This window comes from Nocardioides alpinus, assembly GCF_900112035.1.
GTDB classification, from domain to species: Bacteria; Actinomycetota; Actinomycetes; order Propionibacteriales; family Nocardioidaceae; genus Nocardioides; species Nocardioides alpinus.
Genome location: NZ_FOKC01000001.1, coordinates 393,902 through 1,105,278 on the forward strand (window position 1 = coordinate 393,902; position 711,377 = coordinate 1,105,278).

Below are 711,377 nucleotides of genomic sequence, written 5' to 3' on the forward strand. Positions count from 1 at the left end.
CATCCGCGGATGTCGGTGACCGCCTGCTCCAGGTCACCGCGGTAGGCCTCGGCGCCGTGGGTCGGGAGCGTGAGGCTCGGCACGCCGACCGTCTGGGCGTCGATGAGGTCGGCGGGGTCGTCGGCATCCCCGATCCCGAAGGGCGACACCGTCCACCACGCGTGCCCCTGACCGAGCGCCTGGAGGCGTACGTCGGCCATCTCGCGGTAGGAGGCTGCCCCGAGGTCGATCGGCGCGGTGCCGCCGCCGGCAGCGGCCGCCCAGGACGCCCCGAGGAACTCCTCGCTCGTCGCGACCAGGTCGTGGGCGCGGGTGCGGGCCCGCTCGGGGTCGAGCACGAGCACGGTCGTGTGCTCGGGCATCAGGTCGACCAGCAGCTCCATCTCCTCGACCAGGACGGGAGCCAGGGACTCCATCCCCTCGACGGCGATGCCGGCCGCCATCTTGTCGGTGAGCTCGAGCAGCTGGGGGTGCGCCCGGCCGAGCTCTGCGGCGCGACGGCGTACGTCGTCGGTGAGCAGCAGCTCACGGCACGGCGGCGCCCACAGCCGCTGCACGGTCTCGAGCGTGCGCTGGTCGGCGACGGAGAACGCCCGGATCTCCTCGACGTCGTCGCCCCAGAACTCCACGCGCAGCGGGTGCTCCTCGGTGGGCGGGAACACGTCGACGATGCCGCCGCGGACGGCGAACTCACCGCGCCGCTCGACCATGTCCACGCGGGTGTACGCCGCCTCCGCCAGGCCGCGTACGACGTCCTCGAGCGCGCGGGTGTCGCCCTGCGCCAGCTCGACCGGCTCGATGTCGGCCAGCCCCGGCACCTGCGGCTGGAGCAGGCTGCGGATCGGGGCGACGACCACCTGGAGCGGTCCGTTGGCCGCGTCGGTGCCGGGGTGCCGCAGCCGGCGCAGCACCGCGAGCCGCTTGCCGACGGTGTCGCTGCGGGGGCTGAGCCGCTCGTGCGGCAACGTCTCCCAGCTCGGGTAGTAGGCCACCGAGTCGGGGTCGACGAGGTCGGCGAGCTCCTCCACCAGGTCCTCGGCCTCGCGGGAGGTGGCGGTGACCGCCAGGACGGTGCGGCCGCGCTCCACCAGGCCGCGGACCACGAAGGGCCGCACAGCGCTCGGGCCGGTCAGGTCGAGGGCGTTCTGCACCGCCGCGTCCGCCAGCGCGCGCGCCAGCGTGGGAGCGGCGACCAGACGATCGGCAACAGCGACGAGTGGAGTGGACGACACCGGGGACTCCCTTCGAGAGCACGCAGAACGACCCCCATTCACCGAGGGATGGGGGGAGGTTGAGAGTCTACGGGTGCTGCCTCGGGGGTTTGCCCCAGGCGTCACACGGGTAGCAGCACCTTCACCGACCGGCGCTCGAGCGTCGGTCGTCCACATCCTTGAGAGGAACAACGGGGACATGCGCATCACTCGTCTCGTGGCCGGCACGGTCACCGCCGGCCTGCTCGGCGTCACGCCCATCGCGATATCGGCTCCGGCCCATGCCGACGGCCAGACCTACACGCCCACCGTCACCGCCGAGCTCAACGTCACTGACTCGCCCTACGAGGCGCCCTTCATGTACGGCGGCGGCTTCTACGTGACCGGCACGGTCACCGACCCCAACGGGCTCTACGACAACGGCAACCCCGCAGGGGTGGCCTACCTCCAGGTCTACACGGCGTCGAACCCCGTGTGGACGACCATCGCCACGGACGCGTTCCCGAGCACCCTCTTCTTCGACGGTGACTTCACCTTCTCCGAGAACGCCCAGTACAAGGTCGTCTTCTCCGGCGCCCCGGCCCGGTCGGGCGTGGAGGACACCCTCCTGCCGGCCGAGTCCGTCGCCATCGCCGCGCCGGTCACCCGCAAGGTCGTCTTCAGCAACCCCAGGGGCACCCTGATCAAGGGCAAGGTCACGCCCAACTACGGCAAGAAGAAGATCAAGGTCCAGAAGCGGGTCGGCAAGAAGTGGAAGAAGTTCAACACCTACAAGACCACCTCGGCCGGCAAGTACAGGTTCACCCTGCCTGCCCCCCGCCGCGGCAAGACCCAGTTCAAGATCTCGGTCCCCGGCAACGCGCAGTACACGACGTGGGAGACCACGGGCTACACCTACAGCTCGCGCACCGCGGTCGCTCCCCGCGCCGCGTTCACGCGCTGAGCACACCCTGACGGACCCGAACGGGCACCCGACCTCACCGGTCGGGTGCCCGTTCGCTGTCTCACCCGGGTGGCGGGCCTGCCGCCACCTCGGCCTCCGAGCGGAGCAGGCAGAACTGGTTGCCCTCGGGGTCGGCAAAGACGACCCACCCCGTGCCCGGGCCGTACTGTCCGCGCTGGTCGTCGACCTCCACGGCACCGAGACCCCGCACCCGCTCGACCTCCGCGTCGCGGCTGCCCGCTCGCGGGCGCAGGTCGAAGTGGATCCGCTTGGGCGCGAGCACCTCGTCGGGCACCTCGAGGAACAGGATGCTGTGGCCGCTGTCGGGGTCGAGGATCATGCACTCCTCGTGGCCGGGCTCGTTGGGGTCGCCGTCCACGTCGACGTAGCCCAGCAGCGCCTTCCACCACTGCGAGAGCTCGTAGGCGTCATGGCAGTCGACGGTGGTGTGCGAGACGAAGGACGTCACGGCCGGGTCACTCCGTCCCGTGCCGTCGGACGAAGTCGACGATCTGCTCGGCGAGCTCGGGACGGCACACGATGAGGTCGGGCAGCGACGTGTCGTCCTCGTTGTAGACGATGGGCGATCCGTCGACGCGGCTGCAGTGCAGGCCCGCGGCGCGTGCGACGGCGACGGGCGCCGCGTTGTCCCACTGGTACTGCCCGCCGGCGTGGACGTAGGCGTCGGCGATGTCGCGCACCACGCTCATCACCTTCACCCCGGCACTGCCCATGGGCACGAGCTCGGCGTCGAGCTCGGCGGCGAGCGCCTCGACGAAGGCGGGCGGACGGCTGCGCGAGACCGCGATGCGGGGCCGCTCGGAGGTGCGCGGAGGGAGGATGCTGGGACGGCCGGTGTGGAAGGTCTCCCCCAGCGCCGGCTGCGCGACCGCGCCCGCCACGAGGTCGCCGTCCTGCCAGAGCGCGACGTGCACCGCCCAGTCGTCACGTGGCGGCTCGGAGAACTCGCGGGTGCCGTCGAGGGGGTCGATGATCCAGACCCGGTGGGCGGTCAGCCGCGACTTGTCGTCGGCCGCCTCCTCGGACAGGACCGCGTCGTCGGGTCGGTGCAGGGTGAGGACCCGGTCGAGCTCGGCCTGCGCCGCCGCGTCGCCGGCGTCCTTGAGGGCCTTGCCCTCGAGCCCTGCGGCGTGCGCCCCGGCGCGTACGTCGAGCAGCACGGCGCCTGCCCGTTCGGCCGCCCAGACGGCGAAGGCGTGGTCGTCGAGCGTGGTGGGATCGATCATGCCGGGGTCCCTGCGTCGAGGGGAGCGAAGCGAGGCTCGTCGTGGGGTGAGGTCATGTGCGGCAGCCTATCGACGGGGAGGGACCTCCGTGCCGGCGTAGGCCTGCCGAGGGCGCGGGACCAGGTTGGCGCCGACGCCGGCGGCGTACGCCTCGTGCAGCATCGCGACCGCTTCCAGCTGCGTCCGCGCGCCCAGCTTGGCGCGGAGCGCCTTCACGTGGCTGCGCACCGTGCCCCGCGTGACCCCCATCTCGGTGCCGACCTCGGCGACGCGGAGCCCGGAGGCGAGCAGCTCGAGGACGCGCCGCTGCTGCGGCGAGAGGCTCTCGATGAGCTCGGTGACGTGGTGGCGCCGGTCGAGGGCCTGCACCCAGGAGACTCGGAGCGCCACGCGGCCTGCCGGGTCCAGTGCGGTGCCCCCCGCGCGGATGCGGTCCACGACCTCGGCGAGCTGCTGCACGGACGAGGCCGTGGTGACGTCGAGCAGGTCCTCGTCCACCAGGCCGCCCCAGAGGACCGAGGCCTCGGCCGTGGTGACGACCATGACCCTCGTACGACCGTCCCTGACGAGACGGGCGACGTCCTGCACGACGTCGGCGTTGTCGAGGCCGTCGAGGATCACCACCAGCGGGTGCTGCTCGTCGGGAGCGATCTCCCGTGAGCCCGTCTCCGGGTCGTGGACGAACGACTCCCAGCTGCGGGCCTCGGCGCTCGTGCCGGCCGACCTGAGGGCAGCCGCGACCGCCTGGGCCACCAGCAGATGAGGTGACACCACGCAGGTGGGACCGGCAACGCCCATCACGCCTCCCTCGTCACGCCGTCAGCGCCACCTTGGTGGTCGGACCTTGGACGAGGGCCTCACCTCGTCGAATGTGCACCGAATTGGGGACGGCCGCTCCCACGGGAGCCCGGCAGCTCCATGACCAAGGAACTTGACGCCCCCTTGACGCGTCCTGCTGTGCGCCTGACGCGGCCCTGACAGCGACCTCGACAAATCCGGACCAGACCGGGATTGCCGCAAATTGGGTACGCCCGCACAATCGTTGGACACCCCCGGCTTTGAGGTTCCATCCTGCTTGCGGGACCTGATCGAATCATCCGTTCAGCGTGGGGGGAAGTATGCGCCAGATCGCGCATGTCAGTAGGGAGTTGCGCCACAGCGTGGGGACGCTGGGGGTGGGGGGGCTGGGGTTCGCCGTGCTGGCGTGGACCAGCTGGGGCGGCGTACCGCCGGTGAGCAGCACCGATGCGGAGGCACGCACCCTGGTCGCCGCGGTGGTCAGCTGCGTCTTCGTGGCCGGTGCCGTGCTGGCCGCCGTCATGGGATGCCGCCGGCATGCCCGGGCACACGAGGGCTGGGTGGTGGGTGTCGGCGCGCTGATCGCGGCGCAGGCGCTGCTGGTCACGTTGCCCGCGATCGCCAACCCGCCACCGCGGGCCACCCTCGAGCTGGTCGCGCTCCTGGTCATCGGCCTCGTGGGCCTGGCATCCGTCATGGGTGCCCTCACCGCCCTGCCCGGTGCCCGCGCGGTGGCCGACGACGTCTTCGCCGTGGGACTCGGGATGGGCCTCCTGGCTGCCGGGCACCTGCTGCTGCTCATCCCGCAGGGCGCCGCCGCCTCCGTGCCGATGCAGCTGCTGATCGGGCTGCTCGTGCTCACCCAGGTGGCGGCCGCCGCGATCGTCGTCTCCCAGCGGGTGCTGGTCGGGCTCATGACGCCGCTGGTCGTCCTCACCGCCGTTGTCCTCACCGCGCTCGGCGTGGTCGTCGGCCTCGGCCGCGACACCGCCTGGGACACCCTGGTCTCGCTCGCGCTGGCCGCCGTCGGCGCCGCCTGGCTCGCCGCCGCCTGGCAGTGCCTCAACCGTGGCGTCGACCGCGCCGCTGCCCGGCGTGACGCCGAGATCACGGAGGCCCAGCAGGCCACCATCCGCGACCAGCGCGAGCGGATGCACGAGCTGCGGAGCACGGTCGCCGGGCTCGTCAACGGCTCGGAGCTGCTCGACCACGCCGACATCTCCCTCGAGGCGCGGCTGCGCCTGTGGGAGTCGGTCCGGCGCGAGCTCGGCCGGATGCAGCGCCTGCTCTCGGACGAGAGCCGGCCCGCCACGCCCGTCGACCTCGACGAGGCGCTCGTGCTGATCCTCGAGCTGCAGCGGCTCAAGGGACGCCAGGTCGAGCTGCACACGACCGGTGACACCGTCCAGGCCCGCTACGACTCGCTGGCGGAGGTGGTCAACATCCTGATGGACAACGCCGCCACGCACGGCGGGACGGACAGCAGCGTCGTCGAGGTCGTCCGCCGCGACGAGGAGACGGTGGACATCACGGTGACGGACTTCGGTCGCGGCATCCCCGAGCAGGAGCGGCAGCGGATCTTCGAGTGGGGCGAGCACGGCGACGACTCCCCCGGTGAGGGCATCGGGCTCCACCTCGCGCAACGCCTCGTGGCCCAGGACGGTGGCTCCCTGAGGCTGGCCGAGGCCAAGGGCGTGGGATCGTCCTTCGTCATCTCCCTGCCGGCGCCCCGCACCTCCACCGAGAACGATCTTGTGGATGAGGACGGCCATGTCTCCTGGCGCCGCTCGGGCTGATCACCGCATCCTCATCGTCGACGACCACATGCTGTTCGCCGAGTCGCTGGAGCTCGCGCTCTCGGTGGAGGGCTACGACGTACGACGCATGGAGCTGCCGAACGAGGGTGGGTCGATGGCGACCCTGCGCTCCCTCGCGCTGCGCGCCAACCCGCGCACCGTCCTCCTCGACCTCGACCTGGGTCGGTTCGGCGACGGGATGAACCTCATCGCCCCGCTCGCGCGCGCCCACATCAACGTCGTGGTCCTCACGGCGTCCGAGGACTTCGGACGCTGGGGCGGGTGCATGCGCCTCGGCGCCCGCAAGGTGCTGCCCAAGAGCGGGGCGCTCCAGCAGGCCCTGGCGACGGTGCGACGGCTGCACCTGGGCCTCCCGGTCACGAGTCGCGAGGAGCTGGAGCACCTGCTCGACCAGTGGGCGCAGCAGCGGCAGGCCAACGACGACCTCCGGCGTCGCCTCGACCTGCTCACCCCTCGGGAGCGGCAGGTGCTGGGTTCGCTGATCGAAGGACGCACGGTGCGCACCATCTCCGAGGCGAGCGTCGTGTCCGAGGCCACGGTGCGCACCCAGGTCAAGTCGATCCTGGCCAAGCTCGAGGTGTCCTCGCAGCTGGCGGCGGTCGGGATGGCCAACCAGATCGGGTGGAAGAACGGCACATGAACCCGGCACTCGGATGAGCGGCATCGGCGGTGTGCGGGCGTTCTCACCGGGGGCGTTCACGACGTCGACGCTGCAGGGCATGGCCGAGGCGCTCCGCCACCGCGGTCCGGACGCGTCCTCGACGTGGGTCGGCCCCGACCTCGGCCTGACCCACACGCGGATGGAGGTCGTCGACGCCGCGCACGCGCACCAGCCGATGCACTCCGCCGACGGCCGGTGGGTCGTCGTGCTCGACGGCGAGGTCGTCAACCACGACAGCCTGCGGTCCCACCTGGACTACCCGTTCCGCACCAGCGGCGACACCGAGGTGGTGGTGGCCGGTCTCGCCGTGGAGGGCATCAGCTTCGTCGAGCGGCTGCGCGGGCCGTTCGCCCTCGTGGCGCACGACCTCCGCACCGACACCACGCACCTCGTGCGCGACCGGCTCGGCGTCCTCCCGCTCTACTACCGGCACGTCCCGGGCGGCATCGCGTTCGGCTCCGAGATCAAGGCCCTCCTCGCCCTCGGTCCGCGTCCGGAGGTGGACGGGCGCAGCCTGGACGCCTACCTGACGTCCAGCGTGGTGCCGGCACCCGACACCCTCTTCGAGGGGGTCAAGAAGGTCAGGCCCGCCCATCGCGTCACGATCATGCCCCGCGGGCACCTGGAGGAGCACCACTACTGGGCGCCCCCTGAGGGGGATCCCGAGGAGATCTGGACCGCCGGCGACGCGATCGAAGCGGTCGGCGACGGCATCCGCGACGCCGTCCGCGTGGCCGTCGCCACCGACGCAGCGGTGGGCGCCCACCTCTCCGGCGCGCTGGGGAGCAGCCTGCTGGTCGCGGAGATGCAGCAGCTGCGCGGTGGCGCTCCGCTGCACACGTTCTCCGTCGGCTTCACCGAGCAGCCCAGCGACGAACTCCGGTGGGCGCGCCACGTCTCCGAGCTGTTGGGCACCGAGCACCACGAGGTCGCGCTGCAGGCCACCGACGTCGACGAGCTCTGGGGCCGGTTGTCCTGGCACCGGGACGCGCCGATCTCGGCGCCGGGCGACGTCGCGGTGTTCGGGCTCGCCCGCGCCGCGCGCGAGCACGTACGCGTCGTGGTCTCGGACGAGGGCACCGAGGAGCTGTTCGGCGTGCAGCCGCAGCACCGGTTGGCGCGACGGGTGGCCGAACGGTCCGCCGCCCTCCCGACCCCGCTGCGCTCCCGGGTGACCGGGCCTGCCGAACGCCGCCTCGGCGCCGTCTTCACCACCGCCGAACGACGCCGACTGCTCAGCGCTGAGCCGCCGCGGGAGCGGGTGCTGCCACCCGTCCTCGGCGCGGACCCCCTGGACCGCCAGTCCCGTCAGGACCTTCAGCACTGGCTGCCCGACCACCTCCTCGAGCGGGCCGACCGGCTGTCGATGGCCGCGTCGGTCGCGTGGCGCCCGGCACTGCTGGACCACCACCTCGTCGAGCTGGCCTTCCGGCTGCCGGCCTCGCTCCGGTTCCGACCGGGGACGCCGCGGTGGGTGCTGAAGGAGGTCGCGCGGCCGATGCTGCCGGACCACGTCGTGGACCACAGGCCCGCCCGGTCCGCGATGCCGCTCGACGCGTGGTTCCGGGAGGACCTGCGCGACTCCGCTCGGGATCGGCTCACCGGCAGGGAGTCCTGGGCAGGCCGTACGCTCGACCGCGCCTTCGTCCACGCCCTGGTCGAGGGCCACGAGCGGGGCGGCCACGAGGCCGGCAGGCTGTGGACGCTGCTGGCGCTGGAGATGTGGCACGAGTGCTTCTTCGGCACACCACCGACCGCGCCGCGGCCCCGTCGAGCCACGACCTCGGCCGTCGCACCGTCCCGACGTCACTGAGGCCCTGAGGGTGCGCAGGACCGAGGCGGCCCGACCGCGTCCGGACGTGCGGCTGCGGCGGCCGAGGTGGGGGAACCTCGACCGCCGCTACTGGTGCGCGTCGCCCGTGGTGGCGAGGCGTGGGGGTCCCGCGCCACCGATGCGGCCAGAGGCCTCTGCAGGGACAACTTTGAGTGCGGCGAACCAGTAACTTGCACCGATTCGAGAGTACGACCCGGGAAGGACGGCGCCAATCCCACCGAGTGGGTATCTGCGGGCCGTCCGTCATGGCGCCGTCAGGGCGGCCCTGCAGGGCTTTCGCTGATTTGCGGCATGCCCCGCTCCCGCGCCGTTCCTAGGCTCTCGACCACGAGGGCAGCTGGGGTGCCCGTGGGGAAAGACAGCGGGGAGGGGTCCGTCAGATGACGCAGACCACAGTCGGTAGGAGCACACCTGGGGCAGCGTTGCCGCTGCCGCGGATCCCGCGACCGCGCGGGCTCCAGCAGCTGGTGCCACCGCCACTGCTCGCACCGGTCCCCCCGGTGCCAGACGTCACGGTCGTCCCTCCGGCGCTCACTCCTCGCCGGGGCGTGAGCCGCCCCGCCGTCGCCCTCGACACGGCGCTGTCACTGGCGCTCGGCGCCACCGCGGCGGCACTGGGCGTGCTGGCTGCCCCGGTCGCGCTCACCGCCGCGCTGGCCTGGCCGCTCCTGCTCCTCGCCACCGGTCACTACCGTCACGTCGGGCTCGGCGAGAGCCGGCTGACCCCTCCGCTGCGCATCCTCGGCACGGGAGCGCGCGCCGCGGTGCTGGCGCTCGCGCTGGCCCCCTGGTTCGTGACCGCCGACGCCGTGGCCCTTGCCGCACTGGTCGCCGTCCTCAGCGTCGCCAGCACGGTCCCGTCCCTGGCAGGCATCGGCCGACGCCGACCGCGGGTGGTGCTGGTCGGGCGACCGCGCGACGTACGTGAGGCACTGGCCGAGCTGCGGACGGCCGACAACCACGAGGTCGTCGCCGCGTGCCTGACCCGCTCGTCCAAGATCCCGCTCGGCGACCTGCCGACGTACCTCGGCTTCGAGGCCACTTCCGCCGTCGCCGCCCACCACCGTGCGGACGCCCTGGTGGTGCTCCCGGGCGCGCGCCTCACCCACGCCCAGGTGCGCCGCCTGCACTGGTCGCTGGCCGGGGTGGGCGCCGACCTCTACCTCGGCACCGGGCTCCTCGACGTGGAACCGCAGCGCACCCGCGTGGTGTCCACCGCAGGCGTCGACCTGCTGCACGTCACCAGCCCGGTGCTGCACGGGCCGCGCCGCCTCCTCAAGGACGTCGTCGAGCGCTCGCTCGCCCTCGTCGTGCTGGTGATGACCCTGCCGCTCCTCGCACTCCTGTGCGTGGCGATCCGCCGGGAGACTCCCGGTCCCGCCCTGTTCCGCCAGGAGCGCGTCGGCCTCGACGGCGTGCCGTTCACCATGTTCAAGCTGCGCTCGATGGGCAACGACGCGGAGGACGAGCGGTCCGAGCTGGTCGCCCACAACGAGGGCGACGGCATCCTGTTCAAGATCAGGATCGACCCCCGGATCACCCCCCTCGGGCGCCAGCTGCGTCGCTACTCCCTCGACGAGCTCCCCCAGCTCTGGAACGTCGTGCGCGGCGACATGTCGCTGGTCGGTCCGCGGCCCGCGCTGCCGAGCGAGGTCGCCCGCTACGACATCGACCCGCGCCGGCGGCTGGTCGTCAAGCCCGGGGTGACCGGCCTCTGGCAGGTCTCGGGTCGCTCGGACCTCAGCTGGGAGGAGTCGGTCCGGCTGGACCTCAGGTACGTCGACAACTGGTCGTTGCGCCTCGACGTCTCGATCCTGGCCCGCACCGTCCAGGCCGTGCTGGGGCACCGCGGTGCCTACTGAGGGCACGAGCATCCTCCGGTCGGTCGTGGTCGTCGCCGCGACGAGCCTGCTCCTCGCCGGCTGCGGGGGCGGCGCACCGTCACCCGGCGCCGACGCGCCCGCGTCGCCGGCCACCACGCCCGGATCCACCTCCAGCCCGACACCGAGCTCGACACCCAGCTCGACACCCGGATCCAAGGCGACATCGACACCTGAGCCCACCGACGAGCCCACCGGCGAGCCCACCGACGAGCCCACCGAAAGCCCGTCGCCGTCCAGGTCCGCCTCCGCCTCCGGCTCCGGCGCCGGCTCCGGGCTCGAGATGCCGGAGGCTCCCGAGCCGACGGTGACCAGCCTGGCCGAGCTCCTCGAGGACGTGCGCACCGATCCCCTCGTGACGGCTCCGCTGCCGCGCGCCGCCGACGCACGGGGGCGCCTCGCGACGGGCTTCCCCGCCGTGCTTCGACCCACCCGGGCCAGCCGGGTCGACTCCAGCAGCGTGTCCCCGGCGGGCCCCCGCCTGCAGGTCGCCCTGGTCGGCTCCACCTCGCTGGCACCCGCGGACGTGCTCATGGCCTACCGCACCCGACTCGCCGGTCGAGGGCTGACCGAGCTGGCCGCGCCGGCCACGTCCGCCGGCTCGGAGGCCGCCGCCTTCAGGCGCGGACGCAGTGTCGTGACGATCACCGTCACCACGCAGGGATCCGGCACGGGCTACTCACTGCACGCCTCGCTCCATACCGGAGGCGAGTGAGCCGGATGTACATCTCCGTCCGCGACCGGCCGGCCACCGGCGAGGAGTCCCGCTCCGGGACGACCGTCACCACGCCACCGGTCGGCCGCGTGGTCATCATCCTGGGCGTGGTCTCGCTGCTGACCGACGTCTCGTCGGAGTCGGTCTCGGCGATCCTGCCGCTCTACCTCACCCTCGTCGTCGGCCTCACCCCAGTGGCGTACGGCCTCATCGACGGGCTCTACCAGGGCGTGAGCGCGCTCGTGCGCCTCGGCGGCGGCTGGGTCGCGGACGCGACGGACCGGCCGAAGTGGGTCGCGTTCCTCGGCTACGGCCTCTCCGCCGTCGCCCGCGTCTTCCTGCTCTTCGCCTCGGGCGCCGCCGGCATCGCCGCCGTCGTCACCGCCGACCGCATCGGCAAGGGGATCCGGACGGCGCCGCGGGACGCGATGATCAGCACGTCGACCCCTGCCGAGCACCTCGGTCGCGCCTTCGGCGTGCACCGGATGCTCGACACGATCGGCGCCGCGCTCGGCCCGCTCATCGCCTTCGGGATCCTGGTGCTGGTGCCGGACGGCTACTCGGTCGTCCTCGTCGTCTCGCTCGCCTTCGCGCTCGCCGGGGTGGCCCTGCTCGGCCTGCTCGGCCCCGACGTGAGGAGTCGGCGCGAGGCAGCAGCACAGTCGGGGCCGACGCCCCCGCCCTTCCGGTGGCGCGACCTGACCGACCGCAGGCTGCGGCCCCTGCTCGTGATCGCCGGGGTCCTGGGCCTGCTGACCGTCGGCGACGGCTTCATCTACCTCGCGCTCCTCGACCACGGCGGCGTCAACGTCTCGTGGTTCCCGCTGTTCTACGTCGGCACCAACCTGGCCTACCTGCTGCTCGCCGTGCCGGTGGGCCGGCTGGCCGACCGCGTCGGTCGGGCCCGGATCCTGGTCGTCGGCCACCTCGCCCTGGTCGGGGCCTACCTGTGCGCGGTCCTGCCCACCTCCACCGCTGCCGCCACGATCGGCACGCTGGCGCTGCTGGGCACCTTCTACGCCGCCACCGACGGCGTGATCGCGGCCCTCGCCGGCCGGCTCGTCCCGGTGCAGGCGCGGACCAGCGGCATCGCCGCCGCCCAGACCGTGGTCGCGCTCGCCCGCATGCTCGCCTCGGCCGGGTTCGGACTGATGTGGCTGCTGCTCGGGCCGGCGACCGCGATGATCGTCGTCGCGGGGCTGCTGGCCGTGGCGATCCTCGCCGCCGCGTCCCGGGTGCGCCTGCTCGACACGGCCGAGGTCACGCCGTGAGCCCGGCATGAGCACCCGCGCACGCGTGCTGTGGTTCGCCGTCATCGTGGTGGCCCTGGTCGTCGGCGCCGGGGTGTACGGCGTCGTCGAGGGACGCGAGGTGCGCGCACAGCGAGCTGCCGAGCCGGAGGCTCCGGCAGCGCCCGTCGCGGAGGTGACCGACGGGCCGAGGATCGTCTTCCGCCACACCGGGCTCGACAACGAGTACGGCACCGTGGCGATCGTGAGCGCCGACGACCCCGGCGGCGCACGCGCCTTCACCGGCGTGACCTGCGACCGGGTCGCCGCGCGGGCCGAGGGCGCCTCGTGCCTCGTGACGGACCCCAGCCTCGCGGCGTCGTACGAGGTGCGCGAGCTGGACGCGCAGTGGCAGCCGGTCGCCACGAACGCCCTCCCGGGACTCCCCAGCCGCACCCGCCTGTCACCGGACGGGTCGCTCGTGGCGACCACGGTGTTCGTGACCGGGCACTCCTACATGTCGACGGGCTTCTCCACCGCGACCGAGGTGCACGAGTTCGGCGGCGGCACCCGCTGGGGCAACCTGGAGAAGTTCCAGCTGGTCCTCGACGGGACCGAGGCCGACCCGGTCGACCGCAACATCTGGGGCGTCACCTTCGTCGACGACGACACGTTCTACGCCACGGTGGGCACCGGGGGCCGCACCTACCTGGTGCAGGGCAGCCTCGGCAGCCGGACCCTCACGTCGGTGTCGCGCGACGCCGAGTGCCCGGCGTTGTCACCGGACGGATCGCGCGTCGCCTTCAAGGTCGACGTCGACCCCGGTCGACGCATCGTGTGGCAGATCGCCGTGCAGGACCTCGCCTCAGGCGAGCGCACGCTGCTCGAGGAGGGCCCGAGCGGCCTCGACGACCAGGTCGAGTGGCTCGACGACGACACGCTGCTCTACGGCATGCCGCGCGCGGACGAGCCGGGCGTGAGCGACGTCTGGTCGGTCGACACCAGCGCCGACGCCGCACCGTCGCTCCTCATCGAGCAGGCGTGGTCGCCGACGGTCGTGCGGTAGCTGTCGGTCAGGCAGACACGGACGTCTGACTCCGACTCGGGAGACAGGCCACGTTGAGCACGAAGGCGACGGTGCTGGGAGCCGGGTCGAGCTCGCCGCGAACCATGCGGTCGAGCCAGCTGTCGTCCAGGACGTGCTGCCCTCGAGCCCTGTCGAGCAGGTCGGGGTTCGCCCGCCAGTGGCGCAGCACCTTGGCGGCCAGCACCGTCCCACCGGCCGGCGGACGGGTGGAGTGGGCGAAGCGCTGACGCGCCTTGCTCGCCGCCTTCTGCGCCAGCGTCTGGATGCCCCGCACGCGATCAGCGTGGCGAGGGTACGCGTACGCCTCAGGGGGCGGTCGTCCGTTCAGCGGCATGCGCCCGAGCTCTGGGTCCAATGCCATCTGCAACCGAGCGAGGAAGAGCGAGTTGCGCTTGCTGTCGGGCGACATCCCCTGGGCGATCGCAATGAAACGGTCATCGAGCATCGGGTTGACGACCGAGCGGTCCATGCAGACCGCCGTGTCCGTGACCCCGGCCCACCGCTGCATCCGCTGGTAGAGATAGAAGTCGTCGGTGGCGTCGAGCCAGTCCTTGCCGGTCCCCGCCATGAGGCCGTGGATCCGCTCGACGGCCCTCTCACGGGCGCCCTCGCGCATCGACGGCTCGAGCGACGCAGGATCGATTGCCTCGTTGGCGAACATGCGCCAGCTGGCCAGCCGCGCCACCCGCGCGCGGGTCACCGACGGGTCGCGGGGTCGGCCGAGGTAGTAGAAGCCCCTGGCCACCTCCCCGCCGAGGCCGGCGATCCGGTGTCCTTGGTCGAGGCGTCTCTCCGCCATGGTGAGCGCGGCCAGCGCCAGCGGGTCGGCCATGCCCTCGAGCCGCGCACTCGACTCGGTGCACAGGTCGTAGGCCGCCGCAGGGTCGAGGCCCTCGAGGCTGTCGAGTGCCTCCACGTGGTGGCGCGCTCCGGTGCGGGCGCAGATCTCCGCCGCGATGCTGACGTCCTCGCTCCCGGGCACAGCAAGGGTAACGGCAGCCAGCCCTCGCCGAAGGTCTGGAGGGATGGCACTGAGCAGGATGCGGGAATCCTGACCACCCGTGAGCTGCAGGGTGGCGTCCGGGTGGTCGCCGAGGTAGGCGGAGAGGTTCGTGCGCAGCAGCTCGGCGGCCTGCTCGACCGCGTCGTCCAACGAGAGCGGCTCGGGTGTCGGACGGTCGCCTCCGTGGATGGTCAACTCGCCGGCGCCGAGCTGGGCCACCGCCCCCGGGGCCAGCTTGGAGACGCCGTCGAACAGAGTCCACTGCCCGACCTGCCAGCCGACCAGGCTCTGCAACGACATCGACTCGCGGTCGATGTCTCGGCCGCCGAGCACCGCGAGGAGGCGGGCGGAGGTGCTGATCGCAGCCCACCCCCTGCCTTCCGCGTGGTAGACGTGACGGAAGCCCAGAGCGTCAGTGACAGCCACTGCCTCCTCGCGCGCGGGGCCCGTCCGCAGGGCCGCGAACGGCGGCAGCACCTCGGCCAGGGCGGCGACGTCGCGACGGGCGAGCAGCTCGGCGACGTCCTGCGGGAGGGCGTCCCGTTCGTGCCTGCGGGCACCTCGACTGAGCATCCAGCCGTCGTCGACCGTCGGCCCCAGGTCGCCCCAGGCGGCCACCGCCAGGGAGCCGTCCTCGCGCACGGTGGCGTCCGGGACGCCGGCATGGCTTAGGGCAGCGCCCAGGTCAGGCGTCGACCCGGGCACGCCTCCACGCGATAGGACCAGCACCCCCTGCTGCATGCACCCACCATAGGAGAGCGCGCCGGCTCGCACGTCCCGAATTTGGATGGTCTCCCTCCCGGACGCGTGACCCGCTGGTCAGGAGGGGCTGACCGGCGTCCCGTCGTCCCAGACGTTGCCCGACCACACGTTGCCGGGCGCGTTCCCGTCGAAGTCGGTGATGGGCCACCAGTAGCCGCACTTCCCACCGCTGCCACGCGTAAACACGTTGTCGATGAACCTGATGTTGGCCGTGGCGTCGGAGTACGGCTTGCCACCGGAGGCTCCGCCGTAGGCACACGTGCCCCCGGTCGAGGGGAGGAAGAGGTTGTTCTGGATCAGGTTGTCGCGCACCGGGGCGAAGTCGCCGTAGCCGGTCAGGCCGGCGGAGCAGCCCGCGTCCGGGGGCACGTTGGGTGCGTCGCACGTGATCGTGTTGTGGATCAGCGTCGTGTTCTGCTCCATCCGGATCCCCGACTCGTGGTGGACCCCGGTCTCGTCCGTCATCTGTCCGTGCACGTAAGAGTCGCGGATGGTGCAGTTCTTCGCGCAGGACATCGACCGGCTACCGCCGACGACGTGGACGCGGGTGGCGGTGAAGTTGTAGGCCTCGAGCCCCGTGCCCGCCCGGTCGCCGGCGTTGATGTCGGTATCGGTGATGGTCAGGCTGGCGTCCTCCTCGATGCTCACGTTGCCGCTGATCGACGACCGGCTGATCGTCACGTCGGGCGCGAGGATCCTCAGCGATCCGTCGACCTGCTTGGCGTCGATCACGGTGCCGGGCGTCTGGATCGTCAACGGACCCGTGTAGGGAGTCAGCGCAGTGCCGGCCGGCACACCCGTGTTGTCGGCGTTGGGCCAGCCCGTGGGCGTCGGCTCAGGCGGATCCGTGATCACCGGGGCCGGGACGAAGAGGACGTCCACCCAGTAGTTGGACTTGCGCCAGGCCTTCTTGGGGAATCCCGACGTCCCGCCGTGTCGACGTACGCCGACACGCTCTCCACCTGTCTGCAGGACACCACGGACCCGGGACTTGCGCAGGCCGCGCGCGGTCATCGCGTAGCGACCCTTGGGCGCGAACGCCGACACTGTGTAGGTCCGGTTGGCAAGCACCTCGACAGGAGAGGTGAACCGCACCGTCACCCAGCCCTTGCCGGCGTGGGGGGCGATCTTGGCGGTCGCAAGACGCTCGCCGCGGGCGTTCCACAGCGACGCGCGTCGAGGTGTAGCACCGGAGGCCCGCGCGACCTTGTAGACCTCGACGCCGGTGACGCTTCCTGCGCTGGTGGCGACGAACTGGAGACCCACCTCCGTGGGACGCCGGTTGCGGACCTTGGTCACTTGTCGCGGCTTGGACGTGGCGAAGAGCCCGAGCTCCTCGGCCGTCGCCCAGGCTGTGGGCTCGGCATCGGCTGGCTGGGACGACGCAGGAGCGACGGCCGCGCCAGCCAGGACCAATGCGGCCGTCAGTACGAGCGCCAGTGGCGCGGCGAGCGCGCGTGAGCACGCGGACATGGAGCGGGGGGAGGTGGACATGCAGAACTGCCTCTGACCGTCGGGGGTGTCGGTTGCGGGCTCACTATGGCCGCTCACGCGGATCACGGCAAAGGGGCATCCGCCCGGTTGCAGTCGCCGACCAGTGGTGCGCTCGCATCGTCGCAGGTCAGCCGCGCGCGCTATCCCAAACTGGGGAAATGGGAGGCGTGCGGCTCATGAAGTCCCCGACAACTGCTTGGACGCCACGAAATCGGCCAGGTTCCCGACCGTCTCGAAGACCTCTCCGGTGACGTCGTCGTCGGCAACCTCGATATCGAACCTGTCCTCGAGGGCCGACGCAAGCTCCACCACGCCGAGGGAGTCGAGCTCGGGGAGCTCACCGAAGAGCGGGGTCGAGGCATCGATGGTCGAGGCCTGGTCCTCGATGCCCAAGGTGCTCACGAGCACCTCGATCACCGCGTTGACGTGGTCGGGGGTGGACTGCATGGCTGCCTCCGGATCGTTGGGGCGTTCGGGTGGTTGGTCGGTGCTGCAACGGTCACACCAGCACCTCGGCAGGCGACGGGTGTCCGAGGAAGGCGGTCGGACTCGCCGTGAGGCCGTAGGCGCCGGCCTGATGCACGACCAGCAGGTCACCGACGTCGATGGTGGGGAGACGGACCTTGTCGCCCAGCAGGTCGAGGGGCGTGCAGAGGCTTCCGACGATCGTGACCTCCGTGAGCTCACCCCCAGGCTCGACCGTCCGGGCAACGCCAGCGGAGATCGGATAGTTCCGGCGGATGACCTGTCCGAAGTTCCCCGAAGCCGCGAGCTGGTGGTGCATGCCCCCGTCGACGACGCAGTAGGTCACGCCCCGCGAGACCTTCCGGTCGACGATCCTGGTCACGTACACACCGGCCTCGCCCACGAGGTAGCGGCCGAGCTCGACGCCGATGCGTGCCTCACCCAGCACCGGCCGCAACCGCTCGGAGCAGAGCCGCTCGAGGTTCGCACCCACGGCCGAGAGGTCCAGCGGCTGGTCCTTCTCGAAGTACGGGATGCCGAAGCCGCCGCCGAGATTGACGTACCGGACCGGCTCCGAGGCGTGCTTGGAGAGCTCGAGCACGAGGTTGACGGTGCGCTCGTGCGCCTCCGCCAGGATCGACGCGTGGAGGTTCTGGGACCCGGCGAAGACGTGGAAGCCCTCCAGGGCCACGCCGAGGTGGGCCATCTTGTCCATCAGCTGCGGGACGACCTCGGCGTCGACGCCGAACTGCTGCGGGCCACCACCCATCCGCATCCCGGACCCCTTGACCGCGAAGTCTGGGTTGACCCGGATCGCAGCACGGGGGCGGAGGCCCAGCTCGTGACCGGCGGCCCCGAGACGCCGCGCCTCGCCCTCCGACTCCACCTCGACCAGCACTCCGGAGGCGACTGCGCGATGCAGCTCGTCGTCCGTCTTGCCCGGACCGGCGAAGGTGATCCGCTCCGGGGCCGTCCCGGTGTCCAGGGCGACCGCCATCTCACCAGCCGAAGCCACGTCCAGCGTGTCCACCAGTGACGAGAGGTGCTGCACGAGCGCCGGCATCGGGTTCGCCTTCACTGCGTAGCCGAGGTCGAGGTCGTCGGGAAGGGCGGCGCGCACCTCCGCCACTCGTTGCGTGAGAAGGCGCCGATCGTAGGCGAAGAAGGGGGTCGAGCCGACGCGCGCCGCCAGCCGGTCGAGAGCCAGACCGCCGACGCGGATCCGGCCGTCGTCGCCGATGAAGGCCTGTGCGTGCTCGGCGGCGATCACGATCCGGCCCCCCTCGTGCGGGCGGCGATCTCCCGCGCCACTTCCGGGGCCAGCGCCACTCGATCGAACTTGCCATTGGGCGAGCGCGGCAGCTCTTCGCGCACGAGCACCTCCGAGGGGACCATGTAGAGGGGGAGCTCACGTCGCAGCAGCCTGGAGAGCCCGGTCCCGTCCACCGTCCCCCCGGGCGTGGACGCGACGACGAGCACGATCCGCTGGCCGAGCTTCTCGTCGGGAACGCCGAGCGCCACCGCGTCGCGGACGAGACCGGTCTCGTATGCGGCCTCCTCGACCTCGGTCGGGCTCACCCGGTAGCCGGAGGTCTTGATCATCTCGTCGGCGCGGCCGACGAAGCTCAGGAAACCCAGTTCGTCGGCGACGACGGTGTCGCCGGACCACACGGCTCGCTCCTCGGCCTGCCACGCCGCGCGTCCCGGCAGAGGGCGGAACCTCTGTGCGGTGCGCTCGGGATCGTTCCAGTAGCCGAGCGCCACCAGCGGTCCGCGGTGGACCAGCTCACCTTCTTCGCCAGGCTCGCACGCGGAGCCGTCGGGCCGTAGCACGAGGATCTCGGCGTCCGGGATGGCCTTGCCGATCGAGTCGCCGTGCCGGTCGACCTCGTCGGGGTCGAGGTAGGTCGAGCGGAAGGCCTCGGTGAGGCCGTACATCAGGTAGGGACGGGCGGACGGGAACAGGTCACGCAGCCGCTTCAGCGTTGCAGCAGGCATGCGTCCACCGGTGTTGGCGAAGTAGCGCATCGAGCTGCGCGCCTCCGCTGGCCACTGCTGCTCGACCAGCTGCACCCACAGCGGCGGCACGCACGTGAGGCCGGTGACACCGTGCCGCGCGCAGAGCTCCACCAGGTCGCGCGCCACGAGGTAGTTCGCGAGGACGACGTGGGCGCCGACGGCCAGGCCCGTGGTGACCTGGCTCAGCCCCGCGTCGAAGCTCAGGGGCAGCGCCGCCAGGATGACGTCGTCGGCGTCGTTGCCGAGGTAGCTGCTCACGCTCTCCGCACCGATGAGCATGTTGCGGTGGCTCAGCACCACGCCCTTGGGACTGCCCGTGCTGCCGGAGGTGTAGAGGATCGCGGCCATGTCGGAGTCGGGCGGGCGCGGGCTCACCGCCTCGCGCGACGGTGCGGCAAGGAGCCGACCGAGCTCGTGGACGGACACGTCGGGAGGCTCGGACCCCGTGCCCGCCACGGGACCGTCGACCAGGACCACGTCGCGCAGGTCCGTGTCCGCCAGCGCCGTGGCAAGCGTGGCCCACCGGCGAGCGGTCGTCACCAGGATCCGGGAGCCGCTGTCCCGTACGACGTGGCCGACCTGCCGCGGCTTGAAGACGGGGTTGACCGGCACGAAGACACCACCGGCCAGCGAGGAGGCGAGGAGGCTGGTGACGGTCTCGATCTTCTTGTCCAAGAACACCGCGACCCGGTCGTCGCGCACGAGGCCGAGGCCCTCGAACCCGGACGCCAGCCGACCGACGGCGTCCCACGCCTCGGCGTAGCTCACCGTGTCGGCACCCGACGTCAGCGCGGGGCTGTCCGGGTGGGTGCCCGCACGCTCCTCGAGGAGGTGGTGGATCCGTGTCCTCATCTGCTGCCTTTCCCTTCGCTCCGGCTCACCACGCGACGCACGTCAGCTCGCTGTAGAGGTAGTCGACGTCGCCCGCGTCCAGTGCGTCGCTGCGGAACATCCTGGGCCTCGGATGCGGCAGGGTCATCCCTTGTGGGGGCTTCCAGGCCACGACCCGCTTCTCGAGCAGGGTGGCCAACGCGCCGTGCCGGAGCAGCAGGTGGGTCGAAAGCCGGTCCCAGACCTGGGGCAGGAGCTGGGGGTCGGAGATGTGCAGGACCGTCGCGAACACGGGCATCCTCTTGCGGCGGTCCTTGCGAAACATCACGTACACGTTGCGGCCGTGCGCCTGCAGCACCACGTGCCGCGCCGCGGCCGCCCTGCGGTGGTCCTCGAAGATCTGGCGCTGCCTGCCGCTCAGCAGGAGCGCAATCCGCTCGTGATCGGCCACAGCGGTGACGCCACGCCCCGGCAGCACCAGGTTGGGGACCAGCGTCGTGGCCGTGTCGAGGTGCTTGAACTTGAGACGCTCGTTGAGCGCAACCACGTTGCCGCTCGGGGAGAGGTCCGTGAAGTGGTAGCCGCGCTGCCCCAGGAGGGCCAGCACCAGCCTGAGGCCCTGCGAACGCTGTTCCTCGTCCACGCACCAGGCGGCGAGGTTGCACACCCGCTCGGTCCGACCGCGGACGTCTCGCTCGGCGTAGAAAGCGACCGCCGTGCCGACGACCCGTCCGTCGCTGCGCAGGTGGAAGCCGTGGTTGGGCGCCTTGGCCTGCCACGGCGGGACGATCGAGTCCTCCCACTCGCGGGCACTCAACCGCGAGTTCAGTGCGCGGTGCAGGTAGGCCGCAACCTCCGGCACGTCCGCTCGCGTGATAGGCGCCACCACGGCGCGATTCCCCCCCATGGGCACAGCATCTGTTCGTTGTCGCCGCGGCTTGGCCGGCGGCGACGGCTATACCTCATTTTTGGCAATGGGACCCCGGGTTGCCGGAGCGACCTTCAGACCGTCCTACGGTCTTGGCATGAGCTGGGGGGGCGAGAGCGTCAACGTGTGCTTCCACGGCGTGGGCACGCCCGCTCGTGAGCTCGAGCCCGGCGAGGCGCCGTACTGGATCGACGTCCCCACGTTCCTCGGGGTGCTTGACCTCGTCGTGAACGACCCGCGAGTGCAGCTCAGCTTCGACGACGGCAACGCCTCCGACGTGCTTATCGGCCTCCCTGCCCTCCTCGAGCGCGGGCTGGACGCGACCTTCTTCGTGCTCGCTGGCCGTCTCGACCAGCCCGGGAGCCTCAGCACGCAGGACGTGCGCGACCTGGCTGCCGCCGGGATGCGGATAGGCACCCACGGCATGGACCACGTGCCGTGGCGCAGACTCGAACCGCACCAGCGGCAACGCGAGCTCGTCGACGCCCGCCGGCGGATCGAGGACATCGTGGGCGCCCGGGTCGACGAGGCAGCCCTGCCTCTCGGCCGCTACGACCGCACTCTGCTCGCCCACCTGCGCCGCCTCGGCTACGCGGCCGTCCACTCCAGCGACCGGTGCCGGGCGCGGAGCGATGCCTGGCTCCGGCCGCGCTACTCCATCCGGAGCGACGACACGGTCGCGGCCGTCCGGGAGACTGTGTTGGCCGCGCCGTCAGTGGGCAGCCGTGCCGAGCGGCTCGTGACGACGACCGTCAAACGCCTGCGCTAAACCCTCCTCCGTGGGGCTCGTGCCTGCCCGCCGGGCCAGCTCCTCGATGACGCCCACCACGTCTCGCCCTGTGCGCTCCCAGCTCGTCCCGGCCACGCTGGCAGCAGCAGCGGCTACCGCGGACGGCGACGTGCGCGCGACTGCCCTCTCCAGTCCCAGCGCGAGCGCCGTCGGTGTGGGAGCCGCCCACTCGGCGTGGACGTTGTCGAAGTCCGCACGCACGTCGAGACTATCGTTGACCACGGGGATGCAGCCGGCCGCCAGCATCTCGTCGGGCACCATCGAGACGTTGGTGAACGACAGCGCGAGTCCGGCGGCGCAACGGTTGTAGAGCTCGTTGAGCTGGGCGGGTGTCGGTCGCCCGTGGCGGGTCACCGGGAAGCCCACGTCACCGAGGTCGGCCCCGAAGACGTGGATCTCCTGTTCGGGACACCGACGATGGAACTCGGCGAGGGCCAGCACGCCGAGGCGGTAGCCGCGGCGCGGCGTGTCGGGGCGGGCGAAGAAGGCAACGCCGGAGCGGTGCTCCTGGTTGGTCAGAGAGTAGGTGTGCGTGTCGCGTCCCCACGCCACCCGGGTCGATGGCACGCCCGTCATGGTGAGCCAGCGGTGCACCATCCCGCCCAGGGCGATGTTGGTGAAGCCGAACCGGTAGGTGTCCGTGGCCAACGCGTGCTCGGTGCCGTGGGGGTAGAACAGCGGCTCGTAGTCCTGGATGAAGTACGCCCGCTGCACCACCGCTTCGGACCGGCTGGCAAGGACGTGGGCGGTCTCCCAGCCAGTGGCCACGACCACGTCCAGCCCGTCCAGGCCGTCGTCGATCGAGCGCACCGTCACACGGGCGTCAGGCCAGGAGCTGTGGATCACTGCCGCCCGCGGATCGAGGTCGCCTCGGTGCCTGTCGTAGAGGACCACGTGGTTGTGGTGGCCTGCGTCGTCGAGGGCGCGGACCATCCGGAACATCGTCGTGTGCCCTCCCGATCCGGCCATGGGCGGGGTGCACAGCCAACCGACCTCGATCGGCCTCGACGCGGGCACCGGAGGTGGCGTCCGGAGCTCGAGCGCGGTCGAGTCGGCCACGTCCTGCGGCAGCAGACCGAAGCCGAGCGAGGCTCCGTCCACGCGCTCGTAGACCCGACGCACCACACGCTGGGCCACCCCCCTCGCACCCTCGTTGCGGAACTTGGTCCTGACGTTCGCGGCGGCGGCGACAGCGCGCCGCGCAGGGGTGGGTCGAGTCATCCTCGGTTCCTCTCGACGGCCTCGGCGTCACCGAGGGGGTTTCGCAGCTCATGCAGACGACGGCGGGTCCACGGCCACATGGGCGCGAGGTAGAAGACGACCACTGCCGCGCCGCCCAAGGCGAGGAGCAGCAGGTCGGGGCCGTCGGCGCGTCCCACTGCCCAGCACACGAGCGCCGCGGGGACCGCGACCACCAGCGGCAGGACGCAGGCACGACCGATCGCTGCCACGTCGACGCCGACGCGGCGGAGCGCCATGGCGTACGCCGGCACGACGACGGCGACCGACACCACCACGTGGGCCCATCCCGCGCCCGCCAACCCCCATACCCGGACTCCCAGCACCATGGCCGGCACCATCGTGGCCAGCCACACCAGCTGGACGACGAGCACGGCCCGGGTCTCGCCCGCTGCGATCAGGAAGGTCGCGACCAGGTCGAGCAGCACCCGGCTCGCCCCGAAGACCGACAGCCCCACCAGCGCGGCGGCCGCTGCGGTCCACTCGTCGCCGAACAGCACGGAGACCACAGGACTCGCGAGCGAGGCAAGCCCCACACCCATGGCGGTCGCGACCACGGCGAGCGGGCCGAAGCAGCGCACCAGCCCTGCGTTGCGCTCCACCTCCGACTCGGTCTCGGCGAAGGCAGGCAGCGCCACGACCCGGACCGCCTGACCCACTGCGGACATCGGCCACGAGGAGACGTTGAAGGCCAGGACGTAGAGCCCGAGGGCCACGGTCGTCAGCTCACGCGACACGATGAGGTTGTCGACGGTGATGAGCATCCAGGAGACAAGGTTCGCCGCGGCCAGTGGGGCGCTGAACGACAACGACTCGCGGGCAAGGCGGCGGTCGAATCCGAAGCGCGGCCGGTGACGTGCCACGACGTGCAGCGCGAGGAGCATGACAGCCTGGCTGGCCACCTGCCCCCAGGCAAGCGAGCTCGCCCCGGCGCCGAGCAGGATGAGCGACACCGTGACGACGGCCGACGCAACGAGCCCGGCAGCGTAGACCGCGAAGAGGGCACGCTGACGATAGGCACGCTGCAGCATGGCCGCGGGGACGATCGTGAGGCCGAACATCGCCGGCACCAGCGACATGACCACGAGGGTGTGGGTCGACCCCGGGCTCTCGAAGGCAGCCGCGATCCGGGGAGCCCCGGCGAACATGGAAAGCGCAGCGATCACTCCGATCCCGGCGCCGAGCGTGGCCACGGTCGGTGCGCGGCGCTCGGGATCTTTTGCGCGCACCAGATCGGCGCCCAGCCCGAACTCCGAGAGGGCGCTGAGCAGCATCCACACAGTGAGCGCCACCGCGAAGACCCCGTAGGCCTCCGGCGCAACGAGCCTGGCCACGACGATGCTGAGGAGCAGGTTGCCGATCCGGAGCGCAAGAGTGCTCATGAGGCTCCAGCCCAGGCCGCGACCGACCCGGGTCGCCTTGTCGGGCTCCGAATTCCCCGCGGACTTCTCGGCGAGCTTCTCCGTCACGGGTCTCACACCCCCCAGCGGCGCTCACGCCGCCACTCCACATGGTGACGCACCCGCGTGCCCAGCTCCCGGGCCTGCACTGCGGGGAGACGCCCCTGCTCCAGCAGGAGGCGCGTGGCGCGCCCGGTCCATGACCTCTCGGACCCGGGCCACGTCTCCGAGGCGAACTGCAGGTAGGCAGCGGCCTCGTCGTCCGACCAGCCTGCGCCCCGGTGCGCCAGGCGCGACCTCCTCATCGCCTCGCGGGCCAAGGCCTTCATCGCCACGGGCCTCAGAGCTACGACCTCCGCGACGTCGGCTGCACGCTCGTCGAAGAGGATGTCAAACGTGCGCCTGCGGGCCTCCAGGTCGGTCAGCCAGCCGGCGTACGACGTCAGGTGCATGTTGGCGTCGTGGACGCGGTAGTGGGCCTGGATCGGGCCGTTGACCCGGCCCACGTCCCAGCGCGCAGCCGTGCGCAGCCACATGTCGAAGTCACCCGAGTGAGGTAGGCGCGGGTCGTAGAGGTCGGTCTCGAAGAGGGCCTCGCGACGCATGACGGCCTCCGGGCTCACCAGGAAGCAGCGCCCGGACCGTGCGGACCTGCGCAGCCACTGCCTCCCCGGCCAGACGGACCAGTTCCGGGTCTCGTCCGTGACGGTGTCGGGACGGTCGGTGAAGGAGCGGGCATAGCCGTAGACGAGACCCACGCTCGGGTGCGCCTCCATCAGCCCGATGGCCCGGGTCAGCGCGTTGCGCGGCAGCAGGTCGTCGGCGGACAGGAGGACGACGTAGTCGCCCTCTGCGCGCGTGAGCCCGTCGTTGTAAGTCTGGATGTGCCCGGCGTTGTTATCGTGCACCAGCACGTCGACGCGGGGGTCCGAGGCTGCCAGCTCCTGCGCGACCAGGTGGCTGCCGTCCGGCGACGCGTCGTCGACGACGAGCACGTCGACGTCGAGTCCCTGCTGGTCGAGCGCGCTGGCAACCGCGGCCGGCAGGTAGCGGCCGTAGTTGTAGCACGGGATGACCACCGAGACCCGCGGAGTGCGCCCCAACGCACGTGGACTGTGGAACCTCATCCTTGGCACTCCCCTGGCGTGCTCGAGCTGCGACCGTCCCACGTTCGCCGAGCCGTGCCCGCGACCCGATCGCCACCGGGACTTATCCCCAAAATTTGGCGGCCGGGTCGACGGCAGCGGTCACGAGGCGCGGAACAGGACGTCGACGAAGTAGTTGGTCGAGTTGTAGGAGCCGGTCGGGAAGCTACCGCCCGTCGCATAGCGGTAGAGGCCGTTGCTCCCGGCAGGTGCCGTCAGCGGGCCTACTGTGCGCGCCTGCGAGAAGAAGCCGCCGATGACCGAGTAGTCACCACTTGGCGAGTAGTACGAGATGACGTAGGTCTGACCTGCGGACACTGGGATCGCGCTGGCGAACTCGGCTATCTGCCAACCGTCCGCGGTCTCGTTGGTGAACGTCACCGTCCCGAGCCTGGTGCCGCTGGCGCTCCACAACGAGCCGGTGTGGGTGCCGGTGTGCCCTGGTCCCTTCCAGAACCTCACCCCGGTCACCGCGCCGCTGATCGACGGCACGAAGGACATGCCGAGCTCGATCGGGTCGTTGTCCTGGATGTGGCTCGCAGGTGTCAGGCCGTCGAGCAGACGGCTCACCGGAACCGTGGCCGCCGCGGTCGTGAAGGACCACGTCTGCGTGGCCAGTGGCAACCCGTCGGTCGATGTCACCCCGGACACCTCGACGGTATAGGTGGTGCTGGCGGCGAGGTCGGACGTGGGGTCGAACGTCAACCGGGTGCTGTCCGAGGAGAGGCTCGCCGAGCCGGGCTCCGTGGTCGTCCCCTGCTTGAGGATCATCGTCCAGCCGGACGTCGCGATCGTGTCGGAGAAGGTTATCGTGGGCGTCAGGTCCGCAAGTACACCTGTGGCGTTGACGTCGGGGGTCCGTGAAGCCACCGTGACGGCAGACGGATCCTTTTCGAAGAGCACGTCCACGAAGTAGTTGGTGGAGTTCCAGGAATACTGCGGGAACCCGCCGCCGGCTCCGTAGAAGTACCGGCCGTTGGTGCCCGCCGCGACGCGCAGGTCACCTGCGATCCACTGGTTGTTGAAGAACCCGCCCGAGATCGAGTAGTGGCCCTGCGGTGCGAAGTAGGACACGACGTACGGCGTCCCGGCGCTCACCTGGAGCGGGGTCGACAGCATCGCCGTCTGCCACCCCGACGCGGTCTCGCCGACGAAGGTGAGGCCGGCCAGCTTGGTCCCGGAGGCCGACCACACCGATCCCTTGTGCACTCCGGAGTTACCCGCGCCCTTGAAGAACCTGATGCCGGTCACCTGGCCGGACTTCGTGGGCGTGAACTCGACCCCCAACTCCACTGGGGAGCTGTCGTCGGTGGCGGTCACGGCCGGCGTCTGGGAGCTGAACAGGCTCTGCACGGGGGCCGGTTCGCCGCTGCGCGTCTGGAACGACCACGACTGGTTGGCCAGTGTGACACCCTCGGTCGACCTGAGTCCGTTGACGGCCACGTTGACCTGGGTGCCGGCCGGCAGCAGGCTGGTGGGCACGAACGTCACCTGTGTCCCGTCGCTGCTGAGGCTCGCGGTGCCGGCGACCGCTCCCGCGGACGTCGAGACCGACATGCCCCACCCGCTCGCCAGCGGAGAGCTGACCTCGAGCACCACCTGGCTGTCGCGGCGCACCTGGGTGGCGCCCGGGGCCGGGGACTGCCCGACCACGGCGAGCGGGGACGGAGCTCGCTCGAACACCACGTCGACCATGTAGCTGGTGGACGAGCTGGCCGATGGATAACCCGTGCCGTAGGTGAACGCCCCGGAGTTGGAGGCCACCACGAGAGGCGACCGGGACATCGAGGCGAAACCGCCCCCGGTCACCGAGTAGCGTCCGGCCGGCGCACGGTATCCGGCGATGTACTCGGTGTTCTTGGTGATGGCGACGGGCTGGCCGAAGACCAGCGTCTGCCATCCCGAGACCGTCTCCCCCGTGAAGGTGCCGGTCGCGAGCTGCGTGCCCGTGGCGGACCAGAGGGTGCCGGTGTGGGTGCCGGTGTTGTTGGGGCCCTTGTAGAAGCGGACCGCGCTGACGGTGCCGTCCACCGTGGAGCTGAAGCGCACCCCGAGGGTGAGGGGACCCTGGTCCGACTCCTCGAGCACGCTCGGCTGCGACGCATCGTCGTAGAGCGAGCACGGGCAGACTCCGGGCGCCGAGGCCGGCTTGGCCGTGCGGAAACTCCAGGTCTTCCCCGCACCCACGGACTGTCCGAGGGCGTCAGTGGCCGACACGGTGGCGGTGTGCTGCACGAAGCCGGCCAGCGGCGACGTGGGCGTGAAGGTGACCGTGCGGGTGGCCGCGTCGTACGACGTCGTGCCGGGCACCGTCTGGCCGAGCTCATCCTTGAGCACCAGGCTCGCGGAGCCCGCGACGATCGGCTTCGAGAGCGTCGCACGCACGGTCGTGCTTGGCGGCACGCTGCTCGAGCCAGCGATCGGCGCCTGGTTGGTCGCGGCGAGGGGGGAGTCGTCGACGTTGGTGAAGAGCACATCGACGTAGTAGTTGCTGCTCTGGTGGCTGCTGGCGGGGTATTGACCCGACCAGCCGAAGACACCGGCCGGCGCGGCACCGAACCCTCCTGCCACGGTAAGGGGCGGCGCGAGCTTGGGTGCGTCGTAGAACGCGTTGGCCCCGAGCGCGTAGCGCCCCTGCGGTGCGGTGTAGGAGGCGACGTAGGTCTGGTTGGCACTGACGGGAACAGCGGAGGTGAACTGCAGCGTCTGCCAGCCGGTAGCGGTCTCATTGGTGAAGGTCCCCGTGGCGAGCCGGGCGCCGCTGGTGCTCCACAGGGATCCCTGGTGCGTCCCCCCGTTGCCGGTGCCCTTGTAGAACCGCACGCCCGAGATGTAGCCATCGCTTGTGGGGGTGAACCGCAGTCCGAGCTCGACAGCACCGCTGTCGTTCGTGGCAGCGGTTGGCGGCACCTCCGCGCCGAAGATAGAGCAGGGGCACTGGACCGCGGCGTTGCGGGTCGCCACGGCGCCGGTGTTGGCGCTGTCGTCGGTCGCGCGGACCCGCAACGGGACGCTGCCCATGCCCTTCTGGACATAGGTGTAACTCCACGACGAGGTGCCAGTCGCGGGGTGCCACGTGTCGCCGCCGTTGGTCGAGACCTCGACGCCGGCCACCCGGCCACCACCGGCGTCGGTCGCGGTGCCCGAGATGGTGCGCTGCGTCCCGTTGGCGACCGAAGCCCCGGCCGCCGGGGAAGTGATCGAGACGGAGGGGCCAGTCGTGTCCGTCGACTTGCTCGCGGTCACCAGCCCGGCCATCAACGTGCTCGGCTGCGAGCCCATGTCGGCGAGGAGGTTGACCTGTGCCTGCTGCATCCGGACGTCGGCGGGTTCGGGGTCGAACGGCGTGTCGTGGACCTCGTCCAGTCCCCAGGACCACTGCACGGATCCGGCGCTGAACACGAGGGCACCGCTGGGCGCCTTGTAGAGGGTCAGGTTGTGCGTGGTCGTCCCCGGAGTCACGGTGTTGCCGTAGTCGCGCAGGTATTCGGGCGTGGGTCCGATGGTCGTGGACAGGCGCACCAGACCCGCCGGGCGCTGTCCGTTGTCGATGTCCTCGTTGGACTCGTAGCCGACGGTGTGCGGTGCGAGGGCCCGCGTCTGGCCAGCGGCCAGGGACGCCAAAGACGTGTTGCGCCAGAGCCTGGTCCTGCCCTCTTCGGTGCTGACCGTGACCGGGAGGTCGCTGTAGTTGGCCTGGTACATCGTCCCCGTCAGGGCGTTCTCGGGCAGACCGGCACCCTGCGACGTCGGCGCGTAGCGAGGGTCGCGCCAGGTGCCGGTCCACTGCGGGCTCGGGTCGGACTTCATCCAGTCCCACGTCTCCTTGTAGCTGACGAGGGTGCGGTAGGCCGTGTGGCTGGTGTCGAGCGACGGCTCGTAGCGCGTGCGCCAGTAGACGTCGTTGCCGCTGAGGAACTGCAGGTTCACCCCGGCGTCGCGGGCAGCCTCGACGTTGGCGCGCTGGGCACCGCTCCAGTACTCGTCGTGCCCGACGGAGAGGAACACGTCGTGGTTCTTGATGAGGTTGCCGCGGCGGTCGCTGTCGACGCCTGCCATGTAGGAGACGTCGTAGCCGTTGCGCTCGAGGAAGCGCACCATCGGGTACTCGTTGGCGAAGAAGAAGTCCCGTCCGCCGGTGCCTCCGCGCGTGTTCATCGGCCGGTTGTAGGAGAGCTTGTAGCTGCGCCCGTTGACGCCTCCGTTGTAGAAGTTCGAGCCGCCGTAGTTGTTGTAGGCGACCCACGTCGGGTCGGAGGTCTGAAAGACGACGTCGGAGGTGCTCGCGTCGTCGCGCACCACGAACGTGATGTGGCTGGAGTCGCCGTTGCTCCGCTTGAGCTGGGCGATGTAGACGCCCGACACGGCCGTGGACGGCACGTTCCACGACGCGGAGACAGCCCAGTTGCCGCAGTCGTAGGTCTCGGTGGTGAGGTCGTTGATGCAGTTGGGCTGGTTCTGCGGCAGGTTGACGCTGGGCGTGACGGACGTGATCTTGCGGGCGCCGTTGCCCTGGTAGTAGCCGATCCGGTAGATGTCGATGGTGTACGACGACGCGTCGGTCTTGATCTTGAAGTCGACGCGCTGGCCGACGTTGACGGAGATGTCGGTGGAGAAGCCCTGGATCGAGTCCGCGCCCGAGCCGTAGGCGGAGTCCCAGATCTCCGGCGAGGTGCCGGGCTTGGAGTTCTCGCACGCGATCTTGTTGCCACCGGGGGCACAGGGGTCGGCCGCGTTCGCGGTCGACGGGCCACCGATCAGGGACGGGCCGACCAGCACGTTCAGCGCCGCCACCAGGAGCAGCGCCACCACCCGCGCGCTCCATGCGCGCGTGCGCCCCATCACTGCTGACCCCATCGCCGTCCACCCATCCTGCTCGCACTCGTCCAGGGGCATTCCGCCCCTGGGTGATCGTGGCCGGGACGCGCCCCCCGCATCGGGCACGCCGGCCGTTTTCCCCACATTGGGGGTCAGACGCCGACCGGCTGGCCCGGCACTCGCTGGCGGGGGATGCGCACGCTGCTGATCCGCAGCTGAGGCGGGTCGGTCAGCTTGGTGACGGTCCTGCTCGCGGCGGCGACCAGGTCGCGCCCCTTGAGGCTGTCGGCGTCGCGCGAGATGCAGAGGTCGCGCAGCGCCAGGTCGAGCGCGATGGTCATCTGGTGGTCGTCGACGTGCTCGCCATGGCGGGCCCGGCGCGGCACGAGGATCGGGCACTTGCCGTTTTCCAGCGCCATCAGGGCGATGCCCGTCCCGGCATGGGCGACCACGACGTCGGCGTCGCGGATCGAGGTCCGCATCTCCTCCGAGGGCACCCGCGAGCGCCCGTCGATGCCCAGGCCGGTGGTGTCCGTACCGCCGGTCTGCCACAGCACCTTCGTGCTCGGCGGCACCAGCGGCACCAGCCGGTCGAGCAGCCGGCGGAAGCCGTAGTCCTCCTGCGTGCCCAGGCTCACGACCATCGACCGGATCGGTCGGGGCTCGATCGGGCTGGTGTCGTAGAGGTCCCACGGCGAGGCCAGGTAGGTCCAGGCGCCGGTGCACAGGTCACTGGACTGGCTGAAGGTCGAGATGCCCGGCATCGCCGCCATCGCGCGACCCGACAGGGACGGCTCGTCGCGGCGCGTGGCGCTCTCGATGTAGACCGTCTCGATGCCGCGCATCCTCGCCTGCGGGAGCACGGCGAGCGCGAGCGCGGCGCCGGTGCTGACCACGAGGCGTACGTCGTGGAGCCGGAACAGCTGGCGGGCGGCGAGGGCGTTGCGCGCCACGGCACGCAGGTCGCGGGGCGGGCACGGCGCCATCCAGTGCACCTGCTCACCGGCCAGCATCGACTCGGTCTGGGGCGTCCGGACGGTCACCCACACCACGTCCGCGCCGACGCCCAGGCGCGGGCGGAGCGTGTGGAGCTGCATCAGGTGTCCGCCGTCGTTGGCGACCAGGAGCGTGGTCACGAGGCTCCCCCTCCAGCGACCGCGGCCGCCAGGACCTCGACGACGCGGTCCTGCATCGACTCGGTCAGGTGCGGGTGCATCGGGAGGGACAGGATCTCCCCGGCCGCGGCCTCGGCCACGGGCGCCGTCCCCGGCCCCAGCCCGAGATGGGCGTAGGCCCCGGTCAGGTGCACCGGGCAGGGGTAGTGGATCCCGGCACCGATCCCGGCGCGCCCGAGCTCGGCCAGCACCCGGTCGCGTTCGGCGACCCGCACGACGTAGAGGTGCCAGACGTGCTGTCCCTCGGCTCCCGGCAGCGGACGTCGTACGCCCGGCACGTCGGCCAGCAGGCTGTCGTAGCGGGCGGCCGCGCGCACGCGGAGCTCGTTCCACTTCTCCAGCCGGTCGAGCTTGGCCTGCAGGTAGACGGCCTGGATGGTGTCGAGCCGGGAGTTCATCCCGATCACGTCGTGGACGTAGCGGGTGGCGGAGCCGTGGTTGCGCAGCCTCCGGACCTCGGCGGCCATCGTCGCGTCGTCGGTGGTCACGGCACCCGCGTCGCCGGCGGCGCCGAGGTTCTTGCCCGGGTAGAAGCTGGTGGCGGCGATCGTCCCGATCCCCCCCGAGCCGCGGCCGCCCAGTCGCGCGCCCTGGGACTGGGCCGCGTCCTCGACCAGCGGTACGCCGGCTGCCGTGCAGATCGCGGACAGCTGCTCCATCGGTGCGAGCTGGCCGAAGAGGTGGACCGCCACGACTGCCTGGGTCCGGTCGCCGATCGCCGCGTCGAGGGCCGCGGGATCGATCAGCAGCCGGTCGTCGTCGACATCCACGGGCACCGGCACGGCGCCGATCCGCGAGACCGCCTCGGCGGTGGCCACGAAGGTGTTGGCCGGGACGACGACCTCCCCGCCCGGGCCCACGCCGGCGGCGCGCAGCGCCAGCTCGAGGGCGTCGGTGCCGTTGGCGACGCCGACGCAGTGGTCGACCCCGACGAAGTCGGCGTACTGCTGCTCGAACGCGGCCACGGGCGGGCCGTCGACGAACGCGGTCGCGGCGAAGACGGCGGCGATGCCCGCCTCCACCTCGTCGGCCACCTCGGCGTGCGGCGAGGCGAGATCGACGAAGGGAACCTTGACACTCATGCGGTGACTCCTGTCCGGACGGGGCGGGCAGGGACGCCCACCCAGGTCTCTCCTGCGGGGACGTCGTGGAGGACGACGGCGCCCATCCCGACGGTGGCACCTGCTCCGACGTGCACTCCTTGGCGCACGGACGCGTTCATGCCGACGTAGGCGCCCTCGCCGATCTCGACGTCGCCGCCGAGGGACACCCCGGCACAGATCGTCGCGAAGTCGTGGACGCGGCACCCGTGGGTGAGCGTCACCTGCGGCATCAGCACCACGTGCCGGCCGACCTCGACGTCGGCGGTGAGGACCACCCCGTCGAGGGCGATCGAGCCCGTGCCGATGGAGCAGCTGCCGGGCAGCACGACGCGGGGGTGGATGAGCGAGGTGTAGCGCCCGGGATCCATCCCCAGCATCTCGAGGCGCAGGGCGACCCGGTGCCGGTGTCCCCCCTTGCCGAGCGTGAGCACCACGTCGTGGTCGACGACGTCGGTGACGAGGTCGACCGAGCCGAGGACCGGGGTCAGCCCGTGGAGGGTGCCCCAGGTGGCGGGGTCGTCGTCGACGATGCTGACCGGGCCCTGGTGGTGCAGCCACACCGCCACAGTGGTGGCCTCACGGGCCAGGCCGCTGGCGCCGACGAGCAGCAGGCCGCTCACGGTCGCCACGCCGTGCTGAGGGCCTCGCACACGCGTGCCTGCTCCGGGTCGGTCATCTGGTGGAACAGCGGCAGGATCAGCGTCCGGTCGTTGAGTCGCTCGGTGACCGGGAGCGGCGCGTGCGACCGGTGGTCGTGCGCCGGCTGGCGGTGGGCCGCCATGATGCCGCGCCGTGCGGAGATGCCTGCCTCGGCGAGATGGACCATCAGCTCCTCGCGGTCCATCGGGTGGTCCTCGAGGACCTCGACCCAGCAGGACTGGAAGTTGGTGGTGCCCCAGGCCGGATCGGCCACCATCCGCAGACCGGGCAGGTCGGCCACCACGGCGGCGTACGTCGCGGCGCGCTCGCGGCGGCGGGCGACCATGGCGGGCAGCCGACCCAGCTGGACGCTGCCCACGGCCGCCTGCAGGTCGGTCATCCGGAAGTTGAAGCCGACCTCGGCGTAGGACTCCGGCGGGGCGAGCACGCTCGCGTGCCTATCCGCCGCGGAGGTGGACATGGCGTGCTCGCGCAGCCGGCGGGCGCGATCGGCCCAGTCGCTGCGCGACGTGGTGAGCATGCCGCCCTCACCCGTGGTGAGGAGCTTGCGCGGGTGGAACGACCAGGCCGCGATCTCCGCACCGGCGCCCACCGGACGCCCGTGCGCGGTCGAGCCCGCCGCGCACGCGGCGTCCTCGATGACGGTGATGCCGAGCGGGTCGCACCAGGCACGGATGGCGCGCAGGTCGAGCGGCACGCCGCCCTGGTCCACGGCGATCACCGCACGCGTCCGCGCGGTGACCACCGTGGCGATCGTGGCAGGGGTGAGATTGCCGGTCGTCGCGTCCACGTCCGCGAACACCGGTGTCGCCCCGACGTAGGTCGGTGCGTTGGCCGTGGCGACGAACGAGAAGGACGGGACGACGACCTCGTCGCCGGGCCCGACACCGGCGACCACGAGCGCCAGGTGGAGAGCAGTGGTGCAGTTGCTGACGGCCACCGCGTGAGCAGCCTCCTGCGAGGCGGCGAAGGCGGCCTCGAACGCCGCCACGCGTGGGCCCTGGGCGACCCAGCCGGACCGCAGCACCGCGGCGACCGCCGCGACCTCCTCCTCGCCGAGCCACGGCTGCATCACGTTGATGCGGGTCAGCTGCTGGTCCAGGCTCATCGGGCCACCGCCGGCACGGGCCGTCCGGCAGCGATCTCCTCGCGCTGCGGACGCCACCACTCCACCAGGGCACGCAGCCCGTCCTCGAGGCCGGTGTCGGCGACGAAGCCCAGGTCGCGCTCGGCGGCGCAGGTGTCGGCGAGACGGCGTACGACACCGTTGACGCCGCGCTCGGGTCCGTGCTCGACGGGCAGGTCCGAGCCCATCACCCGCAGCAACGTCTCGGCGAGCCCGAGCAGGCTGGTCTCCTCGCCGCGAGCGACGTTGTAGACGCCCTCCACGACCGGTGACGCGGCTGCCAGCACGTTGGCGCGGGCGATGTCGGTGGTGAAGACGAAGTCCATCGTCTGCCGCCCGTCCCCGAAGATCAGCGGGGGCTGGCCGTCATCGATGCGCTCCATCCACCGCACCAGCACCTCGGTGTAGAGGCCGTGGACGTCCATCCGCGGGCCGTAGACGTTGAAGTAGCGCAGTGCGACGTAGTCGAGGCCGTGCATGGCGCGGAAGCTGCGCAGCATGCCCTCGTTGAAGGTCTTGGCCGCGCCGTAGAAGGTGTCGTTGGCGTAGGGGTGCTGGACCTCGGGCGTCGGGAACTGCTCGGCGAGCCCGTAGACCGAGGCCGACGAGGCGGCCACCAGCTTGTCGACGCCGGCGGAGGTGGCTGCCTCGACGACGTTGAAGGTGCCGTCGACGAGCACCTCGAGGGCGAGCCGCGGCTCCTCCGCGCACTGGGTGATCCGGATGGCGGCCTGGTGGAAGACGAGGTCGCAGCCGCGGGTCAGGTCGTGGACGAGGTCCCGGTCGCGGATGTCGCCGCGGACCAGCTCGACACCACCGCGGACGAGGGCGTCGGCGAGGTTGAACTCACGGCCCCGCACCATGTTGTCGAGGACCCGGACCTGCGAGACCCCGGCGTCGAGGAGCTGGTCGACGAGGGTCGAGCCGATCGTGCCGGCACCTCCGGTGACGAGCACGGTGGCCCCGGTGAGCGCGGTCATCGGCTGACCTCCAGCACGCGCTCGGTCGCCTGGCGGGGCACCGGCGGCGGCCCGACCGGCACCGCCTGCTCGGCGAGCCGGCGGGAGGCCTGCTCCAGCACCTCGAGGACCCGGAGCCCCGAGCGGCCGTCGGTCAGCGCCTGCCGCCCCTCGCGGATCGCAGCCGCGAACTCGCCCACCATCGACCCGAGCGCCTCGCGCTCGGGCAGGGCGGGAGACCACGTGTCGCCGAGGCGGTAGGAGACGGTCGAGGCCGCACGGTCCGAGCCGGCCACAGACGTACGGGCCAGGTCGACGCCGCGGTCGAAGACGCTGAGCCGCTGCTGCGGGTTGAGGTCGTCCCACACGAGGGTGCGACGGGAGCCGCCGATCACCATCTGGCGGATCTTGGTCGGGCTCAGCCAGTTGACGTGCACGTGCGCCAGCCCGTCGTCCGGCAGCGGGAGCGTCAGGTGGCCGACACAGGCGCGGCCGGCACCGATGGGGTCGGCGCCGGTCGCGCCGATGCCGGCAGTGGGGAGACCACCCGGCAGCACGAAGTCGAGGATCGCGAGGTCGTGCGGCGCGAGGTCCCACAGGACGTCGATGTCGGGCTGGATGAGGCCGAGGTTGATGCGCACCGAGTCGACGAAGTGCACCTGGCCCAGCTCGCCGCTGACCACGAGGTCCCGCATCTTCTGGACCGCAGGGGTGTAGCAGTAGGTGTGGTCCGTCATCAGGACCAGGCCCTCCCGCTCGGCCAGGTCGACCATGGCCCGCCCGCCGGCGACGCTGTCGGCCAGAGGCTTCTCGACGAGCACGTGCTTGCCGGCGCGGAGTGCGTCGAGGGCGAGGCCACGGTGCGTGCGCGCCGGCGTGGCGATCGCGACCGCGTCGATGTCGGGGTCGTCCAGCACCCGCTCCACGCTGTCGGTGACGGCGACGTGCGGGCCGGCGACCTTCCGCGCCCGGTCGAGGTCGAGGTCGCACACCGTGCGCAGGTCCCAGCCCGGCGAGCCGCCGAAGTTGCGGACCAGGTTGGGCCCCCAGTAGCCGGCGCCGATCACGGCGATGCCCAGGTTGCGGTTCATCGAGCTTCCTCCAGTCGTCCTTCGTGCTCCAGGTAGACCTCGCCCGAGGCCGGGCAGATCCATCGGTCGTGGGTGTCGGACACGAGGGGTACGCCGCTGCGCCCGACCCATCCGACGCGGCGTGCGGGCGTCCCGACGACGAGGGCGTGGTCGGGCACGTCCCGGGTCACGACGGCCCCGGCCCCGACGCTGGCCCAGCGGCCGATCGTCACCGGCGCCACGCAGACGGCGCGCGCACCGATCGATGCGCCCTCGCGGACGGTCACGCCGACCGCCTCCCAGTCCTCGGCGCCCTTGCGGCGGCCGTCGGGCGTCACCGCGCGGGGGTAGGTGTCGTTGGTCAGCACCACGGCCGGTCCGATGAAGACGCCGTCCTCCAGGACCGCCGGCTCGTAGAGGAGGGCCTGGTTCTGGACCTTGCAGCGCTCCCCGATCCGGGTGCCGGGACCGACGTAGACGTTGCGGCCGATGATCGTGTCGGCGCCGATCTCGGCGCCGGCGCGGACTGCGGACTGGTCCCAGACCTGCGCGCCGGGACCGACCAGGGCGCCGTCCTCGACGGAGGCGGTGGGAGCGATCACGGTGTCGGCGCCGCGGTGGGCCCTCGGACCGGAGAGTGTCGTCATGAGCGGGAGCTTTCGTCTCGTTGCCAGGTGGTGAAGTCGCCGGCCCGCAGGGCCTGTCGGGCACCGAGCTGCGCGGCGACGTGGACGCCCACGAACACCGGGAGCCGGAGGGCGACGCCCGGGCGGCCGACGGCCAGGCCCAGGAGGGTGCGCGCGCTGGTGCGCGAGGTCGGTCGGCGCACGCCGAGCTGCGCGGCCTGGGCGTTGCCGGTGGCGATCCGGACCCGACGGCGTACGAGGTCGCGCACCGTGCGCGGCGGGTGCACGACGGCGACGGCGCCGGGGACGACGCGACGCTCGTCCCCGGTGAACGCGTCGGACATGCCGAGGTCGTCGCTCATCATCCGGGGCAGCGCGGTGACCCGGGCCTGGGCCTGCTCGGAGAGCACGACGACCCCCCGGCCGAAGAGTCCAGACTCCACCTGCGGCAACGACTCCCAGACGTCGTAGTACCAGCGCACCCAGCGCGAGCAACCGGCCCGCGGCACGTCGCGGCGGGGAGCGGTCGCCAGCACGTGGCCGGCGGTGATGGGCTCGAGCAGCTGCAGCACGTCGCGGCCGTTGAGCTCGATGTCGGCGTCGAGGTGGACCCGCGGGAACACGTCCGTCACGGTGTTGCCCACGCGCACGGCCTCGGCCTTCGAGGGCTGCTGGATCTCGATGACGCGCGCCAGCGGGTCGGCACTGCGCGCGACCTCGGCGGTCCGGTCGGTGCACCCGTTGCAGACGACGACCACGTCGAGGTCGCCGCCGCGAGTGCCCTCCCGGAGAGCGCGGAGGTTGCGGCCGATGCTCGCTGCCTCGTTGTGCGCAGGAATGATGACGCTCGCGACGGCCATCCCCAACTCCCCCAAGTCGTGTGCCCGTCGAACGACCGGCACGCTCAGATCTTGGGGAGCCGGGAGCTCGACTCGGCCGCCGACGGGACCCTTTCGCCAATATTGGTGAGCGGTCCCGGCTCGTCGCGCGGCGTCATCCCGGCTGCGCCATCGAGAAGGTGATCTCGCTCGAGCGCAGGTTGCGCAGGGACAGCACCATGAGGTCCAGCTCGACCACCGACCACCCGTCGTCCACGGCCGTCCCGGCTGCGGTGGTGCGGAGCGCCTGCAGCAGGTTGAGCGGCTGCTTGCGCAGCTCGGCGTGCAGCGTCCCCTCCAGGACCCGGCCGAGGAAGTCGTGCTGGGCCGCAGGCCCCGACCCGTAGGCGTACGCCGGGTCGACGCCGTTGTCGTCCGCGAGCCGCACGAACGTGTCCCAGTCGATGGCGATCACGTGGTCGACGCGCCGGCCGGACCACTCCTCGACCAGGCCGACGCCCGTGCTGGGCGACGACGTGGCGACCACGGGGCGGATGCCGCTGCTGGCGGGCAGCGACTCCACCTCCGCCGACAGGCCGTCAGGGGGGACCTCGATCAGCATCACGGCCTCGACGGACTGCTCTCCGGACAGCCACGGCACGTCGGGACCCGCACCTCCGGTCCGGGTGCCGACCACCAGGACGGTCTTCCCGTCCGCGGGCGGAGGTCTGTCGGTCAGGCCCGCGAAGGCGCCCTCGATGCGGTCCAGCCGGCTCGCCATGGCGACGTTGAGCCCCAGCCCCACCATCGCGACGGCCAGGCCGAGGGCGAGCACCACCCTGAGCAGCCGGCGTACGACCCTCGCCATCCGCCTCCCCCTCGTGCCGATCCCCCGACGCTAGGGCGCGAGGCCGGGTGATCTCATGCCCCAAAGAGGGGACACGGGCGCGGGTGGGCTCAGGAGTTGAAGCGCTGCTGGGTCTTCTCGAGGCCGTCGGAGATCAGCGACTCGACCGCGTCGGCGGCGTCGCCGACCTGGAACGACAGCTCCTTGCGCTCGACCGTGGAGTAGTTGGACAGCACGAAGTCGGCCACGTCCTGGCGACCGGACGGTCGGCCGATGCCGGCCCGCACGCGGTAGAAGTCTCCGGTGGCCAGCGACGAGCGCATCGACTTGAGGCCGTTGTGGCCGTTGTCGCCGCCGCCGAACTTGATCCGCAGGGTGCCGAAGGCGATGTCGAGCTCGTCGTGGATCGCGATGACGTGGTCGGGCTCGACCTTGTAGAACGAGGCGAGCGCCTTGACCGGACCGCCGGACTCGTTCATGTAGCCACGGCCCCGGGCCAGGACCACGCGCGGCCCGCCGATCGTGAGCCGGCCCTCGACGACGTCGGCGCGGCCCGACTTGTGACTCCTGAAGGGTGATCCCATCCGGCTCGCCAGCTCGTCGGTCACGAGGTAGCCGATGTTGTGGCGGTACCCGGCATAGGTGGGGCCGGGGTTGCCGAGGCCGACCACCAGCCAGACGCCGTCCTCGGTGCCGCTCATGCCCTCGTCCTCCTCATCGCGACGATCCTTCCAAGACGCAGCGAGCCGGCGCATCCGCACACGCAAGGTGGACGGACGCGCCGGCTCGGCCGGGATCACTCGGAGTCGGTGCCCTCGGACTCGATGGCAGCGTCCTCGGCCTTGGCCTCGACCTGTGCGTCGGCGATCTCGGCGTCGGAGACGTCGTGCTCGATGCCGGCCTCGGCCTCGGCCTCCTCCAGCTCGGCCTCGAGGGCCTCGGCGGAGATCTGCTCGGTCACGTTGACGATGAGGAGCTCCTCGTCGGCGAGCAGCGTGGTGCCCGAGGGGAGGTCGAGGTCCTTGGCGTGGATCATGGTGCCCGGGGCCGCGCCCTCGACGGAGACCTCGAAGAACTCGGGGATGTGGGTGGCCTCGGCCTCGACGGAGACGACGGCGTTCTCGGTGACGACCAGCGTGTCGGGAGCGGCGTCGCCCACGACGTGGATCGGGACGTCGACGGTGACCTTCTCGCCGCGGATGACGGCGACGAAGTCGAGGTGCTCGATGACCCGGCGGATCGGGTCGACCTGGACGTCCTTGGTGAGCGCGAGCTGCTCGGAACCGTCGATGTCGAGCGCGAGGAGCGCGTTGGCGCCACCGTGCTTGAGGGCCATCATCGTCTGGTGGCCGGGGAGGATCACGTGGATCGGGTCGTTGCCGTGGCCGTAGATGACGGCGGGGATCTTGTTGTCGCGACGGATCCGGCGGGCAGCGCCCTTGCCGAACTCGGTGCGCGTCTCGGTGGCGATCTTCTCGGGGGCAGACATGGGGTTCTCCACTCGGTTGGGGGCTGGTCGGTGTGGTCTCGGGGGCTCGGCGCTCCGGAGACGACGAACGCCGCGCTCCGGATCGTGAGCGCGGCGCAGTGTGGGCAGCCGGCCCAGTCGATCACGGAGTCCCAGGTCGTTCGTCGGGCTCCCTCGCCGAGGCAACCCCGAAACCCTAGACCCGCCCCCCGGGGTGGGTCGAATCCACGCGCCTAAGGTGTCGTCGTGCCCCTGATGCTCCCCGAGGCGCGCGAGCGCGCCACCCTGCTGTCCGACGTCCACACCGTGCTGCACCTCGACCTCACGTCGCCCGACGACTTCGGTGTCGAGGCGACCCTCACGTTCCGCTGCGACGAGCCGGGGGCGTCGACCTTCCTCGAGCTCAACGGCGGCACCGACGTGACGCTCGACGGTCGGCCGGCGACGTACGACGCGGGGCGGATCCCGCTCACCGACCTCGCCGAGCACAACGAGGTCCGGGTCACCGCGCGGATGCCCTACGTCACCGACGGCGACGGGATGACCGTCACCGTCGACCCGGCCGACGGGGAGCGCTACGTCTGCGCGCACACATCGATGGACATCACCCAGAAGGTGATCCCGTGCTTCGACCAGCCCGACATCAAGTCGACGTTCTCGCTGACCGTGACCGCCCCGTCGCACTGGACGGTGCTGGCCAACGGGCAGCTCGAGGACCGGACGTCTGGCACGGACGGCGACACCTGGACCTTCGGCACCACGCCCCCCTTCTCGTCCTACCTCTTCACCCTCGTCGGCGGGCCGTGGGTGTCGGTGACGTGGGACGAGCCCTACGCCCCGGCGCCGGGCGGGACGCTGCCGTTCGGCTGGCACGCGCGGGCGTCGCAGGGGCGCGAGCTCGAGCGGGACGCCGAGGAGCTGAAGCGCATCACCAGCACCTGCTTCCAGCACTACACGACGATCTTCGAGCCGGAGTACCCCTACGCCGACTACCAGCAGGTCTTCGCCCCCGGGCTCAACTGGGGCGCGATGGAGTTCCCCGGGTGCGTGGTCTTCCGTGACCAGGCGCTCACGCAGGGAGCTCCGACCGAGCTCGAGCGTGAGTGGCTGGCCTCGACGATCGCGCACGAGATGGCGCACATGTGGTTCGGCGACCTCGTCACGATGAAGTGGTGGGAGGACTCCTGGCTCAACGAGTCCTTCGCCGACTTCATGGGCTTCGACGTGGCCGGCATCGCTGCGGGCTACACCGACGCCTGGACCTCGGCCGCGATCACCCGCAAGCCCACCGGCTACCGCGCCGACCGGCGGCGCTCGTCGCACCCGATCGCGGAGGACACCGACAAGATCGTCGACGTCGACACCGCCTTCGCCAACTTCGACATGATCACCTACGCCAAGGGCAACGCGACCCTGGCGCAGCTCGGCCACTGGCTCGGCGAGCAGGACTTCCTCGCCGGCGTCAACCGCCACCTCACCACCCATGCCTTCGGCAACGCCGACCTCGCCGACTTCCTCGACTCGCTCGACGCGGCCACCGAGCTCGACGTACGCAGCTGGGCGCAGGCGTGGCTGCGCACGACCGGCTTCGACACCCTCGTGGTGACCCGCGACGGCGACGTCCCCGTGCTCACGCGCGAAGGATCCCGGCCGCACCGCCTCACCGTGTCGGCGTACGACGACGCGATGCGGCTCGTGGCCTCCCGCGACGTGCAGCTCGGGGCGGAGCCGGTGCGGCTCGACGAGTTCGCCGGACGGGTCGTGGTGCCCAACTCGGGCGACGAGACCTTTGCGGTCATCCGCCCCGACGAGCAGTCGTGGGCCGCGATCACGGCCGGGTTGTCGTCGGTGGAGTCCCAGCTCACCCGCGCCATGCTCTGGTGGACCGCGGTCGACCTGTGCGAGTCGCAGGTCATCCCCGTCGCCGACCTGGTGGCGCTGGCCGACCAGCACCTGCGCCCCGAGACCCACCCGCTCGTCTTCGAGGGCGTGATGCGTGCCCTGCAGCTCGTCACGCGTCGCTACGCCGAGCCCGACGAGGTCGCCGGGCACCTCGCCGTGATCGCCGACATCGCCCGTGGCGCGGTCGACGCAGGCGACCCGGCGCTCGCTCCCGGTGCCTCGCGGGTGCTGGCGCGGCTGAGCGCCGACGCGGGGCTCCTCACCCGGTGGCTCGGGCAGGACGAGGTCGACCAGAGCGTGCGCTGGGCCGCGGTCCAGCGGCTCGCCGAGCTCGGCGACGCCTCGCACATCGACACCGAGGAGGCCCGCGACAGGTCGGTCTCCGGGCACCACGCCGCCCTGGCCGCACGCGCGCTGGTGCCCACCGCCGAGAGCAAGGCCGACATGTGGGGCCGCCTGATGGGCGGCGAGCTCGGCAACCACGAGTTCGACGCCGTCGGGGAGGGCTTCTGGGGATGGGAGCAGGCCGACCTGGTCCACCCCTACCTCACGCGCTACGTCACCGACGGCCTCGACCTCGCCCGCCGCTCGGGCCAGGGCATGGCCGACGTGATCGGCGACGCCTTCCCACGGCTGCCGCTCACCCCCGCCGTACGCCGTGAGCTGCGCGCCGCGGTCGTCGAGGCGCTCGCCGGCGGCGACGTGCCGACGGTGCTGGCGCGGGCGTGGAACGACGGGCTGGACGACCTGGACCGGACGCTCTGAGATGACGTCGCGGCAGGTGCTCTCGCGCAGCCTTCGGGCCGCGATCGACGAGCATCTCCGCCCGCGGGGCTTCACGGGCTCGCTACCCCACCTGCGGCGGATCGGCGGGGAGCAGATCTGCCTGATCAGCATCGAGTTCTTCTCCGGTGGCGGGAGCTTCGTGGTCGAGGTTGCTGAGTGCGGACCCGGGGGACACACGACGTCGTGGGGCGACGTGCGGCCGCCCACGACGGTCACCGCACGGGACATCGGGCATCCGCGACCCCGGCTCGGCAGCCCCAGTTCCCGGTCGGCGACCACTGGATCCACTTCGACTCCTCGCCGAAGCGTTGCACCGCTGTCGCGGACGAGGTGGTCCGGCTGGTGGTCCACCAGGCCGAACCCTGGTGGCGCGAGCAGCTCGAGCTCAGGAGCCAGGGGTAGGGCTGGTCTCGCGGCGCTGCTGCTCGTTCCTCGCAGGGTGCCTACGCGTGGCCGTCGAACATCGAGGTCACTGACCCGTCCTCGAAGACCTCGCGGATCGCCCGGGCGATCAGCGGGGCGATCGAGAGCACGGTCAGCTTGTCGAAGCGCTGGTCCGCGGAGATCGGGAGCGTGTTGGTGACCACGACCTCCATCGCGGAGGAGTTCTTCAGCCGGTCGACCGCGGGGTCGGAGAGGATCGGGTGGGTCGCGGCGATGATCACGCCCGCGGCGCCGGCCTCCATGCAGGCCTCCGCAGCCTTCACGATCGTGCCGCCGGTGTCGATCATGTCGTCGGTGAGGATGCAGATCTTGCCGCCGACGTCACCGACGACGCGGTTGGCGACGACCTCGTTGGCCACGTCGGTGCGCCGGGACTTGTGGATGAACGCCAGCGGTGCGCCGCCGAGGCGGGCCGACCAGCGCTCGGCGACCTTGATCCGGCCGGCGTCCGGGGAGACGACGGCGAGCTGCTGGTCGCCGTACTTCTCCTTGACGTAGTCGGTGAGGATCGGCAGCGCCATCAGGTGGTCGACGGGGCCGTCGAAGAAGCCCTGGATCTGGTCGGCGTGCAGGTCGACCGTGATCAGCCGGTCGGCGCCGGCGGTCTTGAAGAGGTCGGCCATCAGGCGCGCCGAGATCGGCTCGCGGCCGCGGTGCTTCTTGTCCTGGCGGGCGTAGCCGTAGAACGGCATGACGACCGTGATCCGCTTCGCCGAGGCCCGCTTGAGGGCGTCGACCATGATCAGGTGCTCCATGATCCACTCGTTGATCGGAGCCGTGTGGCTCTGGATCACGAAGGCGTCGCAGCCGCGCACGGACTCCTCGTAACGGACGTAGAGCTCGCCGTTGGCGAAGGCCCGCGCGTCCTGGGGGACGAGGCCGCACTCGAGGAGGTCGACCACCTCCTCGGAGAGCTCGGGGTAGGCCCGGCCACTGAAGACCATCAGGTTCTTCTCGGTGGTCCGCTTCATTCCGGTCACGCGACGCGTCTCCTGGCTGTGGTGGTCGGCCTCGGGGGAAGGCTCGTTCGGAGGTGCTGGTCAGGATTCTCGCCCACGGACGGGCGATCCCCAACCCCGGGTCACCCCTCGGTCTTCTCCTGCTGTTCACGGGCCGTTCGAGCCGCCTCGGCCTGGGCGGTCCCCGCCCGCCTCGACTCGGTCCAGCCGTCCAAATTGCGCTGCGGGGCGCTGCTCACGGCCAGCGCTCCGGCCGGCACGTTGCGGCGTACGATGGTGCCGCCCGCGGTGCCCGCCCCGTCGCCGACCGAGACCGGGGCGACGAAGGTGTTGTTCGAGCCGGTCTTGGCGTGGCGACCGATCGTGGTGCGGTGCTTGGCCACCCCGTCGTAGTTGGCGAAGATCGTGCCGGCCCCGATGTTGGCGCCCTCCCCGATCTCCGCGTCGCCGACGTAGGACAGGTGCGGGACCTTGGCGCCGTCGCCGATCTGCGCGTTCTTGGTCTCCACGAAGGTGCCGATCTTGCCACCGACGCCGAGCTGGGTGCCGGGTCGGAGGTAGGCGAACGGACCCACCGTGGCGCGGTCGCCGATGACGGCGAGCTCGCCGTGGGTGCGGATGACGCGGGCGCCGGCGCCGATCTCGCAGTCCTTGAGCGTCGTGTCCGGGCCGATGACCGCGTCCTCGCGGATGACCGTGGCGCCGAGGAGCTGCGTGCCGGGCAGGATCGTGGCGTCCGGCTCGATGACCACGTCGGACTCGATCCAGGTGGTCGCCGGGTCCATGACCGTGACCCCGTCCTTCATCCACCTGGTGACGATGCGGCGGTTGAGCTCCTTGCCGAGCTCGGCGAGCTGGGCGCGGTCGTTGGCGCCCTCGGTCTGGGCCACGTCGTCGATCAGGTGGGCGCCGACGGTGAGGCCGTCCTCGCGCGCCAGCCCGACCGCGTCGGTCAGGTAGTACTCGCCCTTGGCGTTGTCGTTGGTGATCCGCGCCAGCGCCCCGATGAGGAACTCGGCGTCGAAGGCGAGGATCCCGGAGTTGATCTCGTCGATCTCCCGCTGCTCCGGCGTCGCCTCCTTCTCCTCCACGATCGCCTCGACGTCGCCCTCGGCGTTGCGCACGATGCGGCCGTAGCCGAACGGCTTCGGCACCTTGCCGCTCAGGATGCTGACGGCCCGTTGCGCGGCCTCGTGCTCGACGGCGAACGCGCGCAGCGACTCGCCCTCCAGCAGCGGGGTGTCGCCGGCCGCGACGATGACGGTCCCGCTCGTGGTGCCCGAGGCCTCCATCGCGATGCGTACGGCGTGGCCCGTGCCCTCCTGCGTCTCCTGGACGGCCAGCACCGCGGTCGGCAGCAGCTCGATGATGTGCGGGCCGACCTGCTCGCGCTGGTGGCCCACGACCGCGACCACGCTGGTCGGCTCGACGGCCTCCACGGCGCGCAGCACGTGGCCGATCATGGAGCGCCCGCCGATGGGGTGGAGCACCTTCATGGTCTTCGACTTCATGCGGGTGCCGCCCCCGGCGGCGAGGACGATGACGGTGAGGTTGCCCATGGCCGCAGTCTGTCACTGCGCGCGGTCATGGAGATCAGCCGGCCGCTGCCCCCACGAGCTCCGGCACCGGGTCGCTCTCGCGGCGGGTGCGCCTGACTTCGAGCACGGACACGAGCGCCAGGGTCAGTCCACCTCCCAGCAGCATCGTCATCAGCAGCGCCCTCGGCCGGCTGCCGCCCACTCCGTAGATGACAGGCTGCGCGGGCGAGGCCTTCAAGGAGATGCGGTTGTCGAGCGACACGCCCGCGTCGTCCTGGAGCGCCTGGAGGCTCTGTCGGACCTCTTCGCGCAGCTCCTCGACCGTGTCGAGAACCCACTCTCGCGTCGGCCCGACGGCCTCGATGGCCAGCACCTGACTGTCGAAGTTCGTCCCCCACTGCCCCCCGCTGTCGGGAAGCCCGATGGACCATCCCTCGCGAACCCCGGCACCCACGAGCGTCGCGCCGGGTGAGGCGTACTTGGGCACCGGGTCTGGGCCGAGCACCGACTTGGCCACGGCACCGGCCGTGATGATGACCGACTCCGAGGCGGCGAGGCGGTCGGGGTGGAACTCGTTCTGCGGCACGAGGAAGACCACCTCTGCCCGCGTCCAGAAGACAGTGCGGTCCTGAATGGCCAAGAACCCCGCCGCAGCAGTGAACACCATGCCGACAGCAACGATGACCTTGAACCGCCACGCAGCGGCAAGAAGATCAGAAAGTGTCATCGTCCAGGTTCTCCGCGAGTGGGGTGCGGGTTTGCGTCCAGTTGTTACTCTACGCGTCAGCCGCGCGTCTACACGCAGAGGCCTTTGACCGCCCACTTGGGCCGATTTGCGGGGACGTGCACACTTATGGACAAGCCAGCGTTGCTCGGCATCGTGCGCCGCCGGTGGTACATCCTCGTCCTGGGACTCGTTGGCTCGATCGCCCTGGGCTATGCCGCGTCGCTGGCAAGCCCTCCCCAGTACACCGCCCGGGCGCTCGTGATGCTCCTCCCGTCCAAGGCGACGGTCGGCGACGACGGCAACCCGTTCTTGGAGCTCAGCGGCCTCGACCTGCCCGCCCGCGTCGTGGTGTCGTCCCTGAGCAGCTCGTCGGTGGCCGAACAGGTTGCCGAGGAGTTCCCCGAGATCACCTACGCGGTGACCATCGAGGAGTCCACCCGCGGCCCTGTCATCGCGATCGACGTCACCGGCACCTCGGAGGCGACGACGCTGGAGGCGTTGCCCTCGCTGATCCTGAAGGCTACGGCCACCCTGGACCGCCTGCAGAGCGAGGTGGACGCTCCGCCCGCCTCGAGCGTCCGCTCGATGCTCCTGACCGTGGATCGATCTGCTACGGAGGAGCGCGGCGGCACTGTCCGGCTCATGATCGCCGGCGTCGTACTCGGTCTCGTCGCGACCGTGCTTTCCGCCAGTGCCCTTGATGGTCGGATCCGGCAGCGCAACGCCCGCAGGGCGGCCCAGACGGCCGCCCAGACGGCGGCCGCATGCCCTCCTGATCCCCCGACCACCCCTGAGCCCCCCACGTCGCCGCAGGCGGCGGACCGGCCGACGCCACCCACGTCCGCCCCTCCCTCGGCCACGAGCGCTCCCGTGTCCCCTGCATCGGCCACGGATGGCGCAGACCGGTCCGGTGCGTCGGCAGGGTCGGACGCCTCGGACCGCAGCCACGCCGGGTCGGGCTCCGAGCCCCAGCTGGCAGGCACGGGCACGGCATCGAATGGCAGGGCCACCGCCAAATCCGGCCAGAACGCGAGGCCGTCGAAGAACCGCAGGCCCAACAGGGGCGGCGCAGCCCGCACCAATCGACCGTCCTGAGGAACACCACGGATCTGACAGGAGGTGAGGCGGGCCACGCCCGAGACCATGAATTCCATTGCCTGGCTCACCGCATACCTCGTGCTGCTCTTCGCGGTGCCCTCGACCCAGATCGTCGGCCCCCTCGGTAGCGCCGGGTCGTTGGCGATGGTGTTCGGGCTGGGCAGCTTCATGCTGTGGGTCATGCTCCGAGTGGCGGCATCGCGGTCGACGGGATCCGAGCCGGAGCCCGTGCGTCGGGCCCTGGTCGTCTTCCTGTTCTGCGTGGGCTTCACCTACACCTGGACGATGTCGCACCCCGTCAGCCCCGACGAGGTCAGCCCCGCCGACGTGGCCGTGCTGGCACTGATCTCGTGGGCCGGCACGTTCCTCCTCGCCCATGACAGCCTCGACACGCTCGCGGACCTCCGCACGATCCTGCGGCGGATCGCCATGGCTGGCGGCTTCCTGGCGATGCTGGGCCTGCTCCAGGCACTCACACGTCAGGTGTGGGTCGACCGGGTGTCCATCCCGGGCCTGACCCTGACGCAGGCCGCGGGCAACTTCGACCGGGGTGGCTTCCCGAGGCCGGCCGGGACGTCGGTCCACCCGATCGAGTTCGGCGTGGTCATCGCCGTGCTCTTCCCGATCGCCCTACATATCGCGTTCCACGACAAGGAGCGTCCGCTCTGGCTCCGCTGGTTCCCAGCCGCGGCCATCGGGGCGCTCGTCCCGCTCACGTCCTCGCGCTCGGCCTACCTCGGAGTGCTTGTCGGGCTCCTGATCTGCATGACCGGCTGGGAGGCGCGACGTCGGTGGCAGATGCTGGGGCTCGCGGGCGTGGGTGTGGTGGCCATGCTGGTGGTGACCCCCAACCTGCTCAACTCGATCGTCCGCCTCTTCACCGGAGCCGGGGAGGACGCAAGCGTCTCGTCGCGGACCGGCAGCTTCGGCCTCGCCGGCGACTTCTTCGAGCGGTCGCCGCTCATCGGTCGTGGACTCGGCACCTTCCTGCCCAAGTACCGCATCTTCGACAACCAGTACCTCCTGCTCATAGTCACGGTGGGCCTCATTGGCACCGTCGCCTTCCTTGCTGTCGCCGTGGTAGCGATCCGCACCCTGCGGCGCGCGCGTGCGCACACCGACGACGCAGCGACCAAGGACCTGACGATCTCGCTGACTGCGAGCATCGTCGTCGGCTTTCTCAGCCTGCTGCTGTTCGACGCGTTCGCCTTCCCGCAGACGATGGGCACGATCTTCCTGGTCCTGGGACTGGCCGGGGCCGTACACCGCCTGTCGGCCGTCGACGGTGCGCGGTCTGGTCCCGACAAGTCGCGGAGCGAGATGACGCGCTGACGCCTCCGCGGACGCACGGGCTCACCCGCGGATATAGTGCCCCCGTGGTCCTGGACGTGGCAGTCGTGGTGGTCACCTACAACAGCGCGGACCACGTCGCGGGACTGCTCGACAGCATCCCTTCGGCCATGGCCGACCTCACCTTCTCGGTCGTCGTGGTGGACAACGGCTCGAGCGACGACACATGCACCATGCTCGAGCGCCGCACCGACTGCACGCTGGCCCGCTCGTCCAACCTCGGCTACGCCTCGGGCGTCAATCGCGGGATCGCGAGCTCGCCACCCGCCCGCACCTACTTGATCCTCAACCCCGATGCCACTCTCGATCCCGACTCGGTCCCGGTGCTGCTGGAGGTCGTCGGCCGGGCCGGGGTGGGCGTGGTCGCGCCGCGGGTCCGCGAGGCGGATGGCAGCCTGTCCCCCACCCTGCGACGCAAGCCCAGCTTGGCCAGGGCCGGAGGGCTCAGCTTCACCGGCATCGCGGCCTTCGCCGAGAGGATCGAGGATCCGGGCGAGTACGAACTCGAGCACGAGGTGGACTGGGCGGTCGGGGCGATCCTGCTGATCGACGCCGACTGCTACCGCGCCGTGGGCGGGCTGGACGAGTCCTACTTCCTCTACTCCGAGGAGACGGACTTCAGCCTGCGCGCGCGCGACCTCGGGTGGTCGACCGTCTACACCCCCCGGGCCGGCGGCATGCACGTCGGCGGGGGCTCCGGCGAGAGCGCGACCACGCACACCATGAAGATCATCAACCGCGTCCGGATCTATCGCAGGCGCGCGGGGACCCCCTTGGCCTGGGCCTACTTCGTGATCACGGTGGGCAACGAGCTCAGGCGGGCCGTCCTCGGGCACCGTCGGTCCTGGTCGACTCTGGCAGCCCTGATGCGACCGGGTCGGCGTCCGGAGGTGCTCGGCGCCTCCGAGCACCTGCTTCCCGACTGACCACTACCTCTGGGGGACCGATGCGTGACGTGCTCTTGATCGCGCCCGCCTGCGACGGGCAGGACGTGGGCGAATCGTGGCTCGCCCACCAGTGGGCGGAGCTGCTCTCGACCAGGGCGCGGGTGACGCTCCTGACCAGCCACAAGCGCGACCACGTGCCCCCGTCCCAGCAGCTCACCGGCGTACGCGTCGTGGAGTGGCCCGAACCTCCCGGGGTGGGCCGTTTCGAACGGTTCAACAGCCTCCTGCAACCCGGGTACGCACCGTTCTACGTCCGGGCCCGGCGCTGGTTGCGCCGCGAGCTGGCCGCCGGCGCCACCTTCGACGTCGCGCACCAGGTCGTCCCCGTGGCCATGCGCTACCCGTGCCTGGCCGACGGGCTCGGGATCCCCGTCGTCGTCGGCCCGGTCGGTGGTGGTCTGGAGTCGCCGCCGGCGTTCGTCGCGGAGGAGGGAGCCACCCCGTGGTACCAGCGGCTCCGCGCGCTCGACCAGGCGCGGCTCGCCCACGACCCGCTGCTGCGCAGGACCTACGAGGGCGCCGCCTGCGTGGTCGGCATCGCACCCTACGTGGGCGAGCTGTTGTCGCGGCTCTCGCTCCAACGGCTCGAGATCATGAGCGAGACCGCTGTCCGCAGCCTCCCTGCGCCGGTGGACCGCTCCGGGCGGAGCGGACCGCTGCGGCTGGTGTGGGTGGGTCGGGTCATCCGCACGAAAGGGCTGCGCGACACCGTGCGCGCCCTCGACCTCGTGCGCGACCTCGACGTCGTGCTGGACGTCGTGGGCGACGGCAACGACCGTGCGGCCTGCGAGGAGCTGGTCGAGGAGCTCCGGCTCGGAGATCGCGTTACCTTCCACGGCTCGCTCCCACGCGAGCAAGTCACCGGGTTCTACGAAGCCGCTGACGTGTTCGTCTTCCCCAGCTATCGCGAGCCGGGGGGGAACGTCGCTCTCGAGGCCATGGCCGCGGGACTGCCGGTCATTGTGTGCGAGCGCGGCGGGCCGGGGGCCAACGTCGACGACTCGTGCGCCTTCCGCCTGGAGGCCGAGAGTCCGGACCAGCTGGCCGCCGACTGCGCGGCCGCTGTCCGGACGCTGGCCGCAGACCCCGCCCTACGCACGCGCATGGGCGAGGCCGGCCGACGCAAGATCCAGACGTCGCACCTGTGGGAGCAGAGGGTCGAGCAAATGATCGCCCTCTACGAAAGCGTCATCACCGAGGGAATTATCCCGGGTCGCTGATCGGCTGCCCGACCTCTACGCCGGTGGCACCCGCTGCTCGCTGTGCCGCCAGCGGTTGCCGCTCCAGACGTTACCGGGGGCAGTCTTGTCGAAGTCGGTGATCGCAAACCAGTAGCCACAGTTGCCTGTCGGCCCGCGCTCGAAGACGTTGTCGATGAACCGGATGTTGTTGACTCCGTCGGAGTACGGCTTTCCCTTGGTCGAGCCGCCGTAGGCGCACGCGCCGCCCGTCGAGGCCAAGAACAGGTTGTTCTCGATCAGGTTGTCCTCGACGACGGCGCCGTCGCCGTAGCCCGTGAGGCTCGCCGAGCACCCGGCGTCGGGCGGAACGTCCGGTGCGTCGCACGTCAGGGTGTTGTGGATGATCTTCGCCTGCGAGCCCATCCTGACCCCGGACTCGTGTTCCTTGCCGGCCTCGTCCGTCATCTGGCCGTGGACATAGCTGTCGATGACTTTGCACCTGTACCAGCACATGATCGAGCGCGTGCCGCCCACCACCTCGACGCGTCGGGCCGTGAACCTGATCGAGCCGATGCCCGACCAGACCTGCTCGCCGGCGTCCACGTTCGAACGCCTGATCTTGAACGAGGTGTCGTGCGCCTCGTAGTCGTTCCACACGGTGCCGTTGATCTTCGAGTTGGTGATGATCACTCCTGCGGCACGGATCTCTAGGTCGCAGTCGACCAGCTTGCCATCGATGACCGTGTTGTCACGGGTGATGGCGCACGGCCCGTTGTAGGGCTGCAGCGTGACGCCAGCCGGTACACCGGTGTTCGCGGCGGACGGCCACTTCCTCTCCGCGCGCTGGGACCTGAGCGTGTCGGTCGGTTGCACCGAGGCCACGACCGGCGAGGTCTCGTGGGCAGGCGCCGGGCCTGCGGACGCCAGGGTCGGCGCGGCCAACAGAGCGGTCGCGAGGCCGACGACGGAGACGAAGGCAGCCGACAGGCGCCCTCTTGTAGGAGAACTCATGGAAACACCCTTCCAAACCACGGGACCGGGTTGGGGTTCGCGGCGGACGCCGGCGCACGGCATTCCACGCACGACCCGGTTCGATTCGTGGGCCATCACCGTAGCCCAGACCGGACGGCACAAATTAGGTATAAGCGGCCCCTCCGGAAGCGGCTCCCCGCAACTACACGCTGAGCACCGACGAGGACCCGATGTTGACCTACCCGGTCAGCACCGGGTGGTCCGACCGCGCCCGGGCCTCGAAGACCGAGTGCACCGGGCCGGACACCGGCGTGAGGACGAACGTCATGTACACCGTGTCCACCATCGTTGAGAAGTGGCACACGCCCGACGAGTGGACCGGGACGACCAAGCGCTGCTGGGGCGCCTCTCGGGTCCGACCAGGTCCCCAGGGACTCCGCTTCATGTCGGCCGGCACCCCGGTGCCCTACCTCCTGCACGACGAGCTCACCGGCGCCGACGACTACGCGATCCCATGTGGGGAGGCTCTCAAGCTGTTCACCATCAACGCGACCACGCTGGTCGGCTGAACGGCGAGACCGACTTGACCGAGCCAGCCTGTCGAGGTCGCGGTCGCGGACGGCGCGGTCACCGAGCTGACTGTCCTTGGCGCGGCCTCCTCGCCGTCCACCCCGGCCCCGGACGACGCCGACGCCGACGCCGACGCCGACGCCGAGCAGTCGAGCTGATCGGCCAAATGCGGATGGAGATGAGCTTCGCAGCAGGACAGGCCTATGACCCGGTGGAGATCCGTCCGTGTCGGTGATCCCGCCCGGCGATGGGGTGCAGCACCTTCATGGTCTTCGACTTCATGCGGGTGCCGGCGGCGAGGACGATGACGGCGAGGTTGTCCATGGCCGCAGTGCGTCACTGCCCCGGCGCGTCATTTTAGGATCCCTTCATGAAGAACCTCAACGACAAGGTCGCCGCCGTGACCGGAGCCGGCTCGGGCATCGGGCGGGCGCTGGCCCTGCATCTGGCGGACAAGGGCTGCCGGCTCGCGCTGTCAGACGTCGACGCCGCCGGTCTCGCCGAGACCGAGCGGCTGCTCGCCGGACGCGCACGAGCCGTCACCACGGCCGCCGTCGACGTCGCCGACGAGGCCGCGGTGCTCGCCTGGGCGGACGCGGTGGTGGCCGACCACGGCCGCGCCAACCTCGTCGTCAACAACGCCGGCGTCGCGCTGTCGGGCACCGTCGCGTCGCTCTCGACCGAGGACTACCGCTGGATCATGGGCGTGAACTTCTGGGGCGTCGTCCACGGGACGAAGGCGTTCCTGCCGCACCTCGAGGCCTCCGGTGAGGGACACGTCGTCAACATCTCCAGCGTCTTCGGGCTCACCGCGCAGCCGCTGATGAGCGGCTACAACGCCAGCAAGTACGCCGTCCGCGGCTTCACCGAGTCACTGCGCCAGGACCTCGAGCTCACCCGCTCCTGCGTCAGTGCCACGTGCATCCACCCGGGCGGCATCAAGACCAACATCGCCCGCGCCGCACGGGTGGACGACAGCGTCGCCGGCGCCACCGGCAAGAGCGCGGACGCGTCGAGCCGCGAGTTCGAGAAGTCCTTCATCACCTCCCCCGCCAGGGCGGCCGAGGTGATCGTGGGCGCGGTCGAGAAGAACAAGCGCCGCGCGCTGATCGGCCCCGACGCCCGGGTGTTCGACGCGATGGTGCGCATCGCCCCCACCGGCTACCAGCGGCTCATCACCGGTGTCGTGCGCTCGCGGGGCGCGAAGTGAGCCGCCGTACGGCGCTCGGGGCGCGCGTGCTCGCCACCGCGACCCGTGCCGAGGCCAGGGCGTACGGCCTGCGCGAGCGCCGGGTCGACGTCGGCGACACCACGCTCGCCGTCCTCGAGGGCGGCCCGGTGGACGCGCCGGTGGTCGTGCTGCTGCACGGCTACACCGCCGACCGCGTCGTGTGGATGCGCTTCGCCAAGCACCTCGTCCGCGACCACCGGGTCGTCGTGCCGGAGCTCGCCGGCCACGGCGCGTCCGGGTTCACCACCGGGACCGGCTTCTCCGCGCCGGCCCAGGCCGCTCGCGTGGCCACCCTGATGGAGCGGCTCGGCATCGAGCGCGCCCACGTCGCCGGCAACTCGATGGGCGGCTTCGTGGCTGCGACGCTGGCGCTGGCGCATCCCGACCGGGTCGCGTCACTGCTGCTCAGCGACGCGGTCGGCGTCGCCTCACCCGAGCCGAGCGAGGCCGAGCTGCAGATCCGCTCGGGCCGCAACCCGTTCCTCCTCGACGACGTGGCCGCCTTCCCCGAGTTCTACGCGATGACGATGGCCCGACCGCCCTTCGTGCCGGGCTTCGTGCGCGCCGCCATCGCCGAGGACTACGTGTCACGCCGCGAGGAGCTCGAGGAGATCTTCACCGACTTCTTCGGCGTCGCCACGCTCGACGACCGGCTCGGCGAGATCACCGCGCCGACCCTGGTGATGTGGGGCGAGCAGGACCGGCTCGTCCACCGCAGCACCGCGCAGGTGTGGGCGGACGGCATCCCGGGAGCGCGCACCGTGCGCTACCCCGACGCCGGCCACATGCCGATGCTCGAGATGCCTCGGCGCACGGCCGACGACTACCGCGCCTTCCTCGAACGGGTCAGCCCTCGGCCCTGAGCACGAGATCGGCACGCTCGCGGGGTCGCTCCTGCTGCTCGTAGGCGTGGCCCTCAGGGATCCACTTGGTGTCCCACAGGTCGAGCTCGGCCCGGTCGTCGCCCTGGAGCAGGTTGCGGGACTTGGCGCGAGCACCGGCCGCGTCGGGGTCCATCTCGATCCAGACCGCCAGGTCGAACCAGGCGTCCGTGCGGTCGTTGAGCAGCCGGATGCCCTCGACGACCAGCACCGGCGGCATCGGGTGGTCCTCGGTGCCGGTCTCGCCACCCCACCAGCGGTAGTCGTAGCGCAGCCGCTCGGACCCGGTGCGGGCTCCGCGCACCACCGCCTCGAGGAGCGGCCAGTCGCACTGCTCCCACATCCCGGCGTCCGGGCCGCACGTGGTGGCGTAGAACGCGTCGGTCGCGACGACCTGGTCCTCCTCGAGCCCGAGGTCCGCCGCGAGCCTCTCGGCGAGGGTCGACTTGCCCGCCCCGCCGTGACCGGTGATCCCGACGACGGGGACCCGGCCCTCAGTGGTGGCGACCAGCTCGCGCACCCGCGCCAGCAGGTCGTCGTACGTCGTCTCGCTCATCGCGTGCCAGCCTTCCAGCACGCCCACCACGGCGCACGCGAATTGCGGTCGATCGGACCCAACGGTCCGTTCGTGCTGCGCACGAGCGTGGCTCGGGGCGGGGCGACCCCGTGGGGTCCGTACGACGACGCCCGTCAGGTGGAGGCCTCGAGCTGTCGGCGCAGCACGACCTCCAGCGCACCCACCGATCCCCCCATCGCGTCGAGCTCGGCGGCACCCACCAGCTCGCGCCAGCCCGACCCGTCGCGCCCCAGCACGACTGGTGCGCCGGTCGCGGCGACACTCGCGCGCAGCTCGTCGTCGAGCTCGTTGAGGTGGAGGAGCCGGACCGGGACCGGCAGGCTCGCCGCCATCCGGTCCCACTCGCCCTTGCGGCGCACGGTGGAGTGGGTGATGTCGCAGAGGCCGCAGTGCTTCGTGCCGCGCAGCTTGCCCCAGACGTACGCCGCCTCGCCCAGCAGCCCGCCGTCGGCGTCGTACACCCCGACGAGCTCTGTGATGGCCATTCCTGGACGCTACCGCCCGGACACTGGCTCCCCGGGATGGAGTCGAACCATCGTCGCTAGTCCTGATTCAAAGTCAGGCGGGCCCTGCCGGCAGACCAACCGGGGAATGTGCACACAATCCTAGGGCCCGACCTTCACCACTCCTCCACACGCCTCGGGGCGATCCCTGATGCCCGAGGACGGCCGGGACCGCTAGCGTGGCTGTCGTGACGGGGGAACGCACGGGCCAGGCGCCGGTCATCACGACCGCCGGCCTCACGAAGCACTACGGATCGGTCCACGCGCTGACCGATCTCACGGTCGACGTCGGCGAGGGCGTGACCGGACTGGTCGGCGCCAACGGGGCCGGCAAGTCCACGCTGATCAAGATCCTGCTGGGGCTGCTCGAGCCGACGGGCGGCCACGCACGCGTGCTGGGCCACGACATCGAGCACGAGAGCCAGGAGATCCGCCGGCTCGTCGGCTACATGCCCGAGCACGACTGCCTGCCGCCCGACGTCAGCGCGAGCGACTTCGTGGTCCACATGGCCCGGATGTCCGGCCTCGGCGCCTCGGCGGCGCGGGAGCGGTCCGCCGACGTGCTGCGCCACGTGGGCCTCGACGAGGAGCGCTACCGGCCGATGGGTGGCTACTCCACCGGCATGAAGCAGCGCGCCAAGCTCGCCCAGGCGCTCGCCCACGACCCGCGGCTGGTCTTCCTCGACGAGCCGACCAACGGCCTCGACCCGGCCGCGCGCAACGACATGCTCCGGCTCGTCGAGCGCATCGGCAGCGACTTCGGGATCGCCGTCCTCGTCACCTCCCACCTGCTGGGCGAGCTCGAGCAGGTCAGCGACCACGTCATCGTGCTCGATGGCGGGCACCTCCTGCGCTCCAGCGCGACGGGTGACTTCCTGCAGCGCACCGGCAGCCTGCTGGTGGAGGTAGTGGGCACCGAGACCGAGCGCGACCGGCTCGGCGAGGCACTCGCCCAGCGCGGCCTGGTCTGCCGCCCGCGGGGCGCGATGGTCGCGATCGACCCACCGCCGTCCGAGCTGGCCCAGGAGGGTGCCGCCCACGACCTCATCCGTGACGTCGCCGCCGAGCTCGGTCTCGGCCTGATGCGGCTCCAGCCCGACCGCGGCCACCTCGAGGACGTCTTCCTGGACGGAGCTCCACGTGTCTGACATGAGTCGCCCCGGCGTGATCCACGACCTCGGCTACCGCCACTACGACGGCCTGCGCGAGGGCACGCCCGCCATCGCCCGCACGCTCTTCGTCACCGGCCTGCGTCACGTCTACGGCCTGGGACGCTCGGGCAAGTCGAAGGTGATGCCGTTCCTGCTGCTCGCGATGTCGGTGCTGCCGGCGCTGATCGTCGTCGGCGTCGTCGTGCTCACCGGGCTGGACAGCCTCCCGGTCTCCTACGCCGACTACACCAACCAGACCCAGCTGCTCGTCAGCCTCTTCGCCGCCGCGCAGGCCCCCGTGCTGTTCTCCCGCGACCTGCGGCACCGCTCGATCGTGCTCTACCTCGCACGTCCGCTGTCGGCGCCCGTCTTCGCCGTGATGCGCTGGCTGTCGCTGACCGTGGCGCTGTGGCTCTTCATGGCGGTGCCGACCCTCATGCTCTTCATCGGCGCGATGCTCTCGGGACTCGACAAGAGCGACCAGGTCACCCAGCTCCTCAAGGCGGTCGTCCTCCAGACGCTCCTGGCCCTGCTCATCGCCGGCATCACCGGACTGATCTCCTCGGTCTCCCTGCGCCGCGGCTTCGCGGTCGTCGGCTCGGTGATGGCGCTGATCGTGCTCACCGGCGTGGTCACGGCCGTGCAGGCGATCGCCGCCGAGCAGGACGCCGACTCCGCGTCCACCACCGCCGGGCTGTTCTCCCCCTGGTCGCTCTACAGCGGCCTCGCCAACGCGTGGGACGCGGGCATCGACACGTTCGTCCCGGTCGACGGCGCGTGGGCAGTGGCGTACGCACTGGTCGCCCTGCTCCTCGCCGCCGCCTGTCTCCTCGCGCTCGTCGCCCGCTTCCGGAAGGTGGGCTCGCGATGAGCAACCTGGTCCTGGACTCGGCCTCGCGCTGGTTCGGCAACGTCGTCGCCGTCAACGACGTCTCGCTGTCGATCGGTCCCGGAGTCACCGGCCTGCTGGGTCCCAACGGTGCCGGCAAGACCACGCTGATGGCGATGATGGCGGGGTTCCTCGCGCCGTCCGCCGGCCACGTGACCCTCGACGGGCAGCCGGTGTGGCGCAACACCGAGATCTACCGGCAGATCGGGCTGGTCCCCGAGCGCGAGCTCAGCTTCGGCTACCTCACCGGACGCCAGTTCGTCCGGGCCAACGCCGACCTCCACCGACTGCCCGACGCGGCCGCCGCCACCGAGCGGATCCTCGAGGAGGTGGACATGGTCGAGCCGGCCGGACGTCGCCTCGACACCTACTCCAAGGGGATGCGGCAGCGCGTGAAGATCGCCGCCGCCCTCGTCCACCAGCCCTCGGTGCTGCTGCTCGACGAGCCCTTCAACGGCGTCGACCCGCGCCAGCGGATGCACCTGATGGACCTCCTGCGACGCCTCGGCGACGAGGGCCGCACGGTGCTGTTCAGCTCGCACATCCTGGAGGAGGTCGAACGGCTCGCCCGCCACATCGAGGTCGTGGTCTCCGGCCGGCACGCCGCATCGGGCGACTTCGGCGCGATCCGCCGGCTGATGACCGACCGGCCCGTGCAGTACGCCGTCCAGTCCAGCGACAACCGCACACTGGCGGCGGCGCTCATGGCGGAGGTGTCGGTGCGCGCGGTCAGCATCCGCGGGGAGCACCTCGACGTCCAGGTCGACGACCTGGGCAGCTTCGCCGTCCGCCTGCCCGGCCTCGCCCGACAGCACGACGTGACCATCCTCGAGCTCTCCCCCAGCGACGAGTCGCTGGAGAGCGTCTTCGCCTACCTGGTGGCCCGATGATCTCCCCCGGAGAGCCTGTGAGAACCGTGTTCAACCCGACGATCGCCAAGCTGGCCCTGCAGGCCCTGCTGGGGCGTCGCCGCTTCTACCTGCTGCTGGCCTTCCCGGTCCTGCTGATCGGGCTCGTCACGCTCATCACGGTGCTCGCCGACGGTGACGCGGCCTTCGAGATCCTGCCCGGCCTGGGCTACCCGCTGGTGCTGCCACTGGTCGCGATCCTGGCAGCCTCCTCGGTGCTCGGCCCCGAGGTCGACGACGGATCGATCGTCTACCTGCTCTCCAAGCCGGTCAGCCGCTACGGCGTGGCCATCAGCAAGTGGGTGGTCGCCCTCGGTGCCACGCTCACCGCCGGCGCGCTGCCCATCCTCGTCGCAGCCCTCATCACCGGGGACAGCACGAGGGCGCTCGGGCTCTTCGTCGGCGCGGTCGTGGCCGGGACGACGTACTCCGCCCTGTTCCTCGCGATCTCCGCCGTCACCCGGCACGCAGTGATCGCGTCGCTGATGTTCGTGCTGATCTGGGAGAGCCTGCTCGGCAACCTCTTCACCGGCATCGCCTGGCTGAGCATCGGCCAGTGGGGCCTGCGGATCGGCCACGAGATCTCCAGCGAGCTGCCCGACCCCGCCAACCTGGGCTACGCCATCATCGCGAGCCTGCTCGTGACGGTGGTGGGCGTCTGGTTCGCCGGCGACCGGCTGCGGTCGTTCACGCTCAGGGGCGACGAGTAGCCGGACCCCGGCGCCACAGTCGTGCGGCCGCCCAGAAGAGGTACACCGCGAACGCGCCGAGCAGCACCCCCCACAGCCAGCTCTCCTCGACAGCGCCGACGATGCCGGTGACGGCCGCCCACGTGCCGAGCAGGGTCAGCGTCGCCAGCCCGATCACGCGTGACCCCGGTGACTCGGGCCCGACCGGGCGGGAGGCCACCACGGCACCCAGCACCGTCACGGCGCCGAAGACGATGAAGGCGGCCGACCATGCCCGGCCGAAGGCACTGTCCGACTCCAGCACGAGTCCCACGCCGAGGGCGGCAGCCGCCAGACCCGTCACCAGGGCAAACGCTGCGGAGACCCGCCCGAGCAGCGGTCGCGGGCTCAGCTGAACCACCCACCGATCGTGTCACCGACGCTGGAGACGCCGTCGGCGATGGCCTCGCCGGTGTCGGCGAGCGCGTCGACACCCTCGTCCCATGCTTGGCCCACGTCAGGTCCGTTCTCGAAGAGGGAGTCGATGGCGCCGTCGGCGAAGATCGCCACGCCGGCCCCGATCACCGTGCCGACCACGGCACCGACGGCGGTGCCGACGCCGGGCACGACGGAGCCGGCGGCCGCGCCGATCAGCGCGGCGGTGCCGACGCTCGCCCCGAAGCCGGCCGCTGCGCCGAGCCCGGCGGAGACGCCCTGCGACACCGCGATCTGGGTGTTGGTCTCACCCTCCTGCCAGTCGTTGAAGACGCCGAGGCCGAGCCCGAGCGGGCCGAGGATCTTGCCCGCGCGACCCAGGTAGCGCAGGGCACGTGAGTCCGCCACGTCGTCGGCGCGGCGCAGCAGGTCCTCCGCCTCGTCCAGCTTGCCCTGGATCGCCAGCCGGTCGGCCTCGAGCCGGGCCTCGTCGAGGGTCTGGAAGAAGAACCACCTGCGCTTCATGTAGCGCTCCGGGTGGGCCTGCAGGTCGTTGATGGCGCGCGTCGCCTCGTCCACGAGATCCTGGGCCGACTGGAGCAGCTTGGAGCGCTCGAGGGCGATCGTCGCACCGATGACACCCGCCGCGCTCGCGCCGACGATGTCGGTGAGCGTGAGGATCCACGCGGCGTGCGTGCCCGGCAGGTACTCCTCCTGGAGCTCGCGGCACGCCGTGGCGTAGTAGCGGTCGATGCGGGCCGCCTCGGTCTCCGCGTCGTGGTAGGCCGTGAGCAGGTCCTGGTGGGCGTTGTAGGCGGCGACCCGCCGGTTGTGCGCGTCGACCTCCTCGGTCGTCCCCTCGAAGTCGTCCGGGGGACGGGCCGGTCCGTCGCCGGGGTGCTGGACCACGAACCCGGCCACGCCAAGCCCGGCGCTCCGGGCCGTGGAGCGTACGTCCGCCATCTGGTCCTGGGAGCGCTTCAGCTTCCCGGCGAAGTCGTCGAGGTCTCCCGCCATCTTCTTCGCGGCTGCAGCGAGGTCGTCGGAGGAGTTGCGGATGCGGCTGGCGATGCCCACGAACTCGTCGCCCGCGACCGAGCTCCAGCCCATCTCGGCGTCGCGGCGCGCGCCGTTGGCCGCGTCGGCCGCAGCCGTCAGCTCGGGCTCGAGGCTGCCGCGCAGCCAGGTGGCCGCGCCCTCGATGCTCGAGGGCGAACCCTGGATCTCCGTCTCGATGCTCACGAGTCCATCACCTGCCGGATCCGGGCCATGTCGGCCGACGCGTCGGCGTCTGCGCGCTGGTAGTAGCCGCGCGCCAGCCGGACGCCCTCCGCCGAGCCGCTGAGGGCGTTGGCGACGTTGCCCGAGCTGGTCACCACCTGGCTCACCATGCTCGCCACCACGGCGGTCATCGGACCGGCGTCGACGCCCCTCGGGACGCTGCCGGCCAGGCCCTCGAGACCGTTGGCCGCGGTGTCGAGCTCGGCCGCGATCGTGTCGAGGGTGCCCAGGTCGACGTCGATGCCGCCGCTCACGAGGACGCCTCGGCATCCTCGCGGAGGCCAGGATCCACGTCGAGGAACAGCAGGTCGTACGGGCTCTGGTCGTGGATGCGCTGCAGGGCCGCCACGTCGCACAGCAGCCACGGCGCGTCCGGGAGGTACCAGGTGTGCAGCCGGTCGATGGCCGAGTAGGTGTAGAGGGCGGTGCGCCCGTCGGCGACCTGGTGGAGCAGCACCCGCCGGGCCGCGACGTCCGGCTCGTCCGTCGTGGGGACGTAGACGACCGGTGGCAGCTGCGGTCGCTCGTCGGTCGGGGAACCCTCAGGGGTCCTGTCGTCGCTGGGCACGGAAACGTCCACTCCTCGGATCTGCGGTGTCATCGTCGGTTGCTGTCATGCCCCGGACGGGGAGATCGAAACGGGTCCTCGAGTCCGAGCTCGGCCGTGAGCCACTTCTCCAGGTCGCCCGCACGGTGCCCGAGGTCGCCACAGTCGAGGACCAGGGTGCGCCGGCTGAGGGACGTACGCCGCCACGGACGGGGGCACCACTCACCCTCGGCGTCCTCGTCGAGGTCCACCACCAGCCGCCGGCCGCGTCCACGCACGGCACGCACCGAGGACCGGGCCGCACGTCCCCGACCGGCCGGGGAGTCGACCACCAGGTCGCTCTCGGTCAGCCAGATCGCGGGCCGGCGGCGCCGACCGAGCCCCACGAGCGCGACGCGGACGGCGAACCAGAGGCCGAGCAGCGCCAGTGCGGCGCCGACGACCGCCCACGACCCGCCCGCTCGTACGCCGGCAGCGCCGAGCGCGAGTCCGAGAACCGCGAGGCCGAGGTCCAGTGCCTGGGTGTGCCACCAGGGAGCCGCCCAGGAGCGCACGCCCAGTGCAGCACGACCGTCCACCTCTCCGTCCTCGAGGACGGGCAGGCGCGAGGTCACGGCGACGACGAGGGCGAGCAGGACGGTGACCGCCACGGCGAACGCGGTGTAGACGGCCAGCAGCCACAGCCCGACGGGTTCGCGTCCGGAGAGCTCGGACGTCGCGGCGAGGAGCAGGACCCCTCCCACCCCGGCCAGCACCAGGTCGACCAGCACCTCGCCCCACCGGTCACGACCGGAGAACGGCACTTCGGCGGGGCGTGTCATGGGCGCAGTCTAGGAAGCCCGATCCGGACTAGGCTCGGTGGCGTGGACCTTCCCGTGATGCCGCCCGTGCAGCCGATGCTCGCCAAGAGCGTCAGCGGCGTGCCGGACCCGGCCAAGCACGGCGGGCTGAGCTTCGAGCCGAAGTGGGACGGTTTCCGCTGCCTGGTCTTCAAGGACGGCGACGAGGTCGAGCTGGCGAGCCGCAACACCAAGCCGCTCACCCGCTACTTCCCCGAGGTCGTCGAGGCCTGCCGCGCCCAGCTTCCCGACCGCATCGTGCTGGACGGCGAGATCTTCGTCGGCCTGCAGGGCGCCGAGGGCTGGCGGCTCGAGTTCGAGACGCTCCAGGAGCGCATCCACCCCGCCGCGAGCCGCGTCGACAAGCTGTCCGTCGAGACGCCTGCCGGCTTCGTCGCGTTCGACCTGCTGGCGCTCGGCGACGAGTCCTTCATGGACCGCCCGCTGTCCGAGCGTCGGGCCGCGCTGGTCGGCGCGCTCGGTCACCTCGACGGCAGCGGCCCCTGCTTCCTGACCCGCACCACCGAGGACCCGGCCGAGGCCGAGCGGTGGTTCGAGGAGTTCGAGGGTGCCGGGCTCGACGGCGTCGTCGCCAAGCCGCTCGGAGCGGCGTACGAGCCCAACAAGCGCACGATGCTCAAGATCAAGCACGAGCGCACCGCCGACGTGGTGCTCGCCGGCTACCGCGAGCACAAGACGTCCACCCCCGAGGCACCGCTGATCGGCTCGCTGCTGCTCGGGCTCCACGACGACGACGGCGAGCTCCAGCACATCGGCGTCTCCGCCAGCTTCACCGCCGCCAGGCGCGCCGAGCTGTGGCAGGAACTGCAGCCGCTGGTGTGCGACATCGCCGACCACCCGTGGGGACGCTGGCAGGAGTTCCTCACTGCCAACCCCGACCGCGTGCCCGGCACGCAGAGCCGCTGGAGCGCCGGCAAGGACCTCGGCTTCACCGCGCTGCGACCCGAGCGGGTGCTGGAGGTGAAGTACGACCACATGGAGGGTCGACGCTTCCGGCACACGGCCCACTTCAAACGGTGGCGCACCGACCGCGACCCCGCGAGCTGCGGCTACGGTCAGCTCGACGAGCCGGCCGGCTACGACCTCACCCGCATCCTCAGCACCGACCCCGGAGGCACCCGATGAGCGAGACCCCTTCCGAGAGCACGCCCGACGAGTCCGTCCACGACGAGTCCATCCACGACGGTCACGGCACCTACGACGTGGTGCTGCTCGTCGAGCAGGCCCTGACGGCCGTCGACGCCCGCCAGGTCCGCTCGCTGCACGCCGAGATCGAGGACCCGGTCGTCTACCACGTGCTCATCCCGCTGGAGGACGCCGCGGCCCGCGTCGAGGCCTCCCTCGGCACCCTCGGCGCAGGCGACCTCATGGCCGCCCCGGCCCTGGCGATGACCGACGTCGACATCGAGGCGCTGCGGCGCGAGTGCGAGGAGAACTCCTCCGCCGAGCTCCAGCAGACCCTGGCGGCTCTGGCCGCTGCGGGCGGCAAGGCCACCGGCAAGGTGACCTCCGAGCCGCCGGTCGACGCGCTGGCCGCGCTCGTCACCGCTGTCGACGCGCGCGAGGCGATCATCCTCACCCGGTCGCACGTCGTGGCGGAGTTCTTCCACGTCGACTGGACCTCACGGGCGCGCCGCAAGCTCGGCGTACCGGTGCTCCACCTGATCGAGCACGAGAGCTTCGACGAGCAGGCCGGGGCCGGCGAGGGCGTCAGCGGTCTCTGAGCGAGCTGACGCTTGTGCGCACGCTGGCGGTGCCGAGCTGACGCTTGTGCGCACGCTGGCGGTGCCGAGCTGACGCTTCTGCGCACGCACACGGTGCACAAGCGACAGGTCGGCGGGTGCGCCGCGTGCACAAGCGACAGGTCGGGGGGTGCGCCGCGTGCACAAGCGACAGGTCAGCGGCGGGTGACGCGGCGTACGACGGCGCGGCGCAGGATCTGCGCGGCCTCGCGTCCGCCGACGGCCGGTGCCTCGGCCGGACGAGCCCGGCGCGACTCCTCGAGGTCGCGACGCAGCTGTTGCACGGTCGACCGCTGGGCGTCGCGCGCCTCGCGGGCGGCGAGCACCGACTCGGCGCGGGTGTGGTCGAAGGTGAGGGCGACGGCGTCGGCGTAGCGGGCGTTGTAGTCGCCGTGGATCTCGTCCAGCCGTGCCTGGGTGGCCTCGTCGGCCGGGGTCGAGGTGAGCACGCCGAGCAGCTGCCACACCTCCTCGGCCATCTCGCGCAGCCAGTCCGGTGTCCGCACGTCGTCCCACGTCAGCTGGGACTTGCGCATCGACGGCTCGATGAAGTCGTCGACGTCGTGGTGCTCCGTCGTCGAGAGGTCCGTGTCGAAGGCGAGATCGAGCTGCTGCTGCACGGGGGCGAGCGCCGTACGCCAGTCGGCCAGCAGGTCGCCGTACTTCACGAAGGCGCGCTTGCCGCCGCGCCCGGCCTGCTCGGTCAGCAGCGCCGCGTGGACCCAGCCGGCGACGTTGGACGTCTCCTTGGTGAGGCGCAGGTCGTCGGACTGGCTGGAGAGGTAGGCGATGTCGCGCGAGCCGATCACCTCGGCCGGGTGGCGCAGGGCCGTGAGCCAGCGCAGGTCGACGTCGAGCTCGGCGGTCACCTGCTCCCAGACCTGGGCGAACCAGAACGCGTGCGGGTCCTTGACGACGACCTGCTCCCCCCTGGGAACGTGCACGGTGAGCTGTCCGGACAGCCACTCGTGCAGCTCTGCGGTCGGGCTGCCGGACTCGACGTAGCGGGCGACGAGGTCGACGGCCGCGGGACGGCTGTCGATGTTGAAGAGCGCGAGCTCCTTGAGGTGGCGCTTGTGGAAGTCGATGACCCACTGCGGCTCGTAGAACCCGCGCGGGTTGGTCTCCGACGCCGGCACCTCCGGCTGCGGCACGTGCAGGCCGAGGCGCTTCAGCGCACCGGCCAGCGAGCTCGTGCCGCTGCGACCGGAACCGGAGACCAGGACCAGCGGGGTGCCCGGCTGGGCGGGGGACGTCGGCATGCGGGTCACCCTATCGACCCGCCTGCCCACCTCTAGGATCGTGCCGACCGGCTCGCACGCAGTGGATCGAGGACACGTGGCTCTGACCGACCGCTTGGGGGGCAAGGTGCGTGGCGCCCTGCGCCGCACCCGCCGCGACGGCCCGCTCGACATCGTCTTCGTGCTCTTCAACGCCGACGGCATGGGCGGCACCGCGCGCTCGGGGATCGAGCAGGCCAACGCGCTCGTCGGGCTCGGCGAGGGGCACCGGGTCCGGATCCTCAGCGTCACCCGCAGCGGCCCCCACACCCACTACCCGCTGGCCGACAGGCTGGAGGTGACCTACCTCGTCGACGTACGCGGTCCGCGCCCCGTCGCTGTCACCGGCGACCACCCCGCCGAGCTGGGCGAGCGCGAGTCGCTGGTCGTGCCTCGCAGCTGGGACGCACTCTTCAACGGCCTCACCGACGCCACCATGCGCGAGGCGCTCGGCGACCTCGACGCGGACGTCGTCGTCACGACCACTCCCGAGCTGCTGGCCGTGGTCGCCCAGCTCGCGCCGCCCGACGTGGCGCTGGTCCACCAGGAGCACCGGGCGTCCTCGGCGCGGGTCAACGACCTGGGTGCGCTGCTGGAGTTCGCCCCGCGCGCGGACATCGTGGTGTCGTTGACGGAGTCGATGTCCCGCTGGCTCGCCGGGCGGCTGGGTGGCGCCGCTCCCGAGCTGCTGGTGATCCCCAACCCGTTGCCGGCCGCGCCGCAGGCCCGCTCGACGCTGGACCAGAAGACCTTCGTCACCGCGGGGCGGCTCGCGCCGGAGAAGCAGTTCGAGCACGTCGTTGACGCCTTCTGGCGCATCCACGAGCAGGTTCCTGGCTGGACGCTGCGGATCTGGGGCGACGGCCCGCGCGCGGACAACCTCGCCGCCCAGGTGCGCAAGCTCGGTCTCGAGGACCGCGTCGAGCTGCCCGGCAGCACGGCCGACATCTCGGCGGAGTGGGCCCGCACCAGCGTGGCCGTGCTGGCGTCCAAGGGCGAGGGCTATCCGCTCGTGCTGCAGGAGGCGATGTCCGCCGGCGTCCCCTGCGTGTCTTACGACTGCCCGTCCGGCCCGCGCGAGATCATCACCCACGACGTCGACGGGCTGCTCGTGCCACCGGCGTCCAAGGCAGCGCTCGCCGCCGCCATGCTGCGGATCGCCACTGACGACGACCTGCGCGCGCGCCTCGGTGCGGCCGCGCTCGAGCGCTCCACGCGCTGGGACGGCCAGGCCCTGGCCCGCCACTGGGTCACGGTGTTCCGTGACGCGGTGGCGCGTCGCGCCGACCCGCTCGCCCCCCGCCGGGTGCTGCACGGCCTCCGCCCGGGGCCGTTGGGCGACCTGCCCGAGACCGACGGCGCCGCCGGCGTCACCCCCGCCCGGGCGCGTACGACGGCGCTGCAGGCGCTCACCTCCGCAGCCGCGTCGACCGGGGACGGGTGGTTCGTGATGCCCGCGCGTGGCCTCGACCCGCACCCGGTGGTCGTCGTTCCGTCCTCCCGCCGGGAGGCCTTCCTCGGCGCGCTCGCTGCCGGCTCGGTCCCCGACTGGCTGTCGGTGCGCGATCCCGCCGAGCGCGGCTGGCACGAGCGCCGCGGCACCGTCGCCGCGATGACCGACGACCTGGCCCGGACGCGTACGGCGTCACTGTTCCTCGAGCCGTGGCCGATGCGCGGCGGGCACGACGGCGTGCTCGCCGAGGGCGTCGAGGTCGGCGTGCAGTTCTGGGAGGAGTCGCCCGACGGCGACCTGCTCGCACCCGGGCTCAACCGCTTCGGCGACCGTGTCCCGGCCGGCTCACCGCGCACCACGACCACCGTCCACGGGATCGAGGTGCCGACCCTCGAGGTGATGGCGCTGCCAACCGTGGACGACGTGCGCTTCGACGTCGACGTCGTCTACACCTGGGTCGACGGCGACGACGAGGACTGGCTCGCCGCGCGGGACGAGCGCATCACCGGCCTCGGCGGGACGCCCAGCGCGCGGGCCGGCGGCGCCTCGCGCTACCGCAGCCGCGACGAGCTCCGCTACTCGATGCGCAGCCTCCACCTCTTCGCGCCGTGGGTGCGTCGGATCCACCTCGTCACGGCCGGCCAGGTGCCGTCGTGGCTCGACACCTCGCACCCGGCGATCACGGCGGTCGACCATCGCGACATCCTTCCGGCGTCGGCGCTGCCGACCTTCAGCTCGCACGCGATCGAGACCCGGCTGCACGCCGTGCCGGACCTCGCCGACCACTTCGTCTACGTCAACGACGACGTCTTCCTCGGCCGGCCGCGCCGTCCCGAGCACTTCTTCTCACCCGGCGGGCAGTACGCCGCGTTCGTCGCCGACCACCGCGCCGTCGGTCTGCCCGGCACCGACGACCGGCCCTACCTCTCAGCCGCGCAGAACAACCGCCGCGTGCTGGCCGACGCGTTCGGGGTGACGCTGACCAACACGATGATGCACAGCCCGCACCCGCAGCGTCGTACGACGCTGGAGGAGATCGCGGCGCGCTTCCCGGCCGAGGTGGCGCGCACCACCGAGGCGCCGTTCCGCTCGGAGACCGACCTGTCGCTGCTGTCGTCCTTCGCGCAGAACTACGGCCTCATCACCGGCCAGGCGTTCCGCGCCAGCGCCCACCACGGCTACGTCGACCTCGGCCACCAGCAGCTGCCGGCCCAGCTGAAGGCGATGCTCAAGCGCGACCGCGACTTCTTCTGCGTCGCCGACAACCTGGTGGCCGCGTTCGACGAGGAGCGGACCGACGGGCTCCTGCGCGAGTTCCTGGAGCAGTACTTCCCGATCGCGGCGCCCTGGGAGATCGGCTGAGCGCCTTGGTTTCGACACGGGCGCGGGCGACCTGCTCAACCAGCGGCAGGCGCTCAGCCCTCGACCCGGTTGCCCTCGGCGTCCCAGTGCGACTCGACCTTCTTCGACGGCTGGACCCGCGGCGGCTCCCCCGGCATCTTCGGGTGGTCAGGCGGGTAGTTGAGCTCGACGGGGTGCTCGTCCCAGAGCGCGAGGAGCACCTCGAGGGAGTTGTGCACGTCGTCGATCGTGGCCCACGGGTCGCCGTCGGAGGCGAGGCGCTCGGGCACCGTGAAGAGGTTGAGGGCCTTCGGTGAGTCGAGGTCGGCCAGCTCGTCCCACGTCACGGGCGTGGAGACGGGAGCGCCGGCGATCGGACGCAGCGAGTAGGCCGAGGCGATCGTGCGGTCCCGGGTGTTCTGGTTGAAGTCGACGAAGATCCGCTCCCCGCGCTCCTCCTTCCACCACGCGGTCGTGACCCCGTCGTCGCGCTTCTCCAGCTCGCGCCCGAAGGCGATCGCGGCATGGCGTACGTCGGCGAACTCCCACCGCGGCTCGATGCGGACGTAGATGTGGATGCCTCGGTTGCCCGAGGTCTTCGCGTAGCTGGTCATCCCCATCTCGTCGAAGAGCTGGTGCGCCACGCCGGCCACACGTACGGCGTCGGCGAACGTCGTGCCCGGCTGGGGGTCGAGGTCGATGCGCAGCTCGTCGGGATGGTCGACGTCGGACCGACGGACCGGCCACGGGTGGAAGGTCAGCGTGCCCATGTGCGCGCACCACACCGGCACCGCGATCTCGGTCGGGCAGATCTCCTCGGCCGTACGCCCCGACGGGAAGGTGATCTCGACGGCCTCGAGGTAGTCGGGAGCGCCCTTGGGGACCCGCTTCTGGTAGAACGCGTCGGCGTTCTTGTCCATGGGTCCGGTGGCGAGCTTCATGCCCTCCCGCACCCCGGACGTCCAGCGCTCCAGGGCGGTCGGCCGGTCGCGCAGCGCGCGCATCAGCCCGTCCTCGACGGAGGCGAAGTACTCCGCGACCATCAGCTTGGTCACCTCGCCTGTCGTGTCCGTCGCCTCGTAGATGACGCGGTCGGGCGAGGAGACGCGGACCTCACGGTCGCCGGCCTGCACCATCACCGGCTTCGCAGCTGCCATGCCCCCGACCCTAGTCCGACGCGGTGCTGGTGCGGCGACCTAAACTGGACCCATGGCCTACGACGTGCAGAAGACCGATGAGCAGTGGCGCGAGGAGCTCAGCCCCGAGGAGTACGCCGTGCTGCGCCAGGCCGGCACGGAGCGCGCCTTCGTCGGCGAGTACACCGACACCGAGACCGAGGGCACCTACTCGTGCAAGGGGTGCGGGTCGGAGCTGTTCACCAGCGACACGAAGTTCCACTCCGGCTGCGGCTGGCCGAGCTTCTACCAGCCGATGACCGACACGGTGGAGTACATCGAGGACAACTCGGCCGGCATGAAGCGCGTCGAGGTGCGCTGCGCGACGTGCGGCTCGCACCTCGGCCACGTCTTCCCCGACGGGTTCGGCACGCCGACCGGCGACCGCTTCTGCATCAACTCGATCAGCATCACGCTCAACGAGAAGAAGTAGCGCGAGGTCGAGTGCGCAGCCCCGCGGCGACCACTACCGCGGGCGCACTCAACCCACCGGGTTCAGCGCCGAGCTGACCCGCACCAGCCCCTCGCCGTACGTCGCGTCCACCCACTCCTGGATCGATCCGTCATCGAAGACGACCTGCGCGTCGAGCGTGTCGGGCTGGAACGACCCGCTGGTCAGCAGCGATGCGCCCAGCGCGTCCTGCAGCTCGATGTTGATCGCGTTGAGGTCGGCGTCGGTCTTCTCGACCGTCGTCACGCACAGCTGACCGCCCCAGGTCTCGCGCAGGGCGGTCTCGGCGCCGGCCGCGTCCTCGGTGACCGCGACGTTGATCGTGGTGCCGGTCAGCCACGCAGTGGCGTAGCCGGGCAGGGCGGACGCGGCGGCCAGCGTCGCGTCCATGTCCTCGGGAGTGGCCTTGTCGGTGTCGGTCGTCGCGGGCGACTCGCACGCGGCGCCGAGCGCGTCCTCCTGCGGCTCGGCCATCGCGTCGTACAACGCCGCGGGGATCGCGTCGGTCGCGGTGAAGGTGGTGCCGTCGAAGGTGCCGGTGAGGGCGTACGACCCCCACTTCACGCCCGAGGCCTCCTCGAAGCCGACGTCACCCCACTCGAAGCCCTCGACGGCCGGACCGCCGCACTGGGGAGGGTAGGACTCCGCCACGGCGCCCAGGCACATCTGCGGTCCGGTGCCGGCGTCGAGCACGGTGACGAGCCCACTGGTGCGCACCTCCCCGTCGGGGACGGGGGTCGGCACGGCGTCGGACGGTGCGCTGGCCGTCGGTTCGCCCGCGCCGGCCGGGTCGACGGCGCGCATGTCCTCCTCGGTGGAGCAGGCAGCCAGCGGCAGCGCCAGGAGCAGGACGGCTGAGACGATGACGAGTCGTGGAGTCATGATGGTCTGACGCTACTGCCCGTCAGGGCGTTCCCGGCTCAGGGCAGGCGGGCCAGGAGCTCCGCCGGCGAGACGCGGGCGCCGGTGTAGAACGGCACCTCCTCGCGCACGTGGCGACGGGCCGTCGACGCGCGCAGGTCGCGCATCAGGTCGACGATGCGGTGCAGCTCGTTGGCCTCGAAGGCGAGCAGCCACTCGTAGTCACCGAGGGCGAACGACGCGACCGTGTTGGCGCGTACGTCGCCGTAGCCGCGCGCCATCTTGCCGTGCTCGGCGAGCATGGCGCGGCGCTCGGAGTCCTCGAGGAGGTACCACTCGTAGGAGCGCACGAAGGGGTACACGCAGATGTGGGCGCGCGGCTCTTCATCGGCGAGGAAGGCGGGGATGTGCGACTTGTTGAACTCCGCCGGACGGTGCAGCGCCATCTGCGACCAGACCGGCTCGAGGCGCTGCCCGAACGACGTACGGCGGAAGAGGTTGTACGCGGCCTGGAGCTGCTCGGAGTCCTCGGCGTGCCACCAGACCATGAGGTCGGCGTCGGCCCGCAGCCCACTGACGTCGTACAGCCCGCGGACGACGACGTCCTGCTCGGCCAGCACCTCGAAGAGCGCCTCGACGTCGGTCGCCTCCGCACCCCGGTCGGCGTCTCCGAGGACGTCGCGGAGCTTGAAGACCGACCACATCGTGTAGCGGATGGAGTCGTTGAGCTCGCGGGTCCGTGCGGCGTTGGTCTTCGAGTCGGTGCTCATGGGTTCATTCTGCCCGGGTGACCGAGGCCACAGCCCGGCGGGCCGAGCCGATCACGGCGGGGATGCCGACGCCGTCGTACGCCGCCCCGCAGACCGCGAGCCCCGGCTGCCCGTCGACCGCGGCGCGGATCCGCGCCACCCGGTCGAGGTGTCCCACGGCGTACTGCGGCAGCGCGCCGCCCCACCGCTGCACGTGCGAGTCGACCGGGCGTGCCGTGATGCCGGCCATGGCGGAGAGGTCGGCGAGCGACACCCGCACCAGGCCCTCGTCGCCCGCCTGCAGCGTGGCCTCCTCGCCGTGGCGCCCCAGGGACGTGCGCAGGACCACGACACCCGGGTCGAGGTCGCGCACCCACGCCCACTTGGCGAACGAGAACGTCGACGCCTTGATCGTGCGCTGCTCCACAGGCGGCACGAGGAAGCCGGACCGCTCGAACAATGCGTCGGGCAGGTCCTCGGTGCGGAATGCCAACGACACGACGGCCACGCTCGCGGCACCGATCGCCGCCAGCTCGGCCGCCGCGTCCGGCACGTCGACACCCAGCAGCCGCGCGGTCGGCGCGGCCGGGGTCGCGAGCACGACGGCGGCCGCCTCGACGGTCTCGGGGTGGGTCGTCGGCCCGACGGTGAGTGCCCAGCCCGACCGCGTACGCCGCAGCGCGCGGACGGTCGCCGAGGTCCGCACCTCGAAGCCCCCGCCGTCGCGGAGCAGGCCGGGCAGCCGGCCCATGCCGCCGGGGAGGGCCGCGAAGACCGGCGCGACGGAGGCGGGGACGGCTGAGGCCTGCTCCAGCAGGCTCCCGCGCCGCGCCATGGCGAGCAGCTGGGGGACCGCCGCGGCCGCGGAGATGTGGCGGGCGTGGCCGGCGTAGACGCCGCCGAGCAGGGGTTCGACGAGGCGGTCGACGATCTCGTCGCCGAGGCGGGCGCCCACGAGGTCCCCCACCGAGACGTCGTCGCCGGGCTCGCTCGCCGCCTCGGCAGCGGCCCGGGCGACGCCCTCGGCGCTCAGCACCCCGCTGGCTGCGAGCTGGTCGAGGTCGAACGGCACGCCCATCAGCGAGCGCGGCAGGTCGCGCAGCGCACCACGGGACCAGAGGCCAGAAGTGGCGGCGGTGGGGTGGACGACCTCGACGCCGAGCTCGCGCGCGAGGTCGATGCCCTCGGGCCGGCGGGCCAGCATCGCCTCCGCGCCGACGTCGACGGTCAGCCCAGCGACCTCGGCCGAGCGCAGCTTGCCGCCCAGCTCGGGAGACCCCTCGAGGAGGAGGACGTCGCGCCCGGATGCGGCCAGGTCCCGGGCCGCGACCAGACCTGCCACTCCCCCACCGACCACGACCACGTCCCACGCCACGTGGTCAGCCTAGGGTGAGCGGTGTGGACCCCAACGTGAGCTCCGACCGGATCGCCGTGCTGATCGACGCCGACAACACCTCGCACCGCTATGCGGAGGCGCTGCTCGACGAGGTGGCGAAGTTCGGCAACCCGACCATCAAGCGCGCCTACGGCGACTGGTCGTCCCCGCACCTGAGCGGCTGGGGCAACGAACTCAACGCGCGTGCCATCCGCGGCATGCACCAGGGCGCCTTCACCCGCGGCAAGAACTCCACCGACTCGGCGCTGATCATCGACGCCATGGACCTGCTCTACGCCGGCAACGTCGAGGCCTTCGCGCTCGTCACCAGCGACAGCGACTTCACCAGCCTGGCGCTGCGCCTGCGCGAGTCCGGCAAGGTCGTCTACGGCCTCGGCGGCGCGAAGACGCCGGCGTCCCTCCAGAACGCGTGCGACCGGTTCATCCGCCTCGAGTCGCTGGGCGAGCCGGAGGCCGAGCCGGCGGCTGTCCCGGCCAGGGCCACCGCCCCCGACGCGAGCGCCGACGTGGCCCCGGATGCGGGCCCGGACGCGGGCCCGGCGCCCGAGATCAACCTGCAGAGCGCCCTGACCAAGGCCGTCAACGCCGTCGCGGCGGACGACGGCTGGGCGGCGCCCGGTCCCATCGGCCAGCACCTCAGCCGTACGCACCCGTCCCTCGACCCGCGCAACTACCTGGACCCCAGCAAGTACCAGCAGCGGGGCCTGCAGGCCCTGCTCGCGGCCCAGGCCTACCTCGAGACGACCGGCGAGGGCGGCTCGATGCGGGTGCGGGTCAAGCGGAGGGGGCAGGCACCCGCGGCGAAGGCGGGCGCGAAGCAGGAGGGCAAGCAGGAGGGCAAGCCCGAGACCAAGCCCGAGACCAAGCAGGAGACGAAGCCGGCCACCAAGCCAGCCACCAAGCCGGCCACCAAGCGCGCCGCCAAGGCGCCGGCCAAGGCTGTCCCGGAGAAGCAGGTCGAGGTCGTCGAGACCCCGGTCCCGCGGGTCACGACCACCACGCGCGCTGCGAAGAAGGCGGCGACGGTGAAGAAGAAGGCCGAGCAGCAGGCCTGACGCATCACAGTTGCGTCACGGCCGGAACCGGCTGTGACGCAGCCCGCGTCCGACTGCCATGAGCACTCGCACCCGCGCCGCCGGCATCCTCACCGCGATCACCATGACGGCCCTCGTGGCCGCCTGCTCCAGCTCCGACGACAGCGCCTCGGACACCGGCACGTCCGAGTCCTCCGGGATGAGCGCAGAGGCTCCGGACGCCCCGGGCGCCGTGGGCCGTGAGCTCGGCGACGGCGCCGACACCACGTCCGGCTCCGACTCCGGCTCCGTCTCGGGCTCGAAGGTGGCCGCCATCCCGGAGATGGAGCGCTCGATCATCGCGACCGGCGCGATCTCGCTGACCAGCAAGGACGTCGCGGAGACCCGTCGCGAGGTCCAGCGGATCGTCGACGCGCAGGGCGGTGACGTCACCGAGGAGAACACCGAGACCGACGACGACGGCGACACGTCGTACGCCCGGCTGGTGATCCGGGTGCCGAGCTCGGAGTTCGGCACGTCGATGGTGGCGCTGGAGAAGGCGGGCGACCTGCGCTCCTCCACCCGCGGCTCCGACGACGTCACCACCCAGGTCATCGACACCGGCGTGCGGGTGCGGGCACAGGAGGCCAGCCTCAAGCGCGTCGAGCTGCTCCTCGCTGAGGCGCGGTCGCTCAAGGACATCATCTGGATCGAGTCCCAGCTCACCAGCCGCCAGGCGGAGCTCGACTCGCTGAAGTCGCAGCAGTCGTGGCTCGCGGACCAGACCTCCCTGTCGACCATCACCGTCGCCATCACCCACCAGCGCGCCCAGGTGAAGGAGGAGAAGCCCGACGACGAGCCCGCCGGGTTCCTGTCCGGGCTCAAGAGCGGCATGGACGCGCTGGGCGCGAGCTTCGCCGCGGTCGCGACCATCGTCGGCGCGCTGCTGCCCTTCGCGGCAGTGGCCCTCGTGCTGGGCCTCCCGGTCTGGCTCGTCGTACGCCGTCGCCGGGCCGCGCCAGCGGTGCCGCAGGCCCCGGCCGCCTAGGCGTCAGGCCGGGCGCCGCTCCGACGTCAGGAGAACTGCGGCCGTACGACGTGCCCGCGCCGCCCGCGAGCGTCGTACGGCCGCAGTTCTCCGAGGTCCCGGCCCGCCGCTCAGGCGGCGTCCTCGTCGGCGGAGTGCCCGGCGACCGTCTTCTCGGCCCCGCGGTCGACCTCGGCGCCGTTGATGCGGCCGTCGAGGCGGGCAGGGTCGAGGTCGTCGCGGTGCAGCTTGGCGAAGGCCGAGCGGTGGAAGACGAGCGGGTGCTCGCCGTCGCCGCCGCCGACCTCGTGCACCTCGAGCAGCACGATCACGTGGTCGCCGGCGACGACCTCCTCGTGCACCGAGCAGTCATAGGTCGCGACCGCCTCGTCGAGCAGCACGGCGCCGCCGTCGGTGACCCGGAACGGCAGGCCGGCGAAGCGCTCCTCGCGGGGGCCGGCCAGCTGGCGGCAGACCGCGTCGTGGTGGTCGGCCAGGACGCTGATGCCGAGCCGGTCCGCCTCGCGCAGCAGCGGCCAGGTGGAGCTGGTCGTCGAGATCGAGAACGACACCAGCGGCGGGTCGATGCTCACCGAGGTGAACGACGACGCGGCGATGCCGGCCAGCTGGCCCTTCACCGAGGCCGCCACGGCCACGACGCCGGAGGGGAACGCGCCGAACGCGTCGCGGAGGGTGCGGGGGTCGAGCTGTTGGGCGTGGGCGTGCAGGGTCATGCGGACACCACCTGACGGGTCGGGGCGGGGAGGGCGGGCAGGAGCTGCTGCGCCGTGGCGAACCACGCGTCGTACGCCTCGGGGTCGGCGTGGTCGGCGTCGAGGACGTAGAGCGCGCGGGTCGGCACGGACGCACCGAGCTCGACGAGCACCGGACGCAGGCCGTGCTCCGGCGCGAGCGAGTGGGCCACCGAGGCACCGAGCATCAGCGGGATGGCGGTGACCCCGCCGAGCCCCTGGTGGGGGAAACGGTCGAGGAACGCCTTGAGCAGGCCGGTGTAGGTCGCCTTGTAGGTCGGGCTGGCGACGATGACCACGAGGCTCCCCGCGACCTGCTCGACGAGGTCGTCGACGGTCTCGGATGTCCAGTCGAACAGCTCGGAGGCGTGGTCGGCCAGGTCGACGACGAGGTCCGCACCCCCGAGCCGGTCGGCGAGGGTGAGCGCGGAGTCGTACGTGCGCGAGCGGGGCTTGGGGTTGCCGACCACGACGGCGACGCGGGCGCCGTTCGTGGGGTCCCCGCGGCGTTGTTCGGGGGAGCGAAGCGGAGGAGAAGAAGGCCGTGGGGTGTTGCTCACTGTGCGGCCCGCTGTCCACCGAAGGGGACCGAGGCGCGCGCGGCGACGGGCGCCGGGTGGGTCCACAGCCCACGCTTCTCCAGCACCGGCAGGACGCCCTCCCCGAAGTGGTAGGCGCCCTCGAGGTGCGGGTAGGCCGAGAGGACCCACTCGTCGATGCCGAGGGCGGCGTACTCCTCGATGCGGTCGGCGACCTCCTCGTGGCTGCCGACGAGAGCGGTGCCGGCACCTCCGCGGACCAGGCCGACGCCCGCCCAGACGTTGGGGTGGATCTCGAGGGAGTCGCGCGAGCCGTTGTTGAGGGCCAGCATGTTCTGCTGGCCGACGGACTCGGACCGTTTGAGACCGTCCTGGACGCGCTCAATCTCGGCGTCGTTGATGCCCTCGAGCAGGCGGTCGGCCTCGGCCCAGGCCTCCTCGGAGGTGTCGCGGTTGATGGTGTGCATCCGGATGCCGAAGCGGATCTCGCGGCCGTGCTTGTCCGCCAGCTCGCGGATCCAGGCGATCTTCCTCGCCACGGCAGCCGGCGGCTCGCCCCAGGTGAGGTAGACGTCCGCGTGCTTGGCCGCCACGTCGCCCGCGGCGGGCGAGGAGCCGCCGAAGTAGATCTCCGGGACCGGGTCGGGCAGCTGCTGCAGCTGGGCCTGGTCGACGCGCAGGTGGCGACCGGCGTAGGTCACCTGCTCGCCGCGCCACAGTCGACGCACGATCTCGAGGAACTCGTCGCAGCGCTGGTAGCGCTCGTCCTTGTCGAGGAAGTCGCCGTAGGCGCGCTGCTCGTGGGACTCACCGCCGGTGACGACGTTGAGCAGCAGCCGGCCCCCCGACAGGTTCTGGAAGGTGGCCGCCATCTGCGCGGCCAGGGTGGGCGACGTCAGGCCGGGACGGAACGCGACGAGGAACTTCAGCCGCTCCGACAGCGGGGCGAGCATCGCGGTCGACAGCCAGGCGTCCTCGCACCACGCGCCGGTGGGCGTCAGCGCGGCCTCGAAGCCGAGCTGCTCGGCGGACCGTGCGATCTGGCCGAGGTAGGGCACGCTGGCCGGCCGGCCGCCGTTGCCGTGGGTGACCCCGTGGCCGCCGCTGACGACCTGGCGGCCGTCGCCTCCGTTGGTGGGCAGGAACCAGTGGAACTTCATGATCAGACCCTTTCTCAGAGCTGCCCGTGGTTGGGCGGGGGTGTGCCGTCGACGACGAAGCGGCCCAGGTGCTGGACCTTCCACGCCGCCGGGTCGTGCAGGGTGTGGGTGCGCGCGTTGCGCCAGTGCCGGTTGAGGTTGAGGGAGTCGAGGGCGGACCGGGTGCCGGCGACCTCGAAGAGCCGGCTCGAGACGTCGACGGCGACCCGCGCCGAGAGGGCGCGGACGGTCGCGACGGCGAGGCTCGCGGTCGCGGCCGTGTCGGCGGTCAGGTCGACGTCCGCGGCGTCGACCGCCCGGGCGGCCTCGCGCAGCAGCGCCTCCGCGGCGCGTACGTCGATCTCCATCGCGCCCAGTGCCTGCACGACGAGCGGGTCGTCCGCGGCGCGGTCGACGCCGGCGTCGGGGTAGGGACGCGACGACGTACGCACGAAGTCGGCCGCGTCGTGCAGCGCGGCGCGGGCGATGCCGACGTCGAGGGCCGCGTGCAGGACCTGCGCGAACGCGCCGTAGGTCTGCGGGCCCTCGAAGGTGAGGTGGTAGGGCGTGATCCGGTCCGCGGCGACGTCGACCTCGCGCAGCTCCACGGTGCCGCTGGCGGTGGTGCGCTGGCCCATGCCGCCCCAGTCGTCGGTGACCCGTACGCCGGGGGCGCGGCGCTCGACCCACGCGACGTGCAGCGGCCCCGTGCCCGGCGCGGCGAGCGTGTCCTGGCGCGCGAGGACCGGGATCCAGTCGGCGAAGAGCGCACCGGTGCTGTAGCCCTTGGTGCCGTTAAGGGTCCAGCGGCCGCGACCGGCCGGCGTCAGGGACGTGCGGATGTCGCGCACGTGACGGGTGCCGACCTCGGACTGCGCGTTGCCGAAGCGCTTGCCGGCCATCACCTCGCCGAAGAAGAAGTGCTGCTGCGCGGGCGTGCCCTGGTGGCGCATCGCGTTGACGTAGACGAAGTGGCTGTGCGGGATCTGCGCCACGCTGGGGTCACCGGCGGCAAGGATCCGGAAGATCTCGGCGAGGCTCTCGACGCGGAGGCCCGCGCCGCCGTGGCTGGCCGGGACCGTGACCGCGAGGAGCCCGGAGGCCGAGAGGCGCTCGACCTCCGCCTCGGGCAGGATCCGGTCACGGTCGCGCTCGGCCGAGGAGGCCGCGACGTCGGCGGCGATCTCGGTGGCGACCGCGACCGCTGCACCGGCGGCAAGCACGGGCACGGTCTTCGAGGCCAGGACGTCGGTGCTCATGCCACCTGCTCGCGATCGGCGGCCTCGAGCTCGCGCACGATCGGGAGGACGTGCTGGCCGAAGTGCTCGACCTCCTCCTGGAAGTGGAGGAAGCCGAGGAGGAACAGGTCCACACCACGACGCTTGAACTCGATCATCCGGTGCGCGACCTGCTCGGGCGTGCCGACCAGGCCGGTGCGGAAGCCGTCGTTGTACTGCACCAGGTCGCGGAAGTCGGAGTCCTGCCACATGCCCGTCCGGTCGCCCGTGGACTGGCCGGCCTGCTTGACCGCGTCGCCGAAGCCCGCGACCGCCTCGGGGTTGGCCCGGGCGATGATCTCCTCGAGGGTGGCGTGCGCCTCTGCCTCGGTCTCGCGGGCGACCATGAAGCCGTTGACGCCGAACCGGACGGTGCGCCCGGCGCTGCGCGCGCTGCGGGTGACGCCCTCGATCTGGGCGGCGATGCCGTCGGGGGTGTTGCCGTTGGCGAAGTACCAGTCGCTCACGCGTCCGGCCATCTCCTGGGCCGTGGAGGAGTTGCCACCCTGGAAGATCTCCGGCAGCGGGCGACCCGGAAGGTCCAGCGGCTTGGGGTTCATGTCGAAGTCGCGCAGCTGGAAGAAGTCGCCGCGGAACTGCGCGTCGTCGCTGGTCCAGATCTCGCGGATGTAGGCGATGAACTCCTCGGCCATCCGGTAGCGCTCGCCGTGCTCGAGCCAGCGCACGCCCATGTGCGTCGCCTCGTCCTTGAACCAGCCGGAGACCACGTTGATGGCGGCGCGACCGTTGCTGAGGTGGTCTGCGGTCGAGATGAACTTCGCGAGGACCCCGGGGTGCCACATGTAGGGGTGCACCGCGGAGATGACCTTGAGCCGCTCGGTGGCGAGCAGCAGCGCCAGGCTGAAGCTGGTCGCCTCGTGCTGGTAGGCAGCCCCGTACGAGGCGGTGTAGCGGACCTGGGTCAGCGCGTAGTCGAAGCCGTTGTTCTCGGCCGTCTGCGCCAGGCGCTTGTTGTAGTCGTAGTCCCAGCCGGTGCGCTGCTCGATGTCGGAGATCACCAGGCCGCCCGAGACGTTGGGCACCCAGTAGGCGAACTGGAGCGGCTCGGTGGTGCGGACGGAAGACGTGCTCATGGGCTCTCCTCGGGACACGGCAGTGCGGTCGGACCTGTTGTGCTTAATCTTTATCGATCTTGTAGACAAAACTACCAGCGGCCACTCCCGGTCCCGACCACCCCGTCGCGCGGGCCTGTCGAGGGGGTGGAAGGCCGGGCCTGTCACCCTGCCCTTCCACTCGCCCTCCACCCCCTCCGGGACCAGTGCGTGACCGGTCAGTCCTTGGGGCGGCCTTCCGCCCAGCCCTGGCGCCGGCGGGTGCCACCGATCGACCAGGCGTACGGCGGGGGCGTGCCGTTGACGGCGTGCGCCCCGACGACCCGGGCCTTGAGGATGCGCGGGTTGTGCGAGGCGACGGTGCGGGCGTTGCGCCAGTGGCGGTCGAGCGCGAGCGGGCGCGCCGTGGCCGAGGCGCCGAGCGCGTCGAAGATGTCGGACGTGGCCCGCAGCACCAGCTCGGAGACGACGACCTGTGCACTGGAGGACTCGATCTCGCTGGCCTCGACGAGGGCGGCGACCTCCTCGGGCCCGGCGAGCACGGCGTCGGCGACCGCCTGCACGCTCGCGGCCACGCGCAGGGTGGTGGCCTCGGCGGCATAGACGGCAGCGGCGATCTCGCCGACCCGGGCGAGCACCTGGGCGTCGTCGCGCACGCGCGGAGCGTTGGCGTGCGAGAAGTTGCGGGTGCGGCCCTGCACCGCAGCGACGACATCTGCCAGCGCAGCCCTGGCGATCCCGGTCAGCGTGGCCAGCAGGTTGAGCTGGTAGAACGCGGTCTGGTAGGGGAAGCGCTCCTCGAACGGCAGCACGTGGTCGGCCGGGACGCCGACGTTGTCGAAGGTGGTCGTGCCGCTGCCGGTGCCGCGCTGGCCGAAGCCGTTCCAGTCGTCGGTGGTCCCGACGCCGGGGTGACGGGTGTCGACCAGGGCGATCGCGGTGGCCTCCTCGACCTCGTCGGGGTGGCCGGGGGTCGCGACCCGCGCGTGGACGTCGGTCCACTCGGCGAAGATGGTGCCGGTGGTGTAGTACTTCGTGCCGTCGAGGCGGTAGGAACCGTCGGCGCGCGGACGGAGCACGGTGCGCGGCAGGTCGATGCTCGAGCCCACCTCCGACCACGCGTTGCCGGCCATCTCCCCTGCCACGAAGCGGTCGAACCACACCCGCTGGTCGCTGGACCGGGCGTGGTGCCACAGCCGGTCCTCGACGAGGGCGAAGTGGCCACGGAAGGCCTGCGGCAGGTTGGCGTCGACCGCAGCGAGCTCGATCCACAGCCGCGTCATCGCGACCAGGTCGAGCCCACCGCCGCCGTACGCCGCGGGCACGCGCACCGCGCCGAAGCCCTCGGACTTGAGGCGGGCGACCGCCTCGACAGGGAGCTCGCCGTCCAGCTCGCGCTGGAGGACCCCCTCGGCGACGGCGGTCAGCACCGGCGCCCACTGGGCCAGCAGGTCGTCGGTCACACGGACATCGCGACCGAGGGTGGGCCGGACACGCAGAGTGGTCATGGGTGGGTTCCTCCCGTTTTGTATAGTTACTTAGTAGACTTTAGGCAGTCGAGGTGGAGGAGGACGACACCCCGGCAGCAGGTTTTGCCGACCACCCCACCTCGCAGCAGGAGCCCCCCGTGCGGATCGAACAACTGGAATACCTCGCAGCCGTGACCGAGCACGGGTCCCTGCGCCGGGCGAGCGAGGCGATGCACATCTCGCAGCCCGCCCTCAGCGAGGCCGTGACCAAGCTGGAGAAGGAGCTGGGCACGACGCTGCTCGACCGGCGTCGTACGGGCTCACGGATCAGCCGGCAGGGACTGGACCTCCTGCAGAACATGACCGAGGTGCTCGAGGCCGTCGACCGGTTGCGCCAGGCAGCCGGCCAGCAGTCCGCGCGCCGGCGCGACCTGCGCATCGGGACCGTCAACACCGCCTCGTCGAGCCTCCTCGCGCCGGCGCTGCGCGACCTGCACGCGCGACACGGGTCGGGTGGCGTCGAGGTCGTCAACGGCCGCGCCACCGACATCCAGCAGGGGCTCGCAGAGGGGTCGCTCGACCTCGGCCTGGTCAACGTGCTGCCCGGGGACGAGGTGCCCCCGATGCTCGTGTGGGACAAGCTGATCGAGGGCACGCCGGTCGCGTGCCTGCGCGTCGACCACCCCCTCGCCGCCCAGGAGCGGATCAGCGTCGAGGACCTGCGCGCCGAGCCGCACGTGCTGATGCGTCCCGGCTTCGTGATGCACCGCTACGCCCACCGCGTCTTCGCCGGCGCGCTGCCGGAGACGACGTACGCCACCGACGGGGCGGAGATGGGCAAGGCCATGGTCGCCGCCGGGCTGGGCATCTCGATCCTGCCGGACTTCTCGATCAGCGCCGACCCGCTGGTGCGGGCGGGCGTGCTCACCACGCGGCCGATCCTCACCGGCCAGGGACTGACGACGGTCACGCTGCTGATGCTGCGTCGTCGCGCCGAGCGCACGTCGGAGCCGCTGCGCGACCTGCAGACCGCACTGGTGCGCCAGGCGAGGGCCTACCTCTCGGACCTCGAGGCACCAGCGGCGTCCCCCGCGGTCGCGGCGGTCACACCGATCAGTAGCCGTGCACGAACTCGGTCAGCGCCTTGAGCTGATCGGGGTTCGTCGACGGGATGACGCCGTGACCGAGGTTGAAGATGTGCCCCTTGGCGGCGCGGCCGGCCTCGATGATCTCGGCCGCCCGGGCGGTCATCACCTCGGTGGGCGCGAAGACGAGCGTCGGGTCGAGGTTGCCCTGCACCACGTGGTCGCCGACGAGCGGGATCGCCTGCTCCAGGGGCGTACGCCAGTCGACACCGACCACGTCGGCGCCCGCATCGCCCATCAGGCCGAGGAGGTTGGTGGTGCCGACGCCGAAGTGGATCCGCGGCACGCCGAGCCCACCGGCGGCCGCCAGCACCCGCTCGGAGTAGGGCATGACCGAGGCGCGGTAGTCCGCCGGCGTGAGTGCCCCCGCCCACGAGTCGAAGAGCTGCACGGCCGAGGCGCCGGCCTCGACCTGGATGCGGAGGTACGCGGCCGCGATCTGGGCGATCTTGTCCATCAGCGCCGCCCACACGTCGGGAGCGCCGAACATCATCGCCTTGGTCTTCGCGTGCTCCTTGGAAGGACCGCCCTCGACGAGGTAGGACGCGACCGTGAAGGGCGCACCGGCGAAGCCGATCAGCGGCGTCGCGCCGAGCTCGGCGACCAGCTGGCGCACGGCCTGCGAGATGAAGGGCACGTGCTCGGGCGTGAGGTCGGGGATCGCCTCGACGTCGGCGAGCGTACGCACCGGTGACGCCACGACCGGGCCCACACCGGGCTTGATGTCCAGGTCGACACCCACCGCCTTGAGCGGCAGCACGATGTCGGAGAAGAAGATGGCCGCGTCGACGCCGTAGCGCCGGACCGGCTGCAGGGTGATCTCGGTGACGAGGTCGGCGTCCATGCAGGACTCGAGCATGCCGATGCCCTCGCGGACCTTGAGGTACTCCGGGAGGGACCGACCTGCCTGCCGCATGAACCACACCGGCGTGTGCGACGGCGTCTCGCCGCGCGCCGCTGCGAGGAACGGGCTCGCGGCAAGGCCGGGATGGGCAGTTCGTCCGGTGTCGGTCACTGCCTAATCTTCGCAGGTCAGGCGGCGTGGCGGCACATCGGGACGGTGGGCCGCTGGCCTACTCTGGACGAATGGTGGCCCGTCACGAGACCCACCCGGGCAGTGCTGCCGCGGCTGGACCCGCGGAGTTCCGCGCGGCGGTGGAGTCGATGCGTCAGGCCGCACTGCGCCCTGAGGTCTTCTGCGAGGAGATGCCCGCGCCGCAGCGCATCGCGCCGTGGTCGTCGGCCCTGAGCGGCGACGTGACCGTCGACGACGAGGACCTCGGCACCGGAAGGCTGATCCTGCTGCACGACCCGGCCGGCAACGACGCGTGGGACGGCACCTTCCGCTGCGTGGCCTACGCCCGCGCCGACATCGACCCGGAGCTCGGCGCCGACCCGATGCTCGCAGCGGTCGGGTGGTCGTGGCTGACGGAGGCCCTGGAGGCCCACGCCGCCGGCTACCACGCCGCGTCCGGCACCGTGACCTGCGTGAGCACCGAGAGCTTCGGCGGGATGGCCGACGAGTCCGGCACCGCCCAGGTCGAGATCCGGGCGTCGTGGACCCCCGACGTCGACGAGGACGGCGCGCTCGACATGACCCCGCACGTCGAGGCCTGGGGCGAGCTGATGTGCACCGCCGTCGGCCTGCCGCCGGTCCCGGAGGGCGTCACCGCCATGCCGAGCCGGCGCGGACAGCGCGGCACCTGAGCCGATGCCCGACACCCCCGACACCGACCTCGACCTCGAGCCCGCGTCCGAGCCCCCGTCCTCGTCCGCCGGGACCGAGGCGCCGCCGGCCGCGGAGGCGCCGCCGGCGCCCCTCCTCGAGCTGCGCGACGGCCTGCCCGAGATCGTCGAGACCGACGCCGGCCTGGCCGAGGCGTGCGCGGCACTCGCGGCCGCGACCGGTCCGGTCGCGATCGATGCCGAGCGCGCGTCCGGCTACCGCTACTCCAACCGCGCCTACCTGATCCAGCTGCGCCGCGAGGGGGCCGGCACCTGGCTCATCGACCCGATCCCGATGACCACCCTGGCCCCGCTGCAGGAGGCCCTGGCCGGCGCGGAGTGGATCCTGCACGCCGCGACGCAGGACCTGCCCTGCCTGCGCGAGGTGGGACTGGTCCCGACCAGCCTGTTCGACACCGAGCTCGCCGGGCGCCTGCTGGGCTACCCGCGGGTGGGCCTGGCGACACTGGTCGAGACCGTGCTCGGCCAGCGGATGCGCAAGGAGCACTCGGCCGCCGACTGGTCCACACGGCCCCTGCCCACCGCCTGGCTCGACTACGCCGCCCTCGACGTCGAGGTGCTTCTCGAGCTGCGCGAGCACATGATCGCCGAGCTCGACAAGGCCGGGAAGACCGAGTGGGCGCGCCAGGAGTTCGAGCACCTGCTGGGCTTCGAGCCCACCGTCCGCCACGAGGCGTGGCGTCGTACGTCCGGGGTTCACCGGCTGCGCGGGCGCCGCGCCCTCGGTGCCGCCCGCGCCATGTGGGAGGCCCGCGACGCCATCGCCGCCGAGCGCGACGTCACACCTGGGCGGATCCTGCCCGACTCCGCCATCGTCGTGGCCGCCACCGTCATGCCCATCGACCGTCGGGCGCTGCTCTCCACGCAGGGCTTCCACGGGCGCGGCGCCAGCCGCTACGCCACGACCTGGGTCGACGCGCTGCAACGGGTCCGCGAGATGACCGAGGACGAGCTCCCAGCCCGCGCCCCGCGCGGTGACGGCCCGCCGCATCCCCGCACCTGGGCCGAGCGCGAGCCGGTCGCCGACCGCCGCTTCAAGGCGGCGCGCGAGGCGATGCTCAACCTCGCCGAGCTGCACCACCTGCCGGTGGAGAACCTGCTCACCCCCGACTACCTCCGCCGCCTCATGTGGGCGCCGCCGGAGACCCGGGAGCCGGCGGCCCTCGCCGACGCCGTCCGCGCCCAGCTGGCGTCGTACGGTGCTCGTCCCTGGCAGGCAGAGGTCATCACGGGCGCGTTGGTCGGCGCGATCCTGGGTGCGGATGCCGAGCCCGAACCCGAACCCGAGGCTTCGGAGGACTAGGTCCTTCTTGGCAGGTCGCCAACCCCCGAGTTGGTCCGCCAACTCACCAGTTGGCGAGTGGGGGGCTCCCAGGACGTCCTGAGGACCACCCCACCCGCCAACTCACCAGTTGGCGCGCCAACTCACGAGTTGGCGAGACGGGCGGTGGCGCTCACTCGCTCGGCGACTCCGACGGCGACTCGCTCGGGGACTCCGTCTCCTCCTCGGGCGACAGGATCGGCTGCGACACCGCGTCGATCTCCTCGGTGACGCCCTCGAGGTCCAGGATGCCCGGCGCGGTGACGAGGCTCTCGAGGAGCGGGGTGACCGCGTCGATCAGCTCGAGGCGCTGGTCGATGAACGGCGGCACCTCCATGTAGCGGATGCTCGAGTTGAAGACCTCCGAGTTGGTCGGCTCCAGCTCCGGGGCGAGGAACTCGGGCGAGGCCGCGACCTGCGTGTTGGCAGGGACGATGTAGCCGGTCGAGGCCACGGTGGAGATGGCTTCGTCGGAGACGGCGTACGCGATGAAGTCAGCCGCGTCGCCCTGGACCTCGGAGTCCGCGGAGATGCACAGCCCGCTGATGTCGCCGACCGTGGCGCGGGTGTCGAGCGTGGGCATCGGGAGCACGTCGAAGTCGAGGTCCTCGGCGTCGCGGAGCTCGGGCACGAGGGTGCGGAAACCGGCGATCATCGCGAGCTCGCCGCGCTTGAACAGCTGGACCGGGGTGGCCCGGGCGAGCTGCGCGTTGGTGGGCGTGAGCGTGGAGTCGCGCAGGATCGCCAGCGTCTCGCTGAGCGCCTCGCGGGTGTTGTCGTCGGAGAAGGCCAGCGACGTGGGCTCGCGGTCGTCGTCGAAGACCTGCCCGTCACCGGAGTAGATGAAGGGGGCCAGGCCCTGGAGGGTCGGGTCGATCCAGATCCCGCGACGGTCGCCGCGCCGCGAGGCGAAGCGCGCCGCAGCCTCGAACTCGGCGAGCGTCCAGCGGTCGCGTACGCCGTCCTCGTCCGCCGTCGGCACGTCGAGGAGACGGCGCTCCATCCGGTCGAAGTCGACGAGGTCGGTGTTGTAGTAGATGACCATCGGGGAGCCTGAGTAGGCCATGCACTGGAGCTCGTCGTCCATCGCGAAGGCGTCGACGGCGTCGCGGGAGAAGCGGTCACCGAAGTCGACGCCGCGCTCGTCGAGCAGCAGGCTGACCGGCTGCAGGGCCTCCGCCTCGACCAGCTCGCCGAGGTCGATCCGGGACGTGAGGAAGGCGTCCGGGGCGTTGCCGGCCAGCACGTCCGCCAGCGCCGCCTCGTGGTCCGGCCAGGACTTGAGGGTGACCTTCCGGGTCTTCGACGTGGCGTTGAAGGAGTCGACGACGTCCTGGAAGGCTGCCACCTCCTCCTCGCTGCCGTAGGCCCCGAAGGTGACCTGCCGCGGCTTCTCACCACCACCACCCGCGCCGTTGCTCGACGGCGGCGGGGTCGGCTCGCCGTCGCCGGTGCACGCGGCCGTGGACAGCGCGACCATCAGGGCGCAGGTGACCAGGGCGGCACGACGGGGCGAAAGACGAGGGGTAAGGGGACCAACCACGGCCAAACCCTAACGGTCCAGACCACGAACGGCCGCGACGACGGCGGCGAAGACCCGCTCGTCGAGCGCCGCACCCTCGCGACGTACGTCGTCGCGTCGCAGGCGGAGGAGCCGGTCCAGGCGGACCTCGCTCGGCCGGCCCTGTCGGTCCCAGCCCCCGGAGCCGACGTCCATCCAGTGCCGGCCGTGACGGGCCTCGTCGGCCGCGTCGCGGTCGTGGTCCTGGCTGCTCAGCATCAGCCCCGTCCAGCCGTCACCCTCGGCGGCGAGGATCAGGACCGGCCGGTCCTTGCCCTGCCGGGGGTCGTCCTCGTAGGGGACCCACGCCCACACCACCTCGCCCGGGTCGGGCTCGCCGTCGACCTCGGGGGCGTAGGTCGCGCCTACGGGGTCGGCCTGCGCCCGGGGAGCGAAGGGGCGGGACAAGAAGCCGGCGATGCGGCGACGCAGGGTCATCACCCGAGCCTAGGGGCCGGATCGACGTGAGCGAGTGCGCCGGACCGGGAGCGCCTCACGGCGCGTGGCCGCTCGTAGCGGCTTATTTTGGGACCCGGGGCTGCCACAGCCCGACGCACTCAGGTTCATTGTAGGACGTCAGGCCAGCGGGTGACTGATTTCCCCATGTCCTGCGGCCTCGAGCTGCTCGGAGAGCACGAGCATCCGGGTGATCTCCTCGTGGGCGGACTCCCCGATGCTCGCGCGTCCGGCCGCGACGATCCGGGCGAACGCGGAGGCCCGGAACAGCGTGACCGCGAAGTCGCCGCGGGCGATGCCGCGCAGCACGTCGTCGACCATGGCCCGCAGCTCGTCGGGCCCGGGCGGGTCCGCGACCCCGGCGACCACGCGCGCCACGTCGGCGCGGCGCTGGCCGGCCTCGAACTCGGTCGCGACGCGCTCGGGGTCGGCGTACACCCACTGGCGGAGGAGGAACAGTCGCCACAGGCTGCCGGCCAGCGTGTCGGCCGGGGCACCCGACCAGACCTCGGCGAGGGTCTCGAGGCCCTCGCTCTCGGCCAGGCGCACGATCCGCTCGGCCAGCGCGGGGTCGGCCGCCTCACGGGCCCCGCGCACCAGCACGGTCGCGGCGAGATCACCCGCCTCGCGGAGCATGGCGGGGTCGGTGCCGCCGGCGACCTCGTCGAAGAAGGCGCTGCCGCGCGACATCGGACGGTGGTGGATGCGGCCGGTCATCCGGCAAGGCTAGGCGAGGTCAGGGCGCCGCACCCATGACCCTGCGGATCCGCTGGTCGCTGACCTTCTCCCGCGTGCCGAGCTGCTGGGCGAAGAGCGACACCCGGTACTCCTCCAGCATCCAGCGGGCCTCGCGCAGGTGCTGCGGCACCGCCTGGCCGTCGGGCAGGGCGGCGACCGCGTGCAGCCACGCCTCCTGCAGCCCGGCCAGCTGGTCCATCTGCTGGCGGTCCTTGGCGACCTGCGCGTCGAGGCGCTCACGCCGGTGGGTGACCGCGGCGAGGTAGCGCGGGTAGTCGCGCAGCCGGGTCGTGCCGGCGTCGCCGATGAAGCCCGGCGCCATCAACCGGCCGACCTGCGCGCGCATGTCGGTCAGCGCGGGCAGCGTCATCAGGTCGGCACGTCCGGAGAGCGCCTTGTCGGTGGCGCGCCAGGCGTCGAGCACCTGCATCACGTCGTGCACCGCGGCGCTGAGCCCGGCGGCGACGGCATCGCGGGCGGCCGCCACCACCGCTGCGTACGACGTCTCGTCCCGCACCGTCGGGCGCGCGTCGACGGCCTCGCCGACGAGGCCCGCGCGCAGGTCGGCGAGCAGCTCGCCCACGGAGGAGTACGGCGACCCGACGAGGGCCAGCTTGGCCCGTTGGTCGAGCCCCGCTGCGGCGAGCACGTCGTCGACCGCGGCGGGCGGGCCGAGGGCGAGCAGGACGAGACGGCGTACGCCGAGCCGGTGGTGCGCCGCCGCCTCGGTCGGGGTCGCGAGGACCTGCAGCCCGACCGTGGCGCCCTCGTCGACGAGCGCGGGGAAGCCGCGGACCTCGTGGCCGGCCCGGCGCTGGACGAAGGACTCCTCGACCGTGCCGAAGGTCCACGACGTCTGACCGGTCGCGGTGACGCCGGAGTCCGCGGCGACGTCCGCCATCGCCTGCTCGAAGGTGGGACGCAACGGCTCCTTGAGGGCGTCGAGGTCCTTGCCTCGACCGGCCTCGGCACCCTCCTCGGTCAGCACGCGGTAGGTCGGACGCAGGTGCTCGGGTACCTTGGTCCAGTCCCACGCCTCGCGGTCGATCATCAGGCTGCGGGTGCTGCGGGCGAACCGCTCGAGGGCGTCGAGGAGCGGCTCCGCGCCGGGAGGCGTGGCCGCGAGGAACTCGCGGGCGGTGTTGGGGGCGGGCACCATCGCGACCCGCAGGCTCTTGGGCAGGGAGCGGATCAGCTCGGTCACCAGCTCCTCGCGCAGCCCCGGCACGAGCCAGGAGAAGTCGTCGGCGTCGATGCGGTTGAGGGTGGCGACGGGTACGTCGATGGTGAGGCCGTCATCGGCGGCACCCGGCTCGAAGTGGTAGCTGATCGGGAAGGTGAGGCCGGCCTCGTCGCTGTCGTGCCACTGCGTGGGGAAGTCGTTGGCGCGCACCTGGTCGGCGGTGTCGTGGGTGAGCATCGACGGGTCGAAGGTGAGCAGGTCGCCGCGCTCCTGGCGGGCGCGCTTCCACCACTGGTCGAAGTGCTGGCCGCTGACCACGGCGTCGCCCACGCGGGCGTCGTAGAAGTCGAAGAGGGTCTGCTCGTCGACGACGATGTCGCGTCGCCGGGCGCGGTGCTCGAGCTCCTCGGCCTCCTCGAGGAGGCGGGCGTTCTCGGCGAGGAAGCGGTGGCGCGAGTCCCACTCCCCCTGCACGAGCGCGTGGCGGATGAAGAGCTCGCGCGCCAGGGGCGGGTCGACCTTGCCGTACTGCACGAGGCGGTCGGCCACCAGCGGTACGCCGTAGAGCGTGACCCGCTCGCGGGCCATGACGGCAGCGCGTTTGCGCGACCAGTGGGGCTCGGAATAGGTCCGCTTGACCAGGTGCGCGCCGAGGGTCTCGGCCCACTCGGGCTTGATCGCGGCGTTCTGACGCGCCCAGAGCCGCGAGGTCTCGACGAGCTCGGCGCTCATCAGGAAGGGCGGGTTGCGGCCCTTCAGCACGCTGCCGGGGAAGACCGCGAAGCGGGCGTTGCGCGCGCCGACGTACTCCCGCATCGGGCGACGCTCCCCCGGCTTGGACTTGGTGTCGCGCTCCTCGAGGGCGCCGACGTGGCTGAGCAGGCCGGACAGCAGCGCCTGGTGGATGCCGTCCTCGTCAAAGGGAGCTCCGCCACCGTCGGACTCGGTGGTCGAGTGCGCCGTGAGACCCGAGCCGCGTGTATCGAGACCCATCTCCTTGGCCACCTGGCGCAGCTGGGACTCGTAGTCCTGCCACTCCCGGATGCGCATGTAGTTGAGGAACTCGCGCTTGCACATGCGACGGAAGGCGCTCGAGGAGAGCTCACGCTGCTGCTCCTTGATGTGGCGCCAGAGGTTGAGCCAGGTGAGGAAGTCGCTCGACTCGTGCGTGAAGCGCGCGTGCAGCTGGTCGGCCTGGGGCCGCTGCTCCTCCGGGCGCTCCCGCGGGTCCTGGATCGACAGCGCGGCGGCGATCGTCAGCACGTCGCGCAGGCAGCCGAGCCGCTCGGCCTCGAGGATCATCCGGCCCAGCCGCGGGTCGATCGGAAGACGGGCGAGGCGCTGGCCGACCTTCGTGAGGCGTACGCCCTGCCCGCGCTGGTCCAGCGCGGACGAGAGCGCCACCGCGCCGAGCTCCTCCAGCAGGTCGGTGCCGGCCTTGATGTTGCGGCGGTCGGGCGGTTCGACGAAGGGGAAGCGGGCGATGTCGCCGAGGCGCAGCGACGCCATCTGGAGGATGACGCTGGCGAGGTTGGTGCGCAGGATCTCGGGATCGGTGAACTCGGGGCGCGCCTCGAAGTCCTCCTCGGAGTAGAGCCGGATCGCGATCCCCTCCGCGACCCGGCCGCAGCGACCGGAGCGCTGGTTGGCCGAGGCCTGGCTGATCGGCTCGATCGGCAGCCGCTGGACCTTGGTACGCACGGAGTAGCGGCTGATCCGCGCGACGCCGGTGTCGACGACGTACCGGATGCCGGGGACGGTCAGCGACGTCTCGGCGACGTTGGTGGCAAGCACGACCCGGCGCACGATCGTGGGGTGACTGGAGAAGACCTTGTGCTGGTCGGCCGCGCTGAGGCGGGAGTAGAGCGGGACGATCTCGAGGCGGTCGCTCTTCAGCGCCTCGAAGGCGTCGGCGGTGTCGCGGATCTCACGCTCGCCGGGCAGGAAGACCAGGACGTCGCCGGGGCCGTCCTGCGACAGCTCGCGGACCGCGTCGATGATCGCCTCGGTCTGGTCGCGCTGGACCGGCTCGCCCTCCTCGTCGTCCTCCGGCAGCTCCAGGAGGGGGCGGTACCGGATGTCGACCGGGTAGGTCCGGCCGGACACCTCGACCACCGGCGCGCGGCTCTGCCCGTCACCGAAGTGCTCGGCGAAGCGGTCGACGTCGATCGTGGCACTGGTGATGATCAGCTTGAGGTCGGGGCGACGCGGCAGCAGCCGCTTGAGGTAGCCCAGCAGGAAGTCGATGTTGAGGCTGCGCTCGTGGGCCTCGTCGATGATGATCGTGTCGTACTTGCGCAGGTCGCGGTCGCGCTGCAGCTCGGCGAGCAGGATGCCGTCGGTCATCAGCTTGACCCGGCTGGCCTTGCTCGTGCGGTCGGTGAACCGCACCTGGTAGCCGACGACGTCACCGAGCTCGGTGCCCAGCTCCTCGGCGATCCGCTCGGCGACCGACCGCGCGGCGATCCGACGCGGCTGGGTGTGCCCGATGAGCTTGCCGCCGCCCGCCGAGCCCGCCCCGCGGCCGAGCTCGAGGCAGATCTTCGGCAGCTGGGTGGTCTTCCCCGACCCGGTCTCGCCGGCGATGATCACGACCTGGTGGTCGCGGATGGCAGCCGCGATGTCCTCGCGGCGCGCGGAGACCGGGAGCTCCGGCGGGTAGGTGATCTTCACAACGGGCGCCATTCTCGCCCACGCCGGCAAGCCCTATTAATCGGTGCTGGTGATCGGTGCCGCTACCCCGCGCTGTCGTCGTCCTCGGGTGCAGTGGTCGGGGGCAGCTGGCCCGGTACGCCGCGGGGGCCGCCGTGCATCCCGCCACGTCCCGGACCCTCGTCGCCGTCGCGCTGCTGCGTCCAGCCGCCGCGGTCACGCGGCCCGTCGTCGGTGACGGCGTGGACGGCCGCGAAGCCCAGGCCTCCGACGATGATGCCGGCGAGCGCGGAGGCGAGGAGGGCGGCGAGGCCGAACGACCGGTCCCCGCCCGAGCCGCGCAGGGTGCGCAGCCGCTCACGGAATCCGCGGCGGGACACTGGAGCCGGTTCGGGATCGGCGGCGTACGCCGTCTCCGGTGCGGGCGGAAGGGCCGCTCCCTCGGGGCGTACGGGCTGGGTCTCGTCGTCACTCATGTCCCGAGCGTGCGCCCGCCGTCTGTGCGGGACCTGTGAGTGCGCCCTGAAGTCGATCTGATGTCGAGAATCCGGTGACGGCTCCGTCCCAGAGGTGGACGCGGCCACAATGGCCGCAACGGACAAGGAGAACCGAGATGCCGAAGTACCTGATCCTCAAGCACTACCGCGGCACCCCCGCCACCGTGAACGACGTCCCGATGGACCGCTGGACACCGGAGGAGGTCGACGCACACATGCAGTTCATGGCCGACTTCGGCCAGCGGCTGGAGGAGAGCGGTGAGTACGTCGACGGGCAGGCGCTCTCGCCCGAGGGCGCGTTCGTCCGGGCGGGCGACGCCCGGGGCACGCCGGTGACCGACGGCCCGTTCGCCGAGACCAAGGACCTGATCGCCGGCTGGTACATCGTCGACGTCGACGGCTGGGACCGTGCGGCGGCGCTCGCCGGCGAGCTGTCCCTGGCACCCGGCGCGGGCGGCAAGCCGATCCACGAGTGGCTCGAGGTCCGCCCGTTCTACGGCGCCCCGTCGGCCACGCAGGACTGAGCCTGACTCGATGGACCCCTTCGACGAGCTGCCGCTGCGGGAGCTGGTCCCGGCCGTCATCGGCGTCCTCGTCCGTCGCGGAGCAGACTTCGCGACGGCCGAGGACGCGGTGCAGGACGCGCTGGTCGAGGCGGTGCGCACCTTCGGCGACACGGGCGTCCCGCGCGACCCGAAGGGGTGGCTCGTCACGGTCGCGTGGCGACGGTTCCTCGACGTCGTACGCTCCGACACCGCCCGCCAGCGGCGCGAGGTCGCGATCGACGCCGAGCCCGAGGTCGGCCCGACCGAGGACGTCGACGGCACCCTGCGGATCTTCTTCCTCTGCGCGCACCCGGCGTTGACGCCCGCCTCGGCCGTCGCGCTGACGCTGCGTGCCGTCGCGGGCCTGACCACGCGCCAGATCGCCGAGGCCTACCTCGTGCCGGAGGCGACGATGGCGCAGCGGATCAGCCGGGCCAAGCGCACCGTGACGGGCGGGTCGTTCGACCGGCCGGGCGAGCTCCACACTGTCCGCCGGGTGCTCTACCTCGTCTTCAACGAGGGCTACACCGGCGACGTCGACCTCGCGGCCGAGGCGATCAGGCTGACCCGCCAGCTCGCCCGGCTCAGCACCAGCCCGGAGACCGACGGGCTGCTCGCCCTGATGCAGCTGCACCACGCGCGCCGCTCCGCACGCACCCGCCCGGACGGCACCCTGGTCCCGCTGGCCGAGCAGGACCGCGCCCTGTGGGACACCGACCTGATCACCGAGGGCGTCGCGATCCTGCAGGCCGCGCTGGCCCGGGAGCGACGCGGAGAGTTTCAGCTGCAGGCCGCGATCGCCGCCCTGCACGCGGACGCGGCGACCACCGGCGAGACCGACTGGGTGCAGGTCGTCCAGTGGTACGACGAGCTGCTGGCGCTGACCGGCAGCCCGGTCGTCCGGCTCAACCGGGCGATCGCGGTGGGCGAGGCCGACGGCGCCCGGGCCGGCCTCGCCGCCCTCGCCGAGGTCGACCCCCACCTGCCGCGCCACCGGGCGGCAGCGGCGTACCTCCACGAGCAGGCAGGCGACCTCGCGACCGCCGCACGGCTCTACGCCGAGGCCGCCCCGCTGGCGACGAACGTCGCCGAGCGGACCCACCTCACCCGGCAGGCGGCGCGCCTGAACACCCACAGCAGCTGACAGGCGCGTCACAGGAACTCCACAGGAATCGGCGGCAGGATGCTGCCCATGCAGCAGCTGACCCGCCCCGACGGCTCCCCCGTGCGCGTCCTCGTGGTCGACGACGAGGTCAACATCGCCGAGCTCCTCGCCATGGCGCTGCGCTACGAGGGCTGGGACCTGCAGATGGCCCACACCGGCACCGACGCCGTCGCCACCGCCCGAGACTTCCGCCCCGACGCGGTGGTGCTCGACATCATGCTGCCCGACTTCGACGGGCTCGAGGTGCTGCGGCGGATGCGGGCCGACGGCAACGACGTACCGGTCCTGTTCCTCACCGCCAAGGATGCCGTCGAGGACCGGATCGCGGGCCTGACCGCCGGTGGCGACGACTACGTCACCAAGCCGTTCTCGCTCGAGGAGGTCGTCGCCCGGCTGCGCGGACTGATCCGGCGCGGCGGCACCGCGGCGCAGGCCGACGCCGGCAACGTGCTCGCGGTGGGCGACCTGACCCTCGACGAGGACAGCCACGAGGTCCACCGCGCGGGCGACGAGATCAGCCTGACCGCGACCGAGTTCGAGCTGCTGCGCTTCCTGATGCGCAATCCCCGGCGCGTGCTGAGCAAGGCGCAGATCCTCGACCGCGTCTGGCAGTACGACTTCGGCGGCCAGGCCAACGTCGTCGAGCTCTACATCTCCTACCTCCGCAAGAAGGTCGACGCCGGGCGCGAGCCGATGATCCACACGATGCGCGGCGCGGGCTACGTCCTCAAGCCGGCCACATGAGGCTCGCCCCGCACCTCTCCCCACGGCTGCCTCGCACCCTCTCAGCGCGCCTGGTCGCCGTCGCCGTGCTCCTCGTGGCGGTCACTGCTGTCCTCATCGGCACAGCCACGACGCTGGCCATGCGTTCGCAGCTCGGCCAGCAGCTCGACGAGGAGCTGCAGTCCAGCATCGGGCGCGGCTTCGACGGACCCGGGCGCGGCCAGCTGCCGATCCAGCCCCCGGACCAGGACGGCGACGACCGCGAGTTCCTCGGCCAGCGCTACGGCTCGGTGCTGGCCCAGGTGACCGAGGACGGGAGCGGTGGCGGCGCCGTCATCGCGGGCGGCCGCGGCAGCGACCTGCGCCAGGACCTCGACGCCGAGCAGCTCGCTGCCCTGGCCGACGTGGTCGGCCGGAAGGGCGCCGAGACCGTGGAGCTGCCCGGGCTGGGGACGTACCGTGCGCTCGCACAGGAGCGCAGCGACGGGGTCTACGACGTGCTGGCGCTGCCGATGTCCGAGGTGGACGAGACGATCGAGGACCTCGTCCGCCTCGAGCTGCTGGCCACGCTGCTGGGCGTGCTCGCGGCCGCCGGCGTCGGCCTGGTCGTCGTACGCCGTCAGCTCGCGCCGCTGCGCGAGGTCGCCGACACCGCCCACCGGGTCGCCGAGCTGCCGCTGGCGTCAGGCGAGATCGAGATGACCGAACGGGTCCCGGACCGGCTCACCGACGAGCGCACGGAGATCGGCCAGGTCGGCGCGGCCCTCAACGCGATGCTCGACCACGTCGAGGCCTCCCTCGACCAGCGCCACCGCAGCGAGCAGCAGGTGCGCCAGTTCGTCGCCGACGCCTCCCACGAGCTGCGTACGCCGCTCGCCACCATCGCCGGCTACACCGAGCTCGCCCGCAGCCGCCCCGAGACGACCGGCACCGCCCTCGACAAGGTCGAGACCGAGTCGGCCCGGATGACCGGCCTCGTCGAGGACCTGCTGCTGCTCGCCCGCCTCGACTCAGGCCGCCCGCTCGAACGGGAGCCGGTCGACCTGTCCCGGCTGCTGCTCGAGGCGGTCAACGACGCCCGTGTCGTCGACGCCGACCACCAGTGGCGGCTCTCCCTGCCGGACGCCCCGCTCACCGTCACCGGCGACGCGGCCCGCCTGCACCAGGTCGTCACCAACCTCCTGACCAACGCGCGCAAGTACACCCCTCCCGGCAGCACCGTCACCGTCACCGGCACGGCCGCGGGCTTCACCGTGCACGACGACGGTCCCGGCTTCCCCGCCGACCTCGCCCCGCGCGCGTTCGAGCGCTTTACCCGCGGCGACGCGGCCCGCACCCGCGCCGGCGGCGCCGGACTCGGCCTCTCCCTGGTCGAGGCGATCGTCGCCGCGCACGGCGGCACGGTCGACCTCGTGAGCGCGCCCAGCGACACGACGATCACCGTCACCCTCCCGCCGACCTGACGCTTGTGCGCACGCCCGACCCGCCGACCTGTCGCTTGTGCGCACGCCCGACCCGCCGACCTGACGCTTGTACGCACGCCCGACCCGCCGAGCTGACGCCTGTACGCACGCCCGACCCGCCGAGCTGTCGCTCGTGCGCACGCCCGTCCCGCCGACCTGACGCTTGTATGCAGCGCCCGCGTGCACAAGCGTCAGGTCGGCGCCCTCCGCGCGTGCACAAGCGACAGGTCGGCGCCCTCCGCTCGCGCACAAGCGACAGGTCGGCACCCTCTGCGCGTGCACAAGCGACAGGTCGGCACCCTCCGCTCGCGCACAAGCGACAGGTCGGCACCCTCTGCGCGCGCACAAGCGACAGGTCGACATAGGTTGGGCGGGTGAGCACGCACCTCCCCGGCACCCCGGTCCGCTGCGAGATGTCGAAGTGGGGCGACCGGCCGCACTGGCAGTTCACCGGTATCCACCTCGGCTCGGACGAGCACGGCGAGTGGCTCGGCGTCCCGACGGGGACGCGCCACCACCGTCCCGGCCACGAGTTCCACTCGCGCGTCGACACGGTCACCCTCGTCCCGCCCGGGGGGTGGTACGCCGCCACCTTCCACGCACCGGGCATCTGGTGCGACGTCTACGTCGACATCACCACGCCGGGCGTGTGGCACGACGACGTGCTGCGCATGGTCGACCTCGACCTCGACGTGGTCCGCCTGGCCGACCCGCTCCCCCCGCCCGAGACGCTGCCCTGGGACAGCCTCCCGGCGGGCGCAGGCGAGACCTTCGTCGACGACGAGGACGAGTTCGCCGAGCACCAGGTGGCGTTCGCCTATCCCGCCGACGTCATCGGGGCGGCGCGGGCCAGCAGCGACGAGGTCCACGCGGCCGTGCGCGCCGGCGTGGCGCCGTACGACGGCACGCCGCGCCGCTGGCTGGCGGAGCTCACTCGCCTGACGACCTCCTGAGCGCCCGGCGCTCGGCGCGGGTGAGCGCCCGGAACGGCCCCACCAGCCGCGGGCCGGCGAGCCGGCCCTCCAGCTTGCGGGCCTCGCGCTTGAGCGGCTGGGCGACGTACTCCCCCAGGATCACGCCGGAGGCCAGCGCGATCGCGACCGAGATCGCGGTCATCAGCGCGAGGATGCCCTGCGAGACGAAGAAGCCGCCGTCCGCGAGGAACGTGAGGCCGCGGTAGATCGACAGGCCCGGCAGGAACGGCACGATCGCGGGCACCGCGACGACCAGCGGCGGGACCCGCACCCGGCCGGCGACGGCGTAGGCGACGAGGCCGATGAAGAACGCCGCGACCCCCGCCGCGGCCGCGCGACCGAAGCCACTGACCTCGACGGCCTGGGAGACGAGCGCAGCGACCGCGGTGATCAGGCCGATCGGGACCACGGCGCGGCGAGGCGCGTAGCAGGCGACGCTGAAGGCCGCGGACGAGACGGCGGCGCCGATGAGCACGGCGGGCAGGTCGGAGTAGCTGCCGATCTTGCCCGGCACGAGCTCGCCCAGCGAGAGCCCGATCCCCTCGGCGACGGAGATGCCGAGCGCTACCCCGGCGATGATCCCGGCGGTGGCCATCATCGCCTCGATGAGCCGTGCGCTCGCGGTGAGGTAGAAGCCGGTGAGCGCGTCCTGCACGGCGCCCATCAGGCCGATGCCGGCGAGCAGGAGGATGATGTTGGCCGTGACGACCAGCGACGGATCGACGTCGATGGGCGTGGCGGCCACCGCGGCCGCGAGGATCGTGGCGATCGCCCCGCCCGCCACCTGCAGGTAGAAGAACGGCAGCCGCCGGCGCGCCATCAGGATCTGGACGCGGTCGATCAGCACCGCCGCCAGCGCCGCCACGGCCGAGACGACGGCGCCACCACCGAGGAACACCCCGACGGCCGCGGCCATCACCGCCCAGGCGAGCGTCACCGCCCACCGGGGGAAGGCGTGGCCGAGGGACACGATCGTGGCCATCCGCGAACGAGCGAGGTAGAGGTCGGCCTGGTCGGTGAGCACGTCACGGACGAGGTGGTCGACCGCGGTCAGGTCCTCGTAGTCGATGTCGCGCTGCTGGACGTGGCGCATCATCAGCATCGGTACGTCGTCGGCGGAGCGCTGGTGGCTCATCGACAGGGCCGTGAAGGTCACGTCGACCTCGGCCTGGCGCAGCCCGAGGTGGTCGGCCACCGCCCGCATCGTCGCCGTCACGTCGGCTGCGCCGGCCCCCGACGACAGCAGCATCTCGCCGATCCGCAGGCACAGGTCCATGGTCAGGTGGATCTCGCGCGTCCGCGCCGCCTCCTGCTCGCGAGCCGTCTCCTGCTCCTCGCCCTCCTCCGGCGAGAGCCCGCCCTGTCCTTGCCGGTCCACCCAGCCATGCTCGCACCCGACGGACGGCCTGCCGTCCCAGGGGTGAGCCCTCCGGAACAGGCCCTCCCTAGAGTGGTCGCATGCGCATCGACTTCCACGCGTCCGCGGAGCCGACGCTCGGCGTGGAGTGGGAGTTCGCCCTCGTCGACCGCGTCAGTCGCGACCTGCGCAGCGTCGCCTCCGAGGTGCACGAGCTGGCCGGCGGACGGCTCGACAACCCCGAGCGGCTGCACAAGGAGCTGCTGCGCAACACCGTCGAGGTCGTCACCGGGATCTGCGACACCGTGGGCGAGGCGATGACCGACCTGCGCGACACGCTCAGCGTCGTCGCGCCCGCGGCGCGGGAGGTCGGCGTCGACCTGCTGGGCGCCGGGTCGCACCCCTTCGCCGACTGGTCCGAGCAGCAGCTCACCGAGGGCCACCGCTACGCCGAGCTCATCAACCGCACCCAGTGGTGGGGGCGGCAGATGCTGATCTGGGGCGTGCACGTGCACGTCGGGATGCCCGAGCGCGACCGGGTGATGCCGGTGCTGGCGTCGATGCTGACGACGTACCCGCACCTCCTCGCGCTGTCCGCGAGCTCGCCGATCTGGGCGGGCCAGGACACCGGCTATGCCTCCAACAGGTCGCTGATGTTCCAGCAGCTGCCGACCGCGGGACTGCCCTTCACCTTCGACACCTGGTCGGAGTTCGAGAAGTGCATCGGCGACCAGACCACGACCGGGATCATCGACTCGATGGCCGACGTGCGCTGGGACATCCGCCCGGCGCCGCGCCTCGGCACCCTGGAGAACCGTGTCTGCGACGGCATGTCCGACATCGGCGAGGTCGCCGCGGTGACCGCGCTCGTGCACTGCCTCGTCGTCGACCTCGACACCCGGCTCGCCGCGGGTGAGACCCTCCCGACGATGCCGCCGTGGCAGGTCCAGGAGAACAAGTGGCGAGCCGCGCGCTACGGCCTCGACGCGATCGTCATCCTCGACGACCACAACCGCGAGCGGCTGGTCACCGACGACCTCGACGACCTGCTCGAGCGGCTCACCCCGGTCGCGAAGCGGCTCGACTGCGAGGCCGAGCTGCGCAGCGTCGCCGACATCCCGACCCGCGGGGCGTCCTACCAGCGCCAGCGCGCCGTCGCCCGCGAGTCCGGCGGTGACCTCGTGGCCGTCGTCGACGCCCTGGTCGCCGAGCTCGCCCACTCCCTGGAGTCCTGAGACTCCCTTGTGGCGGTCGTCACCGGGAGGGGAGACTGCCCGAACGCCCTCGCACGGGGGCAGAGGAGGACCAGTGGTCAACCCGATCGACCCGACTGCGACCGGCTTCTTGCTGGCGGAGAACCGCAACATGCCGATGCACGTCGGTGGGCTGCAGCTCTTCGAGAAGCCCGAAGGTGCCGGACGCGGCTACGTCCGTGAGATGTACGAGCAGATGCGCGACGTCGAGGAGGTCGCCCCGCTCTTCCTCAAGCACCCCCACCGCTCCGCCCGTACGGCCGGGCAGCTGGTGTGGCAGCCCGACGAGCAGTTCGACATCGAGCACCACGTGCGGCACAGCGCGCTGCCCAAGCCCGGCCGCGTCCGCGAGCTCCTCGACCTCTGCGGGCGCCTGCACAGCACGCGCCTCGCCTGGGAGCGCCCCCTGTGGGAGGCGCACGTCATCGAAGGCCTGCGCGACGGCCGCGTCGCGATGTACACCAAGACCCACCACGCGCTCGTCGACGGCGTCTCGGCCATGCGCCTGCTCGCCAGCGTGCTCTCCACCGACCCCGACGAGCGCAACATGCCTGCCCCCTGGGCGATGCGCCCCCGTGCGCCCCGTGAGGACGCCCCCAGCGACGGCGGTGCGTCGCTCACCGACGTCTCCGCCCAGACCGTGCGTACGGCGCTCGCGATCGCGTCCGAGGCCGCCGGGATGCCGGGCGCACTGATCCGCACCCTCAACAAGAGCGTGCGCAACGAGACCTCCGCGCTCTCGCTCTACGCACCCCGCACGATGCTCAACCAGAACATCACCGGCTCACGTCGCTTCGCCGCCCAGGACTGGCCGATCGAGCGACTCCGCGGCGTCGGCAAGGCGACCGGGACGACGATCAACGACGTCGTGCTGGCCATGGTCAGCGGCGCCATGCGCACCTACCTCCTCGAGCTCGACGCGCTTCCCGACACCACCCTCGTCTCGATGGTCCCGGTCGGCCTCAACGCCAAGTCCTCTCAGCTCGCCTCCGCCGACGGCGGCAACGCGGTCGGCGCCGTGATGGTGCAGCTCGGCACCGACCTGCCCGACCCCGCGAAGCGGCTCGCCGCGATCCACCGCTCGATGAGGGACGGCAAGGAGGGCCTGTCGGCGATGACGCCCACCCAGATCCTCGCGATGAGCGCACTGGGTCAGGCGCCGGCGATCCTCGGTCCGGTCTTCCGGATGCAGGGCATCGTGCGGCCGCCCTACAACCTCATCGTCAGCAACGTGCCCGGCCCGCGGACCACCCACTACTGGAACGGCGCCCGGCTCGTCGGCACCTATCCCCTGTCGATCCCGATCAACGGGATGGCGCTCAACATCACGTGCACGTCCTACGACGGCAGGATGGCGTTCGGGCTCACGGGCTGCCGCCGCACCGTCCCGCACCTGCAGCGGCTGCTCCAGCACCTCGACGACGAGCTGAAGGGCCTCGAGACAGCCGCCGGCGTCAGTTGAGCGCTCGCCGCCCGACGCCGTCTGGACTGACGAGCGAGCAAGCGTGACGAGCGCAGCGAGGCAGCGCCGTCGAGCGAGGAGGGAAGACGGCGTCTTGGGGGTGGCGAGCACGCGCGAGCGGAGCGAGCGCCGACAAGCACCGCACCTCAACCACTGACGTCCAGCCCGCCGCCGACCTGCTCGGCGACGGCGGCCAGCCGTGCTCGGGTGATGTCGGCGACCGTGGCCAGCCCGGCGAGCTGCGCGTTGGAGCCCTCCCTGGTCGGCTCGGTGGAGTTGATGCTGAGGCATCGGCGGGTGCCGCCGTCCGAGGCGTTGGCCAGCGCGACCGCGTGACCGGTGGTGCCGCTGCCGGCGAACGGATCGAGCACGACCACGTCGCTGGGCACGGTCTCGAGGATCCGACGGACCAGGCCGGTCGGCTTCGGCGACTCGAAGACGTGCCCGACGAGTGCCTTGAGCTCGGCCACCGCGGTGTCGGTCGAGCCGATCTCCTCGGCGAGCCAGATGGTGCGCAGCTTCTTGCGTCGTCCGCCCTCGCGCAGCAGCCAGTCGCGCTGGAAGATGTCGGCCCGCTCGCCGGTGCGACCGCGGATCACCCGGCACACCAGGTCGTCGGGTCGCTCGTCGACGCGCGGGCGCGACCAGCGCCACACGGCGGGCCGGCCGTCGCCGAAGACCGGGGTCAGCGCCCGGCTGCCGGCGAACTCGGTCGTGGCGACGCGCCCGGTCTCCGGGTCGCCGTACAACGCGAAGTGCAGGGTCGGTGCGGTGAGCGGGTTGAACTTCTTGTTGGTGTTGCGCAGCGGCAGGTAGCGGAAGCGGCGGCCGTCGTCGGTGCTCAGCGGGAAGTCCGCCTCGTCGACGGACCCGCTCGTGCTGCCGTCGACCGCGCACGACGGCAGGTGGCGCGCGTAGGCGAGGACGTACTCGTGGCTGGTCGCGAAGCCGCGCCCGAGCTGGCGACCCTTGGGGTTGAGGTTGACCACGATCTGCGCGAGGAAGTTGGCCTCGCCGAAGACCTCGTCCATCAGCAGTCGCAGGTGGGCGGCCTCGTTGTCGTCGATGCTGATGAACACCGCTCCGTGCGGGGCGAGCACGTCGCGGACGGCCTCGAGGCGCGGGCGCATCATGGCCCTCCACGCGGCGTGCCGCCCGGCGTACGGATCGGCGTGCGAGCCGTCGCGGAAGCGGTCGGCGTAGGCGAAGTCGTTGCCGGTGTTGTAGGGCGGGTCGGTGTAGACGATGTCCACCGAGCCGGGTGCGAGGCGGGGCAGCACGTCGAGGTTGTCACCGGCGTGGAAGGTGTTCCACGCAGCTCCCGCTGGCGGGTCGCTTCGCTCGTCTGGCACGGTCGGAGCCTAGGGCGTCACGGCGGTGCCGACGGACCCGTTGATCCCAATTTTCCCACCAGTCCCACGTCGTCCTTTACTCTGGATCGCGTGTCCGTCTTCTCGCGCCGCCCCGCCCTCGCCCAGCTGACGCGTTCACGCGCGCTCACCCTCGCCACCGCGGGGGTCCTGGTCACCGGTCTCGTCGCCGGGATCGGCACCGGACCGTCCGTCGCGGACGACGCCGGCGACACGGCCCGTACGTCCGCCCGCGACGGTGCCGCTCAGGGCTACCGCGGCCGCAACCAGACCTCCGACGGCAAGCCCGGCGTCGTGGTCGGCCCGCCGGTCAGCGCCCGCGGCCGCGCGCCGGTCACCACCAACGACGTCAGCTACGAGATCGCTCCGGGCGTCACGCTGCGCGAGTGGGACCAGGTCGACGGCCGCCAGCCCGTCGGTCAGGTCCGGATGAACCTGCTGAGCATCAGCCTCGACGCCCCCAACATCACCTTCGAGGAGCTCTCCCCGAAGTACGTCACCAGCCGCAAGCTGGTCAGCCAGCTCGGCCGCTGGAACAACGTGCTCGGCGCGGTCAACGGCGACTTCTTCGACATCAGCCAGACCGGTGCCCCCCTGGGCGTCTCGATCAACCGAGAGCGCGGGCTTCTGGGCGGTGCCCGCGAGGGCTGGATCCCCGAGAACTCCTCGCTCTTCTTCGACGAGACCGGACCCCACATCAACCCGCTGACCGTCCAGTACACCGTGCGCCAGTACCGCGACTGGGTCGTCAAGGGCATCAACCACCCCGACGTCAGCGCCGGCGAGATCGGCGTCTTCACCCACGACTGGGGCCGGACGTCGGGATACCAGATCCCCACCCGCGGCAAGGGTCGCGCACGCGAGGTCGTGCTGCGCAACAACCGGGTGATCTCCACCAGGCCGAAGCTCTCCAGCGGTCGCAAGATCCACAAGAAGGAGCGGGTGCTCATCGGGGTCGGGCGTGCTGCCGGCCAGCTCGCGCAGCTCAAGATGCGCGAGAAGATCACCCTGTCCAAGCGCTTCGAGGGCGGCAGGCCGTCGGTCGCGATCACCGGGGATCGGCCCCTTCTGGTCAACAGCGTCCGCACGGTCGTCAACAACTCCATCGCCCACCCGCGCACCGCGGTCGGCATCGACGCCGACGGCCGCAAGCTCCTCATCCTCGTCGTCGACGGACGCTCGGCGGTCAGCCGCGGCTACACCATGGTCGAGCTCGCCGACCTGATGACGGCGCTGGGCGCGGAGAACGCGCTCAACCTCGACGGTGGCGGCTCCTCGGCGATGTACACCCGCGCCGGCAGCGGCGAGATGGGGATCGTCAACGAGCCGTCCGACGGCGGTGAGCGCAAGGTCGCCAACGGCTTCGGGTTCGTCTACACCGGTGTCCTGCCCCCGGTCATCCCGCTGACGCCGGTCACCCCGACGCCCACCGTCGCACCGACGGTCCCGCCGCCGCCGACCTGATCGAAGCCCCTCAGGCGTTCGGCACCGCGAAGAGGACGACGTACGTCATCGGCGCCAGGCACTGGACGCTGCTCCTCGGCAGCTTCGGGATGACCTCGAAGCCCGCCTCGCCGGCCTCGACCGCGACGCTGCGCGGCGCCTCGCAGCCGATGGCGACGGTGGCGCCGTAGGCCGTGGCGCCCGCGTCCCGCTCGGCGACCTCCGTCGAGGTGGTGGACACGGTCTCGGCGAACGCGCCGTCGAACTGCGCCGCGAAGTCGGCGCGGGCCTGGTCGGTGTCGAGCGCGAGGGCGAGGGTCGAGTCGGACCCACCGCCCTCCGTGGCGCTGATCAGCGTGACCTCGGTGACTCCCGCCGACCCGGTCGCCGGGATCGTGGCCTGCGCGCCGGAGCCGGAGTCCGGCGGCGGCGTCTCGGTGGGCGTCTCGGAGGGCGTCTCGGAGGTGGGCTCGCCCGAGGGGCTGGACGAGGACGCCGGGTCGGTGGCCGTGTCGTCGGGGTCGTCGGAGCCGCAGGCGGTGAGGCCGGCGGCCAGGGCGAGGGTGGCGACGAGTGCGGCAGCGGAGCGGCCGCCCGAGAGGCGCAGTGAGGAGTTCATGGTGGTTCGACGATAACCAACCCCGAACCGCTCCCCCGGCGGCACACGGGTGGCGCCACAACGGAGGACGCTTCTGGCAGGCTGGGCGCCATGAGCGAGGTCGCGCAGTCCCAGGAGCCGGTGCGCGAGGCCGTACGTGCCTATGCGGCGCTCCAGCCCCAGCTCGCGTCCGCCACCCAGGCCTACGTCGCGCTCATCCAGGTCCTGCTCGACGACGCCGGCATCGACTACCTCAGCGTCACCGGGCGTACGAAGAGCGTGGCGTCCTTCGCCGCGAAGGCCAACCGCACCGAGGGCGGCAGTCCGCTCTACCCCGACCCGCTCGAGCAGATCACCGACCAGATCGGCGTCCGCGTCATCACCTACGTCCACAGCGACGTGGCGGCGGTCGCGGAGGTCCTCGACGACGAGCTCGCGATGCTCGACGACCGCGACCTCGGCGAGGAGACCGCCCGGTCCGGACGCTTCGGCTACGCCAGCCGGCACCTCCTCGTCCAGACCCACCCGGGCGCCGAGCTCCCGACGCTGGAGGGCCACCGGGCGAGCGTGCAGGTGCGGACCGTGCTGCAGCACGCGTGGGCGGAGTTCGAGCACGACATCCGCTACAAGGGCAACGTCCCCGAGGACGCCGCGGCCGACCTCGACCGCCGGTTCACCCTCGCGGCCGGGCTGATCGAGCTCGCCGACCGGGAGTTCGCCACCATCCGCGAGCGGATCCAGCAGGCCGCCCCCGGCAGCCCGACCGAGGTGGAGGCCGACCACATCGTCGGCCAGGACCTCGCCACTTTCCTCGCCGGCCACTACAGCGACGCCGGCTGGTCGCACACCGACCACTACGACTGGATCGCCGACCTGCTCGCCCAGCTCGGCATCGACGACCTCGACGACCTCGCCGACCTGCTGACCTCCGTCGACGCCGATGCGGTGATCCGGCGGATGGGCTACAAGTACCCCGCCGGAGCCGTACGCCGCCTCGACGACGCACTGCTCGCGATCTTCGGCGAGCAGTACGTCACCCTCGACGGCAACAGCCACCGCGTACCACTCCTCCGCGCCCGGCTCGAGAAGCTCTCGACGCCCGAGAGCTGAGCCGGCGGGATCAGGCCGGCTCAGGGTGGCCCCCTAGGGTTGGCCCCATGAGCCGCCCTTCCTGGACGACCGTCGCCCCCATCCTCGCCATCGTGGCGTTGGTGCCCGCATGGTTCGCCCATCCCAAGGGGATCGTGCTCGGTGCGCTCGCGGTGCTGCTGGTGGCGGCCGTGCTCACCGCCGTGCACCACGCCGAGGTGGTCGCGCACCGGGTCGGTGAGCCGTACGGCTCCCTGCTCCTCGCGGTCGCGGTGACGATCATCGAGGTCGGCCTGATCGTCACGCTGATGGTGACCGGCGACAAGGACACCGCGGGCCTGGCCCGGGACACGGTCTTCGCGGCGGTGATGATCACCGTCAACGGCATCGTCGGCCTGTCGCTGCTGGTGGGCGCGCTCAAGCACCACCTCGCCGTGTTCAACCCCGAGGGCACCGGCGCCGCGCTGGCCACCGTCATCGCGCTGGCGGTGCTGTGCCTGGTCGTGCCGTCGGTCACCACCTCCGAGCCCGGGCCGGAGTTCACCGGGGCCCAGCTCGCGTTCGCGGCCATCGCCTCGCTGACGCTCTACGGCATGTTCGTCTTCACCCAGACCATCCGGCACCGCGACTTCTTCCTCCCGGTCGCTGCCGGCGACTACGTCCCCATGGTGGCGACCAAGGCCGAGGCTGCCGCTGCGGCGTCGGACCGGGCCGCCGACCGCGCGGCCGACGCGGCCGCCGAGGAGGCTGCCGACGAGGCGTCCGGTGCTGACGGCTACGAGCACCAGCCGGTGGACCTCGACGAGGACGGCCACGCCGACCCGCCCACCAACCGGGCGGCCTACACCAGCCTCGGGCTCCTGGTCGTCTCGCTGGTCGCGGTGGTCGGCCTCGCCAAGATCGAGTCGCCGGCCATCGAGTCCGGCGTCGCCGCCCTCGGCTTCCCGCAGGCCGTCGTCGGCGTGGTGATCGCCCTGCTGGTGCTCGCCCCGGAGTCGATCGCCGCCGTCCGCGCGGCCGCCCGTGAGCGCGTCCAGGTCAGCCTCAACCTCGCCCTCGGGTCGGCGATGGCCTCCATCGGCCTGACCATCCCGGCCATCGCGATCGCCAGCATCTGGCTCGACGGGCCACTCGAGCTCGGGCTCAACCAGCTCCAGACCGTGCTGCTGCTCCTGACCGCAGCGGTCGCGATCCTCACGGTGGTCCCCGGGCGGGCCAAGCCCCTGCAGGGCGGCGTACACCTGGTCCTGCTCGCGGCGTTCCTGTTCCTCACCATCGCGCCGTAGACCCTCCGCCCGACGACGCACGAGGGCGGTGGCCCGGCCACACTCCGCTGCTGCCGAGTGTGGCTGGACCACCGCCCAGGTGGGTGGAGGCAGGGATCAGCCGAAGTACTTCGAGAAGATCTTGTCGTAGGTGCCGTCCTCGCGGAGACCGGCGAGCGTGCCGTTGATCTCGCGCAGGAGCGGGATGTTGCCGTCCTTCTTCACCGCCATGCCGTACTGCTCACCGGTGTCGAACTCCCGGGCGAGCTTGAGGCTGGGGTTGTCGCCGACGAACTGCCCGGACACGGTGTTGTCGAGCATGGCCGCGTCGAGGTCGCCTGCGGCGAGCGCGTCCTGGAGACCTGCCGCGTCGTCGTACGCGATGACCTGGGTGGTCTCGGGTGCGAAGTCGCTGAGGTAGGTCTCCCCGGTCGTGTCCTTCTGCACGCCGACCCTCTTGCCGGCGAGCTCGGCGATCTCGTCGAGGCCGGAGCCGCGGGGCGTGATGAGCGCCTGCTTGGCGTCGAAGTAGGGGCTGGAGAAGTCGAGGACGCGGGCGCGCTCACCGGTGATGGTCATCGCGGAGATGGCCACGTCGCACGCGTCGGTGTTGAGCGAGGTGCCCGAGGTGATGTCGTCGAACGCCACGTCGACCACGTCGAGGTCGACGTCGAGCCCGTCGGCTACCTTCTGGATCAGGTCGATGTCGAAGCCGGTCGGCTTGCCGTTCTCCTCGAACTCGAACGGCGCGTAGGGCATGTCCGTGCAGACGGTGAGGACACCCTTGAAGACCAGCGACACCTCGGAGAGGGCGTCGGCGGACTCCCCGCTGGCAGCGCCGCCGCAGCCGCTCAGCGTGGCCAGGAGGGCCACGGAGGACAGGGCGGCCGCTGCGGTGCGGGCAGGGCTGAGGCGTCGAGCTGTGCGGGTCATGGGTCAGTTCACATTCGCGGTGAGCGACTCACGAAGTCGCATGAGGGAGTATTCGGTGATCTTCACGAGCGCACCCTTGGCCTGCTCGCGGTCGCGGGCGTCGAGGCTGATGATCGGCACCTCCGGCGGCAGGGCCAGCGCGGCGGCGATCTCGTCGACCGGGTAGCGCGGCACTCCGTCGAACTCGTTGACGGCGACGATGAAGGGGATGCCCTTGGACTCGAAGTAGTCCAGCGGCGAGAACGACTCGTCGAGGCGGGCGACGTCGACCAGGACGATGGCGCCGATGGCGCCGCGGCACAGGTCGTCCCACATGAACCAGAAACGGCGCTGGCCGGGCGTACCGAAGAGGTAGAGGACCAGGTCCTCGGCCAGCGTCAGGCGGCCGAAGTCCATGGCCACCGTGGTGGTGGCCTTGGTGGGCACTGCGGCGAGATCGTCCACGCCCTCGGACTCGTTGGTGACGAGTGCCTCGGTGCGCAGCGGATCGATCTCCGAGACGGCGCCGACGAGCGTCGACTTGCCGACGCCGAAGCCGCCAGCAATGACGATCTTCGTCGACGCAGCCGCACGCTGTGCCTTAGTAGTTTCGAAGTCCACGGAGGGTCCTTTCGATGAGCTCGAGACGCTCATCTGTCGACGTCTTGTCGGTGATGGTGGCCTGGATTCGGACCAGGCCCTGCTCGATCAGGTCGCCCAGCAGCACCCGGGTGACGCCGATCGGCATCTTGGTCAGTGCCGACACCTCGGCCACGGAACGCCGGTCGCAGACCTCGAGAACCTGCGCGGCAGACGGACTCAGGACAGGCGCCTCGGCACCGGCCTGGAGGCGCAGCGTGGCCTCCATGGCCAGGTCGACGGAGGTCGCCGTCCGGCCCGCGGTGAGTGTGTAGGACCGGATGAGGCGAGGGCGGTAGGCCTCGTCGTCCGGCTCGAGTGGCGGCGTCATGGCACGGAGCCGGTCAGCCGCCCGTACCGACGCGGGCCTGGGCCTCGACGGTACGTCCCACACGGTCCACCAGCAGGGCCATCTCGTAGCCCACCTGGCCGATGTCGGCCTCCTCGGTCGTGAGCACGGTGAGGTTGGACCCGTCACCGACGCTCATCAACATCAGGAAGCCCATCTCCATCTCGACGATGGTCTGCATCACCGAGCCGCCCTCGAAGAGGCGGGCGGCACCGACCGCGAGGCTGGCGAGACCGGAGGAGACGGCCGCGACCTGCTCGGCGCGCTCTCCGGGGATGCTGGTGCTCGAGGCCATGAGCAGGCCGTCGGCGGAGACCAGGATGGCGTGCGCGGCGTCGGGAACCTCTTCGACGAAGCGGGACATCACCCAGTCGAGGTCGCGGTCGTCACCAGCGTTGTTGACGCCGGCAGCGGGGGCGGCGGATTCGTACGTCATGCGGGGCCTGCTTCCGTGTGCTGTGAGGAACTTTGGGCTGCTCGTCGGCCGCGGGAGACTCCCGCGGTGTGTGCCTGGAGCCGGCGACGGATGGCTTCGGGGTCACGCGTCTTGGCTGCCGTGGGCGGGGTAACGCTACCCGGAACGAGACGCTCTCCGGGGGCACGTCGCGGAAGTCCGGTGACGGTCGATTCCGCGACCGCGGCCACCTCCACGTGCTCGGCGATCTCCCATCCGCGGTCGACCTCCGTCTGGTGCCACTCGCCCTCGCCCTCGTCGGCCAGCCAGCCCGACCGCATGGACTTGAAGATCGGCGAGTCGCCGCCGGCACGCGCCGGCTCGGCACCGTTGTGCGTCAGTCCGTTGGCGGACCGGGCGGCCGCGACGGCCGCGGCAGGTGCCTCGGCTGCGGGCTCCTCGGCGGGCTCGTCGGGCTCGGCGTCGGGCTCTGCGACGGTCTCCTCGGCTGCGACCTCCGCGGCGACCGGCTCCTCGGCCGGCTCGTCGGTGGACGCTGCGACCGACTCCTGCTGGCGCGGGCTCGCACCCAGGCCCAGCGGGTCGTCGGCGTCGACCTCGACGTCGCCGGGCTCGTCCAGCTCGGCGGCCGGCTCGGGCTCCTCGTCGACCTCGACGGTCTCGTCGGCGGGCTCATCAGCAGGCTCGTCGTAGGCGTCGGCGGGCAGCGGGTCGGACAGCGGGTCGTGCGCCCGGGCGGGCTCGACCGTCTCCTCGACCACCGGCTCGTCGACAGCGGGCTCCTCGGCGACCGGCTCCTCGACCTGCTCCTCGGCGACCCGGGCCTGCTCGGCCTGGGCACGCTGGCGGGAGGCGAGTGCGGTGATCGGCACGACCGAGGCGACCTTGCGCTCGGTGCCCGGCTCGTCGGCCGACTCCGAGGAGCCTGCGTCCGATGCCGGCTCCGGGGTGCGCTTGGCGAACAGCGGTCCGGTCTCGCCGGAGGTCTCCGGCGGGAGGAAGGCGTCGGCGCCCGTACGCGGGATGTTGGCGCCCGGCTCGCGGCGGGGCAGCAGGCTCTCGAGCGAGGGCCGCTCCGGCGTGCCGGCGGCGGTCTCGTCGGTCCTCGGCGTGACCGGGTCGGCCACCGCAGCGGCGGCCGCGGCCGCAACGGCCCCGGCAGCCGGGCTGTCCGCGGCCCTGGTGTCAGCAGCCTTGGTCTCGGCGGCCTTCGCCTCGGCGGCCCTGGTGCTCTCGGCGAGCTTGGCCTCGGTGGCGGCAGCCCGCTCGGCAGCCTTCTCCGCGGCCTTGGCCTGGGCCTTCTCGGCGCGCGACCGGTTGCGCGACTCACGCTTGGACTCAGCAGGTGCGGTCACGGTCTCGACGGTGCGCGACTCCAGGACCGTCGCTGCGGCGACAGCGGTCGCAGCGCCGGCAGCGGCACCAGCAGCAGGCGCCGCGGTCTGCGGCAGCTCGGGCAGGATCGCCGGCGGGAGCAGCACGGTGGCCGTCATGCCGCCACCGGGGTTGCGGGAGAGCTGGGCCACGATGCCGTGGCGCTCGGCGAGGCGGGAGACCACGAACAGACCCATGCGGCGGGCGGTGTCGGGCGTCGCCTCGGCGCCGTGCGCCAGGTCGCTGTTGAGCTGCTCGAGCTCGGCGGGCGGCACGCCCAGGCCGGCGTCGGTGATCGTGATCGTGACGCCGTCGTCACCGAGCTTGGCCGCGAGGCGGACCGGCTCCGTGGGAGGCGAGTAGGTCAGCGCGTTGTCGACCAGCTCGGTGAGCAGGTGGACCACGTCGGCCGCCGCGTCGTCGCCGATGCGGGTGCCGAGGTGGGACAGGATCTGGACGCGCTGGTAGTCCTGCACGGCCGAGGTCGCGGCCTGGAGGGCCTCTCCGGCGGTGAGGCTGAACTGACCGGCAGCACGGTTGGGCGCGTCGGCCAGGATCAGCAGGGAGTCGGCCGTGCGACGCATCCGCGACGCCAGGTGGTCGAGGCGGAACAGCGACTCGAGACGCTTGGGGTCTTCCTCGTCGTGCTCGAGGCGCTCGATCTGGGCCAGCTGCTGGTTGACCAGCGAGTTGGACCGGCGCGAGAGCGTCACGAACATCGCGTTGACGGTCTGGCGCAGCTGGGCCTCGCCGGACGCGAGGTGGATGGCCTGGCGGTGGAGGTCGTCGACCGCGCGGGCGACCTGGCCGATCTCCTCGTTGGTGGTGACGTCGATCGTCTTGATCGGCTCCGGCTCCTGGCCGGCCCGGATCCGGGCGACCGCGTCGGGCAGGCGGTGGCGGGCCACCGCGAGCGCACCCTCGCGGACCTTGCTGATCGGGTCGAGCAGGCTGCGGGCGATGACGTACGCGATGAGGATCGCGGCAGCGAGGGCCAGCAGCGTGAGGAACGCCCCGATGGCGGCGTTGCGCTGGGCGTCGGACGCGGCCTCGTCGAGGGAGTCGGTCACGCCGCCGATCAGCGTCGCGGTGATCTCGTCGTACGGCGTGTAGGCGTCGCGGCCGTCGAGGTTGGTGGCCGAGTCGTCGCGGATCTGCGCGGCGTGGTTGGTGTTCTGCGTACGCAGCTGGGCGGTCTGCTCCTCGGCGCCCTCGACGGAACCGGCGAGACGGTCGATGGCCGCCGCTTCCACACCGATCTCCGAGAAGAGCTCCTGCGAGCTGGACTGGGCCAGCGAGGTGGCGACGAGGCCCTGCTGGAGGGCGAGCGAGAGGCGACCGCTCATCGTCTGGGAGAGCTGCTCGAGCCGCGGCTCGGGCGTCTTCTGGGCGGCGTTCACACTGGTGATGAGCTGGGAGACGCTCGACTCGAGCTGGCGGACCAGGGCGATCCAGGTGGCGGGACCGAGGTCCTCGGCCCCCTCGGCACGCATGGCCTGGCTGAGGTCGAGGAGCGCGTCGACGTGGGCCGCCTGGACGTCGTCGAGGTCGGCGCTGTCACGCTGCTGCACGAGGGTCTCGGCGAAGGTGTTGATGTCGTCGATCGCGTCGATCAGGTCGCCCTGGCTGGCGGCACTGTCGGACTGCGCCGCCACCATCGCGGCCTCGGAGGCCGTCAGGTAGTCCACGGCGGGCTGGATGATGGTGACCTGCTGGGCGCTGCTGGCGGCCTGGCGGGAGTCGGCGAGGTCACCCTGCACGCGCAGCCCACCGAGGGTGGCCGCGAGCAGCAGGGGGATCGCCAGGGCCAGCGCCATCTTGCGGCGCAGGGGCCAACCGGCGACCGAGATACCCGCGCCCTTCCGGGGCTGGGCTGCGTCCTGAGTCATGTGTGCCTCGCGTGGGAGTGAACGACGTCTACGAGAAAAATGCTGCCTCGGTGGGACCGAAGCAGACTCAACCTAAAGAGTCCCGCGACATTCCGTGGCGTTTTCACAGAACTGGGTGGGCAGGGGTGTAAGGGGGTCTAGAACAGTCCCGCTGAGCGTGCCGGGGGTCCCATCGGCACCACGCACCACAGCCGTCCTGTTTCGGGAGTAGGACGGAGTGACGCGTGTGGCGGGAGGCCAGTGTTCACCTCCGCGACCCTTCCGCCCGGGGCCCGGGTGCGGCATCCTCACCGTCCATGACCCTTCATCTCGGGAAGGGCCGGTCGCTCGCGTCCGCCCTTGTCACCTCCCTCGTCCTCGCCCTGTCCGTCCTCGTTGCGCCAGCCGTCACGGCGCCGGCCGAGGCGGCCACCCCGATCACGGTCAGCCAGGCCATCGGCCAGCAGACCGGGGCCACGCAGACCGTGCGTGGCTACGTCGTCGGCCAACCGACGGCCACCAGCACCGTCGTACGCTCCGGGTTCCCCAGCGACTACGCGCTGGCGATCGCCGACTCCGCGTCGCAGACCAACACCTCCTCGATGCTCTACGTGCAGATCCCGTCGGCGTTCCGCGCGCAGTGGGGCCTGAGGACCAACCCCTCGCTGATGGGCAAGCAGATCGACGTCACGGGCGCGCTGTCGGCGTACTTCTCCCACCCGGGGATGACGAGCACGTCGGCCTTCGCGCTCGCCGGCGGCACCACGCCCACCGAGCCGCCGCCGACCGGTGGCACGAGTCCGTGGGACGCGACCTACTACGCACCCGCCGTCGGCAGGACCGGCACCGCGCTGCGCACCTCGCTGCACGACATCATCGACGACAACACCCGGTTGTCGTACGACGCGGTGTGGACGGCGCTGAAGGACACCGACCAGGACCCCAACAACACCGGCAACGTCATCGAGCTCTACACCGGCCGCTCCATCTCGAAGTCCAGCAACGGCGGCAGCGTCGGCAACTGGAACCGTGAGCACGTCTGGGCGCAGAGCCGCGGCGGCTTCACCACCAGCGCCGGCCCCGGCACCGACCTGCACCACCTCCGCCCCGAGGACGTCACCGTCAACGGCACGCGCGGCAACAAGGACTTCGACAACGGCGGCACCGCCGTCTCCGGTTGCACGGACTGCTGGACCGACAGCGACTCCTTCGAGCCGCGCGACGCGGTCAAGGGCGACGTGGCGCGGATGCTCCTCTACATGGCGGTGCGCTACGAGGGTGACGACGGCTTCCAGGACCTCGAGATGAGCACCGTGTCCGGCAGCGCCGTGCCGCGCATCGGCGACCTCGACATCCTGCTGCAGTGGAACAGCGCCGACCCGGTCGACGCCTTCGAGATGCGGCGCAACGACCGCATCCACGCGCAGTGGCAGGGCAACCGCAACCCGTTCATCGACCACCCCGAGTGGGCCGCGGCGATCTGGAACTGACGGCCAGCCTCTGGTCACACCGGACCTCGGGGGTGTAGGCAGGATCGTGAGGACACCGCGCCCTCGCCTGCACCCTCGAGGAGATGGATCCATGGCCGCTCTCGACACCGCCCAACTGCTGGCCGAACTGGAGCCCACGGTCGAGGACAACCTCAACCGGCACATGGCGACCGCCGACGAGTGGATGCCGCACGAATACGTGCCGTGGAGCCTCGGTCGCGACTTCGCCGACCTCGGCGGCGACCCGTGGGAGGTGGCGCAGTCGCAGCTGTCACCGATCGCACGGACCGCGCTCGAGGTCAACCTGCTGACCGAGGACAACCTGCCGAGCTATCACCGCGAGATCGACCGCGCCTTCGGCCGCGACAGCGCGTGGGGCACCTGGGTCAACCGCTGGACCGCCGAGGAGGGTCGGCACGCGTTCTGCATCCGCGACTACCTCCTCGTCACCCGCGGCGTCGATCCGGTCGAGCTCGAGCGGGCCCGGATGGAGACGATGGAGACGGGCTACGAGGCGCTCGACAAGTCACTGCTCAACGTCTGCGCGTACGTCTCCTTCCAAGAGCTAGCCACCCGCATCTCGCACCGCAACACCGGGCGCTACACCGCGGAGCCGATCGCGGAGAAGCTGCTGAGCCGGGTCGCCAAGGACGAGAACCTGCACATGATCTTCTACCGCAACATCGTCACCGCCGCCCTGCAGCTCTCCCCCAGCCAGACGATGCGCGCGATCACCGAGGAGGTCGTCGACTTCCAGATGCCGGGCAGCGTCATCCCGGGCTTCTCGCGCAAGGCGGTGCAGATGGCCAAGGCCGGCATCTACGACCTGCGCATCCACCACGACGACATCGTCACTCCCCTGCTGCGGCAGTGGGGCGTATGGGACCTCGAGGGCCTCGACGAGGACGGCGAGAAGGCACGCGAGGAGCTCGCTGCGGCTGTGGCTGCGCTGGACGGCGAGGCGACCCGCTTCGTCGAGCGGCGCGCGGAGGCCGAGGCCAAGAGGGCGGCACGCCGGGCCTGAGCGGTCATGCTGGCCCCATGACCGAACGCAACGTCCTCGGCGGCGACCTCGAGCCCTGCGGCACCGACCCGATGACGGGCTACCTCCGCGACGGCACCTGCACCGTCGGTCCGCACGACGCGGGCCTCCACGCGATCTGCGCGGTGATGACCGAGGAGTTCCTCGGCCACCAGCGGTCCGTGGGCAACGACCTCTCCACCCCGCGCCCGGAGTGGAGCTTCCCGGGCCTGGTGCCGGGCGACCGCTGGTGCGTCGTCGCGGCGCGCTGGCTCCAGGCGTACGACGCCGGGGTGGCCGCGCCGGTGGTGCTGGCCGCAACCTCGGAGCGCGCCCTCGACGTCGTGCCGCTCGAGGTGCTGCAGTCGCTGTCGATCGACGTGCCACCGGACCTCAGCAGTCTCACTTGACCAGCTTGACCGTGGTCGTACGCTGGACTTGACCGGGTTGACCGACGAGGGAGTGAGCAGTGGCCGTGCAGTCGCCGCAGGACTACGTCGACAGCGTGCTGCTCCAGGTCCGACCACAGCTGCTCGACCGCATCCACGAGCTCGCCGACCGCGGCTCACCACTCCCGGAGCCCCGCGAGCTCGCGCTGCTCCTCGGTGCCGGCCTCCCCGCGGCGGGTCCCGTCGAGCTCGACCCCCACTTCGCCGACCTCGGCCCGTTCTACGACTCGGCCGGCGCCCTCCACCAGCTCGGCAACGTCACCAAGCAGGCGCTCGCGAGCCGGCGCACCAACGAGACCGTGCTGGCGATGCGCACCGGTGACGGGCAGTGGCTCTACCCCGCCTGGCAGTTCACCGGTGACGGCGGGATCCGCCCTGCGCTCGTGCCGGTGCTCAAGGCACTGCGAGGGCTCGACCGCTGGGCCGCCGGGGTGTGGCTGGTGGCCGCCCACCCGGACCTCTCGGGGTCCTCGCCGCGCCAGGCGCTGCGGGCGGGAGCGGATCCGGCGACGGTCGCCTGTCTCGCCCGGCGCGACGCCGCCGCGCTCGCCGCGTGACCACGTCGCCGCGCGGACAGTCCCTGCACCCGCTCCCACCCCGGGACGCGTCCGAGCTCGCCCGTTTCCCCAGCAGGACCGTGGACGGCACGTGGTTCCGCGCCCACGTCGACCGAGGCGGACGTGACCGCGGCTGCTGGTGGTTCGCCTCCGTCAGGGTCGGAGACGACCCGGACGCCTGCGGCCGTTTCGACCTGCCCGCGCCGCAGGGCACCTGCTACGTCGCCTCCACCGAGGAGGCGGCCGCCCGCGAGCGTGTCGGCACCCAGCTGCGCAGCGTCGGCGGCCGCGAGAGCGTCCTCGCCTCGGTCCTGGTCACCCCCGAGGGCCCGGTCACGGTCACGGCGACCGAGGTGGCGCTCGCGCGGGCGGCCAACCTGGCGGTCAAGCCGGCGCAGCGGTGGGTCGATCGCTCGCTGTCCGTCGGGACCGGCGTCTACTCCGTGACGCAGGCGTGGGCCGCAGCGTTCCGGGAGGCGGAGCTCGACGGCATCGTGCACCCGTCCCGCTTCACCGGCGGCGCGAGGGTCCGGAGCCTGGCGGTCTTCGGGCGCGCCGGCCGGCCCCGCCCGGTCCCGGTCGTGCGGCGGTCCCGGCCGCTCCGCATGGTGCTCGAGTCCCACGACGTACGCGTGGTGCTTCCGCCCTCCTCGGCGCCGTCGGTCCTCACAGCGACCGCCGCACCGCCCCCTCTGTGAGCACGCCGGTCACGGCGCCCGGTTGCCCCGGGCGTCCTCCTGCGCGACCAGGCCGTCGAGGTCCTTGAGCCGGTCGAGCCCCTTGACCGCGCGCGACATCCGGTGGTTGCCGGCGAAGGTCTCGCGGTGGCGTTCGAGGAACCACCAGTAGCCGGCCGTGAAGGGACACGCGTCGTCGCCGACCCGGACCTTGGGGTTGAACCGGCACGAGCCGCAGTGGTCGGACATCGTGTTGATGTAGGCGCCGCCCGACGTGTAGGGCTTGGTCGCCATCACCCCACCGTCGGCGTGCTGCGACATCCCCACGACGTTGGGCACCATCACCCAGTCGTAGCCGTCGACGAACGCGCGGTGGAACCAGTCGGTGACCTGCGTCGGCGCCCACCCGCGCTGCAGGGCGTACGAGCCGAGCACCATCAGCCGCGGGATGTGGTGCACCCAGCCGTGCTCGGCGATGCCGTCGAGCGTGTGCGACAGGCAGCGGGCGTCGGTCGCGACCGCGTCGAGCTCGGCGAACCACTGCGGCATCGGCTCGGTCGCGCGCAGCGCGTTCTCGCTGCGGTAGTCGTCGCCCTGGTGCCAGTAGAGGTGCCAGACGTAGTCGCGCCAGCCGATCACCTGGCGCACGAAGCCCTCGACGCTGGCGATCGGCGCGGCACCACTGCGGTACGCCGTCTCGGCGCGCTCCACGACCTCGAGCGGGTCGAGCAGGCCGAGGTTCATCGGGGCACTGATGAGGCTGTGCGCCATCCACGGGTCGCCCTCGAGGATCGCGTCCTCGTGCGCGCCGAAGTCGGGCAGCCGGTGCTCGACGAAGTGGTCGAGGGCGGCCAGCGCCTCACGCCGGGTGGCGGCGAAGCGACGGGGGCCGTCGCGGCCGATCGTCTGAATCTCACCGTCGCGCTCCCACCGGTCGAGGTCCTCGCGGACCCCCGCGTCGATGTCGTCCTCGGTGGGCCACCACGGCTCGGTCACGCCGAGCGTGGTCGCACCCTTGGGCGGAGGCTGGCGGTTGTCGTGGTCGAAGTTCCACGCCCCGCCGGCAGGCTCGGCGCCGTCGACCAGCACGCCGTGCGCGAGGCGGGCGCGACGGTAGAAGTCCTCCATCAGCAACCGCTTATCACCACGCCCGTCGGCCCAGCGCTCGAAGTCGTCGCGGGCGGTGGCGAAGCCCCGCGGCGGCAGGACGGTCGCGCCGAGCCGCTCGACCAGGCCGAGGGCGGCGTACGACGTCGGGTGCACGACCTCGACGTCCTCGCCCTCCCCCTCGCGCTGGCGGACCACCTCGGCGTACGTCTCGGCCTGCACGTAGGTCATCCGGTCGCCGAAGTCGGCGGCGCGGTGGCGCATCGCGCTGAGCACGAGGTGCGCCTTGGCCCGGTGGAACCGGCGGCGCCTGAAGACTCCCAGCGACTCGACCATCAGCAGCGGTCCGCGGTGGTCGTCGGTGAAGTGCGGCCCGAGCTGGTCACCGAAGAGCCAGCGCGTCGTCATGCGGTCAGCCTAGGCATCGGGGCCTCAGGCCTTCTCGACCTCGCTCTGCAGCTTGAGCACGACGGTGCCGTCCTCCTGCTCGATGACGTAGGCCGGGTCGTCGTCGCTGCCGTGGCGGGTGACCTCGTTGCCCTTGGTGGTGCGGGACACGTCACCGTGGTGCACCTCGGTCACCTTCCCCTCGGCCCACGAGGAGCCCCACTTCCACTTCACTGCCGTGCCGGTGCGGATCGCCATGGCACCACGGTGCCACCCGGCGCGACGCGCGGCCTCACCCGTCAGGACCGGACGTGCATCCGCTCCCCCTGCGGCCCGAAGATCGCCAGCACCTCGGCGGGAGTCGGGCCGGGGTTGCCGATCCAGTGGGGGGTGCGGGTGTCGAACTCGACGACCTCCCCGGGCTCGAGGGTGAGGTCGCGGGTGCCGAGCACGAGCCGGATGCGCCCGCTCAGGACGTAGAGCCACTCGTAGCCCTCGTGGGTCTGCAGGGTGGGCTGCGGGTCCCTCTCGACCGGCATCACCATCTTGAAGGACTGCAGTCCCCCGGGTCGCTTGGTCAGCGAGATGAAGGTGCGACCGTGCCGCACGACCGGCTTGGAGCGGATCCGCGGGTCGCCGGTCTCGGGTGCGTCGACCAGCTCGTCGAGCGCCACCCGGTGGGCGCGGGCCAGCGGCAGCAGCAGCTCGAGGGTCGGCTTGCGCTGGCCGGACTCCAGCCGCGAGAGGGTGCTCACCGAGATGCCGGTCTCCTCGGCGAGATCGCCCAGGGTGGCCTCGCGCTCCAGCCGGAGCTGGCGCAGCCGGGGGCCGACGTTGCGCAGCACACCCTCGTCGTTGGTCGGGGCGTCGTCGGCGTGGGACTCGTGCATGGGGTCAGTTTGCCATTGCAGCAAGGATGTTTGTCAATATGGCGATCTGCCTGCATGCTCGGTGACATGACTGAGAACGAGATGTACGACGTAGTGATCATCGGTGGCGGCGCCGCCGGCCTGAGCGGTGCGCTGGCCCTGGGTCGGTCCCGGCGCTCGGTGCTGGTCATCGATGCGGGCGAGCCCCGCAACGCGCCCGCCGCGCACGCCCACAACTACCTGGGCCGCGAGGGCATCTCCCCGCTGGAGCTGCTCGAGATCGGCCGCGCCGAGGTGGCGACGTACGGCGTCGAGGTGGTCGCCGATCGCGTGGTCGGGCTGTCCGGCGAGGTCGACGCCTTCCTCGTCACCACCGAGGGCGGTCGCCGGTTCCGTGCGCGCCGGGTGCTGGCGACCGGCGGCGTCGTCGACGAGCTGCCCGACGTGCCCGGGCTGGACGAGCGGTGGGGCGTCGACGTCCTGCACTGCCCCTACTGCCACGGGTGGGAGGTGCGCGACCAGAAGATCGCGGTGCTGGGCAGCGGCCCGATGGCGGCCCACCAGGGCCTGCTCTTCAGCCAGATCTCCGACGACGTGGTCGTGGTGGTGCACGACGGCGTCGAGATCGCGGACGCGGAGATGGAGAAGCTGGGCGCCATCGGCGTCCGCTTCGAGCACGGCACCCCGCAGGAGGTCGTCATCACGGACGACGGCGACGCGCTGGTCGGGCTCCGGTTGGCGGACGGCTGGGTGCTCGAGCGGCAGGCGATCGTGGTCGCGTCGAAGCCGCTTGTCCGCGCCGACTACCTCACCCCTCTGGGCATCGAGCCGCAGCCCTTCGAGATGGGCGGCGCGGTGCTCGGCACGGTGCTGACCGTCGAGCCGACCGGGGCGACCGCGGTGCCCGGGGTCTTCGCGGCCGGCAACGCGACCGACCTGTCGATGACGCTGATGGCCTCGGCCGCCCACGGCAACCGGGTCGGCGCATGGATCAACGCCGAGCTGCTCACGGCCGACGCCACGAAGGCGGTCCGCGACCGGCGCGACGGGTTCTTCGAGCGCCCCGCGTGGGAGGAGCGCTACTCGGGTGACAAGGTCTGGAGCGGGCGGGTCAACGTCCAGCTGGCGGCCGAGGCTCCCTCCCTGGCTCCCGGCCGGGCGTTGGACATCGGCTGCGGCGAGGGTGGCGACGCGATCTGGCTGGCCTCGCAGGGCTGGGACGTGACGGCGGTCGACTTCGCCGACGCCGCACTCGCGCGGACCACCCTGCACGCCGAGGAGGCGGGTGTCGCCGACCGGATCGAGACCCGCCGGATCGACGTACGCACCTTCGAGCCGGACGGCGAGACCTGGGACCTCGTCACCTCCCACTTCTTCCACCTGCCCGACGGCGGGATGCCCGACGTCGTACGCCGACTCGCCTCCGCAGTCGCGCCCGGCGGCACCCTGCTCGTGGTCGGGCACCACCCCGAGGACCTGAAGACCGGGCTGCGGCACGGGCACAACACCTTCATGTTCACTGCCGACGAGCTGTTGTCGGCGCTCCCCGACTGCCTCGGAGACCCAGCACAGTTCGTGGTGGAGGCCTGCGAGGCGCGGCCGCGCACCCAGGCGCACCCGCACACCGGCGAGGAGATCGCCGTGGCCGACGCGGTGCTGCGGGCCCGACGGGTCCGCTGAGAAGATGACGGCATGACGACCCGACCCTGGTGGACGCTCCTGCCCTTCCTCGTCGCCGTCGCACTGGTGGCGGGCGTCGGTGGGCTGGCGGCGTCCGGCTCGCGGGCGACCTACCGCGCCCTCGAGCTGCCGCCGTTCGCCCCGCCGTCGTGGCTCTTCGGCCCGGTGTGGTCGGTGCTCTACGTGATGATCGGCGTCGCGGGCTGGCTGCTGTGGCGGGCCGGCGGGTGGGACCGCGTGATGTGGCTGTGGGTGGCGCAGCTGCTGCTCAACCTGGTGTGGACACCGCTGTTCTTCGCAGCCGACCTCTACACCGTCGCGCTCGTCGACATCGTGCTGCTCGCGGCCGCGGTCGCACTGCTCATCGCGTGGTCGTGGCAGCGATCGCGTGCGGTCGCGTGGCTGCTGGTCCCCTACCTGGCGTGGGTCTGCTTCGCGACGGCGCTCAACGCGGGGATCGTCGTCCTCAACTGACGCGTACGCCGTCAGGCGAGGTCGAGTCGCGCCAGCACCAGTGCGGCCAGTCGGTCGACGGGGAGCGCGGGATCGACGTCCATCCCCTCCTCGCCGGGCTGGAGGGGCTCGAGGGTGTCGAGCTGCGACTCCAGCAGGCTCGGCGGCATGAAGTGCTCGCGCGCGTTCATCCGGTCGAGGATCAGGTGCTTGTCCCCGGTGGCGTGCACGAAGAACGTGCCCTCGCCGCCGCGCCGCAGCACGTCCCGGTAGGTCCGGCGCAGGGCGCTGCACGTGATGATCGTCGGCTCGCCGCGGGCGTCCCGCTCCGCGGTCCAGGCGGCCAGCGACTCCAGCCAGCCCCACCGGTCGGCGTCGGTGAGCGGGGTGCCCTCGGCCATCTTGGCGACGTTCTCCGGCGGGTGGAAGTCGTCGCCCTCGGCGAGCTCCCAGCCGAGGCGCTCGCCGACGGCGCGGGCGACCGTGGACTTCCCCGAGCCGGAGACGCCCATGAAGACGAGGTGCAGCGGTGCGTGCGGTGAAGGCGTCATCCGACGGCCCAGACTCCCAGGGCCAGCACGAAGATCGTCACGCCGAGCGTCGTCTCCAGCACCGTCCACGTCTTCAGCGTGGTCTTGACGTCCATCCCGAAGAACCGGCTGACCAGCCAGAAGCCGGAGTCGTTGACGTGCGAGAGCACGGTCGCGCCGGCGGCGATGGCGAGGACGAGGGCGACGAGCTGCAGCGAGGACGGGTCGGCCTCGGCCACGCCCGCCGACAGCAGGCCGGCGGTGGTGGTGAGCGCGACGGTCGCCGAGCCCTGGGCGACCCGCAGGATGGTCGCGATGACGAAGGCGGAGACGATGAGCGGGAGACCGAGGTCGGCCAGTGAGTCCGACAGCGCCTCGCCGATGCCGCTGTAGCGCAGCACGCCGCCGAACATCCCGCCCGCGCCGGTGATCAGGATGATCGCGCAGATCGGTCCGAGGGAGTCGTTCAGCAGGCCCTCGATCTCCTCGCGGGAGTGCCGCTTGATGGCGAGGGTGTAGGTCGCCACGAGCAGCGCGATCAGCAGGGCGACCGGGGTCTGTCCGATGAAGATGAAGGCGTCGGCGACGCCACCTTCCTCCGCGATCGTCCCGTTGGTGCGCAGCGTGGTCAGGACGGTGTTGGCGCCGATCAGCACCAGAGGGAGCAGCAGGATCCCGAGCACGTGACCGAAGGCCGGCGGGTCGCCGCCATCGGCCTCGCGGCCGCCAGTGAGCACCGAGTCGTCGATGGGGACGTAGATCTTGCCCAGCCACGCGGTCGTCACGAGGTAGACGCCGACGAACCAGGCGAGCACAGCGATCACGACACCCACCAGCAGGGTGAGGCCGATGCTGGCACCGAGCTCGGTGGCGGCGGTGACCGGTCCGGGGTGCGGCGGGACGATCGCGTGCATCGCGGCGAACGCGCCGGCCGCGGGCAGGGCGTACATCAGCACCGACCCGCCGAAGCGCTTCGCGACGGAGAAGATGATCGGCAGGAAGACGACGAGTCCCGCGTCGAAGAAGATCGGCAGACCGAAGAGGAGGGCCGCGACGCCGAGCGCCATCGGGGCGCGCTTCTCACCGAAGCGGCTGACGAGGGTGTCGGCGAGGACCTGGGCGCCTCCCGTCACCTCGAGCAGCCGGCCGATCATCACGCCGAGCCCGACGAGAAGCGCGACGGATCCGAGCGTGCTGCCGAAGGCCGCGATCGAGATCGCCGGCACGTCGGCGACGGGCACACCCGCGGCGACGGCCGTGCACAGGCTGACGAGCACCAGCGCGACGAAGGCGTGCATCCGCAGCACGATGATGAGCACGAGCAGTGCAGCGACAGCGATGGCGGCGATGAGCAGCAGGGTGCCCGCGCCGTAGACGGGTGTCATGGTGTCCACGAGAAAACCTCCGAGGTGGGATGCCCCACCCTAAGCGGGAGTCAGCCCACCAGCTCGACCTTGATCTCCGTCTTGAGCACCTTGCCGACCTTGGACCGGGGCAGGTCGGGCCAGACGTGGACCTCCTTGGGCGCCTTGACCGAGCCGATCCGCTGCTTGACGAAGGCGATCAGCTCGTCGGGATCCACCCTCGCCCCCGCCTGCGGTTGTACGACCACCACGACCCGCTCGCCCCACTTGTCGTCCGGCAGCCCGACCACCGCGCAGTCCTGCACCGCGGGGTGCGCCAGGACGGCCTGCTCCACCTCGGTCGAGTACACGTTGAAGCCGCCGGTGATGATCATGTCCTTGGCACGGTCGACGATGTGGAGGAAGCCGTCGTCGTCGAGGAAGCCGATGTCGCCGGTGTGCAGCCAGCCGTGGCGCAGCGTGCGGACGGTCTCGTCGGGGTTCTTCCAGTAGCCCGCCATCACCAGCGACGACCGCGCGCAGATCTCCCCACGCTCGCCCGGCGCGACGGGCCGGTCGTCCTCGTCCAGGATCGCGACGGTGACCAGCGGCGCGGGTCGACCGGCACTGGTGAGCCGCTCGGTGGCGACCGACCCGTCGGCCCGGAAGTGGTCGGCCGGCGGCATCATCGAGATCATCATCGGCGCCTCGGTCTGGCCGAAGAGCTGCGCCATCACCGGCCCGATCCGCACGAGCGCCTCCTCCAGCCGGGACGCCGACATCGGGGCGGCTCCGTACCAGAAGCACTGCAGGCTGCTGAGGTCCGTCGAGTCCAGGTCGGGGTGGCCGAGCACCATGTAGATCAGCGTCGGCGGCAGGAACGTGTGCGTGACGCCGCGCTCCTCCACCAGCCGCAGGAAGCCCCCGACGTCGGGTGCGCGCATGATCACGACCTCACCGCCGAGCGAGAGCACCGGGAAGCACAGCACCCCGGCCGCGTGCGTGAGCGGTGCGAGCGCAAGGTAGACCGGCGGGCCGTCGAAGGGATAGCCCACCAGGGTCAGCGCCGTCATCGTCTCGAGGTTGGTCGGCGTGAGCATGACGCCCTTGGGGCGCCCGGTGGTGCCCCCGGTCCCGACGAGCATTGCCAGTTCGTCAGCACCGGGGGGATCGAGGCGGTCGGGTACGACGACGCCGCGGCCGCGGTCGAGGAAGTCCCGCCAGGTGACTGACCCGTGGTTGGACCCGTCGAGGCAGACCCACGTGTGGACCCCCGGCAGCTCGTCGCGGATCGCCGCGACCAGGGGTGCGAAGCCGGGCTGGAAGAGCACCACCTCCGCGCCGAAGAGCTCCAGCAGCTCGCGGTTCTCCCCCGCCTCGTTGCGCGGGTTGATCGGGCACCAGACGGCACCGGCGCGACTGATCCCGAAGACGCAGGTGAACGCGACGGGGTCGTTGGCCGAGAGGATCGCGACCCGTGAGCCCTCGCACGTGCCGCTGCCCACCAGGGCGGCCGCGACCTCGTGGGAGAGCCGCACCACGTCGGCGTACGACACCGATGTCCCGTCGGTGGTCAGGCAGGGGCGGTCGACCCCGAGGCTCGCGCCCTTGTCGAGGTAGTCGTGCAGCCGCATGGCTCACCCTTCTCCGGGCCGGTTCACATGCCCATGCCGCCGTCGACGGGGATGCCGGCGCCGTTGATGAAGCGGGCCGCGTCGGAGGCGAGGAAGACGACCGCGTCGGCCATGTCCTCGACCTCGCCGAGGCGACCCGACGGGGTCAGCTCGATCACCGCGCCGACCGCTTCCTCGGCGCTGCCGTACAACCCGAGGGAGGCCATGTCGTTGGCGAGTCCGGCGCCCATCGCCGTCGGGACGAGGCCCGGATAGATGCAGTTGACGCGTACGCCGTAGCCGAGCTTGCCGGACTCCATCGCCGCGACGCGGGTGAGGCGGTCGACGGCCGACTTGGTGCCGCTGTAGACCGATATCGCCGGGAAGGCGATGGTCGCCGCGACGGACGAGATGTTGATGATCGAGCCGCCCTTGCCGGCCGCGCCGTCGGGTCGCATCGCCCGGAGGCCGTGCTTGAGCCCGAGCGTCGTGCCGAGGATGTTGACGTCGAGCATCGTGCGGATGTCGTCCACCTGGACCTCGGTGATCAGCGCGCTGATCTCGACGCCGGCGTTGTTGACGAGCACGTCGAGCCCGCCGAGCTGGTCGACGCACGCGGCGACCGCAGCCTCCCAGCCGGCCTCGTCGGTCACGTCGAGACGGACGAAGCCATGGCCCTCGCCGAGGCCGGCCGCCGTCTCGGCACCGGCTTCGTTGATGTCCGCGATCATCACGCGGGCACCGGCGGCGGCGAGCGCACGGGCCATGCCCTCACCGAGCCCCTGGGCCCCTCCCGTGACGAGTGCGACGCGGCCGGTCAGGTCGATGGAGGTCATCGGGGGTTCTCCTCTGTGCAGGGGTGGGTGCGGGCGTAGTCGGCGTGATGGCCATCACACTGGCGCGCTCTCTTGACGCGTGTCAAGACAACGTTTGGACAACTGTCAAGACAGGTCCGGATGCGCCTAGGATCGCGGCATGCCCGCCCTCTCCGCCCCCGTCGCGAGCAAGCACGACACCCGTCGCGACCAGCTCGCCGAGTCGGCGCTGACGACCCTGGGACAGCTCGGCTATGCGAAGACGTCGCTGCGCGAGATCGCCCGGCACTCGCCCTTCACGCATGGCGTCGTGCACTACTACTTCTCCGACAAGGAGGAGCTGATCACCTACTGCGTGCGCTACTACAAGCGCACCTGCGTGACGCGCTACGACGAGATCGTCGCGACGTCGACGTCCGCCGCGGAGCTGCAGTCGCGCTTCGCCGCCAAGCTGGCCGGGACCATCCGCGACGAGGGTCCGATGCACCAGCTCTGGTACGACCTGCGCAACCAGTCGATGTTCGAGCCGGGCCTGCGCGAGGTGGTCCTCGAGATCGACGGCCAGCTCGAGGCGATGATCTGGCGCGTCCTCACCCGCTACGCCGAACTGGCCGGCCGAGAGCTCGCCCTCGACTCCTCGACCGGGTACGGCATGCTCGACGGGCTCTTCGCGCAGACGCTGCTCGCGTGGGCCACCGGCCCTGCCGCGGCGCGCGACGACGTACTGGCCGTGCTCACCGCCCGCGTCGACGCCCTGATGCCGTCGCTCCTGCGCTGAGCAGCCGCTGGTTGAACCCCCCGGAGCCGCTGGTTGAGCAGGGCGAGGAATGTGGGCTCAAGGCTGAGTGCAACGCCTTGACGTGATCGAGGTGTTCATGGCTCGTCCTCCTTGGCCGAGAGAGGCCCGCAAGGCGTTCTGGCGGGAGGTTGCGGCTGGGTCATCCACGGAGAATGCCGCGGCTGCTGTCGGCGTGTCCCGCGCGGTCGGGTATCGGTGGCTCGCAGCATCTGGTGGGGTGATGCCGCCTCGTCAGGTCCGCGAAGGCCCGCCTGTTTCACCGCGTCCGCAGGGTCGGCGGCTCAGCTCGGTTGATCGTGAAGAGATTGCTCACCTGCACCGGTCGGGGATGTCCTTGGGTGAGATCGCGGACGCGGTCGGGTTCCACAAGTCGACGATCAGCCGCGAGCTGCGACGCAACCTCAGCGGCACCCGCTATCGCGGTTCGACGGCCCAGCAGCTGGCTGAGGCGCGGGCCTGCGAGGGGCGTCACAAGCAGGCGAAGCTCGCGGTGAACACCCGGTTGCGGGCCGAGGTCGAGCGCCGACTGGGGAACAATGACAGCCCAGAGCAGATCGCGAACCGGCTCCGGCTGGACTTCCCCGAGGATCCGGAGATGCGTGTGTCGCACGAGACGATCTACACCTCGATCTACGTCCAGGGCCGGGGCGCGCTGCGCAAGGATCTGGCCGGACACCTGCGCACCGGGCGGGCAGTACGTAAACCACGGGCACAACGACGCGCCGCCAAGTCGGACGGCGGAAGCCCGTTGCGCAACGTGGTGTCGATCAGCGAGCGGCCCCCCGAGGTGGAGGACCGTGCGGTGCCCGGTCACTGGGAGGGCGACTTGATCATGGGATCGGGGAACACCTCGGCGATCGGCACCCTGGTGGAGCGTGCCACTGGGTTCGTGGTGCTGCTGCACCTGCCCGGGGATCACACCGCTGTGACGATGCAGACCGCGATCTGTGAGCAGATGGCACGGCTGCCCGAGACGTTGCGGCAGACGCTGACGTGGGACCGCGGCAGTGAGATGACCAACCACGCCCAGATCGCTGCGGCCACCGGCCTGGTGATCTACTTCGCCGACCCTGGGTCGCCGTGGCAGCGTGGCAGCACCGAGAACACCAACGGGCTCCTGCGCCAGTACTTCCCCAAAGGCAGCGACCTGTCGTTGTGGGGCCCCGGGTTCCTCGAGCAGGTCGCCCTACAGATGAACAACCGACCCAGAAAGCGACTCGACTGGCGCACCCCGGCCGAAGCCCTCGACGCACTACTGTCCGAACACGACAAACCACCCGGCGTTGCACTCACGGGTTGAATCCACCGAACGAGCCCGTGTCGAAACCAAGGCCGACCTCGCTCGGATTCGCCCCACCGTTGGCGGCCGCCGGTGATACTCGTGGCGTGCCGCGCCAGTCCACCGCCTTCTCGGTCATCGTCGCCGGGGTGCTGGTGTGCGCAGTCGTGCTCTTCCACCCGTCCGCGCAGATGGATGCCGTACGCCAGCTCGTCGGCCTGGGCGGCGAACGACTGCTCCCCGCGCCGGCGATCACCGCGCGCGGTGGAGCCTTCACCTTCGCGATGACCCAGCAGGGCTCGGACGAGCCGGTCGGCTGGAACCCGTGCAACACCGTCGAGTACGCCGTCAACCCGGCCGGCATGCCCGACGGTGCACGGCCACTGGTCGACCGGGCGATCGCGCGCATCTCGGCCGCCACGGGACTGGAGTTCGAGGACGAGGGCGACACCGACCGTCGGCCGTTCGCCGGCTCCTTCATCAGCCTCGGCGGCAGCGGACCGGTGGTGATCGGCTGGGGCGACGCGGCCGAGTTCCCCGAGCTGGGCGGTGGGGTCGTCGGCCTCGGCGGGGCGGCACCGAAGGACGGCCCGGGAGGGCGCCGCTACTACGTGACCGGCGGTCTCGTGCTCGACACCGAGGTCTTCACGGCCGCCAACATCGCCGACCGACCGCGCGTCATGGAGGCGATCGTGGTGCACGAGCTGGCGCACGTCGTCGGGCTGGGCCACGTCGCCGAGCCGATGGAGCTGATGTTCGGCGACAACAACGGCCAGGTGGAGCTGGGCCCCGGGGACCGCGAGGGACTCGCGCGGGTGGGGTCGCTGCCCTGTCGGTGAGGCCGAGCGACTCACCGTCCAGCGCGTCGGCTATCCACAGATTGCTCGCGACGGGTGTTGGGCGACACTCCGGTCCGGCGAGCATCGATCCCATGATCATCTCGGGAACGATCGCCCTGGACCCCGCTGCGCACGCTGCGACGACGGCCGCCGTTCGGCTTCGGCTGGAGCACCTCGAGGAGCGCCGTCGGGCCGCCGAGCTCTCCGTCGAACGTGTCCTCACGACGTGGCGCGGCGATGCCGCGGAGCTCTTCCGCACCCGGTGGGAGGAGTGGAACCGCGGCGCCCTCGCCGTCATCGACCAGCTGTCGGTCGCGGCGGACGGGCTGGATCACGCTCGACGCTCGCTCGCCGCGACGGACGCCGAGAGCGAGCAGTCCACGGTTCGCCTCACAGGCCGCCTGGGATGACGGCCTACGAGGTCGATCTCGACGAGCTGCGTGCGACGCTCGGCGAGCTGGCCTCCTGCCAACGCGACCTCATCAGCCTCGCCGGCGGCCTCGACGCGGAGCAGGAACGACTCCAGTCCGGCTGGTCGGGTCTCGCGAGCGCGGCGCAGGCGTCGTCGTACGAGTCGTGGCGCGGCAGCTGCGCCGACATGGTCACCGCGCTCGCGGCCCTGCGCGGGATCGTGACGAGCGCAGACGCGCACTACGCGCGGGCGGTGTCGGCCAACCTCGAGCTCTGGCGGCAGGTGGCGCCGTGAGGATCAGTGTCGAGTGCGGTGGGTACGACGACGCGGCCGACGCGTGCCGTACGGCCAACCAGACCGTCGCCCTGCTCGCCGAGTCGCTGTCGGGCAAGCTCGCCGGCTTCGGCGCGATGGCCGGCGACGACGCGAGCAGCGCCGCCTTCGCCGCGTCGTACGACGCTGCAGCCGCCGAGGCGGTCGGTGCGCTGGCCGACCTGACGCACGCCTTCCTCGGGCTCGGCCGGCTGCTGTCGTCCACCGGCGCCAACCACGCCGCCGCCGAAGCTGCAGCAGCCCAGGTCCTGACCTACTCCGGACACGGGCTCACCGACGACGCCTACGTACGCGTCTCGCTGCCGACTCCACCGTCGAGCCTCGGCGCCGACGAACCGTCCTTCGGTGTGATCGACCGGTGGATCCTCGACCAGGTCGAGGGGTTCGTCTGGCCGGGAGCCGACGTGGCACTGCTCCGCGACGCGGCCCACGCCTGGCGGCGAGCAGCCTCGAGCGTCGCCCTGCTCGTCGAACAGGTCGACGTCGCCAGCGAGATGGTGGAGCGCCAGCGCTCGCCCGAGGTCCCGGCGGCTCTCGCGAGCCTGGCCGACGTACGCCGCCTCGTGACGGACGTCGCCACCGAGCTCGCGGCAGTCGGCGACGCGTGCGAGGAGTACGCCGCGGCAGTTGAGGACGCGCACGACCGCACCCGCGCGCTGCTGGCCGAGATCGGCCAGATGGTGGTCGAGGGCGCTGCCCTCTCCGTGGTCATCGGCGGCCTGACGGGCGGCCTCGGAGGCTCGGCGACGGCCGCCGCCGCGGCTGCCCGGATCCGCGCGCAGGCGCCACGCTTCCACGCGCTCCTGGTCGGGCTGCGCGCCACGATCGCAACCGGCTCGGCCCGGATGCGTACGGCCCGCGAGTCGCTCCGCGGAGTGCGTGCGCGGCTCGATCGCTACGGGAAGGTCGCGATCCGGGACGAGCGGGGCGAGGCAAGGCTGCCGGGCGGCTGGAACGGGCGAGGAACTAGGACCTTCAGCGATCGACAGGTTCAGAAGAAGTTCAAGCACGCACGGGACTTCGGAGTCGATGGTGACTTCAATCCAGCCGCCGCTCGCGCCTATCGCGAGGCGCTGGAGACGTTCATCGAGCGCGAAGCAACGCTGGTCAAGAGGGGCACAATGAGGGGACAGTCGGGCGAGGTCACTTTTCACCTCGACCCCGTCTCACGTCGCTGCGTCGCGGTCGACGGCAACGGAGGTTTCATCTCGGGCTGGAGACTGAGCCCAAGGCAACTACAGGAACTACTGGAAAAGGGGCACCTCGGTGGAGGCTGACTTGGGATCGTTCGTCACCGAACTCCGCTCACTGATCGATGACTATCGAGCAGGCGCCGTTGCTGTGGACGTCTTCGAGTCGCGTTTCCTCGCCCTCCACTCCGAGATGCCGCTCGGCACTCCCGCGGTCTACTCGAGCGCGGTGGAGGAGTTGTTCTGGGCTGTCGAGTCCTATGTGGCCGAGCCCGAGCTGCGCAGCGAAGGCGACCTCGATGAGTCAGCGCTGCGCTCAGCCGTGGAGTCCACGGCAGCGGCCATGGCCGGCGCGACCTGATTCTCGACCGATCGGCTGGGAGTCGGCATGGAGGACCTTCGACAGTTGATGGCCGCGTACTTCCACCAGGACTGGTGGGCTGAGTACGACGGCCTCTGGGAGTCAGCGGTGGACGACTTCGCACGTCGCGAACCCGACCGCGTCGCCGGCGCTTCCGACCAGATCCACGCCTTGCTCGACGAGGACGAGGCCGACGAGGCGCTTGGCCAGACCCTTGATGACCTCGGCAACTTCTATGACGCTGGGCACGCTCCGGGCGCGAACCGCGCGTGGTTGCAGCAGGTCGGTGAACAGCTCGCCGACTGAGCTGACCGCCCCCTATGCCCTCCTCGGCCTGAACTCGATCACGTTCGCCGGCAGCTTCCCTCTCCGCGTCCGACCCGTCGACCGGGTGGTCGACGGCCGGACCTGGAGCTCGTCGCACGGCGGAGGCAGCAACCGCTCCGTCACGACATTGCCACTTATTTCCACGAGCCGGGACGCGTCGTCGCCAGGAGCAAATCCCATCACCGCCCCGTCGAGCACGTGGTTGAAGGTGAACCCGGCCAATGCCGATCGCCCCTCGCCCTTAGCCCCGCGCCGGAGCAGGTGATCGACGAGGAACGCCAACGACGCGCGCATCATCGACGACTCCTCGAGAGCCGGATCCCACGTCAGGCAGCACCCGTCCGCGCAGACCTCCCACGCCAGGTGCGCGAAGGGCACGTCGCGATCCCCGCGCCCTGTCGGAGTGCCTCGTAGCGTCCGGTCCGAGTCGATCAGTGCGCGGAGGAACGCGCGCTCCGGCTCGCTGAGCGCAGGCTGGACCCGGATGTGGCCGGTGAAGCCGGTGCTGGACGGTGCGTGGGATCCCTGCCGTGACGTCATGACGGACACCTGCCCGGGCGACCAGTCCAGAAACGCCTCGATGGACATCTGTGGAGAAGTCGAGCCGTCCGGAGCCGACATGAACGTCGGCTCGACAGAGGCTGCCCGCTTCCTCACTCAAGAGGCGCGCCGAGCGCCCCCGTACGCCTGTCGATTGAAGCCGCAGGACTCAGAGGTGGTGCAGCTTGGAGTAGGGATGCACGATCCGCAGCGTCTGCGATCCGAAGTCCACCGTCACGCCGTGGCTGTCGGTCTTGGTGACCTGCCCGAGGCCGTAGAGGTCGTGGGTGACCCGGTCATCGATCTCGAACACCTCGACCGTCGGCTCAACCTTGGGAGCGAACGGGCTGCTGGACAGGTGCTTCGGCCGTGAGCCGTACGAGGAAGTCATTTGACTCCAGTATGCGCCCCTTTGGGTGAGATGGATCCATCCCGACCTGAAGTTCTGATCCCGGCGGCGAGCACGACCCAGCCCAGCCCCACCCCGACGTGGGCCGCCAGACCGTAGATCCGGAAGCCGCCGAAGCCGTCCGACGTCGCCTGCGGGACGAGCAGCAACCCCAGCGCGACGAAGTAAGCCGTGGCCAGCAGCGCCCACCCCCAGCGCAGTCCGGAGCCCCGCGAGAGGACAGCGAGGGCCAGCGTGGCCGGGGCTAGCAAGAAGATCGAGAACGGCGGGCCGAGCGCGAGGAAGGCCAGGTCGAGCAGTGCCGATCCGAGCAGTGCAGCGACCACGACGGCGAGCGCCCGGGCCCGGCCCCGACTCTCACGAAGCCGCGAGCGAGCCACGACGAGACCGACGCCCACCAGGACGTTGGGCACCACGCCGAGCAGGAATCCCCACCCGATCATGGTCATTCCGCCCACTACCCGCTCCTCGTCGTACGACGTCGGGCCGTGCGCGAGCGTGAACGGGATCCACAACGCGATCATCGCCAGGCCGCCGAGGGCGATCAGCAGCGCGGGGACCGCTGAGCGCAGGCGAGTCGGCGACGAAGCAACCACGGTCAGACCTCCACGACCCCTGGCCGCACGACCTCGGCGTACACCCCGAACATGGGCTCCCCCGCGCGGTTGGTCGGCCGGCGCCGCACGAGCTCCTTGAGCACCCTGCGGTCCTTGACCCCCGTCTCGGGGTGGTGGTCGATGACCGCACACCGCGGGACCGGACCACCGACCCTGACCCGCGCTCCCCCGAGCTCGAAGGAGGTGCCCAGCCACGTGTCCTCGACCCACGGCTCCTCGGTCTCGACGACGAAGGTCGCGCGCAAGCGCGCCGCCTCCTCCAGCAGGTCGAGCTCGCGCAGCGAGGCCGTACCGACGATCGTGACCGGCGCCGCGAACACCACCCCGCCGCGCGGTGCGGCAGCGAGTCGTACGTCCTTCCCGAGATGGTCGGAGACCAGCGCCGCGTGCGGACCGTCGGTGAGTGCGAGCGACACCGACCTGCCCCAGTAGTCGCAGGTGACCGTCTGGCCGGACCGCTCCGCGGAAGCGGTGACCGACCCACCGCTCGGCAGCGCGACGCAGAGCCCGTTCCCGACAACACGCGTCACCACAGGGACGAGGGAGGGATGCTGGACCGTACGCAGCACCTGCCGCGCGTCGACATCGACGAAGCACCACGCGCGATCCCCCACCGGACCGGCCGCGTCCAGCTCGACCGAGGGCAGCGAGAGGTGCCGTGTCCCCTTGACCGGCGCGAAGCCGGCGGCGCGCACGATCAGCTCAGCCGACATGGCGGTCATGCTTCCACGCCGAGACCGGGCGAGGCTCCTGCCACCGCTTCGGTATTCCGTTGCGAGCCGATGCGTGGCAATGTGACGTGGATCACACCCCGTCCCGGGAGGGTCGATCCACATGCGCCGTCTTGTCCCCGCCTCCATCGCTGTCGCTGTCGTCGCTGCTCTGGGGGTGGGCCTCGCGCCACCGTCGTCGACGGCCCCACCGGCCGCCGCGCCGCGCACCGCCCAGGCCCTCGACGCCTACGTCGCGCGCGGCGTCACGGCCGAGCAGCTCGACGTGCTGACCCGCGCCGGCTACGACCTCGCCGAGGCGCACCCGACGGGCGACACCACGCGCGTCGACCTCGTCCTCACCGCCGAGGAGGCGGAGACACTGCGCAGCCAGGGCCTCACCCTGACCCTCGCCCGGGTCAAGGGCGGCCAGACGGTGCGCCAGTTCGCTGCGGCTGAAGCAGCCAACGGCTTCACCGTCTGGAGGTCGTACGACGAGCCCGGCGGCATCCGCGACCAGCTGGTCGACGCCGCGAGGACCTACCCCGGCGTGACCAAGCTGGTGAAGCTCGGCACGACCTACCAGGGCCGCGACATCCTCGCGCTCAAGGTCACCCAGGGCGCCCGCGGGCAGAGGGACGGCTCCCGCCCGGCCGTCATCTTCAGCGCCACCCAGCACGCGCGGGAGTGGATCGCGACCGAGGTGACCCGCCGCCTGATGGACACCTACCTGCAGCGGTGGGCCGCCAACGACCGGCCCACGAGGAAGCTCCTGCAGAAGACCGAGCTCTGGTTCGTGCCCGTGATGAACCCCGACGGCTACCAGTACACGTTCGACACCGAGCGGCTGTGGCGCAAGAACCTCCGCGACAACAACGGCGACGGCATCACCCAGGTCGGCGATGGCGTCGACCCCAACCGCAACTACCCCTCCCACTGGGGCTACGACAACGAGGGCTCGTCCGACATCGCCTCGAGCGAGACCTATCGCGGACCGTCGCCCGCGTCCGAGCCGGAGACCCAGGCCGGCATCAAGCTCTTCAAGACGGCGAAGGCCGAGTTCATGGTCAACTACCACTCCAACGGGCGGTGGCTGCTCTACAACGACGGCTGGCAGATCGGCACCCCGACGGCCGACGACCCGATCTACTACGCGCTGTCCGGCAACCTCGACAAGCCCGCGATCGAGGGCTTCCACCCGGGCCTGTCCTCGGACGTCCTCTACGTCACCAACGGCGAGATCGACGGCTACGCCCAGGAGGCGACCGGCACGTTGGCCTGGACCCCCGAGCTCTCCCCCGGATGCGACGGCTGCGGGTTCGTCTTCCCCGACGACGAGGCGCTGGTGCAGGAGGAGTTCGCGCGCAACCTGCCCTTCGCCGAGTCGGTCGCCGCGTCCGCGGTGACGCCCGACGACCCGAAGTCGTCGCTCGGCATCGAGACCAAGCCCTTCTACCTCGACAGCGAGGACGCCTACAAGAGCGGCCTGCCGAGCGTGCGTCTCAGCTTCGCGAAGTCGTACGGCGACCCGCAGCCCGTCGCCGTACTGGCCAGGCGCAGCCTCGGCACCGTGACCGCGAAGTGGAAGATCAACGGCGGTCGGACCCAGTCCGCGCGCACCCGCGAGTGGGCCGGCGGCGAGAAGTTCGGCATGACCTCGACGCACTACCACCAGGTGCGCGGCGTCGTGACCGGCACCGATCCGGGCGACAGCGTGGAGGTCTGGTTCGAGGGCGGCCGCCAACGGAGCCCGTCCTTCACCTACGAAGCCGTCTCCGAGACGGACGACCGGGTGCTGGTCGTCGCGGCCGAGGACTACACGGGCGCCTCACCGGCGCAGGATCCCGCCGGCCCCCACTACCTCGACTACTACCTCGACGCGCTCGAGGCCAACGGCGAGGGTGCAGACGTCTACGACGTCGACGCCAACAACCGCACCGCGCCCGACGCACTCGGCGTGCTGAGCCACTACGACGCGGCGATCTGGTACACCGGCGACGACGTCGTGACCCGTACGGCGGGCCGCGGGGCCGGCAACGTGGACCGGCTCGCGCTCGACGAGATGCTGGAGTTCCGCGCCTTCATGAACGAGGGCGGGACGGTCATGTACACCGGCAACCAGGCGGGCACGCAGTACACCGCCGCCGCCGGCACCCAGCTCTACGACCCGCAGGGCGCGATCGCCTGCAACCCGCTCCCCGCCGGCATCGACACCCGTCGCTGCCTGGCGCTGCGCGGGTCCGGCGACGGCACCAACGACGTCCTGCAGTACTGGTTCGGCGGCTACCTCCAGATCCCCGGCGACGGGCTCGACGACGAGGGCAACGTCTACGACGTGGCCGGGGTCGACGACCCGTTCACCGGCACCGCCTGGGCGATGAACGGACCCGAGTCGGGCGACAACCAGAACGCCACCTCGTCCTTCATCTCGACGAGCGGCATCCTGCCGGCGGACCAGTTCCCCCAGTTCGAGAGCTGGCCGTCGGCCCGCTGGGACAAGCCCGGCGGCCCCTTCGACCCGCACACCGGCGAGCAGTACGTCTACAGCCAGATCGCCGACGTGTCCTACAAGCGGCTGACCCGGACGGTCACCGTCCCGGCCGGTGGCGGCGACCTCGACTTCTGGACGTCTTACGACACCGAGGGCGACTGGGACTACGTGTTCGTCGAGGCCCGTACGCCGGGCGGCAACGACTGGACGACGCTGCCCGACGCCAACGGCCACACCACCCAGGCGACCGGCGAGAGCTGCGCCGCTGGCTGGCGCGAGCTGCACCCGCAGCTCGACCACTACCAGACCTACGACGCCGCGGCCGGGACCTGTACCCCGACCGGTACGACAGGCGCGTGGCACGCCGCGTCCGGCAACTCCGCCGGCTGGCAGAACTGGAACGTCGACCTCGGCGCCTGGCAGGGCGGCTCGGTCGAGGTGTCGATCACGTACGCCAGCGACTGGAGCACCCAGGGGCTCGGCACCTTCGTCGACGACATCACCCTGCCCGACGGCACGAGCACGTCGTTCGAGTCCGGCTTCGAGGGCTGGACGGTGCCGGGTGCGGCGACCGGCAGCGCGGCCAACGGCAACGACTGGGAGGTCACGTCCGCCAGCGGCTTCCCGGTCGGCGCCAGCATCTCGACCCCCGACTCGCTGCTGATGGGCTTCGGCTTCGAGGGCATCGCGACGCCGGCCGAGCGCACCGAGGTGATGGGGAGGGCCCTGGACCACCTGCTCGAGTGACCGCAAGGCCGCCGGTTGAGCAGGGCGCCCACCGCGACCGACGCCGGTTGAGCAGGGCGCCCAGCGCGACGACCGCCGGTTGAGCAGGGCGCCCGGCGCGACGACCGCCGGTTGAGCAGGGCGCCCGGCGCGACGACCGCCGGTTGAGCAGGGCGCCCAGCGCCCGTGTCGAAACCAAGTCCATGTAGCAACCCCACCCCGGAGGACCGACCCATGCCCGCAGACCACCCCGTCGAGCGCCGCGCCGTCCTGAGGACCGCAGCAGCAGCCTCCCTGGCCGGACCGTTCGCCGGCCTCGTGGCCGACCCCGCCGCGGCCGGCACCAAGCCCCGCACCGTCCCGCTCTTCCCCACCCCCGACGAGCGCGACGGCGTCGTACGGCTCCACGTGCCGGAGGGCTTCCGCTACCGCTCGTTCCACGACACCACCAGCACGGTGGTCCTCACCGACGGCACGGTGCTCCCCGGGCGGCACGACGGGATGGGGGCCTTCCCCGGGCCGGACGGCACCGTGGTCCTGGTGCGCAACCACGAGGTCAACGGCCCCGTGGGCGCCTTCGGCAAGGGGACGCCGTACGACACTGCGGCGGGCGGCGGCACGACGACCATCCAGGTCACGCGCACCGGCGAGGTCGTGCGCTCGTTCACCAGCCTCAACGGCACGATGATGAACTGCTCGGGCGGCGAGATGCCGTGGGGTGCGTGGGTGACCTGCGAGGAGACGGTCAACGGTCCGGACGTCGGTCCCGACTTCACCGGGGCTCCCAACACCCTGCTCACCCAGCCGCACGGCTACGTGTTCGAGGTCCCAGCCAACGTGTTCCCCGGAGAGGGTCAGGGGTCGCGGCAGCCGATCCGCTCGGCCGGACGCTTCGCCCACGAGGCCGTCTCCTACGACCCGGAGAGCGGCTACCTCTACCTCACCGAGGACGACTTCGGCTTCGCGTCGGGGTTCTACCGCTACAAGCCGCCGAGCGACCCGATGGTCGTCGGCCACCTCGAGGACGGCGGCACGCTCGAGATGCTCCGGATCGTCGGGATGCCGAACGCCCACCTCGAGGCCGCGCAGGTGCAGGGCGCGACCTACCTGACCGACTGGGTCCCGATCGAGGATGCGGACCCCGAGTTCCCCTACACGCCCGGCGAGATCGCCCCGACCACCAACGACACGGCGATCTCGTACGTCGCCCGCCAGGGGTGGGCCCAGGGGGCGGCCTACTTCTCCCGGCTGGAGGGCCAGGTGGCGCGGGCCGGGGTCGTCTACTTCACCTCGACCCAGGGCGGAGGGCCTCCCGAGGCCGGCAACACGACCGCCCCGAGCGGCTTCGGCAACGGGTTCGGACAGGTGTGGGCCTACCACCCCGGCACCGCCACCCTGCGGTGCGTCTTCCAGTCCTCGGGGCGGATGCAGCTCGACCTGCCGGACAACATCACGACCTCGCCGCGTGGCACCCTCGTGGTCTGCGAGGACAACTCCGACAGCAACTACATCCGAGGTCTGTCGCGGGACGGCCACCTCTGGAACATCGCCCTCAACCCGACCGACGACGAGTTCGCCGGGTCGACCTTCGGACCCGGCGGCCGGACCCTGTTCGTCAACATCCAGGCGGGTCGCGGTCGGACGTTCGCGATCTGGGGGCCGTGGCAGTCGATCGGGGTGTGAGGGCGTCTGGCTCAGTCGTCCTGCTCGGTCCGCAGCACGTCACCGGTCTGCGCGTCGACGTCGACGGTCATCGCGTTGGCGGTGTCCTCGTCGAGCTGGACCTCCCAGATCGCGACGCCGTTGTCCTCGGAGAGGTCGACGCCGGTCACGGTGCCCTGCATCTCGCCGAGCGCGGCCTCGATGGCCGCGAGGTAGTCGACGGACGCGCCCATCAGGAGCTCGGCCTCGGCAGCGTCGTCGGCGTCATCGTCGTTCGTGTCGTCGGCCACCGGTCCGCGGACCACCGTCGTCGCGTCGGGCCCGAGCTCGATGTCGTTCTCGACCCCGTCAGCCGTGACGATCGTGACGTCCCAGCCCTGGTCGTCGCGGTCGACCGAGAAGACGGTCCCGTCGATCTCGGCGAGCGCGGTCACCGCGGCGGTCTCGACGTCGCCCTCGACGGTGGCGGTCGCACCGTCGTCAGTGGTGCTGTCGCCGGTCGTGTCGTCGTCGGACGGCGTCGAGGACGCGGAGGCCGTCGGAGCCGCCACGTCGTCGTTGTCACCGTCGTCCCCGCCGCAGGCGACGAGGCCGAGGGCGAGCGGGGCGAGGACGGCGGCGGTGGCGAGGCGCGTACGGCGGCTGGTGCGGTTCATGGGGATTGCTCCTGTGTGATCGTCGTGGTGAGTACGACGTTCACTGTGCCGCCGGCCGCGCTAACGCCACTTCCGCGCAGGTTCAACAGTGGGTTAAGGCGTACGCCTCACTCGTGCATCGACCGCGGGATGCTGCTGTTGGCGACGCGGTTCTCGGCGTCGATCATCCAGGCGAGCTGCTCGATGCGCTCGAGGATGCCGTGGAGCATGTCGGCGCTGGTGGGGTCCTCGGCGTCGACCTCGTCGTGGATCCGACGGGCGGTGCCGGCGACGGCGTAGAGCGCAGCGGTGATCGCGTCGACGCAGTCAGCGGTGTCGATCTCGTCGGAGGGGAACTCCGAGAGCGTGGTCCGCGCAGCGACGGTCGCGGAGCGCGCGTCGGGCGTGACGTAGACGGCGCGCATGCGCTCGGCGATGTCGTCGGAGAAGCCGCGGGCCGCGTCGACGACCTCGTCGAGGGCCAGGTGCAGGTCGCGGAAGTTCTTGCCGACGACGTTCCAGTGGGCCTGCTTGCCCTGCAGGTGGAGGTCGGTGAGGTCGACGAGCATCTGCTGGAGGTGGTCGCCGAGCTGCTGCGAGGCCTGGAACGCGGGGTGGGCGGTGTGGGTGGTCTTGCGGGCGGTCTGGGTCATGTCATCCCTCTCTCGTCGGATGGAACGTCCTCCACCTAACACCCTTTTCTTGAATCATTCCAGTAAGGATCGCCTACCCTGAGGCAGCGCTCCAGAACGTCTCCAGCACGCCTGCGGAGTCGGGTCCGCCGAGCTCGACCTGGGTGAGGATCACCGACACGACGCGGTGGTGCGGATCGACGTACGCCGCCGTGCCCGTGCCGCCGACCCAGCCGTAGCGACCGATGACGTTCCACGGGTGGAGGACCTCGGTGTCGACGCCACCGCCGAACCCCCAGCCCTGGCCGTCGAGGAAGTAGCCGCCCATCTCACGGTGCTGCGCGGTCGTGTGGTCGATCGTCATCTGTCGCACCGCCTCCGCCTGCAGCAGCCCTCCGCCCTCGGCGAGCAGCATCCTGCCGAACGCCAGCCAGTCGTCGGCAGTCGTGACGAGTCCGCCCGCGCCGGAGGCGAACGCCGGCTCGCTGGCGAAGGCACCATCGGGCTCGTCGGTGACCTTCAGGCGTCCCTGCTCGTCGTGGCCGTAGAGCGTGGTGAACCGGTCGCGCTTCTCCGCCGGCACGTGGAAGGCGGTGTCGACCATGCCGAGCGGCTCGAGGAGTCGCGCGGCCATGAGGTCGGAGAACGTCTCGCCTGATGCGCGGGCGATCAGGACGCCGAGCACGTCGTACGACGCGTTGTACGTCCAGCCCTCCCCCGGCTGGTGCATCAACGGGATCTCGCCGAGCCGGCGCATCCACTCGTCGGGCGGCGGCACCGCGCCCACGTCCCGCTCCGCCTGCTTCAGGTCACGCATCAGCCGGGCGACCACAGGCGAGTCGAAGGTGGCGAAGCCGTGACCGGCGGTCGAGGCGAGCAGGTGGCGCGTGGTGATCGGTCGGACACCCGGCACGGTGTCGGCGAGCCCGCTGCCGGTCGTCCGCAGGACGCGCGGCTCGGCGAGCTCCGGGAGAAGGTCGTCGACGGGGCCGTCGAGCTCGAGACGCCCGTCCTCGACGAGCATCATCGTCAGCGCTGCGGTGAGCGGCTTGGTGATCGAGGCGCCGCGGAAGATCGAGTCGCGCCGCGTGCCTGTGCCGAGCGCGACCGACTCCACCTCGTCCCCGCGGGCGACGAGCGCCACCAGTCCGGGGATCTCGCCGGAGTCGACGTGGGGTCGCAGCGCTGCCTCGAGATCAGCCATGGCTTCGACGCTAGAGCAGTCCCTTGACGTACGCCGCCTGCCCGAGGTGCTGGAGGCAGTCGCCCTGGATTCTGACGAGGCGTACGCCGGCGGTGACCGGCGGGTCCCAGTTCTGGTCCACTTCTCGCTCGAGCTCCTTCTCGTCGACGGTCTCCAGGTAGCGCGCGGTCGCGAGCGTGACCTCGTGGTGGTAGTCCACGAGCAGCTGCGGGTCGGCGATCCGGATGGCATCGACCTGCTCGCTCGTGTGGCCGTAGCCGATGTCGTCGGTGTCGTTGTCCATCCCGAAGCGGTGCTGCCACTGGGCCCAGGCCTGCGGCTCGCCGGAGAGGCCCGAGATGTGGTGGTCCTGCACCCGGGCGAGGTGCCAGAGGAGCCAGCCGATCGGGTTGCCGGTGCCCCCGGGCCTGTGGTGAAGCTGGTCCTGTCCGAGGTCCTCGGCCACGTGGGCGTAGAGCTCGGTGATGCGGCCGAAGCCCTCGGTCAGCAGCCCACGGACATCCATGGCTGCGTCACTCCACCGGCGTCGCGGAACGGACCTGCGGGGTGCTCGACTCCTCGTCCTTGAGGCCGTCGATCTCCGCGAGAATGCGGGTGCGCTCCTCGTCGTCGAGGGAGACCTTGGCCTGCGCCAAACCCTCGTCGAGCTGCTGCGCGATGGTGCTGTCCTCCGCGCTGTACTGGTAGGAGCTCACCTGGTCGACGACGGCCTGAGCCGCCTCGATCGCTGCCTGCTGCGTCTCGTCAGTCATGCCTTCCACGCTAATCAGCGGGTGCGGGGACACAAGCCCCATCGGGGTGATGCCTCGTTGGTTGAGGAGGGACGAAGTCCCGTCACGAAACCCCCCAGCCCACGCCCCACCACCCACCGCCGCCGGTTGAGCAGGTCGCGCAGCGACCGTGTCGAAACCAAGGCCACCCACCCCCGCCGGTCGAGGAGAGCGCGCGACCGACGTACGCCCTACGCTGGCGCTGTGCGCAACCTCCCGCGGTCGACACCAATGAGCCAGGGCGTGGATGCCGCCGCCATTGCGGCGTTCGTGGACGCGGTCGACACGGATCCCGCCGTCGAGGTCCACGGACTGATGGTGCTGCGACACGGACAGGTCGTCGCGGAGGGCTGGTGGGCACCGCACACGGCGGAACGGACCAGGTTGCTCTACTCCATCAGCAAGAGCTTCACCTCGACCGCTCTGGCGTTCGCGCTGGACGAGGGGCTGGTTGACCTCGACGACACCGTGCTCCGGCACTTTCCGGAGTACGCCGATGAGGTGGGTGCGTCGCAGAGTGCGTCGATCACCCTGCGCCACCTTGCGTCGATGGCCGCCGGTCACCGCCACGACATGTGGCGGGAGGCCGTGGCGGGAGACCCCAAGGATCCGGTCCGCGGGTTCCTGCTCTCCCCGCCCGACGAGGCGCCCGGCAACGTCTTCGCCTACAGCCAGCCGTGCACCTACACGGTCGCGGCCGCGATCCAGCGCAGGTCTGGTCAGCGGCTCAGCGACTACCTCCGCCCGCGTCTCTTCGATCCGCTCGGCATCGGCGAGGTCGGCTGGCTCTGCTTCCCGCCCGGGCGTGAGCAGGGATTCAGCGGCCTCTTCGCCCGCACCGAGGACGTCGCCAAGCTGGGTCAGCTCTATCTGCAGCGCGGTCGCTGGGGCGACACGCAGCTGATCCCTGCTGCCTACGTCGACGACGCGACCTCGGTGCGCGTCACGACGGATGAAGGGAACCCCGACTGGAGCCAGGGCTACGGCTACTACTTCTGGATGTCGCGGCACGGCTACCGCGGGGACGGGGCATTCGGGCAGTTCTGCCTGGTCCTGCCCGAGCACGAGGCTGTGGTCGCCATCACCGGTGGCACCGAGGACATGCAGGCGGTGCTGGACCACGTATGGGAGCACCTGCTTCCGGGCCTGGATGCAGCTGCGATCGACGAGGATGCCCATGCCGACCTCCTCCGGCGGCTCACGACGCTCGGCCTGCCGCCCTGTCAGTCGGAGTCAGTGCCGGCACGAGCGGAGCACATAGACAGCGTGACGTTCTCGATGGCGAGCTCCTCCGTCGGCGCGACAGCGACGGCCTTTTCCTCGATCACCGTGGACGGCGCAGGCGACGGTCTCAGCGTCACGCTTCACGAGCGGGACAACGCGCTGACCTTTGGAGTAGGCGACGGCGAGTGGCTGGCGTCCGAGCCCCGCGACGCGCGCGCCGACGTCGTACCTGTGGCCGCATCGGGTGGCTGGATCGACGACGACACCTTTCGGGTCGAGGTGATCTTCCTGGAGACACCTCACCGCATCGACATCGACTGCTCGGTGTCGACCGGGACCGCGCTCGCGTCATGGCGCGGTACGCCGTTGGACGGCGGCAGGCTGAAGACCCTGCACCGTCCGCGCGACTAGGCTCGTTGCGTGATCGACTCGCTGCCTGAGCTGCTCGGGCGCGTGGCCACGCTGCTGTCCCGTCCGGGTCGACTGGTCATCGGAATCACCGGGGCGCCGGGTGCTGGCAAGTCGACGCTCGCCGAGGCGCTGCTCACGCGCCTGCGCGCCGATCTTGGCGACGAAGCGGTCGGTCACCTGCCGATGGACGGCTTCCACCTCGCCGACATCCAGCTCGACCGACTCGGACGCCGCGACCGCAAGGGCGCACCGGACACCTTCGACGTCGACGGCTACGTCGCCGCCCTGCAGCGCCTCCACTCGCAACCGGACCAGATGCTGTACGTCCCTGGTTTCGAGCGGGACCTCGAGCAGCCGATCGCCGCGGCGATCGCGATCCCGCCGTCCGCCCGGGTGGTCGTCACGGAAGGCAACTACCTCCTGCTGCCCGACGGCGGCTGGGAGCACGTACGACCACTGCTGGCCGAGGTGTGGTTTGTCGGGATCGACGACGGCATACGCCGTGAGCGGCTGGTACGGCGGCACGAGCAGTTCGGCAAGTCGACCGCGGCCGCCCGCGAGTGGGTAGAGCGGAGCGACGAGGCGAATGCCCGCATAGTAATCGCCAGGCGGCGCTCGGCCGACGTAATCGTTCATGTTGACAAGGTTCTCGTTCATCGCTGAATCACCCATCACACTGAGAAATGGCGCATACCGTGGGTGATCGCGGGTTACGGTCGGCTAACAGCGCCAAACCACCCAGCCCAGCGGATCGCTCTTGCGGGCAGCGAACCAGCAGGTCTTGCCCGGTCACAGGCCAAGGGCACTGAACCACCTAGTACCCAGGAGTCTGCATGGATGCCGAGATCCAGTTGATCAGCGACGGCGATGGCCTCGCGGTCATCGGTGAGCGCACCGCGGTCGAGCGCGTTCTGGCGGCCGAAGGGCTGCCATCAAGAGACCTCGGACTTCAACGGCTCGGCTCGGTGCTCGGTAGCAGCGCAGGAGTCACGCAAGCAGGATCAGAGATCGCCGCGAACTCGGGTCGCTGGGTGAAGTTGACGCAGGAGTCAGCAGAACTCGTTAAGAACAACGGTTTGCGCGAGAGCTCGAAGACAGGACTCAGCACCGGCGTCATCAGCGGAAAAAAGGCCAGATCAAGGGCTTCGTCGAGTTCGCCAAAACACCTGGTGCGGCACTGACCAACCCTGCGGTCCTGTCAGGCGCTGCCGGGATCATGACGCAGATGTCGATGCAGCAGGCCATGGACGAGATCACCGACTATCTCGCTGCGATCGACGAGAAATTGGACGACGTTCTTCGCGCGCAGAAGGACGCCGTGTTGTCGGACATGATTGGTGTCGACCTGGTCATCGAGGAGGCCATGACGATCCGCGAGGAGGTCGGGCGCGTCTCCGACGTCACTTGGTCGAAGGTGCAGGCAACGTCCATGACCATCGCCCGCACCCAGGCTTATGCCCTTCGGCAACTCGATGCGCTAGCCGAGAAGATCGAGCGCGAGACAAAGATCGGCGACCTTGCCGATGCCGCCAAGGACGCGGCGTCACGCGTCCAAGAATGGCTCACCGTGCTGGCACGCTGCTTCCAACTGCAAGACGCACTCGCCGTGCTCGAACTTGATCGAGTTCTAGACGCCTCGCACGAAGAACTCGACCGTCACCGGTCTGCACTCAAGACCGCGAGGCGCAACCGTTTGGAACTGATTGCGCGGAGCACCCAGCGCCTGATGGATCGTTTGGACAAGGCGGCGGGAACGGCCAACCTCAAAGTCCTCACGCATCCCACCACGTCACGGGCAGTGGTGAACTCCAGCAATCATGTCGCAGGTGCCCTCGTTGACCTCCACGGAGTTCTTGGGATTGAGGGTGGTCGAAGCGCCTTGGAGGCTAGGCGCTGGTCTGACGCAGCTACAGATGTGCGTGACAGTTCGATCAGAACTGCCATAGAAGGTGTCGGCACTGCGAGGCGCCTCGGCAGCGAGACCCGGGGTCGGACCATTTCGGCGACGAGCAGGCTCGCAGGACGAATTGGCGATCGTGCACCCAAGCGCCGGACCCGAGACGACGAAGACGCACACGGCGACTGAGCAGCGAGGAGTTGCGTCTAGACCATGCCTCCGGCTGGCGCTTGTCAGCCGATGCCCAGTTTGTTCGCGACCTGGTCGCCCGCCACCCGGCGTACGGTCTCCGGATCCCCCACCACGACGAGCTCGTCAGTCGCACGAGACATCCCGACGTAGAGCCGTTCACGAGCGCGGTCACGCGCGCCGTCCTCGTTGAGGCAGAGCACGACAGCGCGACGCTCGAGGCCCTTGCACCCGAGGACGTGACCGTAGAAGACGTCGTCGTCCCAGTAGGTGCTCCAGTAACCCTCCTGGTCGTGGAAGTCGGTGCGCTCGACCTGGACAGGGTGGCGGTGACCTGTCGTCAGGAGCGCCACGTTGCGCGGCTCCCACCCCGCTTCGAGCAGGGCGTCGACGGCGTCGTCAGCCGCCTCGAGGGCGTCTTCCTGTAAGGAGGAGACGAACCGCACGGCAGGTCCGTCGCCTCCGCGTGAGTACATCCTGCTTGGCGCCAACGGCCCGAAGGATTCATGGATCTGGCGTGTGTTTCGGAGGTTGTGGTCGAGCACGAGCGGCACCAAGGTGACCGGCGGGCGGCCGAAGCGGGCGAAGATCCGCTGGTTCTCGTCGGAGTAGACGTACAGCCCACCCTCCTCCTCGTCTCGCAGTGCCCGGAGCACCGGCGTCCACCACGGGTCGGCGAAGTCCTGCGCCTCGTCGACGATCACCGCGTCGAACTTGTGGTTGTCCGGTAGCGCTGCAGCGAGCTCAGCCATCTCGGCGGGAAGGCGCTCCTCCCAGAACTCGCTGTCCGTGCGGTCGCCCTCGGCCGCGCCCCACTGCTGGCCGAACGCGTGGAAGGTGCCGACGAAGGCGGGGCGGTGGCGACGATCCCATGTCGCGACCTGGCGACGGAGGTGCTCGGCGAGGCCGATCGAGTAGCAGAGGAGAGCGACACGTTGAGGCTTGCGGCCCTGCCCTCCTCTCGTCAGCTCCTTCGCCTGCTGGAGCGCGAGGACGGTCTTTCCGCTGCCGGCTCCGCCCCGCACCTCGACGCGGCGGAGCAGTCGGGTGACGTTCAGGATCGTGGCCTGCTCCATGGTCAGCCGGTCGAACTCCGCGGCCCGGTCGTCCGACTCGGCGTTGACGTCGTACGGCGTCGCGAAGCGGCCGGTGAGGATGCCGGTGATGACCTCGACGTCGTCGTGCGTCGGTGGCCTCTGGCCATGCAGCAGCTTGCGCGCGTTGTCGTGGACGCGGACGGTGATCTCGTCGAGATCTCCCTTGTCGTGCAACGCCCACCGCGGCAGCTCGGGGACGGTGAAGTCGGCGGCGAAGCTGGAGTAGGGCACGACCAGTCCGTGTCCCCAGCCGACGCGGCGAGAGGCGCCGCCGTCCTGGTGCTGCTCGACGTAGCGCTTGAGCGCGTGCTTGGCGGTGCGCACCTGGTCCACCGGGCGGATGCGCGTGTGGACTCCGCGCCGCATCGTCCACCACGAGTGCCCGTCTGCGTCGTCAGCCTCGACATGCACGCTGCCGCCCTTGACCTCGATCACCAGGATCCCGACCCTAGGCATGAGGACGACGAGATCTGCTTCGACGTCCTTCTCCATGTCGGTCAGCCGCAGGTTGGCCAACAGGACATCGTCGTCACCCAGGCTGTCACGGAGTCGCTCCCACACCTCGCGCTCCGAGGCCGTGGTGAAGGTCGGGCTCTCCGGGATCAGGCGCGGCATGTGAGCACCTCACCACCGATCGCATCGCGATGAAGGCTGAATGTGCTCACCGACCGGCCCCTGCCTCGTCCTCGTCGAAGAGCGCGAGCTGATCGACCTGCGCTCGCCGCACCGGGGCATCAACCATCATGCGGAGCCCAGCGCGCATGCGAGCGACGAGGTCACGCAAGTAGTCGAGTCGCGCTCGGATCATCTGCTCCTTGGCCCGCTGGCCCAGGTCGTGCGCTTCGCGCGCCTTGGTGCGAGCGTCGCGACGCCGCTGCTCGGTGATCCGGATCGCCTTGAGAAGCAGACCCGTGTCGTTGCGATAGATCCGCACCATCGCGGCCGGGCTCACCGACCCCCGCTGCTCGCGCTCGAGCTCGGCCATCACGGCGTACGCCGTCGCGAAGCGGCTGTGCGGCCGTCTCTTGGCGGGATCCTCCGATGCGGCCCGCAGGCGCTCACCCAGGTCCCGCGCCCAGACGTCGACCTGGCCGAGCACGCGTTGGATCTCGCCCTGGACGGCCACCGGCTGGGCCACGCCGAGCCCCAGCTCGCGGGTGACACTGATTCGCCGCTCGTGGAGCGTGAAGGTCAGCCCCCACTCAGCACGGTTGAGACGGTTGATCTCGGCCAGCGCGGCATCGGTGTTATCGACCTCGTCGAGGAGCATGCAGGAGAGCAGCACGCGCGGTGCGTGAGCGTTGACCGCCACCCAGACGACGTGCTCCTCGGTCAGCAGGCCTAGGTCGCCGTCGTCGTCCCACATAGGAGCGTCGTCATAGATGTCGGCGACGGCCAGGTCGACGAGCGACCGGATGTCTTTCACCGAGGACGAAACGAACAGGTCGTCGAGGTCCGCCTGCGTCGTGCCGGGCTGGGGCGGGACAGGGCGTACGGCACCCTCCGGCTCCAGTCCGCCGGCATCGAGGTAGACCGGGTGGAGCACGCCGTAGACCTCACGCAGGGCGTGGACGACCATCACGGCCGCACGGTCTGCCTCGCGGAGCTCGAGGTCGGCCCAGAAGTTGGTCTCACCCTCGGACCAGTCCTCCGTCTCGGGACGGCGGAAGCCGAGGTGGGCGAGGAAGCCCTCCTGGAGGACGTCGAGACTGCACTCGTCCGCAAGGTAGGCGTTGCTGACCGCCTCGACGCGCAGCATCTCTTCGCCGCCCGCCACCTGGCAGTATGGCGATGCACCCTGATTGTGCACCTGCGGCATCTCGACGACGATCGAGTCGTCTGCGTCCATCGCGGCCACGTGGTCTGCCAGTCGCTGGCGGAACTCCCGCCAGGCCGTCTCCACCGCGTCGTCCCAGCGACGCTCCAGTTTTTCACTCACGCTTCGACCCCTCAATGGATCGCCCCCGCGATCTCATATCTAGGACTGTAGGGATACCCACCGACAGGAGGAGCAGGGTGAATGGCGGCCCATCAACCGCGGGAGGCGCGACGGTGAGCCTCACGGGGCGAGTATGAGCTGCCTTACATAGCTGTGGGCAACCCGGTGAGAGGCGCCGGCGCCGTACACGCCAACGAAGTCTGGTGCAGGTCGATGATGGGATCTGCCCCTCCGAGCGGCAGATGGTCGCGCCAGCGCGACGCCAGATCGGTTAAGCGGCTGAGAGGCAACGCGCGACGCCTCAGTCCGTCGCCCGCACCCTGCGGGTGGCCGATGTAGGGCTCAGGTCGATGCTCACGGCGCGGCGAATCTCCTCCTGCTCGTCCGGGGCCAACTCCGAAAGCACCTCCAATAGCTCGGCCTGCCGAGGTTGACCGATCGTCATTCGGTACAGGCTGGTGGCCTCGACGAGTTGCTGGAGCTTGCCGATGTCCTGGCTCATGGGCAGGAGCGGCACAAGCCGCTGAATCTTCGCGTCACCGTCGAAGATCCATTCCGGGCGCATGCCGCCCTGGCCGTCATCGGCGAGGTGAAAGAGAGTCGTCCACGGGTCGTTCGACTCAACGACACGCGGATCCTCAAAGAACTTGGCGCCGATGTTCTTCCGTACTGCGTGATTCTTGTATCGGTGAACACGACCCTCACGCTGCTCTAAGTCCACAGGGTTGCCCGGAACGTTCCAATGCACGATCGCGTGGGCGTAGTGGTGGAAATCGAGTCCCTCCTGCCCGACGGACGTCGAGACCAGCACGAACGGCCGGAAGGGTGAGTTGAATGCGTGGCGGACATCCAATGGGTTCTCACCCTCTGCGGTCGCCCCCCGCGCTTGGCCGAAGCGCATGGCGAAGTGGGTCCTCAGCTCGCGCTTGTCCGCCTCACCTTCGCCTCCCATGTCATCGTAGAAGTCGCCGAAGCTGCGGCCATCCTTGAGTTGGAGGACGCTTTGGACGGTCTCGACGACCTTCTTGAGTGGCGCTTCGGCGGCGCGGCCGAGCCGGCATTGATCGGGCACGAGATGAAGCCACTCATCAAGCACGCTCCCGAGGCCTCCCTCGGCGCAGTGAATCAGGAGCCGCTCCCAGACGTCCTGGTCACGACTTCCCGAGAGGCGAACGATCTCCAGTGCCTCGGGTGCGTGGAAGAAGCTGGTGAGAGCCCAAGCGACCGCGCCGGCGGCCCGCCGTAGCTCATGGTCCGTGACCTCCGTGTCGAATCGACCGCGAAGACGTGCGAGTGACCGGAGGGAAGCCGCGGCAGGACCGGCGACGGCGATGTCCGTGAGCTTCTCAACTAGGTCGTCAGGCGGAGGGCCCCAATCCTCAACTGCATCCCGGCTGACAAGTAGTCGAGACCAGTGGTCATCCATGCCCTGTTGTTTGTCGCCCGCCCAGTCCTGGACGGTCAGGTGTGCCATCTCAGGGTCGAGCCAGAGCTGCGCGGCCGCGTACCAAATGTTGAGCGATGTGCCTGTCGTTGATGCGCGGGCGATCAACGGTTGAATCTTTTCCGAGATCTCGGCTGCGACGACGTTACGCATCGTCTCGAGTGGGAGAGGGAGCGAACGTCCGGATGACCTGGCGACATTGAGCGGGTCGCCCATCTTTGCCAAAGCCATGCACGGCAGAAGCAACGCCATAGAGGTGAAGCGTTCAGAAGCGTTCCTGCCCAGCGCAGGCGGGGTGAGTGGGCGGTACTGGTTTCGCCTTGACGCCTCGTAGGTCGTGCGTCTGTGGTGGCGCCGTTCGTATTCGTACGAGAGCAGCGACGCAACGGCCTTCGGGACGACACTCCAACTTGAGAAGACGAGTCGCTTCGTCAGGCCACCTGCGGCGGCGTACGGTCCCGCAAGTTCTGTTTGCGGGAGTGCCGGCGGGACCCAAAGGACGTCGAACGCACCCTCGCGGTCAAGGTCTTGGAGCATCCACCGCAGACGGCTGTTGCGCGGGTCGACTTCGTTGTAGTTGTCGATCTCACGGGCTGCAAGCATGTGGTCGCCTACCAGGGCCGTCCTCAGATCCGGCCGGTTGGGCAAAGCCGCGCGCATCCTCTTCTTGGCGGCGTACTCATCCATGAAGTTGTAGAGGTACGGGGCCGACTTCCAGTACTCGACCATGGAGGGAACCCGGTCGAGCATCTGCGCAATCTGATCGGTGGCGACGAACGACTGGACGTCGGTCTTCTGCACGGCGCACGTCGCATCGGTCGTTGCATCCAGCATGCCGTCACGATCCGGCGTGGCAGCCAGTCGCTCCGTCCTCACCATGACGCTGCCGAGCACCCGCTCGGTCGTGTCGCGAGCCGCGCCCAGGCGGCCTGCGTCTCGGTGACCCAAGATCCCCGAGCGAAGCTCCTCGAGCGAGCTCCGCAGTGACCCGATCTCCGAAGCCCTGTCTGCTCCCAGGAGGAATTCAATGGTGCTTAGGAACTGTTCGAAGTGACTCTCATCGTCATCGGCGGTCGTAAGCATCTTGTAGGGCGTCGCGGAAAGTAGGAGCACCCTGGCTTCGGGCTGATCGAGCAGCAGCCGGGCCAGGGCTCCTTCGGACCCGACGCCGTGGATGAGGTTGGTGAATCGCTGGAACTCGTCAAGGATTATGAGGTCGGGACTGAGCTGATGGATGCACACCTCGGCAAGCAGCCGGCGCAGTTGGCCGATGAACTTATTGCTTTGTCCAGGTTCGAGGGTGCGCCGACCGTCAGAGAGCCGGTCCAGTTGATCCCGCAACTTATGACGGCGCAGGCTCTTGGCCAGTGCTTTGACCACTTGGACGGGTGGTTGGAACTCGTCGAGCAACCGAAGTTCCCGCTCGAAGCGGGCCCTGGACGCTCCCCCTTGGAAGATCGTGACGGAGTGCTTGCGGCCGTAGAGGAGGTCTCCCCAGCCGACTTCCGTATGCTCGAGGAGTCTCCAGAGCATTGCTCGCTCGCCAACGCGCCCCGCCTGGTCGCCTAAGTCGAAGGACGTGCCCGGGGTGAGGGCGATCAGGTTCACGTGGCCAAGGCTCGCCAGGGTGGACGGCAGCATCGTTAACCGGTCCGCACGGCGGGGCGCTTCGCCCAAGCCAGAGAAGAGGTCGAGGTCCTGCAGATTCTGGCGGGCTATTTGTGCGTTCGAGCAGATGTAGACCACGTCGATCCGGTCGACGTCCCTGTCGTCCCACAGTCGCGTCACCGTCTCGGCAACCAGTGCGCGAGCAGTCTTCGTCTTGCCGAGGCCAACCTCATCAGCTACGAGAAATCGGCGCTGCCCTCCGTCGAACATGGCGCCGACGACCGCATCGACGGTGTCGAGCTGGAATCGCTTGTATCCGTCGGTCGCATTGGTGAGCCGCTCAGCCCAGTCCATCGGCAGCTTCCCGCGCGCCCTCACCCGATGGCATCCTTCCGCGCGTCGTACACGGCGTCCCAGAGCTCGCTGAACGACTGAGGCACCACGTCTCCGAACCTCTCATCCGCTCGCAGCGCTGTCAGCGTCTGGTCGAGCGACTCCAGCCGAGTCGGGTTGCGCGATGCAGTTGTGAGGAGATCTTCCAGAATTCGGTCGACCCTCACGTCGGCCACCCACCCACCGAAGAACCCACCCTCCCCTTCTCCGCCACCAGGACCGAAGCCGCTCACGAGCCCGAGCAGAGCGGCGAGGTAGCGAAGGAAGTCCTCCGGTGACTTGATCGCCTGGGCGATCACCGACTTGCGGCGGCTGGGCGGGTCGCCCTCGATGTCGGCGCGGACGAGCACGTTTCGGGTGCTTCCTTCAGCCTTAATCGTGATGACAACAAATGGGGTGATCTCCTCTTCGACCAACCCACCCCATGCCGCCTTGCCGTCCACAATCTCGGACGCTCGGGCGGCCAGAACGCTCAGGGGCCTCGCCGTGACAACGAGGGCATCGACGTTCAGCCAAGGATCAACCATGAGCACAGCACTCCACGGCCCGCCATCCATCTCCGGGCCAAGCGAGTAGACGATTTTGACGGCCTTTGATGCGATGTCGTAGGCGCGCGCATCGACTTCAGAGATGCCCTCCTCGGGATCGCTCGCTGCCTCGTCGTCTTCGGGGAGCTCGTGCGGTTCGACGATCCACGAAAGATCGTCCTTCCGCCCCCTCTTGTTGATGACGGCGTCCACTCCAACGACGCCCTTAGGCCCGGTCAACTCGACCAAGATATCGACGTTGGCGCCGAACGCCCCTCCGGTGAGGTTTGCCGATCCCAACCAGGCCGTCGCCAACTGTCCGTGATCCTGCACGTAAAACTTGGCGTGCAGTCCGCGCATGCTTGGAACGGCGACTGTGCTGTCCGTTTCTGACGCGACGTCGGAGTCCTCGCCCATCGTGGCGAATGCATCCAGATCATCCTGAGCGTTGAGGAGTGCGTCCTTGACTCGGTAGACCTCGTGAAGCCCGCGAAGCGAAGCTGCCTGGGCGTTGAGCGCTCCCGGACGGGAGACGATCACCTTTCGTTTGGCGGTCGGCTTGAAGTAGGCGGTGAGGGCGTCCCTTGTTAGGAATGGGGAGACAGCAAGCGCAGCGTCGTAGCTACTGCGGAAGGGCGACCGTCGAAATCCGTCGATGAGTGGAACGAACTTCCCAGCGGTGAAGGGATGCGGCACGGAGAGGGATGTTTGAGCGAGCGACTGGCTGAGGGAGTTGACAAGGTCTTGTTGGCGCTGGGAGAGGTCGCGGGCGGCTTGCCTTGGCAGCGATTCAAGGAAGTCGAGGATGCCTTGATTGTCCATCACGGCGTCCGCTGAGGGGTCCTCGTCCAGGCGCACGATGACGTCCCACGCCTTGTCGAACGTGAGATTGCGGCTCATGACGAGGACACGGTGGAGCACGGTGTCACTGCCGGTGAACCGAACGATCCAGACCTTTGGGTGGAATATGCCCCCGCCGGGCTTCTTCACCTCGACCAAAGTGTCTTCGATCAGGGTGTGAGCAGAGCGGTAGTGGGACGGCACGCTGACGGCGCCAGCCTGGCAGAAGAGGACAGTGCGCTCGGAGTAGCGCCGGATTGTTTCGAGTAGATCGGCGGGTTCGGCGCCTTCGGTCATCGCGTCGAAGCTCGCTGCGACGGGGATGGTGAGGAGCGCGGTCAGGTCGAGTGTGAAGGTGGTGCCGACGGCTATGTCGATTTCCATCCCCTGCGGGGGCCGCAACGCGTCCAAGAGGAGAGCGGTTTGGTCGAGGCGGAGCATCAGTCCACCACCGAATCGTCGTCGACCGAGTTCGGCGCTTGCACCCGAGGCGTGCCCAGGCCCCGGTGAATGTCGTCGAGCAGGCGCCGGGTCGGCGCCCAGTTGTAGTCCATCCTGAAATAGCCGGAGTCGCCCTCCCAGCTGCGTAGTCTGTCGAGCTGAACAAGCCGTGCCCGGCCTGGCTTCAGCGAGGCCTCGCGTCGAGTAATCGTCGCTTCAGCGGCTGCGTCCGCGAGGAGATCGCTGCTTGCTTGGACGTTGTGGAGCCAGCGGCGCAGGAAGCCGATCGTGAGTGCCCAGCGCATCCGGGCTGGTTGCGATGCGTGCACGTCGTCGAGTCGCCCCCGTGCCCATGCATCCAGCTCGTTCAGGCGGTCGAGACCGGGGAGGAGCTCAAGGTCCTGCGTCCAGTCCTTCATTGCGTCTTCGTACTTGGCGACGAGCCTGCTCTTCTGCTCGCTGTCGTCGGGGCGTCCAACCGCGCAGAGGTAGTTGTAGAGGATGCGAGCACCGAAGACGAGGTAGTCAGCGTCACGACCCAATTCCATGGCCTCGGCGGTCTTGCCCGGGAATTGATCGGCTTGCGGATGGTTCCAGATGCTCTTGAGGTTCTCGACCCACTCATTCCGGTCTGGGTCGAGGAGCCACGTCACGAGGGACCGAGACTCGTCCGCCTCGCGATCTGAGAGCAGGAATCGGTCACGGAGCCATGTGGCCTCTTCGGGGCTGAGATCAAACCCACCGAATGATTCATCGGCGTCGGGCACATCGGCCCACATCTCCAGTGCTGCGGCTGCCTGCGTGTCTTCGTCCTCGGAATGAAACATTGTGCGCTTGGCGTGGGCGGCACGCTCCGCGGCGAAGGTGGCGTAGTAGTCCCAGATCGAACCCTTGGCCTTGTAGATCCTGAGCTGGCGCAGCAGGCCCCAATAGCTGCCGCTCGGCATCTGCTTGGTCTCACTACCCATGGTGTAGCCGATGATTCCCTTGCTGCGCAGGTGCGGTTCGTAGTGACGACGCAGCAGGGAGATGCGATCGCCCTCCGCCTTCCTCGCTGCTTTGGACAAAGCGTCGGCGGTGGAACCGCGGAGTCCGGCGAAGTCGCGCGGGAGAAAGAGCAGGTATTTGGCCCGGGTGTGCAGGACCGTGTGGCCCGGGAAGAGCACGCCCGAGATCAGGTCTCGAAGGATGCCCATGCCAAGCTCATCGACCGTGCCCTGCTGGGAAAGTGCCGCCATCAACAACTGCGTGCGCTCTTGCTGATCCTGATCAAAATTCAGCCAAGCAACCTGACTACCCGCCACTACAGCCCCCTGAGACTCGGTATGCGAACAATCGATAACAACACTAGCGCCGAACGCGGCCAGCGCCGTAGGGCACCACTCAGCCTTCCGCCGCTTACCGGGACGTACTGGGAACGAGGCGCCTCGCGCAGCATTTACGCCTCCTCGAGAAGCAAGTCATGTACGATAAGCGGGGGAAATAGGAGATGTCTGTTCACAGCGTCCATCCGCCAGTTGAATCCGTGATTGGATTCCCCGCCAGTAATAGTACGCTTGAACGACAGCTCGAGAACCACCTTGCCCGCCTGGATGAGCGGCCCCAGATTCGCGACCATTGGGTCGCGTGTAAATTGGGCCTTGACATAGTGGAACTCCTCATTGAGGACGTTAGTCCTCCTACTGATCGCGCCCACCCAATAAGTCTTAGGGTGTTTCTCCAACAAGCGTTCCTCGAGGACCTCGAGGTCCCAGCGAAACAAGACCTCGGCATGCGATCCGAGCCGCCTCCCCACTAACTCCACCACTCGCTCAGAGTCTGGAACACGCAAAAACATGCCCTGCGAATTTGGCGTTGCACTTTGCGTGTTGGCGAGCCGCCAATGCGCGCCCTTTCCAACGTAACCGTACTTGTTGAGCACGTCGGCCGCCCGCATAGGACTAATCGTCCAATCAGGTTTCTCGCCAAACAGTACTACCTTACTTGAATGTCGTCCTGTTCGTGAGATGCGCGAGCCCTTGACCTCTATTTCCTCATCAATATCTGGAGTCTTGCGGTTGTTCCGTTCTATGCTCAGCAGCGCCTCAAGAAGCACCCCTACCGAATTGGGGGCATTCCCGGCTGACTCAATAAAGCCGCGCCGCGAAATCTCGCACAATTGAGCCAGAACGCGCGCCGCTTTCTCGTCTGACTTTTTATGAGTGAGCAGTGAATGAAGCGGAGATCCGATTACGTGCCGTGAGGCAAAGGTCGTCTCGTCCGAGACGTTGACCAGATACAACTGCCCCTCTGGGAGCGCGAATATCGCCAGGAGGTTGCCAGACCCTGCATACTTGGGCAGGCTCCACGCAGCGCCGCGGTTGACCAAAACCCAGAGGCGCGGATCGGGTTTCGACGGAGGTTTGTATAGGTTGATCTTCGTCGGCACCACCGAATCGTCAAGCACAACACCAAGATCGATTCTACGATGCTCGCCTTGCAGCTGCAGTCCATAGTCGTGGATGTCCCTAGCCCGAAGAAAGGTGCGCACCTGCCTAGTCGCATCGATTATTCCCTTCTCCACTGCGTTCTCGGTCATGACTACATACGTTGCTTCCACGCCGAACTCCGCGAAGGCCACGATTGCTTGGTCAATTGGAAAGTCTGATGAGCTAAGCACGGACTTAAGCTACGTGCACCTTGCTCGGGTCGCTGCCAGATCGGCGGATTGGCAGTTGGGCGATACCATGGCGGGATGCCAGACGGTCGCGACCGGCCCACGCCCGCAGTGACCGCTTTGATGCGTCGCTTCAGATCGAGGGACACGCTTCCCGAGGTTGAGGTGCGACGAGCGCTCCATGCCAGCGGCCTGCGTTTCAGACTTCACACTGCCGTCCCAGAGCACCCTCGACGGACCATCGACGTAGCCTTCCCGAGGCAAAAGGTCGCGGTCTTTATTGACGGCTGCTACTGGCACGCGTGCCCCGAGCACGGAAAGGTGCCAGCTCGGAACGCCGGCTGGTGGGCCGAGAAGCTCCGGCGCAATGTTGAGCGTGACATGGAGACGAATGTCACTTTGAGGCGAAATGGATGGACAGTCATCCGAGTCTGGGAGCATGAGCATCCCGCAGCGGTGGCCGAGCAAGTCGGCCGGGCAGTTCGGGGCGCGAAGTAGTTCCTTCTGACAGAGGTAAAGAGTTCTCCAACGGTGACCCGATCGTCCACGTAGCCTCGGTGCGTGCTGAGCAACGCTACGTTCCAGATCGAACGCGCCCTGAACTACTTCGCCGACCATGACCTCGAGGTGGGGTTCCTCTCCCCCACTGCCACTGGGCTTGAGAAAAGCATCATGGACGCCCATGGAGACCTTCGCGCCTTCCTGCGAGATGCCGGAGTGCACGACTTCGACTCGCAGGGTCAGGGACCGGAAGCCAAGGTGATCGTTGAAGCGACATTCCTTGGCGATCTTGAGGCACCAGACACCTCCGTGTCCCTATACCGTCCTCGCACTAAGGCTGGCGATCCGCGGATCTGGGTCCGCGGACTGCGGGAATGGGCCACGCCCGGGAATCTGCTGGCACTGTTCGTGATCGACCAGCACCTTTACATCACCAACCTGTCGGACCCTTCGGTCTGGGAGGCCCGCGAAGACCCGGACTCGCCGCTCGGCGCGGTAGTCTGCGGCTTCGCGAGTGAGGAAGACATCGTCGCCGACGAGCTGCTTGGAAAACTGCGCGGGATCGCTCGCATGGGATGGGTAGCCAGTCAACGTGTGGGTGATACCGGCATCGGCTTTACCCTTGAGAGCCTTCTCGGAATTGCGGCCAACTCGAGCCGCTCTCCCGATTACAAGGGGATCGAGCTGAAGTCCGCACGCAGAGCCGGCGGGCGCAACAACCTCTTTGCAAAGACCCCCGACTGGTCGCGGTCGCCTGTCTCCCGTACTGCTGACCTTCTTGCGCAGCACGGCTACTACGCGTCCGCGAAGGACCGGCGCCAGTTATTCGCAACCGTCTACGCGACACATGCGACCCCTGCTGGCTTCTCGCTCGATGCCGGCGACGCCGATACGTGGCTTACCCGCTCGGGCAAGAACCTCGCGGTGTGGTCCAACGCAGAGCTTCGCCAATCGTTGCAAGCCAAGCACGCCAGCACATTCTGGGTGAAGGCAACCTCGAGACTTGCACCGGACGGTACCGAAGAATTTCTCTTCGACTCGGTTCGCTATACACGCTCACCGCTGGTGAGTGCCTTCGTGCCGTTGGTGCGTGCAGGCGGCATCACAGTCGATTTAACCTGCTTTGAACAGGACGGAGGAGCCGCGAAAGACAAGGGCTACCTCTGGAAGGTCACGCAGACCTCCTTCGGCTCACTCTTCCCAAAGCCTGCAGAGTTCGTCCTCTAGCGTTCGCCAACAACCTTGAGGATATGCTCGCCAACCGTCCTGCCGAGCGCCACAGGTACCGCGTTGCCAATCTGCGTGTACTTCGGAACCTCGCGGGTCCAGTCACCGATTGACGGGTCACCCGCGCGGCGCCTGCCGCCGGTGGTGCGCTTGCCGGCAAACTCGTACCAGTCCGGGAAGGTTTGAATCCGAGCCCACTCGCGAACTGTCGGGACCCGCGGCTGTGAGAAGTGGACGTAGTCATCGGCCAGAGAAGTGGCCGTGATGTTCGGGCCACCCGGGCCCCACCTATCGGGGATCACCCGTTGTGCGAACTTCTTGGTCTGCATTTCTGCTGGGATCTCACCGTTGTGCCGCAGCATGTACTCGAACTTCGCAAGGATGTGCGGCGCGTGCTTTCCGTACTCGTGCTCTGTGAGCGTGGCGCCCTTAGCGAGGAGCTCTCCCGTGGGAAGCGTACGCATCAATCGCTGAGCCGCGGTACGCGCGGGCACTAGATACTGCGTGGTGGATCCACCAGGCCGCCACTGCGGGTCAACCAGATCGCCGAGGAAGTCGATTGGATCTGGCGCCGCACCGACGCTCTCCGGCAACAGGCCACCCGCAGCCTTCGAGAGAACTGGCGAGAAGGGGAGGTCGGATCGAACTCCAACAAGAAGCACCCGAGGACGGTTCTGAGGCACCCCGTAGTCCTTGGCTGAAATGAGCTTCCAACCCAGCTGGTAATGGAGCTCGACACCGTCTCTGACGACACGGAGCTTCCGGAAGGCTGCCTGAACGTCCTCCCATATCTCGCCCCTATCACCTCCGGGCGTCCATCGGGCCGAAAGCAATCCCTTCACGTTCTCGAAGAGGAAGGCCTTCGGAGCAACGCGCTCCACGACCTTTGCCATCTCGCGATAAAGGTGATTGCTGGGGATCTCGTCCTTCGTAACAACAAAGCTCCGGCGGTGGCCGATCCCGCTGTAACCCTGACATGGCGGCCCGCCTGCTACGAGCGTCACGTCCCCGTGTTCGCGGTGCAGGCGGTTCGCGAGAGCGTCAAGCTCAGCACCCTGCTGCGTGATCTCCAGAATGTCATTGGAGTGGTTCTGGCGCTCCTTCAAGGAGGTGTCTGAGCGGTTCAGCAAATAGGTCGAGAGGGCATCCTGATGCAACTCGTTCACGAAGATCGTCTCGAATCCGGCCTGCTCCAGACCGAGTCCGAGTCCGCCGCAACCAGCGAAGAGATCAATAACTGTTGGCTTCATGCTGTTCCTGACCCGACCCCAACTCCCGGTTCAACCGGCTAATGAATGCAGCGTGTCAGGGTCCACTGACAGTGGACCCTGACACGAGGTGACTCAGCTACAACCCGAGGTGCTCCCGCAGCCCTCGCACACGTAGCACGAGCCGGCCGGCCGCATCTTCGTGCCGCAGGTCATGCAGAGCGGCGAGTCAACGGCGGTGCCGGTCAGCTTCTCGAAGAGCTCAGCGGTGGTCTTGGCCTCGACGGGGGCCGGCTTGATCGACGCCTCGACGATGTCGGCGTCGACGACCTCGGCTTCGACACGGGCTCGTTCCTCGCCCTGCTCAACCAGCGGGGAGGAGGAGCCCTCCACGAGCTCGGCCGCGGAGCCGGTCTCCTCGACGAGCGGCTCGTAGGAGCCGGTCTCGAGGTGACGCTGACGCTCGTCGGCGGAGTAGATGCCCAGGGCGGCGCGGTCCTCGAAGGTGAGGTAGTCGAGGGCCAGGCGGCGCCAGACGTAGTCCATCAGCGACTGCGCCATGCGGACGTCCGGGTCGTCGGTGAGGCCGGCGGGCTCGAAGCGCAGGTTGGTGAACTTCGAGACGTACGTCTCCAGCGGGACGCCGTACTGCAGGCCGATCGACACCGCGATCGAGAAGGCGTCCATCACGCCGGCCAGGGTCGAGCCCTGCTTGCCGAGCTTGAGGAAGACCTCGCCGAGCTGGCCGTCGTCGTGGGCGCCGGAGGTCATGTAGCCCTCGGCACCGCCGACGGTGAACGACGTCGTACGCGAGACGCGCGACTTCGGCAGGCGCTTGCGGACCGGGGCGTAGACGACCTTCTCCACGACCTTGGTCTCGACCGCCGAGGCAGCGTCGGCCGCGTCCTTGGCGTCCTTCTTGGCCTTGCCGCCACCATCGGAGAGCGGCTGGCCGACCTTGCAGTTGTCGCGGTAGACCGCGGTCGCCTTGAGGCCGAGCTTCCACGACTGGAGGTAGACGTCCTCGATCTCCTCGACCGTGGCGTTCTCCGGCAGGTTGACCGTCTTGGAGATCGCGCCGGACAGGAACGGCTGCGCCGCCGCCATCATCCGCACGTGGCCCATCGGCTTGAGCGAGCGAGCACCCATCGCGGTGTCGAAGATCTCGTAGTGCTCGAGCTTGAGGCCCGGGGCGTCGATGACGTGACCGTGCTCGCCGATGTAGGCGACGATCGCCTCGACCTGCTCGGGCTGGTAGCCGAGCTTGCGCAGCGCGCGTGGGATCGTCTGGTTGACGATCTGCATCGAGCCGCCGCCGACGAGCTTCTTGAACTTCACCAGGGAGAAGTCGGGCTCGATGCCGGTGGTGTCGCAGTCCATCATGAAGCCGATGGTGCCGGTCGGCGCGAGCACCGAGGCCTGCGCGTTGCGGAAGCCGTTGTCCTCACCGGTGGCGATCACGTCGGCCCACGCCTTGGTGGCCAGCTTGTGCACGCGGCCGTCCTCGGTGTGCAGCACGCGTACGACGTCGTTGGCCGCCTGGTGCTTGCGCATCACGCGCTTGTGGGCGTCGGCGTTGCGGGCGTAGCCGGCGTACGGGCCGACGATGCCCGCGAGCTCGGCGGAGCGCTTGTACGACGTACCGGTCATGAGCGACGTGAGCGCGGCAGCCATCGAGCGGCCACCCTCGGAGTCGTAGCCCAGGCCCATCGCCATCAGCAGCGCGCCGAGGTTGGCGTAGCCGATGCCGAGCTGGCGGTAGTCGCGGGTGGTCTGGCCGATCGGCTCGGTCGGGAAGTCGGCGAAGCAGATCGAGATGTCCATCGCGGTGATGATGAACTCGACGGCCTTCGCGAAGAGGGCGGCGTCGAAGGTGTCGTCGTCCTTGAGGAACTTCAGCAGGTTGAGCGACGCCAGGTTGCACGACGAGTTGTCGAGCGACATGTACTCCGAGCACGGGTTGGACGCGGTGATGCGGCCGGTCTCGGGGTTGGTGTGCCAGTCGTTGATCGTGTCGTCGTACTGCAGGCCCGGGTCGGCGCAGGCCCAGGCGGCCTCGCTGATCTTGCGGAACAGGCCGCGGGCGTCGACGGTCTCGATGACCTCGCCGGTGCCGCGCGAGCGGAGGCCGAACTCGCCGCCGTCCTCGACGGCGCGCATGAACTCGTCGCTGACGCGCACCGAGTTGTTGGCGTTCTGGTACTGGACAGAGGTGATGTCGGCGCCACCGAGGTCCATGTCGAAGCCGGCGTCGCGGAGGGCGCGGATCTTGTCCTCCTCCTTGGCCTTCGTCATCACGAACTCTTCGATGTCCGGGTGGTCGACGTCGAGGACGACCATCTTGGCCGCACGACGCGTGGCGCCGCCCGACTTGATGGTGCCCGCGGACGCGTCGGCGCCGCGCATGAAGGAGACCGGACCCGACGCCGTACCGCCGCTGGAGAGCAGCTCCTTCGACGAGCGGATGCGGGAGAGGTTGAGGCCGGCACCGGAGCCGCCCTTGAAGATGAAGCCCTCCTCCTTGTACCAGTTGAGGATCGAGTCCATCGAGTCATCCACGGAGAGGATGAAACAGGCCGAGACCTGCTGCGGCGACGGGGTGCCGACGTTGAACCAGACGGGCGAGTTGAAGGAGAAGTACTGGTTGACGAGCAGCCAGGTCAGCTCGTGCTCGAAGACCTCGGCGTCGCCGTCGGTCGAGAAGTAGCCGTGGTCGATTCCGGCCTTGGTGTAGGTCTTCACGACCCGGTCGATGAGCTGCTTGAGGCTCCACTCGCGTACGTCGGTGCCGACCGCGCCGCGGAAGTACTTGGTCGTGACGATGGTGGAGGCGTTGACCGACCAGAAGTCGGGGAACTCCACGCCGCGCTGCTCGAAGACGGTCTCGCCGGTCTTCCAGTTCTGCTGGACGACGTCGCGACGCTCCCACGTGATGGCGTCGTAGGGGTGGGTGCCTTCGGTGCTGAAGACACGCTCCATCGTCAGGCCCTTGCCCTTCGATGCGCCCTTGGCGCTCGTGCTCACCGTCTCGGTCATGCGACTTCCTCTTATCCCTGGTGGTTGGTGGTGCTCGCGAGTTCGTCGCGGTTGCTTGGTAGGCCCGGCAGGCGGCTTCCCCACCACCTGCCGGGCCGTCTGTGGGTCAGCCCGAAGGAGTGGGCTGATCGTGGGTGGCGCGTTCGAGACGGAGCATGGTGATCTCGTTCTCGAAGTCGTCCACCGAGTCGAACGCGCGGTAGACGGAGGCGAACCGGAGGTACGCCACCTCGTCGAGCGCGCGCAGCGGGGCCAGGATGGCCAGCCCGATGTCGTTGGCAGCGAACTCCGCCTGACCGCTGAGCCGCAGCGCGTCCTCGACGTCCTGGCCGAGGCAGGCGAGCTGGTCGTCGGAGACCGGGCGGCCCTTGCAGGCCTTGCGGACGCCGGCGATCGCCTTGTCGCGGTGGAAGGGCTCGGTGGCGCCGGAGCGCTTGAGCACCGTCAGCTGCATCTTCTCGACCGTCGTGAAGCGGCGGTCGCACTCCGAGCACGTACGACGGCGACGGATCGAGCCGCCGTCGTCGGCGACGCGGGAGTCGAGGACCCGGGTGTCGGTCTGCCGGCAGTAGGGGCAGTGCATGGTGGGTCTCCTCTCGCGTCGCTCTCGGGTGTTCCAGGGCGCGCTTCATACACCCGTACAACGGGGTGGCGCCTGGGGATGTTCCTGTGGACAACTAGCCTGAGCCTGTGAGCATCTTGCTCTGGCCTGTGCACCAGATGTGGATAACTACAGCGGTGTAACTACTAGATGTAGTGGTAACCGTACGTCCCGACCACAACGCTTGGCAAGCGAATGCTGAGGTTGTGCTGAGGAATTTCCGGGGGTCGGTAAAACCGCAGGTCAGTGCCCTCTGCTGGTACGTGCCGGCGGCGTGTCGAGGTCGCCAACTGGACCAATGCCCTGTCCCACTCAGGTCACATCCGCCACAATGTCCCCGTGTCCACGGGGAAGAGAGCAGGGTCGCGTCGCGGCTCCCGCCCGCCCCGCCAGCTGAACAGGACGGCGCTGCTCCTCGGAGCCGCGATCACGCTCTGCGTGATCGCCTGGGGCTACCTCGTCTACGCCGCCATCGACTTCGGTACGGCGGCGCGCGAGAGCTCCGCGGGCTCGACCTGGGCCTTCATGGCGCTCGCCTCCCTCGGCGCGATCGCCTGCTTGTTCGTCGGGTTCCTGCTGGTGGCGCGGCTCATGCGGGCGCTGGGGGTCACGACGGACCCGGAGTCCGCCTCGGACTCCGATCCGACCCCGCGGCCCGTCGGCGGGAAGCGCGCCGCCCGCTAGCTCGAAGTCCGCTCGTGGATGCTGCGAGTGGAGTTCGACCTGCCGCCACGGCCTACTGCAGGACGAGCTGCGGGAGGGCCTCGACGACCTCGAGGTCCTGGGCGGCGCCGGGTACCCAGACGGTCGACGGAATCGTCTCCGGCGGACCGCCGTTGACCGTGAAGCTTGCGTCGCCGTACTGCGTGTCCACGCTGACCGCGACCTCGTCGACCTGCTCGTAGACGTGGGCGACGTCGAGGTGAGGGAAAGGGGCGCCGGGACCGGTCGTGGTGGTGGACGTGCCGTCGCCGAAGTTCCAGCGGTAGGCGATGGGGCGGGCACTGACGACAACGTCCGACTCCACAAGAGTCACGGGGATGTTCGTGAAGTCGGTGTTGGAGGTGTAGAAGTTCGTGTCCAGGTTGACCAAGGTCTTGCCGTTCGGAGGCTGAACCACCAGGGCAGAAGGCGACCAGCCAAGGGATTCGAAGGCCTCGATAACGAGGGCCCTGATGGGCGGGGGGTCGTCTACAGCAGTGGCCTCGCCCGCGCTCAGGCAGGCTGTGCCGACGTTCTCGCCGTCTCTGAAGAGCGTGTAGCGCGTGCCGGGGATGCCCGCCGCGGTCGTGCAATCTTGCGGGTTGAAGCAGATGCCCTCAGGAGTACGGCCGTCGTCCTTGCAGATCTGCCTGACGGTCCACTTGGCGGTCGGGTACTTGGCCTTCTCCGCCTCGACGGCAGCCGACGAGTAATCGCACGTCTCGCTTGCATTGAAGATGCTCGAGGCCTGCCCGCACCCCGCAACCGCCGCGTCTGGCGTGAGGAGCAACAAGAACGGTGCAACAAGGGCGAGGACGGCGACGCGGAGACTCATCACTCTGAGACCTCTGCGGTCCGAACGACGAGCCACGATGTACCGGCGGACTCAAGCTGGATTACGTGAGGAGTACGCCCACCGTCCAGACGCTTCCACGGGGCATCCGATGATTCACGGAAGCGGGTAGGAGCGGAGCGCTCAATGACTCTGAACTCGTCCGACGCTCCGTTCTCTTCGATGCTGAGGATCGTCCAACCGTCCCACTCGATGGCGCCACCGGCTGCGTAGATCTGCTCCACGCGATCAGCGGTCTCGCTGCAGGACTCACAGGCCGGCCCCAACTCGCGGAATGGCCCGGTCTCGCCCGTCGCCTGCATTTCTTGCAAGGCGTCGGCCCACCGCCGGATGAAGTCCTCCGCACTCTCCGCCTCCGGCGTCTCCGACTCCGTGGCCGTCGGCGAGGGCGAGGAGCTCGTCGGGTCGGGGATCTTGGGCGTGGGCTCCGGCTCCTCCGAGCACCCGGCCAGGAGCAGGGGTACCACGAGGGCGAGCGCAAGGGCGCGGCGTACGTGCATGAAGGAGCCTTCCGAGAACAACGTCAGCACCGTGAAACTACCCACTTCGATGCGTGTCCAACCACCCCTCGCGTGAGATCTGTGGACAACGTGCCGCACCCAGGGACCGCCTCGAAGGTGGCGGCAGACGACAAGATTCGGCGCCGCAGGCATGTCGTATGCCGCCACCCTCGGCAGCCGGATGTCGTACGCCGCCACCCCCCGGCGGACCGCCCACGATCTGCCGCCACCCCCGCCACGCCCGCCGGCGCCTGAAGGAGCCCGGTTCGGGATCGTGGAGTCCCTGAGCCGGTAGGTGACTCATGAGCTCCACAATCGTGTGGGAGTCACCGCTGAAGCGGTGACTCCGACGCGGGTGGGCCGACTCCCACGCGGGTGGGCCGACTCCGACGCGGGTCGGCCGACCCCAACACCCACGCCCACACCCACACCACCGCAACCCAGAAATGCGCTGAGGGGCGGGCCACCAGGCCCGCCCCTCAGCTTCCCCTTGGTTCCACCAGCCGGGGTCGAAGCGGCTGATGGAGGCCTCACACGTCAGTCGGAGACGACTGGAACGCGGAGCTTCTGGCCGGCCTGGAGGCCGGCGGACTCGAGCGCGTTGAGCCGCTCGATCTCGTTCATCGCGGACCGGACGTCACCGTCGGTCGCGATCTCGCTGGCGATCCCCCACAGGGTGTCGCCCGGGCCGACCTGGACGATCTCGGTCGGGATCTGCTCACCGGCCGAGTCGGTGCCGACGGCGCCGCCGGCGAGGGCGAAGGCGACCGCGAGGACCACGAACAGCGAGGTCAGGAAGACGACCAGCCGGCCGCGTCGGGTCAGCCGGACGCCGGAGCGCAGCTGGACGGGTGCGGCAGCAGCGGTGCCCATCGAAAAGGCGGGGGCAAGACTGAGGGTGCTCATTGTGGCCTCCTGGGGAAGATCAGCCGGTCGTTGTGTCGAGTCGATGTCTAGTCGGAGCCACCGACAGTGGCCGTGAGACCGGGTCGGTGTCGATCAGACGTTCGATCGAACATGTGTACGACGGTAGAGCACCTGTTCGAACAGGTCAAGCACCCGGACGAACAAATGTTCGAGCCGCTCGCACGGGCCACTCGGCGGTGCCGGAGGGGACCAACGGACCTGTCGCATGCCACCCGTCGGGCGAAGGATCGAGGGGACACGACGCACGGACACCGAGAGGGAGACAGCCATGTCACGCAAGAAGGTCCTGGTCCTCGGGGGCAACTTCGGCGGGCTCACCGCCGCCATCACGATCAAGCACGAGCTCCACGGGGACGTCGACGTGACGGTGCTGTCGGCCTCCGACGAGTTCCTCTTCACGCCGTCGCTCATCTGGGTGCCCTTCGGCAAGCGCACGCGCGCCGACATCACGTTCAAGGTCGGGCCGACCTTCGAGGACCACCAGGTCGACTTCGTCCACGGAGCGGCGACGGGCATCGACCCCGTCGCCCGACGCGTGGAGTCGACCGCCGGCCCCCAGGACTACGACTACCTCGTCATCGCCACCGGCTACCGCAACCGCTTCGACGTCATCCCCGGACTCGGCCCGGACGGCAACGCGCACACCATCACCACGATGGACGACGCGATCCGTGCCGGCGAGGGCTGGCGCCGCTTCCTCGACGACCCGGGCGACGTCGTCATCGGCGCGACCCAGGGCGCAGGCTGCTTCGGGGCGGCGTACGAGTTCCTCTTCAACATGAGCTACCAGCTGCGCAAGGCCGGGCTCCACAAGCAGGTCAGGCTGACCTACGTCAGCGCCGAGCCGTTCCTCGGGCACTTCGGCATCGGCGGGCTCCCGCACGGCGAGACCCTGCTCGGGATGTTCCTCAAGAAGGAAGGAATCGACGCGGTCCTCGACACCGCGATGGACCACGTCGACGAGGGTCGGCTCACCTTGGCCGACGGCCGGACGCTCGACTTCGGCTACGCGATGATCATCCCGCCGTTCTCCGGCCAGGAGGTCGTCTCCGGGAGCACCGACCTCACCGACGCCAACGGCTTCGTGAAGGTCCGCGACACCTACCAGAGCGAGAAGTTCGACGACGTGTACGCCGTCGGGGTGGCCGCCGCGGTCGACGTGCCGTGGCAGACGCCGACGCCGGTGGGGATCCCCAAGACGGGCTTCCCGACCGAGCAGCAGGCCCACGTCGCGGCCAAGAACATCGCCGCCCAGATCCGTGGCGAGGTGCCGCAGGAGCACAAGGCGTTCGGTGACATCCCGGCCGTGTGCGTGATGGACGCCGGCAACAACGGCGTGATCATCCTCGCCGACAAGATGCTGCCGCCGCGCAAGCACGGCGTGCTCATCCCCGGGCCGCAGGCGCACCTGATGAAGCTCGGCTTCGAGAAGTACTTCCTCTGGAAGATGCAGCACGGGCAGGTCCGCCTGCCCTGACCCGAGCGAGGCCGGATCAGCGCTTCTTCATCGCCCGCCGCCCCTGGGCGGCGAAGACACCGGCGGCGTGCTGGGTGACGCCCGGCGCCAGCGTCGTCGTACGCATGAGTCCCCCGCGCCACGTCGGCAGCGCCCGGACGACGCGGCGCGAGCCCACCAGGGCGACCGCGGCCTCGGCGACCTCGGCGACCGACAGGATCGCGCCGCCGGACCAGGTGAGCTGCGAGCCGAGGCCGTCGGGGTCCTGGGCAGCGAGCATCGCGGTGTCCGCCCCGTCCGGGCACAGCGCGTGTACGCGCACCCAGCGCGGCGTCTCGGCGTTGACCGACGCGGTCAGCGAGACGACCGCGGCCTTGGTCGCGGCGTACGCGCTGTAGCCCGGCACCGGCCCGAGCCCTGCGATCGAGGCGATGTTGACGACGTCCCCGCCGGCCGACCCGAAGGCCGCGATCGCCGCGCGGGTCCCCCACATCGTCCCGAGGAGGTTGACCTCCACCAGCCGGCGTACCTGCTCGTCGCTCAGCGACTCCAGCGTCCCGTCGTCACCGACACCCGCGTTGTTGAACCACGTCGCCAGCCGCCCGTGCCGCGCCGCCTCGGCCGCCACCGCGCGGTGCGCACCGGGATCCCGTACGTCGTGGGCGAGGCCCGCGACCGCGCCGATCTCCTCGGCCGTCGCGACGGCGGCCGCTGCGTCGATGTCACTGATCACGACCCGGTGGCCGCGCGCGACCATCAGCTCTGCGATCCCGCGCCCGATCCCACGAGCCCCACCTGTCACGACGCACGACGTCTCCATGGAGGGCAGGCTAGCGACACGCGGGTTCGAACACGTGTTTGATCCGCACGCGTCCGGAGGGCTACGGTGAGGTCCACCACCCCGCCTGTTGTCGACCTGAGGCAGGTGGCAACCGCGTCGGGAGGACCCAGCATGGCCACGTCAGGCAAGAAGTCGGACGACAAGAACGTCATCGAGATGCCCGACGGTCCCCCGGACGCGACCGGGCTGACCCCGCGCCAGCAGCGCGTCCTGGCCACGATCAAGGACTCGATCGAGACCAAGGGCTACCCGCCCAGCATGCGCGAGATCGGTCAGGCCGTCGGCCTCACCTCCTCGTCCAGCGTGGCCCACCAACTGCGCGTGCTCGAGGGAAAGGGCTTCCTCAAGCGCGACCCCAACCGGCCCCGCGCCCTCGAGGTCTTCCTGCCCGAGGTGATGGCGGCGCGCCGCTCGATGTCGAGCAGCGACGAGTCGAGCGTCGACGAGACCGGCATCGGCGACATCGTCCCGACCGCGGTCAACATCCCTGTCGTGGGCCGGATCGCCGCCGGTGGCCCGATCCTCGCCGAGGAGCAGGTCACCGACGTGTTCCCGCTGCCCAAGCAGCTCGTCGGCGAGGGCACGCTCTTCCTGCTCGAGGTCTCCGGCGACTCGATGGTCGACGCGGCCATCTGCAACGGCGACTACGTCGTGATCCGCCAGGAGCAGACCGCCACCAACGGTCAGATCGTCGCTGCGCTCATCGACGGTGAGGCGACCGTCAAGACGTTCCAGCGCAAGGACGGCCACGTCTGGCTGCTGCCGCACAACGACGCGTACGACCCGATCCCCGGCGACAACGCCACGATCCTGGGTGTCGTGACGGCGGTGCTGCGGAGCCTCTGAGGCCGCGGTTTCGACACGGGCGCGGGGCGCCCTGCTCAACCAGCGGGGGCCGGGCGCGGGGCGCCCTGCTCAACCAGCGGGGGCCCGGCGCGGGGCGCCCTGCTCAACCAGCGGGGGCCCGGCGCGGGGCGCCCTGCTCAACCAGCGGTGAGCAAGGATGGCTGGCATGAGCGACATCCAGCAGTCCTACGACTACGTCATCGTCGGTGGCGGGGTCGCCGCCGCCAGCGCCGTGAAGGGCATCCGCTCCGGGGACGCCGGCGGCACGATCGCCGTGATCGGATCCGAGCCCGACAAGCCGGTCTACCGTCCCGCCCTCTCGAAGGACCTGTGGCTCAAGGACGACGCCACCCTCGAGGGCAACTCGCTCGCCGGTGACCTGGACGACGACGACCGGGTCGACCTCGTCGTCGACACGACCGTGACGCAGGTCGACCCCGACGCCCACGCCGTACGCCTCGCCGACGGCACCGAGGTCACCTACGGCAAGCTCCTGCTCGCCACCGGCGCCGAGCCCCGCACCCTGGCCGTCGACCCCGGCCCGCGGGTCGTCTACTACCGCACCGCCGCCGACTACGAGCGCCTCCGCGCGCTCGTCGGGCCCGACAGCCACGTCGTCGTGGTCGGCGGTGGCTACATCGGCTCGGAGATCGCCTCCGCACTCGTGCAGAACGACGTCGCCGTCACGCTGGTCCTCGACCTCCAGGACGTGCAGGAGCAGATGTTCCCGCGCGCCCTCGCCGCGAGCCTCACCAAGTCCTTCGCCGACCGCGGCGTCACCGTCGTGCACGGCTCCGTCGCCAGCGGCGACGACACCGGCGAGGGGATCCGGATCCGTCTGGAGGACGGCACCGAGATCACCGGCGACGCCGCGGTCATCGGGGTCGGCGTGCTGCCGCGCACCGGCCTCGCCGAGGCCGCCGGTCTCGACGTCGACAACGGCATCGTCGTCGACGAGCACCTGCGCACCAGCGCCACGGACGTGTACGCCGCGGGCGACGTCGCGTCCTACCCCGACGTCCTCCTGGGGCGCCGCCGCGTGGAGCACGTCGACCACGCCGAGAAGTCCGGTGAGGCGGCGGGCAAGGCCATGGCGGGCTCGGACGACCCCTACGACTACACCCCCTTCTTCTGGTCCGACATCCTCGACGCCGGCTACGAAGCGATCGGCGAGACCCGGAGCGACCTCGAGATGGTCGAGGACTGGAAGGACGGCCAGATCGGCACCGGCGTCGTCTACTACCTGAAGGCCGGCCAGGTCCGCGGCGTGCTGCTCTGGAACGTCTGGGACAGCGTCGACCAGTCCCGTGACCTGATCGCCGAGACCGGCAACAAGCCCGTCTCCGACCCCGAGTCGCTGCGGGGGCGGATCGCGTTCGGCTGACGCGGTAGCCTCGCGCCGATGTCCTCCCCTGATCCGCAGGTCTTCCGCACCCGCCCGGGCAACCGGCGTCGGTTGACGCCGCCGGGAGAGGCGGAGCTCGACCGGCTGGCGGCAGCGGGCGAGGCATCGGGCTGGCTCAGCCCGCTGGCGTACAACCTCACCGTCAGCCACAGCCACCGGTTCGTCTGGTACCGCGTCGCCAAGGTCGCGACCCGCAGCATCCGCCACCATTGCGAGACCCACGGCGTCACCCTGGACGTCGACCACGCCATGCGGGTGCGCTACCCGCTGGCGTCGTACGACGACTACTTCACCTTCGCGTTCGTCCGCGACCCGCTGGACCGGTTCGTCTCGGCCTGGCACGACAAGGTCGTCGACCACAACTACTACGACTTCGACGCCGCGACCCACGCGCGCATGCAGAGCGTCGAGGAGTTCGCCCGGTGGACCGCGACCCACGACCTCGCGGCCGTGCCCGGCACCGACCAGCACCTCACGCTGCAGAGCCGGATGATCGACCTCAACCGCGTCGACTTCGTCGGCCGGCTGGAGACCTTCGGCCGCGACTTCGCCGAGGTGTGCGTCCGGATCGGGGCGCCCAGCGAGCCGAGCGCCCCGCAGAACCAGACCGCCCCGGGCGGCCGCGACCGACAGGCCTCCGACGAGCTGCGCGCGCTGGTGGCGCGGATGTATCGCCGCGACTACCAGGTCTTCGGCTACCCCGTCCCAGGGGAGTCGGCATGAGCCTCGACCGTCCGAGCTTCCCGACGGTGCGCCTCACGGAGGGGTACGACATCGAGGAGGTGGACCGCGCTGTCGAGAGGGTCCGGGTCGGCCTCGCGTCGCCGTCGCCGACGATCGGTCGGAGCGAGATCGAGGGGCTGCGGTTCACCCCGGTGCGCCTGCGTCCCGGCTACGAGATGGCAGCGGTGGACGACTGGCTCGACGAGGTCGTCGCTGAGCTGGCCCGTCGCCGTGGCGAGCCGGCCGTGGCGCCCCAGCAGAGGCTGACGCCGATGCCGGCGGCTGCGGCGGAGCCGTCGGTGGCAGAGCCGTCGGCGCGGTCCCAGACCACCGGCGACCTCCTGCAGGCGGCGCTGATCATCGCGGTGGTCGTGGGCGCCGCTGTGTGGCTCTACGTGCCCGGTTCTGACCCAGCCGCTGGAGCGCCGATCGTACGAGTGCGGGGTCGGTCGTCGACCACATCGGCGGCAGTGACGCCTTGAGGAACCGGCCGTAGCGCGCCGTCTCGAGGCGCGGGTCGAGCACCGCCACGATGCCGCGGTCGGTCATCGTACGGATCAGGCGGCCGGCGCCCTGGGCGAGCAGCAGCGCCGCGTGGGTGGCGGAGACCTCCATGAAGCCGTTGCGTCCGGCGGTGTCGGCCGCCTTGGCGCGCGCCGACATCAGCGGGTCGTCGGGACGCGGGAAGGGGATCCGGTCGATGATCACCAGCTGGCAGGTGTCGCCGGGGACGTCGAGGCCCTGCCAGAGCGAGAGCGTGCCGAACAGGCAGGTGTGCGGGTCCTCGACGAACTGCTTGGCGAGCTCGGGGAGCTGCGCGTCGCCCTGGGCCAGCGTGGTGAGGTGCGGCAGTCGGGCGCGTACGGCCTCGGCAGCGGTCTCGGCCGCGCGGCGTGAGGAGAAGAGCCCGAGGGTGCGTCCGTCGAGGGCGTCGACGAGCTCGCAGATCTCGTCGAGCTGGGCCTGGCCGAGGCCGTCACGACCGGGCTGCGGCAGGTGGCGGGCGACATAGAGGATGGCCTGCTGGCCGTAGTCGAAGGGCGAGCCGACGTCGAGGCCCTTCCACGGCAGGGCCGTCTCGTCCTCGGTGGTCGCGATCTGGTGGCCGAGGCGCTCGGTGGGCTTGAGGCCCAGCGTCGTCGCGACCGCGCCGAAGTCGCCGCCGAGCATCAGCGTCGCGCTGGTGAAGATGACGGTCTTGTCGGTGAGCAGCTTGTCGCGCATCGGGCCCCAGACCTGGAGCGGCGCGATGTGGAGCCGCGCCGGGAACCGGTCGCGCGCCTCGCCGAGCCACAGCACGTCGGCCTGTGAACCGGCGGCCATCCGCTCTGCGTTGACGAAGATCTCCTGCACCATCCCCTTGGCCTGCGTGCGGCCGGCGTCGCCCTCGCCCGCCTCGCCCCCGGACTCGCGCGGGAAGGCCGACAGGCAGGCGCGCGCGGCGTCGCGGACCAGGACGAGCGCGTCGCTGAGCTGGGTGGGGACGTCGTCGATGCGCCCGGCGGGGATGGCCTCGAACGCCTCGGCCAGCTGGCCGGCAGCGTCCTCGAGGTCGCCGGCCGGGTCGCCGTCGGCGCTGTCGGTCCAGCGGATCGCACGGCGGGCGGCACGCTCGATGTCGGTCGCGGCGAGCTCGTCGGTGGCGGCCTGGGTCACCCGCGCAGTCAGCTCGTGGGCCTCGTCGATGACGACGGTGTCGTAGTCGGGGATCATCGGCACGTCCTCGATCGCGTCGATCGCGAGGAGGGAGTGGTTGGTGACGATCAGGTGGCTGCGCTGGGCCTTCTCGCGCGCCAGCTCGGCGAAGCACTCCGCGCCGAACGGGCACTTGCTCGCGCCGAGGCACTCGCGGTGGTTGACCGAGACCTGGCGCCACTCGCGGTCGGTGTGGCGCGGGGCGTTGTCGCGCTCGCCGCTCGCGTTCTGCTCGCTCTCCTCCTCGGCCCACGCCCGGAGCTCGAGGACCTTCTCGGCCATGGGGCCCAGCGGCACGTCGACCAGGGTGCCCTGGTCGTCGGGGACACCGGACCGCACCCGGTGCAGACAGGCATAGTTGGAACGGCCCTTGAGGACGGCGTACGACGTGTCGACGCCCTTGACGCCCTTGACCGCGTCGACCAGGCGCGGGAGGTCACGCTCGACGAGCTGGTGCTGCAGCGCGAGGGTCGCGGTGGCGACGACGACGCGCTTGTCGTGGAGCATCGCCGGGACGAGGTAGCCCAGGGACTTGCCCGTGCCGGTGCCGGCCTGGACGAGCAGGTGGCGGCCCTCCGACATGGCCTCCGCGACCTCGTCGGCCATCTGGACCTGGCCGTCGCGCTGCTGTCCGCCGAGGGCCTCGACGGCCTGCGCCAGCACCTCGGCCACGGGACTGCCGACGGGGGTGGTGGCAGTCACGGTCTCGGGCACCAGAGAACCCTACGGGGCCACCCCGACACCACGTCGTACGCCATCCACAACGCGCCGCGGCAGTGCCGCGGCTCACGCGATCAGTTCTTCTTGCGGCCGATCTGGCGCTCGATGCGGCGCTCGGGCTGGCCGAGGACCTTGGCCAGGATCTTGACCCGGTAGCGGTAGGCCACGACACCGAGGACGACGATCAGCAGGAACCAGAGCATGGGACGAGCCTACGCCCGCCCCGGTGACCGGGTGGCTGGGTCGACCGACGAGTGGGGGTGCGCCAACTCGTGAGTTGGCGACCTGGGGGCCAGAAGGGTGGCCCGGACACGACCCAACCCGCCAACTCACCAGTTGGCGGACCAACTCGTGAGTTGGCGGCACGACGACCAGGTGGGGGAAGTCTTGCGCAGGTGGGCCGTTGCAACGGCCCACCAGTGCAGGAGTCACCGCTCAAGCGGGGACTCCTGCATCAGCAGACAACCTCAGACGACGGCGCCGGAGTCCTCGGGCGCCCGCTCGACCTTCTCGCGCTTGACGCGGCTCATCGGCCACTTCTCCTGGAAGTAGGTCAGCATCGGCGTGGCGGTGAAGACCGAGGAGTACGTGCCGACGACGAGGCCGACCAGCAGGGCGATGGCGAAGTCGCGCAGCGAGTCGCCACCGAGCACGGCGAGCGCAGCCAGGATGAACATCGAGCCGAGGCCGGTGTTGACCGTGCGGGGCACGGTCTCGATGGCGGCCTTGTTGGCCAGTGCCGTGAAGTTCTCCTCGGGCCCGGAGCCGTGCCAGCGCTCACGGACGCGGTCGAAGACGACCACAGTGTCGTTGACCGACAAACCGACGATGGTCATGGCCGCGGCCAGGAAGATGCCGTCGATCGGCTTCTCGAGCCAGGCGAAGAGACCGACCACGAGCACCACGTCGTGGGCCATCGCGAGGACGGCGGCGATGCCGAAGGTCCACTTGAAGCGGATCGCGAGGTAGAGCAGCTGGGCGAGGAACGCGACCCCGAAGGCGATGAGCGCGTTGTTGCGCAGCTGCTCGCCGAGCGAGGCGCCGATGCGCTGGTCGTCGATCTTCTCGACGGTGCCACCGACCTTGGCGAGCTCCTCCTCGATCCGCTGCTCCTCGTCGTTGCTGATCTCGCCGGTGCGGACGGTGAAGTCGGCGGTGTCGGCGGTCTGGACGACGGCCTCGGGGAAGCCGGCAGCGGCGACGGCGTCGCGCGCCTGGTCGATGCTGACCGTCTCGCTCACGGTGTAGTCGAGCTGGCGACCACCGGTGAACTCGACACCCAGGTTGAGCCCGTTGACGACGATGCCGGTGACGGCGATGACCAGCGCGACGCCGGACACGGCCAGCCAGCGGCCACGGTTCTTCATGATGTCGGGGGCGGACTTGTCGAGCCAGGTGCGCACCTTGCCGATGTTGCCCAGGCCGCTGATCGCCGGACGGTCCGCGACGGGCTTGTTGGCCACCGCGACGTCGCACAGCACGCGGGCGATGATCAGCGCGGAGACCATCGAGGCGATGACACCGATGGACAGGGTGACACCGAAGCCCTTGATCGGGCCGGAGCCGAGGAAGAAGAGCAGGCCCGCCGCGAGCAGGGTGGTGACGTTGGAGTCGATGATCGCGCTCCACGCCTTGTTGAAGCCGACCTGGAGCGCGCGGCGCAGGCCCGCGGACGGGTACGCCTGGTACTCCTCGCGCGCTCGTTCGAAGACGAGGACGTTGGCGTCGATCGCCATGCCGATGGCCAGCACGAAGCCCGCCAGTCCGGGCAGGGTCAGCGTGGATCCGAGGCCGACGAGCATGGCGTACGCCAGCAGCGCGTACGACGTCAGCGCGATCGTCGCCATCAGGCCGACGAGGCGGTAGACGATGATGATGAACAGGCCGGTCAGGATCAGGCCGATGATGCCGGCCTCGATCGAGGCGTCGATCGCCGCGGCACCGAGCGAGGGGCCGACGAGGCGGTCGGAGATCGCCTTGAGCTCGAGCGGCAGCGCGCCGCCCTCGATCAGCGCGGCGAGGTCCTTGGCGTCAGTGGACGTGAAGTTCCCCGTGATGTCGGTCGCGCCACCGCGGATGCCGACGTTGCAGCCGACACCGGTGTTGACCTCGGGCGAGGAGATGACCTCGCCGTCGAGGACGATCGCGATGCGTCGCTTGGGGTCGCCGGAGGGGTTGCACGCGGCCTTGCCGGTGATGTCGGCCCAGGTGTCGCCACCCGAGCCGGCGAAGTCGATCGCCACGACCCACTCGACGCTCTGCTCACGCTGGACCGCGCTGGCGCCGCCGATCTGGTCGCCCTGGATCACGGTGGGGCCGACCTCGAGGGTGTCGCCCTGGTCGGAGGGGAGGACGAGGTTGTTCTTCTTGCTGGGCTCCGCGTCGGGCTCAGCCGTGGCGAGCACCTCGTGGATCGTGAGCTTGGCGGTCGTACCGATCCGCTCCTCGGCCTCCTGCGCCTCGGCGTCGTTGGTGACGCCCGGGAGCTCGACGAGGATCCGGTTCTCCCCCTGGCGCGCCAGGGTGGACTCGGCGACACCGAGCGCGTCGACGCGCCCGCGCAGCACCTCGAGGGTCTTGTCGACGTTCTCGGCGTTGGCCGGGGTCTGCTCGGTGCCCTCGGCCTCGAAGACGAACTGCGCCCCACCGCGGAGGTCGAGACCCAGCTTGGGCTGCACGTTGACGGCGAGCGCCGCGCATCCTGCGAGGAGACCGAGAACGAGGATGAAGCGGATCCAGACACCACGTGACATGCGCGACATACTCCCTTACGGCCTTCGATCGCCCGAATCCGGGCGCCGACTGCCCAACGCACGACCGCCCCGGTTGGTTCCGCCGCGGTTCGAGTCCCTTTCGACCGTCAGGCAGGAGTCAGCGGGCGTACGACGCCAGCTCGCCCGCGAGGTCGGCGTTGGCGCGCCCGACCACGAGCGTGCCGTCGCCGGTGTGCTCCATCGAGCCGATCTCGGCCTCCTGGTGGATCCGGTTGACCAGGTCGCCGCGCTCGTAGGGCAGCAGCACGTCGAACTCGACCTGGGGCCGCGGCAGCTCGGACTCGATCGTCGCGAGCGCGGCCTCGATGCCCTCACCGGTCTTCGCGCTCACCACGACGCTGTGCGGCTCGCGCGCCCGCAGCCGGCCGATCACGATCGGGTCGGCGGCGTCGGCCTTGTTGATCACGATGATCTCGGGGACCTTGGTGGCACCGATCTCGGCGAGCACCTCGCGCACCGCGGCGATCTGGCCCTCGGGGTCGGGGTGCGACCCGTCGACCACGTGCAGCAGCAGGTCGGAGTCGGCGACCTCCTCCAGCGTCGAGCGGAACGCCTCGACGAGGCCGTGCGGGAGGTGGCGTACGAACCCGACGGTGTCCGACATCGTGTAGATGCGGCCGTCGCTGGTCGTCGTACGACGCGTGGTGGGGTCGAGGGTCGCGAAGAGCGAGTCCTCCACCAGCACCCCGGCGTCGGTCAGCCGGTTGAGGAGCGAGGACTTGCCAGCGTTGGTGTAGCCGGCGATCGCGACGCTGGGGATGTGGTTGCGACGGCGCGACTGGCGCTTGACGTCGCGGGTGCCGCGCAGCTCCTTGAGCTCCTTGCGCAGCTTGGCGATCTTGGTGTTGATCCGGCGGCGGTCGGTCTCGATCTTGGTCTCACCGGGACCGCGGCCACCGATGCCGTCACCGCCGGCAGCCCGACCACCGGCCTGGCGCGACAGGTTGCCGCCCCACCCGCGGAGGCGCTGCTTCATGTACTGCAGCTGGGCCAGCTCGACCTGAGCCTGGCCCTCCTTGCTCTTGGCGTGCTGGGCGAAGATGTCGAGGATCAGCGCGGTCCGGTCGACGACCTTGACGCCGATCTTGTCCTCGAGGTTGCGCAGCTGGCTGGGCGCGAGCTCACCGTCGCAGATGACCGTGTCAGCGCCCGTGGCCTGCACGATCTCGCGGATCGCGTCGACCTTGCCGCGACCGATGTAGGTCGCCGGGTCGGGCGAGTGGCGCCGCTGGAAGATGGCCTCGAGCACCTCGGATCCGGCGGTCTCGGCGAGCAGCGCGAGCTCGGCCATCGAGTTCTCGGCGTCGGTGACGGTGCCGCCGGTCCAGACGCCGACGAGCACGACCTTCTCCAGGCGGAGCTGGCGGTACTCGACCTCGGTGATGTCCTCGAGCTCGGTGCGCAGGCCGTCGACGCGCCGCAGGGCGTGCCGCTCGGCCAGCTCCTTGGCCCCGAGCGTGAGCTCCTCGGGGTCCGCCTCGTCCCAGCTGTCGTCGTACGACGTGTCGTCGGCGTAGCCGGACTCGAAGTCGTCCGGTGCGACGTCGAGGCCCGCATCGAGGTCGCCGTCCAGCTCGATCGCGTCGTCGTCCCAGGCGCGGGTGGCGTCGAGGGCGTCGCGGAGGTTGAAGTCAGGTGCGTTCGTCATATGTCGACAAGCCTAGGTCGCGGGGCTGACCTGCGCGAATGACTTTGCCGACACCACTGCTCCGCGTCGGCCCGTGTGCGCCCTCAGCGGCGGATCCGGATCGTCCTGGACCGGGTGCTGCCGCACTCGGCCGTCGCGGCGACGTACTGCCGGCGCACCACGACGTAGTAGCGGCCGGCGGCGCGGGGTGCCCGCGTGCGGAATCGCCCCTGTGACCGGGTGGTGACCACGACCAGCTTCTGGTCGCGACCGGGCCGTCCGCGCTTCACCGTCACGCTGACCCCCACCGCGCACACGGACAGGTCCGACCTGACCTTGCCGAGCAGCCGCCCCTTCTCCTTGCGCAGGGTCGCCCTGGTGGTCACGGGCGGGCAGCCGGACGCCGTGGCCGCCGGCACGAGGACGCACCCGTCGGCAGCGTCGGCGCGACCGTCGTCGTCATCGTCCGCGTCGCACGCGTCGCCGAGCGCGTCGGGATCGGTGTTGGCCTGGGTCGGGTTCGACACCTGCGGGCAGTTGTCGGCGGCACCGACCACGCCGTCGCCGTCAGGGTCGCCGTCGCACGGGTCGCCGAGTCCGTCGCCGTCGACGTCCGCCTGGTCGGAGTTGGGCACTCCGGTGCAGTTGTCGCCGTGGTCCTCGACGGCGTCGTCGTCCTCGTCGCAGATGGTCTGGCTGACCCGCAACGACCACGACACCACCCGGCCCTCGACAGCGGCCCAGTTGTCGACGAGGAGCCGCCACGTCCCCTCAGCAGGGGTCCCGTCGTGCGCGGAGAGCGGCACGTCCGGGACGTAGGTTCCGGCCGGGGACTCCGCGCCGTAGGCCGTGCCGGCCTCGTCGTCCCACGTCAGGGGCCGCACCTGCGGACCGCTCCCGGCCACGCGGCGCTGGACGATGGTGGGCGACCCGACGTGCGCGAGGCGCACGCGCAGCTGGGGGGCGTTGTCGTGCACGATCGCGAACGTCACGTCGACGTCCTCGACCAGCGACGTGGTCGCGGGCGCGGCGACCTCGAACGCCGTCGTGGTGAACTCCCCGGCGGCGCTCGGCGCCGCCGCGATCACCCCGGCGGCCCCGGTGAGGACGCGGACGCAGGGCGTCGGCGTACGCGCCTGCGCAGGAGCCACCCCGGTCATCCCCGCTGCGACCACCGCGCCCACGAGCGCGCCGACAACCATCCGAATCCCCCGACTCATGCCGGGCATCCTAGGTCAGGTCAGGCGCGGTGGCGTCCCGCCGCGACCGGTTGCTGACCGTCGAGGAAGCCGGTGTCGATGAACTCGTGCGCGGCAGCACGTACGTCGTGGGGCGTGAGCCCGGACCCCACCGCCACGACGCGCACGCCGGCCGCGTGGAGCCGGTGGACCAGCGGCAGCGCGGACGTCAGGTCACCGGCGATCACCACCTCGTCGACGGCAGCATCACGGGCGATGTCGACCGCGTCGATGGTCATCGCCACCAGCGCCTGGTCGTCGTCGTCGGCGAAGTGGTGGAAGGAGTGCAACCCCTCGCGTCGCATCTGCCCGACCCAGTCGCCGAGCGCGTCGCTGTTCCAGTCCGCGTAGGCGCGGCAGACGTTGACCGCACCGCGCTCCGCCAGGAGGCCCAGGAGCGCGGCCGCCGTGTCGGCCGGGATCCGGCGGGCGTCGATGAGCAGCGCGACCCGGTGCACCTGCTCGGTCTCGGCGGCCGTCGGTCGCTGCGGCAGGCGCGGGACCCCCACGACACTCCCCGTGCTCGCGGCCGAGCCGTCGACCGGCGGCGCGCCCCCGACGAGGTCAGCGCGCTCGGAGACCCGCGTGAGCGTCGTGCCCACGACGTACGCCCCTGGGTCGGCACCCGTCTCCGGTCCCTGGGTCTCCGGGTGGCCGAGGTCCGGCGCGGGCGCGACCCGGAGGATGCTGTCGCGACGCACGCGTTCGTGGACCTTGGTCCCGGTCGCCATCCAGCGACGGACCAACGACGTCAGATCGCCGTCCTGGATCGCGTCGCGGCTCGCCGCGTCTCCCGTGTCGGCCGCTCGACGCGGCTCCACCATGTGTGTCATCTGCTGCCCCCCACAGGCCTGAAAAGAATGCTTCCCCGCAAGCACCTTCCACCCGGACCGAAGAACCCGGTCGCGGCTTGACAGAATCTAGGGAGTTCGGCCTAGACCAGTGGGCATGGGCCTGCTCGCGCAGCCAGGCCGTGGGGAACTACTTCGGGGGCATCCGGATGCCGCCGTCGACGCGGACGGTCTCGCCGTTCATGTAGGAGTTGGTCAGGCACTCGACGACCATGCTGGCGAGCTCCTCGGCGTGCCCGAGGCGCTTGGGGAACAGCACGTTGGCGCCGAGGTTGGCCTTGAACTCCGCCGGGTCGGGGAACGCGTCGTAGATCGGGGTGTCGATGAGCCCCGGGGCGACGGTGTTGAGGCGGATGCCGGCGGCGGACAGGTCGCGCGCGACCGGGAGGGTCATGCCGACGACGCCGCCCTTGGACGCGGAGTACGACGCCTGGCCGATCTGGCCGTCGAAGGCGGCGACCGAGGCGAGGTTGACGATCGCGCCGCGCTGGCCGTCGGCGTCGGGCTCGTTGCGGCTCATCACCGTCGCGGCCTGGCGGGTCATGTCGAAGGTGCCGATCAGGTTGATCTCGACGACCTTGCGGAAGGCGCCGAGGTCGTGGGCGGAGTCGAGCAGGCCGTCGCGGCCGATGGTGCGCTGCGCCCACCCGATGCCGGCGGAGTTCACACAGGCACGCAGCGGCGCGATCTCGGCGGCGGCCTCGACGGCGGCGGCGACCTGCTCGGTCTTCGTCACGTCGACCGACGCGAAGATCCCGCCGATCTCGGAGGCCAGGGCCTCCCCCTTCTCGGCGTCGATGTCGGCGACGACGACCGTGGCGCCCTTCGCGGCGAGGGCGCGGGCGACCGCGGCGCCGATGCCGCTGGCGCCGCCGGTGACGATGGCGGTGGATCCGGTGATGTCCATGTCCCGGATCCTATGAGGCGGTCTCGAGACAGCCGACCGCGCCTTCGTCCCTCAGCCGCGCGGCCACTCGACCTGGCCGACCGACGCGCCGACCTCGTCCCTCGGTCGACGCTGGTCGACTCAGAGGTCGGTCTCGCCCTCCGCGACCAGCACGGCCGGACCGGTCATCAGCATCCGCCCGTCGTCGGTCCAGACGATGCTCAGCGTGCCGCCGGGGACGTCGACCCGGTACGGCGTACCGCGGGGCGCGTCGTCGGCGATCGAGGTCACCACTGCCACCGCGCAGGCGCCGGTGCCGCAGGACCGCGTCTCGCCGGCCCCGCGCTCGTGGACCCGCATCGCCACGTGGTGCTCGCCGCGACGTACGACGAACTCGACGTTGACGCCCTCGGGGAAGATCGCGTCGTCGTGCTCGGGCTCCTCCTGCAGCGCGCCGGCCTCGGCGAGGTTGTCGACGAAGACGACCGCGTGCGGGTTGCCGGTCGAGACGTGCCGCGCGGGATAGGTCCTGCCCATCACCGTCACGGCCGTCTCCCCCAGCACCTCGGGGATGCCCATGTCGGCGGTGAGCTCGTCGCCGGCCGCGTCGAGCGTCTTCACGCCGTCGCGGGTCTGGATCTCCATCGGGAAGGGCTCGCCCTCGCGCTCGTGGAGGTAGCGCGCGAAGACCCGGATGCCGTTGCCGCACATCTCGCTGACCGAGCCGTCGGAGTTGCGGTAGTCCATGAACCACCCGTCCCCGCGGCGTACGGCCCGCAGCACGCCGTCGCCGCCGATGCCGGCACGGCGCTCGCACAGCGCCCGCACCCGCTCGGGTGCGAGGTCGCCGTGCACCGTGCCGTCGGGGTCGGGCAGCACCACGAAGTCGTTCTCGGTGCCGTGGCCCTTGAGGAAGGGGTAGCTCACGCCTCCAGTGTCCCACCCGACCCAGCACCGCGGCTGCGCCAACTCGCCAGTTGGCGAGTGGGGGGCTGTCACGCACCACGACAACCCACCCAACCCGCCAACTCACCGGTTGGCGGACCAACTCGTCAGTTGGCGGGACGGGTCGGTCAGCGGGGGTCCACCACCTTGGCGGACCCCTTGCCGCGCCGGCTGGGCTCGGCGACCGCGGTCAGCTGCTTGCGCGGACCGAACTCGATCGCCGTCGCGGCACCGATCTCCGCCGCACTGGTGAAGGCGTCACCGGCCGGGGCGAGGGTGTGCCCGAGCGCGGTCAGCGCCGGCCCGTAGGCGGTGATGAACGCCGGCTCGGCGGTCACGCTCGCGGTGTTGCGCTGGCTTGCGCGCGGCGCGGCGATCGCCTCCTCGATGCTCATGCCGAGGTCGACCCGGTTGACGATCATCTGCAGGACGGTGGTGATGATCGTGGACCCACCGGGCGAGCCGAGGGCCAGGAACGGCTTGCCGTCCTTGAGCACGATCGTCGGCGACATCGAGCTGCGCGGCCGCTTGCCGGGCTGGATCCGGTTGGGGTCGGCGGCGTCGTACACGGTCGAGAAGTCGGTCAGCTCGTTGTTGAGGAGGAAGCCGTGGCCCGGGACCGTGATGCCGGAGCCGCCGGTCTGCTCGATGGTGAGGGTGTACTCGACGACGTTGCCCCACTTGTCGGCGACGGTGAGGTTGGTCGTCGAGATGTTCTCGGTGTCGGCGTCGGTGGTGCCCTTCGCCGTCGCCGGCGCGCACACCCCGTCGTACGACGTGACGTCGCCCGCCGCGACCGGCTTGGTCGCCGCCTTGGCCGGGTTGAGGGCGCAGGCGCGCTCGGCGGCGAAGGTGTCGTCGAGCAGTCGCTTCACCGGCACGTCGACGTAGGCAGGGTCACCGACGTACTTGCCGCGGTCGGCGAAGGCCAGCGCGCTCGCCTCGAGGTAGTGGTGCAGCGCCGCCTCCGGGGTCATCGCGGAGAGGTCGTAGCGCTCGAGGATGTTGAGCGCCTCCCCGACCGTGGTGCCGCCCGACGACGACGGCGCCATGCCGTAGACGTCGTGACCGCGATAGCTTGTGCGGGTCGCCCGCTGCGAGCGCACCCGGTAGTCGCGCAGGTCGCGCGGCGTCAGGTAGCCCTTGGGCACCGGGAGCTCGGTGTTCTTCGTGGTACGGGGCTTGCGCACCACGTCGGACATCAGGCGGGCCAGCGGCCCGCGGTAGAACGCGTCGGTGCCGCGGAGCGCGATCGTGTCGTAGGTCGCCGCGAGGTCGGGGTTGCGGAAGATCGAGCCGACCGCCGGCGCATCGCCCTTCGGCAGGAACAGCTTCTTGGTGTCCTTGAAGGCGGCGAAGCGCTCCTCGTTGTCCAGCGTCTGCTGGCGGAAGGTCTCGTCGACGACGAACCCGCGCCGCGCGACCTTCGTGGCCGGCGCGAGCGCGTCCGCGAGCGACAGCGTCCCCCAGTTGGCGAGCGCCTTGTCCCAGGTCGCGAGCGTGCCGGGGGTGCCGACGCTCACGCCGCTGGTGACCAGGTCGGGGGTGAACGTGTAGGGCTTGCCGGTGGCCGGGTCGATGAAGGCGTCCTGCGGCATCTTGCGGGGCGCGGTCTCGCGGCCGTCGAGCGTGCGCACCTTGCCTGACTTCGCGTTGTAGTAGACGAAGTAGCCGCCGCCGCCGATGCCGGCGCTGTAGGGCTCGGTCACCCCGAGGGTGGCGGCAGCGGCCACGGCGGCGTCGACCGCGGTGCCGCCGGCCTTGAGCACCTTGAGCCCGGCCGCGCTGGCCTCGGGGTCGACGGTGCTGATCGCACCGCCCTTGCCGATGGCCGTGGGCTTCTTGGCCGTCGGCCTCGCGGAGACATCAGGGGCTGCACTCGGAGCCTGGGTGGACTGGGGAGTGGCGGTCGCAGGGGTCAGGACGACGAGACCGGCGAGCAGGCCGGTCGCGGTCGCAGCCGCGGCGAGGGACGTACGCATGTGCATGGGGGCGCCTTCCGAGAGAGGAGTGCCTCCACCCTGCCCCCCGACGGCGGTCGTGTCCACGCCCGAGGGGCGGGGTGGCGGCAGGCTGATCAGCGCACGACGGTGTGTCGCAGGCACGCGAAGTCGCGGTTGCGGGTGACCTCCTCGAGGCGGAGCTCCACGTGGCGCGGCAGCACCGGGGCACCGCCGCCGATCGTGACCGGTGCGTACTGCAGCCACACCTCGTCGAGCAGCCCGGCATCGTGGAACTGACCGACGAGCTCTCCCCCGCCGACGATCCAGAGGTCCTTGCCGTCGGCCGCCTCGGTCATCGCGGCGTGCACGCGGCGCACGTCGTCGCGGTCGAAGCGCACGCTGTCGGGAGCCTCGGGGAAGGTGCGGTGGGTCATCACCCAGGTGGGCAGCGGACCCCACGGGTCGTCGTCGTGGTCGAGGATCCACTGCCAGGTCGTGGCGCCCATGACGCAGGCCCCGATCCGCTCGCGGAAGCCGGGATAGGCCATCGGCCCGTCCATGTCGATGTCACGGCTGGTCAGCCAGTCGAGGGAGTGGTCGTCGGTCGCGATGAAGCCGTCCAGGGTGCACCCGGTGTAGTAGATGGTCGCCATGGACCCACTCTGGCACCGACGTCCGACACCGGGCCCGATCGGCTTGGTCGACGTTGCGGCCGGTGTGGTCAGCGCACGAGCGCATCCAGCGCGGGCTCCGCGGCCTCGACCGGCAGGTGTTCGAGGGTGACCAGCTGGGCCATGCCGTGGACGGTCGACCACAGAGCGGCCGACAGCGCCATCACGTCACGCCCCTCGTAGCCCGGCTCACGGACCAGCGCAGCGACCTCGGCGGCGAGCAGGTCCTCGTTGCGGGTGATCAGCGGCGCCATCTCCGCGCTCGGGGTGCCGGCCGCGCAGTAGTCGGGGTCGAAGACGAGCGCGAAGGCCTGCGGGTGGGCGGCGGCGTAGCGCACGTACGCGAGGCCGAGCGCCCGCACCCGCTCGACCGGGCCGGTCGCGGCGGCGACCGCCTCCTCCTGGGCGCTGAGCAGGGCGGCCATCCCGCGGACGCCGAGCGCGCGCAGCAGCGCGGCCCGGTCGCCGAAGTGGTGGTAGGGCGCGTTGTGGCTGACCCCGGCGCGGCGGGCCACCTCGCGCAGGCTGATCTTCGCGGCCGAGGTGGTCTCGAGCAGGTCGAGCGCGGCGTCCTCGAGGGCGGCCTGGAGGTTGCCGTGGTGGTACCCGCCCGCGGGTTTCGCCATAGATCTTGACATGAGCAACATCCTACTCCAATGTGGGCGGTGTCCAGTTTCTTGTCACTGTCCAGATTGGAACAACCATGGCCACCATCCTCGCCATCGACGGGCACCCCGACCCCGCCTCGCTCACCGCCCAGCTTGCCGCGTCGTACGCTGCGGGCGCCGGCCCCGGTGCCACCCTCCTCACGCTGCGCGACCTCGACTTCGACCTCACCCTCCGCACCGGCTACCGCACGCCGCAGGACCTCGAGCCCGACCTCTTCCGCGCCCAGGCACTGCTCGAGCAGGCCGACCACGTCGCCGTCTTCACCCCGCTGTGGTGGGGCTCGGTCCCCGCGCTGCTGAAGGGCTTCTTCGACCGGACCCTCGAGCGCGGATGGGCCTTCCGCTACAAGGAGAACGGCATGCCCGAGGGCCTGCTCGCCGGCCGCACCGGGCGGCTCGCGGTGACGTCGGACTCGCCGCGGTGGTACCTCCCGATCGTCGGGGACAGCACCGTCAAGCAGGTCAAGGGCCGGACCCTGGAGTTCTGCGGCATCAAGCCGACCAAGGTGACGCGCTACGCCGACGTGCGCGGACGCAGCGAGGCCGACATCGCCGCGTGGATCCGGGGTGCCGCCGACCTCGGCGCGGCCGACGCCGCCCGCCCCGCCGTCGTACGACCGGCGCGGGAGCTCGCCGCGCGCTGACCTAGGCAGGCAGGGCCGCGATCGCCTTCTCGACCCGGTCCGGGTCGTCGTGGTCGACCCAGACGATGCGCGGGTCCTTGCGGAACCAGCCGTCCTGGCGCCGCGCGAAGCGGCGGGTCGCGTTGGTGGTCTGCTCGATCGCCTCGGCGAGGGTGCGGTCGCCGGCGAGGAAGCCGACGACCTCGCGGTAGCCGATCGCCCTGCTGGCCGTACGCCCCTGGGCCAGGCCGCGAGCGAGGAGGGCCTCGACCTCCTCGACGAACCCGGCCGCGAACATCTCCTCGACCCGGCGCGCGATCCGCTGGTCGAGCGTCGGCCGGTCGATGTCGACGCCGATCTGCACCGTCCGCGGGTCGGCGTACTCCAGGCGCGGGAGGCTGGCGCTGTAGGGGCGGCCGGTGAGCGCGACCACCTCGAGGGCGCGTACGACGCGGCGTCCGTTGTCGGGCTCGATCCGTGCTGCCGCGTCCGGGTCGACCCCGGCCAGCCGGGCGTGGAGCGCCGGGCCGCCGATCCGCTCGAGCTCCACCTCGAGCTCGCGCCGCAGCGACTCGTCGGTGCCGGGGAACTCGAAGCGGTCGATGATCGCGCGGGTGTAGAGCGCGGAGCCGCCGACCAGCACCGGGGTCGCCCCGCGCCCCCGGATCTCCGCCACGGCCTCGCGGGCGCGCTCCTGGAACGCCGCGACCGTGGACGACTCGGTGATGTCGAGCAGGTCGAGGAGGTGGTGCGCGATCCCGCGGCGCTCGGCCACCGGCACCTTGGCGGTGCCGATGTCCATGCCGCGGTAGACCTGCATCGCGTCGGTGTTGACCACCTCGCCGCCGAGCCTCTCGGCCAGGTCGAGGCTCAGTCCGCTCTTGCCCGACGCGGTGGCGCCGACGAGCGCGACGATCGGCTGGGCGGGCATGGGTGCATCTTCCCAGCAGCCGTCGGATGAGGAGGCAGCCCCTAGATTGGGCACCAGGTCCTGCCTATCGGGGCGGGCACTGACCGAGGGGCAGACATGGGATTCCTGGACAAGGCCAAGGAGCAGCTCACCAAGGCGGTCGACCAGCACGGCGACAAGATCAACGACGGCATCGACAAGGCCGCCAAGCTCGCCAACGACAAGACCGGCGGCAAGCACGCCGACAAGATCGACCAGGCCACCGGCAAGGCGCGCGACGCCCTCGACTCGCTCGACGGCAAGAACGACGACATCCCGCCGCCCCCGCCCGGCACCCCTCGCTGAACCGGCCCCTAGGGTCGGAGGGGTGAGCTTCGTCCTCGTCCCGGCCTCCTACGTCTACCTCCTGCGCGAGGGAGCCGACGGCACGGAGGTCCTCCTCCAGCTGCGGCAGGGCACGCCCTACATGGACGGTCACTGGGCGGCAGCCGCCGCCGGGCACGTCGAGCGGGGCGAGACGGCGTACGACGCCGCGCGCCGCGAGGCGGCCGAGGAGCTCGGCGTCACCGACGTCGGCCTGGAGTTCGCGTTCACGATGCAGCGCACCCAGCACGCGGAGGCGATCGACGAGCGCGTCGACTGGTTCTTCACCGCACGGACGTGGGCCGGCGAGCCGCGCGTGGTCGAGCCGGAGAAGTGCGCCGAGATCCGCTGGTGCCCCCTCGACCGGCTGCCGGAGCCGATGGTGCCGCACGAGGCGTACGCGTTGGCGCACCTCTTCTCCGACACCGCCTACCTGACCTTCGGCTGGCAGGCCTGACCCACCGCCCGCCCCGTCGGGGGTGGTCGGCGCGCGCGCCACGCGACAAGATCACGAGACACCGACCTGTGGGAGGGAACCGATGAGCACCGACGACCTGAGCCCGATGCCGACGCCGACGACCGAGGACCCGGAGCTCTATCCGGGTGGCGTGGACGCACTGGCCGACGCCCCCGAGGACAACGGGCTGGGCCGCGACCTGAACCCCGCCGACAACCCGGCCGTGGACGACGTGCTGCCCGACCAGATCGCGGAGGCCGACGACAAGTCGCAGGCGCCCGACGGCGAGGCCGACGACGCCGAGTCGGGGACGACCAAGTCCTCCGACTCCTCCGACTCCGAGCCGGACGCCGGCCAGGAGGCCGAGGACGGCTCGGTCGAGCCCCCGGCCTGACCCTGCCTTGATCCGCGGTACGGCCCGCGGCGAGGACCGTGGAGCTCGTGAGCCGCGTGGTGGCTCAGGAGCTCCACGATCGTGTGGGAGTCACCGCGTAGGCGGTGACTCCGACACGTGCGGAGCTCACGCCGCCTCGGCCCACGCGCACCCTGCCCCGCACGGTCGACCGGCCGGCCACCCCGCCCGCTCGAAGACCAGCGAGAGCTTGGCCGCCGTGGTGCACGGTCGCCCGACCACCTGGCCCCACGTGAGGCGTACGGTCCCCTGGCCGGCGACGGCGGCATCGAGGTCGCGCTCGAAGTCCCGGTCACGCTGCTCGGCCGTGTCGTGGAACAGCCGTCCGTCGAGCTCGACGAGCTGCTGCTCCCCCACCGCGATGTCGCGGTAGACCACGCCGCTGATCGTCCCGGCGCGGACCTGGCGACGCCCCGACGGCAGGCCGTGCGGACGCTCGACGCGCGTGAGGTAGGCGTGCTCCAGCACCGAGCACGTCCCCCGCGCGACGTCGGCGAGGACCGACTCCAGGAACAGGCGGTGGGGCGCCCGTGCGCGTCCGGCCAACGACTCCTGCATCCGGACGGCGGTGGTGTGGCGACTCTGGACAGCGCGCGCGATCGCCCCGATCGCCTCCATCTCGCCCGACATCGCCAGCGCCACGTCCAGCGCTGCCTCGTCGTACTTCATGCGCGGCGGGCCGACGTTCCACAGGACCCGGTCCACCAGGTCGAAGGTGCGCACCACGGTGATGCCGGCCGGAGCGAGCACCCGGCGGTCGCGCGCCACCGCGACGACGATCGCCTCGGAACCGTCGCGGCGCCCCGGACCGTCGGCGGCACGCACGGCGGAGGCTGCGGCGAGCGCGGCGCCGAGGCCGTCGACGCGCGGCGCCTCGTCCCGTCGGCGACTGTCGTAGGACGCGCACGCCAGCACCCCGGCCCAGGCCCGCTGGATCCAGGCGGGCTCGCCGGTGTGGTTGACGAAGACCCCCGGATGGAGCGGCGTGAGGTCGCGACGTCGTACGAGCCGGCGCAGGTCGTGGGGCTCGAGACCGAGGTCGGCCACCTGGCGCCGCGAGATGACGCCCGACTGTTCGGCGAGCGTACGGGCAAGTCGTTCCATGCCTCACGACGATCCCCGTGGTCCGGCGCCGGGCGCGACCCCCGATGAGCAATCTGTGGACAACGTGATCGTGGAGCTCGTGAGTCGCATGTCGGCTCAGGAGCTCCACGATCGTGTGGGAGTCACCGCGTAGGCGGTGACTCCGACACGAGGTCAGCCGCAGGCAGGCGCCGGCGGGAGCGCCGCGGGCACCCCGACCGTCGGCATCCCGAGCCCGACGCCGGTCGGCGCGGGGGCCGAGGACGTACGCCGCTCCCACGCGTCGCCGGCGCGCGTGCGGCGCACCGAGCGGATCGCGCCGTCGGCGACGAGGTGGTGCGGGGCGGCGTAGGTGATCTCGACGGTGACCATGTCGCCGGGGCGCACCGAGTCCTCGGGCACGGAGGAGAAGTCGGCCGCGAAGTGCACGAGCCGGTTGTCGGGCGCGCGACCCGAGAGGCGGCGCGTGGCCGCGTCCTTGCGGCCCTCGCCCTCGGACACCATCAGCTCGACGGTGCGACCGACGAGGGTGGTGGACTCGGCCCAGGCGACCTCGTCGACCACGGCGGCGAGGCGCAGGTAGCGGTCCTTCACGACCTGCGGCGACACCTGGTCGTCGAGGGTCGCGGCAGGCGTGCCGGGGCGCTTGGAGTACTGGAAGGTGTACGCCGAGGAGAAGCGCGCCGCGCGCACGACGTCGAGCGTCGCCTGGAAGTCGTCCTCGGTCTCGCCGGGGAAGCCGACGATGATGTCGGTGGTGATCGCGGCGTCCGGGATCGCGGCACGCACCCGCTCGATGATCCCGAGGTACTTCGACTGGCGGTAGGACCGGCGCATGTCGCGCAGCACCTTGTCGGAGCCGGACTGCAGCGGCATGTGGAGCGACGGCATCACGTTGGGCGTCTCGGCCATCGCCTCGATGACGTCGTCGGTGAACTCCGCCGGGTGCGGGGAGGTGAAGCGCACCCGCTCCAGCCCCTCGATCTCACCGCAGGCGCGCAGGAGCTTGGAGAAGGCCTGCCGGTCGCCGAACTCCACGCCGTAGGCGTTCACGTTCTGACCGAGCAGGGTGATCTCGGTGACCCCCTCCGCCACGAGGGCGGAGATCTCGGCGAGGATCTCGCCGGGGCGGCGGTCCTTCTCCTTGCCCCGCAGCGCGGGGACGATGCAGAACGTGCAGGTGTTGTTGCACCCGACCGAGATCGACACCCACGCGGCGTAGGCCGACTCGCGCTTGGTCGGCAGGGTCGAGGGGAAGACCGACAGGGACTCGAGGATCTCGACCTGCGCCTCCTCCATCACCCGCGCCCGCTCGAGCAGCACCGGCAGCGAGCCGATGTTGTGGGTGCCGAAGACGACGTCGACCCACGGCGCCCTCGTGGTGATCGTGTCGCGGTCCTTCTGGGCCAGGCAGCCGCCGACCGCGATCTGCATGCCGGGCGTGACGGCCTTGACCGAGGCGAGCTGGCCGAGGTTGCCGTAGAGCTTGTTGTCGGCGTTCTCGCGCACCGCGCAGGTGTTGAAGACGACGACGTCGGCGGGCGCCTCGGTCCCGGCCCGCACGTAGCCGGCGTCCTCCAGCAGACCACTGAGGCGCTCGGAGTCGTGGACGTTCATCTGGCACCCGTGGGTGCGGACCTCATAGGTGCGCGGGGTGTCGACAACGGCAGTCATGGTGGCTCCAGCGTACGGCGGGCGGCAGGCACCGAGGGAATCCGCAGCCCGACCCTCACCGAACGGCCTCAAGCACCCCAAAGGGTGTACCCGAAGGGGTGAGGGGTAGCCCGCACGGCACTCCGCTCGCGCTCGGCATGGCCCGAAAAGGCCATGCGCAACGCCCTGTTCGGGCCACGTCCTCAAGTTTCCGTTGATTTCTCCCTCTTTTTGACACAAGGTGCTCCCCTGATCAACAAGGCGGTAACAACTACGGGAGATCGGGCCCCGTGAGCCACTACGGATTCACCACGGGGGACCACTCATGAGCATCTTCGACGCCTTCGCATCCACGGATGCACGCGTGAACCAGAAGGTCGACCGCGTTTTCCGTGGTGTCCTCGCACTGATTGTCACCATTTTGTTGCTCTCCCTCAGTGTGACCCGCGCCGACGCCGCCGAGCAACGGCCGTCACCGGTGGCCCGCAAGGCTGAAGTACGCGGCACCCTGGCGTCGCTGCCGCCGATCGTGCAGCCCGGCACCTCGCCCGCCGCCCCGTCCGACGCCGGGACCCTGGTCGCCACCTTCACCCCCGCCTCGCCGGGCCAGAAGGTCACCCTCGAGCGCCAGACCCGACGGGGCTGGAAGGCCGTCTCGACCGCCACCGAGGACGCCTGGGGCTCGGCCTCCTTCGCACCGTCCGTCGGCACCTACCGCGCCCGCACCACCACCGACGGCCGCACCTGGGTCACCGGCAGCGTCACGACCACCCGCTGGCAGGCGGCGTTCGAGGACGAGTTCTCCGGCACCACGCTCGACACCTCGGTCTGGAACGATCAGAAGCGCGAGCACGAGAGCGTCTACGCCCCCCGCACCTGCGCCCGCGTCGACCCCAGCGCCCGTCGCGTCGCCGACGGCGTCCTGCACCTCGGCGTCGCCCTCGACCCCGCGCTCGCCGGCGCCCCGTGCGACTACACCTCGACCCGCGCCGCCGGCACCACCACGGGCACCAGCCCGTACCTGCTCAACAGCCAGATCTCCACCGAGTACACGCGCTTCTTCCGGCACGGCATCGTCGCCGCCCGCATCAAGCCGCAGCGTGCGAAGGGCATGCACTCCGGTTTCTGGATGCTGCCCGCCGGGACGACGTACGTCGACGGCACGCCGTCGGCCGGCACCGAGATCGACGTGATGGAGTTCTTCGGCGAGAACGGCCGCGGCAACGAGACCATCAGCTCCAGCGTCCACTACTACGAGGCCGACTGGGAGAAGGTCAGCCTCGGCGACATGTACCCGACCGCGCGCCGCGCCCTCGGCAGGGGTCGCAGCTGGTGGAACGAGTTCCACGTCTTCTCGGTCGAGTGGACCCCCACGACGTACGTCTTCCGCGTCGACGGCCGGGAGTACTACCGCGAGACCCGCGCCGTGTCCCAGGCCGACCAGTACCTCGTGCTGTCGAACCTCACCTCCGACTACGAGCTCGGCGAGCTCACCTCCGACGAGATGGGCGACACCGCGCAGGTCGACTGGGTCCGGGTCTTCGACGGCACGTCGCGCCAGGCGTCCCGCGTCACCCTCGGACGCCGGGCCCGCTGACGGTCCTCGGCCCTGCCCGACAAGGCCGAGATGACCGTCACAGCGGCGCCCCGACGGCACCCCGTGGGCGAAATCGTGCGCGAACTGTGATGATCCGTTCGGGCCATGCACCGTGGCCCGAACGGGCCACCTGCCGATAGGTTGCGCCTATGACCGCGCAGGAATCGGGACCCGTCACGGCCGCCAAGGGCGAGCCCCTCGTCGTGCTGAGCGACGTGCAGAAGCACTTCGGACAGCTCCATGCCCTCAAGGACATCGACCTCTCCGTCGCCCGCGGCGAGGTCGTGGTGGTGATCGGCCCGTCGGGCTCCGGCAAGTCGACGTTGTGCCGCACCATCAACCGCCTCGAGACCATCGACGAGGGCACGATCACCCTCGACGGCCAGCCGCTGCCGCAGGAGGGCAAGGCCCTGGCCGCGCTGCGCGCCGAGGTCGGCATGGTCTTCCAGAGCTTCAACCTCTTCGCCCACAAGACGATCCTCGAGAACGTCACGCTCGGCCCGATCAAGGTCCGCGGCATGAAGAAGGACGCGGCGGACAAGAAGGCCCGCGAGCTGCTCGAGCGGGTCGGCGTCGGCCACCAGGCCGAGAAGTACCCCGCCCAGCTCTCCGGCGGCCAGCAGCAGCGCGTCGCGATCGCCCGCGCGCTGGCCATGGAGCCCAAGGTGATGCTCTTCGACGAGCCGACCTCGGCGCTCGACCCGGAGATGATCAAGGAGGTCCTCGACGTCATGGTCGACCTCGCCGAGCAGGGCATGACGATGATCGTGGTCACCCACGAGATGGGCTTCGCGCGCACCGCCGCGCACCGCGTCGTGTTCATGGCCGACGGCGCCATCGTCGAGGAGAACACCCCGGAGGAGTTCTTCACCCACCCCACCTCGGACCGCGCCAAGGACTTCCTCGGCAAGATCCTCAAGCACTGATCCATCTCGCCACACCACAACGGGGGCCGAAGGTTCTTCGGCTCGGGACAGAAGGAGACGCAATGCGATTCACACGGACAAAGGCGATCATCGCCACTGCGGGGCTGGCGCTGGCGCTGGCCGCGTGCGGTGACGCCGGGGACGACACCGAGGCCGTCGACGTGGAGGTCGCTGACGACGCGGCTTCGTCGTTCGAGGACGGCACCCGCATGAAGGAGCTGGCCGACGCCGGCACCATCAACGTCGGGGTCAAGTTCGACCAGCCCGGCCTCGGCTTCAAGGACGCGGCCTCGGACATGCCGACCGGCTTCGACGTCGAGATGGCCAAGGTGCTCGTGGCCAGCCTCGGCATCGACCCCAACGACACGGAGAAGGTCAAGTACGTCGAGACCATCTCCGACAACCGCGAGCCCTTCCTCGAGGACGGCACCGTCGACCTCGTGCTGGCGTCGTACTCGATCACCGACGAGCGCCGCGCGGTCGTCGGCCAGGCCGGCCCCTACCTCGTCACCGGCCAGCAGCTGCTGGTCGCCGCCGACAGCGACATCGCCGACGTCGCCGACGTCGAGGGCGAGGAGGTCTGCTCGGTGACGGGCTCGACCTCGCTCGACAACATCGAGGCCGAGGGTGCCAAGCCGGTCGGCTTCGACACCTACAGCGAGTGCGTGGAGAAGGTGCTCGACGGCACCGTCTCGGCGATGACCACCGACGGCACCATCCTCGCCGGCTACGCCGCGCAGAACGAGGGTGACCTGAAGGTCGTCGGCGACGAGTTCTCCGAGGAGCGCATCGGCGTCGGCTACTCCATCGACAGCCCGGAGATGTGCCAGTGGATCGTCGACACGATCACCGAGGCCTACGACGACGGCACCTACGAGGAGGCCTTCACGGCCACGCTCGGGCCGTCGGGCGTCGAGGTCCCGGAGCTTCCCGAGATGGACGCCTGCGAGTCCTGAGCACCTGATCCGCACCCCGGGCCCGGCGGCGACGTCGGGCCCGGGGTCGGACACCCCCACCTGAGAGGAGTGGCGTGAACGCCGTCCTGGACAACTTCGACCTGGTGCTGAAGGCCTTCGGCTACACGGTCTTCCTGTTCCTGGTCTCCGCAGTGATCTCCCTGCTGCTCGGCACGGTGCTGGCCGCCATGCGCGTCGGACCGGTCTCCGTGCTGCGCATGTTCGGCACCGGCTACGTCACCCTCGTCCGCAACACCCCGCTCGTCATGATCTTCCTGTTCTTCCAGCTCGGCGCGGGCAAGATCTTCGACTGGCTGCGCTTCAGCTGGGTCGACATCCAGATCGGCCCCTTCGACTTCACCTCGTTCTTCAGCGCCGCCGTCGCCGCGCTGAGCCTCTACACCGCCGCCTTCATCTGCGAGGCGATCCGCGCCGGCGTCAACGCCGTGCCCCTGGGGCAGGCCGAGGCCGCCCGCGCGATCGGGCTCCCCTTCTCCGGCGTCATGTCGCAGGTGGTGCTGCCCCAGGCCGTACGCGCCTCGGTGCCGCCGCTGGCCAGCACGCTGATCGCGCTGCTCAAGAACACCTCGATCGCCGGCGTCTTCGGTGTCATCGAGGCGGTCGGCCGGATGAAGGGCTTCACCAACGACTACGCCGACCAGCGGTGGGGCATCTTCATCTGCTTCGCCCTCGGCTACATCATCCTCGTCGAGCTGATCTCGGCCGTCGCCCTCCTCCTCGAGCGCCGTTGGAAGGTGGCATGACATGAGTGCCGGAGTCCTCTTCGACAGCCCCGGGCCCGCGACGATCGCGCGGCACCGGACGTACAGCATCGTGGCCGGTGTGGCGATGCTCGCCGCGGTCGCGTTCGTCCTCTGGCGGCTCTACGCCACGGGGCAGTTCGAGTACGACAAGTGGGAGCCGTTCATCACCCCGCGCTACATCGAGGCGATCCTGGTCGATGGCCTGCTCGTGACCCTGCAGATGGCCTTCAGCGCCGTCATCGGCGCGGTCGTCTTCGGCGTCGTCTTCGGCATCGGCAAGCTCTCCGACCACGCGTGGCTGCGGTGGCCCTGCTGGCTGGTGGTCGAGTTCTTCCGGGCCGTGCCGGTCATCATGCTGATGATCTTCTGCTTCTACGCGATCTTCAGCGGGATGGACCCGCTCAGCCGACGGACGTACTGGTCCGTCGTGCTCGCCCTCACCCTCTACAACGGCGCCGTGCTCGCAGAGGTCTTCCGCGCCGGCATCAACGCGGTGCCCAAGGGACAGGCCGAGGCGGCGTACGCCATCGGCATGCGCAAGACGCAGGTCATGACCGTCGTGCTGCTCCCCCAGGCGGTCAAGATCATGATCCCGGCGATCATCAGCCAGATGGTGGTCGCGCTCAAGGACACCAGCCTCGGCTATGCCGTCGCGGGCCTGGGACTCACCCGGATCGCCAAGCCGATCTACCAGCAGTTCGGCAACCACGTGCCGACGATCATCGTCATCACTGCGATGTACGTCGTGGTGAACCTGCTGCTGACCGCGCTGGCGATGTGGCTGCAGCGCAAGTTCGTCGGGGAGAAGGACGTGCTCGAGGTCGGCATGGTCGGCGACGTCAAGACCGGCGCGTCAGCGCCCTTCCACAAGGGCGACACGGGCGGCGGGGGCGGCGGCGGCATCTAGCCCGACGTCAGCGTCGCGGCTTCGCCGACAACCAGAGCCGGATCTCGCCCTCGACCACGACGGTGCCGTCCTGGCGTACGCCCCGGACGCGCACCGGCAGGTCGTACCCCTCGCCGAGGTCGGCGGTCCACTGGCCGGGGTCGGTCTCGGCGATGCAGGTGATGTCGGAGTCGGCCTTGGCGGTGTAGGCGACCTCCATGCCCTTCGGGATCCAGCGACGGTCCCGCGGGATGGTCGACTCGGCGAGCGCACCCATCGCCGCCTCGAGGCCGTTGCACAGCGCGATCGCGTGCACGGTCCCGATGTGGTTGTGCACGCCCCGGCGCTTGCGGATGACCAGCTCGGCCCGGTCGGGCTCGATCACGGTGAACCGGGGCCGGATCGTGGCGAAGTAGGGCGCCTTCTGGCTGAAGGCGAACGAGAAGATCCTCCTCCCCAGGGGCAGCGCGGAGGTCTTCTTCCAGAGGTCGAGGACAGCAGGCATGCCGGTGAGGTTACTGCTGAGTAACCAGCCAGGCAAGAATCCGCTCGGCCACCTCGTCCGGTGCGAGGTCGGTGTTGTCGATGACGAGATGGGGCCACCGCGCGAGCAGCCGCTCCCCCGGCGCGTCCAGGCCGGGCGACGAGGTGAGCCGCTCGGCGTCGAGCTCGCGGACGTTGGCGTCGGACCAGTCGACGTCGCGCTTGGACTTCTTCTCGGACAGCCGGTGCTCGGTGCGGTTGCGCACGAGACGGGTGTCGAGGTCGGCCACGAGCTCGACGACGGCGACGTGGCCGTCGTACGGCGCGACCAGCCGCTGGAGGTAGTCGGCCTCGTCGGCCTCGTCCATCCCCCAGACGAACGTGAAGACCAGGTCGGCCCCCACGGTCGCCGCCTCCTCCATCACCCGCCGGCGGAACTCGCTGTTGAGGGTGCGGAACGCCGGCGTGCCGTAGTCGAAGACGTCGAGCAGCATCTCGATCGTGTGGTGGTTGTGGAAGAGCCGGAAGGACGAGCGGTCGGCGACAGCACGGCCGACCGTCATCTTGCCGACGGCGGGCGGTCCGATGATCAGCAGCAGGCGCATCCGGAGATGGTGCCCGAGGGTGGGCAGCACCGCACCTGATATCCGACGACGCCGTGGACGTGATCCGTGCTCGATCCGTCCGCCACCTCCTCAGGCGGCGGCGAGGACCTCGACCCGGTTCCCGTGGCCGTCGAAGGTGTGGAACCGGACGTGGCCGGCGAACGAGTCCCGCTGGCTCTCGTCGACCTCGAAGCCGAGGGCGCGCAGGCGCGCGGCGACCATGTCCAGGTCCGGGACGACGAAGGCCGGGTGCGCCTTGCGGGCCGGATTGAACGGGTCCTCGACGCCCACGTGCAGCTCGGCGCCGACCGCACCCGCGTCGTCGTACGCCCGGAACCAGCAGCCCCGCGCGCCGCGAGCTCCGCCGGCTTGTCGACCTCGCTCATCCCGAGGCCCTCGGCGTAGAAGCGACGCGCAGCGTCCTCGCCGCCGGGCGGGCACGCGACCTGCACGTGGTGCAGCCGCATCACGGGGCCTTGCGGGCGACGGCGAAGATCCGGCGGAACGGCATGACGACCCGACCCGAGGCGTCGGCGGGGTAGGCCCGGCGCAGCAACGCGCGGAACTCGTCCTCGAAGTCCTCCCGCAGCCCGTCCGGCAGCGCCTGGATCGTGGGGCGGGCGCCCGTGCCGGACACCCAGTCGAAGACAGGGTCGGCGCCGGTGAGGACGTGGAGGTAGGTCGTCTCCCAGACGTCCACCTCGCAGCCGAGGTCGAGCAGCAGGCGGGCGTAGTCGTCCGGCTCGTGGCTCGCGGGCACGGCGACGCCGCGTACGTGCTCGGCGTAGGGCGCGCGCTCGGCGATGTCGGTGCGGAGCGTGTGGCTCGGCTCCCCGAAGTTGCCGGGGACCTGGAAGGCGAACCACCCTCCCGGAGCGACCCGGTCGACGAGGCGCGGCAGCACCTCGAGGTGGTCGGGAAGCCACTGGAGCGTCGCGTTGGAGACGAGCACGTCGACGGGCGAGACCAGCGTGACCGCGTCGGGCCGGGCCCAGTCGCGGAGGTCGGCGACCTCCCAGGTGATGCCCCCGATGTCACGGGCTGCGGCGATCATCTCGGCGCTGCTGTCGATGCCGGTGATGTCAGCGCCCGGCCAGCGATCGGCGAGGAGCGAGGTCAGGTTGCCCGGGCCGCAGCCGAGGTCGACGACGACCCGCGGCGTCTCGGCGGGCACCCGCGCCAGCAGGTCGACGAACGGCCTCCCGCGCTCGTCGGCGTACGCGAGGTAGCGGTCGGGGTCCCAGGTGTGGCTCATGGCGTGTGTCTCCTTCTCCCGTCGGGGTGGTCCAGTGACCGATGGTCGTCATTGTGGCTCGACCACGACCATTCCTCACTGGACTACGCCGCGAAGTATCTTGATGTCGAGAGAATCAGCCTCACGCCAAACCATCTCGATGTCAAGATTCTCGACCGATCTGGCACACTGACGCCATGCGTGACGAGGTGGACGACCTGGTCGAGGCCTGGGGCCGCGAGCGCGGCGACCTCGACCTCGCGCCCGTCGAGGTGTTCTCGCGCATCAGCCGGCTCGCCCGCCACCTCGACCTGGCCCGCCGCGACGCCTTCACCGCGCACGGCATCGAGTCGTGGGAGTTCGACGTGCTGGCGGCGCTGCGGCGCGCGGGAGCACCGTACGAGCTCTCCCCCGGCCGCCTGCTGCGCGAGACCCTCGTGACCAGCGGCACCATGACCAACCGCGTCGACCGGCTCACCGCACGCGGACTCGTCGAGCGGCTCCCGGACCCGCGGGACCGCCGCGGCGTGCTCGTCCGGCTGACGATCGAGGGCAAGGCCGCCGTCGACGGGGCGTTCGAGGCGCTGCTGGCCGCCGAGGCGGACCTGCTCACCGAGCTGCCCGAGCGGGAGCGTACGACGCTGGCCGGGCTGCTGCGCTCGCTGCTCGCGCCGTTCGGCACGCCCGCGTCGTAGACACGCGGACATTGGTCGCCCGGCGATCGGCCGCGCACGCCTGAGCCGGGCTGACGAGCCGACCATGGTCCGCGCGCCTCCTACTCCACGTGCTCCGAGGCCTCGAGCCACTCGAGCTCGAGCTCGTCCTTCTCCGCGGCGAGCTCGCCGAGCTGGTCGCCGACGCGCGCGAGCAGGGCGTAGTCGGTGAGGTTCGCCTCCATCTCGGCGTGGAGCTCGGCCTCGCGGGCGGCGATCCGCTCGAGCTGCTTCTCCACCTTGGCCAGCACCTTGCGGGCGGCGCGGTCCTCCGAGCTGCCGGCACGGGCCTTGGGCGCCGAGCCGTGGCTGGGGCCTGCGCTCGGCTGACCGGGTTTCGACGCGCTCGTTGCGACCTCGTGCCTCGGTCGCAGGGCTTGCTCAACCTCGTCTCGCGACGCCGCCCGCTCGTTCCTCGCGGCCTGCTGCTCGCTTGACTGCTCGCTTGCCCGCCGCTCGAGGTACTCGTCCACCCCACGCGGCAGCATCGACACCTGACCGTCGCCCAGCAGCGCCCACGTCGAGTCGGTGACCCGCTCGAGGAAGTAGCGGTCGTGCGAGACCACGATCAGCGTGCCGGGCCAACTGTCGAGGAAGTCCTCGAGCACGTTGAGGGTGTCGATGTCGAGGTCGTTGGTGGGCTCGTCGAGCAGCAGCACGTTGGGCTCGATGAGCAGCAGCTTGAGCAGCTGGAAGCGCCGCCGCTCGCCACCGGACAGGTCGCCGAGCCGCGCCGTCAGCCGGTCGCCGGTGAAGCCGAAGCGCTCCAGCAGCGAGGTCGCGGTGACCTCCTGGCCGTCCAGCGTCTTGCTGACGCGGCGGATCGCCTCGACCGTCGGCAGCACCCGTCCCTCGGGATCGACGTCGTCGAGCGCCTGGGTGAGGTGCTGCATGTCGACGGTCTTGCCGCGCTTGACCCGACCGACGTCGGGTGCGAGCGTCCCCGCGATCAGCGCGAGCAGCGACGTCTTCCCGGCGCCGTTGACCCCGACGATGCCGATCCGGTCGCCTGGTCCGATGCGCCAGGTGGCGTGCGTGAGGAGCGCCTTCTCGCCGCGCGCGAGATCGACGTCCTCGATGTCGATGACGTCCTTCCCGAGCCGCTGGCTGGCGAAGCGCTGGAGCTCCAGCCGGTCGCGCGGGTCGGGCACGTCCTCGATCAGGGCGTTGGCCGCGTCGATGCGGAACTTCGGCTTCGAGGTCCGCGCGGGGGCGCCGCGACGCAGCCAGGCCAGCTCCTTGCGTGCCAGGTTCTGCCGACGGGTCTCGGAGGCCGCGGCCTGGCGGGAGCGCTCGGCCTTCGCCAGGACGTACGCCGCGTAGCCGCCCTCGTAGGAGTCCACCGCGCCGTCGTGGACCTCCCACGTGGTCTGGCAGACCTCGTCGAGGAACCAGCGGTCGTGGGTCACCACGATGAGCGCGCTGGGCAGGCTGACCAGGTGGGCGGCGAGCCACGCGACGGCCTCGACGTCGAGGTGGTTGGTCGGCTCGTCGAGGATGACCAGGTCGTGGCGCGAGAGCAGGAGCGCGGCCAGCGCGCAGCGGCGTCGTTCGCCACCGGACAGCCCGACGACCGCACGGTCGAGGGTGACGCCGGCGAGCAGCTCCTCGACGACCTGACGGGTCGTCGGGTCGGCGGCCCACTCGTGGTCCTCGCGCCCGGCCAGCACGGCCTCGCGGACGGTGTGGGTGTCCACCAGCTCGTCGCCCTGGTGGAGGTAGCCGATCTCGATCCCGCGGGTCTTGGAGACGCGACCGGCGTCGGGCTCCTCCAGACCGGTCATCACCTCGAGCAGGGTGGTCTTGCCGTCGCCGTTGCGCCCGACGACCCCGACGCGCTCGCCGACGGAGATGCCGAGTGAGACGTTGTCGAGCAGCGGGCGGACGCCGTAGGACTTCGAGACGCGCTCGAGGTTGATGAGGTTGGCCATGTCGTGGCCGATCCTCTCAGGCACCACCCCGCGTACGTGCTTCGGCGTGGTGCCGCCCGTCCGGGGTCAGTCGGTCGCTGCCCCTGCGGTGCCGCCTGCGAGACCGGCCGGTGCTGCCGTCGGGGCGACGCCGCTCGTCGTACCGGCGTACTTCTGGATCAGTGACTCGACGTCGAGACCGGTCGTGGTCTTGAGCAGCTCCATGGTCTGGACGAAGTTGTTCGTCACCTGCTTGGGCAGCTCGCCGGCGCCGTCGGCGGAGATGACGGTCAGCTTGTCGATGTTGCCCATCGGACGCGCCAGCTCGGCGGCGACCTTGGGCATGACCTCGATCAGCATCTGGAGGACCGCGGCCTCGTTGTAGCCCGCGAAGGCGGCGGCCTTCTTGTCCATGGCCTCCGCCTCGGCCTGCCCCGCGGCCAGGATCGCCGACGCCTGGGCCTCACCCCACCCTCGGCACGGAGGGCGTCCGCCTCCGCGACACGGCGGGCCTTCTCGGCCTCACCGCGCTTGGCACCCTCGATCGCCTCGGCCTCCGCGAGCGCCGAACGACGCGACTTCTCACCCTCACCGCTCAGTCGGGCCTCCTCGGCCTCGGCCTCCGCGTTGGCGATGGACGCCGCCTTGCGGGCCTCCGCCTCGAGGATGGCCGAGCTGCGGCGACCCTGCGCCTCGGTCTCGACGCGGTAGCGCTCGGCGTCGGCGGGCTTGCGGACCTCGGTGTCGAGCTGGCGCTCCTTGAGGGCGGCCTGGTGCACGGCGACCTTCTCCTGCTCGAGCAGGATCGCCTGGTCGCGGTCGGCCTGCGCCAGCGGACCGGCGGCCGCGGCCTTGGCGTTGGCCGCGTCGGTCTCGGCCTTGATCTCCGCGTTCTTGAGGGCGAGGGCGCGCTGGGTCACCGCGATCTCCTGCTCCGCCGCGATGCGGGCCTGCTCGGCGGCCTGGCGGGCATTGGCCTCGGCGATGGACGCGAGCTGGTTGAGCTTGGCCGCCTCGGGGCGCCCCAGGTCGGCGAGGTAGGAGCCGTCGTCGGTGATGTCCTGGATCTGGAACGTGTCGAGCACGAGGCCCTGGCCGGTCAGCGAGGACTCCGACTCCTCGGCCACCCGCTGGGCGAAGGCGGCGCGATCGCGGATGATCTGCTCGACCGACATCGATCCGACGATCGACCGCAGCGCACCGGCGAGCACCTCCTGGGTGAAGGTCTCGATGTCGGCCTGCTGGCTCAGGAAGCGCTGGGCGGCTGCGCGGATGGAGTCCTCGTTGCCGCCGACCTTGACGAGGGCGACGCCGTCGAGGTTGAGCTTGATGCCCTGGCCGGAGACGGCACCGCGGATCTGCACCGAGATGCGCCGCGACGACAGCTCGAGGGTGGCCAGCCGCTGCACGAACGGGATGACGAAAACGCCGCCGCCCATGACGACCTTCTGGCCGGACAGGTCGGTGGAGATCTGGCCCGTCTCCGGGTTGCGTACCTCTCCCTTCCCCTTGCGCCCGGTGATGATGAACGACTCGTTGGGCCCCGCGACCTTGTAGCGGGTGGTGACGAGCAGTGCGATCAGCACCACGAGGACGACGAGGCCGATCACAGACGTGACGACCGGGGACAGACCGAACATGCGAGCTCCTTGCGGTGCGGGCGGTGAGGTGGTGGCGTGCGGGACGAGGGGTCAGGGGAGGAAGAGAGGCTCGACCTGGACGGCCGTGGGCGAGAGGACCTGGGTGACGCTGACCTCGGTGCCGGCGGCCACGGGGACGCTCGAGCGCGCGTTGAGGCGGGTGATGTGGCCGCCCACGCTGATCGACACTGTGCCGAAGCCGTCCTCGGGGATCGCGCCGACCACGCGGCCAATCTTCTCGACCATGTCGGCGGTGCGGACGGCGTCGGTCTCGCCGGTGCCGTGGAGGAACCGGGACGCCTTGGCCGCAGCCGCGCCGAGCAGCACGCCGAGCACGAGCCCGATGACCACGGCGAGCGAGGTCGATCCGGTCGCGTCGAGGGCGATGGCTCCGCCGAACCCGAGCGCGCCGAGGAAGCCGGCGAGCGCCTCGGTCGAGAAGAAGCCTGCGCCGAGACCCTCCAGCGCACCGTCGAGCACGTCACCGACCACGAGCGCGACGAGGAGCAGCACGACGCCGAGCGCGCCGAGCACCAGGAACACAGTCACGATGCCTCCCCCGGTCACCAGCGCGACGTGAATGTCGCGCACACCATAGCGTCATGCTTCCCCGCAGGAGCGGGTTCACGCCACCCGGTCCTGACCCCGTTCCCAGGGCTGGTGCGGAGGGGCCCCTCAGGCCAGCACGTGGGCTCCCGCGACGGGGCCGGTCGCCGTGAGAACGACGTCGTGGCCGGCGCCGGCGAGACCGACGGCCGTGGCGCGGGCGCCGTCGGCGGAGTCGCAGAGGAAGACGACGGTCGGGCCGGAACCGCTGACCAGCCCGCGCAGGGCGCCCTCGGACTCGCCCCGGACGATCAGGTCACCGAGCTCGGGACGCAGGTCGATCGCCGGCTCCTGGAGGTCGTTGTGGAGCGCGCGAGCCAGCTGCAGCGGCTCGCCGGTGGCGAGGGCAGCGAGCAGCGGCTCGGCCGACGCGGGCACCTCGGTGGCGTCGGGCCGCAGGGTGTCGAAGTGGCGGTAGACCATCGGCGTCGAGAGGCCCTCGGGGGACGGCACCGCCACCCACCACCACGAGCCCCGGTCGTCGACGGGCGTGACGACCTCGCCGCGACCCACGCCCCGCGCCGTACCCCCGACGAGGGAGAAGGGGATGTCGCTGCCGAGCTCGGCGGCGAGGGCGAGGAGCACGTCATCGGGGGTCTCGAGGTCCCAGAGCCGGTCGCACGCGACGAGTGCGGCGGCGGCGTCGGCCGAGCCGCCGGCCATGCCGCCCGCGACGGGGATGTCCTTGCGCACCTCGAAGGCGCCGGCGGCCGGTCGCCCCGCGTGCTGGGCGAGCAGCCGGGCCGCGCGCAGCACGATGTTGTCGGCGCCGGACGGTACGCCGGCGGGGTCGATGTGGTCGGCCACGAGGGTGTCCAGCGAGAGGCCCTCGGCGGCCGTCAGGGTCAGGTCGTCGTGGATCCCGATGGCCTGGTAGACCGTGTCGAGCGGGTGGAAGCCGTCCTCCCGGGCGCGACCGACGCCGAGGTGGAGGTTGATCTTGGCGGCGGCGCGGACGGTGATGCTCATGCCGGGTGGGCCGTGGCAGCGAGGCCTTCGGCGATGCGCGCGAAGTCGCCGACCTCGAGCATCTCGCCACGGACGGTCGGGTCGACCCCGGCCGCCTCGAGCGCGGCGGTGGCCGCCTCGGCCGAGCCCGCCAGCTCGCGCAGCGCGGGGCGGATCTGCTTGCGGCGGTGGGCGAAGGCGGCGTCGACGACGGCGAACACCTGCTCACGGGAGGCGGTCGTCCGCGGCGGGTCGCAGCGGGTCCACGCCACCAGGCCGGAGTCGACATTGGGGGCCGGCCAGAAGACGTTGCGGCCGATCGCGCCCGCACGACGTACGTCGGCGAACCAGGCCGCCTTCACGCTCGGCACCCCGTAGGTCTTCGACCCCGGTCCCGCAGCGAGCCGGTCGGCGACCTCGGCCTGCACCATCACCAGCCCGCGCTCGAGCGACGGCAGCAGGGTGAGCAGGTGGAGCAGGACCGGGACCGAGACGTTGTAGGGGAGGTTGGCGACGAGCGCCGTGGGCGGCGGCCCGGGGAGCGAGTCGACGCGCATCGCGTCGGCCAGCACCACCTCGAACCGGTCGACCTGCCCCGGGGCGTACGCCGCGATGGTGGCCGGCAGCCGCTCGGCGAGCAGCGGGTCGATCTCGACCGCGATGACGCGCCTGGCCACCTCGAGCAGGGCCAGCGTGAGCGAGCCCAGCCCCGGCCCGACCTCGACCACGACGTCGTCGGCGGTGATGCCGGACTCGCGGACGATGCGTCGCACCGTGTTGGCGTCGATGACGAAGTTCTGGCCCTTCTGCTTCGTCGGCCGCAGGTCGAGGTCGGCGGCGAGAGAACGCACCTCGGCGGGCCCGAGGAGCCTCGGGCCGGCCGGGGTCGTGGTCATGTGATGAGCCTAGTCGGGGGCTTCGGCGACCCGCCGCTGCAGTCGCAGGCGTACGCCGTCGAGCCAGTCGCCGACACTGCGGCGCGCCTCGGGCGTGCCGGGATAGCGGCACCGCAGGTGCAGGCCGGTGGCGTTGACGACGAACCAGATCATCACCCCGTCGGTGCGCACCACCGCCGAGACGTGCTGCGGCTCGAGGCCGTCGGGCACGGCGACCGGGAGGCGCCGGTTGTCCAGCCAGGACACGGCGAAGTTGCCGGGCCGCATCGGCATCCCGCCGTAGGCCGCCATGATCGGCTCGAGCGGGTGCGACCCCAGCTCGACGGCCTCCCTCACCGCGCGCTGGCAGTCGGCGGGCTCGGACGAGGGCACCTCGATGACCGAGTTGGTGATGAACCAGCCCACGGAGTCGTGCCAGCGCGCGTCGTAGCGGCTGTGCACGGGGAAGATCGCGCGCAGCGGGGCCTCGACCCCGGCCAGGTCGACGAGGGCGGCACGGGACTCGGCGAGGGCGACGGCGAGCATGGTCGTGCCGTGCTCCCGGGCCTGCCGCTCGAACCGGTCGAGCTGCTCGGTGTCGAGCACGTCGTGCACCTCGACGACGGCGGTGCGGGGCTCGGTGAGGTCGCCCAGGGGCAGCGCGAAGCCCGGCATCGCTCCGTCGCCCGCCTCGAGGATCTCCCGCCAGCGGTCGGCCACGGAGGCCGGCACGGCCGGGCGGTCGGCGAGCTCGGCGGTGTGGTCGGCGAAGGCCGGGGCGAGTGGCAGGGCGGCTCCCGGCGCGCGGCCGTCGGCGAGGTCGGCGAGGCAGGTGGTGAGGTCGCGCACCAGCACCAGCAGCGACCACGCGTCGACGTGGGAGTGGTCGGCGGCGATGACGACCGACGGGGCGCCCTGGGCCGGCTGCACGACGCACAGCCGGTGCGAGGGCCGGGCGAAGGGCGCGCAGGCCTCGTCGAGCACCTCCCGCAGCCGGTCGCGGATGCCGACTCCTTGGGGGGCGGGGTGGTCGACCCAGCCGCCGCGCCGTAGCTCGATCTCGTGCAGTCCCAGCGACCGGTCCGGGCGGACGACGAACGCCGACCTGAGGGTGCCGTGCCGCTGCACCACCGCCTCCCACGCCAGCGCGAGGTGGTCGTCGTCCACCGGTGCGGGCAGGCGGAACGCGACGGCCATCCACGACCCGCGGCGCTGTCCCTCGAGCACGTGTCGACGCTGGTCGAAGGAGATCGGCAGCTCGCGCGCGTGGCCCACGGTCGCGGCGCCCCTCAGGACGTGGCTGCGCAGCTGCCCCTCGGGCAGGTGCACCTGGTCCACGATCGTGAGCCGCATCACGACGGAGTGTAGGCAGCAGCCCCGCGCTCCTAGACTCGGCACCCCGGCCCTGCACGCCCATCCCCACCCCGCCACCCCGCCTCATCCGAGGAGCCACGTGCCCGTCCTGCGCCACTCCGACGCCGACCTGGACTTCGACGTGCGGGGCGACGACGGGCCCGCCGTGGTGCAGCTGCACGGGCTCACGTCGAGCCGGGCTCGCGAGGACCTGATCGCCGTCGACCTCGTCGGCGACCTGACCGGATGCCGGGTGCTGCGCTACGACGCCCGCGGCCACGGCCTGTCGACGGGGCCGCGGGACGCGTCGTCGTACGCCTGGTCGCTGCTCGCCGAGGACCTCCTCGCGCTCCTCGAGCACGTCTTCCCCGGCGAAGAGGTCTACGGCGTCGGGAGCTCGATGGGCAGCGGCACGCTGGTCCACGCCGCCGCGGCAGCACCGACGACGTTCTCCGGGCTCACGCTGTGCATCCCGCCGACGGCCTGGGAGACGCGGGTCGCGCAGGGGGCGGGCTACGAGGAGTGCGCGCGTGTCGTGGAGACCGCGGGCGTCGACGCCCTCGTCGAGGCGGGTCGGCTGACGCCGCTGCCGCCGGCCGAGAACCCCGACAAGCCGGTCACCTGGCCCGACGTCGCGCTCGACCTGCTGCCCACGGTGTTCCGCGGGGCGGCGCTCACCGACCTGCCCGCCCCCGACGTGGTGGCGACGATCGACCTGCCCACCCTGCTGCTCGCCTGGGTCGAGGACCCCGCGCACCCGGTGAGCACGTCCGAGCTCCTCCACGACCTGCTGCCGCAGAGCGAGCTGGTGGTCGCGCGCACGCACCCGGAGGTACTCCGCTGGCCGGGCCTGGTGTCGGCCCGCGTCACCGCGAGCAGGTCAGGTCAGGTCGGCAGGCCCAGCTTGGCCGCGCAGCCCGGCCAGGAGCCGTAGCCGCCGGTGGCGGCACGGAGCCGCTCGGCGACGGCGATCTGGGTCTCGCGGGAGTTCTGGCTGGGCAGCCCGGTGCCGCCGTAGGCCTGCCAGGTGCCGAGGTTGAACTGGAGGCCGCCGTAGTAGCCGTTGCCGGTGTTGATGGCCCAGTTGCCGCCGGACTCGCACTGCGCCAGGGAGTCCCAGACGGTGCTGCCACCGGAGAAGTCCGAGGTGGGCTCCTCCTTCGTGCCGACCTTCACGATCGTCGCCACGGCCTTGACGCTGACCTTGGCACTGACGACCTTGCGGGCGACGAGCTCACCGTTGACGAAGCGGAGGCGGTAGGTGACGTTGCGTACGCCGTCCTTGCCGGACTGCACGACCTCCTCCTCACCCTCGAACATGGTGGGGTCCTCGCGCTGGATCACAGGAGCGTCGACGACCTCGCGCTTCACCTTCTTGGTCGCGAGCCGGATGTCCGTGACGACGACGCGGTCGCCGTCGGTGATCTCGGTGGTCAGTGACGGCGTGATCTTGTCGTGCCGGTCGACCTCGAAGCCCATGGACTTCAGCACGTCGGCGACCGTCACCGCGGTGACCTCGTGCCGGCGGAGGTCCTTCGCGCCGAGCTTGATCCGCACGACCTTCGGCGTGACGACCTCCAGCTTGAGGCCGGTGCGTCCGATGGAGGAGCCGCGGCTGGCGGACAGGTCGGCGCCGTCGAAGCGGCGCCCGATCTCGCCGAGCGCGCTGGCGACGTTGGTGGAGTTGACCCAGTAGGTGTGGGAGTCACCGTCGACGGAGATCTCCAGGGGCCGGCCGAACTGGACGGCGATGGCAGACCCGTCGGTGATGGTCTCGTCGATCGCGGGGGCGACGAGGTCCTTCTCCGTCACGTCGACGCCCTCGGCGGCCAGCACGTCACCGACCGTGTCGCCGATGGCGCTCACGTGGGTCGTACGTCCGTCGACGGTGAGGGTCACGTCCTTGCTGAGCGCGGCGTAGCCGACCGTCGTACCTCCGACGGCTGCCACGATCACGGCCACGAGGGTCGCCAGGACTGCCTTGGACTTGCTGAGCTGTGCGAAACGAGAGCGCACGATTCTCCGAACGTCGTACTCCCCGGTCCTCGGGTGGCAGCACCCCCCCACCCAGCGTGCGCAGCGGCCGCGATCTGGGGGGTGCGGCCGTACGACGTGCGAGCGGGGGTCTCGCAGAACCGGCCCGATCCGGTCCTCTGTGCTGCCGGAAATCAGTCCCGATCCCGGCCAACAATCACAAGACGATAACGATGACCGGCCATGACGCAAACTCCTGGGACCTACCAGGACCCGCCGAAGGCGGTCTCGGTGGTGGCGTCGACCGCCCGGCAGAGGTCCTCGAGGTCGGCCTGCAGCACCTCCGCCATCGCCCGCATCGTGACCGGCACGAGGTAGGACGCGTTGGGTCGACCGCGGTAGGGGGTGGGGGTGAGGTAGGGGGCGTCGGTCTCGACCAGGACGCGGTCGCGGGGCGTCACCGCGAGCGCGTTGCGCAGCGGCGCGGCGTTCTTGAAGGTGACCGTCCCGGCGAAGCTGAGGTACGCGCCACGGTCCAGGCAGCGCCGGGCGAAGGCGTCGTCGCCGGAGAAGCAGTGCATCACCCACCGCTCCGGCGCACCCTCCTCGTCGAGGATCCGGAGCACGTCGTCGTGCGCGTCGCGGTCGTGGATCACCAGGGTCTTGTCGAGCCGCTTGGCGAGGTCGATGTGGCGGCGGAAGCTCTCCTCCTGCGCCGCCCACCCCTCGTCCCCCGACCCGCTCTGCGCATGCCGGAAGCGGTCGAGCCCGGTCTCGCCGATCGCGCGGACCTTGTCGTGCGTGGTGGCGAGCCGCTCGATCTCCTCGATCGCGGAGTCGAGGTCCCCGGTCGCGGCCAGCCGCGGCGCCTCGTTGGGGTGCAGGGCGACACCGGCGACGAGCGCGTCGTGCTCGGCCGCCGCGGCCACCGCCCAGCGCGCGCCCGGCATGTCGCAGCCGATCTGCACGATGCGCGGCACGCCGACGGCAGCGGCGTCCGCGATCGCGGCCTCGGTGGCGAGCCAGTCGCCGTCCGCGATGTCGAGGTGGCAGTGGTTGTCCACGACCGGGTGCGGCAGCGGCTCCGGAGCGGGTGGGCGCTCGCGGTCGCGCCTGGCACCGGACGTCTCCTCGGTCGCGGCGCGGCTCCGGGTCGGCTCAGCGGTGGACAACGTCGTACACCTCTCGCTTCGGCAGGCCGGCGCGCTTGGCGACCTCGGCGATCGCCTCCTTGCGGGTCGAGCCGGACTCCTCGAGCTCGGCGACGGCCGTACGCAGGGACCCGGGGTCGGTGCCGACGGCGGGGGCGCCGCTGGAGCCCTCGACGACGATCGTCACCTCGCCGCGGATGCCCTCGGCGGCCCAGGCGACGAGCTCGGCGAGGGGGCCGCGGCGCACTTCCTCGTAGGTCTTGGTGAGCTCGCGGCAGACCGCGGCGGGGCGGTCGTCGCCCAGCGCATCAGCCATCGCCGCCAGCGCGGCCTCGGTGCGGTGCGGGGCCTCGAAGAAGACCATCGTGCGCTCCTCAGCTGCGAGCGCGGCGAGGCGACGACCGCGCTCACCCGCCTTGCGCGGCAGGAACCCCTCGAAGCAGAACCGGTCGACCGGCAGCCCGCTGACCGCGAGGGCGGTGAGCACGGCGCTCGGGCCCGGCACGGCGGTCACGCGTACGTCGTGCTCGACCGCCGCCGCCACCAGCCGGTAGCCCGGGTCGGAGACGCTCGGCATCCCCGCGTCGGTGACCAGCACCACCCGGTCACCGGCGAGCAGTGCCTCCAGGAGGACCGGGGTGCGGGCCTGCTCGTTGCCCTCGAAGTAGGACACGACGCGACCCGACAGCGTGATGCCGAGGTCGGCGCAGAGGCGCTTGAGCCGGCGGGTGTCCTCGGCAGCGACGACGTCCGCACCGGCGAGCTCGGCGGCGAGCCGGGGCGGTGCGTCGCCGACCTGACCGATCGGGGTGCCCGCGAGGACCAGGACGCCTGCCATGGGGTCGATCATGGCAGGCCGTCGGGGTGCGCGATCATCGGCACGTGCCCTTCGTCGACGTCCGCGGGATCCCCACCCACCACGAGGTCACCGGCAGCGGTCCGGCCGCCCTCTTCCTGCACGGCGGCTACTGCACGGCGGCGGTGATGCGGCCGCTGGCCGAGCAGCTGCCGTGGCTCACCGCCCACGCACCCGAGCGCCCCGGGCACCGCCGCACCCCGGACCGACCCGGCCCGATGTCGTACGACGACGGGGTGGCCGACACCCTCGCCTACCTCGATGCCGTGGGACTCGACGCGGTCGACGTGCAGCCCGCACTCCTGGGCTCGGTGGTCGCAGCGTTCCTCCGGACGACCTAGGGCCGCACGACCCGGAAGCGCCAGGTCCGCACCGACCGGTTGCCGGCCGTGTCCCGCGCCACGAGGCGTACGACGTGGCGACCGAGCGCCAGCCGCTGCCGCGGCGTCCACCGCACGACGTCACGGCGGTCGTACGTCGCCCCGCGGACGCGGTCGCCGTCGAGGAGCAGCCTGATCGATCGTGCCCCCACCCCCGACGCGGCGTCGACGACCCGGGCGCGGATGGTCGGGCGGCGGTCGGAAGTGGTGCGTCCGGGACGGAGCGAGGAGATCCGCGGCCCGGCAACGTCGACCAGCGGGGCGACCACCGGCGGGGCGACCACCGGCGGGGCCACGACCGGCGGGATCACGACCGGCGGCGTGCCGACCGGCGGGGCGACCACCGGCGGCGCTCCGCCCCCGACGACCACCTGGACGCTGTCGGTGACGGCACCGTGGCCGGCGTGCTCGCCGGCACGGGCCACCGTCACCGTGGCGGTGTAGGTGCCGGGGGCCGCATAGGTGTGGTCCGGGTCGGCGCCGGCGCCGGTGGTGCCGTCACCGAAGCTCCACGTGTAGGTGAGGTCGGCGGTGCCCGGGGACAGGTCGGCACAGCCGATGCGCCGGCTGGCGTTGGCGGGGTCGTGCACGACGACCGAGACGGCCTTGGGGCCGGCGCGCAGGGGCTTGACGACCTCGACCGGTCCGCTCGCACCGCTCGCGTCGGAGGTGAAGAGCGGCCAGATCTCGTTGACCTCGGCGAAGGGCTGGGCGGTGTCGAAGCGGAAGTGGGCCCCGCCGAGCTGGTCGCCGCACGCGAGCTCATGCACGTGCACCTGCTGGTGCGGGGTGCTCGGTGCGACGCCGGTGACCTCGAGCGAGGTGGTGGTCCTTCCCCGGCTGCGGACCATCACGGCCCGACCGGTGAGGTCGGGGTGGTCCGCGAGCCCGGCGGAGTAGGAGCTCGCCGTGCCCCGGGTGGTGACCTGCGTCGAGAAGGCGACCGCCGACGGGGACTGTCCCGGAGCCGCCAGCGCGTCGATCTCGGGGAGTCCGCCACCGGTCGGCGGCTCGGGGTCCGGCGGGCCCGGGTCGCCGGTGACGGTGATCGCGAACTCCTCCACGTGCAGCCCGCCGCGCCCGTCGCTCACGCGCAGGCGGGCGACGTACTGCCCCGGGGTGCGGTACTCGAGCATCGCGTGGTCGCGGTAGGACACCGGCCCGCCGTCGCCCGGGTCCCACGAGACCACGGGTACGTCGCCACTGTCGGGGTCGCTCGCGTTGGCCGTCGCGTGCACGACCAGCGGCGCTGGACCGGACAGCGGCTCCACGACCGGCGCGGCGGTGGGCGCCTGGTTGTCGCCGATGTCGGTCACCACGATCGTGCCGCTCATCAGGGTGCCGTGCATGGCGCAGATGTAGCGGTAGGTGCCGGGCTCGGTGAAGGTGCGACGCACGGGCGCGCCGTCGGGGTCGCGATACTCCGCGAGCGGCGACCCCCAGGCGCTCTCCCACGGCTGCTCGGGCGCCTGCGAGGTCAGGTCGTGGCCCTGCGTGGCGCGGTCGAACTGCCACTCGACGGTGTCCCCGACGGCGATCGTGACCACTGCCGTGCCGGTGTCGACCGACTCCCACCGGTTGCTGGAGACGTCGTCGACGGCGTCCACCACCCAGGTCCGGCCCTCCACGGCCGCAGCGGGGGATGCAGCGGTCGCGGTGGTGACTGCCGCCCCGCCCACCAGGGCGGAGGAGACGAGGAGCAGCAGGGCGAGCGCGACGCGGGGCATGACGACCTCTCAGTGGGCGACATGTCGAACGCAGTTCGCATGTCTGAATCGATACCCCGAGTCTAGATGTGGCAGCCGTCACGTCAAGGGGGCGTCCGCTGACGCCTCGCGCGCGCCCGCGTGCCGGCGCCCGGCCTCTGGTTAAAGTTCCCGCGTGACCCTGACTGCCACCGAGCGGAACCGTCCGCGCTGGAGGTCGGAGGATCCCCTCCTCGGCTGGGTCGGGGCGATCTGCCTCGCGAGCCTCGCGTTCTTCCTGCGCCGGTGGCACCTCGGCACGCCCCACCAGTTCTCCTTCGACGAGACCTACTACGCCAAGGACGCCTGGTCGCTGCTCAACCACGGCTACGTCCGGGGCTACGTCGAGGACGCCGACAAGACCATCCTCAACGGCGACGTGACGGGCCTGTGGCTGGACGGCCCGTCGATGATCGTCCACCCCGAGGTCGGCAAGTGGCTGATCGCCGGCGGCATCAAGGTCTTCGGGATGGAGCCGTCCGGGTGGCGGATGGCCTCGGCCGTCATCGGCGCCCTGATGGTGCTCCTCATGTGCCGGTTCGTCCGCCGGGTCACCGGATCGACGGTCCTCGGCCTGGTCGCGGGCCTCCTGCTCTCGATCGACGGTCTCCAGCTCGTGCTGTCGCGCCTCGCGCTGCTCGACATCTTCCTGGCGTTCTTCCTGCTGTGCGGCGTCCACTGCGTCGTCGCCGACCGGCAGTGGCTGCGCGACCGCCTCGCGTCCGGCCGGTCCTCACGCGCCCTGGGCCTCTGGCGTCCGTGGCTCCTCCTCGGCGGGGTGGCCTTCGGCCTGGCCGTCGGCACGAAGTGGTCGGCGCTCTACACCCTCGCCGCCTTCGGCCTGCTCGCCTGGCTGTGGAGCGCCGGGGCGCGGCGCGCCTTCGGGCAGCGACGCCCGCTGCTGCGCTCGGTCCTCCTCGACGCCGTCCCGGCCTTCCTCGCGCTCGTGGGCGTCGGCCTGGTCACCTACCTCGCCACCTGGACCGGCTGGTTGATGCACGCCGATGCCTACGAGGAGGCGTTCAGCAACACGCAGTACACGTCGTACGGCGGGGGCGAGGCGTGGCCGACGGCCGGCGAGCCGGACGCCGACGGCCTCGGCGAGGTCACCCAGTCGCTGCGCTCGCTGTGGTCCTACCACCAGGACGTCTACACCTTCCACAGCCACTTCCTCGACGACAAGACGCACATCTACGCCTCCAAGCCGTCGACCTGGCTCGTCATGGGACGCCCCGTCGGCGTCGACGCCCAGACCGACATCCAGCCGGGCTCGCAGGGCTGCGAGGCACCGAGCGGCTCGACGTGCATCCGGCAGATCCTGCTCATCGGCAACCCGGTGATCTGGTGGGGGGGCTGCCTGGCCATGGTCGCCTCGCTGCTGCTGTGGATCGGCGCGCGCGACTGGCGCCACGGTGTCGCGGTGCTCGGGCTGGCGAGCACCTGGCTGCCGTGGTTCCTCTACGACGACCGGCCGATCTTCTTCTTCTACGCGATCACCTGCCTGCCCTTCATGGTGCTGTCGCTGGCGCTCGCGATGGGCCACCTGATCGGCACCTCCGACGTGCCGACCCCGCGACGTACGTTCGGGGTGGTCGTCGCCGGCAGCTACACCGTGCTGGCCCTCATCGCCTTCGCATGGTTCTGGCCGGTGTGGACCGACGTGCTGCTCACCAAGTCGGAGTGGGACGCCCGGATCTGGTTCCAGCGCTGGATCTGATCCTCCCGGTGCGAGCTGGGCCAGTCCGGTCTTGTGAAGTCGGCAGTAACCTGCGATTTTCGATCAAGAACCGCCGCATTTGTTGAGCCGTCCATTGGCTCCGCGTTATACGTGGCGGAGCATGGCGGCAACCGATCTGTTTCGGGGGCCGACGCCAGGGAGGGTGCGCCATGGATTCCACGATGATTCACGTGTGTCTGCAGACCGAGGGTGCACCGTCGCCCGAGGGCCACGAGGTCGGTGAGCGGTGGGTCTGCTCGTGCGGCGACAACTTCGTCTACCGCGAGGGCTTCAACCGCGCCGGCTACCAGACCGTCGAGTGGTGGCCCGCCCCGGCCATCCCGCAGCCGCGCAACGCCAGGACCAAGGCCCGACGCGGCCTCCTCTTCGGCCCCCGCAAGGGCTGACACCCAGCTCGGCCTGACCCCGCCCGATCCAGCCCGGGCGGGGTTTCGTCGTTCCCGGGACCGGCCGGGGCAGCTCCTAGTCGTCCCAGCCCTGGCCGCGGACGAAGTCGACGAGCCGCTGCGCCGGCGGGGCCAGGGGCCGGTCCGTGCGCCAGGTGAGGCCGATCGTGCGCGTGGCACCGGGTGAGGAGAGCGCCAGCCCGACCGATCCCGACTGACCGGCGAACGCCTCGGGCACCACCGCGACGCCCAGCCCGGCCGCCACCAGGCCCTCGATGGTGGCCAGGTCGGCGCTCTCGAAGGAGATCGTCGGGCTGATGCCGGCATCAGCGAGCAGCCCGTCCACGAGCGCGCGGTGGGCGAAGCCGGCCGGGGTCGTGACCAGCTCGTCGTCGGCGAGCTCCGCGAGGCCGACCCGCTTGCGGTGGCGCAGTCGGTGACCCGGCGGCACCACGACCACCAGCCGCTCCCGGCGTACGGGCAACCAGGCGTGCCCCTCGGCCCGGTCCATGGTGAGGCCGAGCTCGACGACCCCGCGGTCGAGGTCTCGGTGGATGTGGTGGGTGGGCTCCTGGCTCAGCACGACCTTGATGCCGGGCGCCTGGGCGTGGAAGGCACGCAGCAACCGCGGCACGAGCGTGGTCGCCATCGAGTCGAGGAACGCCAGCCGCACCATCCCGGAGTCCGGGTCGAGCCGGTGGGTCAGCGCCGCGACCAGGAGGTCGTGTCGAGCCACCAGGTCCCGGGCGGCCTCGATCACGATCTCGCCCTCGGGGGTGGGACTCACCCCGGTGGGCAGCCGCTCGAATATCCGTACGCCCAGCTCGTCCTCGAGCCGCGCCAAGGCACGCGAGAGCGTGGGCTGGCTGGTGCCGATCGTCGCGGCGGCCTCGGTCACGTGGCCCGCGTCGCCCAGCTCCAGCAGCCAGGAGAGGTCGCGGATCAGCACGACGTGATCATACGTCGTACGCATGGTTGCACGCCGTGATCGACATTGGACGTATCCAACGCCAGAGCCCAGCATCGACCGGGTGAGCACCGTCGACCAGTCCTGCGCGCCTGCCTGCGCCGACCTCGAGCCGCACCGGCCGGGGAGCGACGGCTACCGCCGGATCATGGTCGCGATGTTCGCTGCCGGCATGGCGACCTTCGTGCTCCTCTACGACGTCCAGGCGCTGCTCCCCGAGCTGGTCCGGGCCTTCGACATCTCGCCGACCCGCGGGACCCTCGCCCTCTCGCTGACCACGGCCGCACTGGCCGTCTCCCTGCTGGTCGCCGGTCCGCTGTCGGAGGTCGTGGGGCGCACCCGGCTGATCCACGTGGCGCTCTGGTCGTCGGGCGCGGTGGCGCTGGCGTGCGCGGTCGCGCCGACGTGGGAGACGCTGCTCGGCCTGCGGATGCTCCAGGGCATCACCCTGGCCGGTCTCCCCGCCGTGGCGACGGCCTACCTGCGCGAGGAGCTGCACCCCTCCGCCCACGGCCGCGCGTTCGGCCTCTACATCGGCGGCACGGCGCTCGGGGGCATGGCCGGCCGGTTGGTGACCGCGCCCGTCGCCGACCTCGCGGGCTGGCGGTGGGGGCTCGCCGCCGCAGCCGCCTTCGCCCTCGTCTGCGCAGCGCTCGTGGCCTGGCTCCTGCCCGCGTCGCGGCACTTCACCGCCCGCCCCGCTGGCGCCCGGGTGGCCCTGGGCCAGGCGCGGGCCGCAGTGCGTGACCGGGCCCTGGTCGCCCTCTACGTCCTCGGGGCGTGCGCGGTGGGCGCCCTGGTCGCGGTGCTGAACGCGCTCGGCTTCCGCCTCAGCGCAGCGCCGTACGACCTCTCCGTCGGCACCATCAGCCTGGTCTTCCTCGTCTACGCCCTCGGCAGCGTCAGCTCGGCCGTCTCCGGGCGCGTGGCCGACCGCATCGGGAGGCGGTCCACCATCCCCGCCGGCTGCGCGATCGCCCTGGCGGGGGTGCTCCTGACGCTGAGCGGCTCGCTCCCGTTCGTGGTCCTGGGTGTCGCCGCACTGACGATCGGCTTCTTCTGCATCCACGGGCTGGCGAGCGGCTGGGTCACTGCGCGGGCACACCTGGCGGGGGTGAGCACCGGGCAGGCCGCGGCGTTCTACCTCTTCGCCTACTACGTCGGCTCGTCGGTCTTCGGCAACCTCGGCAGCGCCGCCTGGAGCCACGCCGGGTGGCCGGGCGTCGTGGCGCTCGCCTCGGCGCTGCTGCTCACCGTGTCCGCGATGGTGGCCGTGCTCCGGCACACACCGGCGCTGGTCGAGCCCGCTCGGGTGGCCTGAGGCGGACCGTCACCAGGCGCCGGGGAAGCGGTCCGAACCCGCGATCGCGAGCAGGCCGACCACGAGGGACGCCCCCAGAGCGATGAGCAGCGTCTGACCGAGGTAGCGGCGCCCCGGCACGACGAGCAGCGCGAGTCCGACCAGGGCGACCAGTGCCGGCAGCAGCCACACCGGCAGGAGCGTCGACAGTGCGAGGGTGACGAACGCGAGCACCCCTCCTCCGATCGCCGCCTGCCCGAGCGGCACCGGACGGGGGCCGCGCGGCAGCCCGACCTCGGTCACCGGACCCCCGGAGGCCAGCTGGTCGGGCGCCAGGACGCGCAGCAGCAGCACCACCGTGGCGGGGTCGGCCACCACGACGACGTCGCAGAAGCGGTCCTCCACGGCGTGACGGCGCACGAGCGCGTCGAGGCGGTGACCGCGGTCGACGTCGGGGAAGCGGACCGGCGCGAGGAGCACGTCGGGATGGGCGTCGCGACCGAGCCCCTGGACCACCTGCTTCGCCTCGGCGGTCGGCGCAGTGACGACGACGGCCGACGACCGTAGGTGCGCGCGCAGGCGCTCGACGTCGGCCGCACCCGCCTGCGTCGTGACCACGTGGATCCGCTGGTAGTCCGTCACGCTCCGACGTTAGCGGGGATCCTGCAGGCAGGAGTCCGCGGCCGGCCGCCACGGACTCCTGCCCTCCCGCTCAGGTGACCCTGACGATGCGGGCCTTCGAGGTGGACCGGGCGACGAGGGTCGACCCGAGGTAGGTCGCGGTGATCCGGTGCTTGCCCACCCGGGCGATCCGCACCGTGACCACGGCCCTGCCCCCGCCGGCGACCTTGCGGAGCGAGACCCGCGTGACCACCTTGCCGTCGACGCGGACCAACACCCTGCCGGTGACCTTCGCATCGGACCTCACGACGACGGTCACCTTGACCGGCTGCCCCTTCGCGACCCGCGTCCGGTGGGTGCGGACCGTCGTCCTGGAGTCCGCCCTCCCTGCCTGCGGCGGGTCAGTCGTGGGCGGGTCCGTCGTGGGCGGGGTCGTGGTCGGCACCTGGGTGACCGGTGCCGTCGCCGAGGACGTCGCCACGCCCGGCTCCTTGCCGGCCTTGGTCGCGGTCACGCGCACGGCGAGCCGGGCACCGAGGTCGGCCGCCGCCACGCCGTAGGACGTGCTCGTCGCTCCCGCGATCGGCACCCCGTCACGCAGCCACTGGTGGGCGAAGGACAGACCCTTGGTGTTCCACGATCCCGGGGTCGACGCCAGCGTCGCACCCACGACCGGTGTCCCGGTGACCTGCGGTGCCACGACGGCCGACACGGTGTCCACGTCGGCGAGCGTGACCGTCTCGCGTCGCATCGGCTCGGGGTTGCCCGCCACGTCGGTCGAGGCGAACTCCACGACGTGCGTCCCGAAGCCGGTGACGGTGAAGGGCTGGGCACCGGCCGTGGCCCAGGCACCGCCGTCGACCCGGTAGGCCGTGGTGGCCACGCCACTCGTGGCGTCGGTCGCGGCGAGCCTCAGGCTCGCGGTGTCCGCGTCCTCGACCCCTCCACCGCGGGTCACGGCCAGGCTGGTCTGCGGCGCCGTGGCGTCGATCCAGACCGGCAGCACACCCGCCGGCGAGACGTTGCCGGCGGCATCGGTGGCGCGATGGCCCACCTCGTGCTTCCCGTCGCCGCTCACCGCGACCGGCTCGGTGTACGCCGACCAGCCGGGGCCCTGCGAGATCTCGACCTCGGGAGCCTCGTCACGGCTGTCGAGGGCCTGCACCCCGACCGTGACGTCGGAGCGCCACCAGCCGTTGTCGCCCGCCCGACCGCTGGCGACGGTCGCGGAGACGTCGGGCGCCCGCTCGTCGTCGGTCACGCGCAGCACCCACAGGTCCGCGATGGACGGGTCGAAGAAGCCGTCCTGGGCGCGGGTCCCGAGGCGGTACTCGTAGCGGACCCGCACCTTGCCGTCGGCGGCAGCAGCGAGCGCAGCAGGGTCGGTCACCGGGAAGTCGTAGACCTTTGAGCCCTCGCCACCCTCGGCACGCGGCAGCACGTGCTCGCGGACCAGGACGTCGTCGACGTAGATGTCGTACTTCTTGGTGTAGGGACCGGAGTAGGTCTCGACGTTGCGCAGCACGAACGGCTGGCCCGCCGGCACCTGGACCTCCGCGGAGAACCACGAACCCGGCGTGCCCGAGTTGGAGTAGCGACGGGTCAGGCCGGCCTCGGTGTTGGTGCCGCTGGACGGCGACACCTGGAGGGCGTGCGCGCCCTCCGAGGCGGTGTTGCCGAAGTCGACGTAGTCGACGTAGCCGGTGGCCGGCGGCCGAGGCGTGGGCAGCGCGAGGGTCAGCTCCACGGTTCGCTCGGCCAGGGTCGCACCCGCCCGTCCCACGCGTACGTCGGCCGGGACCGGCTCGTTGCTCACGCGGTCGAGCGGCACGACGACCGGCACGGCCACCACGACCTGCTCGCCCGCTGCGACGCGGACGTCGGACGAGGGCGCCGTGCGCCACCCCAGGGGGAGCGTGAGCCCGACGTGCGCACGGACGTCGGCTGTCCCGGCGTTGGCGACGGGGACGGAGACCACCGCGTGGTCGGCCGGGTCGACGGCGTCGGCCGCGATGGTGACCGCGCCGATGGTGAGACCGGAGGTCACCGTCGCCCATGCGGGCGTCGCCGCCGTGGCCGTGAACGGCTCACCCGAGAGGACGAGGTCCAGCGCCAGCGTCGCGGCGTACGTGCCCGGGTCGGCCTGCTTCGGGACGTCCAGCTCGAACGGCAGCTGGACGGATCCTCCGGCGGGAAGCGACGCGAGCGAGACGTTCGCCTCGCCGAGGCCGGCCGCGTCGACCGTGCCCTCGAGCGCGGTGATCGGCTCGTCCCCCGTGTTGGTCACCTCGACCGTCCCGGAGACGGTGGCGCCGGGGAGGGCGGCACCGTCGACGGGCGGCAGCGCGACGGAGACACCGACGGAGGCCAGGTAGGCGTTGACGAGCCGGGCCTCGATGGCCGCGACCCGGGTGTCGAGGTCGTCCTTGACCGGACCGGCGATCCCGGAGGTCGCCAACCAGGTGCGCAGGTCGCGGGCTCCGTCCCGTGCGGCGGCGAGCGCCGCGGTGACGTCGGCCTCGTCGCCGTCGATCCCGGCGAGCAGAGCTGCGTCCACGTCGGCACTGATCGCGTCGACCGCGGTGTCGAGCTGACCGCGCTCGGACGTGGTCAGGTCGCCGTCGTCGGCCAGGTCGGCGACGTGGGACCGCAGCGCCTCGAGGTCCCCGGCGATCTCGCCGAGGGCGGCGTTGGAGGCCGCGGTGGCGAAGTCATAGCTGCCGGAGCCGACGGTCACGGTGACCGTGTCGCCGTCGTCCCGGACGTCGAGGACACCGTCGACGTCGCCGAGCAGCTGCCCGCCCTCGGTGAGGGCGTACGCGTTCGCGGCGGGCAGCACGACCTCCGCCGTGGTGTTGACCGGGACCTGCGCCGTGAGCGAGAGCTCCTCGCCCCGCAGGGTCCAGTCGGTCGTGATCGGACCGTACGCCGAGTCGAAGGCGCCGGCGCCGTGGGTCAGCCCGCCCCCCATGACGGGAGCGATGCGCGAGACCTTGTAGCCGGCCTCGAGGGCCTTGATCCCGCCGATGTTCTGGTACATCCAGTCGCCGACGGCGCCGTAGGCGTAGTGGTTGAAGGAGTTCATCTCGACGGGTCCGAACGAGCCGTCCGGCATGATCGAGTTCCAGCGCTCCCACATGGTGGTGGCGCCGTTCTCGATCTCGTAGCCCCAGGACGGGTAGTCCTTGTGCAGGAGCATCGTGTAGGCGAGGTCGTCGCGGTCGATGCTGCTGAGGGCCGGCAGCAGCCACGGGGTGCCGAGGAAGCCGGTGGTCAGGTGGTTGTTGCTCGCGGCCAGCTTGGCCACGAACTGGTCGGCGACCTTCTGACGGAGGTCGGCGTCGGCGATCATGTCCATGCCGAGCGCCATCGCGTAGCCGGCCTGGCTGTTGCCCTGGATCGTGCCGGTGGACTGCACGAACTCGTCGACGAAGGCCGCGCGGACGGCGGTCGAGAGGTCGGCGTACTCCGCCGCGTCCTCGTCCTCGCCGATCGCCGCCGCCATCTCCGACAGCATCCGGGCGTCCTCGGCGTAGTACATGGTGCCGAGCACTCCGACGCTGGTCGGGTCGTCCAGGTTGAGCCAGTCCTCCCAGTGCCCGCGACCGGAGTCGATCAGGTCGGTGCCGGCACTGGTGCGCACGAAGCCGAGGAACTTCTCCATCGACGCGTAGTTCTCCCGCACGATCCGGCCGTCGTCCCAGGCCTTCCAGGTGGCGTAGGGCACCGTGATGGCGGCGTCGGACCAGCCGAGGCCCGAGCCGAAGTCCCCGGCGTTGGGCACCACCGGTGCGATGCCGGGGACGTTGCCGTCGGCGTAAGCGGCGTCGCGGAGGTCGGTCATCCACTTGCCCAGGAATCCGCGGGTGTCGGTGAGGTAGCTCGCGGTGGGTGCGAAGACGTTGATGTCACCCGTCCAGCCCAGCCGCTCGTCGCGGGCCGGGGTGTCGGTGGGGACCGAGAGGAAGTTGCCGCGCTGGCCCCAGGAGATGTTGCTCTGGAGCTGGTTCAGCATCGGGTCGGAGGTCACGAGCGTGCCGGTGTCGGCCAGGTCCGAGCCCCACACGACACCCGTGACGTCGGCGAGCGCCGGAGCGGCCGTCGTACCGGTGATCTCGAGGTAGCGGAACCCGTGCTGGGTGAACTTGGGCGTGTAGGTCGCCGTGCCGGTCGTCGCGAAGGTGTAGAAGTCGGTGACCTTCGCGGAGCGCATGTTGGCGGTGTAGAGCGACCCGTCGGGGTTGAGCTCCTCGCCGTAGCGGATCCGGACGGTCGCTCCGGCCTGGCCCTGCAGGGTCAGCCGGGCCACACCGACCATGTTCTGGCCGAGGTCGTAGACCTCCACGCCGGGGGCCGGGGTGGTGTGCGCCTGCGCAGCCAGCTCCTCGGTGACCCGCACCGGCTCGTCGGGCTGCGGCACCAGGCGCGCGGACGTGTTGGTGGCGATCGTGACCGGGTTCCAGCCGGCGTCGTCGAAGCCCGGCGCGTCCCAGCCGGGCTGCTCGGCGTTGGCGTCGTAGGTCTCGCCCTCGATGTTGTCGGCCTCCACGTAGGGGCCGAAGTGGCTCTTCCACGTGTCGTCGGTCGTGACGACCTGCGACGTGCCGTCGGTGTAGTCGATGCGCAGCTGCGCGATCAGGCCCAGGCTGCTGCCGTAGTGGTTGAAGCCGAAGGACGCGATCTTGCCCTTCCACCAGCCGTCGCCGAGCTCGGCGCCGAAGGCGTTCGCTCCGCTGCGAACCTGATCAGTCACGTCGTACGTCTGGTGCTGGATCCGCTTGCGGTACTCGGTCCAGCCCGGCGCCAGGAACTGGTCGCCGACCTGCGCACCGTTGAGCCGCATCTCGTAGACGCCCTGCGCCGAGGCGTAGACTCGTGCCGACTCGATCGTCTTGCCGGGGTCGGTCGTGAACGAGGTCCGCAGGAGCGGCTTGTGGGAGTCGGGGGTGCGGTAGAGGACGTCCTGGCGCTCGGCGACGCGCAGGCCCGCGGAGGTCAGCCGGCCACCGGTGAACGGGTTGCCGGTGGTGAAGTCGGTGTCGAGCAGGACCTCACCGTTCTTGGCGGTCACCGTGACGGCCTTGATGTCGGCGGCCTCGTCGACGTTGCCCGCAGCCACGAAGTCCTGGCGGAAACCGACGAAGCCCTTGGTGAACGAGGTGTCGGTGCGCTGGTCGATCTGGGTGCCGTCGAGCAGCGTGGTGATCGTGCTGCCGTCGACCGTGACCGACAGGCGGTGCGTGCCGGTGAGCAGCTGGGTCGCGGTGATGCCCGGGATGGGCTTGTTGTCCAACAGCGAGTAGACGCCGTTCACCCGCTTGTGCGGGCGGAACCGGGGCGTTCCGTCAGCGGCGGAGATCTGCCACATGAGGGCGTTCTGGGTGCTCGCGGCGCGGACGAAGACGCCGACGGCCATGTCGGCGATGTCGAAGTCGATGTCGGCGGTGTAGTTGCCCCAGCGGTCGACCTCACCGGTCGCGGACTTGCCGATCCAGTCGCCCTGCCACTCCCCGGCGGTCAGGATGCCGGTCTCGAAGGAGGCCGGGGCGCTCCACTCGGAGGCCGCGTCGGTGGCGTCCCAGGTGCGGACCTGCCACACGTAGCGGGTCTGCGAGGCGAGCGCTGGACCGGCGTAGGCGACGTCCACCTGGCGGTCCGAGTCGACCTTGCCGGAGTCCCAGACGTCCGGCGAGGCGAGCGCGTCCTCGCTGATGGCGACGCGGACCTGGTACGCGTCCTGCACCACGCCGCGCGCGGTCGAGGCGGCGGTCCATCCGAAGCTCGGCGCGTCACCGGGGATGCCGAGGGGGTCGACCCGGCCGTTGGTCTGCAGCCCGGACAGGCTGACGGCGGCGGCGGCGGCCGCCGAGGGTGCGGCCGCGGCCGGCGACGGCGCCATGGCGCCGAGTCCCCCGACGAGGGCCAGCGTCGCTAGCGCGGAGATCCCTCGCTGGGCGTACCGGGTCAGGACTGTGCTCATGCGCGTCTCCAGGCTCACGGGTGCCGGCGTGATGCCGGTCACATCGGATTGAACCGTTTCACACGCGCCATGTGGCTGTCTAGGTTCGTCCACGTAATTTCTGTTCTCACCTGTGAACAGACCGCTCATCGAGTCCCGCGGGCCGTCCCGCCATGGGCAGACGCAGAACGGGCCCGGATCAAGGATCCGGGCCCGTTCTGGTGGTGGAGGTGAGGGGACTCGAACCCCTGGCCTTCTCGATGCGAACGAGACGCGCTACCAGCTGCGCCACACCCCCACGCGCCTCTCGGCGCGACGCCAAGATACACGAGGAGCACCGGCCGGATCGAATCGACCCGGGTCCCGGTCCGAGGGGAGGTGGAGGCGGCTCAGGCTCCGCTGGCGCGGCGCGACTCGTCGGCCTCGCGAGCTGCCCTGGCGGACTTCTCGGCGGAGCGGGCGAGGGCGGAGTCCTCGTCGTTGTGGCCGCTGGACCACACGCCGGTGGAGTCGAGGTCGATGGTGGAGACCGTACGACGCTGGGCGGCGGGCTTGTTGACGTAGGTCGGCAGCGTGGTGGGCACCATGTCCCACCCGCCGACGACGGCGATCTCGCCGGTCACGACGGCCGGGGACTCGCCGGCCGGGGACGACTCGGCGGGGCTGGGGGCCACCGGGCTGGGCGCGGTCGGGGTGCGCGGCAGCGGCGGGGTCAGCGGCATCTCACCGGTCAGGTCCGACTCGTCGTACTCCTCCTCGACCAGGGGCGGGAAGCCGATCTCGATGGCCGACCGGGCGGCGCGCTGGCGACGCTCGGCGCGGACGGAGACGCGGCAGGCCACCAGCCAGGCGACGAGCAGACCGGCCGGCGCGGCGACCCACGGCCAGGTGATCACGGAACCGGCGGCGAGACCGATGACGACGGCGTTGGCGAGGGCGATGAGCCCGAGCACGTTGCGGCGGCGCTTCGCGGCGCGGCGGGCCGACGCGCGGTGGTTCATCGTCGGGAGTGCGACCTGGGGCGCCGGCTCGCGGACCGCGGCAGCGACGGCCTCGGGAGTGGCGTGCGGCTTGGTCTCGACCGGCGGCCGCAGGGCCGCGCGGATCGGCGACACGACCAGGCGTGCGTTGCGCCGGTCGACGGGCTCACGACGGGCCAGGACGCGCATCGTGTGCGAGAACTTCTCGACCGATCGGCTCCGGACCACCTCGTCGTGGTGCTTGAGGGCCTTGGGGATCAGGTAGACGGCCCACGCCACGGCAAGGGCGACAAAGATGAGAGCGCTCAGGTCCACGGGCTGAGCGTAGGAGCGCGGAGCCTGAGCGGGGCGGATGTCACGTGGTGTGTCGCAGGACTACTGGTGTGACTGGTGAGTTTGCAGCCGCGTCGTGATGCCCTCCGGGCACTCCTCGACGGTCACCGCGAAGATCCGGTGGTCGCGCCAGGCCCCGTCGATGTGCAGGAAGCGGGGCGCGTAGCCGACCTGCTCGAGGCCGAGCTTCTCCACCACGCGGAGCGAGTTGGTGTTCTCCGGGCGCACGCAGATCTCGACGCGGTGCAGCCCGACCTGTCCGAAGCAGTGGTCGATCACCATCGCGACCGCCCGCGGGGCCACGCCCCGACCGGCTGCCTCGGCGGCCACCCAGTAGCCGATCGACGCCCACTGGGCGGACCCGCGGGCCACGTTGCTGACGGTGACCTGACCGACGAAGCGCCCCTCGACCTCCACCACGAACGGCAGGCACAGGCCCTGCCGGGCCTGGTGCAGGAGGGAGCGTACGACCATCTTGTAGGACGACGGGCGCGGCGCGGCCCCCGGCGGGACCGTCGCGTCCCACGGGCGCAACCAGTCCTGGTTGCGGGCACGGACCGACTGCCACTGGTCGGCGTCGGACTTGCGCAGCGACCGGACCACCACGCCCTCCGACTCGAGGCGGGCGGGCCAGCCGGGGGCGTTCAGTGGTCGCTCCCGACGACCTGCTCGACCGCGTGGCGGAGCACGGGCTCGAGGACGCCGAGCCCGTCCTTGACTCCCCCGCGCGACCCGGGGAGGTTGATGACGAGGCAGGTGCCAACGATCCCGGCGAGGCCGCGGGAGAGCATCGCTGTCGGGATGCCCTTCTCGACGCCGGCGGCGCGGATCGCCTCGGCGATGCCGGGGACCTCGCGGTCGAGCAGCGGCGCCGTGGCCTCGGGAGTCCGGTCGGTCGGGGTGAGCCCGGTGCCGCCGGTCGTGAGCACGACGCGGGCGCCGGCCTCGACCGCGGCGGAGATCGCCGCGCGGACGGGGTCGCCGTCGGGCACGACCGCCGGGTCGTCGCACTCGAAGCCCTGGTCGCGCAGCCAGTCCACGATCAGCGGACCGGTCTCGTCGGCGTACACCCCGGCCGCAGCGCGGTTGGACGCGACGACGACGCCGGCACGCAGGCTCATCGCGTCCGCTCCCAGTCGCCCGACCGACCACCGGTCTTCGTCTCGACCCTGATGTCGGTGATGACCGCGGCCTTGTCGACGGCCTTGACCATGTCGACGACGGTGAGCGCGGCGACCGAGACGGCCGTCAGCGCCTCCATCTCGACGCCGGTGCGGTCGGTGGTGCGGACGGTCGCGGTGATGTCGACCGACTCGTCGGTGACGGCGAGGTCGACGGTGACGCCGGAGATCGCCAGCGGGTGGCAGAGCGGGATGAGTGCCGGGGTCTGCTTGGCGCCCATGATCCCGGCGATCCGGGCCACCGCGAGCGCGTCGCCCTTCGGCACGCCGTTGCCGCGGAGCAGGTCGACGACGGTGCGGCTCACCAGCACGCGGCCGGTCGCGGACGCCGTACGAGCGGTGACCGCCTTGTCGCCCACGTCGACCATCCGGGCGGCGCCGGTCTCGTCGACGTGCGTGAGCCGCTCGGCCATCAGAACTCCTCGTCGAGCTTGCGGATCGCGACCATCTCGCCGGCCGCGATCCCGGTGACGTCGGCAGCGACCTCGATCAGGCAGTTGGCGGCGGCCAGGTCGCCGATCAGGTGGGAGCCGTGGCCGCCGACCGGGGAGACGAAGGTGCCGCCGCCGTCGGAGTCGTAGAGGCCGCGCACCAGCTGCACCTTGCCCGCCGGCGAGGACAGCCCGTGCGTCAGGCGGGCGCGGGAGGTGGGCCTCACGTAGGGCAGCTTGCCCATCATCCGGCGGATCGCGGGGAGGACGAACATCTCGAACGAGACGTAGGAGGAGACCGGGTTGCCTGGGAGCGTGAAGACCGGGGTGTCGTCCTCGCCGATCGTCCCGAAGCCCTGCGGCTTGCCGGGCTGCATCCCGACGCCGCCGAACCACATCGAGCCGTGGTCCGACAGCGACTCCTTGACGACGTCGAAGTCGCCCTCGCTCACTCCCCCGCTCGTCACGACGAGGTCGGCGCGGACCAGCTGGTCGCTGAGCGCCTCCGTGAAGGCGTGCGACTCGTCGGGGACGATGCCGACGCGGTAGGCGATCGCCCCGGCGGCGCGGGCGGCGGCGGCGAGGAGGTAGGAGTTGCCGTCGTAGATCGAGTCGTGCCCCAGCGTCGTACCGGGCTCGCGGAGCTCGGAGCCCGTCGAGATCACGACGACGCGCGGCCGCGGACGGGTGCGTACGGTCGCGCGGCCGACCGCGGCGAGCATGCCGAGGTGGCGCGGCCCGAGGACGGTGCCCTCCTCGAGCAGCATGTCGCCCTCGGAGATGTCGTCGCCGAGCGGGCGGATGTGCTGGCCGGGCTTCGCGGCGCGGCTGATGCGCACCTGCGCGACGCCGCGGTCGGTCCACTCGTAGGGGACCACGGTGGTCGCTCCCGCCGGGACCGGCGCCCCGGTCATGATCTTGACAGCGGTGCCCGGCGAGATGGCCAGGATCGAGGACTGGCCGGCGCCGATCTCACCGACGACCGGCAGCACGACGGGTGCCTCCTCGGTCGCGTCGGCCACGTCCTCCGCGACCACGGCGTAGCCGTCCATCGCGGAGTTGTCGAAGCTCGGCAGCGAGATCGGGGCCACGACGTCCTCGGCCAGCGCGAGGCCGAGGGCCTCCATCAGTGGCTGCTGGAAGGCGCGCAGGGGCGAGACGGTGGCGAGGATGCGCTCGACGTAGTCCTCGACCGGGAGCAGGTCAGCCATCCTGGTCCTGCTCGCTGAGGACGGCGCCGCCCTCGACCCGCTGGGCGGCCGACGAGGCGAGCGCGACGTCGCCCACGACGCGTACGCCGCGGCCGAAGGTCCAGTCGCCGGCGACGGTGAACGACTCGGCCTCGCGCAGCGACGGAGCGCCGTCGGGGAAGCGCTTGTCGAAGTCGCCGACGAGCTTGTAGAACTCGCCGTCGAGGGACACGTAGGGCACGTCGTCGCCCGCGCGGTCGAGCACGAAGTCCTTGCCCAGGTCGTAGACGTCGGAGCGCAGCACCAGCAGGTCGTCGGTGGTCTTCACCGGGACGAAGCGCTCGCGGCCCACCTCGATGGTCCGCGCCCCCTCGAACACCTCGATCGCGGCGCCCATCGCGGTCTCGATCTGGATGACCTCAGGGGTCGACTTGTCGGCGGGGTCGAGGTGCTTGACGTTGCGGATCAGCGGGAGGCCGAGGATGCCGCCGCGGGCGTCGAGGGCCTCGACCATCGCCTGCAGGTCGAACCAGAGGTTGTTGGTCGAGCAGAACTGGTGACGGCTGAGGTCGGCCAGCGCGTCCTTGTCGGCGTCGAGGGTCTGCGCCGACTCGCGCAGCACGATGCGGCCGTCGGCCTTGCGGCGGGCGAAGTGGCCGCCCTTGCGGTCCGACGCCGTCCGCAGCACCGCCTCGATCGCGAACGGCGCACCGGTCTGGGCGAACCAGCCCGCCACGCGCGCGTCGGGGACGGCACCGAGGTTGTCGGAGTTGGAGACGAAGACGTAGCGGTAGCCGGCGTCGAGGAGCTGCGCGAGCAGGCCGGTGCCGCGGAGCGCGGTGTAGATGTCACCGTGCCCGGGCGGACACCACTCGAGGTCCGGCGCCTTGGGATAGGCGGCCGGGAGGAGGTTGGCGGCGAGGAGCTTGGGCTCCTTGTTCTGCAGGAACTCCAGCGGCAGGCCGTCGACCGGGAGGTCGTCGTAGCGCGCCAGCGCCGCCATCGTGTCGGCAGACGTGCGGAAGGAGTTCATGAACAGCAGCGGCAGCGTCGCGTCGTACTCCTTGCGGAGGTGCAGCACCTGGCGGGCGATGATGTCGAGGAAGCTCAGCCCGCGGCGCACGCAGAGCAGCGACTTCGCCCGCTCCATGCCCATCGAGGTGCCGAGCCCGCCGTTGAGCTTGATGACGGCGGTCTTGCGGATCGCCTCCGTGGCGACGTCGGCGGACACGTCGACGTCGGCGAGCGCCTCCATGTCGAGCGGCTCGATCGTGTTCTCGGCGATCATGCCGGTCTCGCCGTGCTCGAGGAGCCGGTAGTAGTGCGCGAACGTGTCGATCGCGACCTCGTCGACGCCCGCCTGCCGCATCTTCGTGCGTGCGAGGTCGAGGCCGTGCGCGCTGCCCTTGCTTGCCATGCTTCGATCGTAGGCTGCTGAGGTGGCCCCACGACACTCGGCAGACAGCACGGCAGCCAAGTCCGCCCTGCGCGACCAGGTCCTGGCGGGCCGCAAGCACCGCCCGCTCGACGCTGCGGCGGACGTCGCGGCGTCGATCTCGCGGGTAGCGCTGGCCTGGGCACCGGTCCGCGACGCCGCCACGGTCGCGGCGTACGTCTCGGTCGGCAGCGAGCCCGGCACCGGGCTCCTGCTCGATGCGCTGGTGGCCGCCGGCAAGCGGGTCCTGCTGCCGGTGGTGCTCCCGGGTCTCGACCTCGACTGGGCCGTCTACGCCGGCCGGGACAGCCTCGCGCCCGCGGTCCGCGGGCTCCTCGAGCCGACCGGGGAGCGCCTCGGCGTGGACGCCGTCGGCCAGGCCGACCTCGTCCTCGTGCCCGGCGTCGCCGTGTCGTCGACCGGTGACCGGCTCGGCCAGGGCGGGGGCTGCTACGACCGCGCGCTGCCCCGGGTCACTCCCGGCACCCCCGTGGCTGTGGTGCTCTACGACGACGAGGTGGGGCTCGCGGTGCCCACCGACCCCCACGACGTACGGGTGGGCTTCGCCATGACGGCGGGCGGGGTCGTCGCGCTCACCACCACCGCTGGTTGAGGACCGTGCGCCCTCCCGCTGGTTGAGCAGCGAGCGCAGCGAGCGTGTCGAGACCAAGGGAGCCTCGGTTTCGACACGGGCCTGGCGGCCCTGCTCAACCAGCGGCGATCATGCGGCGGCCCTGCTCAACCAGCGGCGCCCAACCAGCGGCGATCAGGTGGCGGCCCGCTCACCCAGTGGCCGGCACCAGTACGAGCGTGTCGTCCGCCGCGGCCTCGACGGCCTCCCGGCCGAACACCCAGGGCAGGGTCTCGCCGGCGACGTAGAGCTCGGTCTGGTCGGAGTAGTGCGACGAGGCCGGGTGCCCGGAGACGCCGGTGAGGTTGATCCACCGCGAGTCGTCCCAGTCGGCGAGCGAGACGACCATCCGCATGGACGGCGCGGCGGTGACCTCGTAGCCCTCGACGGCGTCCCAGCTGGTCGCGTCGACGAGCGACCCGCCGCCGCCGACCTGCCAGCCGTCGCGGTTGACGAGCCGCTCGATCGGCCCGACACCGGACTCGCCGAGGGTGGCGTTGTGGAGGTTCATCCGGTGCAGGCGCCCCCAGGACCAGAGCGTGGCGTCGCGCGCCTGCCGGCGGGTGAGCTCGTCGCGCGCCGCCAGCATCGCCTGCCGCAGGATGTCGTCACGGGTCTCGACCTCGTCGGTCTCCGCATCGTCCCACCACGGCCCGGCCGGCTCGGGCAGCATCGCGCTGACCACCCGGAACCACCGGTCGCCGCCGTCGGGCCAGGTCCGCTGGCGCAGGTCGTCGTGGAAGGTGAGCTCGAGGAGGTTGCGCCACACGACGTTGTAGTAGGCCGCCGGAGCGCTGTCAGCCGGCTGGGTGAAGTCCCAGTCGCGCAGCAGGTTCTGGGCGTTGCGGTAGTAGCCACCCGGCACGTCGAGGTCGAGGAGGTAGGGCACCAGCGTCTCGGCCATCGGGTTGGTGCTGTCGAGCTGGAGGTCCGCCATCTCGGCCACCGACAGCTCGCCCTCGGCCTCGAGCGCCTCCCGGATCCGCGTCGAGCGGTAGCCGTAGTCCCAGTCCTTGGTCAGGAGGTAGGGGTAGTCCTCGCCGATGACCGCCTGGTTGGCGGTGACGATGAAGCCCTCCTCCGGGTCCAGCACGCTGGGCAGTCCGTCGAACGGGATGTAGTCGCCGGTCCAGTCGTTGGCGCTGATCCAGCCCTCGACGGGCATGGTGCCGTCGTTGCCGCCGCGACGGATCGGGATACGACCGGGCGCCTGGTAGCCGATGTGGCCCTCGCGGTCGGCGTACACCATGTTCTGCGCCGGCGCCGCGAACGCGGAGGCCGCCTCGCGGAACTCGTCCCAGTCGGAGGCGCGGTTGAGCCCGAGGATCGCGTCGGCGGTGGGAGCGGGGTCGAGGGCGGTCCACGCCAGCGCGACGGCGTAGCCGCTGCCGCGGTCGCCGGGCTCGTCGGTCGGGGCGTTGGCGCCGACCGTCGCGAACTCCGACGAGACGTCGCTGATCAGCGGGCCGTGCGTGGTCTCGCGGACCCGCAGCTCGACGTCGGCGGCGCCGAGCACCTTGATCGTCTCGGTGCGGACCTCCATCGCCTCGGACTCGCCGTCGCGGACGTAGCGGTCATCGCCCTCGGTCTGCTCGAGGTAGAGGTCGGTGACGTCGGGGCCGAGGTTGGTGAAGCCCCACGCGATGTCGGCGTTGTGGCCGATGATCACGCCGGGCACGCCGGAGAAGGTGAAGCCCGACGTGTCGAGCGTGCAGTCGGCGCTCATCTCACGGCAGTGCAGGCCCATCTGCATCCAGATGCCCGGCTGGCTGACGCCGAGGTGCGGGTCGTTGGCGAGCAGCGGCTCACCGGTGGCGCTGTGCTCGCCGTCGACGACCCACGAGTTGCTGCCGATGCCGCGGCCCGTGCCGAGGAGCTCGGGCATCGCATCGATGCGGTCCTGCACGCGCTCGAGGGCCGCGACGACGCCCTGCGCGTACGCCGGACGGCGGGGGTTGCGGGTGCCGTTGGCCGTCGCGTTCTGCTCGAAGACGCCGTCGACGACACCGCCGCCGGAGACGATCGGCGGGTGCGCGGTCGCGTCGTACTCCGGCCACAGCGCGGCGATCTCCTCGGCGCTGTGGTCCAGCGACAGCAGCACCCGGTCGACCTCGGCGTCCATGTTGCCGCGGAGGTCCCACGCCATCGCCTTGAGCCAGGCCAGCGAGTCGACGGGCTCCCACTCCTCGGGGGTGTAGTCGAGCCCGGTCAGCCCGAGGACGGAGTACTCCACCGCCAGCTCGGACGGCGAGCGGTCCGCGAGGTAGGCGTTGACGCCCTCTGCGTACGACGTCAGTGCCTCGCGCGTCGCCGGCTCGAGCAGCGCCCACTCCTCCTCCGCGACCCCGCGCCAGTCCATCGTGCGGATGAACTTGTCGGTCTCGAGGGTGTCCTCGCCGAACATCTCGGAGAGCCGTCCCGCGGTCACGTGCCGCCGGAAGTCCATCTCGAAGAAACGCTCCTGCGCGTGCACGAATCCCTGGGCGAACATCAGGTCCGCGTCGGTGTCGGCGTAGACCTGCGGGATGTCCTGGTCGTCGCGGATCACCTCGACCGTCGCGGCCAGGCCCGGCACCTCGACCTCGCCGTTGGTCTGCGGCAGCGGACGGCGTACGACACCCACGACGCCGGCCGCCAGGAGCAGCAGCACCACCACGAGGCCCAGCGCGGTCCACGCCGTCCAGCGCACCGCACGCGGGGCACGCTTGAAGGCCTGCCACCGGGTGGTCGTGGGCACTGCGGCGGTCTCGGACGCGGGGGTGGGGGAAGGGTCGCTCATCGCGCTCCCCATTGTGCCGTACCATTGGCAGTCGAAGGACGTGAGTGCCAGCGCGTCGCGCCGGCCCCCGCCGATCGCCGTTGCAGCACCACCGAGGCCCCGTTCCACCAGAGGATTGCCACATGCCCACCTATCAGTACGCCTGCACCGAGTGCGGCCACTCCTTCGAGCAGTTCCAGAGCTTCAGCGAGGACACGCTCACCGTCTGCCCCGAGTGCTCGGGCAAGCTGCGCAAGCTCTTTAACGCCGTCGGCGTGGTCTTCAAGGGCTCGGGCTTCTACCGCAACGACAGCCGCTCGACCTCGACGTCGTCGGTGCCGGCCGCGGCGTCCTCCGACTCGGCGAAGTCGTCGGACTCGTCGTCCACCACGAAGTCGTCGGACTCGTCGTCGAGCTCCACGAGCACCTCCGGCTCGTCCGGGTCGAGCTCGTCGAAGTCCTCGTCGTCCGACTGACACTCTCCTGCCGCTCGTCGCCCTCGGTGGTCGAGGTGCGAGCGCAGCGAGCCTCGAAACCCCCTGTGGATGGCCCCAGCGGAGCGCGGCCGATCCGACCTAGCGTCGGACCATGTTCCCGGGACTCCCACCGACCCGGCGTCGGCTGCGCGCCGTACGCCACCAGCTGCGGCGCCGACGTCGGCTGATCGCCGCCGCGCTGGCGGCCGCCGCCGTGGTGAGCGCGCTGCGCACCCTCGCGCCCCCGCCGCCCGACACGGTCGACGTGCTGGTCGCCACGCGTGACCTGCCCTCGGGCACCCTGCTCGACGACGACGACCTCGTCGTACGGGCCTTCCCGGCCGACCTCGCCCCGGCCGGTGCCGCGAGCGCCGCTGCCGGCCGGGTCCTGGCAGCACCGATCGGTCGGGGCGAGGTGCTGACCGACGTACGGGTGGTGGGGCCGGCGCTCGCGATGGCGCAGCCCGGAGAGACGGTCGTCCCGGTCCGGCTCCCCGACGCGGGCATGGCGACGCTGCTCCGGCCGGGTGACGAGGTCGACCTCGTCGCCACGGATCCGGGCACCGGCACCTCGGTCGTGGTGGCGCGTGACGTCACCGTCCTCGCCACGCCCACCGGCGCGCCCGACGGCCCTGCAGGCGGGTCGGGTGGCGCCCTGGTGGTGATCGGCGCATCCGCCGAGGAGGCCATCGCCATCTCGTCCGCGGCGTTGGCGCAGTTCCTGACGGTGTCGTGGGAACGCTAGGGTTGGCCCACCAGCTCGCTCGCGGCCCGGTCTCGGGCTCCTAGGAGGCAGACATGAGTGGATTCAAGAACTTCATCCTCAAGGGCAACCTGATCGAGATCGCGACCGGTCTGATCATGGCGCTCGCGTTCGCCTCGGTGGTCACCACCTTCACCGCGTGGCTGACCGGACTGATGCCGGACTCCACCTCCGACTACTTCTCCACGGCCGAGCAGAGCTTCGGCGCGTTCCTCAACGCGGTGATCTCGTTCCTGATCATGGGCGCGGTCGTCTACTTCTTCATCGTGATGCCCTACACCAAGGCCAAGGAGCGCTTCTTCCCCGCGGACGAGGCCGGCACCCCCGCCGACATCGCCCTCCTCGAGGAGATCCGCGACGCCATCAAGGCGCGCGGCGGCGCTGTCTAAGCCACCCGTTCCGCTCTGCCGTCGGTCGTCCGGGGGTGGGGGTCACCCGTGGTGCGGGGGCACCTGGTCGCGATACCAGTCGTCGCCCTTGCCGGCGCGGTCCTCGCGGGCATCGGTGTCGTCGCTCGTCTGCTCCGGTACGCCGTCACCGAAGGCCGCGGCGAGGCGCCGGCGGCGCTTCCAGTCGGGCTCGGGAGTCGGCTCGTCTGTGCTCATGCGCAGACTCCGAAGATCCGGTCCTCCGGGTCCGTCGTGGCCGGGGCGCTGGGCGTCTCGGAGGGCGTCTCGCTGGGTGACGCCGTCTCCGACGGAGTCTCGCTCGGGGTCTCGCTGGGGGTCTCGCTGGGGGTCTCCGAGGGCGACTCGCTGTCGGGGGGCGTGGTCGGCGAAGCGGTCGCGGTCGAGCTGGCCGGCGCCTCGGCGCTGGTGGCGTTGCCCTTCAGCAGCCTCGGCGGGATCACCTCGTCGTTCTTGATCAGCTCCCAGATCTCCGCAGCCTCCGGCGTCCAGAAGACCTTGCCGCGGAACTCGGAGTCCGACGGGAAGTAGTCGGTCGGCAGCGTCACGAACTGGATCTTGTCGAGGCCGACGTTCTGGAGCTGGAGCGCGATCTTGCCGATGCGCGTCACCGAGCTGAGCTCGTCGTCGGTCGTCAGGGACTTGGTGGCGGCGTCGAGGAAGTTGACGACCTTGTCGAGGCGGGTGAGGGTGCCCGCCGACTTGACCTCGCGCACGAGCGCGCCGATGAACTCCTGCTGGCGACGGATCCGCGAGATGTCGTTCTGCTGGATCCTCTCGCCGACGTAGCGCGCCCGCACGTAGTCGAGGGCCTCGTCGCCGGTGAGCAGCGACGGGTCGCCCTTCGGCACGAAGATCGCGTGGGCCGGGTCCTTGATGTCCTCGGGCACGCACACCGGCACGCCCCCCACGGCGTCGACCATGTCGCCGAAGCCGTTGAAGTCCACGACCACGAAGTGGTCGACGAAGACGTCGGCGTTCTCCTCGAGCTGCGCCATGGTGCAGACCGGACCCCCGACGGTGTAGGCCTGGTTCCACATCACCTCGGTCACCGCGGGCGAGTCGCACCCGTCCTCGGGACGGTTGACGATCGAGTCGCGCGGGACGGAGACGGCGTACGCCCGGGAGCGGTCGGCGGAGAGGTGAACGAGGATGGTGGTGTCGGACCCGCCGCCGCCGGACTCGGCGTCGATGGCGTTGCCCTCGCCGGAGCGGGTGTCGTCGCCCATCACCAGGATGTTGAGTGCCTCGCCGTTGCCGGTGTAGACCTTCTCCGGGCGGTCCTCACCGAGCACCTCGGTCGAGATGCCGTCGATGTTGCCGTTGAGGTGGCGGATGAAGTAGATCGTGCCGAGGCCGGTGACCAGCGCGAGCACCACGGCACTGATCAGGATGACCCGTCCGACGGTGTGCTTGCGCGCCGCCTTGCCCTTGCGCTTGGGCGCGCCGACGCCCGCTTCCGGACGTGACTCATCCGACACGGGGCTCACCTTCGACAGGGCGGACTGACTGACCGGGACTGAACTTACTCGACCCGAGCAACAATTCGCGCTCCGCGACACCAGCCGACCGGCGCCAGGACCGCCCGCGGGTGCGCGTCGGCGTACGACGTCGTGGCAGGATTCTCCCGCCGCCCCAGTAGCTCAGTGGATAGAGCAGCCGCCTCCTAAGCGAAAGGTCGCAAGTTCGACTCTTGCCTGGGGCACCACACCACGAGCCACCTGCGTGCCCGTCCGGCTCGGGCAGCAGCGCCTGGGGCATCGCCGTGGTGACACAATGACCGTGCCATGCCGACCACCCGCCTCCTCCAGACGGCGCGTGGCACCACGTCCGGCGCGGGGTGGCGGGCGATCCTCCTCCAGCTCGTCGTCTTCGCGTGCGTGGGCGGGGCCTTCAACGTGCTCTACGGACTGCTCTACCTGGTCCTGCGCGAGCAGCTCACCCCTCAGCCGGCGAACGCACTCGCACTGGTCCTGTCGACGATCGCCGGGACGTTCGGGCACCGCTACGTCACGTTCGGCGTCCGCGGCACCGAACGGACGGTGCAGCACCAGGTGCTCGGGCTCGCACTCCTCGCCTTCAGCCTGGCCGTCACGGCCGGCTCCCTGTGGGTGCTGGGTGCCACCGTCGACGAGCCGTCGCGCCGCCAGGAGCTGGTCGTGCTCATCGCGGCCAACCTGGGCTCGGGCCTGGTGCGGTTCTTCGCGTTCCGCCTGGCGATGACGGACCGGACGCGATCGCGCTGACGCGTTCGGTCGGCAGTCAGACGGTCTCGAACCGGATCCCGGCCGCCTGGAGCCGCGCGAGCAGCGCATCGCCCATCGCCTGGGCCGGCGTCACCTGGCCGGAGGTGTCGGGGTTGTCGTCGAAGGCCAGGCACAGCGCGGCCTCCGACAACATCTTCGCGGTCTCGGTGTAGCCCGGGTCGCCGCCGGAGACGCGGGTGTGGACGGTCTGCCCGCCGGCCTCGCCGACGAAGTCGACGGTGAACCACGACTTCTCCCGCTTCGCCGCGTCGGGTCCCGAGCCCTGCGGCACCTTGGACTTCAGGAAGTCGCGCACCGGCTTCACCTGCGCCGCCACGGTGAGCAGCCCGACGCCGGCCGCGCCGCCCGCGGCGTAGCGCAGCGTCTTGGTGCCGGCCCAGTGGGAGTAGCGGAACTCCGGTCCGTACGACGACAGCGCGGCGCCGCTGCGCGCGACGATGATCGGGTCGATGATCGGCAGCGGGAGCAGCCACCAGCCGAGCACCGGGTCGCGGTGCGGCTTGCCGGACACCGACCGTGACGACCGACCCTCGGGGCGCACCTCGGCACGGCGGCGGGCAGCGTACGTCTTCTTCATCTCGCGCGCCCGGGCGAACTGGTCGAGGGCGGAGTGGAACGTGCCGCCCGAGAAGGTGCCGGCCGAGCGGACCACGCCACGCAGGGTGATCGGCCGGTCCGACGGGAGCTGCTGGACGGTGAAGTAGGCGCCGAGGTCGTGCGGGATCGAGTCGAAGCCGCAGGCGTGCACCAGCCGGGCGCCGGTGCGGAGGGCGGTCTGGTGGTGCGCGAGGAAGGTCTGGTCGACGAACTCCGGCTCACCGGTGAGGTCGAGGTAGTCGGTGCCGGTCTCGGCGCAGGCGGCGACCAGCGGTCCGCCGTGCTGCAGGTAGGGGCCGATGGTGGTGACGACCACGCGCGTCTGGCGGGCGACGTCGCCGAGGGCCGCGGGGTCGGTCGCGTCGGCCACCAGCACCTGCACATCGCCGCCCAGCCGCTCGCGTACGGCCTCGAGCTTGTCGGCGTTGCGACCGGCGATCGCCCACCGCAGCCCGTTCGGCGCGTGCGCGGCGAGGTAGTCCGCGGTGAGGCCGCCGGTGAATCCGGTGGCGCCGAACAGCACGAGGTCGAAGGGCCGGTCGGCGGTGCGGTCGTCGCTCATCGCGCCATCGTGCCACGCGGAACCGCGGCCGCTCGGAGCCCGTCCCACAGAGCATGAGAGTGCGCCGGATCACCACCAGCATCGCCGCCGTCACCAGCCTGGCCGCCGCGGTCGGCGTGGGCTACGTCCTCGGCAACGACCCCGGCGCAGGCACCGTCCCGGCGTCTCCGCCGATCGCCCTCGCCAACGCGGACCTGACCGTCGCGGCCACCTGCGACGACCTGCTCGACTCCTACGTCGAGCGGGCGATCGAGCAGGTCGGGCCCTACGGCTGGGGCTCCGGTGCGGTCGCCTTCGGCTCCTCCGGCGGGGACTCGGAGGCGAGCTCCCCGTCAGCCTCCGCCGGCACCCTGCGCTCCACGGGCGTCAAGACCTCGCGCACCACCAGCAACGAGTCCGGCACCAACGTCCAGGAGCTCGGGGTCGACGAGTCCGACGTCGTCAAGGTCGCCGGCTCCCTGCTGCTGCGGCTGCGCGAGGGCGAGCTCCTGGCGTACGACGTCTCGGGCGACGTACCGTCCCTGCTGTCCTCGACCCAGCTGGAGGACGCACGCAGCAACGGCTGGACGGCCGATCCCGGCGGCGAGATGGTCCTCGTCGACGGCCGGGCCGTCGTGCTCGGGTCGTCGGACGACGGCCGCACGACGACGATCACGACCGTCGACCTGGCCGACCCGACCGCTCCGAGCATCGTCGACACGACCACGATCAAGGCCCGTGCGTCGGCGGTCCGGCTGCACGGCGACGTGGTCCGGGTCGTGCTGCAGAACTCCCTGCCCGAGCTGGACTTCTCCTATCCCGACGGTGCTTTCGGCGAGATCCGCGCCGAGCTGCGCAACCGCTCGCTGGTGCGCGGGACGACGCTCGCCGACTGGCTCCCGACCGTCGACGGAGACCCGGTCGTCGACTGCACGGACGTCGCCATCCCCGACGACGACGAGATCGCGCTCGGCACCACGACCGTCCTCGCCGTCGACCCCGCCGGCCCGGGCACGCGGACCTCCACCGCGGTCGCGACGGACTCCGACACGTCGTACTTCTCGACCGACCGCTTCTACCTGGCGGCCGGCGGCTCCCAGTGGGGCGGCTGGACCGACTGCATGGACTGCCGCACGGGCATGACCGCACCCAGCGGCACCACCCCGCTCTTCGCCTTCGCCCTCGACGGGATGGACGCGACGTACGTCGCCTCCGGGGACGTGGAGGGCACGATCGCCGACCGCTGGTCGATGGACTCCGTCGACGGGTCGCTGCGGGTCGCGGTCGGGCCGAGCAGCGAGACCGGCAACTTCAACTCCGTGCTCACCCTGCGCGAGGACGGCTCCGACCTGGTCGAGGACGGCCGCGTCGACGACCTCGGCATCGACGAGGAGATCAAGTCGGTCCGCTGGTTCGACGACCTGGCGATCGTGGTGACCTTCCGCCAGACCGATCCGCTCTACGCCATCGACCTCAGCGACCCGACCGACCCGCAGCTCCTCGGCGAGCTCAAGATCCCCGGCTTCTCCGAGTACCTCCACCCGCTCGGCGAGCACCGGCTCATCGGGATGGGCCAGGACGCCAGCCTCGACGGCATGGCACGCGGTGCGCAGGCGGCGCTCTTCGACGTCACCGACCTCACGGACCCGCGCCAGATCGACGTGGTGCGCTACCCGAGGGAGAGCCAGGCCGGCGCCGGGGTCGACCCGCGGCAGTTCACCTGGCTGCCCGAGCAGCGGGTCGCGCTGACCGTCGTCTCCCAGGGCTGGACCGGCACCACCGGGTGGGTCTCGGTCCTCTCGCTCGACGACGGCTCCATGACCAACCGGATGGTCGAGGTCGAGCACGGCAGCGACGTCGCCGACGTACGCCTCGTGCCGCTGCAGTCGGGCAAGGTGGCGCTGGTGACCGGCGAGGACGTCTCCTTCTTCGACATCGCCGGTTGAGCCGGGCGAGGAGCGAGCCCGTGTCGAGACCCAGGCCGCCTGAGGTCCTCGGTTTCGACACGCTCGCTGCTCAACCAGCGGGCGCCGCTGCCGCTGGTTGAGCAGGCGCGCCAGCGCCGTGTCGAAACCCTGGCGATCGACGTAATCTGGGACACATGTGCCGCAACATCCGACCGCTGAACAACTTCGAGCCGCCGGCCACGCGTGACGAGGTGACCGCCGCCGCACTGCAGTACGTCCGCAAGGTGGCCGGCACGACCAAGCCGTCGCAGGCCAACGAGGAGGTGTTCTACGCCGCGGTCAAGGAGATCGCGCACCTCACCGAGCACCTGCTCGACGACCTGGTGACCACCGCTCCCCCGAAGAACCGCGAGGTCGAGGCCGACAAGGCGCGCGCCCGCGCGCAGCTGCGGTACGGCACGTGACCCTGGCACCCACCGACCGGGTCGAGTCCGCCCTCGACCTGCTCACCACCCGACCCCTGGTCGTGCTGACCGGGGCCGGGCTCTCCACCGACTCCGGCATCCCCGACTACCGAGGTCCGGGCTCCACGGCGCGCGCACCCATGACCTACCAGGAGTTCGTCGGCAGCGCGGAGGCGCAGCAGCGCTACTGGGCGCGCTCGCACCTGGGCTGGCAGCGGATGGGGCGCGCCCTCCCCAACGACGGGCACCGCGCCCTCGCCGCGCTCGACCCCGTGCTCCTGATCACCCAGAACGTCGACGGCCTGCACGAGGCGGCCGGGTCCCGACACCTGGTGGCGCTGCACGGCCGGGTCGCCGACGTGATCTGCCTGTCCTGCCGCACCACCTCCTCGCGCGACGACCTGGAGCAGCGGCTGGACGACCTCAACCCGGGCTGGCTCGAGCAGCACGGGTGGGTGGAGTCGCGTCCCGACGGCGACGTCGACCTCGACGACACCTCCGACTTCGTCGTGCCGACCTGTGCGTGCGGCGGGCCGATCAAGCCCGACGTGGTGTTCTTCGGCGAGAACGTCCCGGCCGACCGGGTGGCCCGCTGCTACGCCGCCGTCGAGTCGCTCGGGCCCGACGGCGCGCTGCTGGTCGCCGGGTCGTCGCTGACGGTGATGAGCGGTCTGCGCTTCGTGAAGCGCGCGGCCCAGGGGGGCACCCCGATCGTCATCGTCAACCGTGGCGCGACGCGGGGCGACCCGCTGGCGTCGTACACGCTCGACGTCGGGTGCAGCGAGTTCCTGACCCGGCTCGCGGAGCTGGCCGGCTAGGGCTCAGCGGCGTACGAAGATGTGCTCGGCCGCCTCGAGCACCAGCTCGGCGGTCTCGCCGCCGGAGCCGATGAGGATGCCCTCGTCGGTGCGGGTGATGGTGACGGTCTTGCCGGGCAGGGCGCCGACGCGGCGCAGCAGGCCCATCAGCTCCTCGTCCTTCTGCATCTCCTCGGAGATGCGCTTCACGTGGACCATCTGGTCGTCGGCGACCGCGGCCTCGGACAGCGGCTCGACGTTGTCCATGAAGTCCTCGCCGCCCACGTCGCCGAGCTCGTCGAGCCCGGGGATGGGGTTGCCGTACGGCGACTCCGTGGGGTGGTCGAGCAGCTCGAGCAGCCGCCGCTCGACGGTCTCCGACATCACGTGCTCCCAGCGGCAGGCCTCGGCGTGCACGAGCTCCCAGTCGAGCCCGATGACGTCGGTGAGCAGCCGCTCGGCGAGCCGGTGCTTGCGCATCACCCGGGTGGCGAGGAGCTGGCCCTCCTCGGTGAGCTCGAGGTGGCGGTCGCCCTGCACGGTCAGCAGGCCGTCGCGCTCCATCCGGGCGACGGTCTGCGAGACGGTCGGTCCGGACTGGTGGAGCCGCTCGGCGATGCGCGCACGCAGCGGGACGATGTCCTCCTCCACGAGCTCGTAGATCGTGCGGAGGTACATCTCGGTGGTGTCGATCAGGTCACTCACGCAGGTCATTGTGTCCCATCGGCCAACTGCCGCGCCCTGCCGACCCGTGGCACAGTGGCGACGGTGAGCGAACTCATCGTGCCGCAGCGCTTCTGCGGCCCTCCGGACTCGGGCAACGGCGGCTGGACGGCCGGTGCCCTCGCTGCCCTGGACGACGCCGACTCCCCCGACGACAGGTGCGCCGCCTGGCCGGCGATCGAGGTGTCGCTGCGCCAGCCACCGCCCCTCGACACCCCCATGCACGTGTCCGCCGTGGACGGCGTCCTGACCGCCGGCTTCGGGGGCGCGACGATCGCCACCGCCCACCGGGTCGAGCGCGAGCTCCTGGAGGTCGACCCGGTGGCCCCCGACGTCGCCGCCTCCGCCGAGTCGTCCTACCCCGGCCTCGACTTCCACCCGTTCCCGACCTGCTTCGTCTGCGGTACGACGCGGGAGGCGGGCGACGGCCTGAGGATCTTCGCCGGCCGCACCGGGGCGGGGCCGTCCGGCGACCTGGTCGCCGCCACCTGGACGCCCCACCCGAGCCTGCACGAGGACTGGCACACCTACGGCGACGAGCTGCCGCGTGCATCGGTGGCGACGACCTGGGCGGCGCTGGACTGCATCGGCGGCTGGGCCGGCGACCTCAGCGAACGGCTCATGGTGCTCGGCCGGATGACGGCGCGCATCGACGACCTGCCGGTGATCGGTGAGCCCCACGTGGTGGTCGGCGCGGGTCGCGGGACCGAGGGCCGCAAGACCTTCACCGCAGCGACGTTGTACGACGCCGACGGCCGCGTCGTCGCCACGGCCGAGCACACGTGGATCGCGGTCGATCCCGAGATGTTCGGTGGCCGGACACCTGCGCCGTCGGCTTGACCGGGGTCCGGGGCGTGTTGAGAGGATGGACCGCATGGCTGATTTGAACGATCCAAACGTGCAGTGGTGGCGCAACGCCGTCGTCTACCAGATCTACGTCCGGAGCTTCGCCGACAGCAACGGCGACGGCATCGGCGACCTGCCCGGCATCACCGCGCGGCTGCCGCACCTGGCCGACCTCGGAGTCGACGCCCTGTGGATCACGCCGTTCTACACCTCGCCGCAGCACGACCACGGCTACGACGTCGCCGACTACCGCGACGTCGACCCGCTGTTCGGCTCGTTGAGCGACGCCGACGCGCTGATCGCCCGCGCGCACGAGCTCGACCTCCGCGTCGTGGTCGACCTGGTCCCCAACCACACCTCCGACGAGCACGAGTGGTTCAAGGCCGCGCTCGCTGCCGGACCGGGCAGCCCCGAGCGCGCCCGTTACATGTTCCGCGACAGCCCCGACGGCCCGCCCAACAACTGGAGCTCCGTCTTCGGCGGCCCCGCATGGACCCAGGTCGAGGACGGCCAGTGGTACCTCCACCTCTTCGACTCCACCCAGCCCGACCTCGACTGGCGCAACCCCGAGGTCCCGGCGATGTTCGAGGACGTGCTGCGCTTCTGGCTCGACCGTGGCGTCGACGGCTTCCGGGTCGACGTCGCCCACGGCCTCTTCAAGGAGGAGTCGCTGCGCGACCAGGTCGTCACCGACGGCGACGCCCCGGCGAGCAGCGCCCACGAGATGGTCGAGCGCACGATCACCGACGAGCCGATGTGGGACCAGCCCGAGGTCCACGGCGTCTACCGCGAGTGGCACCGCATCCTCGACGAGGCCGGTCCGGACCGGATGGCCGTCGCCGAGGCCTGGACCCAGACGATCGAGTCGATGACCGCGTTCATCCGGCCCGACGAGCTCGACCAGACGTTCAACTTCGCATGGCTGCTCGCCGACTGGTCCGCCGAGTCGTTCGCCGAGGTCATCACCGACACGCTGGCCGCGGTCGAGGGCGTCGGCGCGGCACCGACGTGGGTGCTCAGCAACCACGACGTCGTACGCCACGTCACCCGCTACGGCGGCGGCGAGCAGGGCCTGGCCCGCGCCCGCGCGGCCACGCTGACGATGCTCGCCCTGCCCGGCTCGAGCTATCTCTACCAGGGCGAGGAGCTCGGCCTCGAGCAGGTCGACGTCGCCCCGGAGGACCGCCAGGACCCGTCCTACCTCCGCACCGGCGAGGTCGGTCGCGACGGCTGCCGAGTGCCGATCCCGTGGGGCGGCGCCGAGGCGCCGTACGCCTTCGGGCCGGGCGCCGCGCAGCCGTGGATCCCGCAGCCGGCCGACTGGGCGTCGCTGACCGTCGAGGCGCAGTCCGCCGCCGCCGACTCGACGCTGGCGTTCTACAAGGACGCCTTGCGGATCCGCAAGGACTTCGCCTGGACCGCCGGCGATGTCGTCGAGATGGTCGACGCCGGACCCGACGTCCTCGCGTTCAAGCGCGGTCCGCTGACCGTCGTGCTCAACTGCGGCACGACGCCGGCCGAGCTGCCCGAGGGCGAGGTGCTGCTGGCCAGCGGCCCGGTCGACGGCAAGCTCCTGCCGGACACGGCGGCCTGGCTGCGCTGACCCCTGGCGGGCCGGGATCCGTCAGTCGTCGGAGAGGGCGGTGTTGTACGCCGCCAGCTGGGCCGCGAACCCGGACAGCTCGGCGTCGCTCCAGTCGCCGAGCCGCTCGTCGAAGCGGTCGCTGCGACTGCGGCTGACCGTCGCCAGTCGCTCGCGGCCCTCGTCGGTGGCGTCGAGGAGGATCGCCCTCCGGTCCTCCGGGTCGGGCTTGCGCTCGACCAGGCCGAGGTCGACGAGGGTCTGCACCTGACGGCTGACCCCGCCCTTGTCCATCCCGAAGGCGTCCGACAGGTCGGCGCCGCGCATCGGGCCGTGGGCAGCGAGGTGGGTGAGGATGAAGTAGGTCATCGGGTGCAGGTCGGGGTGGACCTCGCGGGCCCGCTCCCCCATCACCCGCTTGACGCGGCGGATCAGCGACCCGACCTCGGACTCGATCCTGCGGAGGTCGTCGTACCTGGGGCTCATGCGTCCGGGTGCGTTTCTGCCATGAGCTCATCCTCGCGCTTCACCGAGGTGCGCAGCGGCACTTCCTTGATGAAGAGCACGGCGATCAGCGCGCCGACCGCGAACGGGAGCGCGACCAGGAAGATGTGGCCGGTCGCGTCTCCGTACGCGCTCTCGAAGATGGCGCGGATCGGGGCGGGCATGGTGGAGACGTCCGGCACACCGCCGGTCTGGTGAGCGACCTGCTCGGCCAGCTCGGGGTGCGCGGTGACGAGCGCGGTGAGACCGTCCTTGACGGCGTCGGCGACCTGGTGGGCGAGGACGGCGCCGAGGGCGGCGATGCCGACCGAGCCACCGAGCGAGCGGAAGAACGCGACGACGGACGAACCGGCCCCCATGTCGGAGAGCGCGATGGTGTTCTGCACGGCCAGGACGAGGTTCTGCATGGTCGCGCCGAGGCCGAGGCCGAGGACCGCCATGAAGATGCCGGTGCGCCACAGCGGGGTCTGCGCGTCGATGGTGGAGAGCAGTCCGATGCCGAGGATGACCGCGACCATGCCTCCGACGAGCCAGCGCTTCCACACGCCGGTGGCCGAGATGACGCGGCCGCTGACGATGCTCGAGACGAGCAGGCCGCCGACCATGCAGATCGACATCAGGCCCGCCTCCGTGGGGCTCATGTCCTTGGCCCGCTGGAAGTAGAGGCTGAGGTAGACCGTCGAGCCGAACATCGCGAGGCCGATCAGCACCGAGGCGATGGTCGCCAGCGTCAGCGTGCGGTCCTTGAAGAGGCGCAGCGGGATGACCGGGTCCTTGGCGACGTTGGCCTCGACGTGGATGGCGGCTGCGGTGACGGCGATGGCGGCAGCCACGAGGAGGCCGCTGGTCCACGAGACCCAGTCGAAGTTGATCCCGCCGAGCGAGACCCAGATGAGGAGGATCGAGACGCCGCCGACGAGCAGGAAGGCGCCGAGGTAGTCGATCGAGACGTCGTCGCGCTTGACGACGGGCAGGCGCAGCGTCTTCTGCAGCACGACGAAGGCGAGGGCCGCGACCGGGAGCCCGGCGAAGAAGCACCAGCGCCAGCCGACGGTGTCCACCAGGACGCCGCCGACGAGGGGGCCGCTGACGGTGGCGAGGGCGAAGACCGCACCGATGTAGCCGCTGTAGCGGCCGCGCTCACGTGGGGAGACCATCGTCGCAATGACGACCTGCACGAGCGCGGTGAGGCCGCCGACGCCGAGACCCTGCACGACGCGGGCGCCGATCAGCACCTCCATCGACGGCGCGAAGCCGGCGATCAGGGAGCCGATCGAGAAGATGACCAGGGCCGTCTGCACGAGCAGCTTCTTGTCGAAGAGGTCGGCGAACTTGCCCCAGATCGGCGTGGTCGCCGTCATCGCGAGCATCGTGGCGACGACGACCCAGGTGTAGCCGGTCTGGCTGCCCTCGAGGTCGTCGACGATCGTGGGCAGCGCGTTGCTGACGATCGTGCTGGAGAGCATCGCGACGAACATCGCGAGGAGGAGTCCGCTGAGCGCCTCGAGCACCTGGCGGTGGGTCATCTCGCCGGCCTGCTCGGGGGTGAGGGTGGGAGCCTGGGTCACTGCGTGCCTTCGATTCGTGGTTGCTGATCGCAATAGTTGTTGACCACAACCATATGCCTGCGGGGCGCGTACGCCAACCCGGCGGGGACGAGACCCGCGCCACATCCGCTTCCCCCTCGGGGTAGTCCAGTGAGGGATGGTCGGCCGGACGGCCTGAGTAATCCAGTGAGGGATGGTCGGCCGGACGGTCGCTAGACGGCCATCGCTCACTGGACTACCCCGGCGCGGCAGCCAGAAGTCACTGGACTACGGGAGGGGGCGGCGTACAGCACTCGGAAATGCAGCGACCCGCAGGCGTGCTGCCCCTCGTGAGAGGGACCCCGGTGGATGGGAACCGGGCGCCTGCGGGTCGGGTGGCTGCGGTGAATTCGCCGGCAGCTGTCGGCGATGCCGGGGGCTGCCTAGCGGGCAGCCACCTCACTCATCCGAAAAGAACTCATTCTTCGGATCACCTCCCTTCTGTGTGCCTCAACCGTACGTCGCCGCGCGGGGCCGCTCAATGGGTTAACCCGGGCCGTCTCAGACCCCGGCCTCCTCGACCGGGGCATCGAACTGCGAACGGTAGAGACGGGCGTACGCCCCGCCGACGTCGAGCAGCTCCTCGTGCGAGCCCTGCTCGACGATCGAGCCGTCCTCCATCACGAGGATCAGGTCGGCGTCGCGGATCGTCGACAGGCGGTGCGCGATGACGAACGACGTACGGTCCGAGCGCAGCGCGGCCATCGCCTTCTGGAGCAGCAGCTCGGTGCGGGTGTCGACCGAGGAGGTCGCCTCGTCGAGGATCAGCAGCGCCGGGTCGGACAGGAAGGCTCGCGCGATCGTCACGAGCTGGCGCTCACCGGCCGACAGGTTGGAGCCGTCCTCGTCGATGACCGTGTCGTAGCCGTCGGGCAGCGAGTGCACGAAGCGGTCGACGAAGGTCGCGCGCGCGGCCTCGAGGATCTGCTCCTCGGTGGCGTCGGGCCGGCCGTAGGCGATGTTGTCGCGGATCGACCCGGCGAACAGCCAGGTGTCCTGCAGCACCATCCCGATCCGGCTGCGCAGCGCGCCGCGCGGGATGGAGGTGATGTCCACGCCGTCGATGAGGATCCGACCGGACTGCGGGTCGTAGAACCGCATCACCAGGTTGACCATGGTGGTCTTGCCGGCGCCGGTCGGGCCGACGATCGCCACCGTGCTGCCCGGCCGGGCGACCAACGACAGGCCCTCGATCAGCGGGCGCTCGGGGTCGTAGGAGAAGGACACGTCCTCGAAGCGGACCTCGCCGTGCGCGTCGGCACCGCTCGCCGGGAGCCCGGTCGCCTCGGCCGACTCCTCCGGCGCGTCGAGCAGCTCGAAGACCCGCTCCGCGGACGCGACACCGGACTGCAGCAGGTTGAGCATCGAGGCGACCTGCGTCAGCGGCTGGGTGAACTGGCGGGAGTACTGGATGAAGGCCTGCACGTCACCGAGCGACATCGTCCCGCTGGCGACCCTCAGGCCGCCGATCACGGCGATCACGACGTAGTTGAGGTTCCCGACGAACATCATGATCGGCATGATCAGACCGCTGACGAACTGAGCACCGTACGACGCCTCGTAGAGCTCCTCGTTCTGCTCGGCGAAGACCCGCTCGGACTCCGCCTGCCGACCGAAGACCTTGACCAGCGAGTGACCGGAGAAGGTCTCCTCGATGTGCGCGTTGAGCGTGCCCGTGCGACGCCACTGCTGGATGAACATCCCCTGCGAGCGCTTCATCACCGCGCCGGTGAGTCCCATCGCGATCGGCACCGAGACCAGCGCGACCAGCGCGAGCAGCGGCGAGATCCAGAACATCATCCCGAGCACGGCGAAGACCGTGAGCAGGGAGGTGAGCATCTGGCTCAACGTCTGCTGGAGGGTCTGGCTGACGTTGTCGATGTCGTTGGTGACCCGGCTCAGCAGCTCGCCACGAGGCTGCTTGTCGAAGTAGCCCAGCGGCAGTCGGTGGACCTTGTCCTCGACCTCCGAGCGCATCCGCAGCACGGTGCCCTGGACGACGTCGTTGAGCAGGTAGCCACCGAGCCACGCCAGCAGCGACGCGGCGACGTAGATCGCGAGCACGATCATGAGGACCTCGGACACCGCGGAGAAGTCGACGCCGTCGGTCAGGTCCATCGAGGCGAGCATGTCGGCCTGCCGGGTCTCCCCCTGGGCGCGCAGCGCGTCGATCGCCTGCTCCTGCGTCGCGCCCGAGGCGAGCACGTCCTTGCCGATCAGTCCGGCGAAGATCAGGTCGGTGGCGCGGCCGAGGATCTTGGGCCCGACGGCGGTCAGCACGACACTGACGACCGTCAGCGCGAGGACGGCGTACGTCTTGGCGCGCTCGGGACGCAGCCGCGCGAGGAGCCGCTTGAGCGAGGGCCAGAAGGTGTCGGCCTTCTGGCCGATCATGCCGCCGCCCATCGGTCCGCGCCCGGGGCCGCCCGGGCCGGCCTCGACGCGCTCGGTCTCCTTCAGGGTGCCGGGCGCGACCGCAGGACTGTCGGAGGGAACCGGGTCCTCGCGGCGTTGTTCGGGGGAGGGCAGCGGAGGAGAAGAACGTCGTGGGGTGTTCATGCCACTTCCTCCACGGTGAGCTGGGACTGGACGATCTCGCGGTAGGTCCCGCAGGACTCGAGGAGCTCGTCATGGGTGCCGGTGCCGACGACCGCACCGTCCTCCATCACCACGATCCGGTCGGCCTGGCGGATGGTCGCGACGCGTTGCGCCACGATCACCACCGTCGCGTCGCGGGTCACCGGTCTGAGCGCGGCCCGCAGCCGGGCGTCGGTGGTGAGGTCGAGCGCGGAGAACGAGTCGTCGAAGAGGTAGATGTCGGGCTTGCGGATGACCGCGCGGGCGATCGCCATCCGCTGCCGCTGGCCGCCGCTCAGGTTGGAGCCGCCCTGCGCGATCTCGGACTCCAGGCCGTCGGGCATCGCCTCGACGAAGTCCTTCGCCTGGGAGATCTCGAGGGCCGACCACATCTCGTCCTCGGTGGCGTCCGGCTTGCCGTAGCGCAGGTTGTCGGCGACCGTCCCGCGGAAGAGGAAGGCCTTCTGCGGCACGAGCCCGAGCCGCGACCACAGCGTCTCCGGCTCCAGGTCTCGTACGTCGATCCCGCCGACGCGCACCGAGCCGCCGGTCGCGTCGAAGAGGCGGGGCACGAGGTTCACGAGGGTGGACTTGCCGGCGCCCGTCGACCCGACGATCGCCAGCGTCTCCCCGGGCCGGGCGGTCAGCGCGACCGCGCGGAGCACCGGTTCGTCGGCGCCGGGGTAGGCGAAGGTGACGCCGTCGAGCTCGAGGGTGAGGCGCTCGGGCAGGTCGGTGACGGGATCGGTGGGCGGGGCGACCGACGACTCGGTGTCGAGGACCTCGCTGATCCGGTCGGCACAGACCGAGGCGCGCGGCACCATCATCAGCATGAACATCGCCATCATCACCGACATGACGATCTGCATCAGGTAGGAGATGTAGGCCGTCAGGGCGCCGACCTGCATGTTGCCGTCCTCGACCCGGTGGCCGCCGAACCACAGCACCCCGACGGTCGCGACGTTGGCCACGATCATCACCGTCGGGAACATCGCCGCCTGCCACCGGCCGGCGCGGATGGCGACGTCGGTCAGCTGCTGGTTGGCGCCGCGGAAGCGCTCGGTCTCGTGCTCCTCGCGGACGAAGGCCCGGACCACGCGTACACCGGTGATCTGCTCGCGCAGCAACCGGTTGACCTCGTCGATGCGCTCCTGCATCAGCCGGAAGCTCGGCACCATCTGGCGCACGATCAGCCCGATGGACACCCCGAGCACCGGCACGACGGCGAGCACCAGCCACGACAGGCCGATGTCCTCGCGGGCGGCCATGATGATGCCGCCGACCATCATGATCGGCGCCGACACCAGCAGGGTGCCGGCCATCAGCACCAGCATCTGCACCTGCTGCACGTCGTTGGTCTCGCGGGTGATCAGCGAGGGTGCGCCGAAGTGCTGGACCTCGCGGGCGGAGAACGTGCCGACCCGGTGGAAGATCGCGGCGCGCAGGTCGCGACCGAAGCCCATCGCGTTGCGGGCCGAGAACCACACGGCGATGACGGAGCAGATGATCTGCACGAGCGAGACGGCCAGCATCAGCGCGCCGTGGCGCACGATGTAGCCCGTGTCGCCGGTGACGACGCCCCGGTCGATGATGTCGGCGTTGAGGCTCGGCAGGTAGAGGGCGGCCATGGTGCCGACGAACTGCAGTGCGACGACCGCCGCCAGCGGTGCGGCGTAGGGCTTGAGGTAGGTGCGGACGAGTCGCAGCAGCATCAGGTGTCCTTCTTCTTCAGTACGCCGTCGAGCAGCGTGCCGACGATCTGCTCGGGCGTGAGGATGTGGCCGTCGCTGATGTGGGGGTGGGTCCCGGAGAACGTGAGCATCCGGAGCATGTGGACCAGCTGGACAGGGGTGCAGGTGAGCTGGTCGGCCTCTGCCTCGACCGCGGCGACCATGATCTTCTCGGCGCGCTTGCGCCCGTCCTCCATGTGGCGATGGGCCTTGGGCGGGCCGACCATCCCCATCGCGCTCATCAGCAGGAAGATGCCGCGGAAGCGGTCCTGCAGGTGGGCGCAGAGGTCGGTGAGCCGCGCGCGCAGGTCCTGGTCGAGGTCGATCGACTCGAGGTCGGCGAAGAACGGCTCCATGTCGAGCGCCTGCTCGACCGCCGCGGTGACGAGGTCGTCCTTGGAGTCGAAGACCCGGAAGATCGTGCCCTCCGCGACCCCGGCCGCGTCGGCGATCTGCTTGGTCGTGACCGTGCGTCCGTGCTCGTGCAGCAGCGGGATGGTCGCCTCGACCAGCGCCTGACGGCGGTCGTCGGGGGTCATCGGGCGGGCTCGCGGGGTCACCCGGCGAGTGTAAGTGAGTGAGCACTCACTCACAAACTTTTTCTGACCGCAGGTAAAGGTCGCGCGGGACCTCGCGCCTGTACGAGTCAACGGCACCCACCCACACCGAGGACGGTCACCATGGTCGAGCACGACGCCTCGCCACGACACTGGACCAGGCTCGCCGCGGGCCTGGCGGGACTCACCCTGGTGACCGCGTGCGGCTCGTCGGCCACCCCGGACCCGGACACCGCGTCCCCGGCACCGTCCCCGTCGGTCTCCAGCGAGCCCTCCCCCGAGCCGGAGACAGGGACGGAGACGGAGACGGAGACGGAGCAGGCCACCCCGATCGACGGCACCTGGACCACACCGACCCTGACGTCTGCCGACTTCCGGCGCAGCCTCGGCCGGGAGCGGCTCGGCGTGCATGCCGACGCCTTCCTCGAGGAGTTCGAGGGCGAGGTCGACCTCAGCCTCGAGATCCGCGGCGGGTTCTGGACACTCTCGGGCGGCATCGACGGTCGCGCGCCCTCCGTGGTCGACCGAGGCACCGTCGAGGCGAGGAACGGGCGCGTCGTGGTCAGTCCCAGCTCGGGCGGCGAGAACATCTTCCGCTGGAAGCTCACCGACGGCGAGCTCTCGCTCGCCCTGGTGTCGACGACCGAACCGCCCTACGCGGGCGTCCCGAGCGAGACCTACCAGGTCGGTCTCTACGGCACGAGCCCGTTCCGGAGCGCGCCGTGATCCGCGCGGCCGCCGCTGCGGTGGCACTGGCGGTCGCGATGGCCGGATGTACGTCTGGCGCCGACGACCCAGGGCCGACGCCGTCGGGACGCGGCGGAACCGCCGCACCGGCCGACTTCACGGAGACCGAGTGCCCCGCCGACGTGGCCTCGGTCGTCGTGGGCGAGGTCACCTGCGGCGTGCTGACCGTTCCCGAGGACCGGGCCCGGCCGGGCAACGACGTAGACCTCTTCGTGGCACGCATCGAGCCTCCCGAGGTGCTGCACGAGGACCCGATGTTCGTGGCCGGCACCGACCTGGCCAACCTGCCCAACTACGGCGGAGTCGCCCCGCTGGCCCAGCGGGTCGGGCGCGAGGTGATCATGATGGACACGCGCGGCGTCGGTCACTCCCGACCCAGTCTCGCCTGCCCCGAGGTCGACGAGATCCGGACGACCGCACTGACCTCGTCGACCGCCGACGAACAGGCGCGTGCCGCCTTCCTCGCCGCCGTCGACGCCTGCCACGAGCGCCTCACCGCTGACGGCGTGGACCCCGGCGCCTACCACCTCGCCGCGATGGCGGCCGACGCCGAGGACCTGCGCACCGCGTTGGGGATCGAGGAGTGGAACGTCGTCAGCTATGGCACGGCCTCGCGGATCGCGCTCGAGATGGTCCGCCGGAGCCCCGACCACCTGCGCTCGGTGCTGCTCGACTCGCCGGAGGTGCCCGGCGTCGACCCGCGCGTGCTGGCCGTCGACAGCACCCGTGCCGGCCTGGCGGCCGTGCTGGAGGCGTGCGCCTCCGCGAGGCCGTGCGACGACGCCTTCCCCGACGTCGACACCCTGCTCGACCGCGCGCTGGCCGCCCTCGCTGACGACCCGCTCACCGTTGCGATGTCCCCCACCGGACAGGAGTCCGTCGACGTGCTCGTCGACGACGCGCTGCTGCTGCGACTGCTGCGCGGCATGCTCTCCGACGGAGGCAGCAGCGGTTCGTTGACGCGTGCGGCGTCGGTGCCCGCGGTGCTCGACGGGGCCGTCGACGGGCGGCTCCCCGAGCTCGCGAAGACCCTCGCCACGACGGTCGCCGGCTCCCCGCCGTACTGCCTGGGCTACCTGCCCAAGTGCCTGCCACAGCACCGCGCCAGCGTCGGCACGGCCTACTCCGTGCTGTGCCACGACGTCGCACCCCGGCACGACGACGCCGAAGCGGCGCGGGCCGCGGGCACGGAGGACACGGCCGTCGCGGCGGCGTACGGGGAGAGTCCCTACCTCGACGTGTGCGACGCGTGGCCGGTCGACGGCACCCAGCACACGGGCACCCCGGACGTCGACAGCCCGGTGGAGTCCGACCTGCCGGTGCTCGCACTGGTCGGGGCCTTCACTCCCTACTCCCCCGAGGCCGTGGTGCGCGAGGGGCTGGCCGGCCTGTCCGGGACGACCCTCGTGGTGGACCCGACGGGCGGACACAACGTGATGGGCTCGGACTGCCTCGTGTCGATCCGGAGCGCGTGGCTCGACGACCTCGATCTGGGCGACGACGAGCAGGGATGCCTCGCGGACCAGGAGACGGACTGGGTCACCGACCTGACCGAGCTCGGAGCAGAGCCGACCCCCGCGGGCTCGGAGCGCCCGACCGGTCCGGCGGGCAGCGGGGCCGGGGACCTCGAAGGGGTGTGGGAGTCCGCCCTCACCCGCGCCGAGATCCGTCGCGCGCTCGTCGCGGGCGGCTTCGGCGGACTCGCCGAGAGGTTCTTCGCCGACGAGGAGATCGCCGCCGAGGGAGTCCGGATCCGCACCACCTTCGAGGACGGCCGGTTCTCGCAGGCCTACCTCGGGTCCGACGGTGCGTGGCAGGTCGGCTGGGAGGCGGGCGCGACCATCACCGGCGACCGGGTGGAGATCACCGACGAGGCGACCGGGTCGACCGACACCCTCCGCTGGCGGGTCGCCGACGGCCGGGTGAGGTTCGCGCCCGTCGACTCCACCCTGCCCCTGTACAACGGGATTCCGGAGATGGCCTACTTGTGGGCCTACTTCGCTGCCGATGCGCACCGACGCACCGAGTGAGCGGGGAGGGGCGAGGGACCCGTGGACGCGGACGAGGAGTTCAGGTGGTTGTTCATCAACGACTATCCCTCCGTAGTGCGCTCCACCTACCTCGTCCTGCACGACCACGCGCGTGCTGAGGAGATCGCCCAGGACGCCTTCGTCCAGCTCCTGCGCCACTGGGCCAAGGTCTCGCGGTACGAGTCGCCGTCCGCGTGGTTGCGACGGGTCGCCATCCGCCTCGCCGTCAAGGAAGCCCGACGTGACCAGCGGCGCCTCGTGCTGACCCGGCGCGATCACGAGACCCCCGGCGCACCCGCGACCGGAGGGGTGACGGAGGTGGACGAGGAGCTGGTCGCCGCGATCCGCACGCTCTCGCCACAGCAGCGATCCGTGGTGGTGCTCTTCTACTACGAGGACCGGCCGATGGACCAGATCGCCGAGATCCTGGGCTGCACTCCGGCGACCGGCTGGGTGCACCTGCACAAGGCCCGCAAGCGACTCGGCGTCATCCTCGAGGCAGAGGTGCACAGCGATGTCGATTGACCAGCGCCTCCGCAACGGACTGCACCCGTCCGGGTCCGAGCCCGGCCCCGACACCATGGCCGCACTGTGGCGGGTCGAGCAGCGGGCCGCCCGGCAGACGCGGGCGAAACGCGTCGGGGTCGGCGCCCTCCTGGCCGCGGTGCTCGTGGTCGTGATCGGCGCCGGAGCCACGCTCCAGCACCAGCGCACCGACAGGGTCGACGTGGTGGTGGTCCAGCCCCCGGAGCAGCAGCTCGTCGGCAGCTACGTGGTGGACGTGCCGGCCTCGCCGACCGCGCGCCGCAAAGGCATGGTCGGCCGCTGGGTGGTCTCGCTCGAGGCCGACGGTGCGCTCGAGATGCGGCCTCCACCGACCTATGCCGGCGCGACGACAGGAGCCGCCTGGCGCCTGCAGGACGACCAGCTCCGGACCGACGCCCTGGTCGAGCCCGGCTGCCAGGCGGACAGCGGCTACGTCGGCACCTATACGTGGTCACTGACCGACGACGAGCTGACGTTCACCCTCGTCGAGGACGACTGCGGGGCCAGGCGGATCCTGTTCACGGCAGGGGGATGGGCACGGGTGCCCTGACCCGGGGACCGCGTCAGGGTGCCAGTCGTACGACCTCCCAGCCGGCGCCCTCGCGTCGGTAGACCAGCCGGTCGTGCATCCGCCCCGGCCTCCCCTGCCAGAACTCCACGACCTCCGGCACCACGCGGTAGCCGCCCCAGTGCGGGGGCACGGGCACCGCGTCGCCCTGCCCGTCGGGGCCGAAGCGCTCCTCCGCCCGGGCGTACGACGCGGCGAGCGCCGCGCGCGAGTCGACCACCTCCGACTGGGCGGACGCCCACGCGCCGATCTGGGCACCGCGGGGGCGGGTGCGGAAGTAGGCCTCGACCTCGGCCCGGTCCAGCACCTCCGCGACCCCCTCCACACGCACCTGCCGCTCGAGCGGGTGCCACGGGAAGAGCAACGCGCAGTGGGCGTTGGCCGCGAGCTCGTCCCCCTTGCGGGAGGCGTGGTTGGTGAAGAAGACGAACCCGCGCGGCCCGAGCTCCTTCAGCAGCACCATCCGGCTCGACGGGCGACCGTCGGGCGTCGCCGTCGCGACCACCATCGCGTTGGGCTCGTGCACCCCGGCGTCGATGACCTGCGCGAGCCAGCGCTCGAACATCTCGATCGGGTCGTCGGCCAGGTCCGGGAGGTCGAGTCCTCCGCGGCCGTACTCCTCGCGCAGTCCGGTGAGGTCCATCCGCCGAGGGTAGACCCGGCACCCGTGCCCGACGGCAGGGTGCACAATGAGCCGTCTCGTGACGTACCCCGGGACTCCCGCGCACGAAGGAGTGACCCATGACCGAGATCCACCACGGCCTCGAAGGTGTCGTTGCGTTCGAGACGCAGATCGCCGAGCCGGACAAGGAAGGGTCGGCGCTGCGCTACCGCGGCGTCGACATCGAGGACCTCGTCGGCCGCGTGCCGTTCGAGAACGTCTGGGGCCTCCTCGTCGACGGCACCTACCTGCCCGGCCTCCCGCCGGCCGAGCCCTACAACATCTCCATCCACACCGGCGACGTGCGCGCGGACGTCCAGGCTGCGGTCGCGATGCTCGCGCCGATGCTGGGCATGGGCCAGACCTACGACATCTCCGACGAGCAGGCACGCCTGGACCTGTCCCGCGTCGCGGTCATGGTGCTGTCGTACGCCGCGCAGTCGGCGCGCGGCCTCGGCAGGCCGATCGTCCCGCAGGCCGAGGTCGACCAGGGCCGGACGCTCGCCGAGAAGTTCCTGATCCGCTGGCACGGTGAGGCCGACCCCCAGCACGCCCACGCGATCGATGCCTACTGGTCCTCGGCGGCCGAGCACGGCATGAACGCCTCGACCTTCACCGCCCGTGTCATCACCTCGACCGGCGCCGACGTGGCGGCCGCGTTCTCCGGAGCCATCGGCGCCATGTCCGGCCCCCTGCACGGCGGCGCGCCCTCGCGCGTCCTCGGCATGATCGAGGAGGTCGAGAAGCGCGGCGACGCGTCCGCCTACGTCAAGGAGCTGCTCGACAACGGCGAGCGGCTGATGGGCTTCGGCCACCGCGTCTACCGCGCCGAGGACCCGCGCGCCCGCGTGCTGCGCCGCACCGCCAAGGAGCTCGACGCACCGCGCTACGAGGTGGCCGTCGCGCTGGAGAAGGCCGCGCTCGAGGAGCTCAAGGCCCGCCGGCCCGACCGCGTCCTGGAGACCAACGTGGAGTTCTGGGCGGCCATCGTCCTCGACTTCGCCGAGGTGCCGCCGCACATGTTCACGTCGATGTTCACCTGTGCCCGCACGGGTGGTTGGTCGGCGCACATCCTCGAGCAGAAGACGACCGGCCGGCTGATCCGGCCGTCCGTGGTCTACGCCGGTCCCGGCACCCGCCCCGCCAGCGACATCGACGGCTGGGACGACGCCTGGGGCAAGTGATCAGCCGACGACCGGCACGGCCTGCGCGGCGTACCAGGAGGTCACGCCACGCGCACCCTGGCGCGTCAGCGAGACGTGCAGGTGGTCCCTGTGCCGCAGCGTCGGCGAGCAGGTGCGGCGGGTGCTGCACCCCGAGCTGAGGTAGCGCTTCGGCTCGAACCCGTCGTACGCCGCGTACATCTGGTCGTCCCAGATGATGTACATGATCCCCATCCGGCGGGCCAGCGCGTGCGGGTTGCCCAGGTCGTCCGGGGCGAGGATCTCGTCGAGCAGCGCCGCGGCGAGCGCCTGGTCGACGTCACTGCGGGCGTCGAGGATCCAGTCGAAGGCACGCGACTCCTTGTGCTCGCTGGTGCTCGAGCCCGCGCACGAGCGGGCGATCGTGCCGTAGCCACCACCGCGCGCGACCAGCCAGTCGGCCAGCATCAGCACGCCGGGCTTCGGCGTCTGCCGGCACTTCGTCTGCGGCTGGTAGCCGGAGTAGGGCTCGATCGGCATCACGTAGGGCGCGGACGACGTGACGGTGCCGCGGCTGCTCTCCGCGGTGGCCGCACCCGTGCCTGCGGAGGCCATCGCCACGACGACGGCGAGGGCCAGCAGGGGTCGGGAGAGAGCGCGCACGATCGCGACCGTAGGCGCGCCCGGGAGCCACCGTCAGCGGATTGGCCGAACACCAACGCTGTAGTTCAGGGACGGGCGTCGAGGGAGCAGGCAGGCGTCCCGCCCGGGAGCCGCGAGCGGTTGGCGGCGATCCAGTGGTAGGTCCGGCGGGCGACCCGGTCGATGCCCGGTGCCGTCATGACCCGACCCACGACCCGCCACGGCAGCGGGCCGGTGCGGAGGATCGACGCGAAAGCGCGGTGCCCGTAGTCGACGCGACCGTCGGGGTGGACGTACGGCATCTCCACGGTCGCGCGGTCCGCGTCGACGCCGAGCGCCGCGAGGTCGGCGGCCTGGATGGTGGAGCTGTCGATGTCGACCCCCAGCTTCGGCACGAGCGCGGCGGTGCGCATGCAGAAGCCGCAGTCGGCGTCGTTGAGCATCAGTCCTCGGTCCACACCCCAAGGCTACGCCGGGGGGTCAGATCCGCCTGCCGAAGCACCGGCTGAGCTCGGAGCCGCAGTAGTAGCCGAAGCCGGGGATCGGCTCGTAGCCCGACGAGGTGTAGAGCGCGATCGCCTCGGGCTGCTTCATCCCGGTCTCCAGCACGATCACCTCGATCCCCTCGGCGGCGGCGGTGACCTCGAGGTGGCCGAGCATCCGGCGGGCGACCCCGCGGCGCTGGGCGGCCGGCACGACGTACATCCGCTTCACCTCCGCGGTGACCTCGGCGCCGAGCGCCTTCACCGAGCTCCGCCGCCACGCCCCGGTCGCGACGGGCGAACCGTCGAGGTAGGCGACGAAGAACTGCCCCAGCGGGTCCTCGAAGTCTGCCGGGTCGATCGGCGACTCGTCCTGCCCGCCGTAGCGCACGACGTACTCCGCCTGGACGGCCTCGATCAGGGCCTGCGCGTCGGGGTGCGTGATCGGGACCCGCTCGAAGCGCAGGTCGGACATGTGCGGATCCCCCATCGTGAGACGTGCCTGTGGCGGATGACAGGATAGGACCCGCTGACAGCGTCGTCAGGACCGCCGTTCCCGTTCCACGTGAGGTTCCACCATGACTGACGCCCTCAAGATCCCCGCCGAGCTCCTCCCCGCCGACGGCCGCTTCGGCGCCGGCCCCTCGAAGATCCAGACCAGCCACCTCGACGCGCTCGCCGCGACCGGCGACCGGCTGATGGGCACCTCCCACCGCCAGGCCCCGGTGAAGAAGACCGTCGGCCGCGTCCGTGAGGGAATCGCCGCGCTCTTCGACCTGCCCGAGGGCTACGAGGTCGTCCTCGGCAACGGCGGCGCCACCGCCTTCTGGGACATCGCCTGCTTCGGCCTGATCCGCGAGAAGAGCCAGCACCTCACGTTCGGCGAGTTCTCCTCCAAGTTCGCCACGTCGGCCAAGAAGGCGCCGTGGCTGGCCGACCCGTCTGTGATCTCCAGCGACCCCGGCTCGCGACCCGACGCGGTCGCCGAAGAGGGCATCGACGCCTACGCCTGGGCGCACAACGAGACGTCCACCGCGGTCATGGCGCCCGTACGCCGTCCCGCGGGCATCTCCGACGACGCACTCGTCCTCGTCGACGCGACCTCCGGCGCCGGCGGGCTGCCGGTCGACCTGCACCAGGTCGACACCTACTACTTCGCTCCCCAGAAGTGCTTCGCCTCAGACGGCGGCCTGTGGGTGGCGCTCATGTCGCCGCGCGCCCTGGCCCGGGCCGAGGAGATCGCTGCGAGCGGGCGCTACATCCCGCCGTTCTTCGACCTGCCGACCGCGATCGACAACTCGTCGAAGAACCAGACCTACAACACCCCGTCGGTGGCGACGCTCTTCCTGATGGCCGAGCAGCTCGACTGGATGAACGGCCAGGGCGGGTTGTCGGCGATGGTCGATCGGACCACCGCCTCCTCCGACGCGCTCTACGGCTGGGCCGAGCGCACGGCCTACACCACGCCGTACGTCGTCGAGCCGGCCGACCGCTCGCTCGTCATCGGCACGATCGACTTCGACGACTCCATCGACGCTGCGCAGATCGCCGCGACGCTGCGGGCCAACGGGGTCGTCGACACCGAGCCCTACCGCAAGCTGGGCCGCAACCAGCTGCGGGTCGCGATGTACCCCGCGATCGACCCCTCGGACGTCGAGAAGCTGACGGCCGCGATCGACTACGTCGTCGCCCACGGCTGACGACGTCAGCCCGCCAGGAGCTTGAGCACCGCCCGCTCGAGCGCCGCTTGGCGGGCATCGACGGTGTCGTACGACGCCTTCACCGTGATGGTGCGCCCCCGCTCGTAGGCCTCGACGACGCGCGGGTCGACGTACGACGTGCGCGCGAGCGTCGGGGTGTTGCCGAGGAACTGGGAGACCTCCTTCATGGTGCTGGAGATCGCCCGCTTGCGCGACGCCTTCGTCTCCCCCGGCTCCTCGGTCTCTGCGAGCGCGGCGGCCGCGATGACGGTGGCGTGCCACGTGCGGAAGTCCTTGGCGGTCGCCTCGATGCCCGTGCAGGAGCGGATGTAGTCGTTGACGTCGCTCGACACGAGCCGGCGCCAGGTGCGGCCGTCCTTCCAGGCCAGCAGCTCGGGGTCGCCACCGCGCCGGCGACGCATCACGTCGAGCGACTCGATCGCGGACGTGTCGTCGATGTCGATGCAGTGCTCGACGCCGGACTTGCCGACGAAGCAGAACCTCAGGCCGTTGGCGTGCCGCGAGACGTGGTCCTTGCGCAGCGTGGTCAGCCCGAAGGAGCCGTTGGTGTCGGTGTAGACGTCGTTGCCGATGCGGAAGTAGCCGAGGTCGAGGAGGCGTACGGCGACTGCGCAGGCGCGCTCGAGCGACATGCCCTCGGTGCCCATGTCGGTCAGGACCTGTTCGCGCGCCTTCGAGAGCGCCTTGCCGAAGACGAGGATCCGGTCGAACTTCGCTGCGTCCCGGCTGGCGCGCCACTGCGGGTGGTAGAGGTACTGCTTGCGTCCCGCGTCGTCGGTGCCGACGGCCTGGAGGTGGCCGTTGGCGTGCGGGGTGATCCACACGTCCTGCCACGCCGGCGGGATGACGAGGTCCTTGCAGCGCTGCACCTGCTCGGGATCGAGGCGGTTGCCGTGCTCGTCGAGGTAGGTGAAGCCGGAGCCCGCTCGTCGGCGGGTCCATCCCGGCTGGTCGGGGAACGTACGCCGCAGTCGGGGCATGCGGTGAACCTACTGACCGGGGCGGCGCACGGGTGACACCCCGAGGGAGGAGACGCGCAACGGCCCCGCGGTGCCGAAGCACCACGGGGCCGGAGGTGGAGCGGTCAGACGTCGATCAGGAGGTCTTGGCGATCACGCCGAAGGGCTCGAAGTCGTAGGTCGTCGCACCGATCTGGAGCGCGTCGACGGCGCCGGAGAAGGCGTAGTCGCGACCCTTGCTGATCGCCACGGTGAAGAGGGTGGCGTTGGGCAGGGCGGACTTGACCTCGTCGAGCGTGCAGTAGGTGACCTGGTTGCAGCCGGTGGCGGTGCCGGCGGCGCCGGTGAGGTACCAGCTCTTCTGGTCGGCGGTGACCTTGGTCCACACGTTGGTGGGCAGGTCGCGCACGACGTAGTTGAGCGTGCTGTAGGTCTGCGCGCCGTTGGCCGGGTTGATCTCCATGGCGACGCTGGCGGCGTTGTCGACGTACTTCGCCTTGTTCTCCCCGGTGGTGTACTCCCAGAAGCTCACCGACGAGACGCTCGCCAGGGTGGTGCCCTGGAAGTCGACCTCGTTGCCGAAGGCGGTCTTGTCGTTGGCCGAGGCGGTGCGGATGCCCAGGCTGCCGACGCCCATCGGGGGCTTGACCATGGTGTTGCTCCAGTTGGACGTCGGGCCCGAACGGAGGGCGGCGTCGGCCGCACCGATGACGTTGCGGTCGATGACGCTCCAGTTGGGTCCGGCGTAGGCCGCGGTGCCGTCGGCGCCCTTGGGACCCTGCGGGCCCTGGTCGCCCTTCGGGCCCTGCGGGCCCTGTGCACCGTTGGTCCCCGAAGCACCGGTGTCACCGATCTTTCCGGTCAGGCCGGGGCTGAGGTCGTTGAGCTTGATGGAGCCGTTCTCGAGCTTGTTGCTGGTGACCGCACCCGGGGCCAGGTCCTGCGCCTCGATCGAGCGGTTCTTGATGTCATCCCCGGTGATCAGGGAGCCGGCGACGGCTCCCGAGCCGGCGCCGACAGCGAGGACCGCCGCGGCAGAAAGGACGACGGCACCGCGCGAGCGCGCGGAAGTGAAGATGGGCATGCTGAGAGTTCCCCTGTTCGATGACGAGGTGGGCGGGCGCCCACGTCGTGCGTCAATCCGCCCGACCCCGGCCCCCGAAAGGCCACCCACAGGACGGTTCGACGGCGGAAACGTAACCGCTGTTTGCAGGCCGTCAAGGTGTCCTTGACAAGACCTGAAGGAAACTCGCCAAGTCTTGAGGATTCGAACACCCATGCGGGTGCCGGCTGCTCACCCGTCAGGCCGCAGCAGTCGGTGCGCGAGCTCGGCCTGTCCGGCGGTGAGCAGGTGCTCGGGGACGCGGACAGGAGCCCGGTCACCGACGGTGAACGTGTAGAGGAACATGTCCGGTCGCGGTGTCGGATCGCTGGAACCGTCCAGGGCAGCCAGCCCCGCTTGCTCCACCAGCGCCCGCACGTCGGGTAGTGCGGGATCGTCGAGGTCGACCTCAGCCGTCTCGGTGCGGCCGATGAACCCCCCGCTGCGCTCCACCCGGAGGCGACCTGTCGGCACCTGCTGGGGGGCCGGTGCCGCGCTGCCCGTCGCACGCCCGACGCCGACCTGCGCCCAGGCCTGTCGTACGACGTCCGCGTGCTCGCCTGCCACCGCGACCGTCGCCGCGGCGAAGGTCGCGAAGTCGGCGTCCGCAGTGACGTCGCCGCCCACCAGCGCGTCGTACCAGATCCGGCCTGCACCCTCGATCGCTCGACCGCCCACGGCGACGGCCGCCAGCTGGAACGCCTTGTTGGGGATGCCGGAGTTGAGGTGCACGCCGCCGTTGTCGGCAGTGGTCTCGACGTAGTCGTCCATGTGCCCGACCTGCGGGTCGGCACCGAGCTCGGGATCGTCGTACGCCGTCCCGGGCGCTGCCATGTCGCGCAGCGCCCTGGCCCGGATGCTCGGCGTGAAGATCCCCTCGCCGATCAGCCAGTCGCCGTCGGCGGCGTCCTGGCCGAGCAGGCGCTGCTTGAGGCAGGACGCAAAGACATCGGCGACGGACTCGTTGAGGGCGCCGGACTGATCTCGGTAGACCAGGCCGGCGGTGTGCTCGACGACCGCGTGGGAGAACTCGTGGGCCAGCACGTCGACCGGCTTGGTGAAACGCTCGAAGATCCGGCCGTCGCCGTCGCCGAAGACCAGCTGGGTGCCGTCCCAGAAGGCGTTGTTGTAGTCGGAGCCGTAGTGGACCGTGAGGCTCACCGGCGCCCCGGCGTCGTCGTGGGAGTCGCGCTCGAGGACCTCGGCGAACATCGCCAGGGTCGCCTCGATGCCGACGGCGGCCTCGTCGACGGCGACGTCACCCGTCTCGGGCTCACCGGTCGAGCGCGCCGGAGTGCCGGGCAGCGACGTCGTCGACCCGGCGTCGTGCACCGTCCACGCCGCAGCAGCGGCCAACCCCTCGGCGGTCGCGTCCGAGGTCGAGGTGCGAGCGGAGCGAGCCTCGAGACCACGCCGCGCGCGCTCCGCTCGCAGCGCCTCGTCGAGCGCGGCCCGCTCAGGCCCGTCGACGCGCTCGGCGAGCCACGGCGGGATGAAGGTGCAACGGCCTGTGTGCGTGTCCCAAGAGGTCATGGGACAGGTCTACCCCGACGGTCGGACAGCCGGAAGACCGAGCCAGCAGCGCTGCGCCAGCAACTAGCATGCCTCGCGTGGCCCTCAACGCGCGCAAGCGACTCTTCATCCGCCGCATGGCCGGCTACGGGATCAACCCGGTGCAACGGCGCTGGCGGGTGATGCGGTCTCGCGAGCAGTCGCACCTCATCGGTGGCCACCCCGTGACGCTTCCCCCCGCCCACGACCTGCCGTTCTACCAGGACCGCGACCCGACCTACGACACCTACGCCGGCGAGGTGCTGGCCGAGCTGGCTGCACACGTCGACCGGATGCTGGTCATCGACGTCGGCGCCAACGTCGGCGACACCGCCGTCGAGGCGCTGGCCGCCGCGCCGAACATCGAGGTCGTCGCCGTCGAGGGAGACCCGCTCTTCGTGTCCTACGCACGCCGCAACGTCGAGCAGTTCGGCGCCCGGGCACGGGTGCTCGAAGGTTTCGTCGGACCGGTCGGCTCGCGGGTCCACTTCAGCACCAACGGCTCGACGGGTGGCTTCCAGGCCAGCGAGGCGGATGGGGCCGCGGTGACGGACTGGATGACACCTGCGTCCTTGCTCGCCGAGACGGACTCCTACGGCGAGGTCGTGTGGAAGAGCGACATCGACGGCTTCGACATCCACGTGCTCGTCCACCACTGGGCGGACATCGATGCTGCCTGCCAGACGCTGTGGTTCGAGTTCGACCCGGCCAGCACGCTCGGCGACCGCGACGACATCGTCACGCTGATCGAGCTGCTCGCCGACTCCGGTCGCCAGCTGCGGATCTTCGACAACCTCGGTCGCGAGATGGTCAGGCTTGCTCCCGGCGACCCGATCCGCCACGGGCTCACGACCCTCACCAACTGGTTGACCGAGCAGCGGCGCGGACACCTGACCGTGCCCTACGTCGACGTGTGGGCACGGTGACCGCTCCGGTGGATCAGCAGGGCTGGTAGTCGAACGTCATGTCGCCGACGAACACGGCCTGGTTGCGGTCGACGTCACTCCACGACGTCTCGGCGTTCCAGTAGGTCAGGGTGAAGGTCGAGACCGGGCCGGCGAACTTCACGGTGACGTTGCCAGCCCCGCTGGTGCTGTCGTTGTAGGCCGCGCCCCCCACCCAGGGAGACGCGACAGAACCGGCCCCGGACACCCCGGCGCCCCGCGACACCTCGGTCCACGAGCCGTCGAGCTCGACCCGGTCGAGGAAGTCGCCGGGCGTCCGGTCGATGTCGGTGAAGGTGACCACGAGGTTGGTGACCGGCTTGGTGAAGGTGAACACGTAGGCCCCCCGTGCATCTCGTCCCGGAGCGGTCCTGTCGCGTCGACGCGTGACGGACTGGATCAGTCCGAGTCCGGGCCTACCGGTGTTGCCCACGGAGGGGTAGACGTCGTACAGGTCCGGGCCGCCCGCAGTCTCGCTCCCGGCCGGTCCGCCGAGATGGTCAGGCTGATGGCGCCGGCGACGGCGCCTCCGGGGGGTGTGTAGGTCCGGGTGTGGTCGAGTCCCCCGTTGGTGATCGCGCCGGCTGCCGTCGAGAAGCCGACCCCCTTCAACACCGCGCACGAGGCCGCGAACGCCGGAGCCGTCGACGCCACCGCGATCACCGGCACGCTCCATGCGGCGGCTCGCGTCACCGAGCGGCGAGAAGGCCGTACGGCGGTCAGCGTGTCGAGGTCCTGCGTCATGGTCACTCCCGGCCATCAGGCGAACCGGAGTAGTTCACCTTTGTATTACCCAACGGTAGAGAAACCCGGTCCACGCGAAGGTAACTGTGGGTTACGCGTTGGTTCGATCTGTGACACGTTGCGAACACCCCCGAATGCGTGGGGTCCACGCTCGCGAAGTCTTGAAAACGCAGCCCGCGCCCTAGACTTGGGGCGCTGCGGCCGTGCTGGCCGCGCCCAGGCCGTTCGGCCGCTCGTCCCCGCCCGGAAGGCTCCTGCATGTCCACCCAGTCCCGCACCGACCTGCGCAACGTCGCGATCGTCGCGCACGTCGACCACGGCAAGACCACGCTGGTCGACCAGATGCTCCGCCAGGCCGGTGCGTTCACCGCCCACCAGGCCGAGAGCGTCGCCGACCGCGTCATGGACTCCGGTGACCTCGAGCGCGAGAAGGGCATCACGATCCTCGCGAAGAACACCGCGGTCCACTACGCCGGACCCGCCGGTGGCGGTCAGCCGATGGTCATCAACATCATCGACACCCCCGGCCACGCCGACTTCGGCGGCGAGGTCGAGCGCGGCCTGTCCATGGTCGACGGCATCGTGCTGCTGGTCGACGCGTCCGAGGGCCCGCTCCCCCAGACCCGCTTCGTGCTGCGCAAGGCGCTCAACGCCGACATGCCGGTGATCCTCGTGGTCAACAAGACCGACCGCAGCGACGCCCGCATCGCCGAGGTCGTCGAGGAGACGTACGAGCTCTTCATGGACCTGCTCGACGAGAGCCACAGCCAGGACGCGCTCGACTTCCCGGTCGTCTACGCCTCGGGCCGCGCCGGCATCGCCAGCCTCACCGCTCCCGAGGACGGCACCATGCCCGAGGGCTCGGACCTCGAGCCGCTCTTCAAGACGATCCTCGAGACCATCCCGGCCCCCGTCTACACCGAGGGCGCGCCGCTGCAGGCCCACGTCACCAACCTCGACGCCTCGCCGTTCCTCGGCCGGCTCGCGCTCGTACGCGTCCACGAGGGCACCCTCAAGAAGGGCTCGACCGTCGCCTGGATGCGCCGCGACGGCTCGGTCAAGAACGTCAAGATCACCGAGCTCCTCGTCACCGAGGGCCTCGAGCGCCAGCCCGGGCAGAGCGCCGGCCCCGGTGACATCGTCGCCGTGGCAGGCATCCCGGAGATCACCATCGGCGAGACCCTCGCCGACGCCGAGAACCCGGTCGCGCTGCCGCTCATCCACGTCGACGAGCCCGCGATCTCGATGACGATCGGCACCAACACCTCGCCGCTCGTCGGCCGCACCAAGGGCGGCAAGGTCACCGCTCGCCTGGTCAAGGACCGCCTCGACTCCGAACTCGTCGGCAACGTGTCGCTCCGCATCCTCCCGACCGAGCGCCCCGACGCGTGGGAGGTGCAGGGCCGCGGCGAGCTGGCGCTGGCCATCCTCGTCGAGCAGATGCGCCGCGAGGGCTTCGAGCTCACCGTCGGCAAGCCGCAGGTGGTGACCAAGATGGTCGACGGCAAGGTGCACGAGCCGTTCGAGCGCCTCACCATCGACGCGCCGGAGGAGTACCTCGGCACGATCACCGAGCTCCTCGCCTCCCGCAAGGGCCGCATGGAGTCGATGACCAACCACGGCACCGGCTGGGTCCGGATGGAGTTCCTCGTGCCCGCGCGTGGCCTCATCGGCTTCCGCACCGAGTTCCTCACCGACACCCGCGGCACCGGCATCGCGCACGGCATCTCCGAGGGCTACGAGCCCTGGGCCGGCGAGATCCGCTCGCGCACCAACGGCTCGCTCGTGGCGGACCGCAAGGGTGCAGCGACGGCGTACGCCATGACCAACCTGCAGGAGCGCGGGATCATGTTCGTCGAGCCGACGACCGAGGTCTACGAGGGCATGATCATCGGCGAGAACTCGCGCGCCGACGACATGGACGTCAACATCACCAAGGAGAAGCAGCAGACCAACATCCGGTCCGCCACCTCCGACAACTTCGAGAAGCTCATCCCGCCGCGCCACCTGTCGCTCGAGCAGTGCCTGGAGTTCTGCCGCGACGACGAGTGCGTCGAGGTCACCCCCGACGCCGTACGCATCCGCAAGGTCGTGCTCGACGCCAATGCGCGGGCCAAGACCGCGTCGCAGTCGCGCAAGGCCAACAAGTAGTCCTGCTTGTCCGACCACCTCGACCTGCCTGATCCGCCCGGCGACGACCTCGCCGGGCGGCTGGCGTCGTGGCTGGAGGGTCTCGGCCTGGCCGACCAGCTGGCCGCGGCGGGACTCCCGTCGTACGAGCGTGGCGCCGACGGCGTCGTGCAGTGGCGCGACCCGGCGACCGACGAGCCGCTGACCACCGAGCGCCTCGTCGAGCTGGACGGGCTGCTGCGCGCGCAGGGCGACGACCCCGCCCACGCCGTGCCGGTGGCGCTCGTCCGGCTGCGCCGCGAGAGCCGGGTGCGGGCGATGCTGCTCGACGGCGGCTGGCTGGACTACGCCGGCGTCGGCCGGCTGCGCGGGGTGTCGGAGAACGCCGCCCGGTTCGCGGTGCACAAGGCGGCGGAACGGCGAGCCGTGCTGCTCGTCCCGCACGAGGGCGCGACGCTCTTGCCGTCGTTCCAGCTCGACGACGACGGACAGGTCCGCGACGAGCTCCTGGGCGTCATCGAGCCGCTGCTGGCCGGCGGTGTCGACCCCTGGCGCGCGTGGGTCTGGCTCACGACTCCGGCCGGCCTGCTGGGCGGTGGCGTCCCGCACGAGGCCGCGCGTGATCCCGAGGAGCTGCCACTCGTCCAGCGCGCAGCGGTCGCACTCGCCGAGCGGGCGCGGGCCTCGCAGGCCTGAACCGTCAGGGCCGTCGGTCCAGGCCTCCCGCGCGGCCGAGCGCGATCGCGTCCTCCCGGGTGGCGACGTCGAGCTTGGCGAGCATCTCGGAGATGCGGTTGCGGATCGTCTTGGGGGCGAGGAACAACCGCGCCGCCACTTGATGGGTCTCCAGCCCCTGCACGAGCAGGGCGAGGATCTCGCGGTCGCGCGCGTCGAGGCGGGCCAGCACGTCAGCGTCCGGGACCGCCGAGGCAGCGACGCGGACCGACGCGCTCGCACCGGAGCTGAGCACCACCGATCCCGTTGCAGTGGCGTGGATGGCACCGAGCAGCTCGTCGGGCGGCGAGTCCTTGATGAGGTAGCTGTCGACGCCGTCCGCGAGGCTGCGCAGGACCGTGGCCGGTTCGCGGCTCATGGTGAGGATGACCAGCTTGACGTCGGGCCACTGCGCACGCAGGCGCAGCCCGAGGCCGACTCCGTCGCCGTCAGGCAGCCGGAGGTCGAGCACACAGAGGTCGGGCACGGCCTCGGCGGGCAGGGTGAGCGCGTCGGCCACGCTGCCGGCCAGACCCACCACCTCCATGTCGGGGTCGGCGCCGATGAGGGCGGAGAGCCCGGCCAGCACCACGGGGTGGTCGTCGACCACGACGACGCGGATCACCCGCTCCACCCGGGCACGACGAGGCTCACCACGAGGCCGCCGGACGGGCCGGGTTCCACGTCGAGCCGCCCGCCGATCTCGCGCGCACGGGTGCCGAGCGAGGTCAGCCCGACGCCCGGGACGACGGGTCCCCCACGCCCGTCGTCCTCGACGCTCGCGCGCAGCGACCGACCGTCCTGGCACACGCGCACGAGCACGCGGGAGGGCCCGGCGTGGCGCAGCGCATTGGTGACGGCCTCCGCGACGAAGCGGTAGACCACGATCGCGACCGCACCGTCGACGTCACCGGTGCCCGCCGCCTCGAGCTCGACCACAGCACCGTCGGCGGTGCCGAACGAGCTCACCAACGTGTGGAGGGCCCCCGACAGGTCGGCCCCGACCAGCGGCTCCGGGGTGAGCGCCGAGACGATGCGGCGCAGGTCCGCCCGGCAGGCGGTCAGGTCACCCGCAAGGGCCGTCAGCTCCTCGGACGGCTCCGTCGCGCGAGCCGCCTCGACCCGCATGCTCATCCCGGCCAGCGCCGGGCCGAGGTCGTCGTGGAGGTCGGCGAGGATCCGGGCACGTTCGGCCTCACGCTCGCGGATCACGTCGTTGCGGGCGTGCTGCGCCTCGACGGCAAGGTCCACCGCGCGCGCCGCGAGCGCCACGGTCGGTGCGAGCTGGCGTACGACGTGCTCCTGGCGCGCCTCGAGCCCCTCGGGATCCCGCGGCCGCACCGCCATGGTGCCGACCCTCTCGTCACCGACCACCAGGGGGAACGCGGTCCACCCGGGGCGGTCGTCGATCTCGTCGAGCACGATCTCCACCCCAGCGACGCCGCTCGCCGCGGCGACGAGCTCGCCGGCCGTGCCCAGCAGCGCCCTGGGATCGCCGGTGGTGCGGAGCCCGCCCGAGAGGAGGGTGAGATCGCTCGGCGTGAGCAACCCGGTGCCGTAGCGACGGGCGAGGAAGCCGCGCCGCACCGAGATCGCTGCCGGGGTGGCCATCATGAGGGTCACCGCGGCCGCGAGGACGCCGACGACCTCGGCCCCGAAGATCCGCTCGCGCTCGGAGAAGGACCACATCAGGCCACCGGCCACCACGCCCGAGGCCAGGACGCCGACCAGCAGGGCCACGTCCACGAGCGGCTCGACCGGCGGTCGCGGTTGGCGGACGTACGCCGAGGCGACGAGCGTCGCGGCGACGGCGAGGAGCCCGAGCGTCGCGACCACACCGAACGTCGTACGCGTCCCGAGCTGCCAGGCGACCGCCGCAGACCCGACCGCTGCGACCGACCAGCCGACGATCCAGCCCCGCCACCGCCGCGCCGACCGACCCGTCGCCGGGAGCGCGGCCACGGCGACCGCGAGGAGCGGTGTGAGCCACCACGGTCCGACCGCAGCAGCGGGCGTCGAGCTCGGCAGCGCGGTGAGCAGCATGGCCATCGGTGTGGCTGCAGCAACCACGACGGCCGCCCACGCCACGGCCGAGCGCGGCACGCGGTCGAGCAGCAGCACGCCGGCGACGCCGAGCGGCAGCCAACCCAGCAGCGGGAGGTTGACGTCGACGACGACGCGATCGTGCGGGAGCACGAGGAGCGCGGGCAGGACCCCGGCGGAGAGCACGGCCAGCGCCGCAAGCACCTCGCCGGACACCCCTGTCCGGGCCGTCCGGTCCGGGGGCCACATCCGGGCCGTGGAGGCCGACACTGTCGTCATGACGTCAGTATCCGCGCGGCCACCGCGGCTGCGGAAGGCCTCGGGACGCGCGCGGGACGACGTCGGGACGGCGCGGGACTCCGCGCTCTGGCTGCCGGGTCGCTGGTGGCCGGAGAGTGGGAGCACCACGAATCCCGCACCCAGGAGAGCACCATGAGCACCAGTCACGTAGTCGCACCGTCCACCGCCAGCCAGACGCGTGTGCCGCGCTATGCCGTGCTGGTCGGGATCGCCTACGGCATCTGCGTCATCGGGATGTCGTGCAGCATCCTGGCCGAGATGGCCTTCGGCTACACCGGTCAGGGCGACGCCCCGCGGTCGCTCGGCGAGCAGCTCGCGGGCGTGCTGGGCTTCGGCACGTTCGCCCTCGCTGCCTCGGTGCTCGCGGTCAACCGGCTGACCTCGGAGCGCCAGCGTCAGGTGGGCGCGGTCGTCCTCGGCGTGCTGGCGGTGCCTGCCCTGGCCTTCTTCTGGTGCGGGATGCCGGCGATGTTCGGTGCGGGCGCGGCGGCGCTGGCGGGACTGACACGGGGTCGGACGCCGCTCACCGGAGCGGCGCGTGCGTTCGGCCTGATCGGGTTGGTCTTCGCCGTGGTGAACCCGATCGTGAACTTCCTGGGGGTGACGATCTCCTGGCTGACGACCGCCTGAGCGCTGGAATCAGGAAGTAGGAGGGGTGAGCGTCGGTCGCAGCACGACCAGCCCCAGGAGCGGCAGCACGGCGAGCAGGAGCAGAGCCGTCGGCATGCCGAACGGACCGCTGATCCCGGCGACAACAGCCGAACCGACGCTGCCGCCGATGAGGAAGAGCAGGGTTGAGACGCCCAGCGCGACGCCTCGCACCTCGTGAGGTACGGCGTCACCGACGACGGCGCTGAGGGCCGGCTGGCCGAGGCCGAAGGCAAAGGTCACCAGCACGATCCCGACCACGAGGATCGGGGCGCTGACCCAGTAGGCGCCGGCGGTGGCGACCAGGAGCGCGACGGAGGCAACCAGCCCGGCGACCGCCAGCGCGCGACCTGGGCCGATGCGGATCAGGAGCGGTCCGGTGACCTGGGGGACGAGCAGCGCGACGATCGCGCTCGGGAGCATCGCGACCCCGACCTGCCACGCCTCCCAGCCGTCTGCAAGGAGGACGGCGGGGAGCGCGATGAGCAGGGCGAACCACGACGCCGGCACCGCAGAGGCGGCGATCGCACTGCGGATCACGGTCGCGTTGCGGATGACCTCGACCGGCAGGAATCCGTCCGGGCGACGGCGTACGGTCGCGCGCACTGCCGGCACGCCGAGCACCAGCATCACCGCTCCGATCGCAGCCACGAGCAGACCCGCCGAGGGTGACTGGACGAGCAGCACCATGCCCGCGGCGGTGAGTGCGACGAGGGCAGCTCCGACCACGTCGAGCCGCGCGCCGCTGCCCTCGGTGGAGAGCGCCCGCCACAAGAACGGCACGACGAGGGCGCCGACGATCGGGAGCGCCATGACAGCGCGCCACCCGAAGGACGCCTCGACCAGCCCGCCGATGAGTGGTCCGAGGCAGCTCACCGCTGCCGCGACGCCAGCGAGGCGACCGAAGGCGAGGCCTCGGATCTCGCCGCTGTACCTCGCGGACAGCACGGCAACGCCAAGGGTCGGTACGGCGGCTGCGCCGGCGCCCTGGACGAGGCGGGCGCCGAGGAGGACCTCGAACGTCGGCGCGACCGCGGCGACGAGTGCACCGATCGACATCAGGACCAGCCCGGCGAGCAGCGGGGCGCGGACGCCGACCAGGTCGGAGATCCGGCCGTAGAGCGCCGTGGTCACCGCAAGCATCAGGACGTAGAGGCTGATCGTCCAGGCGGCCAGCCCCGCATCGACGCCGAGGTCGTCGGCAAGGAGGGGAAGAGTGACCGCGGCACTTGAGGAACCCATCCCGGCGAGGCCGAAGAGGAGGCCGAGCAGGGTCGAGACGCGACGGGAGTCGTCAGCGGTCTCGGTGGTCTCGGTCTGTTCGGCGGCGGAGGTCATCGGAAGGCACAACTGAGCGGAACCACGCACCATTCCCTCGAGTGCCAGCAGCCGTGGGCGCACGGTGCCCAAATGTGTACCGGTTGTGTAGCCGAAGGCGCCGACCGCTCGCGCCCGTGACCTACGATCTAGTTAAGAATTGTCGTAGATTTCGTTCAGCTACCCATGAGGTCCTTCTTGTCATCCCCCACGCCTTCCGCTGACGCGTCGCAGTCTCGCGCTCTCCCTCGCCGCTCGGTCATGGCTGCTGGTGCGTGGGCCGTTCCCGTGATTGCTGCCGCCACCGCCGCCCCGGCGTTTGCCGCCTCACCGTGCGCAACCACGTACGGCTACACCCTCAACTGGGGCAACGCGACAGCGGAGTTCAACCGCGCGAGCACCACTGCTGCGTCAGCCAGCGCGACCTCGACCAGCGTCGGTGCGCAGAAGCTGAGCATCGGATTTGCGAGCGCCCTGATCACGTCCGGAAACAACAACAGCGTCAACGGACACGTTCTGGATGTGACACACAACCTGACGGTTCCCGGGCCCGCCGCCGGCGGTGGCGGCGGTGTCGCTCCCAACGTCACCAACCTCGGCAACATCACGCCCGGAGGCGCAGAGCGAGGGCTCTGCCTGCAGCACTCAACGAGCTCCACGGCCAACGTCAGCAGGACGGGCAATCCCGACCGGGGACAACGGCTCACCATCTCGTTCCCCCGTGATGTCACCAACCTCACCTTCTGGATCGTCGACATCGACAGCACCACCAGCGGCTACTGGGACCGGGTGCGATTCACGACGACACCGACCGTTGTGACGAACAGTGCGAGTGTCAACATCAACGGCACCGGAAGCGGGACTACGCCCTTCCGCTACGGCACCACGCAGACGAACAACAACTTCGATGAGAACACCGCGAATGCTCGGGTCAAGGTGAGCTTCGCTGGTCCTCTGACGTCACTGACGATGGAGTACTGGAATGCTGGCGGGACTGGCGTCCAACGAGTGTTCCTGGCGGACTTCGCCTTCGATGCGCTCGGTTGCTGATCGTCGTCGGACCACCTGACCCACATCAACCTGCATCGGGGACTGGCGCGGCTCTCATCACGGCGTGTCACGACATCGTCGGGCGCTGGCCCCACGAGACGGGTGGCGGTGCGGGCATGGCGTGATGGCCTCTGAGGTCAAGCCGCGAGTGTCTGCACAAGCCATGACGAAGAGATGTGAAGAACGCAACTCCGGCCCGCACCCGCCCACCAACACCTAGCCTTGTCGCATGACCTCATCTGCGGGTGCGGCGCCGGGTCCGGGGGCGGGCGATGACGCCCTCGGTCGGTGGCACGCCGCACGGCAGCACGCCGAAGCCCGACGCGACGCGTTGCTCGCGTCCGACGCCGACCGTGAGTCGGTGTGCGGTTTGCTCAACGGCGCCTTCAGCGAGGGACGGCTGACGTCGGGTGAGCTCGACCAGCGCACCTCACGCGCCCTCGCAGCGCGGACGCACGGTGACCTCGAGGACGTCCTCGAGGGCTTGCCCGTTCCGGGCTCCTCGCTGATGTGGGGTCCTCGCGCGGAGCGCGGCATCGTGCCGCGACTCATCTTCTGGGTCGTCGGCTTCTTCACCTCGCCGTTCGTCTTCCTCGGCTCCATGCTGCTGCTCTTCGGTGACAGCTCGGGTGATCGCGTCTTCGGGATCGTGGTCCTGACGGTCTTCCTGCCCGGGCTGATCGCGCTCTACCGCTGGGCCCATCCCCGGGCCTGACCCGGTCAGCCCTTGGTGGTCGTCGGGCTGGCGCAGATCTCGGGCGACACGAAGCCGGCCGGCGCCGGGTGCGACAGGCCGTGCCGGCCGAGCAGGACGACGACGACCACGATCGCGGCGACAGCACCCAGGGAGCGCCAACCCATGCGGTCGAATCGGACCAGGAGCACCCCCACCATGCCCAGCACCACCAGCGGCATCGCAAACCTGGCCTCCGGGGTGGACGTGACCACGCCGGCCAACACGCCGAGAGCCAGCGCCGCCACCACGACGATGAGGGATCGGGACAGTTCGCCCCGCCGGGCCGCCTGCACCCAACCGTAGGCACCGAGGACCACGAGGATCGCCACCATCACGCCGAGCTGCGAGATCGCCGGTTCAGCGGCGTCGTAGTAGGGAGTGGACCACGTCCACATCAGCCAGGCAGTCGTCTTCTGGGCCATCAGGTCGATCGAGGTGGGCAGCGAGGCGAGCAGATGGCTCAGCAGTCCCACGGGGGAGCCGATCTGCCCGTCCTGGGCTGCTGCCATGCCCGGCATGCAGAAGAACTGCTGGGGTGGGTAGGCGGCCGGCATGGTGTCGTAGCGCACGACCCATGCCGAGTAGGCCAGCTGGATCTCGTTGACGGTCAGCACGCCGGTCCACCACTGCTGGAGCGATCCCGGCCGCAGCAGCTCCAGGATCATCTGCGGCAGCAGGAACGCCAGTGAACCGACGGCCAGCAGGAGCGAGTGTCGGCGCACCCAGATCGCCCAGGCGATCAGCACGACCAGGGTCGGGATGAGGTACGCCGGCCTGAGGTTGATCGCGGTCCCGAGGAGAGCACCTGCGGCCGCGACTCGCCATCGGTCGGGCCGGGCGAGGAGCAGCACCGCGCCGAGCGCCGCTGCGAGCGCCCAGATGTCCATCAGGCCGGGCGGCGCGAAACGTCCCAGGACGACGAGGACGAGCACGCAGCACGCCACCGTGCGAGCGCGCGACCTCGCTCCTGCCGCAGCCAGCAGGCTCGGGAGCAGGAACGATCCGAGGGCAGCCAGGAGCGCCGAGTTCTGCAGCAGCACTCCCACGTCGCCGCTCAGACCGACCTTCGTCGCGACTGCCGTGGGCAGGTAGATCAGGGCGGTCAGGGCTCCGCGGAAGCCGTAGTCGTCCGGGGGTGGGGTTCCGTCGACAATGAGCTGAGCGCTGTCCACGTAGACCACGGCGTCGTACACCTGCGCAGATGCGCCGGTGGCCACGAGCGCCAGCCACGTCCCGGCGAAGCAGGCCCAGGCGAAGACCCGATCACTCCCCACACGAGTCCGCGGCAGAGAGAGCTCAGTCTCCACGCACAGCCTCCGCGAGGAACTGCTCGTACTCACGGATGTAGTCGGCCGGGTCGTAGGAGTGCGAGGCGAAGACCGCCAGCACGGCATCGTCGGAGTACTTGTACTGCGTGCCCCACAGCATCGGCGGCATGTGCAGCGCCACGTCAGGCGCGTCGAGCCTGACCTCGCGCCGGTGGGTCCCGTCGTCGACGATGCAGTGCACCGACCCCTGGAGACAGACCAGCACCTGGGCGCACACCCGGTGCGCGTGCTCGCCGCGCACCTCCTTCGACGGCACGCCGAAGACGGAGAAGAAGCGGCGCGGGACGAACGGCAGACCGGACTCGAGCTCGACGGCCGCGAGTGAGCCACGCAGGTCCGCGGCGGTCTGGACCGGGATCAGGCGAGCACCACCCGGGAGGTCGTCCGCAGGGGTGGTGGCCAGCGGCTGGTCGACGACATCGGGATCCGGCGACGGCGCGGAGTCGGCATACCCCACGATCCGCGCGGGATTGCCGACGACGATCGCGTGGGCCGGCACGTCGCGTACGACGACCGCGCCGGCGCCGACCATCGCGCGGCGGCCGATCCGGACGCCGGGGAGGATGACCGCGTTGCCGCCGATCGAGGCACCGGGCCCGACGACCGTCTCGGCGAACGACTCGGGATACTCCTTGGACCGCGGGAACGGGTCGTTGGTGAAGGTCGCGTTGGGACCGACGAACACGTCGTCCTCGAGGCGTACGCCGTCCCAGAGCTGGACACCAGACTTCACCGTGACCCGGTCACCGACGATCACGTCGTTCTCGATGAACACGTGGTCGTTGATGTTGCAGTCCCTGCCGATGCGGGCGCCGGAAAGAACGTGGGCGAAGGCCCACACGCGGGTGCCGTCGCCGACCTGCTCGGACTCGCAGATGCCGGACGGGTGGACGAAGACGCTCACGGGTGTTCCTCCGGGGCAGGGTCGTGGATCCAGTGCGAGCGGGTGAGGGCGGAGGGCCGGCGCTTGGTGTTCTCGTAGGTGCGCCACACATAGGAACCGAGCACCCCCATCCCGGTCAGCAACAGGAAGGTGGAGAGCAGCATGGTGAGCATGAGCGGGGTGTAGCCCGGGGAGTCGATGCGGCCGGTGAGCCACGACACGAGGACGAAGAGCGCCACCACGGTGGTCACCACCGTGCCGACGACGCCGAGCGCGGTGAGCGCGTGGATCGGGATCCGGGTGAAGGCGAAGACCGAGTCGGAGAGGTAGGTGACCTTCTTGCGCAGCGTCCATCCCGACTTGCCCTCGGCGCGCGCCACCCGGTCGTAGGGCACCTCGACGCGGCGGAAGCCGACCCAGTAGAGCAGCGCGACCAACGACGTGTGCGACTCGTCGAGGAGCACCAGTCGCTGCGCGACGTCGCGGGTGCATGCGAACACGTCGACCCCTCCCGGCGGGATGTCGGGATTGATCGCGCGACGGTAGAGCCCCCAGAAGACCTTGGACATCAGCGCGGACGCACCGGGGTCGACCCGGCTCGCGCGACGTCCCACCGCCACGTCGAACTCTCCCGACCGGAGCTCGCGGAAGAAGCCGAGCATGACTTCGGGCGGCTCCTGGAGGTCAGCGGCCATCACCCCGACGAAGTCGCCGCGGGCGGCGGCAAGACCGGTCCTGATCGCCGCGAAGGAGCCGAAGTTGCGACTGTGCTCGAGCACCTGGACGGCCAGACCCTGCAGGGGAACGACCTCGGCGAGCACGGCAGCCGAGTCGTCGGGCGACCCGTCGACGACGAAGACGGCCTCGAGCGCACCGTCGAGCTGTTCGGCGACCGCGGCGAGACGCGAGAGGACCGCAGGAAGTGTCGCGCGGTTGCCGTAGACCGGAACGACGACCGAGTAGCGAGGCGGCATCCCTGTCTCGGGCAGCAGGATCGGGTCAGGAGTGGAAGGAGGCAAGTGCCGCACCCACTCTCGAGATCTCGTCCTGCCGCAGCTCCGGGAAGACCGGGAGGGACAGCACACGCTGTGCCAGCCGCTCGGTGACCGGCAGACTCAGCTCCTCGAACCTTGAGCCGTAGGCCGGCTGGCGGTGGTCGGGGATGGGGTAGTGCACGTCCGTGCGGACGTAGGCAGCCTCCATGTGCGCCCGGAGCGCCTCCCGGTCGTCCGCCTCCACGACCGCCAGGTGCCCGGTGTGGCTCGCATCCGAGGCGGGCAGCACGCGTACGCCGTCGGGTGCCGCCTCGACGTAGGTGCTGATCACCGCGCGTCGCGCGGCATTCCAGTCATCGAGGTGCGGCAACCGATGGCTCAGCACGGCTGCCTGGAGCTCGTCAAGGCGTGAGTTGCGCCCACCCTCGCCCGCGATGCGGTACTTGCTCTCCCAGCCGTACTGGTGGAGCCGTCGGACCGCAGCGGCGACGTCGTCGGACGAGGTCGCGATGGCCCCGCCGTCGCCCAACGCACCGAGGTTCTTGGTGGGATAGAAGGAGAACGTGGCTGCGTCCGCCAGCGACCCGACCCGGCCGTCCCCGGTCAGGCCACCCAGGGACTGCGCGCAGTCCTCGAGCACCATCGCGCCCACCGAGCGGGCTGCCTCGACGGTCGCGGCGACGTCCGCTGCCCGGCCGTAGAGGTGGGTCACGATCACCACGCCGACGGCGTCGGTGATGCGAGCAGCAACGTCCGCGGCGTCGAGGCAGTGGGTGGCGGCGTCGACGTCGGCGTAGGTCACGTCGAAGCCGGCGCGCCGGGCCGCGACCGTGCCGTAACCGCCGGCATTCGCTGCGCACAGGACAGTCGTGCGCCCCTCAGGCATGAGTGCTTTGAGTGCGATCTCCAGCGCGTCGGTCCCGTTGCCCACGGGGACGACGTGCGACACGTCGAGGTAGGACGCCAGCTCCTCGGCGAAGGCCGCCGTCTGCGGCCCGAGAAGGAACCATCCTGAGTCGAGGACTTTCGTCATGCCGGACATCAGGGCATCGCGGTGCGTCACCACAGCACGAGACAGGTCGTTCATGGGCACCCAGTCCACGCTCGACCACCTTCCCCGTTGCGTTGGATCGTTCGGCCGCAAACACTAACGCCGTATCCGACCATCTACAGCCGGTTGGTCCCCAAGACACGGATTCAGACCACAAGGACCGCAGAGTCGATTAGCCTCCACGCCGTGCCCACCGCCCGCGTCGCGCCGTCAACGTCCAGCGAGCGGGCGGTGATAGTAGTCGCCCTGGCGATGCTGCTCACCTACGGCTACGAGGTCTTCAACTTCAATCTGAGCCTCGATGAGCCGGTGCTCTTAGGGGGAGGGCAGCGCAGTTTGGCCTCCCTGTTCGCGTCGCAAGGTCGCTGGGGCATGGCCCTGCAGTACGCCGTCCTGCCTGAGACGGTGCTGCCCGTTGTCAGCGCGGGTCTGGCCGTTCTCCTGGTCGGGGCATCTCTTTGGGTGCTTGCGACGAAGGTGTTCGGGCTCAGCCCGATGACCGCCGGCTTCATCACGGCTGTTGCTGCGACGATGCCCACCATCGGCTTCGGCATCTCATTCGCCACAATTGCGCTCGGCATCGGGCTGGGGTTTGCCGCATCAGCGATCTACGGAGTGTGTGCGACCTCGACGACATGGCAGCGCCTTGCGCTCGCTGTTCTTGCTGGGACCCTCGCGATGGGCATCTACCAGGGATTCGCCTTCACCCTTCTGGCCATCTCGCTCTCCCTTGTGGCTCGCAGGTCCGACTGGCGGTTTGCTGGCCGGAACATCGGGCTCCTGGCAACCTGCGCGTTGGCCAACGTCGTGATCGGAGCGCTCGCGAAACGCGCACTGGGCGCTCCGTCCGACACCTACGTCAACGACGTCATGGACCTGCCGGGACTGGCCAGTGATCCATGGGGCAGGCTCTCAGCCGCATCAGCACGAAACGTGGAAGTGCTGGCGCCTGGGGCATCGCTCTACGACAACCTGCAACCCTGGCTCGCACTGCTTCTCACCGTTCTGGTGGTCCTGGCGATTCGGTCGAGCCTACGGGTCAGTTCTCACCAGTCACGGATCGTCCGTCCTCTCGCCCTTCTTGCGCTTCTCGTCACACCGGTGGTTGCCGCGCTCCTCGTCGATGAGCTCCCCATCAGGTCGATGGTCTACCTGCCCGTGTGCCTGCTCGGCCTGACCGCGATCGCTATTGCGGACGCTGGCCCTGAGGTTGGCAGCCCATCGACGCAGGTGGGCATCACTGGATGGCTCGCGGTGGGACTCTGCACGATGGCTGTCATTGCCAATGCATCGGTTTCCAACCAGGCGTTTGTTGCGTCCGAAGCATCGTTGGCACGCGATCGCTTTCTCGCGCTTCGCATCGATGAAGAAGCTCGACGCCTCTTTCCTGATGCGGCCGAGGCACCCGTCGTCGTCGTCAGCGCGCCGAAACAGCAGGGGCTGGGGACGGTAGGGAGGCCCGCTGAGCAGTTCGGCCTGAGTCTCTTCACGGGAGAGCCCTGGCGGTCGACAAGCTTCCTCACCAGCCAAGGCGTCGAGGTGTCCTCTCCAACTGCGGAGGAAGAGCAGCGGGGCCTTGCAGCTGCAGCACACATGCCGGAGTACCCGACGGCAGGTTGGGCCAAGTCGCTGGACGGGATGTTGGTCGTCAATCTCGGGCCGGACTACTGAGCCAACGGTCCAGTGACCACGGGCGCCGGAACACCATTCCAACCATCTGATCTGCAACTCTGGTGACGGAGCTGTGAACGAGCGAACCATAGGATTCACGCCATGTCGTCAGCACCGGTTGCAGCACTCATCGTCGTGCTCACCCTCGCTGCCGTGCTGCTGACCAGCGGAGTCGCGAAGCTGCGCGACCCCCGCGCCACCCGCGATGCCTTCGACGCGCTGAAGGTGCCGACGGTCGTCGCTCCCGACGTGTCAGCGAGGGCGCTTCCGTGGGTCGAGATCGCGCTGGCGATCCTCCTGCTCGTCACGCCAGCGGGCTGGCTGTTTCCCGTGTCGGCAGTCCTCGTCCTGCTGATGCTCGCCTACACCGGGATCGTCGCCCGCGCGCTCGGCTTCGACGAGCCCGTGGCCTGCTCGTGCTTCGGCTCCCTGGGGCGGCACGAGATCGACCGCACGACGCTGGCGCGCAACGTGCTGCTCACCGCCCTCGCGGCAGCAGTCGTCTGGTTCGCCCTCGACGGCGGATCGACGCCTTCCGCTCTCGCTGATCTCGACGGCGCCGGGTGGTGGGCCCTGGCTGCGGCGACCGCGGCAGCTGCTGTCGCGGTGATGGTGACGGGCGGCGCTTCGAGCGCGGGGCGTTCGCCTGTGGGCGGCGACGAACTGCTCGACTACGAGCGCCAGCCCATCCCCTACGGAGTGGTGACGCATCACGACGGTCGCGCCTCGACGCTCTCCGAGCTGGCGCGCACCCAGGCCCGGCTCCTGGTGGTCCTCAACCCGAGCTGCGGTCCGTGCGTCCGCACGGCGGAGAAGCTCGACGGCTGGGCGGCGCAGCTCACCCCGGCGGTGGGGGTCCTCGCCGTCTACCCGGACGAGCACTCCGCCCTCGCCGCCGGCGAGCACGCACCCGAGCTCGCCGTCTCCGAGCCGGAGCTCAACGTGCGACGGCTCTTCTCGGTCGGCACGCCGGCGGCAGTTCTGCTCGGCGCGGACGGGTTCCTGGCCGGCGGTCCGGTCGGCGGCGAGGATGCGGTCGCAGAGTTCGTCGCCGAGGTGCTGCAGGAGCTGGTCACACACCAGGGCGCCGACGGCTGAGAGAGCGTCAGCCTCCTTGGACCCAGTCGCAGCTCAGCAGGGCGAGCCACTCGGTGGGAACGTCCGTAGGAGTGAGCTGGACCTCGACCGAGTCGGCGCCCGCTTCGCAGGCGGGCCTCACGTCGTCGATCGACGCGACCCACGTCGGTCCGTGCGAGTTCCACGAGTCCCCGGTCATGTCGCCCACCGCCGCCAAGCAGAACAGGACGACGGCCGCGACCCGGAGTGCCCGGTGGCGTGCGTGCGACACGGCCACGAGCACCGCACTCCCCATGAGCAGCGCAGGGCCGACCGAGTAGCGGGATCCGTTGCCGAGCTGCCAGGGCGGGTCGAGCGTGAGCTGGTCATGAGGGGCGAACACCAGGGTGGCACCGAGAAGACCCCCGCCGGCGAGGAGCAGCAGCACCAGGAGCACCAACGGCCCGCCGGTCGGCCGGCTCAGGAAGACCAGTGCGAGCGGAACGAGTCCGGCCAGGACGGCGAGCAGGATCGCTCCATGGATCAGCACCTCTGTGCCGTTCTGGCCGAACTGCGCGACCGCTGGCCCTCGTACCATCAGCTGCACCACGGCCTCGACCGGTTCGCGGACGTACCACCCGAGATCGGTGGGCCGGGCCGACGGGATCAGCAGGAGCCAGTGGCACACCGCACCGAGGGCAACTGCCGCTGCGGGAGCCGCCATCGCCCGCCTGGGTGCGCTGGCGATGCGCCATGCGGCCAGGGGCAGCAGGAGCAGCACCAGGGGGTCGGACATGGCGCCGACGAAGCCCAGCACCGCAGCGAGGACGGCCAAGCGGCCGCGGAACAGTCCCACGCAGATGAACAGACACCCCGCGTCGAAGAACCAGCGAAGGTTCGTCAGGTTGCCCAGGACTTCCTGCTGCCCCACCGGGACGAACACGAACAGGAAACCTGCCGCCAATCCCCACGACCGCGTGCGCGCGTAGGGGACGAGCACCCCGGCGGCGACGATGGCCAAGAGGATCCGGAACAGGCCCGCCGCGGCGCCCACGCAGGGTGCGAACCACGACACCGGGCCGGAGGCGCAGACGGCGGTGGAGACCCGAGCGCCGAGATGCTGGTAGCCGGTGTAGGGCGCGAAGATCGACGACCAGCCGTCGCGCACCCACTCCTGGAGGAAGATCGCGCCGTCCTCCTTGTGCACGTGGAGGAGCTGCCACCCCGTCAGTCGGGGTCCCAGGAGCCAGACAGCGCTTGCCAGCAGGACGGCTCCCCAGACCCAGGGCGCCACGCGTCCGAGAGACGACCGGCGGTCGAGACCGAAGTGCGGGACGCGCACGGCCCCGACGGAGGGGGGCGCCAGCCTCACGGCGCCTGTTTCAGGACGAGCTCCATGGGTGCTTCTTCATCCATGAGCAGGTCCACGATCGAGTCCCCGGTCGTGACGCGGTGCGTCGACCACAGCAGCTCGAGACCTGCCTCCGCGAATCGACCCTCCGGGTCGTCGCCCATGTAGGCACGACCACCCTGGCCGGCGAGGTACGACGTTCCACCCACCATCTGCACCTGCTCGATGAGCCGCTCGGTGCCTGCCCTCGCAGGAGGCTCCGTGACGACCAGCGGGGTGGTGATGCCGAGCATGCTCCTCACGATCTCGATCATGGCCACGTTGACCTCATGGAGCAGCCGACCCTCGCAGTCGAGGATCTGCTCGGTGAGCTCGTTGCCGCGAGTGCTGAAGTACGTCGAACCGGCGTACCTCCCCTGGATCACGTCGACGATGCGGCGTTGCCACCCGTCGGCGACCTCGACGGTGTTGATCGGCACCATCGACGGCCTGCCCACGAGCTGGTGCGAGCACCACGTGCCCCGCATCGTCACTCGACGCTGGTAGCCATGCTTCTGGAACTGGTCGTGCACGGAGAGCACGAACACGTCGCTCGTCGCCATCTTGAACCAGAAGCCCGAGTAGGGGAGCAGGTCCGGCTGATGGATGGTGACCTTCACCGGCGCACCTGGCGCACGAGGGCGTACTGCTCGGCGAAGTCGACCTTGCGCATGTGACCCACTGTCGCGGCGATCTCCTTGATGCTGTTCATCGGGTGAGCGCCGCCCGGATTCTCCGAGACGTAGGCGTCGCACGCGGCAGCCTTCATGTCGGCCTGATCCTCGGTGAGCGCCTCGAAGACGTTCCACCGCAGGTCGGAGGGATAGAGGTTCACGTCGTAGACGGCGATGTCGTAGACGAGCACCGAGTTCGGGACCCAGTGACCTGCGGACATCGAGAGACGCGCAGACCGCATGCCCGCCTCGTAGACGCCGATGTGGTCCTGGTGGAGCGAGGGGAACGGAAGGTAGACCTCCTCAGGCTTCACGTCCGCCATCACGACATCGAGCTGGTGCACCAGGTCGGTCATGTGCTGCTGGGTGGTGCCGTCGTCGAAGTCGAGGCAGCGGGAGTCGGAGACGCCGAGGACGTCCATCGCTCTCCTGTGCTCACTGCGTCGGGTCTCGCCACTCTGGGTGACGACCACGACCGTTGCGTCTTCCGGGTACTTGGCGAGCAGCCCGCCACAGCCCAGCGACTCATCGTCCATGTGCGGGGCGATCACCAAGCGGCGCATGCAGCATCCTTCTTCTGACGGTTGATGCAGGACTCTAGTGGCGGCCCGAGTCGAATCCACTCAGTCCCACGCGCGGCCCACAGTTGCGAAGTAGGCTCTCGGGGATGCCTCTTGACGAGAACAACCGCACGGTCTACGAGGATCCGCGGATCGTCCGCGCCTATCAGCAAGCGTCCTCGATCAGCCCGGCCGAGCTCGCCATCTTCGAGCCTCTGACAGAGCGGTTGCGAGCTGCAGCGCTCCTGGACATCGGGATCGGAGCCGGCCGCACGACGGCCTACCTGGGCGCGAAGGTGTCGCGCTACGTCGGCGTCGACTACTCGCGCGCTCTCGTGGAGGCTGCCCGAACGAGGCACCCCGGAGCGGACATCCAGTGGTGCGATGCCCGACAGATGCACGCGTTCGCCGATGGAAGCTTCGACGTCGCCAACTTCAGCTTCAACGGGATCGACTACGTCGATCACCCCGACCGCCTGCAGATACTGGGCGAAGTTCGTCGCGTCCTCAGACCCGGTGGCGTCTGGACCTTCTCGAGCCACAATCGTGACTACGCAAGACGAGGCCTCCTCCCGTGGCAAGGTCGGTTCAGGCCGGGACGCGTCATGGCGCGCAAGAGTCTCGAAGCAATCCGGGCGCACAAGAACTGGCGACACCTGCGGGGCGAGCAGGTCGAGACGACGGACTTCGCGTTGGTCAACGACGAAGCGCACGGCTACTCGATGCTGACCTACTACGTCACCCCACACGAACAGGTGCGCCAGCTCGCCGCTTCCGGCTTCGGGGACGTGCTGGTGTACGACCAGTGGGGGTCACCGCTCGAGGGCTCGTCCCCTGCGTCGATGTGGCTGCACTACGTGTCCCGGCGTTTGTGAGCCGACCACACCGTGCGCGTCAGTGCGCGGCGTGCTGCCCAGTCGCGGAGCGGCGAAGTCTCACGCCCCAGCAGGCCGCGCACCACCTCGGTGATCAGGTTGACCAGCGACGAGACCTCGACAGCGATGCGCAACCGGCGCTTCCAGCCCCACTTCTCGGCGTAGTTCAACCACGACTCGAGCTGCCAGCGTTCGCGGTGCGAGGGGGCCGACGAGGCGAACCCGATGTGCTCCGCCACCACAGCGCCCACGTAGACGGCGCGTACGCCACGTGCGGCGAGCCGCTTCTGCAGGTCCACCTCTTCGAGGTACATGTGGAACCGCTCATCGAACCCTCCGACTGCGCGGAACTCCTCCGTCGGCAGCAGCATGGCTGCACCGGACACCCAGTCGGTGGCGTACGTCTGCTCCGGGTTGTCGGGCCGGTCCTCGCCGATCAGCTTCGAGACACTCCCCCACGTGCGGCGGTTGCCCACCACGTTCACGCGCTGGGCCAGCACGTGCCTCCACGTCGGGAAGGTGAAGGTCGACGCCCCCACGTGGCCGTAGGTCACCACGCGCGGCGCCACCACAGCCGGGAGGAAAGGTCGCGCCGCCGCCAGGTAGGACGCCAGAAAGTCGTCAGTCACCACGAGGTCGCTGTTGAGGATCGCCACCAGATCTGTCTGCACCTCGGCGACCCCGGCGTTCACGGTGGCGCCGAAGCCAGCGTTGACCTCCCGACGTATGACGGTTGCTCCGTCGATGTCCGCCAGGGGTTCGGGAGACGCATCGTCGACAACGATGATCGGCGCACCCTGGGGCGCCAGGCTGGCCACCAGCGCCCGGGTCGGTCCGGGGTCACCGTAGTGCGGGATCACGACGGAGAGCCCAGGCGTCAGCACTAGGGCACTCCCGGACGAGCGAGGTGCCTCAAGCGGGCCGGCATCCGAGGGACCGCGTCGTTCCACGACGCCCTGGCTCGTCGGCTCAACGCCGACTGACGAACGCTCCAGGGCAGCCGGGAGGACAGGTCGCGACCGGTCAGCCACGCCTGCTTGCGCAGGTGGAGACCACGACTGGTGGCCTGGCTGCGCATCCGTCGTATGACGTCCGTGTCGGTGGTGTCGCTCGATCCGAGCACTCTGCCCGTTCCCGTGATGACGCTCTCCTGGTTGGCGGACTCCCAGATCAGGCTGGGCCGCACCTGGCACACACGGAGCCCGTGGTTCCCGATCACGCGGTAGTCGTCGGCCACCCTGGTCAACAGGCCCTCTTCCAGGCGGGCCAAGTGTCGGGCAGCGCGCTTCCGGACGAGGTAACCCACGGTCAGCATCCAGGCTTCGGGGGAGGTGTAACCCACGCGGAACCCGCCCGTGGCGTTGCTCCGTGCCCACGGAGACATCGGATAGAGCCTCTCCATGAGCAGGCTTCCTTCCGGTTCGGCGATGCCCAGCCTGCTGGCAGAGCCGTGGTGCAGGGGCATGACGTCGAACGGTTGTTCCAGCAGCCAGGGCAGGAGCATCTCGAGATCCTCGTGGAGGACAGCGTCATCCTCGACGACGAGCACGGCATCCAGGTCACTGAGGGCAGACAGTGACGCGATGTGCTTCATGACCTCTCGGTGACTGAGTGCACAACCCACCTCCCCGGGCGCAAGGTCTCGTGCGTACCGGGAGCGCAGCACTGCGCCATCGACCCGGCCGGCCACCTCCACCGGAGTTTCGCGACGGAGGTCGACGCCGTCGAACACCTCGAATCGGTGTCCGCCGGGTTGGTCGCGGAACTCCTGCATGCGTGGGCCGTCACGGTCGACGGTGACGACGAACCGGTGGTCGATGCCCGTGCCCCGTCGGTCCTGGCCCCTTGGCGCACCGTCACTCACAGCCACGCCTGCTCCTTCTCGCGTCACGGTCGTCCTCACTCGCCCGCAGCGCGCCGCTCGTCAGGTGGACGCCGCACCGCGAAGTCGCGGCGGAGGGAGCAGGCAAGGGCATGCGCCCATGATGTCGCACCGCCCGGACTTCCACTCACGGCTACGCTCGCGACCATGACCGGCCAGGACATTGCCATCGTCTCCGGTTGCGACCGAATTCGCTACGCGTCCTACGTCGGACAGCAGCTCTACGCCCGACGGCACGGATTCGGCTATCACCTCGAGCTGGCTCCGTTCGACGGGTTCTCCGGCTACTGGCACAAGGTCGCCGCACTGCGAGCACACCTTGCCGACCACGACTGGGTGGTCTGGTTCGACGACGACGCCTTCGTCACCGACCTCGACTCGACGTTCCTTCGGGACGCGCTCGAGGACGCCGAGCGAGCAGGTGCGTGGCTGGCGATCGCGCCCAGCTGCGACGACGAGCTCAACGGAGCGTGGGCGGCCTACAACACCGGAGTGTTCGCGCTGCGCAACGGCCCCCACGCCCACGCGCTGCTCGACGCCATGTCAGCGGCACCGATGGCTGACATCGAGGCATGGTGGGACAGCGACCGGCTCGGCGTCTTCACCCACGGCGACCAGGATGCACTCGTCTGGTTCGTCGAGTCGAGCTCGCTCGAGAGCTCAGTCCACTGGGTGGATCCGCTCGGTTGGAACGCTCGCCCGTGGCACTTCAGCGGGAGCATCGCCGATCCTCCTGTGTGCCACTTCCCCGGGCACCCCGACAAGTCGCTGGCGATAGCTGAGCTCGCTCGCCGCCTGGGGACCGACGAGACACTCGTGCGTCCGCGTGGACACACCAAGAAGTACGACGGGGTACACGCGCAGGTGCCTTCCATCGGACCTGTCGCCGAGCAGCTTCGGAGGACTTCCATCATCTTCCGCCGGTTCGTGCGTCGCGTGCGGCGCAAGGCGGGATGGATCCGCGCGAACCGGAGCTGGTCCTGATTCGTTGCTCGCACCTGCGGCTTCCTTTCGCCTCCCTCGGCGACGCGTGGATGCGAGGATGACCGCATGTCTGTGACCAGAAGGGCCACTCGGGTGGCCGCACGGGCGTTGGGCTTCCCGCCCGGCATCGGCGAGCTGCTGCCGCCGGCCATGCGAGCCAGGCTCACCTTCTCGCTCCTCGGATCGATGGCTCTGTCGATGCTCGACATGCTCGGCGTGCTGACGATGCTCCCGCTGATGCAGTTCATCACCGGTCAGGATCGTGACTCCGGCGCGCTCGGCATCGTCTACCGAGCAACGGGGCGCCCTGACGACGGCACGCTGGTGGTCGTCCTGTCCCTGATCATCGCGGGTGCCTTCATCGCCAAGGACGTCTTCTCCTTGGTCTTCCGCCGGTGGCAGCTCCAGTTCTTGGCCACGCAGTCGGTCGACGTGTCCACCACGATGCTGCGCAACTACCTCGTGGGCCCCTACCACTGGCACCTCGCGAAGAACATCAACGACAAGCTGTGGCTCACCGAGTACGGCGTGTCCAGCGGGTTCGCCGGCGGCATCTCGGCTGCTCTTGGCGTCCTCGCGGAGATCATCACCATCACGCTGATCGCGGGCTCGCTCTTCTTCGTATCGCCCCTCATCGCGCTGCTCGCCGTCATCTACTTCGGGCTCAGCGCGTTCGCCATGCAGCGCCTGCTCCGGCCACGCGTGCTGCGTGCCAGTGAGGAGGGCATGGCGGCGTCACGCCGGACGTCCTCGGCTGCTCTCCAGTCGCTCGCCGCCGCCAAGGAGATCAAGCTCCGCGGCGCCCACCAGGGCTTCGTCGACTCCTACCGGGAGGGTCGGGTCGCAGGAGCGAAAGCCGGCGCCGACCAGGCGTTCCTGACCGAGATCCCCAAGTACCTCCTCGAGATCATCTTCGTCGTCGGCATCGGGCTGCTCGCGGGGGTCGCGTCCACCCACTCCGACCCCGGAACCGGCCTGGTCGTTCTTGGTGTCTTCGTGGCAGCCAGCAGCCGACTCCTGCCCAGCATCGTGCGCCTGCTGGCCGGCGTGAATGGCCTCCGTGCCGCACGACCCCCGCTGCAGACCGTCATCCGGGAGCTGCACGACCAACGGATGGCACAGGTGGCGGAGGACCGTACGGTGCGCACCGAGCAGGTCCCGGCGGGCGACATCGCCCTCCGCGGCGTCGAGTTCGCCTACGAGGACCAACCCGACACGCGCGTGCTCAAGGGCATCGACCTCGACATCCCGCACGGTCAGTCATTCGCCTTCGTCGGGTCCAGCGGCTCCGGCAAGAGCACTCTGGTCGACACCATCCTCGGCCTGCACAAGCCGACGGCCGGCCACGTGCGCGTCGGAGGAGTCGACATCCGGCACAACATGCCCGGGTGGCAGGACCAGCTCGCCGTGGTGCCTCAAGAGGTCGTGCTGCTCGACGACACCCTGCGCCGCAACATCATCTTCGACAACGAGCCCGACCAGCAGCGACTGGACGTCGCGCTCGACCGCGCGCAGCTCCTGGAGCTGGTCAGCGCCCTGCCCAACGGTCTCGACCAGGCCGTCGGCGAGCGCGGGGCGCGGCTGTCCGGAGGACAGCGCCAGCGCATCGGCATCGCTCGCGCGCTCTACCGCGATCCCTCGGTGCTGGTGCTCGACGAGGCGACGTCAGCGCTGGACAACGACACGGAGCGCCGGTTCACCGACACGATCCGGTCGCTGCGGGGCAGCATCACCACGATCATCGTGGCCCACCGCCTCTCGACGGTGAGGGAGTGCGACCAGGTGGTGTTCCTCAGCCAGGGCCAGGTGCGCACCATCGGCACCTTCACCGAGGTCATGCAGCAGGACGCCGAGTTCCGGCACCTCGTGGAGCTCGGGAGCCTGGGGCCCATCGTGACCTCCGAGGACGAACATGAGCACTCCGTCTGACCGCGGCGGTCATGTGGTGTCGGCAGTGGTCGCCCACTACGGCGATCCGGCCGTCGCGCACCAGGCAGTGCTGGACCTCCTGGCTCAAGTGGGTCCGCACCGCATCGAGATCATCGTGGTCGACGACTGCTCGCCGTTGCCCTTCCCCGAGATCGCCGGTGTCACGACGATCCGCAGGCCCCGCAACGGTGGGTTCGGTGCAGCGGTGAACACGGGTGCGGCAGCCGCGACCGGCGACCTGCTGATGATCGTCAACAGCGACATCCGCACCGCCCCCGGCTTCGTGGAGCGGCTGCTCCACGAGGCCGACCCACTCATGCCTGCCGTCGTCGGACCCCGCACGACGACCACGACCGGCGAGGAGGAGCCCACCGGAAGGCGCTTCCCGACCGCTGCGCACTGGGCGGTGGAGAGCGTCGTCCTCCTCCAGAGGTTCTCGCTCCACCCGTGGTACCAACGTGCGATCGGGCGCGTCCGTCCCCACGGCTCGCAGCCTGTTCGCGTCGACTGGTTGCAGGGCTCCCTCCTGCTGATGCCGCTGGACGCCTTCCGGGAGGTGGGCGGCTTCGACGAGCGCTTCTTCCTCTACTCCGAGGAGGTGGACCTCCAGAGGAGGCTCGGAGCTCGCGACGTCCACTCCTGGCTGCTGCCCTCCCTCGAGGTCCGCCACGTCGGCGGCGCGTCGACCGACGCCGCCCGTTCCAACGAGTGGCTCACGCGCTCGCGCGTCACCTACGCCGAGAAGTGGGGCGGGCTGCGCACCTTGCGTCACTCGATGCGTGCGGTCGCTCTCGTCAACCTCGCCACCCGTCTCGTGCAGCGAGCCGCAGGTCGGCGTACGGCACCGAGGCTCGCGTGGAAGCGCGAGATGGCTGCCTCCAGGATCCGACCGTGGCCGCTCTCGCGCCCCGACGGTCACCGCAGCTGACCTCAGATTCGGGTGGCCCGCTTCACCCTGCCGAGCACTCGTCTCATCCTCGAGGGGGCCGGTCGGATGTTCTCGTGGACGTAGTGGCCGGAGGTCCACGTCGCCCGAAGCCGCTGGTGGTTGCGCATCCACGCGTCGACGCGCTTCTCGAACAGCTCACCGCCGTACTCGGGATAGCGCTCTGATGCGGGGTGCGTCTCCCCGTAGATCCGCTGCCCGAACTCGGCGGCGCGGACGAGATACATCTGGTCGGAGAAGCCGTAGCCGAGCAGGAACTCGCCGTCACGGCCCGAAGACTCTGCCTCGACCATGGAGAGATCAGGCGTCCAGCTGAGGTTGGCCACGGCGATCTCCGGCCGTCGCTCGAGCAGCTCCAGGGCCGACGGGATCCAGTCCACCCGGCCGCTCGGAGTCGTGTCCCCGGAGAGGTGCAGGAGGTAGTCCGTCCGGCACAGGTAGAGGCTCACCAGCTCACTGATCGAGTACACGTAACCCCGCCCCAGGTCGTTCCTCGTCAGTCCGAAGTGGTTCAAGGCGTCAGTTGCGTGCTCGTCCACGAGGACAACCTCGTCCAGCACCCCGTCCGCCACCAGCGCTCGCCCGATGCTCAGTGCCTGATCGGGATCGTCGACGTTGTTGACGTGGACGATCCGAGCCGTGAAGTCCCAGCTGTTGTGGGAGATCACTGCATCCAGACGCGCCCGGTCGAGGATCGTGCGGTAGTCGCCCTCCCAGACCTTCGTCTCGAACGTGACCGTCGGCCCCGTCGGGCCGACCTCAGCGGCGCCCGGCATGGCGGACCCGTCCGGCCAGCTGCCTGGCGCGAAGGCGGAGGGCGCGATGGGCTGCCGCGTGCCGCAGGGTGGTCACCGTGCCCAAGCGGGTCAGGAGCGCCGCATCCTGCGACTCCATCGCGACGTGCAGCACAGCCGCATTCATCTCGCGCCACGTGAGCAGCGCCCGGGGCCGTGGACCGAACCAGTCCGGCCTCCGCGGGCGCAACCACGCATGGACCTCGCCCTCCTCGCGCTCGGACAACACGGTCAGGACACCTCGACCCACCGCATCGGCACGACCGAAGTGGTCAAGTGCCAAGTCATCCGACAGCGACAGCACGTGCTGCGCTGCCGGGACGGCAAACTGGAACTCCGTGTGGCTGAAGGCTCGCAACTTGGTCGCCAGCTGCTGTGCGTCGAACCCCATGAAGGAGAGGTGAGCACCGGGGGCCCCTCCCACGTGCGGACCCGCCGGAGTGTTGCGCAGGGCGTGGAGATCAGCCGGCAGCAGGCCCACGGGCGATGCAACGACCTTCAGCCAGGGCGTGTCGCCCTCGAGTCGCCAGTTCGCCCGTCTGTAGAACGTGTGGAGGGGCACCACGGAGACGCACTCCACGTCCGGCAGTCGCTCGAGCTGCGAGCGGCTGGGAAACTCGTCGACGTCGCCCACGAGCGCGACCGTCTCGGCGGGCATCGCTGCCAGCTCGGACCGCAGCACGCGCCGGGACAGCTCCTCGCGCTCCCAGGCCGTCGCGTCATCTGCGGCGTCGTAGGTCACGACCGTCAACCGGTCGGCGATGTCGGCGAAGCGGGCCAGGTTGTCCGTGACGTGCAGCGGCTTGGCGGCGCCGGTGAACGTGCGGGGAGACTCTGCCACGACGAAGCGGTCGACGTAGGGGGCCAGATAGTCGATGCGGAGGCGAAGGAGGTCGAGCTCGTCATTGATCGGAAACGCGTCGACGACCTGCCTCGCACGTGCCACGAGGTCGACCCTATCGATCCCGGCGCCTGCCTAGACTCCCCGACATGCCTGTGAGCCACCCTGACCCGGCCGGGAACATCGGCACGCTCACCACCCCGGGCGCCGCCCTTCCGGCGGACCCCCATGGGCGGATCAGGATCCTGTCGATCAGCCGGTGCTTCCCCTATCAGGACATCGACCACGGCGGCGGGCGCTACGTCGCCCAGCTCGCCCGAGCCTGGGAACCGTTCGCCGACGTCACGTGGGCAGTTCCCGACAATGTCGAGAACCAGCAAGCCCTGGCGCGTCCCGGCCGTCCGGAGGACGTCGTCCTCGTCGGACGATCCGGCTCACGCTCGGCGGCTTCACGAGCACTGAGCTTCGCTGCCCATCAGGCGCAGGCGCGGGTCACCCTCGGCGGTCCGACACGGCCACCGCTGACGATGGCGTCACGGCTCCTCCTTGCACCCGCGTTGCGAGCAGCGGTGCGAGACGCAGACGTCATTGACCTCCAGTGGCTCGAGTACATCCGTCTGCACCGGTTGATCCGGCGACTGAATCCTCGTGCACGCGTCGTCGGCACGTTCCACGACAGCACGGCCCAGGCCTTCACACGCTATGCAGAGTCGTTGCCGATGCCCGAGCGGGCGAGGTGGCAGAAGCACGCGAGCGACACGGCGAGGTCCGAGGCCGTGGCTGCAGGTGCCGTCGACATAGGTGTGGTGTTCAGCGAGAAGGACCGCGAGCTCGTCGATCCCGGTGGTCGCCACAACGTCGTCGTCCTGCCACCGGCCCAACAGATCTCTGGCCCGGTCGACCGCGACCCGTCTGCAGGGCCGACCTGCGTGTTCGTCGGACACTTCGGACGGCCGGAGAACGAGTCCGGCCTGCGGTGGCTCCTCGAGGCCGTCTGGCCTCTGGTCCGCTCGGAGCGGACTGACGCCCACCTCCTGCTCGTCGGCCCGGGTGCCTCCGCCGAGCTCTCGGCACTCGTGTCGTCGACGCCCGGGGTGCGGTTCACGGGCTTCGTCCCGGATCTCGGGGAGGTGCTGGGGCGTGCGTGGGTCGCCCTGTCCCCGCTGCTGCGCGGCGGAGGAGTGAAGTTCAAGACCGTCGAGTCCCTCCTGGCCGGAACGCCCACCGTGGCAACGACAGTCGGGGCCGAGGGCATCGTGCCCATGGAGTCGCTGACGGCTGTCGAGGACGACGCCGAAGGTTTCTCGCGTGCGGTCCTGCACGTGCTCTCTGACCCGCTCCGCGCCGCGCGCGAGACTGCTGCCCACCAGGACGCCCTGCAGGACTCCTACGGCTGGCCGGCCTTCGACCGACGGGTCAGGAGCATCTACTGGCCGTAGGTCCCGGCCTGGTCGGCTGACCTCGGACCCGTGGGAAGGTCCTTGATGCGCCTCGCCGGCACGCCGGCGTACAACCCGTCCGGCTCACAGTCCGAGTGCACGACCGCTCCCGCAGCCACGATGCAACCGGGGCCGATGGTCACTCCCGGGAGGACCGTCACGCCGGTCGCCAGCCAGCTCCCCCTGCCGACATGGATCTCGCCGTAGGAGATCGAGCGGCGTCGCATCTCCGGTGGGCCCACGAGGTGTCCGGAGGTGATGAACGAACACCTCGGGCCGACGGCGACGCCGTCCTCGATCACGACTGGCACGTTGCAGTCGATCATCACGTCCTCGTTGATGAAGACGTTGTCGCCCACGACAAGGTGCCGGTTGTTGATGCTCAGACCACCCAGGATCCGCGCAGCGCCGATGTGGTCACAGAACACGCGCAGCACCGCTCGGCGTAGCTGCGCCGGGACCAGCCGCGATGCCACGACCGTGCTGATGAGGTCCCACCGGCCGTTGTTCCAGAGCCGGCGCGGCAGCTCGTGTCGCTCCTTCACGAGGCCCCTCGACTCGTTCCGGAGGGGGCGGAGCTGCCTGCGTGGACCACGACATTCCTCTCGTGACGGTGCTCGGTGCGGGCTGCTGCGCACCATGCTGCTGCGAGGATATGGCCATGTCCCACCGCACCCGCGTCATCTACACGGATCCGGGTGGCCGGGGGTGGGCAACGGTCGAGCTGCTCGCCCAGCTCCTCGCCGAGATGGTCGACGCCGAGCTCGTCACCGTTCCGACCCGTCCCCGACTCGATCGCGCACGCCGCGCCACCGGCAGCCTTCCTCGACGACGGTCGTCAGGGACGTGCATCGTCATCGCCCCGCAGCCGGCCCACCTCGGGTCGCTCCTCCGGGCCGACTACCTGCTCCGCGGCTATGACCGCGTCGTCGGATGGGTGATCGACTCCTTCCTCGACGACCGGATCCCCCGAATGGCGCAGCACCGGGGTCACTACGACCAGCTCTTCATCACCGACGCCGAGCTCGTCGGCACCTGGGCCGAGCGAACGGGGGCGGAGACCGGATGGTTGCCCTTCGGCAGCAACGTCCTCGACCAACCGGACCTGCCTCGGGAGCGTCCGCTCGATCTCCTGCGAGTCGGACGACAACCGCCGGAGTGGGAGGACAACAAGGTCACGGCCGCAGCCGCGTCGCGACTCGGGCTGACCTTCAGCGGCGGCCCTCCGCTGGACCCTGATCCCCGGCTCAACCAAGCGGCGCTGACGACCGCGATGAGGTCGACGAAGCTCACGCTCTCGTTCACCAACCTCGTCAGCCCGGCCGTCTACACGCACCCGACCCGCGACTACGTGACCGGCCGGTGGACCGACGCCCTCGGCTCCGGCGCCGCAGTCGCTGGCATCGCTCCTCGGTGCGAGGCCGGCCAGAGGCTGCTCTTCGACGAGGGACTCGTCCTCCTGCCCGACACGACCCTGGACGCCGGGCTCACAGCCGTGGCCGAGGCGGTGGCCGCATGGACGCCGGCGCGGGCCGATGCCATCCACCTCCGGGCGCTGCGGACCCTGGACTGGCGCCTTCGGTTCGCGGAGCTGGCCGCCAGTGTTGGCCTGTCCAGCGCCAGGCTGGACGACGAGCTGGCGCGGTGGGAGGCCAGAATCGACACGCTCGCCGCCCGGCCTGCCTAGGGTGGCGCACATGCCCCGCGCCTCCATCGTCGTCCCGTCCCGGGGCGGCGCAGCCCGTCTCCCCGTCCTCGTCGCCTCGTTGCGGGCCCAGACCGAGCAGGACGTGGAGATGATCGTCGTGATCGACGGTGACGTCGATGACTCCGAGTCGTTGGTGCGCCGGCTGGCAGAGGATGCGCCGGTCCGGTCGATCGTCTTCCCGGAGAACCGGGGCCGCGCTGCCGCACTCAACGCGGGGTTCTTCGCTGCCGCAGGTGACGTGCTGATCCGCGCGGACGACGACCTCGAGCTCGAGGCCGACTTCGTCGAGCACCACGTGCGCCTCCACGAGGAAGCCCCGCGCGGAGTCATCGCCATGTGCCGTGACGTCTTTCCCGAGACGCCGTACGCCAGGGCGTACGGGATCGAGGCCGACGCGGCCATTCGGGCAGCCGCCTTCGAGACCTCCTCCGACCGGACCTGGGAGTGGTGGTCGGGCAACGTGTCCAGCACCCGCGACGACTTCCACGCTGTCGGGGGATACGACGAGTCCTTCCGTGCCTACGGCTGGGAGGACGTCGAGTGGGGCTACCGACTCCACCTGCTCGGACGCGACATCCTGATCGCGCCGGGCTTCACGACCCTGCACCACGGGCCGGTCACCAGCGCTGCCGAGCGGTTCGAGCGGGCGTACGCCTCGGGTGCGGCCTATGCCAAGTTCATCGAGAAACACGGAGCGGTGCTGCCGCAGGCACAGCACTCGGCCTCGCTGTGGAACACCCTGGTGGCTGCCACCTCGCGCGTGGCGAGCTCCCGCAGCGTGGGGGTCGCGGGCCGGCTCATCGACCGGCACGTCGACCGCCTGCCGCATGCGGTCGGCCACAAGGCGGTGGCGCTCGGGATCCAGGCCTCGTCCAGCGCCGGCCGTCGCCGTTCCGGTCGCTGACCGCCTCAGTCGAGCAGCTCGAGCAGCACCGACGCCCGGTGCGCGAAGGTGTGCTCCGCAAGAGTCCGGCGGCGACCGGCAGCCCTGATCGCATCACCCCAGCTGCGGTCGAGCGAGGCGCGTCGACAGAGCTCTGCGAGCTCGTCCACGTCCTGGTAGACGAGGACCTCCGTGCCGGGTTCGTAGAACTCGGAGACATCAGGCCGGTCGATGAGCTGGACCGCGCCGATGCCGCTGGCCTCGAAGGTGCGGAGCGTGAAGCCGTCCTGCGCGCCATGGATGTTGATCGTCGCGTCGGCTGCCTGCATCACCTGATGGGCATCTCCGCGGCTGAGCTCGCGTCCGCTGGGGATGTCGGGCCGGTGCAGGTCCCACGTCCGCAGCCGGTCGAACGGATGCTTGGACCAGGACCTCCCGTAGGCCACCACCGGAACCCCGGCCGCCTGGACCCGCAGCAGCAGCTCCTCGCGTTGCGGATACCTGGCCCCGGCGAACACGACGCCGCCCGTGTGCTGGCTCCCCGGCTCGAAGGTCGGGTCATAGGCGAGCGCGACGTAGCCGGCGGTCAGGCCGGCCGAGCGCAACCGGTCGGTGTCGGTGTGCGAGAAGCTGCCGACACCGCCCAGGCTCGACCACATCTCCGGCGTGAAGCGCATCGCGTCCAGCTGGTCGTAGAGCCACGTGACGTGGGGGACGCGAGCCAGGGACTCCCAGTACTGCTCACCGAGCACGTCGCCCTTGATGGTGACGACGACGTCCGGCCGGGTCCGCAGGACCGCGGCACGGGCAGCACCTCCCAGTCGTTCGGCGAGATGTGCGTCGGTCGACCGTCCCAGACGGGCCGGCAGCTCGACCGTCAGGTGGTGGCGCGCCTTCGCGACGAGACCTGCGTTCTCGTCGTAGAGGTGGTGCTCGACCTCATGCCCGGACGCCTCCAGCGCGACGGCCAACGATCGCCAGATCCCGTGGAATGCAGGGCTGACGATGAGCACCCGGGTCGGCATGCGGCCGAGTCTAGGGAGCAGGCCACTGCGGAGCGACCACCCCCGCAGGGGGTCTGCAATCATCGACACGTGCCTCGATCTCGTGCCGCCCTCCTGGCCACCATCCTGTTCCGCGCCAGGTCCGGGGCGCGGTGGCGCGTCTCGTCGTTCCTCTCGCGGCGGATCTATCCGTCGGCCTTCGGTGCGTTCGGCGCAGGCTCGGTCCTCGACCGCCCGAAGATCGTCCTGGGCGCTGACCGGATCCGGATCGGCGAGGGCTGCGTGATCGCCCGCGACGCCTGGCTCGCCTGCGAGGAAGGCGGCGGTCCGATCGACATCGGTGACGAGGTCTCGTTCGCCCCTGGTGTCCACCTGCACGCTGCAGACCCGATCACCATCGGGGCGCGGTGCTCCTTCGCCGAGTCGGTCTACGTCGGCTCGGCCGATCACGACCCGCGCGACCACGCGAGCATCCGCGGCAGTGGGCCGGTCGTGATCGGTGACGACTGCTTCATCGGCCTACGTGCTGTGATCCTGGGCGGCGTGAACGTGGGAGCGGGTGCTGTGATCGGCGCGCACGCCGTGGTGACCAAGGACGTGCCCGCAGGCGCCGTCGTGTCCGGAGTGCCCGCCAGGCAGCACGCGCGATGACCGGGCTCCACGTGCCCGCCGACCTCGAGGCGTGGCAGCGTTGGCGTGCACGGCGTACGCCGTTGCGCACCGTGAAGCGCCGGCTCCGGCCGTCCGCCGCTCCCCACCGGATGGCCTGGACCAACAGTCCCGACCCGCCCCGCGCAGCCGTGGGGGTCGCCGCGACCACTGCCAGCGGGCGGGCAGCACTCGTGGCGCCGCTGGGGCATCTCGGCGCGACACCGACCCTGGTGTACGCCGAGCAGGAGATCGGACACCTCCTCCCCAGCTGGGTGCCCGTCCCCGCTCCTGCCCGACTTCCGAGGTCCGTGCAGGTCGTGCTGGCGGATGGGCACTACCTGGGCCTGGGCCACGACCTGTGGGCCGAGGCCCGGGAGCGAGGGCTCCCCTATCTCATGGCCCAGCACGGGTTGATCACACCGCTCGCGCCTCCACTCGCCCCCGGAGGAAGGTTGCTGGCCTGGACGGCGGAAGACGGCCGCTTCTGGGGGTGCACACGCGGAGACGTGTCGTACGAAGTGGTCGGCAGCCAGCTGCTGTGGACCGCAGGCACCCGCGACGAGACAGTCGCCGGCGAGCCGTTCGCGAGCGACGGACCGGCGCAGTCGTTGACCTACCTCGGGCAAGGACACGCCGCTGAGATCTCGCGAGCACGCCTGGTCCAGGCGGCGTGGTCCACCTGTCGTGAGCACGGCGCCGTCTACCGGCCGCACCCGTCGGAGAGCGACTCGGCCTCACGTGCCGTGCTCGCGGGGTACGCCAGGGCCGGCATCACCGTGGACACCCGGGGGGTGCCGCTCGTCGACCTCACCGGCCCGATCGTCAGCGTGTTCTCCACCGGCGTCCTCGAGGCTGCTGCCCGCGGCCGTGACGCCTGGGTCGACTTCCCGCGACCTCCCGCGTGGTTGGGCGAGTTCTGGGAGCGTTACGGCATGCACCGTCTCGGCTCCTCCCCCACGCCCGCGCCTGCCCTGCCGCCGCAGGAGCCCGCCCGGAGGATCGCCGAGATCGTCACGGAAGCAGCCTCGTGACCACTCTCTGCGTGATTCCCGCTCGCGGCGGATCCAAGGGCGTGCCGCGCAAAAACCTCCTCGACGTCGGCGGCAAGCCGCTGATCGTCTGGACGATCGAGCAGGCCCTCGCGGTGACTGACCTCGACGTCGTGGTCTCCACCGACGACGAGGAGATCGCGGCGGTCGCACGCGCGGCGGGGGCGCGTGTCCCGTGGCTCCGCCCGCCAGAGCTGGCGCAGGACACCACGCCCACCGAGCCCGTCGTACGTCACGCGATCGAGCAGGTCTCTGCCGAGCGCGGCCGCCCGGACGCGGTGCTCCTCCTCCAGGCGACGTCGCCGGTGCGCCACGGTGACACCCTGGCGCGGGCGCTGGCCGAGTTCTCCGACACCGGTGTCGACTCGATGGTCGGCGTCGTCGAGCAGCCGCCCTTCATCTGGCAGGCCGGCGACCCGCCCACAGCGGCGTACGACGTCGCCGCGCGACCACGGCGTCAGGACCTCACGGACGAGACGCGTCGCTACCGCGAGACCGGCTCGCTCTACGTCACGCGCACCGAGATCTACGAGCAGCACGACAACCGTCTCGGCGGCACCATCGGACTGTTCGTGATGGCCGAGGACGAGGGCATCGACATCGACACCGAGCTCGACGTCGCCCTCGCTGTCCGCTTGTTGACCGCCCGTTGACTCGTCTCGCCACGCCGACACCGTCGGCTGGTTACGGTTGTCGCGTTCGCACCTCCACGGAAGGCCTCCGCCTTGATCATCGAGCGTGACCTCACGCCCTACGTCGTCTATTCGGGCGACCCGGTCCTGCGCGCCCTCGAGAAGATCACCGCCAACAAGGCGCGCGTCATCTTCCTCGTCGACTCGCACGGCCACCTCGACGGCGTGCTGTCCGACGGTGACTTCCGCCGGTGGGTCAGCGGTGCCGCGAGCCTCACCGTCGACGTACCTGCCCTCGAGGCCGCCAACACCTCGCCCCGGAGCCTGCCGATCGGCAGCAGCCCCGCCGAGATCTCGCACGCCTTCGGCTCGGGCATCGATCACGTCGCACTCGTCGACGAGCGCGGTCACCTCGTTGCCATCGCGATCAACCGCGCCGACGAGCTCCGCATCGGCCGCCACGTGGTCGGGCCTGGTGCGCCGACCCTGCTGATCTCGGAGATCGGCATCAACCACCAGGGCGACGTCTCCCTCGCCAAGCAGCTCGTCGACCTGTCCGTCGAGTCCGGCGCCGACATCGTGAAGTTCCAGCTGCGCGACATGGAGTCGCTCTACCGCCAGGGTGCCTCCGGCTCCGGCGGCGAGGACCTCGGGCCGCAGTACACCCTCGACCTCCTCGCGAAGTACAACCTCGAGGCCGACCAGCTCTTCGAGGTCTTCGACCACTGCCGCGACGTCGGCATCGACCTCATGTGCACCGCGTGGGACCCGGTCAGCGTCGACCGCCTCGTCGACTACGGCGTGCCGTCGCTCAAGGTCGCCTCGGCCGACATGACCAACCACGCACTGCTGCGTCACATGGCCGCGAGCGGCACCCCGATGGTGATCTCGACCGGCATGTCCACCGAGGGAGAGATCCGCGAGACCGTGGACCTGATCCGCGGCACCGGGGTCGCGCACGCCTTCCTCCACTGCCAGTCGACCTACCCGGCTCCCTTCAAGGACGTCAACCTCGCCTACCTGACCCGGCTCGCCGAGCTCACCCAGGCACCCGTCGGCTACTCCGGCCACGAGCGCGGCTTCCACATCGCCCTCGCCGCGGTCGCCCTCGGCGCCCGGATCATCGAGAAGCACTTCACCATCGACCGTGAGCTCGAGGGCAACGACCACAAGGTCAGCCTGCTGCCCGGGGAGTTCAAGGAGATGGTGCAGCGCGTCCGCGAGGTCGAGGAGGCGCTCGGCACCTCTGCCCCCCGCGCCGTCTCCACCGGCGAGATGATGAACCGCGTCAACCTCGCCAAGTCCCTCGTCGCCACCCGTCGGATCGAGGTGGGCCAGGTCCTTGCCGACGCCGACATCGACATCAAGAGCCCCGGACGCGGGCTGCAGCCCAACGCCTACGACAAGCTCGTGGGCCGCACGACCACGCGCGCGCTCGAGGCCGGCGACTTCTTCTACGCCACCGACCTCGGCGATGCCGCCCCCAAGGGTCGGGCGTACGACTTCCGCCGACCGTGGGGCCTGGCGACGCGCTACCACGACATCGAGGCGATGACGCGGGACACGACTCCCGACTTCCTCGAGTTCCACTTCTCCTACAAGGACCTCGACCTGCCGCTCGAGGAGGTCTTCGCGCCCTACCCCGACGGACTTCCGATGGGGTTCACCACGCACTCCCCCGATCTCTTCGCCGGCGACTTCCTGCTCAACCTCGCGTCCGAGGACGACGAGCACTGGGAGCGGTCGATCCGCGAGCTCCAGCGGGTGGTCGACACGACCCGCGAGATGCAGCAGTACTTCCTCAAGCGCGCGGACGGGAAGGCCGACGCCCAGGGGCCGGTCATCGTCGCCAGCCTCGGCGGCTTCACCACCGACGCCTTCGTCACTCCGGCCGAGCGCGAGGCCATGTACGCCCGCGTGGCCGCCGGACTGGCCCGCGTCGACGACTCCGGCGTGCGCCTCTGCGCCCAGACCCTGCCGCCCTACCCCTGGTACATGGGCGGCCAGCTCTACTGCAACCTCTTCGTCGACCCGCGCGACACCGCCGAGTTCGCCGAGCGCCACGACCGGCGCCTCTGCTTCGACGTGTCCCACTCCAAGCTGTCGGCCAACTACCTGGGCATGTCGTTCGCCGACGCGACCGACCTGCTGGCACCGCACACCGAGCACCTTCACCTCGTCGACGCGACCGGCGTCGACGGCGAGGGCGTCCAGGTCGGCGACGGCGAGATCGACTGGGCCGTGCTGGCGCAGCAGCTCGACGCGATGTCCCCCGGGGTGAGCTTCATCCCGGAGATCTGGCAGGGACACGTCAACGACGGAGAGGGCTTCTGGATCGCCCTGGAGCGGTTGGAGCAATGGTTCTGACCGCACCCACTGCCCTCTGGGTGGTCCCGGTCAGCGACCTGGCCGGGGTGGCGCGTCACGTCCTCGATGTGTCGCGCGTCGGGCTGCCGGGGTGGCGGCTCGTGTTCTTGGCCCCGCCCGGCGACCTGCCCGGCAGGCTGCGTGAGCTCGGCGCCTCGGTCGTCGAGGGGCCGTTCGGCCCTGCCCACGGACTGCGTGCATCGGTCGCGACGCTGCGCGAGGCTGTACGCCGCGAGCGGCCGGCGGTCGTGCACAGCCACCTGTCGTACGCCGACATCGTCGTCGCGCTCGCCGTGGGTCGCGGACCGCGGCTCGTCACCACCGAGCACGGCATCGCGCGCGACGACGTGGTCTACCACCGCTCCACGACCAGGGCGCGGGTGATGGCGGCCGCCCACACGGCGCGGCTCAGGCGCTTCGCCGCGGCGATAGCGGTGAGCGAGGCGACGGCGGACGCGATGGTGGAGAAGTGGCACCCACGGGTGCGGCCCACCGTGATCCCGAACGGGGTGGACGTGGTTGCGACGCCCGCGCCGCTCGCACCTCGAGCACCCAGCGGAGGCGTGCGGGTCCTGTCGTTGGCGCGGCTCTCGCCCGAGAAGCGACTGCCTGCTCTCGTCGACGGGTTCGCCGAGCTCCGGCGCACGCACCCCGAGGCGCGCCTCACGCTGGCCGGCACCGGGCCGGAGGAGGCAGCGCTGCGCGCCCAGGTCTCCCGCCTCGGCCTGACCGAGACCGTGTCCATGCCCGGCTTCGTCGATCCCGCGAAGGCGATGGCCGAGCACGACGTCCTCGCCATGCTGTCGGTCTGGGAGAACTGCTCGTACGCCCTCCTCGACGCGGCCGGACGGGGGATGGGCGTCGTCGCGAGCGACGTGGGCGGCAACCCGGAGATCCTGCCGGGCACCTCGCTGGTCAGCGCCGAGGACCCGCACGCAGTCGCGGCGGCCCTTGCCGCCCAAGCCCTCGACGTGACCGAACGCCCCGGCCTCGACGACTGGCCCAGCGTGAGCGACATGTCCGCGCGCATCGCGGAGACGTACGCCTCGATCGGCGCCCCGCGATGAGCAGGACCGACACCCCCTGGAACCTCCCGGACCGCACGATCGCCCGCGCCCTCGAGGCCGACCGCGAGATCCGGATGACGGACTTCGCGCTCATGGCGCTCCTGCCGCTGCGCTCGGTCGAGGTCGCCGGCTACCCGATCAACGAGTTCGCCATGGCTGCGCTCGTGGGGCTGTGCCTCTTCCGCCCGGCCCTCGGCGGCGCCAGGCTGCCCAGCGTCGTCGTCCTCCTGCTGGGGGCACTGCTGGCCCTGCTGCTCTACTCCGGGATCGCCAACGAAAGCATCGGCGACGATGTCGACTGGGAGCGCCGGGTCGGCCACGTGGGCATCCTCGCCGGCCTGATCTGGGCCGGCGGGACCGGTCGCCTGTCGCTGCGATCGGTGGGCACCGGTCTCGCCACCGGGCTCATCGCCGTGATCGCCCTCGGTGCGGCCCAGGTCGGAAGCAGCGCCTACGCCGGGCGGCTCACCGGGTTCCTCGCGGACCCCAACGCCGGCGCCTACTTCATCGCCGTGCTCGGCACGCTGGCGATCTTCTACTGCGACGACCGCACCAAGGTGCGACTGGCGGTGGCCGTCCCGATGGTCGTCGGTCTCGCCCTCACGTACTCCCGCACCGGCCTGCTCGCGGCCGCGTTCGTCGTCGCGTGGTTGCTCGTCGGTCGACGGCTCGGCCCGGTGACCGGCGCCGCCCTCGCGGCCTTGCTCGTCTGGTTGGTCAACAACATCCCGCAGAGCCTGACCACGTTCGGACCCTTCTCCGACCGCTCCGGCAGCGACAACCTGCGCGAGCGCATCATCGCCCAGGAGCGTCTCGAGCTGGCCGGTGCGCCGTGGTACGGCAACGGCCCCGGCGAGGCCACGGTCAGGATCCGCGACCTCGAGTTCTTCTTCCACAACAGCTATCTCGCGACCCGTCAGGAGGGCGGATGGCTGGCGCTCCTCCTCGTCCTCGCACTCATGGCCTTCGCGTTCCTGCGGCTGACGACCTTGGCGAGGCAGGGCGACCTCGTTGCCGCCAGCGCGCAGGCGGCCCTCATCGGCGTCGCCGTCATGGCCATCACGCTCGGCGAGGTCTTCCTCGACACCCCGATGGCCGTCGCCGTCGCCCTCGCGCTCGGCCACCGGTTGCGTGCCGAACCTGACGGACCACCCGATGCATGAGCGCATCCACCTCGCCGCCAACAATCCCGACCTCGGCGGCGGCGAGCAGATGCTGATCCGCACTGCGGCCGCGCTCGTCTCGCTCGACCGTCCCGTCACGGTCGTCGCCCCGGACGCCCCCACGGAGGTCCTCGACGCCGCGGCCGGCGTCGGCGCCGACGTGGTCGCGATCCGCGCCGACGGGCGACGGGACTACCTGCAGCGACTGCGGGAGTGGGACCGGCGCGAACGGGCCGGCCTGCTGTGGTGCCACGGCCTCGTACCGTCACTGGCCACCTCCGGTCGTCCACGGCGTCTCGTCCACCTCCACCAGCAACCGCGCTCCCTCGCCCAGGAGGCGGCGCTGCTCCCGGCGCGGCTCAGGAGCGAGCGCACCCTCACCCCGTCGGCGTACCTCTCCTCCCGCGTCCGCCACTCCTCGGTCTTCGCCAACTGGACCGATGACGTCGCCCGTCTGCCGTCGCCGTCGGCGATCGGTCGTGTCGGCTTCCTCGGTCGCCTGTCGACCGACAAGGGCCTCGACCTCGTCGCGCGGGCGATGGCCACCTCACCTGCGGCAGCGGGCATGCAGCTCGTCGTCGCCGGTGACGACCGGTGGGTTCCCGACGGGCAGCGGGACGCCGTCATCGACGCGATGTCCGGACTGGGTGATCGGGTCCACCGGCTGGGTCGCGTCTCCCCTGCCGAGTTCTTCGCCGAGATCGACCTCGCGGTCCTCCCCAGCCGGGTGGCCGAGTCCTTCGGCCTCGTCGTCGCCGAGGCGATGGCCGCCGGCATCCCCTTCGTCATCTCCGACGCGGGAGCGCTGCCCGAGGTCGCGGGTCCCGACCACCCGTGGGTCGCGCGGGCCGGCGACGCCGACGACCTGGCGCGGGTCATCGAGCAGGCCCTCGCGGCCACCCCGGACGACGTGCGCGTCGTGACCGATCGTGCGCGCCTGCGTTGGGAAGATGACTACTCCCCGCAGGCCGGCCGGTCTCGGGTGGAGCGACTGCTGGAGGAGCTGGGGGTGACATGAGCCGAGCGGCTGTGGCCATCGCCCACGACTACCTCACCCAGCGCGGCGGCGCCGAACGCGTCGTCCTCACCCTCATGAAGGCCTTCCCGCAGGCCGCCGTGCACACGACCCTCTTCGACCCGGACGCCACCTATCCCGAGTTCGCCGCCGCCGACGTGCGCACGTCGCCGATCAACCGCTTCGCCACCCTGCGCCGCGACCACCGCCTCGCCCTGCCCGTCCTGGCGACCGCGGCGTCGCGGATGCGGATCGACGCGGACGTCGTCGTCGCCTCCAGCAGCGGCTGGGCCCACGGCTTCGAGACTCCCGGCCGCACGGTCGTCTACTGCCACAACCCGGCGCGCTGGCTCTACCAGACCGATGAGTACCTCGGCGGCTCCGCGTGGCGCTCCCCCCTCGGTCCGCCGATGCTCGCTCTGCGCCCCTTCCTCAAGCGGTGGGACCGCCGTCAGGCCGAGCAGGTCGACGTCTACCTCGCCAACAGCCGCGTCGTGCAGCGACGGATCGCAGCGACCTACGGACGCGACGCCGAGCTGCTGCCGCCCCCGCACGGGATGGATGCCTCGGCTGCGCGCGAGGCCGTCCCCGAGATCGCGTGCTGGGAGCCGGGCTATGCGCTCGTCGTCTCCCGGCTGCTGCCCTACAAGAACGTCGACGCCGTCATCGAGGCCGTGCGCGGCACGGGCCGGCGCCTCGTCGTCGTGGGCCGCGGGCCGGAGGAGGCGCGGCTGCGCGCGACCCTGCCCGACAACGTACGACTCCTCGGCGGGCTCAGCGACGCGCAGCTGCGGACGGTGTACGCCGGCGCGGGCGTCCTCGTCGCCGCGAGCCACGAGGACTTCGGGCTGGCGCCCCTCGAGGCCGCCGCGTTCGGCGTGCCGGCCGTCGCCCTGCGCGGCGGCGGCTTCCTCGAGACGGTGCTCGAGGGCGAGACCGGGCTCTTCTTCGACGCGCCCACCCCGGACCACATCACCGCCGCCCTGGACATCTCCGATCGCCAGACGTGGGACGGTGACAGACTGCGGGCCCGGGCCGAGGAGTTCGGCGAGACCCGCTTCATCGAGAGGATCCGTGCGATCGTGCGCGACGCAGGAAGGTCGACCTGACGTGCGACCCGAAGGCGTCAAGCTCCTGCCGTGGCTGGTCGGCGGAGTAGACCTCGTCATGATCGCGATCGCCACGGTCATGGCGATCCGGTTCCGGCTGACACTCCCGATCTTCGACTCCGCCGGCGACGTCCTCGAGAACACGGCCCTGGCCAGCCTCTTCTTCATCGGCACCTGGCTGGTGCTCCTCGCCTTCTTCGGCGCCTACGAGCGCGAGATCTTCGGCGCCGGCACCGAGGAGTTCAAGCTCGTCGTCAACGCCTCCTTCTTCACCGCCGCGCTGGTCGCCACGATGGCCTTCCTCATGCAGTACCCGCTCTCCCGCGGGTTCTTCGTGCTTTTCTTCCCTCTGGGAGTCCTGTCGCTGATGGTCGGGAGGCTGCTGTCGCGACGCACCATCCAGCACCTCCGGATCGCCGGCCACTTCAACGAGAAGGTCCTGCTCGTCGGGACGCCGGGCTACATCGGCGAGATCCACACGGTGCTGGCCCGCGAGTCGTGGCTCGGCTACCGGGTGATGGGCTGCCTGGTGCCGCGCGACTACGCCGGTCTCGAGGTCACCTCGTCCGGGATCCCGGTCCTCGGGCTGATCGACGACGTCCGCGCGGTGGTCGACGAGCACGAGCCCGACATCGTCTTCTTCACTGCAGGCGCAGTCAGCTCCTCCACCCAGCTGCGGCGCCTCGCCTGGGAGCTCGAGGACAACGCCCACGTCCAGATCATCGTCGCCCCCAACGTCACCGACGTCTCCAGCGAGCGCATCCGGATCCGCCCGGTCGCCGGCCTCCCCCTGATGCACCTGGGCCGGTCCCGCTCCACCCTGGCGACCAACGACGCCAAGCGTGCCTTCGACATCGTCGGCTCCCTGATGATCCTCGCCCTCATCTGGCCCCTGCTGCTCGGCCTGATGCTCTGGATCAAGCGCCACGACGGAGGTCCGGCGCTGTTCCGCCAGACCCGGGTGGGTCGCCTGGGCGAGGACTTCACCTGTCTCAAGCTGCGCTCGATGTCGATCGACGCCGAGGAGCGACTGGCCGAGATCGAGGCCCGCGACCACGTGCTCTTCAAGAGCCACGACGACCCGCGCGTCACCCGGCCCGGACGCTTCATCCGCCGCTTCTCGCTCGACGAGCTGCCCCAGCTCTGGAACGTCGTACGCGGCGACATGAGCCTCGTCGGCCCGCGCCCGCCGCTGCCGTCCGAGGTCGAGAAGTACGAGGACGACATGCTGCGGCGGCTCAACGTGCTGCCCGGGATGACCGGGTTGTGGCAGGTCTCCGGGCGCTCCGACCTCTCGTGGGAGGACACGGTGCGCCTCGACCTCTACTACGTCGACAACTGGTCGATGGTGCAGGACGTGCTGATCCTGGCGCGCACGGTCAGCGCCGTGCTGGCCAGCCGCGGGGCCTACTGAGGCTCGCGGGCGCCGGTCAGGACGTGCCGGCCTTCTCGGACGCGGACGGCTTCTCGGCCGTGTCCACCTTCTCCACCTTGTCCACCTTGGCGGCCTTGGCCTTCGCCTCCTTGCGGCGACGGCCCTTCCCGGCCGTGGAGTAGGCCTCACGCGAGGTGTACTCGGCGCGGTAGCCGCCGTAGCCCCCGTAGCCGCCGTAGCCCCCGCCGTAGGCGATGGCCGACGCGCCCTTGACCGGCGCCTTGTTGAGCACGACACCCAGCAGGCGGCTGCCGACCTGGTCGAGGATCCGGCGGCAGCTCTGGCTCTGCTCGATCTGCGTCTTGCCGGCCGCCTGGACGAGCAGCGCGCCGTCGCAGAACGCGGAGAGAAGGCCGGCGTCGGTCACCGGCAGCAGCGGCGGCGCATCGAGGATGACGAGGTAGTCGTGGGCGAGGTCGTCGATGAACTGCTTCATCCGCAGCGACCCGAGCAGCTCGCTCGGGTTGGGCGGGATCCGCCCGGCCGGGAGCAGGCTCAGGTTGGGCATGCCGGAGTCGATGATGACGTCGCGGATCTCGACGTCGCCGGCCAGCGCCTGGGTGAGACCGACGGCACCGTCGACCTCGAAGGTCGTGGCGATCATCGGCCGACGGAGGTCGGCGTCGATGAGCAGGACCGGCGTGCCGGCCTGCGCGACGAGTCGGGCGATGTTGGACGAGACGGTCGACTTGCCCTCACCGGCGAGGGCCGAGGTCACCACGATCTTGCGGGGCTCGTTGTCGACGTCGACGAAGCGGAGGTTGGTGCGCAGCTGCCGGAAGGACTCGGCAGCCTTGCCGAGGTCGCCACGCACGCCGCGGTGGCTGCGCCCGAGCGAGTCCTCCTTGGGGATGATGCCCAGGACGGAGGCACCGGTGGCCTCCTCCACGTGCTTGGTGGTGCGGATACGCCGGTCGATGAGACGGCGGCCGATCAGGAAGGCGTACGCCAGGCCGAGCCCGCCGAGCGCGCCCTTCATGGCCGCCGACTCGTAGTTCGGGGTGAAGGGTGCTCCGGGGAGCTGCGCCTCCTCCAGCGGGATGATCCGCGTGAGCGCCGGCTCCTTGGGGTTCTCCTCGCCGGTCTCGATCTCCTGCGCCACCACCACGACCGCGTCCACGACCGCATTGGCCAGGTCGCGTGCCTCCTCCGGGGTGGTGCCGATCGCGGTGACCGTGAGGGCATTGACATCCGCGTCGACGGACGCGGAGAACCGACCTGCGATGGCCTCCGGAGGGACGTCGAGGTCGAGGTCCTCGACGACCTGCGCCGCCACCGGCGTCTTGGAGACGAGGAAGGCATAGAGGTTGGCCTTGTCCTCGGCAAGCTGTGCGTTGCCCTGCTCCTCGCCGGCCGTCGCGGCGTTGCCGACGCGGACCAGGCCCGACGAGGTGGCGGAGTAGAGCACCGGGTCGCGGGTCGTCTTGGCGAGCATCAGCGCGGCGCCGAGGATCGTGCAGCCGATGAGCACCCACACGTAGGCGCGACTCAGCCGTACGAAATCCCCAAACGTCATGCCCGCGAGTCTAGGCGGTGCACCACCGCCGACCATGGGAATGCGCGATACGCGTGAACGGAGGCTGGCACGATGAGGGCATGACCGGCGAGGCGGAGCGGATGGCACCGATCGCCGCGCGCGTCCACCTCGCCCACGCCGTCGTGCAGAAGCTGGCTGAGAACCACGGCATCGACCTGCTCCACCTCAAGGGGCCCGCCGTGCTGCCCGGCCTCCGCGCCGAGGGACGTCACTCGAGCGACGTCGACGTGCTGGTCCGTCCCGGACACCTGTTCCGCCTGATCGGCGCGCTGGAGTCGGTCGGCTGGGAGCAGCGCACGACCTTCGCGACCGGCTCCGTCTTCGCCCATGCCGCCAACTGGTGGCACGACGACTGGGGCTGGGTCGACGTGCACGTCAGCTGGCCGGGCGTCACGCTCGACGCCGAGGACGCCTTCGACGTGCTCGCGCGCGGCGCCGTCCAGCGCTCGATCGCCCACCGCGACTGCCCCGTTCCCGGGCGCACCGCCCAACGCCTGATCCTGGTGCTCCACTCGGCACGCTCGGGCGGGACCGCCGACGTCGACCTCGCCTGGGAGCAGGCCGCGCCCGAGGAGCAGGATCACGTACGCCGGCTCGCCGCCGAGCTGGGCGCCGACGTCGCCCTCGCTGCCGGCATCGGCGAGCTCGAGCTGCACCGCAACGACCCGACGTACGCCCTGTGGCACCACTTCGTCCACGGCGGCAGCCGGTGGCACGAGTGGCGGGCCAGGATGGCCGCCGCACAAGGGGCGCGGGCGAAGGCGGAGCTGCTGACCTCCGCGATGCGCGTCAACCGTGACCACCTGCGGATGGAGCTGGGCCGGCCGCCGACGCGGCAGGAGGTGCGCGCGCGACAGGTCAAGCGCGTACGCCGGGCCGTGGGCGAGCTCTCCGAGCGGGTGAGACGCTCATGACCCGCTTCCGGATCGCCGACGACGTGGCGTGGGTCAGCCAGGAGGACCTGGACGGTGGCGACGTCCCCACGGCCTACCTCACCCGGCTGCCTGGAGGACCGCCCATCCTGCTGGAGGGTTCCGGGTGCGTGGTCTGGCTCGCGCTCTCCGAGGGCGGGACCATGGAGGAGATCATCGCGGCAGCGGCCGCGATGTCGGACTCGACGGTGGAGGAGATCAGCGCCGACGTGGCCGAGCTGGTCGACCAGCTGGTGGCGATCCGCGTCGTCGCAGAAGACTGACCCCGACGGCGCCGATCAGCGCGCCCAGCGTGTTGGCGACCACGTCGTGCCAGTCGCCGACCCTCGCCAGCCACTCCCACTGCGCCAGCTCGATGAGGCCGGAGGTGAGGGCCGCGGCGGCCACCACCCACCACCAGGCCGCCCGCGTGAGGACCACGGCGAGCGCGCCCAGCGGCACGAAGAGCACCACGTTGAGCAGCCAGCCGTAGTGCTCCGGACCGACCCAGTGCGGCGCGATCGGCCAGTCGTAGCGGAACCGGTCGTAGAGGTCGACGGTGAGGCGGTTGAGCTCCCACCCCCACGGCCCGGTGACGACCACGCCCAGCGCGACGACGTAGGCGACCGTCAGGGCGGCCAGGAGACGGGAATCGCGCAACCAGCCCACGTTGCCCACCCTAGAGTGGGCGCGTGGGGAGCGAGGGCGGGACGCCCGAGGTGGTGGTGGAGGCCCTTGGCGTGCCTGTCGGGATCCCGGTGTCCGGCGAGGACGCGGTCCGGCTGCGCCACCAGTGGGGCCGAGCCCTCACCGACCGCGCACCCGACGTCGTCGTCGACCTCGACCAGCTCGACACCGAGGACGTCGCCGCCCACGACTACGCGATCACCAGCCGGGTCACCATGGCCGCCCTCGACGCCACCGCCGGCCACCGGATCAACCTGCACGCAGGTGCCGTCGCCGACGAGCGCGGCCGCGCGCTGGCGGTCATCGGGCCGTCCGGGTCCGGGAAGACCACCGCGATCTCGCTGCTGGCAGGACGGCTCGGCTACCTCACCGACGAGACCGTCTCCCTCGACGACTCGCTGCGGATCCACGAGCACCCCAAGCCGCTGTCGATCATCACCGACGTCGACAAGCCGCGGCAGAAGCAGTCGGTCTCCCCCGACGACCTGGGCCTGCTGGTCCCCCCGGACACCTCGCACCTGCACCGGATCGTGATCCTCCACCGCGGCCACGGGGACGCCGGCCTGGTCCCGATCCCGCCCGCCCGCGCCATCGTGGAGATGGTCGAGCAGACCTCCTCCCTCGTCCACCTGCCGCACCCGGTCCACCGGCTCGCGAGCACCATCGACGCCTGCGGTGGCGTGTGGGGCCTGGAGTACGTCGAGTTCGAGGAGCGGCTCGACGACGTGGTCGGCCTGCTCGACCGCGACCCCCGCGAGCCGGACGAGCACGTCCACCACCCCTCCGTCCCGGGCGCCAACGCCGACCCCGTCCCCGGTGCCTGGTCGCGGACGGCGTGGACCGACGCCGAGGAGTACGACGAGGAGCTGGTGCTGATGCTCGGCGACCGGGTCCACGTGCTCGCCGGCCTCGGCGTCGTGATCTGGCTCGCGCTCGCGGAGCCGCTGACCACCGCCGAGCTGGTCGAGGAGGCCGAGGCGCTGTGGGGTGCGCACCCCGGCGCGGCCGCCCTCGTGACCGACGCGCTCGACGTGATGGCCGGGCAGCAGATGCTCCACCCGCCGGCCTGATCGACGTACGCCCTGCCCGGGGTCGCCCGCGCTCGCTGCGGCGGTAACGTGCGACGCATGACCGCCCGCCGCCACCTGCCCACCGACGAGGCCCGCGACCTGCTCGCCCTGACCCGCGAGATCGCCACCAAGGAGCTCGCGCCCCGCTCGACGGAGGCGGAGGCCACGGAGACGTTCCCGCGCGAGGTCTTCTCGATGCTCGGCCAGGCCGGGCTGCTGTCCTTGCCCTACCCGGAGGAGTTCGGCGGCGGCGACCAGCCCTACGAGGTCTACCTCCAGGTCCTCGAGGAGCTCGGCGCGGTGTGGGCGTCCGTCGGCGTCGGCGTCTCCGTGCACGCGCTGTCCTGCTTCGGGCTCGCCTACTACGGCACCGACGAGCAGCGCGCCGAGTGGCTCCCCGCGATGCTGAGCGGCGACCTGCTGGGGGCGTACTGCCTCTCCGAGCCGCACGCGGGCTCCGACCCCGCCGCGATGCGGACGACTGCGCGCCGCGACGGCGACTCCTACGTCCTCAACGGGGCGAAGGCGTGGACCACCCACGGCGGCCACGCCGACTTCTACAAGGTGATGGCGCGGACCTCCGACGACCGCAACGGCATCTCCTGCTTCCTCGTGCCCGCCTCCGCCGAGGGCCTCGTCGCTGACCCGCCGGAGCGCAAGATGGGCCTCACCGGCTCGGCCACCGCGACCATGCGCTTCGACAACGTCCGCATCGACGCGTCCCGCCTGCTCGGTGCGGAGGGCGAGGGCCTCAAGATCGCCCTCGCCGGCCTCGACTCCGGCCGGCTCGGCATCGCCGCCGTCGCCGTCGGCCTCGCCCAGGGAGCCCTCGACTCCGCGGTGGCGTACGCCCGCGAGCGGGAGACCTTCGGCACCAGGATCATCGACCACCAGGGCCTTGCCTTCGTCCTCGCCGACATGGAGGCCGCGGTCGTCTCGGCGCGCGCGACGATGCTCCACGCCGCCCGCCTCAAGGACGCCGGCCTGCCCTTCTCCCGCGAGGCCTCCGTCGCCAAGCTCGTCGCCACCGACAACGCCATGAGGGTCACCACCGACGCCGTCCAGGTCCTCGGCGGCTACGGCTACACCCGCGACTTCCCGGTCGAGCGCTACATGCGCGAGGCGAAGGTGATGCAGATCTTCGAGGGGACCAACCAGATCCAGCGGATGGTCATCTCCCGCTCGCTCGCGAAGGACAACGCGGGACAGATCGGCTGAGGAGTCACCCGCGCTCCATTTCGCAACCACCGGGTACCCGCCGGCCCACGTGCTTCCTGCCCGTTGCAACGGTCGGTAAGTGCACCGAAAGGACTGTCACAACCGGCTCGCCTACGGGTTGTCCACAGCCGGAAAGCGCCAGGATTGAGGCAGGCGCCGAGCGGCAACGATTTCGCCATGCAGAAGCCCGCCGAGCTGATCCAGCTCCCCACCGTCTCGTGCCGCGCGACACTGCTCGCCGAGGGCATGTCGGACCGCCACGTCACCGCGCTGGTGCGCGACGGGACGCTCGTACGGATCCGCCGAGGGCAGTACGTCGACGGCGAGCAGTGGCGCTCGCTCGGGCGCGCCGACCGGGCCCGTCTGCTCACCCGCGGGGTGATGCTCACCGCCCATCCCGGCACGACGGCCACCCACATGTCCGCGGCCCTCGAGTGGGGCGCTCCGATCTGGGACCTCTCGCTCCAGGTCGCGCACACGACGCGCCGCGACGGCAAGGCGGGGCGGCGCCGGGACGACTGGATCCAGCACTGCGGAGTCCTGCCGGCCAAGGACGTCAGGGTCCGCAACGGGATTGCGGTGTCCGTGGCGGCCCGGACGTGCGTCGAGATCACGACCGTCGCGGACGTCGAACGCAGCCTCGTCGTGGTCAACGGGCTGCTGCACGCGGGCGCCACCACAGTGGAGGAGTTCGCCGACTGGGCCGAGACAGCTCGCCACTGGCCGCACAGCCTGGCGACCGATCTGGTGCTGCGCCTGTGCGACCCGAGGCTCGAATCAGCCGGGGAATCGCGCTTCCACTACTTCTGCTGGCGCCAGCACCTCCCGCGGCCGACGCCGCAGGTGAAGGTGCACGACGAGCACGGCACGCTGGTGGCGCGTCTCGACTTCGTCTGGGAGGACTTCGGCGTCTTCGTCGAGTTCGACGGCAAGGAGAAGTACACGAAGTACCGACGCGACGGCGAGACCCTCGACGAGTTCCTCATGCGCGAGAAGAAGCGGGAGGAGCTCGTCTGCCAGCTGACGGGCTGGGTGTGCATCCGCGTCACGTGGGCGCAGCTCGCGGCGCCCGAACTCCTCGCGGCACGCGTACGGAAGCTGCTGGACTCGCGGCGGCCTCTCGGCGCCTAGGTTCCTGTCCTTTTCGACGCCTTACCGCCCGCTGCAACAGCCGGGAACCTCGGCAACCACCGTGTACCCGGTGGTTGCAACATCAGGAGTCACCCCTCCGTGGGTTGCCCCTGACCCCCGCGCGAGCAACGGTGGAGGCATGTCCAAGCGCATCGCATTCCTGACCGCATCCGAAGGCGTCGAGGAGGTCGAGCTCACCGAACCGTGGAAGGCCGTCCTCGACGCCGGCCACACCGCCGAGCTCGTGTCGCTGGACGAAGGCGAGGTCCAGCTGTTCAACCACCTCGACAAGTCGAGCACGCAGCGCATCGACCGCCGGGTGCAGGACGTCGCCGTCGCCGACTACGACGCCCTGGTCCTGCCCGGTGGGGTCGCCAACCCTGACGCGCTCCGGGCCGACGACGAGGCGGTCGCGTTCATCCGCGACTTCGTCGACTCCGGCAAGCCGGTCGCCGCGATCTGCCACGCCCCGTGGACCCTGGTCGAGGCAGACCGCGTCCGGGGCAAGCGGATCACCAGCTGGCCCAGCCTGCAGACCGACATCCGCAACGCCGGCGGCGACTGGGTCGACGAGGAGGTCGCCGTCGACGGCAACCTCATCACCAGCCGCAACCCCGACGACATCCCGGCCTTCTCGAAGGCCCTGCTCGCGGTGCTCGACCACTAGCAGCCCTCGACGGGGGTGTGGCGCCCGTCACACCGGGGTGGCAGAGTGGAAGCGCTTTCATCCCCCTCGGAAGGTTCCCCGATGCCACGTCCGCACCCCCGTCGTACGCCCCTGCGCGCCGCGCTCACCGCCCTTGCCCTCGCCGTCGTCGGCCTCTCACCCAGTCCGATCGCACCGGCGGCGGGCGCGGCGGCACCCGCCCCAACGGCGGCAGCCGCCGCCGCGCCCGACCTCGGCGACCGGGTGCTGGTCTTCGACCCGTCGATGTCGGTCACCCAGATCCGTGAGCAGGCAGACGCGATCTGGCAGCAGCAGGTCGACGCCGAGATGTCGGAGGAGCGCTGGAGCCTGCTCTTCAAGCCGGGCACGTACGGCACGGCCGCCGAGCCGCTGCAGATCAAGGTCGGCTACTACACCGAGGTCGCCGGCCTGGGCGCGAGCCCGTCCGACGTCGTGATCAACGGCAAGGTCGAGGTCTACAACCGCTGCCTCACCGACGGCCCGACGCAGCCCTACTGCGTGGCGCTCAACAACTTCTGGCGATCGCTGTCCAACCTCACCATCGACGTCAACGGCACCGGGCAGGACGGCTGCCGCGCCACGGCCAACTTCTGGGCGACCTCGCAGGCCTCCTCGCTGCGCCGCGTCGACATCCGCAACGGCACCCTCTCGCTGATGGACTACTGCAGCGCCGCACCGCAGTTCGCCAGCGGCGGCTACCTCGCCGACTCCCGCGCGGGCGAGGTCGTCAACGGCTCGCAGCAGCAGTGGCTGACCCGCAACAGCGAGGTCGTCGCGTGGTCCAACGGCGTCTGGAACCAGGTCTTCGCCGGCACCGTGGGCGCCCCGTCCGAGGCCACCTTCCCCGCCCCGCCCTACACGACGCTCGACCGCACGCCGGTCAGCCGGGAGAAGCCCTTCCTCCACGTCGGCGACGACGGCGCATGGCAGGTCCGCGTCCCCGCCGTGCGCACCGACTCCCTCGGCACCAGCTGGGCCTCGGGCGAGACCGCCGGCCGCGACCTCCCGCTCTCGTCCTTCCACGTCGCCAGCCCCGACCAGCCGGCACGCGAGCTGGCCAAGGCCCTGGACCGCGGCCAGAACCTGCTCCTCACCCCCGGCGTCTACGACGTCGACCGCAGCCTGGTCGTCCGCCGCGACGACACCGTCGTGCTCGGCCTGGGCCAGGCGACCCTCACGGCCGTCGGCGGCGCCACGCCGGTCGTCGTACGCCACCAGGCCGAGGGCGTCGTCCTCGCCGGCATCACGGTCGACGCGGGCACCGGCCTCTCGCCGAACCTGGTCCACCTCCAGGGACACCCCGGCAAGCCGGCCAGGCCGCGCAGCACCACCCCCAGCACCACCCTCAACGACGTCTACCTCCGCGTCGGCGGACCCCACGTCGGCAAGGCCGACACGGCGCTGCGCATCGACGCCGACGACGTGCTCATCGACCACGCCTGGGTGTGGCGTGCCGACCACGGGATCGAGGGCTTCACCGCCGGCGTGAGCGGCGACACCGACCGCTGGCGGACCAACATCGGTCGGCTCGGCCTCGTCGTCACCGGTGACCGCGTGAGCGCCACCGGGCTCTTCGTCGAGCACTTCCAGGAGCACAACACGGTCTGGAGCGGCGAGGACGGCCACGTCGTGCTCTACCAGAACGAGCTCCCCTACGACCCGCCCTCGCAGGCCGACTGGACCCGCCCCGACGGCACCCTCGGCTGGACCGGCTACAAGGTTGCCGACACCGTCCGACGGCACCAGCTCTTCGGTGGCGGCGTCTACGTCTTCAACCGCAACGACCCCTCGATCGTCACCGCGAGCGGCTTCGAGGTGCCGGACCGCGCCGGGGTGCGGCTGCACCACGTCCTCACCGTCAACCTCGACGGTCCGGGCACCGTCGAGCACGTCGTCAACGACACGGGCTCACGCGTCGACCGCAGCACGAAGAGCGTGCCGAGCTATCTGGTGGACTACCCGGCGTCCTGATCAGGCCGGCTCGACCAGCCAGCGACCCAGCAGCGTCCCGTCCTGCTCGAGCAGCAGGGCGGGGCGCAGCGCGACGTCGACCTCGGCGCCGACGGCGATGCGTACGGCGTCCCCTCCGGCCAGCCGCGGCACGATCGTCCAGCACAGCTCGTCGACGATGCCTGCCGCCAGCAGGTCGGCGAAGAGCGAAGGACCGCCCTCGCAGAGCTGGTCCCTCCACCCCCGCTCGGCGAGCTCACGCTTGAGAGCCGGCAGGTCGATCTCGTCCTCGCCGAGGACCAGCACGTTGTCGTCGCCGAGGTGCTCGCGCGCGGCGGCGAGGCCGTCCGACGACGCCACCGTCGCCATCAGGATCCGACCCCGTGGCGCGTCGCGCAGCGTCGGCGGCAGGTCGGCCGAGCGGCTGACGACGACCAGCGGCAGCCTCGGTACGTCGTACCCCTCCGTGCGCAGCGTCCCTGCGCCGACCACCAGGCAGTCGGCGTTGGTGCGCAGCGCGTCGAAGACCCGCTTGTCGGCGTCGTTGTTGATGCTCTTGCTGACCCCGTCGGAGCCCTGGGCGGCGCCGTCGACGGTGCTCACGAAGTTCACCCTCAGCCACGGCTCGCGCGCCGGTGCGTAGGCCCGGGTCAGCTCGTCGTCGGAGAGATCGGCCAGGCGCTGCAGCTCCACGGGTTCGGTCACGCGCTACATCCTGCCGCCTACGCTGGCACACGTGATCACCCTTGCGGATCTGGCGGCCCTCCAGCGCGACCACGGCGACGCCTGGGCCAGCCCGGTCACGCCGGTCGTCCTCGACGGACCGCGCGGACCGGTCGCGATCGGCGACGGACCGGTGACCCTCATGGGGTGCGTCAACCTCTCCCGCGACTCGACCTACCGCGAGAGCGTCGCGACCAGCCCCGCCGACGCCGTACGCATGGGACGGATCCAGGCCGCCCAAGGGGCCGCGATCATCGACCTCGGGGCGGAGTCGAGCAACGCCAAGGCGGCGCGGGTCAGCGCCGACGACCAGATCGACACCCTGATGCCGGCCGTCAAGGGGCTCGCCGCCGAGGCCGTCGTCTCGGTCGAGACCTACGAGCCCGCCGTCGTACGCGCGGCGCTCGAGGCAGGCGCCCGCATCCTCAACATGACCGGCCGCGAGCACGAGGAGGACATGCTCGAGCTCGCCGCGGAGTACGACGCCGCGGTGGTGATGTGCTTCGGCGAGACCGCCAACGTGCGCGAGATCGCCGACGTGCCGCCGGACGCCGACCCGATCCCCGTGCTGCTCGACCACTTCGCGCCGCGCATCGCCCACGCCCGGGCGCTCGGTGTCGACAAGGTCGTCATCGACCCCGGCATGGGCTTCTACTACGGCAACCTCGTCGACCCGACCACCCGCGCGCGCCACCAGGCCCGCGTGCTCGCCCAGGGCTTCCGGCTCCGGCCGCTCGGCGTGCCGGTCTGCAACGCGGTGCCGCACACCTACGACATCTTCGGCGACGAGTTCCGCAAGGCAGAGGGCTTCTACGGCGTGATCGCCACCCTCGGCGGCACCCACCTCGTCCGCACCCACGAGGTCGCCCACCTGCGCGTGGTGCTGCGCGGCCTCGACGAGCTCGAGGTCCGCTGACCGACACCATGAAGGCAGTTCGCCTGCGGCCCGGCCGCCTGCACGCTCAGGCGACCAGCGCGTGGCGGCCAACTGCCTGCACGGTGCGCCAGCGCACCACGTCCGCGATGGCTGCGGCCACGTCCTCCGGATGGAACATCACCTCGGTCCAGGTGAACCTCACCACCACGAGCCCGAGCCGAGCTGCCGCGGTGTAGCGGTCGACGTCTCGCTGGAGCCCCGCCTTGGTCCAGTGGTGCTCGAGCGACTCGGCCTCGATGACGATCCCCAGGATCCGGTCGAGGAGGTCGACGAAGCCGATGCCGGGCACCCGCCCCTGGGGGACGACGCTGAGGCCCAGGACGGTCAGGGCGATGACGTAGAGGCAGGTCTCGAAGGGGTTGGCCCGCAGGTGGGACGCCTCTCTCGCCACCCGGAGCGCCTTGGCCCTGCCTGTGCGAGGACTGCGCGCCGCCGCGAGGAGAAGGTCGTCCCGGTCCACGATGCCCTCGCGAAGAGCCGAGTCAGCCACGCTCAGGGCGACGTCGAAGTCGTAGGCGCGAGCGCAGTCGATCACCGTGCGGGTCCGGGACGTCACGTTGCGCCGGAGCTCGCGATCGGAGAGGTCGGCCCAGTGCAGCTCGTAGGCGCCCTTCGGCTTGCGCGCGCTGCGCGGCAAGGTGATGCAGGGCCTGATCGGGTCGTGCTTGAGCTTCCAGCCGAACTCCTGCGCGGCGCTCAGGTGCGACGCGGTGCCACCGGTGCGCGCGACGGCGCGGTGGGTGTCACCGGCGTCGGCCAGGCAGTAGCGGTTGTGCCGGGGCTTCAGGATCGAGCCGGCCGCCATCGCCGCGAGGATCTGTGGCCGGCTCGTCAGCGCGATGAGCTCGCCGAACGGTGCGACGCCGCCCAGCTCTCGTAGCGCCTCGACCGGGTCCATGTCCCGACCCTGGCACCGGAGGCTCCTCGCTCGCTGGGTCTCTCCACAGGCCCCTCACTGACACCATGAAGGCAGTTCGGCGTCCGGTCGAGCTCCCGCACGCTCAGCGGACGGGGCAGCCGGTCCAACTGCCTTCGTGGTGTCGGAGCCAGCGGTCAGCCGGCGAACCCCTGAGGGTTCTGCGACTGCCAGCGCCAGGTGTCGGCGCACATGTCGTCGACCGACTTCTTCGTGCTCCAGCCGAGCTCGGCGTTGGCCTTCGACGGGTCGGCGTAGGACGTGGCGACGTCGCCGGGACGGCGGGCCACGACCTCATAGGGGATCTCACGGCCGACCGCGCGCTCGAAGGCGCGCAGCAGCTCGAGCACGCTGGTGCCGCGGCCCGAGCCGAGGTTCCAGGTGCTGACGGCCTCAGCGGTGCGGGTGAGGGCCTCGAGGGCAGCGACGTGGCCGGCGGCGAGGTCCTCGACGTGGATGTAGTCACGCACGCCGGTGCCGTCGACGGTGTCGTAGTCGTCACCGAACACCGAGAGCTTCTCGCGCTGGCCGACCGCGACCTGGGCGAGGTAGGGCATCAGGTTGTTGGGCACGCCCGAGGGGTTCTCGCCGATGGTGCCGGACTCGTGGGCGCCCACCGGGTTGAAGTAGCGCAGCAGGGCGAAGCGCATCTGCGGGGCCGCGGCAGCGACGTCGCGCAGGATCTGCTCCTGCATCACCTTGGTCCAGCCGTAGGGGTTGGTCGCGAACGTGGGTCGGTCCTCGGTGGCGCCCGCCTGGTCCGTGCCGTAGACCGTAGCGCTGGAGGAGAAGACGAGCTTGTCGACGTCGTACTTCTGCATCGCGCGGACCAAGGAGAAGGTCGAGCCGAGATTGTTCTCGTAGTAGTCGAGCGGCTTCGCGACGCTCTCGCCGACCGCCTTGTAGCCCGCGAAGTGGATGACCGCGTCGAAGTCCTCGGCCGCGAAGAGGTGCTCGGTCTTGTCGTAGTCGCACAGGTCGAAGGAGTGCGCCGCCAGCCGCGTGCCGGTCAGTGACTCCATCCGTCCCAGCACCGTCGGGTGTGCGTTGCTGAAGTTGTCGACGATGACCACGTCGTGGCCGGCCGCGACGAGCTGGATGACGGTGTGCGAGCCGATGTAACCGGCGCCGCCGCTGACGAGGATCTTCATGCGGTCACCCTAACGACCAGCCTCTTTGACAGACTGTGCCCATGCCCAGTGCTCTCATCACCGGAATCACCGGCCAGGACGGCCTCTACCTCGCCGAGCTGCTGCTCGAGAAGGGGTACGACGTCCACGGCCTGATCCGCGGCCAGAACAACCCCCGCCGCGAGCTCGTCACCAAGCTCGTCCCGGACGTACAGCTGCACAACGGTGACCTCACCGACCTGTCCAGCCTGATGCGTGCCCTGCGCGACTCCGAGCCCGACGAGGTCTACAACCTCGGCGCGATCTCGTTCGTCGCCTACTCCTGGGAGAACGCGTTCGTCACCAGCGACGTGACCGGCATGGGTGTGCTCAACATGCTCGAGTCCGTACGCCTCCACGCGGGCGACGACGCCTCCCGCATTCGCTTCTACCAGGCCTCGAGCTCGGAGATGTTCGGCAAGGTCCAGGAGGTGCCCCAGTCGGAGAGCACCCTGCTGTGGCCGCGCTCGCCCTACGGCGTGAGCAAGGTCTACGGCCACTACATGACGATCAACTACCGCGAGTCCTACGGCATGCACGCCTCCTCGGGGATCCTCTTCAACCACGAGTCGCCGCGCCGCGGCCCGGAGTTCGTGACCCGCAAGATCAGCCAGGCGGTCGCCCGGATCCACCTCGGCCTGCAGGACTCGATGGCGCTCGGCAACCTCGACGCGCAGCGCGACTGGGGCTACGCCGGCGACTACGTCGAGGCGATGTGGCGGATGCTCCAGCAGGACGAGGCCGACGACTACGTCATCGCCACCGGCGAGACCCACTCGATCCGCGACTTCCTCGACCTCGCCTTCGCCCACGTCGGCATCGACGACTGGACCAAGCACGTCACCCAGGACCCGCGCTTCATGCGCCCGGCCGAGGTCGAGCTGCTCATCGGCGACGCCACCAAGGCCAAGGACAAGCTCGGCTGGACGCCGACGGTCTCCTTCCCCGAGCTCGTCTCGATGATGGTCGACAGCGACATCGCGGCGGTCAAGGCGGGCTGGTGACGGCTCGCGCCTTCATCACGGGGATCGGCGGGCAGGACGGCACCTACCTCGCCGAGCGCCTGGTCGCGGACGGCACGGAGGTCCACGCGCTGGTGCTCACGGCGGAGGGCCACCCGGCCCACTGCCCCGACGAGGTGGTGCTGCACACCGGTGACCTGGGTGACCTCGACGCCACGCGGCGGCTCGTGCAGGACATCGCGCCGCAGGAGATCTACAACCTCGCCGCGATCAGCTCGGTCGCCCAGTCGTGGGAGGAGCCGGACCGCACCGCCCACGTCAACGGCCAGGCCGCCGTCGCGCTGATGGAGTCCGCGCGGCTCGTCGGCGACGTACGCCTCGTGCAGGCCTCCAGCGCCGAGATCTTCGGTGAGCCGTCGGAGTCGCCCCAGACCGAGACCACGGCCATCCGGCCGGTCAACCCCTACGGCGCCGCGAAGGCCTTCGCGCACCTGTCCGCGAGCGTCTTCCGGCACCGCGACCTGCACGTGTCGAGCGCCATCCTCTACAACCACGAGTCGCCGCGGCGCCACGAGCGCTTCGTGACCCGCAAGATCACCTCGACGGTCGCCGCGATCGCCCGCGGTGACGCCGACGAGCTCGTCCTCGGCAACCTCGACGCGCGCCGCGACTGGGGGTGGGCGCCGGATTACGTCGACGCGATGATCCGCGCCGCACGGGCCGACGCACCGTCCGACTACGTCGTCGCGACCGGCCGCGCCCACTCCGTGCGGGAGTTCGTCGCCGCGGCGTTCGCGGCCGCCGGCGTCACGGAGTGGGAAGGCCTCGTACGCCAGGACGAGCGCTTCTTCCGCCCCGCCGACCCGACCGAGCTGGTCGGCGACGCGACCCGCGCCCGCGAGGTGCTCGGCTGGGCGCCGACGGTGGCGTTCGAGGAGATCGTCGCGCGGATGGTGGCGACCGACCTCACCCCCGCCGGCTGAGCCGGGCGAGGAACGGGCCCGAGTCGAACCCAGGCACCTCGGTTTCGACACGCTCGCTGCTCAACCAGCGGCCTCACGCTCGGTGCTCAACCAGCGGCCACGCCCTCGCTGCTCAACCAGCGGCCTCACGCTCGGTGCTCAACCAGCGGCCACGCCCTCGCTGCTCAACCAGCGGGCACACGCTCGCTGCTCAACCAGCGAAGAGACATTCAGCCGTGGTGGAGCAACCCCAGCAGGTACTCGCCGTAGCCGCTCTTGCGCAGCGGCTGGGCGCGCGCGACGAGCTCGTCGTCGGTCATCCAGCCCATCCGCCAGGCGACCTCCTCGGGCGCGCCGACCTTGAAGCCCTGCCGACCCTCGATGGTGCGTACGAAGTTGGAGGCGTCGTTGAGCGAGTCGAACGTGCCGGTGTCGAGCCACGCGGTCCCGCGGGGCAGCACCTCGACGTGGAGGCGGCCCTCCTCGAGGTAGCGGCGGTTGAGGTCGGTGATCTCCAGCTCGCCGCGCGCCGACGGCGCCAGCTCGGCGGCGTACGGCACCACGTCGTTGTCGTAGAAGTAGAGCCCCGGCACCGCGAAGTCGCTCTTGGGGTGCTCGGGCTTCTCCTCCAGCGACAGCGCGCGGCCCTGGTCGTCGAACTCCACGACGCCGTAGGCCCGCGGGTCCGCCACGTGGTAGCCGAAGACCGCGGCACCGTCGAGCTCGGAGAAGCGCAGCAGCTGCGAGCCGAGGCCGGAGCCGTAGAAGATGTTGTCGCCCAGCACCAGCGCGGACCGGTCGCTGCCGATGTGGTCGGCGCCGATGATGAACGCCTGGGCCAGACCGTCCGGTGAGGGCTGGACCGCGAAGGTCAGGTTGATGCCGAACTGCGAGCCGTCGCCGAGCAGCCGGTGGAAGCCCTCGGCCTCGTGGGGCGTGGTGATGATGAGGATGTCCCGGATGCCCGCGAGCATCAGCGTGGACAGCGGGTAGTAGATCATCGGCTTGTCGTAGACCGGGACCAGCTGCTTGCTGATGCCCTGGGTGATGGGGTGCAGTCGCGAGCCGGTGCCTCCGGCCAGGATGATTCCACGCATGGGCCTCACCCTAGGGGCCCGACGACGGGCCCAGCCATTGACCGGCGCGGTTCGGTGTGGTTTGACACCATGTGCGCATGCCGTCCTTCCGTCGTACGTCCTCGCGACGGCTGGTCCGGCCCTCGACCGTCATCGCCGGCTTGTTCCTGCTGCTCGTCGGCCTGGCCCTGCTGGCCATCCCGTTCCTCAAGGCGCCCGGCAACGCCCAGGGGGCGCGCACCGACCTCGAGGCCGCGCGGACCTCCCTCTCCGCGGGTGACGTGGCGGGCGCCGAGGCGAGCGTGCAGAGCGCCCGGCGGCACGCCGACCAGGTGCAGGACGCGATGCAGGGCGTCGGCGGCGACATCTGGAGCCTCGTCCCGATCATCGGCGAGCCCGTCGCGGACGTACGCCACCTGGGCAACGCGCTCGACCACCTGACCACGGCCGCCGAGGTGGCTGTCGAGACGTGGCCGGCCGTCAACGGCGAGCAGGCGACCCTGTTCGCCGACAGCGCCGTCGACGTGCCGACCCTCAAGCAGGTCGTCGGCGCGGTCGACCAGGCCAGCCTGCACCTCGACGCGGCCCAGCTCGAGCTCGGCGAGGTCAACGACTCCTCCCTCGGCGTCGGCACCCGGCTGGGCGAGGCGCGCGACGAGGCCGAGGCGGTCGTCAGCCCGCTGGCAGCCACCGCGCGGCGGGCGAAGCCGCTGGCCGACGTGCTGCCCGAGCTGTTCGGCACCGAGGGCGACAAGACGTACCTGCTCGCCCTGCTCAACCCGAGCGAGCAGCGCTTCTCCGGTGGCGCACCGCTGACGGTCGTGCCGATGACCGTCTCCGATGGCGCGCTGACCATGGGCGAGGCCCGTGACACCTCCGACCCCGACCTCTACAAGGTCGGCCGCTGGGACCGGGTGGAGGGCAACCCGTTCCACAACGGCAAGCTGCGCCTGTCGACCGCGACGTTCGCCCCGGACTGGTCGGTGTCGGGCGAGGAGCTGCTGCGTGGCTGGGCCCGCCGGACCGGCCAGGAGACCGACGGCCTGATCGCCGTCGACGTGGTCGCGCTCGCCGACATGCTGCGGATCACCGGTCCGGTCGAGGTGCCGACCTACGGCACGCTCGATGCGGGCAACTTCGTCCAGAAGATGGTCGGCGACTACGACGCCTATCCCGACAACGAGGCCCGCCACGACCTCAACCGCGCGATCGTCCCCGTCTTCGCCGAGCGGGTCCTGGCCCCCGGCAACGGCGTCGAGAAGATCGAGTCGCTCCGTGACTCCGCCGGCGGTCGGCACTTCGCGCTCTGGATGCGCGACCCGGACGTCCAGGCCGCGGTGACCGACATCGGCCTCGCCGGCGAGCTGTCCGACACCGGCAACGACTACGTCGCGGTCTTCAACCAGAACACCAACGAGAGCAAGTCCGACTTCTGGCAGCGGCGCACGGTCACCAGCGACGTCAAGCTCCGGGAGGACGGCTCGGCCAAGGTCCGTCTCACCATCTCGGTCCACAACGACTCTCCGCCCTACGGCGCCAACCAGATCTACGGCGACCCACGCGGAGGCAGCAGCCGTACCCGCTGGAACGGCATGACCCTCGGCGTCTTCCTGCCGAAGGACGTCTCCATCAGCTCCGCCAGCGCCGCCGGCCAGCCGCAGGGCACGGGCGTCTTCGACTACTTCGGCCGCCCCTACAAGCTGCTCCGCCTCACGCTGCCACCGGGCGAGACCCGCGAGGCGGTCCTGGAGTACGACGTGCCTGCCGCCGCGGTCGCCCCCGGGGACGGCACGCTGACCTACCGCCTCGACGCGACCCCGCAGGGGATGGTCATCCCCCAGGCGGTGTCGGTGAGGGTGACGTGGCCGAAGGGCTACGACGTCTCCGAGCTGCCGGAGGGCTGGACCCGGTCCGGCCGCGGCGTGGCGTCGTACGACGATCCGGGCCTGGCCACCCAGCCGCGTTTCATCATCACCGGCTCCACCGCCTCCGCCACTGCGCCCTAGACTCCCCGGCATGGAACGCCTTCTTGTGACCGGAGGCGCGGGGTTCATCGGGTCGAACTTCGTGCACCACCTCGTGGCCAACACCGACCTCCGGGTGACGGTGCTCGACAAGCTGACCTACGCCGCCTCGAAGGAGTCGCTGGCGGGTCTGCCCGAGGACCGGGTGCAGCTCGTCGTCGGCGACATCGCCGACGAGGAGACCGTCGACCCGCTGGTCGCGGCCCACGACGCGGTCGTCCACTACGCCGCCGAGTCGCACAACGACAACTCGCTCAACGACCCGAGCCCGTTCATCCGCACCAACATCCTCGGGACGTACACGATCCTCGAGGCCGTACGGAAGCACGACAAGCGCCTGCACCACGTCTCGACCGACGAGGTCTACGGCGACCTCGAGCTCGACGACCCCAAGCGCTTCACCGAGGACACCCCCTACAACCCGTCGTCGCCCTACTCCGCCTCCAAGGCCGGGTCGGACCACCTGGTCCGCGCGTGGGTGCGCAGCTTCGGCGTGCGCGCGACGGTCTCCAACTGCTCCAACAACTACGGCCCCTGGCAGCACATCGAGAAGTTCATCCCGCGCCAGATCACCAACGTCATCGACGGCATCCGCCCCAAGCTCTACGGCTCGGGCGAGAACGTCCGTGACTGGATCCACGCCGAGGACCACTCGTCGGCCGTGCTCGCGATCCTGGAGAAGGGCCGCATCGGCGAGACCTACCTGATCGGCGCCGACGGCGAGAAGAACAACCTCGAGGTCGTACGACTGATCCTCACGCTGATGGGGCAGCCCGAGGACGCCTTCGACCACGTCACCGACCGCGCCGGCCACGACCTGCGCTACGCCATCGAGTCCGGCAAGCTGCGCAACGAGCTCGGCTGGCAGCCGCAGTTCCAGGACTTCGAGTCGGGCCTGGCCAACACCATCGCGTGGTACCAGGAGCACGAGGACTGGTGGCGCCCCCACAAGGAAGCGACCGAGGCGACCTACGCCCAGAAGGGCCAGTGATGGCGTCCCTCCCCTCCCTCGAGACGACGGCGATCCCCGGCCTGGTCGTCGTACGGCTGGACCGTCGCGACGACGACCGCGGGTTCTTCAAGGAGAACTGGCAGCGCGAGAAGATGCTCGCCATCGGGCTGCCCGACTTCGGCCCGGTGCAGAACAACGTCTCCTTCAACGGCGACCGCGGCGTCACCCGCGGCATCCACACCGAGCCGTGGGACAAGTTCATCTCGCTGGCCACCGGCCGCATCTTCGGCGCCTGGGTCGACATGCGCCAGGGCGAGACGTTCGGCGCGACCTTCACCCTCGAGATGGACACCGCCGTGGCGGTCTTCGTGCCGCGCGGCGTGGGCAACAGCTACCAGGTCCTCGAGGACGCGACGGCCTACACCTACCTCGTCAACGAGCACTGGCGTCCCGGCGTGGCCTACCCCGCACTCGCGCTCGACGACCCGAACGCGGCGATCGCCTGGCCGATCCCCCTCACCGAGGCGATCATCAGCGAGAAGGACCAGAACAACCCCACGCTCGACCCGTCCACCGCGATGGCGCCGAAGAAGACGCTGATCGTCGGGGCACTGGGCCAGCTCGGCCGGGCGCTGCACGCCGCGCACCCCGACGCGGACCGCGTCGATCTCTTCACAGGCGAAGGTGTCACGGCGCTCGACCTGACCGACTCCGAGGCGGTCGCCGCGTGGCCGTGGCACGAGTACGCCGTGGTGCTCAACGCAGCGGCCTACACCGCGGTCGACGCCGCCGAGACCACCGAGGGGCGCGTCGCCGCCTGGGCTGCCAACGCCACCGGCCCTGCCACCCTGGCCCGCCTGGCCCGCGAGCACGCCTTCACGCTCGTGCACTACTCGTCGGAGTACGTCTTTGACGGCACCGCAGCACTGGACCCCGGCCACACCGAGGACGAGCCGCTGTCCCCGCTCGGTGTCTACGCCCAGTCGAAGGCCGCGGGCGACCTCGCCGTCGGCCTCGCGCCGCGCCACTACCTGCTGCGGACGTCGTGGGTGATCGGCGAGGGCAACAACTTCGTACGCACCATGCGCGGACTCGCCGAGAAGGGCGTCTCCCCCAGCGTCGTCGACGACCAGGTCGGCCGGCTCACCTTCACCGGCGAGCTCGTCCGCGCGACCCAGCACCTGCTGGAGTCCGCAGCAGCGTTCGGCACCTACAACGTCTCCAACGGCGGCGCCGCGATGTCGTGGCGCGAGATCGCGCAGGCGGTCTTCGAGCGCTCGGGCCGCAGCGCGGACGACGTCTCCGGCACGACCACCGCGACCTACGCCGAGGGCGTGCTGGCGCAGGGCAAGCCGTTCGCTCCGCGTCCGCTCAACTCCGCGATGTCGCTGGAGAAGATCCGTGCCACCGGCTTCGAGGCCGAGGACGCGCTGGTCGCGCTCGACCGCTACCTGGCCGACTGACCTCGGTTTCGACACGCTCGCTGCACTCGCTGCTCAACCAGCGGTAGAGGACCGCCTGTCGAGCAGGACGAGCGGTTGAGCAGGGCGAGGAACGAGCCCGTGTCGAAATCAGCGGTACCGGGCCGCCGGTCGAGCACGACGAGCGGTACCAGCGCCGCCGAGCCGCCGGTTGAGCAGGGCGAGGAACGAGCCCGTGTCGAAACCAGCGGCGAGGACGATCAGCGGTGGCCCGAGGTGACCTCGCGCAGCGCAGGACGTACGTCGGCGAGGTAGACGAGCGAGGCGATGGTGAAGACGAGGTGGATGATCCCGAACGGCGAGGAGCCGATGAGGATCAGCTGCGCGGCGAAGCCCAGGCCGGTGATCGCGCACCATGCCGGCTTGGTGAGCTTGCCGGCTGCCTCGTAGGCCTCGGTGGAGTAGGTCAGTGAGTTGACGAACGCGAACCCCTTGACCGCGAGCAGCACCAGGAGCACGACGAGCATCAGCGTGCTCTCGAACGCGTAGATGTTCACTGCCCCAGCCTAACGACCCCGGACATGCAAGGACCCCCGTCCGACTCGGACGGGGGTCCCGGATCAGCTCAGAACAGCGTCAGCTGGTCCGCGTCTGGGGCTGTTGCTCTTCAGTCGCCGACCTTCTCGGCGGCGTCGGCAACGGCCTTGACCGCGGAGGTGGCGGTGTTCGCGGCAGCCGTGGTGGTGGCCTTGGCACTGCTCTGCGCGGTGGCGGTCTTCTTGGCCGCGGTCTTGCGAGCGGTCGTGGCGGCGGCCTTCTTGCCGGCAGCCTTCTGCGTGGCCTTCTTGGCGGTCGGCTTCGGCTTGGGGGCGACCTTGGTGGCGGCGGTCTTGTCGGCGGCGGCGACGTTGGCGTCGGCGGCCTTCTTGGCCTGGGTCGTGGTGGTCTTGGCCTTCGACACGGTCGTCTTGGCGGACTTCACGGTCGCCTTGGTCGACTCCTGGCGGCGGATGCGGCCGACGAGGGACTCGCCGCGCTTGACCAGCTCGGTGTAGGTGGCGTTGGCCGCGGCGACGTTCTCGTCGACCAGCGTGGAGACCTTGGCGGGGTAGGCCTTGGCCTCGGACTGCAGCTCGGCGACGCGGGCCTCGACGGCGGCGCGACGGGCCTGGGCGTCCTTGGCGAGGGCGTCGACGCGGGCGTTGACGACGGCCTTCGGGTCGGCAGCGGTCTTCGAGGCGCGCTTCTGCACGGCGGTGACGCGCTTCTGCACGTCGGCGACGGCGTCGCGGACGACCTCGACGGCCAGGTCGGTCACGCCGACACCGGCGAGGACGGGCTTGAGGGCTTCGGTCTTGATGTCGAACTTGGCGGTTGCCATGTCGTGCTCCTTCTGGTGGGTGGTGATCAGGTCTGGGACTGGGTGGGGGCGTCGCGCTCGTTGAGGGCCACGAACGACGCGTGCACGTCGAGCAGCGACTGCTTCTGCCGCTCGGTGAGGCCGGGGTCGGCGAGGACGGCCAGCTCCACGGAGCCGACCTGTCCGGGGTCGGGGTGCACGATGCCGGCGCGGACGTAGAGCTGCTCGGCGGAGACGCGGAGGGCACGGGCGAGCTGCTGGAGCACCTCGGCCGACGGCTTGCGGAGGCCACGCTCGATCTGGCTCAGGTAGGGGTTGCTGACGCCGACCTGGTCGGCCAGCTGCCGCAGCGAGAGCTGGGCAGCGAGACGCTGCTCCTTGAGGTAGTCACCGAGCGAGTCGCCCAGGGAGCCCAGCGAGCCGACGACAGCCTTGCTCGTCTTGGTGCTCTTGTCCTTGGCCATGTCTCCATTGTGCTAACACCAGTTAGCAAAACACAAACCACGAGCACGTGACAGGCCTCACACAGCCCGATTCTACGCGGGATACAGGCGCTAACTAGAAGGCAGCACGGATCACACCGACGGGCTTCCCGCCGCCCAGCAGGTCCAGCCGGCCGGTGGTCTCGACCGCCTCCGCGTCGACCCCTGCCTCCCGCAGGACGCCGGATCGCCGCAGCGCCTCGGCCATCAGGACCGGCCGGACGCGGGGGGCGCCGTCGTCGGTCTTCAGCGCCCAGGCACGCCCGTCCGGCAGGGCGATGGCGTAACAGGACTCCGCGCCCGCCTTGCCGATCAGCCCGGGGATCGCGCGGTGCAGCGCCAGCTCGTCGCGCGTGGTGCCGCTGACGTACTCCGGGTGCCGGCGGATCGCCTCGGCCACCCGGTGCTCGGGACCCTCGGTCGCGGTGGCGAGCGAGGCGAACGCCCGCGCCAGTCCCGTCAGGGACGTGGACAGGAGGGGCGCCCCGCAGCCGTCGACAGCGACCGTGTCGACCGGTTCGCCGGTGATCCGGGCAAAGGTCTCGCCGATCGCCAGCTGCAGCGGGTGCGTGGGGTCGAGATAGGTCGCGGTGTCCCAGCCCTTCAGGACGCACGTGGCCAGCATCGCGGCGTGCTTGCCCGAGCAGTTCATCAGGATCGACGACCTCGACCCGCCTGCACGGATGACCGCCTCTCGCGCGCCGTCGTCCAGGGGGTAGTCGACCGGGGTCTGCAGCGCCGACTCGTCCAGCCCGGCGGACGCCAGCGTGCGGCGTACGCCGTCGACGTGGAAGGGCTCCCCGGAGTGCGACGCGCAGGCCAGCGCCAGCAGGTCCGGCGGGAGGTCGAGGCCGAGCTCCACCATCGCCAGGGCCTGGATCGGCTTGTTGCTGGACCGGGGCAGCACGGGCGCGACGACCTCCCCGACCGACCACTCGACGCTTCCGTCGGCGGCGAGCGCCACGAGGGAGCCGTAGTGGTGACCCTCCACGAATCCGGAGCGGACGATCTCGGCGACGACGGGCAGACCAGCGGCAGGCATGGGGCGCAGGCTACCGACGGTCTCGACTCCGCTCGACCAGTGGCTGGGGCCCGGTGAGAGGATGCGCGGGTGATCCAGCACTGCCCGACGCCGACCGAGCTCGACGACCTGGAGCTCCTGGTCTCCGGCGCCTACGCGCCCCTCACCCGCTTCAACGAGCCCGGGAGTGCGGTGACGCTGGCCCTGCCGGACGGTGCCGCCGACGCCGAGCTCGTCGACCCCGAGGGGCTGCCGCTGGCGCGCCTCGCCGCGGACGGGACGCTCGAGCCGCTGACCCACGCGCAGTACGGCCCCTTCCGGCGCCTGCACCTCACCCCGGCGCAGGTCCGCGAGCAGCACGCGGGAGCGACCTTCGTCCCGGTCGTCGACGCACTCACCGACGGTGAGCTCGACGAGGTCCGCGGCCTCGGTCGTGTGGTCCTGCTGGCGCTCATGGGCACCGGCACCTCGTCCCTCTCCCCTGTCGCGCTGGTCCGTGCCACCCTCGCCGCGGCCGAGCTGCTCGACGACGCGGCCGTGGTCGCCGTACCCCTCCCCGCCCACGGCGACGCCGACGCCGACCACGCGCTGGGTGCGCAGGTGGTCGAGACGTACGCCGGGGGTGACCCGGTGCACGCGCTGTCAGACTCCGGTCGCTGGTTGAGCAGCGAGCGTGTCGACGACGACCGCTGGTTGAGCAGCGAGCGTGTCGACGGCGACCGCTGGTTGAGCAGCGAGCGCAGCGAGCGTGTCGAAACCGAGGCCACCTACCCCGACAGCATCGCCGCGATCGTCGCCGCCGACCGCCCCGAGCCGGAGGCGCAGGGCCTGGTGCTGTTCTTCACCGGCCTGTCGGGCAGCGGCAAGTCGACCCTCGCCCGCGCGCTGACGGACCTGCTGCTCGAGCAGGGTGGCCGCTCGGTGACGAGCCTCGACGGCGACGTCGTACGCCGGCACCTCTCGGCCGGACTGACCTTCTCCAAGGCCGACCGCGAGACCAACATCCGACGCATCGGCTGGGTGGCCGCCGAGATCGCCCGCCACGGCGGCGTCGCGGTCTGCTCGCCCATCGCGCCCTTCGCCGAGACCCGCGAGCAGGTGGAGCAGATGGTCGAGGGCGCCGGCGGCGCGTTCTTCCTGGTCCACGTCGCCACCCCGCTGGAGGAGTGCGAGCGCCGCGACCGCAAGGGGCTCTACGCCAAGGCCAGGGCCGGCGAGATCCCCGAGTTCACCGGCATCTCCTCGCCCTACGAGGAGCCCGACGACCCGGCCGTACGCGTCGACACCACCGGCCGCACCATCGAGGACGCCCTCGACGACGTGCTGGTCGCGCTCGACGAGGCCGGCTACCTCCACCTCACCCGCTCATGACCGAGCCCCTCAAGGTGCTCTTCGTCTGCACCGCCAACATCTGCCGCTCGCCGGCGATGGAGCTGATCGCCCGCGAGATGGCCGGATCGGCCGACATCGTCTTCACCAGCTCCGGCACGCACGCGCGCAACCGTCACCGGATGAGCTCCGACATGGCCGCCACCCTGACCGAAGGCAGCGCCGACGACTTCCGCAGCCGGCACCTCACCGCAGCGATGCTCACCGATGCCGACCTGGTGCTCACCGCCGAGCAGGTGCACCGCCAGCACATCCTCGACGACTTCCCCCAGCTGCACCGCCAGGTGTTCACGCTGGGCCAGTTCGCCGCCGCCGTCGCCGAGGTGGGCGACGACGACTCCGGCGCCCTGAGCGGGCGCGACCTCGTGGCCGCGGCCGCGCAACGACGTACGCCGTCCGCCCCGGAGCACGACGTCGCGGACCCCTACCGGCGCGGGAAGGCAGCCGCCGAGAAGGCAACCGGCACAATCACTGACATGCTCAGCGTGATCGTGCCCCGGCTGACGGGCTCACCGGCAGGGAGGGAGGGCGCATGACCGACCTCATCACCGTCACGTTCTTCTCGATCCTCGCGGCCGGCTTCCTCGTCGGCATCGTCGTCGGGCTGACCGGCATGGGCGGTGGCGCGCTGATGACCCCCGCTCTCCTCTTCCTGGGCGTCGGCGAGGCCGCGACCGTCGTGACGGCGGACCTCACGGCCGCGGCGGTCTACAAGACCGGTGGGGCGATCGTGCACAAGCGCGAGGGCTCGCCCAACATGCAGCTCGCCAAGTGGCTGATGATCGGGTCGATCCCGATGGCGCTGCTCGGTCCGCACCTCGTGGCGTGGTTCACCGACGACACCGAGCAGCTCAACTTCGTGCTCGTGATCTGCATCGGCTTCGCCCTCCTGCTCGCCGCGGCGACCTACGCCCTGCGCCTCTACGTCAACCTGCAGCGGGTCCGTTCCGGCACGCACGTGCACAACGACGACCCGACCATCCGCGTCGTCCCCACGCTGCTCGTCGGGATGCTCGGCGGCCTGCTCGTCGGCATCACCAGCGTCGGCTCCGGCTCGGTGATCATGATCGCGCTGCTGATGCTCTACCCCGGCCTGTCGGCGGTGAGGCTGGTCGGCACCGACCTCGTCCAGGCCGTCCCGCTGGTGATGGCGGCCGCGATCTCCAACATCTTCCTGCACGGCATCGACTGGACGATCCTGATCCCCCTGGTCATCGGTTCGGTCCCCGGCACCATCCTCGGCGCGACCCTCGCCCCGCGCGTGCCGCAGTCCTTCATCCGACGCGGCATCGTCGTCGTGCTCACCATGAGCGGCGTCGCCCTCCTCGACAAGTCCGGCTGGGCCCCCCTCGGCGTGGAGGAGACCCACCCCTTCCTCATCGCCGGCATCGGCCTCGCGACGCTCCTGATCCTCCCGATCGTCTGGGGCTTCCTGCGCAAGCGCCAGGGCCTGCCGATGTTCGGCTCACCCACCATCGCGCAGCTCGAGGACCCGGCCTACCGGCCTGGCCTGGTCGGGATGAAGAAGATCGACGACGCCTGACAGCACGCCTGCTCCCCGGTCCGGGAGTGGTGGACTGGCCCACCGGCAATTGCCTTGCGGTTCGTCGGCCAGCGAGGATCATCGAAGGACATGAACTACCTCGCGGCCCTGTCGTCGACGGCACTCCTGGCAGTCGTCCTGGTCGGATGCACCGACGCAGAGGCACCGCCCGAGGAGCCGTCCGCCTCGCCACCCCCAGCCAGCACGTCCTCGGCCGAGCCCGAGCCCGAGCCCGAGTACCTTCCGGCCGGCGACCTGCCAGAGGCGCTGAGCCTGAAGGAGGTGGGCGGACGCACCATCACCGCCAAGCCCTTCGCCGACTTCGCCGTCGGCGCCGGCTCCGGCGTCTGGGTGTCCGGCGTCGGCCCCGGCATCGTGCGCTACGACGGCGCCTCGTCCGAGGTCACTGCACGAACCCGCATCCGGGGCGACGTCGTCCAGGCACTCGAGGCGACACGCGCCGAGGTGCTCGTCCCCAGCCTCAATCCGTCCGCGCTCTTCCGGCTCGACCCCACCACGGGTGCCGTGCTGGCGCGCGTGGAGCTGCCCGCGAGCCCGCTGGTCGAGAGCGTCGTCGGGGCGGCAGGAACCACGGCGTACGTCCTGGTCGAGCCCAGCGCGCCACGGATCGTGGCGATCGAGGATGACGAGGTCGTGGAGGAGATCGAGGTCCCCGAAGGCGCCGTCGCCGTACGAGCGGGCTTCGGCTCGCTGTGGGTGCCGACGAGCCGGAGCACCCTCGAGCGCTACTCCCTCGAGGACAGCGAGTGGACCACCATCGGCACCGGTCCGAACCCGCGGTTCTTCGACCTGGGCTTCGGCGCAGCCTGGGTGATGAACCAGGGCGACGGCTCGGTCACCCGGGTCGACGCCACGTCGGGCGAGGCCGAGCACATCCCCGTGACCGGCGTCCGGATCGGGGGCGGCGACCTCACCGTCGGCGCCGGTGGTGTGTGGCTGAGGACGGACGCGTCGGTGCTCCGGATCGACCCCGGCACGAGGCGGGTGACGCACCTCATCGACCTGCCGCCCGGGAGCGGGAGCGTCGCAGCGGTCCCGGGGTCGCTCTGGATCACCAACCACGACCACCTCGCGGTGCACCGTGTGCCGCTCCCGCTGCCCTGACCGAGCCTCAGGACAGGCCGAGCAGCTCCCGGCACCCCGCCGGCGCCATCGGCGTACGTTGCGCGATCCGGCCGAGGTCGACCGCACGCTCGACGAGCTGGGCGTTCGACTCCACCGCGACCCCGCGGCTGATCGTGAGCACGTCCTCCATGCCCACGCGCAGGTGGCCGCCCATCGACAAGGACGCCATCGCGACGGCGAGCGTGGAGCGGCCGATGCCGGTCGCCGACCACGACGTCACCTCGGGCGGAAGCGCTGCGACGCCGGCGACGAGGGCCGGCGCGGTGCCGGGCATGCCGCCGGGGACTCCCATCACGAAGTCGACGTGCACCTTGCCGCCTGCGGGTGCTCCGTACTCCCGGATCAGCCGACCCAGCGCGTGCACCTGGCCGAGGTCGAAGAGCTCGAACTCCGGGGCCACCGCGCGCTCGAGGGCGAGCTGGTAGAGGTCCTTCACGAAGGGCCAGGGGTTGAGGAAGACGTCGTCGCCGAAGTTGGTGGTGCCCATCGTGAGCGAGCAGGAGTCCGGCTCGGCGTCGAGGACCTTGAGCCGCTCCTCCAGCGGGTCGTGCACCGAGCCGCCGGTGGAGAGCTGCACCACCAACGAGGACGACGAGCGCACGGCCGCGACCCACTCGCGCAGCAGCGCCTGGTCGAGCGTCGGCCGGTGCGAGGTGTCGCGCACGTGGAGGTGGATCATCGCCGCGCCGGCGGCCTCGCACTCGGCCGCAGTGCGGGCGATCTCCTCAGGCGTGGTGGGGAGCTGCGGGCAGTCGGCCTTGGCGGTCTCCGCCCCCGTCGGGGCGACCGTGATCAGCAGTGCATCGGACATGGCGGCATCCTTGCACCATGCGCGCGGTCATCCAGAGGGTCCTCTCCGCCAGCGTCCGGGTCGAGGGGGAGGTGGTCGGTCAGCTGGACCGCCCCGGCCTCCTGGTCTACCTCGGCGTCACCCACGACGACGGCCCGACCGAGGTGGCGTGGACCGCCCGCAAGGTCTGGGACCTCCGCCTGCTGCACGAGGAGCAGAGCGCCAGCGACGTCGGTGCGCCGGTACTCGTGGTCAGCCAGTTCACCTTGTACGGCGACGCGCGCAAGGGCCGCCGGCCCACGTGGCAGGCAGCCGCGCCGGGTCCCGTGAGCGAACCCCTGTACGACGCCGTGTGCGCCGAGCTCGAGCGGCTCGGCGCCCACGTGGAGCGGGGGCGCTTCGGCGCCGACATGCAGGTGGAGAGCGTCAACGACGGCCCCGTCACCCTGGTGCTGGAGACCTAGCGCGGCCCGGTCTCCCAGACGCGCGCCCAGTCGACCTCCATGGTCTCGGGCAGCTCGCCGTTGAAGCGGGGCAGCTCGTAGTCCGACGACAGCAGGCTCAGGATGAGGAACTCCTGGCGTCCCGAGGTCTCGCCCTCGAGCCGCTGCGTCACCTGCCCGTCGATGCGGAAGACGTACTCGTCGGGCGTCCACTCGACGGAGAACACGTGGTAGTCGGTGGACCAGTCGTCGCCGAGGTCCTCGACGTCCGGCAACCAGCCGCCGACCGTCTGCTTCTCGCCGTCCTCGTCGAGGAAGTAGGTGAAGCTGGTCAGGCCGCCCTCGGGGTGGTCGTCGCCGAAGTACTCCATGACGTCGATCTCGGCGCCGCCCTTCTTGGCGCCGCCCGCCGACTGCCCGCCGACCGCCTGCATCCAGAACGCCGCGTGCTGGCCGCGGGCAGACTGCGTCCTGATCCGCGCCGCGGCGAAGCCGTAGGTGAAGCCGTACAACCCCTCGGTGCCCACGTGCCCGTTGAGCCTGAAGGGGAACTTCTTGCGGCGCCCCGGGAGCTGGCACTCGCCACCGTCGGGGTCCTCGAGCACGCTCAGCGTGAGCACGCCGTCGCCGACCTCTGCCGCACTCGCATCCGTGCGCGAGCACGTGCGGACGCCGATGTAGCCCTGGTCGCGTGAGACCCAGGTCCCGTCGGGCTCGTCGACGGTGTCCTCGTCGAAGTCGTCGGTGAAGGTCGCCTCGGGGGCGTCGTCGGTCGAGGCCTCGGCACCGATCGCGCCGTCCCCGTCGCCGACCACGACGTGCAGCCGACCGGGGGCGGGGGTGGTCAGCGCCACGGCACCGCCCTTGTCGGTCTCTCCCTCTGAGACGGCCTCCCACGCGTCGTCCTCGGTCTTGGCGTAGAGGGTGACGGCGGTGCCTTCATCCACGTCGGCGACGGTCGCGTCGACGACCCACGCAGCGTCATCCGCGCTCTCGACGTCCTCGCCGGTGGCGGCCAGCTGCGGCAGGACCTGCACGTCCACGGCGTCGCTCGGCTCGTACGACGGCGGGCCGGCTTCCTCGGCCGACGAGCACGCGGTCGTGACGAAGGCCACGGTGAGCAGGCCGGCCAGCAGGCGCTGGCGAGGTCGTGAGCGGGGCTCGGATGCAGGGGTGCGGCTCATTCGGCCGAGTCTGCCCGGCGCCACGCCCCGTGGGCGAATTCTCCGAGGGGTCCGCCGTGGCTACGATGAGGGCTGCTGTCCCTAGAGAGGCCCCTGCTGCGCCATGACCAACACCCACGTCGACTACCAGCTGAGTCAGCTGGACCAGCTCGAGGCAGAGTCGATCCACATCTTCCGTGAGGTCGCTGCCGAGTTCGAGAAGCCGGTCCTGATGTTCTCCGGTGGCAAGGACTCCATCGTCATGCTCCGCCTGGCGGAGAAGGCGTTCTTCCCGGCCAAGCTGCCCTTCCCGTTGCTCCAGGTCGACACCGGCCTGGACTTCGACGAGGTGCTCACCACGCGCGACTCGTGGGTGGAGCGGCTCGGTGCGCGGATGATCATCGCCACCATCGACGAAGCCATCGCCGCCGGGCACGTGGTCGACGACGGCAAGACCAGCCGCAACCGCATGCAGATCGGCACGCTGCTCGGCTCCATCGAGGAGAACGGCTTCACCGCCGCCTTCGGTGGCGGCCGCCGCGACGAGGAGAAGGCCCGCGCCAAGGAGCGCGTCTACTCCCACCGCGACGACTTCGGCCAGTGGGACCCCAAGATGCAGCGCCCCGAGCTGTGGAGCCTCTACAACGGCCGCATCCACGCCGGCGAGCACATGCGCATCTTCCCGCTGTCCAACTGGACCGAGCTCGACATCTGGCACTACATCCACCGCGAGCAGATCGAGATCCCGCAGATCTACTTCGCCCACGAGCGCGAGGTCGTCGAGCGCGACGGCATGCTGCTGTCGATCGGGCCGGAGATCCAGCCCAAGGGCAACGAGAAGATCGAGAAGAAGATGGTGCGCTTCCGCACCGTGGGTGACCGCACCCAGACCGGCTGCGTCGAGTCGGTGGCCACCGACACCGCAGCCATCATCGACGAGATCGCCATCGCCCGGGTCACCGAGCGCGGCGCCACCCGTGGCGACGACCGGTTCTCCGAGGCCGCCATGGAAGACCGCAAGAAGGAAGGCTACTTCTGATGGCCAGCACCGAGTCCCACAATCCCGACGAGATGGACCTGCTCAGGTTCGCGACCGCCGGCTCGGTCGACGACGGCAAGTCCACCCTCATCGGGCGCCTTCTCCTCGACTCCAAGTCGATCTTCGAGGACCAGCTCGAGGCGGTGGAGTCGACCAGCCAGTCCAAGGGCTACGACTACACCGACCTGGCGCTGCTGACCGACGGCCTGCGCTCCGAGCGCGAGCAGGGCATCACCATCGACGTGGCCTACCGCTACTTCGCGACCCCGGCCCGCAAGTTCATCATCGCCGACACCCCGGGCCACATCCAGTACACGCGCAACATGGTCACCGGTGCCTCCACCGCCGACCTGGGCCTCGTGCTCGTCGATGCCCGCCAGGGCCTCACCGAGCAGTCGCGGCGCCACGCCGTGCTGCTCTCACTGCTCCGGGTGCCGCACCTCGTGCTGTGCATCAACAAGATGGACCTGGTCGACTGGGACGAGTCGGTCTACGAGAAGATCCACAAGGAGTTCACCAACTTCGCGACGAAGCTCAACATCCCCGACCTCGAGGTCATCCCGATCTCGGCGCTGCAGGGCGACAACGTCGTCAACCGCTCCGAGAACACCCCGTGGTACTCCGGCCCCACGCTGATGCACCACCTCGAGCACGTCCACGTCGCCTCCGACCGCGACCTCGTGGACACCCGTTTCCCGGTGCAGTACGTCATCCGGCCCAAGTCCGACGCCTACCACGACTACCGCGGCTATGCGGGCCAGGTGGCCGGTGGCGTGCTGAAGAAGGGCGACGAGGTCGTCGTCCTCCCCAGCGGCATGACGTCGACGATCTCGCGCGTCGAGCTCTTCGACCAGGAGGTCAGCGAGGCCTTCCCGCCGATGTCGGTGACCGTCCACCTCGAGGACGACGTCGATGTCTCCCGCGGCGACATGATCGCCCGACCCAAGAACGCGCCGAAGCCCAGCCAGGACATCGACGCGATGGTCTGCTGGATGACCAACGAGCCGCTCAAGCCGCGGCAGAAGCTCGCCATCAAGCACACGACCCGCACGGGTCGCGCGATGGTCAAGGACATCCAGTACCGCCTCGACGTCAACTCGCTGCACCGCGACCAGGAGGCGGGCGAGCTCGGCCTCAACGAGATCGGCCGTGTCCAGCTGCGCACCACCGTCCCGCTGCTGTGCGACCCCTACTCCAAGAACCGGACCACGGGATCGTTCATCCTGATCGACGAGGCGACCGGCGTGACCGTCGGCGCCGGCATGATCAACAGCGGCACCTGATCCCCTGCACATCCTGAGCGACGAGGGCGGTCCTCCGGGGCCGCCCTTGTGGCGTCCGGAGACCCTCTCCCGGCACCCGTGACAACGGCTCGCGAGCAACCTTTGCCTGAAATGGACACGACATTGGCAAACGTGCAGCAGAATGGACGGATGGACTCGCGTCAAGCCGAGCTGCTCGCCCAGTCGGACCGTGAAGCGCTCGGCCGTCGGCTGCGCGCAGCACGCCAGGCCCGTGGCCTCACCCAGGGTGAGGTCGCGCAGGACGTCATGTCCGTGGCCTACCTCTCCCGCATCGAGGGCGGACACCGTCGACCCACTGCGGCGGCCCTCGAGGCCCTCGCGCTGAAGCTCGATGCCTCGCTCGAGGCACTGCTCGGCCAGGCCGAGCGCCGCGAGGTCGACGAGATCCGCCTCGCGCTCGACTACGCCGAGCTGTCGCTCGAGTCGGGACAGCCCGAGGACGCCGAGAAGCACCTCCAGACCGCCCTGGACCACCCGGCGACCGCTCGCATGGACGGCCTGCGCGACCGCGCCCGGCTGCTCCACGCGCGCGCCCTCGAGGCCACCCACCAGGACGACGACGCCGTCCTCGAGCTCGAGGCACTGATCGACGACCGTGCCGTCGACGGACTGACGCGGATCAAGGCCGGCATCGCCCTGAGCCGCATCTTCCGCGAGACGGGCGACCTCGGCCGCGCCATCGAGTGTGGTGAGCGCGTGATGGCCGACGTCGAGGGCGCCGGCCTCGAGGCCTGTGACGAGGCCGTGCAGCTCGCGGTCACCGTGGCAGCCGCGCACTTCGAGCGTGGCGACACCGCCCACGCCGTACGCCTCTGCCGCAAGGCCATCACCCGCGCGGAGTCGCTCGGGTCGTCCAACGCGCGCGCCTCGGCCTACTGGAACGCCAGCGTCATGCAGGCCAACCGCGGTGACGTCACCGCAGCGGTGCCCCTCGCGGAGCGCGCCCTGGCACTGCTCAGCGAGGGCCAGGACACCCGCAACCTGGCGCGCCTGCGCACCGAGGTCGGCCGGCTGCACCTCGAGCTGGACCCGCCGGACCTGGTGGAGGCACGCCACAACCTCGAGCAGGCAGCCGCCGAGATGGAGTGGAGCAGTGCCACCCCGGTGGACCGCGCCTGGACGCTGCTGGGCCTGGCCCGGGTCGCATTCCTCGCCGGCGACCTCCCCGAGAGCCGCGACCTGATCGCACTGGTCCAGACCACTGCCGACGGGCACGCCCCTCTGGCGGAGTCCGAGGCACTGACCCTCGAGGGCCGGACGTACGCCGCTGAGGGGGACGCCGGGCTCGCCGCCGAGGCCTACCAGAGGGCCGTGCTGCGGCTGTCAGCGATCGGCGCCGACCAGAGCGCAGCCCAGCAGTGGTTCGACCTCGCCGACCTGCTCGACGGCGTGGGGCTCACCGAGGCTGCGCTGGATGCCTACCGTCGTGCGGCAGCCTCAGCAGGGCTGCGGGCGCGCGTGGCGTCGACCACGTTCGCCCGCAGCTGACCTGCCGCAACACGTCAGGGCTGGCGCCAGAACCTCTCAGCAGCACCACACGTTGCGCTGGGTCGACGGCTTGGCCGCCTCCGCAGGAGCCGTGACGCCGGCGAAGCCGACGAGGCTGAGGGCGAGGGTGGCGATGACGAGGCGGGCGGACTTGGTGCGCATGGTGTCTCCAGGGGTTCGGTGCTGAGTGGGGTCTGAGCGTGATGTGCGGTGCCGGCGTCGCGATCAGGGTGGGGTCGACGCCCGCAAGGGGTGCGGCTCAGCAGCACCACACGTTGCGCTGGGTCGACGGCTTGGCCGCCTCCGCAGGAGCCGTGACGCCGGCGAAGCCGACGAGGCTGAGGGCGAGGGTGGCGATGACGAGGCGGGCGGACTTGGTGCGCATGGTGTCTCCAGGGGTTCGGTGCTGAGTGGGGTTCGCAGGTGCCCGAGCAACCTGCTGGGAGAAATATTGTCAAAACTAGTGCCGAGTGTGTTCTTCTTTGGCAAACTTGGGCAAGTCCCCCTGGCAAATGCTTCACGGCAGCCGGGGACACGCCTCGCGGGACAACCCCCCTTGCGAGGCACGCACCGGCCCCCACCCGGTTCGCGCCCGGACCCCTCGCACCTCGTGCGGGGGGTCCTCGCACGTGCGGGGCCTCCGTCAGCGAGGGAGGACGACGCGCACGGTGGTGCCCTCACCAGGGATGCTCCGCGCCGACACCTCGCCTCCGTGCGCCTCGACGATCGTGCGGACGATGGTGAGGCCGAGGCCCGTGCCGGGCGACAGCCGGCGCCGGGCGTTCTGGCCGCGCACGAAGGGCGCGAAGACCTCGGCGAGGTCGTCGGCCTCCATCCCCTCGCCCGAGTCGGCGACCTCGAGCCACGCCTGGCGTCCGGTGGCCGACAGCGCGATCGAGACGCGACCGCCGGCGGGGGTGAAGGTGAGTGCGTTGGCGATCAGGTTGTCCGCGACCTGCCGCAGGCGCAGCCCGTCGGCGAGCACCTCGAGCTCGTCGGGAAGGTCCACCACGAGGTCGATGCCGGACGCGTCAGCCTGGAGGCCGGCGGCCTGCACCGCCTCCGCGACGACCATCGCGAGGTCGACCCGGAACGGGTCGATCACCTTCATCCCCGAGGTGGTGGTCGCGGTGAAGAGCAGGTCGGCGACGAGGTGGGACAGGCGCAGCATGTTGCGCCTCGCTGCGGCCACCTGCAGCTGCGCCTCGTCGCTGCCGGCGGCTGAGACGTCCAGCAGCTCGAGGTTGGCCAGTGCAGCGGCCAACGGCGTACGCAGCTCGTGGGACACGGTCGAGACGAAGTCGTCCTTGACCCTGCGCGCGCTGATCAGCTCGGTGACGTCGTTGTAGGCCAGGACCGCCCCGGCGAGGCTCCCGGTGCGGTCGTGCACCGTGCGGGCCGAGACCGACAGCGCACGCCGCGCCGCCGGGTCCTCGCCGATCCAGATGAGCAGGTCGTCGAACTCCTCCCCGGCGCCCTCGGTGGCGCGAGCACAGGGGAACTGCTCGAAGGACAGCTCGTGCTGCTGCTCGGCGTCGTAGACGAAGCCGCTCTGCCCGGCGCGGCCGCCGTGACCCTCGGGGAAGGCGATGTCGAGGAGCTCCTGCTGACGGCGGTTCCACGAGGAGTAGGTGCCGTCGGCATCCACCAGGAGCAGCCCGACGGACACCGTCTCGAGGATCGCCCGTGACTTGCGCTGCATGTCGAACGCGGCCTGCTCCGCGACGTCGAGGCGCTCGGCGAACGCGTGCACGTCCGTCCGGTCGACGATCTGCATGATGAAGTGGAGGGGATCACCCTCCGGGCTGCGCAGCAGCAGTGCCGAGAGCTCACCGCGCAGCAGGCTGCCGTCGGAGCGGAAACACCGCTTGGGCACCCGGTAGGAGGCCATCGCACCGGCCATCGCCCGGCGCATGAGGTCGAGGTCGGTCGCGAGGTCGTCGGGATGGGTGAGGTCGGCGACCGATCGCGACACGAGCAGGTCGGGGTCGTAGGCGAGCATCTCGCCCAGCGCGGCGTTGGCCGCCAGGATCTCGCCGTCCGGCGCGACGAGCGCCATCCCGACCGGGGAGTGCTCCATGGTCAGCCGCCACAGCTCGCCCGTGTCCAGGACTCCGGCCTGCGCCTCCACGATGCCCCCCTTCGCCACCCGTAGCGGGACCACCAACGTACGAGTCGGAAGCACCGCCGGAGCCGGCCTTCGAGGTATCTGCGGCGAAATCGCACGGACCGCCCCGCGCACGAGCGCAGAGCGGTCCGGACAACCCCGTGAAGCGCGGGGTCAGGACGTGACGAGCACCTGCACCTCGGCGACCGAGCCGACGGCCGCGACGACGCGGGTGTCGACCGGCTGCGCCTTGGGCGCGAGGGTCCGCAGCGTCCACTCACCGTCGCCGGCGAAGAAGCGGAAGTGCCCGGTCGCGGAGGTCGGGACCTCGGCGGTGAACTCGCCGGACCGGTCGAGGAGGCGCACGTAGGCGTTGGGGACGGGCTCTCCCCCTCCGTCACCGCCGCGGAGCACCTGGCCCTGGATCACGGCCTCCTTGGCCACGTTGACGCCGTCGAGGGACAGGCCGCCCTCGGTCGCGCCGCACATCAGGCGTCCGCCTTGCCGGGCTCGTCACCGAGCGCGACGGGCACGCCGACCAGGGAGCCGTACTCGGTCCACGAGCCGTCGTAGTTCTTGACGTTCTTCTTGCCCAGGAGCTCCTGCAGGACGAACCAGGTCAGCGAGGAGCGCTCCCCGATGCGGCAGAGCGCGATGGTGTCCTTGGACTCGTCGAAGCCCACCTCGTCGTAGAGCGCCTTGAGGTCGGCCTCGGACTTGAAGGTGCCGTCGTCGTTGGCGTTCTTGCTCCACGGCACGTTGACCGAGGTCGGGACGTGGCCGGCGCGCTGGGCCTGCTCCTGCGGGAGGTGGGCCGGTGCGAGCAGCCGACCGGCGTACTCGTCGGGGCTGCGCACGTCGACGAGGTTCTGCGTGCCGATCGCGGCGACGACCTCGTCGCGGAAGGCGCGGATCGAGGTGTCCTGCTCGGTCGCGGCGTACGTCGTCCTCTCGCGCGTGGGCAGCTCGTCGGTCAGCTCGCGGGAGTCGAGCTCCCACTTCTTGCGACCGCCGTCGAGCAGCTTGACGTCCTGGTGGCCGTACAGCTTGAAGTACCAGTAGGCGTAGGCGGCGAACCAGTTGTTGTTGCCGCCGTAGAGGACGACGGTGTCGTCGTTGGACACGCCGCGCTCGGAGAGCAGCGCCTCGAACTGGGCCTTGTTGACGAAGTCGCGGCGGACCTGGTCCTGGAGGTCGGTCGTCCAGTCGAGCTTGATGGCGCCACGGATGTGGCCCTTGTCGTAGGCGGTGGTGTCCTCGTCGACCTCGATGAGGACGACGCCGTCGGTGTCGAGGTTGTCCTCGGCCCACTGGGCGGTGACGAGCGTGTTCTCGCGGCTCATGGTGTGCTCCTTGTGTGGTGAACAGTCGTGATGTGGATTCGTTGGTCGGCAGGTGCCGACGCTGGTCGAGCAGGCGCGCGGTCGCGGTGTCGAGACCGAGTCGTCAGGCGCTCGCCCGACGGAGAAGCAGGTAGACCTCGCATCCCAGGCAGAAGGCGAAGACCGCGTTGAGGAGGGCCGCGACGAGCGCAGCCCCGACGGCGACCTGGCCGAGCACCGTGGCACCGGCCGCGAAGGCGACCAGCCCGAGGACCGCGAAGCCGAGGCCCACCGCCTGGGCGAACCGCGGCGGTTCCGGGTCCTCCCACTCCGTCGGCGGCGCCAGCCGTGGCCGCACGAGCGTGCGGAACAGCCAGGCGTGCGGCGTGGACTGCACCCCGCGCACCGCCCCGATCGCGAAGAGCACGGCCTGTGCGGCGAGGAGCACCGCGTTGACCGGCGACGGGAGCAGCAGCACGGCGACCAGGACGACAGCGGTGAGCGCGGCGGCGAGCTGCGGTCCGCGCGGGTCGATGCCGCCCTCGCGGGGGCTCGCCGCGCCGGCAGACGTACGACGCGTGTCGGCGTCGTGGTCGGGAAGGGTGGTGGACATGTCGCTCCTGGGGAATGGTCGGGCCCGGCAGGTCGCCGGGCGCGCTGGAAGGGTGCGCAGCGCACGGGTTCCACCTTTAGTCCAGTAACCTCATGGACTTAGAACAGAAGTAGCGGAGGACCCGTCAGGACATTCGACACAGCGCCGAGCGCACGCGGCAGTGATCCACTGCGCGGCGCTTGGTGAGCATGGTCGAGGACATGACGACGACAGTAGGGGCTGCCCGCCGGCCACCACCGTCTCGTCTCACGATGCGGTCCCTGCATCCATATCGTGAGATCCCGCCTGCGCCAGCGCGCTCAGCACCTGGTCGCGCGTGGGCGCCCCGGTGGCCCGGGTGACCTCGGTGCCCGACGCGTCGAGGACGACGGTCGTGGGCGTGCGCAGGATGCCGAAGGCCCGCGTCGCCTCGAGGTGGTGCTCGGCGTCGACCTCGACGTGGGCCACCCCCTCGACCAGCCCGGTGACCTCGTCGAGCACCCGACGGGTCGCGCGGCACGGCGCACAGAAGGCGCTGGAGAACTGGAGCAGCGTGGCCCGCTCCCCCAGGGTGTGACCGACGGTGGCCACGAGCTCGGCACCGAGAGGTCGCGTGACGGGAGCCGGGGCGTCCTCCTCGACCAGCGGTTGCGCGGGACGGCGTACGACGTGGGTGCCGCGGAAGCGGCCGTCGGTGCTGGCCCGCCACAGCCCGAGGCCCAGCGCGACCACGACAGCGGCGAGGGCGATCCAGGCTCCGGTGCTCATGGAGACCCCAACGTCCCCCGCCACCGCGAATGTTCCCCGCCCCCGTGACGAGGAAGGGCCCCGCGAAGCAGTGCTTCGCGGGGCCCTTCACTGTGGGTCGTGCGTCAGCGCTTCTTGACCTTGATGGTCTTGGAGACCTCAGCGTTGCCGTACTTGCCACCCTTGAGCGTGATGAAGAAGACGACCTTGTTCTTGCCCTTGGTGATCTTCTTCAGCGTGAGCGTGGCCTTGCCGTTGCGCAGCTTGGCCTTCCCGATCTTCTTGTAGACCGGCGCGCCGTACTCGTCGGTGTCGACGATCTTCTTGGCGATGACCGAGCCCTTGAACTTCTTGGCCTTCACCTTCTTGGCCGAGACCAGGACGGTGGCCTTCTTGCCCTTGACGCTGACCTTGGCCTTGGGCTTCTTCTTGATGACCTGGCTGGAGACCAGGGCGACGCCCTTGAGGGTGTCGTTCTCGGCCGTCACGCGCAGGGTGACCCGCTTGTTCTTGGCCGACTTGGTCACCCGGTAGCTGTCGCCGGTGCCGACGACCGTGTCACCGATCAGCCACTCGTAGCGGTAGGTGGTGCCGCTGTCGAGGGACCAGACGCCGGGGTAGGCGCGGACCTTGCCGCCGAGGTAGGGCTTGCCGTTGATCTCCGGGTTGCGGAAGGCACGCAGGTCCTGGGACAGCGCAGCGTCGATGCCGGTGACGGTCTCACCGCTCTTGACGGTGATCTCCTTCGCCTTGGTGAACGAGGTGTTGTCGTACCACTCCGGGGCGTGGGCACGGATGTCGCCCGCTCCACCGAAGAAGCTCGTCGCGTTGAAGTCGATGAACTGGACCTTGTAGGTGCCCGGCACCAGGTTGGTGCTGAGGTAGGTGCCGTCGTCCTCGGTGAAGGCCTGGGTCTCGTCGAGGGGGTTGCCCTGCTCGTCGAAGAACCGCACGATCGTGTTCTCGACCGTGAGGGCCGACTCCGAGGTGATCGTCCCGCTGATGCCACCGGTGAGGGGCAGCGCGATGTTCACGCTGCCGGCCGGCTTGGTGACCGGAGAGGCGATCTCGTACGTCTGCGATCCGCCGAACCAGCGGTCGATGCGGTCGTACTGACCCTCTTCGCGCGGCAGCGTGTCGGTGGCCTGGACCTTGAAGGTGGTCTCCGAGGTGTCCGACAGGTCGGTGAAGTAGTACGCGCCGGAGCGGTTGGTCCGGACCGAGTCGGTCACGTCCGGCTTGTCGGCGTCAGCGGGGGTGTCGTACGCGTCCACGCGGGCACCGATGACGACGGCGCCCGAGGAGTCGGTGACGACACCGGAGACGTCCACGGAGTTGGGGTCGATCGCTGCCTCCGGGTCGGGGGCGAGCGCGGCGTTGACGGAGACGACGGCGTCGACCCCGACCTCGACGGCGTCGGCCGTCGCGCGGTCGGCCTTGTCGGCGTTCCACTCGGAGAGGTACTCGCCGACCGGGTCGGTGAACTGGACGGTGTAGCTGCCCGGAGCGACGCCCTCGATGCGGTAGTTGCCCGTGGCGTCGGTGAGGTCGCTGCCGACCTGCGAGCCTCCGGCCGTGTAGATCGTGGCCTGCGCCCGCTCAAGCGGAGCGCCCGCGGCGCTGACGATGCCGCCCTGGACGACGCTGCCGCGCGACAGGGTCACCTGTCCCAGGTTGGCGCCGGCGCCGACGACGTCGGCGGTGGCGAGGGTCGGCTTGTTGCTGTAGTACTCGAACGCGTAGCCGCTGGCCGCGAAGTAGGCCTTGTAGGAGCCGGCGTCCACGCCAGCGGCCCAGGTGCCGTCGGCCTTGGTGCGGGCCGACGTCTCGAACGTGTCGTCAGCGGCGTTGTAGATCTGGATCGAGGCGTCCTCGATCGGCTTGCCCGTGGGGGACACGACCTGACCGGCGAGGGTCGCACGCGCTGCGAGCGCCACCGGGGAGAGGGCGAGCGGACCGTTGACCGCGACCGCCTCGGCCTCCTCGAAGGTCTGCTTGTCGTTGTAGTACTCGAACGCGTAGAGGTTGTCGTCGTCCTGGAAGGCGAACTTGTAGGTGCCCGGCTCCAGGTCGATGGCGACGAGGCCGTCGGCGACCTCCGCGCTCCGGGTGAAGTCGTAGAACCCGTCGGCCTGCAGGGCGTAGGCCGCTACATAGCCGTCGATGCCGTTGCCGGCGGGGTCGGTGAGCGTCGTCGTGACGCCGACCGTGACTGCGTGGGCCGGCGCTGCCAGCCCGATCGTGAAGCCTGCGATCGCCGTCGCGGCGGCTGCGCCACCCGCGACGAGGCGCACGAAGGCTCCCCCGTGTGTACTCATCATGCTGTTGTCCCCCTTGGACTCATGTCGGCACGCACGTGCAGCGACATGCAGGCCATCCCCCGTAGGAGGCCCGTCGAAACGCAGTTCTACCTCATTCGCCGACTTTGTGCTCAGCCTCCAGCAAAAGGAGGCAACAGCTCGACCACCGAGCCCGGAGCGACGAGGACGGTCGCGGGGTCCTGGGAGCGGACCGGCTGGTCGCCGACGAGCACGGAGCAGACGGCCACCGTCCGGGCCATCCGGTCGTCCGGGTGGAGCGCGAGCACCCTGGCCACCAGCGCCGCCAGGGTCACCTCGGCCTCGACCTCGAAGACGTCCTCGGGGGTGCCGGCCGCGGCGCGTGCGCCGGCCCAGTAGCGCACGGTGACCGTCTCATGAGCCTGATCTCGCCCGCCTGCGTCGTCCATGCGGGATATCCTTGCTCATCCCCGGCAGAGGAGGAGGGCCCGGCCATGAGTGCACTGTTGCTCCTCACGAGCGCGCTCCAGCCGTCCGCCGAGGTCCTTCCCGGGCTCGCGCTGCTGTCGCACACCATCAAGATCCTGCCCGCACAGGGCAGTGCCCTGCTCGACGCACCCGAGGCCGACCTGGTCCTCGTCGACGGTCGACAGGACCTCGCGGCCGCGCGTGACCTGTGCCGCCTGATCCGCACCACCGGGGCGGACGCCCCCGTGCTGCTCGTGGTCACCGAAGGTGGTCTCGCCGTCGTCGCCCACGACTGGGGCATGGACGACGTCGTGCTGCACACCTGCGGACCGGCCGAGCTCGACGCCCGCATCCGCCTGGCCATCGGCCGATCGAGCGCCTCCTCCCCCGACGACCCGTCGGCCCACGTGATCCACCGCGGCGAGGTCGTGGTCGACGACGCGACCTACACCGCCCGCATCGGCGGCCGGCCGCTCGACCTGACCTACAAGGAGTTCGAGCTCCTCAAGTACCTCGCCCAGCACCCCGGCCGCGTCTTCAGCCGCGAGCAGCTGCTGCAGGAGGTGTGGGGCTACGACTACTTCGGCGGCACCCGCACCGTCGACGTCCACGTACGCCGCCTGCGCGCCAAGCTCGGCACCGAGCACGAGCACCACATCGGCACCGTCCGCAACGTCGGCTACCGCTTCGTGGTGCCGACGCGCGACAAGGACGCCGACGAGCAGACCAGCCCGTCGCGGTCGACGTCCGACGCCTGAGGCCTCGTCGTGGTCAGGATCGGGGAAGCTGGTCGTGACATGTCGATGACGATCTTCCCCGTTGTCGTCGTGGCCAGGTTGTCCACAGGCAGCTCGGACCTGGCGTCGGCTGCCGCCGGTCCGGGCAGACGTACGTCATGCGACTCGACGCCGTCCGCACCCTCCTCGCCCAGCAGGACCGCGTTGTCGCGCGTCGCCAGCTCCGCGACGCCGGCATCACCCAGGCCCACATCGACACGCTCCTGCGTCGGCGCGAGCTCGTCGTCGTCCATCCCGGCGTCTACCTGACCCACACGGGGACGCCGACGTGGTCCCAGCGCAGCTGGGCGGCGATCCTGTACGCCGGGCGCTCGGCGCTGCACGTCGAGAGCGCGCTGCACCACCCGAGCCAGGGTCCGCCCCCGAGCGGCCCGATCCACGTCGCGGTGGACAGGAGCCGGCGCGTCGCGCCGCGCCACGGGATCGTCGTCCACCGGGTGCGCGGGCTGGACGACCTCGTCCGGTGGAACCTCTCGCCGCCGCGCGTGCGACTGGAGGTTGCCGCCGTGGAGGCGGCGCACCTGGCTGCCGACGAGCTCGCGGCCATCTCGGCCCTGGCCTCGGCGGCCGGCTGCGTCGGCGTACGTTGCTCACCGCCCTGGTCGACGACCTCGAGAACGGGACGCACAGCGTGCTCGAGCACGGCTACCCCGACCGGGTGCTGCGTCCGCACGGGCTGCCCGAGCCCACGTCGCAGCAGGTGGTGGTGAGCGAGTCCGGTCGGCAGTACCGCGACGTCGCGCACGCGGACGTGGACCTGCACGTCGAGCTCGACGGACGGCTGCACGACGAGGCCGAGGCCCGCGACGACGACGCCGACCGGGACCTCGACGACCTCGCCCGCGGCCTGGTGACGCCCCGGTTGCGCTACCGGCAGGTCTTCACCACACCGTGCCGGACCGCCTCGAGGCTGGCTGTCCTGTTCCGGGCCCGGGGCTGGACGGGCACGCCCCACTCGTGTGGACGCCCGGGCTGCGAGGACTGGGGAAGCAAGTCGTGACATGTCAGGCACGATCTTCCCCACTGATGGCCTCGGGAGACGGGTTTGATCGGGGTTGATCGGGGTTGATGGGGGTTAGGGTCGGCGACGTGGACGAGGTCGTCGAGGTCATCCGGATCGCCGACGCGGCGGAGGCCGCCGACGGCGCCTCGCCGCTCGACGAGGCCGCGCGCATCGCGCTGGCCGACGGCGTCGCGGCCGTCGCGGTCCGCGACGGCGGGTTCGCGGTCCTGCACGACGGCGACCTCAGCCTCGCCGTGCACCCCGACCACCGCCGCCAGGGGGTCGCGACCGCGCTCCTGCAGCAGACGTCGTACGACGGGCAGCTGACGGCCTGGTCGCACGGCCACCACCCCGCCGCCGTGCGGCTCGCCGAGGCGTACGGCTGGGAGCGGGTGCGCGACCTGTGGGTGATGCGGCGCCCCACGGACCTGCCGCTGGCGCCGCTCGAGGTGCCGGACGGTGTGACGATCCGGTCCTACCGCGACACCGACGCCGCCGCGGTCGTGGCGGTCAATGCCGCCGCCTTCGCCCACCACCCCGAGCAGGGCGCGATGGACGAGGACAACCTCGCCCGCCGGATGGCCGAGCCGTGGTTCGACCCGGCCGGCCTGCTCGTCGCCGAGGACGACTCGGGGATCCTCGGGTTCCACTGGACCAAGCAGCACGATGCACAGCTCGGGGAGGTGTACGTCGTCGGCGTCGCGCCCGGGGCGCAGGGGCGCGGGCTCGGTCGCGTCCTCACCCTCGCGGGCCTGCACCACCTGACCGGGCTGGGGGTCGACGAGGTGCTGCTCTACGTCGAGTCCGACAACGCCCCGGCCGTGGCGGTCTACTCACGGCTCGGGTTCACCCACGCGGACGTCGACACCCACGTGCAGTACCGCTCCCCCACCACCGCCGGTTGAGCCCCGCCGGTTGAGCCGGGCGAGGAACGAGCCCGAGTCGAAACCAAGGGCACCAGTGGGCCTCAGTCTCGACACGCAAGCTGCGCGCGCTGCTCGACCAGCGGCAGACAGCTTCAGCGCAGCGGGCGTACGTGCAGCCCGACCTCGGGGTCGACGATGACCTCCTGCGCGGCCGGCATCTCGTCGACCAGCAAGGTGGCGTCGACCGGGACGTTGCGCTTCACCAGGGCGAGCGCGATCGGACCGAGCTCGTGGTGCCGTGCGCTGGCCCCGACGAAGCCGATGTCGCGGCCCTCGAGGGACACGGGCGAACCCGCGGGCGGGAGCCGGTTCTCGGTCCCGTCGAGGTGCAGCATCACGAGCCGTCGCGGAGGACGGCCCAGCGTGTGGACCCGCGCGACCGTCTCCTGCCCGCGGTAGCAGCCCTTGTCGAGGTGCACCGCAGGCCCGATCCAGCCGACCTCGTTGGGAATCGTGCGGTGGTCGGTGTCGAGGCCGAAGCGAGGCTCGCCACGCTCGATCCGCAGCGCCTCGTAGGCCCACAGGCCGCACGCCGGACCGGCAGCGTCGGCGTACGCCTCGAGACGGTCGCGGGGCACGAGGTCGTAGCGGCCCGCCACGTGGGACTGGGCGTCGCCCGGGCGCCACATCACGGCGAGGTCGTCGAGGAGCGAGACCTCCACGCGGGTCATGAACTTCATCCGCTCGAGCCACTCCACCAGTGCCGCTCCAGCGCCGGGCTCGGTGTGGGCGGTGAAGGACTCGCCGTCGTCGACGCCGGCGAAGGCGTGCTCGACGTGACCCTGGGGGCTCAGGACGAGCGCCTGCGTCCACGCGCCGGGGGCCAGGCCGTCGAAGAACTGGGTGGTGAGGTTGTGCAGCCACGACAGCCGGTCCGGACCGGCGATCCTCAGCACGTCGCGGTGGGACAGGTCGACGAACCCCTCACCCGACGCCAGGCTGCGCTGCTCGGTGTTGAAGGAGCCGTAGTGCGCCGCCACGGTCGCGTCGATGCCGTCGCCGGCGACGGCCCCGGGCAGGGCGAGGAGGGGGGACTGCATGGGTCGAGTCTAGGTCGGCGGTGGAGTGGCAGCTGCCGTGGCGGAGCAGTCCGCGCACTCCCCGAAGACCGCGAGGTGGCCGATGTCGACCGTGAAGCCGTCCGCGCCGAGCGCCGCGACCAGCGGAGCCACCGCGTCGGCGTCGTAGGAACGTACGGCGTGACAGCGCCGGCACACCACGTGGACGTGCTCGTGCTCGGTGGTCGAGTGGTAGGTCGGCGCGCGGTCACTGAGGTGCGTGTGGCGCACCAGCCCGAGCTCCTCGAGGACCTCGAGCGTGCGGTAGACGGTGGAGGGGTTGACCGAGCTCACCTGGCTGCGCACCTGGGCGAGCACCTCGTCGGGGGTCGCGTGACCGAGCTCCTCGACAGCCCGAAGGATCAGCTGGCGCTGGGGCGTGAGCCGCAGCCCCTGCTCGCGCAGACGGGTGGCGAGGTCGTCGCTCATGCTCGTTGCAACCGGGCCCACGTGTGCGGCTGGAGCTCCTGGCCCACCGCGGCCATGTCGTAGGCATAGAGGAGGTCGCCGTCCACGTTGCCGTACATCCGCGAGCCGGCGTTGACCTCCTTGGCGGTCTCGGTGAAGGAGACACCGGCGGTGTGCATCTCGACCTTGCCGGCGTCGGCCGCGCCGTACCAGACCTCCGCGAAGCCGGTGTTGTGCGCGAGGAGGAACTCGACCTTGCCCGGCTCGGGGCAGCGCAGGAAACCGCTCTCCATCGCCGCGTCCCGGACGAACTCGCCGTCGGCGTCGACGACCCAGGCACGCGCCATGTAGTGGAAGAACGGGCGACCGTCGTGGGTGAAGATCAGCTCCTGGCCGAACTCGAACGACTCGATCGTCGGGTAGGCGCCGTGGCCGTTGCCGCGCCACGTGCCCAGCAGCCACGCCACGGGGCCGCAGTTGGGGTGCAGGTTGTCCGGCAGCTCGAAAGGCATGGCCTCACTCTAGTCTGGGCGGATGGCTCGATCACTGGTCGTCAAGGTCACCTGCGGGGCCGAGGACGCCGAGCGCTGCAACCAGGCGTTCACCGTCGCGGCGGCCGGTGCGGCGTCGGGCGCGGACGTCTCGCTCTGGCTCACCGGGGAGGCCGCCTGGTACGGCGTCGCGGGCCGTGCCGAGGAGTTCGAGCTCGCCCTCGCCACCCCGCTCGACCAGCTGATGGGCGTGGTCCTGGAGACCGGCTACGTCACGGTCTGCTCCCAGTGCGCGGCTCGTCGCGGGATCGTCGCCGCCGATCTCCGCGAGGGCGTCACGATCGCCGGGGCGGCGGTGTTCGCCGAGCTCGTCCTCGGCGACGGCGTACAGGCGCTCGTCTACTGACGACTTCGGTCATCCGACGTTCACCTTCCGGTGCCACACTGGCCCCATGACGGATCCGGCCACCCTCACCAGCGCTGTCTCGTCGTCGGTCGAGGAAGGTCCCGTCTCGGAGCCGTTCGGCCACCCGACCGACACCTTCGACGTCGAGCCGCCCTACACGCCCGACGCGGCGCAGATCGAGGCCGTGGAGAAGTTCGACGACCGCTTCATCGACCGGGAGATCTCCTGGGTCCGCTTCAACCAGAGGGTGCTCGAGCTCGCCGAGGACCCGCGGCTCCCGCTGCTGGAGCGGGCCCGGTTCCTCGCCATCTTCGCCAGCAACCTCGACGAGTTCTTCATGGTCCGCGTCGCGGGCCTCAAGCGCCGCATCGATGCCGGGGTCGCCGTCCGCGCTGCCAGCGGGCTGATGCCTCGGGCGCAGCTGGAGCAGCTCTGGGCCAGCTGTCGCGACCTGATGGAGCGCCACGCCCGGGCGCTGGCCGACCTGCTCCCCGAGCTCGGCAGCCAGGGCATCGAGATCGTCCGCTGGTCCGAGCTGGACCGCGAGGAGCAGAAGGTCTGCAAGAAGCTCTTCAAGGACCGGATCTTCCCCGTCCTCACTCCCCTCGCGGTCGACCCCGCGCACCCGTTCCCCTACATCTCCGGCCTCTCGCTCAACCTCGCCGTCGTCGTACGCCACCCCAAGACCGGCACCGAGCACTTCGCGCGGGTCAAGGTGCCGCCGACCTTCGGGCGCTTCGTCGGACTCGGCAACCAGCGCTTCGTCCCCATCGAGGACGTCATCGGCGAGCACCTCAAGAAGCTCTTCCCCGGTATGGAGGTGCTCGGCGCGCACACCTTCCGGGTCACCCGCAACGAGGACCTCGAGGTCGAGGAGGACGACGCCGAGAACCTGCTGAAGGCGCTCGAGAAGGAGCTCCTCCGCCGTCGGTTCGGCGCCCCTGTGCGACTCGAGGTCGAGGAGTCGATCGACCCGAAGGTCCTCGACCTGCTGGTCTCGGAGCTCGGGGTGGGTCGCGACGAGGTCGTGTCGCTCCCCGGCCCGCTGGACCTCACCGGGCTGCACTCCATCGCCGACCTGCCGCGAGACGACCTGAAGTACGCCGCCTTCCTCCCGTCGACGCACCCGAGCCTGGCCGAGGTCGAGTCGGCCTCCCCCGTCGACGTCTTCGACTCGGTGTCGCGCCACGACGTGCTGCTGCACCACCCCTACGACTCCTTCGCCACCTCGGTCCAGCGCTTCCTCGAGCAGGCCGCCGCCGACAAGCACGTGCTCGCGATCAAGCAGACGCTCTACCGCACCTCCGGCGACAGCCCGATCATCGAGGCGCTCATCGACGCCGCCCAGGCCGGCAAGCAGGTCCTGGTGATCGTGGAGATCAAGGCGCGCTTCGACGAGCAGGCCAACATCCGCTGGGCCCGCAAGCTCGAGCACGCGGGCTGCCACGTCGTCTACGGCCTGGTCGGGCTCAAGACCCACTGCAAGCTGTCGATGGTGGTGCGCGACGAGCCCGAGGGCATCCGCCGCTACGTCCACCTCGGCACCGGCAACTACAACCCCAAGACCGCCCGTCTCTACGAGGACCTCGGCCTGCTGACCGCCGACCCCGAGATCGGCGAGGACGTCGCGCTCCTGTTCAACAACCTGTCGGGGATCAGCCGCAACAAGACCTACGACCACCTGCTGGTGGCCCCGGACAACGTGCGCGACGGGCTCATCGCCCAGATCCACCAGGAGATCGCCCACCACCAGGCCGGCCGCGGCTCCGGGATCCGGATCAAGGCGAACTCGGTGGTCGACGAGGCCGTGATCGATGCCCTCTACGTCGCCTCGCAGGCCGGCGTACGCGTCGAGCTGCTGATCCGCGGCATCTGCTCCCTGCGCCCCGGCGTGCCCGGCCTGTCGGAGACCGTGCGCGTGCGCTCGATCCTGGGTCGCTTCCTCGAGCACAGCCGGCTCTTCTGGTTCGAGAACGGTGGTGAGCCGGCCGCGTGGATCGGTTCGGCCGACATGATGCACCGCAACCTGGACCGTCGGGTGGAGGTGCTCGTACGCCTGCGCGACCCGCACGTCGTCGAGGAGGTCAGCGACCTTCTGGACCTCGCCCTCGACCCGGCCACGACCGCGTGGGAGCTCGACTCCGACGGCGAGTGGCGCCTGCACCACGGCGAGCGGCACCTGCAGGACGAGCTGATCGGGCGCCAGCGTCGTCGACGCCGCTGAAGCGCCTGCGGCGGGGATCACGCCGGGCGGAGCTGGGGGCTCGCGGTTGCGTCGTTGAGCCGCTCACCCCCTAGCATGATCCCGGTTCATCCGCCCCCCGTTCGGAGTTCACCGTGCGTTTGAAGTTCCGCCCTGTCGACAGCTCGTTCTACGACCTCTTCAGTGAGGCAGCCGGTCACCTCGTCATCGGAGCACAGCTCCTCAGCGAGATGCTGGCCACCGGCGGTTCTCGGGCGGAGGTCGCCCAGCGCATGCGCGAGGCCGAGCACGCCGCCGACGAGACCACGCACTCGATCATCCGGCGGGTGAACAGCACCTTCGTCACCCCGTTCGACCGCGAGGACATCTACTCCCTCGCGTCGGCGCTCGACGACGTGATGGACATGATGGACGAGGCCGTCGACCTGATCCTGCTGTACGAGGTCACCTCCCTTCCGCCGGAGTCGACCCAGCAGATCGAGGTGCTGCAGCGCTGCGCCGAGCTCACCGCCGCGGCGATGCCGTCGCTGGAGTCGATGGGCTCGCTCGACGAGTACTGGATCGAGATCAACCGCCTCGAGAACACCGGCGACAAGTCCTACCGGCGCATCCTGGCCAACCTCTTCAGCGGCGAGCTCGAGGCACTCGAGGTCATGAAGCTGAAGGACATCGTCGAGTCCCTCGAGGGGGCGATCGACGCGTTCGAGAAGGTCGCCAACATCGTGGAGCAGATCGCCGTCAAGGAGTCCTGAAGGATGAGTGCTGACGCCCTCCCGATGCCTGCCCGGAGCAGCTCCTGATGGAACTCGCGATCATCATCGCGGTCGTCGTCGTGGCTCTGGTGTTCGACTACACCAACGGTTTCCACGACGCCGCCAACGCGATCGCCACGTCGGTGTCCACCGGGGCGCTCAAGCCCCGCGTGGCCCTGGCGATGGCTGCCGTCATGAACTTCGTCGGCGCCTTCCTGGGCCAGAAGGTCGCCCAGACCGTGTCCGAGACGATCGATCCCGGCACCGGGACACACGGTCTGGTGATCGTGATGTGCGGCCTGCTCGGCGCCATCACCTGGAACCTGATCACCTGGTACTACGGCCTGCCGTCGTCCTCCTCGCACGCGCTGATCGGAGGGCTCGTCGGCGCCGCGGTGGCCGCAGGTGCGACCGCCAACTGGGACGTCGTGCTGGAGAAGGTCGTCCTCCCGATGTTCATCTCGCCCGTGGTGGCGTTCAGCCTCGGTTTCGCCGTGATGATCGGGATCATGTGGGCCTTCCGCAACGCCAACCCCGCCCGCGCCAACCGCGGCTTCAAGGTCGCCCAGTCGGTGTCGGCGGCAGCGATGGCGCTCGGCCACGGCCTCCAGGACGCGCAGAAGACGATGGGCGTGATCTTCCTGGCCCTGCTGACCGGGGGGTACGTCTCCGCGTCCGACGACCTGCCGCTCTGGGTGATCGTCTCAGCCGCGACCGCCATCTCGCTCGGCACCTGGTCCGGCGGCTGGCGCATCATGCGCACCCTGGGGCGCCGCATCATCCACCTCGACCCGGCCCGCGGCTTCGCGGCCGAGTCCGTGGCGGCCTCGGTCCTCTACACCACGGCGTACGTCTTCGAGGCGCCGATCTCGACCACCCACACCATCACTTCGGCGGTCATGGGCGTGGGCGCCACCAAGCGCCTCTCCGCGGTCCGCTGGGGCGTGGCCAAGTCGATCCTGACCGCCTGGGTGCTGACCTTCCCGGCGGCCGCGCTGGTCGCTGCGGTCTGCTACTGGGTGGCCCACATCTTCCTCCCCTGAGGACCCGCCGAGCGCTGTCAGCGTCTGCCCCACCGGTCGGACCCGATATCTAGGGACATTGTGGTGGGCGAAACGAGGTGGCGGACCACCAGGACGTCCCTAGATACCTCGCATGCACGGCGGAGCTGTCCGGACCGTGCGCCAGGGCGGGGTCAGGACGCTCGGCGGTACCTCAGCAGGCGGTTGCTGTCGTACGCCGACAGCGCACGCCGCTGCTCGACCGTGAAGGTGGGCGTCCACCAGGCCGGCGTGCCCGGGAACCACAGCCGGTCAGCGACGTTGCGGCGCTCCGCGCGGGCGTACGCCTCCCGCAGTCGCTGGAGGAACGCACCGCGATCTGCGAGGTCTCCGGCCATCATCGTGACCCCGTCGAGCCCGACGGCCCGGTAGGCCGCTTCCTTCGCCACGTCGCCGTGACGTACCTCACCCGCCAGGTGCAGCGCGCCGTCGTAGAGCCCGAGGACGCCCGCCTCCACGTCGAGCAGGTCCGGCGTGCCGACGAACCGCCCACCCAGATCGAACACCGGGAAGTTGGCCCGTGGCCTGCCGAAGCCCCCGCCTTCCCAGGTCCGTCGCATCACCGGCTCCACGGGCGACCAGCTGTTCTCCTCGAGGTGCGGAAGAAGGTCGCGGATGCGCTGCATACCCTGCCTGATCCAGAGGGCCCGATCGACGAAGTCGGACAGCTCGGCCACCGAGACGAGATCGTTGTAGGCGGCCATCTCGAACGCGACGAGGGCATCCTCGTCCGTGCGGGCCTTGCGCATCTCGAAGGCGACGCTCCACAGCGGGCTGGTGACCCGGACGCCACGCACTCGGCAGATGTCTCCGGCTGGCACGAGTTCCTGACTGACCCGGATGCGATCGTCGGGCCTCAGCGAATGCCTGCACCCGAGCGCGAGGGTGACGGGGAGCGGGACGAGCCGAGCGTCGGTGCCGTCGAACCACCGTGCATCGAGCCAGCACAGTCCTGCCCATCCGGTGACCGCTCCGTGCGCAGGGAGCCGCGCGGCGGCCTCGACGATCCGTTGCTTGGCATGCCGCTCCACCGTCGACACCACCCACAGCCCGCCGCCGACCCGCCGGTGAGCGCCTGACCTCGTCTCCCACTCGGTCGGGCCCTCATCCGTCCCGCGACGCGCAGGCCACACAAGACCTGGCTGGAGTCCTTCCCTCGGCCCGAACCCGTGCAACGGCCACGCCCCTTGTGTCCATCCGTCCCCGGTCATTCGCCGAGCATCGAGGGAGAAGCTGACAGCCGACCGCCTGCCTCCACAAAGGCAGGCGAGCTCCGAGAAATGGCGACCTGTGGACTGCTGGTGGCTCGCCCCACCCCCGCCACCCTGGATACCTAGGGACGTTTCGGTGGGCCATGACCCGGCTCGACCCCCCGCAATGTCCCTAGATACCGCGGCAAGCCAGCGGACCCGGCACCGAACGGTGTCAGCGAACGGGTACGTCCACCTCGCTGCGGCGCTCGAGGAGCACCGTGTCGCGCCACACACCGTCGAGCTGGGCGATGCGGGTGCGCACCGCCAGGGTGCGATAGCCGGCTGAACGGTGCAGCGCCAGGCTGGCGCGGTTCTCGGGGAAGATCGACGTCTGGAGGGTCCAGAGCCCCGAACGGTCGGCCTCGGTGACCTGGGTGAACAGCAGCGCCTTGCCCACGCCGCGTCCGCGCGCTGCTGCGGCGACGTAGACCGAGGACTCCCCGACACCGGCGTAGCACTCGCGCGCCGACACCGGTGTGATGGCGGTCCAGCCGACGACCTGTCCGTCGATCTCGGCCACCCAGGCCAGGTCGGGCAACCACCGCGACCGCATGTCACCTGCCGTCGGCACCCGCGTCTCGAAGGTGGCGTTGCGGGTGGCGAGGCCCTCGGCGTAGATGTCGAGCACGGACGCCATGTCCGCATCGGTGACGGGCCGTGTGGTCACGTCGGCCGGCAGGTCCTCGGGACAGCACGGCGGCGAGGACAGGGTCCCCATCACGACGTCGGCCGCGTGCGGGAGGCCCGTGCAGCAGGCGGCATTGACGGAGACGAGGCTCGCGGTGCCGACCTTGTCGACCACGACGAACCCGACCTTGCGCAGCAGCTCGACGTGGTGCGAGCAGGTGGACTGGCTGACGCCGAGCGCAGCAGCGAGGTCCCCGACACGCATCGCGCCCGAGGCGGACGTGGACAGCGTGTGGAGCAGGCGCACCCGCGTCGGGTCGGCCAGCACGGCGAACCACTCCGCGTAGTTCTCCGCGTCGCCCTGGGCCAGCGCCGACGACGTACGCGAAGGGACCGGAACCTGGTCAGTGGAGGTCATGGACCCGAGGATACCTTGCCTTCATCGATACGGATCGATACAGTCAGTTCATCGACAGATGTCGATGAATTGTCCCCGAGCTCGAGGAGTACGTCGTGCCGCACCCCGTGATCATCATCGGAGCCGGTCCCATCGGCCTGGCCGCGGCCGCCCACGCCGCCGAGCGCGGACTGGACTTCCTCGTCCTGGAGGCCGGTCCGGACGCGGGTGCCGCAGTCGGCGAGTGGGCCCACGTACGCCTCTTCTCCTCGTGGTCCGAGCTCATCGACCCTGCCGCGCGACGACTCCTCGAGGCCACGGGTTGGGCGGCGCCCGACGAGGCCACCTACCCCACGGGCCACGACTGGCGCTCGGCCTACTTGAAGCCGTTGGCCGACCTGCTCGACGCCACGCGCGGCGGGGCGGTCCGCTACGGATCGCGCGTGGTCGGCGTCGGCCGTTCGGGCCGCGACCTCATGGTCGACCCGGGTCGCGACGACGTCCCGTTCGCCGTCCACGTCGACGGCCCGTCGGGTCCCGAGCGGTTGCTCGGCAGCGCGGTCGTCGACGCCTCCGGCACGTGGACCCGCCCCAACCCGCTGGGCGCCGACGGCTACGCCGCCCTGGGCGAGACCGAGCACGCCGACCGCATCACCTACGGGATCCCGGACCTCCGCGACCCCGCCGTCGCAGAGACGTACGCCGGCAAGCACGTCGCTGTCGCTGGCCGGGGAGCGTCCGCACAGGGGGTCCTCATCGGGCTCGCCCGGCTCGCCGAGGCGCATCCCGACACCCACGTCTCGTGGTTGCTGCGGCGCCCGTCCGTGGGTGACGCGTTCGGCGGCGGCGACAACGACCAGCTCGAGCAGCGCGGCAAGCTCGGGCAGGACGCAAGGGCGGCGGCGACCGGTGGACGCGTGACCCAGGTGACGCACTTCCGCACCGAGTCCGTCGCTGCGGGCGCCGACGGTCGACTGACCCTCACCTCGATCGACGGCCAGCAGGTCAGCGAGGTCGACGAGGTCATCGTGGTGACGGGATTCCGGCCCGACTTCGGCTTCCTCACCGAGGTCCGGCTCGACCTCGACCCCGCACTGGGCGCAGCCCGCGTGCTGGCCGAGCAGATCCACCCGGACCACCACAGCTGCGGGGACGTGGCTCCGCACGGCCACCGCGAGCTCGCCCAGCCCGAGGCCGGCCTCTACCTGGTGGGGATGAAGTCCTACGGTCGCGCGCCGTCGTTCCTCGCGATGACCGGCTTCGAGCAGGTGCGCTCCGTGATCGCCGCCCTCGACGGAGACCTCGAGGCCGCCGGCCGGGTCGAGCTGGTCCTGCCGGAGACCGGGGTGTGCAACGGCGCCGGCGCCTTCGACGCCCCCGACGCGGTGAGCGACGCGGGCGGCGGGTGCTGCGGCGCGCCGGCTGCGGAGCCGCAGCTCGTTACGCTGGGGCGCACCGGCCGGTGACGTACGCCGCGCAGCCCGGCGCCCTCGACGCGACCGGCCTGCGCCACCACAGCTGGGTATCTAGGGACGTTCTGGTGGGCATCGCGCCCGTCCCGCCTGCCAAAACGTCCCTAGATACCAGGGGTGCACGCAGTGCCGTAACGCACTTCCGTGCGCAGTGCCGGCCCGCGCGTCAGCGCTCGTCGAGGACTGACGGGGGGAGCTCGATGTCGGGCACGAGCTCGACGAGCAGGCCGCGGACCCGGGAGTCGAGGTCGGCGATGATCTCGAGGACGGTCTCCTCGTCCTGGCCGCCGGGGTCGGCCACCGGCCAGTCGACGTACCTCACACCGGGGACGTACGGGCACTCCTCGCCGCAGCCGAGGGTGATCGCCATGGCGCTGGCCGCCACGGTCTCGCGGGTCAGCACCTTCGGCTTCTCGTTCGAGGTGTCGAGCCCGAGCTTGTCCAGCACCTCGGCCACCTCGCGGTGGATGTGGTCGCCCGGCTGGGTGCCGGCCGACAGGGCGACGACCCGGCCACCGGCGTAGTGCTCGGTGAGCACGCGGCTGATCACGGATCGACCGCCGTTGCGGACGCAGGCGAAGACGACCTGCGGGGGCGAGGTGGTGTCGGCGACGGTGCTCATCGGTGCGCTCCTGAGGGGTCGGTGGCGTGGGAGTCGGTGGAGGGGTCTCGGAAGAACTTGCGCGCCCAGAGGCTGACGTAGACGAGCGCGACGAGGGCGGGGACCTCGATGAGGGGGCCCACCACCCCGGCCAGGGCCTGACCGGAGGTGACGCCGAAGACGCCGATGGCGACGGCGATGGCGAGCTCGAAGTTGTTGCCCGCGGCCGTGAACGAGACGGCCGTGGCGCGCGGGTAGTCGAGGCCGATCGCCTTCGACAGCAGCATCGACCCACCCCACATCAGCACGAAGTAGGCCAGCAGCGGGATCGCGATCCGGGCCACGTCGAGCGGCTGGCTCGTGATGGTGTCGCCCTGGAGGGCGAAGAGCAGGACGATCGTGAAGAGCAGGCCGTAGAGGGCGGCCGGTCCGATCCTCGGCAGGAAGGTCGACTCGTACCACTCCCGACCCTTGGCGCGCTCGCCGAGGGTGCGGGTGAGGAACCCGGCCAGGAGCGGGATGCCGAGGAAGACGAGCACGGACTTGGCGATGCCCCAGACCGAGACGTCGAGGGCAGCCTGCTCCAGCCCCAGCCAGCCGGGCAGGACCTGGAGGTAGAAGTAGCCGAGAAGCGCGAAGGCCAGGATCTGGAAGACGGCATTGATCGCGACCAGGATCGCGGCTGCCTCGGCGTCGCCGCACGCCAGGTCGTTCCAGATGAGCACCATGGCGATGCAGCGGGCCAGCCCGACGATGATGAGTCCGGTCCGGTACTCCGGCAGGTCGGGCAGCAGGAGCCAGGCGAGTGCGAACATCAGCGCGGGGCCGAGCACCCAGTTGAGGACGATCGACGTCACGAGCATCCGGGTGTCACGGGTGACGTGCCCGAGCTCGTCGTAGCGGACCTTGGCCAGGACCGGGTACATCATGATCAGCAGCCCGATCGCGATCGGCAGCGAGACCGAGCCCACCTCGACCGCAGCGAGGGCGTCGTCGAGACCGTCGACGAGCCGACCCAGCAGCAGCCCTGCGACCATGGCGACCCCGATCCACACCGGGAGGAAGCGGTCCAGGGTGGAGAGACGCTGCAGCACGGGGTCCGTGTGCGAGGTGGTGGCGTCGCTCATGCGTCCGCCCCTGCCAGCGCCGCGGCAGAGGCCGTGGTGAACACGCTGCCGAGGGCCGCCATCGCCTCGGGGCGCGCGATGTAGAACACCCACGTGCCCCTCTTCTCCCGGTCGACCAGCCCCGCGTCGTGGAGCACCTTGAGGTGGTGGCTGATCGTCGGCTGCGAGAGGTCGAAGTAGGGCAGCAGGTCGCAGACGCACGCCTCCCCGCCCTCGTGCGAGAGGACCAACGACAGCAGGCGCAGCCGGGTCGGGTCGGAGACGGCCTTCAACATGTGGGCGACGCCGGCGGCCTGCTCGGTCGTGATGGGCTCCCGGGCCAGGGGCACGCAGCACTCGAGGCCCTCGACAGCACCCGGGGCGCAGCCCGACGATGAATTCGACATGTGCCTATATTGACAGATGTCGATGCGATCCGCACGTCACCACGGCGTCCCGACTCGCATCCGTGAACCGGGATGGAGTGGCCCCGAGGACCCCCGACCCCGAGCCACCCCATCCCCGCTCACCGGCGCCAGTGGCGCCGGAGATGCGACGGTCAGCCGAAGCGACCGGAGATGTAGGCCTCGGTGGACTCGTTGTCCGGGTTGGCGAACATCTTCTGCGTGTTGTTGAACTCCACCAGCTGGCCGGGCTGCCCGGCCGCCTTCAGGTTGAAGAAGCCGGTCTCGTCAGAGACGCGCGCGGCCTGCTGCATGTTGTGGGTGACGATCACGATCGTGTAGTCGGACTTGAGCTCGTGGATGAGGTCCTCGATGGCCGACGTGGAGATCGGGTCGAGCGCCGAGCACGGCTCGTCCATCAGCAGGACCTGCGGCTCGACCGCGATGGCGCGGGCGATGCAGAGGCGCTGCTGCTGCCCGCCCGAGAGACCCATGCCGGGCTTGCCGAGGCGGTCCTTGACCTCGTTCCAGAGGTTGGCGCCCTTGAGCGAGCGCTCGACGATCTCGTCGGCCTCGGCCTTCTTCATCTTCTTGGCGTTGAGGCGGTTGCCGGCGAGGACGTTCTCGTAGATCGACATCGTCGGGAACGGGTTGGGCCGCTGGAAGACCATGCCGATCTGGCGGCGTACGGCGACCGGGTCCACCGCGTTGTCGTAGAGGGACTGCCCGTCCACCATGACCTTGCCCTCGACGCGGGCGCCGGGGATGACTTCGTGCATGCGGTTGAGCGAGCGCAGCATGGTCGACTTGCCGCAGCCGGACGGTCCGATGAAGGCGGTGACCGAGCGTGCCTTGATGGTCATGTTGACGCCCTGCACGGCAAGGAAGTCGCCGTAGTAGATGTCGAGGTCGTCGACGGTGATGCTCTTGGCCATGAGTGTTTCCTAGCTCCTTCAGCGACCGGTCTTGGGCGCAAAGATCTTGCCGATGACACGTGCCACGATGTTCAGCAGCAGCACGATGATGACGAGGACGAGGGCCGTTCCCCAGGCCAGCTCGAAGTCCGCGGCCGTGCCCTTCTGGAACTGCGAGTAGATGAAGACCGGCAGCGTGGTCATGAAGCCTTCGAAGGGGTTCACGTTGGTGCGGGTGGTGAGCCCGGCGATCAGCAGCAGCGGGGCGGTCTCACCGATGATGCGCGCGGTCGCCAGGGTCACGCCAGTGATGATGCCGCCCAGCGACGTGCGCAGGACGACCTTGGTGATGGTGCGCCACTTCGGCGTGCCCAGGGCGTACGCCGCCTCCCGCAGGTCGTCGGGCACGAGCCGCAGCATCTCCTCCGTCGAACGGACGACGATCGGGATCATCAGCAGCGACAGTGCCACGGCCCCACCGATGCCGGCCCGGTAGCCGGCGCCGAAGAACGCGGTGAACATCGAGAACGCGAACAGGCCGGCCACGATCGACGGGATGCCGGTCATCACGTCGACGAGGAAGGTGATGCCACGGGCGAGGCGGTTGCCCTTGCCGTACTCCACCAGGTAGATCGCCGCGAAGATGCCGATCGGGACCGAGATGACCACTGCGCACAGGGTGATCACGAGCGTGCCGACGATCGCGTGGTAGATGCCGATCGGCTGGTCGAGGCTCGTCCTGAAGGCGGAGTAGCTGAGGAACGTGCTGTTGATCGCGGGCACGCCCTTGGAGACGACCGTCCAGAGCAGCGACACCAGCGGCACGAGGGCGATGCCGAAGGCGGTCCACACCAGCGCGGTCACCATGCGGTCGGTCGCCGACCGCCGCGTCTCGACGATCGCCGACCAGACGGTCAGCCCGACGATGAAGAGGATCACCGAGACGATGACCCAGGCGACCAGGCCCCACCCGAGCAGGAGCGGGAAGAGTCCCGCGGCGGCCGCGGCGACCACACCGACGAGGATCTCGGCACCGCGAGGCAGATGCCCGTGCGTCAGCGGGATGCTCGCGACCGACACGGGTGCGGGTTTCAGCGTGGTGCTCATCGCGCCATCTTTCGGTCGTTGCCCGCCACGATCCAGCGGGCGGCGAAGTTGACCAGGAAGGTCACCAGGAACAGCACCAGGCCGGTCGCGATCAGCACGTGCAGCGTGCCGGGGGTGTTCTCCTTGTACTGCGAGGCGATGTTGGCCGCGATGCTGGTCGGGTTGGAGCTCGCGATCAGGTTGAAGCTGATGCCGCCGCCGCCCGAGAGCACCATGGCGACCGCCATCGTCTCGCCGAGCGCACGGCCCAGGCCCAGCATCACGGCCGAGACCATGCCGGACTTGGCGTAGGGGAAGACGGCCAGGCGGATCATCTCCCACCGGGTGGCGCCGAGGGCGAGGGCGGCCTCCTCGTGGAGCACGGGGGTCTGCGTGAAGACCTCGCGCGAGATGGCGGTGATGATCGGGAGGATCATGATCGCCAGGACCAGGCCCGCCGTCAGGATCGTGGTGCCGACCGGGTTGACCGGACCCTCGAAGAACGGCAGCCATCCGAGGTGCGCGTTGAGCCAGTCGTAGATCGGCACCATCTTGGGGGCGAAGAGGTTGATGCCCCAGAGGCCGAAGACGACGGAGGGCACCGCGGCGAGCAGGTCGATCACGTAGGCGACCGGGCCGGCGATCCACTTCGGCGCGTAGTGGCTGACGACGAGAGCGATCCCGAAGGCGAGAGGGACCGCCACGATGAGCGCGATCGTGGCGGCCAGCACGGTGCCGAACAGGAGGTGGTCGACGTAGCCCCAGAAGTTGCCGGCCCCCTTGTAGAACTGCTCCTCCTGGAAGAAGCCCGGCACACCCTCGATGGTGAGGAAGATGAAGACACCCGCGAGAGTCGCCATGATGGCGAGACCTGCGGCCCGGGAGATGCCCGAGAAGATCCGATCACCGGTCTGGGTCGGCGCTGAGCCCGGTGGCGGGGCTTTCACGGTGGAAGACAACTGGGGGTCCCTCGGCTAGTCAGTTCGGGTACACGTGTGCGGCGAGCCACCTGGCCCGCCGCACACGTCACAGCTGGAGGCTCACGCCACCATCATGCTCAGCCGGCAGCGATTGCGGAAACGATGTCCTGCGCACGGGTGGCCGTCTCGGCGTCGAGCGGCGCGGAACCGGCGTTCTCGGCGGCAGCAGCCTGGCCCTCGTCCGACACGACGTACTCCATGAACGCCTTCACGAGGTCGGCGTCCTCCTGCGTCTCGTACGTCTGGCACGCGACGAGGTAGGACAGCAGGATGACGGGGTAGGCACCGGCCTCGGTCGTGGTGCGGTCGACCTCGACGGCCATGTCGGTCTCGGTGGCGCCCTCGACGGGCGGCGAGACGGCGACGACCTTGGCAGCGGCCTCGGCGGTGGGGGCGACGTACTCCTCACCGACCTTGACGTCGACGACCGAGAGCTCGCCGACCTGGCTGGCGTCGGCGTAGCCGATGGTGCCGTTGCCGTTGGTCACCGCGGCGACGACGCCCGAGGTGCCCTCCGCAGCGAGACCACCCTTGACGGGCCACAGACCGTCGGGCTCGTGCGGCCACGCGCCGTCGGAGGCCTGCGAGAGGTAGTCGGTGAAGTTTTCCGTGGTGCCCGAGTCGTCCTGGCGGTGGACCGGCGAGATGTCGGTGGCCGGCAGGTCGGCGTCCGGGTTGAGGTCGGCGATGGCCGGGTCGTCCCAGCTGGTGATCTTGCCGTCGAAGATCCCGGCGATCGTCGCAGCGTCCAGCTGGAGGGAGTCGACGCCCTCGAGGTTGAACATGACGGCGATCGGGGAGACGTAGGACGGGACCTGGATGATGTCGGTGCCACAACGCTCGTTGGCGGCGGTGAGCTCGCCCTCCTCGTCGTCGAAGGCCGAGTCGGTGCCGGCGAAGAGGGTGCCACCCTCGATGAACTGCGTACGACCATCACCCGAGCCGAGCGGGTTGTAGTTGAGGGTCACGTCGGGGTTGAGCCCCTGGAAGCCGACGGACCACGCCTCCATGGCCTTCTCCTGCGAGGAGGCACCGGCGCCGTTGAGCTCACCGGTCAGCGTGCCGGTCTCGGCGGACGAGGAGTCGTCCGAGCCCGAGTCGGTCGTCTCGTTGCCGGCGCCGCAGGCGGTGAGGGTGATCGAGAGGGCAAGGACGGCGACGCTGGGGGCGAGCGCCTTGCGGATGGAAGTGCGGTTCACTTCGGGTGCTCCTGAAAGTCTGATGAGTGCTGACGATGAGGACGCTAGGCACGTCAGGAGAACGAGCAGGCCGCCGACGGTGAACGCGCGGTGAACTCGACCGGGCCGGATGGCGTCGCGCACCCGGGCCTGAGACGACGATCACATGAACTCGTCCAGCCGCCCTTGACGTGCGCGTCGGCGCTCTCTAGAACCTTCAGGGCTGGTGGACCTCGGTCGCGACGATCCGGCCCTTGCGGTGGTGGACCACCAGCATCCCGCCCGGATCCAGCGTCAGGTCCGGCACGCGCAGCGCGTCCAGCACTGTGGGCAGCACCGGCCGGTGCGTGCACAGCACGGTGCTCTCGCCGGAGCCCAGCAGCGAGTCGACCAGCTCGACCACGGCCTCTGCGGACGAGCCCTCCTCGCTGAGCTCGTCGTAGAGCTTGGTCGGCCAGCCGGTCGTGTCGACGTACGGCGTCACGGTCTGCACGCAGCGCACGCTGGACGAGCTGTGGGCCGACGTCACGTCGAAGGCCGCGAGCAGCGGCACGAGGCGCTGGGCCTGCGTGTCGCCGATCTGCACCAGAGGGCGCTTGCGGTCGTCCTTCTTCCAGCCCCCGCGGGAGCGGGCGCGGCCGTGGCGGAGCACGACGAGCGCGCGGGTCTTGCGTCGCAGGGGCCACGCCTCGGTGAGGGTGTCGCGGTCGTAGGGGTAGGTCAGCCGCCGCATCGCAGCCTGCCAGTCCACCCACTCGACGGCATCGATCTCGTCGTTGACGCGGTAGCTGGTGACGTCGTCGCTGCCGATCACCCGGGCCGTCCAGTACTCCACCGACTTCCAGCGCCCGCTGAGCATCCGGTAGCGCTGCGACGCCAGCGCCGGCCCGAGCCTGACGTCGAGCCCGGTCTCCTCGGCCACCTCGCGCACGGCGGCGGTGACCGCGTGCTCGCCGGGATCGAGCTTGCCCTTGGGGAAGGACCAGTCGTCGTACTTCGGGCGGTGCACGAGCAGCACGTCGCCGCCCTTGCGTGTCACCACGGCACCAGCAGCGCGCACGTCGCGGAGCTCCATGGAAGTAGTGTCACACCACCCCGCCGATCCGAGGAGCCTGTCCGTGCCGCGTCGTGCCGCCGTCGCCCTCGTGGCCGTGGCCCTGGTGGTCGTCGCGGGGCTCGTATCGTGGCGCCTGCTGACCCCGGACACCGCGATGGAGCAGGGCCTGTCGCTGGCGCCGGCCGACACGAGCCGGGTCTCGTGGACGGACTGGGAGGCCGTACGGCGCGAGCTCGGCGCCGACGTCGACGCCGGCTCCTCGCCCGAGGCCGTCGACGCCTTCCTGGCCGACGCGTTCGCCGCGGACCTGTCCGCGATGTCGGCGCTCGGCTCGTCCGCCGCGGTGATGCAGCCGGAGCTGGGCTTCTCCCCTGCGACGATCAGCTGGGAGCTGTTCGCCCAGTCACCGGACGGCGCGGTCGAGGTGATGGGGGTCGGCGACGAGGTCTCCCTCGACGAGGTCGCCGACCGGCTCACCACCCTGGGCTGGACCGAGCCCGAGGACGACGACGGGGTCTGGGTCGGTGGACCCGACGTGCTCACCGGAGTGGGACCCGGGCTGACTCCCGAGCTCCAGCACTTCGTCCTGCTGGCCGACCGCGGCGTCATCCTGTCCTCGGACCAGGCTCCCTACCTCGAGCAGGTGCGAGAGGTCGTGGACGGCGACGCCGGGGCCGCCGGCGACCTGGCCGATCTGTCCGCGGACCTCGGCGACCCGCTGGCTGCGGCGATCTACGACGGCGACCATGCCTGCGAGCGCCTGGCGATGTCACAGGCCGACGACGACGCGCAGGCCGAGGCCGACCAGCTGGTGGAGGCGGCCGGAGGAATCCATCCGCTCACCGGCTTCGCGATGGGGCTCCTCCCCGGCGGCGACCTCCGGGCCGTGATGGAGGTCGAGGACGCCGACGACGCGCCCGGCGACGCCGAGGCGCGCGCCCGGCTCGCCGCGGGCCCTGCGCCCGGCCAGGGCGGGGACTTCAGTGACCGCTTCGCGGTGACCGGCGCGGGCTCGGACGGCACCACGATCACGCTCGACCTCCGCCCGGAGGACGGGGAGTACGTGCTCTCGGACCTGACCAGCGGTCCCGTGCTCTTCGCGACCTGCTGACACGCAGGGCTGAGGAGAGGCTCAGTCCATCGGCCGGCGAGGGGTGACCCCGAGCAACCGGTCGATCTCTTCCTGGGACAGGTGGTCCTCGGACTCGCTGGCCGCGATGATCAGCGTGGTGGTGAGCTCCACCTCGCCGAGCAGGTCACCGTCCTCGAGGGTCACGTCGAACTGGTCGTGCACGTCACCCTCCCTCCTGTGCGGATCATTCGACTGTAGGCGTCTGGGTCAAGTCTCCCCGACAGAGGCTGTCGGCGAAATGACCCTTTCGTGTCACTAGTGTCCCTCAAAATCAACTCTGGCTCCTCCCCCGCAGAGGGGGAGGAGCCAGAGTCTTGATCAGATCTGGAACAGGTCCAGCGTCAGCCGATCAGAGCGGACGGACGTTCTCCGCCTGGGGGCCCTTGGGGCCCTGGGTGACGTCGAACTCGACCTTCTGGTTCTCATCCAGCGACTTGTAGCCGTTGGACTGGATGGCCGAGTAGTGCACGAAAACGTCGTCGCCGCCGTCCTCCTGCGCGATGAAGCCGAAACCCTTCTCGGCGTTGAACCACTTCACGGTGCCTTGAGCCATGTGCTCGGTACTCCTGTTATCGGAACGAGAAGCCATCACTGCGACGACTCCGCATCAAGTGCGGTGACACGTCGTCCCGACTCACAAGCTGGAAGGCCCGAAGAAGAAACGCCGTTGGATCACAAACTCCGCGGGCGTCTACCTGCTGGAACTTGCACCTGTTGCAGAAGCAAGCCTACCAACAAATCGCCGTACGTCACTGCCTGAGGGCGGCCTGTGCATGAACACCCGGCCAACGGGCTTCCCGTGGGGTTCACCTCCCCCACCTGCCACCATCGGCGGGTGACCCGTTCCCCGCTCCCCCGCGTGGCCGTCTGCGGCATCAGCCTCGAGGCGTCCACGTTCTCCCCGGCCCTGACCACGACGTCGATGCTGGCTCCTCGTCGGGGCCGCGACGTCCTCGACGCGTGGGACTTCTGGCGCCCCGGTGGGTCGCTCACCGACCGGGCCGCGTGGGTCGGGGTCCTGCAGGCGCGCAGCATCGCGGGTGGCGCCATCCCGGCCGAGGACTACGCCCTCCTCCGGGCCGAGATCCTCGCCGGCCTCGTGGCCGCCGTCGCGGAGGCGCCGCTGGACGGCGTCGTGCTCGACCTCCACGGGGCGGCCAGCGTGGTGGGCCTCGACGACATGGAGGGCGACCTCGCCGTCGCCGTACGCGCCGTGGTCGGGCCGGACTGCCTGATCAGCAGTGGCATGGACCTGCACGGCAACGTGTCGCGGACGCTCGCGGAGACCGTCGACCTGCTGACGACCTACCGCACGGCCCCGCACGTGGACTGGGCGGAGACCAAGGAGCGCGCCGCCCGCAACCTCGTCGACCGCCTGGCCCTGCCGTCTGGTCGGCGCCGGCCGGCCAAGGCGTGGGTGCCGGTGCCGATCCTGCTCCCGGGCGAGATGACGAGCACCCGTCAGGAGCCGGCCACGAGCCTCTATGCCCGCGTCCCGGTGATCGAGGCGATGGACGGGATCCTCGACGCCGGGATCTGGATCGGCTATCCGTGGGCCGACGAGCCGCGCAACTGCGCCGTGGTGATGGTCGTCGGCGACGACGCCGAGCTCGCACTCGCAGAGGCGACCGCGCTGGCGGGCGACCTGTGGTCGCGCCGTGAGGAGTTCGGCTTCGTGGCCCCCGCCGGGAAGCTCGACGTCGTGCTCGCGGCGGCGATCGCCGCGCCTGTCGGGCCCTACTTCGTCTCCGACTCCGGCGACAACCCGACCGCCGGGGGCGCGGGCGACGTGACCTGGACGCTGACCGAGATGCTGGCCAGCCAGGAGCTCGCGGCAAGCGGCAAACGGGCGATCTATGCCTCGATCCCCGATGCCATGGGCGCGCTCGCCGCTGCCGAGGCGGGAGTCGGCGCGGACGTACGCCTCGTGCTGGGCGCCCGGGTCGACGACCGTCCTGCTCCCCCGGTGGAGGTCGCGGGCGAGGTGGTCGCGGTGGTGCCGACCGACGACAACCTCGAGGTCGTCGTCCGCACCCCGGCGGTCGACGTGATCCTCACGCGTCGCCGCCGGCCCTACCACCTCGAGGCCGACTTCACCCGGCTCGGGCTGGACCCTCGCCGTGCCGACATCGTGGTCGTCAAGATCGGCTACCTCGAGCCGGAGCTCTTCGCGATGGCGACCGGCTGGATGCTCGCGCTGACCCCGGGAGGGGTCGACCAGGACCTCGTGCGGCTCGGCCACCACCGGATCCGGCGACCGATGTTCCCCTTCGACGACGTGTCCGGCGTCGACCCGGTCGCGGAGGCGGTGCTCTTGCCGGGAGACACGTCCCAGGCCGTCACCGACCCAGCGCGGCCATGACCTCCGCGACCACCGCGGCGCTGGTCACGCTCCCCGTCCCGCGGTCGTGGTCGTGGTCGACGGGTCCACCACCCCCGGCGGACGCCTGAACCTGCGAAGCACGCAGGTGCACCTCGCGGGCGCCGGTCGCGGCCACGATGCGGGCGACGTTGCCGGGACGTACGCCGCCGCCCACCGCGATCCGTACGTCGTCCCCGCCGCGTCGCACCAGGTCGGCGAGCAGTGGCAGGTGCTCGACCGCCGGGCCGCCGCGGCCCGACGTGAGGACGCGGGTGATGCCCAGGTCGGCGAGGAGCGCGAGCGCCGACCCTTGGTCCGGCACGGAGTCGAAGGCCTTGTGGAAGGTGACCGGGGCGCCGCCGCACGCGGCCACGAGTCGTCGTACCGCATCCGCGTCGACACCGCCGTCCGCGCGGAGCGTGCCCACCACGAAGCCGAGGCGGGCCGACGCGGGAACGGTGTCCCGCAACGCCTCGATGTCCAGCACCATCACGTCGACCTCCCGCGACGAGTGGACGAAGTCGCCCGCGCGCGGGCGCACCAGCACGCGGACCTCGAGTCCCGGCGCCTGCTCGACGCAGTGCCGGACGCAACCGGGCGTCGGGGTCGTGCCGCCGACCCCCAGCCCGGCGCACACCTCGATCGCGTCGGCTCCTGACGCCGCGACGACGCCCGCTCCCCCGACATCCTCGAGGCAGATCTCGACCAGGGTCGGCGCGGACGTGGCGGCGGTCACGGATCCACGCTATCCGCGGCTGCTCGTCACCCGACCGGGAGCGGGGTTCGCTACCTTCGTGGTTCCGCATCGCCGATTGCTGAACCGGAGAGCCCCGTGAGCGTCCTCGTCTTCTACAAGTCCACCCCCGAAGGTGCCGAGGCCGTCCGCGCCGGAGCACGCCAGGCCGCCTTCCACGACACCGACCTCGTCGTGCACAACGTCCCGCTGCACGAGTCGGACGCCGAGGACGTCGAGGCCCTGACGTCCGGTGCTGCGTCCGGCACCGGCGTCGTCTTCCGTACGGTCCCCGAGACCACCTCTGCCGTCGACGACTACCTGGCCGCCGCTGCCGCAGAGGACGTCGACCTTCTCGTCATCGGGATCCGGCACCGCAGCGCGGTCGGCAAGCTCATCCTCGGGAGCACCGAGCAGCAGATCCTCCTCGACGCCCCGTGCCCGGTGCTGGCGGTCAAGGCCTGAGCGACCTGCCTCCGGGGCGGCCACCGTCTCTGAGATGATCCCCTGACGACATGGGGTCCGCTCGCGCGGTCGTCGATGTCGCGGGCCTCTAGCTCAATGGGTAGAGCAGCGGACTTTTAATCCGTTTGTTGTCGGTTCGAGTCCGACGGGGCCTACTGCTCTGTCATCCGTCATCCGGAGGACCACTGCCCTACCGGTCGGCGTTCCGGGCCACGCGGACGCGAACCCACCGGCTGGCACCCGCCGCATTGACGGAGCGGACCGAGCACCGTGCCGATCGCGACCCCAGCACCGCTCGTCGCCCCTCGGTGCGGGTCGACACGCGACCACACCTCACCGTGTAGGAGTCCGCGGTCGTCGCGCGAGCCCAACGCACCACGGTGCGCGTGCCCACCCGTTCGGCGCTGACCCTGCGCGGGGCCGTCGGCGCGAGCAGAGGTGCCGGCCCGACGACTGGCGGCGCGACAGCGACCGGAGGCTCGACCGGCGCGGGAGCCGTGCCCACGCCCTCCGGCGCAGGCTGGACCTCGGGCTGGGGCTCGACGTCCGGCTGGGGCTGGACCTCCGGCTGGGGCTCGACCTGGGGCTCCGGCTCCGGGAGCGGGTCGGGCACCGTCTCCACGGGCGGCGCGATCACCTCAGGGGGGATCACCTCGGGTTCGGGCTCCGGCTCGGGGTCAACAGGGTCATGGGCGCCGGGAGTCAGGGGATGCGGCGCGAGGACGTCGCGGCCGATGCCCAGCGCTTCCAGGCCCACCGAGACCGAACGGGCGATCTTGCGCTGACCGAGCGTGGTCGGGTGGGCTGGGTCGTAGGTGTCGACGCCGTTGGTGAAGTCGGCGACGGGCGTCGAGCTGACGCGGGACTCCGCGGTCGTCAGCTCGGCGGCGAGGTCCGGCAACGCGGCGTTGAAGGCGTCGACGTCCCTGACCCAGGTCTGCGGGATGGTGCCGAGCACGAAGTCCACGTCGGGCTTCACTGCGCGGGCCTCGCCGACGAAGCGGCGCACGGACTCGAGCATGTCCTCCGACGACAGCCCGAGCCAGGCGAAGTCATTGACCCCCAGCTGCTCCACGATGACGTCGGGCTGGCTCTCGGCGACGAGGTCGCCGATCAGCGGGGCGTCGGGCCCGGGCCACCACCACGGCTCGACCATGGCCAGGCCCCACCGCGCTGCGTGGTCGGAGTCGAAGTCGGGCTCGGCGTACGACCCGCCCCACGTCTGGTCCTCCGCGAAGGTGCCGGAGTAGGGACCCACGAAGTCCACCGAGGCGCCGGTCTGCTCGAGACCCTTCCAGGAGAAGTAGCGCCAGGTGTAGTCGCCGTCAGCGCCGTGGGTCACCGAGTCCCCCACGATCAGCACTCGCACCGGCGCGCCCTCGGCCTGCGCCTGGACAGGCGCCCACACCATGGCGACGACTGCGGCCACCACGACCGCCACGAGCTTGCTCACGAGATCCCCCGATCCACCACGGCGGATGCTACGTCAAGATCAGCCTGACGTCCTCGTTCCCGAGATGATCCACCAGCTCACCGACGGAGGAGTCGTGGCGCCGGCGCGATCAGTGGGGCTGGAGGGTGGCACCCACCGGGATGTCGATGTCGACGACCTCCGACTCGATGGTCAGCGTCACCTTGCGGGCGTGCGCGGAGCCGGTGTGCGGGTCGTAGGCGGTGAACACGTAGCGACCGGTCGGTGGCAGCTGGAAGGCGTAGCGGCCCGCGTCGTCGCAGTGCGTGGAGCCGACCTGCGTGCCCAGCGCCTCGCTGAGCGCGACGAGCGCGCCAGCGGCGGGTGCCCCGTCCCTCGTCACGACGCCGGAGACGGTCAGCTCGCGGGCGAGCGTCAGGTCCTGCTCGACCTCGCCGCCGGCGAAGTCGAACACGGTGGCCTCGGGCGCCCACCCGATCGCGTTGGCGATCACCACGTAGGTGCCCGGGCCGGGCAGCACCACCGAGTAGCGGCCGGCATTGTCGGCGCGGCTCCAGTCCAGCTGTTCGCCGTGCACGTCGAGCACCGACACCAGGATCGTGCCGCGAGCGCTGTCGTCGGCCCGGGCCAGGCGGATCTGCCCGCGGACCACGGCCTCCTGCTTCTCCCCACCCTGGGCCCGGGCGAGCTCGCGCTCGTGGTGCGTACGACGATCACGCGGGATCAGGGCGGCCAGGGCGACGCAGACGGCCGCCGCCACCGCGCCGAGCACCAGCACGATCCGGAAGGCCTCCTCGGTGGCGAAGAGCACGCCGCCGACCTCGATCGTGTACGTCGCCATGATCGCGGCGACCAGGGTGCTCGCGAGCGACGTCCCGATCGACCGGACCAGCGAGTTCAGCCCGTTGGCCGAGGCGGTCTCGGTGATCGGGACCGAGGACATGATGAGTGTCGGCATGGCCGCGAAGGCCAGCGCCGTGCCGATCCCGACCAGGGTGGAGCCGACCACGATCGCCGCCACCGAGTCGGCCCAGAAGACGCGGCCGACGTAGGTCAGGGACATCAACCCCGCCCCGACCAGCAGCACAGCCCGACCTCCCCACCGGGCCAGCGACCACCCGGAGACGGGTGACATCGCCACCATCGCGAGTCCGGACGGCACCATCGCGAGTCCGGCGGCCGTCACACCGAGGCCGAACCCGGCGCCCGTGGCGGCTGGCTGCTGGAGCACCTGGACGGTGACGAGCATGTTCACGAACATCGCCATGCCGGCGAAGATCGAGGCGAGGTTGGTCATCAGCACCGGCCGCTGCGCACTGGTGCGGAGGTCGACCATGGGCTGGTTGACGCGCAGCTCCAGCGGGACCCAGATCACGAGCAGCAGCAGCGAGGACACCAGCAGGCCGACGACGACCGGCTCGCCCCACCCCCAGGCACTGCCCTTGGAGATCGGCAGGAGGAGGCAGATCAGGGCCGCGGAGAGCACCAGGGCCCCGGTGACGTCGAACCGGCCGGGCGTGCGCACCGGCGACTCCTCGACGACGACCAGCAGGGCGACGACCAGCACGGCGCCTGCGACGGCGCCGAACCAGAAGATCGAGTGCCAGCCCAGCCAGTTGCTCAGCACTCCTGCGAGCGGCAGGCCGAGCGCGGAACCGATGCCCATCGTCGCGCTCATCAACGCCACTGCGGTGCCGATGCGCTCGGGCGGGAGCTTGTCGCGCAGGATGCTGATGCCGACGGCGATCAGCGCGGCACCGAAGCCCTGCAGCGCCCTCCCGACGATCATCGTGACGAACGAGACCTCCAGCGCACAGATCACCGAGCCGAGGATCATCGCCCCGAGGGAGACGAGCAGCATCCGCCGCTTGCCGTACATGTCGGCCATCCGCGCGATGATCGGCGTCCCCACGGCGGCCGTCAGCAGGGTGGCGGTGACCAGCCAGGAGGAGTCCGAGGCCGAGATGTCGAGCAGCTGCGGGAACTCCGGGAGGAGCGGGATCACCAGGGTGAACTGGAGCGCCGAGACCATGCCGCACAGCGACAGCACGAGGATCGTCGCCCACGCCGGGGCGGTGCGTTGCATCAGGCTCCTAGGTTCGGCAGGGGATCGGGCCCCAGTCTCGCTCAGTCGTCGGCGACGTCGATCAGCACCTTGCCGACGGCACCGCCCTCGACGGCCGCGTGCGCGTCAGCCGTCCGCTCCAGCGGGTGGTGGTGGACCGGCAGGCCGCGGTCCTCGCCCACGCCGTACGCCCCGTCGACCAGGGCCGCCGTGATGTCCTCCGCCGCGGACCGCAGCGCGGCCTCACCGACGGTGTAGAGCAGCACCCACTGGAAGCGCGCGTTGGTCGAGAAGGTCGCGCGGACGCTGAGGTTCACCTCGTCACCGCCGTTGTTGGCATAGATCGCGATGGTCCCGCGCGGCTTGATCACCTGCACGTCGAGCGCCAGGTTCTGCGCGGGCGCCACCTCGACGACGAGGTCGACACCGTCGGGCGCCAGCGCGCGGATCGACGCCACCGTGTCGCCGTCGCGGTAGTTCACGACGTGGTGGGCGCCGGCAGCCGTGGCGAGGTCGCCCTTCTCGGTGCTGCTCACCGTGCTGACGACCGTGGCGCCGGCCCACCTGGCCAGCTGGATCGCGGCGTTGCCGACGGCACCCGCTCCGCCCGCGACGAGGACGGTCCGGCCGGCAAGAGCGCCCGGTGCGAGACGGGTCGGTCCGTCCTCGGACGTCGTGAGGGCGCGGTGGGCGGTGACCGCCGGGACGCCGAGGGAGGCACCCACGTCGTACGACGTCGCGTCGGGCAGCGCGGTGACGTTGGCTGTCGGGAGCACGACCTGCTCCTGCGCCGTGCCGCCGGGGCGGGTGTGCTGCGCGAGCATCGTCCAGACCCGGTCGCCGACGGCGAAGCCGGTCACGCCGGGGCCGACCGCGTCGACCACGCCGGCGCCGTCCTGACCGGGCACGATCTCCGGGAAGGCCAGCTCCCCCATGCCGCCGGCGCGGAACTTCCAGTCGGTCGGGTTGATCCCGGCCCGGACGATCCGCACCCGGACCTCCCCCGGACCGGGCTCCGCGGGCTCCCGCTCGACCAGCTCGAGCACAGAGGAGTCGCCACTCTCGGTGTAGACCACAGCACGCACCACGTTGTCCCTTCGTCGGTCCTTGTCACCTCCGACAACACGAGCGACCCGCGGTCTATGCCGCGCCCGGTCCACGGATCCGACGCACGCCGTGGCACATGGCTCATCCGTCAGCCAGCACCACCTTCGTCCCGGAACAAGCCGTCCCGCGGCGGCGTTGACCGACCATGACCGACCTCCTGGACCGCACCATCACCGCGCTGCGCACCAACCACGACGAGGTCGCCGCCCTGGCGACCGAGCTGTCCGAGGAGCAGCTCCTCGGTCCGAGCGGGGCTGAGGAGTGGACGGTCGCCCAGGTCCTGTCGCACCTCGGCAGCGGCGCGGAGATCATGGGCGGCCAGCTGGCCGCAGCGGTCACGGGTGAGCCGCGCGACGTCGAGAACACCGCCGTATGGGCACGCTGGGACGCCGCCTCGCCGGCGGAGCAGGCCGCATGGTTCGTCGAGCACGACGGTCGGCTGGTCCGGGCGCTGGAAGGGCTGGGCGCCGAGCAGCGGGGCTCCTTGCGGGTCGACCTCGGCTTCCTCCCCGAGCCGGCGCCCCTGTCCACCTTCGCCGGGATGCGGCTGAACGAGGCTGCCCAGCACGCGTGGGACGTACGCGTCGCGGGCGATGCTGCTGCGGAGCTCGAGCCGTCCTCCGCCGAAGCCCTTGCCGAGCACTTCTCCGGCGACCTCGGCTTCATGCTCGGCTTCACGGCCAAGCCGGAGCACTCCCCCGGCCCGGCACGCGTGGCCGCGGGTGACCGCACCCTCGTGATCGACGACGGGCAGGTCTCGCTCACCGCGCCGGTCGAGGACGCGACCGCGACCTTCCACGGCTCGACCGAGGCGCTCCTGCGACTCCTCGCTGGCCGCCTCAAGCCCGGATCCACCCCTGCGGGGACGACCGTCAGCGGCAACGTCTCCCTCGACGACCTGCGGCGCGTCTTCCCGGGCTACTGAGCCGGGCTCAGCGGACCCGCACGACTCCGACGCGGTAGGTGCCGCGCGTGGTGCGCCCCGTGTTGGCCAGGTGCATCGGAGCGGCGTAGCCCGAGGGATCGACGACGCCCACGTACACGGCGTACTTCCCCTTCGCGAGCCCCTTCGTGTCGACACCCGCGCGCCGCTTCTCGGTGCCCGTCAGCCCGTCCAGGGGCCGGCCGAGCGACCGGGTGACGGAGGCGCCGCTGCGCGAGTGGAGGAGGGTGAGCTGCACGTCCCAGGGGTCGTACGTCGGTGCGGTGCCCTGGTTCTCCCACGCGGTCCGCACCGTGATCCGGCTGCCGGCCGTGAAGGTCGTCGGCAGCGTGACCGACCGCAGACGCAGGCGGTAGCCGGCGGTGGCGAGGGCCTTGTCGTACGCCGCCCGCTGGCGGCCGGCGAGCGCGTCGCGCGTCCACGGCATGTTGCCCGACGAGAGGGTCGAGACGTGGAACTGCCGGACCTGCTGCGCGCCGAGGACGGGATCGGCCCGGGTGCACCACTCGGAGAAGAACGGTCGGGTCTTCCACACCTGCTGCAGGCGGGCGTCGCCCGGCACGGTGGAGTACATGTCCGGGCAGCCGAGGTTGTCGGTGCGCAGACCGAGGTTGGGACTGGCCTTGAGCGCGGCGAGCGTGAACGGGACCGGAGTCATCGTGTTGATCAGGACGTGCTTGGTCGGGAACGCAGAGGTGACCGCCTCGACGATCGCCAGACCGTTGGCGTCCGACACCCGCTCGCCGGCGTCGACGTGCCACTCGCCGTAGCTGCCGTAGCCGCCCACGTCGACGTAGCCCAGGCGGGGGTCGTCGCCGTAGCGCCGGCCGAGCTCGGCCATCAGCTCGCGCCACTGGGCCAGGAACCCGGGCGAGTTCCAGTCCGGGACGTAGCCGCCGGCCTGGCGCGGCACGAAGGACGGCGTGACGGCCGGCAGGTCCTCGCGGCTCTCCATCCAGCAGCCGGGGCAGTAGGCCATGACCCGGAAGCCGAACGTGCCCCCGCGGGCGCCGGCGTCGGCCAGGCCCGCGTCGAGCCACGAGAAGTCCCAGACGTTGTCGGACGTCTCGATCCGGCCCCAGTAGACCTGGTCGCGGTAGTAGACGTCGTTGGAGGTGACCGTCGCCGTCGTCGGCTCACCGCCCAGCCAGCGGTACTGACCGCGCAGCGGGTTGGGAAGGTCGGCACCGAGCCCCAGGGGCGCCATCGTGAAGGTGCGGTCGGCGTCCGCAGCCTGCGCGGGCGCGGGAGGGGTCGCACCGAGGGATGCGACCAGGCAACCCAGGGCAGCAGCCGACGCCAAGGTGCGCCAGGAGAGCTTCATCGCGGGTCCGTCCGGTCGAGGTCGACGACCAGTGTGAGGGCGAACCGGGATGCGCGGAGGCAGAACGGGGACAACTCGTGGGCCGACCCCGGCGTGACGCGCGTACGTGCTGGGGCTAGCGAGCCGCCTCGGACACGCCACGCGCCCCGGAGTCGGTGAGCTCGGCCTCGCGATGGGCGGCGGCCTCGAGCTCCTGGCGCCGGGTCTCCTCCATCATCGCGCGCGTGGCGTCGTAGATGCCGGGGTCGGACACCAGGTCGGCAGCGCCGCGACGCAGCCGCGCCAGCGCGGCACGGGCGAAGATCTGCTGCTCGGTCGTGGTCCGCTCGGAGCGGTTGTTGCTGATGAAGGTGATCGCCCAGCGCATCAGTGCCGACACCTGGTTCTTGAAACCGGTGAGGTAGACGAGGTGGACGCCGAGCCACATCAGCCAGGCCACGATGCCGGTGAGACGGAACTTGCCGACCATCGCGACAGCGCGGAACCGGCTGATGATGGCCATCGAGCCCTTGTCGAAGTACTTGAAGGGCGGCTGCGGCTGCTTGTCCTCGAGCCGGTTCTTGATCTCCTTGGCGGCGTACTTCGCGCCCTGGATGGCGACCTGCGCGACACCGGGGAGGTTGTCGAGGGCGATCATGTCGCCGACGACGAACACCTCGGGGTGCCCCGGCAGGGTGAGGTCGGGGTTGACCGAGATCCGGCCGGCGCGGTCGAGCGGGGCGCCCGTCTGCTCGGACAGGGTCTTGCCCAGCGGGTTGGCCTGCACGCCGGCGGCCCAGATCTTGGCGACCGAGTTGATCCGCTCGACGTGGCCGTCCTTGAACTTCACCTCGAGGCCGCGCTCGTCGACCTCGGTGACCATGCCGCCGAGCATGACCTCGACGCCGAGCTTTTCCAGCTCGGCCTTGGCCTTCTCGCCGAGCTTGGCGCCGAACGGCGGCAGCACCTGCGGCGCGGCGTCGACCAGGACGACCCGCGCGGTGCGGGTGTTGATCGCGCGGAAGTCCTTGCGCAGCGTGTTGTGGGCCAGCTCGGCGATCTGGCCGGCCATCTCCACACCGGTGGGACCGGCGCCGACGACCACGAAGGTCAGCAGGTGGTCGACCTCGTCGCCGCGGGTGGCCCCGAGCTCGGCCATCTCGAAGGCGCCGAAGATCCGGCCGCGCAGCTCGAGGGCGTCGTCGATGCTCTTCATCCCGGGGGCGAACTCGGCGAAGTGGTCGTTGCCGAAGTAGGACTGGCTCGCACCGGCCGCGACCAGCAGGGAGTCGTACGACGTCGTGGTGTCGCGACCCAGCACCTGCGAGGTGACCGTGCGTGCCGCGAGGTCGATGCCCGTGACCTCGCCGAGGATGACCCGCGCGTTGTCCTGGCCACTGAGGATCTCGCGGGTCGGCGGAGCGATCTCGCCCTCGGACAGGATGCCGGTCGCGACCTGGTAGAGCAGCGGCTGGAAGAGGTGGTGGGTCGTCTTGGCGATGACGGTGACGTCCACGTCGGCCCGGCGCAACGCCTTGGTGCCGAACAGTCCGCCGAAGCCGGAACCGATCACGACCACCTTGTGGCGCGGTGCCTGCGTCGGGGTCATGGTTGCTCCTAGGGTCGTAGGTGCCATCTCGTGGTGCCGGGGCACTTCCTATTGTCCTCCGGTCGCACCGGGAGGGCGAAACGCCGTCCACGTCTCGTGCCTCACACCGTTTCCCGTTCCTCCGGGAAAACTAGTGTGATGGTCGAGGTTTGAACTACCCGCTTTCGGGCAATCATGGCCCCACTGGACTGCCCACCCCCGCAGAAAAGAGTCCCAGTGCCGCTGAGCTCCGAGTTGACGCTTGCGTCGTCGCCGCGCGCTGCGGCCGACGCGCGGCGCTGGGTCGGCGACATCTTCGTGCGGCTCGAGCGCACCGATCTCCTCGAGTGCGCCCAGCTCGGCGTCTCCGAACTGGTGGCCAACGCGATCCTCCACGCGACCGTCCCCTTCAAGGTGCGCGTGCGCGGCACGGCCAGCCACCCGCGCATCGAGGTGGTCGACGGGTCGACGCACCCTCCCGTCCCGCCGGCCAGCGTGCCGACCGACGACCTCGACCTGCTGCTCACCTTCGGCCGGGGCCTGTCCATGGTCGCCCAGTGCGCCGTGGCCTGGGGCGCGACGATCGAGGCCGACGGCAAGATCGTGTGGTTCGAGCCGGCCCAGCAGATGACCGACGACGGCTCGGTCGAGTGGGTCATCGACCACCAGGAGCAGCCCGACCTCGAGCCCATCGACGAGACGGCCCTCGCGGTCCACCTCCTCGGCGTGGACGTGCCGCTCTACCTGTCCCTGAGCCAGCAGTACAACGAGCTGCGCCGCGAGCTGCGTCTCCTGTCGCTGTCGCACCAGTCGGACTACCCCCTGGCCGGCGACCTCACCTCGATGTTCGCCAGCTTCGAGCGCCAGTTCCCCGACGCCTACCGCAAGCAGATCAGCGACGCGGCCACCAGGGGCCACGCACGCGTCGACGTGAGCTTCTCGCTCGTGCCCGACGCTGCCCCCGTCTTCGCCACGATGACTGAGATGTTCGACGTGGCCGACGCCTTCTGCCGGGCGGAGCGGCTGCTCTCCATGGCTCGGACCACACCCCAGCGCACCTTCCAGAACTGGCTCCTCCGAGAGCTGATCCACCAGCTCGACGGCGCCGAGCCGCAGCCGTGGACCGGCCACACCGACACCCGCGCGGCCTCCACCAGCCAGGTCGGGTGAGCCGCCGGGAGCTGCGCGCGACCGACCTGCTCCTCGTGGCAGCCGGCGGTGCGGTCGGCGCCTTGCTGCGGTGGGCCGTCGACACCGCCGCGCCCGACACGCTCTTCCCGTGGCCCACCCTGGCGATCAACGTCGTCGGGGCGTTCGCGCTGGGGCTGCTGCCCGCGCTCGCCGTCGTGCGCCGCTCGCGACGCGTCGCGCTCTCTGTCGGCCCCGGCCTGCTGGGCGGCTTCACCACGGTGTCGGCGTGGGCCGGACAGGTCCGGGACCTGGCGGACTCGGGCGAGGTCGGTCTGGCCGGCCTCTACCTCGCAGCCACCCTCGCCGCCGGCCTGGGCGCCGCAGCGCTGGCGCAGCGGATCGCGCACCGCCCCGAGCCGGACGGGGCGCTGGAGTGACCGCGCTGCTCGTGGCCCTGGGCGCCGCCGCAGGCGCTCCCCTGCGCTACGCCCTGGCGCTGGCCCTCGACGGCCGGTTCCCCGCCGGGATGCTGCTGGTGAACGCGCTCGGCTCGGGCCTGTTCGGCCTGTTCGCCGCGCTGTCCCTCGGGGACGCCGGCTGGGCCCTGCTCGGCGTCGGGTTCTGCGGCGGCTTCACGTCGTTCTCGTCCTTCGCGGTGCAGACGGTCGAGCGGTCGGGGCGCGCGGCGACCGCGTACGTCGTGGCGACGACCGTGCTGTCGGTCGGCGCGTGCGCCCTGGGCTGGGTGCTCGGCAGCCGACTGGGCTAGTCAGCCCCAGCCGAGCTCGTGCAGGCGCGCGTCGTCGAGCCCGAAGTGGTGGGCCACCTCGTGCACGACGGTGATCCTGACCTCCTCCTCGAGGTCCTCCACGGTGTCGGCCATGTCGAGCAGCGGTCCGCGGAACAGCAGGATCCGGTCCGGGAGCATGCCGGAGTGGTTGGCCGGACGCTCGGTCAGCGCGAGCCCGTCATAGAGGCCGAGCAGGTCCGGGTCGTCGTCCGGCGCCTCGGCCTCGACCAGGACGACCACGTTGTCCACCAGGCGGGCCAGGTCGTCGGGTAGTCCGTCGAGGGCGCGCCCCACCATGTCGTCGAACGCGACGGGGTCCAGGTCGATCGGCATGGCCACAGCGTAGGGAGCCGGCGGAAACCCGGCTCCGAGCGATGAAATGCCGATCAGGGTGAGCCTGGTGGCTCACCCTGATCGGCATGCAATGGCGACCCCGACGGGACTCGAACCCGCGGCCTCCGCCGTGACAGGGCGGCGCGCTAACCAACTGCGCTACGGGGCCAGGTGTTGCTGGTGCTACTGGTGAAGCGGGTGGAACTCTAACCCATGGGCTCCGACGACCACCAATCGGCGTCGACCTCGATCCGGGCCGTACCCCCAACCGGATTCGAACCGGCGCTACCGCCGTGAAAGGGCGGGGTCCTGGGCCGCTAGACGATGGGGGCCCGCTTGCGTCGGGCATGCCCGTTCAAGCGTCGACAAGCATAGGGCCAGGCCGCTCCGGGACCCCAAATCTCACCCTCAGGGGGGTCGGGTTCCGAGATGCCGCGCGATTTGCCACGGAGTTTGACTAATCTTGCCTCGTGGGCGGGAACGGACGAGAGCTGCGATTCCTTGTTGTCGATGACAACGAGGACATCCGTGACGTCTTCTGTCGCCTGGTGGAGCGGGCCGGACACGTCGCTTCGACCGCCGGCGACGGACTCGAAGCGGTCGAGATGGTCCAGGCCGAGTCCTTCGACGTGATGCTGCTCGACCTCACGATGCCGAAGATGAACGGCGTCGAGGTGGTGCGGTGGCTCAAGACCCACCCGGACGTGGCCCCTGCCATGCGGGTGGTCGTGATCAGCGCCTGGGCCGGCGAGCACCGCTCCGTCCTGCAGGAGCTGGGCGTCGACACCGTGATGCAGAAGCCCCTGCGCATCCAACAACTGACAGACCTCATCAACGAGACGCTGCTCGACATGGAGACCTGAGCCACCCCTGAAACCCCCACGGGCGACGGCCTCCGAGCAGCGCACCTGTACGTCCGACCGGATGTACGACCAACCCCCACCCTGGAGAACACATCATGATGAAGAGCATCCGCACCGCGATCGAGTCCAAGCGTGCCGCCAACCAGCTCCAGTCGATGTACATGTGGCGCACCGCTCCCGGTCGTCGCTGACCACCGGTGACGCGCGCGCTGTCACCTGCCTCTCGTGATGCACATGGACAGCGCCGAGTCGGCCCCCGGACGGCTCGGCGCTGTCCTTGCTGCCCCCCGCTCCGGCGTGGTGGCGCTCGGTCCGCACGGCCCCTGGCTGGTCACCACGCCCGGCCAGGCGCGGGCGGTCCTCACCGATCCCGATCGCTTCGACTTCCCGGGCGACGTCAGCCGCAGCGGTGATCTCTCCGCCAGCCGCGGGGACACCCGCTCCGGGCACGTCGTCTTCGCGCCGCTCGACCGCGACCAGGTGGCTTCCGGCCTGGCCGTCTTCGACGAGGAGTGGCCCGCCGCCCTCACCGAGCACGATCGCCGGACCCCCGGCACGCCGTACGACGCCATGGTGCTGCTGCGGCGCCCCGTGGCCCGCGCCACGACGGCCGCTGTGCTCACCGGCGCCCCCGACGCGCAACGCCACGCCGTGGCGGACCTCGTCCTCGCCTGGATCGATGCGCTCGCGCCCGTGATCGCCGCCCGCCGCCCGCCGGGTCGGTGGAGCCGCGCCCGCCGCCGTGAGCGCGAGGCCCGGCTCGCGCTGGAGGACACCCTCGCCGAGACGCCCGCGCTGCCGGGCACACCTGCCGAGGCGGCAGCCGTCCTCGCGGCCGGGATCCAGGTGCCGATCGCTGCCGGCGCCTGGCTGCTGGCCCACCTGGCGCAGCACCCCCTGGGTGCCGGTGAAGCCGTGCACGCCGTCTGGGAGACGCTGCGCCTCACCCCGCCGACCTGGGTCACGGCGCGCATCACGACCCGCGAGGTCGACCTCGACGGTCAGGTCGTGCCCTCCGGTGCGGTGGTGCTCGTCAGCCCGCTGCTGCTCGGCCGGCTCCCCGACCTGGTTCCTGGTGACGTCGACGGGCTGCCCGGGTTCGACCCCGGTCGCTGGCGCGACGACACCCGACGCCCCGGGGCCTGGCTGCCGTTCGGCGCCGGGCCGCACGCCTGCCCGGGCCGGAACCTCGGGCTGGCCCTCCTCACGCACCTGGCCGAGTGGGCGGCGGTGCGGCACATCTCACTGGCCGATCACGTGGGAATCGACCAAAGTCGGGGCCTGTCCCCGCTACCGTGCCGGTTCAGGGTTGCTGAGAGAACGGAGCCGCCGCCGTGAACATGCATCCCTGCCTGCAGGACACGACCGTGCGCGGTTCGGTGTCCCCGGAGGCAGCAAGCCTCACGGCAGAGATCCTCGCGGGCGAGACCAGCTTCGACCACGCCATCGCGCGGACCGCCGCGCACCTGCTGAGCGATCCGCGGGTCGAGGTCGTCGGGATCGCGCTGACGAGCTTCGACCCCGACGAGACGACGTCATGGGCGCGCCTGGGTGGGCGCGCCTGGGTGCGTGAGTGGACCACCCCCGGCACCCCGATCTCGATGCTGCCCGCACCGGGCGCGGGTGCCGAGGCGGCGTTGACCATGCCGTGGCTGTCGCGGCACGCACGCGCCGGAGGCGCCGTGCTCGTCGACCGCGACCTGCTGCCCCCGGAGGGCGCGCAGGACCGCGACGAGCTGCGCCGGATCGGCGTACAAGCCGTCGTGGGCACCGTCTTCCTCTCCATGGGCGAGATGTTCGGCAGCCTGTCGGTGGCCAGCTCCCACGCGGGGCCCTGGCGGGACGTCCTGATCGAGGACCTGCGCCTTCTGACGTCGGCGATCGCGTCGCGCATCACGCTCGAGCACTCCCGGCGTGCCATCGCCGAGGCCATCGAGGCCGGCACGGAGGCCCAGCTGGCCTACCAGCACTTCTTCGCCTCGGTCGGTCACGAGCTGCGGACGCCGGTCTCGTCGATCCTCGGCTACACCGAGGTGCTGATGGACGAGGCCGGGCACTCACCGGCCGAGCAGGTGGCCGCGGAGATCCTGCGCGACGGGCCGGCGATGCTCCGGGCCTGCGACCAGCTCCTCACCGTCGTCGACAGCCTCCTCGGTGCGGGGCGCACCCTGTCCGGCGACGACCAGCGCCAGGGCGTCGTCATCGCCGACGCACTCGCCGACGTCGTGCACTGGCACCGCACGCCCGCCCTGACCGCCGGCGTCGAGATGCAGGTCGACGTGGACCCGACCGCCACCGCCTGGGCGCACGCGTCCGGCGTACGCCAGGTGCTGACCAACCTGCTCGGCAACGCCATCGCCCACCACCACGCCACCGGTGGGACCGTGCACCTCAGCACGAAGCGGCTCCTCGGCGAGAGCGGGCAGGCCCTGGTGCGGGTCATCGTCCGCGACGACGGACCCGGCCTCGACGGCGACCAGATCCAGCACGTGTTCGAGCCGTTCGTGCGCTATGCCGGGGCCGGCACCAAGGGCAGCGGCCTCGGCCTGTCCATCTCGCGCACCATCGCGGAGCGCGACGGGGGTGCGGTCCGCGGCGAGTCCACGCCCGGGCAGGGGTCGTCGTTCTGGCTGGAGCTCCCGGAGTACGTGCCGCCGGTGGCCTGACCTGAGCCGATTCCGCCCTCCCCGCGCGGCTCATGTATCCTCGTCCCGCTTGGGCAGGTAGCTCAGTTGGTACGAGCGATCGCCTGAAAAGTGATAGGTCGGCGGTTCGACCCCGCCCCTGCCCACAAGCACAGAAGGGCCCCGATCACGTCCCGATCGGGGCCCTTCTGCGACTCCGGCAGCCGCTCGACCGCCCGGGTCGCTGACTGCCGACCCGCCCTAGCCGAAGCGGCCGTTGACGTAGTCGGAGGTGCGCTGGTCGCGCGGGCTGGCAAACATCGCCTCGGTGTCCCCGTGCTCGACGATGACGCCGGGAGTGCCCTGCGAGGCCAGGAAGAAGGCGCACGTGTCGGAGACCCGCGCGGCCTGCTGCATGTTGTGGGTGACGATCACGATCGTGACCTGCTGCGCGAGGTCCTTCATCGTCTCCTCGATCACCCGGGTCGAGGTCGGGTCGAGCGCCGAGCACGGCTCGTCCATCAGCAGCACGCGCGGCTTGATCGCGAGCGAGCGGGCGATGCAGAGCCGCTGCTGCTGGCCCCCGGAGAGGCCACCACCGGGGCTGTCGAGCCGGTCCTTGACCTCCTTCCAGAGGCCACCGCGCACCAGGCACTCCTCGACGAGGAGCTCCTTGTCCGCCTTGCCCAGGCGCGTGCCCGTGAGGCGCAGGCCGGCGACCACGTTCTCCCGGATCGACATCGCCGGGAAGGGGTTGGGCTTCTGGAAGACCATGCCGATGGCACGGCGGGCGTCGGTGAGCTTGCGCTGCGGGTCGTAGATGTCCTCGCCGTCGAGCAGCACCTCGCCCGCGAGCGCGGCGGACGGCACCAGCTCGTGCATCCGGTTGAGGATGCGGAGGAAGGTGGACTTGCCGCAGCCGGAAGGACCGATCAGCGCGGTGATGCCGGAGGCCGGCATCGTCAGCGAGACGCGGTCGAGGACCTGGTGGCTGCCGAACCAGGCGGTGATGTCGCGCGCCTCGAGCGTCGCGGGACCCGTGCCCGGCACCGGACGGTCGTCGTACGACGTGGGGGCGGGCGCGTGCAGCGTGGGCTGGGTCATGGGTGCGTCTTCTTCGATCGGAGGCCGTGGAGTGTGGTGCCGGAGTGCTGGGTGGAGGCGGGCGGCCGTCAGCGTGCCGCCCGCCTCCGGTTCAGGAGAAGCAGGTCATCGCTTGATCTTGATGACGAACTTCAGCTTCGAGGCGGCGAACGCCGAGTCACCGGCGTACTGCGCGACGAGCTTGTTCTTGCCCTTCTTGAGCGGCTTGGTCAGCTTGATGACGACCGCGCCGTTCTTGACCTTGCCCTTGCCGACCGTTTTCTTGCCGAGCTTGATGACGACCTTGCCGGTCGCGGCGCCGGTCGCGGACTCCTTGACCTTCACCTTGCCCTTGACGACTGCACCCTTGGCGTAGGACGCCTTGTAGGTCTCGGTGAGCGTGGTCGAGGCCTTGGCGGCGGGTGCCGGGGTGGCCGCGAGGACGGTCACGTCGACCTCGGCCGACACGGAACCGTTGAACGCCGCACCGGTCGGGGTGAAGGTGGCCTTCACCTTGTGCGCGCCGGCGGACAGGCCGGTCAGGTTGACGGTGGCCTTGCCACCCGTGACGACGCCCTGGCCCTTGGTCACGCCGTCGACCGCGAAGGCCACGACACCCTGGGGCTTGAGCGTGCCACCGCCGCCGACCGTGGCCGTCAGGGTGGCCGCGCCCACCGCGGCGGAGGTTCCGGTGACGCTGGTGGTCGTGTTCACCTTCGCGGTGAGCAGGTCGCTCGACGCCGTGGCGGTGTTGGTCGCCACGCCGCACTTGCCGCCCTGCGACGACGCGAGCAGCTGCTCGAAGCCGGCGTCGAGGATCAGCGAGGTCGCGGCGGGCGAGCAGACGAAGCCGGTGGGGCCGAACATGCCCTGGGCCCAGGAGCTGGCGGCGTCCGCGGGGCGCACGACGTTGTAGAGGGCACGGGCCGCGCTCCAGCCCTGCTCGATGCGCAGCGTGCCGAGGAGGCCGGCGCGACCCACCGAGAACGGCGCGACCGCGTTGGGGTCGGCCTTGATCGCCGCGTCGTCGTGCTCCTGCACCGGCGTGACGGTGCCGGCGAGCGACACGTCGACGCCACCGTTCATCGACTTGAGCTCGGCGACGAAGAACGAGCGGGTGCCCGATCCGGTCTGCGGGATCAGCGGCTTGATCACGCCCGCCGCGCCACCGACCTGGCTCCAGTTGGTGACCTCGCCCTTGTAGATCGACACGATCTGGGCCGGGGTGAGGGTCGCGGGAGCGTTCGACGCGGTGGCCGTCGCCATCGCCAGGGTGTCCTTGGCGAACGGGAACGCCTGCAGGTTGGCAGCCGTCTCGTTGGCGTTGTTGCCGGAGGAGGAGCGGGCGAAGTTGACGTTGGCGTTGTTGCCCGCACCGTAGAGGAGGTTCTTGCCGGCACCCGAGCCGTTGGGGCGGGTGATCGCAGTCGTCCCCGCCCGCAGCACGACCGTGGTCGAGTTGGTCTGCGCGCCGGTGGCGTTGAAGACGTTGGCGTCGAAGGACACCAGCCGCTGGGCGGCACCGCCGGCGTTGTAGCCCGCGACCCCACCGTTGCCGTCGGCGAGGTAGGTCAGGGCGTACATCGAGGTGTCCGAGCCGGCCCCGACGATGTCATCGGCGTCGGGGAGGAAGGACGGGTCGGCCTGGGCCGGAGCGGCCACGGCCAGGGCCGTTGCCGCGAGGGACGTGGCGGCCACGACCGCGAGGAGCCTGCGAACAGACATGGGGTTTCCTTTTCTTGGATGGTTCCGTGATGGATGGTGCAGGTCGCTTCGGTTACATCAGGTTGGGCAGCAGGCGCATGACCACGTCGGTCGTGAGCCAGGCGACGGCGATCACGACCGGGGTCGTCACCACCCACACCAGGGCGGCTCCGAACCGCTGCCGGGCGGCGATGACCCCGAAGGTCAGCGCCAGGAGCAGGCCCAGGCACAGGGTCAGCAGCGGCAGCACCGCTCCTGCCTCCGTGCCCATCGCCAGCTCCGGATCAGGGACCACGCGGGGCAGGCCCGCGGGGGTGTCGAACGCCTCGTCCGCCTCGGCGTCGACGTAGACGACCCGGCCCGGGGAGATCGAGGGCAACCGGGCGCCGCTGGCCTCCCCGCTCACCAGGACGAGCCGGGCCGCGGACTCAGGACGTGGCTGCGGGAGCGGGTCACCGGCACGACGGACGCCGAGGACGCTGAAGCGCACCGACCCCTGGGCCGTCGTGACGTTGATCTGGTCACCGCGCACCAGCTCGCCGATCCGCGCGAAGGGCGCGCCGTAGGTGCTCGCGCGGCCGAAGACGGCGGACGTGCCGAGCTGGCCGGGCAGGACGGTGTTGCGGAGGTGTCCGGGACCGACGAGGAGGTCACCCGAGGCGGTGCCCTCGACGACGACCTGCTCCACGCCGATGTGTGGGATCGAGAGGGTCGCGACGGGCTCGCCGACCTCGGTCACCGGGCCGAGCGGCGCCGTTGCGGCGGCGAGGTCGCCGCGGAACTGCGTGTAGAGCGCGTCCTGGGCGCGGTCCTGGGAGACACCACCGAGGTAGAGCATCTGGGCGACCATCCAGCCCGCGACCAGGCAGAGCATGAGCGAGGTCGTCGAGATCACCGACCACACGTCACCCGTCGCCGGCGCCTGGGGCGAGGGGGTCCCCGGGGGCGGCGTGGCCCGCCCGGCCGGAGCTGGGTCCGCCGCGGATGGTGCAGAGCTGTCGGGTGCGGGCCGCTGGGTCGTCATCGTCATGCCCGCCTCCTGCGCAGGTGGCGCAGCCGGACCAGGTTGGCTGCGACGGCACTGATCAGCGTGATCAGAAGCAGGAGGGGCAGGATCCGCTCGGCGACCGGGGACGCCACCGCGGTCGTGGGCGGCATCGCCACGAGCTCGTCGCCCGCGTCGGCCCTGTCCTGGCCCTTGTCCTGGCTCTTCTCCTTGCCCTTGTCCTTGTCCTTGCCCGTGCCGCTGCCGTCGTCGGGCGTCGGCTGCTCACCGGCACCGCCGACCGAGGTCACGCTGCCCGGGCCGAGGTCGTCCCCACCGCCGTTCCCGCCGGTGCCGCCGCCGGTCCCGTCGCCCTCTCCCTGGCCTGTCCCGTCACCGTCCCCCGTGCCGGTGGCACCCTTCTGCTCCGCGATCGCCGTGGCGACGGCCTGGGCCTGCTTCCACAGGGGCGCGGTGACGCCGGTCTTCTTCAGCGGGACGTAGCCCGGCGGCAGCTCGCCGTTGCCGTAGCCGGCCTTCTGGCCCTCGGAGGTGGCCACCTCGATGAACTGCGCGACCTTGTCGGCGTCGGCCTGCGGGAGGTTCGCCGTACGAGCCGCGGTGTAGACGATCATCGCGCCGGGATAGGCGTCGGCCTTCACCAGCTCGGCCACGTCGAGCTCGAAGGGCTGGTCGCCGTCCTCGCTGGGCTCGGCGAGCCTGAGCGCGCGGGTGATCGCCGCCTCGGTGGGGCCGACGAACGTGCCCCGCGTGGCCAGGCTCGCCTCGTCGAGGCCGAGCCGCCGCGCGTCGCCCATGCTGACCACGCCGAGCATGAAGCGGGTGCCGACACCCTGGCGGTCGATGCGACCGATCTTCCATGGTTCGGTGATGGTGGCGCGGTCGCACTTGGTCTGGACGTTGGGCCAGGCGTCGAGGATCGCCTCCGCGATCTTGCGGAGCGAGGTGACGGGGGCCGCGAGCTGGGTGAAGTAGGGCGCCGGGTTCTGCTGGCGGCACTCGTCCGCGGTGACCGGCACGAAGTCGTCGAGCAACGGCCACTCGGAGGTGGGCAGCGTGATCTTCTCGTAGCTGGGATTGACCCGCATCCCCCAGGGGTCGGCCTTGCCGTCGACGAACGCCTGCGCCGCCCTGTCCTGCGCGATGTAGGAGGTGAGGGCTTCGATGACGTCGCTGGACTCCGACAGCGACAGCAGCGTCGCCGCTGCCTCGCGGCTGATGGTGTCCAGTCCCGGGTTGAGCTCCACGAACTCGGGGTCGACGTTGAGGGAGACCGGGTTGGCCGACATCCCGGGGTGGCCACGGCCGAGCTCGCTGCCCAGGTAGGACTGCGTCATCAGCTTGGCGAGCAGCCGGGCGTTGAGCTTGAGGTCGGTGTACTCACCGGCGTTGCCCGGGCGGTCGATGACGTAGCCGATGGAGAAGCCCGTGACGGCGGTCGGCGCGTACGCCATCGGGTCGGTGCCCTTGACGTCGTGGGGGCCGGACACGAAGGCCGCCGCGGCGCCACCGTTCTCCGCCAGCGTGAAGCCGGCCGCATCGGCCATCTTGTTGTGCTGGAACTTGAAGCGGTCCTTGTCGAGGCAGTAGCTGGGCGACCACTGCAGCGACGCCTGGGACATCAGCTCGGAGCCGTAGAAGCCGGTCGGGGCCCGCGAGTCCAGCACCGTGCAGGCATCCGGCGGCAGGCCGAAGGTGATGGGGACGGAGAACCGGTTGCGCCAGTTGGAGGCGGACCACCACAGCACCGGGGAGGCCGTGAGGTCGACGCCCTGGTTGGCGAAGTTGCTCGCCCCGGCCTCGAACTGGCCGCCGCGGTTGCAGGCCGGGTCCTCGTCGAGGCAGCTGATCCCCTCGATCGGGATGACCACGATCGAGCAGGCCACCGTGTCCGAGCAGCCGAGCGACTCGTTCTCGACGTCGGAGCGCACCTCGAACTTGGTGTGCCCGTTGCCCTCGATGTCGCTGAAGGCTGCCTGCTCCGCAGGCGGGAAGGCCGCGCCGATCGCCGCCTCCGGGGCCATGGTCTCGGAGGTGCAGCTGGCGTAGAGGGTGCCGTTGGCGGCACGGAACGGCGTGATGTGCGTGGAGAAGTTGGCCACGTCGTTGCACTCGGCGGGGATCTCGGCGAGGCCGTACTTCTGCGCCCGCTGCTCCTCGGTGGCGTGCTTGTCGTGGCGCCAGGCCGCTTCGCTGTCGTCGACGACCTGCGTGCGCTGGGCGCGCGACGACGTCCAGCACGTCTCCGGGGACAGCTGCTGGTCCAGCGGCAGGCTGGGGTCGTCCAGGCCGCGGCACTGCAGGATCACGACGGGGTACTCCTGGAGGAGCCCCTGCTCGCCGAAGGGGCTCGACGCACGGCCGCCGGTCGCGTGCGCGCCGGTCCACGAGATGTTGACCCGCTCGCGCCCGCGCAGCTGCGTGGTGCGGTCGACCGTCACCGTCATGTCGCGCGAGTCGATCTCGATGTCCTGGCCCTGCACGTTGATCGACCGGTCGAGGTGCCTGGTCTGGCTGTACGCCGGGTCGGTGGCGTCTGGCGCTGCCGTGGCCACGCCCCCGACTGCGGGGAGGCTGACGGCGATCGCGGCGAGGGCGATCGTGACGATCCGGGCCCTCATCGGCCCGCGCCCCGACGTCGTACGCCTCGGGCGAGGAGCACGCCCGGCACCAGGATCAGCGCGAGCAGCTCGAGGGTGGCCAGCGCCCCGAAGGCCCGGCCGTCCATGGGGCGGTCGGCGGACAGCTCGGTGGGGGTGGCGTAGAGGGGGTCGGTCGTGGTCCCGGTGCTCGCACTCGTGCTCCCGGCAGCCGCCACCACCTCCCCGGTGATCGGGTCGACCTCGGTCGCGGCGGGGTCGCCGCCGCCACCGCCGCCACCACCACCCCCGCCGGCACCGGCGCTCGGGTCCGTACCGCTCGAGTTGCCGGTGCCGTTGCCGCCGTCGGTGCCCTTGTCGTTGCCCGTCGCGGCACCCTCGGCGGAGGGGTCGCCCGGCTGGTCCTCGTCCGTCGACGGCTCGCCGGTGCCCGTCGACGTACCGCACGGGCCCTCGCCCTCCTTGTCGCAGGCAGCAGGCTGCGGCGCGATCTGGGCGAGCTTGTTCTGCTTGAGGTTGCCCGCCACGAAGGTGGGGTTGTTGCACCGGGTCGCGTCACGGTTCTCGATGTCGACGGCGGGATCGGCCGTCTTCAGCTTGGCCAGCTGGGTGAATCCCGCCTGCACGAGGTTGAGCGGCAGCGGCGAGTAGCCGTAGGGGCCGGCCTTGGCCTGGCCCTCGCACAACGAGTAGTACATGAAGTCCCCGAGGGTCTGCCGCTTCGCGGTGCTCATCCGCTGGTCGTCGGCGCCGGTCGGGATGACCATGTAGCTGTAGGACGACAGCGGGTAGGCCCGCGGGTCGGTGGCGTTGTAGACGCCGTCGAGGATCTGGGTGAGGTAGAGCGGTGAGGTCGTGTCCTCGTTGATCCTGGCCTTCGTCAGGGCGACGGCCACGTTGTACTGGGTCGGCTCGACGTAGAAGCCGCCGTCGTTGAGGACCTTGACGACGGGGTAGTCCTTGTTGAGCGGGTAGGCGTACTCGACGTAGCCGATCGTGCCGTTGCCGGCGAAGCCGGAGATCGTGTTCATCACCTGGTCGGACCCCGACTGGGCCAGCATCCGGCCCTTGCGCGGGTAGTAGGAGGTGTAGCCGCTCCTGCCGAAGAAGGGACGCCAGACGTCGGGGTACTCCGCGTCCATCCAGGTCGTCAGCTGGGCGGTCGTGCCGGAGCCGTCGGACCGCACCACCGGGGTGATCGCGAGCTTGGGGAAGGCGCGGCCGTTGTTGTCCTCGGTGATCGCCGGGTCGGACCAGTCGGTGATCTCGCCGGTGAAGATCCGGGTCAGGGTCTCCCCCGACAGGCGCAGGTTGCGCACCAGCTCGTCACCGATCTTGAGCTGGTAGGTGAAGGCGGTGCCGCCCGCGACGATCGGGAGGTAGGCGAACTCGCGGCCGTTGCTGTTGTCGGCGTTGCCGAACTCGTCGACGCCCGGGTAGGGGATCTCGGAGATGCCGAAGTCGGTGACGTTCTGGGCGAAGTTCTTGCGGCCCTGCGACGAACCGCCGCCGTTGTAGGTCACCTTCATGCCGAGCGCGTCGACGTCGGAGATCCACTGCTGCACGATCACCTCGGACCAGGTGGAGCCGGACCCCTCGATCTGGGCGTACGCCGCGCGCGGGGCGGCGTTGCCGAGTCCACCGGGCTGCGACTCCTCGGCCTGGGCCGCCGCGGCGAGTCCCGGCAGGGACAGCAACGCCAGCGCGAGGCAGGCGGTGGCGAGGCGGAGGGGGCGGGTGAGCATCAGTCGGGGTCCCCGCGCAGTGGTCGGACGGAGGGGCGCAGCGTGGGAGGCCGAGAGCTTCGTGGGGTGATTCATCAGGACTCCTGGGAGGGGACGGGCTTCGCGCGGGGCGTACGCCGGGGTGGGCGTGCGCGCGCCGGGCGGGCGACGAGGCGGGCGATCACGAAGAGGACCAGCACGAGGACGAGCAGCACCGTCGCGGCCGCGAACGCGCGCTCGATGTCCATCGCCTCGGGGCTGCGGGCGCCCTTGAAGATGTAGAGGGGCAGCGAGTTCATGACCCCGTCGGTGGGGTTGGTGACGTAGAAGGTCGCGACGCCGGAGGTGAGCAGCACCGGCGAGGTCTCCCCGACGCCGCGGGCGACACCGAGGATCAGCGCGGTCGCCAGTCCCGGACGTGCCGTCGGCAGCACGACGTGCCACACCGTGCGCCAGCGGCTGGCGCCCAGCGCCAGGCTGGCCTCGCGCAGGCCGCCGGGGACGACGCGCAGGACGACGTCGGCCGCGCGGGCGATGATCGGCAGCATCATCACCGACAGCGCCATCGCCGCGGCGAAGCCGGACCGCGGGAACCCGAACGCGACGATCAGGACGGTGTAGACGAACAGGCCGGCGACGATCGAGGGCAGCGCCGTCATCGCCTCCACGATCGTGCGTACGACGACCCCGAAGCGCCCACCGACCTCGGTCATGAAGACCGCCGTGCCGATGCCGAGGGGCAGGGTCACGGCGACCGCGATGCCCAGCTGGATGGCCGAGCCGAGGATCGCGTGGCCGATGCCGCCGCGGTCGAACGGGTCCCGCGGACCGACGCCGGACATGTCGTCGACGAAGAAGTTGAGGTGCATGAGCGGCTCCCACCCGCGGAACACCACGAAGACCACGGCGCTGACCAGGGCCGCCCCCACCACCACTGCGCCCGAGGTGACGATGCCGCTCACGACGCGGTCGATCACGTCGACCCGACGACCGGTGAGCGAGGTGGTCACCGCGCTCATGAGCAGGCCGAGCACGAACCAGACGACGAGCAGCCACGCGACCCCGCCGAGCGGCAGGAGCCGCTGGGTGATCACCCAGGCCAGCGCGAAGGCACTCACCCACGCGCCGACGGTCGTGAACTGCTCCTCGGCGGTGGGCCTGCCGAGGCCGGGGCGCGGGACCGGCGGGGGCGCGTCCAGGGCGCGGTGCGGCAGGTGGGTGGCCACCTTCACCCGTTCCTGCGTCGTGCTCGTGGGGGTGCTCATGCATCCGTCCCGGCGCCGGAGCGGCTGCGCGACACGATGACCGCGGCGAGCGTGTTGACCACGAGCGTGATGAGGAAGAGCACGAAGCCGGCCGTCAGGAGCGCGGAGAGCTGGGCGGCGCTCGCGTCCCCGAAGCGGCCGGCGATGAGTGCGCTCACCGAGTTGGTGCCGACCTCGAGGATCCGCGGCTTGACGACGAAGTCCGGCGAGATGATCAGGAGGACCGCGATGGTCTCGCCGAGCGCGCGCCCCAGGCCCAGCATCGTCCCGCCGATGATGCCGCCCCGGCCGAACGGCAGCACGACCGAGCGGATCATGCCCCAGCGCGTGGCGCCGAGCGCGAGCGCGGCCTCCTTCTCACCGGGCGGGGTCTGGGAGAAGACCTGTCGCATCACCGCGCACGACATCGGCAGGACCATCATCGCCACGGCGATGCCGGCGCAGAAGGCGCTCCCGATGTAGCGCGTCTGGTCCCAGACAGCGGCGTTCGGGTCGGCCTCGACCGAGAAGAGGGGGATCCAGCCCAGGTGCTGGTGGAGCCACAGGCTGAACGCGGCCGCGTGGGGCATGACGAGGAAGTAGCCCCACATCCCGTAGATGATCGACGGGACGGCAGCCATCAGGTCGACGAGCGAGACGAGGGTCGGCCTGACCCCCGCAGGCGCGTACTCGCTGATGTAGAGCGCGGTGAGCAGGGCCAGTGGAAAGGCGAAGAACATCGCGACGCCGGCGATCGAGACGGTCCCGACGAGGACCGCTCCGATCCCGAGGACGTCGGCCTCGGGCTGCCAGGCGCTCTCGGTGAAGAACCCCCACCCGTAGCGCGACAGGGTCGGCACCGACTGCCAGGCGAGGAAGGCCCCGATGCCGCCGGTGATCACCAGGACGGTCGCACCCACGGCGCGGGCGCCGATCTCGAAGACGCGGTCGCCGCCGGTGGCCTTGCGGGACAACCGACGCGGGGTCGGTCGGTCCGAGGGCACGACGGAGCCCTGGACAGGGAGTGTGGTCACGGCTGACTTTCGAAACGGGCCCGAGACGTGCTGACGGTGGCCGCGCCCCGACGAGAGCTCGCTGTCGGCTGGTGCGCGTCGTCAGTGTTGGGTCCGTGGCCGAACGGCGCCGCCGTCGCAGGTGAACGACCGGACAACGGTTGACGGTGCGTGGCGGAACGAAATCGACGCGATGGCCCGTGGGGACCACGGCGCATGGCCCGGGTGGGTGGTCGGGGAGGATGGGCACGTGCTCCCCCGCCTCGAGGTCGTACGACGACTGCGTCCGATCGACCTGCTCGCGCCGGGGTCTCTCCGGGTCGACACCTCGTCGGGCGGGATCGTGCCCATGCCCGCCGTCGCGCCGTACGTCACGGCCGTCGCGCCCGTGCGGGAGCGCGGCTGGCTGGCGCTGCACCTCGCGGACCACCGGCTCGGCGCGTCGATCGACGACGGTTCGGTCTCTCTGACCGTCACGCGCGGGCACGGGACGCGGGAGGTGCGGAGCCGGCGGTTCCACCGGGCGGAGGACCCGACCGAGCTGGGGCTGACCCTGACCGGCTCCCACCTCACCGCCTGGACCCGCGAGCAGGGGCGGTGGGTCGCCCGGGCGCGCTTCGACCTGCGCGACCAGCTCGACGTCCGCGACGAGACGGCCCTGGCCGACCTCCGCGTGGAGCTGCCGACCTGGGGCGGCGCCGCCGGCGGCTTCGGGCAGCTGGGCCTGCGCGACGTCCGCTTCGTCAGCGAGGAGGACGGGCGACCGCTGCGCGACTGGGACGCGCTGTGGCTGACCGCGACGTCCGCCGGGCCGGGCTTCTTCGACACCGCCCACACCAGCGTGTGGCGCCTTGACCCGACCACCCTCGACGTGCAGCACACGGCCGACCTGTTCTTCCGCCGTCCGGACCGGCCGGGGGTCTTCGGCGACCACGCCACGCACCTGGTCCGCACGGCCGACGGGTGGGCGGTGGCGACCAGCACGTGGGGCGACTTCGAGACCCCGACCACGCGCGCGGGACGTCGTACGCCGTCGGGGTTGCGGGTCACCCTCGCCGAGACGGACGTCGACCTGCTCCGCGGCAGCCACGTCCTCGACACCCGCGAGCTGCCCCTGCCCACCGACGGCCTCGACTCGATCGCCACCTGGGACCCCCACCTCGTCAGGCGCGACGGAGCCTGGCTGGTCGGCTTCGTGAGCGCCCGGCGCTTCTTCGACTTCCACCCGGCGCTGGCCGGCGGCGCCTCGCTGGACGACCTGCGCCTGCTGGGAGCGGCCACCGACCGGAGCGCCACCGAGGGCACCACGCTGCTCGAGGTGGACGGCCGCATGGTCGTGCTCGCCAGCGACGGGAGGGAGTCACCGCGGAGCCTGCGGGCGCGGTTCCCGGTCTTCGACCTCGAGATGGCGGAGGTCGGGCAGCTCGACGCGCCCTACCCGACCAACCTGCCCTGGCCGTCACTCGCGCAGGTCGACGGGAGGTGGCTGATGGCGAGCTTCAACGGCACCACGGTGAGCGAGCCGCTGCTCGGCTACGGCACCCACGGCGACCTGGTGGTGATGCGGTCCGGCCCGCCCGGCGGCGATAGTCTGGACGTGAAGTCGGTCACCACCCCTCGACCGATCTGACCAGGTCCGCACACCCCGCGGCCGCGCCCACCAGCAAAGGACCACAGCATGTCTGGACCCCTCACCCAGTCAGAACTGGCCAGCTCAGGAGTCGACGTCTTCGAGCTCGGCGCCGAGCACGAGCAGGTCGTGTTCTGCAACGACCGCGCGACCGGCCTCCGGGCCATCATCGCCCTCCACTCCACGGCACTGGGCCCGGGCCTCGGCGGGACGCGGTTCTACCCCTACGCGACCACGGACGACGCGATCGTCGACGCTCTCAACCTCTCGCGCGGGATGTCCTACAAGAACGCGCTCGCCGGTCTCGACCTCGGTGGCGGCAAGGCCGTCATCATCGGCGACCCGGCCGAGCTGAAGACCGAGTCACTGCTGCGCGCCTACGGCCGGTTCGTCCAGTCGCTCAACGGCCGCTACTTCACCGCCTGCGACGTCGGCACCTCCTCCGTGGACATGGACCACATCGCCCGCGAGTGCGACTTCGTCACCGGCCGCACCGTCGCGCACGGCGGCGCGGGCGACAGCTCGGTGCTGACGGCGTACGGCGTCTTCCAGGGGATGCGCGCCGCCGCCGAGCAGCTGTGGGGCGAGCCCACCCTCGCCGGACGCACCGTCGGCGTGGCCGGCGTGGGCAAGGTCGGCCGGCACCTCGTGCGCCACCTGATCGAGGACGGCGCGCGCGTGGTCGTCACCGACGTGCACGCGCCCTCCGTCACGGCGATCCGCGAGGCCTACCCGCAGGTCAGCGCCGTCGGCTCGACCGAGGAGCTGGTCGCGAGCGAGCTCGACGTCTACGCCCCCTGCGCGATGGGCGGAGCGATCACCGACCAGGTGGTCCAGGTGCTCAGCGCGAAGATCATCTGCGGAGCAGCCAACAACCAGCTCGCCCACCCCGGGGTCGAGAAGCAGGTCGAGGAGCGCGGCATCCTCTACGCGCCCGACTACTGCGTGAACTCGGGCGGCGTGATCCAGGTCGCCGACGAGCTCGAGGGCTTCTCCTTCGAGCGCGCCCAGCAGCGCGCCACCGGCATCTTCGATACGACCCGCACGGTCTTCGAGCTCGCTCGGGCCGACGGGGTCACCACCGCGGCCGCCGCCGACCGGCTGGCCGAGCGTCGGATGCGCGAGGTCGGCCGCCTGCGCGGCATCCACCTCCGCTGAGCTGACGCTTGTGCGCACGGAGGACCCGCCGAGCTGACGCTTGTGCGCACGCAGGACCCGCCGAGCTGACGCTTGCACGCACCCAGGACCCGTCGAGCTGACGCATGTGCGCACCCACGACCGGCCGAGCTGACGCTTGCACGCACCCACGACCGGCCGAGCTGACGCTTGTGCGCACGCTCCATGCGGACAAGCGTCAACTCGGCACCGTGGCCGCGCACGCACGCGTCAACTCGGCACCACGGCGACGTGCATGAGCGTCAACTCGGCACAGTGGTGGTGCACACAAGCGTCAACTCGGCACGACGGTCACGTGCACAAGCGTCAGCTCGGCACCGTGGTGGTGCACGCACGCGTCAACTCGACGCCGTGCGGGTGAGCACAAGCGTCAAGTCGGTGTGTCAGTCAGTCTGCGCGACGACGAGGGTCGGCATAGCTCGACCACTCGTCCTCGTCCGGCTCGACCTCGGTCGGCCGGGGATGTGAATTGTCATTGCCGTGCAGCTCATTCGCCAACGCGCCGAAGTCCGTCTCGTGAGTCCGGTACTTCAGGTCGCGTGCGACCTTGGTCTGCTTCGCCTTCGCTCGGCCGCGCCCCATAGGGTCGACCCCCTCGCACACTTGGCCGGGGCCCTCGAGGACATCCTCGACGCGCCCGGTCTGATCGGTCACATATCGTGGGGTCAACGCTACCTGAGCGATGGCTGTTCCCGCACACCAAGGCCCCGTTTTTCGTCCGCTCTCGGCGAATTCGGGCTCACCAGCCCGGGTGCTGGCCCTCCAGGACCACCCGACCGCCGGACTCGCGGTCCATCCGCGCCTCACCGGCGACCCACGCCCTGATGCCGTGACCGCCCAGGAGGGCGATGGCGGTGTCGACCGACTCGGGCGCGGTGAGCGACACCATGCCGACGCCACAGTTGAGGGTGGCCTCGAGGTCGGCCTGCGACACCTCGCCCACCCGTCGTACGACGTCGAAGACCGGCTGCGGCGTCCACGTCGAGCGGTCGATGCGGACCGACAGCTCCTCGGGGAGCACCCGCTCGAGGTTGGCAGCGAGGCCACCGCCGGTCACGTGCGACATCGCGTGCGTCTCGGTGCGGTCGGCGAGGTCGAGGCAGGCCTTGGCGTAGATGCGGGTCGGCTCGAGCAGCTCCTCGCCGAGCGTACGGCCGAAGTCGTCCATGTGGCGGTCCACGGTCCAGCCCGCTCCGCCCTGGTCGGGAGAGCCGAGGAGCACGTGGCGCACGAGGGAGTAGCCGTTGGAGTGCAGGCCGCTGGCCTCCATCGCGATCACGACGTCGCCCGGGCGCACCCGGCCGGGGCCGAGCAGCTTGCTGGCCTCGACGACACCGGTCGTCGCGCCCGCCACGTCGTAGTCGTCGGGGTCGAGCAGCCCGGGGTGCTCGGCGGTCTCGCCGCCGATCAGGGCGCAGCCAGCGACGACGCACGCCTCGGCGATGCCCTTGACGATCGCCGCGATGCGCTCGGGGACGACGCGGCCGCAGGCGATGTAGTCGGTCATGAAGAGTGGCTCGGCGCCGCAGACCACGAGGTCGTCGACGACCATGCCGACCAGGTCGAAGCCGATCGTGTCGTGCACGTCCATCAGCTGGGCGATGGCGACCTTGGTGCCGACGCCGTCGGTGGAGGTGGCCAGGAGCGGGCGCTCGTAGCGGGTGAGCGCCGTCGCGTCGAAGAGGCCGGCGAACCCGCCGAGGCCGCCGATCATCTCGGGGCGGCGGGCCTTCTCGACCCACCCCTTCATCAGGTCGATCGCGCGGTCGGCCGCCTCGATCGAGACACCGGCGGCGGCGTAGGCCCCCTCGGACGGGGCAGTGGGCGACTCGGTCACGTCTCTCCTCGGGTGGCGACGGCTGGCGACGGGGCGATCAGGGATTGTTGAGGACCGGCAGCGCGCGACCCATCGTCGGCGACTGCAGCGTCGCCTCGAGCAGGTGCTTGCCGAGCAGGCTCTCGTCGGGCAGCTCCACCGGGTACTGGCCGGTGAAGCAGGCCGTGCACAGCGAGTCGCTCGCCTGCTTGGTCGAGTCGATCATCCCGTCGAGCGAGATGTAGCCGAGGGTGTCGGCGCCGACGCTGGCGGCGATCTCCTCGGGCGTGAGGCCGTTGGCGATCAGCTCGGCGCGGGTGGCGAAGTCGATGCCGTAGAAGCACGGCCACTTCACCGGCGGGCTCGAGATCCGTACGTGGACCTCCAGGGCCCCCGCCTCCCGCAGCATCCGCACCTGGGCGCGCTGGGTGTTGCCGCGCACGATCGAGTCGTCGACCACGACGATCCGCTTGCCGCGGATCATGTGCTCGAGGGCGTTGAGCTTGAGCCGGATGCCGAGCTGACGGAGCGTCTGGCTGGGCTGGATGAACGTACGCCCGACGTAGGCGTTCTTGACGAACCCCTGGCCGAACGGGATCCCGGACTCCTCGGCATATCCGGCCGCGGCCGGGGTGCCCGACTCCGGCACCGGGATCACGAGGTCGGCCTCGACCGGGAACTCGCGGGCGAGCTGGCGACCCATCTCGACGCGCGACTCGTGGACGCTGCGGCCACCGATCGTGGCGTCGGGCCGGGCGAGGTAGACGTACTCGAACACGCAGCCCTTGCGGTCCGGCTCGGCGAAGGTGTGGGAGCGCAGGCCGTTCTCGTCGATGACGACCATCTCGCCGGGCTCGACCTCGCGGACCCGACTGGCGCCGATGGTGGCGAGCGCCGCATCCTCGCTGGCGACCACCCATCCGCGGTCGAGACGACCGAGCACCAGGGGGCGGATGCCCTGCGGGTCGCGTGCGGCGTAGAGGGTGCCCTCGTTCATCCAGACGAAGCAGAAGGCGCCACGCAGCAGCGGCAGCACCTCGAGCGCGCGCTGCTCGAGCGACGTGTCGGGGTGGTGCGCCATGAGCGCGGTGACGAGGCCGGTGTCGTTGGTGGAGGTCTCCACGTCGCGGGCCTGCAGCGGCAGCTCCCCGTCGGGGTCCGGGAGGTCGCGCACCATTTCCGAGAGCTCGTGGGTGTTGATCAGGTTGCCGTTGTGGCCGAGCGCGATGGACCCGTCGACGGTGGGTCGGAAGGTCGGCTGCGCGTTCTGCCAGGTGCTGGCGCCGGTCGTGGAGTAGCGGGAGTGGCCGATCGCGATGTGGCCCTTGAGCGACTCGAGCGTCGACTCGTCGAAGACCTGCGAGACCAGGCCCATGTCCTTGTAGACCAGGATCTGGCGCCCGTTGCTCACCGCGATGCCGGCGGACTCCTGGCCGCGGTGCTGCAGGGCGTACAGCCCGAAGTAGGTCAGCTTGGCGACGTCCTCCCCGGGAGCCCACACGCCGAAGACTCCGCACGCATCCTGCGGGCCCTGGTCCTGGGGGTCGATCGCCATGGTCAGACGGCCGTCGCCGCCCTTCCGCTTGCTCATCGGCTGAGGCACGGTCCGCAGTCTACGGCCGCGGGCGCCCACGGCCGCACCGACGTCCGCGGGCGGCCGGGGCGGCTCAGGGCCACGGGCTCACATCCGGGCCGCGCCGTCCACGATCGCCTTGCGGATCCGCGTGTAGGTGCCGCACCGGCAGATGTTGCGGATCGTGTCGAGGTCGGCATCGGTGATGGTGCCGCCCTCGCGGCTGACCTTGTTGACCAGCGCCACCGCGGCCATGATCTGGCCCGGCTGGCAGTAGCCGCACTGCGCCACGTCCTGGTCGAGCCACGCCTCCTGCATCGGGTGGAGGTCGTGGTCACCGCGCTGCGAGGGCTCGACCTGGTCGGGCAGGCCCTCGATGGTCGTGATCTCGTCGTCGGCACCGAGCTTGCCCACCGGGACGGCGCACGGGTTGAACGCCTTGCCGTTGATGTGGGACGTGCACGCCTTGCACACGTTGATCCCGCAGCCGTACTTCGGGCCGGTGATCCCGAGGCGGTCGCGCAGCACCCACAGGAGTCGTACGTCGTCCTCGACGTCGACCGTGACCCGCTCGCCGTTGACGATGAAAGTCTGCTCTGGCATGTGAGTGCTCCTCAGGAGGTGAGCTCGAGGCCGTCAGTCGGCGACTGCGGGATGGGCGGCGTGAAGGGCTTGGGCTCGAAGGACAGCTGTCCGTGGTTGATCGGGAACTCGGTCGGCATGGTCCCCGTGGCTCGGGCGTAGGCGCAGGCCACCGCGGCGAACGACGCGGCGACGCCCGCCTCCCCCGCGCCACCGGGCACCGTCTCCTCGGACGGCATCACGATCACCCGCACGTCGGGCGGGGTGTTCCACTGCCGCGTGTAGAAGTAGTTGTCCCAGCTGCCCTCGAGGAAGTGGCCGTCGCGCAGGTGCATGCTGGACGTCAGCGCCAGGGCGATGCCGTCGTTGATCCCACCCTGCATCTGTGCCTCCAGCCCGCGGGGGTTGATCGCGAGCCCGACGTCGATGGCAAAGGTGACCCGCGTGACGCGCGGGCCGGTCACCGCGTTGCGGATCTCGCGACCGGTCGTCGCGGGCCGCGTGTCGATCTCCACCAGGCAGGCCGAGACGCCCTTGTACTCCTTGTGGATCGCGATGCCCTGCGCGGTGCCGGCCGGCATCGCCCTGCCCCACTCGCCGGCCTGGGCGACCGTGTCGAGCACGGCCAGGAGGCGCGGGTTGCGCTGGAACTTCCGGCGGAACTGGTAGGGGTCCATCTTCATCTTCGCGGCCAGCTTGTCGACGATCAGCTCGCCGGCGACGCGGACGTCGGGTGAGTAGATGTTGCGCATCGAACCGGTGTTGAAGCGGTCGTCGGTCTCGACGAGGGTCTGGACGACCGCGCCGAAGTCGTAGGGGACCTCCTGGGTGAGGGTGAAGATCGTCTCGGCGAAGCCCAGGTTGCCGACCCCGGCAGGCAGGTCGGCGGCCGCGGCGGTGATGATCTCGCCGAGGCCGTGGCGGAAGTCGGTCTCGACGCAGGTCAGCGACTGGTTGAAGGCCAGCACGTTGGTGCCCACGACGGTGGCCTGCACCCGGCAGGTGCCCAACGGGTGACCCCGCCCGACGCGGGCGTCGTCGGCGCGGTGCCACATCAGCCTGACCGGGGCGCCCATCGCCTGGGAGATCTCGGCGGCCTCCAGCGCGGCGTCGAAGAACAGCCGCCGGCCGAAGGACCCGCCGGCGGTGACGACGTTGACCTTCACCTTGTCGGGCGCCATGCCGAGCTTGAGGGCGATCTGCTGCTGCGCCACGATGGGCGACTTGAGCCCCGCCCAGATGGTCGCCCCGTCGGGTCGTACGTCGGCGATGGCGCTGTTGGTGTCCATCGCGGAGTTGCTGCGGAACCAGAACGTGAAGTCGCCGGAGACGGTCTGCGCGAGCGGGGTGTCGGGCAGACGGGGCATCGGGAGCTGGGCCGCGCGGACCTTCCGCAGGATCGTGGCGTCGCTCTCCCCCGCCACGGGCCCGTCCTTCCAGGCCACGTCCAGGGCGCGTACGGCGTCGATGCACTGCCCGAACGTCTCGGCGCGCACGGCGACGCCGGTGCTGACCTGGGCGACGTGGGTGATGCCCGGCATCGACTCGACCTGCGCCTGGTTGCGCACGGACACCGGGGTGCCGTTGAGCGTGGGTGCCCGGCACACCATCGTGGGCAGCGCGCCGGGGACGTCGAGGTCGGTGGTGAAGTCCTTGGCGCCGGTCACCGCCGCCACGGCGTCGACCCGGTTGGTGGGCTGGCCGACGAGGGCGAAGTCGTCCTCGCTCTTGAGCTGCACCTCGACGGCGCGGTCGCCGGAGGCCGCGGCCTTGACCGCGAGCTCGCCATAGGTGACCGAGGCCCCACCCGGCGCGGTGATCACGCCGCCCTTGGCCACGAGGCCGCCCACGGTGTCGCCCAGCAGGATCGCGGCGGCCTCGAGCAGGGCGAGGCGGGCGACCGCGGCGGCGACCCGGACCGGGGTGTAGGTCGAGATCGTGGTGTTGGAGCCGCCGGTGAGCTGGTTGAACAGCAGCTCGGGCCGGGCGGGAGCGAGGGTGACGTGGACCCTGTCCAGCGGCAGGTCGAGCTCCTCGGCGATGAGCATTGCCGTCGAGGTGGTGATGCCTTGGCCGACCTCGGCGCGTGGCAGCTCGAAGCTGGCCGTGCCGTCCTCGTTGATCGTCACCTTGATCAGGTTGGCCGTCGGTCGCGCTGCGTCGGTGAGCATGTCGTTGAGGTCGTAGACCTCGGGGATCTGCGGCACGGTGGGGATCTCGGCACCGGCGGGCGGCGCGTCGACGAGCACCAGGTCGGCGGCCGCCACGAGGGTGGCGCCGCCGAGGACGTAGCCGACGAAGCGGCGACGGTCCAGGGCGTACGGCGTCCGACCCGTCGGCTCACGGCCGGGCTCGCGGCCGGGCTCGTGTGCGGGGTCGTGGAGGTCGCTCGACGAGGGCATCCGAGAATCACCCGATCTGATCAGCCCGGCGTCCTCCCGGGTCAGAGGCCCCTCCCCAGGAACCGCCCCAACACTCTGACAGCGTCGCTGTCACGATTCAAGCCGGACGTCCGGAAGGAGAGACCTGACGGGCCCTCAGGTGTCGAGCAGCTGGGCGACGCGGTGCAGGGCGAGGCGGGCGACGGCGCGCGTGGACGCCGGCAGCGGTACGACGTCGAGGAGTGGGAACGGCCGGGCCCAGGCCGGGTCCGAGGACAGGACGGCCTCGGGTCCGTCGTACGACGGGTCGGACGCCCGGCGCACCGCCTCCTCCAGCGTGACCAGCGGGCTGCCGTTGCGCGGCACCCAGGTGTGGCCGGGGCGGCAGACCATGTCGTGGTGCAGGGACTCGATCAAGGAGGTCACCGTGTGGAACGGCGCGGTCGTGACGAGCGCCGTGGCCAGGCCCACCAGGGTGGTGGGCACGAGGAAGGCCGGGACGCGCAGGCGGGTGAGGCCGGCGCCACGGGAGCAGGCGCCCATCAGGTCGGGGTAGGCGATGACGTCCGGGCCGCCGACGTCGACGGCGCCGCTCATCGCCTCGTCCTCCAGCGCGTCGACGATCGCGCGGAGGACGTCGGAGACCGCGACCGGCTGCACGGAGCTGCGCATCCAGGTCGGCACGGGCTGGACCACGAAGAGGGTGGCGATCTGCCGGACGATCTCGAACGAGGTGGACCCGGCGCCCAGGACGACACCGGCGCGCAGCGCCACGGCGCCGACGCCGGTGCCCAGCAGGATCCGCTCGACCTCCAGGCGCGAGGTGATGTGCTCGGAGAGCTCGCTCTCCGGCACGTCCGGCACCAGCCCGGAGAGGTAGACGAGGCGGCGTACGTCGCTGTCCGCGACGGCGGCCGCCACGACCTCGGCGCCGCGGCGGTCGCGGTCGGTGAAGTCGGTGCGGTTGAGGGAGTGGACGAGGTAGACCACCGCGTCGACGCCCTTGAGCGCCGCCTCGACGGCGGTCCGGTCGGTCACGTCGCAGCGCAGCGCGCGCACGCGCGGGTCCCACCCGAAGCGCTCGGGATCGGGGACGGACGACGAGGCGGCCAGCACCTCGTGGCCGTCCTCGAGCAGGTGGGGAACGAGCCGCGAGCCGACGTAGCCGGTGGCGCCCAGGACGAGGATCCTCATGGCTCAGGCCTCCCCGAGGTGCTTGAGGAGGTTGCGGGAGAAGACGACCCCCATGTGCTTGACGACCTGCACCATGACCCGCTCGACCGCGGGGCGGGCGAGGCCCGGCAGCGGCAGCTTGCAGGCGATCTCGAGGTCGATGCTGACGTCGGTGCCGCCGTCGGCGCGGTCGGACAGGAGGTAGGTGCCCTCGACCGCCGTCATCTCGTCGGGGCGCGAGGGGTCGTGGCGGAACTGGATCCGCTCCTCGGGCTCGAACTCCATCACCTCGGTGAAGCGCGGCGCGACCGAGACGCCCAGCACCGGGATCGTGCCCATCCGCCACAGCCATTTCTCACCCTCGACGTCGATCGAGGTGACGTAGGGGGTGATCTTGGCGATGAGGCTGGCGTCGGTCAGTGCCGCCCAGACCTCGCTGCGGGGTGAGCGCAACGGCGCCGAGGACCGGTCGCGCGCAGTGAAGGTGGCCATTGCTTCACGCTACTGGCAGGGTCCGCGTCTCCTTCGACGGCGTTCAGCCCCGAGGGAGCTCCCCGAGGTTGCGCAGGAGGAACGCCTCGGCCTTGACGACCTTCTCGAACTCCGCGAGGTGCAGGCCCTCGTTGGCGCCGTGGGCGCGGGTGTCGGGGTCCTCCACGCCGGTGACCAGCACGCTGGCCTGCGGGAACGCCTCGAGGAACTCCGCGATGAAGGGGATCGAGCCGCCGACTCCCATGTCGACGGGCGCCGTGCCGTCCCATGCCTCTGCGAAGGCCGCCCGCGCGGCGTCGTACGCCGGACCGCTGGCGTCGATCTGCGTGGCCTCGCCGGTGTCGACGACCGTGGTGGTGAGGGTCGCGCCCCACGCGACGTGCTTCTCGAGGTGTGCCTGGAGGCGCTCGACGGCGTTGGCGGTCGTGTCGCCGGGGGCGATGCGCAGGCTGATGCGGCAGCGCGCGGCCGGGACGAGGGTGTTGGAGGCGCCCTCGACCTTGGGGGCGTCGAAGCCGGTGATCGACAGCGCGGGCTGCGTCCAGAGCCGCTCGACGACGCTGCCGGTGCCGATCCAGTCGACACCCTCGGCAGCACCGGACTCCGCCCGCAGGCGGGCCTCGGGATAGTCGACGTCGGCGGCCGGACCGGAGAAGAGGCCTTCGATGGCGACGCTGCCGTCGTCGTGGTTGAGGCTGGCGATGAGGCGGCTCAGGGTCATGATCGAGTCCGGCACCAGGCCGCCCCACATGCCGCTGTGCACCGCGTGCGTGAGCGTGCGGACCTCGACGTCCATCCGGACCAGGCCGCGCAGGCTCGTGGTCAGGGCCGGCTCGCCGATGTCCCAGTTGCCGGAGTCCGCGATGACGATGACATCGGCCTCGAGGCGGTCCTTGTGGGCGGTGAGCAGCTCGACGAGGGTGTCGGAGCCGACCTCCTCCTCACCCTCGATGAACATCACCAGGTTGACCGGCAGCTCGTCGCCGAAGATCCGCACGGCGCCGAGGTGCGCGGCGATGCCGGCCTTGTCGTCGGCCGCACCGCGGCCGTAGAGGCGGTCGCCGCGCTCGGTCGGCTCCCACGGCGGGGAGTCCCAGTCGGCGTGGTCGTTCTCGGGCTGGACGTCGTGGTGGGCGTAGAGCAGGACGGTCGGGGCACCCTCGGGGCCGGCCTTCCGGGCGATCACGGCCGGAGGGGCGCCGTCGTGGGCCCGGACGATCTCGGCGTCGAAGCCCTCGGCCGCGAACAGGACGCGGGTCGCCTCGGCGCTGCGCTCGACCTCGCCGGCGCGAGCCGGGTCGGCGGACACCGACTGGATGCGGACCAGGTCCTCGAGGTCGCGGCGGATACCGGGCATGACCTCGGCGAGGCGAGCGGTGATGTCGACAGTCATGTCACGACCCTAGCCGGGAGCGACGGAGTCGCTCACGGCGTGGGTCGGGAGGTTGAGCAAGCGCACGACCGAGCTCGCGAGGTCGCGACCGCCCGTCGAGACACGCGGAGCTGATCCGGGGGCGACGGAGTCGCTCACGGCGTGGGTCGGGAGGTTGAGCAGGCGCGCGACCGAGCTCGCGAGGTCGCGACCGCGCGTCGAAACCCAGCAGACTAGGCGCCGTCCATCTCGGCCCACTCGCCAGTGCGCTTCTCGAGCATCAGCTGGCGCTCGACGTCGGCGAACCCGAGGCGTCGGTAGATCCCGATGGCGTCGCCGTCGGCGTCGGCGACGATCACGAGGGTGCGTACGCCGAGCTGGTCGAGGGCGTGCTGCCCCGCACCGTGGACGACGGCCGAGGCGAGCCCCTTGCGCCGGTGCTCGGTGTGGGTCTCGACGCTCTGGAACCGGGCGACCCCGTCCTCGGTGACGAAGATGCCGGCGGTCGAGACGAGCTGGCCGTCGACGAAGGCACCGAAGCGCCGGCCGCGACCGGCATCGACCAGACGCCGCTCCTGCGCGTTCTTCTGGCGGGCGAAGGTCATGAACGACTCTTCCGAGGTCTGCGGGTAGAGCTGCTGGCTGAGGCGGGCGCGAGCCTCCCACTCCTCGTCGCCGGAGATCGGCCGGACCTCCGCCTCGACCTCCCGCGGGGCCTGCAGCGACGAGGCGGTGAGCACGGTCGCGACGTCGACCGTCAGGCCTGCGTCCTCGAACGCTGCCGTGGCCTCGTCGGAGAGATCGGCGGTGTCGATGCCGAGGCTCACGTGGTCTGCCAGCGGGAACTCGGTGTGGAACGCGCCCACCACCTCGCGCTCGCCGCCCGGGAACGGCGGCCGGGCGAGGAGGAGGAAGTTGCCCCAGAAGTACGACGGGTTGTCGGGCGAGCGCACCACGAGGTGCGTGCCGCGGTCCTCGACGACACTGCCGGAGGCGGTCAGGAGGGCCAGGTCGGTCCGAAAGCCGAGGGAGGTCACGTGCATGAGCGGAGGTTAGTGGCTGACGACGTTGATGAGCGGTTCGCCGGCCACCCTCCGACGCAGCTGGTCGCGGACGAGGGAGGAGATGCGCGGCAGCATCGCCGTCGTACCTCCCGCGATGTGCGGCGTGATGAGGACGTCGGGGGCATCCCAGAGCGGGTGGCCGTCGGGCAGCGGCTCGGGGTCGGTCACGTCGAGGGCGAAGCGCAGGCGGCCGGCGTGGCGCAGCACCGCGTCGGTGTCGACGACCGGCCCGCGGGCGACGTTGACGACGAGGGCTCCGTCGGGCAGGAGGGCGAGGGTGTCGTCATCGAGGAGCCCGCGGGTCTCCTCGCTCAGCGGCACGAGCGCCACCACCACGTCCTGCTCCGGCAGGAGCGAGGGAAGGTCGCCGATGGCCCGCACCCGGCCGACCAGGTCGTCGTCGCGCTCGCGGGAGGCGACCGCGGTGACCGATGCCTTCATCGGCAGCAGCCGCTCCGCCAGCGCCCGACCGATCGAGCCGTAGCCGAGGACCAGCACCCGCGCGTCCGCCAGGGACCGCCGGCCGGGCAACGACTGCCAGTGGCCGTGCTGGCGCACGGACTCGGGGATCCCGCGCAGGCTGGCCAGGATCAGGCCCACCGCGTGCTCGGCGGTCGCGTCGTCGTGCACCCCGGTCGCGTTGCAGAGAGTGATGCCACCGGGCAGCCGCTCGGCCACGCCGTCGTACCCCGCGCTCTGCAGCTGGACGACCTCGAGGCCCTGCAGGTCGTGGCCGCGGTCGATGACGTCGGCGCGGGTGGCGTAGTGGGGGACCCAGAACTCGACGCCCTCGGGCGCGGGCCCGTCACCGTTCCAGACGACGACCTCGACGCCGTCGACGGGGCCGACGGCCTCGGCGAGCTCGGTGGTCGACACGGCCGCCCTCACCGCGTCTCCAGCGGGAGGTAGGCCGACAGGTCCGTGCGCTCGCCGCTGGCGCGGACGGAGCCGGCATCGACGGCCTGGTGCCACGTCGTACGTCCGGTGGCCAGGGCCAGCCAGGTCTCGGCGTCGGTCTCGATCACCGCCGGCGGGGTGCCGCGCGTGTGCCGGACGCCAGGGACGACCTGGACCGCGGCGTAGGGCGGCACCCTGACCTCGACCGAGCGGCCGGGAGCGCGGTCCTCGAGGACGGCGAGGTAGTGCTTGACCAGCGCCTTCGTGTCGGCGTCGGTCGTCGCGCCGGCGAGCTGGTCGGGGGTCAGGATCTTGAGGCGGGCGGGCACGGATCGAGGCTAGCCCGACACCATGAAGGCAGTTCGCGGCCGGTCGGCAGTCGCTGAGCGTGTTCCGCGCCGGAGGGTCCGCGAACTGCCTTCATGGTGCGCTCAGGCGATGGAGTCGAGGACCTCGAGCGTCGCGGTCCACGCCTCGCTGTCGGGGTCGATCACCACGAAGTGGTCGCCCTCGACCCGGACGATCTCGGCCTGCGCGCCCGCGGCCTGCGCGTCGACGACGTAGCCCTCCGACTGCCCGAGGGGGACGATCGCGTCGTCGATCCCGTGGACGCACCAGACCGGGACGTCGAGCGGGATCTGCTGCTGCGGGTCCCACTGCGCGTCGGCGGGGCCGGGTGTGTGGCCGAGCAGCGAGGCGGCCGCGCCGCCACCGAGGCCCATCCGCTCGGACATGACCAGGTCCAGCACCCCGGCCTGCGAGATGGCGTGGGTGACAGCAACCCGCGGGTCCGCGCGGCCTGCTGCCCACACGGCCAGGTGCCCGCCGGCGGAGTGACCGAGCGTCACGACGGTGGACGTGTCGACGCCCTCGACGTCGGCCAGGGCGTCGATGGCCGCGGCCACGTCGTCAAAGGTCTGCGGCGTGCCGCCGCCGTTGCCCACGCGTCGGTACTCGATGTTCCACGCCGTCCAGCCCTCGGCCGCCAGCGAGCGGGCCAGCGGCTGGCCGAGCGTGTAGTCGTAGGCCGACTTCCAGAAGCCGCCATGGATGACCACGACCACACCCCGCGACGGCCCGTCGGGGCGATGGAGCTCGGCGAGCTGCGAGGGGTCGTCGCCGTAGGCGATCACCTCGGCGCCCTCGCCTGCCTCGGGGACGGCAGCAGATCCGGGATCGGCGGGCACGGAGGACTCCTCGGAGCAGGCGCCCAGCAGGGCGGACGGGACCAGCCCGAGGGCAGGCAGGGCGAGCAGCGTACGACGGCGCATGCCCGTGGTTCGGAGCCGAGCGCCGGATCGCTCGGTCGGGCTCACGCAGCGCCCGTCCGCGCGAACCGGGCCGCCACCTCCGCGACCCGGACCGCCAGCTCGGGCGGCGACTCGACGACGAAGTCCGCGCCCGAGCCGGCCAGGACCATGACCGGCCAGTCGAGGTCGTCGACGTTCATCTCGAGCAGGCACCCCTCGCCGTCGGGCGTGACCGTCCCCCAACGGCCCACCTGGGTCGCGAGGAGGTCGGCGGCGAGCGCCACCCGAGCGCGTACGGCGTAGCGCTGGGGCCGCTGGCGGATGCCCTGCTGCACGAAGGCGAGCGCGTCCTCAGCCGGGAGCTCGCGGGCCCGGAACCGCTGCCCGGTGGGCTCGGGATCGGAGATCCGGTCGAGGCGGAAGCTGCGCCAGTCCATCCGGTCGCGGTCCCACGCGACGAGGTACCAGCGGCGCCCCAGCGAGACCAGCCGCAGCGGCTCCACGCGACGGTGGGTCGCGTCGGCCTCGCGCGCGGTGTAGTCGAAGCGCAGCAGCTCGCCGTCGCGGCAGGCCTGCGCCAGCGTGGTCAGCACGGCTGCGTCGAAGACGGGCGCTCCCTCCCACGGGCCGGGCGACTCGGTCTGCGAGGCGACGGCATCCATCTGGCGGCGCAGCCGCGGGGGCATGAGGGACAGGACCTTGGAGAGCGCCTGCACCGACCAGTCGTCCATTCCGGCCACGGCGCCCGCTGCAGCCGTACGGAGCCCGACGGCGATGGCGACGGCCTCCTCGTCCTCCAGGAGCAGCGGTGGGAGCGACCCGCCTCCACGGAGCTGGTAGCCGCCGGCGGCGCCGCGGACCGCGTCGACGGTGTAGCCGAGCTCGCGGAGCCGATCGACGTCGCGGCGCAACGTCCGCGGGCTGACCTCGAGCCGGTCGGAGAGCTCCGGGCCCGGCCAGTAGCGGTGGGTCTGGAGCAGCGACAGCAGGCGCAGCATCCGTTCGCTCGTGCTCATGTCCCGAAGACTAATCCTCAATGCGGTCACAATCTGACCTGATGGGCTCCTAGCGTGATCGTCATGACCCACCACACACACTCCGACCATTCCTCCCCGGCGATCGTGACCCGTGGCCTGACCCGCCACTTCACCTCGCGCAAGCAGACCGTCGAGGCCGTCCAGGGCCTCGACCTCGAGATCGGGCAGGGCGAGCTGGTGGCCTTCCTCGGACCCAACGGGGCCGGGAAGTCCACGACCCTCCGCATGCTCACCACCTTGATCCCGCCCACCTCGGGCACGGCGAGCGTCGCCGGGCACGACGTGGTGACGGGACAGAAGGACGTACGCCGCGCGATCGGCTTCGTCGGGCAGGGCAACGGTGCGGGTCACCGGCAGCTCGGTCGCGACGAGCTGATCAGCCAGGGCCGGGCGTACGGGCTGTCCCACGCCGAGTCGCGCGAGCGGGCCGCGCAGCTCATCGAGGACCTCGACCTCACCGCGGTCGCCGACCGCAAGGTCTCCTCCCTCTCCGGCGGCCAGCGCCGGCGGCTCGACATCGCCATGGGGTTGGTGCACGTGCCGCGGGTGCTCTTCCTCGACGAGCCCTCGACCGGGCTCGACCCGCAGAACCGGGCCAACCTGCAGGAGCTGGTCCGACGACTCCACGCCGACAGCGGCAGCACGGTCGTGCTCACCACCCACTACCTCGAGGAGGCCGACGCGCTCGCCGACCGGGTGATCGTCGTCGACCACGGCCGGATGATCGCCGACGACTCCGCGGCCCGCCTCAAGAGCGGGCTCGGCGACCTCGTGCGGCTCGGCTACGACGACCCGTCGTCCGCTGCCCGTGCGGCCGCGCGCCTCGGGCGGGTGCCGGAGTCCAGGGTCGACGTGGACGGTGACGCGGTGTCGCTGCGCGTGAAGGACGGCTCCCGGATGGTCGGCGAGCTGCTCGCCGACCTGACCGCGGACGGCGTACCCCCGACCCGGGTCGAGGTCGCCCGCCCCACCCTCGACGACGTCTTCCTCGACCTGACCGGTCGCAGCCTGCGCGAGACACAGCAGGCCCCTTCACCCGACACCGACTCCACCGAGATCAACAACGAGGTAGCAGCATGAGCACGTTCGTCAACGACACCGTCAACGTGATGACCCGCGAGCTCAAGCCGGTCTGGCGCGAGCCCATGGCGGTCGTCTTCGCGATGATCCAGCCGCTGGTCTTCCTCGGGCTCTTCGCCCCGCTCCTGCCGGACATGGCGACCGGCGGATCCGCGCTGCAGTGGTTCGTGCCCGGCATCGTCGCCATGACCGCGCTGATGGGCGCGTCCTTCACCGGCTCCAGCCTCATGGAGGAGATGCAGTCCGGCTCGCACGAGCGCCAGCTCGTCTCCCCCATCGGTCGCCCGGCGCTGCTCGTCGGGCGCGCCCTGAAGGAGGTCGTGCCGATGCTGATGCAGGTCGCGATCATCGTCGCGGTGGTGACGCCGTTCAGCTTCGACCTGCACCTCGACGGCGTGCTCGTGGCCGCACTGCTGCTGTCGCTGTTCAGCGTCGGCGTCGGCGCCCTGTCCTTCGCCCTCGCGCTCGCGTCGAAGGGCCAGGACTGGATGTTCTGGACGGTCCAGCAGACGCTGCTGTTCCCGACGCTGCTCACCGCCGGCGTGCTGCTGCCGATCGACGGCGCCCCGCGCTGGCTCGAGGTGGTCTCCGCCCTCAACCCGATGACGTACGTCGTCGACGCCACGCGGGTGCTCTTCGCCGGGACCTACCCGTCGGACGTCGTTGCGCAGGGATTCGCCGGTGCGGCGGTCGTCGCCGCCCTCGGGCTCGTGGTCGGCGTACGGGCCATGCGCCGGTCGAGCTGACCCCTCGCCCCGCTGGTGGAGCGGGGTCCGCCGCCACCCCGCTGGTGGAGCACGGCGCCCTGGCGCAACCTTCCGCTGGTTGAGCAGGGCGCCTTGGCGCCCGTGTCGAAACCGAGGCCATCAGGTGCCTTGGTTTCGACACGCTCGCTGCGCTCGCTGCTCAACCAGCGGCGGGATGAGCTCGCTGCTCAACCAGCGGCGGTGACCCAGCGGCTGTCACCCAGCGGCGGGCACCCAGCCGGGTGCCGTCGACTCAGGCGCCGAAGACGGCCGGAAGCGTCGCCTGCCAGGCTGCCTTCGCCTCGGCGACCGGCAGGTCGAAGGCACCCTCGACGGAGAGCGTGTCGCCGCCGGTGCGCCCGAGGGGCGTGATCGGTACGCCGTGCTGCTCGGCGAGCGCGACCAGGGCGTCGGCCCGGTCGTCGGTGACCGTCACCAGTGCGCGGGCGGTCGACTCGGCGAAGAGCGCCACGAAGGCGTCGCCACCGGCGACCGAGGCCACCGAGACCGAGACGCCGATGCCGCGGCCGAAGGTCGACTCCACCAGCGCCTGCGCCAGCCCACCGTCCGACAGGTCGTGGGCGCTGGTGACGACCGCGTCACGCGACGCGTCCTGCAGCAGCGACGCGAGCGCCTGCTCGGCGCCCAGGTCCAGGCGCGGCGGGAGCCCACCGAGGTGACCGTGGACGACGTGGGCCCACTCCGAGCCGGAGAGCTCCTCGCGGGTCTCGCCCAGGAGGAAGGCCCGCTCGCCCGCGGCCTGGAAGCCGGTCGGCGTACGCCGGGTGACGTCCTCGATGACACCGAGGACCGCCACCACGGGCGTGGGCAGGATCGCCGTCTCGCCGGTCTGGTTGTAGAGGCTGACGTTGCCCCCGGTGACGGGGATGCCGAGCTCGAGGCAGGCGTCCTTGAGGCCGCGGCAGGCCTCGGCGAACTGCCACATCACGTCGGGGTCCTCGGGTGAGCCGAAGTTGAGGCAGTCGGAGACGGCGAGGGGTCGCGCGCCACCGGTGGCGACGTTGCGGAAGGACTCGGCCAGCGCGAGCTGGGCGCCGGTGTAGGGGTCGAGCTTGGCGAAGCGGCCGTTGCAGTCGGTGGAGACCGAGACGCCGAGGTTGGTGTCGGCGTCGACGCGCACCATCCCCGAGTCGGACGGCTGCGCGAGGACGGTGTTGCCCTGGACGTAGCGGTCGTACTGGTCGGTGATCCACGACTTGTCGCAGAGGTTGGGCGAGGCCACCAGCTGCAGCAGCGTCGACCGCAGCTCGCCGCCGGACGACGGGCGGGCGAGCGCCTCGGCGCCGTCGGCCTGCAGCGCGTCCTGCCAGGCGGGCCGGGCGAAGGGGCGGTGGTAGGTCGGGCCGTCGTGCGCGACGGACCGCGGGGGTACGTCGACCACGCGCTCGCCGTGCCAGTCGATGTGCAGCCGACCGCTGTCGGTGACCTCGCCGACCACGACTGCCTCGACGTCCCACTTCTCGCAGATCGCCATGAAGGCCTCGACGTCGCCGGGCTCGACGACCGCCATCATCCGCTCCTGCGACTCGCTCATCAGGATCTCCTCGGGCGCGAGCGAGGAGTCGCGCAGGGGGACCCGGTCGAGCTCGACGTGCATGCCGCCGTCGCCGGCCGAGGCGAGTTCGGAGGTGGCGCAGGACAGCCCGGCACCGCCGAGGTCCTGGATGCCGGCGATGACGCCGGCGGCGAAGAGCTCGAGCGTGCACTCGATGAGCAGCTTCTCCATGAAGGGGTCGCCGACCTGGACGCTCGGTCGCTTGGCGGGGCCACCCTCGTCGAAGGTCTCGCTCGCGAGGACCGAGACGCCGCCGATGCCGTCGCCGCCGGTGCGGGCGCCGTAGAGCACGACCTGGTTGCCGGTGCCGGTCGCGTTGGCGAGGTGGAGGTCCTCGTGGCGCAGCACGCCCACGCAGAGCGCGTTGACCAGCGGGTTGCCGGCGTACGTCTCGTCGAAGACCGCCTCACCGCCGATGTTGGGCAGGCCGAGGCAGTTGCCGTAGCCGCCGACGCCGGCGACGATCCCGGGCAGCACCCGTGCGGTGTCGGGGGCGTCGAGCGGACCGAAGCGGAGCGGGTCCATCACTGCGACCGGTCGCGCGCCCATGGCGAGGATGTCGCGGACGATGCCGCCGACACCGGTGGCCGCACCCTGGTAGGGCTCGACGAACGACGGGTGGTTGTGGCTCTCGACCTTGAAGGTCACCGCGTAGCCCTGGCCGATGTCGAGGACGCCGGCGTTCTCACCGATGCCCGCGAGCATCTTGCCGACGGGCGTCTCCTGCGGGATCTCGCTGAACTGCTTGAGGTGCACCTTGGTCGACTTGTAGGAGCAGTGCTCGCTCCACATGACGCTGTACATCGCCAGCTCGGAGCTGGTCGGGCGTCGGCCGAGGATCTCGCGGATGCGGGCGTACTCGTCGGCCTTGAGGCCCAGCTCCGCCCACGGCTGCTCGCGCTCGGCGTCGGCGGACGCCAGGGCCACCGTGTCGAGGGTGCTCGTCGCACCGGAGGTCGTCAGGCCAGAGGACCTGGGGGACGCGGACTGCGGAGCGCTCGTGTCGGGCACGGCGCCAATCTACCGGCGCTGCGCGTGGTCCCCGTCGTCGGTCTCGGCGTCCGGCCCGAGGCCCTCGTCCACCTCGTCGCCCAGCTCGTCCTCCCGCTCGTCCTCCCGCTCGTCCTCCTCGAGCTCCACGTCGTAGGCCGGATCGCGATCGTCCTTCTCGGCCTCGCGCTCAGCCCGACGGGCGGCGCGCTCGGCCCGCCTCTCGGCGAGGGCGGCGCGCTTGGCCTCCTTCTCGCTCGCCCTGGCAGCTTCCCTGTCCCGTGCCAGCCGGGCGGCCTCGTCCTCGGTCGCGCCCTTCAGCGTCGGGGTCGCGAGCCGCCGGGCACCGGCGCGGCCGCTGTCCATGCCGCGCGACGTCGTCCCGCCGCGCACCCCCATCGCAGCGCCGCCCATGCCGCCCACGGGCGGCATGCCGGTCGTGGCCGCTCGAGCTGCGTCGCGGCGGCCCATCCCGCTGGCGGCGGTGGCGGCCAGGGGTGCGAGGCCGGCCGGGGAGGGACCGGACAGGCCCGACAGGTCGGGCATCGAGACGGAGAGGGGTGCGATCGGCGGGAGCGCCGTCACCCCGGACTGGGCCGAGCCGCGCACCGAGGTGGATGCCGGAGCGATCGCGCCGACACCGGTCTCCGCGCCGTCGGGCAGCCCGCCCGGGAAGGCGCCGCCGGTCAGGGTCGTGAGCTCGCTGCGGACCATGACGAACTCGGAGCGCGCGGACCTCAGCCGGGTGCCCTCCTGGTCGAGCGCCAGCGTCAGTCGCCGACGGATCTCGTCGGCCTCCGCCTGCCCCCGCGTGACCTTGCCGCGGTCGTCGTCCTCGGCGGGGCGGAAGACGAGGTGGCGCGACTCCCCCACGACGTCGTGCGGGACCATCGCGACGTTGGTCCAGGCCTGGTCGAGCTCCTTCTGCGCGGAGGTGAGGACCCCGCTGACGGCGCGCAGGCTGCCGGCGATCACGGCCGTCAGGTCGGTGAACCGGTCGAGGTGGGCGAGCACCTGGCGCCGGTGCTCCTCGTAGCTCTCGGCCGCGGCCGCGTCCCAGCCCTCCGTGGCCCGTCTGGCCACCGCGACCAGCTCGTCGCCCCGCCGGGCGAGCAGGGCACCGATCTCGGTCCAGCGCTGGGCGGCGAGGTCGAGCGGGCGCACGTCGGCGCGCAGCTCCCACGGGTTGGCCGGCACGGTCAGCGCCCCCAGCGGCCCGGCGTACGTCCCGGGCCGTCGTCGTAGAGGTGGCGGGTGGTCCGGTCGAGCTCGGCGGCCACGGTGTCGTCGGCTCGTACGGCGTCCTGCGCAGCGTCCACGAGCCCGGCGACGCCCACGCCGAGGGCGGCGGTGAGGGCGGTGACGACCTCGCCGGCGTCGGTGAGCGAGTCGGCGTAGGAGGCCGAGACGTTCAGCGCCCCGGTCGCGTCGCCGAGCGTGCCGCAGGCCGCGGAGAGGTCGTCGAGGGCGGCGGCCCAGTCCTGGCGCATCGTCGCCAGGATGGCGTCGGACGACGCGGCGAGCTCGACCAGCCTGGTCGGCTCGACCTGCATCAGCGCTCGCTTCCCGTCTCCGCTCACCTCTGCGGGATACCCGCGACCGGAGGGTCCAAACACGGCCTCGGTCGACCTGTGGGCAAACACTTCGCACGCGCGGGTTTCGCCCCGGGTACTTCGGGGAACGTCAGCGGGCACACCCCACGCCCCGAGCCAGGCCCTCCAGGAGCTGCGATGAACGCCGTGATGACCGTCGACCTCTCGGAGCTCGACGCCTGGTCCGCGCAGGTCCAGCGCGCCAGCGACGACCTCACCGGCATCGCCCGCAACGGCGGCCACAGCCTCGTCCAGACCGACTTCGGGCCGATCCTCGAGACCATGATGGGCGCCTACAACGCCCTCCTGCCCTCGGTGAACCAGTCGCTGGCGGACAACGGCACCGGGATGGCCGACCACGCCGAGGCGCTGCGGGCCACCGCCCGCGACTTCACCCTCACCGAGGACGGAGTCGTACGCCGCCACCAGGCGCAGGGCGTCGACGGGCGCGACGGGTCGACCGGCTTCTGGGACGTCGCCGACACCACGATCCGCCGGGCTGCTCCGACCGAGACCAGCCTCCCCCAGGTCAACTTCGGCTTTCCCTACGACACCGTCTGCGACCTGGTGCGCATGCTCACCGGCTTCGACATCCGCGCCGAGCTCGCCGAGAAGATCGGCGGCGACGTGGTCGGCGCCTCCTCGCAGGGCTCGTCGTTCGGCAGCCTCGGCACGTCGATGAAGGGCGTGGCCACCAACCTCCAGAGCGGTGGCCAGACGGTCTCGAAGAGCTGGCAGGGCGGCGCCTCGGACGCGGCGATCAAGCAGATCGGCACGTGGGTGGGCTCGCTCGACACCCAGGCCGGCCAGCTCGTCCGGATGGGCCAGAACGTCGTCCAGATCTGCAAGGACGCCTGGCAGACCGCGATGTCCGTCGTCGAGTGCGTGAAGTCCGCCGTGCAGACCGTGTCGTCGGCGCTCGCCAGGATGAGCATCCCCGGCGTCGGCTGGGCCCGCGTCGTGCAGGCCGTGTTCCAGGCGTTCCAGGCCGTGATGAAGGCCTACAAGGCGATCATGAAGCTCATCAACGTCCTCACGCAGGTGAAGTCCTTCATCGAGACCGTGAAGAACTTCTTCGACGAAGACGTGGCCCCCGTCTCGACGCCGACCGCGCCCACCTCGACCGGCACCCCGAGCAGCGTGACCCGCGACCCGGGCTCCATCACGACGCCGACGATCGGCCAGCGCCCGGCTCCGGTCGCGCCCTCCGCACCCGCGCCCGCCCCGGCATCATCGGCAGTATGAGCGACCCCCGCAGCCAGGCCGAGATCCTGGCAGCCATCAGCGAGGCCCGCGAGGACCTCACCGCGACCCTCTCCGACCTCCGGGCCACCGTCGATGAGATGAACGCGCGCCCGGTGCTCACCGACGAGGAGAAGCGCGCCCTCGAGGAGCAGGCGGAGTCCGGCGAGCTCGGCGAGGACATGAAGTCGCTCGTCGAGAAGATCACGGCCGGCGAGGACACGTGGGAGCGGGTCTTCGCCGGCGAGTCCCCCCACAGCCACCTGCTGCAGGGGCATCTCACGAAAATGTTCGAGGAGCACCAGGAGGACCTCGCGCTGGCCTTCGAGGAGCTGATCGAGGAGGAGGAGGCCAAGGGCAACTTCCTCTTCGACGAGGTGCCGACCAGCGAATCCTGAGCGCCGCGGAGTCGAGTGCGCGACGCCGTGCCGACTGCTACCGCGACCGCACTCGACCTCGGGAGAGGAACTACACGTCTGTAGTTCGCGCGAACCTCTGTTACGTGTGTGACTGGTGTGGTTCTCTGGCGGTCGCTCTCACTCTTCCCCGCTCAATGGAGTCACCATGCGTCGCCTTGTCCGTACGCTCGCCGCCGCGTCCGTCGCCGCCCTCGTGCTGCCCCTCCTCGGGCTGGTCTCGACGAGCGCCACCGCGGACGAGGCCCCAGCCGGCCGGATGGCCAGCCAGCGCCAGATCGCCCTGGCCACGCCCGGCGACTTCACCGGCCACGGCTTCGACCAGTGCCTCGCACCGACGCAGTCGGCCATGGACACCTGGTGGAAGAAGTCACCCTTCTCGGCCGTCGGCATCTACATCTCCGGCGACTCACGGGCGTGCCGCTCGCAACCCAACCTGAGCCCGACCTGGGTGGCGACCCAGGTCGCCCGCGGGTGGCGGCTGCTGCCGATCGCCCTGGGACCGCAGGCGTCGTGCCAGCCGCGCTTCCCCCGCTACCAGGACGACTTCACGATCTCGCCCTCCCCGACCGGCGGCTACGCCAAGGCCGCGGCGCAGGGCGCCGCCGAGGCCGACAAGAACGCCGCCGACGCGATGGCGTACGGCATCGGGCCGGGCAGCACCATCTGGTACGACCTGGAGGGCTTCAACCTCGGCGACACCCACTGCCGTGAGTCGGCGCTGGTCTTCGTGTCCCGCTGGGTCACGCGCATCAAGGAGCAGGGCTACGTCGCCGGCTTCTACTCGAGCGCCAGCTCGGGCATCAAGATGCTCGACGACGCGCGCGTCCAGCGACCCGGGCAGTTCGCCCTGCCGGACCGCATCTGGATCGCCCGCTGGGACGGCGTGGCCAACACCTCGACGACCTACATCCCCGAGGACGGCTGGCGCCCGGGCGGCCGGATGAAGCAGTACCTCGGCGGCCACAACGAGACCTGGGGCGGCGTCACGATCAACATCGACAGCAACTTCCTCGACCTCGGCGCCGGGTCCGTCGCGCGCGCCGAGGGCCGCTGCCCCGGCACCCGCCTCGGCTTCTGGAAGTACCCCACGCTCTCCCCCGCCGCCGCGCAGCCGACGCGGGTCAAGGTCCTCCAGTGCCTGCTGATCGAGCAGGGCACCTACTCCGGCGCGATCAACGGGGCGTACGACGCCGCGACCGTCGCCGCGGCCCGCGCCTGGCAGGCCTCGCGGAAGTTCTCCCCGACCGACACCTTCGAGAAGCGGCACTGGACGGCACTCCTGGCCGCCGGCGCTCGTACGACGATCAAGCGGGGCTCGACCGACGAGTCGGTCCACCGCCTGCAGCGGGCGCTCAACGCGGCCGGCGCCGGACGGTTCAAGGCGACGGGTGTCCTCGACGCCAAGACCGAGAAGGCGCTGCGTGCCTACCAGGCGCGTCTGCGGATCGCGGTCTCCGGTGTCGCCACCCCGCAGACCTGGAACAAGCTGCAGCAGGGCAAGTAGCCCGACCCGCAGTCCGTCGACGTCTGCCTCAGGCGGGCGGACCGACCACGAGCGCGACGCCGGTCAGGCCGGCGACCGCGACCACGGCGACGAGCAGGCCCTGGGCCGGTCGGCGCAGCAGCCACGCGGTCACCTTCTCGATGGCGCCGCGGGGCGCCTCCGACCGCAGCCGCCACTCGTCACCGAGCAGCCCCGAGCGCTCGGCGTACCTCTCGAACGGCACCGTCGCGAACGGCGGCACCGCCGCGACCAGGCCGAGGGCGAGGCGGCCGAGCGGCCACCGCTGGTCGACCGCCAGCAGGACGGTCGCGAGGCAGTAGGCGATGAAGACGACGCCGTGGACCATGCCGAAGACCTGCACACCGAGCTCGGTGGTCTCCGTGACGTACTTGAGGAACATCCCGGTCAGCAGCAGCGCCCAGGTGATCGCCTCGGCGACGGCGGCCGTGCGGTAGAGGGTGCGCGGGGTGGGGCGGGACTTCACGCAAACGCCTGCTCGACGAGCGAGGTGAAGAAACCGAGACCGTCGGTGCCGGGTCCGGTGAGGTCCTCGACCGCGTGCTCGGGGTGCGGCATCAGGCCGACCACGTTGCCGCGCTCGTTGGAGATGCCCGCGATGTCGCGCAGCGAGCCGTTGGGGTTGCCCTCGAGGTAGCGCGCGACCACGAGGCCCTCGCCCTCGAGCCGGTCGAGCGTGGGCTCGTCGGCGACGAAGCCGCCCTCGCCGTTCTTGAGCACGATCGTCACCTCGGCGCCGGCGGCGTACGCCGACGTCCAGGGGGTGTCGACCCGTTCGATCCGCAGCCGCTGGTCGCGGCACACGAATGTGCGGTGGTCGTTGCGGATCAGCGCACCGGGCAGCAGGTGCGACTCGCAGAGGATCTGGAAGCCGTTGCAGATGCCGAGGACCGGCATCCCCTTGCCGGCCGCCTCGATGACCGACGCCATGACCGGGGCGAAGCGGGAGATCGCGCCGCAGCGGAGGTAGTCGCCGTAGGAGAAGCCGCCGGGGAGCACGACCGCGTCGACACCCCTGAGGTCCTCGTCGCCGTGCCAGAGCGCGACGGCCTCGTGGCCGCCGATGGACACCGCGCGGCGCGCATCGACGTCGTCGAGCGAGCCGGGGAAGGTGACGACGCCGACCTTCATGCCCGTTCCCCCTGCGCGTGCACCTCGAAGTCCTCGATCACCGGGTTGGAGAGCAGCTTCTCAGCCATCTCGCGCACCTCAGCGAGGAGGGCATCACTGGCGTCACCCTCGAGCTCGATCTCGAACCGCTTGCCCTGACGGACGTCGCTGACGCCGGCGAACCCCAGCCGGGGCAGGGCGCCGAGGACGGCCTTGCCCTGCGGGTCGAGGATCTCGGGCTTGGGCATGACATCGACGACGTATCGGGCCACGGAGTGCTCCTGAGGACAGGCGGGGCTGGGCAGGGCTGATTCTAGTGACGTACCGGAGCGGGGCACGCCCGGGTCCACCCCAGCGCCGCCGACCTGACGGCCCGTCAGGCCCTGCGGCGCGCCGAGACCACGATCAGCCCCACGCCGAGCCCCGCGAGGATCGGGCCGAGGATCGCCCAGAGGGTCTGGTCGGTCATCGCGCTGCCCTCGAGGTAGCCGAGGCCCTGGAAGGTCCACACCGCACCGACGAGCACCATGATCGCGCCCATCGCGATCCACAGCGCGCGCATCAGCTGAGCTCCCGCTTGAGGATCTTGCCGGTGGCCGTCATCGGCAATGCGTCGACGAACTGGACGATGCGGGGGTACTTGTAGCCCGCCATCTGGTCCTTGCCCCAGGCCACCAGCTCGTCCTCGGTGACGCTCGCGCCGTCCTTGCGGATGACCACTGCCTTGATCTCCTCGCCGTGGCTCTCGTGCGGCACGCCGATCACGGCGGCGAGCGAGACGTCGGGGTGGGTGAGGAGGACTTCCTCGATCTCGCGCGGATAGACGTTGTAACCGCCGCGGATGATCATGTCCTTGGACCGGTCGACGATGTAGTACCAGCCGTCGCCGTCCTTGCGACCGAGGTCGCCGGAGCGGAACCAGCCGTCGACGATCGCGTCGTCGGTGGCCTCGGGACGTCCGTAGTAGCCCTTCATGATGTTGGGGCCCTTGATCGCGATCTCGCCGACCACGTCGTCGCCGTCCTCGAGGTCCTCGCGGACGCCGGGCTCGGGGTTGATCAGCTTCATCTCGACGCCGGGGATCGGGCGTCCGATCGAGCCGACCCGGGCGGGCTCGCCCCAGACGGAGAAGCTGGCGACCGGCGACGTCTCGGAGAGGCCGTAGCCCTCCAGGATCGTCACGCCGAAGCGCCGCTCGAACTCCTTGTGCACCTCGACCGGCAGCGCCGAGCCGCCGGCCGCGGCGACCCGCATCGTGTCGGCGAGCTTCTTGACGTCGACACCCGAGTCGTCGAGGGCGCCGAGGAGCCCCCAGTACATCGTCGGCACACCGGCGAAGAAGGTGACGCCCTCCTTGTCCATGAGGCCCAGCGCCGGGCCGGCCTCGAAGCGCGGCAGCAGCACGACCGTTCCGCCGAAGGCGAAGCCGGCGTTCATGATCACCGTCTGGCCGAACGAGTGGAAGAGCGGCAGCACGCACAGCAGCGTGTCGGGGTTGTCGGCGTCGGCCCCGAAGAGCGCGTCGCTCGCGAGCGCGTTGGAGATCATGTTGCGGTGCATCAGCTCGGCGCCCTTGGGCTGGCCGGTGGTGCCGGAGGTGTAGAGGATGACGGCGGTGTCGTCGCCGTCGACCTCGCGGGTCTCGAACACCGGCGACTGCCCCTTGAGCGCCTGGCCCAGGGTCTCTGTCCCCTCGATCGGGGACTCGGCGGCCGGGTCGGCGGTGATGACGAAGAAGTGCTCGCTCCCGTCGGTCTGCTCGAAGCCGGCGTGGCCCTCCGCGCCGATCGGCAGCTCGGGCGTGCCCTGGAAGCAGAAGTAGGCCTTCGCGTCCGAGTCGTCGAGGTGGTAGGCCACCTCGCGGCCCTTGAGCAGGACGTTGAGCGGGACGACCGTCGCTCCGGCCTTGAGGATGCCGTAGTAGACGATCGGGAAGTAGGGCAGGTTGGGGCAGCTCAGCGCCACCTTGTCGCCCGGCTGGATCCCGCGCGAGACCAGCAGGTTGGCCACCTGGCTGGCCCCGGCGTTGACCTGGGCATAGGTGAGGCGGGTGTCGCCCAGCACCACCGCTGTGCGGTCCGGGTGGGCCTGGGCAGAGCCTTCGAGGAGCGAGGAGAGGTTCGGCATGACGCAAACCTACTCACGGGTGGTGACGCGCGTCACCCGTCGTCTCGTGGCCGCGCGCCGAGGATCTTCCCGGCCTTGCGGAGGTCCGCGGCGATGGCCTGCGAGGCCAGCAGGCCGGCGGCCCCGGCCGGCAGCGCCCACGCTCCGCTGCCCGTGAGCTCGCCGTCGGCGCGCACGCGGCAACCACCGACGACGTCGGTGAAGTGGAGGGAGAGGGTCGCGCTGACCCCGCGCCAGGTGCCGCGCTCGGTCCAGACGCGGTAGGGCGTGAGCTCGGTGGTCTCCATCTGCGGACGTACGCCGACGCTCGTCGTCTCGCGCCACGCCTGCCCGAGGTGGGGCTCCTCGTCGGGCGGCACGTCGACCGACTTCAGCGAGGACTGCCACTCGGGTCGGTTGCGCGGGTCGCACAGGTAGCGGAAGGCCACCGCCGCCGACACCGGCATCTCGACGGTCGCGGTGATCCGCCGCGGGCTCAGAACGTCTCCCCGGTGAGCAGCTCGAAGGCCTCGACGTAGCGCGAGCGGGTGCGCTCGACGACGGCCGCGGGCAGGACGGGCGGCGCCTCTCCGGACGTCCGGTCCCAGCCCGACTCGCCGGTCAGCCAGTCCCGCACGATCTGCTTGTCGTACGACGCCTGGGTGCGGCCGGGCTGCCACTGGTCGGCCGGCCAGAAGCGCGAGCTGTCGGGGGTGAGGACCTCGTCGGCGAGGATCGTGGTGCCATCAGGACGGCGGCCGAACTCCAGCTTGGTGTCGGCGAGCAGGATGCCGCGCTCCCTGGCGATCGCGTGGGCCTTGCCGTAGACCTCCATGGTCAGCATCCGGAGCTCGGCTGCCGCGTCGTCGCCGACGGCCTCGCACACCGCTTCGTAGTCGACGTTCTCGTCGTGGTCGCCCAGGTCGGCCTTCGTCGCCGGGGTGAAGATCGGCTCGGGCAGCCGGCTGCCGTCCTGGAGACCGGCGGGCAGCGCGATGCCGCAGACCTCGCCGGTGCGGTGGTAGTCGTGGAGGCCGGAGCCGGTGAGGTAGCCGCGTGCCACACACTCGACGGGGAACATCTCGAGCCGCTCGCAGATCACCGCGCGCCCGGCCACGGAGGCCGGCACGTCGGTCGACACGACGTGGTTGCCGACGAGGCCGTCGAGCTGGGCGAACCACCACAGCGACATGCGGGTGAGGATCTCGCCCTTGTCGGGGATGGTGGAGTCGAGGACGAAGTCGTAGGCGGAGATGCGGTCGCTGGCCACCATCAGCAGCCGGCCGTCGTGCTCACCCCCGTCGATCCGGTAGAGGTCACGGACCTTGCCGGAGTGGAGGTGGGTGGTGCCCTCGATCGCGGGGGCAGCGGGGATGTTCAGCTCGGCCACACCCCGAGCCTAGTGGTGCCTAGCGGTGGAGCCACCAGCTCATCCGGCGCGTGATCCACGGCAGGACGACGTACGTCATGAGCGGCGTCATCACCAGGATCGTCACGAAGACCCGGAGCACGAGCGGCCAGTCGGCCAGCGGCGTGTGGCCCACGGCGAAGTTGACGGCCAGGCTGAGCGGGAAGAAGCCCATGAAGATGACGACCATCTGCTTCCAGCGCGGCGGCGGGGTCGGCGCCGGGGAGGTCGACTCGATCGACGTCGGCTCGTCGAACCAGCCCTCGATGCCCGTACGCCGTTCGCGGCTGCGCTCCTCGACGCTGCCCTGCGCCGCCTCGAGCCACCACTCCCGCTGGGGCGAGGCGTCCCAGGCCGCGAGGGACTCAGCGTCGGCGAAGCGGTAGAGCATGTGCCAGTCGGACGAGTCCTCGCTGGGCCGCACCCAGCCCGAGCCCAGGAAGCCGTCGAACTTCTCGGCCAGCGACGTCCCCGCCTGCACCCACGCGAGCATCTCGCTGGAGCGGGACGGGTCGACGTGGCGGGTGACGGACACGGTGACAGGGGCGGACATGCCCTCCAGTGTCGGGCGCGGGAGGGGTCGGCGGGTAGCCGAGGACGACGAGATCCCGGACACGCTGGCGTCGCATTGTCAAGTGATCTAGTCTACAAACAGTGCCTTCGTCCCCCACCCTGGGAGTCCCCATGTCCCGAGCGCCGCGCCCCGACTTCCTGGTGATCGGTGCGCCCAAGGCCGGCACCACCGCGCTGCACGCCGCGCTGGCGCAGCACCCGGAGGTCTTCGTGTCCGACCCCAAGGAGCCGAAGTACTGGCTCTGCGACGGCGCTCCGCCGCCCGCGTGGCGCGGGCCGGGCGACAAGCACTCGCAGCAGGAGTGGATCTGGCGCGCCGACCGCTACTTCCCGCTCTTCGAGCCCGCCGGCGACCACCAGGTGCGCGGCGAGAGCACACCGTTCTACCTGTGGAGCCGCGGCGCCCACCGCCGGATCGCCGAGGACCTCCCGGACGTACGGCTCATCGCGGTCGTCCGCGACCCGATCGACCGGGCGTACAGCAACTGGATGCACCTGTGGTCCGACGGCCTCGAGCCGGAGTCGGACTTCGTGACGGCGTTCGGTCGCGAGGCCGAGCGCGTACGCGCCGGATGGGCGCCGTTCTGGCGTTACGGCGAGCTGGGGCGCTACGGCGAGCAGCTCCAGCACCTGCACCGGTACGTCGACCCGGCGCGGATCCTCGTCGTCCGCTACCGCGACCTCGTCGACGAGCCACGGGCGACCGTCGACCGGGTGAGCCGGTTCCTCGGCATCCGGGAGGGGCTCGTCGACGCCATCCCCCGCGACAACTCCCGCAGCTTCGTCCCGCCGGGTTGGCGGCCGCTGCTCTTCGGGCCGGTGGTGCGCGGAGGCGCTCGCCTCGGCCAGTTCGTGCCGCCCGAGGTCTGGAGACAGCTGCACCCCCTGACGATCGGCCTGCTCAGCGACCGCAGCGAGGCCGCCCGTCCACGGCTCGACGCCACCCGCCGGCAACGCCTCGTGGACGAGTACGCCGACGACATCGGTCTGCTCTCCGAGCTCACCGGGCAGGACTTCGAGGACTGGCTCTCGCCCGAGAGCCGCGGCTCCTACGCGGAGCGGTCCGCGACCGTGACGCCGATCGGGGCCGTCAGCGCACGCAGGTGACCAGGTCGTGCGCACCGTCGGAGCGCGCGGCCTCGACGTAGTAGCGCACCCGCCCGTCCGGCAGCGGCACGGCCGTGGCGTAGCGGAACGCACCATCGGCGTGAGGCGAGGAGATCGGCGGCCGGGCGGTGCGGGTCAGCGCCGTTCCGTCCCACACCGCCACCCCGGTGGTCTCGAACCAGTTGGACTCGGCGTCCTTGCGACCGTCGTACAGCACCGTGCCGTCAGGCAGCACCGCGCTCACGCGGGCGCCGCGCGCGTCCCACTCACCGGGGCGTCCGGCGAGCACCTCACCCCGGTCCTCCCAGTCGAGTCCGTCGACGCTGGTCAGCCGGCGCGTGGTCATCCGGTCCTCGTGGCCGGGCTCGTCGAGCGGGTGGCAGCACAGCCACATCTCGTAGCCGTCGTCGCCGACCGTGATCACCGGGTCCTTGACGCCGGTCTCGCGGTCGCCCTCGTGCACGCGTCGTCGTACGCCGCCGGGCAGGCGCTCGACCGTGTCGGCGGTGAGGCTGTCGACCCACCAGTGCTTGGTGCCGGGGGTGGCGCAGGAGAGGTAGAGCCGCCACCCGCCCTCCCGGAGCGGGACGAGGACCGGCCTCTCGAAGGACTCGGCCCCGAAGGCCTCGCGGGACACCTCGGTCACCGGCTCGAAGGTCACGCCGTCCGCGGAGCGGGCCACGACGACGGAGACGCCGCGGCCGTCGGTGAGGGGACGGCGGACCCGCCAGGTGAGCCAGAAGACCCCGTCGACGAGCACCGCGCTCGCCGCCCCCGCCCAGTTGCCGGCACCCGGGCCGGGAGCGGGCACCACGACCCGGACGTCGTCGTAGGTCGGCGGGGCTGCGGTGGTGAGAGCCATGCAGCGATCATAGTCGACTAGTTAAGTCGAGTTTGGGATCAGGCGGTGATGGTGAACGTGGTCGCTTCGGCTGGTGCCGCCTCGCGCACCGCGACGTCGCGGACGCGGGCCATCCCCGGCCCCTCGTGGCACCAGGCGACCAGCGCGTCGACAGCCTCGTCCTCGCCCTCGGCGTGCAGCAGCACCGAGCCGTCGGGCTCGTTGCGCACCCAGCCGACGACGCCGAGGCGGCGGGCCTGCTCCTGGGCGTACCACCGGAACGAGACGCCCTGCACCCGCCCGCTCACCCGCACCTGGACCGCCTTCATGCCCTCCATCATCCGCTTGCGTGGTGGTGGCTGGGCACCTCCCCCGGTCGCCAACTCACCAGTTGGTCCGCCAACTCGTCGGTTGGCGACTTGGGTCTCAGCCGCGCGCTCGCGGGCCTACTCGTCGGTTGGCGACTTGGGGGCCCAATCCACCGGGTCGTGCCCACCCAACCCGCCAACTCACCAGTTGGCGGACCAACTCGTCGGTTGGCGACTTGGGGGCCCCAGCCTCACACCCGCGGACCAGCTCGTCGGCGGGCGGCTGGGGTGACCGAGCCTCAGAGGATGGCGCCCGGCACGTACGCCGCCGCGGCGGGGTGGCGGGCCGCGAGCGCCTCGACCCGGGCGACGACCGCACGGGTCTGGGCCACGGCAGCGCCGGTGAACTCGATCGGGTCCGCGACGAGGGCGTCGATCTGGTCGCGGGTGAGGCCGAGCCTCTGGTCGGTGGCGAGCTTGGCGAACACGTCGTTGTCGACCTGCCCGGCGCGCATCGCGAGCGCGGTGCCGACGGCCGCCTCCTTGATCGCCTCGTGGGCGGCCTCGCGGCCGACCCCGTTGCGGACCGCGGTCATCAGCACCTTGGTGGTGGTGAGGAACGGAAGGTAGCGGTCGAGCTCGCGCTGGATCACGGCCGGGAAGGCGCCGAACTCGTCGAGCACGGTGAGGAAGGTCTGGAAGAGGCCGTCGGTGGCGAAGAACGCGTCGGGCAGCGCGACCCGGCGCACCACCGAGCAGGACACGTCGCCCTCGTTCCACTGGTCGCCGGCGAGCTCGCTGACCATCGACAGGTGGCCGCGCAGGATCACGGCAAGGCCGTTGACGCGCTCGCAGGAACGGGTGTTCATCTTGTGGGGCATCGCAGAGGAGCCGACCTGCCCCTCCTTGAACCCCTCGGTGACGAGCTCGTGGCCGGCCATCAGCCGGACCGTGGTGGCGAGGTTGGAGGGACCGCTGACCAGCTGCACCAGCGCGGCGACGACGTCGAAGTCGAGGGAGCGCGGGTAGACCTGGCCGACGCTGGACAGGGTCTGCTCGAAGCCGAGGTGGGCCGCGACCCGCTGCTCCAGGTCCTCGAGCTTGTCGGCGTCACCGTCGAGCAGGTCGAGCATGTCCTGGGAGGTGCCCATCGGCCCCTTGATCCCGCGCAGCGGGTAGCGGGCGAGCAGCTCCTCGATCCGCTGGACGCCGATCAGCATCTCGTCGGCGATCGTCGCGAAGCGCTTGCCCAGCGTGGTCGCCTGCGCTGCCACGTTGTGCGAGCGGCCGGCCATCACGGTGACCTCGTGCTCGGCGGCGAGCCGTCCCAGGCGCACCAGCGCGGCGACGGCCCGGTCGCGGACGACCTCGAGCGAACGGCGAACCTGCAGCTGCTCGACGTTCTCGGTGAGGTCGCGCGAGGTCATGCCCTTGTGGATGTGCTCGTGGCCCGCCAGCGCGGAGAACTCCTCGATGCGCGCCTTCACGTCGTGGCGGGTGACCCGCTCGCGGGCGGCGATCGAGTCGAGGTCGACCCGGTCCACGACGGCCTCGTAGGCCTCCACCACGCCGTCGGGGACGTCGATGCCGAGGTCGCGCTGGGCCTTGAGCACGGCGATCCAGAGCTGCCGCTCGAGGACGATCTTGTGCTCGGGCGACCAGATCGCGGCGAGGTCGGCGCCGGCGTAGCGGGTGGCCAGGACGTTGGGGACGGTCACGGCCGTCATTCTTTCACTCCGGGGAGACGAGCCGGCGGGCCGCGTCCACCACGGCCGCTCGGCGCTTGGGCCGGGTGTTGTTGCGCGCGGTCGGGGTGTACTCCGGCGGCAGCGACGCCCAGGTCGTCGCCAGGCTGAGCAGCAGCCCCAGCAGCACGTCGGCGGCGAACGCGTCGGTGACGCGGCCGTCGCGCTGCGCGGCACGGATCGCGGCGACCTTCGTGGCGTTGGCCCCAAGGATCGCGGCGTTGGGTGGGTCGTCGTCGGAGCGCTCGAGGCGGTACCAGGTGGCGAGCCGCGCGAGCGAGGGGTCGTCCTCGAACTGGTCGAAGATCCGGCCCATCGACTCAGGGAGGTCGTCGGCGTCGAACGGGTCGGCCTCGACCACGTCGTGCATCAGCCCGGCCAGGACCGCGCCGAAGAGGCCGTCCTTGCTGCCGAAGTAGTGGTAGATCTGCGCCTTGTTGGTCCGCGCGGCCGCAGCGATCCGGTCGACGCGGGCACCGGCGATGCCGAACTCGGCGAACTCGGCCGCCGCCGCATCGAGCAGACGTCGGCGGGTCGCCTCCGCATCGCGTGGTGCCATGGCTGCGAACCTATCAACCAACCGTCCAGTTGACACCCGGGGCCGACGTCAGTCGAGCGCGGCAGCGCCCTCCATGACGCCGAGCGGCTCGGCCGCGATGTCGCGGCGCCACTGGGCCCCGGGAAAGCTGATGCTCGCGATGCCCTCGTACGCCTTGGCGCGGGCGTCGGCGACGTCGGCGCCGATCGCGCGCACCGCGAGTACGCGCCCGCCGGCCGTGACGAGGCCGGCCTCGCTCCGGGCTGTGCCCGCGTGGATCACGTCGACGTCCGTCTCGGCCGCCAGCGTCTCGGTGCCGACGACGACGTCGCCCGTGCTCGAGCCCTCCGGGTAGCCCGCGCTGGCCATCACCACGGTCACCGCGGCGCCGTCGGCGAAGGTCGGCGGCGGTACGGCCGCCAGGTCGCCCTGCGCCGCGGCGTGCAGCAGGGCACCGAGCGGCGACCCGAGCAGCGCCAGCACCGGCTGGATGTCGGGGTCGCCGAAGCGGACGTTGAACTCGATGACCTTGGGACCGGCCGCCGTGAGCGCCAGCCCGACGTACAGGCAGCCGACGAAGGGCGCCTCGAGGCGACGCATCTCGGCGAGCGTCGGCGCCACCACCTGCTCCATCACGGTGTCGACGATGCCGTCGGGCAACCAGGTGAGTGGCGCATAGGAGCCCATGCCGCCGGTGTTGGGACCGCGGCCGCCGTCGAAGATGCGCTTGAAGTCCTGGGCGGGCAGCAGCGGACGGCCGACCGTGCCGTCGCAGACGACGAAGAGGGAGAACTCAGGACCGTCGAGGAACTCCTCCACGACGACCCGGTCGCAGCCCGCAGCATGGGCCAGCGCCTCGTCGCGGTCGTTGGTGACGACCACGCCCTTGCCGGCGGCGAGAGCGTCGTCCTTCACGACGTACGGCGCGCCGAAGGCGTCGAGCGCTGCGGCCGTCTCCTCTGCGTTCGTGCACGTGCGCGAGCCGGCCGTGGGGACGCCGGCCGTCGCCATCACGGCCTTGGAGAACGCCTTGGAGCCCTCGAGGCGGGCGGCAGCAGCAGAGGGACCGAAGCAGAGGATCCCGGCCTGCGTGACCGCGTCCGCGACCCCGGCCACCAGCGGCGCCTCGGGCCCCACGACGACCAGGTCCGCCCCGAGCGAGGTCGCCAGGGCGGCGACGGCGGGGCCGTCCATCAGGTCCACGTCGTGGAGGGTCGCGACCGCACCGATGCCCGGGTTGCCGGGGGCGGCGTGCACCTCGCTCACCGCCGGGTCGCGGGCGAGCGACAGGGCCAGGGCGTGCTCACGGCCGCCGGTGCCGACGACGAGGACCCTCACGGGTGGACGACCACCGTCTGCTCCCGACCGGGACCGACCCCGACGGCCCAGATCTTGGCGCCGGAGATCCTCTCGAGGGCCTGGACGTAGACCTGTGCGTTCTTCGGCAGGTCCTCGAAGGAGCGGCACCCGGAGATGTCGGTCTGCCAGCCGTCGAAGTACTCGTAGATCGGCTTCGCGTGGTGGAACTCGGTCTGGGTCATCGGCATCTCCTCGACCCGCTGACCGTCGATCTCGTAGGCGACGCAGACCGGGATCTGCTCCCACGCACCCAGGATGTCGAGCTTGGTGAGGAAGAACTCGGTGAGGCCGTTGACCCGGCTGGCGTAGCGCGCGACCACGGCGTCGTACCAGCCGCAGCGCCGGGTGCGGCCGGTGGAGACACCGATCTCGCCGCCGAGCGTCTGGAGCTGGATGCCGTCGTCGTCGAACAGCTCGGTGGGGAACGGCCCGGAGCCGACGCGGGTCGTGTAGGCCTTGATGACCCCGATGACGCGGTCGATCCGGGTGGGGCCGATGCCGGCGCCCACGCACACGCCGCCGGCGACCGGGTTGGAGGACGTGACGAACGGATAGGTGCCGTGGTCAACGTCGAGCATGGTCGCCTGAGCGCCCTCGAAGAGCACGGTCTGGCCGGCGTCGAGCGCCTGGTTGAGCAGCAGCGAGGTGTCGCACACCATCGGTCGTAGCCGCTCCGCGTAGGACACGAGCTCCTCGACGACCGCGTCGACCTCGATCGCACGACGGTTGTAGACCTTGGTGAGCAGGTGGTTGCGGACGTCGAGGGCAGCCTCGACCTTCTCGCGCAGGATCTTCTCGTCGAACAGGTCGGCGATGCGCACGCCGACGCGGTTGATCTTGTCGACGTAGGCCGGGCCGATGCCGCGGCCGGTGGTGCCGATCTGATTCTTGCCGAGGAAGCGCTCGGTGACCTTGTCGATCGTCGCGTGATAGCTCGCGATGACGTGGGCGTTGGCGCTGACCTTGAGGTCGGCGACCTCGACGCCCCGTGCGATCAGGCCGTCGAGCTCGCGGAACAGCGCCTCCGGCGAGACGACGACACCGTTGGCGATGACCGACGTGGCACCCGGCGTCAGGATGCCGCTGGGCAGCAGGTGGGTGGCGTACTTCTCGCCGTTGATGACGATGGTGTGGCCGGCGTTGTGGCCGCCGCTGGTGCGGACCACGAAGTCGATGGGGTCCGTGGTGGCCAGCTGGTCGGTGGCCTTGCCTTTGCCCTCGTCGCCCCACTGGGCGCCGAGCACGACGATCGCGGGCATCTCAGCCCTCCTAGTCACGTCATCAGAAGTGGTCCGTGCAGAAATGCAGAGCGCCCCGGGCACAAGGCATCGGGGCTCTTGCGGAGTCACGCTACCGCACCGTGGACTAGTGTCCGCCTCGTGCGCTCCTTGCTCGTGATCACCAACGCCGATGCCGGCACGTCCGATGAGGAGCGCCTCGACCTCGCCCTCACCATCCTCCGCGAGGACGCCTCGGTCGAGGTCGCCAAGACCTCCAACCCCGGCGAGCTCGACGGGGTCCTGCACCGAGCCGGAGGCCGGACGGTGGTGGTGGCTGGCGGCGACGGAAGCATGCACGCCGTGGTCAAGGCCCTGCACAAGCGCCACGAGCTCGCCGGGGCCACGCTCGCGCTCCTGCCGATGGGCACCGGCAACGACTTCGCGCGGGGCAACGACATCCCGCTCGAGATCGAGGACGCCGCCCGCCTCGTGCTCGCCGGCGAGCCGCGGAAGGTCGACCTGCTGGTCGACGAGACCGGGAGCATCGTCGTCAACAACGTCCACGTGGGCGTCGGCGCACAGGCCAGCCGCAAGGGCCACAAGTGGAAGGGGCGGCTCGGCTCGGTCGGCGTGGGCAAGGTCAACCTCGGCAAGCTCGGCTATCCGATCGGCGCCCTCCTGTCGACCTTCCACCCGCCGAGCTGGCGGATGCGCGTCGAGATCGACGGCGTGGTCGTCAACGACGTCAACCGCCCGGTGCTGATGGTCGCCATCGGCAACGGCAGCAACGTCGGCGGCGGCACCGAGCTCAACCCCGACGCCGACACCGAGGACGGGATGCTCGACGTGATGATCAGCCGCGCGGTCTCGCCGATGGCGAAGCTGGGCTACGTCGCCCGCCTGCGCAAGGGCGAGCACGACGAGCGCGACGACGTCACCACGCTGAAGGGCCGGTCGGTGAAGGTCAGCGGTGACGAGTTCTGGCTGTCGGCCGACGGCGAGATCTCCGGTCCCGAGCGCAGCCGCAGCTGGCGCCTCGAGCCGGCGGCGTACTCCATGATCCTGCCCTGACCGACTGCCCCGCCACACGCGGCCGGCGGCTCAGAGCCAGCCGCGTCGGACCGCCTCGACGCCCGCCTGGAAGCGGGTGTCGACCCCGAGCTCGCTCATGAGGGCGGCGACCCGGCGACGTACGGTGCGCAGGCTGATGTCGAGGTTGCGCGCGATCTGCTCGTCCTTCACCCCGTCTGCGAGCTCGGCGAGCAGCAGCCGGCGGTGGTCGTGCTCGGCGAGCCGGTCGCCGCGGCCGTCGACGCGGCTGGCGGTCTCCCACAGCTCGTCGAAGTAGGCCTGCAGCACCCCGACCAGGGACTCCTGCCGGACCACGACGCGGCGGTCGGAGCCCGTGCCGAGGGGTTCGGGGACGATCGCGCGGCGCGGACCGACGATCACCATGCGGGTGAGGACGCTGGGCACCACGCGGATCTCCTCGCCGATCTCCGCGCGCATCCGCAGCATGTGGGGCGCCTCCGACATCGCCCGGGCGGGATAGATCGCCCGGACCCGGCGACTCTCGCGGACGGCGTTGCCGACGGCCACCGCCATGTCCGACTCGCTCGGGAGGCGCCACTGGTCGGGTCGCAGGAAGCACAGGTCACCGCGCTTCTCCCGGATCCACTGGGCGATCAGGCCCGGGACGTCGGACTCCGAGGACACGTCCCCGTCGATCTGCTGGTCGTCGGTGACGTGGCGGTCGGGGCGCTCGGCCAGCAACGGCAGCACCTCGGCCATCCGCGCGAGCTCGTTGGCCGCGACGCCGAGCCCGGCAGCCTGGGCGGCCAGGGCCCGACTGGTGGCGGTGGCCGGGTCGATGACGTGCAGCACGCCACCGTCGACCGTCACGATCCCGAGAGCCATCAGTGGCTCGAGCTGGACGAGCAACCGCTCCGGCGACAGCAGCATGCTGGCCGCGACCTGGTCGATCGACTGGCCCGAGCCGGCCAGGACCCGGAGGTAGACCGGCTCCATCTGCGTCGGCAGTCCCAGGGCTCCGACGACCGCGCTGTCCTTCACGTTGGCATTTTAGTGCCAACGGCCACTTGGAGCCACCTGTCCAGTCCGGCCGACTGGCACAATGCTGCCGACCACTCGGGAGAGCCACGTGGACACGGGGGTGACCGCGTCGGCTCAGGAGCTCTGCCTCCGTCGAGTGGTGACGCCGGAGCCGCCGCGGGGGACGGCTCCGGCGTCAGCATGACCACCGATAACCTTGCGCCATGGCACGAGGCGGACGGCAGAGTCAGGGCAATCCCGTCGACTGGGTGACGCGCGCGGCGGACGACGCCGTACGCCACGCGGGTGAGGGCAACCTGGTGACCGTCGCGTCCGGCGCCTCTCCCAGCGGCCCGATCCACCTGGGCAACCTGCGCGAGTTCATCACGCCCCACTTCGTGGCCGAGGAGCTCAGGCGCCGCGGGGTCGCGGTGCGCCACCTCCACTCGTGGGACGACTTCGACCGCTTCCGCAAGGTGCCGGCCGGCGTGCCCGCCGAGTGGGCCGACCACATCGGCCGCCCGCTCACCGCCGTGCCCGACCCGTGGGAGTGCCACGCCAACTGGGCCGAGCACTTCAAGGCACCGCTGCAGGACGCCCTGCGTGAGCTCGGCGTCGAGATGGAGGAGATCTCGCAGACGGAGATGTACACCTCCGGCGCCTACCGCGAGCAGGTCCTCCGGTCCGTGGCCCGTCGCGACGACATCGAGGCGGTGCTCGCGGCGCACCGCACCAAGAAGGTGAGCGCGGGCGAGGACGCCTCGGCGCAGGAGGCAGCGGACCTGGCGGAGTCGGTCGCCAACGAGGAGGACGTACCGGCTGCCACCGACGCGATCGCCCGTTTCCCCTACCGCCCCTACTGCCGCGGGTGCAGCCGCGACACGGTCACCACCACGGCCTACGACGAGGACACCACGACGTTGTCCTACACGTGCTCCTCGTGCGGCTACGAGGGCACGACGGACCTGTCGACCGACAACGACGGCAAGCTCGTCTGGAAGGTCGACTGGCCGATGCGCTGGGCCTACGAGTCGGTCAACTTCGAACCGGCCGGGCGGGACCACATGACGCCCGGCTCGTCCTACACGGTCGGCACCGAGATCGTGTCCACGATCTTCGACTGGCGCGCGCCGGCCCGGGTGATCTACGCGTTCGTCGGCTTCGCCGGTGTGCAGAAGATGTCGTCGTCGGCGGGTGGCGTGCCGACCGCGGTCGACGCCCTGCGGATCCTCGAGGCGCCGATGCTGCGCTGGCTCTACGTCCGCCGCGCCCCGACGCAGGCCTTCGACATCGACTTCGGCCCGGCAGTGGTCCGGCTCTACGACGAGTGGGACGCCCTCGGCCGCAAGGCCGACGACCCCGAGAAGGCCGACGTCGCGACGCTGGCCTGGCACCGCGCGTCCGCGACCGCGTCCGCCGGCCCGCTGCCCACCCCGAGCGTGCCGGTCCCCTTCCGGACCCTGTCGTCGGTCGCCGACGTGACCGCCGGCTCCGCCGACCTCATCTCCCGGATCGTGGAGTCCTCCGGATTCCCCCACGACTCCGTCTCCGACCTCGAGCCCCGGCTGTCCAAGGCGATGCAGTGGACGGTCGAGCACGTGCCCGCCGACGAACGCACGACGGTCCGCGAGGCCCCGGACGCCGAGCGCCTCGCCGCACTCACCGAGGACGAGGAGCTGTGGCTGCGGATCTTCCTCGACCGGCTGCCGACCGACGGCGACCTCGAGGCCGTCACGTCCGTTGTCTACGGCGTACCGAAGGTCGCCCGCGGCCTCGGCTTCGAGGACGCACCGACCGACCAGGTCAAGGCCGACCAGAAGGACTTCTTCCGGTTGCTCTACCACCTGCTCGTCGCCGCGGAGCGCGGTCCGCGGCTGCCCACGCTGGTGCTGGCGCTGGGGCCGGAGAAGGTACGCCGGCTGCTCGGCGCCTGAGGCCCGCCGGTCCGACACCGTGCAGGCAGTTCGCCGCCTGCTCCACCCGGCTCAGCGTGGGCGAGCGCCGACGTGGCTCGAACTGCCTTCATGGTGTCGAGGTCAGCGGCGGAAGCCGACCGGCTCGCCGAGGTAGCGCTCGAGGTCGGCGCGCACGCTGTCGTTGATCGGCCAGGCGGACTGGGCGGTGTGGTCCCAGAGCACGTTGACGCACTCCCAGATCGCGGCCGGGCCACCGCCTGCCTCGACGCGGAGCTCGGCGACGACGGTGAAGGAGGACCCGCCGATGCGTGAGACCCAGAGCGAGGCGAGGAACGGCTGGTAGGGGACGAACCGCATCTCGGAGTGGTACTCGATGGTCTGCGAGGCGACCAGCTCGGACACCCCGTCGTCGAGGCCGTGGAGCAGTCCGGTCGCGCCGGCCGGCAGTCCCGGCAGGCGTGCGAAGCGCAGGAACTCGTAGCGCGCCTCGTCGAGCACCCGGACCGCCTCGACGTTGTCGACGTGCCCGGCAAGGTTGATGTCGCGGTAGCGCGCCTGGATCTCGGTGGTGAAGGTCTCGCCCATGGGAGCAGTCTGTCGGGTCGACGTGACAGGCTGGCGGCATGTCCCACGTTGACCTGATGGCCGGTCCCCCTCCCACCCACCTGCCCGCCGACCCTGCGGACGCCGAGCTCGCCGGGGGCGAGACGCCCGCTGCCGTCGTGCGCCGTCACCCGGAGTCGCCGGCCGCCTGGGCCGCGCTCGCCCAGCAGGCCCACGAGGCCGGCGCCGACGACGTGACGGTCTACGCCTACGCCCGCGTCGGCTACCACCGCTCGCTCGACAACCTGCGTCGCAACGGCTGGAAGGGCCACGGCCCGGTGCCGTGGGAGCACGAGCCCAACCGCGGCTTCCTCCGCTCCCTCGCCCTCCTCGCGCTGGCCGCTCGGGCCATCGGCGAGGACGCGGAGTGGGAGCGGTGCTCGTCGTTCCTGCGTGACTCGAGCGCGAGCGCGGCGGTCCAGCTGCTCTCCTGACCGCTCGTCGCGGCAGACCGACCGCTGGTCGCGTCGTGGGCGTCGGTGACGCCGTGATGACGGTCACGGCGCGAGTAGGGTCTCGCGCATGAATCCCGGGAACACAACTCCACAGTCGCGCCCCGAACAGGGCCCACCCCCGACCGACAAGGGCAAGATGGCGCTCGCCGGCGTCCTGCTCATGATCCCGATCGTCGTGCTGCTCTGGGTGCCGCACTACGCCAAGGTCGAGCCCACGCTCTGGGGCTTCCCCTTCTTCTTCTGGTACCAGTTCCTCTGGGTCTTCATCTGCTCCGGGCTCACCTACACCGCCTACCGGCTCACGCTGTCGGCCCGCGGCCGGACCACGCACAAGGTGGGTGAGGACCGATGACACCGCAGCTCACCGTCATGGCATCGGACACCAGCGGGATCAACGGCGTCGCGCTCACGGTGCTGATCGTGCTGTTCCTCATCGTGACCGTCGCCGGCTTCATGGCCAGCCGGTTCCGGCGCGCCGACTCGTTGGAGTCGCTCGAGGAGTGGGGCCTCGGTGGCCGCTCGTTCGGCACCTGGATCACGTGGTTCCTGCTCGGCGGCGACCTCTACACCGCCTACACCTTCGTCGCGGTGCCCGCGGCGATGTTCGCGACCGGTGCCGTGGCCGGCTTCTTCGCCGTGCCCTACACGATCATCCTGTACCCGATCATCTTCATCTTCATGGCGCGGCTGTGGTCGGTGAGCCACCGCCACGGCTACGTCACCACGGCCGACTTCGTCCGCGGACGGTACGACGACCGCACCCTGTCGCTCGCCGTGGCGGTCACCGGGTTCGTCGCGACGATGCCCTACATCGCGCTCCAGCTCGTCGGCATCCAGGCGGTGCTGGAGGTGGCCGGGCTCGGCGGCGGCGACAACATCATCGCCAAGGACGCACCGCTCTTCATCGCCTTCGCCGTGCTGGCGGCCTACACCTACTCCAGCGGCCTGCGAGCACCCGCGGTGATCGCGTTCGTCAAGGACATCCTGATCTACCTCGTCATCATCGTCGCGATCGTCTACCTGCCCGGCCAGGTCGGCGGCTGGGAGGCGATCTTCGGCGCGGCCCAGGACAAGATGGACGCCAACAACGCCGCCGCGGTCGAGGCCGGCCTCCCGCCGTCGTCGTCCTTCGTGCCCGGCTCCGGCGCCTTCTGGGCGTACGCCACCCTCGCCCTCGGCTCGGCCATGGCGCTGTTCATGTATCCCCACTCGATCACCGCGTCGCTGTCGTCGAACTCGCGCAACACGATCCGCCGCAACGCCTCGATCCTGCCGGCGTACTCGTTCGTGCTGGGCCTGCTGGCCCTGCTCGGCTGGGTGGCGATCGCCGCTGGCACGCAGCCGATCGGTCTCGACGGCGAGGCCAACGCCCAGCTCGTGATCCCGCAGCTCTTCGAGGACATGTTCCCGGCGTGGTTCGCCGGCGTGGCCTTCGCCGCGATCGCGATCGGCGCGCTCGTGCCGGCCGCGATCATGTCGATCGCCGCGGCCAACACCTTCAGCCGCAACATCTACAAGGAGTGGCTCAAGAAGGACGCCACCCCGGCGCAGGAGGCCAAGGTCTCCAAGCTGATGTCGCTGCTGGTGAAGGCCTTCGCGCTGATCTTCGTGCTGACGCTCGACAAGCAGAACGCGATCAACTTCCAGCTCCTCGGCGGGATCTGGATGATGCAGACCTTCCCGGTGATCGTGTTCAGCCTCTTCACCCGCTGGTTCCACCGCTACGGGCTGCTGCTGGGCTGGGCGGTCGGCATGGTCTACGGCACGATCGAGGCCTACCAGGTCGTCAACCCGGTGACCGGCAAGCACTTCGGCGGCTCGCTGGGGCTGATCCCCGGCATCGAGGAGATGGGCTACATCGCCGTCACGGCCTTCGTGCTCAACGTCGTCGTCGCCGTCGTGGTCAGCGCGATCTGCAACGCGATGAAGGTCTCCAACGGCAAGGACGAGACGATCCCGTTCGACTACTTCGCCGACGCGGACGACCCGCGCGTGCAGAAGGACCTCGAGGACCACTCGACCCACGGCCAGGCGTACGGCGACCCGGACGACGTGCCGGGCAACGCGCCGGCGCGCTAGGTCGTACGCCGCGCCCGTCGAGCGGTGGTCCACCCACGTATCCGCACACGGGAACGTGGGTGGGCCACCGCCCCAGCAGGCGTCAGCCGGCGAGCGAGGTGCCGGCGGAGCGGAGGTTCTCGCACGCCTCGACGATGCGGGCGGCCATGCCGTTCTCGCCCGCCTTGCCCCAGGCGCGGGGGTCGTACTGCTTCTTGTTGCCGACCTCGCCGTCGACCTTCAGCACGCCGTCGTAGTGGGCGAACATGTGGGCCGCGACGGGGCGGGTGAAGGCGTACTGGGTGTCGGTGTCGACGTTCATCTTGATGACGCCGTAGTCGACCGCGTCGCTGATCTCCTGAGCGGTCGAGCCCGAGCCGCCGTGGAAGACGAGGTCGAAGGGACGCGCGTCGGAGCCCAGGCCGAGCTCGGAGGCGGCGGCCTCCTGGGCGGCCTTGAGGATCTCCGGGCGGAGCTTGACGTTGCCGGGCTTGTAGACACCGTGCACGTTGCCGAAGGTCAGGGCGGTCATGTAGCGACCGCGCTCGCCGGCACCGAGGGCCTTGATCGTGGCGATCGCGTCCTCGGGGGTCGTGTAGAGCTGGTCGTTGATCTCGTTGGCGACGCCGTCCTCCTCGCCACCGACGACACCCACCTCGATCTCGAGGATGATGTGGGCCGCCGCGCACTTGGCGAGCAGCTCCTCGGCGATCTCGAGGTTCTCGCCCATCGGCACGGCCGAGCCGTCCCACATGTGCGACTGGAACAGCGGCGCCTCGCCGCGGGCGACGCGCTCGGCGGAGATGTCGAGCAGCGGCCGGACGAAGCCGTCGAGCTTGTCCTTGGGGCAGTGGTCGGTGTGCAGCGCGATGTTGACCGGGTAGTTCTTGGCGACCTCGGCGGCGTAGGCGGCGAAGGCGACCGAGCCGGTGACCATGTCCTTGATCGACGGGCCGGAGAGGTAGTCGGCGCCACCGGTGGACACCTGGATGATGCCGTCGGAGCCGGCGTCGGCGAAGCCCTTCAGCGCGGCGTTGAGGGTCTGGGAGGACGACACGTTGATGGCCGGGTAGGCGAAGGACTTGGCCTTCGCGGCGTCCAGCATCTGCGCGTACACCTCGGGGGTGGCGATGGGCATGGGTTCTCCTCGGAAGCAGTCGTTCAGGCGCTGACAACCCTAGTGGCTACTCGCGAGTCGCAATCTCGTCGCGCAGGCGTCTCACTCCGTGACAACCGATCGTGCGGATGCACCGTGTCCACCGGTGGAAGACTCGCCCGGGGGGAAGGACCACCATGAGCACCGACATCGACTGGCAGCGTGAGCTAGACAGCTCGTTCAGCACCGGCGAGGACCTGCCGCCCGCGCACTACGTCGCCTCGGGCCGTCGGGCCGTACGCCGTCGCCGCGCCGCTGCGGTCGTCCTCGCGGCGAGCATCGCCCTCGCTGGGACCGCGGCGTGGGCGGCCAGCCCGGGTTCGTCGCCCCGCGGAGACGCCCCGGTCGCGACGGAGCGCACCGGCGCGTCCGAACCGGAGGGTGCCGACCAGGGCCGGCAGACGCGTCGGGACCGGCTGCGGAGCCTCGCGGAGCTGCGCCGGGCGGGCGCCGGCCGGGTCGACTTCCTGGGCGGTCCGGCGGCACTCGCGGACGGTGGCCTCGTCCTGGCGCCGGGCGCCGGTCCGGTGCTCGAGCGGGTGCCGAACCCGATGGGCTACACGAAGACGCAGGGCTCCTCCCTCGCCATCCGGGTGATGTTCGAGGGGCGCGAGCAGTACTCGCTGATGGCGGCCTTCCCCAGCAGTACCTCGACGATGACCAACGACGCGTCGGGCGACTTCGAGGGATGGCTGGCCGGCGTGGTCGCCTCCCAGCGCACCCTCGACGTCGCCAACGGGGTGACCCGCCAGTCCGGCGAGCCCGGTCCCGACGAGTGGCTGACGATCGGCCCCGACGGGCAGGTCCGCGCTGCCACGGACCGGGTGGAGGTGCTGGAGGTCCGCGACGGCGTCGACCTCGGCGACAGCTTCGCCGCAGGCACCGACCGCGCGGGAGTCGTCCGCCTGCAGGTCGACGGTGATCCCGTCTGTGCGGCCTACCGGCTCACCGACGGCACGCTCGAGGTGATCCCGGGCGGCGGTCGCTTCAGCTCCCTGGACGCCTTCGTCACGTGGGCCCGCGCGCAGTACGCCTCCGGGCAGGGGATGCGATGAGGCACGACGCAGCGTTCTCGGACTTCGTCGCCTCCCGCCAGACCCACCTGCGCCGCATCGCGTACGCGCTCTGCGGTGACTGGCACAAGGCCGACGACCTGCTGCAGACCGCGCTGACCAAGCTCTACGTCGCGTGGCCGCGGATCCGGCACGAGGGCAACGAGGAGGCCTACGTCCGCCAGATCATGGTGCGCGCCAACATCGACGAGTCCCGCCGACCGTGGCGACGCGAGAGACCCAGCGACACGCTGCCCGACCGCGCCGGCGCCGACGGAACTCCCGTGGAGGAGCGCTCGGCCCTCTTCGACGCGCTCCAGGCGCTGCCCGCGCAGCAGCGCAAGGTCGTCGTGCTCCGGCACTGGCTCGGCCTGTCGGTCCGCGAGACCGCCGAAGAGCTCGGCATCGGCGAGGGCACGGTGAAGAGCCACAGCAGCCGCGGCCTCGCTGCCCTCGAGGCCGTGCTCACGCCCCAGCGCTAGGGACGGCTCCGAGGGAGCAAGAGTCCACCCGGACGGGTATGGCTTTACCCCCCTGTCAGGTCTAGGTTGACGCGCAGGGATCGCGCCGTCACCAGAGCCCGCGACGGGACCCGGGGTGCTGTGGGGGCATTCCGGGCCCCGTCGTGCTGATGCCCCGTGACGGCCTATCCGCGCCAGGCGTCGTCGCCCGCCAGGTCGGCGTACGCCCGGACCCAGCTGTGCATCGCGATCGCGGCCGCCGAGCTGGCGTTGATCGAGCGGGTCGACCCGAACTGGGCGATCGAGAAGGTGCCGTCGCACACCTCGCGCGCGGACTCCGACAGCCCGGGTCCCTCCTGCCCGAACAGGAAGCACACCCGCTGCGGCAGCTCCATCGTCTCGAGGTGCAGCGAGCCCGGCAGGTTGTCGATGCCGAGCAGCCGCACCGGCTCGTCGAGCGAGCGGAGGTACGACGCCAGCGCCGCCGCGTCGGGGTGGTGGCGGACGTGCTGGTAGCGGTCGGTGACCATCGCGCCGCGGCGGTTCCACCGCCGGTTGCCGACGATGTGGACCTCTGCGGCGAGGAAGGCGTTGGCGGTGCGGACGATCGTGCCGATGTTGAAGTCGTGCTGCCAGTTCTCGATCGCCACGTGGAAGCCGTGCCGCCGGGTGTCGAGGTCGGCCACGATCGACGCAAGGGTCCAGTAGCGGTATCGGTCCACGACGTTGCGGCGGTCGCCGTCGCGCAGCAGGTCGGCGTCCCACTGGTCGCCCTCGGGCCACGGCCCCTGCCACGGCCCCAGCCCGACCTCGGGCGGGCCGTGGGGCATCGGGTCGTACGGCGCCCGCTCGTCCTCGTGCATGCGAGAACCTTAAGGATGGCTGGTTAGGGTGGCGCGCGTGAGTGCATTCGACGGGATCCAGTCAGCCGTCCTCCCGCTGGTGCTGGGCATCGACTGGATGGACCCCAACTGGCTCCTCGACCGCTTCGGGGCCGAGCTGTTCTGGATCAGCCTCGTCATCGTCTTCGTCGAGTGCGGGCTGTTCTTCCCGATCCTGCCCGGCGACACGCTCCTCTTCGCGCTCGGCCTCTTCATCGCCACCGGCCAGCTGGACCTGTTCCCGGGCCCCCCGTTCGCGGAGCTGCTCATCACCATGGCGGCCCTCACCGCGGCCGCCTTCCTCGGCAACGTCGTCGGCTACGAGATCGGGCGCAAGATCGGGCCGCCGCTCTACGAGCGCGACGGCCGGATCATCAAGCGCAAGTACTTCGACCAGACCACCGCGTTCTTCGACCACCACGGCAACAAGGCCCTCGTGATCGGCCGCTTCGTGCCCTTCGTGCGCACCTACATCACCGTCGTCGCGGGCGTGACCCGGATGGAGCGCCACCGCTTCTTCCTGTGGAGCCTCGTCGGCGCGGTCCTGTGGGTCCTGTCCGTCTGCCTGCTCGGCTTCTTCCTCGGCGACGCCTTCCCGTCGCTGGGCGAGCAGATCGACAAGCTGATCATCGTGATCGTCGGGTTCTCGCTGATCCCGATCGCCATCGAGTGGTGGCGCCACAAGCGCACCAACGCCCCCGGCGCGGAGATCGGCACGCAGGACGGCGGGCCGGACCGCGACATCACCGGCCGCGACGTCGACTGAACGGCGAACGGACCGGGTGCCTGTCCGGGTCCCTAGCCGTGCACGGCGTCGAGCTCGGCGCGCGTCAGCACCGACCTGATCTCCAGGTCGACGTCGGCCAGCGGGTTCTCGCCCGCGGGTGAGCGGTCGATCGCACAGACGACGACCTCGACGATCGCGCCCAGCTCGCGCAGCGCTCGGGTGGCGTCACGCACCGCCCCGCCCGTGGTGATCACGTCCTCGACGATGGTGACGCGGCGACCGGCCACGTCGGGGCCCTCGGCGAGCTTGGCGGTGCCGTACTCCTTGGCCTGCTTGCGCACGAACAGCGCGGGCAGCCGGGTCCGCGCGCTCACCATCGTCGCGATCGGGATGCCCCCGAGCTCGAGGCCCCCGAGGAGCTCGGTGTCCGGCGGCAGCAGGTCGACCATCTGCGCGGCGACGCGGTCGAGCAGGTCCGGCTGGGCCTCGAAGAGGTACTTGTCGAAGTAGGTGTCCGCGACCTGCCCCGAACGGAGGGTGAACTCCCCCGTCAGGCGGCTGGTGGCGTCGATGTCGGCGGCGAGGGCGGCGTCCGGGGTCATGGGGCGATCCTGCCAAAGGACGGGACGAGGAGGTGGACCGGACCGGGATGCGGCGCCCCTCGAGCAGGCGTAACGTCGATCGATGACGCCGGGGCACCCGTGGTCGGCCAGCCCGTCCTGAGCACCTCCCCCGGCCGCCCGGGGCGGGCTGGTCTCGTATGTTCGACGCCATGACCGACGTACGGCTCTCCCACCGTCTGGCCCACATCCCGCCGACCGTCTTCAGCGAGATGTCGGCGCTGGCGGTGCGGACGGGTGCGATCAACCTGGGCCAGGGGTTCCCGGACGTCGACGGCCCGCCGTCGGTGATCGCTGCCGCCGAGGCCGCGCTCGAGGACGGCGCCAACCAGTACGCCCCGGGCATCGGGGTCCCGGCGCTGCGAGCCGCGATCGCGCGGCACCAGCAACGCCACTACGCGCTGACCGTCGATCCCGACCGCGAGGTGGTGGTGACGACCGGCTGCACGGAGGCCATCGCCGCGGCGCTGCTCGGCCTGGTGGACCCGGGCGACGAGGTGGTCGTGTTCGAGCCCTACTACGACTCCTACGTCGCCATGCTCGACATGTGCGGCGCCCGGCGACGTCCGGTCACGATGCGCGCACCCGACTTCCGGCCCGACCTCGACCGGCTGCGCGCCGTCGTCAGCGACGACACCAAGGTGATCCTGCTCAACACCCCGCACAACCCCACCGGCACCGTCCTCACCCGCGAGGAGCTCCAGGTCGTCGCCGACCTCGCGATCGCGCACGACGTGCTCGTCGTCACCGACGAGGTCTACGAGCACCTCGTCTTCGACGACGCGGGCTCGAGCGAGGGGCACGTGCCGATCGCGACCCTGCCGGGGATGTGGGAGCGGACCCTGACGCTGTCCAGCGCCGGCAAGTCCTACTCCTTCACCGGGTGGAAGGTCGGCTGGGCCACCGGCCCGGCGCCGCTCGTGCAGGCGGTGCTGGCGGCGAAGCAGTGGCTGACCTTCACGTCGGGGTCACCCCTGCAGCCCGCCGTCGCGCACGCGCTCGACCACGAGCCCGACTGGCCGAAGGCGCTGGCGCGAGACCTGCAGTCACGCCGCGACCTGCTCTGCGACGGCCTTGCCGCCGCCGGGCTGACCCCGCGCGTCCCGGAGGGCACCTACTTCGCCACGACCGACATCTCGCACCTGGGCTGGGCCGACGGACGCGCGTTCTGCCTCGCCCTCCCCGAGCGCGCCGGCGTCGTCGCGATCCCCACGCAGGGCTTCTACGACGACCCCGAGGCCGGGCGGCAGCTGGTGCGGTGGGCCTTCTGCAAGCAGCCCGAACTCATCAGCGACGGCGTACGACGTCTCGCAGCCGCGGACCTCGCGCGCTGATCCGGCCCCTCAGGGTCAGCGGTTCGGGTAGTCCCGCGGCGGGTGCTCGGTGCCGTCCCCGGACGGCGGCTGCTGGCCGTAGGGGTTGTCGGCGCCGGGTGGCTGCTGGCCGTAGGGGGCCGGGCCCGAGGGGGGCTGGCCGTAGGGGTTGTCCGCCGAGGGGTACTGCGGAGGCGCGTCCGGCCCCGGCTGCGCGGCGTACTGCTGGGCATGGGGGTCCACCGGCTGCGCGCCGTAGGGGCCGCCCGGGTAGCCGCCGGGACCGGACCCCGTGCGCTTGAACCAGTCGTTGGCGCCACCGGTGAACAGCAGCACGATCGTCGCGATGGCAGCGACGAGCGGGACCGCGGACACGCCGCTCGTGATGCCGATGAGGCCGAACAGCGCCGTGACCGAGGCCGAGATGACCAGCAGGATGCGGGCGACGTTGGACCGGCGCAGCACCATCACGCCGAGGACGATGGCGATGAGGCACCAGATGACCAGGCCGCCGATGACGGCCACCAGCACGCCCACGGCGGCCTCGCCGTCGATGTTGGCGTCCTGGAACTCCGGCACCCGCTCCATCTCGGTGATCACCTGGTCGCGCGCGACGACCAGGGCCAGGCCGGTGAAGCCGAAGATCGCGGCGGTGATGGCGGAGAAGACGATCGTGATCCACGCAGCGGCCGTGACCGTGCCGGGGCGCCGGTCACCGGCAGGCTGCGGCGTCCCGTAGGACGGCTGCTGGCCGTACGGGCTCGGCTGGCCGTAGGGACTGGGCTGGCCGTAGGGGCCGCCGGCTCCGGACGTGGGCTGGCCGTAGGGCGTGTGCGTGGGACCGGGCTCTTGCTCGCTCATGGGCACATCTCACCATGCCGACGGTGACGCTCGTCAGTGCGACGGCGGTGCGAACCAGCGACGGACCTCGATCCGCCGCAGGCAGACGATGGTCGCCACGGCGGCTGCGGCCGGGATCACGACGAGCGGGGTGCTGGCGATGAAGGCGAGGCAGCCGCCGGCGCTGAAGGCGGCGATGATCATCAGCCCGCGACGGGCCCAGTCGCGCCGTGCCATCGCGAACCCGGCGAGGACCAGGGCGACGCTGCCCCACACGACAAAGGCGCTGGCGTAGGCGAGGACGGTCTCGCGCACCTGCTGGAAGGTGAGGCCCTCGTCGAACATGTCCGGCTGCTGCTGCTCCAGCACGCTCCGGAGGAACTCCGGGGACAGCCCGGCGATCGCCAGCCAGAGCAGCGACAGGGTGAGCAGCCCGCCCGCCGTGACCACGGTGATCACGAACGCCGCGACCATGGCACCGGGCCGGTCGTGCAGGTGCTGCTGATGCTGGTGCTGGTCCGGGTGCGGCCATGCGGCCGGCGGGGCCTGGGCCGCGGTGGGGGCGCCGACGGCGGGGCGGTGCTCGCCGAAGGGCCGGGTCGCAGGCGGCGGCGTGGCCGGCCACGACGGGGCCTGGGTGGGCGGCTGGCTGGGAGCGGACTGGTCGCCGCGCCCGCCCAGCGGCGTACGACGTGACGTGCCCTTGCCGCGGGCGACCTTCTCCGGCGCGGGCGGCGGCGGCGTCCACCTGCCGGTGGCGAACCACTCCCGCGCGGGCATCACCCACAGCATCGCCGCACCCGCGGCGACGAACGACCCGGCCAGGCCGCCGGCCGGGAGTCCTGCCACGAACACCGGGACGGCGAAGATCGACAGGCCGAGGCGGGCCGAGCGGTCGGGCGTGCGGACGAACCACCCCAGGATCGCGGTGGCGCAGGCACTGGCCGCGGCCACCATGCACATGATCCGCAGGATCTCGGAGGCGCTCGAGACGTCGAGGCCGAGCGACGAGAACGGCGCCTCCGCGAGGAACTCCTGGATCGACGTCTGGCTCTCCAGCGAGCCGAGCGTCGTGATCCGCTCCCACGCGCTCACCAGCACGATGAAGGAGGCGAACATGACGATGCCCGACGCCAGGGTGACCTGGGGCGGACGCTGCTGCGTGGGCTGGCTCACCGCCCCAGTGTCCCAAGTGCTGCCCAACGCCGCAGCATCGACGCTCGTGGGCGGCCCGTGAGGGGTTTCTCAGGGTCGCCCTCAGGGGCGGACCGGGCCCCGTCCCCGATGTGCGCACGGGCGGGTGACCGCGAGGGTTGACCCATGATCAGTGTCGAGTCCCTCACCAAGCAGTACGGCCCCTTCACGGCCGTCGACCACGTGTCCTTCACGGCCGAGACCGGCCGGGTCACCGGCTTCCTCGGTCCCAACGGAGCCGGCAAGTCCACCACCATGCGCGTCATGGTCGGCCTCACCCCCGCCAGCTCGGGCCGGGTCACCGTCTCCGGGCGCAGCTATCGCGAGCTCGTCAACCCCGGCCTCGAGGTCGGCGTCCTGCTGGACGCGTCCGCGCAGCACGCCGGGCGTACTGGTCGCGAGATCCTCACCATCGCCCAGCAGACGATGGGGCTGCCCAGGGCCCGGGTCGCCGAGACCCTCGCCCGCGTCGGCCTCACCGAGGACGAGGCGGCCCGCCGGGTCCGCGACTACTCGCTCGGCATGCGCCAGCGCCTCGGCCTCGCGACCGCCCTCATCGGCGAGCCCGAGGTGCTCATCCTGGACGAGCCCGCCAACGGCCTCGACCCGGCCGGCATCCGCTGGATGCGCGACCTGCTCCGCGGCTTCGCCGACGCCGGTGGCACGGTCCTGCTGTCCTCGCACCTGCTCCACGAGATCGAGGTCATCGCCGACGACCTCGTGGTGATCGGCCAGGGCAAGATCGTCGCCCAGGGCAGCAAGTCCGAGCTCCTGGCCGCGGCCGGGACCCTCGTCCGCACGGCCGACGTCGACCGGCTCGCCCGTGCCCTGCACGAGGCGTCCGTCGTCACCAGCCCCATCGACGGCGGCCTGCGCGTCGACGCCGACCCCGAGCTCGTGGGCGAGACCGCCCACCGGGCAGGCGTCGTCCTGCGCGAGCTCCGGCCCGCCGACGGCGCCGGCCTCGAGGAGATGTTCCTCGAGCTCACCGCCCTGACCTCTCGTGACGACACCGCCCGTGAAGGAGCAGCAGCATGACCACCGCAACCCAGGCCGCACCCGCGCCTCGTACGACGCCCGCCGCACCCGCGCCGCCCCGCGTCATCCGTCCCATCCCGATGAGCCGACTCGCCAAGGTCGAGCTGCGCAAGATGTTCGACACCCGCGCCGGGTTCTGGCTGATGGCCAGTGTCGGCATCGTGTCGGTCCTCGCCACCGCGGCGGTCATCATCTGGGCGCCGGACGAGGCGATCACCCTCGAGACCTTCTCCACCGCGATCGGCGTGCCGTTGTCGATCGTGCTCCCGATGATCGCGATCCTCTCGATCACGAGCGAGTACAGCCAGCGCACCGGCCTGACGACGTACACGCTCGTGCCGTGGCGCGGCCGCGTGATCAGCGCCAAGGTGCTGGTGACCATCGCGATCGGCGTGGTGTCGATGTTCCTCGCACTGGCCGTCGGCACGGTCGGCAACCTGATCGGCTCGACCATCACGGGCCTCGACCCGGTGTGGGACATCAGCGTGGCGACCTTCTCCTCCATCGTGCTCGCCAACATCCTGGGCATGCTGATGGGCTTCATGCTGGGCGTGCTCTTCCGCAGCTCGGCCGCGGCGATCGTGGGCTACTTCGTCTACTCGTTCGTCCTGCCCGTGGCCTTCGGCACCCTGGCGGCCTTCCAGGAGTGGTTCCGCGACCTGCAGCCGTGGGTCGACGTCAACTTCGCCATCACGCGGCTCTTCGAGGGCTCGCTGACGACGGAGCACTGGCAGCAGCTCGGCGTCACGACGCTCGTGTGGCTCTGGATCCCGCTGGCCCTCGGGCTGCGCGCGATCGTGCGGGCCGAGGTGAAGTAGTCCCCTCACCGGGGCGAGCCAGCGGCTGCCGGTCGGGGGACCTGTGGCCGCTGGCCCCGACACCTGAGGACGTGGTGGACCGATTCCGGGCTCCGGACCGACCGCCACGTCCTCAGGTGTCTCTCGTGCTCTGACAGGCTGGTGGCATGCACCCCGACGCCTGGCTGGTCGTCATCGACCCGCAGCGGATCTTCGCCGACCCGTCGAGCGAGTGGGGTTCGCCCATGTTCGCGAGCATCGTCGATCCCGTACGCCGCCTCGCGACCGCGGCCGCCGAGCGCACGGTCGTGACGCGATGGGTCCCCGCGCGGGATCCGCAGGGCAGCTGGGCTGCCTACCTGAAGGCCTGGCCGTTCGCGGACGTGCCGTCGGACGACCCCCTGCTCGACCTCGTCCCCGAGATGGCGGACCTCAGCGACGAGGTGGTGTCGGTGCCGACCTTCGGCAAGTGGGGTCCGGACCTGGAGGCCGTCACCGGCCCGACGCCGCACCTCGTGCTGGTCGGGGTGTCGACGGACTGCTGCGTCGTCTCGACCGCCCTGGCCGCGGCCGATGCCGGCGCGACCATCACTGTCGTCACCGACGCCTGCGCCGGGTCGACACCCGAGAACCACCGGGCGGCGATGGCCGTGATGAGCCTCTACCCGCCGCAGATCACCCTGGCCACGACCGCCGAGGTGCTGGGGTGAACCAGCCCGTGAGCCGCGTCATCCACACCGGCCAGGCCCTCGTCGACGTCGTCGTGGAGGTGCCCGACCTCCCGGTCCGCGGCCAGAACGTCATGGCCACCTCGGCCACCGACTACGCCGGCGGCGCGGTCACGGTGCTGGTGGCCGCCGCCCGGTTCGGCGCCGACTGCGTCCACGCCGGCGCCCACGGCACGGGGCCGCACGGCGACCTCATCCGGACCGCGCTCAAGGCCGAGGGCATCGGCGTCTCTGCTCCCCCGGTGCCCGACCGCGACACCGGCATCTGCGTCGTGATGGTCGAGCCCAGCGCCGAGCGCACCTTCGTCACGACCCTCGGCGCCGAGCGCGAGATCAGCGTCGACTCGCTCGCCACCTCGGAGCCGAAGGCGGGCGACCTCGTCTGCGTGACCGGCTTCTCGCTGGCCCTCGCGAGCACGCGCGACCCCCTGCTCGCCTGGCTGCTGACGCTCGACCCCGACGTGGTCGTCGTGCTCGATCCGGGTGCAGCGTTCGCGAGCCTGCCCGAGGACGTACGTGCGGCGATGCTCGAGGTCACCGACGTCTGGTCGAGCAACGCCGAGGAGGCCGAGGACCTGCTGCGCGAGGTGGGCGCGGAGGCGCCCCACGACCTCGCCGCGCTGACCACGGCGATCGCTCCGCTGCTCCGCGGCGACGCCGTCGCCATCGTCCGCGACGGACCCGAGGGCTGCGCGGTGCACGTCGCGGGCGGGACGACGTACGTCGCCGGCTACCCGCAGAAGCCGCTCGACACCAACGGTGCCGGCGACACCCACACGGGCGCGCTGCTGGCCGAGGTGGCGGCGGGCACGCCGTGGGTCGAGGGGTGTCGGCGCGCCAACGCCGCAGCAGCCATCAAGGTCACCCGACGCGGGCCGGAGTCGGCGCCGACGGCGGCCGAGGTCGACGCGTTCCTCGCGAGCCGCTGAATCAGCAGTACGTCGCGAGCTTGTCCAGCGCCGGACCAGCGTGCTCGGCCAGTCGGGCACGCGCCTCGTCGAGCGCGACGGAACCCGGGTGCCCCGACGGCACCCGCGCCGGGTTGAGCGCGACACCGTCGGCCCACGCCCTGATGTCGGGCTCTGCCGAGAACGCCTGGGCGTTGCGGGTGCCGAGCAGGTTCATCGACGCCCACTGCGGGAGCGAGTTGCCGTAGTTGGACGGCCTGACCAGACGGTTCTTCTCGGCGTCGTCACCACGCGTCGCCTCGACATAGCCCACCAGCGCCGCGCCGAGGCACGGGAAGCCGGCGCGGACCGGCTGGATGGTGATGTCCGACGGGCGCCACACCGGCACCAGTGGCGGGTGCTTCAGGCCGTCGGCGGCACAGTGCACGACCACCGCGTCGCCGGCGATGCGCACCAACCCCTCGGCCAGGTCGAGCCGGCCTCGCGAGACGGACGTGACGTGCCCGCGGCGTACGACGTCCTCGACGGTCCGCAGCAGGTCGAGCTCCCAGCGGGCGAGCGTCGGCGCCTTGGCCATCGTCGGTGTGACCGACCGGTCGATGCGCAGCATCACGCCCGCCTCCTCGAGCCGGACGAACGCGTCGTCGAGCGAGGTCGACGCTGCGACGGCCTGCATGAGGTCGGCGGCGAGGCCGAAGAAGATCGAGGGGTCGGGCTGGACGCGGGCCCGGTCGAGCATCCACGGGTCGCGTGGCCGGACCCAGCAGATCGCACCCGGGTCGAGGCCGCGTCCGAGCAGCCAGACGATCGCGTCGGTCGCGGTCTTGCCCGACCCGACCACGACGTACTGGCTCGGTGCGTCCTCGAGCCGGACCAGGTCGTTGACCGGCACGACCCGCGCGCCGTCGGCGACCGCGAAGGGCGGCGGCGCCTCCGCCGGGATGGTCGGCGCGAGGTAGTGGGCGTTGACGATGCGGCACGACTCCGGCACCTCGACGCGCTCTCCCGTGATCCGCGAGGTCACCGTGCGGTGCCCGTCGAAGTCGCTGCCAGGGAGGAAGTCGACGCGACCCGTGCCGACCAGCCGGTCGAGCACCCGCGCGTAGTAGGACACGATCTCCGGCTGCGCGGCACGCTCCTGCAGCCCCGCCTCGGGACCGGTGGTCTGCAGGGCGCCACCACCCAGGAGCGTCGACGCGACGCCGTAGAAGCAGGACGACTGGTGCAGCCGCACGAAGGGATAGGCCTCGAGCCAGTGGCCACCGGGTCCGTGGCGCCGGTCGACGAGGGCGACGCGGGCGGTGGCGTCGTGGTCGACGAGCGCGTCGGTGAAGCCCATCCCGAGCGCGCCGGCGCCGATCACGAGGTAGTCGGCCTGGAGTGTGCGAGCCACGGCTCGACCCTAGACCTGACCGACGGCGTACGGTGCGCACGTGTTCCCTGATGTCCTCCTCGTCGGGTGCGGCGACCTCGGCGCCCGGGTCGGGCTCGCGCTGGCAGGCCTCGGCCACGACGTCCTGGCGCTGCGGCGCAACGCCGACCGCGTCCCGCCGCCACTGCACGGACGGTCCGTCGACCTCACTCGCGAGGTGCCGGACCTGGCAGGTCTCCACCCGCGACTCGTGGTGGTGGCGCTGACTGCGCGCCCGAGGACCGAGGACGCCTACCGGGCGACGTACGTCGACGGGATGGCGCGCGCGCTCGATGCGCTCGACGTCGCTCCCGAACGCGCGGTGCTGGTCTCCTCGACCGCCGTCCACGGCAGCAGCGACCAGCCGGCTCCCGAGGACGAACGAGCCGGCGTCGCACCCGCCGACGGTCCCGGCCGGATGCTGGTGGCGGCCGAGCAGGCCTTCCACGCGCGCCTCCCGCACGGCACCGTGCTGCGGCTCTCCGGCCTGTACGGCGGCGACAGCACGCGGCTGCTCGACATGGTCCGCGAGGGACGGGTCGACGACCCCCACCGGTGGACCAACCGGATCCACCGCGACGACGCCGCAGCAGCGGCCGTGCACCTGCTCACGATGCCGACGGAGCCCGCCTCGCTCTACCTCGGCACCGACGACGAGCCCGCCCAGCTGGGCGACGTCGCAGCCCACCTCGCCCGCCTGCTCGGCGTACCTGCTCCTGCCCCTGCCGATCCCGCGCTCGGCCACGGCAAGCGGCTCTCCAACGCGCGGCTACGCGCGACCGGCTGGACGCCGACGTTCCCGAGCTACCGCGAGGGCTACTCCTGAAGGACCATCCGGTCAGGCGATGACCGCATCGATGGTCTTCTTCAGCGCACTCGGCTGCGACGGCCGCTTCGGCGCCTTCTTCCTCGCCGCGAGCATGGCCTCGCCGATCTCCTGGAGGGTCTTGCGCCCGAGGCCCTCGCGCACCTTCGGGAACCAGTCCTGCTCCTCCTCGTCCATGTGGTGCGTGACGTTCTCGATGAGCACGGTCGTCTTGGCGTCGAACCGCTCGTCGGAGGGCTTCATCGCCGCGAGCTCGGTGACGAGGACATCGGCGACGTGGTGCTCCTCGTAGGACTCGAGGACGTCGTCCTCCAGGTCAGGGAGCAGCTCGCGCACCCGCGGGTACATGACCTCGTTCTCGATGTAGGTGTGCTGCGTCAGCAGCTCGATCATCCGGTCCACGAGCTGTCCCTTGCGGACCTCGGCGTTGTCGCCGGCCGCCTGGAAGTCCTTGAACACCTTGCGGATCTGCTTGTGGTCGTCCTTGAGGATGACGATGGCGTCGTTGGACATGCTGGTGTGCCTCCCGGCCTCGGTGGTGCCTGACTCCTTCCCGTACCCCGATCGGCGCACGACAACGGCGTGGCGGCTACCCGGAGCCGGGTAGTTCGACGCCGAGCGGCTGACAGCAGCCACCGCACGGGCGCACACTGGGCCCATGGCCGCCGTCGAGACCGCACCCACGCAGACGACGGAGACGGCGCGCCCCGCTCTCTGGCACCCGTGGCTCGCGCTCGGGCTGGCCGTCCTGTGCGCCACGTCCTACGTCGTCGCGCTGGTGCTGCCCTACTACGCCAACGAGCTGCACGAGCGCCCGGCGGGCGACCTGACGGGCTTCTGGCCGTACGACACGTCGCTCGGGTGGCTGGTCTCGCTGCTAGCGGTCTTCTCGTTCGCGCTCGCCCCGGTGGTCGGCTTCGGCGTGGCAGCCTGGTCGGCCCACCGGCTCTGGGAGGACCGGCAGGCACCCCGGGGCCGGCTGGTCTGGCTGGCGGCGATGATCGTCGGCGCCGCCTCGGTCGCCTGGATCTTCACGCCGCTCGCGGCGGAGCTCAGGGTCTGGCTGGTGGACTGACCGCGAGCAGGCCCGGCAGCGTCACCGACGCCGTCGTCCCGCGGCCCAGCTCGGAGGTGACCTCCACGCGCCCGGAGTGCCGGCGCGCGATCCGCTCCACGATCGCCAGGCCCAGCCCCGTGCCGGGACGCGCCAGCGCGTTGGGGTTGGTCGAGCGGAAGAACTCGCGGAACAGGTCGTGCTGGTCGTCCTCGGAGATGCCGATGCCCGCGTCGGCGAAGGTGACGCGGACCTTGTCGTCCTGGCGCGCCAGGCGTACGTCGATGTGGCCGCCGTGGTCGGAGTACTTGATCGCGTTGCTCGCGAGGTTGGCCAGCATCCGGTGCAGCTCCTCGGGCCGGCCCGACACGAGGACCGGGTCGTCGGGCACGTCGAGGACGCACACCTGCGACTTCGCCGACGCGCCCGCGTGGCACTCCTCGGCGACGTCGAGGAGGACGCGGCGCAGGTCGACCTGCTCCGGGACGAACTCGCGCAGCGGGTCGGCGACCTGGGCCATCGCGAGCAGGTCCTCGATGACGGCCTGCATCCGCGCGGCACCGCGGTTGGCGGCGGCCACCGAGAGCCGGTCCTCGTCGCTGAGGGCATCGACGTCGAGCAGCTCCAGGTTGGCGGTCATCGAGAACAACGGGGTGCGCAGCTCGTGGCCGAGCGTGTTGACCATCTCCATGCGGTAGCCGTCGAGGCGGCGCAGCCGGTCGGCGACCGCGCGCTCGCGCTCGATCTGGCGGGCGTTGGCCACGGCCTGCCCGAGGTCGCGTCCGATGTCGCGGGCAGCCAGGCGCTCGGTCGTGGTCCACGCGGGCGTGTCGCTGACGCGGGTCAGGACCAGGAAGCCGAGGCACTCGGGGCCTGCCCCCAACGGCACGAAGAGCACCGACCCGATGCCGATTCGGTCGAGGAAGGCCAGCAGCCGCTCGGCATCACCCGAGGGGAGGCCGGGCTGCACGGAGCGCGCGTGCGAGAAGTGCGCGACGTACTGGTCGCTCCAGTAGCGCCGGGCCAGCCGGATGACCACGTCGTCGATCTCGGAGAAGGGGGGTTCGACGTAGCCGCTGCCGACCGAGTGCGACGTCGTCGACGTGCCGCCGCCCGCGTCGAAGGCCGTCAGCCACATGCCGACCGCGCCGAAGCACGACACCAGCGTCGAGCGGCACGCCTCCACGACGAGGTCGAGGGAGGGCTCGCCCAGCGCGCGACGCACGATCTCGCGCGCCTCGTCGGCGATGCGTACGCGCTCGGCGAGGTTCTCCCGCTCGAGCGCGAGGAGCACCAGGGTGCTGGCGACCCCGGCGTACTGCGTCAGGACGGCGAGCTGGTCGGGGCCGGGGAGCCGGCCGTCGCGCGGGGTGTCCACCGACAGGAAGCCGCGCATCTGCCCGCCGTCGTCGAGGAGCGGCGCGAAGAGCATGTCGAGGGGGTGCCACGCGTCCGGCCCCTCGAGCGGTACGACGTCGGGGATGTGGCTGTACTCCAGCACCTCGTCGCCGATGCGGTCGTGGGGGACGAAGCGCCACACGCCCCACTCGTCGGCGTTGGCCATCTCGACGGCCATGGTCTCGAGCGGCACCCGGGTGCCTGCGAACCCGTCAGGTACGCCGGCCGCGACGACCACCTCGTAGGCGTCCCCCCGCAGCAGCGTGATCGCGGACTGCTCGAACCCGGCCAGTGTGGCGACACCCTCGACGAGCACCTGCAGGTGCTGGCGCGTGTCGTCGTCGGCCCACGGAGGGACGCTGTGACCTGCACCGACTGACTCGTTCACCGCACCCCTTCTCCGGCTCGCCACCCTAGTCGGCGTCCGACGCCCGGGGGCGACCTTTGGTCGAGGTCCTCGCCGCGCGTGGGCGAGGATGTGGCGCGAGAGACCGACGGTGGCGCTGGTCATCACCCCTCGGGCTCGGCTGATCGACCTCCAAGGAGCTTCCGTGAACGACCTGCTCGACCACCTCCGCACCGCCGTCGGCGACGCCCACGTGCTGACCGACGGCGCCGACGTCGCGGCGTACGTCGTCGACTGGACCGGCGTGCACGCCGGGCAGGCACTCGCCGTCGTGAGGCCGGGCTCGACGTCCGAGGTGGCGGCGGTCGTGACGGCCTGCCGCGCGGCGGGGGCGTCGGTCGTGCCGCAGGGCGGCAACACCGGGCTCGTCGGCGGAGGCGTGCCGGACGCCACGGGCACGCAAGTGGTGCTGTCGCTGGGCCGGATGCGCACGGTGCGCGAGGTCGACCCGGTCGCCGGGACGATCACGGTCGACGCCGGTGTCGTGCTGGCGGACGTGCAGGACGCCGCCGCACAGGCCGGCCGGCTCTTCCCGATGTCGCTGGGCTCCGAGGGCAGCTGCACCATCGGCGGCAACCTCGCCACCAACGCCGGCGGGACCGCGGTGCTGCGCTACGGCATGACCCGCGAGCTGGTGCTCGGCCTCGAGGTCGTGCTGCCGGACGGACGGATCTGGGACGGGCTGCGCGGGCTCCGCAAGGACAACACCGGCTACGACCTGACCCAGCTCTTCGTCGGCTCCGAGGGGACGCTCGGCATCATCACCGGCGCGGTGCTGCGCCTGTTCCCCGCGACCCCGCGGCACGCCACTGCCTGGGTGGCGGTCGCGGACGTGGCTGCCGCCGTCGCCCTGCTCGGCCTGGCCCAGCAGCACGCGGGCGCGCACCTCTCGACCTTTGAGATCGCCAACCGCCAGGCGCTCGAGCTCGTGCTGGCGCACCTGCCCGGGGCGAGCGACCCGTTGGCGGAGCCGAGCGACTGGTACGTCCTGGTCGAGCTGGCGGGGGCCCAGACCGACGACGGCCTCGACGACGCCCTCGAGGCGATCCTCACCGCAGCCGTCGAGGCGGACCTCGCCGCGGACGCCGCGATCGCCGGCAGCCCCGCCCAGCGGACTGCACTCTGGGCACTGAGGGAGGGGATCTCGGAGGCGCAGAAGGTCGAGGGCGCGACGCTCAAGCACGACGTGACGCTGCCGATCAACCGGCTCGCGGACTGGGTCGCCGAGATCGGGCCGAAGATGGCGGCGACGCTGGAGGGCGTCCGACCGGTGACCTACGGGCACGTCGGTGACGGCAACCTCCACTACAACCTCAGCGCGCCGGTGGGCGGTGACGACGACCTGCGGACGGCCGCCGCCGACCTCTCGACAGCGATCTACGACTCCGTGGCCGCCGGCAACGGCTCCATCAGCGCCGAGCACGGCCTCGGTCGGACGAAGGCGGCGGCAGGAGCGTCGTACAAGTCAGCCGTGGAGGTGGACCTGATGCGCGCGGTCAAGCGCGCGCTCGATCCCGACGGACTGATGAATCCCGGGGTGCTGCTGCCGCTCGTGGGCCAGTCGTAGGGCCCTAGGCTGGCGGCCATGAAGGCCCAGACGATCGGACGCATCCTGCTCGGCTCCGCCATGGTCGGCGCGGGAGTGCTGCACCTGACCACCCAGCGCCAGGAGTTCCAGGCGCAGGTGCCCGACTGGTTCCCGCTCGACGAGGACCTCACCGTGATCGGGTCCGGCGTCGTCGAGATCGCGCTGGGCGGCGCGTTCGTCGCCCTGCCGAAGCACCGACGCACGATCGGCGCCCTGCTTGCAGCCTTCTTCGTGGCGATCTTCCCCGGCAACATCGCGCAGTACGTCGAGGGCACCGACGCGTTCGGCCTCGACACCGACCGCGCCCGCTTCGTCCGGCTGTTCTTCCAGCCCGTGCTCGTGCTGGTGGCGCTGTGGGGCGGGGGCTGGCTCAGCCGCCGCTCGCGCGACGAGGACCGCGCCGTCGAAGAGGTCGACACCGGAGAGTGAAGCGCCGCACCACGGCCGGCACCACTGCGCTGCCGGCAGAGATCAGGGTCCTGCTCGTCGCCGCCTTCCTGATCGCGGTCGGCTTCGGACTCGTCTCCCCCGTCCTCCCCGCCTACGCCCGCAGCTTCGACGTCGGCGTCGCAGCCGCATCCGTCGTGGTCTCTGCGTTCGCGTTCTTCCGCCTCGTCTTCGCCCCCGTCGGTGGCGCGCTGGTGCAGCGGCTGGGCGAGCGCCCGGTCTACCTCACCGGACTGCTCGTGGTCGCCGCGTCCTCGCTGGCCACCGCCTTCGCGCAGAGCTACGTCCAGCTCCTGGTGCTGCGCGGGCTCGGGGGCATCGGCTCGACGATGTTCACCGTCTCCGCCATGGCACTGCTGGTGCGACTCGCACCGCCCGCCATCCGCGGTCGCGTCTCCTCGGCCTACGCCAGCGCGTTCCTCATCGGCGGCATGCTCGGTCCGGTGCTCGGCGGCGCACTCGCCGGCTTCGGGCTCCGCGCGCCCTTCGCCGTGTACGCCGTGGCGCTGGTCGCTGCGGCCGCACTGGTCGGTGTGCGCCTCGGCGGCACGCGGCTGCGACCGGCCGACCACGCCGGGCCCCAGGACCCTCCCATGCGGTTGCGCGACGCGCTCGGACACCGCACGTACGTCGCCGCGCTCGGTTCCGGGTTCGCCAACGGCTGGTGCAACTTCGGCGTCCGGGTCGCCGTGCTCCCGCAGCTGGCCGTGGCCGTGCACGACGACACCTGGGTCGCCGGCATCGCACTCGCCCTCGCCGCGGCCGGCACGGCGGCGACCCTGCAGTTCTCCGGGCGCATGGCGGACTCGATGGGCCGACGCCCCCTGGTCGTCTCCGGCCTCGTCGTCACCGCGCTGTCGCTCGGACCGCTGGGGCTGAGCAGCTCGCTCGTCGTCCTTCTGGTGCTGTCAGCTCTCTCCGGCGTCGGTGCAGGGCTGGTGAACCCCGGCCAGCAGGCCAGCGTGGCCGACATCGTGGGGTCGGGTCGCAATGGCGGCACAGTGCTGAGCACCTTCCAGATGTCGCAGGACGCCGGCGCGATCCTCGGCCCCGTGCTCGTGGGGGTGGTGGCCGACCAGGCCGGCTTCGGGTGGGCGTTCGCGACCACCGCGTTCGTGTGCCTGCTGGCGATCCCGCCGTGGCTCGCGGCGCCGGAGACCCGGCCCGAGACAGCCACCGCCGGCTGATGCCTAGAGGGTCGGCAGCCAGTCGACCCGGCCCGCCAGCGCGGCGTACCCGACGAAGGCGCCGACGTCGAGCAGCGTGTGCGCCACGACGAACGGCATCACCCGCCCCCAGCGGCGGAAGAGCCAGCCGAAGAGCAGCCCCATCGCCAGGTTGCCGACGAAGCCGCCGAGCCCCTGGTAGAGGTGGTAGCTGCCGCGCAGCAGCGCCGCCAGGCCGATCGCGGCCGAGTCGCCGAAGCCGAGCTGACGCAGCCGCACCTGCACGAAGCCGAGCACGACGAGCTCCTCGAGCACCGCGTTCTCGGCCGCCGCGAGGACCAGCACCGGCACCTGCCACCACTCCCCCGGCAGCGACTGCGCGACGACGGTGAGGTTGGTGCCGAGCGCATACGTCGCGAGGTAGAACACCACCCCCACCGAGCCGACGCCCAGCGCCAGCCAGGCGCCGCGCCCGAGGTCGCCCCAGGCCGCCCAGCGGCCCCCGCGCGCCCACACCTCGCGGACGCGCGTGCCCGAGCGCACCAGCAGGTACGCCGCCAGCGCGACGGGCACCAGCGCGAAGCCGATCCGCAGCAGCTGGTAGGTCAGGTCGAGCCAGGGCCGGTCGGGGGCGAGCGAGTTGTTGAGGTTCGCCGCCTGCGACGACAGGGAGCCCGGGGCGGTCAGCGCAGAGACGATGCTGACGACCGAGTAGACCGCCGAACGCCCCAGGGAGAGCAGCAGGACGATCGCCAGCTCGGCCCACAGCATCGCCTTCGCCAGCTCCGGCACGCCCCCGGGGACCGGGGTGTCGGGCAGCCGCCACCACGGTCGGGCACCGGCGCTCACGTCACTCACCGACCCAGCATCCCCCAGGGGACTGAGGAGCCGCTGAGAGCCGTGCCCGTCGCGGTCGAGTGCGCTGGCGGTAGTGACGGACGCAGGGCTGCGCACTCGACTCGCGGCCCGATCCCGTCAGCTGGCGAGCAGGGTCAGCCCGTCCTCGCCCACGTCGACCGTGACCGTGCCACCGTCGACGACCTCACCACCGATCAGCTTGCGGGCCAGCGGGTCGCCGATGGCGCTCTGGATGAGGCGCCGCAGCGGACGGGCGCCGTACGCCGGGTCGTAGCCGGTCTCCGCCAGCCACGCCCGGGCCGCGTCGGTCACCGAGATGGTGATCCGCCGGACCGCGAGCCGCTGCCCGAGCAGCGCGAGCTGCAGGTCGACGATGTGCGTGAGGTCCTCCTTGGACAGCGCGTCGAACATCACGACCTCGTCGAGCCGGTTGAGGAACTCGGGCTTGAAGTGCGCCCGCACCACACCCATCACCGACTCCTTCTTGGCCAGCGGCTCGAGGATCGGGTCGACCAGGAAGTGGGATCCCAGGTTGGAGGTGAGGACCAGGAGCGTGTTGCGGAAGTCGACCGTGCGGCCCTGGCCGTCGGTCAGCCGGCCGTCGTCGAGCACCTGCAGGAGGATGTCGAAGACCTCCGGGTGCGCCTTCTCGACCTCGTCGAGCAGCACGACGCTGTAGGGGCGACGTCGTACGGCCTCGGTCAGCTGGCCGCCCTCGTCGTAGCCGACGTAGCCGGGGGGTGCGCCGACGAGCCGCGAGACCGAGTGCTTCTCGCTGTACTCGCTCATGTCGATGCGGACGATCGCCCGCTCGTCGTCGAAGAGGAAGTCGGCCAGCGCCTTGGCCAGCTCGGTCTTGCCGGTGCCGGTCGGGCCGAGGAAGAGGAACGACCCGGTCGGCCGGTTGGGGTCGGCGATCCCGGCGCGGGAGCGGCGTACGGCGTCGCTGACGGCGTTGACCGCGGCGGCCTGGCCGATCAGCCTCTCGCCGATCACCGACTCCATCTCGAGGAGCTTGGCGGTCTCCCCCTGCAGCATCTTGCCGGTGGGGATGCCGGTCCACGCCTCGACGACGTCGGCGATCTGCTCGGCACCGACCTCGTCGCCGACGAGCGGCTCGAGGTCGACCTGCTCGGCTGCCTCCACCTCGGCGATCTGCTTCTCCAGCGCCGGGATCTGGCCGTACTGGATCTCGCTCGCGCCGGCGAGGTCTCCCTCGCGCAGCTTCTTCTCGGCCTCGATCTTGAGCTGGTCGAGCTGGCGACGCAGCTCACCCTCGCCCTGCAGCTGGTCCTTCTCGCGCTCCCACCGGCTCTCCAGCCCGCGCAGCTCCTCCTCCTTGTCGGCGAGGTCCTTGCGCAGGGTCGCGAGGCGGTCGACGGACGCGGCGTCGGTCTCCTTGGCCAGCGCGAACTCCTCCATCTTGAGCCGCTCGACCTGGCGCCGGAGCTGGTCGATCTCCTCGGGGCTCGACTCGTGCTCCATCCGCAGCCGCGAGGAGGCCTCGTCGATGAGGTCGATCGCCTTGTCGGGGAGCTGGCGGCCGGTGATGTAGCGGTCGCTCAGCGTCGCGGCAGCCACGAGCGCGGCGTCGGTGATGCGTACGCCGTGGTGCGCCTCGTACTTCTCCTGGATGCCGCGCAGGATCTGGATGGTGTCCTCGACGCTCGGCTCGCCGACGAAGACCTGCTGGAAACGCCGCTCGAGCGCGGGGTCCTTCTCGATCCGCTCGCGGTACTCGTCCAGCGTCGTCGCGCCGATCATGTGCAGCTCGCCGCGCGCCAGCATCGGCTTGAGCATGTTGCCCGCGTCCATCGCGGAGTCGCCTCCGGCGCCCGCGCCGACGACCGTGTGCAGCTCGTCGATGAACGTGATGACCTGCCCCCCGGCGTCCTTGATCTCCTCGAGGACGGCCTTGAGCCGCTCCTCGAACTCGCCGCGGTACTTCGCGCCGGCCACCATCGCGGCCAGGTCGAGGCTGAGCACCCGGCGCCCCTTGAGCGAGTCGGGCACGTCGCCGGCGACCACGCGCTGGGCGAGGCCCTCGACGACGGCGGTCTTGCCGACGCCGGGCTCGCCGATGAGGACGGGGTTGTTCTTGGTGCGGCGCGACAGCACCTGGATGACGCGGCGGATCTCGGCGTCGCGCCCGATGACGGGGTCGAGCCGACCGTCCTCGGCCGCCTGGGTGAGGTCGACGGAGTACTTCTCCAGCGACTCGTACGACGCCTCGGCCGCCTCGCTGGTCACCCGCCGGTTGCCGCGCACCGCGGTGATCGCCTCGCGCAGCCCGGACGCGGTGAGGCCGGCGTCGGTGAGCACCTTCTGGGCCGGCGACTCGACGGTCGCGATGGCCACGAGGAGGTGGTCGGTGGCGACGTAGTCGTCCTTCATCGAGCCGGCGAGGTCGAGCGACTGGGCCAGCACGCGGGTGAGCGACGCGGAGGCGCTGGGCTGCTGCACCGTGGAACCGGTGGCGCGGGGCAGGGCCTGCTGGGCGGCCTCGGCGGCTGCGAGGAGCACGGCCGCGTCCACGCCCGCCTTCATGACCATGCTGCGGCTAGTGCCGTCGTCCTGCCGGAGCAGCGCGACGAGGAGGTGGACGGGCTCGGTGTGGGTGTTGCCGCCCGTCGTGGCGGCAAGCTGGGCAGCCTCGATGACCTCGCGGCTGCGGGTGGTGAACTTCTCGGCACCGAACGTGCTCAACTCTGCTCCTTCGTAGATGTCGCTGGTCGAGGAGGGCGCCCTGCGCCCGTCACGGGACCACTGTGGTCCCACTTGCCACAACGCGCCAGAAGTTGAGTCGATTCCCCTCAACTCTGACAAAGATTCCTCGGCCGACCTCCCCCACGCACGCCCTCGATCAGCGACACTGGCGTCCATGCGTTCCGGGGGACGGCGCGGCATCGCCGCACTGCTGATGTGGGGTGCGCTCGGCCTGTCCGGATGCGGACAGCAGGAGTCGGCCGATGTCGCAGTGGGGACGGCGACCCCGACGCCCACCGGTCGGACCCCCAGCGCGACCGCGACCTACGAACCTCCGGAGCTCGACCGCACGGACCTGGACGCCCACCTCGCCGCACTCTCGCCCACCGACCGGGCGCTGGTCGATCACTACCTCGGCACCCCGCTCGGGGAGGGCACGTGGATCGTCGCTGCACCGATGACCGTCGCCGAGGCTCGGACCCGCCTGCTCGGACCGAGTCCGCGGCGGGCGACCGAGGCGGACGAGAGAGCGATGATGGACGCGTCGATCTCCGCGTACTCCTTCCTCCAGGTCGGCGACGGCGTGGTCGCCTTCGAGGACACGGGGTTCGCGGACCCTCCGAAGCGCCTGCTTGCCGAGCTGTCCCGCGACGGGGCCGTCAGCGCGGTCGCGACGGACAACATCGAGGCGATGACCCGCTTCGGCTACGCCCGCGACGGTGAGATCGTCTTCGACGCCTTCGAGTACGCCTTCGTCGACGACATCGACGAGATCCCGGCCGAGGTGCGCGACCTCGCGCGGCTGGCGTGGGACGACCTCGAGGGGCCGATGGTCGAGACCGCCAGCTGGTTCGACGTCGCCATGGCCATGAGCGAGAAGGTCACCGGCGTGCGCGCAAGGGCTTCGGTCTCGAACGTGGAGGACCTGTACGTCGTCCCGCTGCCGTGGGGCGTCATGGAGGACTACTGACCAGGTCAGCCGATCCGGCTCCGCGCGGAAACTTTACTTCCCAGCTGTTTGATTCTCAGGACGCCGGGGCATTGTTGTTGTATGACCAAGCTGATCGGCGACAACCGGGTGATCGTGGTCCTGTTCCTCGTGCTCGCCTACGTCAACGCCTACGCGATCACGGCCAACTGGTACCACTGAGCCTCGCGCCACTCCCCGCGTGACGACGCCGCGGGGATCCTGTCTGTCCACAGCCGGGGCCACCTGTCGTTCCCTGATGTCGGAGCGCCGTGCCATCGTGCGTGATCCACACGACGGGGAGGCACCGTGAACGACGACAAGCTGGCCAGGATCCGCAAGCTGCTCGCGCAGGCCGAGGATCCTGCCGCGACCGCGGCGGAGGCCGAGGCGTTCAACGCCAAGGCCGCGGAGCTCATGGCCCGCCACGGGATCGACGCCGCACTGCTGGCGGCCAGCGACCCCGGCCGCGAGGTCGTGGGCGACCTCGTCGTGGAGATGCTGGCCCCCTATGCCTACGAGAAGGCGTGCCTCGGCTCGGCCGTCGCACGCGGCCTCCGGTGCAGTGCCGTGCTCCGCACGAGCAGGGGCGGTGCGGGCACCTCGCACACGCTGCACCTCTTCGGGCACACCAGTGACCTCGCGATGGCTGACCTGCTGCTCACCAGCCTGCTGGTGCAGGGCACCGGCGAGCTCGTACGCCGTCGCGTCCCGCCCGGCGAGCACGCGGCCGCCTGCCGCCGCACCTGGTGGCTCGGGTTCACCTCGGCCATCGCCGTCCGGCTGGCCGAGGCCGAGGCGGCAGCGGCCCGCGAGGCGGAGCCGTCCTTCGCCGCGGCCGGGTCCTCGGCTGCCCTGGTGCTCGCCGACCGCGCCGCCGTCGCCGAGCAGTCTGCGGCAGCGGCCTATCCCCACCTGCGCACCGCACCGACGCGCTACCTGTCCGGCGGCGGCGCCGATGCCGGCCGGGCAGCAGGCGAGCGGGCGGACCTGGGCCGGACCACGCGCGTCGGGCGCTCCGAGCGGCGGAGCCTCGGCTGATCCTCGGCTGATCCTCGACCGAGAGGGCCGGAGGTCGGGGGCGTACGACAGGCCCTGAGAGGGTGGAGCCGTGACACTTCCGGCGCTGCGGTCCGACTGCTCCTCGTGCTTCGGCCTGTGCTGCGTGCTGCTCCCCTTCTCCGCGGTCTCGGGCTTCGGGGTCGACAAGCCGGGCGGGCGGCCCTGCCTCAACCTCCTCGACGACGACCGGTGCGGCATCCACACGACCCTGCGCGAGGACGGATGGCCCGGGTGCACCGTCTTCGAGTGCTTCGGAGCCGGGCAGCAGGTCTCCCAGGTCACCTACGCCGGCGTCTCGTGGCGCGAGCAGGACAACCTCGGCGAGATGGGCGCCGTGCTGTCGGTGATGCGGCAGCTGCACGAGATGCTGGTCCACCTCACCGAGGTCGAGCGGCGCTCCCCCGATCCCGCGGCACGCGCGGCCCTCGCCGAGATCGAGGAGCTCGTCGGCAAGGACCCCGAGGCGCTCCTGACCCACGACCTCGACGGTCTCCACGAGAACGTCGGCCGCATGCTGGGCGACGCCAGCGCCCGCCTGCGCCGAGCGTGGCCCGCTGCGGCGGACCGCTCGCGCCAGGACCTCGCCGGACAGCGGCTCTCCGGCGACCTGCGCGGATCCTCGCTGCGCGGGGCGACCCTGATCCGGACCGACCTGCGCGACGCGGACCTGCGCGAGGCCGACCTGCTGGGCGCCGACCTCCGCGACGCCGACCTCCGCGGGAGCGACCTCTCCACCGCGCTGTTCCTCACCCAGCCGCAGGTCAACAGTGCGACCGGCTCCGGCGCCACCCGGCTCCCCGAAGGACTGGCGCGGCCGGGCCACTGGGTCGGCTGACGGGCGGCGATCAGCCGAGGTCGGCCCATGCGTGGTCGGTGAACGGGTTGTCGCAGAACAGCACCGACCAGTGGGCGCACCCGATGTCCTCGTCGATCAGGTCGCCCGAGCCCTCGACGACGACCACCCACGTGGAGTCGAGCGAGAGGGGGTCGTCATCACCCTCGACCGTGCGGACCTTGCTGCCGTACGACGCCCAGCCACCGCACGTGCTGTCGGGCGCCCGCCCGGCCAGGGCGAGGGACACGCCCTGCCCCTGGGCGTCGGTCCCGGGCCGGGGCGTCCCGCGGCCGAGCGTTCCGAGCTCTGCGCAGCCCGGGGCGTCGACGCTGTGGTCGGGCGGCACGACCGGCAGCAGGGCGCGACCGGCATCTGCGGACTCCACCTGCCACGCGGTCACCGTGCGGAGGCTGCACCGCTCGCGGTAGTTGTTGACCATCCAGCCGGAGTCGTCGCTGTCGAAGGCGCAGACCTGCTCGATCCGGGCCCGGTCCGGCTGCCGCCCGGCGATGTCACCCAGCGCGGCCTGCCGCTCCCGGAGGTCCGGCAACAACGGCGTCGCCTGGTCGGCGAACGCGTCGGCCAGCTCGCCACGCTGCTGCCACCCGCGCGCCATGGCCGTGAGGTTGACGGCGAGGTAGACGAGGACGACGAGGGCGAGGAGCCCGCCGACGAGCTTGGTCATCCCGGACAGGACACGCATGGCGGTGGTCATGCCCCGATCGTCGCCAGACCAACCCCCGACCCACGACCTGCTGCGTACTCAGGTCCTGCGCCGCGGTCCGACCCTGACCGCAGGATCAGGAGTAGCGGTGGCTCTTGGCGGAGTGGCCGCGCTCGCGCGTGCACGTGCGACCGCTCATGTTGCGGTGACCGCACAGCTCGTCGGTGTCCGCGGACGCGTCGACGCTCGCAGGCTGGGCAGCACGGGCGGCCGCCGGAGTCGCAGGCGCCACGGGCGCCTTGGCGGCCGGTCGGGCCGGGGCGCCGGCTGCGCGCTTCTGGGCGTCGGCGTACTTGGCCTCGCGCATCGCCCGCAGGTTGTCCATCTTGCTCATCGCTTGCTCACACCCAGAACCTACGCGCTCGCTCCGACACCGGGCGGAGGCGGGCACGCGACACCCGCTGTCATCGACTCCAGTCGACGGCGTCGTGGACGGCGCGCAGCCGGGCTCCGCGCACCGGATCGTGCTGGGCGACCCACGCGATCCGGCCGCGCAGGTGCTCCTCCCAGGCCGGGACGTCGTCGCGGTTCTGGCTGCTGGGCCCGTGGGTCCGGCAGTTGTGCAGGATCGCGCGCAGGAGGTCGACCTCGCCCCGCGCGACGCGCGGCTCGTCGTTGACGACCAGGCCGGCGAGGCGCTGTCGACCCGCACGCGGCATCACACCCGTCTTGCGGGCGTTGAGACCGAAGCCCTCGTCGCGCACGATCAGCCCGATCGCATCGATCAGGCGCGAGGTGCCCCTGCCCCACCCCGCATCGCCCGAGAACGCCAGGTCGTCGGCGTACCTCGTGTAGCGCCCACCCCACGACTGCGCCAGCGCGGTGAGGCGTACGTCGAGGCGGAACGCCGCGAGGTTGGCCATCGCCGGCGAGGTCGGCGCGCCCTGCGGGAGGTGAGGTGCGGCCAGCCGTCGCCCCAGTCGCCAGTGGGCGTCGAGCAGTCCGTCGTCGGTGGGCGCGGGCACGGCGCGCCACGCGGAGCGGGGCAGGACGCACGTCACCAGGCCGGCCAGGCAGTGCGCCACCGGTTCGGGATAGCCGGCCGTGCGCCAGATGCCGTAGACCCGGGAGACGGTCACACTGGCGAAGAACGCCTCGAGGTCCAGGCGCAGCACGAGAGGCCGCCCGGCGTGCGGAGCGGCGTAGGACCGCACCGAGCCACCCGACCTGAAGCCCCGGGCCGCCTCGTGCGGCGGGATCAACCCAGCGACCTCGTCGAGCAGGCGGCGCTGGATCACCTTGAGCCGTGGCTTGGGCGCCTCGAGGACCCGGACGGCACCGCTCGGGGCCGGGCGATGGCTGACGCGGTAGTGCTGGAGCGGTGCGTCGGACGCGCTGCGGGCCAGTCGCCGGGGATCGGCGAACCAGTCGAGATCGGTGTGGCTGACGTCGAGGAAGGTCGCGACGTCGTCGAGGCGGTCGAGGACCGGGAGGCGCCACCGGTTGGCCACCATCTGCGTCCGGGCCACGGGATGGACCACAGGGCCTGCCTGCCCCGCCCGGGTCGCGGCGGGGCAGGCGGCGATGTTGGCGGCGAGCTCCCGAGGGCGGTCTGCGGGAGCACGGGGATAGAGCTCGAGCACCTGCCGCACCAGCGGCGTCAGCCACGCGGGGCGCCGGCCGAGCACGGTGCGCCCGCTCGCCACCAGGGCGGGCTGCGTCCACTCGTCGGCGAGGAAGCCGGATGCCAGGGCCCGCGCCAGGTCCGCCCTCATCCGGTCGCGGACGCAGCGATGGCGGTGGTGTGCGGCAGCGCAGCTCGACCTGTCCCGTCGTGCGCGCGATGACCTGCAGCGGAGCGCAGCGAGTCGCGCGCGGTGCAGTGCCCGAACGTTCCGGTGGTCCCCGGGGTAGCCCCGGAGAAGCGAACCGGTGACGCGCACCGGTTCACCGTCTCGAGAAAGCGCTGTCGCACACGGCGCACGATAACCGCACGCGCCGACAACAGGTGCCGCCCGGAGCCGTCAGCCCGGTCGGCGCCAGACCACGACGGACTGCGTGGCGGACTGGTGCAGCACCGGCAGCTTGTTGGTCGGCGCCTGGGCGCGGGCCTGCGCCAGCCGCGCCGCCAGCCCACGGCGTACGGCATCGAGCTCGGCGACGAGCTCCTCGTTGCGGGCGCGGAGCGCGTCGACCTGCAGCTCGAGCGCCATGATCCGGCGGACCCCCTCGATGCCGATGCCCGCGCTGGTCAGGTCGGCGATCTCGCGCAGCCGCTCGAGGTCGCGGTGGGAGTAGCGACGGCCCCCGCCCCCCGTACGCCCGGGGACGATGAGTCCCATCCGCTCGTAGGCGCGCAGGGTCTGCGGATGCAGCCCGGTCAGCTCCGCCGCGACGCTGATGACGTAGACCGCAGCGTCGGGCGAAGGCGAACCGAACGGGGAGCTCATCCGTCGAACAGCCCTGCGCGGAGGGGCTTGCCGGCCGTGGCCGCGCGGTAGGCCTCCAGGGCCTCGCGCGCGGTCTGGTCGAGGGTGGCCGGCACCTGGACCTCGATGGTGGCCAGCAGGTCGCCCTTGCTGCCGTCGCGGCGCGTGGCGCCCTTGCCCCGGACGCGGAAGGTGCGTCCGTTGGGGGTGCCGGCGGGCAGCTTGAGGGTGACGGGTGCGCCACCCAGGGTCGGGATCTTCACCTCGCCACCGAGCGCCGCCTCGTCGAAGGAGACAGGTACGTCGAGGGTGAGGTTGTCGCCCTTGCGCCCGAAGACGCGGTGCGGGGTCACCTTCACCGTGACGAAGAGGTCACCCGCAGGGCCACCCTGCTCGCCCGGCGCTCCCTTGCCCTTGAGCCGGATCCTGGCGCCGTCCTTGACCCCGGCCGGGATCCGGGCCTGGATCGAGCGGGCCGACGTGCCGCGCCCGCTGCCGTGGCAGGTGGGGCACGCCTCGTCGTAGACGAGCTGGCGTCCGCCGCAGGCTGGACAGGTCTCGTTGATCGAGAACGCACCGCCGGTGCCGGCGACGATGAAGCCGGCACCCTCGCACTCGGGGCAGATGTGCGGGCGGGTGCCCGGCTTGCCGCCGGTGCCCTGGCAGGTCGCACATGCCGTGTCCGACGTGAGCCGCAGCGAGACGGTGACGCCGTCGAGCGCGTCGGTGAAGCCGATGGTCGCCGTGCTCTCGACATCGGCTCCGCGCCGCGGCCGTGCCTGCTGCGTACGAGGTCGCTGGCCGCCACCGCCGCCGAAGATGTCGCCGAACATGTCACCGAGGCCGCCGGCCCCGCCGCGCTCACGGAGCAGGTCGTCGATGTTGAAGCCACCGCCGCCGAAACCGCCGCCACCGCCGCCACCCATGCCGGGGCCGAAGCCGCCGCGCGCCTGCAACGAGCGGAACTCGTCGTACTTCGCGCGCTTGGCCTCGTCGCCCACGACGTCGTAGGCCTCGGCGACGGCCTTGAACTTCTCGTGCAGCTTGTCGTCACCGGGGTTGGAGTCGGGATGGTTGGCGCGCGCGAGCTTGCGGTAGGCCGTCTTGATCTCGGCCGCGCTCGCGTCCTTGGCCACGCCCAGGACCTGGTAGAAGTCCTTGGTCGCCCAGTCGTTGCGGAAGCCGTCAGTGTCAGCCATGTGCGTCAGCCCTCGACAGGGTCGACCACCAGCACCTGCGCGGCTCGCACCACCCGGTCGCCGATCTTGTAGCCGGCCTTGGCGATGTGCTTGCAGGTCACGACGTCGACCTCCGGGTCGGTGCCCATGTGGCTCAGGGCCTCGTGGAGGTTGGGGTCGAACGCGTCACCGGGCTCGCCGAAGCGGGTCAGGCCCAGGCCGGTCACGACCGCCTGGAGCTGGTCGGCGACGGCCTTGAAGCCACCCTCGTCGACCTCGCCGTGCTCACGGGCGCGGTCGATGGTGTCGAGCACCTCGATGATCGGGGCGAGGACGCGGTAGGTCGCGTTCTCGGCGATCAGCTGGCGGTCGCGGTCGACGCGCTTGCGGTAGTTGGCGTACTCCGCCTGCAGGCGCTGCAGGTCGGCGGTGCGCTCGGCGAGCTGGACCTCGGCCGAGGGGCCGACGGCGTCACCGCTGTCGACGAAGTCCTCGGGCTCGAGGGGGCCGCCCTCCTCCAACCAGTTGTCGACGCCGCTGATCTCGTCGGCGGCACCGGGGTCGGTCGTCGAGTCCGAGGGCGAGCCAGAGGGCGTGCCGGAGGGGGTGTCGGACGCTGCGTCCGGCTGGCCGGCCGAGGCCGAGGCGCCCTGGGGCGCCTCGACCTCGGTCTCACTGGCCATCTCGCCGGCCGCGTCACCGAAGGATCCGCTGCCGGGCTCGGTCACTTGGACTCACCCTCCGGGGCCGACTCGTCGCCGGACTCGGCGGGCTCGTCGACGATCTCGGCGTCGACGACGTCGTCGTCGGACTCGCCGGTCGCCCCGGTGGCACCACCCGCAGCGGCCTGGTCGGCCTCCGCGGCGGCGTACATCGCAGCACCCATCTTCTGGCTGGACTCGCCGACCTTGGTGACCGCGGCGGTGATCTCCTCTGCGGAGGCGTCCTCCTTGGCGAGCACCTCCTTGAGCGCGTCGACGTCGCCCTGGACCTCGGTCTTCACGTCGTCGGGGAGCTTGTCACCGTTGTCGGCGAGGAACTTCTCGGTCGTGTAGACGAGCTGGTCGCCCTGGTTGCGGGCCTCGACGGACTCGCGACGCTTGGCGTCCTCCTCGGCGTACTGCTCGGCCTCCTTGACCATGCGGTCGATCTCGTCCTTGCCGAGCGCCGAGCCACCGGAGATGGTCATCGACTGCTCACGGCCGGACGCCTGGTCCTTGGCCGAGACGTGCACGATGCCGTTGGCGTCGATGTCGAAGGTGACCTCGATCTTCGGCACGCCGCGCGGAGCCGGCGGCAGGCCGGTCAGCTCGAAGTTGCCGAGCGGCTGGTTCTGCGACCACATCTGGCGCTCACCCTGCGCGACCTTGATCTCCACGGACGGCTGGTTGTCGTCAGCCGTGGTGAAGATCTCCGAGCGCTTGGTCGGGATCGTGGTGTTGCGGTCGATGAGGGTGGTCATCACGCCGCCCTTGGTCTCGATGCCGAGGGAGAGCGGGGTGACGTCGAGGAGGAGCACGTCCTTGACCTCGCCCTTGAGGACGCCGGCCTGGAGCGCGGCGCCGACGGCGACGACCTCGTCGGGGTTGACGCCCTTGTTGGGCTGCTTGCCGCCGAGGAGCTCGGTGACGACCTCGCTGACGGCGGGCATGCGGGTGGAGCCACCGACCAGCACGACGTGGTCGATCTTGTCGACCGCGACGCCGCCGTCCTTGAGCACCGACTGGAAGGGCGCCTTCGTGCGGTCGAGCAGGTCGGCCGTCAGCTTCTGGAACTCGCTGCGGGTCAGCTTCTCCTCGAAGTGGAGCGGGCCGCCCTCACCGTGGGTGATGTACGGGAGGTGGACCGTGGTCTCGGAGCTCGAGGACAGCTCGATCTTCGCCTTCTCGGCGGCCTCCTGGAGGCGCTGCTTGGCGATCTTGTCGGCACCGAGGTCGACGCCGTTGTTGTCCTTGAACTTCTTGATCATCCAGTCGACGACGCGGTTGTCCCAGTCGTCGCCACCGAGGTTGTTGTCACCGGAGGTCGCCTTGACCTCGACGACACCCTCGCCGATCTCGAGGAGGGACACGTCGAACGTGCCGCCACCGAGGTCGAAGACGAGGATGGTCTGGTCCTCGCCCTTGTCCAGGCCGTAGGCCAGGGCCGCCGCGGTGGGCTCGTTGACGATGCGGCTGACGTTGAGGCCTGCGATCTCGCCGGCCTCCTTGGTCGCCTGGCGCTGCGCGTCGGAGAAGTACGCCGGCACGGTGATGACCGCGTCGGTCACGGTCTCGCCGAGGTAGGCCTCCGCGTCGCGCTTGAGCTTCTGCAGCACGAAGGCGCTGATCTGCTGCGGGGTGAAGGTCTTGTCGTCGATGTCGACCTTCCAGTCCTCGCCCATGTGGCGCTTGACGGACCGGATCGTGCGGTCGACGTTGGTGACGGCCTGGCGCTTGGCGACCTCGCCGACGAGGACCTCGCCGGACTTGGTGAAGGCGACGACGGACGGGGTGGTCCGGGCACCTTCGGCGTTGGCGATGACGGTGGGTTCTCCACCCTCGAGGACGGCGACGACGGAGTTCGTCGTGCCGAGGTCGATGCCGACGGCTCGAGCCATGTGTGTGTACCTCCTGCTGTGCCCCGGGGTTCCGGGGAGACGTCATGGGTGCGGCTGCCGGAGCAACCACCGATGTCCACCATCCTGACGCGTGTCGCCCGGACTGGCAAAACAGTTGAGTCGATCTGGCTCAACTCTCATCACTTGGCTCAACGCACAGCGCTGCTGGATGTTCCCGATCCGGTGAGAATTCTTCGGCGGGCGCCGTGGGTGATGTGCCGGCGCGCCTAGCCTTGCCCCATGATCCGCCACACGGTCGCCTTCCGGCTCCACCACGCCCCCGGCTCGGGCGAGGAGGCCGACTTCCTCGCCGCCGCCCGGGCGCTGGGCGACATCCCCGGCGTGGAGGCGTTCGAGCAGCTCCGTCAGACGAGCGCGAAGAACGGCTTCACATTCGGGCTCTCGATGGAACTCGCCGACCGGGCGGCGTACGACGCCTACGACGCGCACCCCGTCCACCGGGCGTTCGTCGCCGAGCGGTGGGTGCCGGAGGTGGCGGAGTTCCTCGAGATCGACTACGAGCCGCTGGCCTGATCCCCGGAGCCGGCGTGCCTCCGGGCGGGCCCCTGGCGCCCCGCTGGCCACCGCGGCACCAGGGGTGTGCGGAGTTGTGCGGTGTTGGGCCGTTGCAACGGCCCAACAGCGCGGGAGTCACCGCTCAAGCGGTGACTCCTGCACGGGAGCGCCCTCACCGGGACCAGACGTACGGCGTCGTCGTGGTAACGGCGCGCAACCCCGAGCGCTCGAGGATCGGGCGCGACATGTCGGTGCAGTCGGAGTGGATCAGGCGGACGCCTCGCGCCACGGCGGAGCGGGCGCGGGCGGCGACGAGCGCGCGGTAGATCCCGCGGCCGCGGAACTCGGGGAGGGTCGAGCCGCCCCAGATGCCGGCGAAGTCCGTGCCCTCGACCGGGGTGAGCCGTCCGCCGCACACGACGCGGTCACCGACCTCGGCGATCCAGAACTCCGAGTCGCCGGACTCCAGCTCGGCGAGCGAGGAGGCGATCGAGGGGCCGCGCCCGGTGCCGAAGATCGACTCCTGGGCGGCGAGCATCCGGGTCAGGTCGTCGACCGCGTCGGCGCCGGGCTCGATGCGGCGTACGACGACGGGGCCGTGCGGCGTGTCCGCGAGGGGTACGTCGACAGCGAGCAGCGAGGCCTCCCCGATCATCACGGTCTCGACGGGCTCGGCCAGGAAGCCGTGTGCCAGGAGCCGATCGCCCAGGTCCGCGGGCAGGTCGTGGCCGCGCGACTTCCACTCGAAGGAGTCGACGACGGTCCCGTCGCGGAAGTGGGCGATCGTGCGCGCGACCAGGTCGTCGAGGGCCGCGCCCTCGAGCCCCGCGAGGTCGCGGTAGGAGACGAAGCCGCCGTGGTCGAAGACCGCCCGCAGCAGGGGACCGTCCCGGCTCACGTCGCTGGCGCGGACGACCTCGGCGTCGGTCCGCAGCTGGTGGTCGTAGGCCGTCAGCAGGTCGTCAGGAGTCACGGCCGCAGCCTAGGCGTGAAGATCAGGGAAGTCTCAGGGGTTGTTCGGCTGCGCATTTCGACCCGCAGGCCGCACACTTTTCCTGTGCTCCACCGGGGGAACCTGCGCCGTGTCGTCGGCGCCTCAGCCGTCGTGCTGCTGCTGGCTGCCTTCATGGCGTTCTACGTCGCCGATCGCGCAGGCGCCGGCGCGACCCGTTGCCAGCAGCACCGGCTCGACGCGCGCGAGCGCACGGCCCTCGTGACCGGCGAGGGTCCGCGCACCCTGGTCATCGGGGACTCCTGGTCGGTCGGTCTCGGCCAGGCCGACCTCGGCCTCTCGTGGGCCCGGCGGCTCCCCGGCGAGGTGCATGTCGCCGGCTTCTCCGGCTCGGGCTTCAGCGCCCACGCGAGCGGATGCGGCCGCGTCTCGTTCCACGACCGCGCCCCCACCGCGCTCGGCACCCGCCCGCAGCTGGTCGTCGTCGAGGGCGGCCTCAACGACTACGACCAGAGCGCGGCCGCCATCGACCGCGGCTTCCGCGGGCTGATGGCGGATCTCGCCGCGCAGCACGTGGTGGTCGTCGGCCCGGCCGATGCACCGGCCCGCACCCGTGCGGTGCCTCGGGTGGAGGGCCTGCTCGAGGCCCTGTGCCGGGAGTACGGCGTCCCCTACGTCTCCACCAGCGACCTCGACCTCGCCTACCTCGAGGACGACCTCCACCTCACCGACGCCGGCCACCGCGAGTTCGGCGACGCGGTCGCGGAGCGGATTGCCGCTGTCACGGCCACCCGACCGGCCGTTCTCGTCCGCTGATCCGTACGGCGACCACGGAATCGCGCGACTTTCCGGATATCGGACAGGACGCCGATCACGTGTTCGGGGCGTGCAGGTTCTCGCGTTGCGACAACCTGCAGTTCTGCGTCCATTGACGCCCCCGCCCCCGATTGCGAGTTTGTGCACTGGTCCGCACGCCCCAATCCATCCTCGGGCCCCACCGGGCCCGGAACCCACGATTGGAAACCCCAGTGAAATCATCTCGCCTGGCCGCCCTGGCCGGTATCGCAGCGACAGCCGTCGCTGCATCGTTCCTGGCACCGACCGCCACCCCGGCCGACGCCGCCCCCGCAGCGGGCAACCCCCGCCTCGAGGCCCAGCAGGCCGCATCCGCCTGGGTGAAGGGCCACGGCGCTGCGCTCGAGCGCGCGTCGCAGGACGCGTTCGTCCGCACGGCCACCTTCGACGGTGATGCCGGCATCTACTCGATGGCCTACGAGCGGACCCACGAGGGCCTGCGCGTCGTCGGCGGGGACTTCGTCGTCCTCGCCAACGCCGACGGCCAGGTCGTCGGGTCGTCCGTCGCCCAGGAGCAGCCGGTCGAGATCGGCAGCACCACCGCCGAGGTCAGCGCCGAGAGCGCGTCCGCCGCGGCCCGCGGCCTGGTCGACGAAGTGGCGGACGCCTCCGCCCCTGAGCTCGTCATCTGGCACCGCGACGCCGGCACCCAGCTGGCCTACGAGGTCGAGGTGCGCGGCACCAAGGCCGGCGAGGTGTCCTGGCAGAAGGTGTGGGTCGACGCGACCAACGGCGCCGTCCTCGAGTCGCGCGAGCAGATCGCGCACGGCTCCGGCACGGCCGCCTACTCGGGGCCCAACCCGCTCCCCATCGCCACCAGCGGCTCGGGCAGCAGCTACACCATGACCGACCCGACGGCGACGACCCTGCGGTGCCAGGACGCGGCCAACAACACCACCTTCAGCGGCACCGACGACCTCTGGGGCAACGGCGTCGCGACCAACCGCGAGACCGGCTGCGTCGACGCCCTCTACGCCGCCCAGCAGATGAAGGGGATGATGTCGTCGTGGCTCGGCCGCAACGGCATGAACGGCTCGGGCGGCTGGGTGCCGATCCGCGTCGGCCTCAACGACATCAACGCCTACTACGACGGCACGCAGATCCAGATCGGCAAGAACCAGGCCGGCGCCTGGATCTCCTCCATGGACGTCGTCGCCCACGAGTTCGGCCACGGCGTGGACGACAGGACTCCCGGCGGCATCTCCGGCGGCGGCACGCAGGAGTTCATCGGTGACGCCCTCGCCACGGCCACCGAGTACTACGACAACCAGTCGGCCACCTACGACGGCCCGGACCACACCATCGGCGAAGAGGTCAACCTCGTCGGCCAGGGCCCGATCCGCGACGGCTCCAACCCGGCCAACGTCGGCGACCCGTCCTGCTACACCAGCTCGATCCCGACCGCCGAGGTCCACGCGGCCGCCGGCCCCGGCGACCACTGGTTCTACCTCCTGTCCCGTGGTGGCGTCTCCAAGTGCGACGGCACCTCGGTCACGGGCATCGGCGAGCAGGCCGCGATCAAGGTCCTCTACAACGGCATGCTGCTGAAGACGTCCTCGTCGAACTACCTCAAGTACCGCACCTGGACGCTCACCGCGGCCAAGAACATCGACAGCACCTGCGCCCAGTTCAACGCGGTCAAGAACGCCTGGGACGCCGTCAACGTGCCGGCCCAGACGGCCGACCCGACCTGCGGCGGCACCACCACCCCGCCCACCACGCCGCCCCCCACCGGCGGCAACATCCTCGCCAACCCGGGCTTCGAGTCCGGCGCCGCGTCGTGGGCCGGTAACACGGGCCTGATCACGACCAACACGGGTCGTCCCGCGCGCACCGGGTCGTACAAGGCCTGGTTCGGTGGCAACGGCACCACGTCGACGGAGAACCTGACCCAGACGGTCGCGGTCCCCTCGACCGCCACCGCCGCGTCGCTGTCCTACTGGATCCGCACCGACACTGCCGAGTCCGGCTCGACGGCGTACGACACCTTCCGGGTGCAGGTCGTCGTGGACGGCGTCACCACCACGCTGCGCACCTTCACCAACGTCGGCACCAACGCGACGTACACGCAGTTCTCGCACAGCCTGCTGGCCTACAGGGGCAAGTCGGTGCAGGTGAAGTTCCTGATGAACGAGGACTCGTCGCTGCAGACGAGCTTCGTCGTCGACGACACCGCGGTCACCGTCTCGTAGGCCCGACCGCTGGTCGAGCAGCGAGCGTGTCGGAACCGAGGTCGACGGACGGCCTCGGTTTCGACACGGGCGCAGGGCGCCCTGCTCAACCAGCGGGCACTACTCGGTCTCGGTTTCGACACGGGCGCGGGGCGCCCTGCTCAACCAGCGGGTGGCTACTCCGCCAGCCAGGTGGCCCAGCTGTCGAAGGAGTACGGCCGGCCCAGGAAGTCGGCGACCAGGTCGGCCGCGTCCCGGCGGCCACCCTGCGCGAGCACCTTGTCGCGGTAGGCGGTCGCGACGTCAGCGTCGAAGAGGTCGTCGTCGTCGAAGGCCGAGAACAGGTCCTTGGCGATCACCAGCGACCACATGTAGGTGTAGTAGCCCGACGAGTAGCCGTCGAGGTGGCCGAAGGCGCAGTGCATGTGCGCGCCCTCCAGCGGCGGGTAGACCGAGTAGCGGCGCTGGAGCTCGTCGCCGTAGGCCGTGAGGTCGTCGTGCTGCCCGGCGTGGAAGTAGTAGGACCGGGCGGCGTAGGACATCTGCTGGACGGCGTAGAGGCCCTTGCCGAAGTGGTCGGCCCGTCGCATCGCCGCGACGAGGTCGGCAGGGATGGTCTCGCCGTCGGCGTTGCGCGCGAAGGTGGACAGCACGTCGGTGTCCCACGCCCACTCCTCCAGCATCTGGCTCGGCGCCTCGACGAAGTCCCACTCGGTCGCGACACCCGAGAAGCGGAGCCACTCCCCCTGGCCGCCGAGGACGTGGTGGACGAGGTGGCCGAACTCGTGGAACAGGGTGACGACCTCGTCGTGCTCCATCAGGCCCCGGGTGAAGTTGCACACCAGCACGCCCTCGGCCAGCTGCGCCCCGGCGACGCCCTTGACCATGTCGAACTGGGCGGCGTGCTTGAACTTGCCCTCGCGCGGGTGCAGGTCGAGGTGGATGCGCCCGATCCGTACGCCGTCGAGCCCGACGTCGTAGCTCGCCACCTCGTCGTGCCAGGTGCCGGCCACCTCGCGCGCGACCGGGGTCCACTCGAGCCCGAACAGCCGGCCGGTGACGTCGAGGAGACCCTGCCGGACCTGCTCGAAGGGGAAGTAGGTGCGCACGACCTGGCCGTCGACGTCGTACTGCTCGCGGCGCACGAGCTCGGCGTAGTAGCGCGAGTCGTAGGTGGCGACGACGTCGGCCGCCGGGTCGTCGACGCGCTTGCGCTCGAGGAGCACGGCGACCTCCTGGCCGGCCCGCTCGGTGGAGGTCGCGCTGATCCGCTCGATGAAGTCACCGATCGCCTGACCGGTGCCGATCATCTTGACCTCGGCGTCGTAGTCGGGCCACGAGTCGTAGCCCAGCAGGTCCGCAGTCTCGCGGCGCACGGCCAGGAGGTCCTGCAGGACCTGGTCGTTGGCGGGCCACGCGACGTTGTTGGCGGCGAGCGAGAGGTCGTGGCGGGCGTCGCCGTCGGACCCGAAGGTCGTGAACGGCACGAGGTCGGGGTAGTCGGTGGTGATCTCGACGAGGCCGTCGTCGCCGGCCGGGTGGGCCGCGCGGTAGTCGTCGGGCAGGCCGGCCAGGCGCCCGGGCGCGATCCGGATCGAGCGGACGTCGTCGCGGATGTGGCGCCCGAAGTCCTGCGAGAGCTTGACCCCGCGCTCGCTGAGCTCGCGGAGCCGGTCGCGGGTGGCGTCGTCGCGGTCGACGCCGGCACGGCGGAAGTCGCGCAGCGTGTGCTCGAGCACCCGGCGGGCGTCGTCGTCGAGGCCGTCGGCGGACAGCGCGGCGAAGACGGCGTAGAGGTCGCGGTCCTGCCCCAGCTCGGTCACGTACTTCTGGACCTGCTGGCTGAGCTCGTCGGCCCGGTCGCGCACCGCCGCATCGGGGTGCACCTCGGACCACAGCGCCACGGACTCGGCGTTGGCGATGGCCGTCTCGGCGCGGTTCCACGCGGCGAGGACGTCACCGGCACCGCTCGGTCCGGCCTTGACCTGCTCGACCTGCCGCACGGCCTCGGCGAGCTCGCCGTCGCAGCGCTCGCCGACCCAGGTGAGCCAGTCACCGACTCCCGGGAGGTCGATCGGCTCGGGCAGGACATGGGTGTCGTGGGTCACCCCACGACCCTATGTCGCCGCCCGGGCGGACTGCTCGCGGAATACCTCGCCGGCTCCCGCTGTAGGGAGAGGTATGACTGTTCCGAACATCCCGCTCCACGACGGCACGTCCATCCCCCAGCTCGGCTTCGGCGTCTTCCAGGTGCCGCCGCCGGAGACCGCGGCCACGGTCGCCACGGCTCTCGAGGCCGGCTACCGCCACATCGACACCGCCCAGATGTACGGCAACGAGGCCGGCGTGGGCACCGCGATCAAGGACTCCGGCCTGGCCCGCGACGAGCTCTACGTGACGACGAAGCTCAACAACACCTTCCACGAGCCCGACGCCGCCCGGCGCGAGATCGACGCGTCGCTCGAGCGGCTCGGCCTCGACCAGGTCGACCTCTTCCTCATCCACTGGCCGCTCCCCACCCGCTACGGCGGCGACTTCGTGCAGACGTGGCGGGCGCTGATCGAGGCCCAGGAGGCCGGGAAGACCCGCAGCATCGGCGTCTCCAACTTCCAGGCCACCCACCTCGACCGCATCGTCGAGGAGACCGGTGTGGTCCCGGTGGTCAACCAGGTCGAGGTGCACCCGTTCCACGCCAACGAGGAGGTGCGCGCCGCCAACCAGCGCCACGGCGTCCTCACCGAGGCGTGGTCCCCGATCGCGAAGGGCACGGTCGTCGACGACGACACGATCGGCGAGATCGCCTCGCTCGTGGGTCGTACGCCCGCGCAGGTGACGCTGCGCTGGCACGTCCAGCGCGGTGACATCGTCTTCCCGAAGTCGATGAACGCCGACCGGATGCGGCAGAACTTCGAGATCTTCGACTTCGAGCTCGAGCCCGCCCACATGTCCGCGATCGACGGGCTCGACCGCGGCGAGGCCGGCCGGATGGGGCCCAACCCGGACACGTTCGACTGGATCCCCTGAGCCGACACCCGTCGTCGTACGGACCGAACGCGCGGGGTGACTGCGCCGTGCGCGTGGCAGGCACGGCCGTGCCCCCGTTCGGTCCGTACGACGGTCGGCGAGGGCGGGCGGTCGTCCGCCGCCTGAGAGGATGACGCGGTGACCTCGGGGACCACGCAGGACTTCCGGTTCCGCGACATCGCGCTCGTGGCGTACGGCCCCTCCGTCGTCTCCGCCATCGGGCACGGCGCGATCATGCCGGTGCTCGCGCTGCGGGCCCGCGACCTCGGTGCCGACGTCAGCACCGCCGCCGCGATCGTGGCCCTCGTCGGCGTCGGGCAGCTCGTCGCGAGCCTGCCCTCGGGCGCGCTCATCGCCCGGATCGGCGAGCGGCGGGCGCTGGTGGCTGCCGGCCTCGTCGACGCGTGCGCGATGGCGTTCGCGGCGCTGACCGACTCGGTCCTCGGCCTCGCCATCGGGGTGCTGCTCAGCGGGGTGTGCTGGACGCTGTTCCTCATCGCGCGGCAGGGCTTCATGATCGACGTCGTCCCCGTCACCCACCGGGCGCGGGCGATGTCGTTCCTCGGTGGCTCCTACCGCCTCGGCGTGCTCGTCGGGCCCTTGGTCGGCGCCGGCCTGATCGCGCTCAGCGACCTCACCAGCGTCTTCTGGCTGGGTGCCGGCATGTCCGTGTGCGCCTCCCTGCTGGCGGCGACCATGCCCGACCTCGGCGAGGAGAAGCGGGCCGCTGCGAAGGTCTCCGGGCACCTCCCCGTGTGGACGGTCATCTCCGAGCACCGCCGGGTGCTGGCCACGCTCGGCAGCGCGGTGGTCATCCTCGGCATGAGCCGGTCGCTGCGGCTCAGCCTGCTGCCCCTGTGGGCGGACCACATCGGGCTGTCCGCGTCGACCACGTCGCTGATCTTCGCCGGCGCCGCGGCCCTCGACGTGGCGCTCATGTGGCCGGGCGGCTGGCTGATGGACACGCGTGGGCGGCGGGTGGTGGCGGTGCCGGTCGTCCTGTCGATGGCCGTGGCCTGCCTGCTGCTGCCGCTCGCCGGCTCCGCCTGGTCGGTCGCCCTCGTGATGGCCCTCATCGCCGCCGGCAACGGCCTCGGCGCCGGCATCGTGATGACGCTGGGCGCAGACGCGTCCCCGACCGAGGGACGCTCGCAGTTCCTCGGCGCCTGGCGGCTGTGCGGCGACATCGGCAACACCGGCGGTCCGCTGCTGGTCAGCGCCGTCGCGGCGTTCGCACCGCTGGCGGCCGCCTGCCTCGTGGTCGGCGTCCTGGGGCTGGCGGGTGCCGGCTGGGTCGGCCACTGGACCGGGCGGGTGGACCGCGCCCGCGCCCTGGAGGCACTCAGCCCACGGTCACCGTGAGCTCGTTGGACGCGACCTGGGTGTCGGTGTCGATGACGCGGAACTGGTTGGGCCCGACCTGGCTCGTCTGGACATAGGTCGCGAAGGTGCCGCCGCTGACCGACATCGTCACCGGGAAGTCGGACCACGCGCCGTTCTCGAACCGCTGCACCTGCAGGATCGCCCCCTCGCCCCCGGGGTAGGTGCCGGTGAGGTCGATCTGCTGCATCGGGCTCACCGACTGCTGCGTGGCGGTCAGCGAGATGCCCGTGGCCGGGGCCTCGGAGGTCGACTCCCCCGCCTCGGGCTCGATCGACTCCTCGGGCTCGGGGATCGAGCTGCCGGTGTCGCTCGGCCTGGGCAGCCGGAACGTCGCCGGGGTGCCGCTGTCGTCGGAGGCGGTCGTGGTGTCACCGATGCCGGTGGCGTTGACGCCGACCATGACGGCGAGTCCTCCCAGCAGACCGATGACCACGGCGACGCCCACCAGGGCGAGCAGCCCGGTCAGGACGGGACGGTTCTCGGTGTTCACGGGGACCTCACAGCTGGGGGACGGAGTGCTGCCATCATCCAAGATGGCCGGTTGCATGGCCAACCAGCGCGGGCCCGTCAGACCGCACCGGGCAGGATGGAGCCATGCAGTCACCGTTGCGACACGGCAAGGCAGCCCTCGGTACGACGATCGCCACGGGCGCGTTGGCCGCACTGTCCCAGGCCCCCGATCGCGCCTCTCGCCTCCTGCGCCACCGCTACCCCACGGTCGCGGTCACCGGGATGACCGGCGTCGGCAAGACCCGGCTCGCGGACCGCCTGTCGCGCCGCGCGAGCACGCAGGCCGCGGCCGACGCCGGCCAGGACGTGGGCTCGGCGGTCATGGAGCGGCGTACGCGACGCAACGCCAGGCTCCGCGGCTACCGCTTCCGGGTCGTTCCCGGGGAGAACGCCGCCACCCGGCTCGGCGCGCTGGACGAGGTCTTCCACGACGAGCCCGTCGACGGTGTGCTGCACGTGGTCGCCCACGGCCACGCCACCCCACGGCGTACGGGCGGGACCAGCGGCACCGCGCTCGCCAGCCGCGAGGAGCAGCTGGCCGCCGAGCTCGAGGACTGGTCGATCACGGCCCACCGCATCGCCAGCATGGCCGTGCGCCGCGAGCGGCCCACGTGGCTGGTCATCGCGGTGACGAAGGCCGACCTCTTCGCCGACGACATCGACGCGGCCGTGCACTACTACTCCCCCGGCAGCGGCTCCGCGTTCGGCGACAAGCTCGACGAGCTCCGCGCCCTCGCCGGCGGCGCCAAGCTCTCGATCGACGTGCTGCCGGTGTGCGCGCAGGGCGGCGGCAAGAAGTCGGCGCTGCCCGACAGGACGGCCACCGAGCTCCTCGGGCGCCTCGAGCTGCGGTTGGCCCAGCTCAGCGGACACGTCTGAGGGCCGGGCCGCAGCGGCGGGGGCGTCGTTCACAGTTTCACCGGTTCGGGTTTCGACGCCGTTCATCGGGGCAGAAGATCGCCATGAGGCCGATCGCGATCAACCAGCGGGCGCTGCGGACCGCCAGGGAAGAGCTGGACTCCGCCCGCGAGGACCTCAGGTCCGCGCTCGGCGACGTCTCCCACCCCGCCGACGACTTCCCGTGGCGCGACCTCATGGTCGAAGGGGTGCGCAGCCTCGTGGACGACGCCGAGGTGATCACCCAGAAGTGCCGCAACATCTCGACCGCGATCGACGACTCCATCATCGACTTCGACGAGCTCGACGTGATGGTCGGCCAGGCCGCCCAGGTCGCCGCCCAGCTGGACCAGGTGAACCCGCGATGACCAGGGTCCTGGTCGACAAGATCGAGGTGCAGCAGGACGGCCTGGCGTTCGGTGACCCCATCGGCTGCGGCTACCACTGGACCGAGCCCGACGAGGTCGACGCCTACGGCGACTCCGTACGGCGCCTCGCCGGCAAGGTCGAGCTCGCGGTCGACGGCTTCGAGCGCACCGCGACCCTGCCGGAGGAGGTGTTCGCCGGCGAGGCGGCCGACGCGCTGCGCACGCGTGCGGCCAAGCGCCACGAGGAGGCGGTGCTCGTCCGCGACAACCTGCGCGGCCTCGGGCGCGCGATCAACGCCTACTCCGACGTGCTGCGACGCCACCGCGAGGGGCTCGAGCAGCTCCACGCCCGTGCGACCGGCCAGGGGCTCGACGTCCGCGGCCAGAAGATCTGGCCTCCCGTCGAGACCATCCCCGGCGACGCCCCGCAGAAGGAGCTCGACGCGTGGGAGCGCGACTGGAAGGCCTACCAGGAGTGCTTCGAGACCAAGATCGAGCTGCGTGACGCCCGCCGCGTGGCGACGCGCGAGCTGATCAGGGCGTTGGCCGACTACGCCGACGTCCACCCCGACAAGGACCGGCAGAAGCTCGTCGCGGCCAGCGCCCACCAGGTGACGTTCGGCGAGCTCCGGCGCGAGGCCGCCGAGGAGGCCATGGAGGCCGTCCAGGCCGGCGACCACGCCGAGGCCGCGCAGCGCACGGTCGACGGACTCAAGCGGCGCGAGCAGTCCGCCCTCGGCTCCCTCGAGGACATGGTGCTCGCCGAGCGCCCGCCCGCCGAGATCCAGGCCCAGGCGGAGAAGGTCGCCGCCATCCACCGCGAGCTGACGGAGGCGCGCGTGGACGCCCGCGAGGCGCAGGTCGTGGCCGACCGCGAGCAGGCCCAGGCCAACCGTGCCGCCCGCCACCTCGAGGACGCCGAGTCCGGCAAGCCCCGGCTCGTGGCAGAGCCGGTCGCGTGGCAGCAGCCCACCGACCAGGCCGTGCCGGTCAACCTCAAGGACCGGCTGGGCTAGGCCCTCGGTCCCTCGCGTCGACCACGAACCTGGCGACCGGACTGTCGCGCAGCGCGCTGCACGTGAGCTGCTGGGGCGCGTCCAGCACCCGGCGCACGCGCACCTCGAGGCTGCGACCATCGGCCTCGAGGGTCACGGTCGTGACGTCGCCGTCGGTGCGGGCCGCGGTCGGGCGTACGTCGTCGAGGCCGGTGAGCGTGAGACGTCGACGCACATCGATCTCGGCCGCCTGGACGGGCATCGCGAGGTCCGAGCGCCCGCGGAGGTGGTCCAGGGACACCCGTCCGCCGACCGCTGCGTCGGCGACCTCGAGCGCCGAGTCGGGGTCGACCCGGCCGTAGTAGAGCCCCCGGGGCAGGACCAGCAGGTTGCCCGCGAACCGGTCGCCGCCAATGTGCGAGCACTCCCACACCGCGTCGGCGTGCCGGCCGGCAGCGAGGGCCAGGGCCACCGGACGGCCGCGCTCGGCGCAGCAGGCGTCGTGGCGGCCATGGGTGCAGACCGCGATCAGCGGTGCGTCGTACGGGGTCAGGCCGGGCGAGCGGCCCGCGCCGAGCGCGTCGAGGTCGAGGTCGCGGAGCTCCTCGGGGCTGCTGAGCGTGGCCGCCTCGAGCCACGAGTCGGCGCCGGCAGCCCGGGCGGCGAAGACCCGGATCCCCACTCCCTCGGCCCGGCGACCGGGTCGGCGCACGAGCAGGACGCGTACGCCGGCGCGACGGCCGCCGCGGGCGAGGTGTTCGCCGAGCCCGGCGGGCAGCCGGGCATCACGGAGGGCATCGGAGCCCCACGAGCCCGAGTGCTCCACGAGCAGGAAGCTCCGCACCGTCGAGGCGGTGCCGGCGAGGTCGTCCGCGCGGGCCAGGCTGGCGGCGGCGCAGCGGAACGTCACCGGACCACCTCGAGCAGGCCCTCCCGCACCAGCCGTCGGCACAGGACGAGGGAGCTCGCGGGGTCGAGCGGGAGGTCGGCCGGCGAGAGCGCGTCGCGGGACGCGACGACCTCCACGGCCCCACGGATGCGGGCCGGGACGCGCAGCACGCGGTCACCGAGCAGCACCCGGACCGTGTCACCGTCGTCCACCATCACGCAGGGGTGGCCGGGGCGGCGCCGCAGCAGAGTGCCGTGACCCAGGCCGCGCGTCAGCGCGTCGCGGTCCAGCAGCGCGCCCGCCATCCGCGGGGGTCGCTCGCTGAGGAACCGGACGGCCTGCTCCTGCGCGGCGGCGGGCGCGTCGATACGTCGTACGGCCTCGGCGACGGCGACGAGGTGCTCGCCGAGGCCGGCGACGAGGCGGTCCGGATCGGCGAGGTAGCCGGCAGGGAGGTGGTCGTCGGCGACGTCGCCGAGCACGTCACCGACGAGCCGGGAGACCAGCTGGCGCCAGGTGAGCTGGTTGATGCCGATCGTGAGGTGCAACGACACGGCCTCCTGCGCGCGGGCGGCGTGGGGCGTGCCGGTGGGGAGGTAGGCGACGACACCGGGCTCGAGGAGGAGCTCGCCGGGTCCGCCGTTGCCGTGGATCTCCCAGAGCTTGGTGCCGTGGGTCTGCAGGACGAAGACGTCGTGGGAGTCGGAGTGCACCGCGAAGCCCTGGGCCCCGGGCGGGGTGAGGTAGGCGTTGGCCTGGCAGGGGTGGCCGAGCTCGAGCTCGAGCCCCGCGACCAGCTCGGCGACCGGGGTCCAGTAGCGCTGGAGGCCTTGGAGCACGATCGTGGCGCCCTCGTCGTGGAGGCGCATCAGCTTCACCGGGTCGACGAGCCCGGTCAGCGGCTTGCCGGCGAGGCTGCCGCCGCGGGTGAAGGCCGAGTCGGGGAGCACCGAGCCGTTGCGGGCGACCCGGACCGCCGGCGCCCGGATCGCGGTCTCGGTCAGCAGGTGGTCGACGTCGGCCAGCGCGAGGATGCGCGCACCGAGGTCGGGATCGGTGCGGTGGACGTGCACCGACGACGCCCAGGTCGAGTCGAGGAAGACCCGGGCGTCGCCGGTGAGCAGGTCGAGTGCGCTCAGAGCGCCGACCCGTCCGTGCCGTCGGTGCCGTCCGCGTCCGTGCCGTCGGCGTCGGAGCCGTCGGTGCCGTCCGCGTCCGTGGAGTCGCCGTCGGTGGCGTCGGTCGAGTCGCCGTCAGTGGAGTCGCCGTCGGTGCCGTCGGCGTCCGTGCTGGGCGCGGCGGGCACGCCGGTCGGGTCGACGCCCTCGGTGGTGATCTCGTCGTCGCCGAGGGGGCTGTCAGGAGTCGTCGTCATGGATCCTCCTACTTCGTCCGCGACGGGCGGTCCGTCCCGGGGTGTGCGTCGAGTGTTGTCCGCAGCACCTGACGGTCCCACACCCCTGCGGGCGGGCGCTCCGCCGCCGGCGCCGGTCAGCCGCGGCCGCCCCGCGCGACGCCGTCGGCCGCCACGTCGATGTCGACCGGTCGGCCGTGGGTGCCGAGCCCGGAGATCCGCGTCGCACCGAAGGACCATGGCCGCACCGGGTCGACCGCCACGGCGTCGCGTCCCTCCGGCCGCAGGCCGAGGACGGAGCTGACGAGCGACACGGCCGAGGCGGCCGACCAGGCCTGCGGCCGACAGGCCGCCGGATAGGGCATCGGCACGGGGTGGGTCGATGCCGCGTCGCCGGCGAAGAGCTCCGGCGGGCGACCGCCGAAGGCGGCGAGGGCCGCGAGCAGCGCGTCGGCGACGGGCGCGGTCTCCGGGCGACCCTCGGCGGCGAGACCAGCCAGGCAGATGGCGGTGTCGTGGGGCCAGACGGAGCCGACGTGGTAGCCGGTCGGCGAGTAGCCCGCGGCATGCGTGGAGAGCGTGCGGATCCCGAAGCCGGACAGCATGTCCTGCCCGACGAGGCGCCGCGCGACCACGTCGACGCCGTCCGCGTCGAGGATCCCGGTGCCGAGGAGGTGGCCGATGTTGCTGGTCAGCGACACGACCGGGCGCTTGTCGCGGTCGAGGGCGATGGCCGGGAAGGGGCCGACAGCGTCCTCGACCCAGAAGCGCCTGCCGAACTCCGTGCGGAGTCCCTCGGCCCACTCGCGCCACCGGTCCGTGCCCGGCCGGCCGAACGACTCGAGCAGGGCGGCGCCGCGCAGCGCAGCGGCGTACGCATAGCCCTGCACCTCCGCCAGCGCGAGGGGCGAGCTGGCGCGCGAGCCGTCGCTGCGGCGTACGGCGTCGCCGGAGTCCTTCCATCCCTGGTTGGACAGTCCGTGACCGGAGCGGTCGACGTACTCCAGCAGCAGGTCGCCGTCGGCGTCGCCGTGCTCCACCTGCCACGTCAGGGCCCGCTCCAGCGCGGGCAGCAGCCGCTCGACCTCGTCCTCCGGCGCGCCCCAGGACCAGGCGTCGTGGAGGGTCAGCGCCCACAGCGGGGTGGCGTCGATGGTGCCGTAGTAGACCGGCGGGAGGTGGCGCTCGGTGCCGTCGTCCTCGCCGAGGCTGAAACCGGCGGACCGGACCTCGTGCAGGATCTTGCCGGGCTCCTCGGCGGTGACGTCGTCGGTGCGGGTGCCCTGGTGGTGGGCCAGCAGTCGGAGCGTCGACATCGCCAGGTCGGTGGTGACCGGCATCAGCATGCGAGCCGTCCAGAGGCTGTCGCGCCCGAAGAGGGTGAGGAACCACGGTGCCCCCGCACCGACGAACTCCTCCTCGGCGCCGTCGGCTCCGGGAGCGGCCAGGCGCAGGAGGCGCAGGTCGTCGAGGGAGCGCTGCACGACCGGGCCCAGCCGGCGGTCCGCGCTGTCCACCACCATCGGCGACCACCCGGCCTCCCGCCGCGGGGCCGTCACGGCCGCCCGCGCGTCGTCCACGGTGAGCAGGAGCTCGTGGGTGACGGCCTCCCCGGGAGGTACGACGACGTCCCACGTGGCGAGCACGTGGTCGCCCCGGTCGGCGGTGCGGGCGCCCGGCAGCCGCAGCACCGCGCGGAGGGAGTCGGCCTCCCAGGTCAGCGCGTGGCCGCCGATCCCGTCGGGGGTCCCGGTCGGGCCGGCAGCGCCGGACTTGACCGCGTCCATCGACGCCAGGTCGGTCGCCACCCGCAGACCCAGGGTGCAGACCACTGGCTCGGCGGCGGTGCTGGACACTGTGTAGCTCTCGCGGACGAGCCCCGGCTCGACGTCGCGCCTGCGGACGACCCGGACCGTGGGGTCGGGTCCGGGGTCGCCGAGGTGGCGGGGCACGGCGACGAAGGTGTGGGTGTCACCGCGGGCGCCGTGGTCGGCGAGGGCGGTGGGCGCACGCCCGTCGACCTCGAGCCGGAGCAAGGACAGCACGCGTCGGTCGCCGTGGTGGACGCCGGCCAGCCCGCCGGGCCCGACCTGTCCGTCGGTCGCCGACCACACCTGCGTGGGCGCGGCCAGGGTGAGCGAGAGGTCGTGCAGCCACGGCTGCTGGGGTGCTTCGTCGGGGAGCATCGGCGCCCTTCCGGGTGGGGTGCGAACAGAGGGGGGTGACAGAGAGTGTGACGTGGGTTACGGTTTGAGCGCTCCAAGTTTGAGCGCTCAAACCACCCTAGACGCCGAACGAGGAGACCGCCATGGCAGTGCCGGACCCGGCCACCCTCGACTCCGTGGCGGCGCACGCCGGGGTCTCCCGGCAGACCGTCTCCAACGTGCTGCGCCACCCCGACCGCGTCGCCGCCGGCACCCGCGAGCGCGTCCTCACCGCCATCCGGGAGACCCGCTACCGCCCGTCACTGCCCGCGCGGCAGCTCGCGACCCGCCGCGCCCACGCGATCGCCGTGCGCGCCGAGCGGACGCAGGACGGCATCTCGGGCCTGGTGCTCGACGCCTTCTACCACGGGCTCGCCGAGGCCGGGCAGGACAACGGGCTCCGTGTCCTCCTCTACGCCCAGCCCGCCGACGAGGCGGCCGAGGTCGCCCTCATCGACGAGCTCGTCCACACCGGGGCCGCCGACGCCGTCGTCCTCACCGCCACCAGCGCGGCCGACGAACGGCCCGCCCACCTGCGCGAGAGCGGTACGACGTTCTGCGCGTTCGGCCGGCCATGGGGCCACGACGACGAGCCGCACGACTGGGTGGACGTCGACGGCGCGGTCGGCACCGGGCTCGCCGTACGCCACCTCCTGGACCGCGGCCACCGTCGCATCGCCTACCTCGGCTGGCCCGAGGACGGTGCGGACCCGAGCACCGGCACCGACCGACGGCGCGGGTGGCTCGAGGCCGTCGGAGCAGCCTCCCTCGACGGACCCCCGGTGGAGGCCCGCAGCCTCAACCAGGCGGCCGCCGCCGAGGTGGCCGTCGCCGCGCTGCTCGCACGGGCCGACGCGCCCGACGCGATCGTCTGCGCGAGCGACACCCTCGCCCTCGGCGCCCACCGGGCCGCCCTGGCCGCGGCGAGGTCGGCCCGGCCGGCCACGGTCGTCGGCTTCGACGCCACCCCGGTCGCCGCCGCCCTCGGACTGGCCAGCGTCGCGCAGCCGATCGACCAGGCCGCCCACCTCTGCATCGACCTGCTCACCGGCCGCTTCGAGGCGCCCGACCGACCCGCGCAGGGGTTGCTCGTCGCGCCGGTGCTCCACCTCCCGTCCTGACCCCCTCCCGACCTTCCGCCGATCCCCGCCACCATCAAGGAGTCCTCGCATGTTGTCCTCGTCCCGTCGCCGCCAGGCGTCCCTCGCCGCCCTCGCTCTCACGTCGTCCCTCGCCCTCGCCGCCTGCGGTGGCGGCGGCTTCGAGGAGGAGGGCGGGTCCGACCCGGCGTCCTCGGGTGACGGTCCGGCCGAGCTCCAGGTGCTCATCGGCTCCAGCGGCGACGCCGAGACGCAGGCGGTCGAGGAGGCCGCCCAGGCGTGGGCCGAGGAGAGCGGCAACGAGGTCGAGGTGATCGTGGCCAACGACATCGCCCAGCAGCTGTCGCAGGGCTTCGCCGGCGGCAACCCGCCGGACCTCTTCTACGTCGACGCGGGGGTGTTCGGCGACTACGCGGAGGCCGGCAACCTCTACCCCTACCTCGACCAGATGGCCGACGCCGACGACTTCTACCCCAACCTCGTCGACTCCTTCACCCTGGACGACCAGGCCTACTGCGCCCCCAAGGACTTCTCCACGCTGGCGCTCCAGATCAACACGGAGGCGTGGAAGAAGGCCGGCTTGACCGACGCCGACGTCCCGACCACCTGGGACGAGCTCGAGACCGTCGCGCAGCAGCTCACCACCCCCGACCAGGCCGGTCTCGTGCTCGGCCTCGGCCGCGACCGGGTCGGCGCGTTCCTCGTGCAGAACGGCGGCTTCTGGGTGGACGGCGAGGCCGGTGAGGCGACTGCCACCGAGCCGACCAACGCCGAGGCGCTCGAGTACGTCCAGGGCCTGCTCGACAGCGGGTCCGCCGTGCTGGCGCCCGACGTGGACGCCGGCTGGGGTGGTGAGGCCTTCGGCACCCAGAAGGCCGCGATGACCATCGAGGGCAACTGGATCCGCGGCGCGATGGAGAACGACTACCCGGACGTCGACTACACCGTCGCCGAGCTCCCCGAGGGCCCGGCCGGCAAGGGCACCCTGCTCTTCACCCAGTGCTGGGGCATCGCCGCCGACTCGCCCAACCAGGAGGCCGCCGTCTCGCTGGTCGAGGCGATGACCACTGCTGAGCAGCAGCTCACCAACGCCGAGGCGTTCGGAGTCATGCCGAGCCGCGAGTCCGCGCAGGCCGACTACGTCGAGCAGTTCCCGCAGGACGCCCCCTTCATCGCGGGTGGCGACTACGGCCAGGGCCCGGTCAACCTGCCCGGTCTCGGCCCGGTCGTCGCCGACCTGGACTCGCAGCTCGAGCAGCTCAAGACCGCCGACGTCAACGACATCCTCGAGTCCTTCCAGCAGAACGCCGAGGCGGAGCTGAAGTGAGGGGCGCCCAGAGCATCCGTCAGGGGCAGGCCCGTGCCGGGTGGCTGTTCGTGCTGCCCACCCTGGTGCTGCTGGGGCTCTTCCTCGCCGTGCCGGTCCTGATGGCGCTGTGGGTCTCCTTCACCGACTGGAACGGTCGCGGCAGCCCGTTCGCCTCCGGCATCGGGTTCGTCGGGCCCGACAACTACCGCGAGCTGGTCGGGAAGGACGGCGGGCTGACCCGGTCGGACTTCATGACCTCGCTGCGCAACAACTTCTACTACGTGCTGCTGGTCGTGCCGCTGCAGACGGCGTTCGCGCTGTTCCTGGCCCTGGTGCTCAACCAGCGGATGCTCAAGGCGGTCGGCTTCTTCCGCACCGCCTTCTACTTCCCGTCGGTGGTCAGCTCGGTCGCCATCAGCCTGGTGTTCCTGTTCCTCTTCTCCGGCGGCGGCGTGGTCAACTCGATGCTCGACGCGATCGGGGTCGACGGACCGACGTGGTTCAACGACTCGCGCGGGCTCCTGCACCTCGCGGGCGACGGACTCGGCCTCTGGAACGCCTCGGAGCCGCCGTCCGCCCTGGCTGACGGCGGCATGCTCGGGCTGACGTGGTGGCAGTGGCTCGCGGGCCCCAGCGTCGCACTGTCGGTGATCATCATGCTCGTCGTCTGGACCACCACCGGGACGTTCATGCTGATGTTCATGGCGGCGCTCCAGGACCTGCCGCTCGACGTCGAGGAGGCCGCACGGATCGACGGCGCCGGACGCTGGGGCGTCTTCCGCAACGTGACGCTGCCGCACCTGCGCCCCACGATGCTGCTGGTCACCACGCTCGGCCTGATCGGGACGTGGCAGGTCTTCGACCAGGTGTACGTCATGACGCAGGGAGGCCCGGGCAAGACGACGCTGACGCCCGCCTTCCTGTCCTACTCCTACGCCCTCGAGAACCAGAAGTGGGGGGTGGCCGCGGCGATGGCCTTCATCCTGTTCCTCATCATCTTCGCGATGGCGAGCCTGCAGCGGTGGATCTTCCGCGACAAGGACGCCCTCGAGCTCAAGCGCCAGGAACGGCGTACGACGAAGGCACGCGCCGCTGCGGGGAGTGCGGCATGAGCACCGCTCACACCCGTACGCCGGACACCAAGCCCATGGTCCGCGACCGCACGGCCCTCTGGCTGTTCCTCGGCTACGTCGTGCTCGTCGCCTTCGCGTTCATCTACCTCTACCCGTTCCTGGTGCAGCTCACGACGTCGTTCAAGACCAACACCGATGCCGTCTCCAACCCGCTCTCGCTGGTCCCGGACCCGTTCACCACCAGTGCCTTCGGCGAGCTCGCGAGGCGCGACTTCCCGCTGTGGTTCACCAACTCGGTGGTCGTCACCCTGCTGGTCACGGCAGGTCGCGTGTTCCTCTGCTCGCTGGCCGGCTACGCGCTGGCGCGGATCAAGTTCCGCGGCCGCAGTGCGATCTTCACCGCGATCCTCGCGGTGATGGCGGTGCCGGGCGTCGTCCTGCTGATCCCGAAGTTCCTGATGCTCAACTACCTCGGCATCTACAACACCTACCCGGCGCTCGTGCTGCCCCTGCTCGTCGACGCTGCGGGTGTCTTCATCATGAAGCAGTTCTTCGAGAGCATCCCGGAGTCGGTGGAGGAGGCGGCACGGATCGACGGGGCCAGCACCTTCCGGATCTTCTGGTCGGTCGTGCTGCCGATGTCGCGCCCGGCGCTGATCACCCTCACCATCCTGTCGTTCCAGGGGTCGTGGAACGAGCTGCCGCACTTCATCGTGGCGTCCCAGGACAGCGACCTCTTCACCCTGACCAAGGGCGTGGCCACCCTCACCAGCGGTCAGCTCGGGTCGGGCTCGCAGTACCCCATCACCATGGCCGCGGCACTGCTCATGACCATCCCGGTGGCCATCGTCTTCTTCGTCTTCCAGAAGTACCTCGTCCGCGGAGGTACGTCAGGAGCGGTCAAGGGCTAGCACCGCGAAAGCTCCGGCGCCGGGCGGGGTCCGCCTCCTAGCACCCGCCCGGCACCGGCACACCGACGGTCAGCCGACCGGCCGCACCTCGAAGCGCGTCGTCGCCTTGACCTTGTCGTCACCGCAGGACTGGCGCCGCACGGGACCGGGGACCGCGATGACCTCGTCGCCAGGATCGCCGCCGGCGAGCACGTTCAGCTCGCGCACCTGGTCGACTCCCGGGCGGCCGGCCCGACCGCGCACGAGCTCGGTCGGCACCTCACCCCGCTCGACCGCCTCGCAGGCGGCGAGGACGTTGGCGGTGTCGAGCCGCCCGAGGGTGATCCCGCTGGGCAGCGCGAGCAGGGTGCCGGAGAACCGGTGCCCACCGAGGTGCGTGGTCTCCCACGTGCCCTCGGGCCACTCCTGGCTGAGCAGCCCGGCGATCGGGCGGCCCAGCTCGGCGCAGCAGCGGTCACGCTTGCCGTTGGTGCAGACCAGCCACAGCGGCCCGTCGTACGCCGGCATGGCGGGCACGTCGAGGTCGAGAAGGTCCTCGGGCCGGTCGAGCACCGTGCCGCGGACGTCGTAGCCCGCGTCGGTGGCGCTGGCCAGGAAGACCCGGGTGCCGGGGCCGGCACTGCCGTCGTACCTGCGCAGAAGGAAGACCTTCAGGTCCAGCGACGCCAGGTGGTCGCGTACGACGTCCGGGAGCCGGTTGTCGGTGACGGCCTCGCGGCCCCACGGGCCCGGGGACTCGACCAGCAGGATCTCGGTGTCGGTCGGTGCGGTGCCGATGATGGGCTCGTCGTCCTCGACGCTGGCAAAGGAGCACCGGAAGTCAGGCATGCGGTGAAGTCTGTCCGACGGGTGTCAGGGACTGCCCATCAGGAGGTTCACGTCGGTGATCCGTCGGGCGTCGTCGACCCACACCTGGACGGCGACGACGTCCATGCACGCCCTCACCTCCGCGCGCCGGGTGAGGAGCGTCCACGACCACGGCAGCCGCCTCAGCAGGTCCGGCGAGGGTGCCGGTCTGCGCCCGACGCACCACAACGGCGGGACCCGCGTGCCACGCATCGATGAGGCGGCCAGGGACTCGAGGATGCGCGCGTCGCGGCGCTCCGCGTAGGGCTCGTCGAGGATCCAGCTGCTCCGCCTCGCGGCCTGCGCGCGCGTGAGCATCCTCCGGGGCTGGTTGGCCACCCAGAGTCGTACGCGGTCGGCGAAGGCCGGCGGCTCCCCGTCACCGAGTGCCCAGCGCTGGAGGTCGCGGGCGGGCTCCGGGGCCTGCGGCCGGATGCACGACGCCGTGGGTGGGTGGACCGACACGACGAGCCGGACGGTCGATCCGACGGGCAGCTCCGCTCCCGCCGGCGGGTACTGCTCGAGGACCACGCCGGGGGCGCACGACGCACGGTGCTGGACGGCGACCAGCAGTCCCTGGTCGACCAGCGATCGCCGCACCTGCCGCACAGGCGAGCCGACCAGGACCGGGAGCGCGACAACGCCCCCGTCGACGCCCCCGTCGACGTCCTCGACGGGGGCAGGGGCCGGCTCGCGCGGCTCCCGGTCCGCTGCGGCGCCGCTGCACCCGGCGAGCAGGAGGGCGGCGGCAGCGAGGACGTGCTTCACGGTGGTGGGACGCACGCCGACGCCGATCCGTTGCGCCGGAGGCCGAGCATCACCGTGTCGCAGCACGTGCCTGTTCGGGAAAGCGGTGGCGGCTGACCCTCAGATCAACCCACGTCGGCGGGCGATCGCAGCCGCCTCCGTGCGCGACGCCGCGTCGAGCTTGGCGAGGACGTTGGAGACGTGGACCGAGACCGTCTTGGTGCTGATGAAGAGCTGCTTGCCGATCTCACCGTTGCTGCGTCCTTCCGCCACGAGCGCCAGGATCTCGCCCTCACGCGGGGTCAGCGCGGCCACCTCGGACGCGGTCGTCGGGGCGGGAGCCGAACCGATGGCGGTGAGCTCGGCCAGCAGCGGCCCCGCACGCAGCGCGTGCGCTGCCTCGCGGGCCAGGTCGGCCGCAACCCGCGCGCCCGCCGCGTCACCCACCGCCCGCAGCACCCCGGCCAGCCGCACGCGGGCGTGGGCGATCTCGGGGACGCTGCCGTAGGTGAGGGCTGACTCCTCGGCCGCGCGCCACGCCTCCACGAGCTCGTCGGCCACCGGTGGGTCGACCTGGGCGAGCCACCGCCAGCGCAGGTGCTCGGCGGCCCGACGGGCCACCCACATGCGGTACTCGGGACCGCGGCTCGCGTCGTAGGGAGCGTAGAAGTCGATCACCTTGCCGGCGTCGGACATCAGTCGGTCGACGTCGGCGCGGGCCGACTCGCGCTCGTCGGCCGACTGGTGCGCGGCAGCACTCGCGAACGTGCCGACCACGAGGGTGGCGAGGCGGAGGCGGGCCTGGAACCACTCGTGCCACAGCGGCACGACGCTGGCGACGACGTCGTCGTAGGCGGCCAGCGCCTGCGCCGGGTCGGGGACCGCGGCGGCGCGCATCACCTCGGCACTGCCGGCGGTGATCGCGGTGAGGCCGTCAGTGCCCCAGAACTCCCGGAGCCGTTCGAGCGCCTTGGAGTGGGTGTCCCCGCGGAGCCCGATCATGATCAGCATCTGGTGGGCGAAGAAGAGCCACTCGTAGACCATCGGCGGGTCCTGGCCGGTGACGTCGAGCAGGTCCACCGCCTCGTCGAGGCGCCCCTGGTGGGTGAGTGCGACCGCGAGCAGCAGTCGCGACTCGGCCGGGTAGGGCGACCAGGCCAGCCCACCGACCTCGCTGCGCGAGATCACCTCGCGGTAGACCTCACCGGCAACGTCGAGGTCGCCGCGGTCGTGGTGGAGCCGACCGAGGAAGTAGAGCGCGCGCAGCTCGGGCTCGATGAGCCCGGCCCGCCGGGCACGCTCGGCGGCCGAGCGCCATCCGGCGCCGGCGTCCTCACCCGAGGTCGGGTCGAGTCCGGCCAGGGTGGTGTGGAGCTCGACGGCCAGGCTGGTGAGGTCGTTGCGCTCGGCGAGGTCGAGCGCCTCGAGGGCGACGGCGCGGGCATCGTCGGCGCGCCAGTTGCCGAGACTCTCGGCGTGGACGAAGAGTGCGCGGGCGAGCAGCTTGGGAGGACTGCCGCGCAGCAGGTCGACCGCCTCGGCGGCCGTCGCGCTGGGCGACTCGGTGGTGTCGGTGAGCAGCAGGGCCGAGGCGAGAGCCGTCAGCAGCTGCCCACGGTCGGCGTCGGGCGCGTCGGCCGGCAACGTGGCCAGCCGGGCGCGGAGCACCTTGACCGCCTTGGGCACCCGCCCTGCGGCGATGAGCGCCTCGGCGCAGCGGCGTACGAGGGCCTGGGCGTCGACGTCGGTGACGGGGGTGCGCGAGGTGTCGATCAGCTCGAGCGCGTCGAGGAAGTGGGTGGCGGCCTCCGACGGGCCGCCGACGGCCAGGGCCTCCTCGCCCGCCTCCATCGACGCGCGGATCGCGACCGGCCGGTCGTCGGCGCGCCGAGCGTGCTGGGCGAGCTCGGCGGCGGTGCCGACCGCGCGACCCTCCCCGAGCGCGGAGACGAAGTCGGCGTGGAGGCGGACCCGCTCGCCGGGCAGCAGGTCGTCGTAGACCGCCTCCCCGAGGAGCGCGTGGCGAAAGGCATAGGTGCCGCCGCGGGAGGCGACGAGGACGTGGGCCTCGACGGCGCTCCGCAGGGCCGTCTCGAGTGCGGTCGCGTCGAGGTCGGAGACGGCGGCCAGCAGGCCGTGGCTGACCTGGCGTCCGGCGACGGAGACGATGCGCACCACCCGTCGGGTGGTCTCGTCGAGGCGGTCGAGGTGGACCAGCAGCACGTCGGCGAGCTCACCGGGGACCTGGCCGGACCGGGCGGCGCCGACGAGCTCCTCGACGAAGAACGGGTTGCCCTCGGCTCGGTCGGCGATGGAGACGTACTCGGCCTCGGACAGGGTGCCGGGGCGCAGCGCGCGGACGAGGCGGCGTACGTCGTCGTCGGCGAGCGGTTCGAGCTGGAGCCGGTCGACGCCGCGCAGCCGCATCCACTCCGCCACCTGGCGGCGCAGCGGGTGGCGGCGGTGGAGGTCGTCGGCACGGTAGGAGACGACGAGGGCGACGCCGGGCAGCGGCCGGGAGAACAGGAAGCTGAGCATGTCGCGGGTGGACTCGTCGGCCCAGTGGGCGTCCTCGACGACCACCAGCAGCGGAGCGTCGACGGCGACGGCGGTGAGCAGGTCGGCGAACGCGTCGTAGACGTTGCCGCGGTCGAGGGCCTGGTCGCCCGACGCGGTCTCGCTGCTGCGGATCCGGCGGCCCGGCTGGAGGCGGGCGAGCGTGGGGTGCTGCTCGAGCACGCGAGCGGCGACGTCGGGCATGTCGGCCATCACGCGGCCGAGGATCTCGGAGAAGGGGAGGTAGGGCAGGGAGCTGTCGGCGAGGTCGAGGCAGTGGCCGGCGACGACCTGCCAGTCCGCCGCGAGCGCGGTGTCGCGCAGGGCCATCAGCACCCGTGTCTTGCCGACCCCGGCATCGCCGGCGACCAGCATCGCGCGGACCGTCCGGACACCCTCGGACGCACGGATGCCGAGCTGGGAGGAGAGCTCCTCCAGCTCGGCATCGCGTCCGATGAGATCGGTGGTCCGCAGGGCCGGCACGCACGACATTGTGTCCTGCTGCTCCGACATCTGCGGGCCGATCGCCGTCCGGGTCACTTCTCGGTCTGGTCGCCGCGCAGCCGGGTCCAACGACGGACCGGGCGGAAGTCCTGGCGGACCTTCTCCTGGCGGTACGCGATCTCGGCGCCCAGGAAGCTGTCGGTGCTGAACATGTCCTTCTCCTCTGTCGGTCGATCCCTTCTGGGACCGTGAGAAGAGAGTCCGTCGCTGAGGTAGGGGTGGACATCGGGCGCGTGCCCTATCTGTGTCCCGCCAGCTACCTCAGATGCCGTCACCAGCGGCGTACGACCTACCTCAGACCGACGACGGGGCGCCCGGACTGCCAGACACCGGCCACGAGCGGGACGCCGGGACGGTAGGCGAGGTGGAGGTACGACGGCGCCTCGAGGAGGACGAGGTCCGCGGCCTTGCCGGGAGCGATCACGCCGACGTCGTCGCGGCCGAGGGCCGCGGCGCCCATCGCGGTCGCGGCGCGCAGTGCCTCCGCCGGGGTCATCCGCATCTCCCGGACGGCCAGGGCGATGCAGAGCGCCATCGAGGAGGTGAAGCACGAGCCCGGGTTGCAGTCGCTCGCGAGGGCGATCCTCACGCCGGCGTCGAGCAGCCCGCGGGCGTCGGGATAGGGCTGGCGGGTGGAGAACTCCACCCCCGGCAGCAGCGTCGCGATGGTGCCGCTCGAGGCGAGGGCCGAGACGTCGAGGTCGGACAGGAAGGTGCAGTGGTCGACCGCGACGAGCCCGAGCTCGCAGGCCAGCTGCACGCCGCCGCCGAACGTCAGCTGGTTGGCGTGGAGCCGTCCGCGCAGGCCGCTGTCGGACCCGGCGGCCAGGATGGTGCGTGCCTGGTCGACGCCGAAGGCGCCGTCCTCGCAGAACACGTCGATCCACCGGGCGTGCGGTGCGGCCGCCGCGAGCATGGGGCCGGTGACCAGAGCGACGTAGTCCTCGGGGCCGGTGGCTCCCTGGAACTCCGCGGGGACGACGTGGGCGCCGAGGAACGTGGTCTCGTCGGTGAACTGGGCGGCCACCGCGAGACTGCGTGCCTCGTCGAGGACCGACAACCCGTAGCCGCTCTTGATCTCGACGGTGGTGGTGCCCTGGGCGCGCATCTCGGCGACGAGCCGGGCGACGCGGGAGGTGAGCTGCTCGTCGGTGGCGGCGCGGGTCTTCGCGACGGTCGTGCGGATCCCGCCGGCGGAGTAGGGCTCGCCGGTCATCCGCGCCTCGAAGTCGGCCGACCGGTCACCCGCGAAGACCAGGTGGCTGTGGGAGTCGACGAAGCCGGGGACGACGGCACGTCCCCCGGCGTCGACCCGGACGTCGGCATCGGGGGCCTCGGCCGCGGGACCGACCCAGGCGATCCGGCTGCCCTCGACCACGACGGCCGCATCGGCGAGCAGGCCGAGGAGGCCGCCCTCCTCGGTGCGAGCGGGGTCGTTGGTGACCAGCTCCCCGATGCCGGTGATGAGCGTCGTGCTCACGTGATCTCCTCCCAGATCCGGCCGATGACCTCGTCGAGCGCACGACCGATCGCCGCGCGCTCTCCCTCCGCGATGATCCACCGACCGTCGGCCATCACGCGGCGTACGTCCTCGGCGGCGGCAGCGAAGACGACCGTCTGCTCGTCGCGGCCGGTGCCGGCGGTGCGCGGTGACACCGCGTCGAGGACCACCAGGTCGGCACGCTGCCCGACCGCGATCGCGCCGGCGTCGGCCCACCCGAGCGACTCGTGCCCGGACGTGGTGGCCGCGGTCAGCAGCTCGGCCGCGGTCCAGTGACCGCGCTGCTGGGTGGCCAGGCGTTCGTCGAGCTCGACCGCACGCATCTCCTCGAACAGGTCGATGACGGCGTGGCTGTCGCTGCCCAGTGTCAGGCGGGCGCCGGCCTCGTGCAGCCGCCGCGAGGGACCGATGCCGTCGCCGAGGTCGCGCTCGGTGGTCGGGCAGAAGGACACGTACGCGCCCGCGCCGCCGATGAGCGCGATGTCCTCGTCGGTCAGGTGGGTGGCGTGGACGAGGGAGGTGGTCGGACGCAGGAGGCCGTGGTCAGCGAGCAGGCGGGCTGGCGTGACGCCGTACGCCGCGAGGCAGGCGTCGTTCTCGGCCACCTGCTCGGAGAGGTGCACGTGGAAGGGGCAATCGCCGACCCACGAGGCGACGGCATCCAGGTCGTCCGCCGCGACGGCGCGCACCGAGTGCACGGCGGCACCGACGTGGCTCCCGCTGGTCGAGGAAGGACGAAGTCCTGTCACGAGACCCTCGACCCGCTCCAGCCACGCGTCCACCGAGCCGTCGCTGTAGCGCACCTGCGCGCCCTCCGGCGGCGCCCCGAAGCCCGACGAGAGATAGAGCGTGTCGAGCAGGGTGATTCGGATGCCTGCCTCGCGGGCGGCGTGCCCGAGCGCGTCGCCCATCTCGTTGGGGTCGTCGTAAGGGCTTCCGTCGGGTTGGTGGTGGAGGTAGTGGAACTCACCGACACTCGTGATCCCGGCGGCTGCCATCTCGCGGTAGGTCGCGCGCGCGAGGGCGAGGTAGGTGTCGGGATCCAGCCGCGCGGCGACGGCGTACATCTGCTCGCGCCAGGTCCAGAAGGTGCCGCGCCCGCGCTGGGTGCGGCCACGCAGTGCCCGGTGGAAGGCGTGGCTGTGGGTGTTGGCGAGGCCGGGGACGACGAGGCCGCGCACCGGGACGGCGCGCGGCGGGTCGGCGTCGGGCGTCACCGAGGTGAAGCGACCGCCCTCGACCTCGACGAGCACGTCGTCGGCGAAGCGGTCGCCGAGCCAGGCGCGTTCGAGCAGGTACGCCGTCACGCGGGGGCCTCCGGACGAGCGAGCTCGGCGAGCACGTCGGCGAGCGCCTCGACACCGGCCAGGCAGTCGGCCGTCTCGGCGTGCTCGTCGGGCGAGTGGGAGACGCCGGTGGGGTTGCGGACGAAGACCATCGCGGTCGGGATGCCGGCGTCGGACAGGATCCCGGCGTCGTGGCCCGCCTGGGTGGGGATGACCGGCCAGTCGCCGAGCCCCGCGAGACGCGCAGCGAGGTCGGCGTCGAACGCCACCGACCTCGACACCGACTCCGGGGTCACGACCAGGGAGGTGCCGTCGCGGCCGGCCCGCTCGTCGGCCTGCTTCGCGATCACCCCCACCATCTCGGCGAGGGCGTCGTCGCTGGGACCACGCGCGTCGAGCCAGGCGGTCACGAGCGACGGGACGGCGTTGGTGCCGTTGGGCTCGACCGCGATCCGGCCGAACGTCGCGCGCTGCCCGGCCAGCCTGGCCTGCTTGTTGGCAGCCAGCGCGGTCATCGCGTAGGTGAGCATCGGGTCGTGCCGGTCCTCCATGCGCGTGGTGCCGGCGTGGTTGGCCTGCCCCGCGAAGTCGAAGCGCCAGCGCCCGTGCGGCCAGATCTCGCTGGCCAGGCCCACCGCGACGTCGCGGTCGACGAGGTCACGACCCTGCTCGACGTGCAGCTCGACGAAGGTGCCGACCCGGTCGAGCGACAGCAGTCCCTGCGTGGGGTCCAGTCCGGCCTCGTCGACGGCATCGCCGAGGAAGACCCCGTCGCGGTCGCGCAGCTCACGCGCCTGGTCCCACGTGGTCGCGCCGGTGACGAGGCGCGAGCCGAGACAGGCGCGGCCGAAGCGAGAGCCCTCCTCCTCGACGAAGACGGACACCCCGAGGGGGCGGATCGGCTCGAAGCCGCGCTCCCGCAGCAGGTCGATCGCGGCCAGCGCCGAGACCACGCCCAGCGGGCCGTCGTACGCCCCACCGTCCGGGACGGAGTCGAGGTGCGAGCCGGTGAGGACACCGTGGGCCCGCGGCGGGCGCTGGGCGCCCTCCTCGACGAGCGGGCATGCGGGCTCCCACCAGGCGACCTGGTTGCCGATGCCGTCGGTCTCGACCGTGAGTCCCCGGGACTCGCACTCGGAGACGAACCAGGCGCGCAGCTCGGACTCGGCCGAGGCCCACGGTTGCCGGAAGTAGCCGCCCGAGGCGGCCGACCGACCGACGGGTGCCAGGTCGCGCCACATCTCCTCGAAGTCACTCCTGGGGGGCATGGGAGCAGTCCACCGGGCGGGCCACCCCGGGTCAACGCACCGGGCCGACGTGACGTCTCGGATCCCAGACGTGGAATCGAGGCCCGGAACCACGATGATGTCCCCATGGAGTTCCGCGAGGTCGTCCGCCGCCGCCGGATGGTGCGCCGCTACGCCGACGCACCCGTTGACCCGGCTGTCGTCGACCGGATGCTCGCGCACGCCCAGCGCGCCCCCAACGCCGGGTTCACCCAGGGCTGGGCCTTCCTGCTGCTCGACACCCCCGAGGACCTGGCCCTGTTCTGGACCTCGACCGGCGCCGACCCCGGGACCCGCAACGCCTGGCTCGACGGGATGCGCACCGCACCGGTCGTCATCGTCCCGCTCGCCTGCAAGGACGCCTACCTCGAGCGCTACGCGCAGGCCGACAAGGGCTGGACCGACCGTCGCGACGACCGGTGGTCGGTGCCGTACTGGTACGTCGACACCGGCATGGCGTCGCTGCTGATCCTCCAGACGGCCGTCGACGAGGGCCTCGGCGCGTGCTTCTTCGGCATCCCGGGCTCGTACGTCGGCGCATTCCGCGACGCCTTCGGCATCCCGGCGGACCACCACCCCGTCGGTGCGATCACCGTCGGGCACCGGCTCGAGGACACCGGGTCGGCCGGGTCACCGGCGCGACGCGAGCGGCGCGACGACGTCGTCCACCGCGGGCGCTGGTGAACGCAGGGGAGCGAGCGCGTCGCGCACCTGAGGGAGCAGCGGCCGCGCCGCAGGGTCCGGGCTGAGGCAGGCCCTCAACAGCCCGCGGACCTCGTCGGGCACCTCGTCCAGACCGACCGGGGCGCCCGGCGCGCGCCGGTGCACCAGGGGCCAACGGCGCCGGGAGTCCCACGTCGCCTCGTCGCCGTACGGCGCCGTGCGGGCGAGCGCCTCGACGAGGATCATGCCCAGCCCCCACACGTCGGTGGCGGGCGACAGTCCGCGGCCGCGGGCCTGCTCCGGAGCGAGGTAGCCACGCGTCCCCGCCCCCGGGCGACCCGCCCCGGGCCGGCCCGCGAGGCTGAGGTCGATGAGGACGGCCTTCCCGTGGTCGACGACGACGTTGTCGGGCTTGAGGTCGAGGTGCAGCCAGTCGTGGCGGTGCAGGTAGCCGAGCACGGACACCAGCTGGCAGCCGAGCTCGGCGGCGTCGGCCAGGCCCAGCGGCTCGTCGTCGATGAGCGCTGCGAGGGTCGCCCCGCGCAGGGTCTCGAGCACGACGGTCGGCGGGTCGTCGAGGACGTCGTAGCCGCGCACCAGGTGCGGGTGGGCCAGGGTCGTGGCGAGGTGGCCCTCGAGGAGCACGGCCTGCCGCACCCGTGCGTCGTCGCGCCGGTCCGCCCGCAGCAGCTTGACCACGCACCGGGTCCCCCGGGCCTCGTCCCACGCGTCCCACGTCTCCAGCCGACGACCGTCGGCGAGCAGCGAGAGGGGCCGGTAGCCGGGCGGCAGGTCGCCCGTCGGCGTACGACGGCGGCTCACGGCGCCACCTCCAGCACCAGGCCGGCGGCATCCAGGGACACCACCCGGTCGACGTGCTCGAGCACCACCGGGTCGTGGGTGAGGACGATGATCGTGCGGTCCCGCTCGCCGGCGACCAAAGCGGCCATCAGGCGTCGAGCTGCGCTCTCGTCGAGCCCGGTGGTGGGTTCGTCGAGCACCAGCACCCGCCCCGGGCGCAGCAGGGCGCGGGCGATGGCGAGGCGCTGCCGCTGCCCGCCGGAGAGGCTGCGACCGCGCTGGCCGATGCGGGTGTCGTAGCCGCTCGGCAACCGCTCGACGAACTCGTGGGCATCGGCTGTGCGAGCCGCGGCCCGCACCTCGGCGCGCGTCGCGTCGGGGCGACCGAGCACCAGGTTGTCGTGGACGCTGGCGTCCAGCATCAGCTGCTCCTGGTGGACGACGGTGACGACGTCGCGCACCGAGGCGGCAGTGCGGGCGGCCACGTCGTGGTCATCTATCGCGACGACGCCGGCGTCGGCGACCAGCTGGCGCGAGAGCAGCCGGCCGAGGGTCGACTTGCCGGACCCGCTGGGTCCGACGAGGGCGACCACCTCGCCCGGGGCCACCTCGAGGGAGAGGCCGTCCAGCGCCGGCCGCTGGGCACCGGCGTAGGTCACGGACACGTCCCGCACCGACACCGCCCCCGGTCCGCGCGGCAGGTCGGTGGCGCCGGGCCGGTCGCCGCCGACCGGCTCGTCGAGCAGCTCCACCACCCGCTCGACGCCGGCGCTGGCGGAGTAGAGCGCGGGGACGAGGTCGGCCAGGGTCCGCACCGGGTCGAAGCACTGCATCAGCAGGGTGAGGAAGGCCAGCAGGCCACCGAGGGTGAGCCGGTCGGTCGCGAGCGCCCACACCCCGAGGCCGACGACCAGGAGCACCCCGACGAGCTCGGCGAGGTCGACGAGCGGGAGGAACAGCGCGCGGATGCGGCTCGCCGCCAGCTCGGCGCCGGCGATGGCGCGGTTGTGGCCGTCGTACGTCGCGACCGCGCGGTCCTCGCGCCCGTAGGACTGCACCAGCGCGGCGTTGGCCAGCGCCTCCTCGGTCACGCTGCCGAGCGAGCCGCCGCGGCGCCGACGCTCGCGGGACACGTCGCGGGTGAGCCGGGCGAAGCGGGTCGACACCCACCAGAACATCGGTGCGACCACGAGGGACGCCAGGGCGAGCTGCCACTGCATCCACATCAGCGCACCCACCAGGACGAGCAGCCGCACGAGCGCACCGACGCCCTCGCTGACCTGGCTGACCATGAACCGCTCCACCGCTGCCACGTCGGAGGTGAGCCGGGTGAGGGTGTCGCCGAGCCGTCGGCGGTCGTGCGCGGCCGCCGGCAGGGACAGCACGTGGGAGAAGACGTCGCGGCGCAGGTCGACGAGGAAGCGCTGCGAGACGTACGTCGACAGGTAGTCGTCGGCACCCGAGACGACGCCGCTCGCCAGGTTGAGGCCGATGTAGAGGAGCGCGAGCACGAGGAGCGGCTCGAGCGCGGCCGGCACCAGGACGTCGTCGACGAGTCGTTGGTAGAGGAGCGCCTCGGCCACCGAGATGGCGGGTGCGGCGGTCAGCAGCAGGAGGCCGAGCAGCAGCCACCCGCGGAGCGGCCGGAGGCGGGGCCAGAAGCGCCGGGCGATGTCGACCAACCGCATCGACGCGGCGACGTCGACCAGCGCCGACTGCTCGGGAGCAGCGCGCAGGGCATCGGCGAGGCGACGGCGGAGGGACATCGGGCGCTCCTCAGGGCGTGGAGGGAAATGTGCGGGACGGGCGGACGGCCCCGGATCGGGGCCGCCCACCCGTCGTGGTGGCGCGGGGTTCAGCTCGAGCGCGAGCGCGACCGGCTGCGGTTGCGGCGACGACGCCGGCGCCGACGGCGCCCGTCGTTGCTCGAGTCGGACCCTCCACGACGGGCCTGGACGGCCGGCGCGAGGGCGGTGAGAATTCCGGAGCGGGCCATGGTGGCCTCCTTCGGTTTCGGTACCCGGGTTGTCCCGGCTGACACAGAGGAATCTCCCGGCCGCGCGTGACATCTCCATGAGTCCGGGGTGAGAGCGTCCTCATGCGGGGCCCCGCGGCGCTACGGTCACCCCATGACCGACCGCGTGGTCGCCGCGCTGCAGGCCCTCGTCCGCATCCCGACCGTCTCCGACCGCGACCCCGCGCGCGTGGACGCCGGTGCCTTCGACCGGCTCCTGGCCGAGCTGGCGACCTGGTTCCCACTGCTGCACGAGAGGCTCGACCTCACGCGTGTGGGCACCCACGGCCTGCTCTTCCACTGGGCCGGCGCCAGCGCTGCGCAACCGGTCGTCCTGATGGCCCACCTCGACGTCGTCCCTGTCGACCCCGAGGCGCCGTGGCAGCACGAGCCCTTCGGCGGCGAGGTCCACGACTCCGCCACCGGGCCTGCGATCTGGGGCCGCGGCACCCTCGACGACAAGGGTTGCGTGGTCGGGATCTGCGAGGCGGTCGAGTCCCTCCTCGAGACCGGGCACGTGCCGGCCCAGGACGTGTGGCTGTCCTTCGGGTGCGACGAGGAGGTCAGCGGCACGGCGGCGCTCGAGGCGGTCGCGGTGCTCCGCGAGCGCGGCGTCACGCCGTGGCTGGTGCTCGACGAGGGGGGTGCGATCGCCGGCGGCGCGTTCCCCGGCGTGAAGGCGCCGCTCGGCGTCATCGGCGTCACCGAGAAGGGCACCACGTCACTGGAGCTCGTCGCCGAGGGACGTGGCGGCCACGCCTCCACGCCCGCCAGGAACGGACCGACCGCCCGCATCGCGCGCGCCATCCTCCGCGTCGAGAAGTCGCCGTTCCCCGCCTCGGCACCGGCGCCGACGCTCGAGCTGATGCGGCGGCTGGCACCGCACGTCCCCCTGCCGCTGCGACCCGTGCTCGGCCGCGCCGACCGGCTCGCACCGGTCGTCACGCGCGCCCTCCTCGCCGCCGGCCCCGAGGCCGCGGCCATGACGCGTACGACTGTCGCCACCACCACCCTCAGCGGGTCCCCGGCGCTCAACGTGATCGCCTCGACCGCGAAGGCCGGCCTCAACATCCGGGTCATGGTGGGCGACACCGTGGCCGGCGTCGTCGACCACATCCGTCGGGCCGTCGCGGACGACTCGATCCGCATCGACGTCGTCGAGTCCGGCGAGCCCTCCCCGATCTCCCCGATGGACGCGCCCTTCGAGCTCCTCGAGGAGTGCATCGGCGTGGTCTTCCCCGAGGCGGTCGCGACGCCCTACGTGATGATGGCTGCCACCGACTCGCGGCACTTCACCACGATCAGCGAGCACGTCTACCGCTTCGCGCCGTTCCGGATGACCAGGGCGCAGCGCCAGGCCATCCACTCCTACGACGAGCACATCGGCGTCGCCGACCTCGTCGACGGCACCCGCTGGTACCAGCTGCTGATCGAGAGGCTCCCCGCATGAGCACCTCACGACGTTCCTCTCCTCCGCTTCGCTCCTCCGAACAACGCCGCAAGGACCCCGCATGACCGAGATCCCGCCCGCCCCGCTCCAGGCGCCGCCCTCGCACGCCGCCGCCAAGGGGCTCGCGACGATCGTCGGCTTCCTCGTGATGGTCGAGTTCGCCAGCGGGATCCTGCAGGGCTACTACACGCCGATCTACCCGCAGATCGCCGAGCACCTGTCCATCGCCGAGGGCGACATCAACTGGTTCGAGGCTGCGCAGCTGATCGTCAGCGCCCTCTGCATCCCGCTCCTGGCGCGGATGGGCGACCTCGTCGGGCACAAGCAGGTGCTGCTGATCTCGACCGCGGTCACCGCGCTGGGCTCGTGGTGGCTCGCCTTCTCGCCGACCTTCACGACCTTCCTGATCGGATGGGCGCTCCAGGGCGCGTACGTCGTCTGGCTCCCCCTCGAGATCGCGATCGTCCACCGCCGCACCCGCGACACGGGTCGCCAGGAGCTCCTGACCCGCCGGGGCGCGGCGATCCTGGTGGGCTCGCTCGAGCTGGCCGTGATCGTGGGCGCGGTGACGAGCGGGCTGCTGGTCGAGACCCTCGACATGAACCTCCTCCTCGCGCTGCCCGCCGTCGTCGTCACGGCCGTCTTCTTCGTCATCCTGGCCGGCATCGAGCAGGCGCCCGGCGAGGACAGCGGGGGCGGCATCGACTGGACCGGCCTGGGCCTCGTCACCGTCGCCCTCGGCGTGCTGATGGGCGGCCTCGTGGTGCTGCGCCTCGACGGTGCCGGCAGCGCCTTCGGCTGGCTCACCATCCTCGCCTCGTTCGTCGCCTTCGCCGTGTTCTGGCGCTTCGAGCTCCACCACCCCGAGCCCATCGTCGACGTACGCCTCCTCTCCAGCCCCGCCCAGTGGCCCGTGCAGGTCACCGCGTTCCTCTTCGGCATCCCCGTGCTCGGCGGGCAGATCCCGCTGTCCACCTTCGCCCAGGCCGACCCGGCCGAGCGCGGCTACGGCCTCGGCGCCGAGCCTGCGTTCATCTCGACCCTCATCGGGTTGTACGTCGTCACGCTGGCCATCGGCGCCTTCACCCTGCCGTTGACCACCCGCCTCCTCGGCGGCGTACGTCGTGCGCTGATCGTGGCCTGCTGCCTCGTCGGGCTGGGCTACCTGCTGTGGCTCCCCTTCCACCACGAGACGTGGCAGGCGCTGGTGAACATGGGGATCGCCGGCCTCGGCTCCGGCGCCCTGGTCGCCGCGCTCCCGGCCGCGGCGGCGGCCGCCGCTCCTCCGGAGCGCACCGGCATCGCGACCGGCATGACCAACGGCACCAAGACCGTCGGCGGCGCGATCGCGTCCGCGGTCTTCGCCATCGCCCTGACCGCCACGGGGTCGCTCGACGCGACGGCCGAGAAGGTCGCTCCGCTCAGCGGCTACCTGACGGTCTGGGCGGTCTGCTCCGGCGCCGCCTTCCTCGCGGCCCTGGCCCTGATGGCCGCGCCGAAGCACGCCTTCAGCGACCAGCCGCTCGAGGTGCGCCACTAGGCTCGCGCCATCTCCGGCATCGGGTCGGACGGGTGGTCGGGGGACGCATGAGTGACGCGACGGACGTGACGAGCACGAGCGTGAGGGTGGACGAGCGCGCCCGCTTCCGCGCCTTCACCGCACTCGCCCTGGCGCTGACCGCGCTGGCGGGCGGCGGCATCATCGCCAGCGCGCTCCAGTGGCTGGTCCTGGACAACTACGAGGCTGGCCCCTCTGATGCGATCTATCTGATGACCCTGGGTGGCGCTCCCCTGCTGCTGAGCATCGTGGCCTGTTACCTGGCGAGCACCGCGATGTCGTCCGCGGATCTCCTCGCGCGGCCCCTGGCCCGAGCGAGCCTCGTGCTGTCCGGCCTGGCGATCCTGGGGGCAGCCGTGCTCGTGTTCGCGACCGCCGGCACGAGCTGAGCGCGGCGGCCTCTGCCACCTCGGTGCCCCGCTCCGCGGACCGTGCCCTGTGCCACGTTCCGTAAACTGGACGCACCGGAGGTGATCTCGATGCCCGACCTGACCCCGCAAGCTGGCGAGCCCGGCGACGAGGCAGCACGCCGCATGCCCGCGCGCGACGACCGCACCGGCCGCTCGGCGGCTGCCGCCCGGATCGCGCAGCAGTCGACCTGGGTCGACCTGCAGGTGCGCCAGGCGATGGAGCGCGGCGACTTCGACGACCTGCCCGGACAGGGCAAGCCGATCGAGGGCCTCGGCGCCGAGCACGACCCCGACTGGTGGGTGAAGAAGCTCGTCGAGCGCGAGAACATCGCCCTCCTCCCGCCCGCCCTCGCGCTGCGCAAGGAGGACGCCGAGCTCGACGGCAGGCTCGACCGGATCAACGTCGAGGCGGAGGTGCGCCGCGAGGTCGAGGACTTCAACGCCCGCGTCCGCAAGGCGATCTACACGCCGCCGACCGGACCGTCGGGGCCGCCGGTGATCACCCGGCAGCGCGACATCGACGCCGAGGTCGAGGCCTGGCGCGAGCGTCGTACGGCCCGGATCGAGGCGCAGCGCGCCGTACGGGCGGCGCACGAGGCGGAGCAGGCCGCCCGACCCCGACCCGGCTGGCGCCAGCGCCTCTTCGGCGGGCGAGCCTGACTTTCCAGTCCCTTCGGCGCGCTTTCGGGCCGTTGCAACGGGCAGCAACCCCGGGAATCACCGGGTGGCCGGTGATCGCCACCGCGGCAGGGCCCCGGCGAGACATCCGTCATATCGACGACCGCCCCGCCAGCGGTAGTTTGCGCACCATGACTCGCCCCGCCAAGGACTTCTTCGCCCCCCTCGCCGTCGGCGCTCCCGCGCCGCTGCGCGACAACCCGGCCCGACCGAGCCGCGCGATCCACTTCTTCGACCCCGGCAACGAGAAGATGGCCGCCAAGGTCCCCGACATGGTCGGCTCGGTCGACGTGCTCCTGGGCAACCTCGAGGACGCGGTCAAGGCGGAGAACAAGGAGAAGTCGCGCCAGGGGCTGGTGGACATCGCGAAGTCCACGGACTTCGGTCCGACGCAGCTGTGGACGCGGGTCAACTCCCTCGACAGCCCGTGGGGCCTCGACGACCTGGTCACGCTCGTCACCGAGATCGGCGACAAGCTCGACGTGATCATGGTCCCCAAGGTGCAGGGCGCCGAGGACATCCACTACGTCGACCGGTTGCTCGCCCAGCTCGAGGCGAAGGCCGGCCTGACCCGCCCGATCCTGGTCCACGCGATCCTCGAGACCGCCCGCGGCGTGGCCAACGTCGAGGAGATCTGCGGCGCGAGCCCGCGCATGCAGGGCCTCTCGCTCGGCCCGGCCGACCTCGCCGCCGACCGCCGGATGAAGACCACCCGCGTCGGGGGCGGACACCCCGGCTACCTCGTACGCCAGGACGCCCCGAAGGCCGACGGGGAGACGCAGTACGACGCCGAGCGGACGACCTACCAGCAGGACCTGTGGCACTACACGATCGCCCGGATGGTCGACGCGTGCGCCATGCACGGGATCTACCCCTACTACGGGCCGTTCGGGGACATCAAGGACGTCACCGCCTGCGAGGACCAGTTCCGCAACGCGTTCCTGCTCGGCTGCGTCGGCGCCTGGTCGCTGCACCCGGTGCAGATCAAGATCGCCCACAGGGTCTTCTCCCCCAGCGTCGAGGACGTCGCGCACGCCCGCCGGGTCATCGCCGCGATGGGCGACGGCACCGGGGCGGTGATGATCGACGGGAAGATGGAGGACGACGCGTCGGTCAAGCAGTGCCAGGTGATGGTGCGCCTCGCCGACGAGCTCGCGGCGATCGACCCCGAGCTCAAGCAGCAGTACGACGCCATCGAGCTGGAGGCCTGACATGACGCGCGAGAAGACGACCTTCACCCCGCTGCGCTCCGTCCTCTACATGCCCAGCTCCAACGAGCGCGCGCTGGAGAAGGCGAAGTCCCTCGCCTGCGACGGCCTGATCCTCGACCTCGAGGACGCGGTCGCCCCCGACGCCAAGCCCCCCGCCCGTGAGGCGGCTGCCGCCGCGGCCGCCAGCGGCGACTACGGCCGTCGTACGGTCGCCATCCGCGTCAACGGGATCGGCACCGAGTGGCACGACGACGACATCGTCGCGGCGAGCCAGGCCGGCCCGGCTGCGATCGTCGTGCCTAAGGTCGGCAGTGCGGCCGAGGTCCAGCAGCTGGTCGCCGCGATGGAGCAGGCCGGCGCCCCGGACCACACCCGCCTCTGGGCCATGATCGAGACCCCCGGCGCGATCCTGGACGTGCTCGCGATCGCCCACGCCTCCGAGCGCCTGGGCGCGTTCGTCCTCGGCACCAACGACCTCGTCAAGGAGCTCTACGCCGAGCACGTCCCCGGGCGCGCGCCGATCCTGCCCAGCCTGCACACCGTGCTGCTGGCGGGCCGTGCGGCCGGGATCGCGGTGATCGACGGCGTCTACAACGACGTGAAGGACACCGAGGGCTTCCTCGCCGAGTGCGACCAGGGCCGCCAGATGGGCTTCGACGGCAAGACCCTCATCCACCCCGGCCAGGTCGAGGGCGCCAACGCCGCCTTCGCCCCGAGCGACCAGGCGGTCGAGGACGCCCGCGGCCTGATCGCCGCCTTCGAGGACGGCAGGGGCGCCGGCGTGGTCACCTACAACGGCAAGATGGTGGAGAACCTCCACGTCGAGTCGGCCCGCCGCACCCTCGACATCCACGAGGCGATCCAGGCCCTCTGAGGAGGGCTGCCGGCGCCTCAGCGCCACCGGGCGTCCCACCCCTAGGGGCGCACCCGACTTTCCATTTGGCGACACCACCGGCAGAGTGACCCGGCCGTCCACGGTGGACGGCCATCTAGGAGGCGTACACCATGATTGTCCTCGGACTGATCCTTCTCATCCTCGGGCTCCTGCTGCCCCAGAGCATCCTGACCACGATCGGCCTGATCCTCATCGTCGTCGGCCTCGTGCTCAACTTCGTCCCGATCGGCGGCAGCAGCCGCCGCGTCTGGTAGCAGCAACGGCACACGCCACACCTGTTCGACAGGCCCCGGAGACCGCATGGTCTCCGGGGCCTGAGCACGCCCGCGACAAGTCTGCGGCCGCTCTCTCTGGTCGGCGAGGCGCCGTCTTCGTACGGTCGGGGGATGACCCCACGTCCCCTGTCACTGATCGGCTCGCTCCTCGCGACCGCTGCGATCGTCACAACCGGCCTCGCCGGTCCCGCCCCCGCCGCCAGCACGACGCACGTGCTCGACGGCCTCGGCGACTCGTACGCCTCGGGCTACGGCGTCGCGCCGTCCTTCACCACGCCGTGCGGCAGGGCCGACTCCGCACCCGCCCCGGCGATCGACGGCCGGATGCGGCTGGCCCTCGACGACTTCGTGGCCTGCGCCGGCGCGAGGACCACCGACCTCGTCCCCCAGGGACAGATCGCTGCACTCGGCTCCGACACCGACGTCGTGACCCTGTCGATCGGCGGCAACGACATCGGGTGGTCGCAGGCCGTCGGCGCCTGCCTCGCCGGCAGCGACGCCCAGTGCACCGGAGCCCTTGCCCAGACACGCGCCCGGATCACCACCCAGCTGCCGGGACTGCTTGACAGCGCGTACGACCAGGTCGACGCGGCTGCCCCCGCTGCGGCGGTGTACGTCACCGGCTACCCGCGCCTCTTCTCCTCGGCGTACGGCGCGGTGCTCGGCGCCTCGCCGATCGAGCAGGACGCCCTCAACGAGGGCGCCGACCTGCTCAACGCGACGATCCGGACGGCGGCCGAGGCCCACGGCTACACGTTCGTGGACCTCACGAAGCGCTTCGCCGACCACGGCGTCAACGCCCCCGAACCGTGGCTCATCTGGCCGACCAGCCCGGGGTCGTTCCACCCCAACGAGCCCGGCTACGAGGCCTACGCCGCCGCGGTGACCGCTGCGATCCGGCCGTCGGCCCTGCGCTGAGCCCAGGGCCGCGGCATGGTGCCGACAGTCAGCCCACGGCCCGGGCGGCCGCCTCGATCTCCGCTCTCCGCTGCGCCCAGAAGGCCGCGTCGTGCCCGTCTGCGGCCATCGCCTCCGCGTCGGTGCCCACCGCCCCGTCGAGCTCCTCGCGCAGGACGTCGGCGTGCCCGGCGTGCCGGCTGGTCTCGGCCAGAAGGTGGACGAGGACGTTGAACAACGGCACCTCGGCGTCGCCCCACCAGGCCACCCGGCCCGTGGAGTCGAGGTCGAGCGCGGCGATGGTCGCGTCGCTGTGCGCCCACACGCGGCGGTAGCGGTCGGTGACGTCCGAGCGCGACTCGTGCTCGCTCGCCCACATGTCGGCGAGCCGGTCGGTCTCGACGTCCCAGCGCGGCAACGGCTCGGGGAAGGGACGGTCGAAGACCTCGCCGAGATATCGGGCCTCCCAGGTCGCGAGGTGCTTGACCAGGCCGAGCAGGTTGGTCCCGGTGACGGTCATCGGACGCCGTACGTCGTACTCCGACAGGCCCTCGAGCTTGGCGAGCACCGCCTCGCGCTCGTGCATGAGGTAGGTGTGGAGGTTGGCCTTGGCGGCGTCGGCGTCCATGGCCACCACCCTGCCACCGCCACCGCTGTGGACCGTGGCGTCAGTCCCGCATCGGGATCCTCACGCCGCGCTCGTCGGCCACCTCGATGGCGCGGTCGTAGCCCGCGTCGACGTGGCGGATCACCCCCATGCCGGGGTCGTTGGTGAGCACGCGCTCGATCTTCTCCGCGGCCAGCGCGGTGCCGTCGGCGACGGTGACCTGGCCCGCGTGGAGCGAGCGGCCGATGCCGACTCCGCCGCCGTGGTGGAAGGAGACCCACGTGGCACCGGACGCGGTGTTGACGAGCGCGTTGAGGATCGCCCAGTCGGCGATCGCGTCGGAGCCGTCGAGCATCGCCTCGGTCTCGCGGTAGGGCGAGGCGACAGAGCCGCAGTCGAGGTGGTCGCGGCCGATCACGATCGGCGCCTTCAGCTCACCGCTCGCCACCATCTCGTTGAACTTCGCGCCCGCCTTCGCGCGGTCGCCGTAGCCCAGCCAGCAGATCCGTGCCGGCAGGCCCTGGAACTGCACGCGCTCACGAGCCATGTCGATCCACGCGTGCAGTCGGGCGTACTCCGGCTTCTCGTCCGCCGGGAAGAGCTCCTTGATGGCACGGTCGGTGGCGTAGATGTCCTCGGGGTCACCCGACAGCGCGGCCCAGCGGAAGGGGCCCTTGCCCTCGCAGAAGAGCGGCCGGATGTAGGCCGGGACGAATCCGGGGAACTCGAAGGCCCGGTCGTAGCCGCCCTTGCGGGCCTCGTCGCGGATCGAGTTGCCGTAGTCGAAGACCTCGGCGCCGGCGTCCTGGAACTCCACCATCGCGCGCACGTGCCGCGCCATCGACTCCTGGCTGCGCTTGGTGAAGCCGCGGGGATCCTCGGTGCGCTCGCGCTCCCAGTCGTCGTACGCCGTCCCGGCGGGCAGGTAGAACAGCGGGTCGTGCGCCGACGTCTGGTCGGTGACGATGTCGACCAGCGGCCCGCCGCCCTCGTCCGCGCGCGCGAGGTGGCGCTCGAGCAGCTCGGGAAGGAGGTCGGCGGCGTTGCCGAGGACGCCGATCGACAGTCCACGACGCGCGTCGCGGGCCTCCAACGCCAGCTCGATCGCATGGTCGAGGTCACGGGCCTGCACATCGAGGTAGCGGGTCTCGAGACGGCGGTCGATGCGGTGCTGGTCGCACTCGATGCAGATCGCCACACCGTCGTTCATCGTGACGGCGAGCGGTTGCGCGCCGCCCATCCCGCCGAGGCCGGCGGTGACGGTGATGGTGCCGGCGAGGGTCCCGTCGAAGCGGAGGTCTGCAATCGCGGCAAAGGTCTCGAAGGTGCCCTGCAGGATCCCCTGCGTGCCGATGTAGATCCACGACCCGGCCGTCATCTGGCCGTACATCGTCAGCCCGAGGTCCTCGAGCCGGCGGAACTCCTCCCAGTCGGCCCAGTCGCCGACGAGGTTGGAGTTGGCGATCAGCACGCGCGGCGCCCACGCGTGGGTGCGCATGATGCCGACGGGCTTGCCGGACTGCACGAGCAGCGTCTCGTCGTCCTCGAGGTCGCGCAGGGAGCGGACGATGGCGTCGTACGCCTCCCAGCTGCGCGCCGCCTTGCCGGTGCCGCCGTAGACGACGAGGTCCTCGGGGCGCTCGGCGTTGTCGGGGTCGAGGTTGTTCATCAGCATCCGCAGCGGCGCCTCGGTCTGCCACGACTTCGCGGTCAGCTCGGTGCCGTGGGCGGCACGGATGGGCAGCCGGGGGTTGTCGGCGGCCGCTGGTTGCCCTTCGACACGGCGCTGGCGCGCCTGCTCAGGACCCGCAGGTCGCGCAGCGACCGTGTCGAAACCCAGGTTCGTAGCGTCAGTCGTCATGCCCTCATGAAAGCGCCGCAGCGTCGGCGACCGAAAGAGGGCGACCCGGATCGAAGTCTGAGATCCGAGACTGCGCCCCGCAAGCGGTCAGCGACCCCGGTTCCGGGCCCGAGCCCAGGCCTGCGCAGAGCTCATGAGCTCGGCCCGGGTGATGTAGGAGTCAGCCGGTCGCAGATAGGGACGCAGCTGGCTCACGCCGTTGGAGCACAGGGCATCGTTGTGCCAGTTGCGGTCCATCGTCGGAGACCACCGGCACGTCCACAGGGGAGCCGCCGAAGGCGCCACGGCGGAACGCAGAGTTCCAGCTCCCGGCGACGCCTGGGCCGAGGGTGCGACCCCGGCCGCGGCCAGGGTGCCCACCAGGACGAACCCGCACATGATCCTTCTCATAGGACGCAACGTAGCGGCGGCAGCGAGCCGCGTCTCCCGAACGGCCCAGGCTGCACCTGAACCGGACGGGCGAGCTACGTCGTGGCCTCAGGCCAGCGGGCCGACCACACCTTCCGCCGCGGCGAGGACCGCGCCGGACTGGACGAGGCCGACCGCGGCCTCGATCTCGGGCGAGAGGTGGCGGTCGGGGCCGGGGCCCTGGATGCCGGAGTCGCGCAGGAGCGCGACCACGGCGGCGGTGGCGGGCGACGGCGTGAGGGGCGCGCGCAGGTCGAGCGCGCGGGCCGCGGTGAGCACCTCGACCGCGACGACACGCGACAGCCCGTCGATGCTGCGGCGCAGCTTGCGCGCGGCGCCCCAGCCCATCGACACGTGGTCCTCCTGCATGGCGCTGGAGGGGATCGAGTCGACGGACGCCGGGACGGCGAGCCGCTTGAGCTCGGAGACGATCGCGGCCTGGGTGTACTGCGCGATCATGTGGCCGCTGTCCACGCCGGGGTCGTCGGCGAGGAAGGGCGGCAGCCCGTGGTTGCGCGCCTTGTCGAGGAAGCGGTCCGTACGCCGCTCGCTGATCGACGCGACGTCGGCGGCGACGATCGCCAGGAAGTCGAGGACGTAGGCCACCGGTGCACCGTGGAAGTTGCCGTTGGACTCCACCGTCCCACTGCCGTCAGGGTTGGCGAGCACGACCGGGTTGTCGATCGCGCTCGCGAGCTCGTGGCCGGCCACGGTCGCCGCGTGCTCGACGGTGTCGCGAGCCGCGCCGTGCACCTGCGGCGAGCACCGCAGCGAGTAGGCGTCCTGGACGCGGTTGCAGTCCCCTGTCCGGTGCGACGCGACGATCGCGGAGCCCGCCATCATCGCCGTGAGGTTCGCCGCGGACAGCGCCTGGCCGGGGTGCGGGCGGATGGCCTGCAGCGCGGGGGCGAACACCCGGTCCGTGCCGAGCTGGCCCTCGACACTCATGGCCGCAGCGATGTCGGCGGTGCGCAGCAGCATCCGCAGGTCGGTGATGGCCATGACCAGCATGCCGAGCATGCCGTCGGTGCCGTTGATCAGCGCCAGGCCCTCCTTGGCGACCAGCTCGACCGGCTCGAGTCCGGCCGCGGCCAGGGCGTCGGCGGCGGGCATCAGCACGCCGGCCCCGTCACGTACGTCGCCCTCCCCCATCAGCGCGAGCGCACAGTGGGACAGGGGTGCGAGGTCCCCGGAGCAGCCGAGCGAGCCGTACTCCCGCACGACCGGCGTGATCCCGTGCGTCAGGAGCGAGGCCATCAGCTGCGCAGTCTGCCGTCGTACGCCGGTGCGACCCGTCGCGAGCGTCGAGAGACGCAGCAGCATGAGGGCCCGGACGACCTCGCGCTCGACCTCCGGGCCGGAGCCGGCGGCGTGCGAACGCACCAGCGAGCGCTGGAGCTGGGCGCGCATCTCGGTCGGGATGTGCCGGGTGGCAAGGGCACCGAACCCCGTGCTGACGCCGTACGTCGGCGTCTCGGCCGCGGCCAGCGTCTCGATGACGCCGCGGGCGTGGTCGATCGCGCCGAGCGCCTCGTCGGTCAGCTCGACGTGGGCGCCCGCGCGGGCGACATGGACAAGGTCCTCGAACGAGACGGGGCCGACCCCGACCTGGATGGTCTGCATGTCGCCCATCCAACGCCTGCGGCGCGGGGGCGACCACCCCGTCCGAAGGCGTACTGTCTCGGATCCCAGACCGCTGCGTCGGTCTGGACCAGGGTGCGGGGCGTGCGCAGCACGCCTACCGTCGAGGTGACGGAGGAGGCACTGTGCCCGATCTCGTGCTGACCGAACGCGAACAGTCGTGCCTGCGTGCCCTGATGGCCCTCGAGCCGACACCGGGCGCGCTCCCCGCGCCGCACGTCCTCGCCCTCGTCGACCGCCTCATCCCCTGCGACGAGATCGACGTCCACATCGCTGACTCGACGGGCTGCGTGCTGGAGGCCGTCTCCCTTCCGCACGTCCCCTGGGGCTCGTTCGACCCGCAGGCGTGCGATGGACCGCTGCCGCTGGGCATCGTGCACCAGAGTCGCGATCCCGACCACCAGGACCTGCTCCGGTCCGTCGGCGTGGCCGACGGCGTGGTCATCGGGTTCCGCAACGGCAAGGACCACGTCTCCCAGCTCTCGCTGGATCGGCACAGGAGCACCTTCACGGACCGCGACCTGGCGATGCTCCGGATGATCAGCCCCGCACTCCAGCGACTGATGCGCAGCCACCAGACGTGCGCCCTCCCCTCCTCGCTCACGCTGACGGAACGGCGCGTGCTGCAGCTCGTCGCCACCGGCCGGTCGAACTCCGACATCGCCGAGGACCTCTACGTCTCGGTCGCCACCGTGCGCAAGCACCTCGAGCACGCCTACCGGAAGCTGGGCGTGCACAACCGGATGGCGGCCGTGGTCGCGTTCCGCGGCGGCCCCACGAGCGCGGTCGACCAGGTGGAGGAATACGCCTGAAAGCGAATTCCGCCCGAGCGCGCGGATCGCTTCACTCGGAAGCGAGACCACCCCTGCTCCGAGAAGCACCCTCATGACGTCGCTCCGTCGCATCCTCCTGACCCTGGGCTCCGGCCTCCTCGTGGCCCCGCTGCTCGTCGCCGCGGCGGACGCCACGGCGTCCGCGCCCACCCACCGCGCCGCACCTGCCGTCGCCCACCCGGCGAACGACCACGTCAAGGCCGCGGAGGCGGCGGTCCAGTGGCAGCGCATCGCGGTGCGCACCATCTGGACCGAGACCGTGCCGATGCCGGCGCCTCCCGTCGGTTCGATGTACCTGTCGTTCACCTCTCTCGCGGTGCACGACGCCGCTCGCGAGGCCCAGCGCCAGGGCCGGGTCGCTGCCACCGCCGCAGTCGCGACGGCCGCCCACGACGTGCTGCACGAGTACTTCCCCGGCTCCCGGGCCAACCTCGACGCCGACCTCGCGGCCATGATGGCGCGCATCCCTGACGGGAGGAAGGCGGACGCCGGTGCCGCGATCGGCGCCGCGGCTGCGGACGCGATGATCGCCTCCCGGGTGGGCGACGGGCGCTTCAACACCGCGATCGTCTACCAGAAGGCGGCCGCACCGGGTGTCTGGCAGCCCCCGGCAACGGGCATGGCCCTCGCGTGGCTCGGCTTCCTCAAGCCGGTCGTCGACGTCGCCCCGGTCGCCCTCGACGGCCCCGACCCCTTGGGCAGCGCCGCGTACGCCGCGGACTACCGAGAGGTGGCCGCGGTCGGGTCGACCACCTCGACGACGCGTACGGCCGACCAGACCGCGATCTCGCAGTTCTTCGCGGGTTCGACGATCAGCGCCGCCTACCGTCTCGCCGTCTGCGACGTGCTGGACGGTGCACCGTTGGGGCTGCTGCCCACCACCCGCATGTTCGCCCGCATCGACGCCGCCGTGGTGACGAGCTTCATCCAGACGTTCCGGCTGAAGTACGACCTCGGCTTCTGGCGACCTGTCCAGGCGATCGCAGCGGCCGACACCGACGGCAACGCGGGGACGGTCCCGGAGACCGGGTGGGTGCCACTCATCCCCAACCCCGCGTACTCCGACTACACCAGCGGGCACGCCGCGGCGACGTCGCCGTTCGCCGAGGTGGTGCGCGAGACCCTGGGCGACGCCACCCCGCTCGTCCTGCGGGTCGGGAGCCAGTCCCGCAGCTACGCGACGCTCACGGCACTCGAGCACGATGCGCTCAACGCCCGGATCTGGGGTGGCCTGCACTTCCGCGACGCCATGGATGACGGCTACCTCCTCGGACACACGACGGCACAGCGGGTGATGTGGTCGATCCGCTGAGCCCCGCCTCTTGGGGGGTGCACCGCGACAGGCCGCTCCGGCACCGTGCAGGGGAAAGGTGACCCGTCCGAGGTCGCCGGAGCAGGAGGAACGCTGTGGAAACGACCGAGTGGATCATCGTCCTGGTCGTCGTGCTGGTCGTGGCGGCGATCGCCGCGTGGCTGGTGACCCAGCAGCGCAGGAAGAAGCAGCACGAGCACGCCGAGCACCTGCGGCACGAGGCGCACGAGCACGCAGCGGCGATCCCGGAGACGCAGAACCGCGCGAAGGAGGCCGAGGCGCAGGCCGAGGTGGCCCGGCTCGAGGCGGAGCGGGCCGCGCAGCAGGCGCAGGAGGCGAAGGTGGCGGCCACGCAGCAGCAGGCCGTCCACGAGGACCGGCTGCGCACCGCGGACGCGGTGGACCCGCGCGTCGACACGTCGTCCGACGACTACGCACCGGGCGCCGGCACCGATCACCCGCACCTCGACGCCGACGGCACCCGCACCGACGGCACTGGCGAGACGCACCGCGCCTGAGGCGTCACGCCTGCGGTTCGCTCGGCTGACACCCCGAGCCTCGGCAGAGATCGTGGAGCTCCCGTGCTCGATACTGACTCGGGAGCTCCACGATCTGCTGTCACCTCTGGACACGGCCACCGCTGCTGCGAGACTGACCCCCTCCCCCTGTTGTCGTGAAGAAGGAATGTCGTGACCACGTTCATCGTCATCGCAGTCATCGTCCTGGTCGTGCTCGCCGTGGCGGCGTACGTGATCCGCCAGAAGAACCGCGAGTCCAACATCGCGCGCGCCGAGCAGCTGCGCACCCAGGCCGCCGCCGAGGCGCAGTCCACCCTTCCGCCCGCCCAGGACCGGGCCGCGGAGGCGGAGGCGAGGGCCGAGGAGGCACGCGTCGCCGCCGAGCGCGCGCGGGCCGAGGCCGAGGAGGCGCGCGTCGCCGCCTCGCAGGCGGAGGCGGCGCACGAGAGCCAGGTGCGGGCGGCCGACCGGTTGGACCCGCGCGTGGACCACAAGGCCGACGACTACGCGCCGCAGGTCGGCGGCACCGTCGACCAGCAGCCCACCCCGCCCTCGGAGGCGAACCTCACGCCGGAGCCGACGACCACGGAGCCGACCGCCACCGAGCAGGCTCCCGCGGAGCCGACGTCCACCGAGCCGACCGCCACCGAGCCGACCGCCACCGAGCCGACCGCCACCGAGCAGCCGGAGTCCGGCACGCCGCTCCTCCCCCGCCGCACCCCCGGCGCCAACGAGATGCCGGGCAAGCCGATGGAGAGCGACGGCACCAACGGCGGCTGGTTCACCCGCAAGGACACCTGAGCCGTGCCACGATCTGACGCGTGAGCCAGGTCCCCGCAGCAACCCGCGCCCTGCGGGTCCTGCGGTTCCTGGCCACCCAGGCCGACCCGGTCCCGCTCGACCGGATCGTGCGCGCGTGCGAGCTACCGCGCAGCACGGCCTACCACCTGCTCAACACGATGATCGACGAGGGTTTCGTCGTGCACCTGCCCGACGAGCACCGCTACGGCCTGGGGGTCGCGGCGTTCGAGGTCGGCAGCGGCTTCACGCGCCAGGAGCCGCTGGCCCGCCTGGCCCGGCGCCCGCTGGCCGAGCTCGTCGACCGCACCGGCCACGGCGCCCACCTCGCGGTGCTCCACGGCCGCGACGTGCTCTACGTCATCGAGGAGCGCGCGCCCGGACGACCGCCGCTCGTCACCGACGTCGGCGTACGCCTCCCCGCGCACCTGACCGCGTCGGGACGCGCGATCCTCGCTGCACTGCCGGCGAGCCAGGTCCGGGCGCTCTATCCCGACCGGGACGCGTTCGTCGATCGCCACGGCCAGGGGCCGGCGTCGCCGAGTGCACTGCGCGTGCTGCTCTCCGAGACCCGGCAGCGGGGACACGCGACGGAGGACGGCGAGGTGACGCCGGGGCTGCGGAGCGTCGCGGCAGCGGTGCTCGACCACAACGCGCACCCGGTGGCGGGGGTGGCGGTGACGTTCCCCAGCGACGCCGTCGCCGACGTCACCTCGATCGCATCGGCGGTCGCTGCGACGGCGCAGCGGCTGACGCGACGGGTCAGCGGCGGGGCAGCAGCTCCGCGTTGACGACGATGCGGGTGCGGTAGACCCCGGTGAGGTCGTTGCGGTCGCCGCACGTGATGAGCACGAGCCGCGCCCTGCCCCGCTCGGAGAAGAGCCTCGAGACCTGCCGCGGCGACATCCCCGTCACCCGGCGCACCCGCACCACCCGGAAACGGGACGTGCCGACGACGACGCGGTGGCCGACCTTCAGGGAGCCGAGGCGGTCGAACACCCCCGGTCCCTTCGACCAGGTGTGGCCGGCCAGCACGGCGCTTCCCGCCTGCCCGGGGCGTACGCCGTCGCGCCAGCGGTAGACGTCGCGGACGCTGCGCCCGATCGCGAGCTGTCCGCGGCGGGTCACCCCGACCGGGATGATCCCCGCGTCGACCCCGATCACCGGGATGGCGAGCCGTCCGGGGGCGGCACCGGCCGTCCGTGCGTCGACCTCCGCCGGACGTGCGTCGGCCGGCGCCGCCATCGCGACGGCCGCCGTCACCAGGAGGACCACCAGCCATCGACGCACACCTGAGGCTACGTCTGCGCGGCCTCGCCACGCAGCCCATCGCGGGACACGTCGGTCGGCCACGTCACCGACGCTCGACCACCCGACGCGCGAGGTCGCGCAGTCCGTCGGCGCGCAGGCCGGGCCAGCCGTGCACGTCGGCGAGCCACGACTCGGGCACGGACGCGGCGCCCCAGCAGGCTCCCAGGAGGGCACCCGCGATCGCGGCGACAGTGTCGGTGTCGTCACCGGCGTGCACAGCGGAGGTCAGCGAGGCGACGAGCGGCGTGCCCTCGGCGGCCGGGTGGCGGACGGCGGACCACGCGGCCTGGAAAGCGCGGACCACGTAGCCGTTGGGGGCGAACGCTGCCGGTGGCTGCGTGTCCGCCTCGGCCACCCACGCGGCCCACTGGTCCCGGCGCTCGGCGGGGAGCTCGACGACGAGGTCCGCGAGGTCGGGCATCGCGCCCTCCACCACGCCGAAGCGGACCGCGTGGCACCACAGCACGCACGCGTCGCCGGCCACGGGGTCCGGGTGGGTGAGGTCGGAGACGTCCCGGGCGTGCAGCGTGAGGGAGGCGGGGTCGTCGAGGAAGGCGAGCGCTACCGGCGCCGTACGCATCAGCGACCCGTTGCCCGCCGTCTTCCCGGTGCGGCGGTGGAGCTCGTGGCCTGCCGCAAGGGCGCGGCCGGCCGACCCCGGCGTACCCCTCCCTGCAGCAACGCTGCGCAGGATCGCGCGGGTCTGCATGCCGACGTCGGAGGCTCCGCCCTCGAGCCACTCGACCCAGCCGTCGACGATGTCGTCCAGCGCGGTCCCGTCGGTCAGCCCGCGCGCCGCAGCCACCCGGGCGATGACGACCGCCATCTGCGTGTCGTCGCTCCACTCGCCGGGGTCGTAGGGGCCGAGGCCCCCGCCGATCATCCGCGGGGCCTCCGACGCGCCCAGTGGCGCCGAGCCGAACTCGTAGGGCACGCCCAGGGCGTCGCCGCAGGCAGCGCCCAGCAGGACACCCTCCACGCGGTCGAGCACGGCCGCGTCGAGCTGCGTCGTCACGAGGGTCGGGTCACGCGATGTCGCCGACGAACTTGCCGGGGTGCGACGGCGGGACCGGATCGCGCAGCTCGGCCTCCGCGAGCGCGCGGCCGATCTCCTCCTGCAGCGCGGCGAAGTCCACCGCCTCCCGCTCGCCCTCGGCGTCGGGGTCGAACTCCTCGACGACCGTCACGCCGAGGTCCTTGAAGCGGACCCGGGTGACGAGGGTGAGGACGGTGCCGGGGAGGAACACGACCTCGTGCTCGTGGCGCGCGGCCGAGAACTGCTCGATCCCGCGACCCTTGCGGCTGAGGATCGCGTAGACCGCTTCGGTGCTGAAGTTGTCCGTCGCGACCCGCGGATCGCGCGACGCCGAGACGAGCGCCTCCGTGACGTGGGCCCGACCCGGCCAGCGCTCGTGGCTGCGCTCCTCGCACCCGCGGAAGACCACGCCCTCGTGGGGCGGCAGCTGCTCCAGGGTCGAGAGCAGCGTCTCCAGGTCCGAGGTCCGGGTCACGGCTGTCCCTCCATGTTGGTCTGCAGGGTCCACTCCTGCGCGTCAGGAGCACCCTCGACGCGCCGCGCCCGGACGGCAACCTCCAGGGTCTCGACCCGCACCCGGCCGTTGTCCTTGGGTGCCCAGCTCTGCCCGTCGGCGCGCGTGCACGCCCACACGGTCCGGTCGAGCTCGACCAGCAGCTCGTCCTGGCCGCGAGCCGTACGTACTCCTCCGAGGGTGCCCTCGACCTGCGTCCCCTCGGCGGTGCGGACCAGGACCCGATCTCCGGCCCGCGTGTGGAACTCGTAGGCGACGACGTCCCAGTGCGGGTAGTCGTCGCGCTTGACCCGGCTGATCTCGGGCTTGGGCCTGTCGGCGTTGGCGGCGAGCCCCTCTGCCCAGTCACGGGCCGCCCAGGCGCCGATCTCCTCCGGGCTCATGTCGTCCAGGTCCTTGCGACCACTCACGGGATCTCCCTCACCACCAGCTGACGGATGCCGTCAGGCCCCACCGTATTGCTCAGCACCTCGAACTCGGTGCCACCTCGGAACAGGATCTCAGCCTCCGACCTCGCGGCGGAGAACGGGCCGACGTTGCTGCCCGAGTGGCCCTCGATGGTGATCCGGGTCGGGTTGTCCCGGCCGGGGTTCATGAAGCCCTCGGCGACGTCCTGCCGGGTGGAGCTGCTGGTGAACGCGCCGTCGGACAGGTTGCCGCCGTTGTTGATCCGGTCGACGACCGAGTCGGGCAGGTTGGTGCCGCGATAGGTGGTGCCCTCGTGGTCGGGCAGCTGGTCGAGTCCGCGGTTGGTCGCGTCGATGCGGCTCTGCACCGCGGGGTCGATGGGGCCGTCGCCGCGCATCGCGTTGTTCATCGTGTCGTAGCCGTTGTCGGTGGTGTAGTCCCAGATGCCGCGGATGCCGTCCCGGTCGAGCTCGGGGTGGGCCTGACCGACCTCGTCGAGCCACGGCTCGAGGGCGGGGTCGTCGAGCATGCGGTTGGTGCCCTGCGGAGCCGCCGTGACGTCGTCGTACCTGGTGAGGTCGGCGAGGTTGTCGAGCTTGTTGAGGTCGGACAGGTTGTCGAGCTTGTTGAGGTCCGAGAGGTTGTCCAGCTTGCTGAGGTCGGAGAGGTTGTCCAGCTTGCTGAGGTCGGAGAGCCCGTCGAGGACGTCCATCGTGCCCTTCGCGCCCCGGGTGGCGAGCGCGCCGGTGCCGGCCGTCGCGACGGCCGCGATCGCGTCGGGCACCAGGTGGCCGATCGCGCGGGCCGGGTCGTCGGCCCAGGTGTCCCAGTCGAGCAGGCTCTTCCCGAGCTCCTTGCCGAAGCCGACCGGGTCGGTCGTGAGACCGGTGTAGATGCCGTTCGCCATGTCCCACGCGCTCTCGGCGGAGAGCTCGTACTTCTTCATCAGCTCCTCGGGCGTGATGTCGCCCGTGGCCAGCTTGTAGGCGTCGATCACCATGTTGACCGGGCTGAACGGCACCATGGTGAGCAGGTCCCACACCGCCTCGCCGGCGCCCTCGAGGATGCCGCCGACGAACTTCAGCCCGGACTCCAGCCAGTTGGGCTCCTCCGGTGCATCGGCGCAGCCCGCCCTGACCTGGCCGGCACACACGTGGGCGGCGTTGTCGAGGTCGGCCTTCGCCGCGTTGAGCTCCTCGAGCGCGCCCTGCTGGATCGGGCTGCCCCAGTCCACGAAGGGCTCGGCCTGGTCGGTGCCGCCGGTGCTCCAGTAGGAGCGCATCCGGTCCATGTAGGAGCCGTACTGGGTGCGTGCGCTCTCCGACTCGCGCTCGCCCCGGGCGTACTCCTCGCGAGCCCAGTCGGCGCGGGACTGCGCGCCCTCCAGCTCACCGGCGTACGTCGTCAGACCCGCTGCAGCCTTCTTGAAGCCGTTGCCGGACTTGTACCAGCGCTCGGGCTCGAGGTCGTGGGCCTCGCGGAACTCGTCGGCGGCCCGGCCGGTCCAGCCCGACACGTCGATCTTGGACAACGCGTCGCCGGTGTCGTAGAAGAGCTGGCCCTTCTGCTCCATCGTGACGGCCCTGGACCGGATGTTGCCCGGGTTGCCCTCGATCTCGAAGTCCGGCACGTCACATCACCTTGATCGCGGCGATGGTGCCCTTGAGGGCCGCGAGCGACTCGTAGCCCGCCTTGTCGGTCTCGAAGTAGTTCATCGCGATCTTGCCCACCCTGCCGGCCATCTCCTCGACGTCCTGGCAGAGGTTGTTGACGCCTTCCTCCCAGCGCCCCTTGAACTCGTCGAGCGCATCCCAGACGACGTCGCTGCCGACATCACCCTTGGACGGCACCAGGTCCTCGACGTCCTTGTCCTTGAAGAGCTGCAGCGTCTCGTTGAGCCCCTGGGCGGCCTTGCCCATGCTCTGGAGGTCGACTTCGTAGTCGTAGGACGGCATGGCAGGTGAGTTCCCCGGACCGGTGTGGCTCAAACCCGGCCGAAGTCGGGCAGCCCGGTGCGTGTGAAGGCGTCCCCTCCGGGGTAGGGAGCCGTCGACGCACCCGAGGAGAGGAGGCGGCCGTGGCCGTCGGACTTGTCTACGCCGAGATGCAGGCAGCCGCCCAGGCCGCCGCCGACGCGGTCGCGCCCCTGCAGGAGACACTGCGCGAGCTCGGCGCCACCATCGAGACCGAGGCGGGCCAGGGCTTCAAGGGCCAGGCCGCCGCCGGCTTCGGCGAGGCGATCAACGAGTGGTTCAACGTCGCGGTGACGCTCGGCCCGATCCTCGAGGGCTACTCCCAGAGCCTGATGTACGTCGCCCAGGAGCACGCCACCAACGACGTCGAGCAGGCCACCCGGGCCGGACAGCTCGCCGACCGCCTCGGCGGTGGTCCCCGATGAGCGAGCGCGGCCTGGTCGTGCACCAGGGTGCCCTCTCCACCATGGAGACGGCGCTCGCCGACGCCACGACCGCCCTCACCACCCAGGTCGACGACCTGTTGGAGCAGGTCGAGAGCCTGACGCCCGGCTGGGACGAGACCAGCGAGTCCCACATGGCCCACCTCGAGCACCAGCAGAAGCTGCGCGACGGGATCGAGAAGCTGACCGAGGCCCTCGACCAGGTGAGGTCCAAGCTCGCGACCTACCGCGAGGACGCCCGGGAGATCGAGGTCGAGAACGTCGCGATCGTGAACTGATCCGCACCACCCCGACGGGTGAAGTTACCTGCCGGTAGGATTCTTCTCACTCGCCGGAGCCCTGCCGTCGGCACGCATGGCGGTCATATGCTCCGGCTCAGTACGCCCGACTGAGGAGCACGCCTACATGCAGATCTTCGCGATCGTCGTCTCGTTCGCACTGACCGTCGCCGCCGTGGCCATGCTGGTCCCGGCCGTACGGCGGATGCTGGGCGTGATCCGCGCGGGCCAGCCGGCCCCGGGTCGCACCGAGAACCCCGGCGGACGCGCCGTGACGATGCTCAAGGAGACGTTCCTCCACACCCGGATGCTCCAGTGGCACTGGGTCGGCATCATGCACTGGTTCGTCTACGCGGCGTTCCTCTTCCTCAGCACGGCGGTGCTGGCGGCGTACTTCCAGCTCTTCTCGCCCTCCTTCGCGTGGCCGCTCATCGGCCACTGGTATCCCTACGAGTGGTTCAGCGAGCTCATCGGCCTGCTGAGCACCGTGGGCATCGTCTTCCTGATCGTCTACCGCCAGAGGCACCACCCGCGGTCCGAGGGTCGGCGCAGCCGCTTCTTCGGCTCCAACTTCTGGCAGGCGTACTTCGTGGAGGCGCTCGCGCTGCTCGAGGGCGCAGCGATCCTGTTCGTGCGCGCCGCGGAGTGGAAGCTCGACGAGGACGCCGGTCGCTCCCACTACCCGATCTCGTCGTGGATCGGCGACGCGTTCTACTCCAACGACACCGTCACGCTCGAGAACACCATCTACTTCATCGCGATGTTCAAGATCGCGCTCGCGATGATCTGGCTGATGGTGATCGCCCGCAACATCACCATGGGCATCGCCTGGCACCGCTTCACCGCCTGGTTCAACATCTACTTCAAGCGCGAGTCCGACGGCAGCACGGCCCTCGGCGCGATGAAGCCGCTGACCTCCGGCGGGATGGCGATCACCCTCGACGACATCGACGACCTCGACGAGGACTCGGTGCTCGGCGTCGGCGTGGTCGAGGACTTCTCCTGGAAGGGCATCCTCGACTTCACGACGTGCACGGAGTGCGGCCGCTGCCAGTCGCAGTGCCCGGCCTGGAACACCGAGAAGCCGCTGTCGCCCAAGCTCCTGATCACCGCCCTGCGCGACCACGCGTACGCCAAGGCCGACGGCGACGAGGCGCACGCGGAGCGGACCCTGGTCGGGGTCGGCTCCAAGGGCGAGAGCGCCGGCTCCGGCACCGACGTGCTCGACTACTTCTACAACCCCGAGGACGCGGCATTCGTCATCGACGAGGACGTGCTGTGGAACTGCACCTCGTGCGGCGCCTGCGTCCAGCAGTGCCCCGTCGACATCGAGCACGTCGACCACATCATGGACATGCGTCGCCACCAGGTGCTGGTGGAGTCCAACTTCCCGGCCGAGCTCAACCAGCTCTTCAAGGGCCTGGAGAACAAGGGCAACCCGTGGAACATGTCGTCGACCGCGCGGATGGACTGGGCCAAGGGCCTCGACTTCGACGTCCCGGTCGTCGGTGAGGACCTGGAGTCCCTCGAGTCGGTCGACTGGCTGTTCTGGGTCGGGTGCGCCGGGGCGTACGAGGACCGCGCGAAGAAGACCACCCGCGCCGTCGCCGAGCTGCTCAACATCGCCGGCATCTCCTTCGGGGTCCTCGGCAACGGCGAGACCTGCACCGGTGACCCGGCGCGCCGTGCGGGCAACGAGTTCGTCTTCCAGGGCCTCGCGATGCAGAACGTCGAGACCTTCAAGGAGTACAAGGTCAAGAAGGTCGTCTCGACCTGCGCGCACTGCTTCAACACGCTCAAGAACGAGTACAAGGACTTCGGTGTCGAGCTCGAGGTCGTGCACCACACCCAGCTGCTCAACCGGCTCGTGCGCGAGGGCAAGCTGACCCCCGTCAAGGACGGCGCGGGCGCCGCGAAGCGCTCGATCACCTACCACGACCCCTGCTACCTCGGGCGCCACAACGAGGTCTACTCGCCGCCGCGCGAGCTGCTCCAGGTGCTGCCCGGCGCCGAGGTCATCGAGATGGAGCGCAACTCCGAGCGGTCCTTCTGCTGCGGCGCCGGCGGCGCGCGCATGTGGATGGAGGAGAACCTCGGCGAGCGGATCAACCTCAACCGCACCAAGGAGGCCGTCGGCACCGGCGCCGACCAGATCGCCGTCGGGTGCCCCTTCTGCCGCGTGATGCTCTCCGACGGACTCACCGCCCAGCAGGCCAAGGGTGAGGCGCGCGAGGAGGTCGAGGTCCTCGACGTCGCGCAGATGCTGCTCGCGTCGGTGAAGGGCGAGCAGGCCACCAAGGCCGCTCCCAGCTCCGCCCCCGCTGCCGCGCCGGCCGCGGCCGGCGCCGCTGCCGTCACGGACGTGGCCACCAAGGACGAGCCCGAGGCCGGGGACGTCACGGTCACCGAGGACACCGTCACCGAGACCGCCGACGCAGGTCCGCTCGCCAAGGCGTCGGGAGGGTCCTCGCTCTTCGACACCCCGGCCCCCGAGCCGGCTGCCGAGAAGCCCGCCGAGAAGCCCGCCGCGGCGGCCGCTGCCGGCGGATCGCTCTTCGACACGCCTGCCCCGGAGCCTGTGGCGGCCGCGGAGCCGGCCGCGGAGAAGCCTGCGTCCCAGCCTGCCTCCCAGCCTGCGTCCGAGCCCGCCGACAAGGCCCCCGCTGCATCCGCTGCCTCGACCGACCTGGGTGGCGGCGGATCGCTCTTCGACCTCGGTACGCCGGAGCCGGCGCCAGCCCCCGAAGCGCCTGCTGCCGAGGCTCCCGCCACCGGCGGTGACCAGGCAACAGGATCGACCGACGAGAAGGTGGCCGCGGCACCGCCCGCCCCGAGCGGCGGTGGGTCGCTGTTCGACATCGCTGCCCCGGAGCCCACCGCGCCGAAGGCGGCCGCTCCTGCTGCCGCGCCCCCTGCCCAGTCCGAGCCCAAGTCGGAGCTGGAGCCGACGAGTGACGATGCGGTCGCTCCGGCGACCGAGACGTCACACGTCCCGGAGCCCGAGGCCCAGCCCGCAGCCAGCGCCACCACGTCGACGCCGACCACCGACGCCGACCTGTCGAGCCTCGGCTCGTTGTTCGACCTCGAGGCGCCTGCCACCGAGGCGGCTCCGGCCGCTGCTGCGCCCGAGCCGGAGGTCGCCTCCGAGCCGGAGCCTGCACCGGAACCCGCGCCCGCCCCGAGCGGTGGTCCAGCCACCGAACCGACCGTCGAGAAGGTGGCTGACGCACCGCCCGTCAGCGGTACGACGTCCAGCCCGGCAACCGACGTCGACCTGGCGAGCGTCGGCTCCCTGTTCGACATTCCCGCCCCTGAGGTCGCGGCGACCAGCACTCCCCCCGCGCCCCCGGCGACGGTGGAGAGTCCTGAGCCCGAGGTCGAGCCGGAGCCGGAGCCCGCGTCGAACGGTGGTCCAGCCACCGAAGCGACCGATGAGAAGGTGGCTGCCGCACCGCCGACAGCGGAGCCCGCAGCTGCGACGCCCAGCGCCCCGCCGAGCGGGGCCGCCCTGAGCCAGGCGGCGCTGTTCGCCGACCCGGACGACGCGACCGAGGCTCCCGACGCACCCGAGGCGGCCGAGTCGGGCGGCCCGGCCGAGGGCAAGGACGAGGACCCGGACACGATCCTCGACTCCGACGACCCGGCCGAGGCCCCGGCGCCGGAGTCCGCCACCGAGCCGGAGACCGAGACGGAGAAGGTGTCGGCCCCCGAGGAGAGGCCGGCCGCGAAGGCGACGAGCACGGACACACCCGGGCACACCCCGCGTACGGACGTCGACATCAGCGGCACGGGCTCCCTCTTCGACCTCTGAGGGCGCGTCCGCCAGTCCTCTCGGTGCGGTTCTCGGCCGTTGCAACCGCCGAGAACCTCGGCAACCACCGGGTACCCGGTGGTTGCGGGCAAGGGGTGGTGATGTCACTCCACCGCCAAAATGACATCATCCGATGTCATCAGACCGTTGACTTGGACGTCACGGTGATGTCAGAGTGGTGCGCATGGACATCACCCCCTACGTCGACTCCCTCCGCCGCGACCTGGTCGCCGCGGCGGAGGCCGGCAGCGACGAGCTGAAGCAGGCGGCCGAGCGGCTGACGTATGCGCTGGACCCCAGCGCCCGCCTGGCGCTCATGGAGGCCATCTCCCACGCCGCGGCCGAGATCACCGCCGAGCTCCCCGAGGGCAGCGTCGACGTCCGCCTGGTCGGTCGCGAGCTCGACTTCGTGGTCGAGATCGCCCCGCCGAGCGCCCTGCCGGCCCCGCCCCCGCCGCCGGCGCCGCCGGTGCCCGAGGAGGACGACGGCGACCTGGCCCGCATCACCCTGCGCATCCCCGAGGCCGTCAAGGCCCGCGCCGAGGAGAAGGCGGCCGCCGCCGGTCAGAGCCTCAACACCTGGATGGTCGGTGTGGTGCGCAGCGCCACCAACGAGCACGCGATCAACGTCGACATCGACCTGAGCAGCGTCCCGTTCGTCGGCTACGACCCCTTCGCCGCCAACCGCAGGAAGGGGCAGGGCAACAACCGCCGGATGACCGGCTGGCTCTGACCTCCTGACCCGATCCGGCCGGCACAGGACCGGCCACGCACCGCCCCAGCGGACCGGGCTGCCGGTCCGGTAGACGAGCACACCCTCAGACCGGAGACCCCGATGAGCAACCACCTGGACCGCACCTTCGACAGCCCCGAACCGGTCGACCTCTACGTCGAGAACGGCCGCGGCCTCGTCAGCGTGACCGCGAGCAGCGTCACCGAGACGACCATCCAGATCACCGGCGACCGCGCCGACGAGTACGACGTACGCGACCTGCGAGACGGCCACGGTCCGCACCGGATCGCGATCATCGCGCCGAAGCGCGACGGAGGCTTCTTCGGCAAGGACCCACGCGCCGAGATCGTCATCGAGGTCCCTGTCACCAGTGCCCTCACCGCCAAGGTCGGCAGCAGCGACGTCGTGACCCACGGCCGCTTCGACGACACCCGCATCGACACCGGCTCGGGCGACGTCACCCTCGACGTCGTCGACGGCGACACGATCGTGCAGTCGGGGTCGGGCGACATCGTCGCCGAGCACTTCTCGGGCGACGCCCGGATCAAGTGTGGCTCGGGCGATGTCCGCGTCAACCGCGCCGACTCCGACCTCCTCGTCACGACCGGCAGCGGCGACGTACGCGTCGGCGGGGCCACCGGCGGCGAGCTGGCCGTCAAGACCGGGTCGGGCGACATTCAGGTCGGGATGCTGCAGGCAGACCTGGTCTTCACGACCGGGTCGGGAGACCTCGTGATCGGCGAGGCCGCGTCCGGGCAGGTGACCGCCCGGACCGCCAGCGGCGACATCCGCATCGGCGTACGCCCCGGCACCCCGGTGTGGACCGACGTCCGCACCGCGAGCGGCCGCCTCGCCTCCACCCTGCCCGCCACCGGGGAGCCCGAGCCCGGCCAGCCCTACCTCGAGGTACGTGCCACCACGGCCTCGGGCGACGTCACCCTCCACCAGAGCTGAACACAACCCCCCACGAATCCGAGGAGCACCACCATGTACGAGTCGTTCACCGACATCGAGCTCATCGCCCGCCACCGCATCGCCGAGCGCGTGCGCCTGTCCCCCCGCCACCCCAGGCGCCGCTGAACCACCGCCCCCGAGGGACAGCCGCAGGTCAGGACTCCGGTCAGGACTCCGGTCAGGACTTCATGGCCACGCCGCGGCGCCAGTAGCCCATGAACGCCACCCGGCTCCGGTCGAAGCCGAGCTCGTTGACCAGGTGCCGACGCAGGCCCGTCACCACCTTCGACTCACCGGCGATCCACGCATACGTGCCCTCGGAGCCGGTGATCTCGCCGGCCACCTGCTCACCGGAGGAGGAGTAGAACGGCGTCTCCCACAGGTCGGGGTCCACCTCGTCGGGCGCCACCTCGACCTGAGCCCCCGGGATCCCGAGGTGGGCCACCACTGCATCGTGCAGCCCGACACCGAGCTCGTCACCCTCGCGGGCCAGCCAGACGACGTCGACACCGGCAGGACGGCGTACGTCCTGGATGTCGCCGGCGACCGGAACCTCGACGAACGCCGTGCCGCGGGCGTCGTCCGGCAGCTGCTCGAGGACCGTGAGGATCGCCGGCACCGCCGTCTCGTCGCCCACGAGAAGCAGGTCCGCGCCGGGAGCCGGGGTGAACTCGATCCCGCCGTAGGGGAAGCCGCGGCGGGGTGCGAGCAGCACGATCCGGTCGCCCGGGGCCGCTCGCGAGGCCCACGTGGACCCCGGTCCGACGAGGTCGCCCTCGAGGTGCAGCACCATGTCCACCACGAAGGTCGTCCGGGCACCGGAGCCACGGACGTCGCGGATCGTGTACGTCCGCATGTGGCCGCGCTCGGTGGCCGGGCGCTCGAGCCAGGTCGCCCACCAGGACTCGTCGGCGCCCTCGGTCGACGTCATGCCGCCGGTCTCGGGGTCGGGGAAGATCAGCTTGATGCGCTGGTCGTAGCGCGGCCCGTCGACACCGAAGTCGGCCAGCGCGGGCCCACCGAGCTCGACGCGGACGAACGTCGGGGTGAGCCGCTCGACCGAGACCACCTCGACGTCGGCGAGCAGCATGGGCAGGGCGGATGCGGTCACGGTCATCGGTCCTCCTGGAGCAGTTGGTGCCGTCGGCCCACGGGGACCACCAGCGGGGTGTGCGAGACGGGGTCGTCGATCACGCGGTTGTCGAGGCCGAAGACCGTACGGACGACGTCCTCGGTGACGACCTCGCGCGGCGTGCCCTCGGCCACGATCCGGCCGGTGTGCAGCGCGACGAGGTGGTCGGCGTAGCGGGCGGAGAGGTTGAGGTCGTGCAGCACCATCACGATCGTCGTGCCGCGGCGCTCGTTGAGCTCGGCGAGCAGGTCGAGCATCTCGACCTGGTGCGCGACGTCGAGGTAGGTGGTCGGCTCGTCGAGCAGCAGCAGGTCGGTGCCCTGCGCGAGCGCCATCGCGATCCACACGCGCTGGCGCTGGCCGCCGGACAGCTCGTCGACCACGCGGTCGGCGAGACCGAGGGTGTCGGTGAGGGCGAGGGCCTCGGCGACCGCCTGCTCGTCCTCACTCGTCCAGCGACCGAAGGCGCCGTGGTGGGGATGACGACCACGACCGACGAGGTCGACGACGGTGACGCCTTCCGGGGCGACGGGGTTCTGCGGGAGGAGGCCGAGGGTGCGGGCGACCTGCTTGGTCGGCATCCGGTGGATCGCCTCGCCGTCGAGGAGCACCGACCCCGAACGCGGCTTGAGCAACCGCGCCAGGCCGCGCAACAGCGTCGACTTCCCGCAGGCGTTGGCGCCGACGATGACGGTGACCTTCCCGTGCGGCACCTGCAGGTCGAGATCGCGTACGACGGCGGTGTCGGTGTAGCCGAGCGTCAGGGCGCTCGCCTCGAGCCGGGCCGTACGGGGATCGGTAGCGGTGGCGGTCATGCCGCCCTCCTTCCACGGTGTCCGTTGAGGGGGCCGCGGGCAAGCAGCCAGAGCAGGAACGGCGCACCGAAGGCGCCGGTGACGACGCCCACGGGCAGGTTGAGGTCGGCGAAGGCGTAGGCCCCGGCGTAGTCGCCGACGAGGACGATCACCGCGCCGACGAGACCGGCGGCGAGCAGCGTCGTACGTCCGCGGTTGAGGGCGCGCGCGATCGGGCCGGCCAAGAAGGCGACGAACGCGACGGGGCCGGCCGCGGCCACCCCGACAGCGACGAGGAGGGTGCCGAGCAGCATCAGCAGGTCGGTCCGGCCGGTGCCGACGCCCAGTCCGCGCGCGGTGTCGTCGCCGAGCTCGGTGACCCTGAGGGACCGTGCCGCCCAGGCCGTGGCGGGCAGGAGCACGGCGAGCACGGCGGCGAGGACGCCGATGGTCGACCAGGCGACGCCGTTGACGCTCCCCGTCAGCCAGCGCAGCACCAGCTGGACGTCCCACTCGTCGACGCGGGTGAAGACGTACTGGATCACCGACTGCATGGCGGCGGCAAGCCCGATGCCGGCGAGGATCAACCGGAACCCGCCGTGGTCGCCGGCGATCGAGCGGACGGCGAGGGCGACGGCGAGCGCACCGCCGACCGCGGCGAGCGAGACCGACCAGCCGGTCCAACCGGCCAGCGCGACCGCGGACACCGCCGCGGCGCTCGCGCCGAGGCTCACGCCGACGATGTCGGGGCTGGCGAGCGGGTTGCGGAGCGTGGTCTGGAAGATCGCGCCGCCGATGCCGAAGGCGATGCCGACGAGCACGGCGAGCACCGCGCGCGGCAGCTTGGACTCCATCACGATGTAGGTCGCGCCGGGGATCTGCTCGCCGCCGAGGATGCGGAAGAAGTCAGGGATGGTGACGGTGTAGTCGCCGAGCAGCACGCGGGCGGCGAAGGCGGCGACCACGGCGAGGACGAGCCCGGCGACGAGCCGGCGGTGGTGCCGGATCGGCGCCCGACGGGCCCGGCGTACGACGTCCCCGGCCTCGCGGGCGGCGGGCTCGGTCGCGGAGCGCCGGTCGAGGATCTGCGTCACAGGGCCCTCCCGGTGCGGCGGACCAGGACGATGAAGACCGGCACACCCACGGCGGCGGCCATGATCCCGACCTGCACCTCCGAGGGCGGCAGGACGATGCGCCCGATCGTGTCGGCGACGACGATCAGTGCGGCACCGCCGAGCATCGAGAAGGGCAGCACGCGGGCGTAGTCGGGCCCGACGAGGGTGCGTACGACGTGGGGCACGACGAGGCCGACGAAGGCGATCGGGCCGGCCAGGGCGGTCGCGGTCCCGGCGAGCAGCACGATGGCGAGCGCGATGACGAGGCGGTCACGCGTCGTACGACGTCCCAGGCCGCGAGCCAGGTCCTCGCCGAGCGCGAGGGTGTTGAGGAGTCGCGCGCCGGCGAGGGCAAGCACTGCGCCGACGACGAGGAACGGCAGACCGGCGAGCAGCACGTCGAAGCCGCGCCCGCCGATCGTGCCGACCTGCCAGAAGCGGAAGGACTCCATGGTCTTGCGGTCGGCGAGCAGGAGGCCGGTGGTCCAGCTCGCGAGGCCGGCGCTGAGCGCGGCGCCGGTGATGGCCAGCTTCATCGGGGTCGCACCGTCACGGCCGAGCGAGGCGATGGCGTGGACCAGCAGGGCGGCCGCGGCCGCCCCGACGAAGGCCAGTGGCAGGAACTGGCCCATGGCACTGGCACCGAAGACCGTCATCCCGATGACCATCGCGAAGGTCGCGCCCGCGTTGACGCCGAGGATGCCCGGGTCGGCCAGCGGGTTGCGGGTCAACCCCTGCATGAGTGCACCGGCCAGGCCGAGGGCCGCGCCGACCGCGAAGCCGAGCATCGTGCGCTCGAAGCGCACCTCGACGATCGGGTGCAGCGGGTGGGTGGAGTCCCAGACGGCCTCGACCGGCACCCACCGCGCGCCGACGAGCAGCGAGAGGACGCCCGCACCGACCAGCACCGCGATGGCGATCGCGGCGCTGGTCGGCGTTGCGAACCGGCTCCTCGAGCCTCCCCCCAGGGGGCGCGAGGTGTCCGGCCGCGTCTGGACGAGGGCTGCCATCAGGCGCGTTCGATGGCCTTCACGACCTCGGGCAGGAAGTCGCTGACGATGACCGGGATCGACAGCGGCGTCGGGTTGGTCGACGCCATGGCGTTCTGCTTGTCGGTCTCGGCATACCAGTGGCCACCGGCGATCGCCGGGATCTTGCCGAGCAGCTTGTCGCTCGAGATCGTCTCGACCGCGTCCGGGGAGTCGACCCAGGTGACGAAGACGTCGGAGTCGAGGTCGGCGGCCCGCTCGGCCGACACCATGCCGTAGAACTCGCCGGGCTTGATCGCCTCGGCCACGGCCGGGGCGTCGACCATGCCGAAGTCGCGCAGGATCGCGACCCGCGGGTCCTCGGGGGCGTACATGCCGATCGTCGACAGGTCGGTCGCGGCGAGGTAGCCATAGATCAGCTCGGCGCCCTGGAGCTCGGGGTTGTCGGCCTTGGCCTGCTCGATGGTGGCCTCGGTGTCGGCGGCGACCTCGTCGGCGATCGCCGTACGGCCCAGCGCCTGGCCGACCATCTCGAGCGAGGTCTGCCAGTCGGTGGTCCACGGCGCCTCGGGATAGGCGACGACCGGCGCGATCTTCGAGAGCTTGGCGTACTCCGCCTCGGTGATGCCGGAATTGGTCGCGAGGATCAGGTCGGGGGCGAGCTCGGCCACCTCGTCGATCGGGGCGCCGTCCGCGTCGTCGTAGCGCACGGGCGCCTCGGCGCCGGCCTCCTCGACGGCAGCGTCGAACCAGTCGGTCGAGCCGCCGTCGTTGCCGCCCCAGGTGATCTTGGTGGCACCGACCGGCACCACGCCGAGCGCGAGGGCGTGGTCGTGGTCGGTCCAGCCGAGGGTCGCCACGCGCGTGGGCTCGGACTCGATGGTCGTCTCACCGAGGGCGTGCTCGATGGTGACCGGGAAAGCGTCGGCGTCGGCCGTCGTGGTGGCCGTCGGCTCGGCGGCCGAGTCGGTGGTGCTGGTGGACCCGGTGCTGCAGCCGGCGAGGGCGGCGACCAGGAGGGTGGCCGCAGCCAGCTTGATACCGGTGGGCGCGGCGAGGGTTCGGTTCATCAGAACTCCGTGGACAGAGGGTGGTGAGGGTGACCTAACTTAGGAAAGCCTAACCACACTTGTCCGGATTAACGCAACGAGGGTGTGCGTTAATCCGCGATACGGACGCCGGAGCCGCTCAGATGGGCGTGCGGTGGAAGCCCTGGAAGGACCGGCTCGGGGTCGGGCCGCGCTGGCCCTGGTAGCGCGAGCCGTACTTGGCGGAGCCGTAGGGGTGCTCGCTCGGCGAGGAGAGCCGGAAGAAGCAGAACTGGCCGATCTTCATGCCCGGGTAGAGCTTGATCGGCAGGGTCGCGACGTTGGCGAGCTCGAGGGTCACGTGCCCGGAGAACCCGGGGTCCACGAACCCGGCGGTCGCGTGCGTCAGCAGCCCGAGCCGACCCAGGGACGACTTGCCCTCGACGCGCGCAGCGACGTCGTCGGGAAGCGTGATCACCTCGTACGTCGACCCCAGCACGAACTCGCCCGGGTGCAGGATGAAGGGCTCGTCGCCCTCCGGCTCGACCTCGCGGGTCAGCTCGGACTGGTCGGCCGCGGGGTCGATGTGCGGGTAGCGGTGGTTCTCGAAGACCCGGAAGTACCGGTCGAGCCGCACGTCGATGCTGGACGGCTGCATCATCTGCGGATCCCACGGATCGAGGGCGATCCGGCCGAGGTCGATCTCGTGGGCGATGTCGCGGTCGGATAGCAGCACGGCGCCAACCTAGCCGTCGTTTTCCACGCTGGGGAGGCGGTGACCACAATGGCTCCGTGACCTTCCACCGTTACGTCGCCCTGGGCGACTCCTTCACCGAGGGCGTCGGCGACCCCGACCCGACGCGCCCCAACGGCCTGCGCGGCTGGGCCGACCGCGTCGCCGACGTGCTCGCCCAGCAGACCGACGACTTCGGCTACGCCAACCTCGCCATCCGCGGCCGCAAGCTCGCCCCCATCGTCGCCGAGCAGGTCGAGGCCGCCGTCGCGCTCGAGCCGGACCTCATCACGATCCACGGCGGCGGCAACGACGTGCTCCGCCCCCGCGTCGACCTCGACGCCCTCGCCCGGACGTACGACGACGCCATCGCGCGCCTGTCCACCACCGGCGCCCGGGTCGTGATGTTCACCATCTTCGACCCCGGCGGCAAGGGGATCTACGGGCCGTGCGCGGCCGCATGGCCATCTTCAACGAGTGGGTCCGCGAGATCGCCGACCGGCACGACGCGACGATCGTCGACATGTGGCGGATGCGCGACATCGAGATCGCCGGCGTCATGGACACCGACCGGATGCACCTCAACAGCGACGGGCACACCCACATGGCCCACGCCGTCCTCGAGGCGATCGGCGTCGAGCACAGCCTCGAACCGGTCACCGTCCCGCCGCTGCCGCTGCTCCCCCGCCGCGAGCAGTGGGCCGCCAACGCTCGGTGGACCCGCCAGTTCCTCGTGCCGTGGGTGCACCGCCGCGTCACCGGGCGCTCCTCGGGGGACACTGTCTCCCCGAAGCGACCCGGCCTCTCGAGCGTCAGGTAGCACCGGTCGTATACCATCGCGACGCCGTTCACGGACGGCATGCGGATGTAGCTCAGCTGGTAGAGCGCGACCTTCCCAAGGTCGATGTCGCGAGTTCGAATCTCGTCATCCGCTCCAAGTGGTACTTGCGAAACCCAGCCGCCATAGTTACGAAACTGTCGGCTGGAACGTGACGTGTGCCTTCGCCGCCCCGACCGATGTGTCTGCGGCCTCTTAGGAGCGGTCTGACAGAACTCGGCGTCAACGACCAGGGTCGATCTTCGCTCGGCTGATCGATTTCGGGCGCGTCTCTGCCCCGTACCGGCGACCGCTGGTACGGGGCAGATGTTTCTCAGAAGTTGACAGGCCGTCGGCATGAAGCGCGAGGTGCAGACGGTCGGGCCCGAGAATTTCTTTGATAGTTGACAGGACTCAGGCTGCCAGTGGCGGACTTCCGCCTGTCTCCCAGTCCGGACGCTTGCTGCGCCAAGAAATCCACGAGGGCGGGCCGGTGAACTCCCCCTTGACCGGCTTCGTCTTCGGCTCGCTCGGCAACGGCATACCTGCCTTGTAGAAAGACCGGATCTTGCGGACGTTGGTCGCTACGAGTCCAACAACTGCGACGAGGGCGTTGGCGGCGAACCCACGAACTCGGCGGTTCTCCTTCATGGCGAGTTGCTCGTGCTTGCCATCCTTGGTGTAGCCGTTGTAGCCCTCGACCATCGACCGCGCCGGACGATATCGGTCGTCCCACTCCTGGGAGCCGTGCTGGAGGTCCTGGACCAACTTCTCGTATGGGCCGACGTCTTTGCTTTCAATTTTGACGGTGCCTTGCGAGCAGAGGTCGCCTCGGTGCTCCGGTGCGTCATGTGCAACGACGTACTCCTTCGAGGCCGGGGCGGGACCGATGCGCAAGGGACCGTCCGGACGGACGGGGCAGGAGACGGTCGCTCGGGTGCCGAGGGCAGGGCAGGCGTAGCGGTTCTTGTCGTGTCGCTTCGCGAGGAAGAACGAACGCTGGCGGATGCGCTTCTGGTACGACTTCCAGTCGTTGTCCTGGTTGAAGGTCTTCTTGGCATCGATGAGGTGCTGGGGCATGTTGGGGCTGTAGAAGTTGCCCTCGACGAGGATGGAGCCGCGGACAGTGGCCATCACACCGAGTTGGTCCTTCTTGTAGTCGCCGATGAGGCGGTAGCCGAGCGCCTCGATGGGGCGGTTGAAGTCCTCCGCAAGACACTGGCCGAAGTAGCCTCGGTCGGTGACCATGTCGCCAGCCGGGTGACCTCGTTCGACGATGGAGCGGCATATCGCCGTCGCGTTCTCGCCGGACCGCTTGTTGGGGGTGTCCATCGACGCCGCCACCGCCAGCACGGGGAAGGGTCCTGGGTTGTACGGGTCGGGCGTCGCGACGGCGAGGTGCATTGCGTAGGCCCAGACCTGGGTGTCGTCGTGGCGGTTGTACCAGCCCGCATACCACTCAGGGCTCATACTGTCGGTCGGCTTGACCTTCTTATCGTTGGTCGGGTTCCCGCGCTTGCCCCACACTTCGATGGGCGTTGCGTCCAGCGAGATGTGACCGGTCCAGGCGGCGCGAGTCTCTTCATCGAGCAACTGCACGGTTGCCTCCAGGAGGCGGTTCATGACCCAGCGCAGTCGCGCCATCTTCACTTCACTCGCGTCAGGGTCGAGACGTTGCTGAAGTGCGTCGACCTCGCTGCGCCTCATGCGGGTACCGCCCGCGAGGGTGGGAAACGGGTCGCAGACTGCGGTGAACCGCTTCCACGCACGTCGAACGCGGTGCATCACAGCGACGTCGCTGGCTCCCTTGCCCTGTGTCGGGATGCCGAGCAGGCGCTTGCTCACCGGAGCGAGTCGGTGCTGCACCAGGTCGGTGACAGAGGCCAACTGGGGCGCCTCCCCCAGCATCTGGAGCACGTAAGTGCAGACCAGGATGAGTTGGTCGCGGTTGTCGAACCCACTGTCGGGCTCCACGTCGCCCGCTACCCCGACCCGGCCGTTGTCGCTGTCGCTGCGGCTTGCGTAGACGGCGGGCCGCCCACCGGGTCCCTTGCGTTCGAGCGTGTGCCAGTAGCCCAGTTTCGGCAGCACGGCACTCCCCCTGACGAGGTCGACAGCACCCTCGACCAGTTGGTGGTCGATGAAGCCGCGGTGGTCGCTGCCGTCGTCTCGTCCTTGGACGTTGAGCCGTTGACGAGTCTGTCGGCGCTTGTTCTCGGACCAGTCGGCCATCAGAATCGGCGCAACCTGCGGCTCGCCCTCCCAGCCGAGGACGTGGCTCATTCGTCGTCCACCGGTCGGAGCGGGCGCCCGCTGTGCGACGCGCGGCAACCCTCGGTTCGCGCGCGCATCGTCAGCGCCGAGCGAGCCGTCCGCGCCTCCATCGGCGGGACGTAGTCGTAGAACCGACCCAGCGCACCGAGCGTCTCAATCCCAGCGGCGTCCATCAGCGCTTGTACCGGGGTCTGTGCGGAGAGGTGGGTGACAATCCAGGTGGCACGCAACCGCTGCACGTTGACGGGGAACGGCTTGTTCGGCGCCTTGTGCAGCATGTCCGAGAGCACCTTCGATGTCCGGACCTTCCGCGTCGGTCGGAACAGGAACATGTCGGGCTTCCAAGCGGCACGTGCGATGTCAGCGATGACGGACTCCCACTCGGCGAGGACCGGAACCGTCCGGGGCTTGTCACCAGCCACTTCGACGAGGACGCCTTCGTCGTCCACGCTCACGTGCGAGGCGTTGATGCGCAGCGCTTCTCCATTGCGGAGTCCCGCACCGACGCAGAGGGCGAGGAGCAGGTTGAAGTCGACCCGGTTGGCATCGCTCGCCTGGTAGTCCACCCACGCGCGGAGTACCTGAACTTCGTTGTCGCTGTAGGGCGTCGAACCGTCCGCGCCGCGGAAGCCCGGCATCCTGGCGCTCGGCTGGAGGTGTCCGATGTTGGCATCGGCTACACGCAGCAGGCGCGACCTGTAGGTGCCGATGGTGGCATCGGTCATAGCAGTGGTCGCGTTGAGGTGGTTGCCGTAGGCGACGATGATGTCGCGCCGCAGCAGCACTGTCGGGTCCAGCGGTAGCCCGGTGATGTGGGTCTGGTGGTCGAAGTAGCGGGCCACCACAATCATCAACTGGCTTGCCTCGTAGGCCGACGCGTCTTCGCATCGCTTGACGACATCGCGGGTGACATCCGCGATGGGCGCCCAGCGGGCAGCCGTCATCCCCTTCGGGACGTAGTTCTCGCGTACGCGCGTCACAGTTTCCTCGGCGGACGAGTCGATGGTGGAACCCGAGAGGAGTGGGAGGGAGCGGGCCGGGTCAGGCTCGTGCGGAACCACGGAGAGGCTGGGACGCAACATCCGTGGGTTCGTTAGCGCGTCCGAGGTGACCCGATGCGATTCGAGGCCGCGCGCTTCCGGACGGCGCGACTGGTGAAGGTCGTGAACTGTCGCTTGACTCAGGAGGCCGGAGGGCCCGCTGGCGTGGACCTGCGTGTCCGCGCCAGACCAGGCATCCCCGGCTAACGGGCTGCGGGGAGCGGATACGTGGCCGCGGACCGAAGCACCGTCACTGAGGCGGTCAGGGCGGCGCGCGGTGGCGCCGCGCAACAGGGCGCGCTGGGCAATGTGGCTCACGACGGTGCCCTATGCACGCAGCGGCACGCCAGCAGGCGAGAGTCGTACTCATTCGCCGAACATAGTGTGAATGTGCACGAGGTTTGGCCAGAATCTACCAACTTCCGGGGTCCGACCCCCAGTTCGAACTACGTTCGCCCCGTGTCGGAACGGAAGCCGCCCCCTCGTGGCCTCATCCTCGGCGCGCCGTCCGTCTTCGGGCACCAGGTGGACGTCTCTTGGAAGCAGCCAGGCACCCTCGACGAACTCGTGCTACTCAGGCACGCAGAGATCCAGCACGAGTTCGCATTTCGGGTGCGCACCCGGCTACGTAAGCGCGGGGTCGGACAAAGGCAGTTCGTCGGCGCAACCGCAGGTCATGCCGCAGACGACAACTGGTTTCCGCTCGATCACTTCGGGCGCGGCCTCAACGGCACGTCGTGGTTCACCTTCGACCAGATGCTGAGGATCGAGCAGCACACTGGACCGATCCTCGTGCGCCTGAGGTTCCCAAGGACAGTTCTGACGAACCCCGCGCTCATCGGCTCGGTGCCGTACGCCGACAGCGTCGATCCGGAGGTCTACCGCGAGGTGCACGGGCGGCCCCATCCGCAGGCAGAGTCCAACTCTGAGCCAGGGCCGAGCGCCGTTCCCCAGTCGCGGGCCTAGGAACGACGCTCGATCCACACCATCGCCCTGCCGCCGCAGCGCCGACCGTGCTGATCGGCCAGTGTGGGAAGGTGCGCGCATGACGCAACCACTCGCGGTCCCGATCCCTGGAGTCGACGGAGGTAGCGAGCACGTCATCGTGTTCGCACCCGACATCGACTCCCTGGCCTTGTGGGTCGACGACGTACTCGTCGCCGGACTGTCCGAAGGCGCCGCGAAGCAGATCGATCACATCGCTGACGGGTTGGCCGACAACACACAAACCATTGGTATCGCCCTGCCTGCTATCGACGGAGACGGGCACTTCATGCTCGCCTTCAACGTTCCGGCGGATCAACTCGCCGTTTACGACCGTGACGGGGACACCCCACTGGCAGCCGTCACAAAGGCACACAGCGCCATTGCTCATCTGTCAGGCCGGTCTTAGAACTTCACCGCTCGTCACGGCAACGCCCCCGGCACTGCTCGAAAGGCAAGGCGCCGGTCAGGATCCGCGTCTCGGCTCGGCCGCGGGACCTCTGGCCCCGCCTAGGGACCTTCTGCTCTGCCGCCGAACCACCTGCTCGCCGAGCATGCAGGTAGACGGGACGCTCTCGTCGGTTGTAGTTGGGAGTTGCCATGAACAAGGACCACTACCCGTTCTACGGGGTTGCTCTTGTCGTTGGTGCAGCGTTGGCGGTGTGGGCGGGGATGCCCATCGCATTCCTGTTTTTCCTGGCCTGCCCGCTGATGATGTTCTTCATGATGAAAGGCATGGGCGGCATGCACGACAGCGCACCCGCTCCCCCGACGACGCCCTCGGTCGAACAGCCCAAGCGCCTCTGACCGACCGATTCTCTCTCTCAGACAGGGGCCGACTGGCTCTTGACCGCATACCCCTAGGGGGTATCCTCGAAGCATGACCAGTCACCCGATCGAAAGCGATGCGCGCCCCACACCGACGGTCAAAGACCCGGTGTGCGGGATGGACGTGAACCCTGCAACGAGCACGCTCATGGCGGTGCACGATGGCGAGACGTTCCATTTCTGTTCCGCTGGCTGCCAGGCGAAGTTCGAGGCAAACCCCGACCATTACGCCGGAGACGGTCACCCTCATGCCGCAGCCGGTGCGGCTGAGGTTCCGGCAGGGGCGGAGGTCGCGGAGTACACCTGCCCGATGCACCCCGAGATCCGGCAGCCCGGACCCGGCTCGTGCCCCATCTGCGGGATGGCGCTGGAGCCAGTCCTGGTCACCGCCAACACTGGCCCGAACGCAGAACTGCTTGACATGACCCGCCGGTTCTGGGTCGGTGTCGTGCTCTCCATCCCGGTCCTCATCCTCGGGATGGGTGGGGACTTGATCCCCGCAATCCACGACCTCATGTCCCCGCGCGCCTCAGCCTGGGTGCAACTGGTGTTGGCGACGCCGGTGGTTTTGTGGGCAGGCTGGCCGTTCTTCCAACGGGGCTGGACCTCGGTGCGGACCATGAATCTGAACATGTTCACGCTGATTGCAATGGGTACCGGTGTGGCCTGGTTGTTCAGCGTGGTCGCCACGGTCGCGCCGGACATCTTCCCCGAAGCGTTCCGCATGGACGGCGCCGTCGATGTCTACTTCGAAGCCGCCTCCGTCATCACCACCCTGGTCCTGCTGGGGCAGGTGTTGGAACTACGCGCCCGTGAACAGACCTCTGGTGCCATCAAGGCGCTGCTCGACCTGAGCCCGAAGACGGCACGACGGGTCCGTGCCGACGGAACCGACGAGGAAGTCGCCCTCGACGAGGTGCAACTCGGTGACCGGTTGCGGGTCCGTCCCGGCGAGAAGGTGCCGGTCGACGGCACAGTCGAGGAAGGACGTTCCTCTGTTGACGAGTCCCTGGTCACCGGTGAGTCGATGCCGACCACCAAGACCACCGGCGACAACGTCATCGGCGGCACCATAAACCAGACCGGGGCGCTCGTCATGGTCGCCGAAAAGGTCGGACGCGACACGATGCTGGCCCGCATCGTGCAGATGGTCTCCGACGCTCAACGCTCCCGCGCACCCATCCAGCGGATGGCCGACCGGGTAGCGGCTGTCTTCGTTCCCGTCGTCATCGCCATCGCCGTCGTCGCGTTCGCGGCGTGGGCGCTCGTTGGCCCCGACCCTCGACTGGCACACGCCCTGGTCGTCGCGGTCGCGGTCCTCATCATCGCCTGCCCCTGTGCGCTCGGCCTCGCCACACCGGTCTCCATCATGGTCGGGGTAGGACGCGGAGCGCAGATGGGTGTCCTCATCAAGAATGCCGAAGCGCTTGAACGGATGGAGAAGGTCAACACCCTCGTGGTGGACAAGACCGGCACCCTCACCGAAGGACGTCCCTCGGTCACCCACATCGGCCCAACAACCGGGTTCGAGTCCGACGAACTGCTGCGCCTGGCTGCCGGAGTCGAACGTGCCTCCGAGCACCCGCTGGCCCAAGCCATCGTCAACGCAGCCAACGACAAGCACCTGCCCATCCCCGAGGTGGCCGGCTTCGACTCACCCGTCGGACGCGGCGTAGTCGGCGTCGTCGACGGTCACACCGTGATGCTGGGTAGCGCCGACTTCATGACCAGCCAGCACCTCGACCCGGCTGGTTTTCTCGCCGAGGCGGACCGCTTGCGAGGCGACGGTGCCACTGTCATCTTCATCGGCATCGACGCAGCGGTCGCAGGCATCTTCGCCATCGCCGACCCCGTCAAGCAGACCACCCCCGCAGCAATCGAAGCGTTGCATGCTGCGGGCATCGAGGTCGTCATGCTCACCGGAGACAACCGCGTCACCGCCGAGGCCGTCGCCCGCAGGCTGGGCATCGACCGGGTCGAAGCCGAAGTCCTTCCCGACCACAAGGCCGACGTGGTGCAACGCCTCCGCACCGAAGGACGAGTCGTCGCCATGGCCGGTGACGGTGTCAACGACGCCCCCGCCCTCGCCGCCGCTGATGTCGGCCTCGCCATGGGCACCGGCACCGACGTAGCCATCGAGTCCGCAGGGGTCACCCTCCTCAACGGTGACCTCACCGGCATCGTCCATGCCCGACAACTGTCCGCCGCCACCATGTCCAACATCCGCCAGAACCTCGTCTTCGCCTTTGCCTACAACGTCGCAGGCATCCCGATCGCTGCCGGAGTCCTCTACCCGGTCACCGGACTCCTGCTCTCCCCGATGATTGCTGCCGCGGCGATGGCCCTGTCCTCAGTCAGCGTCATCACTAACGCCCTGCGCCTGCGCAGCCAACACCTCGCATGACCTGCACGACCTAGGAAGGGAACCACCATGAACAAGCACCTTCGTTCAGCACTCGTGGGCAGCGCCGCCGTTATCGCACTGCTCGCTGCTCCTGGTGCGGCGCTCGCTGCGCAAGGCGGCAGCACGATGCCGCCCGGCATGCAGGTGATGATGAACGCGCCGGGACACGAGCACTTCTTGACGTCACCGGGCCACGAGCACGTGATGGGCTCACCCGGTCATCAGGCGATGATGGACTGACACCACCGAAGACCTTGCGGTTGCGCACACCCGCACCTCGACTGCCCCGCCATCACCTACGAACGTAGGCTGGAAGAGATGACCACGACGCGCCCCACGACAAGCACTCCGAGCAGGGCCGTGCCCGCGCTGCTCGCTGCCGTCGTGGTGTCCGTGGTCCTTGGCATCATCGGAATGCACGCCTTGAGCACCCACGGCGTCATGGGCACCACAGACCACTCCGCCATGACCAGCCCGGTCACGAGCCGGGCCAGCAGCCCTACGGCTGGGGCACACGGCGACATGTCCGGTGACCCGCTCACCAGCGCCGCCGCCGGGGCGCACGCTGGCATGTCGAGCATGGCACCGCAGGAGGGCCACGGTCACAGCCTGGGCAGCATGGTGATGCTCTGCTTCGCCATGCTTGCCGCCACCGCCGGAGCACTTCTGCTCCTGCTCCTCGGCCTGCGCCGCCAGCCTCGCGTCTGGGCACACCGCCCCGCCGTCCCGACCACCGTCACCCAGTGGGTCACAGCCCGACTCGGGACTGGCCCACCGTACGTCTGGCAGTTCTCCGTCATTCGTTGCTGACAGGCAGCACGTCGCCGACCCCGCCCAGTCGGGGCGATGCGGCACGCCCTGCCCATCTCAGATACGCCTGACTTCAGGAGAACCCCTATGCGTACCAACCGCACCACCCGCGCCCTGAGCGCGCTCACCCTCACCACCGCACTGGCCCTGACCGCTGCCGCCTGCGGCAACGACGACGCCAGCACCGACACGTCGTCGGAGGTGTCCACCACCGAGCACAACGACGCCGACGTGGAGTTCGCGTCCAACATGCTTCAGCACCACGCCCAGGCCCTCGCGATGGTGGACCTCACGATCGACCGCACCCTCGACCCCGAAGTGCAGCAGTTGGCCGAGCAGATCCGCGACGCCCAGGCCCCCGAGATCGAGACGTTCACCGACTGGCTCACCGACTGGGACGAAGAGGTTCCCGAGACCGTGCGCGACCACGCCAACGCCGGTCACGACATGGACGACATGGGCGATTCGATGAACGACGAGAACATGCCGGGAATGATGTCCTCAGACGACATGTCAGCCCTCGAAGACGCCTCCGACGGCGAGTTCCAGACCATGTGGCTGGAGATGATGATCGAGCACCACGAAGGCGCAGTTGAGATGGCGAAGACCGAGCAAGGTGACGGTCGATACAAGGATGCCGTCGACCTCGCGGGCAACATCGTGACGTCCCAGACCGCCGAGATCGAGACGATGAAGGGGCTCCTGCCCTGACCGTTCTGTAGTCAGTTGCGGGGCGGGCGGCGGGAGCGCCCTCCGCCCGCCCCCGCTGGCCTTCCCCTGCTCAACGACGGACCGCCACACGCACGAGGCTCCAAGGTCACGTATGTCAGCGCGCTGTCAACGACACCCTCCCGAGGAGATTCGATTCGTGAAGACCCCAGTCGCGCTCGTAGCGCTCACACTCGCCCTCGCGCTTACCAGTGGATGCAGTGCAGAACGCGGCACCACCACCTCCGGTCCCATGCAACCCGCTAGCGGGGGCAGCGCAGTGGAACCAAGTCTGGACGGGGCATCGCTTCCACCGTGGGCCGCTCCAACCGACGTGCCTGCGCGCGCGGCCAGTGCCGGACTGAACCTCGGTCCCATGGGAACCGCAGAGCACTACCACCCGCACCTGCGCATCATCATCGATGGGACTGACGTCCCGGTCGCGCGGAACATCGGCGTGGACCCTGCAACCGGCGCTATGTCGGCGCTGCACACCCACGAAGGTGACGGCACCATTCACATCGAATCCGACACCGAAGGCGCGGTCTTTACGCTTGGACAACTCTTTGTTCAGTGGGGAGTGAAGTTGACCTCACGCCAGATCGGCGGAGTCCGTGCTGAGTCCGGGTCGGAGGTCGAAGTCACTAGCAACGGCGATGCCGTAGTGGGGGATCCCATGGACCTCACGCTGGCTCCTGAGCAGGAGATCGTGCTGACCGTCGGATAGCGCTCCACGGACGGTTGTTTCGGGGACAACCCGCTGACAGCCGTGTGAAGGCGCATAGCACCGTCACGCACCTGGCGAGCCGGCCCTGGCTTGTCCGCGGAGCCACCGCAGTTGTGCGTGCTCGTCGATGGACTTGAAGACACTGGGTGGCGCGTCGGCCAAGCGCAGGATGCACATGGCAAACAGCCAGAACAGTTGCTCGGAGTGGAGGTGCTCACCGATGCTGCCGTTGAGCCGGAATCTCTCTCGGTGGTGTGCGAGGTCGTTTCTGGTCTCTCTCGCGTGCTCCGCCCAGGTGATGGGATCAACGTGGATGAGGTTTCGGAACGGCTCGCCTGCGAGGTCTACACAGTGGCGGATGCGTTCGGCGTAGTCGAGGTGCTTGCCCGTTTGGCGTCGAACCATGTCGAAGGAGTCGAGAGCGGCGCTCGTGTTCATGATGCGGTCTTCGAGGAACATGTGCGGGCTGTAGCGAGTGGCCATGACGCGGGACAGTTCTGTGCGATACGTGGCGGCAACGCCGAGCCACCGTCCGATGCCTTCCATTCCTCCCAGGTCGTCAAGAGTGAAGTACATGTCGTGGGTGGTGACTGGGTCGGTGGTCTCAGCATGGTTGGACCACTGCGCGTAGTAGGTGATGTCTTCGCGCCAATCACCAATCGGTGTGCCGCCGACCGACATCTTCGGCAGTGCCGGGTGCTGGAGGCAGACCTTGTCGAAGTTGGCGGTTCTGCCGACGGCGATGCTCACCAGGTCCTGTACGTCACTTGCCAGGGTGTCCATGAACGCCGCGAGAGGCTGCGGCTCTTCCGCCACGAGGCTCAGCGACCATCGTTGCCGGATACCGAGTTCGTGAATGTGGTCGCCTTGTTCTTGCAGCGACTGGAAGAACCGCACGCTGGTATCGCCGTGCTGCACCTTGAGCGTGGGGAGCGTCCGGGCGGTGATAATGGAGAAGCGGTCGTCTCCACCGTCGGAGTGTCGCGGGTGGTCGGTGCTGAGACCTGTCTGGTCGACCCACCCGGTGAGGTGACGAAGATCGATGACGACTCGGTCGCCGTCCAGTTCGTTGGGGTAGTCGAACAAGGCGCCTTCGAGCACCCGGTTGACGTGGACGCGTTCGATGGAGTCCTCAAGGCTGAGTTCGCGCAGACTGCGCCGGAAACAGTCGAGCAGCGTGTAGCCGGTGCCTTCGACCTCGCCCCAGATGACCGGGTAGCGCTGAGTTTCGAGTTGGTCCCGAGAACGGTATTTCTGAATGCTCCCGTCGGGGAGGACGTTGTCCTTCACCTCGATGGGGAGTAGTTGCCCATTGAGGTGAAGCGTGCCTCCGTCGGTGACGCTCCATTCGAACGTGCCGAACACCCGGTGGTCGTCATGTTCAGGCAGCCACCATCTGCCTTGCAGATTGAGGGACTCGCTCACTGCCAGGACCCTGGCCCACCAGGCCGGGTCGGTATCGCTCGTTCCGCTGCATAGCGCAACTCCGCGGTGACCTCAGTGGGAAAACTCTGGATCGTTTGTGCGGGCGAAGCACCTTCTAGATACGCGTTCGGGGCGCTGGTCCAAAGTATGAGGAATTCGTCATTCCACCCGGCGGGTGCCAGCAACTCGACGAGTTGCAGCCAGGCGGGAGGTACTTCTTTCGTGCCGTCACCCCAGTTGACGATCTGGAACGCCGGGTAGCGCATGCCTCCAGGCCTCCGTACTCCGATGAGCCCGTCGCGGATGGTCTGGGGCAGTGCGGCAAGGTCTTCGTCGGTGAGGAAGTCGCCGAAGCGCTCCATCTCTTGCCAGTGTTCCTCGCGCAGGGCGGCTTGCGCGGCCTGCCCCGATCTCATGGTCACCATGGCTCCCCCTCGGCTGCCCACGATAGTCGGCGAAAGCGACAACAGGACAGGCTCGGCTCCGATACGACTGCGGTCTGTGGAGGTACCGTGCTGCTGCCCGACTTGCAGGACGTCGAACATCGCTGGGGCTCCGTGGAGGGTCGACATGGCTATCAACTACAGCGCCGAGCGCCTTCCCATGGGCGACGGTGAGTGGGCTGCGCTCCTGTCGGCCGTCGAGGCGTCCCAGGCCAGCGACGAGACCGACTGGTTGGAGCACAAGGCGGGCCTCGACCCGTCCACGAAGGCCGGTGGCGCCGCCCTTGCCAAGGGGATCGTCGCCTTCGCTAACCGTGCGCCCGACCAGGCGGCGCGATGGCTAGGTGGGTACGGCCTGATCGTGGTGGGTCTGGAGCCCGGTCACGTACAGGGAACCCTTGCGATCGACCCGGCAGCACTGCACGACCAGATCGACCGCTATCTGGCGCCACCTGCGCCGAGTTGGGACAGCAGCCAGCACAACTACGGTGGCCAGAATGTTTTGGTCGTGACGGTCGCTCCGCCGCGGTACGGCGATCCGATTGCCGTGTTGAGCAAGGACGGCACGGACGTCATCAACGGCCATATCTACGTGCGGCGCGCGGGGAAGTCAGAGCCCGCCCGGCACGAAGATTTGCGACGCTTGGAGGCCCGCCTTCTCGCTGGCGATCGCTCCTCAGTCGAGATTCTGGTCGAGCCAAGCGGACCTGCGGTGGCGCGCATCGCGTACGAGCCGGACTGGATCGACCAGTGGATCAACGCCGAACGCGAAAGGCTTCTCGCTCCGCTCGCTCCGCCAGCGGCAAACGACAAGTTCGCCTCCTTGGGTCGCGGACTCGCGGGACTTGAATCCAAGAACTTCGGTCTAGGGAAGGGCACTCTGAGCGCGCTCGGCGTCGTCGAGCATGAGGAGTCCCGCTCCGAGGGCGAGTTCCGAGATCAGGTCGAGGCCTACTTGACCCGAGCCGCCGAAGCGCTGCCAGCGGCTCTAGAAGCGTTGCGCTCGCACCACGCATCCGAGCACGAGTTCGTGGTGCACAACAACAGCACCCGGAACTACAAGGACCTGAAGGTCCAAGTTCACATCGAGGGCGCCGTGTTCGGCACGGAGTACCCCGACGACATTCCTGACTTGACCGAACTGGCAGGCAAGCCCCCGCGCGAGTGGGGTCCGTGGACCGAGTTCCCTAAGAACCCGCTCTTCGGCCAGGACTTCGCGGTTCCGATGATGCCTCACTTCAACAGCCCGGGATTCTCACCGTCTCCACAGATCGAGAACGGCGGCTCCGTCACGGTCACCTTTCCGACCTTCAACCTCCGGCCCGGAGAGTCCTTCGTTCTTGAACCCATCTCGCTGTACGCCGACGAGCGCATGACCGGCTCTACTCGTGTCACCTGGTCCGCAACGGCAACGAATGTCGATGCGGTGGCTGAAGGCGAGACAGCGCTGACGATCAGCGACGCTCCCGTGGTCGTCACGAGTCACTTGCGCTGACCCGGAACCACTCGCCCGCGGGCAAACGTGAATATCGGACCCGCAACGGGTGCCGGATCTGCCGATCTGCGGAGACTGCCTGGACCCGATGTCGGCTCACCCGGAGCGAGGGGTCGCGGGCTGTCGCTCGACGGACCCGAGGCGAACGTGCTCGGCGTGCGAGAGAGCCTGTTCGATGAGTTCGCCTACGTGGTTGTCGTAGAGCCTGTACTCGATGTGACGTCCATGGCGTTCGGCAGCCACGAACCCTTGGTCGCGAAGCAGTTTCAGTTGGTGAGAGACCGCCGACTGCTCGATGTCGAGGGCGACCATCAGGTCGCCGACGGTGGCGGGTCCGGCTTGCAGGGTGGCGAGGATGCGAAGACGGCTCGGGTTGGCGAGTGCCCGCAGGGTCGCAGCGACGGATTGAGCGGCGTCGGCGTCGAGGCTCGACGGCAACTGATGACCGACTGACTGGTGTCCCACGTCCACCAGCCTAACCGGATATATGACAAGTCCGTCATATGTTCTAGACTGCCGGTGAATCAACCGCCCCCTCGCGAGCCAAGGACCACCCGTGCAGCCCCACGTGAATGCCCCCACCCGGTTCCGTCCCACGTTCGCCAGACTGGGAACGCTGCTCGCGGTCGTCTTGACGTACACCGTCGCCTCGGCTGGCCCGGCCTCAGCGCACGGCATCGGCGGAGACGCAGCCGACGCAAGCATCTTCGGGTTCGTCGGCATCGGCATTGAGCACATGCTCCTCGGCTGGGACCACCTGCTGTTCGTCGCAGGCATCGTCCTACTCGCAGGCAAGGTCCGACGTGCCGCGAAAGTCATCAGCGCATTCGTCGTCGGTCACAGCCTCACCCTCATCGTCGCCACCCTCGCCGGATGGCAGGTCAACCCCGGTGCCGTTGACGTCGTCATCGTCTTGTCGGTCGCGTTCGTTGGCTTCTACGGCATGTTCGGGCGACCCCAACGATGGGGCATCTTCACCGCCATCGTTTTCGGGTTCGGGCTCATCCACGGGTTGGGGCTCTCTACCCGTTTCCAGTCCATCGGTGTCCCAGACGAGGGCATGGTGTGGCGACTCATCGCCTTCAACGTCGGCATCGAAATCGGGCAACTCACCGCCATCATGGGCATGCTCGCCATCGCCGCCGTGGTCTCGTCGATGTTCAAGAGGGACCGTGAGCCTGCCCTCATCAAGGCCGCGTTCGTTGCCCTGTTCGCCATCGCTGCGATGACTGCACCGTTCCTCGCCTTGGCAGAGTTCCGGTCCGCTGAGAATGAAGCCGCCACCGTCGCGCTGCCAGACGACGCCCCGTGCACCGTCGGCAAACGTGCCCAGGTCCTCCCCGGCGGCGGCGGTCACGCAGGCAAGGACTTCTACGCCCCCGACGAAGAAGCACCCCTTGCCGACTTCGGGCACTCGCTCGGCGACGCCTACGTCATCGTCCTCTATGGCGACGACCTCCCCGACGAGGATGTGACCGCGCTCCAAGAGTTCGTTGACGCCAAGGACCCGGCGAAGGTGCTCGTCGGCAACGGCGACGTGCCAGACGGTCAACTCGTGGCCATCACGCTCGAACAACAGATGTCGTGCGAGAACGTCCATGTGGGAGCGCTGCGCCAGTTCAGCCGTGACTGGTTCGAGAGCCTGAGGGCGGACGCATGAGCAATCACCAGCACGACCACGGACACACCCACGCCGACGACCACAAGCACGACCACGACCACCTGACGGGCCTACGCGGTGCGCTGACCGACCTGTTCCGCCCTCACAGTCACGACGCTGCCGACTCGGTCGACGCTGCCCTTGAAGCCAGCGCGGATGGCATCCGTGCCATCAAGATCAGCCTGGTCGCCCTACTCGTCACCGCACTTGCGCAGGCTGTCGTCGTCGTCATCACGGGATCAGTGGCTCTCCTGGCGGATACCATCCACAACTTCTCCGACGCCCTCACGGCCGTCCCGTTGTGGATCGCATTCATCCTCGGCCGCCGCCGCGCCAACACCACCTACACGTACGGCTATGGCCGTGCCGAGGACCTCGCCGGGGTCTTCATCGTGCTTATGATCGCTGGCTCGGCAGTGCTGGCCGGATACGAGTCGATCCGACGCCTCATCGACCCCAGCACGCTCACCTACCCGTGGGCCGTCATCGCTGCCGGGCTCATCGGGTTCGCAGGCAATGAACTCGTCGCCACCTACCGCATCCGCGTCGGGCGGCGCATCGGATCTGCCGCCCTGGTCGCCGACGGGCTCCACGCCCGCACCGACGGCTTCACCTCGCTCGCGGTCGTCCTCGGCGCGATCGGGGTCATGGCTGGATTCCCCCTCGCCGACCCCCTCATCGGACTGCTCATCACCGTGGCCATCTTGCTCGTCCTGCGCGGCGCATCACGCGACATCTACCGCCGACTCATGGACGCCGTCGACCCAGCCCTCACCGAACAGGCCACCACTACTGTGCGGGCCACTGACGGGGTGCTTGACGTGGAGTATCTGCGGTTGCGTTGGATCGGACACCGCATCAGCGCCGAGGCCGGGGTCATCGTCGCCGCCGATCTTGACCTGCACACGGCGCACGACATCGCCCATGACGCCCAGCATCGACTGCTGCACGAGGTCCCCCGGCTGACCGCCGCGACCATCCACGTCAGCCCCGAGGCTGCGCCCGGCATCGACCCGCACCAGAGCATTGGGCACCACGACAGCCTTCACTAGTCGATTCGATTACTTGACTTCCGATCCGAGAGCGACCATCGTGCAACCGTGGTTACGAAGCACTCGGGTGAAGCGCTCGACTGGGTGACCCTGATCTATCGGGTGCCCCGGGAACCCTCCTCGCCGCGCATCGCCATCTGGCGCAAACTGCGCGCCCTCGGCGTCGCCCAACTCGGCGACGGAGTGGTCGCGCTTCCTGAGGACGCCCGGACTCGCGAGCACCTGGAGTGGGTCGCCGACCAGGTGATCGAGGCGGGAGGCAGCGCACTGCTCCTCCGGGCTCAGACACTCGCACGCAAAGACGAGCGAGCGCTCGCCCATGCGATGTCCCGATCTCGTGCTGAGGAGTACCGCGACCTGACCAACCGCGCTGCCGAGGTGGCGCAGGCGAGCCCGAGCCTCGCCGAGGCCGCTCGTGCCCTCAAGCGACTGCGCAAGGACCTGCGCACCATCCAGAAGCGCGACTACTTCCCGCCCGCCGAGCGCGACCACGCAGTGGCGGCCATCAACCGGCTGGCTGACATCGGCGCAGCCGACCCTGTCTCGACGCAGGGAGGCCGGACATGAAGTGGGCAACCCGCGCCGGGATCCACATCGACCGTGCCTCCTCCGCCTGGCTCATCCGAAGGTTCATCGACCCCGACGCCGAGTTCGTGTTCGTCACCGACCCCGACGACGTGCCCACGGATGCGACCCCCTTCGACATGCGCGGCGTCGCCTACGGCCACCACGGCAACGACTGCACCTTCGAGACCATCCTGCGCCGCCACGACCTGGCTGACCCGGTCCTGTGGCGCATCGCGGCCATCGTCCACGAGGCCGACATCGAGGACGACCGCTACGACGCCCCGGAGGCACCCGGCCTCGACGTGGTCCTACGCGGCCTCTCCATGACCCAGGACGACGACACCGTCCTCGCCCTGACCGGACCCGTGTTCGACGGCCTCTTCGACTACTACCGCCGCAGCCTCATCCTGGGAAAGGACACCCCGACATGAGCACCAGCCCAGACACCGGCTCAGACCTCGGAGCCACCATGGCGGAGAAGCACTCCCACGACGTGATCCCGCTGCGCGAGGCCACCAAGGCGTGGTTCGCCATCTCGCTGCAAACCTTCGGCGGCCCCGCCGGACAGATCGCCGTCATGCAACGCACCCTGGTCGACGAGAAGCGGTGGATCGGCCAGCAGCGGTTCCTGTTCGCCCTGTCCTACTGCACCCTGCTGCCTGGCCCCGAGGCCCAGCAGTTGGCCACCTACGTCGGCTGGCTCCTCAACGGCGTCAAGGGAGCCCTCATCGCGGGGATCCTGTTCATCCTCCCCGGTGTCGTCGCCCTCCTCGTGCTCTCGGGCATCTACGTCGCCTTCGGCGACACCACGCTCGTGGAATCGTTGTTCCTGGGCCTCGCCCCGGCTGTCATCGCCATCGTCATCCAAGCCGTCATCCGCGTCGCCAAGAAGGGTCTCGGCCACCCAGCCCTCATCGGGCTCGCCGTCGCCTCCTACGTTGCCCTGACGTTCTTCGCCGTCCCCTTCCCCGTCGTCATCGGGTTCGCAGCGCTCATCGGCTGGGGACTCGGCAAGGCCATCCCCGACCTCACCAAGCCCAAGACGGCCGCCGCAGACGACGGCCCCCCACCACTCATCAGCGACGACGAACTGCACACCGAACGCCCCTCCGGACGGCGGGCGACCCTCATCCTCGTCATCGGGTTGATCCTGTGGTTCGCCCCGGTCGCAATCGCCGCCCTGGTATTCGGGCGGTCCAGCATCTTCGTCGACCAAGGGCTGTTCTTCTCCGGTGCCGCCGTCGTCACCTTCGGCGGCGCCTACGCGGTCCTCGCCTACGTCGCGCAACAGGCCGTCAGCGTCTACGGCTGGCTCGCCCCCGGCGAGATGGTGCGGGGCCTCGCCCTCGCCGAGACCACCCCCGGCCCGCTCATCATGGTGGTCCAGTTCGTCGCATTCGTCGGCGCCTACCGGGCGCCCGGCGACCTCAACCCGTGGGTCGCCGCTCTCATAGCCTCGCTGCTCGTCACCTGGGTCACCTTCGTGCCCTGCTTTCTGTTCATCCTCCTCGGCGCCCCCTACGTCGAACGCCTCCGCGGCAACCGCGCCCTCGCCACCGCCCTCACTGGCATCACTGCCGCCGTCGTCGGCGTCATCGCGAGCCTCGCCACCTTCTTCGCCCTCCACACCCTTTTCGACAACACCACCCGCATCACCACCGGGCCGCTCAACTTCGAGGTCCCCGTCCCGGGCTCGATCCAGTGGGCCGCCGTGGCCATCACCGCCCTCGCCTGCGCCCTCATCTTCTGGCGCGGCTGGTCCGTCCTACGCACCCTGGGCGTCTGCGCACTCGCGGGAGTCCTCGTTGGACTCGGCCAAGCCGTGGCCTGAGAGGCAACGTCCCACAAACTGACCCAACGGGCTTCTGTTCGACCTGCGCGAACGTCCGGACATGCCGCGATGCGTGCGGCCGCACGAGTGTTATGTCAAGCGATCGAGGCGTTCCCTTTAGACATCTTTAGTTTCGATCCACGCCTGGGAAGTCGGCGCGCACCTTGCCGAGGGCACCAGCCGCGGGAACTTTTGGGATCGGCCGTGGGAACAGACCTCCGGGCCTCTCGCATCGCCGCAGGTCACAGGGGTTTCGCAACTACCCCTCCAACCATCCTCCGGGGGAGCGCCGAGCGCGCGCCCACTTCGCAACCACCGGGTACCCGGTGGTTCGTGAGGTTCTCGACCGTTGCAACGGTCGGGAAGCGCGCGAAAAGGGCAGACGGACCTCGGCGCCCACGTGACCGTTGTGGCCAGTGGGGAACTTGCGCCTTCTGGGGCCACAGAGGACAGTGGGACGCCAGTTGCTCTCGGCTCGAAGGTCCTTCCCCATGCCTGCACTTCCCCGCCTCCCTCGCACCCTCGCCCACCGCATCGCGGGCGAGGACCTGTCCCGACCGCTCTGGCGGCACCCCGCCACGATCGCGGCCGCGGTCCTCGCGCTCACCCTCGGCGCAGTCCCCTTCCTGCCCGACGGTGACGACGACCAGGCGCGCATCGCACCGACCGCGGAGACCACGCAGGCCCCCGGAGCGGCCCACGGGCGCGGCCGGGTCACGCCCGCCATGCGCGCGGAGATCGACCGAGTCATCGCCGAAGGCGCTGCGCTGCGGACAGCACAGGGACGTACGGCCCTCGCGACCGCCGCGGTCCGGTGCGCCACCTTCGACGGCCAGCGCTACTGCCTCGGGTTCGGCTGGACCAACCAGTCGCGCGAGGCACTCGCCGCCCGGATGGCGAGCAGCCCCACCCCCGGCCGCGAGCGGACCGGCGACCTCGACGCGGACGGCGTGCTGGTCCGCGACACCCGGCGCACCGAGACCGAGCGGACGGACGCCGAGCGCGCGGAGCTCACCATGGCTGCGCAGTCGGTCGGCAAGGTCTGGATGCTCCGTCACGAGATCCAGGGCGTCGACCTGCCTGCCGACTTCGCCGAGCGCCACCCCGAGGTCACGGACGTCAGCAGCCGCGGAGGGTTCGGCGGGAACTACCCGACGAAGTCCAAGATCCTCACCAGCAAGGTGGCCCAGGCACAGAACCAGACCTGGTGGTGCGGCCCGGCGACGATGCAGGCCATCGGCTGGAGCTCCGAGGGCGCGCGCAAGAACCAGTCCTACTGGGCCCGCCGCCTCGGCACGACCAGCGCCGGCACGGCGATCACCGACATGGTGCGCGTGGTCAACAACAAGACCGACTACGACGACAAGGCGCACGCCGGCCCCTACGTCGTGCTCGACATCAGCGACTTCAGCTTCAAGCAGTGGTACCGCCTGATGATGCGCCACATCCACGACTACCAGGCTCCGGTCGTGCTCCACCCGGTGCTGCTCAAGCAGTACTACCCCTACCTCGACGACGACGCGTCCGGGCACTTCCAGGTCGGCCGCGGCTTCGACCAGGACCCCGACGGCAACCGCAAGATCGGCTATTTCGAGCCGTGGGACCAGTCGCGCTTCGACCCGAGCGAGCCGGCCATCGACCGCGTCCAGTGGCGCAACGCCTACAAGTCCTACCGCGCCAACCTCGAGCACTTCCAGCACAACATCGGCGTCTGACATGAGGACCCGTACGACGATCGCGCTGGCGCTGCTGCTCACCCTGGCCGGCTGCGGCGGGTCCGACGAGCCCACCCCGGGCCCCGGCGCAGGCGAGGCGTCGAGCAGCACGGGCGCGCCGACGCGCGACGCCCCCACCGGCGGCACCATCGACGCACCCACGGTCGCCGAGCCCACGTCCGCCCTGCTGGAGTGGACGGACTCCGGCCTCGACGCCGGCACCCGCTACGTCAAGGGACCCGAGTGGGAGGCCGTGGCCAGGGACGCCGGCAGCGTGGACCTCACCCGCGACGGCACCCAGGTCGGCATCGGCGCCGGCGCCGGCCGCACCATCTCCGAGGTCCTGATGAGCACCGACTGGAGTGTCGTCGTCAAGCAGGACAAGGCCGAGACCGCGCCCAGCGAGGTCACGGTCGTCGACCTCGCCACGGGTGAGGAGCGGCCGCTCGCCGGTCCGGCACCGGCGAGCGGCGGATCGTGGGCGCTCACGGGCGGCGACCTCTACTACCCGACGTACGGCGACGACGACGCCTACTGCCTGGCCACCTCCGCCCTGGCGGACAGCAACGGTGAGGACGGCTGGTGCGCCCCAGCTCGTTCGGGCTTCTCCGGGCTCACTGCCAGCGAGCACGGCGTCGCGATGATGACCTTCGACGACGCCCGCCCGGTGGCGTGCCGCACCGTCACCCTCCTCGACGGCAGCGGCCTTCCCCAGCCGGTCGAGGGACCCGCCGACTGCACGGCCTGGGACGTCGCGGCCACCGCTGACGGGTCTCTCTGGTCAGAGGTGCCCGCGCCGCGACGCCAGGAGGAGGCGCACTTCTTCGCGTCGGGCGGCGGCACCTTCTTCGACCTCGGCCCCGGCACCACGGGCACCGCTCTCCCCTGCGGCGACTCCGTCTTCTTCGTCCGCGACCCGCAGGGCGACGACGAGCCGGCGCAGCTGATGCGCTGGACCCCGGACCACACCCTCGAGATCGCCTACGAGTCCGCGTCCGTCGGCAACGCCTTCCTCGGCGAGCCCGCGTGCGGAGGAGGCGTACTGACGCTCTCGTCCTTCGGCGAGCGGGGCGACGAGCTCGTCTGGGCACCTGTCGGCTGATCGCCTTCAGCGCCTCTTAAGCCCTTCGCCACAGGCTCCTCCCGATCGTCGTCACAGCGGCGACGGTGAGAGGAGAACCGCCATGTCTGTCCTGAGATCCGGCCGTGCGCGCGCCGCCGCCGTGGCCGCTGCGCTGCTCGCCCTGCTGGCGCCGACGGCTGCCCATGCCATCACCAACGGGAAGCCGACCACGGAGTACGACAACGTCGGCTCCTTCGTCGTCGAGGTGGAGCCCGCGGGTGGCGAGCCCTACCTGGTGCAGCTGTGCACCGGCACGATGGTCTCCGACCGTGTGGTCCTCACCGCGAGCCACTGCATGGACCGTGGCGCCTACGCCGACGACTGGGGAACCGTCTGGTTCACCCTCGAGCAGCGCATCAGCGACGGCGAGAGCTGGGAGCTGGACACGGACCTCGACCTGCTGACCGGCACGCCGGTGCCCGACCCCCGCTACACCGGCACGTCGCACTACGCCTACGACGTCGGCGCGTTCGTGCTCGACGCACCGGTGGCCGTCACCCCGGCGGTGCTCGCCGAGGTCGGCCACCTCGACGAGAGGTCGCTGCGCGGCTCGACCTTCACGACGGTGGGCTACGGCATCAGGCGCGACGACAAGAAGAAGTCGACGCAGGCCTTCCTGCCGCCGTGGCAGCGGATGGTCGCCACCCAGCCGCTCGTCAACGTGACGCCGGGCTACGCCACCTTCTCGATGAACCTCGCCCGGGGCCACGGCGGCACCTGCTACGGCGACTCGGGCGGTCCGCACTTCAATGCCGCCGGCGAGGTCGTGGCGGTCACGACGACAGGTGACATCCCGTGCAAGGCGAGCGACCAGGCGACGCGGGCGGACACCCAGGTCGCCCACGACTTCATCGGGGACGTCATCGAGCACCCCGACGCGTACGCCGGCGAGTAGGGCCCGCGGGGGTCTAGCCCGGCAGTCGATCCGTGGGGGATCGGCTGTCGGGCAGGACCGCGACGACCTACGATCGCGGGCACGAGCCAGGCGCCCGACCGGCTCGGCCGGGGGTGCGTGGTGGGGACCATCGCCGACCTCGACGAGCCCACCATCCGGCTCCTCGGGCCTGTCGAGGTCGACGGCGGGTACGACGTCACCCTGGCGCCGCGCGAGCGAGCACTGCTCGCCAGGCTGGCGATCGACACCGGGCGGACCGTCACCGTCGACCGGCTCGTCGACGACCTCTGGGGCGACCACCCACCGGCCAGCGCCCGCAACGCGCTCCAGGTCTACGTCTCCCACCTGCGGTCCCGCCTCGGCCGCGAGTCGATCTCCTCGCGGGGCGGGGGCTACCGCCTCGAGCTCGGCCCGGACCGCATCGACTCCCTGGCCTTCGAGCGGCTCGTCGCGGTGGGCATGGGGCTCGCCACCAGCGGGCGGGCCGCCGAGGCGACGCACTCCCTGGACACCGCGACGGGGCTGTGGCGGGGGGAACCGTTGGCCGACCTCGCCGGCTACCCGTTCGCCCGGGTCGAGGCGGCCCGTCTCGACGAGCTCCGCGCCACCGGGCTGGAGCACCTCGCCGAGGTGCTCCTCGCGGTCGACGACCTCGACCGGCTCGAGGAGCTCACCCCGCAGGTCCGTGAGTTCCCCTTCCGCGAACGACTGAGGGCGGCGGTGATGACAGGCCTCTACCGACAGGGTCGTGCCGTCGACGCGCTCGCGCTCTACGCCGAGGTGGTCGACCAGCTGCGCGAGGAGCTCGGCCTCGAGCCCGGACCGACCCTCAAGGCTCTGCAGCGGGCGATCCTCACCGACGACCCGGCCCTCACCGCGTCCCTCCCCTCCGGCGAGCTGACGCTCGTCGCGACGGTGCTCGACGCCTCTGCGGCGCTCGAGGGACAGCTCGCCGACGCCTACGGCGACGCCCTGCTCACGCACCGCGACCTGCTGCGCTCGGCGTTCGCCGCGTGCTCCGGGCTGACCTTCCCCACGGACGGCGAACGCCTGCTCGCGGCGTTCCCGACCGCCCTCGATGCCCTCCGCGCCGCCGCTTCCGGGCACCGCGCCCTCGCCGGACACCCCTTCCCCCACGGCGTGCGCGTGCAGGTGCGGATGGGCGTCCACACCGGCACACCCCGCGTGGTGGAGCAGCACTACGTCGGCGGGGAGGTGCACCGCGTCCTGCAGGTGGCCCTCGCCGCGTCGGGCGGCCAGACCCTCGCCACCGGGACCACCGCACGGCTCCTGGGCGACGACGTGCTCGCTGCCGACGGGTTGCGCGTGACCGACCTCGGTCGGCACCGCCTGCCCGACGCCGCGCAGCCCGAGCACCTGCACCAGGTGTCGGAGACCGACGAGGAGTTCCCCCCGCCCCGCTCGCTCGGTGGCCGCAGCAGCCTGCCGCGCCCGGTCGTACGCCTGGTGGGTCGCGACCAAGCACTCGCTGCGCTGGTCGAGGAGTCCGGGCGCCCGGGTTCGGGCCTGACGACGCTCGTCGGCCCGGGCGGTGCCGGGAAGACCCGGCTGGCGATCGAGGTGGCCGACCGGGTGGGCAGGACGGTGGCCGGCGGTGTCTACTTCGTGGCGCTCGAGACGGCCGGCACCCTCGAGGACGCGTGGGGGGCCGTGGCAGCAGCGCTCGACCTGGCGATCGACACCCCCGCACCGGACGCCGTCCTGGCCCAGCTGGCCGAGCGCCGGACCCTCCTCGTGCTGGACAACGTCGAGCAGCTCGACGAGGTCGCGACGGCGATCGAGGACCTGCTCGGCGTCGACGGGGAGGTGCGCCTCCTCGCCACGTCCCGCCGCCCCACCGGCGTCCGGGGCGAGCGGTTGCTCCGGCTCGACCCGATCACCGACGGCCGGGACGCGTCCCTCCTCTTCGCCTCGTACGCCGAGCTGGCGCGACCCGGCTTCGTCCTGGACGACGACAACCGCGAGGCCGTCGCGCGGATCTGCCGACGCGTCGACGGCCTGCCGCTGGGCATCGAGCTCGCTGCCGCCCGGGTGCGGCAGCTCCTGCCCCGGACTCTGGCCGACATCCTGGACTCAGGTCACGACCTCGTGGTCGGCGGACCCTCGCGCCCCGACCGGCAGCGCGACCTGCACGCCCTGACCGACTGGTCCTTCCGCCTCTTGGAGCCCCACCAGCAGCGCCTGCTCGAGCTGCTGGCCCTGTTCGTCGGCGGCGCGGACCTCGACACCGTCGCCCGCCTCCCTGCCACCGACGGTCGCGACCCCGTGGCCGTCGCACTCGAGCTGGCCGACGCCAGCCTGGTCCGCGTGACCGAGGACGGGGCGCCGCGGATCACGATGCTCGAGACGGTCCGGGCGTACGTCGCCGGCAACCTCGCCGCCTCCGGCCGGAGCGACAGCGCCCGCGACCTGCACCTCGCCGCCCACGTCGACCTGGCGCGGCGGCTGCACCCGCGGGTGGCGAGCCGCCGCCGCGCCACCGAGGTGCTGCTCCGCGAGCGCAGCAACGTCGAGGCGGCCCTCGACCGGGCGCTCGGCTCCGGGCAGGAGGCCGCGGCCGCCGAGATCATCAGCGACCTCGGTGAGGCGTGGCACCAGCTGGGCCCGCGCGCCTTCGGCTACATCGAGCGCACCGCGGCGCGCTGCCCCAGCGACTCACACGTCCGGGGATGGCTGACCTACTGGGACTACCGCCGCCGCTGGGACACCGAGGTCGACGACCGGTTGCTCCTCGACCTGCTCCTGGATGCCGAGGCCCGGCTGCGCGCCGCGGGTGACATCGAACCGCTCGCCGCCCTCCTCGCCTACGGCGGCAACCTCGGCGTCGACGTCGGGCTGGGCGTCGACTGGGGCGTCGACCGCGCACGCGAGGCCGTCGGTCTCGCGGAAGGCCTCGGCGACGACTGGCTGATCGGCCTCACCGCCACCGCCCTGGTGCGCGAGCTCAGTGAGGCCGGCCGCACCGGCGAGGCGCGCACCCCGCTCGAGCTGGGCAGGTCCGCAGCCTCCCGCCTCGGCGACGTGGCCCGTCTCGACGCGCTCACGATGAACGAGGCCGAGCTCCTCGCCCAGGAGGGACGGCACAGCGAGGCGTGGGCGCTCGCGGCCCCGGCCGCGGTCGGGCTCGTCTCGAGCCGGTCGGAGGGCATGTTCTGGAGTGCGGCCCACCTGCTCGCCCGCCTCGCGGCGCACGATCGACCGGCAGCAGCGGCGTCCTTGATGGGAGTCGGCCTCGGGGCGCTGGACCGGATGGGCAGCACACCCAGCTCGCACGACCTCGAGCACTTCCGCGACCGGGTGCGGCCCGCCCTCGACCTGCTCGGCGCCGAACGCTTCGACAGCCTGGTGGCGGAGGGGCGCTCCTGGTCGCGCGAGACCGCGGTGGCGCGGGTGCTGGACCTGCTCGGCTAACGTCGGTCGACGTGAGCTTCACCGGATTCCCCGTCGCCGCGCTGGACTTCTACGACGACCTCGAGATGGACAACACCAAGTCCTTCTGGGAGGCCAACAAGGCTGTCTGGAAGGAGTCCGTCGAGGCGCCGATGAAGGCGCTCGTCACCTCGCTCGAGCCGGACTTCGGCCCTGCCAAGGTGTTCCGCCCCTACCGCGATGTGCGCTTCGCCAAGGACAAGACGCCCTACAAGACCCACCAGGGGGCGTACGTCGGGGCGGGGCCGTCGACCGGGTGGTACGTCGAGATCTCGGCGCGCGGCACCCGCGTCGGTGGCGGCTTCTACGACGCCGACGGTCCGCGTCTCGCCGCGATCCGCGAGGCGATGGCCGACGAGAAGACCGGCAAGGCGCTCGAGCGGGTGCTGAAGCGGCTCGAGAAGGACGGCTTCGAGATCGGCGGCGACCGGCTCAAGACCTCGCCGCGCGGCTACGACGCCGACCACCCGCGCATCCACCTGCTGCGCTGCAAGCAGCTGATCGCCAACAAGTCCTACGGCTTCGAGTCCGATGCCATCGACGCGGGGCTCGTCGACCGGGTCCGCGCCGACTGGAAGACGCTGCGACCGCTGGTCAGCTGGCTGCGCGCCGTCGAGGTCGACTGACCAGAGAATTTCGACGCCCGACAGCGCGCGTTCACATCCCTGACTCACGCGGGGGCGATGCTGGCGTCATGGCGAAGCGACTCCTCCTCCTGCACATCGGCCCCGACCCGGTGGACGTCTCGGCGATGACCGACGGGCTGGCACTGGGCGCGATCGCCGTCCCGGACGCCGAGGCCGAGGCCTTCGCCCACGCGGGCATCGAGATCCGTCGCGCCCACAAGGCCGCCGGCCTCAAGCGCAAGCAGGTCGAGGGCGCGTGGGCCTCGGTCTGCCGGCGTGCCTACCGGACGAAGGCCGACTGCTTCGTCAGCGTGCCGGACTTCTTCGGGGCGAACCACGAGCAGGCCGCGCTCGCCCTCGACCACACCGTCGGGTTCAAGGTCGTGCTCGTGGTCACGAGCGGCTTCGACGTCGAGCCGCCCGCCCCGTGGATGTCACTGGTCAAGGACGGCCGTACGCACGTGCTTCCCTCGCACCTCTCCGACGAGCAGCTGGCCGCACAGGTGGCGAGGATCGCGCTGATCGAGGAGGAGGCGCGCCTCGACAAGCGGATCGCCAAGATCGGCAAGCTGCGCAAGCAGGTCAACAAGCGTCTGGCCGCCTGAGCCTCCTCGCTCACCTCTCGCTGGTCGAGGAGTGAGGGGCGCCGGCGACGAAGGCGCTCAGTGGGGCTGCCAGGCGTCCTCGTCCTCGGTGAGGGCGGCGACGCCCTGGGGGAGCGTGCCGTCGGCGAGGTCCTGGATGCTGACCTGCTCGAAGACCAGGCGCAGTGAGCTGCGCGCGGCGATCCAGACGTGCTGGAGGACCTTCGCCGAGTCGTCGTACTCGACCGACTCGGGGCGCAGGCCGTAGACCGAGACCAGCGGGCCGTCGACGGCGCGGATCACGTCGGCGACGGTGACCGTCTCCGGCTTGCGCGCGAAGCGCCAGCCGCCCGACTGGCCGCGCTGCGACACCACGATGTCGGCGCGCCGCAGGTCGGCGAGGATGGCCTGGAGGAAGCCGTGCGGGATCCCCTGGGCCTTGCCGAGCTGCTCGGCACTCACGGCGGTGCCGTCGGTGCGCACCGCGATCTCGATCAGGGCCCGCAGGGCGTAGTCGGCTTTGGCGGAGACGCGCATGAGTGCAGTTTGTCAGATATGTCGGCCAACACAGTGATGCTTGACCGCGACTGCCCCCGAACGCCGCGTACGCCGCCCCCGCCGCGCGTGGCGGGAGGGACGGCGTACGACGTGGCGCGCGTGCGTCAGGCGGTCGCCGACTCGAGCGTGCGCTCGTCGTCGCGGGCCGCACGCGAGATGCGCTCCTGCTTGACGGCCCAGACGATGCCGGTGATCCAGAGGACGAAGACCACCGCGGCGGTGACAGCGACGCCGATGCCGGGGACGCCGACTGCCTCGAGGAGGGTCTTGGAGTTGGTGAGGATGATCAGGCCACCTGCAGCGACGCCGAGGACGCGGGCGGCGAGGTGCTTGACCAACCAGGCAGCGATCGGCGCGGCGATGACGCCACCGGCGAGCAGTGCGCCGGCGTAGCCCCAGTTGATGTTGGCGGCGCCGAGGCCGAAGAGGAAGCCGAGCGACCCACCGACGGCGACGACGAACTCGGAGGTGTCGATCGAGCCGACGACCTTGCGGGGCTCGAGGCGACCGCTGGAGAGGAGCGACGTGGTGCCGACCGGGCCCCAGCCACCGCCACCGACCGCGTCGAGCGTGCCGGCGATCAGGCCCATCGGGGCGAGGAAGGCGGCCGACGGGCGGGCCTTGAAGGTCGGACGGGCGCCGCCGAGGCGCAGGAAGCGGTAGACGACGTAGACGCCGAGGCTCAGCAGGATGACGGCGACGATCGGCTTGGCGACCGCGGCATCCATGTGGGAGAGCAGGGTGGCGCCGAGGAAGGCGCCGACGAAGCCGGGCAGCGCGAGGATCGAGACGGTGCGCCAGTCCACGTTGCCGAGCTTGTGGTGGGAGAAGCCCGACACCAGCGAGGTGCCGATCTCGGAGAAGTGGACCGCGGCCGAGGCAGCGGCCGGGGCCACGCCGACGGCGAGCAGGAGGGTCGAGGACGTCACGCCGTAGGCCATGCCCAGGGATCCGTCGATGAGCTGGGCGATGAGGCCCACGACACCGAGAACGATGAGATTGCGCATGCGCAAGGCTCCTTGCGAGGTCTGGTCCGGTCAGGTCGGGTGACGTTCCCCCAGGCACTAGGTCGCGCGACTGTGGTTTGTCAGGTGAAAGAGTAGACATACATGTCCTGATAGACAAAACCGACATGCCGATCGGCCACGCCTTCGACCTCTCGACCTTCCACCTGTGACCCGCGACATCGGGCGTTCGTGTTGCGCGACGGCCGGTCGCGAGGCATCATTAAGTTACTGGCGAGTAGGCCGTGCCTCTCGCTCCCAGACCGCGACATGGAACAGGTGGAAGCCGTGAGCCACTACAAGACCAACCTCCGCGACATCGAGTTCAACCTCTTCGAGGTGCTCGGCCGCGACGAGGTGCTCGGCACCGGACCCTTCGGCGAGATCGACAGCGACAGCGCCCGCGAGATCCTTCGTGAGGTGGAGCGCCTCTCCCGCGAGGACGTCGCCGCCTCGTACGAGGAGAGCGACCGCAACCCGCCCGTCTTCGACCCCGCCACGCACACCGCGCCGGTGAGCGAGGCGTTCAAGGCCTCGTACCAGGCCTGGATGGACTCCGAGTTCTGGCGCCTGCAGGTCTTCGAGGAGATGGGCGGCACCCCCGCCCCCTCGTCGCTGGTCTGGGCGATCGGCGAGATGGTGCTCGGCGCCAACGCACCGGTGTGGATGTACGCCGCCGGCCCGGCGTTCGCCAACGTCGTGCACCGCAACGGCAACGACCGCGACAAGCAGGTCGCGCAGTTCATGGTCGACCGCCAGTGGGGCTGCACCATGGTCCTCACCGAGCCCGACGCCGGCTCCGACGTCGGCGCCGGCCGCGCCAAGGCCGTCCCCAACGAGGACGGCACGTGGAACATCACGGGCGTCAAGCGCTTCATCACCAGCGCGACGCACGACATGAGCGAGAACATCATGCACCTCGTCCTCGCGCGCCCCGAGGGCGTCGAGGGCGTCGGCGGTCCGGGCACCAAGGGCCTCTCGCTCTTCTGGATGCCCGAGCACCACTTCGACCTCGAGACCGGTGAGCTGACCGGCGAGCGCAACGGTGTCTACGTCACCAACGTCGAGCACAAGATGGGCATCAAGGTCTCCAACACGTGCGAGGTCACCTTCGGCGACCCGCAGGTCGGTGGCGGCGAGCCCGCGAAGGGCTGGCTGCTCGGCGAGGTCCACGACGGCATCGCGCAGATGTTCCAGGTCATCGAGAACGCCCGGATGATGGTCGGCACCAAGGCCATCGCCACGCTGTCGACCGGCTACCTCAACGCGCTCGACTACGCCAAGGAGCGCGTCCAGGGCGCCGACCTCACCCAGGCCGCCGACAAGACCGCCCCGCGCGTCACGATCACGCACCACCCCGACGTACGCCGCTCACTGATGACGCAGAAGTCGTTCGCCGAGGCGATGCGCGCGCTGGTGCTCTACACCGCCACCTGGCAGGACCAGGTGATGGTCGCCGAGCACGAGGGCACCCAGGGCTCCGACGAGGCCCGCCTCGCCGCGGCGGTCAACGACCTCCTGCTCCCGATCGTGAAGGGCTACGGCTCCGAGCGTTCGTGGGTGCTGCTGGGCACGGAGTCGCTCCAGACCTTCGGCGGCTCGGGCTTCCTCCAGGAGTACCCGATCGAGCAGTACGTCCGCGACGCCAAGATCGACACGCTCTACGAGGGCACCACGGCGATCCAGGGCCAGGACTTCTTCTTCCGCAAGATCGTCAAGGACCAGGGCAGGGCCCTGGGCCACCTGGCCAAGGAGATCGAGACCTTCATCGCCTCCGAGGCCGGTAACGGTCGCCTCAAGAACGAGCGCGCCCTGCTCGCCACCGCGCTCGAGGACGCCAACGCCATCGTCGGCCACATGATCAACGACCTGATGTCGTCGGCCGAGGAGGTCCGCAACATCTACAAGGTGGGCCTCAACACCTCCCGCCTGCTGATGGTGCTCGGCGACGTCGTCTGCGCTTGGCTGCTGCTGCGTCAGGCCGAGGTCGCCCTGACCAAGCTCGGCGGCGAGGTGTCGGACAAGGACAAGACGTTCTACGCCGGCAAGGTCGCGGCCGCCCAGTTCTTCGCTCAGACCAACCTGCCGAAGATCAGCGCCGAGCGCGCCATCGCCGAGGCCATCGACCTCGACCTGATGGACCTCGACGAGGCGTCCTTCTGATCCTCTGATCCACCACCGAGCGGTGGTCCAGCCACACTCCGAACGCCGAGGAGCGTGGGTGGGCCACCGCTGGTGCGCGGGGGTGGCGTGCCGGCCCGGTCCGGCACCTCGACCACCGAGGTGGGGATGACAGGTGTCACGCCGAGGTCGTGACCTCCGGCCCCTGTGCTCGACGCCGTACGGCGACAGGCTGGGACCATGAACACTCCCGCCATCCGGGCCACCGGCCTCCGCAAGACCTTCCGGGCCGGCGACGGCAGCACGGTCGTCGCGGTCGACGACGTCGACCTGACGATCGCGGCCGGCGAGATCGTCGCGTTCCTCGGTCCCAACGGAGCGGGCAAGACCACGACCGTCGACATGCTGCTCGGCCTGACCCGGCCGGATGCGGGCACCGTCGAGGTGTACGGCGTGGAGCCGGGCGCCGCGGTCCGTGCCGGCCGTGTGTCCGCGGTGATGCAGACCGGTGGCCTGCTGCCCGACTTCACCGTCGAGGAGACCGTCCGCGCCATCGCCGCGACGCACGGGCGCAGCGACCGGGTCGCGGCCGTCATCGAGCGGGCCGCGCTGTCGGAGATCGCGGACCGTCGCGTGCAGGCCTGCTCGGGCGGCGAGCAGCAGCGCCTCAAGTTCGCCCTCGCGCTCGTCCCGGACCCGGACCTGGTGATCCTCGACGAGCCGACCGCCGGGATGGACGTCGCCACCCGCCAGCACTTCTGGGACACCATGCGCGCCGACGCCGCCCAGGGCCGCACCATCGTCTTCGCCACCCACTACCTCGCCGAGGCGGACGAGTTCGCCGAGCGCACGGTGCTGATCGCGCGCGGCCGCATCGTCGCCGACGGCCCCACCGCCGACGTACGCGCCTCCTTCGGCGGGCGCACCGTCTCCTTCCGACCGCCGGACGACGTCGTACGCCCTGACGGGCTCGACCCGGCGTGGCTGGCTCGCGTCGAGCAGGCACTCACCCCCCTCGGCGTCACCGGCGTCGAGGTGTCCAGCGCCAGCCTCGAGGCGGCCTTCCTCGCCCTCACCGGGGACGCGTCCCTCGCCGACCCCGCGCCGACGACCCCCGAGCTGACCGGAGCTACCCGATGACCGCCACGACCACTGCGCCGACCCGGACCCGCGGCCCGCGCCCCGCTCTGGGGACGTACGTCGCCCTCGACCTGCGCCGGCAGGTGCGCGACCGCGTGGGGATGTTCTTCATCGTCGCGCTGCCGTCGTTCATGTACGTCGTCTTCGGCCTCGGGTCGGATGATCGCGTCGGCAGCGGCAACGTCGCGATGTACGTCATGACCTCCATGGCGACCTACGCCGCGGTGACCGCGACGACGACGGTCGCCGGGACGGCGACCGTCGAGCAGACGATGGGATGGGGCCGCCAGCTCGCGCTGACCCCGCTCCGGCCGCTGACGATCGTCGGCATGAAGGCGGCTGTCGCGATGGCGGTGGCTGCCGTGGCCGTCACGCTCGTGTTCGCGGTCGGCGCCGTCACCGGTGCGTCCGGCGCTGCCAGCGACTGGGTGCTCTCGGCACTGGTCATCTGGATCGGCTCGGCGATGTTCGCGATCTACGGCCTGGCCATCTGCCTGGTCTTCCGCGGCCCCAACACCCCCGGCATCGCGTCGGGCCTGATCGTGGTGATGGCCTTCCTCGGCAACCTCTTCACACCGATGGACGGACTCATGCTCGACATCGGGCGGCTGACACCGATGTACGGCTTCGCGGCACTGGCGCACTACCCGCAGACCGACGGGTGGCTCCCACTGGGCGACCACGACCCGCTGTGGCTGCCGGTCGCTAACGTGCTCGCGTGGACCGTGATCTTCTCGCTGCTGGCGCTGTGGGGCGTACGACGGAGCCGGGCGCGCACGTGAGCGCCGCCGTGGCACCCGCCGGGCTCCCGACGAACCCGTGGGAGAAGTGGGGTTGGGTCTTCGCGTCCATCTGGCTGGTCTTCCTCGTCTACCCGGTCATCGCGGTCGTCGAGTCCGACGCGTCGACGGGCGTCAAGGTGCTCGCCTTCGCCTGCATCGTCGCCTTCGCGGTCGCCAACGTGATGGGCTACGCCAGCCACCGGCGGGTCTGGCTCCACCTCGCCGCGATGGTCGTGCTCGCCGTGGCGACGATCCCGGTCATCGGCATCAGCGCGATCTCCTACACCCCCTACCTCGCGATGCTCTCGGCGCTCGCGCTGCCCGCACCGGCCTGGAAGTGGGCGGTGGGGTTCTGGGCCGCGACCCCGCTGCTGTCGCTGCTCGGCATCGACGGCTTCCCGCCCTACTTCTTCCTCACCATCTGGCCGGTCATGCTCGGCGGCGTCATGCTGCGGATCTTCGGCGAGCGCGAGCGGGTGGCCCACGAGGCGCAGCAGCAGCTCGCCATGGTCGCCGAGCGCGAGCGGGTCGCCCGCGACGTGCACGACGTGATCGGCCACTCGCTCACCGCGATGTCGGTGAAGGCCGAGCTGGCTGCGCGCCTCGTCGACGCCGACCCCGCCCGGGCGAAGGCCGAGCTGGAGTCCATCCAGGCCACCGCCCGCCAGGCCCTCGCCGAGGTGCGCGCGACGGTCGGTGGACTGCGGGCCGGCAACCTCGAGGCCGAGCTCGCCACGCTGCCGCGCGTGCTCGACGACGCCGGCATCGAGACCACCGTCGCGGGCACGGTCGCCGACACCGACCCGCGCCACCGGGCGCTGCTCGCCTGGGTGCTGCGCGAGTCGGTCACCAACGTCGTACGCCATGCGCGTGCGCAGTCGGTGGTGATCGAGCTCGGACCCCATGGCATCGCCGTCACCGACGACGGCGCCGGCTGCGCCGGGGTCGAGGGCAACGGGCTGCGGGGCATGCGCGAGCGGGTCGCCGGGGCGGGCGGCACGCTCGAGATCAGCGCGGCCACCCCGGGGACCCGCATCCAGGTGGCACTTCCGTGATCAGGCTGCTGCTCGCCGACGACCAGGCGCTCGTCCGGGGAGCCCTCTCGGCGCTGCTCGACCTCGAGCCGGACCTCGAGGTCGTCGCCCAGGTGGGCCGGGGCGACGAGGTGGTCGAGGCGGCCCGCGCCTCCGGGGCCGAGGTCTGCCTCCTCGACATCGAGATGCCGGGCCTCAACGGCATCGACGCCGCGGCCGCCCTGCGCCGTGACCTGCCCGGCGTGCGGTCCCTGATCGTGACGACCTTCGGCCGACCGGGCTACGTCCGTCGCGCGATCGAGGCCGGGGCCTCCGGCTTCGTCGTCAAGGACACACCGGCGCGCCAGCTCGCCGACGCCGTACGACGGGTCCACTCCGGCCTGCGCGTGATCGACCCGGACCTCGCGGCGGAGTCGCTGATCGACGGGCCGAGCCCGCTGACCGGCCGCGAGCGCGAGCTGCTGACGTACGCCCTCGACGGGTCACCGGTGGCGACGATCGCCGCGCGCGTGCACCTCTCCGAGGGCACCGTGCGCAACCACCTGTCCGCCGCGATCGGCAAGACCGGCGCGACGACGCGCAGCGAGGCCGCGCGGATCGCCCAGGACCGCGGCTGGCTGTGAGCCGGGTCAGAGCTCGCGGCGCTCCTCGACGTGGGTGGTCCTCGAGCGCTGGTTGTTCATCACGAGGCCGAGGACGAGGGCCAGGACGCCCGCGATCACCAGGATCCAGCCGACGGTGGCGGGGTCGACGACGTCCTGGACGGACTGCGGGAACTCCTTGATGGCGAACAGGAGGATCAGGCCGATGACGAGCAGCAAGATGCCGATTCCGATACCCATGACGACTCCTTTGGCGTGGCGCGGTCGGTTCGGGGCCCGACCGTCCCCGGAAGCGTAGGACCGGCCGGTCCCGAAATGACGCAACCCCACTCCGCCGAGTGGGGCTGCGCCGTCAGGCGGAGGTCAGCGGGTGCATCTACGCTCTCCCCATGACCGATCCCGTGACCGACCAGGACCGACTCGGCACCCTCGTCTCCGTCTGGTGGGAGGCGGTCGACTCCTTCACCCACGTGCTCGAGCAGGTGGGTGAGGACCAGTGGTCCACGCCGACCGACCTCCCCGGCTGGGACGTGCACGCGGTCGCGGCGCACACCGCCCACCTCGAGGCGCTGCTGGCCGGTCGTGCCCACGACGACGTCGAGATCGGCGACGCCCCGCACGCCCGCGGGATGATGGGCCAGTTCACCGAGCAGGGCGTCGTCGCCCGGCGACCCGAGTCGCCCGACGCGCTCATCACCGAGATCCGCGAGTCGACCACGGCGCGGCACACCCAGCTCCTCGCCGACCCGCCCACCGACCCGTCCGCGCCTGCCCCCGGTGTCTTCGGGGCGATCGGCTGGACCACGGGACTGCTCCTGCGCAACCGGCCCCTCGACGTGTGGATGCACGAGCAGGACCTCCGCCGGGCGCTCGACCTGCCCGGCAACCTCGACTCGGCACCAGCGATCCACGCGGCCGACTACCTCATGGAGAGCCTGCCCTTCGTGGTCGGCAAGCGGGCGCAGGCTCCGATCGGGAGCGTCGTACGTCTCGAGGTGGCCGGCCACGCTCCCGTGACCGTCGCCGTGGGCGAGGACGGACGCGGCCGCGCCGCCACCGCGGACGACGGCGAGCCGACGGTGACCCTGTCGATGGACCGGGCGACCTTCGTGGTGCTGGCCGGGGGACGCCGACCGGCCGAGCCGGACGTCGTCGGCGTCTCGGGCGACGACGAGCTCGGCGCGCGGGTCCTCTCCGCGCTGGCAGTCACCCCGTGAGCGAAGCAGCCTGGACGACCGACGACATCGGTGACCTGACCGGACGCACCGCGGTCGTCACCGGACCGACCCTGGGCGGCCTGGGCTTCCACACCGCCCTCGAGCTCGCCCGTCACGGTGCCCGCGTGGCGCTGGCCGGCCGTACGCCGGCCAAGCTCGACACGGCCGCCGAGGCGATCACCGCCGAGGTGCCGTCCGCGCTCCTCGACACCCTGGTCGTCGACCTCTCCGACCTCGGATCCGTACGGGCTGCGGGCGCGGCCGCCGGCGACCTCGGCGCGATCCACCTGCTCGTCAACAACGCGGGCGTCATGGCCAGTCCGTACCGCCGCACGGCCGACGGGCTGGAGTCGCAGATGGCGACCAACCACTTCGGTCCGTTCCTGCTGACCGGTCTGCTCCTCGACCAGCTCGCCGCCTCCGGCGAGGGCCGGGTGGTCACCCTGTCCTCGCAGATGCACCGACTGGCACGCTCCGCGCCGCTCGACGACCCGCGAGCGCGACGGCGCTACAGCCGGTGGATGGTCTACGGCCAGACCAAGCTCGCCAACCTGCTCTTCACCCTCGAGCTCGACCGCAGGCTCCGGCGCGCCGGCCTGCCGGTGCTCGCGCTGGCTGCGCACCCGGGCCTCGCGGGCACCCACCTCGCCGTCAACGGCCAGCTCGGCAGCACCGAGGGACGACGGGCCGCCATCCTCGACGCCGCCGTCAAGGCGGTCTCCCAGACCGCGGCCGCCGGCGCGTGGCCCAGCCTGATGGCCGCCACCGGCGACCTGCCGGGAGGGACGTACGTCGGACCCGGCGGCCCGGGTCAGGCCAGCGGCCGGCCGCGGATCGTCGGCACCGCGCCACTTGCCCGCGACGAGATGGCGCAGCGGAGGCTCTGGGAGACGAGCGAGGAGACCGTCGGGCTCACCTGGCCCTGATCAGTCCCGGTCGCGGACGCGGACCAGCCCGGCGAGCGTGCCGAGCCACGCGGTGCCACCCGCTCCGAGCATGACCTGCGAGTCGTCGCTGCCCGCCAGCAGGCCGGTGCCGGTGCGCACGCTCCACATGCTGCGCCCGGTCTCGGCGTCGAGGGACGTGAGGTACCACGCGCTCACCCCGAGCAGCGAAGGTCGCTTGGTCCAGGCATAGAGCAACCCCTGCGGACGGCTCGCGGTCACACCGGCGCCCGGGGAGACCGCGTCGCTGGTCCACCTCTCGACACAGGTCCCGTCGAGGAGGTCGACGCGCGCGATGCCGGGGTCGCTGGCGAAGCCGAGCACCGTGCTGCGAGGCGACGTGTAGCCGTGGTTGTTCGTCACCACCACGCCCGCGCCGAGCGAGGCGAGGTCACTGTGGGTCGAGCCCTCGTCCTTCCCGAACACGGGTTGCCGGCAGATCACCGCACCGCCCTCGCGTGCCACGAACAGCACGCCCAGCCGCCCGTCCGCGCTGTCGGTGATCGCCACGGCGCCGCCGTCGACCAGCACCGGCGCCGACCCGCTGGTGCCGTCGTACGCGGTGCGCCAGGCGGCCTGCGGCGTCCCGTCGGGCCCGGCGGTGAAGCGGTGCAGCGCAGCGTCGGTGACGACGTAGACGCCACCCTCGTCCGCGACCAGGTCGCGACGGACGTCCTCGCCGACGTCGATGACGCGGACCTCCCCCGTGTCCGTGGCGATCGTGCCGACGAGCCCGTCGCGCGAGACCCACCAGAGGCGCCCGGCCCAGTCCTGGGTGAGCGCGACGAGGCAGTCACCGAACGGGACGTAGGGCTTGAGGTCCCAGGTGTCGTCGACCGCCAGCTCGGCGGCACCCTTCGCCGCCGTCGTACGCACCGCCAGCACCCGGCGGTCCGTGGTCGCGACGACGGCACGGTCTGCGCTGTCGAGGTGGAACGCGTCACCGGCGCAGTCACCCGCGGTGTCGGGCAGGACCCGGGTGGCCGTCGGTCGCATCGAGTCGGGGTCGACCAGCCGGAGGCTCGGACCCGTGCGGTCGGTGCAGAGCCCGACGAGGCGATCGGCGGAGGTCAGCTCGAGGTGTCCGCACCGCTGCAGGCCGAGCCACGACGTCTCCACCTCGGGCTGCAGGCCCAGCGGTCCGACCCGCGTCGATGAGGCGGGCGCGAGGTGCGGGTTGGTCGTGGCCCCACTGGCGGCGGGGATCCGCTCCACGGCCGGACGTCCGACGTACCCCGGTCCCGACCAGGCGCCAGGAGCCGGCGGGATCGGGAGCCAACCGTCCGGGACCGCCAGGATGCTCAGCACGACGGCGACGCAGGCACCCGTGATCCAGCCAGCCGTACGCCGGCTGACGTGCGCGCGGTCCTGGACCCACCACCGGACGCGGGGCACGCAGAGCGCGGCGGCCGCGAGCAGGAGGACGACCGGACCCCAGGCGAGCCAGAGGAGCAGGAGCACGCCGACCAGCCAGACCACCGGGCGACTCTAGGTGAGCGGCGGGCCGGTCCCCGGGAGGCTCATCGACCAGGCATGCGTGGCGCGCGCCACTGCCGGGTGTGATCAGTCGAGTGCAGGCCGGGGTGCGGTGAGGGTGAGCTCGGCGAAGACGCCGTGTCCCGCGCCGTGGCGCAGGAAGACGCGCGAGCGCCGGGGCACCGGGACCCGGGTGGACGGAGCCTCGTTGATCGGCACCGCGTCGGGCTCGGCCTCGCGCCGCGCGACCGGCGTCCCCGTGAAGTGCTCGAGGTCCTTGAGTCGACCAGCCAGGTCGATCTCGTGAGAGTTGTGCTCCCGCTTCATCGGCGTGCTCCTTCCGCCCCCACATGGCAGGTCCCCCACGGACCGCCTGAGGACAAGGCTAGGAGCGGGAGCGAGGCGCCGGTGGCCACTAGGAAGAGCCTTCGGCAAGTCTGCGGAAGGCGGTCCAGACAACCGGCCCGTGTCCCGTCGAACGGGGGTCAGGCCTTGACCCTCGCGGTCGGAGCCGGCCTCGCCCGGGGGTCGCCTGCGGGCTCGCCGAAGCCCCGCCGAAGCCGGTGGCGCCGGCTTCGATCAGGCAGCGGGCGGGTGCGCTGCGGACCCGCTCTCGACGGACGCCCGCGGTCGCGGGACCCACAGCGCCGACGACTCATCCCGCACGTCGTACGGCACTTCCTCCACGGAACCGATGCGGATCATCGGGCCCTCCCCTTCGAATCCTTGGTCTTCATGCTTCTCCCCCACCGATTGTGCTCCTGACACCAAGGATGTGGGAAGAGCGATCCTGATACATCCGTAGGACCACGGATGTGTCCAGACCAGTGCCTCAGGCGGCCGCGCGGGACTCGCTCTCCAGCTTGCGACCCAGCAGGCGACGCGTACGGCGGTCACCGGTGGCCATCTTGTAGAGGATGCCGAGCTGCTGCGGGGCGTTCTTGGCGTTGGTGGTCTTGAGCCAGCCGTTGGGCAGCGAGAGCCGGACGACCTTGTGCCAGGCCGAGTAGACCTGCGGGACCAGCGGGCGCGCGCAGTAGGTGAGGTCGTACTTCTCGAAGAGGGCCTGCACCTTCGGCGCGATCTCGGCGTAGCGGTTGGACGGCAGGTCGGGGAACAGGTGGTGCTCGATCTGGTGCGACAGGTTGCCGCTCATCAGGTGCAGGGCCTTCGAGCCGGAGATGTTGGCCGAGCCGAGCATCTGGCGGACGTACCAGTCGCCCTTGGTCTCGCCCTCGATCGAGCGCTTCTCGAAGGTCTCGACGCCCTCGGGGAAGTGGCCGCAGAGGATGATCGAGTTGGACCACAGGTTGCGCACGATGTTGGCGGTGACGTTGGCCGCCAGCGTGGGCAGGAACGAGCCGGTCGGGATCGAGAGGGCCGGGTGGACGACGTAGTCCTTGGTGGCCTGCTTGCGGATCTTGTTGAGGACCTGCTTGGCGCGGGCGCGGAACTCCGGGTCCTTGGTCTGCTTCTTCTTGATGACAGCACCGAGGTCGAGGTCGTAGGCGGCGATGCCGTACTCGAAGAAGACCGCGTTGATGAAGCACCAGATCGGCTGGCCGAGGTGGAACGGCGCCCAGGTCTGGTCCTCGTCGACGCGCATGATGCCGTAGCCGAGGTCGTTGTCCTTGCCGACGACGTTGGTGTAGGTGTGGTGCACCTCGTTGTGGCTGTGCTTCCACTGCGCGGCGGGTGACGCCATGTCCCACTCCCAGGTGCTGGAGTGGATCTTCGGGTCGCGCATCCAGTCCCACTGGCCGTGGAGGATGTTGTGGCCGATCTCCATGTTGTCGAGGATCTTGGCGATGCTCAGGCCGGCGGTGCCGAGCACCCACGCCGGCGGGAAGGCGCTGAAGAGCAGCACCGCGCGCGAGCCGAGCTCGATCTTGCGCTGGCGGTCGATGACCTTGCGGATGTACGCCGCGTCGCTGGCGCCGCGGGAGTCCAGGACGTCCTGACGGATCGCGTCGAGCTCGACGCCGATCTGCTCGATGTCGGCCTCGGTGAGGTGCGCGATGGGGTTGGACTGGCCCGGGAGGGCGGACTTCTTCTGGATCGTGGTCATGTCGATCTCCTTCAGTTCCTTGGTCTCGACACGGCGCTGGCGCGCCTGCTCAACCGGCGGATGTGGGGTCAGTGGTCGATGTGGCACGGGCCGGCGGCGGCGCTGATGCAGGTCTGCACCTTGATCGCGCCGGTCTCGCCGGGCACTGCGGTGGTGATGGCGCCGTTGCGGAGGTCGCGGACGCTGCCTTCGCGGAGGGGGAGGACGCAGCCCATGCAGATGCCCATCCGGCAGCCGCTGGGCATCAGGACGCCGGCCTCTTCGGCGGCGTCGAGGATCGGGGTGGCGCCGTCGAGCTCGAGGGTGGTGCCGGAGGTGAAGCTCAGCGTGCCGCCGTCACCCGGCTCCACCCGTGCCGTGCGGAACTGCTCGGTGGTCAGGGTGACCCCTGCCGCCTCGTGGTGGGCAGCGAGGGCGTCGAGCAGTCCTGCAGGGCCGCACGCGAGGGTCGTACGGTCGGCGAGGTCCGGGACCAGGTCGGCCAGGTCGTCGACGTCCAGGACGCCGTGCTCGTCGTCGTACCTCGCGACGAGGCGGATCGCGCCGGCGGCGTCGAGCGCCTCGAGGTCGCGGATGAAGATCGAGTCGGGGTGGCTCGGCGCGACGTGCACGACGACGATGTCGTGGTCGGCGCTGCGGGCCGGGCGGAGCACGCCGTCGTCGGTGCTCGGGAACAGGTTGCGCAGCATGCCGATGACGGGCGTGATGCCCGATCCGGCGGTCACCATCAGGAACTTGCCACCTGCGGGCGGGAGGACGAACTCGCCGGCCGCCTGCTCGAGGTGCACGAGGGTGCCCGGCTCGGCGCGGTGGATGAGGTGGTTGCTGACGAGGCCGCCGGGGACGGCCTTGACGGTGATCGAGATCCGGCCGTCGCGGCGCGGCCCGTGGGTCAGCGAGTAGGCGCGCCACTGGCGTACGCCGTCGACGTCGATGCCGATGCGGAGGTACTGGCCGGGCACGTGGCCGGCCCAGTCGGCGCCGGGGCGGATCACGATGGTCGCGGCGTCGGCGGTCTCGGCGTGCACGGCCTCGATGCGCCCGCGCAGGTCGGCACCGGAGCGGAGGGGGGCGAAGAGGTCCATGAAGTCGGCCGGGAGGTACGGCGTGGTGGCCGCCTCGGCGACGCGGACGAGGTGGTCGCCCAGGCGGCGGCTCCGTCGGGTGCTGCCCGCAGGCGGCTCGAGAGTCGTGGTCATAGGTACAAAGGTGCCCCAGGTGGGGCTCGATTACCTGCCTGCGGCACGTGAATCCACGGTATGCTTTTGTTCGTAGCGAACAAGAGTGACCCCAGGAGTCCCGATGGTCCACCGCACTGTGCGCCCCGCCACACAATTCCCGACCGTGGTCGGGCTCGACCCGGCCGTCGCCGCCGCCCTGCGCAAGCGGCTCGCCGAGGTGGCCGACAGCGCCGTGCTGCGCATCATCGAGGAGGTGCCCAGCTATGCCGGCGCGTGGAGCGGCCGGATGGGCGAGGTGATCCGCAACGCCGTCCAGCTCGCCCTCGGCGGGTTCCTCACCCTCGCCACGCGCCAGGACGCCGACGCCCCCAAGGCGCCGGCGATCGAGGGTGCCTACCAGCTCGGGCGTGGCGAGGCGCGCGCCGGGCGCACGGTCGAGGCGTTGCTCTCGGCCTACCGGATCGGTGCGCGCGCCTCGTGGCGCGAGATGGCCGACACCGCGGTGGAGGCGGGGGTGGACTCCGGCCAGCTGGCGAGGTTCGCCGAGCTGGTCTTCGCCTACATCGACGAGCTGTCGGCAGCGTCGGTCGCGGGCCACACCGACGAGCTCGAGAGCAGCGGCCGGGTGCGGCAGCGCAACCTCGAGCGGTTGGCGCGGGCGCTGCTCACCGGGGCACCGGCCGATGCGGTCAACGCCGCTGCCGAGCGCGCCGGCTGGGAGCCCCCCGCGACCCTGACCGCGATCGTGCTCCCCGAGTCGCAGGTCTCCCACGCCCTGACCGCCCTCGACCAGCGGACGCTCCAGCCCACCGACGACGTCCCCGGGCTGCCGGAAGGCCACACCTCGCTGCTCGCGCCCGGCGCCGGGTCGGCCACGGCACGACGTACGTTGCTGCGAGCACTGCAGGGGACCGAGGCGGTCGTCGGTCCGAGCACGCCGTGGCTCGAGGCGGCGGCGTCCTACCGCCGCGCGCTGCGTTGCGACGCCCTCGGGATCGAGGGTCTCGTCGACTCCGACGACCACCTCGCCGCGCTCGTCCTCGCCGCCGATGCCGACGCCCGCGCCGACCTGCGCGCGCGGGTGCTCGCGCCGCTGGCCGACCTGCGTCCCTCGACCGCGGAGAAGCTCACCGACACCCTGCGCAGCTGGCTGCTCCACCACGGCCGGCGCGACGCGGTGGCCGAGGAGCTGTTCGTCCACGCGCAGACGGTGCGCTACCGCGTCGGCCAGCTCCGCGAGGTCTACGGCGACCGGCTCGAGGACCCGGCGTTCGTGCTGGACGCGACGCTGGCGCTGGCCTGAGGGCGCGGCGCGCCGCGAGGCTCAGGGGCGCTCGTACGCCGCCTCGCCCGCGACCCAGGTCGCGACGACCTGGTCGGCGAAGGCCTGGAGCCGCAGGGCGTGCTCGCGGTCGGAGTCCCCCGCCAGCGGGTCGGCGTCGAGGAGCACCAGGTCGGCCGGGTGACCGACCGCGACCGTGCCCCAGCCGTCGGTGGAGGCGGCGAGCGCCTCGCGGGCCGTGATCGACAGCTCGGGGTGCCACGGCTCCCGCTCGTCACCCGAGCGGTGGATCGCGGCCGCGACCGCCAGCCACGGGTCGAGCGGCGACACGGGTGCGTCGGAGCCGAGGGCCACGTCGACACCGGCGTCGAGCATCCAGCGCAGCGGGAAGCAGCGTTCGGCGCGGCCCGGCCACAGCCGCTCCGTGACGTCGCGGTCGTCGAGGAGGTGGGCGGGCTGCACGCTCGCTCGGATGCCGAGCTCGGCCATCCGGCGTACGTCGTCGCGCGTGGTGAGCTGCACGTGCTCGATGCCCCCGCGGGCGCCGGTCTCCTCGAACGCGGCCAGCGCCTCGGTGACCGCGCGGTCGCCGATCGCGTGCACGGCGACGTCGAGCCCACCGGCCGCGGCGCGGGCGAGCAGGGCACGCAGCTCGTCCGGCGACTGGTTGGGCTGGCCCTCCTCGGCGCCGGGGACGGCCTTCTCGGCGTAGGGCTCGCAGCACCAGGCGGTGCGGGTGTTGAGGGATCCGTCGCTGATGATCTTGAGCGGACCCATGGTCAGCCGGGGGTCCCCGTCGAGCGGATCACCTGAGCGGAGGCCGCGGGCCAGCACGTCGTCGAGGCCGTCGGCGTAGCACGCGTGCCGGATCCGGAGCAGGTCCGCACCGTCGGCCCATCGCTCGGCCCAGTCGGCCACGCCGCCGCTGAACTCCAGGTCGACCAGCCCGACCACGCCCGACGCGGCAGCAGCCTCCATGGACCGTCGGTAGGCCTCGGGACTGGTGCCGTCGGAGCCGACGACGCCGGCCAGCCGGCCGTAGGCCATGAACCACTCCGCCTCGGTCACCACGCTGTCACGGGTCGGCAGCGCCAGCATGTGCAGCGCGATCGTGTTGAGCCAGCCGTGGTGGCCGTCGCCGGCGATCAGCACGATCGGCTGCTCGGTGTCGATGGCGTCGAGGTCGGAGACGGCCGGGTTGTCGGCCCAGGCGGTGGGCCGGTGGCCCCACCCGATCACCGGCAGGTCCGGCCACTCCTCCAGCCGCTCGCGCACCAGCGTCACCGCCTCGACGCTGGACCGAGCAGGGGCGAGGTCGAGCCGGGCCGACGCGAGGGTCCACTGGCCGAGGTGCACGTGCTGGTCCCAGAGGCCGGGCATCAGCCAGCGCCCGCCCCCGTCGTACGCCGTCTCGTCGGCCGCGAGCCCCAGGTCGGGGCCCACCTCGACGACCCGCCCGCCCTCGATGCGCACGTCGAGCGGCGCAGGGGTCGCGTCGTCGGTCAGGGCCACCAGACGCACGTCGCGGATGAGCATGGGCCCACCGTAGGAGGTGTGGCGCCGGGGTGTCGGCGCTGCCCCCGGTAGGTTGGCCCCATGAAGTGGCGGGGGCCGGTGGTGCTCGTCGCGCTCGTGGCGGTCGGCACCGGGACCGGCTACGCGGCAGCGGCGCAGACGCGGGACGCGACGATCGGGGTCGGCGTCCCTGCCCCCGTGCCCGCCCAGCGTCCCGAGCAGCCGGTCGAGGCACCGCAGCCGTTCGCCGAGGACCCCGACGACCCGCCGCTGCAGCCGGACCTCCCGATGACGACGACCACGCGCGGGTCCGGGAAGTTCGAGATCACCTTCCCCGCCCCCACCGGCTGGACGACCAACACCAACGCGTCCAACGAGTGGAAGTGGAAGCAGCCCGGCACGTCCAACAACACCTACGTCATGCGGATCGAGCAGATCAACAGCCAGGACATCACCATCGAGGACGCGATCGACATCCGTGTCAGGCGGCTGCGCGACGAGCAGGAGGACGTGTTCATCGTCGACCGGGGCGCCGACTCGCTGGAGTACACCTACCGCAGCAACGAGGGCAACGCCCGGCACAGCTTCATGCGGTGGCTCGACCTCGATGCCAGCGGCCAGGCCGACGTCGAGATCGTCGTGCACGGCAGGGAGGTCGACGTCGACGGCACCCGCGACCTGATCCAGCGCGTCGGCGACGGCATGCGCGGGGCATCGAGCGCCTAGGTGGACGGATCATCGATCGTGTCGCGGCGGGGGCTGGTGGTGCTCGGAGTGCTGGTCGCGACCGCGCTGGTGGCGGGGTTCGGGGTGTCCATGGCCGTCGCCGAGCACCCGTCCGGCGGCGGGCCGGCGGCACCGGTCTCGGCGCAGTCGCCGAGCCTGCCCGTGGACCCCGTGCCCGAGCTGTTGCCCGACCCGGCGACACCTCCCCTCGCGCAGGACCTCGAGCTGGTCCGGCAGCAGGTCGGCAGCGGTGACTTCCAGATGACCCTGCCCGTGCCGCGCGGCTGGACCTTCTCACCCAACTCCCTCAACGAGTGGCAGTGGCGACCGCCCGACCAGCCCTCCTTCGGCTATGTCCTGCGGGTGGAGCAGGTCCTGAGCAACCGGCGTTCGATCGACTGGACCCTCGACCGGCGCATCGACGACCTCGACGAGGACGAGGAGAACCTGACCGTCCTCGACCAGACCGAGGACAGCCTCCACTTCACCTACGTCACGTCCAACCACCTGCGCCACGGCTACCTCACCTGGTTGGACCTCACCGGCTCGGACAACGCCCAGGTCGAGATCGCGGTCACCGGCCGCGACGTCGACGACCCCGGGATGGCCGACCTGATCGACCGGATCGCGGCGGACGTCAAGCTGGGCTGAGACCCGCGCCGGGTCCGGCCACAGCTAGATGCCGTAGGTCGTGACGGACTCGAGGACGCGGTTGGCGGTCGCCCGGTCGTCGCTGCGCACCTGCACCCACAGGAGCCGGTTGGACGTCAGCTGGACGACCCGCTCGACGGTGACGTCGGCGCCCGGGCAACCGTTGAAGAACACGGTCATCGAGTCGTCGTCGTCCTGCTGGTCCTCGATCAGTGAGCCGGCGGTGTCGCAGACCGGGTGCTGGGGGACGCGGGAGGGCAGCTTGTCGCCGACCAGGATGCCGACGAAGACGCCCGGTGCAGGATCGTCATCGGTGTTCCACCCCTCCCTGCTGCCGGCGGCGATCGAGGGCTGCACCTGGCTCCCCTCGGCCGGGGTCCACTGCTCGGGGTCGACCTGGGCGGTCCACTCCTCCGGGACCGTCACCGAGATCGTGCCGGTGGCGTCGTCGAGGGTCCGCTCGGCGGTCGCGGCCCGCTCCACGGCCCACCCGGCGCCACCCCCGACGACCAGCGCGAGCACCCCGGCCACCAGCCACGGCACGCGTCGGCGGCGCCGCGACGGGCCGGGGAGCGGGGGGAGGTCGTCGGTGTCGGCGGTCGGATCGGGCCGCCGCGCGGCCCGGGTGAGGTCGGGGTCGGCCGGGACCCAGGCCTCGGGTGCCTCGCCGACCTCCCCGCCCAGGGCGTCGACGAGTGCGGTCGTGAAGGACTCGACGTCGTCGAAGCGGTCGGCGCGGTCCTTCGACAGCCCCCTGAGCACGACCGCCTCCGCCTCCGGGTTGTCGATGTCCATGGCCGCGGGCGGCTCGGGGTTCTCGGCCGCGGCGAGGCTCTTGTGGTGGTAGGGCTGGCGGCCGGCGAGGAGGTAGTAGGAGAGGGCAGCGAGGGAGAACTGGTCGGCCCGCGCGTCCAGGCCCTCGCCGAGCGCCTGCTCGGGGGCGACGTACGTCGGGGTGCCGCCGACCAGGGTGAGCCGTGACGACATGTCCATCGCCTTGCCGAGCCCGAGGTCGCCGACCATCGCCACGACCTGCGACCCGCGGGCGTTCTCGATGGTCCGGAAGAGCACGTTGGCGGGCTTGATGTCGCGGTGCAGGACGCCGCGGTCGTGCAGCGCGGTCAGGCCCAGCCCGACCTGCGTGATGACGGCCAGCGCCTGCGCCGGCTCCAGCGCGGCCAGCTCGAGGCGGTCGGCCAGCGTGCCCTGGTCGGCGTACGCCATCACCAGGTAGGGGCGGTCGTCGGCGAGCTCGCCGGCGTCGTACACGGTGACGACGTGGGGCGACTCGACCTTGCGGAGGAAGCGGCCCTCCTCCAGGAAGCGCTGGCGGATGTGCAGGTCGCCGGTCCAGTTGTCGGCCAGGACCTTGATCGCCACGGGCGAGTCGAGGTGCTCGTCGTAGGCGAGCCAGACGGTCGCGAAGGCTCCCGAACCGATGCGGCGGCGCACCGGATAACGACCGAGACGAGAAGGAGCGGACACCCGGGCATTATCGTGCAGGGGTGAGCAATTCGGGGGACCACGGGGTCGCGGCGACGCCGGACGAGATCGACGAGCTGGCGCGGACCGCCCGCGACGGGGACCGCGACGCGCTCGAGTCGCTGCTGGGCGAGGTACGCCCTCGGGTGCTGAACATCTGCCGCGGCGTGCTTCCCTACTCCGGCGACGCCGAGGACGCCTGCCAGGAGGCGATGCTCAACGTCGCGACGAAGATCGGCTCGTGGGGCGGCCGCGGCCGGTTCACCACGTGGCTGCACGTCGTGTCGGTCAACAGCGCGCGCACGACGTACCGCCGGTTGAAGAACCTCGCCACGCCCACCGACTTCGAGGACGGCGCCCACGACCGGCCCGACCCGCGCACCACCAGCGTCATCGCCGGCACCCGCCTCGACCTGCTCGAGGCGATGGAGAGCATCGAGCGCGACCACCCGCAGTACGTCGAGCCGCTGCTGCTGCGCGACGTCTACGGCCTCCCCTACGACGAGATCGCCGCGCTCGTCGGTGCCCCGCTCGGCACGGTGAAGGCGCAGATCCACCACGGCCGGAAGCTGGCGCGGCCCCTCCTCCGGGGCGATCGGTGAGCCACGCGCGGTCGAGTGCGCTCGCGGCAGTGTCCGCCGCAGGGATGCGCACTCGACTCGTCGCCGCGCTGCTGCTCGCCGTCCTCACCGGCTGCTCCTCCGGCGCCGAGGCCCCCGACGAGCTGGCCACCCCGGAGCCGTCGGCCGCCGCGTCCAGCGACGGTGAGGACGGCGTGGCGGCGTCCTCCGCCGCGCCGGTCACCGAGGCGGCCCAACAGGACCTCGACCTTGCGCTGTCCACCCCGGCCGAGGACAGCGTCTACCCCGACGTCGGCGACCCGCGCGTCGACGCCCTCCTCTACGACCTCGACCTCGCCTGGGACCCGACCGCGGAGCAACTCACCGCCAGCGCCGTCGTGACGTTCCGCGCCACCCGCACCGCACCGCGGTTCCAGCTCGACCTGGGACCGGGGCTCACCGTCGGCGACGTCACCCTCGACGGTGAGGGGGTGGGGTTCGCGCGGCGCGGCAAGAACCTCGTCGTGCGGGCCGCCGTCGAGCAGGACCAGCGCTACGAGCTCGCCCTCGACTACGTCGGCACGCCCGAGCCGGCGCCTGCCCCGACCACCCGCAGCGACTTCTCCACCACCGGCTTCACCATCACCGACTCCGGCGAGGTGTGGACGATGCAGGAGCCCTTCGGCGCCTACACCTGGTACCCCGTCAACGACCACCCGTCCGACAAGGCGCTCTACGACGTCACGGTCCGCGCGCCCGCCCCGTGGACCGGGATCTCCAACGGCCACCTCACCGAGCTGACCACCGACGCCGGGACCACCACCACGTCGTGGCAGCTCACCGAGCCGGCGTCGTCCTACCTCGTCACCCTCGCCATCGGCGACTACGCCCACGCGAGCAACGCCTCCGAGTCGGGACTGCGGGTGGACTACTGGACCCCGCGCGGCATGGTCATGGGCCTCGACAACCTGCAGACCGCCGCCGCGTCGATCGACTGGATCGAGACCAAGCTCGGGCCCTACCCCTTCGACTCCCTCGGCCTCGTCGTCACCGACTCGCAGAGCGCGATGGAGACCCAGACGATGGTGACGCTGGGCAACACCGACTACGTCCTGTCACCGCAGGTGATCACCCACGAGCTCGTCCACCAGTGGTACGGCGACCAGGTCTCGCCGTCGGACTGGCGCGACGTGTGGCTCAACGAGGGCATGACGATGCTGCTGCAGTGGATCTACGAGGACGAGCACGACATCCGTCCCCTGCGCGACACCATCCAGACGGCCCGCGCGGGCGATCAGTCCCTGCGCGACCAGTACGGCCCGCCCGGGGCGTACGACCCGCAGCAGTTCGGCGCGTCCAACATCTACTACACGCCTGCGCTCATGTGGAACGAGCTGCGCCTCGAGCTCGGCGACGACGAGTTCTACGCGATCGCGCGGTCGTGGCTCGAGCAGCACGACAACATGTCGGTCTCCCGCGAGCAGATCTTCGCGCACTGGGAGTCCGCGACGGGCCGCGAGCTGTCCCGCTTCTTCGACGGCTGGATCACCGGACCGCGTACGCCGAAGCCGGGCGTCCCTGCATGAGCCGCCTGTCCGCGCACGACCTGATCGACCTGGTCCTCGACGACGACTCGTGGTCCTCGTGGGACACGCCGCCGGCGCGGGACGGGATCAGTGAGGCGTACGCCGCCGAGCTGGCCGCCGCGGCCGAGAAGTCCGGGGTCGACGAGTCCGTGCTGACCGGCGAGGCGCGGCTGCACGGGCGTCGGATCGGCGTGCTGGTGGGCGAGTTCGGCTTCCTCGCCGGCTCCATCGGACGTGCCGCTGCAGACCGGATCGTGGCCGGCATCGAGCGCGCGACCCGGGAGGGACTGCCCCTCGTCGCGGCCCCGATCAGCGGTGGCACCCGGATGCAGGAGGGCACGCCCGCCTTCGTGCAGATGGTGCGGATCTCCGCGGCTGTCGCGGCCCACCGCACCGCGGGGCTGCCCTACCTCGTCTACCTGCGCAACCCGACGACCGGCGGCGTGATGGCCTCGTGGGGCTCGCTCGGCCACGTGACCGTCGCCGAGCCCGGCGCCCTGGTCGGCTTCCTCGGGCCCCGGGTCTACGAGGCGCTCTACGACAGGCCGTTCCCCAGCGACGTACAGACCTCGGAGAACCTCTACGCGCACGGCATCATCGACGCCGTCCTGCCGCCCGACGAGATCGGTGAGATCCTCGACCGCGCGCTGAGCATCCTGATGGCTGCCCGCGAGGGCGTGGCCCCGGTCGCCGACCCCGGGCAGGAGTCGGTCCCCGACGTCGACGCGTGGGACTGCGTGACGCGGTCGCGGCGCCCCGACCGGCCCGGCGTACGACGTCTGCTGCGCTACGCCGCGAGCGACGTCGTGCCGCTCAACGGGACCGGGCAGGGCGAGTCGGACCCCGGGCTGCTCATCGCGCTGGCGAGGTTCGGCGAGGCTCCGTGTGTCTTCCTCGGGCAGGACCGGCGCGGCCAGACCACCGACCACCCGATGGGTCCGGAGGCACTGCGCGAGGCGCGGCGCGGGATGCGCCTCGCCTCCGAGCTCGGGCTGCCGCTCGTGACCGTCATCGACACCCAGGGTGCTGCCCTCTCAGCGGACGCGGAGAACGGCGGACTGGCCGGCGAGATCGCGCGCTCGCTCGCCGACCTGGTGACGCTGGACGCGCCGACCCTGTGCCTCATGCTCGGCGAGGGCAACGGCGGCGGAGCGCTGGCACTGATCCCGGCCGACCGTGTGGTCGCCGCGCAGCACGCGTGGCTCTCGCCGTTGCCGCCGGAGGGAGCGTCTGCGATCGTGCACCGCGACCTCGACCACGCCCCGGAGATGGCACGGGCCCAGCAGGTGCGAGCGCTCGACCTCTACAGGCGCGGCATCGTCGACCGGATCGTGGCGGAGAAGCCCGACGCCGCCGACGAGCCCGAGGCGTTCTGCCGCCGGGTCGGGGCAGTCCTCGAGCACGAGCTCAGCGCGCTGCTGGCCGCCGGGCCGGGGTCGGCGACGAAGCGGGCGCGCAGATACGTCTGAGGGTCGCCGACTCGTCGCGCGGTGCGTGAGGCAGGTTCCGGGGCCTCAGAACCTGCGTGGCTCACCGCTGCTGGGATGGGTGGTGCGTGAGGCAGGTTCCGGGGCCTCAGAACCTGCGTGGCTCACCGCTGCTCGGGGGACTCAGGCGCGTCACCCTCGGGCTGTACGTCGTCCGCGACCGGCGCGTCGTCGGCCTCCGGCGCTTGGTCGGTGGCCACCTCGACCTCGCTAGGCGTCTCCGGGACCGCAGCGACCGCGCCGACCCCCGGCACGCTCGTGCCGGTGAGGGTGGCCAGCATCTGCCGGACGTTGGAGAGCTGGGCGTTGATGCTGTCGCGGCGCTGCGACGCGGCGGCGAGCTCGCGCTCGGACTCGGCCCGCACCCGGTCGGCCGTCGCGCGGGCCTCGGCCACCATCGTCGTCGAGCGCTCCTCGGCGTCGGCGAGCAGGCGCGCCACCTTGGCCTCGGCCTCGCTGCGCGTCCGCTCCATCGCCGACTCGGCGTCGCGGTTGCGGGCCGTCATCGCGTCGAGCTCGGCCTGGGTCGCGGCCTGCTGGGCCTGGAACTCGGAGGTGGAGCGCTGCCGGCGCTCGGCCAACGTCGTCTCGAAGTCGGCGGCGGCCTGGGCGGCCTGGGCCCGCGCGTCCTCGTGCAGCGCCTCGGCCTCGGCACGACGCGCGGAGGCGTCACGCTCGGCGGCGTCACGCTCGGAGTCGGCGGCCGTGCGCGCGTCGGCGACGAGCCGCGCGCCCTCCGCGTCGGCGTCGCGTCGGGTCTCCTCGGCGTACCTGTCCGCATCCGAGCGGACCGCCTGTGACGCGGCCTCGGCGTCCTTGCGCAGCGCCTCGACCTCACCGACCACGCGGTCGCGGATCTCGGCCGCCTCGGCCTCGGCGAGGGAGAGGATCTGGCCGATGCGCTCGCCGAGGTGGTCGTACGTCGGCAGCTCCGGCTCCTGCGCCTCCCGCGAGACCAGCGCCTCCCGGGAGGTCGAGGCCTCGCCGCGCGCCTGCTCCGCGGCTGCCTCGGCGGCCGCCAGCCGCTTCTGCAGCTCCGCGACCTCGCCCCGCGCCTGGCCGATCGCGCGCTCGACCTCGGCGGGGTCGTAGCCACGGCGCACCGTCGTGAACATCTCTTCAGGCATCGGAGCTCTCCAGGTCGTCGGGGGTGGTGGGAGTGGGGGTGGGGGCATGGACGGTGGGGGTGTCCGCGGCCTGCTCGCGCTCGGGGACCGACAGCGCCTCGATGACGCCGGAGAGCTGGGCGAGCTCGGCGGCGATGCCGTCGCGCTGGGTCTGGAGCTGCGCGATCTCGGCGCGGGCCCGCTCGAGCGCACGGCGCGCGCCGTCGCGGAGCTGGTCGGCCTCGGCCCGTCCGTCCGCGACGAGGGCGAGTGACTCCTCGCGGGCGCGGCGACGGTCCTCCGCGGCCTCGGCGCGGCTGCGGGTGACCTCCTCGGCCACGAGCGCGCGCAGGCTGGCCGCACCGGACTCCGCCTCGGCGCGACGACGCTCGAGACGGGCGACGGCACGCTCGGACTCGTCGGTCGCGTCCGCGACGACCCGTGCGGCCTCGGCCTCGGCGCGCTCGCGCGTGGCCGTGACCTCGCTCTCCACCTCGGCGAGCGCGAGGGCGGCGACCTGGGCCAGGTCGTCGGCGCGCTGCCGGGCATCGGCGAGCTCGAGGGCCATCCGTCCGGCGACCGCGGCGATGACGCCCTGCAGGCGACGGCGTACGGCACTGGTGTGGGCGCCGACCTCCGCGTGCCCGGCCTTGCGGATCACGTCGGCCTCGCCAGCGGCACCGTCGAGCACGGAGCGGACCGTGGCGGTCGCCCACTCGGTCTGCTCGGCGGCCTGGCGCAGCTGCTCCTCGCTCTCGGCGCGGGCCACGGCGAGGGTCTGGTCGGCGGCCAGTCGGACCCGCTCGGCCTCGGCAGCCGTGCTGCTGCGCAGCTCCTCGGCGTGACGGGTGGCCTCGTCGAGCATCCGCGCGGACTCCGCGGAGGCGCTCGCGCGCAGGGACTCGGCCTCCGTGGTCGCGGAGTCGAGGTGGTGCTGGCCGGTGGCACGCCCCTCCTCCACCAGCCGGGCGGCGGTCTCCTGAGCGGCAGCGACCGCAGCATCGGCCTCGACCTTCGCGGCCTCGAGGAGCGAGGACGTCTCGGCCGCTGCGGTGTCGCGCAGCCCCTGCGCCTCGGTCCGCAGCGCGTGCGCGTCCTGCTGCGCCCGGGACCGCAGCTCCTCTGCCTCGACCCTCGCCTGCGCGACCTCCTGGTCGCGCGCGCTCCCCGCCGAGCTCATCAGCAGCCCGGCCTGCTCGTGGGCGTCGACGACGATGGTCGCCGCCTCCTCCGAGGCGCCGGCCAGGACCTGCTCGGCCTGCTTGCGGGCCCGCCCGGCCTCGGCGTGATCGCGGTCGGCCTCGGCCATCAGCCGACGGGCCTCCTCGCGCAGCACGGCGAGGTCCGCGGTGAGCCGGTCGGCCTCCTGCCGGGCCTCGCTCTGCAGCTGGTCGGCCACCTGTTGCGCGCGGGCCAGCAGCGCAGCAGCTGGCGCCTCGCCTGAGGCAGCCGTGGCAGCATCGAGGGCCATGGGCCCGCTCCCTTCACGCACGATCCGAGAGCCCCAGTCTCGCAGCGCGACGGCCCACCTGACAAAGGGGTCCACGCGTTGCGCTGACAGCGAACCGCCTTGCCCGTCCCCGGCCCTGACCAGTGGAGTGGACCCATGAAGCTGCTCGTGCTCGGTGGCACCCGGTTCGTCTCCCGCGAGGTCGCGACCCAGGCCGTCACGCGGGGGTGGGACGTCACCTGCGCCTGCCGCGGGGAGTCAGGGACGCTGCCCGACGGCGTACGTCACCTGTCATGGGACCGTGCGGACGAGGCACCCGACGCACTCCGCGAGGGCGTGTGGGACGCCGTCATCGATGTCGCGCGCCTCCCGTCCCACGTCCGTCGTGCGGTGGCAGCGACCGCCGAGGCCCACTGGGTCTTCGTCTCGACGGTCAGCGTCTACTCCGACAACTCGTCCCCCGCAATGGGTCCGTTCGCGGAGCCGGTCACCGACGACGTCGACCTTGCCGTCGATCCCGATGCCTACGGCGGCATGAAGGTGGCGTGCGAGCAGGTCGTGCACTCGCAGGCCGCGTCGAGCGTCGTCGCGCGACCGGGTCTCATCGTCGGTCCCGGCGACCCGACCGGTCGTTTCGCGCACTGGCCCCAGCGGCTGGCGCGCGGCGGGGAGGTGCTGGCGCCCGGGCGACCCGAGGACGTCGTCCAGGTGATCGACGTACGCGACCTCGCGACCTGGCTGCTCGACCTGGCCGAGTCGCGGACGACCGGCGCCTACGACGCGGTCGGCACGCCGATGCCGCTGGGTGAGCTGCTGTTTGCAGTGGGCGCCGGGGTCGGCAACCCGTCCCCTGACCTCACCTGGGTGGACCAGGACTTCCTCGAGGGGCAGGGCGTGGAGCCCTGGTCCGGCGAGGGCTCGCTGCCGCTGTGGCTGCCGCGCCCGGAGTACGGCGGCATGCTCGCGCACGACCCCGGCCCGGCCGTCGCGGCCGGACTCCGGCTGCGGTCCGTCGAGGAGACCGCGCCGGGCTGCCTCGACTCCCCCGTCGTGGCGATCTCGCCCGAGCGGGAGGCCGAGGTGCTGGCCGCCTGGCACGCCCGGTGACCGGCGTACGCCCGGAAATCCAGGGACGAACTGGTGGGCGCTGAGACCGCTCCTCCCACCGGATCGTCCCTGGATGCCGGAGCCTCAGAAGAGCAGCGCGGTCCCCGGGTCCGACAGGATCCCCGCGACGTCGGCCAGGAAGCGCGAACCCTTCTCGCCGTCGATGTGGCGGTGGTCGAAGGACAGCGCCAGCGTGGTCACGTCGCGGACCACGATCTCGCCCGCCTCGTCCACCCACGGGCGCTTGTTGATCGCGCCGAAGCAGAGGATGGCGGACTCGCCGGGGTTGATGATCGGGGTGCCCGCGTCGACGCCGAAGACGCCGACGTTGGTGATCGTGAAGGTGCCTCCGGCCATCTCGGCCGGCTGCGTCCTCCCCTCGCGCGCGGTGGCCGTGAGCTCGCCGAGCGCACCCGCCAGCTCGGTCATCGACAGGGCGTCGGCGTCCTTGACGTTGGGCACGACCAGCCCGCGGGGCGTCGCCGCGGCGATGCCGAGGTTGACGTAGTGCTTGAGCACGACCTCCTGCGCCGCCTCGTCCCAGAACGAGTTGATCTCCGGGGTCTTCTTGATCGCGAGGATGACGGCGCGGGCCAGCACCAGCAGCGGGCTGACCTTGACGTCGCGGAACTCGGGACGCTTCTTCAGCCGGGCCACGAGCTGCATGGCCGCGGTCACGTCGACGGTGATCCACTCGGTGACGTGCGGGCTGGTGAAGGCCGAGTGGCTCATCGCCGACGCCATCATCTTGCGTACGCCCTTGATCGGCTCGCGGGTCTCGCGCTCGCCGGGCGCAGCGCTGGCAGCAGCCGGCGCAGCGGCGGGAGCGGCCGGCGTACGACTGCCCGACGCGGCACTGTGGACGTCGTCGCGGGTGATCGACCCCGACGGCCCGGAGCCGGTGAGCGTGGCCAGGTCGACCCCGAGGTCCTTGGCGAGCTTGCGCACCGGCGGCTTCGCCAGTGCTCGTACGTCGGCCGGCTCGGCCTGCGCGGCGGCCGGGACCAGCGCTTCGGCGGGCGCGGCCGCGGGGACGGGTCGCTGGTCGACGGCCGGCACCGGTGACTCGTCGGCCGGCAGCACGTCCTGCGACTGGGCGCCACCGGGCGAGAACGCGCCCTGGACCTGCAGCTGCGTCTGGGCGCCGGCGTCGGTGCTCGGCGAGGCCGAGCCGCGGCGGGCCCGGCGCATCGGGCCGCGCTCGGCCTTAATCCGACCGACGAGGGACGCGCCCTCCATCGAGCCGGAGGCTGCGGGGTTGGACAGGTCCATCGCGGACAGGTCGGCCGGCGCCGGGGCGGCACCCTGTCCCCCGTCCTCGCTGCCGGCCTTCTGGGCCATGCCGAGGTAGGGGTCGGACTCGGTCTGCACGGCGGGCGCCTCGCCCGCGGCACCGATCGAGATGATCGGGGTGCCGACGGGCACCATCTCGCCCTCGGACACGAGCAGGGCCAGGACGGTCCCCTCGTAGGGGGAGGGCAGCTCGACCAGCGACTTGGCGGTCTCGATCTCGACGATCACGTCGTTGATCTCGATCGTGTCGCCGACCTTGACCTTCCAGGCGACGATCTCGGCCTCGGTGAGACCCTCGCCGACGTCGGGAAGCAGGAACTCAGACATGAGAAACCTTTCGGGACCGGGTCTCGTGACGGTCGCTGGGCGACCTCCTCGACCAGCGGGGGGGTTCGTCGGCGCCTTGCGGCGACGCGGACACGGCGAAGCGGAGCGAGCCCATCAGTACGCGAAGGTGCGGTCGACGGCGTCGAGCACCCGGTCGAGGTCGGGGAGGTACTCCTCCTCGATCCGCGACGGCGGGTAGGGCATGTCGAAGGCGCCGACCCGGAGCACGGGAGCCTCGAGGGAGTAGAAGCACTGCTCGGTGATCCGGGCTGCCACCTCGGCACCCATGCCGAGGTTGACGTGCGCCTCGTGGGTGATGACGCAGCGGCCGGTGCGGCGTACGGACTCGTAGACCGGCCCCATGTCGAGCGGCGACAGCGTCCGCAGGTCGATGACCTCGAGGCTGCGACCCTCGGACTCGGCGGCCTCCGCGCACTTGAGCGCGGTCTTCACGGTCGGACCGTAGGCCAGGACCGTGGCGTCCGTGCCGGCGCGGACGACGCGCGAGGTGAACAGGGGCTCGGGCGTCGCCGACTCGTCGAGCTCGGCCTTGTCGGCGTGGTACTGCCGCTTGGGCTCGAGGAAGATGACCGGGTCGTCGTGGGCGATGGCCTGCTGGATCATCCAGTAGCCGTCGACCGGGTTGGAGCACGCCACCACCTTGAGGCCGGGGGTGTGCGCGAACTGCGCCTCCGGGCTCTCCGAGTGGTGCTCGACCGCACCGATGCCGCCGCCGAAGGGGATGCGGATGACGATCGGCATCTTCACCTTCCCCTGCGAGCGGTAGGTGTACTTGGCGACCTGGCACACGATCTGGTCGTAGGCGGGGTAGACGAAGCCGTCGAACTGGATCTCCACGACGGGGCGGTAGCCGCGCAGCGCCATGCCGACCGCGGTGCCGACGATGCCGGACTCCGCGAGGGGCGAGTCGATGACCCGGTCCTCGCCGAAGTCCTTCTGCAGGCCGTCGGTGATGCGGAAGACGCCGCCGAGCTTGCCGACGTCCTCACCCATCAGCAGGACCTTGTCGTCGGCCTCCATGGCCTTGCGCAGGCCCATGTTGAGGCCCTTGGCGAGCGTGATCTTCTGCGTGTTGGCGCTCATCAGTGCGACTCCTCAAAGGAAGCGAGGTAGGCAGCGAAGCCGTCCCGCTGCTCGCGGATCTCGTCGGTCATCTCGCTGAAGACGTAGCCGAACTGGTCCATCGGCTTGGGGTCGGGCAGCGCCTTGCATCCCTCGCGGAGGTGGTGGCCCAGCTCCTTGGCCTCGGCGTCGAGGTCGTCGAAGAACTGCTGGTCGACCAGGCCGTTGCGGCGGAGGTAGACCTTGAGCCGCTCGATCGGGTCCTTGAGCTTCCAGTGCTCGAGCTCGTCGTTGAGGCGGTAGCGGGTCGGGTCGTCGGTCGTGGTGTGCGCGCCCATCCGGTAGGTGTAGGCCTCGACGAACGACGGGCCGTTTCCGTCCCGCGCGCGCTGCAGCGCGGCCTTGGTGACGGCGTACGTCGCCAGCACGTCGTTGCCGTCGACGCGGATGCCCGGGAACCCGAAGCCCAGCGCGCGCTGGTAGAGCGGGATGCGGGTCTGGCGCTCGATCGGCTCAGAGATGGCCCACTGGTTGTTCTGGCAGAAGAACACGACAGGGGCGTTGTAGGACGCGGCGAAGATGAAGGCCTCGTTGACGTCGCCCTGCGAGGACGCGCCGTCACCGAAGTGGGCGAGGACGGCCGAGTCGCGCTCGGGGTCGCCGGTGCCGACCACCCCGTCGCGCTGCATGCCCATGGCGTAGCCGGTGGCGTGCAGGGTCTGGGCGCCGATGACGATCGTGTAGAGCCCGAAGTTGTTCTCGTTGGGGTCCCAGCCACCCTGGTCGACGCCCCGGAACAGGCCGAGCAGTCGCAGCGGGTCGACGCCCTTGCAGTAGGCGACGCCGTGCTCGCGGTAGGTCGGGAAGGCGTAGTCCTGGGGACGCATGGCGCGGCCGGCGCCGATCTGCGCCGCCTCCTGGCCGAGCAGCTGGGCCCAGATGCCGAGCTCGCCGTGGCGCTGGAGCGCGGTGGCCTCGACGTCGATGCGTCGCGTCAGCACCATGTCGCGATAGAGGCCGCGGAGCTCCTCGGCCGAGAAGTCGTGGTCGAACTCGGGGTGGTGGACGCGCTCGCCCTCGGGGGTCAGCAGCTGGACGAGGTCGGGGCCACCGTCGGACTGCGAGGGCCCGAAGACCTCCGCGAGGTCGGGGCCAAAACCGGCAGGATCGGACAACGCACTCTCCTTCAAACAGCTAGCGGCAGTCGCGGGATCGCCGGACGCCGACGGCTTGCAGCGTGGTCGTCGGCGTGTGTGACCCCGACCACATGATGGGGGTCAACGTATCGGCCGGAGCCTGCCAGCACCAATCTCACGGGCCGTCCCCGTTCCCCCTCCCCACCCTCGGATCGGGGAGGGGGAACGTGGGTCAGTCGGTCGCGCCGGCGGCGATCCTGCCCTGGGTCGAGCACTGGTTGAAGTCGGTGCCGTCGTTGTTGTTGGTGCCCGTGGTCCGGATGATCGACACCTGCCGGGTGAACTGGTCGACCTGCACCCAGGGGCCGTCCTGACCGCCCGTGCTGCGCTCGAGCGTCCAGGTGATCGAGAAGTTCTGACGGTTGGTGCGGCTGCGCTCCGTGGAGGTGCGGTAGGAGAGGGCGAACCGCTTGCAACCGCCCGTGCCGTCCGGGTTGACGTCGAGGAAGACCGCCGGACGGTAGCCCTGGTTCGCACCGAACTGGTCGACGTGCAGGCCGTCGACCTCGATCTGGAAGCCGGACAGCGTGTCGGTCTCGCGCCACCGGTACCAGCCGGTGATCTGGTCGCAGGTGCAGATGTCGATGTACTGCGGCAGCTCGCCGTTGCCGTACACCTGCTTGATGGTGGTCGGGGTGGACTGCTGCGCCTGCGAGCTGCAGATCGCGCGGTAGCCGGTCGTCGTGTTGGGACCCACCGTGATGCCGCCGTTCACGCTGCAGCGTGAGGCCGCGAACGCGGGCACCGTGGCAGCCACGGAGATCACCGGCACCGCCCACGCGGCCCCCCGGACGAGCGTGCGACGAGAGAAGTCAGACATGGAGTTGGTCCTTTGCGTGGTGTCACCAAGGGGTCACCTCGCCCCGGGTGACGACGCCCGGCGGGCGCGCACGCGCGCTCACCAGGTGTCCCGCCCCTCCCGGCGAGCCGATCCCACTGCTGGACGGGGTGTCGACAGCCCCAGCTCCGGACACCCCTGGCCGTCGCCCCCGAGACGGACGGCTTCCAGGCGCAAGCGTTCCAATCCGCGCGCCCGTACCCAAGGCCCTTGGACGAGGCGCCGGGCTATCTGGCCCCGGCCTTGACGTTCCTCGACGTACGCGGCGGTTTGAGGCGTACGACGTCCAGACCACCACGGGCGCGCCGCGTCCGCATCCGGGCACAGTTGAGCCGGCGCCGACGGGCTCGTGGGTGACTCGTCGACGCCGGCTCGCCTCCATGGGGGGTGGAGGTTCGGCGCAGCATGAAGCTGCAGCCGCGGGAGGAAGCGTGTGGGCGCTTCCTCGTGCGGGGGTGGGTCAGCGCCCGGAGGGCGCTGACCCGTGGGTGGACGACACGTCCGGGGACATGTCGGCGGTTGCCCGAGGCTGCACCGCCGACAGCCCACCGACGGTCAGGCCGACTGCGAGCAGGGCCAGGAATGCGCGTCTCATGTGGATCAGGCCTTCTTGTTGATCAGCAGACGTCGTTCGGCGGCGAGGTCGGCGAGGTGCCTCGGCCGGTGCTGGCGACCGAGCAGTCACTCTTGCGAATCCACTTGTAGTCGATCGCCTGGCTTGTCTGCTCACTGGAGCCGTTCTCGTTCGACGTGACATAGATCGTCAGAGTCGTCCCTGAAGGAACGCACACGCTGTTCGAGGCAGTCAGAGGGGGCGTGGTGACGCACTGGCCTCCGGGGGAACACGCGGGGAAGCTCTTGGGGCATCCGACGATCCCCGTGGTGAGGCCGAACACGCCGATGTCCGTCGCTCCGATGAAGTAGGACGTGAACTGAATGTAGAAGTCCTCGCCGGACTGGTTGGTCACCGTCACCGGCACGCCGTAGGAGCCCTTCGGGATGCAGGCGCTCGTGCACTTGTTGCCCGGGTTCTTGTAGCCCTTCGTGAAGTCGAAGATCGGCGGCGGCGGCACGTCGTGCGAGGTGGCGAACGCCGGCGCGTTCGCCGCGACGGCGACGACCGGTACGGACCACGCGACGCCGCGGACGAGGGTGCGGCGAGAGTAGTGAGACATGGTGTTTCCTTCGCTGGTGCTGGCCGTTTGATGGACGGGCCGACCCCACGCAAGGGCAGCGCCGACGCCCCGGCGGTGCGCCCCCAAGGCACACCCCGTACGTCCCTCGCACCCCTGCGAGTCGATCCCACTGGTCGAACACGTGACCGGCGCCCCCCAGCGCTTACCCACCACGCGACCGTCGCCCCCAAGACGGACGGCCGTACGTTCTGATCACAAGGGTCACCCCCTCACCGCCTGCAACCAAGGGGCTTGGACAAGGTGGAGGACGATCTGGGGGGAGGCTTGATGTTCCTCGACAAAACCGTGGGGTTCAGGCGCCTCAGGACCGGACCACCCGGTGCAGAAAGCGGCCTGCGGACGGGCGTACGGGACGTAGAAATGCCGATGAGCCGGCGCCGACGGGTTCGTGGGTACCCGTCGACGCCGGCTCCCTCCATGGGGGGTGGAGGTCCGGGCGGCTAGCTGCGCCGCCCTGTGATGAAGGTGGCCATCAGCTGCTGGCGGCCCGAAGGCCGGTGTCCGGGAGGACCATGGGGGCCTCACACCGCTGTGGGATGCGGATCCGGTCGAGCCTGGTGGAACCCACCTTCAACGTCACCTTCGCCAGCGCCCGACCGGACGTGACGAACTTCCTGTGGCCCAGCGACCTCACGGCGATCCGGTGGACCTTGTTGCCCACACGCAGCCGGTAGGTGACGGTCTCGGCCGTGCGGTTGCTGACCCTGGTGCGGACCGTGCCCTGGCAGCCGGCCTTGACCGACCCGGTCGCCTGGCCGAAGGCCTGCGCAGGCAGGACCTCCGGCGCACACGCCTGGACGGTGGTGACGGCGGTGGGGTCCGCTCCGCTCGGCTGGTCGAGCGTCGCGGTGTTGCTGTAGGCCCTGCACGTGCCGGGCGCACTGCCCACGAGCGCCAGGTCGTAGGTGTAGGTCCGCACCAGTCCCGTCGACCACGTCACCGACGGGTCCAGGACCACGCGCTGGCCCGCGACCGTCCTGTCGTCCACGACAGCGACGGTCTGGTTGGTCTCGGACGCGGCCGTGAACGAGCCCGGCGCGGAGCCGACCGCGGAGGCGCTGGACGCCTCGCCCGCCGGGTCCCACGAGACCGTCGCGTCGACCGTGCCGCTGCCCGACGGGGCAGAGGCGAACGTGCACGTGTAGGGCAGGGTGAGCTGGCCCGCCGCCGGGACGACCAGGTCGTCGCCACCCACCACGGTGCAGGAGCTCCCTCCGCCCAGGGTGGTGACGACGCCGGCGTCAGCCGTGATCGCGCCACCCTCCCCGTCGTTGGGGTTGGTCACCGTGAGGGCGCCGGCGAGCGCCCAGCCGGACTCCGTCATCGCCCCGGCGCGAGCCGTGACGGTGTAGCGGAAGGTCGCGGTGTTGGTGGAGTCCGTCGAGCGGACGGCCGCGTCGGCGGCCTTCTCGATCGACCACGCGTAGGCCCGTTCGACGCTGCCCGTGGCAGTGACGGCGACCGACAGCGGCGCCTGGTCCTGCGGCCTGACGTCGACGGCCGACGCGGACGTGCTCGTCACCGCCTGGAGGGCCAGAACAGGCAGCGCGACCCGCGACCCGCGACCCACCGCCGGCGCGCGCGGTCGTGCTGCTGCGTGCGTGCGCGGCACGCCCCCAACGCGGAGTTCCCACTGTTGCTCTCCTGACAAACGGCCACCGTGAGCCACTCGGTGTCGCCCACCCCCGTGGACGACCATGTGATGAGACAAGATGCCGCCCGCGGTGCCGCGTACGGCCGGGATCCGGCGAAGTAGCGGTCTACCTGCAAGAGGCCTTGAGCCAACCTCGAAGAGGCGGACCGGTTTGGGCCGGCCACGCCGTGCGCAGGACCAGACCGCGGACAGTGACGTGCGGCCCTTCTGTCGGGGCGATCAGCCCCGACCGTGCGGCGTCAGCCAGCCCGCCTCGTCGGGCCCGGCGGGCACGATCTGGGTGGGGTTGATGTCGGTGTGCACGACGTAGTAGTGCTGCTTGATCTGCTCGAAGTCGACCTCGTCGCCGAAGCCGGGCGTCTGGAAGAGGTCGCGCGCATAGCCCCACAGGTGCGGCATCTCGGTGAGCTTGTTGCGGTTGCACTTGAAGTGCCCGTGGTAGACGGCGTCGAAGCGGACGAGGGTCGTGAAGAGGCGTACGTCGGCCTCGGTGATCGCGTCGCCCATCAGGAAGCGGCGGTCGGCGAGCCTCTCCTCGAGCCAGTCCAGGGCGGCGAAGAGGCGCTCGTACGCGTCCTCGTAGGCCTCCTGGGAGCCGGCGAAGCCGCAGCGGTAGACGCCGTTGTTGACCTCGGTGAAGACGCGCTTCATCACCGACTCCATCTCCTCGCGGAGATCGGCGGGCCACAGGTCGGGCGCGTCGGCGCGCTGGTGCTCGCGCCACTCGAAGGACAGGTCGTGGGTGATCTGCGGGAAGTCGTTGGTGACGACCTGCCCGGAGGCGACGTCGACGATCGCCGGGACGGTGATGCCGCGGGGGTAGTCGGCCTCCCGCGCGAAGTAGGCCTGCTGCAGGCGCTCGATGCCGAGGACGGGGTCCACGCCGCCGGGGTCGAGGTCGAAGGTCCAGCTGCGGGCGTCGTGCGTCGGGCCGGGCGCGCCCCACGAGATCGCGTCCTCGAGACCGAGGAGCGACCGCACGATGATCGAGCGGTGTGCCCACGGGCAGGCGCGAGCAGCGACCAGGCGATAGCGACCGCTCTCCACCGGCCAGCGCGGCACGTCGCGCGGGCTGTCCTTCGAGCCGCCCGGGAAGGTGTCGTCGAGCGGGTCCGCGGACGTCTCACCGGCCAGGATCCGGTCGGGGAGGTAGGTCATGTCGCGCTCGAAGGGCTCGCCCTGCTTGGTGTAGGTCGCAGTGTCGTTCACTCTTCAACCTTACTCCGGGCCCCGCACGCGTCGTACGGTCTGAGCGTGAGTGCCACCTTCGCGACCAGTGACGCCCACGGCCACCTCGCGGAGCTGACCGCTGCGCTCCGGCAGGCCGGGCTCGTCGACGACGGGGTGCGCTGGTCCGGCGGCGATGCGCGGCTGTGGGTCCTGGGCGACCTCCTCGACCGCGGGCCCGACGGACTCGGGGTGATCGCACTCGTACGGCGGCTCGCGCGCGAGGCCGCGGACGCAAGCGGGGCGGTGCACACCGTGCTCGGCAACCACGAGGTCATCGCCCTGGGCACCAGGAAGTTCGGCGACACCGAGGTGGTCCACCGCGGGGCGGTCCGGACCTTCTCCTCGATCTGGGCGCGCAACGGCGGTCTCGCGTCCGACCAGGCCGGGATCGACGACGAGCTGTTCTCCTGGCTGGCCGCGCTGCCGGCGATCGCCCGCGACGGCGACCACCTGCTGATGCACTCCGACACGGTCGGCTACCTCGAGTGGGGCGGGTCGGTCGAGGAGATCAACGGGGCCGTGCGCGAGGTGCTTGCCCACGACGACCCGGTCGCCTGGTTCGACGTCCTGGTGCAGATGGGCCAGCGGCACGAGCTCGCTGGGGCGTCAGGGTCGGCCACCGCCCGCCTGCTCCTCGACACCCTCGGCGGCGAGCGGATCGTGCACGGGCACAGCATCATCGGCGACCTCTTCCATGAGCCCTTCGACTCCTACGCCGAGCCGCGGCTCTACGCCGACGGGCTCGCGCTCGACATCGACGGGGGCATCTACGAGGGCGGACCCTGCCTGGTGGCTCGCCTGTCCGGGTAGTCCAAGAAATCGCCAAGAACTGTTTGCAAATGACTCTTTGCAGTCGTAGCGTCAGCGTGTGCCCTCCTCCATCAACCCCGACATCGCCGGCCTCCGTGCGCTGAGCCACCCGGTCCGCCTGCGGATGCTCGGCCTGCTGCGCACCGAGGGACCGGCCACCGCGACCACGCTCGCCGCACGCCTCGACCTCAACACCGGCGCGACGTCCTACCACCTGCGCCAGCTCGCGCAGCACGGCTTCATCGAGGAGGACACCGAGCGGGGCAACGCTCGCGACCGGTGGTGGCGCGCCGCGCACGACAGCACCCGCACCGACGTCCGCACCCGCGAGGACGGTGGCGAGGACGTCGAGGCCTACCTGATGACCGTGGCCCAGCTGTACGGCGACCGGCTGCGCGCCGCCGTCGCCGAGATGGCCTTCCTGCCCGAGCCGTGGCGCGCCGTCGGCACCCTCAGCGACTGGGAGGTGCGTCTCACGCCCGCACGCGCCGACGCGCTGGTGCAGGAGCTCGTCCGACTCATCGAGTCGGCCGAGGAGTCCGAGGACCCCGACGCAGCGCCCTTCGCGATCAACCTCAACGCCTTCGTGCGGCCGGGACAGGCCTGGGGCGAGGAATGACCCGGCGTACGCCGGTCGTCGGAGGCCTCGTCGCCGAGGGCATCTCCTTCCTCGGCACGCGGATCTCGATGATCGCGATCCCGTGGTTCGTGCTGTCGACGACCGGCTCGGCCACCCAGACCGGTCTGGTCGCCGCCGCGGAGATCACGCCGCTCGTGCTGTTCAAGGCGCTGGGCGGACCGCTGCTCGACCGGGTGGGACCGCGTCGGGTGACGCTGGCCTGCGACCTGCTCTCGGCGCTCGTCGTCGCCTCGATCCCGCTCCTGCACGGCCTCGGCATGCTGGGCTTCCCGACGTTGCTCGTGCTCGTCGCGGTGGCCGGCGCGCTCCGCGGCCCCGGCGACGCGGGCAAGGCCGCGATGACACCCGAGATCGCCCGGGTCGCCGGCTGGTCGCTCGAACGGGTCTCCGGTCTCGCTTCCGCCGTCGAGCGCACCTCGACGATGGGCGGGGCGGCGCTCGCCGGGCTGCTGGTGGCGACGGTCGGCGCGACGAACGCGCTCTACGTCGATGCCGCGTCCTTCCTCCTCTCCTTCCTGGTGTTCGCCGTCGCCACGACCGGTCTCGGGCGCCCCGTGCCCGCGGCCGTCGGCGCCGGCTCCACGTCGTACGTCGTGGAGCTGCGGCAGGGGTGGGAATTCCTGCGCACCGAGCCGGTGCTGATCGCGATCTGCGCCATGGTCGCGGTGACCAACCTCGTCGACCAGGCCTACAGCGCGGTGCTGGCGCCAGTGTGGGCGAAGGAGTCGGGCGCCGGCGTCGCCGTGCTCGGCAGCCTCTTCGCGGTGATGAGCGGCGCCTCGGTGATCGGCGCGCTGACCGCGGCCCGGTGGGGCGAGACGCTGCCGCGCTTCCGGACGTACGTCATCGCGTTCCTCGTCTGCGGGGCCCCGCGCTTCGTCGTGATGGCGCTGGAGTCGCCGATCTGGGCGGTCTTCGCGGTGACGGCGGTCGCGGGGGTGGCGTCGGGCTTCCTCAACCCGATCCTCGGCGCGGTGATCCTGGAGCGGATCCCGGCACCCCTCCTGGGGCGGGTCTCGTCGCTCAACACCGCGATCTGCTGGTCGCTGATGCCGCTCGGTGGGGTGCTAGGCGGCCTGGCGGTCGCCGGGCTGGGCCTCTCGCCGGCGCTGCTGATCGCCGGGGCGGCGTACTTCGTCACCACGATGGCGCCGACGCGGGTGCCGTCCTTCCGGCAGATGGACCGGGCACCCGCCACAGACACGCGGACCATGGTCAGCCCGTCGGTGCACCCGCCGGCGTGAAGTTCACTGGCCAATCGACCCATGTCCGCGTGTCTACGACGGCTCAGGAGGCGAAGCGGGCTGCTACCTCGACCACGCGGTCGAACGCCTCGGCCTCACCGATGCTGACGCGTACGCCGTCGCCGGCGAAGGGCCGCACCGAGATCCCCGCCTCACCGCAGGCCGCCGCGAAGTCGAGGGCCTGCTCACCGAGCGGGAACCACACGAAGTTGCCCTGCGCGTCGGGGAGCTCCCAGCCGACCTCACGGAGCCGGGCGAGCAGGTCCGCCCGTCGCGCGACCAGGTCCTCGACGCGCTCGAAGAGCTCCGCGCGCGCGGACAGCGACGCGATCGCCGCGGCCTGGGCGACGTGGCTGACACCGAACGGCAGCGAGACCGCGCGCAGCGCGCCGGCCAGCGGCGCCGGCGCGACGGCGTACCCGACCCGGAAGCCCGCGAGACCGTAGGCCTTGGAGAAGGTGCGCGTCAGCACGACGTTGTCGTGGCGCTGGTAGGTCGCGATGCCGTCGATGGCGTCGTCCATCCGGACGAACTCCAGGTAGGCCTCGTCGACCACGACGACCACGTGCGAGGGCACCTTCGCGATGAAGGCGTCGAGCTCCGACTGCGTGACCGCCGGACCGGTGGGGTTGTTGGGCGTGCAGACGATGACGACCTTGGTGCGGTCGGTGATCGCCGCGGCCATCGCGTCGAGGTCGTGGCGGCCGTCGGCCGTCACCGGCACCTGGACGCTCGTCGCTCCGCCGGAGGTGACGGCGATCGGGTAGGCCTCGAAGGAGCGCCAGGCGTAGACGACCTCGTCGCCGGGGTCGCAGAAGGCGTTCACGAGCTGGTAGATCAGCGCGACTGAGCCCGTCGCCGCCGCCAGGTCCTCGGTCGGCACCCCCATCGCCTCGCCGAGCGCGGCGTAGAGGGCGGTGCTGCCCATGTCGGGGTAGCGGTTCATCTGCGCCGCCGCCTCCGCGGCCGCCTCGAGCACGCCGGGCAGCGGCGGGTAGGGGTTCTCGTTGGACGACAGCTTGTAGGACGTCAGCCCGGGTCGGGCGACGGGCGGCTTGCCGGCGACGTACGTCGGGATGGCGAGCACGTTGGGCCGGGGCTGGGGAGTCGAGGACGGAGCCATGCCCCGACCTTAGTGAGCCGGTTTCCTCCCCCGCCACGGGCGGGTGAGCGGCAGCAGGAGCACTCCGATGACGAAGCCCACACCGGCACCGAGGATGTTGTCGACCATGTCGGTGACGTCGCAGGCGCGGTCGATGCGGGCCAGCTGGAGCTGGAGGAGCTCGACGGCCACGCTGTAGGCCGCCAGCAGGGCCAGCCCGAGGGGCGCGAGCACCACCCCCGACCACCAGCGCCCGACGGCGAGCACGAGGAACATCCCGGCCGGCACGAAGAGCAGCACGTTGAGGGTGCGCTGGTCGAGCCCGAGCCCCTCGAACGCCGCCCCGTTGGGACCGCCGTAGTCCCACGAGCAGGAGTTACTGCGGGTCTCGGCGGGGACGATCCCGACGCCCGCGCGGGTCGGGACGAGCGTCGCGACCGCGATCGCGGTCAGCGACCAGAGCAGCCCCGCGAGAGCCACCGCCGTAACGGTGCCGACCCGTGCGCGCAGGGCCATCCCGAGGAGGGTCGAGAGGACGCCGGCGGCCAGGACGCCGAGAACCATCACGCCCGTCCCGCCGATCGTGATCATCCGGCGAGGTTAACGACCCGCGGTTCGCTGGTTGAGCAGGGCGCCCCGTCGCCCGTGTCGCACCTGGACACGCAGAGGACCCTGGGTTTCGACACGCTCGCTGGCGCTCGCTGCTCAACCGGCGGAGTCCTCGACCAGCGCGCGGCGCGCGCTAATGTCACGGTATGCGCTTCGTGACGTGGTTGCTCACCTACGCCGCCGGACTGGCTCTCGCCGCCCAGCTCCTCGACGGGATCTTCTTCGACGGTCCCGACTCCGGGCAGGCCGAGCTGCAGGAGAAGGTCCTGCCGCTGCTGTTCGTGGCGCTGATCCTCGGACTGGTGTCGACCTTCATCGAGCCGGTGATCAAGCTGCTGTCGCTCCCCTTCATCATCCTCACGCTCGGCTTCCTGCTGCTGGTCATCAACGCGCTGATGCTGATGCTGACCGCGCGGCTCGCCGACGCCTTCGACCTCGGCTTCCACGTCGACGGCTTCTGGGACGCGCTCGTGGGCTCGCTCATCATCACCATCGTCGGCTGGGGCGTCCGGACGGCGCTGCCGGCTCGGGACTGACCCGGGTGCCGACCCTTCCTCCCCCTCTCAGGGCGGGCCGCTACCGCATCGCCGTGGTCTGCCTGGGCAACATCTGCCGCTCCCCGATGGCGCACGTCGTCCTCGAGAGCCGGCTCGCCGACGCCAGACTCGACGACCGGGTCGAGGTCGCCTCGTCCGGGACCGGCGGCTGGCACGTCGGCCACCCGATGGATCCGCGGGCGGCAGCGACGCTCGCCGCCGCCGACTACGACCCGAGCCGTCACCGGGCCCAGCAGTACGACACCTCCTGGCCCACGGCGTACGACGTCGTGCTGGTCATGGACGAGTCCAACCTCGCCGACGTGGGCGGGCGCACGGACCGCGTGGGGCTGTTCCGCGACTTCGATCCGACCGATCCGGGCGCCGCGGTCCCGGACCCGTACTACGGTGGGGACGACGGGTTCGAGGAGGTGCTGGCGATGGTCGAGCGCACGAGCGATGCGATCGTGGCGGCGCTGGCCGACACGCTGCGCACCCCCGTCGAGGGACTCGACTGATGGCTCGTCAGCCGCTCATCGCCAAGCGGGCCGAGGAGCTCCTCGGCTCGTCCGTGGTCGCCACCGCGCCGGTCGCCGGAGGCGACATCGCCACCGCCACGCGGCTCCGGCTGTCCAGCGGGCAGACCGCGCTGATGAAGACCCTGCCGCACGCTCCGGAGGGGTTCTTCGAGAGCGAGGCGGCCGGGCTGGCCTGGCTGTCGGAGGTCGACGGCGGCCTCCCGCTGCCCGAGGTGCTCGCGGCGGCGAGCGACTGCCTGATCCTGGCGTGGATCGAGCCGAGCTCGAAGACGCCCGTCGAGGCCGCGGTCGCCTTCGGCCAGCAGCTCGCCACCACCCACGCCGCCGGCGCCGACGGCTGGGGCCTCGACCACGACGGCTACATCGGCCGGCTCCCGCTGCCCAACAAGACGGCCGGCTCGTGGGCGGAGTTCTACGCCGTCCGACGGGTGCTCCCCTACCTCAAGCTCGCCCGCGACCGCGCGGCGATCACCGACGGGGACGCTGCGGCGGTCGAGGCGGTCGTCGGTCGGTTCACCGAGCTGATCCCCGACGAGGCGCCCGCCCGCCTGCACGGCGACCTGTGGAACGGCAACTGCGTCTGGGGCCACGACCTCGCCCTCCACGTCATCGACCCGGCGGCGTACGGGGGGCACCGCGAGGTCGACCTCGCGATGCTCCACCTCTTCGGCCTCACCCACCTGCCGCGGGTGATGGCGGCCTACGACGAGGCGTACCCGCTCGCCGACGGCTGGGAGGACCGGCTCGGCCTCCACCAGCTGTTCCCGCTGCTCGTGCACGCCTGCATGTTCGGCGGCAGCTACGGCGCCCGCGCCGGGACGATCGCGGCGCGCTACCTCTGACCTTCAGGCTTCCCTCAGGGGCGACTGGCATCCTTGACAGGTGCCTGACCCCAAGCCCCGCGTGCTGGTCGTCGACGACGACCGCGCCGTGCGTGACTCGCTGCGTCGCTCGCTCGAGTTCAACGGCTACGAGGTCGTGCTCGCCGGTGACGGCGCCGAGGGCCTGGTCGCGGTCGGGTCGCACCACCCCGACGTCGTGGTGATCGACGTGATGATGCCGCGACTCGACGGCATCGAGACCACGCGGGCACTGCGCGCCTCCGGCAACGACGTACCGATCCTCGTGCTCACCGCCCGCGACGCCGTCGGGGACCGCGTCGAGGGCCTCGACGCGGGCGCCGACGACTACCTCACCAAGCCCTTCGCGCTCGAGGAGCTGCTGGCCCGCCTGCGTGCGCTGCTGCGCCGCGTCGTCCCGGACGCCGAGGGCGAGAGCGAGGTGCTGGCGTTCGCCGACCTGACGATGGACGTCTCGAGCCGCGACGTCTCGCGGTCGGGACGAGCGATCGAGCTCACCCGCACCGAGTTCACCCTGCTCGAGATGTTCCTGCGGCGCCCCCGCCGCGTCCTCGACCGCTCCTTCATCCTGGAGGAGGTCTGGGGCTACGACTTCCCGACCAGCGCCAACTCGCTGGAGGTCTACGTCGGCTACCTGCGCCGCAAGACCGAGGCCGAGGGCGAGCCGCGGCTGATCCAGACGGTGCGGGGCGTCGGCTACGTGCTGAAGGAATCATGACCGCGCTCGCGAGGGTCGGCTCGTGAAGGCGGCCACCGACCTGACCGGCGGGCGCTGGCACTACCGGCGCTCCCTGGCCTCGCGGGTGGCCGTCCTCACCACGCTCGTCGTGGGAGTCACGATCGCGATCCTGGCGGCCACCGCGTTCGTGGTGATGCGCCAGCAGCTGATGAGCTCGCTCGACCAGTCGCTGCTCAACCGCGCACACAAGGCGACCTCCAACTCCGCGCTCTCCAAGCTCACCGTCCGGGGCGTCCCGCCGTGGGTGCTGGGCGCCGCCGACGTCCGCGTCATCATCGTGACGGCCGAGGGCGCGGCGGGCACCGACATCCCCGACTTCCGCCTCGGCCAGCCCGAGTACGCCGTGGTGACGGGTCAGCGGGAGTCCTACGTGCGGACGCTGGTCACCGACGAGGGCGAGCGGTTCCGTGTCGCCACCGTGCAGGCAGGCAGCGGCCAGGCGCTGGTCCTCGCCCAACCCCTGGCGCCCAACGACCGCACCCTCGAGAAGCTCGGCGGCGTGCTCTTCGTCTTCGGCGTGCTCGGCGTGCTCGCGGCGCTCCTCGCCGGCTGGCTCGTGGCCCGCAACGGCCTGAGACCCGTACGTCGCCTCACGCTCGCGGTCGAGCAGATCGCCGTGACCGAGGACCTGACGCCGCTGCGGATCGAGGGGGACGACGAGGTCGCCCGCCTCGCCACCGCCTTCAACCAGATGCTTCTCGCGCTCGGCGCCTCGCGCGACCGCCAGCGGCGGCTGGTGGCCGACGCGAGCCACGAGCTGCGTACGCCGCTCACGTCGCTGCGCACCAACCTCGACCTGCTCCGCCAGGCGGAGGGCAACGCTGCGCTGCCGCCCGAGGCGCGCCTCGAGCTGCTCGACGACGTGCGCGGCCAGATCGAGGAGCTCAGCGCCCTGGTCGGTGACCTCGTCGAGCTGGCGCGCGACGAGCCGATGACCCGCGGGATCGGGGCGGTCGACCTGGCCGAGGTGGTCGAGCGGGCGGTGACCCGCGTACGCCGCCGCGCGCACGGGGTGTCCTTCGACGTCGCGCTGGAGCCCTGGCAGGTCGTGGGTGAGTCCGGCAGCCTCGAGCGTGCCGTCACCAACCTCCTCGACAACGCCGCCAAGTGGAGCCCCGCCGACGGCACCGTCAGCGTGCGGCTCACCGACGGCGTGCTCGTCGTCGACGACGAGGGGTCCGGCATCGACGAGGCCGACCGGCCGCACGTCTTCGAGCGCTTCTACCGCTCCGAGGAGTCGCGCGCGATGCCCGGCTCGGGGCTCGGGCTGGCCATCGTGCGGCAGGTCCTCGACCGCCACGGCGGCCGGATCGAGGTGTCGGAGGCGCCGGGTGGTGGCGCGCGGTTCTCGCTGTGGCTGCCGGGGGTCGCCGCCGCCGTAACGCCGGGTTAGTGCGACCACCCACTCCCATGCATCAGGGTTGGTAGAGCCCCTCACCGGGCGTCACAGCGGCTCCGGCCGGTCGAAGACCCGCAGCAGCCGCTCGGCCTTCCACTCCGACTCGGCCCACTCCTCGGCCACCTCGGACTTCACGGTGATCCCGCCGCCGGTGCCGAGGGTCCAGGTGCCACCGCCGTCGGTCGTCAGCGAGCGGATGACGACCCCGAGGTCAGCCGGGCCGTCGCCGCTGATCCAGCCGAACGCGCCGGCGTACACGCCTCGTGGGGACGACTCGACCTCCTCGATGATCTGCATCGTGCGGAGCTTGGGCGCCCCCGTCATCGAGCCGGCCGGGAACAGCGCCCGCAGCGCGCCGATCGTCGTCACGTCGTCGCGCAGGTGGCCGCGGACGGTGGACACCAGCTGGTGGACCGACGCGTACGTCTCGACCTGCATCAGCGCCGGCACCTCGACCGATCCCACCTCGCAGACCAGCGACAGGTCGTTGCGGAGCAGGTCGACGATCATCAGGTTCTCGGCGCGCGTCTTGGGGTCGCGGGCCAACCGGTCGCGGTGCCCGTCGTCCTCCTCCGCCGTCGTCCCGCGCGGGGTCGTGCCCTTGATCGGCTTGGTCTCGAGGTACCGGTCGGGGGTGATGAGGGCGTACCTCTCCGGCGAGCTCGACAGCAGCCACGCTCGCGCGTCGACGACGTCGTGCTGGAGGAACCCGGAGTACGGCGCGGGGTTGAGCTCGCGCAGGCGGAGGTAGGCCGTGACCGGGTCGAGGTCGGACTCGCGGGTCAGCCGGTGGGTGAGGTTGACCTCGTAGGAGTTGCCCGCGTGGAGGTGCTCCTGGACGGCGGCGAAGGCGGCGGCGTACGCCTCCGGAACCTCTCGTGTCACAGGGGTGGGCGGAGATTGGCGGGGTTGGGCCGTTGCAACGGCCGCATCGCGCGGGAGTCCCCGCTCAAGCGGTGACTCCTGCAGAGGAGCGTGCTCGAACACCCGCACCGCCCGCGGCCGCATCCAGACCGCATCGGGGAGGGAGGGATCAGGCGGGGCGGGGAGGTCGGTGCGCGTGGCATGGCCGAAGTAGCCGAACCACTGCTCCCCCGCGCCGATCCGCTCCTCGAGCACCTCGAAGAGATCGTCGCCGACGACCGTCGACGACCCGCCGGCGTGCGCCCGGACCTCGCGCCGGGCGGCCGACCAGGTGAGGGAGACGTCGTCGTCCTCGAGCCAGCCGATGATCGAGCGCCGACCGGACCACTCGCGCGCACCGCCCCCGTCGAGCCAGAAGCAGCGCGGGTGCTGCGACGCGACGTCGCGGAAGAAGGAGACGGGGTCGGTCATGCGGGGTCCCCGCGGCCTTGTTCGGAGGAGCGAGGCGGAGGAGGAGGGCGTCGTGGGGTGCTCACGAGAGGAAGCTCCTCACGAGGGCCGCGCCGTGCTCGGACAGCACCGACTCGGGGTGGAACTGCACGCCCTCGAGAGGCAGCGAGCGGTGTCGGACGCCCATCACGACGCCGTCGTCGGCCCACGCCGTCGCGACGAGGTCCGGCGGCAGGTCGAGGGCCGCGAGGGAGTGGTAGCGCACGGCCGCGAACCCCTGGGGCAGCCCGGCGAAGACCCCGAGCCCGTCGTGGCGGACGGACGCGACGTCGCCGTGCGCCGGCACGACGCGCGACACCGTGCCGCCGTACGCCGTGACCAGCCCCTGCATGCCCAGGCACACGCCGAGCACCGGTCGCGTGCCGGCGAGCAGGACCGCCGTGCCGACCGAGAAGTCAGCCGGGACAGCGGGGTGCCCGGGACCGGGCGAGAGCACCACGTGCGAGTGCCGCAGGACCGCGTCGGGCTCGACCTCGTCGTGCTGCACGACCCGTGGCAGGACGCCGGTCACCCCGGCGACGAGGTGCACCAGGTTCCACGTGTAGGAGTCGTGGTGGTCGACCACGATCACGTCCGGCGTCACGCACGGAGGCTAGGGCATGTCCGCTCACCGGGTCACCGTGCGGCAGGCCTCCGACACCGCCTCGTCGCCCTTCTCGCGGCAGGTGTCGAAGGCAGCGAGCTTGCCCATCAGCAGCGCCACCTCGTCGCGACGCCGGGGGTTGGCCACGTTGTTCTTCTTCTCGAAGGGACTGGTCCTGTAGCTGTAGAACTCATAGCCCCACGAGGTCTTCCGCGGCCGCGGGTCGAGGTCGAGGCGCACGAGCAGCGCGGTCCGGCTGCGCACCGCGGTGTAGGACGGGATCCGGTCGAGCTCCGAGCCGGTGAACGCCGCGTCGGGATCGTTGCCCGTGAGCGTCTGCTGCGTGTGCTCGAGGAAGGCGTACGACTGGCGCACCAGCGCGGGCTGCCCCAGGGTCGGCGCCAGCGACGTGCCGCTGCGGAAGGGCGCGGGGACCAGCCCGGCCATCTCCTCGAAGGTCGGCGCGAGGTCGATGTTGCTGGTGACCTCCTTGCGCTTCCCCGGGACGACGCCGGGACCGGTGATCAGCAGCGGCACGCGCACGTCGGTGTCGTACGGCGTCCCCTTGCCGCGCCCGAGACCGTTCTGGCCGAGGTGGAAGCCGTTGTCGGACGTGAGGACGACGTAGGTGTCGGGCCCGACCGAGGCGAGCAGCTTCGTGACCAGGCGGTCGGCGGACTGCGCCATCCGCGCGCGGTCGCGCAGGTCGCGCACCGCGGCGGCGGCCGGCAGGGTGGAGGCGGTGTTCCAGGCCCGGGCCTTCTTGCCCTTGCGGGTGCGCGGCCGGTTGTCGGCGCGCTCGTCGCCGTAGCCCGGCAGGTCGTCGACGGTGAGCTTGGCGCAGGAGACCCGACCGCAGGAGCGCTGGCCCTCCCGGTCGCGGAACATCGGCGGGAAGAGCGGGTCGCCCGGGTAGTGGCCCTTCGGCTGGGTGCGGTTGTGCGGGGCGTAGAGCGCGACCTCGAGGAAGTAGGGCGCGTCGGCGGCCTCGCCGTTGGCGACGAAGTCCAGCGCGAGGTCGCCGATCACGGTCCCGGCATAAGCCTGGTCCTTGGCGGCGTCACTGGCACTCGCGGGCGGCGCAGGGTGCTGGGTGATCTGCATCCGCTGGTCGACGACGGACGTGCTGGCGAAGTCCCACCCGTCGTACGCCGACCCGAAGACCGTGTTGAACGTGGACCAGCCCGGCACCACGGGCGGCAGCGCGCGGCCCGGTGACCACTCGTACTCGTTGAGGAACTTGCCCACGAACCCCGTCGTGTAGCCCGACTCCTGGAGCCGCACGTTGAAGGCCCGCTCGGGGTTGCCGTGGGTGTCGAAGGCCGGCCAGCCGCCGAGCATCGACGTCCCCTGGTTGGACGTGTTGGTGCGGACGCCGGTCTGGTGGGGGTACTGCCCGGTGAAGAAGCTCGACCGCGAGACGCAGCACAGGGAGTCGGTGACGAAGGCGTGCGGATAGCTCGCACCCGCCTTGCGCATCCGCTGCACCGACCGCATCGTCTGGACGAGGTCCATCGAGAAGTCGTCCAGCATGACCACGACGATGTTGGGACGCGTGGCCCGGCTCGCGGCGGGCTGCAGCTCCCCGATCGCGGTGCCGGTGACCCGCGCCGGACGTACGTCGTCGTCGGGCGTCGTCGTTCCCCCGGCTGCCCCGCATGCCGTCAGCGCGAGCAGGCATGCGCCCACCCACGCTCGCTTGAGTTGTCCCACGTGTCCCCCGTCGTGTCCCGCGCTGGCTTCCCCAGACCGGCTACCCAGAGTGACGCCGTACGTCACTGTTCGGTTGCCTGCCACGCCGAACGAATGTCTACCAGATGACTCGACTTGAGCCTCCACGGCGTCCGGTAGTTCGGGACGAGACGGTAGGAGAAACGGCCGAAACGCCCACCAGAACGTCCCGAACTACCCCAGGCCCCCACCTGCGGACTCAGGCGCCAGCAGGTCGCGGACTGCCGCGTGGAGCAGGTCGTAGCCGTTCTCGGTGAGGATCGACTCGGCGTGGAACTGGATGCCGCGGAAGTGCGGACCGATGACGGCGTGGATGTCGCCGGTGGCCTCGTCGGCCTCGATGCGTACGCCCTCGGGCAGCGTGGCGACATCGGCGGGCGCACGGCCGACGAACGTGTTGTAGAACCCCACCCGCTCGGTGCGGCCGTCGAGCCGCACGGGCGACTGGGTGCCCTGGAAGACGACGTCCTTGTAGCCGAGCTCCAGACCGAGCCGCTCGCAGAGGGTCTGGTGGCCCAGGCACACCGCGAGGAACGGCTGGCCGGAGGAGAGCAGGTCATCGACAGCGCGGCGGAAGGAGGCGATCTTGGGGTGGTCGCCGTCGCGGGGGTCGCCGGGTCCGGGCCCGACGATCACCAGGTCGGCGCCGTCGAAGGCGCCCGGGGCGTAGTCCTCGTGCCGCACGACGCGCGACGTCATCCCGAAGACACCGAGCACGTGGACGAGCATGTTCACGAAGTCGTCCTCGCCGTGCAGGATCACGGCCGTCTGCCCGGCCAGGCCCGGGTCGGCGGGCTCGCCGGCCTGGTCGGTGAGCCAGAAGCGCGAGAGCCGCTGGTTGCGCGTCCCCAGGGCCAGGAGGACGTCCTCGTCGCGTGCGAGCTCGGCGATGTCGGCGCCGTCGGACAGGGCGACCGGCGCGAGGCCGAAGGCGCTGAGGATGCCGCCCGCCTTGGCCCGTGTCTCGGCGACCTCGGACGCGGCGTCGGAGTCGCGCACCAGCGTCGCACCGGCGGTGACCTTGAGCTCGCCCGTCGGCGAGACGTCTGCGGTGCGGATCAGGATCGGGCTGTCCATGGTGGGCGTGCCGTCCGGCGAGCGGCCGAACAGCGCCAGCGCGGCGCCGTAGTAGCCGCGGCCCTCGGGCTCGTAGTCGGCGATGAGGCGGCAGGCGTTCTCGACGGGCGCGCCGGTCACCGTCGCGGCGTACATGGTGTCGCGCAGGATCTCGCGGTGGTCGCGGTCGGAGCGCCCGGCGAGGAGGTACTCGGTGTGGATCAGGTGGGTCATCGGCTTGAGGAACGGCCCGAGCACCTGGCCACCCTCGTGGCAGATGTCGCACATCATCTTGAGCTCCTCGTCGACGACCATGAAGAGCTCGAAGACCTCCTTCTCGTCGGCGAGGAAGTCGAGGAGCCGGTCCTTGACCTCGCGCGCCTCGCCCTCGGGAGCCGCGACCCGGAAGGTGCCGGAGATCGGGTTCATCCGGACGTCGCCGGAGCGCACCGAGACGTGCCGCTCGGGGCTCGCGCCGATCAGGAAGCGCTCGCCGGTGAAGAAGCAGAACGTCCAGTACGCCCCGCGCTCGCGCTCCATCAGCCGACGCAGCACCGTGAGGGCGCGGGTGGCGTCCCAGTCGGCGACGACCGCGCGGTAGTGGCGGCCGATGACGAGGTTGGCGCCCTCGCCCTGGCCGATCTCGTCGCGGATGATCGCCTCGACCACCTCGGCGTAGTCGTCGTCGCTGGTCGCGAAGCCGCCGCGCTCGGCGAGCTCGATCGGCACGTCGGGCAGCGCGGCGAGGAGGTCGTCGACCGACACCTCGTGCTCGGCCTCGATGTCGACCACGGTCAGCGGGGTGCCGTCGTCGATGGCGGCGAAGCCGCGCTCGCGCACCTGTCGGAACGGCACCGCGACGAGCCTGTCGGCGCTGCGCCCGGGCGCAGGTGCCCCGGTCTCCAGCGGGATGTCGAGGAGCGAGGCGACCTCGTGGGGCGTGCCGCCGACGAGTCCCACCGTCGGTGCGGCCTTGCGCCGGATGACCGCCCACGCGCCGTGCCCCTGGATCTGCTCCAGGAGGTCGGCGACGGTGGGGGTCGAAGTCATGGCCGAAACCCTACGGCGGGGCGCCGGGCCCGTCCCGCGGGTCTCACCCGTGGGGTCGCAGCAGCTCCTCGAGGACCTCCGAGTGGCGGTCCGGGTGCAGCCAGAACGAGTTCCCGGCCCACGACGCGGGCAGGTCGGTGGGCGCCCCGAGCTCGTCGACCACGACGTAGCCGAGCTCGACCGCGAGGGCGTGCAGCTCGGCCTGGTGCGACTGCACCTCGACCATCAGCGCCGGCCGCCCGTCGGCCAGGGTGCGGCGGGCACCGGTCAGGACCTCGAGCTCGAAGCCCTCCACATCGACCTTGACGAAGTCGGGGGGCTCGGGGAAGCGCGCGTCGAGGGTGGTCACGGTGACCTCGACGGCCCGGACGTCGGGGTCCACGCCGGCCGCCCGCGCGTTGGTCTCCAACCCCTCGAAGTGCGGGACGAACGAGTTGTTCTGCCCGGTCAGGGCCTCCACGTAGAAGGTGAGAGTCCCGGATGTCTCGCCGACACCCTCGGGGACGAGGGTGACCTGCGGGAGGTGCTCGGTGTTGGTCCGGAGGTAGGGGAGGTTGTTGGGCCCCGGCTCGAACACCACCACGGACCCGGCAGGCCCGACGAGGTGTGCGAAGTACTGGGTGATGAAACCGATGTGCCCGCCCACCTCGGCCACCCGGTCGCCCGGACCCACCAGACGCGCGAACAGCGCCATGCTCGGCGCTTCGCGGCGGCGCCGGTGGAACCAGTAACCCTTGTGGCGAAAGCTGTGCAGCCGCAAGCGGTCCCGGGTGTGGGGGTTGCGGATGGTGATGTCGCCCGGGTTGTGCGCCTCGAACCACGGCAGGACCCGGCGCCGGACGCGTGACCTGACGTCGAGACCCACTGATCCTCCTCGGACTTCCGCGTCACCCTAGTGCCTGCCCCGGTCGCCCGGCCCGGCTCGCGGCTAGGATCGCGGCCGTCCCACCGTGTGGCAAGGGCTGCAGAGAAGAGGTAACGCGTGTCCGTCGCTGCGGTCGCCCTCCGCCTCTGCGGCGACGCCCCTGACGAGCGGATCCACGCGTGGGTCCGGGCCCTGGGGCGGGTCGACGCACCTCTGCGGTCGCTGCAGCTGCCCGACGTCGCGGACGCCCCCGACGACCTCGATCGCTGGCTCGACGAGACCGGCGTGCAGCGCGTGGCTGCCGACGCGCGGACCGACGCGGTGGACGTGCTCGTCCTCGCTGACGCCACCGCCCTGCCGACACCGTCCTGCCTGCGGCTGCTCGTCGCGGACGCGGCCGGCGGGGCCGCTCTCGTCGGGACCCGCGTCCTCCCGCACGGCGCGGCCGTCCTCGAGCGCGACGGCGCGACGGTGCCCGCGCCGCACGCCTGCGTCGCGGTGCCGATGACGGCCGGCCCGGAGCACCTGCGGGCGTGCACCGCGGCCGAGGCCGCGGCGAGCTCGCTGGCGCACGGGACCGACGTACGACGCCTCGAGGCCGCGGCCGTGCTCGTCGATCAGGCGCCCGCTCACCCCGCACCGCCCGGCGACGTCCCTCCCTACGGGCACCCGGCCGCGCTGCCGTCCTCGACGCTGCACCGCGTGCTCCTCGACGCCGGCCTCACCCCGCCCCGGCTCCCGACCGGCCGCGAGCAGCGCCCGTTCCTGACGGTGATCACCCGGACCCAGGGCACCCGGCTCCAGTGCCTCGAGGAGGTGCTGACCTGCCTGTCCGGACAGTCCTCCCGCGACTTCGAGGTCGTGCTCGCGTGCCACCGCGTCGCCGACGACGCGGTCGACGCGGTGCGGCACGTGGTCGAGACGATGCCCGCCTGGCTGGCCGCCAGGACCCGCCTCATCGAGGTCGAGCGTCCGGGCCGCTCGTCGCCGCTCAACGACGCGCTCGATGTCGCGCAGGGCAGGTACGCCGTCGTGCTCGACGACGACGACGCCGTGGCCCCCGACTGGGTGGCGGCCTTCGCCGCGCTCGAGGCGGAACACCCGGGTGTCGTGCTGCGCTCGGTCGCGCTGGCGCAGGAGGTGCGCCCGGTGCTCGTCGACGACGACGGCCCCCGCGGGCCGGTCCCGGTCGAGACCGGTCCGGCCCACCGGATCTGGCCCGACGCGTTCAGCATGGTCGACCACCTCTGGGACAACGCCTCGCCCCCGATGACCTTCGCCGTGCCGCGCGGGGTGTTCGGCGACCTGGGCCACCGCTTCGACGAGTCGCTCGACACCACCGAGGACTGGGACTTCCTCATGCGGGCCGCTGTCGTCACGGGGGTGGCCAGCACCCCGGCCGTCACCGCCACCTACCGCGTGTGGAACGACGGCGAGGGGTCACGGCACCTGCACGACGAGCAGGTCTGGGCATCGGGTCGCGAGGCGGTCCTGGCCACGCTCGACGGCCTGGCGATCCTCCTGCAACCCGGGGCGGCACGCGAGGTGCGCGACCTCCACCGCGCGCTCGCGGAGGAGACCGCGGAGAAGTTCCGCTTCGCGCGGCTCAACGAGCAGGCGGCCCAGGACCTCGGTGCGGTCAACGAGGCCGTCGCGGCGCTGCGCGAGCAGGTGGCCGAGCTGAGGGAGCGCAACGCGAGGCTGCGCCGGAGGCTGACATGAGCGACCTCTGGGTGCGTCTCCGGAGCCGTCCCGAACCACCCGGCAGCCCGTCGGGTGTCGTGTGGGCGTTCGCGATCGCGGCGGTCTTCTTCTTCATGAGCAACCCGCTCACGATGGTGCCGTTCTTCGGCGACTCGCTGCACCGCTCGATCCTGGTCGCCGTCGGCGCAACCGTGCTGACCCTTCCGTGGATCCGCCTCCCCCGCATCCCGTGGGCCGTGCTGCCCGTCGTGGCACTGATGTACGCCTCGCTGGCGTGGACGATCTCCTGGGACGTCACGTGGGGGGTCTCGATGGTCTACGTGAAGATCGCCCTCGTCGCTTGGCTGTGCTCGTGGTCCACCGACCTGCGCACGATCGCCCACGGCCTGCACCTGGGCGGCGTGGCGGTCGTGATCGGGTCGATCTACGCCTACTGGGCCGGACTCCCGTTCGCCGACGTGCCGGACGGCGCCAAGGGGTTCCTCGCCGGCGTCGGCGCCAACCGCAACATCCTCGGCTACACCCTCGCCCTCGCGTGGGCGGCGGCACTGGCGCACCACCCGCAGGGGCGGCGGGCGCGGCTGCTGTGGAGCGCCGGGATCGCCACCCTCGCCCTCGGCCTGGTGCTCGCCCAGTCGGCAACGGCGTTCGTCTGCGCGGCGCTGGTCGCGGCGCTGGCCTTCGCGTCGACCCGCAGGCACCGCCTCCCGCAGCGCCTCCGGGGTCGGACGGTCCTCGCCCTCGCACTCGGCACGGTCGTGGCCGCGGTCGTCGCACTACCGCTCATCGGTGTCCTGCTGGGCAGGGACTCGGCCACCCTCTCCGGGCGCACCCAGGTGTGGACCGCGATCTGGAACGCGACCTACGGACAGCGCCTCCTCGGGCAGGGCTGGGGGACCACGTGGCCGCACGCGTGGGTCCAGGCGCCCCCCAACCCGGTCTTCGAGTACATCAACGCCAACTACGGGGCCGGGGTCGTGGCGCACGGCCACAACTCGCTCATCGACGTCATGCCGGACCTGGGCTTCGTCGGGATGGGGGCCTTCGCCCTGGCGTACGTCGTGCTCGTGCTGGAGGCCGTACGCCGCTGGTGGCTGACGCCGCTGCACTCCGAGGACCGGGACGTCTGGGCCACCCTCACCGTGCTGCTGGCCGCCGCGCTCATCGTGTACGGCATCAACGAACCTCTGGCGACCACCCCGCTGGGCTGGTTCCTCCTGGTCGTCCTGTCCTCCTCGAGGCAGCGGCGACCCGTGCCGGCCGTGACGTCCCCGGAGCAGGGCGAGGGCCGAGGTCGCGCCGAGGCGCACGGTGTGGCGACCCATCGCCGCCACGTGCGAAGGTAACGCCCATGACGCATGTGCTGGTGACCTGCGCCGGTCGCCGGGTCTCGCTCGTGCGGGCCTTCCTCGAGGCGGCCCACGAGCGCGGCCTCCAGGTGCTCGCCGCCGATCCCGACCCCCTGGCCCCCGCCCTCGTCGACGTCGACCTCGCGGTGCGCGTCCCTGCGCTCGCCGACCCGGCCTACGTCCCACGGCTTCTCGAGGTCATCGGGGAGCACGAGGTCGGGCTGGTCGTGCCGACGATCGACACGGAGCTCCCGCTGCTGGCGCGCCACTCCGAGGACCTGGCGCGAGCCGGCGCCCTCGCGCTGGTGTCGTCCGCTGCCTTCGTCGACGTCTGCGGCGACAAGGCGACGACCGCGGAGGCATTCTCCGCCCGCGGGATCGACGTACCCCGCTCGTGGCTGCCCGAAGACCTGGCCGGCGACACCCTGCCGGAGCTCCCCGACGCCCTCGTCGTCAAGCCGCGCAACGGCAGCTCGAGCAAGGACGTCCACCTGATCGAGCGCGGCAGCGTGCGCCAGACCGTGGACGTGGTGCCCCACGCGATCATCCAGGAGCGGCTGACCGGGCCGGAGGTGACGGTGGATGCGCTGCTGGACCTCGACGGCAGGCCGGTGCACTACGTGCCACGCACCCGCATCAAGACCCTCGGCGGCGAGTCCATCCAGGGAGTCACGCTGCCGCACGACGAGCTCGGGCCGTGGATCGAGCGCGTGCTCACCGCGTGCAGCGAGCTGGGAGCCCGCGGTCCGGTGACGCTGCAGTTCTTCCGCACCGAGCGGGGACCGGTGCTGATCGAGGTCAACCCCCGGTTCGGCGGTGGCTTCCCGCTGACCCGCGCCGCCGGCGGCGACTACCCGGCCTGGCTGCTCGACCAGGTCGCGGGCGCCACGACACCGCAGCGCTTCGGTGACTACCGCGAGGGCCTCTACATGACGCGCTACATGGTGGAGCACTTCACCGACGAGCTGCGCTGGTGATCGGGGCGCCGCGCGGCGTGGTCCTCGACCTCGACGACACGCTCTACCTCGAGCGCGACTACGTACGCTCCGGCTTCGCCGCGGTGGGCGCCCACGTCGCGGCGAGGTCGGACTCCGACGCCGCGCAGGTGGCGGACCACCTGTGGCGCCGGTTCACCAGTGGCGAGTGGGGCAGCCACTTCGACGACCTCCTTGCGTCCGACCCGGCGCTGAGCGGTCGGGTCGAGGTGCTCGAGCTCGTCGAGGTCTACCGGCACCACGTCCCGGAGATCGACCTGCTGCCCGGGGTGCGCGACCTGCTGGCGGACCTGCGCGGCGCCGGACGCCGTACGGCCGTGATCAGCGACGGCGCCCTGGTCGGGCAGCAGCAGAAGGTCCGCGCGCTGGGGCTCGAGGAGCTCGTCGACGGCCCGGTGGTCCTCACCGACGTGTGGGGCCGGGAGGGCTGGAAGCCGCACCCCCGTGCCTTCCTGCACGTGGCACAGGCCTGGGGGTTGGCGCCCGAGGACCTCGTCTACGTCGGCGACAACCCGCACAAGGACTTCGACGCTCCGCGCGACCTCGGCTGGTCCTGCGTCCGGATGCGGATGCCGGGGCAGCTCCACCAGGAGGTCGAGGACCGCCTCGACCCCGACGTCACGGTCGACTCGTGGGCCGGGCTGGCCGAGGTCCTGTCCGTCACACCTAGACTCACCTGACATGGATCGGGGACTGGTGCTCAAGCGTGCCTTCGACCTGGCGGTGTCGGTGCCCGCCCTCGTGCTGAGCCTGCCGGCCCAGGCGCTCACCGCCCTGGCGGTGCGGCTGACGATGGGTCGGCCCGTGCTCTTCCGGCAGCGCCGGCCCGGGCTCGACGGCGAGGTCTTCGAGCTGGTGAAGTTCCGCACGATGCACCACGAGGATCCCGCGCGCGGGCGCACGGACGACGCGTCGCGCCTCACCGCCACCGGGCGGTTGCTGCGCAAGCTCAGCCTCGACGAGCTGCCCTCGCTGTGGAACATCGTGCGCGGCGACATGTCCCTCGTCGGTCCGCGACCGCTGCTGGAGCGCTACCTCGACCGCTACAGCCCCGAGCAGGCGCGCCGCCACGAGGTCCGCCCGGGCCTCACCGGGCTCGCCCAGGTGTCGGGTCGCAACCAGGTCTCGTGGGAGGACAAGCTGCGTCTCGACGTGGAGTACGTCGACACCCGCAGCTTCACCGGCGACCTCCGCATCCTGCTGGCCACCGTCCGGCACGTGGTGCGCGGCACGGGCGTGTCCGCGGACGGTGAGGCGACGATGGCCGAGTTCCGCGGGACCCACGCGCACGGGGACCGCGGCTGATGCGGATCGGTTTCGTCACGCAGTGGTTCCCCCCGGAGACCGGCACCGTCGTCCCCTCGGCCATCGCGGAGGGCCTCCGGGGTGCGGGTCACGACGTCGAGGTCCTCACCGGCTTCCCCAACTACCCCACCGGTCGGGTGATGGACGGCTACCGCGTCCGCCCCTACCAGCGCGAGACCACGCCGTCCGGCATCACCGTGCACCGCGCCCCCCTCTGGCCCAACCACGACTCCCGTGCCGTCGCGCGGATGGCCAACTACCTCTCGTTCGCGGCGGGTGCCAGCGCCGTGGCCCGCACCCGTGTCCCCCGGCCCGACGTGTGGCTCGTCTACTCCTCACCCGCGACGGCGGTGCTGCCCGTCGTACGCCTGCTCCGGCGCCACCGCGCGCCCTACTTCCTGCTCGTGCAGGACCTCTGGCCGGACAGCGTCACCGGCAGCGGCTTCGTCGGAGGCGCGGCCGGGGCGGCGGTCGAGAACGCACTCACCCGCTTCTGCGACGCGACCTACCGGCACGCGGGTGGCATCGGGGTGATCTCCCCCGGCATGCGTCGGGTCCTGGTCGACCGCGGCGTGCCCGACCGGCTGGTCCACGACACGCCCAACTGGATCTCCGACGACCACCTCCTGCCCGACGTCACCCCCGGTGCGGGGCTGCGTGCGGAGCTCGGGCTCTCCGCCGGACGGACCTGGATGTACGCCGGCAACCTGGGCGAGCTGCAGGGCCTCGACGCCCTCGTCGAGGCGTTCGCCCGACGGCCCGAGGCGCAGCTCGTGCTGGTCGGTGACGGCGTCGCGCGCGGTCGGCTGGAGGCACTGGCGGCGCGGCTCGGCGCCACCAACATCCGCTTCGCCGGCTCGGTGGCCACCTCCGAGGTCGGTCGCTGGATCGCTGCCTCCGACGTGCAGGTCGTCTCCCTCCAGGACACGCCGCTGCTCCGGGTCACGATGCCCAGCAAGGTGCAGACCGCCCTGGCCGCCGCCCGCCCCGTGCTCGTCCACGCCGCAGGTGACGCGGCGTCGGTCGTCACCGACGGGCAGTGCGGCTGGGCGGCCAACCCCGGTGACGCTGCTGCGCTCGACTCAGCGATCGGTGCCGGTCTCCGGAGTCCCGAGTCCGAGCTGGAGGCGATGGGCCGGCGCTCGCGCGGGCTCTACGAGGAGCACTACTCCCCGCGGGTCGGGCCGCACCGCCTGGCGCGGGCCCTCGAGTCCGCGGTGGCTGGCCAGCGACGCTGAGCCGCCTCCGTCCGAGCGGTGGTGGAGCCACGTTCGCCGCCTCAGAAATGTGGGTGGCCCACCGCTCGCGGAGGCTGCACGTGGCGAGCCGGGCCGTCAGCCCTGGAGCTCGCGCAGGACCGTGGCCAACGACGCGGTGCTGGTGGCCTCCAGGGACGCCGCGTGCGCCGACCGCGCGTCCCACTCGGCGTCCGCCATGTCGGCGAAGGCCTGCACCGCTGCGCCGACCGCCTCCGGAGAGCCGCACGCGGCGCGGTCGAGCACGACGCCGGCGCCTGACGCCCCGACGTAGGTCCACGGCGTCTGGTCGCTGATCAGGACCGGGCACCCGGCTCGGAGCGCCTCGCCGATGGCGTGACCGAAGTTCTCGCCCCGGGTCAGGAGCGCGAAGAGGTGACTGGTGCGCAGCGCCTCCTCGACCTGCTCGGGGCCGACGGCGCCGACAAGACGTACCTCGACGTGGTCGGGCAGCCGGTCGACCAGCGTCCGGACGACCGCGACGTGCTCCGCGTCCTCGAGCAGTCCCAGGACGTCGAGCCGCACCGGCGTCCGGACGTGGGCCAGACCGCGCACCAGGTCGTCGATCCCCTTGACCGGTGCGACCCGGCCCACGGTGACGACGCGCAGCTGCTCACCTCGTGGCGGACGGGGGGCCGCGGGGGAGCTCCCGACCGGTCGCAGGCGCTCCGGCACCACGGCGGAGCGCGCGCCGGGGAACATCCTCGTCACGTCGGCCTGCTCTCGCTCGGAGCTCACCACCCACACGGTCGGCGAGCCACCGAACCGGACGGCCGAGCGACTGACGCGGAGCAGCCCCGTCCAGACCTTCTTCTGCCACGGCGAGCCGAGGGCCAGGGCGCTGGCCGCCAGCTCCCCGCGCGGGCTGACGAGCAGACGGCCGCGCCAGCGGGTCAGCGCCATCACGACGAGCGGCAGCACGGTGAATCCCTGCGACATGACGGAGTTGACGTAGACGACGTCCGCAGCGCGGACCGTGCGCAGCGCCGCCCGCCACGCCCCCCGGGCGCGCCAGGACAGCGGCGGCAGGTAGGTCACGGGGGTGCCGTCGACCTCGACGGTGCCGACGTGGGGCGCAGGGTAGGGCGCGGTGTCGCCGAGGTCGCGGTCGGAGGTCAGCACGTGCACCTGGTGGTCGCGGAGCGAGTCGACGGCTCCGACGATCCCGGGCACGGGGCCACCCGCCTTGTGGGCCGGGACGTAGGCGGGTGCCAGCACGACCACCTTCACGACGCCCCCTCCGACGGTTCGGCGACGACGGCGTCCACGGTCCCGCGACGACCGAAGAGGCGGTGCAGCACCGCCACTCCGGCTGCTGCGACGAGGAGCGCGAACGGCCCGCGCGTCGCCGCCGCGGCGATCCCGGACGACGGGAGGAGGGCACCTGCCAGGCAGAGCACGAGCCCGACCAGGAGCGGCGCCAGCACGGTCGCCTCGGGCCAGGTCACTCCCCCGACCCGGCGCGCCAGGGAGCGCACCAGGAGCCACAGGCAGGCGTACGTCGTCGCCACCCCGAGGCCGACGCCCGCGAGCCCGAGCGACCGGGTGGCGAGCACCGAGACCGCCGCGCCGACAAGCATCGCCAGCGGGCTCAGCACGGCCAGCACAGCCGTACGGCCGCTGAGCACGACGAGCTGGTAGTGGGCCAGGTAGACGGCGGCGAGCGGAGCGGCCAGACAGGCAGCAGCGACGAGCGGCACCATGTCGCCGACCGAGAAGGAGGCCGGGACGAGCACCGCCAGCAGCCAGGGCGACAGCAGGGCGACCCCGCCGGTCGCCAGTGCGGCGAGCGTCGTCACCAGTGCGGCCGTCTCGCCCAGCTGCTCACCGCGGGTCTCGCGCGCACCCTTGGCGAGCACCGGGAGCCAGGCGTAGGCCACCGCGCTGGTGAGCGTCAGCGCGACGGTCCCGAGGTAGAGCGCGACCTGGGCGCGGCCGCCGTCGCTCCGCCCCAGCACCGCCGCGGCGACCAGGACCCCCACGCCGTTGGCGCTGGCGGTGACGAACTGGTGGGGCACGAGGGGCAGCGACGTACGGACTGCCGCGGTCACGTCGTTCCAGCGCAGCACGACGCGCCCGGACCCGAGGACCTTGACGAGCCCGAACGCGAGGGTGAGCGCGTTGACCACAGCGACGGCCGCGAAGTAGCGACCGGCAGACGGCTGCTCGCCCGCTCCGACGGCCAGCAGGCCGGCGGCCGGAGCCAGGAGGGTCGGCCCCGCGGCCAGCACGACGTAGAACCAGGCCCGCTCCAGCGCGACCGCCCACGCCTGGGTCAGGGCGATGCCTGCTCCCAGACCGCCGGCGACCAGGGCGAGCGAGACGGCGAGGGAGGTCGCCGAGCCACCGAGCGCGACGACGTGCAGCAGGGCCGCCACGACCACCGCGGTGGACAGCGCCGCGACCGTGCCGACGAGCACCAGGCCGCGGGCCCCCTCGGTGCCGGTGGACTCCGCGAGGACGTGACGGGTGATGATCAGCGGCAGGCCGAGGGTCAGCACGACCAGGGACCACTGCATGGTCGTGATCGACACCGAGATCAGGCCGTACTCGTCGACGCCGGCCGCTCGCGTCAGGAACGGCGTCACGAGCAGACCGGCGAGCATGGGTGCGGCGCTGCCCAGGGTGTAGACGGATCCGCGCCCGATCAGGCGGCGACCGGCGCCGCTCATCCGGCAGCACCGGTCGGGGACCGGTGCTCCTCGGTCGCGGCGCCGTCGCGTCCGCGGCGGCGCAGCACCAGCCACACCACGGTCAGCACGGTGAACCCGATGGCGAGCTCGCCGCCCTGGAAGAGCTGGTTGTTGGCGGGGAGGTAGAAGACCAGGATGCAGAGGTAGAAGAACACCGCGGCGGCGAGTGGGTCGCCACGCTCGAGGGTGTCGCGCCAGCTCCGCCCGAGGGCGAAACCGATCAGGGCCATCAGTGCGATGACGCCCGGGAACCCGATGTCCGAGGCGGGGTGGACGAAGAACGTCGACCAGACCATGCCGTCCGGCCAGCCCTGGTCGATGAGCTTGCCGGCGTACGTCCTCGCCTCGATCGCCTCCTCCCGGTCGCCCTGGCCGACCACGCGCAGCAGGTTGTGACGGTAGAACTCCGAGAACCCCAGTCCCCACGTCGGCGTGAAGTCCTCGTCCATCGCGAGCGAGAGGCCGCGGTAGCCGTGGGTGAGGTAGCTGCTGAAGATGAGCCCCTCGGACTGCAGGGACTCCGGGACGACGGCGAAGTAGATGTGGTCCTCGCGCGTGGTGGCGACGTCGATCAGCGCCGTGTCGCGCATGCGCTCGTCGACGGTCTCCGAGCTGCCACCCTCGTCCTCTGCGGCTGCGGCATCCGCGCCGATGCGGCTGTTGATGGTCGTGGCGTAGTAGGCGAAGAAGACGCCGACCACCACCACGATGCCGACCAGCGAGCGGAGCAGACGACCGCGCCGGTCGCGGGAGAGCGAGCTCGCGGCGACCAGCACCAGGAACAGCACCAGCTGCCCACAGAGCTCGGCCACGCCCCGGTTGATGCCCTGCGCCACGGTGAGGGCCACCGACAGCAGCACGCAGAGCACACCCAGCGACCGCGCGACCCGCGACAGCCGCGGCCAGAGGAAGAGGGTCAGCGGGAAGATCAGGATCGTCAGCGGCGCGACGACCATGCGCAGGTAGAGGAAGACCGGCGTGGCCGACTCGTTGAGGTCCTTGTTGCGGGCGTACGCCGCACCGGCGTCGCTCAGCCCGCCCCAGACGTCGGGCAGCCAGCTCCCGGTGGTCGTGCGCGAGACGGGGATGAACAGCAGGAGGTAGACGACCGACGCGGCGATGACGAGCATCGAGGCGTCGAGGGGGCTCCGGACACGGGTCACCGGGGTCCGCCCACGACGCACCGCGAACAGGTAGCCGCCCGCGAGGGCGGCCGTGGCGGCGGCGAGGAAGAGGTGCACCCGCAGCGGTCGCACCAGGTGCCAGTCGATCGGGCCCACGGCGAGCAGGGCCCACGAGACGAGGAACAGGCCGGTCGCCACGAAGAGCGGCACGAAACGTGTCACGCCCTCGAAGCGGAAGACCAGGGGGCGCTCGGTGTCGCTCATCCAGGTGCGGGTCTCGGCGCGCGGCGCGGTGTCGGTCTCAGTCATGGCTCTCCCCAAGAGCGAGCTGCACGATGCGCAGCCCTTGTGTTCGGTGGTTCTTGCGCTCGAGCACGAAGCGCCGGGCACGGTCGCCGCGCTCGTGGAGGGCGGTCCGTCCCAGTGCGGCGGCGCGCTCGAGCGCGGCTGTGACGTCAGCGGCGGACGACCCGTCGATGGTCAGGACGTGCTCGTCGTACTCGGGCGGCATGCCCGGCAGCCGGGTGGTGAGGACTGCGGTGCCCGAGACGAGGTACTCCATGTTCTTGGACGGGAAGGAGTAGGCAGTGAACTCCTGGTCGGCGGGCCGCGGGTTGACCAGCAGCCACGCACGCTGCTGGGCAGCGACGACCTCCGCGTTGGGCGCGGTGCCGCGGAACTCGACGCGCGGGTCCGCCGCCGCGGCCGCCGCCACGTCGGGCGCGAAGTCGCCGCCGCCGTAGACCACGAGGCGGGCCGACGGGTGGTCCCACGCGCGGAAGCCGTCGACCAGGTGGGCCAGGCCGTACTCGCGGCGCAGGGCCCCGGAGTAGAGCACGGTCAGCTGCTCGTCCTTGGCCTCGAGCACGTTGTCGGAGGCAGCCATGTCGGCATCGACCAGCCCCTCCATGACGATCGACGGACGCCCCAGCGGGTTGACCACGTCGTCCATCTGGCGCGTGAGCAGCACGAAGCGGTCGATGGACCGGTAGGTGCGCCCCACCACTCGCCGTACGGCTCGGTAGCGGGCGCCGCTGCGGCTGCTGGCGTCACTGACGTCGGCCATGAAGGTGTAGACGTCTGCGAACACGGCGACCCGGGTGACGCCGCGCGTCGCTGCCAGCACCCCTGGCAGCGCCGAGACGTACGCCGCGTCGACGACCACGAACCGCTGGCGACCACGGGTGCGCAGCCTCCACCTGAGGGCGCCCGCCGCGAGCGAGGCCGCGAGGTGTGCCTGCTTGAGGACGCGGACGTTGGGGAAACCGCGGTGGTCGACCACCAGCGAGGGCCGCGGACGGTCCACGACGCGACGCCACCACCCGCCGCGGTAGAAGGTCGGGGTGGCGCTCCGGCCCACGAGTGAGGTGACCCGCGCCCCGTTGTCGAGGAGTCCGCGCTGGATGAGCGAGTGGAACTTGAACCCGGACTCCGGCATGCCGTAGGTGACCTGCTGCGCGGACGGCAGCAGCTCACCCTGCATCGCCACGAACTGCTCCGGCGAGGGCACGGACGAGACGTAGAGGACCTCCACGTCCGCCGGGGTCACGTCGCCCCCGGAGCCTGACGGATCCCCAGCCAGTTCTCGTAGCGCGCGTGGGTGGACAGGATGAAGCCGACCGCGCGGCGCGAGCAGTCACCGATGCGGTAGTCCTCCGGCACCCGCGAGGCACGATCGGTGTCGGAGACCGCGAAGCGGACCGCCTCCACGACGTTGGTCGCGTCGAGCCCGGTCATCAGGATCGAGGCCGAGTCCAGCGCCTCGGGACGCTCGATCGAGTCGCGCAGCGTGACGGCCGGGAACTCGAGCAGCGACGACTCCTCCGAGATCGTGCCGGAGTCGGACAGGACGCAGAAGGACTGCTTCTGGAGCTTGTTGTAGTCGAGGAAGCCCAGCGGGTCGTGGAAGGTGATGCCCTCGGTGGAGCGGCCCAGCGCGTCGAGCCGCTTGCGGGTGCGGGGGTGGGTGGAGACCAGCACCGGCATCCCGGTCTCGGCGACCACGCCCTCGAGGCAGTCGAGCAGCAGGTTGAGGCGGTCGGGGTTGTCGACGTTCTCCTCGCGGTGCGCGCTCACCAGGACGTAGCCCTGCGGCGTGAGGCCGAGGCGCTCGACGGCGTCGGAGGCGTCGATCGCGTCGGCGTGCGCAGCGAGGACCTCCTTCATCGGCGAGCCGGTCTTGAGGATGCGACGCGGGTGCAACCCCTCGGCGAGGAGGTTGCGACGGGCGTGCTCGGTGTAGACGAGGTTGAAGTCGGCGACGTGGTCGACGAGGCGCCGGTTGGTCTCCTCCGGCACGTTCTCGTCGAAGCATCGGTTGCCGGCCTCCATGTGGTAGACGGGGATGCGCATCCGCTTGGCCATCACGGCTGCCAGGCAGCTGTTCGTGTCGCCCAGCACCAGCACCGCGTCGGGCTGCTCCTCGAGCAGCACCTCCTCGGTCTTGATCAGCACCTCGCCGAGCACCCGGCCCAGGCTGCTGGTGTCGACGTCGAGCAGGTGGTCCGGCGCGCGCAGGCCCAGCTCGGAGAAGAAGATCTCGTTGAGGTTGTGGTCGTAGTTCTGACCCGTGTGCACCAGGACGTGGTCGACGGTGCGGTCGAGCAGCTTGATCGTCTCGGACAGCCGGATGATCTCCGGACGTGTCCCGACGACGGTCATCACCTTGGTCATGCGTCCTCCTGCGGGGCCGGGCGGACGACCGGCTCGTGGATGGTGTCGGGCGCGTCGGGATCGAAGAGCGAGTCGGTCCAGAACAGCGTGGTCAGCACACCCTCGCCGACGTTGGTGATGTCGTGCGACCACATGGTCGGCATGTCGACGACCACGGGCTGCTCGCCGGTGACCGGCAGCTCGACGACCTCGTCGTGGAACATCCGCCGCAACCGGATGACCGCCTCGCCGTCGAGCACGACGAACCGCTCGATCTTGTGGAGGTGGTAGTGGATGCCGCGGGTGACGCCGGGGACCGTCGTGGAGACGAAGGTCTGGCCGCCGCTGCCGTGGGTGCGGACCGTCTCGACCAGTCGGCCGCGCTGGTCGCTCCGGGGCGTCAGCGCCAGGGGGTAGTGGGCAGGGAAGAGCGCGGCCCGGTAGGTGTTGAAGAGGTCGCGCTCGAAGTCGTCGGCCATCGCCGGGACGTCGGCACTGGGCACGTAGGTGGAGTGGAAGCGCTCGAGGGCGTCCCACACCGCCTGCACCGACGTGGGGTGCGCCCCGGGCCGCACCGTCGCGGGAGCGTCGGGGGCCAGCGCGTCTAGCAGCGCCTGCGCCGCACCCTGGGCGTGCAGCAGCTCGATCGGGCGGTCGGCGATCTCGGGCCGGTCGCCGGAGATCGCGCGGTCCACGAAGGTCGCGACGAAGGAGTTGTAGCCGGGACGTCCGTGCTCCCCGAAGAGGTTGGGCAGCAGGACGTCGACGAAGCGGCCGTCCCTGCGGCCGGCCGCCGCCCGCAGCACCTCGGCTGCCTGCTCCTTGCCCGCGGCGTACGCCGACCCGTTGCCCACCTGGATCGAGTTGGCGAAGACGACGGTCACTCCCGTCGTGCCCGCCAGGGCGTCGGCCACTCCCTGCGCCACCGCGACGTTGCCGTCGACCAGCTCGGCGTCGCCGGCACGGTTGACGCCCGCGACGTGGATGACCGCGTCGACGTCAGCCGCGAGGGCGGGCAGGCGGTCCCAGTCCGCGCGCGCGACGGGCACGACCTCGTGGTCGGTCGTGGCGTGGATGCGGCACCGCAGGTGCCAGCCGAGGAAGCCCTCGGCACCGGTGAGCAGGATCCTCACGCGCGCAGCTCCGGGTCGGCGGCGATCTCGGGGATGGTGCGCAGCAGGGCCACGGTCTGCTCGACGTCGAGCGGCGCCACCGAGTCGGAGGCGTAGTCGACAGTGGTGTCGACCTCCTCCTCCCCCTCGGAGAAGTACTTCTCGTACTGCAGCCCCCGGTCGTCGAGCGGCACACGGAAGTAGTCGCCCTGGTCGGTGGCCTTGGCGATCTCCTCGCGGCTCAGCAGCGTCTCGTGGAGCTTCTCGCCGTGACGGGTGCCGATGCGGTGCACCTCGGGCTCGTCCTGGCCGAAGAGTCGCCCGACCGCGGTGGCGAGCGTCGCCACGGTCGTGGCGGCCGCCTTGCGGACGAACAGGTCTCCGGGCTGCGCGTGGGCGAAGGCGTGCTTGACCAGGTCGACCGAGTCGTCGAGCGACATCAGGAAGCGCGTCATCCGCGGGTCGGTGATGGTGAGCGGCTTGCCCTCGCGCAGCAGCGAGATGAAGGCCGGGATCACCGAGCCGCGGGAGTACATGACGTTGCCGTAGCGGGTGACCGACACGGTCATGTCGTGGTCGGGGTGGTTGCGGGCGAAGGCCTGCGCGGTCTTCTCCATGAGGGCCTTCGACATGCCCATCGCGTTGACGGGGTAGACCGCCTTGTCCGTGCTCAGCAGCACGACCGAGCGGACGCCGGCCGCTGCGCTCGCCTCGATGACGTTGTGGCTGCCGACGACGTTGGTCTTGACCGCCTGCTGGGGGAAGAACTCGCACGACGGGACCTGCTTGAGCGCAGCGGCGTGGAAGACGAAGTCGGCGTCCAGCACCGCCGTACGGACGCTGTCGGGGTCGCGCACGTCACCGAGGAAGAAGCGCACCCGCTCGTCGTTGAACGCCCGTCGCATGAGGTCCTGCTTGGCCTCGTCGCGGCTGAAGATGTTGATCCGCGCAGCGCCGTCGTCGAGCAGGTGGCGGGCCATGATCGACCCGAAGGACCCGGTGCCGCCGGTGATGGTGATGGTCCGGCCCGCGACAGAGGTGTCGCTCTCGCTCGGGGGGGTGGTCACAGGGTCTTCCTTTCGAGGAACGTACGGACGTGCGTGACGACCCGCTCGAACTGGTCGTCGCTGAGCGCGGAGCCGCTGGGCAGCGACAGGCCGGTCCGGAAGAGTCTCTCGGACGTGCCGTTGGTGTAGGCGGGCCGGTCGGCGAAGACCGGCTGGAGGTGCATGGGCTTCCACAGCGGCCGGGCCTCGATGTCGGCCTCGGCGAGGTGCAGGCGCAGCTCGTCGGCGGACCAGCCGGTGACCGCTTCGTCGACGACGACGGACGTCAGCCAGAAGTTGTCGTGGTCCTCGCCCGCAGCGGCGTCGACGCCGTCCTGGCCGCCGAACACGGTCAGGCCGTCGACGGGGGCGACGAGCTCGCGGTAGCGGCGGCGCCAGCCGCGACGGCGGTCGAGCATCTGCGGCAGGCGGGCGAGCTGGACCCGACCGACGGCAGCGAGCAGGTTGGACAGCCGGTAGTTGTAGCCGATGTCGACGTGCTCGTAGTGCACGACCGGCTGACGCGCCTGGGTGGCGAGGTAGCGGGCGCGTTCGGCCATCTCGGGGTCGTCGCACAGGAGCGCGCCGCCACCGGAGGTGGTGATGATCTTGTTGCCGTTGAACGACACCACCGCGCCGACTCCGTCGGCACCCGCGGGGCGTCCACCGCGACGCGCGCCGAGCGACTCGGCGGCGTCGACGAGCACGGGTACGCCGTGGCGGTCGGCGGCTGCGCTGACGCCCACGTGGTCGGCGACCTTGCCGAGCAGGTCGACCGGCACGACGGCGCCCACCCGGGCCCCGGCACGCTGCTGGTCCTCGATCGCCTGCTCGACCAGGGCGGGGTCGAGGTTGCCGGTCTCATCGGAGTCGACGAAGACCGGCGTCGCCCCGGTGTAGGTGATCGCGTTGGCGGTCGCGGCGAAGGTCATCGACGAGGTCACCACGACGTCACCGGGCCCGACACCGAGGTGCAGCAGGCCGAGGTGCAGGGCGGCGGTGCCCGAGCTCAGCGCCACGGCGTAGGCACGGTCGGTGGCCTGCGCGAGGTCGGCCTCGAAGGCGTCGACCTCGGGTCCGAGGGGGGCGACCCACCCCGAGCGCAGCGCGCGGACCAGTGCGTCCTCCTCGGCCTGCGTCACGTCGGGGGAGGACAGGTAGGTGCGAGACGTCAACGATCCCCCACTGCGGGTGCCAGGTCGCTGAGCTCCGCGGGGTCGACCGCGGGGACGGCGACGCTGCGGATCATCGGGTGCTCGGTGCCCTGCGGGCACTCCTCGTCGGAGAAGAGTCGCTCGTGCAGCTTCTCCCCCGGGCGCAGCCCGGTGAAGACGATGTCGACACCCGAGGCGTGGGAGAGCTCGATCATCCGCCGGGCCACGTCGAGGATCTTCACCGGCGTCCCCATCTCGAGGACCATGACGTCGCCGGAGCGGCCCATCGTGCCGGCCTGGACGACGAGCTCGCAGGCCTCGGGGATCGTCATGAAGTAGCGGGTGACGTCGGGGTGGGTGACCGTGATCGGCCCGCCCGCCTCGATCTGCGCGTTGAACGTGTGCAGCATCGAGCCGCGCGAGCCCAGCACGTTGCCGAACCGGACGCTGATGAAGTGGCCGACGCCGCGCGCTGCGTACCAGGCGGTGAGCTGCTCGGCGATGCGCTTGGTGGTGCCGAGCACGCTCGTGGAGTCGGCGGCCTTGTCGGTGGAGATGTTGACGAAGTGGGCCACGCGGTGGCGCTCGGAGACGCGCAGCAGGTTGAGCGTGCCGAGGACGTTGGTCTTCCACCCCTCGTCGGGGAACCGCTCGAGCATCGGCAGGTGCTTGAGCGCGGCGGCGTGGAAGACGATCTCGGGCCGGTGCTCGGCGAAGACCTTCTCGAGCGCACCGCGGTCGCGGATGTCGCACAGCACCGTGTTGGGCTCGTCGAGCAGGCCGTGGCCGAAGATCGAGAGCTGGACGGCGTGCAGCGCGGACTCGTCGCGGTCGAGCATGACCATGGCGGCCGGACCGAACTTGTGGACCTGGCGCGCCAGCTCGGAGCCGATCGAGCCGCCTGCGCCGGTGATGAGCACGCGCTTGCCGGTGAGGTAGCCCGCGATCTCGGTGACGCTCGTCGAGACCTGGTGGCGCCCGAGGACGTCGCCGATCTCGACCGGGCGGATGTCGGCGGCGCTGACCTGGCCGCCGATCATCTCCGCCACACGAGGAAGCACGAGGAAGTCCATCCCGGCGGCCTGCGCGGCCTTCTGGGCCCGGTCGATCACGGCACCGTTGGCGGAGGGGATGGCGAGGACGACGACGTCGGCGTCGCGCTTGCTGCCGACCGCAGCGAGCTGCGATCCCGCACCCAGCACGGGGACGCCGCTGATGCGCAGGTGGCGCTTGCCGGGGTTGTCGTCGAGGAATCCGACGACCTCGTCGGCGTCACCGCGCAGGAGGTTGAGCACCTGGCGGCCGGCGTCGCCGGCACCGTAGATCAGCACGCGTCGCCCCGCCGGACGGGACTCGTCGACCTGGAGCCGGTCGCGCAGCCCACGGTAGAAGAGGCGTCCGGCCGCGGAGATCAGCAGCGCCATCGGCGGCGCGAGGACGACCACGCTGCGGGGGGCCGGGGCAGTCATCGACGCGGACATGGCCAGCGTCAGGGCACCCACCACACCGAGCAGGAGCGCGAGACCGATGGCCTCGTCGAAGGACCCGACCAGGTAGCGGCCGCGGTAGAACTTGGTGGCGTACCCGATCGCGAGGAGCAGGGCCGACGCGAGCAGCCAGTAGGCGATGACCGAGTCCCACAGGACCTCGGTCAGGTTGAAGTCGTGGCGCACGCCGATGACGACGGCCGTCGCCAGCGCCCAGGACCCGATGTCCCAGAGCGCGAGGGCTCCCCTGCGCGCGAATGCGTTGTCCATCATCCTTCTCGCCCCCGTGCGTGAAGTTGGCTACTCGTCTATAGGCCCGTAGGGCCAGCCCATGCTAGACCCGTCTAGCCCACCTGGGCGATTCGCACAGCGTGTCCGGGCCCGGGGTCGCACCGCTCAGTCGAGCTGGGTCGCAATCCACTCCTGCAACCCGGCGACCCCGTCTCGCAGGCTCACGCGGGGCTCCCAGTCGAGTCGTCGCACGGTGTCCTCGACCGCGCACGAGGCGTGCCGGACGTCGCCGTCGCGGTACTGGCCGGTGATGTGCGGCTCCGGCGCCGAGTGGTAGCGGGCGACCTCACGGGCGAGGTCACCGATGGTGGTGCGTACGCCGCTGCCGATGTCGACCGTCCGCATGTGGTCGGCCGGCTTGTGGGCGATGGCGGCGACCAGCGCGCTGACCACGTCGTCGATGTGGACGAAGTCGCGGGTGATGTCGCCGTCCTCGTAGAGCGGGATCGACTGGCCCTCGCGAGCAAGCCGCGAGAAGAGCGACACGATGCCGGTGTAGGGGTTGGACAGCGACTGGCGCGGGCCGTAGACGTTCTGGAGCCGCAGCACCGAGAGCCGGGTGTCGTGCGAGCCGGTCCAGGCGGCGAGGATGTGCTCCTGCGCGAGCTTGGTGGCGCCGTAGACGTTGATCGGGTTCGGGTGCGTCCCGGCCACCGAGTTGGGCACGTGCGCGGCCCCGTCGCCGTGGTCCCAGGTGCCCGCCTCCAGCTGGGCGTGGGTGCGCAGGCCCGGCTGGAACGTCGTGCCGTCGGGGTTGCGCCAGACGCCCTCGCCGTAGACGGCGCGCGAGCTGCTCAGCACGAAGTGGCTCGGGACGTGCCCCGCGCGCGTCAGGCTGTCGAGCAGCTGGGTGGTGCCGACGACGTTGACCATCCCGTGGCGGGTGCTCTCCGACAGGGACTGCGCGGTGCCGGTCTCCGCAGCGAGGTGGACGACGGTGTCGGGGCGCAGGTCGGCCACGACCGCGTCGAGGTCGTCGGCGCTGGTCACGTCGCCGACGCGGAGGTCGACGGAGCCGGGCAGGTCGGCCGGCGGCTCGGAACCGGGGTGCACCTGTGGGTGCAGGTTGTCGAGGACGACCCACTGCTCGGCGGAGTCCGCGAGCTGGCGCGCCAGCGTCGTACCGATGAAGCCGGCACCGCCCGTGACGAGGACCCGACCGCCGGCCTGTGAGGGAGAAGGCATGGCGGCAGCCTAGGAGACGCCGGCCGAAACCCGGATGTCGTCGGGGTCCGCGGCTGACACAATCCGGCGCATGCCCACGGAGTCGTACGTCGCCTCCGTGGACCAGCGGTCCCACGTCCGCGGGTTGGTCGAGGTGGGTGCCGCCAGCGTCCTGTGGGGCACGGGTGGGCTCGCGGTCCAGCTGATCCGCGAGCACGAGGCGCTGTCGCCGGTGACGATCAGTGCGTGGCGGATGACGATCGCTGCCGCGGTGCTCGTGGTCGCGCTCCTGGCCCTGCGGCGCGGTGGCGAGCTCGTCGCCCTCGCCCGGACGAGGCCGCGCCAGCTGCTCGTCGTCGGCGTCGGGACCGCCGCCTACCAGGGCTTCTACTTCGTCTCCGTCACCCAGGTCGGCGTCGCCGTCTCCACCGTCGTCAGCCTCGGACTGGCCCCGGTGCTGCTGACCGTCGCCGAGTCCGTACGCCATCGCCGGATGCCGACCGGCACACGTCTGGCCGTCCTCGCTGCGGCGCTGACCGGGCTGGTGCTGGTCAGCGTGGCGGGGCACGAGTCCGCGACCGGCCCGGCCCCGGTGGCCGGGGTGCTGCTCGCGATCGCCTCGGGGACGACGTACGCCCTGACGACCGCTGCCGGTGGCTCCATCAGCCGGGGGACCTCACCGCTCGTGCTCACCAGCGGGATGACGCTGGTCGGTGCGGCGGTGCTGCTGCCGTGCCTGGCGTTCGTCGACGGGCCGCGCGTGACCGGCGACCCGGCCGTGCTCGCCTGGCTGCTCTACCTCGGCGCGCTGACGATGGCGCTGGCCTACGTTCTGCTCTACTCCGGGCTGCGCGTCGTCGCCCCCAGCACCGCCGTGACGGCCAGCCTGGTCGAGCCGGTCACCGCCGCCGTGGTCGCGGCAGTCGTGCTGGGCGAGTCGCTCGGACCGGTCGCGGTGGTCGGGATCCTGCTCGTGCTGGGTGCCGTGGCCGGGCTCGGCAGACCTGCCGCTGCCGCGGGGCCGGTCCTCCCGGACCCCCTGCCGGACCCCCTGCCGGACCATCGGAGCGACTGAGCGCTAGGGATACCTGACCTCGACCAGCACCCAGTCCACGAGCATGCTGTGCCGCGTGCCGCCGGGAAGGGCGTACTGCGGCGCGACGTCCTTGTTGGACAACCTCAGGTGGAAGGGGGCGACGTTGCCCGGCACCCGCCGCGGGTCCGGCGTCGACGCCACGTCGTAGGTGCGGATGCCTCCGCCGTCCGTCGCGGAGTAGAGGACGGTGTCGCCGCCGATCGTGAAGTCGGCGGAGTAGGCCCAGCTGGCCTCCCAGGGCAGGGCGCCGACGGGGAACGACTGCGTCACCGGCCAGAGCTCCGGCGGCAGGCCGGAGAGCTCGCACGCCTCGCTGTCGGTGCCGACCATCTCGTCGTAGCAGATGTGCGAGCCGAGCTGGGCGCCCGTCGGCTTGAGGGGTCCGTAGCTCTCGATGACGTCGATCTCGCGCGGGTCGGTGCCGTTGGGGTGCTGGACCCAGAAGGCGGCGTAGTTGCTGCTCGTGTCGGGCATGAGGAGGCTGGCCGTGACACGCACCTGCGTCCCGGCCGGGAGCGTCCAGCCGGCGTTGGTGCGGATCTGGGCCAGGTGGCCGACGTCGAGCTGACCCAGTCCGTTCTGGGCCGCCCCGTTGGAGCCGAGCATGGCGTGCCACTGCTCCGGCCACACCCCGGCCGGCCCGTCGAAGCCGTCGAAGAAGACCTGCTCCCAGCCCCACGTGGGCGCGGGGTCCGAGTCCACCGTGTCGCCACGCGGGAGGGTCGCCCGGGCGGCCCCGGCTCCGAGCGCGAGGACCAGGGTCGCGACGAGGAGCGCGACCGCTGCGAGGACCGTCGGCTGCCGGAGCAGCTGCTGGCGTGGGCGCCGGGACATCGTCCTCCTGGTGCGTCGGTGTGGGCGGACGTCGGGCGGCGATGCTAGCCGCCGTCGATGAGCTCGGCTCAGCTGAGGATGGTGAGCAGCTGGGTGGCGCGGGTCAGCACGACGTAGAGGGTCGAGCGGCCGGTGGCCGACTCGTCCTCGATCTCCTGCGGTCGCACCACGACGATGCCGTCGAACTCCAGGCCCTTGGTGTCGAGGCCGGTGAGCACCACGATGCGGTCCTCGCCGCTCGGGGTGACGCTGGAGTCGACCGCGGCACGGGCGCCGGCGGCGTGCTCGGCGAACTCGGGCCACGACGCCAGCCAGGCGTTGACCTCGGAGCGCCGGGCGACAGGTACGACGATGCCGACGGTGCCCTCCACCCGCCCGGACGTCTCCGCGACAGCGGCACGCACGGCCGCCTCGAGGTCGTCGACCGGACCGATGACCTGCGGCTCCTCACCCGTGCGGCGTACGGCGTCGGGCAGGTCGGCGTCGAGGCCCACGCGCCCGGCGTAGGCGGCGGCGAAGGAGTAGATCTCGGCCGAGTTGCGGTAGTTGGTGGAGAGGTGGAACTCGTGGAGCTCCTTGCCCTCGAGCGCCTCTGCCCGGGCGGCGGCCGCCTCGGGCGCGTCGGGCCACGACGACTGCGCGAGGTCACCGACGATGGTCCAGCTCGCGGCCCGGCCGCGTCGACCGACCATCCGCCACTGCATCGGGGTGAGGTCCTGCGCCTCGTCGATGAGGACGTGGGCATAGCCGTCGTCCTCGATCCTGTGGGTCGGCGCCGACCAGGACAGCCCGCCGGGGGCGTAGTCGCGCTCGGAGACCGTCGTGAGCTCCTGGAGGTCCACGCCGCCCTCGAGCAGGCCGGAGTCGTCGAGGTCGCGCTCGTCGTCGGTGCGCTGCGGGACGTCGCCGATGGCGTAGCGCAGCTCGTCGAGCAGCGGCACGTCCTCGATGGACAGGTCGCCGGCGCCCCACGACTTGGTGAGCAGGAGCTGCTCCTCACGGGTCACGACGCCCTCGCCGATGCGGGACAGGAACTCCGGCTCGCGCAGCCAGCGGAGCACGGTGAGCGCGTCGAGCGGCGGCCACCACTGCGTGGCGAACTCGACGAACCCGTCGTGCGACAGCATGTCGTCGTCGAACGCGTCGCGGCCACGGTCACGGCCCCGCTCGCCCTTGACCTGGCGCCACATCGCGTCGAGCAGGGTCCGCGCCACGCGCGGGAGCTGGCGGTTGCGACGGCCCTGCGACATCAGCTGGCGACGCAGCCGACCGAGGACGCCCGGGTCGAGCACGATCGTCTCGTCGAACCAGTAGATCCGGAAGCTCGTGGGGGCGCCGGGAGCGTGCTGGCGCGACGTGCGGCGCAGCAGCTCGGCCATCCGGGTCGCGCCCTTGATGTCGGCGACCGCGGGCTCGTCGTGGCGCGATGCCCGGACGCCGCCGACGACCTCGCCCAATGAGCGCAGCGCGACGGCCGTCTCGCCGAGGCTCGGCAGCACGCGCTCGATGTAGCGCATGAAGACGCCGCTCGGGCCGACGACGAGCACGCCGCCACCCTCGTAGCGGCGGCGGTCGTTGTAGAGCAGGAACGCCGCGCGGTGCAGCGCGACCACGGTCTTGCCGGTGCCCGGACCGCCGGAGATCGACACGACACCCTTGCCCGGTGCGCGGATCGCCTGGTCCTGCTCGGCCTGGATGGTGGCGACGATGGAGTGCATCGAGCGGTCGCGGGCGCGGGAGAGCTGCGCCATCAGCGCGCCCTCGCCGACGATCGGGAGCTCGGTCTCGGCCTGGTCGTCGAGCAGCTCGTCCTCGACCCCGATGACCGTGCGGTGCAGCGAGCGCAGCACGCGACGGCGTACGACGCCCTGCGGGGTCGCGGCGGTGGCCTGGTAGAACACGCCGGCGGCCGGGGCGCGCCAGTCGATCAGCAGCACGTCACGCTCGGCGTTGCGCACGCCGATGCGACCGATGTAGCGCGGGAGCACGTCGATCTCCGGGTCGAGGTCCAGGCGTCCGAAGACGAGGCCCTCGTGGGCCGCGTCCAGCTGGGCGATCCGCTTGGCGGCCTGGAAGACCATCGCGTCACGCTCGACGAGGCCGCCCTCGTGCTCCAGCTTGCCGCGACTGTGGCCCTCTGCGGCCAGCGCCCTGGCGTTCTGGGTGGACGCATCGAGCTGGACGTAGACCTCGTCGACGTACTCCTGCTCCGCCGCGATCTCCCGCGTCTCGAGCTCTTCGCTCACACCCTGCTCCTCATCCCCCGATGACCACTGCCCACACTCCCGGGCAGACCGAGAAGCCTACCGCCGGGTGGTCCCGGTCGCCGACTTACCGGCGATCCGTGGAACCGCCGGCCGCGCCTGCCGTCTTGTTGGATGGGAGCCGGACCGGACAGGGGGACGCATGGGCGACGACACGCAGGGCCGAGCACACGCCCGGCGGTGGCTCGGCGCCGCCGTGGTGGCAGGCCTGGTGGTGGCCGGTGCCTTCACCCTGCCCCGGCTGGTCGACGACGACGAGTCCCGTCCGGCGACGGCGAGCACGGAGTGCGTGACCACCGCCGACGCACCCGCCGGCGAGATCAGCGAGCAGGCCGCCACGTGGGTGCGCTTCTGCCCGATCGCCGACGCAGGTGCCACCCAGCGCGTCCGCCACCCGCAGGGCGTGATCACCGGGGACATCGCCGCCGCTGTCGCCGAGAGCCTCTGGGAGACGCAGGTCGACCGACCGGTGTGCGCACCTGACGAGGAGATCGCCGGTCCCACCGGGCTGTTCCGGATCGAGGTCGGGCTGGCGGACGGCCGCGTGGCCGAGCTCACCGGCGACACCGGGTGCAGCACGCGTGACCAGGTGCTCTTCAGCCAGCTGGAGACGACGCTGCTCATGGACGCCGCCGGGACGTCCGGCCCACCCGGCGCCCTGCCCGCCCCTGTCTCCTGTCCGCCTCGCTTCACGACGGCGGCGACCAACACGGACGGGACCTCGGCCGCCCTCCTCGTCGAGACCGCCGCGTCGCACTGGCGGTCGACCGTGCCGCTGCTGCCCCTGTCGGCGTCGGCCGCGGACGTCTGTGCGTACACGGGCGGCGGCAGGCGCCGCGAGCTCGTCGACCAGTGGCAGGTGGGCTCCCCGGTGGCGGACTCGATCCGCGCGATCGCGACGACGGCCGTCCGCCGGGGCGCCATGACCGACTGCCCGGTCGACCCCGGCGCGACGTCGTACGTCGTCGTGCTCACCGACGCGACCGGCACCGCTCGTACGCTCGCCCTGGACCCGACCGTGTGCGGGACCCTCCGGGCGGCCACCGGGACGCCGGCGGTCGACACCTACCTCGGACTGGCCCTGCCGTCGGTGGTCCGGGCGGTGGCGCGCAGCCGGCCCTGATGCGGACCGCGCACGTAGGTTCGGGTCATGTCGACCGACGCGCGAGCGACCATCGGGCTCACCGGCCTGGCCACCATGGGACGCAACCTGGCCCGCAACATCGCCCGGCACGACCACACCATCGCCGTGCACAACCGCACGACCCGACGCACGACGGACCTGGTCGAGGAGTTCGGCGACGAGGGTGACTTCGTGGCCTGCGAGTCCCTGGCCGACCTCGTCGCCGCAGTCGAGCGACCCCGCGCGATCGTGGTGATGGTCAAGGCCGGTGAGGCCACCGACGCCGTGGTCGACGAGCTCGTCCCCCTCCTCGACGAGGGCGACATCGTGGTCGACGCCGGCAACGCGCATCACCGCGACACCGTGCGGCGCCAGGAGAAGCTCGAGGAGCACGGCCTGCACTTCGTCGGCATGGGGGTCTCCGGCGGCGAGGAGGGCGCGCTCAACGGTCCGTCCATCATGGTGGGCGGCTCCGACCACGCCTACGAGCGGCTCCGCCCGGTGGTCGAGTCGATCGCGGCCGTGGTCGACGACACCCCGTGCTGCGCCCACGTCGGTCCCGGCGGCGCCGGCCACTTCGTCAAGATGGTCCACAACGGCATCGAGTACGCCGACATGCAGCTGATCGCGGAGTCCTACGACCTGCTGCGCTCCGTCCTCGGCCTGGAGCCGGCCGCGGTGGCCGACGTCTTCGAGGAGTGGAACGGCGGAGACCTCGAGTCCTTCCTGATCGAGATGACCGCGGACGTGCTGCGTCACACCGATGCCGAGACCGGCAAGCCCTTCGTCGACGTGGTGCGTGACGCCGCCGAGCAGAAGGGCACCGGGCGCTGGACGGTCCAGGACGCGCTCGACCTCGGCGTGCCCGTGACCGGCATCGCGGAGGCGACCTTCGCCCGGTCGATCTCCGGCCACACTGCGCAGCGCTCGGCAGCGCGCAAGGTCTTCGCGACGGCTCCCGACGGCGATCGTGCCGAGGTGGACCGCGAGGTGTTCGTCGACCAGGTGCGCGCCGCGCTCTACGCCTCCAAGGTGGTGGCCTACGCCCAGGGCTTTGACCAGATAGCCGCCGGCGCCGAGGAGCACGAGTGGGACATCGACCTGGGCGAGGTCGCGACCATCTGGCGTGGCGGCTGCATCATCCGGGCACAGTTCCTCGACCGGATCCGGGAGGCCTACGAGCAGGAGCCGGACCTGACCACCCTGCTGACCACCGACTACTTCGCCGACGCGGTGAAGGACGGGGTCGACGCCTGGCGCGAGGTCGTCGTGGCCGCGGTGCGCAGCGGCGTACCCGTACCCACGTTCTCCTCCTCGCTCGCCTACTTCGACGCCCTGCGTCGCGAGCGCCTGCCCGCCGCGCTCATCCAGGCGCTGCGCGACGACTTCGGCGCGCACACCTACGAGCGCGTCGACCGCGACGGGACGTTCCACACGCAGTGGGCCGAGCCGGACCGGCGCGAGGTGTCGGTCACGGACTGACCGCGCTCAGGCGGTCGCGACGAGCCACACGGCTCCGACCGCGCACACCACTGCTCCGATGCTGCGGAGCCGGTCGGCGCGGTCGAGGCGACGCATGAGGTCGCCGCGGTCCGCTGCCGGGGCCGACGCCAGGCGTCCGTGCGTGGGCGCTGCGACGGCCGCCGTGGTGCCGACGGCCAGCAGGCCCCCGGCCAGCGCGACCCACGTGCCCACGGACCGCGGCTCGGCCACCAGTGCCCAGCCGAGGACGACCACGAGCGGCGGGTAGAGCGCCGCCACGAGCCCGACGATGCGACGTGAGTGCCGGTCGTGGGCCGTGGCCCACCCGTCCGCCGGGACCTCGCCCAACGCGGGGTAGACCACGAGGTCGACGGTCAGCTGGAAGCCCAGGTGCGCAGCGGCGACCAGCAGGAGCCACGGCGCCGGATCTCCGAGGCTCATCCGAGGCCCATCAGAAGGAGTCCGCGCCGAGGTCCTGCTCGCCTGCGGCCAGCGCGTCGACGATCCGCCGGGCGACGGCGGCGGGATCCTTGCCCGCCGGGAGGCGGGGCGCCTCCCCGGCCAGCGGGCGGGAGGCCAGCCCGGTCTCGGTGTGCGGCGGGCGGACGTCGTACACGTCGACGCGGCTGCGCCGCAGCTCGGTGCGCAGCGCGGTCGCGACGGCACTGGCCGCGGCCTTGGTGGCGGAGTAGGCCACCATCCGCGGCATCGGGCGCTCGGCCACGACCGCACTGATCTGCAGCACGAAGCCCTGCGACTCCTCCAGCAGTGGCACGACGCGTCGCAGGAGGAAGAGCGGACCGATCACGTTGGTGAGGAACAGCTCCTCGACCACCTCGTCCGCGGTGTCGACCAGGCCGCCGAACGCGACCACGCCGGCAGCGTTGACCAGGCCGTCGAGCCCGCCGAGGTGCTCGTGTGCCGCGGCGACGACGGCGTCGCCCGCGGTGGCGTCGCCCACGTCCGCCACGACGGGCACGCCGGTGCCGAGGGCCGCCAGCCGGTCGGCGTCGCGACCCACGACGAGCAGGTGTGCGCCGCGGAGCGTCAGCTCCGCGACGATGAGTGAGCCCAGCGCCCCGGTGGCGCCGACGACGGCGATCCGGGCGCCCTCGAGCTCACGCCCGGCGTGCGTGCGGGGCGAGTGGTCCATGCGCTCTCCAGTCCAACGGGGGTGTCATCCCCTTCTCCGACACGGAGCCCCCGTTGGATGCATCCGCGGTGCTACTTCCTCGACAGGAACGCGGTCATCGCCTCGCGCGCCTCGTCACTGGCGAACAATCGCGCACTCGTGGTGGCCATCTCGGCGCCCAGCGCGTCGATGCGCGCGACCAGGTCGCGGTTGAGGATCCGCTTGGACTCACGCAGCCCCTGGGCCGCGCCGGTGGCCAGGCTCGCGCACACCGCGGCCACCTCGTCGTCGAGCAGGTCGGCGGGCACCGCCTTCGTCACCAGCCCGTACGCCGCCGCGTCGGCGCCACTGAACACCTCGCCGCCCAGCGTGGTGAGGGCCGCAGCCCGCGGGTTCATCCGCTGGTGCACGGTGAGGCTGATGATGGCGGCCGCGAGGCCGAGCTTGACCTCGGTGAGGGCGAAGGTGGCCCCCTCCGCGCTGATCGCGATGTCGGCCGCGGCGATGATGCCGATGCCGCCGGCGCGGACGGCGCCGACGTTCTTGGTGACGACCGGCTTGTCGAGGGTGACGATCAGCCGCTGCAGGTCGACGATCCGGCGGGCCCCCTCCTCCATGCCCTCGGTCGTGGCCTCCGAGAGGTCGGCGCCGGAGCAGAAGACCTTGCCGGAGCTCTCGACCAGCACCACCCGCACGTCGTCGTCGGCGGCGGCGCGCTCGAGGTGCGCGAAGAGCTCCGTGACCAGCCGGCGGCTGAGCGCGTTGCGGTTGGCCGGGCTGTCGAGGGTGAGGGTCGCGACCGCGTCGGAGACGGCGTAGTGGACCAGTTCTGTGGACGAGTGGGCCGCATCGGTCATGGGCGTCATCCTGCCGCACCACCCATCCAGCACACCCTCGGCTCCGAACACCCCCCATGCAGACCACACCCACGCCGTCCCGAGGACGCACGCTCCGCCACGCGGCGTACGGGGTGCTGGCCACCGTCGTCGGCCTCGCGGCCGCGCACCTGGTCGCCGCGCTCACCGTCCCGGCAGCCTCGCCGGTGCTGGCGGTCGGCTCGACGGTCATCGACCTGACGCCGACCCCGCTCAAGGAGTGGGCCATCCGGGAGTTCGGGAGTGCCGACAAGATCATCCTGGTCGGCTCGGTGACGGTCGTCGTGCTGCTGCTCGCCGCTGCCGCAGGCATCATCGCGGCCAAGCGCGAGACCGTGGGTCTGCTCATCGTCGTGGGTCTCGCCGGAGTGGCAGGCGTGCTCGCCGTGCTGCGTCCCGGCTCGGGTCCCCTCGACATCGTCCCCGCTCTGGTCGCCGCGGTCGTCGCCGCCACCTCGTTGTGGTGGCTGCACCGCATCGACGACCGGAGCGCCACCGGTGCGTCGCCCACGGGCGACGGACCGAGCCGGCGCGGGGTCGTGCTGGCAACCGGTGGCCTCGCCGCGGCCGCAGTGACCATGGGGGCGCTCGGCCGCTGGGTGACGTCCTACCGCCTCGGCGGGACCGACATCGCGCTGCCGGTTGCCACCGACCCCGCCGCCGCCGTCCCCCAGGGCCTGGAGACGATGTACGACGGCATCAGCCCGCTGCAGACGCCCAACGCGGACTTCTACCGCGTGGACACCCGGCTGTCCGTTCCTGCCGTCGACGTCGACTCGTGGACCCTGACCATCGACGGTGACGTCGACAAGGAGGTCACGCTGACCTTCGACGACCTCGCCGCGATGGGCGTCGTCGAGCGCGACATCACCCTCACCTGCGTCTCCAACCCGGTGGGCGGCCCGTATGTCGGCGCAGCCCGCTGGCTCGGCGTCCCGCTGGCCGACGTGCTCGCCCGGGCCGGCATCGACTCGACCAAGGCCGACCAGATCCTCTCCACCGACGTCGACGGGATGACCATCTCGACACCTCTGGACGTGGCCCTCGACGGCCGCGACTCGCTGATCGCGATCGGGATGAACGGTCAACCGCTGCCGCGCGAGAACGGGTTCCCGGTGCGCATGGTCGTGCCCGGCCTCTACGGCTTCGTCAGCGCATGCAAGTGGATCACCCGCATGACCCTCACGACGTACGACGCCGAGCAGGCCTACTGGACCGAGCGTGACTGGGCGATCGACGCCCCCATCAAGCTCTCCAGCCGGATCGACACTCCGCGCGCGCTGTCGAAGACCCCTGCCGGCCAGGTGATCATCGGCGGCGTCGCCTGGGCCCAGGGCTCGGGCATCGACAAGGTCGACGTCCGCATCGACGGCGAGGCCTGGAAGCCCGCGAAGCTCGGCCCCGAGGTCGGTGACGACTACTGGCGCCAGTGGTACTTCGAGTGGGATGCCAGCCCCGGCCAGCACTTCCTCGCGGTCCGCTCGACCAACAAGGACGGCGACGTGCAGACCGACGTGCGGATGGCGTCGTTCCCCGAGGGGTCGTCGGGCATCCAGGAGATCTCCGTCACCATCGAGTGACATGCCACCAGCTGCCCGCCGGGCGGTGTGTGGCGCAGGTTCCGAGCCTTCCGGACCCTGCGCCACTCACCGCCCGGCGGTCATTTCGGATCAGTTCAACTTTTTCTTCACGACCACCCATCCGGCCGCGGCACCGCACCGAACACCTCCTGAAAGCGGGCCATCACGGCCCACTCACATGCTTCCAACGAAAGGCAACCCCATGAACACCAAGCTCCGCACCCGCACCCTGGGCCTCGCCGCCCTCGCGCTGACCGCGTCCATGAGCCTGGCTGCCTGTGGCAGCGAGAGCGACACCGACTCGGCGGCCGAGCCCACCACGTCGGAGACGCCGATGGAGTCCGAGGCCCCGGCCGAGGAGCCCATGGAGTCCGAGACCCCCGCCGCTGACGGCCCGTTCGGCCCCGGCTGCGCCGGTGTCCCCACCGAGGGCGAGGGCTCCGTCGAGGGCATGCTCGACGACCCGGTCGCTACCGCTGCGTCGAACAACCCGCTGCTCAAGACGCTCGTCGCCGCCGTGACCGAGGCCGGTCTCGTCGACACGCTCAACTCCGCCGACGCCCTGACCGTCTTCGCCCCGACCGACGACGCGTTCGCGAAGATCGCGAAGAAGGACCTCAACGCGCTCCTCGCCGACAAGGAGATGCTCACCACGGTGCTGACCCACCACGTGGTGGCCGGCAAGCTGTCCCCCGAGGACGTTGCTGGTGAGCACGAGACCCTGGCCGGCGACACGCTGACCGTCGAGGGCTCTGGCGAGGACTTCACCATCGGCGACGCCGCCGTCGTCTGTGGCAACGTCTCGACGGCGAACGCCACCGTCTACGTGGTCGACTCGGTGCTGATGCCGGAGATGTGATTCGTCTCCTGACGACTCACAATCCGAGCAACACTGCGCAAGGATGGCTGACGTGAATCACGTGAGGCCCGTACCGGACGGGACGCCCCAGGGCGTCCCGTCCGGGGGCGACGCACCACAGCTGTCCGACCTGCTCCACCGGGCCGGACGTGGCGACGAGGCGGCTTTCGCCGCGTTCTACGACGCCACGTCCGCCCGGGCGTACGGCCTCGCACTCCGGGTCGTCCGCAACCCGGCGCACGCCGAAGAGGTGGCCCAGGAGGCCTACCTCGACGCCTGGCGCTCCAGCGCACGCTACGACGTGGCACGAGGGAGCGCGGCCGGTTGGCTGCTCACCATCGTCCACCGCAAGGCCGTCGACCGGGTCCGCTCGGTCGAGGCAGCCACCACCCGTGACGAGACCTGGAACCGCCAGACGGCCCCGGTCGACCACGACCAGACCTCCGAGGCCGCCCACGCCTCGCTCGACGCCGCACGCGTCCGCAGCGCGGTCGCCACCCTGACCGACGTGCAACGCCAGGCGGTCGAGCTCACCTACTTCGGCGGCTACACGCACACCGAGGTCGCCACACTGCTCGACGTTCCGTTGGGAACCGCAAAGACACGAATACGCGACGGACTGATCCGCCTGCGAGACCTGATGGGAGTTGGCTCATGAGCGACGTGCACAAGCTCACGGGCGCCTATGCCCTGGACGCCCTCGACGACATCGAGCGGGCCCGGTTCGAGCAGCACCTCGCCGAGTGCGAGGACTGCCGGGCAGAGGTCGCCGAGATGCGCGAGACCGCAGCGCTGCTGGCCGAGACCTCCGCCGTCACGCCCCCGGACTCGCTGCGCAGCTCCGTGCTGGCCGGCATCTCCCAGGTCCGTCCCCTTCCTCCCGAGGTCCCCCGCACGACCACCCCGATCGACATCCGGTCCGCACAGCCCGCCGGGCGGCGAGGTTGGATGCCCTTTCTGGTCGCGGCGGCCCTCGCGCTCTTCGTCGGGATCGGTGCGACGGTGACCCAGCCGTGGCAGTCCGACGAGGTGCCCCAGCTGACCGCTGCCGAGCAGGTCATCGAGGCGCCCGACGCCCAGGAGGTCTTCGTGGACCTGGGCGAGGCCGGTCGCGCCACCGTGGTCCGCTCCAAGGACAAGGACCGCGCGGTGATCACGACCGAGGACATGGTCGCCGCCCCCGCCGGCAAGGTCTACGAGCTCTGGCTGATGTCGCCCGAGGGTGTCTTCACCTCCGCCGGGCTGATGCCGGACGCCGCCGACCAGACCCTGGTCCTCGAGGGCTCGGCCGCCACGGCGTCCGCGGTCGGGATCACCGTCGAGCCCGACGGCGGGTCCGAGAAGCCCACCACCGAGCCGATCGCCCTCTTCGACCTGACCGAGGCGACGTGAATGCGGACGCGCAGCGCCGTGTGGCGGTCGTCGGGTCCGGAGTAGCCGGGCTGACGGCTGCCTGGGTTGCCTCGCGCACCGCCCACGTCACGCTCTACGAGGCCGACGACCGCCTCGGCGGGCACGCCGACACCCATCGCGTGCCGACGCCCGACGGCGAGCTCGCCATCGACACGGGCTTCATCGTCCACAATCGCAAGACCTACCCCACGCTGCTCCGGCTCTTCGCCGAGCTGGGCATCGAGACCCAGCCCTCGGAGATGTCGCTCTCGGTCAGCGATGCCGGCACCGGTGTCGAGTACGCCGGTGCGCTGGGCGCGCGCGGTCTCTTCGCCCAGCGCTCGTCCCTCCGCTCGCTCGACCACTGGCGGATGCTCCTCGAGATCCCGCGGTTCCACCGCCGCGCCCGCGCCGTCCTCGCGACCGACCCGTCGACGACCGGCCACGACGACCAGACGCTGCGTGACTTCCTCGCCGAATCCGACTTCTCGGCCGGCTTCGTCCGCCACTTCATGGAGCCCCTCGTCGCGGCCGTCTGGTCGTGCGACCCGGCGACGTCGCTCGACTACCCCGCCCGCTACCTCTTCACCTTCCTCGAGCACCACGGCATGCTCGGCGTCTTCGGCTCGCCCGAGTGGCGCACGGTCACCGGCGGCTCCGGGACCTACGTCGCCGCCGTCGGTGCGGCCATCCCCGACGTACGCCTCGAGACCAAGGTGACCTCGGTCCGTGAGCTCCCCGACGGGGTCGAGGTCACCGACGGCAGCGGCACCACCACGACCTTCGACGCGATCGTCATCGCCACGCACCCCTCGCACGCGCTCGGCATGCTCGAGGCGCCGAGCGACCTGCAGCGCGAGGTCCTGTCCGCCCTGCCCTACAGCAGCAACCCGGCGCTCCTGCACACCGATGTCTCGCTGCTCCCCGACGCCGTCGGCGCGCGCGCGTCCTGGAACTTCCACCGCCCCCGGAGTGCGCCTGCGAGCTCCGGGGCCCAGGAGGGGGCCGTCACGGTCACCTACGACCTCACCCGGCTCCAGCGCCTCCCCACCGACACCCACTACCTCGTCACCCTCGGCGGCGAGGACCTGGTGGACCCTGCCCTCGTCATCGACCGGATGGAGTACGAGCACCCGCTCTACACCCCCGAGTCGGTGGCCGCCTCGCGACGGCTCCCGGAGATCAACACCGACCGGATCGCCTTCGCCGGCGCCTACCACGGCTGGGGATTCCACGAGGACGGCGCGCGCTCGGGCCTCGTCGCGGCGACCCACCTCGACCTGCCGTGGACCCGCACGACGCACGCGGTCCCGCAGACCGGGCGCTTCACGACGACCGTCCGGCACACCCGACGTACGCCGTTCACCCGCACCTTCGAGCACTCCTCCACCATGTGGCTGGTCGACCTCGACGCGCTGCCGGACCACGGCACCCTGGCCCGCTTCGAGGCCCGCGACCACCTCGGGTCCCCCGAGCGCACGCTGCGCCACAACGTCGAGGCGTTCCTCGCCGACCACGGCGTCACCCTCGGCGAGAGCGACCGCCCCGGCACGATCCTGATGGCCGCCCAGCCGCGCTCGCTGGGCTACGCCTTCAACCCGATCAGCGTGTTCTGGTGCTTCGACGACCACGGCCGCCAGGCGGGCGTCGTCGTCGAGGTGCACAACACCTACGGCGACCGGCACGCCTACCTCGTCCACCCGGACGAGCAGGGCCGGGCCCGGACCGACAAGGCGATGTACGTCTCCCCGTTCCACGGGGTCGACGGGACCTACGACATCGCCGTGCCGATCCCCACGGACCGCCTGCACGTCGCCGTGACGCTCCGCGGGCACGACGCCGGTGCGACCGACGGGGCGTCCGCCCCCTTCAGCGCGAGCCTCACCGGCACCCGCAGCGACCTCTCCGTCCGCAGGACCCTCGGCGCCGCCCTGCGCGGCAGCCTGCAGATCCGGGCACACGGCATCTGGCTGTGGGCCCGCCGCCTGCCGATCCGACAGCGACCCCGCCACCGCCAGGAGGGCGTGCAATGACACTCGAGAAGAACCGCCCCGACGACCAGGCCCTCGCGCAGGGCACCGGGCGCCGCACCGAGCAGGCGAGCCAGAGCATGCCCGGCCTGGAGCCGCTGGTCCGCAGCCCCCGCACCGTGGTGTCCGCTGCCGTGGCCAAGCGCCTCTTCCGTGCCGCCGTCGGCCGCCTCGCCGTGACCGTCGTCGAGGAGCCCACCGGCCGTCGCCTGGGCCAGGGCGGGCCGATCATGCGCCTGCACCGCCCCGACGAGTTCTACGCCCGTCTCGGCCGCGACGGTCTCATCGGCTTCGGTGAGAGCTACCTGACCGGCGCGTGGGACACCGACGACCTCGCCGGCTTCCTCACCGTGCCCGCCGCCCGGATCGCCACCCTGATCCCGGACTCGCTGCAGCGGATGCGCGCCTTCGTGACGCCCCGCCTGCCGCACCACCAGCGGAGCACCGAGGCCAACAGCCAGGCCAACATCTCGCACCACTACGACCTGTCCAACGAGCTGTTCGCGCTCTTCCTCGACGAGACGCTGAGCTATTCGTCCGCGCTCTTCGACACGTCCTCCACCTCCGCCCCGAAGGGCCCCGGCTCCGTCGGCGACCACCTGGTGTCCACCCCGCCGGAGCCCACCGACCACCCCGACGCCCTCCTGCACGACGAGGACTTCGCCGAGGCCCAGGGCCGCAAGATCGAGCGCCTGCTCGACGAGGCCGGCGTCACCGCCGGCAGCCGCGTGCTCGAGATCGGCACGGGCTGGGGCGAGCTCGCGATCCGCGCGGCCCGCCGGGGCGCCACCGTGCACTCGATCACCCTCTCCGTCGAGCAGCTCGAGCTGGCCGAGGACCGCATCGCCGCCGCCGGGTTCGCCGACCGGGTCGAGGTCGAGCTGATGGACTACCGCGCCCTCGGCGCGACCGGACGGACCTACGACGCGGTCGTGTCGGTCGAGATGATCGAGGCGGTGGGCCACGAGTTCTGGGGCACCTACTTCCAGACCATCGACCAGGTGCTGGCCCATGGCGGCAAGGTCGCCATCCAGGCCATCACGATGCCCCACGACCGGATGCTCGCCACCCGCGGCGGCCACACGTGGATCAACAAGTGGATCTTCCCCGGCGGCTTCCTGCCCAGCGTCGAGGTCATCGACGAGGTCACGCGCGGCGAGACCGACCTGCGGCTGGTCGGGCAGCTCGAGATGGGCAGCCACTACGCCGAGACGCTGCGTCGCTGGGACCGTCGGTTCCTCGCCCAGCGCGACGCGGTGCTGGCTCTCGGCTTCGACGACATGTTCATGCGGGTGTGGCACTTCTACCTCGCCTACTCGCAGGCCGGGTTCGCCAGCGGCTACATCAACGTCTCGCAGCTCACCTTCACCCGGGAGACCCCGTGACCCAGACCGCACCACGCTCCACCGCGACCCTCTCGACCGCAGGCGTCGCCGACCGCCTCGCCGAGGCGGTCCGGCCGTTCATCGGCGGCGACCTCCCGGTGCGCCTCGAGGCGTGGGACGGCTCGGTCGCCGGTCCCCAGGGTGCCCCGGTCGTGGTGCTGCGCTCGCCCGACGCGCTGCGGCGCCTGCTCTGGCACCCGGGCGAGCTCGGGGCCGCGCAGGCCTACGTCACCGGTGAGCTCGACGTCCCCGAGCAGGACGGCTGGGACCTGGAGTCCGCGCTGTCGCACGCCTTTGCGGTGGGCGCCGAGCGCGGCCTGTCCGGCGTACGCCTCTCGCCCCGCGCGCTGGTCGACGCGATCCGCACCGCCTCCGGCCTCGGCGCGCTGGGCCGACCGCCGGCCGCACCCGCCTCGCAGGCGCGGATCAAGGGGCGCCTGCACAGCCTGGCGCGCGACCGGTCGTCGATCAGCCACCACTACGACCTCTCCAACGAGTTCTACTCCCTGATCCTCGAGCCGCAGATGGCCTACAGCTGCGGCTACCACGCGACGCCGGAGACGTCCCTCGAGGACGCCCAGCGCGCCAAGCTCGACCTCGTCTGCACCAAGCTCGGCCTCGAGGCAAGCATGAAGATGCTCGACGTCGGCTGCGGTTGGGGCTCGCTCTCGCTGCACGCCGCGGAGCACTTCGGTGCGCAGGTCACCGGCGTCACCATCGCCGCGGAGCAGAAGAAGTTCATCGACGCCCGGATCGCCGAGCGCGGGCTGGAGGACCGGGTCGAGATCCGGCTCCAGGACTACCGCGAGGTCCCCGAGCGCGACCACTTCGACGCCGTCGGCTCGCTCGAGATGGGCGAGCACGTCGGCGCCACCAACTACCCGACCTACGTCGAGGTGCTCCGCCGCGCGGCGCGGCCCGGTGGCCGGGTGCTCGTCCAGCAGATGTCGCGCCAGGGCGCCGGTGGCGGCAAGCACCCCGGTGGCGGACCGTTCATCGAGTCGTTCATCGCCCCCGACATGACCATGCGGCCGGTCGGCGAGACCGTCGACCTGATCGAGGCCGGCGGGCTCGAGGTCCGCGACGTCCACGCGATGCGCGAGCACTACGTCCTGACCGTCGCCGGCTGGATCGAGCGATTCGAGGCCAACCTGCCGCGGCTGACCGAGCTGGTCGGCGAGGAGGTCGTCCGCGTGTGGCGCCTCTACCTCGTCGGCGGCGCGCTCGCCTTCCGCGACGGCCGCATGGGCGTCGACCAGATCCTCAGCGTCCGCCCGGGCGCCCCGCACACCCTCCCGGCCGTCCGCACGTGGTGACCCAGGCCCTGGTCGCCCTCCTGACGGCCCTGGTCGTCATGGGGGTCACCGCGGCCGTCAGCAAGCGCGTCGACCGGGTCGCGGTCGTCGACATCGCGTGGGGGTCGGTCTTCGTGGCCATCGCGCTCGTCCTGGCGATCGTGTGGCCGGACGAGCACTCGTGGCTGCTCGCCGTCCTGGTCACCCTCTGGGGCGGCCGCCTCGCCTGGCACATCGCCAGGCGCTCGAAGGGCCACGGCGAGGACCCCCGCTACGAGGAGATGCTCGGCGGTCCCGGCTGGCACGCGGGCGCAGCCACGGTCCTCCTCCGGGTGTTCGGCACCCAGGCCCTGGTCGCGTGGATCATCTCGTTCCCGCTCGTCGTGGCAGCGGCGTACGACGTCCGCTGGTGGCCGCTCGTGTGGGTCGGCGTGGCCGTGTGGGTCGTCGGGGTGTTCTTCGAGGTCGTCGGCGACGCCCAGCTGGCGGCGTACCGCTCCCGTCCCCGCGACCAGCGCCCGCCCGTGCTCGACACGGGCCTGTGGGGCTGGACCCGCCACCCCAACTACTTCGGGGACGCCTGCGTGTGGTGGGGCCTGTGGCTCGCCGGCGCCCTGTCGCTCGGCTGGCTCCCCGGGCTGCTGACCGTGTTCGCACCCGCCGCGATGACCTACTTCATCCGCAACGTGACCGGTGCCAAGCTGCTCGAGAAGACGATGTCGCAGCGGGCCGGGTGGGACGAGTACGCCGCCCGCGTGCCGCTGTTCGTGCCGCGGCCGCCGCGCCGCTGACCCGACCGCGTCCCCTTTCACCCGGCGGGTGGGTGGGCGCGTCGCGAGGACCTGGGGTAGAAAGCGGACGTGTCCGGACCCGATCCCCTCGATGACGCCGTCGAGCGCATGCTCGCCGGTGACGAGGGGGCGTTCCGGACCGTCTACCGCGCCGTCCAGCCGCCGCTGCTGCGCTACCTGACCGTCCTGGTCGGCCCGGCCGACGCCGAGGACGTGGCGAGCGAGGCGTGGTCGCAGGCGTTCCGGGACCTCGACCGGTTCACCGGGGACGCCGACGGCTTCCGCGGCTGGGTCACCACCATCGGTCGCAACCGGGCCTTCGACCACCTCCGGCGGGCGAGCCGACGGCCCGTGAGCGACCAGACGCTCGAGGACCTCGTCGACCTGCCGGACGACGCCGACGTGGAGCTCGACACGCTCGGCAGGGTGAACTCCCAGGCGGTGCTGCGACTGATCGGGGAGCTCCCCCGCGACCAGGCGGAGGCGATCATGCTGCGCACCGTGCTCGGCTTCGACGGCCCGACCTCCGCCAGGATCCTGGGCAAGCGCCCCGGGGCCGTACGAGCCGCTGCCCACCGTGGACTGAAGCAGCTCGCGAAAAGAATTTCCGAGGAGCCGTAACACCTCACCCCCGCCCGGCGCTGTAGGCAGTGAGATGAGCGAGCCCGAGACCCGCATGTCCCGCCTTGACGCCGAGCGCCTGCTCGATGCTCCGGCGGAGCACGACAGCGCCCTGGGCTGGGCCCTCACCGCAGCGAGCGCACCGGCGCACCCCGACGAGCTCCGACGCGAGGACGCCACGGTCGCGGCCTTCCACAGCGCCCGGCTCAACCCGCCGCCGGCTCGTCGAACGTCCTTCGTCTCTCCCGTCCGGCTCGGCGGCCGCGCCGCCAGCCAGGCCGTCGTCGCCACCGCGGCCGTGGTCGCCCTCGCGTCCGGCGGCTTCGCGCTGACCGGCTCGATCCCCCTGCCCACGCTCCCGGGCCAGGCGTCCGACCGCGCCACCGAGGCCGTCTCGAAGACGACCGACCGGGGCAACGGCGGCGCCGCCTCGGGCGGTGCCACGACCCGGTCCCCCGGTTCCTCGAGCACCACGCCCGGCGGATCGGGCTCGGCGTCCGCAGGCGGGCCCGGCACCGGCAAGCCGTCGAGCGAGTCCACCGGCAGCGCTACCGGCTCTGCGACGGAGAGCGCGACCGAGTCGCCGTCCCCGACGGCCACGCCGAGCGCCAACCTGGCCGGGCTCTGCAACGCCTTCCAGGCAACGGACCGCTCCGACAACGGCAAGTCCCTCGACAGCGCCGCCTTCGCCGCGCTCGCCGCCGCCGCATCAGCAGCTGGCGCCGCCGACGTCGCCACCTACTGCGTGTCCCTGATCGGCGAGCCGGAGACCGGCAAGCCGACAGACAAGCCGACGCCCACGGGCAAGCCGACCGACACCGGCAAACCCACCGACAAGCCCAGCCCGACGGGCAAGCCGACCGACACCGGCACGCCCACCGACAAGCCGACGCCGACCGACAAGCCGACGCCCACGGGCAAGCCGACCGACACCGGCAAGCCCACCGAGACGGCGACGCCGTCCACCGAACAACCCACCGAGACGCCTGGTCCTGGCAAGCCCACCGACAAGCCGGATCCGTCCGGCCAGGGTGGCGGAAAGGACTCCTCAACTTCTGGTTCCTGACCAGAAGCGGCCGCGTTCCGCGGAGCAAGGCTCAGCGTGCCCGGATCTCACACCCTCCCGTGAGGGATCCGGATCCCCCCAGTCGCGAAGAGCCGAACTTCGAAAACGCGTCGCAGCGGCACGGTTCCCCCGGGGCCGTGCCGCTGCTCTGTCCGGTGGGGTGTCGGCAGTGCACGTTAGGTTCGAGCGCATGGGTCAGCCGCGGGAGCTCTCGAAGCGCGAGGACACCCATCGGCGCATGCTGCGGGCGCGCGACGAGATGGACCGGCGCTATGCCGAGCCCCTCGACGTACCCACCCTGGCTGCGATCGCGCACCTGTCGGCGTCGCAGTTCGGTCGGGTCTTCAAGGACGTCTACGGCGAGACGCCGCACCGCTACCTCCAGCGGCGCCGGGTGGAGCGGGCGATGACCCTGCTCCGGCAGACGGACCGCCCGGTGACCGACATCGCGTGGGACGTGGGCTTCGCGAGCCTCGGCACGTTCAGCCGCACGTTCAGCAACGTCGTCGGCCTCTCACCGACCGAGTTCCGCGCCCGGCACGCGCCGATCGCCGTGCCGTCGTGCTTCATCGCGGCGTGGACGCGGCCACGGGAGCCGCACACGACAGTCGTTTCGGAGAAGCACGTGGGGACCGACGCTGACTAACGTCGTCGTCATGAGCAACCACATCACCTCACTCCACATCCGCAGCGTGCCCGTCCTCGACCAGGACGAGGCCCTCGACTTCTACACGACCCACCTCGGCTTCGAGGCCCGCGACGACATCGACCTCGGCTTCATGCGCTGGCTCACCGTCGGCGTCCCCGGCCAGGACACCTCGCTGCTGCTCGAGCTCGTCGGCGGCCCCCAGCACGACGAGTCGACGGCCGTCCAGGTCCGCGAGCTCGTCACCAAGGGTGCCCTCGGCGGGCTGTTCCTCCACAGCAGCGACGTGCACGCGACGTACGCCGCCCTGCGAGATGCCGGCGTCGAGATCACCCAGGAGCCGGTCGAGCAGCCCTACGGCACCGACTTCGGCCTCCGCGACCCGTTCGGCAACCACGTCCGGATCAGCCAGCCCAACGCGGCCCCCCCGCAGGAGGTCCAGGACACCTACGAAGGGGCCACCACCGCATGAGCTACCCACCGCCGATCTACCACGGCGACTCCGGCGAGGTCTCCGCCCACGTGGTGCGGGCCGGGATCGAGCCCGCGGTCGTCTACCCGAACGGCAACAAGGTGTTCTACCTCGCGCAGGGCACCGAGACCTCCGGCACCTTCGGCCTCTACCGCTGGGAGTTCGCCGGGCCCGAGAGCGGTCCGGGCGCCCACTTCCACCGCACGATCACCGAGTCGTTCTACGTGCTCGAGGGAACGGTCACGATCTTCGACGGCACGAGCTGGGTCAAGACGCACGCCGGCGACTTCGCCCACGTCCCGGCCGGCGGGATCCACGGCTTCCGCAACTCCGACGGCGCGGCCAAGATGCTGCTCCACTTCGCCCCGGGCGCCCCGCGCGAGGCCTACTTCGAGGGGCTGGCCGCTGGCATCGGCGACTTCGACGAGGACGCCTACGCCCGGTTCATGCGTGAGCACGACAACCACTGGCTGTGACGGCTCGGCCTCGTGGAGTTCCCACGGGATCGTGGAGCTCGTGAGCCGCGGGCTGGCTCGCGAGCTCCACGATGTCGCAGCAGCGGGTCAGGGGCGCGCGACCTGCGCGGCCAGGGTCGCCGGCGCCTGGAGGCAGTAGGAGTCGGTGAGCAGCTCGGCCAGCTCCGCCCAGTCCGTGCCGTCGTCGAGCACCATGCCGATCGCGTTGCCACCCCACCCCGACCTGAAGTAGGGCTCACCCATGTGCTCGAAGGCGGCGACCTCGTCGGGCTCGCCGCGGAAGGTGATCCGGAAGGCCTGGTCCTCGCCGCCGAAGACGTGGGCGACCGTCGCGCTGCCGACCCGCCAGCGGGTGCCGGTCCACGCGGGCTCCTGGCGGCAGCGCGGCAGGGCACCGAGCACGGCGTCGATGCGCAGGACCCACTCCTGCGGCACGAGCGGGCGGTCAGCGAGAGCCACGGCGTACAGCCTGCCACCAGCCGCCGACAACGTTGCCGTGGATCGAGGAGGGACGACGTCGTGTCACGAGACCTCGGGCAGCGGCACCGGCGCGAACGTGCTCCGCGTGAACCACGTCGGCAGCGCCCTCACCAGCGGGCGCGGCCCTGCGACGGAGAGGTCGCCGGCCCTCACCGCACCCAGGAGGTCACGACGGCCCATCCAGTAGTCGATCATCGTCTCGACGTGACCGACCACCTCGACGTCGACGTCGTGGCCCGGGTCGGTCAGGCACAGGTCCACCGTCGGGGTCTCCAGCACCAGCCAGAAGTGGCTCTTCCGGTCGCTGGACCCCTCGAGGTGGAAGTGCACGACGACGCGGCGCTCGGGCAGGGCGGCGGTGTCGACGTTGCGGTGGATGTCCCACATGAGCAACGAGGCGTCGTAGTGCTTGGCGATCACGTCGCCGCGCGCCCACCGCTGGCCCCAGACGCCCATCGACTCGATCACCGGCCACAGCTCCCTGCCGGCGGCGGTGAGGCGGTACTCGCCGCCGACGTGGTCCACGACACCGAGGCGCTCGAGCGTCTTGAGGCGCTTGGACAGCAGCGCCGGTGACATGAGGGGGACCCCGCGACGGAGGTCGTTGAAGCGCGTGCTGCCGCACAGGAGCTCGCGGACCACGAGGGGCGTCCACCTCTCGGTGAGCACCTCCGAGGCCATCGCCACGGGGCAGAACTGACCGTAGGTGGAAGCCATGACTCCGACGGTAGGGCCGCTATGGGTTCTGTACCAGTACAGGATCGATACTCGCGGGCCTGCCGTCCCCGGACCCACTGTGGGAGAGCACCTCCACCGTCCCGTCCGATGCCAGGGAGACCACCATGACCATGCTCGAGATGCCCACCACCGACGCCCTGGCCGGCGACTTCGCCGGCGAGCTCGTCACGCCCGACCACCCGGCGTACGACGTCCAGCGCCGCATCTGGAACGGCGAGATCGACCGCCGCCCGGCCCTCCTCGCCCGCTGCGAGGGGGCCAGCGACGTCGCCGCCGCCCTCCGCTGGGCCCGCGACCGCGGCCTGCCCGTGGCCGTACGAGGGGGCGGCCACGGGATCGCCGGGCACTCGCTCGTCGACGACGGCGTCGTCCTGGACCTGTCCGGGATGCGCGGCACCGTCGTGGACCCGGTGGCCCGCACGGTGTCGGCGCAGGGTGGTGCCCTCAACGCCCACATGGACCGGGAGAGCCAGGCCTTCGGGCTCGCGATGACCAGCGGCTACATCAGTCACACCGGCATCGCCGGGCTGACCCTCGGCGGCGGCATCGGGCACCTGATGCGCAAGACCGGGTTGGCGATCGACGCGCTGCGCTCCTGCCAGGTGGTGACGGCCGACGGCTCGATCGTGCGGGCGTCGGAGACCGAGAACCCCGACCTGTTCTGGGGACTGCGCGGGGGCGGGGGCAACTTCGGGGTCGTCACCGACTTCACCTTCGAGCTCCAGCCGCTCGGTCCGACGATCCTGGCCGGCCTGGTCGCGTGGCCCGCGGACGAGGCGCCGACGGTGCTGGCCTTCCTGCGCGACTTCATCGCCGACGCACCCGACGAGGTCGGGCTGATGGCCAACCTGCGGCTCGCTCCCGCGCTGCCGCTGTTCCCCGAGCACCTCCACGGCAGGCCGATCATCGGCCTGGTGGCGACGTACGCCGGCCCTGTCGAGGAGGGTGAGCGCGTGCTGGCGCCGGTGCGCGCGCTCGGCCACCCGGTGCTCGACACGATCGCGGCGAAGACCTACGTCGCGCACCAGAAGTTCCTCGACCCGGCCGTGCCGCACGGCCGGCACTACTACTGGAAGTCGCACCGGCTCGGCCCGCTCACCGGCGACATCATCGACACGATCTGCGAGCACCTCGCGACGATCAGCAGCCCGCTGTCGACGGTCCCGATCTTCAGCTTCGGAGGGGCGATGAGCCGCGTGCCCGAGGACGCGACCGCCTTCGGGCACCGCGACGCGAGCCACGACATCAACATCGTCGCGTCATGGCTGCCGGATCAGGCCGGCGACGCCGACCGGCACCGCGCCTGGGTCCGCGGCTTCTTCGACGCCCTCGCCCCGCACAGTCGGGGTGTCTACGTGAACTTCACCAGCGACGACGCCCAGACCCGGGTGCAGGACGCCTACACCCCGGCCCAGTGGTCACGGCTGCGGACGGTCAAGACGGCCTGGGACCCGGACAACGTCTTCCGCGGGAACGCCAACATCCCGCCGCTGGCGTGACCCCCTGCGGATAGTTCGGGACGACCTGGTCGTCCCAGCGGGGGTCTCACCACCGTTTCTTCCCGAACTACCCGACCGCCGGTCCGCGCGCCGCCACCATGAAGGCAGTTCGCGGCTCGCGGGCGTACGTCCACGCTCAGCCGGGGCAGCGACCTCCCCCACTGCCTGCCTGGTGCACGCCCAGCACGAGGCAGGCCAGGCGCTGTCAGTAGGACTTCGGCAGCCCCAGCGAGTGCATCGCGACGAAGTTGAGGATCATCTCCCGGCTCACCGGCGCGATGCGCCCCGCGCGGGCGGCGACCAGCATGCCGGCCATGCCGTACTCCTGCGTGATGCCGTTGCCTCCGTGGGTCTGCACGGCCGCGTCGACGGCGTGGACGGCCGCCTCGGCCGCGGCGTACTTCGCCATGTTGGCCGCCTCGCCCGCCGCCATGTCGTCGCCCGCGTCGACCAGGGCCGAGGCCTTCTGGGTCATCAGGCGGGCCAGCTCGTTCTCGATGTGCGCCATCGCGAGCGGGTGGGCGATCGCCTGGTGGGACCCGATCGGCGCCTTGAAGACGGTGCGCTCCTTGGCGTAGGCCGAGGCCTTCTCGAGGGCGTGACGGGCCAGGCCGGTCGAGAAGGAGGCCGCCATGATCCGCTCGGGGTTGAGGCCGGCGAAGAGCTGGACGAGGCCGCCGTCCTCGTCGCCGACGATCGCGTCGCCCGGGAGCCGGACGTCGTCGATGAAGACCTGGAACTGGCTCTCCGGGCTCACGATCTCCATCGGGATCGCGGTGAACTCGAAGCCGGTGGAGTCGGTCGGGACGACGAACAGGCAGGGCTTGAGCTTGCCGGTCTTCGCGTCCTCGGCCCGCGCGACGACCAGCACGTTGGCGGCCTCGTCGACGCCGGAGATGTAGATCTTCTGGCCCTTGAGCACCCACTCGTCACCGTCGCGGCGCGCGGTGGTCGTGATGTTGTGGGAGTTCGTGCCGGCGTCGGGCTCGGTGATCGCGAACGCCATGGTGCCGGTGCCGTCGCAGATGCCGGGGAGCCACTTCTGCTTCTGCGCCTCCGTGCCGTACTTGGCGATGACCGTGCCGCAGATCGCCGGGCTGACGACCATCATCAGCAGCGGGCAGCCCTGCGCGGCGAGCTCCTCGCACACCGCGGCCACGTCGCCGATGCCGCCGCCACCACCGCCGTACTCCTCGGGGATGTTGACGCCGAGGTAGCCCGCCTTGGCGATCTCCATCCACAGCTCGGTGGTCTTCTCGCCGGCGCGGGCGCGCTCGGTGAACCACTCGCGGCCGTAGCCCTTGGCGAGCTTGGCGACCTGCCGGCGCAGCTCGAGGCGCTCGTCGGTCTCGGTGAAGCTGGTCATGGGTGTTCCTCCACTACTGCCAGGACTTCCCCGGACGCGACCTGCGCACCGGGCTCGACGTTGATCTCGGTGACGGTGCCGTCGTGTGGCGCGGTCACGCTGTGCTGCATCTTCATGGCTTCCAGGACGAGCACGACGTCGCCCGCGGCCACGCCTCCGCCGACCCCGGCCACGACCTTGACGACCGTCCCGGGCATCGGCGCGAGGAGGGAGCCGCTCGCCACGGCGTCGGCGGGGTCGGTGAACCTCGGGACCTCACGGAGGCACGCGGACCTTGCCCGTCCGTCGACCCACAGCTCACGCGGGGCCCCTGGCCGATCGGCCGACCAATGTCCGCGCGTCTCCGTGGTCACGCCGTCGACCTCGAGTCGCGCATGCGTCGGCGAGACCTCCAGCACGGTGACGCCCGCGGCGACGAAGCCGTCGCGGGTCCCCCACCACTCGACGGGCTCGTGGCCCTCGAAGGTGGTGCGCTGCGCCTGGCTGGTGACGTTGCGCCACGAGGCCGGGACACCCTGCTGGACCGTACGCCGGGAGGCGTCGGCGGCAGCCAGCATCAGCGCACCGGCGACGAGCGTCGTGCGGTCGACGTCCGGCGACCCGGGTGTCACGCGCGACTCGAGCCAGGTCGTGGTCATGTCCCCAGCCACGAAGACGGGGTCGGTGAGGATCTCGACGAGCTGGTCGCGGTTGGTGGTGATGCCATGGATGCGAGCCCGACGCAGTGCTGCGACCAACATCCGGATCGCCTGGTCCCGAGTCGGCGCCCACGCCATCACCTTGGCGAGCATCGCGTCGTAGAACGTGGAGACCTCGTCGCCCGACGTGAAACCGCTGTCGACCCGTACGCCCGAGGAGGACAGCGGCCCGAACTCGACGTCCGCCGGCAGGTCGAAGGTCACCAGCCCGCCGCTCTGAGGGGTGTACGTCGCGTCCTCGGCGTAGAGGCGTACCTCGATCGCGTGGCCGGACGTCATGCGGTCGGCGGCACCGTCTGCCCCGTCCGTATGACGTCCGCGAAGGCGGCGGCCCTCGGCGATGTCCAGCTGGAGCTCGACGAGGTCGACCCCCTGCACGAGCTCGGTGACGGGGTGCTCGACCTGGAGCCGGGTGTTCATCTCGAGGAAGAACCAGCGGTCGGTGGTCGGGTCGAGGAGGAACTCGACCGTGCCCGCGCCGCGGTAGCCGATGTCGTTCGCGAGCCGCTCGGCCGCCTCGCACATGGCCGCCTCGGTGGCTGCCGGGAGTCCCGGGGCCGGGGCCTCCTCGACCACCTTCTGGTGACGTCGCTGCACCGAGCAGTCGCGGGTGCCGAGCGCGACGGCGCCGTCAGCGCTGGAGACGAGCTGCACCTCGACGTGGCGCCCGGCCTCGACGTACGGCTCCACGAAGACGGTGCCGTCGCCGAAGGCGCTCCCGGCCTCCGCCGACGCTGCCGCGATCTCGGCCTCGAGCCGGTCGAGGGTGCGGACGACGCGCATGCCGCGGCCGCCGCCGCCGGCCGACGCCTTCACCAGCAGCGGCAGGTCGGCCTCGGTCGGGTCGGAGGGCGCGGACAACACCGGCACGCCTGCCTTCTCGGCGATCTCCTTGGCGCGGACCTTGTCGCCCATGGCCTCGATCGCCTCGGGCGGCGGGCCGACCCAGGTGAGGCCGGCGTCGAGGACGGCGCGGGCGAAGGCGGCGTTCTCGGAGAGGAAGCCATAACCCGGGTGGACCGCGTCGGCACCGGACCTCCGCGCCGCCTCGACGATGAGGTCGATGCGGAGATAGGTGTCGGCGGGTGCGTTGCCCGGGAGGCGTACGGCGTGATCGGCCTCGGCGACGTAGGGCAACGAGGCGTCCGCGTCGGAGTGCACGGCCACGGTCTCGATGCCGAGGCGGCGACAGGTGGCGAAGACGCGGCGGGCGATCTCTCCCCGGTTGGCGACGAGCAGCTTCTGGATCATGTCCGGAACACCCCGAATCGGTCGGTGCCCCGGATCGGGGCGTTGGCGATGACGCTGAGGCAGATGGCGAGCACCGTGCGGGTGTCGCGCGGGTCGATGACGCCGTCGTCGTAGAGCATCCCGGAGAGGAAGTAGGGCAGGGACTGCTCCTCGACCGAGGCCTCGACGTAGTCCTTGATGCCCTTGAACCCCTCGGCGTCGAAGACCTCGCCCTTGGACTCCGCGGACTGCTGGGCCACGATCTCGAGCACGCCGGCGAGCTGTGCGGGCCCCATCACTGCGGACTTCGCGCTCGGCCAGGTGAAGAGGAAGCGCGGGTCGAAGGCGCGGCCGTTCATGCCGTAGTTGCCGGCGCCGTAGGACGCCCCCATGATCACCGACAGGTGCGGGACGGTCGAGTTGGAGACCGCGTTGATCATCTGGGCGCCGTGCTTGATGATGCCGCCCTGCTCGTAGTCCTTGCCGACCATGTAGCCGGTCGTGTTGTGCAGGAAGAGCAGCGGGGTGTCGGACTGGTTGGCGAGCTGGATGAACTGCGTCGCCTTCTGCGCCTCCTCGGAGAACAGCACGCCCTGCGCGTTGGCGAGGATGCCGATCGGCCGACCGTGGATCTCCGCCCACCCGGTGACGAGCGAGGTGCCGTAGAGCGGCTTGAACTCGTCGAAGGGCCGACCGTTGTCCGCGCTGGCGCCGTCGACGATCCGGACGATCACCTCGCGCGGGTCGAACGGCTCCTTGAGGTCGGCGGGGATCAGGTCGAGGAGGCCGTCGGGGTCGGCGTCGGGCTCGGCGAAGGCGAGGCCTTGGTTTCGACACGCTCGCTGCGCTCGCTGCTCAACCAGCGGCGCCGCTGGTCGAGCAGTGCCACCCAGGCCCGAGTCGAGACCGAGGTGGGCCGTACGCCGCCGGTTCAGCCGCGCCACGATCCGCCGGCCGATCCGGATCGCGTCGTGCTCGTCCTCGGCGAGGTAGTCGGCGAGCCCGGAGACGCGGGCGTGCATCTCGGCACCGCCGAGCGACTCGTCGTCGGACTCCTCACCCGTGGCCATCTTCACCAGCGGCGGACCACCGAGGAAGACCTTGGCCCCGCCGCGTACGAAGACGGTGTAGTCGCTCATGCCGGGGACGTACGCCCCGCCGGCGGTCGAGTTGCCGAAGACCAGCGCGATCGTGGGCTGCTTGCGTGCCGACGACCGGGTGAGGTCGCGGAAGAGCCGGCCGCCGGGGATGAAGATCTCCTTCTGCGTCGGCAGGTCGGCGCCGCCCGACTCGACGAGCGAGATCGTCGGGAGGTTGTTCTCCTCGGCGATCTGCGCGGCCCGGAAGGCCTTCTTCACCGTCCAGGGGTTGGAGGCGCCGCCCTTCACCGTCGGGTCGTTGGCGCTGATCATGCACTCGACGCCCTCGACGACGCCGATGCCCGTCACGAGCGAGGCGCCGATGGTGAAGTCGGAGCCCCAGCCGGCGAGCGGCGACAGCTCGAGGAAGGCGGAGCCCGGGTCGACGAGCAGCTCGATCCGCTCGCGGGCGGCCAGCTTGCCGCGGGCGTGGTGGCGGTCGACGTACTTCTGCCCACCGCCGGCGACCGCGACCGCGTGCTGCGTGTCGAGGTCGGCCAGCTTCTCGAGCATCGACTCCCGGTTCGTCATGACTCGACGACCGCCTTCATCCGCTCCAGCGTCGTCCGCATCCCGCTGCGGTTGGTGCGCCCGCGCAGGGCGCCCAGGAACGTCCAGTAGAGGCGGGTGGGCAACGAGGGCTCCATCCGGAAGTACTCCGTGACCAGCGTGCCGCCGTCCTTCGCCTCGAGCTCGTAGCCCCAGTTGTTGACGGTGATCGCGTCCGTGCCGACGGAGAACTCGAAGACCTTCTCGGGCTCACACTTCGTGACCCTGCAGGGGCTCCAGTAGGTCGGACCGACGCCGTTGCGCTTCACGTGACCGGCGAAGTACGCCCCGACCTCCGGCCCGGTCGACCCGCGGGTCCACTTGGCCTCGAAGGTCTCCGGGCTGAACTCGCCGATGCGGGTCACGTCGCTGACGAGGTCCCAGACCTCGGCGGGCGGCGCGTCCATCCAGACCGAGACCCGGTCCCCCAGGGGCGGCAGCGTGATCATCGACATTCCTCTCTCGCGGGTCATGACGCATAACCCATCAACTTCGCCGTCAGGTCGCGGAGCACCTCGTCGGCGCCGCCCCCGATCGGCAGGAGCCGGGCGTCGCGGAAGTGCCGCTCCACCTCGGTGCCGTGCATGTAGCCCGCGCCGCCGAAGAGCTGGACGGCGCGGTCGCAGACGTACGCCGCGCAGTCGACCGCGGTCTGCTTGGCGAGGCACGCCTCGGCGACGACGAACTCCCCGGCGACGTGCCGCGCGGCCACCGAGCGGGTGTAGGTGCGGGCGACCTCGACCTGGCGGCGCATCTCGACGAGCGTGTGCTGGACGGTCTGGTTGCCGATCAACGGACGGCCGAAGGTCTGTCGTGCGCGGCAGTACGTCGCTGCGAGGTCGAGGGAGCGCGCAGCGATGCCGTAGCCGTGGACGGCGAGCGCGATCCGCTCGACGACGAACTGGTCGGCGATCTGGCCGAAGCCGGAGTCCTCCTCGCCGACCAGGTTCGCGACCGGGACGCGTACGTCCGCGAAGCCCAGCTCAGCGGTGTCGGAGCAGTGCCAGCCCATCTTCCTCAGCGAACGGTCGACGGTGAAGCCGGGCGCGCCCTTCTCGATCACGAGCAGCGAGATGCCGCCGTGGCCCGGGCCGCCGGTGCGCACGGCCGTGGTCACGAAGTCCGCACGGACGCCGGAGGTGATGAAGGTCTTGGCGCCGTTGACGACGTAGTGCTCGCCCTGGCGTTCGGCGCGGGCGGTGATCCGGGCGACGTCGGACCCGCCGCCGGGCTCGGTGATCGCGAGCGAACCGATCAGGTCACCGGCCAGCGTGGGCCGGACGAAGCGGTCGACGAGGTCGGCGTTGCCGCTCGCGGCGATGTGCGGGAGCGCGATGCCGCTGGTGAAGAGTCCGGCCATGAGGCCGCTCGACGCGCCGGCGTCGAACATCGCCTCCTGCATCGCGACCGAGTCGAGGAGGTCGCCGCCGCTGCCGCCGACCTCTTCGGGGAACGCGACACCGATCAGACCGAGGTCGCCGGCCGTGCGGTGGAGCGCACGCGGGATCTCGCCCGCGTCCTCCCACTCCTGCAGGTGCGGCGCGACCTCGCGCCGGACGAACTCGGTGGCGGTGGCGCGGAGCGCGTCCCTCTCCGGGTTCGCTGGTTGAGCAGCGAGCGGAGCGAGCGTGTCGAAACCCGGACCCGTCATATCAGCGAGTCCTCGATCGAGACCAGCCGCGAGCGCAGCCACTCGCCGAGACCCTTGGCCTGCGGGTCGAACCGTGTCGACGCGGCGACCCCCTGGCCGAGCAGCCCGTGCACGACGAGGTTGACGGCACCGAGGTGGGGCAGCAGCCACACGTCGACCTCGAGGTCGGCCGCCTCCGGCAGCAGGCCACCGATGCCACGCGGCGACATCATCTTGAAGAGCCACTGCACGCGGGCGTCGTACGTCTCCCGGTCGGCGCCGTCGCGCGCGACCCAGAGGCCGACGTTGGCGTCACCGCCCTTGTCGCCGGAGCGCGCGTGAACGAACGTGCCGAGCGGCAGCCGTCGGGTGAGCGAGTCGGTGCGGCCGGGGTAGGGCGAGGGTCGGGCGCCGGGGGCGTCCTGGGTCGGCGTGAAGCTGGTGGGGTCGGCGACCACCTCGCGGCGGCCGTCGGCGTGGACGACGGTGTGGGTGACGTCGGAGCGGTCGACGTACGCCGCGCGGTAGACGCCGTAGGGCGTGGCCGCCGCGGGCGGAGCGGTCATCGTGAAACCGGGGTAGGACCCGAGCGCGAGCTCGACGACGGCGGAGGTGAAGGCGCGACCGACCGGGTCGGGTGAGGGGTCCTTGACCGTGCAGCGCAGCAGCGTCGACGCGGCCTCCTCGGTCTCGGCGTCGAGGGCTGGCGGGACGACGTCGGACCAGACGACCTCGGCGGCGGTGAGTCGCGGCTCGAGCTGCTGGCGGACCCAGGCGGCCTTGGCCTCGACGTCGAGGCCGGTCAGCACCAGCTCGACGCTGTTGCGCCAGCCGCCGAGCTCGTTGACGCACACCTTGAGCCGCTCGGGCGGGGCTTCCCCGACGACGCCGGTGATGGCCACGCGGTCCTCGCCGTCCCCGGTGAGCCGCAGCGAGTCGAGGTGGACGGTGACGTCGGGGCCGAGGTAGCGCGTGGACTGGATCTCGTAGACCAGCTGGGCGGTGACGGTGTCGAGGGTGACCGCGCCGCCCGTGCCGGCGTGCTTGGTGATGGTGCTCGAGCCGTCGGCCGCGACCTCTGCGACCGGGAAGCCGAGGGGCCGGTCGCGGTGCGGAAGGTCGAGGAACCCGCTGAAGTTGCCACCGGTGGCCTGGGTGCCGCACTCGATGACGTGCCCGGCGACGACCGCGCCCGCCAGCTCGTCGTACGACGTGGACGTCCAGCCGTGGTGCGCGACGGCCGGGCCGACGACGAGGGAGGCGTCGGTGACCCGGCCCGTGACGACGATGTCGGCGCCCGCAGTGAGCGCGGCGGCGATGCCGAAGCCGCCGAGGTAGGCGTTGGCGGTGAGGGCGCCCTCGAACGACAGGTGGCGTACGTCGTCGCCCTCGACGTGCGCGACCTGCGGGTCGAGACCCAGGCCGGTGGCGATTTCGCGGACCTTGTCGGCGAGCCCGGCGGGGTTGAGCCCGCCGGCATTGGCGACGATCCTGACGCCGCGCTCGAGTGCGAGGCCCAGGGTGTCCTCGAGCTGCCGGACGAAGGTGCGGGCGTAACCGAGGGTGGGGTCCTTGAGCTGGTCCTTGCCGAGGATCAGCATGGTCAGCTCGGCGAGGTAGTCGCCGGTGAGGACGTCGATCCGGCCGCCCTCGAGCACCTCGCGCATCGCGCAGAGGCGGTCACCGTAGAAGCCCGAGCAGTTGCCGATCCTCACCGGTGGTCGAGCGGAGTCGAGACCGTCGCTCATCTCGCGGCCCTCCCCTCGCCGGGCTGTCCGGCGAAGGCCTGGGCGATGTCGAGCCAGCGGTCCACGTCGGCGCCGGTGGCGACGAGGTCGGTGTCGCTGCGGTGGAGCCGCTGGGTGACGAGGCGGCAGAAGTCGCCGGCGCTGCCGGTCAGCGTCTGCGCCGCGTCCTCGGGACCCCAGCTCCACACGTCACCGCTCGGCGCGACGAGGTCGATGCGGAACTCCTCGGTCGGGGCGTCGAGGCCGTGCACGGCGTGGGCGAAGTTGCGCGTACGGACGCCGAGGTGGGCGACGTGCCGGATCCGGTCGGTGTCCTCGACGGGTGCACCGAGGCCCTCGTGCACGTCGAGGCTGTGCGCCCAGGTCTCCATCAGCCGGGCGGTGGCCATCGACGTCGCCGACATCGGCGGGCCGAACCAGGGCATCTTCTCACCGCGGGGGTACGCCTCCAGCGCCCGCCTCAGGTCAGCTCGTGCGGAGCGCCAGCGGGCCAGGAGGTCCGGCTCGGCTGCCAGCGCGAGGGCCTGCTGGTCGACGAACCCCTCCGGGTCGGCGATCGCGCCCATCACGACCGCGTCCCAGGCGTCCTTGTCGGTCGCCGCCTTCAGCGCCACGTCGTCGGTCCACGCGAGGTGCGCGACCTGGGTGGCGACGTCCCAGCCCGGGGCCGGGGTGGGCGTGTGCCAGCCGGCGTCGTCGAGGTCGGTGACGAGGGCGTCGAGCCGGTCGCCCTCGGCGGCGAGGTCGGTGAGGACCTGGGTCAGTACGTCGGTCATGCGGGCCGTCCTTCTCCGGTCGGGGTGGGGCGGTGGTCGCAGTGCACGGTCATCCCAGCTCCTTGTCGAGCACGTCGGCCCACTCGCGCAGGATCCGGCGACGGCGCGCCGAGTCGTCGGAGATGGTGGAGGCCAGCCCCAGCCCGCGGACCAGGTCGAGCGTCGCCTGGACGAGCTCGCGCACACCTGGCCGCGACTCGTCGGCGCCGAGCGCGGCAGCGGTCATCCGGTGCGCTTCGCGGCCCACGCGCTGCTCGAGCGGGGCGACGGCCGCGAGGAGGGCCGGATCGGTGCGCGCGGCGACCCATAGCTCGAGCGCGGCGGCGAAGACCGGGGACGCGAAGTGGTCACCCAGCATCGTGACGACGGAGCGGAGTCGAGTGCGACGCCCCGTGGCCGTTGCGACCGGCTCCGCACTCAACGTGTCGAAGGCCGCGGCAAGCTCGGCTCCGCGGCGCTCGGTCAGGTGCTCGACGGCGGCCACGACGAGGTCGTTCTTGGTCGGGAAGTGGTGCAGCTGGGCGCCTCGGCTGACACCCGCCCGCTCGGACACCAACGTGGTCGAGGTGCCGGCGAAGCCGCGCTCCACCAGCAGGTCGACGGTCGCCTCCAGCAACCGGGCCCGCATCGCCCGGGTGCGGTCCGCCTGCGGCACGCGCGTCGCGTGGGCCGGGCTCTGGACGGGGGAGGTCACGGGGCCAGCCTGCCGTCGTACAAACAAACAGTCAAGCCTGACTTTTAATTGCTGACCTGGGTGAGGGTGCCGACGACGGCGCAGGGCGAGGTCGCCCCGAGCCAGAGGTCCCCGTCGGGCAGCGTGGCGCGCCAGGCGTACCAGCCCGGCTCGTCCACCTGGAAGCTCACGGACGAGAACGTCCCGTTGCCGGGTCGGCGTTGCGTGACGTCCCGATGGGTGCCGGTGCAGGCATCCGCCGCGGAGGCGTAGGGCCCGTAGAGCGTCGTGGTCACGTCGACCGGACCTCCGAACGGCAGCCCCGTGACCGTCACCTGCGCGGAGACGACGTCGGCGACCGCCGCGGTCGGGGGCGCCCTGAGGGTCACGGCGGCCCTGCCGCGGACCTTCACTGCTGCACCGCACGCCGAGATCGGCACGCTGGTGGCGGTGCCGTCGACCGCCACGCGCCACAGGTAGTAGCCGCCCGCGCCGGGAGTGATGGCCGGCAGGCCGTATCCCCCGTCGCCGCTGACGCTTGCCGTGACCGGACCCATCGAGGCACCACCACAGTGGGCCGACGCGGCCGACGCGAAGGGGCCGTGGAGGGTCGCTCCGGCCGCCCGGGCGGTGCCGTCGCCACCGACGGTGGCCACGACCCGCGCCGCCGCCCCGAGCACCAGCTGGGTGGGGTCCGCCGCGAGCGAGAGCGTCTGCGGCGCGCGCACCGGCGCCTGTGCCGCGACGACCACCTCCCGCCGCGCCCCTCCTTCGGCGGCTGCGGCCTGACCGCTCCTCTCGGGCGGCCACACGTGGAGCCGGTGGTCGGGCACGTTGCGCACGGTGGCCGTGACCTCCTGCCAGCCGCGCACGGTCGCCGCGAACGTGCCGACCGCCCGTCCGTCGTCCCCCGTGACCGAGGTCAGCGACGCGGCCCCGGGCATCGCCAGCGTGACAGGGAGGCCGGCGGCGGGCCTTCCGTGACCGTCCACCACGCTCAGCGTGACCGCAACCGCCCCGCCCAGGTCGGCGCTGGAGGCGACGAGCCGTGCGGTGTAGGCACCGGCGCTCGACCGCGACTGGCGGAGCATGATCCGGGCGAACCTCGCCACCGACGCGGGATCACCGGACTGCCGGATCCGGCGTGCTCCGCGGGGCGAGCCGAGGTGCCACTTCCCGCCGGCCAGGAGGTGGTAGACCGCCGCGTCGACCGCGGCCGCCTGCGTGGCGTCGCGGTAGTCGCCGTACTTGGACAGGATCCAGGCCGCCCGCTGCGTCTCGGCCCTCGAGGCGGAGCGACCGACCAGGTCGTCGACCTCCCGCGGCGCAGCGAAGCCGGCCCGGTTGGGACTCCTCGTCGGTGTCACGACGTAGAGCGAGGTCTGGCCCACGCGGTAGCCGCCGATCCAGCCGCCATCCGCATCACCCGTGGCGGGGATGGGATAGCCGGACCAGCGGTGCGGCGTGGCGGGCTCGACCCCCTCGGCGGCGGCGGCGCCGGGCGCGACGCCGACCAGGCTCCCTGCCGACAGCAGCAGCGCAGCCAGGCGGACCAGGCGATCTCGACGGGGACGGACGGTCTCGGACATGACGGACCTCCATCAGCCCACCGGAGTCGGGGCCACGGTGCCGGGGTCCTGGGGGGTGCCGGTCGGGCTGTGGGACGGGGACGGGCTCGGTGTCGGACTCGGGTCCGGCGTCGGGCTCGGCGTGGGTGAGGAGGTGGGCGTCGACGAGGGCGAGGACGAGGGCGTCTGCTCGGGAAGCGGTGCCTGCGACGGGGTCGAGGCGACCTGCGTGACATCCGGTGTCACGGTGGCCGACGCGACGTCCTGCTCCCGGGCCTCGGCGGCGGGCGTGGAGACCGACACCTGCCCGCTCACGGGGCTCGCCGTGGCGGACGTGGCCGACCAGGTGTAGGTGCCGGGATCCAGGCCGCGGACCACGACGTCGCGCCCACCCGCGTCGCGGACGACGAGGTGGCGTACGACGCGCAGCCCGGCGGGTCCGCGCACGACCAGCCGGACCTGCGCGGGCCGCTGATTGGCGCGCACGGCGAACGCGGCCGCTCCGGTGTCCGCATCGATGGGCAGCACCCGCACGGTCCGCCCGGGCGCCACAGCACCGGGCGACGGCACCCGGTCGGCGGGGACCGTGCCACCGGGATCGCTGGTCACGTCTGCCGGCAGGTCGGGGCCGGCCACCGCGACGGCGAGCGACACGGTCAGGGCCACGCCCGCGACCGCGACGAGTGCGGCCGCCACCCGTCGTACGCCAGTGGCCGCGCCGCGGTGCTGGCCGTCGAGGAAGTCGTCGAGCGACGTCGGGGCCCAGTCCTGCACCGGATCATCGACCGCCTGCTCCTCCGACGGCGCCACCCGCTGGCGCGGGATCGTCACCGGAGACGTCTGCTGCGGAGCCTCCAGCAACGGCTCCACCAGCTCGACGAGCCTCCGCGACGGCGCGGCGCCGAGCTCGTCGTGCATGACCGTGCAGTAGTGCTGGAACTCGTGCAGCGCGCCGGCGGCGTCACCGCGGCTCAGGTGGGCCCGGATCGACACCTCACGCGGCAGCTCGCGCAACGGCTCGATCTCGCTCGCCGCCCGGGCGGCGTCGACGGCCAGCACCGCGTCGCCCTGCTCCAGGCCGTGGACGGCCACCCGCTCGAGCCCCTCGGCGCGCAGCTGCTCGAGGAGGCCGCGCTCCTCGACCGCCCAGTCGTCGTACCACCCGGGCAGCAGCTCGCCCCCGCGCAGCGCAGTCATCAGCTCGTGGGCCACGAGGTCGGTCATCGGCAACCCGGTCAGCCCCGCCGCGCGCCGCAGGTCGTCCACGTCCACCCGTACGCCGGGGGCGAGCGCGATCGTCAGCCGCGCCGCCTCCAGCAGGCCCGGACACCGCTTCTGGCAGTGGAGCACCGCCCGCCGCAGGCTGGCCAGGGCCCGCTCGTCGGTGCTGTCGGGCCACAGCGCGCTGGCGACCTGGGCGCGGGCACTGTGGTCCGCGAGGGCCAGCAGGGCGACCAGCCGCTGCTCGCGGTGCCCGAGCTCCACCTCGGCACCGTCGACCAGGAGCTGCCAGCCGCCCAGCAGCTGCAGGCGCGACGAAGCGACAGCGACAGCGCTGTACTCGGTCATGACGGCCACCTCCCCCGAGGAACAACCGATGCGACTGGCATCGAAGGCCACGACATCTCGCCCCAACAGCATGCTCCTCGGGTCCCCGTACGCGGAACGACGAGCAGCCAACATCCCCACTATTTCGCGGCTAGGTCTAGACCGCGTGCACCGCGACGGGCGCGATCACGCCGCTGTCACGCGCGAATCACGCCGGTGCACGTCGACTACGTCCTCCAGACACACCGCGCCACGGGAGGAGGTGAACACCATGCGCAACACACTGACCATCGCCGAGCTCGAGACCGAGCACACCGAGCTGCTCCCGACCAGGGAGACGCTGGCCTTCGGCAACACCAACTGGGCCAACGTCTTCGCGTCCAACAGCTCGATGGCCCTCAACGCCGCCTCGCTCGGCTCGCTGGCCAACAGCGCTGCCTACCAGTCCATCACGGTCACCCAGGGCTGACGCCGACGCCGTGGCCCCACCGCGGGGGGCCACGTGCATCGCCGGCTCCCCGGGGCCGGCACCGACAGGAAGTACGCACCAGAAGGCCGAGCAGGAGAGGGGGTGAACCCGGATGTCCCGACCACCAGTTGTCACCACGGCGGATCTCGACGCGGAGGTGGGTGTAGCGCTGCCCCGTCGCGAGACGCTGAGCTGTCAGTTCGCCTGCGTCAACGTCGCCAACGTCATCGGCGTCAATCTCGCCATCTCCGTGAATGCCGCCACGATCAACTCACAGGCCCATGCCATGGCGATGCAGTACCTCGCCTCGGTCCAGATGCCGTGATCTCGACCAGGCGGCGGGCGTGTTTGCTCTGGCGCGCCCGCCGTCCTCAGCTTCGACACACCAGAGCAGACCAGAGCAGACCAGAGCGATGAACACCACCCGAACCGCACCACACGCAGACGTCACGTCGGGAGCCACAGGGCCGCGATGGCGACGGGCCGTGGGCCTGCAGTTCCTGGGTGCGGTCCAGGGGTCGGGTCTGCGCGACCCGTCGTTCCTGGTCCGGCGGATCGACGACCAGGTGGTCCAGCTCTCCGAGCTCCTCCACCTGGTCGTCGTCCATGCCGACCCGCCCCGCCCGTCCGCGGAGGTCGCCGATGCCGTCAGCGCGGCCTACGGCCGGACCCTCACGGTCGAGGGGGTCGAGCACCTCATCACCACGCGGCTCGAGCCGCTGGGCCTGGTCGTCGCCGAGGAGGACGAGGAGCCGCTGCGTCCCACCCGGGCCCGACCCCTGCTGGCCCTCAGCCTGAAGGCCACCCTCCTCCCCGCCCGCCGCACGCGGATGGTCGCCTCGCTGCTCTCGCCGCTGTTCTGGCCGCCGGTGGTCCTGGCGGCCCTCGTGGCGCTGGTCGTCGCCGACGTCGCCCTCGTCGTCGGCGGCGGATTCTGGGAGGCGGTCGGCGAGGTGTTCGCCACGCCGACCACGGCCCTGCTGATCTACGCGATGCTCATCGTGTCGGCGGTGATCCACGAGCTGGGGCACGCCACGGCCTGCCGCTACGGCGGTGCCGACCCCGGCGAGATCGGCGTCGGCGTCTACATCGTCTTCCCGGCCTTCTACACCGACGTCACCGACTCCTACCGGCTCGGTCGCGGAGGGCGGGTGCGCACCGACCTCGGGGGTCTCTACTTCAACGTGCTGACCGTGCTCGGCCTCGTGCTCGCGCACCTCGCGACGGGCAGCGGTCTGCTGCTGCTGACCGCCCTCGCGCTGCAGGTGCAGATGGTGCAGCAGCTGATCCCCGTGGTCCGCTTCGACGGCTACTTCATCCTGTCCGACCTGGCGGGCGTGCCCGACCTGTTCTCCCGGGTGGGCCCCGTCCTGCGCAGCCTGCGCCCCGGGCAGCCCGTCGACCCCCGCGTGAGCGAGCTGCGCCCCCGGGCGCGTCGCTTCGTGACGGCCTGGGTGCTGCTGGTGGTGCCGCTGCTCAGCGCCGCACTCGTCTGGCTGGTCTGGTCACTGCCGCAGCTCGTCCAGCACGGCCGGGAGGGGATCGCGCTACAGCAGCTCGTCTTCGACGTGGCCTGGCAGCGGCGCGACTGGCCGGCGATGGCCCTGGCCGTCATCTCGATCGGCCTGCTCCTGGTGCCGCTGGCCGGGGTCACTGTCGTGCTCTGGCGCCTGGCCACGACCCTGACCACCCTCGTACGACGTGGGCTCGCCGCGCGCGTGCGCAGCTGGGAGGACTCCATGGACGACCGGATGAGCGCCTTCGACGCCCCGCCTCCTGCGACCGAGCCGGCGGTGCTCTCGGCCGCCGACTTCACCGACGCGATCATGTACGCCCCGCGCGTGCCGCCGCCGCGGCAGGGCTGGCGCCGCGCGGTCTACGAGGGCAGCGGTCGGGTGGTCAACCCCGGGCCGAGCGCCACCGAGCTGCGCCGCCACGAGCTCGAGCGGAGGTTGCGTACGCCCATCCACGGGTCGCGGCGGGTCGTCGTGCTGAGCCGCAAGGGCGGCGTCGGCAAGACCACGATCTCGCTGGCCCTGGGCAGCACGTTCGCGATGCTGCGCGGGGACCGGGTGATCGCCGTCGACGCCAACCCGGACGCGGGCAACCTGGCACACCGCGTCGCGCCACCTCACGACCGCACCATCACCGACGTCCTCCGCGACCTCGACGAGATCACCAGCTACGCGACCCTGCGGAGGTACACCTCGCAGGCCCTCGAGTCGCGCCTGGAGGTCCTGGCCTCCGACGACGACCCGCGCATCGGCATGGCCCTGGACCGCGACGACTACCACCGCCTCGTCGAGCTGCTCGACCAGTTCTACAACCTGATCCTGCTCGACACCGGCACCGGCATCCTCGACAGCGCCAACCAGGGGCTGCTCAGCGAGGCCGACCAGATCGTGCTCGTGGTCCGCGCCGGCCTCGACGGCGGGCGGGCCGGGGCACTGACCCTGGACTGGATGGAGCAGCACGGCTTCGGCGACCTCGTCTCGCGGGCCGTCGTCGTCGTCAATGCACAGCGCCACGGCGCCGCACCGCCGGAAAAGATGCGGCGTCACTTCGAGAAACGATGCCAACGCGTGGTCACCGTCCCGTGGGACGGCGCCCTCGAGCAAGGAGCCCTGACCGACATGTCTTCCCTGCACCGCAAGACCCGGGACAGCCTGGTCGACATCGCAGCCGCGGTCGCCGACAACTTCGTCCGGATGGGGGCCCGGTCGTGAAGCGACGGACCGCCGTCGCGCCGATCGTCGCGGGAGCCCTCGTGCTCGTCGCGGTCCTCGGCGGCGCGTCGCCGGCCGCGCACCCCGACCCCTGGGCGCGCACCCTCGACCTCGTCGCCAGCGCGCACCCGACCTCGGCCGAGCCGTCCGTGAGCGACACGGCGTACGCCGCGGTCCGGGTGCGCGGCCCGGCCGTCGAGGCCGACACCGCCGCCCTCACCTCGACCACCTGCGACGGGTGCGTCGGCGAGAGCACTGCCCTGCACGTCGTCTACGTCCCGCGCGCCCGCCGCGCAGGCCTCGACAACGTCGCCACCGCATGGGCGCAGGAGTGCCAGGGCTGCACGAGCACCGCGCTCTCGGTGCAGGTCGTGGTGCTCGCCGGCCGACCCGAGGCGGTGCCCAACAACCGGGCCCTCTCGCTGACGGCCGCCTGCGACGGATGCCGTACGTCGGCGCTCGCGTTCCAGGTCGTGCTGGTGGCCGACCGTGCTGCCCCGCTGGGTGCCGAGGAGCTCGCCGGACTGCGCGCCTGGGTCGACGAGCAGGCGGCCCTGCTGCGGGCCTCGGTCGCGGCACCCCTGCCCGACCCGCCGACCACCGAAGCGACCCCGACGCCGACGCCCACCGAGACGCCCACCGAGACACCGAGCGTGACGGTGCCGTCGCCCTCTCCCGCCCCCTCGACCAGCGCGGGACGTCCGGTCCTCCGCGACCCGCAGCGGCTCCGCCGGGACGCGGTGTCCGCCATCGACGAGCTGGAGGCGCTGCTCACCGCGGCGCTCCCCGCGGTCGTGGCCTCGGCCGACGTGGACGTCAGCCGCTGACCTGCCCTCAGTCCATCCGCGCGACGAGCGGCAACCGCGAGCGCGCGGTCAGGCCGACCACTGCGGCGGTCAGCAGCGGGAGGGCCACGACGATCGTCGCGACCAGCAGCCACGGGATCGCGAGGAACGGGCCCTCCGCCGTGCCACCCGGACCCACGAAGCTCATCGACGTCAGCGGTCGCGAGATCGCGATCCCCGGGATGAAGCCGACGGCGGCGCCAAGGACCGCACCGACGAAGCCGATGACCAGGGCGTACGCCGCAGCGACCCGGCGTCGCGTCCGCGGCGCCGCGCCGACGGCCGACAACGTGGCGAGGTCGGGACGTGCGTCGGAGAGGGCGAGGAAGGTCGCGGTCAGGGTGCCGCCGAGCATCAGCACGCCCCCCAGCGCACCGAGCACGAGCAGGATGATCAGCGCCTCGTCGGGGCGCTGGTAGCCGCGCTCGACGTAGAGGTAGGTGCCGTCCACCGCCCCCTGGACGCCCTCCTTGATCCGGGTCTCGGCCGCGACGTCGAGGTCACCGGTCAGGCGCAGGCTGGTGGTGACCACCTCGAGGCCGACCTCCTCGGCCATCGAGACCGGCAGCACGGTGGAGGCGGGCGCGGGGCCGAGCTCCTGCTGGTCCCAGGCGACCAGCCGGGCCGGGACGCGGTCGCTCGAGGTGGACTCGGGCTCGGTCCCGCTGGCGGTCCACGTCTCCTGGCGGATCGTGACCTCCGCCTCGGTGTCGGAGGTGGTGGTGAACACCACGGCCCGTCCCGCGGCGAGAGCCGCGTCCGCGACGTCGGCGATCGACGGGTCCAGGCCGAGCTCGTCGACGGTGTCGGCGACCGTGATCATCGGTCCGTAGGGAGACAGGCCCCAGCCCGATCCGTCGAGCTCGCGCGGGAGCTCGACGAAGGTCGAGGTGTAGCCGTTGGGGTCGTAGACGTCATTCGGCCCCTGCAGCGTGCCCACCTCGACCTCGGGAGCGGCTGCGTGCACGGCTTCCTCGATGCGGGTCCAGGTCTCGGCGGAGTCGGGGGCCTCCTCGCCGGGCAGGAGGTCCGGCCCCCACGAGACGATGCCGGTGCCCATCTGGGCCTGCGGGGCGTAGGTCTTCTCGTTCTTGAGCTCGTCACTGGCGTTGCCGATGCCGAGCGCCACGACTCCGGCGACCGTCGCGGCCACGGCGGCGACCGCCGGGACGGTGCGGGTGCGGTGACGCGCCGCGTCGCGGGCGGCGTACCTCGCGGTCAGCGGCCACCGGCCCGAGACGCGCGCCACCGCGGACACCACGATCGGGACCACCAGGATCATGCCGAGCACGGACACGACCGCCGCCGCCGCGATCCACAGCGCGCCGTTGCCGCTGTCGGAGGTGAGGGCGCCGTAGGCCGACGCGGCGATGCCCACGCCGAGCAGGACCAGCCCCACGACGGGCGTCGAGGCGCGCGGGCGACGGTCGCCGCGGCGACCGGCCAGCACCGCGACGACGTCCTGACGGCTCGCCAGCCACGCAGGCACGAGCGAAGCGAGGAAGGCCGAGACGAGGCCGAAGGCGACGATCGCCAGGAGGTAGAGCCAGGGGAGCTCGAACGGGCCGAACCACTCCCCCTGGAAGAGCTGGACCAGGGGCAGCAGTGCCCACCCCGCGAGGATGCCGAGGACCAGCCCCAGCGCGGAGGCGACCAGGCCGAGCACGACGCCGCTGGCGAGGATCACCCGGCGCGCCTGGGCCGGGGTGCCGCCCGACGCGGCGATCAGCGCGAGCGTACGAGCCTGGCGGCGCGCGCCGACGGCGAAGGCCGGGCCGGCGAGGAGGACGACCTCGATCAGCGCCATCACGATGATCAGCGTGACGACGGCGAGGAGCTCGTCGCGACCGGTGTCGTAGCCCATCTGCTCGGCCATCGACGCCACGTCGGGCGGGTCCGCCAGCACGGCGCGCGAGGTGACGAGGCCGCCGACCTCGTTGACGTCGAGCACCTGCGACCACGAGACCGGACCGGCCTCGACGAGCCACTCGCGGACGTTGGCGGAGTCGCTGGGGAGGTCGTCGAAGGCGCCCAGCACGACGGGGTAGTCGCGGACCGTGGCATCGCGCCCGGACCCGACGATGCGGAGGGGGGAGCCGTTGACCTCGAGCTCGTCGCCGACGGCGAAGCCCTTGGCGAGCATCGCGTCGTTGACGACGACCTCCCCCGCCGCCTCCGGCGCACGTCCTGCCTCGAGGCCGAAGAGCCCCTCGGTCAGGGGGTCGGAGAGGTCGACGCCGGTGGTCTGGAAGTCGATGACGCGGTCGCCGAGGCGGGCGCGGGACCAGCCGGTGGCGATCGGGAGCAGCCGGGCGTCGACGCCCAGCGCAGTGCGTACGTCGGCCTCGGCGACCGGATCGCCGTAGTCGGTCTCGCCCACCTGGGCCCACTCGCCCCGGCTGGGGTCGGCCCCCTGCACGACCCGGCCACGTCCCTCGGTGCGGATGCGGGCGTCGGCTGCGCCGAGCTGGCGCTCGGCTCCCTCGGTGCCACTCACCTCGGCGGTCTTGATGATCACCGCAGCGGCGCTCACGGCCAGCACCGGCAGGCTGATCATCACCAGCACGAGGATGCTGCGGCCCCGGTGCCGCAGGGCGTCGCGCCAGGCGATGCGCAGGGCCGGGCGCCAGCCCGCCATGGTTCTGCTCATCGGCCGACCTCGCCGGCGAGCAGCCCCTCGGGCTCGTCGGCGCCGGTCTCGTCGACGATGACGCCGTCGCGCAGGAAGACGACGCGGTCGGCCCAGGCCGCGTGCCGGGCCTCGTGGGTCACCATCACGCCGGCGGCACCTGCGTCGCAGCGCGCCCGCAGCAGGCGCAGGATCTCCTCGCCCGTGTCGGTGTCGAGGGCCCCGGTGGGCTCGTCGGCCAGGATCAGCCGCCGGTCCCCGACGATCGCGCGGGCGATGGCGACGCGCTGCTGCTGACCGCCCGACATCTCGTCCGGGAACCGGTCGGCCAGGTCGGCGATGCCGACCTCCTCGAGCGCGGTCAGCGCGAGGCGGCGCGCGACCCTGCCCTTCTCCCCGTCGAGCTCGCGCGGGAGGGCGACGTTCTCGGCGGCGGTCAGCGCGGGGATCAGGTTGAAGTCCTGGAAGACGTAGCCCACCGACGTACGTCGGATGCGCGCACGTCCGGCGTTGTCGAGGCTCGCCAGGTCGGTGCCCTCGATCCAGACGGAGCCGGACGTCGGGACGTCGAGACCACCGGCGAGGGTGAGGAGCGTGGACTTGCCGGAGCCCGACGGGCCCATCACGGCGACGAGCTCGCCCGGGTGGGCGCGGAAGGTGACGCTGCGCAGGGCGTGGACCTCGGTGGCGCCCTCGCCGTGGATGCGCGAGACGGCGGCGAGGTGGAGGACGGCGTTCATCGGGCCACTCCCCCGTCGCGCTGCGTCGATCGCGTCGGCGACGACAGCTCGGCGGCCGCGCGACGCAGGCGGGCCTCGCAGTGGTCCAGCCACCGCACCTCGGCCTCGGCGTCGAAGACGAGCGAGTCGAGGACCAGGCTCCAGGCGAGGTCGGCGGAGTCCTGCGGGGTCGCGGCCCGGCCGCTGCGCTTGAGCCGGGTGTAGTCCTGCAGTGCCGTCATGGTCGCGCTGCGCTGGCGCTGGATGATCGAGCCGACGTCGACGCCCGGCAACGTGACCGCGATGGCGAGCTTGATCGCGAGCTCGTCGCGGGGCGGCTGCGTACGGGGCACCGGGGTGGCGAACCAGTCCGCGACCTCGCCGCGTCCGGCCTCGGTCGCGCGGTAGCTCACGTGCGTGCGGTCGGACGAGAGAGGTTCGCCGACACCCCCGTGCCCGGCGACCTCCCTCGCCACCTCGTCGACGACGACCTCGACCAGTCCGTCACGCTCGAGCCGGGTCAGGGTCGTGTAGACCTGCCCGATGTTGAGCGGCCAGGTCTCGCCCGTCCGCTGCTCGAACTCCGCCCGCAGCTGGTAGCCGTACATCGGCCCCTGCTCCAGGATCGCCAGCATGGCCTGACGGATCGACATCGCGCCTCCGAGGTCCGTCCCCCGCCCCCGTGGCGATGGATACCGGGTATGTATACCACGTATGCATGGTGGTGCGCGCGCCGTCTCCGCCCCCTCGGGGTAGTCCAGTGACCGATGGCCCTCATCCCGTCTCCAGGGCAGCCAGAAATCACTGGACCACCCCGCAAGGGCAGCCGTTCGCCACTGGACTACCCCGGGCGGGGGCGCGCCCCGTGGCGCTCAGACCGCGGCGACCGTCAGCACGACCCGCGCCCGCTCGGCCGGCGTGAGCCAGCGGCGGCGGGCGCGACGGAGCTTGAGGATCGACCAGACCAGGAACGGCAGGGCCAGGAGGGGCGGCGCCCACGCCCACGGCAGGGCCGTGACGCCGGTGAAGAACATGCCGGTCAGCGTGGTCACCAGCGAGAGCTTGCCGGCGTACCCGGCCATGGCGCCGTGCGGCGCCGGGGTCGCCCGCGGCGAGGAGAGGTCGACGGCGTAGGGCGAGCGCATCGACCAGGTCATCACGATCGCGAGCACCTGCACCAGCACGACCACCCAGCACGTCGCGACGGTGACGCCGGTGACGAGCGGCGGCAGCCCGTTGCGGAGGAGCGCGAGCACGATGGTGATGCCGGAGACGGCGGCCATGCACTCCGCGACGACCAGCGCGCGTACGTCGAACACGTCGGCGTCGGACACCGGCAGGGTCTCGCGCCAGACCATGCCCTTGCCGTCGAGGCACCAGGCATTGACCCCGAAGAGCAGCGCGGCACCGCTCGCGGTGAGGCCGGGCAGCAGCATCACCGAGCTCCACTGGAGCCCGGCGACGAGGGCGATGAGGCCGGGCCCGAGGCCCAGCACGAGCAGGCCGCGGCGCATGCCGACCGAGCGCCAGACGGAGCCGCGGTCGAGCCGACGGAGAAGGGCGCGGTCCGGCGAGCCCCATCGGGGCTCGGGCACGTGCCGCGCCTCGTGGACGCCGGACTGGACCCGCAGCTCCTCGCGCGCAGGCTGTCCGAGCGCCCAGCCGGCGGGACGGGCACCGAGGAGCACGGCCGCGACGGCGACGGCCAGGAGCACGAGGACGGCGACGGGCCAGCGCGGCGTCTGCATCGTCTCGGCGAGCCAGGTCGTCGGGAGCGACCGGACCAGGGGGATCAGGACGCCCGCGAGGTGGAGCCCCGCGAGGGCGACGACGACGGCACCGGAGACGAAGCGCACCACGACGACACCGTGCGGAGTACGGCGTACGCCCTCGACGGCCCAGCCGACCGCCTGGCCGACGGCCGTCGCGGCCAGCACCCAGGCCAGCACCACGAGGTGGGCTCCCAGCAGCCGGTCGGACGACGTGACGAGGGCGGTGACTGCGAGCAGCCCCCAGAGCTGCACCAGCCAGCCGAGGTTGAGCGGGGCCAGCACGAGGGCGCCGAGGTGCTCGGTCACCGGGCTGATCGGGTGGATCGCGGACTCGCTGCGTGACATCAGCTCGCGGCCGCCGCCGCTGCCCATCGCCGCGCTGATGGCCAGCAGCAGGAAGACGACGAACGCCGCGCCGAGGTTGCCCCTGAGGTTGTCGACGGCCCGCTCGAGCGCGGGTGACCCGATGGCCGCCACGTCGAGCGTGGTGGGTCCGAGCGCGAAGGCGGCGGTGAACAGCAGGACCACGACGACGCCGGCCACGGCGGCGCGGGGCCGGCGTACGGTCCGGGCGCGGAACGCGACGAGGTGCCGGGTGTCCTGGAGCGCCTGCGACCAGCCGTCGGTCGAGCGGTCGGTCGAGGGGTCAGTCGAGGAGGGCACGGTAGGCCTCACCGGTGAGGTCGGCCGCCGCCATCGCGGCGACGCGGTTGCCGCCGCGCAGCACGATCGCGGTGCCGCAGGCCTCGAGCGCGAGGTCGCGCAGGTGGGTGGAGAGCAGGACGCAGGCGCCGCGGGCGCGGGCGTCGGCGACCACCTCGAGGGTGGCTTCGACGCCGAGCGGGTCGACGCCGTCGAACGGCTCGTCGAGCAGCAGGACGGACGGCTCGTGCAGCGCGGCGAGCACGACGCTGAGCCGCCGGCTCATGCCGTGGCTGAAGCCGCCGACCACGCGGTGCGCGACGTCGCCGAGCTCGAAGCGCTCCAGGAGGTCGCGACCGCGCTCCTCCCAGACGTCCATCCGACGCAGGCGGGCGCTGAGCTGGAGGTGCTCCCACGGGGTGGCCCGCGGGACCAGGCCGCCGACGTCGGGGCAGTAGCCGACGACCCGCTTCACGCCGAGCGCGTCGGTCGCGGCGTCGTGACCGGCCACCGTGACGTCGCCGGCGGTCGGCGGCACCACGCCGGCGAGGACCTTCATCGTGGTGGACTTGCCGGCCCCGTTGCGCCCGAGCAGTGCGGTCGCCTGACCGCTGTGGGCGCTGAGGTCCACGCCCGACACGGCCTCGACGTCGCCGAAGCGGACATGCAGGTCTCGTACGACGACGGCCGGGACGGGGGGCTGGCTCACCGGCCCATTCTCGCCGAGCTGACGCTTGTGCACACACGAAACGGCCCGAGCTGACGCTTGTGCGCACGAGACCGGCCGAGCTGACGCTTGTGCACACACGAGACGGGCCGAGCTGACGCTTGTGCACACACGAGACCGGCCGAGCTGACGCTTGTGCACACACGAGACGGGCCGAGCTGACGCTTGTGTACACACGAGACCGGCCGAGCTGACGCTTGTGTACACACTCAGGCGCACACAAGCGTCAGGTCGGCGGCCCTTGTGGCGCACACAAGCGTCAGCTCGGCGGTCCTGCGGCGCACACAAGCGTCAGCTCGGCGGCCCTGCGGCGCACACAAGCGTCAGGTCGGGGGCCCTGTGGCGCACACAAGCGTCAGCTCGGCGGCCCTGCGGCGCACACAAGCGTCAGGTCGGCGGTCAGGCGGGGAAGGACTCGCCCTTCGCCGCCATCTCGCGGAGGTACGCCGTCGGGCGGAAGCGCTCGCCGTAGGCCTCTGCCAGCTCGTCGGCGCGCGCCAGGAACGCGTCGAGGCCGACCGGGCCGACGCCGTGGCCGGTCTCGTCGAGCGCCTGCCAGCCGGTCATGAACTGCGCGGCGCCACCGGTCAGCGCCGGGAACCCGATGCCCATGATCGAGCCGATGTTGGCCGCGGCGGCGGACGTGATCACGCCCTCCTCGAAGCACTTCGCGGTCTCGATCGCCTCGATGAAGAGCATCCGGTCGCGGATGTCGCGGATCGGGACCTGCTGCTCGGCGACGGGGAACGTCTCGGCGAGCCCGGACCACAGCGTCGTACGCCGGCCGTTGTCGTCGTAGTCGTAGAAGCCGGCGCCCTTGAGCCGCGAGGGCCGACCGAGGCCGATCATCGTCGCGATGACCTCCCCGGCGGGGTAGTCCCCGAGGTCGATGCCCTCGCGCTCGGCCGCGTCCTCGGTGGCCTTGCGGATCTTGGCCATCAGCTCCATGTTGAGCTCGTCGCTGATCTGCAGGGGGCCGACGGGGAAGCCGGCCGACGTGGCGGCCCGCTCCAGCGAGACCGGGTGCACCCCCTCGGCGAGCATCGTCAGGCCCTCGTTGATCTGGGTGCCGATGACGCGCGAGGTGTAGAAGCCGCGCGAGTCGTTGACCACGATCGGCGTCTTGCGGATCTGCTGCACGACGTCGTACGCCTTGGCGAGCGCCACGTCGGAGGTCTCCGCGCCGCGGATGATCTCGACGAGCGGCATCTTGTCGACGGGGCTGAAGAAGTGCAGCCCGATGAAGTCGGTAGGACGGTCGATGCCGGCGGCGAGCTCGGTGATCGGCAGGGTCGAGGTGTTGGAGCACAGCAGCGCGTCGTCGTTGACGTACGGCGCCACCTCGGCGAACACCTTGGCCTTGAGCGTCGGGTCCTCGAAGACGGCCTCGATGACCAGGTCGCAGCCGGCGAGGTCCTCGGGCGAGCCGGTCGGGGTGATCCGGCCGAGCAGCTCGTCGGCCTTCTCCTGCGTGATCTTGCCGCGCTCGATGCCCTTGGCGTTGAGCTTCGCGGTGTACGCCTTGCCCTTCTCGGCCGCCTCGACGGAGACGTCCTTGAGCACGACCTGCATGCCCGCGCGGGCGCACGAGTAGGCGATGCCGGCGCCCATCATCCCGGCTCCGAGCACGCCGACCTTGGTGGCCTGCCAGCGCTCGACGCCCTGTGGGCGAAGGGATCCGGAGTTGATCGCCTGCAGGTCGAAGAAGAAGGCCTGGATCATGTTCTTGGACTGCTGGCTGACGACCAGGCTGGTGAAGTAGCGGCTCTCGATGCGCGACGCGGTGTCGAAGTCGACCTGCGCGCCCTCGACCGCGGCGCTCATGATGGCGCGCGGCGCAGGGTAGATCGCGCCCTTGGTCTGCTTGCGCAGCAGCGCCGGGAAGGCCGGCAGGAACTGCGCGAGCGCGGGGGTCTTCGGGGTGCCGCCGGGCATCTTGTAGCCGGCGCGGTCCCACGGGTTCAACGCCTTGTCCTCGTCGTCCTTGTTGGCGAGGATCCACGCCTTGGCGGCGGGCACGAGCTCCTCGCGTGTCGGCAGCACCTCGTCGACGAGGCCCTTGGCCAGCGCCCCCTGCGGATCGAACTGGGTGCCGGGCATCAGGACGTCCATCAGCGCGGACTGCAGGCCCAGCATGCGTACGACGCGGGTGACGCCGCCGCCGCCGGGCAGCAGGCCGAGCGTCGACTCGGGCAGCCCGATCTTCACCGAGCGGTCGTCGACGGCGATGCGGCGGTTGGCCGCCAGCGCGATCTCGAGACCGCCGCCGAGGGCGGCGCCGTTGATGGCGGCCACGACCGGGCGCGGGAACGTCTCGAGCCTGCGCAGGCTGGCCTTGACGGCCTCGCCCATCGCGAAGATCACGTGGGCGTCGTCCGGCGTGGCGGTGATCATGCTCTTGAGGTTGCCGCCGGCGAAGAAGGTCTTCTTGGCGCTGGCCAGGACCACACCGGTGACGTCGTCCTGCTCGTCGTACAGGCGCTGGACGCACCTCTCCATGGACGACTGGTAGAGCTCGTTCATCGTGTTGGCGCTGGCGTTCGGGTCGTCGAGGGTCAGGGTGACGATGCCGTCGGCGTCGCGGTCGTAGCGGACCGCGGTCTGGGTGTCAGTGGAGGTCATGAGTGATCCGTTCAGGTCGAGTCAGGAGCCCAGCGAGTGAAGGGTTGCGGGGGGCTCGGCGCGCGGCCCCGTCTGGACTGACGAGCGAAGCGAGCGCAGCGAGCGAGTCGAGGAGGGAAGACGGGGCTTACGAGCGCGCCGAGCACGGGCGAGCGGGGCGAGCACCGAAGGCACAGCGCCTAGACGAGCTCGACGATCGTCGCGATCCCCATCCCGCCGCCGACGCAGAGCGTGGCGAGGCCGCGCTTGAGGTCGCGGCGGGCGAGCTCGTCGATCAGCGTGCCGAGGATCATCGCGCCGGTGGCACCGAGCGGGTGGCCCATCGCGATGGCGCCGCCGTTGACGTTGGTGACGTCGTGGCTGATGCCCATGTCACGCATGAAGCGCATCGCCACGGCGGCGAAGGCCTCGTTGATCTCCCACAGGTCGATGTCGTCGACCTCGAGGCCGGCACGCGCCAGCGCCTTGCGGGCGGCGGGCGCGGGGCCGGTGAGCATGATCGTCGGGTCGGCGCCCGAGACGGCGGTCGAGATGATCCGGGCGCGCGGCGTGAGGCCGAGCGACGTCCCGACCTCCTCGGTGCCGATCGCCATCACCGCGGCACCGTCGACGATGCCCGACGAGTTGCCGGCGTGGTGGACGTGGTCGATCGCGGGGACCCAGTGGTACTTCTCCAGCGCCACGTCGTCGAACCCCGCGTCGCGACCCATCTGGGCGAACGACGGCCTGAGGCCGGCGAGGCCCTCGACGGAGGTGTCGGGGCGCACGGTCTCGTCGCGGTCCAGCACGGTCACGCCGCTGAGGTCCTTGACCGGGACGACCGCGCCGTCGAAGTAGCCGTTGGCCCACGCCTTCGCGGCGCGGTGATGCGACTCCGCGGCGTAGGCATCGACGTCCGTACGGTTCCAGCCCTCGATCGTGGCGATCAGGTCGGCGCCGATGCCCTGCGGGACGAAGCCGGTCTGGAGCGCGGTGGCCGGGTCCATCGCCCAGGCGCCGCCGTCGCTGCCCATCGGCACGCGGCTCATCGACTCCACGCCGCCGGCGATGATCAGGTCCTCGAAGCCCGAGCGCACGCGCTGTGCGCCCTGGTTGACGGCCTCGAGGCCGGACGCGCAGAAACGGTTCAGCTGCACGCCGGCCACGGTCTCGGGATAGCCGGCCTTGAGGGCGGCGGTCTTGGCGATGTCGCCGCCCTGGTCGCCGATCGGGGTCACCACGCCGAGCACCACGTCGTCGACACGCGACGGGTCCAGGCTGGGGTTGCGGGTCTTGAGCTCGTCGAGGAGTCCGACGACCAGGTCCACGGGCTTGACCTCGTGGAGCGAACCGACGGCCTTGCCGCGGCCGCGAGGAGTGCGGATGTGGTCGTAGACGAATGCTTCTGCCATACGGGTGATTGTGACACCATTACTGTCACAGTCCAACAGGTGTGTTCCGGGTCACTCCGATCCACCTGCGACTCAGGAGAGGATGGTCCGGTGGACACCGTGGTCGATCACAGCGAGCTGCTGACGCTGGACGAGCTGACCGCGCGCACCGGGGTGAGCGCGCGCAACGTCAGGTTCTACGCCTCGCGCGGCCTCGTCCCCTCGCCGATCCGCCGCGGCCGCTCGGGCTACTACGGTCCCGACCACGTCGCCCGCCTCGAGCTCGTCCGCGAGCTGCAGGGCCACGGCTTCACGCTGTCGGCGATCGAGAGGTACGTCGACGCCATCCCCGCCACCGCGTCCCCCTCCGACATCGCGCTGCACCTGTCGATGCTGGCCCCGGTCACCGGCGACCGCGACGTCGACGTCCCCGGCGGGCTGTCGGGCATGGGCATCTCCCCGGAGGCCGCCGAGGCCGTCGCCGAGGTGTACGCCGCCCACGGCCGGCAGGTCGCGCACGAGCTCTCCGAGATCGTGCGGACCATGGTGTGGCCGGCGTTCCGCGAGCGCGGCGGCACCGCCGAGCAGCTGCGCGAGTTCGTCCACCGGCTCAAGCCGCTGACCATCGCCGGGCTGGTGATGGCCTACGAGCAGGCCATCGACGAGAGCTCCGCGTCGTACGACGGCAAGCGCACGTCCGAGCACTGACCGCCCATCCGGGTGACTGAAGCGACAGCGGAGCCCGTCCACTGGGACTCTGGTGGGGTGCCCAGCCCCGTGACGACCGAATCCCTGCGACGGACCCGATGACCGGCGCGACGATCTACCTCCTGCTCGGGCTGTCACTGCTCCTCGCCACCGTCCTCCCGCACGTCACCAGGGGCATCGCTGTCTCGCCCCCCATGGTGCTCGTCGCCGTGGGCATGGCGATCGGCCTGCTGCCGCTCCCCGACGGCACCAGCCTCGACCCGATGGACCACCGCGTGCTCGTCACGCACGTCACCGAGTTCACCGTGCTCATTTCCCTCATGGGCGTCGGCCTGGCCCTCGACCGGCCGCTCGACCTCCGCAAGTGGGCGTGCTGGCGCGCCTGGTCGCCGGTGTGGCGGCTGCTGCTCGTGACGATGCCGCTGACCATCCTGGGCGTGGCGCTCCTCGGCTGGTGGGTCGCCGGTCTCGCGCCGGCGGTCGCACTGCTCCTAGGTGCGGTCCTGGCGCCGACCGACCCGGTGCTCGCCTCCGACGTCCAGGTCGGCGAACCCCTGACCGAGGACGTCGACGAGCCCGGCGGGGACGGTGACGGTGACGAGGACCGTCAGCTCGAGGACGACGACATCCGCTTCTCCCTCACCGCCGAGGCCGGCCTCAACGACGGCCTCGCCTTCCCCTTCGTCCACCTCGCGCTGCTGCTGCTGGCCGGCGGCTTCACGCTCGTCGACGTCGGCACCTGGGTCGGGTGGTACGTCCTGGGCAAGATCGTGCTCGGCGTCGCGGTCGGCCTCGCCGCGGGCTGGCTGCTCGGCCGGCAGGCGTTCCACGCCCGCAGCGACAAGCTCCGCCTGGCCGACGCGGGCGAACCGCTGCTGGCCCTCGCCGCGCTGCTGGCGTCGTACGGCGCTGCCGAGCTGGTCGGCGGCTATGGCTTCCTCGCCGTCTTCGCCTGTGCGATGCGGTTGCGCTCCGCGGGCCCCGGGCACTCCTACCAGCGGGCGATGCACGCCGTGGTCGAGCGGCTCGAGCGGCTGATGACGCTGATGGTCCTGCTGGTCCTCGGCATGGCGATGACGCGTGGCCTCCTCGAGCACCTCGACTGGCGCGGCATCGTGGTGGCCCTCGCGCTCGTTCTCGTCGTACGACCGCTGGCGGGCTACGTCGCGCTGTCGACGCTCGCCCGCGACCAGGACCGCGACGGCGGCCTCGACCGGGGCGAGCGGATGGCCGTGGCGTTCTTCGGCGTCCGCGGCGTCGGCTCGCTGTTCTACCTCGCCTACGCCGCGAGCCACGAGCACGTGCCGGACGAGCCGTGGCTGTGGTCCACGGTGGCCTTCACCGTGATCGCGTCGGTGCTGCTGCACGGGGTCACCGCGACGCCCGCCATGGCCCGGCTGGATGCCCGACGGGGACGCATCTCCTCGCAGGGATGAGGCACCGGGGTGGGACGCCCTGACAGAGTGGGTCCATGTCCACAGTCCTCGTCACCGGTGCCACTGGGTTTATCGGCCGCCGCCTCGTCCCCGCCCTCATCGACGCCGGGCACGAGGTCCGCGCCATGACGCGGCACCCGGAGACGTACGACGGCCCGGGCGAGGCAGTCGGCGCGGACGTGATGGACGCCGACTCCCTGCGTCCCGCGCTCGAGGGCGTCGACGCCGCGATCTACCTCGTCCACTCCCTCGACGACCCCGACTTCGAGCGCAAGGACGCCGACGCGGCGCGCAACTTCAGCGCGGCGGCAGCGGCGGCCGGCGTGAGCCAGATCGTCTACATGGGCGGGCTCGGTGACGACGACGGGGAGCTCTCCGCCCACCTGCGCTCGCGGCGCGAGGTCGAGGGCCTGCTGGGCACCGACGGCGTGCCGGTCACCGTGCTGCGTGCCGCGATCGTCGTCGGCCACGGCGGCATCTCGTGGGAGCTCACGCGCCAGCTGGTCAAGAACCTGCCGGCGATGGTCGTGCCCAAGTGGGTCGGCACCCGTACGCAGCCGATCGCCATCGACGACGTCGTCCGCTACCTGTCCGGCGTGGTCGGCAAGGACGAGGCCCTCGACCGCGTCTTCGAGATCGGCGGCCCCGAGCAGCTGACCTACCGCGAGATGCTGCAGGGCGTCGCGCTGGCGATGAACGGCCGGAAGCTCCCGATCGTCGTCGTCCCGCTGCTCACGCCGGGCCTGTCGTCGCGCTGGCTGGCCCTGGTCACCGACGTCGACGTCACCACGGGTCGCAACCTCATCGACTCGATGTCCACCGAGGTCGTCGTGCGCGACACCTCGATCCGCGAGGTCGTGCCCGGGGAGCCGCTGACCTACGCCGAGTCCGTACGCCGGGCGCTGGCCGAGCGCGCCGAGGCGGCGTCAGGATCAGGAAAAAAGTAGGGGCAGCAGGAAGAGCATCGACAGCGACCAGGTGATGTGGGTCAGGATCGGCGCGAGGATGCCGCCGCTGGCGCGCCGCTCAAGGCCGCAGACCGCGCCGAGCACGATCGCGGCGAAGCCGAGCATCACGTTGCCGGTCGCGAGCGTCGCGACGACGTAGGCCAGGGTCGTCCAGAAGACCGGGTGCTTCGGGATCGCGGCGTACATCGCGCCGCGGAAGAACAGCTCCTCGGCGATGCCGTTGAAGAACGTGATGATCGCGAGCAGGGTGAGCGAGCCCTCGTCGGCGTACTCCAGCACCGAGCTGACGTAGGCCGCCAACGGGTCGATCTCGCGCACGACGAGCGAGCCGAGGACGAAGACCCCGACCAGCAGCAGGCCCAGAAGGATCGGCGCCAGGATCGGGCGTACGAACACCTCGTTGGCGCGCGCCATCCGTCCGAGGTGCAACCGGCCCGACAGGAAGGCTCCGGCCGCCCAGACGCCGGCCAGGACGACGGCCGCGACGTAGAACGTGTTGCCTCCCGGCTCGAGGCGCAGCGACCACCCCAGCACGACCGCGCCGATGAGCACCACGACGGCCGCGACCACCTGCCGGCGACGGAAGGCCTCGGCGGTGTCGCGCTGGTCGCGGGGGACCACGTCCCACAACGACCGCTGGATGAAGGAGCGCATGTCGACCAGCCTAGGAGGCGGCCAACAGCTCACGGACGCGCGGGATGACTTCCTCGCCGTAGAGGCGGACCGACTCGAGCCGCTGCTCGTGCGGGAGGGCGCCGACGGAGTACTTCAGCTGGAAGCGGGAGAGGCCCAGCGTGCGAGCCGCCCAGGCGATCTTCTGCGCCACGGTCTCGGGTGATCCGACGAAGAGCGCACCCTGCGGACCGGCTGCCTGCTCGAAGGCGATCCGGCTGTAGGGACCCCAGCCGCGCTCGCGGCCGATGCGGGTGAACAGTTCGGCCTGGTGCGGGTAGAGCTGCTCGCGCGCCTCGTCGTCGGTCGCCGCGATGTGGCCCGGGGAGTGCATGCCGATCGGGAGCTCCGGGAGCTCGAGCTGGTCGAGGGCGTTGCGGTAGAGGTCGGCGAACTGGACGAACGCGGCCGGCGAGCCGCCGATGACGGCGAGCATCAGCGGCATGCCGTAGCGCGCGGCGCGTACGACGGACTCCGGCGTGCCGCCGACGCCGATCCAGGCCGGCAGCTTGCCGGCGGCGGTGGTCGGGTAGACGCGCTGCCCGGCGAGTGGCGTGCGGATGCTGCCCTCCCACGTCACCGGCTGCTCGTGCTGCAGTGCGGCGAAGAGGTCGAGCTTCTCGGCGAAGAGGCGGTCGTAGTCGCCGAGGTCGAGGCCGAAGAGCCCGAAGGACTCGATGAAGGAGCCGCGTCCCAGCTGCACCTCGGCCCGACCGTTCGACACGGCGTCGAGGGTCGCGAATCGCTGGTAGACCCGGATCGGGTCGTCGGAGGAGAGCACGGTGACGCCGGTGCCGAGACGGATCCGCTCGGTCTGGCCGGCGATCGCGGCCAGGACCACGTCGGGCGCGGAGATCGCGTAGTCGGGCCGGTGGTGCTCACCCAGGCCGATGTAGTCGACGCCGAGACGGTCGGCGAGCACGGCCTCCGCGACGACCTCGCGCAGGGTCGCGGGGTGGTTGCCCGGCGCGCCGTCGAGGGGGGCGTCGCCGAACGTGTCCAGGCCGAGGGTGGGGTGCTCCTTCGTGCCGAGCACCGCGTGGTCGAACGTGCCGTCTTCGTGCGCAGTCATGTCGCTCCTCCGGGTAGTTGAAGGGTGAACGAACTTCGTCGCCCGGACATTCCGACAGTCCCTTCGGTGCGCTTCTCAACCGTTGCAACGGCGGGAAACCTCAGCAACCACCGGATGCCCGGTGGTTCCCGACGGTCGCCCCCCACAACGAGACTTACCCTTGAGTCTCCAGGAGTCTCCAGGAGACTCAAGGGCAAGCAACAGGCTGGAACGTCAGGTTCAGCGACCGCGGCTGAACGACGACGCGCTGTGGGCGCGGCCGCTCGAGGCCTGGCCGGTGGACTGGCCGCCACCGGAGCGACGACGGTTGCCGCCGCCCTGCGAGCCGCCCTGGCCGCCTCCCTGGCCGCCGCCCTGGCCGCCTCCGGAGCGACGACGCTGGCCGCCACCGCCGCCGGTCGACGAGCCGCCACCGCTCTCGCTGGTGTAGGTGGTCGGGTTGCCCCGACGCGACTGGCCGTTGGTCTGGCCGGTGCTGCGGGCGCGCTTGCGCTGCGCGTTGGCGCCGGTCGACCGGCCACCGCCGCCGCCCGAGGTCGGCACCTCGACGACGAGGCCGCCGGGGGTGCTGCGGGCGCCGGGCGCGAGCTGCTCGAGCATCGCGTGGCCGGGACCGCTGACCTTGGTGGTGGTGGGCTTGATGCCGGCGAGACGGGTCAGGTCGCGCACGTCGCGGACCTGGTCGTCGGTCATGAGGGTGATGACGGTGCCCTCGGCGCCGGCACGCGCCGTACGACCGGAGCGGTGCAGGTACGCCTTGTGCTCGGTCGGCGGGTCGGCGTGGATCACGAGCGCCACGTCGTCGACGTGGATGCCGCGGGCGGCGATGTCGGTCGCGACGAGCGTCGTGGCCTGGCCGGAGTGGAACATCTCCATGTTGCGCGTGCGCGCGTTCTGGCTCAGGTTGCCGTGCAGGTCCACCGACGGGACGCCGCTCTTGTTGAGCTGGCGGGCCAGCGCCTTGGCGCCGTGCTTGGTGCGGGTGAAGACGACCGTACGGCCGGGGGCGCTGGTCAGGTCGACCAGGACCGGGACCCGCTGCTCACGGCTCAGGTGCAGCACGTGGTGGTGCATGGTGCCCACCGGCGACTGCGCCGAGTCGGCCTCGTGGGTGGCAGGGTTGGTGAGGAAGCGCTTGACCAGGACGTCGATCGCCTTGTCGAGCGTGGCCGAAAACAGCATCCGCTGGCCGGTGCGGGGCGTCTTGTCCATGATCCGGCGCACGCCGGGCAGGAAGCCGAGGTCGGCCATGTGGTCGGCCTCGTCGAGGATCGTGATCTCGACGTTGGAGAGGTCGGCGAAGCCCTGGCCCATGAGGTCCTCGAGGCGGCCGGGGCAGGCGATGACGATGTCGACGCCCTTCTTGAGCGCGGTGGTCTGCGGGCCCTGGCTGACGCCGCCGTAGATGACGACGGTCGAGAGGCCGGCGGCCTTGGCCATCGGGACGAGCGAGGCGTGGATCTGGCCGACGAGCTCGCGGGTCGGCGCCATGATGAGGGCGCGCGGCTTGCGCGGCATCGCGGGCATCTTGCTCGCGTCGAGGCGGGCGACCAGCGGGAGCAGGAACGCGTACGTCTTGCCCGAGCCGGTGCGACCACGGCCCAGGATGTCGCGGCCGGCGAAGCTGTCGGGCAGCGTCGCGGCCTGGATGGGCGTGGGAGTGGTGATGCCCTGCTTGGCCAGGATCTGGGCAAGCGAAGAGGGCACGCCGAGTTCGGCGAAGTTCATGTGAGTTGCTTTCGGTTGGCGTCTCGCCACCGTGAGCCGCGATCAGGATGAGCGGCGTACGTGCCTCAGAAACGAGGAAGGGTGTCGCGGTTTCGAGCGACGACCTGCGCCCGGGGCAAGACCGGCCGGGCGACTGTGGGCACAACACTAGCGGGACTGGTGGTGTTCCGATGAATCCTTCGCCGTGTGAGCCGCGCCTCAGGCGCTCGCGCGCCGCACCAGCGTCGGCGGGATGATCATCCGCACCGGGTGTCCGCCGTCGACGCCGTCGATGCGCCCGAGCAGCAGCCGGGTGGCCCGCTCGGCCATCTCCTCCACCGGCTGGCGCATCGTCGACAGCGGTGGCGTGGTCCGCTCAGCGACACCCAGGTCGTCGTAGCCCACGACCGCGATGTCGTCGGGCACCCGCCGGCCGAGCTCGGCCAGCACCCGCATCGCACCGGCGGCCATCAGGTCGGAGGCGACGACGAGACCGTCGAGGTCGGGGTGGCGCTCCATCAGCGCCCGGGCCGCGGCCTCGCCGCTGGCCTCGGTGAAGTCGCCGTGCTCGACGGCCTCGGCCGGCAGGCCGGCCTCCGCCATGGCCTGCTGCCAGCCGATCAGGCGGTCGGCGGCGGCCGTCATGTCGACGGGACCGGCGATGGTGCCGATGCGGGTGCAGCCGCGGGCGACCAGCACCTCCGTGGCCTCGCGCTCACCGGCGACGTTGTCGACGTCGACGTAGGCCACCCGGTCGCCGCCGGTCCACGGCCGGCCGCCGAAGACGCAGGGCAGCCCGAGGTCGGCGAGGTGCTCGGCCAGCCGGTCGTCGCGGTGGTGGGAGACGACGAGGGCGCCGTCGACGTGGCGGTTGGTGAGGTAGCGCAGGGTCCGTGCGGTCGACGCACCCGGTCGCGCCAGCAGCAGCACGAGCTGGATGTCGCGCTCGGTCAGCACCCGCGTGACACCACGCAGGGTGCCGGCGAAGAAGGGGTCGGAGAAGACCCGGTCGTCGGGCTCGGGCACGACCACCGCGATCGAGTCCGTCCGACGGGTGACCAGGCTGCGAGCCGCCGGGTTGGGGACGTAGCCCAGGGTGCGCACCGCGGTGTCGACGGCCGACTGCGCTCGGGCACTGACCCGCTGGCCGCCGTTGATCGCCCGCGATGCGGTGGCCCGCGAGACCCCGGCGACGCGCGCCACCTCGTCGAGGGTCGGCGAGCCCGCGCCGGCGGTCCGCGGTGTCGTCACGCGCGCCACGCTAGTCGTCGTCTGGTTCGGAGGAAGGCAGTACGCCGGTGCGGGACAGATCGGCGTACCAGCGCGCGCTCGACTTCGGCGTACGTCGTTGGGTCGCGTAGTCGACGTGGACCAGCCCGAAGCGCTTGGCATAGCCGAAGGCCCACTCGAAGTTGTCCATGAACGACCACTGGAAGAAGCCGCGCACGTCGACGCCCTCCTCGACCGCGCGGTGCACGGCCCGGAGGTAGGAGTCGAGGAACGCGATGCGGTCGGGGTCGTGCACCGCGCCCTGCTCGTCGGGCTGGTCGGCGAAGGCGGCACCGGTCTCGGTGAGGTAGATCGGCAGGTGGGGGTAGTCGTCGTGGAGGCGCCGCAGCAGGCGGTGCAGCCCGTCGGGCTGGATCTCCCAACCCATGTCGGTGACGGGCAGCCCGCGGCTGGGGAACGTGACGTGCTCGGAGCCCACGAAGGGCGAGAGCGCGACCCGGTCCGGCTGGTCGGAGCCGACACCGACGACGTCCGTGCGCGGGTGCCCCGAGACCTCATTGCCGTGGTAGTAGTTCACGCCCAGCACGTCGATGGGCGTGGAGATCGCGGCCAGGTCGCCGTCGCGCACGACGTCGGTCCAGGGCGCGTGCTGCCACGGCAGGTGGGCGGTGTCCTCGAGCAGGTCGACCGGGTAGGCACCGCGGAAGATCGGGTCGAGGAAGAGCCGGTTGTGCAGCGCGTCGATGCGCCGCGCGGCGTCGACGTCCTCCGGGTCCTGCGGGTCGCTGGGGTCGGGCACGGTGAGGTTGAGGCTCAGCCCCAGGCGGTCCGCGCCGCGGCTGCGCAGCTCCTGCGTCGCCAGCCCGTGGGCGAGCAGCAGGTGGTGCGCGGCGACCAGGCCTGCGGCGCCCTCCTGCCGTCCCGGCGCGTGGTGCCCGGCGGCGTAGCCGAGGAGGGAGGAGCAGAAGGGCTCGTTGAGGGTGGTCCACGTCGGCACCCGGTCACCGAGCACGTCGTGCACCGCGGTGGCGCACTCGACGAACCGGAACGCGGTGTCTCGGTTGGTCCAGCCGCCCTCGTCCTCGAGCACCTGCGGCAGGTCCCAGTGGTAGAGCGTCAGCCACGGCGCGATGCCGTGGGCGAGGAGCTCGTCGACGAGCCGGTCGTAGAACGCCAGTCCGGCCGCGTTGACCGGACCGGCGTCCGGGCGCACCCGCGGCCACGCCACCGAGAAGCGGTACGACGTGGCGCCGAGCTCGGCGAGGAGATCCACGTCGGCCGGCATCCGGTGGTAGTGGTCGCAGGCGACCTCGCCGGTGTCCCCGCCCAGCACGGCGCCGGGGACCCGGGAGAAGGTGTCCCAGATCGAGGGCGTACGTCCGTCCTCCGCGACGGCCCCCTCGATCTGGTAGGAGGCGGTGGCCATGCCCCAGACGAAGTCGGAGGGGAAGCGGGCCTCCCCGGTGGCGACCGGGTCGCTCAGGATCTTGCTCTGGACGGTCATCCCTTGACGGCTCCTTGCATGATTCCGGCGACCAGCTGGCGACCGGTGAGGACGAACAGGATCAGCAGCGGCACGGTGGCGAGCGTGGCTCCGGTGAGGACCAGGCTGTAGTCCTTGAAGAAGCCGCTCTGCAGCTGGTTGAGGGCGACCTGGATGGTCGGGTTGTCGGCGGGCAGCGCGATGAACGGCCAGAAGAAGTCCGTCCACGTCGCCATGAAGGTGAACAGCCAGAGGATCGCCGCGGCCGGCCTGGCGGCCGGGGCCACCACGTTCCAGACGATGCCGATCTGGGAGCACCCGTCCATCCGCGCCGCTTCGATCAGCTCGTCGGGAACGGCGTCCACGAGGTACTGGCGCATGAAGAACACACCGAAGGCGGTCACCAGGGTGGGGAAGATGATCGACCACGTGGTGCCGGTCCAGCCGAGCTTGGACATCAGGATGAACAACGGCACGACCCCGAGCTGCGTCGGCACCGCCATGGTGGCGACGACGCCGGCGAGCAGCGCCGAGCGCCCACGGAAGCGGAGCTTCGCGAAGGCGTACCCGGCCAGGGTGCCGAAGACGACGGTCGAGGTGGCACACACCGACGACACCAGCACGCTGTTGCCGAGCGCCTTCCAGAACGGGACGGTGTCGATCACCCGGCTGGCGTTGTCGAGGAAGTGCCCGCCCGGAAGCAGTGGAGGCACCCCTTGCGCCGCCACCTGGGCGGTGTGCGAACCGAGCAGGAAGGACCAGTAGAACGGGGCGGCCGAGCCGAGGACGAACGCGGCGAGCAGGCCGTAGACGAGGAAGCCGGGGCGTCGCGTCACCGGTCGCCTCCCAGGCTCCCGATGCGGCGCATCAGTATGAGGTTGACCAGGGCCATCACCAGGATCAGCAGGAAGAGCATCCACGCCGTCGCCGAGGCGCGGCCGAGGTCGCGCAGTTGCCAGCCGAAGTTGTAGATGAGCATGGTGATCGTCCCGAACTGGCGGTCGCTGCCGCCGTTGCGCGTGGTGGTCTCGTCGAAGAGCCGCGGCTCGGCGAAGATCTGGAGGCCGCCGATGGTCGAGGTGATGATCACGAAGATCATCGTCGGGCGGATCATCGGCAGGGTGATGCTGAGGAACTGGCGGATCCGGCCCGCGCCGTCGAGCTCCGCGGACTCGTAGAGGTCGCGGGGGACGGCCTGCATCGCGGCCAGGAAGATCAGGGCGTTGAAGCCGGTCCAGCGCCAGTTGACCATCGTGGCGATCGCGACGTGGCTGGCGAACCGGTCGGTGTGCCAGGCGATGGGGCCGATGCCCACGGTGCCCAGCAGCTCGTTGAGCAGGCCGTAGCGGTCACCGAAGACGCTGCCGAAGATGATCGCGACGGCGACCGGGGAGACGACGAACGGCAGCAGGATGCTCATCCGCCAGAACGTGCGGCCACGCAGCTGGTTGTCGAGCAGGGCCGCGAGCACGACCGAGATGACGATCTGCGGGCCCGAGGAGAGCACGAAGATGCTCACCGTGTTGACGACCTGCTTGGTGAAGTACGGGTTGTCCCAGACGTCGCGGTAGTTCTGCAGCCCGATGAACTCACCCTTCCCGCCCAGGAGGCTCCACTCGTGGAGCGAGACGTAGGCGGTGTAGGCGAGCGGGAAGAGCCCGACGATCGCGAAGACGATGAAGAACGGGGAGATGTAGAGGTAGGGCGCCCAGCGGGTGTCCCACACCGCTCGGCGCTGACGCCAGGTGAGCTCGGGAGGAGGAAGGTCCTGGCCCCGGTCAGACCGCCCCGCCCGGGGCGGAGAGCCGTGCGGCTCCCCGCCCCGGGCCCCGGTGGGGTCGAGCGTCTTCTGCGACAACGTTCTCAGCCCAGCGCGTCCACGTCGGACTGGAACTGCTCCCATGACTCATCCGGCTGCTGCGAGCCCTCGTCGACGCGGAGCACTGCGTCCATGAAGGCGGTCAGGATGTCGGAGTACTTCGGGCCCTTGTAGGGCTGCATGGTGATGGCCGCCGCGCGGTTGGCGTAGATCTGGCCGATCTCGGCGTCGTTGAAGTACGGGTTGACCGCATCCACGATCTCGGGGGCCGCGAGCGCCTCGACCTGGCTGGGGAACGGTCCCTTGGCGGCGAAGGCCTTGGCCTGCTGCTCCGGGGCGGAGAGCCAGGCGGCGATCTCCTGCGCCTTCTCGATGTTGTCGCCCTGCGAGGGGACGGTCAGGTAGGAGCCACCCCAGTTGCCGCCGCCGCCCGGGAACACGTCGGCGATGTCCCAGCCCTCGACGCCCTCGGCGTTGCCCTCGATGATGCCGAGCATCCAGCCGGGGCAGAAGGTGGTGGCGAAGCCGTCGTTCTGGAACGAGGCGGTCCAGTCGTCGCCCCACTGGGCGAGCTGGGAGGAGAGCGTGTCGGAGTTGCCGGTGACGGCCTCCCAGACGGCCTGGAGCTCGGGGTTGTCGGTCTGGATCGTGTCGTCGTCGGCCTCGAACGGGTTCTCGACCTGGTTGAGCATGGCCTGCGCCAGCGCACCGGAGGAGTCGTACCAGGCGGTGTCGGGCAGCGCCTCGGTCAGCTTCTCGCCGGTGGCGAAGTAGTCCTCCCAGGTGCCCATCATGGCCGCGACCTCGTCGCGCTCGGTCGGCAGGCCGGCCTTCTCGAAGAGGTCGGCGCGGTAGCAGACACCCTGCGGGCCGACGTCGGTGCCGTAGCCGATCATCTGGCCCTCGGAGTTCGTCCCCTTCTCGGCGACGAAGTCGAGCCAGCGGCCCTCCAGCTCCGGGTCGGTGAGATCGGCGAAGGCGTCGCTCTCGGCCAGCACGGCGGCGATGGCGTCACCCTCGATGGCCTCGATGTCGGAGAGCCCCGAGCCCGCGGCGAGCTTGGTGTAGAGGTTGGCCTTGGCGTCGTCCCACGTGCCGACCTTGACCTGCTCGAGGACGACCTCGTCCTGCATCGCGTTGTACTCCTCGATGAGGTCCTCGTAGCCGAACTCGTTGAACGTCGCCACGGTGATCGTGGTCTTGCCGTCAGACGTCTCACCGTCCGCGTCGCCGCCGCACGCGGCGACGGTCGACGCGAGGGTCAGCGTCAAGATCGTGCTGGTGACGAGCCGTGCTCGCCTGGTCCTGAATGTCTGCACCACTGCACTCCTGCCGTCCTACGGAACGTCGGGCGCGGTGCCCGACCGGGAAGGTGGACGCAGCGGGTGTGAGAGCGCTTCCACTTCCGTCCGTCGCTCACTATGGTCGCCGTCACATCGAGTGTCAATGGCGCGCTCAGGAGTCACCCGAAATGAGTGAGAGCGCTTCCACTTCCGCCGCTCATCTGGCCCCTCAGGACCAGCGGAGCACGCCGTCGTCGAGCTTCGCGCGGCGCAGGGTGCGGGCGTCGTAGAGGTAGTTCTGGCGCAGGGACCACGGCTCGACGTCCCCCTGGTGCGGCAGGGTGTGGACGGCGCGCCGGACGTAGCCGGCGTCGAAGTCCATCAGCGGCGCCTCGGCCACCGAGGCATCCCGCACCGGCACCACCGAGCGCTTCCCAGCGGCTCGCCGGTGGGCCAGCAGCCGGACGACGTACTCCGCGACGAGGTCGGCCTTGAGCGTCCACGACGCGTTGGTGTAGCCGATCGTGAAGGCGAAGTTGGGCACGCCCGAGAGCATCATCGCGCGGTAGGCCATGGCCTCGTGGGGCTTGACCACCTCGCCGTCGACGACGAGCTCGGCGCCGCCGAAGATCTTCAGGTTGAGCCCCGTGGCGGTCACCACGATGTCGGCGTCGAGCCGGGTGCCGGACTCGAGCTCCACGCCGGTCTCGGTGAAGGTGCGGATGCGGTCGGTGACCACCTCGGCCCGCCCCTCGCGGATCGCGTGGAACAGGTCGCCGTCGGGCACCAGGCACATCCGCTGGTCCCACGGGTCGTAGGTCGGGTTGAAGTGGGTGTCCACGGGATAGCCCGGCGGCAGGAGCGCGACGTTGGCCTTGCGGACCATCCGGCGCACCACCGCGGGCCGCGTGCGGCTGAGCCTGTAGAGCGCCGACTGGAGCCCGATGTTCTTCCACCGCGTCACCGCGTAGGACCGCTTCTCCCCCACCACCGAGGTGAGCCGGCGCTTCACGGCGTCCCTGCCCGGCACGGGGAGGATGTACGTCGGCGAGCGCTGCAGCATCGTGACGTGGGCCGCGCCGCTCGCGACCATCGCCGGCACCAGCGTCACGGCCGTCGCGCCGGAGCCGATCACCACGACCCGCTTGCCGGCGTGGTCGAGGTCGTCGGGCCAGTGCTGCGGGTGGACGAGCCGGCCATCGAAGCGCTCCTGCCCCTCGAAGTGGGGCGAGTGGCCCTCGTCGTAGTCGTAGTAGCCGCTGCACGCCCACAGGAAGTCGGCGGTCGTGGTCCGGGCCTCGCCGTCGACCTCGGCGGTGACGGTCCAGCGCGCGGTCCCGGAGTCCCAGGCGGCGCCCGTCACGTGGTGGCCGTAGCGGATCTGCCGGTCCACGCCGAACTCACGGGCCGTCTCGCGCACGTAGTCGAGGATCGAGGCGCCGTCGGCCAGGGCGGTGTCCCCGACCCACGGCCGGAAGCGATAGCCGAGGGTGTGCATGTCGGAGTCCGACCGCACGCCCGGGTAGCGGAAGAGGTCCCAGGTGCCACCGCTGACGGCGCGCCGCTCGAGGACGGCGTACGTCGTCCCCGGCAGGTCCTTGGCGAGGTGGGCGGCGGCACCGATGCCCGAGAGGCCCGCTCCGATGATCAGCACGTCGACGTGGTCGCTCACGCCTCCAGCGTAGGTCAGTCGGGCGCGGATGTAACCGTGAGTTACAACGCACTCCTCGCTGATCGAGCAGCTCGAGGAACGAGGGCGTACCGAGATTCAGCCCCGCGCGTACAGCTCCACGAACCTGGCCAGCAGCCGCACCGGCTCGGTGACCAGCGCCTCGCGGGCAGCGGCCTTGAGCGACTCCTGCTCGTGCGGGGCGTAGTAGCCGTGCGAGCTGTAGGCGTCGATGCGGTCGCAGATGGCGACCGGGTCCAGCTCGGGGTGGAACTGGGTGGCGTAGACGTGGTGCCCGAGCCGGAACGCGTGGACCGGGCAGGTGTCGGTCGACGCCAGCAGCACCGCGCCCTCGGGGAGCCGGGCCACCGCCTCCTTGTGGCCGAGGTAGGCCAAGAACTCGTCCGGCATCGGGCCGAAGAGCGGGTCCTCGCGGCCGGCCTCCGTGAGGCGTACGGGCAGCGCACCGATGGGCTCGCCGAAGGTGCGGTCGACGACACCGTCGGCGAGCCCGCCGAGGACGCCGATCCCGTAGCAGGCACCGAGGAACGGGAAGTCCGCCGCGACCACCTGCTCGGCCAGCACCCTCAGGTCCGCCTCGGCCCGGCACTGGGCCGCCGACTTCGCCCCCTCCGGGTCGGAGACGTTGAACGGCCCGCCACCCAGGATGATCCCCGACCACGCGGCCAGGTCGACCGCGCCGAGCGGCCCCTGCTCGAGGCGTACGCGCACCAGCTCGTCGGGCCGGAGGCCGCAGCCGGCCAGCACGGCGTCGTACTCCTGCTGCGCGACGTCGTCCTCCGCGCGGGTGCCGAGGAAGAGGAAGGGGCGCACCCGCGAGACCCTAGGCCTGGGTCGCGGCGCCGCTGGCCAGGAGGGCGTCGACGTCGTCGATCCCCCACGCCGTCAGCGCCTCGCGGGTGTGCTGGCCGGGCGCAGCCGGCGTGGTGCCGACGGTGGCCTCGGTGCGCGAGAAGCGCGGGGCCGGCGCCGGCTGGACGACGCCGTCGCGCTCGACGAAGGTGCCGCGTGCGGCCAGGTGCGGGTGCTGCGGCGCCTCGGCCAGGGGTACGACGGCCGCGACGCAGGCGTCCGTGCCGTCGAAGACCTCGCTCCACTCCGCCTGCGTGCGCTCCTTGAACCTCGCCGTCAGAGCGGCGCGGATGGCTGCGTGGTGGGCGGGGTCGTCGCGGTCGGGGAGGTCGACGCCGATCCGTTCGACGAGGGCCGCCCAGAACTGCGGCTCGAGCGCGGCGACGCTCATGTGCCGGCCGTCGGCGGTCTCGTACAGGTCGTACCAGGGGGTGCCGCCGTCGAGCATCCCCGAACGGCGCCGGCCGGAGTCGAGACCGACCGCGGCGAAGGTCGAGGCGATGGCGTTGAGGTGGGCGGTGCCGTCGACGATCGCGGCGTCGACGACCTGGCCCTGTCCGCTGGTGCGCGCCTCAAGGAGGGCGGCGAGGATGCCGATGACGAGGTAGGTCGAGCCGCCGCCGAAGTCGCCGAGCAGGTTGCTCGGGAAGTGCGGCCGGTCGCGGTCCTGGCCGAGGCCGTGGAGCGCCCCGGTGATCGCGACGTAGTTCATGTCGTGCCCGGCGGCCTGGCCCCAGGGGCCGTCCTGGCCCCAGCCGGTCATCCGGCCGAGGACGAGCCGCGGGTTGCGCGCGTGGCAGACGTCGGGACCGAGCCCCATCCGCTCGATCGCACCGGGGCGCATCCCCTCGACCAGCACGTCCGCCCCCTCGACCAGCCGCAGCACCGCCTCCACCGCCTCGGGCCGCTTGAGGTCCAGCGCGACGCTCGGCCGACCGCGGTTGAGCAGGTCCTTGTCGCCCAGGGCGAACATGCCCCCGCCCGGCCGGTCGATGCGGATCACGTCGGCGCCGAGGTCGGCCAGGATCATGCAGGCGTGCGGCCCGGGGCCGATGCCGGCGATCTCGACCACCTTCACGCCCCGCAGTGGTCCGGTGCCCTGGCCCAGCTCGTACGTCATGCCGCCGATCATGACACCGGTGCTGTCAGGGTCGCGAGGGTGCTCCCGTGGGGTAGTCCAGTGGTGAACGGCTGCGAAACGGCCGTCGTGACGACCAACTCTCACTGGACTACCCCGGCCGACGACGTGGCGCACCCCACGCTTGCAACTCGTTGCATAGGTGGGCCACACTCCTGCCATGGCCCTCGAGCACGCCCTCCTCGTCGCTCTCAGCGAGCGACCCGCGAGCGGCCTCGAGCTCACCCACCGCTTCGAGAAGTCCCTCGGTTTCTTCTGGCACGCGACGCACCAGCAGATCTACCGCGTCCTCGCGCGGATGGAGGCCGACGGCTGGGTGACGGTCGAGGTCGTCGAGCAGGAGGGCCGTCCCGACAAGCGGGTGCACACACCCTCCGCCGAGGGCCGCCGCGTCCTGGCCGAGTGGCTGGCGACACCGATGCCGATGGAGGCCTTCCGCAGCGAGGTCGCGGTCAAGCTGCGCGGGGCGTCGTACGGCGACCGCGCCACGCTGACCCGCAACCTCCACGACCTCCGCGCCGACCACGCGACGCGGCTGGCGCACTACGCGACGTTCGAGCGCGACCAGTTCCCCGATCCCTCCGGTCTCGACGAGGCCCGGCTCGACCAGTGGCTGGTGCTGCGCGGCGGATTGCGGATGGAGCAGTTCTGGATCGACTGGATCACCGACTACCTGCAGGCCCACGAGGTGTCGAGGCGCGCTGCGCTCGCACCTCAACCACCGAGAGAGTGACACCATGAGCCACCCCACCTACCCCCACCTCCTCGAGCCGATCACCCTGGGTGCCGGACCCGACGCGCTGACGCTCCGCAACCGCGTCGTGATGGGCTCGATGCACACCGGGCTCGAGGACCACCCCTGGGACATCGGCAGGCTCAGCGAGTTCTTCGCCGAGCGGGCGCGCGGCGGTGTCGGCCTGATCATCACCGGCGGCTACGCCCCCACCAAGCGCGGCTGGCTCAAGCCGTTCGCCTCGGAGATGACCAATCGCCTCCACGCGATGCGCCACGAGCGGGTCACCGGCACGGTGCACGAGGCCGGCGGCGCGATCGCGCTGCAGGTCCTGCACGCCGGGCGCTACGGCTACCACCCGCTCTCGCAGAGCGCGTCGGACAAGAAGTCCCCGATCACGCCCTTCAAGCCGAGCGCGATGTCGACCAAGGACGTCGACCACACCGCGACCGCCTTCGCCAAGAGCGTCGCGCTCGCCCGCAAGGCCGGCTACGACGCCGTCGAGATCATGGGGTCCGAGGGCTACCTCATCAACCAGTTCCTCGCCTCGCGCACCAACGACCGCGACGACCAGTGGGGCGGCTCGGCCGCGCGCCGCATGCACTTCCCCGTCGAGGTCGTACGCCGCTCGCGCGAGCTCGTGGGCGACGACTTCCCGATCGTCTACCGGATCTCGCTGCTCGACCTCGTCGAGGGCGGGCAGACCTGGGAGGAGATCGCCGAGCTCGCGCTGCACCTCCAGGCCGCGGGCGTGACGGTCTTCAACACCGGCATCGGCTGGCACGAGGCGCGGGTGCCGACGATCATCACGCAGGTGCCGCGCGGCGCCTGGCGCTCCTACACCGCTCGGCTCAAGCAGGTCGTCGACGTGCCGGTGTGCGCGTCCAACCGGATCAACACCCCCGAGCTCGCCGAGGAGATCCTCGCCGCCGGCGAGGCCGACCTCGTGTCGATGGCCAGGCCGCTGCTCGCCGATCCCGCCTTCGTGGCCAAGGCGATGGACGAGCGCGCCGACGAGATCAACACCTGCATCGCCTGCAACCAGGCCTGCCTCGACCACGTCTTCGCCAACCAGCGCGCCTCCTGCCTGGTCAACCCGCGCGCCTGCCACGAGACCGAGCTCGTCCTCGTGCCGACGATGCGCAAGCAGGCGGTGGCCGTCGTGGGCGCCGGACCTGCCGGCCTCGCGGCCGCGACCAGCGCGGCCGAGCGCGGCTTCGCGGTGACCCTCTTCGAGAAGTCGACCGAGCTCGGCGGCCAGTTCCGCCTCGCCATGGCCGTGCCCGGCAAGGAGGACTTCGCCGACACGCTGCGCTACTTCACCCGCCGCCTCGAGGTCCTCGGCGTCGACGTACGCCTCGGGGTCGAGGCGTCCACCGACGACCTCGCCGGCTTCGACCAGGTGATCGTCGCGACCGGCGTCGTCCCCCGGATGCCCGCGATCCCGGGCATCGACCACGCCAGCGTGGCGTCGTACGCCGACGTGCTGAGCGGGCGCGTCGTGCCGGGCAAGCGCGTCGCGGTGATCGGTGCCGGCGGCATCGGCGTCGACGTCAGCGTCTGGCTCACCCACACCGACGAGGACCTCGACGACTGGATGGCGCACTGGGGTGTCGGCGACCCCGCCCTGACCGCGGGCGGGTTGACCGAGGCCAAGCCGCGTACGCCGGCCCGCGAGGTGACGCTCATCCAGCGCAAGACCACGCCGATCGGCATCGGCCTCGGCAAGACGTCGGGCTGGGCGCACCGCGCGGTGCTCAAGCAGAGCAAGGTCACCCAGGTCCGGGGTGCGACCTACGACCGCATCGACGACGACGGCGTGCACATCACCGTCGACGGCTCGTCCCACGTGATCGAGTGCGACACGGTCGTGGTGTGTGCCGGCCAGGACTCGGTGCGCGGCCTGTACGACGCGCTTTCACCGCTGGTCGAGCAGGGCGAGGGTCGAGCCGGTGTCGAGACCAAGGTCCACCTCATCGGCGGCGCCGACGTCGCGGCCGAGCTCGACGCGAAGCGCGCGATCAAGCAGGGGACCGAGGTCGTGGCGGCGCTGTGAGCCGCTGGCCCTGACGGGCTCACGGCGCAGGCGTGTCCCTGCCCCGGCCTGCGAACCAGCGCTCGAGCTCGCGGAAGGCCTCCGGGCTGAGCGCGTCCTGCGGGTCCGCGACGATGTCGCGCTGGATGCGCTCGTGCGCGGCGGAGTAGAGCGCCGGGCTCAGGGCGTGGGGCAGGTTGCGGACGTACCAGCGTCGGAACGTGCGTGCTCCCCATCGCTGCAGCGTGCGGGCGACCAGTCCCGGCCGGCCGCGGCGGACCCAGAACCCGACGGCCGTGCCGAGGACGAAGGCGATCCCGAGCGCAAGTGCCATGACGCCGAGGGTGGCGGCGATCTCGTCGCTCGCGAAGTTGTCCGCCACGTTGAGGACGTTGCCGTAGTAGACGGGGACCAGCACCTCGACCTGGTCGACGTAGGGACTCACCTGCTCCGCCGCGTCGGCGAGGTCGCGGATGGACTCGAGGTCGGGCTTGGCTGCCCACGCCGCACGCACGTGGCCGAACGCCTCCTGCGTCTTGCCGATGTCGATCCCGTCGATCCCGTCGTAGCCGTTGAAGGGGTTGAGGTCCACGCCCACGTCGAGGGCCTCGTCCGCGGCCTCCTTCGCCGCGACGACCTGGTCGTTGGTGGTCTGGATGTCACGCAGCGTCACCGAGCTCCGCTCGAGCGTCGCCTCGAGCTCCGCCTGGGGCAGCGTGTGTCCGTTGACGTAGTCGAGGGCGGACTGGATCTCCTGCCGGTGGTCGACGACGTACTTCGCAGCGCGGTAGCGCTCCATCAGGTTGGGCACGGCAGCGACCGCGTCCTGAGCCTTGCCGCCCACCGTCTCCGCGTCGCTTAGCGCGACGCTCGCCGCCGCGCCCGCGCCGTAGGCCTTGATCCCCAGCTCCAGGACCGAGCCGATCAGCAGGCGGCCGACCTCCAGCCTGTGTCGCAGCGACGACTGTTCACGGTCCGTGGTCACAGCATCGTCCTCCGAGAGTTCGCGGACCGTGCCGCTGGGCGGGTGACAGCCCGTGCTGCCCGGGCGATGATCGCAAACGACCGGACCGGTCCTGCACACCCGAGGGGGCGTCGAGAGCCACACGACCGACGCCTCCCCCATGCGGCGTGCTCCATGATGGAGCCATGATCACCTCCGATGTGACCGCACCCGGCGTCGACGACCGGGCCCTGCGGTCGCTGAAGGGTTGGAACCTCGCCCTCGTGGCCCTCCACCTCGTCCAGGCGGTCGCCGTCGTCGCGCTGGCGACGGACTTCGCCATCACGGTCACCCAGTCACTGCCGACGGGTCCGCCCGGCACCGCCATCGCTCCACCGGAGGGCGTGTTCGACCTGCCGATCGGTGTCGCCATCGCGACTTTCCTGGGGCTGGCGTGCCTCGATCACCTGCTCACGGGCACCGTCATGCGCGGGACGTACGAGCGCGACCTGCGCGTCGGCATCAACCGGTTCCGCTGGGTGGAGTACTCGTTCAGCGCGACGATCATGGTCGTCCTCATCGCGCTCTACGCAGGTGTTGTGGACATCGCGGCGCTCATCGGCATCATCGGCGCCAACGTGGCGATGATCCTCTTCGGCTGGCTCCAAGAATCAGCCAACCCTCCCGGCAGCGCGACGCGGACGATGATGCCGTTCTGGTTCGGCTGCGTCGCCGGTGCGACGCCGTGGGTGGCCATCGGCTACCACCTCGTCGCCGCCGAGGAGGTGCCCGGGTTCGTGGTCGGGATCTTCGTGTCGCTCTTCCTGTTCTTCAACACCTTCGCCCTCAACCAGTGGCTGCAGTACCGCCAGGTTGGGCCGTGGCGCAGCTATGCGTTCGGGGAGAGGGCCTACCTCGTGCTCAGCCTCGTCGCCAAGTCGGCGCTCGCCTGGCAGATCTTCGGCGGGTCCCTGGCGTCCTAGGTGTGATGCCCAGCCAGGTTGTCCAACCTGGTGATGGGTGAGCGCCCAGCGATTGCTGAGTGGGGCCGGTGGTGGTTGTACTCGTGGATCCATGCTGGCAGAGCGGCGAGTCTTGCGGATTCGGAGTTGTAGAACTTCTTGAACGCCCAGCCCTCGACGAGGGTTCGATGGAAGCGCTCGATCTTGCCGTTCGTCTGTGGCCGATAGGCCCGGGTCTTCTTCGGCGTGATGCCCAGGTCGTGGCAGGTGTCGCGCCACAGGTTCGACTTGTAGCAGCTGCCGTTGTCGCTCAACACCCGCTGGACGGTGACTCCACGCTCGGCGAACCAGGCCACT

At 71.2% G+C, this 711,377-nt stretch carries 671 protein-coding genes, 8 tRNA genes and 2 pseudogenes (1 of these 681 cut by a window edge); 306 read left to right on the forward strand and 375 right to left on the reverse strand.

Annotated elements, in window-relative coordinates; genetic code table 11:
• On the reverse strand, positions 1–1,232 hold the 5' portion of the coding sequence (mfd, locus tag BM127_RS01950; protein ID WP_231263118.1) for a transcription-repair coupling factor. It extends 2,341 nt beyond the left edge of the window; only the first 1,232 of its 3,573 coding nucleotides appear in the window; its start codon is at positions 1,230–1,232; the stop codon falls past the left edge of the window.
• A gap of 178 nt (positions 1,233–1,410) precedes the next feature.
• Here mfd and BM127_RS01955 point away from each other — a divergent pair, with 178 nt between their 5' ends.
• Positions 1,411–2,154, forward strand: coding sequence for a hypothetical protein (locus BM127_RS01955; RefSeq protein WP_091193564.1), 744 nt, complete (start codon positions 1,411–1,413; stop codon positions 2,152–2,154).
• A gap of 61 nt (positions 2,155–2,215) precedes the next feature.
• On the opposite strand, the gene BM127_RS01960 is transcribed toward BM127_RS01955, so the two are convergent.
• From BM127_RS01960 to BM127_RS01970, 3 genes are all read right to left on the reverse strand, one after another.
• Entirely contained in the window at positions 2,216–2,623 is a 408-nt protein-coding gene (locus BM127_RS01960) for a VOC family protein (RefSeq protein WP_091193565.1), read from the reverse strand.
• Positions 2,624–2,630: 7 nt separating this feature from the next.
• Positions 2,631–3,401, reverse strand: coding sequence for a 3'(2'),5'-bisphosphate nucleotidase CysQ (locus BM127_RS01965; RefSeq protein WP_091193568.1), 771 nt, complete (start codon positions 3,399–3,401; stop codon positions 2,631–2,633).
• 66 nt (positions 3,402–3,467) lie between these two features.
• Positions 3,468–4,199, reverse strand: a complete 732-nt coding sequence (locus BM127_RS01970) for a helix-turn-helix transcriptional regulator (RefSeq protein WP_231263162.1) — start codon at positions 4,197–4,199, stop codon at positions 3,468–3,470.
• 398 nt (positions 4,200–4,597) lie between these two features.
• Between BM127_RS01970 and BM127_RS01975 the strand changes: the two genes are divergently transcribed.
• The 7 genes from BM127_RS01975 to BM127_RS02005 all read left to right on the forward strand — a co-directional run bounded on the left by BM127_RS01975 (position 4,598) and on the right by BM127_RS02005 (position 13,401).
• A complete protein-coding gene (locus tag BM127_RS01975; RefSeq protein WP_139227560.1) occupies positions 4,598–5,995 on the forward strand; it encodes a sensor histidine kinase in 1,398 nt (465 codons plus the stop codon).
• Positions 5,970–6,656, forward strand: coding sequence for a response regulator transcription factor (locus tag BM127_RS01980; protein ID WP_231263117.1), 687 nt, complete (start codon positions 5,970–5,972; stop codon positions 6,654–6,656). Before BM127_RS01975 ends, BM127_RS01980 begins: the two co-directional genes overlap by 26 nt.
• Positions 6,657–6,669: 13 nt before the next feature.
• Positions 6,670–8,490 (forward strand): asparagine synthase (glutamine-hydrolyzing), encoded by a 1,821-nt coding sequence (asnB, locus tag BM127_RS01985; protein ID WP_091193574.1) that lies wholly within the window; start codon positions 6,670–6,672, stop codon positions 8,488–8,490.
• Between the two features lie 569 nt (positions 8,491–9,059).
• Complete coding sequence (locus BM127_RS01990) at positions 9,060–10,373, forward strand: sugar transferase (RefSeq protein WP_198554468.1); 1,314 nt, start codon at positions 9,060–9,062, stop codon at positions 10,371–10,373.
• Positions 10,363–11,106 (forward strand): hypothetical protein, encoded by a 744-nt coding sequence (locus BM127_RS01995; protein ID WP_139227562.1) that lies wholly within the window; start codon positions 10,363–10,365, stop codon positions 11,104–11,106. The genes BM127_RS01990 and BM127_RS01995 overlap by 11 nt, the downstream gene beginning before the upstream one ends.
• A gap of 5 nt (positions 11,107–11,111) precedes the next feature.
• Positions 11,112–12,377 (forward strand): MFS transporter, encoded by a 1,266-nt coding sequence (locus BM127_RS02000; RefSeq protein ID WP_091193577.1) that lies wholly within the window; start codon positions 11,112–11,114, stop codon positions 12,375–12,377.
• 7 nt (positions 12,378–12,384) lie between these two features.
• The gene (locus tag BM127_RS02005) at positions 12,385–13,401 is read left to right on the forward strand and encodes a hypothetical protein (RefSeq protein ID WP_091193578.1); all 1,017 of its coding nucleotides are present in this window, start codon (positions 12,385–12,387) and stop codon (positions 13,399–13,401) included.
• 7 nt (positions 13,402–13,408) lie between these two features.
• On the opposite strand, the gene BM127_RS02010 is transcribed toward BM127_RS02005, so the two are convergent.
• From BM127_RS02010 to BM127_RS02035, 6 genes are all read right to left on the reverse strand, one after another.
• The gene (locus BM127_RS02010; RefSeq protein WP_139227564.1) at positions 13,409–15,166 is read right to left on the reverse strand and encodes an asparagine synthetase B family protein; all 1,758 of its coding nucleotides are present in this window, start codon (positions 15,164–15,166) and stop codon (positions 13,409–13,411) included.
• Positions 15,167–15,244: 78 nt separating this feature from the next.
• Positions 15,245–16,681: a DUF4082 domain-containing protein gene (locus tag BM127_RS02015; protein WP_091193580.1), complete on the reverse strand. Its 1,437-nt coding sequence runs from the start codon at positions 16,679–16,681 to the stop codon at positions 15,245–15,247.
• A gap of 174 nt (positions 16,682–16,855) precedes the next feature.
• A complete protein-coding gene (locus BM127_RS02020) occupies positions 16,856–17,128 on the reverse strand; it encodes an acyl carrier protein (protein ID WP_091193581.1) in 273 nt (90 codons plus the stop codon).
• 52 nt (positions 17,129–17,180) lie between these two features.
• Positions 17,181–18,416 carry a pyridoxal-dependent decarboxylase, exosortase A system-associated gene (locus tag BM127_RS02025; protein WP_231263116.1) on the reverse strand — a complete coding sequence of 412 codons (1,236 nt, stop codon included), beginning with the start codon at positions 18,414–18,416 and terminating at the stop codon, positions 17,181–17,183.
• Positions 18,413–20,017: an acyl-CoA ligase (AMP-forming), exosortase A system-associated gene (locus BM127_RS02030; protein WP_091193582.1), complete on the reverse strand. Its 1,605-nt coding sequence runs from the start codon at positions 20,015–20,017 to the stop codon at positions 18,413–18,415. Before BM127_RS02030 ends, BM127_RS02025 begins: the two co-directional genes overlap by 4 nt.
• 25 nt (positions 20,018–20,042) lie before the next feature.
• Complete coding sequence (locus tag BM127_RS02035) at positions 20,043–20,858, reverse strand: hypothetical protein (protein ID WP_198554469.1); 816 nt, start codon at positions 20,856–20,858, stop codon at positions 20,043–20,045.
• A gap of 163 nt (positions 20,859–21,021) precedes the next feature.
• On the opposite strand from BM127_RS02035, the gene BM127_RS02040 reads away from it, so the two are divergent.
• Positions 21,022–21,693, forward strand: coding sequence for a polysaccharide deacetylase family protein (locus tag BM127_RS02040; RefSeq protein WP_091193585.1), 672 nt, complete (start codon positions 21,022–21,024; stop codon positions 21,691–21,693).
• Here the strand turns inward: BM127_RS02040 and BM127_RS02045 are convergent.
• From BM127_RS02045 to BM127_RS02115, 15 genes are all read right to left on the reverse strand, one after another.
• Complete coding sequence (locus BM127_RS02045) at positions 21,637–22,935, reverse strand: rhamnosyltransferase WsaF family glycosyltransferase (RefSeq protein ID WP_091193586.1); 1,299 nt, start codon at positions 22,933–22,935, stop codon at positions 21,637–21,639. The genes BM127_RS02040 and BM127_RS02045 overlap by 57 nt on opposite strands.
• Positions 22,932–24,422, reverse strand: coding sequence for an oligosaccharide flippase family protein (locus BM127_RS02050; protein ID WP_091193587.1), 1,491 nt, complete (start codon positions 24,420–24,422; stop codon positions 22,932–22,934). Before BM127_RS02050 ends, BM127_RS02045 begins: the two co-directional genes overlap by 4 nt.
• A 5-nt stretch (positions 24,423–24,427) precedes the next feature.
• Entirely contained in the window at positions 24,428–25,456 is a 1,029-nt protein-coding gene (locus BM127_RS02055) for a glycosyltransferase family 2 protein (protein WP_157829649.1), read from the reverse strand.
• 144 nt (positions 25,457–25,600) lie between these two features.
• Positions 25,601–30,340, reverse strand: coding sequence for a DUF4082 domain-containing protein (locus BM127_RS02060; RefSeq protein WP_091193592.1), 4,740 nt, complete (start codon positions 30,338–30,340; stop codon positions 25,601–25,603).
• 128 nt (positions 30,341–30,468) lie between these two features.
• Positions 30,469–31,452, reverse strand: coding sequence for a glycosyltransferase (locus tag BM127_RS02065; protein WP_091193595.1), 984 nt, complete (start codon positions 31,450–31,452; stop codon positions 30,469–30,471).
• The gene (locus BM127_RS02070; protein WP_091193597.1) at positions 31,449–32,573 is read right to left on the reverse strand and encodes a DegT/DnrJ/EryC1/StrS family aminotransferase; all 1,125 of its coding nucleotides are present in this window, start codon (positions 32,571–32,573) and stop codon (positions 31,449–31,451) included. Before BM127_RS02070 ends, BM127_RS02065 begins: the two co-directional genes overlap by 4 nt.
• On the reverse strand, positions 32,570–33,223 hold the full coding sequence (locus tag BM127_RS02075) for a NeuD/PglB/VioB family sugar acetyltransferase (RefSeq protein WP_231263115.1): 654 nt from the start codon (positions 33,221–33,223) through the stop codon (positions 32,570–32,572). The genes BM127_RS02070 and BM127_RS02075 overlap by 4 nt, the downstream gene beginning before the upstream one ends.
• Positions 33,211–34,362, reverse strand: coding sequence for a DegT/DnrJ/EryC1/StrS family aminotransferase (locus BM127_RS02080; RefSeq protein ID WP_091193599.1), 1,152 nt, complete (start codon positions 34,360–34,362; stop codon positions 33,211–33,213). Before BM127_RS02080 ends, BM127_RS02075 begins: the two co-directional genes overlap by 13 nt.
• Complete coding sequence (locus BM127_RS02085; protein WP_091193601.1) at positions 34,359–35,360, reverse strand: NAD-dependent epimerase/dehydratase family protein; 1,002 nt, start codon at positions 35,358–35,360, stop codon at positions 34,359–34,361. The genes BM127_RS02080 and BM127_RS02085 overlap by 4 nt, the downstream gene beginning before the upstream one ends.
• The gene (locus tag BM127_RS02090; RefSeq protein ID WP_091193603.1) at positions 35,357–36,430 is read right to left on the reverse strand and encodes a Gfo/Idh/MocA family protein; all 1,074 of its coding nucleotides are present in this window, start codon (positions 36,428–36,430) and stop codon (positions 35,357–35,359) included. The genes BM127_RS02085 and BM127_RS02090 overlap by 4 nt, the downstream gene beginning before the upstream one ends.
• The gene (locus BM127_RS02095; protein WP_091193604.1) at positions 36,427–37,056 is read right to left on the reverse strand and encodes an acyltransferase; all 630 of its coding nucleotides are present in this window, start codon (positions 37,054–37,056) and stop codon (positions 36,427–36,429) included. The genes BM127_RS02090 and BM127_RS02095 overlap by 4 nt, the downstream gene beginning before the upstream one ends.
• A complete protein-coding gene (locus tag BM127_RS02100; protein WP_091193619.1) occupies positions 37,053–37,895 on the reverse strand; it encodes a glycosyltransferase family 2 protein in 843 nt (280 codons plus the stop codon). Before BM127_RS02100 ends, BM127_RS02095 begins: the two co-directional genes overlap by 4 nt.
• Before the next feature lie 133 nt (positions 37,896–38,028).
• Complete coding sequence (locus BM127_RS02105; protein ID WP_091193620.1) at positions 38,029–38,721, reverse strand: hypothetical protein; 693 nt, start codon at positions 38,719–38,721, stop codon at positions 38,029–38,031.
• Positions 38,722–38,810: 89 nt separating this feature from the next.
• Positions 38,811–39,401, reverse strand: coding sequence for an aminoacyl-tRNA hydrolase (gene pth / locus BM127_RS02110; protein WP_091195360.1), 591 nt, complete (start codon positions 39,399–39,401; stop codon positions 38,811–38,813).
• Between the two features lie 95 nt (positions 39,402–39,496).
• Positions 39,497–40,189: a 50S ribosomal protein L25/general stress protein Ctc gene (locus BM127_RS02115; RefSeq protein ID WP_091193621.1), complete on the reverse strand. Its 693-nt coding sequence runs from the start codon at positions 40,187–40,189 to the stop codon at positions 39,497–39,499.
• Positions 40,190–40,423: 234 nt separating this feature from the next.
• Between BM127_RS02115 and pepN the strand changes: the two genes are divergently transcribed.
• Together pepN and BM127_RS02125 are read left to right on the forward strand one after the other, a co-directional pair.
• On the forward strand, positions 40,424–42,835 hold the full coding sequence (gene pepN, locus BM127_RS02120; RefSeq protein WP_231263161.1) for an aminopeptidase N: 2,412 nt from the start codon (positions 40,424–40,426) through the stop codon (positions 42,833–42,835).
• 204 nt (positions 42,836–43,039) lie between these two features.
• The gene (locus BM127_RS02125; RefSeq protein ID WP_091193624.1) at positions 43,040–43,258 is read left to right on the forward strand and encodes a hypothetical protein; all 219 of its coding nucleotides are present in this window, start codon (positions 43,040–43,042) and stop codon (positions 43,256–43,258) included.
• 41 nt (positions 43,259–43,299) lie between these two features.
• Here the strand turns inward: BM127_RS02125 and BM127_RS02130 are convergent, their stop codons facing one another.
• The 3 genes from BM127_RS02130 to BM127_RS02140 form a co-directional block, all read right to left on the reverse strand.
• Positions 43,300–44,271, reverse strand: a complete 972-nt coding sequence (locus BM127_RS02130) for a ribose-phosphate diphosphokinase (RefSeq protein ID WP_091193627.1) — start codon at positions 44,269–44,271, stop codon at positions 43,300–43,302.
• A 110-nt stretch (positions 44,272–44,381) separates the two neighbouring features.
• Positions 44,382–45,818, reverse strand: coding sequence for a bifunctional UDP-N-acetylglucosamine diphosphorylase/glucosamine-1-phosphate N-acetyltransferase GlmU (gene glmU, locus BM127_RS02135; protein ID WP_091193628.1), 1,437 nt, complete (start codon positions 45,816–45,818; stop codon positions 44,382–44,384).
• 34 nt (positions 45,819–45,852) lie between these two features.
• Entirely contained in the window at positions 45,853–46,524 is a 672-nt protein-coding gene (locus tag BM127_RS02140; protein WP_091193631.1) for a hypothetical protein, read from the reverse strand.
• A 126-nt stretch (positions 46,525–46,650) separates the two neighbouring features.
• Between BM127_RS02140 and BM127_RS02145 the strand changes: the two genes are divergently transcribed.
• From BM127_RS02145 to BM127_RS02160, 4 genes are read left to right on the forward strand one after another with little or no spacing between them, the layout of a single operon-like run.
• Positions 46,651–47,619 carry a Wzz/FepE/Etk N-terminal domain-containing protein gene (locus BM127_RS02145; RefSeq protein WP_091193634.1) on the forward strand — a complete coding sequence of 323 codons (969 nt, stop codon included), beginning with the start codon at positions 46,651–46,653 and terminating at the stop codon, positions 47,617–47,619.
• A 48-nt stretch (positions 47,620–47,667) separates the two neighbouring features.
• Complete coding sequence (locus BM127_RS02150) at positions 47,668–48,954, forward strand: O-antigen ligase family protein (protein WP_091193637.1); 1,287 nt, start codon at positions 47,668–47,670, stop codon at positions 48,952–48,954.
• Between the two features lie 44 nt (positions 48,955–48,998).
• Entirely contained in the window at positions 48,999–49,898 is a 900-nt protein-coding gene (locus BM127_RS02155; RefSeq protein ID WP_157829650.1) for a glycosyltransferase family 2 protein, read from the forward strand.
• Between the two features lie 20 nt (positions 49,899–49,918).
• Positions 49,919–51,139, forward strand: a complete 1,221-nt coding sequence (locus BM127_RS02160) for a glycosyltransferase family 4 protein (protein WP_091193639.1) — start codon at positions 49,919–49,921, stop codon at positions 51,137–51,139.
• A gap of 15 nt (positions 51,140–51,154) precedes the next feature.
• On the opposite strand, the gene BM127_RS02165 is transcribed toward BM127_RS02160, so the two are convergent.
• A complete protein-coding gene (locus tag BM127_RS02165) occupies positions 51,155–52,111 on the reverse strand; it encodes a hypothetical protein (protein WP_139227566.1) in 957 nt (318 codons plus the stop codon).
• 287 nt (positions 52,112–52,398) lie between these two features.
• Between BM127_RS02165 and BM127_RS02170 the strand changes: the two genes are divergently transcribed.
• On the forward strand, positions 52,399–52,641 hold the full coding sequence (locus tag BM127_RS02170; protein ID WP_139227568.1) for a hypothetical protein: 243 nt from the start codon (positions 52,399–52,401) through the stop codon (positions 52,639–52,641).
• 202 nt (positions 52,642–52,843) lie between these two features.
• Here BM127_RS02170 and BM127_RS22955 read toward each other — a convergent pair whose 3' ends face one another.
• Entirely contained in the window at positions 52,844–52,966 is a 123-nt protein-coding gene (locus BM127_RS22955; protein WP_269212847.1) for a hypothetical protein, read from the reverse strand.
• Positions 52,967–53,012: 46 nt separating this feature from the next.
• Between BM127_RS22955 and BM127_RS02175 the strand changes: the two genes are divergently transcribed.
• Both BM127_RS02175 and BM127_RS02180 read left to right on the forward strand, forming a co-directional pair.
• Entirely contained in the window at positions 53,013–53,852 is an 840-nt protein-coding gene (locus tag BM127_RS02175) for an SDR family NAD(P)-dependent oxidoreductase (protein ID WP_091193649.1), read from the forward strand.
• Positions 53,849–54,736: an alpha/beta fold hydrolase gene (locus tag BM127_RS02180; protein WP_091193652.1), complete on the forward strand. Its 888-nt coding sequence runs from the start codon at positions 53,849–53,851 to the stop codon at positions 54,734–54,736. Before BM127_RS02175 ends, BM127_RS02180 begins: the two co-directional genes overlap by 4 nt.
• On the opposite strand, the gene BM127_RS02185 is transcribed toward BM127_RS02180, so the two are convergent.
• The 3 genes from BM127_RS02185 to BM127_RS02195 all read right to left on the reverse strand — a co-directional run bounded on the left by BM127_RS02185 (position 54,720) and on the right by BM127_RS02195 (position 55,922).
• Positions 54,720–55,310 (reverse strand): uridine kinase family protein, encoded by a 591-nt coding sequence (locus BM127_RS02185; protein ID WP_139227570.1) that lies wholly within the window; start codon positions 55,308–55,310, stop codon positions 54,720–54,722. The two genes, BM127_RS02180 and BM127_RS02185, sit on opposite strands and share 17 nt — an antisense overlap.
• Before the next feature lie 134 nt (positions 55,311–55,444).
• Positions 55,445–55,816 (reverse strand): hypothetical protein, encoded by a 372-nt coding sequence (locus BM127_RS02190; protein ID WP_091193657.1) that lies wholly within the window; start codon positions 55,814–55,816, stop codon positions 55,445–55,447.
• Positions 55,817–55,840: 24 nt separating this feature from the next.
• Positions 55,841–55,922: transfer RNA gene (locus tag BM127_RS02195), tRNA-Gln, on the reverse strand.
• A 100-nt stretch (positions 55,923–56,022) separates the two neighbouring features.
• Between BM127_RS02195 and BM127_RS02200 the strand changes: the two genes are divergently transcribed.
• The 4 genes from BM127_RS02200 to BM127_RS02215 are packed head-to-tail and all read left to right on the forward strand — an operon-like array spanning position 56,023 to position 59,492.
• Positions 56,023–56,982, forward strand: coding sequence for an ABC transporter ATP-binding protein (locus BM127_RS02200; RefSeq protein ID WP_091193659.1), 960 nt, complete (start codon positions 56,023–56,025; stop codon positions 56,980–56,982).
• Position 56,983: 1 nt separating this feature from the next.
• The gene (locus BM127_RS02205; protein ID WP_091193661.1) at positions 56,984–57,856 is read left to right on the forward strand and encodes a hypothetical protein; all 873 of its coding nucleotides are present in this window, start codon (positions 56,984–56,986) and stop codon (positions 57,854–57,856) included.
• Positions 57,853–58,764 (forward strand): ABC transporter ATP-binding protein, encoded by a 912-nt coding sequence (locus BM127_RS02210; protein ID WP_091193664.1) that lies wholly within the window; start codon positions 57,853–57,855, stop codon positions 58,762–58,764. The genes BM127_RS02205 and BM127_RS02210 overlap by 4 nt, the downstream gene beginning before the upstream one ends.
• 26 nt (positions 58,765–58,790) lie before the next feature.
• Positions 58,791–59,492 (forward strand): ABC transporter permease, encoded by a 702-nt coding sequence (locus BM127_RS02215; RefSeq protein WP_175507304.1) that lies wholly within the window; start codon positions 58,791–58,793, stop codon positions 59,490–59,492.
• Here BM127_RS02215 and BM127_RS02220 read toward each other — a convergent pair.
• Genes BM127_RS02220 through BM127_RS02240 form a run of 5 tightly spaced genes read right to left on the reverse strand, consistent with a single transcriptional unit; the run spans position 59,476 to position 62,534 of the window.
• Positions 59,476–59,871, reverse strand: a complete 396-nt coding sequence (locus BM127_RS02220) for a hypothetical protein (RefSeq protein WP_091193671.1) — start codon at positions 59,869–59,871, stop codon at positions 59,476–59,478. The genes BM127_RS02215 and BM127_RS02220 overlap by 17 nt on opposite strands.
• On the reverse strand, positions 59,859–61,127 hold the full coding sequence (locus BM127_RS02225) for a hypothetical protein (RefSeq protein WP_091193673.1): 1,269 nt from the start codon (positions 61,125–61,127) through the stop codon (positions 59,859–59,861). The genes BM127_RS02220 and BM127_RS02225 overlap by 13 nt, the downstream gene beginning before the upstream one ends.
• Positions 61,124–61,420 carry a hypothetical protein gene (locus BM127_RS02230; RefSeq protein WP_091193676.1) on the reverse strand — a complete coding sequence of 99 codons (297 nt, stop codon included), beginning with the start codon at positions 61,418–61,420 and terminating at the stop codon, positions 61,124–61,126. The genes BM127_RS02225 and BM127_RS02230 overlap by 4 nt, the downstream gene beginning before the upstream one ends.
• Entirely contained in the window at positions 61,417–61,734 is a 318-nt protein-coding gene (locus BM127_RS02235) for an SAV_915 family protein (protein ID WP_091193678.1), read from the reverse strand. The genes BM127_RS02230 and BM127_RS02235 overlap by 4 nt, the downstream gene beginning before the upstream one ends.
• 29 nt (positions 61,735–61,763) lie before the next feature.
• A complete protein-coding gene (locus BM127_RS02240) occupies positions 61,764–62,534 on the reverse strand; it encodes a hypothetical protein (protein ID WP_139227574.1) in 771 nt (256 codons plus the stop codon).
• A 42-nt stretch (positions 62,535–62,576) separates the two neighbouring features.
• Between BM127_RS02240 and BM127_RS02245 the strand changes: the two genes are divergently transcribed.
• Together BM127_RS02245 and BM127_RS02250 are read left to right on the forward strand one after the other, a co-directional pair.
• The gene (locus tag BM127_RS02245) at positions 62,577–63,698 is read left to right on the forward strand and encodes an ATP-dependent DNA ligase (RefSeq protein WP_091193683.1); all 1,122 of its coding nucleotides are present in this window, start codon (positions 62,577–62,579) and stop codon (positions 63,696–63,698) included.
• Positions 63,695–64,297 carry a hypothetical protein gene (locus tag BM127_RS02250; RefSeq protein ID WP_231263114.1) on the forward strand — a complete coding sequence of 201 codons (603 nt, stop codon included), beginning with the start codon at positions 63,695–63,697 and terminating at the stop codon, positions 64,295–64,297. The genes BM127_RS02245 and BM127_RS02250 overlap by 4 nt, the downstream gene beginning before the upstream one ends.
• 173 nt (positions 64,298–64,470) lie before the next feature.
• On the opposite strand, the gene BM127_RS02255 is transcribed toward BM127_RS02250, so the two are convergent.
• Positions 64,471–65,577 (reverse strand): hypothetical protein, encoded by a 1,107-nt coding sequence (locus BM127_RS02255; protein WP_091193685.1) that lies wholly within the window; start codon positions 65,575–65,577, stop codon positions 64,471–64,473.
• A gap of 76 nt (positions 65,578–65,653) precedes the next feature.
• Here BM127_RS02255 and BM127_RS02260 point away from each other — a divergent pair, with 76 nt between their 5' ends.
• Positions 65,654–68,410: a stealth conserved region 3 domain-containing protein gene (locus BM127_RS02260; RefSeq protein WP_175507305.1), complete on the forward strand. Its 2,757-nt coding sequence runs from the start codon at positions 65,654–65,656 to the stop codon at positions 68,408–68,410.
• A 53-nt stretch (positions 68,411–68,463) separates the two neighbouring features.
• On the opposite strand, the gene BM127_RS02265 is transcribed toward BM127_RS02260, so the two are convergent.
• A complete protein-coding gene (locus tag BM127_RS02265; RefSeq protein WP_091193690.1) occupies positions 68,464–69,546 on the reverse strand; it encodes a DNA polymerase domain-containing protein in 1,083 nt (360 codons plus the stop codon).
• Between the two features lie 52 nt (positions 69,547–69,598).
• Between BM127_RS02265 and msrB the strand changes: the two genes are divergently transcribed.
• Entirely contained in the window at positions 69,599–69,997 is a 399-nt protein-coding gene (gene msrB / locus BM127_RS02270; protein WP_091193692.1) for a peptide-methionine (R)-S-oxide reductase MsrB, read from the forward strand.
• 48 nt (positions 69,998–70,045) lie between these two features.
• Here msrB and BM127_RS02275 read toward each other — a convergent pair whose 3' ends face one another.
• Genes BM127_RS02275 through hemG form a run of 3 tightly spaced genes read right to left on the reverse strand, consistent with a single transcriptional unit; the run spans position 70,046 to position 73,000 of the window.
• Positions 70,046–70,897, reverse strand: a complete 852-nt coding sequence (locus BM127_RS02275; protein WP_091193695.1) for a hypothetical protein — start codon at positions 70,895–70,897, stop codon at positions 70,046–70,048.
• A gap of 38 nt (positions 70,898–70,935) precedes the next feature.
• The gene (hemQ, locus tag BM127_RS02280) at positions 70,936–71,646 is read right to left on the reverse strand and encodes a hydrogen peroxide-dependent heme synthase (RefSeq protein WP_091193697.1); all 711 of its coding nucleotides are present in this window, start codon (positions 71,644–71,646) and stop codon (positions 70,936–70,938) included.
• Between the two features lie 4 nt (positions 71,647–71,650).
• A complete protein-coding gene (gene hemG, locus BM127_RS02285) occupies positions 71,651–73,000 on the reverse strand; it encodes a protoporphyrinogen oxidase (RefSeq protein ID WP_231263113.1) in 1,350 nt (449 codons plus the stop codon).
• A 23-nt stretch (positions 73,001–73,023) separates the two neighbouring features.
• On the opposite strand from hemG, the gene BM127_RS02290 reads away from it, so the two are divergent.
• Together BM127_RS02290 and BM127_RS02295 are read left to right on the forward strand one after the other, a co-directional pair.
• Entirely contained in the window at positions 73,024–74,076 is a 1,053-nt protein-coding gene (locus BM127_RS02290; RefSeq protein WP_231263112.1) for an NYN domain-containing protein, read from the forward strand.
• Between the two features lie 58 nt (positions 74,077–74,134).
• Complete coding sequence (locus tag BM127_RS02295; RefSeq protein ID WP_091193705.1) at positions 74,135–75,082, forward strand: DUF4349 domain-containing protein; 948 nt, start codon at positions 74,135–74,137, stop codon at positions 75,080–75,082.
• A gap of 110 nt (positions 75,083–75,192) precedes the next feature.
• Here BM127_RS02295 and BM127_RS02300 read toward each other — a convergent pair whose 3' ends face one another.
• The 6 genes from BM127_RS02300 to BM127_RS02325 all read right to left on the reverse strand — a co-directional run bounded on the left by BM127_RS02300 (position 75,193) and on the right by BM127_RS02325 (position 81,349).
• Positions 75,193–75,795 carry a flavin reductase family protein gene (locus tag BM127_RS02300; RefSeq protein WP_091193708.1) on the reverse strand — a complete coding sequence of 201 codons (603 nt, stop codon included), beginning with the start codon at positions 75,793–75,795 and terminating at the stop codon, positions 75,193–75,195.
• Entirely contained in the window at positions 75,792–76,283 is a 492-nt protein-coding gene (locus tag BM127_RS02305) for an NADPH-dependent FMN reductase (protein WP_198554470.1), read from the reverse strand. The genes BM127_RS02300 and BM127_RS02305 overlap by 4 nt, the downstream gene beginning before the upstream one ends.
• 86 nt (positions 76,284–76,369) lie before the next feature.
• On the reverse strand, positions 76,370–77,512 hold the full coding sequence (locus BM127_RS02310) for an LLM class flavin-dependent oxidoreductase (RefSeq protein WP_091193714.1): 1,143 nt from the start codon (positions 77,510–77,512) through the stop codon (positions 76,370–76,372).
• 14 nt (positions 77,513–77,526) lie between these two features.
• Positions 77,527–78,750, reverse strand: coding sequence for an SfnB family sulfur acquisition oxidoreductase (locus BM127_RS02315; protein ID WP_091193716.1), 1,224 nt, complete (start codon positions 78,748–78,750; stop codon positions 77,527–77,529).
• Positions 78,747–79,862, reverse strand: coding sequence for a dimethylsulfone monooxygenase SfnG (gene sfnG / locus BM127_RS02320; RefSeq protein WP_091193719.1), 1,116 nt, complete (start codon positions 79,860–79,862; stop codon positions 78,747–78,749). Before sfnG ends, BM127_RS02315 begins: the two co-directional genes overlap by 4 nt.
• 197 nt (positions 79,863–80,059) lie before the next feature.
• Positions 80,060–81,349 (reverse strand): acyl-CoA dehydrogenase family protein, encoded by a 1,290-nt coding sequence (locus BM127_RS02325; protein ID WP_091193721.1) that lies wholly within the window; start codon positions 81,347–81,349, stop codon positions 80,060–80,062.
• Positions 81,350–81,468: 119 nt separating this feature from the next.
• Between BM127_RS02325 and BM127_RS02330 the strand changes: the two genes are divergently transcribed.
• Positions 81,469–82,458, forward strand: a complete 990-nt coding sequence (locus BM127_RS02330) for a LysR family transcriptional regulator (RefSeq protein WP_091193725.1) — start codon at positions 81,469–81,471, stop codon at positions 82,456–82,458.
• Here BM127_RS02330 and hemE read toward each other — a convergent pair.
• Positions 82,424–83,470, reverse strand: coding sequence for a uroporphyrinogen decarboxylase (hemE, locus tag BM127_RS02335; protein ID WP_091193727.1), 1,047 nt, complete (start codon positions 83,468–83,470; stop codon positions 82,424–82,426). The genes BM127_RS02330 and hemE overlap by 35 nt on opposite strands.
• Before the next feature lie 71 nt (positions 83,471–83,541).
• Here hemE and BM127_RS02340 point away from each other — a divergent pair, with 71 nt between their 5' ends.
• Together BM127_RS02340 and BM127_RS02345 are read left to right on the forward strand one after the other, a co-directional pair.
• Positions 83,542–84,162, forward strand: a complete 621-nt coding sequence (locus BM127_RS02340) for a DUF3000 domain-containing protein (RefSeq protein ID WP_091193730.1) — start codon at positions 83,542–83,544, stop codon at positions 84,160–84,162.
• 4 nt (positions 84,163–84,166) lie between these two features.
• Positions 84,167–85,504: an HRDC domain-containing protein gene (locus BM127_RS02345; protein WP_091193732.1), complete on the forward strand. Its 1,338-nt coding sequence runs from the start codon at positions 84,167–84,169 to the stop codon at positions 85,502–85,504.
• A gap of 151 nt (positions 85,505–85,655) precedes the next feature.
• On the opposite strand, the gene BM127_RS02350 is transcribed toward BM127_RS02345, so the two are convergent.
• From BM127_RS02350 to BM127_RS02370, 5 genes are all read right to left on the reverse strand, one after another.
• Positions 85,656–87,065 (reverse strand): ABC transporter substrate-binding protein, encoded by a 1,410-nt coding sequence (locus tag BM127_RS02350; RefSeq protein ID WP_139227576.1) that lies wholly within the window; start codon positions 87,063–87,065, stop codon positions 85,656–85,658.
• Positions 87,066–87,074: 9 nt separating this feature from the next.
• A complete protein-coding gene (locus BM127_RS02355; RefSeq protein ID WP_091193738.1) occupies positions 87,075–87,521 on the reverse strand; it encodes a type II toxin-antitoxin system PemK/MazF family toxin in 447 nt (148 codons plus the stop codon).
• A gap of 138 nt (positions 87,522–87,659) precedes the next feature.
• Positions 87,660–88,256 (reverse strand): hypothetical protein, encoded by a 597-nt coding sequence (locus BM127_RS02360; RefSeq protein ID WP_091193741.1) that lies wholly within the window; start codon positions 88,254–88,256, stop codon positions 87,660–87,662.
• Positions 88,257–88,275: 19 nt separating this feature from the next.
• Positions 88,276–92,145 carry an ATP-dependent RNA helicase HrpA gene (gene hrpA / locus BM127_RS02365; RefSeq protein WP_091193745.1) on the reverse strand — a complete coding sequence of 1,290 codons (3,870 nt, stop codon included), beginning with the start codon at positions 92,143–92,145 and terminating at the stop codon, positions 88,276–88,278.
• Between the two features lie 50 nt (positions 92,146–92,195).
• On the reverse strand, positions 92,196–92,588 hold the full coding sequence (locus BM127_RS02370; RefSeq protein WP_101228985.1) for a hypothetical protein: 393 nt from the start codon (positions 92,586–92,588) through the stop codon (positions 92,196–92,198).
• A gap of 137 nt (positions 92,589–92,725) precedes the next feature.
• Between BM127_RS02370 and BM127_RS02375 the strand changes: the two genes are divergently transcribed.
• The 5 genes from BM127_RS02375 to BM127_RS02395 all read left to right on the forward strand — a co-directional run bounded on the left by BM127_RS02375 (position 92,726) and on the right by BM127_RS02395 (position 97,458).
• Positions 92,726–93,133, forward strand: coding sequence for a YciI family protein (locus tag BM127_RS02375; RefSeq protein ID WP_091193750.1), 408 nt, complete (start codon positions 92,726–92,728; stop codon positions 93,131–93,133).
• 10 nt (positions 93,134–93,143) lie between these two features.
• Entirely contained in the window at positions 93,144–94,298 is a 1,155-nt protein-coding gene (locus tag BM127_RS02380) for an RNA polymerase sigma factor (RefSeq protein WP_091193753.1), read from the forward strand.
• Between the two features lie 48 nt (positions 94,299–94,346).
• Positions 94,347–95,063 (forward strand): response regulator transcription factor, encoded by a 717-nt coding sequence (locus BM127_RS02385; RefSeq protein ID WP_372476552.1) that lies wholly within the window; start codon positions 94,347–94,349, stop codon positions 95,061–95,063.
• Positions 95,060–96,505, forward strand: coding sequence for a sensor histidine kinase (locus BM127_RS02390; RefSeq protein WP_091193759.1), 1,446 nt, complete (start codon positions 95,060–95,062; stop codon positions 96,503–96,505). The genes BM127_RS02385 and BM127_RS02390 overlap by 4 nt, the downstream gene beginning before the upstream one ends.
• A gap of 374 nt (positions 96,506–96,879) precedes the next feature.
• Entirely contained in the window at positions 96,880–97,458 is a 579-nt protein-coding gene (locus tag BM127_RS02395) for a ribonuclease FAU-1 family protein (protein ID WP_091193762.1), read from the forward strand.
• Here the strand turns inward: BM127_RS02395 and BM127_RS02400 are convergent.
• Positions 97,436–98,857 carry a threonine/serine exporter family protein gene (locus BM127_RS02400; protein WP_231263111.1) on the reverse strand — a complete coding sequence of 474 codons (1,422 nt, stop codon included), beginning with the start codon at positions 98,855–98,857 and terminating at the stop codon, positions 97,436–97,438. The two genes, BM127_RS02395 and BM127_RS02400, sit on opposite strands and share 23 nt — an antisense overlap.
• An 80-nt stretch (positions 98,858–98,937) precedes the next feature.
• Between BM127_RS02400 and BM127_RS02405 the strand changes: the two genes are divergently transcribed.
• Positions 98,938–100,071 (forward strand): glutamate--cysteine ligase, encoded by a 1,134-nt coding sequence (locus tag BM127_RS02405; RefSeq protein WP_091193764.1) that lies wholly within the window; start codon positions 98,938–98,940, stop codon positions 100,069–100,071.
• A gap of 73 nt (positions 100,072–100,144) precedes the next feature.
• Positions 100,145–101,551: a WS/DGAT/MGAT family O-acyltransferase gene (locus BM127_RS02410; protein ID WP_091193767.1), complete on the forward strand. Its 1,407-nt coding sequence runs from the start codon at positions 100,145–100,147 to the stop codon at positions 101,549–101,551.
• Between the two features lie 146 nt (positions 101,552–101,697).
• On the opposite strand, the gene BM127_RS02415 is transcribed toward BM127_RS02410, so the two are convergent.
• The gene (locus BM127_RS02415) at positions 101,698–102,903 is read right to left on the reverse strand and encodes a site-specific DNA-methyltransferase (RefSeq protein WP_091193770.1); all 1,206 of its coding nucleotides are present in this window, start codon (positions 102,901–102,903) and stop codon (positions 101,698–101,700) included.
• Between the two features lie 90 nt (positions 102,904–102,993).
• Between BM127_RS02415 and BM127_RS02420 the strand changes: the two genes are divergently transcribed.
• Positions 102,994–104,385, forward strand: coding sequence for a phosphodiester glycosidase family protein (locus tag BM127_RS02420; RefSeq protein ID WP_091193773.1), 1,392 nt, complete (start codon positions 102,994–102,996; stop codon positions 104,383–104,385).
• Between the two features lie 10 nt (positions 104,386–104,395).
• On the opposite strand, the gene BM127_RS02425 is transcribed toward BM127_RS02420, so the two are convergent.
• Positions 104,396–104,983, reverse strand: coding sequence for a hypothetical protein (locus BM127_RS02425; RefSeq protein WP_091193776.1), 588 nt, complete (start codon positions 104,981–104,983; stop codon positions 104,396–104,398).
• A gap of 90 nt (positions 104,984–105,073) precedes the next feature.
• On the opposite strand from BM127_RS02425, the gene BM127_RS02430 reads away from it, so the two are divergent.
• Both BM127_RS02430 and BM127_RS02435 read left to right on the forward strand, forming a co-directional pair.
• Positions 105,074–106,072, forward strand: a complete 999-nt coding sequence (locus BM127_RS02430) for a GTP pyrophosphokinase (protein WP_091193779.1) — start codon at positions 105,074–105,076, stop codon at positions 106,070–106,072.
• Positions 106,073–106,119: 47 nt separating this feature from the next.
• A complete protein-coding gene (locus BM127_RS02435; protein ID WP_091193782.1) occupies positions 106,120–107,337 on the forward strand; it encodes a calcium:cation antiporter in 1,218 nt (405 codons plus the stop codon).
• Positions 107,338–107,433: 96 nt separating this feature from the next.
• Here BM127_RS02435 and BM127_RS02440 read toward each other — a convergent pair whose 3' ends face one another.
• The 5 genes from BM127_RS02440 to BM127_RS02460 are packed head-to-tail and all read right to left on the reverse strand — an operon-like array spanning position 107,434 to position 112,894.
• Positions 107,434–108,249: an ABC transporter substrate-binding protein gene (locus BM127_RS02440; RefSeq protein WP_091193786.1), complete on the reverse strand. Its 816-nt coding sequence runs from the start codon at positions 108,247–108,249 to the stop codon at positions 107,434–107,436.
• A 3-nt stretch (positions 108,250–108,252) separates the two neighbouring features.
• Positions 108,253–108,849 (reverse strand): GTP-binding protein, encoded by a 597-nt coding sequence (locus tag BM127_RS02445; protein WP_231263110.1) that lies wholly within the window; start codon positions 108,847–108,849, stop codon positions 108,253–108,255.
• Positions 108,830–109,198: a DUF742 domain-containing protein gene (locus tag BM127_RS02450; protein ID WP_091193792.1), complete on the reverse strand. Its 369-nt coding sequence runs from the start codon at positions 109,196–109,198 to the stop codon at positions 108,830–108,832. Before BM127_RS02450 ends, BM127_RS02445 begins: the two co-directional genes overlap by 20 nt.
• A 13-nt stretch (positions 109,199–109,211) precedes the next feature.
• Positions 109,212–109,652, reverse strand: coding sequence for a roadblock/LC7 domain-containing protein (locus BM127_RS02455; protein WP_091193795.1), 441 nt, complete (start codon positions 109,650–109,652; stop codon positions 109,212–109,214).
• Entirely contained in the window at positions 109,649–112,894 is a 3,246-nt protein-coding gene (locus BM127_RS02460; RefSeq protein WP_091193798.1) for an ATP-binding protein, read from the reverse strand. Before BM127_RS02460 ends, BM127_RS02455 begins: the two co-directional genes overlap by 4 nt.
• 296 nt (positions 112,895–113,190) lie before the next feature.
• Between BM127_RS02460 and BM127_RS02465 the strand changes: the two genes are divergently transcribed.
• The 5 genes from BM127_RS02465 to BM127_RS02480 all read left to right on the forward strand — a co-directional run bounded on the left by BM127_RS02465 (position 113,191) and on the right by BM127_RS02480 (position 117,088).
• On the forward strand, positions 113,191–114,363 hold the full coding sequence (locus BM127_RS02465) for an endonuclease (RefSeq protein ID WP_091193800.1): 1,173 nt from the start codon (positions 113,191–113,193) through the stop codon (positions 114,361–114,363).
• Between the two features lie 91 nt (positions 114,364–114,454).
• Positions 114,455–115,387 carry an acyl-ACP desaturase gene (locus BM127_RS02470; RefSeq protein ID WP_091193803.1) on the forward strand — a complete coding sequence of 311 codons (933 nt, stop codon included), beginning with the start codon at positions 114,455–114,457 and terminating at the stop codon, positions 115,385–115,387.
• 17 nt (positions 115,388–115,404) lie between these two features.
• The gene (locus tag BM127_RS02475) at positions 115,405–115,794 is read left to right on the forward strand and encodes a DUF2237 family protein (RefSeq protein ID WP_091193806.1); all 390 of its coding nucleotides are present in this window, start codon (positions 115,405–115,407) and stop codon (positions 115,792–115,794) included.
• Positions 115,795–115,859: 65 nt separating this feature from the next.
• On the forward strand, positions 115,860–116,390 hold the full coding sequence (locus BM127_RS22085) for a hypothetical protein (protein ID WP_157829651.1): 531 nt from the start codon (positions 115,860–115,862) through the stop codon (positions 116,388–116,390).
• Entirely contained in the window at positions 116,387–117,088 is a 702-nt protein-coding gene (locus BM127_RS02480; protein WP_157829652.1) for an RES family NAD+ phosphorylase, read from the forward strand. The genes BM127_RS22085 and BM127_RS02480 overlap by 4 nt, the downstream gene beginning before the upstream one ends.
• Positions 117,089–117,097: 9 nt before the next feature.
• Here BM127_RS02480 and BM127_RS02485 read toward each other — a convergent pair whose 3' ends face one another.
• Genes BM127_RS02485 through BM127_RS02495 form a run of 3 tightly spaced genes read right to left on the reverse strand, consistent with a single transcriptional unit; the run spans position 117,098 to position 119,451 of the window.
• On the reverse strand, positions 117,098–118,582 hold the full coding sequence (locus tag BM127_RS02485; RefSeq protein ID WP_091193811.1) for a cryptochrome/photolyase family protein: 1,485 nt from the start codon (positions 118,580–118,582) through the stop codon (positions 117,098–117,100).
• Between the two features lie 24 nt (positions 118,583–118,606).
• The gene (locus BM127_RS02490; protein ID WP_091193815.1) at positions 118,607–118,819 is read right to left on the reverse strand and encodes a hypervirulence associated TUDOR domain-containing protein; all 213 of its coding nucleotides are present in this window, start codon (positions 118,817–118,819) and stop codon (positions 118,607–118,609) included.
• Positions 118,820–118,860: 41 nt separating this feature from the next.
• Positions 118,861–119,451, reverse strand: a complete 591-nt coding sequence (locus BM127_RS02495; protein ID WP_091193818.1) for a helix-turn-helix domain-containing protein — start codon at positions 119,449–119,451, stop codon at positions 118,861–118,863.
• Positions 119,452–119,517: 66 nt separating this feature from the next.
• On the opposite strand from BM127_RS02495, the gene BM127_RS22690 reads away from it, so the two are divergent.
• Together BM127_RS22690 and BM127_RS02505 are read left to right on the forward strand one after the other, a co-directional pair.
• Positions 119,518–121,110 carry a bifunctional NAD(P)/FAD-dependent oxidoreductase/class I SAM-dependent methyltransferase gene (locus tag BM127_RS22690; RefSeq protein ID WP_091195371.1) on the forward strand — a complete coding sequence of 531 codons (1,593 nt, stop codon included), beginning with the start codon at positions 119,518–119,520 and terminating at the stop codon, positions 121,108–121,110.
• 12 nt (positions 121,111–121,122) lie between these two features.
• Positions 121,123–121,584, forward strand: coding sequence for a TspO/MBR family protein (locus BM127_RS02505; RefSeq protein WP_091193821.1), 462 nt, complete (start codon positions 121,123–121,125; stop codon positions 121,582–121,584).
• 11 nt (positions 121,585–121,595) lie between these two features.
• Here BM127_RS02505 and BM127_RS02510 read toward each other — a convergent pair whose 3' ends face one another.
• The 4 genes from BM127_RS02510 to BM127_RS02525 are packed head-to-tail and all read right to left on the reverse strand — an operon-like array spanning position 121,596 to position 125,885.
• On the reverse strand, positions 121,596–122,114 hold the full coding sequence (locus tag BM127_RS02510; protein WP_175507306.1) for a gluconokinase: 519 nt from the start codon (positions 122,112–122,114) through the stop codon (positions 121,596–121,598).
• On the reverse strand, positions 122,111–123,478 hold the full coding sequence (locus BM127_RS02515) for a GntP family permease (protein WP_231263160.1): 1,368 nt from the start codon (positions 123,476–123,478) through the stop codon (positions 122,111–122,113). The genes BM127_RS02510 and BM127_RS02515 overlap by 4 nt, the downstream gene beginning before the upstream one ends.
• Before the next feature lie 50 nt (positions 123,479–123,528).
• Complete coding sequence (locus BM127_RS02520; protein WP_091193826.1) at positions 123,529–125,070, reverse strand: acyl-CoA synthetase; 1,542 nt, start codon at positions 125,068–125,070, stop codon at positions 123,529–123,531.
• 23 nt (positions 125,071–125,093) lie between these two features.
• Positions 125,094–125,885 (reverse strand): SDR family NAD(P)-dependent oxidoreductase, encoded by a 792-nt coding sequence (locus BM127_RS02525; protein WP_091193834.1) that lies wholly within the window; start codon positions 125,883–125,885, stop codon positions 125,094–125,096.
• Positions 125,886–126,024: 139 nt separating this feature from the next.
• On the opposite strand from BM127_RS02525, the gene BM127_RS02530 reads away from it, so the two are divergent.
• The 8 genes from BM127_RS02530 to BM127_RS02565 all read left to right on the forward strand — a co-directional run bounded on the left by BM127_RS02530 (position 126,025) and on the right by BM127_RS02565 (position 131,383).
• Positions 126,025–126,642 carry a TetR/AcrR family transcriptional regulator gene (locus BM127_RS02530; protein WP_091193836.1) on the forward strand — a complete coding sequence of 206 codons (618 nt, stop codon included), beginning with the start codon at positions 126,025–126,027 and terminating at the stop codon, positions 126,640–126,642.
• Between the two features lie 97 nt (positions 126,643–126,739).
• Positions 126,740–127,963: an IS30 family transposase gene (locus BM127_RS02535; protein WP_091195376.1), complete on the forward strand. Its 1,224-nt coding sequence runs from the start codon at positions 126,740–126,742 to the stop codon at positions 127,961–127,963.
• Between the two features lie 86 nt (positions 127,964–128,049).
• Complete coding sequence (locus BM127_RS02540) at positions 128,050–128,781, forward strand: M10 family metallopeptidase domain-containing protein (protein WP_091193838.1); 732 nt, start codon at positions 128,050–128,052, stop codon at positions 128,779–128,781.
• A 92-nt stretch (positions 128,782–128,873) separates the two neighbouring features.
• Positions 128,874–129,191 carry a WXG100 family type VII secretion target gene (locus tag BM127_RS02545; protein ID WP_091193841.1) on the forward strand — a complete coding sequence of 106 codons (318 nt, stop codon included), beginning with the start codon at positions 128,874–128,876 and terminating at the stop codon, positions 129,189–129,191.
• The gene (locus BM127_RS02550; RefSeq protein ID WP_091193843.1) at positions 129,188–129,487 is read left to right on the forward strand and encodes a WXG100 family type VII secretion target; all 300 of its coding nucleotides are present in this window, start codon (positions 129,188–129,190) and stop codon (positions 129,485–129,487) included. Before BM127_RS02545 ends, BM127_RS02550 begins: the two co-directional genes overlap by 4 nt.
• A complete protein-coding gene (locus tag BM127_RS22480) occupies positions 129,484–130,803 on the forward strand; it encodes a colicin D domain-containing protein (protein ID WP_198554472.1) in 1,320 nt (439 codons plus the stop codon). Before BM127_RS02550 ends, BM127_RS22480 begins: the two co-directional genes overlap by 4 nt.
• 1 nt (position 130,804) lies before the next feature.
• Positions 130,805–131,077 (forward strand): colicin immunity domain-containing protein, encoded by a 273-nt coding sequence (locus BM127_RS02560; RefSeq protein WP_157829653.1) that lies wholly within the window; start codon positions 130,805–130,807, stop codon positions 131,075–131,077.
• 27 nt (positions 131,078–131,104) lie between these two features.
• Positions 131,105–131,383 carry a contact-dependent growth inhibition system immunity protein gene (locus BM127_RS02565; RefSeq protein WP_091193849.1) on the forward strand — a complete coding sequence of 93 codons (279 nt, stop codon included), beginning with the start codon at positions 131,105–131,107 and terminating at the stop codon, positions 131,381–131,383.
• A gap of 12 nt (positions 131,384–131,395) precedes the next feature.
• Here BM127_RS02565 and BM127_RS02570 read toward each other — a convergent pair whose 3' ends face one another.
• From BM127_RS02570 to BM127_RS02585, 4 genes are all read right to left on the reverse strand, one after another.
• The gene (locus tag BM127_RS02570) at positions 131,396–131,944 is read right to left on the reverse strand and encodes a hypothetical protein (RefSeq protein WP_139227578.1); all 549 of its coding nucleotides are present in this window, start codon (positions 131,942–131,944) and stop codon (positions 131,396–131,398) included.
• Positions 131,945–132,113: 169 nt separating this feature from the next.
• Positions 132,114–132,335: a hypothetical protein gene (locus BM127_RS02575; RefSeq protein ID WP_091193854.1), complete on the reverse strand. Its 222-nt coding sequence runs from the start codon at positions 132,333–132,335 to the stop codon at positions 132,114–132,116.
• On the reverse strand, positions 132,332–132,949 hold the full coding sequence (locus BM127_RS02580; protein ID WP_091193856.1) for a hypothetical protein: 618 nt from the start codon (positions 132,947–132,949) through the stop codon (positions 132,332–132,334). Before BM127_RS02580 ends, BM127_RS02575 begins: the two co-directional genes overlap by 4 nt.
• A 2-nt stretch (positions 132,950–132,951) precedes the next feature.
• Complete coding sequence (locus BM127_RS02585) at positions 132,952–133,683, reverse strand: MOSC domain-containing protein (protein ID WP_091195381.1); 732 nt, start codon at positions 133,681–133,683, stop codon at positions 132,952–132,954.
• A gap of 121 nt (positions 133,684–133,804) precedes the next feature.
• On the opposite strand from BM127_RS02585, the gene BM127_RS02590 reads away from it, so the two are divergent.
• Both BM127_RS02590 and BM127_RS02595 read left to right on the forward strand, forming a co-directional pair.
• Positions 133,805–136,918: a M14 family metallopeptidase gene (locus BM127_RS02590; protein ID WP_091193860.1), complete on the forward strand. Its 3,114-nt coding sequence runs from the start codon at positions 133,805–133,807 to the stop codon at positions 136,916–136,918.
• Positions 136,919–137,131: 213 nt separating this feature from the next.
• Entirely contained in the window at positions 137,132–138,580 is a 1,449-nt protein-coding gene (locus tag BM127_RS02595) for a PhoX family protein (RefSeq protein WP_091193862.1), read from the forward strand.
• A gap of 11 nt (positions 138,581–138,591) precedes the next feature.
• Here the strand turns inward: BM127_RS02595 and BM127_RS02600 are convergent, their stop codons facing one another.
• From BM127_RS02600 to BM127_RS02620, 5 genes are all read right to left on the reverse strand, one after another.
• A complete protein-coding gene (locus BM127_RS02600) occupies positions 138,592–139,215 on the reverse strand; it encodes a PepSY domain-containing protein (RefSeq protein ID WP_091193865.1) in 624 nt (207 codons plus the stop codon).
• Between the two features lie 107 nt (positions 139,216–139,322).
• The gene (locus tag BM127_RS02605) at positions 139,323–139,847 is read right to left on the reverse strand and encodes a Dps family protein (protein ID WP_091193868.1); all 525 of its coding nucleotides are present in this window, start codon (positions 139,845–139,847) and stop codon (positions 139,323–139,325) included.
• Between the two features lie 73 nt (positions 139,848–139,920).
• The gene (locus BM127_RS02610; protein WP_091193870.1) at positions 139,921–141,030 is read right to left on the reverse strand and encodes a serine hydrolase domain-containing protein; all 1,110 of its coding nucleotides are present in this window, start codon (positions 141,028–141,030) and stop codon (positions 139,921–139,923) included.
• Between the two features lie 10 nt (positions 141,031–141,040).
• Positions 141,041–141,535, reverse strand: coding sequence for a mycothiol transferase (locus BM127_RS02615; RefSeq protein ID WP_091193871.1), 495 nt, complete (start codon positions 141,533–141,535; stop codon positions 141,041–141,043).
• A 7-nt stretch (positions 141,536–141,542) separates the two neighbouring features.
• The gene (locus BM127_RS02620; RefSeq protein WP_139227580.1) at positions 141,543–141,782 is read right to left on the reverse strand and encodes a hypothetical protein; all 240 of its coding nucleotides are present in this window, start codon (positions 141,780–141,782) and stop codon (positions 141,543–141,545) included.
• Between the two features lie 261 nt (positions 141,783–142,043).
• Here BM127_RS02620 and BM127_RS02625 point away from each other — a divergent pair, with 261 nt between their 5' ends.
• The 4 genes from BM127_RS02625 (at position 142,044) to BM127_RS02635 (ending at position 145,521) form a co-directional block, all read left to right on the forward strand.
• A complete protein-coding gene (locus tag BM127_RS02625; RefSeq protein WP_231263109.1) occupies positions 142,044–143,435 on the forward strand; it encodes a serine hydrolase domain-containing protein in 1,392 nt (463 codons plus the stop codon).
• 9 nt (positions 143,436–143,444) lie between these two features.
• Positions 143,445–144,098: a nucleoside/nucleotide kinase family protein gene (locus tag BM127_RS02630; RefSeq protein ID WP_091193879.1), complete on the forward strand. Its 654-nt coding sequence runs from the start codon at positions 143,445–143,447 to the stop codon at positions 144,096–144,098.
• Between the two features lie 170 nt (positions 144,099–144,268).
• On the forward strand, positions 144,269–144,616 hold the full coding sequence (locus tag BM127_RS22485; protein ID WP_198554473.1) for a hypothetical protein: 348 nt from the start codon (positions 144,269–144,271) through the stop codon (positions 144,614–144,616).
• Between the two features lie 44 nt (positions 144,617–144,660).
• Positions 144,661–145,521 carry a hypothetical protein gene (locus BM127_RS02635; protein ID WP_198554474.1) on the forward strand — a complete coding sequence of 287 codons (861 nt, stop codon included), beginning with the start codon at positions 144,661–144,663 and terminating at the stop codon, positions 145,519–145,521.
• 44 nt (positions 145,522–145,565) lie between these two features.
• On the opposite strand, the gene BM127_RS02640 is transcribed toward BM127_RS02635, so the two are convergent.
• The 6 genes from BM127_RS02640 to BM127_RS02665 form a co-directional block, all read right to left on the reverse strand.
• The gene (locus BM127_RS02640) at positions 145,566–147,233 is read right to left on the reverse strand and encodes a nuclease-related domain-containing DEAD/DEAH box helicase (protein ID WP_091193881.1); all 1,668 of its coding nucleotides are present in this window, start codon (positions 147,231–147,233) and stop codon (positions 145,566–145,568) included.
• A gap of 46 nt (positions 147,234–147,279) precedes the next feature.
• Positions 147,280–148,557, reverse strand: a complete 1,278-nt coding sequence (locus BM127_RS02645; protein WP_139227582.1) for a TY-Chap domain-containing protein — start codon at positions 148,555–148,557, stop codon at positions 147,280–147,282.
• Positions 148,558–148,858: 301 nt separating this feature from the next.
• Positions 148,859–151,963, reverse strand: coding sequence for a helicase-related protein (locus BM127_RS02650; protein ID WP_139227584.1), 3,105 nt, complete (start codon positions 151,961–151,963; stop codon positions 148,859–148,861).
• 20 nt (positions 151,964–151,983) lie between these two features.
• Entirely contained in the window at positions 151,984–153,810 is a 1,827-nt protein-coding gene (locus BM127_RS02655; RefSeq protein WP_091193889.1) for a phospholipase D-like domain-containing protein, read from the reverse strand.
• Positions 153,810–155,114 carry a DUF6361 family protein gene (locus BM127_RS02660; RefSeq protein ID WP_091193892.1) on the reverse strand — a complete coding sequence of 435 codons (1,305 nt, stop codon included), beginning with the start codon at positions 155,112–155,114 and terminating at the stop codon, positions 153,810–153,812. Before BM127_RS02660 ends, BM127_RS02655 begins: the two co-directional genes overlap by 1 nt.
• A gap of 134 nt (positions 155,115–155,248) precedes the next feature.
• Positions 155,249–156,430, reverse strand: coding sequence for an MvaI/BcnI family restriction endonuclease (locus BM127_RS02665; protein WP_091193894.1), 1,182 nt, complete (start codon positions 156,428–156,430; stop codon positions 155,249–155,251).
• Positions 156,431–156,589: 159 nt separating this feature from the next.
• Between BM127_RS02665 and BM127_RS02670 the strand changes: the two genes are divergently transcribed.
• Positions 156,590–156,964 (forward strand): very short patch repair endonuclease, encoded by a 375-nt coding sequence (locus tag BM127_RS02670; RefSeq protein WP_091195384.1) that lies wholly within the window; start codon positions 156,590–156,592, stop codon positions 156,962–156,964.
• A gap of 63 nt (positions 156,965–157,027) precedes the next feature.
• A complete protein-coding gene (locus BM127_RS02675; protein ID WP_091193897.1) occupies positions 157,028–158,194 on the forward strand; it encodes an MvaI/BcnI family restriction endonuclease in 1,167 nt (388 codons plus the stop codon).
• Here BM127_RS02675 and BM127_RS02680 read toward each other — a convergent pair.
• The 3 genes from BM127_RS02680 to nrdR form a co-directional block, all read right to left on the reverse strand.
• Complete coding sequence (locus BM127_RS02680; protein WP_091193900.1) at positions 158,191–159,444, reverse strand: DNA cytosine methyltransferase; 1,254 nt, start codon at positions 159,442–159,444, stop codon at positions 158,191–158,193. The genes BM127_RS02675 and BM127_RS02680 overlap by 4 nt on opposite strands.
• 93 nt (positions 159,445–159,537) lie before the next feature.
• Entirely contained in the window at positions 159,538–162,438 is a 2,901-nt protein-coding gene (locus tag BM127_RS02685) for a vitamin B12-dependent ribonucleotide reductase (protein WP_091193902.1), read from the reverse strand.
• A gap of 106 nt (positions 162,439–162,544) precedes the next feature.
• The gene (gene nrdR, locus BM127_RS02690) at positions 162,545–163,021 is read right to left on the reverse strand and encodes a transcriptional regulator NrdR (protein ID WP_091193905.1); all 477 of its coding nucleotides are present in this window, start codon (positions 163,019–163,021) and stop codon (positions 162,545–162,547) included.
• Between the two features lie 357 nt (positions 163,022–163,378).
• On the opposite strand from nrdR, the gene BM127_RS02695 reads away from it, so the two are divergent.
• Positions 163,379–163,723: a hypothetical protein gene (locus BM127_RS02695; RefSeq protein WP_139227586.1), complete on the forward strand. Its 345-nt coding sequence runs from the start codon at positions 163,379–163,381 to the stop codon at positions 163,721–163,723.
• Between the two features lie 52 nt (positions 163,724–163,775).
• Here the strand turns inward: BM127_RS02695 and BM127_RS02700 are convergent, their stop codons facing one another.
• The 3 genes from BM127_RS02700 to BM127_RS02710 all read right to left on the reverse strand — a co-directional run bounded on the left by BM127_RS02700 (position 163,776) and on the right by BM127_RS02710 (position 166,000).
• Positions 163,776–164,576: a PKD domain-containing protein gene (locus BM127_RS02700; RefSeq protein ID WP_139227588.1), complete on the reverse strand. Its 801-nt coding sequence runs from the start codon at positions 164,574–164,576 to the stop codon at positions 163,776–163,778.
• Positions 164,576–165,124 (reverse strand): DUF6318 family protein, encoded by a 549-nt coding sequence (locus tag BM127_RS02705; protein ID WP_139227590.1) that lies wholly within the window; start codon positions 165,122–165,124, stop codon positions 164,576–164,578. Before BM127_RS02705 ends, BM127_RS02700 begins: the two co-directional genes overlap by 1 nt.
• Before the next feature lie 507 nt (positions 165,125–165,631).
• Positions 165,632–166,000 carry a LysM peptidoglycan-binding domain-containing protein gene (locus tag BM127_RS02710; protein WP_091193916.1) on the reverse strand — a complete coding sequence of 123 codons (369 nt, stop codon included), beginning with the start codon at positions 165,998–166,000 and terminating at the stop codon, positions 165,632–165,634.
• Between the two features lie 289 nt (positions 166,001–166,289).
• On the opposite strand from BM127_RS02710, the gene BM127_RS02715 reads away from it, so the two are divergent.
• Positions 166,290–167,498 carry an NAD(P)/FAD-dependent oxidoreductase gene (locus BM127_RS02715; protein WP_157829654.1) on the forward strand — a complete coding sequence of 403 codons (1,209 nt, stop codon included), beginning with the start codon at positions 166,290–166,292 and terminating at the stop codon, positions 167,496–167,498.
• 16 nt (positions 167,499–167,514) lie between these two features.
• Here the strand turns inward: BM127_RS02715 and BM127_RS02720 are convergent, their stop codons facing one another.
• On the reverse strand, positions 167,515–168,297 hold the full coding sequence (locus BM127_RS02720) for an SDR family oxidoreductase (protein WP_091193922.1): 783 nt from the start codon (positions 168,295–168,297) through the stop codon (positions 167,515–167,517).
• A gap of 132 nt (positions 168,298–168,429) precedes the next feature.
• Here BM127_RS02720 and lexA point away from each other — a divergent pair, with 132 nt between their 5' ends.
• The 4 genes and pseudogenes from lexA to BM127_RS22695 form a co-directional block, all read left to right on the forward strand.
• Entirely contained in the window at positions 168,430–169,164 is a 735-nt protein-coding gene (lexA, locus tag BM127_RS02725) for a transcriptional repressor LexA (protein WP_091193925.1), read from the forward strand.
• Between the two features lie 166 nt (positions 169,165–169,330).
• A complete protein-coding gene (locus BM127_RS02730) occupies positions 169,331–170,548 on the forward strand; it encodes an NAD(P)/FAD-dependent oxidoreductase (RefSeq protein ID WP_091193928.1) in 1,218 nt (405 codons plus the stop codon).
• 18 nt (positions 170,549–170,566) lie between these two features.
• Positions 170,567–171,292 carry a sulfotransferase family protein gene (locus BM127_RS02735; protein WP_091193931.1) on the forward strand — a complete coding sequence of 242 codons (726 nt, stop codon included), beginning with the start codon at positions 170,567–170,569 and terminating at the stop codon, positions 171,290–171,292.
• Positions 171,289–171,501: pseudogene (locus BM127_RS22695) on the forward strand (DivIVA domain-containing protein); the annotation flags it as partial. The gene BM127_RS02735 and the pseudogene BM127_RS22695, both read left to right, overlap by 4 nt.
• Positions 171,502–171,649: 148 nt before the next feature.
• On the opposite strand, the gene BM127_RS02740 reads toward BM127_RS22695, so the two are convergent.
• The 11 genes from BM127_RS02740 to BM127_RS02785 form a co-directional block, all read right to left on the reverse strand.
• Positions 171,650–173,701, reverse strand: a complete 2,052-nt coding sequence (locus BM127_RS02740; RefSeq protein WP_231263108.1) for an ATP-dependent DNA helicase — start codon at positions 173,699–173,701, stop codon at positions 171,650–171,652.
• An 80-nt stretch (positions 173,702–173,781) separates the two neighbouring features.
• The gene (locus BM127_RS22960; RefSeq protein WP_269212844.1) at positions 173,782–173,910 is read right to left on the reverse strand and encodes a hypothetical protein; all 129 of its coding nucleotides are present in this window, start codon (positions 173,908–173,910) and stop codon (positions 173,782–173,784) included.
• A 264-nt stretch (positions 173,911–174,174) separates the two neighbouring features.
• Entirely contained in the window at positions 174,175–176,460 is a 2,286-nt protein-coding gene (secD, locus tag BM127_RS02745) for a protein translocase subunit SecD (protein ID WP_091195390.1), read from the reverse strand.
• Positions 176,461–176,578: 118 nt separating this feature from the next.
• Positions 176,579–178,129, reverse strand: a complete 1,551-nt coding sequence (gene hflX / locus BM127_RS02750) for a GTPase HflX (protein ID WP_091193934.1) — start codon at positions 178,127–178,129, stop codon at positions 176,579–176,581.
• A gap of 83 nt (positions 178,130–178,212) precedes the next feature.
• Positions 178,213–179,328 carry a thrombospondin type 3 repeat-containing protein gene (locus tag BM127_RS22490; RefSeq protein WP_198554476.1) on the reverse strand — a complete coding sequence of 372 codons (1,116 nt, stop codon included), beginning with the start codon at positions 179,326–179,328 and terminating at the stop codon, positions 178,213–178,215.
• A gap of 20 nt (positions 179,329–179,348) precedes the next feature.
• On the reverse strand, positions 179,349–180,170 hold the full coding sequence (locus BM127_RS02760; RefSeq protein WP_157829655.1) for an NYN domain-containing protein: 822 nt from the start codon (positions 180,168–180,170) through the stop codon (positions 179,349–179,351).
• Between the two features lie 157 nt (positions 180,171–180,327).
• Positions 180,328–181,104 carry an SDR family NAD(P)-dependent oxidoreductase gene (locus tag BM127_RS02765; protein ID WP_091193942.1) on the reverse strand — a complete coding sequence of 259 codons (777 nt, stop codon included), beginning with the start codon at positions 181,102–181,104 and terminating at the stop codon, positions 180,328–180,330.
• Positions 181,105–181,224: 120 nt separating this feature from the next.
• Positions 181,225–182,010 carry a diaminopimelate epimerase gene (dapF, locus tag BM127_RS02770; protein ID WP_091193945.1) on the reverse strand — a complete coding sequence of 262 codons (786 nt, stop codon included), beginning with the start codon at positions 182,008–182,010 and terminating at the stop codon, positions 181,225–181,227.
• A 146-nt stretch (positions 182,011–182,156) separates the two neighbouring features.
• Positions 182,157–184,016 carry a gamma-glutamyltransferase gene (ggt, locus tag BM127_RS02775; protein WP_091193948.1) on the reverse strand — a complete coding sequence of 620 codons (1,860 nt, stop codon included), beginning with the start codon at positions 184,014–184,016 and terminating at the stop codon, positions 182,157–182,159.
• Between the two features lie 89 nt (positions 184,017–184,105).
• The gene (locus tag BM127_RS02780; RefSeq protein WP_091193951.1) at positions 184,106–184,624 is read right to left on the reverse strand and encodes a dihydrofolate reductase family protein; all 519 of its coding nucleotides are present in this window, start codon (positions 184,622–184,624) and stop codon (positions 184,106–184,108) included.
• A 68-nt stretch (positions 184,625–184,692) separates the two neighbouring features.
• Positions 184,693–185,280, reverse strand: coding sequence for a TetR/AcrR family transcriptional regulator (locus BM127_RS02785; RefSeq protein ID WP_175507307.1), 588 nt, complete (start codon positions 185,278–185,280; stop codon positions 184,693–184,695).
• A 65-nt stretch (positions 185,281–185,345) separates the two neighbouring features.
• Between BM127_RS02785 and BM127_RS02790 the strand changes: the two genes are divergently transcribed.
• On the forward strand, positions 185,346–185,954 hold the full coding sequence (locus BM127_RS02790) for an NAD(P)H-dependent oxidoreductase (protein WP_091193958.1): 609 nt from the start codon (positions 185,346–185,348) through the stop codon (positions 185,952–185,954).
• 1 nt (position 185,955) lies between these two features.
• On the opposite strand, the gene miaA is transcribed toward BM127_RS02790, so the two are convergent.
• Positions 185,956–186,864 carry a tRNA (adenosine(37)-N6)-dimethylallyltransferase MiaA gene (miaA, locus tag BM127_RS02795; protein WP_091193960.1) on the reverse strand — a complete coding sequence of 303 codons (909 nt, stop codon included), beginning with the start codon at positions 186,862–186,864 and terminating at the stop codon, positions 185,956–185,958.
• 96 nt (positions 186,865–186,960) lie between these two features.
• Here miaA and BM127_RS02800 point away from each other — a divergent pair, with 96 nt between their 5' ends.
• The 3 genes from BM127_RS02800 to BM127_RS02810 all read left to right on the forward strand — a co-directional run bounded on the left by BM127_RS02800 (position 186,961) and on the right by BM127_RS02810 (position 188,057).
• Positions 186,961–187,188 carry an antitoxin gene (locus BM127_RS02800; RefSeq protein WP_091193963.1) on the forward strand — a complete coding sequence of 76 codons (228 nt, stop codon included), beginning with the start codon at positions 186,961–186,963 and terminating at the stop codon, positions 187,186–187,188.
• Positions 187,189–187,210: 22 nt separating this feature from the next.
• Positions 187,211–187,663 carry an NUDIX hydrolase gene (locus tag BM127_RS02805; protein WP_091193964.1) on the forward strand — a complete coding sequence of 151 codons (453 nt, stop codon included), beginning with the start codon at positions 187,211–187,213 and terminating at the stop codon, positions 187,661–187,663.
• An 82-nt stretch (positions 187,664–187,745) separates the two neighbouring features.
• Positions 187,746–188,057, forward strand: coding sequence for a hypothetical protein (locus tag BM127_RS02810; protein WP_091193966.1), 312 nt, complete (start codon positions 187,746–187,748; stop codon positions 188,055–188,057).
• Positions 188,058–188,183: 126 nt separating this feature from the next.
• Here the strand turns inward: BM127_RS02810 and BM127_RS02815 are convergent, their stop codons facing one another.
• Positions 188,184–189,179 carry a type IV toxin-antitoxin system AbiEi family antitoxin domain-containing protein gene (locus BM127_RS02815; protein WP_091193969.1) on the reverse strand — a complete coding sequence of 332 codons (996 nt, stop codon included), beginning with the start codon at positions 189,177–189,179 and terminating at the stop codon, positions 188,184–188,186.
• Positions 189,180–189,332: 153 nt separating this feature from the next.
• The gene (miaB, locus tag BM127_RS02820; RefSeq protein WP_091193972.1) at positions 189,333–190,832 is read right to left on the reverse strand and encodes a tRNA (N6-isopentenyl adenosine(37)-C2)-methylthiotransferase MiaB; all 1,500 of its coding nucleotides are present in this window, start codon (positions 190,830–190,832) and stop codon (positions 189,333–189,335) included.
• A gap of 304 nt (positions 190,833–191,136) precedes the next feature.
• On the opposite strand from miaB, the gene BM127_RS22965 reads away from it, so the two are divergent.
• The 5 genes from BM127_RS22965 to BM127_RS02845 all read left to right on the forward strand — a co-directional run bounded on the left by BM127_RS22965 (position 191,137) and on the right by BM127_RS02845 (position 195,961).
• Positions 191,137–192,408 carry a glycoside hydrolase family 16 protein gene (locus BM127_RS22965; protein WP_091193975.1) on the forward strand — a complete coding sequence of 424 codons (1,272 nt, stop codon included), beginning with the start codon at positions 191,137–191,139 and terminating at the stop codon, positions 192,406–192,408.
• A 149-nt stretch (positions 192,409–192,557) separates the two neighbouring features.
• Positions 192,558–193,334: an amino acid ABC transporter ATP-binding protein gene (locus tag BM127_RS02830; RefSeq protein ID WP_091193978.1), complete on the forward strand. Its 777-nt coding sequence runs from the start codon at positions 192,558–192,560 to the stop codon at positions 193,332–193,334.
• A gap of 62 nt (positions 193,335–193,396) precedes the next feature.
• The gene (locus BM127_RS02835) at positions 193,397–194,290 is read left to right on the forward strand and encodes a glutamate ABC transporter substrate-binding protein (protein WP_091193980.1); all 894 of its coding nucleotides are present in this window, start codon (positions 193,397–193,399) and stop codon (positions 194,288–194,290) included.
• Positions 194,291–194,364: 74 nt separating this feature from the next.
• Positions 194,365–195,054, forward strand: a complete 690-nt coding sequence (locus tag BM127_RS02840; protein ID WP_091193982.1) for an amino acid ABC transporter permease — start codon at positions 194,365–194,367, stop codon at positions 195,052–195,054.
• Between the two features lies 1 nt (position 195,055).
• Positions 195,056–195,961, forward strand: coding sequence for an amino acid ABC transporter permease (locus tag BM127_RS02845; protein WP_091193985.1), 906 nt, complete (start codon positions 195,056–195,058; stop codon positions 195,959–195,961).
• A 7-nt stretch (positions 195,962–195,968) separates the two neighbouring features.
• Here BM127_RS02845 and BM127_RS02850 read toward each other — a convergent pair whose 3' ends face one another.
• The 4 genes from BM127_RS02850 to BM127_RS02865 all read right to left on the reverse strand — a co-directional run bounded on the left by BM127_RS02850 (position 195,969) and on the right by BM127_RS02865 (position 198,283).
• Complete coding sequence (locus BM127_RS02850; RefSeq protein ID WP_091193988.1) at positions 195,969–196,445, reverse strand: hotdog fold domain-containing protein; 477 nt, start codon at positions 196,443–196,445, stop codon at positions 195,969–195,971.
• Positions 196,446–196,455: 10 nt separating this feature from the next.
• The gene (locus BM127_RS02855) at positions 196,456–197,028 is read right to left on the reverse strand and encodes an AAA family ATPase (RefSeq protein WP_091193991.1); all 573 of its coding nucleotides are present in this window, start codon (positions 197,026–197,028) and stop codon (positions 196,456–196,458) included.
• A 90-nt stretch (positions 197,029–197,118) separates the two neighbouring features.
• A complete protein-coding gene (locus BM127_RS22705; protein WP_231263107.1) occupies positions 197,119–197,319 on the reverse strand; it encodes a VOC family protein in 201 nt (66 codons plus the stop codon).
• A gap of 175 nt (positions 197,320–197,494) precedes the next feature.
• Positions 197,495–198,283 (reverse strand): trans-aconitate 2-methyltransferase, encoded by a 789-nt coding sequence (locus BM127_RS02865; protein ID WP_091193994.1) that lies wholly within the window; start codon positions 198,281–198,283, stop codon positions 197,495–197,497.
• A gap of 176 nt (positions 198,284–198,459) precedes the next feature.
• Here BM127_RS02865 and BM127_RS02870 point away from each other — a divergent pair, with 176 nt between their 5' ends.
• Positions 198,460–198,957, forward strand: coding sequence for a MarR family winged helix-turn-helix transcriptional regulator (locus BM127_RS02870; protein ID WP_091193997.1), 498 nt, complete (start codon positions 198,460–198,462; stop codon positions 198,955–198,957).
• A gap of 80 nt (positions 198,958–199,037) precedes the next feature.
• Here the strand turns inward: BM127_RS02870 and BM127_RS02875 are convergent, their stop codons facing one another.
• The 7 genes from BM127_RS02875 to BM127_RS02900 all read right to left on the reverse strand — a co-directional run bounded on the left by BM127_RS02875 (position 199,038) and on the right by BM127_RS02900 (position 206,307).
• A complete protein-coding gene (locus BM127_RS02875) occupies positions 199,038–200,906 on the reverse strand; it encodes an ABC-F family ATP-binding cassette domain-containing protein (RefSeq protein ID WP_091194000.1) in 1,869 nt (622 codons plus the stop codon).
• A 66-nt stretch (positions 200,907–200,972) separates the two neighbouring features.
• Positions 200,973–201,299: a flotillin domain-containing protein gene (locus BM127_RS22710; RefSeq protein WP_231263106.1), complete on the reverse strand. Its 327-nt coding sequence runs from the start codon at positions 201,297–201,299 to the stop codon at positions 200,973–200,975.
• Entirely contained in the window at positions 201,239–202,525 is a 1,287-nt protein-coding gene (locus tag BM127_RS02880; protein WP_231263105.1) for an SPFH domain-containing protein, read from the reverse strand. Before BM127_RS02880 ends, BM127_RS22710 begins: the two co-directional genes overlap by 61 nt.
• 51 nt (positions 202,526–202,576) lie before the next feature.
• The gene (locus BM127_RS02885) at positions 202,577–203,116 is read right to left on the reverse strand and encodes a hypothetical protein (RefSeq protein WP_091194004.1); all 540 of its coding nucleotides are present in this window, start codon (positions 203,114–203,116) and stop codon (positions 202,577–202,579) included.
• Between the two features lie 84 nt (positions 203,117–203,200).
• Positions 203,201–204,100 carry a 4-(cytidine 5'-diphospho)-2-C-methyl-D-erythritol kinase gene (locus tag BM127_RS02890; protein ID WP_091194006.1) on the reverse strand — a complete coding sequence of 300 codons (900 nt, stop codon included), beginning with the start codon at positions 204,098–204,100 and terminating at the stop codon, positions 203,201–203,203.
• Positions 204,097–204,975, reverse strand: coding sequence for a 16S rRNA (adenine(1518)-N(6)/adenine(1519)-N(6))-dimethyltransferase RsmA (gene rsmA / locus BM127_RS02895; RefSeq protein WP_091194009.1), 879 nt, complete (start codon positions 204,973–204,975; stop codon positions 204,097–204,099). Before rsmA ends, BM127_RS02890 begins: the two co-directional genes overlap by 4 nt.
• 9 nt (positions 204,976–204,984) lie before the next feature.
• Positions 204,985–206,307 (reverse strand): condensation domain-containing protein, encoded by a 1,323-nt coding sequence (locus BM127_RS02900; protein ID WP_091194011.1) that lies wholly within the window; start codon positions 206,305–206,307, stop codon positions 204,985–204,987.
• Positions 206,308–206,407: 100 nt separating this feature from the next.
• On the opposite strand from BM127_RS02900, the gene BM127_RS02905 reads away from it, so the two are divergent.
• Positions 206,408–207,241, forward strand: a complete 834-nt coding sequence (locus BM127_RS02905) for an alpha/beta fold hydrolase (protein ID WP_091194014.1) — start codon at positions 206,408–206,410, stop codon at positions 207,239–207,241.
• Here the strand turns inward: BM127_RS02905 and BM127_RS22970 are convergent.
• From BM127_RS22970 to rsmI, 3 genes are all read right to left on the reverse strand, one after another.
• Positions 207,193–208,323, reverse strand: coding sequence for a resuscitation-promoting factor (locus BM127_RS22970; protein ID WP_269800914.1), 1,131 nt, complete (start codon positions 208,321–208,323; stop codon positions 207,193–207,195). The genes BM127_RS02905 and BM127_RS22970 overlap by 49 nt on opposite strands.
• A gap of 221 nt (positions 208,324–208,544) precedes the next feature.
• Positions 208,545–209,453, reverse strand: a complete 909-nt coding sequence (locus BM127_RS02915; protein ID WP_091194018.1) for a TatD family hydrolase — start codon at positions 209,451–209,453, stop codon at positions 208,545–208,547.
• Positions 209,440–210,282: a 16S rRNA (cytidine(1402)-2'-O)-methyltransferase gene (gene rsmI / locus BM127_RS02920; protein ID WP_198554477.1), complete on the reverse strand. Its 843-nt coding sequence runs from the start codon at positions 210,280–210,282 to the stop codon at positions 209,440–209,442. Before rsmI ends, BM127_RS02915 begins: the two co-directional genes overlap by 14 nt.
• A 32-nt stretch (positions 210,283–210,314) precedes the next feature.
• On the opposite strand from rsmI, the gene BM127_RS02925 reads away from it, so the two are divergent.
• Complete coding sequence (locus tag BM127_RS02925) at positions 210,315–210,629, forward strand: alpha/beta fold hydrolase (RefSeq protein WP_091194020.1); 315 nt, start codon at positions 210,315–210,317, stop codon at positions 210,627–210,629.
• Here the strand turns inward: BM127_RS02925 and BM127_RS02930 are convergent.
• Positions 210,626–212,395 (reverse strand): PKD domain-containing protein, encoded by a 1,770-nt coding sequence (locus BM127_RS02930; protein ID WP_101228987.1) that lies wholly within the window; start codon positions 212,393–212,395, stop codon positions 210,626–210,628. The two genes, BM127_RS02925 and BM127_RS02930, sit on opposite strands and share 4 nt — an antisense overlap.
• A 154-nt stretch (positions 212,396–212,549) precedes the next feature.
• Here BM127_RS02930 and BM127_RS02935 point away from each other — a divergent pair, with 154 nt between their 5' ends.
• Positions 212,550–214,130, forward strand: coding sequence for a dolichyl-phosphate-mannose--protein mannosyltransferase (locus BM127_RS02935; RefSeq protein ID WP_091194022.1), 1,581 nt, complete (start codon positions 212,550–212,552; stop codon positions 214,128–214,130).
• Positions 214,131–214,300: 170 nt separating this feature from the next.
• Positions 214,301–214,537 (forward strand): hypothetical protein, encoded by a 237-nt coding sequence (locus tag BM127_RS02940; protein WP_157829656.1) that lies wholly within the window; start codon positions 214,301–214,303, stop codon positions 214,535–214,537.
• A gap of 76 nt (positions 214,538–214,613) precedes the next feature.
• Here the strand turns inward: BM127_RS02940 and BM127_RS02945 are convergent, their stop codons facing one another.
• Positions 214,614–215,486: a LysR family transcriptional regulator gene (locus tag BM127_RS02945; RefSeq protein ID WP_091194026.1), complete on the reverse strand. Its 873-nt coding sequence runs from the start codon at positions 215,484–215,486 to the stop codon at positions 214,614–214,616.
• A gap of 82 nt (positions 215,487–215,568) precedes the next feature.
• Here BM127_RS02945 and BM127_RS02950 point away from each other — a divergent pair, with 82 nt between their 5' ends.
• Positions 215,569–216,825, forward strand: a complete 1,257-nt coding sequence (locus tag BM127_RS02950; RefSeq protein ID WP_231263104.1) for an MFS transporter — start codon at positions 215,569–215,571, stop codon at positions 216,823–216,825.
• A 9-nt stretch (positions 216,826–216,834) separates the two neighbouring features.
• On the opposite strand, the gene BM127_RS02955 is transcribed toward BM127_RS02950, so the two are convergent.
• The 9 genes from BM127_RS02955 to BM127_RS02995 all read right to left on the reverse strand — a co-directional run bounded on the left by BM127_RS02955 (position 216,835) and on the right by BM127_RS02995 (position 228,916).
• Positions 216,835–217,446, reverse strand: a complete 612-nt coding sequence (locus BM127_RS02955) for a hypothetical protein (RefSeq protein ID WP_091194029.1) — start codon at positions 217,444–217,446, stop codon at positions 216,835–216,837.
• A gap of 70 nt (positions 217,447–217,516) precedes the next feature.
• Entirely contained in the window at positions 217,517–223,405 is a 5,889-nt protein-coding gene (locus BM127_RS02960; RefSeq protein WP_091194031.1) for a family 78 glycoside hydrolase catalytic domain, read from the reverse strand.
• A gap of 201 nt (positions 223,406–223,606) precedes the next feature.
• A tRNA-Ala gene (locus BM127_RS02965) sits at positions 223,607–223,682 on the reverse strand.
• A 91-nt stretch (positions 223,683–223,773) separates the two neighbouring features.
• Positions 223,774–224,679 carry a divisome protein SepX/GlpR gene (gene sepX / locus BM127_RS02970; protein ID WP_139227594.1) on the reverse strand — a complete coding sequence of 302 codons (906 nt, stop codon included), beginning with the start codon at positions 224,677–224,679 and terminating at the stop codon, positions 223,774–223,776.
• A gap of 60 nt (positions 224,680–224,739) precedes the next feature.
• Entirely contained in the window at positions 224,740–225,303 is a 564-nt protein-coding gene (locus BM127_RS02975; RefSeq protein ID WP_231263103.1) for a GNAT family N-acetyltransferase, read from the reverse strand.
• Positions 225,304–225,341: 38 nt separating this feature from the next.
• On the reverse strand, positions 225,342–225,818 hold the full coding sequence (locus BM127_RS02980) for a MogA/MoaB family molybdenum cofactor biosynthesis protein (RefSeq protein ID WP_091194036.1): 477 nt from the start codon (positions 225,816–225,818) through the stop codon (positions 225,342–225,344).
• Positions 225,815–226,291 carry a cyclic pyranopterin monophosphate synthase MoaC gene (gene moaC, locus BM127_RS02985; RefSeq protein WP_091194038.1) on the reverse strand — a complete coding sequence of 159 codons (477 nt, stop codon included), beginning with the start codon at positions 226,289–226,291 and terminating at the stop codon, positions 225,815–225,817. Before moaC ends, BM127_RS02980 begins: the two co-directional genes overlap by 4 nt.
• Positions 226,291–227,520 carry a molybdotransferase-like divisome protein Glp gene (gene glp, locus BM127_RS02990; protein ID WP_091194040.1) on the reverse strand — a complete coding sequence of 410 codons (1,230 nt, stop codon included), beginning with the start codon at positions 227,518–227,520 and terminating at the stop codon, positions 226,291–226,293. The genes moaC and glp overlap by 1 nt, the downstream gene beginning before the upstream one ends.
• Positions 227,513–228,916 carry a UTP--glucose-1-phosphate uridylyltransferase gene (locus tag BM127_RS02995; RefSeq protein WP_091194043.1) on the reverse strand — a complete coding sequence of 468 codons (1,404 nt, stop codon included), beginning with the start codon at positions 228,914–228,916 and terminating at the stop codon, positions 227,513–227,515. Before BM127_RS02995 ends, glp begins: the two co-directional genes overlap by 8 nt.
• Positions 228,917–228,938: 22 nt before the next feature.
• Between BM127_RS02995 and BM127_RS03000 the strand changes: the two genes are divergently transcribed.
• Positions 228,939–229,547, forward strand: a complete 609-nt coding sequence (locus tag BM127_RS03000) for a 5-formyltetrahydrofolate cyclo-ligase (RefSeq protein WP_091194045.1) — start codon at positions 228,939–228,941, stop codon at positions 229,545–229,547.
• Between the two features lie 169 nt (positions 229,548–229,716).
• On the opposite strand, the gene BM127_RS03005 is transcribed toward BM127_RS03000, so the two are convergent.
• Complete coding sequence (locus BM127_RS03005) at positions 229,717–232,344, reverse strand: penicillin acylase family protein (protein WP_091194047.1); 2,628 nt, start codon at positions 232,342–232,344, stop codon at positions 229,717–229,719.
• A gap of 122 nt (positions 232,345–232,466) precedes the next feature.
• On the opposite strand from BM127_RS03005, the gene BM127_RS03010 reads away from it, so the two are divergent.
• The 3 genes from BM127_RS03010 (at position 232,467) to BM127_RS03020 (ending at position 233,951) form a co-directional block, all read left to right on the forward strand.
• Positions 232,467–232,799 carry an FmdB family zinc ribbon protein gene (locus tag BM127_RS03010; RefSeq protein ID WP_091194049.1) on the forward strand — a complete coding sequence of 111 codons (333 nt, stop codon included), beginning with the start codon at positions 232,467–232,469 and terminating at the stop codon, positions 232,797–232,799.
• A 112-nt stretch (positions 232,800–232,911) separates the two neighbouring features.
• A complete protein-coding gene (locus tag BM127_RS03015; protein WP_091194051.1) occupies positions 232,912–233,544 on the forward strand; it encodes an SAF domain-containing protein in 633 nt (210 codons plus the stop codon).
• A 53-nt stretch (positions 233,545–233,597) separates the two neighbouring features.
• Entirely contained in the window at positions 233,598–233,951 is a 354-nt protein-coding gene (locus BM127_RS03020; protein WP_091194053.1) for an MscL family protein, read from the forward strand.
• A gap of 42 nt (positions 233,952–233,993) precedes the next feature.
• On the opposite strand, the gene BM127_RS22090 is transcribed toward BM127_RS03020, so the two are convergent.
• Both BM127_RS22090 and BM127_RS03025 read right to left on the reverse strand, forming a co-directional pair.
• On the reverse strand, positions 233,994–234,167 hold the full coding sequence (locus BM127_RS22090; protein ID WP_175507309.1) for a hypothetical protein: 174 nt from the start codon (positions 234,165–234,167) through the stop codon (positions 233,994–233,996).
• Positions 234,164–235,450 carry an LCP family glycopolymer transferase gene (locus BM127_RS03025; RefSeq protein ID WP_091194055.1) on the reverse strand — a complete coding sequence of 429 codons (1,287 nt, stop codon included), beginning with the start codon at positions 235,448–235,450 and terminating at the stop codon, positions 234,164–234,166. Before BM127_RS03025 ends, BM127_RS22090 begins: the two co-directional genes overlap by 4 nt.
• A gap of 151 nt (positions 235,451–235,601) precedes the next feature.
• Here BM127_RS03025 and BM127_RS03030 point away from each other — a divergent pair.
• Both BM127_RS03030 and BM127_RS03035 read left to right on the forward strand, forming a co-directional pair.
• Positions 235,602–235,677 (forward strand) — tRNA-Arg (locus BM127_RS03030).
• Between the two features lie 79 nt (positions 235,678–235,756).
• Complete coding sequence (locus BM127_RS03035; protein WP_091194057.1) at positions 235,757–236,215, forward strand: GtrA family protein; 459 nt, start codon at positions 235,757–235,759, stop codon at positions 236,213–236,215.
• 16 nt (positions 236,216–236,231) lie between these two features.
• On the opposite strand, the gene BM127_RS03040 is transcribed toward BM127_RS03035, so the two are convergent.
• Positions 236,232–237,395, reverse strand: a complete 1,164-nt coding sequence (locus BM127_RS03040; protein WP_091194058.1) for a saccharopine dehydrogenase family protein — start codon at positions 237,393–237,395, stop codon at positions 236,232–236,234.
• Between the two features lie 59 nt (positions 237,396–237,454).
• Between BM127_RS03040 and BM127_RS03045 the strand changes: the two genes are divergently transcribed.
• The 3 genes from BM127_RS03045 to BM127_RS03055 all read left to right on the forward strand — a co-directional run bounded on the left by BM127_RS03045 (position 237,455) and on the right by BM127_RS03055 (position 240,563).
• Positions 237,455–239,320, forward strand: coding sequence for a beta-propeller domain-containing protein (locus tag BM127_RS03045; RefSeq protein WP_157829657.1), 1,866 nt, complete (start codon positions 237,455–237,457; stop codon positions 239,318–239,320).
• Between the two features lie 155 nt (positions 239,321–239,475).
• A complete protein-coding gene (locus BM127_RS03050; protein WP_091194062.1) occupies positions 239,476–239,745 on the forward strand; it encodes a DUF2277 domain-containing protein in 270 nt (89 codons plus the stop codon).
• Positions 239,742–240,563, forward strand: a complete 822-nt coding sequence (locus BM127_RS03055; RefSeq protein WP_091194063.1) for a Sir2 family NAD-dependent protein deacetylase — start codon at positions 239,742–239,744, stop codon at positions 240,561–240,563. The genes BM127_RS03050 and BM127_RS03055 overlap by 4 nt, the downstream gene beginning before the upstream one ends.
• Positions 240,564–240,566: 3 nt before the next feature.
• Here the strand turns inward: BM127_RS03055 and BM127_RS03060 are convergent, their stop codons facing one another.
• Complete coding sequence (locus tag BM127_RS03060; protein WP_091195405.1) at positions 240,567–241,247, reverse strand: iron-dependent transcriptional repressor DtxR; 681 nt, start codon at positions 241,245–241,247, stop codon at positions 240,567–240,569.
• A 63-nt stretch (positions 241,248–241,310) separates the two neighbouring features.
• Here BM127_RS03060 and BM127_RS03065 point away from each other — a divergent pair, with 63 nt between their 5' ends.
• On the forward strand, positions 241,311–242,105 hold the full coding sequence (locus BM127_RS03065) for a hotdog family protein (RefSeq protein WP_198554478.1): 795 nt from the start codon (positions 241,311–241,313) through the stop codon (positions 242,103–242,105).
• Positions 242,106–242,139: 34 nt separating this feature from the next.
• The gene (locus BM127_RS03070) at positions 242,140–243,714 is read left to right on the forward strand and encodes a glycoside hydrolase family 13 protein (protein WP_091194065.1); all 1,575 of its coding nucleotides are present in this window, start codon (positions 242,140–242,142) and stop codon (positions 243,712–243,714) included.
• 21 nt (positions 243,715–243,735) lie between these two features.
• Here the strand turns inward: BM127_RS03070 and BM127_RS03075 are convergent, their stop codons facing one another.
• The 5 genes from BM127_RS03075 to BM127_RS21765 form a co-directional block, all read right to left on the reverse strand.
• A complete protein-coding gene (locus tag BM127_RS03075) occupies positions 243,736–244,179 on the reverse strand; it encodes a MarR family winged helix-turn-helix transcriptional regulator (RefSeq protein WP_091194066.1) in 444 nt (147 codons plus the stop codon).
• Positions 244,176–245,765, reverse strand: coding sequence for an MDR family MFS transporter (locus BM127_RS03080; RefSeq protein WP_308249281.1), 1,590 nt, complete (start codon positions 245,763–245,765; stop codon positions 244,176–244,178). The genes BM127_RS03075 and BM127_RS03080 overlap by 4 nt, the downstream gene beginning before the upstream one ends.
• Before the next feature lie 519 nt (positions 245,766–246,284).
• Positions 246,285–248,342: an ABC transporter ATP-binding protein gene (locus BM127_RS03085; RefSeq protein ID WP_091194068.1), complete on the reverse strand. Its 2,058-nt coding sequence runs from the start codon at positions 248,340–248,342 to the stop codon at positions 246,285–246,287.
• A complete protein-coding gene (locus BM127_RS03090) occupies positions 248,339–250,072 on the reverse strand; it encodes an ABC transporter ATP-binding protein (protein WP_091194070.1) in 1,734 nt (577 codons plus the stop codon). Before BM127_RS03090 ends, BM127_RS03085 begins: the two co-directional genes overlap by 4 nt.
• Entirely contained in the window at positions 250,072–250,650 is a 579-nt protein-coding gene (locus tag BM127_RS21765) for a TetR/AcrR family transcriptional regulator (protein WP_139227596.1), read from the reverse strand. The genes BM127_RS03090 and BM127_RS21765 overlap by 1 nt, the downstream gene beginning before the upstream one ends.
• Before the next feature lie 120 nt (positions 250,651–250,770).
• Here BM127_RS21765 and BM127_RS22095 point away from each other — a divergent pair, with 120 nt between their 5' ends.
• From BM127_RS22095 to BM127_RS03115, 4 genes are read left to right on the forward strand one after another with little or no spacing between them, the layout of a single operon-like run.
• Positions 250,771–251,373: a hypothetical protein gene (locus BM127_RS22095; protein WP_157829658.1), complete on the forward strand. Its 603-nt coding sequence runs from the start codon at positions 250,771–250,773 to the stop codon at positions 251,371–251,373.
• Positions 251,370–253,424: an alpha/beta fold hydrolase gene (locus tag BM127_RS03105; RefSeq protein ID WP_091194077.1), complete on the forward strand. Its 2,055-nt coding sequence runs from the start codon at positions 251,370–251,372 to the stop codon at positions 253,422–253,424. Before BM127_RS22095 ends, BM127_RS03105 begins: the two co-directional genes overlap by 4 nt.
• 21 nt (positions 253,425–253,445) lie before the next feature.
• Complete coding sequence (locus BM127_RS03110; protein ID WP_091194081.1) at positions 253,446–253,949, forward strand: RNA polymerase sigma factor; 504 nt, start codon at positions 253,446–253,448, stop codon at positions 253,947–253,949.
• Entirely contained in the window at positions 253,939–254,520 is a 582-nt protein-coding gene (locus BM127_RS03115; RefSeq protein WP_091194083.1) for a hypothetical protein, read from the forward strand. Before BM127_RS03110 ends, BM127_RS03115 begins: the two co-directional genes overlap by 11 nt.
• Positions 254,521–254,533: 13 nt before the next feature.
• Here the strand turns inward: BM127_RS03115 and pdxH are convergent, their stop codons facing one another.
• On the reverse strand, positions 254,534–255,181 hold the full coding sequence (gene pdxH / locus BM127_RS03120) for a pyridoxamine 5'-phosphate oxidase (protein WP_091194086.1): 648 nt from the start codon (positions 255,179–255,181) through the stop codon (positions 254,534–254,536).
• Positions 255,182–255,279: 98 nt separating this feature from the next.
• Between pdxH and BM127_RS03125 the strand changes: the two genes are divergently transcribed.
• Positions 255,280–256,383 (forward strand): citrate synthase 2, encoded by a 1,104-nt coding sequence (locus BM127_RS03125; RefSeq protein ID WP_091194088.1) that lies wholly within the window; start codon positions 255,280–255,282, stop codon positions 256,381–256,383.
• On the opposite strand, the gene BM127_RS03130 is transcribed toward BM127_RS03125, so the two are convergent.
• The 3 genes from BM127_RS03130 to BM127_RS03140 all read right to left on the reverse strand — a co-directional run bounded on the left by BM127_RS03130 (position 256,384) and on the right by BM127_RS03140 (position 257,940).
• The gene (locus tag BM127_RS03130; RefSeq protein ID WP_091194091.1) at positions 256,384–257,004 is read right to left on the reverse strand and encodes a VldE C-terminal domain-containing protein; all 621 of its coding nucleotides are present in this window, start codon (positions 257,002–257,004) and stop codon (positions 256,384–256,386) included.
• A 65-nt stretch (positions 257,005–257,069) separates the two neighbouring features.
• On the reverse strand, positions 257,070–257,441 hold the full coding sequence (locus tag BM127_RS03135; RefSeq protein ID WP_139227598.1) for a thiol-disulfide oxidoreductase DCC family protein: 372 nt from the start codon (positions 257,439–257,441) through the stop codon (positions 257,070–257,072).
• A gap of 22 nt (positions 257,442–257,463) precedes the next feature.
• Entirely contained in the window at positions 257,464–257,940 is a 477-nt protein-coding gene (locus BM127_RS03140; protein WP_091194096.1) for a GNAT family N-acetyltransferase, read from the reverse strand.
• A 103-nt stretch (positions 257,941–258,043) separates the two neighbouring features.
• On the opposite strand from BM127_RS03140, the gene serC reads away from it, so the two are divergent.
• Positions 258,044–259,165: a phosphoserine transaminase gene (serC, locus tag BM127_RS03145; RefSeq protein ID WP_091194099.1), complete on the forward strand. Its 1,122-nt coding sequence runs from the start codon at positions 258,044–258,046 to the stop codon at positions 259,163–259,165.
• A gap of 5 nt (positions 259,166–259,170) precedes the next feature.
• Here serC and BM127_RS03150 read toward each other — a convergent pair whose 3' ends face one another.
• The 3 genes from BM127_RS03150 to BM127_RS03160 form a co-directional block, all read right to left on the reverse strand.
• On the reverse strand, positions 259,171–260,166 hold the full coding sequence (locus tag BM127_RS03150) for a DNA topoisomerase IB (protein WP_091194102.1): 996 nt from the start codon (positions 260,164–260,166) through the stop codon (positions 259,171–259,173).
• A 115-nt stretch (positions 260,167–260,281) separates the two neighbouring features.
• A complete protein-coding gene (locus BM127_RS03155; protein ID WP_139227600.1) occupies positions 260,282–261,229 on the reverse strand; it encodes a collagen-like triple helix repeat-containing protein in 948 nt (315 codons plus the stop codon).
• A 210-nt stretch (positions 261,230–261,439) separates the two neighbouring features.
• Positions 261,440–262,780, reverse strand: a complete 1,341-nt coding sequence (locus BM127_RS03160; protein ID WP_091194107.1) for a protealysin inhibitor emfourin — start codon at positions 262,778–262,780, stop codon at positions 261,440–261,442.
• A gap of 77 nt (positions 262,781–262,857) precedes the next feature.
• Here BM127_RS03160 and BM127_RS03165 point away from each other — a divergent pair, with 77 nt between their 5' ends.
• A complete protein-coding gene (locus tag BM127_RS03165) occupies positions 262,858–263,724 on the forward strand; it encodes an FkbM family methyltransferase (RefSeq protein ID WP_091194108.1) in 867 nt (288 codons plus the stop codon).
• Positions 263,725–263,737: 13 nt separating this feature from the next.
• On the opposite strand, the gene BM127_RS03170 is transcribed toward BM127_RS03165, so the two are convergent.
• A complete protein-coding gene (locus BM127_RS03170; RefSeq protein WP_091194111.1) occupies positions 263,738–264,079 on the reverse strand; it encodes a hypothetical protein in 342 nt (113 codons plus the stop codon).
• 62 nt (positions 264,080–264,141) lie between these two features.
• Positions 264,142–264,486: a hypothetical protein gene (locus tag BM127_RS03175; protein WP_139227602.1), complete on the reverse strand. Its 345-nt coding sequence runs from the start codon at positions 264,484–264,486 to the stop codon at positions 264,142–264,144.
• Between the two features lie 258 nt (positions 264,487–264,744).
• On the opposite strand from BM127_RS03175, the gene typA reads away from it, so the two are divergent.
• Together typA and BM127_RS03185 are read left to right on the forward strand one after the other, a co-directional pair.
• Positions 264,745–266,637 carry a translational GTPase TypA gene (gene typA, locus BM127_RS03180; protein WP_091194115.1) on the forward strand — a complete coding sequence of 631 codons (1,893 nt, stop codon included), beginning with the start codon at positions 264,745–264,747 and terminating at the stop codon, positions 266,635–266,637.
• A gap of 6 nt (positions 266,638–266,643) precedes the next feature.
• Positions 266,644–267,312, forward strand: a complete 669-nt coding sequence (locus tag BM127_RS03185) for a hypothetical protein (protein ID WP_091194118.1) — start codon at positions 266,644–266,646, stop codon at positions 267,310–267,312.
• Between the two features lie 4 nt (positions 267,313–267,316).
• Here BM127_RS03185 and BM127_RS03190 read toward each other — a convergent pair whose 3' ends face one another.
• Positions 267,317–267,955 carry a response regulator gene (locus BM127_RS03190; protein ID WP_091195412.1) on the reverse strand — a complete coding sequence of 213 codons (639 nt, stop codon included), beginning with the start codon at positions 267,953–267,955 and terminating at the stop codon, positions 267,317–267,319.
• Entirely contained in the window at positions 267,952–269,652 is a 1,701-nt protein-coding gene (locus BM127_RS03195; protein ID WP_139227604.1) for a sensor histidine kinase, read from the reverse strand. The genes BM127_RS03190 and BM127_RS03195 overlap by 4 nt, the downstream gene beginning before the upstream one ends.
• 153 nt (positions 269,653–269,805) lie before the next feature.
• On the opposite strand from BM127_RS03195, the gene BM127_RS03200 reads away from it, so the two are divergent.
• Entirely contained in the window at positions 269,806–270,303 is a 498-nt protein-coding gene (locus BM127_RS03200) for a hypothetical protein (RefSeq protein WP_091194123.1), read from the forward strand.
• A gap of 9 nt (positions 270,304–270,312) precedes the next feature.
• On the opposite strand, the gene BM127_RS03205 is transcribed toward BM127_RS03200, so the two are convergent.
• Positions 270,313–271,659 (reverse strand): MFS transporter, encoded by a 1,347-nt coding sequence (locus BM127_RS03205; RefSeq protein ID WP_157829659.1) that lies wholly within the window; start codon positions 271,657–271,659, stop codon positions 270,313–270,315.
• A gap of 267 nt (positions 271,660–271,926) precedes the next feature.
• Between BM127_RS03205 and BM127_RS03210 the strand changes: the two genes are divergently transcribed.
• Together BM127_RS03210 and BM127_RS03215 are read left to right on the forward strand one after the other, a co-directional pair.
• Positions 271,927–272,688 (forward strand): hypothetical protein, encoded by a 762-nt coding sequence (locus tag BM127_RS03210; RefSeq protein WP_091194128.1) that lies wholly within the window; start codon positions 271,927–271,929, stop codon positions 272,686–272,688.
• Positions 272,689–272,917: 229 nt separating this feature from the next.
• The gene (locus BM127_RS03215; RefSeq protein WP_091194130.1) at positions 272,918–273,403 is read left to right on the forward strand and encodes a DUF1707 SHOCT-like domain-containing protein; all 486 of its coding nucleotides are present in this window, start codon (positions 272,918–272,920) and stop codon (positions 273,401–273,403) included.
• Between the two features lie 5 nt (positions 273,404–273,408).
• Here BM127_RS03215 and BM127_RS03220 read toward each other — a convergent pair whose 3' ends face one another.
• Genes BM127_RS03220 through BM127_RS03235 form a run of 4 tightly spaced genes read right to left on the reverse strand, consistent with a single transcriptional unit; the run spans position 273,409 to position 277,732 of the window.
• The gene (locus tag BM127_RS03220) at positions 273,409–274,731 is read right to left on the reverse strand and encodes a hypothetical protein (protein WP_139227608.1); all 1,323 of its coding nucleotides are present in this window, start codon (positions 274,729–274,731) and stop codon (positions 273,409–273,411) included.
• Positions 274,721–275,656 (reverse strand): WxcM-like domain-containing protein, encoded by a 936-nt coding sequence (locus BM127_RS22975; protein ID WP_091194136.1) that lies wholly within the window; start codon positions 275,654–275,656, stop codon positions 274,721–274,723. The genes BM127_RS03220 and BM127_RS22975 overlap by 11 nt, the downstream gene beginning before the upstream one ends.
• Entirely contained in the window at positions 275,653–276,654 is a 1,002-nt protein-coding gene (locus BM127_RS03230; RefSeq protein ID WP_198554479.1) for a glycosyltransferase family 2 protein, read from the reverse strand. Before BM127_RS03230 ends, BM127_RS22975 begins: the two co-directional genes overlap by 4 nt.
• The gene (locus tag BM127_RS03235) at positions 276,635–277,732 is read right to left on the reverse strand and encodes a DegT/DnrJ/EryC1/StrS family aminotransferase (protein ID WP_091194143.1); all 1,098 of its coding nucleotides are present in this window, start codon (positions 277,730–277,732) and stop codon (positions 276,635–276,637) included. The genes BM127_RS03230 and BM127_RS03235 overlap by 20 nt, the downstream gene beginning before the upstream one ends.
• Positions 277,733–277,867: 135 nt before the next feature.
• Here BM127_RS03235 and BM127_RS03240 point away from each other — a divergent pair, with 135 nt between their 5' ends.
• A complete protein-coding gene (locus BM127_RS03240) occupies positions 277,868–279,352 on the forward strand; it encodes a glucosyltransferase domain-containing protein (protein WP_091194147.1) in 1,485 nt (494 codons plus the stop codon).
• 102 nt (positions 279,353–279,454) lie between these two features.
• Positions 279,455–280,450 (forward strand): MauE/DoxX family redox-associated membrane protein, encoded by a 996-nt coding sequence (locus BM127_RS03245; protein WP_091194149.1) that lies wholly within the window; start codon positions 279,455–279,457, stop codon positions 280,448–280,450.
• Positions 280,451–280,457: 7 nt separating this feature from the next.
• Here the strand turns inward: BM127_RS03245 and BM127_RS03250 are convergent, their stop codons facing one another.
• Genes BM127_RS03250 through BM127_RS03260 form a run of 3 tightly spaced genes read right to left on the reverse strand, consistent with a single transcriptional unit; the run spans position 280,458 to position 283,035 of the window.
• Positions 280,458–281,750, reverse strand: coding sequence for a hypothetical protein (locus BM127_RS03250; protein WP_139227610.1), 1,293 nt, complete (start codon positions 281,748–281,750; stop codon positions 280,458–280,460).
• A 26-nt stretch (positions 281,751–281,776) separates the two neighbouring features.
• A complete protein-coding gene (locus BM127_RS03255; protein WP_091194155.1) occupies positions 281,777–282,418 on the reverse strand; it encodes a WbqC family protein in 642 nt (213 codons plus the stop codon).
• Complete coding sequence (locus tag BM127_RS03260; RefSeq protein ID WP_091194158.1) at positions 282,415–283,035, reverse strand: PIG-L deacetylase family protein; 621 nt, start codon at positions 283,033–283,035, stop codon at positions 282,415–282,417. The genes BM127_RS03255 and BM127_RS03260 overlap by 4 nt, the downstream gene beginning before the upstream one ends.
• Before the next feature lie 104 nt (positions 283,036–283,139).
• Here BM127_RS03260 and BM127_RS03265 point away from each other — a divergent pair, with 104 nt between their 5' ends.
• On the forward strand, positions 283,140–283,907 hold the full coding sequence (locus tag BM127_RS03265) for a class I SAM-dependent methyltransferase (RefSeq protein ID WP_091194161.1): 768 nt from the start codon (positions 283,140–283,142) through the stop codon (positions 283,905–283,907).
• On the opposite strand, the gene BM127_RS22100 is transcribed toward BM127_RS03265, so the two are convergent.
• Complete coding sequence (locus tag BM127_RS22100) at positions 283,886–284,767, reverse strand: glycosyltransferase family 2 protein (RefSeq protein WP_157829660.1); 882 nt, start codon at positions 284,765–284,767, stop codon at positions 283,886–283,888. The genes BM127_RS03265 and BM127_RS22100 overlap by 22 nt on opposite strands.
• 23 nt (positions 284,768–284,790) lie before the next feature.
• Positions 284,791–285,777 (reverse strand): glycosyltransferase family 25 protein, encoded by a 987-nt coding sequence (locus tag BM127_RS03275; RefSeq protein ID WP_091194165.1) that lies wholly within the window; start codon positions 285,775–285,777, stop codon positions 284,791–284,793.
• Between the two features lie 159 nt (positions 285,778–285,936).
• On the opposite strand from BM127_RS03275, the gene BM127_RS03280 reads away from it, so the two are divergent.
• The 3 genes from BM127_RS03280 (at position 285,937) to BM127_RS03290 (ending at position 289,630) form a co-directional block, all read left to right on the forward strand.
• Positions 285,937–286,773 (forward strand): glycosyltransferase family protein, encoded by an 837-nt coding sequence (locus BM127_RS03280; RefSeq protein WP_091194167.1) that lies wholly within the window; start codon positions 285,937–285,939, stop codon positions 286,771–286,773.
• A gap of 66 nt (positions 286,774–286,839) precedes the next feature.
• The gene (locus BM127_RS03285; RefSeq protein ID WP_091194170.1) at positions 286,840–288,702 is read left to right on the forward strand and encodes an ABC transporter ATP-binding protein; all 1,863 of its coding nucleotides are present in this window, start codon (positions 286,840–286,842) and stop codon (positions 288,700–288,702) included.
• On the forward strand, positions 288,686–289,630 hold the full coding sequence (locus BM127_RS03290) for a glycosyltransferase family 2 protein (protein WP_091194172.1): 945 nt from the start codon (positions 288,686–288,688) through the stop codon (positions 289,628–289,630). The genes BM127_RS03285 and BM127_RS03290 overlap by 17 nt, the downstream gene beginning before the upstream one ends.
• Before the next feature lie 2 nt (positions 289,631–289,632).
• On the opposite strand, the gene BM127_RS03295 is transcribed toward BM127_RS03290, so the two are convergent.
• The gene (locus tag BM127_RS03295; RefSeq protein WP_091194174.1) at positions 289,633–290,424 is read right to left on the reverse strand and encodes a hypothetical protein; all 792 of its coding nucleotides are present in this window, start codon (positions 290,422–290,424) and stop codon (positions 289,633–289,635) included.
• Positions 290,408–291,388 carry a glycosyltransferase family 17 protein gene (locus BM127_RS03300; protein WP_157829661.1) on the reverse strand — a complete coding sequence of 327 codons (981 nt, stop codon included), beginning with the start codon at positions 291,386–291,388 and terminating at the stop codon, positions 290,408–290,410. The genes BM127_RS03295 and BM127_RS03300 overlap by 17 nt, the downstream gene beginning before the upstream one ends.
• A 44-nt stretch (positions 291,389–291,432) precedes the next feature.
• On the opposite strand from BM127_RS03300, the gene BM127_RS03305 reads away from it, so the two are divergent.
• Complete coding sequence (locus BM127_RS03305) at positions 291,433–292,722, forward strand: glycosyltransferase (protein ID WP_091194179.1); 1,290 nt, start codon at positions 291,433–291,435, stop codon at positions 292,720–292,722.
• On the opposite strand, the gene BM127_RS03310 is transcribed toward BM127_RS03305, so the two are convergent.
• Positions 292,710–293,267 carry an acyltransferase gene (locus BM127_RS03310; RefSeq protein ID WP_157829662.1) on the reverse strand — a complete coding sequence of 186 codons (558 nt, stop codon included), beginning with the start codon at positions 293,265–293,267 and terminating at the stop codon, positions 292,710–292,712. The two genes, BM127_RS03305 and BM127_RS03310, sit on opposite strands and share 13 nt — an antisense overlap.
• A 116-nt stretch (positions 293,268–293,383) precedes the next feature.
• Between BM127_RS03310 and BM127_RS22105 the strand changes: the two genes are divergently transcribed.
• Positions 293,384–294,409: a glycosyltransferase family 1 protein gene (locus BM127_RS22105; protein ID WP_157829663.1), complete on the forward strand. Its 1,026-nt coding sequence runs from the start codon at positions 293,384–293,386 to the stop codon at positions 294,407–294,409.
• 10 nt (positions 294,410–294,419) lie between these two features.
• Positions 294,420–295,334, forward strand: coding sequence for a glycosyltransferase family 2 protein (locus BM127_RS03315; RefSeq protein WP_157829664.1), 915 nt, complete (start codon positions 294,420–294,422; stop codon positions 295,332–295,334).
• A 5-nt stretch (positions 295,335–295,339) separates the two neighbouring features.
• Here BM127_RS03315 and BM127_RS03320 read toward each other — a convergent pair whose 3' ends face one another.
• Entirely contained in the window at positions 295,340–296,338 is a 999-nt protein-coding gene (locus tag BM127_RS03320) for a CgeB family protein (protein ID WP_231263101.1), read from the reverse strand.
• 69 nt (positions 296,339–296,407) lie between these two features.
• On the opposite strand from BM127_RS03320, the gene BM127_RS03325 reads away from it, so the two are divergent.
• From BM127_RS03325 to BM127_RS03365, 9 genes are all read left to right on the forward strand, one after another.
• A complete protein-coding gene (locus BM127_RS03325; protein ID WP_231263100.1) occupies positions 296,408–296,968 on the forward strand; it encodes an acyltransferase in 561 nt (186 codons plus the stop codon).
• Entirely contained in the window at positions 296,965–297,999 is a 1,035-nt protein-coding gene (locus BM127_RS03330; protein ID WP_139227614.1) for an RNA-binding protein, read from the forward strand. Before BM127_RS03325 ends, BM127_RS03330 begins: the two co-directional genes overlap by 4 nt.
• Positions 298,000–298,040: 41 nt before the next feature.
• Positions 298,041–298,670: an acylneuraminate cytidylyltransferase family protein gene (locus BM127_RS03335; protein ID WP_231263099.1), complete on the forward strand. Its 630-nt coding sequence runs from the start codon at positions 298,041–298,043 to the stop codon at positions 298,668–298,670.
• A gap of 72 nt (positions 298,671–298,742) precedes the next feature.
• Positions 298,743–301,016, forward strand: a complete 2,274-nt coding sequence (locus tag BM127_RS03340) for an N-acetylneuraminate synthase family protein (RefSeq protein WP_091194195.1) — start codon at positions 298,743–298,745, stop codon at positions 301,014–301,016.
• Complete coding sequence (locus BM127_RS03345; RefSeq protein WP_231263098.1) at positions 301,007–302,083, forward strand: glycosyltransferase family 4 protein; 1,077 nt, start codon at positions 301,007–301,009, stop codon at positions 302,081–302,083. The genes BM127_RS03340 and BM127_RS03345 overlap by 10 nt, the downstream gene beginning before the upstream one ends.
• Complete coding sequence (locus tag BM127_RS03350) at positions 302,080–303,246, forward strand: O-antigen ligase family protein (protein WP_091194197.1); 1,167 nt, start codon at positions 302,080–302,082, stop codon at positions 303,244–303,246. Before BM127_RS03345 ends, BM127_RS03350 begins: the two co-directional genes overlap by 4 nt.
• Entirely contained in the window at positions 303,239–304,264 is a 1,026-nt protein-coding gene (locus BM127_RS03355) for a glycosyltransferase family 4 protein (protein WP_091194200.1), read from the forward strand. Before BM127_RS03350 ends, BM127_RS03355 begins: the two co-directional genes overlap by 8 nt.
• Complete coding sequence (locus BM127_RS03360; protein ID WP_091194203.1) at positions 304,261–305,370, forward strand: glycosyltransferase; 1,110 nt, start codon at positions 304,261–304,263, stop codon at positions 305,368–305,370. The genes BM127_RS03355 and BM127_RS03360 overlap by 4 nt, the downstream gene beginning before the upstream one ends.
• Position 305,371: 1 nt before the next feature.
• A complete protein-coding gene (locus BM127_RS03365; protein ID WP_091194205.1) occupies positions 305,372–306,784 on the forward strand; it encodes a sugar transferase in 1,413 nt (470 codons plus the stop codon).
• A gap of 16 nt (positions 306,785–306,800) precedes the next feature.
• On the opposite strand, the gene BM127_RS03370 is transcribed toward BM127_RS03365, so the two are convergent.
• A complete protein-coding gene (locus BM127_RS03370) occupies positions 306,801–308,321 on the reverse strand; it encodes a tyrosine-protein kinase domain-containing protein (protein WP_139227616.1) in 1,521 nt (506 codons plus the stop codon).
• Positions 308,322–308,401: 80 nt separating this feature from the next.
• Here BM127_RS03370 and BM127_RS03375 point away from each other — a divergent pair, with 80 nt between their 5' ends.
• Both BM127_RS03375 and BM127_RS03380 read left to right on the forward strand, forming a co-directional pair.
• Positions 308,402–309,256: a nucleotidyltransferase family protein gene (locus BM127_RS03375; RefSeq protein ID WP_091194211.1), complete on the forward strand. Its 855-nt coding sequence runs from the start codon at positions 308,402–308,404 to the stop codon at positions 309,254–309,256.
• Positions 309,253–309,537 carry a PqqD family peptide modification chaperone gene (locus BM127_RS03380; protein WP_091194213.1) on the forward strand — a complete coding sequence of 95 codons (285 nt, stop codon included), beginning with the start codon at positions 309,253–309,255 and terminating at the stop codon, positions 309,535–309,537. The genes BM127_RS03375 and BM127_RS03380 overlap by 4 nt, the downstream gene beginning before the upstream one ends.
• On the opposite strand, the gene BM127_RS03385 is transcribed toward BM127_RS03380, so the two are convergent.
• Complete coding sequence (locus BM127_RS03385; protein WP_157829665.1) at positions 309,473–309,913, reverse strand: VanZ family protein; 441 nt, start codon at positions 309,911–309,913, stop codon at positions 309,473–309,475. The genes BM127_RS03380 and BM127_RS03385 overlap by 65 nt on opposite strands.
• A gap of 32 nt (positions 309,914–309,945) precedes the next feature.
• Here BM127_RS03385 and BM127_RS03390 point away from each other — a divergent pair, with 32 nt between their 5' ends.
• The 5 genes from BM127_RS03390 (at position 309,946) to BM127_RS03410 (ending at position 316,018) form a co-directional block, all read left to right on the forward strand.
• A complete protein-coding gene (locus BM127_RS03390) occupies positions 309,946–311,010 on the forward strand; it encodes a hypothetical protein (RefSeq protein ID WP_091194218.1) in 1,065 nt (354 codons plus the stop codon).
• Positions 311,011–311,067: 57 nt separating this feature from the next.
• Positions 311,068–312,228, forward strand: coding sequence for an acyl-CoA dehydrogenase family protein (locus BM127_RS03395; RefSeq protein WP_091194220.1), 1,161 nt, complete (start codon positions 311,068–311,070; stop codon positions 312,226–312,228).
• A 177-nt stretch (positions 312,229–312,405) separates the two neighbouring features.
• Positions 312,406–313,359, forward strand: a complete 954-nt coding sequence (locus BM127_RS03400; protein ID WP_091194223.1) for a hypothetical protein — start codon at positions 312,406–312,408, stop codon at positions 313,357–313,359.
• Between the two features lie 139 nt (positions 313,360–313,498).
• The gene (locus BM127_RS03405) at positions 313,499–314,026 is read left to right on the forward strand and encodes a type 1 glutamine amidotransferase domain-containing protein (protein ID WP_091194225.1); all 528 of its coding nucleotides are present in this window, start codon (positions 313,499–313,501) and stop codon (positions 314,024–314,026) included.
• 81 nt (positions 314,027–314,107) lie between these two features.
• Complete coding sequence (locus BM127_RS03410) at positions 314,108–316,018, forward strand: glycosyl hydrolase family 28-related protein (protein ID WP_091194227.1); 1,911 nt, start codon at positions 314,108–314,110, stop codon at positions 316,016–316,018.
• Here the strand turns inward: BM127_RS03410 and BM127_RS03415 are convergent, their stop codons facing one another.
• A complete protein-coding gene (locus BM127_RS03415) occupies positions 316,019–316,702 on the reverse strand; it encodes a dihydrofolate reductase family protein (RefSeq protein ID WP_231263097.1) in 684 nt (227 codons plus the stop codon).
• Positions 316,703–316,733: 31 nt separating this feature from the next.
• Between BM127_RS03415 and BM127_RS03420 the strand changes: the two genes are divergently transcribed.
• Complete coding sequence (locus BM127_RS03420; RefSeq protein WP_091194230.1) at positions 316,734–317,636, forward strand: dihydropteroate synthase; 903 nt, start codon at positions 316,734–316,736, stop codon at positions 317,634–317,636.
• A 46-nt stretch (positions 317,637–317,682) separates the two neighbouring features.
• Here the strand turns inward: BM127_RS03420 and BM127_RS03425 are convergent, their stop codons facing one another.
• Entirely contained in the window at positions 317,683–318,555 is an 873-nt protein-coding gene (locus tag BM127_RS03425) for a PDDEXK family nuclease (protein WP_091194233.1), read from the reverse strand.
• Between the two features lie 155 nt (positions 318,556–318,710).
• Positions 318,711–319,724, reverse strand: coding sequence for a UDP-glucose 4-epimerase GalE (galE, locus tag BM127_RS03430; RefSeq protein ID WP_091194236.1), 1,014 nt, complete (start codon positions 319,722–319,724; stop codon positions 318,711–318,713).
• A gap of 41 nt (positions 319,725–319,765) precedes the next feature.
• On the opposite strand from galE, the gene gmd reads away from it, so the two are divergent.
• Positions 319,766–320,746, forward strand: a complete 981-nt coding sequence (gene gmd / locus BM127_RS03435; RefSeq protein WP_091194239.1) for a GDP-mannose 4,6-dehydratase — start codon at positions 319,766–319,768, stop codon at positions 320,744–320,746.
• Positions 320,743–321,687, forward strand: a complete 945-nt coding sequence (locus tag BM127_RS03440) for a GDP-mannose 4,6-dehydratase (RefSeq protein WP_231263096.1) — start codon at positions 320,743–320,745, stop codon at positions 321,685–321,687. Before gmd ends, BM127_RS03440 begins: the two co-directional genes overlap by 4 nt.
• A gap of 209 nt (positions 321,688–321,896) precedes the next feature.
• Here the strand turns inward: BM127_RS03440 and rfbA are convergent, their stop codons facing one another.
• On the reverse strand, positions 321,897–322,763 hold the full coding sequence (rfbA, locus tag BM127_RS03445; protein WP_091194241.1) for a glucose-1-phosphate thymidylyltransferase RfbA: 867 nt from the start codon (positions 322,761–322,763) through the stop codon (positions 321,897–321,899).
• Positions 322,764–322,840: 77 nt separating this feature from the next.
• On the opposite strand from rfbA, the gene BM127_RS03450 reads away from it, so the two are divergent.
• Genes BM127_RS03450 through BM127_RS03460 form a run of 3 tightly spaced genes read left to right on the forward strand, consistent with a single transcriptional unit; the run spans position 322,841 to position 327,181 of the window.
• Complete coding sequence (locus tag BM127_RS03450; RefSeq protein WP_139227618.1) at positions 322,841–324,748, forward strand: DUF4012 domain-containing protein; 1,908 nt, start codon at positions 322,841–322,843, stop codon at positions 324,746–324,748.
• A gap of 10 nt (positions 324,749–324,758) precedes the next feature.
• Positions 324,759–325,757: a dTDP-glucose 4,6-dehydratase gene (gene rfbB, locus BM127_RS03455; RefSeq protein ID WP_091194248.1), complete on the forward strand. Its 999-nt coding sequence runs from the start codon at positions 324,759–324,761 to the stop codon at positions 325,755–325,757.
• Positions 325,757–327,181: a sugar nucleotide-binding protein gene (locus BM127_RS03460; protein ID WP_091195428.1), complete on the forward strand. Its 1,425-nt coding sequence runs from the start codon at positions 325,757–325,759 to the stop codon at positions 327,179–327,181. Before rfbB ends, BM127_RS03460 begins: the two co-directional genes overlap by 1 nt.
• A gap of 218 nt (positions 327,182–327,399) precedes the next feature.
• Here BM127_RS03460 and BM127_RS03465 read toward each other — a convergent pair whose 3' ends face one another.
• From BM127_RS03465 to BM127_RS03480, 4 genes are all read right to left on the reverse strand, one after another.
• Positions 327,400–327,696 (reverse strand): DUF2516 family protein, encoded by a 297-nt coding sequence (locus BM127_RS03465; protein ID WP_091194250.1) that lies wholly within the window; start codon positions 327,694–327,696, stop codon positions 327,400–327,402.
• Positions 327,697–327,806: 110 nt separating this feature from the next.
• Positions 327,807–328,520 (reverse strand): hypothetical protein, encoded by a 714-nt coding sequence (locus tag BM127_RS03470; protein WP_091194253.1) that lies wholly within the window; start codon positions 328,518–328,520, stop codon positions 327,807–327,809.
• A gap of 26 nt (positions 328,521–328,546) precedes the next feature.
• Positions 328,547–328,963, reverse strand: coding sequence for a helix-turn-helix domain-containing protein (locus BM127_RS03475; RefSeq protein ID WP_091194256.1), 417 nt, complete (start codon positions 328,961–328,963; stop codon positions 328,547–328,549).
• 94 nt (positions 328,964–329,057) lie between these two features.
• Positions 329,058–330,023, reverse strand: coding sequence for an asparaginase (locus BM127_RS03480; RefSeq protein WP_091194258.1), 966 nt, complete (start codon positions 330,021–330,023; stop codon positions 329,058–329,060).
• A 69-nt stretch (positions 330,024–330,092) separates the two neighbouring features.
• Here BM127_RS03480 and cysC point away from each other — a divergent pair, with 69 nt between their 5' ends.
• The 4 genes from cysC (at position 330,093) to BM127_RS03500 (ending at position 334,059) form a co-directional block, all read left to right on the forward strand.
• Positions 330,093–331,373, forward strand: coding sequence for an adenylyl-sulfate kinase (cysC, locus tag BM127_RS22740; protein ID WP_175507310.1), 1,281 nt, complete (start codon positions 330,093–330,095; stop codon positions 331,371–331,373).
• A complete protein-coding gene (locus BM127_RS22745) occupies positions 331,370–331,927 on the forward strand; it encodes an arsenate reductase/protein-tyrosine-phosphatase family protein (protein ID WP_091194261.1) in 558 nt (185 codons plus the stop codon). Before cysC ends, BM127_RS22745 begins: the two co-directional genes overlap by 4 nt.
• Positions 331,924–332,934: a sulfite exporter TauE/SafE family protein gene (locus BM127_RS03495; RefSeq protein WP_091194263.1), complete on the forward strand. Its 1,011-nt coding sequence runs from the start codon at positions 331,924–331,926 to the stop codon at positions 332,932–332,934. The genes BM127_RS22745 and BM127_RS03495 overlap by 4 nt, the downstream gene beginning before the upstream one ends.
• 90 nt (positions 332,935–333,024) lie before the next feature.
• Complete coding sequence (locus BM127_RS03500) at positions 333,025–334,059, forward strand: NHL repeat-containing protein (protein ID WP_091194266.1); 1,035 nt, start codon at positions 333,025–333,027, stop codon at positions 334,057–334,059.
• Positions 334,060–334,066: 7 nt separating this feature from the next.
• Here BM127_RS03500 and BM127_RS03505 read toward each other — a convergent pair whose 3' ends face one another.
• Positions 334,067–334,891 (reverse strand): beta-keto acid cleavage family enzyme, encoded by an 825-nt coding sequence (locus BM127_RS03505; RefSeq protein ID WP_091194268.1) that lies wholly within the window; start codon positions 334,889–334,891, stop codon positions 334,067–334,069.
• A gap of 17 nt (positions 334,892–334,908) precedes the next feature.
• On the opposite strand from BM127_RS03505, the gene dtd reads away from it, so the two are divergent.
• Positions 334,909–335,334 (forward strand): D-aminoacyl-tRNA deacylase, encoded by a 426-nt coding sequence (gene dtd / locus BM127_RS03510; RefSeq protein WP_091194270.1) that lies wholly within the window; start codon positions 334,909–334,911, stop codon positions 335,332–335,334.
• Here the strand turns inward: dtd and BM127_RS03515 are convergent.
• Positions 335,331–336,497 carry a glycoside hydrolase family 16 protein gene (locus BM127_RS03515; protein WP_091194273.1) on the reverse strand — a complete coding sequence of 389 codons (1,167 nt, stop codon included), beginning with the start codon at positions 336,495–336,497 and terminating at the stop codon, positions 335,331–335,333. The two genes, dtd and BM127_RS03515, sit on opposite strands and share 4 nt — an antisense overlap.
• A gap of 103 nt (positions 336,498–336,600) precedes the next feature.
• Here BM127_RS03515 and cysD point away from each other — a divergent pair, with 103 nt between their 5' ends.
• The 3 genes from cysD to BM127_RS03530 all read left to right on the forward strand — a co-directional run bounded on the left by cysD (position 336,601) and on the right by BM127_RS03530 (position 340,307).
• Positions 336,601–337,515: a sulfate adenylyltransferase subunit CysD gene (gene cysD / locus BM127_RS03520; RefSeq protein ID WP_091194275.1), complete on the forward strand. Its 915-nt coding sequence runs from the start codon at positions 336,601–336,603 to the stop codon at positions 337,513–337,515.
• Positions 337,515–338,798 (forward strand): sulfate adenylyltransferase subunit 1, encoded by a 1,284-nt coding sequence (locus BM127_RS03525; protein WP_231263095.1) that lies wholly within the window; start codon positions 337,515–337,517, stop codon positions 338,796–338,798. The genes cysD and BM127_RS03525 overlap by 1 nt, the downstream gene beginning before the upstream one ends.
• A gap of 150 nt (positions 338,799–338,948) precedes the next feature.
• Entirely contained in the window at positions 338,949–340,307 is a 1,359-nt protein-coding gene (locus tag BM127_RS03530; RefSeq protein WP_175507311.1) for a helix-turn-helix domain-containing protein, read from the forward strand.
• A 36-nt stretch (positions 340,308–340,343) separates the two neighbouring features.
• On the opposite strand, the gene BM127_RS22980 is transcribed toward BM127_RS03530, so the two are convergent.
• The 9 genes from BM127_RS22980 to BM127_RS03565 form a co-directional block, all read right to left on the reverse strand.
• The gene (locus tag BM127_RS22980; RefSeq protein WP_269800920.1) at positions 340,344–340,469 is read right to left on the reverse strand and encodes a hypothetical protein; all 126 of its coding nucleotides are present in this window, start codon (positions 340,467–340,469) and stop codon (positions 340,344–340,346) included.
• Positions 340,470–340,566: 97 nt separating this feature from the next.
• Complete coding sequence (locus BM127_RS22985; protein WP_269800920.1) at positions 340,567–340,692, reverse strand: hypothetical protein; 126 nt, start codon at positions 340,690–340,692, stop codon at positions 340,567–340,569.
• Positions 340,693–340,950: 258 nt separating this feature from the next.
• Positions 340,951–342,438: a PAS domain-containing sensor histidine kinase gene (locus BM127_RS03535; protein WP_139227620.1), complete on the reverse strand. Its 1,488-nt coding sequence runs from the start codon at positions 342,436–342,438 to the stop codon at positions 340,951–340,953.
• Between the two features lie 150 nt (positions 342,439–342,588).
• The gene (locus BM127_RS03540) at positions 342,589–342,903 is read right to left on the reverse strand and encodes a DUF1416 domain-containing protein (RefSeq protein ID WP_091194283.1); all 315 of its coding nucleotides are present in this window, start codon (positions 342,901–342,903) and stop codon (positions 342,589–342,591) included.
• Positions 342,903–343,757, reverse strand: coding sequence for a sulfurtransferase (locus BM127_RS03545; RefSeq protein WP_091194286.1), 855 nt, complete (start codon positions 343,755–343,757; stop codon positions 342,903–342,905). Before BM127_RS03545 ends, BM127_RS03540 begins: the two co-directional genes overlap by 1 nt.
• A gap of 103 nt (positions 343,758–343,860) precedes the next feature.
• Positions 343,861–344,349 carry a DUF4395 domain-containing protein gene (locus BM127_RS03550; protein ID WP_091194289.1) on the reverse strand — a complete coding sequence of 163 codons (489 nt, stop codon included), beginning with the start codon at positions 344,347–344,349 and terminating at the stop codon, positions 343,861–343,863.
• Positions 344,350–344,595: 246 nt separating this feature from the next.
• Positions 344,596–345,096: a TlpA family protein disulfide reductase gene (locus tag BM127_RS03555; protein WP_091194291.1), complete on the reverse strand. Its 501-nt coding sequence runs from the start codon at positions 345,094–345,096 to the stop codon at positions 344,596–344,598.
• Positions 345,097–345,200: 104 nt separating this feature from the next.
• Positions 345,201–347,396, reverse strand: coding sequence for a carboxypeptidase-like regulatory domain-containing protein (locus BM127_RS03560; protein ID WP_091194294.1), 2,196 nt, complete (start codon positions 347,394–347,396; stop codon positions 345,201–345,203).
• Between the two features lie 110 nt (positions 347,397–347,506).
• On the reverse strand, positions 347,507–347,803 hold the full coding sequence (locus BM127_RS03565; protein ID WP_091194297.1) for a MoaD/ThiS family protein: 297 nt from the start codon (positions 347,801–347,803) through the stop codon (positions 347,507–347,509).
• Between the two features lie 45 nt (positions 347,804–347,848).
• On the opposite strand from BM127_RS03565, the gene BM127_RS03570 reads away from it, so the two are divergent.
• The 4 genes from BM127_RS03570 to mshD all read left to right on the forward strand — a co-directional run bounded on the left by BM127_RS03570 (position 347,849) and on the right by mshD (position 350,527).
• Complete coding sequence (locus tag BM127_RS03570) at positions 347,849–348,580, forward strand: winged helix-turn-helix transcriptional regulator (protein ID WP_091194300.1); 732 nt, start codon at positions 347,849–347,851, stop codon at positions 348,578–348,580.
• A gap of 137 nt (positions 348,581–348,717) precedes the next feature.
• A complete protein-coding gene (locus tag BM127_RS03575; protein ID WP_091194302.1) occupies positions 348,718–349,329 on the forward strand; it encodes a type IV toxin-antitoxin system AbiEi family antitoxin domain-containing protein in 612 nt (203 codons plus the stop codon).
• Positions 349,326–349,619 (forward strand): hypothetical protein, encoded by a 294-nt coding sequence (locus BM127_RS03580; RefSeq protein WP_139227622.1) that lies wholly within the window; start codon positions 349,326–349,328, stop codon positions 349,617–349,619. The genes BM127_RS03575 and BM127_RS03580 overlap by 4 nt, the downstream gene beginning before the upstream one ends.
• Positions 349,620–349,708: 89 nt before the next feature.
• Entirely contained in the window at positions 349,709–350,527 is an 819-nt protein-coding gene (gene mshD, locus BM127_RS03585; protein WP_231263094.1) for a mycothiol synthase, read from the forward strand.
• A 113-nt stretch (positions 350,528–350,640) separates the two neighbouring features.
• On the opposite strand, the gene ygfZ is transcribed toward mshD, so the two are convergent.
• Genes ygfZ through BM127_RS03600 form a run of 3 tightly spaced genes read right to left on the reverse strand, consistent with a single transcriptional unit; the run spans position 350,641 to position 352,526 of the window.
• Entirely contained in the window at positions 350,641–351,588 is a 948-nt protein-coding gene (gene ygfZ / locus BM127_RS03590; RefSeq protein WP_091194310.1) for a CAF17-like 4Fe-4S cluster assembly/insertion protein YgfZ, read from the reverse strand.
• A gap of 9 nt (positions 351,589–351,597) precedes the next feature.
• Positions 351,598–352,035 carry a Fur family transcriptional regulator gene (locus BM127_RS03595; protein ID WP_091194312.1) on the reverse strand — a complete coding sequence of 146 codons (438 nt, stop codon included), beginning with the start codon at positions 352,033–352,035 and terminating at the stop codon, positions 351,598–351,600.
• Complete coding sequence (locus tag BM127_RS03600; protein WP_091194313.1) at positions 352,032–352,526, reverse strand: heme-binding beta-barrel domain-containing protein; 495 nt, start codon at positions 352,524–352,526, stop codon at positions 352,032–352,034. The genes BM127_RS03595 and BM127_RS03600 overlap by 4 nt, the downstream gene beginning before the upstream one ends.
• A 22-nt stretch (positions 352,527–352,548) precedes the next feature.
• On the opposite strand from BM127_RS03600, the gene BM127_RS03605 reads away from it, so the two are divergent.
• The 4 genes from BM127_RS03605 (at position 352,549) to BM127_RS03620 (ending at position 356,909) form a co-directional block, all read left to right on the forward strand.
• Positions 352,549–352,911 carry a DsrE family protein gene (locus BM127_RS03605; protein ID WP_091194316.1) on the forward strand — a complete coding sequence of 121 codons (363 nt, stop codon included), beginning with the start codon at positions 352,549–352,551 and terminating at the stop codon, positions 352,909–352,911.
• A gap of 46 nt (positions 352,912–352,957) precedes the next feature.
• Positions 352,958–355,135 (forward strand): RNA degradosome polyphosphate kinase, encoded by a 2,178-nt coding sequence (locus tag BM127_RS03610; RefSeq protein WP_091194319.1) that lies wholly within the window; start codon positions 352,958–352,960, stop codon positions 355,133–355,135.
• A 113-nt stretch (positions 355,136–355,248) separates the two neighbouring features.
• The gene (locus BM127_RS03615) at positions 355,249–355,866 is read left to right on the forward strand and encodes a DUF47 domain-containing protein (protein WP_091194320.1); all 618 of its coding nucleotides are present in this window, start codon (positions 355,249–355,251) and stop codon (positions 355,864–355,866) included.
• Between the two features lie 47 nt (positions 355,867–355,913).
• Positions 355,914–356,909 (forward strand): inorganic phosphate transporter, encoded by a 996-nt coding sequence (locus BM127_RS03620; RefSeq protein ID WP_091194324.1) that lies wholly within the window; start codon positions 355,914–355,916, stop codon positions 356,907–356,909.
• A gap of 152 nt (positions 356,910–357,061) precedes the next feature.
• Here the strand turns inward: BM127_RS03620 and BM127_RS03625 are convergent, their stop codons facing one another.
• Positions 357,062–357,724: a hypothetical protein gene (locus BM127_RS03625; protein WP_139227624.1), complete on the reverse strand. Its 663-nt coding sequence runs from the start codon at positions 357,722–357,724 to the stop codon at positions 357,062–357,064.
• A gap of 628 nt (positions 357,725–358,352) precedes the next feature.
• The gene (locus tag BM127_RS03630) at positions 358,353–359,225 is read right to left on the reverse strand and encodes a helix-turn-helix domain-containing GNAT family N-acetyltransferase (protein WP_091194329.1); all 873 of its coding nucleotides are present in this window, start codon (positions 359,223–359,225) and stop codon (positions 358,353–358,355) included.
• A gap of 95 nt (positions 359,226–359,320) precedes the next feature.
• Here BM127_RS03630 and BM127_RS03635 point away from each other — a divergent pair, with 95 nt between their 5' ends.
• Entirely contained in the window at positions 359,321–360,670 is a 1,350-nt protein-coding gene (locus BM127_RS03635) for an FAD-dependent oxidoreductase (protein WP_231263093.1), read from the forward strand.
• Positions 360,671–360,842: 172 nt separating this feature from the next.
• Here the strand turns inward: BM127_RS03635 and BM127_RS03640 are convergent, their stop codons facing one another.
• The 8 genes from BM127_RS03640 to BM127_RS03675 form a co-directional block, all read right to left on the reverse strand.
• Positions 360,843–361,298: an arsenate-mycothiol transferase ArsC gene (locus BM127_RS03640; protein ID WP_091194334.1), complete on the reverse strand. Its 456-nt coding sequence runs from the start codon at positions 361,296–361,298 to the stop codon at positions 360,843–360,845.
• Positions 361,295–362,404 carry an ACR3 family arsenite efflux transporter gene (gene arsB, locus BM127_RS03645; protein WP_091194336.1) on the reverse strand — a complete coding sequence of 370 codons (1,110 nt, stop codon included), beginning with the start codon at positions 362,402–362,404 and terminating at the stop codon, positions 361,295–361,297. Before arsB ends, BM127_RS03640 begins: the two co-directional genes overlap by 4 nt.
• Positions 362,401–362,790: an ArsR/SmtB family transcription factor gene (locus BM127_RS03650; RefSeq protein ID WP_091194450.1), complete on the reverse strand. Its 390-nt coding sequence runs from the start codon at positions 362,788–362,790 to the stop codon at positions 362,401–362,403. Before BM127_RS03650 ends, arsB begins: the two co-directional genes overlap by 4 nt.
• Positions 362,791–362,942: 152 nt before the next feature.
• The gene (gene pstB, locus BM127_RS03655) at positions 362,943–363,722 is read right to left on the reverse strand and encodes a phosphate ABC transporter ATP-binding protein PstB (RefSeq protein ID WP_091194472.1); all 780 of its coding nucleotides are present in this window, start codon (positions 363,720–363,722) and stop codon (positions 362,943–362,945) included.
• A gap of 18 nt (positions 363,723–363,740) precedes the next feature.
• A complete protein-coding gene (pstA, locus tag BM127_RS03660) occupies positions 363,741–364,808 on the reverse strand; it encodes a phosphate ABC transporter permease PstA (RefSeq protein WP_091194476.1) in 1,068 nt (355 codons plus the stop codon).
• The gene (gene pstC, locus BM127_RS03665; protein ID WP_244889151.1) at positions 364,805–365,734 is read right to left on the reverse strand and encodes a phosphate ABC transporter permease subunit PstC; all 930 of its coding nucleotides are present in this window, start codon (positions 365,732–365,734) and stop codon (positions 364,805–364,807) included. Before pstC (BM127_RS03665) ends, pstA (BM127_RS03660) begins: the two co-directional genes overlap by 4 nt.
• A 110-nt stretch (positions 365,735–365,844) precedes the next feature.
• On the reverse strand, positions 365,845–366,966 hold the full coding sequence (gene pstS / locus BM127_RS03670) for a phosphate ABC transporter substrate-binding protein PstS (RefSeq protein ID WP_091194480.1): 1,122 nt from the start codon (positions 366,964–366,966) through the stop codon (positions 365,845–365,847).
• Between the two features lie 196 nt (positions 366,967–367,162).
• Positions 367,163–368,020, reverse strand: coding sequence for an NUDIX hydrolase (locus BM127_RS03675; protein ID WP_091194483.1), 858 nt, complete (start codon positions 368,018–368,020; stop codon positions 367,163–367,165).
• A gap of 43 nt (positions 368,021–368,063) precedes the next feature.
• On the opposite strand from BM127_RS03675, the gene BM127_RS03680 reads away from it, so the two are divergent.
• Complete coding sequence (locus BM127_RS03680) at positions 368,064–369,113, forward strand: hypothetical protein (RefSeq protein WP_091194486.1); 1,050 nt, start codon at positions 368,064–368,066, stop codon at positions 369,111–369,113.
• A 21-nt stretch (positions 369,114–369,134) separates the two neighbouring features.
• On the opposite strand, the gene BM127_RS22110 is transcribed toward BM127_RS03680, so the two are convergent.
• Positions 369,135–369,296, reverse strand: a complete 162-nt coding sequence (locus BM127_RS22110; RefSeq protein ID WP_175507312.1) for a hypothetical protein — start codon at positions 369,294–369,296, stop codon at positions 369,135–369,137.
• 187 nt (positions 369,297–369,483) lie between these two features.
• Positions 369,484–369,687, reverse strand: a complete 204-nt coding sequence (locus BM127_RS03685; RefSeq protein ID WP_056598399.1) for a cold-shock protein — start codon at positions 369,685–369,687, stop codon at positions 369,484–369,486.
• A gap of 282 nt (positions 369,688–369,969) precedes the next feature.
• On the opposite strand from BM127_RS03685, the gene BM127_RS03690 reads away from it, so the two are divergent.
• The gene (locus BM127_RS03690) at positions 369,970–371,496 is read left to right on the forward strand and encodes a M81 family metallopeptidase (RefSeq protein ID WP_217642308.1); all 1,527 of its coding nucleotides are present in this window, start codon (positions 369,970–369,972) and stop codon (positions 371,494–371,496) included.
• Here BM127_RS03690 and BM127_RS03695 read toward each other — a convergent pair.
• Positions 371,474–372,232, reverse strand: coding sequence for a copper homeostasis protein CutC (locus tag BM127_RS03695; protein ID WP_091194488.1), 759 nt, complete (start codon positions 372,230–372,232; stop codon positions 371,474–371,476). The genes BM127_RS03690 and BM127_RS03695 overlap by 23 nt on opposite strands.
• Positions 372,233–372,328: 96 nt before the next feature.
• On the opposite strand from BM127_RS03695, the gene BM127_RS03700 reads away from it, so the two are divergent.
• Positions 372,329–372,694: a universal stress protein gene (locus BM127_RS03700; RefSeq protein WP_157829666.1), complete on the forward strand. Its 366-nt coding sequence runs from the start codon at positions 372,329–372,331 to the stop codon at positions 372,692–372,694.
• A gap of 82 nt (positions 372,695–372,776) precedes the next feature.
• Positions 372,777–372,849 (forward strand) — tRNA-Lys (locus tag BM127_RS03705).
• A 35-nt stretch (positions 372,850–372,884) separates the two neighbouring features.
• Here the strand turns inward: BM127_RS03705 and BM127_RS03710 are convergent.
• The 3 genes from BM127_RS03710 to BM127_RS03720 all read right to left on the reverse strand — a co-directional run bounded on the left by BM127_RS03710 (position 372,885) and on the right by BM127_RS03720 (position 377,279).
• Complete coding sequence (locus BM127_RS03710) at positions 372,885–374,147, reverse strand: SGNH/GDSL hydrolase family protein (protein WP_091194494.1); 1,263 nt, start codon at positions 374,145–374,147, stop codon at positions 372,885–372,887.
• 109 nt (positions 374,148–374,256) lie between these two features.
• Positions 374,257–376,257: an MFS transporter gene (locus BM127_RS03715; RefSeq protein WP_372476568.1), complete on the reverse strand. Its 2,001-nt coding sequence runs from the start codon at positions 376,255–376,257 to the stop codon at positions 374,257–374,259.
• Positions 376,254–377,279, reverse strand: a complete 1,026-nt coding sequence (locus BM127_RS03720; protein WP_244889152.1) for an NADPH:quinone reductase — start codon at positions 377,277–377,279, stop codon at positions 376,254–376,256. The genes BM127_RS03715 and BM127_RS03720 overlap by 4 nt, the downstream gene beginning before the upstream one ends.
• Positions 377,280–377,443: 164 nt before the next feature.
• On the opposite strand from BM127_RS03720, the gene BM127_RS03725 reads away from it, so the two are divergent.
• Positions 377,444–378,223 (forward strand): maleylpyruvate isomerase family mycothiol-dependent enzyme, encoded by a 780-nt coding sequence (locus tag BM127_RS03725; protein WP_091194496.1) that lies wholly within the window; start codon positions 377,444–377,446, stop codon positions 378,221–378,223.
• Between the two features lie 7 nt (positions 378,224–378,230).
• On the opposite strand, the gene BM127_RS03730 is transcribed toward BM127_RS03725, so the two are convergent.
• Both BM127_RS03730 and BM127_RS03735 read right to left on the reverse strand, forming a co-directional pair.
• Positions 378,231–379,565 carry a DUF4832 domain-containing protein gene (locus tag BM127_RS03730; RefSeq protein WP_091194499.1) on the reverse strand — a complete coding sequence of 445 codons (1,335 nt, stop codon included), beginning with the start codon at positions 379,563–379,565 and terminating at the stop codon, positions 378,231–378,233.
• Positions 379,566–379,680: 115 nt separating this feature from the next.
• On the reverse strand, positions 379,681–381,153 hold the full coding sequence (locus tag BM127_RS03735; RefSeq protein WP_091194501.1) for an NAD(P)/FAD-dependent oxidoreductase: 1,473 nt from the start codon (positions 381,151–381,153) through the stop codon (positions 379,681–379,683).
• 216 nt (positions 381,154–381,369) lie between these two features.
• Here BM127_RS03735 and BM127_RS22115 point away from each other — a divergent pair, with 216 nt between their 5' ends.
• Genes BM127_RS22115 through BM127_RS03745 form a run of 3 tightly spaced genes read left to right on the forward strand, consistent with a single transcriptional unit; the run spans position 381,370 to position 383,032 of the window.
• The gene (locus BM127_RS22115; RefSeq protein ID WP_157829667.1) at positions 381,370–382,302 is read left to right on the forward strand and encodes an ATP-binding protein; all 933 of its coding nucleotides are present in this window, start codon (positions 381,370–381,372) and stop codon (positions 382,300–382,302) included.
• On the forward strand, positions 382,299–382,700 hold the full coding sequence (locus BM127_RS03740; RefSeq protein WP_157829668.1) for a fluoride efflux transporter FluC: 402 nt from the start codon (positions 382,299–382,301) through the stop codon (positions 382,698–382,700). The genes BM127_RS22115 and BM127_RS03740 overlap by 4 nt, the downstream gene beginning before the upstream one ends.
• Entirely contained in the window at positions 382,697–383,032 is a 336-nt protein-coding gene (locus BM127_RS03745; RefSeq protein WP_091194507.1) for a fluoride efflux transporter FluC, read from the forward strand. The genes BM127_RS03740 and BM127_RS03745 overlap by 4 nt, the downstream gene beginning before the upstream one ends.
• Here the strand turns inward: BM127_RS03745 and BM127_RS03750 are convergent, their stop codons facing one another.
• The 3 genes from BM127_RS03750 to BM127_RS03760 form a co-directional block, all read right to left on the reverse strand.
• Positions 383,033–383,386 (reverse strand): metallopeptidase family protein, encoded by a 354-nt coding sequence (locus BM127_RS03750; protein ID WP_091194510.1) that lies wholly within the window; start codon positions 383,384–383,386, stop codon positions 383,033–383,035.
• Positions 383,387–383,478: 92 nt separating this feature from the next.
• Positions 383,479–383,555, reverse strand: a tRNA-Asp gene (locus BM127_RS03755).
• A gap of 90 nt (positions 383,556–383,645) precedes the next feature.
• Positions 383,646–383,718: transfer RNA gene (locus BM127_RS03760), tRNA-Glu, on the reverse strand.
• Positions 383,719–383,856: 138 nt separating this feature from the next.
• On the opposite strand from BM127_RS03760, the gene BM127_RS03765 reads away from it, so the two are divergent.
• From BM127_RS03765 to BM127_RS03780, 4 genes are all read left to right on the forward strand, one after another.
• Entirely contained in the window at positions 383,857–384,249 is a 393-nt protein-coding gene (locus BM127_RS03765) for a response regulator (protein ID WP_091194512.1), read from the forward strand.
• A gap of 234 nt (positions 384,250–384,483) precedes the next feature.
• The gene (locus BM127_RS03770; RefSeq protein WP_091194513.1) at positions 384,484–385,587 is read left to right on the forward strand and encodes a cytochrome P450; all 1,104 of its coding nucleotides are present in this window, start codon (positions 384,484–384,486) and stop codon (positions 385,585–385,587) included.
• A 2-nt stretch (positions 385,588–385,589) separates the two neighbouring features.
• Positions 385,590–386,915 carry a sensor histidine kinase gene (locus BM127_RS03775; protein ID WP_091194516.1) on the forward strand — a complete coding sequence of 442 codons (1,326 nt, stop codon included), beginning with the start codon at positions 385,590–385,592 and terminating at the stop codon, positions 386,913–386,915.
• A gap of 51 nt (positions 386,916–386,966) precedes the next feature.
• A tRNA-Phe gene (locus BM127_RS03780) sits at positions 386,967–387,040 on the forward strand.
• A 94-nt stretch (positions 387,041–387,134) separates the two neighbouring features.
• Here the strand turns inward: BM127_RS03780 and BM127_RS03785 are convergent.
• The 7 genes from BM127_RS03785 to pstC (BM127_RS03815) all read right to left on the reverse strand — a co-directional run bounded on the left by BM127_RS03785 (position 387,135) and on the right by pstC (BM127_RS03815) (position 397,268).
• Positions 387,135–387,977, reverse strand: coding sequence for a phosphate ABC transporter ATP-binding protein (locus BM127_RS03785; RefSeq protein WP_091194518.1), 843 nt, complete (start codon positions 387,975–387,977; stop codon positions 387,135–387,137).
• 105 nt (positions 387,978–388,082) lie between these two features.
• Entirely contained in the window at positions 388,083–389,681 is a 1,599-nt protein-coding gene (locus tag BM127_RS03790; protein ID WP_091194521.1) for an Ig-like domain repeat protein, read from the reverse strand.
• Between the two features lie 52 nt (positions 389,682–389,733).
• Positions 389,734–390,690, reverse strand: a complete 957-nt coding sequence (locus tag BM127_RS03795; RefSeq protein WP_091194524.1) for a sortase — start codon at positions 390,688–390,690, stop codon at positions 389,734–389,736.
• Positions 390,687–393,287 carry a hypothetical protein gene (locus BM127_RS03800; protein WP_091194527.1) on the reverse strand — a complete coding sequence of 867 codons (2,601 nt, stop codon included), beginning with the start codon at positions 393,285–393,287 and terminating at the stop codon, positions 390,687–390,689. The genes BM127_RS03795 and BM127_RS03800 overlap by 4 nt, the downstream gene beginning before the upstream one ends.
• A complete protein-coding gene (locus BM127_RS03805; RefSeq protein WP_231263092.1) occupies positions 393,284–395,086 on the reverse strand; it encodes a substrate-binding domain-containing protein in 1,803 nt (600 codons plus the stop codon). Before BM127_RS03805 ends, BM127_RS03800 begins: the two co-directional genes overlap by 4 nt.
• The gene (gene pstA, locus BM127_RS03810; RefSeq protein ID WP_091194529.1) at positions 395,086–396,255 is read right to left on the reverse strand and encodes a phosphate ABC transporter permease PstA; all 1,170 of its coding nucleotides are present in this window, start codon (positions 396,253–396,255) and stop codon (positions 395,086–395,088) included. The genes BM127_RS03805 and pstA (BM127_RS03810) overlap by 1 nt, the downstream gene beginning before the upstream one ends.
• Complete coding sequence (pstC, locus tag BM127_RS03815) at positions 396,252–397,268, reverse strand: phosphate ABC transporter permease subunit PstC (protein ID WP_231263091.1); 1,017 nt, start codon at positions 397,266–397,268, stop codon at positions 396,252–396,254. The genes pstA (BM127_RS03810) and pstC (BM127_RS03815) overlap by 4 nt, the downstream gene beginning before the upstream one ends.
• A gap of 229 nt (positions 397,269–397,497) precedes the next feature.
• On the opposite strand from pstC (BM127_RS03815), the gene BM127_RS03820 reads away from it, so the two are divergent.
• A complete protein-coding gene (locus tag BM127_RS03820) occupies positions 397,498–398,877 on the forward strand; it encodes a hypothetical protein (protein ID WP_231263090.1) in 1,380 nt (459 codons plus the stop codon).
• 48 nt (positions 398,878–398,925) lie between these two features.
• Positions 398,926–400,035: a Glu/Leu/Phe/Val family dehydrogenase gene (locus tag BM127_RS03825; RefSeq protein WP_091194535.1), complete on the forward strand. Its 1,110-nt coding sequence runs from the start codon at positions 398,926–398,928 to the stop codon at positions 400,033–400,035.
• A gap of 405 nt (positions 400,036–400,440) precedes the next feature.
• Here BM127_RS03825 and BM127_RS03830 read toward each other — a convergent pair whose 3' ends face one another.
• The 13 genes from BM127_RS03830 to BM127_RS03895 form a co-directional block, all read right to left on the reverse strand.
• Positions 400,441–400,635: a DUF3073 domain-containing protein gene (locus BM127_RS03830; RefSeq protein ID WP_091195445.1), complete on the reverse strand. Its 195-nt coding sequence runs from the start codon at positions 400,633–400,635 to the stop codon at positions 400,441–400,443.
• Between the two features lie 157 nt (positions 400,636–400,792).
• Entirely contained in the window at positions 400,793–401,890 is a 1,098-nt protein-coding gene (gene purM, locus BM127_RS03835; protein WP_091194538.1) for a phosphoribosylformylglycinamidine cyclo-ligase, read from the reverse strand.
• Positions 401,891–401,927: 37 nt separating this feature from the next.
• Positions 401,928–403,460, reverse strand: a complete 1,533-nt coding sequence (gene purF / locus BM127_RS03840; RefSeq protein ID WP_091194540.1) for an amidophosphoribosyltransferase — start codon at positions 403,458–403,460, stop codon at positions 401,928–401,930.
• Positions 403,461–403,550: 90 nt separating this feature from the next.
• Positions 403,551–404,045 (reverse strand): (2Fe-2S)-binding protein, encoded by a 495-nt coding sequence (locus BM127_RS03845; RefSeq protein ID WP_091194543.1) that lies wholly within the window; start codon positions 404,043–404,045, stop codon positions 403,551–403,553.
• An 11-nt stretch (positions 404,046–404,056) separates the two neighbouring features.
• Positions 404,057–406,426 (reverse strand): molybdopterin cofactor-binding domain-containing protein, encoded by a 2,370-nt coding sequence (locus BM127_RS03850; RefSeq protein WP_091194545.1) that lies wholly within the window; start codon positions 406,424–406,426, stop codon positions 404,057–404,059.
• Between the two features lie 135 nt (positions 406,427–406,561).
• Entirely contained in the window at positions 406,562–407,599 is a 1,038-nt protein-coding gene (locus tag BM127_RS03855; protein WP_091194548.1) for an NAD(P)H-binding protein, read from the reverse strand.
• Positions 407,600–407,602: 3 nt separating this feature from the next.
• Positions 407,603–408,070, reverse strand: coding sequence for an SRPBCC family protein (locus BM127_RS03860; RefSeq protein WP_091194550.1), 468 nt, complete (start codon positions 408,068–408,070; stop codon positions 407,603–407,605).
• A gap of 43 nt (positions 408,071–408,113) precedes the next feature.
• On the reverse strand, positions 408,114–409,463 hold the full coding sequence (locus BM127_RS03865; RefSeq protein WP_091194553.1) for a dipeptidase: 1,350 nt from the start codon (positions 409,461–409,463) through the stop codon (positions 408,114–408,116).
• A 212-nt stretch (positions 409,464–409,675) separates the two neighbouring features.
• Positions 409,676–410,485 carry a GNAT family N-acetyltransferase gene (locus tag BM127_RS03875; protein WP_198554480.1) on the reverse strand — a complete coding sequence of 270 codons (810 nt, stop codon included), beginning with the start codon at positions 410,483–410,485 and terminating at the stop codon, positions 409,676–409,678.
• Positions 410,486–410,494: 9 nt separating this feature from the next.
• Positions 410,495–411,382: a 2-hydroxyacid dehydrogenase gene (locus BM127_RS03880; RefSeq protein WP_231263089.1), complete on the reverse strand. Its 888-nt coding sequence runs from the start codon at positions 411,380–411,382 to the stop codon at positions 410,495–410,497.
• 8 nt (positions 411,383–411,390) lie between these two features.
• Complete coding sequence (locus BM127_RS03885; RefSeq protein ID WP_157829669.1) at positions 411,391–411,732, reverse strand: sterol carrier family protein; 342 nt, start codon at positions 411,730–411,732, stop codon at positions 411,391–411,393.
• Positions 411,733–411,834: 102 nt separating this feature from the next.
• Positions 411,835–412,719: an alpha/beta hydrolase family protein gene (locus BM127_RS03890; protein ID WP_231263088.1), complete on the reverse strand. Its 885-nt coding sequence runs from the start codon at positions 412,717–412,719 to the stop codon at positions 411,835–411,837.
• Positions 412,716–413,669, reverse strand: coding sequence for a helix-turn-helix transcriptional regulator (locus BM127_RS03895; protein WP_198554481.1), 954 nt, complete (start codon positions 413,667–413,669; stop codon positions 412,716–412,718). The genes BM127_RS03890 and BM127_RS03895 overlap by 4 nt, the downstream gene beginning before the upstream one ends.
• A gap of 63 nt (positions 413,670–413,732) precedes the next feature.
• Between BM127_RS03895 and BM127_RS03900 the strand changes: the two genes are divergently transcribed.
• Both BM127_RS03900 and BM127_RS03905 read left to right on the forward strand, forming a co-directional pair.
• A complete protein-coding gene (locus BM127_RS03900; RefSeq protein WP_091195455.1) occupies positions 413,733–414,770 on the forward strand; it encodes an ATP-binding cassette domain-containing protein in 1,038 nt (345 codons plus the stop codon).
• Positions 414,767–415,516, forward strand: coding sequence for an ABC transporter permease (locus tag BM127_RS03905; RefSeq protein WP_091194564.1), 750 nt, complete (start codon positions 414,767–414,769; stop codon positions 415,514–415,516). The genes BM127_RS03900 and BM127_RS03905 overlap by 4 nt, the downstream gene beginning before the upstream one ends.
• A 253-nt stretch (positions 415,517–415,769) precedes the next feature.
• Here BM127_RS03905 and purL read toward each other — a convergent pair whose 3' ends face one another.
• Genes purL through BM127_RS03920 form a run of 3 tightly spaced genes read right to left on the reverse strand, consistent with a single transcriptional unit; the run spans position 415,770 to position 419,662 of the window.
• On the reverse strand, positions 415,770–418,055 hold the full coding sequence (gene purL, locus BM127_RS03910) for a phosphoribosylformylglycinamidine synthase subunit PurL (RefSeq protein ID WP_091195457.1): 2,286 nt from the start codon (positions 418,053–418,055) through the stop codon (positions 415,770–415,772).
• A 57-nt stretch (positions 418,056–418,112) separates the two neighbouring features.
• Positions 418,113–419,279, reverse strand: coding sequence for a hypothetical protein (locus BM127_RS22120; protein ID WP_091194568.1), 1,167 nt, complete (start codon positions 419,277–419,279; stop codon positions 418,113–418,115).
• A 2-nt stretch (positions 419,280–419,281) separates the two neighbouring features.
• Entirely contained in the window at positions 419,282–419,662 is a 381-nt protein-coding gene (locus tag BM127_RS03920) for a hypothetical protein (protein WP_139227628.1), read from the reverse strand.
• Between the two features lie 150 nt (positions 419,663–419,812).
• Here BM127_RS03920 and BM127_RS03925 point away from each other — a divergent pair, with 150 nt between their 5' ends.
• From BM127_RS03925 to BM127_RS03935, 3 genes are all read left to right on the forward strand, one after another.
• On the forward strand, positions 419,813–420,919 hold the full coding sequence (locus BM127_RS03925; RefSeq protein WP_091194573.1) for a hypothetical protein: 1,107 nt from the start codon (positions 419,813–419,815) through the stop codon (positions 420,917–420,919).
• The gene (locus tag BM127_RS03930) at positions 420,916–421,314 is read left to right on the forward strand and encodes a hypothetical protein (RefSeq protein WP_091194575.1); all 399 of its coding nucleotides are present in this window, start codon (positions 420,916–420,918) and stop codon (positions 421,312–421,314) included. The genes BM127_RS03925 and BM127_RS03930 overlap by 4 nt, the downstream gene beginning before the upstream one ends.
• Positions 421,315–421,480: 166 nt before the next feature.
• Complete coding sequence (locus BM127_RS03935; RefSeq protein WP_091194578.1) at positions 421,481–422,839, forward strand: glycoside hydrolase domain-containing protein; 1,359 nt, start codon at positions 421,481–421,483, stop codon at positions 422,837–422,839.
• Positions 422,840–422,867: 28 nt separating this feature from the next.
• On the opposite strand, the gene BM127_RS03940 is transcribed toward BM127_RS03935, so the two are convergent.
• The 8 genes from BM127_RS03940 to BM127_RS03975 all read right to left on the reverse strand — a co-directional run bounded on the left by BM127_RS03940 (position 422,868) and on the right by BM127_RS03975 (position 428,034).
• The gene (locus BM127_RS03940) at positions 422,868–423,323 is read right to left on the reverse strand and encodes a DUF3817 domain-containing protein (protein WP_091194581.1); all 456 of its coding nucleotides are present in this window, start codon (positions 423,321–423,323) and stop codon (positions 422,868–422,870) included.
• On the reverse strand, positions 423,320–423,988 hold the full coding sequence (gene purQ / locus BM127_RS03945) for a phosphoribosylformylglycinamidine synthase subunit PurQ (protein WP_091194584.1): 669 nt from the start codon (positions 423,986–423,988) through the stop codon (positions 423,320–423,322). The genes BM127_RS03940 and purQ overlap by 4 nt, the downstream gene beginning before the upstream one ends.
• Entirely contained in the window at positions 423,985–424,239 is a 255-nt protein-coding gene (gene purS / locus BM127_RS03950; protein ID WP_091194587.1) for a phosphoribosylformylglycinamidine synthase subunit PurS, read from the reverse strand. The genes purQ and purS overlap by 4 nt, the downstream gene beginning before the upstream one ends.
• A 104-nt stretch (positions 424,240–424,343) precedes the next feature.
• The gene (locus BM127_RS03955; protein ID WP_091194589.1) at positions 424,344–424,529 is read right to left on the reverse strand and encodes a hypothetical protein; all 186 of its coding nucleotides are present in this window, start codon (positions 424,527–424,529) and stop codon (positions 424,344–424,346) included.
• Positions 424,529–426,094: a long-chain-fatty-acid--CoA ligase gene (locus tag BM127_RS03960; RefSeq protein ID WP_091194591.1), complete on the reverse strand. Its 1,566-nt coding sequence runs from the start codon at positions 426,092–426,094 to the stop codon at positions 424,529–424,531. The genes BM127_RS03955 and BM127_RS03960 overlap by 1 nt, the downstream gene beginning before the upstream one ends.
• Before the next feature lie 32 nt (positions 426,095–426,126).
• Entirely contained in the window at positions 426,127–426,681 is a 555-nt protein-coding gene (locus tag BM127_RS03965) for an SRPBCC family protein (RefSeq protein ID WP_269800928.1), read from the reverse strand.
• Positions 426,570–427,463 carry a phosphoribosylaminoimidazolesuccinocarboxamide synthase gene (locus tag BM127_RS03970; protein ID WP_091194596.1) on the reverse strand — a complete coding sequence of 298 codons (894 nt, stop codon included), beginning with the start codon at positions 427,461–427,463 and terminating at the stop codon, positions 426,570–426,572. The genes BM127_RS03965 and BM127_RS03970 overlap by 112 nt, the downstream gene beginning before the upstream one ends.
• Positions 427,464–427,482: 19 nt before the next feature.
• The gene (locus tag BM127_RS03975; protein WP_091194599.1) at positions 427,483–428,034 is read right to left on the reverse strand and encodes an antibiotic biosynthesis monooxygenase; all 552 of its coding nucleotides are present in this window, start codon (positions 428,032–428,034) and stop codon (positions 427,483–427,485) included.
• Positions 428,035–428,165: 131 nt separating this feature from the next.
• Between BM127_RS03975 and BM127_RS03980 the strand changes: the two genes are divergently transcribed.
• Complete coding sequence (locus BM127_RS03980) at positions 428,166–429,161, forward strand: sulfotransferase family protein (RefSeq protein ID WP_091194601.1); 996 nt, start codon at positions 428,166–428,168, stop codon at positions 429,159–429,161.
• Here the strand turns inward: BM127_RS03980 and BM127_RS03985 are convergent.
• The 6 genes from BM127_RS03985 to BM127_RS04010 form a co-directional block, all read right to left on the reverse strand.
• A complete protein-coding gene (locus BM127_RS03985) occupies positions 429,145–430,023 on the reverse strand; it encodes a hypothetical protein (protein WP_091194604.1) in 879 nt (292 codons plus the stop codon). The two genes, BM127_RS03980 and BM127_RS03985, sit on opposite strands and share 17 nt — an antisense overlap.
• A 38-nt stretch (positions 430,024–430,061) precedes the next feature.
• Positions 430,062–430,331: an acylphosphatase gene (locus tag BM127_RS03990; protein WP_231263087.1), complete on the reverse strand. Its 270-nt coding sequence runs from the start codon at positions 430,329–430,331 to the stop codon at positions 430,062–430,064.
• Between the two features lie 278 nt (positions 430,332–430,609).
• On the reverse strand, positions 430,610–432,037 hold the full coding sequence (gene purB / locus BM127_RS03995; protein ID WP_091194607.1) for an adenylosuccinate lyase: 1,428 nt from the start codon (positions 432,035–432,037) through the stop codon (positions 430,610–430,612).
• A gap of 4 nt (positions 432,038–432,041) precedes the next feature.
• Entirely contained in the window at positions 432,042–432,614 is a 573-nt protein-coding gene (locus tag BM127_RS04000) for a TetR/AcrR family transcriptional regulator (protein WP_091194609.1), read from the reverse strand.
• Positions 432,615–432,662: 48 nt separating this feature from the next.
• Positions 432,663–433,931 carry a phosphoribosylamine--glycine ligase gene (purD, locus tag BM127_RS04005; RefSeq protein ID WP_091194612.1) on the reverse strand — a complete coding sequence of 423 codons (1,269 nt, stop codon included), beginning with the start codon at positions 433,929–433,931 and terminating at the stop codon, positions 432,663–432,665.
• The gene (locus tag BM127_RS04010) at positions 433,928–435,211 is read right to left on the reverse strand and encodes an adenylosuccinate synthase (RefSeq protein WP_091194613.1); all 1,284 of its coding nucleotides are present in this window, start codon (positions 435,209–435,211) and stop codon (positions 433,928–433,930) included. The genes purD and BM127_RS04010 overlap by 4 nt, the downstream gene beginning before the upstream one ends.
• A 120-nt stretch (positions 435,212–435,331) precedes the next feature.
• On the opposite strand from BM127_RS04010, the gene BM127_RS04015 reads away from it, so the two are divergent.
• Positions 435,332–436,243: a diacylglycerol/lipid kinase family protein gene (locus BM127_RS04015; RefSeq protein ID WP_231263086.1), complete on the forward strand. Its 912-nt coding sequence runs from the start codon at positions 435,332–435,334 to the stop codon at positions 436,241–436,243.
• A gap of 30 nt (positions 436,244–436,273) precedes the next feature.
• On the opposite strand, the gene BM127_RS04020 is transcribed toward BM127_RS04015, so the two are convergent.
• Entirely contained in the window at positions 436,274–437,245 is a 972-nt protein-coding gene (locus tag BM127_RS04020) for a helix-turn-helix domain-containing protein (RefSeq protein WP_091194615.1), read from the reverse strand.
• Between the two features lie 203 nt (positions 437,246–437,448).
• Between BM127_RS04020 and lysS the strand changes: the two genes are divergently transcribed.
• Positions 437,449–439,158, forward strand: a complete 1,710-nt coding sequence (lysS, locus tag BM127_RS04025) for a lysine--tRNA ligase (RefSeq protein ID WP_091194617.1) — start codon at positions 437,449–437,451, stop codon at positions 439,156–439,158.
• A gap of 102 nt (positions 439,159–439,260) precedes the next feature.
• Here the strand turns inward: lysS and BM127_RS04030 are convergent, their stop codons facing one another.
• Complete coding sequence (locus BM127_RS04030; protein ID WP_091194619.1) at positions 439,261–439,725, reverse strand: acyl-CoA thioesterase; 465 nt, start codon at positions 439,723–439,725, stop codon at positions 439,261–439,263.
• Positions 439,726–439,763: 38 nt separating this feature from the next.
• On the opposite strand from BM127_RS04030, the gene BM127_RS04035 reads away from it, so the two are divergent.
• The 3 genes from BM127_RS04035 to mctP all read left to right on the forward strand — a co-directional run bounded on the left by BM127_RS04035 (position 439,764) and on the right by mctP (position 442,277).
• Positions 439,764–440,177 carry a DUF3151 domain-containing protein gene (locus BM127_RS04035; protein WP_091194622.1) on the forward strand — a complete coding sequence of 138 codons (414 nt, stop codon included), beginning with the start codon at positions 439,764–439,766 and terminating at the stop codon, positions 440,175–440,177.
• 88 nt (positions 440,178–440,265) lie between these two features.
• Positions 440,266–440,550, forward strand: coding sequence for a DUF3311 domain-containing protein (locus BM127_RS04040; protein ID WP_231263085.1), 285 nt, complete (start codon positions 440,266–440,268; stop codon positions 440,548–440,550).
• 17 nt (positions 440,551–440,567) lie between these two features.
• The gene (mctP, locus tag BM127_RS04045; protein ID WP_198554482.1) at positions 440,568–442,277 is read left to right on the forward strand and encodes a monocarboxylate uptake permease MctP; all 1,710 of its coding nucleotides are present in this window, start codon (positions 440,568–440,570) and stop codon (positions 442,275–442,277) included.
• 82 nt (positions 442,278–442,359) lie between these two features.
• Here mctP and fbaA read toward each other — a convergent pair whose 3' ends face one another.
• Positions 442,360–443,394 (reverse strand): class II fructose-bisphosphate aldolase, encoded by a 1,035-nt coding sequence (gene fbaA, locus BM127_RS04050; RefSeq protein ID WP_091194630.1) that lies wholly within the window; start codon positions 443,392–443,394, stop codon positions 442,360–442,362.
• Between the two features lie 155 nt (positions 443,395–443,549).
• Here fbaA and BM127_RS04055 point away from each other — a divergent pair, with 155 nt between their 5' ends.
• A complete protein-coding gene (locus BM127_RS04055; RefSeq protein WP_091194633.1) occupies positions 443,550–444,467 on the forward strand; it encodes a hypothetical protein in 918 nt (305 codons plus the stop codon).
• Entirely contained in the window at positions 444,464–444,946 is a 483-nt protein-coding gene (locus BM127_RS04060; protein WP_091194636.1) for a SigE family RNA polymerase sigma factor, read from the forward strand. The genes BM127_RS04055 and BM127_RS04060 overlap by 4 nt, the downstream gene beginning before the upstream one ends.
• A 164-nt stretch (positions 444,947–445,110) precedes the next feature.
• On the opposite strand, the gene BM127_RS04065 is transcribed toward BM127_RS04060, so the two are convergent.
• Positions 445,111–445,788, reverse strand: a complete 678-nt coding sequence (locus tag BM127_RS04065) for a TrmH family RNA methyltransferase (RefSeq protein ID WP_231263084.1) — start codon at positions 445,786–445,788, stop codon at positions 445,111–445,113.
• A 37-nt stretch (positions 445,789–445,825) separates the two neighbouring features.
• Between BM127_RS04065 and BM127_RS04070 the strand changes: the two genes are divergently transcribed.
• A complete protein-coding gene (locus BM127_RS04070) occupies positions 445,826–446,572 on the forward strand; it encodes a DedA family protein (protein WP_231263083.1) in 747 nt (248 codons plus the stop codon).
• 32 nt (positions 446,573–446,604) lie between these two features.
• Here BM127_RS04070 and pyrE read toward each other — a convergent pair whose 3' ends face one another.
• Positions 446,605–447,135 carry an orotate phosphoribosyltransferase gene (pyrE, locus tag BM127_RS04075; protein ID WP_091194638.1) on the reverse strand — a complete coding sequence of 177 codons (531 nt, stop codon included), beginning with the start codon at positions 447,133–447,135 and terminating at the stop codon, positions 446,605–446,607.
• A gap of 170 nt (positions 447,136–447,305) precedes the next feature.
• Between pyrE and BM127_RS04080 the strand changes: the two genes are divergently transcribed.
• Positions 447,306–448,487, forward strand: a complete 1,182-nt coding sequence (locus tag BM127_RS04080) for a pyridoxal phosphate-dependent aminotransferase (protein ID WP_091195471.1) — start codon at positions 447,306–447,308, stop codon at positions 448,485–448,487.
• A gap of 15 nt (positions 448,488–448,502) precedes the next feature.
• Here BM127_RS04080 and BM127_RS04085 read toward each other — a convergent pair whose 3' ends face one another.
• Both BM127_RS04085 and BM127_RS04090 read right to left on the reverse strand, forming a co-directional pair.
• Positions 448,503–449,327 (reverse strand): DUF4064 domain-containing protein, encoded by an 825-nt coding sequence (locus BM127_RS04085; protein WP_091194641.1) that lies wholly within the window; start codon positions 449,325–449,327, stop codon positions 448,503–448,505.
• Between the two features lie 33 nt (positions 449,328–449,360).
• Positions 449,361–450,482 carry a hypothetical protein gene (locus BM127_RS04090; protein WP_091194644.1) on the reverse strand — a complete coding sequence of 374 codons (1,122 nt, stop codon included), beginning with the start codon at positions 450,480–450,482 and terminating at the stop codon, positions 449,361–449,363.
• A 144-nt stretch (positions 450,483–450,626) separates the two neighbouring features.
• Between BM127_RS04090 and BM127_RS04095 the strand changes: the two genes are divergently transcribed.
• The 4 genes from BM127_RS04095 to BM127_RS04110 all read left to right on the forward strand — a co-directional run bounded on the left by BM127_RS04095 (position 450,627) and on the right by BM127_RS04110 (position 453,992).
• A complete protein-coding gene (locus BM127_RS04095) occupies positions 450,627–451,538 on the forward strand; it encodes an ABC transporter ATP-binding protein (protein ID WP_091194647.1) in 912 nt (303 codons plus the stop codon).
• Positions 451,535–452,356, forward strand: a complete 822-nt coding sequence (locus BM127_RS04100; RefSeq protein WP_139227630.1) for an ABC transporter permease — start codon at positions 451,535–451,537, stop codon at positions 452,354–452,356. Before BM127_RS04095 ends, BM127_RS04100 begins: the two co-directional genes overlap by 4 nt.
• 146 nt (positions 452,357–452,502) lie before the next feature.
• Positions 452,503–453,045, forward strand: coding sequence for a cysteine hydrolase family protein (locus tag BM127_RS04105; protein ID WP_091194649.1), 543 nt, complete (start codon positions 452,503–452,505; stop codon positions 453,043–453,045).
• Positions 453,042–453,992, forward strand: coding sequence for a PfkB family carbohydrate kinase (locus BM127_RS04110; protein ID WP_198554483.1), 951 nt, complete (start codon positions 453,042–453,044; stop codon positions 453,990–453,992). Before BM127_RS04105 ends, BM127_RS04110 begins: the two co-directional genes overlap by 4 nt.
• 1 nt (position 453,993) lies before the next feature.
• Here the strand turns inward: BM127_RS04110 and BM127_RS04115 are convergent, their stop codons facing one another.
• Entirely contained in the window at positions 453,994–455,364 is a 1,371-nt protein-coding gene (locus BM127_RS04115) for a pyridine nucleotide-disulfide oxidoreductase (RefSeq protein ID WP_091194652.1), read from the reverse strand.
• 40 nt (positions 455,365–455,404) lie between these two features.
• Between BM127_RS04115 and BM127_RS04120 the strand changes: the two genes are divergently transcribed.
• Positions 455,405–456,208 carry a Rossmann-fold NAD(P)-binding domain-containing protein gene (locus BM127_RS04120; RefSeq protein WP_091194655.1) on the forward strand — a complete coding sequence of 268 codons (804 nt, stop codon included), beginning with the start codon at positions 455,405–455,407 and terminating at the stop codon, positions 456,206–456,208.
• A gap of 12 nt (positions 456,209–456,220) precedes the next feature.
• Here the strand turns inward: BM127_RS04120 and BM127_RS04125 are convergent, their stop codons facing one another.
• Positions 456,221–456,721, reverse strand: a complete 501-nt coding sequence (locus BM127_RS04125) for a hemerythrin domain-containing protein (protein ID WP_091194658.1) — start codon at positions 456,719–456,721, stop codon at positions 456,221–456,223.
• A gap of 145 nt (positions 456,722–456,866) precedes the next feature.
• Here BM127_RS04125 and BM127_RS04130 point away from each other — a divergent pair, with 145 nt between their 5' ends.
• Positions 456,867–457,283: a hypothetical protein gene (locus BM127_RS04130; protein ID WP_091194661.1), complete on the forward strand. Its 417-nt coding sequence runs from the start codon at positions 456,867–456,869 to the stop codon at positions 457,281–457,283.
• On the opposite strand, the gene BM127_RS04135 is transcribed toward BM127_RS04130, so the two are convergent.
• Positions 457,261–459,048, reverse strand: a complete 1,788-nt coding sequence (locus tag BM127_RS04135) for a sensor histidine kinase (RefSeq protein WP_175507314.1) — start codon at positions 459,046–459,048, stop codon at positions 457,261–457,263. The two genes, BM127_RS04130 and BM127_RS04135, sit on opposite strands and share 23 nt — an antisense overlap.
• 163 nt (positions 459,049–459,211) lie before the next feature.
• Between BM127_RS04135 and BM127_RS04140 the strand changes: the two genes are divergently transcribed.
• The 3 genes from BM127_RS04140 to BM127_RS04150 are packed head-to-tail and all read left to right on the forward strand — an operon-like array spanning position 459,212 to position 462,288.
• Positions 459,212–460,633, forward strand: coding sequence for an FAD-binding oxidoreductase (locus tag BM127_RS04140; RefSeq protein WP_198554484.1), 1,422 nt, complete (start codon positions 459,212–459,214; stop codon positions 460,631–460,633).
• A gap of 18 nt (positions 460,634–460,651) precedes the next feature.
• Positions 460,652–461,083, forward strand: a complete 432-nt coding sequence (locus tag BM127_RS04145; protein ID WP_091194668.1) for a DoxX family protein — start codon at positions 460,652–460,654, stop codon at positions 461,081–461,083.
• On the forward strand, positions 461,080–462,288 hold the full coding sequence (locus BM127_RS04150) for an MFS transporter (RefSeq protein ID WP_091194670.1): 1,209 nt from the start codon (positions 461,080–461,082) through the stop codon (positions 462,286–462,288). The genes BM127_RS04145 and BM127_RS04150 overlap by 4 nt, the downstream gene beginning before the upstream one ends.
• Positions 462,289–462,291: 3 nt before the next feature.
• Here BM127_RS04150 and BM127_RS04155 read toward each other — a convergent pair whose 3' ends face one another.
• Together BM127_RS04155 and clpB are read right to left on the reverse strand one after the other, a co-directional pair.
• Positions 462,292–463,125, reverse strand: a complete 834-nt coding sequence (locus BM127_RS04155) for a CPBP family intramembrane glutamic endopeptidase (protein ID WP_231263082.1) — start codon at positions 463,123–463,125, stop codon at positions 462,292–462,294.
• Between the two features lie 117 nt (positions 463,126–463,242).
• A complete protein-coding gene (gene clpB, locus BM127_RS04160) occupies positions 463,243–465,831 on the reverse strand; it encodes an ATP-dependent chaperone ClpB (protein WP_091194672.1) in 2,589 nt (862 codons plus the stop codon).
• 175 nt (positions 465,832–466,006) lie between these two features.
• Between clpB and BM127_RS04165 the strand changes: the two genes are divergently transcribed.
• From BM127_RS04165 to BM127_RS04175, 3 genes are all read left to right on the forward strand, one after another.
• Positions 466,007–466,801: a DUF6461 domain-containing protein gene (locus BM127_RS04165; RefSeq protein WP_091194675.1), complete on the forward strand. Its 795-nt coding sequence runs from the start codon at positions 466,007–466,009 to the stop codon at positions 466,799–466,801.
• 306 nt (positions 466,802–467,107) lie between these two features.
• Positions 467,108–467,839: a DUF2786 domain-containing protein gene (locus BM127_RS04170; protein WP_091194679.1), complete on the forward strand. Its 732-nt coding sequence runs from the start codon at positions 467,108–467,110 to the stop codon at positions 467,837–467,839.
• Positions 467,840–467,909: 70 nt separating this feature from the next.
• Entirely contained in the window at positions 467,910–468,695 is a 786-nt protein-coding gene (locus BM127_RS04175; RefSeq protein ID WP_091194682.1) for a pentapeptide repeat-containing protein, read from the forward strand.
• 10 nt (positions 468,696–468,705) lie between these two features.
• On the opposite strand, the gene BM127_RS04180 is transcribed toward BM127_RS04175, so the two are convergent.
• The 7 genes from BM127_RS04180 to dnaK all read right to left on the reverse strand — a co-directional run bounded on the left by BM127_RS04180 (position 468,706) and on the right by dnaK (position 475,565).
• Positions 468,706–469,410, reverse strand: a complete 705-nt coding sequence (locus tag BM127_RS04180; RefSeq protein WP_091194685.1) for a hypothetical protein — start codon at positions 469,408–469,410, stop codon at positions 468,706–468,708.
• A gap of 85 nt (positions 469,411–469,495) precedes the next feature.
• A complete protein-coding gene (locus BM127_RS04185) occupies positions 469,496–469,753 on the reverse strand; it encodes a hypothetical protein (protein ID WP_091194689.1) in 258 nt (85 codons plus the stop codon).
• A 70-nt stretch (positions 469,754–469,823) separates the two neighbouring features.
• Positions 469,824–471,134: a reverse transcriptase family protein gene (locus BM127_RS04190; RefSeq protein WP_091194693.1), complete on the reverse strand. Its 1,311-nt coding sequence runs from the start codon at positions 471,132–471,134 to the stop codon at positions 469,824–469,826.
• Positions 471,135–471,383: 249 nt separating this feature from the next.
• Entirely contained in the window at positions 471,384–471,809 is a 426-nt protein-coding gene (locus tag BM127_RS04195; protein WP_091194694.1) for a heat shock protein transcriptional repressor HspR, read from the reverse strand.
• Positions 471,806–472,987 carry a molecular chaperone DnaJ gene (gene dnaJ, locus BM127_RS04200; RefSeq protein WP_091194697.1) on the reverse strand — a complete coding sequence of 394 codons (1,182 nt, stop codon included), beginning with the start codon at positions 472,985–472,987 and terminating at the stop codon, positions 471,806–471,808. The genes BM127_RS04195 and dnaJ overlap by 4 nt, the downstream gene beginning before the upstream one ends.
• Positions 472,988–472,992: 5 nt before the next feature.
• The gene (gene grpE, locus BM127_RS04205; RefSeq protein ID WP_231263081.1) at positions 472,993–473,694 is read right to left on the reverse strand and encodes a nucleotide exchange factor GrpE; all 702 of its coding nucleotides are present in this window, start codon (positions 473,692–473,694) and stop codon (positions 472,993–472,995) included.
• Positions 473,691–475,565 (reverse strand): molecular chaperone DnaK, encoded by a 1,875-nt coding sequence (gene dnaK / locus BM127_RS04210; protein ID WP_091194700.1) that lies wholly within the window; start codon positions 475,563–475,565, stop codon positions 473,691–473,693. The genes grpE and dnaK overlap by 4 nt, the downstream gene beginning before the upstream one ends.
• A 240-nt stretch (positions 475,566–475,805) precedes the next feature.
• Between dnaK and BM127_RS04215 the strand changes: the two genes are divergently transcribed.
• Positions 475,806–476,099 carry a Dabb family protein gene (locus BM127_RS04215; protein WP_091194703.1) on the forward strand — a complete coding sequence of 98 codons (294 nt, stop codon included), beginning with the start codon at positions 475,806–475,808 and terminating at the stop codon, positions 476,097–476,099.
• 154 nt (positions 476,100–476,253) lie between these two features.
• Here the strand turns inward: BM127_RS04215 and BM127_RS04220 are convergent, their stop codons facing one another.
• Positions 476,254–477,054, reverse strand: coding sequence for a GNAT family N-acetyltransferase (locus BM127_RS04220; RefSeq protein ID WP_091194705.1), 801 nt, complete (start codon positions 477,052–477,054; stop codon positions 476,254–476,256).
• Positions 477,055–477,138: 84 nt separating this feature from the next.
• Between BM127_RS04220 and BM127_RS04225 the strand changes: the two genes are divergently transcribed.
• The gene (locus BM127_RS04225; protein WP_091194708.1) at positions 477,139–477,849 is read left to right on the forward strand and encodes an SGNH/GDSL hydrolase family protein; all 711 of its coding nucleotides are present in this window, start codon (positions 477,139–477,141) and stop codon (positions 477,847–477,849) included.
• Positions 477,850–478,061: 212 nt separating this feature from the next.
• Positions 478,062–480,080 (forward strand): M4 family metallopeptidase, encoded by a 2,019-nt coding sequence (locus tag BM127_RS04230; RefSeq protein WP_091194711.1) that lies wholly within the window; start codon positions 478,062–478,064, stop codon positions 480,078–480,080.
• 155 nt (positions 480,081–480,235) lie between these two features.
• Here the strand turns inward: BM127_RS04230 and BM127_RS04235 are convergent, their stop codons facing one another.
• Complete coding sequence (locus tag BM127_RS04235; protein WP_231263080.1) at positions 480,236–482,167, reverse strand: M3 family metallopeptidase; 1,932 nt, start codon at positions 482,165–482,167, stop codon at positions 480,236–480,238.
• A 73-nt stretch (positions 482,168–482,240) separates the two neighbouring features.
• Between BM127_RS04235 and BM127_RS04240 the strand changes: the two genes are divergently transcribed.
• Positions 482,241–483,083: an aldo/keto reductase gene (locus BM127_RS04240; RefSeq protein WP_091194713.1), complete on the forward strand. Its 843-nt coding sequence runs from the start codon at positions 482,241–482,243 to the stop codon at positions 483,081–483,083.
• Positions 483,084–483,221: 138 nt separating this feature from the next.
• Complete coding sequence (locus BM127_RS04245; protein ID WP_231263079.1) at positions 483,222–484,445, forward strand: MFS transporter; 1,224 nt, start codon at positions 483,222–483,224, stop codon at positions 484,443–484,445.
• On the opposite strand, the gene BM127_RS04250 is transcribed toward BM127_RS04245, so the two are convergent.
• On the reverse strand, positions 484,426–484,956 hold the full coding sequence (locus tag BM127_RS04250; protein WP_091194716.1) for a hypothetical protein: 531 nt from the start codon (positions 484,954–484,956) through the stop codon (positions 484,426–484,428). The genes BM127_RS04245 and BM127_RS04250 overlap by 20 nt on opposite strands.
• Before the next feature lie 104 nt (positions 484,957–485,060).
• On the opposite strand from BM127_RS04250, the gene BM127_RS04255 reads away from it, so the two are divergent.
• From BM127_RS04255 to BM127_RS04265, 3 genes are all read left to right on the forward strand, one after another.
• Positions 485,061–485,855: a hypothetical protein gene (locus tag BM127_RS04255; protein ID WP_091194718.1), complete on the forward strand. Its 795-nt coding sequence runs from the start codon at positions 485,061–485,063 to the stop codon at positions 485,853–485,855.
• An 83-nt stretch (positions 485,856–485,938) separates the two neighbouring features.
• A complete protein-coding gene (locus BM127_RS04260; RefSeq protein WP_091194721.1) occupies positions 485,939–486,241 on the forward strand; it encodes a hypothetical protein in 303 nt (100 codons plus the stop codon).
• Positions 486,238–487,257, forward strand: coding sequence for a hypothetical protein (locus BM127_RS04265; RefSeq protein WP_091194723.1), 1,020 nt, complete (start codon positions 486,238–486,240; stop codon positions 487,255–487,257). Before BM127_RS04260 ends, BM127_RS04265 begins: the two co-directional genes overlap by 4 nt.
• Here BM127_RS04265 and BM127_RS04270 read toward each other — a convergent pair.
• The 4 genes from BM127_RS04270 to BM127_RS04285 all read right to left on the reverse strand — a co-directional run bounded on the left by BM127_RS04270 (position 487,238) and on the right by BM127_RS04285 (position 491,665).
• Positions 487,238–488,146, reverse strand: coding sequence for a sucrase ferredoxin (locus BM127_RS04270; RefSeq protein WP_157829670.1), 909 nt, complete (start codon positions 488,144–488,146; stop codon positions 487,238–487,240). The two genes, BM127_RS04265 and BM127_RS04270, sit on opposite strands and share 20 nt — an antisense overlap.
• A complete protein-coding gene (locus BM127_RS04275; RefSeq protein ID WP_231263078.1) occupies positions 488,143–489,198 on the reverse strand; it encodes a cupin domain-containing protein in 1,056 nt (351 codons plus the stop codon). Before BM127_RS04275 ends, BM127_RS04270 begins: the two co-directional genes overlap by 4 nt.
• Before the next feature lie 62 nt (positions 489,199–489,260).
• On the reverse strand, positions 489,261–489,500 hold the full coding sequence (locus BM127_RS04280; RefSeq protein WP_091194729.1) for a hypothetical protein: 240 nt from the start codon (positions 489,498–489,500) through the stop codon (positions 489,261–489,263).
• 116 nt (positions 489,501–489,616) lie between these two features.
• A complete protein-coding gene (locus tag BM127_RS04285; RefSeq protein WP_091194731.1) occupies positions 489,617–491,665 on the reverse strand; it encodes a glycogen debranching N-terminal domain-containing protein in 2,049 nt (682 codons plus the stop codon).
• Between the two features lie 122 nt (positions 491,666–491,787).
• Here BM127_RS04285 and BM127_RS04290 point away from each other — a divergent pair, with 122 nt between their 5' ends.
• The 4 genes from BM127_RS04290 to BM127_RS04305 are packed head-to-tail and all read left to right on the forward strand — an operon-like array spanning position 491,788 to position 496,076.
• Positions 491,788–492,804, forward strand: coding sequence for a LacI family DNA-binding transcriptional regulator (locus BM127_RS04290; protein ID WP_091194733.1), 1,017 nt, complete (start codon positions 491,788–491,790; stop codon positions 492,802–492,804).
• A 49-nt stretch (positions 492,805–492,853) separates the two neighbouring features.
• Positions 492,854–494,110, forward strand: a complete 1,257-nt coding sequence (locus tag BM127_RS04295; RefSeq protein WP_091194735.1) for an extracellular solute-binding protein — start codon at positions 492,854–492,856, stop codon at positions 494,108–494,110.
• Positions 494,107–495,204, forward strand: a complete 1,098-nt coding sequence (locus tag BM127_RS04300) for a carbohydrate ABC transporter permease (protein WP_198554485.1) — start codon at positions 494,107–494,109, stop codon at positions 495,202–495,204. Before BM127_RS04295 ends, BM127_RS04300 begins: the two co-directional genes overlap by 4 nt.
• A complete protein-coding gene (locus tag BM127_RS04305) occupies positions 495,201–496,076 on the forward strand; it encodes a carbohydrate ABC transporter permease (protein WP_091194737.1) in 876 nt (291 codons plus the stop codon). Before BM127_RS04300 ends, BM127_RS04305 begins: the two co-directional genes overlap by 4 nt.
• A gap of 69 nt (positions 496,077–496,145) precedes the next feature.
• Here the strand turns inward: BM127_RS04305 and BM127_RS04310 are convergent, their stop codons facing one another.
• The 6 genes from BM127_RS04310 to BM127_RS04335 all read right to left on the reverse strand — a co-directional run bounded on the left by BM127_RS04310 (position 496,146) and on the right by BM127_RS04335 (position 504,784).
• The gene (locus BM127_RS04310; RefSeq protein ID WP_091194740.1) at positions 496,146–496,904 is read right to left on the reverse strand and encodes a sucrase ferredoxin; all 759 of its coding nucleotides are present in this window, start codon (positions 496,902–496,904) and stop codon (positions 496,146–496,148) included.
• Between the two features lie 24 nt (positions 496,905–496,928).
• Positions 496,929–497,705: a PASTA domain-containing protein gene (locus BM127_RS04315; protein ID WP_157829671.1), complete on the reverse strand. Its 777-nt coding sequence runs from the start codon at positions 497,703–497,705 to the stop codon at positions 496,929–496,931.
• A gap of 84 nt (positions 497,706–497,789) precedes the next feature.
• Positions 497,790–500,708 (reverse strand): helix-turn-helix transcriptional regulator, encoded by a 2,919-nt coding sequence (locus tag BM127_RS04320; RefSeq protein WP_175507315.1) that lies wholly within the window; start codon positions 500,706–500,708, stop codon positions 497,790–497,792.
• 310 nt (positions 500,709–501,018) lie between these two features.
• The gene (gene hutI, locus BM127_RS04325; RefSeq protein ID WP_091194749.1) at positions 501,019–502,209 is read right to left on the reverse strand and encodes an imidazolonepropionase; all 1,191 of its coding nucleotides are present in this window, start codon (positions 502,207–502,209) and stop codon (positions 501,019–501,021) included.
• Positions 502,206–503,537 carry a formimidoylglutamate deiminase gene (locus tag BM127_RS04330; RefSeq protein ID WP_091194753.1) on the reverse strand — a complete coding sequence of 444 codons (1,332 nt, stop codon included), beginning with the start codon at positions 503,535–503,537 and terminating at the stop codon, positions 502,206–502,208. The genes hutI and BM127_RS04330 overlap by 4 nt, the downstream gene beginning before the upstream one ends.
• Positions 503,534–504,784, reverse strand: coding sequence for an allantoate amidohydrolase (locus BM127_RS04335; RefSeq protein WP_091194756.1), 1,251 nt, complete (start codon positions 504,782–504,784; stop codon positions 503,534–503,536). Before BM127_RS04335 ends, BM127_RS04330 begins: the two co-directional genes overlap by 4 nt.
• A 105-nt stretch (positions 504,785–504,889) precedes the next feature.
• On the opposite strand from BM127_RS04335, the gene BM127_RS04340 reads away from it, so the two are divergent.
• Positions 504,890–505,486, forward strand: a complete 597-nt coding sequence (locus tag BM127_RS04340) for a nitroreductase family protein (protein WP_091194759.1) — start codon at positions 504,890–504,892, stop codon at positions 505,484–505,486.
• On the opposite strand, the gene BM127_RS04345 is transcribed toward BM127_RS04340, so the two are convergent.
• Both BM127_RS04345 and BM127_RS04350 read right to left on the reverse strand, forming a co-directional pair.
• The gene (locus BM127_RS04345) at positions 505,433–506,287 is read right to left on the reverse strand and encodes a serine/threonine-protein kinase (protein ID WP_091194762.1); all 855 of its coding nucleotides are present in this window, start codon (positions 506,285–506,287) and stop codon (positions 505,433–505,435) included. The genes BM127_RS04340 and BM127_RS04345 overlap by 54 nt on opposite strands.
• Positions 506,284–508,032, reverse strand: coding sequence for an ABC transporter ATP-binding protein (locus BM127_RS04350; protein ID WP_175507316.1), 1,749 nt, complete (start codon positions 508,030–508,032; stop codon positions 506,284–506,286). Before BM127_RS04350 ends, BM127_RS04345 begins: the two co-directional genes overlap by 4 nt.
• 363 nt (positions 508,033–508,395) lie before the next feature.
• On the opposite strand from BM127_RS04350, the gene BM127_RS04355 reads away from it, so the two are divergent.
• From BM127_RS04355 to BM127_RS04385, 8 genes are all read left to right on the forward strand, one after another.
• A complete protein-coding gene (locus BM127_RS04355; protein ID WP_091194767.1) occupies positions 508,396–509,730 on the forward strand; it encodes a M20/M25/M40 family metallo-hydrolase in 1,335 nt (444 codons plus the stop codon).
• Between the two features lie 61 nt (positions 509,731–509,791).
• Positions 509,792–511,270 carry an MFS transporter gene (locus tag BM127_RS04360; RefSeq protein ID WP_091194771.1) on the forward strand — a complete coding sequence of 493 codons (1,479 nt, stop codon included), beginning with the start codon at positions 509,792–509,794 and terminating at the stop codon, positions 511,268–511,270.
• A gap of 47 nt (positions 511,271–511,317) precedes the next feature.
• Positions 511,318–511,677: a hypothetical protein gene (locus tag BM127_RS04365; RefSeq protein ID WP_091194773.1), complete on the forward strand. Its 360-nt coding sequence runs from the start codon at positions 511,318–511,320 to the stop codon at positions 511,675–511,677.
• Positions 511,678–511,767: 90 nt separating this feature from the next.
• Positions 511,768–512,358, forward strand: coding sequence for a DnaJ family domain-containing protein (locus BM127_RS04370; protein ID WP_231263077.1), 591 nt, complete (start codon positions 511,768–511,770; stop codon positions 512,356–512,358).
• Between the two features lie 149 nt (positions 512,359–512,507).
• Positions 512,508–513,587, forward strand: coding sequence for an HpcH/HpaI aldolase/citrate lyase family protein (locus BM127_RS04375; RefSeq protein WP_091194775.1), 1,080 nt, complete (start codon positions 512,508–512,510; stop codon positions 513,585–513,587).
• Between the two features lies 1 nt (position 513,588).
• The gene (locus BM127_RS04380) at positions 513,589–514,461 is read left to right on the forward strand and encodes an HpcH/HpaI aldolase/citrate lyase family protein (protein WP_091194777.1); all 873 of its coding nucleotides are present in this window, start codon (positions 513,589–513,591) and stop codon (positions 514,459–514,461) included.
• A gap of 131 nt (positions 514,462–514,592) precedes the next feature.
• On the forward strand, positions 514,593–514,736 hold the full coding sequence (locus BM127_RS22125) for a hypothetical protein (RefSeq protein WP_175507317.1): 144 nt from the start codon (positions 514,593–514,595) through the stop codon (positions 514,734–514,736).
• 132 nt (positions 514,737–514,868) lie between these two features.
• Positions 514,869–515,675, forward strand: coding sequence for an SGNH/GDSL hydrolase family protein (locus tag BM127_RS04385; RefSeq protein ID WP_091194780.1), 807 nt, complete (start codon positions 514,869–514,871; stop codon positions 515,673–515,675).
• Between the two features lie 28 nt (positions 515,676–515,703).
• Here the strand turns inward: BM127_RS04385 and BM127_RS04390 are convergent, their stop codons facing one another.
• The 3 genes from BM127_RS04390 to hutH form a co-directional block, all read right to left on the reverse strand.
• Positions 515,704–516,282: a DinB family protein gene (locus tag BM127_RS04390; RefSeq protein WP_091194782.1), complete on the reverse strand. Its 579-nt coding sequence runs from the start codon at positions 516,280–516,282 to the stop codon at positions 515,704–515,706.
• Between the two features lie 40 nt (positions 516,283–516,322).
• Entirely contained in the window at positions 516,323–518,122 is a 1,800-nt protein-coding gene (hutU, locus tag BM127_RS04395; RefSeq protein WP_091194785.1) for a urocanate hydratase, read from the reverse strand.
• Between the two features lie 477 nt (positions 518,123–518,599).
• Positions 518,600–520,153, reverse strand: a complete 1,554-nt coding sequence (gene hutH / locus BM127_RS04400; RefSeq protein ID WP_091195496.1) for a histidine ammonia-lyase — start codon at positions 520,151–520,153, stop codon at positions 518,600–518,602.
• Positions 520,154–520,296: 143 nt separating this feature from the next.
• On the opposite strand from hutH, the gene BM127_RS22500 reads away from it, so the two are divergent.
• The 5 genes from BM127_RS22500 (at position 520,297) to BM127_RS04425 (ending at position 524,423) form a co-directional block, all read left to right on the forward strand.
• Entirely contained in the window at positions 520,297–520,983 is a 687-nt protein-coding gene (locus BM127_RS22500) for a helix-turn-helix transcriptional regulator (RefSeq protein ID WP_231263076.1), read from the forward strand.
• A gap of 73 nt (positions 520,984–521,056) precedes the next feature.
• Positions 521,057–522,316, forward strand: coding sequence for a vanadium-dependent haloperoxidase (locus tag BM127_RS22130; RefSeq protein ID WP_091194787.1), 1,260 nt, complete (start codon positions 521,057–521,059; stop codon positions 522,314–522,316).
• Between the two features lie 95 nt (positions 522,317–522,411).
• Positions 522,412–522,834 (forward strand): hypothetical protein, encoded by a 423-nt coding sequence (locus BM127_RS04415; protein WP_091194790.1) that lies wholly within the window; start codon positions 522,412–522,414, stop codon positions 522,832–522,834.
• Between the two features lie 171 nt (positions 522,835–523,005).
• Positions 523,006–523,635, forward strand: a complete 630-nt coding sequence (locus tag BM127_RS04420) for a hypothetical protein (RefSeq protein ID WP_091194793.1) — start codon at positions 523,006–523,008, stop codon at positions 523,633–523,635.
• Between the two features lie 20 nt (positions 523,636–523,655).
• Entirely contained in the window at positions 523,656–524,423 is a 768-nt protein-coding gene (locus tag BM127_RS04425; protein WP_091194796.1) for an IclR family transcriptional regulator, read from the forward strand.
• On the opposite strand, the gene BM127_RS04430 is transcribed toward BM127_RS04425, so the two are convergent.
• The 6 genes from BM127_RS04430 to BM127_RS04455 all read right to left on the reverse strand — a co-directional run bounded on the left by BM127_RS04430 (position 524,395) and on the right by BM127_RS04455 (position 528,856).
• Positions 524,395–524,922 (reverse strand): class F sortase, encoded by a 528-nt coding sequence (locus BM127_RS04430; protein ID WP_139227632.1) that lies wholly within the window; start codon positions 524,920–524,922, stop codon positions 524,395–524,397. The two genes, BM127_RS04425 and BM127_RS04430, sit on opposite strands and share 29 nt — an antisense overlap.
• Before the next feature lie 64 nt (positions 524,923–524,986).
• Positions 524,987–525,958, reverse strand: a complete 972-nt coding sequence (locus BM127_RS04435; RefSeq protein WP_091194801.1) for an ADP-ribosylglycohydrolase family protein — start codon at positions 525,956–525,958, stop codon at positions 524,987–524,989.
• 10 nt (positions 525,959–525,968) lie between these two features.
• Positions 525,969–526,454 carry a hypothetical protein gene (locus BM127_RS04440; RefSeq protein ID WP_091194803.1) on the reverse strand — a complete coding sequence of 162 codons (486 nt, stop codon included), beginning with the start codon at positions 526,452–526,454 and terminating at the stop codon, positions 525,969–525,971.
• Positions 526,451–526,903, reverse strand: a complete 453-nt coding sequence (locus BM127_RS04445; protein WP_091194806.1) for a hypothetical protein — start codon at positions 526,901–526,903, stop codon at positions 526,451–526,453. The genes BM127_RS04440 and BM127_RS04445 overlap by 4 nt, the downstream gene beginning before the upstream one ends.
• Positions 526,900–528,531 carry a putative T7SS-secreted protein gene (locus BM127_RS04450; protein WP_091194809.1) on the reverse strand — a complete coding sequence of 544 codons (1,632 nt, stop codon included), beginning with the start codon at positions 528,529–528,531 and terminating at the stop codon, positions 526,900–526,902. Before BM127_RS04450 ends, BM127_RS04445 begins: the two co-directional genes overlap by 4 nt.
• A 1-nt stretch (position 528,532) precedes the next feature.
• Positions 528,533–528,856: a hypothetical protein gene (locus BM127_RS04455; protein WP_091194811.1), complete on the reverse strand. Its 324-nt coding sequence runs from the start codon at positions 528,854–528,856 to the stop codon at positions 528,533–528,535.
• A 122-nt stretch (positions 528,857–528,978) separates the two neighbouring features.
• Between BM127_RS04455 and BM127_RS04460 the strand changes: the two genes are divergently transcribed.
• The 5 genes from BM127_RS04460 to BM127_RS04480 all read left to right on the forward strand — a co-directional run bounded on the left by BM127_RS04460 (position 528,979) and on the right by BM127_RS04480 (position 535,093).
• Positions 528,979–529,299, forward strand: coding sequence for a WXG100 family type VII secretion target (locus BM127_RS04460; RefSeq protein ID WP_091194813.1), 321 nt, complete (start codon positions 528,979–528,981; stop codon positions 529,297–529,299).
• Positions 529,296–529,595, forward strand: a complete 300-nt coding sequence (locus tag BM127_RS04465) for a WXG100 family type VII secretion target (RefSeq protein ID WP_091194815.1) — start codon at positions 529,296–529,298, stop codon at positions 529,593–529,595. The genes BM127_RS04460 and BM127_RS04465 overlap by 4 nt, the downstream gene beginning before the upstream one ends.
• 127 nt (positions 529,596–529,722) lie before the next feature.
• Complete coding sequence (locus BM127_RS04470; RefSeq protein WP_091194817.1) at positions 529,723–533,406, forward strand: heterodisulfide reductase-related iron-sulfur binding cluster; 3,684 nt, start codon at positions 529,723–529,725, stop codon at positions 533,404–533,406.
• Between the two features lie 184 nt (positions 533,407–533,590).
• Complete coding sequence (locus tag BM127_RS04475; protein WP_091194820.1) at positions 533,591–534,139, forward strand: toxin-antitoxin system HicB family antitoxin; 549 nt, start codon at positions 533,591–533,593, stop codon at positions 534,137–534,139.
• A 102-nt stretch (positions 534,140–534,241) separates the two neighbouring features.
• A complete protein-coding gene (locus BM127_RS04480) occupies positions 534,242–535,093 on the forward strand; it encodes a DUF4097 family beta strand repeat-containing protein (protein ID WP_091194823.1) in 852 nt (283 codons plus the stop codon).
• A gap of 178 nt (positions 535,094–535,271) precedes the next feature.
• Here the strand turns inward: BM127_RS04480 and BM127_RS04485 are convergent, their stop codons facing one another.
• The 6 genes from BM127_RS04485 to dcd all read right to left on the reverse strand — a co-directional run bounded on the left by BM127_RS04485 (position 535,272) and on the right by dcd (position 540,887).
• A complete protein-coding gene (locus tag BM127_RS04485; RefSeq protein ID WP_231263075.1) occupies positions 535,272–536,210 on the reverse strand; it encodes a siderophore-interacting protein in 939 nt (312 codons plus the stop codon).
• On the reverse strand, positions 536,207–537,040 hold the full coding sequence (locus BM127_RS04490) for an ABC transporter ATP-binding protein (RefSeq protein ID WP_091194827.1): 834 nt from the start codon (positions 537,038–537,040) through the stop codon (positions 536,207–536,209). The genes BM127_RS04485 and BM127_RS04490 overlap by 4 nt, the downstream gene beginning before the upstream one ends.
• Positions 537,037–538,113, reverse strand: a complete 1,077-nt coding sequence (locus BM127_RS04495; protein ID WP_231263074.1) for a FecCD family ABC transporter permease — start codon at positions 538,111–538,113, stop codon at positions 537,037–537,039. Before BM127_RS04495 ends, BM127_RS04490 begins: the two co-directional genes overlap by 4 nt.
• Complete coding sequence (locus tag BM127_RS04500) at positions 538,110–539,144, reverse strand: FecCD family ABC transporter permease (RefSeq protein ID WP_091194831.1); 1,035 nt, start codon at positions 539,142–539,144, stop codon at positions 538,110–538,112. Before BM127_RS04500 ends, BM127_RS04495 begins: the two co-directional genes overlap by 4 nt.
• Positions 539,144–540,193: an iron-siderophore ABC transporter substrate-binding protein gene (locus BM127_RS04505; protein WP_091194834.1), complete on the reverse strand. Its 1,050-nt coding sequence runs from the start codon at positions 540,191–540,193 to the stop codon at positions 539,144–539,146. Before BM127_RS04505 ends, BM127_RS04500 begins: the two co-directional genes overlap by 1 nt.
• 118 nt (positions 540,194–540,311) lie before the next feature.
• Positions 540,312–540,887: a dCTP deaminase gene (gene dcd, locus BM127_RS04510; protein WP_091194837.1), complete on the reverse strand. Its 576-nt coding sequence runs from the start codon at positions 540,885–540,887 to the stop codon at positions 540,312–540,314.
• Positions 540,888–540,943: 56 nt separating this feature from the next.
• Here dcd and BM127_RS22750 point away from each other — a divergent pair.
• From BM127_RS22750 to BM127_RS04520, 3 genes and pseudogenes are all read left to right on the forward strand, one after another.
• Positions 540,944–541,261 (forward strand): annotated as a pseudogene (locus BM127_RS22750) (SGNH/GDSL hydrolase family protein); the annotation flags it as partial.
• Between the two features lie 71 nt (positions 541,262–541,332).
• A complete protein-coding gene (locus tag BM127_RS22755; RefSeq protein WP_231263073.1) occupies positions 541,333–541,704 on the forward strand; it encodes an SGNH/GDSL hydrolase family protein in 372 nt (123 codons plus the stop codon).
• A gap of 41 nt (positions 541,705–541,745) precedes the next feature.
• Positions 541,746–541,821 (forward strand) — tRNA-Gly (locus BM127_RS04520).
• A gap of 294 nt (positions 541,822–542,115) precedes the next feature.
• Here BM127_RS04520 and BM127_RS04525 read toward each other — a convergent pair.
• Together BM127_RS04525 and BM127_RS04530 are read right to left on the reverse strand one after the other, a co-directional pair.
• A complete protein-coding gene (locus tag BM127_RS04525; protein WP_091194840.1) occupies positions 542,116–543,984 on the reverse strand; it encodes a hypothetical protein in 1,869 nt (622 codons plus the stop codon).
• Complete coding sequence (locus BM127_RS04530; protein ID WP_139227634.1) at positions 543,981–545,333, reverse strand: site-specific integrase; 1,353 nt, start codon at positions 545,331–545,333, stop codon at positions 543,981–543,983. Before BM127_RS04530 ends, BM127_RS04525 begins: the two co-directional genes overlap by 4 nt.
• Positions 545,334–545,474: 141 nt before the next feature.
• On the opposite strand from BM127_RS04530, the gene BM127_RS04535 reads away from it, so the two are divergent.
• The 8 genes from BM127_RS04535 to BM127_RS22760 all read left to right on the forward strand — a co-directional run bounded on the left by BM127_RS04535 (position 545,475) and on the right by BM127_RS22760 (position 551,476).
• A complete protein-coding gene (locus BM127_RS04535; protein WP_091194846.1) occupies positions 545,475–545,981 on the forward strand; it encodes a hypothetical protein in 507 nt (168 codons plus the stop codon).
• 79 nt (positions 545,982–546,060) lie between these two features.
• Positions 546,061–546,408 (forward strand): hypothetical protein, encoded by a 348-nt coding sequence (locus tag BM127_RS04540; RefSeq protein WP_091194848.1) that lies wholly within the window; start codon positions 546,061–546,063, stop codon positions 546,406–546,408.
• Positions 546,409–546,599: 191 nt separating this feature from the next.
• Complete coding sequence (locus BM127_RS04545) at positions 546,600–546,806, forward strand: DUF2933 domain-containing protein (RefSeq protein WP_091194851.1); 207 nt, start codon at positions 546,600–546,602, stop codon at positions 546,804–546,806.
• Between the two features lie 73 nt (positions 546,807–546,879).
• On the forward strand, positions 546,880–549,231 hold the full coding sequence (locus BM127_RS04550) for a heavy metal translocating P-type ATPase (RefSeq protein WP_091194853.1): 2,352 nt from the start codon (positions 546,880–546,882) through the stop codon (positions 549,229–549,231).
• Between the two features lie 27 nt (positions 549,232–549,258).
• Positions 549,259–549,471, forward strand: coding sequence for a hypothetical protein (locus BM127_RS21785; protein WP_139227636.1), 213 nt, complete (start codon positions 549,259–549,261; stop codon positions 549,469–549,471).
• A 78-nt stretch (positions 549,472–549,549) separates the two neighbouring features.
• Complete coding sequence (locus tag BM127_RS04555) at positions 549,550–550,041, forward strand: hypothetical protein (protein WP_139227638.1); 492 nt, start codon at positions 549,550–549,552, stop codon at positions 550,039–550,041.
• A 36-nt stretch (positions 550,042–550,077) separates the two neighbouring features.
• Complete coding sequence (locus BM127_RS04560; protein WP_232786081.1) at positions 550,078–550,752, forward strand: DUF305 domain-containing protein; 675 nt, start codon at positions 550,078–550,080, stop codon at positions 550,750–550,752.
• A 373-nt stretch (positions 550,753–551,125) separates the two neighbouring features.
• Complete coding sequence (locus BM127_RS22760; RefSeq protein WP_231263072.1) at positions 551,126–551,476, forward strand: hypothetical protein; 351 nt, start codon at positions 551,126–551,128, stop codon at positions 551,474–551,476.
• 63 nt (positions 551,477–551,539) lie between these two features.
• Here the strand turns inward: BM127_RS22760 and BM127_RS04570 are convergent, their stop codons facing one another.
• Both BM127_RS04570 and BM127_RS22135 read right to left on the reverse strand, forming a co-directional pair.
• Positions 551,540–552,901 carry an ApeA N-terminal domain 1-containing protein gene (locus BM127_RS04570; RefSeq protein ID WP_139227640.1) on the reverse strand — a complete coding sequence of 454 codons (1,362 nt, stop codon included), beginning with the start codon at positions 552,899–552,901 and terminating at the stop codon, positions 551,540–551,542.
• Positions 552,898–553,446, reverse strand: coding sequence for a hypothetical protein (locus BM127_RS22135; protein ID WP_157829672.1), 549 nt, complete (start codon positions 553,444–553,446; stop codon positions 552,898–552,900). Before BM127_RS22135 ends, BM127_RS04570 begins: the two co-directional genes overlap by 4 nt.
• Positions 553,447–553,471: 25 nt before the next feature.
• Between BM127_RS22135 and BM127_RS04575 the strand changes: the two genes are divergently transcribed.
• Positions 553,472–554,839 (forward strand): AlbA family DNA-binding domain-containing protein, encoded by a 1,368-nt coding sequence (locus tag BM127_RS04575; RefSeq protein WP_157829673.1) that lies wholly within the window; start codon positions 553,472–553,474, stop codon positions 554,837–554,839.
• A 96-nt stretch (positions 554,840–554,935) separates the two neighbouring features.
• On the opposite strand, the gene BM127_RS04580 is transcribed toward BM127_RS04575, so the two are convergent.
• Positions 554,936–555,481: an ArsR/SmtB family transcription factor gene (locus BM127_RS04580; RefSeq protein WP_232786083.1), complete on the reverse strand. Its 546-nt coding sequence runs from the start codon at positions 555,479–555,481 to the stop codon at positions 554,936–554,938.
• Here BM127_RS04580 and BM127_RS04585 point away from each other — a divergent pair.
• The 11 genes from BM127_RS04585 to BM127_RS04635 all read left to right on the forward strand — a co-directional run bounded on the left by BM127_RS04585 (position 555,396) and on the right by BM127_RS04635 (position 568,363).
• Positions 555,396–556,499 carry a HupE/UreJ family protein gene (locus BM127_RS04585; RefSeq protein WP_101229010.1) on the forward strand — a complete coding sequence of 368 codons (1,104 nt, stop codon included), beginning with the start codon at positions 555,396–555,398 and terminating at the stop codon, positions 556,497–556,499. The genes BM127_RS04580 and BM127_RS04585 overlap by 86 nt on opposite strands.
• Entirely contained in the window at positions 556,496–557,551 is a 1,056-nt protein-coding gene (locus BM127_RS04590; RefSeq protein WP_091194873.1) for a cation diffusion facilitator family transporter, read from the forward strand. The genes BM127_RS04585 and BM127_RS04590 overlap by 4 nt, the downstream gene beginning before the upstream one ends.
• A 48-nt stretch (positions 557,552–557,599) precedes the next feature.
• Positions 557,600–558,118, forward strand: a complete 519-nt coding sequence (locus BM127_RS04595) for a Chromate resistance protein ChrB (protein WP_231263070.1) — start codon at positions 557,600–557,602, stop codon at positions 558,116–558,118.
• The gene (locus BM127_RS04600) at positions 558,115–558,549 is read left to right on the forward strand and encodes a chromate resistance protein ChrB domain-containing protein (RefSeq protein ID WP_091194878.1); all 435 of its coding nucleotides are present in this window, start codon (positions 558,115–558,117) and stop codon (positions 558,547–558,549) included. The genes BM127_RS04595 and BM127_RS04600 overlap by 4 nt, the downstream gene beginning before the upstream one ends.
• Positions 558,546–559,949: a chromate efflux transporter gene (gene chrA / locus BM127_RS04605; protein ID WP_231263069.1), complete on the forward strand. Its 1,404-nt coding sequence runs from the start codon at positions 558,546–558,548 to the stop codon at positions 559,947–559,949. Before BM127_RS04600 ends, chrA begins: the two co-directional genes overlap by 4 nt.
• A 491-nt stretch (positions 559,950–560,440) precedes the next feature.
• Positions 560,441–561,664, forward strand: coding sequence for a cysteine peptidase family C39 domain-containing protein (locus BM127_RS04610; RefSeq protein WP_091194881.1), 1,224 nt, complete (start codon positions 560,441–560,443; stop codon positions 561,662–561,664).
• Between the two features lies 1 nt (position 561,665).
• Positions 561,666–562,766, forward strand: a complete 1,101-nt coding sequence (locus tag BM127_RS04615) for a hypothetical protein (protein WP_091194884.1) — start codon at positions 561,666–561,668, stop codon at positions 562,764–562,766.
• 82 nt (positions 562,767–562,848) lie between these two features.
• Positions 562,849–563,682, forward strand: coding sequence for a trypsin-like serine protease (locus tag BM127_RS04620; protein ID WP_091194887.1), 834 nt, complete (start codon positions 562,849–562,851; stop codon positions 563,680–563,682).
• 120 nt (positions 563,683–563,802) lie between these two features.
• Entirely contained in the window at positions 563,803–567,114 is a 3,312-nt protein-coding gene (locus BM127_RS04625) for an AfsR/SARP family transcriptional regulator (RefSeq protein ID WP_139227642.1), read from the forward strand.
• A gap of 11 nt (positions 567,115–567,125) precedes the next feature.
• Entirely contained in the window at positions 567,126–567,758 is a 633-nt protein-coding gene (locus BM127_RS04630; protein WP_091194892.1) for a DUF2461 domain-containing protein, read from the forward strand.
• A 68-nt stretch (positions 567,759–567,826) separates the two neighbouring features.
• Positions 567,827–568,363: a hypothetical protein gene (locus tag BM127_RS04635; RefSeq protein ID WP_091194895.1), complete on the forward strand. Its 537-nt coding sequence runs from the start codon at positions 567,827–567,829 to the stop codon at positions 568,361–568,363.
• A 57-nt stretch (positions 568,364–568,420) separates the two neighbouring features.
• On the opposite strand, the gene BM127_RS04640 is transcribed toward BM127_RS04635, so the two are convergent.
• On the reverse strand, positions 568,421–568,879 hold the full coding sequence (locus tag BM127_RS04640) for an RrF2 family transcriptional regulator (RefSeq protein ID WP_091194898.1): 459 nt from the start codon (positions 568,877–568,879) through the stop codon (positions 568,421–568,423).
• Between the two features lie 125 nt (positions 568,880–569,004).
• Positions 569,005–569,907 (reverse strand): sulfite exporter TauE/SafE family protein, encoded by a 903-nt coding sequence (locus tag BM127_RS04645; RefSeq protein ID WP_091194901.1) that lies wholly within the window; start codon positions 569,905–569,907, stop codon positions 569,005–569,007.
• 285 nt (positions 569,908–570,192) lie between these two features.
• On the opposite strand from BM127_RS04645, the gene BM127_RS04650 reads away from it, so the two are divergent.
• From BM127_RS04650 to BM127_RS04670, 5 genes are all read left to right on the forward strand, one after another.
• Entirely contained in the window at positions 570,193–572,067 is a 1,875-nt protein-coding gene (locus tag BM127_RS04650) for an acyl-CoA dehydrogenase (RefSeq protein ID WP_091194904.1), read from the forward strand.
• A 198-nt stretch (positions 572,068–572,265) separates the two neighbouring features.
• Positions 572,266–573,165, forward strand: coding sequence for an ABC transporter ATP-binding protein (locus tag BM127_RS04655; RefSeq protein ID WP_091195513.1), 900 nt, complete (start codon positions 572,266–572,268; stop codon positions 573,163–573,165).
• The gene (locus tag BM127_RS04660) at positions 573,162–573,947 is read left to right on the forward strand and encodes an ABC transporter permease (RefSeq protein ID WP_091194907.1); all 786 of its coding nucleotides are present in this window, start codon (positions 573,162–573,164) and stop codon (positions 573,945–573,947) included. Before BM127_RS04655 ends, BM127_RS04660 begins: the two co-directional genes overlap by 4 nt.
• Positions 573,884–575,002: a sensor histidine kinase gene (locus BM127_RS04665; RefSeq protein WP_139227643.1), complete on the forward strand. Its 1,119-nt coding sequence runs from the start codon at positions 573,884–573,886 to the stop codon at positions 575,000–575,002. The genes BM127_RS04660 and BM127_RS04665 overlap by 64 nt, the downstream gene beginning before the upstream one ends.
• On the forward strand, positions 574,999–575,604 hold the full coding sequence (locus tag BM127_RS04670) for a response regulator transcription factor (RefSeq protein ID WP_091194911.1): 606 nt from the start codon (positions 574,999–575,001) through the stop codon (positions 575,602–575,604). Before BM127_RS04665 ends, BM127_RS04670 begins: the two co-directional genes overlap by 4 nt.
• A gap of 6 nt (positions 575,605–575,610) precedes the next feature.
• Here the strand turns inward: BM127_RS04670 and BM127_RS04675 are convergent, their stop codons facing one another.
• Positions 575,611–575,823, reverse strand: coding sequence for a DUF6458 family protein (locus BM127_RS04675; protein WP_091194912.1), 213 nt, complete (start codon positions 575,821–575,823; stop codon positions 575,611–575,613).
• 149 nt (positions 575,824–575,972) lie between these two features.
• Here BM127_RS04675 and BM127_RS04680 point away from each other — a divergent pair, with 149 nt between their 5' ends.
• Both BM127_RS04680 and BM127_RS04685 read left to right on the forward strand, forming a co-directional pair.
• A complete protein-coding gene (locus BM127_RS04680; protein WP_091194914.1) occupies positions 575,973–576,800 on the forward strand; it encodes a maleylpyruvate isomerase family mycothiol-dependent enzyme in 828 nt (275 codons plus the stop codon).
• Positions 576,797–577,726, forward strand: coding sequence for an oxidoreductase (locus BM127_RS04685; RefSeq protein WP_091194916.1), 930 nt, complete (start codon positions 576,797–576,799; stop codon positions 577,724–577,726). Before BM127_RS04680 ends, BM127_RS04685 begins: the two co-directional genes overlap by 4 nt.
• Here the strand turns inward: BM127_RS04685 and BM127_RS04690 are convergent, their stop codons facing one another.
• The 4 genes from BM127_RS04690 to BM127_RS04705 all read right to left on the reverse strand — a co-directional run bounded on the left by BM127_RS04690 (position 577,727) and on the right by BM127_RS04705 (position 582,487).
• On the reverse strand, positions 577,727–579,223 hold the full coding sequence (locus BM127_RS04690; RefSeq protein ID WP_091194918.1) for a hypothetical protein: 1,497 nt from the start codon (positions 579,221–579,223) through the stop codon (positions 577,727–577,729).
• Positions 579,224–579,307: 84 nt separating this feature from the next.
• Positions 579,308–579,547, reverse strand: coding sequence for a hypothetical protein (locus BM127_RS04695; RefSeq protein WP_091194919.1), 240 nt, complete (start codon positions 579,545–579,547; stop codon positions 579,308–579,310).
• A gap of 505 nt (positions 579,548–580,052) precedes the next feature.
• Positions 580,053–581,288 (reverse strand): fatty acid desaturase family protein, encoded by a 1,236-nt coding sequence (locus BM127_RS04700; protein WP_091194921.1) that lies wholly within the window; start codon positions 581,286–581,288, stop codon positions 580,053–580,055.
• 68 nt (positions 581,289–581,356) lie between these two features.
• Positions 581,357–582,487: a ferredoxin reductase gene (locus BM127_RS04705; RefSeq protein ID WP_091194922.1), complete on the reverse strand. Its 1,131-nt coding sequence runs from the start codon at positions 582,485–582,487 to the stop codon at positions 581,357–581,359.
• Positions 582,488–582,590: 103 nt separating this feature from the next.
• On the opposite strand from BM127_RS04705, the gene BM127_RS04710 reads away from it, so the two are divergent.
• Positions 582,591–583,772, forward strand: coding sequence for a helix-turn-helix domain-containing protein (locus tag BM127_RS04710; protein WP_091194924.1), 1,182 nt, complete (start codon positions 582,591–582,593; stop codon positions 583,770–583,772).
• A 21-nt stretch (positions 583,773–583,793) separates the two neighbouring features.
• On the opposite strand, the gene BM127_RS04715 is transcribed toward BM127_RS04710, so the two are convergent.
• Complete coding sequence (locus BM127_RS04715; RefSeq protein WP_091194926.1) at positions 583,794–585,287, reverse strand: amidohydrolase; 1,494 nt, start codon at positions 585,285–585,287, stop codon at positions 583,794–583,796.
• A 60-nt stretch (positions 585,288–585,347) separates the two neighbouring features.
• Here BM127_RS04715 and BM127_RS04720 point away from each other — a divergent pair, with 60 nt between their 5' ends.
• On the forward strand, positions 585,348–585,992 hold the full coding sequence (locus tag BM127_RS04720; RefSeq protein ID WP_091194928.1) for a hypothetical protein: 645 nt from the start codon (positions 585,348–585,350) through the stop codon (positions 585,990–585,992).
• A complete protein-coding gene (locus tag BM127_RS04725) occupies positions 585,993–586,643 on the forward strand; it encodes a hypothetical protein (protein WP_091194929.1) in 651 nt (216 codons plus the stop codon).
• Positions 586,644–586,667: 24 nt separating this feature from the next.
• Here the strand turns inward: BM127_RS04725 and BM127_RS04730 are convergent, their stop codons facing one another.
• Positions 586,668–588,128 carry a serine/threonine-protein kinase gene (locus BM127_RS04730; protein WP_157829674.1) on the reverse strand — a complete coding sequence of 487 codons (1,461 nt, stop codon included), beginning with the start codon at positions 588,126–588,128 and terminating at the stop codon, positions 586,668–586,670.
• A gap of 20 nt (positions 588,129–588,148) precedes the next feature.
• Here BM127_RS04730 and BM127_RS04735 point away from each other — a divergent pair, with 20 nt between their 5' ends.
• Genes BM127_RS04735 through BM127_RS04745 form a run of 3 tightly spaced genes read left to right on the forward strand, consistent with a single transcriptional unit; the run spans position 588,149 to position 591,740 of the window.
• A complete protein-coding gene (locus BM127_RS04735; protein WP_091194933.1) occupies positions 588,149–588,727 on the forward strand; it encodes an RNA polymerase sigma factor in 579 nt (192 codons plus the stop codon).
• Between the two features lie 44 nt (positions 588,728–588,771).
• Entirely contained in the window at positions 588,772–590,271 is a 1,500-nt protein-coding gene (locus BM127_RS04740; protein WP_091194934.1) for a M1 family metallopeptidase, read from the forward strand.
• Positions 590,268–591,740: a carboxyl transferase domain-containing protein gene (locus BM127_RS04745; protein ID WP_091194936.1), complete on the forward strand. Its 1,473-nt coding sequence runs from the start codon at positions 590,268–590,270 to the stop codon at positions 591,738–591,740. Before BM127_RS04740 ends, BM127_RS04745 begins: the two co-directional genes overlap by 4 nt.
• A gap of 122 nt (positions 591,741–591,862) precedes the next feature.
• On the opposite strand, the gene BM127_RS04750 is transcribed toward BM127_RS04745, so the two are convergent.
• Both BM127_RS04750 and BM127_RS04755 read right to left on the reverse strand, forming a co-directional pair.
• Complete coding sequence (locus BM127_RS04750) at positions 591,863–592,885, reverse strand: coiled-coil domain-containing protein (protein WP_139227644.1); 1,023 nt, start codon at positions 592,883–592,885, stop codon at positions 591,863–591,865.
• Positions 592,878–594,335, reverse strand: coding sequence for a coiled-coil domain-containing protein (locus BM127_RS04755; protein WP_091194940.1), 1,458 nt, complete (start codon positions 594,333–594,335; stop codon positions 592,878–592,880). Before BM127_RS04755 ends, BM127_RS04750 begins: the two co-directional genes overlap by 8 nt.
• 135 nt (positions 594,336–594,470) lie before the next feature.
• Between BM127_RS04755 and BM127_RS04760 the strand changes: the two genes are divergently transcribed.
• Positions 594,471–595,421, forward strand: coding sequence for an NAD-dependent epimerase/dehydratase family protein (locus tag BM127_RS04760; RefSeq protein ID WP_091194941.1), 951 nt, complete (start codon positions 594,471–594,473; stop codon positions 595,419–595,421).
• 84 nt (positions 595,422–595,505) lie between these two features.
• On the opposite strand, the gene BM127_RS04765 is transcribed toward BM127_RS04760, so the two are convergent.
• The 8 genes from BM127_RS04765 to BM127_RS04795 form a co-directional block, all read right to left on the reverse strand.
• Positions 595,506–597,041 (reverse strand): dihydrolipoamide acetyltransferase family protein, encoded by a 1,536-nt coding sequence (locus BM127_RS04765; protein WP_091194943.1) that lies wholly within the window; start codon positions 597,039–597,041, stop codon positions 595,506–595,508.
• Positions 597,042–597,155: 114 nt separating this feature from the next.
• Positions 597,156–598,145 (reverse strand): alpha-ketoacid dehydrogenase subunit beta, encoded by a 990-nt coding sequence (locus BM127_RS04770; RefSeq protein ID WP_091194945.1) that lies wholly within the window; start codon positions 598,143–598,145, stop codon positions 597,156–597,158.
• Positions 598,145–599,299, reverse strand: coding sequence for a pyruvate dehydrogenase (acetyl-transferring) E1 component subunit alpha (gene pdhA, locus BM127_RS04775; protein ID WP_231263068.1), 1,155 nt, complete (start codon positions 599,297–599,299; stop codon positions 598,145–598,147). Before pdhA ends, BM127_RS04770 begins: the two co-directional genes overlap by 1 nt.
• A gap of 193 nt (positions 599,300–599,492) precedes the next feature.
• The gene (locus tag BM127_RS04780) at positions 599,493–600,140 is read right to left on the reverse strand and encodes a hypothetical protein (protein WP_091194948.1); all 648 of its coding nucleotides are present in this window, start codon (positions 600,138–600,140) and stop codon (positions 599,493–599,495) included.
• 478 nt (positions 600,141–600,618) lie between these two features.
• Entirely contained in the window at positions 600,619–600,753 is a 135-nt protein-coding gene (locus BM127_RS22990) for a hypothetical protein (protein ID WP_269800923.1), read from the reverse strand.
• A gap of 22 nt (positions 600,754–600,775) precedes the next feature.
• Positions 600,776–601,420, reverse strand: coding sequence for a hypothetical protein (locus tag BM127_RS04785; RefSeq protein ID WP_139227645.1), 645 nt, complete (start codon positions 601,418–601,420; stop codon positions 600,776–600,778).
• 406 nt (positions 601,421–601,826) lie between these two features.
• A complete protein-coding gene (locus BM127_RS04790; protein WP_139227646.1) occupies positions 601,827–602,966 on the reverse strand; it encodes a hypothetical protein in 1,140 nt (379 codons plus the stop codon).
• A gap of 261 nt (positions 602,967–603,227) precedes the next feature.
• On the reverse strand, positions 603,228–604,217 hold the full coding sequence (locus BM127_RS04795) for a glutathione S-transferase family protein (RefSeq protein WP_231263067.1): 990 nt from the start codon (positions 604,215–604,217) through the stop codon (positions 603,228–603,230).
• Positions 604,218–604,262: 45 nt separating this feature from the next.
• Between BM127_RS04795 and BM127_RS04800 the strand changes: the two genes are divergently transcribed.
• Genes BM127_RS04800 through BM127_RS04810 form a run of 3 tightly spaced genes read left to right on the forward strand, consistent with a single transcriptional unit; the run spans position 604,263 to position 606,932 of the window.
• Positions 604,263–605,048: a metallophosphoesterase gene (locus BM127_RS04800; protein ID WP_091194952.1), complete on the forward strand. Its 786-nt coding sequence runs from the start codon at positions 604,263–604,265 to the stop codon at positions 605,046–605,048.
• Between the two features lie 58 nt (positions 605,049–605,106).
• Positions 605,107–605,667: an ArsR/SmtB family transcription factor gene (locus BM127_RS04805; RefSeq protein ID WP_198554487.1), complete on the forward strand. Its 561-nt coding sequence runs from the start codon at positions 605,107–605,109 to the stop codon at positions 605,665–605,667.
• Positions 605,664–606,932 carry an MFS transporter gene (locus tag BM127_RS04810; RefSeq protein WP_091194954.1) on the forward strand — a complete coding sequence of 423 codons (1,269 nt, stop codon included), beginning with the start codon at positions 605,664–605,666 and terminating at the stop codon, positions 606,930–606,932. The genes BM127_RS04805 and BM127_RS04810 overlap by 4 nt, the downstream gene beginning before the upstream one ends.
• Positions 606,933–606,975: 43 nt before the next feature.
• Here the strand turns inward: BM127_RS04810 and hisC are convergent, their stop codons facing one another.
• Together hisC and BM127_RS04820 are read right to left on the reverse strand one after the other, a co-directional pair.
• On the reverse strand, positions 606,976–608,055 hold the full coding sequence (hisC, locus tag BM127_RS04815) for a histidinol-phosphate transaminase (RefSeq protein WP_091194956.1): 1,080 nt from the start codon (positions 608,053–608,055) through the stop codon (positions 606,976–606,978).
• A 9-nt stretch (positions 608,056–608,064) separates the two neighbouring features.
• Positions 608,065–608,625 (reverse strand): VanZ family protein, encoded by a 561-nt coding sequence (locus BM127_RS04820; RefSeq protein WP_091194958.1) that lies wholly within the window; start codon positions 608,623–608,625, stop codon positions 608,065–608,067.
• Between the two features lie 164 nt (positions 608,626–608,789).
• Here BM127_RS04820 and BM127_RS04825 point away from each other — a divergent pair, with 164 nt between their 5' ends.
• From BM127_RS04825 to BM127_RS04845, 5 genes are read left to right on the forward strand one after another with little or no spacing between them, the layout of a single operon-like run.
• Positions 608,790–609,179 (forward strand): phage holin family protein, encoded by a 390-nt coding sequence (locus tag BM127_RS04825; RefSeq protein WP_091194960.1) that lies wholly within the window; start codon positions 608,790–608,792, stop codon positions 609,177–609,179.
• 5 nt (positions 609,180–609,184) lie between these two features.
• On the forward strand, positions 609,185–609,697 hold the full coding sequence (locus BM127_RS04830; protein WP_231263066.1) for a low molecular weight protein-tyrosine-phosphatase: 513 nt from the start codon (positions 609,185–609,187) through the stop codon (positions 609,695–609,697).
• Positions 609,697–610,560, forward strand: coding sequence for a fructosamine kinase family protein (locus tag BM127_RS04835; protein WP_091194961.1), 864 nt, complete (start codon positions 609,697–609,699; stop codon positions 610,558–610,560). Before BM127_RS04830 ends, BM127_RS04835 begins: the two co-directional genes overlap by 1 nt.
• Positions 610,561–610,600: 40 nt before the next feature.
• Positions 610,601–611,296, forward strand: coding sequence for a response regulator transcription factor (locus tag BM127_RS04840; protein WP_091194963.1), 696 nt, complete (start codon positions 610,601–610,603; stop codon positions 611,294–611,296).
• 22 nt (positions 611,297–611,318) lie between these two features.
• Complete coding sequence (locus BM127_RS04845) at positions 611,319–612,710, forward strand: sensor histidine kinase (protein WP_091194964.1); 1,392 nt, start codon at positions 611,319–611,321, stop codon at positions 612,708–612,710.
• 51 nt (positions 612,711–612,761) lie between these two features.
• Here BM127_RS04845 and BM127_RS04850 read toward each other — a convergent pair whose 3' ends face one another.
• The 5 genes from BM127_RS04850 to BM127_RS04870 all read right to left on the reverse strand — a co-directional run bounded on the left by BM127_RS04850 (position 612,762) and on the right by BM127_RS04870 (position 619,375).
• Positions 612,762–614,051: an anthranilate synthase component I family protein gene (locus BM127_RS04850; RefSeq protein ID WP_091194966.1), complete on the reverse strand. Its 1,290-nt coding sequence runs from the start codon at positions 614,049–614,051 to the stop codon at positions 612,762–612,764.
• A gap of 61 nt (positions 614,052–614,112) precedes the next feature.
• Complete coding sequence (locus BM127_RS04855) at positions 614,113–614,673, reverse strand: anthranilate synthase component II (protein ID WP_091194967.1); 561 nt, start codon at positions 614,671–614,673, stop codon at positions 614,113–614,115.
• A 24-nt stretch (positions 614,674–614,697) separates the two neighbouring features.
• A complete protein-coding gene (locus BM127_RS04860; protein ID WP_139227647.1) occupies positions 614,698–616,386 on the reverse strand; it encodes a sulfatase-like hydrolase/transferase in 1,689 nt (562 codons plus the stop codon).
• Between the two features lie 192 nt (positions 616,387–616,578).
• Entirely contained in the window at positions 616,579–618,510 is a 1,932-nt protein-coding gene (locus BM127_RS04865) for an anthranilate synthase family protein (protein WP_091195037.1), read from the reverse strand.
• A gap of 43 nt (positions 618,511–618,553) precedes the next feature.
• Positions 618,554–619,375, reverse strand: coding sequence for an FkbM family methyltransferase (locus BM127_RS04870; protein ID WP_091195040.1), 822 nt, complete (start codon positions 619,373–619,375; stop codon positions 618,554–618,556).
• A gap of 117 nt (positions 619,376–619,492) precedes the next feature.
• On the opposite strand from BM127_RS04870, the gene BM127_RS04875 reads away from it, so the two are divergent.
• The 6 genes from BM127_RS04875 to BM127_RS04900 are packed head-to-tail and all read left to right on the forward strand — an operon-like array spanning position 619,493 to position 625,966.
• Positions 619,493–621,097, forward strand: a complete 1,605-nt coding sequence (locus BM127_RS04875; protein ID WP_091195042.1) for a glycosyltransferase family 2 protein — start codon at positions 619,493–619,495, stop codon at positions 621,095–621,097.
• On the forward strand, positions 621,094–622,425 hold the full coding sequence (locus tag BM127_RS04880; RefSeq protein ID WP_091195044.1) for an O-antigen ligase family protein: 1,332 nt from the start codon (positions 621,094–621,096) through the stop codon (positions 622,423–622,425). The genes BM127_RS04875 and BM127_RS04880 overlap by 4 nt, the downstream gene beginning before the upstream one ends.
• A 5-nt stretch (positions 622,426–622,430) precedes the next feature.
• Positions 622,431–623,405, forward strand: coding sequence for an ATP-grasp domain-containing protein (locus BM127_RS04885; RefSeq protein WP_091195047.1), 975 nt, complete (start codon positions 622,431–622,433; stop codon positions 623,403–623,405).
• Entirely contained in the window at positions 623,402–624,103 is a 702-nt protein-coding gene (locus tag BM127_RS04890; RefSeq protein ID WP_157829675.1) for an HAD family hydrolase, read from the forward strand. The genes BM127_RS04885 and BM127_RS04890 overlap by 4 nt, the downstream gene beginning before the upstream one ends.
• Before the next feature lies 1 nt (position 624,104).
• Positions 624,105–624,728 (forward strand): sugar transferase, encoded by a 624-nt coding sequence (locus BM127_RS04895; protein WP_091195052.1) that lies wholly within the window; start codon positions 624,105–624,107, stop codon positions 624,726–624,728.
• Entirely contained in the window at positions 624,728–625,966 is a 1,239-nt protein-coding gene (locus BM127_RS04900) for a glycosyltransferase family 4 protein (protein WP_091195054.1), read from the forward strand. Before BM127_RS04895 ends, BM127_RS04900 begins: the two co-directional genes overlap by 1 nt.
• Before the next feature lie 96 nt (positions 625,967–626,062).
• On the opposite strand, the gene BM127_RS04905 is transcribed toward BM127_RS04900, so the two are convergent.
• From BM127_RS04905 to BM127_RS04950, 10 genes are all read right to left on the reverse strand, one after another.
• Complete coding sequence (locus BM127_RS04905; RefSeq protein WP_091195056.1) at positions 626,063–627,214, reverse strand: glycosyltransferase; 1,152 nt, start codon at positions 627,212–627,214, stop codon at positions 626,063–626,065.
• Positions 627,211–628,656 (reverse strand): lipopolysaccharide biosynthesis protein, encoded by a 1,446-nt coding sequence (locus tag BM127_RS04910; RefSeq protein ID WP_091195059.1) that lies wholly within the window; start codon positions 628,654–628,656, stop codon positions 627,211–627,213. Before BM127_RS04910 ends, BM127_RS04905 begins: the two co-directional genes overlap by 4 nt.
• Entirely contained in the window at positions 628,653–630,110 is a 1,458-nt protein-coding gene (locus BM127_RS04915; RefSeq protein WP_091195061.1) for a hypothetical protein, read from the reverse strand. The genes BM127_RS04910 and BM127_RS04915 overlap by 4 nt, the downstream gene beginning before the upstream one ends.
• Positions 630,103–631,350 carry a glycosyltransferase gene (locus BM127_RS04920; protein ID WP_091195064.1) on the reverse strand — a complete coding sequence of 416 codons (1,248 nt, stop codon included), beginning with the start codon at positions 631,348–631,350 and terminating at the stop codon, positions 630,103–630,105. Before BM127_RS04920 ends, BM127_RS04915 begins: the two co-directional genes overlap by 8 nt.
• Positions 631,347–632,474, reverse strand: coding sequence for a non-hydrolyzing UDP-N-acetylglucosamine 2-epimerase (gene wecB, locus BM127_RS04925; protein ID WP_091195068.1), 1,128 nt, complete (start codon positions 632,472–632,474; stop codon positions 631,347–631,349). The genes BM127_RS04920 and wecB overlap by 4 nt, the downstream gene beginning before the upstream one ends.
• Complete coding sequence (locus tag BM127_RS04930; RefSeq protein WP_091195071.1) at positions 632,471–633,586, reverse strand: polysaccharide biosynthesis C-terminal domain-containing protein; 1,116 nt, start codon at positions 633,584–633,586, stop codon at positions 632,471–632,473. Before BM127_RS04930 ends, wecB begins: the two co-directional genes overlap by 4 nt.
• Positions 633,583–634,632 carry a polysaccharide biosynthesis protein gene (locus BM127_RS04935; protein ID WP_091195074.1) on the reverse strand — a complete coding sequence of 350 codons (1,050 nt, stop codon included), beginning with the start codon at positions 634,630–634,632 and terminating at the stop codon, positions 633,583–633,585. The genes BM127_RS04930 and BM127_RS04935 overlap by 4 nt, the downstream gene beginning before the upstream one ends.
• The gene (locus tag BM127_RS04940) at positions 634,629–635,786 is read right to left on the reverse strand and encodes a DegT/DnrJ/EryC1/StrS family aminotransferase (protein ID WP_091195077.1); all 1,158 of its coding nucleotides are present in this window, start codon (positions 635,784–635,786) and stop codon (positions 634,629–634,631) included. The genes BM127_RS04935 and BM127_RS04940 overlap by 4 nt, the downstream gene beginning before the upstream one ends.
• Positions 635,783–637,522, reverse strand: coding sequence for a polysaccharide biosynthesis protein (locus tag BM127_RS04945; protein WP_175507318.1), 1,740 nt, complete (start codon positions 637,520–637,522; stop codon positions 635,783–635,785). Before BM127_RS04945 ends, BM127_RS04940 begins: the two co-directional genes overlap by 4 nt.
• Before the next feature lie 126 nt (positions 637,523–637,648).
• On the reverse strand, positions 637,649–638,728 hold the full coding sequence (locus tag BM127_RS04950) for an NAD-dependent epimerase/dehydratase family protein (protein ID WP_091195081.1): 1,080 nt from the start codon (positions 638,726–638,728) through the stop codon (positions 637,649–637,651).
• Between the two features lie 70 nt (positions 638,729–638,798).
• On the opposite strand from BM127_RS04950, the gene BM127_RS04955 reads away from it, so the two are divergent.
• Positions 638,799–639,782 carry a DMT family transporter gene (locus BM127_RS04955; RefSeq protein ID WP_091195083.1) on the forward strand — a complete coding sequence of 328 codons (984 nt, stop codon included), beginning with the start codon at positions 638,799–638,801 and terminating at the stop codon, positions 639,780–639,782.
• 3 nt (positions 639,783–639,785) lie between these two features.
• On the opposite strand, the gene BM127_RS04960 is transcribed toward BM127_RS04955, so the two are convergent.
• Positions 639,786–640,637 carry a LamG domain-containing protein gene (locus BM127_RS04960; protein WP_091195085.1) on the reverse strand — a complete coding sequence of 284 codons (852 nt, stop codon included), beginning with the start codon at positions 640,635–640,637 and terminating at the stop codon, positions 639,786–639,788.
• A 68-nt stretch (positions 640,638–640,705) separates the two neighbouring features.
• Positions 640,706–642,883, reverse strand: a complete 2,178-nt coding sequence (locus BM127_RS04965) for a HelD family protein (protein ID WP_091195087.1) — start codon at positions 642,881–642,883, stop codon at positions 640,706–640,708.
• 160 nt (positions 642,884–643,043) lie between these two features.
• Here BM127_RS04965 and BM127_RS22140 point away from each other — a divergent pair, with 160 nt between their 5' ends.
• Both BM127_RS22140 and gndA read left to right on the forward strand, forming a co-directional pair.
• Positions 643,044–644,024 carry a hypothetical protein gene (locus tag BM127_RS22140; protein ID WP_157829676.1) on the forward strand — a complete coding sequence of 327 codons (981 nt, stop codon included), beginning with the start codon at positions 643,044–643,046 and terminating at the stop codon, positions 644,022–644,024.
• A gap of 27 nt (positions 644,025–644,051) precedes the next feature.
• Entirely contained in the window at positions 644,052–645,506 is a 1,455-nt protein-coding gene (gene gndA / locus BM127_RS04980; protein WP_091195096.1) for an NADP-dependent phosphogluconate dehydrogenase, read from the forward strand.
• 6 nt (positions 645,507–645,512) lie between these two features.
• Here gndA and BM127_RS04985 read toward each other — a convergent pair whose 3' ends face one another.
• The 3 genes from BM127_RS04985 to BM127_RS04995 form a co-directional block, all read right to left on the reverse strand.
• Complete coding sequence (locus BM127_RS04985; RefSeq protein WP_091195099.1) at positions 645,513–645,947, reverse strand: hypothetical protein; 435 nt, start codon at positions 645,945–645,947, stop codon at positions 645,513–645,515.
• A gap of 10 nt (positions 645,948–645,957) precedes the next feature.
• Positions 645,958–646,659, reverse strand: a complete 702-nt coding sequence (locus BM127_RS04990) for an SDR family NAD(P)-dependent oxidoreductase (protein WP_175507319.1) — start codon at positions 646,657–646,659, stop codon at positions 645,958–645,960.
• Between the two features lie 71 nt (positions 646,660–646,730).
• Positions 646,731–647,495 (reverse strand): enoyl-CoA hydratase-related protein, encoded by a 765-nt coding sequence (locus BM127_RS04995; RefSeq protein WP_091195102.1) that lies wholly within the window; start codon positions 647,493–647,495, stop codon positions 646,731–646,733.
• A 56-nt stretch (positions 647,496–647,551) separates the two neighbouring features.
• On the opposite strand from BM127_RS04995, the gene BM127_RS05000 reads away from it, so the two are divergent.
• From BM127_RS05000 to BM127_RS05060, 13 genes are all read left to right on the forward strand, one after another.
• The gene (locus BM127_RS05000) at positions 647,552–649,093 is read left to right on the forward strand and encodes a molybdopterin-dependent oxidoreductase (RefSeq protein ID WP_091195105.1); all 1,542 of its coding nucleotides are present in this window, start codon (positions 647,552–647,554) and stop codon (positions 649,091–649,093) included.
• A gap of 202 nt (positions 649,094–649,295) precedes the next feature.
• Complete coding sequence (locus tag BM127_RS05005; RefSeq protein WP_091195106.1) at positions 649,296–649,952, forward strand: fasciclin domain-containing protein; 657 nt, start codon at positions 649,296–649,298, stop codon at positions 649,950–649,952.
• A 43-nt stretch (positions 649,953–649,995) separates the two neighbouring features.
• Positions 649,996–650,610, forward strand: a complete 615-nt coding sequence (gene sigK, locus BM127_RS05010) for an ECF RNA polymerase sigma factor SigK (RefSeq protein ID WP_091195109.1) — start codon at positions 649,996–649,998, stop codon at positions 650,608–650,610.
• Positions 650,607–651,344, forward strand: coding sequence for an anti-sigma factor (locus tag BM127_RS05015; protein WP_091195111.1), 738 nt, complete (start codon positions 650,607–650,609; stop codon positions 651,342–651,344). The genes sigK and BM127_RS05015 overlap by 4 nt, the downstream gene beginning before the upstream one ends.
• Entirely contained in the window at positions 651,341–653,377 is a 2,037-nt protein-coding gene (locus BM127_RS05020) for an FAD-dependent oxidoreductase (RefSeq protein ID WP_091195114.1), read from the forward strand. Before BM127_RS05015 ends, BM127_RS05020 begins: the two co-directional genes overlap by 4 nt.
• Complete coding sequence (locus tag BM127_RS05025) at positions 653,374–654,759, forward strand: SAM-dependent methyltransferase (protein ID WP_091195117.1); 1,386 nt, start codon at positions 653,374–653,376, stop codon at positions 654,757–654,759. Before BM127_RS05020 ends, BM127_RS05025 begins: the two co-directional genes overlap by 4 nt.
• A complete protein-coding gene (locus BM127_RS05030; RefSeq protein WP_091195120.1) occupies positions 654,756–656,075 on the forward strand; it encodes an SAM-dependent methyltransferase in 1,320 nt (439 codons plus the stop codon). Before BM127_RS05025 ends, BM127_RS05030 begins: the two co-directional genes overlap by 4 nt.
• Positions 656,069–656,845: a DUF1295 domain-containing protein gene (locus BM127_RS05035; protein WP_231263065.1), complete on the forward strand. Its 777-nt coding sequence runs from the start codon at positions 656,069–656,071 to the stop codon at positions 656,843–656,845. The genes BM127_RS05030 and BM127_RS05035 overlap by 7 nt, the downstream gene beginning before the upstream one ends.
• Positions 656,846–656,914: 69 nt before the next feature.
• Positions 656,915–657,466, forward strand: a complete 552-nt coding sequence (locus BM127_RS05040) for an RNA polymerase sigma factor (protein ID WP_198554488.1) — start codon at positions 656,915–656,917, stop codon at positions 657,464–657,466.
• Positions 657,467–657,500: 34 nt separating this feature from the next.
• Positions 657,501–658,532 carry a hypothetical protein gene (locus tag BM127_RS22145; RefSeq protein ID WP_157829677.1) on the forward strand — a complete coding sequence of 344 codons (1,032 nt, stop codon included), beginning with the start codon at positions 657,501–657,503 and terminating at the stop codon, positions 658,530–658,532.
• 190 nt (positions 658,533–658,722) lie between these two features.
• On the forward strand, positions 658,723–659,178 hold the full coding sequence (locus BM127_RS05050; protein ID WP_091195125.1) for a helix-turn-helix domain-containing protein: 456 nt from the start codon (positions 658,723–658,725) through the stop codon (positions 659,176–659,178).
• Positions 659,179–659,188: 10 nt separating this feature from the next.
• On the forward strand, positions 659,189–659,650 hold the full coding sequence (locus BM127_RS05055; RefSeq protein ID WP_091195129.1) for a VOC family protein: 462 nt from the start codon (positions 659,189–659,191) through the stop codon (positions 659,648–659,650).
• Positions 659,647–660,126 (forward strand): cupin domain-containing protein, encoded by a 480-nt coding sequence (locus BM127_RS05060; protein ID WP_091195132.1) that lies wholly within the window; start codon positions 659,647–659,649, stop codon positions 660,124–660,126. Before BM127_RS05055 ends, BM127_RS05060 begins: the two co-directional genes overlap by 4 nt.
• Before the next feature lie 87 nt (positions 660,127–660,213).
• On the opposite strand, the gene BM127_RS05065 is transcribed toward BM127_RS05060, so the two are convergent.
• Together BM127_RS05065 and BM127_RS05070 are read right to left on the reverse strand one after the other, a co-directional pair.
• Entirely contained in the window at positions 660,214–660,585 is a 372-nt protein-coding gene (locus tag BM127_RS05065) for an MmcQ/YjbR family DNA-binding protein (RefSeq protein WP_231263064.1), read from the reverse strand.
• Positions 660,586–660,648: 63 nt separating this feature from the next.
• Positions 660,649–661,323, reverse strand: coding sequence for a winged helix-turn-helix transcriptional regulator (locus tag BM127_RS05070; protein ID WP_091195135.1), 675 nt, complete (start codon positions 661,321–661,323; stop codon positions 660,649–660,651).
• Between the two features lie 125 nt (positions 661,324–661,448).
• On the opposite strand from BM127_RS05070, the gene BM127_RS05075 reads away from it, so the two are divergent.
• On the forward strand, positions 661,449–662,843 hold the full coding sequence (locus BM127_RS05075; RefSeq protein ID WP_231263063.1) for an FAD-binding oxidoreductase: 1,395 nt from the start codon (positions 661,449–661,451) through the stop codon (positions 662,841–662,843).
• A gap of 205 nt (positions 662,844–663,048) precedes the next feature.
• Here the strand turns inward: BM127_RS05075 and BM127_RS05080 are convergent, their stop codons facing one another.
• Genes BM127_RS05080 through BM127_RS05125 form a run of 10 tightly spaced genes read right to left on the reverse strand, consistent with a single transcriptional unit; the run spans position 663,049 to position 675,789 of the window.
• Positions 663,049–664,209 (reverse strand): acyl-CoA dehydrogenase family protein, encoded by a 1,161-nt coding sequence (locus tag BM127_RS05080; protein ID WP_091195138.1) that lies wholly within the window; start codon positions 664,207–664,209, stop codon positions 663,049–663,051.
• Positions 664,206–666,158, reverse strand: a complete 1,953-nt coding sequence (locus BM127_RS05085) for an ATP-binding protein (protein ID WP_091195139.1) — start codon at positions 666,156–666,158, stop codon at positions 664,206–664,208. The genes BM127_RS05080 and BM127_RS05085 overlap by 4 nt, the downstream gene beginning before the upstream one ends.
• A complete protein-coding gene (locus BM127_RS05090) occupies positions 666,155–667,807 on the reverse strand; it encodes an acyl-CoA carboxylase subunit beta (RefSeq protein ID WP_091195142.1) in 1,653 nt (550 codons plus the stop codon). Before BM127_RS05090 ends, BM127_RS05085 begins: the two co-directional genes overlap by 4 nt.
• Positions 667,804–668,298, reverse strand: coding sequence for an SRPBCC family protein (locus BM127_RS05095; RefSeq protein ID WP_231263062.1), 495 nt, complete (start codon positions 668,296–668,298; stop codon positions 667,804–667,806). Before BM127_RS05095 ends, BM127_RS05090 begins: the two co-directional genes overlap by 4 nt.
• Complete coding sequence (locus BM127_RS05100) at positions 668,295–669,476, reverse strand: acyl-CoA dehydrogenase family protein (protein WP_091195144.1); 1,182 nt, start codon at positions 669,474–669,476, stop codon at positions 668,295–668,297. The genes BM127_RS05095 and BM127_RS05100 overlap by 4 nt, the downstream gene beginning before the upstream one ends.
• Positions 669,473–671,203, reverse strand: coding sequence for an acyclic terpene utilization AtuA family protein (locus BM127_RS05105; protein WP_091195146.1), 1,731 nt, complete (start codon positions 671,201–671,203; stop codon positions 669,473–669,475). Before BM127_RS05105 ends, BM127_RS05100 begins: the two co-directional genes overlap by 4 nt.
• The gene (locus BM127_RS05110) at positions 671,200–671,979 is read right to left on the reverse strand and encodes a TIGR03084 family metal-binding protein (RefSeq protein ID WP_091195148.1); all 780 of its coding nucleotides are present in this window, start codon (positions 671,977–671,979) and stop codon (positions 671,200–671,202) included. Before BM127_RS05110 ends, BM127_RS05105 begins: the two co-directional genes overlap by 4 nt.
• Positions 671,980–672,028: 49 nt before the next feature.
• The gene (locus BM127_RS05115; protein ID WP_231263061.1) at positions 672,029–672,673 is read right to left on the reverse strand and encodes a TetR/AcrR family transcriptional regulator; all 645 of its coding nucleotides are present in this window, start codon (positions 672,671–672,673) and stop codon (positions 672,029–672,031) included.
• A gap of 44 nt (positions 672,674–672,717) precedes the next feature.
• Positions 672,718–674,241, reverse strand: coding sequence for an Ig-like domain-containing protein (locus BM127_RS05120; protein WP_091195151.1), 1,524 nt, complete (start codon positions 674,239–674,241; stop codon positions 672,718–672,720).
• Between the two features lie 12 nt (positions 674,242–674,253).
• Positions 674,254–675,789, reverse strand: coding sequence for an AfsR/SARP family transcriptional regulator (locus BM127_RS05125; protein ID WP_101229012.1), 1,536 nt, complete (start codon positions 675,787–675,789; stop codon positions 674,254–674,256).
• A 250-nt stretch (positions 675,790–676,039) separates the two neighbouring features.
• Between BM127_RS05125 and BM127_RS05130 the strand changes: the two genes are divergently transcribed.
• The 4 genes from BM127_RS05130 to BM127_RS05140 all read left to right on the forward strand — a co-directional run bounded on the left by BM127_RS05130 (position 676,040) and on the right by BM127_RS05140 (position 679,790).
• Positions 676,040–676,237, forward strand: a complete 198-nt coding sequence (locus BM127_RS05130) for a hypothetical protein (RefSeq protein ID WP_101229026.1) — start codon at positions 676,040–676,042, stop codon at positions 676,235–676,237.
• 112 nt (positions 676,238–676,349) lie between these two features.
• Positions 676,350–676,562 (forward strand): hypothetical protein, encoded by a 213-nt coding sequence (locus tag BM127_RS21795; protein WP_139227648.1) that lies wholly within the window; start codon positions 676,350–676,352, stop codon positions 676,560–676,562.
• Between the two features lie 160 nt (positions 676,563–676,722).
• Positions 676,723–678,963: a MinD/ParA family ATP-binding protein gene (locus BM127_RS05135; protein ID WP_091195160.1), complete on the forward strand. Its 2,241-nt coding sequence runs from the start codon at positions 676,723–676,725 to the stop codon at positions 678,961–678,963.
• Positions 678,960–679,790 (forward strand): hypothetical protein, encoded by an 831-nt coding sequence (locus BM127_RS05140; protein WP_091195162.1) that lies wholly within the window; start codon positions 678,960–678,962, stop codon positions 679,788–679,790. The genes BM127_RS05135 and BM127_RS05140 overlap by 4 nt, the downstream gene beginning before the upstream one ends.
• A gap of 7 nt (positions 679,791–679,797) precedes the next feature.
• Here the strand turns inward: BM127_RS05140 and BM127_RS05145 are convergent, their stop codons facing one another.
• The 7 genes from BM127_RS05145 to BM127_RS05175 form a co-directional block, all read right to left on the reverse strand.
• On the reverse strand, positions 679,798–682,458 hold the full coding sequence (locus tag BM127_RS05145) for an ABC transporter permease (RefSeq protein ID WP_091195165.1): 2,661 nt from the start codon (positions 682,456–682,458) through the stop codon (positions 679,798–679,800).
• A complete protein-coding gene (locus BM127_RS05150; protein ID WP_091195168.1) occupies positions 682,455–683,177 on the reverse strand; it encodes an ABC transporter ATP-binding protein in 723 nt (240 codons plus the stop codon). The genes BM127_RS05145 and BM127_RS05150 overlap by 4 nt, the downstream gene beginning before the upstream one ends.
• Positions 683,174–683,809 carry a PadR family transcriptional regulator gene (locus BM127_RS05155; RefSeq protein WP_091195171.1) on the reverse strand — a complete coding sequence of 212 codons (636 nt, stop codon included), beginning with the start codon at positions 683,807–683,809 and terminating at the stop codon, positions 683,174–683,176. Before BM127_RS05155 ends, BM127_RS05150 begins: the two co-directional genes overlap by 4 nt.
• Positions 683,810–684,028: 219 nt before the next feature.
• Positions 684,029–685,591, reverse strand: coding sequence for a hypothetical protein (locus BM127_RS05160; RefSeq protein ID WP_091195174.1), 1,563 nt, complete (start codon positions 685,589–685,591; stop codon positions 684,029–684,031).
• Positions 685,575–686,279: an ABC transporter ATP-binding protein gene (locus tag BM127_RS05165; RefSeq protein WP_091195543.1), complete on the reverse strand. Its 705-nt coding sequence runs from the start codon at positions 686,277–686,279 to the stop codon at positions 685,575–685,577. Before BM127_RS05165 ends, BM127_RS05160 begins: the two co-directional genes overlap by 17 nt.
• Before the next feature lie 417 nt (positions 686,280–686,696).
• Positions 686,697–688,919: a 3-hydroxyacyl-CoA dehydrogenase NAD-binding domain-containing protein gene (locus tag BM127_RS05170; protein ID WP_091195176.1), complete on the reverse strand. Its 2,223-nt coding sequence runs from the start codon at positions 688,917–688,919 to the stop codon at positions 686,697–686,699.
• 179 nt (positions 688,920–689,098) lie between these two features.
• Positions 689,099–690,310, reverse strand: coding sequence for an acetyl-CoA C-acetyltransferase (locus BM127_RS05175; RefSeq protein ID WP_091195178.1), 1,212 nt, complete (start codon positions 690,308–690,310; stop codon positions 689,099–689,101).
• A 90-nt stretch (positions 690,311–690,400) separates the two neighbouring features.
• Between BM127_RS05175 and BM127_RS05180 the strand changes: the two genes are divergently transcribed.
• The 3 genes from BM127_RS05180 (at position 690,401) to BM127_RS05190 (ending at position 693,380) form a co-directional block, all read left to right on the forward strand.
• A complete protein-coding gene (locus BM127_RS05180; RefSeq protein WP_198554489.1) occupies positions 690,401–690,997 on the forward strand; it encodes a MerR family transcriptional regulator in 597 nt (198 codons plus the stop codon).
• A 98-nt stretch (positions 690,998–691,095) separates the two neighbouring features.
• The gene (locus BM127_RS05185; RefSeq protein ID WP_091195181.1) at positions 691,096–692,433 is read left to right on the forward strand and encodes a cation:proton antiporter; all 1,338 of its coding nucleotides are present in this window, start codon (positions 691,096–691,098) and stop codon (positions 692,431–692,433) included.
• 35 nt (positions 692,434–692,468) lie between these two features.
• Complete coding sequence (locus BM127_RS05190; RefSeq protein ID WP_091195184.1) at positions 692,469–693,380, forward strand: NAD(P)H-binding protein; 912 nt, start codon at positions 692,469–692,471, stop codon at positions 693,378–693,380.
• Here the strand turns inward: BM127_RS05190 and BM127_RS05195 are convergent.
• The 11 genes from BM127_RS05195 to BM127_RS05245 form a co-directional block, all read right to left on the reverse strand.
• The gene (locus BM127_RS05195; protein ID WP_091195186.1) at positions 693,366–694,055 is read right to left on the reverse strand and encodes a CPBP family intramembrane glutamic endopeptidase; all 690 of its coding nucleotides are present in this window, start codon (positions 694,053–694,055) and stop codon (positions 693,366–693,368) included. The two genes, BM127_RS05190 and BM127_RS05195, sit on opposite strands and share 15 nt — an antisense overlap.
• A 10-nt stretch (positions 694,056–694,065) precedes the next feature.
• Entirely contained in the window at positions 694,066–695,145 is a 1,080-nt protein-coding gene (locus tag BM127_RS05200) for an LLM class flavin-dependent oxidoreductase (protein WP_091195188.1), read from the reverse strand.
• Positions 695,146–695,364: 219 nt separating this feature from the next.
• Positions 695,365–696,873 carry a DEAD/DEAH box helicase gene (locus BM127_RS05205; RefSeq protein ID WP_091195192.1) on the reverse strand — a complete coding sequence of 503 codons (1,509 nt, stop codon included), beginning with the start codon at positions 696,871–696,873 and terminating at the stop codon, positions 695,365–695,367.
• A 198-nt stretch (positions 696,874–697,071) separates the two neighbouring features.
• Positions 697,072–698,103: a LacI family DNA-binding transcriptional regulator gene (locus BM127_RS05210; RefSeq protein WP_175507286.1), complete on the reverse strand. Its 1,032-nt coding sequence runs from the start codon at positions 698,101–698,103 to the stop codon at positions 697,072–697,074.
• A gap of 10 nt (positions 698,104–698,113) precedes the next feature.
• On the reverse strand, positions 698,114–699,586 hold the full coding sequence (locus tag BM127_RS05215; RefSeq protein ID WP_091195196.1) for a GH1 family beta-glucosidase: 1,473 nt from the start codon (positions 699,584–699,586) through the stop codon (positions 698,114–698,116).
• Positions 699,583–700,401 (reverse strand): carbohydrate ABC transporter permease, encoded by an 819-nt coding sequence (locus BM127_RS05220; protein WP_231263060.1) that lies wholly within the window; start codon positions 700,399–700,401, stop codon positions 699,583–699,585. Before BM127_RS05220 ends, BM127_RS05215 begins: the two co-directional genes overlap by 4 nt.
• Positions 700,398–701,291, reverse strand: coding sequence for a carbohydrate ABC transporter permease (locus BM127_RS05225; RefSeq protein ID WP_231263059.1), 894 nt, complete (start codon positions 701,289–701,291; stop codon positions 700,398–700,400). The genes BM127_RS05220 and BM127_RS05225 overlap by 4 nt, the downstream gene beginning before the upstream one ends.
• Positions 701,292–701,428: 137 nt before the next feature.
• A complete protein-coding gene (locus BM127_RS05230) occupies positions 701,429–702,703 on the reverse strand; it encodes an ABC transporter substrate-binding protein (protein WP_091195548.1) in 1,275 nt (424 codons plus the stop codon).
• Positions 702,704–702,896: 193 nt separating this feature from the next.
• Positions 702,897–704,339 carry a flavin-containing monooxygenase gene (locus BM127_RS05235; protein ID WP_091195204.1) on the reverse strand — a complete coding sequence of 481 codons (1,443 nt, stop codon included), beginning with the start codon at positions 704,337–704,339 and terminating at the stop codon, positions 702,897–702,899.
• A 96-nt stretch (positions 704,340–704,435) separates the two neighbouring features.
• Positions 704,436–705,170, reverse strand: coding sequence for a glutamine amidotransferase (locus BM127_RS05240; RefSeq protein ID WP_091195206.1), 735 nt, complete (start codon positions 705,168–705,170; stop codon positions 704,436–704,438).
• Positions 705,171–705,180: 10 nt separating this feature from the next.
• Complete coding sequence (locus tag BM127_RS05245; RefSeq protein ID WP_091195551.1) at positions 705,181–706,329, reverse strand: CaiB/BaiF CoA transferase family protein; 1,149 nt, start codon at positions 706,327–706,329, stop codon at positions 705,181–705,183.
• 178 nt (positions 706,330–706,507) lie between these two features.
• Here BM127_RS05245 and BM127_RS05250 point away from each other — a divergent pair, with 178 nt between their 5' ends.
• Positions 706,508–707,080, forward strand: coding sequence for a PadR family transcriptional regulator (locus BM127_RS05250; protein ID WP_091195209.1), 573 nt, complete (start codon positions 706,508–706,510; stop codon positions 707,078–707,080).
• A 4-nt stretch (positions 707,081–707,084) separates the two neighbouring features.
• Positions 707,085–709,136: an NADPH-dependent 2,4-dienoyl-CoA reductase gene (locus BM127_RS05255; RefSeq protein WP_091195212.1), complete on the forward strand. Its 2,052-nt coding sequence runs from the start codon at positions 707,085–707,087 to the stop codon at positions 709,134–709,136.
• A gap of 19 nt (positions 709,137–709,155) precedes the next feature.
• Here BM127_RS05255 and BM127_RS05260 read toward each other — a convergent pair whose 3' ends face one another.
• Positions 709,156–710,100, reverse strand: coding sequence for a hypothetical protein (locus BM127_RS05260; protein WP_091195215.1), 945 nt, complete (start codon positions 710,098–710,100; stop codon positions 709,156–709,158).
• A 164-nt stretch (positions 710,101–710,264) separates the two neighbouring features.
• Here BM127_RS05260 and heR point away from each other — a divergent pair, with 164 nt between their 5' ends.
• Positions 710,265–711,041: a heliorhodopsin HeR gene (gene heR, locus BM127_RS05265; RefSeq protein WP_091195218.1), complete on the forward strand. Its 777-nt coding sequence runs from the start codon at positions 710,265–710,267 to the stop codon at positions 711,039–711,041.
• Here the strand turns inward: heR and BM127_RS05270 are convergent.
• Positions 711,038–711,377 (reverse strand): integrase core domain-containing protein (locus tag BM127_RS05270; protein WP_139227649.1); only part of this gene is annotated, 340 nt, incomplete at its 5' end. The genes heR and BM127_RS05270 overlap by 4 nt on opposite strands.

Coding starts and splice junctions, on each gene's coding strand:
- BM127_RS03265 (WP_091194161.1), top strand. CDS start 283,140: ATGCCTCTTGACGAGAACAACCGCACGGTCTACGAGGATCCGCGGATC.
- BM127_RS02505 (WP_091193821.1), top strand. CDS start 121,123: ATGACGACCCGACCCTGGTGGACGCTCCTGCCCTTCCTCGTCGCCGTC.
- BM127_RS04575 (WP_157829673.1), top strand. CDS start 553,472: ATGGCTATCAACTACAGCGCCGAGCGCCTTCCCATGGGCGACGGTGAG.
- BM127_RS04770 (WP_091194945.1), bottom strand. CDS start 598,145: ATGAGCGCCAACACGCAGAAGATCACGCTCGCCAAGGGCCTCAACATG.
- BM127_RS04750 (WP_139227644.1), bottom strand. CDS start 592,885: ATGCCTGAAGAGATGTTCACGACGGTGCGCCGTGGCTACGACCCCGCC.
- BM127_RS04590 (WP_091194873.1), top strand. CDS start 556,496: ATGAGCAATCACCAGCACGACCACGGACACACCCACGCCGACGACCAC.
- BM127_RS03980 (WP_091194601.1), top strand. CDS start 428,166: ATGTCCCGAGCGCCGCGCCCCGACTTCCTGGTGATCGGTGCGCCCAAG.
- BM127_RS03205 (WP_157829659.1), bottom strand. CDS start 271,659: ATGACCTCCGCCGCCGAACAGACCGAGACCACCGAGACCGCTGACGAC.
- BM127_RS03315 (WP_157829664.1), top strand. CDS start 294,420: ATGCCCCGCGCCTCCATCGTCGTCCCGTCCCGGGGCGGCGCAGCCCGT.
- BM127_RS03795 (WP_091194524.1), bottom strand. CDS start 390,690: ATGACGATGACGACCCAGCGGCCCGCACCCGACAGCTCTGCACCATCC.
- BM127_RS02145 (WP_091193634.1), top strand. CDS start 46,651: ATGGACAAGCCAGCGTTGCTCGGCATCGTGCGCCGCCGGTGGTACATC.
- pstB (WP_091194472.1), bottom strand. CDS start 363,722: ATGGCCAAGAGCATCACCGTCGACGACCTCGACATCTACTACGGCGAC.
- BM127_RS03540 (WP_091194283.1), bottom strand. CDS start 342,903: ATGTGCGGCGCGACCGAGGGCGGCCTGTCCCTCGACGGCGTCAACGTG.
- BM127_RS03200 (WP_091194123.1), top strand. CDS start 269,806: ATGAGCACCAGTCACGTAGTCGCACCGTCCACCGCCAGCCAGACGCGT.
- BM127_RS02375 (WP_091193750.1), top strand. CDS start 92,726: ATGCCGAAGTACCTGATCCTCAAGCACTACCGCGGCACCCCCGCCACC.
- BM127_RS02455 (WP_091193795.1), bottom strand. CDS start 109,652: ATGACGTACGAATCCGCCGCCCCCGCTGCCGGCGTCAACAACGCTGGT.
- pstA (WP_091194476.1), bottom strand. CDS start 364,808: ATGAGCACCACGCTGAAACCCGCACCCGTGTCGGTCGCGAGCATCCCG.
- BM127_RS04365 (WP_091194773.1), top strand. CDS start 511,318: ATGAGTGACGCGACGGACGTGACGAGCACGAGCGTGAGGGTGGACGAG.
- BM127_RS02315 (WP_091193716.1), bottom strand. CDS start 78,750: ATGAGCACCGACGTCCTGGCCTCGAAGACCGTGCCCGTGCTTGCCGCC.
- lysS (WP_091194617.1), top strand. CDS start 437,449: ATGGCACGAGGCGGACGGCAGAGTCAGGGCAATCCCGTCGACTGGGTG.
- BM127_RS04900 (WP_091195054.1), top strand. CDS start 624,728: ATGCGGATCGGTTTCGTCACGCAGTGGTTCCCCCCGGAGACCGGCACC.
- BM127_RS03570 (WP_091194300.1), top strand. CDS start 347,849: ATGAGTGCACTGTTGCTCCTCACGAGCGCGCTCCAGCCGTCCGCCGAG.
- BM127_RS05100 (WP_091195144.1), bottom strand. CDS start 669,476: ATGACGGGTCCGGGTTTCGACACGCTCGCTCCGCTCGCTGCTCAACCA.
- BM127_RS02600 (WP_091193865.1), bottom strand. CDS start 139,215: ATGAACCGCACCAGCCGCCGTACGCGCCTCGCCACCGCCGCCGTCCTC.
- BM127_RS22135 (WP_157829672.1), bottom strand. CDS start 553,446: ATGTTCGACGTCCTGCAAGTCGGGCAGCAGCACGGTACCTCCACAGAC.
- BM127_RS04995 (WP_091195102.1), bottom strand. CDS start 647,495: ATGACCGATGCGGCCCACTCGTCCACAGAACTGGTCCACTACGCCGTC.
- BM127_RS02470 (WP_091193803.1), top strand. CDS start 114,455: ATGGCCGCTCTCGACACCGCCCAACTGCTGGCCGAACTGGAGCCCACG.
- BM127_RS04260 (WP_091194721.1), top strand. CDS start 485,939: ATGAGGCCGATCGCGATCAACCAGCGGGCGCTGCGGACCGCCAGGGAA.
- BM127_RS04370 (WP_231263077.1), top strand. CDS start 511,768: ATGCCCGACCTGACCCCGCAAGCTGGCGAGCCCGGCGACGAGGCAGCA.
- BM127_RS02390 (WP_091193759.1), top strand. CDS start 95,060: ATGAGGCTCGCCCCGCACCTCTCCCCACGGCTGCCTCGCACCCTCTCA.
- BM127_RS02875 (WP_091194000.1), bottom strand. CDS start 200,906: ATGGCCAACCTCATCAACCTCGAGCGCGTCTCGAAGTCCTACGGCGTC.
- BM127_RS02790 (WP_091193958.1), top strand. CDS start 185,346: ATGGCCACCATCCTCGCCATCGACGGGCACCCCGACCCCGCCTCGCTC.
- BM127_RS03260 (WP_091194158.1), bottom strand. CDS start 283,035: ATGCGCCGCTTGGTGATCGCCCCGCACATGGACGATGAGTCGCTGGGC.
- BM127_RS02810 (WP_091193966.1), top strand. CDS start 187,746: ATGAGCACCGACGACCTGAGCCCGATGCCGACGCCGACGACCGAGGAC.
- BM127_RS03470 (WP_091194253.1), bottom strand. CDS start 328,520: ATGGCAACCGCCAAGTTCGACATCAAGACCGAAGCCCTCAAGCCCGTC.
- BM127_RS03975 (WP_091194599.1), bottom strand. CDS start 428,034: ATGTCCGCCCCTGTCACCGTGTCCGTCACCCGCCACGTCGACCCGTCC.
- BM127_RS22990 (WP_269800923.1), bottom strand. CDS start 600,753: ATGAGACGCGCATTCCTGGCCCTGCTCGCAGTCGGCCTGACCGTCGGT.
- BM127_RS04885 (WP_091195047.1), top strand. CDS start 622,431: ATGACGCATGTGCTGGTGACCTGCGCCGGTCGCCGGGTCTCGCTCGTG.
- BM127_RS02295 (WP_091193705.1), top strand. CDS start 74,135: ATGAGCACTCGCACCCGCGCCGCCGGCATCCTCACCGCGATCACCATG.
- BM127_RS03355 (WP_091194200.1), top strand. CDS start 303,239: ATGCATGAGCGCATCCACCTCGCCGCCAACAATCCCGACCTCGGCGGC.
- BM127_RS04180 (WP_091194685.1), bottom strand. CDS start 469,410: ATGACCACCGCCATGCGTGTCCTGTCCGGGATGACCAAGCTCGTCGGC.
- BM127_RS03380 (WP_091194213.1), top strand. CDS start 309,253: ATGACCCGCTTCCGGATCGCCGACGACGTGGCGTGGGTCAGCCAGGAG.
- BM127_RS04165 (WP_091194675.1), top strand. CDS start 466,007: ATGCGTTCCGGGGGACGGCGCGGCATCGCCGCACTGCTGATGTGGGGT.
- BM127_RS03930 (WP_091194575.1), top strand. CDS start 420,916: ATGAGCGACCCCCGCAGCCAGGCCGAGATCCTGGCAGCCATCAGCGAG.
- BM127_RS05075 (WP_231263063.1), top strand. CDS start 661,449: ATGACCATGCTCGAGATGCCCACCACCGACGCCCTGGCCGGCGACTTC.
- cysD (WP_091194275.1), top strand. CDS start 336,601: ATGACCAACACCCACGTCGACTACCAGCTGAGTCAGCTGGACCAGCTC.
- BM127_RS02380 (WP_091193753.1), top strand. CDS start 93,144: ATGGACCCCTTCGACGAGCTGCCGCTGCGGGAGCTGGTCCCGGCCGTC.
- BM127_RS02530 (WP_091193836.1), top strand. CDS start 126,025: ATGCCCGCCCTCTCCGCCCCCGTCGCGAGCAAGCACGACACCCGTCGC.
- BM127_RS03285 (WP_091194170.1), top strand. CDS start 286,840: ATGTCTGTGACCAGAAGGGCCACTCGGGTGGCCGCACGGGCGTTGGGC.
- BM127_RS04910 (WP_091195059.1), bottom strand. CDS start 628,656: ATGAGCGGCGCCGGTCGCCGCCTGATCGGGCGCGGATCCGTCTACACC.
- BM127_RS03040 (WP_091194058.1), bottom strand. CDS start 237,395: ATGAGCGACGACCGCACCGCCGACCGGCCCTTCGACCTCGTGCTGTTC.
- BM127_RS02655 (WP_091193889.1), bottom strand. CDS start 153,810: ATGCTCCGCCTCGACCAAACCGCTCTCCTCTTGGACGCGTTGCGGCCC.
- BM127_RS04470 (WP_091194817.1), top strand. CDS start 529,723: ATGCAGATCTTCGCGATCGTCGTCTCGTTCGCACTGACCGTCGCCGCC.
- BM127_RS04500 (WP_091194831.1), bottom strand. CDS start 539,144: ATGGCAGCCCTCGTCCAGACGCGGCCGGACACCTCGCGCCCCCTGGGG.
- BM127_RS02900 (WP_091194011.1), bottom strand. CDS start 206,307: ATGCGGCTCACGATCGTGGACCAGGTGCACCTGCCCGAGGGGCAGCTG.
- BM127_RS04645 (WP_091194901.1), bottom strand. CDS start 569,907: ATGCGCAATCTCATCGTTCTCGGTGTCGTGGGCCTCATCGCCCAGCTC.
- BM127_RS02710 (WP_091193916.1), bottom strand. CDS start 166,000: ATGAGCACCCTCAGTCTTGCCCCCGCCTTTTCGATGGGCACCGCTGCT.
- BM127_RS04490 (WP_091194827.1), bottom strand. CDS start 537,040: ATGACCGCCACCGCTACCGATCCCCGTACGGCCCGGCTCGAGGCGAGC.
- BM127_RS04895 (WP_091195052.1), top strand. CDS start 624,105: ATGGATCGGGGACTGGTGCTCAAGCGTGCCTTCGACCTGGCGGTGTCG.
- BM127_RS02520 (WP_091193826.1), bottom strand. CDS start 125,070: ATGCGGCTGCACGACTACCTCGACAAGGGCGCGAGCCTCGGGGTCGAC.
- BM127_RS03960 (WP_091194591.1), bottom strand. CDS start 426,094: ATGCCGAACCTCTCCTCGCTCCTCGAAGGCTCTGCCCAGGCCCACCCG.
- BM127_RS04475 (WP_091194820.1), top strand. CDS start 533,591: ATGGACATCACCCCCTACGTCGACTCCCTCCGCCGCGACCTGGTCGCC.
- nrdR (WP_091193905.1), bottom strand. CDS start 163,021: ATGCACTGCCCCTACTGCCGGCAGACCGACACCCGGGTCCTCGACTCC.
- BM127_RS04010 (WP_091194613.1), bottom strand. CDS start 435,211: ATGCCCGCGATCGTCGTGCTCGGCGCCCAGTGGGGCGACGAGGGCAAA.
- BM127_RS03345 (WP_231263098.1), top strand. CDS start 301,007: ATGGTTCTGACCGCACCCACTGCCCTCTGGGTGGTCCCGGTCAGCGAC.
- BM127_RS03280 (WP_091194167.1), top strand. CDS start 285,937: ATGACCGGCCAGGACATTGCCATCGTCTCCGGTTGCGACCGAATTCGC.
- BM127_RS22960 (WP_269212844.1), bottom strand. CDS start 173,910: ATGCTCTGGTTCCTGCTGATCGTCGTCCTCGGTGTCGTGGCCTACCGC.
- BM127_RS03610 (WP_091194319.1), top strand. CDS start 352,958: ATGACGGATCCGGCCACCCTCACCAGCGCTGTCTCGTCGTCGGTCGAG.
- BM127_RS04095 (WP_091194647.1), top strand. CDS start 450,627: ATGATCAGTGTCGAGTCCCTCACCAAGCAGTACGGCCCCTTCACGGCC.
- BM127_RS04125 (WP_091194658.1), bottom strand. CDS start 456,721: ATGTCCAACGACGCCATCGTCATCCTCAAGGACGACCACAAGCAGATC.
- BM127_RS02210 (WP_091193664.1), top strand. CDS start 57,853: ATGAGCAACCTGGTCCTGGACTCGGCCTCGCGCTGGTTCGGCAACGTC.
- BM127_RS02430 (WP_091193779.1), top strand. CDS start 105,074: ATGAGCGAGGTCGCGCAGTCCCAGGAGCCGGTGCGCGAGGCCGTACGT.
- pth (WP_091195360.1), bottom strand. CDS start 39,401: ATGAGCGGCACCGAGGACGGCGTCTGGCTGGTGGTCGGCCTCGGCAAC.
- BM127_RS05000 (WP_091195105.1), top strand. CDS start 647,552: ATGCAGACCACACCCACGCCGTCCCGAGGACGCACGCTCCGCCACGCG.
- BM127_RS02570 (WP_139227578.1), bottom strand. CDS start 131,944: ATGACGTCACGGCAGGGATCCCACGCACCGTCCAGCACCGGCTTCACC.
- BM127_RS05130 (WP_101229026.1), top strand. CDS start 676,040: ATGCGCAACACACTGACCATCGCCGAGCTCGAGACCGAGCACACCGAG.
- BM127_RS05105 (WP_091195146.1), bottom strand. CDS start 671,203: ATGAGCGACGGTCTCGACTCCGCTCGACCACCGGTGAGGATCGGCAAC.
- BM127_RS04720 (WP_091194928.1), top strand. CDS start 585,348: ATGAAGTGGCGGGGGCCGGTGGTGCTCGTCGCGCTCGTGGCGGTCGGC.
- BM127_RS02650 (WP_139227584.1), bottom strand. CDS start 151,963: ATGGACTGGGCTGAGCGGCTCACCAATGCGACCGACGGATACAAGCGA.
- BM127_RS02045 (WP_091193586.1), bottom strand. CDS start 22,935: ATGACTCGACCCACCCCTGCGCGGCGCGCTGTCGCCGCCGCCGCGAAC.
- BM127_RS01980 (WP_231263117.1), top strand. CDS start 5,970: ATGTCTCCTGGCGCCGCTCGGGCTGATCACCGCATCCTCATCGTCGAC.
- BM127_RS02130 (WP_091193627.1), bottom strand. CDS start 44,271: ATGAAGCGGACCACCGAGAAGAACCTGATGGTCTTCAGTGGCCGGGCC.
- gmd (WP_091194239.1), top strand. CDS start 319,766: ATGCCCAGTGCTCTCATCACCGGAATCACCGGCCAGGACGGCCTCTAC.
- BM127_RS05015 (WP_091195111.1), top strand. CDS start 650,607: ATGAGCGACGTGCACAAGCTCACGGGCGCCTATGCCCTGGACGCCCTC.
- BM127_RS01955 (WP_091193564.1), top strand. CDS start 1,411: ATGCGCATCACTCGTCTCGTGGCCGGCACGGTCACCGCCGGCCTGCTC.
- BM127_RS04060 (WP_091194636.1), top strand. CDS start 444,464: ATGAGGCACGACGCAGCGTTCTCGGACTTCGTCGCCTCCCGCCAGACC.
- BM127_RS02545 (WP_091193841.1), top strand. CDS start 128,874: ATGATCATCTCGGGAACGATCGCCCTGGACCCCGCTGCGCACGCTGCG.
- moaC (WP_091194038.1), bottom strand. CDS start 226,291: ATGGCCGAGCGGCTCACGCACGTCGACGAGACCGGCGCCGCCCGGATG.
- BM127_RS04600 (WP_091194878.1), top strand. CDS start 558,115: ATGAAGTGGGCAACCCGCGCCGGGATCCACATCGACCGTGCCTCCTCC.
- pyrE (WP_091194638.1), bottom strand. CDS start 447,135: ATGACCCCGGACGCCGCCCTCGCCGCCGACATCGACGCCACCAGCCGC.
- BM127_RS05095 (WP_231263062.1), bottom strand. CDS start 668,298: ATGACCCGCGAGAGAGGAATGTCGATGATCACGCTGCCGCCCCTGGGG.
- BM127_RS03410 (WP_091194227.1), top strand. CDS start 314,108: ATGCCACGTCCGCACCCCCGTCGTACGCCCCTGCGCGCCGCGCTCACC.
- BM127_RS03450 (WP_139227618.1), top strand. CDS start 322,841: ATGCCGTCCTTCCGTCGTACGTCCTCGCGACGGCTGGTCCGGCCCTCG.
- BM127_RS04810 (WP_091194954.1), top strand. CDS start 605,664: ATGACCCGGCGTACGCCGGTCGTCGGAGGCCTCGTCGCCGAGGGCATC.
- BM127_RS03595 (WP_091194312.1), bottom strand. CDS start 352,035: ATGAGCGACGACCTCGCCACCCGTCTGCGCGAGCAGGGGCTGCGGCTC.
- BM127_RS02465 (WP_091193800.1), top strand. CDS start 113,191: ATGACCCTTCATCTCGGGAAGGGCCGGTCGCTCGCGTCCGCCCTTGTC.
- BM127_RS04065 (WP_231263084.1), bottom strand. CDS start 445,788: ATGCACGAGGACGAGCGGGCGCCGTACGACCCGATGCCCCACGGCCCG.
- BM127_RS21795 (WP_139227648.1), top strand. CDS start 676,350: ATGTCCCGACCACCAGTTGTCACCACGGCGGATCTCGACGCGGAGGTG.
- BM127_RS04960 (WP_091195085.1), bottom strand. CDS start 640,637: ATGTCCCGGCGCCCACGCCAGCAGCTGCTCCGGCAGCCGACGGTCCTC.
- BM127_RS04195 (WP_091194694.1), bottom strand. CDS start 471,809: ATGAGCTCCCCGTTCGGTTCGCCTTCGCCCGACGCTGCGGTCTACGTC.
- BM127_RS02760 (WP_157829655.1), bottom strand. CDS start 180,170: ATGGTGGAGCCGCGTCGAGCGGCCGACACGGGAGACGCGGCGAGCCGC.
- BM127_RS02780 (WP_091193951.1), bottom strand. CDS start 184,624: ATGGCGACCATCTACTACACCGGGTGCACCCTGGACGGCTTCATCGCG.
- BM127_RS05060 (WP_091195132.1), top strand. CDS start 659,647: ATGAGCTACCCACCGCCGATCTACCACGGCGACTCCGGCGAGGTCTCC.
- BM127_RS02265 (WP_091193690.1), bottom strand. CDS start 69,546: ATGGCAGCTGCGAAGCCGGTGATGGTGCAGGCCGGCGACCGTGAGGTC.
- BM127_RS03725 (WP_091194496.1), top strand. CDS start 377,444: ATGACCGACCTCCTGGACCGCACCATCACCGCGCTGCGCACCAACCAC.
- BM127_RS22760 (WP_231263072.1), top strand. CDS start 551,126: ATGGGAACCGCAGAGCACTACCACCCGCACCTGCGCATCATCATCGAT.
- BM127_RS03395 (WP_091194220.1), top strand. CDS start 311,068: ATGACCGCCCGCCGCCACCTGCCCACCGACGAGGCCCGCGACCTGCTC.
- BM127_RS04915 (WP_091195061.1), bottom strand. CDS start 630,110: ATGACTGAGACCGACACCGCGCCGCGCGCCGAGACCCGCACCTGGATG.
- purF (WP_091194540.1), bottom strand. CDS start 403,460: ATGAGCAAGCGGAAGGGCGGCGACGGCCGTCTGACCATGGCGATCGAC.
- BM127_RS02535 (WP_091195376.1), top strand. CDS start 126,740: ATGGCTCGTCCTCCTTGGCCGAGAGAGGCCCGCAAGGCGTTCTGGCGG.
- galE (WP_091194236.1), bottom strand. CDS start 319,724: ATGAAGATCCTCGTCAGCGGCGGCGCCGGTTACATCGGCTCGCACACC.
- BM127_RS02000 (WP_091193577.1), top strand. CDS start 11,112: ATGTACATCTCCGTCCGCGACCGGCCGGCCACCGGCGAGGAGTCCCGC.
- BM127_RS04610 (WP_091194881.1), top strand. CDS start 560,441: ATGCCTGCACTTCCCCGCCTCCCTCGCACCCTCGCCCACCGCATCGCG.
- BM127_RS22145 (WP_157829677.1), top strand. CDS start 657,501: ATGAGCGAGCCCGAGACCCGCATGTCCCGCCTTGACGCCGAGCGCCTG.
- BM127_RS03925 (WP_091194573.1), top strand. CDS start 419,813: ATGAACGCCGTGATGACCGTCGACCTCTCGGAGCTCGACGCCTGGTCC.
- BM127_RS04375 (WP_091194775.1), top strand. CDS start 512,508: ATGACTCGCCCCGCCAAGGACTTCTTCGCCCCCCTCGCCGTCGGCGCT.
- BM127_RS04385 (WP_091194780.1), top strand. CDS start 514,869: ATGACCCCACGTCCCCTGTCACTGATCGGCTCGCTCCTCGCGACCGCT.
- BM127_RS02240 (WP_139227574.1), bottom strand. CDS start 62,534: ATGACACGCCCCGCCGAAGTGCCGTTCTCCGGTCGTGACCGGTGGGGC.
- dtd (WP_091194270.1), top strand. CDS start 334,909: ATGCGCGCGGTCATCCAGAGGGTCCTCTCCGCCAGCGTCCGGGTCGAG.
- BM127_RS03295 (WP_091194174.1), bottom strand. CDS start 290,424: ATGCCGGGCGCCGCTGAGGTCGGCCCGACGGGGCCGACGGTCACGTTC.
- BM127_RS22980 (WP_269800920.1), bottom strand. CDS start 340,469: ATGCGCACCAAGTCCGCCCGCCTCGTCATCGCCACCCTCGCCCTCAGC.
- arsB (WP_091194336.1), bottom strand. CDS start 362,404: ATGAGCGACGCCACCACCTCGCACACGGACCCCGTGCTGCAGCGTCTC.
- pdxH (WP_091194086.1), bottom strand. CDS start 255,181: ATGGACCTCACCGGACTGCGCGAGGAGTACGGCCGCGGAGGACTCGAC.
- BM127_RS03400 (WP_091194223.1), top strand. CDS start 312,406: ATGCAGAAGCCCGCCGAGCTGATCCAGCTCCCCACCGTCTCGTGCCGC.
- BM127_RS03405 (WP_091194225.1), top strand. CDS start 313,499: ATGTCCAAGCGCATCGCATTCCTGACCGCATCCGAAGGCGTCGAGGAG.
- BM127_RS05090 (WP_091195142.1), bottom strand. CDS start 667,807: ATGACGAACCGGGAGTCGATGCTCGAGAAGCTGGCCGACCTCGACACG.
- BM127_RS03115 (WP_091194083.1), top strand. CDS start 253,939: ATGTCGATTGACCAGCGCCTCCGCAACGGACTGCACCCGTCCGGGTCC.
- BM127_RS02160 (WP_091193639.1), top strand. CDS start 49,919: ATGCGTGACGTGCTCTTGATCGCGCCCGCCTGCGACGGGCAGGACGTG.
- BM127_RS02460 (WP_091193798.1), bottom strand. CDS start 112,894: ATGACTCAGGACGCAGCCCAGCCCCGGAAGGGCGCGGGTATCTCGGTC.
- BM127_RS02115 (WP_091193621.1), bottom strand. CDS start 40,189: ATGTCTGCCCCCGAGAAGATCGCCACCGAGACGCGCACCGAGTTCGGC.
- mctP (WP_198554482.1), top strand. CDS start 440,568: ATGGCATCGGACACCAGCGGGATCAACGGCGTCGCGCTCACGGTGCTG.
- BM127_RS02085 (WP_091193601.1), bottom strand. CDS start 35,360: ATGACCGCGCTCACCGGGGCCACCGTGCTCGTCACCGGAGGTGCCGGC.
- purB (WP_091194607.1), bottom strand. CDS start 432,037: ATGACGGCCGTGACCGTCCCCAACGTCCTGGCCACCCGCTACGCCGGC.
- BM127_RS03770 (WP_091194513.1), top strand. CDS start 384,484: ATGGACAGCGCCGAGTCGGCCCCCGGACGGCTCGGCGCTGTCCTTGCT.
- BM127_RS04085 (WP_091194641.1), bottom strand. CDS start 449,327: ATGAGCGAGCAAGAGCCCGGTCCCACGCACACGCCCTACGGCCAGCCC.
- BM127_RS05190 (WP_091195184.1), top strand. CDS start 692,469: ATGTCCACAGTCCTCGTCACCGGTGCCACTGGGTTTATCGGCCGCCGC.
- BM127_RS05070 (WP_091195135.1), bottom strand. CDS start 661,323: ATGGCTTCCACCTACGGTCAGTTCTGCCCCGTGGCGATGGCCTCGGAG.
- BM127_RS02275 (WP_091193695.1), bottom strand. CDS start 70,897: ATGACTCCACGACTCGTCATCGTCTCAGCCGTCCTGCTCCTGGCGCTG.
- BM127_RS04640 (WP_091194898.1), bottom strand. CDS start 568,879: ATGCGCGTCTCCGCCAAAGCCGACTACGCCCTGCGGGCCCTGATCGAG.
- BM127_RS02440 (WP_091193786.1), bottom strand. CDS start 108,249: ATGACCCGCACAGCTCGACGCCTCAGCCCTGCCCGCACCGCAGCGGCC.
- BM127_RS22690 (WP_091195371.1), top strand. CDS start 119,518: ATGACTGAGAACGAGATGTACGACGTAGTGATCATCGGTGGCGGCGCC.
- BM127_RS02930 (WP_101228987.1), bottom strand. CDS start 212,395: ATGCCCCGCGTCGCGCTCGCCCTGCTGCTCCTCGTCTCCTCCGCCCTG.
- BM127_RS03790 (WP_091194521.1), bottom strand. CDS start 389,681: ATGTCTGTTCGCAGGCTCCTCGCGGTCGTGGCCGCCACGTCCCTCGCG.
- BM127_RS04820 (WP_091194958.1), bottom strand. CDS start 608,625: ATGATCACGATCGGCGGGACGGGCGTGATGGTTCTCGGCGTCCTGGCC.
- glp (WP_091194040.1), bottom strand. CDS start 227,520: ATGGCTGACCTGCTCCCGGTCGAGGACTACGTCGAGCGCATCCTCGCC.
- BM127_RS02525 (WP_091193834.1), bottom strand. CDS start 125,885: ATGACCTCCATCGACCTGACCGGCCGCGTCGCACTCGTCACGGGAGGG.
- BM127_RS04715 (WP_091194926.1), bottom strand. CDS start 585,287: ATGCTCATCCGCGACGTGCGTCTGGTGGCCCTGACCGACGACGCGACC.
- BM127_RS04985 (WP_091195099.1), bottom strand. CDS start 645,947: ATGAGCCTCGGAGATCCGGCGCCGTGGCTCCTGCTGGTCGCCGCTGCG.
- wecB (WP_091195068.1), bottom strand. CDS start 632,474: ATGACCAAGGTGATGACCGTCGTCGGGACACGTCCGGAGATCATCCGG.
- purQ (WP_091194584.1), bottom strand. CDS start 423,988: ATGAAGGTCGGCGTCGTCACCTTCCCCGGCTCGCTCGACGACGTCGAT.
- BM127_RS02190 (WP_091193657.1), bottom strand. CDS start 55,816: ATGGCCATCACAGAGCTCGTCGGGGTGTACGACGCCGACGGCGGGCTG.
- BM127_RS04990 (WP_175507319.1), bottom strand. CDS start 646,659: ATGGACCACTCGCCCCGCACGCACGCCGGGCGTGAGCTCGAGGGCGCC.
- BM127_RS02250 (WP_231263114.1), top strand. CDS start 63,695: ATGAGCGAGACCCCTTCCGAGAGCACGCCCGACGAGTCCGTCCACGAC.
- BM127_RS02405 (WP_091193764.1), top strand. CDS start 98,938: ATGCGCATCGACTTCCACGCGTCCGCGGAGCCGACGCTCGGCGTGGAG.
- BM127_RS05150 (WP_091195168.1), bottom strand. CDS start 683,177: ATGAACGCCGTCCTCCACCTCGCCGCCGTCTCGCGCATCCACGGCGAG.
- BM127_RS03905 (WP_091194564.1), top strand. CDS start 414,767: ATGAGCACGTTCGTCAACGACACCGTCAACGTGATGACCCGCGAGCTC.
- BM127_RS03070 (WP_091194065.1), top strand. CDS start 242,140: ATGGCTGATTTGAACGATCCAAACGTGCAGTGGTGGCGCAACGCCGTC.
- BM127_RS05005 (WP_091195106.1), top strand. CDS start 649,296: ATGAACACCAAGCTCCGCACCCGCACCCTGGGCCTCGCCGCCCTCGCG.
- hflX (WP_091193934.1), bottom strand. CDS start 178,129: ATGACGAACGCACCTGACTTCAACCTCCGCGACGCCCTCGACGCCACC.
- BM127_RS02040 (WP_091193585.1), top strand. CDS start 21,022: ATGAGCTGGGGGGGCGAGAGCGTCAACGTGTGCTTCCACGGCGTGGGC.
- BM127_RS05050 (WP_091195125.1), top strand. CDS start 658,723: ATGGGTCAGCCGCGGGAGCTCTCGAAGCGCGAGGACACCCATCGGCGC.
- BM127_RS05195 (WP_091195186.1), bottom strand. CDS start 694,055: ATGCGCTCCTTCATCCAGCGGTCGTTGTGGGACGTGGTCCCCCGCGAC.
- BM127_RS02030 (WP_091193582.1), bottom strand. CDS start 20,017: ATGAGGACACGGATCCACCACCTCCTCGAGGAGCGTGCGGGCACCCAC.
- BM127_RS03800 (WP_091194527.1), bottom strand. CDS start 393,287: ATGAGGGCCCGGATCGTCACGATCGCCCTCGCCGCGATCGCCGTCAGC.
- msrB (WP_091193692.1), top strand. CDS start 69,599: ATGGCCTACGACGTGCAGAAGACCGATGAGCAGTGGCGCGAGGAGCTC.
- hemQ (WP_091193697.1), bottom strand. CDS start 71,646: ATGAGCACCGACTCGAAGACCAACGCCGCACGGACCCGCGAGCTCAAC.
- miaB (WP_091193972.1), bottom strand. CDS start 190,832: ATGACTGCCGTTGTCGACACCCCGCGCACCTATGAGGTCCGCACCCAC.
- BM127_RS04390 (WP_091194782.1), bottom strand. CDS start 516,282: ATGGACGCCGACGCCGCCAAGGCCAACCTCCACACCTACCTCATGCAC.
- BM127_RS02715 (WP_157829654.1), top strand. CDS start 166,290: ATGTCACGCAAGAAGGTCCTGGTCCTCGGGGGCAACTTCGGCGGGCTC.
- BM127_RS22095 (WP_157829658.1), top strand. CDS start 250,771: ATGGTCGAGCACGACGCCTCGCCACGACACTGGACCAGGCTCGCCGCG.
- BM127_RS03545 (WP_091194286.1), bottom strand. CDS start 343,757: ATGAGCCGCGAGAACACGCTCGTCACCGCCCAGTGGGCCGAGGACAAC.
- BM127_RS03155 (WP_139227600.1), bottom strand. CDS start 261,229: ATGCCCATCTTCACTTCCGCGCGCTCGCGCGGTGCCGTCGTCCTTTCT.
- BM127_RS03195 (WP_139227604.1), bottom strand. CDS start 269,652: ATGACGACAGTGTCGGCCTCCACGGCCCGGATGTGGCCCCCGGACCGG.
- BM127_RS03685 (WP_056598399.1), bottom strand. CDS start 369,687: ATGGCTCAAGGCACCGTGAAGTGGTTCAACGCCGAGAAGGGTTTCGGC.
- BM127_RS02255 (WP_091193685.1), bottom strand. CDS start 65,577: ATGCCGACGTCCCCCGCCCAGCCGGGCACCCCGCTGGTCCTGGTCTCC.
- BM127_RS04350 (WP_175507316.1), bottom strand. CDS start 508,032: ATGTCCCTCCGCCGTCGCCTCGCCGATGCCCTGCGCGCTGCTCCCGAG.
- BM127_RS04280 (WP_091194729.1), bottom strand. CDS start 489,500: ATGACGACGACTCCTGACAGCCCCCTCGGCGACGACGAGATCACCACC.
- BM127_RS02575 (WP_091193854.1), bottom strand. CDS start 132,335: ATGACTTCCTCGTACGGCTCACGGCCGAAGCACCTGTCCAGCAGCCCG.
- BM127_RS04105 (WP_091194649.1), top strand. CDS start 452,503: ATGCACCCCGACGCCTGGCTGGTCGTCATCGACCCGCAGCGGATCTTC.
- BM127_RS04335 (WP_091194756.1), bottom strand. CDS start 504,784: ATGCCCCCCAGGAGTGACTTCGAGGAGATGTGGCGCGACCTGGCACCC.
- BM127_RS03875 (WP_198554480.1), bottom strand. CDS start 410,485: ATGCACGTGACCTCCCTCGGCTTTCGGACCGACCTGGCCCTCCTGACC.
- BM127_RS02845 (WP_091193985.1), top strand. CDS start 195,056: ATGAGTGCCGGAGTCCTCTTCGACAGCCCCGGGCCCGCGACGATCGCG.
- BM127_RS04710 (WP_091194924.1), top strand. CDS start 582,591: ATGGTCCACCGCACTGTGCGCCCCGCCACACAATTCCCGACCGTGGTC.
- BM127_RS02325 (WP_091193721.1), bottom strand. CDS start 81,349: ATGACCACTCTGCGTGTCCGGCCCACCCTCGGTCGCGATGTCCGTGTG.
- BM127_RS03290 (WP_091194172.1), top strand. CDS start 288,686: ATGAGCACTCCGTCTGACCGCGGCGGTCATGTGGTGTCGGCAGTGGTC.
- BM127_RS03085 (WP_091194068.1), bottom strand. CDS start 248,342: ATGAACACCCCACGACGTTCTTCTCCTCCGCTGCCCTCCCCCGAACAA.
- BM127_RS02435 (WP_091193782.1), top strand. CDS start 106,120: ATGAGCCGCCCTTCCTGGACGACCGTCGCCCCCATCCTCGCCATCGTG.
- BM127_RS04360 (WP_091194771.1), top strand. CDS start 509,792: ATGACCGAGATCCCGCCCGCCCCGCTCCAGGCGCCGCCCTCGCACGCC.
- BM127_RS02510 (WP_175507306.1), bottom strand. CDS start 122,114: ATGACGCCTTCACCGCACGCACCGCTGCACCTCGTCTTCATGGGCGTC.
- BM127_RS03985 (WP_091194604.1), bottom strand. CDS start 430,023: ATGGCTCTCACCACCGCAGCCCCGCCGACCTACGACGACGTCCGGGTC.
- BM127_RS05175 (WP_091195178.1), bottom strand. CDS start 690,310: ATGGCAGAAGCATTCGTCTACGACCACATCCGCACTCCTCGCGGCCGC.
- pstA (WP_091194529.1), bottom strand. CDS start 396,255: ATGAGCACCCCCACGAGCACGACGCAGGAACGGGTGAAGGTGGCCACC.
- ggt (WP_091193948.1), bottom strand. CDS start 184,016: ATGCACATGCGTACGTCCCTCGCCGCGGCTGCGACCGCGACCGGCCTG.
- BM127_RS04615 (WP_091194884.1), top strand. CDS start 561,666: ATGAGGACCCGTACGACGATCGCGCTGGCGCTGCTGCTCACCCTGGCC.
- BM127_RS02005 (WP_091193578.1), top strand. CDS start 12,385: ATGAGCACCCGCGCACGCGTGCTGTGGTTCGCCGTCATCGTGGTGGCC.
- BM127_RS03555 (WP_091194291.1), bottom strand. CDS start 345,096: ATGAGCACCGGAGCCTGGATCGCCCTCGCCGCTGTCGTGGTCGCGCTG.
- BM127_RS04835 (WP_091194961.1), top strand. CDS start 609,697: ATGGCTCGTCAGCCGCTCATCGCCAAGCGGGCCGAGGAGCTCCTCGGC.
- BM127_RS03775 (WP_091194516.1), top strand. CDS start 385,590: ATGCATCCCTGCCTGCAGGACACGACCGTGCGCGGTTCGGTGTCCCCG.
- BM127_RS05155 (WP_091195171.1), bottom strand. CDS start 683,809: ATGTCGATCCGTCAGGCCATGCTGGCGATCCTGGAGCAGGGGCCGATG.
- BM127_RS04305 (WP_091194737.1), top strand. CDS start 495,201: ATGAGCACCGCTCACACCCGTACGCCGGACACCAAGCCCATGGTCCGC.
- BM127_RS05145 (WP_091195165.1), bottom strand. CDS start 682,458: ATGAGCAGAACCATGGCGGGCTGGCGCCCGGCCCTGCGCATCGCCTGG.
- rfbB (WP_091194248.1), top strand. CDS start 324,759: ATGGAACGCCTTCTTGTGACCGGAGGCGCGGGGTTCATCGGGTCGAAC.
- BM127_RS02080 (WP_091193599.1), bottom strand. CDS start 34,362: ATGAGCCTGGACCAGCAGCTGACCCGCATCAACGTGATGCAGCCGTGG.
- BM127_RS03750 (WP_091194510.1), bottom strand. CDS start 383,386: ATGCCGATCGACCTGGACCCCGTCGCGTTCGACGACATGGTGGGGCGC.
- BM127_RS05125 (WP_101229012.1), bottom strand. CDS start 675,789: ATGACCGAGTACAGCGCTGTCGCTGTCGCTTCGTCGCGCCTGCAGCTG.
- chrA (WP_231263069.1), top strand. CDS start 558,546: ATGAGCACCAGCCCAGACACCGGCTCAGACCTCGGAGCCACCATGGCG.
- BM127_RS04240 (WP_091194713.1), top strand. CDS start 482,241: ATGACTGTTCCGAACATCCCGCTCCACGACGGCACGTCCATCCCCCAG.
- BM127_RS02980 (WP_091194036.1), bottom strand. CDS start 225,818: ATGAGCCTGCGTGCCGGCGTCGTCGTCGCGTCCAACCGCGCTGCGGCC.
- BM127_RS03730 (WP_091194499.1), bottom strand. CDS start 379,565: ATGAAGCTCTCCTGGCGCACCTTGGCGTCGGCTGCTGCCCTGGGTTGC.
- BM127_RS02835 (WP_091193980.1), top strand. CDS start 193,397: ATGCGATTCACACGGACAAAGGCGATCATCGCCACTGCGGGGCTGGCG.
- BM127_RS04865 (WP_091195037.1), bottom strand. CDS start 618,510: ATGACTTCGACCCCCACCGTCGCCGACCTCCTGGAGCAGATCCAGGGG.
- BM127_RS04740 (WP_091194934.1), top strand. CDS start 588,772: ATGCGCACTCGACTCGTCGCCGCGCTGCTGCTCGCCGTCCTCACCGGC.
- BM127_RS04660 (WP_091194907.1), top strand. CDS start 573,162: ATGACCGCCACGACCACTGCGCCGACCCGGACCCGCGGCCCGCGCCCC.
- BM127_RS02635 (WP_198554474.1), top strand. CDS start 144,661: ATGTCGATGCAGCAGGCCATGGACGAGATCACCGACTATCTCGCTGCG.
- typA (WP_091194115.1), top strand. CDS start 264,745: ATGTCCACCCAGTCCCGCACCGACCTGCGCAACGTCGCGATCGTCGCG.
- BM127_RS04620 (WP_091194887.1), top strand. CDS start 562,849: ATGTCTGTCCTGAGATCCGGCCGTGCGCGCGCCGCCGCCGTGGCCGCT.
- BM127_RS05255 (WP_091195212.1), top strand. CDS start 707,085: ATGAGCCACCCCACCTACCCCCACCTCCTCGAGCCGATCACCCTGGGT.
- rsmA (WP_091194009.1), bottom strand. CDS start 204,975: ATGACCACGACCCCGGCCGGCCCGAGGCTCCTCGGGCCCGCCGAGGTG.
- BM127_RS03895 (WP_198554481.1), bottom strand. CDS start 413,669: ATGAGCACGAGCGAACGGATGCTGCGCCTGCTGTCGCTGCTCCAGACC.
- BM127_RS02585 (WP_091195381.1), bottom strand. CDS start 133,683: ATGTCGGCTGAGCTGATCGTGCGCGCCGCCGGCTTCGCGCCGGTCAAG.
- BM127_RS04310 (WP_091194740.1), bottom strand. CDS start 496,904: ATGCCTGACTTCCGGTGCTCCTTTGCCAGCGTCGAGGACGACGAGCCC.
- BM127_RS03560 (WP_091194294.1), bottom strand. CDS start 347,396: ATGATGAGTACACACGGGGGAGCCTTCGTGCGCCTCGTCGCGGGTGGC.
- BM127_RS02700 (WP_139227588.1), bottom strand. CDS start 164,576: ATGAGTCTCCGCGTCGCCGTCCTCGCCCTTGTTGCACCGTTCTTGTTG.
- BM127_RS02015 (WP_091193580.1), bottom strand. CDS start 16,681: ATGTCCACCTCCCCCCGCTCCATGTCCGCGTGCTCACGCGCGCTCGCC.
- BM127_RS03935 (WP_091194578.1), top strand. CDS start 421,481: ATGCGTCGCCTTGTCCGTACGCTCGCCGCCGCGTCCGTCGCCGCCCTC.
- BM127_RS03215 (WP_091194130.1), top strand. CDS start 272,918: ATGACCTCATCTGCGGGTGCGGCGCCGGGTCCGGGGGCGGGCGATGAC.
- BM127_RS05215 (WP_091195196.1), bottom strand. CDS start 699,586: ATGACCGTCCAGAGCAAGATCCTGAGCGACCCGGTCGCCACCGGGGAG.
- BM127_RS04080 (WP_091195471.1), top strand. CDS start 447,306: ATGACCGACGTACGGCTCTCCCACCGTCTGGCCCACATCCCGCCGACC.
- BM127_RS03550 (WP_091194289.1), bottom strand. CDS start 344,349: ATGTCCACCACCCTTCCCGACCACGACGCCGACACGCGTCGTACGTCT.
- BM127_RS03805 (WP_231263092.1), bottom strand. CDS start 395,086: ATGAATCACCCCACGAAGCTCTCGGCCTCCCACGCTGCGCCCCTCCGT.
- hisC (WP_091194956.1), bottom strand. CDS start 608,055: ATGGCTCCGTCCTCGACTCCCCAGCCCCGGCCCAACGTGCTCGCCATC.
- BM127_RS05170 (WP_091195176.1), bottom strand. CDS start 688,919: ATGACCTCCACTGACACCCAGACCGCGGTCCGCTACGACCGCGACGCC.
- BM127_RS03900 (WP_091195455.1), top strand. CDS start 413,733: ATGACCCACCACACACACTCCGACCATTCCTCCCCGGCGATCGTGACC.
- BM127_RS04825 (WP_091194960.1), top strand. CDS start 608,790: ATGCGCTTCGTGACGTGGTTGCTCACCTACGCCGCCGGACTGGCTCTC.
- BM127_RS04185 (WP_091194689.1), bottom strand. CDS start 469,753: ATGAGCAAGATGGACAACCTGCGGGCGATGCGCGAGGCCAAGTACGCC.
- gndA (WP_091195096.1), top strand. CDS start 644,052: ATGTCGACCGACGCGCGAGCGACCATCGGGCTCACCGGCCTGGCCACC.
- BM127_RS04955 (WP_091195083.1), top strand. CDS start 638,799: ATGCCCACGGAGTCGTACGTCGCCTCCGTGGACCAGCGGTCCCACGTC.
- BM127_RS02865 (WP_091193994.1), bottom strand. CDS start 198,283: ATGAGCCACACCTGGGACCCCGACCGCTACCTCGCGTACGCCGACGAG.
- BM127_RS02515 (WP_231263160.1), bottom strand. CDS start 123,478: ATGACACCCGTCTACGGCGCGGGCACCCTGCTGCTCATCGCCGCCATC.
- BM127_RS02070 (WP_091193597.1), bottom strand. CDS start 32,573: ATGAGTGTCAAGGTTCCCTTCGTCGATCTCGCCTCGCCGCACGCCGAG.
- BM127_RS22090 (WP_175507309.1), bottom strand. CDS start 234,167: ATGAGCACAGACGAGCCGACTCCCGAGCCCGACTGGAAGCGCCGCCGG.
- BM127_RS02765 (WP_091193942.1), bottom strand. CDS start 181,104: ATGGACATCACCGGATCCACCGCCATCGTCACCGGCGGCGCCAGCGGC.
- BM127_RS03850 (WP_091194545.1), bottom strand. CDS start 406,426: ATGCCCTCGTCGAGCGACCTCCACGACCCCGCACACGAGCCCGGCCGC.
- BM127_RS03955 (WP_091194589.1), bottom strand. CDS start 424,529: ATGCGCGCGCTGTGGATCGCGATGGGCGCGATCATGGTGCTCGTCGGT.
- BM127_RS03050 (WP_091194062.1), top strand. CDS start 239,476: ATGTGCCGCAACATCCGACCGCTGAACAACTTCGAGCCGCCGGCCACG.
- BM127_RS04040 (WP_231263085.1), top strand. CDS start 440,266: ATGAATCCCGGGAACACAACTCCACAGTCGCGCCCCGAACAGGGCCCA.
- BM127_RS05250 (WP_091195209.1), top strand. CDS start 706,508: ATGGCCCTCGAGCACGCCCTCCTCGTCGCTCTCAGCGAGCGACCCGCG.
- BM127_RS03460 (WP_091195428.1), top strand. CDS start 325,757: ATGGCGTCCCTCCCCTCCCTCGAGACGACGGCGATCCCCGGCCTGGTC.
- miaA (WP_091193960.1), bottom strand. CDS start 186,864: ATGCCCGCCCAGCCGATCGTCGCGCTCGTCGGCGCCACCGCGTCGGGC.
- BM127_RS03605 (WP_091194316.1), top strand. CDS start 352,549: ATGGCTCGATCACTGGTCGTCAAGGTCACCTGCGGGGCCGAGGACGCC.
- BM127_RS02595 (WP_091193862.1), top strand. CDS start 137,132: ATGCCCGCAGACCACCCCGTCGAGCGCCGCGCCGTCCTGAGGACCGCA.
- BM127_RS03825 (WP_091194535.1), top strand. CDS start 398,926: ATGTCTGGACCCCTCACCCAGTCAGAACTGGCCAGCTCAGGAGTCGAC.
- BM127_RS02485 (WP_091193811.1), bottom strand. CDS start 118,582: ATGACGACGCGCTGGCTCTTCGGTGACCAGCTCGGGCCGCACTTCACC.
- BM127_RS04655 (WP_091195513.1), top strand. CDS start 572,266: ATGAACACTCCCGCCATCCGGGCCACCGGCCTCCGCAAGACCTTCCGG.
- BM127_RS02090 (WP_091193603.1), bottom strand. CDS start 36,430: ATGAACCGCAACCTGGGCATCGCCGTGATCGGCGCCGGCTACTGGGGG.
- BM127_RS03530 (WP_175507311.1), top strand. CDS start 338,949: ATGGACTCGCGTCAAGCCGAGCTGCTCGCCCAGTCGGACCGTGAAGCG.
- BM127_RS02890 (WP_091194006.1), bottom strand. CDS start 204,100: ATGAGCATCACCGTCCGCGCCGCCGCCAAGATCAACCTCCACCTCGGC.
- BM127_RS02300 (WP_091193708.1), bottom strand. CDS start 75,795: ATGACCCTGCACGCCCACGCCCAACAGCTCGACCCCCGCACCCTCCGC.
- BM127_RS03330 (WP_139227614.1), top strand. CDS start 296,965: ATGACCGGGCTCCACGTGCCCGCCGACCTCGAGGCGTGGCAGCGTTGG.
- rsmI (WP_198554477.1), bottom strand. CDS start 210,282: ATGATCGACCCCATGGCAGGCGTCCTGGTCCTCGCGGGCACCCCGATC.
- BM127_RS02450 (WP_091193792.1), bottom strand. CDS start 109,198: ATGACGCCGCCACTCGAGCCGGACGACGAGGCCTACCGCCCTCGCCTC.
- dnaJ (WP_091194697.1), bottom strand. CDS start 472,987: ATGGCTGACACTGACGGCTTCCGCAACGACTGGGCGACCAAGGACTTC.
- BM127_RS02735 (WP_091193931.1), top strand. CDS start 170,567: ATGTCCTCCCCTGATCCGCAGGTCTTCCGCACCCGCCCGGGCAACCGG.
- BM127_RS03175 (WP_139227602.1), bottom strand. CDS start 264,486: ATGACGCAGGACCTCGACACGCTGACCGCCGTACGGCCTTCTCGCCGC.
- dnaK (WP_091194700.1), bottom strand. CDS start 475,565: ATGGCTCGAGCCGTCGGCATCGACCTCGGCACGACGAACTCCGTCGTC.
- BM127_RS04190 (WP_091194693.1), bottom strand. CDS start 471,134: ATGAGGGCGGACCTGGCGCGGGCCCTGGCATCCGGCTTCCTCGCCGAC.
- BM127_RS02615 (WP_091193871.1), bottom strand. CDS start 141,535: ATGGATGTCCGTGGGCTGCTGACCGAGGGCTTCGGCCGCATCACCGAG.
- BM127_RS02685 (WP_091193902.1), bottom strand. CDS start 162,438: ATGACCGAGACGGTGAGCACGAGCGCCAAGGGCGCATCGAAGGGCAAG.
- BM127_RS02550 (WP_091193843.1), top strand. CDS start 129,188: ATGACGGCCTACGAGGTCGATCTCGACGAGCTGCGTGCGACGCTCGGC.
- BM127_RS03020 (WP_091194053.1), top strand. CDS start 233,598: ATGAGTGGATTCAAGAACTTCATCCTCAAGGGCAACCTGATCGAGATC.
- BM127_RS02800 (WP_091193963.1), top strand. CDS start 186,961: ATGGGATTCCTGGACAAGGCCAAGGAGCAGCTCACCAAGGCGGTCGAC.
- BM127_RS03375 (WP_091194211.1), top strand. CDS start 308,402: ATGACCGGCGAGGCGGAGCGGATGGCACCGATCGCCGCGCGCGTCCAC.
- BM127_RS04285 (WP_091194731.1), bottom strand. CDS start 491,665: ATGCTCCCCGACGAAGCACCCCAGCAGCCGTGGCTGCACGACCTCTCG.
- BM127_RS02785 (WP_175507307.1), bottom strand. CDS start 185,280: ATGTCAAGATCTATGGCGAAACCCGCGGGCGGGTACCACCACGGCAAC.
- BM127_RS03860 (WP_091194550.1), bottom strand. CDS start 408,070: ATGGCCACCTTCACTGCGCGCGACCGGTCCTCGGCGCCGTTGCGCTCA.
- BM127_RS05110 (WP_091195148.1), bottom strand. CDS start 671,979: ATGACCGACGTACTGACCCAGGTCCTCACCGACCTCGCCGCCGAGGGC.
- BM127_RS03865 (WP_091194553.1), bottom strand. CDS start 409,463: ATGACTGTCGACATCACCGCTCGCCTCGCCGAGGTCATGCCCGGTATC.
- BM127_RS22130 (WP_091194787.1), top strand. CDS start 521,057: ATGACGTCGCTCCGTCGCATCCTCCTGACCCTGGGCTCCGGCCTCCTC.
- BM127_RS03735 (WP_091194501.1), bottom strand. CDS start 381,153: ATGACCCCGACGCAGGCACCGCGCCACAAGGTGGTCGTGATCGGTTCC.
- BM127_RS04255 (WP_091194718.1), top strand. CDS start 485,061: ATGCAGTCACCGTTGCGACACGGCAAGGCAGCCCTCGGTACGACGATC.
- hutU (WP_091194785.1), bottom strand. CDS start 518,122: ATGACGACTGACGCTACGAACCTGGGTTTCGACACGGTCGCTGCGCGA.
- BM127_RS03480 (WP_091194258.1), bottom strand. CDS start 330,023: ATGCCTGCCGCTGGTCTGCCCGTCGTCGCCGAGATCGTCCGCTCCGGA.
- BM127_RS03990 (WP_231263087.1), bottom strand. CDS start 430,331: ATGAAGGCGGTCCAGGTGCGGGTGAGCGGGCGGGTGCAGGGCGTCTCG.
- BM127_RS02360 (WP_091193741.1), bottom strand. CDS start 88,256: ATGACCGGCCGCATCCACCACCGTCCGATGTCGCGCGGCAGCGCCTTC.
- BM127_RS02370 (WP_101228985.1), bottom strand. CDS start 92,588: ATGAGTGACGACGAGACCCAGCCCGTACGCCCCGAGGGAGCGGCCCTT.
- BM127_RS22745 (WP_091194261.1), top strand. CDS start 331,370: ATGACCGAGCCCCTCAAGGTGCTCTTCGTCTGCACCGCCAACATCTGC.
- BM127_RS03500 (WP_091194266.1), top strand. CDS start 333,025: ATGAACTACCTCGCGGCCCTGTCGTCGACGGCACTCCTGGCAGTCGTC.
- BM127_RS02385 (WP_372476552.1), top strand. CDS start 94,347: ATGCAGCAGCTGACCCGCCCCGACGGCTCCCCCGTGCGCGTCCTCGTG.
- BM127_RS22125 (WP_175507317.1), top strand. CDS start 514,593: ATGATTGTCCTCGGACTGATCCTTCTCATCCTCGGGCTCCTGCTGCCC.
- BM127_RS02670 (WP_091195384.1), top strand. CDS start 156,590: ATGCGTCGCTTCAGATCGAGGGACACGCTTCCCGAGGTTGAGGTGCGA.
- BM127_RS04455 (WP_091194811.1), bottom strand. CDS start 528,856: ATGCCGTCCTACGACTACGAAGTCGACCTCCAGAGCATGGGCAAGGCC.
- BM127_RS03140 (WP_091194096.1), bottom strand. CDS start 257,940: ATGTCCGACCTGCGCTTCGAGCGGGTCCCGATCACGCACCCCGACGCG.
- BM127_RS04465 (WP_091194815.1), top strand. CDS start 529,296: ATGAGCGAGCGCGGCCTGGTCGTGCACCAGGGTGCCCTCTCCACCATG.
- BM127_RS02100 (WP_091193619.1), bottom strand. CDS start 37,895: ATGGCCGTCGCGAGCGTCATCATTCCTGCGCACAACGAGGCAGCGAGC.
- BM127_RS03785 (WP_091194518.1), bottom strand. CDS start 387,977: ATGACCCAGCCCACGCTGCACGCGCCCGCCCCCACGTCGTACGACGAC.
- BM127_RS02590 (WP_091193860.1), top strand. CDS start 133,805: ATGCGCCGTCTTGTCCCCGCCTCCATCGCTGTCGCTGTCGTCGCTGCT.
- BM127_RS04765 (WP_091194943.1), bottom strand. CDS start 597,041: ATGTCTGAGTTCCTGCTTCCCGACGTCGGCGAGGGTCTCACCGAGGCC.
- BM127_RS02495 (WP_091193818.1), bottom strand. CDS start 119,451: ATGCACGAGTCCCACGCCGACGACGCCCCGACCAACGACGAGGGTGTG.
- BM127_RS21785 (WP_139227636.1), top strand. CDS start 549,259: ATGAACAAGCACCTTCGTTCAGCACTCGTGGGCAGCGCCGCCGTTATC.
- BM127_RS02565 (WP_091193849.1), top strand. CDS start 131,105: ATGGAGGACCTTCGACAGTTGATGGCCGCGTACTTCCACCAGGACTGG.
- BM127_RS03495 (WP_091194263.1), top strand. CDS start 331,924: ATGACCGACCTCATCACCGTCACGTTCTTCTCGATCCTCGCGGCCGGC.
- BM127_RS01970 (WP_231263162.1), bottom strand. CDS start 4,199: ATGGGCGTTGCCGGTCCCACCTGCGTGGTGTCACCTCATCTGCTGGTG.
- BM127_RS03035 (WP_091194057.1), top strand. CDS start 235,757: ATGCCGACCACCCGCCTCCTCCAGACGGCGCGTGGCACCACGTCCGGC.
- BM127_RS03010 (WP_091194049.1), top strand. CDS start 232,467: ATGCCCACCTATCAGTACGCCTGCACCGAGTGCGGCCACTCCTTCGAG.
- BM127_RS04880 (WP_091195044.1), top strand. CDS start 621,094: ATGAGCGACCTCTGGGTGCGTCTCCGGAGCCGTCCCGAACCACCCGGC.
- BM127_RS02060 (WP_091193592.1), bottom strand. CDS start 30,340: ATGGGGCGCACGCGCGCATGGAGCGCGCGGGTGGTGGCGCTGCTCCTG.
- BM127_RS03675 (WP_091194483.1), bottom strand. CDS start 368,020: ATGGAGCTCCGCGACGTGCGCGCTGCTGGTGCCGTGGTGACACGCAAG.
- BM127_RS22710 (WP_231263106.1), bottom strand. CDS start 201,299: ATGGACAAGAAGGCCGCCGCCTTCGCGGGCTACAACGAGGCCGCGGTC.
- BM127_RS04505 (WP_091194834.1), bottom strand. CDS start 540,193: ATGAACCGAACCCTCGCCGCGCCCACCGGTATCAAGCTGGCTGCGGCC.
- BM127_RS04695 (WP_091194919.1), bottom strand. CDS start 579,547: ATGAAGCGGGAGCACAACTCTCACGAGATCGACCTGGCTGGTCGACTC.
- BM127_RS22985 (WP_269800920.1), bottom strand. CDS start 340,692: ATGCGCACCAAGTCCGCCCGCCTCGTCATCGCCACCCTCGCCCTCAGC.
- serC (WP_091194099.1), top strand. CDS start 258,044: ATGACTGACGCCCTCAAGATCCCCGCCGAGCTCCTCCCCGCCGACGGC.
- BM127_RS04485 (WP_231263075.1), bottom strand. CDS start 536,210: ATGACCGTGACCGCATCCGCCCTGCCCATGCTGCTCGCCGACGTCGAG.
- BM127_RS03575 (WP_091194302.1), top strand. CDS start 348,718: ATGCGACTCGACGCCGTCCGCACCCTCCTCGCCCAGCAGGACCGCGTT.
- BM127_RS02150 (WP_091193637.1), top strand. CDS start 47,668: ATGAATTCCATTGCCTGGCTCACCGCATACCTCGTGCTGCTCTTCGCG.
- BM127_RS05085 (WP_091195139.1), bottom strand. CDS start 666,158: ATGATCCAGAAGCTGCTCGTCGCCAACCGGGGAGAGATCGCCCGCCGC.
- BM127_RS02165 (WP_139227566.1), bottom strand. CDS start 52,111: ATGAGTTCTCCTACAAGAGGGCGCCTGTCGGCTGCCTTCGTCTCCGTC.
- BM127_RS02640 (WP_091193881.1), bottom strand. CDS start 147,233: ATGCCGCGCCTGATCCCGGAGAGCCCGACCTTCACCACGGCCTCGGAG.
- BM127_RS22490 (WP_198554476.1), bottom strand. CDS start 179,328: ATGAGTCGGGGGATTCGGATGGTTGTCGGCGCGCTCGTGGGCGCGGTG.
- BM127_RS04560 (WP_232786081.1), top strand. CDS start 550,078: ATGCGGCACGCCCTGCCCATCTCAGATACGCCTGACTTCAGGAGAACC.
- BM127_RS03630 (WP_091194329.1), bottom strand. CDS start 359,225: ATGACCTCCACTGACCAGGTTCCGGTCCCTTCGCGTACGTCGTCGGCG.
- BM127_RS02175 (WP_091193649.1), top strand. CDS start 53,013: ATGAAGAACCTCAACGACAAGGTCGCCGCCGTGACCGGAGCCGGCTCG.
- BM127_RS02880 (WP_231263105.1), bottom strand. CDS start 202,525: ATGTTCGGTCTGTCCCCGGTCGTCACGTCTGTGATCGGCCTCGTCGTC.
- BM127_RS03830 (WP_091195445.1), bottom strand. CDS start 400,635: ATGGGGCGCGGCCGAGCGAAGGCGAAGCAGACCAAGGTCGCACGCGAC.
- BM127_RS02680 (WP_091193900.1), bottom strand. CDS start 159,444: ATGAAGCCAACAGTTATTGATCTCTTCGCTGGTTGCGGCGGACTCGGA.
- BM127_RS05185 (WP_091195181.1), top strand. CDS start 691,096: ATGACCGGCGCGACGATCTACCTCCTGCTCGGGCTGTCACTGCTCCTC.
- BM127_RS04130 (WP_091194661.1), top strand. CDS start 456,867: ATGGCCGCCGTCGAGACCGCACCCACGCAGACGACGGAGACGGCGCGC.
- rfbA (WP_091194241.1), bottom strand. CDS start 322,763: ATGCGTGGAATCATCCTGGCCGGAGGCACCGGCTCGCGACTGCACCCC.
- BM127_RS03160 (WP_091194107.1), bottom strand. CDS start 262,780: ATGACCTCTTGGGACACGCACACAGGCCGTTGCACCTTCATCCCGCCG.
- BM127_RS22485 (WP_198554473.1), top strand. CDS start 144,269: ATGGATGCCGAGATCCAGTTGATCAGCGACGGCGATGGCCTCGCGGTC.
- BM127_RS04290 (WP_091194733.1), top strand. CDS start 491,788: ATGGCAGTGCCGGACCCGGCCACCCTCGACTCCGTGGCGGCGCACGCC.
- BM127_RS02020 (WP_091193581.1), bottom strand. CDS start 17,128: ATGCAGTCCACCCCCGACCACGTCAACGCGGTGATCGAGGTGCTCGTG.
- BM127_RS02095 (WP_091193604.1), bottom strand. CDS start 37,056: ATGACGACACTCTCCGGTCCGAGGGCCCACCGCGGCGCCGACACCGTG.
- BM127_RS03505 (WP_091194268.1), bottom strand. CDS start 334,891: ATGTCCGATGCACTGCTGATCACGGTCGCCCCGACGGGGGCGGAGACC.
- BM127_RS02605 (WP_091193868.1), bottom strand. CDS start 139,847: ATGACCCAGACCGCCCGCAAGACCACCCACACCGCCCACCCCGCGTTC.
- BM127_RS02170 (WP_139227568.1), top strand. CDS start 52,399: ATGTACACCGTGTCCACCATCGTTGAGAAGTGGCACACGCCCGACGAG.
- BM127_RS05080 (WP_091195138.1), bottom strand. CDS start 664,209: ATGACCAGCTTCACCGAGACCGACGAGCGCCTCGAGCTGCGCCGGCAG.
- secD (WP_091195390.1), bottom strand. CDS start 176,460: ATGTCACGTGGTGTCTGGATCCGCTTCATCCTCGTTCTCGGTCTCCTC.
- BM127_RS02620 (WP_139227580.1), bottom strand. CDS start 141,782: ATGACTGACGAGACGCAGCAGGCAGCGATCGAGGCGGCTCAGGCCGTC.
- BM127_RS04745 (WP_091194936.1), top strand. CDS start 590,268: ATGAGCCGCCTGTCCGCGCACGACCTGATCGACCTGGTCCTCGACGAC.
- BM127_RS04675 (WP_091194912.1), bottom strand. CDS start 575,823: ATGGGTATCGGAATCGGCATCTTGCTGCTCGTCATCGGCCTGATCCTC.
- BM127_RS05245 (WP_091195551.1), bottom strand. CDS start 706,329: ATGACGTACGAGCTGGGCCAGGGCACCGGACCACTGCGGGGCGTGAAG.
- ygfZ (WP_091194310.1), bottom strand. CDS start 351,588: ATGCAGTCCCCCCTCCTCGCCCTGCCCGGGGCCGTCGCCGGCGACGGC.
- BM127_RS04780 (WP_091194948.1), bottom strand. CDS start 600,140: ATGTCTGACTTCTCTCGTCGCACGCTCGTCCGGGGGGCCGCGTGGGCG.
- sigK (WP_091195109.1), top strand. CDS start 649,996: ATGGCTGACGTGAATCACGTGAGGCCCGTACCGGACGGGACGCCCCAG.
- BM127_RS03855 (WP_091194548.1), bottom strand. CDS start 407,599: ATGAGGATCCTCGTCCTGGGCGCCACCGGCTACGTCGGCTCGCGGCTC.
- BM127_RS02490 (WP_091193815.1), bottom strand. CDS start 118,819: ATGGCGATCCGCACCGGCACGGCAGTGAAGTGGAAGTGGGGCTCCTCG.
- BM127_RS22955 (WP_269212847.1), bottom strand. CDS start 52,966: ATGGACAACCTCGCCGTCATCGTCCTCGCCGCCGGCACCCGCATGAAG.
- BM127_RS04055 (WP_091194633.1), top strand. CDS start 443,550: ATGAGCACCGACATCGACTGGCAGCGTGAGCTAGACAGCTCGTTCAGC.
- BM127_RS02815 (WP_091193969.1), bottom strand. CDS start 189,179: ATGGAACGACTTGCCCGTACGCTCGCCGAACAGTCGGGCGTCATCTCG.
- sfnG (WP_091193719.1), bottom strand. CDS start 79,862: ATGAGCACGTCTTCCGTCCGCACCACCGAGCCGCTCCAGTTCGCCTAC.
- hrpA (WP_091193745.1), bottom strand. CDS start 92,145: ATGGCGCCCGTTGTGAAGATCACCTACCCGCCGGAGCTCCCGGTCTCC.
- BM127_RS03005 (WP_091194047.1), bottom strand. CDS start 232,344: ATGAGCGACCCTTCCCCCACCCCCGCGTCCGAGACCGCCGCAGTGCCC.
- BM127_RS03150 (WP_091194102.1), bottom strand. CDS start 260,166: ATGCCCCGACTGCGGCGTACGTTCCCCGACCAGCCGGGATGGACCCGC.
- BM127_RS02425 (WP_091193776.1), bottom strand. CDS start 104,983: ATGAACTCCTCACTGCGCCTCTCGGGCGGCCGCTCCGCTGCCGCACTC.
- BM127_RS02010 (WP_139227564.1), bottom strand. CDS start 15,166: ATGCAGCAGGGGGTGCTGGTCCTATCGCGTGGAGGCGTGCCCGGGTCG.
- BM127_RS02610 (WP_091193870.1), bottom strand. CDS start 141,030: ATGGCTGATCTCGAGGCAGCGCTGCGACCCCACGTCGACTCCGGCGAG.
- BM127_RS02720 (WP_091193922.1), bottom strand. CDS start 168,297: ATGGAGACGTCGTGCGTCGTGACAGGTGGGGCTCGTGGGATCGGGCGC.
- BM127_RS04950 (WP_091195081.1), bottom strand. CDS start 638,728: ATGCCTTCTCCCTCACAGGCCGGCGGTCGGGTCCTCGTCACGGGCGGT.
- BM127_RS03320 (WP_231263101.1), bottom strand. CDS start 296,338: ATGCCGACCCGGGTGCTCATCGTCAGCCCTGCATTCCACGGGATCTGG.
- BM127_RS04755 (WP_091194940.1), bottom strand. CDS start 594,335: ATGGCCCTCGATGCTGCCACGGCTGCCTCAGGCGAGGCGCCAGCTGCT.
- BM127_RS04545 (WP_091194851.1), top strand. CDS start 546,600: ATGAACAAGGACCACTACCCGTTCTACGGGGTTGCTCTTGTCGTTGGT.
- BM127_RS02940 (WP_157829656.1), top strand. CDS start 214,301: ATGGATTCCACGATGATTCACGTGTGTCTGCAGACCGAGGGTGCACCG.
- BM127_RS03360 (WP_091194203.1), top strand. CDS start 304,261: ATGAGCCGAGCGGCTGTGGCCATCGCCCACGACTACCTCACCCAGCGC.
- BM127_RS04295 (WP_091194735.1), top strand. CDS start 492,854: ATGTTGTCCTCGTCCCGTCGCCGCCAGGCGTCCCTCGCCGCCCTCGCT.
- BM127_RS03845 (WP_091194543.1), bottom strand. CDS start 404,045: ATGCCAGAGCAGACTTTCATCGTCAACGGCGAGCGGGTCACGGTCGAC.
- BM127_RS04705 (WP_091194922.1), bottom strand. CDS start 582,487: ATGACCACGACTCTCGAGCCGCCTGCGGGCAGCACCCGACGGAGCCGC.
- BM127_RS22965 (WP_091193975.1), top strand. CDS start 191,137: ATGAGCATCTTCGACGCCTTCGCATCCACGGATGCACGCGTGAACCAG.
- BM127_RS01965 (WP_091193568.1), bottom strand. CDS start 3,401: ATGATCGATCCCACCACGCTCGACGACCACGCCTTCGCCGTCTGGGCG.
- BM127_RS05205 (WP_091195192.1), bottom strand. CDS start 696,873: ATGAACTTCGCCGAACTCGGCGTGCCCTCTTCGCTTGCCCAGATCCTG.
- BM127_RS03350 (WP_091194197.1), top strand. CDS start 302,080: ATGAGCAGGACCGACACCCCCTGGAACCTCCCGGACCGCACGATCGCC.
- BM127_RS04355 (WP_091194767.1), top strand. CDS start 508,396: ATGACCGACCGCGTGGTCGCCGCGCTGCAGGCCCTCGTCCGCATCCCG.
- BM127_RS03640 (WP_091194334.1), bottom strand. CDS start 361,298: ATGAGCACCGTCGCCGACACCACCTCGCCCCCGCAGGTCGTCTTCGCC.
- BM127_RS04700 (WP_091194921.1), bottom strand. CDS start 581,288: ATGACCACGATCCAGAAGAAGTCCGCCCTCCCGGGCCAGTCCAACCCC.
- BM127_RS05120 (WP_091195151.1), bottom strand. CDS start 674,241: ATGTCCGAGACCGTCCGTCCCCGTCGAGATCGCCTGGTCCGCCTGGCT.
- BM127_RS04850 (WP_091194966.1), bottom strand. CDS start 614,051: ATGACCGACCCCGTCTCCTTCTTCCGCGACGTCGCGTCGCAGCACCCG.
- asnB (WP_091193574.1), top strand. CDS start 6,670: ATGAGCGGCATCGGCGGTGTGCGGGCGTTCTCACCGGGGGCGTTCACG.
- BM127_RS05200 (WP_091195188.1), bottom strand. CDS start 695,145: ATGACTGCGCACGAAGACGGCACGTTCGACCACGCGGTGCTCGGCACG.
- BM127_RS05055 (WP_091195129.1), top strand. CDS start 659,189: ATGAGCAACCACATCACCTCACTCCACATCCGCAGCGTGCCCGTCCTC.
- BM127_RS02345 (WP_091193732.1), top strand. CDS start 84,167: ATGCCCGACACCCCCGACACCGACCTCGACCTCGAGCCCGCGTCCGAG.
- BM127_RS02960 (WP_091194031.1), bottom strand. CDS start 223,405: ATGAGCACAGTCCTGACCCGGTACGCCCAGCGAGGGATCTCCGCGCTA.
- heR (WP_091195218.1), top strand. CDS start 710,265: ATGATCACCTCCGATGTGACCGCACCCGGCGTCGACGACCGGGCCCTG.
- BM127_RS04635 (WP_091194895.1), top strand. CDS start 567,827: ATGGCGAAGCGACTCCTCCTCCTGCACATCGGCCCCGACCCGGTGGAC.
- BM127_RS04945 (WP_175507318.1), bottom strand. CDS start 637,522: ATGGACAACGCATTCGCGCGCAGGGGAGCCCTCGCGCTCTGGGACATC.
- BM127_RS02850 (WP_091193988.1), bottom strand. CDS start 196,445: ATGCCTGCTGTCCTCGACCTCTGGAAGAAGACCTCCGCGCTGCCCCTG.
- hutH (WP_091195496.1), bottom strand. CDS start 520,153: ATGCAGACCATCCAGGTCGGGGTCGGCCCCGTCTCGTTCGAGGACCTT.
- BM127_RS04480 (WP_091194823.1), top strand. CDS start 534,242: ATGAGCAACCACCTGGACCGCACCTTCGACAGCCCCGAACCGGTCGAC.
- BM127_RS02355 (WP_091193738.1), bottom strand. CDS start 87,521: ATGACCCTGCGTCGCCGCATCGCCGGCTTCTTGTCCCGCCCCTTCGCT.
- BM127_RS03015 (WP_091194051.1), top strand. CDS start 232,912: ATGTTCCCGGGACTCCCACCGACCCGGCGTCGGCTGCGCGCCGTACGC.
- BM127_RS04525 (WP_091194840.1), bottom strand. CDS start 543,984: ATGAGCCACGTCCTCGGCTGGGAGGGCGAGCCGCAGGTTGCGCCGATT.
- BM127_RS04555 (WP_139227638.1), top strand. CDS start 549,550: ATGACCACGACGCGCCCCACGACAAGCACTCCGAGCAGGGCCGTGCCC.
- BM127_RS03305 (WP_091194179.1), top strand. CDS start 291,433: ATGCCTGTGAGCCACCCTGACCCGGCCGGGAACATCGGCACGCTCACC.
- BM127_RS04265 (WP_091194723.1), top strand. CDS start 486,238: ATGACCAGGGTCCTGGTCGACAAGATCGAGGTGCAGCAGGACGGCCTG.
- BM127_RS22105 (WP_157829663.1), top strand. CDS start 293,384: ATGTCCCACCGCACCCGCGTCATCTACACGGATCCGGGTGGCCGGGGG.
- BM127_RS04540 (WP_091194848.1), top strand. CDS start 546,061: ATGACGCAACCACTCGCGGTCCCGATCCCTGGAGTCGACGGAGGTAGC.
- BM127_RS04035 (WP_091194622.1), top strand. CDS start 439,764: ATGTCCCACGTTGACCTGATGGCCGGTCCCCCTCCCACCCACCTGCCC.
- BM127_RS04760 (WP_091194941.1), top strand. CDS start 594,471: ATGAAGCTGCTCGTGCTCGGTGGCACCCGGTTCGTCTCCCGCGAGGTC.
- BM127_RS03090 (WP_091194070.1), bottom strand. CDS start 250,072: ATGCTGCTGCGACTCGTCCGCACCTACCTCAAGCCCTACGCCGCACCG.
- BM127_RS03125 (WP_091194088.1), top strand. CDS start 255,280: ATGACCGAGATCCACCACGGCCTCGAAGGTGTCGTTGCGTTCGAGACG.
- BM127_RS02140 (WP_091193631.1), bottom strand. CDS start 46,524: ATGACACTTTCTGATCTTCTTGCCGCTGCGTGGCGGTTCAAGGTCATC.
- BM127_RS04100 (WP_139227630.1), top strand. CDS start 451,535: ATGACCACCGCAACCCAGGCCGCACCCGCGCCTCGTACGACGCCCGCC.
- BM127_RS03425 (WP_091194233.1), bottom strand. CDS start 318,555: ATGGACCCGGTCGAGGCGCTACGAGAGCTGGGCGGCGTCGCACCGTTC.
- pepN (WP_231263161.1), top strand. CDS start 40,424: ATGCTCCCCGAGGCGCGCGAGCGCGCCACCCTGCTGTCCGACGTCCAC.
- BM127_RS03525 (WP_231263095.1), top strand. CDS start 337,515: ATGGCCAGCACCGAGTCCCACAATCCCGACGAGATGGACCTGCTCAGG.
- BM127_RS02205 (WP_091193661.1), top strand. CDS start 56,984: ATGAGTCGCCCCGGCGTGATCCACGACCTCGGCTACCGCCACTACGAC.
- BM127_RS03515 (WP_091194273.1), bottom strand. CDS start 336,497: ATGAGCCGCACCCCTGCATCCGAGCCCCGCTCACGACCTCGCCAGCGC.
- BM127_RS22140 (WP_157829676.1), top strand. CDS start 643,044: ATGGGCGACGACACGCAGGGCCGAGCACACGCCCGGCGGTGGCTCGGC.
- BM127_RS04215 (WP_091194703.1), top strand. CDS start 475,806: ATGATCCGCCACACGGTCGCCTTCCGGCTCCACCACGCCCCCGGCTCG.
- BM127_RS04000 (WP_091194609.1), bottom strand. CDS start 432,614: ATGGCACCACGCGATGCGGAGGCGACCCGCCGACGTCTGCTCGATGCG.
- BM127_RS02870 (WP_091193997.1), top strand. CDS start 198,460: ATGCGTGACGAGGTGGACGACCTGGTCGAGGCCTGGGGCCGCGAGCGC.
- BM127_RS03245 (WP_091194149.1), top strand. CDS start 279,455: ATGTCGTCAGCACCGGTTGCAGCACTCATCGTCGTGCTCACCCTCGCT.
- BM127_RS03620 (WP_091194324.1), top strand. CDS start 355,914: ATGGAACTCGCGATCATCATCGCGGTCGTCGTCGTGGCTCTGGTGTTC.
- BM127_RS03600 (WP_091194313.1), bottom strand. CDS start 352,526: ATGCCTTTCGAGCTGCCGGACAACCTGCACCCCAACTGCGGCCCCGTG.
- BM127_RS03565 (WP_091194297.1), bottom strand. CDS start 347,803: ATGGACGACGCAGGCGGGCGAGATCAGGCTCATGAGACGGTCACCGTG.
- BM127_RS04030 (WP_091194619.1), bottom strand. CDS start 439,725: ATGGGCGAGACCTTCACCACCGAGATCCAGGCGCGCTACCGCGACATC.
- BM127_RS04680 (WP_091194914.1), top strand. CDS start 575,973: ATGACCGATCCCGTGACCGACCAGGACCGACTCGGCACCCTCGTCTCC.
- BM127_RS03370 (WP_139227616.1), bottom strand. CDS start 308,321: ATGACGTTTGGGGATTTCGTACGGCTGAGTCGCGCCTACGTGTGGGTG.
- BM127_RS02105 (WP_091193620.1), bottom strand. CDS start 38,721: ATGGCGAGGGTCGTACGCCGGCTGCTCAGGGTGGTGCTCGCCCTCGGC.
- BM127_RS02830 (WP_091193978.1), top strand. CDS start 192,558: ATGACCGCGCAGGAATCGGGACCCGTCACGGCCGCCAAGGGCGAGCCC.
- BM127_RS03475 (WP_091194256.1), bottom strand. CDS start 328,963: ATGGCCAAGGACAAGAGCACCAAGACGAGCAAGGCTGTCGTCGGCTCG.
- BM127_RS02855 (WP_091193991.1), bottom strand. CDS start 197,028: ATGCGCCTGCTGCTGATCATCGGACCGCCCGCCGTCGGCAAGATGACG.
- fbaA (WP_091194630.1), bottom strand. CDS start 443,394: ATGCCCATCGCCACCCCCGAGGTGTACGCGCAGATGCTGGACGCCGCG.
- BM127_RS02995 (WP_091194043.1), bottom strand. CDS start 228,916: ATGGCAAGCAAGGGCAGCGCGCACGGCCTCGACCTCGCACGCACGAAG.
- lexA (WP_091193925.1), top strand. CDS start 168,430: ATGGCCACGTCAGGCAAGAAGTCGGACGACAAGAACGTCATCGAGATG.
- BM127_RS02475 (WP_091193806.1), top strand. CDS start 115,405: ATGACCGAACGCAACGTCCTCGGCGGCGACCTCGAGCCCTGCGGCACC.
- BM127_RS02340 (WP_091193730.1), top strand. CDS start 83,542: ATGGTGGCCCGTCACGAGACCCACCCGGGCAGTGCTGCCGCGGCTGGA.
- BM127_RS04340 (WP_091194759.1), top strand. CDS start 504,890: ATGGAGTTCCGCGAGGTCGTCCGCCGCCGCCGGATGGTGCGCCGCTAC.
- BM127_RS04145 (WP_091194668.1), top strand. CDS start 460,652: ATGAAGGCCCAGACGATCGGACGCATCCTGCTCGGCTCCGCCATGGTC.
- BM127_RS03650 (WP_091194450.1), bottom strand. CDS start 362,790: ATGTCGAATTCATCGTCGGGCTGCGCCCCGGGTGCTGTCGAGGGCCTC.
- BM127_RS02310 (WP_091193714.1), bottom strand. CDS start 77,512: ATGAAGTTCCACTGGTTCCTGCCCACCAACGGAGGCGACGGCCGCCAG.
- BM127_RS04550 (WP_091194853.1), top strand. CDS start 546,880: ATGACCAGTCACCCGATCGAAAGCGATGCGCGCCCCACACCGACGGTC.
- BM127_RS02185 (WP_139227570.1), bottom strand. CDS start 55,310: ATGAGCGAGACGACGTACGACGACCTGCTGGCGCGGGTGCGCGAGCTG.
- BM127_RS04380 (WP_091194777.1), top strand. CDS start 513,589: ATGACGCGCGAGAAGACGACCTTCACCCCGCTGCGCTCCGTCCTCTAC.
- BM127_RS05025 (WP_091195117.1), top strand. CDS start 653,374: ATGACACTCGAGAAGAACCGCCCCGACGACCAGGCCCTCGCGCAGGGC.
- BM127_RS02730 (WP_091193928.1), top strand. CDS start 169,331: ATGAGCGACATCCAGCAGTCCTACGACTACGTCATCGTCGGTGGCGGG.
- glmU (WP_091193628.1), bottom strand. CDS start 45,818: ATGGGCAACCTCACCGTCATCGTCCTCGCCGCCGGGGGCGGCACCCGC.
- BM127_RS03075 (WP_091194066.1), bottom strand. CDS start 244,179: ATGAGCCCCAGGTACGACGACCTCCGCAGGATCGAGTCCGAGGTCGGG.